This window comes from Pseudomonas sp. JL2 (assembly GCF_031570495.1).
GTDB lineage: Bacteria > Pseudomonadota > Gammaproteobacteria > Pseudomonadales > Pseudomonadaceae > Aquipseudomonas > Aquipseudomonas rhizophila.
The window spans coordinates 1-907,030 of sequence record NZ_JAKUDH010000001.1 but is presented as its reverse complement, the minus strand read 5'-3'; the positions used below and the strand labels follow the sequence as shown (position 1 = coordinate 907,030).

Sequence of the window (907,030 nt, the reverse complement as noted above, 5' to 3'; positions counted from 1 at the left end):
AGGTCGTGAGCTTCGACGCTGATCGGCTCGAACGCTGGGGCCTGGGGCAGAGTGTCGAGGGTCCAGGCCTGATGCCCGGCGGGCAGGCGCGCCAGCCACTGCGCCTGGGTCAAGGTGACCTTGGCATCGGCGTCTTCGATCAGGAACGCCAGGCGTGCAGCCGGCAATTCCGGGTCCAGCGGCAACCACGCGGCGCCGGCATGGACGATGCCAAGCAAGGCCACAACCATTTCCACCGAACGCTCCATGCACAGCGGCACGATGCTGTCGCTGCCCACGCCGGCCGCACGCAGGGCCCGGGCAACGGTTTGCGCCCGTTGATCCAGCTCGGCATAGCTCAGGCGCTGGCCTTCGAACACCAATGCCGGGGCGTTGGGGCTCAGGGCGGCTTGTTGACTGAGCGCGGTGTGCAGGTCGGTCGGGCCGCTGTAGTTGCGCTCGGTGGCGTTCCATTCGACCAGTTGACGCTGACGTTCTGCCGCTGGCAACGGTGACCAGTCGCCGAGACGGGTCTGTGGTGCTTCGAGCATGGTTTCCAGCAGTTGTTGCCATTGTTCCAGCCAACGCCGGGCCGTGGTTTCGCTGAACAGCGCGGCGCGGTACTCCAGCAACACAGACAGCACCTCGCCGTCGTGCACTTCCCAGTTCAGGTCGTACTTGGTGGCCTGGGCGGTCACCGCCCGTTCGCTGACCTGCAACTGCGGCCATGGCTGGCTCGACGAATCGGCGTTCTGCATGGCGAACAGCACTTGGAAGAGCGGCGTCTGGCCGAGGCTGCGCGAAGGTTTCAGGTGCTCCACGACCTGGTCGAACGGCACGTCCTGATGCTGCTGGGCATCCAGCACACGGTTGCGCACCTGGCCCAGCAAACCTTCGAAATCCAGCGTCGGATCCAGATCGGCGCGCATGACCACGGTGTTGACGAAGCAGCCGATCAGCGGTTGCAGCTCGGCGAATGGACGCTGGGCCACCGGGCTGCCGACCCGTACGTCGCGCTGGTTGGCGTAGCGCCCCAAGAGCAACTGCGCCGCACCGAGCATGAGCATGTACAGCGTGGCGCCGCGTTGCTGGGCGAACTGCCGCAGGCGTGCCACCAGGGCAGACGGCAATTGCAGTTGCACTGCGCCGGCCGCTGGGGCGAGCTGGTTCGGACGGCCCTGTTCGGTCGGCAGGTCCAGCAGGTAGTCGCCGTCCTCCAGTTGGTTGCGCCAGTATTCCAGTTGGCTGCTGAACGCGGTCTGTTGACTGGGCTCGCGTTGCCAGAGGGCATAATCGGGGTATTGCAGCGCCAGCGCCGGGAGTGCCGCCGGAGTGTCCTGGCACTGGGCGGTGTAGAACTGTCGCAGTTCATCCAGCAGGTTCTGGCTGGAGGCGTCATCGGTGGCGCAGTGGTGCAGGCTGAGCAACAGCAGCGACTGGGCGCCGCCGCTGCGTTGCAGCAGTGTGGCACGCACGGGCACTTCGGCGGCGAGGTCGAAACGGCGGCCAGTTTGCGCGTGGATCGCCGCGTCGGTCAGTTGTTGCCACTGCTCGTCGCTGGCGGCCTGCAGTGGCGTGACTTGCAGGGTGATAGCGACTTGCGGTTCGACGATCAGCGCCAACTCACCGTCGCTATCGCGCACGATGCGGCTGCGCAGAATCTCGTGGCGCTGGACCACGCCGTCCAGGGCCGTTTGCAGGGCCTGGACATTGAGTTCGCCGTCCAGTTGCACGGCGCTGACCACGTTGTATTCACCACCGCCGGCGCTCAATTGTTCGAGGAACCACAAGCGTTGCTGTTCGAACGACAGCGGCAGGCGCGCCGGACGTGCCGGTGCAGCGAAGGTCGCCGCCGGGGCTTGCAGGGGATCGCCCAGCAGCGCGGCCAAGGCTTCCAGGGTCGGGTGTTCGAACACCGAGCGCAACGGTGGCACGCTGGCGAACTGTTGACGCAGGCGGGCAAACAGCGCCGCCGCCAGCAGCGAGTGGCCGCCGAGGTAGAAGAAGTGGCTGTCACGGCCGATCTGCGACGACGGCACGTTCAGCAACTCGGCCCACAGGGCGGCCAGTTGCTGTTCGGCGGCGCTGCGCGGTGGCTGCAGAGCGTCTGGCGCGGCTTGGATGTCCGGGGCCGGCAAAGCCTTGCGGTTGAGTTTGCCGTTGTCGGTCAGCGGCAACTCATCGAGCAGCACGAATGCCGACGGCACCATGTAGTCGGGCAGGGCGGCGCCAATGGCTTTGCGCCAAGCGTGAATATCGGCCTGCTGATCGCAGGTCACATAGGCCACCAGGCGCTTGTCGCCGGGCACGTCTTCACGGGCCAATACCACGGCCTGGCGCACGCCCGGTTGGGCGCCGATCAGGGTTTCAATTTCCCCCAGTTCGACGCGGAAGCCACGAATCTTCACTTGATGATCCATGCGTCCCAGGTATTCGAGCTGGCCGTCGGGCAGCCAGCGCACCAGGTCGCCGGACTTGTACATCCGCGCACCGGGCAGCGACGAGAACGGGTCTTCGATGAACACCTTCGCCGTCTGTTCGGCACGGTTGAGATAGCCCAGGGTCACGCCCGCACCGCCGATGTGCAGTTCCCCCGGGACGCCCACCGGCATCGGGTTGAGGAAAGCATCGAGCACGTAAGTGCGCACGTTGGCGATCGGCCGGCCAATGATCGGCCGCAGCGGGAAGTCATCCACCGCGCAACCGGTTGCATCGACCGTGCATTCGGTTGGGCCGTAGGTGTTGAAGAAGCGGCTGCCGGCAATTGACGGCAAGCGTTGCCATAGCTGCGCATCCACCGCATCGCCACCGAACAGCACGAAGCGCGGCAGGTACACCTCGCCACGACGAACGCCGTCACTTTCAAGCAAGGCCTTGAGCTGTGCCGGGGTGCACTCGAAGGCTTCCAGACGGGTGTCGCGGAAGAACCCAGCCAGGGCCTCGGGGTCGTAGCGCACGTCTTCCGGGGTCAGGTACAGGCTGTGGCCGTCGAGCAGCAGGATCAGCTCGGCCACCGAGCTGTCGAAGGCGAACGAGTAGTTGAAGCTGGTGCGCATCGGCTGGTCGGTGTAGCGGCGATACAAGCCATGGATGCGCGCCCAGGCCAGGTTGACCACCGAGCCGTTGGTTACCAGGGTGCCCTTGGGCTTACCGGTCGAGCCGGAGGTGTACATGATGTAGGCCAGGTCTTGCGGGCCGGCGAGCGGGGCAGGGTTGCTGTCCGGCTGGTTGGCGAACAGCGCTGCGTCGCTGTCCAGGCGCAAGCGTGGCAGTTCGGCGCCCAGCTGTTCCAGCAAACCCTGCTGGCCGAGGAACAGTGCCGGCTGCGCGTCTTCAAGCATGTACGCCAGGCGATCCACCGGGTAGGTCGGGTCCAGCGGTACATAAGCGCCGCCGGACTTGAGAATGCCCAGCAGGCCGACCAGCAGTTCCAGCGAACGCTCGACACACAGCGCCACCGGGCGGTTGGCACCGACACCACAGCTGCGCAGGTAATGCGCCACCTGATTGGCGCGCCGATTCAGTTCGCCGTAGCTCAGGCTGCGGCCTTCGAAACACAGGGCGTCGCGTTCCGGGGTGCGCTCGGCCTGTTGTTCAAACAACTGGGCAAAGGCCAGGTGCGTCGGCACCTGCATCTCGGTGCGGTTCCACTCGACCACGGTGCGTTGCCACTCCGCGTCCATTAGCAGCGGCAAGGCGGCGACCGGGCGCTGTGGCTCGGCGAGCATGTGTTCGAGCAGATGCTCCAGGCGCGCGAGAGTCTGGCGGGCGCTGTCGGCGACGAACAGGTCGAGGGCGAACATCAGCTCCAGCTGGATCGGCGCATTGGCCGGGCACAGCACGTGCAGGTCCAGATCGCATTCGGAGTGCCGCAGCGGCGTGTCCAGGGCTTCGAATTCCAGCCCGGGGAAGCGCAACCGCGACTCCATAGCCAGTTGCTGAGCGACCATCACCTGGTACAGCGGCGCATGGCTGAGGCTGCGTGGCAGTTGCAGGCTGTCGACCAATTGTTCGAACGGCAGGTCCTGATGCAGCAAGCCACTGCGCAGACGCTCGGCCACTTGTTTGACCAGGGCGGTGAAGCCGGCTTGCGGCTCGAAGTCGGCGCGGATCGCCAGGTTGTTCAGCAAGATGCCCAGAAGGCCTTCGGTGCCCGGTTGTTCCCGGTGGGTGACCGGGGTGCCGACAAGCACCGTGGCATCGCCGCTCAAACGGTGCATCAGCACGGTGAAGCCGGCGAACAGCACGGTGAACGGCGTGGTGCCGAGGCGACCGGCAAAGGCTTGCACTCGACCACTGAGGTCGGCGCTGAGTTCACGCTGCACGATCCCGGCGCGGTAACTTTGCACCGATGGCCGTGGATGATCGGTGGGCAAGGCCAGCAGCGGGCTGGAGTCGTTGTCGCGACGGTCCAGGGTGGTGGTCCAGTAATCGAGTTGGCGCTTGAGTTCGGCGCCTTGCAGGTGTTCGCGCTGCCAGAGGGCGAAGTCAGCGTATTGCAGTGGCAGGGCCGGCAGGGCGGCGGGCGCGCCGTTGCAACGGGCTTCATAACCCAGGGCCAGCTCGCGCAGGGCGATGGTGGCCGACCAGGCGTCCGAGACCAGGTGATGCAGGGCGATGCCCAGCACATGCTCGTCCGGCGCCAGGCGCAGCAAGCGCGCCCGCAGCAACGGAGGGCAGGTCAGGTCGAACGGTTGCTCGAAGGTGTCTTGCAAGGCATTGAACTGCGCGCCGGCGCGGGCGGTGGCGGTCAGGCTCGACAAGTCTTCGAAGGGCAGCGCGATATCCAGGGTTGGGCTGATGCGCTGGCACGGCACACCGTCGATGCTGTGGATGCCGGTGCGCAGGATTTCGTGGCGCACCAGCAGGTCGTTCAGGCTGGCGTGCAGCGCCTGGATGTCGAGTTCCCCCTTGAGGTGCAGGGCGAACGGGATGTTGAACAGGGTGGTGCCCGGCGTCAGTTGTTCGATGAACCACAGACGCTGTTGCGAGAACGACAGCGGTAGCAGCGGCGGACGAGGCTGGGCCTTGGGCACGCTGAGCGCGTTGGCGTGTGGTGCGGCGGCCTCGGCCTGGCGGGCGGCGATGGCTTCGGCCAGCAAGGCCACGGTCGGCTGTTCGAACAACACCCGCAACGGCAGGTCGAGCTTGAATTGGGTGCGCAGGCGGGCCACGATCTGGGTCGCCAGTAGTGAATGCCCACCGAGGGTGAAGAAGTTGTCTTCCACGCCTACTGTGTCGCGCCCCAGGACCTCGGCCCAGACAGACGCCACGCTGGTTTCCAGCGCGTTGCGCGGGGCGATGCTGTGCTGGGTGTCGGCCTGCCAGTCCAGCTCACGGGCGGCGAGGGCCTTGCGATCGACCTTGCCGTTGTTGTTCAGGGGCAGCTTGTCCAGGCAGACGAAGGCCGCCGGCACCATGTACGGCGGCAGTTGCGCGCGCAGGTGCTCGCTCAGGCCGTCGCTGCCCAGGGCCTGGTCATGGGCCGCCCAGTACGCCACCAGCCAGGCTTCGCCGACGGTGTTTTCCCGCAGCAGGACTGCGGCTTCCCGCACGTTCGGGTGCTGCGCGAGACGGTGTTCGATTTCCGTCAGCTCGATCCGGTGCCCGCGCAGTTTGACCTGCTGGTCGCGGCGGCCGAGGTATTCGATCACCCCGTCTGCACGCCAGCGTCCCAGGTCACCGGTGCGGTACAGGCGACCTTCGAGTTGAGGATGGTCGATAAAGGCGTCAGCGGTGCGTTGCGGGTCGTGCAGATAGCCGCGGCCGACGCCGACGCCCCCGACACAAATTTCCCCGGCCACGCCAACCGGCACCGGGCGCAGGGCTTCGTCCAGCACATACAGGCGGTTGTTGGCGGTCGGCTGGCCGATGGGCATGTGACTGACTTCGGCCCCCGGTGCTTCGAAGATCGGCTGGAAGGCCACGTCGTCGGCGCATTCGGCCGGCCCGTAGGCGTTCATCAAGGCAATGTCGGGGAACCGGGCGAACCAGTCGCGGGCCACGGTCGGCGGCAGGGCTTCACCGGTGGGCAATACCCAGCGCAGGTCCGGCAGTTGCAAATCGCATGGGCACAGTGCGAGCAAGGTGCGCATCAGGCTCGGGACGATTTCCAGCACGTTCAGGCGCTCGCTGGCGAGCACTTGCAGCAGGCGTTGCGGGTCGTGGGCGACCTCATCCGGAAGAATGTGCACGGTGGCACCGAGCACCGGCGCGGCGAGGAACTGCCACACCGAAATGTCGAACGCCACCGAGGCGGTCTGGGGTATCCGGTCGGCGGCGCTGAGGCCCAGGGCCGGTACTTTGCCGAAGATGTTGTTGAGCATGCCGCGCTGTTCGATCATCACACCCTTCGGAGTGCCGGTCGAACCGGAGGTGAACAGCACGTAGGCCAGGCTGTCCGGACCGGCGAGCACCGGCAGAGGCGCGTCGTTGCCCGACGTCCAGCAGGCCTCGGCGAACAGCGCCTCGGGCGCCCGGTCGAGGTCGCTGAGCAGTTGATCGAGCAGGCCGCTGCAGGCTTCGCTCGCCACCAGCAGAGGCGCGCGGGACAGCCCGAGGATTTCCCGCAGGCGCTCGGGCGGGTGATTGACCTCAAGGGGCAGCATCGCTGCGCCCGCCTTGAACACGGCCAGCATCATGGTCAACAGCGCCAGGCCACGAGGGGCCACCAGCGCGACCAGTTGATCTGCGCCGGCGCCGGCCTCGCGCAGGGCATGAGCCAGGCGCGTGGAACGCAGGTCCAGCTCGGCGTAGGTCAGTGACTCACCGGCGCAGATCGCGGCGACCTGATCACCGCGCTGGGCGACCTGGGCGGCAAACAGCTCGGCGTAGCTTTGATCCAGCGGGAAATCGTGGCGGTTGAGTGCCCACTCGCCCAGCAACTGTTGGCGCTCCTCGGCGGCCAGCAGTTCGAAGCTGGCCAACGGCGCGTCGGGGGCGGCGAGCATGCTGCGCACCAGGCTGGCGATGTGGCCCAGCAGGCGCTGCACGGTGGCGGCCTCGAAACGTTCGCGGTCATACGACACGCGGATGCCCAGCTGTTCCTCCGGCAGGATCACCACGGTCAAGCCGTAGTGGGTGTGCACGCTGTGGTCCATACCTTCGAGGCTGAACTGGAAGCCGCCTTCGAGGATCTGTTCGTCGATGGGCGCGTTTTCGAATACCAGGATGCTGTCGAACAGGGTCTCGCCCCGGGGGAAATCGCTCCAGCCCTGGATGTCGGTCAACGGCGTGTGCTCGAAGTCGCGCATGTCGACGTTGAGCTTTTGCAGGTCGCCCAGCCAATTGCCGAGCGTGGCATTCGGGTCCACCGACACCCGCAGTGGCAAGGTGTTGATGAACAGGCCGATCATTTGTGCGACGCCGGTCAGGTCGGCCGGACGCCCGGCCACGGTGACGCCGAAGACCACGTCCTGTTGCCCGCTGTAGCGCGACAGCAGCAGTGACCAGACGCCCTGGAAAAACGTGTTCGGGGTGATCCGCCGATTGCGGCAGAACGCCGCCAGCGCCTGGGTTTCCTGCTCGTTCAGGTGAATCAGTTGGTCGTCCACCAGCACCGCATCGGTGTAGCGGTCGCGGGTCACGCCGTTGTCCACGGTCAGTGGTGTGGGCGCGTTTAGCCCTTGCAACTGGCCGCGCCAGAATTGCTCGGCCTTGCCCGCATCCTGGCGTTGCAGCCACTGGATGTAATCGCGAAACGGCCGAGGGCTTTTCAGCTCTGGCGTGCGGTCGTTGCACAGTGCTTCGTAGACTTTGAGGAAGTCCACGGTCACCAGGGAAATGCACCAGGCGTCCATCAGGATGTGGTGGAAGCTGCGAATGAATTCGTAGGACTCGTCAGCCAGGCGCACCAGTCGAAAGCGAATCAGCGGTGGCTTGGACAGGTTGAAGCCGACTTTCTGCTCGTCTTCCAGCAGGGTGCGGATCCGCGCTTCCTGCTCATGGGGGGCGAGCCCGCGCAAATCGAGGGTGTCCAGCGGTACCTTGACCTGACGATGGATCACCTGCACCGGTTGCTTCTGGCTTTTCCACTGGAAACTGGCGCGCAGGGAAGGGTGCAGCGCCACCACCTGGCGCCAGGATTCGAGGAACGCGCCTTCATCAATGGCCCCGCCGATGCGGTAGCGATCCTGCATCAGGTACACACCGGAGTCTTCGTGCAGCAGGGAGTGGAACAGCATCCCTTGTTGCAGCGGCGACAGCGGGTAAATGTCTTCGATCGGGTTGCCGGTGGTTTTTTCGCTGGTCATTAAAAGGATCCTGCGTAAATAGGGGCGACGGTGATGGCGTGCTGACGAGAAGAACCGCTCACAGGTCGGCCTCGTCCAGTTCGGCCATCAGCGCTTGCATTTCGTCATCGGACAGGCCCGAGGCGCTGAATTCGGTGCTGTCGGCTTGCGGCTCGGCGGCGCTCGGATCCAGCGGTTGCGCGACCTCGGCCATGGCTGCGACGGTCTGGCGTTCGAAGACTTGCTTGGCCGACAGCGCGATGCCTTGCTCATGGGCCTGGGCCACCACTTGCAGGCTCAGGATCGAGTCGCCGCCGATGGCGAAGAAATTGTCGGTGACGCTCACCGTCGAGAGTTTCAAGACCTTGGCGACGATGGCTTGCAGGGTGGTTTCCATGGCGTTGCGCGGCGCCACGTGGGCGCTTTCGTCGAGCTGCTCCGGGTCGGGCAACTGGCGGGTGTCGAGCTTGCCGTTGGGCGTGCGGGGAAAGCTCGTCAGGGTCAGCACCAGGGCCGGCACCATGTACGACGGCAGGCGTTCGCCGAGGAAACGCTTGATCGCCTCCGAGTCCGGTGCGTAGCCGTGGGCGGCCAGGATATAGGCGAGCAGGCGCTTGCCGGCGGCATGTTCCTGGACGATCACCGCGGCTTCGCGCACGTCGCTGTGGCTGCACAATTGGCGTTCGATTTCGCCCAGTTCGATGCGGTAGCCGCGCACCTTGACCTGATGGTCCTTGCGCCCCAGGAATGCCAGGCGCCCGTCGGCTAGCCAGCACGCCAGGTCGCCGGTGCGGTAGGCGCGAGTGCCGTCGGTCAGGGTGACGAAGGCCTTGGCGGTTTCTTCGGGTTTGTGGCGATAGCCGCGGGCCAGGGTGGGGCCGGCGAGGACGATTTCACCCGGTTCGCCAATGCCGCAAGCCGTGTCGAATTCATTCAGCAGGCGCAGGTCCATGCCGGCGATCGGACGGCCGATGCTGACGTTCCGGCGTGGGTCCAGCACCTCATAGGTGGCCCAGACGGTGGCCTCAGTGGGGCCGTATTCGTTCACCAGATGTGCGTGTGGCAGGGTCTTGCTGTGTTGCGCGATCAGCGACGGCGGGCAAGCCTCACCCGCGACGATCCAGCAGGCGAGGCTGTCGGTTCCCCCGCTGCGCTGCAATTGATCGAGCAGGGCTTGGTACAGCGACGGTAGCGACAGGCCGTGGCTGACCTGGTGCTGGGCAATCAACTGCGCCAGGCGGGCCATCTCCAGCTCTTCGCCTGGGGCGGGCAACACCAGGCGTCCGCCTTGGGCCAGGGTCCAGAAAATCCCGGCGACCGAACTGTCGAAGGCAAACGACGACAACAACAGGTAGGCGCGCACCGGAGTCTCATAGGCTGCCATGCGCACTTGGGTTGAGAAACTCAAGGCGCCGTGGCTGATTTCCACGGCTTTCGGCGCACCGGTAGAGCCGGAGGTGTAGATCAGGTAGGCGAGGTCGTTGGCGTCCGGCAAGGGCAGTGCCGGACAGTCGCCGAGGTCCTGTGTTGTCAGCTCTCCCAGCACGAAGCGTTGCAGGTTGGCCGGCACGCTGTCGGCCAGTTCGGCGCTGACCACGATGTGGGCGATGGCGCTGTCGGCGAGCATGTAGGCGCGGCGGTCGGCCGGGTAGGTCGGATCGACGGGCACGTAGGCGCCACCGGCTTTCAAGACGGCGAGCATGGCGACAATGGCCGCGTTACTGCGGGCGAACAGGATGCCGACGGGCACCCCTGGACCGATGCCGGCGGCGACCAGTTGATGGGCCAGTTGCGTGGCGCAGGCGTCGAGGCGGCTGTAGCTCAGGTCGCCGTCCTTGTCGCTGAGGGCGATGGCGTTCGGTTGTTGGCGAACCTGACGGGCAATCAATTCCACCAGCGTCACCGGTTCGATGGAGGGTGCGCTCGCGCCGGCACCGATCAACTGCGATTGCAGCGCGCCACCCAGGGGCAATTGGGCCCAGCCCCGTTGCGGTTCGGCCAGGGCGCCGTGCAGCAGTTGCAGCCATTGTTCGGCGAGGCAGCCCACAGCGTCGGCGCTGAGGACATGGCGGTCGTAGACCACCTGCGCGTGCAGGCTGTCGGGCAACTGGCGGACGTTCAGGCAAGCCTTCAACGGGTTCATGACCGCACTGGCGTGGCGCTCCCGGGCATCGCCGGAGCGCCAGGCAAAAGCGTATCCGGCGTGGTGGTCGCCGGTGTAATAGTCTTGCCAGCCAATCAGCCGTTCCAGGGTGGCGGCCACTTGCGTGCTTTGCTCCAGCAGAGTCGCCTGGGCATCCAGTTCGATGCTCACGGGCAGGCACTGTTCGAACAGGCCCAGGGTGTTCTCCAGTTCCGCGCCGCGACTTTCATGGATCAGAGTGAGTGGCACCTGTTGCTGGCCGGCCAGTCGTCCCAGGACCGCTGCCCATGCCGCCAGCAGCAGTTCCGGGGTCAGGGCCGGGTGACGGGCGGGGTCGGCCGGCAGCGTCAGCTCCAGTCGGGTCGGCGCAAATCCACCATCGAGGGGCGATTCCAGCGGCAGCTGCAAGGTGGCCTGTTCGGTGTCGCCCGCAGGTTTCCAGAAGCTCACGCCCGGATGATCCGGTGCGTCTTCCACCAGGCTCCAGCGCCATTCGGCGTAATCGGCGTACTGCAGGGTTTCGGACAGGTCCGTGGCAGTGTCTTGCAGCAATGCAGCGGCCAGCCATTTCAGGCTGGCGAGGTCGAAGTGGCTGCTGGCCGCCGCGAGGTCCAGCACGCCTTGCTCATCGGACAGGCGCACCAGGGTCACCCACAGCGGGGTTGTCCAGTCACGGGGCTGGGTGGCGAGCTGAGCGAGCGCGGCGTCCTGATCAGCGCGGCTGTGCTGGCGCAGGTCCTGGAGGTTCACCGCCAGTGAGCCGGCTTCGTCAATCACCTGCACCGGGTGGCGCAGGCCTGGCACGGGCATCAGGCGTGTGCGCAGGATTTCGCTGCCGGCCACCAGTGCCTGCAGGCGGTTGTTCAGTGCATCGACGTCCAGCGGTTGTGACAGCGACCATTGCAAATGACAGCTGAACGGGTGCTGCGCTGCGCCGTGGGTGTGGGGGTAAACCGATGCCTGTTGCGGCGAAATACGAAAACCTTGAAGTCCGCTCATGTTCATCTCGACTGGAAAAGGGCTTGAGCCTGGATCACCGCACAGACGTCGGGGCTTGCTGGACTCGTGTCAGGCAAGCCGCCTGCGAACGGCGGGTGGACCCGTTGAATGTCAGACGGCAACGTCGCTCGACAGCAGGGCTTCAGCCATGCCGGTCATGATGGCGCGCTTGCCGGTAAAGGGTTCGCGACCGTGCACGGCGAGCATGTTGTCGATGAACAACACGTCCCCCTGCTGCCAACTGAAGCGCACCAGCGAGTCGAGGTAGGCCGCGCGTAGCGATTCCAGGACCTGCGGCTCGATCGGTTCGCCATCGCCGTAAAAGGTGTTGGTGGGCAGGTCGAGGTCGTTGAAGTTGCTTTGCAGCGAATCGCGGATTCGCTCGGGCAGGGTGCTGATGTGGAAGAACGTGGCGTGGTTGAACCAGACCTCTTCGCCGGTGCGCGGGTGGCGCACCACGGCCGGCCCGCGTTGGCGGGTGCGCAGGCGATTGTTGTCTTTCCATTCCACTTCGATGCCGACGCTGGCGCAGTAGGCTTCCACTTCGCGGCGGTCTTCGGACTGGAACACGCTCTGCCACGGCAGGCCGAAACCGTCGCCGTAGTTGCGAACGTACAGCACGCCTTTTTCCCGGAACCGCGCTTCGATCTGCGGGCTGATCCTGGCCTTTACGGCGCGGGTCGAGCCGATCGGTGTTTCACCGCCGGTCTCGGACGGCAGTTGGCAGTAGAAGAACAACCGTAGCGGGAAGCGCGGCGAGTAGGAGTGTTCGTTGTGGGGGAAAATCATCTGGTCGGCCGGGTAGTCGGTCGAGGTGTAGATGTTGCCGCCGACCCGTGTCCGGGGGGACGCGCGGAACATGTATTCCAGCGCTCCGGGGGAGAGGGCGGCGATCACCTGGTCGAACTGCTCGACAGACGCGACGTTGAAGCCGCGAAACAGCAGGGCGCCGTACTGCAGCAGTTTCTTTTCCAGCGACTCGCGTTCCCGGGCGGCCCAGGCGATCAGGTCAACGCCGCTGACCGCCGGTTCGATCACCAGGGGCAGCGCGTGGTCCGGACTGAGCAGGCGCTCGGTGACCAACTGTTGTTCCGAGACGTTCATGGCTTTGCGACGCACGGCGCCAAGGGCGCGTGGCGATGGGGGCACGATAGACATAACGGCATCCGACTCGGTTAAAGGGACAAGGAGCGACGTTTGGCTTGCATCATCTGGCTGCGACCGGCCAGCGCCTGGGACTGCTGTCGCTCCCGGGTAAAGGCCTGATCCCAGCTGTCGATGCGCTCGGCCAGTGCCGGCAACGGCTCGTCCAGCAGGCTGTGCATCTGCTCCAGCAGGCGCGTCCACAGGTGTTGCAGGCGCAAGGCACGGTCCCGGTCGAAGTATTCGCCGCGATACTTGAGGGTCGCGGCGAGGCCTTCGTCGCCGTGCACCAGGTCGAGCACCAGGTGGAAATCCCCCGGTGCCTGGGCCACGTCCAGCGCGGACAACTGCGCGCCAGCGATGGCGGTCGGGGTCACCCGTGACGGTTGATAGTTGAGCTTGACCTGGAACAGCGGCGAGTGACCGGGGCGGCGCTGCGGCGCGAGTGCCGAGACCACCAGATCAAAAGGCAGGCCTTGATGGGCATAGGCCAGGCGCGACTCATCGCGAACCTGCTCAAGGAAACCGGCCAGGGTCGCTTCGCCGCGCAAGTCACAGCGCAGGGTCAACTGGTTGACGAAGAAACCGATGACGTCGTTGTGCTCTGCCAGCGGTCGGCCGCTGACGTCGGTGCCCAACAGGAACTGCGGCTGGCCGCCCAGTTGCTTGAGGACCAGTTGGTAGCTGGCCAGCAACAACATGAACAACGTCATGCCTTGTTCACGGGCCAGCGCTGCCAAGCGCTCACAGCCGGTCTGCGGCACGTTGAAGTCCAGGCTGTATTCGCCCGGGGCCTGGCCGCTGCCACCCAGTTCCAACGTTTGCGGCATGCCGGCCAGGTGTTCGCGCCAGAAGCCTTGCTCGGTGGCGATTCGCTGTTCGCTCCAGTGCAGGGCTTCCCATTGGGCGAAAGCCAGGTATTGCCCCGGCAGCGCGGCGTCCGCCGAACCCGCCAGTTCTGCCAACAATATTTGCGCCGAGCGTCCGTCGAAGGCGATGTGGTGCAGCGTCAACAGTAGGTCATGCTGTTGGTCATGGCGGCTGAGTAACTGCGCTCGCAGCACTGGGCCGGCTTGCAGATCGACAGGGGTGGCGTGTTCTTGGGCCAGGCGTTCGTCCAACGTCTGCTGTTGCTGCGCTTGGTTCTGCTCACGCACATCATGATGGACCAGCGCCACAGCCGTGGCCGGCAACACCTGTTGTTGCGGGCCATCGACACTGTCGCGGTACACCGTGCGCAACACGCCGTGACGCTCGACCAGCGTGTTCAGGCGCAGGGCCAACGTCTCGATGTCCAGCGGACCTTGCAGGCGCAGGTGCAGTACCAGGTTGTGGCGGGTGTCGTCCGGGTTCAGTTGGCGCAGGAACCACAAGCGACGCTGGGCGAACGACTGATGCCCCTGACTGGGGTTGGTCTGCTCGGTGGGAGCATTGGCCGTTGGCGTTGGATCATTGAGGAAAGCGTGCAGGGCCAGCGCCCATTGCCCCAGGGTGGTTTCCCCGAACAGGCTTTGGGTATCGAGGTTCCAGCCCAGGTCCCTGTGCAGGCGCGTGGAAAAGTCGGCCACGCCGATGGAATCCAGGCCCTGGCCGATCAGGCTGAGGTTAAAGTCGGCGGAAAAATACGGGTTGACCGCGTGCAGCGTCTGTTCCAGCCATTGGCGGCAGGCGGCTTGGGCCTGTTGCGACGTTTCGGTCGCCAGGTTATTGAGCTGGGCAAGGTCAAGGGGCTCGTCGTTCGAGGCCAGCGTTCCACCGCTCTGGGCGATGATGCTCAACGTGCCGGCGGCCAGTTGTTTGCGCGCACCTTGGCGGGCGATCTTGCCGCTGGTGGTCATCGGGATGGTGCCGGCTTGCACCAGCACAATCTGGTCGATGCCGCAGTCGGCGGCTTCGCGCACAGCGTTTTGCATCGACGCGAACAGCGCCGGATGATGCGCCGGGTCGACGAACTTGCGCTGCGGCTCGGCGACAATCACCAGTTTCTCGCGGCCCAGTGCCGGGTCCATTTGCGCGAAGGCGGCGATGCGTCCGGTACGGATGCCCGGCTCGGCGTCGGTAATGGCGAATTCGATGTCGTGGGGGTAAAGGTTGCGCCCATTGAGAATCAACAGGTCCTTGAGCCGCCCGCAGATCACCACCTGGCCTTCGTGCATGAAGCCCAGGTCGCCGGAGCGCAGGTAATGTTCCGATGAGCCGACTATCCGTGCCTCAAAGGCTTCACGAGTGGCCTCAAGATTCTTCCAGTAGGATTCGGCGTTGCTCGGACCCTTGAGCCAGACTTCGCCGATGTGATCGGCGGCGCAGCGCTCGAAAGTGTGCGGGTCGACGATGGCGATGCTGTGCAAGGCTTGCGGATAACCGCAGGCGACGAACTCCACCGCGGCGGCATCGGCAGCGGCCAGGGCCACGCGACCGCTCTCCAGCACGGCTTTGTCCAGGCGCAGCACCACCGGCAGCGCATCGGCCGGCGTGGCGCTGACGCACAGCGTTGCTTCGGCCTGGCCATAACCGGGGCTGATGGCCAACGGGTTCAGGCCGCAGGCGGCAAAACGCTGGGCGAAGGCTTCCAGGGTGCCGGGATGGATCGGCTCTGCGCCGTTGATGGCGTGTTTCCAGTTGCTCAGGTCCAGCTGTGCGATCAGGTTGTCGCTGACCACGCGGTTGCACAGGGCATAGGCGAAGTTGGGGGCGAAGCTGGCGGTGGCCCGGTAGCGACTCAATGCCTGCAGCCAGGTCGACGGCGCATTGACGAAGGTCTGGGAAGCCATCAGGTAGCACGGCATGCCGCTGTAGAGCGGAGCCAGCATGCCGCCGATCAGGCCCATGTCGTGATACAGCGGCAGCCAGTTGACCATGGCGCCGTGCTCGTCGAAATCGTACGCCTGGCGCATCAGTTCGACGTTGGCGATCAGGTTGCGCTGACGCACCTCGACGCCTTTTGGCGAGCCGGTCGAGCCTGAGGTGTATTGCAGGAAGGCTACGGTCGAACCGTCGATAGCCGGGCGTTGCCACTGGCTGGTCGGTGGTGTGCCCAGGTGCTGGACGGTCAGCACCTCGACGCGGCCCTCCACCAGTTCCTGCAGGCTTTCGCAATGATCCGCCGGTGCCAGAATCAGCGCCGGCTCGGCATCCACTACCACGTTGCGGACGCGGTCGAGGTGGCGCGGTTTGCGCGACGGTGGCGGAAACAACGGCACGGCAATCAGGCCCGCATATAGGCAGGCACAGAAGGCGCGGGCGTAGTCGAGGCTGCTGGGCAGCATCAACAGCACGCGATCACCCGGCGCATAACGCGCTTGCAGCGCGGCCGCCAGGGACTGGGACTGCTCGTGCAGTTGGGCAAAGGTCAGGGTTTCGCCGATGTTTACACCGTCCGGCAAGAAATGCAGGGCAGCACGCTGAGGGAAGTGCTGGGCGTTGGCTTCCAGCACCTCGATCCAATGTTTGAATGAAAACATGTGCAATTCACGCCATGGCCACGATGACTTTGCGGTCACCGGTGAAAGGATTGCGACCGTGTGCCACCAGTCGGTTGTCGAGCATCAGGATATCGCCCGGTTGCCAGGGGAAGCTGATGGCAGTCTCGCGGTAAACCTCGCGCACGGTGTCGAGCATGTCGTCGGCAATGGCCGAGCCGTCGCCGAAATAGACATGGCGCGGCAGGTTCTCTTCACCCACCGCTGCCAGCAGGCTGGCGCGTACGCTCGGTTCGATGGCCGAGACATGGAACAGGTGCGCCTGGTTGAACCAGACCCATTCACCGGTATCGGGATGCTGCTGCACGGCGGCGCAACGCTGGCGGGTGCGCAGGTCGCCATCGGCTTTCCATTCCCACTCGATGTCGTTGTCCCGACAGTAGCGTTCGACCTGGGCACGGTCCTGGGTGTTGAAGACTTTTTCCCAAGGCAGGTCCAGGGCGCCGCTGTAGTTGCGTACGTAGAGCAACTCGCGGCTGGCGAACAGCTCGCGGATCTCGGCGGGCATGCGCTGGTAGATCAGGCGGCTGTCGGCAATCGGGGTCTCGCCGCCGGTTTCACTGGCCTTGATACAGTGAAACCAGATGCGCGAAGGCCAAGGGCGGGTGTAGGCCTGCTCGTTGTGCAAGGGTATGAATTGATGGGCCGGGTATTCCGTGGAGCTATAGACCCCGGCGAAGACTTTGCTGCGCGGCGTGGAGCCGAATTCGTAACTGGCCAACTGTGCCCCGAAGCTGGCAGCGAAGCGCTTGAAATCGATGGGCGTGGCGACCGTGAAACCGCGAAACAACACGCCGCCAACCGTGGTCAGGGCATGAGCCAGGCGGTCACGAATCGAGGCGTCCAGATCGTGGATCGACTGTCCCGATGCCCCCTGTACCAGCAGGGGTAGCGACTGGGCGCTTGCATCCGTGGGCGCCATTGAAAAAAGCTCGGAACGCCCGTTCAGGTGTTCGATTGAGGTCATCCTTGTGCATCCTCTTATATCTTCTTCGACCAGTCACAAGACCTTGAAAGCAGGGCAGCGGTCGGTTGTGTAGGACTCGTCTGTAATGTATTCAGATCAATACAAGACGTCATACTAGGTACAAATGAGATAGATTATCAATACTATTTATTTAATTTTTTTTTTGGATTAGACTCCGCTCCGCTGGCGCCATACAGCCTTCGGCCAGCTCAAAAAACCTAAAAATATCTGTCGCAGGGGAGCGGGGCGTGAATTTCAAAAAGAACACAATTGCGTTGGCTGTAGGGTCGGCCATAGGCCTGAGCAACGCTGCATGGGCGGCCGAAGAAGCCGGCACGATGGAGATTGCTCCGATCACCGTGACAGGTGAAAAAATCGACCGCACGCTTGAACAGACCCAGTCCAGCGTCGTGGTCCTCACCGACAAGAATCTGCGAGAGCACGGCGACAAGGACCTGGTGGATGTATTCGCCCGTACGCCCGGTGTCTATAGCCAGGCCGGCAATGAAAACTGGGGTATCCGTGGTGTGCCGGTGTCCGGTTTTGACGATCAGGGTCCAGCGACCCTCAATGGTGCCGTATCCGTTTATGTCGACGGTGCCGTACAGCCGAACCGTGCGCTGACCCTCAGCCCGGTCCCGCTCTGGGATGCCGAGCAGGTCGAAGTATTCCTTGGCCCGCAATCCACCACCCAGGGCCGTAACTCCCTGGCCGGTGCGGTGGTTATCCGGACCAAGAACCCAACTTTCGAACCGAGCTTCTCGGCACAAACCAATGTGGGCAATTACGGTGAGCGCGGGGCGGCGGTGGCCGGTGGTGGCTCTATCGTCGACGACAAGATCGCCGGGCGTATCGCCGTGGACTATGGCGAAGGTGACGGCTATATCCGCAACACCGCGCTCAATGACGACGCCAACCCGCGTCGCACCAGCAACACCCGCGGCAAATTGCTGATCCTGCCCAACGACGACACCGATGTCCTGCTGACCTACGCCCACAGCGAGCACCGCCAGGGCGACCGTTCGACCATGCGCGTCAACGGCAAGCCGAGCTACTACGATATCGCGTCCAACACCAAGGCCTTCGACAACCTCAAGCAGGACACCCTCAGCGCCAAGGTGGATTATCGTCTGAACGACGACTGGTCGCTGACGAGCATGACCGCCAATACCAGTACCGACTACAGCAACCGTCTGGACTTCGACCAGAATGCCGTGGACAACGAGGTCGTTCTGCGCAAGCAAGACGGTAACCTGTTCAGTCAGGAACTGCGCTTGAATTACACCTCGGACACGGTGAAGAGCTTTGTGGGTGCGTACTACGGCCACAACAGCAACGACTTCCACGACCGGCTGTTTTTCGATGATGTGCTGTTCGGTACGGTCAAGGGCGATACCACGATCGAGAACAAGGCCGTGTTCGGTGAAGTCAACTGGACATTCGCACCGCGCTGGACCTTGATCACCGGCCTGCGTTACGACCACGAGACCAACGACACCGACGTCGAGCAGGACGATTTCTCCGAGCCCGCCAAAGTCAAAAAGTCATTTGACGCCGTGCTGCCGAAACTCGGCATCGACTATGAGCTGGCCGCGAACCAATACCTCGGTTTCATGGTGCAAAAAGGCTACCGCGGCGGTGGCGTCAACCTGCGTTCCGGTAGCGGTCACCAAGCCTACGATCCGGAATACACCACCAACTACGAGCTGTCCTACCGCGGTTCGTTCTTTGACCAGACCCTGCGTACCCGCGCCAACCTGTATTACACGGATTGGAAGGACCAGCAAGTCAGCGTGCGGCAGAGCGGAAGCTCCGTCATTGATGTCTTCAACGCCGGTCGCAGCGACATCAAGGGCATGGAAATCTTCGTAGAGAAGGACATCACCGAACAGCTGACCTTGAATGTCGGTGGCTCCGTTACCGATAGCAAATACAAGGACTTCGTCACAGGCAGCGGTCAGGACATGAGCGGTGAATCGTTCCTTTCCTCGCCGAAATACAAGATGTCGGTGGGCGGTGTCTATCGCTTCGACGATCGTCTGATATTCGGTACTGACGTTGTCTACCAAAGCACCGCGCCTTCGGAATATCAGTTCGATGCCAACGGCAAGGTCACCGGGGAGCGCCGCAGCGACAACTATGTATTGGTGAACTTCAACACCGAGTACAAAGTCACCAAGAACGTCGCGGTGTCTGCTTACGTGAAGAACGCCTTCGACAAGGAATACGTCACCAACAACCGCAGCGACGACATCATCGACGTCGGCGCGCCGCGCACGGTGGGGATGATTTTGCGCTACGACATGTAAAACCCAAAGGCGCGGGGAGGCAATCTCCTCGCGCCTGTCCTGCAACGTATCGGATGTTTGTTTCCAGGCTGTTCGTTCCCTTCCAAACCCAGCCTCCATGGAGGAAATCATGAGTGCTTTTTCGAATGTCACAGCGGGTGGCGCGCAACAGCTGCGCCTGTTGCACACCGGTCTGTCGAGTCCTTACTGCCTCGATCCGACCCCACTGCTGGAACGTCAGCAACAGCAGGAATCCAACGCCCGCAGTTACCCGCGACGCATTCCGCTGGTGCTTGAGAGGGCCCATGGCATTTATGTGCAGGACAGCCGGGGGCAAGTGTTTGTCGATTGCCTGGCCGGTGCCGGCACCCTGGCGCTGGGCCACAACCATCCGGTGATTATCGAAGCCATCACTCAGGTCATGGCAGCCGGTGTGCCGATGCACACCCTGGACCTCATGACCCCCGTGAAGGACGCATTCGTCCAAGAGATTTTCGCTTGCCTGCCTAGCGAGTTCGCTCGCCATGCACGCATCCAGTTCTGCGGCCCGAGTGGGGCCGATGCGGTCGAGGCCGCGCTCAAGCTGACCCGCACCGCCACTGGGCGGCATTCGGTCCTGGCGTTCGAAGGGGCCTATCACGGTATGACCCTGGGTACGCTGGCCATCAGCGGCAACCTGTCACCGAAAAATGCCCTCGGCGCATTGATGCCAGGTGTGCAGCGCCTGCCGTTCCCGCACGATTATCGTTGCCCGTTCGGGGTGGCCGGCGATCAGGCAGTCACGTTGAACGTGCGTTACCTGGATCACTTGCTCAACGACCCTGAAAGCGGGGTGACCGCACCGGCGGCGCTGATCCTGGAGCCGATTCAAGGGGAGGGTGGGGTCATTGCCGCGCCGGACCGCTGGCTGCAGGAACTGCGCCGATTGACCCAGGCCCACGGCATCCCGCTGATCGTCGACGAGATCCAGTGCGGCATTGCCCGCAGTGGCCGGATGTTTGGCTTCGAGCAATCGGGTATCACGCCGGATGTCATCACCCTGTCCAAAGCCATCGGTGGCGGGTTGCCGCTGTCGGTCATGGTCTACCACGAGTCGCTGGACGTCTGGCAGCCGGGTGCCCACGCCGGCACATTCCGCGGCAATCAGTTGGCGATGGCGGCCGGTACCGCGACCTTGCGTTTCATCCGCGATGAAGGCCTGGTTCAGCACGCTGAAAAGGTCGGCGCTTATCTGCAAAAACAACTGCAGGCGCTGCAAAACGAGTTCGCCTGGATCGGCGATGTACGGGGTCGCGGCCTGATGCTCGGGATGGAAATCGTCGACCCGCAGGGCACCCTTGATGTACAGGGCCATCCGCCGGTGGACACAGCCCGGGCCAAGGCCTTCCAGCAGGCTTGCCTGAAGCACGGCTTGATCGTCGAGCTTGGCGGGCGCCATGGGGCGACGGTGCGCTTCTTGCCGCCGCTGATCATCACTGAGCAGGAGATCGATTTTGTGGGGCAGATCCTGTTTCAGGCCGCGAGCACCCTCAGCGAAGGCTCCGCGCAATAATCATTTGATCCGCCGATGCGCGCCCGCCGTAACGGATTGTGCTTTGCCGGCGTTGAGATTGAGCGACGGCTACCGCCTAATCTGGCGGTGGCCGCGCGATTCAGCAGCTCGATAGTCAGGCTGTCATTGCACGATTCGTGGCAACAATTTGCTCATGTGTAAACTGACCACCGGGAGCCATGAATCTGGCCAGAAGTGCGTCCCGGTTTTGAGGCGCCCTGATTTTATCAGCCGCACACAAGGCCGATTTTAGCTCCGGCAGGGTTAGTTCGGTGCAGTATGCAGGCGTGCCTGGTTGCTGATGCCATGAACTCTCAAGACTGCCAGCGGCAAGCGCGGTGAACCCGGTATCCTCGACAAGATCCTGCGCGATCGCCTCGGCATAGGGGTCATCCCCAGCCACGGGTAAGGCGATGCGTGTTGAAGACCCGGCTGGTTCGCCTTTGTCGGCAAGAGTCGCTGCGAGAACGGCGTTCCATGCCTTGACGACCGGGCGACCAATCTGCTCGCTTACCCAGATGCTCTCGGGCTTGCCGTCGTCTACCTCCTTGATCGCCCCGTCTCGTCCCGGATAGTAATTGGACGTGTCAATGACGACGACCTTCTCGGGAACATGACTTAACGTTTGGCGCAGATCGGGGTACTTCGCGAAGGGGATCGAGAGGATAACCGCATCCACATCCGACACAGCGTCTTCCTTGGTCACCGCCCGTACACCGATTTCGTTGGCGAGGTCCTGAATACTCTGAGGGCTCTTCGAGTTGGCCAGTTTCACTTCATGGCCGCATGCAGCGAGCTTACGGGCAAGAGTAGCCCCAATGTTGCCCGCGCCGATAATTCCGATTTTCATGTCAATAACCTCCTCGCATACAAACAATATTCAATTACCGTTGCCTGGGTGTGCGAACGAATTAAGTGTGTGGCGAAGATCCAGCAATACTTCAGGTGTCATCCGCACGGTTGAGATCATTCTGTCGGTGGTTTGTATCCCGCAAGCATTTCGAGTACCTCAGCATGTGAACCGTTCGCTTCAGCAAACCGTAGTGGCTTGGCGCGCTCGACGACCAGTTCTTGTGGGATCGGAGCGATCTCGAGCAGTGCGAAGATTTCATTCAGGAACTCGTCCAAGGGCATGGCGTGTTCGTCATTTTCCTGTCCAAGCAAAGTGGTACGCACTCCCGGTGGCGCAAGCTCGATGACCTCGACTGATGAGTTCTCCAGCTGCACTCGAAGACTTTGAGTGAATGAATGAACTGCCGCTTTGGTTGCGCTGTAGGTCGGTGTCGCAGGCAGCGGGACGAAGGCCAACGCCGAACTGACATTGATAATCGTGGCACTGGGCTGCTTGAGCAACTGGGGAGTAAATGCATACACCATGCGGATCGTGCCCAGTAAGTTCGTTGTCACGATATCTTCGGCTGTGCTCAGGTATTGGGAATCAGTCAGATCCTCCCAGTGCATGATCCCCGCGTTGTTTATGAGCACGTTCAGATTCGGGTGACTGATCGCAAGTGCTTCGCGGGTGCGCTGGATGGATTGTGGATCGCAGACGTCCAGCAAGACGGATTCAATGCCTGGGTGTTCGGACATGATCTTGTCCAGCAGAGCCTTGCGACGTCCCGCGATGATTACCTGATTGCCCGCCTTGTGAAGCCTGAGCGCCAGGCCAAGGCCTATGCCTGAAGTGCTGCCGGTAACCAGAATCGTGTTGCCCGTGCTGTTCATAGTAAACTCCAGTAAGAGAACAAAAGCGGACAGTTGTCCACTTGTGTTGAAAATTACCGGACAACTGTCCGATTTGCAATGCAGCGAAGGAAATAACTTTGCCCAGGAATGACGAAGTGGCGATGCGTTCTGACGCCAAGAAAAATCGAGAACGAATTCTGAAGGTCGCTGTGGCAGAGCTGACACTCGATCCTGCGGTCCCGCTGAGTGCGATTGCGAAGAAGGCTGGAGTGGGACAGGGCACGTTCTATCGCCATTTCGCCAACAGAGAGGCGCTGGTATTCGAGGTCTACCAATTCGAAATGCAGCAAGTGGCCTCGTTGGCCGAACAGCTGCTCGCCACAAAACCCCCTAAGGAGGCCCTCCGAGAGTGGATGGACTGCCTCGTTGAATATGCAATGACCAAGGCGGGACTTGCGACCGCGATACGGCAAGCAGCCTCTACTTACGAATTTCCTGGGAAGTCGGGATACGCGCCGGTCCAGGCAGCCGCCGAGTTGCTTTTGAGGGCTAATGAAAAGGCCGGAACGATTCGTAGCGGGGTTACCCACGACGACTTTTTTCTAGCCACTGCTGGAATATGGCAAATAGATTCCCAGAGCGAATGGCGCCCACGTCTCGCCAGATTGATGGACTTGGTGATGGATGGTCTATGCGCAGGTAGCCCTGAAAGCCTGAAGAATAACGTGTAGCTTTCGTCCAAACGCAAACCACTACCGGTCATGCCGTGGTTTAAACGGAATGACCGGAGCGCCTTACGGATTATTTTTGCGCCAGCAATGCCTTTCTTGTCGCCTTTTGGTGTTTCATAGCGGCAATCTCACGCTCGCAGGCCTCGACATCGAACGAGTTGTCCCACTTGGCAATGGCGATGGTGCCGATACCGTTACCGATCAGGTTGGTCACGGCTCGCGCTTCGTTGAGGAACCGGTCAATGCCCAGGAGCAAAACGAGGCCGACCAGAGGAATGGAGTGAATGGTTGTGAGCGTTGCAGCCAGTGTCACAAACCCCGCACCCGCCACCCCAGCCGAGCCTTTTGAAGTCAGCAGGAACACGCCTAGCAGAATCATCTGATCCACAAAGGTCAGTGGCGTATTGGTCGCCTGTGCGATGAAGATGGCGGCCATGGTGAGATAGATACAGGTGCCGTCCGCATTGAAGGTGTACCCCGTAGGCAACACCATGCCCACTACCGATTTTTTGCAGCCAAGCTTTTCAAGTTTCACCATCATTCGTGGCAGCACGGCTTCGGTTGAGCAGGTGCCAAGGGTGATGAGGATTTCATCTTTGAAATAACGAAGAAATTGCAGAAGCGGCATGCCCGACCATCGAGCAACCGTACCCAGCACGACCACGATGAAAAACAAGGTCGTGATGTAGAGCGCGACCAGCAACTGGCCGAGTGACAGCAAGGTGCCAATCCCGTATTTGCCGATCGTGAAAGCCATGCCGGCACCCGCGCCAATCGGCGCCAAGCGCATGACCATTGCAACGATCTTGAACAGGCCTTGCAGGAACAGGTCAAGGGTGTTGATCAGTGGCTTGCTGGTTTCACCCATTTGAACCAGGGCGACACCCATCAATACCGAAAGCAGGATGACCTGAAGCATGACGCCATTGGAGAATGCGCCGATGAAGGTTTGCGGGATGATATTGAGAAAGAAATCAATGGTGCCGCCTTGCTCACTGGCAGCTTGGCTGTATTTGCTAATGGCACCTCCATCAAGCGCGCTGGCGTTGATGTTCATACCGACGCCAGGCTTCACGATGTTGACCACAATGAGGCCGACGACCAGGGCGATGGTTGAAAGAATCTCGAAGTAGATCAGCGCTTTCACGCCAATCCGGCCGACTTCTTTGATATTGCCCATCTTTGCGATACCCACAACGACCGTACCGAAAATAATGGGCGCCAACAGCATTTTGATCAGTTTGATGAAGCCATCGGCAAAGGGTTGCAGCTTGGCTCCGATATCAGGCACGAAGTAACCGATTGCTGCACCGATCACGATGCCGATCAGCACTTGCACATACAGCTGGCCATACCAGCGGGACTTGGAGATTTCCACGGAAGCACCTCATTTTATTGTTGTGATGGGCATGTGGCTCGGCGTCAGTGGGTGACGCCGGGGGGCTGCGGCCTCTTTCAAAGAGACCGCAGATCGAGGTTGATCAGCCTTCGCCCAACTCACGCATCACTGCGTACAAAGCGGACTTGGCCTCGAAGCCAACACCTGGAATATCCGGCAGACCGACATAGCCGTTTTCCACGCGGATGCCGTCAGCGAAGCCGCCGAACGGCTGGAACACATCCGGGTAAGATTCGTTGCCGCCCAGGTGCAGACCCGCTGCGATGTTCAGGGACATCTGGTGACCGCCATGGGGCACTACGCGGCGGGAAGACCAACCCATTTCTTCCATCACCTTCAGGGTGCGCATGTACTCCACGAGCCCGTAGGACAGAGCACAGTCGAACTGGAGGTAGTCGCGATCGGGGCGCATGCCACCGTGGCGCAGCAGGTTACGGGCATCCTGGTGAGAGAACAGGTTTTCACCGGTAGCCATGGGCAGTTCATAGTGATTGGCAAGCTCGGCCTGGAGTGCGTAGTCCAGCGGATCGCCAACCTCTTCGTACCAGAAGAGGTTGTACTTCTTGATGGCTTCAGCGTACGCAATACCGGTCTGAAGATCGAAACGACCATTGGCGTCGACCGCCAACCGACGGCCGTCGCCAACCACTTCAAGTACCGCTTCGATGCGACGGATATCTTCGTCCAGCGGTACCGCACCAATCTTCATCTTGACGACGTCGTAGCCACGATCCAGATAGCTCTGCATTTCTGCCTTGAGCTTGGTCTGGTCTTTGCCAGGGTAGTAGTAGCCGCCCGCTGCATAGACCCAGACCTTGTCATCGGCCACGCCGTTACGGTAACGGTCGGCCAGCAGGCGATACAGCGGTTTGCCTTCAATCTTGGCGACGGCATCCCATACCGCCATGTCGATGGTGCCAACGGCGACAGAGCGCTCGCCATGGCCGCCTGGCTTTTCGTTGGTCATCAAGGTTTTCCAGATGGCGAACGGATCCAGGTTGTTGTTTTCATGGTCGACGAGCGTGTCTGGATCCGCTTGCGTGATACGCGCCAGGAAACGATCACGCATCAGTGCGCCCTGGCCATAGCGACCATTGGAGTTGAAACCGTAGCCAATGACAGGCTTCCCATCACGAATTACATCAGTGATGACCGCGACAACCGAGCAGGTCATTTTCGAAAAATCGATGTAGGCGTTAGCGATTGGGGAGGCAATGGAAACAGTTTTTTCACGAATGTCTACGATGCGCATGACGGGGTCCTCTTGTTGTTTGTAGGCCCACGTTAGGCTTTGCGATGGCACCCGCCCAATGCTATTAATGCCGCACCCTATGCACAGGAGGCATGGCCCTTGGAACTTGTCTGGCTTGAAGATTTTTCAGCGCTTGCGGAGTACGGCAGCTTTGTTCGGGCGGCTGAAGCGCGGCACGTTACCCAGCCGGCATTCAGCCGCAGAGTGCGCTCGTTAGAGAGTTGGATGGGGGTGCAGTTGTTCGTTCGAACGCCTCAAGGAGCGACGCTTACTGAAGCTGGCAGGCAAATTTTGCCAAGTGCCCAAGAGGCTGCCAGGCGCTTGTACAGAATGCGCAACGAGGCTCAAGAGGTTGCTGGAATGGCCGCCAAGTCGCTTCAATTCGCGGCAACTCACTCCCTGTCGTTTACATTTTTTCCCAAGTGGCTGCGAAGCTCAGAGAACGGTGCCCCCATTGAGGCTGTGCAACTGCACTCAGACAGCATGGCTGCCTGTGAGCAGATGCTGATACATGGCCAGGTTCAGTTTCTGCTCTGCCACCGCCATCCCGATGTTCCACCGCTACTGGCCCCTGATCAGTTCATCGGCAAGAAGGTGGGTGAAGACGTTCTCGTTCCTCTTGCGAGTGCCTGCGCTAACTTCGGCACCTCGCCTGCGGCATTGCCGTACCTCGCTTACACCCATGAATCCGGTTTGGGGCGTATCGTCGCGCACAGACTGCGTGGCAAAGAAGATTACCTTCACCTCAAACCACTTTTTAGCAGCCACCTTGCAGCGGTGCTAATGTCCATGGCCCTGGAAAGCAAAGGCGTGGCCTGGTTGCCCAGGAGCCTCACCGAGCAAGAAATACTGGATGGGCGCCTGGTCAGAGCGCTCGACGAAAGCTGGGATATACCGCTGGAAATTCATCTGACCCGTCCAGTAGCGTCACTCAGTCCATCTGCCGAAGAATTCTGGGCCAGGGTGGGGCAGTGACTCGGCGGGTTTTATATGACGCGCTGTGTTGCTCAATAGGGTTTGGGGTTGTGAATCGCCGCTGATCCCTTGCCGGGATCGCGGCGAAGTGTTGAGCTTTTCGCTACTTGTAATGTTGTTCAAACACCGCCAATTGCTCAGGCTTGATCAACTGAAAGGGTACCCAGACGTCCGTTTCCACCGGCTCTCCCTTGATCATCTTGAGTGCTGCTTGTACCGCGCTGCTCGCCTGGGCCTTGGGGTCCTGGAATACCGAGGCGACCAGCATCCCGCGCTTGATTGCCGCCAGGCCGTCAGGCAAGCCGTCGATGCCGACAATCGCGATCTCGCCCTTGGCTTTGCCGGCCTGCTGCAACGCCATGGCTGCACCGATGGCCATCTCGTCATTGTTGGCGACGATGGCATCGAAACGGCTACCCGCCAGCAACCAGTTGCTGGTCAGGTCCATCCCTTTGCTGCGCTGCCACTCGGCACTTTGCTGCTCGACAACCTTGATCCCGGGATAATCCTTGAGCACCTGTTTGACACCTTCGGTGCGGTCGTGGGTGGCGTTTTGCGCCAGGTCGCCCATGATGATCGCAAGGTTGCCCTTGCCTCCGAGCTTTTCGGCCAGATAGCGCATTTGCAGCTGTCCGGCCTCAATGTCATTGGACGCCACCGTGACCACGCCTTTGGGCAAGGTACGCTCGTCGGGGTGACGGTTGACGTAGACCAATGGTGTCTTCGCTTCGACCGCGGCGCGGGTGATGTTGGCCGTGGCGGAGGTGTCCACCGGCAGGACAATGACCGCATCCACTTTCTGGTTGATAAAGCCCTGGACCTGGTTGAGTTGGCGCACTACATCGCCCTGGGCGTCCTCGAATTGAATCTGCACGTTTTCCTTTTTCGCGGCCTCGTCCAGGCCGTTACGCACGTAGGTCATGAAGTTGTCGTCGACCCTGGCGATGCTGACGCCGATGCGATAGTCGGCGATGGCCCATTGGCTCAAGAGCAATAGCAGGGTGGCGAAAAGCAGTGAGCAACGACGCATGATGGTTTTCCTTTTGTTGTTATGAGTTGAACGTCACCAAGAAATTTGCCGCGGGTTTTAAATGAATCCAGTGCCGGCCTCATCCATCAAGCGTGAAGGCCTGTCTGAAACGCTCAAGCGCGACTTCGCTGTCACCGCTGGCCCAGCCTTCGAGGCCGACGACACCGCTGTATCCCATGCCGAACAAGGCCCTGGCAATGGCGCGATAGTGGATTTCACCGGTGCCGGGTTCCATGCGGCCCGGGACGTCGGCGACCTGGATTTCGCCGATGGCGCTGCCGGCGCGCTGGATCAGTTCGATCAGGTTTCCTTCGCCGATCTGTGCGTGATAGAGGTCCAGGTTCATCTTCAGGTGCGGGCTGCCCACGGCCTCGATCAGTGCCAGGGTATCGTCAGCGCGGGCGAAAGGCGTGCCCGGGTGGTCGACTTCAGTGTTGAGGTTTTCCAGCAGGAATACCCGGCCCGCGTCTTCGCCCAGGCGGGCTATTTTTTCCAGTGTCTTGCAGGCGCTCAACCACATGCGGCCGGTGGTCTGGGCAACGGGTTTGACTGGCAATCCTTGATCACCCAGGCCGGTGCCGTGCAGGTTCAGGCTCGGGCAACCCAATTGGGCTGCGACGGCTAGAGATTCCTGGGCGCTGTCGAGCAATTGCTGGATACCCTCGGGATCGGTCAGGTTGCCCGAGATGTAGCCGGTCATGGAGGTGAAATCCGCGCCAGTCGCGACGAGAGCCTGGAGGTCTTTGGTCGTCCAGTTCCATATCTCGACGCTGAAGCCCAGCGCGTGGATGCGTTTGACCCGCTCGGTAAAGGGCAGGTCGAGAAAGACCATCTCGGCGCTGATCGCCAGTTTGAACGGTATGAAACTCATGAATGAGCTCCTTGTACGCGCACCGGTTTGCCCAGTTGGAAGGACTCGATACAAGCGCGAGCAATGGCCAGTGCCGCCCGGGCGTCTTCACCGCTGGCCAGAGGTTTTTCGCCACTGCGTACGCAACTGACAAAGTGGTTGAGCTCAGCCACATAGGCATCACGCAGCAAGTCGGTGTCCATGCGCTGGGTGTCGGCCTGAACCCCATTGGCCAGGTAGCGCAGCAGGTCGGAGTCGTTGACGTTGCCCATGGTCAGCATGCCAGCGCTGCCGAACACTTCGCCCCGGACGTCGTAGCCATAGACCGCCTGGAAATTCGCTTCGGCCGTGGCGATGGCCCCGTTGTCGAAACGGATCGTGACCACCGCGGTGTCGAGAAATCCTTTGTCTTTGTAGGCCGGTGCGATCAGGGCATCGGCCATCACAAAAACTTCAACCGCCTCGGCGCCCGGATTCAGGTAGCGCAGGGTATCGAAGTCATGGATCAAAGTTTCGAGGAAGATCACCCATTGCGGTGACGCGGCGGGGTTGTTCAGCGCCGGGTCGCGGGTCAGCGAGCGCAGCAGTTGTGGCGTACCGATCCGGCCGGCAACCACGTCCAGATGAGCGGTGCGGAAACTTCTGGCAAAGCGCCGGTTGAAGCCGACCTGGAGTGTCACCCGTGCATCGGCAGCCGCAGCGATGGCGCGATCGGCTTCGTCCAGGGTGATCGCCATCGGTTTTTCACAGAACACACTTTTGCCGGCCCGGGCCGCACTGATCACCAGTTCGGCATGGCTGCGCGCCGGGGCGGCAATCAACACGGCGTCGATGTCCGGGTCATCAAGCAGTTGCTGTGGATCGGCATAGACCTTCTGCACGTCCAGTTCTGCCGCCAGGCGCGCGGCTTGGCCGGGAGTAGGGTCGGCGATGGCAGCGAGGCACGCGCCGGGGATGTGACGGGCGGCGGTGAGGCCGTGAAAACTGCCCATGCGGCCGGCGCCGATAAGGCCAAGGCGGATGATCCTGGATGTACTCATGAACATGACTCCTTTTATTGTTTTTACGACTCGGCGCTAAGAATGTCCTCGTCTGGGGTAAGCAGGGAGCAAGCGCTGTGCCAATAATTAACTGATTGATATTGAACAGGTTTTATTCATAGTCGGTTGAATTGATGTTCATTTTGATTACATGTCTATACTGGCATGTCGAAAATATGAACATATGGCCGAATAATGAATCAGCAACCTGCAGCCTTGAGCGCCGAAGACCGCGATTACCTCACCGCGCTTGGCCCTGCGTCGTTGAACGAAGGGCCCGGCACTGCGCTGGATGAGGCCTGGCGAGCGTGCTTGCAAGGGGTTATCGATCGCCCTGCCGGAATCAGGCGGGTGATTTGGGAGTCCTGGTTGCGCAGCGTCCATGCCGACCTTGACCCGGAAGACGGCGAGTACCGTTTTGTCGCGCCCGACGAGCTCGCCGCAACACTGGCAGCCAACCGGGTGCTGATCGCCGCAGCGGCGCAGGTCATGCGCGGTTTGCTCGCCTACAACCCCAAGGGCCATATCAATCTGACCGATACCCAAGGCACGACTTTGTACTTTTGTGGCCTGGATCTCACCCCCATAGGCAGTCGGCTGCTGGAGTCGGTTCAGGGCACCAATTGCACCGGGCTGGCGATCGTTGAAGACCGTTTGGTCTATGTGCTGGCCGAGGAGAACTTCGGGCTTGGCCTGCGCCAGCGCCGCATGCATTGCGCCGCCGCGCCTATCCGGGATGCCCAGGGCCGAACCTTGGGTATGTTGACCTTGACGGCGGAGCCAGGCTGGTTTCATTTCCATACGCTGGGCACCGTCCAGGCCGCAGCCGAGGCGGTCTCGAGGCAGATGGCGCTGCAGGCCTTGCTGGAAGAGCAACAAACCGTGCTTGAAGTGCTCAACGAGGGCTTGGTGGTATTGGATGAGCAGGGCTGCATCAAGGCGCTCAACCATTACGCCCGGCAGTTGTTCCGCGTAGGCCATGACTTGCTCGGCAGTCCCTTCAAGAGCCTGGGACAAAGTGAGTTGACCGATGCCGTCCTGCTTGCCAGCGGGGAGGGCGTACGGGACCTGGATTGCACCTTTGAACTGCACGACCACAGTCATCTGGCCTGCCTGGTGTCGGTCTGCCCGCTGGAACAAGGCGGGCGGATTGTTTCGTTGCGCGAAAACCGACGCATTCGGGAAATCACCCGGCGGATCATGGGCACCCAGGCCAGCTACACCTTCGAAACCATCCTGGGCCATTCACGGGCGATTCAGGATGCAGTGCACCTGGCACGGATTGCCAGTCGCAGTGATTCGACCACGCTGATCCTCGGCGAGAGCGGCACAGGCAAGGAGCTGTTCGCCCAGGCGATCCATAATGCCAGCGACCGTTGTGGCGGTCCTTTCGTGGCGGTCAATTGCGGCGCCATTCCCCGTGACCTGGTGCAGAGCGAACTGTTCGGTCATGTCGAAGGCGCTTTCACCGGATCGGCTCGCGGTGGCTCGGCAGGCAAGTTCGAATTGGCCGATGGCGGGACGATTTTCCTCGACGAAATCGGTGACATGTCCTTTGATGCGCAGGTCAGCTTGCTGCGCGTCCTGCAGGAAGGCGAGGTGACACGGGTGGGGGCAAAAAAATCGCTGCGGGTCAACGTTCGCATCATTGCCGCCACTCACCGCAACCTGAGCCAGGCGGTGGCCGAGGGCGCCTTTCGTGAGGACCTTTACTACCGGCTCAACGTCCTGAACCTGACCGTGCCGCCACTGCGAATGCGCCGCGAAGACGTGCCGTTGCTGGCGCGGCATTTTCTCGCGCGTTGTGCCCGGTCGCTCCGCAAATCGACGCAGGACCTTTCTCCCGTGGCACTGGATATGCTTGGCGCCTACGATTGGCCGGGCAATGTTCGCGAGCTGGAAAACGTCATTGAACGGGCGACCAACCTGGCGATGAGCGAACTGATCCAGCCGAGCGATCTTGCGCTGGAGATCAGGCAGCGAGGGCGACTATCGACGTGGGCGAGCGTCCCTGAACCTCGGACGGCGCCGGACCTTGGCACCCATGAAATGAATGCAATCATTGCCGCCCTCACAGACACGCGCGGAAACATCCGCCTGGCGGCTCAACGGCTGAATGTGTCGCGTGGTGGGTTGTACAACAAGATGAGTCGGTATGGGCTCAAGGTTGATGCGTTCCGTTCTTAGCCGGTGGCGCAACGCTGGCGATGAAACGGACGACCAGTCTCCGCTCGAGGGTGGTTTTATGCATCCTTCATGCTGGCGAGACGAGAAACGCCCGGTCAAAAGGAGCCGGGCGTCTCTGTCACTTGCGATAGAGCACCATCCCGGCGTGGTAGAGGACGCCGTCCCGAAACGTTCCATCGGCAGTGAAGCCCGTGTCGTCCCAGTAGCGGATGTAATCGCCTTCCACCTCGTAACGCCCCTGATAAGCGCTTTCGCGATTTCCGCGAGCCTCGTCGTAGCGCCCATTTGGCAACAGGTCATGGCGAATTTTCCCATCAGCGGTGATCCACATGCCGGTGTAGGGGTGACTGGCGGTAGTAGGTTGAATACGTTGCATGTTCCATTCTCCTTCTGCGGTTAGATCAGCCGAGACGACAACGGCGCTCAAAGCGGTACCGATCAACAATCGGCTGATGCTTTTCATGTTCTGCCCTCACATTTGAACAGCGAGTTCGGATGGCCCTGTCCGGGCCGTCCGGTGTCATCCGTTTCGTGAGTCCAGAGTAGGGAGTGGATCCGCTTGGCCGTTATGTCAAAAATGTCGCGGGTTTGCCTGATCCTGTATGGCGTAACCGACACCGAACCGGCTTATCGATCCAGACCAAAGTCAACAGACACCGGCCGAGGGCATCCTTGCCCGGGGTGTGCAGCGACAACGCCGCATTAGCCCGCGGTGACTGTCATGCCGCCATCGGCCATAACCACCGAGCCGACCATGAAACTCGCGCGGTCCGAGGCGAGGAAGGCGACGATTTCGGCAATTTCCTCCGGCTGCGCAGCGCGGCCGATGGGTGCCGCTTCGCCGTGCTTGGCCAGAAAGCCCGGGCCGTCGTCGACCACGTCATTAAGGATGTTGGTCACCACATCGCCGACGCCGATGGCATTGACGCGGATGCCATGCTCGATCACTTCGAGCGCCAGCGTGCGGGTCAACTGGGCCAGCGCGCCCTTGGACGCGGTGTAGGCTGCGATCGTCGGAAAGGCGAAGTAGGATGCGTAAGAGGCGATGTTGACGATTGCCCCGGATCTGTTGGGAATCATCGCTTTCACCGCCTCGCGGCAATGCATGAAGGCCGCGGTGGCGTTGACTGCCTGAATGCGCTCCCAGTCTTCACGGGTCATGTCGATGACAAGCTTGTTGATGATGATCCCGGCGTTGTTGACCAGGATATCCAGCCGGCCGAACTGCTCGACGGCCAGGCCGACCGCGCGCTCGGCGGCTCCGTCTTCGCTGATGTCCGCCACCAGCGGCACCAGCCCGGGACGGGCGAGCTCTTCGACGGTGGGGTTCAGGTCTTCAGCAACGACCTTGGCGCCACGAGCGTGCAGCAACAGTGCGATGGCTTTGCCGATGCCACTGGCCGCGCCGGTGACCAGCGCGACTTTGCCTGCGACTTCGTGGGGAATGCTGTAGGTGATATCAGTCATGATGCTCTCCTGTATTGCGAGCCGAGGAGACATTCGCCGGCTCCGCGCCCGTGAGGCGCTGTCGTTATCGACGGCTTCACTGTCTCTCAATGTGCATGTTCGGGCTTTCGCAGGCTTGCCTGGACTGTTGGGGTTTTGCTCCAGCATGCGAGGCTCCGGCGCACACGGTCTGTCGCGCAACCTTGCTCATGGCCGCCGCCGCGTTATCCTGTTGGCACCAGCCCTCGTCAGAGGGCTTTGTCGATGGAGCATCCTGTGCACCAACCCGATCCGCAAAACCTCGCCAGCGATGCTCAACGCATTACGGGCGAATCGATGCTGCACTATTTGCCGGGAACGCCGCAGACGTTACCGCCGCGCCCGCAGATGCAGGACGTGGTGATGTTGCGGTTCAGCCATCACAGCATCGTCGAGCCCATCCTGGTGCCTGCGGTGGTCGAGCCTCTGCTGGTGTGGGTGCTGGCGGGCGCGGCTCGGGTCGAGGAGCGCGTTCTGGGTGGGGAATGGGTAGCGTCCGACGTCAAGACCGGCGACTTCTTTCTCACCAACACTGGCGAACCCTACGAGATGCGCTGGCAGACCCAAGGCTGCGACGCTTTTGAGGTGATGCACCTGTATCTCGGCCTGCCATTGATTGATCAAGCCGCGCGCGAGGTACTGGGCGAACACGCCGACCCGGTCAGCTTCCTCGATGTTTCCGGTGACCGGGATGAACGAATCAGTTTCCTGTTGGAGCAACTGCGCCAGGAACTCATCGACGAGCGCCAGCCCAGCCCCTTGTTTGCCCACAGCCTGGCTCAGGCGCTGGCCGTGCATTTGGTGCGGCGCTACCTTGACCCAAACCGCAGTGCCCGGCGCAACAACGCGTTGCAGGCCTACAAACTGCGCCGCGTTATCGAGGCAATGACCGAGGGGCTTGCCGCCGATTTCAGCCTCGCGAACCTTGCTCGGGTTGCGCAACTGAGCGAGTACCACTTCAGCCGCATGTTCAAACGCGCCACCGGGCTTTCACCCTCGCAGTACTTCATTCGCTTGCGCATGAGCCGCGCCCGGCATCTGCTGCTGGAGACGGACCGAAGCATCATCGATGTCGGGTTGGAGGTCGGCTATTCGAGCCCCAGCCATTTTTCCCAGGTGTTTCGCCGCGAAGTGGGGGTCACGCCCAGCATCTATCGTCGGGCATGACGGCTGTTTAAGCGTTTCTGCGGTTTGCAGTGTTCATTCGGATGGTGTGAAAGGCTGCGCCGTTGCTCCGAGTGATCCATGGCTGAAGCCGCAACGGTCTGCCAAAAAAATAATTGCGTCAGGCTGTCGATTTCGACCCTTGCCATTCGATTAGTCCGCAGAGCCACCACAAGGGCGGCTTAATCCATCCACTCTCAGGAGACAAGCGCATGCGATTTATGGTGATCGTCAAAGCCAGCCCGGAATCGGAAGCCGGACAGATGCCCAGCGAAGAATTGCTCGCCGCCATGGGCGCCTACAATGAAGAATTGCTCAAGGCCGGGGTGATGCTCGCCGGAGAAGGGCTGCATCCCAGTGCCAAGGGTGTGCGTGTGCAGTTTTCCGGCAAGAACCGGACCGTCGTCGAGGGGCCTTTTGCGCAAACCAGGGAATTGATTGCCGGCTTCTGGATCTTCCAGGTCCAGTCGCTGCAGGAAGCCATCGACTGGGTCAAACGCTGCCCGAACCCGATGATCAGTGACAGTGAAATCGAGATCCGCCAGATCTTCGAAGCCGAGGATTTTGGCGAGAGCTTTACCCCCGAGTTGCGCGAGCAGGAAGAGCGTCTGCGGGCGCAGTTGTCCAATCAATCGTGAAGCCGACTACAGGAGTTGCGAGCATGAGAATCATCCCTTACCTGACCTTCAACGGCCGCTGCAAGGAAGCCTTTGCGTTGTACAAGGACGTCCTTGGCGGCGAGCTGTTTTCCATGTCCTTTGCCGAGGCGCCGGAGGACGTCGGCATGCCCAAGGACGCCGACCTGATCATGCACACCTGCCTGACCGTGGGCAATTTCAGCCTGATGGCTTCCGACTGCCCGCCAGGCCAGCCGTATCGCCAGCCGCAAGGCGTGTCGGTTTCCCTCAACGTCGACAGCGTGGAAGAGGCCGAACGGCTGTTCAATGGCTTGAGTGCAGGTGGCACCGTGCAGATGCCCTTGGCGAAGACCTTTTGGGCGGAACGTTTTGCCATGTTCGAAGACCGTTTCGGGATTGCCTGGATGGTCAACTACGAGGGGGAATAAGCTGCATTGACGTGCGTGAGCCGTGACAGGCAGAGCGCGTTATGCGCCGAAATTCTCGCAGAATTCGGCTACGGGAGCGAAGAACTTGAAGCGTTGCGAATAGCGGGGAGGCGTCAACGGTGATCAACGGTTTCGGGATTGGCATAACCAAGGCGCGTTCGACCTGGAAACAAGGATGATCGACTCCAAGGCATTACGCGCAACGGTTGGGTTTGTGTCATTTCATGTCTCTGGCCTGCACCCACAGCACTGCGTCTTGCGACAGGGCTTTGCCTTTGTGGGTTTTCGTTGTCCCGATGTCGAGTGCTGCGATACCCCACCACCCGGCGCGGGGCAGGCCAATAGTCACGATGCCTTGGGAATCCGAGTAGGTGCTAAGGGCTTTGAAGGAAGCCTGAGGAGCCGTTATGTAGTCCTGCTCGCCGAAGGCGTTTTTCTCGACATCAACGGAATGGTTGAGGTATTCGATTTCGATCTCGGCGAACGGGACGGGCTTGCCGTCGGCCAGCACCAAGGCGCGGAATACTCCGCCGGTCCAGTTGGCATAAGGTTTGTTCAGAGGCTGGATCTCAACCGGCAACCCTTGTGGTTCTGCCCAGTGACCGGGTACTCCACCCACGTTCACGATCAGCTTGGTGAATTGCTGGATGTAGACACCTTCTTCGGTTTCCAGATAAGGCTCGGGCTCGAGTACGAAGATATGGTCACCCAGTGAGCGCACCAGCTCACGTGGGATCGATGCTCGATAGGCCGTCGACCGGTTATCGCGACTCTGCCACTCGACTGGACGTAAGTATTCGAGCAGATTGATTTTTTCCCCGCCGTGCGCGCTGGTGTGGTTAAAGGCCCGGGGTTCATCCATGGCCATGGTGGGGCCGCCGGAGAAGGGATGAGTGAACACTAGCGCGAACTCCAGTTTTTCCGCACGCTGCAGCGCTGTTTCCTCTAGGTAGAGCATCTGGAAGTGCGCCTGTGCAGCGCCGGTCAAGCCACTGAATGTAGTCGCGGCAATGGCTTGGAGCAGTTTTCGTTTGAACGTCATGGTCATTTTCACCTTGATATGTCGGAGGACTGAATGGTTACGTCATGGCCGGCTCCACCGAGGAACACCACGGAGTAGTTTCCGGTGGGGGGCTGGAAGGTGTAGGTGTTGTCCTTGCCGACCTCGCCTTCGAGCAACACCTTGTCGCTTGGGTTTTGGATATGGATTTTTCTGCCGGCGGCCGAGCTGCCATCGGTGAACCCGGCCTCGCACTTCACCTGGTCATCGCGCTCGATGTAGCAGTCGAGCACGGGCCCATGGGCCAACGCTGTCTGGCAGAGCAAGAGGGTGCCTGCCATCGATATTCGAATGGTTGAAGTTATGTGGCTCATAGGATCTTTGGTCTCAGCGCACGAGGTTGATCATGGGATGGCGATTGATCATCGCCGCTTGTAGTGTCGTTGCCAGCCGGGGAGAAGGCCGCCAGCAACGCCTCCAGGTTCGAGCGCAGAAGTGCGATGTAGTCGCCGGCTGCGTCGGCGAGTTCTCCCGGGTTGCCGGTGTCCAGTAGCAGCAACCGTGCGCCGCCGTCCTGGATGGCCCTGGCGATCTTTTCATCCGGTATCCACTTGTGGACCACTACGCGGATGTCACGCTCGCGCAGGTATCGGGTCAGTGCGGTGCGATCGGCGTCGCTCCAGTCAAGGTCCTGGCGCACGAACCAGCCGTCGACAAAGATGCCGAACTCGCCAAACAGGTAGGTGAACTCGTTCGCCAGCGACAGCACGCGCACATCCGGCAGCGCTACCATCCGCGCGCCGTAGTCGGCCTTGAGCCGGCGCAGGCGGCTTTCAAGTGCGGCGAGGTTGCTCTCGATTCGAGGCGCATCGGCGGGGGACAGGCGTGTCAGGTCGGCAGCGATCAGCGCCGACATGCGCATGCCGTTGACGGGACCGAGCCAGGCGTAGGGCGACGGGCCGCTGTCGATGTTGCTCGCGACGGCCCAGGGCACGTCGTTCGGTGGCACGCGCATCACGGCCACGCCGGGCTTGATCGTGTCCCATGAACGCGAGGCATCGATCTCGATGATGCGCAGGTTGTGGCGCCGGGCCGTTGCATACAATGGGTCCGCACGCCAGAGATGACTCAGGGTCACCACGGCGTCGGCTTGCTGGAACACGGCCGGATCGAGACGCGACAGCGCATTGGCCAGGCTCTCCATGGGTACGGGGCTGTCCGGCGGTAGCCGCATGACCTGGATGAGCGTGCCTTCGCTGAGCGCCGACGTAAGTGCGTACACCGCCGGCAGCGCAACGAGCACCCGCTGGCGGCCGGTATCGGCAAAGACCGGAAACTGGGTGCCCAGCAGCAGGGCCAACACCGCCAGCCAGGATCCACGTGACAGGCAAAGCCATTTCATACGCTGGTCCCTCTGAATCGCGACGAGGTCGCACGGATGATGGTGGTCAAGACAAACACCAGAGCGGCGACCAGCACGATCGCACCGCCGGTCGGCACCGGGATGTGGAATTGCATAGGCGCCAGGATGCCGACCACGCAGGAAAACGTCGCAATCAGGATGGCCAGCGTGACCAGTGCCGCAAGTGAGCGGGTGACGTTGCGGGCCGCCGCGGCGGGTATCAGCAGAAGGGCCTCGACCAATACCGCACCGATGATTTTCAGGCAGGCCACCGTCACCAGAGTGACCAACACCACAAACAGGTACTCGACGCTGCGCACCGGCACGCCGCGCGCATGTGCCAGGCTCGGATTGAGGCTGGACAGCAACATGCCGTTGTAAAGGGGCAGCCCGATGAGGGCGCAAATGACCGTTACGCCGAGCAGCACATTCATGTCGGTGTGGTCCACGGCCAAGATGGAGCCGAACAGCACGCTTTCCATCACGTGGGTGTTGATCTTCGCCGACACGAACAGCAGCAACGAGGCGCCGACTGCCAGCGAAATGGACAGGAACACCCCGATCAGTGTGTCGTTGGCCAGCGTCGTGCGGTGCTGGGTGTATTTCAGCGTCAGCGCAAACAGCAGGCAGAAGCCGAACATCGACAGGTAAGGAGAGGTATAGGACTCGCCAATCAGCACGCCAATGGCAACGCCAGTCATCGCAGCATTGCCAACGGACTGGCTGAAGAAAGCCATGCGCTTGATCATCACCATTGAGCCCAGCACACCCAACAAGGGTCCGATCAGAACGGCGCACATCAGCGCATTGATCACGAACTCGTATTCGAACGGTTGCGGCAGCATCTGGCGCGCGGCGAGCGTCTGGAGGTGATCGCGGATGAAGTCGTACAAGGCACTCATCGAATATCCTCCAGTCGGCAGTCGATCTGATCGGCCGGGCCATGAAACAGCACCCTTTGATTGATAACGGTCACAGACTGGGCGATACGCTTGACCTGTTCGAGATCGTGGTTGATCCACAGGACGGTGACGCCGCAGTCGTGCAACTCGGCCACCAGTGCTTCCACCAGGCGCACACCGGCTTCGTCGATACCGGCGGTGGGTTCATCGAGGACCAGCAGCCACGGCGCGGGGCTGATCGCCTGGGCCAGCAGCACGCGCTGGCGCTGCCCACCGGACAGGCTGCCAAATGGTTTTGTGCCTATTCCGGCCACACCGGTACGCGCCAGGGCCTCGGCCTGCGCCGCCCTGGCGGAGCGACTTGAGCCCAGGAAAGCCGGCCGGCGCTGAGTGAGCAGTGCCATCACATCGTTGACCGTCATCGGCACGTTGCGGTCGAAATCCAGCAGTTGCGGCACGTAGCCCACCGGCTTGGCGACACCCTCGAAGCGGATAACCCCGGAATGCGGCATCTGGCCCAGCAGCGCGCGCACAAGTGAGGTCTTGCCCCCTCCGTTCGGGCCGACCAGGCAGTGCAGCGCACCGGCTTCCACCCGAAAGCTCACCGCATCGAGCACCTGTGTACCGCCCAGTTGCAGCGAGACGTTATCGAACATCACGGCAGGTCCGCGCATCGCTTGATCCTTCTTCATCGTTGCGTGAACTCGACGGCTTCGGCCAACGTTTCAAGGTTTTCGCCTATGGCTACCTCGAATTCGTCCGCGCTGTAGGTGCTGCCGGTGATGTGGGACAGGGTGAAGACTTTTACTCCGGTGGCTGCCTCAATCGGTTTGGCCAGATCCATGGAAAAGTTCTTTTCGGCGAAAAGCACCCTTACATTGGCCTTCCTGATGGTGTCGATCGTGGTGGCCAACTGGCGCGCAGTCGGCGCCACACCGTGACGCGGTTCAATCACGGCGCTCACAAACAGGCCGAACTCTTGCATCATGTAGTCGTAACCGCCGTGCAACGTCGCGCAACGAAACGGCGAAAGATCCAGCGCGGCAAAGCGACTCATGAAGCGCGCGCGCAGGGCGCGGATCCGTCCGGCATACGCCAGGGCGTTCTGCCTATAGGCCGCCGCGTTGTCCGGATCGCGCTCGCCCAGGCGGCGGGCGATCTCGAACACCTGTTGTATCGCCGCCGTGGTGGAGACGAAGGTATGTGGGTTCACCACCTTGACGCCGCCCTGGTCGCCGCCGATGGGAATGAGTGCCACCGAGGCATTGGCCTGAATGATCGGCAGCGTCTCGCGACGGCCGGCGGCCTTGATGATCTCGAAGGCCCATTCATCGTGGCCAATGCCGTTGACTACCAGCACATCGATGTTCATCGCGCGGGTAATGTCGTCGGGTTGCGGCTGGTAATTATGCGGATTGGCCTGCGCCGGGATCAGCGCAACGACGTCCGCCCGATCACCAACAATGTTGGCCACGAAGCTGTAGTAGGGATGCAATGTGACGCCGACTTTGAGCCGCTTGCCGGCGGGGTGTTCCGGGCTGGCGCAGGCGATGGCGGGGATCAGCAGCAACGCCAGGCAACGGCGCAACAGTGTGCGGTGTTTTATAAAGGCATTCATGGCTGGGTTCCTTTTACGCGTTCGATTTCACTGGTGCCGTCGTAAGGAATGACTTGTCGCCAGCCGTCGCCGACCAGCGACTCGGCCTTGACGATGGAGGGGTAGGGCGCGTTCGGATTGGGATGGATCCAGATCGTCGCCTGGTTGGCCCACATCACCCCGGCATGGGCATGACCGATGACGAGCAGGTAGGCGCTCTGGCCCGGCACGCTGCCGCCGGAGCCGTAATAGACCGTGGCGCCCTGGCCCTGAGTGGCTTGCGACACCTCGCTGGAGGGGAGAGGCGCGGGAACCGCGGCGGCGTCGGCATGGGCGTCGTTGTCGGTGTGTTTGTCGGCAGGCTGCCTATGGGACAGGTGGGTGCCGGGCAGGATCAGTTGCCAGTGCACCTGACCATTGGCCTTCCAGAATGCGTCCCGATAGAAGGGCGGCAGCACAAGCTCTTGGGCACGATCCAGGGTGATCCAGCCGCCGGTGTCGTTGTTGTTCCAGATGATTTCTTCACCGGCAGGCAACAGCGCACTATGGATGGCCTGATCGACCGAACTCAGGCCATCGAAGGAACGCACCTGCCAGCTCAGCGCGGTGGGTGGGCCGACTTTCTGTGGCCGCAACAACATATAACCGGCCACGCTGGCGATGATGATCAGTGCAGCAAGCAGCATGCCCGCGGTTTCCCATCGGCCGGAGCGCGGGTGCACAAGCGTGAATGCACTGCTGGCGGCATCGCCGGGTGTGCCGTTGGGGTGGTGCCTGCGTGGCGATAGCCGGGCCATCAGATAAACGCAATCCAGCGGCCAAGGCAGATCACACCGATCCACAACGCCATCGAACTGAACCCGGCGATACGCGCCTGGCCGGGGGGTGGCAGCACGGCGTCCCATTCGTCGATGCGGCGAAAGGCGCCCAGATGGAATATCACCATGTTCAGGCCCGCCAGCATCAACACGCCCATCTTCCACAGGAACACGGAGTTCTGCGCATAGGTGATGGCATTGGCGGCAAACATGAGCGAACCGGTGATCACGCACGCCACGAAGGCAGCCCAGGTGTACGGCAGCAGCTCCCGGATCAGCCTTCGCGCGCTGCTGCGGTGGGAGGCAATGCCGAGCAGGCGCAAGTCCACCACTGCGATACTCCCGAACACCAGGGCGATGCCGATCACATGCACCGATTCCAGGGCCGGAAAAGCCGTGTCCGATTCACGGACAAAGGTGGCGAGCGAACTGGCCTCGATGGCTTGCAGTATTGATTGAATGTCCATGACGGATACCTGAGAACTGGGTTGAAAACGTTTAGATCGAGTAGGCGATCCAGCGACCGCAGATGATCACGACGCACCACAAGGCGATCGACAGCCAGACCAGCGCCTTGACCGGCGGCTTGTCGTCGTCACTGTGTGCAGGGACGGCAGGGCGCAGAAAGGGTCGCCGCAGCCGCCAGGCCAGGGTGAACGCGCCGATGACCAGGGCCATCTTCAGCCAGAACGTGTTGTTGAGGAGAACGCGGTCCGGTTCGCCGATGGCCATGATCAACCCCGTGGCAAGCAGGACGACAAGCGCATTGCGCATCCACGGGTAGTAGCGTTGAACCACGCCGCGCAAAGGCTCGTCCGTGGCGAGTACGCCGGCCAGGCGCAGGTCGGAAATGACGGCGGAGCCGAAGATCACCGCGATGGCAATGATATGAATGCTCTGCACAGTGGGCACCACCCAGAGCAAGTCCCTGATGGCGGTGCTCACCGGTGTCGCATAGAGCCAGGCAATGACAGGTATGGAGGACATTTGTTGCTCTCCCGCAGGGTCAGAGGGTTAGAAATCTTCAGGTGTTGCGATCGTGTGCAGGCCTGCCGCATCTTCCGGCAGCAGATACCCTTGCTTGATCGACACGCCCTTGGCGTCTTCGAATGCCTTTTGGTAGTGGCTGAAACTTCCATAGCGCCGGCGCAGCGCATCCTGCGAATAAGCCACCTTCGTGTCGTAGATCAGGCCGCAGCCGGTCTCTTGATCGGTGAGGTAGGTCGCACTCGGCACCTGGACCCACGGCGGGCGTACGCCCCCTTGCAGATTGCCGGTAGCAGGGTCGCGCGCTGCCACCTTGCCGTCGCGCACGACCCTGGGTGCCTTTGGCATCGGCTTGCCCTCGCGTACCCATTTGTCCATGCCATCGAGTAACGCCGACACCACCATTTCCACCGGCTCGTCGTACAGCGTCCGGCACTGTGGGTCATCGCCTTTGCCGATGTCGGCAGCGAGGTGCTCGGTGTGCTCGGTGCCGAGGTCGGCCAGGCGCAAATGCGGCATGCCGGTCACTTCGTAATAACGCAACTGCGGGCTGTCGGTGTCCGGCGGCAGGTCGATGCCTTCGATCACGTCGTGCATCAGTTCCGACTGGCTGTATACGGTCACGAACGGCACGCCGTCGGGCATCTGGCGCGGCACTCGAATGACGTCGCCGCCCACTTCGCCGTAGGCCATGCGACCGGTCATGTAGCCATCGATCAGCGCGCTTGCGTCGGGCATTCGCCATTGCTGGTGCCGGCCCTGGTCGAGGTAGTCCATCCAGACTTGGGCGGTGACGGCCCAGCTGTCGACATACACGCGTTGCACGTCCAGACCTGCCAACGGGCCTTGTGGCCCATTGCTCTTGAGTAATAGCGCCAGCTGCGCACCGATGCCCTGGGATTGCGGCGCGAACGGGTCCGGCGCGTCACCGCGGATGAAACGTTGCGGATCGTAGTAGGCGCCCAGCGGCGCATAGCGGGCGTAGTCGAAGCGGCGCATGAACTCGAAGTTCACGATCCGCCCGTACTGGGCGATCTGTTCGGCCTCGGCGGCCGGGGTGTCTGAAAGGAACTTGGGATCGACTGGCGGTTGGTTGATATTCAGCGTGTACCCGACATACGCGTAGCCGCGTCGCAGCAAGTAATCGCGGGTCAGGATCCAGCCGGCAGCACGCTCGCCGAACCAACTGAACGGCTCGATCACGACGGTGCCGTTGAAGCGTGCCGGGTCCGTCGGCTTGCGAATCAGGATACGGGTGGTATAAGGCGCCTCGAGCAAAGGCTTGCCCGCGGCAGTGATTGCCGGGGCAATGCCTTGCAGGTAGAACTCCTCCTCGACGTAACCGTAGCGGTCGAGGTCGCTGTGTTCGGTGCCCGCGCGCTCTGCCGATGACAGAGGCAGTTGGCCGGACGGCGGCACCGCAATGGCCGTGGGCATCCGGGGCACCTCGGCGGACGCGCTGGAGATCAACACGAGTGACAGAAAGGCGCTTTGCATCGACGGCCGCAGGATGCTGATTGTGATCAGTCGTTCCATTAGGTCACCTCCAAGTGGTTATCGATGAGGGCATCGGTTCAGTCGCGTTTGAGGCTCGTCTTGCCCTCGCTGTCGATCACGATCTGGTTGTTCTCGCAGACATATTCGTGAATGCGGTAGTCGGAGCGCTTGTAGTCGAACGTGAAACGGTAAGGGCTGTTGAGTACCTGCGGGTCCTCGATCACTACCTGGTTCTCCAGGCGATCCGGCGCCTTCAGTCTGATGCGCTCGGTGATTTTCATTTCCTTGCTGTGCGGAACGTCGTAGAAGGCCACATCTGTGCGCACGCCTTGTGTTTGCACCACCAGCGTGTCGCCCTCCCAGCGGCCGCGCGAGTAGCCCTGGTAGCTGGGGTCCAGCGTATCCAGCGCAGGCATGGCTTCGTTGAGGATGATGCGGCGCACTTGCTGGAGATATTCGCCGAGCACCACCACTTGCTTATCGTCATGAATGAGTTGGATGGGGAAGAGCGCCGCCATCAATACCGGCATGCCTTCGGGCAGGCACATGGAGCTGGTGGTGGCCAGTGGCGTGCCGGCCTCGTTCGCGGCGGCCTGGCGCTTTTTCAACGCGACGTATTCGCTGGCATAGGGCTCCTTCAGGTCCATCGGGCCACCGGGGTGCACCGGATTGTCCGGGTCCTCTCCGAACCAGTCGTCCGGAGTCCGCTCCCACGTGCCGCTGATGTCGGGGCGTGTGCCCGCGCCGTGTTTGGCGTCCTGGGTTTTAGAGGCGGCCGCGCTGCTCACCCCGGCGACAGTCATGAGTAGCACGCCCAGGAAGAAGCTTGTCAGGTTCAAGGTTCGTGTCGGTTTCATTGAAAGCGTCTCCATCCCGTTGGTCTGTTCATTCAGGTCTCATGGCGTAGGAATGCGGTTTCTCAGCCTCCACCGGACAGCACCACGTCACCGATCTTGATCTCCACGAGCAGCCCGCCCGGATCACCGTTTTTCAGCGGCTTGAAGGTGATCTCGGCGGCATCGCCGGCCTTGATCAAGTCGGACTTCCAGCCGGTGCGGCTTAAGGCGTTGACACTGCCGGTCTCGATCTTGAATTGCTGAGGCGGGGGGCCTGGCGAATCGAAATAAATCGAGACGTGGGGGTTGCTCCAGACGAAGCGTCCGACCACGCCCTTGAGCGTGATCGTTTTGGTCTGGTCGAAAATCGCGAACGAATGGTGGGCAGAGACCACGGAGGGTAGGGCGATGCAGGCGGCAATGGTCAGCAGACCAAGCCCCTTGCGTAATAGCGGGGACGACAAAGGTGTCATGGCGAGTGCCTCGGTTTTTATACGTTCTTATGGGCCCAGCATAGGGGGGTGGGAGCAGGGGCCGTAGCCCAAAACGGCAACTGCTGCCCGTCGTGGAAATGTTTATTGCAGAGAAGGGATAACGCGCACGAAGAAACGGGCATCGAGCCCCTGCAAGTGCTGATTTGGGTTACCGCTTGCGCAACCCAGGCGGAACACTCGCGCCTCGCCTCATAAATATAAAAACAGGAGAGACGTCATGCGCACCCCCCCTTACGCCCCATTGCTTTCGCTGGTCGCACTCTGTGCGTTTGAGCCCCAGGCTCATGGCTACGAGCTCTACAATGAAAATGACGGTGCCACCGTGCTGAACGCCGAGCTATGGGCGGGATTTGGCTGGTTCGGCAGCGAAAAGAACTACATCGGCGACCCCGAAGCAGAGCCCGGCAGGATGCGATGGCAGGAAGGCTTCGCCAAGTATGGTGTAAACGGCACGACGGATAAGATCGGTGCAGGTTCGATCTACGGCGGGTTCAGTCTGATCAGTACGGGATCATGGGGTGATGGGGACGCAGGATCACTCACCGCCGGGAATGAAAGGGAAACAGCCGTGGAAGACGCCTACCTGGGCTGGAAGTCGGGTGATCTGATTCCGGCGCTGGGCATGGACGGCGTTGATTTCTCCTTTGGCCGACAGGTCGTTACGGTGGACGGCTTTCTGATCACCGATGATGGGTTCGCCCCCGGAAATGCCTTCAACCCTATCGAGGGCGTAGCGGATGGCCGGTTCAATCGCGGCGGAGCCTTTTACCTGGGCCCGCGATTGGCGTTCGGGAACACCGCTGTCCTCAAGGTGGGTGGTACGCAGGGCCTTCACGGTAGCCTGATATGGTTGAAATCGGATAATCCCGGGCAGTCGAAGACGGAAGTGGCGGCCGCCACCATCGACTACACGACGCCCATTGGCTCGATCGGTTCGACGTACGTGCGTGGCCTGGATGTCGAAGAGCGATACGTTTTTGCCGATCGGGGTGAGCGCAAGGGCATGGATATCTACAGCATCCGTGGCCAGGGCAATGCTGGCATCGAGAATGCCGACTTCGCGTTCGAGGTGGCGCGCCAGGAAAAACGTTCGGGCTCGCAGCGGGCGATGTTCTTTGATGCGGGCTACACCTTCGCCGATGTCAAATGGCAACCGACGGTGAGCTATCGCTACGCGCGTTACTCCGAAGGGTGGGACTTCCTGTTTCAGGGCGGCTACCGCAAACGTTACCAGGGTGAGATCGGTGTGAACTACGCCGGCTCAGTCACCTCGAACATGCGTATCAGCGACGTGCTGCTCTCAGTCAACCCGACCGATAAGTTGACCCTTAACGCAATGTACTTCGACTACCATCAGCTCTCTGATCGGCAAGATCAGGATTACAGTGCGCGCGAGGTCAATCTGTTTCTGGATTGGATGGTGACGGATAACATCACGCTCTCGCCGCTCGTTGGTTTCTACAAGCCTGACAAGTGGCTCGGCAACGGAGGCAACCAGAGTGGTAGCGCATCGCTCAACACCTACTTCCAATTCATTGTTTGGGTCGCATTCTGAGCTGCTGTTTGCGACGTAAGAATAGTTAGACCAGGGGGCGTCACCAGCGGTGGCGCATCCCTGCATTCACCGAGTCGTGATTCAGTCACAGCATGCGGCGCAGGACGTCGTTGCGAGGGTCGCTATCGAAGAACCGATGCTTGAGTGCACCTGCGACGTGCAACACGATCAGCGCCAGCAGGGTATAAGCCAGCACTTTGTGCAGCCATTGGAACACGACGAACAAATCGTCATTCTTCGCCAGCAGCTCCGGGAGGTTCACGCCAAAAAAGAACACGCCGTCGCTCATGGTGTAGCTGCTCGACATCGAATAGCCCATCAGCGGTACGGCCACGATCAGTACGTACATGGAACGTTGCACAAAACGCGACAGGAATCGCTCATGCCCGGCCAGTGTTTGCGGTGGTTGCGGAAGCGTGGGGGTACGCCAACGCAGGGCGATCTGGACCAATACCAACAGGAATGCCAGCACCCCGAAGGATTTGTGCCATGGGTAATAGAGCTCATACTTGCTCGCCACTTCATCATCGAGCCCGGTCATATACCAGCCGGCCCAGAGCAGGCCGGCTATGACGATGGCACGCACCCAGTGCAGCATGCGCAGGGAGGTCGGATACCGATCAATTGCCGCTTGTTTTAAGGTGTTCATCGCAGTCTCTTCATTGATCATCAAGGCATCGAAAATGCACGATTCATACCCCCTCGGGACCCAAGGCCCTGAGAGGGCAGGTGCAGTGAGTTTTCTCAGGTGGGCAGTAGCACGGTGATGACTTTCTCCTCGGTGTAGGCCAGCGCACCGGCAAGCCCACCTTCACGACCAATGCCGCTGGCCTTGACGCCGCCCCATGGCAGGTTGGCGTCCAGCGGGCTCCAGCAGTTGACGCCGATGGCGCCGGCCTTTACCGCAGCGGCCACGCGGTGCGCACGTACCAGATCGGTCGTCCAGACCGTGGCCGCCAAGCCGTAGGCGCTATCGTTGGCCAGTGCCACAGCCTCTTCTTCGCTGTCGAACGTGATGACCGTGCCGACGGGGCCGAAAATTTCGTCCTGGGCAATCGTCATGTCATTGCGGGCGTTGGCGAAGATCGTCGGTCGCACGAACCAGCCTTGCTCCGGGGTGGATACACCGCCGGCCAACAAAGAGGCGCCTTGGTCGATACCCATCTGGATGTAACGGTTGACGCGATCGAACTGCGCTTTCTTGGCTACCGGCCCCATCTGTACGCCAGGCTCGCGAGGGTCGCCTACCTTGACCGCGCGCGCGGCCTCGGCAAGCGCCGCGGCGAAGCGCTCGGCGAGGCTGCGGTGTACCAGGATGCGCGAGCCGGCGGCACAGATCTGCCCCTGGTTGACGAACAGACCCAGTGAGCAGCCAAACAGCGCGTCATCGAAGGGCGCATCGTCGAACACAATCTGTGGGCTTTTGCCGCCCAGTTCCAGCGCCACGCGCTTGAACAGCACCCCGGCGGTGCGCTGGATCTCGCGTCCGGCCTCGGGGCTGCCGGTGAAACTGATCTTGGCCACGTGCGGGTGTTCGCACAAGGCGCGACCCACCTGCGCACCGTAGCCGGTGACCACGTTAATCACGCCGTCAGGAAAGCCCGCTTCTTGAGCCAGCGCTGCCAGGTGCAGGGCCGATTGTGGGGTTTCTTCCGAGGGTTTGATGACCACGGTGCAGCCTGCCGCCAGCAAGGCGGCGAGCTTCCACACGGTGATCATCAGCGGTGAGTTCCACGGCACGATGGCACCGACCACACCTACCGGCTCACGTACGGTGTACGAGAGGGTTTTGCTGCCGAAGTAGCCGCCGGTGGGAATGGTGCGTCCTTCAAGCTGGTTGGCCCAGCCGGCGGCGGCGCGCAGGTTGGCGATTGCGTTGGGCAGGTCCATCCGGCGTGGTTCGAGCGGTGAGCGACCGATGGCGTTGGCGTCCATATCGGCCAGCAATTCGCTGTCGCGCTCCACCAGGTCAGCCAGTTTCGACAACAGGCGACCGCGCTGGGCGCCGTCCAGGCGGCTCCAGGCGCCCCCCTCAAGTTGGGCGTGCGCCGCTGCCACGGCGCGGTCCACATCCTCGGCGGTACCGCTTGCGCAGCTGCCGTTGACCTGTTCGGTCACGGGGTTGATAAGAGGAATACGACCTCCGTCGCTGGCTTCGAAGGGCGCACCCTGGATGAAGTGTTTCAGGTACTGAGTCATGTAGGTGTCCATGCGTGATGGGGAATGGTCGGAGGTGCCACACCTCATGCCTTGAGGGAGGCCAGGGCGTCGCCGAAGATGTCTAGGGCCTTGAAGAACAGTGAGCGCGGGATCGTCAGCGAGGGCATCACGCGCATCACGTTGCTGTAGCGTCCGCACGGGATCATCAGCACACCGTGGTTCATCAGGTAGCCCATGAGCTGACCGATCTTGGCGCCTTCCAGCGGTGTCTTGGTGATGGGGTCTTCGACGAGTTCGATACCGATCATCAGGCCGCGGCCGCGGACTTCGCCAACGAACGGGCTGTTGAAGCCACGGATACGTTCCTGCGCCTCCAGTCCCAGGGTGTGGGCACGCTCGAGCAGACCAAGTTCCGGGTCCTGCAGGATGCTGATATTGGTCAGCGCCACGGCCGCGGACAATGAGTTGGCGGCGAAGGTATTGGGCATCGAACCGTCGGGAATCAAGGCCGCGAGGTCCGAGCGCATGATCAGCCCTGCCATTGGCAGGTCGCTGCCGATGCCTTTGCCGAAGGTCAGCATGTCGGGCTTTACGCCGGAATGTTCGACTGCCCACATCTTGCCGGTACGCCCGGCGCCGGACTGTACTTCATCCACGATCAGCAGCGCGCCGGCGCGATCGCAGGCCTTGCGCAACAGTTGCAGGAACTCTGGCGAGGGCGGCACGTAGCCGCCTTCGCCCTGTACCGGTTCCACGATCACGGCCGCCACGTCATCGGCGGCGGTGTAGGGGCTGTTCAGCAGATAGTCCACGTAGTCGCCGGCGATCTGCTCGGCGCTTTTGTGCGTGGTGTCGAAGGGAAAGCGGTAGGCATAGGGGTAAGGTGCGTGAATCACGCCACCCATCATCGGACCGTAGCCCTTGCGGTAGGCCGTGCCGGTAGTCAGGGCGCCGGAGGCGTTCCACACGCCATGGTAGCCGCCGTGGAAAGCGAGGATCTGGTGGCGCCCGGTGATGCGTTTGGCGAACTTGATCGCGGCCTCCAGCGCATCGCTGCCGCTTTGCGTGAAGAAGGTGATGCAGTCGCCGCGCAGGCCATCGGGAGCGATTTCCGAGAGCTTGGCGGCCAGTTCGGTGCGCCGGGTGCTGTTGATTTCCAGGGCATGCATCAGCACCTCGGACTGTTCGCGGATCGCTTGTACCACCTTGGGGTGGCAGCGGCCTACGCTGCTGACGCCCACGCCTGCGGACAGATCGATATAGGTGTTGCCATCCGGGTCCTTGAAAGTCGCGCCGAACGCGCGGTCCATGGCGATGGGCATACGGCCGCCGCCACGCGCCATCGACTCGGTACGCGCCGATAACGCCAGGGCCTCGCGGGTCAGGGGGCCGGGCAGTGTGCTGGAAATAATCCGCGGGGCATCCGCGAAGTGTAAGGATTCTAGTTTGGATTCACTCATGACGAACTCTCTGGATGGCGTTTTCAGTGTGCCGATCATTCTCATGGAGCGTCCTTGGCCGTTATCCCGAATCGGCAAATTGACGAGCCGACCCCACCCGCCGGTTTCGACGAGTGGCAGATACGAGAATTAGCTATGCGCTATTTTATCTATGTGCGAATATCGCAAAGAAATGCGAGCAAAAAACAATAATATCGGCCGAGGTTTTCGCGCATCATGAAAAACCACCAGATCAGCCATTTTCGCGATATCCATGTCCATGCGGCCACCATTCAGGAGTGGAACCAGGACTACAGCCAGTTAACCGCCGGCCTTGCCGAAAGTTCTTTGATGCAGCTGAGCACCGCGCGTTGCCACGTGTTCAGCGAGCAGATCAACCAGCGTGTGGTGCAGCACGGCGTGGCTCCGCGCGGCAAGATGTGCTTTGCCGTGCCGATCAACGTGCCGGGTTCGACGCGGATGCAAGGTCGCGAGGTGGACGACAGTAGCCTGTTCTTTCTGCACGGCGGCGAGGAGTTCATGTTCCATATGCCGATGGGCATGGAACTGTTGTCCATCACATTCGAACGCGAATGGTTCGAGCAGGCGCTGGAGCAAACAGCGTCGGCCAGGGAAATCAGCCGGTTGCTGCGCCAGCCGGTGATCCGGGTGTCCGCGCAGCGCTTCGCCCAGGCCCGGCGTCGATTGCTGGCGGTGCTCTCTCTGGCCATAGGCGACGAGGCGCTCGACAGCGCGGGCGAGCAGGGGTTGGAGCAGGCAATGCTCGGTGAGTTGCTGCAGCTGCTCACCGACCCGGCCTGCGACAAACAGCAGCGCAGCCCCAGCTCCACGCGCAGCTTTATTGTCGAGAAATGCCACCGTCTGACGACTGTCGAGATGCTCAATGTGCCCAGCGTGATCGAGTTGTGCCAACGCCTCCAGGTGAGTCGGCGCACCGTGCAGAACAGCTTCCGCTCGGTGGCCGAGACCACACCGCTGAACTATTTGCGTTCGGTTCGGCTCAACGGAGTGCGCCGCGCCTTGATGTCTACCCCGGCCTCCCATCTCTCGATCGGCGATGCCGCCGCCCAATGGGGCTTCTACCACCTCAGCCATTTTGCCGAGGAGTACCAGGCGTTGTTCGCAGAGTTGCCCTCCCAAACCGCCCGTGCTGCCATCCCTGTCTGCGCGCGCGCCTGAACCAAAACCCCGCTGTACCCGGCGGGGCAGCTGTCACTTCATCAGGATCTCAAGAAAACATGAATAGTCTTCGCCGCCTGCTTCAGGTCTTCGACCTCTTTCGCCCGGAGCAGCCGCTCATCGACGTGGAGATCATTTGCCGGGAGCTTGGCTACACGCCCGCCACTGCCTACCGCTATCTGCGTGAACTGGGCGATGCCGGCTTGTTGAAGCGCTTGCCGCGTGGTTACGCGCTGGGCCCGCGAATCATCACGCTGGAGCATCAGATGGCGAACTACGATCCGCTGCTGGCGTGCAGTCGGGACCTGGTCGACAAACTGGTCGCCGACACCGGCCTGGATGCGTTGGTCAGCGAGTGGCATGGCGACTCGGTGGTCAACGTGCTGATCCAGCGTGGCTCCGATGCTGGTCCGGTCGGAGGTGGCAAGGGACGACCGATCGACCTTTTCCACAGCGCGACCTCCCGGGTCGTATTGGCTTATCTGCTGCCACGCCAGATACGACGCCTCTATGATGCCCACGCGAACCAGGACCAATTGCTGCATCTGGGGCTGGAATGGAAGCCGTTTACCAAGAGCTTGCTTGCCATTCGCAAACAAGGTTATTGCATCAGCGAAAGTGAGCTGTACCCGGGACGCAGTGGCGTCGCGGCGCCGATCTTCGACGAAAAGCGACGAATACTCGGGAGCATGACCCTGGTTGGGCGCAGTGAGCGGTTCCACGCGTTTCAGCGCAGCTACCTGTGTGACCTGGTGATGGGCGCGGCGGCGCAGCTGACGACACGTATCGCTTTGCAATGAGGTGATAAAGGCCGGGTGGATGGCTGGCTTTTTTGAGGCGAGTTCTGCGAGTTACCGATTTGGGATAGTGGGGTGCTCATGGGCGGGCATAGGATCGAACCCAGCGTGCGATAACGCGACAAGCTATTGGGTGACGGTAGCGGTTGACCTCACCGATCTCACAGCGGCTGCCTCATACAAGAAGGTCAATAACATGAGTGTATTTACCCCGGTCAATAGCTCCACGGAGCTCAAGCGTGGCGCCCTGGGTGTCGGCTTCATCATCTTCTTCGTGGTTTCGGCGGCGAGCCCGTTGAGTGTCATCGCCGGGGGCTTCCCCATAGGCATCATGCTAGGCAATGGTGCCGGGACACCGGCCTTGTTGCTTCTGGCTCTGCTGGTGTTACTGGCGTTTTCAGTGGGCTACACCACCATGTCCCGACATCTCACCAACGCCGGTGGTTTCTATGCGTTCACCTCCCGAGGTCTGGGGGGCATGGCCGGAGGAGCGGCCGGGGTGCTGGCGATGTTTGCCTACAACATTCTCCAGGTCGGTCTGTACGGCATGTTCGGCGGCGTGGTCAGCGGCACGATGGCCAGCGTCTTCGGCCTGGAGTTGCCCTGGTGGTCCTACTCATTGATGGCGATGGCCAGCATTGCGATTCTGGGTTATCGCAAGATCGACCTGTCGGCGCGGGTGCTGTCGGTGGTGGTCATTGCCGAGTACCTGGCAATCCTGACCCTGGATTTCGCCATTCTGAAAACCGGTGGCGACAGCGGCATCAATCTGGACTCGTTTGATCGCAGCCATGTGTTCAGCGGCACGCCGTCCATCGGCTTGCTGTTCTGCTTCGCAGCGTTCATCGGCTTTGAGGCCACGACTATTTATGGCGAAGAGGCCAAGAACCCGCAACGTACCATTCCGATTGCCACTTACTGCTCGGTATTGCTGATTGGTGGTTTCTACGCGCTGTCGGTCTGGGCGATGGTGGTGGGCGTAGGGGCGGACAAGATTGTGCCCACGCTGCAGGCCTTGCAAGACCCGACGACGTTCATTTATGGCATGTCCGACCATTTCGTCGGCCCGTACCTGACTCAGATTATCCGGGTGCTGTTCATGGTCAGTATCTACGCCGGCCTGCTGGCTTTTCATAATGCAGCGGCGCGTTATTTCTACGCCATCGGGCGTGACGGCCTGTTGCCGCGTCAGTTGGGGACTACCCATCGCGTCCACCAAAGCCCCCATATGGGGTCGGCATTGCAGAGCCTGATCTCTGCCGTGGTCGTGCTGATTTTCGCCGCCATGGATGCCGATCCGATTCTGCAACTTTTTGCCTGGTTTTCCAGCCTGGCGACGCTTTGCGTGATTTTACTGATGGCGATCACTTCGGCAGCGGTATTGGTCTTCTTCCGACGCCACCCTGAGCTCAAGCTGGGCGTTTGGCGTGGGCGGATCTTCCCCGGTTTTTCTTGTCTTGCCCTATTGTCGGTGCTGGTCATCGCGGTCATGCACTTCGATGTGTTGACGGGCGCCAGCAAGGCCTTGTCATACGGTCTCTGCGCGATTATTCCCATGGCCCTGTTGGCGGGTGTGTTTTTGGCGGCCCGACTTCGTAAGGCGTCACCGCAGCGGTACCTGGCATTGGGTAGTCACAAGCTCTGAGTCCCCACGCAGTCCGTTCAACTGAATCTCTGGGCGCCTTGCCATGGATGGCCTGCGACCTTGCAACCAAGCTTGCCGAATAGGCACAAATCACCGGTGCTGGATCATCTACACTGCCTCTTCATCCTCCTGTCCGGGACTGGCAGCCTATGCGGATTTGTTTTTTTGACGGGGCCGATCGCATCGAGCTGGGTACTCGATCCAACCTTGCTGATGGCCAGTCCGCGCTGCGAGAGGGAAGCCCGGCGACCAGGATCGATGTGCGTGAACCGTGGCAGGCAGAGCGCTTTATTCGCCGACATTTTGCCGGGAGCGGTGAAGTAGCCCGTCTGCGCGCGCTATTGTCCGCCCAGGGGATTCTGGTCCATCTGCTGGACGATGACGAGATTCGCCGTCAGGTCGCGGGCAAGCTGTCGAGTGGCGAGTTGTGTGCTTACGTGTCTCCACATCAACGACCGATGCCCGTTCGCTTACCGGCCTCGGGCGCTGTGGAAGCGGTTGTTGCACCGGTGTCCGCCGCGGCTCACAAGCGTGCGCGGGTAAAAGCCTCGTCCGAGTCCGTCAATCCACTTGAGCCGGTTGCGCTGACCTTTGTGGAGATCGAGTTACTGGATATGCAGGGGCAGCCCGTCAGCGGGGAGCCCTACGTCATTGTGCTGCCCAATGGGACCCAGCGCAGCGGTGTGCTTGACGAACTCGGCCGGGCGAGAGCGGAAGGGGTTGATCCCGGCAACTGTCAGGTGACGTTTCCCAAACTCGATCAGCGTGCCGTCGAGCGATGCCGCGGCTCATGAATTGGATCGCAAACGAATGTGCTTCCACGCGGCGTCCAGGTCTTGGGGCATGCCGGCGCGCTTGCGCAGCCCGGTGGCCTTTGGCGTGATCCAGGGCTTCGGCGCAGTTGGCAATTCAAGTGGCATCACTTCTCGGGGAATGTCGCCCGCTTTCAGCTTGGCGACGGCGTTGGCGATTTTCGTCAGCGTGGTGCGCATTTCAGTGGTGCTGTTGCTGGCATCTTCGTTCCCACAGGCTTGGCAACGGCGGTCGAGCTCAGCGGTAAGCTGTTCAGCATCCTGTCCTATCTTGACCACTTCGTTGCACCAGGGCGCTGTCTGAGTCAGGTTTCGATCCTGGTCGAACGCTTGCGTCACCACCTTGAGTCGGGCGACGACCTGATTGCAATGGGGCGTGAGGTCTTCTGCGAGATCCGGCCCGTATCTATTGAGGTTTCGCCTCATCGCGTCTATCGCATTGCTCCATGTACTCTTGTCGCACTCATAGGTTTCCAGGGCGTTGTAGACATCCAGGAAGTTGCGTTCGTGGGTCAGATAGCCGGCGACGAAAGCCGGGTCGTAACGGGTATAGTTCTTTTGCCACAGGAAAAATTGGGCGTGTTCAGCCATGACTTTTTCCAGGCGATCCCGGCAGACGTATTCGATGTGCGTTTGCTCAAAGCCGGCATTCCATAGCGGAGCATACACCTCAAGGGTGTCGCGCAATGCTTGCAGCGCCTTCATGTCCGCCTTGTAGGTAGCGAGGATGGTCGCATGCAGACTGAGCCGGGGGAGTTCGTGGACGCTGCGGGTGGCCGGGGCTATCCCGCTTTGTGCGGCCTGCAGTTGAGTGATGTGCTCGCGCAACTGCATCACGTGCCGAGCCAGTTCCAGGCTCCAGCAGGCAAAGGCGTCCATTGCCAATCCAGAGAACGGTGCCTGGGGCGTTGTCGAATAGAACAAAAACTCGATAGCGCAGCGCGTTGGATTGTCCGATACCTGATAAGCGTCGGGGTATTTCACCAGATGGCGCAATGTCGGTTCCTGCAAGGTCTTGAACCACTCTTCTCCACGTTGCCATTTCAGGAATTCGATCGTCAGGTCGAGGCTGTGGGTCATCTCCAGAAAAACCCCTCGCAACATTGTCAGATGCCGCATGCGGGCGAACACAAGCTCCTTGCGGTTCAGACCGAGCACAAGGATATTCTTGCCACCCCTGTCGCTGGTGGGCTGCATTTGTTGGTTGAGGTCATTCAGAGGGGCGGGGATGGCCAGTCCTGTCGCGCAATTGAAGTTGATGTGCTCGCGGGGATTCTCGGTGACAGGATTGATCAACACCGGTTTCTCGGCGTTGTGCGGGTCGTCCCACGCGTCGTGGCGCGGTGGCCTGAACCGGCCCCATTCGCCAATGGCGTCCCAGAACTCATCCTCGGTGTTGAAGTCTTCCAGTCTCGGCGGCGGTTGCGCCAGATTGTCCGGTATCACGTCAAAGTAGTTCTTCTTGTAGGTCTCGTTGCACTCCTTGCATGACCACAAGTGGTTGCTCCAGTCGTACACGTACTGAAAATAACCGAGGTTATCCATTGCCTTGTCGTTCACTGGAACGAAACCGTCGTGGCGTTTTTTCGGCCGGAAATGTTCAACATCCCCGCCTGCGGTGTCCATGAAGCGTGCCTCGCAAAAGGCGCACTTGCCATATTGGTCGACCTTGAGCAGCGCTTTGGCGTGGGGCGGTTTGTATTGGTCGTCATCGATGACGACCTTCACCGAGCCTTTGGGAACACTTTTTGTTTTGGCGGTGTTGGTGCCTTTGGTGCAGAGGACCACCGAAGCGCCAGCCTGAACAGCCTGCAGGACGTTGTTTTTCATGGCATCGTGCGAGCGCTGTAGCGCGGGAGGGGCCGTAGGCGTTTTGCGAACCCTGATCATACGGGGGCCTCGCCGTGGTAGCCGTGGAGCGCGGTGCGTACGGCATCGCTGAGTAACTCATTGTCGTCGGGCAATCCGGCCTGCATCTTGAACGCACCGATGGCCACACGGGTCGCGTCATCCATCTGACCATCGCAGTCGCCGTTGAAGTAGCCAAGGCCACGCAGACGCTGCTGCACGCCTTTGAGGGTACTGATCGGGTCGAGCGCGCGCAGCCTCAGATGATAATCGCGGGAGAAGCCGTCAAAGGTTACGCGCACGGTGATGTCGTCGGCGGTGGGCTCCAGAGGCCAGACGATATCGCCGTTGGCTTCGGCTTCGCCACTGCCCAGCAGCGTGTCACCGCGCAATACCTGAAAGTGCCGGGCCAGGCCCTGTCCTGCGAGGGCATAAGGGCGAAACCTGAGCATGGCAGGGGTGTTCAGTACGCGGAAGGTGTGTCTTTGCCCGGTGGCGTTCTGTTCGAAGGTCGCTTTCACACGCGGCGGGACGAACAACGAATCACCCGCCGCGAGCGCCGTCCCGTCCGGGTGTTGACGGCGCAGATCGGCATTGCGCGGGTGATCCCAGAGTGTCTCGCGCGCATGCCCGTAGGCGTAGGCCACACTGTCGACGCTTTCGGTGGCCCCCAGTGTAAGGACGATGCCGTCACCGCCTGGATCCGATCTGGCATTCATACGGTTTCTCCTTCCCTGGAAGTCGCACGGTGGTCATCTGGTGGCAATCGCGCCGATTCAGCAGGCGATTAAAACCTTAGTAGGTTATGGGCGTTTTGGAAGGGGCTCTGACTTGATGAGGTGCCGGTTGTCATTTTGTAAGCGTTTGGTCGCGGTAGGGCTTCTGGCCGATGGCCAGGCTAGCCGACGCTGAACGTCGGATAGCCAGCTGCTCACATCCTGGCGGCGCGGTAGTGGGGCAACGAACAGGCGGCCCTCGTCAGTGAGAGTGGCGCGGCTCACCACTGCGGGCAATTACTCTGAGATGCAACGTGGCAGGCTCAAGGCAGCCCCCCGTGGATAGCTGGCCCACCAACTGCCGATACAGCTCCTGCCAGGGCGTTTGCGAAGGCGGGATATTCGGTGTCCATTCGAGTCGGCGCCGGGTCATCTCGGCTTCGTCGATCAGCAGGTTCACGGTTCGTGTGTTCAGATCCACTTTCAGGCGGTCGTTGGTTTTCAGCAAGGCCAGGCCACCTCCCACCGCTGCCTCAGGGGAAATGTTGAGGATCGACGGGCTCGCCGATGTGCCGCTCTGGCGCCCATCACCGAGGCAGGGCAGGGAGTCGATGCCTTGTTTGATCAGCGCGGCCGGCGGGGCCATGTTCACCACTTCGGCACTGCCGGGGTAACCCACGGTGCCAACACCGCGGATGACCAGGATGCAGCGTTCGTCGATGTCCAACGCCGGGTCGTCGATCCGGGCGTGGTAGTCCTCCGGTCCTTCGAACACGATGGCGCGGGCTTCGAAGCTATCCTCGGCACCGGGTTCGGACAGGTAGGTCTTGCGGAACGCTTCGCCCACCACCGACATTTTCATGATCGCGCTGTCGAAGAAATTGCCGCTGAGCACGATGAATCCGGCACGGTGCTTGAGCGGGGTGTCGAAGGGGTAGATTACATCGGGGTTGCTGGTCAGGCTGCTGCGCACGATTTCGCCGATGGTCTTGCCGCTGACCGTGGCGCAGTCTTCGTGCAGCCGCCCGGCTTTTTGCAGTTCATGCATGACCGCTGGGACGCCGCCGGCCCGGTGGAAACCTTCACCCAGGTACTTGCCCGCCGGCATGCAATTGACCAGCAGCGGCACGTCCTCGCCGATCCGTTGCCAGTCATCCAGGCTCAGTTCGACGCCCATGTGCCGCGCGATGGCGATCAGGTGTGGCGGACAGTTGCTCGAAGCGCCCAGTGCCGAGGCGACGGCAATAGCGTTCTCGAAGGCCTCGCGGGTCATGATCTGCGAAGGGCGGACGTCTTGCAGCACCAGTTCGCAGATACGCTTGCCGGTGGCATAAGCCATTTGCCCACGTTCGCGGTAGGGCGCTGGAATGCTCGCACAACCGGGCAGCGACATACCCAGGGCTTCGGCCAAGGCGTTCATCGACAAGGCAGTGCCCATGGTGTTGCAGTGCCCCACCGACGGCGATGCCGCAGTGGTCATTTCCATGAAACCTTCGTAGTCGATCTCGCCGGCGGCCATCAGATTGCGCGCATGCCAGAGCACGGTGCCGGAGCCGATCAACTCGCCTTTGTGGTGACCGTCGAGCATCGGCCCGCCGGACAGGACAATCGCCGGCAGGTCGGTTGTTGCCGCGGCCATCAGGCAGGCCGGGGTGGTCTTGTCGCAACCGGTGGTGAGCACCACGCCGTCCAATGGATAACCATGGAGGATCTCCACCAGCCCCAGGTAGGCCAGGTTCCGGTCCAGCGCCGCAGTGGGGCGGCGCGACTGCTCGGCGATCGGATGCACCGGGAACTCCATGGGAATGCCGCCGGCATCACGAATACCGGCTTTGACCCGTTGCGCCAGCTCCAGGTGATGACGGTTGCAGGGCGTCAGGTCGCTGCCGGTCTGGGCGATGCCGATGATCGGGCGTCCCGATTGCAGCTCTTGGCGGGTCATCCCGTAGTTCATGTAGCGTTCGACATACAGGGCGGTCATGTCGGCGTGGGCAGGATCATTGAACCACTGCTCGCTGCGCAGTCGGCGTTTTGGCGTGTCGGTCATGATTCATTTCTCTCTTGTAATTAGGCGAATCGGCAAACGGTTCTGCGTCAGCGGGCGAGCAACCCCCGGGAGGCGAGATTGCGCAGCAGAGCGCTGACGCCAAAGGTCCAGGGTGCGGCGTCAGAGCTGTGGGTCACCTGGTTATGCAGGCTGCCAAGCAATGGGCTGCTGATACTGACCCGGTCACCCAGTTTGTGGGTAAACCCGCCGCCGGCATGATCACGGTCTTCTGTGGGGGCGAACAGGGTACCGAGAAACAGCAGAAAACCGTCCGGGTATTGGTGATTGGCGTTGAGCGTCTGGCCCGCCAGGTCCTGCGGGTCGCGGCTGATCTGGCTCATGGAGCTCGATCCATGCATCCGGTAACCGTCTTCGCCTTGTACCTGCAGATCGACCACGCAGGCCCGCACATCATCCAGGCTGAAGTGCTCGTCGAACAGGCGAATGAACGGCCCGATGGCGCAGGAGGCATTGTTGTCCTTGGCCTTGCTCAGCAGCAGCGCGCTACGGCCTTCGAAGTCCCGCAGATTGACATCGTTGCCCAAAGTGGCGCCGTGGATCTGGCCACGGCTGTTCACCGCCAGCACCACTTCCGGCTCCGGATTGTTCCATTGGGAGCCGGGATGAATGCCGATGCGGCTGCCGCTGCCGACGGCGGCGAGAACTGGTGCCTTGGTGAAGATTTCCGCATCCGGGCCGATGCCGACTTCCAGATACTGTGACCACATGCCCTGTTCGATGAGCAAGGCCTTCAGGCGCATGGCCTGCTCCGAGCCTGGCACGATCGAACGCAAGTTGTCGCCGATCACGCTTTGCACGGTGGCACGTATGGCTTGGGCTTTCGTTGAGTCGCCGCCGGCCTGTTCCTCGATCACTCGCTCGATCATGCTGGCGGCGAAGGTCACGCCGGCGGCCTTGATGACTTGCAAATCCAGGGGCGGCAACAACGACGGTTTGGACGGGTCGGCGTCGAGGCCGGTGTTGGCCAGCAGGGCCTGGACAGTGGTGATGAAGGTACCGGGTGTCTGCCGCACCGCAGCCAGTGGTGATTCTGTTTCCAGCAAGTCACTCAAGGTCGCAAAACGCTCCGACAGATCAAACACCCCGTCGCTGCGCAGCACAATGGGCGAAGGCCCGGCAATCCGGCCCGGCACCCAGGCGCGACCAATCAGGGTGCCGGCCACGCCATCGACCGGCAGGGTATTTTCGGGAGTAAGCAGTAGCGACATGGAAAGGTTTCCTGATTCGTAAAGCCTTCACGCTAGGGTGGGTGGTCGATAAACTCCAATGAGATATATTCAGTATTTGATAACGTCAGGTTATTGCTGATCCGAGGAACGCCCATGTCAGATCTGTCCTTTTCCAGCGTCTGCGGCTGGCTCAAATTTCGCCACCTGATGTTGATCGATACCTTGGGGCGCACACGCAATATGCATTTGGCTGCCCAGCAGATGAACCTGAGTCAGCCGGCCATCAGCAAGATGCTCAAGGAAATAGAAAGCCTGCTGGGCTTTGCATTATTCGAACGGCTGCCCCGAAGCATGCCGCCCACGGCGCTGGGGGAGCATGTGTTGCGTTATGCGCAAATAGCTTTGAATGATGCACGTTCGTTCGTTGAGCAAATCAGCAGCCTGCGCGAGGGCGGTCACGGTTATCTCAAGGTCGGCGGGATTTTCGCCGCCACGGCGGTGGCCTTGCCCGAGGCGATCCTGCAGATCAAGCAAAGGTGGCCGCTGCTATCGATTGAGGTCGTTGAGCAGACCAGTAACCATTTGATGGAGATGCTCGAAGAAAAAACCCTTGATCTTGCGGTGGCCCGCTTTACCGATCAAAGCCAGCAGCAACGCTATGACTTCCAGGCGTTGGCCCCGGAGCCGTTCTGCATCGTGGTCAACAGCCGACATCCGCTGGCAAACGCGGGGCCCACTTCCTTGCAGCAACTGGTGGACCTGCCCTGGATTCTCTACCCGGTAGGCACACCGATTCGTGCACGCATGGAACTGGCCTTTGCCGAGGCCGGGGTGGGGATGCCGCGCAATACCATCGACACCATCTCTATGCAGACTTTCCTCCAGGTTCTACAACGCGGACCCATGATCGGCATGCTGCCCAATGCCATGGTCAACCCGCTGCTGGAAAGCGGCCAGTTGATAACCCTCGATACGCCCTTGCACCTGGTGCCGCAGGATTACGGCATCCTCACGCGCAAGGGTGAGCAACTGGTGGGGGCGGCGCTGGAGTTCGCTGACATTCTCAAGGAAAACGCGCGTCTGGCTGCCACATCGTCCACTCAAGAAAGTCGGTGAATCTGCGGGAGCAAGGCTTGCCCGCGATGCCGGCGCCTCGTACTCGCTGACCGCGTCGTCTTCATCGCGGGCAAGCCTTGCTCCCACAGATAAATCTCCTCGGCACAAGTTCGGCACCGGCCGATGGTTATCTCGATAACGACTCGTTATCAGTTAATCCAAAAATGCCATTGGGAAAGAATCAATTCCCGACAGTAGAGTGACCCACTCAATAAAAACAATCAGGCATGCCCACATGCCCAGGGGTGACCTCATGCAAACCGTATCCGAGCATTTACCCGCGCAGTCGCAAGCCAGTGAACTCGATTTTGAGGACCGGACCTACCGCAAGGTTATCTGGCGCATCCTGCCGGTCCTGCTCTTGTGTTACATGGCTGCCTACCTCGACCGGGTGAACATCGGTTTTGCCAAGCTCGATATGCTCAACGAGCTGCAATTCAGCAACACCGTGTATGCCTTGGGCGCCAGTATGTTCTTCTGGGGCTATTTTCTCTTCGAAGTGCCCAGCAACCTGTTGCTGCATCGCTTTGGCGCACGGTTCTGGATCGCCCGGATCATGCTCAGTTGGGCGGTGATCTCCATGGCCGTGGCCTACACCGTGCCGCTGGCGGCCTTCTTCCACCTCGAATCGAGCACGATGTTCTACGTGCTGCGTTTCCTGTTGGGCATCTGCGAAGCGGGCTTTTTCCCTGGCGTGATTCTCTACCTCAATTACTGGTTTCCGACCCACCGGCAGAGCCGGGTGATGTCCGGCTTCCTGCTGGCACTGCCGGTCAGTCTGACCTTGGGTGGCATTCTCTCCGGTTGGCTGATGAACAGCATGCAAGGGGTGCAAGGCCTGTCCGGCTGGCAATGGATGCTGCTCATTGAAGGCATCCCTTCGATCATCATGGCGTTTGTGGTGATCGTCTGTCTGGCCGACAACATCGATAAAGCCAAATGGCTTAGCGTCGCGGAAAAAGCCATGCTCAAGGCCAATCTGCAAACCGACAACCAGGGCAAGGCCACACGGCTGAGCGAAGTGTTTTTCAACCCTCGGGTGTGGTTGCTGGTGCTGATTCTGCTGACCTTCAATACCGGCTTCTACGGCCTGGCGTTCTGGATGCCCTCGATCATCAAGAGCACCGGTATCACGAACAGTTTGCACATCGGTTTGCTGACCGCCATCCCGTACTCGGTGGCAGTGGTGGCGATGCTGCTCAATGCCCGGCACTCCAACCGCACCGGTGAGCGGCGCCTGCACGCGGCGATCCCGGCGTTCATTGGCGGCGTCGGCTTGATCCTCAGTGCCTTCTTCGCTGACAACCTGGTGTTGTCCGTGCTTTTCCTCAGCGTCTCCGCCTCGGGAATCCTCAGCTTGATGCCGATTTTCTGGACCTTGCCGGGGACCGTGCTGTCGGGCGTCGCCGCCGCGGCCGGCATCGGCATGATCAACGCCATCGGTAACCTGTCGGGGTTCACCGGTTCGATGATCACCGCCGTGGCGGAAACCCTCACGGGCAACATCAACAACGGCACCTATGTACTCGCCCTGTGTCTTTTGGTCAGCGGCGGACTGATCCTGGCTATCCCTGCCTCGATGCTCGGCAGGACTCCCAAGCACGCCGACACGGCAGTGCAACTGGAGACTGCATGAATCTGCAAAATAAGCGGGTGTTGGTGACGGCAGCGGGGCAGGGCATTGGTTTGGCCAGCGCCATTGCTTTCGCCCGGGCCGGCGCCGAGGTGTTCGCCAGTGACATCGATATCCATGCCCTCACTGGCATTGAAGGGATTACTGCCATCAACCTGGACGTCACGTCGACCGTTGCCATCAGCGCTGCCTGCGAGCGTATCGGTGGGCTGGACGTGCTCTTCAATTGCGCCGGTTACGTTCACAGCGGCAACATCCTGGAGTGCGACGAAGCCGCCTGGGCGCGTTCGCTGGACCTCAACGTCACGGCCATGTACCGGATGATCCGCGCATTTCTGCCAGGCATGCAGGCGCGGGGCGGCGGTTCGATCATCAACATGTCGTCGGTGGCCTCCAGCATCAAAGGCGTGCCCAACCGTTTTGCCTATGCGGCCAGCAAGGCGGCGGTAGTGGGCTTGACGAAGGCTGTGGCTATCGACTTCGTCACTCAGGGCATCCGTTGTAACGCCATATGCCCTGGTACCGTGGACTCGCCGTCGCTCCGACAGCGCATCGCGGCCCAGGCTGCGCAACAAGGTGTGGATGAGACCCAGGTTTACCGGCAGTTCCTCGAACGTCAGCCCATGGGCCGTATCGGCAGTACCGAAGAAATCGCGCAGTTGGCCGTGTACCTGGGCAGCGATGCGTCGAGCTTCACCACCGGTGGCGTGCATGTTATCGATGGCGGCATGAGTATCTGAACCCGGTTTTCACTTTGAATCTGAACAGGAGAACTCCATGAAACTGTTGCGTTACGGCGAAAAAGGTTCGGAGAAACCCGGCCTGCTGGATGCCGATCATCAGATCCGCGACCTGTCGGGCCATGTGCCGGACATCGCCGGACAGGCCCTGGGCCCGGACAGCCTGGCAGCGCTAGCAGCCCTCGATCCGTACAGCCTGCCCCTGGTTGCCGGCCAGCCTCGGATCGGTGCCTGTGTCGGGCAGGTCGGCAAATTCATCTGCATCGGCCTGAACTATGCCGACCATGCGGCCGAGTCGAACATGGAGGTGCCGAAAGAGCCGATCATCTTCAACAAGTGGACCAGCGCCATCTGCGGACCGAACGACGACATCCAGATCCCGCGTGGCTCACTCAAGACCGACTGGGAAGTCGAACTTGGCGTGGTCATCGGTAAAGGCGGTCGTTACATCGACGAAGCCAACGCCCTGGAGCATGTCGCCGGTTATTGCGTCATCAACGACGTGTCAGAGCGTGAGTGGCAACTGGAGCGCGGCGGCACCTGGGACAAGGGCAAAGGCTTCGACACCTTTGGCCCTCTTGGACCGTGGTTGGTGACCCGGGACGAAATCGCCGACCCGCATACGCTGGATCTGTGGCTGGAGGTCGACGGGCACCGCTATCAGAACGGCAATACCCGGACGCTGATCTTCAGCGTGCCGCAACTGATTGCCTACCTGAGCCGCTGCATGAGCCTGCAACCCGGCGACGTCATCTCGACCGGCACACCCCCCGGTGTAGGCTTGGGCATCAAGCCCAACCCGGTGTTCCTGCGGCCGGGCCAGACCATGCGCCTGGGGATCGAGGGCCTGGGTGAACAGCGTCAAGTCACGGTGCAGGCGGACTGACGGCTGGGCTCACTGCCGCCTTCGCGAGCAGGCTCGCTCCCACAGGGGGAACGCGGTCTCACCAAGAAACAGGTCGGCTGTCAGGCCGCCTCGCGACGGACGTTGATCTCGGCGCCCCGTTAACCACGCTGGCCGAACGCAGGCATTGTGGAGTGGGCATCCCGGCATGGATGCCGGGATAGCCGCGCTGGGCCATGGATGGCCCAGCGCGGCGGGCCCACGGAGCAATGTCTGCGTTCGGGCATGCCGAGCCTAGGCGAGGCACCGAGTGGTGGGGCAAAAGCGTTTTGCTTACTTTTGCGCTTCTCAAAAGTGAGCCGCCGTAAGGGCGGAACCCTAAGTAGCCGTTACCGCAGCAATGGATATGTACTCGTGAACAAGGCCAGCTGTAAGGCCGCTATCGCGAGCAAGCTCGCGATAGCGGTGCTCCGGCCCAGCCTCACTTGGAATCAACACGCCTGACACGCTTCATCACCACCACGAAAAACACCGGCACGAACACCACCGCCAGCGTGGCGGTGATCATCCCGCCGATCACCCCCGTGCCGATGGCCTGCTGGCTCGCCGAGCTGGCACCGCTGGCAATCGCCAACGGCACTACCCCAAGGATGAAGGCCAGCGAGGTCATGATGATCGGCCGCAGGCGCAGGCGTGCGGCCTCAAGCGTGGCGTCGATCAGGTCGTGGCCGTCGTCGTACAGGCTCTTGGCGAACTCGATGATGAGGATCGCGTTCTTTGCCGAGAGACCGATGATGGTGATCAGCCCGATCTTGAAGAACACATCGTTGGGCATGCCGCGCAACGACACGGCCAGTACCGCACCGAGCACACCCAGCGGCACCACCAGCAGCACCGAGGTCGGGATCGACCAGCTCTCGTACAGCGCCGCCAGGCACAGGAACACCACCAGCAGCGACAGGCCCAACAGGATCGGCGCCTGGCTGCCGGACAAACGTTCCTGCAAGGACAGCCCGGTCCATTCCTGGCCCAGGCCTGTCGGCCCCTGGGCCACCAGCCGTTCGATTTCGGCCATGGCTTGCCCGGTGCTGTAGCCCGGTGCCGGTTCGCCGGAAATGCTCACCGCTGGATAACCGTTATAGCGGGTCAGTTGTGCCGGTCCCTGGGTCCAGCGAGCCTGGACGAATGCGGATAACGGGACCATCTTCCCGCTGTTGTTGCGCACGTGGATCTTCAGCAAATCCTCGACCTGGCTGCGCTGATCACCCTCGGCCTGGACCACCACCCGTTGCATGCGGCCCTGGTTGGGGAAGTCGTTGATGTAGGCCGATCCCACCGCCGTGGACAACACGCTGCCGACATCGGCAAAGGAAATGCCCAGGGCATTGGCTTGCTTGCGGTCGACCTCCAATTGCACTTGCGGCGCTTCGGCCAGGGCGCTTTCGCGCACATTCATCAGCATCGGGCTTTTCTCGGCGGCGGCGAGCAATTCGCTGCGGGCCTGCATCAAGGTGGCATGGCCGAGGCCACCCCGGTCCTGCAAACGGAACTCGAAACCGCTGGAAGTGCCCAGGCCATCCACGGGCGGTGGCAGCAGCGAGAAGGCCATGGCGTCCTTGATTTGACCCAGCGCCAGGTTGGCACGGTCGGCAATCGACGCTGCCGAATCCTCGGCACCGCGTTGCGACCAGTCCTTGAGGGTGGTGAAGGCCAGCGCCGCGTTCTGGCCACTGCCGGAGAAGCTGAAACCGAGGATGATCGTGCTGTCGCCGACCCCCGGCTCGCCGGCGTTATGGGCTTCGATCTGCTCCACCACCTGCACCGTACGGTGTTTGCTGGCACCCGGCGGCAGCTGGATGTCGGTGATGGTGTAGCCCTGGTCTTCCACCGGCAGGAACGAGGAGGGCAGGCGACTGAACAGCAGGCCCATGCCCACCAGCAGCACGCCGTAGATCAGCAGATAACGGCCGCTGCGTTTCAGCGCATAGGCCACCCAGCCTTGATAGCGGTCGCCGAATCGATCGAAGCCACGGTTGAACCAGCCGAAGAAACCGCTTTTGGCGTGGTGATCACCTTTGGCGACTGGTTTGAGCAAGGTCGCGCAAAGCGCCGGGGTCAAGGTCAGGGCGAGAAAGGCCGAGAACAGGATCGACGTCGCCATCGACAGCGAGAACTGCTGGTAAATCACCCCCACCGAGCCCTGCATGAACGCCATCGGAATGAACACCGCCACCAGCACCAGGGTAATGCCGATGATGGCACCGGTGATCTGCCCCATGGCCTTGCGCGTGGCCTCCTTGGGCGACAAGCCTTCCTGAGCCATGATCCGCTCGACGTTCTCCACCACTACGATGGCGTCGTCCACCAGGATGCCGATGGCCAGGACCATGCCGAACATGGTCAGCACGTTGATCGAGAACCCCAGCGCGAGCATCGTTGCGAAGGTGCCCATCAACGCCACCGGCACCACCAGGGTCGGGATCAGGGTGTAGCGGATGTTCTGCAAGAACAGGAACATCACCGCGAACACCAGCAGCATCGCCTCGCCGAGGGTGTAGATCACCTTGGTGATGGAGACTTTGACGAACGGCGAGGTGTCGTAGGGAATCTTGTATTCCACCCCGGCCGGGAAGTAGCGCGACAGCTCGTCCATCTTGTTGCGCACCAGGGTCGCGGTGTTCAAGGCATTGGCCCCCGGCGACAGTTGCACGGCCACGGCGGTGGACGGCTTGCCGTTCAGGCGCGTGGAGAACTGGTATTCCTGGCTGCCGATTTCCACCCGGGCCACGTCGGCGATGCGCACCGTCGAGCCATCGGGGTTGGCCTTGAGCACAATGTCGGCAAACTCTTGGGGCGTGTTGAGCTGGCCTTTGACGACGATAGTCGCGGTGATTTCCTGAGTGCTGCGGCTCGGTAATTCTCCCAGGCTGCCCGCCGACACCTGGGCGTTCTGCGCCACGATGGCGGCATTGACGTCGGCCGGGGTCAGGTTGAAACCGACGAGTTTCTGCGGATCGATCCAGATCCGCATAGCTCGCTCGGCCCCGTACAGCTGGGCCTTACCGACCCCGTCCAGGCGCTTGATCTCGTTCATCACGTTGCGTGCCAGGTAATCGCTGAGCGCCACGTCGTCGAGCTTGCCGTCGCTGGAGGTGAGGGTGATCAGCAGCAGGAAGCCTGCGGAGACTTTGTCCACTTGCAAGCCCTGCTGCGTGACCGCTTGCGGCAGGCGCGACTCCACTGCCTTGAGGCGGTTCTGCACGTCGACCTGGGCCAGTTCCGGGTTGGTACCGGGTTGGAAGGTCGCCGTGATGGTGGCGCTGCCCAGGCTGCTTTGGGATTCGAAATACAACAGGTTGTCGACGCCGTTGAGTTCTTCCTCGATCAGGCTGACCACGCTTTCATCCACGGTTTGCGCTGAAGCGCCCGGGTAGACGGTGTAGATCTCGATTTGTGGCGGGGCCACGACCGGGTACTGCGCCACCGGCAACTGTGGAATGGCCAGGACACCGGACAACAGGATGAACAAGGCAACGACCCAGGCGAACACCGGACGGTCGATGAAGAATTGCGGCATGGCTTAGTGTCCTGCCTGTGGCCCGGGAACCTGGGCGAGGGGGAGTGGGGAATCGTCGATCCGGACGTGCTCGCCGGGGCGGGCGTGTTGCAGTCCTTCGATGACGATGCGGTCGCCGGGTTTCAAACCGTGGGTGACGACCCAGCGATCGTTTTGCACGGCGCCCAATTGCACCGGTTGCTGGCTGACCTTCTGCTCGGCGTCCAGCAGCAACACCTGGGCGACTCCGGCGCTGTCTCGCTGGATGGCCCGTTGCGGCACGGTGATGCCTTGGTTGCTGATCGCCTGTTCGAGGCGCACGCGGATGAAGCTGCCCGGCAGCAGGTCCAGGTCCGGGTTGGGGAACTCGCTGCGCAGGGTGATCTGGCCGGTGCTCGGGTCGACGCTGAGGTCGGTGAACAGCAACTTGCCGGGCAGCGGATAAGGGCTGCCGTCGTCTTGGATCAAGGTGGCTTTGGCCTGGTCCTGGCCGACCGCTTGCAAAAGCCCTGCGCGAAAAGCGCGGCGCAGGTCGTTGAGTTCGCGGGTCGATTGCGTGAGGTCGGCGTGGATCGGGTCCAGTTGCTGGATCAACGCCAACGGCGTGCTTTCGTTCTGCCCGACCAAGGCGCCCTCCGTCACCAGGGCGCGCCCGATGCGCCCGGAAATCGGCGCGGTCACCGTGGCATAGCCCAGGTTCAGTTTCGCCCGTTCCACCGCAGCCTTGCTGGCAGCGACGTCAGCGGCGGTCTGGCGCACGCTGGCCCGGGCGTTGTCGTAGTCCTGGCCACTGATCGCCTTGTCATCGATCAACTGCGCGTAACGCTGGGCTTGCAAGCGGGCCTGGAACGCATTGGCCTCGGCCTTGCGCAACGCCGCCTGGGCACTGTCCAGGTCAGCCTTGAACGGCGCCGGATCGATGCGAAACAGCACATCGCCCTGCTTTACGTCGCGGCCCTCATGAAACACCCGTTGCAAGACCACGCCGGCCACCCGCGCCCGGACTTCGGCAACCCGTGGCGCGACGATCCGACCGCTCAGCTCGTTACTGATCGACAGGGGCCGTGCCTGGACGGTTTCGACACGCACACTGGGCAGCGGGGCGGCGGCTTGCGGGGTCGAGGCGCTATCACAGCCACTGAGCAGCAGTGCCCCGACCAACAGGCCCAGTGTGACGAAAGGAATCTTGGACATGGTACTTCCCCACTATTGAGCCGCCCATGGTAGGGATCCAGGCTCATGGCAGGGGTGAAGCTTTGTAGGCGCTCTGTGAAATTGTGTAATCACTTAAATACGAAAGTGCCCCACCAACTGCTGTTGATGGTTGGCCATGGCATGCAACGAGTGGCTGGCCTGTGAGGCTTCCTCCATCCGGCTACTCAAGGTCTCGCTGATCCCGCGAATGTCACTGACGCGATGGCTGATGTCTTCCACGACAGTGCTTTGCTCCAGGGCCGCGCTGGCGATCTGTTGGTTCATGTGTTCGATCACTTCCACGGCTTCGGTGATGCGCTGCAGCGCCACATGGGTCTTTTCGACTTGAGTGACGCTGTCCCTGGCCTGTTCTCGGCTCAGTTGGGTGCTGTGCACGACCTCCTGGCTCAATTGTTGTAGCGCTTCGATCACCGTGCGTATCTGCTCGACCGAGTTCTGGGTGTTGCTGGCCAAATGACGAACTTCGTCGGCTACCACGGCGAAGCCGCGTCCCTGTTCACCCGCCCTGGCCGCTTCGATGGCGGCATTCAAGGCCAGCAGGTTTGTCTGTTGGGCAATGGAGCAGATCACGTCCAGCACTTGGCCGATGTGTTGGCTGTTGCCGGCCAGCGCCTGCACTTGTTCGAGGGTGGTTTCCAGGCGTCGGTCGAGGCTGTCGATGCTGTTGACCGCGTTGGCGAACAATTCCCGTCCCGATCGACTTGCGTTTTCGGCGACGCTGGCGGCATCAGCCGCCTGGTGGGAATGACGAGCTACTTCCTGGGCGCTGGTGCTCATTTCATGCAGGGCGGTCGCTGCCAGTTCGACTTCCCGGTACTGCGTATGCATCCCCGCACTGACTGCCTGGGCCACCTGCGCCGACGTATCGGCGGTGTTGCGGGTGTCCAGGGAGGCTTGCTGGATATCGCGGATAATAGGCTGCAACTTGTCGAGAAAGCGGTTGAAGCCCTGCGCCAGATGGCCCAATTCATCGTGACGGTCGTTGGGCAGGCGCTGGGTGAGGTCACCGTCGCCTTCGACAATCGCATCGAGCAGATGCGCCACCCTCAGCAGCGGCCGGGTCACGCCGTAAGCAGTGAGCCAGATGAGCAACAGTCCCAAGCCGGCAGCCAGCAATCCCAGGCTGAGGTTGAACCAGTTGGCCTGGCGATACTTGTCGTCCAACTGGGCCTGCATGTGCAGGGCCGGCGCTTGTACAAGCGCTTCAGGTACGCGTATCTGCAATTGCCAGGGCGCATTGGCGGGAACGGTTTGCACGGCTTGCCGAACGTCGACCGAGGTGCCGTCAACCGCGCCGCTGTGGCCGGCAATTTGCCCGGATGGGGAAAGAATGTTGATTTCGCTATGACCGGGGTACAAGTCGTTGGCAAGGCTGGCGGCGAGTTGCTGAAGGGTATCGAGGCTGATGTCTATGCCGACGACACCGATGACTTTGCCCTGGTCCAGCAGCGGTATGGAGATGCTGCTCATCAATGTCTCCTGGCCTTCGACTTCGATCGCGTAGGGCTCTGTCACACAGGTGCGCCCCTGGGTCTGCGGGCAGACGTACCAGGCGTTGGCCGGTTCGCTGCCTGGTGGCGCGGTGTTGGCGCTGATCTGGGCTTCGCTGAGCACCTCTTGCACCAGATGGCCGGGTTGGCTTTGCGACCAGTACAGGGCAAAGCGACCTTTTTCATTGCCGGCCAGATCGCGTTGGCTAATGAAACCGGCATCTTCACCGACCAGCGCGTCGGGAAGCAGCACCACGTAGAGGCCGAGGACTTTTTCACGGTTCTGAAGGGCCTGGCGGGTCGTGGCGATCAGGTCCCGGCGCAACTGCGCTGGCGTCAGTCGCCCGTTCCACGCCTGGGCGCGCAGTTGCAGGACCTGTTGGGCGAAACCTTCCCCATAGATCGCTGTTTCGCTGAAAAAGCGCTCCACCCGCTGACCATGGGCCAGGGCCTGTGCCTGCAAACCTTCCAGGGCCGAGCGCCCCAGCAGTTGACTGCTTTGCTGCTTGAGCAGCGTGGCACCTTGCTGGTTCTGATACAGGGAGGCACCGGTCAATGCCCCGACGACGGCCAGCAGGCACAGCCCACTCAGGAGCGTGATCCGCCATTGGATAGAGAGACGAGCGAAGAACATGCTGAAGTTTTCCTGCGCGTGGGGGCTTTTATTGTTTTGGGCCCAGCGCTGTCTGAACGGTGGGCGAGGTTATCTTGCGGCAGGAAGCGCCTGCCCGTTATCCCGAATCGGCAGCCGTTTGGGCTAATGCGGATCACTCCAGAAAACGCAGAACCCGTGGCGAGGGAGCTTGCTCCCGCTGGACTGCGCAGCAGGCCCAGAAAACAGGGGCCGCTTCGCAGCCCAGCGGGAGCAAGCTCCCTCGCCACAGGTATGTCGTCGGCCTTAATGGGCTGACCTGTTTTAGGGCGCGGCTTCGGATGCTGCCGTTTTGGGATAGCGAAGGGTTTTGGCAAGGGCCTAGCATCGAATCCAGCGTGCAACCAAAACAATAAGCATCTGGACAGCGGTGAAGCTGGCCGCGCCCCGATCCTACAGCGACTGCCTCATACAATAAGGTCAATAGAAATGAGTGTGTCTTTCCCGATCAGCAGCTCGACGGAGCTGAAGCGAGGCGCCCTGGGCGTTGGCTTCATTATTTTCTTTGTGATTTCGGCGGCGAGCCCCTTGAGCGTCATCGCCGGCGGTTTCCCCATTGGCATCATGCTAGGCAATGGCGCCGGCACACCGGCCTTGCTGATCCTGGCGCTACTGGTGTTACTGGCGTTCTCGGTGGGCTACACCGCCATGTCCCGGCACATGACCAACGCCGGTGGGTTCTATGCGTTCACCTCGCGCGGTTTGGGTGGCTTGGCCGGTGGTGCGGCGGGGGTGCTGGCGATGTTTGCCTACAACATTCTCCAGGTCGGCCTGTACGGCATGTTCGGCGGCGTGGTCAGCGGCACGATGGCCAGCGTCTTTGGCCTGGATTTGCCGTGGTGGACGTATTCGCTCCTGGCGATGGCGAGCATTGCGATTCTGGGTTATCGCAAGATCGACCTGTCGGCCCGGGTGCTGTCGGTAGTGGTCATTGCCGAGTACCTGGCGATCCTGACGCTGGATTTCGCCATTCTGAAAACCGGTGGTGACAGCGGTATCAATCTCGATTCCTTCGACCGCAGCCATGTGTTCAGTGGTACGCCATCCATCGGCTTGCTGTTCTGCTTTGCAGCGTTTATCGGCTTCGAGGCCACGACTATCTATGGCGAAGAGGCCAAGAATCCGCACCGTACGATACCCATCGCAACCTACAGCTCGGTGCTGCTGATCGGTGCTTTCTATGCCCTGTCGGTCTGGGCGATGGTGATTGGGGTAGGGGCCGACAAGATCGTGCCGACCTTGCAGGCACTGCAGGATCCGACCACGTTCATCTATGGCATGTCCGATCATTTTGTCGGCCCGCACCTGACCCAGATCATCCGCGTGCTGTTCATGGTCAGCATCTACGCCGGGCTGTTGGCGTTCCACAACGCCGCGGCGCGTTACTTCTATGCCATCGGGCGTGACGGTTTGCTGCACAGCCGGTTGGGCACCACCCATCGCGTGCACCAGAGTCCGCACATGGGCTCAGTCCTGCAAAGCCTGATCGCGGCGGTGGTGGTGCTGATCTTCGCCGCGCTGGATGCCGATCCGATCCTTCAGTTATTCGCTTGGTTTTCCAATCTGGCGACGCTGTGCGTGATCTTGCTCATGGCCCTGACCTCTGCAGCGGTATTTGTCTATTTCCGCGCGCACCCGGAACTGAAGCTGGGCCTCTGGCGCGGTCGGATTCTGCCGGGTTTTTCGTGCCTGGCATTGCTGGCGGTCCTGGTCCTTGCAGTGATTCATTTCGACGTGCTGACCGGCGCCAGCCAGCTCTTGTCCTACGGTCTTTGCGCGATCATTCCCGCCGCACTGATCGTCGGCGTGTTCCTCGCCGCCCGATTGCGCAAGGCCTCGCCCGAGCGGTTCATGGCGCTGGGCAGCCACAAGCTCTAGGGCGTCCGCGACATCGTCAAACCCCACAAAAAACAACTGCGCTGTCGTTCGGGACGGTCCGACAGCGCGTGAAAGGAAGGTGTCATGCACGATTATCAAATGCTCATCAATGGGGCCGGGGTCGACGGCGATAACGGTCACTTCGATGTGGTCAATCCGGCGACCGGTACGGTGTTCGCCCGGTGCTCGGCCGGTTCCCTGGCCCAGCTGGACCTTGCCGTCGAAGCGGCGCAGTCTGCCTTTGTCGAGTGGCGCCACAGCACCCACGAAGACCGCCGCCAGCGCCTGCTGAGCATCGCGGCGCAGATCGAGCAGGACGCCGAGTCGTTGGCCCGACTGATTGTTCTGGAGCAGGGCAAGCCGCTGGAACTGGCGCTCTTTGAAGTGATGGGCGCGGTGGCCTGGACGCGCTACACCGCCGAGCAGCAGATCCCCGTGGAGCTGGTGGAAGAAACCCTGAGCCAGCGCATTGAACTGCACCGCAAGCCGTTGGGTGTCGTCGCGTCGATCACGCCCTGGAACTGGCCGTTCATGATTGCCGTCTGGCACATCATGCCGGCGCTGCGTGCCGGCAACTGCGTGATCAGCAAGCCGTCCAGCCTGACCCCGTTGAGCACCCTGCGCCTGGTGGAGATCATCGCGCGCCATGTGCCTCGGGGCGTGATCAATAGCGTGACCGGTGAGCAAGGGTTCGGCAGTGCGATCACCGCGCACGCCGGTATCCAGAAGATTGTCTTCACCGGCTCGACCGCCACCGGCCAAAGCGTGATGCGCGGCGCCGCCAGCAACCTCAAGCGTCTGACCCTGGAGCTGGGCGGTAACGATGCCGCCATCGTGCTGCCCGGCACGCCGGTCGAGGAGGTCGCCGATGACATTTTCCAGGCGGCCTTCCTGAACATGGGGCAGACCTGCGCCGCCCTCAAGCGTTTGTACATCCACCAATCCCAGTACGAGGCCTTTGCCGAGGCCCTGGCTCTGATCGCTCGGCGTCAGGTGGTAGGGGATGGTTTGGCGCCTGGGGTCACGTTTGGACCGGTGCAGAACCTCGAACAGCTAGCGCTGGTGGAGGAACTGGTGGCGGATGCCCGTGCCCATGGGGCGCGGGTGTTGTGCGGCGGTGCCCGCCTGGACCGACCGGGCTTTTTCTATCCGCCGACCCTGGTCGCCGACGTGACCGACGGACACCGACTGGTGGACGAAGAACAGTTCGGTCCGGTGCTGCCCCTGATTGCCTACCAGGATGTCGAGGACGTCCTGCGCCGCGCCAATGCCAGCGACATGGGGTTGGGCGGGTCGGTCTGGGGCCCCGATGTCGAGCAGGCACAGGCATTGGCCAGTCGCCTTGAAAGCGGCGTGGCCTGGGTGAATTGCCACGCACAAATTCAGCCCAATACGCCATTTGGCGGCAGCAAGATGTCCGGATTCGGTGTCGAGTTCGGCCTTGAAGGGTTGTTGGAATTTACTGGCCAGCAACTGCTGTACGTACGCAAGCGTGAAACAGAATGAGGACTGCAACCATGTACGAGCAATACAAGACAGCACAGAAGAAGTTCTGGCACCCGATGAGCTCTGCGGCGCCAGCCAATCGCTCCAAAACGTTGATCATCGCCCGTGGCGACGGTAACTACATCACCGATATCGAGGGCCATCGCATGCTCGATGGAGTCGGCGGCCTGTGGAACGTGAACGTGGGCCATAACCGGGCTTCAGTGAAAGCGGCCATCGCTGCGCAACTGGACGAGCTGGCTTATTACCAGACCTTCGACGGCATTGCCCATCCCCGGGTGTTCGATCTGGCCGAGCGACTGACGTCGATGTTCGCCCAGGAGAACATGGCGCGGGTGTTGTTCAGTTCCGGCGGTTCCGATGCGGTCGAGACGGCACTGAAAATGGCCCGCCAATACTGGATTGCCAGCGGCGAGCCAGGGCGCACGCGCTTTCTGTCGTTGCGCAATGGCTACCATGGCGTGCACGTGGGCGGTACATCGGTGGGCGGCAATGGGGTCTATCACTACAACCACGGGCCGCTATTGGCCGGCTGTCATCTGCTCGATACGCCCTGGCTGTACCGCAACCCCTGGGACTGTCGCGATCCGCAAGAGTTGACCGCTCATTGCATTCGCCAGTTGGAAGACCAGATCGCGCTGCTTGGCCCACAGACCATTGCCGCGCTGATTGCCGAACCGGTACAAGGCGCCGGCGGCGTGATCGTGCCGCCCGCACACTACTGGAAGCAGCTGCGCGAAGTCTGCGATCGCCACGGCATCCTGTTGATCGCCGATGAAGTGGTGACCGGCTTCGGCCGCACCGGCTGCATGCTCGGCAGTCGTGGCTGGGGTGTCGCGCCCGACGTACTGTGCCTGGCCAAGGGCATCACTGCCGGCTACATCCCCATGGGCGCCACGGTCTTCAACCAGCGCATGGTCGATGCCATCGAGAATGGCCCGGGCTTCAGCAGTGTGATCATGCACGGCTACACCTACAGCGGTCATCCAACCGCGTGTGCCGCGGCCCTGGCGGTACTGGATATTGTCGAAGCCGAGGACCTGCCGGGCAATGCCGGAAAAGTCGGTGCCCAGTTGCTGGAGCAACTACAACCGCTGACCGAGCGTTATGCGGTGGTGGGTGAAGTGCGTGGTAAGGGCTTGATGATTGCCGTGGACCTGGTGGCGGACAAGGTTACGCGCGAGCCGCTTGACCCGGCCAACGGCCTGGCCTCGCGCATTGCCGAGCAGGCGCGCCGGGCCGGCGTACTGGTGCGCCCGATCGGCAACAAAATCGTGATGTCGCCACCGCTGACCCTCACCAGCGACGAGGCCGCCCTTATGGTCGGCGCGTTGGACAGCGCGCTCGCCGACTGCCGCTAGCCTGTTCGCCGGCGCAGTGTCTTGCGCCGGCTCCTGAATATAAAGACAGCCTTCAAAGGCGCACCACAAGGAGCTCCAGCCATGCGGTCTCTATCGCGTATGGATTTTTTCGGCAGTGGCCTTGCCTGTACGCTGGCGCTTTGTGCCACGAGTCAGGTTCAAGCCTATGAGTTGTATGCCGATGAAGACACTCACCTCAACGCCGACATGCTGGCGGTGTTCGGTCATTTCAACAGTCGCAAGAACTACGACGGCAGGCCCGGCGGTTCAACCTGGCGCGAAGGCTTCATCAAGTATGGTGTCAGCGGCGACCAGGGCCTGGCCGGCCGTGGCACCGTCTATGGTGCGTTCAGCCTGGTCAGTTCCACCACGTGGGGCGATGGCGACCCTTCCGGGAATACGCTTGGGAGCGAGCGCACGACGAAGATTGAAGACGCTTACCTGGGCTGGCGTTCCGCGGATCTTTTTCCCGTGTTGGGACAGGACGGTGTCGATATCTCTGGCGGACGCCAGGTGGTCAAGGTGGGGCGAGGTTTCCTGATCAACGATGACGGGCCAAACCTGGGCAAGGGGCCTGCCGATGGCCGCTTGAATCGAGGGGGCGCCTATTACCTGGCGGCTCGGCACGCGTTCGATCAAACCGCCGTTCTGCGTCTGGGTGGGCAGGAAGGCATGCATGGCAGCGTGGCGTGGCTCAAGTCCGATAACCGCGCCCAGGCCGAAACCGAACTCACCGCCGCTACGCTGGATTACACCGCCAAGGCCGGTACGTTGGGCCTGACGTGGATACACGGCATCGACGTTAATGACCGCTGGGCCAGCGATTTCCAGAAGCAGCGCAAGGGTATGGATGTCTACAGCATTCGCGGTGAAGGCGATGCGGGTATCGAAAATGCCAGCCTGGCATTTGAATACGCCTGGCAAGACAAGGAAGCCGGACCTGAGAAGGCCTGGTACGCCGAGGCCGGATATACCTTTGCAAGCGTTGCCTGGGCGCCGAAGCTGACCTATCGCTACACCCGCTATTCGCAGAAGTGGGACTCATTGTTCACCGGGCAAAGTACCGGCTATGGCACCTGGTTCCAGGGCGAAGTCGCGGGTAACTATGCCGGGCCCTTCAACAGCAATACGGGGGTCCACCATGTCGGTCTGAAGGCCACACCATTGGAAAACCTGACCCTCGGTGCGTTGTACTTCGACTACAACACAGTGCGTAAAAGCAATGCCCTCAACCTCGACGCCCGTGAGCTGGATGTTTATGCCGAGTGGGTGGTCAATGAGCACTTGATCGTCACCCCGCTGATAGGTCTCTACAAACCGGATCGGGACGCCACGACGGGGGGCAATCAAGTGACAGGCAACGGCACTAACGTGTACAGCCAGGTGAGTGTGGCCGTGCCGTTCTGAAACAGGGGTTGTTCGGTAAACCCTGTGGCGAGGGGATTTATCCCCGCTAGGCTGCGCAGTAGCCATACAGCCAACCCAATCTGTCGATCGTTCCCACGCTCCTGCGTGGGAATGTCGCCAGGGACGCTCCGCGTTCCGCTTCTGGAAGGTGACGCAGAGCGTCACGGGATGCGTTCCCACGCAGGGCGTGGGAACGATCAATCAACCGCCGTCACATCCCGTGGCCAGCCGCAGGCGGATGTTGCATCCGCTCGGCAATCCTCCGGGTGGTGTCCATCACCATTTCAACCACGGTTTCCTGGCGCAGTAGCTTGAAACTGTCGGTGCTGCCCACGGCCGAAAGGCTGCCCACCACTTCGTCGAGCTCCGGGTTGAAGATCGGCGCTGCGATACCGGTGAGCCCCAGGTTGAGTTCGTCGTGGGTCATGCAATAGCCGTCTTTGCGGATCTTTTTCGCGGCCTTGGAGAAGCTTGTCCAGTCGTGGCCGCTGTCGGGGTCGTGGGCCAGGTGTTCGTCGAACAGGCGTTGCAGGCGCCGACCCTTCTGGAAGGCGATCAACACCTTGGATTGCGCACCGCGAAAAAACGGCAGCGGTTGGCCGCGGCCGAATGAAAACTGATAGGTGTCACTGGGTTCGGCGATGTAGGTGTTGATGATGCGCCCGTCGTAGAAAACGCTGGCGAACACCGCCAGGCCGGTGGCATCGGACAGCTCGTGCATCAGCTCGCGGCCTGCCACCAGGATCGGGTCGTACTGGCGCATCATCCAGTCCAGCTCAATGATGCGTGGCCCCAGGCCGTAGCTGCCGGCATCCACCCGCACCAGCAGGCCGGCATCGCACAAGTCCTTGACGTAGCGGTACACGGTCGCCCGTGACAGGCCCATGCGCTCGGCGATGGTATCGGGGTCGATCTTCAGTGTGGCCGGGCCGAACAGGTCCAGGACACTCAGCATTTTGCTCAGACTGCTCATTTCGCTCCTAAAGGGGGAATGGCGCGTAGGGGGCGTTGGGTGAGCACTATAGGTAGCCGCGGCGGTGATGAAAAGCCCGCGTGCTCGCTCAGGAGCGCCTTGTCACGGTAATCCATTGCTTGAGAAATATGAGTGGATTTCCAATATTTTGATCTGATAAAAAATGCATTAATCTCAAAATATGATTTTAATGCAGAAAAACAGCTTGTTTTGTCGATCTTCATGTGTGATAAATCTCAGCCACTGCAAACGCTCGAGCGAGAGGGCTGGAAATGAATGGTGCGCAACTGATAGTGAAGGCGGCGGTGGCGAGCGGTATCGAATACTGCTTCGCCAATCCCGGAACGACCGAAATCCCCTTGGTGGCCGCCATGGCCAGCGCACCTGCCCTCAAGCCGGTGTTGTCCTTGTTCGAGGGGGTATGCACCGGTGCTGCGGACGGCTACGGCCGGATTGCCGGCAAGCCGGCGATGACCCTGACCCACCTGGGGCCTGGCTTTGCCAATGGTATTGCCAACCTGCACAACGCCCGTCGCGCCAATACCCCGATCGTTAATGTCATCGGCGATCACGCGTCATGGCACGTCAATTACGATCCGCCGCTGGCCAGTGATATCCAGGCGCTGGCCGGGAGTGTTTCCGGGTGGGTGCGCACATCGCGCACCGCGTCAGGTGTGGGGGAAGATTTCCAGGAAGCCGTGCGTGCGGCCTGGCAAGCCAAGGGGCAGATTTCCAGCCTGATCCTGCCGATGGACTTGCAAGCCAACGAGGTGGAGCGCGAGCGCGCCTTCACCGCGTTGCAGGCCCCGGTTCGTCGTTTTGCCGGTGACCGGATCGAAGCCGTGGCCCAGGCAATGCGCAATGGCCAGCGCCTGGTGTTTATCGTGGGTGATCAGGGCTTGTCCGTCGCTGGCCTCGAAGCGGCGGGGCGTTTGGCCCAACTGCCGGGTGTGCGGATGTTCGCCGAAACCTTTCCGCGCCTGAGCTATCGCGGTGGTGGTTTGCCTGATCTGGATCGCTTGCCGTATTTCCCCGAGGTTGCCATTGAGATCCTTGACCAATACGACGCCGTGGTTTGCGCCGGGGTCCCGGATCCGATCAGTTACTTCGGTTACGAAGGCATTCCTTCGCGCCTGGCGGAACGTGATCGCCTGCTTTACCTGGCAGAAGTAGGGGACGACGTTGCGGGTGCGCTCACTGCGCTGGCTGATGCGCTTGAGGCTCCGGCTTATGTGCCCACGTCGCGGGCTATCGAGCTACCAGCGGGCAGTGCCGAGCTGACGCCGCAGTCGATCGGGCAGGTGTTGGCCGCCTCGCTGCCGGACGATTGCATCGTCTCCGTGGAGGGTGGGACCTGCGGTTATCCGTTCTTCACCGCTTCGGCCCATGCCGCACGGCATCGGGTGTTGACCAACACCGGTGGGGCCATCGGCCAAGGCATCCCGGTGGGATTTGGCGCCGCCCTGGCGGAGCGCGGCAATACGGTGTTCTGCCTGCAATCGGACGGCAGTGCCCAGTACACCATCCAGACTTTGTGGAGTATTGCCCGGGAGCAACTGCCGGTGGTGATTCTGATTGCCGCCAACCATCGCTACGCGATCCTGCAGAACGAGTTGCGCCGCTTTGGTATGACCGAGCTGGGCCCTGAGGCCCTGAGCCTGACGGTGCTGGACCGTCCTCGCATCGATTGGAAAGCCCTGGCCAAAGGCTACGGCCTGCCGGCCAGCACCGTACACACCAATGCTGAATTGCAGCGCGCCCTGGCCAACGCCAAGGCCGATGGCGGTCCGTGCCTGATTGAAATGGCGCTGTAAAGGAGGAGCTATGAGTCAGATCCAATTGTTACCTGCCGTCGAACAATTCCTGTCACAACCTGGGCGCCTGTTTATCGGCGGCACCTGGCAGGACGCCGCCAATGGTCGCCGGTTTGCCGTGGAGAACCCGGCCACTGAACACACCCTCGCTGAAGTTGCCGAAGGCGGCGAACGCGATGTGGATGCCGCCGTCGCTGCCGCCCGCGCGGCCTTTACGGGGACTTGGGCGCAGCAGTCGCCGGCCCAGCGCGGCCTGCTGTTGTTTCGTCTGGCTGAACTGCTCGACCAGCACCGCGAGGAGCTGGCGCAACTGATCACCCTGGAAAACGGCAAGCCGATCGCCGCGGCCCGGGGTGAAGCGGCCAGCGCGGCCAACATCATCCGTTACTTCGCTGGCTGGCCGACCAAGATCGAAGGCAGCACGCTCCCGGTATCGCCCTCCAGTGGCGCGCCGATGCTCAATTACACCTTGCGTGAGCCGGTGGGTGTCTGCGCGTTGATCGTGCCGTGGAACTTCCCGTTGACCATGTGCGTGTGGAAGCTCGGTCCGGTGTTGGCGACCGGCTGTGTCGCGGTACTCAAGCCCGCCGAACAGACGCCTCTGGTTGCGATTCGCCTGGTGCAACTGATCGAAGCCGCTGGTTTTCCGGCCGGGGTGGTCAACCTGATCACCGGCCTGGGCGTGCATACCGGCGGACCGCTGGCCCAGCACCCGGACGTGGACAAGATCGCCTTCACCGGCTCGACCCAGGTGGGGCGGCTGATTGCCCAGGCGGCCACCGGCAACATGAAGAAAGTGTCCCTGGAGCTGGGGGGCAAGTCGCCCAACATCATCTTGCCGGACGCCGATATCGTCCGTGCGGCCAAAGGCGCCGCCGATGGCATTTTCTACAACCAGGGCCAGGTCTGCACCGCCGGCTCGCGCCTGTATGTGCACGCCAGTGTTCTTGACCAGGTACTTGAAGAACTCCAGCGACATGCCGCCGCCCATGTGCTGGGGCCAGGGCTGGATCCGGCCAGCAGCATGGGCCCGCTGGTCTCGGCCCGGCAGTTGGGCACGGTGCGTGGCTACCTGCAACGGGGCCAGGAAGAAGGTGCCGAACTGATTTGCGGCGGCGACCGGCCGGCCCATCTGGAGCGCGGCCACTTCATCCGCCCCAGCGTGTTTCTCGACCGCGCCGAGCGCGCCTGTGTCGCCCGGGAAGAAATCTTCGGCCCTGTGCTGACCGTCATGAGCTGGACCGAAATCGATGAACTGGTGCTGCGCGCCAACGACTCGCCCTACGGCCTGGCGGCCGGTCTGTGGACCCGCGACTTGCGTTCAGCCCATCGCGTGGCGGCACAACTGAAGGCCGGATCGGTGTGGATCAATTGCTGGAACGTCGTAGACCCGGCCTCGCCGTTTGGTGGTTACAAACAATCCGGATGGGGCCGGGAAATGGGTAAGAACGTGATCGATGCCTACACCGAAACCAAAAGTGTCTTCGTCGATCTCGCCTGAGCCGAACAATCACAAGAGGAACTGCTATGGATCTGGAATTGCAAGGCCGCGTGGCGATCGTCACGGGCGGTGGTATGGGCATCGGCAAGGAAGTCGCGCGTTTTCTGTCCCAGGAGGGATGCAAGGTGGTGATCTGTGCGCGGCGCATGGAGTATCTCCAGCAGGCCGCCGAAGAAATCAGCGCACAGACCGGCAACGAAGTGCTGCCGCTGTTCTGTGACACCAATCAGATGTCGGCCGTGTCCGACATGGTGGAAGCCGCCCATAAGCACTTTGGCCGCATCGACATCCTGGTCAACGGCGCCGCCGCACCGTCCGGCGTGGTGCGCAATGACATTGAACATGCGGGCGACGATGAGTTGCTCTCCGACCTCAACACCAAGGTGATCGGGTATTTCCGGTGTGCCAAGGCGGTGACCCCACATATGAAGGCCGGGGGCTTTGGTCGCATCATCAACATCGGTGGCTTGACCGGGCGCGGCAGCAAGGTCCTTTCGGGCATGCGCAACCTGGCCATCGCCCACATGACCAAAACGCTCTCCGATCAACTGGGCCCCTCGGGCATCACCGTCAATCTGATTCACCCCGGTGTGGTGGATACCCCGCACATCCAGGAGCTGTACGAGCGCGAAGGCGTCAAGCAGGGCAAGACGCCGGAACAGGTGGAGCAGGGCTACATCGACGCAACGCCGATCCGCCGCACGTTGGCGCCCATCGAAATGGGCTGGCTGATCGGTTTCCTGGCGTCGCCCAAGGCGGGCGCCGTGACGGGAGAGTCCATTGGTATCGATGGCGGCCTGACCCGTGGCATCTTCATTTGAGGAGCAACAGTGATGAGTAACGGAACCCTTTTGGTCGCCACTGTGGGACAAGCGGTGATCCGCAGCGCCGACGATGGTCATACCTGGCATCGCCTGGGTCTGGGACAGGATCTGGAGTTTGATGCAATCACTCGATCGCTGAGCGTTCATCCCGATGCGCCTGAAGTGATCTATGCCGGGACCGACGTCGGCCTGTGTGTCAGTCATGACACCGGAGGCCATTGGCAGCGAGTGGATTCGCCATTCAACGGGCAGACCGTGTGGAAGGTTGCCGTGGATCCACAGAATGCGCAGCGCATCTTCGTCGGTACTGGCGCACCTTCGCGCGCCGTGCTGTGGCGCACCCTCGACGCCGGCCTGAGCTGGGAGCGCGCGCCGGTGGATATTCCGGAGTTCTGCGAAGGTGTCAGTCGGCCGCGCTTGCTGGCTTTCGCTTATGACCCGACTGATCGCGACCAGCTCTGGTTCGGCCTGGAGGAGGGCGGGTTGTTCCACAGCCGTGATGGCGGTGATTCCTGGACCCGTGTCGATGATCGGCTGCTGTGGGACTTCAACTCGGACGTCCACAACATCCTGGTCCTGCCCAACCATGGCCAGAAGGTCATCGTGGTGGTGTGCGTCAACGCCGTTTACCGCAGCCTCGATGAAGGGCAAACCTGGACTGGCATCATTGCCCGGGAAACGTTCGGCCTGTACTACGTGCGCGCCATGAACGCACCGCTGGGCAGTGAAAGCACCCTCTACCTGAGTATTTCCGACGGTACGCCTGGCACGACCAGCAAGGTACTCATCTCTCGGGATGCGGCCCTCAGCTGGGAGGTGCTGCCGCTGCCACAACAACCCAACTCGTGTGTCTGGGCCATTGCCTTCAACCCTGGCAATCCTCGGCAGATCGTTGCCGGGACCAAATACGGACACCTGTTCACCTCCGAGAACGGTGGGGACGGCTGGCAGAAGCAGTGGCGTGAGTTCAGTGAAATCGCTGATGTGCTCTGGACGCCCGCCGTGGCGCAGATCAAGTCCGGGCATCAATCCATCGTCAAACAGAACTGAGGTATCGCACGATGAAAATCGAGGTCGTTCGAACTCACCTGTCGCTGTTTGTCAGCGACCCTGAAACCTCGGCACGTTGGTACGCCGATGTTCTGGGTATGCACGAAAGCGCCCGGGGTGATAGCTGGGTCATGATGGCGTTTGGTGCCAAGCATCACGATATCGCTTTGATCCGCGCAGAGCCGGGGGCCCATCAGGGCGGCCTGGGCTTGCAGCACTACGGGCTGGAAATCGCCGGCGACATGACCACCCTGCGCCAGCTCTACGGCATGTTGCTTGCCAAAGGGGTTGAGGTGGTGAAGATCACTGATCACGAAATCGGTAACGGCGTGTACTTCAACGATCCCGATGGCAATCGCATGGAATTTTTTCTCGAGACCGAACATGACGACGCGCGAGGCAAGGCCCGTTTCAAGGCAGCCGGAGCGCCCAGCCGAAATTTTGATCTCGACCCACTTTGAAAGAGACCTGTCCGATGAAAACCGCAAATTTCGCCAGTTACCACATCCGCAAATGGTATAGCTTCGTCGAGGAAACCCTGGCCAACGAAAGTGGCCAGTTGGCCGATGGTGAACCGTTGTTCAAATACGCCATTGGCGCCGTGATCGCCAATCCCTATGCCGGGCGCTACAGCGAAAGCCTGGCCGAGCTGGTCGAGCCATCACCTTTGTTGGGGCAGGAGTTTGGTCGTCGCATCCAGGCACTGGCTGGCCAGCGTGAGATTGTCAGTTATGGCAAGGCGTGTCTGGTGGGCAGCCAGGGCGAGTACGAACATGGCAATGCACTGCTCACCAATCCAGCAGCGGATCCGATTCGGGTGGCATTGGGCGGTGGCAAATCCTGGGTGCCTTCCACGGGCAAGCGTGGCGGGCCTGGCGTGACCATCGATGTCCCGCTGGCCCATAAGGATGCGCTGTATGTCCGCTCTCACTACGACAGCATTTCGCTTTCGTTCGGTGATGGCCCCTCGGCGGACGAGTTGATCATCATCTGGGCCTTCGCCACTCGCGGGCGTTTGCATGCGCGCCTGGGTGGTCTCCAGGCTGCCGACATCAAGGGCAATGATGGCCTGCATTGAGGTGGGTTGACCGTGGAGACCAAACGAATGTCTGCAAACAGCCACTTCTTCACCAATCGCTCGCAGATGCGCCTGCACTATCTGTCGTGGGGCAACCCGTCGGGCATCGCGGTGGTGTTGTTGCACGGGCTGCGCTCCTATGCCCAGACCTGGGATGGCCTGGCTAATGCGCTGGGGGAGCAGTACTGTTGCTATGCCCTTGACCAGCGCGGTCGCGGTTACAGTGACTGGGCGGATCCCTCCAGTTACCGAACCGAAGCTTATGTCAGTGATCTTGAAGATCTGGTGGCGCACTTGGGACTGCAGCGGTTTGTCCTGGTGGGGCATTCCCTCGGCGGAACCAATGCACTGGAGTATGCGCGACTCAATCCGGGCCGACTGCAAGCCTTGGTGATCGAGGACATCGGTCCGGGCTCGTCGGTCAGTGGTGATGGTGCCGAGCGCATTCGGCGCGAGATGAGCCAGACACCGCTGGTGTTTGCTGACTGGGAGAGTGCCGCGCAATTCTGGCGCCAGGCTCGACCTGGCCTGTCGCTGGAGGGGCTGGCCTCCAGGCTGATGTACTCCATGAAGGAAACACTGGCCGGAATCGAATGGCGTCACGACCAGCAAGGCATTGCCCAGGCGCGCCTGAGTATTGCCCCGACTGACCTTTGGCCTGCGGTACGGGCACTGGATTGCCCGACGCTGTTCATTCGCGGTGCGCGTTCCGATTTCCTGCCCTTGGCGACCCTTGAGGCGATCAAACAGACCAGTCCATGGGTGCGGGCAGAGGAAATCGCCGACGCCAGTCATTACGTCCATGATGACCAGAGCGAAATGTTCAACCTTGTCGTCATGGATTATTTGTACGACCAACGCCTACAACCACAACAACAAAGCGGTGAATAGCGATGAAGCAGGAGAAAACCCAGGTTGTCATCGTCGGTGGCGGCCCGAACGGGATCACGGCTGCCCATTACATGGGGCTGTACGGAGTCGACTGCGTCGTCCTTGAATTGGCTGACGGCGTCCTGCCGTATCCGCGCGCGGTGGGCATGGATGACGAGGCGCTGCGTGTGTTGCAGGGCATCGGCATCGCCGAGTTGGCCGCGCGCGACATGATCTGCAACGTGCCCTTGCGTTACTACAATGCGCGAGGCGTCTGTTTTGCCGAGGTCAAGCCGAGCACGGCAAACTATGGCTGGCCGATGCGCAATATCTTCATGCAACAGTTGCTTGAAACGACGTTGCGCGAACAATTGGGCAAGCACGCCAGTGTCGAGTTGCGCCAGGGCCATGAAATGCTCGACCTGGAGCAGGATGCCGAGGGCGTGACCTTGCAGGTGCGCGATGCCGGGGGCGAGCTCTATCAATTGCAGGCGCAGTACGTGATCGGCGCCGATGGCGGACGTTCCAGCGTGCGCAAGAAGCTCGGTATCGAATTGCTGGGGCTGACTCATCCACGCAAATGGGTGGTGATCGACACGGCCAACGACACCCTGGATGCACCTTATACGGCCCTGCATGCCGACCCTCAGCGGCCCTTTGTCTGCATCTACCTGCCATATCAGCAACGGCGCTGGGAGTTCATGCTCCTGGAGGGCGAAGACGAGACCAGGATGTGCGAGGAGGCAACGATCCGGGACTTGATCCGTGGGCATATCGGCGATGCGGTCGATCAACTGGAAATCATCCGGATCCGCGCCTACACCCATAACTCCCGGGTCGCGGCGCGCTTTGTCCAGGGCCGGGTGGCACTGGTGGGGGATGCGGCGCATATTTCCCCGCCATGGGCCGGGCAGGGGCTCAATTCGGGCTTGCGAGATGTCGCCAACGTCACTTGGAAGCTTGCGGCGATTCTCCAAGGGCGAGCGTCGCCGGCGATTCTTGCCAGTTACGATCAGGAACGCCGTGGGCATGCGACCGATCTCATCGCGTTGGCCGACAACATGGGCGCCGTCCTGGGGCTGACCAACCCGCTGATGGCCGGTGTCCGGGACTGGTTGTTCCAGGCCGTCAACAGCGTCGACAACCTGCGTTCGCACTTGTTGGAGTTCAAGTTCAAACCCAAGGCGACCATCACCAAAGGCCTGGTGTATCACGAGCGCGCCGAGCTGCATGAGGATGATCTGGTCGGGCAGTTGTTCATCCAACCCTCTATCGAAGATGCCCAGGGCCAGCGCCGGCGTCTGGACGAGGTGTTGGGGCATTCCTATGCGGTGCTGGGGTATCGGGTCAATCCGAGCGAACCGCTCAGCGAGCAAACCGCTGCCTATTGGGCGCGCTGGGACACGCGCTTCATCCAGATCAATCGTTCGCGCAGTGGCGTGGGGCGCAACCAACCCTTGTCTGCCAATGGTGCCCTTTGCGTCGAGGACGTTGATAACCGCCTGGGCGAGTGGTTTGCCAAGGTGCGTGACTGCATCGTGGTAGTGCGGCCGGATCGTTTTGTCGCCGCGATCACCACACCCGAGCGGCTCGAAGGCGTATTGCGCAAACTGGCGGAGCAACTCTCATGAGGCGCGAAGATGATCTGCTTGTCCGGCTTCATGATGCCGCACACGCCGTACACGCCTTGCCTTCGTTGGAGCTTCAGGCCTTCGACCTGTCGGCGGGCTACACTTTGCAGCGCGAGGCATTGCGCCGACGCCAGGTCGCTGGTGAGCAGTTGACCGGATGGAAGGTGGCCTTCGCTGGCCGCGCCGCCCAGGACCGTTTCGGTATCGATGAACCGGTATTGGGCGGGCTGACCGATGCCATGGCGGTGGAGCCCGGCAGTACGGTGCCGCTTGCACGGCTGATCCAGCCCAAGCTGGAAATCGAGTTGGCATTTGTCCTGGGGCGTACCCTGGAGTCAGGTTTCTACAGCGACGAGGACATTCTGGCCGCCGTGTCCGAGGTCGCGCCGGCGTTCGAGATTGCCGATTGTCGCTGGCAGGGCTGGCGTTTCGGTGTCGGGGCGTTTCTTGCCGACAATGCCGCCGCGGGACTTTATTGCCTTGGCTCGCGGATCAGGTTTCATCCTGAGCTATTGGCCCACGTGACCTATCGCCTGGAATGCGACGGGGCGCCCTGCGGCGAAGGCGATGCCCTGGCGCGCGAGGACACGCCCCAGACAAACCTGTGCTGGCTAATCCGGCGCCTGCTGGCCGACGGACAATGTGTTGAAGCGGGTCAGGTCGTGCTGTCCGGAGCGTTGTTGCCACCCATGGCTATCCAGGCGGGCGAGTACCGGTTGCATATGCTTGGCACGGAACTGGCTTTGGCTTTCCAGGCATAAACCCCAGCCATCGTCAGGGAGGATCGAGCCACTTAAGACAGGCCGACAATAAGAACAGCGCCTCTGAGGAACGATGACCATGCTCGCCGAAGTCCGTACCTTCAATGATCCCCAGCAACACGCCGGTTCCATCCTGGGCTGGCAACAGGTCTATGACCAGCTTGGTCGTGGATGTCTTTCCAGTGAGCTGCGACAGATTTGCGCCGACCGTTTTCAGATTTTCCAGGAAGTGTTGGATAAACGTGTGGTGCAGCGAGGTTGTGCACCAAAAGGGCGATTGTGCATTGCCATGTCGCTGGGCAGCGCGCCGGTGGTCCAAGGGCATCAGGTGGGCGCCCACAGTGTGGTGCTGCTGCGAGATGGAGAGGACTTTGTCTTGCATGCCCCGGAAGGTACGCACTTCTTTGCGGTCAACGTCGACACTGTTCGTTTCGCCAAACTGGCGGCTCACGAATTGTCGGGCGAACAGCTCAAGCGTTTGAAAAGCGAATCGCAGATCAGCGTGGATGAGGCGGTGTTGCTGAGCGTGCAGCAAAGGATCCATCCGTTGTTCCGTCACCTTCTGGAACAAGCGGACGCCATCACTCCAGCCTCGGAAAAAATGTTGGAGGAGGTGCTGCTTAACGCATTCCTCGATCTGTTCAGTCACGCCTCTGACGAGGTTCGTGGCCGTCGCGGCAACGTCGCTGTCAGTGCCTATCTGGTCAAACGTTGCCAGGAACTGGTCGTAGACAGTGGTGACACATCGCTGAGCATTCTTGATCTGTGCGAGCAATTACGGGTGAGTCGCCGGACCCTGCAGAATAGTTTCCAGGCGGTAACCGGGATGCGTCCGGTCGAGTACCTGCGTAACTTGAGGCTCAATGCCGTACGGCGGCGCTTGATCACGACCCGTGCGACCACGCTGAATGTCGGTGAGATCGCCGTTGCCATGGGCTTCTTCCATCTGAGCCACTTCGCCGCTCATTACCGAGCGCTGTTTGGTGAGTCACCTTCGGACACTCCCAGGGCTGGCTGATTGAGTGTTACCTGGCTACCACTGTGCACACTAATGGGCGTCGCTTGAGCCATTTGGTAGCACGTCTACCCAATTGACGCCGGGCCCGTGCACGCCCCATAGCAAGACCCTTTCCTTCAAATCAATCACTTGCACATCGATCCATTCAGTTGGCACGCATTCTGCTTTTTTTGAATTTATGGATAATTGGATACAAAAATTCAAAGGGTGCTGCCATGCAATTTGCTCCGAGTTACGTTGAACGCCCGCCGATGACGGCCGAGGAGGAGGCTTACAACTTCCTGCTGGGCGCCATTTGCGGCGGACGATTGCGCAAGGGTGACCGGCTGATCGCTGAAGACATCGCCAGCGAGATCGGTATGAGCCGGATGCCGGTGCGCGAGGCGTTCCGTCGATTGGACGCCCAGGGCCTGGTGACCCTTAGGCCCAATCGCGGGGCCGTTGTCAGTGGGCTGGATATCGATGAGCTGCACGAAGTCTTCGAGATGCGCAGCGTCCTCGAAGGCCTGGCGATCCGTGTCGCGGTAGCCAGGATAGGCGAGCGCCAATTGGCAGCCTTGGAGCGTCTGCTGGACGAGATGGACGATTACCGCGAGGAAAGCGCCGAGTGGGTCAGCCGGCATCGCGCCTTTCATGAATACCTGTGCAGCCTCAGCGGTCGTCCCCGGTTGCTGAAGCAGATCAGTGCCCTCTATTCCTTGATCGAGGCGCCCATGCGCCTATGGCTTGAGCACGTGGAAAAACCGCTGAGTGCGCGCCAGGAACACGCGGTGATTCTTGAGGCGATTCGTACTGGCGACGCCGATAAGGCCGAGGCAGTGGTGCGCGCGCACATCGAAGGCACCGTTCCTGAGTTGATCCAATTTCTGCAATCGAAAAAATAACCAGAGCGGGCCCCGAGCCTGCCGTTGTTTTGACTTTGAGTACTGCCCGTTACTAACTGAACTGGAGTGTCTGGTCATGCATAAGCCTCGCCTGTTGGTTGCCGCCCTGTCCTTGGGATTCTGTGCTCAGTGGGCGGTTGCCGCGCCCGTTGTTCCGGAGCGCTTGCTCAAGGTCGAAAAACTCGTCTATTGCTCAGGCATGGATTCGCCGCCCCTGGTGTCCTTCGATGAAGCGCAGAAACCCAGGGGCTTGACCGTTGACCTGGGCCTGGAAATCGCCAAGCGGCTGGGCGACAAGAAAGTCGAGTGGCGGGTGATTCCCTTTTCCGGGCTGCTCCCGGCTTTGCTCGCCAAGCAGTGCGACATGATCGTCGACCAGTTGTTTGACAAGCCCGAGCGCCGTGAGGTGATCGATATCGTCAACTACATGTACTCCAGCCAGGCGGTGGTCGTGCCCAAGGGTAATCCGAAGGCAATCAAGACGCTGTCGGACCTGTCCGGGCATAAAGTCGCGGTGCTCAATGGCTCCACCATCAAGACCCTGCTCGACGCCGAGAATGAAGCGCTGGCCAAGGCTGGCAAGCCTGGAATGAAACTGGTGGTCTACAACACCGATACCGATGCATTCCAGGCCTTGCGCATCAGCCAGGTCGATGCCTACGGCACCACGGTGGAAACCGCCGGATATTACGCCACCATGGCCCCCGATTTGTTTGAGGAAGGGGTGCCTGCCTTCAGCCGGATTCTTACCGGACTGGGTATTCGCAAGGACGACACGCAACTGAGCGCCGCAGTGCAGCAGGTGATCAACGACATGCGCAGTGATGGCAGCTACAGCCAACTGCTCAGCAAATGGCATGTCGCCAGTGACACTCTTGATTGAGGTGAGCGTTGATGAACTTCAATTGGGATGTGTTTTGGCAGTACCTGTTGCAGCCCAGTGATGTTTACCTCACCGGGCTCTGGCTGACCTGCGTGATCAGTGTGTTGGCGATGCTGCTGGGCTGCTTCCTGGGACTGGCCGCGGCGTTGCTACGGTTGTCGAGCAATCCGTTGCTGCATCTACCGGTGCGTTTTTATGTGTGGCTGATGCGGGGCACGCCGTTGCTGGTGCAGATTGTCTTTCTCTATACAGCACTGGCGGCAGGGGGGATTTTCCGCTTCGAAGACATCGATCTGTTCGGCCTGGTGATTCCCGGCAATATCCAGGCGGCGATCATTGCCCTGGGGCTCAACGAAGGTGCCTATATGGCCGAGATCATCCGGGCCGGCATCGGCGCGGTGGACAAGGGCCAGTACGAAGCCGGGCGTTCCCTGGGCATGACGTTCGCCAAGCTGATGCGCCGCATTGTCTTGCCCCAGGCTTTCCGGGTCATCGTCCCGCCACTGGGCAACGAGTTCAACGTGATGCTCAAGAACACCACGTTGGTCAGCGTGATCGGCGTACAGGAACTGTTGCTCAGTACCCAAATGGTCACGTCGGCGACGTTTCGGGTGTTCGAGTTGTACCTGGTGGTGGCGATCTATTTCCTCTTGTTGACCACTCTCTGGGGCTTTTTCCAGCGCTGGCTGGAAGCCCGTTTCGGCCAATCGGACCGACCCTCGTCACCACCGCCGGCGTCGACGCGGATGTTCGGACGCAGCACCCTGAACCTGTTGAGGGCACGTTAGCCATGGCGCACAAAAGTGAAGAGCTGATCATCGAGGCACTGGATGTGCACAAGTCCTTTGGCGAGCTACAGATCCTCAAGGGCATATCCCTGCAAGTACGGCGCGGCGAAGTGGTGGTGCTGATCGGTGCCTCCGGCTCGGGCAAGACCACCTTTATCCGCTGCATCAATCTGCTGGAAGACATCCAGGGCGGGCGCATCCGCGTCAATGGCCGGGCCATGGGCTATCGCGAGCGCGCTGACGGCAGCCTGGTGCGTGAGTCGGAGCGCAACATCGCCCGCCAGCGCCGGGACATCGGCATGGTGTTTCAGCGCTTCAACCTGTTCCCCCACATGACGGCCCTGGAGAACATCATCGAGGCGCCGATCCAGGTGCTCGGGATGCCTCGCGCCGCGGCGCTGGAACAGGCCCGCAACCTGCTGGAGCGGGTCGGTCTGGCGGACAAGGCCAACCACTACCCGTCGATGCTCTCCGGCGGCCAGCAGCAACGGGTGGCGATTGCCCGGGCGCTGGCGATGAAACCCCAGGCCATGCTGTTCGATGAACCCACCAGCGCCCTCGACCCGGAAACCGTTGGCGAGGTGCTGCAAGTAATGAAAGCGCTGGCAGAGGAGGGCATGACCATGGTCGTGGTCACCCATGAAATGGGCTTTGCCCGCGAAGTGGCAGACCGTGTGGTGGTGCTGGACCAAGGTGAACTCATCGAGCAAGGCCCGCCGGAGCAGATCTTCAGCCATCCCACGCACCCGCGAACCCGGGCTTTCCTCAGTCGCGTGTTATGACCGTTCCGGGGTGTTCGCCCTGAGCCCCGCCAATGAATCCTTGTGTTGAAGAGTCTTTGCCATGCTGAAATTTTCTGCTCACGAGTACCCTTATCCGTCGCAACGCCAGAGCGTTTTTGCCCGCCGGGGCATGGTCGCCGCGTCCCAGCCTCTGGCTGCCCAAGCGGGCATCGAGATCATGCAAAAGGGCGGCAACGCCATTGATGCGGCCATCGCCACGGCGGCGGCGCTGACGGTGGTCGAGCCCACGGGTTGTGGCATCGGTGGCGATGCTTTTGCCTTGGTCTGGTGCAAGGGCCAGTTACATGGCCTCAACGGCAACGGCCATGCACCGGCGGCCCTGAGTATCGAGGCGGTCAAGGCGGCCGGCCATGAACGGATGCCGCTCTATGGCTGGACGCCGGTAACCGTCCCGGGTTGCCCATCGGCCTGGGCCGAGTTGTCGCAACGCTTTGGCAAGCTGCCCTTTGCCGTGTTGCTGCAGCCGGCGATCAGCCTGGCGCGGGATGGTTTTGCGCTGTCGCCGGTGGTTGCCCATCAATGGCAGATCGCTTTGAACGAATTCGCGCCTCACCGTGATCAGGTCCTGGATGCCTGGTTCCAGACCTTTCTGATTGACGGTCGCGCACCACGGGCCGGGGAGATTTTCCGCAACCCTGCTCAGGCCCGTACCCTTGAAGAATTGGCTGCCACCCGCTGCGAGAGCCTGTATCGCGGCGTCTTGGCCGAACGCCTGGATGCCCACTCCCGGGCCAGCGGCGGCTACCTTCGCGCCACGGACCTGCAGGATTATCGCGCCCAATGGGTGGCACCGATCCACGTCAACTATCGAGGCGTCGATGTCTGGGAAATCCCGCCGAGCGGACAGGGGCTGGTGGCCTTGATGACGCTGAAAATACTGGAGGGCTTCAGCTTCGATCACCGCGACAGCCAGCAGACCTGGCATCGCCAACTGGAGGCCATGAAGTTGGCCTACAGCGACGGCCTGCACTACATCACCGACCCTCTGCACATGCGTGTGGCGGTGACTGACCTGTTGAGCGAGGAGTACAGCGCCTGCCGTCGCGCCCAGATCAGTGAACAGGCCCAGGCACCCAAACCCGGCGATCCCCACGCCAGCGGCACGGTGTACCTGGCGACTGCTGACGGGGAAGGCAACATGGTCTCGTTCATCCAGAGCAACTATCACGGATTCGGCTCCGGCGTGGTGCTGCCCGACAGCGGGATTGCCTTGCAGAATCGCGGACAGGAATTCAGCCTGGATCCGAGCCACGCCAATTGCCTGGTCCCGGGCAAGAAGACTTTTCACACCATCATCCCTGGTTTCCTCACCCAGAATGGCCAGGCCCTTGGCCCTTTCGGCGTGATGGGCGGTTACATGCAGCCCCAAGGCCATGTGCAGATGGTGATGAACCTGGTGGACTTCGGCCTGAACCCGCAAGCGGCGCTGGACGCTCCGCGCTGGCAGTGGCTTGGTGAGATGAAAGTTGGCATCGAGCAGGGTGCCTCCGGCGACTTGGCCAATGCCTTGGCGCGGCGCGGTCATGAAGTGCAGATCGCCAGTGACCGGACTGATTACGGACGAGGCCAGATCATTCTCCGCGACCCGGTCAGCGGTGTCCTGTGCGGCGGCACCGAGCCCAGGGCGGATTCTCATATTGCTGTGTGGTAGGCACGATGAACCGGCCGTGCTTGCAGGGACTCCCGGGGCGTATGGTTGAGAACCCGGGAGGACGAGCGCCGCCGCAGGCAACACTCCATGACCGATGAAACACTCATTGCGTCGTGATAGCACTCAAGTGAATAAAAACGATTGAAAAAACCCTCTGGACGCTATACACCGAAGGCTCACTGGCATATTGCCTGGCAATCAGTCATTCAATCTCGCCACTGTGGCGCAGGGAGCGCTGATGAGTTTTCGCCCATTGAGCGATCCCCCGCAGCCATCGAACCATTACGGTGTGGCAATTCACCTGCAAGAAAACCCGGATGCGGCCGGCATGGCATACGTTGGCAAGGAAGACGCGATCGAACAATTGCTGGAATCAGCGCGCACCTGGGCCCACACCACCCAGTGGGTGGTTTATCGCGCCGGTGAACAACTGCATCTGCTGGGGCAGGGCGACCCAGGGCAACAGTGGCCGGCCAGCGTTGCGAACGCCGAGTTCGAGACCTTCTGCCGGACCAGACGGTTGTGCCGCTGGCCGACCGGTCGGGGCGAAAGTGTGCTGGGTTGGCTACTGGCGCCAGTCACCGATACCGAGGAGCCGGCCCTCGCCGAGTTTGCCCGATGCCTGGGCATCCAGGTACAGACCAATACCCTGGCCCGGGCCCAGATTACTCAGCGTGTGCTGTATGAAATTACCTACCTGGCCAGTTCCACCCGCGACCGCTCCGTGTTCCTGGTGGGGGTTCATCGGCTGCTCGCCAGCCTGATCGATGCCGAGAACTTTTATCTCGCGCTGTATGACCCCCACAGCGGAAAAATCGACTACCCGTACTACGTCGACATCATCGACGTCGATGCCGTGGAGTCCCAACACTACGAATACCTTGACCCTTCGCGTCTGTCGTTGACCGGCCAGGTGCTGACCTCGGGCCAGCCGTTGCTGATCGATGCCGCCGGCATTTGCGCCGCTCAGGCCGAGGGTCGTTTCTATTGCGTAGGTGATCGTCCCGAATTCTGGATGGGCGCTCCGCTGAAAAATGCCGCCGATGAAGTGTTTGGCATGCTTGCCATGCAGGTCTACGACGTGGCACGCACCTACAGCGCCGAAGACCGCGCGCTGTTTCTGGTGGTGGCCCGGCACGTGGCCATGGCGCTGGACCGGATTCTGCACCGTGAGGGCATGGAAGAGACGGTGATGCGTCGCACGCTGGAACTGTCGGCAGTCAATGACGCGCTGAGGCAGGAAGTGGCAGATCGAGAGCGCGCCGAACACCTGCAGAGTGCGCTATTCCAGATTGCAGAACTGTCGAGCCAGCCTGGCGACATGGCGGAGCTGTTCCAAACCTTGCATGGCATTGTCGGGGATCTGCTGTTCGCGGAGAACTTCTACATCGCGCTGTTCGACGACGCGATCGGTGAAGTGACCTTTCCGTATTATGTCGATGAGCGCAAAACCACCCTGCCTGAGGCACGCCGTGGGTGCCGGGGCCTGACCGAGTACGTTATCCGCCAGCGTCGTCCTTGCCTGATTGATCCTTTCGACGCGGATCGGTTGTCTGCACAGGGTGAACTCGAAGTGGCCTACGAGTCGGTCCGCTTCCATTCCTGGCTGGGCATTCCGTTGTTCGATGGCGATGTGGTACGGGGTGTGCTGGCGGTGCAAAGCTATACCTCCCAGGTGCGCTACACCTTGCGCGACCAGGAACTGCTGACGTTCGTGTCACGGCACATTGATACGGCATTGTCGCGCCGCACGGCCGCAGAAGCGATCCATGCCGCCAACCTCAAGCTCGAAGCCAGGGTGCAGGACCGCACCCGCGAACTGGATCACGCCAACGCCAAGCTGCAACACGAAAACGCCCATGATGCGCTGACCGGGCTGCCGAATCGCTCCTACCTGCAGCAGCGCCTCAATCTGGCCTGGGCGCGGTTCGAGAGCGAAGGCGGGCAACTGTCGGTGATGTTCATCGACCTCGACCGCTTCAAGATGGTCAACGACAGCTTCGGCCACCATTTTGGCGATTTGCTGTTGATGCAGGCCGCCCACCGCTTGCGCAGTTGCCTGCGTGACACCGACATGCTGGCCCGCCTGGGGGGCGATGAGTTTTCAGTGCTGGCGCCCGAGGCGACACTGGAGGCGGTGATCGAAATCGCCGAGCGGATTCTGTCGGTGTTCGACCTGCCGTTTCTCATCAATGGCCACGAAGTGTTTTCGTCTTGCAGCATCGGTATTGTCAGCGCCGACAGTCAGTTTCACCACGAACCCGCGGACTTGCTGCGCGATGCCGATGCGGCGATGTACCGGGTCAAGAATGCCGGGCGCGACAGTTACGCGGTGTTCAACCAGGAAGTGCGTCGTGAAGTCTCGGACCAGGTTGAGCGTGAAGGGCACCTGCGCAATGCGCTCAAGCGTACCGACGAACTGCTGCCGTATTTCCAGCCGATTGTCAGCGTCGAAAGCGGCGAGCTGGTGGCCCTTGAAGCGCTGATCCGCTGGCATCAACCGGGTGGCCGGATCATCGCGCCGGGCGAGTTTCTGCCCGATGTCGAGGGGTTGCGTCTGATCGGTCGACTGGATCTGTACATGCTCACCAGCATCGTGGCGATCCTTGCACTACCGCAACACGCCAATTGGCCACCGGTGCATGTCAATTGCTCCAGCTACAGCATGACGCGCCCGGATTTTGCCGATGATGTGCTGGCACTGTTGGCCCGTTACAACGTCGCGCCGTCGCGGATCTGCCTGGAGTTGACCGAAGGTGCGCTGGTGGCCGAGCCCGCCATTGCCCGACTGACCATGCAGCAATTGGCCGACAACGGCATGTCGGTGGTGCTCGATGACTTTGGCGCAGGATTTTCCTCCCTGAGCTATGTGCATCAATACCGTTTCAGCGGTTTGAAGATCGACAAGTCGTTCATTTTCGAACTGACCACCAGCCCCCGCAGTCGCGCGATCGTCCGGGCGATCGTGCGTATGGCCGAATCACTGGACCTTAGCGTGGTGGCCGAAGGTGTCGAAGATGAAGCGACGTTGCTCTTGCTGCGGGAGATGGGGGCAGGGCAGGCCCAAGGTTATTATTTCGCCAAGCCGATGGGGCTGCAGGCATTGCTGGCGACTTCGCTGGTTGGTGGCTAGGTGCGTGGAACGGGCGGTTATTTCTGCCTGAGGGCGGCGATGGACAGGCCTGAGACGATGAAGGTCAATCCCGCGCCCAGGTTCAGTCCGTTGGCAAGGCGAGGGCGTTGACAGATGTATTGCGACAGGCGCGTGGCGAAGACCCCCATCAACGAGAACCCCACGGCCGTCAGCAGGGCGAACCAGAACCCGTAGACCAGCATCTGTACGGTGACCGAGCCGAGCGCGGGGTTGATGAATTGAGGGATGAACGCCAGGACGAACAACCCGGGTTTGGGGTTTAGCGCCGCCGAAAGAAAGCCTGTAAGCAAAATGCTTCGCAGTGGCTGTCGTGCGGCGGGCGCGAAGGTTATCAGGCTTCTGGAGCGCAGCACCTTGATCCCGAGCCAGACCAGATAGGCCGCCCCTACCAATTTGACGACCCAGAAGGCAACCGTCGAGGTCTGGATCAACAGCGTCAGCCCCAACGAGGCGGTGGTGACGTGAAACAAAATGCCCAGCCCAGACGACAGGCCGGACACGATGGCGGCCAGGCGACCCTGGCTCAGCCCCCGTCCTATGGCCAGCAGATTGTCAGGACCGGGTGACAAGACCAGCAGCACGCAGGCTGCGGTGTAGGTGAACCAGATATCCATCGGAAACACGGTGAAGCTCCCTGTGAGGTATGAATGGGGTCAACGGATGATGCCCGCGAGGCTGTCCTGGATTGTGGCGCTGGCAGAGACAAGGCCAAGGTCTTTCATTTCTAGCAGCGGTGAACCGGTTCGGCAACTCAATAACGGGCCCCGAACTCCTCGGCAGCGGGGCTGATGGGGGGAGTAACGCTGGGATCAACGACCGTTTCATGAGGATTCGCTTCACCCACTTGAACGTCTACTACCACGCGGCCTCTGACGTAATGCAGGGCGAACATACGCCGCTCATTCCGACTTGGAGGATAGGTTTACATGAACATTCTAATGGTCCTGACATTCCACGATCAGTTGGGTGACACCGGCAAGAAAACGGGGTTTTGGCTGGAAGAATTCGCCGCGCCCTATTACGTGTTTGTCGACGCCAAAGTGACGGTTACGCTCGCCTCACCAAAGGGAGGGCAACCGCCGCTGGACCCCAAGAGCGACGAGGAACAGGCCCAGACGGACGCCACTCGCCGCTTCAGCGCCGATACCCGGGCCCAGGCAGCGTTGGCCGACACGGTGCCGCTGGGCGAAATTGATCCCTACGACTTCGATGCCGTGTTCTATCCCGGAGGTCATGGGCCGCTGTGGGATCTGGCCGAGGACACTGATTCCAAGACCCTCCTCGAAGCCTTTTACGCCGCGAATAAACCCATCGCGGCCGTCTGTCACGCGCCTGGGGTGCTCAAGAACGTCAAGGCGCCGGATGGCCATCCAGTGGTCAAGGGCAAGAAAGTGACCGGGTTCACCAACTCTGAAGAAGAGGCCGTGGGATTGACCCAGGTGGTGCCATTTCTGGTGGAGGACATGCTCAAAGCCAGAGGTGGCGAGTATTCAAAGGCGGCAGACTGGGCGAGTTACGTGGTCGAGGATGGCCATCTGATCACCGGCCAGAACCCGGCTTCTTCCGAAGCCGCCGCCAACGCGCTGCTCAAGCGCTTGCAGCAAGAGCAGAAGGCTTGAGTCAGCTCAAACAAGGGCCGGATCGCAACCGACGCGTCGGCCTTGAGGCCGTCGCGCGTTCACCTCGCAAGGGCGCATGCCGTTATGTTCGAATGCACAGTCGCGGACAATCAATGAGACTCGCGCAAGACCTCGATGAAGGCCTGCAAGCCTGATGGGATATAGCGGTGCCCCGGATAATACAGAAACAGCCCAGGAATCCTGGGGCACCAATCCGCGAGGACCTCGACCAGACGGGCGTCTGCCAAAGGTTGCGATACCGTCTGCTCTGGCACGTAAGCGATGCCGAGCCCGGATATGGCTGCATCGACCATGATTTCGGCATTATCGAGGGTTAGCTGTCCTTTGGGCTCGATGACCAAGGATTGTCCGTTCCTGGAGAATTCCCATCTATAAGGTTTACCACTGGGCATCCGGATGCAGATGCATTGATGTCCTGGCAGATCATCCGGCGTAAGGGGGACAGGATGAGTCTTCAGGTATTGGGGGGACGCCACGGTAATAAATCGCGTATCCGTTCCTATCGGCACGGCGATCATGTCTTGGGGGATCGCTTCACCTAAACGGATACCGGCGTCGAAGCCCTCGGCCACGATATCGATCAGACGGCCCTCGGTCACGAGGTCAACCGACATCTGGGGGAAGCGTTCCAGGAATATCGGAAGGGCAGCTTTCATCAAAACGCGCGCGGCCTGTTCGCTGGCATTGATCCGTAAAGTGCCGCTGGGAAGATCCCGGTATTCATTGACTTCCTCAATCGCCAGCTCGAATTCGCGCAACACAGGCGCCAGTCGTCTTAGCAGACGCTCTCCCGCTGCCGTCGGTGAAACGCTGCGCGTGGTGCGGTGCAGCAAACGCACCCCAAGACCGGCCTCCAGCGTTTTCATCATATGACTCAGGGTAGAGGCTGACAGGCCCAACTCATCGGCCGCTTTACGAAAGCTGCGATGAGCAACGATGCGGGTCAGCGCGCGTAAATCGGCAAGCGAAAGGGGCAATTGATTCATGGCTATATTTCATTAGCTCATCCGAATTCTGCCCCATAGTAGCAGCAGTCCGGCTGACGTAGTTTGGTCTCACATCGATGGCAACTCACCCTTCATTCGGAGATCAAGCACATGAGCAAAACTTGGTTAGTGACTGGAAGTTCGTCCGGCATTGGTCTGGCGGTGGTCGAACAATTGCTGGAACGGGGGGACCGTGTGGCGGCTACTTTGCGTAAGCCTCAGGCCTTGAGTCACTTGAAGACACGCTACGGCGAGCAACTGTGGACAGCGTTGCTCGATGTAAACGACGCATTGGCCATCCGCGCTGTGGTTCATCAGGCGTTCACCGAGCTAGGACGTATTGATGTTGTGGTGAGCAGTGCGGGCTACGCGTTGTTTGGTGCGGCGGAGGAAGCCAGCGATGAACAGATCAACCAGCAGTTGCAAACGAATCTGCTCGGTTCTATTCAACTCATCCGTGCCTGCCTACCGTTTCTGCGCAAACAGGGGGGCGGTCGAATTCTTCAAGTGTCCTCGGAGGGCGGGCAGCTCGCTTACCCGAACTTCAGCCTTTACCACGCAAGCAAATGGGCCATTGAGGGATTCGTTGAGTCGGTCGCTCTGGAGGTTGCGCCTTTTGGGATCGAGTTCACCCTGGTAGAGCCGGGCCCGACACGAACTAATTTCGGCGCCGCGCTGGTTCGTCCGCCCGCGATGGCTGAGTACGAGCAAACGCCTGCCGGTGAAGTGCGTAAAGCAATCGCCGAGGGTACTTTCCCGCTTACCGGAGACCCGCAGAAAATGGCCAGGATCATGCTCGAGATTGTCGACGTCGATCCCGCACCCAGGCGTCTACTGCTAGGCAGCGGGGCTTACGAGCGTGTTCGCAATGCCCTGGTCCAACGGCTGGCTGAGCTGGAGCAATATCAAGCGCTTGCAATGAGCACGGAGGTTGACTGAGATCGGCCCGTTTCTCATCCAGTCCTGATCATGGACCCCGAAAAATCAGTGTTCCCATTGTTCAAGCAATATCGAGACAAATTTTTCCGCGGCCGGGGAGAGCGATGCGCCCCTTCGATAGACCAGGCCCAGCGATCGGTTTACCACCGGATCAATCAACGGCACGCTGACCAATGTCGGGTGATCCTCGGCTGGCATTGCGAGGCTGGGCATGGCCGACACCCCGAGGCCGGCCTCGACCAACCCCAACGATGTAGACAAGTGCTGCACTTCGTAGAACCACTGCGGACGCCAGCTCAAACCCGACAAGGCGTGGTCCAGCAGCATTCGGTTGCCGCTGAGACGACCGACACCGATCAGTCGGTAATCGCTGAGCTCAGACCAGCTTACCGAGCTGCGTCTGGCCAGTTCATGGTCGCGTCGACAAGCTAAAACGAAAGGTTCGTTGACCAATGGCACGAACTCGATATCCGGGTGCTGGCCACTCATCATATTGATACCGAAATCGGCTTCGCCACGCAGTACCGCCTCGAGCCCTTCGTTTGCGCTGAGGTCGAGCAGGCGGATGCGGATTTTGGGGTAGCGCTCGTTATAGAGGCGGATCACCGAAGGCAGGAAATAGAAGGCCGCGGTGGGGATGCAGGCCAAGGTCACCCGACCGATCTGGCGCTCCGCCAGTTCGCGAATATTGAGAATCGAGTCGTCGAAATCATCCAGCAAGCGCCGCGCCTTGGGCAGGAAATCGCGCCCGACGCTCGTCAGGCTGACCTTGCGGGTGGTGCGATCCAGCAAGGCGGTCCCCAGGCCTTCCTCGAGTTTTTTCATGCGCCGGCTCAGGGCCGGTTGAGAGAGATGCAACGCATCGGCGGCTTCATGAAAACTGCCTAGTTCAGCGATTTTCACGAAAGATCGTATGTCCTGAAGCTCGTATTCCATGTTCTTTCTCACCGGGCAAGAGCGATGCGCTGGGAAATCATCGTAAATTAATTCATTCGTGAAACGCAATAATTGCTCTGATCTTTGCATTGGAAACACTTTTAGAACCCTGCCACTCTTGTGTCCAGAACATCAATTATCCAGATTGATCAACAAGAGTTAGTGTTCATGCAGCGAATTCCTTGTGTGCTGATGCGCGGTGGTACTTCCAAAGGGCCCGTATTTCTTGCCTGGGACCTGCCCAGTGCCATCGCCGAACGTGATGAGCTGCTGCTCAACCTGATGGGGTCCGGCCATGAGCTGGAAATCGACGGCATCGGTGGCGGCAGCCCGCAAACCAGCAAAGTGGCAATCGTCAGCCCATCGTTGCACCCGGACGCGGATGTCGACTATCTGTTCGTCCAGGTCATGGTTTCCCAGCGCCGGGTCGATACCGCGCCCAACTGCGGCAATATGCTGTGCGCCGTCGGCCCGTTCGCCATCGAGCAGGGGCTGGTCAAGCCTTCCGGCGATCTGACCCGCGTGCGGATCCGCAACCTCAATACCGGGACCTTCGTAAATTCAGAGGTGCAAACCCCTGAGGGCAAGGTCAGCTATGAAGGGGACACCGCCATCGACGGCGTGCCTGGCACGGCGGCTCCGGTGCAACTGACCTTTCTGGATGCGGCTGGCAGCAAGACCGGCAAGCTCTTCCCGACGGGGCAACCGCTGGACCTGATCGATGGTATCCCGGTGACCTGTATCGACATGGCGATGCCGATGCTGATCGTCGAGGCCAGTCAGCTTGGCAAGCGCGGCGATGAAAGCCCCGCTGAACTGGACGCCGATAAGGCGTTCCTGCAACGCCTGGAGTCCCTGCGACTCAAAGCCGGCCTGGCCATGGGCCTGGGTGATGTCAGTGACAAGGTCATCCCCAAGCCGGTGCTGGTGTCTCCTGCCAAGTCGGGCGGGACGGTCCAGGTGCGCTATTTCATGCCGCACAACTGTCATCGCGCCTTGGCGATCACCGGCTCCATCGGTCTGGCTACCGCTTGCGTGACTGAAGGCAGCGTAGTGGCGCAGTTGCTCGGCGGCATCAGCGAGCCGCGTCTGCAGCAGGTTCGTATTGAGCACCCGAGCGGCGGTATCGATGTCGTGCTGTCCTATACCGGCGAAAAGGGTGAGACCATTCGTGCCTCGGTGGTGCGTACCGCCCGCCGGCTTTTCTCAGGTTTCGTCTACGCCACCGCTTCACACCGGCTGGCCGGATAGTCCAGGCAGTCATTGTCGTTTGCATCAGAACAATTCTAAAAATGGGTGATGCCATGAAAGTTGTTAAATCGCTCTACTTCCAGATCATCTGCGCCGTGCTGCTGGGCGTGCTGGTCGGGCACTTCTGGTCGCAACAGGCGATTGCCTTGAAGCCGCTGGGTGATGCTTTCATCAAGTTGATCAAGATGATGATCGCGCCGGTGGTGTTCTGCACGATTGTCACCGGCATCGCCGGCATGAGTGACAAGCGCTCGCTGGGGCGCTTGTTGAGCAAGACCATGCTGCTGTTCCTGGCGCTGACGGTGATCAGCCTGATCATTGGCCTTGTGTCGGTCTACCTGTTCAAGCCCGGTGCAGGCATGAACATAGACCCGACCCAGTTGAGCACCCAGGGCCTGTCGCAATACACCGACTCCGCTGCGAAGCTGAGTGTGGTGGACTTCTTCATGCACATCATTCCCGACACCTTTATTGGCGCTTTCAATAAAGGCGAGGTGCTGCCGGTGCTGTTTATCGCAGTGCTCTGCGGCTTTGCCCTGTCGTCCTTGGGCGAGCGCGGCAAGCCGGTGCTGGATGTGCTGGAATCAGCTTCGCACATGGTGTTCAAGATATTCTCCTACCTGATGCGTTTTGCTCCGATCGGCGCTTTCGGAGCCTTGGCCTTCACTGTCGGGCAGTACGGCATCACGTCGCTGGGCTCGCTGGCCAAGCTGATCATGACCCTGTACGTCGCTTGCGCCTTCTTCGTCTTCGTTGTGTTGGGCAGCATTTGCCGTGCACACGGCTTCAGTTTGTGGAAGCTGTTGCGTTATCTGCGCGAGGAATTCCTGGTGGTGCTGGGCACTTCTTCGACTGAACCGGTGATGCCGCGGATGTTGGAAAAGCTCCAGGCCCTGGGTTGCAAGAAGGGAGTCGTGGGGCTGGTGCTGCCAACCGGTTACTCGTTCAACCTCGATGGCACGGCGATCTACCTGTCGCTGGCGGCCATTTTCATTGCACAGGCCTGCAACATCGACCTGACGCTGACCCAGGTCATCACCATGCTGGCGATCATGTTGCTGTCTTCCAAGGGCGCCGCAGGTGTTACCGGCAGCGGCTTTGTCGCGTTGGCCTCGACCCTGACCGTCATCCACGATATTCCTCTGGCCGGTTTGGCCCTGTTGATCGGGATCGACCGGTTCATGTCCGAGGCGCGGGCGCTGACCAGCCTGGCGAGCAACGCAGTGGCGACCGTGGTGATCTCCATCTCGGAGAATGCCTGCGACCGCGATGTGCTGTTGCAGACCCTGGATGGCAAACCCTCCCCGAGGCACGTCCAGGCAACGGAGCACGCCTGGGACGACACAAAGGTCGCGAATCACATCTAACCGGTCACGGCTGACCCGACATCACCGCGTTATCTTCCTGAACACCTGCGCCAGGCAATCATTCGAGTGTCGCCTGGCGAGTGGGATGGCGTGCGCCTGAATGTCGGCCAAGCTACTCATAACAACAAGAGATCTGACTTATGCTCGCTTTACTTGGCTTGGCCATGGTGGTGGTCTTCACCTTCCTGATAATGACCAAACGTTTGTCACCGATCGTCGCCCTGACGGTGGTGCCAATAGTCTTCGCCGTGATCGGCGGGTTTGGCGGTACCACCGGCAAGATGATGCTGGACGGCTTGAAGATGGTCGCGCCGTCGGCGGCGCTGCTGTTGTTCGCAATTCTGTTTTTCGGCCTGATGATCGATGCCGGTCTGTTCGACCCGCTGATCCGCAAGATCCTCAAGCGAGTTAACGGTGATCCGATGAAAATCGCCGTGGGCACGGCGCTGCTGTCGCTGTTGGTGGCGCTGGACGGTGACGGCACGACCACGTACATGATCACCTGTGCAGCGATGTTGCCGCTGTACAAGCGCATCGGCATGAACCCGATGATCCTGGCGACCATTTCCATGCTCTCGTTGAGCATCATGAGCGGCATGACGCCCTGGGGCGGCCCGGCGACCCGTGCGATCGCAGCGCTGGGCCTGGATGCCGGCGAGTATTTCGTACCCTTGCTGCCGACCATGATCGGCGGTGCGATGTGGGTGGTGTTCACGGCGTTCCTGCTGGGGCGTGCCGAACGCAAGCGCATCGGCAACACCCATCTGCAAAGCGGTGGGGGTAATTGCTACATCAAGGCGATTATTGAAGACACGCCGCACAAGCGCCCGAAACTGGCCTACGTCAACCTGCTGCTGGTGACGGCGGTGATGGTTGCGCTGGTCATGGGCCTCATGCACTCGGCGATCCTGTTCCTGATCGGTTTTGTTCTGGCGTTGATGATCAACTATCCGCAACTGGATATTCAGAAAGAACGAATTCTCGCTCATTCGGGCAACGCCATGACCGTGGTTCTGCTGGTGTTTGCCGCGGGTATCTTTGCCGGGATCTTCTCCGGGACGAAAATGGTCGATGCGCTGGCGCAAACCCTGGTCGACTGGATTCCGCCATCCTGGGGCCATCTGTTCCCGCTGGTGGTTGCCATTACCAGCATGCCGCTGACCTTCGTGTTGTCCAACGATGCCTACTACTTCGGTGTCGTGCCGATCCTGGCCAACGCCGCAGCGGCCTATGGCATTGATCCGGTCGAGATTGCACGGGCCTCCATTCTCGGCCAGCCGGTGCACCTGATGAGTCCGTTGGTGGCCTCGACCCTGCTGCTGGTCGGCATGGTGGACCGTGATCTGGGCGACTTCCAGAAAGCCACCGTCAAATGGGCGGTGCTCACTTCCCTGGTCGTGACTGCGTTGGCCTTGCTGACTGGGGCAATCAGTCTGTTCTCCTGATTCTCCAAACCTCTTTGACACCTGACGCCCCATGCCAGTGGGGCGGACGGTCAGCTGCATTCCAAATAACAACAATGAGTAGTTTGATATGACCTCTGTTTATAACCGTGGAGCTTTATTGACTCTCCTGGCTTTGTTGCCGCTGGCCAATGCCAATGCGCAAGGCTTTATCGACGACAGCAAACTCAAGCTGCAATTGCGCAATGTTTACATCAATGAAAATTTCCGCGATGAACATGGGATGAGTGCGCGAGCGGCAAATACCGCCAAGAGCGAGCGCACTGAATGGGGCCAAGGCTTTTTGCTTGATTATCAGTCGGGATTCACGACCGGCAGCCTCGGTTTGGGTATTGATGCTTTGGGCCTGCTGGGGGTCAAGCTCGACTCCGGCCGCGGTCGTAGCGGCACCGGCCTGCTGCCTGTGCATGATGACGGTCGTGCCGCCGATGAATTTGCGAGCTTCGGGATGACCGCCAAGGCCCGATTTGCCAAGACCACCGTCAAGTACGGTACGTTGCTCCCTAAAACGCCGGTGCTCATTTACAACGATGCCCGACTGCTGCCTCAGACCTACCAGGGCGGCCAGTTCACTAGCACCGACATTGATAACCTTAGCCTGACGGGCGGCTATCTTGATCGTTTCAAGTTGCGAGATTCGAGCGACAGTATGCCCATCGTGCCAGACGGCTACAGTGGCGATAAGTCAGGGGACTTCAGTTACCTCGGTGCCGATTACAAGTTGGGCAAGACGATTCGCCTCAGCTACTTTCATGGCGAACTGGAGAACTTCTATCGGCAGAACTTTGCGGGTGTCCAACATGATCTGCCGCTCGGCCCAGGCGTGCTGACCAGTGATCTGCGCTACTTCCGCAGCGTTGATAGCGGTTCTGCCTATGGCGGTAAAATCGACAACCATATGCTCAGCGGCCAGCTGACTTACGCTGTCGCAGGCCATACCGTAGGCGGCGGCTATCAAACACTGAAGGGCGACGCCGGGCTGCCCTACATCAGCGGCGCGTCCGTTTATTCTTTCAGCAACGCCGGCATAGGCAAGTTCGTAGAGGAAGACGAGAAGACATGGATGCTCAACTACGGCTACAACTTCGCGGCCCTGGGCGTCCCCGGCCTGACGTTCTCCACGCGTTACCTTAGCGGCGACGATGGAGAGTCCAACACCACCATCAAAGAGTGGGAGCGCGATGCTGAACTGGCTTATGTGGTGCAGCAAGGCTCCTTCAAAGGGTTGGGCGTGAAGCTGCGCAATTACGTCTACCGCTCTGAATTCTCGAGGGGACGGGACAGTAACCGGATCTACCTTACCTACGATATCGCCCTTTGGTGATCGTTCGTCGCCCGCCTGATGGCGGAGGGGTGGGCGGTCATCGTCGATTTTCCAGGGCCGGGCAGGGTGGCCCAGCAAGGGCCACCAAGCCTGCAACGGTCTACTCCTGAACGCCCACCGCGTGTTGCTGTAGCCAGAAAAATGGCAAACAGCAGCACGAGGTTGATCCAGATCAAACGGCATTCGTTGATCGGCGCCATTCTTTTGATAAGCATGGGGCAGAGATACGGTCATGACAAACAACAGACCCATCAGCGGGGCGCAGGTGGTTCAGGACCGGAGCAAATCCGCATTGCCCGGGTTTTTGCATCTTCGGGGCACACGCTCGAGAAAACGTCAGGCAGCCATTTTGCTGTCGATTCTGGCGGTGCTGACCTCGGGATATTTCACGGTGTCGTATTTCGCGACCCATGCGATGCAGGATCTGGCAGACACCTGTACTGAGCGTTATGAGCTTGAGCTGGAGAATGCCGATATAGGCCCGCTGCCAGAGGCGCTGCCGCGCTCCTTGTGTGAATGTCTGGCAAGTTCGCTTCTCGACAAAAACGGAATCATGCGTCTGGCATTGGTCGACAGAGGCCTGCTTGAACCGCTGGCCCTTGAACCTGTGACGCAGAAGGACGCTTCGGCCTGCATTGATGCCCTGTGGGTGCCGAATGTCGAACTGGCCACGGGCTTGCCCCATGAATGAAGTTCAACAGGACTAAAAAGCCGCTCTATGCGGCACCTGTCCACCCAAGCAGGAATGCGCAGGGACGCCATTTTTATCATCGGATGCCGAGGTGTGAAATGACTCATCCATTGCGTTTACTGTTTCTTGCCCCCCCTCAGGCAGCTCACTCTCCCGGATTGGAGTATGCCGGCGATCTGGCACGCGCCCTGGGCGTGCCACTGCACGTGGCGATGTTCACTGAGCCCCACGGTGTAGAGCCGCCCGGCCATGCAGTCACCGAGAGGCCCGACATCGTGCGCGATAACTTAATGTCGTCGCGTCGCAAATGGCTGGAAAGTGAAAGTGCGCACCTGCAGGAAAAAGGCGTGGATGTCCATCCAGAGCTGGTATGCGCCAGTTCCTCGGCAGTCGAATGCGTTGCCTATGCGCAGCGTGTTGAAGCGGACTTGATCATCAAGGACATCCAGGAACGCCCAGGCCTGGCGCAGCGCGGTTTGTCAGCACTGGACTGGGAACTCTTGAGCGTCAGCCCGATTGCCGTGCTTTATGTGTTGCCGGGCCCGATTCAGACACCCAGCAAGTTTCTGGTAGCGGTTGACATGGAGTCACAGGCGAAAGGAAACCGCGACAATCATTCGCTCATCGAGGCGGCCAGGCACTTGGCAAACGCCTGCGGTGCCTCATTGCACGTGATCAGCGTTTACGACTGTGCCGCTGCCAGCCACGGTGACCTGTCCCTCTATGAGGCCCAGGTACAGGCGTTCGATGCCTTGGCCAGCCAGCATGGTATTGCCAGCCAGCATCGGCACTTCATTCCCGGCGCTCCGGCGAATGCAATTCATGCTTATCTGCAGCGCAGTGCTTACAACCTGTTGGTCATCGGTGCGGCCGATCATCATACGCAGGCCTCTGATATCGGCTTGACCGCTGAAGGGATACTCGAAGACCCCATGTGCAGCGTCCTGATGATCAAGTTGCCAGCCGACGCAGCGCCGCAGCAGGCCAAACGATACGGTTAGACCGCTGCCTCTATGCCGCTGTGGCCTGCCGGCGGCGTGAAGAACGGCAGCCTTGCTCCGGTTGATATTTATCAACGTCAGGCATCTTCCGACGGCGCAGTCTGAAATGACGCTGGTGCCCGATCCGGCGCAGATGTCACGGCTGAATGTGTAGCTGGCAGTGGCAGAGGTTGAGTTTCACCTGTCTGGAGGCAGATCATGGGCCGGTATCAACAGCTGTTACTCATCACCCACCTGGCCCTGCGCCATTCTCCGGTGATCGACCATGCCGCAGCGCTTGCCAAGGCCAGCGCTGCACGCTTGCATATAGCGGCGTTGATTCCTGCCTTGAACCTGTTGTCGCTGCTTGAAGAGGGTGACCGTGAAAAGACACGCGAGCGTTACCTGCAGGACCACCGCGACTGGTTGGGGGAACAGGCGAAAAAGCTACATGCCAGAGGGGTCGATGTGACCACCGAGCTGGCGTGGGCTGATGACATGGAAAAGGACATCCTGGACCACTTCAGCGAATTGCAGCCTGACCTGTTGATCAAGGAAATCCAACATGAGTCGGTGCTCAAGCGTGCTTTTTTCACCCCGTTGGACTGGCACCTGCTGCGTTACTCACCGGTACCGGTGTATCTGGTGGGCGGGGTTCGACCTGCCTTGCCGCGCAAGGTCGTGGCGGCGGTAGAGGCGTCGCTGGCCGAGCCTGGACAAAATGAACTCAATGATCGCGTTATTCGCCAGGCCTGCAGTCTCGCCGAACAGTGTGATGCTGAACTGCACTTGCTGTATGCCTACGACATATCCCAAGACTACCAGGCGTCAGATACAGGCTTAACGCTGTCGGAGCTGACCCGATGGCAGCGCAAAGCGTTGGAACAATCGTTTCTGAAACTGGCCAGTCGATACAACGTTCCGCCTGGCCGCAGGCATTTCGTTCTGGGACACCCGGTTGCGGCGCTGAGTGAGTTTGCCAACACACATCACATGGACGTCATCGTGATGGGCAGAGTCCAGGATCCAGGCGGAGAGAAACTGCTTGGCAGCACCACCGAGCATATCTTGTATCAGGTGCCTTGCAGTGTTTTGGCGGTCTAGCGCAACTGCATCGGGCTCACCCCGAGCCGTTGCTTGAACGTGGTTGCCATGTGCGCCTGGGAATTGAACCCGCAGGCGAGGGCGATTTCCGACAGCCTGGCGGTGGAATCACGCATCAGTGCCCGGGCCTTGGCCAGACGCCGGTCGATCAGGTAGCTGTGCGGGCTTTTGCCCGTGGCGAGCTTGAAGGCCCGCATGAAATATCCTTCGGACAACCCCAGCAAACCTGCCATCGCTGACACGCCCAGCGGCCCTTCAAGATTTGCTTCGATAAACTCATCAAGCAGGCGCATGCGCCGGGGAGTGATAGCGCCTTGGTCCGGTGTCGACAACGCGCTATCACCGGTTGCCCGTTGCGCCAGCGCCAAGGCCCAGGTTTCCCAGTCATCTTCCACGCAGGCACGTAACAGCGCGCCGCGCATTCGCAGCGCGAGGTCAATGGCCTGTTGATCGATGTGATTGTTGAATGGGTGATCCCCGCTCAGGGGGATACCGTCGGTCCGCGTTACGCGCAGGTATTCACCGCCCATGAGCGACTCGGAGAACACGTCGCAGCCGGCGGGAACGAATGCCAGGCCGTTGGGCATGGCCTCGAAAGGATGCACCCGGTCGCTGCCCAAGGCGTGCAGGCCGCGCTGGCTGTCGAAGGCAAACCCGATGGAGGCCTGGGCCGCCACATAGCGGGTCGAGTAAGCGGCGCTGGGCAACAATTCGATCGCCCAGGACCCAGTCTCGACACGGCGGACCGGTTCAGACAAGGGCGATGGCTGTAGGCGGTTTTGATGGTTCATGAGCGCCATAGTAGTGAAGAAGCGGCGCAAAAGTCAGGTCGGTTTTTTGAAAGCCGACCCACGGCGGCGATGCCTAGACTGGCTAACCACTCAGGGAGATAACTTCATGCACCGACTGACTCGTGACGATATTGAACAGGCGGCTCGCCATGTGTACCAGGTGATGCCCGCCACCGCCCAGTATGCCTGGCCCTTGCTGGCTCAGCGGCTGGGCTGCACGGTGTGGGTCAAGCACGAGAACCACACCCCCACCGGCGCTTTCAAGATACGCGGTGGCATCACCTTCATGCATTGGCTCAAACGTGAACATCCCGGTGCGAAGGGCATCGTCACCGCCACCCGCGGCAATCATGGCCAGAGCCTGGCGCTGGCGGCGAGCGCGCTGGGTTTGAAGGCGTTGATTGTCGTGCCGCAGGGCAACTCGGTGGAAAAGAACACTGCCATGCGCGGCTTTGGCGGCGAAGTCATTGAGTGTGGGCGGGATTTTGATGAGGCCCGTGAAGAGGCCGCCCGTTTGGCGCAAGCGCATGACCTGTTCCTGGTGCCACCGTTTCACACGGAACTGGTCAAAGGCGTGGCCACTTACGCCCTGGAACTGTTCACTGCCGCGCCGCATCTCGATACCGTCTACGTGCCGATTGGCTGCGGATCGGGCATTTGTGGCGTGATCGCCGCCCGCGACGCACTGGGCCTGAAGACCCAGGTGGTGGGCGTGGTGTCCCGTGAAGCCGCGGCGGCAAAGTTATCTTTTGAGGCGGGCGAAATACAGGAAACCGCTTCGGCAAATACCTTCGCCGATGGCCTGGCCGTGCGCAAACCGATCCCCGCAGCTTTTGCCCTCTACGCAGCCGGGGCCGCACGGATCGTAGCGGTCAGCGAACAGGAAATTGCCGAGGCCATGCGCGTCTATTACACCGACACCCATAACCTCGCCGAAGGAGCCGGGGCCGCCGCCTTGGCGGCGCTTATTCAGGAACGTGAAGCTCGGGCGGGGGAGACAGTGGGGGTGATTCTGTCGGGTGGCAATGTCGATCGATCGGTGTATGCGGGCGTAATCGGTTAGTGACCGTCAGCCACCTTGCGCTCGATCTCCGCGATTTTTCGACTGAGCTCCTCTGCTTCCTGCTCCTTGGTTTGAGTTGAGGGGGGCGTAGCGCTGTCCTCAAGATTCTTATCGACCGGTTTGCCAGACGTATCGGTCGGCGGGGTACTCGAGGTTGCTTCTGATTCGATGCCGTTATCGCTGTTCATAATCGCGTTACCTCTGTTGATCTACACATTAGAGGCAGGGGTATGGAATGAGTTCGAGATTATTGCAGACGATAAAGTCAGGAATTGACGCCTTTCAAACAGCTTCACCTTGAGCCCCCACAACAGCACCTGTTTACCTACGCCGCTCGGATGGCCTCAGGCCTTGACCTTACTCATCGACACGTTCAACGAAGTCGAGCGGGCAATGACGCTGATGATCGTCAAGGCTGCAATCACCAAACCGGGCGAGGTGGCCAGCAGGACACCGGTGGTGCCGGCTCCGGCCGCCAGAATCTGCCCGGCCGCCAAAGGCCCGGCCACCGAGCCCAAACGACCGATCGCTACCGCTGCGCCGACGCCGGTGGCGCGCACTGAAGTTGGGTAGGAAGGCGGGGCCAAGGCGTAAAGCACCAGTTGCGCAGCCATCACAAACAACCCCGCGGCAAAACCGGCGATGGCCATGGGGATGATGCCCACGGACAGGCCAACCCCGCCCAGCGCTGCCAGCAAGCCGGTGTACACAAACAGCACCACCTTGATGCCGTTGCAGCGATCCAGCAACACTCCGCCGAGCAGGGAGCCGAGGGCGCCGCCGATATTGAAGAGCATCTGTACCAGGCCTGCCTGGGGTTTGCTGAAACCTTGTTCCAGCAGTAACGAGGGCAGCCAGTTGAGCAACATGTACATCACGGTCAGGGTGAAGAAGTAGCTCAACCATAACGCCAGGGTAACGCTGGCGCGGCCTTCGCCGAACAAGGCCTGGCCGGTTGAAGTGCGCGTCGGGTTGACGCTGTTTTGTTGTTGGCGAAAGGCGTTGGATTCAGGCAGCAGCACCATCATCAGTGGCACCACCAGCAATGGGGCAAGGCCGCCGATGATGAAGGTCGTCTGCCAATGTTCGGGAAACAGCATGGCGACCACCGCCGCCAGTGCCCCACCCAATGGCACGCCGGCATACATGATGCTGATGGCCGTACCGCGACGTTGCTCTCCCACGGCTTCGGCACACAGGGCGATCAGGTTGGGCAGGGCGGCGCCCAGGCCCAGGCCAGTCATGAAACGCACCAGCAGCAGGCCGGAGAAAGAGCTGACGTAGGCGGTGCTGAGCGAGAACACGCCAAACAGCAGCACCGCTGCGATGAGGATTTTCTTGCGACCGATGCGATCGGCAATCCAGCCACCGAAGAAGGCGCCCGGCAGCAAACCGATGATGCCGGCACTGAACACCCAACCCATCATTTTCGGGTCCAGGGCAAAGGTCTGACGCAACCCTGCGGCGGCAGTGCCGGCAGCTTGCAGGTCAAAGCCTTCAATCAGAGCGACGATAAAACACAGGGCAATAGTCAGCGTCGTGCGACGTGATGGAGTGTCCATGGCAAACCTCTTTATTGTTTTTGTGAGTGTGCTGACGGGCGCACGCAGGCTTGCTCGCATCCAGCAATGCAAAGCCGCAATTAAGATTAACAAAGATAACTAAAAAGTGAATGCTAACGGAAAATGTCCAAATGCATCGACATAAACCTATTAAAATCAACGGGATGTCATGTGTTTTTTAGGTTTTCTTGGAAATAGATACGAATATTAATGTTCGATTATCGGCCATTGTGGATTGACGGCACCTCCGGCTTTTCCCACTCTCTGGCCCGAGATCGCGGCTGGATGGCTGGCGATCACGTTCAAAAAAACAACAACAATAAGTGGACATAGGACATGACGAATTCACCCCGGGGCGTCCTTGCGACGACCTCAGACTTACCTCTTTGCGCACGCGGTTTCGTCCTGTTGGGCTTATGTGCGGTCACCACTCCAGCACTGTCGGAAGGTTTCATCGACGATAGCCGCGGCACATTGACCTTACGCAATTTCTACCTGGACCGGGATTACAAGGATGAGGGGGCGAAAACCGCGGCCCGGGAGTGGGCTCAGGGTTTCATCATGAATGCGGAGTCGGGTTTTACCCCGGGCGCTGTCGGCTTCGGCCTGGACGCCCGTGCATTGATCGGGGTCAAGCTGGACTCGTCACCGGACCGCAGCGGCACCGAATTACTGCCGGTATCCAGCAGCGACAAGCGCGCGGCGGATGAATATTCGCGCCTGGCCATGACTGCCAAAATGCGCTTTGCCCAAACCACGGTGAAGACCGGCGATGTGTCGATTTTCCTGCCGTTCGCCTTTGCCAGCCCGTCGCGGTTGCTGCCGCAGACTTTTCGCGGCACCACGCTCAGTTCCAAGGACATCGACGGACTGACGCTCAATACCGGCTATATCGATCGCATCAACAGGCGTGACTCCACTAACTACCAGCCGATGAGCATCGCTTCGCCGAACGGGCGTTTCAACGGTGCGGCCACCTCATCGCACATGGCTTATGTCGGTGGCGATTATCAGGTAAACAAAGACCTCAGCCTGCGCGCCTACCACGCCGAAGTGGCCGACCTGTACCAGCAGAACACCCTGGCCTTGCTGCATAACATGCAGGTAGGCGAGGGCACGCTGACCACTGATCTGCGCAGTTTCTTCAGCGACGAAGATGGCACTGCCAAGGCTGGCAAGGTGGACAACCGCAACCTGTCGGCGCTGTTCGGCTATCGCCTTGGCGGGCATCACCTGAGCCTGGGTTACATGCACGCCAGCGGCGACACAGCGACGCCTTATGTGTCAGGCACTGAGTTGATGGGCATGAGTGAATTGACCATGAGCTCGGACTTTCTCAATGCCAAGGAACGGACCTGGCAGGCAATCTACGACTATGACTTCGCCGCCGCCGGGGTGCCCGGCCTGAAGAGCCGGCTGCGTTACGTGCGCGGTGATAATATCGCGCTGGCGGCGCTCAATGCCGACGACCGCAAGGAGCGGGAGTTCCAGATGGAGCTGGGGTATGTGATCCAGAGCGGTCCGCTGAAGAATGTCGGGTTGATGGCGCGCAAGTCGATCTATCGCAACGACTTCCCGAGCGGCGCGGCATTTCGTGATGAAAACCAGACCCGCTTCCTGGTGCTCTACACGGTGCCGATCTGGTAAGCCGTGGGGCGAGTGGATACCAGCAGTGCGCAAGCGTGGGCTGAGCAGTGCTCAGCCCACTCATGAATTGAGTCGGCCCCGCAGGGCTGCTCGCGACGTAGAGTTACTTTACCCGCTCCCAGATGATGTGAACCTTCGTGCCATCGGGGCGCTGGAAGTTTTCCACCATCCGGTTGCCGTCGACTTTCAGTTGCAGGTCATCTTGAGTACGTGTCGCGCCCACCCAATTCGGGAACGTAGATCCTTCGACGGTATTGCCGGTGAACTCGCCGTTCTGGTCGACGGTATATCGTCCGAAAAAACCGATGCTCCCAGCCATCGCTGCCCGGTTTTCCTCATCGGTTCCTTCGCCCCGAGCGTTGGATCGAAACGCGGGCACTCGCGGATCGGTGAGCACCTCGACGAACGTCAATTCTTCAGTGAACACCAGCCATCCATGTGGATTGGGGCCGTACGCATCCGACCGGGTGCCCTGACGTTCAATGGTTGCGCTGACCATTTTCCATGTCCCGACCAGCGGGCTTTTCATGGCGGAAAACGCCGCCGTGCAAACCGAAAGGGCCATGATCGCACCTACCGTCAGCACCGATATTTTCAGGGTCATTGGAATCACCGTTGTTGGTTATCTGAACACTGTTGTAGAGGGTTAAAAAACATCACGCATTCATCAGGGCAATCAGGGCAGGAACAGACAGCACGGCTGTGTAGTAGCCCATGAACTGCACACCGATGTTGAAACCCAAAAAGCGTGAGAGGAAACCGCCCAGCAGGCCGATGGTGACGATCACCAGCAACCCCAGCAGGCCACCTTCCCAGATGCCGATCACCAGGATCAGGCCAACAAAGGTCGAGATCACCGCTTCGTGACTGATCTTGCGCGACACGTAGGAGGCGGCTCTGTGGGCGTAATTCATGGTGAAGGGATAAGCGATCAGGATGGCCACGACCACCGCCAACACGCCGTAGCCAAAAAACTCCCAGGTGCTGAGCAGTGAATGCAGGTTGTTCACCTGGCCTGTCGTCGCGTCGACGCTGAAGCGCGGCGGGGCGTTGAACAGTGGCGCTGCCGGGCCTGCTGCAACAGGACTCAGGGGCAGGCCGAAAGCGATCAGCGGTATCAATGCTTCGGCCAGGTAGGTTGACTCCGTAACGCCGTTTCGAGCAGTGATGACAGTGGTCAGGCGGTGGTAGACATGCTTGACCCTCGAACCGACGAGCTCGCCCATGATCACGGTCATGGCCACCGGGCTGAACACAAAGGTCGCGCTGGAGATCACCGCAGTAATGGCCGTCCACATGCTCTGCTTGCTGTCCAGCACCTTGAGCGGATTAGGAAAGAATCCACCCCAGCTTTTTACGTCGGGCGACAGGGAAAACGTGCGCACTTGCTGGCGTCGCATGGTGTCCCGTTCGGCGGGCGCGAGCAGCGAGAACAGCGCGGCGATCAACGGGCCAATCGCGATGCCCAGAAAGTAACTGACACTGAGCTTGACGCCGAACTGCGCGGTCATGGTTTGCAGGCCAACAATGATCATGACGAACGGGATCAGCGTCAGCACGGCCGCCAGACGGCCTTTGGAGAACCACGCGATCGCCACCGCCGCAAGCAGGAACACCCAAGGCGCAGCCTGCTTGATCATGTCACCGAACGGCGCGAGCATCAGCGCGAACAATACGGCCATTGGCACCGCGATCAACGCGGCAATGACCGCCCCGGAAATCATCTTGCGCAGGGCAATGTGGGGCACGCCCAGATTGCGCAGAAAGTTGGCCTCGCGCATCAGTGGCGTCGCCATGGTGTCGCCAGGAATACCCAGTAGCGCCGTCGGTACGGCGTGGGTCATATGTTTGGCGACGGCGCCGGCCAGAAAGAATGTCAGCACGCCGGGGGCAGGCACGCCCAGCAGGACGACCAGCAAGGTCAAGGGGGCGAGGGTAGTGGTTTCATCGCTCCCTGAGATCAGCCCGATCCCGGCAAAAATCACCGCCCCCAGGATCCCCATGCCCAGTGCCATCAGGACCTGATCCATCAGTGGAACGATCATGATTGACCTCCATTGCCACTGACTGCGCGACTGACTGCACCGACGCCAACAGTGGGTGTTGCAGCCGGGCTCTTCTCGGGAGCGACAAGGCTTTTCTCGTAATCGGCGAACAGCTCATAAAGGTCCATTTCCCGCAGTTCCGCGATCGTGGCCGGCGGCAGATCAGCCAGACTGCCCAGTGGGCCGTACTCGTTCTGCAACTCAATCAGGATTTTTGCGCGCCAGGCCGGATCAGCCAGATGTTCGATGACATTGCGCTTGGGTTTGAAAAGCAGCGCACTGATGGCGCCACCTGCCAGACAGCCGACAATACCTACCAGCATCGCGTAGGCGCGGGCCATCTGCACGGAATCCACCCAGCCGACAAACAAGTGCTGGGCGATAAAAAAAGCGCCGAGGCTGACGGCTGCACCGATGCCTATGGAGTAGAGCAGGTGGCGACCATCAACCGTGTCGCCCCATACTTCGAACAGTTCGGGTTTCATAAGGATTCTCCCACCTCCCCTGAGGGGTTTTATTGTTATGAACGTGAAGAGATGTGGTTGAGTTCGTGACTACGAGCCCGACTCCTGCGCGCGTTTTTGCTCAAGCAGTTCAGCGGCTTTGTCCGAGCGCACGTCCCGGGCTTCGACCATCTGCGCGACCAGCCAATTGACCTCATCGCCCCTGGCCCCCGCCGAAAGCGCAATGTTGCGTGCATGCAAAGCCATGTGCCCGCGTTGTATCCCTTCGGTAGACAGTGCCCGCAATGCGCCCAGGTTTTGCGCGAGGCCGACCGCTACCGCTATCTCGGCAAGTTCCTGGGCGCTCTTCACTCTCAGGATGCGTAACGACAGTTGCGCCAGCGGATGAGTCTTGGTCGCGCCGCCGACCAGGCCGACGGGCATGGGCATTTCCAGCGTTCCCACCAGATGGCCCTTGCAATCTTTTTCCCAGGTCGTCAGTGAACCGTAATGCCCGTTGCGACAGGCATAGGCGTGTGCCCCGGCTTCCACCGCGCGCCAGTCGTTGCCGGTGGCGACGATCAAAGGATCGATACCGTTCATGATGCCCTTGTTGTGAGTGGCTGCACGATAGGGATCCACGACCGCAAAGTTGTAAGCATCGAGGATGCCTTCAATGACGTCCTCGCCCTTGTAGGCCTTGGTGGTGAGATGTTCAGGTGCAATGCGGATCTGGGCCCGGGCAAGCCGCAGGTCGGCGAGGTTCGACAGAATGCGCAGCCGTACCTTGCCGCCGGTAATCTGCTCCATCAGCGGGGCCACCGCTTCAGCCATCGTGTTCACGGTATTGGCTCCCATCGCATCGCGTACATCCACGATAAGGTGGGCGACCAGCATGGGGCCGCGAGGGCTCTGGGCGAAGGTATGCACTTCGATGTCGCGGCAACCTCCACCTAGCTGGCTCAGCAGTTGATCCTTGCGGTTGGCCAGTTCGATGATTTCGTCCTTGCGGCGCAACAGACTCAAACGGGCATTGAAGGGATCGTCGATTTCCACGATCTGCACTTGCGCGCGCATCAGCGGCAGCGAGCTGGAGGTCTGAAAACCACCGGCTTCGCGCGCCAGTTTGGCCATGAACGAGGCGGCGGCGACCACCGAAGGCTCCTCGACGACCAACGGCACGATGACGTCGCGTCCATTGATCTGGAAGTTGCTCGCCACAGCGTAGGGCAACTCAAATTTTCCGATGACGTTCTCAATCATGCCGTCGGCTATTTCCAGGGGCAGGGCGCCTGCGTCGCGGAGCAGGGCAACGTCATCTTCTGCAAGCTCAAGCACTTGTTGCAAGTGGCTCAGGCGTTCGGCGGGCGACAGGCTGCGGAACATCGGGAGGCGGGAGTCGATACTCATGGTAGCAATCCAGTTGCAGTTATTGTTTTCGAATGCCTGCCACCCTATGCGTATGTGTCCTGGCAAAAAAGGTACAGTTTGGACAGACAGTACCTAAGCTGTACCCTCTGCGAATAATTCATCCAGGACTTCGTACAATGGCGCGACTGACGCTTGCCCAAGAGCTGACGGCCTCCTTGGTGACGCAGATCGGCAACGGTACCTACCGAGTGGGCGACCGTTTGCCGTCCCTGCGCGAGTGCATGCGCTTGTTTGGTCATTCGAAAAACACAGTGATCAACGCTTATGAATCGCTGGCCTCCCAAGGACTGGTGGAGGCGCGTCACGGGCAGGGTTTCTTCGTGACACGAGGCGCCCCGAGCAGCAGCGAACCGGAAGAGCCACTGCCCTTTACCCGGGCGATGGACACCATCTGGCTCATGCGCCAGCAATTTGTCCGTGAGCCGGGTCACTCGCCGCTTGGGGAAGGTTTTCCGCCCGTAGAGTGGCTGATGGATCTGCGATTGGACAAGTTCACCCGTCAGATCATGCGCATGGGGGTGACCACGCTTTTTCGCTACGGCAACCGGCTGGGCAATGCTGCACTTCGTCAACACCTGGTGCAAAAACTGGCGAGTTATTCGATCACCGCCAGTGCTCGGCAAATCGTCACGACCCATGGGGCCAATCACGCACTGGACCTGATCATCCGCCGCTTCATTGCCCCCGCAGATTACGTTTTCGTCGAAGACCCGGGTTATTACCCGCTGTTTGGCAAGTTGCAACTGCAAGGGGCGCGAATGTTATCCGTACCCCGATTGCCGGACGGGCCGGACCTGCAAGTGCTGGAGCAGCATCTTCTGTTGCACAAGCCGAAATTGTTCTTCCTCCAGTCGGTTGGGCACAATCCGACGGGCTCCGATATTTCCCCCGGCAAGGCTCATCGACTGGTGCAGTTGGCCCATGAGCACAACTTCATTCTGGTGGACGACGACGCTTTGGCAGATTTCAAACCCGCGTCGGCCATCAAGGTGTCTGCGCTGGATCAGTTGAGCCGATCACTGTACGTGGGCAGTTTTTCCAAATCGGTTTCTGCGGCATTGAGGGTGGGGTTTATCGCCGGGAGCAAGGACGTCATCGATGAACTGGGTGATCTGAAAATGCTCCTGCATACCAGCACCTCGGAGCTGTGTGAGCGAACCATCGATGTCATCCTGACCGAGGGGCATTTTCTGCGACATCAGATCCGCCTCCAGGAGCGACTCAAGAGTGCCACTGCGGCAGGTTTGCAGATGCTCGATGAAATAGGCGCCGAGGTGTTCTTTCGGCCAGAGCAGAGTCTGTATTTGTGGGCCAGGTTCGCCCACATTGACGACGCCAGGGAGCTGACCCGGCAACTACTGCCGAAAGGATTCATGATTGCTCCCGGCCATATTTTTTCACCGGAGCAGTCGCGTATAAATCCCTGGACCAGATTGAATGTCGCCTACCTGAATGACCCGTTGCTTAAAGCCGAGTTGAGTGGCTGAGGGCTCACCACTCATGCTGCTAAGGCTGGGTTTGCGTTCCGGTCGAGACCACGCTTTCGTGCCGATTCACACCGCGCGCCTCAACAGGCACCCATAGGCGTTCACTGCGACATTTGAATTTCACGCCTTTGCGCGGCGCCATCGTCCTGGCTGAGTCCATGCACACAGCCCTGGACGCGTAAGTCGGCCCCGGCTTTCGCTCTTCTACACAACCTTCCACGCCGCTGCAGATAGCCATAACCACAAAATAAACAGTCATCATCCTGAATGCTCCTATAGAGCGATGCGATTAATACATCTGCGTCAGGCCTGAAAATGCTGGCTGTGACAGACGGATGATGAGCCTGCATTCAAATCCCCAGCAATGGCTTGCACGGGCCAATCGTCGGAAAAATGTCGTTAGTTCAGGTTTATTCAGATTTGGATTTTTCGACGCCAATTCGTTGGCGTTTTTTGCCGCTTCAGTGGGTATTCCCTATGGGAAAAGCTGCGTGGCAAAGGAGCGTGAGCGGGAGAGCGGCTCACTCGAAAAGATTGTAATGGGAGCAGTCCGCGTTTAAGGTTCGCGCGTGATTTTTGCGCGGTTACGCGCTCCAAGGCGAATACAAGACGGGACCGTGGGCAACGGTATTGAACAGGAGCAGCCGTTGAACGAACAGACATTGTCCCAGCGCCTGGAGCGTGTGGCCGCGCATGTACCCGCAGGTGCGCGCCTGGCCGATATCGGCTCGGATCACGGCTACCTGCCGGTGGCATTGATGCGCCGTGGTGTGATCGCAGCGGCGGTGGCTGGCGAGGTGGCGTTGACGCCGTTTCGTTCGGCTGAACGCACCGTGCGCGAGAACGGTTTTACCCAGCAAGTCGTCGTGCGTCTGGCTGACGGCCTGGCGGCGATCGAGCCGGAAGATGGGATCACGGCAGTCAGCCTGTGCGGCATGGGCGGCGAGACGATCCGCGACATTCTCGCCGGCGGCAAGGCGCGCCTGAGCGGTAAGGAGCGGCTGATCCTGCAGCCCAACGGCGGCGAGCAGCCACTGCGTCAATGGCTGATGGAAAATGGTTATCGCATCTGCTTCGAAGAAGTGCTGCGGGAAAACCGCTTCTACTACGAAATCATCGTCGCCGAGCGCGCCGGACCGGTGACGTACACCGCGCAGGAGCTGTACTTCGGGCCATTGCAGATGCGCGCCCGCAGCCCGGCGTTCCTGGCCAAGTGGCAGCGCATGCTGCGCCTCAAACAGCGGACCCTGACTCACTTCGCCCGGGCGCGACAAGCCGTGCCCGAGCAGAAGGTGCAGGACATCGCTTTGCAAACCCGCTGGATCACCGAGCTGCTGGCTTGAGTCCGGTACTCGGAAAATAACCAAGCAATCATCCCTCGTCGACCTCGTCACCGCCCCCGGAAAACTTCGATATGAGCGTTAAGCGCTCGCAAGGGCTTGTCCCCGTCATGTGAACCTTCCGCCCATGCAGCGCTCACTTGTTAAGTCGCCGCGTTGAGTGATCGCGCTGTCTCATTGCCGATAAGGAATTCGCATGCACCCAACTTCGCCAACCATCGCCCTGGATTACCCTGTCGAACGTGAGCTGAGTCTGCGAGCGGTCAGTACGGGAATCGTGATCGGTGTCCTGTTGACGCCTTCCAATGTGTACGCCGGTCTCAAGATTGGCTGGTCGTTCAACATGTCGATCATTGCCTTGCTGATCGGCTATGGCATCTGGCAAGGCCTGGCCAAGCGTTCGGCCGCTCAACAGCCCTGGACGCTGCACGAAAGCAACATCAACCAGACCGTGGCCTCGGCCGCAGCGTCAATCATTTCCGGTGGGCTGGTTGCGCCCATCCCGGCCTACACCTTATTGACCGGTCAACAGTTGGACGTCATCCCGATGATCGCTTGGGTGTTCTCGGTGAGCTTCCTGGGGATCTGGATCGCCTGGTACCTGCGACCCTCGCTGCTCAATGACAAAGCACTGAAATTCCCCGAAGGCATGGCGACCCTGGAGACCCTTCTGCACATCTACAACCAAGGCCACGAAGCGGCGAAGCGCTTGAAGGTGCTGCTCAGCGCTGCGCTGCTGTCCGGGCTGGTCAAGTGGGTCGATACCTTCGTCTGGGCTTTTCCGCGCTGGTCGCCGACCCCGCAGTTGGAACGCCTGACGTTTACCGCGGACCCTTCGCTGTTGTTGGTGGGTTTCGGCGGGATCATCGGGATTCGCGTTGGCCTGACCCTGCTGCTTGGCGCCTTGTTGGCGTGGGGTGGATTGGCGCCGTGGCTGCTGGAGCAAGGCTTGGTGCAACTGCCGCCGGACAGCAGTGGCCCGCAGTTCGCGGCGCTGGTGGAGTGGCTGCTGTGGCCGGGCGTGAGTCTGATGGTCTGCTCGACCCTGACCTCTTTGGCGATTCGCTTGTGGACATTGCACAAGTCCACCAAGGCGGGCGGTGGGACGACTTGGGTGGTGCCCAAGACCGGACCTGCCAGCGGTTTCCTGGTGGCGATCGTGTTGGTGGTGAGCCTGCAAGCGCTGTTGTTTGGCATCAACCCCTGGATGGCGTTGTTGACCATTCCCTTGGCCATCTGCCTGGCCGCCGTGGCCGCCCGGGTGGTGGGGGCCACGGGCATTGCGCCCATCGGCGCCATCGGACAATTGTCCCAACTGAGTTTTGGCATCGTCGCCCCGGGGCAGGTACCGATCAATTTGATGAGCGCCAACACCGCGGGCGGTTCGGCTGGGCAATGCACGGACTTGATGAACGACTTCAAGGTGGGCCGGGCGATTGGCGCCACACCGCACAAGCAGTTGATCGCCCAGACCCTGGGGATTTTCGTTGGAAGCATCGTTGGGGTATTGGCCTACCTGGCCCTGATCCCGGACCCACAATCGATGCTGCTCACCCAAGAGTGGCCGGCCCCGGCGGTCGCTACCTGGAAAGCCGTGGCGCAAACCCTGACCCTGGGGCTGGATTCACTGTCAGCGAGCATTCGCTGGGCGGTCATCATCGGTGCCGTGGCCGGCTTGCTGTTGGGGATCCTCGACAGCGTAATGCCGGCACACCGGGCCCGTTACTTGCCAAGCACGGCGGCTTTGGGCCTGGCGTTCGTCTTGCCGGCCTCGGTGTCGCTGATGATGGCCCTCGGCGCGGTACTCACCTGGCTGGTGAGCTGCCGCTGGCCGAGCCTTACAGAACGCTTTGCCATCACCGCGGCGGCGGGGTTGATTGCCGGGGAGAGCATTACCGGGGTGGGGGCGTCGTTGTGGCAGATGGTTGGGAATGGCGGATGATCTCAAACCGGCACGCATGAATGAGCGGGTATTTTCCCGCCTGCAACCGTACTGAGAAGGAGACAACATGATTGCTCGCTGGCGCTGGCTGTTGACGCAGCTGACTAAACAGCTGTGGTTCAAGGCTACGTTGTTTTCGCTGCTGGGCGTGGTCACGGCGTTGCTGGCCATCGCGCTCAAGGAATGGATTCCGTTCTCTTTGTCTGCCCGGATAGGCGCCGATGCCGTCGACAACATCCTTGGCATCATCGCTTCCAGCATGCTCGCGGTGACCACCTTCTCTTTGAGCATCATGGTTGCGGCGTATGGTGCAGCAAGTACGGGCGCCACGCCCCGTGCCACAACGCTGGTGATTGAAGACACCACGACGCAGAACGCACTCGCCACTTTTATCGGCTCTTTCTTGTTCAGTCTGGTCGGCATTATCGCGCTGAGTACCGGCGCTTACGGCGGGCAAGGGCGCGTCTTGCTGTTCGCAGTGACGATCGGCGTGGTGATTCTGATCGTGTACATGCTTTTGCGCTGGATCAATCATCTGTCCAAACTGGGGCGGGTCGGCGAGACGATTGATCGCGTAGAGAAGGCGACTATCGCCGCGATCAACCATCGAGTTCGATGGCCGTTTCTTGGCGGTTGTGCATACCCCGACGGTTGGGTCATGCCGTCGTCTGCGCGGCCGGTCGTCAGCGGCACCACCGGTTATGTCCAGCATATCGATGTAAAAGCACTCAATGAGGTTGCCAGGGGGGGCGAGGCGCAGATATTCCTGGAGATCTTGCCCGGCAGTTTTGTCCACCCGGGCATGCCGCTTGTCCATATCGCGCGAGCCAGCGAGGAAGGACTCGACGGGGACGACCCGCTCGTCAGTAAAGTTCTCGCCTGCCTGAGCATCGGCGTTCGACGAACCTTTGAACATGATCCGCGTTTCGGGCTGTCAGTGCTTTCGGAGATCGCCTCACGGGCTTTATCAAGTGCGGTCAACGACTCCGGAACGGCCATTGACGTGCTGGGCCGTGGTGTTCGCAGCCTGGCCTGCTGGGGCACGTTTGAGCTTCATGAAGCGGTAACGCAACCGGAATGTGACCGTGTGTTCCTGCATGGCCTGAACGTTGACGACCTGTTTGATGATTTTTTTGGTCCCATTGCCAGAGATGGCGCCGGCATTGTCGAAGTGGATATTCGGATGATGAAGGCGCTGATTGCTCTCAGCCAGATCAATCCTGGATTGTTCAGCGCAGCCGCGACCAGGCAGGCTGATCGCTTGCTCGCGCGAGCCGATGCCGCGTTGGTGCTCGATGAAGAGAAGCAGCGGCTCAGAGCGCTTGCCGCAAGGCTTGTTTGCGCAACGGCTTAGTTTTTTTGTCGGTGCCAGGCGCAGCGCTTTGTGAACGCAACGTTAGCCGCACTTGAAATGTACCCAATGGACCCCTCTGCCCAATGCTAGACATTATTGCGATATTCCTCTGTATCACAGCAGTACTCGCTTACCTCAATCGGCGCTACGTAGGGCTACCCCCGGCCATTGGCGTGATGGGTATTGCCTTGGGCTTATCGTTATTGAACATGGCCTCCGATGCGCTGGGCTTTCACTCCCTGCACACGCTTGAGCAATCACTGGTGGAGTCCATCGATTTCTCCGAGTTGCTGATGGAGGGCATGCTGTCATTGCTGCTGTTCGCGGGGGCCCTGCATGTCGACTTGTCGCAACTGCGCGCCTATCGATGGCAGGTGGCGTCCCTGGCTGTGGTTGGCACGACTGTATCGACGCTGTTCATCGGGTTCGGGCTATGGTGGCTGCTGTCTTTTACCGACCTGGAGTTGCCGCTTGCCTACTGCCTGGTGTTCGGTGCGCTGATTTCACCCACCGATCCGATTGCGGTCATGGGCATTCTGAAATCCGCCGGTGCTCCAAGTAGCGTGGAATTGGTGATTTCCGGAGAGTCGCTGTTCAACGATGGGGTCAGCGTTGTGCTGTTCTCACTGATTCTGGCGATGATCGCCAGTGGCGACGCGCCCTCCGTTACCGGCGTTTCGCGGCTCTTGCTGGAGGAGGCGGGCGGCGGTGCGCTTTTGGGCGCGGTTGTTGGGTACGTCACGTTCCGCATGCTCAAGAGTATCGACAGCTATCAGGAGGAGGTGCTCATCACCCTGGCCGCTGTGCTCGGCGGATATGCCCTGGCCACTCATTTGCACGTGTCCGGCCCGTTGGCGATGGTGGTGATGGGGTTGATCGTCGGTAACCATGGACGCTCTTATGCCATGTCTGAGCAGACCGAGAAAAACCTCGACATGTTCTGGGAGTTGATTGACGAAATACTCAACGCGGTCCTGTTTGTACTGATCGGTCTGGAAGTGATTCTGATCCACTTCACCAGTCCGCTCATTGTCACGGGCTTGATGGTGATCGTGCTGACCTTGTTCTCCCGTCTGTTGACGGTAGGCGTACCGATAGCGGTCCTGGGGCAGCGTTTCCGGTTACCTGAAGGCTCCTGGAGCGTGCTGACGTGGGGTGGGCTGCGCGGCGGGATATCGGTGGCCCTGGCGTTGTCGTTGCCACCGGGGGATGCTCGCGATGTCGTGGTGGGCATGACCTACCTGGTCGTGGTGTTTTCGATTCTGATCCAGGGTATGACCATCGGTAAGCTGGTCAAGCGCGTGATCCCTTGCTCGGGTGGATAGCTACATGCAAGTCGTGGACGTGACTCCTTGACTTGCATGATCTGCGTCGCTGCTGCGTTGAGTGTTTCTAGGGCTGCGACGTGGTCACAAGCTCGGCGCTCACGGTTGAGCGCCGATCAATGCGTGCCACGACATAGGCACACACTCCAAGTACCGCAGGGCATAGAGCCAGTACTGCGAAGCTCTTCACCACGGGCATGCCGCTGTTGAGCACATAGGCCCCGAGTAACGGCCCGCATACAGAACCGATCTTACCCATTGACGCTGCCCATCCGGCGCCGTTGCCGCGAATGGCACTGGGGTAGAAAACCCCGGCGATGCTGGTGATGCCGTAGTGGCTGCCTTTGACGAAAATAGCGCCCATCAGGCTCAGTGCAATAAAGGCGTCTCCTTGCAGTTCGCCAATGCCCAGGACCAGCAGAAAAGGTAACGACAGCAGGGGATAGATCATCACGGCGTAGGCCCCCCGGGTGTCGACCACTCGCATCAATACGAGCCCGGCCATGGCGCCGCTGAACGAGGCGAAGGAGCTCACCCATGACGCGGTCGCCCGGTCGAAGCCGGCGTACTGGTACACCAGCGGGCTCCATGACGCGAGAAAATACATGGCCATGGAGCTTGCTCCAAAGCCAATCCAGATCATGGGAGTGATCCATTTCAGTTTGCCGATGAACAACTGTCCGACACGGAATGGTCGGTGACCGATGTCGATTTCATCGGCAAGAAAATAGCGGTCCCCGGCGCGAAGATCGATGTCCGGATCCAGGCGCCTGAGGATCCGCGCCACGGTTTCGGGTCGTCTTTGCTTGCTCACCAGAAATCGCACCGATTCTGGCAGGGTGAAGAACAACAGCACACTGGAAAGCAACGTTGCAATGCCGCCCAGCGCAAACACACTGGCCCAGCCGTAGTGTGGAGCCATCCACACGGTCAGGGGGCCGGCAACCGCGCCACCCAGGCTGAAGCCAACCATGATGATTGTGATCACGGTTGCACGGTAGCGCTTGGGCACAAACTCGATATTCAGAGCCCAGCAGAGTGGCAACATGGCGCCCAAGGCAAAGCCATTGAGAAAGCGCAAGATCAGCAGCGAGGCGTAGCTATCGGCTAGGGTGAACAGCAAAGTCATCAGGCCAAAGGCGCTGGTGGACAGGATGATGGTCGGGCGACGGCCGATCCGGTCACCCAGATAACCGAAAAAGAATCCACCCAACATCATGCCGAACAAACCTATGGAAAAGATGTTGCCCAGTTGCAACTTATCCAGGCCAATGTCCTCGGCCATGTAGGCGGCGGTATGGGAGAGCATCAGCAAGTCAAAGCCGTCGAGGAAGGTGATCAGCACCGACACACAGATGATCAGATAGTTGAAACTCGACAGTTTGCGCCCCTCAATCAAGGCGGCGACGTCAATTGCGCGTGACGGGATCATGATTGCTCTCCACACAGTAAGACCCAAGTGAGCGTGTTCCGGCTTGCCGTGTTCACCACAATTTCCAGGTGTAACCGACGATCAGGCGATTTTCATCGAGCTGCTGGGTCAGACCATCCCCAGAGCGGTACGTGACGTTGCGCCAGCGCAGGTTCAGGCCCTTCAGGGCACCGCTCTGGAAGACGTAGGTCAGGTCGGTATCACGTTCCCACTCAGTGCCGTCGTTGACCGTACTGGTGCGGATATCGCTGCCTTTCACATATCGGGTCATGAACGTCAGGCCTGGCATGCCGAGGGCGGCGAAGTCATATTCGTAACGCAGTTGCCAGGATTTTTCGTTGGCTTTGGTGAAGGAGTTGTAGGTGACGAGGTTCGCCACATACGGAGTACCGGTGTCGATCACGGGGAACACACTGTCTCCGGATAGGTGCTGGAACGCGGCGGCGAATCGCTGGGCCCCGACGGTCAAAGTGAACATGCCATTGAAGTTGCGGTTATCGATCTTCCCGGCTTTTGCCGCGCCTGTGTCGCTACTGTCGACGTAGCGCAAATCGGAGCGCAGGCTCATGCCTTCCCCCAGTGGCAGGACGTGAATCACTCCGGAAAAGTGCTGGCGGTAGATGTCCTGCAGCTCACCCTGGTGGTAGCGCAGGGTCAGGTTCTTGCCCAGCGTATAGTCTCCGCCGAGCAGGTCCAGATGATCGCTGCTCTGGCCGGCATAGCTGATGTCGTCATTACTGGAGGAGTCGCGACCGTTAGCCTCTGTCAATCTCGCTGCGGTGACGGTCAGGTTCTCGACTTCGTTCGACGTCAGGTAGGCACCGGTGAAGGTCGAGGGCAATAGTCGGGTGTCGCTGTAATACGCCAGCGGGTGAATCGGCATCAGGGTTCCTACCTTGAGCCGGGTCTGGGACAGACGCATTTTGGCGGTCAGCCCCAGTTCGCTGTACTCGTCGACAGGCTGGTTGCTGTCGGGCCCGTAGGGCAACAGTGCGGTGCCCCGTCGACCTCGGCCCGAGTCGAGCTTGATCCCCAGTTCACCCAAGGCGTCGAGACCAAATCCAACGGTACCTTCGGTGTAGCCAGACTGAAGTTCGGCGAAGAAACCTTGGGTCCATTCTTCGGCCTTGGCCTGGGGGGCGCCACTCTGGCGAAAGTCGCGATTGAGGTAAAAATTGCGCGTGGTCAACGTCGCGCTGCTGTCCTTGAGAAAGTCTGCCTGGGCGTAGCTGCCGTGGCAGAAGAGGGCAAATGCGGTGAAGATGGCTAGATTCCTGTTCATTTTTTTATTGCTCTCAGGAGAGGGAAGACGATTATTCAGGGCGAGTTTTGCCTGACCGCGTCGGTGACGACGCGGCGCAGCAGGCGTGGCTCAAGGTGTTGTGAATCAGAGGCAGGCGGTCACGTCTGTGACGGGGCGGGCAATGGATCCACCGCAAGGTCGTGGCGGGTCAGGTGACCGATCGCGAATGCACAGGCGGCCAGCATTGCCGGACATATGGCCAGGACCAGGAAGCTCTTGACCACTGGCATTCCGCTGTTCAGTACATAAGCGCCCAGCAATGGGCCGAGGATCGAGCCGATCTTGGCGATCGAGGTGGCCCAGCCCGCGCCATTGGCGCGGATAGCGCTGGGGTAGAAGACCCCGGCGATACTGAGGATTCCATAGTGGGAGCCTTTGACGAACACGGCCCCGACCAGGCTCAGCATCAGGAACGCGGTGCCCTGCATGCCGGTGATGCCCAATACCAGCAGGAAAGGCAATGCCAGCAGCGGATAGATCATCACCATGTAAGGGCCGCGGGTATCGACGAAACGCATCATCGCCAAGCCCGCCATTGCGCCGCTGAACGAGGCGATCGAACTGACCCACGAAGCTGTCGCGCGGTCAAAGCCTGCGTACTGATAGACCAGTGGACTCCACGAGGCGAGAAAGTACATGGCCATGGAACTGGCGGAGTAGCCCAGCCAGATCATCGGGGTAACCCATTTCAGGCGGCCGATAAACAGCTGGCTGACCCGAAATTCCTTGCGGCCCAGATCCGGCTCGTCCAGTAGGACGAAGCGGTCGCCAGGTCGCACATCCAGGCTCGAATCCATACGCTTGAGCGTTGCCGTGATTTTTTCCGGGCCTTTGCGTTTGCTGGCCAGAAACCGCACCGATTCGGGCAGGGTGAAAAACAGGAGCACGCTGGCGGCCAGGGTCAGTACACCGCCGAACACGAACACGCCCTGCCAACCGATATGCGGCGCCAGCCAGACGGTGATCGGGCCGGCCATCGCGCTGCCCAGGCTGAATCCGACCATGATGATGGTCACCACCGTCGAGCGATAACGCTTGGGTACGAACTCAATGTTCAAGGCCCAGCACAACGGCAGCATGGCACCTAGGGCGAAGCCGTTGAGAAAGCGCAGGACCATCAGCGATTCATAGCTGTTGGCCAAGGCAAACAGCAAGGTCAACACGCCAAATGAGCAGGTGGAAAGAAGAATGGTGGGACGCCGCCCGATTCGGTCACCCAGGTAGCCGAAGAAGAATCCACCGAGCATCATTCCCAGCAGGCCGATGGAGAAAATCTCACCCAGCTGGATCTTGTCCAGACCGACCTCATCGGCAATGTAGGAGGCCGTGTGCGACAGCACCAGCAAATCGAAACCATCGAGGAAGGTGATCAGAACCGAGACCAGAATCACCACGTAGTTGAAGCGTGAAAGTTTGCGACCTTCTATAAGCGCCGCTACGTCCAGGGTGCGGGACTGTGACATGTGCGTTCTCCACTGCATTTTTTATTTTTGTTGGAGTGGCGCCCCCCCTATGGATGGTGGGCGCGTCGAACTGCTTTAAGCACTATTCCAGATTGAACGCCAGCCGCTCGCGCAATGCCGGGGCAGGTATATCACTCAACCTGCCATCGGGGCCCGCGAGGTCCAGCGCGTGGGCCGCAGCGGCCCCCATTGCGATACAGGGGCCCATCACCCGGACACTCGACAGCGCGGCCGCATCGGCGTCGATGCAGCGACCGGCCACGACCAGGTTATCGCTGCCTTGGGCAAGCATGCTGCGCAACGGCACACTGTGAACGTGATCGTCACCAAAGGGCTCCCACTGGTAACCGCTGGTATTGCCGTGCAATTCCACCGGCCAGGAGGTGCGAGCTACCGCATCCGGGAATATCGTCGCCGCCCGCACTTCGTCAGTCGTCAGATGGTGATGTCCGACGATCCAGCGAGTCTGGCGAATACCTGGCAGCGCGTACGCCCGTACCTTGGCCTTGCTGTAGGCCTCGGGGTATTCCGACTTGAGGAAGTTGATCACCTGGTCCACCTGCTGGCGTCCGGCGATCGCGACATGGGAAGCGGCCACCGGATCCAGAGGCGTTTCGATGTGAGTCATGTTGAAGGCTGCGGTGCCACGGCCGGGGAACTGAAAGAACAGTCCGTCGTCGCGTTCGATACCGTAGCTTTTGGCTTTTTGTTTGACCCGTTCGGTGAACTGCGCGCGGGTGGGCAAGTACGCTTCATTGATATGCTCAAGGACGAACATCTGGGTGCCATAGATGGGGGTGTCCGGCTCGCGACAGGCAAGTCCGGCATTCCAGACTAACGCCGCGTCTCCGCTGGCGTCGATAAAGCCGTTGGCTGCGACACGCACATCGCCGTAGCGAGTGGCCAGTTCCACTTCGCGGATCCGCGGACCTTCGCGCACGACATCGCGTAACACCGCACCGAGCACCACGGTGATCCCGGCGTCGAGCACTTTCTGGCCAATCCATCGACCCAAGGCAACTTCGTCGTAGTAAACAACAGTCGTCAGGGGGCCAATGGCCTGGTGCAAGTCCCCCGAGGCGCCCAGGTCACGCAGGATATCGTCGGCGATTCCGTGGGTCAGCAACCGGCGGTTCGGACCATTGGAGAACAGTCCGCAGAAGGTCCCGATAATTGAGCCGACCGCCTGGCCGCCGAGCATCGGCAGGGCATCGAACAGCACTACGCGTTTGCCGAGCGCAGCGGCCTCCAGAGCGGCGGAAATACCGGAAATACCCGCGCCGGCAATGCATACGTCGGCCTGCAAGCGTTGAGCGGTGGGGGCGCTGGTACGGCGTACCGTGCGAATGACATGAGCCATAAAACTACCTTTGAGATGTAAAAAGGGCAGCCGATCCCGAGCCCGATGACCAAGGGTCACGGGGCGGTTGTTGCGGCTGGCAGATTCCGGTTACGACAGGTCTCGCGTTCGCTCCGACCCGGTCGGGTGTTGCGATACGAACTGGTCGGTTTGCAGCTGACGCGGAGTCACTTCAACGGTCCCGGCGTCGGCGTCGACGCGAACCCAATCCCCGGTTTGAATCCGGCTCAACGGGTCTTCGGTGAAGTCGGTCATGGCGGGCGCATGGACGACTACGGCGCCAAGGCCCATTTTTGCGGTCATTTCGTTGAACAACATGGCGCCAGGGGCTACGCCGGCGAGACGGGCGATATGGAACTGCGAAGACCAGCCGGACGAGCCTTTGGCGCCGGGAAACACCAGCACTTTGCCGGCGAAACTGATGCCCTTGAGTTCGTGACGGGTCTCGATGACGGTGCCGCTGCGCGGGTCGATACCGCCCCAGCCGGAGATGCGGTCCCGGGTCACCAGGGCCTCGCCTTCGAAACAGCCGCCGACGACCTTGCGGCCTTTGAGGGTGAAGGTTGTGCTCATCTCAATACTCCTTTCCAACGGCCCTCGATGGCGGCCTGGACGCAATCGGCGGTGCTACCGAACCACGCCTGGATACCCATGATCGCCGGCAGGTAGTGCGCCTGTTTGGCCGAATCGACTGCCGCCACCCGCGTGCCCGTGGGAAGTACCTTGCCAATGGCTGAGCAGGTATCGGTCATCAGATGCCCTCCGGCCTGTTCGATGATGCGGGTGTAGCCGGCGACGTCGGCCAGTTGCTTGATCGACGCCGCCGTAAATATCCAGAGCTCGGTATTCGGACTCAGGCGTTGGCCTTCCAGCAATTGGCAGACCTCCCAGATCTGTTCGAGGCTGTAGTGCGGGCAACCGAGCATCACGAAGTCAATCTCGTCATCGCGAGCGGTGATATTGACTTGCTCGTAGGCCCAGCGCCGTTCGGCCTCGCCGAAGCGTATTGCGGCCAGGGGAGGGGACGCGCCAAACGCCTGCTCGCTGGTTTGGGCTTCAGGCGTCACCCCAACCAGGTGATACATCTCCACCCCACCGCTGGAAGCCGCCGCCGCCCCGAAGTGCTTGAGGCGAGCCAGGTTGGGTTGGTGACTCACGCCTTGGATGACCGGGATGCGGTCCTGCACCTGCTCGCCGACCCAGTAGCCGAGCAATCCCCAGTCAGCCGTGGTACTCACGTCTATGTCCAGCTGGATCAGGTGGGTACCGCGACGGTTTTCCTCGATGTGCAGGCCCCAATAGGGGATCTTGCCGGTCAGCATCGCCGCGCCCGTGCTTTCCCGGCCTTCGGCATTGGTGCGGGCACCGAGTACCGAGTTGATATAGATCACCGCAGAGGATTCCATCCATGCGCAGTGTTCGCCTTTTACCGGCACGTTGCCGACTTGATAGGGCGTACAGGTATTCAGGGGTTGTACCCCCAGACCGCTGCTGTAAGCCTGACCTGTTTCATAGATGCGGACCACGTCAGGCGAGATGCCTTGGCGTACAGCATGCCGGGGGTCGATGCCTTGCTGCAGGTGGCTGCTCGGGACCTTGACCCGAGGAATCTTGACCAACTCGGCGCTGTCGAGGTTGAACTCGCTGAACACCGCATCCATGCCGCCATTTTGGTCTGCGTACTGACGCAGAAAGGGCGTGGTGGCTCCGATGGTACCGGCGACATTGCGCGTATCCACCAGACATTGCGCATCCAGGGCTTCGCCATAGCGCACCAGCAATTCCATGGCTTTTTGCACCGCCGGACCTTGATCGCCAGCGAGCATGGCTTTTTCGTCGTCGCGCAACTTCATTGCGGTTGCTCCCCGGGATGGGTGATATCCAGTGGCTTTATCAACACCGCACCGTGTTCCATGGAGGACACATTGTGGCGGTATATATCCAGCCAGCCACCACCGAACTGGGGGGCCGCAGGTATCCAGCGGGCGCGTCGGGCTTGCATTTGTGTTTCGCTGATATTGGCGTCAAGGGTGTTGAGATCCAGGTCGATGTCGATGATGTCCCCGTCTTCCACCAGTGCGAGGGGGCCACCGACGGCTGCCTCAGGAGCCACCTCCGCCACGACCAGGCCTTTGCACACCAGCCCCGAGAGGTGACCGTCGGTCAGCATTGCCACGTGATCACCCAGCCCGGCCCCGTCAATGGCGAACACTACCTTCGAGGCGCCACCGCCCATGGCGGGCCCGCCCTGTACACCTGCGCCCCGCATGACCACGACATGGCCGGGCTGAATGCGTCCATCCTGCAACGCTTGGATGGCATCGGCGGAGCGCTCGAAGCAGATCGCGGGGCCCTTGAACTGGCGTGGTTTGCGCGGGTCGATGCCGTATTTGACGATGCCGGCCTGCGGGGCAATGTTGCCGCGCAGCATCACGATGGCCGGTTGCGTGGCAAAGGGAGCGTGCAACGGGCGGATCACCTCGTCGTCACTGACGGTCACCCCCTGCAGGTTTTGCGTCAGGGTTTTGCCGGTGACGGTCAGCACGTCACCGTGCAACAAAGGTTCAAGGCGCTTGAGCAGCCCGCGACCACCCCCCGCTGCTTCCATTTGCTCAATGCTGTGTTCGCCCACTGGTCGTACGCCGACCAGCACCGGTATCTTTTTTCCCAGTTCCCTGAAGAGTTGGTACACGTCCACGTCAATGCCACCTTCAGCCGCCACCGCCTGCATATGTTTGATGGTGTTGACCGAGCCTCCCGCGGCGAGAATTGTCGCAACGGCGTTGGCAAAGGCAGCAGGCGTCAGGATGTCGCGTGGTTTGAGATCTTCCTCGATCATTTCCACAATGCGCTTGCCTGCCTGGTGAACGAAATCGAACATCTGCGGGCTATTTGCTGCAATAGGGGAACTGCCGGGCAAGGCCATGCCCAAGGCTTCACATACCAGATGCATGGAGTTGGCGGTGCCCATGCCCGAACAGACCCCAGGACCTCTGATGGCGTTGCGTGCCATGCCGGCCAGTTCCTCGACTGGCAGTTTGCCGGTGACCACGTGCATGGAGCTGATGAATACATCTTCGATATCGACGTGCTGGCCATTGTATTCGCCGCTTGGCTGATATCCGCACACTACGATCAGCGTCGGAATGTTCAACCGGGCTGCGGCCATCAACTGACCGGGTACTGTTTTGTCGCAAGAGGCCAGGCAGATCATGCCGTCGAGCTGAGCGCCTTCGACCGCGACTTCGATGTCATTGGTGATGAGGTCTCGGGCGGCGAGCATATAGGCGCCTCCCGCACCGGCACCGGTGATGAAGTCACTGGGCGCGGCCGTACGAATTTCGAAGGGCAGCGCACCGGCATCGCGTATCGATTGCTTGAGGCTGGCAGCGATACCATCCAGATGACTGAAGCAAATCGCCAGGTTCGAGGACGAGTTCACGATGGCGATTTTCGGTTTTTCCAGCTCGCTCTCCTCAATGCCCAAGGCGCGCCACTGGGCGGCGCGCACAGCCCACAAGTAGGATCCGTAGGGGAAATTACTGCGTAGCTTCTTGGGCATGATTCGCTCCGTTGTTTTTATTAGATGTCGATTCGGTTAATTACCTTAACGATCTTGTACCGAGTCTAGGCTTCGACCTAGAATCCGAAAACCTTATTTTACTTATAGATAAAATCCAAAATATGGATATCAAGGACGTCGATCTCAACCTGCTGAAAGTCTTCGATGCGCTGCGCAAAAAGCAAAGCGTGACCCTGGCCGGTGATCTCATGGGGCTTAGCCAGCCAGCCATGAGCTTCGCGTTGGCCAAGTTGCGCACGCTGTTCGATGACCCATTGTTCATTCGCACTTCACGTGGCATGCAACCTACGGCCAGGGCCCTGCAGATCGCTGAGCCGGTGCAACGGATTCTGGAGATGGTCAGCAGCGAGGTGTTGCCATCCACCGGTTTCGTTGCCGAACACTCCGAGCGACAACTGGTGCTGTGCATGTCGGATATCGGCGAAATGGTGTTCCTGCCCAGGTTGATGCGAATGCTCGACAGTAAGGCGCCCCAGTTAAGAATCCGTACCCTGGCGTTGTCCTCGGAGCAGTTGGAGGAGGGGCTGGATGCCGGCGAGGTGGACGCGGCAATCGGCTATTTTCCGCGCTTGCTCAATACCTCGATCCGGCATCGCGCGTTGTATCGCCATTCGTTTGTCTGCATCGTTCGTCGTGATCATCCCACCATCGGTGACAGCATGAGCGCCGAGCAATACCAGAGCGCAATGCATGTCGCGGTCCAGCCTGACGGGCGTGGAATGAGTGGACTGGATCGTGAGCTGGCGAGCCACGGCATCACCCGTCGAGTGCGTTTCAGCCTGCCACGGTTTATGGGCGTGCCATTTCTGGTGGCCGAGTCCGACATGATCGCCACTGTACCCTTGGCAGTCGGACGCAGGTTTGCCGACATCACCGATGTGCGCCTGGTGCCGCTGCCTTGGGATATTTGCGGATACGACATTCACCTTTACTGGCATACGCGGTTCCATCATGACCCGGCGAACCGCTGGTTGCGACAATCCTTCATTGAATTGCTCGATGACTTTTCTCCCGCAGACCAGATACAGATTTAATAGGTATCGGAAATAGTTAATTGACATAACTAATATGGCCGGTTAGTTTTTTGCTCACCTTCAAGTGCGCAACAAGAGAGCAGAAGCCATGGAACACAGGGCGTGAGCAGTGCAGGGCAATATTCAGCCTTTGTCGATGTAGCGATTTTCGATGCGGTGCGCACCCCCTGGGTTGATCTTGGTGGCGCCCTGGCCCAGGTTTCGCCTATCGATCTTGGGATCAAGGTTGCTCGTGAGGTGCTGGCCCGGGCCGGCATCGATCCTCTGGCCGTAGACAGCGTGCTGGCCGGCTCCATGGCCCAAGCCAGCTTTGACGCCTATTTGTTGCCGCGGCACATCGGGTTGTACAGCGGCGTGGCGCAAACGGTTCCTGCGCTGGGGGTACAGCGCATCTGCGCCACCGGCTTTGAGCTGCTGCGCCAGTCTGCTGAACAGTTGCGCGATGACGTTCAGTTAGCCTTGTGCGTGGCCGGTGAATCAATGTCACGCAATCCGATCGCCGCCTACACCCACCGGGATGGGTTTCGCCTCGGCGGCGGGGTGCAATTCAAGGATTTTCTCTGGGAAGCCCTGTACGACCCGGCCCCCGGGGTGGATATGATCGCCACCGCCGACAACCTGGCGCGACGCTATGATCTGTGTCGCGAGGCGGTGGACCGTTATGCGTGCGACAGTCATCAGCGAGCCTTGCAGGCCCAACGCGCAGGTGCCTGGTGTGAGGAAGTCGTCCCCATCGATAACCAGGTGTTCGAACTGGAAGGCTATCAGCCAAGGGGCATCAGCCTGCCGCGCGGCACCGGTATCGTCACCCAGGACAGCCATCCACGACCCACTGACTTGTCGGCTCTATCGCGCCTGCGGGCGTTACATGTGGGGGGTGTACAAACCGCCGGTAATAGCTGCGCAGTCGTGGATGGTGCGGCGGCGGCCCTGGTAGGACGAGGCTCGGCCTGCACGCGTGTGCCCTTGGCTCGCTTGCTGGCCAGCGCGGTGGTCGGTGTGGCCCCGGAGTTCATGGGCATCGGCCCGGCACCAGCGATTCGTCTGTTGCTGCAACGCAGCGGATTGAGCCTTGATGACATTGCTCGTTTCGAGATCAACGAAGCCCAGGCGGCCCAGGTACTGGCTGTCGCGCAGGAGTTGGAGCTGGATCATACGAAGCTCAACGTCCAGGGGGGCTCTTTGGCCGTCGGGCATCCACTGGCTGCTACCGGCCTGCGGTTGGTCATGACCCTGGCCAGGCAGTTGCGCCAGCACAATCTGCGCTACGGGATAGCCGCAGCATGTGTGGGCGGTGGCCAGGGCATGGCGCTGTTGATCGAGAATCCGACCTACCACACCTGAGTGTTTGCCCGCCCTGAGTGGCGGGTGGTCTGTTTTATATCCTGACGAGGTGACTTATGTGGAGCTACCAGGCGCCTCTGCGCGATATGCAATTTGTGTTTGAGCACTGGTTGCAGGCGCCCGCCACATGGCGTCGCTGTCAGGCGTTCGATGCGCTTGATCTGCCGCTGGCGATGCAGGTGCTGGAGGAGGCGGGGCGCTTCAGTCAGAACGTGCTGGCCCCGTTGAACAGCAGTGGCGATCGCCAGGGTTGCCGTTGGAGGGCAGGCCATGTCAGTACCCCGGACGGCTTTGCCCGTGCCTATCAGGCCTACGTTGACGGTGGCTGGCCAGCGCTGGCTTGTGGCGAGGCGGTGGGTGGACAGGGGTTGCCGCAATTGCTCGATGCCGCGCTGCAAGAGATGCTCTATGCCAGCAACCATGCCTGGGCCATGTACACCGGCATCGTCTACGGTGCGTACCTGTGCCTCAAGAGCCATGGTGCTCCTTGGCTGCAAGAACGCTATCTGCCCGAGATCGTCAGTGGCCAAACCCTGCCTACCATGTGTTTGACCGAGCCCCAGGCAGGCAGCGATGTCGGTCTGCTGCGCTGTCGCGCCGAGCCTGGCGTAGATGGCAGCTACCGCCTGCATGGTAACAAGCTGTTTATCTCCGGCGGCGAGCACGATCTTACAAAAAATATCTTGCACTTGGTCTTGGCGCGCTTGCCCGATGCGCCGTCGGGCAGTCGCGGCATCTCGCTGTTTCTGGTGCCCAAGCGACTGGACGTTGGCCAGGCCAACGGTGTGCGCTGCGACGGTCTTGAACACAAGATGGGTATCAAGGGAAGTGCCACTTGCTCCCTGGTGTTCGATGGCGCTCAAGGCTGGTTGATCGGTGAAGCCAATCAGGGCCTGGCGGCGATGTTCGTGATGATGAATTCGGCGCGCCTGCATGTCGGCCTGCAAGGCCTGGGGCATGCCGAGGTGGCGTGGCAGAGCGCGAGGAAATATGCCGCCGAGCGCTTGCAGATGCGCGCACCGCTGAGACCCGAAGGGGTGCAAGCGCAGGCTGCCGACCCTATTCACTATCATCCGGCCATGCGCCGGGTGTTGCTGGAGTTGCGCACTGCCAGCGAGGGTATGCGAGCCATTGGCTATTGGGCCGCCCATTTGCTGGATCAGGCCGAACATGCCGTGGATCCACAGACCCGGCAGCATGCCAGTCAACTGGCGCAGCTGTTGACGCCGATCATCAAGGCGTTCTTTACCGAACAGGGTTTCCGCCAAGCCAGCAGCTCCTTGCAAGTGTTCGGCGGTTACGGCTATGTCACCGAGTTCGCCATTGAGCAGACCTTGCGTGACAGCCGCATTGCCATGATCTATGAGGGCAGCAACGAAATTCAGGCCAATGACCTACTGCTGCGCAAGGTGCTGGGAGACCATGGCCAGGCGTTTGGCTTGCTGCTGGCGCAGCTGCGCGAAGAGGCGCGGCTGGGTGGCGACTGGGTTGAGTGCCAGGGGTTCGCCGCGGCCCTGGATAATCTCTGCAACTCGCTGGCGGCTGTGGTCGAGGACGTGGTCGAACGGACACGAGAAGACCGCGAATACCCCTATCGAATCGCAGGGGATTTCCTCCAGTTGTGTGGCGTAACGCTGCTGGCCTTGTCCTGGGCGCGGGCAGCACGGGTCTCCAGGGCATTGCCTGAAACGGATCCGCTACGTGCCGGCAAGTTGCAAAGCGCGGGGTTCTTTTTTGACTACCTGCCGTCCAGGCTGGCACAGCATCTGGCTGCTATCGTGGATGCTCGGGCTGCCTTGGCGTTTATCTGAAGGGCGAGGGCGGGGTGTTCGCACGAGGGCGGGTACTCAAACCCGGATAGGGTCAACCAACCGCTGCGGCCAAGACAACTCAAACAGCAGGCCCGGCTCCGCGCGCTTTGCAGACAACATCCAACCATGGGCCCGGGCAATTTCCTGGCAGATCGTCAGGCCAAGCCCCGCGCCATGATCACGGCGATGTGGCCCACGCCAGAAGCGCGTGAACAGGTGCGGCAATTGCTCGCGATCAACGCCGGGGCCCCAATCGCGCACCCTGAGTGCGCCCGCGCTGACGTGCATCCTGACCTCAGTACCGCGGGGGGCGTGTTGAATGGCATTTTCCAGCAGGTTCTTGAGCAACGTGAAGAGCGCGCTTCGATCGGCCTGCCATTGGCCGCCGTCAGGCGTTTCGTCAACCAGAACAAGACGTATGTCGACGGCCTCGGCCATACGCTGCAGATAGCCGCAGGCTTCCCTGGCGACATCGGCTATTTCCACCGTGGCAAAACTGTAATTCTGAACCTCACTGGCTTCGGTCAGGAGCAGCAGTTGCTGGACTTGCCGTGTCATGTGCGCCACATCATCGAGCAGGGCATTGTGCGCGTGACTGTCTTGCATCAGTTCGATTTGCGCGCGAATCAGCGCCAGCGGTGTTTTCAACTCGTGCGCGGCGGTTGCAAGAAACTCCTGCTGGACACGATAACCTCGCTCCAGGCGCGCAAGCGCCTGGTTGAAGCTGGTGACCAGCGGCTCGACCTCGGACGGCACGGTTTTTACCTGCAACCGCGAGTGCAGGGAGCGAGGGGAGATGGCCGCCGCTGACTCCGACACTTCACGCAAGGGTTTGAGGGTGTAGCCCAACGTGAAATAAGCGCAGGCGCCGAAGACGAACAGCAGCACCAGGCTGAACAGCGCGATCCCGGCCCCCATGAATGGCAAGGCAAATCCCCCATGGAGCAAATCCATTAGCCTTTCGCTGGCGGCAAATTGCAGATACCAGGTCTTGCCTTGGTGCTCGACAGCCGCGGTGGCGGCGTACATGACGATGCCTTCACGTTCGAACTTGAATCTCGGTTGTTGCGATGGAGGATTCGATGCGACTGAAGACCAGAACGTCGCGTCGGTGGAGGTCAGGACCACATTGCCCGTTGAATCCAGCACGCGGTGGCCGATTTCCCGCCCCAGGCTATCGAAGGTCCAGACTCGGTCACCCTCGCTGCTGTCGAAGCCGTTGGGCCGGCCAGTGGCATCGAACTGGAGCTTGCCGGCCAGTTCATGGGTGCGCTCGGCGACGTCGGTGGTCAATAAAATATCGCTCTTTGAGGTGACGAGCGCGAGCACCCCTAATGCAATCAGCAGAATACTCAACCCCACGCCGACCACGTAGGCGAGCAGCACCTTGAAGCTGATGCTATTGCGCCACGTCCTCTTGACGAAGGGCATAACCGAGACCTCTGAGGTTGATGATTCGTTGGCGGGAGCCGATGGTAAGCAGCTTGCGGCGGATCCGGTGAAGGGCCACATCCAGTGCGTTAGGCGTCACGGCTTCGCTCAAGCCCCAGCCTGCCGCTTCTATCGCGGTGCGACGCACGATTTCTCCTGGCTTTCGCAATAGCAACAGCATGATCTGCATTTCCGCCGGCGCGAGAGGAATGCTTTGGCCGGCACAACACATGATGCCGGTATCGGGTTGCAGGCTCAGGTCACCATGACTCGGCGCGAGTGGACGACAGTCCACGGGACGCCTTAGCAACGCCCGCACACGCGCGACCATCTCATCCATGGCGAATGGCTTGGGCAGATAATCATCTGCTCCAGCATCCAGGCCTGCGACACGGTCGTGCAGCGCGTCGCGCGCCGTGAGAACAAGGCAGGGCAAGCCATGCCCGGCGTTGCGCAAGCGCTGCAACAAGACGAGCCCGTCGCCGTCCGGCAAGCCGCGATCAAGAATCAGCGCCTGGTAAGGGACCCGCCCGATAGCCGCCCACGCGCCATCGATGCGGTTGACCACATCGACGGCGATGCCGGCGCTCGCCAGGCCTTTGCACACCAGATGCGCCAATCGCTCGTGGTCTTCGACCAGCAGAATACGACTCATCAGAAGCGGTACAGGTAGCCGAAGAGCACGCTGTTGTCGGTAGAACGGTCTACCAGCGGGCTGTCCTTGATCTCATCGGCGAGGCGGGTGGCCTTGACGTCAAGGAACACGGAATGATGGTCATCGAACATATAGTTTCCACGAACGCCAAGTTCGGTATTGAGGCCGGATTTTCCATCATAGGCCGCTCGATCAATGCGAGCTTCACTTTCGCGAACACCAAAATAATAATCAACGTACTTTTGGTCCTGCCATATCGCCGCCACTCGTGGCGTGAGGGTGAGGTGTTCACCCCATTGCCAGGATCTCTCAAGACCCAGGGTGAAGCGCTGGCCCTTGCTGTTGCCCGATACGTCCGTCAGCCACTGGGCGCTGACATCGGCCAGAGGGTTGCGCCACTGCACCTTGGCGCCGGCCCAGAAGCCACCTTTACGATCACTCATGCCATCCAGGAAGCGGGCATCGTCGTCGTCATAACCACTGAAGTCGTATTCACCGACGATGCTCAGATCCAGTTGCTGGGAGTCGTCGAGAGTGAAACCCGGCAGCTTGATCTCGGCGGTAGGGCCGAATACTCGTACGTAGTCATTTTCAAAGTAGATCAATGGTATGGCCTGAGTTTCACGGTCGACGCCCTTGTACGGCTGCTGGCTGCTGACCGCCCCAATGCCAAGGCCCCAGGATGAAGTCGACTCGGCGTTTGCCGACTCAGCGGCGAGCGCGACCATGGATGAGCACAGACCGAGCACCAAGGCTTGAGTGGTGGCAGTCAACCGGATCGCACTTGAAACGGCAGACAGGGGCGTGCAATGCATGGGGTTCTCCAGATCGATAGGATGAAAGCGACCCTATCGTCGAAAAGTTCTTCTTACTGGACACTTACCATCAACCGACATCGATCCCTTCCTGGTAAGAGTCGCCAAGGATTCCCTATCCGATAGTGGGCACCGGTGCCCTGCAGCCCTTTGAATATGCTTGTCAGTCGATTCTGACAAGAATGTCAGCAAGCGGTCAGTTTGCGGACACCTTGATTGTCTAGACTGGTGGAGGGTAGCTACAGGCTACTTTGCAGGTCGTGTGCAAAAATTACCCAAACCTGGATCCCTGATTGCCCGGTTGTCCCGCTTCCCGAGAGGAGTTACCTGATGCGCTTGCTCATCGTCGAGGACGAAGAAAAGACGTCCTCCTATGTGCATCGTGGCCTGAGTGAGCTCGGCTACATTGTCGATGTGGCGAGTAACGGCATCGATGGGCTGCACTATGCGCTGGAAATGGACTATGACGTCGTGATCCTGGATGTCATGTTGCCGGGCAAGGACGGTTACAGCGTGCTGGAGGGTTTGCGCCAGCAGAAGAAAACCCCGGTCATCATGTTGTCGGCCAGGGGGACGGTGGATGATCGCGTTCGCGGGTTGCGTGAGGGCGCTGATGACTACCTTGGCAAACCTTTTTCCTTTGCAGAACTGGTCGCCCGCGTTCAGGCATTGATCCGTCGTCGCACCGCCGACACGGCTGACCTGACCCATCTGCGCATCGACGACCTGGAGGTCGACCTGCAAGCGCGCAAGGTGACCAGGGCCGGGCTGCGGCTGGATCTGACGGCCAAGGAGTTTTGTCTGTTGAGCCTTCTGGCGCGGCACCAGGGAGAGATTCTTTCCAAACTGATGATTGCCGAGCAGGTCTGGGACATGAATTTCGACAGTGACGCCAACGTGGTCGAGGTTGCTATCAAGCGCGTCCGGGCCAAGGTCGATGTGCCTTATTCGCGCAAACTGCTGCATACGGTCCGGGGCATGGGCTATGTACTGGAAAGTCGTGAAGCCGATGCCAGTCAAGGCAGTACCCGGTGATGAAGGGGTCGATAGCCAAGCGGCTGGCATTGATGTTTGCGCTGGCGGTCTTGCTGATCATTTCCATCAGCGCGACGCTGCTGCGCTGCTCATTGAAGACATCGCTCGAAGATCAGATGCAAAACGAGTTGATCCTGCGCCATTCCGTACTTGATCCCGTGCTCACAAAATACGATTCACCGGCATTCTGGGTCGGCTTGCGTGAAAAGCTCGATGGCCTGACGCCCACGGATCAGCGGGTGCGTTATTGGGTCCTGGTTGACGACCCGGCCTACAGCTATGGCGGAGCGATGCCGGACGGCCAGGATTGGTCGAAGCGCCCGGATGGATTTTTCAGCATGGCGATACCTGAACGGGATCGTCCCATGGTGCTGCAAGTCAAGACCATCTCTGCCATGGGTAACCGCCCGGAGTTGCGCTTTATCGTGGGGCTTGATTCAACGCCGTTCATGAAGACCCTGGACCATTTCACCAAGACGTTGATCCTGACTTCGGCGCTGGGCATCGTACTGGTCGCGCTGCTGGGTTACTGGATCGCGCGTTTCGGCCTGGGGCCGGTCAGGCGCCTGAGCCGTCAGGCCAACAGCCTGCCGCCAGGTGATTCAAAGCAGCGACTGGACACCGAGGCACTGCCCGACGAGTTACAGGAACTGGCGGTGTCGTTCAACGGGGCCCTGGCTCGCCAGGAGGCCGCCTGGTGCCAGCTCGAAGGGTTCAATGCCAATGTCGCCCATGAGCTGCGAACGCCGCTGACCAACCTGATCGGGCAGACCCAGGTCGCGTTGGCCCACGGGCGTGATGTGGCTGAGCTTCAGGATCTGCTGCAATCGAATCTGGAAGAGCTTGAGCGCATGGGCACCATCGTCAATGACATGCTGTTCCTGGCGGGTGCCGAAAGCGGGCAGCGTGCGACCGAGCTCAGTGATGTCTCGCTCTACGAGGAGGCGTCCAAGACGGTGGAATACCTGGAGCCTGTCTTGCACGACAAACAGTTGGACGTGGTGATCAAAGGCGACATGCGCGTATGCATCGACCGACGCCTTTTTCACCGCTCTTTGGCCAATCTGCTGCAAAACGCGGCGCGATACGCGGTGCCGCAGAGCACCATTACTGTAAGCCTGGAACGTCTTGGCGCGCAGGCCAAGGTAAGTGTTTCCAATGCGGGTGAGCCCATTGACGAGGTGCACCTGCAGCGCTTGTTCGAGCGTTTCTATCGCGCCGATGTCGCCCGGGCGCGAAGCGACGCACACCATGGCCTGGGGCTTTCCATTGTGCGGGCAGTAGCGTCCATGCACGGTGGCCGTGTGTTCGCCCATAGCAAGGATGGCTTCAATACCTTCGGATTCTCCCTGACCAGCCAGGCAGCCCGCTAGTCGCCGTCAACCGATGGCCGGTGTGGCTCGCCGGCGTTTGACATCTTCCTGTCAGTCAGCAGTCACCTTGACGTCAGTCACCTCCCCCTAGAGTGCTACGACCATCCCGGTAAAGGACAGTCGTGGAGTCCACTATGAACATTCAAAACGTGTCGATCGCCAGTCTTCTGGCATTCATCACTCTGAGCGGTTTGCCTCTGTTCGCCGAAGAGAAAGCGGATGTGCCTGCCTACGAATATGGCATGCCGCTGGATATCGCCAGGGTCATCCGCATTGAAGAACCGGAGTCGCGGGTGTGCGAGGTCGTGCGCGCAAAGATGACCTACGTGAATACACAAGGGGTCACAGAGCGCGTCAGTTTTCTGAAGCAGTCTGAGGTGTGCGTGCTCCAGTGACCGTTCGGCAGTGCTGGTTCTTCATCCAAATAGAGAGCTCAACCATGTGCATCAGAACAGCAGCAACCGAAACGGGCCTTTCAAATAACCTGAGCCGACTGGTGAAGCTGGCTCGAACACTGACCGTTGGCGCCGTGCTGCTAAGCGCGGTGAGTATCGATGCGTCCAGTCGCGTCGCGCCGAAACCGGACTGGTCGACCCGCGACATGCCTTCCCAGGAAGGTCGAATCGTCCTGATCACCGGCGGCACGAGCGGCATGGGGTACGAGGACGCACTGGCACTGGCGCGGGCCGGCGCCGACGTCATCATTGCTGCGCGCAACCCGGAGCGTGGCGCGCAGGCCATCGCGCAAATCAAAACGTCCGTACCCGACGCCAAGGTGCAGTTCGAGGCCGTGGATCTGGCCAATCTTTCATCGGTGCGCAGCCTGGCCCAGCGTCTGAACCAGCGACTGCCGCGCCTGGATGTGTTGATCAACAATGCCGCCGTCATGGCGCCTCCGGAGCGGGGTACCTCCGCGGATGGCTTCGAGCTCCAGTTGGCGACCAACTACCTGGGGCACTTCGCACTGACCGGCCTGCTGGTGCCGTTGTTACGGCAAAGCCAGGACGCTCGCGTGGTGAGCCTTTCGAGCATCGCCGCGGCTCGCGGAACAATGAACTTCAACGACCTGCAGGCTGAGCAGCAGTACCAACCTTTGGCCGCCTACGCGCAGTCCAAGCTGGCCATCCTGCACTGGACCTTTGCCTTGCAGCAGCGCAGCGAGGCCGCAGGTTGGAACATTCGCAGCATCGCTGCGCATCCAGGCGTCGCCGTCACCGAGTTGGTCGCGCGTGGTCCGGGTCTGAACAGCGAGTTCGGCCAGCGATGGGCCAAGGATCGCGATGAGTACCATTCAGCTGCCCAAGGGGCGCTGCCCACGCTGTATGCCGCCACCGCGCCTGAGGCGGTTGGCGGTGCCTACTACGGCCCCACCGGCGACGAGGAAAAGCGCGGCCCGTTGGGCTTCGCCAGGATGCCGCCGGCCGCCACCCATGAGGCGGATGCCGAACGGCTCTGGACCGTCTCCGAGCGACTGACCGGCGTCACCTACCGCTGATCATGCCTTGGGCACGACAATCCGTTGCGTGCCCACTCTCTTGCCTGTTGTCGCCTTCCAGGAGTCTCCATGAGTGCGCCTTCCTACTTGCATCGACTGAGCCTTGCCGTGAACGCCCGTGACGATGAGCTGCGTCCGGCGCTGTGCGGGTTCTTGTTGTTTCTCTGCCTCTTTACCGGCTACTTCATGCTGCGCCCGATACGTGAATCGATGGGCATCGCGGCGGGCGTGGAGAATCTGCAATGGCTGTTCACTGCCACGTTCCTGGTGATGCTGGCGGCCGTTCCGTTGTTTGCCTGGGTCAGTTCCCGGGTCCCGCGCCTGCGCCTCGTTGATTGGGTGTACGGCTTCTTCGGGATCAACTTGCTGATGTTCGTTGAACTGTTCGAGTTTCAATCGGACAGCGTCTGGCTCGCCCGTACTTTCTACGTATGGATATCGGTTTATAACCTGTTCGTGGTGTCCGTGGCCTGGAGCCTGATGGCGGATGTATTCGACAGTGAACAGGCCAAGCGGCTGTTTGCCTTCATCGCTGCTGGCGCCAGCATCGGCGGTCTGCTGGGGCCGGCCCTGAGCGCGGCGTTTATTGAGGCCATTGGCGCCTCGGGCTTGATGTTTCTGGCCGCGCTGTTGCTGGGTGTCACATTTGTATTGAAGCGGGCGCTGATGGGCTGGCGCGAAAAGGGCGGGGCTGGGCGGCCTGGTGCGGCACCGACGCAAAGCCCCGGGCAGCCACTGCAGGGCAATCCGTTCAGCGGTTTGACGGCGGTGCTCAGGTCACCCTACCTGTTGGGGATCGCCGGGTTCGTCGTGCTACTGGCGACGGTCACCACCTTTCTCTACTTCGAGCAGGCGCGCCTGGTGGCCGAACATTTTCCGAGTCGTGAGGCGCAGGTCCGGGTTTTCGGCACCATTGACTTCATCGTGCAGGCTGGCGCTCTGGTGTCTCAGCTGTTCATCACCGGGCGCATTGCGCCGAAGCTGGGGGTGCGTGCGTTACTGGCGATCGTGCCGCTGCTCATGTGCATCGGGTTCGTGGGTCTTGCGCTGGCCCCCGGCTTCGCACTGCTTGCCGCCCTGATGATCGTGCGGCGAATCGGTGAATACGCGTTCGTCCGGCCGGGCAGGGAAATGCTCTTCGCACCCTTGGATGCCGAGAGCAAGTACAAGGCCAAGAACTTCATCGACACCGTGGTTTATCGCGGCGGTGATGCGCTGAGCGGTTGGGCCAAGAGCCTGCTCGACATGCTGGGGCAGGGCACTGGCCTGGCGGCTCTGATCGGCGCGGGCTGCGCGCTGCTGTGGGCCTATCTGGGATGGCAATTGGGACAGCATGCCGATAACCAGCAGCAGGCACGGGGAGTGGCCGCCAGCGCCCGCGCCGTCGAAACATAACCCGGAGTACATAAAAGGCCACGCGGCGGGAGTGCGCGGGGTGGTTCATCATCGCATGAGTCCTGCCGGTCATCGGGTTCCCGGAATGCGCTGGAGATCAAAGTTTTATTCTGAAAAGTGTGCAGGCTCAGACGAACTTTCAGTGGTGTTGAACTTAATCGATAAAAGTATATTTCGGTCAGCGAATTAATGGAGGCGAATGCTCGGAAAGAATGCCCGGCAACCCATTGGGTAACGGGCCTATATTGATAATTTTTGTCCACTTGTCAACACGATTACAGCCCTTATTATTGCCTGACTGAGTGAATCGGAAGAGGGTTTTATGGGGCAGGTATTTGAAGGTTGCGTCAAAGTGATCGTTCCTTGTGGTTCATTAGGGGCGGGCGTTCGTGAAGAAGAAATTACTTATGGACTGGTGGCCGGTGCGCAAGCAATTGCCACGGACGCCGGTTCTACCGATAGCGGAGCTGCGTATCTCGCACTTGGAAAATCGAAGAATAACCGCGGGGCGGTCAAACGCGACTTGACGATATTAATGAAGGCGCAGGCCTGGTCCGGGGTGCCGATAATTGTCGGCACGGCAGGACAGGCCGGTGGCGATCTCAACCTGGACTGGACGCGCGATATAGTCCTGGAGGTTGCAGGAGAGTTGGGCGTCACACCAAAGATTGCGCTCATATATTGTGAACAGGACAGGGATACTGTTAAGCAGATGAACGCACAGGGGCGTATCAAACCGCTGCCGCCTCACGGTGAGCTCGATGACGCTACGGTGGACAGCTGTGAACACATTGTGGCGGCGCTGGGTGTAGAACCGTTCATTGCCGCGCTTGAAGCAGGCGCCGATATCATTTTGGCGGGTCGTTCGACCGACACGGCGGTCATTGCCTGTTATCCGATCTGGAAGGGCGCGCCCTGGGGGCCGTCCTGGCATGCCGGCAAAACGGGGGAGTGCGGTGTCCAGTGCGCCGTTAACCCGACATTGGGCTCGGGAATATTGCTCAGCGTTGATGCGCAGGGTTTCGACGTTGAGCCATTAAGTAAAGACAATCAGTGCACGCCCCATAGCGTCTCTGCACACATGCTTTATGAAAATAGCGACCCGTTTCGATTGGTGGAACCCGGCGGTATCCTGAACGTCGCACAAGCGCGCTACCAGAAGCTGAACGAGCGAGCCGTTCGTGTCGTAGGATCTGAATGGGAGACGATGCCCTACACAATGAAGCTGGAGGGCGCCGCGGCCGGTCTCTATCAGACAATCATGTTAGTGGGTATCCAGGACCCCGATGTACTCAATGATATTGATGGGTTTCATGACCGCCTGCTGGAAGCCCTGTACACCCGGACCTGTCAATCCATCCCGCCGCAGGAGTTGGGAGAGTTTCATATCTCGCTGCGAATGTATGGCTGGAACGGCGTCACCGGCGTAAAACCCCCCGTTGGAACTTTGCCTCCGCCGGAAATAGGCATGCTATTTGTCGCCACAGCAGCGACTCAAGAAATGGCAAATACGATTGCCCAAGCATGCAATCCCTACTTTTTTCACTACCCCAGCGTAATGGGCAAGGAATTGCCTTCTTACGGCTTTGCTTTCACCCCGGCTGATATACCTCGCGGTCAGATTTATGAGTTCAAGTTAAATCACGTAGTGCAATTGGAGGACCCATTTGAGTTGGTGCGTATTCAATGGATCGATCTTTCCGAGTCAACATTGGCTGTGAAGGAGTTGAGTTAATGGTTAAGTTGCGTGATGTATGCCGACATGTTCGATCCAAACAAGCCGGGCCGTTCTGGATTACCTTCGATATATTTTTTGACGGGCGTGAAAACTTTGAGCGTTACTCACAAAGTGCAGCACTTTCATCGGCGCAATTCGCAAGGCTCTATGGCACCGATCCGGCACGGGTGAAACATATTCCCGTTGCTGACCTGGAAATGGTCAAGATTTCCTACCCTCGCGCTACGCCGCAAGGCGGGATGGTGGAGCGCGACATGCATGCCGGCCAGCAATACGTACGTTTACTCGACGTCATTCTGGACTGAGAACCGCACGCGTCACCTGGCAACAGGTGATGCCGTCGCCGCCATCGGCGCAGACCCAACCCTGGTGCAGAACAGAGGCAACCATGAGCAATACGACTATTGCGCTGCAACTTGCAGAGTACGCGCATAAATTCAGGCATCAGCGACTGCCCGAAGAGATCATCGCGCTGGTGCGACAGCGCTTCATTGACAGTCTGGCGTGCATATTGGGGGCCTACGGAGCGGCGCCTGTGAATGCCGCTGTGTGTTATGCGGTTGCCAATCCCGCGCAGGCGTCCAGCGTGTTCGGAACAACTATCCAAACAACGCCAGAGATAGCGGCGTTTGCCAATGGCGTGATGGTCCGTTTCCTGGACTACAACGATGGTTATATGGGGCTGGAGCCGGGCCATCCGAGTGACAATATTCCGGCCTGCCTGGCGCTAGCAGAGGCCGAGGGGGCCACCGGGGCAGAACTCATTTCGGCCATTGTGCTGGCCTATGAGATCCAGATGCGACTGCAGGACGCGGCCAGCCTGAACAAGCGCGGCTGGGACCACGTCAATTACATAAATGTGGCGATGGCCGCGGCGGCTTCCAGTCTGATGAAGCTGGATGTGGCGCAGACCGCACAGGCAATCAATATAGCGTTGAGCGCTCATCTGGCCATGCGCCAGGTTCGCAGTGGATCCCTGTCGGACTGGAAGGGCTGCTCGGCCGCAAACGCTGCACGTAATGCGATCTTCGCTGCCCAGCTATCGCGTCACGGCATGACCGGCCCGTCGCCGGTGTTCGAGGGGGATATGGGGTTCTTTAAATTGGTCTCAGGCCCGTTCGACCTGGATACGGATCGTTTTGGTACGCCCGAGAATGGTGATTACGCTATACGGCGCTCCCTGACCAAGACCTTTCCTACCAACGGTGAGCTGCATACCGCGGTGTGGGCAGCCCTGGACATACGTGCCCGGATTGACGATCTCGATGATATCGCTTGCATCGTTATCCAAACGTCCGAGTTCAACCGTCGAGTGTTGGCTGACACCCCTGAAAAATGGTTGCCCAAAACGCGAGAGACGGCGGATCACAGCTTGCCCTACAACGTGGCCCGGGCGCTGCTCGACGGTGACATCACCATAGACTCTTATTCGCCGGAAAAGATGGCTGATCCCATGGTGGTTGCCCTGATGGGCAAGATCAGCGTGGTGGAGGATGGCGCGCTCACCGCGTTGTTTCCGCGTCATCTTGCCAACCGGGTCAGCGCCACGCTGGTGTCAGGCGAAATCGTCGTAAGCGAGATGATCAGCGGGCCGGGGTCCGTCGAAACACCGATGACCGATAGCGATTTTGAACGAAAATTCAGGAGGATGGCCTCACCTCATCTTGAAGAGTCGGCGCAGGCCAAGGTGCTTGGGTATGTGGCTGAACTTCAACACCAATCCGAATTCACATCGCTGTTTGCGGCCATGGTTGCTTCTGTCTAGTCACTGGCGAGGTGGGTCGCTCTTGGCAGAGTCCCCGTGTACCGAGCGCGGGGGCGAGCGTCATGATGCTGGTTGTATTGCTCGCTGGCGTGGGCTATCCAGCCGATCAATCTTCCGACACCCGCCAGTGCGATTTCCTGCCGATGCAACCCAAGCTTTCTACCGATGAAACTCACCAGGAGAATGAACTCCGGGGGGTATGCGACGAGTTCCGAGGCGACCGAAAAAGCTTTCTGCAGCTTGGCAAATTCGGGGTCGCCCTCGAAGGCAGCGGTCAACGCTTTCATCAGATTGGTAGCACGTGGGTCACTGACTGAGTGGACATTAGGTCCGAACCCGATGATGTGCCCCTCCTGACTGTACCGTTGCAATATCGGTTGGGTGGGATCGGTAGCTGTACAGATTTCCTCGATCATCCTGCTGGCGGCTTCGTTTCTGCCATAGGCGATCTTATGACCCCTGGCGGCCGCGAGTCCCGCGATCGCTGCGTAGTAGGGGGTGGCGCCGGTCGTGGCGGCAACGCGAACGCTGTGAGTGGCGTGGTCCAGTTCATGATCGACGCTGAGGATCAGAAGACGCCTGATCAGATCGGCGTGGGCCGGCGGGGCTGCGCAGGCCTGGGTAATGAATTCGTGCAAGGGTTGTGTGCTTGGTTGGGTCGCGCCCACGACCAACGCGGCAAACCATCTCACAACATCGGCGCCGGTGCGTGCATAGCTGTCGATGGAAAGATCGAAGGCTTTGGGGTTCTCCCTTTGAACCAGCGGGAAAAGTGCAATTGCCTTCTCCGGCGCTGACATGTGCTCATAGATCTTCAGCAGTTTGACGCTATCCTTCGGCGCGCGCGGCAGCGACGGTCCGAAGGCCGATGGCACCTGCCACATCAATCCGGCGACCTCCTCGACCGTGGCGTGGTCGGCGAGCTCGACGACGTCGTGCCCCCTGTAGAAGAGGCCGTCATCGGTGATCAATGTAATGGCGCTGTCCGATGACGACGAGCGCTTTGCAGCGTGCCCCGCGGGGCTTTTCACCAAGCGCTGGATGTCTTCGGCCCAATAGCGACGCTTGGGCGTGTTGGCGATCTTGACGGACCGAATGTTCTTCCGGCTGACGTAGGCATAAAGGGTTGGAAGGCTGACCCCCAGCATTCCAGCCGCTTCTTCTGCCGAAAGGTAAAGGTCTTCTTGATCAGGCATGACGGATCCGAACAGGTTGATGGGGGTTTGTACATATTCATTAAATATACCTGCCTTGCGTCAATGTCTACCAGGATATCCATTTCGTCGTGTTTTCAAAGGGAGTCAGCAATGGACGGTCTACACAGAGGGACCGACGGAGGCGGGCATTGAAAGCCGACCAGCGTCCCTGAGATATCTTTTCACGAGCACGTTTGCCCCAGTATTTGCGGGATGTTGACGAAAAAAATCAAGATTTACAGGGTTTTCTCCCCTATGTAGATTCCTCGGGAGTGGCCGGTCGTTCACATTGATTTGCTACGACATTGATAAAAAAAACAAGAAAAGGTGATAGGCATGGCTTGGTTAGGTTTCGCAATGGTCATCACGTTTATGGCGTTGATCATCAGCAAGCGACTTTCTGCTGTGACAGCGCTCATCCTCATCCCGATTGCTTTCGGGCTGGCCAGCGGCGCAGGACCGGAGTTGGGCGGCATGGTGATGGAAGGCGTCCAGCAAGTGGCGCCAACGGCATTGATGTTGATGTTTGCAATCCTGTATTTCGCAATCATGTTCGACGCGGGGCTGTTCGAGCCCGCGGTTCGCCGGATTCTGCGTTATGTGGGAAATGATCCCCTTCGTGTGGTGCTCGGCACCGCTTTGCTGTCGTCGGTCATCTCCTTCGATGGGGATGGGGCAACGACGGTGCTGATCGTGACAACGGCGTTTTTGCCGCTCTACCTTCGCCTTGGGATGAACCCGCTCATCCTTGCACTGATGCTTCTGTTGACCAATACGGTCGTTAACATCATCCCTTGGGGTGGGCCGGTAGCGCGGGCTGCCAGCGCGCTGCATCTGGATGTCAGCGAGATATTCCTGGGCCTTGTACCCGCCATGTTTGCAGGTCTGGCCTACGCGTTTATCGTGGCAGTGTGGATAGGCCGCAAAGAGCGACGTCGTTTGGGGTGGACGCCCATGGCAAAGGACACTGTGTCTGAAGAGCTGCCTCTACCCCTTATCGAATCGGCCACGCAAAACCCCAGGCTGTTCTGGGTCAACCTGGCACTCACGGCCGCGCTGATGTACGCCATGGGTACAGGACTGGCACCGTTACCCCTGGTGATGATGGTGGGGTTTTCCCTGGCGTTGCTGATCAACTATCCACGTTTGGCGGAGCAGAAAGCGAGAATCGCCGCTCATTCCGACAGTGTGTTGACGGTCATTGCCCTGATATTCGCTTCAGGGGTCTTCACTGGCATTCTATCCGGCACGGGAATGGTCGATGGGATGTCGGCGCGGATCGTGCAGATGATTCCTGATGGCGGCGGGCAGTACTTCAGCATCATTACCGCCCTTGTCGCGCTGCCGCTTAATTTCCTGCTTTCCAATGACGCGTTCTTCTTTGGGATCTTGCCGGTGCTTGGCGCGGCGGGCGCGGAATATGGTATTGACCCGATGCATATCGCCCGCGCCTCGGTGCTGGGGCAACCGGTTCACGCATTAAGTCCACTCGTTGCCGCTGTTTATCTCATCAGCGGGATTATCCAGCGGGACATGGGCGAGATGCAAAGATACTGCTTGTTGTGGGCAATCGGCAGCAGCCTTACGCTCATAGCAACGGCCATCGTTACAAGAGCAATTATTTAAAGATCCACCTGTATTTCTGCCCTGCTTGTTTAAAGCAGTGCCAGCTCACGCCTGCTCATTGAGAAAATAAAAATAATAATTGAGGTGATCATGAAATCGACTAAAGCCGTCGCAATGACATATCTCGCTACGCTGTTTGCATCGGGCAGTTGTTTTTCTGCGAGTATCAGTTATCCGGATAGATTTCAGCATGAAGGCAAGTTGAATGCTTATCTTCGATCCGCGTACATCAATACGCGAATATCCAACGACCTGATTGAAGACCGCTTCGGCGGGTTCTCGACCGGCTCGGAGTTGGGTGGGGTAGGGGTCGGCGCGATCCTGGATTACAACTCTAACTACTGGGGCGGCGTTGTCGGCTTTGATGCGTCCCTGTACGGCGTGGCAATGATCGATTCCGAGCAGGACAGCCGTGACTTGTTTGATAATGACGATGGTTCTAACGGTGGCTTTGCAAAAGTCGGGCAAAGTTACTTGAAGTTGCGCCACGTCGGCGAGGGATGGAACGCAGACTCACAAATAGGCCGAGGCCGATTTGACGCGGGCACCCTGGTCAGCAATGACACGCGACTCGTGCCGGGTTCCTATCAGGGCGCGCGAGCCCATTTCAACCTGACTGACGTGGGCATCGGCCCGCTACCCGGAACGATGGCTTTCGAAGCAGCTTATATCGATCGAAGTTCTCCGCGGGACAGGCAGGCGTTCGGAAAGCTGCTAAGCCAGTCGGGTGAGGACATAAGCAACGTCTACACCTATGGGGTCACCTACGATCTAAAAGCCGTTGAGTTGAGCTATGCCCGTGGTGTGTCAAAGGACTTCAATGAAAATACCCGTTATGGCTTGACCCTGCAGGCACCTATCGGTGAAACGGCAGGGGTCATTTTAGACACCCAGTATTATCAGTTCCAAAAAGCGGGACGGCTGTGGGAGCAAGATTGGTCCGCCGGTGACGCGGCCTATGATAAAGAGGCCACGTGGTTAAACGTCAATCTTGGTTTATTGCTCGATAAGTTGCGCCTGGGTGTTTCTTTCTCCGAGACACACGCCGAACTGAGTAATGGCAACCTTGGCTACGCCTACTTCGATCACGCGGATAACGTGGACGGGAGAATGGATGCGTGGACCCGTTCCGGCAACGATTTCAACAATCATGGTGAAGTAACCTGGCAGCTAGGGGCCGAGTACGACCTGAGCGGTATTTCACTCTTGGGGGCGTCATTGGACGGGTTTAAAGTCATGGCGCTCTATAAGCAGGGAAACTTTGACGCCGTGAACCCGTTCAGTGGTCAGAAGACGGATGTTTGGGAAAGGCAAAACGAATACCGCGTTTATTATCGGTTCGATGACAAAGAATACGCCGGCCTTTCCGTGGGATTGATTTATATCGACTACAGAATCGACCAGGATTTTGTTGCGCTTGTTTCCGCCCAGCCGAATAACGTTGTCAATGGCTCAGAAGCCCGGGTGTATCTGGATTATGCGTTTTGACTGGAGTGTGTTCATGGAATTCGGGTTGTTCAAACTAAGTCGAGAGGTGGGCGATGCCTAAACTTCGTCATCGGGTGGTCGTCACTCAGCGTTTTTTTGATTCGGCGACCCTTGATTTTCTCAAGCATTGCGGTTGCGAAGTCATCATTGCAGAACTTGCGCCGGGAGTTGCCGACGGGAGTTTGAGTGAGCGGCAATTGATCGACCTCCTGGTTGACGCTGATGGGTGGATTTTAGGGCACGCCAATGTGACGGCCAGCCTGCTCGGTTCGCTCCCTCGGCTCAAGGTGATCTCCCGCCGTGGCGTGGGGTATGAGCGCATTGATACGGCGGCGGTGGAAGCGGCCGGAAAGGTCGCAACGATCGCCGTCGGTGGAAATGATGCAAGTGTCGCTGACCATACAATTGCACTGATGCTCGCGGTGTGTCGCAAGCTAAAACAATGTCAGGCGGGGCTGTCTGCCAACGACTGGAGCATTCCCTTGGGCGGTGACCTGTATCGCAAAACGGTCGGAATCGTTGGATTGGGCAGAATCGGCAAAGGCGTCTTGCTGCGCCTCGCCGGGTTCGAAGTCAAACCCCTGATTTATGCCCCTCGCCCAGACAGTTCACAAAAAGCCAACGGGGGGCAAAGCTGCTTTGTAGATCTGGAGACCCTGTTTCAGGAAAGTGACTTCATTACGCTTCATGCCCCCCTTAACCCGCAGACCCGGGGAATGATTGACCGCCGCGCTTTAAAGTCGATGAAAGCTGGCGCCGTGCTGATCAATACCGCCCGAGGTGGCCTGGTGCGCGACGCGGATCTGTTGAAAGCCCTGCAACAGCAAGACATCGCCGGGGCAGGACTCGATGTGTTCGAAAGCGAGTCCGACCCTTCACTGTCGGCAGTGACAGAGCAGCTCATCAAACTTCCCAATGTGGTCGTGACCCCCCATGCCGGCGCCTCTACGGTGGAAGGCTTGAATCGCACCAATTTAATTGCAGCCCAGTGTGTGGTGGCGGTCCTGGAAGGGCGGAGCCCGCCTGGGCACTGTGTCATCGCAGACGGCCGTCGACATACCGTTGCAAAGGAAAATACATGAACGTCAAGATCAAGGTGCTTACACCAACGGGTGCAATCGGCACCGGATTCCCGAGAGATGCGTTTGAGAAGGCGCTTCTGGAATGTCCCGATGTGATTGCAATGGATGCGGGGTCCACCGACTCGGGTCCGCACTATCTCGGTACGGGCACGACAAAGTCTTCTGCTTCGATATTGCGCGCAGAGCTTCGGGTCTTCATGCAGGCCCGGGAAAAGCTGGGGATCCCGCTCATCATTGGCAGCTGCGGAACCTGTGGTTCCGACGCGGGTGTCGATTTGATGCGCGGGCTCTGTGAGGAGGTCGCGGCAGAGCTGGGGCAGACCGTACGTATCGTGGGCATCTACAGCGAGCAGCCAGCAAGTGCTGTGAAAACAGCACTTTTGGAGAAACGGATCAAACCGCTGCAGCTTGATTTTATTGATGATGCCTTGGTGGATCGCTGTTCTCGAATAGTCGCGCTCATGGGCGTGGAACCCTTCATTCATGCGCTCCAGGAAGGCGCGGACATCATCCTGGCCGGTCGCTCCACGGACACCGCCGTCATGGCGTCGCTCCCGATCATGCGAGGGGGACATCCAGGGGCCGCCTGGCACGCCGGGAAGATTCTAGAATGTGGCGCGTCCTGTACCACCACACCCGCCCAGGCCGTGGTCATGGCAACCATTGACGAAACGGGATTCACCATCGAGGCGATTGGTGAGGGGGCCCGGCTTACGCCACGATCGGTGATGGCTCACATGCTCTATGAGAACAGCAATCCCTACGTGCTCGTCGAGCCGGGTGGTGTGCTGGATGTCGAGGGGGCTGTGTACACCGCGATCGACGAGCGAACGGTGCGGGTAGAAGGCTCGATCTGGAAACCCAGTGAAGACTACACCGTCAAGCTGGAAGGTGCGGCGCCTTGCGGGTTTCAATCGGTTGTCATGAGTATTGTCCGGGACACCGAGTACCTTGAGCGCTTCGATGAATGGCTCGCCTGTCTCGATTCGGTGATGCGCCAGCGAATAGAAAAACATCTGAACATCGGATCGGGCGAGTACGACCTGCAGTTTCGCGCGATTGGCAAGAACGCGGCGTTGGGGGACTTTGAGTCGCGATCCGCCACCCCAGTGGAAATAGGCGTCATGGCCCTGGCGACTTCCGCAACGGCCGAGCGCACGAAAGACATCGTCGCTTTGCTCAATCCTTACCTGTTGCACTTCCCGTTGCCAGGTGACAAAGACCTGCCCACCCATGCGTTTCCATTCTCTCCAGCCTCGATGGATCGGGGAGTGGTTTATGAGTTCGTGCTCAGCCATGTGATGGTCGTGGCGAATCCGTTGGCACCTTTTCGATTTGACATGAAAACCATTGAGGCGGCGTGAGATGAATACCATGGAAGCACTCGGCTACGAAATTCGCTCCAAGAACGCCGGCCCCTTCTCTTTGACCATTGATGTGTTTTGTCAGGACTCGGATGTTTTTGCCCGGCTGGCGGGCGAACCGAAACTGCAAGCGCCGGCCATTGCTCAGCTCTTTCGCCGGACCGTCGAGTCGATCAGCGTGTTTCGGATCGATGCATTGAATGTGATCAAGATCAGCCTACCGCGCCCCGTAATACAGGGGGCTCTGCAGGATCGTGATATGCACGGTGCGCAATGGGCCTTCATGGTGAGGGACGCGCTCCTGGAATCCGATTAATCATCAGCGCCAATCAAGGCAGGTCCTAATGGCGCCATTGTTCAGCGTGGCGCCAGACAACCGATAAATCAGAGGTGGCGATGTCCAGGCTCGGTGGGAAGTGCGAAAACCCGAAAGTGGGCGGCGAGGGGACAGACGGGGTGCTCGTCGATCCGAACGAGGTTCATCCAGACCTCATCGGCGTCGCGGCGACGTTACGCCAACTGGGTCTGCTTCCTGTCGTCGAAGGAGAGATTCAGAAGGTTCGCGCGCAGTTGCAACGAATCAGCGCATGGGCGTCGCGACCCAGCGTGCCTTTGTCCTGCGAGCGCATGTTGGAGTTTTCGGTCAATTGTCGGGTTGTTCCGTGCAAGCTGTATTGGCCGCAAGACGATGAGACGCCCTTGCTGCTGTTCTATTGTCACGGCGGCGGGTTTCGACACGGAGCACTCGCCGATTGGGACGCTCCTCTGCGCCAGTTGGTGCGTGACAGCGGCTTGGCGGTGTTGTCCATCGGCTATGCCCTCTCGCCGGAGTACCGTTTTCCAGTGGCGTTTAACGAGGTGGTGTCGATAGTCAGCAGGGTCATCAACCTGGGGACAATCACTCATTGTCCGGTGCGCGGGTATGCCCTGGGTGGGGACTCGGCGGGCGCCAATCTGGCCCTGGGCGCCGCCCTTGCGCTGCGCGACGCTGGAATGGATACGTTGCGGCAGCTGATGTTGTTCTACGGCTCCTATTCCCGAGGTGTTTCTTCCGATTCGTGGCAGAGACTCGGTGGGTATGGCGGGCAAAACTTGTCTGCCAAAACGATGAGCGCTTATTGGGCGAGCTACCTGGCCGAGGATGAAGATGACTGGCGGGTGCAGCCGATCACCGCTGATCTGGCTGGGCTCCCGCCTGTGCGCTTGATCGTCGGAAAACTTGATCCGTTGTACGACGAAAACTGTGAGCTGGCGGATAAGTTGCACGCTGCCGGTGTGGCGACGCACCTGGAAGTCCTTGCGAACATGACCCACGGGTTCCTGCGATTCAATGAAGTTGCACCTGTCGTACGGGATGTGATTTTCACCCAAGCCACTGCGTTGCGTCAGGCACTGGCGTAGTGCGCCGTCCGGCCAGTCATCCTGATCCTGAACACTGACTCTCGTGGCCTCCAGACCATTGTGCTGGGGCCTTCTTCATCATGAGGCGAACGCTAAATGCTGATTCTTCGAACCCTTGCTTCTTCACTTGTGACGCGGATCTGTCTTGGGAGCATCATGACCCTTGCGTTCAGCGCAATGGCTGCCGGTGAACTTCCGGTCGGGCGTGCCGCAGGTGATATGGAGCTTTCTGCGTTTTATCGCTGGCAGGACCCAATGCCCACTGTTCCCGGTGTTTTGCTGAGGAGCGAAACGCTCAAACCGCAGGAGCGGGTGCCAGCCGCAGCGCAAACCATACGCATGCTCTACAGTTCCACGGACCAGCGTTGGCACTCAGGCCAGGTGCCTGTCAGCGGCACGCTGTTCATGCCGAGCGGTCCTGCTCCGTCTGAAGGTTGGCCGCTCTTGGCCTGGGCCCACGGTACGCTGGGGATCGCCGACATATGCGCGCCCTCGTGGACCGGGTTCAGAGCGCGTGACGCTGCGTACATCAATCGTTGGCTGGAGCGCGGATTCGCCGTCGTGGCCACTGATTATCAAGGCCTGGGGGGGCCAGGGCCTCACCCTTATACGGTCTGGCAGGCCGAAGGCAGCTCTGTCCTGGATGCGGTCCGTGCTGCCCGCGCACTCAAGCCCGGTGTGATTGCCAACCGCACGATCCTGGCGGGGCAGTCCCAGGGGGGCGGCGCCGCTCTGGGCGCGTCGATACTCGCCGCCAGCTATGCACCTGAACTCAATATTCTCGGTGCGGTTATCACAGCGCCCAATAGCACATTCCCCGACGGGCCCATCGCGCTTGAGGCGCGCCATTCCAATACGATCTTCCTGTCGTTGGCCACTGGCGGGTTACGCGACAACGCGCCCCGAATAGACGACCTACTGACGCCTGAAGGGCTGCAGCTTCTCGACGTTGCCCGGCAAAGCTGTACGCGGGAAATTGCCCTCAAGTCGCGGGAGCTGAAAATCGGTTCGTTTTCGCAGTTGCTGACCATCAGTGCGCAAGCGTTGAGCGCACTGCGCACGCCCACGACCGATATGCCCCAGGCAACGATCGCTTTTCCATTGCTGATTGCCACCGGCCAGGCCGATGAGACCATCACCCCGGTACGACAGTACGCGGTGGCGGCGGCGCTGTGCGCGGCTGGAAACCAGGTCACCTGGCAAACCTATGAAGGATTGGGGCATGACGGGGTGATGCATGGCTCGTTGAATGAAGCGTTTGCTTTTGCACGCGCCCAACTCGAGGGGCAGGGCTATGATTCGAACTGCGCCACGATTCAGCGGCCTGGGGCGCCGGGTGAAAGGAATCCGAGCGCTCCATTCAACGATGATTGAACACGGGTGAATTCGTTGCTCATTTAACCGCCGTGCTTATCGACTGTCAGCCGATGCCGGTCGATAAGCGTCGCGCAGGCGTCAGAATTCACGCCCCCATAGGCGGTCCAGTGAGTGACGACCTGCCCCCTTGAAGGCGATGTAAGTGAACAGAAAGCCCATCAACACCGGGTATTCGATGCCACGGTCTATCCAGGGCCAGTTCGGGCCAAGGATGTAAGCGATCGCCGCCATCTGTATGGCCATCGCCACCGCCAACGGCCGGGTGGCCAATCCTAGCGCCAGCAGCAACCCACCCAAACCTTCAAGCCAGGCGACGAACAGGCCCAATAGCGCGGGGAATGGCAGATGCAGGACGTTTGCGATCAAGTGAATCGAACCCGCCATGGGATCCGCCATCGAGCCGTGTGAAGTTCCCAACAGCTTGGGCAAGCCATGGGTCACCATGATGATCCCCAGGCATAACCTGAGCATTGCATAGGCGAGAGGCTCGCCCCATTGATAAAAAATACCCAGGGCCGGGACGACCAGCTTCGAGGGCTGTTCAGCATTGGGAGCGTGAGATGTCGGTTTCATCTGAATGATGTCCTGGAGTCGTTTATCAAAAGGTTGACGAGGACAGTGTGGTGTCTTCCTGCCGATGGATAAATCGACGGGGCTGCCATGACCATTCACCTCCCATAAACAATCGGCCCACGCTGGACCTCGCACCGTCGTGAAAGTGATACTGATTGCTTCGATGGGGTGGATTAGTCAGGCATCGCGGGTAAGACTGTTCATCTCTCACCAATAAAAGGGCGTCACACGATGGACAAATTCGATGCCTTGCAACTGTTCATCCGCATCATCGAGCAAGGCAGTTTTACTCGTGCCGCCAATGGTCTGAATATCCCGCGGGCCACAGCTACGCTGGCCATCAAGGAACTGGAGCGGCAGCTCGGTGCGCGTCTGCTCGAGCGTACAACCCGGCGGGTGCGGCCGACACTCGACGGCCAGGCCTTCTATGAGCGATGCAAGGCTGTGCTCGCAGATCTGGAGGACGCCGAGTCTTCACTCAGCACGGTCGTGGCGAATCCGCGCGGCACTTTGCGTCTGGATTTGCACGGGACCCATGCGACTCGGATCATCCTTCCGAACATCCAGGATTTTCATCGGCGCTATCCCCAAATCAACCTGGTCATCAGCTGCGGCGACCGGCTGGTGGATCTGGTGAGCGAAGGCGTCGATTGCGTGGTCCGTGCCGGTAATCCGCGTGATTCTTCGCTGGTGGCCAAGCGGCTGGCGTTGATGCCTGAAGTGGTCTGTGCCAGCCCCGGCTATCTGGCCGAACACGGCACGCCTATGTTTCCACAGCAGCTTGCTGAACATCAGGCCGTGGGCTTTTTTGCCAGCAATCACGACATACGTTACCCGTTCACCTTTGTCATTGACGGCCAAGTGGTCGAGCTGGAGCCGGGGGGCTGGATTTCAGTGAATGACGCCGAGTCATACTGCTGCTGTGCGTTGAACGGCTGCGGACTGATCCAGGTGCCGCGCTTTCGCGTGGAGCAATACCTGGCGTCAGGGGAGTTGGTCGAGGTCCTCGGTGGCTGGCCCAGTCCCGGACTCCCGGTTTCGGTGTTGTATCCCTATCACCGCCAGCTCTCTCCACGACTCAAGGTGTTTGTCGAGTGGGTGAGCGCCCTGTATGCCGAACGCTTTGGCCCGCTGACCTGAAGGCCTTCGCTTCATGTACTGCTCGATGGACGCAACGGCAGTTCGCGCAAGCGTTGACCCGTCAGGGCGAAGACCGCGTTGGCCACCGCCGCAGCGATGGGGGGCGTTGCGGGTTCGCCTACACCGCCAGGGCTCTCGGTGCTGGGCAGCACATGCGCCTCGATCTGCGGCATTTCGTTGATGCGCAGCACCCGGTAATCGTGAAAGTTGGACTGTTGGATACGACCCTCCTTGATGCTCATCTGCCCGAACAGCGCTGCGCTGAGGCCGAAGACAATAGCGCTTTCCATCTGTGCCTTGATGTTGTCAGGGTTGACCGGGATGCCACAGTCGATCGCGCACACCACGCGATGAACGCGGATATTCCCACCTTCGATGGAAACCTCCACCGCTTGAGCACAGTAGCTGCCAAATGACTGATGCACGGCGAGGCCGTGGCCGCGTCCCGGTGCTGGCGTGCGCCCCCAACCGAAGCGTTCGGCGGCAAGGTTCAACACGCCCAGGTGCCGTGGGTCCGATTCAAGCAGCAGGCGGCGATACGCCAGTGGGTCCTGTCCGGCGGCGTGTGCCAGTTCATCCACCGCGCTCTCCATGACGAACGCATTGTGGCTGTGTCCAACGGAGCGCCAATACCACACCGGAATGTTTGACCGAGGGGAGTGCGCTTCGACCCGATAGGCCGGGCTGCGCATGATGTAGGGCGAGTCGCTCATGCCTTCGACAGACGTCGGGTGAATGCCCGACGCATCCGGAAATATCGATTGCCCCGCCGTGGTTTGCGACCAGGCCACCGGTCGCCCGTCAGCCCCCAAGGCAACGCGCAGGTGTTGGGCGAAGGCTGCCCGGTAGTAACCACCCTGCATATCATCCTCGCGACTCCAGAGGGTTTTCACCGGCACATTCACAGCCTTGGCGACTTCCACCGCTTCGGCGATGAAATCCTGCAGGGCACGCCTGCCAAAACCGCCGCCCAGGAAGGTGGTGTGAATACGGATTTGCTCAGGGGCAAGACCGGTGATCTTTGCCGCGGTTCGTTGATTGAACGTTTGCATCTGGCTGCCGACCCAGATGTCGCAGCCATCGTCGCTGAGCTTCACGGTGCAGTTGAGTGGCTCCATTGTGGCGTGCGCGAGGTAGGGCACGCTGTACGCCATCTCGACTACCTTGCGGGCAGACTTCAGGGCTTGCTCCACCTCGCCGCGTTGCGTGACGACTTCACCTGGTGTGTGGGTCAGGGCGGTTAAATCCTGGCGTTGCTGGTCGCTGTCGAGGATGACGGTGCCGCTTGCAGCTTCCCATTGCACTTGCAGTGCATCGCGCCCGCGCTTGGCCGCCCAGTAGTGATCAGCGACGACTGCAATGCCGCTGGGGACTTGAACCACATGGCGTACGCCGGGCAGGGCCTTGGCCTGGGTCGCATCGAAGGCGCGGACGCTGCCGCCGAGCATCGGCGCCCGTGCAACCACGGCGCAGAGCAATCCTTCGAACTGGATGTCGATGCCATACTTCGCGCGACCGCTGACCTTTTCTGGCGAGTCCAGTCGTAGGGCGCCCTTGCCGATGAGCGTCCAGGCTGCCGGATCTTTCAGGGGCAGCGTCGCCGGATCCGGCACCGGGAGCGTGGCGGCCTGTTCGGCCAGTTCGCCATAGCGCAGACGGGTGTTGCCGGCGATGACCTCTCCATGTTCTGTGCGCAATGCGCTGGGGGCCTGGCCAAGACGAATGGCCGCTGCCTGGATCAACAGCGCCCGCGCCATTGCGCCCGCCCGGCGATAACGCTCGAACTCATCACGAATGCTGGAAGAGCCGACCGTGCCCTGAAACCCACGCCGCAGACTGGCATAGACGGCGGCAGCCGGCGCATGCTCGACCTTGAGTGTGCTCCAGTCCGCGTCCAGTTCTTCGGCGATGAGCAGGGTCAGGGTGGTCCAGACCCCCTGACCCATCTCGGAATGGGCCAGGAAAATGGTGATGCTGTCATCCGCGGCTATGCGCAGAAATGCATTGGGCGCGAATTCGGCGGACTCCAGGTCTTGCGCCATCAGGCGTCTGCCAGCGGGCACCGTGAAACCGACAATCAGGCCAGTGCCGAGCACGGTGCCGGACTTAAGAAAACTGCGACGAGAAGAGACAATCATGGCATTCATTGCAGAGCACTCCCTGACTGAAAGGTGGCTGAGAGGATGGGGTCAGGCTTTGCTCAGTTCGGCGGCCCGGTGGATTGCCAAACGAATGCGCTGGTACGTACCGCAACGACATAGATTGCCGGCCATGGCCTGATCGATGTCGGCGTCGGTGGGGGCAGGGTTGCTGGTCAGCAATGCAGCGGCGGCCATGATCTGACCGGACTGGCAATAGCCGCACTGGACCACATCCAGTTCGGTCCAGGCACGCTGAACCGGATGGCTGATATCGGCTGACAGCCCTTCGATAGTGGTGATTTTTTTACCGGCCAGGGCACCGACCGGCGTGATGCAACTGCGCTGGGGCGAGCCGTCGATATGCACGGTGCAGGCGCCACATAGGCCCATACCGCAACCGAACTTGGTGCCGGTCATGTTCATGAGGTCTCGAATGACCCATAACAGCGGCATATCGGCGGGCGCATCCACCTCCAGTTCGCGTTCATTGACCTGTAGCTTCATCGTTGACTCCCAGTCTGCGAAGAGAAGATCCGTGGCGACATTGAAGACACCGATGGCGACGGATACCGGCGCGCTCAAACCGGATCGATGATCGGCAATCACTCACCGGCTTTGTCGCCAATGGGGATCGAGAGGGAGCTTACAAGGCAGCTGCTCCGGCTATAAAGCCAGCAGATTTGAATGGTCTGTGCAGGGCGCAATAACAATATCGGCCGATTCTGGAGGGGGCGGTGAGGCGCTCGACTATCGGCGCGGTAGCCTCGGCCCGAGGCTACCGGCTTGGTATCTATTGAGCTTTTGCATAGCGTCGGTCGGACTTGCCGGCCTTGAGAATTGCCCCTGGCACCGGGTGACCGACCAGCGTTGGCAGGGTGGCCGCCGCCGCCAGCAGTTTGTCCAGGTCGACACCGGTGTCCAGGCCCATGCGCTGGAACATGTGCACCAGATCCTCGCTGCAAATATTACCGCTGGCGCCAGGTGCATAGGGGCAGCCGCCCAGCCCTCCGAGCGAGGCATCGAAACGATCAATACCGGCGTCCAGTGCCGCCAGGGCATTGGCCAGTCCCATGCCTCGGGTGTTGTGAAAGTGTAGGGTAAACGGGGTCTGCGGCCAGCGCGCCAGGGCTTCACGGCAGATGCGCGCGACCTGCGCCGGATCGGCCATGCCAGTGGTGTCACACAAGGTCACGCCCTGCACGCCAATGTCCAGCAAGCGTTGGATCAGCCCGTGGACCCGCGCTTCGGCGACCTGACCTTCGAACGGGCAACCGAAGGCGGTAGACAACGAGGCATTGATGAACACGCCGCTACCCTGGCTGACGGCAATGATCTGGCGGAACTGCTCGAGCGATTGTTCGGCAGTCATGCGCAGGTTGGCCACGCCGTGGCTGTCGCTGGCCGACATCACCAGGTTGATCTCGTCAACCTCGCAGGCCAATGCCCGCTCACAGCCCTTCACATTGGGCACCAGCACGCTGTATTCCACCCCTGGCACGCGACGGATGCCGCGCATCACCGCTTCGGCATCGCGCAGGCTGGGAATTGCTTTGGGCGAGGTGAAGGAGGTGACTTCGATCTTCGCCAGACCGGTTTGTGCCAGGCGATCGATCAGGGCGATCTTGTCTTCGCTGGGGATGAACTGGGCTTCGCTCTGGAAGCCGTCGCGGGTGACGACTTCCTGGATGTACAGGCGTTTGCTCATGGGGCGGTTCTCCGGGTAACGGTGAGGAGCGCAAGCTGTTTTGCAGGCGCGTCCTTGTTCAGATGATGCCGCGCTCGCGCAGGCCGCGGACCTGTTCGCCGCTCAGGCCCAGACCGGCCAGCAGGTCGTCGGTGTGCTCGCCCAATTGCGGGCCGCCAGCACCGAGACGCCCTGGGGTACGGCTGAGTTTGGGCAGTACACCCGGCACTTTCAGCGCGCCGGCGCTGGTCTGCACGGTCTCGATCATCTGGCGCGCGAGGTAGTGCGGGTCCTTGACGATATCAGCGGCGGTGTAGGGGAAGCCGGCCGGCACCAACGCCTGATTCAGTGCTTCCAGGACCTGGTCCCGGTCGCGTTGCCGGGTCCACTCGGCGATGGCCGCATCGATGCGCTCGGCATGTTCGCCGCGTCCGTCGTTATGCGCCAGGCGCGGGTCCTCGGCCAGATCCGGGCGGCCGATCAGGTGCATCAATCGTTTGTAGATACTGTCGCCATTGCCGGCAATCAGTACGAAATGCCCGTCGTTGCAGGGGTAGGAGTTGGACGGCGTGATACCCGGCAGGGCGCTGCCGGCGGGCTCGCGAATGTATCCGCAGGCGTCGTATTCCGGCACCAGGCTTTCCATCATCGCAAACACCGATTCGTACAGCGCCACGTCAATGAACTGGCCCATGCCGCTGTTCTGGCGCTCCTGCAAAGCGAGAAGCACGCCGATGACCCCATACAGGGAAGACAACGAATCGCCCAGGCTGATGCCGACCCGTACCGGTGCCTGACCCGGATAACCGGTGAGGTGACGCAGGCCGCCCATGGCCTCGCCGATGACACCGAAGCCGGGGCGGTCGCGATAGGGACCGGTCTGCCCGTAGCCGGAGATGCGCAGCATGATCAGGCGCGGGTTGATCTTCGACAGCGTGTCCCAGCCCAGTCCCCAACTTTCCAGGGTGCCGGGGCGAAAGTTCTCGACCAGTACATCGGCTTCGGCCACCAGCCGGCGAACAATCTCCTGACCTTCCGCTGCTTTCAGGTTGAGGGTCAACGACTGCTTGTTGCGTGACTGCACATGCCACCAGAGCGAGGTGCCGTCCTTGAGCTTGCGCCACTTGCGCAGCGGGTCGCCAACACCCGGCGGCTCGATCTTGATCACCTGGGCACCAAACTCACCGAGCATCTTGCTGGCGAACGGGCCGGCGATCAGTTGGCCCATCTCCAGGACCTTCAGGCCCTGCAGCGCCATGCTGCTTGCGTGTTGTTCTGTCATGTCTGCACCTTTGGGTCGTGCGCTGTTCTTTGTCAGGCAGGATGGCTCAGGCCCATGGACTGAACAATTGATCAATGACCAAGCCAGGCTTCGTATCCTGCGAAGTACCACCTGTGAGAACCTTGAAACTGTTCTTCATCGTGCTGCACGTCGTGATACACGACTGACAGGAGGCCGCGCCTATGCGTCGTATCGATTTCGTCACCCTCAAGCTGTTTGTCGCCATCGCCGATGAGCGCAGCCTGACCAAGGCCGCCGAGCGCGAGCACCTGGCCCTGGCGGCGGTGAGCAAACGGGTCAGCGACCTGGAAAACCAGCTGGGAATCGCCTTGCTCTACCGCCAGCCCAAGGGCGTCGAACTGACGCCGGCCGGGCATGCGCTGCTGCATCACGCGCGCAATATGATGGACAACCTTGCGCAGATGAATGCCGACCTCAGCGAGTTCAGCGAGGGGGTCAAGGGGCATGTGCGCATTCACGCCAACACCTCGGCGGTGATCGAATTCTTGCCCGAGGACCTCAGTGCTTTTACCCGTTTGCACCCGCAGGTCAAAATCGATCTGGAAGAGCGGGTCAGCAGCGAAGCCATCCGTGCGGTGCACGAAGGGCTTACCGATATCGGCATCTTCGCCGGCCATGTGCCCGCCGACGAGCTGCAGGTGTTCAACTACCGCCACGATCGGTTGGTGCTGGTCACTCCACGCGCGCATCCGCTGGCCGAACGCAGCCGCATCAGCCTGCACGAAGCGGTCAGCTACGACTTCATCGGGTTGCAGCAGGACGCCTCGTTGCACGGCCTGTTGCAACAGGCAGCGCGTCATTTGGGCACGCCATTGCGCCTGCGTATCCAGGTGCGCAGCTTCGAAGCCATTTGCCGGATGATCCACACCGGCATGGGGATCGGCATCCTGCCGGAGCTTGCCGTGCGGACCTATCTGCCGGCGCTCGATGTGCAGGTCATTGCGCTGGACGATCCCTGGGCGCGTCGCGAGTTGAAGATTGCCGTGCGCAGCCTGGAAGCGCTGTCGATGACGGCACGCCAGATGCTCGAACACCTGATGAGCAGCGAACAACGGGAGGCTTCCATGGTCGAGCCTTCGTGAAAGCCGAAGGCAGCATTGTTCAAATATGAATTTCAGTGGCGTAGGGACGGGGGGTAGAGTCCAAACGGACTGAGGGGGATACGTCCCCAACGCTCGAACAAAAACAATAGGAGCTCACCATGAAGTATCCATCCGTGCGTCGTGGCCTGACCGGGGTGCTTGCCAGCTTTGCCCTGGTCGGTGCGTTGTCTGTCCAGGCCGCCGAGCCGATTCTGATCAAGTTCTCCCACATCACCGCCGACAGCACGCCCAAGGGGCAGGGCGCCCTGATGTTCAAGAAGTTGGTGGAGGAGCGCCTGCCGGGTAAAGTCGAAGTGCAGGTCTACTCCAATTCGTCGTTGTACGGCGATGGCAAGGAGATGGAAGCGTTGCTGCTGGGTGAGGTGCAGATGTTGGCGCCGGCACCCTCGAAACTGGAGCAGTACACCAAGCAATTGCAGTTGTTCGACTTGATGTTCCTGTTCGACGACGTGGCGGCAGCGCAGCGCTTTCAACAGTCGGACAAAGGCAAGGCGCTGCTCAGGTCAATGGAAGGCAAGGGCATCACCGGGCTGGCCTACTGGCTCAACGGTATGCGCCAGTTGACCGCGAACAAGCCGCTGGTCAAGCCAAGTGATGCCCGCGGGCAGAAGTTCCGCGTGCAGCCCTCTGACCTGCAGGCCGCGCAATACAGCGCATTGCGCGCAGTGCCGCGCAAGATGGCGTTCGCCGAGATCTACCAGGGCCTGCAGACGGGGGTGGTGAATGCTCAGGACAACCCCTGGTCGAACATCTATTCCCAGAAATACTATGAAGTGCAGAAGTACATGACCGAGTCCAACCATGCCATCGGCAACTACCTGCTGATCGCCAACACCAAATTCTGGAATGGTTTGCCGGCAGATGTACGCGATGAGCTGGAGCAGATCATCGATGAGGTCACTGTCGAAGTGAACAAGCAGGCCGAGGTGCTCAATCAGAAGGCCAAGCAGGGCATCATCGATTCGGGCAAGAGCGAGATCATCAGCCTGACCCCACAGCAACGTGATGCCTGGCGCAACGCCGTGCGTCCTGCCTGGAAAGCCTTCGAAACGCAGATCGGTACCGAACTGATCGAAGCGGCCCAGGCGGCCAACCAATCCAACTGAAGTTCCCCAGCCACGGTCGCCCGTTCGGGGTGGCCGAAGGCGTCTCTCGAAGTTTGCCTTGCTGCTGGTTCTGATCGTGATCACTGACATCCCGGCCATCTCCCTGGGGCTGCCGAACGGGTTGGGCATAAGCTGACGGGGGGCGGATCAGTAGATGCTATTCTTCGCAAAAAAGTGGAGCAGGCCGGGCAGTCATGACACCAGAAAACACATTTCGTGTTCAAACGCCTCTGCCGGAGGACCTTCGGGTCTTCCTGACCGTCATTCGCAAATCCAGCTTTGCCGGTGCCGCGGATGAGCTTGGGCTCTCGCCGGCCTTCGTGAGCAAACGGATTCGCGTGCTCGAGCAGACATTGCGCACGCGGCTTTTGCATCGCACCACTCGACGCATTGCGCTGACTGAAGCGGGAGAAAAAACCCAGCGCTGGGCGATTCGCTTTCTCGACGACATGGATGATTTCGTTGGTGAGCTCACCGAGATTCGCCAAGCCCCTCGTGGCCTGCTGCACATTTGCAGCAGCTTCGGTTTTGGGCGCAATCATGTTGCCCCTGCGATTGCAGAGTTGTCATCGATCTACCCGGAACTGGAGGTGCGGCTGGATGTGTTCGACCGCGTGGTAGACATCGTTGCCGAAGGCTTTGATCTGGAGATCCGCGTGGGTGACGACTTGCCGGGCCATCACATCAGCCGCAAGCTGCTCAGTAACCACCGAGTGCTCTGTGCCACACCGGATTACCTGGAGCGGCGAGGGGTCCCGATCACTCTCAAGGATCTTGCTCATCATGATTGTCTGGTCCTGAAGGAGCGGAACAATCCATTCGGTGTGTGGCATTTGAATCAGGCCAACCGCGATGAGGTTGTACGGGTCAGCAGCAGATTGTCATCCAACAGCGGAGAAATCGTACTGCAATGGGCCTTGGCTGGGCGCGGGGTGCTTCTGCGGTCGTTGTGGGATGTTCAGCCACTGTTGGATCAAGGCAAGCTGGTCCGCGTGCTGCCCGATTACACCCAAAGCGCGAACGTCTGGGCGGTGTATCCGACCAGGCTGGCGGATTCGGCCAAACTTCGCGTGTGCGTGGAGTTTCTGGAGAGCTATTTGAAAAGGCTGCGGCTACCGGAGACGGCCCGCGCCTGACGGCAGTTCTGTCCGGCCCCGCAGGCCCGCAGGATGCAGGCCCTTGTTCGCTCGAGGCTCAGGCAAGCCAGGGGTTCAAACGATGGTGCAGTGCCTCGAAGTCGCGGATTCGTGACGTGTGCTCAAGCGTTGTACCAATCGCATCGAGACCTTCCAGCAGCGCTTTTTTACGCAAGGGGTCCATCTCGAACCCAATCATCTTTCCGCTCTGAAGGTGAATCTGCTGGGCATGCAGATCGATCGTGATCTGCGAGTTTTCAGGTGACCCAACGAGATGGCTGATCTCCTGCTGTTCTGACTCCTTCAACTGAATGAGCAGAACACCATTGCGCTGGCAGTTGTCGTAGAAAATACCAGCGAAACTCGTGCCGATCAGTGCGCGTATACCCAATTGCTTCAGCCCCCAGACCGCGTGCTCGCGGCTGGAACCACAACCGAAATTAGGTCCGGTGATCAGGAAACTGGCGTGATCCCAAGGGGCCTGATTGAGAATGAACGCCGGATTGGGGACGCCATCGGCCAGGAAACGCAAGTCAAAGAAGACCCCGCGGTCCAGCCCATTGCGATCGATGCCCTTGAGGAACTGCTTGGGCATGATGACGTCGGTGTCCACATTCGCGGCGGGCAGCGGTGCGGCGATACCGCGAACGATGGTGAATGGCTGCATTTCAGCTCTCCATGGACAGTTGACGAACGTCGGTGAGGTGGCCGCAAATCGCTGCGGCGGCGACCATCGCCGGGCTCATGAGGTGAGTTCTTGCTCCGGCGCCCTGACGGCCCTCGAAATTTCGGTTGGTACTGGAGGCACAGCGATCACCCGGCGACAGCACATCATCATTCATCGCCAGGCACATCGAGCAGCCGGACTGGCGCCATTCGAAGCCGGCATCCTTGAAGATCTGCGCCAGCCCCTCCGCTTGCGCCTGATCACGTACCCGTGTGGAGCCCGGTACGATCATCGCGCGCACGCTCGCCGCTACTTTGCGACCCCGAACGATGCGCGCGACATCGCGCAGATCCTCGATGCGTGCGTTGGTACAGGAGCCGATAAAGGCGTGACTGATCGGCACCCCGGCCAGTCGGGTTCCCGGCTCAAGGCCCATGTAGCGCAGTGCACGCTGCAGGTCCTGCCTGCGGATCAGGTCGCTCTCCAGGCGCGGATCCGGTACGCACTCACCAATCGGCGCGGCCTGGTCAGGGCTGGTTCCCCAAGTCACCATCGGCTCCAACGCGCTGGCATCGAGTTCGACTTCCTTGTCGAAATGCGCTCCAGGGTCGGAATAAAGCGTTTTCCATTTCTCGACAGCCTGCTCCCATAGCGCCCCTTTCGGGGCTCGCGGTTTGTCTTTGAGGTAGGCGTACACCTTTTCGTCCGGCGCCATGAAAGCCCCACGGGCACCGGCCTCTACGGCCATGTTGCAGATGGTCATGCGCGCTTCGACGCTGAGGGACTCAATGGTGGGGCCGGAGAATTCGATGGCGTAGCCCGTCGCACCGGACGCACCGATGTCGCGGATCAAGGCCATGATGATGTCTTTGGAGGTGACGCCTGCGCCCATCCGCCCGTGCACATTCACGCGCAGGGTCTTCAGACGTTTATAGACCAACGTCTGTGTGGCGAGCAGGTGTTCAATTTCCGAAGTGCCGATACCAAAACCAAAGGCGCCCAGCGCGCCATAGGTCGTTGTGTGGCTATCACCTGCGGCCACGACCATCCCGGGAAGAATGAAGCCTTGCTCAGGGGCAACCACGTGCTCAATGCCTTGTCGCTTGTCCAGGACATCGAACAACTCGATTCCGAAGTCTCGACAGTTCTGCTCGAAGTAAGAAACCTGAAGCGCGCCACCCGCATCCGGCATGGCCGCGACGCGATCAGGCGCGGTCGGGTTGACGTGATCGACCACGCACAACGTTGATGACGGGCGCCATACCGTTCTGTTCGCCTCTCTCAAGCCGCTGAAGGCCTGGGGGCTGGTGTATTCGTTGGCGACCTGGCGGTCGATGTAGAGCAACACATGGCCATGGTCGTCCAGCGTACAGACGATGTGGGCATCTATATGCTTCTGGTAGAGCGTTCTGGGGCCTTTCATGACGGTTCTCGCGAGTGATCGGAAGGCGCGCCGGGAGGGCCTCACGATGCGCCGCGCTCAATGAGCAGTCATGCCAGCATAGGGAATGTGATTGCAGGTTCAATGGCTGAAAAGTCAATCATCGATTCACGATTCGTGTTTAATCCGCGCAGCGGTCAGCGATTCGGATAGCGCCCGGCCCACCGCGGTTGCTATCCGGTGCTGACAGGAAAAGACCGGCCCGGCCCCTTCAATCCAGATCCTCAGCCCGATGCCGCTCCGGCACTTGGCTCGCTTCATCACCCCACGTGCGGTTCACTCGTTGCCCCCGGATCACTGCCGGTCGATTGGCGATCTCCTCGGCCCAGCGTTGCACATGGGTATATTCGTGGGCAGCCAGGAACTCGGCAGCCGAGTACACGTTGTCGCGCACCAATTGACCATACCAGGGCCAGACCGCGATATCGGCGATGGTGTAGCTGTCTGCGGCCAGGTATTGGCTTTCGCCAAGACGGCGATTCAGGACGTCGAGCTGGCGTTTGGTTTCCATGGTGAAACGATTGATGGGGTATTCAAGTTTATCGGGCGCGTAAGCGTAGAAATGACCGAAGCCTCCACCCAGATAGGGGGCTGCGCCCATCTGCCAGAACAGCCAGTTCAGGGTTTCGGTGCGTCCGGCCGGGTCGGTGGGCAGGAAGGCGCCGAATTTTTCTGCCAGGTACAGCAGGATCGAACCGGACTCGAAAACCCGGATTGCAGGCTGTACGCTGCGATCAAGCAACGCCGGGATCTTCGAGTTCGGGTTGATCTGGACAAAGCCACTGGAGAACTGGTCGCCCTCGTTAATGCGAATCAGCCAGGCGTCATATTCGGCGCCGGTGTGCCCCAGCGCCAACAGCTCTTCCAGCAGGATGGTCACCTTCACGCCATTGGGCGTGGCCAGTGAATAGAGCTGCAGCGGATGTTCGCCCACTGGCAATACTTTTTCATGGGTCGGCCCGGCGATAGGGCGATTGATGTTGGCGAACTGGCCGCCAGACGGGGCGTTGTATTTCCAGACTCTGGGCGGTACATAGGGCGCTTTGCTCATGGGAGGGGCCTCATTGCCGACTTGCAGTGACCGCGTGAACCGCGGAAAAAAGCTCTAGCCCAAGCCTGCCATAGGAGGGTCAGCGTCAGCAAATCACCCCGCCTGCACGTACTGCATTAGGCTTACCCGCTAACGCTCTTCAGTCATGATCCGATCCACTTCGCCTGAAGCCTTGAGCTTCGCGAAAGCTTGTTGAGCCCGGGTGACGATTTCGTCTGGGGTGCTCAGGCTAAACGCCATGTGAACTCGGTGGGGTTGTTCATCCAGGGAAAAGACCTCCTCCAGAGTGGTGAAATCCACTTGGGCATCTTTGCTCATCAGGCGCGCAGTATTCTCGGGCATCGGCAGCAACTGAATCTGCTGATTCAACAGTTTCTGAAAGTTATCGTGGTTGTCCGCCGATACCACCAGCCGGGTAAAGCCTTTCTGCTGCAGGTAAACCTGCTTGGCGTCATTGCGCACCACGCCTATGGTGTACTGCTTGGCGTCTTCAAGGTTGTCAACGGCGATGCCGCCACGTCCACGCAGCTTGTAGAGCTTGGTCGTCGCCCGATGGATTTCACCCACCCACTTGAACATCTGCTCACGGGCCGGGGTGCGATCGAGCGGGAAGATCATCACATTGGGTTCATGCAGCGCTTTTTCGTAAGCGCGTGCCCATGGGTACAGCAACATGCGGTAATCGCTGATCCCTGCGCCTCTCAAGGTTTCGTCGGCTATTCGAGTGCCCGGGCCGACGAGCGCGCCTTCACGCAGGTAGGCGTATAACGAGTCTTCGGTCACGACTTCGATCGCCTCGGCGTGACTTTTCACGCTGATCAGGGCCAGGAGCAAGCAGGAGCAGAGCTTCAGACGGTAGTGCATACAGACCTCGCAGCACACGGTGGTTTTATAAAGCGACGCAATTGCGCCCCTGGCGTTTGGCCCGGTACAACGCCTGGTCGGCGCGTTGCAGCAGTTGATCGAAGTGATCCATGGTTTTGGTGTCCAGCTCGGCGACGCCGATGCTCAGGGTGACAAAAGGGGAAACCGCTGAGCCGCCATGGGGCAGTGCAAGTTCAGCCAGGCTTTCACGAAACCGCTGGGCTGCCTCGCATGCCTGGCTGGCGTTGATATTGGGCAATACCACGACAAACTCCTCACCCCCCAGGCGAGCAGTCAGTTCGCCGGAGCGGCCGAAGACACTGCGCAGGGTCCCGGCGATCTGTTTCAAGCACTCGTCCCCTTTGATATGGCCGTAGGTGTCGTTGTAGATCTTGAAGAAATCCACATCGCACATCAGCACGGCCAGCGGGGTGTTGTGGCGGATCGCACGGCGGAATTCGACATCCTTCAGTTCATCGAAGTAACGACGGTTGGCCAAGCCCGTCAAGGCATCGTGACGCGACAGCGCTTCGAGGGCCTGGTTGGCGGCCTTGAGTTCCGAAGTGCGCGCCTCGACCAGTTCGGCCAACTGGTCGCGACTGGCTGCAAGGGCCAGTTCGTCCGAGTGCTGGCGCTCCAGATGGGCGTGGAGGTTGTCTTGCAGTGCATTGACTTTGGATTCGAGCAGGCTCAACTCGTCCTGGCGCCGGACCGAACGTTGCAGCTTGAGGTGGGAGTTGAGTGTTTGTGGTGAGAGTTTCCCCAGATGCCGGGCGATATGGACAACGTGCACGGTCACCAGGCGGTTGAACATGGTCATGACCAGGCCGGCCAGCAGCAACGACTGGATCACCTGCGTGATGACGATGCTGCGGGCTTCGTCCCAGAGGCGTTCCCAAAGCAGGTTGTTATCGCCCTCGATGGTCAGTTCACCGACCTTTTCGTTGGCGCCGATGTAGGGCTGCGCGACGAGCTGGCGATGCAGCACCGGCGCCACGCTGGATGCATTGCTGGCATATCGATTGAACTCGATGATTTCTGGCGCCTGTCCGGGTCGCAGGATATTGAGTGCCACGCGTCCCACCGGCGCCGCATTCGCAACGCTGGTGATCTGCTTGTCCAACGATTCACGGTCCATTTCCCAAATGGCATGGGCCAGGGTGTTCTGGAACACCTGGTCGATCAGGACCAGCTCGGAATTCATCTGCGCCAGATTGTTTTCCCAGGCCTGCCAGGTACGCAGCGTGACCATCGCCAAGGTAAAGCACAGGCAGAACACCAGCGTGGCCAACACCAGACGCCGTCCCAGCGAGCTGAACGTCCTGGTTTTTGGCGGATGGATGGGGACAGTCCGAAAATCGTCGGCCATGTCATAACCACTTGCGCATGATGGCGTCGTAAACGCCATTACGGCGGATGGTCTCCAGGCCTGAGCGGAATTTCTCGACCGTCGCGGCCGGCGTCTTGCGACTGAACGCCATGCTCAAGCCATCCTGACTGCTCAATTCGGGAAGCGGCAGCGAGCGGATCAACACTTTATCCGGGTCTTCACCATTCTGGCGGGTCAGGTACAGCGCGTTGAGCTCGTTGGAAATCCATAGCTCCACGTGATCGACCTTGAGCTTGCGGTAGTTGTGTTCGTACTTGTTGCTCGACTGCAGGTCTGTACCAATGCGGAAACCCTTCGACACCAGGTATTGCTCACCCACGTCCTGATTGACGGTGGCAATCTGGTGACCGTGCGCATCGTCCAGCGAGTTGAGTTTTACCGGGCGCTCAGCCAGCGAATACATGTACCACTGGGTTGGGGCGATGGCCCCGACCCACTGGAAAAGTGATTCACGCGCAGGCGTTCGAACGATTGAATAGATCAACACGTTACTTTCATTGAGCGCCAGTTCGTAGGCCCGCGCCCAAGGCATGGGCTGGATGGACGCCTCTACGCCGACCTCCTTGAGCACCGCCTGGACCACCTCGGTGCTCATACCGGTCACTCGCCCGTTCTGCGTCATGTTATAGGGCGGCAGTTCTTCCGTAACGATGCGCAGCGCAGTCTCTGCGGCGGCGTTTGGCACGGCTGTGCTTGCAGCCAGGAACACCAGGACGCAGCTCATCAGCAGACGGTTAAACGGCAAAATCATCGAGAGTTACCCTATGCAACCAGCAGTGCCGGCGCGGCCTGGGGGCCGTTGACTTAATGTGTTATCGGCTGGGCCTATACGCGCTTGAGTGTCATCCGTCGAAACCGGGGGGCATTGAACCTGGGGCGGTCGGGCCAGACCCTGTGAAAATTTGAGTGTGGCCTCTCTTGTTCCAGCTGTCGATTCGGCGACATTTAATGAACCCGGGTTTGTTCGGCCGTGTCAGTCGTTTGTCAGGAACGACAAATGATGGAGCCGCTGATGCGACCACTGTATTTCACCAGCCTGTCCTTCGCCGCGTTGCTGTGCGCGGCTTGCTCAAGCCAACCGCCCGCGACCTGGGGCTACATGGATGCCAAGGAACGGGCCAATCTGCCGCCCGACCAGGCATATCCCGAGTTGTTCGAAGCCGTGCAGAACAACCAACTGTTCACCGACCAGAAGCATTTCGTCGACGCACTGCCCACCCGCGACCCCTCGAAAATCCGTGCCGAATACCTGGCTCGTCGCGACAACAGCGACTTCGATCTCGAAACCTTCGTGAAGGACAACTTCATCGAGTCCGGCGCAGCGCAAAGCCCGGCACCGAAACCGGGCGCGCCCATTCAAGAGCACATCGACAGCCTTTGGCCCGTGTTAAGCCGTACCTATCGCCAAGTGCCGCCCTACAGCAGCCTGTTGCCCTTGCCACAACCCTATGTCGTTCCAGGCGGACGCTTTCGCGAGATGTACTACTGGGACTCCTACTTCACCATGCTCGGGCTGGAACAAAGCGGGGATCAGGCCCAGGTGCGCCAGATGACCGATAACTTTGCGTACATGATCGACACGTACGGGCACATTCCCAATGGCAATCGCACCTACTACCTGAGCCGCTCACAACCGCCATTCTTCGCTTACATGGTGCAGTTGCAGGCGCACATCGAAGGTGACCAGGCGTTTGGGCGTTACCTTCCACAACTGCAGAAGGAATACGCCTATTGGATGCAGGGCGCCGAGGGGCTCAAGCCGGGTGCCGCCGCGCAACATGTGGTCAAGCTCGCCGATGGCAGCGTGCTCAATCGCTATTGGGATGCCCGTTCGACGCCGCGACAGGAATCCTGGTTGCAAGATGTCAAAACCGCCGAACAGGCCTCAAACAGACCCAGGCAAGAGGTCTGGCGTGATCTGCGTGCCGGCGCGGAGAGTGGTTGGGACTTCAGTTCGCGCTGGCTTGGCGACGGCCAGAACCTCGCGAGCATACGCACCACATCCATTGTGCCCGTGGACCTGAACAGCCTGCTCTATCACCTGGAGCGCACCATCGCCAAGGCGTGTGAAACCGTGCAAAACACGTCATGCGTCCAGAACTATGGTCAGCGCGCAGAACGGCGGCAGCGTGCCATTGAGCAACATTTGTGGAATGCCGATGCAGGGTTCTACGTGGACTACGACTGGCAGCAGCACCGTCAACGCCCGCAACTGACGGCCGCCACGCTGTTTCCTCTTTACACCGGCCTTGCCTCCGCGGACCACGCCAATCGCACGGCCGAGGCAGTCCGTGATGGTCTGCTGCGCCCTGGCGGCATTGCCACCACGCAGGTCAGCAATGGCCAGCAGTGGGACGAACCCAATGGTTGGGCACCGCTGCAGTGGGTGGCGGTTGAGGGGCTGGATCGCTATGGGCACACCGCGCTGGCGCAGCAGATTGGCACTCGCTTCCTGCAACAGGTACACAATCTTTACCGCAAGGAAGACAAGCTGGTAGAGAAGTACGACGTATCCGGGCGGGGAGATGGCGGGGGAGGTGGCGAATATGAGTTGCAGGACGGTTTCGGCTGGACGAATGGCGTGACGCTGAAACTGTTGAGCAAATATGGCGAACATTCCTCCGCAACGACTGTGGGTGAATGAGCAGGCGCTAAGAGCAAGGGGCACCTGGGCAGGATTTATCAGTTCCTGCCCAGGTGCCCGGCACTGTTATCCGAGAATGGCGTTGAAGAGCAACAGGGTGAGCAGGGAGGTGAACCAGCCGATCGTGGTCGGAATCGACCAGGTCAGCATCTGATGCTTGGCGTTGGTGACCCCGAGCATGCGGTTGACTACCCAGAAATAGCTGTCGTTGAAGTAGCCAAAGACCATCGAGCCAATGGCCGCCGCCTGGGCGGCGAAGACCATGTTAACGTCGGGAATCGAGGCCAGGATCGGCGCCGAAATCGAGGCGCCGGTGATCATTGCCACGGTGCCGCTGCCCTGGATCAGACGCACCAGGGACGCGATCACGAAGGGGATCAACACCGCCGGCAGCGGCAAGGTGGCGACCCATTCGCCCATGTACTGACCCGCACCGCTGTCGCGCAACACGGCACCCAATGCACCACCGGCGCCGGTGACCAGCAGGATGATGCCGGCGCTTTCCACGCCTTTCTCCATGTGCGCGATGACTTCCTCACGCGGGCGCCGCGGCACCAGTCCATACAGTGCCGCCACCACCCCGAGGCCGACTGCGATGACCGGGTTGCCGACGAAAGCGATGGTCTGACCGAACAGGCTCTGGGTCAGGGTGCTGTCACCGTTGAGTTTGCTGAGGGCGACGACCAGGGTGTTGGCGAAGATCAGCAGGATGGGCAGCACGATCGGCAGCATCGACAGCCACAGCGGCGGCAGTTCGGCCTCGCGGGCATCGGCGCGTTCGAGCACTTCACGATAGGCGGTGGCGGGTTCGACCGGTGTCTGGCCGCTTTGGGCGATCATCGCCTCGATGCGTGGGCCCATGAAGCGGGCGTAGGCCACCAGCACGAAGGTGCCGGGAATGGTGAATACCACGCCCCAGAAAATCATCAACCCCACGTCGATATTGAAAATCCCGGCAATCCCCAGTGGCCCTGGCGTCGGTGGAACCGCATGGTGGGTCAGCATCAGCCCGCTGGCCAGGGCAATACCCAGGGTCAGCATCGATTTGCCGCTGTTGCGCGCCAGTGCCCGGACCAACGGGTTGAGGATGACGAACGCCGAGTCGCAGAAGATCGGCACCGAGACGATGTAGCCGGTCACCATCATCGCCCACTCTTCGCGTTTGTTGCCCAGCCAGCGCACGAAGGTATAGGCCATCCGCTCGGCGGCGCCGGAGACTTCCAGCAGGCGGCCCATCATCACACCAAAACCGATGACCAGGCCGATGGTCGACAGCGTGGCACCGAAGCCGGTGGTGATGGATTTGACCAGCGCGTCGGGCGCCATGCCGCCACCCAGGCCGGCGATCGAGGCGGCGATGATCAGCGCCAGCAGGGCGTGGATGCGGGTCTTGAGAACCAGCACGATGAGGATGACGATGGCCAGGACCAGGCTCACCATCAGCTGTGGGCCGGCGATAGAAGTTGCGTCCATTGGGTAATCACTCTTGTTGTTATTGGATGGAACGACGGCACCGCACGGCGCCGCCTGGGTCAGCGATTCATGCTGTGCTGGTGCGCCCTTACCACGCTGTCGAAATCGGCATCACCGCGAAAGCCCAATTGCAGCGGCCGCTGGATGTCGAAGTCGCCGGGCCAACTGCAGACGATGCGCTGGATCCGCTCGTCCGGCTCAAAGCTGACCCGCGCGCGGGCCGCCTCGCCACCGACACGGGCGAGACTGTCGAGCATTTCGCTGACCCGCACGCTGATGCCGGGCAGGTTGAGGGTCCGCCGCAGGCCAAGCGCCTGGCCGTCCAGGCGCGCGGCATGGACCAGATTGTCGACCACGGTCTGCGGCGAAGACAGCCACATGCGGGTATCCAGTGGTACCGGACAGTTGCTCATCTCGCCGGCCAGGGGCTCGCGCAGGATGCCGCTGGCAAATGACGAGGCCGCTGCGTTGGGTTTGCCGGGGCGAACGGAAATGGTCGGGAGGCGACACACCCGGCCATCGATGAAGCCCTTGCGCGAGTAGTCATTGATCAGCAGTTCGGCCATGGCCTTCTGCGCGCCATAGGACGATTGCGGCAGCGGTGCGAGTTCTTCGGGCACCTGCTCGGGCATCGGCCCACCGAATACCGCCAGTGAGCTGGCGAACACGAAACGCGGTGCCTGGGCCTGTTGGCGGCAGGCTTCGAGCAGGGCGCGGGTCGCATCGAAATTGACCCGCATGCCAAGGTCGAAATCGGCTTCGGCCTGGCCACTGACGATCGCGGCCAGGTGATAGACCAGGCAGGTCTCTGGGCCGATCAGCGATTTGATAAAGGCCGGGTCGCAGATGTCGCCGGTGTGCGACACCACTCGAGGGTCATCGATGGGGCAGGGCGCCAGGTCGACCGAGACGAGGCTGGCGCCGGGGGGCAGCAAGTCACTCGCGGTGGGCGCCAGCAGCGCTTCGATCAGGCGGGCGCCGAGAAAGCCAGCGCCGCCAGTTACCAGGATCTTCATGTATTGCACTCCGCTTAAGGAGAATATTCGGGGCAGGGTGCCGAACGCCCCGTATTCTTGTTATTTGACGAACCAGGTGACAAGCAGTTGTCATGTTGTATGATGAATTTAACGTGGACGCAACCGTTGCGTGTTTTCTTCTTGCCCACAGCGGGTGGCAAGGCAGCGCGACGATTGCCGGGAGAATTTGAGTGGACAGTCTGAACGACGTTACCCCCAAGCTGGCCGAACGGCTGGCCAAACGCCTGAGTGCAGCGGTCCATGACGGCCAGTTGGCCGCCGGGAACCGCCTGCCCACCGAGCAGGCATTGTGCGAGCAGTACGGTGTCAGCCGCACGGTGGTGCGCGAAGCGATTTCGATGCTCAAGCGCGAAGGCATGCTCACTTCGCGTCAGGGCAGCGGCACCTTCGTCGTGCCCAATCCCAGTGTCGCGCTGCGCCTGTCTCCGCCCCAGGGCAACTTCGAGGCGGTGGTGGAAATCCTCGAATTGCGCAGCGCGCTGGAGATCAAGGCCGCCGAGCTGGCCGCGGCACGGCGCACCAATGCGCAACTGCGGGCGATGCAAAACGCCTTGGCCGAGCTTGACGAAGCGGTCGAGCGGGGTGAAGACGGCGTGCGCGAAGACCTCGCCTTCCACCGTTCGGTGGTGGCCGCCACCGGTAACCAGCACTTTCTCGAAACCATCGATTTTCTGCACCAGCTGCTGCAACAGGCGATCAGAGTGACCCGTCGCAACGAGGCGCGTAACGCCCAGTACATGTGTCAGGTCGATCAGGAGCACCACGCGCTGCTCGCCGCTATCGCCGCAGGTGACAGTGAGGCGGCACGTACCGCGGCCTCCTCGCATCTGCGCAACGCCGAAGTCCGCCTGCGCGAAGCGCGAAGCGAGGCCGACGCGTCCGGATAACAACCACAAGAGGATTCACCCGTGACAGCAATATCCAGTATTGGTGTGGTCGGCCTGGGCTCCATGGGCCTGGGCATGGCGCGCGCACTTTTGCGCGCTGGTCTGCCCGTATGGGGCTACGACATCCGCGAGGATGTGCGTCAGGCCTTCATCGCCGAAGGTGGCCAGCCGGTCAGTGCCCTGAGTGACAGCGCCGCGCTCAGCGACCTGCTCTTCATCGTGGTGGTCAACGCCGCGCAAACCGAGCAACTGCTGTTCGGCGAGCAGGGTATTGCCGCGCGGTTGCGTCCGGGTTCCGTGGTCATTGCCTGTGCAACCATCTCGGCGGCGGCTGCGCGGCGCATCAGTGGGCGCTTGGCCGAGCATCAAGTGCTGATGCTCGATGCGCCGATTTCAGGCGGGGCGGTGCGCGCCGAAGCGGGCGAGTTGACCATCATGGCCTCGGGGCCGGAGGCCGCCTTCGAACGGGCGCAAACGGCACTTGCCGCCGTCGCCGCCAAGGTCTACCGGCTGGGTGAAGAGGCCGGGCAAGGTTCGCAGATCAAGCTGGTCAACCAGTTGCTCGCCGGGGTCCACATTGCCGCGGCGGCCGAAGCCATGGCCTATGGCATTCGTCAGGGCTGCGATCCCGAGGCGCTCTACGAGGTGATCAGTCACAGCGCCGGTAATTCCTGGATGTTCGAAAACCGCGTGCCGCATCTGCTGGCGGGTGATTATCGACCGCGCTCGGCGGTGGATATTTTCGTCAAGGATCTGGGCCTGGTGCTCGACAGCGCCCAGGAGGCGGTCTTCCCGCTGCCGCTGACCGCTAGCGCCCACCAGATGTTCAAGCAAGCGTCGGCTTCCGGGCTGGGGCGCGAGGATGATATCGCCGTGGTGAAGATATTCCCCGGCATCAACTTGCCTGCCGCCGCCAACGAGGAGATTTGACCATGCCCCTGATCGGATGCATCGCCGATGACTTCACCGGAGCGACCGACCTTGCCAGCATGCTCGTGCGCGGCGGTGCTCGCACTGTGCAGACCATTGGTGTCCCGCACGGGCCCTTGGCGGTGGGTGAAGCCGACGCCCTGGTGGTGGCACTCAAATCGCGCAACCTGGCGCCCGATGAAGCCGTCGCTCAGTCGCTGCAGGCGCTGGAGTGGTTGCGCCAGCAGGGCTGCCGACAGTTCTACTTCAAGTATTGCTCGACGTTCGACTCCACCGCTGAGGGCAACATCGGCCCGGTCAGCGATGCGTTGCTTCAAGCCCTGGGCAGCGACTTCACCGTGGCCTGTCCGGCCTTTCCGGAAAACCGCCGCAGCGTGTTCAACGGCTACCTGTTCGCCAATGACGTGCTGCTCAACGAAAGCGGGATGCAGGACCATCCACTCACGCCCATGCGCGACGCCAACCTGCTGCGCGTGTTGCAGCCGCAGACACGCCACCCGGTCGGCCTGATCGACTACCGGACCCTGCGCGCCGGCGTCGAGGCGACCCGTCAGCGGATCGCCGCGTTGCGCGCCGAGGGCGTGGGCATCGCCATCAGCGACGCCATTGATAATGAAGATTTGCAGGTGCTCGGCGCGGCCTGTGCCGATCTGCCGTTGGTCACGGCCGGCTCGGGGCTGGCGCTGGGCATGGCCCAGGATTGGCAGGCCAGAGGGCTGTTGCAGGCCAACGGCGAAGCCAGCCGGCTGGAGGCGGGGTGGGGGCGCCAGGCGATTCTCAGCGGTAGCTGTTCGCGAGCGACCCTCGGCCAGATCGAGCAGGCGGCAGCGGTCTATCCTGCTTTCCGTCTTGAGGCCGCCGAGCTGATGGCCCGCGGTGATGCACTGGTGGCCGAGGCCCTGGCCTGGGCTGCCGGCCACCCGGGGCCGGTGCTGATCTATGCCAGCAGTCCAGCCGACGAGGTACGCCGGGTGCAACAACAGTTCGGCGCGCAGCAGGTCGGTGAACGCATTGAATCGGCGTTGGCGGCGATTGCCCGTGCGCTGGTCGAACAGCAGGGCGTGGGCCAACTGCTGGTGGCCGGTGGCGAAACCTCCGGCGCAGTGGTCGGCGCGCTGGGCATCGAAGGTTTGCGCATCGGGCCGAGCATCGACCCCGGCGTGCCCTGGACCCAGACGCTCGGCCAATCCGGTCGGCCGCTGACGCTGGCGCTCAAGTCCGGTAACTTCGGTAGCGCCGATTTCATGATCAAGGCCTGGGAGATGCTGGCATGACAGAAAGCCAATTGCGCGAAGAGATCGTCGAGATCGGCCGTTCCCTCTACCTTCGTGGGCTCAGCCCCGGCTCCTCCGGGAATATCAGCGTGCGTCTGGACGATGGCTGGCTGCTGACACCGACCAACGCCTGTCTCGGTCGCCTGGACCCGGCCGACATCGCCAAGCTCGACTGGCAAGGTAACCACCTGGCTGGCAAACCTGCCTCCAAGGAAGCATTCCTGCACCGTGCTGTCTATGAAGGCCGTGAAGATTCCGGTGCCATCGTGCACTTGCATTGCACGCACTCGGCGGCGGTCTCGTGCCTGGATTGCCTGGACGCAACGTCGTGCCTGCCACCGCTGACACCCTATTTCGTCATGCGTGTGGGGCGCTTGCCGCTGATTCCGTACCACCGGCCCGGTGATCCGCGGCTGGGTGAGGCGATTCGCGGGCTGGTCGGGCAGCACAGCTCGGTGTTGCTGGCCAATCACGGGCCGGTCGTTTCAGGCAAGAGCCTGGAGGCGGCCACCTATGCCATCGAAGAGCTCGAAGAAACCGCCAAGCTCTACCTGTTGCTGCGCCAGCAGCCGGTACGGGCGCTGGACGACGAACAAATCGAAGAACTGCGCCAGACCTTCGGCGCCCAATGGTGACTGCAATGCCACGTTTCGCTGCCAACCTCAGCATGATGTTCAACGACGCACCTTTCCTGGATCGCTTCGGCCGAGCCGCCAAGGCCGGCTTCAAGGGCGTGGAATACCTGTTCCCTTATGAGTTCGCACCGGCCGAACTGGCCGGACGTTTGGCCGAGCACGGGCTTAGCCAAGTGCTGTTCAACCTGCCACCGGGGGATTTTGCCGCAGGCGAGCGCGGCATCGCGGCGTTGCCGGGGCGCGAGGCGGAATTTCGTGAAAGTGTCGACCGGGCCATCGAATACGCCCACGCCCTGGGCTGCCCCAAACTGCACGCAATGGCCGGACTGGTGAGTGACGAGAGCCAGCGTCCGCGCATGCGCGAGGTCTATCTGGAGAACCTGCGTTACGCCGCACGACGTTTGGCCGAGCACCAACTGACACTGTTGATCGAGCCGATCAACACCCGCTCGATTCCGGGTTACTTCATCAATCGCCAGACCGAGGGCCATGCAATTCTGGCCGAACTGGGCGAGCCGAATCTGCGTGTGCAACTGGACCTGTTCCATGCACAAATCATGGAAGGCGATCTGATTGCCGGTTTCCAGCGCTTCCAGGCCGGTGTCGGGCATATCCAGATTGCCGGCGTGCCGGATCGGCACGAACCGGACCTGGGAGAAGTGAACTACCCGTACCTGTTCAAACTGCTCGACGAGGCCGGCTACGATGGCTGGATCGGCTGCGAATACAACCCCCGCGGCCTGACCGAGGATGGCCTGGGCTGGTTTGCGCCCTGGCGTTGAGCTGAGATGGAGTAGGGCGCCCAGGAAGGGCGTGAGGGCATGCGATGAATACAAACCCTCTCGCCCCAGACGCCGGATAAGTCCCCTACGTACTTAGCAGAACGGCCTGGTCATCATTGACCGGTAAAGCAATATCGGGCTCGCCGGGTGTCAGGATGACTTTGCGGCAATCTTCCTGTTTTTTGTCGAATAGCTTGTAGCCCTCGGCGGCCTGTTCCAGGGACAGGCGATGGCTGATGATGACTTCAGGGCTAAGGCGACCGGTCTCGATATGGCCAAGCAGCTCGGGAAGGTATCGCTGCACGTGGGTCTGGCCCATTTTGAAGGTCAGGCCTTTGTCGAATGCGTCGCCGAACAGGAAGCCGTGGATGAAACCGGCATACACGCCCGGTACGCTTACGACCCCACCGCGCCTGACCGCCGCAATGCATTGGCGTAACGCCTTGCCGCTGCTGCCTTCGAGTTTAAGCGTAGCCAGCACTGTTTCGGTGGTGCTGCCTTTGGCTTCAAAACCCACGGCATCCACCACGCCGTCCACGCCCCGCATGCCCTTGGTCTGGCGAATGATCGTGTCCGCCGGGTCGTCGTCTTCATCAAAATTGATGGGAATAACGCCATAGGTTTTCTGTGCATAGGCCAGACGATAGGGGTGATGATCGACCATGAAGATCTGGTCGGCGCCCAACATCCGCGCGCAGGCGGCGCTCAGTAAACCGACCGGCCCGGCGCCATAGATGGCAATACTCGAGCCGTTGCCGATCCCGGCGTTGGTCACCGCTTGAAAGGCGGTTGGCAAGATGTCCGAGAGGAACAGCACCTTCTCGTCCGAGAGGGTTCCCGGCACTTTGAAAGGCCCGGTGTTGGCCTTTGGTACCCTTACATACTCAGCTTGTCCGCCAGGGATACCGCCGTACAAATGACTGAAACCGAACAGAGCTGCCCCGGGCGGGATTGCCTTCTTGTTCAGAATCGCGCCACGACCCGTGTTGGTCGTTTCGCAAGCGGCGAACAAATCCATCTGACAGAAGAAACAGCTGCCGCAGGCGATAACGAAAGGCACCACCACTCGATCGCCGGGTTGAACGGCGGTCACCGCTGAACCGGCCTCTTCAACGATTCCCATGAACTCATGGCCGAAGATGTCGCCATGTTCGACAGCGGGAATTTTTCCGCGATAAAGGTGCAGATCGGAACCACAAATCGCCGTTGCCGTGACACGCAGAATGATGTCGTCACTGTCCTCCAGGACCGGGTCGGGGACCGTGTCGACTTTCACACTGTGTGCACCGTGGTAAGTGAGTGCTCTCATGACTTCCTGCCTCTGGGTCGCGTGGTGATATAGGGCAGAGGCGGGAGGCTGGATGGAAGTTCAGAGCATTAGCGCGGGCACGTGACTGGCGGTCATCATCTACTCATGCACCGTCACCCGATTGCGCCCGGTTTTTTTGGACGTATACAACGCCTGGTCGGCCCGGGCGATCAGTTCGGAGTGGCCGGTCGAGGGCTGGCTCAGGTCTGCCACTCCAAGGCTGATGGTGAAACGGATGCTCTGGTCGTTGTACAGCACCTGCAGTTCTTCGACGGCCTTGCGCAGGCGCTCGGCGAACATCCGGGCACCGGTCTGGTCGGTGTCCGACAGCACCACGCCGAACTCCTCGCCGCCATAACGCCCGGCCACGTCGGAGTCGCGTACGTGTTCGTGCAGAAGCCTGGCGACCTGCTCGATGACCTTGTCCCCGGCCTGGTGGCCATAGGTGTCGTTGACCCGTTTGAAGTGGTCGATATCGAGCATCACCAGGCTCAAGGCATTGCCATAGCGCTGATGCCGCGCATAGGCAGCTTTCAGGTTCGCCTCCCAATGACCGCGGTTGTACAGCCCGGTCAGTCGATCGGTACTGGAGAGCTGCTGCAATTGCGCATTGGCGGCCTGTAGTTGATGCCGGTTGGTGGCGACGTCGGTGACGTCATAGATCACCAGGCAGATGTGACTGATCGTGTTGTCGGGCGAGCGCAGCGGTAACAGCGTGGTGTTCTGGTACATGAACTCTTCCTGGCCGGTGATCGGCTGGTAGCTCTTGAACCGCACCAGATAGGGACGCTGCTCCCAGACAGTGAACGCTGGGGTGCCCAGGGCAGCGACGCTTTCTACCTTGCGGCTGAACCACTGGCGATCGATTTCCGGGAACAGGCTGAAAAAATGCTGGTCGTGGGCGTCCTTTGGCTGCACCCCGGAGCGGTTCTCCATGAACGTGTTCCAGACCTGCACGCGGTAGTCGCGGTCCAGCACCACCACACCGACATCGATGCTCTGAACAATGGCCAGCAACCAGTGAAACTCGTTCAGATCAATGGAATCAGGCATGGCTCAGGTCATCAGGTAGGTGAGTTTTTGGGTCAGCCGCTCGATCGAGTCTTCCGTGAACAGTAACAATAGATCGAAACGAATATCGTGCCCTTCCAGGCTGTAGCTGATTTCCACCGCCAGGGTCTTTTTCCAGTGCTTGCGGTTGACTTGAATCAGCTCCTCGATGGCCGCGTGCTGGCCGAGAATCTGCGGATGCCCCTGAGAAAACACCACGTCGATCTGTTCGGCAATGCTGCTCAGGCAAGCGCCGATCAGAACACTGGAGAGGTCCAGCAGCATTTCCAGGTCCGAATAGTCGCTGCTTTGGCGTTGCATCAGTTGCGCTATGTCAGCAATTTCCGACTCGTGAAATATCAGCAGGGCTTCGCCGGCAATCCCGCTGCCAATAAAGCCCTGGCAGATGGCGGTGAGTTGTTCAGAGCTACCGGCATCGTTCAGCGCCATGTGCAGCTCACCCACCTCAAGGATGTTCACGTTCGGTACCGGTAACTGCACAAACACACCCAGCACCTTGGCGATCAGGGCGGCGGCCTGGCCGATGGCAACGTTGACCGTCTCGCGAAACGCATCGTGAAAACTGATGGCCGTGTTCGTTGCCGGACGATTTTGCGGCGGCGTCTGGCCGGGTTTCGTCAGCAGGCCCAACTGGCTGAGCGTCTGGCGCAGCTCATTTTCGTCAAAAGGTTTTTTCAGGAATGCCAATGCGCCCAGCTCAAGCACGCGGCGTACCGCCTGCTCTTGCACGTCACCGGAGATCACGATGACTTGCGCCTTCAAGCCTTCGGCGCGCAAGGCACTCAACACCTGATAACCATCCATCTCCGGCATGGTCAGGTCCAGCAACACCACCTGGCCCAGGCCCTGGCGTATGGCGTCCATGGCCTGGCGACCATTGCAGGCTTCGGTGACCGAGACTGGCCAGTCCGCCGGCAGCGCCCGTAGCACCTGCTTACGGGCCATGTTGGAGTCGTCACATACCACCAAGGGAATCACTGACACTGGGGCGCCCATTTGAATTGAACGGTAGCCGAGGCCTTCAAGCAGACCGCGCATTGCATTGAACTAAAAACTGGACCAATAAGTCAGGCTAGTCAATCGCATTCATCCTTTACGGGAGTCGCACCATGCGCAACTACACGGTGGGGCTGACGCAAATCAGGGTCGTCGATCAATACCGAGTTAATTAATTAAAACAACCAATTTCTACGCTGATTTGATCCTGAACAGTGTTGCGTCGCCCATGAAGAGCAGCCACTCCGGGGGGGCGTCTTATGGCAGTCCGGACCGGCTATTATCGGCATTTCTTCCTGTTTATAGGCTTTCTAGCCTCGTTTCGGGATATTTGTAAATTAAGAAACCTAGTGGTTTCCTTTCTGTTTTTTTTTGGCATACTCACCCAGCGAGTCGACACAGATGTTTGCTCGAAATGGTATTTAGTGCTGTCTAATAACAATATAACCAGCAGGAACCCACGCCATGCACAGTCCCGATCACCACGCTACGCCAGTCAGCGCCGAACAACTCACTGCCACCCTCGCACGGATGAAACAGGCCCACTTGGTTGACGGACCGGCCAGCCTGGCGCTGCGTCGCGACCGCCTCGATCGGGCCATTGCGCTACTGCTGGACAATCGTGACGCCATCGTCGCAGCGGTGTCGGCGGACTTCGGCAATCGTAGCCGCGAGCAGACGCTGCTTTCCGATATCGGCGGTTCGGTGGCAAGCCTCAAGCATTGCCGTGAGCATCTGGCCGAGTGGATGCAAGCGCAATCGCATCCGTCACCCTTCCCCGGCAGCGAGGCGCGGGTCGAGTACCAGCCGTTGGGCGTGGTGGGCGTGATCAGCCCCTGGAATTTTCCCATCGTACTGGCGTTCGGGCCTCTGGCGAGCATCTTAGCCGCCGGTAACCGGGCCATGCTCAAACCCTCGGAACTGACCCCGCGCACCTCGGCATTGATGGGCGAATTGATCGCCCGATATTTTGACGAGAATGAACTCACCACGGTGCTGGGCGATGCCGAAGTCGGCGCGCTGTTCAGTGCCCAGCCGTTCGATCACCTGATCTTTACCGGTGGTACGGCGGTGGCTCGGCACATCATGCGTGCAGCCTCGGACAATCTGGTGCCGGTGACCCTGGAGCTGGGGGGCAAGTCGCCCGTGCTGGTGTCCCGTAGCGCCGATCTGGCGACGGTGGTGCAGCGGGTCATGACCGTGAAGACCTTCAACGCCGGGCAAATCTGCCTGGCCCCGGACTACGTGCTGCTGCCGGAAGAATGCCTGGAAGACTTTGTCGCCGAGGCGGTGCGCTTCGTCGGTGCCATGTACCCCTCCTTGCACAGCAACCCGGACTACACCTCCATCATCAACCCACGCAATTTCGACCGCCTGCAGGGTTATCTGGCCGATGCTCGCGCCAAAGGGGCGCGGCTGATCGAGATCAACCCGGCGCAGGAAGACCTGGGCGATCGCCAGACCCGCAAGATCGCTCCGACGCTAGTGCTGGATGCCACTGAACAGATGCAGGTGCTGCGCGAGGAAATCTTCGGCCCGCTGTTGCCGATCAAGACCTATCGCGATTTCGCCACGGCGATTGACTACGTCAACGGTCAACCTCGGCCCCTTGCCGCTTATTACTTCGGCGAGGACGCCGGTGAGCGCCAGCAGGTGCTGGAGCGCACGACTTCGGGCGGTGTGGTGATCAATGATGTCATGAGTCATGTGGTGTTCGAGGCGCTGCCGTTTGGCGGGGTCGGTCACTCGGGGATGGGGGCGTATCACGGTGTCTACGGTTTCCGTACGTTCAGCCATGCCAAGGCGGTGGTGGTGCAGAGCCCGGTTGGTGAGTCCAACCTGGCAATGCGCGCGCCTTACGGCGCAATGATCCATGGTTTGCTGGATCAATTGCTGACTGCCCACTGAGTCTTCAGGAGTTTGATCATGAACGTGTTGCCGACTCTCAAGGCCAAGCTGCTGCGTGCCTTTGCCAAGCGCATGAAAGCCAAGTTCACCTATGACGCGGCGCAGTATCCGTTGCGCCTGTTCGAGGAGAAGCTCATCCCCACGGCGTGGGGCCCGGCACGGGCCTTGTTCTATTGGCCCCAGGCGCCGTCCAGCGAACCTTTGCCCGTGTACCTGAACCTGCATGGCGGCGGTTTTGTGGCCGGGGTGCCGGAGCATGACGACAGCTATTGCCGGCGGTTGGCCCACAACCTGGGTTGCCTGGTGGTCAATCTGGATTATGTCCTGGCCCCCGAGTTTCCCTTTCCCGCCGGCTTGCGACAGAGCTTCGCGGTGCTTGAGTGGCTGGCCGAACAGGCCACGACCCTGGGCATCGACCCACAACGCATCGCAGTCGGTGGGCACAGCGCCGGCGGTAACCTGGCCACCGGCGTGGCCAATCTGGCGCGGGAGCACCAACGGCTGCGGGTGGTGCATCAGGTCATCGACTATGCGGCCGTGGATTTAGCCGCGGATCCGGAACTCAAGCGCTCGACCTCTGACAAACCCTTGCTCGGCCCGGGCCTGATGCGCTTCTTCAATCGCTGTTACCTGAGCGATCCGGCGCATGCCCGCGACCCTCTGGCATCGCCGTTACTGGCGACCGTCGAGCAATTGCAGGGCATGCCCCCCGCGACGGTGATCACTGCCGAGTACGATATCCTGCTCGCCGAGGGGCAGGCCTATGCGCAGAAACTGCGTCAGGCCGGTGTGGCGGTGACCGAGAGAATGTTCACCGGATGCGACCATATGTTCACTCACCTGGGACCGGATGCGTCGGCACAGCAGGCGTGGCAGCTCATCGAGGACTCCCTGCGCGAGGCGTTTGCGAGCAGGCTGCGCTAAGCTGGGCACCTTTGTGAAACCACCATCAGGACACGCGCATCATGCCGTTCAACAGGACCCGTAATGCCTGGAACCACTGAGCTGCCCACCCGGCGCGGTCGTCCGCCGGTACGCAGCCGTCAGGAGCAGATGACCTCACTGTTGGATGCGGCGGCGCAGGCGCTTGGCAGCGGCAATTTTGCCAACGTCACCATGGATGCCATCGCCCGCGCCGCCGGGATCTCCAAGAAGACCTTGTACCTGCTGGTGGCGAGCAAGGAAGCGTTGCTCTCGCAACTGGTGGCCAGGGACTTGTCCACCCTTGAACTGCTGTTGGAAAGCGGCATCGACTGCGCCGAGGACCTGCTCAGCGAGTTGCGCATGTACCTGACGTTATGGGCGCGCCTGACCCTGTCGCCGTTGGCGCTGGGGCTCTACCTGTTGGCTGCCCAGGGACGCGAAACGGCGCCGGGCCTTGCCAGGATCTGGTATCAGGAAGGTGCCGGGCGCTGCCTGAGCTTGTTGCGCGGCTGGCTGGGCAAGGCCGCCGGCAAGGGATTGTTGGCACACGAAGATGTCGAGTCAGCGGTGGAGCTGATCGACTCGCTGTTGATTTCCCAGCCGCTCAAGCTGTTCACCCTTGGGGTCCAACAGGCCTGGTCCGACGAGCAGATCGAGCAGCGGGTCGAGGTGACCTTGGGCCTGTTCGGCCGCTGCTTTATCCATCGACCATCTACGCCATGAGGCGCGCCTATTCGCTGGCCGAGCGTCGCGACAGGCGATAGGACAACTGAGCACGGGTCAGGCCCAGACGGCGGGCCGCTTCAGAGACGTTGCCTTTCACTTCGCCCAGGCAGTGGTCAATGATGGTGTCCTCGATCTCTTGCAACGACAGCCGGCTCGGGTCCTTGCCGCCGAACAGCTCCAGACTCGCACCACTGCCGGTACTGGCTGCGGCGCTCGTTGCATGGCGGGCCGGCGGCGGGTCGTTGGGGCTCGCAGCCAGTTGGCCACGGGTGCCGATGGAGAACATGGGCTGGGCCAGGCGTTCACCGCTGGTAAACAAGTGCGCCAGGTCGATGGCGCCGCCGTCCGGGGCGCTGATCACGCCGCGCTCCACCAGGTTCTGTAACTCGCGGATATTGCCCGGGAAGTCATAGGCCAGCAGCGTATCGGCCGTGCGCGGCGTGAAGCCGCTGATCTGCCGACCATGGCGCTGGGTGAAACGATGCAGGAAGTGGGTCATCAGCAGCGGGATGTCTTCCTTGCGTTCGCGCAGCGGCGGCAGGTGGATCGGAAATACATTCAAGCGAAAGAACAGGTCTTCACGGAACTCGCCACGTTGCGCGGCGGCGCGAAGGTCGACGTTGGTCGCGGCGACCACCCGTACATCGACTTTCAACGTGCGGCTGCCACCGACTCGCTCGACTTCGCCCTCCTGCAAGGCGCGCAGCAGCTTGCCCTGGGCCACCAGGCTGAGGGTGGCGATCTCGTCAAGGAACAGGGTGCCGCCATCGGCACGCTCGAAGCGCCCGGCGCGCGATTGAGTGGCACCGGTGTAGGCACCGCGCTCGACGCCGAACAGCTCCGACTCCATCAGGTTTTCCGGGATGGCAGCGCAGTTTATGGCGACGAAGGGTTCATCGTGGCGCGGGCTGATGCGGTGCAGCATCCGCGCAAACATTTCCTTGCCGACGCCGGACTCGCCAGTGAACAGCACCGTTGCCTGGGTCGGCGCGACCCGTCGCAACATGTGGCAGGCGGCGTTGAAGGCCGAGGAAATCCCCACCATGTCGCTGTCTTGTGCCGGTGTTGGATCAACCAGCAAGCTCGTCGGCAGGGCGCCTTTATCGCTGCGGCTATGGGCTGTCACGCTGCGCCCGCCGGTGCTGACAAAAGGTTCGGCGTTCAGGTCGGCCAGGTCCGCTTCGGCGTCGTCCCATTCCTCCGCGGGTTTTCCTATCAGCCGGCAAATGCTGGAACCGGTGGAGCGGCATTCGACCTCGCGGTAGAGAATCAGCCGGCCGACCATTGCCGAGGTGTACCCGGTGGCATAGCCGGTCTGCATCCAGCAGGCCGGTTCGGTGCCGATGCCGTATTGGGCGATGTGCTCATCGTCCTCGCTGGAGTGATGCCAGAGGAATTCGCCGTAATAGGTGCCCAGGTTCATGTCGAATTCGAAATGCACCGGCTCGACCTTCACCGCGCCTTCGATCGCATGAATGATCGGGCCGGCGGCGAACAGCGCCAGGATGTCGGCCTCGGGGAAGCGCTCCTTGATCAGGGCGGCGTCCCGGGCGCCGCAATGGTAACCGGTGCGCAACATGATGCCTCGGGCGCGGGCCAGGCCCATGCTTTCAATCAGCTCTCGGCGTAGCGCGCCGATGCCGCTGTTGTGGATCAGCAGCATGCGCGCGCCGTTCAACCAGATGCGACCGTCGCCCGGGCTGAACATCAGACATTCAGTCAGGTCCTGCAGGGTAGGCGGCGCCCCTGGTGGCAACTGCTCGCTGGCACCCCGCACGGGTTTGTTTGGCGTTGCGCGAGAGAGTTCGGCCAGGGAAATCAGCTTGTTCGCCATCACAAATCCTTAAACGGGATAATCATAATCCGCATAGTGCAGCATGAAATTGCTGAAATCATCACTTTTTTCACCCGCCTGAATCCCCCCTCAAGATACCCACGTGCCTCTGTTTGCGCTGGATGCCGCGTGCTTGAGCGGTTGCCTTGCGATTACTCAGAGATGGCATATCGCTTGCTACAACTAGTTACCGAGATTAACTAATTCGGCAATAACAATATGGCTTGGCTGTCGCCGCCTTCGAGCAGGCAGTACAAGCAAGAATCGGGAAGCCCGTATGAAGTTGACCAACAAGAGGATAGTCGTGACCGGGGTTTCCTCGGGCATCGGCGCCGAAACCGCGAGGATCCTGCGTGCCCACGGGGCCATCGTCATCGGCATGGATCGCAATGAGCCCAACCTGAGCCTGGACGATTTCATCCAGGCTGATCTCAGCCACCCGGATGTCATCGATGCGGCCGTGCAGCAGTTGCCGCAGGCGCTCGACGGCCTGTGCAACATTGCAGGAGTCCCCGGTACCGCCGATCCGCAAGCGGTTGCCCAGGTCAATTACCTGGGGGTGCGCCATCTCTGTGGGGCAGTGCTACCGCGCATCGCAGCCGGAGGCAGCATCGTCAACGTCGCCTCGATTCTTGGTGCGCAATGGCCGCAGCGCCTGGACCTGCACAAGGCCCTGGCCGGTACCCAAAGCTTTGCCCATGGCCAGGCCTGGCTGGCCGAGCATCCGGTGCCTCAGGAGAGCTGCTACCAGTATTTCAAAGAGGCCTTGATCGTCTGGAATTACCAGCAGTCCCAACCCTGGTTCCTGCAGACCTCTGTGCGCATGAACTGCGTGGCGCCGGGCCCGGTGTTCACGCCCATCCTGGGTGATTTCGTCAGCATGCTCGGTCAAGAGCGCGTCGAGGCTGACGCTCATCGTATGAAGCGCCCGGCCTACGCCGATGAAGTGGCGGCTGCCATCGCCTTTCTGTGTGCCGACGAATCGCGCTGGATCAATGGCGTCAATCTGCCGGTCGATGGTGGCCTGGCGTCCACCTACATCTGAACGAGGAGCCCTGGGCGAGTGACCACCGGCCGACTACGAGCGAACGGCCAGTTCAAAAAACATGTTTCCAACAACAAGAACAATGAGGAACACCATGCACAACTCTCGATGCTATCCAGGCTTCAAGCGTTCAGCCCTGGCACTCTCGGTCTGCCTGGCCGGTTGGGCCTCCCAGCCCCAGGCTGCGCAAATAGACCTGGGCGACAGTCAATGGCGCCTGCGCTGGGATAACACCCTCAAGTACAGCCAGGCGTGGCGTCTGCAAGGGGCCGACGACAATCTGGTCAACGCGCCGACGGCGGGGGGGCTGTACCCCTCGATCCAGAGTCAGGGCGACAAGAACTTCAGCAGCGGCCTGGTCTCCAACCGCCTGGACCTGTTCAGTGAGATGGACCTGAGCCGGGAAAACTATGGCCTGCGCCTCAGCGGCGCGGCCTGGTACGACGATATTTACAACAAGAACACCGACAGCAGCGAGCAGCGGCACTTTCTCGACGATACCCGCGAACTGCACGGGCGCGACGCCGAATTGCTCGATGCCTTCGTGTTTGTGCGGGGTGATGTCGGCGAGTCGAGCCAGGGCACCGTGCGACTGGGCCGGCATAGCCTGATTTATGGCGAAAGCCTGTTCTATGGGGGCAACGGCATTGCCAATGCCCAGGGGCCGAGCGATATCGTCAAGCTGCTCAGCGTACCCGGCACCCAGTTCAAGGAAATCCTGCGTCCGGTCAATCAGGTGTCCGGGCAGTTGCAGATCAACCCGCAGTTGTCTGTGGGTGCCTACTATCAGTTCGAATGGGAGCGTTCCAACCTGCCGGGGGCGGGCAGCTACCTGAGTGACAACGATGGCATCGGCGAAGGTTCCGGCGACTGGACCCAGGTGTTTGGCAACACCACCGTGCATGCCTCCGATATCGAGGCCAGGAACTCCGGCCAAGGCGGCATGCAACTGCGCTACAAGCCCGAAGGCACCGAACTGGAACTGGGCTTCTACGCCGCCAAGTATCACGACAAGGCGCCGAGCGCGCTCTATGCCTATCTGGACGGTGCAGCGGCCGCGGCCACCGGGCTGCCGATCCTGGGTTCCTATCGCCAGGTTTACGCCGAAGACATCAAAACCCTCGGCGCCAGCTTCTCCACCGCTTATGGCCCGTTCAATTTCGCCGGCGAAACCTCGGTGCGCTGGGACGCACCGCTGGTGAGCAACCTGCAGGTGGTGACACCTGCCATGGCGGCGGACAACAACGGCGATGCGCTCTACGCCAAGGGCAAGACCGCCCACGTCAACCTCTCGACCATCTATCTGCTGTCGCCCGGCCCGCTGTGGGATGGGGGTTCGGTGCTCGCCGAACTGGCCTGGAACCGCACCCTCAGCGTCACCGACAACCGCGCGGCATTGGACGCCAACACCACCCGGGACGCCACGGCGCTGCGCGTGCTGGCCGAACCGGCTTATTTCCAGGTGGCCGATGGTCTCGACCTGAGCGTACCGATGGGTTTTGGCGTGGTCCTCGATGGGCGCTCCTCAGCGGTCAGCAAGGCCGGGTTCGGCAATACCCACGCAGGCGACTGGAGTGTCGGTGTCAAAGCCACTTACCTGCAACGCTGGGACTTCGGCATCAACTACGTGAACTTCTTCGGCAAGAAAGAGGCGGGGCTGCGCGAGGACGGCAACTTCAGCTACGGGCAATCGCTGGCCGACCGTGACTTTGTCTCCATGTACGTGAAAACCACATTCTAATAAGAGGTTTCATTCGTTATGCACAGTAACCTTTCCTTGCGTATTTCGGCCTTGGCCATTGCCTTGCTCAGTGCCGGCCTGGTGCACGCGGCCGTTTCCCCGGAGCAGGCCGCACGCCTGAACTCGGACCTCACCCCCCTTGGCGCCGAGCGCGCCGGCAACAAAGACGGCAGCATTCCGGAATGGACAGGTGGCTACACCACAGCACCGGCCGGCTACAAGAATGGCGATAAACGCGCTGATCCGTTCGCCGCCGACAAGCCGGTGTACTCGGTCAGCGCGTCCAACATGGCGCAGTACGCCGACCAATTGGCCGAAGGCACCAAAGCCCTGTTGCAGAAGTATCCCGCTTACCGTCTGGACGTCTATCCCACCCGGCGCAGTGCCGCGTCGCCTCAGTGGGTGTATGACAACACCCTGAAAAACGCTACCCGCGCGAACCTTGAGGTGGCCACCGAAAAGGTCAGCGGCGCCTATGGCGGGATCCCATTTCCATTGCCGCAAAACGGCGCCGAGGTGCTGTGGAACTACCGCCTGTCCTGGCAGGGAGGAGACACCTTCTATTCACCTTTTGACACCTGGCTGATGACCGCAGGCGGCAAGAAAATCCAGGCCACCCGCGCGCGTTTCTGGTACCAGCAACCCTACTATTTCAAGGAAGGCAGCCTGGAGACCTTCGCGGGCAAGTTTCTGATCGGCAAACTGGCCACGGAGCAACCGTCCTCCAAGGCCGGCGAGGGCCTGATGACCCACTGGGACATGGACCCCGGCAAACGTGCCGCCTGGCAGTACCTGGTCGGCCAGCGCCGGGTGCGTCGTGCGCCGAACGTTGCCTACGATACGCCGGACTTCGTCACCTCGGGCGTCGGTTTCTTCGACGAGGCCTTCATGATCTTCGGTCCGACCGACCGCCACGACCTCAAGCTGGTTGGCAAGAAAGAGTTGCTGGTGCCCTACAACAACAACCGCGCGGCAGCAGCGAGCAGCGACGAGTTGCTCAAGCCAGGTTTCCTCAACCCGGATCTGGTGCGGTGGGAGAAGCATCGGGTGTGGGTCGTGAGCGCGACACTCAAGGATGGCAAACGTCATGTGGTGCCCAAGCGCACCTATTACGTGGACGAGGACTCCTGGCAAGTGCTGCTGCTCGACGGCTATGACGCCCAAGGCAAGTTGGGGCGGCATAACTATTCGCTGACGTTGCTGGCGCCTGAAATGCCCGCGCTGACCGCTCAGATGATGTGGGGCAGCTACAACCTGGAGACCGGCGCCTACTTCCTGAACTCCTCGGCCAACGACCTGGATGTGCAGTACCAGAGCTATCCGCGTCCGCCGTCCGCGTTCTTCACCCCTGACGCCATGGCCAGCGACAGTATGCGCTAAGCAAGTGCAAGGCGCCGGAGCCCAGGCATCGGCGCCTTGTGCGATCAGCGGTTGGATAATTCTTATGCGGCGGTTGGAGCGGACATGATCGGTAATTTTTCACTCATGCGGGCGCTACCGGTGGCCTTGCTGCTGGCTGCGTTATCAGTGTCAGGCTGGGCGACGGCCAGCCCGGGCATAGCACTACTCAACCAGCCGGCCTTGCAAAGTGCCAAGGCACCCCGTGCGGTACTGCTGGCGGTAACCCGGGCGGGCGATCGGCTGGTGGCGGTCGGCGAACGCGGCATCGTGCTGCTCTCTGATGACTCGGGCCAGAGTTGGCGCCAGGCCCGCGTGCCGGTCAGTGTCAGCCTGACGGCGGTGCAGTTCGTGGATGCCGAACGGGGCTGGGCTGTCGGTCATCTGGGCGTGATTCTTCACAGCACCGACGGTGGCGAAACCTGGGTCAAGCAACTCGATGGTGTCGCAGCGGCGCACCTGGCGCTGGTTTCGGCTCAACAAGGCAACGACGCCAAGCGGCTCAAGGATGCCGAGTGGCTGGTCGCCGATGGCCCGGACAAGCCGTTTCTCGACCTGTATTTCAGCGACCGTCGCAACGGCTATGTGGTCGGCGCCTATGGCCTGATTCTGCGTACCGCTGACGGTGGCGACAGTTGGCAGCCGTGGATGCAGCAGGTGGATAACCCCGAGGGCCTCAACCTGTACGGCATTCGCCCGGCGGGCAGTGCGCTGTTCATCGTCGGCGAACGCGGTCTGCTGCTGCGTTCAACTGACAACGGGAGCCGCTTCGAGGCCCTCGATTCACCCTATGACGGCAGTTTTTTCGGTGTGCAGGGCAGTTCGGCCGGGGAGTTGCTGGCCTTCGGTCTGCGCGGCAATGCTTATTGGTCGGGCGACCAGGGTGTCAGTTGGCGGCGGATCGAGACGGGGCTGGAAGTGGCCTTGTCGGCCGGCACTCGCTCGCCTGATGGCGCGTTGATCCTGGCCAGCCAGGCCGGCGATCTGCTGCTCAGCCTCGATCGAGGCCGCAGCTTGCGGCACTTGAAAGGACCGACCGGCACCTCGCTCGCCGGGCTGGTGGCCGCCCCGGACGGCAGCTTGATTGGTGTCGGCCTCAGTGGCGTGACCCGCCTCAAGCATGACCTTTACTCGGCGCAACGTTGAAACACTTGCCAGAGCCCTATGCGGCCGTATTCGGAGTCCGATGTGAACGACCATAATCCCGCCCTCGAACAGCAAGTGGTAATCGCCCGTCTGGAGGATTTCGATCCGCGTTCCGGAAACATGGGCGAGCGGGCGATTTTCAATCATCGCCCCTGGGTGATTCTGCTCTGCCTGCTGACCACCCTGGTGCTGGGTTACCAGGCCAGCAAGATCGGTCTCAATGCCAGTTTCGAAAAAACCATTCCGACGTCGCACCCTTACGTCGCCAATTTCCTTGAGCGACGCAGCGAATTGAGCGGCCTGGGTAACTCAGTGCGCATTGCCGTGGCGGTCAAGGACGGCAACATCTTCGACAAGGATTACCTCGACGTTCTCGCCAGGCTCAACGACGAGATCTATTTGCTGCCGGGTGTCGACAAGCCTTATATGAAGTCGCTCTGGACGCCGACCACGCGCTGGACGGCCGTGACAGAGGAGGGGCTTGACGGCGGCACGGTGATCCCGGACACCTATGACGGGTCCGCCGCCAGTCTGGAGCAGGTGCGCACCAACGTTGCCCGCTCCGGCGAGATCGGCCAACTGGTGGCGGGTAACTTTCAGTCCAGCGTGATATTCGTGCCGCTGCTGGAAATCAATCCCGTGACCGGCAAGGCGCTGGATGCCGGCGAATTTTCCCGGCAGCTGGAAGCTTTGCGCGACAAATACCAGAGCGATCGAATCCAGATCCACATCACTGGGTTCACCAAGATCATCGGCGACCTGATTGCCGGACTGGTCCAGGTCATGCTGTTTTTCGTGGTTGCCGTGCTGGTGACGGTCGTGGTGCTCTACTGGTACACCCGTTGTGCCCGCAGCACCGCGCTGGTGGTGCTCTGCTCCCTGGTGGCGGTGCTCTGGCAGGTCGGGCTGCTTGCCAGCCTTGGTTACGACCTGGACCCCTATTCGGCGCTGGTGCCTTTTCTGGTGTTCGCCATCGGCATGAGCCACGGCGCGCAGAAGATGAACGGCATCATGCAGGACATCGGTCGTGGCACGCACCGGGTGGTCGCCGCGCGTTATACCTTCCGCCGCTTGTTTGCCGCCGGCATGACCGCGTTGCTTTGTGATGCGGTGGGGTTTGCGGTGCTGATGGTGATCAAGATCCGCGTGATCCAGGACCTGGCGATTACCGCCAGCATCGGCGTGGCGGTGCTGATCTTCACCAACCTGATCCTGCTGCCGATTCTGCTCAGCTATATCGGTGTCGGCGCCAAGGCGGCCGAGCGCAGCTTGCGGGCCGAAACCGCTGAGTTGAAAGCAAACGTCAAGCATCCGCTCTGGAGTTTCCTCGACCTGTTCACCCGGCGCTCCTGGGCTTACGGCGCTTGCCTGGTGGGCCTGGCGCTGGCGGTCGGCGGTTTCGCCGTCAGCCTGCACCTGAAAATCGGCGATCTGGACCCAGGCGCTCCGGAGCTGCGTCCAGACTCGCGCTACAACCGCGATGCGGCTTTCATGACGCAGAACTACGCGGCCAGTTCGGACATTTTCGTGGTCATGGTCAAAACCCCGGAAGACCAGTGCACCCGCTATCCGACCCTGGCGGCGGTGGATGCTTTGGCCTGGCAACTGGAGCAATTGCCGGGAGTCGAGTCGACCAACTCCATGGCGGCCCTGAGCAAGATCGCCGCCGCCGGGTATAACGAGGGCAACTTCAAATGGTACGAGTTGATTCCCAATGACGGGGCCCTCGGCGCGGTACAGACCCGTGCGCCGCGTGAGCTGTTCAACCAGGGCTGTTCGCTGCTCTCGCTTTACGTCTACCTGGCCGACCACAAGGCTGACACTCTGGAGCGGGTGGTGCAGACCAGCGAAGCCTTTATCGCCCAGCAGCAACTGCCGGACGTGAAGTTCATGCTCGCTGCGGGGAGCGCCGGCATCGAGGCGGCGACCAACATTGTGGTAAAGAAGGCCATGCGCGAGATGCTGTTCTGGGTCTACGGTGCCGTGATCCTGCTTTGCTGGGTGACCTTCCGTTCCTGGCGCGCGGTACTCGCCGCGGTGCTGCCGCTGATGCTCACCTCGATCCTCTGCGAGGCGCTGATGGTGGGTCTGGGCATGGGCGTGAAGGTGGCGACTTTGCCGGTGATCGCCCTCGGGGTGGGCATTGGGGTCGACTACGCGCTGTATGTGCTGAGCGTGATCCTGACCCACATGCGCGCCGGCGCCACGCTGTCCGAGGCCTATTACCGCGCGCTGCTGTTCACCGGCAAGGTGGTTCTGCTGACCGGCGTCACCCTGGCTATCGCCGTGGCGACCTGGGCTTTCTCGCCGATCAAGTTCCAGGCCGACATGGGCATCCTGCTGGCCTTCATGTTCCTGGTGAACATGCTCGGCGCGCTGATCCTGTTGCCTGCACTGGCGTACTTCCTGTTGCCACAAAGGCTGTTCGCAAAAAAGCCTGAGGCCGCCGGCGTGTTGCAGCCGGTCGGGGAGGGCTGACTGACGGTCCGCTGGCAACCGAAGGGCCAGACCAGGCAGGCCAATGCGGCTTGCCTGGTCTGGCCATTTCCACGATCCGATGGAGACAAGTCAAAACGGTTTTTCTGCCGTTTATCTGGCGTCAAAACATAATCTTTCACGCCGTATTTAGCCTTCAGCCAACTCGCCGATACCCTCAATAAGGTCCGATCGATTTGTGGGTTCGCCGAGGGTACGTCATGTTTAATTCAACGCTGAAAAGTGAATTGATGGCTAGGACAGCCGAATTGGCAACGTACAAAGGATTGGTGGGTGCTCTGGAGCGGTCGATGGCCGTTGTGGAGTTCAGCCCAGATGGCAAGGTACTGCGCACCAATGAGAATTTCTTGCATACGATGGGGCATCGGGCAGATCAACTGGCCGGTATGTCTCATCGGGATTTCTGCACGCCCGCGCTGGTCAGCAGCGCCGAGTATCGTCAGTTCTGGGACCGCCTGCGGTCCGGTCAATTCGTGTCCGGCACTTTTCAGCGAGTCAATGGCAAGGGTGGGAATGTCTGGCTGGAGGCCAGCTATAACCCGGTAGTGGACGAACAAGGCCGCGTTGTAAAAGTGGTCAAATATGCACTCGACGTCACCGCGCGGGTAGCAAACGAGGCGCAAACCCAAGGCAAGCTGGCCGCACTCGATCGCGCTATGGCGGTGATCGAATTCGATCTGAACGGCAACATCCTGACCGCTAACGACAACTTCCTCAGTGTCATGAATTACTCGCTGGCGGAACTCAAAGGCAAGCACCACCGGCTGTTCTGCGAGCAGGAGCTGGTGAGCAGCTCCGAATACAGCGATTTCTGGCGTCGCCTCAATAGCGGTGAATTTTTCAGTGGTCAATTCAAACGTCTGGGCAAGCACGGCAAGGTTGTCTGGTTGGAGGCCAGTTACAACCCGGTCTACGATGCCGAAGGCAAGCTGAGCAAAATCATCAAGTTCGCCAGTGACATCAGCGAACGAGTCGAGAAATTCGAAGAGGATTCGCGCGGCGCTTCCCGTGCCTACCACATCTCTGCCGAGACCGAGAAAGTCGCTGAACAGGGCTCGCAAGTGATTCAGCAGACGGCCAAGGAAATGCGCCAGATCGCTGACAATATCGGGGCCTCTGCACGATTGGTCGGCCAGTTGGGCGCGCGTTCTGAAGAGATCACGGCCATCGTCAATACCATTCGCGGCATCGCCGACCAGACCAACCTGCTTGCCCTTAACGCGGCCATCGAAGCGGCGCGGGCCGGCGATCAAGGGAGAGGGTTTGCGGTGGTCGCCGATGAAGTCCGGCAACTGGCCGGGCGCACCAGCCGTTCGACGGCCGAGATTGCCGAGATGATCGGCCTGATTCTGTCTGAAACCCGTGACGCCGTCGCCAGCATGACGGTGACCCAGGAGGGCGCCCTGCGTGGCGTAACCCTGGCCGATCAGGCCGGATCGGTTATTCTGCAGATCAGAACCGGTACCAGTGACGCACTCGAAGCGGTGAGCATGTTTGCCTCCAAACTCGATGAGTCCGAGGTCATCCCGAAAACGGCCATCGGCTGGGTAGGTTGATGCGTATGGGCGGCCCGAACCTCCTCACCAGCCTTTGACGCCGCTCATATCAGGCAACTTGTGAGCGATGCCCTTGTGGCAATCGATGCAGGTTGCCTCGCCATTGGCCAGTGAGGTCGAGTGCATGCTCGAGGCGCGCTTGCTTTGCCGGGTGAAGTCCATGAATTCGAAGTTGTGACAATTGCGGCATTCTCGCGAGTCGTTGGCCTTGAGTCGGGCCCATTCGTGCTCGGCCAGTTCACGTCGCAGGGCGAGGAATTTGTCGCGGGTGTCGATGGTACCGAAAATCTTGCCCCAGACCTCCTTGGAGGCCTGCATCTTGCGCGCGATCTTATGGGTCCACTCGTGTGGCACGTGACAGTCCGGACAACTGGCGCGTACGCCGGAGCGGTTGGTGTAGTGGATCGTGTCCTTGAGCTCGACAAACACGTTGTCACGCATTTCATGGCAGGACACGCAGAACGTCTCGGTATTGGTCGCCTCCAGTGCAGTGTTGAAGCCGCCCCAGAAAACGATACCGGCGATAAAGCCCCCAAGCGTCAGGAAACCCAGGCTGTAATACAGGCTCGGACGACGCAGGACGCCCCAGTAGTCCTTGAGCAAGGCGAACAGTGCTTTCATGTTGCCTCCTCAAGGTTTCTTCGTGGCGTTGGCGTTGTCTTGCAGCAGTTTGTCGATTGTCTCGAAATTGTTTCCCACCAAAGGCTTCACGTCCGCCTGCGGTACATGGCACTGGTTGCAGAAGTACCGACGTGGTGAGACGGCCGCCAGCGCTTGGCCATCGCGGTCCATGTAGTGGGTGATGCTGATCATCGTTGCCTGGGTCCGTGCGCTGTTGGCACGGCTGTGACAGGACAGGCACTTGTTGCCGTTCGCGTCGACCTGATAGCCACGGATGGTGTGGGGAATGGTCGGCGGCTGATCCGGGTAATTACGCTCGCGTTTGAGGTCTTTGTTTTCTTCATCGGTAATGGGCGGGGCGGGCATGTTCTGGGATAGAGTGCCGCCGGGGCGACGCCCATCCGGAGCTGGCGCGTCGAGCGGGTAGTTGATTTCAGCCGCGATCACCACGCCAATCGCGGCAAGCAGAAACAAGGGCAGCATTCGAAAAAGCATCAGGGTTCTCCTCAGGCCACGCTGACCAACTCGATGCGTATCGCGCACTTTTTGTAGTCGGTTTGCTTGGAGATCGGGTCGGTGGCATCGAGCGTGACCTTGTTGATCAGCTTGTTGGCGTCGAAAAACGGCACGAATACCAATCCTTGAGGCGGCTTGTTGCGCCCGCGGGTTTCGATGCGCGCACGGATCTCACCGCGTCGGCTGATCAGCTTCACTTCACTGCCGCGCCGTGCTTTCAAGGCCTTGGCATCCTCGGGATGCATGTACACCAGCGCATCCGGCACGGCTTTGTAGAGTTCTTCGACTCGCTGGGTCATGCTGCCCGTGTGCCAGTGTTCAAGAACGCGCCCGGTGCTCAGCCAGAACGGGTAGTCCGCATCCGGTGCCTCGGCCGGCGGTTCGTAGGGGAGGGCGAAAATGATCGCCTTCTTGTCCGGATAGCCATAGAACTGCACCTCGCTGCCTTTCTCCACATAGGGGTCCAGCCCCTCGCGATAACGCCAGCGGGTTTCCTTGCCATCCACCACCGGCCAGCGCAGGCCCCGTTCACTGTGGTAACGGTCAAATGCGGCAAGGTCATGTCCATGGCCGCGACCGAATTGGGCGTACTCCTCGAACAGCCCCTTCTGCGGGTAAAACCCAAAGGCCTTGGCTTCATCGTTTTTGTAGCCGGCTTCCAACTGCTCGACGGGGAACTGGTCCACCTGGCCATTTTTGAACAGCACCTCGAAGAGGGTCTTGCCCTTGAGCTCAGGTGCCTTGGCGAGCAATTCGGCGGGCCAGGTTTCATCGGTGGTGAAGCGCTTGGAAAATTCCATCAACTGCCACAGGTCCGACCGGGCGTCTCCCGGTGCCGTCACCAACTGATGCCAGAATTGCGTGCGTCGTTCAGCGTTACCGAAGGCGCCTTCCTTCTCCACCCACATGGCGCTGGGCAGAATCAGGTCGGCGGCCTGGGCGGAAACGGTGGGGTAGACGTCGGAGACAATCATGAAATTGTCCGGGTTGCGCCAACCCGGCAGGACTTCCTGCATGATGTTCGGTCCGGCCTGCATGTTGTTGCTGGCCTGGGTCCAGCACACGTTGAGCACACCGTCCTTGAGCATGCGGCTCTGTTCCACCGCGTGGAAGCCGGGCTTTTCCTGGATGGTGCCGGCGGGCAGCTTCCAGATTTTCTCGGCGGTGGCGCGATGCTTGGGATTGGTGACCACCAGGTCGGCCGGTAGTCGGTGGGAAAAAGTCCCCACTTCACGTGCCGTGCCACAGGCCGACGGTTGACCGGTCAACGAGAACGGGCTATTGCCCGGCTCACTGATCTTGCCGGTAAGCAGGTGGATGTTGTAGATCAGGTTGTTGGCCCAGACGCCACGCGTGTGCTGGTTGAACCCCATGGTCCAGAACGACACGACCTTACGCTTGGGGTCGGCATACAACTGCGCCAGGCTTTTCAGTCGCTCAGGTGCAACCCCCGTCTCCCTGGCGGTTCGCTCCAGCGTGTAAGGCTTGACGAAGGCGGCGTACGCCTCGAAGTCAATATCCGTCCAGGTGTTGGCCTTGCCGGCATTCTTCGCGCTGGTTTCCCGTGGGTCGTCAGGACGCAGGCCGTAGCCGATGTCGTCGGCACCCCGGGCAAAGCGAGTGTGCTTGCTGATGAAATCCTGGTTCACCGCGCCGCTTTCAATGATGTGGTTGGCGATGTAGTTAAGAATCAGCAGGTCGGTTTGCGGCTTGAACACCATGGGGATGTCGGCCAACTCGAAACTGCGATGTTCGAAGGTGGACAGCACCGCCACTTTCACATGGGGCTGGCTCAGGCGGCGATCGGTGACCCGGCTCCAGAGCACCGGGTGCATCTCGGCCATGTTCGAGCCCCAGAGCACGAAGGCATCGGTGGCTTCGATGTCGTCATAACAACCCATGGGTTCATCGGCGCCAAAGGTGCGCATGAAACCCATCACCGCCGAGGCCATGCAATGGCGGGCGTTGGGGTCGATGTTGTTGGTGCGAAAGCCGGCCTTCATCAGTTTGTTGGCGGCGTAGCCTTCCCAGACCGTCCACTGTCCGGAGCCGAACATACCGACCGATTCCGGCCCCTTGCTTTTCAGGGCCTGCTTGAACTTCAGCTCCATGATGTCGAAGGCTTGCTCCCAACTGACCGGCTGGAATTCGCCCTGCTTGTCGTATTGACCGTTCTTCATGCGCAACAGCGGCTGGGTCAGGCGATCGACGCCATACATGATCTTTGAAAGAAAATAGCCTTTCACGCAGTTGAGCCCACGATTGACTTCGGCCTTCACGTCGCCATGGGTGGCGACCACCCGGTTATCCCGGGTCGCGACCATCACGCTGCACCCGGTGCCACAGAACCGGCAAGGCGCCTTGTTCCAGTCCAGGGTGACCATGTCCGCTTCGGTCACCAGGTTGCTGGCAGAGGTTACGATCGGCAGGCCCGCAGCGGCGGCTGCAATGGCGGCGGCCTGGGTCTTGACGAATGCACGGCGGGTCATGCTCATTCGATGTCTCCTTCGGGCTCGAGGAGTTCGTGATAGATCAACGCCGCGTTGAGTACGCCGGGCAGGTTGTTGATCTGGTCGATGCATTGCAGGATCTGGTCTTCATGCACGGCTTCAAGCACTACCACCAGTTTTCCGGCGGCACTTTCCTGATGCAGCTCCAGGCCATCGAGCAGGCGCAGGTTGGCCTTGACCGCGTCGAACATCTCCGGTCGGGCAAGTACGACAAGACTGGCGATATGCAGGGTTTCGTCCATGAACGGGCTCCAATAGCCTCAAGAAAAAGCCACCGGTCAGTGGGGTGGGCCAGGAGGGCCATACAGCATCTGGAAAAACCAGACGAGGAAACCGTAGCCGCCGACGATGGCGACCGACAGCAGCGGAAAGAGGAACACGACAAGGAAGAGGAACAGCCGGGTTTCCTTGCGGCGTTCAGGTTTGCGTTCTTCAGCCAACGACATTGGGGCTTCTCCAGCCGAACCTGCGTTGATACTAGATCACGATTGCTGGACTGGCCTGTGTGCCCGATTTTGCTTTCGACCAACGGTCCTACCAAGGGCCAGTAAATGACTCTGACGATTGACCCGGACGGCGCGATGATGGGGAACATTTCTGAACTTTCACTGGGCAAATACTTCCACTACTCAGAGAGTCATACCACTGCCTGGCGCAACGCGAGGTACCTAACACGTGCATGTTTGAAGCAGAGCCAGAATATGAAAGTAACGCCCCCTAAATCCCGGACCTCCTTGCGCCGGGCGGTGACAGGACCGATGCTGTTTCTTTTCATTCTTGGCGATGTACTCGGCGCCGGTGTTTATGCGCTCGCCGGCACGATCGCGGGGGAGGTGGGCGGCGCGATCTGGGTGCCGTTGCTGGTCGCATTATTCTTCGCAATGCTGACGGCCGGTTCGTATGCGGAGCTGGTCACCAAATACCCCCATGCGGGAGCGGCGTCGGTGTATGCCGAGAAGGCATTCAAGTCACCGCTTATTTCGTTTTTGGTCGGGTTCTGCATGCTGGCTGCGGCTGTCACAAGCGCTGCCGGTCTTTCGCTGGCTTTCGCGGGTGATTATCTGGGCGCATTTGTTCAGGTCTCACCGCACGTCGCGGCCCTGGTGTTTCTGGTGGTCATAGCGCTCTTGAATGCCAGGGGAATAAAAGAATCTCTGGGGGCGAATCTAGTGATGACGCTCATAGAGCTGTCAGGCCTGATTCTGGTCGTTGTGGCCGCCGCCTGGTTTTTCCGTTCCGGTGATGCTCACCTGGAAGCCGCGTTGCAATTCAAGCCGGGGGTCAGTCCGATGCTGGCGGTGTTGGGGGCGGCATTGCTGGCCTTCTATTCGTTTGTCGGCTTTGAAACATCCGCCAATCTGGCTGAGGAAATACGTGATGTTCGAAAGGTCTATCCGCGCGCCTTATTTGCGGCATTGTTGACCGCCGGGGTCGTCTACATGGCCGTTGGTGTCGCAGCCTCTTCAGTGCTGCCGATGGAGCAACTGGTAGCAACGTCGGCTCCGTTGCTGGAAGTCGTCCGGGCATCGGGATTGAACATTCCACCTCGCGTGTTTGCCTTTATCGCGCTCATTGCCGTGGCCAACGGAGCGTTGCTGACTCTGATCATGGCCAGTCGACTCGCCTATGGAATGGCGTGTCTGGGGCTGTTGCCGGAGGCCTTGGCGCAGGTACTGCCCAACAGACGTACGCCTTGGGTCGCTATCATCGCCACGACCCTTGTATCTATTGCGTTGACACTGACCGGCACCCTTGCTGCATTGGCCCAGACAGTTGTTCTGCTGTTGCTTTTCGTATTCCTCAGCACAAATCTGGCGGTATTGGTGTTAAGGCGTGACACGGTTGAGGAAGCGCATTTTCGGGTGCCTACCTGGGTGCCCGTTCTGGCTATCGTTTCGTGTTTGATATTGCTCAGTCAGCAAAGCCTGGAAACCTGGCTTCGCGGTGCAGCCTTGATGGTTGTCGGAATATTGCTTTACGCCTGCACGCGTATCGCGATGCCCGTGGCGATAAAGCCTGGCTAGCGGGCTGGAGGAGTCCCGTCGGTAATCATGGACTCAAACGTCCTCCAGAAAGCTCGGACTGTGCCGATTCAAACGGTGTCGACTACAGTTCCTTGCATGTGCAGGGGATGCCCCGTTAAGCAACGGAATATTGATCATGACCCAAGACTCCTCCGATCCAGCCTTCAAATCCCTCGGTTGCGCCGAATGCCGCAACCATGAGGCGCTGGGGTTCGACTTCACAATGGCCTTTCAACCCATCTTCAATGTACGAACGCGCACCGCGTTCGCTTATGAGGCGTTGGTGCGGGGCGTCAATGGCGAATCGGCAGGCTACATTCTTGGACTGGTCAATGACGGTAACCGCTACCGGTTCGACCAGGCGTGTCGCGTGAAGGCGATCGAGGAAGCCGCCCGGCTGGGCATTCTGGACATTGCCGATTGCCTGCTCAGCATCAATTTCCTGCCCAATGCCGTGTACAGGCCCGAGACCTGTATCCGGGCAACCCTGGAAGCCGCACGTAATACAAACTTCCCGCCAAACCGGCTCATGTTCGAAGTAACGGAAGGCGAGAAGGTGGTAGATCCTGAGCACCTCAAGTCGATTTTCGTGGAGTACGAGCGCCAGGGTTTCACCACCGCCATTGACGATTTCGGCTCCGGTTACTCAGGGCTCAATCTGCTGGCCATGTTTCAGCCGCAAGTGCTGAAGATTGATATGGCGTTGACCCGCACGATTGATCAAGACACCGTCAAGCAAGCGATTGTCGAGGGTATCGTCCTGGTCGCCAAACGCCTGGGCATTACCGTCATAGCCGAGGGCATTGAGACGCGAGGGGAAAGCGCCGCGCTTCTGGAGCTGGGTATCGATCTGATGCAGGGATACCTGTTCGCAAGACCTGAGGTCGGTCGCCTCCCGCCTGGCAGTTTTGACTGAGGCGTACGGGCCGTTCAAGGCGTTTTCCAAAGACAGCTTTTTTGTTCGCTGGGTGAGATGGCAGAGGCTTTTCACGATTTTTGTCGGCCGTGGTTGAGCCAGCGGGAAGCGCCCAATATATAAAAGGCTCCTCCCGCGATAATAAAGAGCGCGAGCATGTAGAAAATGCTGTGGGACGGTTGCGTGGCCAGGACCACGCCGCAGAGCAACGGCCCGGCTGCGGCCCCCAGGTTGCCGAGGTTCTGCGCGGCGTAGTACATGCCGCGCAGATGGTTGGGCGCGATGTTGTCGATGAACATGTATTCCGCGGGGAATACGATTATTTCCCCGACAGTGAATATAGCCATGGACATCACCCAGAACATCACCGAGTTGGACAGGGCGAAACCGGCCAGGCCCATGAGGAACATTCCCAGCCCGGCCAGCAGCCAAAGATTCAGATGCCGATGGGATATTTTCTTGCCGATGGAATATTGCAAGCTGATCACCATCAGCGCATTGGTCGTGACGATAGCGCTGATGATTCGGTAGGTGTTCTCCGGCGTGGTGGTCACCACCAGATACTGCGAGAGATAGGCGGTGAACTGGCCGAAGACCACGGCGCTGAGCAGGCCGCCAAGGGTGAAACATACCAGCCGGTAGTCGTGAAGCAGAACCTTGCCCACCGCCAGGAAAGGCACAGGCGCCTGGCCTGCGTCGACGGGGGCGGAATGTCTGTCGCCCCAAACGAAGTAAATGAGAAAGAAGCCGGCACCGAGCCCGGCAGACAATAGAAAGGGCAAGCTGATCCCTAGCTTGGCAATTCCCGCCCCGAGAAACGGTCCGACGGCATAGCCGATGTTGGTCAGCGTATATTTGATCGAGAACACTTCGCTGCGTTCGGCGGCGGGGAGCAAGCTGCCAAATCCCGCCTTGACCGCAATATCGATGACGGCATATGCCAGATTGATCAGCACCAGGCAGATGAAAAAAAGCCAGAGTTCGCGCGTCACGACTGCCCCAAGGAACCCCAGGCTGAACAACCCACTGAACCCCAGAATGAGTCGGTAGCTGGAGAGCCTGTCCACGAGGAAACCGCCATAGAGGCTCAATAGCGATCCAATGATCAGTGTGCTGCCGATGACCACTCCGATATCCGCCACACCCATGGCGAAGTTTTCGGACAGATAGATAACCAGATAGGGCAGCGTGATCGCTCGGCCCAACGTCAGTATCGAAGATGCGCAAAGCAGCAGGTTGACGGTCGTGGGGTAGTTTCTAAGGGTAGCGAGCATCCTTGCCTCTTTGTTCAATCGATCATTGCCAGGGGCGCAGCGTGGCGCAATACGCTCGCGGCAAGTTTACTGAGGAATCCAGTTCTGATTTATGATGGATTTTCCATTGCAGGTTGAACTCAATTCATCAATAACAGGACGCCTAATGTTTTCCTCCGAGCGATTGAAGGGGATCGATGTCTTTGTCTGCGTCGCCGAATCCGGCAGCTTCAAGGTCGCCGCAGAGCGGATGAGCCTCACGGGCTCGGCCATCAGCAAAAGCGTCGCCCGTCTGGAGAGCCGCCTTGGGGCTCGATTGTTCGATCGCACCACCCGGCGGGTATCGCTGACGGACGCTGGGACGGCGTTCTATCGCACCTGCACGGGGGTGCTTGCAGACCTTGAAGAGGCCGAGCTGTCTCTGCGTGCTGAAGACGCCGAGCCACAGGGCAGGGTCCGGCTTGACCTTCCGGCAGCCTTTGGTCGTTCGCAAGTGATGCCCATCATCTTGCGGTGTATCCAGGACTATCCGCGTCTGGTGCCGCACATCTCGTTCACGGATCGTTTCATCGACCCTCTCCAGGAAGGCGTGGATATCGTCGTCACCATTGGCGGCTCACAGGTTTGGCCAGACGCGCTGGGGCATCGTTACCTGGGTCGTGAGTGGCATGTCTTCTGTGCTTCACCCATGTACTTGGCCAAGCATGGCATCCCCATGACCGATCGCGATCTGGAACATCACCAGTGCATCGCCTATGGCTGGCCGGACGGCAAGCTCAGTCCGTGGAATTTTGCCGGTGAGCGTCCCGGCGAGACGGTAAGAAAGCAGGTGTCGCCAGCGTTGGTCGTGGGGGACGGTGAAGGGCTGGTTGCTGCGGTATCGGCCGGGTGCGGGATTGCACAGTTACCTTCATGGTTGATCCAGCGGCAGCTTGAGGAGGGCACGTTGATTGAGGTGCTTGCCCATCTGGCAACCGACGGAATGGTGATCAACCTTGCCTGGCAGAAAAGCCGTGAGAAGCTTCCCAAGGTCAGTGCCTTGCTGGAAGCACTTGCGGCCAATTTGTGTCAGCCGGTAGAAGGCAATCCTCGCAAAGCCGTGGACGTCTAACCCAGCGGATCATGGCAGCAGACACACAGCTTGTTGCCGTCGAGGTCTCGAAAATAGGCGCCGTAATAGTCGGGGTGGTAATGGGGCCTCAATCCAGGTGCTCCCTCACACGTTCCTCCCAGGGCCAGCGCCATTGCGTGGCTGCGTGCGACAAGCTCCCGGCTGGGTGCCAGCAGCGCCACCATCTGACCGTTACCGGGCGCGCTTGGGTTGCCGTCAAATGGTTTTCCAATCACGAAGATCGGCCGAGGCGAGCCCTCGCAAACCCAACCGGCCCAGCCTTTAGTGGCGTCGCAGAACTTCAACGTAAGGCCCAGCCCGGCCATTATCTTTGAATGGAAAGCGAACGCGCGGTCGAAATCGCCTATGCCTAGGAAAACGTGAGAGATCATGCTGGCTATCCTTGCGGTCAGGGAATCGAATGAGTCTGGCGCGAAACGATGATCAGTGAAAGATGCATCACCGGGTGCGCCTGGCGATGTTCTCCTCCTGTCGGGCGCGGTCGGTCGATTCGCTGGATGTCAGGATGATACGAACGGCCACAACCACGCCGACAAGAACACCGGCTAGCCCTGAGGTTTCCCAAAGAGTGGGCAGTCGCTGATGAAACATCAGGCCCAGTATCGTCGCGAAGAGTGACTCCAGGGATATCAGTTGCCCGCTAAGCACCATGGGCAGGCGACGGGACGCGGCATTCCACGCCCAGGCCCCGACGACCGATGACATCAGCGCGATAAAGAGCCCCCAGGCATACAACGGCCCAGCCACGGAAACACTGAAGCCCAGACTTGGCAGTTTCAGAAGATCAAGCACCAGTACGGCGGGTAAGGCGATCAAGGTGCCCAGCCCGGCGCCTGCCATCATCAAGCCGGTCCAGGCCCCTGATGCGTTGACGGCAAGTTTTTCCAGGCCCCTTTGATTCAACGCGGCGAATACGAGCCAGAGGATCACTGCGCTGATTGAAAAGAACAGCCCCTTGCGCCAGGCACTGTCGCCAGTTGGGAGGTGATTGAGACTGCCGACGTTCAACAGCAACAGCCCGCCTGTCATCAACGCCAGTGGTATCACGAGCTTGCGCCATTCGAGGGTTCTGCTCGTGGCGTTGCCGAGCACGGCCTGCAGAAGCGGCACCATGCCAATAAGTGCAGGGGTCAGTACCGGCCCTCCGTAAATCACTCCGGCGGCAATGCAAGTGCTATAGCCGAGGTACCCGATAATTCCCAGGCTTGCGCCAAGAAGCTGCTGTTCGCGGCTCAGGCGTCGAAGTCGAGCTCGATAGAACACCATGACGCCCATACCCAGCGTCCCGGCGATCAGAAACCGAACGATCATCAAGTCGTAGATCGAATAGGCACCGGTGACGTAGGGCGCTACGAAATTCAAGGCCCAACTCAGAGTGGCGACGACGGCGAGGGCCACGCCTGCGGTGGTGTTTGAGTCATTCCTGAGCATCGGTCTATCCATGAGATATTCAGCTCATGTTGCGTAGCGTCAGGGCTATGCTACAAACGAGTTCTCGGCCACGGATGCATTACCGGTGATTATGAATACGCTTGGAAAGTCTTTACCGCCGCTCGCCAGTTTATTGCCTTTTGAAGCGGCGGCGCGGCTGGAGAGTTTTTCGAAGGCCGCCGAGGAGCTGCACATTACCCAAGCGGCGATCAGTCGGCAGATACGGGGACTTGAAGAGAATCTTGGGCTAAAGCTCTTCAGTCGGCGCAACCGCGCAGTGTTTCTCACCCAAGAAGGACGCGAGCTAGGGCGTGTGGTGAGCAGCGCCTTGCGCAGTATCAGCGATGTCGCCGAGACCCTTCGCCAGGCGCCTGGCAAGAACCGTGTCGTTCTGCTGTGCCAATTGTGCGAGGCGTTCTACTGGCTGATGCCGCGCCTTTCGTCATTCCACCAGCAATACCCGGAGATCGAAATCCAGGTGGCCACTTCAACCCGGCCGCTGACTGAATTCAATGAGCATTTTGACGTGGCCTTGCAAAGCACCGGGCGCCCCAGTGGTGCGCATGTTCTGGTCTTTACCGCTAGCGATGAGGTGTTTCCGGTGTGCAGTCCGCAATACCTCAATGTCCAAGCGCCCATGCAGGTCAGTGAGCTTGCTCGCCACACGCTTTTGCACTATCGCACTACGCCGCCTCACTGGATGCAGTGGGAGGGTTGGCTAAAAGCGTTTGGACAGATACCGGCTGTTGATCTTCAAGGCACTGTATTTGACAGCTACCCCTTGATGCTTCAGGCGGCGGTGGAGGGGCACGGAATTGCACTGGGATGGCGCCGCACCGCCGCAAGGCTGATTGAGCGTGGGGCTTTGGTGAGGCCTTGCGCGCAAAGTGTTCCCTTGCCTGAAGCGATATCGGTTTTCAGAAATTCGCACGCAGCAGATCGCGCTGAAGTGAGCGCACTGATCGAGTGGCTTGAGGGGGAGTTGGCAAGTGAGGGCTGACGGCTGTCACCCTGGCGGATTTGCGTGAATCCACTAGAACCTGGCTTGCTTGCACAGGTCATCTGAAAGAAATCAGGTGTGGATTAGTATTTATGCAAAGTGTCTGTGTTTACACAGTGGGTCATTCGACCCGAACCCTCGAACAGTTCGTGGAGATCGTCAGCGGTTTTGGTGTCGATACCATTGTCGATATCAGGACCGTCCCGCGATCACGGACAAATCCTCAATACAATCTGGATACGCTTGCACACCGACTGGCCGAATTCGATATCGGGCATCAACAGATTCCGGAGCTTGGCGGATTACGAAAAAAATCAAAGACCGTTGCCGATGAGGTCAACGCATTCTGGGTCAATCGAAGTTTCCATAACTACGCGGACTACGCCCTTTCGCAAGAATTTGAGGTCGGTCTGAATCGCCTCCTCGCGCTCAGCAAGACTCACCACTGCGCCATCATGTGTGCGGAGGCTGTTTGGTGGCGTTGCCATCGCAGGATCGTCGCCGACTATCTGTTGCTTCGCGGTGTAGAAGTCATCCATATCATGGACAAAGATAAAGCCAATACAGCGGTGTTGAGTCCGGCTGCGAAGGTTCACGGGCTGAAATTGACTTATCCCGCTGGAGAGTGAACAGGGCTACTGAGCTGTGTCGGCCACTGGCTGCCGAGCTTCGGTGCGCACCACCATCCAGATGCCGATCCCGGACACCGCCATGCCCGACACCATTTGCCAGGAAAGAGGTTCGTTGAACATCGCCCAGGCCCACAGCATCGTAACGGGGGGGCTGAGGTACAGGACGCTGGCGACCCGGGTGGCTGACGCGCGGCGCAGGCACAGCCAGTAGAGCCCATATCCGCCAATCGTAGACAAGCCCGCGGTCCACAGGACACTCAAGATAAAACCTGTGCTGGGTATCGGTGCGAGGCTGCCCTGTAAGCCCTCGACCAAAGCGAAGGCAAAGCCCGAAACACAGCATTGCAGCCATAGGTTGGGGAGTAGGCCCAAGGACTGCGATGGCGGGAGGTGCTTTTGCCACAATGTCGCGACGGCGAGTGAAAGCATGCCAAGCAGCGGCAGCGCATAAGCCCATAAGGGCGCATCGCCCCAGGCCAGCGCGCCATGTGTCACCAGCGCGGCCCCGATCAGGCCGATGACCAGGCCGGCCCAAACCGGCCAGGCCAGTCGCTGTCCCAGGACGCCCGCGGCCAATAAAGCCAGGCCCATGGGCAGAAGGTCGGCGAACAGGGCAGCGAGCCCGGCCGGTACGCCCAAGGCAATGCCTTGGGTAATACCCGCCAGATACCCCGCCATGGCCAGCAAACCGATGCCGGCGTTTTTCAGCAGCACGGCAGCCGAGGTTCGCCTCAAGTTCCTGGCGACAAACGGGAACAGAACGAGCGTGACCAGCACGCAGCGCCAGAACACGACCAGTAACGGCGGCGCGTAATCAAGCGAGAAGCGCGCGCCGATGAAGCCTGAACTCCAGCTCAACACCAGCGCCGCCTCGAGTAAGAACAGAGGTATCGCCTGGTGCCATTGAGGTTTGGAGAGAGCAGGGCATGAGATCGATCGGTATGCATTCATGCCCACAGGCTACGAAAGCAGGCTAATCTAATAAATCAAAATATAGTGCAGCAGTCATTCACAAAGGTTGAATTATGCCGGCCATACTCGATATCGAACTGATACGGACTTTTCATGCGGTGGCGCGCATCGGCAAATTCAGTGCGGCGGCGGAGCAACTGCACAAAAGCCCGGCAGCGGTGAGCGTGCACATCCAGCGGCTGGAAGCGGTCGCCGGTGGACGATTGCTCAACCGTGACAATCAGGCGGTTTCCCTGACCGCACTGGGCAAGCGTTTGCTCCTGTCTACCACCGAGTTGCTCAGTACCCACGACCGGGTCTTGGCCGATCTGCATGGCACCCGTCTGGCGGGGCGTATCACCTTGGGCGTGCCGGATGAATATGCGGACCATGTCATCCGCGACATCCTTCCGACATTCGCAGCCGCCTGGCCGAACGTGGTACTGGAGCTCAGGACGGCGCCAAGCTACGCGCTACGTGATCAGGTTCAACGTGAAAAACTCCAGGCTGCGATGATTGCCCGGCCGAAGGAGCTGCCGGACACAGAGTCGCTGCGGTTAACCTCCACGACACCTGTTTGGGTCGGCCCGATCAATAGCGTGATTGCCTCGACGCAGCCGCTGCCACTGGCCGTGCATGCGGCGCAGTGCCCTTATCGACAAGCCATGGTGGAAGCGCTGAAGCAATGCGCTCGCAAGTCTCGCATTGTCCTGGAAAGCCCCTCCACCCAGGCCGTCAAGGCGTGTGTGGAGGCCGGCTTGGCGATCAGTCTGATAGACCGGGCCCGGGTGACGGACAAGATGCAGATCCTCGATGATCTGCCCCGGGTGCCGGAGCACGAGGTGGTGTTCATTCGAGCGCAGGCGTCCCATGCCGATGAGGCGGTGAACCTGCTCTCCCGAGCCATGCAGCAATATTTTCGGCTTTGATGAAAGGGGCGGGGCAATCCCGCCCACCAGGTTTATTTTTTACTGCCCGACAACGGCGGCGTACGCGGTGGGACCACCCGTTTGGAGCCCAGCGACTCAAACGCCGAAGCCAGGCGCAACAGGGTCGAATCGTCATAGGCACGTCCGGCAAACGTCAGCCCTACAGGCATGCCAATGTCCGCCATCACGCCCATCGGCACAGTAACGGTGGGCACGCCCAGGTGCCGGATGGCCAGGTTGCCATTGGCGACCCAGACCCCGTTGCTCCAGGCGATATCGGCGGACGCCGGGTTGATATCTGCATCTGCGGGGCCAACGTCGGCGACTGTCGGGAATATCACCGCATCGAGCCCAAGCCGGTCCATCCAGTCTTCAAGATCGATTCGACGTGTCTGTTCAAGGCCCCGCAGTCCGTCCGCCAGGGTGGGGATCTGGTCCCACGGCGTAATGCCGCGCTCGGCCATCCTGACGTATTCATCCATGCCAGCGGCCAGGTCGTCCTCACGGTTGGGCAGGGTGCCCGGGTCATGGGGGAATATCAGTGGTCCGTCAACATCGGCCAGGCGATTGAGTTTCGGATCACCGTTGGCCCGCAGAAAGTCATCGAACGCCCAGGCCGACAGGTCCCACAACTCATGGTGCAGGAACTCCTTGGACACCAGGCCCCGAGTGAATACGGTCGGCGCGCCCGGACGATCACCTTCGCAGTTGGACACCAGCGGGAAATCGACCTCAATCACTTGCGCGCCACAGGCTTGGAGCGCCTTGCGGGCGTCTTCCCACAGGGCCATGACCGAGGCACGGGTGTTGATTCGCTGCCCCGTCGGCCCGCCAATGCCGGGAGCCTCAGCCGTGCCCGCTTCGGGATCGGCGTTGATGTACATGCGCGGAACTCCGAAGCGGACCCCAGCGAGTGCTTCCTTATGGGCGGCAAGGCCCGGGTATGAGGCGGGGCGAACCGAGTCGACAGGCGGGAGGGGCACCCAGGGTTGCATGCGCCACAGATCGCCCCGGGTATCAGGATCGTCCGCCACCACGACGTCGAGCACTTCGAGAAGATCCGCCATCGTCCTGGCATAGGGCACGACGACGTCCATTGTTGGCGTCAACGGCCAGTTGCCGCGTACCGAAATCACCCCGCGCGAAGGTGTATAGGCACACAATCCGTTGTTCGAGGCCGGGCCCCGGCCGCTCGACCAGGTTTCTTCGGCAAGGCCGAATGCAGCGAAACTGGCTGCCGTTGCAGTGCCTGCACCGTTCGAGGAGCCCGATGCGAAAGGGGCGGTGAGGTAGTCCGCGTTATAGGGGCTTTCAGCCCGGCCATAGACACCGCGCTGCATGCCGCCATTGGCCATGGGCGGCATGTTGGTCTTGCCCAGGCAGATCGCCCCGGCGGCGCGAAGCCGTTCGATGGTGAACGCATCGCGATAAGCGATCAGGTTCGCGAACGCCGGACTGCCAGAAGCCGCCGTGAGCCCCTTCACCAGATAACTGTCCTTGGCGGTATAGGGAATGCCATCGAGCGGACCGAGGGTTTGTCCCTTGGCCCGACGGGCATCGGACGCGTGTGCTTCTTCCAGGGCATCGGGGTTTCGCACGACCACAGCGTTGAGGGCGGTGGACGTGTCGGCGCCGTCATAGGCATCGATCCTGGCAAGGTAGGCCTGGACGAGTTCGACCGCGGTCGTCTGACCGGACTGGAGCGCTGCGCGCAGTTGTGCGATGGAGACTTCGGTAATTTCGATCATGCTGTTACCGTTGCGGCTGACTGTGGGTGTGACGCGCGGGGCCATTCAAACTGGGTCTTGGGCACTTCAGACATCTCAAAGTGGGTTCTCATGTTGGTTGCATGCACTTTACTACGGGATAACCGCCAGAGGGCCTAATTAGAAAACCGCCCACACTCGGGCAGTACCTTTTGTATAGAATACGGCCCAAGGGTGTCACCGCAAAACGCGGCAGGGCAGGTTTAATCAAGCGCAGGTCGGGCCGCCAGCGCGGAGTCGCTGTGCCTATGAGCCCGGAACCGTTGCGCCTGAATAATAAAAGTGAGTCACCTTCCGCCATGGCTTTCCTCTCCCGTTTTTTCGCCGCTGAATCCGCTGGCGGCCTGATCCTGATGGCTTCCGCCCTGGCCGCGCTGATAGTAGCCAATTCGCCCTGGTCAGAAGTGTACTTCTCCACGCTGCACATCAAAGCCCTGGGGCTTTCGGTGGGGCACTGGATCAATGATGGCCTGATGGCTCTGTTCTTTTTACTGGTCGGCCTTGAGATCAAGCGTGAAATGCTTGAAGGCCAGTTGTCGAGTTGGGGCCAACGAGCCCTTCCGGGATTTGCGGCGCTGGGCGGTATGCTGCTGCCGGGCTTGATCTACGTGGCGATCAACTGGGGTAATGCACAGACTTTGAGCGGCTGGGCGATTCCCACCGCAACTGACATCGCGTTTGCTTTGGGGGTGTTGTCGCTGCTGGGCAAGCGTGTGCCCATTTCCTTGAAAATCTTTCTCTCCGCGCTGGCGATTCTGGATGACCTTGGGGCCGTCCTCATCATCGCGATCTTCTACACCAGCGATTTGTCGACGAACATGCTGCTGGCGTCCCTGGGCGTTACGGCACTGCTGGTGGTACTCAACCGTTGCGGCGTCAAGCGGCTGTTTCCCTATGTGATAGCCGGCGCACTGCTCTGGTACTTCATGCTGCAATCGGGCATCCATGCGACCTTGGCCGGGGTCATTCTTGCCCTGTGTATCCCCCTTGGAGACTCCAACGAAGGCGGGTGGTCGCCACTGCTCTACCTCGAAGAAAAGATGCATCCGTGGGTGGCTTTTGCGGTCGTGCCCATCTTCGGCTTCGCCAATGCCGGCGTGTCCCTGGCCGGTATTTCGCCGAATAATCTGCTTGATCCGGTACCGATGGGCGTGGCGATGGGGCTGTTGCTGGGCAAACAGCTTGGGGTGTTCGGGTTGGCGGCGCTGGCCATTCGTTTCGGCTTGGCCAAACTGCCTGAGGGGGCCAGATGGTCGCAGATGTACGGCGTGGCGCTGTTGTGCGGGATCGGATTCACCATGAGCCTGTTCATCGGTGCTCTGGCATTTCCCAACGCGCCGCATCTGGTCGATGAGGTCAAAGTCGGTGTGCTGCTGGGCTCGACCCTGTCGGCCATCATCGGCGTCATGTTGCTGATGAAAGTAGGTCCCAAGAAAAACTGATGTGAGACGCGGCAGGGGCATTATCCATGCCGCGTTATCCAGTTCATCTCGCCTGGGTTAACCACAGTATTTCTCGTTCGCAGCGATGCTGTGGTCATGGCGAGGCGGTTGGCGTCATTTCTACGCTTTCTTTCGGGAACCAGGCCTGGGTCCGGTTGGCAAAAGCCACCAGCGACAGCATCACCGGCACTTCCACCAGCACCCCGACCACGGTGACCAGGGCCGCCCCGGAGTTAAGGCCGAACAAACCAATTGCCACCGCCACCGCCAGCTCGAAGAAATTCGAGGTGCCGATCAGGGCGCAGGGTGCCGCCACGTTAAAGGGTACTTTCCATAGCCGCGCCGCCGCGTAAGCAATGGCAAAAATGCCGTAGGACTGGATCAGCAAGGGCACGGCAATCAAAGCAATCAGCAGTGGTTTATCCAGAATGATCTGCCCCTGAAACCCGAAAAGCAGCACCACGGTGCCCAGCAGGCCGAGTATCGACAGGGGTTTGACCCGAGCGTTGAAGCGCGTGACCGCATACTCGGCCTCGCCGGCGTTTTGCGCCGAGGCACTGAGCTTCAGCCGGGTGAGTACCCCGGCAATCAGCGGGATCAACACATACAGCCCGACCGAAAGGATCAGGGTTGCCCAAGGCACCTCAATGTCAGTCACACCGAGCAACAGCGCCACCAGCGGCGCGAAGACGAAGATCATGATCACGTCATTCAGCGCCACCTGCGCCAGGGTGTAGGTGGCGTCGCCGCGTGTCAGCTGCGACCAGACGAACACCATGGCTGTACACGGCGCGGCACCGAGCAGGATCAGACCGGCGATGTACTGGCCGGCATCGCGAGGATCGATCAGGTCGATAAAGAAATAATGAAAGAACAACACCCCCAGCCCGGCCATGGTGAACGGTTTGATCAACCAGTTGACCACCAGGGTGATGATCAGCCCCTTGGGCCGTTCGTGAATGCGCTTGAGGCTGGAGAAGTCCACCGACACCATCATCGGATAGACCATCAGCCAGATCAGTACCGCGACAATGAAATTGACCGAACCGTATTCATAATCGGCCATGGTATGGAACAGCCGTGGGAACAGACTGCCCAGACCAATGCCGGCGGCGATACAGAGGGCGACCCACACTGACAGGTAGCGCTCGAAAAAGCCGATGGGCTGGCGGGTGCTCATACTCAAACCTCTTCTTTGTACGTCTGCGCGCACAGGTTCCGGATGCAGAGCGTATATGGAAAAAAACATATATTTCTGAACTGAGTGCGATCCTGTTCAGAGAATACCCCCAAGAGGATTCTATCTCGTTCTGATTGTAGACGTTGCGTGGCAGGGAAAATAAACGGCGGGGGCTTTACCTTATATTCGGATAATCATATATTCGGTTTTCCGTATATTGGATGAGGCTTCATCATGACTGGCAAAGCCCGCGTTCTCTTCGTCTGCACCGCCAACGCTGCTCGTTCCCAGTTAGCCCAAGCGCTGCTCAGGCACACGGATTCGGAACATTTCGAGGCGTTCAGCGCCGGCACGGTTCCGACCGCGGTCGACCCGCGCACCTTCGAGGTCTTGTCGCACCTTGGAATCAGTACTGACGGGTTACGCAGCAAGTCGATTGATGAGTTTCAGAGAGAGCGTTTCGATTACGTGATTACCCTGTGCGATAAAGCAACTGCGCAGTGCCAGTCGCTCCCCGATGCTGGCGAGGCCTTGACCTGGAGCTTTGAAGATCCGGTCACCAGCACCAAGCCCGACGCGTTCCGTCACACGCTTCACGAAATTCATGAGCGCATCAAGATGTTTGTCTTGGTGAAAACCAAACACTGAGAACTGAAATGGCTGACCATCTGACCCCGACCACTGTCTTCAAATGCCTGGCCGACGACAATCGGGTGCGCATGATGCTGCTGATCACCCGAGAGGGGGAGTTGTGCGTCTGCGAGCTGACCTGTGCGTTGAACGAGAGTCAGCCCAAAGTCTCCAGGCACTTAGCGCAGTTGCGCACCTGCGGTTTGCTCTCGGACCGTCGGCAAGGTCAATGGGTTTACTACCGACTGCACCCCAATCTTCCTGACTGGGTGCTGCAGGTACTGACCGTGGTACTCGAAACCAACAAGCACTGGTTAAGCCCCGATGCCAAGCGTCTGGAAGCAATGGGGGACCGTCCTGAACGGGTCGCCATTTGTTGTGAGAGCAAAATTGCCTGACGAGCCCCGGTAGACGATGCCGCTGGTTCGATGATTCCCAAAGCGCCGTCGCGCAGGAAAAGACTATGTTTGATGACTCTATTCCCCAACTCGAAACCGAACTGGCCGATCTTCCGTCGACAGACAAACTCGGTATCGAAACGACATCCAGCCACAAGCCACGCATTTTGCTGCTGTACGGATCGACGCGCGAGCGTTCCTTCAGTCGCCTGTTGGTAGAGGAGGCCGCTCGGCTGTTGGAACATTTCGGCGCCGAGGCGCGGATTTTCAATCCGTCGGGTCTTCCGTTGCCGGATGACGCACCGGTCGATCACCCCCGGGTCCAGGAACTGCGCAAGCTGATGCAGTGGTCCGAAGGCCAGGTCTGGTGCTCGCCGGAACGCCACGGGTCCATGAGCGCGGTGTTCAAGGCGCAGATTGATTGGGTGCCGCTGGCCATGGGCGCGGTACGCCCGACCCAGGGCAAAACCCTCGCTGTCATGCAGGTATGCGGTGGCTCGCAGTCGTTCAACGTGGTCAATCAACTGCGGGTGCTGGGGCGCTGGATGCGCATGTTCACCATCCCCAACCAATCCTCCGTGCCGAAGGCCTATATGGAGTTTGACGACAGCGGCCGGATGAAGCCTTCGCCGTTCTATGACCGCGTGGTGGATGTGATGGAGGAATTGGTGAAGTTCACGCTGCTGCTTCGCGACCGCCAGGATTACCTGGTCGACCGCTATTCCGAGCGCAAGGAGTCGGCGCAAGAATTGATGAATCGAGTCAATCAGCGCTCCATTTGAGTCAAGCCCAACGCCTGGTTCGACCGGCAGTCGAACTCCATAGACACCAGCCACAGGAGCACAACAACATGACGATCAAAGTGGGTATCAACGGTTTTGGGCGTATTGGTCGCCTGGCATTGCGGGCCGCCTGGCATTGGCCGGAGTTCGACTTTGTGCAGATCAACGACCCGGCGGGTGACGCCGCGACCCATGCGCATCTGTTGAACTTCGATTCGGTGCATGGTCGCTGGAATGCAGAGGCTGGCTCCGAGGGCGACAACATCGTCATCGATGGCAAGCGGATCAAGGTCACAGCCAATAAAGCGATTGCCGACACCGATTGGTCGGGCTGCGATCTGGTGATCGAAGCCAGCGGAAAAATGAAGACGGTTGCCGTGCTTCAGGGCTATCTCGACCAGGGTGTGAAGCGCGTGGTGGTCAGCGCCCCGGTGAAGGAAAAAGGTGCATTGAACGTCGTCATGGGCGTCAATCATCAGCTGTTCAAACCCGACGACCATGCCATCGTCACCGCCGCTTCATGCACCACCAACTGCCTGGCGCCGGTGGTGAAAGTCATCCACGAGAAGCTCGGCATACGCCACGGTTCGATCACCACCATTCATGACCTGACCAACACCCAGAGCATCCTCGATCAACCCCACAAGGACCTGCGCCGTGCGCGGGCTTCGGGCATGAGTCTGATTCCCACCAGCACCGGCTCGGCCACCGCCATCGCGGAAATCTTCCCGGAGCTGCGCGGGCGCCTCAATGGTCACGCCGTGCGCGTGCCACTGGCCAACGCTTCGCTGACCGATTGTGTCTTCGAGGTCGAGCGAGCCACCACCGTCGAAGAAGTGAATCAGTTCCTCAAGGACGCTTCCGAGAACGAACTCAAGGACATTCTCGGTTTTGAGGAGCGCCCATTGGTGTCCATCGACTACCGAACCGACCCGCGCTCGTCGATCATTGATGCGCTGTCGACCATGGTCATCAATGGCACCCAGGTCAAACTCTACGCCTGGTACGACAATGAGTGGGGCTATGCCAACCGCACCGTGGAACTGGCCCGGATGGTCGGTCGGACAGTCTGAGGAACGGTCATGAAAGCGTTGTCAGCCCTCGCTCCGCAAGTGCGGCAGTACCTGCTCGTCACCGGCAATTACTGGGCCTTCACCCTCACCGATGGCGCCTTGCGCATGTTGGTGGTGCTGCATTTTCATGCGTTGGGCTACAGCCCGCTGCAAATCGCCGCGTTGTTTTTGTTCTACGAAATCTTTGGCGTGATCACCAACCTGGTGGGCGGCTACCTCGGTGCCCGGCTTGGCCTGAACCGAACCATGAATATCGGCCTGGGGATGCAGGTCGTGGCGCTGTTGATGCTGACAGTTCCCTTGGCCTGGTTGACCATCCCCTGGGTGATGGGCGCTCAGGCGCTGTCCGGGATCGCCAAAGACCTGAACAAGATGAGCGCGAAAAGCTCGATCAAGCTGCTGGTTCCCGATGGTCAACATGGGCAACTGTACAAGTGGGTGGCGATTCTCACCGGCTCCAAGAATGCCCTCAAGGGCGTTGGTTTCTTCCTCGGGGGCGCCTTGCTGGCCCTCATCGGTTTCAAAGGTGCGCTGCTGGCGATGGCCGGCGTACTGGCGTTGATCTGGATCGCCAGCCTGATCCTGTTGAAGAAAGACTTGGGTAAAGCGAAAGCCAAGCCCAGGTTTCGCGACATCCTCTCCAAGAGCCGCGCGATCAACATTTTGTCGGCGGCACGGATGTTCTTGTTCGGTGCCCGCGACGTCTGGTTCGTGGTGGCCCTGCCGGTTTACCTGAGCAGCGTTTTCGGTTGGGACTTCTGGAAGGTCGGCGGTTTCCTCGCGGCCTGGGTGATCGGCTACGGCATCGTGCAGTCTTTTGCGCCCAACATCACTGGCAAGAAACGTGGGCACGTGCCGGATGGCCGTGCGGCGTGTCTGTGGGCAATGGCATTGGCGGGTCTGCCCGCGGCCATTGCGCTAGGACTCGACAGCGGGTTGGCACCACAGACGGTGCTGCTGGGTGGGCTCATGGTCTTTGGTGCGCTGTTCGCGGTGAACTCTTCGTTGCACAGCTATTTGATCGTGTCCTACGCCAAGGAAGACGGCGTATCGCTGGATGTGGGTTTTTACTACATGTCCAACGCCATGGGACGGCTGATCGGAACGGTGCTTTCTGGCTGGGTTTATCAAGTGTACGGGCTGCAGGCGTGCTTATGGATCTCCAGCGCCTTCGTGCTGCTCGCCGCTTTGATTTCCATTGGATTGCCTCGTCACGCCAGTCCGGCGGTCGATCTTTAACCACCTTCAGACTTCGTTAAGAAACGGCCTCGATACTTTCTCCCCATACCCAAGGGAGAACGTTGACCCATGCCCGATTCTGACTGGAACATCCATCTACCGCTGGCTTTCGGCAATGCCGGCCAGCCGGTTCGCCACTTGCACCGGGCTATGCCGGGAGAGCCCCGCCGGGATGAGTTCGAAGCCTTCATCCACCGGCGTTTCCACCAGGCGCACGGCGCCGAGATTCGTCACTTCATGCCCGAACTGTTCGGGCTCGATGATGCTGACGGCAGGCTTTGCGCCGTGGCAGGCGTGCGTCTGGCCGCCCAGGGACCGCTGTTTCTCGAGCATTATCTGGACGATCCCATCGAGCCTTTGATCAAGGCCGATGCAGACTGCGCAGTGGATCGCGCCGGCATTGTCGAAGTTGGCAATCTGGCCGCCAGCGACACCGGCAGCGCTCGCCTGAGCATTATCGCGATCACCTATCTGTTGGCGATGGGCGGGCTGGAGTGGGTGGCGTTCACCGGCAATATCGGCCTGGTCAACAGTTTCCATCGCCTTGGCCTCAAGCCCGTGACCCTGTGTCCGGCCGACCCGCAGCGCCTGGGGGAAGACCGTCACCTCTGGGGCCGCTACTACGAGAGTCAGCCATGGGTTCATGTCGGCAACATCCGTGCAGGCTTCGTTCATCTGCGCGACGCCGGTCTGTTCGATCGCCTGGGGTTCTCACAGACTTACGGGGAGGCGTGCCATGTTGCCTGAAGTGGAGCGCTTCAAACTCACCCTGCGTGAGCATGCCCAACGCAAGGGCTACGCCGTGGCGCTGTGGGGCGATAACTTGCGGCTGGACTACGCCACGCTTTATTCCGAAGTGGTGTACCGCCAGCAACGCCTGCGCGATGAACACATAAAGGTTGTTGCCCTGGCCCTGGATAACGGTGTCGAAGCCATGCTTTGGGACCTGGCGGCTTTGTTCGAAGGTCTGGCCTGCGTCATCCTGCCGGGCTTTTTCAGTCCTGCTCAACGCTTGCACTGCCTGGAGCAGAGCCAGGCGCAGCGGGTGATTGCCGAGCCGGGACTGGCAGACGAACTCCAGGCCGCCGGTTACCACTACAGCGGCGAGTTCTGGCACAAAGATTACCTCGGACCGAGCCGCCTGCCGGCGGGCACCGCCAAGCTGACCTTTACCTCGGGCACCACCGGCACGCCAAAAGGTGTCTGCCTGAGTGCCGACAGCCTGCTGCGGGTCGCCCGTGAGCTGGAACAGGCCAGTCAGCCGGTCAACCCAAGGCATCATCTGGCGCTGCTGCCCCTGGCGGTGCTTCTGGAAAACCTCGGGTGCTACGCGGCGCTGTATGCCGGGGCGATGCTCAGCCTGCCTGGCCAGAAAACCCTTGGCATCCAGGGCGCCAGTGGCGTCGACCCGGCGCGCCTGTTGGCGTGCCTGACCGAGCGCCGGGCGCAGAGTCTGATCCTGGTTCCACAATTGTTGCTGATGCTGGTCACGGCCGCCGAGCAGAAAGCGTTCTACCCACACGCTTTGCGGTTCGCCGCCGTGGGCGGTGCGCGGGTATCCCATGATCTTCTGCAACGAGCCCAGCGTGCTGGCGTGCCGGTATTTGAAGGCTACGGGCTGTCGGAATGCGCTTCGGTGGTGTGCCTCAACCGGCCACAGGCCAACCGCGCCGGCAGTGTCGGTCAGCCGTTGCCCCATGTGCAGGTTCGTCTGGCCGAAGACGGCGAGGTCATGATCAAGGGCTCGACCTTGCTCGGATACCTGGGGGAGCCTCCGCCGCCCGACGACTGGTGGCCCAGCGGCGACTTGGGGGAGTTCGACGCCGACGGGTTCCTGTACCTGCGCGGGCGCAAGAAGCACCAATTCGTCACCAGCTTCGGTCGCAACGTTAACCCTGAATGGGTCGAAGCCGAACTTACCCAAGGCGGCACCATCAGTCAGGCCTTCGTCTATGGCGAAGCCTTGCCGCACAACCATGCATTGCTGTGGCCCACCCGCGCTGACTGCTCTGATCAAGCGCTGGAGCTGGCGGTGAGCAAGGCCAACGAGGCGTTGCCCGATTACGCGCAGGTCCATCACTGGACGCGACTGGCGCACCCCTTCACCGCAGCCAACGGCCTGCTCACCGCCAACGGCCGACCGCGCCGTGAAGCGATTGTCGAGCATTACCGCGGGTTGTTCAGCGAATCCATTCTGTCCGAGGAATATCCGTCATGAGTTTTTTCGACACGTTGCAAGAAGCCACCCATCAGGAACGTCAGACGCTGTTTAATCTGCCGATTATCCGTGACGCCCTCGACGGCCAGGTCAGCCTGGCCAGTTACCGGGCGTTTCTGATCCAGGCCTACTACCACGTGCGCCACACCGTACCGTTGATGATGGCTTGCGGTGCACGCCTGCCAGCGCACCTGGAATGGTTGCGCAAGGCCGTGTGCGAGTACATCGACGAGGAATACGGTCATGAGCAATGGGTGCTGGATGACATCGCCGTGTGTGGAGGCGACAAGGATGCGGTGCGTGATGGTCAGCCGTCGCTGCCTATCGAATTGATGGTCAGTTACCTGTATGACTTGATCGCCCGGGGCAATCCGGTGGGGCTGTTCGGCATGGTCAATGTGCTCGAGGGCACCAGCATCGCTCTGGCGACCCACGCTGCCGACGCCATTCGTGAACACCTGGAACTGCCGCCCACCGCTTTCAGCTACCTCAGCTCCCACGGGTCGCTGGATATCGAGCACATGCAGACCTATCGCGGCCTGATGAACAAGCTGGAGGATCCGGCCGACCAGGCGGCGGTGATCCACGCCTCCAAAGTGGTGTACACGCTCTACACCGAGATGTTCCGGGGCCTGCCCCGTGACGAGGGGGACCAGCATGCGCCTGTGTGACGCCCGGATCGTCTTGACCGGTGCCAGTGGCGGAATTGGCCTGGCCATCGCCCAGGCCCTATGCGCCAGTGGCGCTCGGGTGTTGGCCGTGGCCAGGCATCGCGAAGCGCTGGAACCCTTGATCGAACGCTACCCGCAGCAGTTGTACTGGGTTGGCGCAGACCTGACTGTGCCAGGTGATCGGCGCAAGGTGCTGGCCGCCGCCGAGGCCTTGGGCGGCATCAACCTGCTGATCAATGCCGCCGGTGTTAACCACTTTGCCATGCTCGAACAACTCGAGGACAGTGAGATCGACGCCATGCTGGCGTTGAACATCAGCGCGCCGATCTGTTTGAGCAAACTGTTGCTGCCACTGCTTAAACAGGCCGCCAGCGCCATGGTGGTCAATGTCGGCTCGACCTACGGCTCGATCGGCTACCCAGGCTACGCCAGTTACTGTGCCAGCAAGTTCGCCCTGCGCGGGTTCTCCGAAGCACTGCGCCGGGAATTGGCGGACACCCGTGTCGGCGTGCTCTACGTGGCGCCCCGGGCTACACGTACGTCGATGAACAGCCCGGCGGCCCAAGCCCTCAACCAGGCGCTCAAGGCCAACGTCGATGACCCACACGCCGTGGCGTCGGCGGTCATACATGCCATTACCGGCGACCGTCGCGAGCTGTATCTGGGCTGGCCCGAGCGTTTTTTCGTCGGCCTCAACAGCCTGCTGCCCAACCTGGTGGACCGTGGCCTGCGCAAGCAACTGCCACTGGTTCGCCGTCTGAGCCATAAACCTGAGAACGAGCACCTCAAACCATGAAAAAAATTCTGATCTGTTTACTGTTCGGCGCCCTGGCTCAAAGCGCCTGGGCCTTGGATGACGCCGACCAGCAGCGTCTCACAGGCATCCAGCAAAGCTGGGCGCATATTCAATATGAGTTGCCTGAGGGGCAGCGTGCCGATGCCTTTGAAAAACTCGCCGCCCAGGCTTCGGCGTTCAAGCAGCAACGCCAGTCAGTGGCCGAGGCCTGGATCTGGTCGGGCATTGTCAAAAGCAGTTGGGCAGGGGCCGCAGGCGGGATCGGTGCGCTGGGCAAGGTCAAGGACGCCAAGGCCGATCTGGAACAGGCCCTGGCCCTGGATCCCAAAGCCTTGCAAGGCTCGGCCTACACCAGCCTCGGCGCACTCTATGATCGGGTTCCCGGCTGGCCCTTGGGGTTTGGCGACTCGGACAAGGCCGAGCAACTGCTCCAGCAGGCGCTGCAACTGAACCCAAACGGCATTGACAGTCTGTACTTCTGGGGCGATCACCTCTACCGTCAGAAACGCTACGCTGAAGCCCGGGTTGCCCTGCAAAAAGCCTTGCAGGCAGCGCCACGGCCCGGCCGGGAAACCGCTGACGCGGGGCGCCGCAAGGAAATCGAAGCGTTGCTGGTGGATGTGAACAAAAAACTTGGCTGAGAGGAGTGTGCGTGCGCTTATTACTGATCGAGGATGACGTGGCCCTGGGCGAAGGCATCCATCAGGCCCTGAGCCGCGAAGGCTATACCGTAGACTGGTTGAAGGACGGGAGCAGCGCCTTGCACGCACTGCTCAGCGAAACCTTTGACCTGGCTGTGCTTGACCTGGGCCTGCCACGGATGGACGGCCTGCAGGTGTTGCGTCGCTTGCGTGACAGCGGTTCCAACCTGCCGGTGCTGATCCTCACCGCCCGGGACGCCACCGAAGATCGCATTGCCGGGCTCGATGCCGGGGCCGACGACTACTTGATCAAACCCTTCGATCTGGCGGAACTCAAGGCCCGGTTGCGGGCCTTGTTGCGCCGCAGCGCCGGTCGTGCCCAGGCGCTGATCGAGCATGCCGGCATCAGCCTCAATCCGGGGACCCAGCAGGTCAGCTATCAGGGCAACCCGGTGGCGTTGACGCCCAAGGAGTATCAGTTGCTCCATGAATTGCTGTCGCCGCCGGGCCGGGTCATGACGCGCGATCATCTGATGCAATTGCTTTACGGCTGGAACGAGGAGGCCGAGAGCAACACCCTGGAAGTGCATATCCACCACCTGCGCAAGAAATTTTCCACCGACCTGATCCGTACCATTCGTGGCGTCGGGTATCTGGTGGAGGAGCGCCGATGACTTCAATCCGGCGGCGCACCCTCACGCTGATCCTGGGGCTTTTGTTCGTTGGCCTGTTGATCATCACCGTATTCAATCTGCATGACAGCAACCACGAGATCGCTGAAGTCTACGATGCTCAATTGGCCCAGAACGCCCGGCTGTTGCAGGGTGTCATGCGCATGCCCATGGCCAGCAAGGAACATGCGCAGTTGTATCAGGCATTCAATTCGGCCTTGGCGTCGGCGGTTCCCAAAGTCGATGGACATCCCTATGAGAGCAAAATCGCCTTTCAGGTCTGGGATTCAAAAGGTGCGTTGCTGGTTCACACCTCCAGTGCACCGACATTCACCTCACCGCCGATTGCTCCTGGTTTCAGCGACGTGATAGACCAAAAGGACCGTATGTGGCGGGCGTTCGTACTGGATGATACACAGTACGGCCTGAAAATCTGGGTAGGGGAGCGTGATGATGTGCGGTCCGATCTGGTCGATCGTATTGTCCGTCACACGGTGGTGCCTAATCTGATCGGCAGCCTGATTCTTGCCGCCGTGATCTGGTTGGCCATCGGCTGGGGGCTCAAGCCTCTGGTCGACATGGCAGCCAAGTTGCGTGCGCGGCATCCGGGCTCACTGGAGCCTCTGCAATTGGTGCCGCTGCCCAGCGAACTGGAGCCCATGCAAGCGGCGCTCAATCGGGTGCTGGCGCAGATCCAGGAGTTGATGGGCCGTGAACGGCGTTTTATTGCCGACGCAGCCCATGAGATGCGAACCCCCCTGGCGGTGCTCAGGGTTCATGCGCAGAACCTGATGGAGGCGGGGAATGAGCAGAGCCGGCGTGAGTCCCTGCAACACCTGATCGTCGGAGTGGATCGCACCACGCGCCTGGTCAATCAGTTGCTCACCATGGCACGCCTTGAACCACAAGCCGGCGTGCCTGCACCCGCCGTGATCGATCTGCCCGCCACTGTGCGTGAAAGTCTGGTTCAGATGACTCCCTGGTTGCTCAGCAAGGGGCTGGAGCTGGTTCTGGACGTCAGTGATGACATCGACCCGGTGAGGATTGATCCGGTGTCCATCGATATTGCCTTGAACAACCTGGTGACCAATGCGGCCAACTTTTCTCCCCCCAACGGCTTGATCACGGTGCGACTGGCCCGACAGGGAGATCATTACGAGCTGGCGGTCGAGGATCAGGGGCCAGGCATAGACGAGGCCGAACGGGACCGGCTTTTTGAACGCTTCTACAGCCGCGGCAACGACCAGGGTGCCGGGTTGGGCTTGACGATCGTGCGGACCATCGCCAATCGGCTTGGCGGGCAGGTTCGGTTGGAGAATCGCCCCGAGGGAGGTCTGCGCGCCACGTTGCAGATGGGCCGTCTTTAACCTTACTCGTCGTGGGCCGGTAGCGTTTGGGCATCGGATGGATCGACGAGAAAAGCGGCAATTTCGTTGACCGTGCTGCGGGCCGTGCGTGTTACGCCGATCAGCGTAGCGGAGGCCGCACCGGTCCATTCGCCATAGCCGACCAGCCATAGCCTGGGCTCTTGAATCGAATGAGTCCCGTCAACGTCCACGCGTCCTTCCGGGTTAAGCACACCCAGTGGCTCCAGATGCTGCAGGGCGGGTCGGAAGCCGGTGCACCAGATCACCACGTCCACCGCAGACTCGCTCCCGTCGGCCCAGATTACGCCGTTGCGGGTGAAGCGTTCGAAAGGTCGGACTGATTTGAGCGCGTTGCGCGACCGGGCCTCGACAACGGGCGGTACCATGACGATGTCACCCAGCCCACCCACGGGCTGTTCGATGACGCGACCTTCCTGTTGCGCTTTCCAGCGCTGCGTGGCGCGCTCGAACAACACCTGCCCATCCACTTCATCAGGCAGGAACAGGGGTTCAACAGGTGTTACCCATGTGGTTTCGGCAACCCTGGAAACCTCGGCCAAAATCTGCGCCCCTGAATTGCCGCCACCGATAACCAGGACTTTTTTTCCGGTGAACGGCTGCGCTTGGAGGTAGTTTGCCGAGTGCAACTGTTGACCGGCGAATAATCCGGCGCCGGGGTAGTGGGGGATGAACGGGGTACTCCAGGTGCCGGTGGCGCTGACCACAACCTTGGCGTCCCAATGTCTATCGTGCGCCTTAACCCGCAACCCGGTTTCTGTACGCTCTACAGAAGTGACGCGCACGGGACGCACGATGGGCAATTGATAGCGCTGTTCGTACTGCTTGAGGTAGTCGATCACATGGTCGCGTGATGGGTAGCCATCCTGCGTGGGCGGCATCATCCAGCCTGGGATCGAGCTCCAGGTGGCGGGGGAGAATAGACGCAAAGAATTCCAGCCATGGCGCCAGGCACCTCCTGGCCCTTGCTCGGCATCGAGAATGACGAACGAAAGTCGGGTGCGCCGCAGGAAATACGCCACTGCCAGGGCGGATTGGCCTCCACCGACAATTACCACGTCATATTGACTGGCAGTGGCAGGCGAATGGGGCATGACAGTGGTCTCCGATTGAGGTGGGAAAACAAGCCGGCGTAATGGCTGACAGTACCGTCATTTGCAGGCGCGGCGCGGCAGCACCCGCCTCAGCAGCGTTTGCAGGTCCTGATGCCCAGTAATGTATAGACCGGGCAGAAACGGAAGATCCCCGTGGCCAGCGGCACCAGGCCGATCCAGCCCCACAAGCCGATCACGCCGCTCAGGCTGAGGGCAATGAGGACAAGTCCCGCGGCAATACGCAAGCTACGGTCGATGGTTCCGATATTGGCTTTCATGACGATCTCCCGATCAGTGAGTGCGCCGGTTCTCCAGCGCGGTGAACAACAACATGCCAGCCAGCATGGCCGCCATGAATACGATGATTTGCCAGTGCCCGGTGAGCAGGATCGCCACGGCGGGCCCCGGACAGATACCGGCTATCCCCCAACCGATGCCAAACAACAGGCTGCCGCCGATCAAGCGTGGGTCCAGCTCACGCTTGACCGGCAATTGCATCGGGTTTCCCAGCACCGAACGGGTCTGGCGGCGGGCCCAGGTCAGTGGGCCGATCGCGACACCAATCGCTGCGAGCATGACCAGGGCCAGGGAGGGGTCCCAAGTGCCGGTCACATCCAGGAACGCCAAGACTTTGCTCGGATTGGCCATGCCCGCCAGGAGCAGACCGAAGCCGAACACCAGACCGGCCATGAATGCAGTCAGTTTGAGCATGTTCAACCCTCCAACACATGACGCAGGACAAAGACCGTGGCGAAACCGCTGAACATGAAACATGCCGTGGCGATCATCGAACGCGGTGAAAGGCGCGACAGGCCACATACGCCGTGGCCGCTGGTACAGCCCGACCCGTAGCGGGTGCCGATGCCCACCAGCAGGCCGGCGACGCTGAGGCCGAGCCAGCCGCTCTGAAACTCGATCTGCGGCAACGCGGTGAACAGGCCCCATAGCAGCGGCGCAACGAGCAGCCCCAACAGAAACAGCGCTTTCTCGCTAACCCCCTCGCTACCACGCTGCAGCAGGCTGCCGAGTAAACCGCTGATGCCGGCGATACGCCCATTGGCGACAACGAAAAGGCTGGCAGCCAAACCAATCAACGCACCGCCGGCAAGGGCTGACCAGGGCGTGAAGTTGAGCCAGTCAATGTTCATGAGATTTCTCCGATACAAACCACGTTGAGACTCCAGCAGGCGATTAACCCAGGGCTTTTACAACCAATGCCAGGGCCACCAGCGCAGCCAGAATGGCGAAGCCTTTTTGCAGATAGGGCTCCGGCAGCCGGGCGGCGAGCAAGCGGCCGCCGGTCATTCCCAACAATGCGCCAAGGGTAAAAGGTACGGCAATCGCCCATTGCAAATGACCCGCCGCCGAGCTCGCCACCACGCCGGAAATTGAAACCAGGGCAATGACCGTCAGCGACGTGGCGAGCACCGATTGGGTGGTCAGATTGGTGTAGCGCTGGAGTGCCGGGACCATGACAAAACCGCCGCCCACACCCAGCAGGCCGGACAGCGCGCCGGCGACCATGCCGGAGACCGTCAGCGCCCAGGCACAGGGTGCGGTCCAATGGAGCTTGCCGCGGTTTTCGTCCAGTACACAAGGCGGGGGTTTGCGCTTCGACGTGGCTTTGCAATCGGCGCGCGAGGGCAATGATTTTTGAAAGGCTCGGAAGGCCACGTACATCAATAGAAGGGCAAACAGGAGCGCCAAAGGACGGTTAGGCGTGCGCTGAGCCAGCCAGATCCCCAGTGGAGAACAGATGATGCCCGCGCCTGCGGTCAGCAGCGCAGCCTTATAGCGTACGGTGCCGTTTCTAAGGCCCATCACCGCACCCAGGGACGCGGCCAAACCCACCGCCATCAAACCGATGGGCCCGGCTTCGGCCATGCTCAGGCCCGCGCCGAAGACCAGCAGGGGAACCGCCAGGATGCCTCCGCCAGCGCCGGTCAGCGCCAGAATCACACCCACGGTCAGGCCGAGCAGCAAGATGATGATCATCCCTCTCTCCTTGCCTTGAGGTCTGGTTTCATAGATCCGCCAACTCCGGTTTAGCCAGCCACTCATGTCCCTTGAGCATGCCCTTCCAATACAACGGAGGGAGAATCCGCTCCTTGAGTAGCCAGGCCAGCCGCGATGGCCGGGTACCGTCAATCAGCCAGGACGGGAAGCTGGGGGCGACGGTGCCGCCATAGGTGAACTCCGCCAGGACGATCTTGCCCCGTTCGACTGTCAGCGGACAGGAGCCGTAACCGTCGTAATGAGCGTTGCCCTTGGCTTTGCCCATGGCTGCCAGCACGTTATGGGCGACCACGGGCGCCTGCTTGCGAGCGGCCGCGGCGGTCTTGGCATTGCTGGAGTTGGTGGCGTCGCCCAGTGCGTGAATATTCGCCCAGGTTTTATGGCGCAGCGTGTCGGGGTCGACATCAATCCAGCCGGCGGCATCGGCGAGTGGGCTGACGCGGATAAAGTCTGGCGCAATCTGTGGGGGCACCACATGCAGCAAATCGAAGTCGCGCGTGACAAGCTGGCGTGTGCCATCGGGCTGGGCGCAACTGAAGGTGGCGGTTCGCGCGGGCCCGTCAACGCTCGTCAGCGTGCTGCCGAAGTTCAGGTCGATGCCATAGGCGCGGATGTACTCCATCAGGGCCGGCACGTAATCGGGCACGCCGAACAGCACAGCTGCGGCACTGCAGAAATCGATCTTGATGTTGCCGAGTACCCCTTCACGCCGCCAGTGGTCGGCAGAGAGATACATGGCTTTTTGCGGCGCCCCGGCACATTTGATCGGCATCGGCGGTTGCGTGAAGATGGCCCGGCCACCGCGCAGTTGCTGCACGCACTCCCAGGTATAGGGGGCGAGGTGATACAGGTAGTTGGATGTAACGCCGTTGCGACCCAATGTCTGCGGCAGACCTTCAATGGCATTCCAGTTGAGTTTCAGGCCAGGGCATACGATCAGTTGTTGATACTTGACGACTCTGCACCCATCGAGAATGAGCGCATCTTTCTCGGGTTCAAAAGCGGCCACGGCGGCTTTGATCCAGTGCACGCCGCGAGGAATGGTCGAGCCCATCGTATGGGCGGTCCGGGGGGCATCGAAGACACCGCAACCGACCAGCGTCCAGCCGGGCTGGTAATAATGCACATCTGCCGGGTCAATGATGGCGATGTCGAGCCCCGGTTCCCTGGCCAATAAGCTGGATGCCGCCGCAATGCCCGCTGCGCCGCCCCCGATAATGACCACCGCATGTTCGGCCTCGGCCACTTCGATCGGGGTCTGCCCCTTGTTTGCAATCCGGCGGATAACGCCTTTCATGTCAAACCCGGCATCTTTGGCTGTTTCGACGATCTGCGGCAGAGGAAGCAGGTTCGCTTGTGACAGCGCCCACATGGTTGTCGAGCGCATGCCGGAGCGGCAATACGCCAACACCGGTTTTGGCAGCGATTCAAATAGCCGGCCGAAGGCAACGCCTTGCTCGTCGGTGACCTTGCCCGATTCCGCGGGCAGATAGTGAGCTTCAATGCCCAGCGCTTCAGCCGCGCGCTTGATTTCGGCAAACAAGGGTTGATCGCTGCCTTCGCCATCCGGGCGATTACACACGATGGCGCGAAAGCCGGTGTTTTTCAGTTCCGTCAATTGATCGGGGAAAATCTGCTCCGATACCGCTAAGCCTGGCGCAAGGTGGCGGATGTCCATGGTGGTCTCCGTGATGGGATTTTCTTATAGGGGGAGGGGACGTCAGAGCACGTTGAGCGGGATCTTCAGATAGCGTGTGCCGTTCGATTCCGGCTCAGGAAAGTGTCCGGCGCGCATGTTCACCTGAACCGATGGCAGGATCAGCGTCGGCATTTCCAACGTGCTGTCACGCTTGGTGCGCATGGCCACGAACTCTTCTTCACTGATGCCGTTGCGCACATGGATATTGTCGGCGCGCTGCTCGGCAACGGTACTGGCGAACAGTACCTCGCGGCCGTCGGGCTGGTAGTCGTGGCACATGTACAGCACCGTATCGGCCGGCAGGCTCAGTACCTTGTTGATGGACCGGAACAAGGTGCGGGCATCGCCACCAGGAAAATCACAGCGCGCCGTACCGTAGTCGGGCATGAACAGGGTGTCGCCGACGAATGCCACCGTTTGCCTGGCGTCGCTGACGACGTACGTCATGCAGGCGGGTGTATGGCCCGGCGTATGCAGTGCGCGGCATTGCAGCGAACCGATGGAGAACGTGTAGTCATTGACGAACAGATGATCGAACTGACTTCCATCCTGGGCCATGTCATCACCGGTATTGAACAGCGTGCCAAAGGCTTGCTGCACGGTGGTGATGCGACTGCCGATGCCGATCTTGCCTCCCAGCTTTTCTTTGAGGTAAGGCGCTGCCGTGAGGTGGTCGGCGTGGACATGGGTTTCAAGAATCCATTGAACCTTGGCGTCCAGCTCGGCCACCCTGGCGATCAACGTGTCGGCAGACGTCGTCGTGGTATGGCCGGACTTGGGATCGTAATCCAGTACGCTGTCCACGAGTGCGCAGTGGCGGGTCGCCTGATCAAGCACGATATAACTGACAGTATGAGTATCGGGATCGAAAAATCCTTCGACGTGCAGTGTAGCGGTCATGATCGGTCTCCTGGTCTTGTTGCCGACTGGTTTAACCTGACATAGCAATAAGTCTGCCATGCACCGAGTGAGCGAAAAATCAAAGCTATCTATTTGAATTTGTTGTGTTTATTTTTGTAGGTGGGATGCGGCATTTTCACGCACACGAATAAACAACTGCCATTGGCAGTGTTTGTTGGCATAGTGGCAGTGTCGCTTGCGTCCGGATGAATCCACAGGAACCCCGATGAGCACTATCCTGCCAACCCCGAACAATTCGATCCCCCCGCCGGACCAGGTGCAGTCTCTGGTTTCGTTTCTCGAGCACGAGCCGCAGCCGATGATCGTGCTGGACCCGGACTACAACATTCTGGCGGCGAACACCGCCTATCGGCGCCAGTTCGGCAGTGCCGATCAACCGTTTATTGGTCATAAGTGCTATCGGATTTCCCACCATTACGATGTGCCTTGCGATCAGGCGGGGGAGAACTGCCCGATGAAGAAGGCCAGGGAAATGCGCGGCCCGGACCGGGTCCTGCACATTCACCACACCCCCCGCGGGCCTGAACATGTCGACGTGGAACTGCGGCCGATCCTCAATGACCATGGCGACATAACCGCGTATGTGGAGCGCCTTACCCTGGTACGCAGCGCCTCAGCACGGCCCAGCAACGAGGGCCTGGTGGGCAGCTCTCCGGCGTTCAACCGTGCACTGTCGGAACTGCAGCGGGTCGCGCCGTCCATGTTGCCGGTGCTGCTGTTGGGAGAGTCCGGTACGGGCAAGGAACTGTTTGCCCGTGCGGTCCATGAAACCAGCGAGCGGGCCAACGGGCCCTTTGTGGTAGTGGACTGTTCCGGGTTGACTGAAACGCTGTTTGAGAGCGAACTGTTCGGCCACGAGAAAGGCGCGTTCACCGGGGCCACCCTGCGCAAGCAGGGCCTGGTCGAAACAGCCCAGGGCGGTACGCTGTTTCTTGATGAAATCGGCGACGTTCCCCTGGCCATGCAGGTGAAACTGCTCAGGCTGATTGAATCGGGAACCTATCGCCGTGTTGGCGGCGTGGAAACCTTGCATGCAGATTTCCGATTGGTTGCCGCCACCCATAAGCCCTTGGAACAGATGATGGCCCAGGGTGAGTTCAGGCAAGACCTGTACTACCGCATCAGCGTATTTCCCATTCATTTACCGCCTCTGCGCAATCGCATGGAGGACATCGCGCTGCTGGTCAATTCGTTATTGCAACGTTCCGGTACGGGCAAGCGCCGGCTGACCATCGACGCCGATGCCTTGATGCAACTGCAGCGATACTCCTGGCCGGGCAATATCCGCGAGCTTCGTAATGTGCTGGAAAGAGCCAGCCTGTTTGCCGATGACGGGGTCATTCATTCCGTGCATTTACCCCAGGTCCCCGATGCGACAGCCCAACGACTGGCTAACCCGGCTGTTGCTGATGGCCACTCGTTGGCCCAGATCCTGTCTGCGTTCAAAGGGACCCGCAGTGAGCTGGCCCGGCACTTGGGTATCAGCGAACGGACTTTGTACCGGCGCTTGAAAGAGCAGGGTTTGGCCTGATCAGCCGCTATGACACCTGACTGCCAATCACTGCCGTCATGGCAGATTGGCAGGCTCTGAGGTTGGCGCAAAATCCCCCTTCTACCAGGTTACGTTCCTAATCTGCTGTTATTTAACGATAAAAACCTGACCCTGAGCCTTGGCATGGCGCGTGCTAACTGCACCGACATGACTATTTCCGACAAACGACTGCGCCGTCATCTGCTCACAGCAGTGCTTATCAAGCTGCTCGTGCTGGCAGTGCTGTGGTGGCTATTCATCCAGGATTTCCACGTCAGCGTCGACTCCAACGCGGTCGGCAACCGTTTCGGTGTACCCACCTCGGCTCAAGGGGCAAGCAAGTGATCTCAGAACAACTGGTGGATTTGTCGCGGCTGCAGTTCGCAGCCACGGCGCTTTATCACTTCCTTTTCGTACCGCTCACCGTTGGCATGGTGTGGCTGCTGGTCATCATGGAAAGCGTCTATGTGATGACCGGTAAGGTCATCTGGAAAGACATGACGCGCTTCTGGGGCAAGCTATTTGGCATCAACTTCGCGCTGGGGGTGACCACCGGGATCACCCTGGAATTTCAGTTCGGCACCAACTGGGCCTACTACTCGCACTATGTCGGTGACATCTTCGGTGCACCGCTGGCAATCGAAGGCTTGATGGCGTTCTTCCTCGAATCGACCATGATCGGGCTGTTCTTTTTTGGTTGGGACCGTCTCAAGAGACAGCATCACTTGCTGGTCACGCTGTTGATGGCAATCGGCACAAACCTGTCGGCGCTGTGGATCCTGATCGCCAATGGCTGGATGCAGAACCCGGTGGGCTCAGAGTTCAGCTACATCACCATGCGCATGGAAATGGTCGATTTCTGGACGGTGGTGTTCAATCCGGTGGCCCAGGCCAAGTTTGTCCATACGGTTTCGGCCGGGTATGTCACCGGTTCGATGTTTGTGCTGTCGATCTCCAGTTGGTATTTACTCAAAAATCGTGATGTCGAGTTTGCCAAACGTAGCTTTCGGGTCGCCGCAGCGTTCGGCCTGGCCTCTGTGCTGAGCGTCATCGTACTGGGCGATGAGTCCGGTTACACGGTGGGGGAGGCGCAGCAGACCAAGCTGGCGGCCATGGAGGCCATGTGGGAAACAAAGCCCGCGCCGGCTGGCCTGACGCTGATCGCGAGCATCGATGAAGCTCAATCCCGAAATAATTGGGAGGTCGAGGTGCCATGGTTGATGGGCCTGATCGGGACCCGCTCGGTCAGCCAGCAGATTCCCGGCATTCATGAGATCAAGGAAAAGAACCGCGCCCGAATCATCCGCGGTATTAGCGCAGTCAATGCGCTGGAAGCACTGAGAGCCAATCGCAGCGATCCGGCGGCGTTCAAGACGTTCGAAGAATACAAAGCTGATCTGGGCTTCGGGTTGCTGCTCAAGCGCTATGTCGAGGACGTCAACCAAGCCACACCGGCCATGATCGAAACCGCGGTGAACGATACGGTTCCGCGCGTGACGCCTATGTTTTGGGCGTTCCGGATCATGGTCGGCCTGGGTTTTGCGATGCTGATGCTCTTTGCACTGGCATTCTGGAGCACGCTGAAGTCGAACCGCACCCGCCACCGAGGGTTGTTGCGTTGGGCACTCTACATGCTGCCGGCGCCCTGGATCGCCTGTGAACTGGGCTGGTTTGTCGCCGAATACGGCCGTCAGCCCTGGACGATCTACGGCGTATTACCGACCCACATGAGCGTGTCCACGCTCAGCGTCAACAACCTGTATGGCTCGCTGGCCGGGTTCATCGTTTTCTACACCGTGTTGCTGGTGGTGGAAATGTTCCTGATGGTCAAGTTCGCCCGCCAAGGGCCTGGCAGCCTCGGTACAGGCCGTTATGTTCACGACGCTCATCTGAAGGAGCTTCACCATGCTTGATTACTTCACCCTGAAAATAATCTGGTGGGCGTTGGTCGGCGTCCTGCTGATCGGTTTTGCGATCATGGATGGTCATGACATGGGCGTCGGCACGCTGCTGCCATTCGTTGGCCGCAATGACCTGGAGCGGCGCGTTGTCATCAATACCGTCGGGCCGCATTGGGATGGTAATCAGGTCTGGTTCATCACCGCTGGCGGCGCCTTGTTCGCGGCCTGGCCTGTGGTCTACGCCACTGCCTTCAGTGGTTTCTACTGGGCGATGATTCTGGTGCTCTGGGCGTTGTTCTTCCGCCCGGTGGGGTTTGACTACCGTAGCAAGATCCACAACGCCACTTGGCGCAGCACCTGGGATTGGGGGCTCTTTATCGGAGGGGCGGTGCCTCCGCTGGTGTTCGGGATTGCGTTTGGCAACTTGCTACTGGGCGTGCCGTTTCACTTCAATGACTATCTGGTGTCTACCTACACCGGCAGTTTCTGGCAACTGCTCAATCCTTTCGCGCTGCTGTCCGGTGTTGTGAGCAGTGCAATGATCACCCTGCAGGGCGGCACTTATCTGGCCCATCGCACTGAGGGGATTATCCAGTCCCGGGCAGTAAAAGGTGCAGTGGCGGCGGCGATTGTGCTGGTGTGCTCATTCATCGTGGCCGGCATCTGGCTGCAATGGATTGACGGCTACCGCATCACCTCGCTCGTTGATACCGCGGCGCTGCCGGACATCCTCAGCAAGACTGTGGTACGTGAACCTGGCGCCTGGATGGCCAACTACGAACGCTATCCATTGCTTTGGCTGCTGCCCGTCCTTGGATTGGGCGGGGCTGTAGCTGCCGCGTTCTTGTTGATGGTGCGCCGCACGCTGTCGGCGTTTGTCGCCTCATCGCTTGCGGTGATTGGCGTGATCAGCACGGCGGGCGTCTCAATGTTTCCGTTCATCATGCCTTCCTCAACCATGCCTGCGGCAAGCCTGACGGTGTGGGACAGCGTCTCCAGCCACCTGAGCTTGGCGATCATGTTCTGGGCCACGTTGATCTTCATGCCTCTGATCGTGATTTATACCTCTTGGGCGTATCGCGTCATGAGCGGAAAAGTCACCGTTGCCCAGATCAAAGCCAACGAGCATTCGGCCTACTAGTGCCGGCAAAGGAGCAAAGAATATGTGGTATTTCGCCTGGATGTTGGGAGTCGGCTTTGCGCTGTTGCTGGCGATATTGAATGCAATGTGGGGGGAGAACGAAGCGAACCGGGCCTTGAGTGACAATGACGAGCAGCAGCGATGATTCAGCAACGCTCAGATGCCCAGCCGTCTTCACGCATTCATCTGGCGAGTCTGATGATTGCCATCACCATCATGCTTGCCTGCACACTGTACCCGCCGATGATGGCAACCCCGGAGGGTAAAGCTGATCACGCACTGGCGGGTGCTTTGTTTGCGGCGATGAGTGTGGCTTTCGTCAGGGGCGTGGGTTTTATCCCGCGCCAGTGGCTCTGGCGCTGGCTGTTTTCAGGTTGGACCTGTACTGCGGCATTGGTGCTGGCCGGATGGCTGATGTTCGTGCGGTGAAGGCGGGCTTACGTTCAATAACGCTGCACGAGAACGGCGACAGTAGTATTGGCTGCGCCGTTCATTCAGTTCCCTGGCCAAGTATCACGCCGTTCACTTCTTTGCCATAAAGATTGATCCCGTCATTGGCATGGAATTTCAACCGGGTCTGCTCGATAGAACCGGCAATCATCCTGGGGTCTTTCGGCCGTTCGTGGCTGTTCATGTAGGCAGCAACGTGCCAGGCCTCATCGGCGGACAGGGTGGCGCCTTTACCTAATGGCATATTCGACTTTATGAACCCGGCTGCGGTATTGATGCGATGCATCCCCGCGCCCCAATTGAATGAGTCTTTGCCCCATAACGGTGGGAATACGTAATCGCCCCCGGCCTTTTGGCCTTCGCCCTCGTTGCCATGACACACCGCGCATTGCTGGGCGTAGATGACCTTGCCCTTGGCCAGATCGAAGCCTCCCGCCGGTTGCGGCACTTCAGGATAAGCTCGCCCGGGCAGTTCCTGGCCTAGCGGTGCTCCTGTTGCCAACCAGTAGGAAAAGGCAGTCAGGGCGGCGATGACCTGCCCGTCGGCCGGAGGCGGTTTTCCGTTCATGCTGAACTCAAAGCAGCCTTGTAGGCGCTCGGCGTAGGTATTGACCTTGTCGTTCTTTTTTCGATAAGCCGGGTACATCGTGTAAGCCGCCCAAAGGGGCGCCGAGTCGGCTTTTCTGCCTTGGTCCAAATGACAATTGGTGCAGTTCATCCCGTTTCCCACGAACTCGGGGGCGTTGGTTTTAGTATCGACAAAGATCGCATGCCCTTGCCGGACCAAACGGCCAAAGGCGTTATCAGGCAGCGTGTCCTCTGCTGGCGGAGTAAATGTCGCCGTCCGCTGTTGTGGGGCGTCTGGGCCGGGCGAAGGGGGCGATGCATCTGCCACATCAGCAGCGCCAGCCATCGATACCATATTCAAACTGATGAGTGCCGCGATGAATGATTTCATGGCCAGACCTCTATTGACTGAGCTCAGCGAAATACCGGGAAACAGCCTCGACCTCGGCTTCAGTGAGGGACCTCGCGATGTGGCCCATGAGATCGTCCGGATCATTTTTCCGGGTCTTCTGCCGCCAGGCATTCAGTTGCGAGACCAGGTACTGAGCCGATTGGCCCGCCAGCGGTGGAAAAGAGGCACCGACCCCGATTCCGCCAGGGCCATGACAGGAGACGCACTCGGGTATGTTTCGATCCCATGCGCCTCTCAATGCCAGGGTCTGCCCCAGGCCCTTGGCCGCCTGCGCACGATTGATGGGTTTGACAGGTGGGCCTGGCATGTTGGCGAGCATGCTGGCGAGGGCTTGTACCTCGTCCTCGCTCAATGCCTGGGCGATAGGAAGCATGATTGGGTTGGCCCTGGAGCCTGAGCGAAAATCCGCGATTTGTTTTGCGAAGTACTCAGCAGGTAACCCTGCAAGCCTTGGGAAGCCAGCCGCGGGCATCCCTGTACCGTCCGCACCATGACAGGTTGAACAGGCAATGGCGGCGGGGTTGGTCCCGCCCTGGGTGAAGGTCTTTTGCGCGTCCGCTGCATAAGCGGATGTTGCCAGCGCACCGGATAAAGCAAGGACTGATCCCCATCGCGACATACCCATCGTTCTGCCTCGCAGACGTTATGGGGGACAGGCCCCCTGGTGCGCCATCAACTGCAACTCACCCTCGGTTATTTGACCAAGGTAATCGGGATACTGGACAGCTGGATCACTTTGGCCGCGACAGAGCCCAGGAAAATGCCTTCGAGAAAACCACTGCCGTGCGAACCCAGGATGATGCTGTCGCACCCCAAGGATTTGGCGCACGCCACGATTCTGCTGGCCGCGTCGCCGTGCAGTGTATGGAAAGTAAAGGCGATGCCTTGCTGTTTCAGAAGAGCGATTGCCTTATTCGCATCTTCGGCACTTTTGCCGTCGTAGTAACGGTCAAGTTCATCCTTGCTCATGGTTTGCGCGATGCGAGTGGGTAAAAATGACTGCACATTGACCAGGTGCACCTCCACGCTGCCTCCCAGCAATCCGCCGTCCCGGATCAGTCCAATGAGGTAATGCACCACACGTTCGGAGTGCTCTGAACCATCGACAGCGACCAATACTTTGTGCATTTTCCGAATCCTCTTTCAGTAACATCCAGCGGCTGGTCGAACACCATGCCAGCCGCAGCGTCAGGGTGACTTCGGGGTCTGTCCCACTATGAGCGTAGCGCCCTTGGGGTCGGTTAACCGTAGCCGAATCTGTTTTTCAGTTTCGATGATCGCAAAGAGCGCGATGCCCACTGCGATAATCAATAGCCCATCCATAAAGGGGATCGCTTGAGTGGCAAACACCCTTTGCAGGGGCGGCGCGTAGGTGATGGCGAACTGAGCGAAGGTTACCACTGCAACGGTCAGCCACACGACCTTTGTACCTCTGACAGCCTCCCAAGTCAGTGACGTGCCATAAAGATTGCGAATGAAGAACAGGTGGAATATTTCCATCACCACCAGCGTGTTAACGGCGATGGTGCGGGCCAACTCCACCGGGTAGCCTCGGTCGAGTGCGTAGGTAAAAATGCCGTAGACACCGCAAAGAAACAGGATCGAAACCAGCACCATGTGCCAGATCAACGCGCCGCTTATCAACGGCTCGTGCCTTGAGCGCGGCGGCCTGCGCATGGTGTTTTCTTCGGTCGGCTCGAACGCCAGGGCGATACCCAGCGTGATCGCGGTAATCAGGTTGATCCACAAGATTTGAATCGGTGTCACCGGCAGGGTGAGGCCAAACAGCAGCGCGACAATGATGGTCATGGTTTCGCCCGCGTTGGTGGGCAACGTCCAGCTCAGCACTTTCTTGATGTTGTCGTAGACCGTCCGCCCTTCACGTACGGCGGCCACGATGGAGGCGAAGTTGTCATCGGCCAGTACCAGGTCCGCCGCCTCTTTTGCCGCCTCACTGCCTTTGTCACCCATGGCGATGCCGGCGTCGGCGCGTTTGAGCGCGGGTGCGTCGTTGACCCCGTCGCCGGTCATGGCCACGGTCATGCCGTTCGATTGCAGCAACATCACCAGCCGTAGCTTATGTTCAGGGCTGGTGCGGGCGAAGATATTCACGTCCTTGAGCGCTTCTTTGAGCGTGCCGTCGTTCATCGCGTCCAGGTCGACGCCCGTCAGCACCTTGTCGGGATTTTGCAGGCCGATTTGCGCGCCGATGGCGGCGGCGGTACCGGAGTGATCGCCGGTGATCATCTTGACTGCGATACCGGCAGCCTGGCATTGCTGGACCGCCTGGATCGTCTCGGGGCGAGGCGGGTCAATCATGCCTGTCATGCCAAGCAGGGTCAGCGAACCCTGCACGTCGCCAAACTCCAGAACGGTGTGCTCGGACGGCACGGGGCGGCTGGCAAACGCCAGCACGCGCTGACCTTTGCCGGCAATGGTGTTTGCCTGTTGGTGCCAGTAGTCAGCATTGAGCGGCTCCGTGGCGCCGGTACTGCCACGCTGCTGCGCGCACATGGCCAGGATCTGTTCCGGCGCGCCTTTTACATAGATTGACGCCTGTCGCTCATGGTTGTGGTGCAACGTCGCCATGAAGCGGTGTTTGGCGTCAAACGGAATCGCGTCGGTGCGGGGCCAGGTGCGTCGCTCTTCTTCGCCATCGATTCCGGCTTTCACGGAAAACGCCAGCAGTGCGCCCTCCATGGGATCGCCCTCGACCTTCCATGTGGCATCGTGCAGTCTCAACACCGCGTCATTGCAAAGCGCGGCGGCGCGTCCCAGTTCGGCTAACGTGGGGTGATTGGAGGTGTCGATCAACTGGTCAGCCAGGTTCATGTTTCCCGACGGCTGATAACCGGCACCGTCGACCGTGAACGTCAGATCACGGGTGACCACTGATGCGACCATCATTTCGTTGCGGGTGAGGGTGCCGGTCTTGTCCGTGCAGATGACCGAAACCGATCCCAGGGTTTCGATGGCGGGCAAGCGGCGTACGATGGCGTTGCGACGGGCCATCGCGCGAACCCCGACCGCCAGGGTAATGGTGAGAACGGCGGGCAGTCCTTCGGGGATGGCAGCGACCGACATGCCCACCACCACCATGAAGATTTCGTTGAATGCGTAATGACCGACAAAATGACCGTAAACCAGTAGCAGCCCGGCGACGAGCAGAATCAGGATCGTCAGCCAGCGCGCGAAGACGTTCATTTGCTGGACCAATGGCGTGGTCAGTGTCTCGACTTCCGACAACAGATTGCTGATGCGCCCGATCTCGGCGGCGGTCGCGGTTGCAACGACGACCCCGGTGGCCTGTCCGCAGGTCACCAGGGTTCCACTGAAGGCCATGCAGGCACGATCACCCAGGGGCGCTCCAAGGCGCACAGGTTCAGTGTGCTTTTCCACGGCGGCGGATTCACCGGTCAGGATGGCTTCCTGGATCTGCAGCCTGTTGGCGTGCAGCAAGCGAAGGTCTGCCGGGACTTTATCGCCGGCCTCCAACAAGACGATATCGCCGGGTACCAGCGCTTCACCCGCGATGCTCAAACGTTCACCGGCACGAATCACGGCGGCGCGGGGCGCCAGCATCTGCCGGATCGCGTCCATGGCTTTTTCCGCTTTGCCCTCCTGGACATAGCCAATGATGGCGTTGGCCACCACCACCGCCAGAATGACCACCGTATCCCAGAGGTGTTGCAACAGCGCAGTGATCACCGCAGAGCCCAGCAGCACATAAATCAGGATATTGTGAAACTGCAACAGAAAACGCAGCCACGCGGGGCGCCGCGCCGATTCCGGCAAGCGATTGAAGCCTGTGCGCGCAAGCCGGGCTTGAACTTCTGCATCGTTCAGCCCGGTGTGCTCATTGACCTCCAGCCGTTCGAGCACCTGCTGCGCAGGCAGCGTGTACCAAGCCTCGACATCTATGGGAATCGGATCCCGCTCGGTCGGTGCGTTGCTCGCTCGGTTCATCAGGTCGCTATCCCTGCGCTCATTATGCTGTTGGTATTCATGCGTTCAATCGAACTGCTGCGGTGCAATCACCCACAAGCTGCACGGCATCTTGTACAGCAGGCCTTCCACGGTGCTGCCGATCAACTTGTCCAAACCTTTGTAGCGCACGCGCCCCATGACAATGACATCAATGTCATGGGATGCCGCGTAGCTGGCCAATACCTTGGCCGGGTCGCCCATGACCATGCGTCGTTGTTCCGGCGCTATCCCGTTGCGCTCGGCCAACGCGTCAAACGCCTCGCCCTGGGATTCATAGAGCTGCCGGGCCAGGGTGGAGGAAAAGAACATCGAGCCGCTGCCGAAACCATATTCGGAGGCGGTGATGGACGACAGGTCATAGGCGTAGATGACTTCCAGGCTCGCGTCGCAGGAGGTGGCCAGTTTGTTGGCTTCGCTCAGGATCCGGTCGTTGAGGCCTTCGTAGCGGCCGTCGAGATGAAAGGGGTCAATGGCCGCCAGAATCTTGCGCGGACGGGCGTGGGTGACTTTGTTGACGAAATGCAACGGCACTTCGCTTTCGCGCAGCAGGTGCACATCCAGCGGGGTGAACATCAGGCGCGAGAACCAGGATTCATGCTCCACCGTCTTGATCAGGGCATTCATCGGCTGCTCCTTGAGGTGGACCAGAATCTCCTGCAGCGGTCGCTCGACCCACGCCACTTCGGTCGTGACTTCAATGCCCAGCTTGCGCAGTGGCCGGGCCTGGTCTTCCAGCCAGTGGCGATGGCGTTCAACGTAACCCAGGCGCATCTGTTCCAGGGCCTGCTCATTGACCAGGCTAGCGGTGGCCAGGCCTTCGAGGTAGTCGAAGGCAACGATATGCAGCGCGGCGCCTTCGGCCTTGGCCAGCGCCGCTGCCCGGTCGAAGGCCGGACTGTGTTCCATCAGCGGCGAGACGACCAACATCAAACGTGATTGCGTGGACATGACAAACCTCCCGAGCATGGACGTATGGGTACCCGACGGCCTTCGCGCCGCGTGGAGCCAGGGTTTGATCATGATCGTATCGGGCATCGGTCACTTGATTTGCATCAAGCTCATGCCAGAAGCGTGGCATCAATGCACACGGCGCCTGGCAATAGCGCTATGTTTGATCATGAAATTCTCCCAGGGACTACCCTGGACTCAGGTACAACCGGAACACTCAGTATAGAACCGAGGCCATGAGCGAAACCCTGGGCTTTGCCAATGCCGCCGCTGCGCTCGGAATCGGCTTGTTGATCGGGCTCGAACGCGAGCGACGCAAGGGCGAGGGCGCCCGGCGCGACTTCGCCGGCCTGCGTACCTTTGCCATTACCTCGTTGCTGGGTTATGTCACGGTCCAGGCTGGCGGAGTCTTGCTGCTCGGGTTCGTGGCGCTTGCGCTGGGGGCACTGGTCACGGCGGCGTATTGGCGAAACCTCGACCAGGACCCCGGTATCACCAGCGAAGTGGCGTTATTCGCGGCGCTGGCGTTGGGGGCGCTCTGCATGACCGCCCCGGCCCTGGCGATCGCGATCGGCGTGGTGATGGCCGGTCTGCTCGCCAGCCGCCAGGCGCTGCACCATTTTGCCCGTAACCAATTGACCGCCGCGGAAATGCGTGACGGGCTGGTGCTGTTGATCGCCGCGCTGGTGGTGTTGCCGCTGGTGCCGGATCGCTTCCTCGGGCCTTACGATGCGATCAACCTGCGCACCATCTGTATGTTGACGGTCATGTTGATGGCTGTGGGTGCGCTGGGGCATGTTGCGGTCCGGACCCTCGGCACTCACTACGGCTACGCCCTCAGCGCGGTTGCCTCGGGGTTCGCCTCGGCCACGCTGACCGTCGCCACCATGGGTAACATCGCCGCGAAAGAACCGGCCAATCTCAAGGTGCTGAGCGCCGCTGCCGTGCTATCCAATCTGGCGACAGTGGCGCAAATGGGGCTGATCCTCGGTGCCGTCGAACCGGCCCTGTTACTCTGGATGTGGGGCCCGCTGCTCTGCGGTGTATTGACAACATTGGTCTACGCCGGGGTGCTGATGTTTCCCCGACCCAGGGCTCGGGCGGATGAACCGATCAAGCGCGGCGGGGCCTTCAACCTCAAACTGGCCTTGACGGTAGTCCTGGCGATGGCCGGTATCACGGTCCTGTCGTCGGCGATGCTTGCCGAATTCGGCCAGACCGGGGTAACCATAACGGCGGTTTTCAGCGGGCTGGTTGATGCTCATGCCTCGATTGCCTCTGTTGCTTCCCTGGCGAAGGCCGGGTTGTTGCCTCTGGATGGTATTGCCATACCGATCCTGGTGGCGATGAGCAGTAATTCCCTGAGTAAATGCGTGGTGGCCTGGCTCAGTGGCGGACGGCGTTTCGCCGGGTATTTCATCCCCGGCCAGGTGCTGGTGACGCTGGGAATGTGGGCCGGCGTTCTGCTCCCGAATCTGTGAGCCTGTGTGGTGGCAGTTTGATGAAGATCAAGTCCTGCCCGTGGCATACGTTCATTCTGGAACCCTCAATCCTTTAGGTGGCTGCCGCCACGTGCCGAGGTGTTCCATGTCCCAGACCCAACGTTTGTTGTTATTGGCACCCGATGCCATGACCCGTTCGCCTGCGTTCGACCGCGCCACCGAACTGGCCCTGGCGCTGGATCTGCCCCTGCACATCGTCGCCATCGATTATCTGGAGGTGCTCTCGGTGGCCGGTCTTTTTGCGCCAGAACAAGTCAAGAAGGCCCGTGACGGCTATCTGGAAACGCATCGGCACTGGTTGTGGCAACAGGCTGAGCTGGCGCGCCGCCATGGAGTGGAGGCGACGAGCGAGGTGGTCTGGGGCAAAGACGCTTATCAGGCCTTGCAGCAGTACGTCAAAGAGATGCCCCTGGCGCTGATCATCAAGGACGCCGAGCCTGAACCGGCGATGAAGCGGATTTTCTTCACACCCATGGACTGGCGCCTGCTGCGCGACTGTCCGGTGCCAGTGCACCTGGTCACCGACGCGCGTCATCCGCGGCCCCGGCAGGTCCTGGCGATCGTCGATGTGCTGCGCAGCGAGGAGCAGGACCTGGTGTTCAACGACCGGATCGTCGATGCCGCCGTGAAACTGGCCGATCAATGCAACGCCCAGGTTGAGTTGTTGCACGCCTTCGACTGGACGGCGGTGTACGCCGCCGATATGGGCGTGGGTGCGCTCCCGCTCGCCACCGGGCTCTATGAAGCATTGGGGCAGGCGCAGCACGAAGTGTTTGAATCCCTGGCCGAGCGTCACGGCGTGCCGCCGCAGCAGCGTCACTTCATCGAAGGTGCGCCGCTGAGCAGCATCTGCACGTTCGCCACCGATCATCAGTGCGACGTCATTGTCATGGGCACGACACAGCATCGAGGTCTGGACAAGCACTTGGGCAGTACTGCCGAGCAGGTGCTGCAACGGGCACCTTGCAGTATATGGGCAATCAAGCCGGGCGAGTGACGGCAGGGTGACCTTGCGCGGGGCCTGGCCCCGGGTCCCGCGCAATGCACTGTGGTTAAAGATAGAGCCGGTGGATGACCTGCCGGGCGTCGTCGGGGTCGGTACGGGTATCAAACCCAAGGCTATGGGCCAGATCCCGCATAGGGGTGTTATCGGCGGCGTCGATGGAATACAGCTGGCGATAGCCGTTCTTGCGGGCCGCCTCTATCAAATGCTCCATCAACAACGTCCCCAGCCCCAGATGCTGCCATTGATCGGCTACGGTCACGGCGCACTCGCATTCGTGTTCACTGGTAGCGCAATAGCGGCTGACACCGATTTCGATCAGTTGGCCGTTGTCGTGGACCAGGGCGATGTAAGCCATGCGCGTCTTGCAGTCGACATCCATCAACTGGTCGAGCATGGCCGCGCCGGGCTCATTGATTTGCGCCAGGAAACGCATGTGCCGGGACTCCGGTGACAGACGCTTGATGAAGTCATACTCACGCTGGCGATCTTCTTCCTTCAGTGGCCTGATCAACACGTGCCGGCCATCTCTGAGGGCCTGGATCCAGTGTTTGCCGCTGATGCTGGCATACAGGGCAGCGGCGCGTTCATTGTGGTCTTTGACGTTGAGCATGATGCGTTCCTCCATCGGGTGTGAACCTTTGGCGCGGCAAAGGCCGTGCATTCGCTACTGTTCTACGCCGGCGTGGCAGATCGATTCTGATCTGGATCAGTGCTCGCGAATCCGCTCGTCGATGATCAATGCCGGGGAGCAATTTCTGTGGGAGCCAAACCTGTGGGGGGCAAGCTTTGCTCCCACAGGTATGTGCATGCAGTTGATAAAGATCAAGCCGCCCCGGGGTGACAAGCGCAGGCTGTTGCACATGCCAGAGAGGGACCGCTGGGGACCGGATGGCCAACAGACCAGTGGAGGTGTGTAATGGGACAGTACCAACGTTTGCTATTGATCGTTGAAGCCGACCTGCATCCGTCTGCCGCGCTACGTCGCGCCTGTGCCCTGGCCAGGGTCAGTGGCGCGGCCTTGCACTTGTGCGCATTCGTTCAACCACCGCCTCACACGCATTTGTGGGGCGAAAAGAACGATGAAGCGACAGCTCAGCGCTATATGCACCACTACCGTCGCTGGATGGTGGAGGAGGCGGCGCTGCTCAAGGAGCAAGGACTGGATGTGACGACCCATGTGGTCTGGACCACTCATCCATTACTGGACATCCTGCGCTACGTCGAGCAGTTTCAGCCCGACTTGCTGATCAAGGATGTGACCCTCGAACCGCTGCTCAAGCGTGTTTTCGTGACACCCCTGGACTGCCATTTACTGCGCGATTGCCCGGTGCCGGTGCATCTGGTCAATCGCGCCACCCACAGCTTGCCACGCCGGGTCGTGGCGGCGGTGGACCCCGCCAATCCGCAGGCCAACGCCTTGAACCAGCGCATTATCCAAGCCGCCGGGGCAATGGCCCTGCAATGCAATGTCCCGCTGCATCTGCTGCACGCCTGCGATCTGTCTCCGGCCTTCAACGGGGAGGCTTCGTTGGTGGCTGGGGCCTGGGATGAAGATTTTGCCGAGGCCTTGCGAGAGTCGCTGCATGCGGCGTTCATCAATTTGGCCGAGCGGTGGAGCATTCCACCCGAGCGCCGTCATTTCGTCATTGGCCTGCCGGTGCCGGTGATCCATGAGTTCCTCGATGAGTTCGAGGCTGATGTGGTGGTGATGGGCACCGAGCAACGCGCTGGGCTGGACCGTCTGATCGGTAGCACGACGGAACGGGCCCTGTATTCGGTGTCGGGCAGCTTGTTGGCAGTCAGGGTATGAGCAGGGCGCGTTGACTCTGATGTAAATCAAGTCGGGTTTGTTCAAGCGCTCCAGAATCAGTCGTGGCAGACCGTTCGATATCGGTTCAAGCGACCAGGGCAGTTCGCGGGTAATCCAGCCTCTTTGGGAGAATGTGATGAGTGATTTTCTTAGCCCCGACCAACTGGAAGGCATTGACGCCTATTGGCGTGCTTCCAATTATCTGGCTGTGGGGCAGATTTACCTCAAAGACAACCCATTGTTGCGCAAACCGCTGCTACTGGGCCACGTCAAGCCGCGCCTGTTGGGTCACTGGGGCACCACGCCGGGATTGAACCTGATTTACGTTCACCTCAATCACCTGATCAAGACCCACGACCTGAACATGATCCTGGTCACCGGCCCCGGACACGGCGGCCCGGCCATCGTCGCCCAGAGCTATCTGGAGGGCAGCTTCACCCAGTGTTATCCCTCGGTGGAACAGAACGAGAACGGGATGCTGCGCCTGTTCCGGCAGTTTTCCTGGCCCTACGGGTTGTCCAGTCATGTCTCGGCGCAGATCCCGGGGTCCATTCATGAAGGCGGGGAACTGGGGTATTGCCTGGCCCACGCCTACGGTGCGGCGTTCGACAATCCTGACCTGATCGTGGCCTGCGTCATCGGCGATGGTGAAGCTGAAACCGGTACGCTGGCGGCGAGCTGGCATTCCAACAAGTTCCTCAACCCCCGGCGTGACGGTGCGGTTCTGCCCATCCTTCACCTCAACGGCTTCAAGATCGCCAACCCCACGCTGCTTTCGCGTATCAGTGAAGACGAGCTGTCAGCCCTGATGTACGGGTATGGCTACGATCCTTATTTTGTCGAAGGCGACGACCCCCACAGCGTTCACCAGCAACTGGCGATGGTCCTGGACGCCATGCTGCTCAAGATCCGCGAAATCCAGCGTACGGCCCGTGTGGACTCGGAACATGAACTGGAGCGGCCACTGTGGCCGATGCTGGTGCTGCGCACGCCCAAGGGCTGGACCGGTCCGAGATTTGTCGACGGTCAGCAGGTCGAGGGCACCTGGCGCGCCCATCAGGTGCCACTGAGTCATTTCGAGCAGCCCATGCATCTGACGCAACTGCAACAATGGCTCGAGAGTTACCGGCCACAGGAACTGTTCGACGCCAGCGGTGCGTTGCTACCGGACATTGCAGCGCTGGCGCCCACAGGGCATCGGCGTCTGGGCGCCAATCCCCACGCCAATGGCGGCTTGCTCCTTCAGTCACTTGAGCTGCCTCGATTTACCGATTACGCCGTGCAGTTCTCCACACCCGGCAGTGTGCAGGCGGAGTCCACCCGGGTGTTGGGTGGTTTTGTCCGGGACGTGATGAAGTACAACCTCAAGGCTGGCAACTTTCGCCTGTTCGGCCCCGACGAAACCGCCTCCAATCGCCTTGATGCGGTGTACGAGGTCAGTGGCAAGACCTGGATGGCGGCACTTGAAACGGGGGACACCAACCTGGCCTGCGAAGGCCGGGTGATGGAAATCCTCAGCGAGCAGGTGTGTGAAGGCTGGCTAGAGGGCTATCTACTGACGGGCCGTCATGGCCTGTTCTCCTGCTATGAGGCGTTCATCCATATCGTCGATTCGATGTTCAATCAGCACGCCAAGTGGCTCAAGACCGCTGCGCAGATTCCCTGGCGCGCGTCGATCGCTTCGCTCAACTACCTGCTCACATCCCACGTCTGGCGCCAGGACCACAATGGTTTCTCCCATCAGGATCCGGGATTTATCGATCATGTGGCGAACAAAAGTGCCGATGTGGTGCGTATCTACCTGCCGCCGGATGCCAATTGCCTGTTGTCGGTGGCCGATCACTGTCTCAAGAGCCGCGATTACATCAACGTGATCGTGGCCGGCAAGCAACCGGAGTGGCAATGGCTGGATATCGATTCGGCCATCAGGCACTGCTCCATTGGCATCGGTCGGTGGGCCTTCGCCTGCCAGAACGATGACGACCCGGATGTGGTGATGGCCTGCGCCGGTGACGTGCCAACCCTGGAAACCCTGGCCGCCGTGACACTGTTGCGCCAATACGTGCCGGATCTGCGCGTGCGGGTGGTGAACGTGGTGGACTTGATGGCCCTGCAACCGCCGCAACAGCATTGCCATGGTCTGCCGGATGCCGGGTTCGATGAGTTGTTCACCGTGGACAAACCGGTGATTTTCGCGTTCCACGGCTATCCTTCATTGATCCATCGTCTGGTCTACAAGCGCCATAACCATGACAATTTCCATGTGCGCGGTTTCATGGAGGAGGGGGCCACAACCACCCCGTTCGACATGGCGGTCATCAATCACTTGGATCGCTACCAACTGGCCTTCGATGTCATCCAGCGGGTACCGCGCTTGCAACCGTTGGTGGAGGGCGCCCGGGACCGCTACTGGGCCACCATGGAGAAGCACCAGCTTTACCTGATCGAACATGGGCAGGACATGCCCGAGGTCTTGAACTGGCGCTGGACGCCGGCGCCGGGTTGACTGTCCGCCTTGTCACGACTTCGACATCGCGCCGTTCGCCCTGACTTTTTGGAGATCCATCATGAGCCAGTACCAGCGCTTACTGCTGATCCTCAACCCGGCACAGCGACACTCTCCGGCCCTTCATCACGCAGCGGCCCTGACGGCGGCCAGCGGGGCGCACTTGCATGTTTCTGCGTTGGTGCCGTCACTGGACATTCTCAAGCTGTTGGAGCAGGAGCCCCGTGATGAAGCGCGTCAGAACTACCTGCAGGATCACCGTCACTGGCTGGAGGAGGAGGCCGACAAGATGCGGCGCCGAGGCCTGAGGGTCACCACGCAGGTGGATTGGGTCGACGGCATGGACGAGCAGATTCTGCAGCACGTTACGCAAATCCAGCCCGATCTGCTGATCAAGCAGGTGCAACACGAGCCCCTGCTCAAACGGGCCTTCCTTACTCCGCTGGACTGGCGTCTGTTGCGCCAGTGCCCGGTTCCCATGTACCTGGTGGGCGCCACCGGCCACGCCTTGCCGCGCAAAGTGGTTGCTGCGGTGGACCCTTCCAGCGACTTTGCGCAAAACAGTGGGCTCAACGACCGAATCATTCGCGAGGCAATCGGCTTGGCCTTGCAGTGCGACGCCGAGTTGCATTTGGTTCACGCCTATGAGGTTTCGTCGGTCTACCTCGGCGATGTCGGCGGAGGTGGCCTGACGCTTAAACAGCTCAGTAATGAACTGCGCAGGAGCCTGGAAAAAACATTCCTGGAGCTGGCCAACCTGTTCGGCGTGCCGGCCGAGCGCAGGCACTTCGTGCTGGGCCATCCGGTTTCAGCCTTGAGTGAGTTTGCCCTGGAGCATGAGGTCGATGTCGTGGTGATGGGGCGCTCGCAGAAGGGGGGGGCGCACGGGCTGTTGGGTAGCACCACGGAGCATATTTTGTATCAGGTGTCGTGCAGCGTACTGGCTGTGTGAGGAAACCGGTGCTCACGGCTGTGTCCTTGATGAAAATCAATGGCCCGCTGGGCGAATAGTGCGACCAATGGAACGCCAATCGATTGTTCAGGAGCACGCTCATGCGCATGACGTTTCTAGGGGCGGCCGGCACAGTCACCGGCAGCAAGTACCTGCTGGAGCATGACGATCAACGCATCCTGATCGACTGCGGGCTGTTTCAGGGCTACAAACAATTGCGCTTGCACAACTGGGACCCCTTCGAACTGCCGATGCGTGACCTGGACGCGATCGTGCTGACTCACGCACACCTGGACCACAGCGGTTACCTGCCAGTGCTGGTGCGAAACGGCTATCGCGGTCCGGTCTATGCCACGTCGGCCACCTGTGAACTGGTCAAGATCCTCTTGCTCGACAGCGCCCGCTTGCAGGAGGAAGAGGCCGAATACGCCAACCGCAAGGGGTTTTCCAAGCATGATCCTGCCATGCCGATGTACACCCGGGAGCATGCCGAGCGGGCGTTGAAACTGTTACGCCCGATAGCGTTCGATCATCCGGTGGATATCGCCCGTGGGGTGGGGATTGTGCTGCGCCGTGCGGGACACATCCTGGGCGCAGCCACGGTGCAGGTGCAGGCCGCTGGCGTTACGTTGGTGTGCTCCGGCGACCTGGGGCGCCCCGAGGACCCGGTGATGTTTGCCCCGCAAACCATCGAGCAGGCGGATTACCTATTGGTTGAGTCCACCTACGGCGACCGGAGGCACCCAAGTCAATCGCCCGAAGATCAACTGGCTGACGTCATCACCCGCACCGCATTGCGCGGCGGCATCACCTTGGTGCCCTCGTTCACGGTCGGTCGGGCACAACTGCTGATGTATCACCTGTATCGCCTGAAACAGCGGATGGCGATCCCGGACATCCCCATCTACCTGAACAGCCCCATGGCCATTGATGTAACCCGCTTGTATCAACGCTTTGGCGATGAGCATCGTTTGTCCAGGGAGGAGTGTGAGGGCATGTGCCACATCGCGCACCCGGTGCGCTCGGCCAGGGATTCCATGAACCTGGACCTGCAACGCACCCCGGCGGTGATCATCGCCGCCAGTGGTATGGCTACCGGAGGGCGGGTGTTGTTTCACCTCAAAAGCCTGGCGCCGAACCCGATCAATACCTTGCTGATGCCGGGTTTCCAGGCCGGCGGGACGCGTGGCGCAAGGATCGTGGCGGGTGAGCCTGCGGTGCGCATCCATGGCAAGGACGTGCCAATCAACGCTGAAGTGGTGCCGATGCAAACATTGTCCGCCCATGCCGATGCCGATGAAATCATGCAATGGTTGCGCGGCTTCAAGACACCGCCCCGGCATACCTATGTCGTGCATGGCGAACCCAACGCGTCCGATGTCCTGCGCCATCGCATTCGCGATGAGTTGGGCTGGTCAGTATCGGTGCCGGAGTATCGCGACAGCGTAGAGCTTTGAGGCCTCTTTCGCGAGCAGGCTCGCTTCCACAAAGGTCCTGAGGTGTACGCGGTATTTGTGTTCATCACCGCCCCTGTGGGAGCGATCCTGCGCGCGAAGCGGCCCATCAGCTTCAACAACACATCTAAATGCACAGGCACAAAAAAGCCCCTCGTCGTTGGCCGGCGAGGGGCAGGGTGCACAGCGTCAGTCAGCCTTGATCGGCACGACTTTTTCCGCTTTCAGCGCTTCCGGTTTTTTAGGCAGCGTCAGGGTCAGCACGCCTTTGCTGAACTGAGCTTCGATCTTGTCGCTATCGATGCCTTTTGGCAGGTTGAAAACCCGTTCGAAGGAGCCGTAATGGCGTTCGGACAGGTGATAACCCTTTTTCTTTTCTTCCTTGGCTTCTTTCTTCTCGCCCTTGATGATCAGGTTGCCATTGGCGAGCCGGATTTCGATGTCTTTCTGATCCATGCCGGGCAATTCGGCTGTGATTTCAAAGCTCTTTTCCTTCTCGCTGATGTCCACGGCCGGCAGGCTCGTGGAGAACTCCCTGCGCCAGAATGGCTCGACATCGAACAGTCCGCGACTGAAAGGAGAAAGACCTGTACCCCGGTTGAAGTCATCGAACAGGTGATCCACCTGCTGACGGAGTTTTTCCAGTGGATGCCAAAGGTCATTCTTGGCCGGATGTTGAGTGTTGTCTTGGGTATCGACCGGCATTTTTTTCACTGAATTGGACATTTGATTTTCCTCTTTGGTGATGTCCGGGCGGGACTTGGCATCATTGCCAGGGACCGGTTCCGGACGGGGCAATGCACGCTTGCAAGCCTTACAACGAGAGCTGGCCGGACCAGAGCATCCAGCCGGCGAAAATCGCCGCCACCCAGATCACCAGCAGCAACCCCCAGCCGAAACCATTGAGCGCATGCCCGGTCCTGGCCCGTTGGGCGCTGAGGTAAATCAGCGAACCGGGGGCATAGAGCAGGGCGCTGAGCAGCATGTAGCGAGGGCCAGCGGCGTAGAGCAGCCAAATGCAATAGGTGGTGGCGACCAAGGCGATGGCCATGTCGCGCAATTGCAGGGCGCGGTGCCCGGCGTAGGTCTGGCCTTGCCAGGTCATCTTCAGCGCGTATAGGCCGCTGAACAGATAAGGCAGCAGGATCATCGAGGTGGCGAGCGAGATCAGGGCCAGGTAGCTGGCGCTCGAATACAGCGTCAACAACAGGAACAGCTGAATGCAGCCGTTGGTGATCCACAGCGCGTTGGCCGGCGCGCCGTGCTGGTTTTCCGAGGCCAGCGCGCGGGGCATGACCTTTTCCCTGGCCGGCGTGAACACCGATTCCGCTGCCAGCAGGGTCCAGGCCAGCAACGCACCGCCGACCGACACAATCAGGCCGATACTGATCAACACCGCACCCCAAGGACCGGCCACCGCCTCCAGAACACCCGCCATGGATGGGTTCTTCAGGGCAGCCAGTTCAGGTTGTCTGAGGATCCCCAGAGACAGGAGCGACACGGCAATCAGCAGCAGCAACGTCAGGACGAAACCGATCACCGTGGCCCTGCCCACATCCGCCCGGTCGGCGGCACGGGCGGAAAACACGTTGGCACCTTCAATGCCGATAAAGACCCAGACCGTCACCAGCATGGTGCTCTTGACCTGATCCAGGGTACTACCCAATGCCGGCGTGCCCCAAAAGTCGACCATGAAGGTGTCTTTGGAAAATCCGGCGATCACCAGGCCGATGAACAGCAGCAAGGGCACGACTTTGGCCACGGTGGTCAGGGCGTTGGCCTTGGCCGCTGTGCGCATCCCGCGCAGGATCATCCAATGCAACGACCACAGCACCACCGACGCACCGGCAATCGCGGCCTTGTTATTGCCTTCGCCGAACAAGGGAAAAAAGTAACTGAGCGCCGCGAACAGAATCACCAGATAACTGACGTTGCCAATCCACGCACTGATCCAGTAGCCCCACGCCGAATTGAAGCCCAGGAACTCACCCCCAAGCGCACGAGCGTAGGCGAACACGCCATTATCGAGTTCCGGTTGTCGGTTGGAGAGTGTCTGATAGACCAGGGCCAATGACAGCATACCCACGCCAGTGATCAGCCAGCCGATCAGGATAGCCCCGGCACCCGCGCTGGAGGCCATGTTCTGGGGCAGGCTGAAAATGCCGCTACCGATCATCGAACCCACCACCAGCGCAACCAGCAGGCTCAATGACAGGCGTTTGGGTTCGACCTTTCGCAAACTGCCGGCCAAAGGATGAGGTTTGACGGCCGGGATGACCGGCTCAGTGCCTTGCAGGTGCGTTGCCATGATTGAAGCCTCCACGAGACGAAGGGGTCGACGACCTTCGCCAAAGCGAAGGTTCTAGCGCTGGTTATTAATCTCTGCGTGAAGAGGCTGGGGAGCATTGATTTAGATCAGAGGTTATGCAGGGCGTGCATGCGTGAATTTCATAGGAAAAGGACTGAGCTGCCTTGCAGGGAAATTGACATAAATCAACGCCGAGGCCGCTCTATCAGAGGACGCTGGATTGACGCTGAACGACGGGGCGCAACAGCCTGTGGAGGTTTTCCAATGAGTCAGAGTCCCTCAATGCAAACAGTGTGGAAGGACCGCAGCGCAGCGGGGCAAGGGCTGGTGGAACATTTGTTCAAATACGCCCATCGACCCGATGTCATCGTCCTGGCCTTGCCCCGCGGCGGAGTTCCAGTGGCTTATGAAGTGGTCACCGCTCTGCACGTGCGCCTTGATCTGATGCTGGTTCGCAAACTGGGTGTGCCGTCCAACCCTGAGTTCGCGATGGGCGCCATTGCCAGTGGTGGCATACAGATCCTCAATGACGACGCTCTTCGTGCCCATCCGATTGATCAGCCCAGTTTCGACGCCGTGGTTGCCCGGGAAACCCGGGAGCTGTTGCGTCGTGAGCAGGCGTATCGAGGCACTCGTGAGCCTGTACAACTCAAGGACCAGGTGGTCATCCTGATTGATGACGGTCTGGCGACGGGGGCCTCGATGATGGCAGCGATCCACGCGGTCCGCACGCAAGGGCCTTCGCGCGTTGTGGTCGCCGTGCCGGTTGGGCCGCTTGAAACAGTGGAGGCGCTACGCAGCGAAGTGGATGAGGTGATTTGTCCGCTTATTCCTGACTGGCTGGTTTCCATAGGCTATTGGTACAAGGACTTCCCTCAGACATCCGATGAAATCGTCATCGATTTGCTGCAGCGAGCCTGGCAACGGGAGTCGACCGCCGCGTCTCAGGGGTAGAGCGGCAGGACTGCGAACGGGCTCACACGCCAAATGGAAACGTCTCGTCTTCCGGCTCCAGCTTCTGGCTTTTCGGCAGTGCCAGCGCCGCTACCGGCTGTGTCTTTTCGATCCAGACCATGGCATCGAACTGTTCACTCAGGACTGCTTCGAAATAGTGGCTGTCACGCTCGGTTTCGGGACGATAAATCACCCCGATAGCCCGTTCCAGCATGGGTTTTGAGAGTGCGCGGCGCAGGTCCTTGCGCTGCGGATCTCGCCAGTCGGTCAATGAAGCCGGAACGCCGGCTTTGAGAAACTGATGCTCCCAGCTGTCCGGGCGCGAAGGTCGAATGTCTTTGATGAGCATGGCGCCGTCCCAGTCATCGGCCGCCGCCACCTGGCCACGGTCAGTGCTCATGCCGATCAGGGCGACGTCGCGCCCATAGGCGCTGCGGCATAGCTGGCCGATGTTGAACTGGCCCTTCCAGCCCATTTGCGTGGCAGCCGCGTTGCCAATGTGAGAGTTGTGAGCCCACACCACGGCTTTGGCTTGAGGGCCCCGGTGTTCCAGCAATGCTTGCAGGGTGTTGAACATGTGGCGGTCACGCAGGTTCCAGGAGGCGGTCGAACCTCGATAAATTGCCCGATAATACTGTTCCGCCGCCTGCACCACGCGAGCATTTTGCGTCGCGTTGAAGAACGCCTCATCGTCCTTGATAAGTCCTGCCAGTTGTTCGGCCAGCATGCTATTGAGCTGCGCTACCACAGCATCTTCACAGGGCATCACCCCACCGCGCTCGACAAAGTGGCCATATAGCGCCGGATCATCCTGCCAGGGTGTCAGGCAGCCATAGCGACGTCGGGCTTCGCTGGCCAGTTGCGGGTCGACGCGGTCCAGGTAATTCAGCACCTCATGAATGGAGTTACGCAAACTGTAGATGTCCAGGCCGCGGAACTCGACGCGATCTTCCGGGCTGCGCGGGTGGTTGAATTGATGGAGCCAGTGGGCAAATGTCTTAACTTCAGTGTTGCGCCACATCCAGGTCGGAAATCGGCTGAAGATGTGACGCTTCCACGCCGAGGGCGCGAGCCCTCGGACATATCGATCAACATGCGCCGCATCCGGCCAGTCCGCTTCAACGGCGACGATGTTGAACCCATGCTGTTCGATCAACCGTTGGGTGATGGCAGCCCGGAATCGATAGAACTCGCTGGTGCCGTGGCTGGCCTCACCGATCATCACGATACGCGCATCCGCGTAGCGATCGAACATTTGTCCAAAGCCCGGTGCATCCGGTTCCGGTAGAGGTTCGGCGTAGTGTTGCAGGACCGGGGCAATGCTGGCCTCTTCAATGGGGTGGGGTGAACCATACAGCCCATCGAGTGTGTGTTGCGAAGGTGTGTTCATGTTCGTCATCCGCTAATCGTGGGTGCGTGCGTCAAAGGTTGCACAACCCTTACCACGGGGCGCTTGAGCGGTAGGAGCGGTGCAAATTCTTCAGGGGTCAAGGTTTCCCTTTCCAGCAAAAGACGCGCGCCGGCGTCCAGATCGCCCCGACGGCTTTCAAGCAGCGTCTTGGCTCGTTGATAGGCTTCATCGAGCAAGGCGCGAATGGCCAGATCGACCTCTCTGGCCGTTATTTGCGAATAATCCCTTTCTGCGACTTCCTGCATGCGTTCGCCCAGGTAAGTGGCACTTTTACGTTCCAGCACCGCCTGACCAAGCTCGGCACTCATGCCGAACCGGGTGATCAGTTGGCGAGCGATATCGGTTGCATGGGCCAGATCATCGGCAGCCCCGGTCGATATCTGGCCATAGGCCAGGAATTCGGCGGCGCGGCCGGCCATCAGCACGACAATGCGGTCCTTGAGCATCTGGCAACTGATGAGGAAATGGTCTTCGGTGGGGCGCTGTAACGTGTAACCGAGCGAACCGATGGCACGGGGCACAATCGAGACCTTGTGGACCGGGTCCATGGCCGGCAGGTTGCTGGCGGCCAGGGCGTGGCCCATTTCGTGATAGGCCACCACCTGGCGTTCATCAGGCAACAACAGGCTGCTCTTGCGTTCAATTCCGGCGACGATGCGTTCCACGGCCGCGGTAAAGTCGTCGAGGCTGACGGTTTCGGCGCCGCGACGAGTGGCAACGATGGCGGCTTCGTTGACCAGATTGGCCAGGTCAGCGCCGGTGAAACCGGTGGTGATGTCAGCGATGCGCTCGCTGTCTAGATCCGGCCCCACGACGATTTTCTTGAGGTGTACCTTGAGGATCGCCTGCCGGCCTTTACGATCGGGGCGATCGATCAGAATCTGCCGGTCGATACGGCCGGCACGCAGCAATGCCGGGTCCAGGACCTCGGGCCGGTTGGTCGCGGCGAGCAACACAACACCCTCTCGAGGGTCGAACCCATCCAGTTCCGCCAGTAATTGATTGAGGGTTTGTTCTTTCTCGTCATTGCCACCCCAGGCGCCGACGCCGCGCATCTTGCCCAGCGCATCGAGTTCATCGATAAAAATGATGCAGGGGGCTGCCTGCCGTGCCTGCTCGAACAAATCGTGCACGCGAGCGGCACCGACACCGACGAACATCTCGACGAACTCGGAGCCCGAAATCGAGAAGAAGGGCACCCCGGCTTCTCCGGCGATGGCTTTGGCCACCAGAGTCTTGCCTGTGCCCGGCGGGCCGACCAGCAGCGTACCTTTGGGTATATGCGCCCCCAGCCGTGCGTATTTCGCCTTGTCCTTGAGAAAGGACACAATTTCCACCAGCTCGACCTTGGCTTCGTCGATTCCGGCCACATCGGCAAAGGTTACTCCGGTGTCCCGCTCGACGAATACCTTGGCGCGGGACTTGCCGATGTTCATCAGGCCGCCCATGCCTTGTTTTTCCGCCAACCCCCGGAACATGAAATGCCAGATCACCATGATCAAGCCGAAGGGCAGTAACCAGCCCAGCAAACCACCCAGGAAGGTATTCTCGCTCACCCCGGTAAAACCGACACCCGAATGGGCAAGATCCGTCGCCAGCGCAGGATCCACCCGTATAGTCGAGAACAGGTTATGACCGGCGATCGGCTCCTGCAGTTTGCCGCTGATCCGATCGTTTTCCACCCGTAGATCGCTGACCTTTTGCTCGTTGAGCAACTGCAGGAACTGGCTGTAGGGAATGACCTGGACCATGGGGCGTTCGAAAAACAAAAGCTGCGCAAGGCTGAACACGACCAGGGCGACCAAAAAATATGACAGGTTCCATTGGTGGGTTTTTTTCATGGCCTCGGCTCAATGACGACAGCAGATGGAAATACAGCGAATGGATCACCGCAGAGACGGTTCTCTGCGGGCCTGCGACTCAGACAAGCAACAGGTGATCGTCCACCTCTCTGACCCCCGGCACCGACCAGGCCGCCCGTTCCGCGATTTTACGCTGGCGCCATAAATGGACTTTGCCTTCGAGCCTCACCACATCCCCATCGACCTTGACGTGAATTGCCTTGGCATCCACTTCGGCATTGCGTTTAAGCGCCTCTTCGATACGACGCTGGATGTTGCCAGCGTCCACTCGAGGGCGCAGGGTTAGCCGATTGTTCACGCCCACCACGCCGGACAGCTTGAACACGGACCGCTCCACGCTTTCTTTCTGGTATTGCCATTCCACTTCGCCTTCCAGGCTGACCCAGCCGTTCTGCACGATGACTTTTATGTCGCCTTCAGGAACGTCGCAGCTCCAGTTGATGATCTTCAAGGCGCGATTGGCAATGGTGTCGTCTGCGGTGCCGGCGTTTTTATTCAATCGGACCTGGATTTCCTCAGCTACGGCGCGCACGCCCTCGATGCTTTTGACGGCGCGTTCGGCGCTGATCTTTTCTGCATAACTGCCGACATGACCGGAAAGGGTGACGACGCCATTGTCCACGGCCACGCCAATATGGGCTGCGTTGAGGTCGGGTTGGAATTCCAGTTCTTCCAGAATGGTCTTGCGCAGGGTCAAGTCGCTCATCGTGGCGTCCTCCAGGTAATGCGAAGCGGGCGGGGCTATCAGGGCCCGGTCTGCTTTTTCTACGCCTGGGTGATGCCGACACATTGAGCTAAATCAACAAGGGTGTAAGTGGGGCAACGGGCTGTCGGGGCAACTGCCCGTGATTTGATGAAAATCAGCAGGGCGGTCGACCGTGCCTGCGGAAGTGGCGATCAGACGACGGGCAGGTGATCAGTGATGCAAGCGCCTCGAGAGGGTTTCACCGCTCTGAATGACGGTGGCAACCAGCCACTTTTTGCTTGAGGCCGGGCAGGTCCAGGATGGTGACGTTGCGTCCATGCATTTCTACCAGTTCCTCTTCTCGCAGGTGCGCGATACCCCTGCAGATCGTTTCCAGCCGCAGGCCCAGATAAGAGCCGATAGCCTCACGGCTCATGCGCAAGACGAATTCCCTGGAGGAGTAACCGCGCATGTTAAGTCGCTGAGACAGGTTCAGCAGAAACGCCGCAAGACGTTCATCGGCATTCATGTTGCCAAGCAACAGCAGCATGCTGTGGTCGCGCACGATCTCTTGGCTCAGGAGCTTGTTGAGGTTGTGCTGTAAAGAGGGCAGATCGTGGGCAAGTTTTTCCAGGTTGCTGAAAGGAATCGGGCAAACTTCGCTGTCTTCCAGCGCTATTGCATTGCAGGCGTAATGATCGGTGCTGATGGCGTCCAGACCGAGCATTTCGCCTTGCATCTGGAAACCGGTGATTTGTTCGCGTCCGTCCATCGACAATACGCTGGTCTTGAAGAAACCCAGCCGCACCGCATACAGAGAGCGCAGCGGATCGCCGATGCGGTACAACGCCGCGCCTTTTTTGACCTTCACACGCTGTGAGATCAAGGTGTCCAGGCGCTCGACTTCGCCGCCCGTCAGCCCGATAGGCAGGCAAAGCTCAAGCACGCTGCAGTTGGAGCAAGCGGTTTTAAGGGAATGCACGCGCAGAAGTCGTGCTTCTGATTCGCTCATCGGAATAAACTCCTTTGCTGGAGCAATCATAGAAGATCAAACCCGTTGCGCCTGTAATTTGTCGTATATAGATATACCGGCTGTCATGTTTCAATCTGCAAGCTCAGGTCTTGAAGCGAATGGTTCGACAAACACGAGGCCGACTACACTCAATTGCTGCTCTTCAGCGCGCTAGAAAAGATCCCTGTCCAGTTCAAACACCGAACCTGTTGAACTTTCATGAACTAGCGCGGTGAATAGGGATCTAGACCTCCAACACAACGGCTCTATGAAATATATCCGAACCCGCATTCAGAAGGATTATCCGAGCTGGAATCACCGACTCCGGCCATAAAACCGGGGGCGATGGGGAGCGTGGGCGTTTCAGCCAGGCGGATTGAGGATTACCAGATGTCGAACATTGAAGAGCTTGCCGTGGAGGTTTGCGCTCCGAGCGAGTACCAGAGCCTGCTCACCCTGGGCGCGAGCGCGCTCGACGCCATACCGGGGGCGGTATACCTCTGTGATCACGAGGGTTGGCTCGTCAGGTACAACAGTGAAGCGGCCGAGCTATGGGGCAGGACGCCCATTATCGGGAAAAACGGTGACCGCTTCTGCGGCTCGCACCGGCTTTTTTTACCGGATGGCACGCCGCTGGCTTTCGAAGACTGCCCTATGGCTTCGGTGCTTATTACCGGCGCTGCGACACGCAATCAGGAAGTGATCATTGAGCGTTCGGATGGAACGCGGCTTATGGCGCTGGTGAACATCCGGGCCCTCAGGGATCGGCGCGGGGTCATTGAAGGGGCGATCAACTGTTTTCAGGATGTCTCGGCGCGTCATGCGATGGCCGAAGAGCTTCGTCGCAAGAGTGCCGACCTCGAGGATTTTTTTGAAAACAGCGCGGTGGGGCTTCACATTGTCAGCAACGCGGGCATCATCCAGCGTGCCAACAAGGCCGAGCTGAACATGCTGGGCTATACGGCTGACGAATATATCGGCCGCCACATTACGGAGTTTCATGTCGATGAGTCCGTTATTGGTGACATCCTCCATAAACTGGGCAGCGGCGAAAGCCTGGACAGCTACCCGGCGCGGTTGAGGGCCAAAGACGGCACGATCCGGCATGTAGCGATTACCTCCAATGGGCGTTTCGAGGACGGTAAGCTCTTTCACACACGCTGTTTCACCATCGACGTCACACTCGCCCAGCAAATGGAAAGCCAGATTCGCGAAAGCGAACGGCATATGCGCAATCTTCTCGAGGCTCTGCCCGCTGCGGTTTACACAACCGATGCACAAGGGCGCATCACCTTCTTCAATCGGGCGGCTGTCGAATTGTCTGGCCGAACCCCACAGTTGGGGGACATGTGGTGCGTGACCTGGAAAATATTCAATACCGATGGAAGCGCGCTTCCCCACGACCAGTGCCCGATGGCGGTGGCCTTGAAGGAAAACCGCCCGATACGTGGTGTCGAGGCCATTGCCGAACGGCCGGATGGCACTCGTGTGCCGTTTGCGCCGTATCCCACACCGCTGCATGACGCCGATGGCAATCTGGTGGGCGCCATCAACATGCTGGTGGACATCACCGAGCGAAAGCAGGCGGAGAACCGGCAGAAGACCCTGATCGACGAACTCAATCATCGGGTCAAGAACACCCTGGCCACCGTGCAATCCCTGGCGGCACAAACGGCGCGCAATGCCGAGGATGCGAACGACGGTTACAGGCGTTTCGAAGCCAGGCTGCTTGCGTTGTCCCGGGCTCACGATCTGTTGACCCGGCGCCATTGGGGCCATACCCCGCTGGGGTCCCTTGCCCATGAAGTGCTGATGCCGATATTTGGCCAGGAACCCAGTCGAATCGTGGTGGAGGGCGACCCTGTCGACATCGGCACCCGCGTTGCGCTCAACCTCACCATGACCCTCAATGAACTGGCGATCAATGCACTGAAATACGGCGCGATGTCAGTAGAGACGGGCACGCTTTCAGTGAAGTGGGTTGTGCAACCACAATCCGATGGAATGCTACTGACCCTGGACTGGCGCGAGCAGGGCGGGCCACGGGTGGCCCAACCCAAGCGGGAAGGGTTGGGTTCGCGTTTGATGAAGCGCTGCATCGAGCGCGATTTGGGCGGGACATTTGACCTGACCTTCGACCCGAAGGGCGTTTGCTGCCGAATCTCGTTTCTGATCCAGGCGTCCAGCCCATGAGTTCGTTCCCCGGAGTCAGGGTGCTGCTGGTTGAGGACGAAGGCACCATCGCCATGCTGGTCGAGCAAATGCTGGAAGAGCTCGAATGCGTGGTGGTGGCATCAGTGGCACGGCTCGCTACGGCCTGCGAAGTGGCGAATCGGGTGGCAATTGACCTGGCCATTCTGGATGTCAACCTGGCCGGTGAGCGGGTTTTTCCGGTTGCCGAAATTCTCCAGGCGCGCCAGATTCCGTTTTTATTCAGCACCGGATACGGTGCCAGCGGGCTGCCGAACGAGTTCGCCCATCGTCCTGTGTTGCACAAGCCATTCTCCGAAAACGAGTTGCAACTGAAGATCGCTCTTGCGCTGGGGCGCTGACCTTCAGCGATGAGCGGGCACGCTGTCCGGCCCTGGTGATTCCCCGCAGGCGCCCTGGACGTGTTCATTCCAGTTTATGAAACAGTGGATTGCAGTTCGTGCGTATTCCTCCCCAATCCCTTTGGGAAGAAGATAACCCCACCTGCAATGCACCCTCGGCAAGAGGCGTAGCGCAGTCCCCCTGACCGTAGCGTCTTAACGCAGCCTGCAAGGCTGCGGGCGCGAGGAGTAGCTGATGGACGAAGCCGCGAAACCACAATCCTCACCCTGGCATGAAGGCGAACTGACCTTGCAACGCTCGGTCGGTGCGGTCGACATGATGACCAGCGTCGGCCAGCGACAATTGGCGCGCAACTGGATGCCGGACCAGCACCGGGAGTTCTACGCACAGTTACCTTTCGTGGTATTGGGCGCCGTGGATCGGCAAGGTGACGTGTGGGCGACCCTGCGCACCGGCAAACCCGGTTTCATGAGCTCACCTGATCCGCAAACCCTGCAGATCGATCTCAAGCCACAACCCAGCGATCCGGCCCAGGAGGGCATGGGCGAGGGGGCTGCCATCGGCATGCTGGGTATCGAATTGCACACCCGTCGGCGCAACCGCATGAACGGCAACATTCGCCGTTTGCTCGATCACGGGTTGGAGATTTCCGTCAGCCAGGCCTATGGCAATTGCCCCCGCTATATCAACCTGCGCCAATATTCCTTTGTCCGCGAACAGGCCGGTGACGTTCGGCACCTGGTGGCAACGGACCCATTGGCTCGACGCCTGATCACGGCGGCTGATTCGTTTTACATCGCCACCTATGTGGAGCGCGACGGCGAACGGCAGGTCGATGCGTCCCACCGCGGCGGCAAGCCAGGTTTTGTGCGCATGGACGAGGACGGCACGCTGACCATCCCGGACTTCTCTGGAAACCTGTTCTTCAACACCCTGGGCAACATCCTGCTCAATCCCCGCGCAGGCCTGATCTTCGTCGATTTCAAGACCGGCGATCTTCTGCAAATGACCGGTTCCGCCCAAGTATTGCTGGACGATCCCGAAATTGCCGCGTTCCAGGGCGCCGAGCGGCTGCTGCGCTTCAAGCCGCAGCGCGTGGTTTACCGCCAGGCCGCGATCCCGTTGCGCTGGAAGGACCAGAGCGCGGGCGACTCGCCCAATTCATTGATGACTGGCAGTTGGGAGCAGGCCGCCGAGCGCTTGCAGGCCGAAGCCCTGCGGACCCAATGGCGCCCATTGCGTGTGGTTCGTGTGGTGGATGAGAGCCACAACATTCGCTCCTTCTACCTGCAAGCCGCCGACGGAGCGGGCGTGCCCCGGTTTGACGCCGGCCAGCACTTGCCCGTGCGGATTTCGCTGGAGGGGCAGAAAGTCCCCTCGATTCGTACCTACAGCGTGTCCAGCGCGCCGTCGGATGATTTCCTGCGCATCAGCGTCAAGCGCGAGGGCTTGGTCTCCTCGCATCTGCATGACCGGATTGAGGTGGCGCAGCAGATCGAGGCGCGAGCGCCCCAAGGGCATTTCACCGTTCAGGCCGCTGAGCGGCGGCCCTTGGTGCTGCTGGCGGCGGGCGTGGGTGTGACGCCGCTGTTGTCGATGTTGCGCGAGGTGGTCTATCAGGGTCTGCGCATGAGTCGGATGCGTCCGGTCTGGTTGGTGCAAAGCGCGCGCACGGTTGCCGACCTGGCATTTCGCGAGGAAATCGATGAGCTGGTCAAGCGTGCCGCAGGCAAGGTAAAGGTACTGCGTCTGGTCAGCCAGCCACCTACGGACGGTGCGGGGCAAGGCTACGACGCGACGGGCAGGATCGATGTGGAACTGCTCAAGCAACTGCTGGCGCTCGATGACTACGACTACTACCTGTGCGGGCCCGGCAGCTTCACCCAGTCGCTGTATGACGGATTGCGCAAATTGCGCATTCCAGACGATCGCATTCATGCCGAAACCTTCGGCCCATCCACACTGGTACGCGACGCCGAAGTCAGCGTGCCAGCGGCCCCGCAAGTGCCTGCATCGAGCGAGTCGGTGAAGATCCTGTTCGCCAGCTCCGGCAAGGAGGCCCGCTGGGAACCGGGCAGCGGGACCCTGCTGGAGCTTGCCGAAGCCCGGGGCCTGAGCCCTGAGTTCAGCTGCCGCGGCGGTTCGTGCGGCACCTGTAAAACCCGGCTAAGCCAGGGGCAGGTGCATTATCTGAACAGTCCGGCCGAGCCGGTTGCCGAAGATGAGGTACTGATCTGTTGCGCAGTACCGGCACAGGGGAGTGAGACCGTGGTTCTGGACGTTTGAGCAGGTGCTAATCTCGCCCCAATCGCCCAGCCAAACAGAACCCGTGGCGAGGGAGCTTGCTCCCGCTGGGCTGCGCAGCAGCCCCAAAAGAGCTGAACACCATCACCCTGACACACCCGCGATGGCAGATCTTAGGGCTGCTGCGCACCCCAGCGCCCTTGCCACAGGCTAGATCGTACGTCGCACTTTTCCTGGTGCTTGCCCATAAATCTCCTTGAACTTCTTGCTGAACGCCGCCTGGGATTGGTAACCGACCTGCACGGCAATATCGCTCAAGCCCAAATGTGAATGGCTGAGCAGACTGAACGCCAACTCCATGCGTATTTGCGTCAACAACACCCAAGGCGATACCCCGGCCACGCGAACGAACGTTCGCATGAAGTTCGCGCGGGACATGTTCGCGAGGTCCGCCAGGCCCTGGATCGTCCACTCGTAGGCCGGATCTGCCAGCATCGCCTGCCAGGCTCGGCCCAGACGTTTATCGCCCAACAGCGCCAGCGAGCCGCTGTCCTGGCCATGACTTGCCAGATGCGCACGCAGAATAAGCGTGAACAATGCCTGGGAAAGCGCATCGAGCAGAAAACGAGCACCGACCTTGGCCTCATCGGCTTCCGCACGAATGACTTCCACCAGCGCGGGTAGCGGACCGTTGGCCGGCAACGCGCCGCTGGGGATGACCAGGTATTCGGGCAGGGAGGCGAACAGCAGTGAGGCCCGATTGAAGTGAAAGTCGCCACACAGCATGTCCAGTTCGGCACTGGCGTTGCCAATACGATGGACCGGCAGCGCGCCACCTGTGACGAGTTTCGGTGAAGTTGGCGCCACTGTTTTCCCAGGGCTGTGCATCAGGTGTCGCGCACCACGGGGCAGAAGCAGGATGTCACCTGCGCGCATGGGCAAACGCTGCCCATCGGGAAACTCTACCCGGCACTCTCCCGCCAACACGATGTGATAGGGCGCTCTGCCCAGGGCTTGCTGTTCATGATCCAGAGCCCAGTCACCCTGGAATTGACAGCGTAGATCCAGACTGCCGCGCACATTGGCCAGGCTGATGAGTCGATCGATCGCATTCATTTGAGAGCATCGCCAAAAAAACTGAGCGGATTGAACAAAATCGACCCGCGCCGGAGTGAAAAACTGAGGGCGTCGAAACAGTACACCCAACCCACTCAGGAGTTAATGCCATGTTCCACAACTGGTCTGAATTGTTGCCCACCATTCAAAAAGCCTTTGGCGCACTGGGCAAGAGCAACCCGAAAATGGTCAAGGCCTACATGGCCCTTGGGGAGGCCGCCAGCGAAAATGACGTACTCGATGCCAAGACCCGGGAGCTGATTTCGATTGCCGTCGCGGTGACCACCCGCTGCGATGGCTGTATCGCCGCGCACACGGACTCGGCGATCAAGGCCGGGGCGAGCCGCGAGGAAGTGGCTGCCGCCCTGGCAACCGCGATCTCGCTGAATGCAGGCGCCGCGTACATCTACTCGCTGCGTTCGCTTGAAGCCTATGACACGTTGAAAAACCGCGCGTGACGCCACGCAACGTCAGGCCCCGGCACTGCAAAGTACCGGGGCTTTTGCCCGTTTTATGGAAAACAGCCAGTTGATTGTGCTAAACCTTCTGATCGTTCGATGCCGGCTTGCTGGCAGTCAACTGTCCTGACAACCGCTTAAGGGAATGATCATGAGCCTGCACGGTGATTACGATCCGCAGAACATCTTCGCGCTAATCCTTCGTGGCGACGCGCCGTGCTACAAGATTTACGAAGACGCCGATGTACTGGCCTTTCTGGATATCTTTCCTCAATCGCGCGGCCACGTCCTGGTGATTCCCAAAGCGTCCCAGGCCCGGAATATTCTTGATGTCGAGCCTGCGGTCCTCGGCGCGATGATGTCTGCCGTGCAGCGGCTCACACGGGTCATCGTGGACGAGCTGAAGCCCGATGGTGTGCAAATCGCGCAGTTCAACGGTGCTCCGGCCGGGCAGACGGTCTACCACATTCATGTACACATCGTCCCTCGCTGGGAGGGCGAGGAGGCGGGCATACATGGGCGGGGCAAGGCCGACCCCGAGGAGCTCAAAGTGCTGCAGGCACGTCTGGTCGAGCGCATCCGTGCAGGGGGCTAGCGCTGGCCCGATCCTGACGTAGGTAGCGATTCAGTACACGGTTTTCTTGAAAGGGCGGGTGACCACGCCCTTGTAGAACGCCAGGATCGCGAGGCCTTGCACCACGACAGCGGCAATCACGATAGCGGCGATGGCCTGGCTCGGTTCGGCAAAGACTGAACGGACCAAGCCGAAGAACGCCGGAGCGAAGGCATAGGTGGCTTGACTGATTGCGACCATCAGCGCAATCACCCTGGCGGTATGTTCGCGGCTGAACTCAGTCTGGGCGATCAACGGCGGCAATGAAGTGGCGTTGCCGATTCCCGAACCGATCAACACCACCGCCACCCAGGCGACCGCCGGATGGATATCCAGGCCCAGGAGCATCAGTGTTCCAAGCATCTGAATCCCATAACCCAGGCAGGCCAGTTGACGGCGGTTGACGCCTTGGGTCATCAGGCGTGCGGCCACGTAACGCCCGCCCATGGCGCTGGCGGTGGCCAGGCCCATGGCGAATGAGGCGTCATGGGCGCCCATGCGTCCCGCCAGAATCGAATACAGGTGGGCGATCAAGCCTATTTGGGCGAACAACCCCAGGGACATGCCCGCTGCCAGGGAACGGAAACTGGCCGACTTGAGAGTTTGCGCCGCAGTCCAGGGTACGGCGCTCGTGCCAGTCGCTACCGGTTCTGGTTGGTCGGCGTTGTCCGGATGCTGGCCGAGGCTTTGAGGGCTTTTATTGAACACCAGAAAGGCGAAGCAGCCGAGCAGCACCACGGCTGCGGGGCTGATCACCAGCGCCGCCGTGGCAAAGCCAAAACGCTCGATCAGCAACACCCACAACGGCGAGAAAATCACCCCACCCATGCTGGCGCCGTTGTAAGCCTTGCCCAAGGCTTTGGGTCGCTCCTTGATATACCAGGGCGCGATCAGGGTGTTAACGGCGGCGGCGCCTAATGTCACCCAACCGATGCCCGAGCAGATGGCCCCGGCATACAGCACCCATAATTGGCTGGCCTGAGCCCAGATATTCACCCCGACCCCCAGCACCACGCTGCCCAGCAGGGTAATGGCCGGTACACCGAAGCGCGCGTAGAGCCTTGGCAGGTTGGCGATGACCAGGGTGCCGCTGAGAAAGTGCAGGGTAACGGCCGCCGACACCTGGGCCACCGGCCAGCCGGTGCGATCCATCACGGCCTGCATGTAGATCGGCGGTCCATAAAAACCGACCCCCCAACCGATCATTGCCAGGATGAATGTGCAGGTCAGTACAGTCTTTCCAAAAAAACGGGTGGGCTTCATCGCCATCTCCTCCATGTGGGCTCACAGGTTATGCACCTGAGGCATCGCTCACTTCGAGGAGGGTCAAACTATGGATGTCGCTGCTGCCAGTACTTTTTATCCCACACCCGGTGCCAGGTTCAGCGCACGCGCGTGCGGCTCTGCTCCGCCAGGTCCAGCGCTTTTTGCATGTCCAGTCGCGCCGAACGCCCCACGTCCTTGTCGTTAAGCTGATAGCTGCGCTCCGACGGCAGGATAGGGGCCGTGAGGTCCTCGCCATCCATCCGTTCAAAATCGTGATTTTCACCGATGGTCATAGCGCTGCGCCGGAGCAGCATGCGTAGCTGCTCGGGCTGAAGTTGCGGGTTGATGGACAGCATCGCCGCCAGCAAGCCCGCGACCATGGGCGTGGCATAGGATGTGCCGCAATGCACTGCGCCGTTTTCGCCGGCGCTGGTGGTCGAGGCGTGGGCGCAAGCGGCGGCGGTGATGTCCACGCGCATGTCGATATTCGAGGAGCTGCGCTTGACCGCATAGCCCGGGTCATCGACGGCAACCCCGGCGCGCTCGCTGCGCTGGTGCCCGCCGACCACCAGCAGTTGTTCGGTGATGAACGAAGAGGGCAGGCGGTATTCATCGCTGCCCGAGAACGAAGATCCGTTGCCGGCGGAGTTCACCACCACCACGTCGGGATGCTCCTTGCGCAGCCACAGGAAAAACTCTTCCAGCAGTTCCTCGTAACCGCTCATGGCGATGCCTGAGCGCAACAGCGAGTCCACCTCATCACCCTTGACGTTTTTCGCGCCAACGCGGTGAATGCCCCAGCTCCAGTTGAGCACCCGCACGCCGTCCTCCACAAGGTTGACCGAGGCGGCGATGTTGGCGGTGATCCCGGCATCGGAGTTGCGCTCGACAATGACTTCGAAACCACCGCTGGCTTTGTCCAGACCCCGGAGAAAACCGGTGTTTCCACCGTCATCCCAGCGCGCGGCGAGAATGCCGGCGACGGTGGTGCCGTGGTTGTCTGGCGTACTCGCATCGCGCGCATAGACGCAGGTGCGCGGCATCGAGCAGCCGCCGAGGTAGTCGGCGAAATCGGCGGTGTCGAAATCCACGTTGCGTTCGATCAGGCCGATGCGCACCGGTTGCGGCGGGGTGGGCGGTTGCCGCGCAGGAATGCGCCGCTGGTAGTAGTTCACCGCGTCGAGAAAGCGGTTGGCGGCCCATTCATCGGAGTCCAGGGCCGGCTTCTTCGGCTCTTCAGGGTGGGCGCTGGCTTGCTCGGCCTCTTCTGCCGCCGACTCCTCGATCACCACGGCATCGACACTGGTCTCGCTGCCCATCCGTAGCACCAGCGCGTCGCGCTGCACCAGATCCTTGGCGGGTAGCCGAAGCTGATACAGGTTCAGGGGAGCAATACTGCCGACGACCTTGGCGCCGTATTTTTGGGCGAGACGTTCAGCTTCCTGGCGCCCATCGTGATTCTCCTCGATCAACAGGCTCACCAGATCGACGTAGGTGCTCAAGCCGTCCATGTTCTTCGCGACTTCGTCCGGCCCGGCGGCCAATACGTGACTGTTGCGCAGGCTCAGCCAGGCTGCATTGCTGACGCGCTGCCCGTCTTCCAGCCAAATAGGGCCGCTCTGATAGGCGGCGCTGTCCAGGCGCACGCGCAGGTTTTGCCCTTCGCGTTGGACAATGAGCGCGGGTAGCGTCTTATCACCCAGTTTCAGTTGTGGCGTTTGAGTACCCAAGCCGTGCACCGTCAGGCACCAGTCCTGATGCTGGCTTTGCAGCAGGTCACCGCAGCGGTCCAGGCGTTCCAGACGCAGTGGTTCTTGTGCGGCGGCCGCCGTGCTGGCGGCCAACGTGAGCAACGTAGCGAGGACAGCGAATCGTAAGGACATGAGTCAGGTTTCTTTGCCGAGGGGCCTGGTGTTCCGACTGCCCCGTGGCCTGTTTCGTTCAGCGCGAACAGCAACGGTGACTGACTCACAGCATCCGGGGAAAAAACCGTTTCATCTGATCTGTTCGCCGAGGATTTCACCCTGAATTCTTGCCGCATCGCGTGCTGGGGGCAGTCCGAATACTCGTGCGTAATCGCGACTGAACTGTGTAGCGCTTTCGTAACCGACCTCCAATGCCGCGCTGGTAACGCTTTTGGCATGGGCGACCAGGAGTGTCCGAGCCTGAAGCAAACGCACTCTTTTTTGGTACTGCAGAGGGCTCAACGCGGTCACGGCTTTGAAGTGACGGTGAAAGGCCGAAACGCTCATCGCAGCCCGTTGTGCCAGCGCTTCCACGCGAATGGACTCGGCAAATTCCCGGCGAATGTACTGGATCGCGAGGCTGACCCGAGCCATGGCGCTATCGGGTGCTGCGATATCACGCAGCATCCAGCCGTGAGGGCCTTGTAACACCCGGTAGAGGATCTCTCGTTCGTAAACGGGGGCAAGGGCCGCAATGTCTTCAGGCCGGTTCATCAACCGCAGCATACGGACCCAGGCATCCATCAACTCGGGCGTGACTGAGGCTACCGAAAAGCCCGCATCCTTTTCGTATTGGCCGACAGGCTTTGGCAGGTCGGCGAGCAAAGTTGCCAGGACCGCCGGGTCGAGTGTCAGGCTGACCGCCAGGTAAGGCTCGCCGGACGCAGCAGGATGGACTTGGCCGACCGCTGGCAATTCGATGGACATGACGAAATAGGTCGCAGGGTCATAGTCCAGCGTACGGTCGCCGATGGTCATTGACTTACTGCCTTGCAGAATCAGGTTGATCATCGGTTCGTAAACGGCGGCCAGCAAATGCGCCGGGATTTCACCCTGGACCATGGCCAGGCGCGGTATGCCCGTTTCCGTGCGGCGGTTCTCGGCCCGAGCAGCCAGGGCGCGCAGTTCGTTGAGTGGGTTGGTCATGGGGGCCATCTGAACCCAGGCGGATGCGTCCACGCAAGCAAAAAGCAGAAACAGGCAGGATTCGAGCAGGAACGGCTGCGCTCGCTACCAAGGCGATGGTTACTGTGGTGACTCAACTCAGTGACAGTGGAGCAGCGAATGAGCGTGATCGCCATGCTGCTGTCCGAAGAAGGACGCTGGATCAATGCTCAGACGATCGAAGTCGCGGGCGGCTACAACATCTGAATAGCGAGGCTAGCGCATGCTTGATCATATTTTTATCTCAGTCAGCGACATTGAGCGTTCCATCCGTTTCTACACCGCGACACTGAACCCGCTGGGCATTACCGCGCGACTTGATTACGACGGCAAGGACGGACCGCCAGGCCACCCGGATCTCAAGGGCTTCGGCGCCAATGGGCGGATGTTTTTCTGGTTGCGCGAGGGCGTCGTCGAGGGGCGGGCCGTGCATGTCGGTTTCGTGGCGAGCAGCAAAGCCGAGGTCAACGCGGCGTATGCGGCGGCTATGGAAAATGGCGCTCATGACAACGGCGCACCCGGCGCACGTCTGTATTACGACCCCGATTACTACGCAGCCAATGTCCTTGACCCGGACGGCTACAGCCTCGAATTCGTCTACAAGAACTGGCAGCACAATCAATGAAAAAATTAATGATCTACGGCGCGACGGGCTACACCGGGCGCATGGCTGCCGAGCATGCCAAAGCGTTGGGGCTGGAATTTGTCATCGCCGGACGCAATGGCGAAAGGTTGCAGGCTCTGGCTGCTCAACTGAACGTCACGTACCGAGTGTTCAGCCCGGATATACACGCAGCACAATCCCTGGAAGGCATCAGCGTGCTGCTGAACTTCGCCGGGCCTTTTGCACAGACAGCGCACGCCCTGATGCAGGCCTGCATCAAGGCTGGGGTCGACTACCTGGATATCACTGCCGAGATCAACGTCTATCGGCAGGCCGAACAGCTTGGCACACAGGCCGCCCAAGCGGGTGTCATGTTGCTGCCCGGCGTCGGCTGGGACGTGGTGCCGACAGACTGTCTGGCCATGCATGTCGCTCGCCGTGTACAGAATCCGCAGTCGCTGGAGGTGGCGCTGCAGGTCGCAGGTTCCATGTCCCGGGGATCGGCTTTGAGCGTCAGCGAGATTATCGGCGCAGGGCTCTTGGCGCGGGTGGACGGATTGCTGGTTGCAACCCCCGACGCGCAGCCCCGGCATTTCGATTTTGGCGATGGCCCGGCACTGTGCGCGCCGCTGTCCTTCGGTGATCTGATCACCGGTTGGCATTCCACTGCTATTCCCAATATCGCCATGTTCGTGAGTATCACCGGTGATGCTTTTCCCGAAGGCGACCTGTCACAACTTCCCGACGGCCCAAGCGCTGCGCAACGTGAGGCCAACCGCGCCCGCGCCGTGGCAGAAGTCACAGGGGCTGACGGCACGGTAGCGCGTTCAATGATCGAGACCGTCAACGGCTATACCTACACCCCCCTGGCGGCCGTGGAGGCTGCGCGGCGGGTGCTGGACGGTGAGCGGCGAGCAGGCTTTGAAACCCCGGGCCGGATGTTCGGTGTCGGTTTCGCCGAGACGATTGCAGGGACGACAATCACTGATTTATAGGGCGCTATAGCGCTCCACACGATCACCCTACGGCCTGCTTGCGATATCCCTTCGCCAGGTCCCGAGCCAGCACGACGAAATTGCGCAATGCGGGCGATTCGTTGTCCTGGCGGCAGACCAGCGTCAGCGGTGCGACAAGGCGGGGGCGGGCGCCCAGGATGCGACGGTAGACGACACTTTCCCGGTGAATGTCGCGCATCGAGGCCGGCACGACCGAGACACCCTCACCAGCCGCAACCAGGCTGACATTGGTCAGCATTCTTTCCACTTCGAAAGCGACTCGCGGTTCGAAGCCGACCGCCTCGCAGGCGCGCAACAGATTGGCGTACATTCCCGGCGCGCCGGGCCGACGAACCAGGATAAAGGGCTCGTCACGTATGGCCCGCAGCTCTACGGCATCGGGGTGCTCGGCCAATGCGGGGTGGCCCACCGGCAACACCATCAATAATTCCTCCACCAGCAGGCGATGGAACTCGATCCCGTCTGGTCGGCTGACCGGCGCACGAAGGATGCTCACGTCCAACTGGCCGGCGCTGGCACGTTCGGTCAAGCGACCGGCGTTGCCTTCGGCGAGCGTGATTGCCACCGCCGGGTACTGTTCGCGAAAGGCACGGATGATGCGCGGGATCAGCGGGTGTGCCGCGGCTGACGAGGTGAAACCAATTGCTAATGTACCTTCCACGCCCTTGGCCACCCTTGCAGCCCGACGCGAACCGTCCTGCACGCGGGCCAGGATGGCTTTGGCCTCCTCCAGAAACACTGCGCCACCGGTGGTCAGGTCAGCGCCCTTGGGATGGCGTTTGAACAATTCGAATCCGAGTTCGGTTTCCAGCGCTCGGATCTGTTGGCTCAGCGGGGGTTGTTGCATGTTCAGGCGAGCGGCGGCGCGGGTGAAATGCCCTTCTTCGGCGACCATGACGAAATAGCGGAGATGGCGAAGTTCCATATAAACGGGAGTCCTGGTGGGGCGGGAGCAGACCGGTGGCGCAACTGCGGCTCTTGATCGGTTAGGATACGGGGCACTGAAGCGACTAAAACAACAATATTGCGCGACGGCCCATGATTTTAGCCAAGCTATACCGCAACGATACCCTGCTGATCCTGATCGCGATTGCCCTGGGCATATCGCTTGGTGTCGTGCAGCCGCAATGGGCGACGCGGATGAAGCCGCTGAGCGATGTTTTTCTCGGCGTGATCGGCCATGCGGTACCCCTGGTAATGTTCGTGCTGGTGTCTTCTGCGGTGGCGGGCTTCGGCGAACGCGGGCAAAAGACGCGGTGTGCCAGCCGCGTGCTGGCTTACTTCCTGCTGATGACCGTGCTGTCGCTGATCACCGGGGCGGCACTGGCGATATTGCTCGCGCCTGGCGTCGGCGGTGAGTCGCTCCCGGCTTCCATCGCGCGGCCGATCAGCGATCTGCCCTCGGCGGTGATGACCAGTCTGGCTCAGATAATGGCTCATACCGTCATTCTTCCCGTGTTGTTGGCTGCATTGGTGTTCGGCCTGGGGCTTGGCTATGCCGGTGATGCGGGCGAGCCGCTGCGGCGCAGGCTGGATGCGCTGGTCGGCTGGCTGCTGTGGGCGTTGCGCAAGGTGCTCAGATTCGCGCCACTGGCCGCCTTCGGGGCGATGGCCTTCACGGTGGGGCGCTATGGGCCAGCATCCGCCTGGTCGCTGCTCAAGTTCGTGGGCACTGTCTACTGCGCCTGTTTGTTGTTTGTCACCCTGGTGCTGGGCCTGACGGCGCGGTGCACCGGCCTGGGGTTATGGCGTCTCATCGTCTATATCAAGGCCGAACTTTGTCTGGTGGCCTTTACCGGCGCTTCGGTGGCGGCGGTGCCAGGGCTGATCGAAAAGCTCGAGCGGGCCGGATGCGATCAGCGGGTGGTGCGGCTGGTGCTCAGCACTGGCTACACCTTCAATCTCACCGGCTCGAACATCTACCTGACCTGCGCCCTGGTGTTTCTCGCCCAGGCCGCTGGGGTAGTGCTGGATGGACCGCTTCTGGTAATGCTGTTGTTGGTGACGCTTGTGACCTCGATGGGCTCGACCAGCGCGGCTGGCTCTGCCTTTTTGACGCTTGCCGCCACGGTGGCCGGCCTGAATCTGGTGCCGCTGGAAAACCTCGGGCTCCTGCTCGGTGTCGAGCGATTGATGAAATGCCGATCACTGACCAACGTGATCGGCAACAGCCTGGCGTGTGTGGTGATCTCGGCCTGGAGTGGTGCGCTTGACCGCTTGGCCCTGCGCGAGGCGCTGATGCCTGGGAAGGCGACGCTTCCCGACGCTGTGGCCGGGAAGCGCTAGGGCTCAGTTTTTCAGCAGTGCGCCAAAGGCATTGTCCAGGCTGGTCTCGGCCTTCGCCAGCCGCTCACGGCGACCATTGGCCCAGTGCTGATCACCGGCCAGCGCGTCGTTCGCTTCCTTGAGCATGCGCTTGACTTCGGCCGGTTGCGGGCCGCCCGTGCCGACGCGGGTCTTGACCATGTTCTGCGGCGACAAAGTGGCCCGGAAAGCTGGCTCAGTCAGCGGCAGGGTGCGGGTCTTCCAGTTGTACTTCTGCGCCGCTTTGGTGAACAGTTGCTGCGCCTCGGCGTAGGGGAAGTTGGCTGGCACGAAACCTTCCTTGCGCGCATGGCCTACCACCAGCGAGGCGAAACTGTGACCGATACGGAAGGGCACCTTGTGCTCGCGCTCCAGGGTGTCGGCCAGCTCCATCGAGGTGGTCCATTCGCCTTCCAGTTCCTCCAGCGCACGCTGCGGATTGATCACCAGCGCATCCAGGACCTGGCGCGTGCGGACGAACATCTGCTGCGCATTATCGAACAGCCCGAGCGCGTCGAAGGCGAACTTGTAGTCGGTCATGCCGGTGGTCACGTTGTGCGCACGCAGGGTGACGGTCTGGGCAAGACCGACCACATCAGTGGCCGATTCCCGCGCGCGCATGATCAGGCCCGGGTTGCGCTTCTGCGGCATGGCGCTGCTGGTGTAGGTGGCGCCTTCCTCAAGCAACAGCCAGGGCCGAATCTGATGATATTGCGTATGGATGTCGCCCAGCATCGCGCCGATACGAATCGCCGAGGATGAGGCAATCCCGGCCGCCTCAATAGGAATGTCATAGGTCGAGACCTGTCCGGCATCCAGCGAGTTTTCCCGGACGCCATCGAAACCGAGCAATTCGGCCAGGCGTTCACGGTTGAGTGGCCAGCCGGAATTGGCCAGCACCGCCGTGCCCATAGGGCTGAGATTCAGACGCTCATACAGCTCGCGTATACGCTGGGCGTCGCGCTCGAACGCGGCCTCATAAGCCAGCAGGTAATGGGCGTAGGTGATCGGCTGCGCCTGCACGCCATTGGTGTAGGCGGGGATCAGCGTATCGACATTGTCCTTCGCCAGCTTCAGCAGTTGCGCGCGGGTGTCATTCATTGCGTCGGTGTAATCCAGCAGTTGGCTGCGCAAGGTCGCGAGACGGTAGGTGGCGTACATGTCCTGGCGACTGCGGCCGGAGTGAATCAGCGAGGCCTGCGGGCCGATCTTGTCGATCATGATGCGCTCGATCTGTAGCACGTCGCTGGGCTTCTTGCCGTCGGGTTTGCCGGCCTGATCAATCACGTACTGAACGCCGCGGGCGATCTCTTGCCCTTGTTGGCGGCTGACGATGTCTTCTTCAGTCAGCATGACGATGGACGCCTTGTTGATCCGGTTGACCCAGGTGAACTGTTTGTCGTGCTTGCTGTGCTTGGCACCAGCACGATCGACCGTCGCGCCAATCTTCGCCGCCTCGGCCGCGCATTCGGCTGTGGTGCGACAGGGCAGGTCGGCAGTGTCTGCCGCCTGTACGCTCAGATGGGGGGTGGCCAAGGCGAACGCCACGGCCAGGCTAAGCAGGGCTTTTTGCAAAGTCATGATGAATATCCTGTTCGGCAAAACCGTTGCCCGCTCGGGCACCGGTGCGGTGTGGGCGGGCGTTAGAGCAGCGACAACGTGTAGCTGAGGATGAAGCGGGTCTGATCGATGTCATTGCCCGTGCTTCGGTAGGTGCCGTTGCGCAGCTTCACGCCGAAGTTCTTCAGCGCGCCTTGCTGGAACACGTAGCCGATATCGGTATTGCGTTCCCACTCACGGCCGTCACGTCCGCCAGGGCCGTCGAAATCGTCGCCCCGCACATAGCGGGTCATGAAGCTCAACCCAGGCATGCCCACGGCCGCGAAGTCGTAGTCGTAGCGCAACTGCCAGGACTTCTCGCCGGGGCTGGCGAAGTCCGGCGAGATCATCACGTAGTTCACCAGATACGAATTGGTGCCATTGATATGCGGAAAACCCGTCTCGCCACTCATCTTCTGGTACGCCGCCCCGAACGCGTGACCGCCAAGCTCATAGGTGAACTTGGCGCCAAAGGCATCGTTGTCGACGTTGGTGTTTCCGGCCTCGGTGGAACGGGCGAAGCGCAGATCGCTCTTGAACGCCTGGTCCTCGCCCAGCGCCAGCACGTGCGCCAGGTTGAAGATGTGCTGCTTGTAGTTCTGATCCAGATGGCCGTAGTGATAGCCCGTGGTCAGTTTGGGCGTCCAACGATAACTGGCGCTGGCGAAATCGAACCGGTCACTGGCCTGACCGCCGCTGATGCCCTTGCCGGCCACCAGCATGTCCTCATTAGCGGGGGAGTTGCGCAGGCTGTTCTGGGTCAGGCGCCCCGCGTTCAGCGTCAGCCCGCTGATTTCCCGCGAGGTCAGCATCCCGCCGCGAAAAGTCTGCGGCAGCAGGCGCGAGTCGTTGGGCAGCACGGTCGGCAGCTTCGGCACCAACGTGCCGGCGTACAGCGTGCTTTTCGAATAACGCGCCTTGGCTGTCACGCCCAGCTGGCTGTACTCATCCGGTGCCTTGTCATCGCCGACCGGCAACAGGCCAGAGTTCTGCCGGTCCGGCCCCGAGTCGAGCTTTACCCCCAGCAGGCCAATCGCATCGATACCGAACCCCACCGGCCCTTCGGTGAATCCGGACTCGTAATTCAATAGAAAGCCCTGCGCCCATTCTTCGCGTTTCGACTGGTTGGCGTCTTCCTGTCGGTAATCGGCGTTGAAGTAGAAATTGCGCAGTTCCAGCGATGCCTTGCTGTCCGCAAGAAAGTCGGCCATGACCACACCCGGCAAACCCGCGCCCAGCGTAGCGGTCGCAATTGCCGCGGCGAGCGGCTTCGGTGACCTGTGCATTGATGTCTCCTGATTATTTTTATTGGAGGTGGACGCCGCAGATAGAAGGCCACGCAGCGTCCGGGCGAATGCTAGTCACCGGTGCGAGGGAATTGAAAATATATGTTAAGTACTGAGTTCAGATGTTTTGCGTATGTGTGGGGCGAGTTAGGGTTTTTTGCGGGCTACTTACCGTGCTCAATGTTCATGTGTCGTTGGGGTTTGGGAAGCCAAGGACTGGCTTGCGAAGTCGCACCGCTGGACGTGCCAGCGATCGGGGACGCCGGCCCTGATTGACGCTGGGCAGCTAACGTCCGCTAGGGTTGAAAGCCTTCGTTTCTATCGTCGACTCACGTCGCACTTGAGTCCGAGACACGTGCAGTTCGCACAAATAACGCGTGCACCTTCTCCCAGAAATTCCCCCCGAGTACAAAAAAGCTGCCAATCAGCATGACGTCACCCAGCAATTGGGCCTGCCAGAGGTTCGGTCTGAGACCTGGCCAGAAGGCATCGACGTAAGGTTCGAGGAATGAGGAGATCAACGGCAAGCAGAACATCACGATGCCGATTCGATGACGAACCGGGCCAACTTCGTCCTTCATGGAAGGCACAAGCCCGGACACGTAACCGACCAAGCTGCCCTTCAACTGCTGGAAGCCGGCCTTGCCCATGACGGCGATGACGAGAATCAGCAGGACTTTGTTGCTGATAAACAGGACCCCAGTCAGCGCTGCGATCTTTGATCCAGGCACATCGAGCGCCGCCGCGACTGGCACCATCAGCCAGGAGCCTAGCATCAGACAAATGATGGCTATACCCAGTTTGAAGCGCCATTTAGCGGTATGGGGGGAGTTCATGGCTGCCGTACCTTTTTGACGGGTCTTATCAAATATAACGATGCTGAAAAGCTTAGCAGTCTGCGGGCGATCAGGGCGTCTATGCTCCTGTAATCTTCCTTGACTGGAAAAAACGCATGCATCTGACGCGATCGGGCCAACTGCTAGTGTTTGGAGTGCTCGGCTTGAGCGGCTGCGTGCGCCTGGGGCCAGACTTTCAGTCACCGAGGGAGGCGTGGCCAGGACACTGGACAACTCCTGCCCTTGAGCAAGTCAGCCAACGCAGCCGGGCCCCGGACTTTCGTCAATGGTGGCAAGTTTTCGGCGACCCGGTCCTCAATCGTCTGATTGCCGAGGCGGATGCCAACAATTCAGACCTTAAAGTTGCCGGTCTGCGGGTGATTGAGGCACGGGCCCAGCTGGGTATTGCCCAAAGCGGGCGTTACCCACAACTGCAGCAAGCCAGCGCCGACAGTCTGTACTTCAACCGTCAGCAATCCGGCGGAAGTAGTCCGCAAAACAGTCATTTCTGGCAATACAGTGCGGGGTTCGACATCGGTTGGGAACTGGACTTCTGGGGGCGCTTCAGTCGCGCCATTGAATCATCCGATGCCAGTTACTTCGCCGCCCAGGCCAATTTCGAAGACGGGCTGGTTCTGCTACGCGCCCAACTGGCCAGTACTTACTTTTCGCTGCGTACCACCGAAGCACGTTTGCGCGTGGCCAAGGAAAACGCCAAACAGCAAAAGCGCAACTTCGAGATAACCGAGAAGCTGTTCAAGAGCGGCCAGAATGCAGAGCTCGACCTGCAACAAGCCAGAACCCAATACCTGGGCACCCTCAGTACCATCCCCAACTTCGAGGATCAGGTTCTGCGTACCCGTAATTCGTTGGCGGTACTGATTGGACGGGCGCCCGGCGCTCTGCCGCAACTGGTCGAAAATGAAGGATGGATTCCGCTGGTGGACCGTACCGTGCTGCAGGATGTACCGGCCAACCTGCTGCTGCGCAGGCCCGACGTGCGTGCCGCTGAACTCAATGTCGCGGCCCAGTCGGCCCTGATCGGCGTGGCCGAAACCGATTTCTATCCGTCGCTGACCTTGCTGGGCAGCATCGTTTGGACGACTGATACGCTCAATGGCACCCCCAGGAGTCTGGACCTGATCGGTGGCCCGAGTCTGCGCTGGAATCTGTTCGATCACGGCCAGATCAGTAACAACGTGCGCGTCCAGGATGCACGGTTGCAGCAACTGATCGAAGGGTACCGCGAAAAGGTGCGCCAAGCGGCACGCGAGGCAGATGACGCAGCCAATGGACTGATCAAGTCCCTGGAGCGCGAAGCAATCCTGCGCGAGGCCGAAGTCGCCGCCAAGCGGTCACTGGTGCTGGCCAACGCCCTGTATCGGGAAGGGTACTCGGACTTCCAGCGGGTGCTCGACTCGCAACGCGCACTGCTGGAGCAACAGGACAATTACCTGGTCAGCCGAAGCAATGCCGTCAGCAATGTGATTGCCCTATACAAAGCGTTGGGCGGCGGTTGGTACAGCGACCAACCGAAAGTCGCCCCGGCCACCCGCCAGCAAATGGAAGGGCGCACGGACTGGGGCAACTTGCTGGATGAGCCTTCAGCAGCGGAACCGAAAAAGGTCAACAACCATGAGTGAAGCCGCGCAGTCTTCCACCGATGCCTCTTCCCCCGAGGCGCCAGAACCGCCAGTTGAACCCGGCTCAAAAGGCATCAAGTGGGTACTGATCTTGATCACACTGAGTCTGGTCTGGTACTTGTTGGCTGACCGCTTTACGCCTTATACGCAACAGGCTCGAGTCGGTGCCTTTGTGATACCGGTGGCTGCGGAAGTGGCTGGTCGAGTCATCCGCGTCAACGTGCGTAACAATCAGGACGTCAAGGCGGGAGACGTGCTGTTCGAAGTGGATCCTCAGCCTTATCAGATTGCCGTCGACCGTGCGCATGCAGATCTTGAGTCCACCCGCCGACAGATCGGTGCCAGCACCGCCGGCATAGCCGCTGCACAAGCCAATTTGCGAGCGGCTCAGGCGAATGAACTCAAGGCGCGGCAGGACAACCAGCGGCTCGAGAGTTTGTACCGCGAAGACCCAGGCACCATTTCCGTACGCTTGCTCGAAGTATCTCGCGCCAACTACCAACAAGCGCTCAGCCAGGTCGCCGCCGCCCGTGCCGAGGTCCAGCGCGCGCGCGAGCAAGAAGGTGGCAGTGCGGAAAACAACGCTTTGCTGCGCAGCGCCGCCACCGCGTTGTCGAAAGCTGAACTCGACCTGGCTAATACACAGATTCGCGCACGTTCGGCAGGTTTGATCACCGATCTACGTACCGACGCGGGGCAGTTCGCAGCCATCGGCAGCCCAGTCATGACCCTGATCGCCATCCATGATGTGTGGATCAGCGCAGACATGACCGAAAACAACCTCGGTCTGGTCAAGCCCCAGACACCGGTGGCGATCGTCCTGGATGCATTGCCAGGCGAAGTGTTCGACGGGCGTGTACGCAGTGTCGGCTACGGCGTCAGCGTGGGTCCGACGACAGCGCCCGGTACATTGCCAACTGTGCAGAACAGCCGGGACTGGCTTCGTCCGGCACAGCGTTTTCCGGTGATCATCGAATTTTCCGAGGATTCAATGGCCAGGCTGCGTGACACTCGCGCGATACGTGCCGGTGGCCAAGCCGAGGTCATGGCATTCCCCGCTCAAGGCAACCCGCTGAATCCACTGGGCCGCATATTTCTGAGGCTGATGAGTTGGCTGTCTTATGTCTACTAAGCGGACGCCGAGGACTCAGCGGGCGTTGCGCCTGGCTACAGGCACCGCGCTGTGCCTTGCGGTCAGCTTCGGCGTAGCCTTGCCGATTCCCTTTATCGCGCCCGTGCTTGCGGTACTTTTGATTTCCACCCTCAATCGTCCGTTGCAACTCAAGGCTGGACTGACACTGGCCCTGGTCGCGATGTTGACCACCGGTGTAGGCCTATTGCTTATCCCAATCCTGCGCTACTACCCGTTCAGCGGCGTTCTCCTGGTTGGCGTGAGCCTGTTCCTGGTTTTTCGATTGGGTCTGCGTGGCGGCAATAACCTGATCGTCACGTTTCTGGTGATTGGCCTGACCATGATCTCCTCAGCTGGCTTCGTCGATTTTGACTTGGCGATGATGATCATCGGTGCATTGGTTAAAGGCTTGATCCTCGCTGTCATCGTGCTGGCGATAAGTCATTGGCTGTTTCCCGAGTCAGCCAATACTCCGTCACCACCCGCGGCCCCGGCCTTGCGGGCGGAAGACGTCGACAGGGTTGCGCTACGGGCAGCGCTGATTGTATTACCAGCGTTTCAGGTGGCCCTGATTGATCCGGCCACTTACCTGCCCATTGTCTTGAAAGCGGTCAGCCTGGGTCAGCAGAGCTCCACAACGACGTCGCGTAATGCCGCTCGAGAATTGATTGGCTCGACCTTGTTGGGAGGCCTGCTGGCGGTATTGTTCTGGTGTGCACTGAGTCTCTTTGTACATCTATGGATGTTCTTCCTTTGGATGCTGCTGTTCGGCCTCGTGCTGGCGCGCAAGCTATATGGGATAAGCCCTACACGGTTAAGCCCAGGGTTCTGGCTCAACAGCCTGATCACCCTGATTATTCTGCTGGGCCAGTCGGTTCAAGACAGTATTGCGGGCAAGGACGTCTACACGGCGTTTGCCGTACGCATGGGACTGTTCATTCTCGTGACGCTGTACGCCTGTCTGATGGTTCATATTCTGGATCAGCGACAACCAAGACGAGCTCAAGAATTAATCTGATGGATAGACCGCTTCATGGGCAATCCTTGCGATGAAATCCTCAGAAATCATGGCAAGGGGTGGCAAAAGCGTTTACTCACTTTGGGGCGATGCAGACTGCCGGTCGTGAAAGTCCACTATCGACTCATACTGTTTTAAACCGCAGGTCTTGAACTGCTCGGCGGTGTTTTCACACAGCCTGGACCCCTTGCTGCCGGTTGTGACAGGCAGCAAGGGGCCAATCTCTCTCGTCCGCTGCGTCGGCAGCCGTGGCAGCACATCTATGAGATAGGCATACGGATCATGCCCATGCATGCGTGCTTAGATATCCAGGCAAATTTTGCCGAAATGCTGGTTGGTTTCCTGATACTTGAACGCTTCGACAATCTCGCTCATAGGGAAATGACGATCAATAATCGGGCGCATGCCATTAGCATTGATGGCTCGGATCATGTCCTGCTGCTGGCTGCGGCTACCCACCAATACACCCTGCAGACGCACTTGCTTGATCAGTGCCGGTACAAAATTCATTGCACCGCTTACGCCACTCAATATGCCGATGACGGAGATGTGACCAGCAACCCGAATTGCACTCATCGATTGCTCAAGCGTCGCAGGGCCGCCGACTTCGATGATGTGGTCAACACCACGGCCACCCGTTAGCGCGCGTGCAGTTTCGCCCCAGTTGAGGTCTTTGCGGTAATTGATCACATGATCAGCGCCTAGCGCTTTCAGACGTTCAAGTTTTTCGTCGCTTGAAGAGGTCGCAATAACGGTAGCGCCGGCCATTTTAGCGAACTGCAGGGCGAAAATTGAAACGCCACCAGTGCCTTGGACGAGCACGGTGTCGCCCGGCTTGAGTGAGTCATCGGCCATCAGGGCGCGCCATGCAGTCAGGCCAGCGGTGGTAAGCGTCGACGCTTCAGCATGGCTGTAGCCAATAGGCGCGAGGGTGAACGATGTGGCGTTGGCCGTTACTTGCTCACGAGCGTAGCCGTCAATGCCATCACCTGGCACGCTGACAAAGCCTTCAACCAGTGGCGTACCGTTGATCCATTCCGGGAAGAAGGTGCTGACGACCGAGTCACCTACCTTGAATTCAGTGACATCTGGGCCGACAGCAATGACTTCACCTGCACCATCGGCCATGGGGATGCGTTTTTCGCTAGGGCCCCACATACCGCTGACCACCGCGAAGTCGTGGTAGTTGAGCGAGTTTGCATGAAGACGTACGGTGATTTCGCCACGCGCTGCGGCTCGGACTTCGCTGCTGCCAACCACAACCTTTTCATAGCCGCCACCGGGTTCAACGAAGATAGTTTTGCTGCTCATAGGGGTTCCCTCATGTTTTCTCATTACGCGAAATAACGAAATGAATGTTTAAAAATTACAATTCGATGATCAGCCTAGCCGCAAAGTCATTAATCGCCTGCTCATTGCGCCGGTAGTAAGTCCATTTTCCGATGCGGGTGGTCAGCACGAAGCCTGCACGTTGCAAGATAGCTAAATGTGCAGACGCAGTAGAAGGTGAAAGCCCCGCCTTGTGCTGCAAATGGGTGACGCACACGCCTATCGCAGGATCGCCATGATCCTGTGGGGGGAAATTACTGAGTGGGTCTTTGAGCCACTCCATCATTTGCATGCGAGTGTCATTGCCCAGGGCTTTGAGCTGTTCGAGTATCATGGGCGGCAATGTTACGCTTTTTTACGAAATGTTCAATAAGTCATCTATGGCCCAGCGCAAAGGGTTGAAATCAAAAAACGCATCCAGCTGAATCGACCCCGCTATTTGTAGACGCCTTGAATGACTGCTTGGGCAGCCAGTAAAGTCATCAATATCGATATGTCTCACGCTGGGAAGGTGAGAGGGTATGCGCCTTTTGCTTGGCCGGGATACGCCAAGCGCTCCGATTCAACTTTGGGTTTCTACGATCCTGAGCCAAGGCCAGCGAGCCTGATAACTTTTCGCCTTCTGATCGAACAGATCTGGCTTGGGATTCTTTGGGTTGATGCGAAGGAGTCCTAGCTCAGTGTCGGCCAAGCCGTTGGGAGCATAGACTTCGCCAGTTTCAACATCCAAACCAATGCAGGTACCGGAAACCAGGTAGCGATCAATTCCATCTTTAGCCGACTGAAGCTGGGGATAGTCCGCACCAAACCGCTGGCGGTACCACAGGTGAACGCGAGCCTGATTCTTGATCTCAACGTTCACTTCAAGGTCTTGGAATAGATGCTTAGCTGAGTTGATGACCTCATTCTCAGCGTCCCAGGACAGATCACTGTCGAAGTAAAAAACGTCGTAATCCTTCACCCCCCAGGCTGGCGGCAGGTGTGACTGATGATTCCAGACGGCTTGGAACAGGCAGCCTGCAGTGAGCATGCATTGATTCAAACCGAGTGACGGTAGGCGTGAGGTGATTTCCGCATTTATTGGATTGGCCATTGCTATCCTGACCAACCTTTCGACAGTCAATGTCATTTTCGTCCCTTTGGAATCGATCTAGTCCTGGCGACCGGCAATAGATCATCGCTTGGTAAAATTTCTCCAATGACGGCGTTTCCACACACTCTGGGCCAAGAGCGGTCATTGGTTTTGGGGGCTACAAACCGGGCTGTCGATGCCGGGCATAGAGAATTGAACCACCCACTCCGGACGTTCCTCTAGCTTGCAGTTCAAACGTATCCGGATACCCCTTGATCAGTTCACTGAGCTTTTTGTAACCATGGGTGCGAGGGTCGAATTCAGGTCTCAATTTGCTGATGTTGGTGCCTAGCGCACCCAGGTGAACCCAGCCATCCTCGTCGGCAATGTCATCCAATATCTTTGCAATAAAACTTACGGGTGCCTTGGGTAGTTTTTTCGCCTCGGGCGTACTGGCGACATTGACGGTCTCAATTTCGGCGAGTGGCTCGGGTTCGGGGCGATCATGTCCATTGCTTGCAGCAACAAGCGCTTCACCGCGCAACAATTCGGTATAGATAAACTTGTCGCAGGCCGACACGAACGGTCTCGGGGTTTTTTCTTCACCAAACCCGTAGACCGTCAAACCTTCTTCTCGTAACCGCGATGCGAGCCGGGTGAAGTCACTGTCGCTCGAGACCAGGCAGAAACCGTCGAAGCGGCGGGTGTATAGCAGGTCCATTGCGTCGATGATCAACGCACTGTCTGTTGCGTTCTTACCTTTGGTATACGCGAACTGTTGAATAGGCTGAATCGAATGGTCGAGCAGCACCTTTTTCCATCCGCCCAACTGAGGGCCAGTCCAGTCACCATAGATCCGCTTGACGTTGGCGACACCATACTTGGCGATTTCTTCGAATAAACCTTCAACAATTGCCGCCGCGGCGTTGTCGGCGTCGATTAACACTGCCAAGTGTTTTTGCGTGACGGTGGGTGCGTGGATGGCCATAGGTCGTCCTCGAGTTGAGGACTTAAACATACCGTTAAAGCAACGACGAACAAAAGGGGCGCCGCTGCCAGAGGGCATGAAACAGTGGGCGGCAGCGACAACAGGGGAAACCTATGGGCCAGGAAATGAGCCGGGTAATCAGGAGTCCGGGATGCCGATGCTGTTATCCGAGTTACTGAGAAGGCGAATACGACCGTAGTACCTGAGAAGCCATGGAACAACGGGCCTAGTCCTGTGAAGATGGTTTTTTCATCCTGAAGGGTGCCCACCAGGGGCACCGTTTCAGTTCTATCGCAAGACGCCAGACTCAAACCAAGTCTTCAGGCTGCATGGTCAAAATGATTTTCCCGACGTTCTTGCAAGATTCCATCCGGCGATGTGCATCGGCGGCACGTGATAACGGGAACGTGCTGTCAACGACAGGCTCGAGGCTTGCAGCGCCATCGAAGCGATCAAGCCAATGCTCACGGAAGCGCCTGATCATGTCGTGCTTCTCCGGCTGCGTGCGGGACTTCATGACCGTGCCAATGATTTGCAAGTGACGGTAGAGGATATGCTCCAGCTCTATAGTTACTTTGCCGCCACCGCCGAGGATGCCAACCTGAATCAGGCGGCCGCCATGCGCAAGGGACGCGACGTTGCGTGCGAAGTAGGGCTCGCCGACGAAGTCGATGACGATATCGACGCCTCGACCGTTGGTTTTATCGGCAATGACTTCGGCGAAGTCCTGTGTCTTATAGTCAATCGCGACATCTGCCCCCAAGTGTTCGACGCGAGACAACTTGCTGCCTTCAGTTGTCGCATACACCGTGGCGCCTGTGGCGTAAGCCAGCTGCACGGCGGCAGACCCAACGCCTCCAGCAGCAGCGTGAATCAGCACCGAGTCGCTGGCCTTGAGCCGAGCCAGATGCATCATCGCTTCATGGGCAGTGACGAAGACCTCCGGAATTGCTGCCGCGTGCACATAGTCCAGCTGGGCAGGGATGTGCATGGCCATGCGGTAGTCGATTCGAGCCAGTTCGGCATAGGCGCCGCCTCCAACAACGCCCATCACTCGATCACCCACCTCAAATCCGATCACCTCACTGCCTGCATCGATCACCTCTCCGGCGATCTCCAGCCCGATGATCAGGGAGTCGCCGAAATTAGGATGGCCATAGCCACCCGTTCGATGAGTCAGATCCGCACGGTTTACCCCCGCGGCATAGACACGCACTAGCAGGTCGGTAGGACGCACTTCAGGAGTGGCAACCTCTGCGAGTTCCAGAACGTCTGCGGCACCAAATTCTCTGATGTTGATGGCTTTCATGCTTGGTTGTTCTCCGATTCGGTAAACGTGGCGTTGGCGATAGCAGACGCGGTAATGGCGCCAGGGAATCCCACGTAGAAAGCCAGGTGCGTGATCGCCGCTGCAATTTCGTCATGGTTAACGCCATTGCCCACCGCCCGGCGTAAATGAGCGGGCAGTTCTTCCGAGTGGCCCCCGGCGATCAATGCAGCCACGGTGATCAGGCTGCGGTCGCGGGGGGACAATGCCGGATCGCTCCAGATCTGCGGATAAAGCGTTGAGTCGACGAACTGCGACAACTTGGGCGTGAATGCGCGCGCCGCTTCGCGGGGACTGCTGAAATTGATCTTGGACATGGGAATTACCCTTAAACCTGGCTGATGAATTTGTGGGTCAGATAGTGCTCGATGCCTTCAATGCCGCCTTCCGAGCCATGACCGCTTTCTTTCATGCCGCCGAACGGAAGCTCGGTGGCGACGATGCGGTATTGGTTGATCCCGATCATTCCGGCCTCCAATCCGTCAGCGACGTCAATCGCGGTTCGCGCACTGGATGTGAATGCGTACGCTGAGAGCCCGTAGGGCAGGCGGTTCGCTTCTTTCAGTCCATCCGCCAATTCATCGAACGGCATCAGCACTGCGATCGGGCCAAAGGGTTCTTCGTGCATGACTCGGGCGTTCAGCGGCACATCCGCCAGAACGGTGGGCTGGAAGAAGAAGCCTTCACGTGACAAGGCTTCGCCCCCGACCAATACCCGAGCACCTTTCTCGACGGCATCGGCCACCAGTTCTTCCATCTTTGCCAATTGCCTTGGGTTGGCCAAAGGGCCCACTTGAGTGTCTGGATGCAGGCCATCACCGATTCTCAGGGCTTTGGTTGCAGCGACAAAATGATCGACAAAAGCTTGATAGGCACCGCGCTGGATCAGAAAACGAGTGGATGAAATGCACACCTGTCCGGTCCCGCGAAACCGATTCGCGACACCTTCGGTTGCAGCCTTTTCAATATCTGCATCTGCGAATACGAGCACGGGGCCGTGCCCACCCAACTCAAGGGTGATGGGCTTAACGCCTTCGGCAGCTCGGGCAGATAGCAGGCGACCGATGGGCACTGAGCCGGTAAAGGTGACTTTGCGAATGATCGGTGAGGCGATCAGATGGCTGGACACTTGATCCGGTACGCCGAAGACCACCTGCAGCACCCCTTTGGGCAAGCCTGCGTCGTCGAGCGCACGAGCCAGGGCCAGCGCTGTGGAAGGACTTTCTTCACCTGGCTTGAGGATAACGCTGCACCCGGCGGCCAAGGCTGCCGAGAGCTTGCGGGCTGGAGTAATGGCCGGGAAGTTCCAGGGTGTGAACGCTGCCACTGGGCCGATGGCCTGGCGTTTGACCAGTTGCAGTACGCCAGGACGGTTGGCGGGTACCACGCGGCCATCAATACGCCGGGCACTCTCGGCGAACCACTCGAAGTATTCCGCCGCACGTATCACTTCATCCATGCTTTCACCCAGCGGCTTGCCTTCTTCCAGTGTCATTTGCGCGGCGATGTGCGGTGCTCGTTCAATGATCAGGTCGGCGGCCCGCTTGAGGATTTTTGCGCGTTTGTCAGGTACGGTCTGGCGCCATTGCTCGAAGCTCAGTCGAGCCACCTCAAGGGCGTTATCAAGGTCACCTGCGGTGGCGAGGGGGACGCGCCCGATCATCCGTCCGGTTGCCGGGTTAACGACAGCAGCAGTGTCGCGCCCTTGGTCACTGATCCATTCACCACCGATGAAAAGATAAAGCGGGTCGTAGGGAGTGTTCATGATGTGGCCTTCATTTGGTTGTCAGGGTTTGGTATGACGCTCGGCGCCTGAGTGGCTTTGCCGCAGGCCTGTTGAGGCGGCCTGTGCAACCAAGTCTATGGAAGGCGACACCGTTGATTTAGTCGGCCCAGAGGGAATCATTGTTGTCAGCAGAGGTAATATCGAGCATCGGGCCGAGCGTGTAGCATCATGGAAAAATGCGTGTTGTCACGGGTATGCGTCAGATCTGAAGGAAGGTCGCAATGGATAAGCTTTCGAACATGTCGGTCTACATAAAGGTTGTCGAGATGGGCAGTTTCACTGCCGTGGCAAATCATCTGGACTCCACAGTAGGTAACGTATCGCGTGCTGTTTCTGCGCTCGAAAATGTGCTCGATGCGCGTCTGTTGCAGCGCTCGACCCGGCGCCTGTCGGTCACTGATGCGGGGCGGCGGTTCTATGAGCGGTGCACGAAAATTCTGGCTGATCTTGAGAGTGCGGAAGCCGAAGCAAGCAACGCGGCCTTGCAGCCCAGGGGAACACTCCGTGTGCATTGTGTACCTGGACTGGCTCGGCATCTGGTCACGGGGGCCGTGCTGGAATACCGCAAACATTTTCCGGATGTCACCGTGGATCTATTGCTTTCCCAACGTATGCCTAACCTGCTTGAAGACCAGCTCGATGTCTCGATTCTGATTGCCCGAACGCTGCCTGATTCGGCGTATGTCAGCCAAAAGATCGGTGTCAGCCATTGCGTTCTGGTGGCGTCACCAGACTATCTGGCTCGACATGCGCCGCCCGTGACGCCGAAGGATCTCGATGATCACCAGTGTCTGCTGCTGGGCACCGTGGACTATGTCAGGGATGAGTGGCAACTGAAGAGCAAGGCGGGCGACGCGACATTTGTCCCTGCCGGGCCAAGTTTCAGCGTGAACGATATGGATGCGATGGCGGTGGCTATTCGGGAGGGGGCCGGAATTGGGTTGCTGGCCGGGTTTACGGCCGTCGAGGATTTGCGCTCCGGGAAGCTGGTGCGGGTTCTGCCTGACTTCCATACGTATGAGCGCAACGTCTATGCCATCTACAATTCACGACAGTTTGTCGACGCAAAAATCACCCGCTTCATCGACACGTTAAAGGATCGGGTTGGTCGTCAATTGGCAGCCACCGCTCAGGAACTCATCCATTGAAATACCGCGAGTCATAAGTATTTGCACCTCGACAAGACAACTTTCGAGCAGCTCGCCTAAGCGCGAGGATATGTAGCCCCCAAAAACCACCACCGGTAGCATCGGCTGGCCAATACCCAATAGTGAATTAAGCTATGAGGGCTGACTGCTTCCCGGCTTAAGTCGCTTTCAGGATACGTTAAGTCGTCTGTGTGCAATCGCCGCCCCCCGGGAGTGGCAAGCTGTAACGATGCCCCGGACCTGGTGCGCCTAGACACTTGGCCGGAGAGCGAGAATGGTGACTGGATCAGCCACGCGTCCGTGACGTGGCCCGGCACCGCAGCCAAGACTCCGGACGGCCGTCGCGTTGCGGCGGTATCGTTCGAGATGCCGAGGTACGTTTATGCCTGATGAGACGCTTCACCTGCCTCTGATTCATAGCGTGTTGCAGCGCGAAAAGGACACTCCCGGTGCCTTGCTGCCGATTCTCCACGCCATCCAGGAAGGCTGCGGGTACGTTCCCGACGCCGCCGTCCCGGAGATTGCCCATGCCTTGAACCTCAGCCAGGCTGAAGTGCGCGGCGTAATCAGCTTCTACCACGACTTCCGTACCTCGCCGCCGGCGCGCCACACGCTACGTCTGTGCCGGGCCGAGTCCTGCCAGAGCATGGGGGCCGAAGGTCTGGCTGCGCAGTTGCGTGAGCAATTGGCGCTGGATGACCATGGCACCAGTGCCGATGGCAGCATCAGCCTGCGTCCCGTCTATTGCCTGGGTGCCTGCGTCTGTTCACCTGCTCTGGAACTGGACGGCGAGCTGCATGCACGGTTAACCCCCGAACGCTTGCGCGAGCTGGTGAAGGGCTGTCTGGAGGAGGGCGCATGCTGAAGCTCTGTATCCCCCGTGATTCAGTGGCCCGTGCCGTGGGGGCGGACAAGGTTGCCGTGGCGCTGGTGAGTGAGGCTGAGCGTCGACAACTGCCGCTTGAACTGCGCCGCACCAGCTCCCGTGGGCTCTATTGGTTGGAGCCGATGCTGGAGCTTGAAACCGCCGAGGGCCGACTGGGCTTTGGCCCGATCACGCCGCAAGACGTGCCGAGCCTGCTTGATGCCCTGGCAGGAGATCCCGCCAGTCATCCGTTGGCCTTGGGGCTGGTCGAGGAAATCCCGTACCTCAAAAGCCAGCAGCGTCTGCTGTTTGCGCGTGCCGGCATCACTCAACCGCTGTCCCTGGACGATTACCGTGCCCAAGGTGGTTTTCTCGGGCTTGCGCGGGCGATCCAGATGGACGGCGCCGACGTGGTCGCCAGCGTGCTCGATTCCGGCCTGCGCGGCCGCGGTGGCGCGGCGTTCCCGGCGGGCATCAAGTGGCGCACCGTTCGAGATGCGGTAGGCGCACAGAAGTATGTGGTGTGTAACGCCGATGAGGGCGACTCCGGCACGTTTGCCGACCGCATGCTGATGGAGGGCGATCCGTTCCTTTTGATCGAAGGCATGATTATCGCGGGCATCGCTGTCGGCGCGACCATGGGCTACATCTACGTGCGTTCGGAATACCCGGACGCGGTAGCCACCCTCAATGCTGCCCTGGGCATCGCTCGCCAGGCAGGTTATCTGGGGACGAACGTGGGCGGCAGCGGTCGCGCGTTCGAGCTGGAAGTCCGGGTGGGCGCGGGGGCCTACATCTGTGGTGAGGAAACCGCCCTGCTGGAATCGCTGGAGGGCAAGCGCGGCACTGTTCGCGCCAAACCGCCATTGCCGGCGCTGCAAGGTTTGTTCGGGCTGCCGACACTGGTCCACAACGTGCTGACCCTGGCCTCGGTGCCCGTGATCCTGGAGAAGGGCGCACAGTTTTACCGTGATTTCGGCATGGGCCGTTCCTTGGGCACGATGCCTTTTCAACTGGCGGGCAACATCCGTCACGGCGGCCTGGTAGAGCGCGCCTTCGGTTTGAGCCTGCGTGAGCTGGTGGAAGGTTATGGGGGCGGTACCGCCAGTGGGCGGCCGCTCAAGGCCGCGCAAGTGGGCGGGCCGTTGGGTGCCTGGGTGCCGCCTTCGCAGTTCGACACACCGCTGGACTACGAGGCATTCGCCGCCATGGGCGCCATGCTCGGCCACGGTGGTGTGGTGGTTGCCGACGACAGCCTGGACATGGCCCGGATGGCCCGTTTTGCCTTGCAGTTCTGCGCCGAGGAATCCTGCGGCAAGTGCACGCCGTGCCGGATCGGTTCCACCCGTGGCGTGGAAGTGGTGGACCGCTTGATCGCCAGCACCGATGCCGCTGCCCGCCAGGAGCAGGCACTGCTGTTGCAAGACCTTTGCGACACCATGCAGTACGGCTCGCTCTGCGCCTTGGGTGGGATGACTTCCTTTCCCGTCGGCAGCGCCCTCAAGCATTTTCCCGCCGACTTCGGTCTGGCGACCACGGAGGCCGACCAATGATCAATATCTTCGACCCAAGCAGCGATATCGACCTTGGCACCCCGGCACGTGAAAGCGACGTGCAGGTCAGCCTGACCATTGATGGCCGCGAAATCAGCGTCGCCTCTGGCACCTCGGTGATGCGCGCGGCGGCCATGCTCGGCACCACCATTCCAAAACTCTGCGCCACCGACAGCCTGGAAGCGTTCGGCTCCTGCCGCATGTGCCTGGTGGAGATCGACGGTATGCGTGGCTACCCGGCCTCCTGCACCACGCCGGTGACACAAGGCATGGTGGTGCGCACCCAAACGTCCAGACTGGCCGATCTGCGGCGCAACGTGATGGAAATGTACATTTCCGATCACCCGCTGGACTGCCTGACGTGCGCCGCCAACGGCAACTGTGAATTGCAGACGGTGGCGGGGCAGGTGGGCCTGCGCGAGGTGCGCTACGGCTACGAGGGTGCCAATCACCTGGCCGAAGCCAAGGACGTCTCCAACCCTTATTTCGAGTATGACCCGAGCAAATGCATCGTCTGTAACCGTTGTGTGCGCGCCTGTGAGGAAATCCAGGGCACGTTTGCCCTGACCATCACCGGACGCGGCTTCGATTCCCGCGTGGCGGCGGCCGGCGGTGACAACTTCCTCGACTCCGAATGCGTCTCCTGCGGCGCCTGTGTCCAGGCCTGCCCGACGGCGACCCTGATCGACAAGAGCGTTGTGGAGATCGGCCAGCCGGAGCGCAGCGTCATCACCACCTGTGCCTATTGCGGTGTAGGCTGCTCCTTCCGCGCCGAAATGAAAGGCGAGCAACTGGTGCGCATGGTCCCGGACAAGAACGGCCAGGCCAACCATGGCCACTCCTGCGTCAAGGGCCGTTTCGCCTGGGGTTACGCCACCCACCCAGACCGCATCACCAAACCGATGATCCGCAAGCACATCAGCGACCCGTGGCAGGAAGTCAGCTGGGAAGAGGCGGTCAACTACGCGGCCAGCGAATTACGGCGTATCCAGCTCAAATACGGGCGCGACTCCATCGGTGGCATCACCTCCAGCCGCTGCACCAACGAAGAAACCTACCTGGTGCAGAAACTGGTGCGCACCGCTTTCGGCAACAACAACGTCGACACGTGCGCCAGGGTCTGCCATTCGCCCACCGGTTATGGCCTCAAGCAGACCTTGGGCGAATCCGCCGGCACCCAGAATTTCGACTCGGTGATGAAGGCCGACGTGATCCTGGTGATGGGCGCCAACCCCACCGACGCTCACCCGGTGTTCGGCTCCCAGCTCAAGCGTCGCTTGCGCCAGGGCGCACGGCTGATCGTCATCGACCCGCGTCGTATCGATCTGGTGGACTCACCCCATGCCCGTGCCGAACTGCACTTGCAACTGCGTCCGGGGACCAACGTGGCCATGCTCAATGCGCTGGCCCATGTGATTGTTACTGAGGGGCTGGTCAACCAGCCTTTCGTCGAGGAGCGCTGTGAGGCAGCGGATTTCGCCCGGTGGCGCGACTTCGTCAGCCAGCCGGAAAACTCGCCCGAAGTCCTCGGACCGGTGTGTGGCGTGCCCGCCGAGCAGATCCGCGCCGCCGCGCGGCTGTACGCCAGCGTTGACAATGCCGCTATCTACTACGGCCTCGGTGTCACCGAACACAGTCAGGGCAGCACCTCGGTAATGGGTATCGCCAATCTGGCCATGGTCACCGGCAACATTGGCCGCGAAGGGGTCGGGGTGAATCCGCTGCGCGGGCAGAACAACGTCCAGGGTTCCTGCGACATGGGTTCTTTCCCCCACGAGCTGCCGGGCTATCGGCACATTTCCAACGAGACGGTACGCGTCCAGTTCGAACAGGCCTGGAACGTGACCCTGCAACCTGATCCAGGGCTGCGCATTCCCAATATGTTCGAAGCGGCCCTGGACGGGACCTTCAAGGCCCTTTACTGCCAGGGCGAGGATATCGCCCAGAGTGACCCAAACACCCAGCACGTGACCGCGGCACTGTCGGCCATGGAATGCGTGGTGGTGCAGGATATCTTCCTCAACGAGACGGCCAAGTTCGCCCATGTGTTCCTGCCGGGCAGCTCGTTCCTTGAGAAGGACGGCACCTTCACCAACGCCGAGCGCCGCATTTCCCGGGTGCGCAAGGTGATGGAACCGCTGGCCGGTAAGGCCGACTGGGAAGCCACCGTGGCCCTGGCCGATGCCTTGGGCTACAAGATGCACTACAACCATCCTTCGCAGATCATGGACGAGATCGCTCGCCTGACCCCCACCTTCAGCCGCGTCAGCTACGCCGAACTGGATCGTCACGGCAGCCTGCAATGGCCGTGTAACGACGCCGCGCCCGACGGCACGCCGACCATGCACATCGAGCAGTTCGTGCGTGGCAAGGGACGCTTTATGCTCACCGGCTATGTACCCACCGAGGAGAAGGTCAACAGCCGCTATCCGTTGCTACTGACCACCGGGCGGATCCTTAGCCAGTACAACGTCGGCGCCCAGACCCGACGCACCGACAACGTGGCCTGGCATGAAGAGGACCGGCTGGAAATCCACCCGACCGATGCCGAAAACCGCGGCATCGTCGAGGGTGACTGGGTCGGTATCGGCAGTCGCGCCGGGCAGACGGTGCTGCGTGCGAAAGTCACCGAGCGGGTGGCGCCGGGGGTGGTCTACACCACCTTCCACTTCCCTGAATCGGGCGCCAACGTCATCACCACCGACAACTCCGACTGGGCGACCAACTGCCCGGAATACAAAGTGACGGCGGTCGAGATCGTGCGGGTCAGCCAGCCTTCCGAATGGCAGAAGCGCTACCAGGCCTTCAGTGATGAACAGGGACGTCTGCTCAGAGAGCGTCGCCATGCCGAGAAAGCCGAGGTGCGGCGATGAGTTCCGAAAGCCTGATCAAGATGGCCAACCAGATCGCACAGTACTTCGCCAGTGAACCGGATCACGAGCAGGCGGTGAACGGTGTGCGCCAACACATGAAGAACTTCTGGACGCCGGCCATGCGTCGCCAATTGAGTGCTTGGCAAACCGAGCATCCAGGCGCAGTACTGCATCCTTTGGTGCTGGCGGCACTGACGGAAACGACAGAGGGGGCGGTCTAGCGGGGCCGGCGAGGGCGGGAACGGGCACAGCCCTGGCCGGTTCATCGTCGAAGACGTATGACAAAACCGGTCAGGGCTGTGGTCAACTCAGGGATCTGTCAGTTGACAGTGATGTAGGGGTCCCAGCTGTAGTTCGGACCAATCTGGTTCAGGTTCCGGTCCAGCAGAACAAAGGTAACGGTGTACCAGAGTTTTCCTGCGTTCAGGGCCGTGGACTGCCAGAAGGTGTAGGTCACGTCAGTTTTGGCGATGCCGTGGGGGGCGCCTTTGTCCAGGTACGGCACCGGGATATTCGGTATGTTGTAGGAGATCGGGGTCGACATGGAACCTGGGTAATCACCGCCCTGGTGAGGGTTGCCTTGCTGGACGTTGGTGATCAGTGCGACGCGGTCGAAGTTGCGCGACAGGGTCGTTGCGCGCCAGCGGATGTTGTCGCCGGGGTTCACGTCGATCCACAACTCGTCGCCACCTTCGCCGGTGTTGCCGCTGGCTTGCTTGTCGACTGCATCGCGGCTCACCAGCATGGCCACTGCGCCGCCGACATCGCCAGGATGGGCGATCAGGTAATCGGCATCAATCGTGACAAGCACATCAATTGTTTGGGTCGCTCCAGACATTTTGTTGCTCCTTGATCGTAGTGACATCGACGACCGCGCCCTCAAAGGGCGTCCGGGCCACCCGGTCCCTGGGTGCGGTCTCGGGGGGAACGATAGAAGACGGCTTTATGGAGTCAAATTTCGATTTCTTGACGCTGAAAAAGCGCAGCGAAGCGCGACGGCGGCATGTCCTTGATTCGGTTCCGAACCGGACATTTTCGTAAGAGGCATCGGGTGAAATTCTGGCGGCATGCGTAGGTGAAGGCGCACAGCGCATGTCTGTCTTTGCCTTCAATGCCGCCACGGACACGCCGCAGGAATTGGTCAGCCGCCGTGCTCGGTCCTGCGGCTGCTGACTTCCGCCGGTACGTCATCCCCGGCCATGCGTTTGCGAAACAACGCGGCGCGGGCCAGCAACAGGGTGGTCACCGGTACCGTGATGGACAGCAGGATCGGTATCAGCCAGGCATGCAGAACCGGCGCGGACTTGAGCGCTGAAAAATAGATGATCGAGGCCAGCGCCACGCACCAGGCGCCCAATGTTGAAGCCAGGGCCGGCGGGTGCATGCGCTGGAAATAATCCTTCAAACGCACCAGACCGATCGCTCCGGCCAGGGCGAACAGGCTGCTGAGCACCAGCAGGATCGCCACGGGAATTTCGACCCACATCGACAGTTCGCCGCTCATTCAATCACCTCGCCGCGCAACAGGAACTTGGCCAGGGCGAACGAGCCGACAAAGCCGAACAGGGCGATCATCAGCGCCGCCTCGAAATAGGTGTCACTGGCGTAACGAATGCCCAGCACCAGCATCATCAGCATCGCCACGATGTACAGATAGTCCAGGGCCAGTACCCGGTCTTGCGCTGACGGTCCCTTGAACAGACGCAGCAAGGTCAGCACCATCGTCAGGGAGAACAGGAACAGGCTCAACAGGATCGCGTTGGACAGCAATGGGCTCATTCGAAAATCTCCATCAGCGGCCGCTCGAAGGTGGTCTTGAAGTGCGTAATGAATGCCGCTTCGTCTTCCAGATCGAACACGTGCAGTAGCAGGACGCTGCGATCCAGGGCCAGTTCCGACCAGACCGTGCCGGGAATCACCGTGGTGATCATCGACAGCGCCGCCAGGCCATTGGCATCGTGCAGGTCCAGCGGCACCTTGATAAACCGCGAGCGAGGTGGGCGGTGTCCAGCGTTGATCACACTCCAGGCCACGGCCAGATTGGACACCAGCACTTCGCGACCCACCAGCAGGAACAACCTCAGCACTGCCCAGGGCCGCCGAATATGGATGGGTCTGGGGCGCAACGGGCGCATCATTAAAGGTGCCAGCACGCCCAGTGCCGCTCCCAGCAGCAGATGCCCTGCGCTGAGGGACAGGTTCAACAGCAGCCAGAGCAACCAGAGTGCCAGGGACAACCACGGAGCAGGAAACAGACGTTTCATGGTTGCACCTCTGTCAGTGCGCTGTCCGCTTTCGGGCCGGGGACGGGGCGGGTAGCGAGCACCGACATCACATAATGTTCGGGGGTGTTCAGCCCGGCGGCCGCCTCCTGGGTGTAGCGCAGCAGTGGTTCGGCCTTGAAGGTCAGCGCGATGCCCAACCCCAGCAGCACGATGATCGGCAGGCATTCGGAAGGTCGCAACAAGGGTGACGGTCGTTCTTGCGGCGTCCAGAAACGCTGGATACCCAGGCGCGAGAAAGCGATCAACGACGCCAGCCCCGACAGGATCAACAGCGCCAACAAGCCCCACGCCTGGTTCGACACCGGTTCCACACTGTCCCCAGGCCCCTGAGGGTTGAGCAATGCGCTCATGAGCCCCAGCTTGCCGATGAACCCCGAAAGTGGCGGCATGCCCACCACCAACAGCGTGCAGGCGATGAAGCTCAAGCCGAGGAAGGCCATGGTCCAGGGAATGACTTGCCCGATGACGGCTTTCTGTTCGTCATCGAGGTTGATGCCCTTGGGCGGTTGCAAGGATTCCAGTGGCCGAGGCAGGACATCGAGATCGTCCTCCAGCGACGGCTCATTGGCCGAGCGCGAGCGTTCGATCAGCTCGGCCAGCAAGAACAACGCACAGAGTGCCAGGGTCGAACTCACCAGATAAAACAGCGCCGCACCCACCAGGTTTGGCTGGGCAAAGCCGATGGCTGACAACAGGATTCCGGCGGACACCAGGATACTCAGGCTGGCCATGCGCTCCAGGCGCTGGGCCGCAAGAATGGCGATGGCGGCACAGATGATCGTCGCCATGCCGCCGTAGATCAGCCAGTCGCCGCCGAAATATGCCGAGGCACCGGCCTGGCCGGAGAACAGCAACGTCCACAGGCGCAGGATCGTGTAGACGCCCACCTTGGTCATGATCGCGAACAGGGCCGCCACCGGCGCACTGGCGGCGCTGTAGGCCGGCACCAGCCAGAAGTTCAGCGGCCACATGCCGGCCTTGGCCAGGAACGCCACCGCCAGGATGCCCGCCCCGGCGTGCAGCAAGCCCCGGTCGGCTTCCGGTACCAGGGGCACCTTCAACGCCAGGTCTGCCATGTTCAACGTGCCGGTGACGCCATAGATCAGCGCCGCACCGATCAGGAACAGCGAGGAGGCCAGCAGGTTGATGGAAATGTAGTGCAATCCCGACGACACCCGCGCCCGGCCCGAGCCGTGCAGCATCAAACCGTACGACGCTGCCAGCAGCACCTCGAAGAACACAAACAGATTGAACAGATCCGCGGTCAGGAAGGCCCCGTAGAGGCCCATCAACTGGATCTGGAACAGCGCATGGAAACTCGCGCCGGCGCGATCCCAGCGGGCTGTGGCGAACAGCAAGGCACTGACGCCGATGATGCCGGTCAACACCAGCATCAACGCCGACAGACGATCGACCACCAATACGATGCCGAACGGCGCCTGCCAGTTGCCCGGCAGGTACACGCCGATGGAGGCGGGCAGGGCCTGGTCCTGGGTCCAATGCAACAACAGCATGGCGATGCCCAGGCCCAGCAGGCTGGAAAACAGATTGATCCGCGCTTTGAGCGGGCGATGCTTCTCGCCCAGCATGAGCATCAGCGCAGCGGTGAGCAGCGGCAGCAGGATCGGCGCGGCGATCAAATGAGGCGTCAACATCATTCCTTGGGCTCCCGACCGTCCACATGGTCCGTGCCGGTCAAGCCCCGGGAAGCCAGCAGGACCACCAGGAACAGCGCGGTCATGGCGAAGCTGATCACAATCGCAGTGAGGACCAGCGCTTGGGGCAGTGGGTCGGTGTAATGCAGCAGGTCCTGGGGTATGCCGTCCTTGATGATCGGCTCCTTGCCGATGAACAGGCTGCCCATGCTGAAGATAAACAGATTGACGCCATAGGACAGCAGGCACAGGCCCATGACCACTTGGAACGTCCGTGGCCGCAGCACCAGCCAGACCCCGGAGGCGGCCAGCACGCCGATTGCTATTGCGATGACTTCTTCCATCAGGCCGCGCCTCCCGCTACCGGTTGTGCAATGGGTTTTGGATGCAGGCCAGGCTTGTGGGCCCGCACCGACTGGTGAGCCAGGGCGGTGAGAATCAACAGGGTCGAACCGACCACCACGGCGTAGACGCCGATGTCGAAGAACAGCGCGCTAGCCAAATGAATATCACCCAGCACCGGCAACTCGAAATGCCAGGTGTGGGTGGTCAGGAATGGATAACCCACGGCCATCGCTCCAAGCCCCGTGACCGTGGCGAACAACAGCCCCGTGCCCATCCAGCGCAGCGGACGCAGGCTCATTTGCGCTTCGACCCATTGGGTGCCGGCGACCATGTATTGCAGGATGAACGCCACCGACATCACCAGCCCGGCCACGAAACCGCCACCGGGTTGATTGTGACCGCGCATGAACAGGTAGAACGACACCACCAGGGAGATCGGCAGCAGCAAACGCACCAGCACCGACGGCACCATCATGAACCCCAGCGCGGTATCACTGGCGTGGCGCGGGTTGACCAGATCGGTGACCACATCGGGTGCCAGCAGACGCTGTTGGGCCGGTAGCTGCATGCTTTCCTTGGGTGGCCGGAAACGTCGCAGCAGGGCGAAGACCGCCAGAGCCACCGCCACCAGCACCGTGACCTCGCCAAGGGTGTCGAAGCCACGGAAATCCACCAGCATCACGTTCACCACGTTGCTGCCGCCGCCCTCGGGCAAGGCCCGGCTCAGGTAAAACGATGAAATATCGTTGGGTGTCTGACGGGTCAGCATTGCGTAGGACAGCAGCGCCATGCCGCCACCCACGGCGATGGACAGCAGCAAGTCCCGCAGGCGGCGGATGCGCGCGCGTCGTTCGCTGTTGGGTCGCGGCGCTGCATCCTCGATCCGCCGGGGCAACCAGCGCAGGCCCAGCAGGATCAGCACGGTGGTGACCACTTCCACGGCCAGTTGCGTCAGGGCCAGATCGGGGGCCGAGAACCAGACGAAGGTCACGCAGGTCATCAGGCCGCAGACGCTGACCATGGTCAGGGCCGCGAGCCGGTGATACTTGGCTTGCCAGGCCGCGCCCAGGGCACAGGCAATTGCCAGCAGCCACAGGGTCACGAACACGATGGAGCCAGGGATCTTCGGCCGGTCACCCCACACCAACGTGCTGTTGAGCATCGGGATCAGCCCGGCCAGTACGGCGGCCAGCACCAGCCAGAACAGCTGCGCTTGCAGGCGCCGGGTGCTGATCTTGCGCTCCAGCCGTCGGCCCTGGCGCATCATCAGCACCAGGCAGCGCTCGAACAGCCGCTTGCCGCTGAATCGGCCAATGAACGGTGGATGCTTGATGTGGCCCAGTTTGAACTGATTGCGCAGCAGCAGATAAAGCACGATGCCGCCGGACATCGCCACCAGGCTCATGATCATCGGCGCGTTCAGGCCATGCCAGATCGCCAGGCTGTACTCGGGCAACGGGCCGCCCACCACCGGCAACGCAGCGGCGGCCAGCAACGAGCCGACCACCTGGGCCGGGAAAATGCCCACCAGCAGGCAGGCGAACACCAGCAACTCCACCGGTGCTCGCATCCAGCGTGGCGGTTCATGGGGGGTATGGGGCAGGTCGGTGGCGGGGGGGCCGAAGAACACGTCCACGGTAAAGCGCAGGGAGTAGGCGACGCTGAAGGTCCCGGCAATGGTGGCGATGATGGGTAGCGCCAGCTCGACCCAGGCCGTGGCGGAGATAAACACGGTTTCGGCGAAGAACATTTCCTTGGACAGAAACCCGTTGAGCAGCGGCACTCCGGCCATCGCCGCGCTGGCGACCATGGCCAGGGTGGCGGTGAACGGAATCAGCCGCACCAGGCCGCTGAGCCTTCGAATATCGCGGGTGCCGCTTTCGTGGTCGATGATCCCGGCGGCCATGAACAGCGAGGCTTTGAAGGTGGCGTGGTTAAGAATATGAAACACCGCCGCCACAGCAGCCAGCGGACTGTTGAGGCCCAGCAGCAGGGTGATCAACCCCAGATGGCTGATGGTGGAGTAGGCCAGCAGGCCCTTGAGATCGTTCTGAAACATCGCGCAGTAGGCGCCCAGCAACAACGTACAGGCCCCGGCGCCGCCGACGATGTAGAACCATTGTTCACTGCCCGACAGCGACGGCCACAACCGCGCCAGCAGGAATACACCGGCCTTGACCATGGTGGCCGAATGCAGATACGCCGATACCGGAGTGGGCGCGGCCATGGCATGGGGAAGCCAGAAGTGGAAAGGGAACTGCGCGCTTTTGCTCAGCGCGCCGATCAGGATCAGCGGCAGCAGGATGGGGTAGAGGGCGTGGTCACGGATCACGTTGCCGGCAGCCAGGACCTTGTCCAGGTCATAGCTGCCCACCACATGGCCGAGGATCATCACGCCGGCCAACAGGCACATCCCGCCGGCCCCGGTCACCATCAAGGCCATGTAGGCTCCGCGTCGGGCATCGGCGCGGTGATGCCAATAGCCGATCAGCAGGAATGAGAACAGGCTGGTCAGTTCCCAGAAAAACACCATCTGGATCAGGTTGCCGGAAATCACCAGGCCAAGCATGGCACCCATGAAGGCCAGGAAAAACGCAAAGAAACGCGGCACCGGATCGTCCGGCGACATGTAGTAGCGGGCATACAGCGACACCAGCGTGCCGATGCCCAGCACCAGCATCGCGAACAGCCAGGCGAAACCGTCCAGGCGCAGCACGACATTCAGGCCCAGGCTCGGTAGCCAGAAATACTCCTCACGAATCACACCGCCGTCGGCGATCTGCGGGTACAGCAAAGCCACCTGAACGGTGCCGACCAAGGCCACGAGGCCTGCCAGCAAGGATTCGGCGTTACGGGCGTTATGCGGCAGCAGCGCCGCGACACAGCTGCCGATGAAGGGCAAAAGCAATAGAACTATCAGTGACATAGGCTTCTATTCGGCGGGAGTTTGTCAGGGATCATACGTGGCGAGCGTCCGATCACCAACCGCCAGCCTGTCGCAGAATCCTACAAGGCCGGTGGAGTTTTCCTATTTTGCGTGGGGTAGGAGCCGCCGAAGACGGCGACCTTCCTAGAGACAAAACTTCTCGAAAGGTTTTTCGATTGCCTCAGCGTTCGCGCTCAAGCACCTCATCCGCCTCGTTGACAATTTTGCCGCGGGTTTTCAGTTCACTGACGATCACCGCCGCCACGATCAACACCGCACCTACCAGCGCAATCGCCGGCAACCGCTCGCCGGCCAGGCGCCCGGCAATACCGGCCCACACCGGCTCGCCGGCATAGATCAGCGTGGCGCGGGTGGGCGAGACGCTTTTCTGCGCCCAGTTCATCGCCACCTGGATCGCCGCGCTGGCCGCCCCGAGGCCCACGGCGCTGATCAGCAACAGCCAGGAAAAGTCCGGAATTCTTTCCTGGGTGGGCACCACCATCAAAAATGCCAGCACCGCCGTGCTTGCCAGTTGCACCACGGTTACCCGGCGCACATCGACCTGGCCGGCGTAGGCGCTGATCAGGATGATTTCGGCGGCAATGGCGATGGCGCTGATCAGCGTGGCGATTTCACCGGGGCTGAAATTCAACGATGCCCCGGCCGGGCCCGACACCAGCATCAACCCGGTGAAGGCCAGCATGATGCCCAGGCTCGGCATCAAGCCGGGCCGACGGCCCAGCACCAGCCACTGCAACAGCGGCACGAACGGCACGTAAAGTGCGGTGATGAACGCCGATTGGCTGCTGGGAATGGTCTGCAGGCCGACGGTCTGCAAGCCATAGCCGAGCATGATCGCCACGCCGATGAAGCTCCCGGCCTTGAGTTCGAACAGGGTCAGGTCCCGCAGATGCCGCCACGAAAACAGCGCGACAAAGGCAGCAGCGGCGGCAAACCGCAGGCCCACGAAAAACATCGGCCCGCTGACCGTCATGGCGTGTTGCACCAGAAGGAAAGTACCGCCCCAGATCATGGTGATCAGCACCAGCACGCATTCGGCCTTGCTGAACCTTGAGAAACGGGAGGAAGCTTGAGGGGAGTTCACCGATGCCATGACCTTGCGCGCCACTTGAGGCGGACGCACAATGCGCCCGAAGAAGGTGGGCAGTATAATGCGCAACCCCAGCAGATGAGCAATATAGTGCACAAAGAAAACGGCCAGCGGGCATCCGTCCTGCAACACGTCAGCCAGAACGTCCGCCGCCTGCGGCACGCCGCGCAGCTCAGTCAGACAACCCTGGCCGAACTGTCAGGGGTCAGCCGGCGCATGTTGGTGGCCATCGAGGCCGGCGAAAAGAACGTCAGCCTGACCACCCTTGACCGTGTCGCCGAAGCCCTCGACGTGGCCTTCAGCGACTTGATCCAGGCCCCCGATGCCCGCGACCCGAGTCGCATCAACGAACTGGCCTGGGCCGGTACCATCCCCGGCAGCAAAGCCGTGCTGCTGGCCAAGGCCACCGCCAGCCGCGAAGTCGAACTTTGGGAATGGCGCCTGGAGCCCGGTGAGCATTACCCATCCGAACCTGATGCCGATGGCTGGAGCGAGCAGCTCTATGTGTTCGAAGGCTGCCTGACCCTTACGCTGGGCAGCGCAGAGCACCAGATAGGCGCCGGTGAGTTTTTCATGTTTGCCAGCAACCAGCCCCATGCCTATCGCAATGAGGGGCCGGTGGCGACGAGATTCGTACGCAACGTGGTGATTTGATTCCTGGAGAGCGACATGCATACAGCGCTGGATCGACCTGGCAGCAGCATCACCCGCGAGGCCGATGTTTTGATCATCGGCGGTGGCCTGAGCGGAGCCATGCTGGCGGCGCAGCTACTGCGCCTGCCTGGCCGGCGCAACGTGCTGATCGTCGAGCCGCGCAGCGAGTTGGGCCGGGGCGAGGCCTACAGCGCCGTGGAGCTGGGCCACACCTTGAACGGCAACGCCGCGCGAATGAGCGTCGATCCGGACAACGCCGATGACCTGACCCAATGGCTCGCCGAATTCATCGAGGCCGGCGGCTGGCCCGAGTCGGATCAGCAGCATGTGCCGGTCAGCGAGCTGTTCCCGCCCCGGGGAATCTTTGGTTTATATGTGCAGCAGCGTCTGGCCGAAGCCCGGGCGCTGGGGGCCCGCAATGGCTCTGTGGCGGAGCATGTGCGCGGGGAGGCCGTGGATTTGCAGGTCGCCGGTGATGCCGTGCTGCTGACGCTTGACGATGGCCAGACGTTGCGCGGACGTTTCGCGGTGCTCGCCACCGGCATGTTCCCGGCGGCGCGCACCCCGCAGACCGAATCCAGCGGCTTGAATGCCGCCGCGCTGGACCCTTGGGATGTAGCGGCGATGCGTCGGCTCGATCCGCAATCCACGGTGTTGATCATTGGCTCAGGGCTGACGATGGTGGATGCCGTGGTGTCCCTCGAGCAGGCCGGGCATCGCGGACCTATCGAAGTGTTTTCCCGCCATGGCCTGCTGCCCCATGTGCGTCGACAACCGCCTGAGTGGGTGGACTTTCTCGCCGCCGATCACAGCCTCCGCTCGCCACGCCAATTAATGCGCGCTCTGCGTGAGCAATGCCGTCAGGCCCAGGCCGAGGGCATCGACTGGCAGGCCCCTCTGGACACGGTGCGTGCGCACATCGGGCGCTTGTGGAGCCAGGCCAGCGATGTGCAGCGCCGGCAATTCGTGCGGCATGTACGACCCTGGTGGGAGAGCCATCATCATCGTTCGCCGCCTTTGAGCGCTGAGCTGGTGGCGCGGTTGCACGAGGAAGGGCGGTTGCGGATCCAGGCAGCGTCGTTCAAGGGGCTGGCGCCGTCTGCCGAGGGAGCGGTGAACATCCGCATTCGCCGAAGGGGCGAGGCAGACCTGACGGTGGTGCAGGGTGCTGCGCTGATCAACTCCAGTGGCATTGAATACGATTGGCGCCGGGTTGCACGACCGTTGCCCCAACAACTGCTGGCTCGCGGATTGGTCCAGCCCGGCCCGCTGGCCCTGGGCATCGCCGCCCGTCCCGATGGCGCGGTGCTGGATGCCCAGGGCGAGCCTGCCAGTCGTCTGTTCGCCATGGGGCCACCATTGCGCGGGATGTGGTGGGAAAGCACCGCCGTGACCGATGTGGCAAGCCAGGCCAAGGCGCTGGCGGCGCGGTTGGTTGAGTGGCAAACCCAATACCCACGTTGAACACAGTCCCCTGTGGCGAGGGAGCTTGCTCCCGCTGGGTTGCGCAGCAACCCCAAGGAGGCTAGCTGCAGTCAACCTGACACACCGGGTGAATGGTTTTGGGGCTACTTCGTAGCCCAGCGGGAGCAAGCTCCCTCGCCACGGGGTGTTCACTCGCGTGTGAGGTTACAGCTCGCTGATGTTCACCCAGCGCTGTTCCCGTGCCGCCAGGCGAATCGCCGCCGCCAGCCGCTCCACTTCCCAGGCTTCTGCAAAATCGGTCCCGTCGCCGCCTTGGCCAGCGAGGGCCATGATCAGTTCCTGGACTTCCAGGGTCTTCAATTCGTTGTACCCCAACTGATGCCCGGCCGCTGGGCTGAACGCGGCATAGCCCGGCAGATCCGGGCCGGCCAGCAGGCGCTGGAAGCCCCCTTGGCCGACGCGGCACAGGCGCAGTTCATTCAGCCGTTCCTGATCGAACGCCAGGGTGCCGAGCGTGCCGCTGATCTCAAAACTCAGGTGATTCTTGTAGCCGTGCTTGAGCCAACTGCTGCTGACCGTGCCTCGGGCGCCGCTGGTGAAGCGCAGCAGGGCGTGGACTTGGTCATCCACGGCGATGGTGCGCTGCTCAGTGTTGTCGGCACTGGCGGGGCGTTGGCTGTGTACGGTCTGGCTGTCGGCACACACGGCCTCGACATCGCCCAATAAATGACGGGCCATGGCCAGCAAGTGACTGCCCAGGTCCGCCAATGCGCCGCCAGCGTGGGCGGCTTCGCAGCGCCATGACCATGGTGAGGTCGGATCGGCCATGAAGTCTTCGCTGAACTCACCCTGGAAACTGATGATCTGCCCCAGTTCCCCGCGCCGGATCATGTCACGCGCCCGTTGAATGACTGGATTGTGCTGGTAGTTGTAGCCGACCCGCGTGACCACGCCGGCCGCCTTGGCCGCCCGCTGCATCTGGTCGGCCTGTTCCAGCGACACGGCCAGGGGCTTTTCACAATAAACCGGCTTGCCCGCTGCCAGCGCAGCCATGGCCATCGGGAAGTGCAAATGGTTGGGCGTGGTGATGGCGATCAGGCCGACCTTCGGGTCGTCGATCAGTTGTTGCCAGTCGCTGTGGGCCGTCTCGAACCCCCAGCTCTGGGCGCACTGCCGGGCACGCTGGGGATCGGCATCGGCCAGCGCCGCCAGTTCCAGGTTCAGGGGGAGGTCGAACACCGCTTTGGCATTGTGAAACGCCAAGGCATGGGCACGGCCCATAAAGCCAGTGCCAATCAGACCGATGCCGAGTTCGCGCATGAGAAAGAGCCCTTTGAGTTTTTATTTTCAGAAGGGCTCTTTATGGAATAAACATTCGCATATTGCAAATGCTGGAATAAATATTCTTTTGTTGGCGCTCACTGCTCCCACAGGGGAAACATCATCAGGAGAGGAAACCCCCATCCACATTCAGCGCCACACCGGTGGTATAGCTGGACGCATCACTGGCCAGGTACAGCACCGCGCCGGCCATTTCGCTTGGGTCGGCCACGCGCTTGAGCGGGATCTGCGCCAGGGCGGTTTTCAGGATCGCGTCGTTCTTGACCAGCGCCGAGGCGAACTTGGTGTCGGTCAGGCCCGGCAGCAAGGCATTGCAGCGGATGCCGAATTGCGCGCATTCCTTGGCGAACACCTTGGTCATGTTGATGACTGCAGCCTTGGTTACCGAATAGATGCCCTGGAAGATCCCCGGCGAGATGCCATTGATCGACGCCACGTTGATGATGCTGCCGCCACCGTTTTCGCGCATCAGCTTGCCGGCTTCGACCGACATGAAGAAATAGCCGCGAATGTTCACGTCGACGGTTTTCTGGAATGCCCCCAGGTCAGTGTCCAGCACGTTGCAGAACTGCGGGTTGGTGGCGGCGTTGTTCACCAGGATGTCCAGGCGCCCGAACTGCTCGCGGATACCGGCAAATACCTGGCTGATCTGTTCCATTTCACCGATGTGGCAGGCGATGGCGGTCGCTTTGCCGCCAGCGGCGATGATGGCATCGGCCACGTGCTGGCAACCCTCGAGTTTGCGGCTCGAGACGATCACATGGGCGCCTTGCTGGGCCAGCAGTTTGGCGATGGCCTCGCCGATGCCGCGGCTGGCGCCGGAAACGAAAGCGATTTTACCGTCGAGGTCGAACAACTGAGTCTTGGACATGCTGTTTCCTTGTTATAGATGCGCTCAGAGCGTGGATTTGCTGATGACCTGCAGGCTCATCTGCTCCAGCAGTTTGTTCATCTGAACGAACTGCGCGAAGCGTTTGTCCTGGGTCTGGCCATGGAAGAAGCGGTAGTAGATCTGTTGGACGATGCCGGCCAGACGGAACAGGCCGTAGGTGTAATAGAAGTCGAAATTGTCGATGCGGATCCCGGAGCGTTCGGCGTAGTAATCGACGAACTCGCGACGGGTCAGCATGCCCGGTGCATGGCTGGGCTGGCGGCGCATCAGTTGTACCGGGGCGGGGTCGCCGGCTTCGATCCAGTAGGCGAGGCTGTTGCCCAGGTCCATCAGCGGGTCGCCAATGGTGGTCAGTTCCCAGTCCAGCACGCCGATGATCTGCATCGGGTTCTCTGGGTCGAGGATCACGTTGTCGAAGCGGTAGTCGTTGTGCACGATGCTGGAGGTGGGGTGGTCGGCAGGCATCTTCTCGTTGAGCCAAGCCTTGACCGCCTCCCATTTCGGCGCGTCCGGGGTCAGGGCTTTTTCGTAACGGTCGCTCCAGCCTCGGATCTGCCGGGCCACGTAGCCTTCGGGCTTGCCCAGGTCGGCCAGGCCGCAGGCCTTGTAGTCAACCTGATGCAGTTCGACGAGGCGGTCGATGAAGCTCTTGCACAGGGCTTCGGTACGGGCAGCGTCAAAACCCAGTTCCGGCGGCAGGTCGGAGCGCAGGATGATGCCTTTGACCCGCTCCATCACGTAGAACTCGGCGCCCATCACCGACTCGTCGGTGCAGTGCACGTAGGCTTTCGGGCAATAGGGGAAACCTTCGCGCAACTGATTGAGGATGCGGAACTCACGGCCCATGTCGTGGGCGGACTTGGCTTTATGGCCGAACGGCGGACGCCGCAGGACGAATTCCTGTTCAGGGTATTCCAGCAGGTAAGTCAGGTTCGAAGCACCACCGGGAAACTGGCTGATCTGCGGCGTACCGGTCAGGCCTGGAATGTGGGCCTTGAGGTACGGGTCGATCAGACTGGCATCGAGTTCTTCACCGTCGCGGACACGGGTGGACTGATCAGTAAACGCCATGCTTATCCCTTCTGCTTATTTTGGAGGCCATCGATCATTGGCTAATCTAATGGCAGGTGAGAGGCGTCACAAGCACGCCAGGGTCTTATAGGTTAGCGTGTTGCAGGATAATCAGCGGGCCTGATGCCGGGTGGATGAGCTATGGTTTCAGCGTCTGTCGCTTTTCAGGGAGCCATCGCGATGGGATGCCCGCAAGTCTGTGGCACCGCAACCTTGCAATGCAGTTTCGGCGCCTGCCCGGCGGTGCTCAATGTGCTGCCGGTCAATCGGTTGCTGACCGGCGGGATGCCGGCGGCGAATATCATGGATCACATTCCTCTGGTGAACATCACCACCTTCGGCATGTGTCAAAGCCTGGCTAACCCGACCGTCGCCGCTGCGACTGCCGCGGCATTGGGCGTGCTGACACCCATGCCGTGCATTCCTGCCACCGCTACGCCCTGGATCCCCGGCGGCCCGCCGACCTTGCTGCTGGGCAACATGCCGGCCATCGATGCCAACAGCACCCTGATGTGTACCTGGGCCGGGGTGATCAAGATCGTCGTGCCGGGGCAGGTGCAGATGCTCATTCCTTGATTGGTTCGGACCTACAGGTAGGGAAGATTTCCTGTGGGAGCGAGCTTGCTCGCGATAGCGGCGGTTCAGTTGGTGGAGATGTTGGCTGTACCACCGTCATCGCGAGCAGGCTCGCTCCCACATGGGTAAGGGGAAAGATAATAATTATGCTTGCGCCGGATCACTCCAGCGCCTGAACCACCAGCGCACCCTGGAAATCGGCTTGCCCTCGGCGTCCAGTGGTCGGCCGTCTTCGGCATAAGCGTGTGCCGGTTCCAGCAGTTGGCCGTTGAGGTAGCGGGCCTCGACGGCGGGGTTGCCATTGGGGTGCATGCGTCGATAACGACCGTCACGCACACCGTCACGATAGAACTCGGACTCGGCCAGTTGCCCATCGGGGAAATAGTTGTTCGCTTCACCGTGCAGCAACCCACCCCGATAAGTGGCCTGGCGCTGCAGCCCGCCTTCGGCGGCGTAGAAGCTTGCCACGCCCTGCAGTTTGCCTTTGACGAAGGGCAACACCGCGGAGACTTTACCGTTGGGGTGATACAGCGTGCTGGTGCCTTGCAGCTCACCTTGCTGATAGTTGAGTTTCGCTTGCGGGCGCTGGGCCTCCTCAATCTGCAGCGGGCCGTCGAGGTGGTCGTCGACCAGTTGCCCGCTCAGGTGACTGTCGCCACGCTCCACGTCGAGTTTTTTCGAGCTCATTGGCACGCTCCCGTCAGTTGACCTTCACCAGGCCGCCCTTGATGGTCAGCATGCCGCCGCCGTCCACGGTCTGTTCGGCGGCGGCCTTGTTCACCAGGCTGATGCCGGCGTCGTTGGTCAGGGTGGTGCCGGCCTTGTTTTCCAATGACGTACCGGCCTGGTTGCTCAGGGCGGTTCCAGCCTTTTGGCTGATGGACGTGCTGGCCTGGGCTGCCAGGTCGGCACCGCTCTTGATCGCGAAACTGCCGCCGCTTTGCAGGGTCAGGGTGCCACTGACCTTGATGGTCAGGTTGCCGTCCACCGTCAGCTCATAGTTACCGGTGACCTTGTGCGCGTAGTTGCCCCCGGTGCTGTGATTCTGGTCCGAACCCACGGTCACGGTGCGAGTGTCCTTCACATCGAGGCTGTCGCTGCCGGTCTGGATGGTCACGCTGCGTTTGCCCTTTTCCAGGGTGACGGTTTCGTCGCCTTCCTTGACCGTGCGGGTGCGCGCGTTCTGCACCGTGAGGGTTTCATCGTGACCGACCGTGGCGGTGGTGTCGTTGAGCACGTTGATGTTGAAGTCTTTCTGGGCCTGGAGAAAAACCTCCTCGGCGTCCTTCTTGTCCTCGAAGCGCAATTCGTTGAAACCGCCGCCGCCCTTGGACGAGTTGGTCTTGATCCCGGACTGGGTCTGGTTGGCCGGCAGCGCGTAGGGCAGGGCGTTGTCGCCGTTGTAGACACAACCGGTCACCAGCGGCCGGTCGGGGTCGCCGTCGATGAAGGTGACGATGACCTCCTGGCCGATGCGCGGCACGAACTGCATGCCAAACCCCTTGCCGCTCCAGGGCAAAACCACGCGAACCCAGCAGGATGAACTCTCGTCGTTCTTGCCGGTTCGGTCCCAGGGGAACTGCAACTTGATCCGCCCGTATTCATCGGTCCAGATTTCTTCGCCGGCCTTGCCCACCACCAGTGCCGTCTGGGTGTGCATGCGTGGTTTTTGCGTGGTGCGGGGCGGTCGATAAGTCGTGGCCTTGGGAATCGCCTCGAAGCGGTTTCGGTAGCTATCGTGGCTGGCTTCGTGGCTGACCGAGGTCACCACCCAATCGATATTCAGCGTCGGGTCTTCATGGCCGGCGAGGGTGAACCAATACCCCGGCACCAGCCAACGGCAGTCGCTTTCGCCGACAAAACGCTTCTCCTGACTGCGCAGGCCATCCACCCGTTGTTTGGTCAACGCATCGCCCTGGCCCTTGGCGTCATAGCCGCCCGGATGCTCGTATATCGAACTCGGCCCGGCGACGGCTTCGGCCTGGCTGTAGAGCGAAGTCGTTGGCGTGGTGAATTGGTAGTCGGTTGCCTGGTAGACCCCGGCCACCGCTTGCAGGCACACCTGGCCTGAGCGGATGCCATGCAGTTCCCGATCACCTATTTTCTGCCCGAGATAATTCACCGTCGGGCCATTGGGGATCGGCAAGAACGCATCATTGTTGTCAGCCAGCACCAGCGTGTGCGTGCCTTGCTCGTGGCTGAAAAACCAGAAAATCCCGTCTTCTTCCATCAACCGCGAAACAAAGGCCAGATCCGTTTCGCCGTATTGCACGCAGTATTCGCGTGGTGTGTAGCTGCCGGTGAGTTTGAGCTGGAAATCGGTGAAACCATGGGCCTTGAAAATCGTGGTGACGATGTCCGAGGTGGCGAGGTTCTGAAACACCCGATTGTTGCTCGCCAGGGTCAGCCACCAAAGCCACGGGCGCAATAAAAGTTGATAGCGTTCGGCGGTGGCGTCGGCGGGGAGCTGGCGGATCTCCGCGACCAGAAAATCCAGCGGGCGCAACAAGGCGTCCTTGTGCAGCGTCATGGTGACATGGCTGGCGACAGCGCTGGTGAGGGTCAGCGAAGGGCCGTCGTTGATGCCGTTGAGGATGTGCGAGCCCAACGCATTGAGGCTCTCTTCGCCGGACAGCGATTCCGGATACAGCGCCGACAGCGTGGCCGCGGTGAGGGAGAGGGTGGTGTTGCTGTCGGTGGAGCGGGGCATTGATTGTCCTCAGCGCCTTTAAATATCGTCAGGAAATCCTTCGACCGGGCCTGCCCATAAACACGACTCAACCGGGAAAGGAACATTGTCCAGTTGATTGGTATTGACCCCAATGCGTTGAGCGCAAATTTTGTCAGGCTCGCCAACTTTTTTAATCTTGATGAATCCGCTATTTACGTAATCATCCACTTTCTTCATCTGTTTTGGTTTTATCCATGCGAGGTTGAAATACAAAACATAGACTTCTGACAGTTTGCTAATGCCGAGTTTCTCTTTTTTCTCTCGTATTTCAGACGGCGGTATGGTCGTTAAATAGAAACCTTCTTCATGCTGCTTTTTGAACCAGGCCCACTTTTGAGGTTGATTCATCGTGCATTTCCACTCCCGGACGGCGGGGGTGCCGATTTGATTATCAGTGATGGATTTGGCCGCTGACTGGGTGGTGTAGTGATAGAACTTCATAAGGGCTCCGGTCCAACTCAGAAAGACTTAACAGGCGATGAACCACGACGGTTTGTCACTCCAACACCCACTCCGCCAACTTCCCCGTCACCTGCGTCATCAACACATTCTCCACATCCCTTGCTCCTGCCGCGCTGCACTTGGCCAACACGGCCTTGACGATCCCTGCGTCGAACTCGAACTGCTTGCCGGTCGCGGCCTTATACCGCCCACGCAGTTTCTCCAGCTTGGCCAGGACAATGGCTTCCAGCGTCGCCTCCTCCAGCGGCCGATACGCCACCACCGTCATGCGCGCCAGGAATGCGGGGCGAAACGCTTGCAGCAAGACTTTATGCAAGGCTTCGTTGAAGGCGTCGCTGCCCAGTTGCGCGGCTGGCGTGTCCAGTAGCAGTTCGGCGCCGACGTTGCTGGTGGCAAGCATCACCGTGTTCTTGAAGTCCACCACCAGGCCGGTGCCGTCTTCCATCAGGCCTTTGTCGAAGACGTTGTAGAAGGCCTCGAGCACATCCGGGTGGGCCTTTTCGATTTCATCCAGCAACACCACCGAGTAGGGTTTGCGCCGCACCGCTTCGGTGAGCACACCGCCGCTGCCGTAGCCGACATAGCCGGGCGGGGCGCCCTTGAGCTGGCTGACGGTGTGGGCTTCCTGGTATTCCGAAAGGTTGATGCTGATCAGGTTACGTTCGCCGCCATAAAGGGCATCGGCCAGGGCGTAGGCGGTTTCGGTCTTGCCCACGCCGGTGGGGCCCACCAGCAGGAATACGCCGACCGGTTTCTGTGGATCGGTCAGGCCGGCGCGGTAGGCTTGCAGGCGCTGGGCGATGGTGTTCAACGCGGTGTCCTGGCCCATCACCCGCAGGCCCATGCGCTGACCGAGGGTGCGCACGGCGTGGGCTTCGTCGGCGAGCATCTTGCCTACCGGGATGCCGGTCCAGCCGGCGATCACGGCGGCGACGGTCTTGCTGTCCACCTGTTCGGGTACCAGCGGATCGTCCTGGCGAATGGCATCCAGGCCGGCCTCCAGACGCAGCAGTTCGGCAGCCAGGTGGTCGATGCGGTTATCGATCTCGGTGTCGGGCTTTTCACCGTCGGCGCGCTCGCTCAAGGCCAGCAGCTCGCGGCGGGTGTCGAGCAGTTCGCGCACCGCTTCGCGCTCTTCACCCCAGCGGGTCTCCAGCTCGCGGATGGCCTGCACGTTGCCGCTCAACTCGGTTTCCAGCAGGGTGATGCGCTCGCGGTGATCCAGTCCGGTGGCCTGTTCACGGCGCAAGCGTTCGACTTCGTCCTTGAGGCTGTTCTGGCGATGGCGCAGGCTTTCCAGAGGCGGTGGCACATCGTGTTGGCCGAGGGCGACCCGCGCGCAGGCGGTGTCGAGCACGCTGATGGCTTTGTCCGGCAACTGTCGCCCGGAAATGTAGCGGTGGGACAGTTTCACCGCCTCCTGAATGGCCGCATCCAGCACGTGTACGCCGTGATGTTGTTCCAGTTTGGTCGCTACGCCACGGAGCATTTCCACGGCGGTGAGTTCGTCCGGTTCTTCGACCTGCACCAGTTGGAAGCGGCGGGCCAGGGCCGGGTCTTTCTCGAAGTATTTTTTGTATTCCAGCCAGGTGGTGGCGGCCAGGGTGCGCAGTTCACCCCGGGCCAGGGCCGGTTTGAGCAGGTTGGCCGCGTCGCTGCCACCTTCAGCGCCGCCGGCACCGATCAGGGTATGGGCTTCGTCGATAAACAGGATGATCGGTTTTTCAGCGCTGCGTACAGCGTCAATCACGCCTTTGAGACGCTGTTCGAACTCGCCCTTGACGCCCGCGCCGGCCTGCAACAGGCCCAGATCCAGCACGCGCAATGTGACCTCCTGCAACGACGGTGGCACGTCGCCTGCGGCGATGCGCAGGGCCAGTCCCTCCACCACCGCGGTCTTGCCGACGCCCGGCGCGCCCACCAGGATCGGGTTGTTCTGCCGACGTCTGAGCAGGATATCGATGCACTGACGAATCTCACCGTCGCGTCCGACGATGGGATCGATGCGTCCGTCCCGAGCGTCGGCGGTCAGGTCCTGGGTGTATTGGTCGAGCACCGGGTCCTGTTTCGGTGGTGCCTCACCGGGTTTTACCGGGCGCACGCCGCCGACATGTTCCCGCGAGCTTTCGGTCCATTCCAACAGATGGGCGCGCAAGGCCTCCCGGGGAATGCGCAGCAGCGACGAGGCACTGTTGAGCAACAGGCTGCGACGCTCATCACGGTCCAGCAGTGCCAGCAACAACAAGCCGGAACGAATGCTGTCCAGGCCCAGCACGCTGGCTTGCACCACGGCGTCCTCCAGCAGGCCGATGGTTTGCGTAGACAGGGCCGGCGTGCGGGTACTGCCGGATTTGAACAGCTCCAGGGCCTTGTTGATTTCTGCCGCCACCGCGTCGCGCTCCAGGCCAAAGCGCGGCAACAGACAGGCGAAGTCACCGCCTTCGATGTCCAGCAGTTCCAGCAGCAGGTGCTCGATTTCCACATAGTGATGGCTGCGTTGCAGGCAGCGTTGCGCGGCGCGTTCCAGGGCGCGACGGTTGTCCGGGTTGAGGCGTCCGATCAGGCTGGCCAGTTCCATTTCAGGCGATCTCCGGCTGACGAAGGCGAGTTTCGATCCGTTGTACGGCAAGGTTCGGCTGGCGTTGCAGGCCACCGTTCCAGCTCAATCGTGGCGGCGCCTGGCGAACCAGTTGCAGTGGCCCGGCGCCACGGATCAGCAGCACCAGGGTGCAATCCAGATCGGGACCGAAGTACAAGGCGTAAAGGCTGGCGAGTAACGGATGGGTCTCGCCGGTGGGCAGCAATGCATTGGCCTGAACCGCGGTCAGCGGGCCGAGGGTCAGGCGCACGCCGGCATGTTCGTCCCAGACCCGAGTGCCGGCGACCGCGCTGTGGCCCAAGCGCAAGTTGCGCCCGCCGGGCTGCAAGCGGCTGCGGCTGGCGGGAGGAATTTCGCGCCAGCCACCTTTGTAGGCGGTCAGTTCCACCGGCAGCCCGAACTGTTCGCGCACGATGGCTGCAAACCCGGCCAGGGAGCGCCGGCCATCGGCGTACAGTGCGGTACACGCCAGCACGCCCGCATCGGGTGCGGCCTGGCGTTCTTGCAACGCCTTGGGCAGCAGGCCGGTCAATGCACGCAATTGCGCCTGCACGGCAGACGCCGCCGGTGCGGTAAAACCCAGGGCGATGCGGTGTTTGCGCATCACTTTGTAGAGCAGGCTGAGCAGACGATGCTGGAACAGGTCGAGAAACTCCGCCGGCGCATGATCGCGCGCCCGTGCCCGTTGTTGCAGCCATTCCTGATAGGCGTAGGGCAAGGGGCCGTCGGGGCCGCCGAGGCCAAAGATCGGCGTGGTCAGGATGGGTGCCGTGCCGGGCTCTTGCTTCAGGCTTTCGACTTCACTGGCGGCGAACAGCGGTGTCAGCGGTCCCCGCAGGCGCAGGGCTTCGGCGTGGGGCGCGGTGCCGCTGCCCAGGGTTTCGGCCTGGGGCTGTTCGCGCTCCAGCACCAGCAATGCCTGAAGCCATTCGAAACGATGCGGGTCGCGCCGCAAACGTTCGCTCAGGTTCAGAGCGTCATGGGTTTGCCGGCTTGGGGTTGCCATGTTTTCACCTCCCTGTCCGATTGAACCAGCACGGTGCGCACGAAACGATTGGCGGTGGCATAGAGGGAAAAGAACTGCGCCAGCACCCCGGAGAACAGCACGGCACTGCTGCCGACGAAGTGTTGCGGGTCCAGTTGCAGGCTTACTTGCAACCCGTTGCGCCACCCGCGCCAGGCGTCTTCGCCGACATGGGCGATGACCCGGTCACAGGCCAGTTCCAGCACCCCGGCGATCTGTCGCCGGGCGCTGGCCTCGTCCCGCAGATTGTGCAATTCGAGAATTTCCCGCAGCGCGTCGAGAGCCTGGGGACCTTCCACCAGCGACAGGTGGTTGAGGGTCAATTGCGACACCAGTCTCCAGCGCGATTCGCCATCCAGGCGTGGCAGGCTCTGCGGGCTGGGCGGGTTGCGCAGGCGAGCCCAGGCCACCGGCCCGGGACGCTCAAAACCCAGCGCGGTGCCGGACGGCAGGCTCTGGGCCAGATGGCGGTTGGTGCACAGCAACTCGGCGGTGAGGCTGTAGTCCCGCGTGTCAGCCAGCGGGTCGAACTGAGTGTCCACCAGGCTGACCATCAAATCGGTGCCCAGGCGATTGGGGCTCATGCCGCTGACTCGCCGCGCATGCCAGTAATAGGCCTGGTCGTTGCCGTGCTGGCTGCCGTAATAGGCCGGCACTTTGCGCACCCCCTGGCTCGACGTCGCGCGCATGCCGCGGATGCTGTGGATCTCGACGCTGTTCTCTCGATGACTGTCGGCCACCAGGCGGTATTCGCTGCGGGTGCCGTCCGGGCGTAGCGGCTCGGACGTCCTGGGGAACAGGTTGATCACTGGCGCGCAGCCCAGGGCGATGTCGCTGGCCTGGAGCGGCAGGCGGCTGATGGGCGCGCGGTCGAACACGATGTACAGGTACAAGGCCTGGCTGTCGCTGGTCGCCCCGGCCAGTGGCAGGTCGAAAAAGCCGAATTTGTCGGGGAAGGCAAAGTATTCCGCCAGCAGGCGCATGCCGGGATGCACCCCGTCCTCGTCCGGCAGCAAGGCTTGATCACTGGCGAAACCGACGATCTCCGGCAGGCCGGTCAGGGGTTCCGGCACGCTGCCCGGTGGGCCGGCCAGGACCTTCACGGCATGGGCGCAGAGCAGGTCATACAGCCAGGCGTTGATCATTGGTGAGGCTGCCAGGTGTACCCGCAGAGAATCGATCCCCAGCGTCGACCATTGGCTTTCCCCCAGGCAACGCAGGTTCAGGCGCAAGGCGGAACGCGCCTGCACCACCCCCGTCAGCGCCTGAGCCTCATCGCTGCCCAGCAGCAACGCTTCACTGACTTCGACCGGCCACAGGCGCACGGCGGCCGTGGTGCGAAAATGAATGCTCTGCCCCTTGTCGGTGGTGACGAACAAGGGCGTGTCCCGGGGCAGGGGATAGCCTTCATTGAGGTTGCCTTTGCTCGGGTCGGGTTCGAACTGCACGATGGCGCAGGACGGCAGAGGACGCAGGGCCAGAGGGTAAAGCTGTTCGAGCAAGGCATCGCTGAACTCGGCGTAGTCGTCGTCCAGTCTTCGCTGCAAGCGGGCGGCCAGCAGTGCGAAGCCCTCCAGCAGTCGCTCGACATGCGGGTCCGGGCATTCACCGGGAGACAGCTCCAGGCGCCTGGCGACCTTGGGGTAACGTTCGGCGAACAGGCTCCCGGCATGCCGCAGCCAGGTCAGTTCACGCTGGTAGTAATCGAGCAGTTGCGGGTCAATCGAGTCGCTCATGTCGTACCTCAAGGCCATCGCCGGCGGGCTCGATGACAAATGCCACGGGCCATGAGTGCTGATCACCGCGCAACTCGCCCAATAGCCGTATGTTCAGTTGCTGGGGATGACCCGGCACAGGGTTGACCTGGACCTCGCCCAATCGCAGGCGCGGTTCGAAGTGGTTGATGGCCTGACGGATCTCGCGGGTCAGTTGGCGACGGTCATCGCTGCGCTGCTGTTGTAGCGCCGTCCAGTCAGCGATGCCGTAATCCAGAATGCTCGGCGGCTCGGTCAGCGCCTTCGGGCCGCGTCGGGTGTTGAACAGGCGCAGCAGTTCGGCATGAACCGAGTCCTGCAGCGCCTGCCGGTCGAACGCCCGCTCAGGGTCTTGCGCCGGGCTGGCCAGGCGTTCGAACAGAGGAGGGCGAAGCCCGAAGCCAGCCATGGGCGCGGCTTCCTTACTTGGTCATCTTGTTGGCCGCCAGGTCCCACGTCGTGCCCGCCGTGCCTTCCTTGGTGCCGTCGTCTTTCTGCGCGGTGAGTTCCCATTTGATCTTGGTGAAGTTCAGCGACAGGGTTTCCACCGGTTTGCCGCCTGTACCGCCACTGACGCTGACGTTGGACAGCACGACGTTGGTCAGGGTGTAGACGATGAACGGCATGATCTGACCGCTGCCTTCGGCAGCGTTGCGACCGATGGTGATGATGGCTTCGGGGATCGGTTTACCGGCGCAGCAATATTCGTTGAGGGTGGGGGTAGAACTGTCGACGAATTTGGTCAGGGTGAATTCGCCGATGTGGGGCCTGCCGGACGTACGTTCCGAGTTGCTGACGTCATTGGTGACTTGCATCGCCACGTTGTGGCTGTAGGACATGACTTCGATTTTGTCCGTGAAGCCCTCGAGCAGGCTGTCGCCCTTGATGTCGCCGCCGAGGTCGAGAATGATCGCATCCATTGTGTGGAACTCCTGAATAAGACGAGATGGGGGGCCAATACCGATCTGTTAAAGACGAACGCCGAACCTGTGGCGAGGGAGCTTGCTCCCGCTGGGTCGCGCAGCGGCCCCCTCTTTTATGGGACTGCTGTGCAGTCCAGCGGGAGCAAGCTCCCTCGCCACATAGCTACATAGCCGTCAGGCCGCTACCGGCGGCGGCAGGGTCGCCACCAGGCGGATCGAAGCAGTCAGCTCCTCCAACTGAAAGTGCGGCCGCAGGAACACCGTGGCCTTGTAGGCCCCTGGCTTGCCCGCCACTTCCGTGACGTCCACCCGCGCTTCGCGCAACGGGTACTGCGCCTTGATCTCTTGCGGCGCGTTGTCGTTGATCAGCACGTAATCGGCGATCCAGTTATTGAGGTAGGTCTGCACGTTGTCGCGGGTCATGAAGCTGCCGACTTTGTCGCGCATGATGACCTTCAGGTAATGGGCGAAACGCGAGGCGGCGAGCACATACGGCAACATCGCCGAGATTCGCGCGTTGGCGTTGGCCTCGTTGGTGTTGTAGAGCTTAGCCTTGTTGGTGGTCTGGCCGCCGAAGAACACGGCCACGTCACTGTTTTTCTTGTGGCACAGTGAAATGAAGCCCAGGTCGTTGAGTTCTTTTTCGCGCCGGTCGGTGATCGCCACTTCGGTCGGGCATTTGAGTGACAGGTCCCCGGAGCTGGTGCGGAAGGTATGGGCCGGCAGGCCTGCTACCGCGCCACCGCCTTCGGCCCCGCGAATCGCTGCGCACCAGCCATATTTGGCGAAGGCTTCGGTGATGCGTTGCGACAGCGCCCAGGCGGCGTTGCCCCACAGGTATTTACTGTGGTCGGTGCCGTTGACGTCCTCGACGTAGTTGATGCCTTCCACCGGCAGTGTGTCCGGGCCGTAGGGCAGGCGCAGCAGAAAGTGCGGCAGCACCAGGGACACGTAGCGCGAGTCTTCGCTTTCGCGGAACGAGCGCCATTTGATCAGCTCCTGGCTTTCGAAAATCTTCGACAGGTCACGGGGCACGGCCAGCTCAGTGAAGCTGGTCATGTCGAACAACCGAGGGCTGGCGGCGGCAATGAACGGCGCGTGCGCGGCGGCGGCGACGTTCGACAGTTTTTCCAGCAGGCCGATGTCCTGGGGGTGGCGACCAAACGTGTAGTCGCCCACCAGCAGGCTGAACGGATGCCCGCCGAAGGTGCCGTATTCTTCCTCGTAGATCTTCTTGAACAGCGCGCTCTGGTCAAACTCGACGGCTTTTTCCAGATCGTTCTGCAGTTCTTTCTGGGTCACGTTGAGCAAGCGCAGTTTAAGCCGCGTGCTGGTTTCAGTGTTCTGCACCAGCAGATGCAGGCCGCGCCAGGAGGCTTCGAGTTTTTGCAGTTCCGGGTGGTGCAGCACTTCATTGAGCTGGGCGCTGATCAACTGATCGATCTGGCTGATGCGGTCGTTGATCATGGCCACGGTGTCCTTGTCGATGGCCATGCCTTCGTCGAGGACCTGGGTGGCGAATTCGGCCAGCATGTCGCGGGCGTAGTCCTGCTGGCTGTCGTCGTGGGCCATGCGGCCTTCGGCGATGATCTTGTCCAGCAGGGACAGGGTCTGGGTCGTGCTCTCGCTGGTTTGAGCGCTGGATGACGCAGGCATGGCTTTATCTCCCTTGAGTGATGAGCGCGATCAGGCCTGTGGTTCGGCCGGGGCTGGGTCATCGTTGGCGGCTTCGGTCGGCAGGTCTTGCGCATCCTGAGGGCGGGCTGACTTGATCTCTTGCAGGCCTTCGGTGTTGGCGATCACGTCGCGCAGCAGCTTGTCCAGGTCGTCGTTGCCATCAAGCTTGGTCAGCAGGTCCCGCAGCCGCTGGCGGGCTTCGAACAGTCGGCGCAGGGGCGTGACCTGCTCCACAACCTTGACCGGGTCGAAGTCGTCGATGTGACGGAAGTTGAGTTCGATGTTGAGCTTGCTGTCGTCACCGCTGAGGGTGTTATTCACCTGGAGCGTGGCGCGAGGGGAGATGGAGGCCAGTACCTCGTTGAAATTGTCGCGATCGATTTCGGTGAAGCGCCGCTCGTTGAGCTTGGGCAGCGGGTCCAGTGGTTTGCCCGAGAGGTCGGCCAGAATGCCGACCACCAGTGGCAATTCTTTCTTTTCGATGGCATTGCCGATTTCCACGTCATAGGTGATCTGGACGCGGGGAGGACGGACTCTGTCGAGCTTGTGCTGGGTACTTTCTGCCATGGCGGCCGACTCCGATGCATGTAGGGAGCAATGCATCGGGGGGCCCGCTCATCGCATTCCCTTGCTGATCCGCAGGTTGCAAATGGAGGGCAGTAGACCTGTCATTCCCTTGACGAACCTGGTGCATTCGACTGTGTGGGTCGAACTACCCAAGACGCTAGAACAGGTCTATAAAAATGCAAGCAAAAACAATTTTTGACCGCTGAGAAAAGGAAGATTCATTTTGCGTGTTCTTTTTTCCGGATTTTTTTTGAGCGTCGCGCTCACCGGTTGTTCGCTGTTTGCTCCCAGTGTCGACCTCGACAGTTTGACCCTGGACGTCGCGCCCCGAGCCAATGACGACACACCCATCGCAGTGGATTTTGTCGCCGTGAACGACCCGGATCTGCTCAAGCAGCTGTCGGGAATCAGCGCGCGCCAGTGGTTTGCCGAGCGCGAACAGTTCCAGCGCGACTATCGTCAACTCATGTCGGTGTGGGGGCTGGAGCTGGTGCCGGGGCAATTCATCGACCGCCAACCCTTCCCGCTGGAGGGCCGGCGCGCCGCTGGACTTTTGGTCTTCGCCAGCTATAACACTCCCGGAGCCCACCGGCTTCGGCTGGACGATCAGCGTAAGGCCTGGCTGAAGTTCGAAAGTCGTGAGATGACCCTGGTGAACGATGGCCAACTTGCCAGTCAGCCTTGAGTGACCGCGGGCCGCCCAGGGGCGGCGTCATTGGGATGTCGAAGGGAGTCGTATGAGTCTGTTACCTGACGCGGTTTGCTGGCACGAGGGCATGCAGTTGCTGCCCCAGCACTTCCAATTGCAAGGCCTGCGCGCCGAAGCCCTGGCCGCGCATTTTGCCGGCGCCTGCAACCCCTGGTTCTGGGGTGTCAGCCAGCTTGAGGTCGACCCTTCGGCTCTCAGTGCCGGCCAGGTCCGGCTGTTGCAGCTGCAGGGCACCTTGCCGGACGGGTTGCCGGTCAACGTGCAGGCCGGGGTCGGGCCGACCCTGGAGCTGGACATCACCGAAGCGGTGAACAAGACCGACGACGCGACGGTGACCGTGTACCTGGCCATCAGTCCGCTCTGGCGCGCCGGGCAATTGCTGCCGCTCAAGGGCCGGCTGCAATCGGTAGTGGGTGACGCCTTGCCGGACCTCACCAGCGGCGAGTTCCCCGAGTCCATCACGGTGTGGCGGCCGAACCCTCGGCTGTGCACACAACTGAGCAAGGCCGACTCGATCTGCCTGCCGCTGTTGCGCATCCGCAAGGAGGGCGGCGGTTTCCTGCGGGTGGCCTACACACCGCCGACGCCGATCCTGTTGCCGGAATCAATTCTTGGTCGGCGAGTGGTCGGGCTGTGTGCCAGGGCTCGGGAGAAATGCCTGTTCCTGGCCGGGCGCCTGCGTCAGGCCCAAGCGGCCGGTAACCAGGACGATGCCATGGAGATTCGCCGTCAATTGACTGCGTTGTGGGCGCGTTTGCCGGAAGTCGAAGGCGCGCTGAACACTCGGGTGGCGACACCCCAGGCCTTGCATGGTCTGCTGTTGGGGCTGGCCGGCAGCTGGGCGGCGCTCGATCCGCTGGCCGGTGTCCCGGCCTTTGCGCCATTGGATTTTCTTGAGTTGCAACGCGGCTATGAGCCGCTGCTGGACTGGCTGGAAAACACTCTGGAGCTGGTCCGCGCCGGTTATCGCAGCCTGGCCTTCGAGCGCGATGACCAGGTGTTCTCGATCCAGTTGCCCGACGACCAGCCGAACCAGCGCCTGGTGATCGGCCTGCGTATGCCCAACGGCGCCAGTGAGCAAGCCGCGGCCGATTGGCTGCGCGGGGCGATCATCGCGTCGGCGCCGCACATCCCGCTGTTGAGTCGCCAACGCATGAGCGGTCTGCCCCATCAGGCCATGAGCCGCAACGAACAGGTGGCCTACAGCGTGGGTGACGACACCCGGTTGTTCGTGGTGGCCGCCAGCGGGCAATGGTTCGATGGGCAATTGCCGTTGCACATCGTAGCGCCGGCCTCGCATCAGGCCAGCAGTCCGTGGCAAGTGGTGTTGTTTGTGGCGCAAGCCGGTGAAAGCGCCTGATCGTAAAAGGGGAGTCGTATGCCTGACGGAAGTGGCGGGGCGGTTCGGAGTCTGCATGAGGCACCGCTGAGCAGTGCGTTTCGTCAGGCTTGGCTGAAGTGGTCCCAGGACTGGCAGGACCTGCCCAAGGACAGCGACCCCGCGGTATTGGTCAGCCGGGTGGTGGAGTTTTCCGGTCGAAGCGCCCAGCGGTTGTGGCGGGTGGCCTTTGCCACCGTGGGCGATGCGGCCACCGAGCAGGTCAAGGCATTGGTCTACGCCTTCGTGGCGCTGGTGGACGAGACCTTGCTGTTCACCCCATGGCCGGGACAACTGGCCTGGCAGCAGCATCCCCTCGAGTCGCGCATGTACTCCAGCCGTCAGGCCGGCGAACGGTTGCCGGCTGCCATCAAGAAACTGCTCGATGAGCAGATGCCCGGCACCCGGGACCTGGCCAACGTGTACCTGCAGTGTCTGATTCTCGGTTTTCAGGGCCGATTGCGGGGCGAGCCCGGTCAGGTCCAGCACGAAAAATGGCGTGTGGCGCTGTTCACGTTCGCCTGGCAGCACGAGCCCGATTATGTCGATGTCAGCCAGCGCCTGGCGATGTCTGCGGCGGCCACACCGATACGTGTCCCGGTTCAACAGTCGTTGCCGGACGGTTTGCGCCTGGGCCTGGTGATCCTGGCGATGGTGTTGCTGCTGACCGGGTTGGGGCAGGTGTTCTGGCGTGACATCCAATCAGAGCTTGAACCGGTGCTGCAACTGAACGAGTCGGTGGTTCAGGAGCAGGACTCATGAGCCTCTTGAGCATCGTCGCCCTGGTGTTGCTCGCCATAGTCGCGGTGCTGCTGATTGCGGCGGCGATCTGGTGGCTGCGCACCCAGGGCGGCGCGGCTATCCGCAGCTTCTATGGCGCGGTGCGCCACATGGAGCAGGAGCAAGGCACTCGGGACCGCTATCAGATGCCCTGGTTGTTGATGCTGGGCAACGAGGCCGATGGCGCGCAGTTGTGCGCCCAGTGGCGTTTGCAGCCGACAGACAAGGCGGCGTGGTTCGGGCGCTGGTGGTCGGATGCCGAAGGCGCGGTGCTGGTGGTGCCCCAGGCGCTGTTTTTGCCCGATGAGGGCATGAACATGCAGCGGGGCAACTGGTGGCGCCTGTTGGGATTGATTCTGCGCCTGCGCAGCAGACGGCCGCTGGATGCGGTGATCTGGACTGTGCCGTTCGGCAAGCTCGATGACATCGAGCAGACGACCGAGCTGAGTCTCAAGGTCCGGCGCTGTTTCATCGACCTCTTGCAACGGTTCGGTCTGAGCTTGCCGGTGTACGTGGTGATCACCGGGATGGAAGAACTGCCGGGGTTCCAGGAACTGGTCAGCGCCTTGCCCGCCCAGGCGCGGGAATCGACGCTGGGCTGGTCGTCGCCATATTCGCCCGAGGCGGCGTGGCAATCGCAATGGAGCGATCAGGCGCTGGATCAGGTCAACGCCGCATTGTCCCAGTCGATCATCGAAATCGGCGCGCTGTCGGGGCAGTTGAGCAGCGATCTGTATGGGTTGCCGGAGCGTTTCGAAGGGTTGCGGCGCGCCATGCAGCTGCTGCTGGAACCGGTTTTCCAGGGCAACGCGCAAGGCGAGGCACCACGCTTTCGTGGCGTGTATTTCACCGCCAGCCAGGCGCCCGCCGTCACTGGCGATGGGTTGACCGCCAGCGACAGCGTTTTGCGCCAGACGGTGTTCGCCCGGCAATTGTGGTCGCGCCGGCTGGTGGCCGAGCGGGGCCTGGCCCAGCCGGTGCCACGCCTGCTGCGCTTGCGCCAGCGCTGGCATCGGCTGGGCGGTGGGGTGGCGCTGGTGGTCGGCGTGGTCTGGCTGGGGAGCATGGTCTGGGTCTGGCACGATTCGGTCGAGCAAGCCGAGGGCTTGTCGCGGTTGGTCCTCAGCGCGCACAAAAACCATGTCGTGGTCGACCCCGACAAGCCGCAACTGGAGCCGACCCGGCACAACGTGCAGAACTACTGGAACGTGCTGGAAAAAGCCCCGCGCTGGCGTTTCGTCTCGGTGGTGTTTCCGACTTCCTGGTTCTCCGCCGTGGACGTACAACTGGACAACGGCTTGCGCATGACCGCCCGCCATCATTGGATATTGCCGCTGCGTGACCTGCTGGTCTCGGACCTCGAACAACTCAAGGGCATCCGCAATACCGAGCGGCGCGGCAACGTGGAAAGCGAAGATCCGGCGCAATGGCAAAGTTACGTGAAAGCCAAGGACCTGGTTGAGCGTGCGGTGCGCCTGGAACAGCACAACCAGATGTTCAGCCAGGCGGTGAACAACCCCAAGGCACCGTTGGACGAGCTGGTGCAACTGAGCAACAACGCCCTGTCGTTGAACCTCAACACCGGGACCTTGAGCCGGGCGCGTTTTTACAATCGGGTGCTGTTCGATGCCCAGAATAGCGATTTGAAAGGCCTGGACCTGAACGCCGCGCGCCCGGTGATTGCCGATAACTTCATGGGCCTGATGCAGCGCTGGCTGGATCATTACTTTCTGGCGGACAACTTCGTGCGTCAGGCCGGTTACCTGAAGCTGCATCTGCAACGGCTTGAGGCCGGCGGCGGCAACTCCTTGAGCGAACTCGAAGAGCTGATGGCGTTGGTCGATGACCTGCAAAGGCTCGTCAGCCTGACCAACTCGGCCTGGGGCCGGGGCAAGGGGCAGGACCTGGTGCCCGGTTACACCCAGTTGATGGACAAGGTGGGCCACAGCACGCTGCTGGGGCCGGATCTTGAGCAGGATCTGCAGAGCCAGGCGGCAAAATTGCAGCAGAGCTTTCGCGACCAGTGGATCGTCCAGACCGGTTCCAGGGACAATCTGTTGGTCCAGCAGGGCAGCGGTTTGCTGGTGCTGCAGGAGCATGTCACGGCGCTGGACGGCGCGGTACAAGCGCTGTTCAAGCGTGACTTCGTGGCGTTGGCCATGCAGAAGGCGCCGTCGGACAGTAACGCCGACTCGATGGGCCGGGGTGACAGCGACGATTTCAGCGTTGCCTTGAACTACTTCGCCAGCTACCAGAGCTACGCCAATGAAGAACTGCCGCGCATCCCGCCGGATTATCGTGGGGCGCTGATGGAGGCTGCTGAAAGCGCGGCGGCGCGGGCCATGTGGCTGAGTCTGGATGACAGCGAGCAACCGCTACCGGGCATGAGTTTCAATGTGCAGACCTCCCAGGCCGTTGCCCTGCAAAAAGCCTTCATGGATGTGAAACGCAGCGATCTGGCGATTCGTTTTCAGCGCCTGCTCAACCGCCGCGCGTTGGCGCAGATCCAGAGCGGCCTGAACGAAATCGACGCCCAGCCACTGTTCACCCAACGTGCCGATGTCCAACGCTGGGACGGCTCGAAGAACTTCGGCTTGCAGTTGTACGGCGCCACTGATCCTCAGGACCTGAAGCTGAGCCTGAACCAGCAGTTCGGCGCCATGCTACAGATCGCCGAGCATCGCATGCCTGCGTTGGAATGGCTGATTGTCCAGCAGGACAACCTGTCGGCCCTGGAGCACGATCAGGTCGCCCGGTTCATGGCGCTCAACGACGAACTGCTCAAATACAAGAACCAGAACCCAGCCAGTGCGGCTGCCCAACTGGAGCAATTGGTAAGCCGCGATTTCATCGAAATGGACACCACGTCCTGCGCGCAGATCCTGCAAACGTCCAGCCTGCCCGGCGGACGTGGCGACCTGGCTCTGCGCACCGTCACGCTGCAACAAAGTGCCTTGCAACGCTGCCTGTATCTGCAACAGAACCAGGCGGCGACCGCCTGGAATGACCTGGCCAATTATTTCAATCAGTACCTGGCCGGGCGCTTTCCGTTTTCCCAGGATGTGCGGGCCAGCGATGCCGACCCGGCGCGGGTCCAGCGCCTGCTGGAGCTGATCGACACGCGGCTGCCTCAGGCACAGGCCGGACTGGCGTTGAGCCGGACGCCGGAGCGATTGGCGGCGGAGGATTTTCTCAACCGTTTGAAACAGGCCGGTGCCTGGCTCGGGCCGCTGTTCGTGCGGGACAAGAGTGGCTTGCTCGGCGTGGAAATGGACGTGCGCTGGCGAACCGATCGCGAGCAGGAACGCGGCGCGGATCAGGTGATCGCCTGGGGGCTGAACGCCGGCAACCAACAGATCAGTTACCCGGGTGAAACCGGGCAGAACCTGCGCTGGATGGTCGGCCAGCCGGTGAGTTTGACCCTGCGCTGGGCCCGTAACGGTTACCAGCGTCCGGCCAACGACCCCTTGCAACCCGACCTGGTGGTGCGCGATCTGGAAGCCGGCTGGGAGTATCAGGGGCCGTGGGCGTTGCTGCGCCTGATGCGCTCACTGGTGTCGAACCAGCGCCAGCCGAACGCCGACTACACCGACTTCCCGCTGACCCTGCAACTGCCCGTGACGGCCCAGACCCAGGCGACCACGGCGCAACAGACCCAGATGTTCCTGCGTTTGTCGCTGATGAGCCAGGGTTCGAAGCTGCCGCTGTCGATTGCTCCGCTGCCGACCCAGGCCCCCCGTTCACCTTTCATGGCGACCTCATCGAGCACCGCCATCGCAACCCGCGAGGAGGGCTTGTGAGCTTGCCGATATCCCCTTTGCCCGAACTCGTCCCCCGGTTGCTTGAGCCGATCAGCGCCGAATCGCCCTGTGGCCAGGATCTGCGCTACGAGCCGGAGTTCGACCAGTTGCGCGAGTTGCGCCGGGAGGACGACACCAGCCTGCCCACGGGTGTGTGGCAATCGTCGATCAAGCGCGCCCAATGGCCGGAACTGGAAAGACTCGCCACTGCGTTGCTGCTCGAGCGCAGCAAGGATTTGATGATCAGCGCGTGGCTGGGGGAGGCCTGGTTACACCTGACCGGGCTGGAAGGACTGCCGGGCAGCCTGGCGTTGGTGGCGGGTCTGTGTGAGCGCTACCCCGAGCAGCTGTATCCCCGGGCCGATGACGGTGACCCGTCGTGGCGGGTCATTCCGCTGGAGTGGCTGGCCCGTCGCTACAGCGAAGTGTTACTGACACGGGTGCCCTTGTTCGATGGCCGGGACCCTGATTTCGACGGTTTCTGCCTGGCCGACTGGCAACGCTTGCAGCGCCAGCAGGTGTTGGTCAACGACAGTAAAAACGCCAAGGCCTCGGCGGAAGCGGCGCGCAACGACCAGAAAAAACTCAGCGAACTGATTCGCACCACGCCATTGTCGTTCTGGCTGCATCGCCAGGGCAGCCTGATGCTGAGCCTGCAGCACCTGCAACGGCTCGAAGCCTGGAGTGATGCCTACCTGGGCGATCAGGCCCCAGGCTATTCCTCCCTGCAGGACGTGATACAGGCCTTGCTGACATTGATAGAGGAGTTCATTGCGATGAACCCACAGCAACCCACCGTCGTGCCGGCGCAAGCACCACCGCCGGTGACGCCGCAAACCGCCCCAGCGCAGGTGGGCGCCGCGGCAACCCTGGCTTTTCAGGAGCCGGCCAGCCGCGAGGAAGCCTATCGCCAGTTGCTGGTCATCGCCGGCTACCTGGCTCGCACCGAACCCCACAGTCCGGTGCCCTATTTGATCCGGCGCGGCGTGGAGTGGGGCAACAAACCGTTGAACGAGCTGCTGGGCGAACTGATCAGTGCCGATGCCGAATCCCGGCGCGTGTGGACGCTATTGGGCGTTCTCTAACGCTCCTCGTCGGGCAAGCGCACCGGCGTCAGTACCGGTTTGCCGGAAAAGAACGCGGTCAGGTTCTGGCCCACCAACTCCACCATAGCGCGGGTGGCTTCCGGCGACAGGCCTGCGACGTGGGGTGTGAGGACGACGTTGGGCAGGTTCTTCAGCGCCTGCGGCACCTCGGGCTCGTGATCGAACACATCCAGGGCCGCTCCGGCAATTCGCCGTTGTTCCAGGGCGCTGATCAGGTCGGCGGTGGCCACCACGCTGGCCCTGGCGACGTTCACCAGGAATCCTTTTGGGCCGAGCGCATCGAGGGTCTGCTTGTTTATCAACTGCCGGGTATCCAGGCCGCCTGGCGTGGCGATGATCAGGAAGTCCGAGACCCGCGCCAGTTCCGTGGGGGTGGCGCAGAAGGTGTAGGGCACGTCGTTGCGTACCCGGCGATTGTGATAGCTGACACTCATGTCAAAGCCCAGGGCGGCCCGTTTGGCGATCGCCATGCCCACCGCGCCAAGGCCCAACACGCCCAGCCGCTTACCGGCCAGGGAAGGGCGCGCGCTCCTCGGCCATTCGCCCCGTCGCAGGGCGGCATCGCAATGGGGTATGTCGCGCACCAACGCCAGCAACAGCGCCATGGCATGGTCGGCTACCGACGACGCGTTGACCCCGGCGCCATTGGTCACCACGATGCCGCGCTGATGGGCGGCCTGCAGGTCCACCTGCTCGTAGCCGGCGCCGATCACGCAGATGATTTTCAGGTTGGGCAGGGCGGCAATTTCCTCGGCCGTCAAACCCAGGGGACCGCGGGTCAGAACCGCGCTGAACCGTTCTCCATGTTCGTAAATCGCCGTCTTGCGCTCGGCAGGCGTTGGCGCCAACTCTAAGTGATAGCCCTGACGCTCAAGAATCGGCAGGTATTCGTTGACGGTTTCAACCAGTACAAGAACGGTTGCGGTCATGCTGTGCTCCTGTGGGCAATAGGACTGACGAAAAACCTGTGGGAGCGAGCCTGCTCGCGATAGCGGTGTCTCAGGAAATACCATGGCTGGCTGTTCCATCGCTATCGCGAGCAGGCTCGCTCCCACAGGGTTTTGTGCATTATGGCTTATCCTGCGCTGGTAGCTGTTTCATCTGTTCTGAGTGTAGGAGTTGGCGCAAAAAGGCGATAGGTCGGCGGCTTCATCATAAGCTTTCAATATCAATTGGCACGGGCATCCCTGAATACTTACTTGAAATGGATCTCGAATGCGGGATTCTTGTCTTTCTTTTGAACAAGCGTTTACCGGTAGGTTTTCTCTGATCGCGGAGCTTTAAACTCCCCCAACCCTTTGATCGAGGCGCATCATGCGAATCCACGTCACATTCAATGATCGCGTCGGTATTACCCAAGAAGTGCTGGCACTGCTCGGCGCGCGAAACCTCAACTTGGACGCGGTGGAGATGATTCCACCTAACGTCTACATCGATGCGCCAGACCTGAGTCAGACGGTGCTGGACGAGCTCAATTATGCGTTATTACGAGTAGAAGGCGTCAAAGCTGTGGAGCTGGTCGACATGCTCCCGGGTCAATGTCGCCGTCTTCAACTTGATGCGTTGTTAGCCGCTATGAGCGATCCGGTATTGGCGGTTGATCCGGGGGGGTATGTCCTGTTGGCCAATCCCGAACTGATCAGTCTTTATGGCAGCGATCCAACGGGAGAGCCCCTTTCGAATTTGTTCACAGCACCGAACTTCACAAGGGCCTTGTTGGACAAAAGCTTTCGGTTGCCGATGTGTGAGGTCAATTTCAAAGGACACGACCTGTTGCTTGACGCCACTCCCATTATCGGTACGACACAGAGTTCGCGTTTGCTCGCGGGTGGATTGTTGACGCTTTACCCTCCGAGCCGTATCGGTGAGCGCCTGGCTTCTCTGCATCACGATCATGCGGAAGGGCTGGACGCTTTACTGGGGAAGTCGCCGGTGCTAGCACAGCTCAAGACGCGACTGCACAAGGTTGCCGGGCTGGACGCACCGTTGTTGATTCAGGGCGAGACGGGGACGGGTAAGGAACTTGTAGCGAGGGCCTGTCACACCATGAGTGCAAGACGAGACGCACCGTTCCTAGCCCTGAACTGTGCAGCGCTGCCGGAAAGCCTGGCCGAGAGTGAGCTGTTCGGCTACGCCGCCGGTGCGTTTACCGGGGCACAGCGAGGCGGCAAGCCTGGGCTGTTGGAGCTGTCGGATCGGGGTACGGTATTTCTAGATGAGGTAGGCGAGATGTCACCGTACCTGCAAGCAAAATTGCTGCGCTTTCTCAGTGATGGCTGCTTCCGCCGCGTCGGTGGTGATCGCGAGGTGCATGTCAGCGTGCGGGTGCTGTGCGCCACCCATCGAAATCTCGAACTAATGGTGACTGAGGGTAGCTTTCGCGAAGATCTTTACTACCGACTCAACGTCCTTAACCTGATGGTGCCTGCGCTTCGCGAGCGTGGACAGGACATTCTGCTGTTGGCTGAACATTTCTTGCGCCAGGCCTGCGAACAGATTCAGCGTTCGCCCTGCCGGTTGGCGCCATCGACCCATCCACTGTTATTAGGAAACCAATGGTCAGGTAATGTTCGCCAGTTGCAGAACGTCATTTTCCGAGCGGCCGCAATCTGCGAAGGGGACGTGATCGACAGCGACGGGCTTGAGCTCGCCGGTACTGAACTGATCAGTCAGAAAGCAGATTCGCAAGGAATAATCAGCCTGGAAGCGGCTGTGCAGAATTTCGAGAAGTCGCTATTGGAGAGCCTCTATCTGGCCTATCCCTCAACCCGGCAATTGGCGCATCGTCTGCAAACGTCGCACACCGCTATTGGGCAGCGGTTACGCAAATACGGCATAGGTTCTCGTTCGTAGCTGTCTCCTGATTACTGGTTCGATTACGTTCCATTGGAGCGTTTTCGCTCCAATGTCAGGTAGACACCGTGTGCCTTGACTTAACCCTTGCTTTTTGGGCGCAAGCCCACGTTCGCTGTGGAGCGATTTCGCTCCACAGAATCCCGAATAATTTGTTTTTCCTTAATAACTATCTGATAAATATAAAAAATATAAAGATGGCATTTCCTTTGCTCTTGTTCTGTCAGCCAATGCCGACTACCTGCCGGCTCATTCGTCCTGAAATCGGGACACACTGATAACAAGAGGAAAATCCATGAGCACGCTGCGTTTCACTTCCGAGCATGAATGGTTACGTCTGGAAGCTTCCGGCGAATTGACTGTCGGCATTACACACTTTGCTCAAGAAGCATTGGGTGACGTGGTTTTCGTGCAATTGCCAGATCTGGGGCCATTTGCCGAAGGACATGAGGTGGCGGTGCTGGAGTCGGTGAAAGCCGCGAGCAATATCAGCATGCCGTTGACCGGAGATGTGGTCGCGATCAATCAGGCGCTGGTCGATGATCCCGAGCAGGTCAATGCCTCGCCGATGAACGATGGCTGGTTCTTCCGTATCCGTGTCGACAATCTGGATGCCTTCAACGATCTGATGGATCAGGAAGGTTATGACCGTTTCCTGGTCGAAAACGCCTGAGTCGGGAGGGGTGAGATGAACAAGCCACAGATTCCCCTGGGCACGGACAACGAATTCATTGCCCGGCACATCGGTCCTCGCGACGAAGACATTAGCGCCATGTTGTCGTTGATCGGTCATGACTCGCTGGAAGCCCTGATCGACAGCGTCGTTCCACAGAGCATCAAGGGCACCAGTGTGCTCGAGTTATCGGCGGGGCAGGGCGAAGCCGAGGCCCTGGCCGCAATCAAGGCCATTGCCGGCAAAAACCAGCTGTTGCGCACCCACATCGGCCAAGGCTATTCCCCTTGCCATACGCCGACGCCGATCCTGCGAAACCTGCTGGAGAACCCGGGCTGGTACACTGCGTACACACCGTATCAACCGGAAATTTCCCAAGGTCGTCTGGAAGCACTGCTGAATTTCCAGACTTTGATCAGCGACTTGACCGGAATGGAAATCGCCAACGCCTCGTTGCTCGATGAAGCGACGGCGGCCGCCGAAGCCATGACCTTCTGCAAGCGCTTGGCAAAAAACAAAGCGCCGGCTTTTTTTGTCTCGCGCCACTGCCATCCGCAGACCCTCGACGTGCTGCGCACCCGGTCCGAACCGCTAAACATCGAGATTGTGATCGGCGACGAGTCCGAACTGGAGAAAGAAGGGCTCGACGGTTATTTCGGCCTGCTGTTGCAATATCCGGCCAGTACCGGCGAGATCGTCGATCATCGTTCGCTGGTCGAGCGCGCCCACCAGGCCGGTGCATTGGTGGCGGTGGCGGCCGATCTGCTGGCATTGACCCTGCTGACACCGCCGGGTGAATTTGGTGCCGATGTGGTGTTGGGCAGTGCCCAACGCTTCGGCGTGCCCCTGGGTTTCGGTGGCCCGCACGCCGCTTACTTTGCGACACGCGATGAGTTCAAGCGCGACATGCCCGGGCGCCTGGTAGGCATCTCCATCGACCACCATGGCAACCCGGCGCTGCGCCTGGCGATGCAAACCCGTGAGCAACACATTCGTCGTGAGAAAGCCACGAGCAACATCTGCACCGCGCAAGTGCTGTTGGCCAATATCGCCAGCATGTACGCGGTCTACCATGGCCCCAAAGGTCTGACAGGCATCGCCCGCCGCGTGCATCGCTTGACGTCGATCCTGGCCCAGGGCCTGGAACAACTGGGGCATCGGGTCGAGCAACAGCATTTCTTCGACACTCTCAGTGTCGTGTCGGCAATCCCGGTGCAAACCGTACATGACGCGGCCAGGTCGGCGGGGATCAACCTACGTGTCATCGACCCACCTCGCGTCGGTCTGTCGCTGGACGAAACCTGCGAGCAACAAAGCGTAGAGGCCCTCTGGGCCGTGTTTGCCGTCAAAGGACAGTCGCTGCCGGACTTCCTCGCCCTGGCGAAAACCACTGGCGATTGCCTGCCACTGTCGTTGTTGCGTGAGACACCGATCCTGCAGCACGAAGTGTTCAATCGCTATCACTCGGAAACCGAGTTGATGCGCTATCTGCGCAGACTGGCGGATAAGGACCTGGCGCTAGACCGCACCATGATTCCGTTGGGCTCCTGCACCATGAAGCTCAATGCCGCCAGCGAAATGATCCCGATCACCTGGCCAGAGTTTGGCGCCCTGCATCCGTTCGCGCCGGGCGAGCAAGCCCGGGGTTATCAGCAACTGATCAAGGAGCTGGAGCAGATGCTGTGCGCGGCGACGGGTTACGACGCCATGTCGTTGCAACCCAATGCTGGCTCGCAGGGCGAGTACGCAGGGCTGCTCGCCATTCGTGCGTATCACGCCAGTCGTGGCGAAGCCAATCGCGATGTCTGTCTGATCCCTTCGTCGGCCCATGGCACTAACCCGGCCACCGCACAAATGGCCGGTATGCGCGTGGTCGTGGTCGATTGCGATGCCAGGGGCAACGTCGACATCGCCGACTTGGAGTACAAGGCGCAACTGCACGAAGAGCGCCTGGCGGCATTGATGATTACCTACCCGTCGACCCATGGCGTGTTTGAAGACGGCATCCGCCAGATCTGCGCGATCGTGCATGAACGCGGCGGCCAGGTGTACATCGATGGCGCCAACATGAACGCCATGGTCGGGCTCTGTGCGCCGGGCAAATTTGGGGGTGATGTCTCGCACCTGAATTTGCACAAGACTTTCTGCATTCCCCACGGAGGAGGCGGGCCAGGCGTTGGACCCATCGGCGTCAAGGCACACCTGGCGCCGTTCCTGCCAGGGCACGAAACCATGGCGCGCAAGCAAGGTGCAGTCAGCGCCGCAGCCTTTGGCAGCGCCAGCATCCTGCCGATCACCTGGATGTACATGCGCATGATGGGCGGGGAAGGCCTCAAGCGTGCGTCGCAACTGGCCATCCTCAGCGCCAACTACATTGCCCGGCGGCTGGAGGATCACTACCCAGTGCTCTACACCGGCGAGAATGGACTGGTCGCGCACGAGTGCATCCTCGACCTGCGCCCGATCAAGGAGACCAGCGGCATCAGCGTGGAAGACGTGGCCAAGCGGCTGATCGACTTCGGTTTCCATGCCCCAACCATGTCATTTCCGGTGGCGGGCACGCTGATGGTCGAGCCGACCGAGAGTGAATCCCTGGAAGAGCTGGACCGGTTCTGCGAAGCGATGATCTGCATCCGCGAAGAAATTCGCGCAGTGGAAAGCGGTGATCTCGATCCGCACGACAACCCATTGAAAAATGCGCCACACACCGCTGCCGAACTGGTCCATGAGTGGCCGCATTGCTATAGCCGCGAGTTGGCGGTGTACCCGCTCGAGTCGCTGCGCGACAGCAAATACTGGCCGCCGGTCGGTCGGGTCGACAACGTGTATGGCGACCGCAATCTGGCCTGTGCCTGTCCGCCAATTTCGATTTATCAAGACGCTTGATGATTGTGCCCGGACCCTGTCCGGGCCTTCATGCCAGTGCGCTGTGTGTACTCAAACAAAAAAAGGAAAGCTCACCATGTTCCATAAAAGTCTGACCCTGTCCGATTTCGACCCCGTGCTCGCTGAGGCCATTCATCGCGAAGCGAAGCGCCAGGAAGACCACATCGAATTGATCGCCTCGGAGAACTACGCAAGCCCGCAAGTGATGGAGGCTCAGGGGACCGAGTTGACCAACAAATACGCCGAGGGTTATCCCGGCAAGCGCTACTACGGCGGCTGTGAACATGTCGACGTGGTCGAGCAGTTGGCGATCGATCGAGCCAAGGCGCTATTCGGTGCCGGTTACGCCAACGTTCAGCCGCACTCCGGTTCGCAGGCCAATGCGGCGGTCTATCTGGCCTTGCTGCAAGCCGGCGATACGCTCCTGGGCATGAGTCTGGCTCACGGTGGTCACTTGACGCATGGGGCGAAGGTCAGTTCGTCCGGCAAGCTGTACAACGCTGTCCAGTATGGCATCGATGCTAATGGCCTGATCGACTATGACGAGGTAGAACGTCTAGCGGTCGAGCACAAGCCAAAAATGATCGTCGCGGGTTTCTCAGCCTATTCGAAAACCCTCGACTTTCCGCGTTTCCGCGCCATTGCCGACAAGGTTGGGGCATACCTGTTCGTTGACATGGCGCACGTCGCCGGTCTGGTGGCTGCTGGCCTGTACCCGAACCCGGTGCCTTACGCCGACGTGGTCACCACTACCACGCACAAGACCCTGCGCGGTCCCCGCGGTGGACTGATTCTCGCCAAGGCCGACCCGGAGCTGGAAAAAAAACTCAACTCGGCGGTGTTTCCGGGCGGGCAAGGCGGGCCATTGATGCATGTTATTGCGGCCAAGGCTGTGTGCTTCAAGGAAGCATTGGCGCCGGGTTTCACGGACTACCAGTTGCAGGTCATTCGCAACGCACAAGCCATGGCTGACGTCTTCAAGCAGCGAGGTTACGACGTCGTGTCCGGCGGCACTGACAATCATCTGTTCCTGGTTAGCCTTATCCGCCAGGGGATTACCGGCAAAGACGCCGATGCCGCGTTGGGTCGTGCTCGTATCACCGTCAACAAAAATGCCGTTCCTAATGACCCGCAATCGCCTTTCGTGACGTCCGGTCTGCGCATCGGTACGCCCGCCGTCACCACGCGTGGCTTCAAGGTCGTTGAGTGCGTGGGGTTGGCCAACTGGATCTGCGACATCCTGGACAACCTTGGCGATGCTGATGTCGAGGCGCATGTCGCGCGGCAAGTGGCCGGGTTGTGCGCGTTGTTCCCGGTGTATCAGGCCTGATCACGGATCAGCATTCGAGACGCAGGCCTGCATTCCCTATTGGGATGGCCTGGCCGTGAGCTCACAGCCTCCTGACAGCCATTCCATTCATTCCAGGAGTCACCCATGTTCAACGAAGAATTGTTGCGTACGCCATTGCACGCTTTGCACCTGGAGCTGGGTGCACGCATGGTGCCCTTCGCGGGCTACGAGATGCCGGTGCAATACCCGTTGGGAGTGATGAAAGAACATCAACACACGCGCGCACAGGCAGGCCTGTTCGATGTATCGCACATGGGGCAGATACGTCTGCACGGAGCCTATGCCGCCCTGGCGCTGGAAGCCCTGGTGCCAGTGGATATCGTCGACCTGCCGGTGGGCATGCAACGTTATGCACTGTTCACCAATGAGGACGGCGGCATTCTCGATGACTTGATGGTGGCGAACGCCGGTGATCATTTGTTCCTGGTGGTAAATGCCGCCTGCAAGCATCAGGACCTTGCGCATCTAACCAAGCACTTGCAGGGCCATTGCGAGGTCGAGTCGCTGTTCGAAAGCCGCGCATTGCTCGCGCTTCAGGGGCCCCGCGCTGCCGATGTGCTGGCACGTCTGGCGCCTGATGTGAAAAGCATGACGTTCATGCAATTTGCGCAGATGCGCTTGCTTGGCATCGATTGCTATGTCAGTCGCTCGGGCTACACCGGCGAAGACGGTTACGAAATTTCCGTACCGGTCGAGCAGGCGACCACGTTGGCCCGTTCACTCCTGGCCGAGCCAGAAGTGAAGGCGATCGGCTTGGGGGCCCGGGATTCGTTGCGACTTGAAGCCGGCCTGTGTCTGTACGGCCATGATATGAATCCGGACATGACGCCCATCGAAGCCAGCCTGACCTGGGCCATTTCCAAAGCGCGACGCGCCGATGGTGTTCGTGCCGGCGGCTTCCTGGGTGCGGAACGTATCCTTGCCCAGCAACTCGATGGCGTGGCCAGCAAGCGAGTCGGGTTCCTGCCGAAAGATCGCACACCTGTACGTGAGGGGACGAAGATCATCAACGCACAGCAAGAATTGATCGGTCAAATCACCAGCGGTGGTTTCGGCCCCAGCTTTGGCGGGCCGGTCGCGATGGGCTATTTAGAGAGGGCCTACGCCGCCCTTGGCACGGAGGTGTTCGCGCTGGTGCGGGGTAAGCCTGTGGCTATGGAAGTCGTCAAAACGCCGTTTGTGGCGCAGCGTTACTACCGTGGTTAACACGGGTGCAATTTTCCTGGGAGCAGGGCAATGACAGACATGCAAAAGGTTGGTCTTCGGCCGGAGCCCTTGCAGGGTGGCGTCAAGCTGCGGGGCGCGGAGAAGGTCGCGCGTATTCCGGTAAAAATTCTTCCCACCGAAGACATCCCGCGCAAACCCGACTGGATTCGCGTACCGATCTCCACGTCGCCCGAAGTCGCGAGGATCAAGGCATTGCTGCGTAAGCACAAATTGCACAGCGTCTGTGAAGAAGCTTCTTGTCCAAACCTCGGCGAGTGCTTCAGTGGAGGCACTGCCACCTTCATGATCATGGGGGACATTTGTACCCGCCGTTGTCCGTTCTGCGATGTGGGGCACGGGCGCCCGAAGCCGCTGGATGGCGATGAACCACGCAACCTGGCGACTGCCATTGCGGATTTGCGGTTGAAGTATGTCGTGATCACTTCGGTGGATCGCGACGATCTGCGAGACGGCGGAGCAGGGCACTTTGTTGAATGCCTTCGCGAGATTCGAAAACTGTCACCGGGCGTGCAGCTCGAAACCCTGGTGCCCGATTACCGCGGACGTATGGACGTGGCCCTGGCAATCACCGAGCAGGAGCCGCCCGATGTGTTCAACCACAATCTGGAAACAGTACCGCGGCTATACAAGGCGGCCCGCCCAGGTTCGGATTTCGATTGGTCGCTGGACCTGCTGGACAACTTCAAGAAACGCGTACCTGGTGTGCCCACCAAGTCCGGCTTGATGCTCGGGCTGGGTGAGACGGATGAGGAGGTGATTGAAGTCATGCAGCGTATGCGTGAGCACGGTATCGACATGTTGACGTTGGGGCAGTACCTGCAACCTTCACGCAGCCATTTGCCCGTCCAGCGTTTCGTCCACCCGGATGTATTCGCCTGGTTTGCCGAGGAAGGGTTGCGCATGGGCTTCAGCAATGTCGCGTCGGGTCCATTGATGCGATCTTCCTACCATGCGGATCAACAAGTACTGGGCAACCGAATGGTTCAAGACGCGTAGCCCCAAACAAACAAGACGACCCTGAGGTCGCCTTGTTTGTCGGTCACGTGCTTGTTCGTAAGCAGCAAATACTCAAAATGGAGCGTATAGACTCAATGTTCAGCCGGACCCTTGAAAGGACGAATTGATAGGCAAATGGACAGGATTTCCGTCTCACCGTCAGCACCGGAGACAAACGCATGTCGCATGGTGCTATCGATATAACAGCTGTCGCCTACTTTCAATGTCAGCGGCGCATAGTGCTCGGTGTGGAAAATAAGCACACCCTTCAACACAAAAACGAATTCCTCCCCATCGTGCAGACTCCAGTCTTCCATCGGAGGTACTTCGTGGTTCCTGATCGTCATGCGCAAAGGCACCATGACTTTGGATTTCAGCGCCGCCGAATGCACGCGGTAATCGTAGAACGGCGTACTGAACAGCTCCGCTTCCTCAGCCTTGGTCGAGATGAGGCGTGCCATGCCGCCTTGAGGCTGGCTGGCCGACGCCCCATCCATGATGTCGACAAAGTTCATTTTCAGGCATCGAGCGATACTCAACAACGTATCAAAGCTGGGGCGTGACTGACCCTTTTCGATTTTCGAGATCGCCGCTATCGACACCCCGCTGCGCTGGCTGAGTTCTTCCAGTGTCCAGCCGCGCGCATTGCGCTGAGCCTTGATCTCGATGCCGAGCATGGGATCAGGTTTGGGTTTAATAGGGTTATTACTCAAGCTATCGTCTCCGTGAATTTAACCGAGGCAACGGGTCAGGACGTTTGAAATCAACGATTCAACCCTGGGCTGTACCTCTTTTACCTCGGCGACGGCAGTATAGAGAAATTGTCCGATATCAACATTGTTACGGAGCATGGACTCGAGATTTATCTCAACCCACGTTCTGATAGTCTCCTCATCGACCTCAGGATGAAACTGCATTCCGACGGTATTTCCCTTCTGAAAGCCCTGTATCACCTTACCTGCGCTGGCTAGCTTTTCTGCGCCTTCCGGGAGGGTGAAATTGTCCCCATGCCAGCGAAACCAAGGCCCTGCCCACGTTTGATCGACTGCGTCATCATTGAGAAGCCAGCCTGAATCGCGATATCCCATCGGTTTGACTTGAGCGCCATGCGCTGCTGCGAGCATCTGCCCGCCGAAACAAATACCCACGATGGGACGAGCGCGAGCGATGAGCTGTTTGGTGAATTCCAGTTCCGCCTCAATCCAAGGTATGTGCGTGTCATAAACGCCATTGGGGGAGCCCAATAGAACGAAAAGGTCCGCCGACTCTGGATCGATGTCATCAAAATTAATCGTCCTGGCATCGATCGTCTGCAATTCGAAACCATGCAGATCACGAAGGATTGGGCCAACCAATCCAATCCCGGTATCGGGGGAGTGTTGAAGAACAATGGCTTTCATATGTGGGCAGTCCAAAGATGTTGAATAGAAGGAGCTTTTATTTTTTTACAAACGAATCGTGGTTGTGGATCGCTTGTTGACGCGTTCGATCGATCGAGAAGCGGAATACGTCCTGCCGGGAGTAGTGGCCAGTGGGGTCGAAGTTGTGTCGCTCCTCGCGCACACGGCCTAGATCGGCATCGAAAGAAATGATCTGTTCCTTGCCATCCTCAGCCTGCGCGACAACCTGTCCGGAAGGGTCGACGATGCATGAGCCTCCGGTGAATATGACGTCCACGCCGTCAGCTTTGAGTGCGTCGTAAAACACAAAATCCTCGGGCACGTCCGTCAGCGAAAGGAGGCCGCTGGAGCTGACTACCCAAACTCTGCCTTCAGTGGCAATCAGTTGCCCCGCATTCTTGATCGCTGACGCGTTGCCTGGCCACACGCTGACGTGAATGTCCTCGCCTTGCGCATAGAGCGCAAAGCGAGCGAGCGGCATCCAGTTTTCCCAACAGTTGAGGCCGCCGACCTTGAACTCGCCAAAGTCGTGGCACTGCAATCCGTGACCATCGCCCGGTGCCCAGCAGAGACGTTCGTCGAACGTCGGGACCAACTTTCTGTGGATCCCCACTAGGCCCCGCTCGGGGTGAATGGCCACGAGCGTGCAGTAGATTGAGCCGCGGCCTTCTCGTACGCCGCGCTCGTTGATTCCCAGATAAACGCCAACGCCATAATCACGACTGGCCTCGACGATCAAATTGATTTCGTTGCCCGGAACTTCGACGGCCGCCTCTAGAAACTGCGAGTACGCACGTTTCTGAAGAGGGTCATCGAAGGCCGATCCATTGGTGCGACATATCCAGAACGGGTAGCCGCTCAGAAACGACTCCGAAAACACCAGGAGTTCGATACCCTGTTCGCTAGCTTCCTTGATCGCGTCAATGACGATCTGGCATGTCCTGGCTCGATTGAGCCAGGCAGGCCGTAACTGAGCTGCGCCAATTTTCATAGTTAACCTCCTGGTTCTTGAGTTCATGAGTACGCTTCTGAGCAGCGGTCGCTCAATTAGTACATTTCGAAGTATTCTGACTGTTCCCAATCGGTGACTGCGGAGAGGAAGCGGTTGGCTTCGAACTCCTTCAGCATCACCATGTAGTTGTGGAAAACAGGGCCCAGCTCTTCCTTGAGCACTTCGTTGTTCTTGAAGGCGACGATGGCTTCCATCAGACTCATTGGTAGCTGCGGACGGTCTGCCAGGTAGGCAGCCTTGACCGCTTCGCCTGGATTGAGCTTGTTCGCGATGCCGTTTCTGCCCGCAATGATCTGCGAGGCGATGTATAGGTACGGGTTCGCTGTTGGTTCGCCCACACGGTTTTCGATACGCGAAGCCTTGTCGCCAGGGCCGCCGATCGAACGCAGCATTGAGCCGCGGTTTTCGTGGGCCCAGGAAGCCTTGTTCGGGGCAAAACCGTCTGGCCGGTGGCGTTTGTAGCCGTTGACGGTCGGGGTGGTGAGCAGTGCGGTACCTGCAGCGTTTTTCAGCAGACCACCCATGTAGTGCATACCCAGCGGTGACAAGGGACCTTCGTTGTCCTCTCCTGCCATGAACACGTTGTTGCCATTGTTGTCCACGACGGACTGGTGCATGTGCCAGCCGCTTGGGAAAACGTTCTGTACCTTGGGAATCGCCATGAAGCTGGCATGCAAGCCATTGCGGCGACACAGTTGCTTGACCGCCGAGCGGAACAGCAGCGCAGCGTCGGCTGCTGCCATGGCGTCCATTGGCAAGAACGTCACTTCACACTGGCCAGGGCCCCACTCGTCTTCGAGGGTTGCCAGTGGCAGTCCGAGCTTCTGGACGTTCTCATGAATGAACGACAGCAGGCCTTCGACTTCGTCGCCGCGATTTTCCGTCAGGTACTGATAACCGTGCTGGATCATCATGACTTCCGGAGGCGTTGCCGGGTTGGCGCACGACTCTGGAGAAAGCTTTGGATCCAGCAGTTTGAAGACGTAGAACTCGAATTCCAGCCCCACAACCATGTTCAGGCCGTCGGCTTTCAGTTTTGCGATTTGGTCGCGGAGAATCTGGCGAGTCGAGAACGGGCAAGGGGCGCCATTCGACAGGTATGCATCGCTCAAGCACCAGCCGGTGTCCTTGACCCATGGAAGCACACGGAATGTGGTCGGGTCCGGTACCAGGATTCCATCGGGCAGACCGATCATCTCAGGTACGCCAAGCGCGTTCTCAGCGCCGAAAGGAGGGACGATCGGGTGGTTGGTCGTGTCAAAGATCGCTGTAACGAGCTGGAAGTCCTTGCCGCTATGCAGGGCGGTCTTGAATTCTTCGACGGTTATCGTTTTCCCGCGAACGATACCGTGTTGGTCACCCCATCCCAGACGAATAAAGCGTAATCCTTCTTCCTCAATACGCTGGAGGACACCAGCTGCGGCGCGTTCCATGTCCTCAGTCCAGAGGTTGTGACGTTTGATGAAGTGAGCTCTTTCGGTAGACATATCTGGCCTCATTTTTGTTGTGATGCAGCTTGGCTATGACGAATGCGCTTTACGGTTTTCGTCCCTTCGAATGTGAGGGGGACAGTTTCAGCATACAGCTATTTTTCTTTTGCGCGAGAAAAATTTTACTGATATGTTTCTTGTGCGTCCTGTTTTTCTCCGTTAAGAAAATAATAAGAGGGTAAAACGTATGAACTCTGTTCTCGCAACCGCAATCGGCGTCGGCGTCATGGGTGGCATAGCCACCTTCATGTTCCTAAGCATAGAAACCCTGCTTCTATGGGCTGCTTTTGTTGCTTGGGCGTGCTATTTCGCCTTGGGCGGTGATCGGCCCGCCATCTCACTCAACCTCACTTCAAACGCCTTTGGCGTCGTGGTCGCATGGATTGTTGCGTTGCTCGCACTTGCCAAGCCCTTTCCCGCGCTTCCGGCGCCTGTTTGGGTCGGCCTGCTCGTTGCACTCAGCGTCTTTCTCTACATCATGGCGTCGCGCATTTACATCTTCTCCTCAGTTCCGGCAGCGACGCTGGGGTATGCCACAACCTTCGCCTATATCAGCCAGACGCCTGGCGCTTTCGCTTATCCAGCGTTGCTGTCCGCCGGGTTTCACAACGTGCTGATAGTGGTCATCGTTTCGATGTCGATAGGGACAGCTTTCGCAGTGGCTTCCGCGAAGCTGTCAGCGGCTTTGACAGCCAAGGCATAACCGGAGAAATCGCCGCGGGTCCGCTTGGAGTGGGCCACGGCAACTCTGTGCAAACCGAGGAAATACTCATGTTCAAAGACTGGAAAACTGCACGTCGATCGATGTATTACGCGGGGGCGCCAGAACCCGATGATCCTGTGCTTGCTAAAGGCAAGGTGGCGCTACTGGTCATCGATGTCCAAAACACCTACCTGGAACGCCCGGACCCCGCATCGCTCGACAAAGTGGAGCGGGCCCGATTCGACGCTTGGACTCCGTTCCATCAGCGAATGCATGGAACCGTAATTCCGAACCTGGAACGATTGATTGGTGCTTTCCGCAGGGCGGATCTCGAAGTCCTGTTCGCGCGCATCGGCTGTCAGAAAGAAGATGGCGGCGATCGTTCGCTGAGCCAGAAAAAGCCTGGCTGGAACAACCTGCTGCTACCTGCGAACGAGCATGCCTCTCAGGTGATCGACCGTCTCGCCCCTGCATCGGACGAGATCGTCGTTCTGAAGACGACAGACAGCGCATTGACGGGTACCAACCTGCGACTGATCTTGCGCAACTTGGGCATCACCCATGTGGTGTGCGCGGGGCTGTTCACCGACCAGTGCGTGTCATCTACAGTGCGTAGCCTCGCCGACGAGAGCTTCGATGTCATTGTGATCGACGATGCCAGCGCGGCCGGCAGCATAGAGCTTCACAATAAGGAGTTGGAGATCCTCAACATGATCTACTGCAACGTAATGACAACCGATGAGCTGTTGGACTATCTCCCCTAGGGAAAAGCGGTGATCTAGGGGCATAATTTTTATTCGGGATGGAATCTATAGGATTTTGCTAGGGGCCAACGCACATGGTAAGTGCTGAGCCCCTTTTACTTCATGCAAGAGTTTTCCGAGTCGTTATTATTGTCTAGGGCTGGTTTCTAAGGATGTAGCGCTACGAGAGAACAGAAAAGCGCTTTAGAGGAAGTTCAATTGAGTCAATTATTGCCCCTTAACGATTCAGTGCTCTTGATTGATGACTCGGCGGAAATGATGCTTGGCCTCAGTCTCCGGAGCGCTATGAGGTTGGAGGCGTAGCGCACATCTAAGCGTGCCCCCTCGCCGCGGCTGGTAAATTCTTGACTAGAAAATCTGAAAATGAATATATCGATGATGAGCTTTTGATTCGCTCCCGGAAAATCAAATTCACGGGGAGCGGAGGAAGCTCATAGTCTTCCAGCAGTAGTTCCAATTGTCCGCGCCGTACATAGTCGGCTACTTGGTATAAGAATGCCCGAGTAATTCCGCAAGCATCGAGTGCTATGCTGACAGCGGCCTGGTTGCAAGTGACATCCATCCGGGCCGAAGGAGTGATTGTGAGTAACTGGTCACCGTTTTGAAATTGCCAAGTAGGGGGCAGTGCGCTGGCAGTGCAATTGATAATGTCGTTGTCACGAAGTTGCTCAGGGTGTGTTGGACGGGCATGCTTTTGAAAATAGGAAGGAGAGGCACACAAAACCTGTCTGGTTTCTCCAATTTTTATGGAATGACCGGCGTTCAATTCAAAGTGTCCAATCTTAATGCAAATATCGATGCCCTCGTTCAGCATGTCAGTCTCCCTGTCGACGAATAAGCACGAAAATCTTACGGCCGGGAACTGCTCTAGGTACTGCCTGACAAGCGGAGCAACAAACATCCCTCCAAATATCATCGGCGCTGATAATCTGATAAGACCGACTGGTGCAGTATGTTGTCCTGTGACTGCCGCTTCCGCGGACTTTATGCCATTCAGAATATGTCGACAATCAAGTAGGAACCGTTCGCCGGCTTCAGTTAAATTCATGCTACGACTATTCCGCGAGACGAGGGGTAGCCCTATCCGTTGCTCAAGCGCTGCTATTGTTCGCGTTACGCTCGGTGGTGAAATGCCTTCGCGCCGCGCTGCAGCCACAAAGCTTCCCTCATCCACTACCGATAGAAAAATCTCCATTTCTCGAAATCGATCCATTCGCTACCCCTAGAACTCGCAAATTCCTTCCGTGATCCTTTAGGACCAAGAGGACCCGCGCCATTGCGCATACAACATTTGATAGGTGCTTACCATGCGTTTTGAGAAGCAACCGGCTTCCTTGCGATTCTTCGACATGGACGATGAGGGGGGAATACGGTTTTCTTACAAAAGTGAATTTCAGCTGACGAAATGATTTAGAGGTTTAGCGCGATCAGATCATTGTTCTAAAAACAGCAATTAAATTAGCCAGGTTTTGACCTGTATACACGCGTGGGGCGACGGCATATTCACAAAGCATCACCCAAACATGCTGAACCTACAGAAGATTATTTCTTCGCGTCGCGTCGCTTTCACTGGAGATCAACTGAGCCTTCTAACGAAGGTGATCGCATCGTCGCTATCCTGCTGAGGGCTGGTAGTGACCGGTGAGGAGGCGTTGGCGCCGCTCAGCTCCTTATTGTTGTCTGAAGGAAAATTCATGAAGCCGCTTTTTGAACACGTAGTGCTTGGAGCGTTGAAGGCCTCTAATCGAATCATTATGGCTCCTCTGACCCGTGCTCGCGCGACACGCGAACACGTCCCGACCGAGATCATGGCCCAATATTACGCACAACGCGCATCAGCCGGACTCATCATTGGCGAAGCTACGGGCATCTCACGCCAAGGCGTTGGCTGGCCTTACGCACCGGGGATCTGGTCTGAGGAGCAAGTGAACGCCTGGAAGCCTGTCACACAGGCGGTGCATGACAAAGGTGGTCTGATCATCGCCCAGCTTTGGCATATGGGTCGCATGGCGCATTCCGCCGTCACCGGCCAACAACCCATTTCGTCAAGCGCGACCGTAATGCCAGGGGATGCCCACACCTATGACGGCAAGAAGCCTTTTGAGGTGGCCCGTCCCCTGACTCAGGAGGAGATTCCGGGTCTTATCGCTGATTATATCCGAGCGGCGAAGAATGCCATGGCTGCGGGTTTTGACGGAGTTCAGATACACGCGGCAAACGGCCAATTGATGGACCAGTTTTTACGCGACAATAGCAATATGCGCTCCGATGAATATGGCGGAAGCGTTGAAAATCGTGTGCGCCTATTAGAGCAGGTGACGCGAGCGGTGGCGGATGCCGTAGGTGCGAATCGCACAGCGGTTCGGCTATCCCCCAATGGCGAGAGCTATGGTGTGGACGACAGCGATCCCGTCCCTCTGTTTACGGCAGCTGCAAAGATGCTGAATGATATCGGTATCGCCTTTCTGGAGCTACGTGAACCTCCGCCGAACGGTACGTTTGGAGCGACCGACGTACCACGGCTTTCTCCATTGATCCGCGAGCATTTCAAAGGTCCGATCATCCTCAACAGCGACTATGACGTAACGCGAGCACAGGCCGACCTCCAGAGCGGTCTAGCCGATGCCATCAGCTTCGGACGTCCCTTCCTGGCCAATCCAGATCTAGTCGATCGGCTGCACAAAGGCGCGACCTTGAACGAGGACAATATGGATACCTATTACAGCCAGGGTGCTGAAGGTTATATCGACTACCCAACGCTTTCAGAAACTCAAACACCACTCCCGTAAACTTAAGGCGGCCTACGAATGAATGACAACCGCAAGGGCGCGATGGTGGGTGACAGAAGGGCCTGGATTCTACCAGCGTTAGTGAGTCTGTTCGCGTTCGCCGCCAATTCGCTGTTCTGCCGCTTGGCGCTAATTGACGGAGATATCGACCCTGAATCCTTTACTGCAATTCGCTTGTTAAGCGGTGCGATTTTTCTCCTGTTGCTACTTCGTATGAAGAGGCTGAGTAAAGCGGAGGGCGGGAGCTGGAAGGGTGGCGTGTTGTTGTTCATATACGCCTGGTTCTTCTCGATGGCCTACGTCGAACTCGGTGCCGGCATAGGCGCATTGATATTGTTTGGCACTGTGCAAATTACCATGGTCACGTATTCCTGGTGTAAAGGAGAGCGGGTCAGCTACAGCGTAATGGCGGGTATGCTAATCGCATTCAGTGGTTTGATCATTCTGCTCCTCCCGGGCTCGACTACGCCCGAATTCCATGACTCGATGATGATGGCAATTTCCGGGATCGCTTGGGGGGCTTATTCGCTTATTGGTCGTGGGGCCGTCAACCCAATTGCTGATACCTCAGGAAATTTTCTGAAAAGTTTGCCATTTCTGACTTGTCTGTTATGGGGTGTAGTGTCGGGAGAGGGCCCGCACATGAGTGGCGCTGGTTTGGTGTACGCCGTGGCATCGGGTGTATTAGCTTCCGGCGCCGGATATGCAATCTGGTATGGGGTTGTAAGGCGAATTTCCGGACACCACGCCGCCATACTTCAGCTGAGTGTTCCGATCATTGCGTCTCTCGGGGCCGTCATTTTTTTGGGTGAGTCTATTTCATCGCGCTTGTTGATTGCTACGATCGCAGTGTTAGGAGGAGTTGCACTATCTCTGGCTTCGTCTCGCAAAAAAACGTAGCGCTGCATTGGCAAAAATTTCCTTAACCGCTTCTGGAAAAATCAAACTTAGATTATCACGCTAAGTGATAGGTGGGTTGAGCGACTTTTTATGTTTGACTTAGAAGTGAAATGCAGACATGGTCAGCGCAGCTATCATTCACAATGATAAATCTAGCTCAAGGCAAAAAAAACCGCCTGGTAACAGGCGGAAAACCAAAGGATGGAGCACAGATCATACCGGCCTCTCAACTCGGCAACACCTGCTTTCCACGGATATAAATTTACCATGTAAATGGACCTATTTTTATTATTTGCATTGATATCCATAATTAAAGAATATTGCTGTACCAAGACCGTCATCAGTTGTATTTATCGGCTCGCAGCATATGCTGGCATTTCTAATGCCAGTCACGCCTGCATCAGTTGCCATCTATTCTGGGCAACCCTCACGTAAGTGTTCTGCCAATAATAATCCAAACGGTTTCTTGGGAGCATCTATGATTAATCGTAAAACTATCGCGTTGGCGTGTACGTTATTCTCAATCAACGCACCGATTGCATCCGCCAGTGAGCAGTCCGAGTCCAAAGGATTTGTCGAGGACAGCAACCTGAAATTGCTGTTGCGTAACGCCTACTTCAACCGTGATTACAAGAATCACGCCAACGACGCCAAAGTATGGGGTCAAGGCTTTATCAGTACGTTTCAGTCGGGCTTCACCCAAGGCACCATCGGGGTGGGGGTGGACGCTTTTGGTCTGCTTGGCGTCAAGCTCGACAGTGGTCGGGGTCGAAACTACAAAGCCTTTTTTGATACCGATAGTAATGGGCACCCGGTGGACGATCTGTCGGAAGCTGGCGCTGTTCTCAAACTGCGTATTTCCAACACTGTCCTGCGCTACGGTAACCAGTTCCCGTCGATGCCGGTGCTGGCGTATGACGACTCTCGTCTATTGCCCGAGGCGTTTACCGGTACGCTGATCACGAGCAAGGAAATCGAAGGACTGGAATTGAATGTCGGGCGATTTACCGCCGATAGCCCGATGGGTGATTCAGCGCGGGATCCGAATCGTCTGAAGAGCATCGACGTGATCGGTGGCACTTACGGCGTCAGCGACGCTTTGAGTGTCGCGGTTTATCACTCCGACGTCGAGGACACCTACAGGAAGTACTATGGCAACGTGAACTATACGGTGCCGTTTTCCGAACTCCAAGCGTTGAACCTGGACTTCAACATCTATCGCACTGACTACGATAATGGCTCTCAAGCTGCGCGGGATTTTGGCGGCGATGGGGTAACCGACAGCAACACCATCTGGAGCCTGGCGGCCAAGTATAGCGTCGGGGCGCATTCCTTCATCGTTGCTCATCAGCGTAACAGCGGCGATGCAGGTTATGCCTATGACTATGGCGATGGCGGAAGCACTATCTATGTAGCAAACTCATACTACTCCGACTTCAACCTGAAGGACGAACGGTCCTGGCAATTAAGCTACGAGTTGGACTTCGCGGAATTCGGACTACCGGGACTCACCTACAAGACTGCTTATGTGCGCGGCAGCAACATTGATGCTGGCGGCGAGCAGGACGGCACCGAGCGTGAGTTCTTCAATCAGGTCAAATACGTTGTTCAGGACGGCACGTTGAAAGATATGTCATTCAAGTTGCGCAATTCGATCTACCGGGCAGACCGCGATGTCGGTCCCAACCTGAATGAAGTCCGTGCCTTTATCGAATACCCGTTGGACGTGCTTTAATCGATTGCGCCGTTCAGCCATTGCATTTCCGGGCATTGAGTAACTTGGAGATGTGTGGAAATGGCTACGGCACAAACCTTCGCACCGTTCTTAAATCGGTGCGAATGTCCAAGCAGATCCCGTCGAAAAAAAACAGCGCATTCAGGGTATGAATGCGCTGCGAGGTATCTCGAAAAGGCAGAAAGTTTTAAGGTTATAGTAGCGGGATGGAGTAACTGACGATCAGGCGGTTTTCATCCTGGGAGCGCGTGTTTGGCAGCTCAGTGCGCCAAGTGGCGTTTTTCCACATCAGGCCTAGGTTCTTAAAGGCGCCAGACTGAACAACATAACCAACGGTCAAATCCCGTTCCCACTCTGAGGCGTCATTAGCCGCTTTGCGACCTGCCGCATTCATGGTATCGATATTGTCTCCGCGTACGTAGACCACGCCAGCAGTCAAACCAGGCACGCCAACTTTAGCGAAATCATAGGAGTAGCGTGCTTGCCAGGAGCGCTCGCCGGCTCGGGCAAATTTCTGGATTTGCATGTCGCTGATGATGTATGCCGAAGAGCCATCGCCCTGATTCAGCCAAGGGAAGTCGCTACTGCCGTTACTGACTTGATAACCACCGCCGAAGGTATGACCGGCTACCGAGTACAAAAACAGGCCACTGTATAAATTGTTATCGACCTTACCCTTACCGCTGGGCGCGTGATAATTGCCAGTGGTGTAGTAAGTCGAGTCGTGACCATTGGCACCGTCATCGGAGCTGTTGAAGTAACGCATGTCGGACTTCAGAACACCCGAGCCGATTTCCCAGTTGTGAATCAACCCCACAAAATGCTGCTTGTAAAAATTGTCCAGGTTTCCGTAATAGTACTGGGCAGTCAGATCCTTTGTGATTTTGTAGTCACCGCCTGCGTAAATAAACTTGTTGCTGTCACGCCCCGATGCAGTGCGGCCATTAGCGCCCGCGATCGAAAATTCTTCGTTGTTACTCGAGTTACGACCCTTGACGTGCTCGATCTGACCGCCGACCAGCGTTAGGTCCTTGATGTCGTTCGAAGTGATCTGACCGCCCTGGAAGGTCTGCGGCAACAGGCGACCGTCGTTGGTCACGATGACTGGCAGCTTCGGCTGCAGGGTGCCTAGCCTCAATTCAGTCTGCGAGATTTTGGCTTTAGCGGTCAGGCCCAGGCTGGAAAAGTTATCAACTGCTTCGCCGTTGGACTTGCTTGGGAAAACTATACCGCCATAAGCGTTGTTGCTCGCACCGTTCGTACCGCCACCCGAATCAAGTCGTACGCCCAGCAGGCCTATTGCGTCTACGCCCAAACCGACCGTGCCCTGGGTATAACCGGAGGTAAAGCGCAGGTCGAAGCCTTGCCCCCACTCCTCATATTTACTCGGCCCGGTACCATCACGGAAGTCTTGGTTGATGTAGAAATTACGCAGCCCCAATGTAGCCTTACTGTCTTCGATAAAACTGGCGGCGCTTGCGTTCTGGGCGAGCACGACCGAGGCGACCGCTAGGGACAAAGTGGATCGATACATGTGGAGCACTCCATTTACTATTATTGTTTTGTGCACAGAGCAGAGCCGACACAGCGAAGGTCGGCTGCAAATTGAGAAGGATTAGTCAGGGGTTAAAAACGATAGCAATCATTGACTCAACTAATAGCTATTAGTCGGATATGACTTCCAGTTTGGGAACCATACGGATGGCCTTTGAGAAGTTGGCCAGATTGACTGAGGTTTTGGTGGCTACGCGATGCAACTCTTCCACTTTCTCGGTCGATGCATCGGTATGAATGCGAACAACGAAGCTTACCTCGTCATAACCTGGATTGACGTTCTCATCCAACCCCAGAAATCCACGCAGGTCCAGTTCACCATCGGTTTCAATTTCGAGGCTGTGAATAGTGATCCCCATCACCGAAGCATTCACTGCATAGCCAACGGACAGACAGGCGTTCAACGCTGCCATCAGTAATTCTTGTGGGTTTGGCGCAGTATTTTCCCCCAACAGTTCCAGTGGCTCGTCGGCCGCAATTTCAAAGTGACGAGGGTGATCTTGACCACTCAGGTGATAGCGGCTCACAGTCGCCACGCTGCGGGTTTGATGCTGCCACTTGGTCTTTACGTTGAAGCGCGCATGACGTTTTGATACATCTTGCTTGATGCTTTGCGCAAAACCTTGCAGGGCAGGGACATTGATACCGTTGAGGAAGTTACTCATGTCTAAATCCTGTTTGAGTTGTGGGTGAAATAAAAACGACTTAATTGACGGGCGAGTTTCGTCCGGCAGTTAAATCTTGATCGCCTTCAGTTAAGGTTTTTTAATGCGGTACTTAATTAAACTTGAGCGGTTTCGTACCAATGTCTATCTGGTGTGGGAAATCGCATGATTTTGCGAATAGTGTCGGCGTTAGATTTGTTTGTCAGCATTTCAATTAACAAAAAAGCAACTTCCGATGCGGTGCCAGGACCGCTGGAGGTAATGATGTTTTTGTCGCGGACGATTGGCTGATCAATGAACATTGCCCCTGTGTCGACAAGCTGCTGCTTCCTGCGCCCACCGACTTGATGATAAATCGTAGCCTTCCTGTCTTGCAGCGCTCCGGCATGTCCCAGACTCAGTGATGAAACACAAACGCTCGCAACAATTTTCTGTACGTGGATAAAGTGCTTGATAGCGGCTAGATACGGTTCACTCAACGCTTCCTCGTAGAATCCGCTGGGTTCGAACCCCCCAGGTAGCGCCAGTGCATCAAATTCATTGAGGTCCAAATCTGCCAGCATTCGGTTTGGCCGAATAGTGATATCGAAAGTAGAAACGATTTCTGGCCTGAGTCCCGCCATTACCAGTTCAATTCTTTCATCCCCTAGCAGATCAGCCCAACCGAGGATGTCGGTAAACGCAGCCATTTCCATTGGCTCAACTCCATTTGCGAGCAGCATCAAGACCTTTTTCACACTCTTTCTCCATCAACGGCAGGCGTCAGCCTGTCTACCGGATTAATGGGCGGGATACTTGATGGTTTGCTCCTCGGTTACAACCCTCGGATTTGCAATAAATAATTCCACTGTGTGAAAAAAAGCGTTGGGGGGCAGCGCCATGTGCCGTTCATGTCGATCGCCAACCAGGTTCTGCCTCACGAACGACATCGGCTACCCAGTCCACGAACGCTCGCACGGTGGGTGAAAGGTGACGGTTTTTGGGGTAGATGACAGACAGCGGAACTGAAGGAGCGGAGTAGTCGCTCAGTATGGGCTGAAGGCGGCCACTCATGAGGTGCTGAATCACCATGTAGCTTCCTGCGCGAATGATCCCCAAGCCTTCGAGGGCGCATGCTACGTACGCATCCGTATCGTTGACGATGAGGCGCTCCGGCATCCTGATACAGCGGTCCTCGCCATCCACAACGTAGTGCCATTCCATCGAGCGTGCCGTTCGACTCGATAAGTAGCCCACGGCTTGATGGCCGGCCAAATCCTCAAGGGACTTCGGCGTCCCGTGAAGAGCGAGGTACTCCGGCGAGGCGCATGTTATCCAGTCAAAGCCGCCAATGCGTTTTGCAACCAGCGTCGAAGAGTCTTCAGGGGTTCCCGTACGGATGACGCAATCAATACCCTCCTGAACCAATTCGACGGTTCGGTCAGACATTGTCAAAGTCAGTTCAACGTCTGGAAAACGAGACTGGAAGTCCTTGATCGAGGGCAGGACAACAAGGCGCGCGAGGGACAGTGTCATGTCTACTCGCAAGCGGCCACGAGGCTTTCCGGCAGATCCCGGGAAGCTGGACTCGACAGCCTCAACGTCGGCCAGTAATCGCCTGCAGTGATCGTAATAGAACGTGCCATCCGGGGTCAGGCTGATATGGCGAGTGGTCCGTCTTAACAGACAGACGCCGAGAAATGCCTCCAGATCTTTCACCGCGCGCGTTACCCGCGAAGGTGGTAGGGAAAGACTATCGGCTGCCCGACTGAAGCTGTGCATTTCGACGACGCGAGTAAAGATTTGCATTGATTGGAGGCGGTTCACTTCATCACTCCTTACCAAAATTTGTTCTCATTCAAGCAATAAGTATGACTTGTTTTTCTTGAGTTTTACCTATTTATGCCACTTTTGCGCGGACGAAAGGTGGTAATTATTCCAAAAAAGGCAATAAATTTACCCAGGTTTTGATCTAGATGTCCATGCGAAGCGTGCTCAGACTCCAAGCTATCCAACTTGGCTAGGCACATCACATGAATCCCTTGAAGAAACATCATCTAGCGGTCCTGACGGTTGCCATCGCAGTGATTGGCGGCGGGAGTGTCCTCTTGACTAATGGTTCGCAAGTACACGCAGAAGCAGCCGCGGTACTGCCGACCGTGAAGTACCAACCAGCACTGCAACGTGCGGTGTCGGACTCGCAGGACTACACCGGTCGCCTCGAAGCGGTGGACGTCGTAGACGTGCGACCAAAAGTGCCGGGAACGTTGCTGACCGTGCATTTCAAGGCCGGTCAGCATGTTCGTCAGGGCGAGCTTCTTTTCACGATTGACCCGGCGCCGCTTGAGACCCAGGTGCGTCAGGCGCAGGCGAACCTATCCGTTACTGAAGAGCGCAAACGGCTTACGGAACTCGAGCGGGCTCGTGGGAAAAGGCTGATGGAGTCGAACTCAATCGCGCGCAGAGAGTTTGACGTGCTCGACAATGCGGCCCGAGAGGCGGCGGCATCTTTGAAAGGAGCGCAGGCTGCATTGGCTGAGGCTCAATTGCAGCTCAGCTACACACAAGTGAGGGCGCCGATTGCAGGGCGTATCTCACGCGCGGAAATCACGGCGGGCAACGTAGTAGGGGCAGGCGGGGATGCGACACCGCTCACCCGAATTGTTTCTGACGACAAGCTCTACGCGTCTTTCAACGTGGACGAGCAGAGCTACCTGCGAATCATCGCACCCTCGCTGCAGGCCGGTGCGCAACCGGTGGTCAAAGTTGGTCTTGCTAACGATAACGCCTACCCCTACGCGGCCATCATCGAGGCGATCGATAACCAGATGGATACTCGTTCGGGAACGGTGCGAGTTCGCGCCCGGATTGACCGTGTGAGCCCCGAAATGCTCCCGGGTCTCCAGGCAAGAGTCCATCTTCAGGGAGGGAAGCCTTACAACGCCGTGATGGTCGACGATGCCGTCGTGGGTACCGATCAAGACCGCAAGTACGTGCTGATCGTGAACGCTCAGAACAAGGTCGAACGGCGTTTCGTCGAGCTCGGCGTTCTCCAGGGAAAAGAACGGGTTCTACGCAGCGGAGTTGAAGCGGGTACCAGGATCATTGTGGACGGAGCATTCCGGGCTCCACCGGGTTCCGAGGTATCTGCGGTCGCCGCCGACGTTCAGAAGGAGCCCGTCAGTGCCTCAATCGGAGGCCGGTCGTGAACATCTCTAAATTCTTCATCGATCGTCCCATCTTTGCGTGTGTGCTGTCTGCGCTGATCCTGCTCGCTGGGATAGTTTCCGCGTTTAATATGCCGGTCTCGGAATACCCACAGGTCATTCCTCCCTCAGTTGTGGTGCATGCTCAATACCCGGGCGCGAACGCAAAGACCATCGCGGAAACAGTTGCGGCACCACTGGAGCAGTCCATTAACGGTGTGCAAGACATGCTGTACATGGATTCGAAAGCCAGCGGTGACGGACACCTGTATCTGACGGTGACTTTCAAGCTCGGAACCGATCCCGATAAAGCTCAACAGTTCGTGCAAACGCGTGTGTCCCAGGCTCAAGCGCGACTTCCCGAGGATGTTCAACGGCTGGGCGTTACGGCAATTAAGAACTCGCCCATCATCACCATTGCCGTACACATGGTTTCGCCGAATGGCACCTACGACAATAACTACGTGAGCAACTACGCGATCCTCCACGTGAAGGATCGTTTGGCAAGAATTGCAGGTGTTGGTGAAGTGTCGATCTGGGGGCCTGGGGGTTATGCCATGCGTGTGTGGCTGAACCCAGCCGCGCTGGCTGAGCGTGGCCTGAGCGCCAACGATGTTGCCGACGCCATTCGCCGTCAAAACATTCAGGCCGCAGTCGGTACCATCGGCAGCGCACCTACCCCTTCGGACACTGCCTTCCAGCTTAACGTCAACGCCGACGGGCGACTCAAATCCCCTGAAGAGTTCCAGAGGATTGTCATCAAGTCCGATGCTCGTGGGGCGATCACTCGGTTGGGCGATGTCGCTCGAGTAGAGCTCGGCGCTGAGGACTATGGCATCCGTGCAACACTGGATAACGCACCCGCCGTCGCAGTGACAGTGCAAGAAGCGCCTGGGGCAAACTCGCTGGAGATTTCTCGAGAAGTGCACCGAGTCATGGAGGAGCTCGAGAAGGATTTCCCGCAAGACCTGATTTACCGCGTGGTGTATGAGCCGAGTCGTGCGGTCCAAAGTGGTATCGATGCGGTTGTCGAAACACTTCTCGAATCCGTGGCGCTGGTAGTACTGGTCGTGTTCCTGTTCCTGCAAACATGGCGTGCATCGATCATCCCGTTGCTGGCAGTGCCGATATCGATCATCGGCACATTTACCTTCTTGCTGCTGGCTGGATACTCCATCAACACGCTGTCGCTATTTGGGCTGGTGGTCGCGATAGGAATTGTGGTCGACGATGCCATCGTGGTGGTCGAGAACGTGGAGCGAAACATCGCGCGCGGGCTCAGTCCCCGTGAGGCGACGTACCAGGCGATGCGAGAGGTCAGTGGTCCTATCATTGCCATCGCTCTGACCCTGTCCGCTGTTTTCCTTCCGCTGGCTTTCCTTAGTGGGTTGACCGGTGAGTTTTACAAACAGTTCGCGGTCACCATCGCCATTTCGACACTGATCTCTGCCGTGAACTCGCTGACGCTGTCCCCGGCGCTTTCGGCCTTGCTCTTGAAGGGACATGGCGAAGCGCCCGATGCCGTGACTCGTGTGACGCACAAACTGTTTGGCCGCTTCTTCGGACGCTTCAATCGGACCTTTGATCGAGCCTCCGTTGGATACGGTGGAAGCATCGGTGGTTTGGTAAAGCACAAGGGCGCAATGCTCGTGGTGTACGCCGGATTGCTCGCTGCTACCTGGTGGCTTACGGGTCATGTTCCCGGCGGTTTTGTCCCTGCACAGGACAAGGAATATCTAGTCAGCCTCGCCCAGTTGCCGGAAGGATCGACACTGGATCGCACCGAAGCAACCATGAACCTGATGAATGAGATGGCGCTCAAACATCCTGCGGTCATGGGGACCTCGGCCTACAGCGGCCTTTCGATCAACGCGGTAACGAAGAGCTCCAGTACTGCGCTGAGCTTCGTTCTGCTCAAACCGTTCAAGGACCGCAACGGCATCAGCGCCAATCAGGTTGCGGCCGACCTGGCCCATGAGTTCAGCACTATTGGTAACGCCTTCACCGGTATTTTCCCACCTCCGCCGGTCTATGGTCTGGGCACGCTGGGAGGCTTCAAGTTACAGATCGAGGATCGGTCGGACCTGGGCTATGAGGAACTGTACAAAGCGACTCAGGCCTTCATCAAAAAGGCGTCCCAAGCGCCGGAACTCGGCCCGCTGTTTTCAACCTATACGGTGAACGTTCCTCAGCTGAAGATTGATATCGATCGTGCAAAAGCGCTCCAGCTCGGTGTGGACACGCCAGCGATATTCGATACGTTGCAAGCTTTCCTTGGTTCGTATTACGTCAATGACTTCAACTTCCTTGGGCGTGTCTATCAAGTACGGATGCAGGCCGACAATCAATACCGCTCCAAACCGGATGACATTGGGCAACTGCACGTACGCAGTGAGTCCGGACAGATGATCCCGCTCGCCTCAGTGGCGAAGGTGAGTCAGACCTACGGTCCAGATCAAGTCGTTCGCTACAACGGTTTCACGGCGGCTGACATCGGCGGAAGTCCTGCCCCCGGCTATTCATCGGACCAAGCAATGGCCGCTATTCAAAGGGTCGCTTCCGAAACGCTGCCAGCCGGCATGACCTATGAATGGACCGACCTGACGTATCAACAAATCATCGCAGGCAATACCGCGGTCTGGATTCTTCCGCTCTGCGTCCTCCTGGTGTTTTTCGTCCTGGCCGCCCAGTACGAGAGCCTGACGCTGCCGTTGGCCATCATCCTGATCATCCCAATGAGCATCTTCTCCGCATTGCTCGGCGTATGGCTCACAAAGGGTGACAACAACATTTTCACGCAGATCGGTCTCATCGTGCTCGTGGGCCTGGCGTCGAAAAACGCCATCCTGATTGTCGAGTTTGCCCGCGAGCTGGAGATAGCCGGGAAATCCACGGTCAACGCAGTGATCGAAGCCTGTCGGCTGCGTCTGCGGCCGATCCTAATGACTTCAATCGCCTTCATCATGGGCGTCATTCCTCTCGTCTTGTCCACGGGTGCAGGCGCGGAGATGCGCCAGGCGATGGGCATTTCAGTTTTCTTTGGAATGATTGGCGTCACGCTTTTCGGTCTGTTCCTTACACCGCTGTTTTACGTGGTCGTTCGGGCACTTGGCGGAGGAAAACCATTGCACTCTGCAGCGCATCACAAAGCTCCGGCCCTCGCCCCTCATCATCTTGAACAGAAGCAGCCGGAGGGCCTGGTATGACCAATCGAATCCACACACGCCTGCGTGGGGCACGCGCGAACAAGAGTGCAATTGCACTGGCGATCGGTGTGTCGCTTCTGACAGCGTGCTCGTTGACGCCCGTCGAGAACAGACCGGACTTCGACGTGCCGGCGAATTTTGCAGAGTCCCATCACCAGGCACTTGTCCCATTGAAGCCAACTGAAGAGCCTGGTCGATGGCAGCCGGCAGAACCCGCGGACCAGCAAAAACCTTCTCCATGGTGGAAGGTGCTGGGCGACCCTACGCTTGAGCAACTGGAAGAGCAGGCTCTCGTAGCCAACCCCGATGTCACCATCGCAATGGCGCGGCTCAAGCAATCACGGGCCCTCACCGCCCGAAGCCAGGCAGCCCGTTTCCCGGACGTAGACCTAGGCTTCGGCCCGACTCGCCAGCGCACTTCAGGTGCCGCTGACGGGTATGGAGATGGCGCGCCAGGAACCACGCAAACATTGTGGCGAGCGCAGGCCACCGTGGGCTACGAAGTTGACCTTTTTGGTCGTGTCTCGGCAGGGATCGCAGCCGCACAGGCTGATGCAGCTCAGCAGCAAGCATTGGCCCATCAGATGTTGCTGCTGGTTCAGGCCGACGTCGCTAGAACCTACTTCAGCCTGCGGCAACTGGAAGGTGAACATCGTTTGCTACGGGAAACTGTAAAGCTTCGGGAAGACACCGAGACGCTGTTGCAACGAAGACTTAGTGACGGCGACGTGGCCAGCTATGTTGTCGACCAGGCAAAGACAGAACTGTTCTCTGCGCGCGCTGAACAATTGGCGGTGGAGCGTCAGTACGCACTGGTCGCGCACGCGTTGGCGACTTTGCTGGGCAAGCCTCCGGCGTCGTTCACACTTGAGCCAAAACCCTTGGAAAACGTCACCGTTCAGATTCCGCCAGGTATCCCATCGACGTTACTTGAGCGTCGACCGGACATCGCAGCCGCGGAGCGAGCTATGGCCGCCGAGAACGCCAGGGTCGGCGTGGCAAAGGCGGCCTTTTTCCCTTCGCTCTCGCTCACTGGGGCTGTGGGCTATGAGTCGACGGATCTGGGAAATCTGACCAATTGGTCGCAGCGGACTTTCCTTTTGGGTCCATTTGTAGGAACGGCCTTGAGCTTGCCCATCTTTGATGGCGGAAGACGTGAGGCCGACATCGCCCGCGCCCGTGCAGCCTACGAAGAGAGGGTCGCTGAGTATCGCAAGACCGTACTCCAGGCCTTCCGCGAAGTTGAGGACTCATTAGTGTCCATCAGGACCCTGGATGAGCGAATCGTCCATCAGCGCGGTGGAGAAGAAGCATCGTCCCGCGTCGCACGGTCTGCGCAGCAAAGATTCGATGAGGGGGATGTCGACTACCTGGTGGTGGTTGATGCGCAGCGTACCCTGCTGCGTAGTCAGCAATCGCTTATCCAGTCAGAAGGCGAGCGTGCTCGAGCGACCGTGGACCTGGTGCGCGCACTCGGAGGGGGCTGGCAAGTCTCCGACGTTGAAAAGCCCGGGACGAAAGGCTGACAGGGAAGGGGGCGAAGGGCCTTTCGAACTCGTCTGGCCCTTTACCCGACGCTGCTGGTCGATGTTGGTAAGACGCACTTGTCAGTTGGAGATTTTTTACATGTCCGTTTCAGATTTATTCAAACCGCTCACGCTCTTGCATGGCCCGGCAATGAGAAACCGTTTCATGCTGGCCCCGCTTACCAATCAACAGAGTGGGCGTGACGGTCTCGCGTCCGAATTCGATCAGGAATGGATCAGACAGGTTGCGCAAGGTGGTTACGCATTGATGCAAACCTGCGCCACGCATGTAGAGGAAACGGGTATCGGATTTGACCGGCAGTTGGGCATCTTCAGCGACGCTCATCTACCAGGTTTGACGCAGATGGCCACTTCGATTCGTGAAGGTGGCGGTCTCTCTGCGGTGCAACTGCACCATGCGGGACACCGCGCAAATCCGTTGCTGGGAGGCGTTCCAGCGCCTGCTTCCGATTACACAGTACCGGGCGTCAGGGCGTTGTCGACTGAAGAGGTTGAGCGCATTCGCGACAGCTTCATTGCCGGCGCGAAAAGAGCCGAGTTGGCAGGGTTTGATGGTGTCGCAGTTCACGGTGCTTTCGGGTGGATTCTGTCGGAATTCATGTCCCCGCAATTCAACGACCGTACAGATAAATATGGCGGTAGCCTTGAGAACCGTGCTCGCCTCACTCTTGAAGTCATCGAAGGTATTCGACGCGAATGTGGTCCTGACTTTCAGATCGGCTGGCGATTGTCGGTCGAGCGCTACGGGCTGCTTCTGGAGGAACTGCGTGATATTACCGCGGATATTCTGGATCGCGAGGTGATCGACTATCTGGATCTGGCTCTTTGGGACTCCGCTCAAATAGTGCAAGACGGGACGTTCAGGGGGCAGAGCATGCTGAGTGTCTTCACAGAGCTTCCGCGTAGAGGAGTAAGGGTAGGGACAGCAGGCAAGATTATGAGCGCCCAGCGTGCCGGGCAATTGATGGACGAAGGGTGCGACTTTGTGTTGATTGGCCGGGCCGGCATTCTTCAGCGCGACTTCCCTCTTCAAGTGCAGGCAAACCCCTTCTATGACAGTCCGAAACTTCCAGTGACGGCTGACTATTTGCGCAAGGGCGGGTTGAGCGAGCGATTTATCAATCACATGCGCGGATGGCAGAGCTTTGTTCTACGTGGAAGTCTGTGAGATCAAGGGTGTCAGGAACATTGCTCAGAATTAAACGACGGGGTGCTGGATAAATATCTGGTATCCATTCTATTGATCAGTAAGCGCCTTCAAGAGTTTATTGAGCGATTCAATTTTTGTCGGCTAAGAATCTTCACACAATAAAATATCGATGGTTTTTTATCCTGTTAAGGGGAGGGCGTCGTGTTTCTTAAATTTCGCAGTAAAGTCATATTGCTCGCCGTTATTCCGAGCTTTTCTCTGGCGCTGATCATCAGCGGAATAATTTGGTTTGTATTACAAAGTCTGGCGGCAGAGGAGGTCGAGCAAACCAGGGAGTTGCTTCTGGAAGAGCGCAAACTTGCCCTCAAGAATTATCAGCAAATCGCAGAGGCTGCTATCAAGCCAATTTACGATGCCTCGGCCCAGGGAGATATGGAGGCTCGCAAACAAGCCATTGCCATTCTCAAGACGCTCCAGTTCGACAAGACGAGTTATTTTGCTGGGTATACGTCCGGCAGTGTGCGTGTTTTTTGGTCTGATAAAGACCAGGATATTGGAAAGGATTTTTCGGACGTCAAGGATGCCAACGGGATCTATGTGATTCGCGGCCTCGTCGCCGCCAGTAAATCAGGGCCTTCATTTTTCAGATATGACTGGCCAACGCCGGGCAGTGACAAGCCAGTTCCAAAGATCGGTTATTACCATTACCTTCCTAAATGGGATATGTCGTTTGGCACTCAAGTCAATCTGGATGACGTAGAAGAACGTGTACAGATCATTGCGACATCTATGCAGACGCGCTTGGGTGCTTCTGCCGCAATGATCGTAACGGTAGTGGCATTGCTGCTGCTGATCGTTGCAGTCGTAGCTGCTTTCCTGGGTAATGGCTTGGTTAAACCTATCTTGATAATCAAGCAGAATCTCGATGATATCGCTGCCGGAGACGGTGACCTGACACGCCGTCTGCCCGACGGAAACGACGATGAACTAGGCGCACTGTCGAAGTCGTTCAACCGATTTGTCGAAAAAATTCATGGGCTGGTCCGACAGATTTATGAGATGACAACTCAATTGGCACTGTTGGTCGACAATGTATCTATTCAGGCTTCTCGTTCCGAAAAAGCGATGGCAGGGCAGCGACTTGAGACCGATCAGGTTGCCACCGCCATTCACGAAATGTCGGCGGCAGCTCAACAGGTTTCTGCCAGTGCGCAAAGTGCTTCGCAGGCTGCTCGCGAAGGCTCCGATGTGAGCAGCGAAGCCAAGTCTGTCGTGAACAAGAGCATCACCAGCATCCATGCATTGATTTCGGATGTTAACCAAACGAGTGCTTCGCTCGACAACCTCCGTTCAGATGTTCATTCGATCGCGAGCGTTGTGGACGTTATCCGATCAATTGCCGAACAGACAAACCTGCTGGCACTCAATGCTGCAATCGAGGCAGCGCGAGCAGGAGATGCTGGCCGTGGATTTGCTGTAGTGGCAGATGAAGTACGAGCGCTTGCCAGTCGTACCCAGCAAAGCACCGTAGAGATCAACGAAATGATCAGTTCATTGCAGCGCGGCGCCGAAGAAGCGGTGGTCGCCATGGCGCGCTCCAGCGAGTCCGGCGAGACCACCGGGAAGCTGGCAAATCAGGCCGGAGAGTCATTGGACTCGATTGCGCTGTTGATCGAAACCATCAACGACATGAACGCACAAATTGCCAGCGCTTCAGAAGAGCAGACATCGGTTGCCGAGGAAATCAATCGCAGCATGACCGCCATTGCCCACGCAGTGGATGCTGTTGCAGATGATGCGTTGGTCGGTGCGAACACAGCACGAAAACTTACGGACCTCGGCGAACGACTACGGTTACAGGTCAAGCAATTCAAGATTTGATGGATCTTTGAAGTGTAAAACCTTCCATAGTTATAGCCGACGTTACAGTTCTGTCCGGAGAAGCAGGTCAAAGTAGTTTAATAGGGGTATTGCCATGTTAATCAACGCTGTCAGCACTCTTGAAATCGAAATTGCAGAGGGCAATGTAAGCGATCTCAAATGCTGCGTTGCAAACTACATCTCTAGATTTGAAAAAATGCCCGGCTGCTTGGCCTACGGGTTAGCTCACAGTGCATTGTATCCTAACCTTTGGTTACTGAGTGGCTACTGGGAAAACAAGGAAACGATGCATGCTCATTTTATCGCTTCAGAGTTCAACACATTAATTTGGATGATTGGCCAGCGTTCACTGGGTGTTCGGTTCGCCAGCTACTTTCCGCATACTGGCGGAGAAGCTTGATGCCAATTGATCAAACGATCTTCCACAAGTTTGACCTCAATTCGTTAGTGACGTTTTTGGTAATTTATCAGGAGAGAGGTGTATCCAGGGCGGCCAAATCGCTGAAAGTGACGCAACCTGCAGTCAGCAATGTGCTGAGCAAACTCCGGACGAGATTTGACGATCCGCTCTTCATTCCTTGTGGGCGAGTGGTGCGACCGACCCATAAGGCAGATTTGATTGCTGAAGTGCTGGCACCCGCGATGATCATCGTACAAGAGCTCATCACTCAGGATGCGATAGATAAAGGAGCTGTATGCCCGACGACACAACAGACGAAAGCAGAAAATTTCAGCCTGACAGGAAAATAAATAAAAATGTTTCACAAGTATAAATTCTCAACGAAATTGCAGAGTGCTTTTTTTTATGTGCCTGTATCACGCTGCTCGTTGGATCAATTGGAATTGCGGGAGTCGGACGGTTAGCAGACGCGTTGTCGAAGACCTATTCTGAGGATCTGATAGCGGTCTCCAGCGTGGGAAATATATTGAGCGGGGTGACGGCACACAATCGGGGGGTCTATCGCTTGATAAACGCCAAGGCGCTAAATGCTCCCGAGGCCGATATCCAAAGACTGCACAGCGAAATAACAAACAGTCTTGACACTGCAGAACGAACGTTGAGCGCTTCGCGCGATCTTCTTCAGGGCAAAGATAAAGATGTTTTCAAGAATATTGACGAGTGCTGGTCAAGCTATGTCGCCACCTCACGCAAGGCTCTCGAGCATATCAATAATGGTGAAATCGAGGTTGCACAGAAGCAGCTTGATATCGGGAACCTCCATGTTTTCAGAGAGCTGCGACAGAATTTGCGAGAAATGGTGGCTCACAATGACAAAGGTATTCAGAACGGCGCCAAGCGGGCCATGGAGCTGCGTCAGACTGTATTCTCTCAGTTGATCATCGGTATCGTTGCCGCCTTTTTATTTGCCTTGGGCACTGGCGTCATCATTACGCGCATGATCACCCGCCCACTGGCCGAAGCCGTGGCAAGTGCCGAGCGTATTGCCAGTGGCGATCTCACGCACCCGATTTGCACTGAGCGCTCTGATGAGGCAGGCCGACTCCTGGCCGCGTTGAGCGATATGCAGATCAGTCTCAAGAATACACTGCTGGAAATAGCGAGCGCAGCGGATCAACTGGCGACATCCTCAGAAGAACTGAGCGCGGTCACCGATGAGAGTACACGTAGCCTGATCCGGCAAAATGATGAGATTCAACATGCCGCGACTGCTGTCACGGAGATGACCAATGCTATAGAGCACGTGGCCACAAATGCGGTGTCCACATCGGATGCCTCACGACACGCCACAGACGAGGCGGAGGATGGGCGCAACCAGGTCGAGCGGACAGTCGACGGCATTCATATCGTACTAAGTGATATTCAGAGGTCATCCGAGACAGTTACTGATTTGGCTTCGCGTGTGCACAACATCACTGGGTCCTGGATGTGATCCGCAGCATCTCCGAACAGACCAATTTACTGGCGTTGAACGCTGCGATTGAAGCAGCGCGCGCTGGCGAACAGGGCCGAGGATTTGCGGTGGTCGCCGATGAGGTCCGTGCGCTGGCTCATCGAACGCAAGCATCAACGGTCGAGATTGAAACCATGATTGGCGCGGTGAAGACCGATGCCGACAGCGCCGTGGCCGCGATGGGCAAGAGTCTTGCGGTGGCAACGGCTACCCAAAACAAGGCGCGTCAGGCAGGTATCGCGCTAGAGCAAATCGCACGAAACGTCTATCAGATCAACGAACGTAACCTGGTGATTGCCTCCGCCTCCGAACAACAGGCGCAAGTCGCTCGGGAAGTCGACAAAAATCTACACAACATCCAACAGCTTTCTGAACAAACCACCGCCGGAGCGAACCAGACGGCAGGATCCAGTCGAGAACTGTCCCACCTTGCGGCCTCATTCAATATGATGGTTTCGAAATTTAAACTGTAAAAAGCGATTGGCTTCGTGCACTCAAGGAACAAAATGAACAAATTCCAAGCAATGGAGGTGTTCGTCCAGGTGGTGGATACCGGCGGATTCAATCGTGCGGCTGAAAACCTGAAGCTTCCCAAGGCAACCGTCACCACCTTGATACAGTCGTTGGAAACTTCTCTATCGGTGAAGTTGTTGAACCGAACCACCCGTCACGTCAGTGTAACTTCCGATGGGGCTGCCTACTATGAGAGGTGCGTACAGATCCTTTCAGACGTTCGCGATGCCGAGGACTCATTAATACTAAACCGCCTGAATCCATCAGGGCGTCTGCGCGTCGACGCTCCTACCGGCCTGGCCAGCGACGTGATCATTCCTGCTCTTCCTGATTTCTTCGCGTTGTATCCGGATATCCGATTGGAACTGGGTTGCAGCGATCGTCCGGTTGACCTGGTGGAAGAGGGCGTGGATTGCGCGATACGCGGTGGTCGTCGCTTGGCTGACTCTCGGTTGATTGCGCGCCGGGTTGGAACCATGAATTACGTCACTTGCGCCTCACCCGCCTATCTGGAGCAACACGGGCGACCAACGCACCCCGACGATCTTGTGCATCATCGCTGTGTGAATTACTTCTCCTCCCGTGGGGGTAAACCCTTTGATTGGTATTTCACGCGAGGAGGTGAAAGCGTTCAGGTCGCGCTATCCAGTCACATTGCGCTCAGCGACAGTTATGCTTACACGTGCGCGGGCCTGTCAGGGCTGGGTATTGTGCAAATGGCCAATTTTTTGATGACATCCTTTATCGAGGACGGACGATTAATTCCGATACTGGAAGACTGGACCAATGAACCGCTACCTATTCATGTCGTATATCCGCAGAACCGTCACCTTTCGGCCAAGGTTCGTGTGTTTGTGGAGTGGATCGCGGATCTGTTTTCCAATCACCCGACGATGCGTGAATAAAGACCTGCAAAACTCCACATTACAAATAACCATGGAGCTTTGCAGAGGCGCTTATTTAATCAAAGCTGCTCGGCTGCTAAAGCATCGCGAACGCTTGGCCGCTGCTCCATTCGGGCCATGAATTTCTGAATGGAGGTGTATTTGGATAGGTCAATATTCACTCGTGGTGCCCAAGTCAAAACGTTGTACAAGTAAGCATCCGCGATTGAAAATTTGTCGCCTAAAATATAGTCGTTGTTAGATAGGTGCTTTTCAATATATTCAAAATGAACGCTCATGTTGCCTTCCGCAAAACGGATCTTTGACGCTCCATCTACAAACGATGAAAACATCACGCCCATGCCTTTATGCAAATCAGAAGCTACAAAGTTTAACCATTCCAGGGCCCTATAGCGCTCCCAGGTACCAAATTCCGGTAAAAGTTTACGCTCAGGGTTGCCATCTGCAATCCATTGCAAAATTACCGCCCCTTCAGTAAGGACGTCTCCGTTCTTTAATTTCAAGGCCGGCACGTAGCCTTTTGGCGTTACCTTGTAATAATTACCTTCAATAGTCGTTTTGGTGGCGAAGTCGACTTTGATAAGTTCAAATTTCTGCTCGGACTCGCGCAATGCGATTTGTGAAGCAAGGCCGCAAGAGCCAGGCGCAAAATACAGTTTCACAGTACCTTCCTTCTATTTTATCAACGATTCAAAATCACGTGCATCATGACGCTCTCGCAAGAACTCGCCCGGAGCTCCTGAGATGCGGTTAACGACTCTGCCGCGCGCAACTGCGGGTCGTGCGGCAATCGCGTGATACCAGCGCAGCAGATGCTCGTATTCCTCTACAGCGAGAAACTCGTGTGCGGCGTAAACACCGTAAAGACTGCCGGGGTACCACGGCCAAACAGCCATATCTGCGATCGTATATTCGTCCCCCGCAAGGAATTCATTTGATGCCAGGTGAGTGTCTAGGACATGCAGCTGTCGTTTGGTTTCCATCGCATAACGATCGATCGCGTACTCGATCTTGATTGGCGCATAGGCGTAGAAATGGCCTAGGCCACCGCCAACGAAAGGAGCGGATCCCATTTGCCACATCAGCCAGTTGAAAGTCTCGGCTCGTGCTCTAGGGTTAGTGGGCAGGAACGCGCCGAACTGCTCCGCAAGGTAGACCAGGATCGAGCCGCTCTCGAAAACCCGCGTAACGGGCTCCGTTGTATGGTCCACAAGCGCTGGAATCTTGGAGTTGGGGTTGATATTGACGAAGTCGCTGCCGAACTGGTCTCCTTCGAAAATATCTATCAGCCATGCATCATATTCAGCACCCGAATACCCTGCCGCCAGTAGCTCCTCCAGCATGATCGTGATCTTCTGACCATTCGGCGTTCCCTGCGAGTAAAGCTGTAGGGGGTGTTTACCTACCGGGAGCTTTTGTACGAACCGGGAACCTGATACCGAGCGATTGATGCTGGCAAATTGGCCGCCGTAGGTGGTCTTCGGACTCCAGACCTTAGCCGGCATGTAGCCTGCGGGCAGGTTCTCATGAGAATTGTCTGACATCGATTACTCCTTATGTCGGAGATATTCAGAATGTTTAAAAGGCCGTATGAAATACCATAAAGCGACTTGCAGTAAGCTCGCGTCGAAATGCTATCGAGGCTTGGGGAATTGATATATAGCCAGAGCGCGAATTCACAATTCACCAATTCGAATAATGTCGTGGCGTGATGGGTGTAGAAAGTTTAACTCCACCAAATGTGATACTCGTGAATCAAGGAAGATTTTTTCCGCCACACGCGAGCGTCACCTCTGCAGTAGCCCTGCCTTCATCAAACACCGCGAGCAGCTTTTTACCTGTCTCGCTTCCGTTGTCATAATCCAGAATTATTTTATGTGCTCCATTAGGAGTAATTGCTCGATCCTATCGAGCATAATGTGAATGCCCCAAAAATTTCCTAAAGGATCGAAAATTATTTCATCGATTACAACCACGGTGGCTGTCAGGGCCAAAGACTTGGCGATCGGTCAGAGAGCCATCGTTGAGCACACGTAACCTTGAAACTCGCATTGCGCAGGTCTCGGCAACGTATAACCACTCTTGATAGGCGTCTAGTCTGATTTAATTTGTAAAATTAAATCCATCGACAACGACTCTCAATCTTCAATTTTCGTATAAGGCAATATAACCGCCGCAGACATTGGGCCCATCGCCTCCATCCAGTTTTTAATGCGTCATGTTGAGCTTTAGGGTTAGCCATCCAGCTCGACCGCGACAGCAATAACCGTCCTTCGGGGCGTTTAGAGGCTGACGTCGGGAAAACTTATGAGGCGTCAGCGCGCGGGCTCCTAACGTGTTTATCTGCCACGGCGCAGACACATCCATATCCAGGCCGAAGCGACATGTGCTCCGCGATAAGACTCATCATCAAGAGGGGGGTCTATCGATCACCTTGTAAATCAGGTCTCGCTAGCTGGAAGGAGCCTCTTTCCCAACCTGTTTAGCCGTGGCGCGAACGGTTTGTTCGGTTCCGTAGATACGAGTTGGCAGCAGAAGGGCTATAGGTATCGTGCTGATCAATCATCAGAGCGGCCATAAATCGGGGGATCAGGTGCGCGAAGTGTTTGAAATCATCCGCTCAAGTTATTACTCCCACCTGATGTCGGCGGGGCTCTTATCGGCATTCCAAGGATCGTGAAAAAGTCAAAAAAATTCTGAAAACCTATGAAATGAAAGCACCAGCAAATGCTTTCGCAGTGAGCTACTTACAACCGCTCCTCAGCTAAGTCTTTGCTTCTGCTCGTTAATCCCGGACAATCGCGCCCCTGTTTCGGCCAGGGCGCTGCCTGTCGGGGTTTTCCGACTCGTCCTGGTCGGGTGCATGTGACCGGAATGCGGAGATCCGACCGGATGAATGATCAGGCCACTAGCGTCGAAGAACGCTTTGAAACGACAGCCCCAGCTACGCTCAGCCAGTGGGGGCGGCATGACACTACTTGGATGTTGGGCCTGTTTGGCACCGCCATCGGTGCAGGTACTTTGTTTTTGCCCATCAACGCCGGCCTCGGCGGTTTCTGGCCGTTGTTGATCCTGGCGTTGCTAGCCTTTCCCATGACGTTCTACGCCCACCGGGGGCTGACCCGTTTCGTGTTGTCCGGCCGTGAAGGCGCGGACATCACTGACGTGGTGGAGGAGCATTTCGGTATCAAGGCCGGTGCACTGATCACGTTGCTGTACTTCTTTGCAATTTTCCCGATCCTGCTGATCTACAGCGTGGCGCTGACCAATACGGTGGGCAGCTTCCTGGAGCATCAACTGCATATCCAGCCGCCACCTCGGGTGGTGCTGTCGCTGGTGTTGATCCTGGGTTTGCTGGCAGTGGTGCGATGCGGGGAGCAGGCGATCGTCAAGGCCATGAGCCTGATGGTCTATCCGTTTATCGTAGCGTTGCTGTTCCTGGCGGTGTTTTTGATCCCGCACTGGAACGGTGGCATTCTGACCACAGCGTCCACGCTGCCTGAACCTTCGGCGCTGCTGCACACTTTGTGGCTGGCGATTCCGGTGATGGTGTTCTCGTTCAATCACTCGCCGATCATCTCGGCGTTTGCGGTGGATCAGAAGCGTCGCCATGGCGATAACGCCGAAGTGCGCAGCTCGCAGATCCTCTCGCGCGCCCATGTGCTGATGGTGGTGATGGTGCTGTTCTTTGTGTTCAGTTGTGTTTTGACGCTTTCCCCGTCGCAACTGGCCGAGGCCAAGGCGCAGAATCTGTCGATCCTGTCGTACCTGGCCAACCACTTTAGTAATCCGACCATCGCTTTTGCCGCGCCATTGATTGCGTTCGTGGCGATCTCAAAGTCCTTCCTCGGGCATTACATTGGCGCCAGCGAAGGCCTCAAGGGCCTGATCGTCAAGAGCGGTCGACGTCCGGCGGCAAAGACCCTGGACCGTCTGACCGCAGCGTTCATGTTGGTGGTGTGCTGGATCGTCGCCACCCTTAACCCGAGCATCCTGGGCATGATCGAAACCCTGGGCGGCCCGGTAATCGCGGCGATCCTGTTCCTGATGCCGATGTACGCCATCCAAAAGGTCCCGGCCATGGCCCGTTACCGCGGCCAGGCGTCCAATGTATTTGTCGCGCTGGTGGGGTTGGTGGCGATTACTGCGTTGGTCTACTCCCTAATGGCCTGATAACACAGGCCCCTTGGGGAAGCGGGCTTGCTCGCGAAAGCGGTGTTTCAGTTGGCATGGATGCTGGCTATCCGGTCGCCATCGCGAGCAAGCTCGCTCCCACAGTGTGTCCGAGGTGTTCATAGGCATCGCATCCACCGAAAGTCCCCTGTGGGAGCGAGCTTGCTCGCGATAGCGGCCTGCCAGCTTGCATCGAAATCCCAGGCATAAAAAAACGCCGCCCCTCGCAAGAAGGGCGGCGTTTTTAGTCGAGCGTTGAAGCCTTAGGCTTGAACGACCGGGATGTTGGCATTGGCAGCCGCTTCACGGAACTCGGCGATCTGGTCGAAGCTCAGGTAGCGGTACACGTCCGCTGCCATGCTGTCGATCTTGCCGGCGTATTCCATGTACTCCTCGACGGTCGGCAGGCGACCCAGGATAGACGCCACGGATGCCAGTTCGGCCGAAGCCAGGTAGACATTCGCGCCGTCGCCCAGACGGTTCGGGAAGTTACGGGTCGAAGTCGATACCACAGTGGAGTTCGGTTCCACGCGTGCCTGGTTACCCATGCACAGCGAGCAGCCTGGCATTTCCATCCGTGCACCGGCCTTGCCGTAGATGCCGTAGTAGCCTTCTTCGGTGAGCTGGTGAGCGTCCATCTTGGTCGGCGGCGAGAGCCACAGACGGGTTGGCAACTGACCCTTGACCTGTTCCAGCAACTTACCGGCAGCGCGGAAGTGGCCGATGTTGGTCATGCACGAACCGATGAACACTTCGTCGATCTTCTGCCCAGCGACGCTGGAGAGCAGGCGGGCATCGTCCGGGTCGTTCGGCGCGCAGAGCACAGGCTCCTTGACGTCGGCCAGGTCGATCTCGATGACTTCGGCGTATTCGGCGTCCTTGTCGGCTTCCAGCAGTTCCGGGTTGGCCAGCCAGGCTTCCATCGCCTGGGCACGACGCTCCAGGGTGCGGGCATCGCCGTAGCCTTCGCCGATCATCCAGCGCAGCAGGGTGATGTTCGATTGCAGGTATTCGGCAATCGATTCCTTGGACAGCTTGATGGTGCAACCGGCAGCCGAACGTTCGGCCGAGGCGTCGGACAGTTCGAACGCTTGCTCGACGGTCAGGGTTTCAAGGCCTTCGATTTCCAGGATGCGGCCGGAGAAGGCGTTCTTCTTGCCTTTCTTCTCGACGGTCAACAGACCTTTCTGGATCGCGTAGTAAGGGATGGCGTGAACCAGGTCACGCAGGGTGACGCCTGGTTGCAGCTTGCCCTTGAAGCGAACCAGGATCGATTCCGGCATGTCCAGCGGCATGACGCCAGTGGCGGCGGCGAACGCCACCAGGCCAGAACCGGCCGGGAACGAGATACCGATCGGGAAACGGGTGTGGGAGTCACCACCGGTGCCGACGGTGTCCGGCAGCAGCATGCGGTTCAGCCAGCTATGGATGATGCCGTCGCCCGGACGCAGGGACACGCCGCCACGGGTCATGATGAAGTCAGGCAGGGTGTGGTGAGTGGTCACGTCGATCGGCTTTGGATAGGCCGCGGTGTGGCAGAAGGACTGCATCACCAGATCGGTCGAGAAGCCCAGGCACGCCAGGTCTTTCAATTCGTCGCGGGTCATCGGGCCAGTGGTGTCCTGGGAACCGACGGTGGTCATCTTCGGCTCGCAGTAGGTGCCCGGACGAACGCCGGTCACGCCGCAGGCCTTGCCGACCATTTTCTGCGCCAGGGTGAAACCCTTGGTGCTTTCGGCCGGGGCTTCCGGCTTCTTGAACAGGTCCGAAGCGGGCAGGCCCAGCTCGGCACGTGCCTTCTCGGTCAGGCCGCGACCGATGATCAGCGGGATACGGCCGCCGGCACGCACTTCGTCCAACAGGACCGGGGTCTTCATTTCGAAGGTGGCCAGGACTTCATCAGTGCCGTGCTTGCAGACTTTGCCAGCATGCGGGTACAGGTCGATCACGTCGCCCATGTGCATGTTGGACACATCGAATTCGATCGGCAGGGCGCCGGCGTCTTCCATGGTGTTGTAGAAAATCGGGGCGATCTTGCTGCCGAAGCAGAAACCACCGGCGCGCTTGTTCGGCACGTAAGGCACGTCGTCACCGAAGAACCACAGCACCGAGTTGGTGGCTGATTTACGCGACGAACCGGTACCGACCACGTCACCGACGTAGGCGATCGGGAAGCCCTGGCCGCGCATCTCTTCGATCTGCTTCATCGGGCCGGTCTTGCCTTGTTCATCCGGCACGATACCGTCACGGGCCATTTTCAGCATGGCCAGGGCGTGCAGTGGGATGTCCGGGCGGGACCAGGCGTCAGGAGCCGGGGAGAGGTCGTCGGTGTTGGTTTCGCCGGTAACCTTGAACACCCGAAGGCTGATCTTGTCGGCCAGCACAGGGCGGTTCTTGAACCACTCGCCGTCGGCCCAGGATTGCAGCACGCCCTTGGCGTGAACGTTGCCATTGCGGGCTTTTTCAGCCACGTCGTGGAAGGCGTCGAACATCAGCAGTGTGTGCTTGAGTTCTTCGGCGGCTACGGGCGCCAGTTCGGCGTCGTCCAGCAGGTCCACCAGGGTCACGATGTTGTAGCCGCCCTGCATGGTGCCGAGCAGTTCAACGGCGCGCTTCTTGTCCAGCAGAGGGGATTGGGCTTCGCCTTTGGCCAGGGCGGACAGGAAACCGGCCTTCACGTAGGCGGCTTCGTCGACTCCAGGCGGAACGCGATTGGTGATCAGGTCAACGAGGAAAGCTTCTTCGCCAGCCGGAGGATTCTTCAGCAGCTCGATCAGGCCTGCGGTTTGTTCGGCGTTAAGCGGCTGGGGAACGATACCCAGTGCTGCACGCTCTTCGATATGTTTGCGGTAGGCTTCAAGCACAGTTATTACCCTCATCAGTGGTCCCAAATGGGTGTCCGGGACGCTCATCCAGAAACCCACGGTACTCATGCGCGTCGGAGGCTTTTTGAGCCACCACGCCAGAGTTTCCGCGAGTTCCTCACAGAAGCTGCTTTCAAAGTTTTACGCCTGCAGAACGGGGAGCTGATGAGGGTTGGCGTTGGGCTTTCCCCGCTGGAAAGACCCTCGGCCAACACCGCTCTGAAGGAACGACTGTGCTCGTGACGCTTTGAAAACAGCTTCTAACGGACATTGGCGCCTTAAAAGGCTGGCTGATTCTACGGCAAAAAAAAAATAAACGTAAGTTGGCCCCTGAAGTTTGAGGGGTGATCAATCTTAGACAAAGGGCTAACATGCTGGCCTGTCCTGCTTTTTGCGTGTGTTTTTCCTTATGCCCAACCAGCTCATCAAGACCCCCTGCGTCGGCCTTTGCTCCACTGTCTACGGTGACCTGGTGTGCCGTGGCTGCAAGCGGTTCCACCATGAAGTGATTCATTGGAACGGCTATAGCGAGGACGAAAAACGCGCGGTGTGGATGCGGCTTGAGCAGTTGCTGGTCCAGGTAATGGTGGCCAAGCTGGAGGTTTTTGATCCTGCGCTGCTGCGCCAGCAACTGGAAACACGCAAGATTCGTTTTGTGCCGCACCAGTCGGAATATTGCTGGGCTTATCAATTGATCGCCCGTGGCGCGCGGGTGATCAACAACCTGGAAGCCTACGGCATGGTGCTGATGCCCGAATTTCGCGACTGGGACCTGCCGGACCTGCGCGACGCCATTGATCGGGAATTCTTCCTGCTGTCCGAAGCCCATTACCAGCGCTACATCGCGCCGGGCTTCCTGAAGGATGCCATTGGCGGCTGAAGGAGATGGCTTTTGTGGCGGGGGGTGTCAGTCCTTGACCGCCAGCTCCACCAGATGATCCTCGACCTCCTGCGGTTTGAGCACCAGCACGTCGCTTTCCAGCGTGTCGAGCACCGCTTCGGCGGTATTGCCGATCAAGACCCCTGACAACCCGGAACGCGCCACGGTGCCGATCACTGTCACCGCTGCCTGCAGCTTGCGTGCCATGTATGGAATCAGGACGTCCGCCGGACCTTCTTCGATGTGCAGGTGTTGGTCGTCGATGTCGAACTCAGCCTGAAACGCCCGGCATTGTTCGCGGTATTTGGCCTCGATGGTTTCCTTGAGCTGGAACGTCGGATCGGCGGAGGACAGCATCGGTGTGGGATGGGCGCTGATCACGTGCAGGTGCGCCTTGGCCAGGATGGCAATGTCGTAGCCGTGATCGATGATGGTGGAGTGCAGGTGGCGGTGCTCGCCGTCGGCATTGCCCACGTCGACGGCGGCGAGGATCACTTTGTCTTTCCAGGAACCGGCGGTTTTCACCAGCAGCACTGGAGTCGGGCAATGGCGCAGCAATTTCCAGTCCGCCGGGGTGAGCAGGGCTTTTTTCAGCGGGCTGTCGGGAAAATGTTGCTTGATCACCAGGCCGCAACCTTCGGCCTGCTGTACGTCGATGATGGTTTCGTACAGGCTTTCGTTCCAGGCCTGTTCGGTGGTGACACTGTAGCCGTCGGCCAGCAACGCGGCCTTCAGCACGCTGAGCATGCCGGCATGGTCATGCTTCTTGTCACACACCAGCAGATGCAGGTGGGCCTGGGTGACACCGGCAATCAGCTTGGCGCGCTTGAGCGCCAGGCTTTCCGAATGTTCGGGGTCGATGACCACCAGAATGCTGCGAATGGCTTGCATGATCGGTGTCTCCAGCAATAAAAAGGCATGGCGTTGCTCAACTATAGTTGTTGTATGGCAGTCGTCGACTTGATGCATATCAACGGCGGTGGCTGGTGGTCTGGAGGCAGGCCGGTATAATCGGCGCCCTTCGCTCGACTCTCTTTTTCCGTGAGCCCCATGATCCTTCCCGAAATTCATGAATTCCTTGGTTGCCGCACTCCCGATGCCTGGGTCCAGGCGGCGCTGGCCGACCAGGAGACGCTGCTGATCGACCACAAGAACTGCGAATTCAAGGCCGCCAGCACCGCCCTGAGCCTGATCGCCAAGTACCACTCCCACGTTGACCTGATCAACCTGATGTCACGTCTGGCCCGGGAAGAACTGGTGCATCACGAACAGGTGATGCGCCTGATGAAAAAACGCAAGGTCGGCTTACGCCAGCTCTCTGCCGGGCGTTACGCCTCGGGGCTGCGCAAAGTGGTCCGCAGCCACGAACCGGTCAAACTGGTGGACACTTTGGTGGTCGGCGCTTTCATCGAGGCCCGCAGTTGCGAGCGTTTCGAGGCCCTGGTGCCGCACCTGGACGAAGAATTGGGCAAGTTCTATTTCGGCTTGCTCAAAAGCGAAGCCCGGCATTTCCAGGGCTACCTGAAACTGGCCTACCAGTATGGCGACGCCAAGGACATCGCCCAGGTGATCGACAAGGTTCGTGACGCCGAGCAGGCGCTGATTGAATCGCCGGATGTGGAGTTTCGCTTCCACAGTGGTGTGCCTGCGGTATAGGGCTGTTTGCCCTGACGCCATCGCGAGCAGGCTCGCTCCCACATTTGATCTTCAGTGAGCACAAGTAATGAGTACACCGACAATCCCTGTGGGAGCGAGCCTGCTCGCGATGAGGCCTTACGCAGCTCTGCATTCTTAATCGCTCAAACCCAGGCGTTCATGCCATTGGGCAATGGACTCCTGGGGATAGACCTCGAACTGCTGATCGCCGGCGTGCGCCTCGACTTCCACCCACGGCGCCTTGGAGCCCAGCATCAGATGGGTGTGCTCAGGCGGTACCGGCAACGGCGTGTCGATGGCAGAGGCGAACGGGTGGATCAGCTCAGGCCATTCGGGGCTGAACAGCCACAAGCCTGAACCGCAAAGGGAACAGAAATGCCGTTCGGCGCTGCTGCGGTGGGCGCGTTTATCCCCGTCATTCTTGAGCCGCGCATGATAGATCGAGATGTGCTTGCGACCGCGTACCTTCAAGCTCCGGGCATCGCCCCCCAGGTTTATCGCAAAGCCGCCTCCACCCTGGGTCTTGCGACAGATCGAGCAGTAGCAGCGCTGATAAGGGTAGGGGTGGGCGCTGTCGAGGCTGAACGACACCGCGCCGCAATGGCAGGATCCTTCGAGCTGCATGAGAACCTCCGGTTGGCAATTGGGAAGTGGCTCAGGACAGCCTAGACGGTCGGCATTTTTTGACAGCTGAATTCAGGCCGGCCATGCGGCAGCCATCGCGAGCGGGCTCGCTCCCACATTTGATCTTCAGTGAACACAAACACCGAAATCCCTGTGGGAGCGAGCCTGCTCGCGATGAACGATGACGCGCTCTAGCGACCGGGCACCCGCCACAAATACCACGCCGCCACCGTCCGATGCGGGCTCCACGCCTGTCCAATCCCACCCATCTGTTTGCGCGTCGGTTGGACGTCCAAACCCTTGAGCCGCCGATACCCCTCACGCACTCCAAAGTCATCCGCCGGCAGGATGTCGGGTCGCTCCAGGCTGTAGATCAGCAGCATCTCCACGGTCCAGCGTCCGACGCCGCGCAGGGTGATCAAGCGTTCGATCAAGGCCTCATCATCCATGGCCAGCGCCGCGGGGTAGTCCGGCACCACCTCGTCCAGCGTCGCTTGAGCGATGCCCTGTATGGTCGCGATCTTGCTGGCGGAAAATCCGCAGTCGCGCATCTGTTGGAAGTCAGTCGCCAGGATCTGCTCAGGCCTGGGGAATATCGCTCCCGGAAACAGCCGCAGAAAGCGACCGAGAATCGCATCGCCGGCTTTAGCATGCAATTGTTGATAGGCAATCGCCCGGACGAGTGCTTCATACGGGTCGCGGGCCGGTTTGGGTTGCAGCAGACAAGGGCCGATCATCTCGACATGACGGCGCCAGTCTTCGTCGAGGCTTGCCAGAAAGGTGCTGGCATCGTGGTACGGGACAGGCATCAGGTGTTCACTCGGCAGGCTGATCAGAATGCCAGTGGCAGGGACACCTGCACCGCAGCTTTTTCCAGCCGCAACAGAAAAGCCTTGCGTGGCTGCCCGCCACCATAGCCGGTCAACGAGCCATCCGCACCGATCACCCGGTGGCAGGGGATGACGATGGCCAGGCGATTCTGGCCGTTGGCCAGTCCCACCGCACGGCTGGCACCAGGACTGCCGAGGGCAGTGGCGATGTTGCCGTAGCTACGGGTTTCGCCGTAGGGGATTTTTTCCAGTTCAGCCCAGACCCGGACGGCGAAGGCGCTGCCGGGCATGTGCAGCGGCACGCTGAACGAGGTGAGCTTCCCAGCGAAATAGTCGGCCAGTTCGGTTTCGATCTGTTGCAAGTGGGGATTGTGCCCCGGGGCGACGGTATAGCCGTAGCGTTGTTGCAACTCTTCGATTTCCCGGGTCAGGGCCGGGCGGTCGAGGAACTCCAGCAACACCAGGCCGCGCCGTTCGGCCATGGCCAGCATCGGCCCCAGTGGCGTTGTCAGGCGGGTGAACAGCAGGGGTTCGCTGTGGGCGGCGCGGCCCGGTGTGATGTGGAAAGACTTCACGAAGGCGTCACGAAATCCGCTCAGGGACTCGTAGCCTGAGTCAAAGGCCGCATTGTCGATGGAAATCCCTTCTTTGATGCCCCCCAGCGCTATGCCCAGCCGTCGGGTGCGCAGGTAGGCATGGAAAGTCATGCCGAAATGCTGCTTGAACCAGCGCCGCAGCTTCAGCGGTTCAATGCCTTGTTCCAGCAACAAGGCGTCGGTCCAGCGCAGGTCGGGTTCGGCGTCCACCGCCTTGAGAAGCGCCTGGATCCAGGCCGGCGCGATGGCGGCGGCATCCAGCGGCTTGCAACGCAGACAGGCCCGGTAGCCGGCCGACATGGCTTCGTCAGCGTGGGCGAAAAATTCGACGTTTTCCGGCTTCGGCTTGCGCGCCGTGCAGCTGGGGCGACAGAAGATGCCGGTGGTCTTGACCGCCGTGAAGAACACCCCCTCGTAGGCGGTGTCTCGTTCGAGCATGGCGCGGACCATCTCGGCATGGGGTGGGAGCAGCGAGTCGTGTAGGTTCATGGGAGGAGCATAGAGCCAGGCCCGGGATGGCTCCACCGGAAAATCGACAGTGAATTTTCATCCGCCTCAATACTTCCAGAACACCGGCGTGAACAACACCAGCACGGTCAGAATCTCCAGACGACCCAGCAGCATGCCAATGGTCAGCAGCCATTTGGCCGCATCCGGCAAGGTGGAGAAGTTGCCGGCCGGTCCGATGATCGAGCCCAGCCCTGGCCCGACGTTGCACACGGCCGTGGCGGCACCGGTGAGGGCCGTCGTCCAGTCCAGGCCGATCAGCGCAAGCCCAAGGGCGATAGCGCCGATGGTAATGGTGAAGAAAAAAGAAAACGTCAGCAGCGAACGGACGATCTCTTCGTCGATGGGGTGCTTGTTGTATTTTTTCTGAATCACCGCCCGCGGATGGATCAGTTGTTTCAAACTGCCCATCAGTAAGGCGCCGGCCACCTGAAAACGAAAAATCTTCAGCCCGCCGGAGGTGGATCCCGAACAACCGCCGACAAACGTCAGGTAAAAAAATAGCAGCAGGGCAAAGCTGCCCCATAGCGAGTAGTCACCCAGCGCCACACCGGTGGTGGTGACCACCGAAGTCACGTTGACGGCTACGATGCGCACCGCGTCCAGCCAGGCGTAGTCGCTGTTCAGGCTCAGCCAGGTGCCCACCACGAGCCAGGTAATGACCAGGAATCCGAGGAATCCACGGACCTGATGATCCCTGAGCAACGCTCGTTTGTTCCCGCGCAACGTGGCGACATACAAGGTGAAGGGCAGTGCGCCGGCGATCATGATAATCACCGAGATCCAGTGGATGGCCGGTTGAGACCAGTTGGCCAAGGACGAATCCGAAGTGGAGAACCCTCCGGTGGAAATCATGGTCATCGCATGGTTGATCGCTTCGAAAGGTGTCATGCCCGCCAGCCACAAGGCCAGGGCGGCCAGGGCACTCAAGCCTAAGTAGAGCCACAGGATGTAGGTCGCCGCCACATGGGAGCGCGGTGTGACTTTCTCCGACCAGTCCGATGATTCGGTCTGGAACAGTCGCATGCCGCCGACCCGCAACAGCGGCAGGATGGCCACCGCCATGCCGATGAAGCCGATCCCTCCGAGCCACTGCAACATCGAGCGCCAGATCAGCAGGCCCGGGGAGGCATTGTCCAAGCCGGTGAGGATGGTCGAGCCGGTGGTGGTGATGCCGGACATCGTCTCGAAGAATGCGTCGGTGTAGCTGATGTGCTGGATAAATACCATCGGCAAGGCGGCGAAGGTGCAGACAACCACCCAACTGGCAGTGGTCAGCAGGTACATGTCCCGCGGACGCAGTTGTATGTGCTCCGGTCGACCACGTGCTACCAGCAAGATGCCGCAGACAAAGGTGATCAGGCTCGACCACAAGAACGCCGAGAGGTCATCGTTTCGCTCGTACACCATCAGCGTGAGAAGCGGGATTGCCATGCTCGCGGCCAGGGTGATCAGGAAAATGCCGAGGATGAATCCGATAAACCGCACAGCCGCAAGGGACATAAAACACGCCTGAAAGAATGAGCCGCCCAGTATCGATTTCGTTGACCGGACGCTGCGTAAAGTTTGCGTAAAAAAAGCCCGAAACAGCACCTGTTCGCACGGCGCGCGCTGAATCGTCGTCATTGGGCAGTTTTGTTCAATACCGCCAGTGGCGTGCAATTTACCTTGAACGCCACCTCACGGACATGAAGAAGGTATGCAATGAGTCTGATTATTTCCATGGCGGCGTTTGCACTCGTCGCGTCCATCACCCCCGGCCCGGTCAATATAGTCGCCCTCAGTTCCGGGGCGCGATTCGGCTTTCGTGCCACCTTGCGTCACGTGGCCGGGGCCACCCTGGGGTTTGTCTTGCTGCTGGTGTTGATGGGGCTGGGGTTGCACGAAGTGCTGCAGCGCTGGCCCGGCCTCACGCGAGTGGTGCAACTGGGGGGCGTGGGTTTTCTGTTGTTCATGGCCTGGAAACTGGCGATGGACAACGGGCAGCTGGGCGCCGGAGACGAGGAGCGGGCGCCGTCGATGTTTTACGGCGCGTTGATGCAGTGGCTCAACCCCAAGGCGTGGCTGGCCTGTGTGGCCGGGATGGGAGCGTTCGTGGCCGATGGTGAGGCGCGGTTGGTGTGGCAGTTTGCAGCTATCTACCTGGTGATCTGTTATCTCTCGGTGGGCTGCTGGGCCTATGCCGGCAGTTTTCTGCGGGTCTGGCTGGGCAACCCGGCGACCATGCGCCTGTTCAATCGGACGATGGCGGCGTTGCTGGTGGTCAGTGCGGTGTATTTGTTGTTGCCTTGAGCCATCCCCGCAAAAGCAGGGTCGGGTATCAACCGCGATATTGGCCCGGGGTGGCGGCCAGGTGTTGTTTGAAGGCGCGCTGGAAATGCGCCTGGTCGGCAAACCCGCTGTCCAGTGCGACATCGGCAATCAGCTTGCCTTCGCGTAACTGCCGACGGGCGAACTGGATCCGACGATTGACCAGGAAAGCATGGGGCGTCATGCCGTAATGGCGCTTGAAGGCCCGGCTCAGGTACGACGGCGAAAGTTGTGCGGCGGCGCAGATGTCTTCGAGTTTCAAGGCCTCGCTGCAATGGTCATGGATAAACTGCGCCGCTCGCATCAACCCCGGGTGGCTGCCACGATCCGGGCGCCCGGCAGGGTTGAGCCGGAGTTGCAGGTCGATGAAAAACGCTTCGGCGGCGGCGTGTTTGCGGGCGATGTCGATCCGCTCATCCACCAGTTGTCCATACAAACCCTGTAAGGCGGCAAACAGCTCGATGTCGCGGCTGTGGGTGGTGGCGAAGCCCTGAAAACCCAGGGTCTCGTCAAAGCCGATTCGGCGCTGCAAGTCCGTCAGCCACTGGGTGTCGACGTACAGCATTACATACGACCATGGCTGATCATTGATCGGGTTGCACGCATGGACATCGCCGGGGTTCATCAATACGACCGTACCGCTCTCTACCTGGAAATTCGATTGCTCATGCAGGTAGGTGCTGCGCCCGGCCGTGATCGCCCCGATGGAAAAGTGGTCATGGGAATGACGCGAATAGCAGACCTTGCGTCCATCGGCGATGCCCCGGGCTTCGATGAAGGGCAGCGCTGCATCACGCCAGAAACGTGGGGCGGCATCATGGGGGGCGGGCTTCATCGGTCGGCGTCCTCGTCTTGAACCTGTGTCGCAGTGTATTCGGCCCCGTCGAGAAATGCCTGTCTGATTTGGCCGTTCGGTTTGAAGAGGAGAGGGCCTGGGCTAGACTTCAACAAGCCCTCTCTATGGAGTTTCCGATGCTTGCGCCTGGTAAACCGGATAACGAAGCCGTTCGCCTCAAGAATTTGCACTCGCTCAAATTGCTCGACACTGCGCCCGAGGAGCGCTTCGACCGCCTGACTCGCCTTGCCCGGAGTTTGTTCGATGTGCCCATTGCGCTGGTGTCGCTGGTGGATGCCAACCGTCAGTGGTTCAAGTCCAACGCGGGCCTGGACGCCAGTGAGTCCGGACGCGACGTTTCATTTTGTGCACACGCCATTTTGCAGGATCAGATTCTGGAGGTTTGCGACGCGGAGCAGGACGAGCGGTTTCGCGACAACCCGTTTGTCACCGATAAACCCGGCATTCGTTTCTACGCCGGGCAGCCGTTGGCACTGGATGACGGCAGCAAGCTTGGAACCCTGTGCTTGCTGGACACCAAGCCGCGCAAGCTCAATGACGAAGAGCGCGAACTGCTGCGCGACTTGGCCAGCATGGCCGAGCAGGAAATGATTGCTGTGCAGATGGCGAGCATGGACGAACTGACCTTGCTGTCCAATCGACGTGGTTTCAAGACGTTGGCCCAGCATGCGCTGAGCGTTTGCGAGCGCCTGTCGCGTCCGGCAACACTGCTGTTCTTCGACCTCAACGACTTCAAGCTCATCAACGACCGCTTCGGACACGCCGAGGGCGATACGGCACTAAAAACGTTTGCCGACGTGCTACGCATCGCCTTTCGCGAAAGTGATGTGATCGGTCGTTTGGGTGGCGATGAGTTCGTGGCGCTGCTCACCGGCTCTGCCCATGTCGAAACCTCGGCGATCATGGCGCGACTCAGGGAAATCCTTGATGAGCGCAATGCGATGTTGCAGCGTGGCTATGACATCCGTTTCAGCGTGGGCCAGATCGACTATGACCCGAAGCGTCATCAGTCCATCGACAGCCTTTTGGCGGATGCTGATGAGGCGATGTACATTCAAAAACAGGCTGGCTCGCGCTGACGGCGTCACATCAAGCCCTTATGTGTGCAGGTCCTTCGTCATCGCGAGCAGGCTCGCTCCCACAGGGGATTTGCGGTTTGCCCGAAGTCTATGAGCAACTCGGAAAATGTGGGAGCGAGCCTGCTCGCGATAGCGGTGGCCCATTCAACACGAATGCAAGCTGACCCGCCGCCATGACCAGAGCGGAATAAAAAACGCCGCTTGTCCCTTTTCAGGACAAGCGGCGTTTTTACGCAGCGGATGTGACGTGAAGATTACTCTTCGATGTTACCCATGGCGGTGGTGTTGAAGCCGCCGTCCACGTACATGATTTCACCGCTGATGCCCGAGGCCAGGTCCGAGCACAGGAAGGCGCCGGCGTTGCCGACTTCCTCGATGGTGACGTTGCGACGCAGCGGGGTCTGCGCTTCGTTGGCGGCCAGCATTTTGCGGAAGTTCTTGATGCCGGAAGCGGCGAGGGTACGGATTGGACCGGCCGATACGCAGTTGACGCGGGTGCCATCCGGGCCCAGGGAGCCGGCCAGGTAACGCACGCCTGCTTCCAGGGAAGCCTTGGCCATGCCCATCACGTTGTAGTTCGGCATGGTGCGCTCGGCGCCCAGGTACGACAGGGTCAGCAAGCTGCCGTTGCGGCCTTTCATCATTTCACGACCGGCTTTGGCCAGGGCCACAAAGCTGTAGGCGCTGATGTCGTGGGCAATGCGGAAGCCTTCGCGGGTGGTGGCTTCGGTGAAGTCGCCGTCCAGTTGATCGCCCGGGGCGAAGCCCACGGAGTGCACGATGCAGTCCAGGCCGTCCCACTTCTTGCTCAGTTCTTCGAAAACCTTGGCGATTTCTTCATCGCTGGCCACGTCGCACGGGAAGCACAGCTCAGGGCTCGAACCCCAGCCTTGTGCGAACTCTTCGACGCGACCCTTGAGTTTGTCGTTCTGATAAGTGAAGGCAAGCTCAGCGCCCTCGCGATGCATGGCGGCGGCGATGCCGGATGCGATGGACAGCTTGCTGGCGACACCGACGATCAGTACGCGCTTACCGGCGAGAAAACCCATGTGTTGCTCCTCTTTCAGGTTATTCGGCAGTTGTTGGGGCCAGGAAAGCGGCCTCCAGCAACTGCTGTGTATAGGGGTGTTGCGGCGCGGCGAATATGCTGCGGGCATCACCTTGTTCGACCACTTGGCCATGCTTGACCACCATCAACTGGTGGCTTAGCGCTTTGACGACAGCCAGGTCATGGCTGATAAACAGGTACGTCAGGTTGTACTTGGTTTGCAGCGACCGCAACAGCTCCACCACCTGGCGTTGCACGGTACGGTCCAGGGCCGACGTCGGTTCATCCAGCAGAATCAACGCCGGCTTGAGCACCAGGGCCCGGGCAATGGCGATACGCTGCCGCTGCCCTCCGGAAAATTCATGGGGGTAGCGGTTCCGAGTCTCCGGATCCAGGCCTACCTCCTTCAATGCCGCGATTATCGCTTGTTCCTGCTCGGCTGCGGTGCCGATCTTGTGGATCCGCAGGCCTTCGCCGACGATCTGGCTTACACACATCCGTGGGCTCAGGCTGCCGAACGGGTCCTGAAACACCACTTGCATCTCCCGGCGCAGTGGCCGGACCTGTTGCTGCGACAGGCAGTCCAGCTGCTTGCCTTCAAAGCGGATCCCCCCCTGGCTGCCGATCAACCGCAAGATCGCCAGCCCCAGGGTGGACTTGCCGGAGCCGCTTTCGCCAACGATACCCAGAGTCTGGCCCTGGGGCAGGCTGAAGCGGATACCGTCCACGGCCTTGATGTAGTCCACCGTGCGTTTGAACAGGCCTTTCTTGATCGGGAACCAGACTTTCAGGTCCTCGACCTGCAACAGCGGCGGGCCGACCACGTTGGTCGCCGGGTTGCCGCTGGGCTCGGCGGCCAGCAGTTCCCGAGTGTACGGATGCTGCGGCGCGCGGAACAGCTCTTCGCACGATGCCTGTTCGACGATGCAACCGCGCTGCATGACACATACGCGATGAGCAATTCTTCGCACCAGGTTCAAATCGTGGCTGATCAACAGCAGCGACATACCCAGCCGCGCCTGCAAATCCTTGAGCAATTCGAGGATTTTCAGCTGGACGGTGACGTCCAGTGCCGTGGTCGGTTCGTCGGCAATCAGCAGCTCCGGCTCGTTGGCCAGGGCCATGGCGATCATCACTCGCTGGCGCTGGCCACCGGACAGTTCGTGGGGCAGGGCCTTGAGGCGCTTGTGCGGCTCGGGGATGCCCACCAGTTCCAGCAACTCCAAGGTGCGACGGGTAGCGACCTTACCGGATAGCCCCTTGTGAATGCCCAGCACTTCATTGATCTGCTTCTCGATGCAATGCAGCGGATTGAGGGACGTCATCGGCTCCTGAAAGATCATCGCGATCCGGTTACCCCGGATGTGGCGGATAGTCTTTTCTTTCAACCCGAGCAAATCCTGGCCGGCGTACTGGATGGTCCCGCTTGGATGGTGGGCCAGCGGGTAGGGCAGCAACCGCAGGATCGAGTGGGCGGTCACCGACTTGCCTGAGCCGCTTTCGCCGACCAGGGCCATGGTTTCGCCACGCTTGATGTCGAAACTGACGCCTTCGACCACTCGTTGCCGACGTTCGCCGACGATGAACTCCACGGCCAAGTCGCGCACTTCGATCAGATTGTCCTGATTCATTTCATTTCCTCGGATCGAAGGCATCGCGAGCTGACTCGCCGATGAACACCAGCAGGCTCAGCATGATCGCCAGTACGGCGAACGCGCTGATGCCCAGCCACGGCGCCTGCAGGTTGGATTTGCCTTGGGCCACCAGTTCACCCAGGGACGGAGCGCCCGGAGGCAAGCCAAACCCGAGGAAATCCAGGGCCGTGAGGGTGCCGATGGCCCCGGTGAGGATGAACGGCATAAACGTCATGGTCGAGACCATGGCGTTGGGCAGGATGTGGCGGAACATGATCGCGCCGTTCTGCATGCCTAATGCCCGCGCGGCACGCACGTATTCCAGGTTGCGCCCGCGCAGGAACTCGGCGCGGACCACGTCCACCAGGCTCATCCAGGAGAACAGCAGCATGATGCCCAGCAACCACCAGAAGTTCGGCTGCACGAAGCTGGCCAGGATGATCAACAGGTAAAGCACCGGCAGCCCCGACCAGATCTCCAGGAAACGCTGGCCGGCCAGGTCGACCCATCCGCCGTAAAAGCCCTGCAAGGCGCCGGCGATCACGCCGATGATTGAGCTGAGGAGGGTCAGTGTCAGAGCGAACAGCACCGAAACACGGAAACCATAGATCACCCGGGCCAGCACATCGCGGCCCTGGTCGTCGGTGCCCAGCCAGTTGACCGAGGAGGGCGGTGCCGGGGCGGGGACCTTCAGGTCGTAATTGATGCTCTGGTAGCTGAACGGGATCGGTGCCCACAGCACCCACGCGTCCTTGGCGGCCAGCAGTTCGCGGATGTATGGGCTCTTGTAGTTGGCTTCCAGCGGAAATTCGCCGCCGAACGTGGTTTCCGGGTAGCGCTTGAGTGCCGGGAAGTACCAGCCGTCGTCGTAGTGCACCACCAGCGGCTTGTCATTGGCGATCAACTCGGCGCCCAGGCTGAGCCCGAACAGGATCAGGAACAGCCACAGCGACCACCAGCCACGCTTGTTGGCCTTGAACAGTTCGAAACGACGGCGATTGAGGGGGGACAGGTTCATCTCAATGCTCCCGGCTTTCGAAGTCGATGCGTGGATCGACAAAGGTGTAGGTCAGGTCACCGATCAGTTTCACCACCAGCCCCAGCAAGGTGAAGATGAACAGGGTGCCGAAGACCACCGGGTAGTCACGGTTGATTGCCGCCTCGAAACTCATCAAACCGAGGCCATCAAGGGAAAAAATAACCTCTACCAGCAACGAGCCGGTGAAGAAGATTCCGATGAACGCCGAAGGGAAGCCGGCAATCACCAGCAGCATGGCGTTGCGGAACACATGACCATAGAGCACCCGATTGCGGGTCAGGCCCTTGGCCTTGGCGGTGACCACGTACTGCTTGTTGATTTCATCGAGGAAGCTGTTCTTGGTCAGCAGGGTCATGGTGGCAAAGTTGCCGATCACCAGGGCCGTCACGGGCAAGGCCAGGTGCCAGAAATAGTCGAGGATCTTGCCGCCCATGCTCAGTTCATCGAAATCGTTGGACGTCAGCCCCCGTAGCGGGAACCAGTTGAAATAGCTGCCGCCGGCAAACACCACGATCAGCAGGATGGCGAACAGGAACGCCGGGATGGCATAGCCGACGATGATCGCCGAACTCGTCCAGACGTCGAAATGACTGCCATGCCGCGTCGCCTTGGCGATCCCCAGCGGGATCGACACCAGGTACATGATCAGCGTACTCCACAGCCCTAGCGAGATGGAGACCGGCATTTTTTCCTTGATCAGGTCGATGACCTTGGCGTCTCGGAAAAAACTGTCACCGAAATCCAGGCGAGCGTAATTCTTGATCATGATCCACAGGCGTTCCGGCGCCGACTTGTCGAAGCCGTACATGCGCTCGATTTCCTTGACCAGCGCCGGGTCCAGCCCCTGGGCGCCGCGATAGGCGGAGCCGGCCACCGACACTTCGGCACCGCCACCGGCAATGCGGCTGGTGGCGCCTTCGAAACCTTCGAGTTTGGCGATCATCTGCTCCACCGGCCCGCCGGGCGCGGCCTGGATGATCACGAAGTTGATCAGCAGGATGCCAAACAGGGTCGGGATGATGAGCAATAGACGCCGAAAGATATAAGCCAGCATCGGTTACTCCACACTCGCCGGGGCGACGATTGTTTGCTCGATGACCTGTTTTTCCACCTCGATGGAAGGCTTGACGTCTGGTTTGACCCACCATGTGGTGGTGCCGATGTCGTAGGTCGGGGTGATTTTTGGATGGCCGATGTGGTTCCAGTAGGCTACGCGCCAGGTCTTGATGTGCCAGTTGGGGATCACGTAGTAGCCCCATTGCAGCACCCGGTCCAGCGCCCGGGCGTGGGCCACCAGGCTCTTGCGTGAGTCGGCGTTGATCAGTTGCTCCACCAGTTGGTCGACGGCGGGGTCCTTCAGACCCATGGTGTTGCGGCTGCCGGGATTATCGGCGGCGGCCGACATCCAGAACTCGCGCTGTTCGTTACCCGGCGAGCTGGACTGCGGGAAGCTGCCCACGATCAGGTCGAAATCCCGCGAGCGCACGCGATTGATGTATTGGGACACGTCGACCCGGCGGATCACCAGTTCGATGCCCAGGTCACTGAGGTTACGCTTGAACGGCAGCAGCACCCGCTCGAATTCGGTCTGGGCCAGCAGGAACTCCAGCACCACGGGTTTGCCCTGGGCATCGACCATCTTGTCGTCGACGATGCGCCAGCCGGCCTCTTGCAGCAATTGATAGGCCTTGCGCTGCTGGTCACGAATCATGCCGCTGCCGTCGCATACCGAAGGCTGGAAGGCCTGGGTGAACACCTGCTCGGGGATCTTGCCACGCAACGGCTCGAGGATCTTCAGCTCGTCTTCGCCGGGCAGGCCGGTGGCGGCCATTTCCGAGTTTTCGAAATAACTGCGGGTGCGGGCGTAGGCACCGTGGAACAGTTGTTTGTTGGTCCATTCGAAGTCCAGCAGCAGGCTCAAGGCCTTGCGCACCCGCACGTCCTGGAAGACCGGGCGGCGCAAGTTGTAGACAAAGCCCTGCATGCCGGTGGGGTTGCCGTTGGGGATCTGTTCCTTGATCAGCCGGCCTTCGGTCACGGCCGGGATGTTGTAGGCGTTGGCCCAGTTCTTGGCAGCCATTTCCAGCCAGAAATCGAACTGCCCGGCCTTCAGTGCCTCGACCGCCACGGTGTTGTCGCGATAGTAGTCGGTGGTCAGCACGTCGAAGTTGTAGAAGCCGCGGTTGACCGGCAGGTCCTTGCCCCAATAGTCCTTCACGCGTTCATAGCGAATCGAACGGCCAGCCTTCACTTCGGCGACCTTATACGGACCGCTGCCGAGGGGGATCTCCAGGTTGCCCTTGTTGAATTCGCGCCCGGCCCACCAATGCTTGGGCAATACCGGCAGTTGGCCGAGGATCAGCGGCAATTCGCGGTTATTGGTGTGCTTGAACTTGAACAGCACCTTGAGCGGTTCTTCGGCGATGACTTCGGCCACGTCGTTGTAATAACCGCGGAACATCGGAGCGCCGTCCTTGGTCAAGGTCTGGAAGCTGAACACCACGTCCTCGGCGCGTACGGGATGGCCGTCGTTGAAGCGGGCTTCGGGCCGCAGGTAAAAGCGCACCCAGGCATTGTCCGGGGCCTTCTCGATTTTTTCGGCGATCAGGCCATATTCGGTGAAGGGTTCGTCCAGGCCTTGTTTGGCCAGGGTGTCGTAGATCAGGCCGATGTCATCGGCGGGGACGCCCTTGCTGATAAAAGGGTTGAGGCTGTCGAAGCCACCAAACCCGCCCTGACGAAAAATCCCGCCCTTGGGGGCGTCAGGGTTCACATAATCGAAATGCTTGAAGTCGGCCGGATATTTCGGCGGCTCGTTGTACAAGGTCAAGGCGTGCTGCGGTGCGGCACAGGCCAGTCCGGCGAACAACAGGCCGCTGGCCTGCAGGAGCAGGGCGCGTAAAGGCTTCATTGATCTTTCTCCGAAGATTTCAGCCACCATGCGCTCAAACCCAGGGTGTAGGGCGGCGTAGTGACAAAGGCAAACCGGTTACGGTAGGCCAGGCGATGATAATTGAGATACCAGTTAGGGATGCAGTAGTGCTGCCACAGCAGCACACGGTCCAGGGCTTTGCCGGCGGCGACCTGTTCGTCACGGGTGCGGGCAGACAGGAGCTTTTCCAGCAGGTGATCGACCACCGGGTTGTTGATGCCGGCGTAGTTCTTGCTGCCCTTGACCCCCGCCTGGCTGGAATGGAAGTACTGCCATTGCTCAAGACCCGGGCTGAGGGTTTGCCCCAGGGTTAGCAGGATCATGTCGAAGTCGAACTGGTCCAGACGCTGCTTGTATTGAGCGCGATCCACCGTACGCAGGCGGGCCTGGATGCCGATGCTGGCGAGGTTTTCCACGTAGGGCTGCAGGATGCGCTCCAGGTTCGGGTTCACCAGCAGGATCTCGAAGCGCAGGGGCTGGCTGTCGGCGTTGAGCAGGCGCTGGCCGTGGATGGTCCACCCGGCTTCCTTCAGCAATCCCAGGGCTTTGCGCAGGGTTTCCCGGGGGATGCCCCGCCCGTCGGTCTGGGGCAGGCTGAAGGGTTGGGTGAACAATGCGGGCGGTAGTTGTTCCCGATACGGCTTGAGCAGCAGCCATTCGTGGCCCACCGGAAGACCGCTGGCGGAGAATTCACTGTTGGGGTAGTAGCTGAGGGTGCGCTTGTAGGCACCGCTGAAGAGCGTGCGATTGGTCCACTCGAAGTCGAACATCAGCCCCAGGGCTTCACGAACCTTGACCTGGGCGAACGTGCTGCGCCGGGTATTCATGAACAGACCCTGGGTCTGGGTCGGGATCTGGTGAGCAATCTGCGCCTTGATCACCTCGCCGCGATTGACCGCCGGGAACCGGTAGCCGTTGGCCCAGTTTTTGGCCTGGTGTTCAATGTAGATGTCGAATTCCCCGGCCTTGAAGGCTTCGAAAGCCACTTCACTGTCGCGGTAGAACTCCACGTCCATCCGGTCATAGTTGTATTTGCCGCGATTGACCGGCAGGTCCTTGCCCCAGTAATTCTTGACCCGCTCAAACACCAACTGGCGACCAGGCTGCACTTTGGTAATCCGGTAAGGGCCGCTGCCCAAGGGCGGTTCGAAGGTGGTGGCCTTGAAGTCGCGGTCTTTCCAGTAATGCTGGGGCAGCACCGGTAACTCACCCAGGCGCAGGATCAGCAGCGGGTTGCCCGTACGCTTGAACACAAAGCGGATTTTCAGCGGGTTGAGGATGTCGACCCGTAGCACTTCCTGAAGGTTGGTGCGGTACTGCGGATGACCTTCCTTGAGCAGCGTTCTGTAGGAGAACGCCACGTCATAGGCGGTAATCGGCACGCCGTCGTGGAAACGGGCTTCGGGTCTGAGGTTGAACACCACCCAACTGCGGTCTTCGCTGTATTCCACTGACCGGGCGATCAGGCCATAGCTCGACGTCGGCTCGTCGCCGGAAGGCGCATACTGACCGGTGCCAACCATCAGCGGTTCGTTCAGCTCGTTGATGCCGTATTGCAAGAAGTTGGGCGTGGAAACTGGGCTGCTGCCCTTGAAAGTATAGGGATTGAGCGTATCGAAGGTGCCAAATGCCATGACCCGCAAGATACCGCCCTTGGGCGCTTGCGGGTTGACCCAGTCGAAGTGGGTGAATCTGGCCGGGTACTTGAGCGTGCCGAACTGCGCATAACCATGGCTTTCGCTAATGGTTGCGCCGGCGGGAGAGCTCAAGGCCAGGCTGATCAGGAGCAGGAGGAGGGGACGTATCAAGTCTGAGATCCGATCCAGGCGGCTTGGGCTTTATGGCCCGTACAGTAACAGCTTGTATCGGCAGGAAAAAGGCGGGAGCCGAAAGCTTCAGGGATTACCCGAAACCGTGGCGAGGGAGCTTGCTCCCGCTGGGCTGCGAAGCAGCCCTCTCTTCAGTCAGGCTTAGTGCGGAGAGTAAACCGTCAGCATCTGCCCAGGCTTCAGTGCCTTGCCTACCCGTGGATTCCAGCGCTTGAGGTGCTGCATTTCCACGTTGAAGCGTTTGGCGACCACGTACAGCGAGTCGCCTTGCTTGACCTTGTACTGGGTTTGTTTCTTTTTATTCTTGCTGCTGGCAGCGACTACCGTGTTGACGCGTTTGCGGGTGTCTTGCATGACCAGGGTCTGGCCGATCTTGAGTTTGTTGCCGCTCAATCTGTTCCAGCGTTGCAAGTCTTTGATCTGAACGTTGTTGGCCTTGGCGATCAGCCCCAGGTTATCGCCACGCTTGACGCGATAGGTGCGCTTGGCGCCCGCCACCGTGCTTTCTTCGGCTGAGTCAAAAACCGGTTGGAGCGATCGTTTGCTGATCAGTTCTTCCGGACGCATGGTGGACAGGCTGGCGGTCAACAACTGGGCCTTGGACGTGGGTACCAGCAGGTGCTGCGGGCCATCGATGGTGGTGCGCTGCTTGAAAGCCGGGTTGAGCTGGAACAGCTCGTCTTCGTCGATGTCAGCCACCGCCGCGACTTTGGACAGGTCCATGCGCTGGTTGATCTCGACGACCTGGAAGTACGGTTCGTTGGCGATCGGGTTGAGGTTGACGCCGTAGGCCTCGGGAGAAAGTACGACCTGGGACAATGCCAGCAACTTCGGCACATAGGCCTGGGTTTCGCTGGGCAGCGGCAGGTTCCAGTAATCGGTGGGCAGGCCAAGTTTTTCGTTGCGCTCGATGGCGCGGCTGACCGTTCCCTCGCCTGCGTTGTAGGCAGCCAGCGCCAACAGCCAGTCGCCGTTGAACATGTCGTGCAGGCGCGTCAGGTAATCCATCGCGGCCGTGGTAGAGGCCGTGATGTCGCGACGCCCATCATAGAAGCGGGTCTGGCGCAGGTTGAAGTAGCGCCCCGTGGACGGGATGAACTGCCACAGGCCCACCGCATGGGCCCGGGAATAAGCCATGGGGTTGTAGGCGCTTTCGATCACCGGCAGCAGCGCCAGCTCCAGGGGCATGTTGCGTTCTTCAAGGCGTTCGACGATGTAATGAATGTACAGGCTGCCGCGTTCGCCGGCGTTTTCCAGAAAGGATGGATTGCTGGCGAACCACAGGCGTTGCTGCTCGATACGCGGGTTGACGCCGGCGGTTTCCTGCAGCTGGAAGCCCTGGCGCATACGCTCCCAGACGTCCTGAGGCACTTGAGGGACGGGTTTTTCAGTGAGCCAGATGGGCTTCTGTTTGGCGCGAGCGGCGATGTTCGGCGTGTGCGCCACATCGCTCTGCGGCACCTGGCTCGTGCTCTGGCAGCCCGCCAGGGTGGCGGACACAGCCACTGCGACAGCTTGAGCCAAGCGGGTCAATGTGTCTGACTGGACGGACTTACGTATAGATGACGACATTGGCTGGAAGTAAGTTCCGGGCAAAAATGTCGGCCGATTCTAGGAAGCGCACCCCAACAGGTCAACCTTTCAGAATTTTTGTATCAAACGCCAGCGGCCTTAGAACTTATCTTTCCACGCCCTCAAGGCCGCAAAAACCTCACTCGGCGTCTGGTTACGCTGGCCGTTCCGTTCGTCTGCTTTTTGTTTAACGGATGTTTCAGCGGTACGCAGGAACGGATTGGTGAGCTTTTCAAGTGCCAGGGTCGAGGGCAGGGTCATGACGCCGGCGTTGCGTTGCTGGCTGACTTTTTCCAGGCGGGCGGCAATGTCCGGGTTGCCCGGCTCTACCGCAGCGGCGAATCTAAGATTGCTGAGGGTGTATTCATGGGTACAGTAGACCAGCGTATCCTCAGGCAGAGAGGCCAGGCGGCTGAGGGACTGATGCATTTGTGCAGGCGTGCCTTCGAAGAGTCGCCCACAACCGGCGGCAAACAGGGTGTCGCCACAGAACAGCAAGCCATGATGGTAATACGCGATATGCCCCAGGGTGTGGCCGGGTACGGCGTAGACATCGAAGTCCCAGTCGAGGACGCTGAGCCGGTCGTTGTCCTGCAGCGCCACGTCCCGCGCCGGGATGTTTTCACTGGCCGGGCCGTAGACGGTGGCGTGTGTCGCGTTTTTCAGTGCCTGGACGCCGCCGACATGGTCGTGATGATGGTGGGTGATCAGGATGTCGCTCAGGACCCAGCCAGGATGGGCGTCGAGCCAGGCCTGCACCGGCGTGGCGTCGCCGGGGTCGACGACGGCGCAGCGTTGAGTGGCGTGGTCCTGTAACAACCAGATGTAGTTATCGGTGAACGCGGGCAGGGCACTGATCTGTATCATCGCGGAATTCGCCAAGCAGAAAACAAAGGCGCATCTTAGAACTTCCTGACGCGTTGGAGAATGCAATGACCGATGAAGCGTTCGCTCAGGCTGATCCCGACTGGCTTGCGTTGATCAGCGCCGCTCGTGAGTGGCTGTCCGGCCCTGTCGGGCAATTTTTGCTGGAAGAGGAGCGGCGCATGCTCGAAGACGAGCTGGGCCGGTTCTTTGGTGGCTATCTGGTGCACTACGGGCCTTCGGCGCAGACCCCGCCGTCGGCGCCGCAGGTTCAGCGTAATGTACGCCTGGGGGCACCATTGCCTGGCGTGGAGATCGTTTGCGAAGAGCAGGCCTGGCCGTTGAGCGAGCATGCCGCCGATGTGGTGGTGATGCAGCACGGGCTGGATTTCTGTCTCTCCCCGCACGGGCTGCTGCGCGAAGCCGCCAGCAGCGTCCGTCCTGGCGGGCATCTGTTGATCATTGGCATCAATCCCTGGAGCAGTTGGGGGTTGCGTCACGTGTTCGCTCACGATGCTTTGCGTCAGGCTCGCTGCATCTCGGCGTCAAGGGTCGGTGACTGGCTCAACCTGCTGGGCTTCGCGCTGGAGAAACGTCGCTTCGGATGCTATCGTCCGCCGCTTGCGTCGCCCAAGTGGCAGGCCCGTCTGGCCGGCTGGGAGCGCAAGGCCGGTGAGTGGCAACTGTCCGGCGGCGGCTTCTATTTATTGGTGGCGCGCAAGATTGCGGTCGGGCTGCGCCCGGTTCGTCAGGCGCGACGCGAGCCGATGGGCAAGCTGATTCCCTTGCCGATGGCCAAGGTCAATCGTCGCCACATCGAGCCTTAACCCTTTTCTGATGGTCTGGCGGCATTTCGGTTGCGGGCATTGTCGTTCCCGTCCGGCAGGCCTTTGCATTTTTTTCTGGATGGATTGGCATGAGCGATAGCGTAGAACTCTTCACTGACGGCGCCTGCAAGGGCAATCCCGGCCCGGGTGGCTGGGGGGCGCTGCTGGTATGCAAGGGTGTCGAGAAGGAACTCTGGGGCGGTGAAACCAATACCACCAACAACCGTATGGAGCTGATGGGCGCTATTCGGGGGCTGGAAGAGCTTAAGCGGCCTTGCGACGTATTGCTGGTGACCGACTCGCAATATGTGATGAAAGGCATCAATGAGTGGATGGCCAACTGGAAGAAGCGTGGCTGGAAAACCGCTGCGAAAGAGCCGGTGAAGAACGCCGATCTGTGGAAACTGCTCGACGAGCAGGTCAACCGTCACAACGTTACCTGGAAATGGGTGCGCGGCCATATCGGCCATCACGGTAACGAACGGGCCGACCAGTTGGCCAACCGTGGGGTGGATGAGGTGCGGGGTTTCAAGCAGGCCTGATACGAGTGGTGTCGGGGCCTGAACAGGATGATCTGTGGCGAGTGGGCTTGTGTGGGAGCAAAGCTTGCTCGCGACACAGGCGCCCTGGTTTTCCTGAAAGACCGCATTATCTTCATCGCGAGCAAGCTTTGCTCCCACAGCTTCGCTCCCATAAGCCAGGTTTCAGGTAAGTCCCCTCGTTACCGGAGCGTGTTAACATCGCCGCTTTTGCAAGCATGCCCGTTGAGAGCTGAACACTGATGGCCAACAGATCTGTTGTACTGGATACCGAAACCACCGGCATGCCGGTGACCGATGGTCACCGGATTATCGAAATCGGCTGTGTCGAGCTGATCGGCCGACGCCTGACCGGTCGCCATTTCCATGTTTACCTGCAACCGGACCGCGAAAGTGATGAAGGCGCCATCGGCGTCCACGGCATCACCAACGAGTTCCTGGTGGGCAAGCCGCGCTTCGCTGAAGTGGCCGATGAGTTCTTCGAGTTCATCCAGGGTGCGCAGCTGATCATCCATAACGCGGCGTTCGACGTTGGCTTCATCAACAACGAATTTGCCCTGATGGGGCAGCACGACCGGGCCGATATCACCCGGCACTGCACCATCCTCGATACCCTGATGATGGCTCGGGAACGGCACCCGGGGCAGCGCAACAGCCTCGATGCCTTGTGCAAGCGCTACGGCGTCGACAACTCCGGTCGTGAACTGCACGGCGCCTTGCTCGACTCGGAGATTCTCGCCGACGTCTACCTGACCATGACGGGTGGCCAGACCAGCCTGTCCCTGGCCGGCAACGCCTCCGATGGCAATGGCACGGGTGAGGGTTCAGGTAACCAGGCAACGGAAATCCGTCGTTTGCCCGCTGACCGCACGCCAGGCCGGATCCTTCGCGCCAGCGAAAACGACCTGGCCGAACATGCCGCGCGTCTGGAAGCTATCGCCAAATCTGCCGGTGCTCCGGCACTGTGGACGCAACTGGTCGAATCCCAGGCCGCGGCGAACTGATCTTGCGCCTGTGGGAGCGAGCCTGCTCGCGATGCAGGCGGCTCGGTCTGTCTGTTGGACCATGGAGATCCCATCGCGAGCAGGCTCGCTCCCACAAGGGCAGTCTTCATTCATTTCTCGCCACAATCGCCAGTACCTTCTAACCTGAGGTAACGGGCAGGCTACGGATACCCGCTTGATGTATGAAGTTTCGAGAGGCAAGGGCAATGGATGGCAGAGCGCCGTTGGTTGTCTCAAGGAATGAGGACTTTTCCCAGTATGCAGCCGGTCATGAATCCCAAGCACCCCGGCCTGTCGGTGCGTGTCGTCGATGACGGCTTTGCCGCCTACATCTGGGGCAGCGACTTCAGTTTCGAGGTCAGCGCCTATGGGACGGCGCAGGTGGGTCGGCCGGTGAGCCAATGGCCAGTGACGCCCATTGCCCCTTATCGTAAATGCTATGGCATTGATCCTGAGGAATTCAGCAGTTTCCGGGACGCTCCGGACAGCGAGATCTTCATGGCTTACCTCGATGACCAACCGGTAGGACATCTGGTGGTGAGTACCAACTGGAACGGTTTTGCCCACATCGATGAGCTTGCCGTGCATGCCCCGGCCCGTCGCCACGGTGTGGCCAGGGCATTGCTGGACGTCGCTCATTTCTGGAGCCGCAAGAAAAAACTACCGGGCATCATGCTCGAAACCCAGAACAACAACCTGGGCGCGTGCCGGCTCTATGAGCGTTGCGGTTACGTGCTGGGCGGGATCGATCACCTGCGCTATCGCGGCATTGACCGTCATACCGCCGAGGTGGCGTTGTTCTGGTACCGGTTGTTCGACGATCCACTGGGCATGGCGATCAGTGGCCCAACAGCGCCTCGGCTTGTTCCGTAATCAGTTCCAGCAGCGACTGGAGGGTGGGAGAGGTCGCCGTGCCATTCAGACTCAGCGCATACAGGCAGATGGGAATGGCGGGCGATACCGGGCATACGTCCAGCCCGCCGTCCTTGGCACCTGAAGCGGTGAAGGGGTCGACAATGGCAAGCCCTTCACCAGCCTCGACCATGGCGCGCATCATCTGATGGGTCTGTACGCGGATCTGGATGACCGGCGCGGGGCGTAGCGCCGCCAGCTTATGGTCGAACGCAGGGCTCAGCGGGTCGTGGCCATCCAGGCCCACCAGCGACTGGCCGGCCAGATCCTGAACCGAAATGTATTTTTGCCGCGGTTGCAGCCAGCCGTGGGGCGCCAGCAATTGCAGTTTGCCCTGGGCGATCATCTGGCACTGGATGTCGGAGTGTTCGGGGTCGTGCAGACTAAGGCCCAAGTCACTGTCGCGCAGCAGAAGGCTCTGAACAATGTCTCGGGTCGGTTGGCTGAGCAGGGTGCAAGGGGCGTCCGGATGGCGTCGACGCAGGGCAGCGATACTCTGTGGCAGTAACTGCTGGGCCAGCGGCGGGGTGCAAATGATGCGCAGGGGCGGCGCCTGATAGTGTTTCAGGCTGCTGGCCAGGCGTTGCACCGGTTCGAGGGTGTCATACACGCGGGTGATGCCGTCGCGCAACTCAAGGGCTTCGCGAGTCGCCTGCAATCGCCCGCGCACACTGGCAAACAGCATGAAACCCAGCTGCAGCTCGGCATCGCGCAGCGTCGCCTCCACCTCTGCCACCGGTAATTGCAGCCATTCAGCCGCCGTGCCGAGGTGGCCGGTCTGCAACAGCGCCTGGATCACTTCGATGTGGCGTAAACGCATGCAAGCAGTCCATGTTGGGCGGGAGAGCCATTGAGTGGCTGAATCCTAACCCAAGTCCGGGCATGACTTCTGCTCATAACAACAGGTTATGAGGCAATTAGCGTTTCAGCGGGCGTTTGAGCGGGCGGTAGCGTTTCCGGTTCGCGGGTTAATTCAATCTGGGACTGCACCAGCATGAATTTGCCGTCTTCGAGTTGGTTGACGCGATCTCCGATCGCCAGCTTGAAAGTGGTCACAGGCTCCTTGCCGTTACCGTCGGGCGACGGGGTCGATTCTTGGTATTCATGCACTGAATAGACGCGACCTTCGGCGTCCCGCGCATGAAATTGTCCGACAAGTACTGCTGCCATTGCTTAGAACCTCTGGAAATAAATCACTCGATTTGCGGTTCTGTAGACCTTGGTCAAGCGCGGTAAGTTTTCCTACATGAAAAAAATAGTCCAGTCGGAAGGTTTTCGGTTCTCCGCTGGTCCAATTGTTCGCCCGATCATCTATAAATGGGGCTCCCTTGAACCCATCGTCGAGAAGTGTCCAATGAGTAATGTCTACACCGTGGCCGTTTTAGTGGGGAGCCTGCGCAAGGCTTCGATCAATCGCAAGCTGGCTCTGGCCCTGGCGGATCTGGCGCCGAGCAACCTGAAGCTGGAAATCATCGAGATAGGCGACCTGCCGCTCTACAACGAAGATATTGACGTCACACCCCCACCAGCCTACAGCACTTTCCGTGAGCAGGTTGGCGCGGCCGACGCATTGCTGTTTGTCACGCCTGAATACAACCGCTCGGTTCCGGCCCCGATGAAAAATGCCATTGACGTCGGCTCGCGGCCTTACGGCAAGAGCTGCCTGAGCGGTAAACCGGGTGCGGTGATCAGTGCCTCGCCGGGAGCCATGGGTGGCTTCGGCGCCAATCATCATTTGCGCCAGTCCCTGGTTTTCCTCGATGTGCCTTGCATGCAACAGCCGGAGGCTTATCTGGCCGGTGCGGGGAGCGCGTTCGATGAGCAGGGCGAGCTGTCTGAGTCGGTGAGGCCGTTTCTGCAGAAATTCATTGATGCCTATGGCAAGTGGGTTGAACAGCACAAAAAGGCCTGATGCCCGGCATTTTCAGGCATGCATAGCGGGTGAGGGGTTTATCCCCTCGCCACAAGGCGACCCTTCTTTTCCCCTACTAAATCCCTTCTTTCAAGGCTGTTGCGCATGCTCCTCGCGTCGTTGATTTTTCTGCTGACCATTACACTGGTGATCTGGCAACCCAAGGGCCTCGGTGTTGGCTGGAGTGCAACGCTCGGTGCGCTGCTGGCGTTGTTGAGCGGGGTGGTGCAGGTCGGTGACATTGCCCTGGTGTGGCAGATCATCTGGAACGCCACCGGTACGTTTATCGCGCTGATCATCATCAGCCTGTTGCTGGACGAGGCTGGGTTCTTCGCCTGGGCCGCCTTGCATGTGGCCCGCTGGGGCCGAGGCAGCGGGCGCAAGCTGTTTGCGTTCATGGTGCTGCTGGGCGCGCTGGTGTCGGCGTTGTTCGCCAATGACGGCGCGGCGTTGATCCTGACGCCCGTCGTGATTTCGATGCTGCTGGCCTTGCGTTTTTCTCCGGCGGCAACCCTGGCATTCGTGATGGGCGCCGGCTTCATTGCCGATAGCGCGAGCCTGCCGCTGGTGGTGTCGAACCTGGTGAACATCGTCTCAGCCGACTTCTTCGGCATTGGCTTCAACCGTTACGCGGCGGTCATGGTGCCGGTGAACCTGGTCAGCGTCGCGGCCAGCCTGGCGATATTGCTGTGGTTCTTTCGCCGCGACATCCCGCGCGACTATGACCCGCATCAACTGGATGCCCCGGCGAGTGCCATCCACGACAGGGCCACCTTCTTCGCGGGCTGGGCGGTGTTGGCGATTCTGCTGCTTGGTTGCTTCGCCCTCGAGCCGTTGGGCATTCCCATCAGCGCGATTTCGGCGGTCTGCGCCGGGTTATTGCTGGCCGTCGCGGCCCGCGGTCACAAAATCTCCACTCGCAGGGTCATGAAGGAGGCACCGTGGCAAATCGTGATCTTCTCCCTGGGCATGTATCTGGTGGTCTATGGCTTGCGCAATGCGGGGCTGACTGGCTACCTGGCGGAATGGCTCGACGGTTTCGCCGCCTATGGTGTGTGGGGGGCGGCGATGGGCACCGGGCTGTTGACGGCTTTGCTCTCGTCGGTCATGAACAACCTGCCGACGGTGCTGATCGGTGCCTTGTCCATCGATGCCAGTCAGGCCACCGGGGTGGTGAAGGAGGCGATGATCTACGCCAACGTCATCGGCAGCGACCTGGGCCCGAAAATCACTCCGATCGGCAGCCTGGCGACTTTGCTTTGGCTGCACGTGCTGGCGCGCAAGGACATCCGGATTGGCTGGGGGTACTACTTCAAGGTCGGGATTGTGCTGACCGTGCCGGTGTTGTTGGTGACGTTGGCGGCGTTGGCGTTGCGGTTGTCCATTTAGACCGCGTTGGCTTTATCGCGAGCAGGCTCGCTCCCACATCGATGCAGTGTTGCCATTGAAGTTGCAAACGCCGCGGTCACTGTGGGAGCGAGCCTGCTCGCGATGAGGCCCGGACAGACGCCGCCCATCTCACCCATTCCCCGGCACATCCGGCCAACGATCCGCCACCAGGAACGCTCGCTCGGTTTCTTCCCACTCACCCTCGGCATTTTCACTCAGGCGCACCATCAATTGTGCGGGGGCCATGGGGTCGAGGGCCATTCGCCAGGCATCCAGTTGCCCGGCGCTCCAGGTCTGGTCCGCCGGATAATGGGCCGGGGCCAGCCAGCCAGCGCGGGGCAGGGGTTGCCAGCGCCCCGGCGGACGCTGGGCAACGAACGCCGGCCAGTCCCGCTGATGCAGCCACCTTCCGCGCAAATGCCTGGGATGGGCGCCGGTTGGGGGTTCGGCATGGCCGGGCCACGGGTAAAGCAGATAGCCGCCTAGCCAGAGTTCCGAGCGAAACAGCTCGATGCCCGAGGGTTCAATGCCCAGCGTTGCCAGGGCCTCTCGGCTTTCCGGGCGAGCGGAGATTGGTAGCTGGTGTTCGCGCAAATGCGCCAGTTTAAGGTCGAGCCGGTCATGGCAGCCCGGGCCGAGCCATTGTGCGGTGTCCTGCCCGTGGCCGTTTTGCGGCCCGAGGTACAACTTGATCGCCAGTTCCAGGTGGTGGATGCCGTCGCCATCGCGCAGCAGCAGGTCCAGTTCACCCAGGGTCTGGCCCTGGTGGCGGATCGGCAGGTTGGCGGCGATCAGCTCAATGCCCGGCGCGTGCTGCACCGCAAACTGCCACAACCGTTCGTAATACAGACCCAGGCGCCGGGTTCTGCCCTGGGACAGGCAATGCAGTAACGGATAGCTGTCGCGGTCCAGTTGTCGCAGCCAGTGTTCCAGTTGATGAGGCTGTTGCACCCAGTCGCTGCCGGTCAGGGGATGGCGTTGGGGCCAGGGCGTGTCGATCAGCATCGGCGGGGCAAGGATCGCCCACGCCAGGTCGCGCACTTCGGGATGGCGCAGGCGGCGGGGCAAGTCGAGCAGTTCGGGGAACAGGATCATTTTGCGAGCATAGCCTGCGTCGAAGGCTTAAAGAATTTTGTCTATGGGCGGCTTTCGCCCATAATCGTGTTTTTCGCCCGACGCAGACCCTCGCAGGAGCCCCATGGAGCAATTTCGCAATATCGGCATCATCGGTCGCCTGGGCAGTTCGCAGGTGCTGGACACTGTTCGCCGACTCAAACGTTTCCTCCTGGAGCGGCACCTGCATGTGATCCTCGAAGATACCATCGCCGAAGTCTTGCCTGGTCACGGCCTGCAGACTTCGTCGCGCAAGATGCTCGGCGAAGTCTGTGACATGGTGATCGTGGTCGGCGGCGATGGCAGTCTGCTGGGGGCCGCCCGAGCCCTGGCGCGGCACAACATTCCGGTACTGGGCATCAACCGGGGCAGCCTGGGGTTTCTGACCGATATCCGCCCCGACGAGCTGGAAACCAAAGTGGCCGAGGTATTGGACGGTCACTATCTGGTGGAGAATCGCTTCCTGCTGCAAGCCGAGGTGCGCCGTCACGCCGAAGCCATCGGCCAGGGCGATGCCCTCAACGATGTGGTGCTGCACCCCGGCAAATCCACGCGGATGATCGAATTCGAGCTGTATATCGACGGTCAGTTCGTCTGCAGCCAGAAGGCCGACGGCCTGATCGTCGCCACGCCCACCGGCTCCACGGCCTATGCGCTTTCCGCCGGTGGCCCGATCATGCATCCCAAGCTCGACGCTATTGTGATTGTGCCCATGTACCCCCATACCTTGTCTGGGCGACCCATTGTGGTCGATGGCAATAGTGAGCTGAAAATCGTCGTGTCCAAGGATATGCAGATCTACCCGCAAGTGTCCTGTGACGGCCAGAACCATTTCACCTGCGCGCCGGGTGACACCATCACCGTCAGCAAAAAAGCGCAGAAGCTGCGCCTGATCCACCCGCTGGATCACAATTACTACGAAGTCTGCCGGACCAAGCTCGGCTGGGGCAGTCGATTGGGGGGTGGAGGCGACTGATGCTCGATCCTGCGCGCAGTTACGACCTGATCGGCGACGTGCACGGATGCGCCCTGACCCTGGAACGCCTGCTGGACCGCCTCGGTTATCACAAGCAGGGCGGCGTCTGGCGGCACCCGTCGCGCATGGCCGTGTTCCTGGGGGACATCATCGACCGTGGTCCGCGGATCCGCGAAGCCCTGCACATCGTCCACGACATGGTGGTGGCCGGTCAGGCGCTGTGCATCATGGGCAACCACGAGTTCAACGCCCTGGGCTGGAGCACGCCGGCGTTGCCGGGCAGCGGCCAGCGCTACGTGCGCGAACACACCCCGCGCCATGCCCGTCTGCTCAACGAAACCCTGACCCAGTTCGAGCAGCATCCGGGCGACTGGCATGACTTTCTCAAGTGGTTTTACGAGTTGCCGCTGTTTGTCGATGCCCAGCGCTTTCGGGTGGTCCACGCCTGCTGGGACAACGGTCTGATCGAGCCGCTGCGAGGCTTGTTCCCGGACGGCTGTATCGACGAGCATTTCCTCCAGGCCTCGGCGGAGCCGGGCAGTTTCGCCTGCACGGTGTTTGATCGCCTGCTGCGCGGTACCGACATGCGCTTGCCCCATGGCCTGACCCTCACCGGCGGCGACGGCCTGACCCGTTCGTTCTTTCGCACCAAGTTCTGGGAAGACGATCCTCAGACCTATGGAGACATCGTGTTCCAACCCGACGCCTTGCCCGAACCGGTGGCTCGCACGCCGCTGTCACCCGACGAAAAGAATAATCTGCTGCGCTATGGCGTGCATGAACCCATGCTCTTCGTCGGTCATTACTGGCGCAGCGGCAAACCCGCGCCGATCCGCTCGAACCTGGCCTGCCTGGATTACAGCGCGGTGCTTTACGGAAAACTGGTGGCCTATCGTCTCGACGCAGAAACCCGACTGGACCCGCATAAATTTGTCTGGGTCGATGTCGAACGGCCGGAGGAACTGCGATGAGCGTCGTGGCGGTCTTGCGCTTGCCCTTGGCCGAGGATCTGAGCGGCTTCGTCAAATTGCTGCAACGCATGCAGGTGCCCCATCGGGTCAGCGAGGAGGCGGGCGAGCAGGTGCTCTGGGTGCCCGATGAAATCAGCGAAGACGTGCGCTCGTTGTATGCACGCTTCCCGAGCGGCGATCCCGAGCACCAGTTGGAGTTGCCGGGCACCGGCAGCACGTCGCGACGGCCTGGTTTCGTCCAGCAACTGACCCGCAGCCCGGTTACAGCACTGGTGTTGCTGCTGAGCCTGATCGTCGGCGCCGTGACGTTGCTGGGGGAAAATCTCGAGACCTTGCGCTGGCTGACATTCCTGGAGTTTCGCGTCGTCGGCGACTATATCCATTTCACGCCCCTGGCCGACAGCCTGGCGGCAGGGCAGTGGTGGCGCCTGGTGACGCCGATGCTGATCCATTTCGGTTTCCTGCACATCGCCATGAATGGCATGTGGTACTGGGAACTGGGACGGCGGATTGAAGCGCGCCAGGGCGGCATCAACCTGCTGGGGCTGACACTGCTGTTCAGCCTCGTGTCCAACTTCGCCCAATATTTCTTCAGCGGCCCGACCTTGTTCGGCGGCTTGTCCGGCGTGCTCTATGGTCTGTTGGGGCACTGCTGGATCTTTCAACTGCTGGCGCCGAACCCGGCCTATCACTTGCCCCGTGGGGTGCTGGTGATGATGCTGGTGTGGCTGGTGCTGTGCCTGTCCGGGCTGATCTCGCTGATCGGTTTCGGCGAAATCGCCAACGCGGCCCACGTCGGCGGGCTGCTCATCGGTTGCTTCACGGGTTTGTTGGGCGGGCTGTTCGCTCGTCGTAAAATGGCCCTCTGACGGCGCCTGTAATATTTGAATATGCGCGATTGCGCGGAGAACCCATGTCCTCGTTCAACGAAATGATCAAAAACATCACCCCCGAGATCTATCAGAGCCTGAAGCTGGCGGTGGAAATCGGTAAATGGGCCGATGGCAACAAGCTCACCGCCGAACAGCGCGAATTGTCGCTGCAGGCGATGATCGCCTGGGAGATGCAGAATCTGCCCGAAGAGGAACGCACCGGCTACATGGGCCCGCAGGAGTGCCAGTCGAAGGCCACAGAAGTGCCGAACATCCTGTTCAAGTCGGATGCCATCCATTGATCGAGATTGGCCGCGGTGCAATCAGCAAGATGTCGGCACGCCTTGACGGGCCGACCGTTCAATACGCCTTTCGCCTGGGCGATACCGAGGTGCCAGTCAACCCGTTGATTGGCAGCACGGTGCGCCTGGAGTTTCTCGGTGCGATCCACTGCAGCCATTGCGGACGCAGGACCAAGACCAGCTTCAGCCAGGGTTATTGCTACCCCTGCATGACTAAACTGGCCCAGTGCGACCTGTGCATCATGAGCCCTGAGCGCTGCCACTTCGATGCGGGCACCTGCCGCGAGCCGGCCTGGGGCGAACAGTTCTGCATGACCGATCATGTGGTGTACCTGGCCAATTCCTCGGGCGTGAAAGTCGGCATCACCCGCGCCACGCAGCTGCCGACCCGCTGGCTGGACCAGGGCGCCAGCCAGGCGCTGCCGATCCTGCGGGTCGCCACTCGCCAGCAATCGGGCTTTGTCGAAGACCTGTTCCGCAGCCAGGTCGCGGACAAGACCAACTGGCGCGCATTGCTCAAGGGCGACGCCGTGGCGGTGGACCTGCCGCAGATCCGCGATTCGCTGTTCGAGAGCTGCGCCGAAGGTCTGCAAGGCTTGCAGGAACGATTCGGCCTGCAAGCGATCCAGACCATAGCGGACGTCGAGCCGATCGAGATCCGTTATCCGGTGGAGCAATACCCGGCCAAGATCGTCAGTTTCAACCTGGACAAGAACCCGATTGCCGAAGGCACGCTGCTGGGGATCAAGGGCCAATACCTGATTTTCGACACTGGCGTGATCAATATTCGTAAATACACGGCTTATCAGCTCGCCGTGCATCAGTAGAAGGATTTGCCCCATGCGCACCGAACAACCGAAGATGATTTACCTGAAGGACTATCAGGCGCCCGAGTACCTGATCGACGAGACGCACCTGACCTTCGAGTTGTTCGAGGACCACAGCCTGGTCCATGCGCAACTGGTGATGCGCCGTAACCCCGAGCGCGGTGCCGGCCTGCCGCCCCTGGTGCTCGATGGCCAGCAGCTGGAACTGCTCTCGATCAAGCTCGATGACACCGACCTCAATCCGCTGGACTATCAGTTGGACGCCAGCCACCTGACCCTGCAACCCAAGGCCCCGGCCTTCACGGTGGACACCACTGTCAGGATCCACCCGGAAACCAACACCGCCCTGGAAGGCTTGTACAAGTCCGGCAGCATGTTCTGCACCCAGTGCGAGGCCGAAGGTTTCCGCAAGATCACCTATTACCTCGACCGCCCGGATGTGATGAGTACGTTCACCACCACGGTGGTGGCCGAGCAGCACAGCTATCCGGTGTTGCTGTCCAACGGCAACCCGATCGCCAGCGGTCCCGGCGAAGATGGCCGGCACTGGGCGACCTGGGAAGACCCGTTCAAGAAACCCGCCTACCTGTTTGCCCTGGTGGCCGGTGACCTGTGGTGCGTCGAAGACACCTTCACCACCATGACCGAGCGCACCGTGGCGCTGCGCATCTATGTCGAGCCGGAAAACATCGATAAGTGCCAGCACGCCATGACCAGCCTGAAGAAGTCGATGCGCTGGGATGAAGAGGTCTATGGCCGTGAGTATGACCTGGACATCTTCATGATCGTCGCGGTCAACGACTTCAACATGGGCGCCATGGAAAACAAGGGCCTGAACATCTTCAACTCCAGCGCAGTGCTGGCCCGCGCCGAAACCGCCACCGATGCCGCGCACCAGCGGGTCGAAGCGATCGTTGCCCACGAGTATTTCCATAACTGGTCGGGTAACCGCGTGACGTGCCGTGACTGGTTCCAGTTGTCCCTCAAGGAAGGCTTCACTGTGTTCCGCGACGCCGGTTTTTCGGCCGACATGAACTCAGCCACGGTCAAGCGTATCCAGGACGTGGCGTACCTGCGCACTCACCAGTTTGCCGAAGACGCAGGTCCCATGGCCCACCCGGTGCGCCCGGACAGCTTCATCGAAATTTCCAACTTCTACACCCTGACCGTGTACGAAAAGGGGTCGGAAGTGGTCGGCATGATCCACACCCTGCTGGGGGCCGAGGGCTTTCGCAAGGGCAGCGACCTGTACTTCGAGCGCCACGACGGCCAGGCCGTGACCTGCGATGACTTCATCAAGGCCATGGAGGATGCCAACGGCGTCGACCTGAGTCAGTTCAAGCGCTGGTACAGCCAGGCGGGTACGCCACGGCTGGCGGTCAGCGAGTCCTACGACGCTGCTGCCCGAACCTACAGCCTGACCTTCAGCCAGAGCTGCCCACCGACCCCGGACAAAATGGAAAAACTGCCATTTGTGATTCCCGTGGAGCTGGGTTTGCTGGACAGCAAGGGCAATGAAATCCCTCTGCGCCTGGCCGGCGAAGCGGCGGCAACTGGCACGTCCCGGGTGATCTCGGTGACCGAAGCCGAGCAGACCGTCACCTTTGTCGACATCGCCGAAAAGCCGTTGCCTTCGTTGTTGCGCGGCTTCTCGGCCCCGGTGAAGCTGAGCTTCCCGTACGATCGGGACCACTTGATGTTCCTGATGCAGCACGACAGCGACGGCTTCAACCGCTGGGATGCCGGCCAGCAGTTGTCGGTGCAGGTGCTGCAGGAACTGATCGCCCAGCATCAGAAAGGCGAAAATCTGGTGCTGGATCCGCGTCTGGTCAGCGCTTTGCGTAGCGTGCTGTCGGACGAATCCCTGGATCAGGCCATGGTCGCGGAAATGCTCTCGCTGCCAAGCGAGGCTTATCTGACGGAAATCAGCGAAGTGGCCGACGTGGAGGCGATCCATGCCGCGCGGGAATTCGCCCGTCAGCAACTGGCGGACAATCTGTTCGAAGCCCTGTGGCTGCGCTATGAGGCCAACCGTGACCTGTCCAAGCGCACGCCGTACGTGGCCGAGGCCGAGCATTTCGCCCGCCGTGCCTTGCAGAACATCGCGCTGTCGTACCTGATGCTGACCGACAAGCCGGAAGTGCTCAGTGCCACCCTGGAGCAGTTCGACACCGCCGACAATATGACCGAGCGTCTCACGGCCCTGGCGGTGCTGGTCAATTCCCCGTTCGAAGCCGAGAAGGCCAAGGCGCTGGAAGTGTTCGCGGAGAACTTCAAAGGCAATCCGCTGGTCATGGACCAATGGTTCAGCGTCCAGGCCGGCAGCCCGTTGCCGGGCGGCCTGGCGCGGGTCAAGGCCTTGATGGAACATCCGGCGTTCAATATCAAGAACCCGAACAAGGTACGCGCTTTGGTGGGGGCGTTTGCCGGGCAGAACCTGATCAACTTCCACGCGGCTGACGGTTCAGGTTATCGCTTCCTGGCGGATCTGGTGATCCAGCTCAATGGCTTCAACCCGCAGATCGCCGCACGGCAACTGGCGCCACTGACCCGCTGGCGCAAATACGACAGTGCCCGCCAGGCGCTGATGAAAGCCGAGCTGGAGCGCATCCTGGCGTCCGGCGGGCTGTCGGCCGATGTGTTCGAAGTGGTAAGCAAGAGCCTGGCGTGACCTTGGCACCGCGGTCTGCCTGGCAGGCCGCGGTGTTCCCATCGCGAGCAGGCTCGCTCCCACAGGTGATCTTCAGTGAGCATATATCTTGTGTTCAACATTGATCCCTTGTGGGAGCGAGCCTGCTCGCGATGGCGTCAGACCTGTCTACACAACAACCGCCTCGATAGCCTGCCATAACCTCCCCGAATACCCCTTCATTCACCCCCGACCGCACTGCGCCACGGTTAACAAAAGATAACGCGGCGTCGATTGTCAGACCTTTCCAAAGCCCGATAGGATAGGTCAGCTTCCGAAGTGGCTCTAGATTGCAGGTTTCAGGACTATGCTCCAGAACAGTCAATCACGATGAGCCCGCTTACGGCGCCCTGAAGGGTTGAATGACCTAACAATAATAATGGGGGAAAGGTCTATGAATGAGCCTGTCATGGCTGTGGGCCGCTGCCGGCCGCCGGTACTGCGCAGAGTCGCGTTGCTGGTCTCGGCGCTCTCGCTGCTGGGCTCTGCCGTGTTGTCTGCACCGGTGATGGCCGTAGCGGCTTCGACATCCGATGTCATCTATTCCGTCGAGTCGGCCAAGGCCAGCAAAACCCTGATGCTCGATGTGGTCCATGCCGGCAAACGCCTGGTGGCGGTCGGTGATCGCGGGCACATTGTCTATTCGGACGATCAGGGCGGTTCCTGGACTCAGGCCAAGGTGCCGACCCGCCAGTTGCTCACCGCAGTATTTTTCGTCGATGACAAACACGGCTGGGCCGTGGGGCACGACGCGCAGATACTGGCCAGCGAAGACGGTGGCAGCACCTGGACCAAGCAATTCGAAGACCTGACCCGTGAATCGCCGCTGCTGGACGTCTGGTTCAAGGACGCGAGCAACGGTTTTGCCGTGGGCGCCTACGGGGCGCTGTTCGAAACCACCGACGGCGGCAAGCACTGGGAAGAGGTCGGGGATCGTCTCGACAACGAAGACCAGTTCCACCTCAACGCGATAGCTGCGGTGAAAGACGCCGGGCTGTTCATCGTCGGTGAGGCCGGCAGCATGTTCCGCTCCAGCGATTGGGGCCAGACCTGGGAAAAGATCGAAGGCCCATACGAAGGTTCGCTGTTCGGCGTCATCGGCACCGCTCAGCCTTCAACGCTGTTGGCCTACGGCCTGCGCGGCAACCTCTATCGCTCCACCGATTTTGGTAGCACCTGGGAGCAGGTCGAACTCAAGGCCACCCGCGGTGCCCTGGAATTCGGCCTGTCCGGGGCCACGCTCTTGCCAGATGGCTCCATCGTAATTGTCGGCAACGGCGGCAGTGTGGTGCGCAGCAGTGATGACGGCGTGACCTTCAGCGTGTTCAACCGCCCGGATCGGATTTCCGTGGCGGCTGTCACGGCGGCGGGCAACGGCAATCTGATCCTGGCAGGACAGGGTGGCGTTCATGCCACCACCCCCACCGGCGCTGAATTGAGCAAATGAGCCGCAAACATCCGGCGGGCACAATAACAAGAAGGCGGACCCCATGAGCAGTCATCACCAAGACAAGGCGACGTTCCTCGAACGCCTGATTTTCAACAACCGCCCGGCAGTGATCGTCATTTGCCTGTTGGTCAGTATTTTCCTGTTCTGGCAGGCCACGCTGATCCGGCCGTCCACCAGTTTCGAAAAAATGATCCCCCTCGAGCACCCCTTCATCGAGAAGATGCTCGAACACCGCAATGACTTGGCGAACCTGGGCAACACGGTGCGGATTTCCGTGGAGGCCACCAACGGTGACATTTTCTCCAAGGATTACATGGAGACTTTGCGCCAGATTCATGACGAGGTGTTCTACATTTCCGGCGTCGACCGCTCCGGCCTCAAGTCGTTGTGGAGCCCGAGCGTGCGCTGGACCGAAGTGACGGAGGAGGGCTTTGCCGGTGGTGAGGTGATTCCCCAGAGCTATGACGGCTCGGCAGACAGCCTCGACCTGTTACGCAACAACGTGCTCAAGTCCGGCCAGGTCGGACGTCTGGTAGCCAACGATTTCAAATCGAGCATCATCGATATCCCGCTGTTGGAGTCCTATCCGGACCCGCAGGACCAGGGCAAGCTGCTGGCCCTGGATTATCAGAAGTTCTCCCACGAACTCGAAGACAAGATCCGCAACAAGTTTGAAGCCCAGAACCCCAACGTAAAGATCCATATCGTGGGCTTCGCCAAGAAGGTCGGTGACTTGATCGACGGCCTGACCATGGTGGTGATGTTCTTCGGCGTGGCCTTCATCATTACCCTGGTGCTGCTGTACTGGTTCACGAACTGCATGCGCAGCACCATTGCAGTGCTGAGCACGACCCTGGTGGCCGTGGTCTGGCAGTTGGGGCTGATGCACGCCGTCGGCTTCGGGCTCGATCCTTATTCGATGCTGGTGCCGTTTCTGATCTTCGCCATTGGTATCTCCCACGGCGTGCAGAAAATCAACGGTATCGCTTTGCAATCCAGTGAGGCGGACAACGCCCTGACCGCGGCGCGGCGCACATTCCGCCAGTTGTTCCTGCCGGGGATGATCGCAATCCTGGCGGATGCCGTCGGCTTCATCACCTTGCTGATCATCGACATCGGCGTGATCCGGGAACTGGCCTTCGGTGCGTCCATCGGCGTGGCGGTGATTGTGTTCACCAACCTGATCCTGTTGCCGGTGGCGATTTCCTATGTTGGCATCAGCAAGCGTGCCATCGAGCGCAGCAAAAAGGATGCGACGCGGGAGCATCCGTTCTGGCGCCTGCTGTCGAAGTTTGCCAGCGCCAAAGTCGCGCCGGTGTCGATCATCCTGGCCTTGATCGCCTTTGGTGGCGGCCTCTGGTACAGCCAGAACCTGAAGATCGGTGACCTGGACCAGGGCGCGCCGGAGTTGCGTCCGGACTCGCGCTACAACCAGGACAACAACTTCATCATCAGCAACTATTCCACCAGCTCCGATGTCCTGGTGGTGATGGTCAAGACCAAGGCTGAAGGCTGCTCACGCTATGAAGCCATGGCTCCCATCGACGAACTGATGTGGAAAATGCAGAACACCGAGGGGGTGCAGTCGGCGATCTCCCTGGTCACCGTGTCCAAGCAAATGATCAAGGGCATGAACGAGGGCAACCTGAAGTGGGAAACCCTGTCGCGCAACCCTGACGTGTTGAACAACTCCATTGCCCGGGCCGATGGCCTGTACAACAACAACTGTTCCGTGGCCCCGGTGTTGGTTTTCCTCAACGACCACAAGGCCGAGACCCTGGACCGCGCCGTGAAGGTGGTGCAGGAGTTTGCCAAGGAAAATAATCGCGACGGCCTGGAGTTCATCCTCGCCGCCGGCAACGCTGGCATTGAGGCTGCAACCAACGAAGTGATCAAGGAATCGGAACTGACCATCCTGGTCCTGGTGTACATCTGTGTGGCAACCATGTGCATGATCACTTTCCGTTCCTGGGCGGCGACGCTGTGCATCGTGCTGCCGCTGGTGCTGACCTCGGTGCTGGGGAACGCCCTGATGGCCTTCATGGGTATCGGTGTGAAGGTCGCGACGCTGCCAGTGGTGGCGCTTGGCGTGGGGATAGGCGTGGACTACGGCATCTATATCTACAGTCGCCTGGAAAGCTTCCTGCGGGCCGGCTTGCCGTTGCAAGAGGCGTACTACCAGACGCTGAAGTCCACCGGTAAGGCGGTGTTGTTCACTGGCCTGTGCCTGGCCATCGGTGTGTGCACCTGGATCTTCTCGGCCATCAAGTTCCAGGCCGACATGGGGCTGATGCTGACGTTCATGTTGTTGTGGAACATGTTCGGGGCACTGTGGCTGCTGCCGGCGCTGGCGCGGTTCCTGATCAAGCCTGAAAAAATGGCAGGGCAGAAGAGTAAGTCGTTGTTTGCCCATTAATACATGTGGCGAGGGAGCTTGCTCCCTCGCCACAATGAATTACGCCAGCCTTTGAACAGAGATCAAGGCGCCAACGGCAAGAACTTGCTCTGCGCCAACGGCCTGCCGATCTGTCCTCGATGCACATTCACCACCGCATAAGGGCTTTTCGCCTTGGCCAGCATCGAGTGATAGTGCTCCCGGCGTTGCTCCTTGGTTTTCAGATGCGCGACGCTGAAATCCGCTTTCGGCGTATCGGCCGCCTCGTAGTGAAAATGCGCATACCACAGCGGCCAACCGTCGCGGTCATTGATGGCGTACTCCTGAAGGAAATCCTTGCGCTCGCTTTTCAAGGCTTTGCGTTCGCCGAGCCGGGCAACCTGTATCAGGTTCTTTTCGAACAGGTAGCGCAGGTTGCTGTCGGTGGGCGGCAATTTGAAACTCAGTTCGGTACGCAGGGCGCTGCCCCGGGTAGCCAGGCGGGAAGCTGCGTTTGACAGTTCATCGATCAATGTTTGATCTGCTGGTGTGCGCGGTTTTGTCGAGGCGGTGAAGGCCCTTTCCAGTTCTTCGCAGCGTTTGCGGTAGCGACTCGCCTCATTGTTCATGATCTCCTCGATTTCCTGAGGAAAGCGGCACTGGGTTTTATACCGCTCTGCGCTCAGTAAACTGTTTTCCAATTGATCCAGCAGCTTGCGCGCTTCGCTCTTGATCGTTTTGATCGCTCTGGTGCGCGGTGGTGGCGGAACCGGTCGTTGTACTTCGACGATGTCCCAGACGTCATCGTGCTGTGAATACGTGGCGAGTAACTCGTCATCGACTTCGGAGCGTAACTCGACGACTTCAATCGGCAGGGAGGTGCCGGCGGGTTTCAGATCACCAATCAACACGCCGCCCTTACGGGTTTTGATCACCTTTTTTTGCGGACGCCCGCTCGCCGTTTTGGTGCGTTTTTGCGGACGCTTGCGCGGTTGCGGCGCCGGTTTTAGCTCGGCGGACAATGTCTTGGAGGCGTCGTCATAGAGCTGTTCGATCAGCTTGAACAGCCTGTCGAAATAGGATGGATCAATGTCGCTGGCATTGAGTGCCTTGATGCCCTGCATGGCATCAAGGGAAGCGCCATAGTTTTCGGTCAGACTTTCCAGCACTTCAAGCCGCTCCGAAGGGGGCAGGTCATATGTTCCCAGGTCGGAGTGGGAGCGCACCTGTTCCAGCAAGAACTTGATGAGGTTATGCAGACTGGCGGGAAGGTCGGAGTCGGGGTTTTTGACCAGCAGGGCCCCGAGTATGGGTAACTGCACGGCCTTGGTGGCCAGCGCCGTTCTTTCTTCCTCGGGACGGTCCTTGGTCAGCCGCTCGAATATCTGCGCGCCTTCGGCATCCAGGTTCAATAGCGCGTCCAGGTGTCGATCTTTGAGTTCCAGCCAATAGATGGAACGATCGTTGATGACGCTCATTGCGTCGAGGTACGCAAAGTAGCCTGCGGGGTTGTCGGCGACAGCCTCCTTCAACGCCGGTCCGTTTTTTATGAATTGGATATTGGCGGCATCCAGGGCCAATAAATCCAACTCGACGACAAGAAAGGCTTTACGGGCATTGTTGACCACGTTTTCCATCAGGGCGCGAAGCATTTCCGGGGGCAATGTCATGTCAAGGCCGGCATATTCGGTTGCTTTGTTCAGCAGCCGCAGATAATCGTCAGTCTGGTCCTGGAGCAATTCATAAAACTGCGTACGTTTTGCCGCACGTTGCTCCTCGGTAAAGGCGCCTTCCTGAGTTCTGCTCATGACTTCCTGGGCAACTTGCACGGCCTTTAGCTTATCGGCTTCCTGTGCATGATAATTCGCCAGCTCCCGGCTCAGTTCCATCCCCCGCTGGGCCCTGAGCTTGCGCAGTTCGGCCACCCGCTTTGGGGGCATGCCCCCGCGCAGACGCAGGCGTAGATCCATGGACCAGTTGCCTTGGGTATCCGATTTCAACACCGGACCATTTTTTGCCGGGTTTCGCGGAGCCTGCGGGTCGACGATCACCGTATTGCCGTCCGGCTCCGGACTGATCCGATACAGTTGGTCTTCCACCAGTGCGTGCCATTTGTTCTGGATGACGTACAAGCCTGTATAGGGGCCATATTTGATCGGTTCAGGCATTGAAGTAGGGCGTGGCACCTGTAGCTGTTGCAGCCGGTTACGTTGTTCCGCTGTCAGGCGCTGGCGGGCACTGGCGAAACTGAGGTCCAGGTGCCTGCTGGCGCCCTGCAAGTGTTCGCCGGGCAAGCCCACCGGCCCTTCGAGAATGCGAGGCGACGCAGGCGCAGGCCATTGCTCAGGGATGACGCGCGGTGCTGGGGGACGCATCGCCTGTTCCTTCAGCGCATCGGGCAACGGTGCATGGGACAAGGCGCTGATGGCGGGAAACTGGTGCACCAGCATGCCGAGGTTGAGCAGCAGATCGACAGCGGCGAGCTCCCGGGTCACCGGGTCTTCGCTGCTCAGTGCCGGGATATCCTGGCTGGCGCTGGCCATCAGGCTCCACAGCCAGAAGGTGGCCATGACCGGGCCACGCAGCAAGGGCATCAGCAACGTATTGAACAGCAGGCTGCCGCCCTTGAGGAGCATGGCCCAGCGGCTCTCGCTGTTGGAGACTGAATCACGGTCGGCCTGGGAGATCAGGGCGCGGGCATTGCTGCCGTACAGATACTGCATCAGCTCGCCGTTGCGCAGGAACTGCCGCAGTTCGTCGTTCGCACCGTCGATGGCCAGCGTCGCAGGGGCGGGCTTTTGTGGAAGATTGAATTCGTCGCCTTGGAAAAACCGCACGATGTGCGGCTCCTGGAAACCGCCATCGGCATAGACCGGCCGTGCGGCGTCAGTCATCCAGGTCAGGATGCTTTTTTGCAGGTCCCCTGGGGTGACGACGGCCTTCAGAAGTGCCTCGCGCGTCTGGAACTCTTGCAACGAGGGCGCGTAAAGCGGGCGATACAGCAGGTGTGGTCCGGTTTGGATATCCTCCGGCTCGATAATGAACATATTGTTCACGATGTCGGGGTGGGCCTCGGGTTTGCGCAGGAAGGCCAGGTGGCGGATGACCACCGACTGGCCGCTGACCTGTTGGCTATCGGCGTCGGGATTGAGGAGCGCTTCAACCAGGCCCAGTCCTTGGCGGGTCACACCGTTTTCGTTGTTGAGCATTTGCTGGAAGGCTTCAAGCGGCAACTGTGCCGCGATCTGTTCGGCAAACATCCGCTGGCGTTCCTGGGCTTGAGGTACATCGTCCAACAGCCGTTGTTGCAGGTAGCGGGGATAGGCCGAACCAATGTCGACCTGTTCGATCAGCCCGTTCTTGCGGGTAATGAAGTCCGGCGTCAGCCACCGGGGCAGCGTCAGGCCCAAGCGATGGCTGAGGATCAGGTTTGCACTCGGTCGGGCGATGAGGTTGTTGATGGCCAGCTCGGTCAGGCTCATCGTCCGTTTTTCGATGATCCCTGTGGTCCCGGGATAACCGGCCGCCACGCTGAAGGTCAGTTCTATATCATCAGGCTGGTATTGGCTGGGTTGAGCCTTGTCCGGGTGGCTGTCGTTGGTTTGCCGCATCTGTTTGAGCAGGGCGTCGGCGGTAAAGGCCTTGATGTCTTCAATGTCGCTGAGAAAGGTGCGGCCCTGGTGGCGTTTTTTCGCGCTGGCCAATGTCAGGCTGTAGTGCTGGAATTTGGTTTGATCGACGATGGAAGCTTTTTTCAACCAGTCGGGCAACAGCGGCTCGATCCGTGCCGACGTTTCCGGCGTCAGACGCGGCGCGTCAAGCAGATAACGGGCAGGGTCGCTCAGCTCCTGGTAGAGCGTCGACAGGTCTTGCAGGCCAATCCGCGAAGGCAACTGCACTGCGTTCAGGTCGGCCAGTTGCTGCTCCAGCACCATAGCCGCCTGGGTGTCGAAGACATTGCCACTGATCTCGTTGCGTTGACAGGTGAGCGTGTCGACCACGTACCGGCTGGCGATCAGTGCGCCCCAATGGTGATTGAAGGCTTCCAGGGATGCAAACGACTGCACGGCGCCGCCAGGGCTGCATAGCAGGAGGAGGGTGACGCCCTTTTTGGAGTGGTCCAGGAGAATTTCGCTGCCGGTCAGCACGGTGTTGGAGCCGTCTCGGATGAGCTTGGTTTCCAGGCTGTAAGCGTAGACGGGGGATGGGTTGTTGCGGCGAAAGCGCTGCTCGCGCTCCGGCCAGCGGACGATCTGGTCCAGGGCTTCGCGCGCCTGGTCAGTGAGGCCGGGTTGTCGCAGCCTGCGGATAGACAGCGTGTTCTTCAGTGCATCGCTGAGCCAGCGCCAGCGGCTGAGGTTATTGCTTGTGTCGATTCCGGCGTTCCAATAGCGGGTCAGCGCATCCTCCAGCCCGATCGGTACGGTCCAAGGCAGTTCAAGCAGCAGTTTTTCGATGACCCTGATGTCCAGCTTCCCGTCGTCCGGTGAGAGCTCGCGGGGCGGGGTGTCGGTAAGAAAGCAGCGACGCCCACCGCGTTCCGGGAAATCCAGAGGGGTGCCGAGGGCCAGGTATTCGAGGACGCGGGGCATGAACGGTTGGAGCGTAAAGCCGCGAGAGGCTGGGTCCGGTGTGGCCAATCGGGTCTTGGACAGGTCGAAGGTCAGCGAGGGGTATTTTTCCTTGATGGCTTGCTCGAGCATGCGTTGCGCGATTTCTTCGAAGGTCGGGCGGCTGGCAAATAGCAGGCTGAGCCTTTGCGCCAACGCGGGGAGCGTATTGGCCGGAGCGGGTGCGGTCATATGAAATCCTTTTCATAAATTCATGGCCGCCGGGAGTGACGACGAGGGAAGTATCGACATCCCGCTCCTGCGAGGGCGGTAAATAAATACCACCCTGGCGAATGCGGGTTATGCCTGGCCTCGTCGGGAGGGAAGATCAGGAAGGATCGGCGCCCAGCACCACATTCAGTGCGCTGCGGGCATCGTCAAGCTGCACCAGCGTGGCATGGCGGGCGCCGAGGGCGTCGCGGTTCTCGATGGCGGTGAGGATCGCCTTGTGGCGCGGCATCGCCAGTTCATGCAGGTTGGGCCGCTGGTTGGAGTGCTTGAGGGCTTCGGCGATGGCCACCGACAACATGTTGCACAGGTTGGCGAGCAGGTCGTTGTGGGTGGCATCGGCGATGCGGCTGTGGAAGTCCAGGTCCGGTTGCAGCACCGCCTCGGGGGTCGGTGCCGCCTCCATGCGCTGGTAGGCCTCACGGATGGCAGCGATGTCGGTATCGTTGGCGAACTGTGCGGCGAGGGCCGCGGCGGCCGGCTCGATGATGCTGCGCACGCTGGTCAGCAGATTGAAGAACTCATTCTGCGGGCTGCTTTGCATCAACCAGTGCAGCACATCGGGGTCGAGCATGTGCCATTCCCGACGCGCCTTGACCACCGTGCCAACCCGTGGCCGCGAATACACCAGACCCTTGGCTACCAGCACGCGCGTGGCCTCGCGCAACACCGGACGGCTGACGGCATACTCCTCGCACAACAAAGCTTCGGCGGGCAGTTTATCGTCGGGTTTGAACCGCCCGGAAACGATCTGCATGCCCAGTTCCTGGACGATGCGCGCGTGCATGCTTTTGCGGTCGGAGGGTTTACGGTAGTCCATGGGGGGTGGCGCGATCCTGTGCGAAGGGGATGCAGCGCATGATAGCAGGCGCGGCGAGGGCGGGTCGCTAGTGCGATTTTGATGTACACCCGAACCCATTGTGGGAGCGAGCCTGCTCGCGATAGAGGTGGGTCAGTCAACATAGATGCTGGCTGATCCGGCGCTATCGCGAGCAGGCTCGCTCCCACAAAGGTTGAAGGGGTCAGTGGGAGTGACGCGGCACCTCGGCGCCGCGGCAACCGACCAGGAAGTCGAAGTCACAACCCTGGTCCGCTTGCAGCACATGGTCGATGTACAGCTGGCGGTAGCCGCCCACCAACAGGTTCTGCGCTGGCGGGAGGTCGGCCAGGCGGGCGGCCAGTTCGGCGTCGGAAATGTCCAGGTGCAGACGCCCGCCGGCGCAGTCCAGTTCGATCCAGTCACCTTCCTTCACGGCCGCCAGTGGTCCGCCGGCTGCGGCTTCCGGAGCCACATGCAGCACCACGGTGCCGTAGGCGGTGCCGCTCATGCGCGCATCGGAAATCCGCACCATGTCGGTCACTCCCTGGGCCAGCAACTTGGCCGGCAAGCCCATGTTGCCCACTTCGGCCATGCCTGGATAACCCTTGGGCCCGCAGTTCTTCATCACCAGAATCGAGCTGGCATCGACATCCAGCTCCGGATCATTGATCCGCGCCTTGTACTCGTCGAAGTTCTCGAACACCACCGCGCGACCACGATGTTGCATCAGCTCGGGCGTGGCGGCGGAGGGTTTGAGTACCGCGCCCAGGGGCGCGAGGTTACCGCGCAGCACGCAGATACCGCCGTCGGCCCGGATCGGGTTGTCCAGGGTACGAATGACTTCGTCCTGGCCATAGATCGGTGCGTCCTTGGTGTTCTCGCCAAGGCTCTTGCCGTTGACGGTCAGCGCGTCGGGGTTAGGGATCAGGTTGGCTTCGCCGAGACGGCGCAGCACGGCGGGCAAACCACCGGCGTAATAGAACTCCTCCATCAGGAAGCGCCCGGACGGCTGCAGGTCGACGATGGTCGGCATGCCTCGACCGATGCGGGTCCAGTCGTCCAGGTCCAGTTGCACGCCGATGCGTCCGGCAATGGCCTTGAGGTGGATCACCGCGTTGGTCGAGCCGCCGATGGCTGCGTTGACCCGGATGGCGTTCTCGAAAGCCTCCTTGGTCAGGATCTTCGACAGCTTCAAGTCTTCACGGACCATTTCCACCGCACGCATGCCGGACATGTGGGCCAGCACATAACGGCGCGCGTCCACCGCCGGAATCGCGGCGTTGTGCGGCAGCGACGTGCCGAGGGCTTCGGCCATGCAGGCCATGGTCGAGGCGGTGCCCATGGTGTTGCAGGTCCCGGCCGAGCGGGACATGCCGCCCTCGGCCGCAAGGAAATCATCGATCGTGATGGTGCCGGCCTTGACCTGTTCGCTCAACTGCCAGACCACTGTGCCCGACCCGATGTCCTGGCCCTTGTGCTTGCCGTTGAGCATCGGTCCGCCGGTAACGACAATGGCCGGCAGGTCGCAACTGGCTGCCCCCATCAGCAAGGCTGGGGTGGTCTTGTCGCAACCGGTGAGCAGCACCACGCCGTCAATCGGATTGCCGCGAATGGCTTCCTCCACGTCCATGCTCGCCAGGTTGCGCGTCAGCATGGCGGTGGGGCGCAGGTTCGATTCGCCGTTGGAGAACACCGGAAACTCCACCGGGAAGCCCCCGGCCTCGATCACGCCGCGCTTGACGTGTTCGGCGATCTGCCGGAAGTGCGCGTTGCATGGCGTCAGCTCCGACCAGGTGTTGCAGATGCCGATGATTGGCTTGCCATGAAACTGATGGTCGGCGATGCCCTGATTTTTCATCCAACTGCGGTACATGAAGCCGTTTTTGTCGGCGGTGCCAAACCATTGGGCCGAGCGCAGGGAGGGTTTCTTATCAGACATGATCGATTCTCTTATTGTATGACTATATGGTTTTAGCTTGCGCCTAACATAAGCGCAATTTGCTCAGTTTGGAAGTGTTGTTGGGTAAATAGTATTACTATATAGTCCGATTCAACGGAGGGATTGTCCTGGCGCTCATTGGTCAGAGAAATCCCCCAGGGTTCTATAACAACAACAATCGGAGACCGGTCCCATGAGCCAGGAATTGCGGCTTATTCGCCGCATCACGCTGAAACTGATTCCTTTCCTGATCCTGCTATACCTGATCGCCTACGTGGATCGCTCCGCCGTGGGTTTCGCCAAGCTGCACATGGGCGCCGACATCGGCATCGGCGACGCCGCCTACGGCCTGGGCGCGGGGTTGTTTTTCATTGGCTACTTCCTGCTTGAGATCCCCAGCAACCTGATGCTGGAGCGCTTCGGTGCCAGGCGCTGGTTCGCGCGGATCATGATCACCTGGGGCGCCATCACCATCGGCATGGCGTTTGTGCAAGGGCCTTACAGCTTCTATGTGATGCGCTTTCTGCTCGGCGCGGCGGAAGCCGGATTCTTCCCCGGCGTGTTGTACTACATCACCCAATGGTTCCCGGTCCGCCATCGCGGCAAGATCCTGGGCCTGTTCATTTTGTCTCAGCCCATCGCCATGATGATCACCGGCCCCGTCTCCGGCGGCTTGCTGGGCATGGACGGCATCCTGGGCCTGCACGGCTGGCAGTGGTTGTTCATCGTCATCGGTCTGCCGGCGGTCTTGCTGACCTGGCCGGTGCTGCGTTATCTGCCGGATGGGCCGCAACAGGTCAAGTGGATGGACCAGACCGAAAAGGACTGGCTGACCGCTGAACTGAAAAAAGACCTTGAGGAATACGGCCAGACCCGGCACGGCAATCCGCTGCACGCCTTGAAGGACAAGCGTGTCCTGCTGCTGGCGCTGTTCTATCTGCCGGTGACCCTGAGCATCTACGGGCTGGGCCTGTGGCTGCCCACGTTGATCAAGCAATTTGGCGGCACTGACCTGGTGACCGGTTTCGTGTCCTCGGTGCCCTACATCTTCGGCATCATCGGTTTGCTGATCATTCCTCGCAGTTCCGACCGCTTGAACGATCGCTACGGTCATCTGGCCGTGCTCTATGTGCTGGGCGCCATCGGTCTGTTCCTCAGTGCCTGGCTGACGGTGCCGGTGTTGCAACTGGCGGCGCTGTGCCTGGTGGCGTTCGCGCTGTTTTCCTGCACCGCGGTGTTCTGGACCTTGCCGGGGCGTTTCTTTGCCGGCGCCAGTGCGGCGGCGGGTATCGCGCTGATCAACTCGGTGGGCAACCTGGGTGGCTACATCGGGCCGTTCGTGATCGGTGCGCTGAAGGAATACACCGGCAACTTGGCGTCGGGGCTGTACTTCCTGTCCTGCGTGATGGTGTTCGGTCTGGTGTTGACCGGCGTGGTGTATCGCCTGCTGGAGCGCAAGCATGTGCTGCCGGCGGAGCAGTTCGCAGCCAGTGCGCGGGGGGCGACGCGGACCTGAGGTGATTGAAATCCCCTGTGGGAGCGAGCCTGCTCGCGATTGCGATCTGTCAGTCGCATCAATGTTGCTGACCCAACGCTATCGCGAGCAGGCTCGCTCCCACAGGGATCAGCGTGTTATTCAAGCTTTGTTTGCAGGGAGAAAAATATGCGTTTAGTTCAGTTCGAATTGAATAACGGCGAACGCCGCGTCGGTGTGGTCGAGGGTGAGCAAGTGCGCGAAGTGCAGGGCGCCCGGACCGTGCGCGACCTGGCTCTGGCGGCCATTGAGGCGGGTGTGAAGCTTGAGCAGCACGTCAACAGCCTGGGCCTGGGAACCGCCCATGATTACCCGCAGTTACTCAGTGAACTGCGCATTCTGCCTCCGCTGGACCACCCGGACCCGGCGCACCTGCTGGTCAGCGGCACCGGCCTGACCCACCTGGGCAGTGCCTCGGCCCGGGACAAGATGCATCAGCAGGCCGGCGACGAAACCGCCATGACCGACACCATGCGCATCTTCAAGTGGGGCGTGGAGGGCGGTAAGCCTGAGAGCGGACAGGCCGGTGTGCAACCGGAGTGGTTCTACAAGGGCGACGGCAGCATCGTGGTCCGTCCGGGCCATCCGTTCCCGCTGCCGCCGTTTGCCGAAGATGCCGGCGAAGAGCCGGAAATCAGCGGGCTGTATGTCATCGGCCACGACGCTAAGCCATACAGACTGGGCTTTGCGGTGGGTAACGAGTTTTCCGATCATGTGATGGAACGCAAGAATTACCTGTACCTGGCCCATTCGAAACTGCGCAGTTGCAGCTTTGGCCCGGAACTTCGCCTGGGTGAACTGCCTCAACATCTTTCCGGGACCAGTCGTATCCTGCGCAACGGCCAAGTGCTGTGGCAGAACGAATTTCTCAGTGGCGAGGCAAACATGTGCCACAGCCTCGAAAACCTTGAGTTCCACCATTTCAAGTACAGTCAGTTCCTGCGTCCGGGTGACGTGCACGTGCATTTTTTCGGCACCGCGACCCTGTCGTTCGCCGACGGCATCCGCACGCAACCGGGGGATGTGTTCGAAATCAGCCAGACCGAATTCGGCGCACCGCTGGTCAACGGCATTGCCCCGGTGGACGCGGTGTTCAACCCGGGCACTATCGGCACACTTTAAAGGAGACTTTCGATGAACCAGATCCTTGGCCACAACTACATTGGTGGCGCGCGCAGCGCGGCCGGCCAGACACGCTTGCAGAGCCTTGACGCCAGCAGCGGCGAAGCCTTGCCCCATGAGTTCGTCCAGGCGACGGCCGAAGAAGTTGACGCTGCCGCCAAGGCTGCGGCTGCCGCTTATCCGGCCTACCGCAGCTTGAGCGCAGTGCGCCGGGCCGAGTTCCTCGAAGCCATTGCCGATGAGCTGGATGGCTTGGGCGATGAGTTCGTGGCCGTGGTCTGCCGGGAAACCGCCTTGCCGGCGGCGCGGATCCAGGGTGAGCGCGGTCGCACCAGCGGCCAGATGCGCCTGTTCGCCAAGGTCTTGCGTCGCGGCGATTTCTACGGCGCGCGCATCGACCGGGCCCTGCCGGAACGCACACCGTTGCCGCGTCCGGACTTGCGTCAGTACCGCATCGGCCTGGGGCCGGTTGCGGTGTTTGGCGCCAGTAACTTTCCTCTGGCATTTTCTACAGCAGGTGGCGACACCGCGTCGGCCCTGGCCGCGGGTTGCCCGGTGGTGTTCAAGGCCCACAGCGGCCACATGGCAACGGCCGAGTGGGTGGCTGATGCGATTATTCGCGCGGCTGAGAAAACCTCGATGCCGGCCGGCGTGTTCAACATGATCTACGGCGGTGGTGTTGGCGAATGGCTGGTCAAGCATCCGGCGATCCAGGCGGTAGGCTTCACCGGTTCCCTCAAGGGCGGCCGGGCCCTGTGCGACATGGCCGCCGCGCGGCCCCAGCCGATCCCGGTATTCGCCGAGATGTCGAGCATCAACCCGGTGATCGTGTTGCCGCAAGCGTTGGAAAAGCGTGCCGACAGCGTCGCCCGCGATTTGACAGCCTCGGTGGTACAGGGCTGTGGTCAGTTCTGCACCAATCCCGGCCTGGTGATCGGCATCCGTTCGCCGCAATTCAGCGCCTTCACCCAACAAGTGGCCGCGCTGATCGGCGATCAGGCGCCGCAAACCATGCTCAATGCCGGCACGCTGCAAAGCTACGGCAAGGGCCTGCAGAAGTTGCTGGCTCACCCGGGCATCGAACATCTGGCCGGACGTGCGCAACAGGGCAACCAGGCCCAACCGCAGTTGTTCAAGGCTGACGCCAGCTTGTTGATCAACGGTGACGAGGCGCTGCAAGAAGAAGTGTTCGGCCCGACCACGGTGTTTGTCGAAGTGGCGGACCCAGCCGAGCTCACTGCCGCGCTGCACGGCCTGCACGGTCAGTTGACTGCAACCATGATCGGGGAGCCAGCGGATTTCGAGCAGTTCAGCGAATTGACTCCGTTGCTGGAGCAAAAAGTCGGTCGCATCCTGCTCAACGGTTATCCAACCGGCGTCGAGGTCTGCGACTCGATGGTCCATGGCGGGCCTTACCCGGCGACGTCCGATGCCCGTGGGACTTCGGTGGGTACGCTGGCGATCGATCGTTTCCTGCGCCCGGTGTGCTTCCAGAACTACCCCGACAGCCTGCTGCCCGAGCCTTTGAAAAACGCCAATCCGTTGGGCATCCAGCGATTGGTCGATGGGGTGCCGGGGCGCGAGGCGCTCTGATCGCAGTCAGGCAGTTGCATTGAGGTTCAATGGGCTGCCGCTATCGCGAGCAGGCTCGCTCCCACAGTGGATGGGTGGTGAATACAAGATGTGTGTTCGCTGCAAATCCAATTGTGGGGGCGAGCCTGCTCGCGATGCGAGCTGGCAGTTGACCGTGCTTTCGAACCTTTTGGCCCAAGGCCCACTCCCACATTGGGTTATCATGAGCACTTTCCCAACGACCGACTGATTGCCATGACTGCCTCGACCGACACCCTGCTGCACGCCCTCGAAACCTGCGACATGCTGATCATCGACGGGCTGCACGCATTCGATTTTTCCCTCGACGAACAAGACCAGTTGCACGTCGAGTGCATGAACGGTCGCACCCTCGAGCATTGGCGCTTCACGCCTGCGCAGATGGAGGCCGCGACGTTCGACGTGGTCAAGAAACACTGGATCATCACCAGCGATTCGGGCGACCACCACCTGGAGTGCGTGGAAGCGACCAGCGGCCACGACGATGAGGACGACGAACATGAGGATGCGTAGTTTCTGGCCCTTGTTGATGGCCGGTAGCGTGGGTGCCATGGGCGTCCAGGCAGAGACCGATGAGCGCCATCAACTGTTGGTGGGTTCCTATACCGCCGGCCAGAGCCAGGGCATCTACCGCCTGCAATTCGACAGCCGCAGCGGCCAGCTCGATGCCCAGCCGTTGCAAGTGATCAAGACCGACAACCCATCGTGGCTGACCCTTTCCAAGGACATGAGCCGGCTGTTCGTGGTGAATGAAAACGGACCGGGGCAAAAAGACCCGGTGGGCAAGGTCAGCAGCTACGCCATTGACCCGAAGACCCATGAGCTGAGCCTGATCAGTCAGGTGCAGTCATTGGGCAACGAACCGACTCATTCGAGCCTCAGTGGCGATGGTCGACATTTGCTGGTCAGCAACTATTCGGTGGTGGAAGACCCGGGAGGCACCCTGGCGGTGTTGCCGGTGGGAACCGACGGTAAGCTGTCGCCGGTGGTGCAACTGAGCAGCCATCAGCCGAGTCGGATCAATCCCGAGCGGCAGATGTCCGCCCATGTGCACTCGGCCGTGTCTTCGCCCGATGGCAAGTACGTGTTCGCCAGCGACCTGGGGGCGGACAAGGTGTTCATCTACCGCTACGACCCCAAGGCCAACCCCGAACTGCCACTGACCGCCGCCGATCCGGCCTTCGTGCAGTTGCCGCCCGGCAGCGGCCCGCGTCATCTGCTGTTCAGCGCCGACGGCAAGCATGCGTGGCTGACCATGGAAATGAGCGCCCAAGTGGCGGTGTTCGATTATCAGGACGGGCGTTTGACCCAGCGGCAACTGGTCGACCTGGCAGCGGGTAAACCACAGCCCGGCAGGGCGGCGGCAGCGCTGCATGCCTCCAAGGATGGCAGGTTCCTGTACGTCAGCAATCGTGGCACCACCAACGAAGTGCTGGTGTTCGCCATCGACCCGGCTGCCGGCACGCTGAAAGAGCTTCAGCGCCGCTCCGTGGAGGGCGATCATCCGCGGGAATTCAGCCTCGATCCGAGCGGGAAATTCCTGCTGATCGCCAATCAGAAGAGCAACCAGATCGTGGTTCTCGAGCGTGACCCCAAGACCGGCCTGCTGGGTAAAACCGTGCAAAAGCTGGCGATGGATGCGCCGAGCGACTTGAAGTTCATGCTCCCTCAGTAAAGCGCAGGCCCCGATTTTCGGGGCCTGCGTCGCTGTATCAACAAGACTGATATTCGCTAGTGTTGCAAAGCATTTCAAAGCGAGACGCCTCGGCGCGTAAGTTTGCTTCACGGCCCAACCGGGCAGGCAAGCCAACTCATCCGAGGACTACCGACATGAATCTGAATCTCTTCTCCGTGATCGCTGCTTCCGCTATCTCCGCCACCGTAGCGCTGCCAGCCAGTGCCAACATTGAAATCAGCGACAAGAAAAATCGCACCCAGAGCTATACCGAAAAATACCTGCAACAGAGCGCCAACTTCTACGCCGCCCTGGACCACAAGACCCAACACTGAACCGCGCTGAAGACTGAAGCCTGCGATCTTTTCATCTTTGAAAAAGAGAAAGAATCGCAGGCTTTGCCTGCTCCTACGAAAAACCCGCTGTAATATCACATGGCCATGTGTTTAAATTTGACGCTAGTAAATTGACTCCTTCTCCAACAAGAGATCGACACTATGGCGATGCGTCTGGCAATGATGCTGCTGTTCCTCTATTCCACCCCCATTGTTTCGGCTGCCCAGCCAACCCCCGGCGAGCCGGACGCTGCTCGTGAGCGATTATTGAGCCTGCTTAGGGACTGATCTGTTTGGATTAGTAATCAATAAAACTGATAGACACTATGCGTATTGGTCGCTATTAAAATCGGTTTAGTTGATTGATTCTGTGGGCACTGAAACATGCCCACGGAGAACCCCATGGCCAGCGCAATCCTATCTTCTGCCAGACACGGCGCGTACATCGCCATCGGCCTGTACGTGGCGATGGTGTTGGTGGTTAGCCTCGGTGCCCAATACCAAGGCTCTGCCGAGACCTCTCTCCAGGCCGCCCGGCCTTCTGTTCATTATGGTCCCCCGGTTGCCCGCGCGGCGCTCGAGCATGGCGCCGCAAAAGAGGCGGTCGGCGCATGAACAGAAGCAAGTTTTGGGTGATTGCATTCCTGGCGTTCATCACCAATGGTTTTTCATTGCTGGGTCTGGGGCAAGCCTCGGCGGGATCTCTGGCGCGGACCATCGAGTGCAACCACAACATCGCGCACAACATCCTGACCGCCAAGGCTTTGGGGGCGTTGGTGGGGAATCCGCCGGTCAAGCCCAGGGTTGCCGTCTTCGGGCCTTTTCAGATCGATTGTGCAGTGCTGCGCATGTGCAGCGTGGCTGCCTGAAGCCAGTCACAAAAGCTGTTCACCGGGTGGGGTGATTACTTGGCCATGATCGCCACGAACAACTCGGAATCCAGCAAGCCTTGCAACCAACGCTGTAGGCGAGGGTAGGGCGCTGCGGCAAACCATTCCCGGTCGACATGAGCAAACTGCCGTACGAACGGCATCACCGCCACGTCGGCCAGGCTCTGGTAATCCGCCGCCAGAAATGCTCGGGTTTCAAGCAACGCTTCCAGCCTTTGCAAGAAGACCTCGCCCTCGGTCCGATAATGTTCCAATGGATACTCGGGATGGCGCTCGGGGTATTTGTAGCGGTTCAGATGAAGCTTGAAGACCTGGTCGTTTTCCTCGATCAACGCGGCCGTCAACGCATGGCCTTCGAGGTCGCCAAGCAATCTCCAATTATCCGGATCGTGCTGCGCCAGGGCCCAGTGCATGATCTCCAGGCTTTCATCAATCACCTTGCCATCGACCTGCAGCACCGGCACCGTACCCTTGCTGGAAAGCGCCAGCATTTCGGGCGGCTTGGCCTTGAGGCTGACTTCGACAATGTTCAAATCGACCGCGCTGTAGCGCAACGCCATGCGCGCTCGCATCGCGTAGGGACAACGCCGGAACGAGTAGAGCGTGGCGCGGCTCATTTCACCTCCACGGTACTCAAGCCATTCCCTTGACGACGAACCTGGATCTGCACCGGGATCCGCTCATGCATTTCCTGCACGTGGGAAATCACCGCAACCTTGCGTCCCTGGGCTTGCAAACCGTCGAGAGCATCCATGGCCAGTTGCAGCGATTCGGGGTCCAGGCTGCCAAAGCCTTCGTCAATGAACAGCGATTCGATTTTCAGCGTGCTGGAAGCCATCGAGGCCAGGCCCAGCGCCAAGGCAAGGGAAACCAGGAAGGTTTCACCGCCGGACAACGAATGCACCGAGCGCAGCTCATCGCCCATCTCTGTGTCCATCACCAGAAGCCCCAACATGCTGCCACCGCGTTTGAGCCGGTAGCGGCGCACCAGTTGTCGTAGCTGCACGTTGGCGTGATGCACCAGCAAATCGAGGTTGTACGCCTGCGCCAGCTTGCGGAAGCGGTCGCCGGTGGCCGAACCGATCAGCGCATCGAGCCGTGCCCAGCGCTGGTACTCGGTATAAGCCTGTTCGATCTGCTGGGCCAGGGCCTGGTTGGCGTTCTGCCTGCGCTGGTCCTCGGCCTGTTCGGCGCGTAGTTCGGCGCAGCGCTGCTCGCTGGCGGTAAATTGGCTTTGAAGTTCGGTGAGGGCCTGGGCCAGTTGTTCAGATTCCAGGTTGCCGTTGTGCTGGGCCTGATGCTGTTGCAGGCGCTGCTCGCGCTCAGTGAGCAACACGCGGGCTTGCTCAATGGCTTTTTCGCTGTTGAGCAGTTGCTGACGCAGTTGGCCGACACTTTGCTCGTCCAGGTCAAGCAAGGCGGTCAGAGAGGCATCATCCAGTTCCGGGTGGCTGGCGCGCCATTGTGCGATGCCGGCGGCCAGGGCTGTGTGTTCAGTGTCCAGCGCGTGAGCTTGTTCCTGGCGGGCCTTGAGTTCGGCGGCCAGTTCCACCCGGTTGTGGCGTAGCGCTTGCAGTTGTTGATTGGCCGCTGTTTCGGCGCTGTGTGCCTGTTCCAGGGCCTGGTCGAGTTGCTGCTGCCACTGTTCGGCGCTGGTGTGTTCGCCCAGCAATTGCTTGAGCCGCTGCTGGCAGGCCTGCTGTTGTTCCGTCAGGGCGCTCAGTTGCCGTTGCGCGAACTCCAACTGCTGGAGGCGGGTTTGCTGGCGATCCTGCTCTTTCTCCAGGGCCTGCTGACGCTGAAGCTGCTCGCTGAGTTCGTCGCGTTGCTGTTCCAGGTGCGCCAGGCGTTGAGCGATCTGCTGGTCAAGCTGCATGAAGGTCGCGGCCGGCTCGGTGCGCAGGGCCTGTAGTGTGTCTGCCGGCAACAACGTACTGAAGTGGCTCAGTTCCTCGTCCAGGCGCTGGCGATCCCGGGCTAGCTCCTGCTGTTGGTTGTTCAGGTGCAGTGATGCCTGCTGATGCGCAGTTTCAGCCTCGCGCAAGTGCTGCGCCAGGCGCGCGGCGTCCTGTTGCAGCGTCAGCAGGGCGGCCTGGCGTTGTTCGTCCTGACTGATACGCAGGTTGAGCTGACTGCTTTGCTGGTCCAGCCAGGCGTCGCGTTTGGCCGCATCCTGGGCCAGCAGTTGCACCGAGAGCGGATGGCTTTCAAGGGCGGGCGCCAGACTTTGATGCTGGCTGGCGAGCTGTTCCTGTTGCTGCTTGAGTTCTTTGAGCTGGGCGATGACGCCGCTGTATTGCGCGCGCAGGTCGATGACTTTTTCATGGAGCGACTCGACGGCTTTGCGTGCATTGGCCTCTTCGGTTTCATCAAAACGCCCCAGGCTTTGCAGCAAGGCTTCGGGCTGATGGTAAGGATGCTCGACGCTGCCACACACCGGGCATGGCTGGTCATCCTTGAGCTGTTCACGCAATTGTTCGACGCTTTCGCTGCGGGCCAGGCGCTGACGCTCCAGCAGTTGGCGGGTGACGCTCAGGGTCTGTTCGGCAATCGCCAGTTCGGCCTTGGCTTCGCTGCCTTCGCGTACCAATCGGTCGCGTTCCTGCAACGCCTGTTGCTGGCGCTGTTCAAGCTCGGCACCTCGCTTGTCCAGCTCCTGCTGGCTGGCCCAGAGCCGCGTCAGATCCTCGAATGCACGCAGTTGCTTGCGATTGTCTTGGAGCAGATTAGCGAGCAACTGGATCTGCTCGGCCACCGCTTGCGGTTCGGCGTCGGCTTCCTTGTAGAGCACTTCGAGGTTTTGCCGGTGGGTTGCCAGGTGCTCGGCGGCGTGGGCGGCATTTTGCTCCAGGGTGGCGAGTTCAACCTGACCCTGGTTCAGGCGATTGCCAATCAGCATCAGCTGTTGGAGGCGATCACGATAGGCCTGCCAGGCGTCGCTCAACGGCGCCAGGTGAGTGCTTTGTTCAAGCTCCCCGGCGATTCGCTGCAAGCGCTCGGCCACCTGTTTTTGCTGCTCAAGCAGCGTGTCGATGGTGCGCTGGCCTTCGCTACAGGCGTGTTGTGCCTGCTCCTGGCGTTCGGCGCTTTGGCGAGCCTCCTTGTCGAGGCGGGCGAGGGTGCCTTGTTCTTCAAAGGCCTGGCGCAGCAAGGGGGCGCTGTCGGTGCTTTGTTGTCGGGCTGCGGTCAGCGCCAGTTGCGCAACGCCCAGGCCTTTCTCCAGCTCGGCCTGGCGTTCATGCAGATCGATCTGCTGCTGGGTGAGCTGCTGAACCTGTACGGCCAGGGGTTCGAGCTGCCGGGTCAGTTCCGTCTGGCGGATGAACTGATGCCGTTGCGGCGCGAGTTGTTCCAGGCGGGTCAGCTTCAGGCGTTCGTCGGCCAGGGCGTCCCAGTCAGTTTGGGCCTGTTGCAGTTGCTCGGCGGCGCTGGCCCGTTGCTCTTGCAACTGGCGCAGTTCCTTAAGCCAGGTGTGTTGCTGCTCCAGTTGCTTGAGTTGCGCCTGTTGGGTCTTGAGCTGTTGCTGGGCTTCGTTGAAGCGCTGGTCCAGTTCGGCGCGGGCCTCTGGGGCCAGTGGTGTGACGCCGGTGGCCTGGTCCTGCAATTGCTTGTGGGACTCTTTGGCTTGCTTGGCCTTGTCGAAGGCGCGCCGGCCCAATCGGGTATACAGGGCCGTATCAGTGAGCTTTTCCAGCAGCTCGCTGCGGTCGTTGTCGTCGGCCTTGAGGAATGCACTGAACTCGCTCTGGGCCAGCAACACGGCACGGGTGAACTGTTCAAAGTTCAAGCCCAGGGCGGCTTCGAGCTGGGCCTTGTATTCGCCTTTCTGACTCGCCAGCAACTGATCGTTGTCCAGATCCCGCAGGCTCTGGCGGCTGGCTTGCAGCTTGCCACCGGCCTTTTCCCGGGCGCGATTGGCTTCCCAGCGCGCACGGTAGCGACGGCCGTCGATGCCGCGAAAATCCACTTCGGCGTAACCATCGCCAGTACCACGGCGCAACAGCGTACGCGGATCGCCCGTAGCGATTTCGCCGTCGGCGTCCGGCACCTTGGCGTCGCGCCCGGTGTTGTTGAGGCGCGGCACGGCGCCGAACAGCGCCAGGCACAACGCGTCGAGCAGGGTGCTTTTACCGGCGCCCGTGGGGCCGGTGATGGCGAACAGGCCTGCACTGGCAAGCGGTTCGGCGGTGAAGTCTATTTCGAAGGGCCCGGCCAGGGACGCGAGGTTCTTGAGACGGATCGCGAGAATTTTCATGGCTGCTCGCCCTCCATCTGCACGTCTTGCAACAGCACGGCAAAATCCTTGAGGGTCTGTTCGTCCACTTCGTTGCCGTAGGTGTCTTGCCAGGCGCGGCTGAACAATTCCTGCGGGCTCAACTGATCCAGTTCCACCAACGCGGCGCCGTCATCGACGTTTGTGCTGCCGCCGTTGCCGGCGTATTCGGCGGCGATCCGCACCAGGCGCACGGCTTTGCCTTGCAGGGCGGTTTCCACTTGATGGCGCAGGTCAGGCTGCGGCTCATCGAGGCGCACCCGCACCTCCAGCCAGGGCTGGCGCTGGACATCGGCCAACAGGTCGATGTCCAGCAGGTCCTTGAGTTGCACCAGAATATCGGCCAGGGGTGCCGGGCCCAGGCGCTGCAGATTGACGGCCCGGGGAATCAGCCGTGGCTCGACTTTGACCAGGGTTTCGCCTTCCAGGGTGATATCGAGAATCTGATGCTGATAACCGATTTCCGAAAATGACAATGGAATCGGCGAGCCGCTGTAGCGGATGCGCTCTTCGCCGTTGACCTTTTGTGGTTTGTGCAAATGGCCGAGGGCGACGTAGCTGATGCTCGGGCCGAACAGGCTGGCGGGCAGGGCCTCGGCGTTGCCAATGATCAGGCTGCGCTCGGAATCCTCGGACACCGAGCCGCCGGCCATGTGGGCGTGGCTGATGGCGATCAGTGCCTGGCCCTTCTTGCGTTTGTCGTTGGCGGCGGCGATCAGCCATTCATGGACCTGACCGATGCCCCGCAGGTAATCGTCACCCAGTTGTGCGCCGGTCACCTCGGCAGGCCGCAGGAATGGCAGGGCCAGGCACCAGGCCTTGACCTTGCCCTTGGCGTCGGGCAGCGGCAGCAGCAAGCGCTCGACGTCCAGTTGCCCGTCGTCCAGCCACAACACCCGGCCCAGGGCATGGGTGCGCAACCGACGCATCAGCGGCGCCGGCAGTTCGATGCGCGAACCGGAGTCGTGGTTGCCGGCGATCATCACAATGGTCAGATTGGCGTTTTGTTCATGGGCACTGACGATGAAATCGTACAGCCGCTCCTGGGCTTTGACCGGCGGGTTCACCGTGTCGAAGATATCCCCGGCAATCAGCAGCACGTCGGGCTTTTCACTGGTCAACTGACGCAGCAGCCAGTCAAGGAAACAGGCGTGTTCGAAGTCGCGTTCCTGACCGTGCAGGTTTTGCCCAAGGTGCCAGTCGGAGGTGTGGAACAGACGCAAGATGAACTCCAGAAAACAGATGATGGCCGCGGGAAGAGAGGCGGCTAAAAGATGGAGAGTTTACTGGGAAACAGAGGAGAGAAACCGGGCAACTTCTCCAAATGAGTTGGCACCACTCCTGTGGCGAGCCACAGAAGCGCTATGTCCCGCAAAGGGATCACTTGGGGTAGAGCGGTGGCAAGCCACTGTCGCCGGCCGGGTCCTGGAAGCCTTCCGCAGCGGGAATGGTACGAATGGCTCGCCACAGATCTTCGCCCTGCCAATATTGACCCGTTTCGCTGTAGAGCGCGCCGTTGAGGCCGTCCAGGGCGTCGGACAGTGGCACGAAGCGTGCGGCCATGTCGGCCAGGGTTTCCGGTTGCTGGCGAGCCCAGGCGTCCAGCGCCTGGCGTGTAGCGTGGGAGTCGTTGGCCAGGCAGGCACGCTTGAGGTCGTCCAGCAAGGTCCGCGGGCTCGGCCCGGCCTGGGTCGCGCGCAGGATGGCCGGCTGCGAACGGGCGCGCCACCACAGGCCCAAGCCCAGCAGCGTGGTGCAGGCCAGGATGAAAGTGCTCAATTGCCAATACCGCAAGGTGTCGCTGTCGACGATCGTCACAATCTGAGGTGTGCTTGTTGGCGTGTCCACCATCAGGCTCGGGTTGTTCGCCACTTGCAGGGTCCGCGCTGGAAGGCTGGTGCGGTCCAGGTGGTCTTCCCGGGTGTTCCACCAAACCACTTCCACCGGCGGCAGTTCAATGGTGCCGCTGCGGTTGGGCACCAGGGCCTCGCGGTCTTCACGGCTGCCCACCAAACCGCGCTCGCTGCTGCGACTGCTGAGTACCGGTTGGTCGGGGTAGCGCCGCAGGCCGCTGATTTCAGTGGCTGGCAGGGGCGGTAGCTGGGCGCTGGCCAGGCCCTCGGCTTCCAGGGTCAGGCTGCGGGTCAGGGAGTCACCCACCTGGCTGTGGGTTGGTTCCGGGCTCCAGCTCTCGCTCAAGGAAAGGCTGCGCGCCGGCAGCCAGGGCACATCTGCCGGGTAGCTGGCGGGCTTGGGGTTGACGGTCAGGCGCAGTTGCTCGGAACTGACCCGCATCAACTGGCCGGGCTTGGGCCCCGACGGCGCGGTTCCCTGGGCCACCGGCTCGACCAGGGTGGCGCTGAAGGTCTGGGCCGGGATCATCAGTTCGCCGCTGCGTTGGGGGTAGATGCCGTAGCGCAGTTCGATCACGCCGTGGCGTACGTTGTTGATGACCTTTTCGTAGGTGCGTGATTCGCCCAGTTGCTCGGTACGGGCATCGGGAATGTGCAGCGGTGTCAGGCTGCTGTCGTCGTACAGCGACACCGAATGGTAGATGCGCAAGGTCAGGATCGCCTGTGCCTGCACATAGACGTCGGTCTGGTCGAGGCTGGCCTCGATGAACACCGGGGCCAGTTTGCCCGGCTCATTGCGCGTTTCGCTTTCGATCACTTGCAGGGTGATCGGTTGGCTGGTCACTTCGCCCAATTGCAGGGGCGGAATGACCACGGTGCCACTTTGGCGTGGCAGCAGGGTGACGATCCAGCGGGTGGTGGCGCGATTCTCGCCGTCAAGAGTCGTCAGTTGGTTGACCTGGCGGGTGCCGCGCACTTCGAACAGCGCCTGGAGCGGGCTCAGGTCGGGTTTGCCGAACAGTGTGGCGTCATTGGACTCCAGGGTCAGTTCCACGGTCTCCCCGGAATTCAGGCGCCCGCGATCCACACTGGCAGTCAACTGTACGGCCTGGGTTCCAGATGCCCAGAGCAGCAACACGAGGAGGTAGGCGGTGAAGCGGGTCATGGGGTTTTTCCCTGGGCCTGATGGCTTTGCTGTTCATACCAGAATTTACGTCTGAGCAGTTCGCCCGGATTATCCGGGATCTGGCGCAGCCATTGTTCCAGTGCCTGGCGTTGTTCTTCGTCGTTGCGCTGGCCGGCCGCGGGGCGCAGCGGTGGGGTCGTGGTCCGCTCATCAGGCAACTCGCTGCCCGGCACATCCTGGGCAACAGGCGGTTGCGCTGCCTGGGGGCCCTGGGATTGTTCCGGTGTCGCGGTCGCTTCGGAGGAGGGCTGTCCCGGCGCAGAAGTTTGTGCCTGGGCACTGGCGTTCGGTGCTTGCTCGGCGGGCCCTGGCTGCTCACTTTCACTGGGTTCAGGTTCGGCAGGTTTTGTCGTCTGCTCTTTGAGCAGGCTCTGCACCAGCGCTTTGTTGGTTTGGGCCGGACGCAGGTCCGGTTGCAACTCCAGCGCTTGCTCGTACGCATCCAGCGCGGCGTCCAGTTCGCCGCTTTTGGCCAGGGCGTTGCCGCGGTTGTAGTGGGCGCGGGCGTCGTTGCCCTCGGCAAAGCGGCGAGCGGCTTCGCTGTAGGCACCGGCTTCATACAGGGCCACACCTTGCCATTGGTGGTCCTCGAAGTGGGCGGCGGCCTCGGCCGGACGCTTCTGCTTGAGCAGGTGCTGGCCCTGTTGATCGGGGCGCAGCCACAGGTCCTGGAGTTCGAAGGCATGACCGGTTTGCGGCACCATGAACATCCACGGCAGGCAGAACAGCCAGCCGCGCCGTCCGGCGCAGGCGGCCAGCAACAACAGCGGCAGGAGCAGCCAGTAGCCATGGTCCGCCCAGGTATCCAGGCGCAACGTCTGACCGTCGCTGCGCAAATGGCGAGGGCCGTCCAGCAGCCCCAGGCCACGCAGGTCGCTATCGTCCAGGCGCGCCGGGCGATAGCGGCCGTCCAGCTCATTGAGGAAGGACTTGAGGCTCGGGCTGTCCAGGCGTGGTACCAGAATCGCGCCCTGGGCATCCTTGAGGTAACTGCCATCTTCCTGGGTTACCGGGGCGCCTTCGCGTGTTCCGATGCCCAGCATCAGCAATTGCGTGGCAGATCCATCGAGGATCTGGCGGATATGCTCGCGTTCCTGTTCGTTCAACGATGAACCTATCAGCAGGATCCGACCGTGACCAAGTCCGCTCTGATCCAGCAGGGCCATGGCCTTGTTGACCGCCAGGTCGGCGCGATGGCCGTTCTGGGGCATGATCGAGGGGGTGAGTGCTTCCAGGAGGTTGGCGCTGGTGGACAGGTCGTCGGACAGCGGCACCAGCGTATGGGCACTGCCGGAATAGACGATGATTGCGGTCTGGGCGTCGCTGCGGCTATGCAGCAAGTCCAGCACCTTGCGCCGGGCTTGCTCCAGACGCGTGGGCGGGACGTCGGCGGCGAGCATTTGCGGCGTCAGTTCCAGCACCACCACCAGCGGATCGGCGGGTTTTTGGCTGGTCTGTTCGACCCGTGCCCAACTGGGGCCCAGCAGCGCAAGCACCACCAACAGCCAGCCCAAGCCAAGGGCAACCCACGGGAGTTTGCTTTCGCGGCCGTTGCCGCCACTGAGCAGCACGGCATGAAACGCCGGCGGCAGAATCATTTGCCAGCGGCCCACGCGTTTCTGCCGGTGCCACAGGTGCCACAGCAGCCACCCCAACAAAGGCAGCAGCAATAGGAACCAGGGACGCAACCAGTGTGGCCAGAGAGCGATCATCGGCGTTTCCCCAGGCGCATGCGCTTGAGTCGCCGGCGCCACTCGGAATGTTCTGCCGGTTGGAACAATGGCTGGGTGAACAGACGCTGCAGAGGGTTGTCCGGCCAGCGTTCCCGGGCTACCAGCAAGACGCTCAGCAGCAGCGCAACGGCCAGGGGCCATTGGTAAAGTGCCTGGGCGGGGCGCGCCTGGGTCGGCTGTTGGGTCACCGGCTCTAGCTGGTCGAGGGTGGTCTTGATCGCCAGCAACTGTTGGCCATCCTGGGCGCGGAAATACTGGCCGCCCGTGGTTTGGGCAATTTCCCTGAGTGTCGCTTCGTCGAGGTCCAGGCTCGGGTTGACCCCGACAAACCCTGCTGTGCCACTTTCTTCCGGATCGGCGCCAATGCCGATCGGGTAGATCTTCACGCCTTCTTCGGCGGCCAGCCGGGCGGCGGTCAGCGGGTCGATTTCCCCGCCATTGTTGGCGCCATCGGTCACCAGGATCAGCACGCGGCTGTTTGCCGGACGTTGACGCAGGCGCTTGAGCGCCAGGCCGATGGCGTCGCCGATAGCGGTGTTCTTGCCGGCGATGCCGATGCGCGCTTCATCCAGCCACAGCCGCACGGTGCGACGATCGAAGGTCAGCGGTGCCTGGAGGTAGGCCTGGCTGCCGAACAGGATCAGGCCGACCCGATCACCTTCGCGGCTTTCGAGAAAGTCTCCCAGCAGGTGCTGGACCAGCGCGAGGCGACTGATTTCCTCGTCTTGCCAGTGCATATCGGGAAAGTCCATGGACCCCGAGACATCCACCGCCACCAACAGGTCACGACCGCTGGCAGCGATCGGCAACGGCTCACCCAACCATTGCGGGCGGGCAGCGGCAATCAGCAACAGCAGCCAGAGCAGGATGAAGGGTGCCTGCTGACGCCAGGTCGGCAGATTGCTTCGGGCCCGGCGCCCCACGAGACCTTCGAGATCGCCCAGGAAACTGACCCTGAGGGCCGGCTCGCCACTGTCGGCCGCCGGCAGCACCAGGCGCATCAGCCAGGGCAGCGGCAACAGCGCGAAAATCCACGGCCAGGCGAACTCAAACATGTTTGCGAATCCAGATTTCGACGGCTTGGGTCAGGCCGGCAATGGCTTTGTCATCGAGCTTGCATTCGGGCTTGTAGGCGCCTTCCACCAGCACCATCCAGCGGGTCAGGCCTGCCGCCGGGCAGCGGTTATCCAGGAAAGCCAGCCATTTACGTCCGTTGAGGGTGTGACTCTGGCTGTACGGGTAGTGGTTGCGACACAGGCGCTTGAGCAGCCCGTTGAGCTGTTGCAGCCAGGCGCCGGCAGGGGCGCCATCGTAGGGTTTGGGCAGTTGGGCGAGTTCCGCCAGCGCGGCCAGGCGCGCCGGGTCCAGGGGTTGCTCGGCGCGCACGGTGGAGCGCTTGGCGGGAAGGAACCGGCGCAATTGCCACAGTCCAAGCCCCAGCAACGGCAATACCACCAGCAGCAGCCACCAGCCCGGCGCGGGAGGCCAGAAGCCGATGGGTGGCGGCGTGATCAGTGGCTGCAGGTGATCGAGACTGCTCATCGGCTTTTCCCCGACCGCTTGGGGTTCAGGTATTCGCGTAGCTGTTCGACCATGTCGCCCTGGGTGCTCAGGGGCATGAGCAGAATCCGCAGCTTCTGGGCCAGCAATTCCCAGCGCTCCTGGCGTGCCTCGGCCTGGGCGCGATAGGTCTGGCGCAGTTCGAAATTCAGGGTGTCGAGTTCCAACTGCGCGCCGCGCTGGGCGAAACGCAGCAATCCGGCGGCGGGCAGGGCGTGATCAAGTGGATCCGAAAGCGGCAACAGCAACAGGTCGCAATGGCGTGACAGCAGACTCAACTGTTGTTCGGCGCTGTCGGACAGCGCGCGCTCATCGCAAATCACGATCACCAGGCTGCCAGGGCGCAATACTTCCCGGGCGCGGCGCAAGGCGTTGCCGAACGAATCGCGGTCCGCTTCGCCCTCGGTATGCAGCGATTGATTGACCCGCACCAGGCGGTTCAGCAGTTGCAGAAGGCTCTGTTTGCTCCGCCGGGGCTTAACCTCGTAATGGGTGTTATCTCCGAACACCAGCCCGCCGACCCGGTCGTTGTGCCCCAGCGCGGCCCAGCCGATCAGGCTGGCGGCCTGGGCCGCGAGCACCGACTTGAACATCAGCCCCGAGCCGAAGAACAGCCGATGGCTTTGCTCGATCATGATGAAGATCGGCCGCTCCCGCTCCTCATGAAACAGCTTGGTGTGGGGCTCCTGAGTACGCGCGGTCACGCGCCAGTCAATGGTGCGTACGTCGTCGCCGGCCTGATAGACCCGCACCTGATCGAAATCCACGCCGCGCCCGCGCAGTTTGGAGTGGTGCAGGCCGATCAGTGGGCTACGTTGGCCCGGCGTCGAGAACAACTGCACTTCACGCACGCGATGGCGCATCTCGATCAGCTCCGAAAGGCTGACGCGGATGCCCGGTACGGGCGCCAGTGGGTTGTTCATGGCTGGCTACTCAAGCGACGGCGACGACGTCGAGAATCCGCTGCACGACGCGGTCCTGGTCAATACCGGCAGCTTCGGCTTCGAACGACAGGATGATGCGATGGCGCAGCACGTCGAACAGCACGGCCTGGATGTCTTCGGGGCTGACGAAGTCGCGGCCGGCGAGCCAGGCGTGGGCACGGGCGCAGCGGTCCAGGGCAATGGAGCCTCGCGGGCTGGCGCCGTAGGCTATCCATTCGGCCATTTCCGGGTCGAACTTGGCCGGCGTACGGGTGGCCATGACCAGTTGCACCAGGTATTCCTCCACGGCGTCGGCCATGTACAACCCGAGGATCTCCTTGCGTGCGGAGAAAATAGCCTGCTGGCTCACGCGGCGCTCGGGCTTGGTTTCGCCGTGCAGCGCCTCACCTCGGGCCTGCTGCAGAATACGACGCTCCACCGCGGCATCCGGGAAGCCGATCTTGACGTGCATCAGGAAGCGGTCGAGCTGGGCCTCGGGCAGCGGGTAGGTGCCTTCCTGCTCGATCGGGTTTTGCGTGGCCATCACCAAAAACAGGGGCGACAGCTCGTACGTGCTGCGCCCGACGCTGACCTGGCGCTCGGCCATTGCTTCGAGCAAGGCCGACTGGACCTTGGCCGGGGCACGGTTGATTTCGTCCGCCAGCACCAGGTTGTGGAAGATCGGCCCCTGCTGGAACACGAAACTGCCGGTTTCCGGGCGGTAGATTTCCGTGCCGGTAATGTCGGCGGGCAGCAGGTCGGGGGTGAACTGAATACGATGGAACTGCGCTTCAATGCCCTCGGCCAGCTCTTTGATGGCCTTGGTCTTGGCCAGCCCCGGCGCGCCTTCCACCAGCATGTGGCCGTCAGCGAGCAGGGCGATGAGCAGACGCTCGATGAGTTTTTCCTGGCCGAGGATCTGCGTTGAAAGAAAGGTTCGCAGCGCCAGCAGCGCTTCACGATGTTCCATCGGTGACTGTTCCTGGAAAGGGTGGCCCAGGCGTTCGGATAACGTCGGGGCTGGGGGCGTTACTTTAATGCATGGCGGGGGGTGGCGACTAACGGGATTTTGTTTGGTGTGCGGATTTGTGATCGGTTTGGATTCATTGGGGGATCTGAGGTGAACACCGACTCTATGAACACCCCAGATCGGCTCCCGCAGGGACTGGCGTTCAGATCTATTCCTGTATGCCGGCTAGTGCCGTGTCCTGAAAGTCATTGAGCAACAATTTGATTGCCGATCTGTCGGCCAGCTCCTGCCAACACCCGTCGTCAACAATCGCGCCGTCGCGCAGGACGATGACCCGATCAAAGCGCTGTAGATGTTCGAAATCATGAGTGACACAAATTAGCCCGCGTTCTGCGAAGGTATCGAACAGCAAGTCCCATAGGGAGTCGGTCAACCCGGGCTCGATTGATGCACTGGGTTCATCGAACAAATTGAATCGCCCAGGCCTGTTGATCAGACGCAGCAGTGACAGACGCTTGGCTTCACCGCCAGAAATATTCGATGCGTGTTCACTGATGCTCCGTTCACAGACAATGTCCTGTAGCTGCAGTCGTCGTATTGCCTGGTCGAGGTGAGGCGACGCTTTAACGCCAAACAGAACGGACCTTTCAAAGAGACCTTCGAGAAAACAGGGCTGCTGAGGGCAGTACCTCAATGCACTCAAGTGGGCGCGAGGATTCAGTTGCGAAACGGGAGTTGCGTCGATGCTCAACTGATTTCGCGTTTCTTGATCAAGACCAGCGAGAACTTCCAACAAGGTGGATTTGCCCGCACCGCTCTGGCCGATGATCGCCACGGATTGACCTTGAGTAAATCTCAGGCTTTGCGTGATCGACAAGCGAACGTCGCCATTTTCGGTCAGTACGCACGGATCCAGAATCAGTGTCGATGCCCCTCGAAAATTGACTTCCGATTGCCGATTGCCATGGTCAAAATTTGGGAGCAAAAGCAGGCTTTGAAGTCGACGCTGATCGGCAAGAAACTGATCCAGCACACGATAGCCCTCCGTTAACGCGGCGATATTGAGTAAGTAACTGCCGGCAATGGAAAAAATGGCCACCAGTTGTCCGACACTGATACTGGGCTGGTTCGACAGTTGATCAACAACCCCCCATCCCAGTAATCCGCCCGTGGAGAGGCTGACGAACAGAATCTTGGCAGCGCTCAAGAAACCACCCGAGGTTGCCGCGGTCACCGCAGTATTGGCATAGCATTTGAAGGCCTCATTCAACGGCTGTGTGGCGGTAAACTCGGCGTTTTCCAGCTTTATTGCTTTACCTGCATTGAGCGTGTTGTATAGGAGGGCGCTCAATTCATCTTCCTGCTCGTTGACAGCGTCAATGTGCTTCCTGCGCCATCTGATAATTTTGTGGCTGACAATCAGGTAGATAAATCCTAGACCCGTCATGCTCACAAAAACTTCAATGCCACCCATGTAAAAAAAAGCGCCGCCAACGATCAAGGACTCCAGGCACAGCGGTAGTCCGACGGTAACAAAAAACGTCAATAGTTGTTCGTGAGCGGTAATTCCACGCTCGACCGACTTTATGAAGTGACCGATTCGCCATGAATTGAACCGGGCAAATTCCTTGCGCATAAGGTTTGCCAGCCATTCAATAGATGCGGCCATGATAATTTGCTGGACAAGCTTGGATAGGAAATGGATCTGTAGCGGGCTGATAATTGCCTGCACGCACCCAGCGAGCACAAGGCCTGCCGTAAGAGTGAGCATTAGGTTGACGGTTGCATGTTTCTCGCCGTACAGGGTGTCGACGATTGCCCCCAGGAGCAAAGGTGGGGCGAGTGCGATGAGCTTGAGCACCAGGATTGTTGCAATGGTGGATGCCAGAAGAGTCGTATGTTTTTTGCAGGCAGTTCTAATGAGCGTTTGCATAGGATGCATACGACCGTCCGTGATTGTTTTATGGGTGGCTGGTTTCAACTGCTGAGTAATACATGCTGAGGTACAACGAGTTGCCCATTTCTAATGATGTTGAAGCGTTCAAGTCCAGGGATGTAAGCCTGGGTAACGATGCTGTTGTTCGGGAAGCGCACTACAGTTCTATGAAATATTTTTTTGTCGGACGCCGATACGGCTTTGTGCAGGGTGTCTAATTGCGCTGGGACAGTTTCGTTGCTGTTGTGTGGTGGGCATTCAAGCTCAGGAAGGTTCAGGCTTCTAACAGGGGCCAAGTCGATTAAATTTTTAAGGGTTTTTGAGTGCGATAATAGCTTGACAGTCTTTCTGTCCATGGAGTCTTCAAAGACATCATATAGACTCTCGGATTGGAATTGTTCAGTCACCGCTCTCTGAATGGCGGTGCAAATGTCCATCGAACAGCCTGAGCCAATAGGTGAGAGAGGCTGGTCTCCAGGACCGGCTTTGGGAAAGGCAACGGCAAAGTAAACAGATAAGACATCTTTGATAATGATGATCTGCAGTTTATTGGCCGGTTCTAAGGCGGAAGGGTCGTTGAGGAGCGCCTTGTTAAGCAAGCTCGTCGACGGTTTGTATAGGTCCATCTTGGGGCCGATTCCGCATATCGCCATGAAAAAAAGAGATAAGACATGTCGTTCGATTATTTCCTGAATGCCATGCAATAAAGCTTCATTTTCGGTGCAGCCAAAAGCAATGCCTGAGTTGGATGAGTAACGTGCCAAGAATTGCATGGTAGAACGCGTGTCGTTGGAGTTGCTTCGGGCAGCAGCAGGGCAGAGTAGAGCGCTTGGAGCAATCAGGTGTTCTTTTTTATCCAGCGATGTGAGAGTGAAGCAGTCTATTGGTTCGTCGCTGTATGGCAGGCGGGTGAAGAAACCGTCGTATTTAGCTGCTTTCTGACTGGCAATACTGTCGGTGCTGTGCCATGTCGACTCATGATTAGGGGCTAGAAAAGAGCTGGCATGCTCGATGGTTTCTGCCAGCGCACCTATAAGTGCGTCCGGCCCTTTACCCGCACCTGACTCAATAAAATGATTGTCACTATCAAAAAGCTCCGCCGTTGCCACTAGCCTGGAGGGTGTCGTATAGCGGGCCTCGGCTCTAAAACCGAGCGTGTGCAGGGTGGACATGATATTGAATAGAGCTTCGGTAGATGTTAGTTCGCGTTCTGGCATAGAAACCTCTAGGTTTAGGCGCCGAAAGGTGGAAACCTTTCGGCGCCTGTTCACAGGCACTTAATCGATCAATGATTTCAGTTGATCAGAGATGCAAAAAAGTTGGCTTCGGTTGTCAGAAGCCCTTTGGAAAAGCCCATTGCCTGCGGCAGAACATCAAAGGTGTTGATTTCAGAACGCTTCCTACCCATATCATATACTCCTTTATTGATTATTCAGTGTCGCTTAGCGATCACCTAACTTGCGCGTTTTTGTGCAAGTGCATAATTAATAACACTGGGCTTTTGGATGGGCTAGGATGCAACTTCCGATGCTGGTGTAGGCCTGTTCTTGGCGATCGGTAGGACGTGCCTGAGGGAAGGTGGTTTTTTGTTGAAGTTTGCTTTTCTGGGCTATCTACTCAATGGGTAGAGTGGTTTATTCATCCCGGGATGAAATGCCGCTAGAGTCATTGAGCAAGATTCAAAGGAGGGGTGTTGCCAGTCGGCTATCCAGTACTGGCAGAACCGGTGGCGAGGGGAGAGATTCCCTCGCCAAAAAGCTGCGCTTGGCTTCATTCTCGTGGACGAACGAATCAACCCTCCCACGCCTCCGGATTCACCAGATTCACCGGTCGCTCTCCCGCCAACGCCATCAGGAGATTATCCACCGCACAGCGCGCCATTGCCTCCCGTGTCTCGTGGGTGGCCGAACCCATGTGCGGCGTTGCCACTACGTTATCCATTTGTAATAACGGTGAGTCCGCACTCAGGGGTTCGCGCTCGAACACATCCAGCCCCGCGCCACGGACCTGTCCGTTGCGCAGGGCGTCGATCAGAGCGGCTTCGTCCACCACCTTGCCTCGGGAGATATTGATGAAGATGCTTTCGGGACGCATCTGCGCGAACGCTTGTGCACCGATCAGCCCTTGGGTTTCTGCCGTCAGAGGCAAAGTCAGACAAATGAAATCCGCCTGTCGCAACAGCGTCTCGAGGTTGCAATAACGGGCCCCGAAACGTTGCTCGACCGCGGGCTTGGGCGAATGGCTGTGGTAGAGCACCGGCATGCCGAAACCGAAATGCCCGCGCTGGGCCAAGGCTTCGCCGATGCGGCCCATGCCTATGATGCCGAGGGTCTTGCCATGGACATCGGTGCCGAAATGTTTGGAGCCGATGCTCTGTTGCCACTGGCCTGAGCGGACCAGGTTGGCCAACTCCACCACGCGCCGAGCCGTTGCCAGGATCAGTGCAAAACCGGTGTCCGCGGTGGTTTCGGTCAGCACGTCCGGGGTATTGGTGAGCAGGATGCGGCGTTCGGTCAGATAGTCGATGTCGTAGTTGTCGACCCCCACCGAGACGCTGGCGATGGCTTGCAGGTTCGGCGCTGAGTCCAGTAGTGGCGCATCCAGTTTCAGGCTGGCCCCCAACAGGCCATGGGCGCTAGGCAAGGCGTCGCGCAATTGGGCCAGGCCTGGCGCATCGAGGTGCTCGATGAGGGTGACCTGGGCCTGAGCTTGCAGACGGTCCATCAGTTGCGCCGAGAGCGCTTTGTACAACACTACGTGCTTTTTCATGGAGGGCTCGATTCAGGACTGTGCGGACGCCGGGTGTGGCGTCGCGGTTTGAGACATGGCGCGGTCGCTGGCGCCGGGCTTGAGGGCCAGGGTCAGTACCACCGACAACAGCAAGGCGCCACTCATTAGTAGAAAGGACATGCCGGGAGAGCCGGTGGTGCCGTTGAGATAGCCCACCAGGTACGAGCCGCCGAACGAACCCAACGCGCCCATGCTGTTGATCAGTGCCATGGCACCGCCGGCGACGTTGGCCGGCAGGATCTCTGGAACGATGGCAAAAAACGGCCCGTACGGCGCGTACATGCAAGCCCCGGCAACCACCAACAAACTGTAGGACCACCAGAAATGCTCAGGCCCCAGCAAATAGGAGGCGTAAAACGCGACGGACGCGATCAGCAGCGGCGGCCAGACGAAACGTTTGCGCTTCTGCGCCTTGTCCGACGCCCAGGACACGACCAGCATGGCGACTACTGCCGCCAGGTATGGCAACGACGACAGCCAACCGGCCTCGACAATGCTCATTTGCAGGCCAGCCTTGAGGATTGACGGCAGCCACAGCACGAACCCGTAGACCCCAATGCTCCAGCAGAAAAATTGCAGTGCCAGGATGATGACTTTGGGTGAGCGGAAGGCTTCGGCATAGTTTTTCACGGCCTTGATACCGACCTGTTCAGCCGCCAGTGCGCTTTCCAGGTCTTGTTTTTCCTGGTTGCTGAGCCACTTGGCCTGGGACGGACGATCATCAGCCAGGCGCCACCAGATAAAGGCCCAGAGCACCGCCGGCAGACCTTCGATGATGAACATCCAGCGCCAGTCGAATTGTTGCACCAGATAGCCGGACACCACGGACATCCACAGCATGGTGACCGGGTTACCAAGGATCAGGAAGGTGTTGGCACGTGAGCGTTCGGCCCGGGTGAACCAGTGGCAGAGATACACCAGCATGGCCGGCATGACCGCAGCTTCGACCACGCCGAGCATGAAGCGGATCACGATTAGCCAGTAAGCATTGGAGACCACGCCCGTCAGGGTCGCCAGCGAGCCCCAGAGGATCAGGCTGACAAAAATCAGCTTCTTCACACTGTGTCTCTGCGCGTAGATCGCCCCCGGTACCTGGAAGAAAAAGTAACCAAGGAAAAACAGTGCGCCCAGCAATGAGGACAGCCCCGGGGTGATCATCAGATCCTCGGCCATGCCCGAGGCGGCGGCGAAGCCGTAGTTGGCCCGGTCCAGGTAAGCCAGGCTGTAGGTGATGAAGACGATGGGCATGATGTACCACCAGCGGCGGGTGGCGAGGTTGAGCGTTTGCATGTCGTTGACTCCTGAGCTTGTTGTTTTTGTTGCAGCAGGTGTGTTTTGTGGTGGTTCTAATCGCGAGCAGGCTCGCTCCCGCATGAGGATGCGTCGACCCTGTGGGAGCGAGCCTGCTGGCGATTGGCATCATTAAATTCAGCCAGTAACTCAATGCGCGTCGGCAATCCCTCCATGTCTCCACGGCTCTGCACTGCGCGGCTACCAATCCAGTTGGCGCGCTGTACGGCTTCGGTGATGGCGCGGCCTTCGAGTAACGCACTGATCAGGCCGACCGCGAAGCCATCGCCGGCGCCCACGGTGTCCACCACCTGGGCCACCGGCACGCCGGCAACTACGCCCTGGCCTAGCTGAGTGCGGAAATAGGCGCCATCCGCGCCGAGCTTGATCACGACGATTTCGGCACCCAGGTCCAGATAGAACGCGGCGATGTCGGCCGGGTCGTCGAAACCAGTCAGCAAGCGACCTTCGCCGAGCCCCGGCATGACCCAGTGGGCGAGGGCGGCGAGGCGATTGATTTCGTGAATCATCATCGACTCGCTAGCCCACAGGCTCGGCCGTAGGTTGGGATCGAAGGACAGGCTGCGGCCGGCCTCGCGCATCCGCATCATTAATTCAGAGGACATCTCACGGGCCGTGACCGACAAGGCCGGGACGATGCCGGTGGCGTGCAAGTGGCGGGCTTCGAGCTGCGAGGGGGCGATGGTGTCGATCGACAGATGACTGGCCGCCGAGCCGCGACGGAAATATTCGACTTGTGGGTCGCTGCCATCGTCGCTACGGGATTTGAACTGGAACCCGGTGGGGTGGGCTGGATCGACCGTCACGTGGCGACAATCCAGGCCTTCGTTTTCCAGCGTCTGCACCACGAAGCGTCCTAGGGAGTCAGCACCCACCCGGCTCAGCCACGCCACTTTGAAGCCCAGTCGCGACAGACCGATGGCCACGTTACTGTCGGCCCCGGCGACGCGCTTGTGGAACTGCTCGACATTGGCCAGGTCACCGCGCTGGTCGGCCACCAGCATCGCCATGGTTTCGCCGAAAGACAACACATCGAACTCAGGCATGGGCTGGCTCCCGGCATGATTGGCCTAGGCGGGCGAGGGTGGCGACATGTCCCGCAGTCAACTGCAGCAAATCATCGTCTTGCAGCGGATATTCGGCTGCGCGCATTACACCAGCGGGCATGTGTTTGAACAGTTGTTCCCACAGATGCAGGTCTGTCATCGCCGGAGGCACCGCGACCAGTTTGCCGTCGGCGCGCCGGGCCACGGCCTTGCAATGCACATAAGCCACATACCGCCCAAGCTGTCGGGCGGCCACAGCGGCCGATTGGTCCTGCCATTGCCAGTTGCCAATGTCGAAGGTCATACCGATGGGCAGCGCTTGCTCCTCTGTCGCAGCAAAAAAACGCTGTAATGGTTCGATCCGCCCGCCTTGCAGGGTCTGGTCGTTTTCCACCAGCAATCGCACCGGGCTGGCGGCCAGCGCATCCGCCAGGGCTGGCAGATCATGGGAGTCGGTGAAATAGCCGAGAGAGACTTTCAGCCATGCCGAGCCAAACGCCTCGGCACGTCGCAAGGCAAGTGACAGGGCGGGATTGGGCTTGGGCTGGCCGGCGAGCCACAGTTCAAGTGGAGAGGAAAAAATACTTTGCAGTCCTTTGGCCAAGGCACCGGCGGCCAGTTTAGCGGGCTGTTCAGTGGTGAGCAGTTCTTCGCGCCATTCGATCCTTGAAGCGCCAGCGGCAGCCAGCAGATCGATAAAACTGCCTTGGCCCTGTTGCCGTACCAGATCGGCACCGTAGCTGGAAAGGCTGATGGAGACGGGTGGGTTGTGCATTGTTTTTATACCTCTGAAACCGGTTTCAGTTTTGTGCAAAAAAAAGGTTGTGCTTGAGAGGGCCCTATCGCGAGCAGGCTCGCTCCCACAGGGGACTCCAGTGCGATGCAGATCCAGTGTGGGAGCGAGCCTGCTCGCGGTAGGGCTTCATCACCGACCATTTCCCCGCGTGGACCCACGCTCGATCAACCGCGCCGCAAAATCCAGGGTTCGCACCGGCCCGTTATCGCCACGCAAGCGCTTGAGCAAACATTCGAACGCGCTGGCGCCGATCTCGGCCGTCGGTTGGGCCAGGGCGGTGATGCCGCTGCCCACCAGCGGGTACCAATCCAGATCATCGAGGGCGATCAGGCCTACATCGTCGAACAAGTGGCAACCCAGTTCGCGCAGCACCGTCGTGGCGGCCAGGGCGGCAATGCCATTGGCGCAGAACAATGCTTTGGGGCTATGTCCCGGCGGGGCAAGAAAGTTCTTGATGCGCGTGGTCAACTGATCACAGGTTTCCACAACGGTGCCGGCCAGGGCAGGCCGTCGTTGAATGCCGGCCTTGAAACTCTCGACCCGTTCGATCCGCGAGCTGGTGCCGTCGAATGGTTCGGTCACCAGCAACAGATCGCGGTAGCCCCGCTGTTCGAGATGATCGAGCGCCATCTCGACGGCCGCCGGATTGTCCAGGCCCACCAGGTCGCTTTCCAGTCGATCGACCTTGCGATCGACCAGCACCAGGGGCATTTCACTGCGCAGTTCCAACAATTCATCACGGTGGTGGCCGAGGGTGTTAACAATCAGCCCTTCGATGTTATAGGCGCGCAACAAGGCCAGATGCTGGCGTTCCTGCTCATCGTCGCGGTCGGTGTTACACACCACCAGGCTGTAGCCGTGGCGACGGCAGGCTGTTTCCACGCCGTGCATCACGGCAATTGAATAAGGGTTGCGGATATCGGCCACCAGCATGCCGATCAGGCGTGTGCGTCCGCGCTTGAGGCCGCGGGCCATCTGATTCGGACGGTAGCCCAGTTCGCTGATCGCTTGCTCGATGCGTTGAGCGATGGCCTCGGAAAGCAGGGCGCGATCCTCGCCAATGAAGCGCGAGACGCTGGCCTTGGAGACCCCGGCGCGTTCGGCGACATCAAGCATGGTCACGCGGCTGCGCTGGGCGGCGGAGAAAGGGTTCATCAATTGAAACCTGCTTATTTTTGTTAGTGGCTTTGAAACCGGTTTCAGAAGACCTCAGAACCCAGCGGGTCGTCAAGAGCGACGCGACATAAGAACGACCGACGGTGGTTTACCTCAGCCCAGGAAAGCGCAGGTATCGTGTCCTGACGAGTATCTGGTCCATGACTCGGACGGCAATCTTGTGCCGGCGCAGGAATAAGTTAGGCGGGGTGCCTCCAAGTTCCGTGTGGCGAGCAAGCATGCTCGTCGCAGGGAGTCAGTCGCGCTTCAGGTTCAGAGCTGGCTGATATAGGTGCCCGTCCCCTTGAGGATGTTCTGCAACGTCAGTTCCACCTCCGCCAAATCCGCCGCATCGGTGTCGTGGGTAATCTCCAGCACATCATCCCCGTTCAGCACATCGGCGTCCGACGCGGCAATTTCGATTTTCAGCAGGGTCGGGCTGAGGGTCACCTTGACGCCTTCCAGTGTCGAAGGCTCACCCTCCAGGGCGATTTCCAGTTCGTCTTCGTCGGGGTAGCGGGTCATCAGGAACATTTCGCCCTGGGTGCTGTGGCAGCACAGCATGGCCATGTTGTCTTCTTCCTCGTCGCACGGGTTGGCGATCAGAAGGGCGGTGGTCATTTGCATGGTGATGGCTCCTGGCTCGATGAGCCTTGCTGGGCGCAAATAGAGTGGATTTTGCCAGCCCGAACAACTTTCTGCTGGATTACTGCAGTCACACGCAGAATATGCGCGCAATTTCACAGCGCAAGGTGCCGTTTTGCTCGCCGGGCTGCTACGGTTGTTCGATGCAAACCGGCTGTTTAGCTTGCCGTTGACCGAATATGTCGCAGCGCTGCAAGCAGGCACATTGTCGCACTCGTTAAGCTGCACGGCGGATGTACACCTGCAAAGGGCACCACGAGGGCTTTTTGCAGGTGTCCATTACATGGAAATTACATGGAAAAGGATGTGACCTGCCGGTCTTGTCCAGCTTCACCCACCTGTCGTCCTGTTTCCTCTGCCCGAGAATCAGGAACAGGATGGCCGACAGCCCTGAAAAAGGGCTGCACGCGACGCTTCCATCAATAACAAGCCCAAGCGGAGTACCACAGATGGCGTTCTTCACCGCAGCCAGCAAAGCCGACTTCCAGCACCAACTGCAAGCGGCACTGGCGCAGCACATCAGTGAACAGGCACTGCCACAAGTGGCGCTGTTCGCTGAACAATTCTTCGGCATCATTTCCCTCGATGAACTTACCCAACGCCGGTTGTCCGACCTCGCCGGCTGCACCCTGTCTGCCTGGCGCCTGCTTGAGCGCTTCGATCATGCGCAGCCGCAGGTCCGCGTCTACAACCCGGACTACGAACGCCACGGCTGGCAGTCGACCCATACGGCAGTGGAAGTGTTGCACCACGACCTGCCATTTCTGGTGGATTCGGTCCGCACCGAACTGAACCGTCGCGGTTACAGCATCCATACCCTGCAAACCACCGTGTTGAGCGTGCGTCGCGGCAACAAGGGCGAGTTGCTGGAGATCCTGCCCAAAGGCACCCAGGGCGATGGCATTCTCCAAGAATCCCTGATGTATCTTGAAATCGACCGCTGCGCCAACGCCGCCGAACTCAACGTCCTGAGCAAGGAACTTGAGCAAGTGCTGGGCGAAGTGCGCGTGGCGGTGGCTGATTTCGAGCCGATGAAAGCCAAGGTCCAGGATATTCTGTCCAGCCTGGACAACAGTGCCTATGCCATCGATGCCGACGAAAAAGGTGAAATCAAGAGTTTCCTGGAATGGCTGGTGGGTAACCATTTCACCTTCCTTGGCTACGAAGAGTTCGTGGTTCGTGATGACGCCGATGGCGGCCATATCGAATACGACGCCGATTCGTTCCTCGGCCTGACCAAACTGTTGCGTGCCGGCCTCACGGTCGATGACCTGCGCATTGAAGACTACGCCGTCAATTACCTGCGTGAACCGACCCCGCTGTCGTTCGCCAAGGCCGCACACCCGAGCCGTGTACACCGTCCGGCTTACCCGGACTACGTATCGATCCGTGAGATCGACGCCGATGGCAAGGTCATCAAGGAATGCCGCTTCATGGGCCTGTACACCTCGTCGGTGTATGGCGAAAGCGTGCGCGTCATCCCGTACATCCGTCGCAAGGTCGAGGAAATCGAACGTCGCTCGGGCTTCCAGGCCAAGGCGCACCTGGGCAAGGAACTGGCCCAGGTGGTCGAAGTGCTGCCCCGCGACGATCTGTTCCAGACCCCGGTGGACGAGCTGTTCAGCACCGTGATGTCCATCGTGCAGATTCAGGAACGCAACAAGATCCGCGTATTCCTGCGCAAAGACCCGTATGGCCGTTTCTGCTACTGCCTGGCCTACGTGCCGCGCGACATCTATTCCACCGAAGTGCGCCAGAAGATCCAGCAAGTGCTGATGGAGCGTCTGAAAGCCTCGGACTGCGAGTTCTGGACCTTCTTCTCCGAATCCGTGCTGGCCCGTGTACAGCTGATCCTGCGGGTAGACCCGAAGAACCGTCTCGACATCGACCCGGTCTTGCTGGAAAAGGAAGTGGTGCAGGCCTGCCGCAGCTGGAAGGACGACTACGCCAGTCTGGTGATCGAAAGCTTCGGCGAAGCCCATGGCACCAACGTGCTGTCCGATTTCCCGAAAGGCTTCCCGGCCGGCTACCGCGAGCGCTTTGCCGCGCACTCGGCCGTGGTCGACATGCAGCACCTGCTGAGCCTGAACGAAAAAAATCCGCTGGTCATGAGCTTCTACCAGCCGCTGGGCCAGGTGTCCGGCCAGCGCGAGCTGCACTGCAAGCTGTATCACGCCGACACGCCGCTGGCGCTGTCCGACGTGCTGCCGATCCTGGAAAACCTCGGCCTGCGCGTGCTGGGCGAGTTCCCGTACCGCCTGCGCCACACCAATGGCCGCGAGTTCTGGATTCATGATTTCGCGTTCACCGCCGCCGAAGGCCTGGACCTGGACATCCAACAGCTCAACGACACCTTGCAGGACGCCTTCGTCCACATCGTGCGTGGCGATGCCGAGAACGATGCATTCAACCGCCTGGTGCTGACCGCCGGCCTGCCATGGCGCGACGTGGCGCTGCTGCGTGCCTACGCCCGTTACCTGAAGCAGATCCGCCTGGGCTTCGACCTGGGTTACATCGCCAGTACCCTGAACAACCACACCGACATCGCTCGTGAACTGACCCGGTTGTTCAAGACCCGCTTCTACCTGGCGCGCAAACTCAGCGGCGACGACCTGGAAGACAAGCAGCTGCGCCTGGAACAGGCGATCCTCACGGCACTGGACGACGTTCAGGTGCTCAACGAAGACCGCATCCTGCGTCGCTACCTGGACCTGATCAAGGCCACCCTTCGGACCAACTTCTACCAGACCGACGCCAACGGCCAGAACAAGTCCTACTTCAGCTTCAAGTTCAACCCGCACTTGATCCCGGAACTACCGAAACCGGTGCCCAAGTTCGAGATCTTCGTGTATTCGCCTCGGGTCGAGGGCGTGCACCTGCGCTTCGGTAACGTTGCTCGCGGTGGTTTGCGCTGGTCCGACCGTGAAGAAGACTACCGCACCGAAGTGCTGGGTCTGGTCAAGGCCCAGCAAGTGAAGAACTCGGTGATCGTGCCAGTCGGCGCCAAAGGTGGTTTCCTGCCGCGACGTCTGCCGCTGGGCGGTGGCCGGGATGAGATCGCCGCCGAAGGCGTAGCGTGCTACCGCATCTTCATCTCCGGTCTGTTGGACATCACCGACAACCTCAAGGAAGGCGCACTGGTTCCGCCGACCAATGTCGTGCGTCATGACGACGATGACCCGTACCTGGTAGTGGCTGCGGACAAGGGCACTGCAACCTTCTCCGACATCGCCAACGGCATCGCCATCGATTACGGCTTCTGGCTCGGCGATGCGTTCGCTTCCGGCGGTTCAGCCGGCTACGACCACAAGAAAATGGGCATTACCGCCAAGGGCGCGTGGGTCGGCGTACAGCGTCACTTCCGTGAGCGCGGTATCAATGTCCAGGAAGACAGCATCACCGTGGTGGGCGTTGGCGACATGGCCGGCGACGTGTTCGGTAACGGTCTGTTGATGTCTGACAAGTTGCAACTGGTGGCAGCCTTCAACCACCTGCACATCTTCATCGACCCGAACCCGGAGCCTGCCAGCAGCTTCGCCGAGCGCAAGCGTCTGTTCGACCTGCCGCGTTCGGCCTGGACCGACTACGACACCAGCATCATGTCCGAAGGCGGCGGTATCTTCTCGCGTAGCGCCAAGAGCATCGCCATCTCGCCACAGATGAAAGAACGCTTCGACATCAAGGCCGACAAACTGACCCCGACCGAGCTGCTCAACGCCTTGCTCAAGGCGCCGGTGGATCTGTTGTGGAACGGCGGTATCGGCACTTACGTCAAGGCCAGCAGCGAAAGCCACGCCGATGTGGGCGACAAGGCCAACGATGCGCTGCGCGTGAACGGCAACGAACTGCGCTGCAAAGTGGTGGGCGAGGGTGGCAACCTGGGCATGACTCAACTGGGTCGTGTCGAGTTCGGCCTGCATGGCGGTGCCACCAACACCGACTTCATCGACAACGCCGGTGGTGTGGACTGCTCCGACCACGAAGTGAACATCAAGATCCTGCTCAACGAAGTGGTGCAGGCCGGCGACATGACCGAGAAGCAACGTAACCAGTTGCTTGGCAGCATGACCGACGAAGTCGGTGGCCTGGTGTTGGGCAACAACTACAAGCAGACCCAGGCCCTGTCCCTGGCGGCACGCCGCGCATTCGTGCGCATTGCCGAATACAAGCGCCTGATGAACGATCTGGAGGCACGAGGCAAGCTGGATCGCGCCATCGAGTTCCTGCCGGCCGAAGAGCAACTGGCGGAACGCGTCGCGGCGGGCCAAGGCCTGACCCGTGCCGAACTGTCGGTACTGATCTCCTACAGCAAGATCGACCTCAAGGAAGCGCTGCTCAACTCCCAGGTGCCGGATGACGACTACCTGACCCGTGACATGGAGACCGCGTTCCCGCCGACACTGGTGAGCAAGTTCTCCGAAGCCATGCGTCGCCATCGCCTCAAGCGTGAGATCGTCAGCACCCAGATCGCCAACGACCTGGTCAACCACATGGGCATCACCTTCGTTCAACGGCTCAAAGAGTCCACCGGCATGAGCCCGGCGAACGTGGCTGGCGCTTACGTGATCGTGCGGGACATCTTCCATCTCCCGCACTGGTTCCGTCAGATTGAAGCCCTGGATCACCAGGTGTCGGCTGACGTGCAACTGGAGCTGATGGACGAGCTGATGCGCCTGGGTCGTCGTGCGACGCGCTGGTTCCTGCGCAGCCGCCGCAACGAGCAGAACGCTGCCCGTGATGTTGCTCACTTCGGTCCGCACCTGGCGGCGCTGGGCCTCAAGCTCGACGAACTGCTGGAAGGCCCGACCCGCGAAGGCTGGCAGACCCGCTACCAGGCCTACGTAGCAGCCGGCGTGCCGGAACTGCTGGCGCGCATGGTTGCAGGCACTACGCACCTGTACACCTTGCTGCCGATCATCGAAGCGTCCGATGTCACTGGCCAGAACGCCGCCGATGTGGCCAAGGCCTACTTCGCCGTGGGCAGTGCCCTGGACATCACCTGGTACTTGCAACAGATCAGCGCGCTGCCGGTGGAAAACAACTGGCAGGCCCTGGCCCGTGAAGCGTTCCGCGATGACGTCGACTGGCAGCAACGGGCGATCACCATTTCGGTCCTGCAGCAGGGCGACGGCACCCAGGAGGTGGAAACACGCCTGGCGCTGTGGCTGGAGCAGCATCACGACATGGTCGAGCGCTGGCGCGCCATGCTGGTGGACATCCGTGCCGCCAGTGGCACGGACTACGCCATGTACGCGGTCGCCAACCGCGAACTGCTGGACCTGGCGTTGAGTGGTCAACCGGTCCTGCCGGCCAACTGATCCGGCGTTGAATGAAAAAGCCCCGCATTGAGAGATGCGGGGCTTTTTTGCGTTTGTAATACGCGATTGGTTGGAGCGCAGAGCCCCTGTGGGAGCAAGCCTGCTCGCGATGGCGTTTGACCCGCGACATTGATGTTGACTGACACCCAGCTATCGCGAGCAGGCTCGCTCCCACAGGGGGCTCAAAGGTGTTAGTTCTTCAGCGGAATCAACACCGCCTCATCCTTGCCCATCACCATGAACACCAACAGTTTCGCCGGCTCGGTCGAGCTGGCGTTTTTCGAAACCAGATGCTCGGAACCCGCGGCTTCGTACCAGAACTCCCCGGCCTTGTAGGTGGTCGCCGGCTCGCCTTTGACCTGGGAGGTGATGGCGCCTTCCAGCACATAGGCCATGGCCGTTCCTTCATGTTTGTGGGCGACGGACGACTGGCCGGGGGCGTAGTCGACGGTCAGCATCATGGCTTTTTTACCAGGCAGGTTCTTCAGCATCTTCTCCTGCAGCACGTTGACCTTTTCCGAGGGTGCGGTTTCGTGGGCATAGACCGGGGCCAGAGGCAGCAGGCTGAGGGTGGCGATCAGGCAGAGGGTTTTCATGGCAATGACCTTCGTGGGTTTGAGTGAGTTCGCGCTGTGGCAGCGATGGATTCACCCTAAGCCCCACGGAGGGGCAAACAAACGTCCAATCTTTCGGAAGGCGGGTAGACCAATGCCGCGATCCACTCCAAGACAAAGGTCAGCGGTTGAAGTCCACGCTTCGAGCCAGACGGTTGTCGATCAGGCCGATGAACCCTTGCACTTCAGGGCAGTTGAAATGGGCTTGCATCGCCGCTTCCGATTGCCAGCGGGCGCTGACGGTCCAGCGGTCACCGTCGTCCGGGCAACGGTCGACCATGTAGGCATCGCACCCCGGTTGTGCACGCAGGGTTTCGACGATTTGCTGCAACTGGCGGCCCAGTTCTTCCGAGCGCCCGGCGGCGGCTTGGACCTGTACGGTATTGATCACCTGGCGAGTCATGGTTCTGGCTCCTGAATCAAGTCGGACGGGATTGGCTCGACAATCAACGAGACCCCTGCAGGATAGGCCTGTATTTACGAGGCTAAAACAGCCAATGGGCGGATAAATGTCCAGTCCAATGGCTCAGGCGACCTGCTGCAAAATGTCCCGCAAGCGGTCCAGCGCGGTGTCGATGTCGAGGATTTCGATGGCGCCAAAACCGAAGAACAGACCCGGCCGCACCGGGGCGTCGTTGAAAAAACCATCGAGGCGGTACAGCCCGACTTCGGCTTTTTTCGCCAGTTCGATCACCAGTGCCAGATCGATGGGCACCTTGCACAGCACGGCCAGGTGGAAGCCTGCGGTGGTGGGAACCGCCTCGAACCAGGGCGACAGGTCCCCAGCCATGCGCGCCAGGATTCGCTCGCGGCGGCCGGCATACAGCGTGTGGCAGCGGCGGATGTGCTTGAGCAGGCAGCCCTCGGCGATGAACTTGGCCAGTGCCCACTGGGGCAGGGTGGAGGTGTGTTGATCGGTGAGGCGCTTGGCCAGGATCACCGCTTCGAGGATCGCCGGTGGCAGGATCGCGTAACCGAGGCGCAGTTCCGGCAACAGCGTTTTCGAGAAGGTGCCGACGTAGGCCACGATCCCGCGGTCGTCCATGCTTTGCAGTGAGTCGGCCGGCCGGCCTTCGTAACGAAATTCGCTGTCGTAATCATCCTCGATGATGATTGCCCCCAACTCGTAGGCCCGCGCCAGCAAGGCTTCGCGGCGGGCCTGGCTCATGGGCATGCCCAAGGGAAACTGGTGGGACGGCGTCACATAAATCAGGCTCGTGCCGTCGGGAATGAGGTCCACCCGCATGCCCTGGTCATCCACCGGTATACCGACCACCGTGGCGCCGTGGGAGCCAAACAGCAGGCGTGCTGGTGGATAGCCCGGATCCTCCATGGCCACCAGGCTGCCCGACCGGGTCAAGACCCGCGAGATCAGATCCAGTGCCTGTTGTGCACCGTTGCACACCACCACGTCATCGTCATGACAATTGACCCCGCGGGAAAAAGCAATATGCCGGGCAATGGCATTGCGCAGCGCCGGCAAACCCTCGGGCTGGCTGTAGAAGCCCTTGGCGCTGGCGATCTGGCGCAAGGCGTGGGCGGTACAACGTCGCCAGTCGTCCAGGGGAAACTGGCCTTTGCCGGTGGCGCCGCCGATGAAGTCATAACGCAGCGCACCTTCAAGGGTGGGATGGCGCATCAGGTCCGGCATGTTGCGCCAGGTCTCGACGACATCGGCGCCGGCCAGCTCGCGGTGGCTTTGTTTGCGCACGATTGGGGCCGGGCGCGCATTGACATAGGTGCCCTTGCCAATGATGCCGGTGAGAAAGTTTTCGTAGGTCAGTTGGGCGTAGGTGTCGGACACGGTCTTGCGCGAGACGCCCAGTTGTTCAGCGAGCAAGCGGCTGGGCGGCAGTTGCGTGCCGGCGGCCAGGCGACCACTTTCGATGGCACTGCGCAGTTGTTGATACAACTGGCCCGCCAGGTCTTTGCGGCCGTTGATGACAACATGAAGTTCCATACCCGCGCGCTCCTGGGCGATTGTGTGGCGCTAGCCCGCAAAGGCGCAAGATTAACCGCATTGTGCGTATGCATAGAAGTTGCGTGGAGAAAATCGCGCTGATTGGTCTGCTATGAACTGGTCCGGTTTTTTTCGACACATTGGATCTGTCGCGCAGCGTGCTCACGGCCTACCGTGGAGATACCGATCAGCACGGAATTGCGCCATGAGCCAGCGTCTGGATTACTACAGTGCGTCCCCAGGGGCGATGAAAGCCATGATTGGCCTTGAGGCGCTAAGCAGTCGCCTGAGTATAGAGCCGGGATTGCTGCATCTGATCAAGATCCGTGCCTCGCAGCTTAACGGCTGTGCGTTTTGCACCGACATGCATTCGGTGGATGCGCGTCGCCTGGGTGAGAGCGAGCGGCGCCTGTTCGCCGTGGCGGTGTGGCGCGACAGTGGCTTTTTCACCCCCCGCGAACGCGCCGCCCTGGCCTGGACCGAGGCGGTAACGCTGTTGGCCGAAAGCCAGGTGCCGGATGAGGTCTTTGCCCAGGCCCGCGCCGTGTTCAGCGAGGAGGAACTGGTCGACCTCACGCTGGCGATCAGCACCATCAACAGCTGGAACCGGCTGGCGGTGAGTTTCCGCCAGAGCCCCGGTTCCTGATGGTTGATCGATCTGCCTGCTCCCGTCAGGCCGTGAAGTCGCTGGCATGCAGCTCCTTGACCCCCACCAGTTCGAATTCGAACTCGGCGCTGGCGTCGGCATTTACACTGCCGTAGAGGATGCCATCGGCAAAGCGCAGTTGACCGGTGGCATCGGCGCTAAAGGCATTGCTGCCAATGAACGTGAAGGTGTCGATCTCGGCGGTCAGCGGATTGGCGTCCAACCCGGTGAAGTCCAGTTGGTCGAACTCGGTGCTCTTGAAGCCGCTGATGACATCGCGTAACGCCCCGACGCCCATGTCCGACAGTGCTTCGAATGCGTATGTGTCTGCACCCGTACCGCCGCTCAGGCTGTCAGTGCCTGCGCCGCCGATCAACCGGTCATCGCCCGAGCCACCCACCAGCGTATCGTTGCCCGCCCCACCGTTGAGCACGTTGGCGCCGCTGTTACCCGTCAGGTTGTCGGCGTAGGCACTGCCGGTCAGGTTCTCGACATACTTGAAGGTGTCGAGGCCCGAACCCACGGTGTTCTGTTGCGCGGAGGTGGACAGGGTGGCCGTAACACCGGCCATGGCCCGTTCGAACGAGACCGTGTCATTGCCATCACGGCCGTCCAGCACGTTGTTGCCGGCCCCGGCAAACAGTATGTTGTCCAACGCATTACCGGTGCCATTGGCGGCGTCGGGGGTATCGATGTACAGGTTTTCGACGTTGTTGTTGAGGGTATAGGCCGTCAAGCTGCTGTGCACGCTGTCGATCCCGCCAGACACCGGGTTGCTGTTGGTCTCGATCACGGTATCGCCGGTGTTGTCGACATAGTAAGTGTCGTTGCCATCGCCCCCGCTCATGCTGTCGGCCCCGGCGGCGCCATCAAGCACGTTGTTGGCGGCGTTACCGGTGATGAAATTGCGCCGCTCATTGCCGGTGCCGTTGATGTCCGATACGCCGGTGAGCACCAGATTCTCCAGGTTATCGCCCAACGTCCAACTGACCGAGGCCTGCACCGTGTCGATCTGTGCGGTCGAGGTGTTGCTTTCCACCACGCTGTCGAACGCGTTGTCGACCACATAGATGTCGTTGCCGTCGCCGCCGGTCAAGTTGTCGGCGCCCAGGTCTCCGTCCAGAGTGTCGTTGCCCGAGCTGCCCACCAGCGTATCTGCCTGGTCGGTACCGGAAATCATCCCGCCTTCGTTCTGGGCATCGTCGAATATGTCCTGCACGCTGTTGTTGTCATCAGGATTGCCCTGGAAACCCAGGTCATCGGCGATGTAATCGGCCAGGCGCTGGCCGACGATTTCCGCCGATTCCTCGTGCAAGTGCCAGACGTCGTCGGGATACACCAGTGGGTCGACTTCGTAGCGCAAGGGCAGATCGGTGTAGTCCACGGCCAGTTTCACGTCCGCGCGCTCGGCGGCGATGGCCTCCTGGGTGGCGCGGACATAACCGACACCTTCGACAATGTCGGCGATCTTTTCTTCCGAATAGCCACGGGCACGCGCCGCGTCCTGTTGGTAGTGCCCGGTCTCCATCAGGTACACGTTGAAACTGCCGAACTGGGCGTGCAGGTAATCAAACACGGCCAGCGTTGCGGTCTTGTAGGCCGCCGCCGCAGCTTCCTTGTCGGAGGCGCGGGCGATTTCCTGGGCCGCTTCCTCGCCTTGGCCCCAAACGATGCCCATGGTGACGTTGTCGATGGCCCTGAGCTCGGCAAGCTGATCCTGCAACAACGCCACGGCGCGCAACAGCGCAGGCCCCGGTTGGTTGGTGTCGGTCAGCCACCAGCACAACTTGAGCTCCTCGGCGCCCAGGGTCGACAGGCCATTGACCGTACTGCCACCCACCGCGATGTCGATGCCATTGCCGTCGGCATCCTCGAACTGACTGCGTACGTCATAAGGGGTGTACTTGCTCAGGTCATTGACCAGCATCGACGTACCGGACTGATCGTCGTCCTCGGTCATGCGCAGCAGGCGCGCATTGGACTGGCCGAGGGTCGGCAGGTAGAGGATGTCCTGCTGGGCGCGCTCGCCGAACACGAAGTCATCGGCGGTCAGGGTGTTGAGGTAGTTACCGCTGAGGGCGATTTCGAAGCGATTGCCGTCGGCGTCCGCTTCGCTGGATTTGATGTAGGTCTTGTCGCCGGCCGAGTTGAGGGTCATGTACAGCGTGCCGTTGCTGCCATTGCCGAGGCCGAGATAGCCCAGGCCGGAGACATCGATCTTGTCGACACCCACGGTGAAGTCATAGATCGTGTCCGTGGCCGTGACCCCGCCGGTGTCGTAGTCGCGATAGCTGTCGAGCACGTTGGTGTAGCGGAAGGTGTCGGCACCGTCGCCACCGTACAACGAGTCGCGACCGGCGCCACCATCGACAATGTCCGCGCCAGTGCCGGCCCTGATCGTGTCGTTGCCGCCCAGGCCGAGGATCAAGTCCGCGCCCGCGGTGCCAGTGAGGGATTCGGCGTTGTTGGTTCCGGTGATGGTATTGTCCGGCGCATCGGCCACTGCCAGGGCGAAGCTGTCGCTCACCGAGGCACCTGACGGATCGGTGGCCTTGACCAGTACGTTGTAGTTGCCTGCCGCCGTGCTGGTGGGTGTGCCAGCGAAAGTCAGATTGCTGGCATTGAAGCTCAGCCAGGCGGGCAGGGCGCTGCCATCGGCCAAGGTGGCGGTGTAGGTCAGCACATCCTGATTGGCGTCGCTGAAGCTGTCGGAGGTCACGGTGTAGGTGAACGGCGTACTTTCGGTGGCGTTCTGGTCGAGCAGGGGGATAACCACCACGGGCGCCACATTGCTGGGGGTGTTCTCGTCGGCGAAGACGAAATGACTGGCGGTCAGGCTGCTGACCAGGTTACCCGCCAACGACACTTCGAAACGGTTGCCGTTGGCATCGACCGTGAGGTCTTTGAGGTAGGTGCGGTTGGTCGAGCTGCTGTAGGTCACCTGCAGTGTGCCGCCCTGGCCATTGCCCAGTCCGGTGTAGCCGAGGGCCGATACATCGATCTTGTCGGCGGCCACGTCGAAATCGAGGATCTGGTCACTGGCGCTGGTGGAACTGGTGCGGTAGCTGTCGAGTTTGGAGGTATAGCGAAACACGTCGGCACCCGCGCCGCCGGTGAGTTTGTCCACGCCAGTGCCGCCCACCAGAATGTCGTTGCCAGCCCCGCCATTGAGGGTGTCGTTACCGGCGCCGCCATACAGTTGTTCGTTGGCCGCGGTACCGGTCAACGTGTCGTTGTTCGGCGTGCCATTGATCACGATGGGCGCGGCGGGCACGTCCTGCACCGCCAGGGTGAAGCTGTCGCTAACGGTGGCGTTGCTGCCGTCGGTCGCCGTGACCTGTATGGAATACGTGCCTGATGCTGTATCGGTTGGCGTGCCGCTGAATGTGCGGCTGGCGGCATCGAACACCAACCAGCCGGGCAGGGCGCTGCCGTTGGCGAGGGTGGCGGTATAGCTGAGGCTGTCGTTGTCCGGGTCGGTAAAACTGGTGGCCGGCACCACGTAGCTGAACGGAGTGTTTTCGTTCGCATTCTGATCCAGCAACGGCGTGGCCAACACCGGCGCCTGATTGGTGGGCGAGGCGGTGGCGAAGACAAAATTGGCGCTGGTCAATGTGTCGAGGTAGTTGCCCTCCAGCGCCACTTCGAAGCGGTTGCCATTGGCGTCAGCGGTCAGGGATTTGATGTAGGTCTTGGTCCCGGCGCTGTTGAGTACCACGTACACGGTGTCGTTCTTGCCGTCGCCAAGGCCGGTGAAGCCCATGGCCGACAGATCGATCTTGTCGGCGCTGACATCGAAATCGGTGATCACATCGCCCAGGTTGACGCCGCCGGTGTTGTAGTTGCGGTAGCTGTCCAGACGGTTGGAAAACACAAAGGTATCGGCCCCGGTGCCACCAGTGAGGGTGTCCATGCCGGCACCGCCGTCGAGTTTGTCGTCGCCCGCGCCACCACTGAGGCTGTCGTTGCCCGCCAGACCCAGCAGGGTGTCGGCCGAGTCACTGCCGATCAGCGCGTCACTGCCACTGGTGCCGGTGACCACCCGATTGAAGATGAAGTTGCTGGCGGTCAGGGTACTGGTCAGGTTGCCCGACAGAATCAGCTCGAAGCGATTGCCGCTGGCGTCGGCATCGTAATCCTTGATGTAGGTGCGGTCGCTGCTGGCGCTGTAGCTGATCTGCAATGTGCCGCCACGGCCATTGCCCAGGCCGGTGAAGCCCAGGCCCGCGAGGTCAATCTTGTCCTGGGTAACGTCGAAATCAGTGATGGTGTCGTCGAAGCTGGTGGTGGCGTTGCGGTAACTGTCGGACTGGCTGGCGAAGCGAAACGTATCGGCGCCGGTGCCGCCAGTCAGTCTGTCGATGCCCGCGCCACCCACCAGGATGTCGTCACCCGCGCCGCCATTGATGGTGTCATTGCCGGCACCGCCGTAGAAAATCTCGTTGGCGGCGCTGCCCAGCAAGGTGTCGTTGCCGGCGGTACCTTGCACGGTGGTCACCGGTACCGTGGCGCTGACATAGCTGCCGTCGCCATAGACCAGCGTCGCGCCCTTACTGGTGTGACTGATGGTGTTGGCGATGATCGCATTGCGGTCGGTGCCGTCTTCGTCGCGTTCGGCAACGCCGTAGGTCGACAGGTCGCTGCCGCTGATGATGTTGCCCTGGATCAGGTTGTCGCTGCCGTTGAAGTAGCGACCGGATACGCCCAGGGTGTCGTCGTAGGACTGGATGATGATTTCCGGTACCGGATTGCCCAGGGAGTTGTTGTTGAGGGTGTTGTCGATGACTTCAACGTGGTTGCTGCCGTAGATGCGGATCCCGGCGCTGGCGTTGTCGTGGATGTCGACGCCGCTGACGGTGACGTCGCTGGACAGCTTGATCAGTACGCCTTCGCCGCCGTTGCCATACACCTCGCCGCCGGTGATGGTGATGTTGCTGGGGGAGGGGATGTCCTCGCTGCCGCGCTGCACCACGATACCGTTGCCGCCGTTGTTGTAGGCAACGTTATTGGTGAGGGTGAAGTCGTGGGTGCTGGTGACAACGTTGAAACCATGGCGGTCATTGTCGTAGGCGACGTTGTTTTCAAAGGTGCTGTCACTGAGGAAGTCAGCAACAAAACCGTCCAGGCCGTTGCCGTGGGACACGCTGTTCTTGATGACCATGTTGACGGTCTGCTCGTGGGGGTCGAAGCCGTACCCGGAGCAATCCTTGATCTCGACGCTGTCGAGGGTGACGTTGGAGTCGTAGCCTTCTTCGCCGGGAATGTAGCCGTTGAACCAGCCGTCGATCTTGCCTGTGGTGTTGTCGCGATTGCCGTCGATGGTGAGATGGCTGACGCCGAAATCGTGGGTTTCTTCACCGTAGGCCGAGCGGATGATGCCGGTGATCTTGGTGTCGGAGCCGTCGGCCACCTTGACGGTGGTTTCGCCCATGCCGTCGCCGTACAAATAGACGTTGCTCTTGAGCATCAGGCAACCGTCGGAGGGTTCCTCGCCGGCCGAAACGATGTAAGTCCCGGTCGGCATGTACACCTGCCCGCCGCCTGCGGCAGCCGCCGCATCAATGGCACTTTGTATTGCCGCCGTGTCGTCGGTGATGCCATCTCCTTTGGCGCCAAAATTTTGTACGTTGAAAATCATGAGCTTATCTCCGTATCGGGCTGAAACCACGGTAGAAGCCAATATTCCATCGGCGGCCACCGTGTTATGACCCGCAGGAGCGCAAAAGTTGTGACCGCATATCGGCTGAGCGTCAAAAAAACGAACGGGCTGATCAACGGTCGGAACGACTTCAGCAACAGATAACGTTCTGTTGACGCTTTTTGGGTTGCACAACCCTTGTGGGAGCGAGCCTGCTCGCGATAGCGGTGTGTCAGTCGATGGGATGCAAGCCGAACCGACGCTATCGCGAGCAGGCTCGCTCCCACAGGTGCGGTATCGGATTTCCTTGATTGGCATCAACCCCCAATCCGAAGCCGCGGGATAACCTCGACTAAACCATCGCCCGATGATTCAGGGGCGACCGAGGAGCCCATGAGCTATCCGCTATTCCTGACATTGCACCTGTTTGCCGCGCTGGTTTTCATTGGCACGGTGTTCTTCGAGGTGCTGTTCCTGGAGAGCATCCGCAAACAGCTGCCCGCCAAAGTCATGGTGCTGCTGGAACAGGGCATCAGCCGGCGTGCCCGGCAGTTGATGCCCTGGGTGTTGCTGACGCTGTTCGGTGCCGGCGCTGCCATGGTCTGGCTGCGGTACTGGCCGACGCTTTCCGCGCCATGGGAGTCTTCTTTCGGGTTGCTGCTGGGCCTGAAAATAGCCTTGGCGGGCAGCGTACTCGGGCATTTCCTCTGGGCCATGTGGCTGTTCAGAAGCGCCCGCATGAACGCCCGTTACGTGCAGATCATCCATACCAGCGTGTTCATTCATCTGCTGGCAATCGTGCTGTTGGCCAAGGGGATGTTTTACCTGACCTGGTGAGCGGTTGCGGGGCGTATGCAGTGCGCTTGATACAGGTCAAGGCGACCCATCGGGACAAGTCCGACACTGTGCCTGCGCAGCCATTCGGAGATTGTCATGTTCGACCTGTTCCACACCCCCGGTGATCGAGCCCCGCGCCGTACCCCGGCGGTGGCTGATGTCGATTGCCCGGTCGGTACGCGCAAATTCCATACGGGGGTTGGCTCGCTCGATCTGCTTCGGGAGTTGCGCGACAGCCGCCATAAACGGCGGCCGCTGTCCCTGGCGGTGCATCTGCCTTCGCGCTTGCGTTTGTCATCGTGTTCGCCCCTGGCGAGCGTGTGCCGGTGTGGCGAGATCGAGGGCTATCTGCAACACCTGACCTATGAAATCGGATTGGTCGGTTGTCACTTGGGCGCAGGGCGTCGGGTCGAGGCGTTCTGCCTGACTGGCGGTACGCCGGTGATCGCCCATTTGCAGCGGTTGATGGATGACCTGCGCAAACGTTTCGAGTTCTGTGAATACGACAGCGCCGAACACAGCATCGAGGTCGACCTGCATCACACCGACTGGTCCACCATGGGGCTGATTCGCGACCAGGGATTCACCCACGTCAGCATCGGTGTACCGGACATTGGCCTGGACAGCGATTTGTCCGTGGATTGCTATCAGAACCCGGCACCGATTCATTCGCTGATCGATGCCGCGCGAACCTTCGGTTTCCGTTCCATCAACATCGATCTCGGTTATGGCAATGCCTGGCAAACGCCCCACAGCTTCGCGCGCAAACTGGCCACGCTGATCGAACTGGAGCCAGATCGGCTGCATGTGTTCGACTACGCCCATGCGCCGTATCGCTATCGTTCGAAAAAACACCAAGCGGCGGATGCCTTCAGCAGCCAGGCCGATACAGACACCATGCGCCAAATCTGCTGCGAGCAACTGACCGGGGCGGGGTATCACTACATCGGGCTGGGGCAGTTCGTCAGGGCGGACGATGACCTGGCCGTCGCCCAAGAGCACGGGCGCCTGCATCGCAATTGCCAGGGTTTCACCCGACGCGGTTGCTGTGACCACCTGGGTTTCGGCCTGTCGGCCATCACCCAGATCGAACACTTGTACGTGCAGAACACCGATGACCTGCTGGAGTACTGCCAGCAGCTGGACGCCGGGCAGTTGCCTGTGTGTCGCGGTTGGCGCTGTGAAGCGCAGGACCTGCTCAGGGCCGCGGTGACCGAGCAACTTGCCTGCGACCTGGAGCTGGATATCCCGGCCATGGAAGCGCGTTTCGGCGTGGTGTTGCGCGATTATTTCGCGTCCATCTGGCCGCAGCTGGAGGTATTGCGCAGCCAGGGTTTGATCGAATTGACCAGCCGTTTTATCGGCATCTTGCCCGCCGGGCGCCTGAGTGTGGATGCGATCTGCAATCTGTTCGATCCAGTTCCCGACGACGCAGGCACTTTGACCGGCCCCTTTGACAGGTTGACCCCATCATGAATGCTGTATCCGCTTTCAATCGCGCCCTGGTCGAGAAGTACGACCGTCCGGGGCCGCGCTACACCTCCTATCCGACGGCCCCGCAGTTCCATCAGGCTTTTGCCATGGATGAGTACCGCCAGGCCGCCGAGCTGAGCAACCAGGCCCCGGTGCCCAAACCCTTGTCGGTCTACATCCATATTCCGTTCTGCCAGAGCCTTTGCTACTACTGCGCGTGCAACAAAATCATTACTCGCAAGACTCATCGCGCCGCTGAATACCTGACTTACCTCAAGCGTGAGATCGGCCTGCAGGCGGCGTTGTTCGACCGTTCGCGCAAACTGACGCAACTGCACCTGGGCGGTGGCACGCCGACCTATCTGACCCATGAGCAACTGGCCGATCTGATGGAGTGCCTGCACCAGGCGTTCGACATGGATGACAGTGACGCCCATGAGTTTTCCATCGAGGTTGATCCGCGGACCATCGATGCGCAACAGATCCAGGGGTTGCGCCAGCTGGGGTTCAATCGCCTGAGCTTCGGCGTCCAGGATTTCGATGCCCAGGTGCAAGCCGCGGTCAATCGGGTGCAGAGCGAGGCCCAGGTCGTCGAGTTGGTGGAGGCGGCCCGGCTGGCGCGTTTCAAGTCCGTCAGTGTCGATCTGATCTACGGCTTGCCGCTGCAAACCATCGCCAGTTTCGATGTGACCCTGAGCAAGATCATCGCCCTGCGTCCTGACCGGATCGCCGCCTACAGCTATGCGCATCTGCCGCAACGGGTGCGGGCGCAACGGATGATCCGACCCGAAGACATGCCGCCGCCGGAGCGCAAGCTGGAGTTGCTGGAACTGACCATCAATCGTCTGACCGAAGCCGGTTATGTCTACATCGGCATGGACCATTTCGCCTTGCCGGACGACGAGTTGGTGCGCGCTCGGGTCCAGGGCACGCTGCAACGCAACTTCCAGGGGTATTCCACCCATGCCGATTGCGATTTGATCGGCCTGGGTGTGTCTTCGATCGGTAAGGTCGGTGACAGCTATGGTCAGAACGTCAAGGAGCTTTCCCAGTACTACGCTCGCCTGGATCAAGGCCTGCTGCCAGTGCAGCGTGGCTATCGCCTGAGCGACGATGACCGGTTGCGCCGCGAGGTCATCAGCGAATTGATGTGCCATGGACGGATCGATTTCACCCGGATCCAGATCAGTCACGGTGTGGGTTTCAACGAGTACTTTGCCGATGCCCTGGTCCGGCTTGAGGAACTGGTGCGCGACGGACTGCTGGAGATCCACCCCGACTCGCTGGTGCTGCTGCCCCAGGGGCAATTGATGATGCGCAACGTGGCCATGGCTTTCGACGCGTACCTGGGCGTGGACCAGACGGTCCAGTATTCGCGTACGGTTTGACGAGCGCTCCCGCTGGCTGCGCAGCCAGCGGGGATAACCCCCTCGCCACAGGCCGTGCGCCAGGCAGGTTGCCCTTCAACCTCCAGGCTGCAGCACCCTGCCCAGAAAGGCCGCCGTTCGACTTTCCTGGCATTTCGCGACCTTCGCCGGAGCCCCGCATACCACGACTTTCCCGCCCTGGCTCCCAGCGCCCGGGCCGATGTCGATGACCCAATCACTCTGCGCCACCACGCGCATATCATGCTCCACCACAACCACGCTGTGGCCTTCATCCACCAGGCGATTTAATTGCACCAGCAAGCGATCCACGTCCTGGGGATGTAAGCCGTTGGTTGGCTCATCCAGCACGTACAAAGTGGCGCCCCGGGCTTTGCGTTGCAGCTCGGTGGCCAGTTTGATGCGCTGGGCCTCGCCGCCGGACAGTTCCGTGGCCGGTTGGCCCAGGCGCAGATAACCCAGCCCGATATCCTGCAGCACTTGCAGTGAGCGCTTCGCCGACGCCTGCTCGGCAAACACCTCAAGCGCCTGGTTCACGGTCAGTTGCAACACCTGAGCGATATTCAGCCCCTGCCAGTTCACTTCAAGGGTCTGGGGGTTGTAGCGATCCCCGTGGCACGTGGGGCAGGGTGCATACACGCTGGGCATGAACAACAGCTCGACGCTGACGAAACCCTCGCCCTCGCAGGTTTCGCAACGGCCTTTGGCGACATTGAAGGAGAACTGTCCCGCATCGAAACCCAGTTCCTGCGCCTGAGGCGTGGCGGCGAACAATTTACGTACGTGATCGAACAGCCCGGTGTAGGTAGCGAGGTTGGAGCGCGGGGTGCGGCCGATGGGTTTCTGGTCCACCTGGACCAGCCGCTTGACCGACTCGAGTCCGGCGGTGACGTGGCCACCGCTGGTTTGCAGCGGTTCATCTTCCAGGCTTTGTTCGTCGGCTTCGGCGTTGTGGCTGGCCTGGCCCAGATGGCCACCCACCAGGTCCAGCAGGGCCTGGCTGACGAGGCTGGATTTACCCGAGCCGGAAATGCCGGTCACGGCGCTGAAGCAACCCAAGGGAAAGGCGGCGCTGAGGTTATCCAGATTGTTGCGGGTGATGCCTTCCAGGCGTAGCCAATCCTTGGGTGTTCGAGGCGTACGCCCCGCAGCGCTGTTCTGGGCAAACAGGTAGGCGCGGGTGCGTGACTCCGGCACCTGCCGCAGGCCCGCGGGTGGACCGCTGTAGAGGATTTTTCCGCCTTGTTCCCCCGCGTCGGGGCCGACGTCGATGAGCCAGTCGGCGCGGCGCATGGTGTCCAGGTCGTGTTCGACCACAAACACCGAATTACCCGAGGCCTTGAGGCGTTGCAGGGCTTGGAACAGCGCTTCGCTGTCGGCCGGGTGCAGGCCGGCGGAGGGTTCATCCAGCACATAGATCACGCCGAACAGCTGGGAGTTGAGCTGGGTTGCCAGGCGCAGGCGTTGCAGCTCGCCGGAAGACAGCGTCGGTGTGCTGCGCTCCAGGGCCAGGTAGCCGAGGCCCAGGTCGATCAAGGTGACGATGCGCTCCAGCAATTCAGCGGCGATGCGTTGGGCGGCCAGGCGTTTTTCCAGGGACAGATTGTGGGTGTGGCGTGCATCAGGCCCACCGGCGTGGGGATTTTCACCCCGGGCGGCGCGTTGCTCGCGGGCCTCGCGGGTTTGCTGGTGGGTGAGGGTTGTTCCCGGTTCCTCGGCTTGTGCCAGATAATCGGGGGCGGCAACGCCCTTGAGCACCTCGGCCAGTTCCAGCAACGGCAGGTGGGACAGTTCGGCGATGTCCAGGCCGGCAAAGGTCACCGTCAGTGCCTGGCGCTTGAGGCGTTTACCTTCGCACACCGGGCAAGGGCTGGCGCGCATGTATTGCGCCACGCGTTTGCGCATCTGGGCGCTTTGGGAGTGCATGAACGTGTGCAGCAGGTAGCGTCGGGCGCCGCTGAACGTGCCTTGATAGCTGGGCTCGAGTTTGCGCTTGAGGGCTGCGCGGGTCTGGGCCGGGGTGAGCCCGGCGTACACCGGGACAGTGGGGGTTTCTTCGGTGAAGAGAATCCAGTCACGCTGCTTTTTGGGCAGGTCGCGCCAAGGAACGTCGACGTCATAACCCAGGGTTACCAGGATGTCTCGCAGGTTCTGGCCCTGCCAGGCCATGGGCCAGGCCGCCACGGCGCGTTCGCGGATGGTCAACGAAGGGTCCGGCACCATGGACGCTTCGGTCACTTCATAGACCCGGCCCAGGCCGTGGCACTGCTGGCAGGCCCCCTGAGGCGTGTTGGGCGAGAAATCCTCGGCGTACAGCATCGGTTGGTCGGCCGGGTAGCTACCCGCTCGGGAGTAGAGCATGCGGATCAGGCTCGACAAGGTGGTGACGCTGCCCACCGAGGATCGCGCGCTGGGCGTGCCGCGCTGCTGTTGCAAGGCCACCGCTGGCGGCAGACCTTCGATACTGTCCACGTCCGGCACGCCCACCTGGTCGATCAGGCGCCGGGCATAAGGCGCGACTGACTCGAAATAACGGCGCTGGGCTTCGGCATAAAGCGTGGAAAAGGCCAGCGACGACTTGCCCGACCCCGACACGCCAGTGAATACCACCAGGGCATCGCGAGGGATGTCGACGTCGACATTCTTGAGGTTGTGCTCGCGGGCGCCACGCACCCGGACGAAACCGGTGTCTTCAGGCAATGGCGAAGCGGAGGCGGGACCGGAGCGTGGGGGCATGGAGCGTTCCTTGTTTGCGTCTGTTCAACGCGTGGAGGCTTTCTGGCGAAACGGCGTCACTCGGAGAGTGGAACCTGAGTCACAGCACTGATATTTATGCGACCGGGTTCGTCGATTCTCGTGCAATAAAAATTTTCTCCGAAGCGAAGAGATGAGAAAAGCTTCGCAATTGTCATGGAAACGGACCCCGGATGCCTCGATCAAAGCTGTTCACTGCTCTGTTTGTTGCGCTGCTGTGGATGATAACCAGCGTGGCCCGCAGTGATAACCAGCGGCGTGTTCGCCATTTTCGCGTTCAGGATGGCGCCCCAGGCGTACCGTGTTTCCAATCTGCCGCGCCGATCAATCTTCCCCGGCCGCACCCGGCATCCCACCAGATGACCCGCAGCAAAGGCGCTTGCTGCGCGATCAGGATCGCTTGTGTCGGGTCGCTTTCAACGAAGTGCGTGCACCCCAATTGTACGCATGCCCGGGCTTTGTAGAGGGCAACCTGTTCTGGGCTGTCGTTGCACGAGCGGGTATCTCTCATGATCAGCGGTGTCCCGCCATGGCCGTGCTGGCTTAGCCAGGCTTGAGTACGAACGCGATCCATCTCCGGGCGCCCGGTGATAATCGCCTTCACCCGCCCCAGAGGTGGCAGCTGCTTGAAGGGCTCGAGGCGGTCGCGTTCGCCAAGCGCCGCACTCAAGTCCGCCGCATAACGTTGGAGCGGGATATCTGGAAGCAGTATTCCGTCGAGGTCGATGGCGTACACGTCGTAATCATGGTCATGGGCCATCCTGCCGGTACGCCCGCCACCGGTGTCGATCCAGCGATCGCGATAGGCGCAGGTAAGGGCTTGGCGCTCCCAAGGGAACTGCAAGAAATACCCTCGCCCGTCCAGCCCGTAATCGGGGCGTATACCGCTTAGGTCGTCAAAGCCGACAGTGAAAACCCTCACGATCAATCCCCTGCGCTGCAAGAATGCCAGGCAGTCCTTCAGGGTGTGCCCGGTGCCAGCGATGTCTTCACAGAGCAACACCTTGCTGCCTGGAGGAGGAAGGGGGATCGACGAGTCCCAAATCACGCTCCGATCGACCCGGTAATAGCGCAAAAAGGCCGGTTCAACGCCCGTGGCATGCGAGACCATCAGCGCTAAGGGGCCTCCACCTCGCAATATACCGATGATGCTACTGAACGCTTCTTCGAGAAGCGTAGGCTGTATCGACGCGACCAAGCGATCCATCTGCTCATACGAGATAGGCAGCACGGGTTTGAGCACGTGCGATTTCTGGACAGACACTGTTTTATCCGGTGATGAAAGCGAGTGTTCGGTGGGTGCTTGATGGCCCTACGGAGCCGTCACAGGGCTATGGGGTTGGCACAGGGTTCGATGTCCAGTCGTTTGACTCACCACCGTCGGCGTCTATTAAGGAAAGTCTGAAGGACAGATCGCGATACTCGCCCTTTGCTTTCAACCAACGGCAGCAGAGAACGGACGGCATCGCTGCGCAGGTAAAGCGAAGCCCAGGCCGCAATGCCCAACATCCCACTGATGATCTGCGAGGCGGAGCCCAATTCACCCAGGCGCAAATGGGTGCAAATGGCACCACCCAGGAATCCTGTCACCAGTATTGCGCCCAACACGGCGGTTCTCGGAATCATGTAGAGCGCGGTGCAAACCAGGATGATGCTGCCAATGACAGAGGAGAGGTGATCGGGGAATCCGGTCAGCTCCATGTTTTTTGCGAGGACTTGGGGCGCGAAAATATTCACACCGGCGTCGGCAAGTAATGCCAACACCACCAGAGCGCCCAGGACTCTGCCCGTCCAGTGCGCGACGCTGGTTTTTTTCTGCATATCTGAAATCATGATTATGACCGTGGTAAAACTCATTGGGTGGGTTGACGCACACGCGTTAATTCAAGCAAGGCCCGGTTCTCCCGCAGGGTTCGGCGCAGCCCTCGGCGAGTGGCCGGCTCGAACACAGTCACCGGCGCCTGCTGACGCTCAAAGCTCGTAAGTGGTCCATATAGCCTCCACGGCCCGCTCACCGATCACGACGCACGGAGCCATCGTATTGCCGCTCGTGACATGCGGCATGATGGAGGCATCGGCAATGCGCAGGCCCTGGACTCCATAGACTCGCAGTTGACCATCGACCACGGACATCGCGTCCTGGCCCATTTTTGCCGTACCGCATTGGTGCCAGTAAGTAACGGCAGCGTTGCGAGCGTAATGTTCGAGCGATTGGGTGTTGAGTTTTCCAGGCAGGCTTTCACGTTTGACCAAGCCCTTGAAGGGCGCCTGCGCGCCCAGTTCCTGGACAAATCGGATGTTTTCCAGCGCGTTGCGCCGGTCGGTCGGATGCGACAGCGTGTTGGGTTCAATGATGGGGGCATCGGTCACATTCGGGCCGCTGAGCTTGACCCGGCCGCGACTTTCCGGATGGGCAAGGCCAGCGAACATTGTCCAGCCATGTGCGGGAACGCCGAGTGAGGCGTTCTCTGCGCTGGGCACTGGAAATTCAACTTGGCAGTGGAACATATCGGGGAGATGCAAAGCGCTTTCGCTGCTCCAGTAGAGCGTCGCCTCCGAGCCGCCGTAACCCACCGGCTGTGGAGCCGCGTATTCGAAAATAACGGCAAAGGACACGTGGTCCTGATGATTGGCGCCAACGCCGGGGAGATGCTGGACGAGCGGAATACCATGGCGCTGCAGTTCCTCCTCCGGCCCCACGCCTGATTGCATCAGGACCTTGGGGGTGTTGACCGCCCCCAACGAAAGAATGACTTCGTGATCGGCGTAAAAGCACTCGATCTGCCCATCTTTTATGGTTTGTACGCCGATGGCGCGTTGGTCCCTGAAGAGCACGCGACTGACAAGCGTATCAGTCAGGACCGTGAGGTTGGGCTGACCACAGCGTGGAGCGACGTAGGCGCGGTAAATGGAATTACGCCGGCCGTCCTTGACGATGAGGTCGTTCAAGGCTGCACCTCCGCGGCCTTCCATCATGGCGCCGTTCGGGTTCTCGAAAGCCGGTATACCCATGCCGGCAGCCGCACTGATCATGGCGTTGGCAATCGGTTGGGCGTCTCGCACAGGCGCGACATGAACCGGTCCGCCCTTGCCGCGACGCACCGGATCGCAGGTGCCCTGATAGTCTTCCACGCGTTGATAAATTTTCAGGACCGACGCGTAGTTCCACGCCGGGTCGCCACTGAGTGCGGCGAAGTCTTCCCAGTCGTTTTTATGGCCGCGGGCCCACAGCATGACATTGACGCTGGACCCGCCCCCCAAGCCGCGGCCCATATTCAATGGGATTTTCCGGTCGTTGAGATGAGGGTTCGCGGCGCCCACGAAGTTCCAGTCGCGCTCGGTGCCCAGGTTCAGCGGCCAATTCCCCGGTTCCAGCACGTGGGGGTGGTCATCGCTGCCTCCCGCCTCGATGAGCAACACTTCCACCTCGGGATTCTCGGCCAGTCGTCCGGCCACGACGGAGCCGGCGGTTCCCGCGCCACAGACGATGAAATCGAAATGGTGTTTATTCCGTGCGCAATTCATAGGCATGAGCGAGGTTCCTTGGTCGGGGTGGTATCGCTCGCCAGGTTCAAGCGTAGATCGAGGTGCAAAATCATTGCTGGGGAGAACATGCGGTGAATCTCGCTAGGGTATTGATAGGGGAAGCCGGGCACGATGACGGGTCAATCGACTGCCGTTTTGTTTGCTGGGCAATGAGTGACGGCAGGGGGGCAAAAGGTTCCAACGGATGTTTGCCGGCGGCTGGGTAGCAGGAGGCGAAGCTCAATCTCGCCAGATGTGATGACTGCTGCGAGGGAAGTGCGTTGCGTCCGAGCTTCCGCCAACTTGTCCTGAGACCGGTGGCAATCCATCCTGACGCAGCACTTCCCTCGATCCCGGCGCAGAAGAGGCCTGAAATTATTGGCTCTTCTGAACAGCCTGGATGATGACTTTTGCAACATCTGCCGGGCGTGACTGTTGCGGCACGTGGCTGGCGTCGATTTCGGTGACCTTGGCACCGATCTTCTTGGCGAAAGCTCGCTGCAGATCAGGCTGGATCATCCGGTCTTCCTTGGCCACGACGTACCAGGATGGCTTGCCTTTCCAGGCGGCGGCGCTGGTTTTGTCATCGAATGCCGAGGCGCGGATCGGCCCTTGCGTCGCGGCCATTACCGCGGTTTGCTCTGCGGAAAGATCCTGGGCAAAACCGGTGGCCATGCCCTCGGCGGTCATGTACAAGAAACCGTTTTTGTCGGCGGCGATGTCTTTCACGCCGGACGGGGCAGGGTAGTCCTTGCCCAGGTCTTTACTGGCTTGACCGGCATCCGGAGCGAACGCGGCGACGTACACCAGGCTGCGTACTTTCTTGTCGGTGCCAGCCTCGCTGATGACGGTACCGCCCCAGGAGTGGCCGACCAATACGACATCGTTCTCCTGGTTGTTCAGGACACGTTGCGTGGCGGCGACATCGTCAGCCAGCGAGGTCAGCGGGTTTTGTACCACGGTGACCTTGATGCCTTCCGCCTGCAGCAGCGGGACGACCTTGCCCCAATCTGATCCGTCGGCGAAAGCGCCATGGACGATGACGACAGAAGGTTGCTGCGCCGCGGCATGGACCGCGCCGCCGAACAATGAACAGGTCATGGCGAGTGTGAGGGCAAGGGCCTTGGGTTTGAACATGATGCGATCTCCTGTATGGGGTGAGCGCAGTTTCAGCAATACTCGGCGGCTGAGGTATCGGTCATTTATCCGAGGCGGTGAATAATGTTCAATCGAATGCCCGGAGGAAACGACATGTCGGCAGGTGGCGCGGCTGCGACCCTCAAAGCCCTGACGCTGGGGTGGATTGGAGGCTAAGTCGAATAAGTCTTTTGTTTCAATCGCTTGGCAGCATCGTTGGTTTCGGCAGGTTCACTTGCGCGCGGGTGGGAAAAAGCCTGGACAGGCGCCAAGTTATTTTTATTGCGTGGTTTCTAATTTACTTGCAATAAAAATCGTTTTTATGATCATGAGAAAAATATTGTTTCGTATTTTATTGAAAAGATGCAACACGCTTTTTATTGAATCTACCTAAGATTAAGCAGCGGACCTGTCGAATAAGCTGAATAAAATAACCAGGAGCTGAGCATGATGGACCTGAACGGTTTTAGTTGCCTGTCAAGCAATGCCGAGAGCCACGTCATGGCGGCTCATCATGTCTGGCTCATTCCTGGAGCACTTCCAGACGACGGTTTTGAAAAGAGCGCAGCCAGCCACCGCGGCAACCCGGCTTGAGCGAGAAGGGCAGGCGCGCCATGGCCGTCTCCAGAGCAAGCAGCAGCCCACTCTCCGAACGTGAAACACAAATCTTGCGCTGCATCAGTGAGGGCGGCAGCAATAAGGAAGTGGCGCGTCAGCTTGGCATCAGCCCGAGTACGGTGCGCACTCACGTCGAAAGCATGTTCCGCAAACTGCAATGCACCACTCGTGCAGCGGCCACACTCAAGGCGCTGAGCCTGGGGTTGATCTGATTCAGAGCGAAGACGGCACCTGGCGCATCCCCATGAATTGTCCAACCGCGCGACGATGCCCCTGATCAGCCCTGCCTGCTTGAGCCGTTCGACACGTCTCAGGCACGCCGGGGCGCTCAATTTCACTGTGTCGGTCAGTGCAACGTTGGAGATGGATGCATCGCGCTGCAAGGGTTTGAGAATCGCGCAGTCGGTGCGATCAAGCTGCACGGGGCAGGGCACGGGAGGTATCAGGTTTTCGTTGTTTTTTTATTGTGCTGGTGATGACTGGAGAGCAATAACACAACGAAAATACTGGTCAGATCGAAATAATGTTTTTTAATCGGCGATCAACTTGCAACACATGTTTTAGATTTTTTTCTTACTATTTATTCATCGAAGTCGCTGCACGCACTTGGATATCCAACTCGTAGCGAGTTCCCTGAGGGGGGCAAAAGTGCTTTACGCGCATTTGGGTGGAGTGTCTGCCCTCAATGCCTATAGTTTCCTGTTCCGTAACGGTTGAGATGTATCGGCGCACGACAATCGAGGAGCGAGCCTGGCGACAGGTTCGCTCTTCAGGATCAGGTCGTGCAAATGGGTGCAGATTATCGGGGAGTGAGTGCAATGGATGCGATGTCGCAAGCAGCAGCCTGGATCAAGGAGCCTTCGGCGGATGTCGGGGTGGTTATTGTCATCAGCGCGTCGTTACCCAAATACATCATTGATCAGGTGCACGTCGCAATAGACGACTGGGACCAGGTTGCCTATCTGGCGGTCCAGCGTCCGGCAGAGTTGATGCTCGACTGGCTGCAGTCAGGGGCGAAGCCGATGCAGTCGGTAACAACTTCTCGCTGTCAGGCCAAGCAGCTACTCAGTCCAGTGTGTCCAAATTGCTTTTTGTTGGATGTCGAAGTCGAAGCAGTCCCAAGCCTCGCCTGGCTGGGGTCGGTCTGTGGTCACAAGCTGCGAGTCCTTGAGTTGAGCATCGACGGACCGTCCAGCACGGACATGGACCAACAGGTCGAGCGGATTCTGTCGGCAGCTCAAACCCTGGCCCGGTGCCTGCTGCAAGAGCGATGCGTGCTCTAGCGTAGGGCGTCATCGGTACGCCTTCGAAACACTCCCTGAACCACGCAGGAGTAGTTCATGAACTCGTTCGTCCTTAAAAACACCTTGCCAGCCCAGGCCGAGGAAGATGCGCAGGAGCTCGCCGAGTGGCACGATGCCTTGCTTTCGGTCATCGCCCACCGCGGGGAAGCCCACGCGGGGCGGGTGCTCGACCTGCTCGTCGCTGTCGCTGGTCGCGCTGATTTAGGCTGGCGGCCCCGCTTGGGTACACCCTACATCAACAGCATAAGCGTGGAGCAACAACCCGCGTTTCCAGGAGACCTGGCCACTGAAGAGCGCCTGGCGTCGATCATTCGCTGGAATGCTTTGGCAATGGTGGCTCGGGCCAATCAGGTGTATGGAGAACTGGGCGGACACATTGCCAGTTATGCCAGTGCAGCGGATCTATTCGAGGTCGGCTTCAATCATTTCTTCAAGGCGCGCAACGAAAACTCCGCTGGCGATCTGGTGTTCTATCAGGCGCACTCGGCGCCCGGTGTGTATGCCCGGGCCTACCTTGAGGGGCGCCTTGATGAAACAGACTTGCAGCATTATCGGCAGGAGATCGGTGCTCGCGCAAAAGGCGCCAGGGGCTTGTCCAGCTATCCGCATCCCTGGCTGATGCCGGACTTCTGGCAGTTCCCGACCGGTTCCATGGGGATCGGCCCGATCAGTTCGATCTACCAGGCTCGCTTCATGCGCTATCTGGACCATCGCGGCCTGAAGAACACCCGCGGCCGGACGGTCTGGGGCGTATTCGGCGACGGTGAAATGGATGAGCCGGAAAGCATGTCGGCGCTCACACTCGCCGCGCGTGAAAGGCTCGACAACCTGGTCTGGGTGGTCAATTGCAATCTGCAGCGCCTCGATGGTCCAGTGCGAGGCAACGGCCGAATCATCGACGAGCTGGAGGCGTTATTTGCAGGCGCCGGCTGGAACGTCATTAAGTTGGTCTGGGGCTCGGATTGGGATTCGCTATTTGCGCGCGACCACGACGGCGCCCTGGTTGAGGCATTGTCGAATACTGTCGATGGTCAGTTTCAAACGTTTGCCGCCAAGGACGGGCGTTTTAATCGCGAGCATTTTTTCGGACAGAGCGAAGCGCTGGCGCAATTGGCTCGAGGCCTGACCGACGAGGATATTGATCGCCTCAAGCGCGGCGGTCACGACATGGTGAAAATTTTTGCCGCTTATCACCGGGCCGCGCTCGAAGACACAAAGCCGACGGTGATTCTCGCGCAGACGAAAAAGGGCTTTGGCATGGGGGAGGCCGGTCAGGGCAAGATGACCGGGCACCAGCAGAAGAAGCTCGACAGTGAAGCGCTCCTCGCTTTCCGCAATCGCTTCAATCTGCCACTGTCCGACGACCAGGCGACCTCCCTGGCGTTCTTCAAGCCCGACGCCGACAGCGCGGAGATGCGCTACCTCCATGAGCGCCGTCGGGCGCTGGGCGGCTACCTGCCGACACGGCACTCGTCGTGTGACGACGATAAGGTTGCCGTGCCCGAGATCGATCGTTACGCCAGTTTCGCCATCAATGCCGGAAATAAGGAAATGTCCACGACCATGGCCTTCGTGCGCATGCTCAGCGGGCTGCTGCGGGACACCACGCTGGGTCCACGCATTGTGCCGATCGTGGCGGATGAGGCGCGCACCTTCGGCATGGCCAGCCTGTTCAAGCAGATCGGTATCTACTCCAGCGTAGGACAACGCTACGAGCCAGAAGACATCGGGTCTATCCTCAGCTATCGCGAAGCGCAGAATGGCCAGATTCTCGAAGAAGGCATCAGCGAGGCCGGTGCAATCAGCTCCTGGGTGGCCGCCGCCACGAGCTATTCGGTGCATGGGTTGCCGATGTTGCCGTTTTATATCTATTACTCGATGTTCGGCTTCCAGCGCATTGGCGATCTGATTTGGGCGGCGGCGGATCAACGTGCTCGCGGCTTTCTTCTCGGCGCAACCGCCGGTCGCACGACGCTGGGCGGCGAAGGCCTGCAGCATCAGGACGGCAGCAGCCATTTGATGGCCGCGACTGTACCCAACTGCCGCGCCTATGATCCGGCGTTCGCCGGTGAGTTTGCGGTGATCCTGGATCACGGCATGCGCCAGATGCTGGAGCGCCAGGTCGACGAGTTCTACTACGTCACCCTGATGAATGAAAACTACCCGCAGCCCGACCTTCCAGGTGGTGTTGAGCAAGACATTCTCAAAGGCATGTATCTGTTTGCCCGGAACGAATTGCAAGACCCTCGTGGCAGCGTCCAATTGCTCGGATCTGGCACTATCCTGCGCGAAGTGATCGCGGCCGCCGAACTGCTCGCCAACGACTGGAACGTTGACAGTCAGGTCTGGAGCGTCACCAGTTTCACCGAACTGGCACGGGACGCGCGCGAGGTCGAGCGCCACAATCGACTGCATCCTCAACAGCTTGGGCGCAGAAGCCATCTACAGGCGTCGCTCAATAATGCGACGCCCGTCGTCGCCTGTAGCGATTACGTCCGGGCCGTGCCAGCGCTGATAGCCAGCTACATTGAGCCTCGCTACACGGTGCTCGGCACCGATGGTTTCGGCCGAAGCGATACCCGCGCTCAACTGCGTCGATTCTTCGAAGTGGATCGTCATCAGATCGTTCTGAGCGCCCTGACCGCGTTGGTTCAAGCACAGACACTGGCGCCGCAGGTGTGCGTCGAAGCGATTGCCCGGTACGCCATCGATGTGGATTGCCTGGCGCCGTGGGAGGCGTGAACAGGGTGCGTCGATAACACTTCAACCTGCAGCACTGATGATATGTCTGCAGGCTGGAGTGTTCAGCTATCCGGATGCTATCGAGCCGCTCACTTCTGCGGCACAGCCTCAGGTGGTTCCGCCACGTCATCAGCGTTGTTCCCCACGCGAGCGGTAACCTGCTTGATTGCAAGCTCGGTGAGTTCGGTCGGCGCCTGGGATGCTATTTGCAACCCTCCTCGGATACGGTGAAAGGTGTTTTCCGCGGTTCTGCCCCAGGTTCCCGGCATGGAACCGTGCGGTAGATCGGCCCGATCGGGCGACCGGATGTTCTGCATTGCCGTTTGTGTGCGTGGGAAGTTGGACGTGGGTACTTGAGCGGGGGCGCCCGGTCCGGGAAGCTCTTGCGTTTTTCGCTCCTTTTCAAGCGCCGCAAGACGAGCCTCGGTTTCAGCGCCCGCCTGAAAGCTCGCATAGGCCGGAATAAGGAGAGCAGGCGAGCCCAATGCGGCCAAAAGCACCTGGCCAAACTGCTGCGCCGGCGTGTCTGAGCCAACGGCCCGTGCCGCTAAGCTGACGCCCATGGCGCTGCCCAACCCGGCAAGTGAGCCGTAGGTTTTACTGAACAGGCTTTGACGAACTTCAGGATTGCTCGGGTCGCTGGCCAACACCGCGTCCGAAGCCGCTTTTGCCAGGCGATTGGCCAAAGGTACATTAGTCGAATCGATGAGTGGCTCCACCGCTACGAAGAGTTCCCTGCGTTGTGTGAACGCAAGCGCTTTCTCGGCAGTGCCCGCTAAAAATAAAGCAGTGCGCGGGGACCGGTGGCTCACTTGGACCAGCCGCCTGATTGCGTCGAGCCCGGCTCTCTGAGGAGTTCATGTCCTCAACTTGATTTCAATCAAGGGCCGCGCAGGGGAGTGGGTCCTACCATGATCGCCAAGATCCTGTCCTTAAGCCCTGGCGTCCATGACCCCTCCCTTTGTGATGCTGCACCCATCCCGCTTCTGGCTCCATGGGCTGTTCGTTCTCCTGCTGTTGATCGCAAGCCTCGCCCAGGCCAAGGACTACGGTGATATCCAGCAACAGCGCATCCACCAGGTCCTGAGCCCGGTCGATTCGATCTCCGAGCCCGACGGCCCCTTCAAGGTTCGCAAACTGTCCGCTGCCGGCAAGGTCGTCGGCTATGTGTTCCAGAGCTTGGATGTGGTGGACATTCCCGCTTATTCAGGCAAGCCCATCAACGTCCAGGTGATCCTCGATCCGGCCGGTGTGATCCTCGATGCTTTTGTGCTTGAGCACCACGAACCGATCCTGCTGATCGGCATTGCTGAAGAAAAACTCCACGCTTTCAGCGCCCGCTATAGCGGCATCAAGGTCAATCAACGGGTGGTGGTGGGGCATTCCAGCGACCCGAACGCGGTGACGGTGGATGCAATTGCCGGCGCCACCGTGACGGCGATGGTGGTCAATGAAGTCATCATGCGCGCCGCTCACGATGTCGCGGTTTCCCTGGAGCTGGTCAAGGGGGACGCGGGGTTGGCGGTGGCGCCGGCACGCGTGCGCGATGACCTCTACGAACCCGCCGACTGGAAAACCTTGACCGGCAACGGCGCGGTGCGTCGCCTGCACCTGACGCGCGGCCAGGCCGATGCTTCCTTCAAGGGGACCGAGGCCGAGGGTGTTGAAGCCGCCAGCGCCGAGCAAGCAGACGACACCTTCATCGACCTGTATGTCACCCACCTGAACCCGCCCACCATCGGTCGCAACCTGCTGGGCGAGGCGCAATACCGCACGTTGATGGCCGAACTCAAACCCGGCGAGCAGGCCATCGCCGTGATGGGCAGCGGTCGCTATTCCTTCAAGGGCTCGGGGTATGTGCGCGGCGGCATTTTCGATCGGGTACAGGTGCGTCAGTTCGGCGACGCCATCAGCTTTCGCGACCTGGACTTCCAGCGTCTGGACGACGTGGCGCCGACGGACATGCCGGAGTTCGACGAAATGGCGATTTTCATCGTCCGCGCCTCTCACCGTTTCGACCCGGGTTCGCCCTGGAGCTTGGAGCTGCTGGTGCGTCGTCAGACCGGACCTGTCAGTGGCTTCTTCAGCAGCTTTGAACTGGCTTATCAATTGCCCGAGCCCTATCTGGAAAGGCCATTGCCAACGGCTGAGCAACTGGCAGCGGCCGAAGAAGCCAGCCGACCGATGTGGTTGACCCTCTGGTACCAGAAAAGCCTCGAGATCAGCGTACTGGGCGTGGCCCTGGTGGTGCTCACGGCGATCCTGTTCCTGCAGGATGCGCTGGCCCGGCGCCCGAAGCTGTTGCACTGGCTGCGTCGCGGCTACCTGATGTTCACCGTGGTGTTTCTCGGTGGTTATGCATTGGCCCAGCTGTCGGTGGTCAATGTGCTGACCTTCGTTCATGCCCTGTTCGAAGGCTTTCGCTGGGAACTGTTCCTCACCGATCCGCTGATTTTCATCCTTTGGGTGTTCACCGCCGCCAGCATTCTGTTGTGGGGGCGCGGGGTGTTCTGCGGATGGCTGTGTCCGTTCGGTGCGTTGCAAGAGTTGCTCAACGAGCTGGCGCGCAAGTTGAAAGTGCCGCAGTACGAGCTGCCGTTCGCCGTCCACGAGAGACTCTGGGCAATCAAATACATCATTTTGCTGGTGCTGTTCGGCGTGTCGCTGGAGTCGATGTCCAGCGCCGAACGGTTGGCCGAAGTGGAGCCCTTCAAGACCGCCATCACCCTCAGGTTCGACCGTCAGTGGTGGTTCGTGGCGTATGCGCTGGGTCTGCTGGTGGTCAACCTGTTCACCCGCAAAGTCTATTGCCGCTACATCTGCCCGTTGGGGGCCGCCCTGGCGATGCCGACCCGGCTGCGGCTGTTCGACTGGCTCAAGCGCCGCAAGGAATGTGGCAACCCCTGCCAGCTGTGCGCCAAGGAATGCGAGATCCAGGCGATTCACCCCGATGGCCGGATCAACGCCAACGAATGTCACTACTGCCTCGATTGCCAGATGACCTGGCACAACGAAAACAAATGCCCGCCACTGATCAACAAGCGCAAAAAGCGCAGCAAGGCGAGCGCGACCGAGACGCAACTGATTCCCGTGGTGCAGGTGACCCCGGCGCCTTAAGACACCCGAATGTCCTGTCCCTTGACCCTTTCATTCTTCATGGAGCACACAGCATGAGCGATAAAAAAACCGAAACCAGCGGCGCGGTCGAAGAACCCAGGGGCGTCAGCCGTCGAGGATTTTTAGGGACCAGTGCGGTGACCGGCGCCGTGCTGGCCGGCGCCACGGCGCTGGGTGGCGCGGTGTTCACCCGTGAGTCCTGGGCTGCGGCGGCCAAGGAAGCCAAGTCCAAAGTCCACGTCGGCCCCGGCGAGCTGGACGACTATTACGGTTTCTGGAGCGGTGGCCATCAGGGCGAGGTGAGGGTGTTGGGCGTACCGTCCATGCGCGAGCTGATGCGTATTCCGGTGTTCAACGTCGACTCGGCCACCGGTTGGGGATTGACCAACGAAAGCAAGCGCATCCTGGGTGACAGCGCCAAGTACCAGAACGGCGACTGCCATCACCCACACATCTCCATGACCGATGGCAAATACGACGGCAAATACCTGTTCATCAACGATAAGGCCAATTCCCGGGTCGCGCGCATTCGCCTGGATATCATGAAGTGCGACAAGATTCTCACCGTGCCCAACGTCCAGGCGATCCATGGCCTGCGCCTGCAAAAGGTGCCGTACACCAAGTACGTGTTCGCCAACGCCGAATTCGTCATCCCGCACCCCAATGACGGTCGCACGTTCGACCTGCAAGACAAGAACAGCTACACGATGTTCAACGCCATCGACGCCGAAAAAATGGAAATGGCCTTCCAGGTGATCGTCGACGGCAACCTGGACAACTCCGACGCCGACTACACCGGCAAGTACGCCGCCAGCACCTGCTACAACTCCGAGAAGGCCTACGACCTGGGCGGCATGATGCGCAACGAGCGCGACTGGGTGGTGGTGTTCAACATCCCGCGCATCGAAGCGGCGATCAAGGCCGGCAAGTTCATCACCCTGGACGGCTCCAAGGTGCCGGTGGTCGATGGTCGTAAAACCGATGGCAAGGACAGCGCGTTCACCCGCTACATCCCGGTGCCGAAGAATCCCCACGGGCTCAATACCTCGTCCGACGGCAAATACTTCATCGCCAACGGCAAGCTGTCGCCCACCGTCTCGATGATCGCCATCGACCGGCTGGATGATCTATTCGACGACCGCTACAAAGACCCGCGCGAGGTGATCGTCGCTGAGCCGGAACTGGGCCTGGGGCCGTTGCATACCACCTTCGACGGGCGCGGCAATGCCTACACCACCTTGTTCATCGACAGTCAGGTGGTGAAGTGGAACATGGACGAAGCCATCCGTGCCTACAAGGGCGAGAAGGTCAACTACATCAAGCAAAAGCTCGATGTGCAGTACCAACCCGGCCACAACCACGCGTCCCTGACCGAAACCAGCGAGGCGGACGGCAAATGGCTGGTGGTCTTGTGCAAGTTCTCCAAGGATCGCTTCCTGCCCACCGGTCCGCTGCACCCGGAAAACGACCAGTTGATCGACATTTCCGGCGAAGAGATGAAGCTGGTACACGATGGCCCGGCCTTTGCCGAACCCCATGACTGCATCCTCGCCCGGCGTGACCAGATCAAGACCCAGAAGATCTGGAGCCGCACCGATCCGTTCTTCGCCGAAACCGTGGCCTTGGCCAAGAAGGATGGCATCAACCTGGAGACCGACAACAAGGTCATCCGTGACGGTAACAAGGTGCGGGTCTACATGACTTCGATGGCGCCGGCCTATGGCCTGACGGAGTTCACCGTCAAGCAAGGCAACGAGGTGACGGTGACGATCACCAACATCGACCAGATCGAAGACGTCTCCCACGGCTTTGTCATGACCAACCACGGCGTGAGCATGGAGATCAGCCCGCAACAGACCTCGTCCATCACCTTCATCGCCGACAAGGCCGGTTTGCATTGGTACTACTGCAGCTGGTTCTGCCACGCCCTGCACATGGAAATGGTCGGGCGCATGCTGGTTGAAAAGGCCTGAGCAGGTTCAATGAGGAGACGGGTTCAATGACCGGTAACCAGCAACAGCCTGCGGGCTACGCTCGCGCACCGGTCATTGTCCTGGTGCTCCTGCTACTGTCGGGCGGCGCGCTTGCCGCGCCGCAGCCGATCACCGACTTGCCATTGCAGGCCGACGGTGAACGGCAATGGCGCCTGCCTGCGGGGCAATACCGCGGCTCGTTCAGCATCGACCAACCCATGACCCTCACGTGCGCGCCGGATGCGGTATTCCAGGGGCAGGGTGAGGGCAATGGGGTGATCATTCGCGCCCCGAACGTCCAGGTCCAGGGCTGTACCTTCCTGGACTGGGGCCACGACCTCACGGCCATGAATGCCGCGGTGTTCATCCAGCCTGTCGCCCAGGGGGCGGTGGTCCGTGCCAACCGCATGCAGGGCCAGGGTTTCGGTATCTGGGTCGATGGCGCGCGGGATGTCAGCCTGATCGACAACCGCATTCAGGGCGATCCCGGGCTGCGCTCCCAGGACCGGGGGAACGGCATTCACTTGTACGCGGTACACGGTGCCCGGGTCATCGGCAACCACGTACGCGAAACTCGCGACGGCATCTATATCGACACCTCCAACGGCAACCTGCTCGAGGGCAACATCCTCGAGGACCTGCGCTACGGCGTGCATTACATGTTCGCCAACGATAACCGTCTGTTGGGCAACGTCACCCGGCGCACCCGCACCGGTTATGCCTTGATGCAAAGCCGTCAACTGACGGTCATCGGCAACCGCTCCGAACAGGACCAGAACTACGGGATCCTGATGAACTACATCACCTATTCCACCCTGCGCGACAACGTGGTCACCGATGTTCGCGACGGGTCCACCGGCGACACCATGATCACCGGTGCCGAGGGCAAGGCCCTGTTCATTTACAACTCATTGTTCAACCGCATCGAAGGCAATCATTTCGAGCGCAGCGCGGTGGGCATCCACCTGACCGCCGGTTCGGAGGACAACCGCATCGCCGGCAACGTGTTCGCTGGCAACCAGCGCCAGGTCAAATACGTGGCCACGCGGTTGCAGGAGTGGTCGGTGGACGGGCGCGGCAATTACTGGAGTGATTACCTGGGTTGGGATCGCAACGGCGACGGACTGGGGGACGTGGCCTATGAACCCAACGACAACGTCGATCGCCTGCTGTGGCTGTACCCCCAGGTACGGCTGTTGATGAACAGTCCGGGTATCGAGCTGCTGCGCTGGGTACAGCGGGCGTTCCCGGTCATGAAATCCCCCGGGGTGATGGACAGCCATCCATTGATGCACGCGCCGCTCCAGCCCCCGCCACGCAACAGTGCTCAGGAGGACGCGTCTTGAACGTCGTCGAGATCGAAGGCGTCAGTCAGCGCTACGGCAATGTCGCCGTGCTGCGCGGGCTGAACCTGAACCTGGCCCAGGGCGAAGTGCTCGGGCTGTTCGGGCACAACGGTGCGGGCAAGACCACGACCATGAAACTGATACTCGGTCTGCTGCGCGCCAGTGAGGGTCAGGTGCGGGTATTTGGCCGCGAGCCGAGTGATCCGGGCGTGCGCAGAATGCTCGGTTACCTGCCGGAGAACGTGATGTTCTATCCGCAGTTGAGCGGGCTGGAAACCTTGCGCCATTTCGCCCGGCTCAAGGGCGCGGCGCCAGACCAGGTCGAGCGCTTGCTGGAGGAGGTCGGGCTGGCGCAAGCGGCCCGGCGGCGTGTGCGCACGTACTCCAAGGGCATGCGCCAACGCCTCGGGCTGGCCCAGGCCTTGCTCGGCCAGCCGCGACTGCTGTTGCTGGACGAACCCACCGTCGGCCTGGATCCCATCGCCACCCAGGACCTCTATCAACTGCTTGATCGGCTGCGCTGGCAGGGCACCAGCATCATTCTTTGTTCGCACGTCTTGCCTGGCGTGGAAGCTCACATCAACCGCGCCGCGATTCTCACCCAAGGTCGCCTGTTGGCCCTGGGCAGCCTGGACCGGTTGCGCGAGGACGCGGGGCTGCCGACGCTGATCCGCGCCTCGGGCCTGTCGCGGGCCGATTGGCTTCGCCAGCATTGGCGCAGCGAAGGACACCTCACCCAAGGGTGGGGCGCGCAAGGGCTGCAGGTGTCCGCGCCGGATGGCAGCAAACTCAAGTTGCTGCGCCAGTTGCTGGCCCAGGATGACCCGACGGATGTCGAGATCAAACCGCCGTCCCTGGAAGATTTGTACCGCCATTACATGGTTCGCGCGGCGACCGAGGAGGCCGGCTCATGAACCCGATCTGGAACATGGCCCGCAAGGAGTTCAGTGACGGCTTGCGCAACCGCTGGTTGTTGGCGATCAGTCTGTTGTTCGCCGTGCTGGCCATCGGCATCGCCTGGCTTGGCGCGGCGGCGTCCGGCCAGTTGGGGTTTACCTCGGTGCCGGCAACGGTGGCGAGCCTGGCCAGCCTGGCAACGTTCCTGATGCCGTTGATCGCCTTGTTGCTGGCCTATGACGCGATCGTCGGCGAGGACGAGAGCGGCACCTTGCTGCTGTTGCTGACGTATCCGTTGGGGCGCGGGCAGTTGCTGCTGGGCAAGTTTGTCGGTCACGGCCTGATCCTGGCGCTGGCGACCCTGATCGGCTTTGGTTGCGCGATGTTCGCCATAGCCCTGCTGGTGGACGATATCGAGCTGAGCCTGCTGCTCTGGGCCTTTGGCCGCTTCATCGTCTCCAGCACGCTGTTGGGTTGGGTTTTTTTGGGGCTGGCCTATGTGCTGAGCAGCCTGTCGGCGGAGAAATCCACCGCCGCCGGGCTGGCGCTGGGGGTGTGGTTTTTCTTCGTGCTGGTGTTTGACCTGGCGTTGCTGGCACTGCTGGTGCTGAGCGAGGGCCGGTTCAGTCCGGACCTGCTGCCGTGGCTGTTGCTGTTCAACCCCACCGATGTGTATCGGCTGATCAACCTGTCGGGGTTCGACGCCGGTTTCAGCGGCGCGGCAGTGCTGACCTTGGGCAGCGACCTGCCGGTGCCCGGGCCTTGGCTCTGGCTGTGCCTGTGGTTGTGGATGGCTGTGCCGTTGTGGCTGGCCTATCGATTGTTCAACCGCCGGTGTCCGTGATTTCTGATCTTGATAGAGGGAGCATGTAACGATGAACAGGGTGTATTCGAGGACAGGCCGAGTTCTCGCAGGAGTGTTGGTGTGCCTGGTGCTGGTGGCATGCGGCAAGCCTGAGTCGACACCGGCCTCAAAGGCGGCGCTGGCGTTCCATCCCAGTGACGAGTGCCATGTCTGCGGCATGGTCATCACGGATTTTCCCGGACCCAAGGGCGCCGCAGCGACCGCCAGCGGCGTGAAAAAATTCTGCTCGCCGGCCGAGATGCTCAGCTGGTGGCTGCAGCCGGAGAACCATCGGGCCGACGTCCAGTTGTACGTCCACGACATGGGGCGCAGCCACTGGAACACCCCGGATGATGAGCACCTGATCGATGCCCGGACCGCCTATTTCGTCGTCGGCTCCAAGCTCAAGGGCGCCATGGGCGTCGTCCTGGCCACGTTCGCCGACGCCCAGGCGGCGGAAAAACTCGCCCGCGAGACCGGCGGCCAGGTGCTGCGTCTGCAAGACATCGACCAGAAGCTGCTGGGACAGGCCACCGCTATGTCGCCGATGAATCATTGAACGAGCAACCTGCTCCCGCTGAGGTGAGCAGGTTTGCCCTGATCGCCCGTTCAGTGAGACGTACCTTCGGCAAATTCGATCTTGTTGCCCACGTTGTATTTGCCTGAAGGTTTGTTCATGGGCAGGCGCTTGATTTCCTTGAGGGTGTGGCTGTCGTAGACGATCAGCGCGCCGTCGGTGTCCCAGATGCTCAACAGCAGGTAGCGGCCGTCGTGGGTAAATTCGACGTGGGCGGCGGTTTTGCCGGGCATGGGGCGCAAGGTGTGGGCGATTTCCAGGGTCTGTTTGTCGATCAGGTGGATGGCATCGTTGCCGGCGGCGAAGAACACGTCGGTCCAGGCATAGCGGGAGTTGGCATGGCTGCGCAGGAAGAAACCCGGCCCGAGGGTAGGGATCTGCCTGATGACTTTCCAGGTGTTGATGTCGATCACCGACACCAGTCCTTTGCTGATGTTGGGGGTCGCGAACACCCAGCGGCCATCGCGCTTCCAATAGGTGCCCGAGCCCAGGTGCGGCATGCCCGGCAAGCTGATGTCGCTGACCACCTGGCCACTGTCAAGGTCGATCACCTGTCCACCCTGGGCCTTGCGCGAGGTGGCGAGCAACTGGCGATAGTCGGGTGAGAAGGAAAAGTCATCCAGATGATCCTGGACCTCGATGCGCCTGGGCACGAAGTCCGGGTTCGGACCGGTGGGCAGTTCCCAAACCTCGTTCACATCCTTCAGTGCGACGATGAAGCTGTTGCGCGGCGCAGCGGTATAGACCGCGCTGACCCGCGAAGCTTGGCCATCCCTGCCCAGCGTCGCGATCGTCTTGACCAGGGACAAGTCCCGGGCATCCAGCACCGCCAGGTTGCCGGGCAGCGAGTTGCCCACCAGCACCCAGCGACCGTCCTTGCTCACCGCCAGGTTACGAGTATTGAGCCCGGCCCGAACTTCGGCGATCAGCTTGAGGTTGTGCAGGTCATACAGACTGATCCAGCCATCGCGCGACGCCAGATAGACAAAACGCCCGTCCGGGGAAAACTTCGGTCCGCCATGCACTGCAAAGTGCGAGGCAAAGCGCGCGAGCACCTCGAACCGATCCCCGTCGACCACCGCGACGTGATGATTGCCGGCTTCCACCACTACGAACAGGTTCAGCGGGTCGGCCCGGTGTTGCGGCTGGTCGGGCAATGTGGCGACGTCCACCAACACCCGATGACTTTGGCGAATATCCTCTTCATTCCAGTTGGGCGCGACGCTGGGCGGGCGCTGGAGATAAAGCGCCAGGGCGTCGATTTGTGCAGGCTCCAGCAGCGCACCGAAGGCCGCCATCTGACTGGCGGGGCGGCCATTCTCGATCACCTGGCGGATTTCGCTGGGCTTGATCCGGCCCAGGCTCTGGGGCAGTAACGCCGGCCCGGCGCCGCCGATGCGGTTCACGCCGTGACATTGTTGGCAGAGCTGCTGGTAATTGCGCTCGGCCTGTTCCAGGTCGGCGCCGGTGGTAACGGCGCCATGGCTCGTACCGATCCACAGCATCGCAAGCCCGATGCGCTTCATAGCGCCACCTTCAAAGGCTGGGGTTTGGGATGAACGCGCGCCGGATGCTGCATCGGCTGCTGGGCAAACAAGCCGACCACCTTACCGATCACCGTCAATGTCGGCAGCCCTTCAACGCAATCTTTTGCCATGGCCGGCAGTTGTTGCAGGGTGCCACGTAGCACTTGCTGGTCGGGACGAGTGCCGTTGCTGATCAATGCCGCCGGAGTCTCGGCGGCCAGGCCTGCGGCCATCAACCGTGCGGCAATGCTGCCCAGGTTCGACAAGCCCATGTAGAACACCAGGGTCTGGCTGTCATCCGCCAGGCTTTGCCACGGCAGGTTCAAATCGCCTTCGCGCTGTAAGTGGCCGGTGATGAAACGGCAGGAATTGACCAGGTCGCGATGGGTCAGCGGAATGCCGGCGTAGGCGCTGCAACCGGATGCGGCAGTGATACCGGGCACCACCTGACAATCGATACCACGGGCCAGCAAGTATTCCAGCTCTTCGGCACCGCGACCGAAGATGAACGGGTCGCCGCCCTTGAGCCGGACCACCCGCTGGCCCTGATCTGCGAGGTCGGCCAGCAATTGGTTGATCTGGGCCTGGGGCAGGCTGTGGCAGCCGGCGGCCTTGCCGACGTAATGCCGGGCACACGTCAGCGGGATCAGGCCCAGCAATTGCGCACTGATCAGGCGGTCATAGACCACTGCGTCGGCCTGCATCAACAGGCTCCAGGCGCGTAACGTCAGCAAACCAGGGTCACCGGGACCGGCGCCGATCAACGCGACTTCCCCCGGTCTGAAGGACGATTGCAGGGCAGCGGGCAGAACGATAGAGGCAGACATGGGACTTCCTTGGTTCATCATCAGGTTCGCCGTCGGGTTATCGGGCGCAGGGCAATGCAACGCTGGGAATCAAAGTGCTGGGGAGCGTGTGCAAGCCGATTTCGTCATCGCTGAGGTGGCAGCCGGGGTCCTGGCCCCACAGGTCGCCGTCGGCCCAGGCGCGTGTGCGGGTGTTGCCATTGCAGATGGCCAGCCAACGACACTGTCCGCAGCGGCCACCCACGGTGCGCGGATGCTCGCGCAGTTTTTGCAGCAGAGCGTCGGGACGTTCCAGCCAGAGTGTGCGAAAGGGCGTCCGGCGCACGTTACCCACCGAGTGCTGCCACCAGTAAGTGTCGGGGTGTACCTCACCGGTGTTGTCGATATTGGCAATGCCGCTGCCCGAGGCGTTACCGCCCCAAGCCTTGAGCATGCGTTCCAGTTCGGCGTAGTGATGGGGCAGGCGTGAGGCTACCCATTGCAGCAACAGCACCGCATCGGCGTCGTTGTTGCCGCTGACGAAGTCCGTGTCGCGTCCGTGCAGGATGTCGCTCCAGGCCCGCTCGAAGATCAGGAGCATGGCCTCGCGGCTCATCTGTTGCCGGGCGTCGAGCTGACGACTGCGCTTGCCGCGACCGCTGTAGTTGAGGTGCGACAGGTAGAATTTCTGCACGTCGTATTCGCTCATCAGATCCAGCAGTCGCGGTAGCTGGGTGTGGTTCTGCTGGGTCAGGGTGGTGCGCAACCCGACCCGAATCCCGCGTTCGCGACACAACCTGATGGCCGCCATGGAACTGGCGAAACTGCCTTTGAGCTGGCGGAAGGCGTCGTGCGTCGCTTCCAGGCCATCGATGCTGATGCCCACATAATCGAAGTTCGCCGCCTCGATCTGCTCGATGTTGCTCGGGTCGATCAGCGTACCGTTGGTGGAAAGCACCAGGAAGAATCCCTTGCGCCGGGCATAGGCACTGAGCTGGAACAGATCCTCGCGCAGCAGCGGCTCGCCGCCGGACAGGATCAATACCCGTACGCCCGCGTCATGCAGGTCGTCGATGACCTTGAGCGCCGCGGCCGTGTCCAGCTCATCACGAAACACGCTGTCGGCCGAGGTGGCGTAGCAGTGTTTGCAAGTCAGGTTGCAGCGCCTGAGCAGATTCCAGATCACCACCGGCGCTCGTGTACTGCCCGGTGGTGCAACACGCGGCGCGGGACATTGACCGGCCAGGGCACGCAGGTAATGGCTGATCCTCAACATAAGTCACTCCTTCCTTGTGGGGGCTAGGTTTGCCCGCCCTGAAGCCGATGCGGTCCCTCAGAAACCGAGGCGGCTGTTTCGCGAGCAAGCTTTGCTCCCACCGGCGACAGGCGCAGGCCGGTTTTTTTCAGGATGCGGCTGCTCACCAGCATGTCGTCGGCGCTACAGGCCTCACCCAGCAGATAGCGCAGGTGCTCGCGATAGCTGTCGATTTCCTCGCGACTGCGGCCATGGACCATGGCAAACAGGTTGTAGCGCCAACCGGCCCGGCGCGGGCGGCGGTAGCAGTGGCTGACAAAAGGCTGCGCACCCAGCAGCGCGCCCAGGCGCGGCACATCGGCGTCGGCGACATCCCAGACAGTCATGCCGTTGTGGCGATAACCCAGGCGATAGTGATTGGGCACCGCGGCGATGCGGCGGATCGCGCCTTCGGCCTGCAAACGCTTGAGCAGGTCGAGGGTCGATTCCACGCTCAGCCCCAGTTGCTCGGCCAGCCAGGCCCAGGGATCTTCGAGCAAGGGCAGGCCGTCCTGGGTCAGTTCCACCAGCCGCAGGGCCAGTGGCGTTTCATCCAGGCGAGGCAGCGTCTGCGGCAACGGCTCAGACCGGGAAATACAGGCCGACATGGTAAGTCTCCTCCTTGGGCAGGTTCAGCGGCTCCAGGCCGGTCAGGCGTTCGATACGCAACAAGGTGTCGCTGATCGCCTGTTCACTGGGGCAGGCAAGCACGAACCACATGTTCCAGGCGTGCTCGCGACGGTAGTTGTGGGCCACTTCTGGCATGGCCGCGAGCAGCTCGGCGATGGTGTCGAAACGCGGTTCGGGCACCGCCAGCGCCGCCAGGGTGAACGCGCCGCCCAGGCGGTCGATGTCGAACATCGGGCCGAAGCGGGTAAGCACGCCGTCGTTGAGCAACTCGTGCAGCCGGTCGAGCAGTTCGGTACTGCTGCTGTCCAGTTCATCAGCCAAGGCTTGCCAGGGCTGGCGTACCAGCGGCAAACCCAGTTGCAGACGATTGATCAGGCGTCGGTCCAGGTCATCCATCGATCGCCACTCCGGCCGGTATTGCGTAGCGTCCGCCACACTGCTTGAACAGGTGGGTGCTGAACAGCAACTGGTGCGGCAGATCACTCAACCAGTGCTCCTCCAACAGTGCCTGGACCTGGGCCTCGACACGGTCGCGCTGGCGACCGTGGATCATGCAGAACAGGTTGTATTGCCACTGGGGCAAGCGTCGTGGTCGTTGATAGCAAAGGCTGATGCCCGGCGCCTGGCCAAGGCGGCGACCGACTTCATCGACCAATGCATCTGGCACGTCCAGCACCAGCATGGCGTTGGCGGCAAAGCCCAATGCGCGGTGATTGACCACCAGGCCGACGCGGCGGAACAGACCCTGTTCCTGCCAGTGCCGCACCTGGTCGAGAACCTGTTGTTCACTGGCGTCGACCTGCTCGGCCAGGGCCTGGAAGGGCCGTGATGTCAGGGGCAGACCGGTCTCCAGCAGACGGCGCAGTTGCAGTGACTGTTGCTCACTCAGGGTCGTGTTCATGGGATAGCCTCCAGGGCAAAGCCCAGGTCGATGCGGAAAGCGGTCAGCATGGGCAGGTCCAGCGGCGTGAGGCCGGTGTCGTTTTCCAGTTCCTGGAGAATGTTGTCCAGGTGGGCACGATCAGGCCCGGTCAGCACAAACCACAGGTTGTAGCGATGCTCCCGTGCGTAGTTGTGATTGACTTCCGGGTACTGACTGACGCGCGCTGCGACCTGGTGCAGTCGGTCCACGGGCACCGCCAGGGCGGCGAGGGTGCTGGCCCCGGCTCGGCTGTGTTCGAACACCGGGCCGACCCGTGACAGGGTGCCCGCCAGTTGCAGGTGCTGCAGACAATCGAGCACCTGGGCTTCGCTGCAACCCAGGGCATCGGCCATTGCCCGATAGGGTTCGGCGCACAACGGCAGACCATGCTGGAACTGATCGATCAGGCGGCGGGCGAGTGGGCTTGGTGTCATGGTCAGTACCCCGGTTTGTGCGCACGGCTGCTGAAGAAGATGCCGCTGGGGCTCAGGGCAGGCAGGCTGCTCAGGCGTTCGAGCCGATACGGATCCCAGACCTGCACCTCACCGCCATCGCGAGCGGACAGCCACAGCTGGTCGCCCCGAGCGGTGAATTCCATGTGCAGCACCCCAGGCCCTGGTCGCAGGTCGGCGATGATGGCGTGAGTCTGGGTGTCGATGACCTGCACCCGGTCATTGTCCGGGTAGGCGAAGTTGACCCACAGCTGTCGGCCATCGGGACGGGCGGTGACAAACACCGGTTGGCCGGCCACGGCGACGGCGTCGACCGGTTGCCAGGAGCGGGCGTCCAGCACCAGCACCTGATGATGGCCAACGGCGGGCACAAAGGCCTGTTGATCGGCCAGGGCCCAGCCTTCCAGGTGGGGCATCTTGTATACCGGGAGCCGCGCCTCGCCGCGCCCGTACTGGTCCAGCACCCGTTTCACGCCGCGCTCCGGGTGCCAGAGGTCAAGTTGCGCCATGCCGTCCTCACCAAACAGTCCGGCCATGTAATAACGCCCGTCCGGCGTAATCAGTGCGTCATAGGGTTGCCGGCCGATGGCGGTGAAGCGTTCGATGCGTGGTGTCTGGCCCTGGCTGAAGTCGGCGGTCCAGATTTCGCCGGTGTCGAACAGGCTGAATACGAAGCGCTGCCCCGGCGCGTCCACCAGGCCGACCACCCGCGAACGTTTTTGGCCGTCGGGCAATGGTGTGGCTGGAATGTCCGCGACCGGTTCCAGTGTCTGCGCGTCGAATACCTTGACGCCGCCGGGCTCGTAGTTGGAGACGGCGATCAGCTTGCCGTCCTGGCTGATCGCGCCGCCGATGCTGTTGCCGCCCTGAATGATGCGACGGTCGATGCGTGCGCTCAGCAAGTCGACCTTGCTTAAGCCGCCATCGCGGCCAAATACATAGGCATAACGCTGGTCGCGGGAAAACACCACCGAGGCGTGCGACAGATCCCCCAGCCCTTCGACGCGGGCGAGGGCGGTGCGGGTGGCGCTTTCGATGATTTGCAGGCTGCCGGTGGCGCGCTCCACCACCACGCCCAAGTCGCCGGTGCCGCGCAGCGGTGGCTGGGCACAAGCCGAGAGCAACAGCACGCAGGCGGTGAGAGACAGCAGAGATCGGATCATGGGGCGGGAGTTCCTTGAAGGAGCCGGTCCACCAACCAGCGAATATCGTCGGGACCGAGCAATGGCTCCCAACCGGGCATGGCGCTGCCGGGCCGTCCCTGGGTGACGGTGGCGATGAGGCTGTCGCGGTTTTTTCCGGCCAGGGCATCACGGGTCAGAGGTGGGCCGAGGCCTCCGGTCAGGTGCAGGCCGTGGCAGGCGCCGCAGTCCTGGACCAGCAGGTGTTGCAGTTGGGCCTGGCGCTGGTGGTCGGGAGCGGCCAGCACCGGGGTACAGAAGACGAAGAGGAGGGTGGTCATCCGGGTTGCATAGCGGTGTCGGTCCATGACGTACTCCTGTTTGAGAAATAAAGCCGAGAGCGGCCCCTGTGGTGGGGGATTTATTTGGGAGCAAGCCTTGCTCCCCCATAAATCCCCTCGCCACAGGGAGATGCTCTTAATCAACGTTACTTAAGGGTCAAGACCCACGCCGCGAGGATCTTGGCTTCTTCATCGGTCACCGGATTGGCTGGCATCGGCATTGGTCCCCAGTTTCCTTGCGTGCCTTCCTTGATGTGCTTGGCCAACAGCTCTTGTGCTCCGGCGACGCCGGCATTTTTTGCCGCCACCTCCTTGAGCGCCGGCCCTACCAACTTGGTGTCAATGGAGTGGCAGGCGCCACAGGGTTTGCTCTTGAACAGTGTCGGGCCGTCCTGGGCCAGCGCCGGTTGCAGGCTGAATGCGGCACTCAAGGTCAGGGCAAGCAGAATAGGCTTCATGGTTTTTCCTCTTATTGATGGGGCTCAATAGATGTCGTGTTGGGTGTTGTAAACGTTGAATTTTCCGGTAGGGGTGATCAGGCGTTTGTCCTTGATCACGCTCTTGAGCTTGAGGGTCTTGTCATCGATCACCACCAGCGCCGACTCGTCTTCCTGACCGCTCCAGACCGAGAACCAGACTTCATCGCCGGCCTTGTTGTATTCCGGTTGCACCACGCGCATCGCACCTTTCTTGATACCGGCGTACTCGGCAATCGGCAGCACTGTGTAGCCGGCGTCGAGCTTGTCGATGTCGAACACCGCCACCGATTGGCTGAGCTTGGTGTCGGGGCTGAGGGTGGTGTCGACGTACAGGTGACGGGACTTGGGGTGGGTCTTGATGAACAGCGAACCGCCACCCTGGCCCTGGAGCGAGTCCACCTGTTTCCAGGCATATTGCGGATGCTTGACCGGGTCGGTGCCGATCAGTGAGACGCCGGCATCACCCAGGTGACTGGTAGCCCAGACCGGGCCGTAGAGCGGATGGTTGAAGTTGGCGCCGCGTCCCGGGTGCGGGGTTTTACCGACATCCACCAGGGCGGTGAGCTTGCGCTCCTTGGAGTCGATGACTGCCACCTGGTTGGAGTTGTTCGCCGCCGTCATGAAATAGCGATGGCTGCTGTCCCAGCCACCGTCATGCAGGAACGGTGCGGCGTCGATGCTGGTGATGGTGAGGTTCTTGATGTCCTGGTAGTTGACCAGCATCACCTTGCCGGTTTCCTTGACGTTGACGATGAACTCCGGCCACTCATGTGACGCGATGATCGCCGCCACCCGCGGCTCGGGGTGATATTGCTGGGTATCGACGGTCATGCCGCGTGTCGAGACGATCTGTCTGGGCTCCAGGGTTTCGCCGTCCATGATGGTGAACTGCGGCGGCCAATACGAGCCGGCAATGGTGTACTTGTCTTCGTAGCCCTTGAACTTGGAGGTTTCCACCGAGCGGGCCTCGATCCCGACTTTGATCTCGGCCACCTTGGTCGGCTCTTGCGGCCACAGGTCGATCATGTCGATCTTGGCGTCCCGGCCGATCACCAGCAGGTAACGCCCGGACGCCGAGATACGCGAAATGTGCACCGCGTAACCGGTGTCGATCAGCTTGACGATCTTTTTGCTGTCGCCGTCGACCAGGGCAATCTTGCCGTCATCGCGCAGGGTGACTGAAAACAGGTTTTGCAGGTTGAGTGAATTGAGTTGCCGGGTGGGCCGGTCTTCAGGTTTGACCAGCACCTTCCAGGTCTTGAGGGTTTCGGCCATGCCCCATTCCGGTGGGGTAGGCGGGGTGTGTTGGATGAACTTGGCCATTACCGTGATCTGGTCTTTGGTCAGGGCGTTGGAGGTGCCCCAGTTGGGCATGCCGGCGGCTGAACCGTAGGTAATCAGCGCCTCCAGGTAGGCCTGGCCGCGGCCCTGAGTGATGTCGGGTGTCAGCGGTTTACCGGTGGCGCCCTTGCGCAGCACACCATGGCAGCCGGCGCAGCGCTGGAAGTAGATTTGCTTGGCCGCGTCGAAGTCGGCCTGGCTCAGATCCGGCGCGCCTTCGGTCTTGACCATGCGGGCGTCTTGCGGCGCAGCGGGTGGGTTGGCGAAGGCATTGAGTGCAGCCAGCGCCGTACACAGCGCCCCGACCCCCATGACCCACGATTTTTTGTGGCTGATCAGCATTCCATTTCTCCTCAGGCATGACCCGCGCGGCCCTGCAATTGACGTTCGGCGCGCAGATTCTTGGTGCGCTGCAAGGCTATGCCCAGGCCGGTGGTTACCCGCTTGACGGCGATCAAGTTTGCCGGCCACAGCCCTTGCCAGGTTGTCGCAGGGGCCCGTAGCGTGGCTGGCAATCGTGTTATCTGATCAGGTCATGCCATGAACGCTATCCACACCCTTGAACACCCGGCCGAACCTTTCTACCAACCCCAGGACAACGAGCTGGCGTTGTTCGAACAGGCCTGGCGGCACGGCATGCCGGTGCTGGTCAAAGGCCCCACCGGTTGCGGCAAGACCCGTTTTGTCCAGCACATGGCTCACCGTCTGAAATTGCCGCTGTACACCGTGGCCTGCCACGATGACCTGAGCGCAGCCGACTTGGTGGGTCGTCACCTGATCGGCGCCCAGGGCACCTGGTGGCAGGATGGGCCTCTGACCCGAGCGGTGCGCGAGGGGGGCATCTGTTATCTGGACGAGGTGGTGGAGGCACGCCAGGACACCGCAGTGGTGTTGCACCCCTTGGCCGATGATCGCCGACAGCTGTATCTGGAACGCACCGGCGAGGTTCTCCAGGCACCGCCGTCGTTCATGCTGGTGGTGTCGTACAACCCCGGTTACCAGAACTTGCTCAAGGGCATGAAACCCAGCACCCGCCAGCGTTTCGTGGCGATGCGCTTTGGCTATCCTACGGTTGCCGATGAAGAGCGCATCGTTGCCCGCGAGGCCGGGGTGGATATGGCTTTGGCGGCCCAGGTGGTGCGGTTGGGGCAGGCGCTGCGTCGGCTCGATCAGCATGATCTGGAGGAGGTGGCCTCCACGCGTCTGCTGATTTTCGCCGCGCGCATGATCGGAGCCGGCATGGACCCGCGCCAAGCCTGTCTGGCCTGTCTGGCCGAGCCGTTGAGCGACGATCCGCAAACCGTTGCCGCATTGATGGATGTGGTCGATGTCCACTTCGGCTGAAGCCGCTGCGCTGTCCACCCGGCGTTTGCCAGGGGATCTGGCAATGTGGTTTTTCATCCTCGCCGAACTGACGGTGTTTGCCTTGCTGATCCTGGCATTCGCCGTCGCCCAGGCATTGAACCCGCCGTTGTTCAGCGAAGGCCGGCAGTTGCTGGATCGCTCCACCGGCCTGGCGATGACCCTCAGCCTGCTGAGCGCCGGGTTGTTCGCAGCCTTGGCCCAGGAGCAAGTCCGACAGGACCGGCCACGCCAGGCGGCGCTGCTGTTTTGGCTGGCCTTGTTGGTTGCCGGCGGCTACGTGGCGCTCAAGCTCATCGAGTACGCCCACTTGTTGGCCAACGGTCTCGGCCTGGAGCACAACACCTTCTTCACCTTGTACTGGATCCTCACGGCGTTTCACTTTCTCCATGTGTTGCTGGGCATGGTGATCCTTGCCTGGCTGGCCGAGGGTTGCCGGCGGCGGCGTTACGGGGCGCAGCAGTGCAGCGGGCTGGAATCCGGCGTGCTGTATTGGCACATGGTGGACCTGGTCTGGGTGTTGCTGTTTCCGGTTGTCTACATTCTCGGTTGAGCGGAGGTGCTCATGTCGGTTTCCCGTGTCTTGATCGTCTGCTGGATGACACTGGCCGTGCTGAGCATCGGCACCGTTGCCCTGGGCCAGGTCGCTGCCACCGGGCTGGTGTCCATCGCCATCCTCGCGGTGGCGGTGACCAAGGCCTGGTTGATCGCCGACGGCTTCATGGAGTTGCGCCATGCGCCGCGATTGTGGCGCTGGCTGGTGTTGAGCTGGGCGGCGCTGCTCGCGATTGTGATCTCGTTCGCGCTCTGAATCCCGACGTACTCCCTGTGGCGAGGGAGCTTGCTCCCGCTGGGCTGCGCAGCAGCCCCTACAGCAACAACTCAATCCATCTGACACTCCGCGTCAGCAGGTTTTAGGGTCGCTTCGCAACCCAGCGGGAGCAAGCTCCCTCGCCACAACAGCTCATCTGCCTTCCTGGCTGTGCTGGAACAACCCACTAAAACCATCGGAGATTCTTGATCGCCATCAAGCGGGTTCTGGACCCTCGCTTCCTAGAATGGACACGCCAAGCAATGAGGAAGTGACCATGTCAGATACCTTTACCAAAGGCATGGCCAGGAATATTTATTTCGGGGGAAGCGTGTTCTTTTTCCTGATATTCCTGGCCCTGACCTACCACTCGGAACAGACCTTTCCAGAGCGCAGCAACCAGGCGCAATTGAGCGAATCGGTGATACGCGGCAAGGGCGTCTGGGAGCGCAACAACTGTATCGGCTGCCATACGCTGCTGGGCGAGGGCGCGTATTTCGCGCCGGAGCTGGGCAATGTGGTCAACCGGCGCGGTGGCGAGGAAGCCTTCACGCCGTTCCTGCAGGCCTGGATGAAAATGCAGCCGCTGAACGTTCCCGGCCGTCGCGCCATGCCGCAGTTCAACCTCAGCGAACAGGAAGTCGACGACATCGCCGAGTTCCTCAAGTGGAGTTCGAAAATCAATACCAATGGCTGGCCGCCAAACAAGGAGGGCTGAGAGATGAGCATGGCTAATCCGCATCTGAAATTCGCCTCGCAGGCCGTCGCCAAACCTTACTTCGTGTTTGCCCTGATGTTGTTCCTGGGGCAGGTACTGTTCGGTTTGATCATGGGGCTGCAATACGTGGTCGGCGACTTCCTGTTCCCGCTGATTCCCTTCAACGTGGCCCGCATGGTCCACACCAACCTGCTGATCGTCTGGCTGCTGTTTGGCTTCATGGGCGCGGCGTACTACCTGATACCCGAGGAAGCCGACCGGGAGCTGCACAGTCCGAAGCTGGCGATCGTGCTGTTCTGGGTGTTCGCCGCCGCCGGGGTACTGACGATCCTGGGCTACCTCTCGGTGCCCTATGCCACGCTGGCGAAAGTTACCGGCAACGATTTGCTACCGACCATGGGCCGTGAGTTCCTGGAGCAACCGACGATCACCAAGATGGGCATCGTGGTGGTCTGCCTGGGTTTCCTCTACAACATCGGCATGACCATGCTCAAGGGCCGCAAGACCACGGTCAGCATGGTGATGATGACCGGCCTGATCGGCCTGGCGGTGTTCTTCCTGTTCTCCTTCTACAACCCGGAAAACCTCGTCCGCGACAAGTATTACTGGTGGTGGGTGGTGCATCTTTGGGTTGAAGGCGTCTGGGAACTGATCATGGGTTCGATGCTCGCCTTTGTGCTGATCAAGGTCACTGGTGTGGACCGCGAAGTGGTCGAGAAGTGGCTCTACGTGATCATCGCCATGGCCCTGATTACCGGGATCATCGGCACCGGTCACCACTTCTTCTGGATCGGCGCACCCGAAGTCTGGTTGTGGGTCGGATCGATCTTCTCCGCGCTGGAACCGCTGCCGTTCCTGGCGATGGTGATCTTCGCCTTCAGCATGGTGAAGAACCGTCGCCGGCAACACCCCAACCGCGCCGCCACCTTGTGGGCCAAAGGCACCACGGTCACCGCGTTCTTCGGCGCCGGCGTCTGGGGGTTCCTGCACACCTTGGCACCGGTGAACTTCTACACCCACGGTTCGCAACTGACTGCGGCCCATGGTCACCTGGCTTTCTACGGTGCCTACGCGATGATCGTCATGACGCTGATCAGCTACGCCATGCCGCGTCTGCGCGGGTTGGGTGAAGCGGCGGATGAGCGCTCGCAGCGCCTGGAGATCTGGGGCTTCTGGCTGATGACGCTGTCTATGGTGATGATCACCTTGTTCCTCACCGCCGCCGGTGTCGTCCAGGTGTGGCTGCAACGCTGGATGGCGGACGGCAGTGCCTTGCCGTTCATGGCGACGATGGACCATTTGAAGCCGCTGTTCTGGGCGCGTCTGGTCAGCGGCGTCGGGTTCCTGGCTGGTTTGCTCTGCTACCTGTTCAGCTTCCGCCAACGTGGCCGCGCCGCTTTGCGCGCACCGGCGGCGGTGGTGCCGTCTTGAAAGGCCACCACTGAGGCCGTGGCGAGGGAGCTTGCTCCCGCTGGGCTGCGCAGCAGACCCTTTTTGATGGGCGCTTCGCACCCAAGCGGGAGCAAGCTCCCTCGCCACAAAAGCGATGCGAGCCAGTCCCTCCACCGCAACGCGTCGATAGGAGAATAACCATGGCATTCACCCTTGAACTGGAAGAGTGGGTCGGCAGCGTCTGGCACCGTTTCATCACCCGACGAGCCAGTGTGGATTTTCCCGAAGCGCGGGTGGAGTTGATCCCCCGGCAACGCGCTCTGCATGTACTGTTGCGCGCCACCGGTGGTGCTTCTCACCTGGGTGTGGAGGCCGTCAGCGACCGCGACCTGTTGCTGCGCCGCAACCTGTTGCAGCAGATCGCCGGCACCTGCAAGCAAGTGCCATTGGCCTGGTGCGATGGCGACAACCTGCGTTTGCCGGCGAGCCTGGCGGCGTTTCCCGATGCCGGGTTGAACGAAGAACTGTACCGCTGGCTGGCGTTGCTGGCCGCGCAAGCGGGGCCGATGAAACATTGGGGACGTGACAACCAACGCTGGACCCTGGCAATGCTGGGGCGTTACCCGGCGCTGCGTGGCCGATATCGGCGGCTGGTGGATGCGCATCTGTCGTTGCGTCCCGACCCACAATCATTGCCCCCGGCCGAGGCGGCCCTGGAGCGCGCGCTGTGTCAGGCCTTGCGCGAACCGGGCAGCGTCGAGCATTTTCCGCGCAGTGAGCGGGCCGCCTGGCCGCTGCCGCTGTGGCTGTATCCGCCCCAGCATCTAGGCAATCCCCAGGCGGCCAACCTCGAGGAGTCCGAGCAATACCTGGCGACGCCGCCGGGTGAGCAGCAGGGCGGTCGCAAGCGCGCCGAGCGCATCGACGACACCACCCGGGACGGTGGGTTGCTGATCGTGCGCCTGGAGAACCTGTTCAGTTGGACCGAGCACGTGGACCTGGATCGCTGGGCGGACGACAGCGAAGACCCGGACGCGGCGCGCGTCGCCGAGGACCTGGACCAATTGACCCTGTCGCGCACCCGCTTGCGCAAGGGCGGCGGTTTGAAGTTGCACCTGGACTTGCCGCCGGCCGATGTGGATGACATTCCCCTGGGCGCGGGCATCCTGTTGCCGGAATGGGACTACCGCAAGCAACGCCTCCAGGATGATTTCGTCAGTGTGCAGACTTTCACTCCCCGGGACTGCGAACCTCAGCCGCTGCCGAACCGCCTGCGCGCCTCGGCCCAGCGTTTGCGACGCCAGTTCGAGCACCTGCGCAACGATCGACAATGGCTGCGCCAGCAAACCCAGGGTTCGGAGCTGGACCTGCAAGCCTGGCTGGACTTCCACGTCGAGCGTCAGCACGGCCAATGCAGCGAACGCGGCTTGTTCATGGAACAACGCCAGACCCGCCGCGACCTGGCTTGCCTGCTGTTGGCCGATCTGTCGATGTCCACCGATGCCCACCTCAACGACGAACACCGGGTGATCGACGTGATCCGCGACAGCTTGCTGCTGTTCGGTGAAACCCTGTCGGTGCTGGGGGATGATTTTGCCTTGTACGGGTTCTCTTCACTGCGCCGACAACAGGTGCGGATGCACGAGATCAAGGCGTTCAACCAAGGCTATGACGACCACACCCGCGGTCGGATCCAGGGCCTCAGGCCCGGTTACTACACGCGCATGGGCGCCGCCATTCGCCAGGCCACCCAACGGCTGGAAGGGTGCAAGCGGCGACGCAAGTTGTTGTTGCTGGTGAGCGATGGCAAACCCAACGATCTGGATCTCTATGAAGGGCGCTATGGCGTGGAGGACACCCGCCAGGCGGTGCTGGAGGCTCGGCGCCAGGGGCTGACGCCGTTTTGCATCACCATCGATCGTGAAGCCGGGGATTACCTGCCGTACATGTTCGGCGCCAACGGCTACACCTTGATCCGTCAGCCGGAGCAACTGCCGCTGCGTTTGCCGCAGTTGTACCGGCAGTTGACTCAGGATTGAGGGTTCAGGCGATGTCGCGGGGTAACCAGAAAAACATGACGACGCAGAATATCGTCAGACCGATACAGAACCAGGTGAAGCGTCGCAGTCGACGCTCGCCAGCCAGCGCCGCCTCGGCCGGCAGCGGCATGCCGCACTGGCGACATTCGCTTTGATTGGCGGGGTTGGTGTGTTGGCAATACAGGCAGGTGGGTTGTGCGCTCATTCGAAATGTTCCAGGCGCAGGCGATCGAGAATGGCGATCTGGCGACCGTCCTGGGTGATGATTTTTTCATCGATCAGCCGGCGGATGATCCGCGAGAAGGTTTCTGGCTGGATCGACAGGTGTCCGGCGATCAGTTGCTTGGCCATGGGCAGCTCGAACTGGCTGTCCACGGTTTGCAAGCGCACCAGTTGTGTCAGCAGGTAGCGCACCACGCGGTGGGTGGCGTTTTTCAGCGACAGGGTTTCAATCTCGTTGACCCGTTGGTGCAGGCGCACACAGAGCTTGCCGAGCAGGGCGAAGGTCAACCGGCTGTTACTTTGCAAAAGACGCATGTACGTGGCATTGGACAGGCGATACAGCTGGGTTGGCCCAACGGCCTCTGCGCAAGCGACGTAGTTCGGCGTGTCCATCAGCATCATGGCTTCAGCGAAGGTCTGGCGCTCGCCGATCACCTCGAAGACTTTTTCCTGGCCGTCCGGCGTCAACCGGTAGATTTTCACCGCGCCGGAGATCACGAAGTAAAACGCCTGCGCCGGTTCGCCTTGGCGGAACAGCGGTTCGCCCCTGTCGACATTCAGCAATTGGCTGGTACTCATCAGTTCGTCGAGCTGTTCTTCGTTCAACGGTTCGAACAGGTGATGACTGCGCAGAATCTGGTGATGAACACGGTGAAGCACCATGGCATGAGTCCTTGTATGGCAGGGAAATGAATCGGATTCAGACGAGGCTCAGGGACAGGCCGCTGGCCAGACCCACGACGCAAGAGAGCAGGACGAACCAGGCGAGTGGCAGCGCGACGTATTTCATGGATAACCCCGGCAAAAAAAAAGTCTGTGCCCTGCCAGAGCAAGAGACGGGCCATGCCCGCAACCGTTGATTTGCGGGGCCGTACGGTGAGATGGGTATAAATGACCCTGTACTGTTAGGGTGATAATCACCATGACAGGGTTATATTTACCCGGTTGATGGCCATTTGTGGGAGCGAGCCTGCTCACGATGGCGGCTTATCAGTCAGCGGAGATATCGAGCTGACCGGCCTCATCGCCAGCAGGCTCGCCCCTTCAGGGGATAAACAGACAGTTTATTGAGTGGGGCGGTGCACCCTCGAACAGTTTCGGCAAGCCCCTTGCAAGTACCTGGGTGAGGCAGGCTGGCTTGATCTGAGACAAGGCCCGCCGGTGCCGATAGCTGATCATTCGAACCCTGATTGTTGACCCCTCACCGCTGGCCCGTCCCGCGCTGAGGTAAAGGAGTGGTGTATGCAAGTGCTTGACCGTCGCAAGGCCATGGCCATCCTGCCGTTGTGGCGGCTGGCGTTTCGGCCGTTTTTCCTGGCCGGGTGTGTGCTTGCATTGTTGGCCATACCGTTGTGGCTGGCGGCGTTTACTGGAAGGCTGTCGGCCTGGCAACCGGCCGGCGGCTGGTTGGCCTGGCACCGTCATGAACTGCTGTTCGGCTTCGGCCTGGCAATCATCGCCGGGTTCTTGTTGACGGCCGTGCAGACCTGGACAGGTACTCCGGGGCTTAGTGGCAAACGTCTGGCGGCGCTGGCGCTGTTATGGCTGGGCGCGCGACTGGCCTGGCTGGCAGATGCGCCCTGGCCATTGCTGACGGTGCTGGAGCTGGGTTTCGCCCTGGCGGTTGCGGCGTTGATGGGCATTACGTTGTGGCGCGTACGGCAGAAGCGCAACTACCCGATTGTGCTGGTCTTGCTGCTGTTGGCCGCCGCTGATGGGTTATCCGTGTACGGTCTGGTGCAACATGACGAGGGCTTGCAGCGCCAAAGTGTGCTTACGGGCCTGTGGCTGGTGGCGGCGATGATGGGGCTGATCGGCGGGCGGGTGATTCCTTTCTTCACCCAGCGCGGTCTGGGCCGGGTAGAAGGCGTTGCCCCCTGGCCGTGGCTCGATCGTCTGTTACTGGCGGGGTCGGCACTGGTGGCGCTGCTGTATGCCTTCGGCCCGGCGCTGTCGACCAGCCTCTGGGTCGGCCTGTTGTTCGCCGCGCTGGCGGTGGGGCACGGGGTGCGGCTGGTGCGTTGGCATGATCGGGATTTGTGGCGGGTGCCGCTGCTGTGGTCGCTGCACCTGGCCTACGCCTGGCTGGCGCTGGCTTGCCTGGGCATGGCCCTGTGGCATTTCGGCGTCGCGCTGAACCCGAGCCTGGCGGTGCACAGCTTGTCCATCGGCGCCATGGCCGGGTTGATCCTGGCGATGATCGCCCGCGTCAGCCTGGGCCATACCGGGCGAGCCCTGGAACCGCCGGCCGGCATGACCCTGGCGTTCGTCCTGCTGAACCTGGCATGCCTGAGCCGAGTGCTGCTGGTGCTGCTGTTCCCGTTGGCCGCGCTGTGGCTGGCGGGGCTGTGCTGGACCCTGGCATTCGGACTCTACGCCTGGCGTTATGGGCCGATGCTGTTGCAGGCCCGCGTGGATGGGCATCCAGGATGAGCCGAGGGGATCGATGATGTATGGGGTTTTGCTGGTCACTCATCTATTGGCGGCTATCGCTTTTATCGGCACGTTGTTTTTCGAGGTTTTTATCTGGCATGCCGCCCGCCGGCCTTTGGCCCAAGGCGTCAGGGACGCCGCCGATCCTGCGATCGCCAAGCGTTCGCGGCAGGTGTTGCACGGGGTGGTGCTGGTGCTTTACAGCGCCGGCATCGCGCTGGCCTGGCAGCATCGCGGTGCATTGAGCCAACCGTTGAGCAACAGCTTCGGCCTGTTGCTGAGCCTGAAGATTCTGCTGGCCTTGAGCATCATCGGCCATTATTTGTGGCTGGCGTACTGGCTCAAGAGCGGGCGGCTGACCCCGGACCGCGCCTGCTGGCTGCGTCGCAGTATCCTGGGACACATGGTGCTGATTGTGGTGTTGGCCAAGGCGATGTTCTATTGGCAGTTTTGAGCAGGAATGAGAGCCACAAACGGCTGTGGGAGCAAAGCTTGCTCGCGATGGCGCAATGTCAGTCGGTATCAATGTTGACTGATCCAGCGCTATCGCGAGCAAGCTTTGCTCCCACAGGGGTAATGGCAATGTTTGAGAGTCAGCGAACGGGTTTCATCGCATTGACGAACAACACATTGTTTTCCAGATGGATGTGCTGCATCAGGTCATCACGAAACTCCACCAGCCCGCGATACAGGGCGCGCCAGGTGTTGCAGGCATCGGAGGGCGGGGTGATCTGGTCGGTCAGGGCAAGCATGGTTTCCAGCGCTTCACCGTGCTGGTCGTGTTCGTAGCGCAGTACCTGGATGGGGGCCGAGGCCCGATCACCCAGGCCCTGTTGCAGCATCGGGAACAGCACCTGCTCCTCCTTGAGCATGTGGCCTTCGAGTTCCTGATACATGTCCTGCAAGTGATCGGCCAGGCCGACGGGGCAACTGGCCCGGGCGCCATGGACCATCTCGACGCGGCGGGCCAGACGGATCAATTCCGGCAGCTGTTCGCGGTGACGGGCGTGGTAGCGTTCCAGGATGTGGGCGATCAACAGCGCCTGGGGTTCGTCGCGCCAGTCATGGCCCAGTTCCCCAGCGGCCTGCAGGGTGCGTAGGGCATCGGCGATCAGCAGTGGGTTCAGGCCCTTGCCCAGCGCTGCTTCGCGCAAGGATTTTTGCCCGCCACAACAGAAGTCGAGGTTGTAGTGATGAAAGGTACGGGTGGCACCGGGAATGTCGCAGGCCAATTGGCCGAGGCTTTGTTCCAGCAGATCGAGGCTCATCATGTTTCCTTGGGTTGAATCCCGGGAGGGACAGATGAGCGAACTTTGCAGCCGACGTGCCAGAATTAACTGTCTGAAAATTAACGGATAAATATTTACCAGGGTGATTCTCACCCTGGCTGCAAGGGGTCAAACGAACCCTGGAGGGTAATCACTACCATGCTGCGTGAAAGCCTGGCCGCCGACCTGATCGTCGAGTTGCCCAATGCCGTTCGATTGCAACGCCTGGTACAGACCCTGCGCGAATACTTCAACAGTGGCGCCGTAGGCTTGTTGCGCCTGGACGATGACAGCCTCAGGCCTGTCGCCACCGTAGGCCTGGTGCATGAGGCGCTCGGCCGTCGGTTCGTGATCGCCCAGCATCCGCGCCTGGCGGCGATCATGGCGTCGCGCGAACCCACCTGGTTCGAGCCCGACAGCCGCTTGCCCGACCCTTATGACGGCTTGCTCGATAACCACGTCGGCGAACCGCTGCCGGTGCACGACTGCATGGGCGTGAGCCTGTACGTGGAAGGGCGGCTCTGGGGCGCGATCACCCTGGATGCGCTGCATGCTGGCACCTTCGACAGCCGCGCAAGGGAAGAACTCAAACGGTGCACCTTGCAGATCGAAGCGGCGGTGCGGGTGACCCGGCTCGAGCAGGAAAACCGCAGCCTGCGCGCCTCGCGCAGTGATCTGCCGGATGTCCGTCGGCCGGCCGAGGAGGGCGAGATCCTTGGGCGCAGCGAGGTGCTGGATCAACTGCTCAACGAGCTGGACGTATTGGCCGACTCCGAACTGCCGGTGCTGTTGCTGGGAGAAACCGGTGTCGGCAAGGAGTTGTTTGCGCGTCGTTTGCATCGCTTGTCCCGGCGCAGTCACAAGCCGCTGGTGCAGGTCAATTGCGCAGCCTTGCCCGAGTCCCTGGCCGAAAGCGAACTGTTCGGCCACGTCAAAGGGGCATTCTCCGGCGCTACGACCGACCGCGCCGGGCGTTTCGACGCGGCCAATGGCGGCACGTTGTTTCTCGACGAGGTGGGTGAATTGCCGTTGAGTGTGCAGGCCAAGTTGCTGCGCACCCTGCAAAACGGCGAGATCCAGCGCCTGGGTGCTGACAAGCCGCTGCACGTCGATGTGCGGATCATCGCCGCCACCAACCGCCACCTGCCGGACAGCATTCGCGATGGGCTATTTCGCGCCGACCTGTATCACCGGCTCTCGGTCTACCCGGTGCCGATCCCGCCGTTGCGCGAACGCGGTAGCGATGTGCTGATGCTCGCCGGGCATTTCCTCGAGTTGAACCGCACGCGCCTGGGCTTGCGCGGATTGCGCCTGTCACCGGTCGCTGAACAGGCGCTGCTGGCGTACTCCTGGCCGGGCAATGTGCGGGAGCTGGAGCACGTGATCAGTCGCGCGGCGTTGAAGCAACTCAGCCGCGGGGCCAGTCGCAGCCTGATCATGACCCTGGAGCCGCAGGTGCTGGACCTGGACGTCAGTGCCAGTGGATCCACGGCCCACACGACACTTGAACAGTCTCTAGAGGTCGCCGATGTACCGTTCCAGCCGCTGAATGAAGCTGTCGACACTTGCCAGCGCCAGGCGATCCTCAAGGCCCTGGAGCATTGCGGGCAGAACTGGGCCGGTGCGGCGCGGCTGCTGGAGGTCGACCCGAGCAACCTGCATAAACTGGCGCGGCGGTTGGGGCTCAAGTAGCGGTCTGTCTGTAACGACCGAGCCGCCTTCATCGCGAGCAAGCTCGCTCCCACATTCGTCCTGTGGCGTTCACAAAACCCTGTGGGAGCGAGCTTGCTCGCGATGGCGTCGGTAAATTCAACACAGGAATCAGCATTGACAACGATCAAGGTCGGCTCAGGCGGCCAGGCGCAGACTGGGCCAAACCTATCGGGAGATCACCTCCATGCCCCTTTCCCTGGCCAAAATGCGCCGCCAGTACACCCTCGATGGCCTGGATGAAACCCATGTCCCGGACGATCCGATGGTTCTGTTCGGGTTATGGATGCAACAAGCCCGCGACACCGAAAGCCCGCCGGTGGAAGCCAACAGCATGACCCTGGCGACCGTGGACGAGCAGGGCCGGCCGCACTGTCGGGTGCTGCTGCTCAAGGGGTTCAGCGATGAAGGTTTCACATTTTTCGGCAACTACGACAGTGGCAAGGGACGGGACCTGGCGATCAATCCCTGGGCGGCCATGACCTTTTTCTGGCCGGGACTGGAGCGGCAAGTGCGGGTTGAAGGGCAGGTTCACAAGCTCGATTCCGGGCTATCGGATGCCTATTTCATTTCCCGCCCCCTGGCCAGTCGTCTTGGTGCCTGGGCCTCGCCGCAAAGCCGTGAGCTGGAGGATCGGGCCGCCCTTGAGGCGTTGCTGACGCAGACCGAACGACGGTTTATCAATCAGCCAGTGCCGCGTCCCGAACACTGGGGCGGCTACTGCCTGAGGCCTGAACGGCTGGAGTTCTGGCAAGGCCGCGCCGACCGTCTGCACGATCGCCTCGACTACCGCCTGCAAGAAGGCGTCTGGCAGCGTAGCCGCCTGGCACCGTAAACGCCGAGGGAGGTACCTCTATCGGGGAATAGGCCCGGCCCCGATTGCGGTTCAGGCTGGGCCATCTTTTTTTAAAGGACGGCTGACCATGGCCCATCTGACGCAACGCCACTTTCAACCGCTGAATATTGCGGTGCTGACCATCAGCGATACCCGTAGCTTCGAAACCGATACCTCCGGGCAGACCCTCGCCGATCTGCTGCAAACCGCCGGGCATGTGCTGATCGACCGTGGGCTGGTGAAGGACGATATCTACCAGATCCGCGCCCAGGTCTCGCAGTGGATCGCCGCCCCTGAAGTGCAAGTGGTGCTGATGACCGGCGGCACCGGTTTTACCCCCCGCGATAACACCCCCCAGGCGGTGCTGCCGCTGCTGGACAAGCAGGTGGACGGGTTCGGCGAACTGTTCCGGCAGGTGTCACTGGCAGAGATCGGCATGTCCAGCCTGCAATCACGGGCATTGGCGGGTATGAGCAACGGCGTATTGGTGTGCTGCCTGCCGGGTTCGCCGGGCGCGTGTCGCACCGGTTGGGAACAGATCCTGGTCGGTCAACTGGACAGCCGCACCGGCCCGTGCAACTTCACTCCCCACCTCAAGCCGCAGCCCGGCGTTGTCGTTGAGCCTTGCGGGACGCGCTCATGAGCAGCGGCGCGTGTGGCAGCGTCTGTGAGAGCGGCGCGCTGATGCCGGTGGATGAAGCCATCCGCTACCTGCTGGATCAGGCACCGCTGCCGCCTCCGGTGCAACGGGTGGCGCTGGACCAGGCCTTGGGCCGGGTGCTGGCGACAGACATCCGCAGCCCCATGAACTTGCCTGCGTGGGACAACAGCGCCATGGACGGTTATGCCCTGCGGGCCGCTGACCTGCCAGCCGCCGGAGGTTATCTGACCCTGGCCGGGCGCATTGCCGCCGGACAGGCATCCAATAATCCGCTGCAGCCCGGGCAGGCCGTACGGATTTTCACGGGCGCGCCGCTGCCGCCGGGGGCAGACACCGTGGTGCCCCAGGAAAGCTGTCGGGTAGCAGGTGAGCGGGTCTGGTTGCCACCGGTCAATGACGGCGACCATGTGCGCAAGGAAGGCGAGGAAGTGCGCCGAGGAGACCTGTTGCTTCGTGCCGGCAAGCGCTTGCGGGCCCAGGAGCTGGGGTTGCTGGCCGGTGCCGGGATTGCGCGAATGGAGGTCTATCGGCCGTTGCAGGTCGGTCTGCTCAGCAGCGGCGATGAACTGCGCGAACCGGGCGAAGCATTGGCGCCGGGGCAGATCTACAACAGCAATCGCCATAGCCTCGCGGCACTGCTGCGCGGCTGGGGCATGGAGGTGCATGACTACGGCGCCATGCCCGACAAGCTGCTCGCCAGTCGCCAGGCCTTGAGCCTGGCGGCGGCCGAGTGTGATGTGCTGCTGACCTCCGGCGGCGTTTCGGTGGGCGAGGAGGATCATCTCAAACAAGCCATCGAAGCGCTGGGCAGCGTTGACCTGTGGCGCCTGGCAATCCAGCCGGGCAAACCGCTGGCCTTTGGCGAAGTGGCCGGCAAACCCTGGATCGGTTTGCCAGGTAACCCATCGGCGGCGCTGATTACCGCATTGATTGTCGTGCGCCCGTTCCTGTTCCGGGCCCAAGGCATGGACGAAGTATTGCCTATCCCGTTGCAGTTGCCGGCCGGGTTTGACTGGCCAAAGCCCAACCGGCGGCGGCAGTACCTGCGGGCGAAACTGGTCCCCGGTGCCGATGGTTCGCTGTGTGTCGAGCTGCATCCCCAGCAAAGTTCGGCCATGTTGGCTGCCGCATGCTGGGCCGACGGTCTGGCCGTGGTCGAGTGTCAGGCGCACGTGCGCATGCACGACAAGGTGATGTACTTGCCGTTCGCGAGCCTGATGCATTAACGGCAATTGATTGTCGTCAAGGTCGCCGCCGATGAGCTGACTAGACTGGCGGCGCTCCGAGTTTTCTCATGAGGATGTCCCATGCAACTGGTTTGCCCGGCAGGGAATCTGCCTGCCCTCAAAGCGGCGGTGCGCCAAGGCGCCGATGCCGTCTATGTCGGCTTTCGCGATGACACCAACGCCCGGCATTTCGCCGGGCTGAACATGGACGACAAACAGTTCGACGCGGCGGTCGCGCACATCCGCCAGCACCAACGCAAACTCTATGTGGCGGTCAACACCTACCCGCAACCCAAGGGCTGGGAGCGTTGGCAGCGCGCGGTGGATCGCGCCGCCGATCTGGGCGTCGACGCCCTGATCGCCGCCGACCCCGGCGTGCTCGGCTACGCCAGCCAGCGCCACCCACAACTGGCCCTGCATCTTTCGGTACAAGGTTCGGCGACCCATGCCGCGGCGCTGGCTTTTTACGCCGAGCGCTACGGCATTCGGCGTGCGGTGCTGCCACGGGTGCTGTCCCTGGCCCAGGTGCGGCAGGTAGCAGCAGCGAGCCCAGTGCCGATCGAAGTCTTCGGTTTCGGCAGCCTGTGCATCATGGCCGAGGGCCGTTGTCACTTGTCTTCCTACATCACCGGTGAGTCGCCGAACCTGTGCGGCGTGTGCTCACCGGCCAAGGCAGTGCGCTGGAGCGAAGACGCCGACGGCCTGAGCGCACGCTTGAGCGAGGTGCTGATCGATCGCTACACCCCTGACGAGCCGGCCGGTTACCCGACCCTGTGCAAGGGCCGCTTCCTGGTCGACGGCAAGCGCTTCCATGCCCTGGAAGAACCCACCAGCCTCGACACCCTGGACCTGCTGCCGGAGCTGGCGGCCATCGGCGTCGAGGCAGTGAAGATCGAGGGCCGCCAGCGCAGCCCGGCCTACGTTGAACAAGTGACCCGGGTCTGGCGCGCCGCACTGGATGCCCACCGGGCTGCGCCGCAACGATTCCGGGTGCGGGAAGAATGGCGCCAGGTGTTGGCCGGTTTGTCGGAAGGCAGCCAGACCACCCTGGGCGCTTACCATCGATCATGGCAATGAGGGAGGCCAGATGAAACTCAGCCTGGGACCGGTCCTGTTTTACTGGGACAAAGCGCAACTGGGGAATTTCTACGCCGAGATGTCGGCCTTGCCGCTGGATGTGATTTACCTGGGGGAAACCGTCTGCTCAAAGCGCCGGGCATTCTCCCTGGATCAATGGCTGGGCCTGGGGCGCGAACTGCAAGCGTGCAGCCAGGCACAGATTGTGTTGTCGAGCCTGACGCTGATCGAAGCGGCCTCGGAGCTGTCATCCTTGCGTCGGCTGTGTGACAACGGCCAATTGTTGGTGGAAGCCAATGACATGGGGGCGGTGCAGTTTCTCGCTGAACGCAAGTTGCCTTTCGTGGGCGGCCCGGCGTTGAACCTGTACAACGGCCATGCCCTGGGGCAATTGCTCGACAGCGGCATGATTCGCTGGGTACCGCCTGTGGAGTGCTCGGCGGCGCTGATCGGCGATGTACTGGAGCAGGTGCGGGAAATGGACCGCGAGGTCCCCGAGGTGGAGATTTTTGCCTACGGCCACTTGCCCCTGGCTTATTCGGCACGCTGCTTCACCGCCCGGGCCGAAAACCGGCCCAAGGACGACTGTCAGTTCTGTTGCATCAACTATCCCGACGGCCTGGCGCTGAGCAGTCAGGAGGGCCAGCAACTGTTCACCCTCAACGGCATTCAGACGATGTCCGGTGAGGTCACCAATCTGTTGGCCGATTACCCCGCGCTGATGGCCAGTGGCGCCGACGTGCTGCGTCTGAGCCCGCGCGCCCAGGGCATGGCCGAGGTGGTCAGGGCCTTCGACAACGTTCGCCAGGGCGAGGCACCACCGCTGTTTGTGGCCGGTTGCAACGGCTATTGGCACGGTCATGCCGGCATGTTGAAAGTTGAGGAGGCGGGCCTGTGTTGAGTCCGAAAAAGTGGGTGCTCAAAGGTGCCGATCGCTTGCTGCCGCTGGTGGGTAAGGTGCCGTTCGTGGTGCAGCGACTGGCGCTACAGCAGGCGCTCAACCGTTGCCTGGCCGAGCCGCTGCGCGATGGCGGGTTCGAGGTGTTGCGCGGGCGTTGGCTATGCCTGCGGGTGCCGGACCTGAAGTTGTGCTGGTACCTGACGCTGTCGCGGGATGGACTGCGTATTGCCGAACAAGCCGAAGCCCAGGTCAGCATCAGTGGCAACTGGCGTGAATTTCTCTTGCTCGCCAGTCGGCAGGAAGATCCCGACACGTTGTTCTTCCGGCGACGCCTGGTGATCGAGGGCGACACCGAACTGGGGCTGGCGCTGAAAAACCTGATCGACAGTCTCGACCCGGAGGTCTTGCCGCCCTGGTTATGGCGCAACCTGGAACGGGCGGGCAAGGGATTGGCGGCGGCCTGATGAAAGCTCCAGGCTCACTGCCCCTGGTGTACTCCTGTTCCGGTTGTTCCAACGTGGCGCAACTGGCCAACACCGTCGCCCTGCGCCTGGACCGCGCCGGCCTGGCCGAGATGTCCTGCATCGTCGGGGTCGGCGGGCATGTGCCGGCACTGGTCAATAAAGCGCGCTCGGGGCGGCGGATCATCGCGCTGGACGGTTGTCCGTTGCAGTGCGTTCAGGCGTGTTTGCAGCAGCATGATCTGGAAGCGGATGTGCATGTGATTTTGAGCCAGTTGGGCTGGCGCAAGCGTTTCGGCGTCGATTGCACGCAAGAGGAGGGGGACGCGTTGTTTGAGCGGTTGATACCGATGATGGGTGTCGATTAAAGACGCTGGCGCAAACACCCACCCTGTGGCGAGGGAGCTTGCTCCCGCTGGGGGCGAAGCCCCCCCAAGGATTCTCACTGCGGTGGGTCAGGTTGATTGCATTCGGTTTCTTTGGGGCTGCTGCGCAACCCAGCGGGAGCAAGCTCCCTCGCCACAGGGGCTTGTTAGCACTTCGCTGCATTATTGCTGATAAGCGTCCAGCTCATCTTCGGCCAGGATGCGAATGTTGCGCCGCTCCATGGCAATCAGGCCACCGTCTACCAGGCGATGGAGAATGCGCGAAAAAGTCTCTGGCTGGATTCCCAGCTTGGAGGCCACCAGGCGTTTGGACACCTGCAGCACCACCTGACCGTCGCGCGGGTCGCGTTCCTGAAGCAGAAAATTGATGACCCGCCGGCTGGCGCTGGCCAGGGTCAGGTTGTCGATGTCCTTGAGGCGCTGGTGCAAATGGATACTCATGCTCGCCAGGATCGCCAGGCAGACCTTCGGCTGGTCTTCCAGGGCCTTGCGGTAATGAGTGCCTTCGATACTCACCAGTACGCTGTCCTTGAGCGCCGATGCACTGACCGGGTAGCACCGGGCCTGGCTGAACAGCAGAGCCTCGGCGAAGGTCTGCCCGGGCTGGATGATTTCCACCAGGTTTTCCTGGCCTTCACCGGTGACCCGGAACAGCTTGATCTGACCGCTGACCAGCAGGAAAAACCGCTTGGCCGGGTCGCCCTGGTGCATGAGCGTGCTGTTGCACTCCAGGCGTTTGAGCACGGCCAGGTTGCACACGTCTTCGAAGACCCGCTCCGGTAACTGGCTGAACAGGTGATGACGACGCAACAGTAAAACGATGGAAGGATGAGTCAGCATGGCGTACCTCCGCGTGCCGTCATGGTAGAACCCCACGCGCCCCCGGCCTATGCCTCCGCAGGCCTACCTCGGAAGAGGGAGGTGCGTCCCCGCTCAAACACAAGCCCTGTGGGAGCGAGCCTGCTCGCGATAGCGGAGGGTCAGCTTGCAGGGATGTTGAATGTGCCGCCGTCATCGCGAGCAAGCTCGCTCCCACAGTTTTTCGGGCCGTGCGCAGACGCTGTATTCGCCTGAAACACCCTGTGGGAGGTGTGGTTTGCCGGGCTAGCCCACTCCGCGCAGATGCTCCATGGCCCACACGGCGGCTTCGACCCGTGAGCGCAACCCCAGTTTGTGCAGCAGGTTCTTCACATGGACCTTGACCGTGCCTTCGGTGATGCCCAGCTTGTGGCCGATGACTTTGTTGCTGCAGCCGCCGGCGATGGTCTTGAGTACTTGGCGTTCGCGTTCGGTCAGTTCCACGTCGGCCTGGCGGGGAGGGGAGCGCAAGGCCTGGGCCATGACGCGGGTCAGGCCGGGGCTGATCACCAGCGCGCCGTTGAGGGCATCGCGGATGTACTGCACCAGCAACTCCGGCTCCATGTCCTTGAGCAGGTAACCGTTGGCATCCAGGCGCAGGGCATCGCGAATGTCGTCCTCGGCGTCGGATACGGTGAACAGCAATACCTTGCCGGTGTAATGCATGGCCCGCAGCCGGCGCAGGGTTTCGATGCCGTTCATTTGCGGCATGTTGTTGTCCAGCAGGACCAGGTCAGGTTTGAGCGGTTCGATCAGTGTCAGGGCTTCTTCGCCGTGGCTGGCTTCGCCGACGATGTGCAAGTCGTCTTCGAGTTCGAGCATTTGGCGGATCCCTCGACGCATCATTGGATGGTCGTCGACCAGCAGGAGGGTGTGACGCAGGGGGGCGTTCATGTTGCGAGACCTTCGCTGTGTTGGCCCAGGAATTCCGGTTGGAAATGCACCTGGATACGGGTGCCCTGGGGCGTTCGGGAGATAATTTGCAGTTGGCCGCGCAAGCTGCGGGCCCGTTCGTTCATGATGTTCAGGCCGTGGTGTTCGCGCTGGTCCACTTCGCCACTGAAGCCCCGGCCATCGTCTTCGACCGACAGTCGCACGGTTTCGCCTTCCTGGCGCAGTTCGAGCCAGGCGTTCTCTGCGTGGGCATGGCGCAGGCAGTTGGAGAGCGCCTCGCGGGTGATCTGCAGGATATGAATCTGCTCACTGGCCGACAGCTCGAAGGCCAGGGTGTCGACGAACAGATGCACCCGGAAATCGCCCCGGCGGGAGAACTCTTCAGCGGTGTCCTTGAGTTCCTGGACCAGCCCGTCGTCGTGGATCTGCAAGCGGAACGTGGTGAGCAGTTCGCGCAACTGCCGGTAGGCATTGTTCAGGCCTTCGCGCAGTTCGGCGGTGACGGTTTCCAGGGTTTGCACCGGTTCGCCGCGACGCATCAGGGTTTGCATGCGGCTGACTTGCAGCTTCATGTACGACAAGGCCTGGGCCAGGGAGTCATGCAGTTCGCGGGCGATGATCGTGCGCTCATCGAGCAACAGCAGGCGATGGTCCTGTTCGCGCTGGCGCTTGAGAGACAGCGAGGTGCCGATCAGGTTTGCCAGGGCCTGGATCAGTGCGGTTTCCCAGGGTTGCGCCGCGTGACCGTCGACAAAATGCGCCTTGAGTTCACCCAGTTCCGTGCCCTGGTTACTGATGCTGAACGTCTGCGGCCGGGCGCTGTGGTGTTTCTGGCAGGTGGCGCAATCGCTGCTGGCGCAGACCTCGCGGCTGTTGGCGCCATGCAGCGATAGCAGTTGCCGGGCGGGCGCCTGCAACTGGCCTTGCAGACACAGCGACAGGCGCAGGCCCGGCAGTCGCTGCTGGAACCGGCTGATCAGTTCATCCAGCCCTTCGGCATTGGCCTGCCGCGTGGCCAGGCTGCGGCTGCTCTGGTACAGCAGCTCCAGGGCGGCATTGGCCTGTTGCAGGTTCAGGGTCTTTTGCTGGACCTGATTCTCCAGGGTGCGATGGGATTGCTCGATGGTCTCGGCCATGGTGTTGAAGCTGGTCGCCAGTTGGCCCAGTTCATCCTCTGACTGATGGTTGACCCGCACCTGGAATTCGCCACGGCGAAAGCGCTGGGTGGCGTCCACCAGTTCCTGCAAGGGCGTGACCACGCCGTACTGCAATTCATACAGACCGATCAGCAGGATGATCATGGTGGTGAACAGCGCCATGCCCTGGATCGTCTGTTGCCAGGCTTGCTTGTGCTCGCTCTGGCGTTGCAACAGGGTGACGAACTGGTCCAGTTGCGCAACGAAGGAAGCGGCACTGGCCTGGAAGAACGCCGAATCGCCGCGTTCGATCGCCGGGCGCAAGGTCTGGTTCCAACGCTGCATGAGGCTCTGATAACTCTGATGCAGGGAGGTCGCCGGTCCGTCTTCCAGCACGGCGCGCAAGGACGGGCTTTCGAGACGTCGTTGCAGGCTGTCGATGATCGCCGGGACATCGTCGCTGGCCCCGGCTGCCAGTTTCCAGCTCAGGTGATAGGTCTCCATACGCACGGAACCGGCGGTGTTGATGGCGGCCGCGTCGCCCTGGCTGAACCAGGCAATCAGACCTGCGCTCAAGGAACTGGCCAGGGCGAGGATGGCGATCAGGATCACCGCCAGCCCGGCGCGAGCGGGCAGGGAACTGCGCAGCCACCGCATCATCGAGACTGGCCCTGGAGGAAATTCTGCAAACCGAACATGGGGACGCCCTGGCGTTGGGGGGGGTATAGCAGCCGATCCCGGGCGCACTACCTCTAAAGAGTTGTCGGCCGCTACGTTTCGATAAAAGCCACGGCCGAAATGTTCAAAGCCTTGATAAATAAAGGTTCTTATCAACTTCAGGCTCTACCCCCTAAGAGGTAGACGAGCCCAGCATAGGCCAGTACCGCCGGGACGCACGTTGACCCAGGTCAAGTTTTTACGGGGTACGCATCACTAGGCTGCGCTCATCGAACTGACGGGGAGTGCATCGAGATGCGAGCGCAAGTGCAACAAGGGTTGGTGCTGGGGATGAGTACCCTGGCCTTCACCGTGTGCTTCATGGTCTGGATGATGTTTGCCGTGCTCGGTGTTCCGATCAAGGAAATGCTGGCGCTCAACGAAACCCAATTCGGTCTGCTGGCCGCCACGCCGGTGCTGACCGGTTCCCTGGTGCGCTTGCCCCTGGGCCTGCTGACCGACCGCTTCGGCGGGCGCATCGTGTTCTTCCTGCTGATGCTCTCCTGTGTGCTGCCGTTGTACCTGATCACCCTGGCCACGGCTTTCTGGCAGTTCCTGGTGCTGGGCCTGTTTGTCGGGCTGGCCGGTGGATCGTTCTCGGTGGGCATCGCTTATGTGGCCAAGTGGTTCGACAAGCAGAATCAAGGCTTCGCCATGGGTGTGTTCGGCGCGGGCAACGCCGGCGCCGCGCTGACCAAATTCCTCGCTCCGGCCTTGATCGCCTTCGGTTCCTGGCACCTGGTGCCGAAGGTGTTCAGCGCCATTCTGTTCATCACCGCGCTGCTGTTCTGGTTTCTCACAACCGAGAAGAAGGAGCACAGCGGCACCGGCGGCGCCACGTTGCGCGAGCAACTGAAAACCCTGAAAGAACCAGCGGTGTGGCGCTACTGCCAGTACTACTCGATCGTGTTCGGCGGCTATGTAGCCCTGGCCCTGTGGATGACCAAGTACTACGTGCAGGAATACGGCTTCAGCCTGCAAAGCGCGGCGCTGCTGGCGGCCTGCTTCTCCCTGCCCGGTGGCGTATTGCGGGCCGTCGGTGGCTGGATGTCCGACCGCTGGGGCGCCCAGAGCGTGACCTGGTGGGTGTTGTGGGTCAGCTGGATCTGCTTGTTCCTGCTCTCGTACCCACAGACCCAACTGCAAGTGCAGACCGTCAACGGCACGGTGGATTTTCACATCGGCCTCAACGCCACGCTGTTCACCGTGCTGCTGTTCGTGATGGGCATCGCCTTCGCGTTCGGCAAGGCCTCGGTCTTCAAGTACATCGCCAACGACTACCCGAAAAACATGGGCGCGGTGTCCGGCATCGTCGGCCTGGCCGGCGGCCTGGGCGGGTTCGTGTTGCCGATCATGTTCGGCGCCCTGGTGGACCTCACCGGCGTGCGCTCGTCCTGCTTCATGTTGATGTACGGCGTGGTCTGGGTCTCCCTGACCTGGATGTACTTCAGCGAAGTTCGCAAGCGCCCGCTGCTGGGTAAACAGCCGCCGGCCAGCCAATCCCCGTTTTCCAGCATTGCCCAAGGAGAAGAACATGTCCGTTCTGCAAACGCCTGAAAAGGGCCCGGTCATTCATGACTGGCGTCCGGAAGACCCCGCGTTCTGGGGCAAGAGTGGCAAACAGACTGCCCGGCGTAACCTGTGGATTTCCATCCCGGCGTTGCTGTTGGCCTTCGCGGTGTGGATGGTCTGGAGCACGGTGATCGTGCGCCTGAACGCCATCGGTTTCAGTTTCAGCACCGACCAGTTGTTCTGGCTCGCGGCGTTGCCGGGCCTGTCCGGCGCGACCTTGCGCATCTTCTATTCGTTCATGGTGCCGATCTTCGGCGGTCGTCGCTGGACGGCCCTGAGCACTGCGTCGCTGCTGTTGCCGGCGCTGTGGATGGGCTTTGCCGTGCAGGATCCGGCCACGCCTTACAGCGTGTTCGTGCTGATCGCGCTGCTCTGCGGCTTTGGCGGCGGTAACTTCGCCTCGAGCATGTCCAACATCAGCTTCTTTTACCCCAAGTCCCAGCAGGGCACGGCCCTGGGCCTGAACGCCGGGCTGGGCAACCTGGGCGTGTCGGTGATGCAGTTCAGCGTGCCGCTGGTGATTTCCTTCGGCGTGTTCGGCTTCATGGGCGGCCAGCCGCAGGTACTGGCTGACGGCAGCTCGCTGTGGCTGCAAAACGCCGGTTTTATCTGGGTGCCGTTCATCCTCGCCGTGACCGTGATTGCCTGGTTCGGCATGAACGACCTGTCCAGCGCCCGCGCTTCGTTCAGTGAGCAGGCAGTGATTTTCAAGCGCAAGCACAACTGGCTGATGTGCTGGTTGTACCTGGCGACCTTCGGCTCGTTCATCGGCTTCTCCGCCGCGTTTCCGCTGCTGATCAAAACCTCGTTCCCGGAAGTCATCGCCCTGAAGTTCGCCTTCCTCGGTCCGCTGGTCGGTGCCCTGGTGCGGCCACTGGGTGGCTGGCTGGCGGACAAGCTCGGCGGCGCGAAGGTTACGTTGTGGAACTTCGTGCTGATGATCGCGATGGTGTTCGGGGTCCTTCATTTCCTGCCCCAAGGCGGCCAGGGCGGCAGCTTCTACGGCTTCCTGGGGATGTTCATGTTGCTGTTCGTCACCACTGGCGTGGGCAACGGGTCGACCTTCCGCATGATCCCGGTGATCTTCCGCACCCTGCATGAAAAAGCCAGCCGCGGCCAAAAGCCCGAGCTACGCGAACAAGCGCTCAAGAACGCTGGCAAGGAATCGGCCGCAGTGCTGGGTTTCAGCTCGGCCATGGGCGCCTTCGGCGCGTTCTTCATCCCCAAATCATTCGGCACTTCGATGGCCCTGACCGGCGGCCCGGAGATGGCCTTCTACATGTTCGTCGGCTTTTACCTGAGCTGCATCGTGGTGACCTGGTGGTGGTATGCCCGCAAGGGCGCCGCAACACCGTGCTAAGCCGAACCTAAACCTGCGTGGGCGGGGCGCAGACCCCGCGGAGCAAGCCTGAGAGGAACACACTGTGAGTCATTTACTGGATCAACTGCGGTTTTTCAACCGCAAGCAAGGCGAGTTTTCCGACGGGCACGGCGAGACCCGCAAGGAGTCCCGCGACTGGGAGAACGTCTACCGCTCCCGCTGGCAGTACGACAAGATCGTGCGCTCCACCCATGGGGTGAACTGCACCGGCTCGTGCTCGTGGAAAATCTACGTCAAGAACGGCCTGATCACCTGGGAAACCCAGCAGACCGACTACCCGCGCACCCGTAACGACCTACCCAACCACGAGCCGCGTGGCTGCCCTCGTGGCGCCAGCTACAGCTGGTACATCTACAGCGCCAACCGGCTCAAGTACCCGAAGATCCGCAAGCCATTGCTCAAGCTGTGGCGCGAAGCCCGGCAGACCCTGGCGCCAGTGGAAGCGTGGGCCAGCATCGTCGAAAACAAGGCCAAGGCCGACTCGTATAAAAGCAAGCGCGGCATGGGTGGTTTCATCCGTTCCAACTGGGAAGAAGTCAACGAGATCATCGCCGCCGCCAACGTCTACACCGTCAAGCAATACGGCCCGGATCGGGTGGTTGGCTTCTCGCCGATCCCGGCGATGTCGATGGTCAGCTACGCCGCGGGTTCGCGTTACCTGTCGCTGATCGGTGGCGTGTGCCTGAGCTTCTACGACTGGTACTGCGACCTGCCGCCAGCCTCGCCGATGGTCTGGGGCGAGCAGACCGACGTGCCGGAATCGGCCGACTGGTACAACTCCAACTACATCATTGCCTGGGGCTCCAACGTCCCGCAGACCCGTACCCCCGACGCGCACTTTTTCACCGAGGTGCGTTACAAGGGCACCAAGACCGTGGCGATCACCCCGGACTATTCGGAAGTCGCCAAGCTCACCGACCTGTGGCTCAACCCCAAGCAGGGCACCGACGCGGCACTGGCCCAGGCTTTCAACCATGTGATCTTCAAAGAGTTTCACCTGGACAAGCCCAGCGCCTACTTCACCGAGTACGCCAAGCGCTACACCGACCTGCCGGTGCTGGTGATGCTCAAGCCGATGCTCGGCGTGGCGCCGGGCTCCGGCTACCAGCCTGATCGCTTCCTGCGCGCCAGCGACCTGACCAACAACCTCGGCCAGGACAATAACCCGGAGTGGAAAACCATCGCCCTGGATGCCAGCGGTGAACTGGTTTCTCCCCAAGGCTCCATCGGCTATCGCTGGGGCGAAGAGGGCAAATGGAACATCCTGGCCCGTGAAGGCGGCGAGGGCCGTGAGATCGACCTCAAGCTCAGCCTGATTGGCGATGACGTGGCTGAAGTGGCCTTCCCGTATTTTGCCGGTGAAGCCCAGGAGTACTTCCAGCATGTGGCCGGTGACGCGGTGCAGTACCGCCGGGTGCCGGTGCACAACGTGGTGCTGGCCGACGGCAGCGTGGTGAAAGTCGCCACGGTGTTTGACCTGTCGGCGGCCAACCTGGCCATCGACCGTGGCCTGGGCGGCGCCAACGTCGCCAAGGACTACGACGACGCCTCGGTGCCCGGCACCCCGGCCTGGCAGGAGCAGATCACCGGTGTGAGCCGCGAGAAAGCGATCCAGATCGCCCGCGAATTCGCCGACAACGCCGACAAGACCCGTGGCCGTTCGATGATCATCGTCGGCGCGGCGATGAACCACTGGTACCACATGGACATGAACTACCGTGGGCTGATCAACATGCTCATGCTGTGTGGTTGTGTCGGCCAGACCGGCGGCGGTTGGGCCCACTATGTCGGCCAGGAAAAACTCCGTCCGCAATGTGGCTGGCTGCCCCTGGCCTTCGGCCTGGACTGGAACCGTCCGCCACGGCAGATGAACGGCACCAGCTTCTTCTACGGCCACAGCTCGCAATGGCGCCACGAGAAGATGAGCATGCACGACGTGCTGTCGCCTCTGGCGGATAAATCGCAGTTCCCTGAGCATGCCCTGGACTACAACATCCGCGCCGAACGCGCCGGCTGGTTGCCCAGCGCGCCACAATTGAACACCAACCCGCTGAACATTTGCCGCGATGCTGCTGCCGCCGGCATGGACCCGAAAGACTACGTGGTCAAGTCCTGGCAGGACGGCAGCCTGCGGTTTGCCTGCGAACAACCCGACAGCCCGGAAAACTTCCCGCGCAACATGTTCATCTGGCGTTCCAATCTGCTGGGGTCCTCGGGCAAAGGCCACGAGTACATGCTCAAGTACCTGCTGGGCACCAAGAACGGCGTGATGAACGAAGACATCGGCTTTGGTGGCGAATCCAAGCCGACCGAGGCTGAATGGGTCGACAACGGTGCCATCGGCAAACTGGACCTGGTGACCACCCTGGACTTCCGCATGTCCTCGACCTGCGTGTATTCCGACATCGTCTTGCCGACCGCGACCTGGTACGAAAAAGACGACATGAACACCTCGGACATGCACCCGTTCATTCACCCGCTGTCAGCGGCTATCGACCCGGCCTGGGAGTCGCGTTCGGACTGGGAAATCTACAAGGGCATCGCCAAGGCGTTCTCCGCCATGTCGGTCGGGCACCTGGGTGTCGAGAAAGACCTGGTCACCGTGCCGTTGATGCATGACAGCGTCGGTGAACTGGCCCAGCCGTTTGGCGGCACTGACTGGAAAAGCGCCGGCGTGGCTCCGCAACCGGGCAAGAACGCACCGAACCTGCAAGTGGTGGAGCGCGATTACCCCAACATCTACAAGCAGTTCACCTCCCTGGGCCCGATGTTGGAGAAACTCGGCAATGGCGGCAAGGGCATCAACTGGAACACCGACGATGAAGTGAAATTCCTCGGTGAGCTCAATCACCATGAGGTCGACGCCGGTATCAGCCAGGGTCGGCCGAAGATCGACAGCGCCATTGACGCGGCCGAAGTGATTCTGTCCCTGGCCCCGGAAACCAACGGCCAGGTGGCCGTCAAGGCCTGGGCGGCCCTGTCGAAATTCACCGGCATCGATCACAGCCACCTGGCGCTGTCCAAGGCCCACGAGGCGATTCGCTTCCGCGACATCCAGGCGCAGCCGCGCAAGATCATTTCCAGCCCGACCTGGTCTGGCCTGGAAGACGATCACGTCAGCTACAACGCCGGTTACACCAACGTTCACGAAGCGATTCCATGGCGCACCATCACCGGCCGCCAGCAGTTCTACCAGGATCACCCGTGGATGCAGGCGTTCGGCGAGCAACTGATGAGTTATCGGCCGCCGGTCAACACCCGCACCATCGAAGGCGTCAAGGGCAAGCGCAGCAATGGCGAGACCGAAATCGTCCTGAACTGGATCACCCCGCACCAGAAGTGGGGCATCCACAGCACCTACAGCGACAACTTGCTGATGCTCACCTTGAGCCGCGGCGGGCCGATCGTCTGGCTCTCGGAAATCGACGCCAAGCGCGCCGGTATCGAGGACAACGACTGGATTGAATGCTTCAACGTCAACGGTGCGCTGACCGCCCGTGCGGTGGTCAGCCAGCGGGTCAAGGAAGGCATGGTGATGATGTACCACGCCCAGGAACGGATCGTGAACGTGCCCGGCTCGGAAACCACCAAGACCCGTGGCGGCCACCACAACTCGGTGACCCGCGTGGTGCTCAAGCCCACTCATATGATCGGTGGCTACGCGCAACAGGCCTACGGTTTCAACTATTACGGCACGGTCGGTTGCAACCGCGACGAGTTCGTCGTGGTGCGCAAGATGTCCAAGGTCGATTGGCTCGACGGTTCCAGTGGCGATGATCTGCCGCGTCCACTGCCAACCGATATCGAGGAGAACTGAGATGAAAATTCGCTCACAAATCGGCATGGTCCTGAACCTGGACAAATGCATCGGCTGTCACACCTGCTCGATTACCTGCAAGAACGTCTGGACCAGCCGCGAAGGCATGGAATACGCCTGGTTCAACAACGTCGAATCCAAGCCTGGCATCGGCTACCCCAAAGAGTGGGAAAACCAGGACAAGTGGAAGGGCGGCTGGATCCGTAACGCCGACGGTTCGATCAACCCACGCATCGGCGGCAAGTTCCGCGTGCTGGCGAACATCTTCGCCAACCCGGACTTGCCGAGCCTGGACGATTACTACGAACCGTTCGACTTCGACTACCAGCACCTGCACACCGCGCCTTTGGGCGAGCATCAGCCCACCGCACGGCCGCGCTCGCTGGTGTCCGGCAAGCGCATGGAGAAAATCGAGTGGGGCCCGAACTGGGAGGAGATCCTGGGCACCGAGTTTGCCAAGCGGCGCAAGGACAAGAACTTCGACCAGATCCAGGCGGACATTTACGGCGAGTACGAAAACACCTTCATGATGTACCTGCCGCGCCTGTGCGAGCACTGCCTGAACCCGGCGTGCGCGGCGTCCTGCCCGAGCGGGGCGATCTACAAGCGCGAGGAGGACGGCATCGTCCTGATTGACCAGGAGAAATGCCGCGGCTGGCGCATGTGCATCAGCGGCTGCCCGTACAAGAAAATCTATTTCAACTGGAAGAGCGGCAAATCGGAGAAATGCATTTTCTGCTACCCGCGCATCGAAGCCGGGATGCCGACGGTTTGCGCTGAAACCTGCGTCGGCCGCATCCGCTACCTCGGGGTGTTGCTGTACGACGCCGACCGCATCAGCGAAGTGGCGAGCACCGCCAACGAGCACGATCTGTATGAGAAGCAACTGGAGATCTTCCTCGACCCGAACGACCCGGCGGTGATTCGCCAGGCCCTGGCCGACGGCGTGCCGCAGTCGGTGATCGACTCGGCGCAACGCTCGCCGGTCTACAAAATGGCCGTGGACTGGAAACTCGCGCTGCCGTTGCACCCGGAATACCGCACCTTGCCAATGGTCTGGTACGTGCCGCCACTGTCGCCGATCCAGAACGCTGCGGCGGCCGGCACCGTGGGCATGAACGGGGTGATCCCGGACGTCGACAGCCTGCGCATTCCGCTGCGCTACCTGGCCAACATGCTCACCGCCGGCGATGAAAAACCGGTCAAGCGCGCCCTCAAGCGCCTGCTGGCGATGCGTGCCTACAAGCGTTCCGAACAGGTGGACGGCGTGCAGGACCTGCAAGTGCTGGCCGATGTCGGCCTGAGCGTGAACCAGGTGGAAGAGATGTACCGCTATCTGGCCATCGCCAACTACGAAGACCGTTTTGTCGTACCAAGCGCCCACCGCGAAGACGCCATGAGCGATGCGTTCGCCGAACGCTCCGGTTGTGGTTTCAGTTTCGGCAGCGGTTGCAGCGGCAGTACCGACACCAACATGTTCGGCGCCAAGAAGGCCAACCGCCGCGACGTCATCAAAACCGTGCAGTTGTGGGAGGAATGAACATGCGCATTCTCAAGGTGATTTCGTTGCTGCTCGATTATCCGACCGAAACCCTGGTGGCCGGTCGCGACGAGCTGGAGCAGGCGATTGTGCAGGCACGGGAAATCAGCCCGAAGCAGCGCGCTGCGCTGTTCGAGTTGCTGGAACTGATCTGTGGCCAGGACCTGATGGACGGCCAGGAGCACTACGGCGCGCTGTTCGGCCGTGGGCGCTCGCTGTCGCTGCTGCTGTTCGAACACGTCCATGGCGAGTCCCGCGACCGGGGCCAGGCCATGGTGGACATGATGGCCCAGTACGAAGAGGCCGGTTTTGCCATCGGCGTGAAGGAACTGCCCGATTACATCCCGCTGTACCTGGAGTTTCTCTCCACCCGCGAAGACATCGAGGCCCGCGAAGGACTGGCCGATGTGGCGCATCTGCTGGCCTTGCTGGCTGCGCGCCTGGAAGAGCGCGAGAGTGCCTACGCCAGTTGTTTCCGTGCCTTGCTGCAAATCGCCGGGGCCGAGCCCCAGGTGGCGGTGGCCGAGTTGCGTGAGCAGGTCAAGGCCGAGCCACGCGACGACTCCCTCGAAGCCCTGGACAGGATCTGGGAAGAGGAAGCGGTGGATTTCATGAAGGCCGAGCAGCAGGACCGTTGCAGTTCGCTGCCGAGTGCGCCGGGCAAGGCCCGGGACGAAAGCGCGGTGCCGTTGCATTGGGTGGATTTTCAGCATGAAGGACGGGCCGCTGCGCCCGCCGGGGAGGTGGGCAATGTCTAAATGGGATCTGTTGATGTTCGGGGTCTACCCCTATGTCGCCTTGGCGATTTGCCTGATCGGCAGTTGGGCGCGGTTTGACCTGTCCCAGTACACCTGGAAGGCCGGCTCCAGCCAGATGCTGAGCAACCGTGGCATGCGCGTGGCGAGCAATCTGTTCCATGTCGGTGTGTTGTTCGTCCTGGCCGGCCACTTTGTCGGCCTGCTGACGCCGGCGGCGATCTATCACCATGTGTTGAGCACTGAGAACAAACAGTTGCTGGCGATGGTGTCCGGCGGGTTCTTTGGGGTGCTGGGTCTGATCGGTCTGGTGATGCTGCTCAACCGGCGGCTGAGCGACCCGCGAGTGCGCGCCACGTCCAGCACGTCGGACATCCTGGTGTTGGTGGTGCTGCTGGTGCAACTGGTGCTGGGGTTGATGACCATTGTGGCATCCACCGCCCATATGGACGGTTCGGTGATGGTGATGCTGGCCGACTGGGCACAGAACACTGTGCTGTTGCGTCCGGTGGAGGCGGCCGCGGCCATTGCGCCGGTGGGCTTGGTCTACAAGCTTCATGTGGTACTGGGCCTGACCCTGTTCGTGCTGTTCCCGTTCACCCGTCTCGTCCATATCGTCAGTGCGCCGGTCTGGTACCTGGGGCGTCGTTATCAAATCGTGCGGCAGAAGTTCTAAGGAGACGATCATGGCTAGTGGATGCGGATGTGGCGGCGGTAACGGGGGCAGCGGCGGCTGCGGTTCTTCAGCGAAAGCAGCGCCAGTGACCCCGCCGCTCAGCGATATCGAGCCGGCGGGCGCGGTGCAGTTCGAACCGGCCCAGACCGGGCCGGTGGCCGGTGAGGAAGCCCCGGCACAATTGATTGCCAGCAGTGAGCAGGAGTGGCCGATCATCAGCGTCAACGGGGTGTCGATCACACCCCAGGCGATGGCCCAGGAGCTGCAGTATCACCCGGCTGAGAGCCGCGAGGATGCGGTCTACCAGGCGGCCCGGGCGTTGGTGATCCGGGAGTTGCTTCAGCAACGCATCGCCGAGCTGGGGCTGGCGTTGCAGGTGGGCGCCGGTGAAAACGAAGAGGAGGCGGCCACGCGGCTGTTGCTCGAGCGTGAGGTGCAGGTGCCGCAATGTGATGAGGCGACCTGCCTGCGCTACTACGAAAGCAATCGGGCGCGCTTTCACAGCGCCCCCTTGCTGGCGGTGCGGCACATTCTGCTCGAATGCGCACCGGACGACGCCGAAGCGCGCGACCAGGCTCACGGCCAGGCCGAAACCCTGCTGCAACGCCTGGACGAGTTCCCCGGTAGCTTTGCCGAACTGGCGTTGAACCACTCAGCCTGCCCGTCCAAGGCTCAGGGCGGCTCGCTGGGGCAGATCAGTAAGGGCCAGACCGTGCCCGAACTGGAGCGCCAGTTGTTTGCCTTGCCGGCGGGCCTGGTGGGCAAACCGCTGGAAAGCCGCTACGGCTGGCATGTGATCAGCATCGATCAGCGTGTCGAAGGCCAACCGTTGCCTTATGAGGCGGTGGCGACGGCGATTCGCACCCAGCTGCAACAAGGCGTGTGGCAGAAGGCGCTGGTGCAATACCTGCAAACCCTGATCGGTGCGGCGGACATTCGCGGCATTCATCTTCAGGGCGCCGACTCGCCGCTGGTGCAGTGAGCACCGGCTCAATCAGGGGACAGACATGAACGCCGTGTTGCAGGACGGATTTGGGCGCCAGATCGACTATCTGCGGATGTCGGTGACCGATCGTTGTGATTTTCGCTGCGTGTATTGCATGGCGAAAAACATGACCTTCCTGCCGCGCCAGCAGGTGTTGACCCTGGAGGAACTGCACCGATTGGCGCGGTTGTTCGTGGGGCTGGGGGTCAAGAAAATCCGCCTGACCGGTGGCGAACCGCTGATCCGTCCGGGCATCGTCGGGTTGTGTCGCGACATCGCGGCATTGCCCGGCCTGCGGGAACTGGTGATGACCAGCAACGGTTCGCAGCTGGGGCGACTGGCCCGGCCGCTGGTCGATGCCGGGGTCAAGCGCATGAACATCAGCCTGGACAGCCTGGATGGCGAGCGTTTTCGGGCGATCACCCGCAACGGCGATCTGGATCAGGTGCTGGCGGGCATTGAAGCGGCGAAGGGCGCAGGGTTCGAGCGGATCAAGCTCAACTGCGTGGTGATGAAAGGGCGCAACTTCGATGAAGTCCCGGCGCTGGTGCAGTACGCCATCGAGCAACGCATCGACATCAGCTTCATCGAGGAAATGCCCTTGGGTGAGGTCGGGCGTGCCCGGGGCGAGTCGTTCTGTTCCAGCGATGAGGTGCGGGCGGTCATTGCCAATCATCACCGCTTGCTCGACAGCACCGAAAACAGCGGCGGCCCGGCGCGTTATGTGCGCCTGGAGCAGCACGCGCAGACCCGGATCGGTTTCATTTCCCCCAATACCCACAACTTTTGCGCCAGTTGCAACCGGGTGCGCATGACCGTTGAAGGGCGGTTGCTGCTGTGCCTGGGACAGGAAGATTCTCTGGACCTGCGCAGTTTGTTGCGGCGCTATCCGCTGGACGATCAACCGCTGATCCAGGCGGTACAACAGGCGCTGCGCGGCAAACCCCTGCGTCACGACTTCAACCCTGGCGGGGAAGTGCAGATTGTGCGGTTCATGAACATGAGTGGTGGGTGAGCCTCAGCGCAGATGTTGAATGGACCGCCGTTATCGCGAGCAGGCTCGCTCCCACAGGGATTTGTGGTGTACGCAGAAAGAGCAGACACCTGAAAACCCATGTGGGAGCGAGCCTGCTCGCGATGGGTTATACCGGTCGACATCTCAAGCGGCTGATCCACCCTCGATTCTTGATATCGATCAATTGCAACCCTCACTTTTGGCCGTACTCTACACTGCATATTGTGTTTTAAGCCTGTTAATTATCTATATGTAGTGTCTGGAGCCAAAATGCAGAGCACGTTGATCTCAGTAGGCTGTAACCGCTTGCACAAGCGCGATGGCAGTGTGGTTGCCTTCGACGCGGACAAGATCCGCCAGGCGCTGATCGCCGCCGGCAAGGCCACCGGCGAATACGCTGAGGGGGAGGCTGAAGGGTTGCTGGAAGCGGTGCTGACGCGATTGGAAGGACAGACGCGCTTGAGCGTCGAGCAGATCCAGGACCGTGTCGAGCGAGTGCTGATGGACGCCGGTTTCTTTCTGGCCATGCGTGCCTATATCGTCTACCGCGAGCAACATGGACGCCTGCGCCGGGATCGTCGCACCCTGGTGGAAGTTGCCACCTCGATGAACGAATACCTGGACCGCGAAGACTGGCGCGTACAGGCCAATGCCAACCAGGGTTACTCCCTCGGTGGGCTGATCCTCAACGTATCGGGCAAGGTCACCGCCAACTATTGGCTCGACGAGGTCTACAGCCAGGCCATCGGCCAAGCGCACCGCGAGGCCGACCTGCATATCCACGACCTCGACATGCTCGCCGGCTACTGCGCCGGCTGGTCGCTGCGCACGCTGTTGCACGAAGGCCTCAATGGGGTGCCGGGACGGGTCGAAGCCGGGCCGCCCAAACATTTGAGCAGCGCCTTGGGGCAGATGGTGAATTTCCTCGGCACGCTGCAAAACGAATGGGCCGGTGCCCAGGCGTTCAGCTCGTTCGACACCTACCTGGCGCCGTATGTGCGCAAGGACAGACTCAGCTATGACGAGGTCCGCCAGTCGTTGCAGGAGTTCATCTACAACCTCAACGTCCCGTCACGCTGGGGCACGCAAACACCTTTTACCAACCTTACGTTCGACTGGGTCTGCCCGGAGGATCTACGCGAACAGATTCCGGTGATCGGTGGCGAGGAGATGCCGTTCGCCTACGGTGATCTGCAAGTGGAAATGGAATTGATCAATCGCGCCTACATCGAGGTGATGCAGGCCGGTGATGCAAAGGGCCGGGTGTTCACTTTCCCGATCCCGACCTACAACATCACCCATGACTTCCCGTGGGACAGCGAGAACGCCGACCGCTTGTTCGAGATGACCGCCCGCTACGGTCTGCCGTATTTCCAGAACTTCCTCAACTCGGACATGCAACCCAACCAGGTGCGCTCGATGTGCTGCCGCCTGCAACTGGATGTGCGCGAGTTGCTCAAGCGCGGAGGAGGCCTGTTCGGCTCGGCGGAACAGACCGGCTCACTAGGTGTGGTGACGATCAACTGCGCACGCCTGGGCTACCTGTACAAAGGCGATACCAGCGCATTGCTGCAACGCATCGATACGCTGATGGAACTGGCGAAGGAGAGCCTGGAGGTCAAGCGCAAGGTCATCCAGCACCACATGGACGCCGGGCTGTACCCGTACACCAAGCGCTACCTGGGCACCCTGCGTAATCACTTCTCCACCATCGGCGTGAACGGCCTGCACGAAATGCTGCGCAATTTCACCGATGACCAGCAAGGCCTGCATACCGAGCAAGGCCGGGCATTCGCCCTGAAACTGCTGGATCACGTGCGCGCCACGCTGCTGCGCTTTCAGGAAGAAACCGGCCACCTCTACAACCTGGAAGCCACCCCTGCCGAGGGCACCACCTACCGTTTCGCCAAGGAAGACCTCAAGCGTTACCCCGATATCTTGCAGGCCGGCAGCCCGATCGCCCCGTATTACACCAACTCGTCGCAGTTGCCGGTGGGCTTCACCGACGATCCGTTCGAAGCCTTGGAGCTGCAAGACGAACTGCAATGCAAATACACCGGCGGCACCGTGCTGCACCTGTACATGGCCGAGCAGATTTCCTCCACACAGGCCTGCAAGCAGCTGGTGCGCAAGGCCCTGGGACGCTTCCGGCTGCCGTACCTGACCATCACGCCGACGTTTTCCATCTGCCCGGTTCACGGCTACCTGGCCGGCGAACATGAGTTTTGCCCCAAATGCGACGAGGCCTTGCTGTTGCAACAGCAGTTGGCAGGCAGCGTTCACTGATCCGATCCATCGACCGCAAGGAGCTTCATCCATGAACGCATCACAATCTCTTCCGCAGGCACAGCGTCAACGTTGCGAAGTCTGGACCCGCGTGATGGGTTATCACCGTCCGGTGGCGGCCTTCAACCCCGGCAAACAGTCCGAGCATCGCGAACGGGTTCACTTCACTGAAAGCGCGGCCGGGCGTCCATGAGTCGAGCGCTACGGGTTGGGGGCATGGTGCCCCTGACCACCCTCGATTATCCGGGCCAACTGGCTTGCGTACTGTTTTGCCAGGGCTGCGCCTGGCGTTGTCGTTATTGCCACAACCCGCAACTGATCCCGCCGCGCGGCAGCGAAGAGGTGGATTGGTGTCGGGTGTTGGCATTTTTGCAACGTCGCCAGGATCTGCTTGACGCCGTGGTGTTCAGTGGTGGTGAGCCGACCCTGCAGGACGGCCTGGCGCCAGCCATGGAGCAAGTGCGGCAGATGGGTTTTCGCATCGGCCTGCACAGCGCCGGCATCAAACCGGCGGCCTTCGCCAAAGTGGTCGGGCAAGCCGACTGGGTTGGCTTCGACATCAAGGCCTTGCCCGAAGACGCCCTGGACGTGACTCGGGTTCATGGCAGCGGTGCCGCCAACTGGCGCAGCCTCGACTATCTGCTGGCCAGCGGCGTGGATTATGAATGCCGGACCACCGTGCATTGGCATTTGTTCGATCCCGAACGGTTGTTGACCCTGGCTCGCCGCCTGAGCGAGCAGGGCGTCACGCGTTTCGCTGTGCAACTGGTGCGCACGGCCCGGATGCTCGACCCCCATCTTTCCAGTGTTTCGGCACAGGCCTTGCAGCCGGAGTTGTGGGCCGCCATGCGCGAGTTGTTTCCCTCGTTCGTTTTACGCAGTTGACCGTCCCCGGGGATGAACGACCGACAGCGGTTCGGGATCGCCGGGCCGCTCTTTTTTATGGCTTTTTTTATGGTTTTCAAATGCGCTGCCAATCGGCAGGTAGTTGAACAGGGAGCATTTGATATGACCAGACTCACCACTGCCCACCGTATCGTGATCGGTTTTGCCATCGCGCCACTGGCGTTGATCGCCCTGGCGTTATACGCCTTGAACGACCTGGCCACGCTGCGCGACCAGGCGGTGCAAATCGTCAGACAGGATTGGCCGAAGATCGACCCGATCATGGTGATCGCCACGGGTGTGCGCGATAACGCCAGGAACACCCGGGACCTGTTGATCGACAAGAACAACGCGCAGGTCCAGCAATCGATCGACATGACCCGGCAACGTATTACCCAGGCCTTTACCACGCTGGAGCCGCTGTTCGACCAGCCGGAAGGCAAAGCGGCGTATGCGGCACTGAAGAAGCACCGTGAGGCGTATGTGGCCGCGTTCGTTCAGGTGCAGGCGTTGATTCGCCAGGGCGCCACGGACGACGCGATGACGCAACTCAAGCAGGGCGTGATGCCGGCCGAGCTTGAGGTCTACAAAAGCCTGGAAGGGCTGATGGCGATGCAGGGCAGGTTGTTTGTCGAGCGTGAACAGCTGGCCCAGGCGCGCTACAGCGACGCGCGGCGCAACATGCTGACACTGGTGCTGGCCTGCCTGGCCCTGGTCAGTACCGTTGCGGTCCTGGTGACCCGCAGCGTGACCCGTCCGCTGGGTGGCGAGCCCGATGATGCGGCGCGGGTGCTGAGCCAGATTGCCCAAGGCGACTTGACGATCCGCGTGCCGCTGGACGCCGGGAGTGCAAACGACAGCGTAATGAGCAACATGCATGACATGCAGCAGAGCCTCAACAGCATGGTCCGGCACATTGCGGCTTCGGTGGATCGGGTGGCCAGTTCCTCCGAAGAGCTGAGTGCGGTGAGCAGTCAGACCAACAGCACCCTGGAACTGCAAGGCCAGGAAATCGAACAGGCCGCGGCGGCCGTGAACCAGATGACGGCGGCGGTGGACGAAGTGGCGCGCAATGCGGTGAGTACCAGCGAAGCCTCGCGGATATCCGAGCAAACCGCCCAGCGCGGTCGTGAGCAGGTTCAGGAGACCGTTGCTTCGATCAGCGCATTGGCGCTGGGGGTGACGGACTCCTCGGGACGCATCCAGCAGTTGGCAGGCAGGGTCGAGCACATCAGTTCGGTGCTGGACGTGATCCGCGGCATTGCCGATCAAACCAATCTGCTGGCCTTGAACGCCGCCATTGAAGCAGCCCGCGCTGGCGATGCCGGGCGTGGTTTTGCCGTGGTGGCCGACGAAGTCCGGGCACTGGCCCATCGCACCCAGGATTCGACTCGGGAAATCGAGGAGATGATCGGCAACATCCGCCAGGACAGCGAGCACGCCGTGACCGCCATGCAAAGCAACAGCGAACTGGTGCAGACCACTTTGCAAGTGGCCCGCCGCTCCGGCGATGCCCTGGATGAAATCGCCCGTTCGATCTCGCAGATCAATGAGCGCAATCTGATGATCGCCAGCGCCACCGAAGAACAGGCGCTGGTAGCCCGAGAAGTGGACCGTAACCTGGTGGGTATTCGCAACCTGTCCGAACAGGTATTGCTCGGGGCCCGGCATACTGATACTGCCGGTCAGGACCTGGCGCAGATGGCCGGCTCACTGCATGAGACCGTTGCGCGGTTCAAGGTCTAGGCCAGCCCCGCGTCAGATGTTGTGAACCACACAAATCCACCGTGGGAGCAACGCTTGCACTGCGTGTTCACCATCCCCAGAACTGCAACCACCAGCCATAACCCACCAGGCCATTGGCCAATACCAGGCAGGCCATTGCGAGGGGCCGGCGGGTTGCATGTTCCAGGCGCTTGTAGCCCAGCCACAGACTCCAGGTGATTGCCGCGACCAGCAGCGCGGCCCGAGCCGGTTGTACCCAGTCGAGCAACAACCCTTCATAGCGCAGCAGTTTGACGGTGGTGGCCGACAAGCCGAGGAACAACCCTGCACCGCCGAGGGGCGTCAGGGTGATGGCCAAGGGCCAATACTGTGCAGGATCGCCCGAGAGTCTTGCCGCCAGGCGCATCAACAGCAGCAGCGACGTGCCCAACAGCAAGGCACTCATGCCCAGATAAGCGACGATGCAAAAGCCATCTAGCCAACTGAAGCTGTCATTGAGCTGCGGATAGTGGGTCAGCAACCACCAAGGGGCGTTGTCTTGCAACGGCCAGAACAGCTCATGGGCGACCAGCCATTGGGCCAGGCTCTGCTTCATGGCAATGAACCAGGGGCTGACGGTCCACTGAAAAGCCCCCATGGCCAGGCCAATGACGCCGAACAACAACAAGCGCGCGTCCCAAGGCGAAAGGGTGGTTGCGCTCGAGTGAAGGATTTCCTCGTTACTGGAACGGGCTATCAGGCGTACCGCATCGCGCTGGCCGCTGCAGCGACCACAGGCGTGGCAATCGGCGGCACCGCGCATCCGGCGAATGTCCAGCAATGGCGCGCAGTTGGGAGGCGGTCGGCGCGGCGCGGGGTTTTCCAGCCAGCGTTGCTCGTCCACCTGGAAGTGCACCGGTGCCAGGCGAGCAAGCAGGGCGAAGACGCCACTGACTGGACACAGGTAGCGGCACCACACTCGCTTGCCTCGGGCGAACAGCAGGCCAACGATCACCGCTGCGACCGTCGAGCCCCCCAGGATCAACAGCGCCGCCTGGGCATAGTCATAGACGCTGATCAACTGCCCATAGATCGTGGTCAGGCAGAACGCCAGGGTCGGCCAGCCGGCCCAGCGCACCCCGCGTGGCACGCCCAGGCCTTTGCCATACTGGCTGGCCCATTCACTCAAGGCACCTTCAGGACACAGCACGCCACACCAGAGTCGACCGAACAGCACAATCGACAGCAACACGAAAGGCCACCAGATGCCCCAGAACATAAACTGCGCCAGCAGCGTGAGGTTGTCCAACAGCCGAGCCTGGCTGCTGGGCAATGGCAACAGCGCCGGCACCACCAGCAGCACCGCATAGAACAGCACCACCGCCCATTGCACGGCGCGAATGGTTGCGCCGTGGCGCCGCATGCCGTCGCCCAGACGTTGCAGCCAGAGGTTCAAGTCGGACATGGCAGCGTTTGCGCTTTGCGTGGCCGCAGCCAGCCGGCAACCCCCAGCCAATAGCCGAGCCACACCAGCAAGGTCATGGCACTGGGACTGGCTCGATAGCCGGTGAAATCCGCCAGGAAACCACCCAGGCCGTGACCGTCATTCAATACCGCGCTGCTGTCCCAGAGCGCGTCGCCGATGCCTTGGTAGACCACTTCGGGCCAGTCCATCGCCAGCAACTGACCGCTGATCCGCTCAATGCCGCTGACCAGCAGCGCTGCCCCCAATAACAACAGAATGGTTTCGCTAATGGCAAAGAAACGCGGCCATGAGATGAACCGTCGACTGCCGTGCAGCAAGACGATGGTCAGCAGCGCCAGCAGCAGGCCGGCCACCGCGCCCACGGCGAACAAGCCCAGTGGCGCCCCTTGCAGGCGCGCCCCCGCGCCATACAGGAAGACCACGGTTTCACTGCCTTCGCGGCTGACGGCCAGCAGCGCCAACACCATCAGCCCCCATCCACCCTGGCGGCTGAAACGATGGTCGGCGTGACGCGTCAGATCCTGTTTCAACGTCCCGGCGTTTCGGTGCATCCAACCGACCATTTGCACGATCAGCAGACTGGCGACCAGCGCCAACGCCGCCTGGAACCATTCATTGGCCGCGCCGCTCATGGCTTCGCCGGCCAACAGAATCAGACCGGCCAAGATGCCCGACAACAGCAAACCCAGCGCCACGCCAGCCCACACGAACTGCAACAAGCGACCGGCCTGTTGCTGCCGGCTGACCCAGGCCTGGAGTATGCCGATTACCAACAGCGCCTCGACGCTTTCGCGCCAGACAATAAACATGGATTGAGTCATGCAAACGCCTCCTGTTCGCCGACTACTGGGCGAGGATGCCGCCCTCGGGCAGTTGCGGGTTGAATTCATCGAAAAACGGATAGTGCCCGGGGCGCAGCGGGTGAATGACGACAAACGTGGTAACGCCGGGCGACAGGACCTTTTCCACCCGCAGGGGCGTGCTCTCGAATTCCGCCGGACCCTGGCCGACGTTTTTCAGCACGATCTTGAAGCGCTGCCCGGCCGGTACTTCCAGCAGCGGCGGGGTGAAATGGCCGTCGCGCATGCTCAACTCGTAAGTAAGCAGTTGGGCATGGGCGATTGAAGGCAACAGCAAGCCGGCCAGCACCCACCCGGCCAGCTGTCGCGCTGTTCGGCTCGTTGAACGACGCATCTTCAATACCCGCCTTTTTTGCCAATCCCGGCGTAGACGAATTCGTAATGCAGTTCACAGCGCTCGAACCACGGTGCCACGCCGGTTTCCTTGTCGGTATGACGGCCGAGGGAGCCATGGCCGCCGGGCGGCAGGACGGTGAAGGTCAATTGGTATTTGCCGGGGCCCAGCAGCTTGACGTTGTCGCCATAGTGCGGCCCGTCATTGGCCACCATGGCGTGGAAGTCGCCCTTGAGCGGGGTGTTGTTACCTTGTTTTTTCAGTTGGAACGACACGTTGAGGTAGGGCACGAAGCTGCCTTCCTGGAAACCTTGCTGGTTGTCGGCCGTGGCCCTGATATCGGCCTCCAGGTGAACGTCAGACTCGGCGGTTGGGCGCATCATGCCGGCCGGGGCCATTTCGATCGGTTGCAGGTACACCGCGCCGACCTCCAGGCCCGGGCACATTTGCGGTTCGCCAATGGGGTATTCCTTGGCCTGGGACAGAGGGGCGAGAAACAGCAGGGCGAGAGGCAGCGGAGCGAGGGTACGCATGGGAAGACTTCCTGAGGACTAAGGGATGGCCGAGTCTAGGAAGCTTTGCTGCGAATAATAATGATTCTTGTCAATTTTCGGGGCATTTAACCCGCCAGGAACGCCGATACCGTCATGCCGGTGGTTCTTGATCGATATCAAGGGCACTTCGGCCCTGACACGCTAGGGTACAGGCACACCCATCGGCTATACGGGGGCGTCATGGCAAAGCCTTTTCCAATCAGTCCGAAACATCCCGAGCGCATTTGCTGGGGCTGCGACCGCTATTGCCCGGCCAGTGCCCTGGCGTGTGGCAACGGCGCGGATCGAACCATGCACCCGGCCGAAATGATCGGGGAGGATTGGTACCTGCATGGTGATTGGGGGGTGGAGTTGGTGGACATTAGCGCCAAGGTCATCGATCCAAGCGCCACTCACCCGAAGGAATGAAGTGAACCTGTGGCGAGGGAGCTTGCTCCCGCTCGGTAGCGCAGCAACCTCAAAATCTTGGGGCCGCTGCGCAGCCCAGCGGGAGCAAGCTCCCTCGCCACAGTGAATAAAATACGCCTCACAGGTTTTACAACTTCGGCAACTGCCCGATCCGCCCCATCATCTCGGTCACGATCTGCAGGTCCAGAAGAAACTGCTCGACCGTCTTGAACTCGTTGTCGTTATGCCCGGTGTACTTGACGTCGGGCATGGCCAGGCCGAACTGCACGCCGTTGGGCAAGTCATGAACCGAAGTGGCGCCAGCGGAGGTGCCGTACTTGTGCTCCATGCCGAGGTTTTCGCTGGCCACGGCCAACAGTGCCTTGACCCATTCACCGTCCGGGTTGCGATACATCGGTTCATCGATTGAATAATCGAACGCCACGGCGACCTCCGTCTTCTTGCTCCAGGCGGCCAGTTTGTCGGTGATTTCAGCCTTGATCGCTTCCGTCGGCTTGCCCACCGGCACGCGCAGATTGACGGCCAGCTTGAAGGCTTTGTCATCCATGCCGACATACGTCAGGGAAGCGGTCAGCGGCCCCATGAAGGCGTCGGAAAAGCCAATCCCCAGTTTGCTTCCCAGGTAGTCCAGGCCCCAGTTGTCGGCGGCATAGCGGGCGGCATCGGTGATGTGGTTGTGCTTGAGCGCAACCTTGCCCTCGAGGCTGTTGATAAAGTCCAGCATCCTCGCCACCGGGTTGACCCCAGACTCTGGTTCTGAGGAATGGGCGGAGACGCCTGTGAAGGTCAGTTTGACGTCCTTGCCGACGACCGCGGTGGTCACCTGGAAGTCGCCGCCATTGCCCTTGGCATACGCGGAAGCGGCTTTTTGCAGCGTCGCGGCCAGTTCAGCAGGCTGATCGCCCACGAAGGTAGCGACCGATGTGGACGGAATCTGATTGGTGGCCAGGCCACCGATCATCGCCGTGATCTCAGCGCCTTTGCCCTGGGCCGCACGCCGGGCGAAGTTGGCCATGACGGTGCCATAGCCTTTTTCGGCAATCACCACCGGGTAGCCGCCATCCAGCGCCAGGTTGTAGTTGGGGGTTGGGTTGCGCTCGAAGTAATAGGGGATGGCGTCGCCGGTGGTTTCCTCGGTGGTGTCTACCAGCAGTTTGAAATTCCTCGCCAGCGGCAGCTTTTCTTCCTTGATGATCTTCATGGCGTACAGCGCCACGACAATGCCGTTCTTATCATCTTCGGTGCCCCGCCCGTACATGCGGTCGCCCACCAGGGTGACCTTGAACGGATCCAGACGAGTGCCGTCTTTCAATACCCAGTTTTCCGGGGTCACCGGCACGACGTCGGCATGGGCGTGAATGCCCACGACTTCGTCGCCACTGCCATGCAGTGAAATCTCGTAGACGCGGTTGTCGATGTTGCGAAAGTCCAGGTTGAAGGCTAGGGCAAGGCGCTTGATCTTGTCCGCGATCTTGAGGAACTCGGGGTTCTCGTGCTGGGCAACACCGTCCTTGCGAAAGGTCGGGATCGCCACCAGTTCGCGCAGGGTTTCGGTAGCGGCGTTGCCGTATTTCACCCGTGCATAGAGGCCGAGCAGACGATGAATTTCGTTCTGCTGCTCAGCCGTAAGGGGTTTGTTGTCGAGGAACGTGCTGATGGCCGGGCCAAGCTTGGCGGTTTCGGCCAACTCGCTTCTGGCCACGTTTCCCAGGAACTGCCTGAAGTCGGTGACGGAGGTGTCAGCGAGGGTTTTGACGAGGGCCGAACTCTGTTGCGCAGTGATGTTGGCCAAGGCGGGTGGGGTGATCGACGCCAGGCTGGACAGCAGCAGGGTGCTCACGGCCAGGTGCTTGAGGGATAAGTTCATTGGTAGAGGCATTCCTTTGCAGACGGTGGGAAAGAAGTGACTGATTGATGGAACACTCACTTACAACCTAGCACCGAGAAGGACCTGCCGGGAGTTTTGTAATCAACATTAATGCATGCCGATCCATTGCTATCGCGAGCAGGCTCGCTCCCACAAGGGATTAGGGGTGGTCACACGATCTTGTGTCCACTTTGCAATCCCTGTGGGAGCGAGCCTGCTCGCGATTGCTTAATGCGGCGCGCGAGGGATCGTCTTGAGCAGGTCTTCCGGGCTGATGTGACCGACGATGGGCTCCGCGCTGCTGCCCGGCAGCGGCAGGTCGAGGATGTGCCCCTTGATCTTGCCGACCACATGCATCTCGCAGGGTTTGCAGTCGAACTTCAGCGTCAGCACCTCGTCACCATGGATCAACTGCATCGGCGCAACCTTGGTGCGCACGCCGGTGACGCCCTTGGCCTGCTTGGGACAGAGGTTGAACGAGAAACGCAGACAGTGCTTGGTGATCATCACCGGCACTTCACCGGTTTCTTCGTGGGCTTCGAACGCCGCATCGATCAGTTTCACACCGTGGCGATGATAAAAATCCCGGGCCTTCTGGTTGTAGACGTTGGCCAGGAACGACAGGTGCGACTCCGGGTACACCGGCGGAGGATTGGTCTCGGCCTTGCGCCCCCCTCGGGGATGGGCCTCGACACGGGCGGTGGTCAGGGCTTCGATGACTTCGCGGCGCACTGCCTTGAGCTGCGAGTTGGGAATGAAATACGCCTGGGGCGCATCCAGCTCGATGGCGGTGGCGTGGTACTCGGTGGTGCCCAGTTGGCCGAGCAGGTCGTGCAGTTGCTCCAGCGCCTGCTCCGGCTTGTTCGCCAGGCCGAATGGCCCGTCCAGGCTGACGCTGGCGCTGACGCCTTCCTCGCTGGTAGCAGTCAGCTCCAGGCGCTCTTCACGCAGGCGTGCGACCCAGGCAACGCCCACCCGGCGCTCGGCGGAGGTCTTGAGCAGCGCTTGCTGCCAGTTGTGGTCCAGGTTACGACTCAGCGGGTGGTTGGGGCGTAATGTGTGCAACCCTGCCTGCATTTCATTGGGCTCGACGCGGTAGCGGTAACGCTTCTGGCCGTCTTCCTCGAATTCGCCCTTGGGCTCGGCGATGTTGGCGCGAAAACCCACCACTTCACGCTTGACCAGCACGTTGAGGCCATCGCCGTTGGACAGCGGATCAAAGGTCACGACTTGCAGGTCGCGCTTGCCGACTTTCTCCACCACGCCCACCGGCACGCCGGTAAAGGTCGGGGAATCGAAGGCGCCGATGTCGATCTTGCGCTCGCTGACGAAGTAGTCGGTGCTGCCGCGGTGGAACGTCTTCTCCGGGTCGGGCAGGAAGAAGTGCGCGGTGCGACCGCTGGAGGCGCGGGCCAGGTCCGGACGGTCTTCGAGGACATCGTCCAGGCGCTGGCGGTAGTAGGCGGTGATGTTCTTCACATAGCCCATGTCCTTGTAGCGTCCTTCGATCTTGAACGAACGCACACCGGCTTCGACCAGGGCGCGGATGTTGGCGCTCTGGTTGTTGTCCTTCATCGACAGCAGGTGTTTCTCATAGGCAACCACCCGGCCCTGATCATCCTTGAGGGTGTAGGGCAGGCGACAGGCCTGGGAGCAATCACCACGGTTGGCGCTGCGGCCGTTCTGGGCGTGGGAGATATTGCATTGGCCGGAAAACGCCACGCACAGCGCGCCGTGGATAAAGAACTCGATGGCCGCGTCGGTTTCGTCGGCGATGGCGCGGATTTCCTGCAGGTTCAACTCCCGCGCCAGTACCAGTTGGGAGAAACCGGCCTGATCAAGGAACTTTGCCCGTGCCAGGGTACGGATGTCGGTCTGGGTGCTGGCGTGCAGTTCGATCGGCGGGATGTCCAGTTCCATCACCCCTAGATCCTGGACGATCAACGCATCGACACCCGCATCGTACAACTGGTGGATCAACTGGCGGGCCGGCTCCAGTTCGTTGTCATGCAGGATGGTGTTGATCGTGGTGAACACCCGGGCGTGGTAGCGATGGGCGAACTCCACCAACCGGGCGATATCACTCACCTCGTTACAGGCGTTGTGACGCGCGCCGAAACTCGGGCCACCGATGTACACGGCGTCAGCGCCATGCAGGATGGCCTCGCGGGCGATGGTCACGTCGCGGGCGGGGCTGAGCAATTCCAGATGATGTTTGGGCAAGGACATTTGTTTTTAGTCAGGCTGATCACGGTCGAAGCGCGCATTGTAGCCGCCAGGCGCCCGGCCGGCACCTGTGGACTTGGATTTGCGCGATATGACCGATATGCGGCTTCGCCCCGTGGGTCATCCCGGCGAAGCATCAGGGCTGCACCAGCGGTTTCTCCCGGTGTTTTTTGCCAGATACAAGAACGCATCAGCGGCCTTGATCAGCATGGCCGGGGTCACGTCCTCGGTGCTTGGCCGGCAGGTGGTGATGCCCGCGCTGGCGGTGACCAGGCCCAAGGGATGGTCGCCGTGTTCGATGTTCAGCGCCCTGATGGACTCCAGAATCTCTTGTGCGATCGTGGCGGCCCCCGCGCTGTGGGTGTCGGGCAGCAAAATGGTGAATTCTTCACCCCCGTAGCGCACCGCCAGGTCGCCGGGCCGTTTGATCGCTTGCTGGATCGCCCCCGCGATCGCGCGCAGACAGTCGTCCCCGGCAGCATGGCCGTATTTGTCGTTGTAGCGTTTGAAGTAATCGACATCAAGCATGATCAAGGCCAAGGAGGCGTGCTGACGCCTGGCCCGGCGAATCTCATCGGCCAATGCAATGTCCAGCCGTCTGCGGTTGCCCAAACCGGTCAGGCTGTCGGTCAGTGCCATGTCCCGCATGGTTTGGTGGGCGCTGCGAATCTGTTTCTCCATGGTCATTCTGTAGCGCAACTGGCTCAACACGATCAGCCCGAAGCCGACGAGTATCACGATCAGGAATATCAGTACGAAGCCGGTCTTGAGCAGATCGTGACGCCAGGGGGTGATGATCGATTCGCGAGACAATCCGGCCTCGACCACCAGCGGATAAGTGGTCAAGGCTCGGTAGCCATAAATGCGTTCAGTGCCGTCGACGACGGCCCTGGCCTCGGCGACGCCCTGATTGGAGTTGGGCAAGTGGTCACGGAAGATCACGCTATTGACCAGGCTCTTGCCGACCACCGAGGCGACGAAGGGCCGCCGGACCAGAATCGTGCCATCTCGCAGGGCCAGGACCAGGGCTCCCTTGTCGTCGATCTTGAAGTCGCCGTAGTAGTCCACGAAATAGCTGACCTTGACCGTTCCCAGCAACACACCGGCGAACGAGCCGTCAGGATTGTTCAAGCGGCGGGAGATGGGGATGATCAGGTCATTGGTGGATCGGCTCCTGATCACTTCGCCGATCCGCACGCTTCGGTCCTCGTGGGTGCGGTGATACTGGAAGTAGTCGCGGTCGGCATTGTTTGCCGAGTCTGGCGTTGTTTGCTTGTCTGTCACTATCCACTGCCCGTCGGGGCCGTAGATAAACAAACCGTGCAACTGCGGCATGATGGCCGACTGTTGCACCAGCAGTTTATGGATGCGCGGGATGTCGATGTTCTGCAGGCCATCGCCTTCCACTCGCTCGCTGAGTGCTGCGGTCACCACGTCCACTTGCCGGATGGTGTCTTCGGCGTGCTGGGCCGTCGCTCGCGCCAGGTTTGTCACCGAATCGCGGGCCGAGGCAAAGGCAGAGCGATAGTCACGCCAAGTTCTCCAGCCTTCAACGGCCAGGAACACCATCACCACCACCAGCATGAAAGTGATGGTGAGCCGCAGGGCAGCTCCGGCCCGCGCTACCTGAGGGGGAAAGGATTCGTCAGCACTTTCTTTCTTTAGCTGCGGCCGTTCACGTCCGAGCATTAACATTTCCTTCTACAGCATCGCGACTGCGTATTATTAGGGCGCAGGCTACCTTATCCGATAACAGCACGTTAGCTGAAGGATTCGAGGCAGGCACAGATCGCCAAAGCACGGGTGGATATAAAAGGCCATAACTCGCGAATCCACTCAAAAAAGCTGTACAAATCATACTTCATGTACAACTATTGAGCGACCTTCGGCAATCCAGTGATGTTTTTTCAATGGCAAGGTCGTTTGCGTTCAAGAAAAGCCTGAGCCGGTTCATGGCCTGCGTTTTGGTGCTTTACGCCAGCCAAGCTCTGTGCGACTGGCGCACGGTACTGCCTGACGCCCGTCTGGTGGGGCAAGCCGATTATTCCTGGTACGGGTTCGATCTCTACCAGGCCAGGTTATGGAGTGCGACCTCGCAACCCAGCCTGGAAACGCCGCTGGCACTTGAGCTGAATTACCGCCGCACGATCAGCAAGCAAACCTTGGTGCAAGCGAGCATCGAGGAGATGCGCCGAATCGCGGGTAAATCCCTGGACCCAGTACAGCTCGACAGCTGGAGCGATGACATGCGGCGGTCCTTCGTCGACGTCAGGCCAGGCAGTCAAATCACCGGGCTTTACCTGCCCGGCAAGGGTTGCCGCTTTTATGTCGACGGGCGCTTGACCCATGACGTCGCCGACTCATCGTTCGCTCGAAGTTTCTTCGCCATCTGGCTCGATCCCCGCACCCGGCATCCGGAGTTGCGGCAACAGCTGCTGGGGCTCAATAACGCGCGCGTAGGGGGGCAAACACCATGACTCGGCTAATGGTTGGACTGCTTTTAATGATGAGTTTGACCAGTTGCGGGAACGTGAATGTCGATCGTTATGCCGACCAGCAACCGCAGCTGGATCTGGTGCGCTTCTTCAGTCAGCCAATCAAGGCCTGGGGCATCTATCAAAAACGTTCCGGCGAGGTCATCAAGCGTTTCGAGGTTGAGATATTGAGTCACCGTGAAGGTGAACAGCTGATTCTCGATGAGCGCTTTCTCTACAGTGATGGCAGCCGACAACGGCGCGTATGGACGCTGACCCCCGATGGCCCGGGGCTCTGGCGCGGCCGCGCCGACGATGTGATCGGCGAGGCGCGGGGAGAGGTGGCCGGCAATGCGCTGCGCTGGCGCTATCGATTGAACCTGCCGGTAGACGGATCGACTTACGAAGTGACTTTTGACGACTGGATGTACTTGATGGACGAAGACACGATGATCAACCGCTCGAGCATGAGCAAGTTTGGCGTCGAGTTGGGCCAGGTCACGCTGTTTTTCCGGCGCCAGGGCGCAGGCCTGCCATGAACCTGCAAACCCTGATCGAGCTGGCCATCGAAGGCCGGGTACACGAGCTGGAGTTGTGGTCGCTGGAGGGCGGCATCTACGTGTTACGTGCGCGACTGGACCGCGGGTTTCGTACGTTGCTCGACGACTCCGGACGAACATTGCATTTGCGATCCACCACCCATTTGCGTGAGTTGCTGCGTGACGCGCCGCGGTTACCCTGCATGTTGGTACAGCATGTCGTTCATGACGAAATGTGTGGCCAGCGCGAGGGGCCGATAGAGCCTTTGCGTGTGCCACTTTTTCTGGATGAACCTTGGTAATGATGTTCGCCTGGTGCGGGTTCTGACCTCAACGGGGATCAGCCAGGCGCAACGCCAACGGCAGCCAGAGTGCCCACAGGGGCGCCAACACCAGAGCGGTTCCCACGATGCCAAGCGGCAGCGCAACGCCGGCCAGTGGAGCGCCTGCGCAATAGGCCAGCGGACCGCCGACCATGCCCACCAACGCACCGCGCCAAACAGGCTGTACGGCCCAGGCCAGGCTGTGCCGCAAGCTTGTGGCAAACACCAGCCAGAGCAGCGCAAGCCAGAGGGGCAGGGCGGTCTGAGCGAATCCGAACAGACCCAGCACACCCAGGCTCCAGTCCAGCACCATGCCGCACAGCCCCACGCGCATCACTGCACGCAACTCGGCCCGGGGCTGTGGGCAGAAGCTCAGGTGAGCCAGCAATCCTGCCGCCACAGCCAGGAGCCACCAGGCATTCTGTGCGCCCAGTACACAACCCCACCAGCCCAACTGGACCCAGAGTGCGTTGACGATCAGGCCCGCGCGACTCATCAAGCCTCCCGCCGCTCCAGCAAAGAGAGCTGGCGCGCCCCGGGAGCGGCAAAGAGCAGTTGCGCGACGCCGATGGCACGCTCCTGGAATCCGCCTTCGCAGTAACACAGGTAGAACTCCCACAGGCGTTGGAAGGTTTCGTCGTAACCCAGCTCCAGCAGCGCTTGGCGTGATTGCCGGAAGTTCTCGTGCCAGTGCTTCAGCGTGCGGGCGTAGTGCGCGCCGAAGTCTTCCAGGTGCAGCAGGTTGAGCGGTGTTTGACGGCTGGCGGTGTTTAGCAGAACGGACAACGATGGCAGCGCGCCGCCGGGAAAAATATGCCGCTGGATGAAGTCCACCGAGCGGCGTGCCTGCTCATAACGCTGGTCGCGAATGGTGATGGCTTGCAGCAACATCAGGCCGTCATCCTTGAGCAGAGCGCAGCAGCGCCGGAAGTATTCGGGTAAATAGCGATGACCGACAGCTTCGATCATTTCGATCGAGACCAGCTTGTCGTAGCGCCCCTCCAGATCGCGATAGTCCTTGCACAGCACCTCAATGCGCTGCTGCAGACCCAGTGCCTCGACGCGCCGGCAGGTATGGGCGTACTGCTCGTGCGACAACGTTGTGGTGGTCACCTTGCAGCCATATTGGCTGGCAGCATAAATCGCCAGGCTGCCCCAGCCGGTGCCGATTTCCAGTAGGTGGTCGCCGGGGCGCAGGTCGAGCTTGCGACAGATGCGTTCGAGCTTGTTGAGCTGGGCTTCTTCCAGGCTTTGTTCGGGGCTTTCGAACATGGCGGCCGAGTACATCATGGTGGGATCGAGCAAACGCTCGAACAAGTCATTGCCCAAGTCGTAATGGGCAATGATGTTGCGCCGAGAGCCGCGCCGGCTGTTACGGTTGAGCCAGTGCAGCCAACGCAGCACCGGGCGGCCGAGGCGAGCCAGACCACTGTCCATCGCATCGAGCACGTCCAGGTTGGCGACGAACACGCGGGTCACCGCCGTCAGGTCGTTGCTGCGCCAGTACCCCTGGATATAGGCCTCACCGGCGCCGATCGAACCGTTACTGGCGAGCATGCCCCAGACGGCGTCGTCAAGAATTTCGACTTCGGCCTGTAGAGCACTGGCCGGATCGCCGAAGTTTAGCGATTCTCCATCGAGCAGCAGGCGCAAGTGGCCTTGGCGCAGGTGTCGTAATTGGCCGAGAACGACTTGCTTGAAGACGCCGCCGTTGAACAGGCGAAAGCTGCCGGCCTTAGTAACGCTCAGGGTGGGTTCGGGCATGGTCGGGGTCCTTGTGGGCGGTTTCGCCGACGCTCAGGCCGTTTTGGCTGGCCTGATGGTCGTGCAGGGGCGTGCGTTTGAAGAGCAGGCGCAGGGCCTGCCAGTAAATGGCGCTCAAGGTGCGCAGGCTCATCCACGGGAAGGCCAGGAAGTGACGACGCACAGCCGCGGCATCGAGAGGTTGGCGCTTGAGCGCAAGGTCGGCCTCGAACACCTTGCTGCCATCGCGCCAGTTCTCCATATGCACCCGGATATGTGAGTCCGCGATCAGAAAGCGCATGCGGTAGTCCATGTCCCGAGGCAGGAACGGTGATACATGGAACGCCTTGGCCACCCGGAACGCATGGGGTTCACCGGGGCTTACCGGCAACACATAGTGATAGCGCTCGCGCCATGGGGTGTTGCGGACCTCACAGAGAATGGCCGCCAGACGCCCATCGGTTTCGTGGCAGAAATAGAAACTCACCGGATTGAAAGACAGCCCCCAACTGCGCGGTTGGGTCAGCAACTGGATTGCGCCTTGGGGCGCGGTGCCCAGGGCCTGGGCAAGCAATTCGCGCACCGCGTCGACCAAGGGGACGCCCAGACGTGTGCGAGCGGGCAGGTAATCGCGCTCGCGCCAGCACAGCGGTGCCAAGGGCCACCCTCGCAGCAGGCGGGACAGGCCCAGCACCTGGCTTTGTTCGGCGAGGTCCAGATAAAGCATGCCGATGGGGTATCGGAATCCATGGGCGCGGGGTGAATAGCGGCGATGGTCGATCCAGCCGCGGCACAGGCTGCTATTCAAAGGTATTCTCCAAAATGCCCGGCCACATCCAGCCCACTGACCACACCGTCTTCGTGGAAACCATTGGCCCAATAGGCGCCGCAGAAATAACTGTGCTGACGCCCTTGCAGATCACCCTGGCGAGCCTGGGCAGCGACGCCGGCGAGGCTGTATTGCGGATGCGCATACTCGAAGCGAGCCAGGACCTTGGCCGGATCCACCACGTCACTCTGATTGAGGCTCACGCAGAAGGTCACCGGGGCGTCCAGACCCTGGAGGATGTTCATGTTGTAGGTCAGCGCAGCAGGCGCTCGCACCGAACCACCCAGTCGGTAATTCCAACTCGCCCAGGCCTGGCGGCGCTGCGGCAAGACACCGGTGTCGGTATGCAGCAGTACTTCGTTGCTGGCGTAGGCCAGGGCACCGAGCACCTCACGCTCTGCTTTGCTTGGCGTTTCAAGCAGCGCCAGGGCCTGGTCGCTGTGGCAGGCAAACACCACTTTGTCGAAACGCTCAAGTCCCGCCGCGCTGAGTATGTTCACGCCTGTCGCGTCGCGGCTCACGCGCTGCACCGGGCAGTTGAGCCGGATATGCTGGCGAAAGTGCGCGCATAACGGGTCGATATAACCCCGCGAGCCGCCCTCGATCACTCGCCATTGTGGGCGTCGGTTGACCGATAGCAGGCCGTGGTTATGGCAGAAGCGCACGAAGAACTGCAGCGGAAACTCCAGCATTCCGGCAGGCGACATCGACCAGATCGCCGAGCCCATGGGCACGATGTAGTGGTCGATGAACCGTTGTCCATAATTGTGGACATGCAGGTAATCGCCCAGCCGGGTGGTGCTGTCGATGCGCTGCGCCTTCAAGTCGGCCGTGGCCTGCCGGTTGAATCTGAGGATGTCCTGCAACATGCCCCAGAAGCTCGGCGACAGCAGGTTGCGTCGTCGGGCGAAAAGGCTGCGCAGGGTATGCCCCTTGTACTCTTGGCCAGTGGCCGGGTCATGCACCGAAAAGCTCATTTCAGTGGCACGGGAAGTCACGCCCAACTGGTCCAGCAAGCGGATGAAGTTCGGATAGGTCCAGTCGTTGTAGACAATGAAACCGGTGTCCACCCCATAACGCTGGCCTTGCCATTCCACGTCCACGGTGTGGGTGTGGCCGCCGATCCGCTCGTCGGCTTCGAACAGGGTGATCTGGTGCTGGCGAGCCAGCAGGTACGCGCATGTCAGCCCCGATATGCCGCTGCCGATGATTGCGATGCGCATGTTTCAAGACTCCTGGGAAGAGCGTGCCAGACGCCGGCCAAGGGCCAGGCGCCAACGGGCGGGCAAGCGTCCGAGCGAACGCAGGACGAAGGTGAAAAACCATGGAAAAGCGATGTCCAGCGGTCGCGCGGGCAGGCGCTGGGTGATATGCCGCGCTGCGCGCTGGGCCGACCAGCGCATGGGCATCGGAAAGTCATTGCGGCGGGTCAGCGGGGTGTCGACGAAACCGGGGCTTACCAAGGTGACATCGATACCCTCGGCGGCCAGATCGATGCGCAACGACTCAAACAAATAACGCAGCGCCGCCTTGGACGCGCCATACGCGCCGGCACGCGGCAAAGCCAGCCAGGTCACTGCGCTGCACACCCCCACCAAATGCGGGCGTTGGCCTCTGCGCAGCAAGGGCAGGGCGGCTTCCAGGCAGTGGCTGGTGCCCAGCAGGTTGGTGGTCAATACCCGTTCGACCAGTCGCGTGTCGAAGTGCCCAGGCTCCAGGTATTCGCAGGTTCCGGCATTGAGAATCACCAGGTCCAGCGCCCCCCATCGAGCGTCGATGGTCCGGCAGATATCGGCCACTTGCGCTGGATCGGTCAGGTCTCCCGGCAGCACCAGGACCTGATCCTCATAGCGAGTCGCTAACGCTTGAAGGGGTGCGACCTGGCGCGCACTCAGCGCCAGACGGTGTCCTTGCTCAAGAAGCTGCGAGGCCAATGCTGCACCGATACCGCTACTGGCGCCGGTCAACCAGATGCGACTCATGCCAGCCTCCGCTTCAGCCAGCCGATCACCGAGCCAAACAGTGGAAGGTGCTCGTAGAGCAGGGCACCCGCGTCGAAGAAGTCCTGGTGCAGGTAGACCCGTTCGTTCCAGCGCAAATAACTGCAGCCTTGCAGGGAGATAAGTGCGCCGCCGGCCAGACGTGGGTGGCTGTAATGCAGCGTCCAGCGTAGATAGCCCTCGCCGGGGCCGACCTCATCAAAGCCATGAAAGTCGTAGCGCACCTGATCGACGTTGGCATACATCTGCGCGAAGTAGTTGCGCAGGGCAGGCAGGCCTTCGATCCGATGCAATGGGTCCTGGAACTTAATGTCAGCGCTGTAGAGGGTATCGAGCTCGGCCAGGTGACTGGCGTCCAGCTCGGCGAAGGCGCGGGCAAAACGCTGGAGGTAGGCAGACATGTCAGGCTCCGAATTATTGTACAGGTAGTTATTCCTGTACAAGTTTTCGAAGCCTACTGCACGAATTGTACGTTTTAAAGTGTTTTGTATAGGTATTTGTAAATTTGTATAACTTTACTGCTGAACGAGCCCGGTCATGATCGGGCTCGGCTGGTTCAGTGCAACGGCTGAATGTCAGTCAAGTACGTTGCAGAAACCACGAATCGCCTCGCAGGCCTGGCGCAAAGACGCATCGTCCAGGGCGTAGGCGATACAGCAGTTTTTTCCTTGCCTGCAACGATAAAAACCCTCGTTTCGCAAATTCCCGCCTGCCGACAGAATCGCTTCGACACCTCTTGTCGATCGTCGCAAACGCAGAACTACAAAAAATCCAAACCCGAGGCGGCGTCATGCCGGCCTGAACCATCCCACTGCCGGAAGTGCACAGACATGCCCGTTGAGACACTACAGATAGATACGCTTGTTATAGGCGCCGGCCAGGCCGGCGTGGCCATGAGTGAACATTTGAGTCGCCAGGGAGTGCCTCATCTTGTGGTGGAGCGCAACCGCATTGCCGAGGCCTGGCGCACCGCGCGTTGGGATTCGCTGGTGGCTAACGGCCCGGCCTGGCATGACCGCTTTCCGGGGCTGCAATTCCAGGGGCTCGACCCTGATGCCTTCGCCACCAAGGATCAAGTGGCCGATTACTTCCAAACCTATGCCAATACAATCAACGCACCGATCCGCACCGGTGTGGAAGTCAGAGAGGTACAGCGTAATGTCGGCCGCCCAGGCTTCAGCATTGAAACCAGCGAGGGCCCGATCGAGGCCATCCACGTGGTGGTCGCCACCGGGCCCTTTCAACGGCCGGTGATTCCACCTATCGCCGCGGATATGGCGCAAGTCACCCAGATGCACTCCGCCCAATACCGCAATCCCCGGCAGCTGGCCGACGGCGCTGTGCTGGTGGTCGGGGCGGGCTCGTCGGGGGTACAGATCGCCGATGAGTTACAGCGCGCTGGCAAGCAGGTCTACCTCTCGGTGGGCGCCCATGATCGCCCGCCACGGGCCTATCGCAACCGGGATTTCTGCTGGTGGCTGGGTGTGCTCGGCGAGTGGGATGCGGAGGCCGTCCAGCCGGGCAGGGAGCATGTGACCATCGCCGTGAGCGGTGCCCGCGGCGGCCATACAGTGGACTTTCGCAGGCTGGCCCATGAGGGCATCACCCTGGTGGGCCTGACGAAGTCGTTCAACGGTAGCGTCGTGACGTTTGAACCCAACCTTGCCGAAAACATTGCCCGTGGCGATGAAAACTACCTGGCGCTGCTGGATGCCGCCGATGCCTACATTGCCCGCAACGGCCTGGACCTGCCGCCGGAGCCAGAAGCCCGCCGGCTGTTGCCTGACCCGCACTGCCTGACCCATCCGATCCTGGAACTGGATCTGGTGGACGCTGGGGTGACCACCGTGATCTGGGCCACTGGCTACTCGGTGGATTACAGCTGGCTGAAGGTCGACGCGCTGGACGCTAACGGCAAGCCACGGCACCAGCGGGGTGTTTCCAGCGAACCGGGTGTGTATTTCGTCGGCCTGCCCTGGCTGTCACGGCGCGGGTCGGCGTTCATCTGGGGCGTGTGGCACGACGCCCGGCATATCGCTGACCACATCGTGAAACAGCATACCTATCTCAACTATCGAGACGCTTCGCAGCGCCAGAACGACGACGTTCAAGCCCCGGCGCTCGATAGCGATTCGAACAGTTCGAAAACCAGCCTCATGGGAGTCCGTTGATGCCTACCCACACTCGCATCCGCATGTTCAACACCAAAGACACCTATCCCAACCAGACGCTGGACAACGACTTGTGCCAGGCCGTGCGCGCCGGCAATACCGTCTACGTGCGCGGTCAGGTTGGCACTGATTTCAACGGCCAGTTGGTAGGTCTGGGCGATCCGCGTGCCCAGGCTGAACAGGCCATGCGCAACGTCAAGCAATTGCTGGAAGAGGCCGGCAGCGACCTGAGCCACATCGTCAAGACCACCACTTACCTGATCGACCCGCGCTATCGCGAGCCGGTGTACCAGGAGGTGGGCAAATGGCTCAAAGGGGTGTTTCCGATTTCCACCGGACTGGTGGTCAGCGCCCTCGGCCAACCGCAATGGCTGATGGAAATCGACGTGATCGCAGTGATCCCCGAATAAGGAGAGTGGAGCATGACTTTTTCCATTGTCGGGCGCTGCGCCGAGACGGGCCAGTTGGGCATCGCCATCAGTTCCTCGAGTATTGCCGTCGGCGCCCGTTGCCCCTGGTTGCGGGCCGGTGTCGGCGCGGTGTCGAGCCAGAACATCACGCTGCCGGCCCTGGGTCCGCAGATCCTCGACGAACTGGCCGGCGGCCTGGCCGCCCAAGAGGCTGTCGACCGCGCCCTGGCGCGCAATGGCTACAGCCAGTACCGCCAAGTGGCGGTGGTGGATGCCCACGGGCGCACGGCGATTTTCAGCGGCAGCCACGCCTTGGGCACCCATCGCGCGCTGGCCGGTGAGCAATGCGTGGCGGCCGGCAATCTGCTGGCCAGTGTGGACGTGATCGACGCCATGGTTGCCGCATTCGAACACAGCGAAGGTTGCCTTGCCGCGCGCCTGCTGAGTGCGTTGCAGGCCGGGCAGAGCGCAGGTGGTGAAGCCGGAGCGGTGCATTCTGCGGCGCTGTCGGTGGTGGATGAACTCACCTGGCCGATCGTCGATTTGCGTGTCGACTGGGCCGAGGAAAACCCCATTGGTGAGCTGGAAAAACTGTGGCTGGCCTATCAACCGCAACTGCAGGACTACCTGACCCGCGCCCTCGATCCGACCCTGGCCCCCAGCTACGGAGTGCCGGGTGATGAGTGAGCTGCGCAGCCGCGCACTGCTCGCCAGCCTCGTGGGCTTTGCCACGGTCAGTCGCGAGTCGAACCTGGCGCTGATCGAGTTCGTGCGTGGCTACCTCCACGATCTGGGCGTGAGTTGCGAACTGATCTACAACCCCGAGCGGACCAAGGCCAACCTGCTGGCGAGCATCGGCCCAGCGGTGCCCGGTGGGGTCGTGCTGTCCGGTCATACCGATGTAGTGCCGGTGGACGGACAGCACTGGACGGTCGATCCGTTTTGCCTGAGCGAGGTCGGCGGCAAGCTGTACGGCCGGGGCACCGCCGACATGAAAGGCTATTTGGCTTCAGTGCTGGCGGCGGTGCCGATGTTCCTCGCCAGCCCGCTTCGCCGGCCCGTGCATCTGGCGTTCTCCTATGACGAAGAGGTCGGTTGCCTGGGCGTGCGCAGTCTGCTGCAAGTGCTGGCGCAACGCATTCCCCAGCCTGCGTTGTGCCTGATCGGCGAGCCCACCCAACTCCAACCGGTGTTGGGCCACAAGGGCAAGTTGGCGATGCGTTGCCATGTCAAAGGGGCGGCCTGTCATTCGGCTTATGCGCCCTACGGGGTGAACGCCATCGAGCAGGCAGCGCGCCTGATCGGTCGGTTGGGGGAGATCGGCGCGAATCTGGCCGAACCTTCACAGCACGATGCGCGCTTCGATCCGGCGTACTCCACGGTGCAGGTGGGCGTGATCCAGGGCGGTACCGCGTTAAACATCGTCCCGGCCGATTGCCGCTTCGATTTCGAAGTGCGCGCCTTGCCGGATTTCGCCCCAGAAGTCGTCGTCGAGCAATTGCGCGATTACGCCGAGCAGGCGTTGCTGCCGGCGATGCGGGCCGTGCAGGGCGACACCGCGATCCGGTTTGAACCACTGTCCGCCTACCCGGGCCTGGCAACCCGACCTGACAGCGCCGCTGCGCGTCTGGTGGCCGAGCTGTGCGGCAGTGATGCCTTCAGCACCGTGGCATTCGGCACCGAAGGCGGCCTGTTTGATCAGGCCGGAATCCCGGCGGTGGTCTGCGGCCCCGGCAGCATGGATCAGGGGCACAAAGCCGATGAATACGTGAGCGTTGAACAGATGGCGGCCTGCGACCGATTGATGGATCGCCTGGCGAGCCATCTCAGCGAACCCAACGACTTCTGAGACAAGGAATTTGCGGTGAACGATTTCAATGTTTGGAAAACCCGGGCCGCGCAACGGCGCCTGAAGGATAACGCCCTGATTGACGGCCTGCCTCGTGAGGCCGGCACTCTGGGCCGGATGATCATGGCCCCGGCGCTGGTAGCCAGCCATGCCGACATCAACGAACTGGTCGACAAGACCCGTATTGCTGTAGATCGCACCGCCCGCGCTTACGGTCGCCTCTGAGTCCCGTCGCCGGCTCGTGCGGGCGAGCCGGCCTTTCGAGGAACCGCTTCATGTCCAGATCCTTGCGTTGCAATATCGCGTGTGCCCTGGTGCTGCTGAGTAGCAGCGTCCTGGCCGCGCCACAGAGCCTCACCGTGATCTCCTTTGGTGGCGCCACCAAGCAGGCCCAGGACAAGGCCTACTTCCAACCCTTCAACGCCAGCGGTGCAGGAAGCATTGTCGCCGGCGAATACAATGGCGAGTTATCGAAGATCAAGGCCATGGTCGCGGCCGGCCACACCAGTTGGGATGTGGTCGAAGTCGAAAGCCCCGAGCTGTTGCGCGGTTGTGAGGAGGGCCTGTTCGAAAGGCTCGATTTGAGCGCCTTGGGTGATCCGGCGAATTTTGTGCCGGGAACACTCACCGAATGTGGCGTGGCCACGTATGTCTGGTCGATGGTCCTGGCCTATGACCAGAGCAAGTTGGCCAAGGCCCCCAAGTCCTGGGCGGATTTCTGGAACGTCACCGAATACCCGGGCAAGCGCGGGTTGCGCAAGGGGGCCAAGTACACCCTGGAAATTGCCTTGCTGGCCGACGGGGTCGAGGCGCAGGAGTTGTACAAGGTGCTCAACACCCCCGAAGGCGTGTCGCGGGCGTTCGCCAAGCTGGATCAGATCAAGCCGAACATCCAGTGGTGGGAGGCCGGTGCGCAACCGGCACAGTGGCTAGTGGCGGGGGACGTGGCGATGAGCGCTGCCTACAACGGTCGTATCGCTTCGGCGCAAAAGGAAGGCATGAAGCTGAGTATCGTCTGGCCGCAAAGCCTGTATGACCCGGAGTACTGGGCGGTGGTCAAGGGCACGCCGAACAAGGTCCTGGCCGAGCAATTCATTGCCTTTGCCAGCCAGCCGCAGGCGCAGAAGGTGTTCTCGGAAAACATCCCTTATGGGCCGGTGCATCGCAAGGCGCTGGCGTTGTTGCCTGGAGCGGTCCAGGAGCAGTTGCCTACCGCCGAGGCCAACCTGGCCGAAGCCCGGGCCGTGGATGCCGAGTTCTGGGTTGACCATGGTGAGGAACTGGAGCAGCGCTTCAACGCCTGGGCCGCTCGCTAGTCACAACGTTTCATACGCCTTCAATGGTTGGCTCAGGCCAGCCATTGTTTGAACTGCTCTTTGCAGTAATCCACAAATAACTGCGCAGGTTTGGTCAAGTGCGCGCGCTTGAGCCATCCTGCCACCAGGGCCGAACCGGTGACGTCCTCGGCGATGTTGACGCACACCACTTGCTGCCCATCGTAGGTGCAGGTGGAATGTGGCCGGGTTACCAGCAGCGCAAAGCCGAACGATTGCCCGACCATGCCGCGCACCATTTCGATCGAGGGTGAGCTGAATACAATGTTCGGTGTCAGGCCCAACTCCTCGAATATGCTCACAAAATAGGTCCGGCTGGGTTGCACGTCCAACAGAATCATCGGCTCCAGCGCCAGATCGCGCAGGGACACCTGAGCCTGGCTGGCAAAGCGGTGCTCCGCCGGCAGCAGCGCGTAAGGTTGTTGCGGCGCCATCAGCGCCTCGGTCTCGATGGTGCCGTCGAGGTCGTGCTCATAAAAAATCGCCAGATCGAAACGCCCCCCCGTCAAACCTTGCACCAGTTCCTGTTGCTCGCCGTCCTGTAGACGGATCTCCACACCTGGGTAACGCTGGCGAAAACCGGCGATCAATCGTGGCAAGTACAGCGGCGCGACAGTCTCGAAGCAACCGATGTCGATCTGACCGCTGACCACGTCGTTGTCGGCCAGCGCGTTCTGCTCGAACTCTCGCGCCATGCGCAGCAGTTCCTGGGCTTTGCGATAGAAGCGAGCGCCGCTGGGGGTTAGCGACACACCCTGGGCGTGGTGACGGATGAGCAACTGCACGCCAAAACTGTCTTCCAGCCCTTTGACGGCGGTCGCAATCGAGGGCTGGGCGATGTACAGCTTGCGGGAGGCTTCGGCGACGCTGCCACATTCGACGGTGGTGACGAAGTACTTCAGCTGACGCAAGGAATAGGACGCCACGGCACACCTCGATCCGGATGATTTTTGCCTACCTTACCTTGTGCACAGAGGGCAGTGGGCGGGCATTGCGACGGATTTTACTGGGCAGTGACGATATTCAGGCTGGCTTGGGGACGAGCGCCTGAAAAAAACGCCTGCCCAAGCATCATCGGCAGGCGTCTGGGAAAGACCGGCGCAGAAAGGAGGGACTGGCCGGGGTCGGAAACTGACTCAGGCCACCGGGATCAACGGGTCGGCGGCGGCCAGGGCGGTCGCGCGATCAGCCGCGGGCGGATAGATCCACACGGTGTTGATCTGGGTCTTGAGCTCCTTGGCTTCCTGCCCGACCAACTTGAGCTGGCGATCCCAACCCTCGGTATACACCGCGCCCCAGGCACCCAGGTCCAGACAGGTCACGTACTTGGGTTGGCTGTAGGCCATCGGCGCGACGCCCAACAAGTCGGCCGCGACGTTGTTGCCGGCATAGCGGCCCAGGGCGATGGCGTGCTGGCAGGACATGGCCGCGTAGTTACCCAGGGTGTCGGTGGCGGCATAGGCCACGTCGCCGGTGGCAAATATGTCGTTCTGGCCCAGGACTTTCAGGTTGGCATCGACGTGCAGGCGACCCTGGCGATCGCGAGTGCCGGGTATCTGTTGGGTCAACGGACTGGCGCGGAACCCCACGGTCCAGATCACAGTATGGGACTCGATACGCTGGCCGCTCGACAGGGTGACGCCACCGGCATCCACCGATTCGACCGAGTCGTTGACGATCCACTCGATACCCAGATGCTCGGACGCTTGGACAATGGACGGACGAATGCCGTCGCCCAACGCTGCGCCGATCTGCGACCCGCGATCCACCACGATGACCCGGATGTTAGCGTCTTCACCCAGGACCGCGCGCAGGCGTGCCGGCATTTCGGTGGCGGTTTCGATCCCGGTAAAGCCTCCGCCGGCCACCACCACGGTGTTGCGGGCCGGGCTGTCCGGAAGATTTTTCAGGGACTTGATATGGGCTTCGAGGCGGGTTGCCTGTTCGATTTCATCAACGTCGAAGGCATGCTCGATCATGCCTTCAAGGTCTGGGCGGACCAGTTGGCTGCCCGCCGCGAGCACCAGGCGGTCGTAGCCCAGGCTGCCCTCGGTGCCGAACACATCCACGTAGCCAACCTGTTTGTTGTCGACATCGATACGGCTCGCCGAACCTTGTACGAATTTCACGCCCACCGCGTCGAACAGGCCACCCAGCGGGGCGGCCATGGTGTGGACGTCCGGCTCATAGAAACGAGGACGGATGCGCAGCTCAGCCTGGGGGGCCAGGACGCTGATCTGCACGTCATTACGATCGTGTTGGTCCAGCAGCCGGGCGGCGCTCAATGCACTCCAGACCCCGCCGAAACCTGCGCCAACAACCAGAATATGTTGTTTCATGATGAGCTCCCGAAGACAAAATCGATACGTTGAATTGTTTAACTGTTTCAGCGTGACCGTGTCGCGAACTACTCCAAAAGCGCCTGGCTGCAATGAGTTGCCATCGAGCACATTCAATTTCAGTTCGCTGTAGGGAAGCTTATTGGCAGGGCCTGTGTTTAACACTTCTACATAAGGTCATCCGGCCTATGCCTGGGTAGGGGGGATCTATACAAAGGTATGAGGTCGCGACGATGGCGCGGCATCAGGAAGGCCGGCCAACTACCGATTCGATGCAGGCGATCAATTGAGCGCAGTCGAAGGGCTTCGGGAAAAACGCCACCGGCTCGGGCGCCCCGGCGCTGACACGGGGTGGCACGCCAGGGTATCCGCTAATGAAAATGATCGGGATATGAATGCCCAGGGTCGACAGTCGATCGTACATCTGAATACCGGTCATGCCAGGCATTTGAATATCCGATATCAGGCACGCTGTGTTTTCAAGTTCACAAGAAGATAAAAAGTCCAAGGCGCCCGCGTATGTTGTAACCCGATATCCGTGGGAACGTAACAAGCCATCCAGTGCAATTCGAACTGACTCGTCATCATCAACAATTGAAATAGTTGCGGTATTGGACATGTCGATACCTGGGGTGATATCAGGTAGCCATAAAGGCGCCTGTATCACTGCAAGATACGCCGTCCAATAGTCCCGCCAAGTATACGTGTGTATGAACTTTCTACTGCTCGCCGCGCCATTCCAGCACCTGGGCCATGCGGACCAGATCGGCAAACGAGCCTGCGCACATTTTGCGCATGGCTTGGCCGCGGTGAATCTTGACCGTGATTTCGCTCAAGCCCAGTTCCCCGGCGATCTGCTTGTTCATCAGGCCTGACGCCGCCAGCGCCATGACCTGTTGCTCGCGCGGGGTCAATGTAGTGTAACGGTCAAGCACTTGCTGATGGCTGCGTTCGGCGTCGCGTCGCCGACAGTCCTGTTGATGGGCGGCGGTCACGGCGTCGATCAGGTCTTGTTCGCGAAACGGCTTGGCGAGGAAATCCACGGCACCGGCCTTCATCGCCCGCACGGTCATGGCGATGTCACCGTGGCCGGTCATGAACACGATGGGCAGATGGACGTTGGCCGCGACCAGCGCCCGTTGGCACTCCAGGCCGCTGGTGCCTTGCAGCCGTACATCCAGAACCAGGCAACTGGGCAGGTCGGGCCTGGAATGGTTCATGAACTGTGCGACCGAATCGAACAGATGCACCTGCAGGCCGATGGAGCGCAGGAGGCTGCCGAGGGCTTGGCGCAGCGGTGCGTCGTCGTCAACGATATAAACGATGGGCTCGCTGCCGAGGACCGGTTTCGTGGGCTGCATGGCGTTCATTGCCCGCTCCCCGACACAGCGGTGCAAGTGAGCCGCGGCAGCGCGAACCTGAATGAGGTGCCTTGGCCGGCCTCGCTGGTCGCCCAGATCCTGCCGTCATGGAAGTCGATGATGGACCGGCAGATGGAAAGGCCCATGCCCAGACCGTTTTCCTTGGTGGTAAAAAACGCATTGAACAAGGACGGCAGGACCTCGGGGGCAATGCCGGTTCCGTGGTCAGTCACCTCCAGCAGCACTTCGTCATCCTCCATCCAGGTGCGTATGTGCAGGGTTCGTTCGTGTACCTTGACTGCGTCCATGGCGTGACAGGCATTGATGATCAGGTTAATGATCACTTGCTGCAGTTGCACCCGGTCTGCGCTGACCTGGCTGTCGGTCGCTGCCAGCTCCACCTTCGCCCGGACTTTATGATGAGCCAGTTGCTGCTGGACCAGGTTCAGGGTCTCGCGGACGATGTCGTCCAGCGGCTCGGGCTGTCGCACCGGGTCGCATTTGCGCGACAGCGCTCTGATACCGCTGATGACCTCGCTGGCGCGACAGCCGTTGGCGACGATTCGGTCGAGGCAATCCAGGGCTTCCCCGAGATCGGGCTCCGGACGTTTGAGCCAGCGGCGGCAGGCCTCGCCACTGCTGGTGATGGCCGTCAGTGGCTGATTGACCTCGTGGGCGATGGACGCGGCCATTTCCCCCAGGGAGGTCAAGCGCGTGACGTGGGCCAATTGGCTCTGGGCGCGGAACAATGCGTCTTCGGCCTGCTTGCTGGCGGTGACGTCCATGAGCGCGCCCAAGTACTGGAAACGGCCATGCTGGACGAGCAGGGGGCTGGCGATCATGTGGATGTGCTTGATGCGCCCATCAGGCATCAGCAGGCGCAGCTTGACCTCGATCTGCGGTTCACCAGCGGCGGCCTGTTGGAAAACCCCGCGTGCCAACTCCAGGTCTTCAGGGTGAGTGCGCGCCAGCATCATCGACACCGTCGGTGTCTTGTTGGGCGAGTACTCGAAAATCCGTGCCGACTCCTGCGACCAGGTCAACGCTTGGCGATCGCCGCGAAAGCCCACGCTGCCGGTCTGGCTCAGGCGCTGGGCGCCGATCAGGTAAGCCTCGTTGTGCCGCAGGCTGTCGGAAGCCTGCTTGCTGCGCAGCGCCAGGAACGCAATGGCGGACAATGCGGTCAGGCAGCGAAAGAAACCGGTGGTCGATTCCCAGCGGTGATAGCCGCCGTTGTACAAGAACATCGCGGTGAGCAAGCCCATGCACATCAGCGCGACGGTGATCACCAGATTGATGGAGAACAGGTTGGCCGCCATCAATAACAAGGTGATGTACAGCAAGGTCGGCGCCAGGTCGGAATGGGTCTCGGAGTTGATGATGACAATCCCGCAAGCCACCACCAGGCCTACCAACCAGCCGAGGGCGTTGACCAGCGGATGGGTACTGATTCCCATCGACAGTCGCGGCCCCTTCTGGCATGGGGCGTATCGCAGGCTGTCATAGACGTTCTTGAGCATCGCGGAGGGTAGGGGCACGCTGGCAGACCTTTTGTTTTTACGTGGTCTCGCTCTGGGATGTCGGGGGACAGAGCATCGGTTCGTATCTTAGAAGCGCCGCTTGGGCTGAGGTAGGACATAAAACCCTGAAATTCCGCCAGGCCGTGCCAATACTTTATTTGTGGCGAGGGGATTTATCCCCTCGCCACAAAGGCAGTGTTCGCCACAGGGCTTGGTATATACCGAAGTATCGATGATGTTGCCCAAAGGGTGGGGTGAGTGTCCCCACGTACAACAGACACTGGCTTGCCTCGGGGATTACGCTTTCAACACCTCGTCGCCGTAGGCCTTGATGGAGGGCGCAGGCGATGATCTTGTCCACTCCTGACTCAATGGCCTGGCGCCTGGGGCGACGACGATGATGAACAGAAATGACCTGCGTCGTGCTGACATCAATTTGCTGGTGGTCTTCGAAACCATGATGCACGAGCGAAACGTGACCCGCGTCAGCGAAAAGCTGTTCCTCGGCCAGCCAACGATCAGCAGTGCCCTGGCACGCCTGCGGTTGATGTTCGATGATCCCTTGTTCATCCGTTCGGGGCGGTTGATGGAACCGACCTCCCGGGCGCGGGAAATCTTCTCCAATCTATCACCGGCGCTGGACGGCATCGCCGCAGCCTTGAGCCGCTGCCAGGCGTTCGAGCCAGCCACCAGCGAGGCGACCTTCCATATCGGCCTTTGCGATGACGTCGAGTACGCACTGCTGCCGGAGTTGTTGCGGCGCCTGCGGGTCGAGGCACCGGGCACCACCTTGGTGGTGCGCCGGGCCGATCAATGGCAGGTGTCCCAGCTGTTGGCCAGCGGCGAGATATCCCTGGGCATCAGCCCGACCCTGGAGCTGCCGGCCAATGCCCGGCGCAAGACGCTGCGGCCGATTCGACCGATGCTGCTGCGCGCCGATTCGCAGCCCGGCGAACTGACCCTGGATGAATTCTGCCGTCGGCCCCATGCCGTCGTGTCGTCCATGGGCAATGTCATCGATGATTCGGACCGTGCGTTATGCCTGATGGGCCGACAGCGCCGGGTGGTGTTGACCGTGCCGCAGTTCAGCGCCTTGCCCGTGCTGTTGGCCGGGAGCGACATGATTGCTATCGTGCCGGATTACGTTGCCCTGGCGATGGCCGTGGTGGCTGGCATGCGGGCTCAAGCGGCCCCGATCTGCTTGCCCCAGCACGAGCTTTCCATGGTCTGGCGCGGTGCTTCGCACAATGATCCGGGGGAGCGTTGGCTGCGCTCCCGTTGCAGCGCACTCCTGGCTGAGCAGGGCGACTCGCAGGCGCGATCCTGGAAAGTGGCCTGACAGGCCAGTAGCGCAAGTTTCGCGCTTAACGGGAAAACCGGCTGCGATACTCGCGGGGGGAAATCGACAGGTGACGCTGAAATGTGTGACGCATTCGTTCCTCGTCACCGAAACCGCAGGCGCGGGCGATCTGGTCGATGTTGCGCTGAGAGTCTTCCAGCATTCGCCGCGCCGCCTCAAGGCGGAACATCTCGATGGCTTTGGCCGGGGTGCGGCCGGTCTGGCGTTTGTAGACCCGGGCAAAATTGCGCGGGCTCATCCTGGCCTGGCGGGCCAGTCGCTCGACGGTGAGGTTGTTGTCGTCCAGGTGTGCGCAAATCCACACGTGCAGTTCATCGAAGCCAGCGCTCTCCTGCATCTGCAATTGCAACAGTTGGCTGAACTGCGCCTGCCCGCCGGGGCGTTTGAGAAACACCACCAGCTCACGGGCCACCTGCAGGGCCACGTCGCGACCGCAATCGGCTTCGACCAATGCCAAGGCCATGTCGATGCCCGCGCTGACACCGGCCGAGGTCCAGACGTTGTCCTGCTGGATGAAGATCGCATCAAGATCCACCTCAACCGACGGGAAACCACTCTTGAGCATCTCGCACATGGCCCAATGGGTGGCGGCCCGGCGTCCGTCCAGCAAGCCGGCCTGGGCCATGAGGAAAGTGCCGCTGCACACCGATGCGGTGCGCCTGGCCTGGACCGAGGCAATGCGCAGCCATTGCACCAGGTCGACACAGTCGATCATCGCCTGCCGAATGTCCGGTGCGCCGGGGACGATCAGCGTATCGATGAGCGTCCCGTCGAGCTCCCTCAGGGCACGGGTATCCACGACCAGGCCTTCGGCGCTTTGCATCAATCCGCCTGCCAGACTGGCGGTGTGCATGGCGTAGCCGGGCAGGCCGCGTTCGGTCATGGCCTTGGTGGCGGCCCAGAACACTGTTTGGGCGCCGGTCAGGTCCAGCAAGCCCATCTGCGGATAGGCCAGGAATACCAGGGTGCGCGGTTGGGAAATGGACTCGGCGGCGAGGCCGACATCCAGGGTCATCTCGTTCATGATCGTTTCGCGCGGGGTGTTTGTCAGGGCCGGTGAAAGAGTCTATCCGTTTTCGGCACAATTGAACGAATGGCCTACCCAGCGGAATGGAACTTGCCTGAGCTTTGATCCATAAGCCCTGGAATCATCAAAGGTCGGGTCAATGAACAATGACAACATGGCGCAGCCAGCGGTCTCGTCGGAGGGACTGCCGATGCTGCCGATCAATCGGTTCCGCACCACAGACATCGACGAGCACGCCCGGAACATGGGCGGTTGGCAGGTTTGCTACGACCAGTTGACCCCCGGGCGCTTCGACGGCGAGTTGATCGAGTTCCGCTCGGAGTGGATGCAACTGGTGCGCGACCGCTCTAATCAGGCCCTGACCAAGCAAGGCACGGCTTGGGAGGGCGCCATCACCTTCAGCGTGCCGCTGAGTGCGGACGGGCCGGTCTTTTGCTCCGGGCACCCGATTGTCGAGCCCAGCCTGTTGGTCGCCCGTGGGCATAACCTGCCCGAGCTGCGCACGCCCCAACATCTGGATCTGCTCGGTGTCGCCATCGACGAGCAGGCGTTGGAGCATGTGCTGGAACGTCAAGGCAGCCGCTTTCGAATTACCGATCTTCCCAAGTGTTACCGTCTCGGCAACTCGACGCTGCCCGCCGAGCTTGCGGCGTTATTCGATGAGCTTGAAGGGGGCGAGCAGGGGCGTGACTCGTTGCTGGGTTACGAGTCGATTCGTCGTGGCCTGCGTGACACGGTGATGCTGCACATACTGGAACTGGTGGCACCGGACGAGGCTCCGCCGCTCAATCCCACGGCGCGCAAGCGCATGGTCGACCGCGCCCGGGAGTACGCCTTGGCCCATGTCGATGAGCCGCTGTCGATCCTCGACCTGTGCAACCACATCGGGGCCAGCCGACGCAAACTGCAGTATTGCTTCCAGGAAACCCTGGGTATCAATCCCGTGGCCTATTTACGGGCGTTGCGCCTCAATGCCGTGCGTCGTGAACTGCGCAACGGGGATCAGGCCCTGGGCGTCCAGGAGGTGGCGGCACGTTGGGGCTTCTGGCACTTGAGCCGCTTTTCCAGCGATTATCGGGTGCTGTTCGGCGAGACACCTTCCCAAACCCTGCGTCGCACGCATCTGTGCTGAAAACGGATAACGGCTGACCGGCCGGCTCCCTAGGATGACCCCAACACCACAGGGTTGGAGGGGCATTCGATGAATCAAAATAAAAAAGCAAACGCCTGGCGCTGTACTTGGTTGACCTTGGGGCTGATCGGTATGGGGGGCGCTGCCCATGGCACCGAAAACGGCGCGCCGACCACGGCGGTCGGGGTCTATGATTTCGGCGCGGGCATGATGCCGCCGGCCACGCCCTTTGGCACCGTCGGCCTGCGCACCGCGTTCTATTCGGCCAACGTGCAGAAGGACCGCCACGGCAAGTCCGTGGACAACAATTTCTCTCTGGATGTGCTGTCCATCGGCGTCGCCTATATGCGCATGACCGATTACACCGTGCTGGGCGCCAAATATGGCTTCGGCGCCGTGGTGCCGTTCTTCCAGATGGACGCTTCGGTACAGGTGCAGACGCCTATCGGTCCGCTGGACCTTGCGGCCGATCCGTTTCGCATGGCCGACATCCAGTTGTTGCCGCTGATCCTGCAGTGGACCCTATCGCCCAACCTGTTCGTCAACACTCAGTTCCAGATCCAGGCACCGACTGGCGACTATGACAAGAACCGGCTGATTTCACCGGGGCTCAACCACTGGACCTTTTCGCCGATCCTCAACGCCACTTACATCTCCGACAGCGGCTTCGAAGTGTCTTCCAGTTTCGAAGTCGACATCAACACACGCAACCCGGCCACTGATTACAAGAGCGGCGTCGAGTACCGCCACGAATTCGCGGTGGGCCAACACGTCGGGCCCTGGACCGTGGGCGTGGGCGGTTATTACTACCGCCAGTTCAGCGATGACGATGCGCCAGGGCTGCAATCGGGCAATCGCGCCCGGGTGATGGCCGTCGGGCCGGCGGTGAGCTACTTCAAGCCCGGTATGCCGCCGGTATGGCTGCACGTCTACAAGGAGTTCGACGCGCGTAACCGTGCCGAGGGCTACACCACGGCACTGCGCATTTCTCACAGTTTCTAAAGGGGCTCCCATGAACCAATCAAGTTCCATTTCAACGGCCGCAGCCCCGTCACGCCAGGCCACGGGTCGGCGTGAAGGGCTGGTGCTGATGCTCGGCAGCAGCCTGACCATCATGGGCTCGGTGATGGTCGCCCCCATCTTGCCCCGTTTGGGCGCCGAATTCGGTCCCATGGAGCCGCGGGCCGATCTGCTGGTGCCGCTGGCGATCACCGGGCCGGCCCTGACCATTGCCCTGTGCGCGCCGTTGGCCGGTTGGCTGGCGGACCGGGTCGGGCGCAAGGCGCTGCTGGTGATTGCCACGTTGCTCTACGCAGTGCTCGGCGCGCTGCCGGCGATGCTCGATAACCTGCCGGCGATTGTCGGCACCCGGCTGCTGTTCGGCTGCGCCGAGGCGGCGGTGATGACCTGCTGCGCGGCCCTCATTGCTGACTACTGGCACGGCGAAGAGCGCTTGCGCTACGTCAACCGGCAAGTGGTGACCATCGGCCTGGTGGGAGCGCTGTTTTTTGTGGTGGGTGGGGCGCTCGGGGAGCATTCGTGGCGCTCGCCGTTCCTTTTGTACCTGCTGCCATTGTTGCTGGTGCCCGCCATGATGAAGGTGCTGTGGGAGCCGTCGATGGCCAAGCGACCAAGGGCCGAGCAGCAAGCGGACGAATCGGGTCCGGCCAAGGTCGCGGTACGGTCGCTGGTGATCGGTTACCTGATGATTCTGGGCGGCATGGTGCTGACCTTCGTCGTGCCGATCCAGGCGCCGACGCTGTTGGTCAGCCTGGGCATCGCCTCCAGCACACTGATCGGCATGGCGGCAGGCTTGAGCCTGCTGGCGACCCTGGGCGGTTCGTTGATGTGGCCCTTGCTGCGCCGTCGCTTCGGCATTGCCGGTTGCAACGCGCTGTTGCTGAGTCTGATAGGGCTTGGGCTCTGGCTGCTGATGCGCGCCCAGAGCTACAACGCCGTGCTGGTGGCGGTCTTCATTCAGGGCCTGGGTTCCGGATTGCTGGTGCCCAACGTGATGGCTCCCGTGATGAATGCCTTGACTGCCAGCACCCGCCGCCGTGGCCTGGGTGGGTTCACCTCGTTTCTGTATATCGGCCAGTTCGTCAGTCCGCTGGTGGTGGCCTCTGTGGGCGCCTTCGCCAGCGATCTGCGCCAGTCGATCCAATGGCTGGCAGTCGCCAGTTTTGCCGCCGCGCTGCTGTGGATCGCTGTCGGTCTGCGTACTCGAGGCCATGGTCAGGCGACCACTCTCGGCTCCCGTCAATCGTCATGAAACAAGGAATCTGAAGCATGGGCATGCAAGACATCCATCACTTGATGGACAACGAAGACGCCAGCGCACTGGCCGAGTGGGTCAGGCGCGGCGAGATCCGCCCCGGCGAACTGCTGGAGGCGGCCATCGAACGTCTTGAACGGGTCGAACCGCAGCTCAACGCGGTGGCCGAGCGGTTATACGATTCGGCGCGGGAAGCGGCCGACACGCCTGAGGTCGGGCAAGGTCTGTTGGCGGGCGTGCCGACGTTGATCAAGGACCTGTTTTCGCCCGTTGCGGGGGCGGCAATGACCAACGGTTCACGCTCATTGGGCGATTTTCGCGCGGATTTCGAATCCGAAGTCGTCACCCGCTTGCGCCGTGCGGGGTGTCAGGTAATGGGCACCAGCACTTCACCGGAGTTTGGCACGTCGTACTCCACCGAATCTTCACGGTTTGGCGCCACCCGAAACCCTTGGAGCACCCGGCATAGCGCCGGTGGTTCCAGCGGTGGCGCGGCAGCGCTGGTGGCGGCCCGGGTCGTGCCGTTCGCCCACGGCAACGATGGCGGCGGGTCGTTGCGCGTGCCGGCCTCTTGCTGTGGCGTCTTCGGGTTCAAGCCAAGCCGCGGCCTGCTGCCGTCCGGGCCGATGATCGGCGAGGGTTGGGCGGGGATGGGCACGCCCCATGCGATCACCTTGTCGGTGCGCGACAGCGCCGCGCTGTTGGACGCCACCGCCGGAATGGACCTGGGAGCGCCCTATGCCGCGCCGGTCCAGACGTTGCCCTATGTGACGGCGTTGCAGCGCGATCCGCAACCGTTGCGCATTGCCCTGGTGGAGCAACTCGGTCCCTGGCCAACATCGCCACAGAGCCTGCAGGCCGTAGGCGAGGCGGCGCGGTTGTGTGAGTCCCTCGGCCACCGTGTCGAACCAGTAAACCTGCCGGTGGTATTACCGGAGTTTCTCGATCAGGTCTTCACCATCATCGGCGCAAGCACTCGCCATTACGTTGACCTGTTGGGCCAGATGCGCGGGTTCGCGGTACAGGCCGAGGAGCTGGAGGTGCGCACCCGGATCATCCTGCGGGACAAGGGCAACGTCAGCGGCGCCCAGTACGCGGCTGCAGTGGAGTGGATTCATACCCTGGGCCGGCAACTGGCGACGTTCATGCACGATTACGACCTGATCCTCACCCCGGTCCTGACCCGTGAACCGGTACCGATTGGCGAGCTGGACGTTGAGGACGTGTGCATGAGCCTCGATCAACTGCTGGAGCGTTACCACAGCTACTCGCCATTCACCGCGCTGTTCAATGCCAGCGGTCAGCCGGCGATGTCCGTGCCGTTGTCCTGGAGCAGCAACGGCCTGCCGATGGGCGCGCACTTCGCCGGTCGCTTTGGCGAAGAAAGCACCCTGCTGGCCCTGGCCGCGCAATTGGAACGCGCCCAGCCGTGGCGTGGCCGGGTGCCTGCGGTGAACGCCTGTCGTCGTTGAAGACGGCGATGTCTCAATAAAGTGAAGCGGGCCGGTTCCAAGCACGGCACATCCAGCGTCGATGGAATGCCGATCTCGATGCCTGATCAGGCCCGCTTCCCACCACTCAGCCGTGCCCCTCCCTAAAACGCTGATCAAAATCCTCCGCTAACTGCGCCAGAGTGATGCTGCCCAAACGCTTGAGCAGCAACGCCTGAGCCTCATCGAACGCATCCGTCAGCGCCGCATTCACCGCTTGTTCCACCAGGCACTGCGGGTGATCGGTGGACAGGCCGATGGCAAAAATCGACGTGCTACCCAAGGCCTGATGGATGTCGAGCAGGGTCATCTCTGCCAGGGATTTGCTCAACGTCCAGCCGCCGCGATGGCCTTTCTCTGACGTGACATAGCCCTGTTCCTTGAGCAGCGCCATGGTCCGGCGCACCACCACTGGGTTGGTGCCGAGCATCTGCGCGATGGTGTCGGAGGTGGCGGATTGCTGGTGACGGTCCATGTGGATGAGTACATGAAGCATGCGGGACAGGCGCGTGTCGTTTCTCATGGTAACGGCGTTGTTCTGTGGTTGAGACGGGGTGGAGTATCGCCTGTAATTGCAAAAGTTACGAGATCGTTGACAGGCGCTTTTCAAGGAACTTACGATGTGTCGAGACTTTAGCGGTCCTTCGAAAACCACCCTTGGAGAAAGATCATGGGCTACGACGTCATCATTACAGGCGGCAGCTACGCGGGTATGTCGGCAGGACTTCAACTGGCACGGGCTCGGCGAAAGGTGCTGGTGATCGATGGGGGGCAACGCCGTAACCGGTTCGCCGCGACTTCCCATGGGTTTCTTGGCCAGGATGGCCGCGCACCCGCTGACATCGCCGAGGATGCCCGCGCCCAGCTCATGGCTTATCCGACGGTGGAGTGGGTGTCGGACACCGTGGTCCAGGCGCGCAAGGAGGAGGGCGGCTTCACCCTGGAAACTGCCCGTGGGCAACATTTCCAAGCCCAACGCCTGCTGCTGGCCACCGGAGTGGTCGATGATTTGCCGGCGGTGCAAGGCCTGGCTGAGCGCTGGGGCAAAAGCGTTTTCCACTGTCCTTACTGCCACGGCTATGAGTTGGACCAAGGGCCGATAGGCGTGCTGGCGACGTCGCCAATGTCGCTGCACCACGCCTTGATGCTTCCCGACTGGGGGCCGACGACGTTCTTCACCAATGGCGTATTCGAGCCCGACCCGGAGCAGCGGGCCAGCCTGGAACTACGTGGGGTGACGCTGGTAGCCGAACCGGTCGAACGCATTGAAGGCGAGCGGGCCAATGTGGTCCTGGAAGGGGGGCGCGTGGTTGCCATCGATGGTCTGTTCGTCTTGCCCCGTACCCGCGTGGGCAGCTCGTTGGCCGCATCTCTGGGGTGTGAGTTCGAGGACGGCCCGCTCGGTGCCTTCATCCAGACTGACATGACCCGCGAAACCAGCGTGCCGGGAGTGTTTGCCTGTGGTGATGCGGCCATGCCGTTCGGCTCGGTGGCACTGTCGGTGGGCGATGGTGTGCGGGCGGGATCGGGCGTGCACCGATCGTTGATCTTCGGCGCACACTGAAAACCCGATCCCCGCGCTGAACCCTAAACCTGTACCGCCCCGGTCGCCACGGCGAAGGCGAGCATCACCAGGCTGACGCCCCAGGCCCAGAAAAAGGTGTAGGCCATGTGTTTGCGCAACTCGACGCCGGACAACGCCAGGGCCAGGTACACGCTGGGCACCACCGGGCTGATGGAGAAACCGGTGTTTTCACCGATCAGCATGGCCCGGGCCACCGCTTCCAGGGGAACGCCCGCGGCGGCGGCCACATCCCTGATCACCGGCAACAGGGCAAAGTAGTAGGCGTCCGGCGAAAAGATCATCCCCAGGGGAACGCCAAAGAATCCGACGATCACATGCAGGTACTGAGCGGATCCGCCAGGCAGAAAGTCGATCAGCGCCAAGGCCATGCCGTCGGACATTTTTGCCCCGGACAGCACCCCCAGCAACACGGCGGCGGCCATCATCACCAGCACCATTTGCAGGGCATCGGATGCGTGGGCCTTGAGACGTTCGGCCTGGGCATCCAGGGACGGGAAGTTCAGCGGCAGGGCAATGCCCAATCCCACCATGAAACAGGCATAGAGCGGAAAGATACCGGTGAACAGGCAAGCCAGGATCGCGCCGGTCAGGGCCACGTTCAGCCAGTACCGCAGGTTGCGGGGCGAGAGGCCGAACTCGCGACCTTCGGTGGACAGACTGTCCAGATCGACGCTGGCGGCCGCTCCCAGTGACATTGGCCGGCGACGCTGGGCTCGCGAGCCCAGCACGGTGGCCACCAGCAACATGCAGACCAGCCCCACCAACTGCACCGGCAGCAAACCTAGCCAAAGCTCCGTGGCGTCCAGCCCGGAAACTGCGGCAGCCCGAGCGGTGGTGCCACCCCAAGGCACCATGTTGATGACCCCGGCGGTGGTGCCCACCAGGCACAACAGCATGGCCGGGCTCATGTTCAGACGCTTGTACAACGGCAACAGCGCCGGAATGGTCAGCAAAAATGTCGCGGCGCCCACCCCGTCCAGATGCACCACTGACGTCACCAGCACCGTGACCAGCGCCACAGCCAGCGGCTTGCCACCGGTACTGCGGATCAGCAGGTTGACCAGCGGGTCGAACAGCCCGCGATCACGCATGATCCCGAAGAACAGAATGGCAAACAGAAACAGCGCGGCGGTGGGCGCCACGGTGATCAGCCCGGCCTTGATGAACTCGCCGATCTGTCCGGGGTTGAAACCGGCCAGCAGGCAAGCGGCGACGGGGAGGGTGGTGAAGGCGACGACGGGGCTGATCCTGCGCAGCAATATCAGCCCGATGATGACCAGCATCATCAAAAAACCCAACGTTGTAATCATGGTGCAGCCTCTCTTTTTATTGTTGTCGACGGTACGGGCGCGTGAGTCCTTCAGCCCTGTGGTTGGGGCAGGCGCAGGGACAGCAGCAGATAACTCAAACTCTTGCCGTGGCGATCAAGGCCGCAACTGAGGTTTACGCCGCCTTCCAGGGCGTCTTCGAGGACGAAATTCAGCGCATGCAGGTTCGGCAGTTCGTAGCGATGCACCTTGGCAGGCCGGCGCGTGGCGAATTGTTCGGCGACTCGTTCGCAGGTCAGTTCGCGCAGCAACCATGGGTAGTGCGCCGGATCGAGGGGGAATACCGCAATGCTGAGGATATTGCCTTTGTCTCCGGCACGAGCGTGGGCGAAGTCGGCGAGGGTGACCAGGTTCATCAGTACCACTCCAGGGTCGTGTGGATTTCGCTGCGCGGCAGCAGGAAGCTGCGGGTGGTGACGGCTTCAGCGAGGTGCCGGCGCACGCCGCCACCGCCGGCCGGACCGTTGGTGTATAGCGATTCCACCTCGGCCAACAGCGTCTGAACCATTGCCTGGTCGGTATGGGTCAGGCCGACGCGCACACGCACATCATCAAGGGCCGGCGCCAGGGCCAGTCGTTGTTGCAGATAGCGGCCACCGTGATCATTGAACAGACTGGCGACACCCGACAAATCGATCCAGGGCTGTACGCCTGGCGCCAATCGGTCAAAACGTTGCAGTAGAATTTCCCGGGCCAGGGCGGCACGGGCCACGGCACCGGGGCCGGCATAGGAAATTTCCGCCTCGCCGAACCAGAGCCCACGCACACCGGCCAGGCCCTTGAGCGTATCGGGGCGCGGATGGCCCAGCAGGCCGCTGATCTCAACGCGGTCTTCACCCAGGTCCCGGACGCGGGCCTGCCCCAGGTCCAGCACCACGTCCGGGGTCAGGTAGCGGCGCGGATCATGCACCTCGTAAAGCAATTGTTCCTTGACCGTTTGCTCGCTGACGCAGCCCCCGCAGCCCTGGGTTTTGCCGATGATCAAACGCCCATCCTCATGGATTTCGGCAATGGGGCAACCGAGGTTCGCCGGGTCCGGGATCTCTTTGATCCCAGGGTGGGCAAAGTACCCGCCGGTGACCTGGGTGCAGCACTCCAGCAAATGCCCGGTCGCGGTGGCGATGGCCATTTTCTGCCAATCGTCGGCGGCCCAACCCAGCCCGTGGCGAATCGCGCCCACCGCCAGCGAAGGGTCGGCCACTCGCCCGCACAGCACGATACCGGCACCTTCTTGCAGCGCCGTATGAATGCCGTCGGCACCGGTGTAGACGTTGACCGAAACCACGTCTGCCGGGTCCACGGGCAGCCATTGCTTGAAGCGCGGTGTGGTTTCTTCCAGCAGGTCATCGCCCAGTACGCAGGCAATTTTCAAACTCGGATAGCGTCCTGCCAGTGTTGCTCGCAGGCGCTGCGCGGCGGCTCTGGGATTGGCTGCCCCCCCATTGGTAATGATGGGGATGCCGGCGTCGATACACACATCCAGCATCGGCTCGAGGAAATCGAACAGGCGAGAGGCGTATCCGGCTTGAGGATCGAGGCCCCTGCGCAGTTGCGCTTCGGCCAGCGTCCGTTCGGCCAGCAACTCCAGCATGATGTAGCGCTGGCCGTTTCGTTGCGCCAGGTCCTGGGCCAGGCGCAAGGCGGCGTCCGGGCGATCATTGGCAAAACCGGCGCCGCATCCGACGAGAATTGTTTTTGTCATGTCCGTTTCCACTGATGGGATGGCCCATAGTGGCGGCCATGGATTGTTCTGTGAATTTTAAAGGTAGAATCAATTGATCCATTATCTTTATAAGTACGGCCATGAACGTTTCTTTCCGACAGCTTCGTGCCTTTATCCTGATCGCTGAAACCTCAAGCTTCACGCGCACCGCTGAACAGCTTCACCTGTCCCAGCCAGCGCTGAGCTACAGCATCCGCAAACTGGAGGAGACCATGGGTCTGCAGTTGCTGGCGCGTAACACCCGCAGTGTCGAGCTGACGCTGGCCGGCGAACACTTTCTGCCCCAGGCCAGGCGCATGCTCAGGGACATGGACGATGCCGTACGGGACGCCCGCGACACCCTCAGCCTGAGTCGTGGCTCCCTTCGCCTGGCGGCACTGCCCACGGCCGCCGCTTCGTTCCTGCCTGTGGTCATCGCTTCGTTCCAGCGCAAACACCCGGGTGTAAGGGTGAGCGTACTGGATGGTCGGGCCGGGGAGATCATGGGGTGGGTGCAGCGCGGTGAGGTGGACGCGGGTATTACCTCGTTACCCGACGACCTGTCCGGGCTGAGCTTCGTGCGCCTGTTGGATGACAATCTGGTGTTGCTGACCCACAAGGATCATCAGCGCGACAGTCTGGACGACTGGAAACGCAGGCCCTACATTGCCCTGACTCCCGACACGAGCATCCGGCCCTTGGCCGACGCAGCGTTGCGCTACCTGAATGTCGAGCCTGAGCCGGCTTGGGAGGTGGCGCACATGAGTACCGCCACTGCGCTTGTACGCGAAGGGTTGGGGTTTTCCCTGCTGCCGGCCAGTTGCACGGCGGTGTTCAATATTGGCGAGCAATGCGCGGTGATTGCCATCGACCAGCCCGGAAAGCGTTCGATCGGCCTGTTGCAACGCAAGCCAGTGGCTCAGTCGCCGTCGTTGAGCCAGTTCATGCAGCATTTGCGGCAGACGCTGCGTCAGCAATGACAGTTCCATGCTCATCGCGAGCAGGCTCGCTCCCACAGTGTGTAGAACCCTTGTGGGAGCGAGCCTGCTCGCGATAGCGGGATTGCCGCCAGTGCCAAGCGATCTGATCAAACGCTATTGGGTGCCAAACATCGCTGTCCAATATATCCCCGCATCGCTCTTCGGGTCCACCGCATAGCCGGCGCCCAGTTCCTTGAACTGCGGGTTCATCAGATTGGCGCAATGACCGGGGCTGGCCAGCCAGCCGTCTACCACTTTGAGGGCCGTATCCTGTCCGGCGGCGATGTTCTCACCGATCAATTGGCCGAGGTAACCGGCCAACTCGGCGCGGTCGCCCGGCATGCGGCTGTCGCGATCCTTGTGGTCAAAGAAGTTGTTGTTGGCCATGGCCCGAGTGTGGTTCACGGCGGCCAGGGCCAACGTAGCGTTCCAGGCCAGCGGCGTCGTCGCCGTGAAGGCTTCGGTGCCGCAGCGGCGCGGTTGGGCACGCGCACTGTTGATCAGCTTCAGTAGCTTCTGACCTTCGGCTTGCCAGTCTCCCAGACGCGCCGACAATAGCGGGCGCGCCAACACGATGCGCCATTCGCGATCCAGGCGACTGACGCCGATGTCGACGAACTGTGGATCCAGCACCACCTGGCAGAAGCTTTCCTGCACGGCCTTCATCGCGGCTTGCGCGTCCCGTGGCCCGGACAGGCTGATGGCCTGTACGTTGACCATCGGGTAGGCCGTGCGGGCCAACGCCTGCTGCAGGTCACCAATGCCGTTGGCCGACAGGATCAGCCGCGAATCCATGGCCAGCGGCGGTAGCTCCAGAGAGGCCTGATCCGCACAACTTTGCGACTGACTGCGGTAAAGGTTGATGGACTCGACCAGTTGCGTCTCTTCGGTGGCCAGGACACTGGTGGCGAAGGCCAGCCCCAGCGACAGCCCGATAAGACGCATGACGGATGAAATGGCACGCATGTAAATCTCCCTTGAGCGGACGGCGCCTATGATGCGCAATTTTTGCCCGGCTGGGGCAACGGTATTCACGCTCTCTTGAAATCCCTTGCAACGGCACCGTTGGGTACCGTTTGGGACAATCCTCAAGTAGTGGGATCAATTTTCAGGCAAATAAGTCCATATCCGTCGATTCAAGGGCAAAACTTGCGAATTATCAGCTCATCCAGTTCCCGCCATCGACGTTATATGTCTGTGCTACCACATATTCGCTTTCCGCCGAGGCCAGGAATATCGCCATCCCCACCAGGTCCTGCGCGGTGCCCATCCGGCCATAGGGCACTTGCGCGCCGACCTGACGCTTTTTCTCTCCCAGGGGCAGGTTTTCATGATGGGCGAACAGCGCATCCACACCATCCCAGTGCTCACCCTCCACCACACCAGGGGCAATGGCGTTGACGTTGATTCGATGCTTGATCAAATCAAGGCCGGCCGACTGGGTCAGGCTGATCACCGCAGCCTTGGTGGCGCAATACACCGCCACCAGGGCTTCTCCACGCCGGCCGGCCTGGCTGGCCATGTTGATGATTTTGCCGCCATGCCCCTGGCGGATCATCTGCCGGGCGGCGGCCTGCAGCGTGAACAGTGTGCCGGCGACATTGATGCAAAACAGCCGTTCGTAGCTTTGGCGCGTAATCTCCACGATAGGCGCCAGGTCGAAAAGCGCTGCGTTATTGACGAGGATATCGAGCTTGCCCGTCCGGGCCACGACCGCCTCGATGGCCTGGTCAATCGAAGCTTGTTCAGTGACGTCCATTTTGACCGCGTAGGCGCTGTCGCCCAGTTCGGCGGCGGTGGCTTGGGCGCTTCCAAGATCGATATCGGCAATCGCCACAGTAGCCCCTTCGTTGATATAGGCCTGGGCGAACGTTCTGCCAATACCACGGGCAGCACCGGTGACCAGCGCGCTTTTTCCTTCCAGTCGTTTCATGGGTTGTCCTGTCTCGAATGACAAAATAAACAGCGGGGGAGCGCGGCTCACCATCAATGACGTGCCGATTACAGCAGCGCCATTGGCGCCGGACAAACGCGGGAGGGATCATCGGCTGGTACTTTTTTTAACGCCGTGACGTGTCCCTTGGCCGGGTTAAAAAAGTATCGGTGGACGATCAGGTCAGGGCTGGTGAACCGGTGCGCGCCGAGCGTAAGGTGCTGCCTACAGCGATAGAGACGCGCGACATGCCTGATCACCCAACGCCCCTGTTCGAGCAGCCACCCGCCGAACTTGAAGTCATCCTGCCTGAGCCCGAGCACAGTTTTCGCTGGTATGAGCACGACTATCCGTATCCGCTGGCGCGCTGGAACCACCATCCCGAATTCGAGATCCATCTCATTCGTCGGGGTAGCGGTAAATTGCTGGCGGGCGATTTTATTGGTCCATTCGGCCCCGGCCACGTGGCGATGATCGGCCCGGGCTTGCCCCACGATTGGATGGGCGACCTGGCCCCGGGCGAGTACTTGGCTGGAAGGGACGTGGTGCTGCAATTCGATGGCGCAACGCTGTTGAGCCTGCGCCGGACGCTACCTGAACTCGGGGATTTACAGCCGCTGTTCGAAAGGGCACGACGAGGTCTGGTCTTCAGCGGCGACACCGCGGTGAACGCCGCAAGGCTGTTGGAGAGCATCGGCCCGGCCCAGGGACTCGGGCGGCTGGCATTGTTTCTCCAACTGCTCAACACACTCAATCTCGCCCCGCAGGAGCAGGCCCAGTGCCTGGCCAGCCCTTGTTATGCACCCAGTCTGGATGCCCGCAGTTCCGAACGCATCCACAAGGCCTTCGAGTACCTGCAGACTGAACTCACGGGTGACCTGCGCCTGTCGGTGATTGCTCGGCAACTGGGCATGAGCGAGCCCGGTTTTTCGCGTTTCTTCAAACGCATCACCGGACACGGTTTCATTGACCTGATGCGCAAGCTCCGAGTCCAGCGAGCCTGCCGGTTGCTGTTGCACAGTGAAATGCCGGTGACCGATATCTGTTTTGAGGTGGGTTACAACAACCTGTCCAACTTCAATCGGCACTTTCGCATCGAGATGCACCAGACGCCCAGCGAGTATCGATCAGGCGCTAGTGGCCAGGCCACTAGACCCTGAACTGCTTCAGCAACCCGTTCAATTGCTCACTCAGCGACTTGAGACGGGTACTCGCCAGGCTCGATTGTTCAGCCGCCAGGGCGGTGCTGTGGGAGAGGCCGGCGGCCTGGGTCACGTTCTGGTTGATGTCTTCCACCACATGGGCCTGTTGCAGCGTGGCGCTGGCGATGGAGGCGTTCAGGCTGTTGAGATTGCGCAGGGCCTGGCCGATGGCGTTGAGGCTGGCGCCGGCCAGCCCGGCTTGTTCAATGGTCAATTGCGAAGCACGGCTGCTGTCGCTGATGACTTTCACCGCCGCTTCGGAGTGGTTCTGCAAGCGTTCGATCATCGCCTGGATCTCAGCGGTGGACTTCTGCGTGCGCTGGGCCAGCAGCCGCACTTCATCGGCCACCACGGCAAAGCCCCGACCTTGTTCACCGGCGCGGGCCGCTTCGATCGCGGCGTTGAGGGCCAGCAGGTTGGTCTGCTCGGCAATGGAGCGGATCACCTCCAGCACACTGCCGATCTGGGTGCTTTCGCTGGCCAGGGTACGAATCACTTCCACCGCCTGATCAATGGTCTGGGACAGTCGGTCAATCTGCTGCAAGCTGCCATCGATATTCACCTGGCCCTGCTGGGCCTGGGATTCGGCGTCGCGCATTTCGCTGGCGGCGTGTTCGGCGTTCTTGGCGACGTCTTGCACGCCGTAGGTCACTTCGTTGATCGCGGTCGCCACCAGTTCCATCTGTTGCGATTGTTGCTGGCTGCGCTCCTGGGCTTGGGCGGCGTCGTTACCCAGGTCGTTGGACGATTGCCCCAGGGCCCTGGCCGAGTCCTGCAACTGGCTGACTACTTCGCGCAGTTTGGCGGTAAAGGCATTGAAATGCCGGGCCAGTTGCGTCACTTCATCCTGGCCGTGGGTGTCGAGGGTGCGGGTCAGGTCGCTTTCACCGCTGGCAATGTTGGCCATGGCATTGACCGTTTCCTGCAGCGGCCGAACGATGCTGCGCACGATCAGGGTCAGGAGCAGGCCCATGAGCAGGGTGATCGCCAGGCCGATCAGCGAAGCCTTGATCACTTGAGAGCGGAATTCGGCCTCCACGTCATCCACATACACGCCTGAACCGATGATCCAGCCCCACGGCTCGAACAGTTTGACGTAAGAGGTTTTCGCCACCGGCGCCTCGGCGCCCGGTTTCGGCCAGAGGTAATCCACCATCCCGGCGCCCTTGGCCTTGGCAATGGCGACCATCTCGTTGAACAGCGCAAAACCATTCGGGTCGCGAATCGCCGAGAGGTTCTGGCCTTCGAGTTTTGGGTTGGTCGGGTGCATGACCATCACAGGGGTCAGGTCATTGATCCAGAAGTAGTCACTCTGGTCATAGCGCAAGCCGCGCACCGCGCTAAGGGCCTGCTTCTGCGCAGCCTCGCGAGTCAGGGTGCCAGCCGTTTCCAGACCATGGTAGTAGCTCAGCACGCCGCTGGCAGTCTGGACCACATGCTGGGTTTTCTGCACCTTGGCCTGATACAGGTCGGTGTGGATCTGCTTAAGCATGAACGCGCCTAACGTGAACAACATCACGATGGACACGACCAAGATGAGCCACAAGCGTCGGCTGATCGACACACTGCGCAAGCTATTCATACGCTGTCACTCCGGTTTCTTATTCTTGTCATCTGCGACCGCCTGAGTCTGGCGTCGGGCGGGTATGCCTTTGTGTCCTGAGTCATAACGCGGCAGCGTTATCAGGGCTTGTCTGATAGGATTTCGGCCCCGCGGCGCAAAACCTGAGCCTGTTCCGGTTTTTTCATTGGTTTTTTTGAGAAATCGCAGTCACCGTGCGCCTGCTGTTTACACCTGCATAACGCTTAAATTTTGATGAGACGTGCGCAAGCATAGTCTTTTGGGGGATGAATGGATTTGTGGACCGCCTTTCAGGCACTGATTCTTGGCGTGGTAGAAGGCTTGACGGAGTTCCTGCCGATCTCCAGTACGGGGCACCAGATCATTGTCGCGGACTTGCTCGAGTTCGGCGGCGAGCGCGCGATGGCGTTCAACATCATCATCCAGCTCGGGGCGATCCTGGCGGTGGTGTGGGAGTTTCGGCGCAAGATCTTCGACGTGGTACTGGGTTTGCGCACCCAGCCCAGCGCTCGTCGGTTTACGGCCAACCTGCTGATTGCCTTCATGCCCGCTGTGGTATTGGGCGTGTTGTTTGCAGACCTCATCCATGAATACCTGTTCAACCCGATCACGGTGGCCATGGCGTTGGTGCTGGGCGGTTTCGTGATGCTCTGGGCCGAGAAGCGCCAGCACACAGTGCACGCCGAAACGGTAGACGACATCACCTGGAAGGATGCACTGAAAGTCGGCTTCGCCCAGTGCCTTGCGATGATTCCCGGCACCTCCCGCTCAGGTTCGACCATCATCGGTGGCTTGCTGTTCGGGCTGTCGCGCAAGACCGCGACCGAGTTTTCATTCTTCCTGGCGATGCCAACCATGGTCGGCGCGGCGGTCTACTCCGGCTATAAATATCGCGAGCTGTTTGTGCCGGCGGATTTTCCGGTGTTCGCCATCGGCTTCGTCACGGCGTTCATTTTCGCCATGATCGCGGTCAGGGGCTTGTTGCTGTTCATCGCCAGCCACAGTTACGCCGTATTTGCCTGGTACCGGATCGCTTTCGGCCTGTTGATCCTGGCCACCTGGCAATTCGGTTGGGTGGACTGGACGGCGGCCCAGCCATGAGCCGTCCAGGCCGTGAGCCGGGCCCAGCCGTGCAGAGTTTGCGGCTCAAGCTCGTGGTATTTGCGCTGGTGTGCGCCTTGCCGCTGCTCGGGTCACTTTTGCTCGGGTTGCGCGCGGTGTCCTGGGTGCCGCTGACGGCCTACGGGCTCGTCAGCGTGGTGGCGTTTCTGTTGTACTGGAGCGACAAGCGCAAGGCCCGCGCTGACGCCTGGCGCACCCCGGAAAACGTATTGCACGCCGTGGAGCTGGCCGGGGGCTGGCCCGGGGCGTTGTTGGCTCAGCAAGTGTTTCGCCACAAGACTCGCAAGGTGTCGTTTCAGGTGGTGTTCTGGTTCATCGTGTTGCTGCATCAGGTGTTCTGGATCGACCAGTTATTCCTGGGCAGTCATCTGCTGATGCTTTTCTGAGCTTCACGACAGCAGCAAACCCACCTGGGTGCGCTTGGGCAGCTTGCTCACCACCAGTTGGTGGGAGCGCTGCAGCAGGCCACGCAGTTCATCGGCGCCCAGCGGGTAGGGCGTCTGCATGATGACCCACTGAGCCCGCGCCAGATAGGGCGCCGGGTGGATCCCCGGGCGGTCGCAATGCCCCAGGAACAGATCCTTGTCCACCTTGAACGCCAGTGATTCGCCCCGCAGGTTCTGCAGGGCGAACATCTTGTTGCCGGCAATGGAAAATACCCGCACGCCGCCCCATTTGTAGTCCTCCCTGGCGCCCGGCAAACCCAGGCAGAACTGCGCGACATCCTCTTCGCTCAAGCTCATATTTTTCTATCTCCACAGCCATCGAATGCTTCTACCAAGTGGTCGATCCACGCGCGCACCGCCGGCAGCATGCCGCGTCGATGCGGGTAGACTGCCTGCAGCCAGCCGTCCGGCAGCGACCACTCGGGCAACAATTCCACCAGTGTGCCGTCCTGCAGTTCCTCCTCGCAATACATGCTCGGCAACAAGGTGAAACCCAGGCCGGCGAGGGCGCAGGCGCGGCGCACAATGAAGTCGTCGATGCCTAGCCGGGCTTCCAGGGCCAGTTCGACGGGCTCTGCGTTGGCCTTGAGCAGACGCAGGTGGACCAGGCGATCGGCGTCCAGCGCCCCGAGTATCGGCAGTTTCTTGAGATCCTCCGGGGTATTGATCTGCCGTCCTGTGACGAACGCCGGGCTGGCGACCATGATCAGCCGCGCCTGACGCAGCCGTCGCGTCATCAGCAGCGGGTCTTCGTCCCCCAGATCGCGCACGCGCAATGCCACGTCGATGCCTTCGCTCACCAGGTCTACCCGCCGATTGACCAGCATCATTTCCAGCTGCACTTGAGGGAATTTTTCCAGGAAACTGGCGATCACCCCGCCCAGCATCTGGTGAGCCAAGCCCACCGGACTGGATACCCGCAGGCGTCCGCGCGGCTCAGTGGACATGCTCGCCACGGCTTCATCGGCCATCTCGGCTTCCAGCAGCATGGCTTGGCAATGGCGCAGATAACGCTCGCCAACGGCCGTGAGCTTCAACTGGCGGGTGGTACGTTGCAGCAGTCGGGCGCCAAGGCGCTCTTCCAGTTCAGCGATACGCCGTGACAGCCGCGACTTGGGAATACCCAACAGGCGTCCGGCCGCGGCGAAACCACCGGCTTCGACCACTTTGGCGAAGTAGTACAGATCATTGAGGTCTTGCATATCGAGTTCTATTGTCCTGTCAGTGGAACGAACTATCGCATTAATACTGACTTATCGGCTATTGGCTTCATCGATAGGATTGTTCTCAATTGATCGCTTGGTCGCGATCCTCACTTGGAGAGCACTCATATGAAACTGTTGCACATCGACTCGAGCATCCTGGGCGACAATTCCGCGTCCCGCCAACTGAGCCGTGACGTGGTTGAGGCCTGGAAAGCTGCCGAAGCGGACGTCGTCGTGACCTACCGCGACCTGGCGGCCGATGCCATCAGCCACTTTTCCGCCCAGACCCTGATCGCCGCCGGCACCAGCGCTGAACTGCGCGACGCTGCCCAGAAGCACGAGACTGATCTCAGTGCCTCGACCATGGCCGAATTCCTGGCGGCGGACGCGGTGGTCATCGCAGCGCCGATGTATAACTTCACCATTCCGACTCAACTCAAGGCCTGGATCGACCGTATCGCCGTGGCCGGCCAAACCTTCCGCTACACCGAAGCCGGCCCCGAAGGCCTGTGTGGTGGCAAGAAACTGGTGATCGTTTCCACCTCTGGTGGCCTGCATGCCGGCCAGCCAAGCGGCGTGGCGCATGAGGAGTATCTGAAGGTCATGTTCGGTTTCCTCGGCATTACCGACATCGAGTTCGTTCGCGCCGAGGGCCTGGCTTACGGTGACGAAATGCGCAGCAAAGCCATAAGCGAAGCCAAGCTGCAGATCAGCGAGCAATTCGCCGCAGCTTAAAGACCGCGCAAAAAAACACCAGGCCTGGGCGAACCGGCCTGGTGGGTTTGCACAAGGTCGATCAATAAGCGGCTGTTTCGGTACGGCGCCGCAGCAGTAAAGTCAGCCCCAGTCCGATGATCGACAGCAGTGCCGCACTGAAAAAGATCGAGGAATACCCCAGATTCAACGCCACCGCGCCCATCAAGGGGCCGGCAATCGCCAGCGCCAGATCGAAGAACACCGCATAGGCGCTCAGTCCTGCGCCACGGCTGGTATTCGGTACTTGTTTGATGGCTTCCACACCCAACGCCGGATACACCAGCGACAGCCCGAAACCGGCCAGCCCCGCGCCAATCAGCGCGAACGCGGTAGAAGGCGCCAGCCATAGCAACACCAGCCCCAGGGTTTCTATACACATACAGGCAATGGCCGTCCTGAAGCCTCCGAAGCGGGCGATGCTGGAAATGAACAACAAGCGCGACAGGATGAAACAGACGCCAAACACCGTCAGGCACCAGGCTGCACCCGTCCAGCCGCGACTGACATAAAACAACGTGATGAAGGTGGTGAGCGTACCGTAGCCGATCGACGCCAGGCACAGGCTCGTCCCGTACGGTGCAATACGCCCGAACACCGCCCAAAAGGGCAGGCGCTCGCCACGAATGACCGGCACCGATGGCTTGTTGCGTATCAACAGCAGCGCCGCGCCGGCCAGCAGCGACAAGGCGATCCCCAGGCTGACAAAGCCCAGCTCACTGACCATTACCACTCCCAGCGGCGCGCCGATGGCAATGGCCCCATAAGACGCGATGCCGTTCCATGAGATCGAGCGGGCCGTGTGTTCGACCCCCACCTGGCCCATGCACCAACTGATGGTGCCCACGCCAATCAGGCCCTGAGCCACCCCGAGCAGCAAACGCCCGGCGATCAGGATCAACAGGCTCAGCAGTGGAAAGCTTTGCAGCAGCGTCGAAAGCAACGTCAGCAAACCACTGAGGACGATCCCGTACAGCCCATAAACGATCGCCCGCTTGGTGCCGATACTGTCCGACAGCCGCCCGGCCATGGGCCGACTGAGCAGCGTCGCCAGATACTGGGAGCCGATGGTCAGCCCGGCCACCACGGCACTGAAGCCCAACTGTTCGTGGACATAGCCCGGCAACACGGCAATCGGCAGGCCGATGCAGAGAAAGGCGATGAAGGTATAGAAGACGATGGAGATGATCTGCCAGGTGATCGACAGGGAACTGGGGGTGGATGGGTGTGTTGGCATGAGGCTCGTTCGCGGGCAGCGGTAAGAGGGGCTCATCATGGCGCGCGGCGGGAATAAAAGAAAGCAGGCTAACGGTTTGCCCGGGTGGTGATAGTGCCGACGCTATCGCGAGCAGGCTCGCTCCCACACTGGCCGCAGGGCTTGGAAGAACATCGGTTCCTTGTGGGAGCGAGCCTGCTCGCGATGACGGTAGGTCGGCCAATACCAAGTCGACTGAAACGGCCAAATCGCAAGCAAGCTGTGCTCCCACAAGCGATTCTACCTTGAAAACAAAAAGCCCCGTCACAACGGACAGGGCTTTTCACTTGCAGCTTGAAGCTTACAACTCGACGCTGCTCTTAAATCAGCACACCCTGGCTGCGCAGGTAATCGTCATAGGTGCCGCTGAAGTCGATCACGCCATCGGCGCTCAACTCGATGATGCGGGTGGCCAGGGACGATACGAACTCACGGTCGTGGCTGACGAAGATCAGCGTGCCCGGGTAGTTTTCCAGCGCCAGGTTCAGCGCCTCGATGGATTCCATGTCCAAGTGGTTGGTCGGTTCGTCCATCACCAGCACGTTCGGCTTTTGCAGGATCAGCTTGCCGAACAGCATGCGACCCTGTTCACCACCGGAAATGACTTTGACCGACTTGAGGATCTCGTCGTTGGAAAACAGCATGCGGCCCAAGGTGCCACGAACCAGTTGTTCGCCGCCCTGGGTCCACTGGCCCATCCAGTCGAACAGGTTGACGTCGTCTTCGAAGTCGTGGGCGTGGTCCTGGGCGTAGTAACCCAGTTCCGCGGCGTCGGTCCATTTCACAGTACCGGCGTCCGGCTCCAGTTCATTGACCAGGGTGCGCAGCAACGTGGTCTTGCCGATGCCGTTCGGGCCAATGATCGCCACGCGCTCGCCGGCTTCGACGGTGAAGCTGAAGTCCTTGAACAACGGCTTGCCGTCAAACCCTTTGGCCATGCCTTCGACAATGACCGCCTGACGGTGCAGCTTCTTGGTCTGTTCGAAGCGAATGAACGGGCTGACACGGCTCGATGGCTTGACCTCGGCCAATTGGATCTTGTCGATCTGCTTGGCACGGGAGGTGGCTTGCTTGGCCTTCGAGGCGTTGGCCGAGAAGCGGCTGACGAACGATTGCAGTTCGGAAATCTGCGCTTTCTTCTTGGCGTTGTCCGACAGCAGTTGCTCGCGGGACTGGGTCGCCACGGTCATGTATTCGTCGTAGTTGCCCGGGAACAGGCGCAGCTCGCCGTAGTCCAGGTCCGCCATGTGGGTGCAGACACTGTTCAGGAAGTGACGGTCGTGGGAGATGATGATCATCAGGCTCGAACGCTGGGTCAGCACGTTTTCCAGCCAGCGGATGGTGTTGATATCCAGGTGGTTGGTCGGTTCGTCCAGCAGCAGCACTTCCGGGTCGGAGAACAACGCCTGGGCCAGCAGTACCCGCAGTTTCCAGCCGGGCGACACTTCGCTCATCGGGCCGAAATGCTGCTCGATGCCAATTCCCAGGCCCAGCAGCAGTTCACCGGCACGGGACTCGGCGGTGTAGCCGTCCATTTCGGCGAATTCGGTTTCCAGCTCGGCCACGGCCATGCCGTCTTCTTCGGTCATTTCCGGCAGCGAATAGATGCGGTCGCGCTCGGCCTTGACCTTCCACAACTCTTCGTGGCCCATGATCACGGTGTCGATCACGGTGAATTCTTCGTAGGCGAACTGGTCCTGGCGCAATTTACCCAGGCGCACGTTCGGCTCAAGCATGACCTGGCCGCCGGACGGCTCGAGGTCGCCGCCGAGGATCTTCATGAAGGTCGACTTGCCGCAACCGTTGGCGCCAATCAGACCGTAGCGGTTACCCGCGCCGAACTTGACAGAGACGTTTTCGAACAGTGGCTTGGCGCCGAACTGCATCGTGATGTTAGCTGTAGAGATCAAAGGTTTATCCTGCGGAACATTCAGAGTAGCTAAGGGTGCGGCAGTACCTGTTCAGTACCTGTTTGCGCAGGTCCCGACCGCGCGAAAGCTTCGCGGTCGCAAGCGCAAGGGTCCATCCGGCATAAGAGGACAGCAGCATACGGAGCGCTTGACCCAAATAGACGTACGCCGAAGCCGGAATCCGGTATCGGCCAAAAAGGGGGCGCGTAATGTTTGGCGGCAATTGTACTGATCTGGCCGCGTTAACGATAGGGTGTAACCCAGGCAAGACAGTTTTTCACAACGCAGGGATAACCTTTGGTTACGAGTTGTGGCTAAATTGCCGTCTCACTTACGCCATTCCCCACGCTGTTCGGCTGTGCGGGAAGTGGCAGCCTGTCCACTTTTGATGTGTGCGGATACTGTGAAACTCATCATTGCCGCGATCTATCTTCTCTCTATCGGTTATGTGCACCTGCGCGGGCGCGTTCGGCACAAGCTCGGACGCCAGTTGAGCGACCACTCGTCCTTCCTTGCGCCGATCAACTGCCTGCTTTACCTATGCTCGAAACTGCCCAACAAGCCTTTCCTGAACCCGGCGCAGTTTCCCGACCTGAGCCCGTTGCAGGCCCATTGGCAGGAGATCCGCGCCGAAGGCCAGAATTTGCTGCGAGCGGGGGAGATCAAGCGCTCCAACCAGTACGACGATGTGGGCTTCAATTCGTTCTTCAAGACCGGCTGGAAGCGTTTCTACCTGAAGTGGTACGCCGACAGTCATCCCTCGGCCATGAAGCTGTGTCCGCGCACCACTGAACTGGTGCAGAGCATCGGTTCAATCAAGGCGGCGATGTTCGCCGAACTGCCACCGGGCTCCAACCTGGTTCGTCATCGCGACCCGTATGCCGGGTCCTACCGGTATCACCTGGGTCTGGAAACGCCCAACGATGCCGGCTGCTACATCAATGTCGATGGTGAGCATTACCATTGGCGTGATGGCGAGGCGGTGATATTCGACGAGACGTTCATTCATTACGCCCAGAACACCACGCCTCACAATCGCATCATTCTCTTTTGCGACGTGGAACGCCCCATGAGATTTCGCTGGGCCAGTGCCTTCAACCGCTGGTTCAGCCGCACCGTCATGGCGGCCGCCGGAGCGCCCAATGACGCCGGAGACAAAACCGGCGGCCTGAACCGGGCGTTTTCCAGGCTTTACAGGATTCGCCTGCAAGGCAAGGCGCTGAAGAAGCGCAACCGCAAGCTGTATTACTTGCAGAAGTGGGCGTTCTTCGGCGGTCTGCTGGCGGTCTTCATCTGGATATGAGCGGGTGACTCTCCGTACCTGCGTCATTCCCCAGGTTTTTGCGCATCCAGTTGCTCCCACATCCTGGCCGTGATTCGCTGGCGATGGTTGTACCCCTCCCAAGGATCGGCGCCCAGGTTTCTGGCCCGTTCTAGGGCCGTATAGATGTCCCACTGCTGGGCGTTACGCAGACCGTCAAGCTCGGCCCGGGCAATCGGCACGGATACCGGCAGACCTGGCCGAGCGCGCACGGAATAGGCGCTGACGGTGCTGGCGCCCCGGGCGTTACGCAGGTAGTCGACAAATATCTTCCCGACACGGTTCTTCGGCCCCATGGTCGCGGTGATCCGCTGCGGCATCTGCCGGGTCATGAACAGGGAGATGGCCTTGGCGAAAGCCTTGGTAATGTCCCAGCCCTCACTGCGCGCCAGCGGCACGATGACATGCATGCCTTTGCCTCCGCTGGTTTTGAGGAAGGCCTGCAAACCCAGTTCGTCGAGCACCGAGAGGGTCAGGCGAGTCGCCTCGATCATCGCGCTCCAGGGCAGCGACGGGTCGGGGTCCAGATCAAGAACGAACAGGTCCGGCGTCTCGATCCGATCATGCGTGGCGGCCCATGTGTGCAACTCCACCGTGCCCATTTGGGCCGCGCTGACCAGCGACTGCACACTGTCGATTTCCATCAGCGCGGCATGCCCGGGATCCAGTCGCGGATCCAGCTGTTTGATGTGGGGAATGTCCAGGCGATCGGCGTGTTTCTGAAAGAACTGCTCTTCGCCGATTCCCTCTGGCGCCCTGAGCAGGGCAACCGGGCGCTGCTTCAGGTGCGGCAGAATCCAGGGAGCGATGTCCTCGTAGTACTGCGCCAGTTCGACTTTCTGCACGCCGCTGACACTGTCGATGACGCGCTCAGGGTGGGAAATCTCCACCCCTGAGACCTGTACGCTACGGGCTTTGCCGCGAGGCGTGGTTTTGGCGGGCAGGGGTTTTATCGGAACTGGCTGCTGACGCACAACCTTGCTTGCCGGTATGTCGTTCTGCAGATCCAGGAACACCGCCTGGCGCACCAGGCCGTCGCGGGTCCAATCAGCGAACTCGACTTCACAGACCTCGGTTGGCGCTACCCAATGCACGCCGCGGCTTTGCGCGCTGCTGACCGGTGCGACCAGTGGCGAATCGTCCCGCTCCAGGCTACAGAGTTGCTCGTGCAGTTGTTTGAGCCGGGCTTGTGCGAACCCTGTGCCGACACGGCCGGCATACATCAATCCCTTGGGCCCGTTGACCGCCAGCAACAGTGCACCGAAACCATTGCGCCGACCTTTGGGGCGGGTGAAGCCGACGATCACGAACGGCTGGCGCAGACGGCACTTGAGTTTGATCCAGTCGGCGCTGCGGCGCGACACATAGGGGCTGCCCAGGCGTTTGCCGATCACGCCATCGAGTGCGAGGGCGTTGGCACTTTCAAAAATGTCGTGCTGGTTGGCGGAAAACGACTCGGAGAAGCGCAGGCGCTTGCTGGCATTGTTCTTCAGCGCCTTCTTGAGGGCTGCCCGGCGTTTTTCAACCGGCGCCTGGCGCAGATCGACGCCATTTAAAAAAGGCGCATCAAATAGGACGTACACCAGGTCTACCGTGCGGCCAATCTCGAACGACTGTCGCAGGGCCACAAAGTCAGAGTGGCCGTCGTTATCGAGCGAAACGAGGCCGCCGTCGAGCCAGCTGTCACCCAGATTCAGCTCAGACAACGCATCGGCGTGCAATTGCAGTCGGTCGGTCCAGTCCTGTTGATTGCGGCTGAGCAATCGCACTTGACCCGCTTCAATGCGGGCCATCAGGCGATAGCCATCGAACTGGACTTCATAACGCCATTCACCGGCCGGGGGCTGCTCAACGGGGGTGGCGCGTTGCGGCAACAAGCGCTCGGGAAGGGCACTGCTACCGGTCTGGCTCTGCCGGGTGCGCTTGCGGCTGTGCTTGTGCTCCGGCTCGGCACCGGACAAACGGGCGTATTCACTCTCGGCCTTGGCCATGACGGATTCCCTTGTATTGCTGGCGCCCGGGGATTAGCCCCGGGAGGCCTTGGTGGCTTTTTTCGCGGGAGCGGACTTGCTGGTCTTTGCGGGCTTTGCAGCGGTTTTTCCGGCAGGCTTTTCTGGCGCCTTGCCCTTACCGCCCAGGCTGCGCTTGAGCAGTTCGGTAAGGTCGATGACATCGGCGCTCTTGCGTTGCTCTTCACCCGGATCGGTTTCCACCGCCTCCAGACGGCCTTCTTTGGCCTTTTTCTCCACCAGTTCCATGATCTTGTCTTCGAAGCTGTCCCGGTACTCTTGCGGTTCCCAATCGGCGCTCATGTCCTGCACCAGCCGCTTGGCCATTTCCAGCTCCCCCTTGGCCAGGGTTGGCTTGATGACTTCATCGCCCAGTTCCAGGATGTCGAGTTCGCGCACTTCGGCGGGCCAGCGCAGCATCACCAGCACCAGCGCAGACTCCAGCGGCATCAGCGCTGCCAGATGCTGGCGGGTATGCAGCACGACATGGGCCAGCGCCACCTTGTTGGTCTTGATCAGGGTTTCGCGCAGCAGGGCGTAGACCTTGCCGCCGCGTTTGTCTGGCGCCAGGAAGTAGGGCGTGTCGATGTTTTGCAGGGGAATTTTGTCGCTGTCGACGAAAGAAAAAATATCGATGGTCTGGGTGGACTTGGGGTGGGCGGAGCGAATCTCCTCTTCGCTCAGCAGGACGTATTGACCCTTCTGGTATTGCACACCCTTGACGATATTTTCCTTGGTCACTTCCTTGCCGGTGACCTTGTTCACTCGCTTATAGCCAACCGGGTCCATGCTGCGCTTGTCCAGCCAGTCAAAATCCACTCCCTGGGAGGACGTGGCCGACACCAGCGCCACAGGAATGTGGACCAGTCCGAAGCTGATTGCGCCTTTCCAGATTGCCCGTGCCATGGAGGGGTTTCCTTGCCGATGAATGAGTCATTCAGGTGACCTTGCGGCGTTCGCAAAAGTTTCCATGGAGCGCCGGTTGACCCGCCCCGCATTGCCTTCGAGACGCTTGGTTACATCTTCGGACGGACATTTCCCTTAACAACGGCGAACCGGCGGCGTAGCGTGCTTTCGATATGCCTGAATCCAAGAGGTGCTCCGATGAACAGGCTGCTACTCGCTCTCATGACGCTGTTGCTGACCACCGCCGCCCACTCGGCAACGCCCGACTGCGGGGCCATGGTCCTGGCCCAGAACCTGCCAGGTAACAACAATCCCTATAACAGCCCGATCCGCCGGGCCAATCCCAACAGCATGCAGGGCACCCGGCCCAACGTGCCGATGATCCATAACAACCCGACCGTTCCCGTTCCCCGGCCACCCACGCTGGAAAATGGCGGTATCGGCAACGGCTATCCCCGTTCCGGTCAGCCTGCCGGCTCGCCACGGCCTACCATCAAGCCCAATCCACCGCCGAGGGACACCTCAAACGACATTCGCTGAGTACCGAGCCCTGGCAGTCTTTATTCACACCACAGAAGGAAGTGTGCATGTTGCGTAAAACACTCCTGGCCGCATTCTGCGCCAGCGCTGTACTGACTCTCGCCACGCCGGCGTCTGCCGCGCAAAGCCGGCAACTCAAGAGCGAGGAGGGCACGGTGGAGGTGACCACCGTGGTCAAGGGGCTCGAACACCCCTGGTCCGTAGCTTTCCTGCCTGATCAACAGGGCATGTTGGTGACAGAGCGAGCGGGCAACCTGCGTCGGGTCAGCCCGGATGGCCAGCTCTCGGCACCATTGAACGGCGTACCTGAGGTCTGGGCCAGAGGCCAGGGCGGTTTGCTGGACGTCGTGCTGTCGCCGGACTTCAAGCAGGACCGTACGGTCTACCTGTCTTACGCCGAAGCCGGCGATGACGGCAAGGCAGGCACCGCCGTGGGCCGTGGGCAATTGTCCGAAGACCTGCAGAGTCTGAAGAACTTCAATGTGATTTTCCGCCAGCAGCCCAAGCTTTCCACCGGGAACCACTTTGGGTCGCGCCTGGTGTTCGACCGGGACGGCTATCTGTTCATCACCCTGGGGGAAAACAACGAGCGGCCCACGGCCCAGGACCTGGATAAGCTCCAGGGCAAGATCGTGCGCATCTACCCCGACGGCAAGGTGCCGGACGATAACCCGTTTGTCGGTCAGGCAAACGTACGCCCCGAGATCTGGTCCTACGGCGTTCGCAATCCCCAAGGGGCGGCGCTCAATCCCTGGAACGGTACGTTGTGGGAGAACGAGCACGGCCCCAGGGGCGGCGATGAGCTGAATATCATCGAGCGCAGTAAGAATTACGGCTGGCCGCTGGCGACTCACGGCATCAACTACTCCGGGGCGCCGATTCCGGAAGCCGGCGGCAAGACCGCCGAAGGTACGCTTGGTCCTTTTCATGTCTGGGAAGTGTCACCCGGACTGAGCGGCATGGCGTTCTATGACAGTGACCGCTTCAAGGCCTGGCAACACAGCGTGTTCATCGGTGCGCTGGTGTCCCGGAATCTGATCCGCCTGGAACTGGAGGGAGACAAGGTTGTGCACGAAGAACGCCTGCTGGGTGAGCTTGGCGAGCGCATCCGCGACGTGCGCCAGGGGCCGGATGGTTTCCTGTACGTGCTGACAGATGATGACGATGGGACGCTCTATAAAGTCGGGCTCAAGTGATTCGCAACAGTGCCCATTGACTTGCCAGCCAGCGGCAGGCTAATTTCCAGGCATGACCAGCACCGTATTGCGTAGCCAGCCAAGCATTATTACCGCCATTCCTTATTTGGCGGGCTAGCTGACGACTGCACCCAACCCGCCTCCGAGGCGGGTTTTTTCTTTCTGTCTCCGGAGTTTTGTCCAAACCAGGAGACCGCCATGCCTACCACCCGCCCCGAGCAAGCCCTGCTAGAACATTACGTCAAGAAGATCCTGGCCGCGCCGGTGTACGAACTGGCCGTGCGCACACCGTTGCAAGCGGCCACCGGACTGTCCGAAGCCTTGGGCAACCGGATCCTGCTCAAGCGTGAAGACCTGCAGCCGACTTTTTCTTTCAAGATCCGTGGCGCCTACAACAAACTGGTGCAACTGACCGCCGAGCAACGGGCTCGCGGTGTCATCACCGCTTCAGCGGGCAATCATGCCCAGGGCGTGGCGCTGGCCGCGCGGGAGCTGGGCATATCGGCCAGCATCGTCATGCCACTCACCACACCGCAGCTCAAGGTGCTGGGCGTGCGCAACCGGGGCGCCGAAGCAGTGCTGCACGGGGAGAGCTTTCCCTTTGCCTTGGAATACGCACTGGAGCTGGCCCGACAGACCGGACGAGAGTTCGTTTCGCCCTTCGATGATCCGGACGTGATCGCCGGGCAGGGCACCGTCGCCATGGAAATCCTGCGTCAGCACCCAGGCAGCCTGGACGCGATTTTTGTCCCGGTCGGTGGCGGGGGGCTGATTGCCGGGGTCGCGGCCTACGTCAAGTACCTGCGCCCGGAGGTTCGCATCGTCGGGGTGGAGTCACAACATTCCGCCTGTCTCCAGGCGGCGCTGGCAGTCGGTGAACGGGTCAGTCTGGCGAGCGTGGGAACCTTTGCCGATGGCGTGGCTGTCGCGCAAATAGGGGCCTATGGCTTCGACATCTGCCGTTTCTGCGTTGATGACGTGATCACCGTCACTGACGACCAATTGTGCGCAGCCATCCGAGACATCTATGACGATACCCGGTCGATAACCGAGCCCTCGGGCGCCTTGGCGGTCGCCGGCATCAAGCAGTACGTCGCCCAAACCGGCGCGCGAGGCCAAACACTGGTGGCAATCGATTCCGGCGCGAATATCAACTTCGATAGCCTGCGCCATGTGGCAGAGCGGGCTGGCGCCGAAGTCATTTGACGTTTTTTACGCAACGTCACACTTTTTTCGAAGCAGCCGACGGGTGCCCACTCACCCCTGCGCAATAGGGTCTAATCTAGCTTGCGACAGGATCACTGGCGATTGCAGTTTGCATGAGGAAAATCCCGCTTCCTTGCAATTTGCACGCGCGCTCTCACAGTCCTGGACGCTAAGTAGTTGATTTGGATCAATCGGGATTTTCTTTAAAGCAGGCATATTTTTTGCGGGATGATTAGGGAGTCGCTGCACGGGCTCATTAATTAGAAAACGCCAAGAACGAACGAACGGCACGGCATTCGTAGTCCCAGTCCGCAGGGAAGAACGGACGAAAATACCGCCGTCGTGAACATAAATTGGCCGCCTCAACAGGAGAGAGTCGCCATGTTTTTATCTGCCCTCGAAATGCGAAACATCATTGAAAGCAGCTTGCTGCCCAAGCGCTCGCAATGCACGTTGTCACCTGATTTGTCGATGACAATCAAGATCTATGACGATCATGAAACCGATCGTGTGGCATTGATCAAAACCGATATCGATGCCAATAAACTCAATGGCTGCCGGGCAATCAACGACCTGATCGCCGAGTTGCGCTCCGAACTCGACCAAAATCACCACACCGGTAATCACTTCCATCAGCAACACCGCATGACCGGGCGCTGATCACGGCCTTGTCTTCCCAAGAATCACCTCCGGGTTCGGTCATTGTCCGAACCCGGTGCCGTGCTTTTCCCAAACAGCTCAATCCAGTTGTTGCCGGTAAGGCAGATCCGGCCCGGTCCGGCCGCACGTCAGCGCAGCAGCGCGCATGGCAAAAGCGAGCATCTCGCTCACCTGCTCCCGGGTCAGGGTATGCAGGCCTTCCACCGAATCCAGTTGGTGCTCGGTCAGCCAGGTAATCAACGCCGCCTGGAAGGTATCCCCTGCGCCCACGGTATCGGCGATCTGCACCGAACATGCCGGCATTGACCAGGAACCGTGCTGGCGGCTGAATACCGTCGCGCCTTGACTGCCACGGGTAAGGAACACCAATTGGCAACGGTGCTCCATCCAACCCTCGATGATGGTCTGTGGCGGTTGGTCGGGATAAAGAAGACTCAGGTCTTCGTCGCTGACTTTGATCAAATCGGCATATTCGACCAGCGTTGCGATTCGCGAGCGCCACAGTTCGATGTCCGGTTGCGGGTTGAGTCGCACGTTCGGATCCAGGCTGACCAGGCGTTTACCGCTCTCGCGTCGCACCAAGGCCAGTAGGGTGTCGGCAATCGGCTGCACCACAAGAGAGAAGGAGCCGACATGCAGCCCCCGTACGTGCTCACCGAGCACCGGTAGGTGGTCCAGGCCTAGTTGCCGGTCCGCGCATCCTTCACCGCGAAAGCTATAGTGGGGCGAACCGTTGGCACCGACCGCCACCATTGCCAGGGTCGTAGGCGCGTCGAAGTCCAGTGCGTACTCGGTGCTGACACCTTCGGCAGCCAGGACCTGATGCAAGCGTCGGCCCAGGTAGTCCGTGGACAGCCCGCCAAACAGTGCCGATTCCACGCCCAGGCGTCGCAACCCGACTGCCACGTTGAACGGCGAGCCGCCCGCGATGGCTTTGAAGTTGACCTGCGACGACGGACCGCCCATCTCGTTTTCGCTGAAAAAATCAAACAGTGCTTCACCACATACCAAATACATAGTTCTTTTATCTCAAAGGGTTGCGATACGTTCTTGATAGTTGGCATAAGCTTTTTGCGATGCTGCGACCTGCTCGGTAATGGGCCGGGTTTCGCTGGCTGGGTCGAGCTTGACACAGCGCTCGCACAGATCGGCCAGGCTTTGCTGTGAGCCTGAATGGCACCACGCCGCCTGAATCGCCGCACCCAGGGCGGCCGCTTCGCTCTGTTCAGTGCAAATGACCGTGGTATCCATGATGTCGGCGACGATCTGCCGCCAAACCGGGCTTTTCGAACCACCGCCGATCAAGCGGATGCTCTGGGCCTCGAGCCCGTTGGCGCGCAGCAGGTCCAGGCCATAGCGCAAACCGAAGGTGGTGCCTTCGACCACCGCCCGACACAGATTGGCCTGGGTCAGGTTGGTGGTGGTCAGCCCGAAAAGGCTGCCGGTGGCATGGGGCAGGGCGGGAACTCGCTCGCCGTTGAGAAACGGCAGCATGCACACGCCTTCGGCGCCTATCGGGGCCCTTGCCACCAAGGCGTTGAAGGCGTCGATGTCCAGCTCCAGCAGCTCGCGCATGGCCCCGGTGGCGTTGGTCAGGTTCATGGTGCAGATCAGCGGCAGCCAGCCGCCGCTGGATGAGCAGAAGGTTGCCACCGACGGCTGCGGACTGACCGCAGGTTCGGCGGCATAGGCGTAGACCGTGCCGGAGGAGCCCAGGCTCATGGTGATCACGCCGGGCTGGATGTTGCCGGTGCCGATAGCGCCCATCATGTTGTCGCCACCTCCGCTGGCCACCAGCGCGTCGGGATTGATGCCCAGGTGCGCGGCAACGGCCGGCAGGATCCGCCCGACCGGCTGATGGGCCTCGATCAGCTCCGGTAATGCCGATTGCAGCCGACCGCTGGGATCGATGTGCTGCAGCAACCGCGCGTCCCATTGACGGGTGCGTACGTTGAAATAGCCGGTGCCCGAGGCGTCGCCGTATTCGCTGCAATGGCGGCCGGTGAGCCAGTGATTGAGAAAGTCGTGGGGCAGCAGGATGCTGGCGATGCGTTCGAAAACCTGGGGATGCTGCTCCCGCGTCCAGAGCAGTTTGGAAACCGTGTAGCCCGGCGCGATCACCACGCCGAGGCGTGCGAGACTGCCGTCTTCACCCCCCAGGTAGGCCAAAAGCCGATCGTTTTCCGGCGTCGTCTCGGTGTCGCACCACAGCTTGGCCGGGCGCAAGACCTGGCCCTGGTCGTCAAGCAGCACCAAGCCGTGTTGCTGGCCGGACACGCCGATGCCGAGGATCGCCTGGCCATCGACCCCGGCGGCGGCCAGGGCTTGGTGAGTCGCCTGGGTGAACGCATCGAGCCATTGCTGGGTGTCTTGTTCACGGCGACCGTTGGCCCCGCTGATCATGCTGTGGGCAGCGGCACCCTGGCCGAGCACCTGGCCGCTGAGCGTATCCAGGATCAGTGCCTTGGTGCCTTGGGTGCCGCAGTCGATGCCCAGGAACAGTTGTTGGTTTGCCATAAAAATCCTTGGGTGAGTCAGATCGATATCTGCAAGAAGTCATCGGCCGGTAAACACAAACCCCGTGGCGAGGGAGCTTGCTCCCGCTGGGGCGCGAAGCGGCCCCATCAACCTGACAACTAGGTGTCTCAGGCCGATCCAAGGGGCTGCTGCGCAGCCCAGCGGGAGCAAGCTCCCTCGCCACAGAAGCGGATTGCGTGCGCAGTTTAGTCCGCGTCAGCCAACACTCGCTCAAGCGTCCGCGTGACCCCGTGTTCGCGCAAGCTGTTGCAGCACCACTCGAAGGCTGCCACGAACTCGGGCGAGTGGGGAATGGCCGTACCGAAAATCTCTTCGACCTCCAGCAGGCGCTGGGTCACCAACGCATCGTCGGCCACCAGCGCCTGGCAGAACGCCGCCCGCGGGTCCGGGATCGAATACGTCACGCCGTTCTCATCCACGCCCTTCAGGTACACGGCCCAGGCCGCCACCACCAGCGCCGCGCGACGGGTTTGGCCGCCGTCGGCAATCAAGCGGTTGATCGTCGGCACGGTGAATTTGGGAAACTTCGACGAGCCGTCCGAACACACCCGCTCCAACTGGTCGGCAATTGCCTGGTTGGAAAAACGCTCCACCAGCGTGTTCTTGTAGTCGGTCAGGTCGATCCCTGGCACGGGTGCCAGTTGCGGGGTCACGTCCAGGTCCATGTAGGCACGCATGTAACGCACGAACAGCGGGTCGTTCATGGTTTCGTGGACGAAGCGATAACCCTTGAGAAAACCCAGGTAGGTCAGCGCCAGGTGACTGCCGTTGAGCAACTTGATTTTCATTTCTTCATAGGGCGAGACGTCATCGGTGAACTGCACGCCGACCTTTTCCCAGGCCGGGCGACCGTTGACGAATTTGTCTTCCAGGACCCACTGCACGAAAGGCTCGCAGACCACCGGCCAGGCATCGTCGACCCCATGCTCGTCATGCAGTTGCAGCCGGTGGGCGACGCTGGTCATGGGCGTGATGCGGTCAACCATGGCGTTGGGGAAGCTCACGTGGCGATCGATCCATTGGCCCAGCTCGGCGTCGCGCAACGCGGCGAATGCCAGCAGCGCCTTGCGGGTCACGGCACCGTTGTGCGGCAGGTTATCGCAGGACATCAGGGTGAACGCCGGGGTGCCGGCGGCCCGGCGCCTGGCCAGGGCGGCACAGAGGAAACCGAAGACGGTTTTCGGCTCGTCAGGATGGGCCAGATCGTGCTGGATCTGCGGCAGGTGGGCCATGAACTCGCCGTTACTGTCGTCGATGCAATAGCCGCCCTCGGTGATGGTCAGCGAGACGATGCGGATTTGCGGGTCGGCCAGTTTGTCGATCAGGGCCTGGGCGCCGTCTTCGGCCAGCAGCATGTCATTGATGGCTCCGATCACCCGGATTTCGGTGTCGTCGGTGTCGCCCAGCTCGTACAGGGTAAACAGGTAGTCCTGGCTGGCCAGGTCATCCCGGGCGCGGCGATCTTCGGCCCGCAAGCCCACGCCGCAGATGGCCCAGTCCAGGTCGGTGCCGGTGTTCATCAGCGCATCAGTGTAGTAAGCCTGGTGCGCGCGGTGGAAGCCGCCGACGCCGATGTGGGCGATGCCCTGGCTGATCTCGCTCAAGGAATAAGCGGGCAGGGCGACCTCAGGGCTGAGGTTGTGCAGGTTCTGTCGATTGAGTTTCATCACAAATCTCGGTAATCAGGCGGCGATGCGCAGCGCACGGGTGACCGCCACGCCCTCGGCATCGAATAAGTGGCAGTGTTCAGCATCCAGGTGCAGGTTCAGTTGCTCACCGAAACGGCTCGCCAGGTCGCCGCGCACGCGCATGGTCAAGGCTTCACCGGAGGCGGTGACGACGTGACAGAAGGTGTCGCTGCCCAGACGTTCGCTGACATCGGCGGTGACTTGCAGCGTGCAATCGCCCGGTTGTGCGAGGTTCAAATGCTCCGGGCGAATCCCCAGGGTCACCGCGCCGCCGACGCTCAGGCTGGCCCCACTCATGGGCAGGCTGATCCGGGTGCCGGCGTCCAGCAGGACCTCACAACCCTGGTTCTCCAGCCGTGTGACTTTGCCTTTGAGAAAGCCCATTTTTGGCGTACCGAGGAATCCGGCGACAAACAGGTTGGCCGGCTGGTGATACAGCTCCAGCGGCGAGCCGATCTGTTCGACGCGCCCGCTGTTGAGCACCACCACCTTGTCGGCCAGGGTCATGGCTTCGACCTGATCGTGGGTGACGTAGATCATCGTTGCCTGCAGCTCCTTGTGCAGGCGCGCCAGCTCCAGGCGCATCTGCACGCGCAGGGCGGCGTCGAGGTTGGACAGCGGCTCGTCGAACAGGAAAATCTTCGGGTTGCGCACGATGGCCCGGCCAATCGCCACACGCTGGCGCTGGCCGCCGGACAACTGTTTAGGTTTGCGCTCAAGCATCGGCCCCAATTCGAGGATGCGCGCCGCTTCGTTGACCTTTTTCTCGACCTCGGCCTTGGGCACGCCGGCCAGGTCCAGGGCGAAGGACATGTTCTTGCGCACGCTCATGTGCGGGTACAGCGCGTAGGTCTGGAACACCATCGCCAGGTCGCGCTTGGCCGGACTGACTTCGGTGATGTCCCGGCCGTCCAGTTCGATGGTGCCGTCGCTGACTTCTTCCAGGCCGGCGATCAACCGCAGCAGCGTGGACTTGCCACAACCCGACGGGCCGACGAAGACCACGAACTCACGGTCGTTCACCTCAAGGTCGATGCCCTTGATGATGGAGAAACCTTCGAAGCCTTTTTGCAGATTCTTGATTTTCAGGTTGGCCATGATGGTGGGCCTCCACTTCTGATTATTGTGTAGGGCGCGTTATTTCACGGCGCCGAAGGACAAACCGCGTACCAGCTGTTTCTGGCTGATCCAGCCGAAAATCAGGATCGGTGCGCAGGCCAGGGTCGAGACGGCCGACAACTTGGCCCAGAACAAGCCTTCGGGGCTGGAGTAGGACGCGATCAGGGCCGTCAGCGGCGCGGCTTTGGACGAGGTGAGGTTCAGCGACCAGAACGCCTCGTTCCAGCACAGGATCAGCGACAGCAGTACGGTGGAGGCCAGGCCACCCTTGGCGATGGGCAACAGGACGCGAACCATTTCCTGCCACAGCGTGGCGCCATCCAGACGCGCGGCTTCAAGGATGTCGCGGGGAATGTCCTTGAAGTAGGTGTAAATCATCCAGACCACGATCGGCAGGTTGATCAGCGTGTAGATGATGATCAACGCAGTCCGCGTGTCCAGCAGGCCAAAGCTCTTGGCCAGCAGGTAGATCGGCATCAGCACGCCCACCGGTGGCAACATTTTGGTGGAGAGCATCCACAGCAACGTGCCCTTGGTGCGCTGGGTTTCATAGAACGCCATGGAGTAGGCCGCCGGCACCGCAATCAGCAGGCAAAGGGCGGTGGCGCTGAAGGAAATCACCACCGAGTTCCAGGCGAAGCTGAAGTAGTTGCTGCGCTCGTTGATGTGCAGGTAGTTCTCCAGCGTCGGCGTGAAGATGAACTGCGGCGGCGTGGCGAACGCGTCGATTTCGGTCTTGAAGCTGGTCAGCACCATCCAGAAGATCGGGAAGAAGATCAGGATCGCGATGGCCCAGGCCAGCGTCCCCAGCAGCAGGCTTTGCAGGCGACGGGATTGTTGAAGTGTCATGGCTGCGGCCTCAGTTCTTGTCGGTGAGGTTTTTGCCGATCATCCGGACCAGGATGATGGCGGCGATATTGGCAATCACCACGGCAATCAAGCCGCCGGCCGAAGCCATGCCGACGTCGAACTGCACCAGCGCCTGGTTGTAGATCAGGTAGGCGAGGTTGGTCGAGGCATAGCCGGGGCCGCCGTTGGTGGTGGTGAAAATCTCGGCGAACACCGACAGCAGGAAAATGGTTTCAATCATCAGCACCACCGCAATCGGGCGCGCCAGATGGGGCAGGGTCAGGTGCCAGAAAATCGCGATGGGCCCCGCGCCATCCAGGCGGGCGGCTTCTTTCTGTTCCTGATCGAGGGACTGCATGGCCGTCATCAGGATCAGGATCGCGAAGGGCAACCATTGCCAGGACACAATGATGATGATCGACAGCAGCGGGTAGTGGGCCAGCCAGTCCACCGGCTGCGCGCCGAACAGTTTCCACACCGAGGCGAGAATTCCCGAGACCGGGTGGAAAATCAGGTTCTTCCAGATCAGCGCGCCCACCGTGGGCATGATGAAGAACGGCGAGATCAGCAATACCCGCACGATGCCCCGGCCGAAAAACTCGCTGGCCTCCAGCAGCGCACTGATCAACACCCCGAACACGATGCTGATCAGCAACACGCTGCCCACCAGCAGCAGGGTATTGGTGGCACCGGGTACGAAGCCCGAATCGGTCAGGAAGTAAGTGAAATTCTCCAGCCCGACAAATTCGTTCTCGCCGGGGTAAAGCAGGTTGTAGCGGATCAGCGAGAAGTAGACGGTCATGCCCAGTGGCACGATCATCCACAGCAGCAGCAACCCCACCGAGGGGCTGACCAGAAACCAGCCTGGATTGGCCAAGCGGCTTTTGCGAACCGGTGGGGCAATCTCGCTGTGTGCTTTGGCGGTTGTCGTTGAACTATTCATGGCATTGAACCGATTTGTGCGGGCCTACAAAAATCCATTGTGGGAGCGAGCCTGCTCGCGATAGCGCAGGGTCAGGCAACATAGATGTTGAATGTGCCGGCCTTATCGCGAGCAGGCTCGCTCCCACATTGACGTCGGGGTTACTTGGGATAACCTGCGCGTTTCATCTCGCGTTCCGTGGTGGACTGCGCTGCGGTCAACGCCTGGTCCACGGTCTGCTGGCCGGTCAACGCGCCCGAAAAGAACTTGCCGACCTGGGTGCCGATGGCCTGGAACTCAGGAATGGTCACCAACTGGATACCGATATAAGGCACAGGCTTGAGAGTGGGGGCTTTCGGGTCAGCGACTTTCAACGACTCCAAGGTCACCTTGGCAAACGGCGCGGCCTTCATGTAGTCGTCGCTATAAGTCGACGTACGTGTGCCTGGCGGTACGTTGGCAACGCCATCGGTCTTGGCGACCAATTGGCTGTATTCCTTGGACGTCGCCCACATGGTAAAGACCTTGGCCGCTTCCTTGGCTTTGGAACTGGCGGGGATGGCCAGCGACCAGGAGTACATCCACGAGGTGCCTTTGTCAGTCGTTTCATGGGGGGCGAAGGTGAATCCGACGTGATCGGCCACCTTGCTTTGGGTCTTATCGGTGACGAACGAACCGGCGACGCTGGCATCGACCCAGATTGCACATTTGCCGCTGTTGAACAGCGCCAGGTTCTCGTTGAAACCGTTGCTGGAAGCGCCCGGCGGGCCGGATTTCTTCATGTTGTCGACGTAGAAGTTCAGGGCATTCTTCCACTCGGGGCCATTGAACTGCGGCTGCCACTTCTCATCGAACCAGCGCGCGCCAAAACCGTTGGCCAGGGTCGTGATCAGCGCCATGTTTTCGCCCCAACCAGCCTTGCCTCGCAGACACAGGCCATATTGCTCCTTGGTCTTGTCAGTGAGTTTTTCCGCGAACTCACCGATCTGGGTCCAGGTCGGGTGTTCGGGCATGGTCAGCCCGGCGTCCTTGAACAGGTCGGTGCGGTAGTAGGTGATCGAGCTTTCGGCATAGAACGGCAGGGCGTAGAGCGTGCCCTTGACCGATAGGCCTTCACGCACGGACGGAAAAATATCATCCAGGGCATAACTGGCCGGCAAATCCTTCATCGGCTCCAGCCAACCCTTGGCCCCCCAGAGTGCGGCTTCGTACATGCCGATGGTCAGCACGTCGAACTGCCCGCCCTGGGTGGCGATGTCGGTGGTCAAGCGCTGGCGCAGGACGTTTTCTTCGAGCACCACCCAATTGAGCTTGATGTCCGGGTGCTCAGCCTCGAAGGTCTTCGAGAGCTTTTGCATGCGGATCATGTCGCTGTTGTTGACGGTGGCAATGGTGAGGGTCTGTGCGCCGAAACTGACGCTGCTGAGGGTCATGCAGGTGGAGACAAGCAGAGCTTTTACCGAAGGTTTCATCGCGCACTCCTTTTCCGCGCCCAAGGGCTGCGGAAGGACAGTTATTGTTTTTGTGTCTTCCGGATGAAGGGAAGAATGTGCGCTGATTACAGCCCTCAATCGCCGGCGAGACAAATCATCCGTCGCACTTGCGCTGATACTTTTTTGCACTGGATGGGATTTGGTCTGAGAAGGGGTTAGCTGTGGCGAGGGGATTTATCCCCGCTGTGTGGGAGCAAGGCTTGCCCGCGATGAGGATGACGCGGTCTTCCGGAGAACCGAGGCGCCTGCATCGCGAGCAAGCTTTGCTCCCACATAAATCCCGCCACAGAGATAATCCGGGATTGTCAGCCCTGGTTCTGTTCGGTCAACCGCTGCACCGCCAGCCGCCGGTAATGGGAAGGGGTCATGCCCTTGAGCTGCTGAAAGCGCCGGTTGAAGTTGGATATGTTGTTGAAGCCCGATTCAAAACACACGTCCGTCACCGGTTTGTCGCCGTCGGCCAACAACTCGCAGGACTTGCTGATACGCAGGCGATTGACGAACTCGATGAAACAGCGGCCGGTGGCTTGTTTGAAGACGCGGCTGAAGTACGTCGGTTTCATGCCCAGATGGTCGGCCACTTCTTCCAGGGACAGTTCCCGTGCGTAATGGGCAAAGATGTAATCCACCGCGCGGTTGGTACGGTCAACGCTGTGCTCATCCGCCGGTTGCGCAGCGGTGGCCCCGGAAAGCAACTGATAGTCATCGGTTGCGGCCAGCAGCTCCATCAGGATGAAAAAATGCCCCAGGCGACTCATGCCTTGGGAATCGGCGATGCGCTGCATCAGGATCATGGCCTGGCGGATAGTGCGCTTGCAGCGAAATTCGATGCCGTACTGGGCGCGCTCCAGCAACGGCGCGACGGTCTTGAGCTCGGCAAACACCTGATGGCCGCTCTCGAACAGCTCGTCGGTAAAATTCACCAGCATGTCACGCTTGGGCACCACTTCGTCCTCGGCGACCTGGCTGATCCAGTTGTGGGGCAGGTTGGGGCCGGTGAGAAACAGCGATTGCGGGTAAAAGTTGCCGATATAGTCACCGATGAATACCTTGCCGGAGCTGGCGACGATCAGGTGCAACTCGTATTCCTTATGGAAATGCCAGCGCACCAGCGGGCACGGGAAACCGTGCTGGCGATAGATGATGGACAGCCCGTTATGGTCGTCCATCAGCTCATAGGAAGGGTCGGTGACTCTTGCAGTTCGGGTCATGGCCTGGCGCTTTTATTGTTATTGCCGCTGGATAATGCCCCCTTCGCCGCACGGGTGCTACCCCGTAACGCTTCCGGCCTGACTGTTGCGGTTCTTCTCCTCAATCCACTGGGACATGTATTGAGTGCTCTTGTGCTGGTGATGACGCAACATGCTGCCGGTGAAGTTATCCCGGCGCCGTTGCTCAAGGTCGGCGCGACAGGCTTCGAGGCAATCGATCAGCGCCGGGGCGTGGACCTGTCGGCGGTAACGGTCCGCCAGCAGGGCCAGGCCGTTATCCTGGGCGCGGGTCCAAAGGCTCTGCTCGCGGTACAACTGCACAGCGGCGTGGGCGATATCTTCGGCGCTTTGGGCAATCGCTCCGGGCCAGGGCATTTCACCGTGCATGGCTTCTGCGCCGATGGGTGTGGTGACATTGGGTGTGCCGCACAGCATGGCATCGATCAGCTTGCCCTTGATGCCGGCACCGAAACGCAACGGCGCCAGACAGACACGCGCCGCCGACATGACCTGCAGCGCGTCTTCGGCCCAGTTCATGATGTGAAACCCTTGGGCCGGGTTGTGCAGCGTCGCAGCCTTGGGCGGGGTGTAGGCGCCATACAGGTGCAGTTGCGCATCAGGCAGCTGTTGGCGGATCAATGGCCAAATGGCGTTTTTCATCCAGAGCACGGCGTCCCAGTTCGGCGCGTGGCGGAAATTGCCGATGCTGAGGAAATGCGCCCGGTCTTCGAACGGCACGCGTGCTTCGCTCGGCAGGTCCAGCATCAGTGGGCACCAATGCAAGAGGTTGCGGGGCAGTTTGAAGTGCTCTACCAGCAACTCGATCTCGACTTCGGACACCATCAGGCTCAGGTCGCACCGGTACAGGGCGGCGATTTCCCGCTTGGCCAGGTCGGTGCCGGCCATCAACTCGAACGCTTGAGGCAGGTCCTGCGCAAACAGATCGCTGAAATCCTGGGAAACGTCATCCTTCTTCAACCGATCCTTGAGCCGCTGATGCCGGGCGTGGCGCAGGCTTTGCAAATCGGACGTCTCCAGCACCCGAAGGGTGCCGGGGCAGTGTTTCTCGACCCGCCAGCCGAACTGTTCTTCCATCATGAACTGGTCGAACAACACGATATCCGGGGCCAGTTCAGCGATGAATGTATCGAAACTGCTGCTGTTGAGCTCGATCGGCACTTCGCCGATCCCCAGCGCGATCAGGTCGGCACGGTTCTCGCCAGGGCCCGCGGGACTGCTGAAGGTGATGTCCCAGCCTTGCCCAAGGAAGGCTTCGAGGATCTGCATGACGTGCCCGCTGGCAGCCGATGAACGCGGCTCGGGCCAGACATAGCCGATAACCAGGACCTTGGTGGCGGTGGGTTGACGCATGAGCGGGTGCTTCCTTGGAACGAATCGACGTGGGCGCTATCAGCGCGGGGCGCCGATAGTGACCAACAATTGCGTCAGGCTCAAGAAAGAATGCCGTTGACCTTGTCGCGCAACTGATCGATGGAAAAAGGCTTGCCAATCACCGCCATGCCTTCAGGCACATCGATGCTTTCGGCGTAACCGCTGGCAAACAGAATGGGTAACTGAGGCCGAGCCGATCGGGCCTGCTTGGCCAGCTCGCGACCGTCCATCACCGGCAGGCCGACATCGGTCATCATCAGGGCGATGGGCTGCGCATCGTTACGCAGATACGCCAAGGCCTGTTCGCAGCCGTCCGCTTCCAGTACCTGGTATTCCAGCTCTTCCAGCACGTCGACAATCAACATACGTACGATGTCGTCGTCTTCGACTACCAGAATGGTTGGCTGGGTATCAGGAGCGGGGTTGTGCATGGTAGACATTCTCAGGGGATTGGGTTGGGGAGGTGTGCCAAAAAACGGCCTTATGCATGAGTAAGTAGCGAGGGGGCACAAGTTCCCTGGGTTGTACAAGAAAGGATCTATAGTACAAGAGCTGACAAGGATCGTCGCTTCCTCAGGCTTTTCGTGGAGTTTGCGCCTTTGCCCCGTCAGAATGTGGATCCAACCGGTATTTTTCGGCAAACTCCACGGTTTTCAACTGTCCACCAAGGCTTATTCCATGACTCCTTCGTCTTCGGTTGACGAGCAAAGTTTTCGCAAGCTCCTGAGCCGCAATATCAGCCTGCCACTGGGCATGGGCGCCCTCAGCGCGGTGTTTTTCATTGTGCTGATCACCTATCTGCTGTCGGTGATCCAATGGGTCGGGCATACCGATCGGGTGATCAATAATGCCAATGAAGCGCTCAAGCTGAGCGTGGATCTGGAAACCGGCATGCGCGGCTACCTTCTGACGGGCGACGAGCATTTCCTCGACCCCTATGAAGTGGCCAAACCGCGTATCGCCGTCGCCCTGGAGACATTGTTGGAATTGACAGCCGACAACCCGATCCAGACCGACCGCCTGCATAAAGTGCAAGCGCTCCAGGTGGAGTGGGCCAACTACGCGCAAAGCATGATCGACCTGCAACGCAGCAGTGGCGATTACCGGGGAGCGGTGAAGGCCGGGCGTGGCAAGCGCTTGACCGATGAAATACGCAAGACCTACGAGGATATCGTCGAATCCGAGCAGCAGCTGCGTGCCGAACGCAACGACCAGGTGCGCACCACCACCCTCTGGAGCATCGCTCTGTACCTGTTGTTCGTGGCCGCCGTCAGCGGCTTGCTGGCCTATGTCGGGCGCCGGGATCTGTTGGGGCTGTCCAACAATTACAGCGCCAGCCTGAAGGTCCAGCAGCAGAGTGCTTTGCATCTGGAAAAACAGGCCTGGCTGCGCAATGGCCAGACGCTACTGGCCGAGCAGGTTCTGGGGCAACTGACGTTGAACCTGCTGGGACGCAACATCCTGCAGTTCTGTGCCCAATACATGGGCGCTGTAGTGGCCGCACTGTATGCGCGGGAAGAAAGCGGCCTGCTCAGGCGCGTCGCCACCTACGGCATGTCCCGAGAGGATGAAGAGCAACAGCAACAGGTGATCGTTGTCGGCGAAGGCATCGCTGGCCAGGCGGTCCAACAGGCGCGACTCATCCGCCTGGATGACGTGCCCGACGACTACCTGAAAGTCAGTTCGGGGTTGGGCCAGGGGTTGCCCAACAGCGTACTGGTCATGCCCACCAGTGACGATGACCGGATCAACGGCGTTGTCGAACTGGGCTTCCTGCGACCTGTGACCGATCGCGATATCGAACTGCTGGAACTGGTGGCCGGCAATATTGGCACCTCCATCGAAGCGGCCCGTTACCGGCAGCGTTTGCAGGAAGTCCTCGCCGAAACCCAACAGTTGAACGAAGAACTGCAAGTTCAGCAGGAAGAACTCCGGACCGCCAACGAAGAGCTGGAAGAGCAGTCACGCATCCTCAAGGAGTCCCAGGCGCATCTGGAAGCCCAACAACAGGAACTGGAGCAGACCAACGAGCAACTGGCTGAACAACGCGATGCCATGGACCAGAAGAACAGCGAGCTGAACCTGGCGCAGATCCAGTTGCAGGAACGCGCCGAAGAGTTGCAGCGTTCGAGCAAATACAAGTCCGAGTTCCTGGCGAACATGTCCCATGAACTGCGTACACCGCTCAACAGCTCACTGATCCTGTCCAAACTGCTGGCGGAGAATCCGCAGCAGAACCTCAACGAGGAACAGGTGAAATTTGCCGAGTCGATCTATTCCGCCGGTAACGATCTGCTGAACCTGATCAATGACATTCTCGACATTTCCAAGGTCGAGGCCGGGAAACTGGAAGTGCGTCCGGAGAACACCGGCGTGACGCGCCTGGTGGAAGGCTTGCGTGACATGTTCATGCCCCTGGCGACGGAAAAAGGCCTGAGCTTCGAGGTGCAACTGCTGCCCGACGCCCCGGCCATGCTGTATACCGACCGCCAGCGTCTGGAGCAGGTACTTAAGAACCTGCTGTCCAACGCCATCAAGTTCACCGAGAAAGGCACGGTATGCCTGACGGTGGCCGGCCAGGCCGGGGCGGGCATCGCGTTCATGGTGCGGGACTCAGGAATCGGCATCGCCGCCGATCAGCAACAAAGCATCTTCGAAGCCTTCCGCCAGGCCGATGGCACTACGAATCGCCGGTACGGCGGGACCGGTTTGGGCCTGTCGATTTCCCGCGACCTGGCCACCTTGCTCGGCGGCTCGATCTCTGTCTCCAGCGAGCCGGGGCAGGGCAGTGTGTTTACGCTGGTATTGCCAGAACGCTATGTCGAGTCGGGTGAGCCGCTGGTAGAACCGGGGATGTTCACTGCGACCACCACAATGGCGCCACCCGCGCCCCCTGAACCCGTCAGCGCACCGCTGATCGCCCAGGTCGATGTGCCCGTCGCCCCCTTCGCCGATGACCGCGACAAGGCACCGTTCAACACCCGCTGCATTCTGGTGATCGAAGACGAGCCCAGCTTTGCCCGGATCCTGTTCGACCTGGCCCACGAACTCGGTTACCAATGCCTGGTGGCCCAAGGTGCCGATGAAGGCTTCGACCTGGCTTCGCAATTGAGCCCCGATGCAATCCTGCTGGACATGCGCCTGCCGGATCACTCCGGGCTGACGGTATTGCAGCGGCTCAAGGAGCAACCTGGAACCCGGCACATCCCGGTACATGTGATTTCCGTCGAGGATCGCGTAGAAGCCGCGATGCACATGGGCGCCGTCGGCTATGCGGTCAAACCGACCTCTCGCGAAGAACTCAAGGAGGTATTCGCCCGCCTGGAAGCCAAGCTGACCCAGAAGGTCAAGCGGGTGCTGCTGGTGGAGGACGATGATTTGCAACGCGACAGTATCACCCGACTGATCGGTGACGATGACATCGAGATCACCGCTGTCGGCCTGGCGCAGCAAGCCCTGGACCTGCTGCGAAGCAACGTCTACGACTGCATGATCATCGACCTGAAGCTGCCTGACATGCTGGGCAATGACCTGCTCAAGCGCATGTCCACCGAAGATATCTGCTCATTCCCGCCCGTGATCGTCTACACCGGACGCAACCTGACCCGCGATGAAGAAGCCGAACTGCGCAAGTATTCACGCTCGATCATCATCAAGGGCGCCCGTTCGCCGGAGCGGTTGCTGGACGAAGTGACACTTTTTCTGCACAAAGTCGAATCCCGGTTGTCCCATGAACGGCAGCGGATGCTCAGGACCGCCCGCAGCCGCGACAAGGTTTTCGAGGGCCGTAAAGTGCTGCTGGTGGACGATGATGTGCGCAACATTTTCGCCCTGACCAGTGCCCTGGAGGCCAAGGGGGCGATCGTCGTCATCGGCCGTAACGGCTATGAAGCGATCGAGCGTCTGAACGAAGTCGACGACATCGACCTGGTGCTGATGGATGTGATGATGCCGGAGATGGACGGTTTCGAGGCCACCGCGCTGATCCGCAAGGACCCGCGCTGGCGCAAGCTGCCCATCATTGCCGTGACGGCCAAGGCCATGAAGGATGATCAGGAGCGCTGCCTGGCGGCCGGTTCCAACGATTACCTGGCCAAGCCGATCGATCTGGATCGTCTGTTCTCGCTGATTCGCGTGTGGTTGCCGAATATGGAAAGAATTTAGTGGAACGTAACACTGACATTGAAATCCGTTTGTTGATCGACGCGATCTACCTCAAGTACAGCTACGATTTTCGGGACTATTCCGGCGCCTCCATCAAGCGTCGGGTCCAGCACGCGCTGAGCCAGTTCGAGTGCAAGACCATCTCGGCACTGCAGGAGCGCGTGTTGCACGACCCGGGCATGTTCATGCAACTGCTGCAACTGTTGACGATCCCTGTCAGTGAGATGTTTCGCGACCCGTCGCATTTCCTGGCGATCCGCGAAGAAGTGGTGCCGCTGCTCAAGACCTATCCTTCGATCAAGATCTGGATCGCTGGTTGCAGCACCGGGGAGGAGGTCTATTCCATGGCGATCCTGCTGCGCGAGGAAGGGCTGCTGGACCGCACGCTGATTTATGCCACCGACATCAATCCGCGGTCCCTGGAAAAAGCCAAGCAGGGCATTTTTTCGCTCGAGAACGTACGGGCCTACACCCAGAATTATCAGCGCGCGGGAGGGCGGCGATCATTTGCCGATTACTACACCGCCGCCTACGATTACGCGATGTTCGACAAAACCCTGCGCGAGAACGTGACCTTTGCCGATCACAGCCTGGCGACTGATAGCGTATTCTCAGAAACTCAGTTAATTTCATGTCGTAACGTCTTGATATATTTTAACAAAAAGCTGCAAGATCGCGCGTTCGGATTGTTCCATGAGTCCCTCTGTCACCGAGGTTTCCTGGTACTGGGCAGTAAAGAGACACTGGATTTTTCGTCTTTCGGCAAGCAATTCGAGCCGTTGGTCAAACAGGAACGGATCTATCGCAAGTTATGAACCAGACGATGCACAGATCCAGATCGCCCATTCAAGCCATTGTCGTCGGTGCATCCGCCGGCGGCGTCGAAGCGCTGCTCAAAGTCTTCGGGCAACTGCCAAAGGGCTTCGGCGTACCCATTCTGGTCGTGTTGCATCTGCCCGATGAGCGTGACAGCCAGATGGCCCAGGTCTTCGGCCATCGTCTGGCGATACCGGTGCAGGAAGCTCAGGACAAACAGAACATTCAACCGGGCACTTTGTATGTAGCCACACCCGGCTATCACCTGTCGGTCGAGGCCGACCGCAGTCTTTCGTTGAGCCTGGAGGAACCGGTGCACCATTCGCGGCCGTCGATAGATGTGCTGTTCGAATCCGCCGCCGACGCCTTCGGTCCGAACCTGCTGGCGGTCGTGCTGACCGGCGCCAACAACGACGGTGCCCAGGGCCTGGCCAAGGTCCGGGAGCTGGGTGGAATCACGGTGGTCCAGGACCCCGGCGAAGCCCAGGTTTCGACCATGCCCGAAGCAGCACTTGCCCTGCAAGAGCCCGACCATATCCTCACTTTGCAAGGCATCGGCCAATTGTTGGCCGCTCTGGAATGAACCACATGCCAAGAGATATTCAAGCAAAACTGCTGATCGTCGACGATCTGCCAGAAAATCTGTTGGCCCTGGAAGCGCTGATCAAACTCGACGGCCGCCAGGTTTTCAAAGCGCTGTCGGCCGATGAGGCGCTGTCCTTGCTGCTGCAACACGACTTTGCCCTGGCCATCATCGATGTACAGATGCCGGGAATGAACGGCTTTGAACTGGCCGAGCTGATGCGCGGCACGGAGAAGACCCGTAGCATTCCTATCATCTTTGTCAGCGCCGCCGGCCGTGAGCGCAACTATGCCTTCACCGGCTATGAAAGTGGCGCGGTGGACTTCCTGCACAAGCCGCTGGACAACCACGCCGTCAAAAGCAAGGTCAATGTGTTCGTCGAGCTGTATCGCCAGAGAAAGGCGATGAAGGAGCAGGTCATTGCATTGCAGGAGAGCCGCCGCGAGCAGGAGGCCTTGTTGCAGCAGTTGCAGGCTACTCGCAGCGAGCTGGAACAGGCGGTTCGCATGCGTGATGACTTCATGTCGATCGTTGCCCACGAGGTCCGTACGCCTCTCAACGGCCTGATTCTCGAGACGCAACTGCGCAAGATGCACCTGGCCCGGGACAACGCCGCCGCCTTCAGCCTGGATAAGGTGCAAGCGATGGTTGAACGCGACGAGCGCCAGATCAAGAGCCTGATCCGGCTGATCGAGGACATGCTCGACGTGTCGCGGATTCGTACTGGCAAGTTGTCCATTCGGCCAAGCCGCTTCAACCTGACGACACTGGTTGAAAACCTGCTGCGCAACTTCCAGGCGCAGATCGCGGCGGCCGAATGCACATTGACGTGCTCGACCGAGCCGTCGGTGGAGGGACAATGGGATGAGTTTCGTATCGAACAAGTGGTGTCGAACCTGCTGACCAACGCCTTGCGCTACGGCGGGAAAAGCCCGATCGAGGTGCGCGTCTACAAAACGCCTGACCATGCTTGCGTCGAAGTCCAGGATCACGGTATCGGCATCAGCGAGGAAAACCAGCAGCGCATCTTTCAGCAGTTCGAGCGGGTGTCGTCCAAAGCCGTCGCATCCGGTCTGGGCCTGGGGCTATTCATCTCCGAGCAGATTGTGACCGCCCATGGCGGTACTATTACGGTCAATAGCCGCCTCAATGAAGGGGCGTTGTTTCGCGTCTGCCTGCCTTTGCAGAAAACGGTCCTGGCCAAAACCGTCGAACAGACGCAACCTCTGAGTGACCCTACGGTCGTATCAGCAGCTATTGATCGAACAAAGGCTTCTCATGAGTGAAGATGCGCAAGACGTTGTACTGATCGTCGAGGATGACCCGTCGATCCTGATGGTATTGTCGGCCTACCTGTCGGGCGAGGGGTATCGAGTGCTGCAGGCCGAAAACGGTGAGCAGGCGTTCGAGATCCTCGCCAGCAAGCCCCACCTGGACATGATGATCACCGACTTCCGCCTGCCCGGTGGTATCACCGGCGTGCAGATCGCTGAACCGGCGGTCCGGTTGCGACCCGACCTGAAAGTCATCTTTATCAGCGGTTATGCCCAGGAAGTGCGCGACACCGACAGCCCCATCACCCGCAAGGCGCCGATCCTGGGCAAACCGTTCGACCTGGATGTGCTGCAGGACATGATGCGGACGATGTTGTCCTAGGCCTGTAAAAGCAGGGTGCAGGGCGGGATTTTGTGGGAGCAGGCTTTGCTGCCACAAAATCCTTGATCACGGGCGCACGGTCGGCTGATATCCGGGCATTGCCTCAAACCTTGATCATCTCCCGCACCTTGGCCGTCAACAGGTCAAAGGTGAACGGTTTGGTGATCATCTGCATGCCCGGGTCCAGGAAGCCGCCGCGCACCGCTGCATGCTCAGCATAACCGGTGATGAACAGTACCCGCAGGTCCGGGCGGATCTGCCGGCCGATTTCCGCCAGTTGCCTGCCGTTCATGCCTGGCAGGCCCACGTCACTGATCAGCAGATCGATGCGCTGGCTTGACTGAAGGATCGGCACCGCGCCGTCAGCATCGGCTGCCTCGACGAAGGCATAACCCAGCTCGCTCAGTACGGCGCTGACCAGCACCCGCACCGCCGGGTCGTCCTCGACGATCAGCACGGTCTCACCGTCTTGTGCGTACGGGGCGTGTTGTGTATCGACCCGTGGTTCGTGAACCTCTTCACCGACGAAACGCGGCAGATAGAGGCTCACGGTTGTGCCTTTGCCGACTTCACTGTCAATCGTCACGTGACCACGCGACTGCTTGCTGAACCCATAGATCATCGACAAGCCCAGCCCGGTGCCCTGGCCGATCGGCTTGGTGGTGAAAAACGGGTCGAACGCACGATTGATGACCGCTTCGGGCATTCCGCAACCGGAATCCTGCACACTCAGCACGACGTAATCGCCCGGCTCCAGGTTGGTATAAGCCTGGGTGAAGTCGGCATCCAGGTGTTGATTGAGCGTCTTGACCACCAGTTGCCCACCGTCGGGCATTGCGTCCCGAGCATTGAGTACCAGGTTGAGTAGGGCGCTTTCCAGTTGGTTTGGGTCGGCTTCGGCGATCCAGAGCTGGTCGTCCAGTTCCATGTCCAGCCGGATACTCTCGTTGAGGCTGCGCTGCAGCAGCTCGCCCATGGACAGCACCAGGGTATTCATCTGCACCGCTTTTGAGTCCAGCGATTGGCGGCGGGAGAAGGCCAGCAAACGATGCGTCAGGCCGGCTGCGCGATTGGCCGATGTCACCCCCAGGTCGATCAGGCTGTCCAGATCTTCGGTGCGGCCTCGGGCCAGGCGCCGGCGCAACAGTTCGAGGCTGCCGATGATCCCGGTGAGCATGTTGTTGAAGTCATGGGCGATCCCCCCCGTGAGTTGCCCGACCGCCTCCATTTTTTGCGACTGGCGCAAGGCCTCTTCGTTGTGGCGCAGTTGGGCCGTGCGTTCTTCCACTTGTTGCTCAAGGGTCTCAAGGGTGGTTTGCAGGCGCAGCTCGCTGTTGCTCAGGTCGATCAGCCGGTCTCGTGCTTCATATTGCCTGCGCCGGCCCCGCAGGGCGGTGGTGACCACGCTGACCAGGGTTATCGGGTGAAAAGGGCGCTCGAGGAACGTTACGTTGCCCAACTGAGTGCCGATACGCGCCGCCGGGTTCTGTTCCGGCCCGCCGTGGTGGGTCAACAATACGATTGGCAAATCCGACCAGGCCGGTTGCTCTTCTATATGTGACAACAGCGTTTCCAGCTCCGGCCCGACCAGGGCTTCGGAGGAAATCACCAACAGGCCGGCGCCGTGCTCCAGCTCTTCGCACAAGTGGCCCAGATGCTGGCAGATAAGGCCGCCGAAGCCGGCTTCGCGCAGGATCATCAGGGCGATCTGGCTGTCGCGCCCCAGCGGTGCGAGGATCAACGCCCGCTCCGACAGGGGCTCGACCAGCGTCACTGTTGATCATCCTTGAGCAACGGATTATCCGCTCCCATATAGTTCGGCACCCCACGCAATACCCCCTGGAATGCTTCCAGCGGCTCGCCGATGGTCATGCCCTCGCTGCTGATGCGGTATTCGCGAATAGTGGATTCATGGCTGCCGGTGCGTTTCTTGATGATGGAGATCGCTCGACGAACTTTGCCCAGCGCTTCGAAATAACGCAACAGAATCACCGTGTCGGCCAGGTAGGTAATGTCCACCGGGGCCTGCATATCGCCCACCAGACCGTGTTGCGCAACGGTCATGAAGGTCGCAGCGCCCCTGCGGTTCAGGTAGAGCAGCAGTTCATGTACGTGCAGCACCAAGGCGTTTTCTTCCGGCATGGCGGCCTGGTAGCCATTGATACTGTCGATCACGACCGTCTTGATGTTACCTTCATCGACGCAACGGCGTACCCGATGGGAGAACTCACCGGGAGACAGCTCAGCGGCGTCCACCTGTTCGATCACCAGGTTGCCGGTTCGTCTCAGCGCTTCCAGGTCGATACCGACGTTCCTCATGCGCTCGAACAGCAAGCCCAATTCTTCATCGAAGATGAACAGCGCGGCTTTTTCGCCACGCTGCACGGCGGCTGCAGCGAAAATCATCGAAATCAGCGACTTGCCGGTGCCGGCCGGGCCCAGGATCAAAGTGCTGGAGCCTGTCTCGATGCCGCCGCCCAGCAAGGCGTCCACGCCATCGAGGCCGCTGGACAGTTGTTGGCGCAGGTATTGCCCGCGGTGTTCGGCGGCTACCAGGCGTGGGAAGACATGAATGCCGTCGCCCATGATGGTGAAGTCGTGAAAGCCGCCACGGTATTTCTGCCCGCGATACTTGACCACCCGAATGCGTCGCCGCTCGGCGCCATAATTGGGTGTCAGTTCTTCCAGGCGAATCACCCCATGGGCGACGCTGTGCACGGTCTTGTCCAGGGATTCGGTGGTCAGGTCATCAAGCAGCAGCACCGTGGCGTCGTAGCGCACAAAGTAATGCTTGATCGCCAGGATCTGCCGGCGATAGCGCAGTGAGCTTTGCGCCAGCAGGCGGATCTCCGACAGGCTGTCGAGCACCACCCGGGTCGGCTTGACCCGCTCGACCACCTCGAAAATCTGCCGGGTCGCTTCCCCCAGCTCCAGGTCCGAGGAGTACAGCAGGCTTTGCTGATGCTCGGCGTTGAGCAGGCTCTCAGGAGGGGTAAGCTCGAAGATATGCACGTTTTCGTCGATCATCCAACCGTGGGACGCCGCGCCCTGGCGCAACTCACGCTCGGTTTCCGACAGGGTGATGTACAACGAACGTTCGCCGGCCTGGGCACCGGCCAAGAGGAATTGCAACGCGACCGTGGTCTTGCCGGTCCCGGGTTCCCCTTCCAGCAGGAACACATGGCCGCGGGACAAGCCACCGGAAAGGATGTCATCCAGCCCTTCGATACCGGTGGCGGCTTTAGCGCTGATCAACTCGTTAGATGTAGACAAAAAAAGCCCTCTCATGACTAGGGAAGTGGGCAGCAGGCTGGAGTACGCCTGAAAATGAACTGCCTGAACACTTGACCTTTTGCCGTGATCACGGTTCCGCTTTCGTTGATAAAACGAGGTGTACTGCTCAATTTTCTGGCATCGGGGAAACGCCTACAGGCCTTGCTGCAGCGCCGGATCATCGGGGTTGAGTTGCTCCAGTTGCGCCAACAGGATCTGCACATTCTGCAACTGCCCGGACTCCTTCCAGTAGTTGATCAGCAGCACCCGCGCCCTGCGATCAGCCGGGTAGCGCTGGACGATTTCCTGTAACTGTTTCTGCGCCGCTTCCAGTTCCTGTTCGGCATACAAAGTGGTTGCCAGGTCATAACGGTAATGTCGGTTTTCGGGCTCAAGCTCCACGGCTTTTGCCAAACCAAGCAGCGCGTACTCCGCCTGGCCATGGTGCAGCAGCCACAGACCCAATGCATGTTGCAGATAAGCCGACTCCGGCTGGTTTTTCAACTGTTGGGCAAGCAACTGACGTGCAGCGTCGGCCTGGCCCTGTTTGTCCAGCACGTCGATCTGCATGACCAGCGCTGGCAGGTTGTCCGGTTGCAGGCGCAGGACTTGTTCCAGCGCCAACTGAGCCTTTTTCAGTTCGGCGTTATGCAGGTGCAGCCGGGCCAGCTGATAGTGGGACTCGGCGGTTGGTGGACCGTCTTCAAGCATCTGCTCCCACATGCCGATGACAAGCTGCATAGGCCCGAAGTACAAACCAAGCTCATCGGGCGATAAGCCCAGCAACGCGTTCACTGCGGCGAAGCGGACGCTTGGGTCTTGATCTTCGAGCAACGGCCCCAGCAACAGGCTGCGTTGGCCGGTTGGCACCAGCCCGCTGATGCTGCCAATGGCCGCTCGACGCACATCCGGCGACTCGCTGTGCAGGTCCGCGTCCGCCAGTTTCAGGGCTTGGGGGCTTGGGTAGTTCGCCAGCTCTGCGTGCAGCCATACCCGGCGCTTGGGCGACAGGTCCGGGCGACCCAATTGCTGATAGAGCATCCGCGCCGCCCCTGGCTGCCCATTGCGTGCGTGCTCAAGGGCTTCACTGTAGCCACGCTTGATTGCCTCGGGAATTTGCGGCGTGGTGCTGCGTAGCCACATTGCGACTAGACCGATTACCAACAGGACAGACAGGCTGAGCAACAGATAGCGGCGAGGCGAGGGCATGCAGGTAGTCCATAACCAGGAAGCGTGAAATGCCGCAAGCTTCGGTCAGGTGCGGGCTTGAGTCAAACCTTGAAAGAATCTGCAGATAACGCGGTGGGAGCGAGCCTGCTCGCGATAGCGGTATATCAGTTGGCATTTGAGTTGACTGACCCAGCGCCATCGCGAGCAGGCTCGCTCCCACCAGGCGTTTGCGGCAGGCAAAAAAAGCCCCGCGTCCAACATGGGAGGCGGGGCGAAAATTTGGTTGGTTGCGGCCAACCAAAGGAGCTCGGTTGAATAAGGTCGGTCAGTTGCTGGCTACGGCTTCCGGTTGCCAGCCGCCGCCCAGGGCCTTGTAGATCGCGACAATGCCGCGATACAGGTCCACTTCGGCCTGGGCCTGAGTGTCCTCGGCGGCCAGGCGCTCACGTTGGGCATCCAACAGGACGAGGAAATCCTCTGTGCCTTCGCGGTAGCGGATTTCGGCCAAGTCAGCGGCGGCTCGACTCGATTCGCTCTGCCGGATCAGCGAAATCAGGCGTTGTTGGCGCTTGCCGTAGTCGCTGAAGGCATTTTCCGATTCCTCCAGGGCCAGCAGCACTTGCTGTTCGTAGGTCGCCAAGGCGCCGTCCGCCTCAGCGTCGGCACCGCGCAGACGCGCCCGCACACTGCCCAAATCGAAGGCAGCCCAGGTGATGCTTGGCCCCAGCGCCCAGGCATTGGCCGCCGATGAGCCGATCTGCGAACCGCGCCCGGCGGTAAAGCCCAGGAAACCGCTGAGGCTGACCCGTGGGAACAGATCGGCCTTGGCCACGCCAATGCGCGCGGTGGCGGCAGCGAGTTGGCGCTCGGCGCTGAGAATGTCCGGGCGACGTTGCAACAGTTCACCCGGATCGCCAATCGGCAGGGCCTTGGCGATGGCCGGCAGCTGTTTGGGACTCAGGTCCACACTCAGTTTGTCCGGGCGCTCACCCAGCAAGGTAGCGATGCGGTTGCGCTGGCGTACCTGTTCGGCCTGCAACTGCGGCACGCTGGCTTCGACCGAGGCCAGGCGCGCATCGGCGCGGACCACGTCGAGCTGGTCGCCGACGCCGGCATCGCGCAGGCTTTCGGTGATCTTGCGCGACGCCTGCTGGTTCTCAAGGTTCGCCAGGGCGATTTTTTCCCGCAGTTGGGCGCCGCGCAGTTGACCGTAGGCGTCCACCAGTTCGGCGATCATTGTCACCTGCAACTGATAGAGATCGGCTTCGACCGCCTGCTGATCGGCATCGGTGGCTTCCAGGTTGCGCTGGATGCGTCCGAACAGATCCAGCTCCCAGGCCATGTCCAGGCCCAGGTCATAGCGTTCGGTGCTGACCCGGTCGGTGGTCTGCCCCGGAATCTGGCCTTTGCCCAGGTTGCTGCTGGCGCGGCTGGTGATGGTCGGCATGACGTCATTGCTGGCGTCGTCGCGTATCGCTCGGGCTGCTCGCAAACGGGCGAACGCCACGCGTAACTCGCGGTTGCCCTCCAGGGAACGGGTGACCAGTGCGTTGAGCGTCGGGTCTTCGAACTGCTGCCACCAGATCCCTTCGAAACGGGCACGGTCGAAATTCTTCTGGCCGGCGGCACCGTCGGTGGCGGTGGTGATGTTCGCCGCCTCCGTTTGCGGTGCCTTGTAGTCCGGGCCTACGGCGCAAGCACTCAAGGCCAGTACCAGCAGGCTCGGCACAAACACTTTCAAACTCATTGTTGCGCCTCCAGTTTCAACGCCCGGGCCGCTTTGCGGGCCTCGCTGCGCTCGACGAAGTTGCGGATCAGTACATAGAACACTGGCGTGAGCAGCAGACCGAAGAAGGTCACCCCGAGCATGCCCGAGAACACCGCGACACCCATGGCATGGCGCATTTCAGCACCTGCACCGCTGGAGAAGACCAACGGCACCACGCCCATGATGAACGCGAAGGAGGTCATCAGGATCGGCCGCAGACGCAGGCGGCAGGCCTCCAGCACCGCAGCCAGGGGGTTCATGCCCTCAAGCTGTTTATCCTTGGCGAACTCAACGATCAGAATGGCGTTCTTACAGGCAAGCCCCACCAGTACGATCAATCCGATCTGGGTAAAGATATTGTTGTCGCCGCCGGAAAGAATTACCCCGGTAATGGCCGACAGCAGGGTCATCGGTACGATCAGGATCACCGCCAGCGGCAAGCTCCAGCTTTCGTACTGTGCCGCCAGCACCAGGAACGCCAGCAGGACACAGAGCGGGAACACGAACAGCGCGGTGTTGCCCGAGAGAATCTGCTGGTACGTCAGGTCGGTCCACTCGTAAGTCATGCCGTTGGGCAATTCGTCCTTGAGCAGTTTCTCGATGGCTTTTTCAGCCTGGCCGGAACTGTAGCCCGGGGCAGCGGCACCGTTGATTTCCGCAGTGATGAAGCCGTTGTAGTGCATTACGCGGTCAGGTCCCGAGGTGTCGCTGACCTTGATGAAGGTCGCCAGCGGGATCATCTCGCCACGGTTGTTGCGCACCTTGAGCTGGCCAATCTGGTCCGACTCCAGGCGGAACTGTTGCTCGGCCTGAACGTTGACCTGATAGGTGCGGCCAAAGCGGTTGAAGTCGTTGGCATACAGCGAGCCCAGGTAGATCTGCAGGGTGTCGAAGATGTCACTGACGGCCACGCCGTGGGTCTTGGCTTTTTCACGATCGATGGCGGCATCGACCTGCGGCACGTTCACCGTGTAGCTGGTGAACAGCCCGGCCAGTTCCGGCACGTTGTGGCTCTTGGTGATGATGTTCATGGTTTCTTTGTACAGCTCGTCGTAGCCCAGGTTGCCCCGGTCTTCGATTTGCAGACGGAAACCACCGATCGTGCCCAGGCCCTGTACCGGCGGCGGCGGGAAGATCGCCATGTAGGCTTCCTGGATTTCCGAGTACTGGCCGTTCAAGGCCCCGGCAATGGCCCCGGCAGACATGCTGGGGTCCTTGCGCTCGTCGAAGGGCTTGAGGGTGACGAACACGATGCCGGCGTTCGGGCTATTGGTGAAGCCGTTGATCGACAGGCCAGGGAAGGCCACGGCGCTTTCGACGCCCGGCTGCTTGAGGGCCATGTCCGACATACGCTTGATCACGTCTTCGGTGCGGTCCAGGCTCGCGGCATCCGGCAGTTGGGCAAAGGCCACCAGGTATTGCTTGTCCTGGCCGGGTACGAAACCGGTCGGGGTGTTGGAGAACCCGAAGAACGTCAGCACCATCAGGCCTGCGTACACCAGCAGGGCGATGCCGCTGCTGCGGATCACGCGGCCAACTGTGCCCACGTAGCTGTGACTGGCACGGTCGAAGAAGCGGTTGAACGGACGGAACAGCCAGCCACCGAAGATCTTGTCCAGAAACCTGGAAAAACGGTCCTTGGGCGCGTCATGACTCTTGAGCAGCACTGCGGCCAGGGCTGGCGACAGGGTCAGGGAGTTGAATGCCGAGATCACCGTGGAAATGGCAATGGTCAAGGCGAACTGCTTATAGAACTGCCCGGTCAAGCCACTGATGAACGCCGCCGGTACGAATACCGCGCACAACACCAGTGCCGTGGCGATGATCGGCCCGGTCACTTCGCCCATGGCGCGTTTGGTGGCTTCCACCGGAGTCAGTCCCAAGCCGATGTTGCGTTCGACGTTCTCCACCACCACGATGGCGTCGTCCACCACGATACCGATCGCCAGGACCAGCCCGAACAGCGAGAGCGCGTTCAGCGAGAAGCCGAACAGATGCATCACGGCGAACGTACCGATCAGCGACACCGGCACGGCCACCAGCGGAATGATCGAGGCGCGCCAGGTCTGCAGGAACAGGATCACCACCAGCACCACGAGGATCAGCGCTTCGAAGAGGGTGTGAACCACCGCCTCGATGGAGCCGCGCACGAAGATCGTCGGGTCATAGACGATGCTGTAGTCCATCCCCGCCGGGAAGTTCTGCTTGAGTTCGTCCATCTTGGCGCGAACATCGTTGGAAATCTGGATGGCGTTGGAGCCGGGGCGCTGGAAGATCGGGATCGCCACCGCCGGCTGGTTGTCGAGCAATGAGCGCAGGGCGTATTGACTGGAGCCCAACTCCACTCGTGCGATGTCTTTGAGACGGGTGATTTCACCGTTCTCGCCGGAACGGATGATGATGTTTTCGAACTCTTCCTCATTCACCAGGCGTCCCTGGGTGTTGATCGAGAGCTGGAATGCCTGGGCATTGGGTGCCGGAGGCGCGCCCAGGGCACCGGCGGCGACCTGACGGTTCTGTTCGCGGATGGCGGTGACCACGTCGGTGGCGGTCAGGTTGCGCGAAGCAGTCTTGTTCGGATCAAGCCAGACCCGCAGGGAATAGTCCCCCATGCCGAATAGCTGCACATCACCCACACCGCCCAGGCGCGCCAGCTCATCCTTGATATTGAGCAGGGCATAGTTGGACAGGTAAAGCATGTCGTAGCGCTGGTCCGGCGAGGTCAAGTGCACAACCATGGTCAGGTCGGGCGATGCCTTATCCACCGTGATGCCGATCCGGGTGACTTCTTCCGGCAACTTGGGTTCAGTCCGCGTGACGCGGTTCTGCACCTGCACCTGGGCGTTGTCCAGGTCGGTGCCCAGCGCGAAGGTGATGGTCAGGGTGATCTTGCCATCGGCGGTGGATTGCGAGGACATGTACAGCATGTTCTCGACGCCGGTGATGGCTTGCTCCAGGGGCGCGGCTACGGTTTCGCCGATGACCTTGGGGTTGGCGCCCGGGAAGTTGGCGCGCACGACCACGGTCGGCGGCACGACTTCCGGGTATTCGCTGATCGGCAACTGGAACAGTGAGATGGCGCCGGCGATCAGGATCAGCAACGAAAGCACCGCTGCGAAGATCGGCCGCGAAATGAAGAACTGGGAAAATTTCATCTTGAGTTCAGTCCCTTAACCGCGTGGGGTCGCTGCGGCCAGTTTGCCTGCCGATCCGGAAGCAGCCTTGGCAGGCGCGACTTGGGGCAGGTTGCTGGCTTCGAGCGCTTTTCGTTGTTGTGCCAGGGCGGCAATGGTTTCTTCGCTGGCCATCGGCACGGTTTCAGGCGTGACCGGTGTACCGGGGCGAGCGCGTTGCAGGCCCTTGACGATGATGGTGTCGTCCTTGCTCAAGCCGTTGCGCACGATGCGCAGGCCTTCGATCTTCGGTCCCAGCTCGACAGCGCGGTAGGCCGGCTTATTGTCGGCGTCCATCACCAGCACGAATTTCTTGCCAAGATCGGTGCCGACGGCTTCGTCGTTGATCAGCACGGCCGAGTAAGTGCCGCTGCCCACCAGTTTCAGCCGGGCATACAGCCCAGGGGTGTAGGCGCCATCCTTGTTGTCGAACACCGCGCGACCACGAATGGTACCGGTCTGTGGATTGACCTGGTTGTCGATGAAATTCATATGGCCCAGGTGCGGATTACCTTCCTCGTTGGACAGGCCCATGTAGACCGGAGTGGCCTGACCACGCTGGCCTTCGCGGGCGAGGCGGGTGTACTTGAGGAAGACGCGCTCGTCGGCATCGAAGTAGGCGTAGACCTTGTCGGTGGACACCACGCTGGTGAGCGGCGTGACATCGGCGGTCACCAGGTTGCCGGCGGTGATGTCCGCCCGGCTGACGCGACCGCTGATAGGCGAAGTGACCCGGGTGAAGCTCAGGTTCAGTTTGGCCAGGTCCAGTTGTGCCTGGATCGCCGCAGCGGCAGCGCGGGCTTCCTGGGCAGCACTGGTACGCGAATCTGCCAGCTCGGCGGAAATGGCATTGCTCAAGCGCAGGCGCTCGCCACGCTTGGCTTCGTTCTCGCTACGGGTAGCCGTGGCTCGGGCCTGGGCCAACTGGGCTTCGAGGCGACGCACTTCAGCCTGGAAGGGGCGCGGATCGATCTGGAACAACAGGTCGCCTTTCTTGACCAGAGCGCCTTCGGTGAACGCTACGTTATCGATCTGCCCTGAAACGCGGGGTCGGATCTCAACGGTTTCAGGTGCCTCGAGGCGCCCGGTGAATTCGTCCCACTCGTTGACCGGCTGCTCCAGCACCTTGGCCACACTGACTTTGGCCGCCGGCATGGAAGCCGCCGTATCTGGGGTCTTGCCGCATGCACTCATCACCAGCACCGCCATCAGTGCCAGGGGAAAGCGCAATTTTGAAAGTGAATATTCCATGGATAGCATCCGCCAAGAGTATTGAGATGGGCGGATGATGCGTGGGGAGGCGGTGAGGCACGAATCGAATGAAGCAAAGGTAACTATCATTCGGAATGATATAAGACATCGTCCAGCGCTCTAGCTGAGGGCTTTCGTTAGGCGGCTATCAATTGCGTTGATGTCCCTTCAGGTTGCCAGATGCACCGAATTACCTGCGTGAAGAACGCTAATGCGGCAGATAGCGGTCATGAATGCGCTGAATTTCGCCGCTGGCGCGAAGGCTTTCAACGGCCGCCCGCAGCTTCTTGACCATTTTCGGGGAGCACCGTTTGGAGCAGGCCAGATAGAGATCGGCACTGCTATTGACCGGGCTCATGAGCAGTTCGCGCTTGGACACCTTGGGCCAGATATACCGACTCTCAGGGACGCCGTTGAACCAAGCGTCGATACGTCCCATCAAGAGCATCTGGGCGGGGTTGTCGCCAATGACCAGCGGGTAGATCTGGTCGTCGCTGAACCCTTCGGTGCGCAGGATCTCCTGCTGCGCACTTCCCAGGCCGACTCCGATCTTGCGGTACGTTTGCCGGGCTTCGGCGAAACTGCTCACTTGCCGGTCGAGGGTGAAGAAGGCGCGTTCCATGGGCATGACCGAAGCGATCCAGGTAAAGCGATCCTCGCGTTCCGGCGTGCGCGACAGGGGCGCGATCAAGTGATTGCGCTGTTCGCTGACGTGTTTCTGTGAGCGGGCCCAAGGAAGGATATGGAGCTGCACGGCATACCCGGCCTTGGTCATGGCCGCTACAGCAACATCGCCGACAATTCCGTGCCCCTTGGGGTCATCGACAAACGTCAGCGGCGGCGCGTCCAGAATGTGCAGTTCAATCGTCAAAGGTGCGGCGTAGGCGCTACAGACAATCAGCGTCGGCAGCACCAGGCATAGGCGCGAGAGTGCTTTGGTACGGCCTTCCAATACGCGTTTGATCCGGCTCATGATCGATACTTCAGGCATTGAAAGTGATGCGCCATTCCAAACCCACGGCGCCAGAAACATCATCCTGCGATGTTCACCACGGCTTTTTTATTATTGCCTATCAACGCTGTCGGCCTGACTGCGTGTATCTGAAGGTATAGATCATTCGGTCGACAAAAGCTTTTTTACTCAGAACCGGTCCTGGCTTGTTCGGCAATCAGTTGAGCCAAAGTCCGCACCGGTTCGGTGAGGCTTTGTCCCGACCGATGCACCAGTCCGATATCCCGATGGAAGGTGTGCTGACCAAGGTCCAGGGCTCTGACACCCGCCGGCCAGTCATGGGCCGATGTTTGCGGGACCAATGCCACTCCCACACCGTTTTCAACCAGCTTGATGATGGCCTCCAGTTCATCCAGTTCACACACCTCGCGCACGGTGAAATGCATTTGCCGCAGGAAACGATCCACCTGCCGGCCACCGAATGAAGCACGGTCATATCGAATGAATGGAAGGCTGGAAAGGAGTGTCGCCCAATCTTCCCCCGGCACTTCGCGGGCAACGATCAATCGATACGGCTCAAGTGTCAGAGTCGTCCAGCGCAGGTCGCTCTGAAGCGAGAAGGGCGGACGGATGATGGCCGCCATGTCGATTTCGCCAGCGTCCACCAGATTGACCAGCTCCATCGACAGCCCCGGCAACACCCGAGTACGGCACTGAGGGCATTGCTGATGGAACCTGGCCAAAGCGTCCGGCAAATAGGAACGCTGAACGGACGCAATGGCGCCGATGTTCACCAGGACATTGGTCGCAAGTTCGGCGGTGCCACAGCCCAGGTTGTCGTAGAGGCGCAGCAACTCTTGTGCCTGCAAGAGCACTTGGTGCCCCTTGCGGTTGAGGTGCGCCGAGCGTCCTTTCCTGTCGAATATTTCGAAGCCAAGCTGCGCCTCCAGACGCTGGATTTGCGCGCTCACGGCGGCCTGTGTGAGGCCGATCCTGTTCCCGGCCGCAGCGAAAGTGCCTTCCCGTGCGACGGCGAGGAGCGTCTTGAGTTCTTTAATCATTCACAAATATTAATTGTGTTTCTAAGCAATATATATTGATTTTTCCGCCTGTAGCGCCGCTCTACGATGGCCTCACCCAAAAAGCACAAAAAAGGAGTCCTGATGAACCTCTCTCCCTTCCACTTGGCAATCCCGGTTTACGACCTCGCTGGCGCACGCACCTTTTATGGTGAAGTGTTTGGACTGCAAGAGGGGCGCTCCAGCACCCACTGGGTCGATTTCAACTTTTACGGCCACCAACTGGTGATCCATGAGCAGCCCAAAACCGCGGCCCAGGAAAGCGTTCACAGCAACCCGGTGGACGGCCACGACGTGCCTGTTCCTCATTTCGGCATCATTTTGGGCTGGGAGGAATGGGAAGCACTGGCCGAACGCTTGAAATCCTTCGGTACCCAGTTTGTGATTGAACCCTACATTCGCTTCAAGGGGCAGGTGGGTGAGCAGGCGACGATGTTCCTGTTCGACCCTTGCGGTAACGCGCTTGAATTCAAGGCGTTCAAGGATATGAGCCAGCTCTTTGCCAAGTGATAGAAGTAAAGGCCCGAGGTGAGATTTTCCTACTGAGTCTATAACGACGCTCTGATCACCAATGGGCAATCTACCGGCTGGGCGCCCGACACCTCGAGGTTCTCGATCAGGTGCCGGGCAGCCCTGCGACCGATCTCGTAGTATGGCAGTTGGACCGTGGTCAGTGGCGGAATGAACAGCTCGGCGATGCCGATCATGTTGTCATAGCCGAGCACCGCAACATCGCTGGGAATCTTCAGGCCACGGCTCAACAACAACTGATAGGCACAGAAGGCGATACGGTCATTGCCGCAGATCAGAATGTCGAACTGCGGTCGCCCCTCGATGATGTGCCGGTCGAGAATGGCTGCGGTTTCATCGTAGGCATCGTGATCGGAAAGGTCGTATTGCAGAAGTGCTTCAGGCGCCAGCCCAAAGGCCTGGCAGGCACGTTGCAAACCTTCTTGTCGCAGGCTCCAGGCAAGGCTCTGTTTTGGCAGATTGATACACAGAGGGCGCCGATAGCCTTGGCTCAAGGCGTGATGCACCGCTCGATGCTGCCCCGTTTCATCGTCGGGCACATAGCTGACCAGGCAAGTGTCATCGGCCAGGCAATTGGCGAGTACCAGTGGTTTGCTTTTCAGGCGCTCGGGGATGCTCACCTGGCGCAATCCCATGGCACTGAAGATCAACCCGTCGGGACGGTGCGACATCATCAGGTCGATGTTCTGGTCGGTGGGCGGGTTGCTCAACAGGTTGAGGATAAACACATTCCAACCGGCTTGCTGCGCGGTCTGCTCGATGGACAGCAACAGCTCGACTGCGAAAGGTGTGGTCGCGGTATCCAGTGCGAACACACCGATGGTTCGCGCCTGGAGATTGTCCCCGCGCATCCTGCGCGCCGAAAGGCTCGGTACGAATTGCAGTTCGTCAATGGCGCGACGCACCCGCTGAAGGGTTTCGGGGCTCAGTTTTTCCGGATTGTTGAGCGCTCGAGAAACCGTCATCAGGGACACGCCGGCCAGCTGTGCAACGTCTTTCACTGAAGTCATGCGAGGTGCGGCCAGTCAGGTTGACGCCGAATCATGACACAGGCTCCGGGCTTGTCGCGACTCGAATGACATTGCTCATAGCCATGCGGAAGCCAGCGGCCATGCATTACCAATGGAGACGCGTCCGCCAGCCCCGCTTGCCAATAGTTTTACCCCCAGGCTGTCGGGCCGCGGATAGACGCGGCTGCTGAGGCTGAAGCGGCCGTCTTGCTCAAACACCTCGATGGACGAACGATCCAGAAACACCCGCAGGTGCAAGGACTTCTGGGCGTGGTCTATCGCCACGCTGCGCTGACCGCTCACCTGCGCGCCCGAACGACTGCGATCCAGTACCAGGCGCTGCAGCGAAGCGTCGTAATAGAGCAGGGTTTGTTCGTCGCCCTCGGCACTGCAACGCAAGGCGATACCCAGGTGACCTTCGGCGCAGCCGAGCAAATCCAGATGCACATGGAGCTCGAGCCTGTCGCCATTGACCTGTGGCACCCATTCGTAGCCCGGTCCAACCCACGCAGAGGTGTGCGGCAGCGGTGCCTTGCGTAAAGCGGTCAATTCCCGGGCCGGAAACACCCTGAGGCGGTCGGCATGCAACTGCAGTTCCCGAGGTAGGCCGAGCATGCCGCACCAGTGATGGGCCTGGCTCGGCATCGGACTTTCCCACATGTCGAGCCACGCCCACACCAGGCGCCGACCGTCAGCAGCCACCAGCGTTTGCGCAGCATAGAAGTCATGGCCGTTATCCAGCTCGATAAACGGGCCGCCGCTGAAGTGCCATTGGCCGTCGAGTTGCCCCACGCGATAACCGGTCTGGTACTTGTTGAGCCGCTCGTAACCCTCGGGGCGCATGCCCTGGGGGGAGTACAGGAGCACGTCGCGCCCATCGAGGCGAAACAGGTCCGGGCACTCCCACATATAGCCATCGCCCTCGTTGCCGCGGGCTACATAGTCAAGGAACTCCCAGGCGCGCAGATCGATGGAGCGGTACAAGGGGAGTAAAGGCGTATCGCCCAGGCGTGCGCCGGCAATCAGGTACCAATAGTCGTTGTCCTTCCAGACCTTGGGATCACGAAAATGCATGATCGTGTCTTGCGGTGCAGTCTCGATGACGACACCCTGCTTGACGAACCGGATGCCGTCGACGCTGGTGGCAAGACACTGGACCTGGCGAATCTGGCGTTCGTCACCCACTTCCCCCAGCCAGGTGTGCCCGGTGTAGATCAACGCCAACGTGTCGCCACACACCACCGCACTGCCGGAAAAACACCCGTCGCGGTCAAAGTCATCGCCTGGCGCCAGTGCGATGGGCAGGTGCTGCCAATGGACCAGGTCAGCACTCTTGGCATGCCCCCAATACATCGGGCCCCATTTCGCGTCGAAGGGGTGATGTTGATAAAACACGTGATACTCGCCGCGAAAGTACACCACTCCGTTAGGGTCGTTCATCCAGCCTGCGGGCGGGGCAAGATGATAGTCGGGGCGATAGTCATCGGTGACGTGAGACAGACCAGCGCTCAGCGCCTGTTGCGCAAGCTCAAGGGTCGCGGATATTGGAGCGTTCATAGGATTCACACACACGGTCATAGGGCGCCTGCTCGTACCGAGCGCTGGGCAATGTCATCCAACGGGGTTTCGAGGGATTGTGGGTGGCGCCTCAAGGCCGTGCCGTCGGCATCGAACAGGTGCAGATTGTCGATCTCTACCTGCAGTTCGACCCGATCACCCACTCGCCACCCGGCGTGGACCTCACAGCGACAGATCATCGGCTCATCCTGACCGGTATCGAGGTGCACATAGGTTTCGCTGCCCAGGTATTCGACCCCGATCACGGCGATGCCGGCTGTGCCCTGTGCCGCCTTGAGTGCTACATGTTCCGGGCGAATCCCCAGGCTCAGTTGGCTGTTCGCCGCCAGGCTTGAGCTGTCAAAGGGCAGGGTGGTCCTGCCCAATACCAGGTTTTCAACCAGGCTGCTTGCGCCTGGCGTATGCAGGAACGCTGCAAGAAAGTTCATCCTTGGCGAGCCGAGGAAACCGGCGACAAAACGAGTCGCCGGGCGTTCGTAGAGTTCCCGCGGCGAGCCAACCTGCTCGATACGTCCGCCATTGAGCACGACAATCTTGTCGGCCAGGGTCATCGCCTCAACTTGATCGTGGGTCACGTAGATCATGGTCGTGCCCAGTCGGGCATGCAGCCTGGCGATTTCATTGCGCATTTGCACGCGCAAAGAGGCGTCCAGATTGGACAGCGGCTCATCGAACAACAAGATGTCCGGTTCCCGTGCCATAGCCCTGCCCATGGCCACCCGCTGACGTTGGCCACCCGATAATTCCTTGGGTTTGCGTTGCAGCAGTTTGTCCAACTGCAGGATTTGCGCGGTTTTCAGCACGCGCTCGCGCAGGCTGGTCTTTTCGGTCTTGGCCAACTTGAGACCAAAACTGATGTTGTCGTAGACGCTCATGTGCGGGTAGAGGGCATAGGACTGAAACACCATGCCGACGCCACGCTCGCGCGGCTCCAGGTCATTGACCCGACGCCCGTCGATCAACAGGTCGCCGGCGCAGATGGAATCCAGCCCGGCGATCAGTCGCAACAGGGTGGATTTTCCGCAGCCCGAGGGGCCGACGAACACCACGAATTCACCGGCGGCGATTTCCAGGCTGACGTCGCGAAGAATGCGCATGCCGCCCAATTGTTTGTTCACGTTGTCTAGCTTCAACTTGATCACGATGCTGTTCCTTGTCTTTGTTGGGCATCAACCCTTTAACGCACCGGTAGTGAGACCGGAAACGATTCGGCGCTGGAAGATCAGCACCAGAATCACCAGTGGGACGGTGACCAGCACCGAAGCGGCCATCAACAACCCCCAAGGCAACTCATGGGAGCTGCCGCCGGAAATCAGGGCGATGGCTACCGGCACCGTGCGCTGCGTGTCGGTGAGGGTGAAGGTCAGGGCAAACAGGAACTCGTTCCACGCAGCAATGAAAGCCAGCAGGCCGGTGGTGACCAGCGCTGGCCAGAGCAGCGGCAACAACACGCGGGTCAGGGTGACCCAGGGCGAAGCACCGTCCATGATCGCCGCCTCTTCCAGCTCATGGGGCAGTTGGCCCATGAACGTGGTCAGCACCCAGACGGTGAAGGGCAGGGTGAAGATCGTGTAGCTCAGGATCAGCGCCCAGGACGTGTTGTACAGGCCCAGGGCGCGGATCACCTCGAATAGCCCCGACAGCACCGCGACCTGGGGAAACATCGACACGCCCAGAACCATTATCAACACCGCACCGCGTCCACGAAACTTCACCCGGCCCAAGGCATAGGCGGCGGTCAGGCTGAGGAACAGCGCCAGCGCGACCACACTCAGGGCAACCACCAGCGAGTTACCGATCGCCCGCAGGAACGAGGCCTGGTGGAGCACGGCGGTATAGTTGGAGAAGTCGGGGTTGTCGACCCAGTAGCTCACCTGGAACAAGGCACTGGACGGCTTCAGCGACGTCACGATGGCGTAGTAGAAAGGGAACACCGCATACAGCAGCAAAATCCCGATCAGGCACCAGAATCCGACGCGCAACAGCGCTTTTTTAAGTAGGCGCGGGCTCATGAGCGAACCTCCATTTGACGGCGTCCGAGGTACAGATAAATCATGGCGATGACTGCGACGACCAGAAACAGCAAGGTCGAGGCCGCGCTGCCGTAGCCGACGTCCTGAAACTCCATCAGATGCTGGCGGGCGTACACCGACATGCTCATGGTGCTCGACGAGTTGGAGGTCAGCACATAGATGACGTCAAACACCCGCAACGAATCGAGGATGCGGAAAATCGCCGCCACCAGCAGCGCAGGCATCAGCAGCGGCAGGGTGACTCGCCAGAACACCTTCAACGGGTGAATGCCATCGACGCGGGCGGCTTCGTAGCAATCGCCCGGCAACATCTGCAAGGCTGCCAGCATCAGCAGCGTGACGAACGGGACGGTCTTCCAGACGTCGACGATGATCACAGCCCACATCGACAGGTCCGCGTCTGCCGTCCAGGCCAGGGGCGCGTCAATCAGGCCGGCGCCCAGCATCAGATAATTGATGATGCCGAACTGGTCGTTGAGCATCCAAGACCAGATTTTCGCCGAGACAATGGTGGGGATCGCCCAGGGAATCAGAATCAATGCCCGCACCAAGGCGCGCCCGGTGAACTTGACGTTCAGCAGCAGCGCCACCAACAGCCCCAGCACCATTTCCAACCCCACTGAGACCACAGTGAAATGCAGGGTGTTGCGCACCGCGTTCCACCATTGTGGATCGACCAGGATGCCTGACCAACCGGTGCTGCTGTGCAGCAGATAATTGCTCAGGCCGATAAAACTTGCGTCACCGGTGTCCGCCAGGCTGGCGTCGGTCAGGCTGAACCAGAATGTACGCAGCAGCGGCCAGGCCGCCACCAGGGCCAGACACAGCAGCATCGGAGTCAGGAACAGCCAGGCGGCGCGAACCCGGCGGCGTTGTACCGGCGTTTCCAGGGCGGGCAGCAGCTCGTCACCGGACGCCAGGGTAGTGGAGACAGACATGGTGAATTTCCTTCCTTGTGGCTTACCAGTTCCGGCGCTTGATGCGTGTCAGTTCGCTTTCCAGCTCAGCCAGCGCCTGATCGACCGGCACCTCGCCGGCCAGCACGCCATGCACTTGATCGAAGAAGGCATTGGAGACACGTGGATAGCGATCGGCGGTAATCGAGGCGGGGCGCATGACCCCATCCTTGAGAATGCTGCGCAGTTGACTGTAATAAGGCATCGCCGCGAGCAGCTCGGGGTCTTGATAAAGTGACTCGATCACCGGGTTATAGGCGCCGATCAGGGCACGATGTTTCTGCTGCTGAGCACTGCTCAGGTAGCTCACCAACTGCGCGGCAAGCTTTGGATTGGCGCTGTAACGCGACACCGCCAGGCCCCAGCCACCCAGGGTGGAGGCGTGGGTGCCCGTCTCGCCACCGCGGGGCAGGGGAGCCACGCCGACCTTGTCTTTTACGACACTGTCCGGGCTTTGTACCAGGGCCCAGACATACGGCCAGTTACGCATGAACAGCGCATTGCCCGACTGGAATACACCTCGTCCTTCTTCCTCGGTGTAGTTGAGTACGCCAGGTGGGGAGATGTCTCCTACCCAGCTCTTGGCCAACGTCAGCGCGGTTCTTGCGGCCGGACTGTTGACCACGATGTCGCCCTGTGGGTTGACCAGCCCACCTTGCGGCTGGCTGCTGATCCACTCCAGTGCATTACACGTCAGGCCTTCATAGGCGCGGCCCTGAAAGACGTACCCCCAGGCATTGGCGTTCCCGGCGCTACGCTCAGCCTGTTGGACTTCCCGCGCGATTGCAGTCATTTGCTCCCAGGTCTGCGGCACCTGTTTGTGGTACTTCTCGAGCAAGTCCTTGCGGTAATACAGCAGGCCCGAATCGGTGAACCAAGGCATCGTCACAAGCCGGCCGTTCACCGTGGCGTTGTCCACCTGCGCCTGGAAGTAGCCCTCGGTCGCGTTGGCAGGGAGCACCTCGCGCAGGTCCATCAGATGGTTGGCCAGCATCCCCGGCCACACCATATCGATTTGAATGATGTCGATGTCGCTGGATCGGGCACTCAGGATTTGTTGGTAGAACGACAATCTTTCGGTGGCCGAGTTAGGCGTGGAAACCACTTCGACGCTGTTGCCGGTCTGCTTGGACCACGCTTCGACAGCCTCCTTGCACAGCTGCAATTCAGCACCCACCGCACCGCAGGAGATCGTCAGATTGGCGGCAGTCGAGAGGGATGGAAGCCCGACACAAAGGCCGAGCAGCGCAGCAGGAAGGAGCGATTTGAGCTGTTTCATAAAGCCCTCTTTATTTTTGTTTTTAGAAAAGTTAACGTTAACATCGCCAAATGTAGCAGCGTATTAGCGATGAGGCATCCTTTTTTTCACGGTTTTTGACAATTCAAAAGCCAAAGAAAAAAGACCATTGCGGGAACACAAAAATAAAAACAAAACAGGGAAATCCACATGCAGAAAGCATCAAGCTGGCTTCTCGCAGGCGTGCTCGGCACCGCGGCGGCCACCTCTCACGCTGCGACGCTGGAAGAACGCATGGCTGCGTTCGAGGCCCGTGCCAGCGCCGCGGAAAAACGCGCCGCGGCTGCCGAACAGCAAACCCAGGCCCTGGCCAGGGAACTGCAACAACTCAAACTCGCCGCTCCCGCGCTCCAACCGGTGGCATCCACTGCAAACGTTGCCACGCCGACGCTGGACACGCGGCTGGCAAAACTCGAAGCCCGCCAACAAAGCCTGGAAAAACAAGACAGTGGCGCATCCCTCACGGACGGATTCAGCTTCAAGGGCTACGCCCGCTCGGGGTTGCTGGTCAATGACGGTCTGGGTGGCGGTCGTGGCGGCCCTTATACCACCCCGGCCGGTTCCGTCGGCGGTGCCGTGGGGCGACTCGGTAACGAGGACGACACCTATATGCGGATCGACCTGTCGAAAGAGCAATACGCGCAGAACGGCACCCGCTCAAAATTCACCGTGTCCATCGCCGATGGCGTAGAAAGCTCCAATGACTGGACGGCCGACGAAAGCAACCTGAACGTGCGGCAGGTGTTTACCGAACTGGACCACATCGCGGCGTTCAAAGGGAACTCTGTGTTTGAGAATTCCACCCTCTGGGCAGGCAAGCGGTTTGACCGGGACAATTTCGATATCCACTGGCTGGACTCGGACGTCGTCTACCTGGCTGGCACCGGCGGTGGCATCTACGACGTGCAGATGAACAAGAACTGGCGCTCGAATTACTCGTTGATCGGGCGAAATTACGGGGAGTTCAGTGACGGCGGCGTCAATGCCGATGTTGAAAGCTACATCCTGACCTCCAACCAGTTCTTCGACAATGGGCAGTGGCAGTGGATGTTCAACGCCATTGGCGCTAAAGAAAACGACATCGGCACCCGCAACAATGAGGTGGGCCTGACACCTGCGGACTCCGGCCTGCACAGCATGGTGGCCAATCACCAGAAGAACTTTTTCGGCAGGGAAGGCTTCTTCAAAACGGCGTTGCTCTATGGGCAAGGCCTGGGGGCAGAGGTCAAGAACATCGGCTCGGACGGCGAACTGATCGACGACGCCCGCGCTTTGCGTCTGGCGCTCTATGGTGAGACGCCCATCGCTCCCGGCTGGCGCATCGGTCCCAGTCTACTGGCCGAACAGAGCAAGGACCGGTACGTCAAGGGCGACGACTACCGCTGGATGACGCTGAACGTGCGCCTGGCCAATGAAATCAACAGCAATTTCGAGATGGCCTACGAGATGAGCTGGCAAACCATGGACCTCGATCCCAAGGGCTACCTGCAACGCAATGCAGTCGACGGAAACTTCTGGAAGTTCACGGTCGCCCCGACCTTCAAACCTGATTTTGGAGACCTTCTCACACGCCCCGAGCTGCGCGTGTTCGCCAGCGTCATGAACTGGTCCTCGGATCTGGACAGATACAGCACCTCCGATTCCTTCGGCAAGTCTGACTTCAACGCAGGCGGCGTGTGGCAATACGGCATACAGATGGAAACCTGGTTCTAGTTGGACGGGGGCGTCTTCTGAAGCTGGATTCGAGATGCCCCCGGTATTGCCGCTTTGATCACGTGCGCCTTGCTTCTGTTTCCCAGGCATGAGAAGGGCAGGTCGAGCGGGCACAGGTCAGGATTGGTTGGTCTATGGCGAGTGCCTGTGAGGGACTGGGTGGTGACAGCAGCCCGGAGTTTCTACAAGCTATCCGGATCGCCAAAAAACATCTGAATCCGCGAACGCAACCAGCGCTCACCCGGGTCGTTGTCCTGGGAGCCGCGCCAGGCCATGTGCAGTTCGAAGCTGCGCACCGGAATCGGTGGGTCTTCGGCGCGAACGCCGCCAGCGGCGGTCAGTGCGTCGGCGGTGTAGTCGGGCACGATGGCGATAATGTCAGTGCCCGCCAGCAACGTGCTCAGGCCATTGAACTGCGGCACGGCCAATACCACGTGACGCTTGCGGTCCAGTTTCTCCAGCTCTTCATCGATGAAACCGCTCAGGTCCCCGGCGAAGGACACCAGCGCATGGGGCCGGGCACAGAATTCGTCCAGGGTCAGCCGACCCGGCGCAGTGTCGGCCCGCAGCACTTTGGGCATGCTGCGCCGCAAGACTTTACGCTTGGCGTTGGCCGGCAGATCCTCGGTGTAGCTGACGCCGATGGAGATTTCACCGGACGCCAGCAAGCCCGGCATCAGAATGTAGTTGACCCGGCGTACCACCAGGACAATGCCCGGGGCTTCGGCCCGCAGACGTTTGAGCAGCATCGGCAACAGCGCGAACTCGGCGTCGTCCGACAAGCCGATGCGGAACACCGAGGTGCTGGTGGCCGGGTCGAACTCCGCCGCACGGCTGACTGCCGTGGAGATCGAGTCCAGGGCTGGGGAGAGCAGGGCGAAGATTTCGACCGCCCGGGCCGACGGTTCCATGCTGCGACCGGTGCGCACGAACAACGGGTCATCAAACAGGTTGCGCAGGCGTGACAGCGCGGCACTGATGGCCGGCTGGCCGAGGAACAGCTTCTCGGCGGCTCGGGTCACACTGCGTTCATGCATCAATGTTTCGAACACGATCAACAGGTTCAGGTCGACACGACGCAGGTCATTACGATTCATCTGGGGTCCTGGCAGATTCAGCAAGCTTGACGTGAGCGGCCATATGAGAACAATGACCGGCATGAATCTTACGGGGAAAGACTGGTACTCTGCACCGGCTAATTGCTTTTTCTTAGGGATAGGCCCTACAAGACTGGGTTCATTTTCTTGCTGCGGAATCAATGACAGGCATGTCGACTATTAATAGCCACTGATGGTCTTGGGTACAAAGCCCGGATAGAGTTCATGGCATTAGAGGTTACTTTGACGAGGTTTGCGATGTCCCGCACGATCCGTTTTCACAAGTTTGGTGGTGCCGAGGTGCTCAAATGCGAAGAGCATGCGGCGGCTCTTCCTGCGCCAGGAGAAGTGCAGGTCCGTGTCGAAGCGATCGGCATCAGCTGGTATGACACCCTGTGGCGCCAGAATCTGGCGTCGTCCCAGGCGCGCCTGCCTTCGGGCCTTGGTCATGAAATGGCCGGGGTGGTGACGGCTGTCGGAGACGGTGTCGACGACCTGGCTGTAGGCGACAAAGTGGCCAGTTTCCCTGCCGAGAGCCCTAACGATTACCCGGTGTACGGCGAGATCATCGTGCTGCCGCGTACCGCGCTGACCCGTTATCCCGACGTGCTCACCCCGATCGAAGCCGCTGTGCACTACACGCCACTGCTGATCGCCTATTTCGCCTACGTGGACCTGGCACGGGTCAAGCCGGGGCAGTTTGCCCTGGTCACTGATGCCAGTCATTGCGCCGGACCATCCTTCGTGCAACTGGGCAAGGCCTTGGGTGTACGGGTGATCGCGGCCACCAAGACCGCTGATGAGCGTGAGTACCTGCTGTCGCTCGGCGCCGAAAAAGTCATCGTCACCGAAGAGCAGGACTTGCTGATGCAAATCAACAAGCTCACTGATAACCGTGGCGTCGATGTGGTGTTCGATGGCCTCGGCGGGCCGCAAATGTCGCTGCTCGGTGATGTGCTGGCGCCGCGGGGCAGCCTGGTGCTGTATGGCTTGCAAGGCGGCAACCAGACGCCGTTCCCGGCCTGTGCGGCGTTCCAGAAGAACATTCAGTTCTTTGTGCACTGCATCGGCAATTTTACCGGCAAGCCGGAACTGGGCATCATCCAGGATCAGGTTGCATTGCAGCGGGCGTTGCGTGATATCAATCAACTGACCGCCGATCGCGTGCTGTTGCCGCTCAAGACCCGGGTGTTTCCATTCTCCGAGTTTGTCGAAGCCCACCGTTACATGGGCGAATGCCCCTGCCGTGAACGCGTTGCCCTTCAGGTAGTCGACCCCGCCTGATTCCTCCTCCGCGCAAGAGTCAGCATGGCGACTCTTGCGCTGCCTTCGGCCTGAACCTGCTTTCCTTCCTTCCTTCTGCCATTGCCGCTCCGTTCGGCAATGACGCCCTGGTGCGCGGCAACCACGCCTTCGCCTGGGCGGTCCAGTTCACTCAACACCCAAAAAGCGTTTAATCCCCAGAGAACTGAACTGGTTTTTGCCCTCAATCTGTATCTTCTAATCGTTATTTAAGTCCTGATAATTGAACGCTGATTTCCATCTCAAGGAAGAAGTCGTGGCGCAGTACAAGTTTCTAGAGAATCGTCATCCTTCGGGCAAAGGTGCATCAAGCGTTAATTGTTTTAACGTCATCAATCGACTGTGGGAAAAACTGACTGGGGCAGGGGGACAATTGAAGTTAGGCATGTTCTTTGTTTTTCGTACTCATTGTCTGAAGGATGCTGTCGGAATCTTCCTAGGACGCAGGGCGGAATCGCTGAAACCCAATGCCTCAGGGGCTTGCAGGCACGTACCGAGGCGAAGCGGGCGAACTCCACAGCTTATGTATCAAATAATTACGACAAGCAAAGCTTGAGCGTATTACCAATACTCTTTGCAGCACTAGAACAATCTTCCAGATCAACCCGTCGCCCGGTCACGCTATGCCAGTGCGACGCCGATATTTGAATTTCCAGGTATATGGCTATGAGTTCAATTCATGAGCAGGCAATGAATCACGTGTATCAACAGATATTGCAGCGACTGTCAGGTTTTTATTCCCGCGCGGAACGGACGGCGTTGCAGCTTTTGATCCAGCGTTTAATTGTCGCCGCTGGCGGCATCGACCGGATCGGCGACTATCGTGTGTTGACGGTCCAGAACGGCAGCCGGGACAGTTTTTATGTCCTGACCGCCTTGCGGGCCGCACAGTTGAGCATCGCCGGCAGGCATCCGGTGACCTTCGACTTGCGTGTCGCCACGCCACGCCTGAGCGAAACCACCCAGGCGACCCTGGAAAACATCCACCGCTGTTACAGCGCGCTGTTCGTCTACGACGACCCCCGGGTGGAACTGCTGATGGCGGATAACCGCGAGGTGGTGCCGTTCAATCACAAGCAGCCATTGTCGGCGGCCGGGCATGAGGCCAATCGCATGGACACGCTGGTTCTGGGCCACCTTCGCTCGATCGACAGCCCCTTGGAAGTAGGCGATCACGGCTACCTGGCGATGGCGGAGTTCTATCGGCATATGGCTCGCTGGGAGCGCGGCGTGGACTCGTTAGTCAGCAGTGATACGCCTCGCGAGCAAAAACAGTTCATGTCGGGCCTTCGACGTGCCGCCCGCAAGGTCGGCCTGGCGACTGACCCGTCCAGCGGTTTCGACAGTCTCTTCGCGCAACTCGATACCTTGGGCGCTAGTCCCTACCTGGGCTTCTATGGTCAGGACCACGAGGGCGCGTGGAAACCCGAGGGGCATTTCGAGGCGTGTCGGCGCGTGAGTCACATCGGTATCGACGACCTGATCGTCGACAGTTCGCAAGAAACCAACTGGCCGCTGTTCAGTGAATTCCTTCGGGTGCGGACCGATGAACTCGTCGCATCGGCGCCGGAAAACGAATACCTGAGCCCACTGCTGTCAGCTCACCTGCATGGCCTGCAGGCCTGTTATCTGCAGGGGCGCAGCTATGAGGCAGGTTATGGCGACTATGTACAACGAGCGATCATGATCATGCATCGCAAGCAGTTGCCCGAGCATGTCTGCGAGCAGGCACGCATGCTGTTCGGCCCACCCACGGCCATCCCCGAGCGGCGCGCCCAGGCCGCCAGCGACGCGCACAAGACCCTGGGGCTCAACGAAACGCAACTGGTGTGCATGTTGTTCGCGCCCTTCGTGGAGCAAGGCGCTGGCCTGGAGCACTTCCTGCGCTGCTGTCATCCCGGCATGCTGGTGGCGATGCCCGATCTGCACAAGGCCATGCAGGGCGCGGCCATTGCCGATCAGGTGGCGCAATGGATGGTCGACGTCAGTGGCCTGTCCATCGATATGCTCGGCAAGCTGTATCGGGCGAGTATCACGCCGCCGGAGCAGGAGCAGGCATCGGGGATGGATGCGCAGCAACCTGTCGATGACATCGACATTGAAGAAGCCGGGCAGGGCGACGATGTCATGCGCGAACGTGCGGCACGGCATTGAGGGGCAGGATTTGACGGATTCATTCGCCACGTCGCCTGGCCCAACCCCATGAAAGGTTGCCGGGAAACAGACTTCGCGTATCAGGCGGTTTATCGTTACCTCACCACCCTGATCAACGAACTGGGCGCCGACGCCCGAGTGCGTTTGCCGTCGTTACGGCAACTGGCCGAGCGCCTGAACGTGTCGATCTCTACCATCCAGTACGCTTATTCGTTGCTGGAGAAGGAAGGGCGGGTCTATTCGGTCGCCAAATCCGGTTATTACGCGTTGCCAGTACCCTGCGTCGCGACGCTGGGCGGCGGTGATGATTTGCTCGAGACCCTGTATGTCAATGCACGACGACCGGGAATGCTGGTACTCAGCGCTGATGAGCCTGCGTCGATGCAACCGCTGGACAGCCCGCTGTTGTTACTGGAGCGTGAGCTGCTGCGTCAGTATCCGCGCTCCTCACAAATGCCCTCGCAGCCTTGGGGCGAGCTGGAACTGCGCACCGCGCTGGCGGCTCGCTACACGTCTTCGCCGGCCCGGTGCTGGAACGCCGACGATGTTTATATCGGCGCTGATCTGCGCGGTGTATTGGAGATTCTGATCGCCGTGCTGGCGCTCAAGGGCGCCACGGTGCTGATCGAATCACCCTGCGACTGGACCGTCCTGCGCTTGCTGCAGGCGGCCGATATCGACGTAATCGAACTGCCACTGCTGGCGGATGGGGAGATCAATGTCGAGCAACTGGAACAATTACTGACGAGTAAAGCGGTCCGCCTGGTCATCCTGTCCTCGGTCCTGAATATGCCCAGGGGCACGCTCGTTCCTGAAAACAACCGTCGCGCCGTCGCGCGCTTGCTGGATCTGCACGGCACATGGGTGCTGGAGAACGACAGCTATACAGACCTGGCGTTCGAAGCCGGGGTGACGCCTTTTCGAGACTTGCTCGACCCGGACCGGCTGATCGTTTATTCCACTTTCGAAAAAACCATCGGCCCCGAGGCCCCCTACGGCTATGTGTTGTCGCGACAGCTGACGCTGGAGTTGCAGCGACATTTCCTGCTACGCGCGTTTCGTCTGTCACCGATTCGCCAGAAGGCCATTGCCCGTTTGTACAGCAACGGACGGATCGATCAGCACTTGCTGGTGCTGCGACGATTGTTGCGTGAAGGTGCGCTCTCGACAACGCAAATGCTGCGCGAGCGGCTGGGGGACAGCCTGCAATGGCTGGAGCCCCAAGGGGGCGCAACGATCTGGACCCGATCTTCGCGACGCGTCGATCTGCGACGGGTGTTCCAGCGGCTGCTTGCGCAACGAATCGTCATTGCGCCGGGGGAACTGTTCAGTTTGCAAGGGCTGTACGCACAACATCTGCGCCTGACCCACGCCTTGAGCGGTTCACACGATCTGGATACTGCACTCTGTGCGCTGGCCGATGCCTTGAGACTTGAGCAATCGTAATGGAGGGCGATGGATCGAACCCATCGCACCACGGTCGAACTGTCAGTAAACTGCATCCATTTTATCGAGCCACTCCATTCAGAGGTTTTGCATGACAGTCAGTCCATTTGCGGGCAAGCCGGCACCGGCAGAGTTGTTGATCGATATCCCGCGACTGGTGACGGCCTATTACACCGGCCGGCCCGACGCCTCGGTTTCGACCCAACGGGTGGCTTTCGGCACCTCCGGTCACCGTGGCAGTTCCTTCGACCTGGGGTTCAACGAATGGCATGTGCTGGCTATCAGCCAAGCGATCTGCTTGTACCGTGAAGCCCAGGGCATCAACGGCCCCTTGTTCCTGGGGATCGATACCCACGCGCTGTCTACCCCGGCAGGCGCCAGCGCGCTGGAGGTATTCGCTGCCAACGGGGTCACAGTGATGATCGCCGAGGCAGATGAATACACGCCCACGCCGGCGATCTCCCACGCCATTCTTTGCTACAACCGTGGGCGCACCACCGGCCTGGCAGACGGCATCGTCATCACCCCGTCCCACAATCCGCCGCAGAGTGGTGGCTACAAGTACAACCCCACCAACGGCGGCCCGGCCGATACCCATATCACCAAATGGATCGAAGCCAAGGCCAACGAGCTGCTGGCAAGCCAGTTGGCCGGCGTTAAGCGCATCAGCTATGAGCAGGCCCTGAAGGCCGACACCACTCACCGTCACGACTACGTCAACACCTACGTGGCGGACCTGATCAATGTCATCGACTTCGATGCCATTCGCGCTGCCGGCTTGCGCCTGGGCGTGGACCCGCTGGGCGGAGCGGGGGTGCGCTACTGGCCCGCCATTGCCGAGCATTACCGCCTGGACCTGGACGTGGTCAACACCCAGGTGGATTCCACCTTCCGCTTCATGACCGTCGACTGGGACGGACAGATCCGCATGGACCCGTCCTCCAGCCATGCCATGCAGGGGTTGATTGGCCTCAAAGAGCGTTTCGATGTGGCCTTCGCCTGCGACCCGGACCATGATCGCCACGGCATCGTGACGCCGTCCGGCGGCTTGCTGGCGCCGAACAACTATCTGGCGGTGTCCATCGACTACCTGTTCCAGAACCGGCCACAGTGGCGCGCCGATGCCGCCGTGGGCAAGACGGTGGTCAGCAGTGGTCTGATCGATCGCGTGGCCCAGCGCCTGGGGCGGCGTCTGTATGAAGTGCCGGTAGGCTTCAAGTGGTTTGCCGACGGCTTGTTCGACGGTTCCTTGGGCTTTGGTGGCGAAGAAAGCGCCGGCGCCTCGTTCCTGCGCAAGGACGGCGGTGTGTGGAGTACCGACAAGGACGGCCTGATCCCGGCGTTGCTGGCGGCCGAAATGACCGCGCGCACCGGTCGCGACCCAAGCCAGGCCTACCGTGCCCTGACCGATGAACTGGGTGAGCCGTTCTCCGTGCGCGTCGATGCCAAGGCCAGCCCGCAACAAAAGGCGCTGCTGAGCAAGCTGGCACCGGAGCAGGTTGCCTCCACTGAGTTGGCCGGGGAGACCATCCAGAACATCCTCAGCCATGCACCGGGCAATGACCAGGCCATTGGCGGCCTGAAGGTCATGACTGAAAACGGCTGGTTCGCCGCGCGGCCATCAGGCACTGAAGACATCTACAAGATCTACGCCGAAAGCTTCATCGGTGATGAGCACCTCAAGCAATTGGTGGTCGAGGCGCAGGCATTGGTCGATGGAGCCATTTCCAGTCAGTGATTCAAAACCCATCGCGAGCAGGCTCGCCCCACATTGGCGCTACGGTGCACGCCGACCTCTGTGGGAGCGAGCCTGCTTAAGGTGGGTCGGGCGACACTGATGGCCATGTGCGACAGCACTTTCACTTCATCGCCTAAATCCATGACTTAAAAGCTTTTGAGTGGAATCCGCTGGCAAATACAGACACCATAGCCGCCATGGTTCTGAACACCGGAGTCCCCCAGCGTGTCGCAACACACTCCCGATCTTCCCCCCGAACTTCTGCCCCTGGCCCAGATGCCTTTGCTCAAGCGCCTGGCCGCGCGTTTTCTGGGTCATGGCCTGACGCGACTTCGAGCCCAGCATCGGGCTTCCTGGCTACACGGCCAGGCCGATGGCTTTCGCAGCGGGCATAGCGCCGGTTTTGACTACGGCTATAAGGAAGGCAAAGCCGATGGACTGGAAGAGGGCCGGCAGGTCCTGCTGATCCGAGATTTTCGAAGCACCGAGCACCCGGCACCGAAAGTCGATGAGCTGTTGTTCGATGACTGGCGCCTGCCGTTGACCGCCGAACTCAAGAAGCGCATCAAGGCCGATGTTGCCCGATTGCTTCCCGCTCACGCCCAGCCGAGCGCCGCGCAGTGGAAAATGATCCTGAGCGATACGCCGTCTACCTCGGTCGTCGCGGGCGCAGGCGCCGGGAAATCCACAACCCTGGTGCTACGCCTTGTGCTGCTGTCCCACTACCTGGGTTTTGAGTTGGATTCGATGACCGTGGTGACCTTCACGCGGGAATCGCGCAAGGACTTCATTCACAAGCTCATTGAAGTTTTTGCCCTGTGGGGGCGGACAATCAGCCTCAAGGAAGCTCGCGATCTGGTGCGGACCTTCCATTCACGCATCTTGCCCATGGTGCGCAGTCTGCCCGGGTTTGAGCGGCTCCAGGCGTTTGAAACCCTGAGCCATCGTAACGAGACGGCTGATGATGACGCCCAGGGCAATCCCTTTGAGCTGCGCATCAACGATGCTCAGCGCCAACAGCTCAATGCCTGCTATCACGGTCTTTATCAACGCGATGAGCGTTTTCGCGAACTGATCAAACCGATGTCCCGGCACGCCTTGCAGCTCAGGGAGCTGGAACGCGACCATCCCGATGTGCAGAAACGGGTGGCCGTGACCGAACTGGCCGCCCAGCGCGATGAAGAGTTGTGCGATGCGATCGAAGACCTGTGGTTTCGCGCCGGTGCCTGGCCGATCAAGGGCATCGAGCCAAAGCGTCAGACCTTCCAGATCAACGGTGCGACGTTTCATTGCCACGGCTACGTTCCAACTCTGGACGCCTGGGTGATGCTGGGTTTCGACCCGCGGGAAGATGCCCGGATCAGCCGGCCCGGCGCCAAGCTGAGTATCCGCGCAGAGTGGGCAGTAAAGCGCACCCTGTTTCAAGCTTTCTGCTCTAAGCCATTGATATGGCTAGATAGTTATGAGGCGTCAAAGCGTGTACTGAGCGTGTTGGCCGGGGATGCCAGCGCAGGCCCTGGGTTCGACTACAAGGTAAAAGGCGAACTGGCTTCGGCACCGTTGCTGGATTGTTTCGTTGCGGCTGCCGGCTTTATCGAGAACCTGGGTCTGGACGTCCCGGACGCCGTGGGCCGGATGTGTTTTGCCCAGGATGACCCGGATCGTTATTTCTTTGAGGCCCTGAGTCGCTACTGGCGAGCATTTGAAGACCACCTGCTTGACCAGTCGCCGCCCGTCATGACCTATAACCGAATGTTCGCGTTGTTCAGTGAGCACTCCCCCGAGAACTTCAAGCTGCTGAGCGATGCGACATTGCGTCCTCTGTCGCACTTGATGATCGACGAGTTTCAGGATGTCTCGCCGCAGATTGTTTCCTGGCTTCGCGCCAGCCTGCGGGAAGTGCGCAGCCGCGGCCCTGCCATGCATGTCGGCCGAGGCGCCCAGCGTTCCTCCTTGCTGTGCGTGGGTGATGACTGGCAATCGATCTATGGCTGGCGCGGCAGTTCACCCAGTTATTTCATGGCGTTCAACAAACAGTTTCCTTCACCGGCAAACACCCGGGTCATGCTCACCGATAACTACCGCAGCCACCAGCACATCATTGACGCCGCCGAACACGTGGTGCGTGCGGCTGCGGCGATTCCCGGCAAAAAGGCCAAGGCCAGCGGCACGCCTCGAACCTTGAGCCCGGTCAATGTGTTGGACAGAGACGACGAAGGCTTGGCCAAGCGCCTGGACGAGCACTACCGCAAGGGCGATTCAATCTTGATGCTCTATCGAAAAAGCAGCGATAAGCTATTGATTGAAAAACATATTCAACCAACAGTTAATGTGGATTCTAGCTTGCCATACCCGGCGAGACGCCTCCGGCAGATGACCTACCATAGCGCCAAGGGGCTTCAGGCCGACGCGGTGTTTTTGCTCGGTGACTGCCAGCACTCCACCAGTTCCCCCTACAAGAATCAGGTCTACCGAATGGCCGGGCTTGGCCAGGAGGGCGATGCCGAGCCGTACGACACGGCACAGAAAGACGAGATTCTGCGCCTGGCCTATGTCGGCATTACCCGGGCGGTGCAGCATTGCTATTGGTATGTCGATGGGCAGGACACCCAGGTCAACAAGGCGCCCAAGGCGTCGGATCGGATAGGGACCGGCAAACCGTTCTTTGTCGATCATCGCCGCGCCCGCAGTTGAGAACTTCGGGGCACGAACAAAACTGTCAGGCAAAAAGAAGCCCACTGCTGTGGGCTTCATTTTTCAGGAGGCAAATCGTCGCAAGCCAACTGGTGGCACGAAAGCTTCCAGCTCGGCTTCCACCGCTTCGATTATTCGCTCCACGTCAGGGGCGTTCATCACTGTCGCGCAGGGGATGCCCGCAATCGCGATCATAGTCTCGCCGCTGGCACGGTCAAACAGCCGGGCGACCATACTGCCCGGTGCGTCCATGCTGGCCTCGAATCCCATGGGATGAAAATGCCAGCGCATCAACTGGCAGGCGTTGGGAAACGTAACCTTGCTGAAAGATCCTCTATTCATCTGTTGCCCACCTTCTTCATCAAGCGCTTCCGTTTGCTCATAGTCAGGAAGGAAGAGCCATCATGGCTCTACCAGTGAGAACTAAAAATAGCACCTGAAAATGAATGTCATGTGGCTTTTTTCAGGTCGTTTGGCGATTGGTTCACTTTTTTTGATCTGCATCACGACTTATGCCGTTTTGATCCTGGCCTCACTTTCTATGGGCGAAGATGTCGTCACGCCCATCCAGAGGCTCTGGTTCACGGCATTTCAAGACAACGACCCAAGCCAGCAACATCAAACACGTGGCAACGATGAAGGTGAGATGCAAGCCATTTACCACTGCTTCGGGAGCTGCCTGGGCGATACCATTCGTCGGTACAGAGAGCGCAAACACCGCACCGAGCGCCGATGCTCCGGTAAAGAAACCCATATTACGCGACAGATTGAGCAGCCCTGAGATGACGCCGCGCTTGCCCGCGGGCACGTCCGCCATCACCGTTGTGTTGTTGGCCGTCTGGAACAGCGCATAGCCAAGGGTCGTTACCGCGATAGCGGCGACATAGCCGCCCACACCGAGGGTCGGTGACATCAACGACATCATCAGGCAGCCGAGAATCATGATCAGCAGCCCAACGAGTCGCACGGGGCGCACGCCAAAGCGGTCCACCAGGCGCCCGGCAGGCACCCCCGTCAGGGCAGCGACCGACGGTCCTGCCGCCAACACCAACCCCACCAGCGCGGCAGGCAGCCCAAGGGCGACGGATAGATAAAAAGGCCCCACCAGCAGCGTCGCCATCATGACCGTTGCCACCAGAGCACTGGTCACCAGCCCGGCAACCAGCGACCGGTCCCCAAACACCCCCAAGGGAATCAACGGCGACGCGACCCACCGTTGGGCCATGACAAACAGACCGCCGCCCAGGATCGCCATCAGCAACAGCGCAATGTTCGGCCAGCCGAAGTCACCACGGCCCAACGTCGTGGCGAGGGCATAGGCGCCAAGCGTTATCGCCAATAGCAGCGTACCCAGGGTGTCGAAGCGGGGGCGCGCGACCGATCCCTCCGGTTGCCGAGCCGGCAGTGAACGCCAGGCCAGTCCGAACGCCAGCAGTCCAAGCGGAACGTTAATCAAAAATAGCGCCTGCCAACCGAAACCGCTGATAAGTGCACCACCCAGAGAGGGGCCAAGGGCGGTGCCCACCGCAGATAGGGTGCCCAACAGCCCCATCGCGCTACCGGTCTTTTCCTTGCTAACGGTTTCACCCACCAGGGCCAAAGTCAGCGTCATCATGATCGCCGCTCCAAGGCCCTGTAACGCCCGACCAGCGACCAACAGCCAAAGCGAGGGCGCCATGCCGCAAAGCGCCGACGCGAGGGTGAACAGCACGATCCCGGTCAATAGCAACCTGCCACGCCCGAGCAAATCGCCCAATTTTCCGAGACTGACAATCAGCGTGGTAATCGCCAGTAAATAGGCGAGAACCACCCACTGAACCTGCTGGAAGGAGGCCTCGAACGCATGGGCCAGCGTCGGCAAACCGACCGTCACCACGCTGGCGCCCAAGGAGGCCAGCAAGGTCGACAGTGACAGGCTGGCCAAGGCCCAGCGCGGTGAAAAGACCCGTTGGGTGGCCGTCGCGCTCGACAGGCTGGATTGGGTATTGGCTGGTTTCATCATGTCCCCTGACTCTGACGCTCTGAAAATGGAGCTGTCAGAACGGTACGCCCGGGCATAACATGGCGGAAGACGCATGGATTGCACTTTATAACTGCATGCAGCGCCACCTATTCCAACCCAGGACTGCGCCATGTCCACACCCGACCTCAATCTGCTGATTACCCTCGACGTCTTGCTGGCAGAAGGCAGCGTGGCCCGAGCCGCTCGGCGACTGCGACTCAGCCCCTCGGCCATGAGCCGGGCGCTGGCGCGGTTGCGCGAAACCACGGGTGATCCACTGCTGGTTCGGGCTGGGCGCGGCCTGGTGCCCACACCCCGCGCCTTGGCGTTACGCGAGCAGGTCAGCCAACTGGTGCAGGATGCCCAAGCGGCGCTGCGGCCGTCCCAGGTGCCGGATCTGCGCCGACTGAGCCGCACCTTCACGCTGCGCACCCGGGAAGGGTTCGTTGAAAACTTCGCCATCGACTTAATTGCCCGTATCAGCGAACAGGCACCCGGTGTACGCCTGCATTTCCTGGACAAGGCCGACAAGGACAGTACGGCGCTGCGAGAGGGCACCGTGGACCTGGAAACGGCCGTCGTGGACAAGGACACCAGCCCGGAGCTACGAACCCAGGCGTTGTTCACTGATCGCCTCATTGGCGTAGTGCGCGCGGGTCACCCGCTAAGCCAGGCCGAGGTGTGTGCCGTCGGTTATGCAGCGGGCGAGCACATCGGCGTTTCCTTGCGGGGCCTGGACCACAGTGCCCTCGATCAGGCCTTGCAGTCCTTGAACCTGACACGGCAGATCGCGATCACCGTCCCGGGCTTCTCCACTGCGCTGGGCCTTGCCCGGTCCAGCGACCTGATCGCCAGCGTGCCTGAGCGCTATACCACCCGCCTGCGTGCCGGCATGCACAGCTTTGCGCTGCCGTTTGCGGTGCCCACATTCACGATTTCCATGCTTTGGCACCCCCGAATGGATGCTGATCCTGTGCACCGCTGGTTTCGTGGTTGTCTGCGGGAAGTGTGTTCAGGCAAAACCATAGATATCTAGCCGCGATTAATTAGTAGCGTTTCGCTGGCACTTAGTTGCTAGAAGTGCGACGTGATTGGCAAATAGGTGGTTAACCTCATTTAATATTTAAATAGAGTTTTGTCCTACAATCTTTAATGTCGCCCGCGAAATACCTGTACTAACGGGGCGCCGTGTATCTTTTGCCGTTGTTGAAGGCGTGAGTGTGTAAAAGGGTCAAAAAAATTCGCTGGACGTTTGATTTCCAATTGTGTCAGTTTTCTTGCGTCCTCAATTGGGCGAGTGATAGGACGCTCTCGCCAGAGATTGTTCTATCTGACAAAAACTGTTCCATTGCAAACAAGGAAGTGTGTTTATGTCGAAAGTCAAAACCAGCGCTATTGATTCTGCCGAACAAATGCTCTGGGCGCCGCAGTCACTGGCGGCGGCCAGCAGTGCATTCAATCAGATCAATAGTTTCAGCCACCAATACGATCGGGGTGGCAACCTGACCGTCAATGGCAAACCGTCGTACTCGGTGGACGAAGCTGCCACCCAGTTGCTGCGCGACGGTGCGGCTTACCAGGACCGGGACGCCAGCGGCAAGATCGAGCTGACCTACACGTTCCTGACCTCTGCCTCCTCGAGCACCATGAACAAGCACGGCATCAGCGGCTTCAGCCAGTTCAGCGCGCAACAGAAAGGCCAGGCGGTCTTGGCCATGCAGTCCTGGGCGGACGTGGCCAATGTCACGTTCACTGAAAGGGCCAGCGGTGGCGACGGCCACATGACCTTCGGCAACTACAGCAGCGGCCAGGACGGCGCTGCGGCATTTGCCTATCTGCCGGGCACGGGCGCCGGTTATGACGGAACCTCCTGGTACCTGATCAACAGCCGCTACACCCAGAACAAGAATCCGGAACTGAACAATTATGGCCGCCAGACCCTGACCCATGAAATCGGTCACAGCCTGGGCCTGGCGCATCCTGGCGACTATAACGCCGGTGAAGGCAGCCCGACCTACGATGACGCCAGCTACGGTCAGGACACCCGTGGCTACAGCCTCATGAGTTACTGGAGCGAAACCAACACCAGCCAGGACTTCAGCAAGGGCGGCGTCGAAGCTTATGCCTCGGGTCCGCTGATGGATGACATTGCGGCCATTCAGAAGCTCTACGGTGCCAACACCAGCACCCGGACCGGCGACTCGACCTACGGCTTCAACTCCAACACCGGTCGCGACTTCTACAGCGCATCCTCGTCTTCGGACAAAGTGGTGTTCTCGGTATGGGACGCCGGTGGCCGCGATACCCTGGATTTTTCAGGCTTCACGCAGAACCAGAAGATCAACCTCAATGGCGCCTCGTTTTCCGACGTTGGCGGCATGGTGGGTAACGTTTCCATCGCTCAGGGGGTGACCATCGAGAATGCCATTGGCGGCTCGGGCAGTGACTTGCTCATCGGCAACTCCGTGGCCAACGAACTCAAGGGCGGCGCCGGCAACGACATCCTCTGGGGCGCGGGCGGTGCCGACAAACTGTGGGGCGGTTCGGGCTCGGACACCTTCGTGTTCGCCGCCAGTTCTGACTCACGGCCAGGTGCGGTCGATCAGATCCTCGATTTTGTCAGCGGCCTGGACAAGATCGACCTGACCGGCATCACCCAGGGCGCGGGCCTGCACTTCGTGAATGCGTTCACCGGTGCGGCGGGTGATGCGGTGCTGTCGACATCGGGTGGCAACAGCCTGCTGTCGGTGGACTTCTCCGGGCACGGCGTGGCTGACTTCCTGGTCAGTACCGTCGGCCAGGCGGCTGTCTCGGATATCGTGGCCTGATGTCCCCGATCCCGTGGGAGCGGCCAGCGCTCTTGCGGGATCCTTCAGGATTGAACAGATGTGCAGAAATCCCCAGCCCCAAGGCGTCCAGGCAAGTGCCTGGTTACTCGCTACGCTGATGATGTTTACCGGAGAAGCCGCCATGGCGCGCAGCCTGTTGTTAGCAGAACCTTCCCAGTTGGCCGGTCAGTGGCAGGCTGTTCTGTCGGGGCCGCAGGAGCCTGCGCAAACCCCGCCGTCCAGCATTTGCCTTATCGAGCTCAGGGCAGATCAAACCCTGGTCGGGCAAACCGCCTGCCTGGGACAGTGGCTGGGCGATGAGCCGGTCCATTGGTTCACCGAACCAGACGGTCTTTCACTGATTGGTAAACAGAACAGCCGGATTCACTTGCAACTGCGTCAAGAACAACACTATCAAGTCACCTTGAAATCAGGTCAGGTAGTGACACTCGAACGGAGCCCCCCCCCAAACCATTCCTTAACACGTTAGTACAGTTTGCGAATGCCCCAGGCGCGCCTGTTTAAACAGGCGTGCAGCGCACCGCGGCCCGATGTAAATCATTTAAAGATTGGCAAGTTGAATAACCTGGCAAAGCCAACAGCAAGGATATCTTCATGAACATGACAAGGCGCGCTGCGACGGTGCCGCTGTTTAGAGCGCTGGGCGACTATAAAAATATTCTGATCAGCGTCGGTTGTTTTACCGCACTGATTAATGTCCTGATGTTGGCGCCTTCGATTTATATGCTCCAAGTGTATGACCGGGGCCTGTCATCACAAAACGAAACCACGCTGTGGATGTTGTCGTTGATGGTGGTGGGCTTCTTCATATTTATCGGGCTGCTGGAAATGGTGCGCAGCTTCATTGTCATCCGCATCGGCAGCCAACTGGAAAGGCGCTTGAACCTTCAGGTGTACAAGGCCGCGTTCGAGCGCAACCTGCGCCAGGGCGAGGGCAACGCCGGGCAGTCGCTGGGTGACCTTACCCACATCCGCCAGTTCGTCACCGGACCTGCGCTGTTCGCATTCTTCGACGCCCCGTGGTTTCCCGTGTATTTGCTGGTGATCTACCTGTTCAACGTGTGGCTAGGCGTGTTCGCCAGCGTTGGCACCTTGCTGCTCATTGGCTTGGCCTGTCTGAACGAAGCCATGACCAAAAAGCCGTTGGGGCAGGCCAGTGTCTACTCGCAACAGTCCAGCCAACTGGCGACCAGCCACTTGCACAACGCCGAGACCATCCAGGCCATGGGCATGCTCGGCGCGTTGCGCGGGCGCTGGTTTGCCGTGCATTCGCGCTTTCTCGGCCTGCAAAACCAGGCCAGTGATACCGGCGCGGTGCTCAGTTCCCTGAGCAAAACCCTGCGCCTGTGTCTGCAATCGCTGGTGCTGGGGTTGGGCGCGTTGCTGGTGATCAAGGGCGACATGACCGCCGGAATGATGATTGCCGGCTCGATCCTGATGGGTCGGGTGTTGAGCCCCATCGACCAGTTGATCGCCGTGTGGAAGCAGTGGAGCGGGGCCAAACTGGCTTATCGCCGTCTCGATGCGCTGTTGCAGGCTTACCCAGCCCAGGACGAAGCGATGACATTGCCGTCGCCCAAGGGCCAGGTGAGCTTCGAACAGGTCAGCGCCGGCCCGCCGGGGCAGCGCAACGCGACGCTGCATCAGCTCGGTTTCAGCCTGAGCGCCGGGGAAGTGCTCGGGGTGCTGGGGGCGTCGGGGTCCGGCAAATCCACCCTGGCCCGTGTGCTGGTGGGGGTGTGGCCTACACTCGGAGGCACAGTGCGGCTCGACGGGGCCGACATCCATCGCTGGAATCGCGACCAGCTCGGTCCGCACATCGGTTATCTGCCCCAGGACATTGAGTTGTTCAGCGGCAGCATTGCCGAGAACATTGCCCGTTTCCGCCTGGCCGATCCGCAAAAGGTCGTCGCCGCCGCGCAACAGGCCGGCGTGCATGAACTGATCCTGCGCATGCCGCAAGGCTACGACACCGTGCTGGGAGAGGATGGCAGCGGTTTGTCCGGCGGCCAGAAACAGCGCGTCGCCCTGGCCCGGGCCATGTACGACCAACCGAGCCTGGTGGTGCTCGATGAACCCAATTCCAATCTCGACACGGTCGGTGAAGCGGCACTGGCCGGCGCCATCGCACAGATGAAAGCCCAGGGCACCACGGTCGTGCTGGTGACCCATCGCTCCTCGGCGCTGGCTCAGGCCGACAAGCTGCTGGTGCTCAATGAAGGCCACCTACAAGCGTTCGGTCCAAGTCAGGAGGTGCTGCGGGCATTGTCCGGCCAGCCGCCATCGCAACGCGACAAACCCCAGGCAGCCCCCAACGGACTGAGCATGAGTCGCCAGTATTCGGCTGCCAGCAAACCCAGCGGCGCATGAGCAAGGATCGCGACATGAATCTGCAACACTCTCAAGACCTCGAACATCCCGAGCGCGATGCCCGTTTCTTCACCCGCCTGGGGTGGACACTGGCGCTCATTGGCGCTGGCAGTTTTTTCACCTGGGCCAGCCTGGCGCCGCTGGACCAAGGTATTGCGGTGCAAGGCACCGTGGTGGTGTCCGGCAAGCGCAAGGCCGTGCAATCGATGAGCAGCGGGGTGATCAGCCGGATCCTGGTGCGTGAAGGCGAGGCAGTGAAACAGGGCCAGCCGCTGTTCCGCCTGGACCAGACTCAGACAGCCGCCGATGTGCAAGCACTGCAGGCCCAGTACCGCATGGCCTGGGCTAGCCTGGCACGTTGGCAAAGCGAGCGGGACAACCTCCCACAGGTCAGCTTTCCGGCCGAACTGAGCCACGACCCCGACCCGCGCCTGGCGCTGGTGCTCGAAGGCCAGCGGCAGTTGTTCAGCAGCCGCCGCGAAGCGGTGGCCCGGGAGCAGGCCGCGTTGCGCGCCAATATCGAAGGTGCCACGGCGCAACTGGCGGGCATGCGCCGGGCTCGCAATGACCTCAATGCCCAGGCCCAGTCCCTGCGCCAGCAGCTAAGCAACCTGCAACCGTTGGCAGACAACGGCTACATCCCGCGCAATCGTCTGCTCGATTATCAACGGCAACTGTCGCAAGTGCAGCAGGAACTGGCGCAGAACACTGGCGAAAGCGGCCGGGTGGAGCAGGGCATCGTCGAGTCCCGGCTCACGCTTGAGCAACACAACGAGGAATACCAGAAGGAGGTGCGCAGTCAGTTGGCCGAAGCGCAGCTCAAGAGCGAAACCCTGCAACAGCAACTCAAGTCTGCCGCGTTCGAGCTGCAACACAGCGAGATCCTCGCCACCGCCGACGGCATCGCCGTGAACCTGGGCGTACACACCGAAGGCGCCGTGGTCCGTCAAGGCGATACCTTGCTGGAAATCGTGCCCCAAGGCACGCGACTGGAAGTGGAAGGGCGCCTGCCGGTCAACCTGATCGACAAGGTGGGCACCCATTTGCCAGTGGACATCCTCTTCACCGCCTTCAACCAGAACCGCACGCCGAGGGTGCCGGGGGAGGTCAGCCTGATTTCCGCCGACCAGATGATCGATGACAAGACCGCCGAACCGTATTACGTCCTGCGCAGCAGCGTCAGCGAAGTGGCGATGGAAAAACTCAACGGACTGGTGATCAAGCCCGGAATGCCGGCGCAAATGTTCGTGCGCACCGGCGAGCGCTCGCTCATGAACTACCTGTTCAAACCGCTGCTCGACCGAGCCGGCTCCGCGTTGACCGAAGAATGAGGATGTTCGGGGGTATGAAGGGACGTTACTGGGTCGCCGCGCTGGCGGCGGTTATCTGCAACAGTGCCTGGGCCATGGGCCCATTCGAGTTCTATGAACAAGCCCTGCGCAATGACCCGGCCTACCTGGGCGCGATCAAGGAGCGCGATGCCGGCCTGGAGAACCGCGCCATTGGCCGCGCCGGGCTGCTGCCGCACCTGGGCTACAGCTACAACAAGGGCCGCAACCAGTCCAAGGTCACCTACCTCAACGACCGCGGCGCCAGCCAGCATGACGACCGCAACTACAGCAGCTATGGCTCCAGCCTGACCCTGCAACAACCGCTGTTGGACTACGAGGCCTACGCCGCCTATCGCAAAGGCGTGGCCCAGGCGCTGTTTGCCGACGAAAACTTTCGTGGCAAGAGCCAGGAATTGCTGGTGCGGGTGTTGAGCGCCTACACCCAGGCGTTGTTCGCCCAGGATCAGATCGACATTGCCCAGGCCAGGAAAAAGGCTTTCGAACAGCAGTTTCATCAGAACGAGCATCTGTTTGCCCAAGGCGAAGGTACGCGCACCGACATCCTTGAAGCCGAGTCGCGCTATGAGTTGGCGATTGCCGAAGAGATCGAGGCCCGCAACGAGCAGGACGCATCCTTGCGCGAACTTGGCTCGTTGATTGGCGTCCCGACCCTGAACATCGGCGACCTGGCGCCCCTGAGCGAAACGTTCCAGACCTTCACCCTGCAACCGGCCAGTTTCCAGACATGGCACGAACTGGCCGTGAGCAACAACCCGACCCTGGCATCCCAGCGCCAGGCCGTGGACGTAGCGCGCTACGAAGTCGAACGCAACCGTGCCGGACACCTGCCCAAGGTCAGCGCCTACGCGACCATGCGCCAGAACGAGTCGGAAAGCGGCAACACCTACAACCAGCGCTACGACACCAACACCATTGGACTTGAGATCAGCGTGCCGTTGTACGCCGGTGGCGGGGTCTCGGCGTCGACCCGTCAGGCCAGCCGCAACATGGAGCGGGCCGAATATGAACTGGACGCCAAAACCCGGGAAACCCTGATCGAGCTGCGCCGCCAGTTCAGCGCCTGCCTATCGGGGGTGAACAAATTGCGGGCATACCGCAAAGCCCTCAGCGCTGCCGAGGCACTGGTGGTGTCGACCCGGCAAAGCATCCTCGGCGGCGAACGGGTCAACCTCGATGCCCTGAACGCCGAAGAACAGCTCTACACCACCCGACGCGACCTGGCCCAGGCCCGTTATGACTACCTCATGGCCTGGACAAAGTTGCACTACTACGCCGGCACCTTGGGCGCGCAAGACCTGGCCCAGGTGGATGAGGCATTTGTGGCCCCGGCGCTGACGCAATGACGGGCAGTGCCCAAGAACTTCGCCTGTATCGACAACCTTTCCAACAACAAAAAAAGAGGTCATCACGATGGGTATCTACGACTATAAAAACCTCGGCACCACCGAGTCCAAGGCGCTGGTCAGCGATGCAATGGCGATCATGCTGTATTCCTACCACAATCTGGACCACGGCTTTGCCGCCGGCTACCAGCAGAACGGCTTCGGCGCGGGGCTGCCCGCCACGCTGGTGACGGCGCTGCTGGGCAGCACCGATTCGCAAGGGGTGATCCCCGGTGTGCCGTGGAATCCCGACTCGGAGCAACTCGCCCTGGAGGCGGTGCAAAAGGCCGGCTGGACCCCGATCAGCGCATCGCAACTGGGCTACACCGGCAAGGTGGATGAGCGTGGAACGTTTTTTGGTGAGAAGGCCGGCTACACCACCGCGCAGGTGGAAATTCTCGGCAAGTACGACGCCGATGGGCAACTGACGCAAATCGGGGTGTCGTTTCGTGGCACCAGCGGCCCACGGGAGACGCTGATCAGCGACTCCATTGGTGACGTCATCAGCGATCTGATGGCGGCTTTCGGCCCCCAGGAGTACGCGAAAAACTACGTCGGCCAGGCTTTTGGCAACTTGCTCGGGGACGTCGCGGCGTTCGCCCAGGCCCACGGCCTGACGGGCCAGGACGTGCTGGTCAGTGGCCACAGCCTCGGTGGGCTGGCGGTCAACAGCCTGGCGGACTTGAGCACCAGCCAATGGTCGGGGTTCTACAGCAGCGCCAATTACATCGCCTATGCCTCGCCAACCCAAAGCAGCACCGACAAAGTGCTGAACATCGGTTATGAAAACGACCCGGTGTTCCGGGCCCTGGACGGCTCCACGTTCACCTCCGCGTCGGTGGGCGTGCATGATGCTCCGCAGGAGTCAGCTACCAACAACATCGTCAGCTTCAACGACCACTATGCCTCGGCGGCCTGGAACGTGTTGCCGTTTTCCATCCTCAACATTCCCACCTGGATATCCCACCTGCCCACCGGTTACGGCGATGGCATGGGCCGGATCCTCGATTCGGCGTTCTACGACCTCACCGAGAAAGACTCCACCATCATCGTCGCCAACCTGTCGGATCCCGCACGCAGCAATACGTGGGTCCAGGACCTCAATCGCAACGCTGAAACCCACACCGGCAGCACGTTCATCATCGGCAGCGAGCGTGATGACCTGATCCAGGGCGGGCAGGGCAATGACTATCTGGAGGGGCGCGCCGGCAACGACACCTTTCGCGACGAGGGTGGGTACAACGTGATATTGGGCGGGCAGGGCAGCAACACCCTGCAGCTGCAGTCCTCGGTGAAAGACGCAAGCTTCGTCCAGGACGGCGCCGGGACCTTGTACGTGCGCGATGCCCAGGGTGCAATCAGCATGACCCGCGACATCGACACGCTCGTCAGCAAAGAGCCCGGTTTGTTCTGGGGCCTGCTCAAAGACGAGGTGAGCCACAGTGTCACGGCCAACGGCTTGGTGGCGGGGGGCAAGCTGACGGCGTATGCATCGTCGACCGCAGGCACCTCGGCAGACGACACCTTGACCGCGCGATCATCGGGGGACTGGCTGTTCGGCCATGACGGCAACGATGTGCTGTTGGGCGGTACGGGTAACGACACCTTTGTCGGCGGTTCGGGCAATGACTGGCTGCAATCGGGCGGCGGATCTGACACGTTCGTTTTCAATGGCGCGTTCGGCCATGACCAGATCAGCGGTTATGATGCCGGCGACACACTGGTGTTCCTTGGCGTGCAGGGCGCCGGGGAAGGTTTCGACTACCGCCAGCACCTGTCTCAGGTCGGCAGTGACACGCTGCTTGAGGTCGGTGACAGTTCCGTGACCCTGGTGGGGGTCAATCCGGGCCAGGTAGGAGGCGAATTTGTGTTCGCCTGATCCAAGGTTGTTTTGAGTACGTGGTGCCGAGGGGATGCGTGTGTCCCCTCGGCACAAGAGGGAGTGAAGCAGTGAGCAGTAAACAAGCCTCAATCATCGGCCTGATGTGGGGACTGGCCTCGGCTGGCGCCTTGGCCGAATTGCCGGATCAATCGATTCTGACCCGCTACGGCGTCACCTCGGAGCAATTGCCCGCCGCCCAGGCAGGCGCCCCTGTCGAGGCGACGTCGCCCCGACCGCGCTTCGACGTGCAGGCAGAAAAGCCCTGGGTATCGGTGAGTCTCGGGGAAGTGAACAAACCGGCCACGACCGGAAACATCAGCATCGATCACGCCATTGAACAGGAATACAACCGCTGCCTGCGATTGAGGGAGCAGATGATGCGGCGGAAAGGTGGGCTGATCAGTTGCCAAGAGGGTAGTCCGACACCCGGGATGGACATCGGATTGAGCCGATGACATGAGATCAGGCCCTCTCCGGGGGAGAGGGCCTCAATAAACTCAGTCTTCCTTGCGTACTGTCGCCACTTCATCGGCGCGAACCCGCACTTTCTTGCCGGAAATGTCTTCGAACTCGTAGAAGCCGTCGGCGGTACGGGTGTTAGGGGCATCCTTGGTCAAATACTGGGTACCGTTCTGCAAGGTCACCACCGTGGGTGACGAGCAGCCGGCCAGAGCCAGGAACGCAGCGGCGACCAGGGGCAGACCCAGAATCCTGATGTTCATATCCGTAACCTCTCAATCAAAAAGACGCCGTTCAGTTGATTAGAACGCGCCATCACTGTAGTTAACCGCCATTGGTCTCGCTTGCCGTAGGAAAGTTCATCGCCGACTGCAGGATTTCCCTCCTGAATGCGGGCGACCGCTCATCTTTTGCAGTTGCCTGGGCCCGCCGCAGCTGATATCTGTACGCATAACCAGTATTCCAGCAGGCATGGCACCTCTTTCCGTGACAAATAACCCCCTCGACGACCCTTTCTACTACCTGAACAACTTTCAGCAGGTGCTCGCCTGGTTGGCAACGCGCTATGCCGATGTGCTCAGCCCTGAGGAGCAACGCTTCATCGACGAGTTCGCCAGCTTGCCCCGTGCATCCCAGGGATTGCTGGTGCGCATGGTGATGCGCAAGGGGCTGCATTTTCGCCAGAGCAAGCTGCATTACCCTGAGATCGGTGATATTGGCAGCGCCATCGAGCCGTTGCTGGCGCGGGGCTGGGTCGAGGATCAAGCGCCTCTTGGCCTTGGCGAGCTGTTCGAGGTGCTGCTCAAACAGGAAATCATCCTGTGCCTGGGTCACCTGATCGAACACCCCAAGGCGACAAAGGGCCAGTGGCTGGAGTCCTTGCAGGATCATTTCAATCAACCACAGCCTTTTCGCAGCTGGTGCCCGCGGCTGGAAGACCGACTCTTCAGCCTGACGATCATGAACCTCTGCGACCGGTTGCGGTTGCTGTTTTTCGGCAATCTCTATCAGGACTGGTCAGAGTTCGTGCTGGCGGACCTGGGCATCTTCACCTATGAAACCGTCGAGTTCAGTGCCCAATCCCGTGGCCTGCGCAGCCGCCAGGATGTGGATGCCTGCCTCTTCCTGCACGAATGTCAGCAGCGTTTCGAAGCCGGCGAGCCTCTTGAAGAGATCGTTGCCCAAGTCCATGCCCTGAGCCTGGACAATCCGTGGCTGGAGCGACGCCGAGGCAAGTTGCTGTTCCAGATCGGCCAGCACGCTGAGCGTATCGGCGATTTCACCCTGGCCTTGCGCATTTATCAGGATTGCAACTACCCCGGCGCACGGCTGCGGATGATCCGGGTGCTGGAGCGCATCGGCGAGTACGCCCAGGCCCTTGAATGGGGTGAAGCGGCCGCACAATCGCCGCAAAGCGCCGCCGAAACCCAGGCGCTGCTCAGGATCCTGCCCCGGCTGCGCCGCAAGCTGGGCGGGCCGCCGGTGCCGCGGCCCCTGGCGCGCAAGGTAGAGCGGCTGGACCTGCACCTGCCTCGTGTCGATCCGGCCTTGTCGGTGGAGTATCACGTGCAGGCCCATCTGCACGATGAAACCGCGCCGGTGCACTACGTGGAGAACAGCCTGATCAATTCGCTGTTTGGCCTGCTGTGCTGGCCGGTGATTTTTGCGCCGTTGCCGGGGGCGTTTTTCCACCCGTTCCAGCGCGGGCCGGTGGACCTGCTCAACGAAGACTTTCACGACCGGCGCGCCGAGCTGTTCGCGGCCTGTTTCGCGCAGCTCGACGATGGCCGCTACCGGGACACCATTGTCCGTCGTTACACCGAAAAATGGGGCGTGCAGTCGCCTTTCGTGTTCTGGGGCGCGCTGTCCGAAGAGTTGCTCCATCAGGCCCTCGACTGCCTGCCTGCCGAACACCTCAAGCACTGGTTCAGCCGCCTGCTGCTGGATATCAAGGCCAACCGCGCCGGCATGCCGGACCTGATCCAGTTCTGGCCGCAGCACAAGACCTACCGCATGATCGAAGTCAAAGGCCCCGGCGACCGCCTGCAAGACAATCAACTGCGCTGGCTGGAGTTCTGTCACGAACACCAGATGCCCGTCGCCGTCTGCTATGTGCAGTGGGTGGAGCAGGGCGCATGACCCAGGAACCTGGCTACAGCATCGCCGTTCGGGCACTGTGCGAGTTCACCGCCAAGACCGGCGACCTGGACCTGCGCTTCACGCCGTCACCCACGGCCATGGAAGGGATCGTCGGCCATCGCACCGTGGCCTCGCGGCGTAGCGAGGGTTACCAGGCCGAAGTGAGCCTGGAGGGCCGCTACCAGACGTTGAAGATCAAAGGTCGGGCGGATGGCTACGACCCGGCCTGCAACCGCATCGAAGAAGTGAAGACCTACCGGGGCGACCTGGACAAGCAACCGGCCAATCATCGCCAGTTGCATTGGGCCCAGGCGAAAATCTACGGCTGGCTGATGTGCCAGAAGTTGCAACTGCCGCGGATCAACGTGGCGCTGGTCTACTTCGACATCGTCAGCGAAAAGGAAACCTGCCTCACGCAAAGCTTTGAAGCGGCGCAGCTTGAGGTTTTCTTTGAACAACAGTGCGCGCTGTTCCTCGCCTGGGCCAAACAGGAGATGGCTCACCGACAGGCGCGCAACCTCGGCGCTCAGACGCTGGCATTTCCTCACGCCGGCTTCAGGACCGGGCAACGCCACCTGGCTGAGTCGGTGTTCAAGGCCATCAGCACCGGCCGCTGCCTGATGGCCCAGGCGCCCACCGGCATTGGCAAAACCGTTGGCACCTTGTTTCCGATGCTCAAGGCACTGGCGCCACAGCGACTGGACAAGGTGTTCTTCCTCACGGCCAAGACCCCAGGGCGCAAACTGGCGCTGGATGCGGCCCGAGTGATTACCCAAAGCGCGTCCTCGATGCCGTTGCGGGTGCTGGAGATGATCGCCCGGGACAAAGCCTGCGAGCACCCGGACAAGGCCTGCCATGGCGAAGCCTGCCCGTTGGCCCGCGGGTTCTACGATCGGCTGCCGCACGCCCGTGCGGCGGCGAGCCAGATCACGCTGCTCGATCAGGCGGCGTTGCGCGATATTGCTCTGGCCCATGATATCTGCCCGTACTACCTGAGCCAGGAAATGGCCCGCTGGGCAGACGTGGTGGTCGCTGACTACAACTATTACTTTGACTTCAGCGCCTTGCTCTTTGGTCTGGCCCAGGCCAATGGCTGGACCGTCGCGACCCTGGTGGACGAAGCCCACAATCTGGTGGAGCGAGGGCGGCAGATGTACAGCGCGACCCTCGATCAGTCCGCTTTGGCGGCAGTGCGCAAAACCGCGCCCGAGACATTGAAGAAGGCCTTGCAGCGGGTCAATCGCCAGTGGAACGCGCTGCATGAGCCCCAGGTTGCGGTCTATCAGGCGTATGAAAAACCACCGGAGAAACTGCTTCAGGCCCTGTCGCTGTGCACCACGGCTATCAGCGATTACCTCAATGACCATCCCCAGGGCCTGGACAGCGCTTTACAGGCGTTCTACTTCGATGCCTTGCAGTTTGCCCGGGTGGCGGAGTCCTTTGACGAGCACTTTTTGTTCGACATACACAAGCGTGAATACGGCCGCCAGCGAAGCGCATCGACCCTGTGCCTGCGCAATGTAGTGCCGGCCGCCTTCCTGCGACCCAGGCTGACGGCGGCCCGCAGCAGCGTGCTGTTTTCCGCCACCCTGAACCCCCGGCATTATTATGCTGACCTGTTGGGCGTCCCGGCGGACACTGTCTGGATCGACGTGGAGTCGCCATTCCAGGCGCAACAGCTTGATGTACAGGTTGTCAGCCGGATCTCCACCCGCTTTGCCCACCGCCAGGCGTCCCTGGAACCTATCGTCGCGTTGATGGCCCGCCAGTTCAGCGAGCGCCCGGGCAATTACCTGGCCTTCTTCAGCAGTTTTGACTACTTGCAGCAAGTGGCCGGACTGTTTGCCGAGCGCCATCCGCAGATTGCCACATGGTCGCAATCACGCGGCATGGGCGAAGCACCCCGGCAGGCGTTCCTTGAACGATTCATGGAACACAGCCAGGGGATTGGGTTTGCGGTGTTGGGCGGTGCATTCGGGGAGGGCATCGATTTACCGGGTTCGCGCCTGATCGGGGCGTTCATCGCGACCCTGGGGCTGGCGCAGTTCAACCCGGTCAACGAGCAGATGAAGCTGCGCATGGCGGCTATTTTCGGCGATGGCTACGACTACACTTACCTGTATCCCGGCCTGCAAAAAGTGGTGCAGGCTGCGGGTCGTGTCATTCGTACACAGCAGGATCGTGGGATGGTGATGTTGATCGACGATCGATTTGCTGAGGCAAGGGTGCAGCACTTGTTGCCGCGTTGGTGGTCAGTTAGTCAAGAGCAGCACAACTGCTGTGGGAGTGAGCTTGCTCCCACAAAGGATCTGTGGTGAATCTCATATCGCGACCAAGCTGCTGATTCCCACGGATTTAATCACTATTTCCGATGCCGCACTTGCTCCATACTTCGCAAAAAATCCTTCTGGATGCCTTGGCCAAAAAAATGCTCGAAGACGCCCCCAAGACCGCACTCATCAATCAGGAACAGCGTTTTCGCCTGCTCATCGACGCCGTGGTCGACTATGCCATCTACATGACCGACCCCTCCGGCATCATCACCAGTTGGAACTCCGGTGCCAGGCGTTTCAAAGGCTATGAAGAATCCGAGATCCTAGGCCAGCACTTCTCACGCTTCTACACTGACCAGGATCGCGCCGACGGTCTTCCGCAACGGGCGCTGGACACGGCCCTGCGCGAGGGGCGTTTCGAAGGCGAGGGCTGGCGGGTGCGCAAGGACGGAACGTTGTTCTGGTCCCATGTCGTCATTGACCCGATCATCGATAGCCAGAGCGGCGACTTGCTTGGCTTTGCCAAGATCACCCGGGACCTGACCGATCGCAAGATGGCCGAGGAAACCCTCAAGCAAAGCGAACAGCAGTTTCGCCTGTTGGTGCAAAGCGTCACCGATTACGCCATCTACATGCTCGATCCAGACGGCCAGGTGACCAACTGGAACCTGGGCGCGCAACGGATCAAGGGCTATCTTCCGGCGGAAGCCATCGGCCGGCATTTTTCGATGTTCTATACCCCTGAGGACCGTGAGGCCGGTGAGCCTCAGCGTGCCTTGAGCATCGCCGCCAGCGAAGGGCGCTTTGAAAAAAGGGGCTGGCGGTTACGCAAGGATGGCACCCGCTTCATGGCTCACGTGGTCATTGACGCGATTCGCAGCGACACGGGGGCGCTACTGGGTTTTGCCAAGATCACCCGCGACATCACCGATGCCACCCGCGCACAACAAGCCTTGGAACAGGCTCGCGAGGCGCTGTTCCAGTCACAGAAACTGCAAGCCATCGGCCAGCTCACCGGAGGCATCGCCCATGACTTCAATAACCTGCTGACGGTGATCCTCGGCAACCTGGAAATTGTGCGCAAGCGCATGCCCAGCGATCCAAAACTCATCCAATTGCTGGATAACGCCACCCAGGGCGCGCTGCGCGGTGTTTCGCTGACGCAACGGATGCTCGCGTTCGCCCGCAGACAGAAACTGTCCTCCGAATCGGTCGAGCTGTCGGCGCTGGTGCAGGGCATCAGTGGTTTATTGCAAAGCTCCATCGGCCCTTCGATCCACATTCAGACCGACTTTGCCCAGGCGCTTTCGCCGGTGATGGCCGATGTCAACCAACTGGAACTGGCCATCCTGAACCTCGCGACCAACGCTCGGGATGCCATGCCGCAGGGGGGGCGGATCCTGATCTCGGCCCAGGAACGCTCCGACACCAAGGCCGGCAAGGACGCGCCGATGGCACCCGGGCGATACATTTGCCTGTCCATCACCGACGAGGGCGAGGGCATGGACGAGGCGACGCTGGCTTCGGCCGTGGACCCGTTTTTCACCACCAAAGGGGTAGGCAAGGGCACTGGCCTGGGCCTGTCCATGGTGCATGGCTTGGCCGAGCAATTGGGTGGCCGCCTGATACTCAAGAGCCGCAAAGGCGAGGGCACTACCGCTGAGCTGTGGTTGCCGATAGCCGACAACTCCGCGCCAGACAAAGTGCCGGCCCAGGCCACGACGACACCGTCGGTGAACGAGCTACGGGTGTTGGTCGTGGACGATGACAGCCTGGTACTGACCAGCACCCGGCTGCTGATCGAAGACCTGGGCCACCGCGTGCTTTGCGCCCCATCGGCGGCTCAGGCGTTACAGATGTATGAGCTCAATCCGGACATCGACCTGGTGATCACCGACATGGCCATGCCGCAGATGGATGGTGCGCAATTGGCGAAACTGTTGCGTGATCGTCATCCGACCTTGCCCATTATCCTGGCCACCGGCTACGCCGAACGCCTGGAAGGGTTCGCCACGCAACTGCCGCGCCTGACCAAGCCGTTCAAGCAGATTGACCTGGTGCAGGTCATTGGGCAGGCGATGAAGTAACTCCAGGCATGGCGCTGCCACAGGTTCATTCAGTATTTTTCCTGAACCCTCGCAAGTTCATCGCACACAGGCAGAACTGCAGCACGATCAACGCATAGGCGTCTGAATGCAGCCCCCAGATGACCCACAGGATATTGCTCGCGATAAAACAACTGAACCCGGCCACCCGCCGTCGGGGCTGACGTGAGCCGATCAGCCAGGCGGCCAGCACCGTCACCACCATCGCCGGCCATTGCACCCATCCAAGATAATCCACAGAGCCCTCCTCAAGCTTTCGGTGATCTAGAGACCGTGACGATCGGTGAGCGTTTCGTTGAGCCCGGGTCGCACCTCTGGTCCGGTGGCCGGAACTTGCCTGTCCCTCATTTCTTCTAACAAGTCCCAAACCCACACCCGAGGCGCAGCCTGCGCAATGCCCAGAATACTCACCAGCCATACCCCGGATGAAGAACTGACGGAACACAATGCCAAGCTGTTCGGCTCGCCCAAGGAACGCCTGGATTTTTATCGCCGGGAGATCCAGTACGAAACCAGCATCCTGGCCAATCGAACCGATGCGTACCTGGCCGCCCAATCCTTCCTGGTGATCGCCTTTGCCTCATGCATGGCCAACCTGAACCCGGAGTGGGGCAAGTTGTTCACATTGATCGTCCCGCCGTTCCTGGCTCTGCTGGGCTTCCTGAGCTCGCTCAACGCCTGGCCAGGAATTCGCGCCGCTTACGAGATCATCGATCATTGGCATTTCAAACAAAGCGAGTTGCTGCGTGCAGAGCCGTTGATGGGACTGGCCTACGACGAATCCCCGCTATTCAGCGAGCAGGAATCGACTCACAAGGGCTATCGCAAGTCCTTGCTGTTTTCGGTGCGTACGCCATGGATCTTTGCCGCGTTCTGGGTCTTGCTGGGGGCGTACTCGGTTTATATCCAGGTGAGTGATCCAGGGGGCTGAAGCCTTAGCTCGATTTTTTGTGGCGCTCATACCAGGCCAGTATGGGTTGGGTACTCAAGCCATGGACCAAAATACTCAGGGCCACCACCGACAGCGTGATATTGATGCACAACTGGACCATCTCTGGCTGTAAATCATGGTTCACCGCATAGAACAGATAAAACAGACTGCCGATGCCACGTATGCCGAACCAGCCAATCAGCAGCCGTTGTGGCGTGTCCAGCAGCCGCCCCCAAGGCATCACCAACAAGCTCAACGGGCGAATCACGGCAAACAGCAGGCCGCCGATTACCAAGGCCCGCCAGTCCCAATGAGTGGCAAGCGCCACCCCCAGCAGCGTCACCAGAAACACTTCCATGGAACGCTCCACCAGACTGCCGAAGGCGAGCATGTCACTCATCATGACCCCCGCGGCCACCTGACCCTCTTCCATAGCCTCGGCGTCACCCCGGACCGCATCCCGGGGGGTGACCGCTTCGTGTCCCACCACCGGTTGTACCAGGTGTTCTGCCGGAAGTGAGTGTTCATCCGTCGATTGCACCTCGGCCTGGCGCAGGCCCAGGCCAGCGGCAAACACCGAAAGAAAGCCATAACCCTGGAGGGCTTCGGCCACGACGTAGGCCAGGGCAATCAGCGCCAGGGCCAGGTAATCGTTGGGCGAGAGGGTGCTGTCGGCGTTCTTGATGCGCATCGACAGGGTCAACCAGCCGATACCGCGGCCCATCCAGTAACCGGTGAGCAAACCGACCGGCACTGCCCACAGCACATCCTGCAGCATCCAGTCACCGAGAAAGCCAAGGTCGTCCTCGCGCAGCAACAACAAGCCCAGAATCACAAAGGGGAAGGCCGTGCCGTCGTTCAAGCCGGCTTCCCCCGACAGGCCAAACCGTACCTGGTCATCATCCCGGGCATCGTTGACCTGCACCAACGCCGCGAGCACCGGATCGGTTGGCGCGAGGATTGCGCCAATCAACAACGACACGCCCCAACCGAGACCAAACAGGTAATGCAGGGTCAAGGTCAGGCCCGCGATGGTCAGGATCATCACCGGGCCGGCCAGTGTGTAGGCCACGCGCCAACTACGGTCCTTGAGGGGCAAACGTAACTTGAGGCCGCTGACGAACAGCGAAAACACTACCGCGACTTCGGTGAGGTGCTCCATCCAGGCTGAGGAATCGGCAATGTCCAGCCTCAACAACTCCAGGCCCGCCGGCCCGATGGCAACGCCCAAACCCAGGCATATCGCCGAGGTGGTTACCGGCATCCAGCGCAGGTAGGAGGACGTCAGGGCCAAGGTCAGCAATACGGCGCCGAGCACCGCTACCCATACTGTGAAAATCATTGCTGCTCCTTGGATAGCTCGAAGGCATAGCTCGTAGGCATAGCTCGCAGGCACAGCCCCGAGTGAAACAGACACCGTCAAGCCAGTATCCGGCTCCTGTCGTTCATTCGAGGGTCTGAGCCAAGCGCCGGTTCCGTCAAAGCGATACGGCTCCGTTTATCCGGAGGACTTTCATCTCAAGGGAATTTTTCGTCATTCCCGGCGCTCTGCCAAAGTAGAGACGTGTTGATTCAGCGTCCTGCCGAGAACCCAAGAGGCCCTTATGACTGCGCTGACACCCCTCCAATCCCGGCCTGCCACCGTGCATTCATTCATGGATGCCGGGAGCGTGCGCCAATGCTATGAACGGCTGCTCCATGGCCCTGACGATGCTGACAAGCAAGCCGTCGCCCAGGCCTTCCTTCAGCAATGCGTGGGGCAGGCCGCGGCACTGCCCCTGGAGCTGCCCGACACCCCCACGGCTCTGCAAGCCTGGGTCGAGCAACACAGTGCCGGTGTAGCCCGCCAGTACGCCGAGTATCTGGAGCGGCGCAAAAACGCCGGTCCACGAGAGTTTTTCACTTGCAAGGCCCACGCCTTGTATTTCCTGCAGGCAGTGGCGCCCACCAAACTGGTGGACGGCGCGTGGCTGTATGGCGTGCTCAAGCATTGGCACGACCACCGTTTCGAAGGGCTGCTGAGCACTTATCTGGAAGAGTTGGGCGACGGCAATCCCTCGCAAAACCATGTGGTGATATACCGCAAGCTGCTCGCCGAACACGACCTGTCGGACGCGCCGGACATTGAAGACGAGCGCTACCTGCAAGGTGCCGTGCAATTGGCCCTGGGCTATGGCGGCGATGAATACCTGCCTGAAGTGATCGGCTACAACCTGGGTTACGAACAACTGCCCCTGCACCTGTTGATCAGCGCTTATGAGCTGACTGAGCTGGACATCGACCCTTATTACTTCACCCTCCACGTGACGATTGACAACGCGAGCACCGGTCATGCCCACAAGGCCATCCAGTCGCTGCTGCAACTGATGCCGATGGAGGCGGATCGCGAAGCGTTCTGGCACCGGGTCACCCTGGGTTATCGCCTCAATGATCTGGGCCAAGGCAGCCGAACCATCATCGAGTCATTCGACCTGTATCGCGAAGTGCTGGACATGCTCGAACGCAAACGTCCGTTCGGCCAACACATGCATTCCGATTACTGCAAGTTCGAAGGCAAGACCGTCAATCAATGGCTCGCAGCGCCTGGACAACTGGAAGGCTTCCTGACGGCGCTGCAAAACAAGGGCTGGATCAAACGTCATGAAGATCCGCAGAACAGCCGGTTCTGGACGCTGATCGAAGGGGCGGGCGCGGCCATGTTCGGGGTGTTCAGCCCCTATGAAAAACAGTTGCTGCACGACTGGATCGCCGGTGACTGGACGCAGGAGGGCGCCAAGAAAAGCCCGCGCCGCGCCCACGGTGCAGCGTGCGAGCCGCAGATGCCGATCGAGGACCCCGATGTACAGAGCCTGCAACAGACCCTGCGAGGCCAGACGCCCGATGCGCAGATGCAGACCCTGATGCCGTGGCTCTCGGCGCGCTGCCACAGCCATCCGGCCGGACTGCTGGCGACTCGTCGCTTCATCGAACTCAAATCCGCGCTGCGCTAGGAGCCCGCATGAATCAGGAAGAACGCCTATCCGAAACTGACCTGGCGCTATTGCAATTGGGCCGACGCCTGCAAGCCGACGGCTATCGCTTCATTACCCCGACACCCCTGACCCACGAACGCGTCAACCAACGACCTGGCAATGAACGCTCCAGGACCCTGAGGGATGTGTTCGGCTGGTCGCGCCCGTTTGCCCCGGGGCTGATCAGCGCCGATGAGCAGCGCCAGCTGCAGGAAGCCGAGGTGCTGCAAGCGCGCGACGGCCTGTTGCATAGCCGCGTGCGCTGGTCGAGCCTGGACGGCCTGCTGTTCGCTCATTCGCAATTTCCCACCCAAGCCAACGACGCGGTGTTTTTCGGTCCCGACAGCTATCGTTTCGCCCAACTGATCCATACTTATCTGCAACAGAACTTCACGGCAATACATCGGGCCGTGGACATCGGCTGTGGCGCCGGTGTCGGGGCGCTGGTCATTGCCCGCGCCCGGCGCGAGGCACAGGTGCTGGCCGTGGATATCAATCCGATGGCTCTGCGCCTGAGCGCGGTCAACGCGGCGCTGGCCGAGGTGTCCAACGTCGAGATCGCCCGCAGCGATGTACTCCAGGATGTGGAGGGCGACTTCGACCTGATCGTCGCCAATCCGCCGTACATGGCCGACCCCAGCGAACGGGCCTACCGCCATGGCGGTGGCGCACTGGGCGCCGGGCTGTCGCTGCGCATTGTCGAACAGGCCCTGCCACGGCTCACGCCCGGTGGCTCGCTGGTGCTCTACACCGGCGTGGCGATGGTCGATGGGCGTGATCCGTTTCTCGAGGCGCTTGAGCCTTGGCGCGACTCGCCGAACTTCGGCTGGACTTACAAGGAATTGGACCCGGACGTGTTTGGTGAAGAACTGCTCACCCCGGGTTACCAGGACGTAGAAAGGATCGCCGTGGTGGCGTTGGTTGTAACCCGCATCGGCGCGGGTATCGGAGGGACTATCGATGAACAGGCGACTGAAGTTCGGCATTGAAGAGGAGTATTTCATCACCGATCTGCAAACCCGTTGTATGCCGGATCAACCCTCAGCAGAGGTTGTCACGGCGTGCCAGGCGCTACTGGGCAAGCATTTCGCCCATGAAATGTTCCAGTGTCAGATCGAGATGGCGTCGCCTATTTTCCGCAACTTGCCCGAGGCGGCCGATTACCTGGCCCAGGTCCGCACAGGCCTGACCCAGCGCCTGGCCGCCCATGGCCTGGGCCTGCTCAGCGCCGGCTCGCATCCCATGGCGACCCAGGGTCTGCAGCCCACCGACGAACTGCACTTTCAGCAGCTGTTCGACGATTACCAGCGGGTGGCCAGACGGAGCGTGCTTTCGGGCCTGCATGTACACGTGGAGGTGCCGGCCCATAAGGACCGTGTCCGGGTCATGAACGAGGTGCTGCCCTGGCTGCCGATGTTCCTGGCGCTGAGTGCTTCGTCGCCGTTCTGGAACGGCGCCTACAGCGGGTTCAGCAGCTACCGTCAGGTCGCTTGCGATGAATGGCCGCGCATGGGCGTGCCGGAGTTCTTCGAGGATGAGTCGGCGTTTGCCGGCTACGTGGACATGCTCATGCGCACCGGATCCATTCGCCAGCCCAGCGATTGCTGGTGGGTGATGCGGCCTTCGTCGCGTTATCCCACGCTGGAGCTGCGAATCTGCGATGCCTGTCCGCGTGTTGAGGATGTCCTGTGCCTGGTCTCGCTGTTTCGGGTGATGGTGGCCCATGCCATTGCACTACCCAAGCCCGGCGCGCACTTCAGCCTGACCTCCCACTGGATCCTCAAGGAAAATCGCTGGCGGGCCAAGCGTCATGGAATCCTGGCCGAGTTCATCCTGGAGGGGCAGGAGCAGCCGATGATGATCGGTGAGTGGATCACGCTGGCGGAGCAGACCTTCGGCGAGACTGCCGCCGCACTGGGCGTTGAGGATGTGTTCAAGCAGGCACGTCGTATCGTCCAGGAAGGCACCAGTTCCGATCGGCAAATCGTGCTGTACGAACAAGGGCTGCTGCTGGGCGACTCCACCGAGCACGCCTTGAGCAGGGTGGTTGATCAGTTGTTGGCGGAAACCGCCGGGATGCCCGTGGCCGACCCGTCACTGTTGCAAGTGGCAGGTGGTCCATGAGCAGCAAGACCCTGGAGGATTACAACCGGATGCGTGACTTCGCCGCCACCCCGGAGCCGGCGGCCAAGCGTTCACGCAAATCGGCGAAAACCGCCCATGCCTTGCAGTTCTGCATTCAGAAGCACGACGCTTCACGGCTGCATTATGACTTCCGGCTGGAGCTGGACGGTGTGCTCAAGAGCTGGGCGGTGCCCAAGGGGCCGTCCCTGGACCCCAAGGTCAAGCGCCTGGCGGTGCATGTCGAAGACCATCCGCTGGATTACGCGACCTTCGAAGGCAGCATTCCCGAAGGCCATTATGGCGCTGGCGACGTCATTGTCTGGGATCGAGGCGTGTGGATTCCCCAGGGCGATGCCCATGAGGCCTATGAAAAAGGCCGGCTCAAGTTCGAGCTGCAAGGGGAAAAACTCAGTGGCCTGTGGAACCTGGTGCGCACCCACATGCCCGGCAAGCAGGAGCAGTGGTTCCTGATCAAGCACCAGGACGCAGCGGCACGTCCCGAAAGCGAGTACGACGTGGTCCAGGCCGAGCCGGACAGCGTGCTCAGCGAGCGCACCCTTGTACCCAAGCGCCGTGGCAAGGCTGCCGCCCAGGTCAAGGCTGTCCAGCAACCGAAAAAAGCCGCCACGCCCAAACCGTCAAAAAAAGCCTCAACCACAACCCTCAGCGGCGCGGTGGCCGGGGCGATTCCCAAGACGCTCAAACCGGAATTGGCCACGTTGGTAGAGCGAGCGCCTGAAGGCGAATGGCTCTATGAAATCAAGTTCGACGGTTACCGCGTCATGGCCCGCATTGAAAACGACGATGTCAGGCTGATCACCCGCAACGGCCATGACTGGACCCACAAGCTGCCCAAGCAGGCCGAAGCGCTGGCCGGATTAGGGCTGGAGTCCGCCTGGCTGGACGGTGAGATGGTGGTGGCCAACGAGCAAGGCGTACCGGACTTCCAGGCCCTGCAGAACGCTTTCGACGCCGGCAGCAGCAACAAGATTGCCTACTACCTGTTCGACCTGCCTTACCTCAATGGCATGGACCTGCGCGAGGTGCCCGTGCAAGAGCGGCGGGCCGCGTTGGCGGCAGTGCTTGCGAGCAACAAGAATCCGCTGTTGCGCTTCTCCGATGCCTTCGAAGAAACCCCTGAAGCCTTGCTCAACAGTGCTTGCCAAATGCAGATGGAAGGACTGATCGGCAAACGCATGGGCAGTGCCTACGTTTCCCGGCGCAGCAACGACTGGATCAAGCTCAAGTGCAAGAATCGCCAGGAGTTCGTCGTAGTCGGTTTCAGCGAACCCAAGGGCGCCCGCAACGGCTTCGGCGCCTTGTTGCTGGGGTTGCACGATGCCGACAGCGGGCAACTGCGCTATGCCGGCAAGGTCGGCACAGGGTTCAACGAGCAAACACTCACAAGCATTCACCAGCAATTGTTGCCCCTGGAAAGAAAAAAGGCTGCGGTGGTCAACCCACCCACCGGATACGAGGCCAAAGGAGTGCATTGGCTGGAACCGACGCTACTGGCTGAAGTGGCGTTTGCCGAGATGACCAAGGAAGGCTCGGTGCGCCATGCCGTGTTTCATGGTTTGCGCAACGATAAACCGGCCAAGGCGATCACCCAGGAGCTGGCCAAACCCGTGAAAAAGACTGCGGAAAAAACCAAAGCCAAAACCAAAACCAAAACCAAAACCACTCAGGCGCCAGCCATGGACGGTAAGGTGCGCATCACCCACCCTGAGCGAGTCATCGATCCCAGCAGCGGCACGACCAAGCTGCAACTGGCCGAGTACTACGCCAGCGTCGCCGAGTTCATCCTGCCGGAACTGGCCGACCGCCCGGTGGCACTGGTCAGGGCGCCGGATGGCATTGCCGGTGAGTTGTTTTTCCAGAAAAACGCCGAGCGCCTGGCGATTCCTGGTATCACCAGCCTGGACAAATCATTGACCGGGCAGCCGGTAATGATCATCAACAATCCCGAAGCGTTGATCGGCGCGGTACAAATGAGCACGGTGGAGTTACACACCTGGAATGCCACGTCGGTGAACCTGGACAAGCCTGATCGCTTTGTTCTCGATCTTGACCCGGATCCGGCCCTGCCTTGGAAAAGCATGGTGGAAGCGACGCATCTGACCTTGTCGGTACTCGATGAACTAGGGCTCAAGGCGTTTCTCAAGACCAGCGGCGGCAAAGGCATCCACATTGTCGTGCCCTTGACCCGCAAGTTGGGTTGGGACGAGGTCAAGGGCTTCAGTCATGCGATTGTCAGCCACATGGCCAAGCTGTTGCCGGATCGTTTCTCGGCGGTCTCCGGGCCAAAGAACCGGGTAGGGCGGATCTTCATCGACTACCTGCGTAACGGCCTGGGCGCCACCACCATCTGCGCCTATGCCGCCCGTACCCGTGAAGGCTTGCCGGTATCGGTGCCGATTTTTCGCGAGGAAGTGGCCGAACTCAAAGGCGCGAATCTGTGGAACGTACACAACGTCCATGAGCGTTTGGCGCAAGTGGGTCACGAGCCTTGGGCGGGCCTGAAGAAGACCCGCCAAAGCATCACCGCCGACATGCGTCGACGCATTGGTATGAAAAAGACCGATAAATAGCTTGGTTCGATGCCTCCCGGACTCATCCACTTACCGGAACGCGCAGATATTCCGGCTGCAGGACGTTGAACCACAGCAGAATCATTTCCACCAGAATGGTTACCAGTACCAACAGCCCTACGCCCCATACGCTGGCCGAGTACAACAGACCTTGTTCCTTCTTGAGGTTCATGAACTTGGGCAGGCCAATAAACAGCAAAAAGGTCGAGTAGGCCGACGCCATTGCCAGCGCAATCACCGCCAGCCAGCGGTTGGGATAGAGCCCGAAAATCCCGGCCAGGAAGTAGGGCGTGGCGGTGTAGGCGGCAAAACCAATGCACTGGTTGACCGTCGGGCGGGCATCGAAGGTGCGCGACATCCAGCGGATGAACAGCCCCATGAGCATCACGCCGGCCACGATGGTCAGGTACAGCAGCACACTCAGTTGAAGTGCGCTGGCAGTGCTGAGCCGTACCGTTTCGTTTTCAGCCAGGCTCCAGCCGGTCCAGGTGGTCCCAATGAACAGGCACACCACGGGAATCAGGGCGAGCAATAACAGGTGAGCCAGATAGTGGCGCGGATGAGCTTGTTCCTGTTCGCGGATGTCTTTCCAGGCAAACTCGGGGTGGGTGAACAGTTTGACGAAAGGGGCGGACATGACGACCTCCTGATCAGTACAGCCTCTGGTGAGGCCCATACGGATTTGAGGTACAGGATCGGTCGGGGGTTCATTTATTTGGAGTGCCTGAGGAGGGGCGTGATCAGAGGGAATGAATCCATACGGCCGGGGTCAATCCATCAGCATCCCTGAAGGACTGTATGCCATGACCATTGCTTGCTCCCTGGTTGATTACTTGCGTGAACACGAGCTGCGCCTGACGACGGCCGAGTCCTGTACCGCCGGCAAGATCGTCACCTTGCTGGCCGAAGTGCCCGGCAGTGGTTCGCTGATTGAAAGCGGTTACGTGGTGTATTCCCCGGAGGCTAAACAACGATTGCTGGGGGTCAACCCATGCACCATCGACACCTTCAATCTCACCAGCCGTGAGGTGGCCGAGGAAATGGCCCTCGGTGCCCTGCGCGACGCCAATGCCAACGTCGCCGTGGCCACCACCGGCATTCTCGGGCCGGATGACATGGACGGCATTCCGGCCGGCACTGTCTGTTTTGCCTGGGCGTTCGATATGGCCGGCGAGCGAGCGTTGTTCAGTCGCCTGGAAAGATTTTTCGGGACTCGCAACCAGGTCCAACTGTGGGCCGCCGAACATGCGCTCGTGCAGTTGCGGCACTTTCATCAACGCGCGCTGGCGGGTGAGCGCAGATAGGGGATCACCATGACCCACCCCACTGATCCCGAGGAATTGCGCAGCCGCCAGTTCCCGGTCCGCGAAGACATGGCCTACCAGCTCAAGGTCTGGCGTTTCGAGCGGGTGGGTTGGTACGTGTTGGTATTGCTGGTGATCCTGACGCTGCTTGGATTGTTCTCTCGTGGCCCGTTGAGCACCCGAAATGTACACAGCGCAGATGGCCGACTCGGCGTCGAGTACGAAATGTTCCACCGCAACGGTTCTACCAACCCCATGGTCATCCATCTGATGGGGCAGCCCAATGCCGTGCTGGAGGTGGAACTGGTCGGCCAGTGGCTGGAGGGTTTCGAGGTGCAAACCCTCCAGCCCCAGCCCGTGCGCTCGGCGAGTGCGGAGCGGGGCCTGAAGCTGTGGGTCCAGGCGGATGCCAAGGGAGAGGCCAGCCTTTATCTGTCACTGCTGGGCGATGGGCTGGGGCTCTATCACAGCCGTATCGACACGCCCGATGGCGCCACGGTCAGGTTCAATCAATTCATTTTTCCCTAGGTGACGTATGGACTCTGTGCTGCGGGCTGCCGCGATCTATGTGGCGTTGCTGGTACTGTTCAAGATCGCCGGGCGTCGCTCCCTGGCGGAAATCACCACGTTTGATTTTGTCCTGCTGATGATCATCGGCGAGGCCACCCAGCAGGCGTTGCTGGGGGATGATTTCTCGTTGACCAATTCGTTGATGGTGATCGTGACGCTGATTGCCATCGATGTGGGCTTGTCGCTGCTCAAGCAACGCTCCCAATGGGTCTCGCAACTGATTGACGGCGGCCCGACCATTATTGTGGAGGATGGGCGAATACTGAAGGCGCGCCTGCGCCATGCCCGCTTGATAGAAGAAGACATCATGGAAGCGGCACGGTCGAGCCAGGGAATCGAGACACTGGAACAGATCAAGTTCGCGATTATCGAACGTAACGGCAAGATTTCGGTGATTGCCAAGGAGCCGTGAAGCCCTTCACATGATTCATGGCGAGGGCTACATCCCCTCGCCACAACAGCTGCCCACCATTGCTTGACTCACAGGATCGGCTTGCCGCCCGTAATCCCATACCGGGAACCGGAAATGTAGCTCGCCTCATCCGAAGCCAGCAGTACATAGATCGGCGCCACTTCCACCGGCTGGCCAGGACGGCCAAGGGGCGTCTGGGAGCCGAAGTTCTGTACTTCTTCCTCAGGCATGGTGGCGACAATCAGCGGTGTCCAGATCGGCCCTGGCGCCACGCTGTTCACCCGGATGCCCTTGGGGCCGAGCATCTGCGCCAGACCGCCGGTGAAGTTGGCGATGGCGCCTTTGGTGGTGGCGTAGGCCAGCAGAGTCGGCTTGGGCATGTCGGAGTTGACCGAACTGGTGTTGATGATCGAGCCACCCGCCTTCATATGCGGGACGGCGGCCTGGCAGATGCTGAACATCGAGGTGATGTTGATATCAAACGTGCGCACCCACTCTTCGTCGGGGATGTCTTCCAGGTTTTCGTGGGTCATCTGGAACGCGGCGTTGTTGACCAGAATGTCGATATGCCCGAAACGCGCGATGGTTTCGTCGACGATCTTGCGGCATTGGGCCTTGTCCGCCAGATCGCCGGGCAGCAACAGACATTGGCGGCCGGCCTGTTCTACCCAACGGGCAGTCTCCCTGGCGTCTTCATGCTCGTCCAGGTAGGAAATGGCCACGTCGGCGCCCTCACGGGCGAAGGCAATCGCCACGGCACGGCCGATGCCGCTGTCGGCGCCCGTGATCAAGGCGATCTTGCTTTCCAGGCGTCCAGAACCGGTGTAGCTCTGTTCTCCGCAGTCTGGATACGGGTCCATCTTGCGTTGAGTGCCGGGCACCGGTTGGCTTTGTTTTGGGAACGGCGGGGTAGGGTAGTCAGTCATGACATTCTCCATGCTGGATGTGTAGTCGATGGAGGGTGGACTGTGGGCCTTCAGGCAGAGTTCGCTCGGATTCCGGGGCCGAGCGATGAGCGTGGTCCGAGCCCTTTTGCCAATCGCGAATCAACATCGGCTAATGTTGGACGAATGCAGATAAGGAGCCGGACAGATGTTCAGTCACATACAGATTGGCGCGCGGGACCTGCCAGCAATGGTCGCGTTTTATGATGCTGTGCTGGGCTGCCTGGGGTTGGTACGCCTGCCCAGCGAAAACGACTCGGGCCCGCCGGGAGAAGGCTGGCATCAACCCGGCAAGCGTTGGCCTCAGGTGTTCGTGCAATTACCGTTCAATGGTTTGCCCGCGACCTGGGGCAATGGCATGCAAGTGAGTTTTGCCGCCGATTCACCGCACACCGTGCAGGCCGCCTGGGCGCAGGCCATCGCCCTGGGCGGCACCGACGAAGGCCCGCCGGGCCCGCGGCCCCAGTATTCGGAAGGGTATTTCGGGGCCTATTGCCGCGATCCGGAGGGGAACAAGTTGTGCTTTGTTTATGCGCCGGATATGGATGAATAAAACGCGGATCCATTGTGGCGAGGGAGCTTGCTCCCGCTGGGGCGCGCAGCGGCCCCATCAACTGGACAACCCGGTGTGTCAGGCAGGCCGGAGGGGACTGCTGCGCAGTCCAGCGGGAGCAAGCTCCCTCGCCACAGAGGATCTTCGTCGTCAGGGAGATCAGCCCCTGGCCTTCAAGCTTCGCTCCATCCGCGCAATCCCTTCCTCCAGCAGCGCCCGTGGGCAGCCGAAGTTCAAGCGCACGAACTGCCCGGCATCGTCACCGAAATCCAGTCCGGCACTCAGGCCTACCTTGGCTTGCTTCAGGAAAAAGCCCTGCGGGTCGTCCAGCCCCAATCCCGAGCAATCCAGCCAGGCCAGGTAAGTGCCCTGGGGCACGGTCATGGTGATGCCCGGCAGGCGGGTCTTTACGGCGTCGACCAGATAGTCGCGGTTGGCTTGCAGGTAAGCCTTCAATTCTTCCAGCCACGGGCCAGCTTCGCTGTAGGCCGCGCGGGTCGCTTCAAGGCCCAGGGCGTTGACGCTGTCGACCATGCCGGCCCGGGCACTGTTAACCCGCTCGCGGACCTTGGCGTTCTGGATGATGGCGAATGAAGTTTTCAGCCCGGCAATGTTGTAGGCCTTGCTGGCCGACATCAGGGTGATGGTGCGCTCGGCAATCTCCGGGCTGAGGGTGGCGGTGGGGATGTGCACACGACCGTCGAAGCACAGCTCGGCATGGATTTCGTCAGAGATGATCCAGGCATTCTGTTCCAGGCAGATATCTGCCACGGCCTTGAGTTCTTCCCGGGCAAACACCTTGCCCAGCGGGTTGTGAGGGTTGCTCAGCAACAACGCACCGCCCCCCTGCAACGCGTCACGCAGCGCGGCCAGGGGCGTGTGGAATTCGCCGTTGAGCGGGTTGAACGGTAGTTCAACCTTGTTCAGTTGCCAGTGAGCAGGGGCATTGCGCAGCGGCGGGTAATTGGGCACCTGTACCACAACGTTCTGCGCAGGCTCCACCAAGGCGTGCAGCGCCATGTTGAAGCCTGGTTCGACACCCGGCAGGAAGACGATCTGCTGAGGCTCGACGCGCCAGGCGTACTTGTTCCAGAGGTCCGCAACGATGGCGGCGCGCAGCGAGTCCTGGGCCACGCTGTAGCCGAGCATGGGGTGTTCGAGGCGTTTGTGCAGTGCGTCGATAACCACCGGCGGAGCAGGGAAGTCCATATCAGCCACCCACATGGGCAACACGTCAGCGGGGTAGCGACTCCACTTGGTGCTACCGGTACCGTGGCGCTCCAATACCGTGTCGAAATCGAAAGTCATGGGGGTTCCATCAGGTCTGGGAATGAGATGGCGAACATCATAAAGCAAAGATCAGTGAAAAAAGGAAGGTGGCGTAGTGCCACTAACCAGGAGGAATCGGCTACAGTTCGATTCCGACACGCCGATAAGGCTTGAAGCCAGCATTGGTAACGGACCCTCCAAGCCCCCCGAAAAGGACAGCCCCCATGACATCGCCCGTGCGCTTTAACGATCACTACCGTAAAGCTGATCGCATCATGCTGGGGCTACTCTGGCTCACTTTTGTCTACTCCCTGTGCCTGGCCTTCCTGCACTCCACCTTCAGCCAGGCGCTGCTGATAGGGGCGACGACCTGTCTGCTGACCACCGTGCTTTATCGCGGCCTGGGCGGCACCCGGGCCATGCGCTGTGTCATCGCCGTGGCGCTGATGGTCATGGCCGCCTTGCACATCAACCAGACCCATGGCGTGATCGAGTTCCACTTCGGGATTTTCGTACTGTTGGCGGTGCTGACGTTCTACCGTGACTGGCTGCCGATCATCGTGGCCGCCGCCACTATCGCTATTCACCACGTCGGTTTTCACTGGCTTCAGCACCAGGGTTATCCGGTGTTCGTCATGGCCAACCATGGCGGCTGGACCATGATTTTCATCCACGCCTTCTACGTGGTGGTGGAAAGCGTGATCCTGATTTACCTGGCGAACCAGAGCCTGGCCGATGCCACGGAAAACCAGGATGTGCTCGACAAAGTGCTGGCCGCCGCCATGCAGTTGAGCAGTGACACCCAGACCCAGCGCAACCGGGGGGACAAAGTCTCTTCGTCCGAGCGTTTCGATCATTTCCTGCAGCAGATCACCAACCTGGTAGACGGCGTGGTGCGCGATACCCGCAACCTTTCGGACTTGGGTCAGGACCTTTCTCAAGTCGGTCAGACACTGGAACACGGCGCCAGGCATCAGCTCAATGAGGTGGCACAGATGAGCGGCGCGATTGGCCATCTGGTCCAGGCCATGGACAGCATTGCCGGGCATGTCGGCCAGACGGTACAACGGGCCGGCCAAGCCAGTGAACAGGTCAGCCGCGGGCGCAGCACCGTTGACCAGAGCCGCGAGGAGATTGTCGAGTTGGCCGGTCGCCTCAACTTGACCAACGAAACCGTGCAAGGCCTGGCCGAGCAGGCGCAACAGATCGGCCAGGTGCTGGACGTCATTAACAGCATCGCCGAACAAACCAACCTGCTGGCCCTCAACGCCGCCATCGAGGCCGCCCGGGCCGGGGAGCAGGGACGCGGTTTTGCGGTAGTGGCGGACGAAGTCCGGACCCTGTCGCAAAAGACCTCGACGTCCACCACGGAAATCCAGCAGATCATCGCCAAGCTGCAACAGGGCAGCCGTCAGGCAGCCCTCGCCATGCAAGACAGCCAGGAAGGGGTACAACGCTGCGTATCGGCCAGCCAACTCGCCTCGCAACTGCTGCATGCAGTGGTAGAGGACATCGCGGCGATCAACCACTTCAACGACCTGATCGCCAGCACCACCCAGGAACAATCCGAGGCCTCGAAGGGCATCAATGAACGCTTGCAAAGCGTCCAGGCCGTCGCTGAGCGCAACGCCGATAACATCGGCATTCTGACTCGGAGCAGCCAGTGCCTGCCACCGTTGGCCGAACGCTTGGCGGTGTTGGGGCAGGCGTTTCATCGTAAAGGTGAGGCGGTTTGAGGTCTTTCACGCCGGGCCTTTTCAGTCCATGCCCGGTAAAGAAGGCTGGCGATTGACGGCAAAACGCACCTCACCTAGCATGACGCCATCATTTTGATATCTTTTTTAGTTTGGAGAAAAGTGTGCGGTTTAGAGCGCTTACGATTGGTTTTGTATTGATACTGGCCGGGTGTACCAACATTAAAGTCGAACCGGTGGAGCGCCAATATCAAATTTCGAAGATTTGTATTGAAGAGAATCCAAAAGTCGTCGTTGGCGACTTTGTCGATGGCTTGCAACTCCTCTTACGCAAGCACCATATCGAGAGCCAGCTCTACACCAGATCTGTGCCGAGCACCTGCGGGTACCGTTTGACCTATACCGCGATTCGCTCGTGGGATTTTTCTGCCTACCTGTCCGATGCCAGTATTTCTCTTTATAAGGGCAATCAAAAAATCGGCTTTGCGCACTATCATCTGACGGGGGAGGGAGGATTCGATCCGTCTAAAATGGCAACGGTCGAGGAAAAAATGGAGCCGGTAATCAATCAGTTATTGGGGCAGAACAAATGAGCGCGACAATAAAAAAAATAACAGGGCTGGTGCTCCTGCTCCTATTGACCGGCTGCGGCCATACAACTTCCAACCAACCCTATTTCGACCCTCCGTCGCCACCTCAAGGTAAGGCGCTCGTTTATCTGGCGCGGACGCATGTCATTCAAGGCAGCTTTTATGACAGCATATTCAGCATTAATGACAGCGCGGTAGTGGGCCTCAATGAACGGACCTATTCCTGGGTCTTCGTGAGCCCCGGCCAGCACAAGATAGCTGCTGGACAGAACAACCATCCCCGAAACGTATTCCTGAACCTGCAGATTGAAGAGGGTAACGAGTATTTCGTTGAATACACTCAGGAACACATGGTTGAGCTTATTCGGGCTCGGAATACGCAGGAAGGAAAAGCAATGGTAAGGGGTTACTCGTACATCCCCGTACGATAGTGAATCTGGAGATACACTCCATCACGTCATCTTGAACGGCAACTCACGCATTGGCTTGCCCGTCAGGCTGGCAATGGCATTGGCAAAAGCCGGAGCCAACGCCGGCAGGCCGGGCTCGCCCATCCCGGTGGGTGGTTCGGCGCTTGGCACGATGTGCACGGCAAACTCCGGCATGTCGGTAATGCGTGGAACGCTGAAGTCAGCAAAGTTGCTCTGCTGCACGACGCCGTCTTTCAAGGTGATGGCGCCGCCCGGCAGGCACATCGACAATCCCATCAGCGCTGCGCCTTGCACCTGAGCTTCAACACTGCGCGGGTTGACCACCAGATTGCAGTGCACACCCGCAGTCACTTGGTGCAGCACCGGACGGCCACTCTGCACCGACGCCTCAACGACATAAGCCACCACCGAACTGAACGACTCGTGCACCGCCACGCCCCAGGCATGGCCAGCCGGTAGCGGGCGTTTGCCGTATTCGCTCTTGTCCACCGCCAATTGCAGCGCTGCGCGATGGCGCGGGCTTTGATCGGCGAACAGCTTCATCCGATAGGCCACCGGATCCTGCTTGGTTGTACGGGCGATCTCATCGATCAAGGTTTCCATTACAAAAGCCGTATGGGTGGAGCCTACGCTGCGCCACCAGAGGATGGGGACGTTGACTTTCGGGTGATGGACCGTCAGGCGCATCGGCAGCGGATAAGGATCACGCATACCTTCCGTGGCGGTGGGGTCGATGCCGTTCTTCACCCGGCCCCCAAACACGGTGTCGGTAAGAATGGATTGCCCGACCAGGGCGTGATCCCAGGCCAGTACCTTGCCAGCGTCGTCAAAACCGATGCGCGCGCGATGCAGGTGCATGGGGCGATAGTAGCCGCCCTTGATGTCGTCTTCCCGGCTCCAGAGCGTGCGCACAGGCGCGTCAAGCCCCTCAGCGCGGGCGGCTTTGGCCACTTCGCAAGCCAGCACGACAAAGTCGCCGGTGGGCACGCCGCGCCGGCCGAAACCACCGCCGGCCGTCTGCACGTTCAGCTGGATTTGCTCGGGCTTGAGATTCAGTACCTTGGCGGCCGCCGCACTGTCGCCGCCGGGAAACTGCGTGCCGACCCACAGTTCGGCGCGTTCTTCGCCGAGCTGGACAGTACAGTTCAAAGGCTCCATGGGGGCGTGGGCGAGGTAGGGGAATACGAACTCAGCTTCCAGTTGATGCGGCGCGGTTGCCAGCGGCGTCATGTCGGCATCGAAGCGCAGTGGGCCGGGTTGGCCGGCCAGCTCCCGGTACTGGAGCAATTGTTTTTCGCTGTCCACCTTTTCGACCGACGCCAGGTCCCACTCCAGCTTCAAGGCATCGCGCGCGAGCTTCGCCTGCCAGTAGCTATCGGCGACTACCGCGACACCTTCGGCGCCGCCGTCCAACGGCACGCGCAATACCGCTTTCACGCCCCGGGTGGCGCGTGCCGCGCTGTCATCCAACGAAGCGATTCTGGCACCGAACACCGGCGGGTGGGCGACCACGGCAGTGAGTTGCCCTGGCAGATGCATATCGATGCCGAAGTCCTGCTGGCCGCTGCTCTTGGCCTTGGCATCGATGCGCGTGGTGGCATGGCCAATGATGCGAAAGTCCTTGGGGTCCTTGAGTGTCACCTTTTCCGGCACAGGCAGCGCCATAGCGGCCTCGGCCAATTCGCCGTAGCTTGCCTTACGGCCCGCCGGGCCGAGCACCATGCCGGCTTGGGTGCTCAGGCTGGCCACGTCCACGTTCCAGCGTGCTGCCGCCGCCGAGAGCAGCATGGCACGAGCACGGGCGCCAAGTTCGCGGTACTGGGTATAGCTGTTCTTGATCGAATTGGAGCCGCCAGTGAGGTGTATACCAAAGATCGGATCCTGATAAGCAGCATCACCGCTGCCGTTGCGGGCTCGCACCAGACTCCAGTCGGCATCGAGCTCTTCGGCAAGAATCATCGGCAGGCTGGTTTGCACGCCCTGGCCGAATTCCAACCGGTTGATCGTCACGGTGACTTCGCCGTTGGGCGCGATCTGTACGAATGCCGAAGGTTGCTGATTCGGCTTGAGTGGTACTGCGGCGTCGCCGTTGGCCTCTTGCGCCAAGGCAAGATGAGGAAAAGCGCCCAAGGCCAGACCGCCGATGCCGACAATCTTGAGGAAACTGCGGCGGGGAAGGGTGGTAGGGCCGTCAGCCTGATCGCGCTCAAGCATGTGCTGTAAAGCGCGGGGAATCTCGTCTGGAAAAATCTCGTTCAACATGGCGAACTCCGGTCAGGCAAGGGTTTTGGCGGCATCTGCCACGGCAGCGCGGATGCGCGCGTAAGTGCCACAGCGGCAAATGTTGCCGGCCATCGCCGAGTCGATTTCGGCCGCCGTAGGCTGCTTGCCCTTGGGCTGGGCTTTGAGAAACGCTGTCGCGCTCATGATCTGGCCGCTCTGACAGTAGCCGCACTGCGCCACGTCGTGTTTGACCCAAGCCTCATGCACGGCGGTGCCGACCGGGTCACTGCCATCTGTGGCCGCCTCGATGGTGGTGATCTTCTTGCCTTGGGCGGCGGCGATTGGCGTCACGCAGGAACGAATGGCCTGACCATCCAGGTGAACGGTGCAGGCGCCACACAGGGCTGCACCACAACCAAATTTGGTGCCGGTCATGCCCAGCGCATCGCGCAGGGTCCAGAGAATCGGGGTGCCTGGGTCTACGTCGACCGTATACTCACGGCCATTGATGTTGAGGGCGCTCATAGCGATTCCAGCTCCAGAAGGTTTGACTCTGGATAACTATAGGAAGCAATTCTGGGGGCTGGTTGCATAATCCGCGCGGATGATTGCCCAATCGTGCGAATCTGCCGACGTTGGGCAAGCGCTGATAAAGAGCCAGGAGCGTTTCACGCGAGTTCGACGCCCTGGCCCTGAATTGCGCTGGATGCTTACATCAAGGGAATGCTGTAACTCACGATCAGGCGATTCTGGTCCTGGTCGCGAGCCACTTCGCTTCGGGACATCGCGTTGCGCCAGCCAAAACCCAGGTTCTTCAGCGTACCGCTCTGGATCACATAGTCCAGGGAGATATCGCGCTCCCACTCACTGGCGTCCTGACCGCTGGCGGTCTGGATATTGTCGCCCTTGAGGTACATCACCGACGCCTTCAATCCCGGCACGCCAAGCGCGGCGAAGTCGTAGGCATACTGGGCGAACGCCGTGCGCTCACCCGCCTGGATGAACGTCTGAATAGTGCGGTCGGTGTAGAGATAAAGGCTGGCGCCGGCTTCGCCTTTACCCACCAAGCCACCCTGGTTGAGTTGGGCAAAGTTGCTGTCTTCGGAAACGCTTTGATAACCCGCGGTAATGGCATGGCCGCCCAGCGAGTAAATGAACGCCGCACTCCAGGTATCGTTGTCGATTTCCCCGCTGCCGTCCTTGGTGTAGCCGCCCAGTTTGTAACCACTGGCGCGACCGGCGGCGCTGCTGTTCTTGCCATCGGACGTGGTCTTGAAGTAGCGCAAGTCGGTTTTCAGCGAGCCGTATTCGCCCAGCGGCAATACATGCAACAAACCGGCGAAGTGCTGTTGGTAATAGTCTTCGAGATTGGCGTAGTAATACTGTGCGGTCAGGTCCTTGGTCAGTTTGTAGTCGCCACCGGCAAAGGTGAATTTGTTGCTTTCCTGGCTGCCGCCCGCAACGGCCAGCCCGGCGCGGTCACTCGATGCACGCCCGGTGGCGTGTTCCAGTTGGCCGGCGGTGAACGTCAGGTTGTCGATTTCATTGCTGGTGACTTGGCCACCTTCGAAAGTTTGCGGCAACAGACGGCCATCGTTGGACACCAGGATCGGCAGTTTCGGTTGCAAGGTGCCGTAACGCAGTTCGGTCTTGGAGACGCGCATCTTCGCCGTTGCGCCGAGACGAGCCCATTGGTCGGCAGCCTTGTCACCGTCGTTGGGAAACATCGAGCTGCCAACATGGCGACCCGCGCCGCTGTCGAGTTTCAAACCCAGCAGGCCGATGGCATCCAGACCAAACCCCACAGTGCCGTCGGTAAACCCGGACTGATAATTGAGCATGAAGGCCTGGCCCCATTCCTCAGTCTTCGAGGGCGCGGCGGTACCGTCACGGTTATCGTTGTTGAAGTAGAAATTGCGCAAGTTCAAGTTGGCCTTACTGTCGCTGACAAAATCAGCAGACGCCAACGGGCTCAGGACAATACACACGCCGCCGGTTAATAAACTCAGTACGTTGAAAAGAGCTTTCATCAGGACGAACTCCAGCGCGGAACCTCTGTTCCGGGCACAGTGAAAAGGCAGCAGGAAGCCCTCGGCCGATCACATGATTGGCCGATGCGTTCAATAACTCGTTAGAAAATCTTCAATGAATAGAGTGGGGTAGGGATTAAATCTCCAAAGCAGGTCATCAATGAAAGTCCCTGGGTTATCAGTCGATCAATCCATGAGCGTCATAAAACGGATACGGTCCGGCATACTCGCCAAACACGCCGTTATGGGTCACCAGTGCCTGCCCATGCCAGTGATGCAGCAGATACCCCGGCGGTTCCAGATTGAAATGCGCGGGAGCGGTTGGCTGTAGATCCAGGACGATCTGATGTGAGGTACCGGGGCACACGCAACTCAGGCTGCCGCCGAAACGCCGTTGCATCGACCGATGCAAATGCCCGCACAGCAAGCGCTCCACCTGCGGGTGTCGGGCAATGACCTGCTCCAGTGCCGCCGCGTTGATGAAGGGTTCACGGTCCATATGGCCAATCCCGCTTACAAACGGCGGGTGATGCAGCACCAATAGCGTCGGCGCATCGGGACGACAGGCCAGTTGTTCATCGAGCCAGCGCAACTGGCTGTCCAGGAGCTGACCGCCATGGGCACCGGGAATGGTGGTGTCCAGGCCAATAAGGCGTAGCGGATGCTCCTCCACCACCCAGTCCAGGGGGGCGTCAGCCCGTATCGGTAGGTAGCGGTGGTCGGCAAATGCCGCCCGCAAATGCTCGCGATTGTCATGGTTACCAGGCACCAGGTAGCAAGGCATGTGCAGGCGCGCCAGCTCAGGGTGCAGCACGGCATATTCATCAGGGCGACCGAAGTCCACCAGGTCGCCACTGACCACCACGATGTCGGGACGCGGCACCTGGGTGTTCAAATGATCCACCGCACGACGCAATGCAGCGAGGGTATCGACAACGCCGTAAGTCAGTTTTTGCCCGGCTTTAAGGTGCAGATCACTGATCTGCGCGATGAGAAACGGATGATTCAAAATAAGCCCTCTGCAAACACAATGATCACGATGACAGGGTGAACAGCACTTGTGGCTCGACGGCCAGGGCAATCAGGGCACCGGGGGCATGGATAGCGCTATCGGTGCTGTCCACCAGCAAAGGCTGAGCCGCACCGACATCCACCAGCAGACGGCTTTGAGCCCCCTGGAAAAACTGGCCCACCAGACGCCCGTGCAGATGGCCCTCACTGTCCATCACCCGCAAATGCTCGGGGCGGCAATAGACAGTGGCGGGTAGGTCGGCGCCATTCCATGGCAACTCACCGCCACTGACCTTCAAGCCATGGGGCGTGTGCTCGATCACCGAAAAAGCATTGAGATTGCCGACAAAACGGGCGACGAACGCGTTGGCAGGTTGCTGATAGATGTCCCGCGGGCTAGCCAGTTGCGCGACGCGGCCATGCTCCATGACCAGGATGCGATCCCCCAGCGCCATGGCTTCGCCCTGATCGTGGGTGACGAACACGGCGGTAATGCCCAAACCGCGCAGCAACTGGGCCAATTCGCTGCGCAGGCGTTCACGCAACTGCGCGTCCAGCGCCGCCAACGGTTCGTCCAGCAGCAACACCCGGGGCCTGGGTGCCAGGGCGCGGGCGAGGGCGACTCGCTGGCGCTGACCGCCGGACAACTCGTGGATACTGCGCTTGCCGTGATCCTGCAAGCCGACAAGTTCCAGCAACTCCAAACAGCGCTTGTTGCGCTCGGCGGGTGACACACCGCGAACTTTCAGGCCGTAAACAATGTTGCCGGCCACATCCAGATTGGGAAACAGCGCATAGTTCTGGAACACCATGCCCACGTCGCGACGTTCGATGGGGAGGCGGGTGACGTCGCTGTCGCCAAAAAATACCTGGCCCACGTCCGGACGCTCCAGACCCGCGATCAGGCGCAGGGTGGTGGTTTTACCGCAACCGGACGGGCCGAGGATCGCCAGGGTTTCTCCAGCCTCAATGGTCAGGTCCAGGTCATGTACGGCAACGGTGCCGTCAGAGAACGCCTTGCGACAACCCTTCAGGCGAATAGTGGTTCCGCTCATCGATTTGCTCCACGGGAAAGGCGCGCGCTGATGGCCTGCAACGCAACAAGCAGCGGCACAATCATCAACAGGAATATAAGGGTGTAGGCGCTGGCGACTTCCAGCCTGGCCGAGGCATAGCTGTCGGCCAGACCCACCGGCAAGGTTTTGGTCATCGGCGTGTGGAGCATCCAGGTCAGGTTGAACTCACCCAACGACAGGGTGACGACCATCAAGACCCCGGCGAGAATCCCCGCCCGACAGTTGGGCACCACCACGCTGAAGAAGCGCCGGATCGGCCCGGCACCCAGGCTCGCGGCGGCTTCTTCCAGGATCGGCAAGTGCTGGCGTTGCATCACCGCCATCACCGGGCGCACCAGAAAGGGCAGGGTGAACAGCACGTGGCCGACGAGAATGAATAACCAACTGCTGCGAAACCCGCCGAACTGACCATAGGTGAGCAGCAATGCCAGGGCACTGGCCAGACCGGGCATCGCCACCGGCAACACCATCAGTTCCTCGAACGCGCGGCTCAAGCGGTTGTTCATCCGTACCAGGGCGTAAGCCGCCGGCACACCCACCACACAGACACACAGCGCACAGGCGGCGGCCAGTTGCAGGGACAGCCAGACCGTCGGCGAATACGCCTGCCAGACTTGCAGCAGCCAGTCGAACGTCAGGCCGCTGGACAGCCCTTGGAAGTAATTGCGCGTCAGCCCGGCCAGCAGCGACATCACCACGGGCACCAACATGAAAGCGCACACCAGCAAGGTAAACACCAGTTGCCCGACAAACAGCGTTGAGCGTTTCACAAGACTGTCCTCGAATCTTTGGCCAGCCGCCGGGCCAGCAACAGAACCGCCCAGGTCACCAGCCCTAACACCACCGACAGCGCAGCGGCCACGGCGAAATTGGCGTAATTGGTAAACACGTTGTAGATCGCCATCGGCGTCACGTTGAGCCGGGTACCCAGGGTGAAGGCGGTACCGAACGCGCCCATGGAGGTGGCAAAGCAAATCGCCCCGCAGGAGACCAATGCCGGCGCAAGACCAGGAACAATGACATCACAGAGCACACGCCAATGACTGGCCCCCAGTGAACGAGCGGCCTCTTCCAGGCTGCGATCCAGGCTTTCACAGGCAGCCATCACCGTAAGAATCACCCGCGGAATCGAGAAGTACAGGTAGCCGATGCACAACCCCATCAACGAGTAGGCAAAAATCCAGCGCTCACCCACCAGGCCGAGCCCCAGGGTGGCAAACAAGCCTTGGCGGCCGGCCAGCAGGATCACCAGAAAACCAACGACCACGCCGGGAAATGCCAGCGGGAAGGTCAACAAGGCGACAAGTACCGAACGGCCGAAGAAACGTTGGCGACTGAGAAAAAAACCACTGAAGCCGCCCACTAACAACGCCGCGAGGGTCGTTGCCAGTGCCAGCAGGCAGGTCTGCGCCAGACTGCCCAGGTATTGCGCGCTGCTCAGCACCTGCCAATAGCCGCTGTCGCTACCATCGCGACTTTGCCCACCGAGCAAGACCAGGTGCGCCAGCGGCAACAACCAGAAGGCGAACAGCACCGCCGCCGCGGGCGCAAGCGCCCAGGCAGCGGTCGGCCGCAAGCGCGGCACCATGGCCCAGCCCGACCGTACGTCTCGGGCTTTTACTGCCGAGACGGTCACTTACTTGACCTCGCTCAGATAACGTGCGGAAAAGGCTTCCTGCGCCGCGGCCATCTGCTCGTAGTTGACCACACCGGCCCGGGCGTAATCGCTGTCGGGCAGGAACTGCGCGGCGACATCGGCAGGCATTTTCATTGCCCGCACCGGTCGCAGGTACGCCTTGGCCCAGAGCGCCTGGCCTTGCTCAGACAAAACGAAATCCAGGACCTTCTCGGCGTTGGCCCGATGAGGGGCGTTATCGACGATGCTCATCACGTAAGGCACGCTGATGCTGCCTTCCTTGGGAATCACAAAGGCAACGTTGGCCTTGTCTTTGTAACGAGCCCGATAGGCGTTGAAGTCGTAGTCCACCAGAATCGGCAACTCCCCGGACAGCACCCGCGCATAAGCCGTCTGCTTGGGCACGATCGGTGAGTTTTTCGCCAGCTTTTTGAAGTAGTCGATGGCTGGGGCGAAGTTATCCAGATTGCCGCCCATGGCCTGGTTGATCGCTACCGCCGAGACGTACCCAACGAAAGCACTGGACGGGTCAAGGTAGCCGACCATGCCTTTGTACTCAGGCTTGAGCAGGTCGGCCCAGCTTTGCGGCACGGGCAGACCGCCCAGCGCATCGACGTTGACCATGATGCCCAGGGTGCCGGAGTGAATGGCAAACCAGTGTCCCTCGGGGTCCTTCAAACCCGCCGGGATCTGCTCCCAACCCTTGGGTTTATACGTGCCGACCACCTCGGCTTTTTGCGCCTGCAAACCGAACGTCACGCCGTAATACACCACGTCCGCCACCGGCGCGGCCTTCTCGGCGACCAGTTGCGCCAATGCCTGTCCAGAGTTCTTGTTGTCCAGCGGAACCTGCACGCCAGTGGTATCGGCAATCGCCTTGAGCTGCGTGCCCCAGTCGGCCCATTCTGGTGGACAGTTGTAGCAAATCGCCGTTTCGCCGGCATGAGCCAAGGTGGCCGCGCCGCATAACAGCAGTGTCGCCAGGGTTTTACGCAAGTGGAACATCAAGCGTCTCCTCGTAGGGTTGAGTACTTTCGCCCGGCCGGATATGACAAGGCAGGCAATGGGAAACCGGGGTGGCGCCAGCGATCTGCGCCAACAATTGATCAATCACGGTGCAGGCCAGTGCCTCGATGGGCTGAACAACACTGCACAGCGTCGGATGCATCTGGGTGCCGAGGGCGATGCCGTCAAAACCGATGACCGAGAGTTGCCGAGGCACTTGCCAGCCGTTGCGGCGCAGTTCGGCGATCAAGCTGATGGCCAGCAAATCGTTGGAACAGACCAGCGCACTGAGCGCCTGGGGGCCATGCAACAACGGCTCGATGGCGGCGAAGTCAGCCTGGGTATGGGCGGGCATTTCAATCACCGGCAGGCTGGCGAGACCGGCTCCATGCATTGCCTCGCAATAACCGGCATAACGCAGGCGAGCACGGTCCGATTGCAGGGCAGGGCCGGCGACCATGCCAATCCGAGTGTGCCCGGCGTCCAGCAGATAACGGGTGGCGAGCGCCATGCCGGCGCGGTTGTCCACCGACACCGCGCTGTAATCCGGATTACCCGGCTGGTGATAAGCCAGCACAAAAGGCGTGTCCTCGCTGTCCAGGCTTTGCAGCACCCGGTTGCTCTCGGCGTCGGTTACCGTGAGGACTAGCCCATCGACACGCTGTCGCAGCAACTCCTCGACGACCGCGCTTTCGCGCTCGCTGCTGTAATCGGTGGTTGCCAACAACAGGTTGTAACCATGCACGCGTGCAGCACGCTCCATCGCCTGAAACTGTTCGGCGAACACCGGATTGAGCAGGTTGGGCACCACGACACCGATCAGCTTGGTCACTTGCAGGCGCAATTGGCGACCAAGACGGTTGGGCCGAAACCCCAGTTGGCGCGCCGCGGCGAAGACCTGTTCCCGGGTAGCCGGACGGACCACTTCAGGGGAGGCAAAGGCTCGCGCCGCGGTCGCCCGCGAAACCCCTGCCAGCCGTGCAACTTCTTTCAAATCAGTCATTGTCACTCGCTTGAGATCGATCTCATTGGCGAGGACAGTACTCAGGATGTATGGCGTTTCGGCGACGCAGTGATGACGATTTGATGTCAGTTGCTGCTGCCTATGGTTGAGGGTCTGCTGCAAACCCATACTGCCGGGCGGACCACACCACCGCCAACGTCAGCAGCAAGAGCGCGACCAGCACAGGCGCAAACGCAACGACACCCAGATGATCGAGCAGGATGCCCCCCACGATCCCGCCGCCGGCAATGGCGACGTTCCAGGCCGTGACCAGCATCGACTGGGCGAGATCCGCCGCGTCTCCGGCCGTCTTGGCGATTGCCGTTTGGAACAACGTCCCGGCCCCGCCAAAAGCGACTCCCCAGGCCGCCACGGCGGTGTAGATCGCAGCAAGGCTGTCGCTCATGGCCCCCAGTGTCAGGGCCGAGATGGCGAAAAGTGCCGTGCTGGCAAGGGTCAATGCCCGTAGATGGCGATCGATCAGCGCGCCGACGACCCAGATGCCCAGCAACGAGGCGCCCCCGAAGACCAGCAGCACCAAGTCGATCCGCTCGCCCAGGCCTGCCGCCATCAGGAACGGGGCGATATAGGTAAAGAGAATGTTGTGCGCCAAGACAAAGGCCAGCACCACACACAGCACCGAGCGAACGCCTGGCAGGGTGAAGACCTGGCGCAAGGCAAGGCGTTTGTCGGTGGTTTGCCCGGGAAAGTCAGGCACTTTGAGTCGCACCCAGACCATCAAGGCGACGGCGAACAAACTCATGATGGCGAAGCTCATCCGCCAGCCGATCAAATTACCGAGCAAGGTGCCGGCCGGTACGCCCAAGGATAACGCCAAGGGTGCGCCGACCATGGCAATTGCAATCGCCCGACCTTTCTGGCTCTCGGGCACCATGCGGGCGGCATACCCGGCCAACAAGGCCCAGAGCAGCCCGGCCGATACGCCACCCAGCAAGCGGGCAACGATCGTCAAGCCGTAATGGGACGAAAACGTTGTGACCGTATTGGCCACGGCAAAACCGGCGATGGCCAGCAGCAAGAGCGACCGGCGCCGCATGCCTTGGGTCGCGGCCGTCAAGGGAATGGCCGCCAGCAAGGAACCTATCGCATAGACCGTGACCAACTGGCCGGCGAGGGCTTCGGAGATCGCCAGCCCTTCGCTGATCTGGGAGAGAAGGCCGGCGGGCAAGGCTTCGGTGAGAATGGTCACGAACGCCGCCAACGCGAGGGCGAACAGTGAACCGATGGGGAGCGGCGCAGCGTCTTGAACGACCTCGGCATCGGCGTCGATATGGGTATTGGCAATCGTCATGTGTCACCTGCTTGGCGCGCTTCTGACCCGCCGGATGGCGGCGTCAATCGCAGATTGATAAGTGTCGACTACGGTAAGTGCCGCTCTTGGGCGAGACAAGAATGCTAGAGTGCGCAACACATCGGAAAAAATGTCCGCAATGGGAGCCTGGCGTGGAATCACTGAGCGGGATTGATTTTTTTGTTCGCGCGGCCGAAACCCGCAGCTTTTCAGAGGCGGGCAGGGCGCTTGGCATTTCGTCTTCGGCGGTGGGTAAAAGCGTGGCCCGGCTCGAGGAAAGGCTGGGGGTGCGGCTGTTTCATCGCAGCACGCGCAGTATCACGCTGACGGCAGAAGGGACGCTTTTCCTCGAGCGTTGCCGACGCATTCTCTGCGAAGTCGAAGCGGCCGAACTGGAACTGTCGGAAACCCGCAAAGCGCCGCGGGGCAAATTGCGCGTGAGCTTGCCTCTGGTTGCAGATTTGGTCATGCCGACGCTGATGGCTTTCATGCGCCGCTACCCCAGTATCGAATTGGACCTGGATTTCTCCGACAGGCTGGTGGACATCATTGAGGAAGGTTTTGATGCCGTCATTCGGACCGGAGAGCCAAACGACTCCCGGCTGATGTCCCGCCCGTTAGGCGCGTTCAAGCTCGTCGTGGTCGGTTCGCCCCGGTACTTCGCCGAACACGGCACACCGCAGGTGCCGGCGGATCTGCTGCGCCATGCCTGCCTGCTATACAAATTCCCCAGCACTGGCAGGCTGCAGGTCTGGCCGGTGAACGGGGAAGGGCAGTCCGATCTCAACCTGCCGGCCACCCTGGTCTGCAACACCACCGAGGCGTTGCTGTACGTCGTGCGCGATGCATTGGGGATTGCCTGCGTACCGGATTTCACCGTGCGCGATGCCATCGTCGCCGGTGAGCTGGTTACCGTCCTTGACGAGTTCAATCGGCATCAGAGCACCTTCCGCATGCTCTGGCCTTCAAGCAAGCATCTGGCGCCAAAACTGCGGGTGTTCATTGATTTCATGAGCAGCGAATTGTTCAAGTGACTCACGGGGATATGTCCCAACCCTGTAGGAGCCTGTTCAGATCAAGGGGCCTTGTTCTCGACCAAACAGTTTCCGCCATCCACCACGATGACTTCGCCAGTGAGGTAGCTCGCCTCTGAAGACGCCAGGAAAGCAACCACTGCAGCCACCTCTTCGGGACGTCCGGCCCGGCCCATCGGCGTATAACGTGCCGCCTTGGCTTCCTCGGCAGTGCTCGACCCTGTGGTGATCCAGCCGGGAGCGACGCTGTTTACAGTGATCCCTTGCTGGGCGACTTCAAGCGCCAGGCTCATGCTCATTCCAACCATCGCGGCCTTTGCGGCGCTGTAAGCCGCTTCACCGGGGTTACTGCAGCGGGTGCCGGTAGTGGAACTGATGTTTACGATGCGCCCGTAACGGCGCGCCCGCATGCCGGGCAGAACGGCCTGTGTAAGCAGAAAAGCCGTGGTCAGGTTTCGCGCCAGGGTAAGGTTCCAGGTGTGCAGATCCATGGTTTCCAAGTCGGAAAAAAACTCCGGGCTTCCTTGCATGGCCATGCCCGCGTTGTTGACCAGAATATCGATCTGCCCCCAGAGGGACTCTGCCCATGGGATAAACTCACGCACCTGATGCTCATCGGTAAGATCGATGGCCCGCCCTTGGACGTCGAATCCTTCGGCACGCAGTTCTGCGACCCGATCATTGATTCGCGCACTGCTGGCGGTGACGATCAGTCTGGCACCTGCAGTCCCCAGTCTGCGCGCGATGGCCATGCCAATCCCAATCTCACTTCCAACCCCGCTGACAAGGGCCACAGGGTTCTGTCCGGTTGCGTTTGGCATGGTGTCTCCAGAGGGTTGTAAGTAATGATCAGGAGTCGGAGCCTGATTTGCGTTTGAGCTATATAACCACCCTGATCAACGCCCGAACACCCCCGTCCTCCCCAACAACTGCTGTTGCCGCCAGGCCGGTGCGCTGGTGGGAAAAAGCACTTCGTTTGGTCGAAAACGGGCGATACCGCAGGCGGCAGCGATGCGCTGGCGTTGCTGGCCGTGGGCAAGGGCCTGCCGAAAACTGGCTTCGCTCTGCATTTGTCCCAGCACATAACCGACGCCCGCCTGGAAATCGCCGCCATGGGCCTGCCACCAAGCGGTGATGAGCTGCGGGTCGGGCCAGGGTAGATTTTCGTCGGGGTCCATTGCCACGTTGGTGTCTTGCGGGTCATCGTTCGGGCCGGCGTCGAAATCGGGCAGGTCCCGCAACTCCAGATCAAGCAACGCCAGGTCAGCGCCGGTGATCAGGCTGAAAGCTTCACCGGCGACCCGGGCATAGGGCAGGTCGCTCATTTGCTGGATCAACCACGGTACACAGACCGGATCGCCCAGCAGCCCAAGGGCCTGGATGCCGATGCGCCGGTCCCTGGGATCCTGTACCAACTGGCGTATCCAGGCGATGCTGGGCTCACGTTCCTGCCAGGCCAGCAATACGCAGAGCGCGCGATACTGGAACTGGCCCGGTTGCTCGGCGAATTGTCGCAATGGCTCCAGGGCTTGCGCGTCGCCCATCTGTGCGGTGGCCCAGTTGGTCCAGAAGCGCGTGGCGGCATCTTCATGCTGGCGGTGGGTACGAATCGCCGGGAGCAGGTCACGCCGGCGCAGCTCGCCCGCCGTGCGGGCGGCACGTGCCAGCACGCTGGGGTCGGCGTGGGACAGTTCGGCCAGCAGGGTAGGGCCGGGATCATGGCGATGCATCCCGCAGGCCGCCAGGCCGAGGCGGTGAAACAACGGCTCAGGGGAGGCGAACATGCGCTCGATCCAGGGCGATATACGCTCCCAGTCGAGCCACCCCAGGGCCATCAGATAACCGCGCTCCGTTTCTGACGCGCTTCGCAAATGATCGCTGAGTCGCGACAACATCTTCGCATCGGCCGCCTCGAAGGCCAGCAACACACTGGCGAACGTCTCGCCGACGGCGTGCGGACCGAGCTGGGCCAGCAGGATTTCCAGGCCCGTTGAGCCGGCGATGCGCAGGCCATCGAGATGGGCATCGATGCGCTCGTCCAGTTTGCTGAGATCATCAAGGTCGTAGTGGGGGGCACGCACGGCGTGATCGTGCAGGAGGATGAGGAAGCAAGCTTCTTCGGCATGTTGCTCGATCATTGAGGAGATGGGGAGCATGACGTCTCTGTCTTGTTACGGCACCAGGTTTCCGAAGAAGTAACGTTTACCGACTTCGAACTGCAGGGGAGAGGCCATGTATCGGTCCAGGACAGCGGCCGCATTCAGCGGTTGAAAGTCGCCATTTTTCCCATAGAAACTGGAGCAGTCGACGCCGGAATACACCTCGAATTTACGCCTCCAGATGAGAAAGTTGCTCCAGTCGATCCATTCATCAGTGCCTGAAGGAACCAGGGACTTTCTCATGACCCAGACTTGTTTGTTCATGTCGACGGGCATGCCACCGGAGATCGAGCAGCGATCGCTGCCATAAGCGTTCTGCAGTTCGCTCAGTCGTGAATCGACAGCCGCTTTGTATTCGATTTCGTTCAAGCCACTGTCAAAGAACTCGGGTTCGTTTTCGATGGGGTCAAGAAGATTGCTTAAATTGGCTTCCACGGCGGCTCGGTCGGCCCGACGGGCAAACGTGCGCCATGCCTCAACCATGAAAGGTATCAGCCACAGCACACCAGACCACTGCGCTGCCAGGCACGCCTCGATACGCAGGTAGGTGGGGCCTTCGAGTATGAGCTCGGCAAGGAAATCCAGGTCGGTGTCGAGTCCTGCATCAGCGGTCAGACCGAGGCAAGCCGATACCAGCGTTGGATCGCAATCAGGGTCCACTATCCATTTGCGCAGTTGGGATACATGGCTGTAATCGCCATGCTTGGCTTGCTCCAGAATCGCAGCAAGTGCCATCCACGGGTCGTCTTTCTTCCAGCCGTCAGGCGACATTACTTCTGCCGGAGCGCAGCCGCAGTAGTGATAGCCACGCCCCTTCCAATAGAAGCTGTCTTGAAGAAAACCGGGTCTTTGAGTGTGCTTGTAATTAGAGGTTTTCATCATTCAGGCCTTGGAAAACTATTGATGCGTGTCTCTTGAAGTGAACTGAGCTCTCCTTCGAGCTTCTCACACTTCTTGCCAGTCGGGGCGAGATTCCCTTGCCCGGCCGGACAACCTCCGGCCGCCTTGGGGACTCTATGCGCCACCGGTTCTCCCTGACCCACTTCGGTTTTCCAACGCATATAGCCTGGCCTGTTAATCGCCCAATCATTTTCAATGTTGGCTTTCTCTCGTTTGCTCGTTACGTAGTACTTATTGCATCCGCTCGGTTGCTTTCCGGCAGGTGGCAACAAGTGCCTGCACTTGGGGTTTGCCCGGACTTTGGCGAGGACGGCGGCGTTCTGAGGATTTTGTGCGGTGCCGTAGAATTCGTCTTCCGTCATGTACTCCCCGTTCGCTTGAGCCTTGGAGTGCGCCGCGCCGCCACAACATTCACATTTGTGTTTGCCTGGCACCTTGGCGTCTTGTTGCACCGGACTGTATTTGGCGGTGTTGACCATGGGGACGGCCGCATTCGCTGCGGGACTGGCATGATTCGATGTGGTGAGGTCGGTATGTCGGTCTACGTTCTGGCCTTCGAAAAGAACATCCATTGACCATGAAACAAAATAGGTCTTACCGGTGATGACGTGAGTGATGACACCGGCACCCTGGCTTCTTGTGGCGGCTTCATCGCCCAGTGGGGAGGTTTTATAGAAGGAGCGATTTTTTAACATGATCTCCTTGTTTTCGATCTTGACGGTCTTGCTGCCTTTCTTCATGTCCTTGGAAAACGAGGTGTCCGGATAGGGCACCGGGATGGGTCCTGCGGGAGGCGGTGGTGGCGTCAGGCAGACATCCGGGAATGCCGCGATGACCTTGCCGCCACCCGCTTTGCATGCAATCTCATCGCCATTTGCATAAACGTCGCAGCTCATAGGGGCCCCTGGGGTCGACTGAGGTCGCGCACGACGGCGGCGGCGCGTGCACCGGCCAGGGCACTGCTCAGACAGATCGCGCTGGTTCCCGGTGCATAGCCTTTGCGAAACGCCTGGTCGGCGAGTATCAACTGGACGATTCCAGCAATGGCCCCGGTGTCACCCATGGCCTCTGCCCAATGCCACAGTGGCTGATCCTCTTTTCGGACGGTCCGAAAAAGCCGGGCCTCCATCAGCGGAAGTTCCTTGAAGCCGTATTGCTCGCCCGTGACATCGGACAGGCGCAGATCAATTTCATGCAAACCCAGTCTGGCCTGTGCGAGCGCCGTGCGGGCGGCGTCGGTCAGCCCGCCTGCTCGCAGGGGTTTGTTCGACAAAAGCGGTGCCTCTTCTTGCCCGAATCCCAGGCCTGAGATTTCCAAGCAGGTGCCAGGTTGCCGATAGGCCTGAATCAAGATGGCCGCGGCCCCTTCGCCAGGAAACAAGCCGTCATTGTGAGTGGCCGTTTTCAGCCGGCGATGCTGGTCCAGCCATTGCAGCGTCAAGGCGCTGAGCAGCGAGTCGACACCCGCCACCACGCAGGCAGGCGCACGGGTTTCTTGCATCAATCGACTGGCTTCATGAAGGGCTTGCATGCCGGCAACCTGGCCGGAGGGGATGACCCTGGAGTGGGTTGGGTGGAACTGTATGCCCAACTTGGAAGATGCGTCGTGTATGACGGTCTGGGCTATTCCCCTGATATCGATTCCGGGGCGCTCCGGTTCAGCCAGGCACAGGAGAAAGGGCACTTCTGTCCAATCCAGCTTCGGCGCACCCTGTATCAACTCCACCAGTGCATGCAGCATGAGCCCGGACATACGCGATGCTGCCGGCAGCGCCAGGTCGAGACTGGACACCGTCGCGCCGATGATGGGTTCGCAAGCGTTGTCAAAAAACGGCAGCTCCTGGAGCGCTGACAGTCCGGCGCGCTTGGCAGCACAGGCACTGGCGACGCATAGGCCCACAGGGCAAGCCATGCCCATGCTGGTGATGAAAAGGGCCGGCGTCATAACGCCTCTTCTGCGGGAGGATAAGCTTCCTTAGTCCACGCGATGAGTTGAGCCAATGACTTGAAGTGTTGCTTTCCTCGCATGCGTTCTTCGTTGGCCTTGGCCTGTTCGAACTGATCGGCGCTTTGCCCGACGATGACCTTGGCCACTTCCTTGATGTTGCGCCCGAGCGGCGCAGAAGCTCGCCATGTCAGGAGCAGCCGATTCGCGTCCGGCTCCAGAATCACGGTGTCGACAACGGCTGCCGTTTCCCGCGTGCTGTCATCGTGAAAAACCAGGAGCACCGGCAGTTTCAAGTTTGTCGGAAGCCTGAATGCCGTCCGGCCTTTATCGTTGAGATTGAGCAGCGCAACTTCTTCGCCACCTTGCGGGTAGTCAATTTGCTGATCCTCTGGTGCGCACTGGAAATAACGCAGGTCAAAATCTTCCGGCAGAAATGGAAACTGATGATCAAGCCACGCCTGATCATAAGTGCCGGCCCATCGGATCCGCTGTTGCCAGGCTCGACCGATCGGGCCGAATGCCATCGGTTTGTAATTCCCATCGGGCGTGGTGACGGGCCTGTCCAGTTCTTCGGTATTGGGCAGCGGCAGACCATTTATCCGGGCAGTGTTTGCACTTGGGTAAAATCCGACCCCTACAGGGTTCCAGGGGTACCACTGATGTTGAGTGGCGTCGGCATGCGTGCGGTCCACCCCGCCAAAAGCCTGGGCATAGGAAACAGGCATTCTTGTGAAGGGAACAGGCCTGGTTGTCGAGTGTGAGAGGGCGCCCTCCACATAGACTCGTGCCCCCACGACTTTGAATGCTTTTACCAGCGTCCCGACTTTCAGGGCTACGTTCAGCTCTGTTACCGGCTCTCCATTGGGTGCGTAGCAGTGTCCATTGAGCAGGACATCGCAGCGTGGCTTGTGCAGTGCAAAATCGTTTTCGTATAACGCAGCTGATTCGCCCGGTTCCCCTGGGAACACATCAGCCATGATCAGCGGAGCCTGTTGTTCCAGCAGGCGAGGTTCATGTCCAGGATGATCAGCAATGCCGTAGGTTCCTTTCGCCACCACGACCAGCCATTCACGGCCGGTTTTATCGGTTGAGGTGGTAAAGCCGCCGACGAGGCGGGTCTTGTTTATCAATTCCATGGCGTCACTGCCTCAGTTGATCTGTACCGAGCCGCCCTTGATCCGGTTCACTCCAGATGATCGGCTCGAGAGGTAGGCGCCTCGGATCAGTACCTTGCCTTCACGGGTAAGAGTGATGCTGGCCTTGCCGCAACGCAGGACGATTTCCCGTTCTGCGGTGAACTCCAAACGCTCGCCGTCCAGGTTCGCGACGGCGCGGGGCGTGGTTTGCGGCAGACGCTGGATTCGACCAATCACCAGCGGCCGGGTCAGGTCGCCGGCCTCGAACATCAGAGCGACCTGGGCGCCGATGTCTTCACGGGCGAGTGGGGTGGTGGTGCGCGCGGCGAGGCCGATTTCGGCGGGGCAGCCAGGGAAGGCGACCACAGGAGCATCTGCACTGGGCACATCCAGCAGCACCCCAATCACAACACCATCCACGCGCGCGGGCGTGGCGGTGGAGGAAACGGTCAAATGATATTCAACGGTCATGGCGCCCACTCCGTGGCTAGTTCTGCAGGATTTTCTGGCCTTTGACGACAACGTTCTTGTTCGCCTTGATGTTGATGGCGCCGGAGCCGTCGATGGTGATGTTCTTGCCGCTGATCACGATGGTGCCGTCCTTCTTCATGGTGATGCTGGCCGCGCCCGTCGTCAGGCTGATCGAGTCGCCGGCGTTGAGGGAGAAGTGCTTGCCAACGTCCAGGCTGTCGTTTTGCTTGATGTCAGTGGTGCGGCTCTGGGCGACGTCACGGGATTCGTTCTGGCCGATCTGGGTACTCTGGTTGCCATTGATCTCGATACCTTCGTTGCCTTTGACCGTTTCGTTGCGGTTGCCGGTGATGCCGATGGTCTCGTTACCGCCCACGTCCTCGGTGCGGTTGCTGACGATGGTGATGCTTTCGTTGGCACCGACCTTTTCCGTGCGGTCCGCACCTATGGTGATGGTCTCGTTGCTGCCCACCTTTTCGGTGCGGTTGGCGCCGATGGTGATTTTCTCGTCGCTGCCCACATCTTCGGTGCGGTTCACGCCGATGGAGATGGTTTCGTTGTTGCCGACGGTTTCCTTGCGGTCGACGCCGATCTTGATGGTTTCGTTGTTGTCCACGGTCTCAGTGCGGTCGTGTTTGACGTGTACGGTTTCATCGTTGTCGATGGTCTTGCTGCGGTCGTGGCCGACCCAATGGGTCTCGTCGTTCTCGACCTCGATGTCCTGATTCTTCTCGGCGTGGATAAACAGTTGCTCCGCGCCTTTCTTGTCCTCCATGCGGATCTCATTGAAGTTTGCCTGTGAGCCGTCCTTGCTTGAACGACTTTTCACGCCACTCTGAGTGGCATTGGCTGGCAGCTTGTAGGGCACGGTCTGTTCGGCGTTGTAGACGCGACCGGTGATGATCGGCCGGTCGGGGTCGCCTTCAAGGAAGCTGACGATCACTTCCTGACCGATCCGCGGGATCTGCACCGCCCCCCAGTTTTTGCCAGCCCAGGCTTGGGACACGCGAATCCAGCAGGAGCTGTTTTCGTTGGATTGGTCATGGCGATCCCAGTGGAAGTGCACCTTGACCCGGCCATACTGGTCGGTCCAGATCTCCTCGCCACTGGGGCCAACCACCACGGCGGTCTGCGGCCCACGGACAATGGGCATGGGCGTCAGAGGGAGAGGGCGGAAGGCTTGGCTGGCATCCATGCAGTCCAGCTCGCTGACGAACTGTTCGGCTAAATCTGACTGTCCGCTTTCATAGATTTCCTGACGGATCTGATAGCGCGCGACCACCACCAAGTATTCGCGATTCTGGTCCGCACGGTCGTAACCCGTCAGCGTGAACAAATGACCGGAGCCCAACCCGCGGGCCCGGCCGCGCAACTGCACGCGCTCGAACTGGCTGTGAATGGCTTCGATGCGGGTGCGTGCGTAGTGATCGCCATCGTTGCTCTGCAGGTATTCACCGGGGTAGTCATACAGCGGGTGGTCACCGTTGCTGTGGTTGCGTACCACGCTGGAGCGCACCTCAAGGCTGGCGCGCGGGCGCAGGAAGTCATAGTCGTTCAGCGCCAGCGAACCCGGCTGGACTTCCCGTGCCAGTTGCCAGTCGTAGAAATGATCGCGCTCGCGCATTTGCCGATCGGGCGGATAGAAGGGCACCGAGTCGTAGTCCGCTGGCGTGGAGTGAGCACCATAAGCGTCGGCCAGCACCAGAACATGACGCTCCTTTTCATGGCGGAAGTAGTAATAGATGCCTTCCTGTTCCATCAGCCGGCTGACGAAATCGAAGCTGCTTTCGCGGTACTGAACGCAATATTCCCACTCACGGTAGCTGGCGCTGAGGCTGTCTTCAAAATCAGAGAAACCGAGGTCGCGAAACACCTGCTTAATGATGTCCGGCACGGTCTTGTTCTGGAAAATCCGACAGTCCGAGGTCCGCGTGAGTAGCCAGAACCATGGCCGCAAACTGACGCGGTAACCCGCGAACTGGCCGTGACCGGTCAGTTGCCGGCAGCTGCTGATAATGCCGTGGAAATAGCGTTTGCCTCCGCTGTACAACTCCAGGGTCAAACCCATCGGCTTGCCCAGCAACTGATCGAACTTGATCGCCCGGTCTTCGGAGGTAAGTTCCAATTCGTAGTGAAACAACCGCCCCAACTCTTCGCTGCCATCCATGCTCTGCAACAACAGGACATCGCCACCGAGAGGACTGTCGACCTGTACCAGACGGTTGTTTTGGGTGATTGCCATCTACGGCTTCCTTGGCTCGTGTTCGGGCATCCGTTCGCCGTAAGGAAGGCAGCGGCGTATCAGCAATACCGGCCAATGACGGCCCCTCAGATGTTCAAGATAGGTGACCGGTGGTCGCTGACTTAGGTTATTTGGTTATAGTTTTATTCTAGAACCGCACCAACAGTGATGAGCACCAGCAACTAGGCTCCAGACAGGAGGAGGGGCCCGACGGCAAGGGGCGGGCGATTATCGTGTGTTTGCCACAGTGGAATGTTCTTGAGCCCCGGCCTCCAGCACCTGCACCATCACCTCGGATTGCCAGGCGAAGTACGGATTGTAGGTCAACCGTGCATGGACTTTGCCGGGCTCACGATAACCCCAGTCCGAATACCAGACAGGGCCACCTGCCTGGCATTGTTGGTAAGCCGTGTCGCTCTGGCCGTTCCAGCACAGACGCTGGTTACCCTGGCGACCATATTGCGGATTATCGGGGGAGAACAGCACGCCCATATGGGAAAACTGACTGATCTGCTCGGCCGGCAACTGGTCGCTGCGCACCAACAGGCGCGGACTTTGCAATTCGTTGGCGAGGTTGCCATACCAGATCATCCGCGACCCCGGGTTGGGGAAACGCCGATTGAAGGCGTCCCGTACAAACTCCACATCCACCACCGAGTCATGGGCCGCACTGACCATCAGCACCGGGCGGTCGAACGCCTGCGATGCCAGCTTGCTGCGCACGGCCGTACTGCTCAGGTAAAACTGGGCGAAGCCATTGGTTGGCACGTTCTGGTAGCGCAGCGACGTCTGCTGCGGGGCCGCGCTGGTCGGCTGCCGTAGCCACGGTTTGACCTTCGCCAGCCATGGCAGCACCCAATCAAACCCAACATTGGACTTGAACGCCGGGGAAAACAGCAGCAGCCCAGCGATCGACTGATCGTCCATGGCGTACGCCACAACCAGGTTGGCACCGGTGGAGAAACCACCCAGGTAAACGTGGCCGACATCCTTGCGTAGCAGCGCCACCTGTTGTTCCACGGTTCGACGCCAATCATTGATGTCAACGTCGAGCATATCGGCCGGCCGAGTGCCGTGGCCGGGCAGCAGCACGGTGCGTACCCGATATCCCTGGCTGGCCAGTTGTGTCGCGACATCTACGAATGAGCCGGGCGAATCGCCAAGGCCGTGAACCAGAAGAACGCCTCTACCATTGGGCTGCGCGGGTACCCATTCACGGGGAGCGTTCCAGGCCAGCTCCAAGGTGTGGTCGGGATTCTGAAACTGCCGATTACGCTCAATCTGCGCCAGGGTTTGCAGGCGGTAGTCGCCAAAGCTGACCGGCGCCGGCTGGGCGACCTCAACCGGAGCGCGCGCGCAGCCGGCAAGGCCGATCATCAAGAGCGCGTAGAGTGCTTTCATTGGGGTTTCCATATGTTCATGTTGATGTCCTATCAAGGACGATAGATGTACCACGTGGGTCGCATTGCACAAAACCCGGAAGAGTTACTTTAGGTGGGGGGAGCTGACGTCAGGGTGACGGGTGGCTGACAGGAATGCGAGTAAACGCGCTCTGCAGTAGTTTGTCCTCGGTCAACCACTTTACAAGGGCTCGACCCAGGACAACCTCAACCCCGTGGCGATCCACTGATAGCGACAAATACGCAGGGCTGAAAATTGAGTCTGGGCAAGACTGTTCCAAGCGGATCGCATGTCTGTTGAGATCCGTCGTTTCTGCAACGGCTGAGGAATCACAGCAGTTTGAAGTTGTACTCAAGGACAAAGTAAATGCGGTCGATGTCCGGCCCGCCTTGTGCTTCGTTCGCCCGATGAGAAACGTGGGTGAAATGCACTAAAAGATCTTTCGCCGGCCCGGACTGGACGGTGTAGCTTAGATCAATGTCGCGCTCCCAGTGCTTCCCGCCTTTGCCTTGCTGAGGGACATACTCCTGTTCGCCAGGATCAAAAGGGAAGTAAGCCCCTCCTTGCGGCGCATGAGTACCGTCGATATCACGTCCAGTCACATACCGTGACATGAACTTGAGCCCAGGCAATCCCATGGATGCGAAATCCAGGTCGTAGCGGGCTTGGTAGGAACGCTCATGGGGGCCATTGAAATCGGCGAACTTGATGGAGTTGGCTAGGTATATGGAGTCGCCCCCTACGAAATCGAAAGGCGTGTCACCACGATTTTTTTGGACCGCCAGGGTAAAGGCTTGGTTGCCAATATTGTGTTTGGCAGAAAGGCTATAAGCTGTTGTGTTGATGCCTCCCGCAACTGAGCGCCCGTAGTCAATCGTATGGTAGATGTTGAAATCTACAAACGTATCCCAGCGACGGACATACGCGTTCGCGTAATACTGTCTCCAAGTGTCTGTTAGCTGGGATGAGTACAGCCTGGCGCCTAGGATCTTGTTGGATGTGAAGTCAGCCCCAACGAAGCTGATTGAGCCCATATCGGTGTTAACGCCATACCCGGAAAAATCCCCTTTAGAAGAGGAGGAGTCCTGGTTTTTGAATGCCGTGAATTTGCCACCGACCAAGTGTATGCCAGTAAGCTCGTCACTTTCTAAGAGCCATCCCGTTGCGTATTCGGGTTGCAGACGTTTGTCGGAGGTGTCGAAGACTGGGGTTTCTACTTCCATCTCGCCGAACTTGATAGAGGTCTGCGAGAGGCGAGTCTTGATCACGCCGCCGCCGTCGCTGAAGTTTTGTGCGGACTCTCCATCACTGTCGACGGGTAAAAGCCCGGTTCCTGAGTGTCCCTTACCGCCATCGAGTTTTTGCCCGACAAAAGCATGCACATCCACACCAAAACCAAATGTTCCGGGCGTGAAGCCTGACTCAAACGTCGTGATGAAGCCCTGTGCCCATTCTCGCTGGTAATTTTTCGCGGCGTTTTCGGAGCGGTTATCATTGTTCAAGAAGAAATTTCGGCTGATAACGTTGAGCGTTGCATCCCCTAGAAAGTCCGAGCTTCTGGGCTCTGTCGAGTCTGCTGCCATAACCTTTCCAACACACAACAGGCAGCAGCAAAGCACCGTGTTCTTCATGGTGTACTTGTGCTGAACGTGGGCCATAACAATGTCCTTGAAACAATGGGAATGCGCCAGCGCATTACACGAAGGGTCAGCACCACCTCCTTTGGATAAACAGGTATGCGCAGAGGGTTTCATTCTTGGTTGCAGGGCCGTGGCTTGCGAGTTAAATGTTGTTAATTCCACTCACCTAAGGCGATAGACACCCTCTCGGGAGCAGTCAGCAGTGCCGAGGCCGGTGCGCAGTTCAACGCTTCTGCAACCACCCAAGCAAACCTCCTTTTTTGATCGGCGCTGGTTTGGCCATCAACGTCAGTTGGCTGTTCTGTTGCCGCACCGCTTGCAGCTTGTTCAATGCCTGGCCGACTTCGCTGCGTTGCTCCATGCAACTGCGTGTCAGAGACTTGTCGATGCGGTAAATGATGCAGGACGTCAGTGTGGTGAAAGTGGCCTGGGACGGTGTGTCGGCGAGGATGCTCTGTTCGCCCATGACTTCGCTCGGCCCCATGCGACCTACTTCAGTTTGCTGGGTGTCGTCGGGCACTGTGGCGCTGACCACTCCGGTGGCAATCACGAACAGATTGTCAGGCACTTCACCCAACTCCAGCACCACTTGTCCCGCCGCGTATTGCTGCGGAGTCATGGCCAGAGCCAACCGATCGCGTTCGTCCTCGCCCAGGGAGCGGAAGATTTTTACCTCGTCCAGCAACGCTCGCGCTCGGGTAGTGGGTTCAACCGCACCATCGAGTTGCCGGGAAATACCAGCCGCTTCCAAGTGCCGATGGGCCAGGTCGAACAACTGATTGCGCACTTCACTTTTTCTGCCCAGCTCGGCGATAAAACCGCTGGCCACGTATTCGGACATGTTTTCACCGGCCTCCTTGAGCAGAGCTTTAGGTGCAGGGGAGAGGAGCAGGCTGCTGCTACCTTGCAAGGTGCGATCCAGTGCGTCTAACACCCGACGCGGACGGATGTGGTTGGGCACCTGAATGCTAATGGATACGCCATGCATGTTGCTCGGTCGGCTCAGGTTGACGATCTTCGCCTTGGCCGCCACCGAGTTCGGTACCACCGCAGTACTGCCGGCGCTGGTGAGCAGGTGGGTGGCGCGCCAGTCGATGTCCAGCACCTTGCCTTCGGTGCCGTCGATCATGATCCAGTCATCCACCTGATAGGGTTTGGTGGTGTTGAGCACAATGCCGGAAAACACGTCGCTCAACGTGCTTTGCAACGCCAGCCCGACGACGATCGCCACGACTCCGGAGGTCGCCAGCAAGCCTTTGACTGGCAGCTCCAGCACATAACCAGCCGCGGCGACGATCGCGATCAAAAATACCAGCGCACCTATGACATCCTGCAGCAACCGCCCACTGTGACCAATGCGTCGTATCAGCACCAGACCGATGATTTCCGTGAGCACCCGCGCGGCATATAGCCACCAGAGAATCCCAAGGGCCGTTGCCCCCAGTTGCACAGCGCGATCACCGGCAAACACGGGAGCCTGCAGCGGGCTGACGTCGGCATTGATGATGATTGCACTGAAGATCAGGAACAAGCCCAGACGCAACCCAATCCGGGTGACGCGGTGCTTGAACGGCGCGAGATGCCAGATCAGCGCATCGATCACCAGCAGCAGGGCACTCCACGACAAGGGATGACCGTAGATAATGGGCATGTGATCTCCGGGTAAAAAAAGGTGGGTAGCGCGCGCTCCCTTGAATCAAGGTTTGGCAGCACCGTGAATACAGATTAATAGGGGGCCTAAAAAGGAAAAAGCAGCTATAAAGCGTCTAACTGTCAACCTAGTCGTGACAATGAATCCATTGGAAGAGCGCCTCGGTGTGCGGCTGCAGCAGGCTGATCGGGATCGATGCGAATGCGCACAGGCAGGCGCTGGACAATCTTCGTGAAGTTGCTAGTGCAGTGGGAGACACAGACTATGTGGTGGAAAGAGATTCTGGTTTTCAAGTCTGAGGGACCGGTGGCCGAAGCCGGCGGCAAGCTCGAAGGCTCTGGAGGCAGGGAGCATAGATCGTTGATTTCGGAGGATTCTGGTAATTCGTGGCAAAGTCCTGTTTAAGGGTGCAGGCGACACTATGAGTAAACACCTTTATACATCGCGTTTAACATAATATACATTACACGCAACAAAGTATGTCGCTACCAGCCGGACTATCCAGCAGATTTTCCGCCAGACGCTTCCCCTCACCATCACCCACAAGCATCACTGAAAACCAATTCACCGCGCACCAATCCCTTGGCAAGCGTCATCACGGCAACCACCAAACTACCAGCGCGTGCGCAACGTCATGCCCATGCTGCGCGGGTCGCCGGTAAGCACTCCGTAATCACCTGCACCAAGCCGAGGGTAAACGGCGGTGATGTAGTTCTCGTCGAACAGATTGCGCGCCCACAGTTCGGCTTCCCAACGCCTGTTGCTGCGGCGCAGTCCAAGACGCAGGTTGGTCAGCCCATAGGATGGCTGGTAGCTGCCCTGGCCACCTTCGAGCGTGCCGTAGTAACCGCTGCGGAATTTGTAGTCCAGGGCGCTGAACAGCTCCAGGCCATGCTCCAGTGGGTAGCGATAGTCGATTCCGGCGTTGGCGTTCCACTCTGGAGCGTTGAACACGCGTTGACCTCCCAAATCGCACGACCACTGAGCGCTGGTTGGCGAGCACGGTGCGTTGGGGAAATCCCGGTAGCGTGCGTCACTCCAGGCGATCCCCAGCCTCAGGTCAACCCGTTCGCTGGCACGTAGCTGCGCGTCCAGTTCGATCCCGCGCAGGCGCACTTTGCCGACATTGATCAGGTTGTCGCGGATCGGCGGCGAGAACTGGTCCGCCGGCGCACGGTTGGTCAATGCCTGGTAGTCGTCGACATCGGCCTGGTACACAGCCAGATCGAGCACGCCTCGTTCGTTCCAGAAGCTGCGCTTGAGGCCCACCTCGACCGAAGTGACCCGCTCCGCATCGAATGTCGATGAGAGATTGGGGCCGATTACGTCGAGATTGATTCCGCCAGCCTTGTAACCGCGTGACCAACTGGCATAGCCGAGCAGGTCATCGGCAAACTGGTAGTTGAACGTCAATTGTCCGGAAAGATTGCTCTCCTCGATCGCATCACGTCGGTAGTACTCGCCGCCGAGTGCGACGCTGCGCAGCAACGGGCCCGCCAACTGCGAGATCAGGTCAGGGCCCAGTGGCGCCAACCCCGAAACGCTGCGCGACAGCCAGCCCTGTTTGCGCTCGCGGGTGTAACGCAGCCCTGGTGTGATCGCCAGGCGGTCCGTGGCATGCCAGGTGAGTTGACCGAACACGGCGCGGCTGTCGGTGCGCTGCTGACCGTCGAAGTCCTGCTGCGCGCCATCGAGCAATGACGGAGCAATCATTCCGGGCGTAATGCCCAGCCAGTCGATTTCCGGGCGATCCCCCAGAAAATAAGCGGCCGCGTCCTCGCCGAAACGCACGCCCACCTCGCGGTTCAACTTCTGCCGCAAATAATAAAGGCCCACCACGTAGTCGAAGTGTTCGTTGGGCGAATCGGCCAGGCGCAACTCCTGGCTGAATTGATGGTGATCGAGCTTCACAGCGGCGTTTTCGGCCACCGACAGCGGCATGCCATCGCCATCCTGGTCCGCATCATAGGTCCAGTCGCGGTAACCGCTGATGCTGGTCAGCGTGGCGCCGCTGTCGAGCAGCCAGTTCAACTCCAGCGTAGTGCCGGTCTGCAGCGTCTTCACCGTGTTCGGTTCGTCTTGCTGCACGCGACGCGCATAAGGATCTATCGGCAGTTGGCGGTAGCCAACGAAGGCGGCTCGATCGATGCTCGTCTGGCTGTAGTTGCTCGCCGCAAAGACATTGCCCTGCTCGTCCTGCCAACCATATTCACCGATCAATCGCGCGCTGAACGTTTCGCTCGGCGTCCACAGCAACTGGCCCCGTAGGCCCTGGCGGTTCTGGTCACCCAGGTGGCTGCCGTTGTAAGTGTTCTCTATGAGCCCGTCGCGCTCTACGTCGTAGCCGGTCAGGCGCCCCGCCAACACCCCATCGATCAGCGCGCCTGAAACCGTGCCGCGATACTGACGCAGGCCATCACTGCCGACCGAGACCTCGCCATTGCCTTGCGGCTCGAAGGTGGGCGCGCGGCTGCTGATGTTGATCGCACCTGCCGTGGTGTTTTTGCCATATAGGGTGCCCTGTGGCCCCCGCAACACCTCGACCCGCTCGATATCGACCAGGTCGACCAGCGACATGCCTTGGCGCCCGAGGTAAACCCCATCGAGAAACACCCCGACACTGCCGTCCAGGCCATCGTTGTAGGAGCTCGAACCGAGTCCGCGAATACCGTAGCTGGCGTAACGCGCACTGGGCACGGCTACCAACAGACTCGGTACGCGCTGCTGCAGGTCCTCGGTACGGTAGATGCCGGCATCGTTCAATTGCTCGCCATTGAGCACGTTCATGGCAATCGGCACGGCCTGCACGCGCTCCTCGCGGTGGCGGGCAGTGACCTTCACCTCGTCGAGTACCAAGACCGAAGGCCGGCCAGGCTCCGCCTGTTCAGCACCAGGATCCTGATCATCGGCCTGGGCCCCACTCAGATAGAACCAACATACAACATGAAGCAGGCATCCATAGCGCACTCGGGGCTCGATCATCCTGGACACAGCAAACCTCTGATAGCGAACTGACATATAGCCGCTGCGAGGCTACATCATTCAGACTATGGAAAAAATCGTAAACGCTCGGGACAATCCAGTCCCAGGGGGCGGTAACAGCCAAGAACTGTTTGCATCGCGCGTTTGAGCTTGTAGGATCCGCGCATTGTGACTGGATGGCCGAGATTCACCAGGGCCAAAAACGACCGTTATCACACTCATTCGTCTACCCTCACAAAGCGCCATGCGGTTGTTCGCGAGTGCCTGGCGCTTCAATATTCCTGCGTTAACGTACCGGAGATTTTCCATGCTCAAGCGTTCCCTGGCATTGGCCGTCGGCTTGACCCTGTCTTTCAGCGCCTTGCTGGCCCAGGCCGCCGACACCCTGAAAGTCAGCGCGATTCCCGATGAAGCCCCTACCGAATTGCTGCGTAAGTTCAAGCCCTTGGGCGCTTATCTGGAACAACAGACCGGCATGAAAGTCGAGTTCATTCCCGTAAGCGACTACCCCGCTGTGGTCGAGGCGCTGGCGACCGACCGCATCGACCTGGCCTGGTTGGGTGGTTTCACGTTCGTGCAAGCACGCTTGAAAACCGGTAATGCGATCCCGCTGGTGCAGCGCGAGCAGGACGCCCAATTCACCAGTAAATTCATCACCGCCGACCCTGCGGTCAAATCCCTCGCCGACCTCAAGGGCAAGACCTTTGCATTCGGTTCAGTGTCTTCCACCTCTGGCAGCCTGATGCCGCGATATTTCATGCTCCAGGACGGCATCAAGCCGGAAAGCTACTTCAGCCGCGTAGGTTACTCGGGCGCCCATGACGCCACCGTCGCCTGGGTCCAGGCCGGCAAAGTGGACGCTGGGGTACTGAACGCCAGTGTCTGGGAAAAACTGGTCGCCGCCGGCAAGGTCGACACCGCCAAGGTCAAGGTGTTTGCCACCACCCCGGCCTACTTCGACTACAACTGGACGGTGCGCGGAACGCTCGACCCGGCGCTGGCAGCCAAGATCAAGGCAGCCTTCCTGGCACTCGACCCGGCAAATCCGAAGGACAAGGAAATCCTCGATCTGCAGGCTGCCAGCCGCTTCATCGAAACCAAGCCTGAGAACTACAAGGGCATCGAGGAAGCCGCACGCGCCGCCGAATTGCTCAAATGACATTACATCTGACCCAGGTCAGCCTTACCCACGCCAACGGCGTCCAGGCGCTACGTGGCGTGGAGCTGCACATCGGTGCCGGCGAACAGGTCGCCATCATCGGTCCGTCCGGTGCGGGTAAATCGAGCCTGCTCAATCTGCTGGGCACGGCCCTGCGACCGGGTCAGGGCGAAATGCAGGTGCTCGGTGAAACGGCCTGGCAGTTGTCTGCCCGCGAGCGTCAACGCCTGCGCGCGCGCATCGGCTTGATCCACCAAGCGCCGCCCCTGCCACCGCGCCAGCGCGTAATCACTGCGGTGCTGGCCGGCAAACTGGGTCAGTGGGGCATGGGCAAGAGCCTGCTGAACCTGCTGCACCCGCTGGATGTTCCCGGCGCACGGGCGGCATTGGCCAGGCTGGATCTGAGCGACAAGCTGTTCGCGCAATGCCAGCAACTCTCCGGCGGCCAGTTACAACGCGTTGGGATTGCCCGGGTGCTGTATCAGGCACCCGAGGTGTTGTTGGCCGATGAACCTGTTTCGGCCATGGATCCGGTGCTGGCCGAGCACACCCTTTCAGTGCTCTGTCGCCATGCCCGTGAGCACAACGTCACCCTGGTCGCCAGCCTGCATGCGGTGGACCTGGCCCTGGCGCACTTTTCGCGGATCATCGGCCTGCGTGACGGACAGATCCTGTTCGATCTGCCGACCGATGCCGTCGACCGTGAGCGGCTCGACAAGCTCTACGCCAATGAGCAGTTGATACCCTCGCCTCCACCGCCCTCCCCCTTGAGTGTGCAAATCCCGCGATGCTGACACGCGATACCCGAGACCCCGCCAGCGGCCCTCGCCTGCTGCTCTGCCTGTTGGCGCTTGTCCTGCTGTGGCCGGGCATCCACTTCAGCGAGCTGGACCTTGGCGTGCTGGTGACGAGCGACAGTCAAAGCGAGATGGGCCGGTTTGTCTCGGCCTTCTGGCCACCGGCCCATGGCGAAGCGTTCATTGAGCTGCTATTGCAAGCCACCTTGCAGACCTTGGCCATTGCCACGGCGGGTATGGCTTTGGCATTGCTGTTCGCCGTTCCCGCCAGCCTGCTGGCCAGCCGTGCGCTTTCGCTGTCTGCGGCCTCCCGGGGTGGCCAACCAGGCTATTGGGGGCAACTGCTGCGCTGGCCGGTACGCGGTCTGCTGATCTTCCTGCGCAGCGTGCCGGAAATCGTCTGGGCCCTGCTCTTCGTCCGCGCCGTCGGTCTGGGGCCGACTGCCGGGGTGCTGGCCATCGCCATTACCTACAGCGGCATGTTGGGCAAGGTCTACGCGGAAATCTACGAGTCGGTCGACCAGCGTCCGGCACATGCACTGTTGCAGGCTGGCAGCGGCCGACTGACAGCCTTCTGCTACGGGATCCTGCCCAATGTCGCGGCGGAGCTGCTGTCCTACACGGTGTATCGCTGGGAGTGCGCCATCCGCGCCTCGGTGGTGATGGGCTTCGTCGGTGCCGGTGGCCTGGGCCAACAAATGGACCTGTCGTTGCGCATGTTCGCCGGCGGTGAAGTGGCCAGCATGCTGTTGACGTTCCTCGTCCTGGTCCTGCTGGCCGATCAACTCAGTCGCCTGCTGCGCTGGAGGCTGGCATGAACCGCCTGTTCAACGCGATATTGCTCCTGTGCATCGGTGCAGCCGTCGTCGCCTCGTTCGCCTATCTGGGCATCGACCTCGGCCAGCTTGGCGACGGCGACAACCTGAACCGGATGGGCGCTTATGCCCAGCGTTTTCTCAGCCCGGACCTGAGCCCCAGCCATCTGAAAGCAATCGGCCACGGTGCCCTGGAAACCATCGCCATGTCCGCCCTTGGCACCCTGCTCGCCGCGGTGTTCGGCCTGGTCCTGGCCCTCCCCGCCGCCGGGCGCTTCGGTTGGCCGATGCAAAGCACCTCGCGCCTGGTACTCAACGCCTTGCGCGCGGTTCCTGAACTGGTGTGGGCGGCGCTGATGGTCTTGGCTGCTGGGCTGGGCCCCAATGCCGGCACCCTGGCATTGGCGCTGCACACCACCGGCGTGCTCGGCCGGCTGTTCGCCGAAGCGCTGGAAAACACCCCACCCGAACCGGCCGAAGCCATTCGCCTGCAAGGCGGCAATGCCGTGTGGGCGTTCTGTTACGGCACCCTGCCCAACCTGATGCCGCAGCTGTTGGCCTACATCCTGTACCGCTGGGAAAACAACATTCGCATGGCCAGCGTGCTGGGCTTCGTCGGCGCCGGCGGATTGGGGCAAATGCTCTATGTCAGCCTCAGCCTGTTCCAGGAGGCGCAGGCCAGCACGGTGATTCTGGCGATGCTGCTGCTGGTCCTCGCGGTCGACTCGCTGAGCAGTTGGAGTCGTCAACGCTGGGTCAAGGCCTGAGCGCTGCCGCGTAGCGGCGAGTTTGACACCACACGTTCAGACCAGGGTGGCTCCCCTCCCTTGCCCACGGGTTGACCGCAACCGCTGCAGCCTGTCAGCGAACTGAAATATCCCCGACTTATTCTGCTGATGCGCGCATTGCGGCGATGTGCGGGTTGTATGTGCCTGCCCGTTCGGAAGTCATCCAGGGAGTCCGCCATGAAAATCAGTGTATTCGGTAGTGGTTACGTGGGATTGGTGCAAGCGGCGGTGTTGGCCGAGGTGGGCCATGACGTGGTGTGCATGGACATAGACGAACAGAAAGTCGAAAGCCTGCGCCAAGGCCAGGTGAGTATCTTCGAACCCGGTCTGGCCGCGCTGGTGCGTGAGGGATTGGAAGCCGGACGTCTGCATTTCACCCACGATGAAAAGCTCGCGGTGCAGCACGGCCAGGTGCTGTTCATCGCCGTGGGTACGCCTTCCAGGGAAGATGGCTCGGCCGATTTGAGTCAGGTCCTGGCCGTCGGTGAGGCGGTGGCTCGTTACCGCGAACAACCAGTCCTTGTCGTGGAGAAATCCACTGTACCGGTGGGCACCGGCGACGCCCTGCGGGCGCACATCGACAAATGCCTGCTCAAGGCCGGCCGTTTGTTGCAGTTCGATATCGTGTCCAACCCCGAGTTTCTCAAGGAAGGCTCGGCGGTGGCTGATTGTCGCCGTCCGGATCGCATCGTGATCGGCTGCGAAAGCAATGAAGTGCGCGACACCATGCGCGACTTGTACGCGCCCTTCAATCGCAACCATGACCGGATCCTGTTCATGGATCTGCGCAGCGCCGAGCTGACCAAGTACGCAGCCAACGGCATGCTGGCGACGAAGATCAGCTTCATCAACCAGATCGCGGAGCTGGCGGAACACCTGGGCGCTGACATCGAAGCCGTGCGCCTGGGCATCGGCGCGGACTCGCGCATCGGTTATCACTTCATTTACCCGGGCTGCGGCTACGGTGGCTCGTGTTTTCCCAAAGACATGCGCGCGCTGATCCACACGGCCGAGCAAGCCCACTGCTCCAGCGATCTGTTGCAAGCGGTGGAAACCATCAACCAGCGGCAGAAGCACAAGCTGTTCGAACGCATCCAGGCGTTCTACAAAGGCGATTTGCGCGGTAGAACCTTCGCGGTGTGGGGCTTGGCCTTCAAGCCCAACACCGACGACATGCGCGACGCACCGAGTCGTACCCTGCTGGAGGCGTTGTGGGGTGCCGGTGCCAGTGTCCGCGCCTTTGACCCCGAGGCCATGCAGCAGACCCAGCAGCTGTATCCCGACGAATCGAAGCTGATGTTGATGGGCACGCCGGAATCGGTTTTGCCGGGGGCCGATGCACTGGTGATCTGCACTGAATGGCAACCGTTCAAGGCGCCGGATTTCGACCTGATCCAGCAACGGCTCAAGGCTGCGGTGATTTTCGATGGCCGCAACCTGTATGACCCGGACCGCATGGCAGACAAGGGCTTTACCTATTTCCCCATAGGGCGCGGGCAATCGTGCAACCTGCCTATCGCTCAGCAAACCTGGTTTCAAGCGTCCAGAAGCGCATGATCTTCTTTACCTCAAAATAAGTGCACTCAAACAGCATTAATATGAATTTGTAAGCAAGGGCCGCGAACGGCACACTGTGCATCGTTCCTCCCCCAACTGTTGGAACACTTAAAGGGCTTTCAGGGATTCTCCCGTAAGCCCCTTTTTTTGTTCGTTTTTTGGATTTTCGCTTAATGCTTTCTCGCTGGTTCCCCGCTGCTATCAATACCCGCCCCACCGAATGGAGCCGGGCCGCCATCGGTATGGCCCTGGGTACGATGTTCAGTGTCTGGCTGTGCGGCCAGGTGTTTGGCCTTGAGGTGGCGCAACACTTGATTGGCCCGCTCGGCGCCTCGGCCGTGCTGTTGTTTGCCGTCTCCTCAGGCGCCCTCGCCCAGCCCTGGTCGATCTTCGGCGGTTACTTGTGCGCCTCGGTCGTGGCATTGCTGGTGGCCCATGTCCTGGGCCGTACCCTGGGGAGCGCCTGTCTGGCGGCCGGCATGGCGCTGGTGTTGATGTGCTGGCTGCGTTGCCTGCACCCTCCGGCGGGTGCCCTGGCGGCGACGATGGTATTGGCCGACCCGTCGATCATCGCCCTGGACTGGCAAGCTGTCGGTGCCGCGATGCTGGCCGGTTCCACCCTGCTCTTGAGTGCATTGGCCTATAACAACCTGACGCGCGTGCGCTATCCCAAGCGCGCCAGCGAGCCGACGCCGGTCATTCCCGCCGACCATTCACCCATCGACCGTCAGGCCATTACGGCTGAGGACTTGAAGCTCGCTCTTGAGCAAATGGAAGCATTCTTTGACGTAACTCCCGAAGATCTCGAGCAATTGATCCACGCCAGCGAACGCAATGCCAGGCGTCGCAGCATCACGGAAGTCCTCTCGGGTCGCGGCTGAGCCTGAGGCTGCTATAAATATGCAGACAGGACCTGCACGTATCCCGGTTGTGCAAGGCAAATTTGCACTGGTACGATCCTGACCGGGTACGCGCGACACAATTCATAAAGAACAATAAAAGCAGGGAGTTAGCGATGACAGCTCAGGTTTCATCACAAGCCTCGGGACCCATCGGAGCCGTGGCTCATGAAGTGCTGGTCGAAGTACGCAACCATATCGGCCACTTGACCCTGAACCGCCCCGCCGGCCTCAATGCCCTGACGCTGGACATGGTGCGCAGCTTGCAGCAACAGCTCGATACCTGGGCTCTGGACCCACAGATCCGCGCCGTGGTACTGCGCGGTGCCGGTGACAAGGCGTTTTGCGCCGGCGGCGATATCCGCTCGCTGTACGACAGCCACAACCAGGGCGACAACCTGCACCAAGACTTTTTCGTCGAGGAATACGCCCTCGACCTGACGATTCATCACTACCGCAAACCCATCCTCGCCTTGATGGACGGTTTCGTCCTGGGCGGCGGCATGGGCTTGGCGCAAGGTGCCGACCTGCGGGTGGTGACCGAACGCAGCCGCCTGGGCATGCCGGAAGTCGCCATCGGTTATTTCCCCGACGTCGGGGGCAGCTATTTCCTGCCGCGCATTTCTGGCGAACTGGGCATCTACCTGGGAGTCAGTGGCGTACAGATCCGTGCTGCCGACGCGCTGTATTGCGGGCTGGCCGACTGGTATCTGGACAGCGACAAGCTCGATCGGCTCGATGAACGTCTCGACCGCCTGGAATGGCACGACACGCCCCTCAAGGACCTGCAAGGCCTGCTGGCGAAACTCGGCATGCAGCAGTTGCCTGCCCCGCCTCTGGCCGACCTGCGCCCGGCCATCGATCACTTCTTTGCCCTTGCGGACGTGCCAAGCATGGTGGAGCAGTTGCGTCAGGTCACCGTCGCCAACAGCCATGAGTGGGCGCTGAAAACCGCCGACCTGCTGGAGACCCGCTCGCCCCTGGCCATGGCCGTAACCCTGGAAATGCTGCGTCGCGGCCGGCATTTGAGCCTGGAAGACTGTTTTGCCCTGGAACTGCACCTGGACCGTCAATGGTTCGAGCGCGGCGACCTGATCGAAGGCGTGCGCGCCTTGCTCATCGACAAAGACAAGAACCCGCAGTGGAACCCGCCGACCCTGGGGGCGCTGGACAAGCGCCACGTGGCGAGTTTCTTCGACGGCTTCGACGACCACGGGAACTGAACCATGCACGACCTTGAGCTGACCGAAGAGCAAGTGATGATCCGCGACATGGCCCGGGATTTTGCCCGCGGCGAGATCGCCCCTCATGCCCAGGCCTGGGAAAAAGCCGGCTGGATCGACGACGCCCTGGTGGCGAAGATGGGTGAGCTGGGCCTGCTGGGCATGGTGGTGCCCGAGGAATGGGGCGGTACCTACGTCGATTACGTGGCCTATGCCCTCGCGGTGGAAGAAATCTCCGCAGGCGATGGCGCCACCGGGGCGCTGATGAGCATTCACAACTCGGTGGGTTGCGGGCCGGTCCTCAATTTCGGCACCGACGAACAGAAACAGACCTGGCTGGCCGATCTGGCCAGCGGCCAGGCCATTGGCTGCTTCTGCCTCACCGAACCCCAGGCCGGCTCCGAAGCCCACAACCTGCGCACCCGCGCCGAACTGCGGGACGGCCATTGGGTGATCAATGGCGCCAAGCAATTCGTCAGCAACGGTAAGCGGGCGAAACTGGCGATTGTTTTTGCGGTGACGGATCCTGAGCTGGGCAAGAAAGGCATTTCGGCGTTTCTGGTGCCGACCGACACGCCGGGCTTCATCGTCGATCGCACGGAACACAAGATGGGCATCCGCGCTTCGGATACCTGCGCCGTGACCTTGAACAACTGCACCATCCCCGAAGCCAACCTGTTGGGGGCTCGCGGCAAAGGCCTGGCGATTGCTCTCTCCAACCTAGAGGGTGGTCGCATCGGCATCGCGGCACAGGCCCTGGGCATCGCCCGTGCGGCGTTTGAAGCGGCCCTGGCTTACGCGCGGGACCGGGTGCAGTTCGACAAGCCGATCATCGAACACCAGAGCATCGCCAACCTGCTGGCCGACATGCACACCCGCCTGAACGCCGCCCGCCTGCTGATCCTCCACGCCGCCCGCCTGCGCAGCGCCGGCAAGCCATGCCTGTCGGAAGCGTCCCAGGCCAAGCTGTTCGCCTCGGAAATGGCCGAAAAAGTCTGCTCCTCGGCCATGCAGATTCATGGCGGGTATGGGTATCTCGAGGATTATCCGGTGGAGCGCTACTACCGCGATGCGCGGATTACCCAGATCTATGAAGGGTCGAGCGAGATACAGCGGATGGTGATTGCCCGGGAGTTAAAGAACTACCTGGTGTGATGGCTGAAAAAGCATCGCGAGCAGGCTCGCTCCCACAGGGTTCGGAGGTGTACACAGAGATTGCGTACACCAAAGATCCCATGTGGGAGCGAGCCTGCTCGCGATGGCGTCAGTCAGGACGCCGCATTACTTGTCCTGAAACTCCGCCGCCCGCTTGGCCACGAATGCCGCCATGCCTTCCTTCTGATCCTGCGTGGCAAATGCCGCATGGAAGACCCGGCGCTCGAAACGCACACCTTCGGACAGGCTGACTTCAAAGGCGCGGTTGACGCTTTCCTTGACCATCATGCTGATGGGCACTGACTTGGAGGCGATCAGAGCGGCGGTTTTCAGTGCGTCGTCGAGCAATTCATCAGCCGGCACGATGCGCGCAACGATGCCGCAACGCTCCGCTTCCACTGCATCGATGAAACGGCCGGTCAGGCACATTTCCATGGCCTTGGCCTTGCCCACTGCGCGAGTCAGCCGCTGGGTGCCGCCCATGCCCGGCAGTACGCCCAGGTTGATCTCCGGCTGACCGAACTTGGCATTGTCACCGGCCAGGATAAAGTCGCACATCAACGCCAGTTCGCAACCACCGCCCAAGGCAAACCCGTTCACTGCCGCGATGATCGGCTTACGCCGGTTAGCCACGCGGTCGCTGTCGCTGAACAAGTCATCGAGGTAGATCTGCGGGTAGGTCAGCTCGGCCATTTCCTTGATGTCGGCACCAGCGGCAAAGGCTTTTTTCGAGCCGGTCAGTACGATGCAGCCAATCTTTGGATCAGCCTCCAATGCATCCAGCGCCTGGTTCAGCTCGCTGACGATCTGCGCGTTCAAGGCGTTCAACGCCTGGGGACGGTTGAGGGTGATCAGGCCAACGCGGTCCTTGATCTCCAATAAAATCGTTTCGTAGCTCATGCAGGACTCCTGTTCAAAGATTGCGCGAAATGACCATGCGCTGAATGTCGCTGGTGCCTTCGTAGATCTGGCAGACGCGCACGTCGCGGTAGATGCGCTCCAGCGGGAAATCGTTGAGGTAACCGTAACCGCCCAGTGTTTGCAACGCCATGGAGCAGACTTTTTCGGCCATTTCCGAGGCGAACAGCTTGGCCATGGACGCTTGCACCAACGCCGGCTGGCCGTTGTCGCGCAAAGCAGCGGCGTAATGGACCATTTGCCGCGCCACGGCGATCTGGGTGGCCATGTCCGCCAGACGGAACGCCACGGCTTGGTGTTCGATAATCGGCTTGCCGAAACTTTGCCGCTCGCGAGCATAGTCGCGGGCCGCTTCGAACGCCGCGCGGGCCATGCCCACGGACTGCGCGGCGATACCGACCCGTCCGCCTTCCAGGTTCGCCAGGGCGATCTTGTAGCCCTCGCCCTCCTCCCCCAAACGGTTGCCCACCGGCACACGGACATCCTCGAACAGGATCTGGCAAGTGTCGGAGGCGTGCTGGCCCAGTTTGTCTTCGACCCGCGCCACGCTGTAGCCCGGCGAATCGGTGGGCACGATGAACGCACTGATGCCACGCTTGCCGGCGCTCGGATCGGTCACCGCAAACACAATCACCACCCCGGCGTTCTGCCCGGAGGTGATGAACTGCTTGCAACCATTGAGCACGTAGTGATCGCCCTCAAACCGTGCCCGGGTCTTGAGGCTACTGGCGTCCGAACCGGCCTGGGGCTCGGTCAATGCAAAGGCACCGAGCATCGCACCGCTGGCCAGGGGGGTGAGGAATTTGGCCTTCTGTTCATCGCTCCCGAACTTGAGGATCGGCACGCAGCCCACCGAGTTGTGCACGCTCATGATGGTCGAGCACGCCCCATCGCCGGCGGCGATCTCTTCCAGGGCCATGGCATAAGTCAGGTAGCCGGTGTCGCAACCGCCCCACTGCTCCGGCACGAGCATGCCGAAGAAACCCAGTTCGGCCATTGCAGCAATGGCTTCCTTAGGGAAACGGTGCTCGCGGTCCCACTCAGCGGCGAACGGTTTCAAGCGCTCCTGAGCGAACTGCCGGGCCACGTCGCTGATTTGAGTCTGTTCTTCAGTCGGGAGCATGGTGATTCCTTAATACAGGCATTCAACGGCCATGGCCGTGGCTTCGCCGCCACCGATGCAGATGGCCGCGACGCCACGCTTGAGGCCTTTCTGGCGCAGGGCCGAAAGCAGCGTCACCAGGATCCGCGCGCCCGACGCACCGATGGGGTGGCCCAACGCGCAGGCGCCGCCATGGACGTTGACCTTGTCGTGGGGGATCTCCAGCGCGCCCATGGTCGCCAACGCCACCACTGCGAAAGCCTCGTTGATTTCAAACAGCTCCACGTCGTCGAGCGACCAACCGGTTTTGTCCATCAGTTTCTTCACCGCGCCGATGGGGGCGGTGGGGAACAGGCTCGGCGTGTCGGCAAACGCGGCGTGGCCGTGAATCACCGCCAACGGCTTCAGGCCTCGCTCCCGGGCCTGGCTCTGGCGCATCAACACCAGCGCTGCGGCACCGTCAGAGATGGAGCTGGCATTGGCTGCAGTGACCGTTCCGCCCTCACGGAACGCCGGTTTGAGCGAGGCGATCTTGTCCAGGCGGGCCTTGGGCGGCTGCTCATCGTGGCGCACGGTGACCTGTTCCTTGCCGACCATGACCTGCAACGGCACGATCTCGGCGTCGAAACTGCCGTCCTTGATCGCCTGTTGGGCACGGGTGGTGGAAGCGATGGCGAAAGCATCCTGGGCTTCGCGGCTGAAACCATTGGCTTCAGCGCAATCTTCGGCAAAGGTGCCCATCAGGCGGCCCTTGTCGTAGGCATCTTCCAGGCCATCGAGGAACATGTGGTCGAGCACCTTGCCGTGGCCCATGCGCAAACCGCTGCGGGCGCGGTCGAGCAGATACGGGGCGTTGGACATGCTTTCCATGCCGCCAGCCACCACCACCTCGGCGCTGCCGGCGATCAGCATGTCATGGGCAAGAATTGCCGCCTCCATGCCCGAACCACACATCTTGTTGAGCGTGGTGCAGCGGGTCGATTTATCGAGCCCGGCCCCCAGTGCGGCCTGGCGCGCCGGAGCCTGGCCCTGGCCTGCCGCGAGCACACAGCCAAACAGCACTTCTTCAACCGCATCAGGGGCAATGCCGGCCCGCTCCACGGCAGCTTTAATGGCGGCGGCTCCCAGTTGCGGAGCGCTGAGGCTTTTCAGTTCACCTTGAAAGCCGCCCATGGGGGTGCGGACGGCGCTGACGATAACAATCGGATCGTTGGACATGACAATTGCTCCTACTTGGCAGCCATACGCAAGGCGCCGTCGAGACGGATCACCTCACCGTTGAGCATGGTGTTTTCAATGATATGCCTGACCAGCGCCGCGTACTCGGCCGGTTTGCCCAGGCGCGGTGGAAAAGGCACGCCAGCGGCCAGGGAGTCGCGTACTTCGGGTGTCATGCCGGCCATCATCGGCGTTTCGAAAATGCCCGGGGCGATGGTCATCACACGGATGCCGAAGCGCGCCAGTTCCCGGGCGGCCGGCAGGGTCAGGCTGGCGATGGCGCCTTTGGAGGCCGCGTAGGCTGCCTGGCCGATCTGGCCGTCGAAAGCCGCCACCGAAGCGGTATTGATGATCACGCCACGCTCACCCTCGGCATCGGCCTCGGTTTCACTGATGGCAGCGGCGGCCAGACGCAACAGATTGAAGCTACCGATCAAGTTGACGTTGATCACCTGGCTGAAGCTGGCCAGCGCGTGCGTGCCGTTCTTGCCGAGGATCTTCTCGCCGCGCACGATGCCGGCGCAGTTCACCAGGCCATTGAGGCCACCGAACGCCGCCACGGTGGCCTTGACCGCCGCGTCTGCCGCCGCTTCGTTGCTGATGTCCGCCACCACACTCTGGCAGCCCAGCATCTGCGCCTGGGCAGCCACGGCTTCGGCGTTGAGGTCCACCAGCATCACCTTGGCACCGGCCTTGACCAGCATCTCGCCGGTGGCCGCGCCGAGGCCGGACGCGCCGCCGCTGACGAGGAAAATCTTGTTGTCGATCTGCATCATGGTTTCCTTGGATTCAAGCTGAAACGTTAGGCGCCGCGGCCTCTTGAGCCTTGGCGATCTCCTGGTTGCGCAAGATAAAGCGCTGCAACTTGCCGCTTGGGGTTTTCGGCAAGTCGCTGACAAATTCGATTTCACGGGGATAGGCATGGGCCGCCAGGCGCTTACGCACGTGCTGGCGCAACTCTTCGGCCAACTCTGGCGCGGCGCGGTATTGGGCGCTGAGCACCACGAAGGCTTTCACCAGTTCGGTGCGTTCGGGATCGGGCTTGCCGACCACCGCAGCCTCGACGACGGCGGGGTGTTCGATCAGTGCGCTTTCCACGTCGAACGGGCCGACGCGATAGCCGGAGGTGGTAATCACGTCGTCGCTGCGGCCGACGAAGCTGATGCTGCCATCGGGGTTGAACTCAACGGTGTCGCCGCTCAGGTAATAATCGCCGACGAAAGCCTTGGTTGGCCCGCCCTCGTAACCGGCGAACCAGCACATCGGTGACTGGCTGCGGTCGACAGCGAGAATGCCCGGCTGGCCCACGCCCAATTCACGGTTATTTTCATCCAGCACCACGATCCGGTGGCCCGGCGAGGCGAAACCGGCTGCGCCCATGTGCACCGGATGTTCCAGAGCGTGGTGATTGCACAGCACCATGCCCAGTTCGGTCTGGCCGTAGTGATCGTGAATCACCACGTTCAGGTTGTCGGCAAACCAGCGGATGACCTCCGGGTTCAGCGGCTCTCCGGCGCTGCTGACCGCGCGCAGCGTGCCCTTGATCGAGCGGGCGAACTGATCGCCCCCGGCGATCAACAAACGATAGGCAGTGGGTGAACCGGCGAGGTTGGTGATGCCGTACTTGTTGATGACTCGGCAAGTGCTGTCCAGGGTGAACGGCCCATCGTAGAACGTGATGGGATGCCCCATGGCCAGAGGGCCGGTCACACCGAAGTAGATGCCGTAGGCCCAGCCCGGGTCAGCGACGTTCCAGAAGGCGTCTTCGGGACGCAGGTCCACGGCGTCACGCATGTAGCTCTGGAATGCGACGATGGCCTTGAGCGGCACCGACAGCGCCTTGGCCGGCCCGGTGGTGCCGGAGGTAAACATCAACAGGAACGGGTCTTCGCCACTGAGCATCACCGGTTCGCACTGGTTTGCATGGTTCGCCACTTCTGCCCAGAAACTGTAATCGCCGCGAACGATGCCCTGGCCTTTTGCGCCGCCGACCGTGACCACTGTGGGGCAACCGGCTACATCGTTGAGTTTGGGGCGATTGACCGCGTCGGTGACCACAACACGCGCACCGGAGCTGCCCAGACGGTGTTCGATGGCCTTGGGGCCGAACGCGGTGAACAACGGCTGATACACCGCGCCGATGCGCCACGTGGCGAGTACCACGATCAGCAATTCAGCGGTACGTGGCAGCAGGCCGGCCACCTTGTCACCCTTGCCCACGCCTTGGGCCAGGAGGAAATTGGCAAAACGCGCGGCGTTGTCCTGCAAGTCACGGTAAGTCCAGGTCGCGTCGCTGCCGTCGCGACCCTCCCAGAACAAGGCAATACGCCCCGGCAACGCATGCCGGTCGCAACACTCGACACAGGCGTTCAATGCCTCGAGCGAGCCGTGCAGCGCGGTGTTGACGGTGTGCAGGTAATCGAACTGTGACGTGGCGGACGAGTAATCGCGCATGACCAGAATCCCTCTGTACTTTTTATTGGTTGGGGGAACCGTAAACAGCAGGGAAATACTCGCGCCGAAGGGCTTGGGCGGCAATGGTCAAAGCCATCAAGTTGCTTGACTGGTTTGGCCATGGTTGGGTGATGTGGCGTCTGGGAGGCCGTTATCGCGAGCAGGCTCGCTCCCACCGGGGCAATGCGAACCTTATGTGGGAGCAAGGCTTGCCCGCGATAGCGCAAGCCCACTCAACCCACATCCCGGATCAGCCAGGATCGTTGAGAATCAGGCTGCGATAATGTCCCGGATTGGACCCGGACCACTTGCGAAACGCCTTGTAGAAGGAGCTGGCATCGGCAAACCCCAGGCGTGCGGCGATTTCCACGAAACTGATGGAAGGTTCGGCCAGCCAGTTGATGGCCAACTCTTTGCGCACACTGTCCTTGAGCCCTTGATACGTCTGGCCCTCCTCCGCCAAGCGGCGGCGCAGGGTCGAGGCCGAAACGCACAACTGCTGGGCCAGAGCCTCGGTCTCCGGCCACTGCTCGGGTGGCAATTGGCGCAGGTCGTGTCTGATGCGGCTGGCGAGGCTTTGCGGGTCGCGATATTTGACCAGGATGTTGGCCGGTGCCTGGGCCAGAAAGCGGTTGAGTTCCTCGGCGCTACGTCGGATGGGCAGGTCCAGGCATTCGGCGGAGAAGATCATCCGGGTGCGGGGCCGGTCAAAGCGCAGGTTCCGGGAGAACATCACACGATAGTCGTCGCAGAAATCCGGTTCCGGGCAACGCAACTCGATGGAAAGAATCGGAATACGCCGCCCGGCCAGCCAACAGGCCACGCCATGAACAATCATCCAGTAGGTGAAATAGGTGAAGGCCCGTCGCGGATCCTGATCGTCCTCCAGCAGGACGATTTCCGCCAGGCTCTGCTGGCGGACCCATTGGGCCGGCAACTGTTCGAACATCAGCGAGAGGAACCCCAGCCCCGCCGTCAGGCCGCTCGCTAGCGTGGGTTGGGCCATGGCGCACTGGCAGAGAAACGCCAGGCTACCCGACTTGAGCTTGCGCGGGTCCATGCCAAAAAACTCGTCATCCAGGCGTCGGGCGAGCAAACGCCAGAGCCGCGCATAAGCATGGGCCGGGACCCGCGCCTGGGAGTCGTCGAGCAACGCAGGGTCTATGCCGACCTTGCTCAGAACCTCATCGGTGGCCGCTCCGGGAGCGCAGCTTTGCAGCAGCGCCTCACGTACCAACTGGATGGAGATGGTGTCTTTTTCCGACATGGCACGGGCTTTCACAGGATCCGGTAAAGCAGCCGCTCGATCCGCACCCGGCTGACCCGTTTCAGAAACCTGGCGACTGCGGCGGGATAGTCCGGCAGGGTTTCCAGGTCCAGATATCGATCGATGCGCCGGGTGTGCTGGTAAATCTGCTCAAGCTCGGCCTGACGCGGCCCCAGCAGTTCGCCCTTGGGGTCATCCAGCAACAAAGCGTTTTCCAGGTCCAGGCGAAACGCCCGTGGATTGAGGTTATTGCCGGTCAGCAAGGTGTAGCGCTCGTCGATCCACATGCCCTTGAGGTGATAGGTATTGTCACCGTCACGCCACAGGTGCAGGTTCAGTTGGCCACTGTCGATGTAACGCTGATGCCGCTTGGCGAAGCGGCGCAGGCTGATTTCGTAGAGATAGGGCAGCGCGGCGATGATCTTGAACGGCTCGCTGGGCGGCATGTAGAAGTCGTTGGCGGTTTTGTCGCCGACGATAATGTCGATCCTGACCCCGCGAGCCAGCGCGCGATTGATCTCCCGGGTCACCCCCAGGGGCAGATTGAAATACGGCGTGCAGATGGTCAGTTGCCGGCGACTGCTGGCAATCAATTCGCCGATCACCCGGCTCAACGGATTGTTCTTGCCCACGCCCAGCAACGGGCTCACCGACAGGCCGCTCTTGTCGAGGTTGCCGGCCTGCGTGTCATACGCGGCGTACTTGAGCCGGCTGCGCAGATCGCCGATGTCCTTGCGCAGGCTGCGAGTGCTGGGCAGGTTCGGCAAATCCAGACGATGCACGGCGCTGGAGGCAATCAAGCCATGCTGTATCAGGTGCTGCATCGAGTCGGCCAGTGCCTCGTTGCGCAACAGGTGGTAGCGGTCGTAGCGGTATTTGTCGAACTTGTGCAGATAGACGTTATTGAGGCTGGCACCGCTGTAAAGCACACAGTCGTCGATCACGAAGCCTTTGAGGTGCAGCACGCCGAACAACTCGCGGGTCTGCACCGGCACGCCGTAGATCGGCACTTCGCTGGCGTGAGTGCGGGTCTGTTCCTGATACCACGCCGAATTGCCCGGCTGCTTCTTGGCGCCGATCAGCCCGCGCTGAGCCCGCAGCCAGTCCACCACCACGACCACGTCCAGTTCCGGACGCTTGGCCTTGGCGGCGTGCAAGGCATCGAGGATTTCCTGCCCGGCCTCGTCCTCTTGCAGGTACAGGGCGACGATGTAGATGCGCTGGGTGGCCTGGGCGATTTGCTCCAGCAGGCAACGGCGGAACTCGGCGGCGCCATCGAGGATGGTCACGGCATCGGCGGTCAGTGCAAAGCTGCGCAGCTTAGGCAGCAAGGGGCGTTTGAAAAGCGACGGCATAGGGCTCGCAAAAGGTCGAATCCGAAGAGTGGTTGAGCTTACACCATCGATGGGTTCGGGTCTTCAGGGCGTCATGAAAAAACAACTTGACCAAGGAGAACGATCGTTCTACTGTTAGCGCCATGAACGAAATCAATAGCAATGAGACCCGAAACATTATTCTCGATGTCGCCGAAAAGTTGATCTATAAAAGTGGCATCGCGGCCACCGGCATGGATCGGCTGGTGAAAACCGCCGGCGTCTCCAGAAAGAGCATTTATCGCTACTTTGCCAACAAGGACGATCTGATCGTGGCCGCACTCCAGCGGCGCGACGAACGCTGGATGCACTGGTTCAGCAGTGAGGTCGACAAGGCCCCTACTCCGCGCGCCCGGCTGCTCAACCTGTTTACCGTGCTCAAAACCTGGTTCGACAGCGAAGGTTTCCGTGGCTGTGCGTTCATCAACACCAGTGGCGAAACCGGCGACCCACAGAACCCGGTCCGCCAGGTCGCCAAACTGCATAAACAGAAGTTGCTCGACTATGTAACTCGGCTGTGCACAGAACAAGGCGTCGAGAGCCCGGAAGCCTTGGCCCGGCAGTTACTGATCCTGATCGATGGCGCCATTACCGTCGCACTGGTCATGGGCGATCACAGCGCCGCTGACCAGGCCCAAAACATACTGAAGTCCTTATTGGCTGAAACTGAATAACCCGTTCCCGTAAACCGCTGTGCCACTTGCTCGATCACTCACTGGAGATCTGCCATGTCATCCACTGCTGAAGTTCGTCCGCCGCTGCCGCCTTTCACCCGTGAATCGGCCATTGAAAAAGTCCGCCTGGCCGAAGACGGCTGGAACTCCCGCGACCCACAACGGGTGTCCCTGGCCTATACGCTGGACACTCAATGGCGCAACCGTGCCGAATTCGCCCATAACCGCGAAGAGGCCAAGGCCTTCCTGACCCGTAAATGGGCCAAGGAACTGGACTACCGGCTGATCAAAGAACTGTGGGCCTTCACCGGTAACCGTATCGCCGTGCGCTACGCCTACGAATGGCACGACGATTCGGGCAACTGGTTCCGTTCCTACGGCAATGAAAACTGGGAGTTTGACGAGCAAGGGTTGATGTCCAACCGCTACGCCTGCATCAACGACATGCCGATCCAGGAAAGCGAACGCAAATTCCATTGGCCGCTGGGTCGCCGGCCGGATGATCATCCGGGGCTGTCTGACTTGGGGCTGTAGGCGCACGGCATTTGTATAAGCAACAGAAACCTTGTGGGAGCGGGCTTGCTCGCGAAGGCGGTGCGTCAGCAGGTAGCAATGCTGGACGAACAACCGTCTTCGCGAGCAAGCCCGCTCCCACATTGCTACTGCGGGCTCGGCCCAGCGCCCGCTCACAACGGCGCTAGACAAGCGGCCACTCGCCAGGGTTGACCGGCATGCCGCCAGGCATCACATTGCCTGGACCGCCGATACACTCAGAGGCGATTTGCTCGTTGCTGACCTGTGGAGCCCATGACCGCGTCGATTCCGATCCGTCCCCCCTGCCCGCCTGGTGTCTGTGACTGCGGGCGTGATGCGTTGCTGCAAACCCCGGGCAGTGACCTGCGCATTCTTTGCTTGAACCGTCAGGAAGAAAAACGCCTGCTCGAACGGCTGGAAAATATCCAGAGCCTGGACGAACTCCAACGGTTGCAGCAGCGTATGTACGAGAACCTCGGAATCCGCCTGAGCGTCGAACCCGGCTACAACGAAGTACGCACCATGCGCGGCATCGCCATCGAGTTCCAGGAGCAGCCCGGCTTGTGCCGCAAGATTCGCCAGTCGATCCCCACCGCCATTCGACGCGGGTTGGAAAAACGTCCCGAAATCGCCTGGCGCTTGCTGGATGCCCACGACCTGTTCCGTGACGCCTGAGAAACAGCTTCATCCCTGAAGCTGCACATCGGTCTAGAAGTCCACGGTGGCCGAAAGCAGGTAAGTGCGCGGCGTTGCCAGGGTCAAGCCTGCCTCGCTGTCATCCGAGGCGCCGGCTGAACTCCAGTAGCGCTTGTCCGCGACGTTCTCGACATTGGCACGCAGGGTGATGTTCTTCTGGTCCACCTTGAACGCGTAGCGCGCGCCTACATCCACACGCTCCCAGGAATCGATTTCCTTGGTGTTGGACTGGTCCAGGTACTGCGAACTGGAGTGGATGGCGCGGCTGGTCAGGGTCAGGCCCTGCACGGTCGGCACATCCCACTCGGCGCCCAGGTTGACATTGTATTTGGGCGTGGCCGGCGCCCGATTACCATCAAAGGCACCATCGGTGGTATCGGTCAACTCGCTGTCGATATACATGACCCCGCCGAGCAAACGCAAACCCTTGAGCGGCTCACCGAACACGCTCAACTCAACCCCGGTGTTCTCGCGTTTGCCGTTCGGGCCGAAGACACGGGTCGTGGCATCGGTGGCGTAGGCAGGCTGCTTGATCCGGAAGACGGCGGCGGTGACGGCGAGCGCACCCGCGTCATATTTGGCTCCCACCTCGACCTGACGACTGATGAACGGCGGGAATATTTCGTCCTCGTTGATCGAGGTCGATGGCGCGATCTTGCCCTGGCTCAAACCTTCCATGTAGTTGGCATACAACGACAGCTTATCGGTTGCCTTGAACAGGATTCCGCCCGACGGCGACATCTTTTCCTCGTCGTACGCGGTGGCGCCTTTGACGTTATCCGTCCAGTCGTCAACCTTGATCCGCTGCCAGCGGGTGCCGAGGGTCAGCAGCAGTCGATCATCGAAGAAACCCAGAGTGTCGGACAGCGCCACGCCGGTGGAGCGGTTTTCGGTATAGACCTTGCTGTCCTGGCGCGTGGGGTCGCTCGGAGTCGGCGTTTGCACCGGGTCATACAGGTTGCTCGGGGACGAAGCATAACGAGCGCCGCCATTGGTGAAATCCATGTAGAAGTAGCTGGCGGCCAGGTTGATCTCATGGCTCACCGGGCCGGTATGGAACCAGTTGCGCACCCCGGCCGTGGCCGTGCGGACATTTTCATCGCGGGTAAAGTCGCGGGGTTGAACGCTGAAATCGCCAGCGTCGTTGCTGACCGAAACGTTGTGCCGCAGGAAGTCATGATCACTTTTGCGCGCCCCCGCACTGCCGTACAGCATCACGGAATCGTTGACATCGTATTGCGCGTTCACCGCGCCGAAAGTGTCCTTGGTGCGCGCCTTGCTCCAGCGCTGAGCGTAGTTGCGGCGCACATCGCTGGCGTGCGGGACCTGTGCGTTGGCCCCTACCAGCACACGCTCCTGCGGTGCGTCGGTATCGCGCTCGGTGCGCCCGATATCCGTCGAGAGGCGTAGACGCTCGCCACGAAAATCCAGGCCCAGCACGGCCATGTCACGGTCGACACTCTGGTGATCCCATTCGGTGTCGCCGGACTGCTTCACGCCGTTGAAACGAATGCCGAACTGGTTATCTTCACCAAAACGCCGGGCGACATCCACGGCGCCGCCGAGCTGGTTGTTGGAGGCGTAGCTGCCCGTGAACGAAGTGATGGGTTTGTCGGTGGCCCGCTTGGGCACCACGTTGATCCCGCCACCCACGCTGCCACGTGGCGAGACGCCGTTGATGAGCTGGGTCGGGCCCTTGATGATGTCGACGCGGTCGGCCATCTCCATGTCGATCGAATAGGTCGGCAGGATGCCGTAGAGGCCGTTGTAGGCGACATCACTGTTGAACAGGCTGAAACCGCGAATGGTGAACTGCTCGAAACGCCCGCCTGCCGGATTGGTGGCGCGAACCGAAGGATCGCTGGCAATCAAGTCGCCCAGGGTCCGAGCCTGCTGGTTCTTGACCACTTCGCTGGTATAGGTGGTCATGCTGAACGGGGTTTCCATGAAGTCCCGCGACCCGAGCAAGCCTTGCGAGCCGCGGCGCGCGACCTGGCCACCGGCATAGGGCTCGCCCTGCGCCAGGCTCGTGGCCCCCATGATCGAGGTGGGAGCCAGTTGCAAGCTGCTGCCTTCCGGCGCCGGGGTCAGGATGTAAGCCTGCTCGCCCACCGGCTGCAGTTGCAGACCCGAGCCCTGCAACAGTCGGGCAAAGCCCTCCTCCACGGCATACTCCCCCGACAGACCGGGGCTGTTATGCCCGCTCACCAGGGCCGGGTCGACCGACAGGTTGACCCCCGCCAGGCCGGCGAACCGGGTGAGCGCGGCGCTGAGGCTGCCGGCCGGCACCTGATAGCTGCGTCGGGCAGCTTCTTCGGCTTGGCTGGAGGACATGAACAATGGGCTGGCGCTCAGGCTGAGCACGAGGCTCAGGTTCAACAGCGGACGCCAGCCGGCAAGGGCCGGGCGAAAACGCAAAGGTACTACTGCGGACATTGGGGGGAGCTCTCGTTTTTGTTCAGTTGCCTTGAATGACAAGCGAGACAAAAAAAGGGGACAGGCGTCAGACAGTATTTTTGCGCAGCGTCAATGTGACCCAGTATCGGGTGCGCGTTTGCACGTGCAGCGGCAGGCTGGCCGAGAGCAACGCGAGGATTCGATCGGTGTTTTCCAGACGGAAGCTGCCGGTCACCCGCAGCGACTCCAGGGCGGGGTCCCAACGCAATAAACCTGGGCGATATCGGCCCAGCTCACGGAGAAAATCCCCCAACGGCTGGTTCTGCGCCACAAGTACACCGTCACGCCAACCCAACTGCGCTACGTCGAACGCCCCCACCGGTCCGGCGCCCGAGACCAAGAGGTTGACCTGCTCGCCTTCCTTCAGTGTCAGCATTGGCCCGCGCAGCGGTTGCAGTTGCACCGAACCACTGAGGACCGACACCCGGCAACTGCGCTCATTCAGGCGTACGCAGACCTCGCTATGGCTGACGGAGATCAAGCCGAACGGTGCCTGAATGGCCAATGGCGCAGGCCCCTGGACATTGAGGGCCATCTCCCCTTGCACCAGCACCAGGCGTCGAGCCTTGAGGTCCAGGTCCAGGGCGCTGTCGGTATTCAACTGCAAGGCGCTGCCGTCGGCCAGCGACCAGCGCCGCTGTTCGCCCGTGGCCGTGTGCAGGTCGGCGCGCCAGACCTCCAGCGGCAGCTCTCGCCCCAGCCACCAGGCCGTGGGCACCAACGCGGCGACACCGAGCGCACGCTTGAGCACCGCCCGACGGGGCAATGCCGGGCGATCCAGGGTCGCCATACCCAATGAAGTCGGCACCCCGGCGAAACGCTGGCGCAATCGCTGGGCTTTTTGCCAGGCGGCCTCGTGGTGGGCGCTGCTGTCGCGCCAACGTTGCAGCGCGGCGCAATCGAAGTCATCCCCGCCAGACTCCATCATGGCCAGCCAGCGAGCCGCCGCCCGGGCGACTTCGCGAGCTTCAGGCGAAGGGGCCTGGCGCATCAAAAGTCCACCAACAGGCAATGCTCATAAGCCTGGGCCATATAGCGCTTGATGGTGCGCTCCGACACCTGCATGCGCTCGGCGATTTCACGGTAGCCCAGGCCTTCGAGCTGGCTCCACAAAAAAGCCCGCCGCACCAGAGCCGGCAGGCCATCGAGCAATTCATCCAGGGCTTGCAACGTTTCCAGCAGCAGCCAGCGCTGCTCCGGGGACGGTACGCACGCTGGCGGCAAGCTCGCCAAGGCGTCGAGGTAAGCCTGCTCCAAGTTGCGGCGCGCGTAAAAGTTGCTCAACAGACGCTTGCCGACTGTCAGCAGATAAGCGCGGGGTTCGTGCAGATCGGCCAATGGCTGAGCGCTGGACAGTACCCGCAGGAACGTGTCCTGGCGCAGGTCCGCGGCATCCCAGGCATTGCCCATGCGTCGTCTCAACCAGCCTTCCAGCCAGCCACCGTGGTCTCGGTACAGCGCGTGCAAGGAACGCTCCGTTGGCGTAGCTGCATCAGACATGTCAAGAAGCCTTGTGCAAGGAATACATTAAATGAGAGTGATTCTAATTAATGTTCCCGCACGAATCCAACTTCTTTATCGAACCGCTCTGTTAATGACACTGGCCTATCGTTTTTTGCCAGCCTGCCAAACGGGTGGTTCGCCCCCCCCCCAACGCAGCCAGGGACGAACTCATTTGTTCAAACGGCCTCAGTGGCTGGCATGCAGTTGCTTCTGGACTTGCGGCATGGCCGAGGAGTGGTGGTTAAGGATCTTCCACTGACCGTCAATGCGTTCATAGATAAAGGTGTAGCGCGCCTGAACCTCGCGCTTGGAGCCGTCGGCGTTGGTCAGGGCAAAGGTATAGACACCACTGTCCATCGCCGCGTCAGGTCCCAGGTGACGGATTTCCCGGTAGTTGATCTGCCCCACCGGCTTGCCGGCCAGGAAGTGTTCAAAGTAATCCTGGATCAGTGCCGCCGTGTTGCGCACCTGGTTGGATACGGTGGGCTGCAATATCGCATCCGGCGCATACAGGCTGGTTACTGCAGCAGCGTTGCCGGTTTTGAGGGCCGCGTTCCAACGGTCGAACAATGCGGCGATTTCACGGTCATTCTGATTCTGTGGCTGCTCGGCTACGGTGCGATAAACGTATGGCGTTGTTTCAAGTGCCAGGGCCAAGGGTGTGGTCAGCATGAAAAAAGCGGCAGCGGCGAAGGTTTTCAGTTTCATCGTAACGTTCCTGTGGGTTTCAATGAGCCGACTTTGCCGGGCCTGGCGGCCTTCGCCATCGGCCAACCGGTGCCGATTGCCTATGCCGTTCGGCAGATAGGCCCGGTGCTGATGACACGCTCTAATACCGCCACGCCGACCGGTCCCATCCACGCTGGAGCCCTATCATGCAAAGCCCACCCCATGACCCCGGCAGTGCCCTGGCCATCCGAACCCAATATCGCCAGTCGCAAAGTCGTGCCGCACGCCTGCGCCTGCTGTTGGGCACCGGCCATGAACTGACGCAATTGCCCCTGTCGGCGATGCGCCAGCGCGCAGTGCAACGAGCGTGCGCATTCATGGCCATGGATCATGGCCTGCTGCTGGAGTGGGCAGCGGACACCACGTTTTGCACCATCGCCAGCCATGGCAGCCAAGAACGGCTCGATCTGCTTGCCAACCTGGCTCAGCCGCCGTCAGCCGAGCCACAATGGCTGGAGTACCCTGGCAGCGCCCTGCCCCAGGTCTTGCGCGTTCCGTTGCGTGGTTCCGACGGTGTGGTGTTCGGGGCTTTATTGCTGGGCAACGGCGTAGCCCTGGGCACGCCGGACAACGAGGATATTGAGTCACTGCAATTGCTGGCGACCCTGCTGGCTGCCCATCTGGAAAACAGTCGTCTGCTCGAAGCGTTGCAGGCCCGCGAACGCACCATGTCCGAGCTGGTCCATCGATTGTTCAGCGCCCAGGAAGACGAACGCAAGCGTGTGGCCTACGACCTGCATGATGGTCTGGCACAGAACCTGGCCGGCCTGCATCAGCGCCTGCAGGGGTTCGCCGGTCGCTGCCCGCCTCTGCCGCCGGCCCTGGCGAACGACTTGCAGGCCATCCTCGATCTCGCCCGGGGTTGTGTCGGCGAAGGCCGGCAGTTGATCGGCGGTCTGCGTCCCCATGCGCTGGATGACTTCGGTCTGTACAAAGCCGTCGACAAGGAAGCCGACCGCCTGCGGGATGCAGGCCTGTCGGTGGACTGGGCCGAGCACAGCGCCGCTCGCCTGCCGGGCAACACCGAAATCGCCTTGTTCCGCATTGCCCAGGAAGGCATCAACAACATTCTCAAGCACGCCCGGGCCAGCCATGTACGCCTGGGATTGATGGTGAGCGACGACCGGGCCTCGCTGCGGGTCGAAGACAATGGCCGTGGTTTTGCTCTGGAACAACCCATCGAGACCAATGGCACCTGCCATCTGGGCCTGGCGGCCATGCAGGAACGAGCCAGCCTGCTGGGCGGCCACCTGAGCTGTTTCAGCCAGCCCGATGGCGGCACCCGTTTGCTGGCCAGCGTCCCCCTACCCACCCACGGAACACACTCATGACGTCCCCTTTACGCCTGCTTTTGGCCGATGATCACGAAGTGACCCGCACCGGTTTTATCAGCATGCTGGCCGGCAGCCCGGGGTTCGAAGTCGTCGGCCAGGCCAGCGACGGCCAGGAAGCCCTCGATCTGTGCGAGCGGCTGCAACCGGACATCGCCATTCTCGACATTCGCATGCCGGTGCTCAATGGTCTGGGGGCGGCGCGCATCCTGCAGCAGCGCCAGCCGGGGATCAAAGTGGTGATCTTCACCATGGACGACAGCCCTGATCACCTTGAAGCCGCCATCGGCGCGGGCGCGGTCGGTTATCTGCTCAAGGATGCCAGCCGCGATGAAGTGCTGGACGCCCTCAAACGGGTCGCCCAGGGCGAAGAGGCCCTGAACAGTTCGGTCAGTGCGCGCCTGCTGCGGCGCATGGCCGAGCGCGGTGCCAGTGGCGCTACCCCGGTCCAGGCCCTGACAGCCCGCGAGCGCCAGGTGTTGGGGCTGGTGGCCGGCGGCTTCAGCAACCGTGAAATCGGCGAAAAACTCGGCATCGCCCCCGGCACCGCCAAGGCCCACGTGGAGCGCGTCATCGGCAAGTTGGGAGCCGCCGATCGAACCCAGGCCGCCGTGCGCGGTGTTGCCCTGGGGTTGGTGGCACAACCCAGCGGGCAATGGCCATGAGATTCCTCGCCGCCCGCCGCTGGGCCAACCTGCCATTGCGGGGCAAGGCATTGGTGGTCATTTCCCTGCCCCTGGTGGTGCTGTTGCTGTCGCTGGTGCTGATCTACATCACCGAACGCCAGACCGCCCGGGCCGAAGAAGACGTGCGCCGGGTGCTGCTGGTCCAGGGCGATATCCAGACGGTGCATACCCTGCTGGCCGAAGCCGCAGCCAGCGTGCGCGGTTACCTGCTGACCCGGCGCGAAGACTTCCTGCCCAGCTACGAACAGGCCACGCCGCTGATCAAGGCCGCGTTGCAACGGTTGGACCACAACATCCGCGACGCCCGGATGCGCGAGCGCCTCAAGACCATCACCCCACTGATCGCAGAAAAACTCGATGGGCTGGATGCCTTGCGCAACGGCAAGGCCGATGACACAGCGGCCATCACGACGATTCTGATCGAAAACAAACACGTCCTGGACGTGCTGCGCGAGCAGATCAACGCGATGCGTATACGTGAGGACGCCCTGCTCGCCGACCGCAGTGCCGCCGCCTCGGCCACGCGCATGCGCCTGTTGTTCGCCACGCTACTGGCGGCGCTGTGCGGGCTGCTTGGCGCCATCGTGGCGGTGCTGTTCCTGTCCAAGGGCATTGTCGCCCGCGTGCAACAGGTGCAAGGCAACGCTCAGCGCCTGGCCTTGGGTCAACCGTTGTTGCCGCAACCGCCGGAGCAGGACGAAATCGGCCAGTTGGGCACTCGTCTGGTAGAGGCCGGGCAGTTGCTTGCCGAACGCGAGCGGGCTCTGCGGGATAACGAAGAACGCTTGCGACTGATCATCGATGGGGTGAAGGACTACGGCATCTTTGCGCTGGACGCCCAAGGCCATGTCATTACCTGGAACGCCGGCGCCGAACGGATCAAGGGTTACACCGAACAGGAAATCCTCGGCCGGCATTTTTCGTTGTTCTATCTGAGCGAAGAATGCCCGGCGCACCCGGACATGGCGCTGCACGAAGCGGCCCGTGACGGTCATTACATGGAAGAAGGCTGGCGCTGTCGCAAGGACGGCAGCCGCTTCTGGGCCAGTGTGGTCATCACTGCCCAGTACGACAGTACCGGCACCCTGCGCGGGTTTTCCAAGATCACCCGCGACATCACTGACCGCCGCGCCGCCGAGATCGCCCTGCGCACCGCCCGTGAAGAAGCCGAAAGCGCCAGCCGCGCCAAGAGCGAATTTCTTTCGCGCATGAGCCACGAACTGCGCACCCCCCTGAACGCCATACTCGGCTTCGCGCAACTGCTGGACATGGACTCCAGCGCCGGCCAGCGCCCACAGGTCAGTCACATCCTGCGCGCCGGTCAGCATCTGCTGGCGTTGATCAACGAGGTGCTGGACATTGCCCGGATCGAGGCCGGTCGTCTGCCGCTGAACATTGAGCCGATTGCCTTGACGACGGTGTTGCATGAAGCCCTGACGCTGGTTTCACCCATGGCGGCCGACGCCGGAATTCAGTTGGCCGAGCTGGCGCCGCTACCCGACAGCAGCGGTGTGCTGGCCGACCGTCAACGCCTGGTGCAGGTGCTACTCAATCTGTTGTCCAACGCCATCAAGTACAACCGGCCCGGCGGTGAAGTGCGCATTGAGGTGACCACCCAGGGGCCGCGAGTCAGCATTGCCGTCAGCGACACCGGGCATGGCATTGCCCCTGAGCAGCTTGACCGGTTGTTCAAGCCGTTCGAGCGCCTGGGTGCCGATCCACAGGTCGAGGGCACCGGTCTTGGGCTGTCCTTGAGCAAGAGCCTGCTGGAAATGATGCAAGGCAGCCTGCAGGTCCACAGCGAGCCGGGGCAAGGTTGTTGTTTCACCCTGCAATTGCCCGGTGCCCGGGTGGAACACGCCCGCTTGCCCCCCATCGTCGCGCTGAAGGCACCGCGTCCGTCAGTCGAATATCACGGCAAGATACTGTGCATCGAAGACAACCTGTCGAGCCTGGCGCTGATCGAGACCCTGATGCAGCGACGTCCGGGTATTCAACTGCTGTCGAGCATGCAAGGCCAGTTGGGCCTGGACCTGGCTCGCCAGCACGCCCCGCAGTTGATCCTGCTGGACGTGACCCTGCCGGACCTGACAGGCCTGGAGGTGCTGCGCCGCTTGCGGCAATCGGCGGCTACGGCGTCCACACCGGTACTGATGATCACCGCCGATGCCAGCGACCTGACCCACCGTGCCCTGCACGAAGCCGGGGCCACAGCGATCCTGACCAAACCCATTCATATCCAGGCCTTTCTCGGCCACCTTGAACGTTATTTACCGGAGCCCGCATGAATCGCGATTTGCGCATCCTGATCGTTGACGATCAGCGCCCCAACCTGGACCTGATGGAGCAGTTGCTGGCTCGCGAAGGGCTGCACAACGTACTGAGCAGCACCGAGCCTTTGCGCACCCTCGACCTGTTCAACAGTTTTGAGCCTGACCTGGTGATCCTGGACCTGCACATGCCGGCATTCGATGGCTTCGCCGTGCTGGAGCAGCTCAACCGGCGCATCCCGGCAAACGACTACCTGCCGATCCTGGTGCTGACTGCCGACGCCACCCGCGACACCCGCCTGCGCGCCCTGGCGCTGGGCGCCCGGGACTTCATCAGCAAACCCCTGGATGCGCTGGAAACCATGCTACGCATCTGGAATCTGCTGGAAACACGGGCGCTCTATAAGGCGTTGCGCGAGCTGGTTCCATCGCAGCAGATCGAACTGTTGCGCCAGCACCGGCCGGCCGCCGGCGCGGTTTAGTCCGATTACGCCGGGCCGCAACAGGCTCGGGTTCTATTCGATGCGGTAGTGAAAGGTATTGCGCACCGCCGGCACTGTCACGGCCTGGCCGTCGACGATCCGCGGCTGATAACGGAAGGTCTGGGCCGCAGTCAGCGAGGGTCGGATGAACAACGGATGGCAGCCATCCAGCACCTTGGGGTTGTCGATTCGCCCGTCCGGCTTGACGCTGTACTCCACCGTGCAATCGCCTTCCAACCCTTTGTCCAAAGCCCGTTGCGGATAATCCGGGGCCTCTTTGCTCAGGGGTTGATAGTGGCGACTGTCGGCGGCGGCCAGGCGCGCCTGTTCGGCTTGGCGTTGCCGGGCGAGCGCCTGGGCCTGTTGAGCCGCTTGGCGCTGTCGTTCGGCGGCCTGTTGCTCGGCTTCCTGCTGACGTCGCTGGTTCTCCTGACGCTCGCGCTGCTGCTGGGCCTGTTGCTGGGCCTGCTGCTCGCGCTTTTGCTCCTCGACCCGTTTGCGCGCCAGGGTTGCCTGCTCCAGTTTCTGTGCCTGAAGCCTTGGATCGACCGCAGGTTTGCTCGGCGCCGGGCGTGGCGCTTGCACTGGAGCCGGCGTGGCTTCGACCGGTTCTGGGGCGACCTCTGCCACGGCGGTCGGCGCAGGCGCTTCAGGCACCGGCAGCGGTGGCAACATCACCAATTGCGTGCGCAGCACCCGGGGCGCTTCGACGGTCGGTTTCTCTACGGTCCAGCCCAGCACCAGCAATGCCGCGACAACCGCGTGCAAGGCCACGGCGAGTCCCGCTGCCAGGCTGTTCCTCCAGAAACCACTGCCAGACACCGTGGGTAAACCCAAGGATGGACTGTGCATGATCATCGCCGTCATCGGGGTGCCTCGGTCACCAGGCCAAGGTTGCTCACTCCGCCCTGCTGCAAGGCGGCCATGGCGGCCACGACACGACCGTAGTCGGCGTGGTCGTCGGCACGGATATACACCTGGGTATCGCTGCGCTCGGCGACAACCTGGGCCACTTTGGCGCGCATCTGATCCAGGTCCACGGCGCTGTCGGTCTGGCTTTGGGTGTCCAGTTCAGCACCCAGGTTCCAGTAGTAACCGCCCTCGGCCTTAACAGACAGGGTCAGGATCTGTTGGCGGCTATCGTTGGCCAATGCCTGGCTGGCGACCTTGGGCAGCTCGATTTTCACGCCTTGGGTCAGCATGGGTGCCGTGACCATGAAGATCACCAGCAGCACCAGCATCACATCGATGTAAGGCACCACGTTCATTTCGGCCTTGGGCCCGTGCTTGCGTTGCGGCTTGACTAGCATCTGCCCTCTCCTCTCAAGCGGCCGCGGCCAGGTTCACCGGAGCGCCGTGCAGCTTGCGATGCAGGCGTGCCTGCAGCTCGTTGCCAAACGCGTAGTAGCGTGTCAGCAAGGTCTGGCCGCGGGCGGAAAAGCGGTTGTAGGCGATCACCGCGGGAATCGCCGCGAACAGGCCGATGGCGGTGGCGATCAACGCCTCGGCGATGCCCGGCGCCACGGTGGAGAGGCTGGCCTGTTGCACCTGGGACAACCCCAGGAAGGCATTCATGATCCCCCAGACCGTGCCGAACAAACCGATGTAAGGGCTGACCGAACCGACCGTGGCGAGAAACTGCAAGCCTTTCTCCAACTGCACCTCCTGCTCGCTGATTGCCACTTGCAGCGAACGCTCCACCCCTTCAAGCACCACCTGTGGGCTGCCGGAGGGCACGTTGAGCTGGGTGAAAGCCTGGAAGCCGGCGTGAAAGATCGGCTCCACGCCGCCCTCTTCCTCGCGCACCTGGGCGGTCTCGCGCAACAGCGCTGGCAAATCACTGGTGCTGCGAAAACGCTGCATGAAACCCTTGAACTGGCGCTCGGTGCGGCGCAACACGGCGCTGCGCTGGATGATCAGGTACCAGCTCAGCAGCGAGGCCAGCAGCAGTGTGAGCATGACAGCCTTGACCAGAAGACTCGCATCGCTGATCAGGCCCCAGATTGTCATATGTTCCAGCGTGGCTTGCATGGGTAGAGCTCCTGTCTGGCTGCTATTCGATGAAATGTTCATGACCGGTTGATGACAGCGCCGCTCAAGGCAGGCGCAAGGCTTTCGCGACTTCGTTCCAGGGCACGAGCTTGAAGTTCTGGGTCTGCTCGGGCATCCGTTTGCGGCCGTCCTGGACCACCAGCATGCCGTCGCTCCAGGGACCGCCAAGGTTGGCCGAAGTGACTTCCAGGCCATCGGTTTCCGAGGCGCCGTCGATGCCCGCGGCGCCGTTCAGGCCGACACGGAACGCACCGCGCACGGCATAAGGCGGTTCGGCATCAAGTAGCACATAGCTGTCGTTGCCCTGGCTTGAGATCACCAGGTAATCGTGGCCGGCGCCTTGGTACAGGGCGATGCCCTCGACGTCGGCATGCAACTGAGGTCCGACCTTGATCACGTTGTCCAATGTCGCCGGCCGGTCGGCCCGGGCATCCACCGCCCAGACTCCGACGTCTTCTTCACCGAGAAACAGTCGCTGCCGCCGGTCATCGGCGACGCAACCTTCAGGCTGGCTGTCGACGCTGAACTGGCGCACCAACTCACCTTTCACCACACCGTCCGGGGCGCTGAGGCGGTACTGCAAATATCGCCCGTCCTTGCCATTGGCGAAGGCATACAGTTCGCCCTCAACCGGCTGGAACAGGCAGATGCCGTAGATTTCCTTGAGTGGCGTGGGGATCTCGCCGGCCTCGCGCAGTTCGCCGCTGACCCGGTCGATGCTGAACAGGCTGAGACTGTTGCGGTCGCGGTTGCTGGCGACTGCCAGATCGACGGTTTGCGTGCCCAGCTTGAAGTTGCCGCGCACATCGACGTTGTTGAGGCGGCCCACCGCCAGCTCCTGCAGCAGCTTGCCGTGCAGGTCATACGTCAGCAGGCCTTGCTTCTTGTTGGTGCCCAGCACCCGGCTCAAGGCAGGTGTCGTGGGATGAACCCAGATCGCCGGATCATCCGCCGCGTCGCCCTGGCGCGCCACCGGCTCGCTCTGGCCACCGGCAGCCACTGTAGGCAGCACCGGCGGCAGGGACACAGGGGTGGGTTGCCAATTGATTTGGCCCTGATACAGGCGTGCGCTGTCATCGTCGCGCAACAACAGTTCAAGGCCGTTTTTCGTCGCCCGTACCGCCAGATTTTCCGGCTCGTTCAGGCCCGGCAGCGCCAGACGGGCTGTCGAGGTCCAGCCCTGGCCGTCTTGCTGATACAGATGCAGCTGTCGCGCTTGTGGGTCCAGGCCCAGCAACCCGCCTGGTAACGCCGCCAGGTCCCCAGCGGCCTGCTGGATGTCACCGAACGGCGTGCGCATCGCCACGGGTACACGCACGGCATCGGCCTCGGAGGATGCCGGGTAGGCCCACCAGCCGACTTGTTCCTCGTTGACGAACAGTTGATTGGCGCTGTCTTGCACCTGACAGGTCTGGGCATCGGGCGGCAGTGGCAAGCCGCGTACGCGCTGTGCACTGGCGCTCAGGTGCTCGCCGTTGCCCACCAGCCATTGCTCCCCCTTGCCTTCTTCACCCACCAGAAACACAAACAGGTTGCTCGCTTCATCGCGGTACAGGCACAGCCCGTTCACCGGGAAATCTCGCGCAGGAAGGTACAGCGGCGTCCCCCACTGACGTTTATCCGGATCGAGGTTGACCAACAGTGCTTGCTGACGAGTGCTGTCGAGGCTGGCCACCAGAACGTTCGCCCCGAGGGCACGGCTGTCGAGACCTTCGAAGGAGCCCTCCAGGCGTGACAGTTCGCGGCCTTGGGCATCCAGCAACAGCAAGCCTTCACGGGCGCTGGCCAGTCGTTCGCTGGTCCAATGGCCGGGCACGAATCCCAGGGCATTGATCGAGCGTTCCTGTGCCTGAGGCCAGGGTTGCAGCTTCAGGGTTGGGGAAGCCGCCAACGCTGGAACGCTTGCCAGGCTGATGAGCATTGCCAACAGGTACTGCTTGGGTAAAAACAAAGCTGTGTTCAACGGAAAAATCCTTGTCATTGAGCCGGGTTCAAACGGGTCTTTTGTCCACCTGCAGGGCGAGGGGATTTTTCCCCTCGCCCTGACGGATCGGCGTCGCGATCTAGAAATGGGTGAAGGTCAGCCCCAGCTTGTAGGTCGGGCCGTATTCTTCGTATTGACCGTTGTAGGCGCGGTGGCCGGTGTAGACGAAATACGACTCGTCGGTGAGGTTCTGGGCTTCCAGGCTCACTTGCAGGTTTTTGGTCAGAGAGTAGCGGGCGCTGAAGTCGACAAAGGTCTGGGCGTCAACGTGCAGGTCATGGTCGCGGTCGCTGATGGACGCCAGCTCATACAGGTAGGCCGACTTGTAATTGGCCGACAGGCGCAAGCTCAGCTTGTCGTTTTCCCAGCCCAGCATCAGGTTACCCACGGTGTCCGACTGGTTCGGCAGGTCGATGCTGCGCTTGCGTTGTGTTCCGCTGGCCTGATCGAACCCTTCGATCTCGGCGTCCGACCGACTGAAGGTGGTGTTGGCCCCCAGAAGCAATCCATTCCAGGGGGCTGGCAGCCAGTCGAATTTTTGTGAGTAGGCCAGTTCCAGGCCATAGAGCTTGGCGCTGTCACCGTTGGCGAAGCTATGGGCTTCGGAGAAGTCGGCCCAGGCGCCCGTGCCCGCCAGGTCGGTGTTGTAGACGAAGTTCTTGATGTCTTTGTAGAACACGAAAGCCGACACAGTGCCGGCCCGGCCCATGAAATGTTCAATGCCCAGGTCCAGGTTGCTCGACTCCAGGGGTTTGAGGTCCGGGTTGCCGAAGGTCGCCTCGTCATCGTCAATGACAAAACCCGGGGCCAGTTGCCCGAAGGTCGGGCGCACCACGGATTTGGTCCAGGCCGCACGCACCTGGGTGTTCTTGTCCAACTGGTAACGCGCGTGCAGGCCCGGCAGCCAGTGGTGATATTTGCGCCGGGTTTGGGTGTCGGTGAACACGCCGTCGGTAACGCCGCTGCCTTTGGCTTCGAACTCCGTGCCTTCATAACGCATGCCGGCGATCAAGCGCCAATCGTCGATGTCCACCGTGTTCATCAGGTAGGCGGCGTTGATGTCTTCGCTCATCTGGAAGTCATTGACCCGCGACTCTTGCGCATCAAAGAAGGCGTCGCGGTCCAGACCACCCAACAATTGTTCAATGGCTCCGGCACTGATGCCTGGACCGTAACGGCCGAGACTGTAATCCACGTTGCCCTTCTGGAATTGTCCGAGGTTCAACTGCTCGTCGGTGAACCCCAGATCGTCGAAATCCTCATAGACCCAGGCGTCGAGGTCGTTGTCCTTGTCGCGGCGGCTGACTTTGCCGCCGAATTTGACCTGGGAGGCGTAGCCACTGACGTCATAGTCTCTGGCCAGGTCCAGGCGCAGGTTTTTCTCGGTGTCGGTGGTGTTCTGCTGTTCCCAGTCCACCTTGTCAAGGCTGAAGTTGGCCGGATCATAGAACCCCGAACCAATGATCGGCCGCGGCTTGTCGTTGCCGTAGAAGCCCCCCTCGAAACTGTCGATGCCTTCGAATGTGGCACCGGCGATATGACCGGGGCTGTCCTCGCTGGACTTGCTGTAGCCGCCCTGGCCGCTGAGAGTCCAGAGACCGAACATGCGCTCCCCGCCCAGTACATAGGACTGGATCTCCTGGGTTTCTTCGCGCTGCTTGATCTTGCGCTCGCCTTCTGCGGCACCCAGCTCACCGGCCGCTTGCGGATCTTCGAAAGCCAGGCTGGCGGCATTGCGGGTTTCGCTGTCTTTGTAACGACTGTAAAGCGTGCGCAGGTAGTAGCTGCTCAGATCATCAGGCTTGTAGTCGAAGTTCAGCCCGCCGCCGGCGCGCTCCCGACGGATGTCATAGTCGCGTTGTTCGAACTCTTCCAGTCGTGAGCCTTGCTCGAAATCCCAGGCGCCGCCGGTTTCAACGTTGTCCGAGCCAAAATCGCGCTTCTGCCAGCTCAGCGCTGCTGCAACGCCGAAGTTATCGATGCCGTCGCCCAGGCTGAAACGGTCGCTGATAGCGCCAGAGAATTTCGGACTCGTCTGGCCGGTATTCTTGTCGTAGCTGGCTTCGCTGCTGCCGGTGTAGAACAAGCCCTTGTGGTCGAACGCCGAGAGGCTTTTCACGTCGACCGTGCCGCCCAGGGAGTTGGCGTCCATGTCCGGCGTCAGGGTCTTGATCACCGACAGCGACTGCACCAGCTCCGCGGGCAGCACGTCCAGGGCAACGGCCCGGCGCTCGCTTTCCGGTGCCGGCACCAGCGTGCCGTTGATGGTCACGCTGTTGAGGTCTGGCCCCAGGCCCCGCACGCTGACAAAACGACCTTCGCCCTGGTCACGTTCGACGCTGATGCCCGGCAGGCGCTGCACGGCTTCGGCGACGTTTTCATCCGGCAACTGCGCCACGCCGTCGGCATGCACCACGCTCTTGATGCTGTCGGCGCTGCGCTGCTCCTTCAGGGCCTGATCGATGCTGGCCGCCTGTCCGACCACTTGGACGTGTTCAGTGGTCGTCTGCTCGGCAGCGCTCAGCCGTTCACTGGCAATGGCCATCGCCAACGCGGTGAACGTAAAACCGACGAGCCCGGCAGTGCTTGTGCGGTGATGCATGGTGGTCTCCCCCAGGAATCCGAAAATCCGCCAGGCAACGGCCCGGCAACTGGGAGGGCACGCTAGGGGTGGGGGGTGACGGTTCTGTGACAGCGTTTGCCCGCAGGGCCTAAAACACACTGATGTGAGGGGGTTGGCGGACCAGAATGAGCTGAAATGACCTGTTTCCGAGTCGCACAGGCCTTCAGGAGCCGATCACTTTTTGCGAAACGTCGCTCCACACCGCTGTGGGAGCAAAGCTTGCTCGCGATGCAGGCGCCTCGATCCCCTGAAAAACCGCGTCGTCTTCGTCGCGAGCAAGCTTTGCTCCCACAAAATCCCCTCGCCACAATGAGATAAGGGCGATCTCATGCATAAAAATCCGGACAACCAATGAGCTGATTCGACCTCCCCCACCCATTCACCCACCGTCACCGCACTGTCACATCCATCTGCTGTGCTGAGCCGCATTCCGCTTCTGGCAAAGGATTCCGGCCATGTTCTCCGTGCTGCGCCCGCACCGCCTCAAACTCGCCCTGCTTCTGCTGGCGGCCAACCTCGGGCTGATGCTCCACCTGGCCAACGGTGAGCTCAAACCGCTGAGTGAGTGGGTCTGGCTGGATATCCTTGGCGAAGGCGGCTCGGCCTTGCTGGCGCTGGTCTGGCTCGGCCTGGTGCTCAAGAGTCGCCCGGCCGGTCGGGTGACCAACTACCTCGTATGGGGCCTGGGTTGCATCTTTTTTTCCTGGTGGATCGACAGCCTCGACGAGTTCATCCGTTTGCCCGACAGCATCACCTGGGACCACTGGCTGGAGTCCGGGCCGATGCCGGTGGGCATGATTCTGCTGACCCTCGGCATCTATCACTGGCACCGGGAACAACTGGCGATCAACGGACAAATGGAAAAGCGTGAACGGTTGTTCCGCGAGCACCGCCTGTTCGACAAACTCACGCCGCTGGGAGGCGCGGACTTTTTCAGACATGAACTGACGAGCAGCCTGGAGGACAGCCGACGCCGCCAGCAGCCCTTGTCATTGCTGGCCCTGGACCTGGACAACTTCACCGCCATCAATCAGCGCTTCGGTCACGGCGAGGGCGATGCGGTGCTGCAAGCCGTCAGCCAGTTGCTGGTGCTGAACCTGCGCCGTCAGGATCTGCTTTGTCGCCTGGCCGGTGATCGCTTTGTGGTCCTGCTGCCCGACACCGGCGAGAGCCAGGCCCGATATCTGGCCGCAGAACTGGCCCACGCGGTTGGCAGCCTGGCCCACAAGACTCGGCAACACGGCGAGCGCTTGCAACTGGCCGCCAGCACCGCCGTGGTGATGGCATTTGACGAGTCGCCGGAGGCCTTGCTCAAACGCCTCAACCTGACGCTGGCCCGATCCCGTTCCACGTTGAAAAGCGCCTGAGGCCGGCCCATGACCCTCAAGACCTGCTGGTATGAAACCGACAGCCGCTTCATTCCGGGGCACTATCAGCCTGCCGCGCTGATCGATCTGGCACTGTCGCGTGACATCGACAGCCACCGCCTGCTGCGTGGCACCGGGCTGTTCCACGACGATATCCTCGCTGGCCAGAGCCGCATCAGCCCGCAACAGTTTCTTGGCCTGATCGACAACAGCCGACGCCTGCTCGATGCCAGTGACAGCAGTTTCCTCTTTGGCCAGCGGCTGCTGCCGGGGCATTACGGGCCAGCCAGCCATGCGCTACGCCACGCGCAGAATCTGCATCAGGCCCTGGAAACCCTGATTGACCAGCAAGCACTGCTCAGCCCCCTGGCCGCGCCGCGCCTGTTGTTGGACGAGCACTACGCCTACATCCATTGGCTGGACAGTTGCGGTGCGGATGAACAATGGCGCTTCATACTGGAAGCCAGCATGACTTCGATGGTTGCCATGAGTGCATGGCTGAGCGGCGAACGGCTGCCCTGGCAATGCAGCTTTCGCCATGAGGAGCCGCGTTACGTCGAACAGTACTGGGTGCATCTGGGTGAACAGACGCAATTCAATCGACCGCTGGACCTGATGCGCCTGCCCCGCCACTGCCTGGCCCAGCCCTGGCCCAACGTGTCGGCCACCGCCGGCCAGGTGGCGCGGATCGAAGCCCGAGACCAACTCGATCAACTGGGTTTCGCGGCAAGCTTTCTGGACTGCGTCTACGACTACCTGCACAGCCATGTGCAGCAGACGCCCAGCCTGGAACAGATCGCCCAGGCTTTCGCCATGAGCCCGGCGACGCTCAAGCGCAAGCTGCACAAGCACCATACCGGGTTCCAGCAACAGGTGGACCGGGTGCACACCCATGTGGCGTTGTACTTGTACCAGGTCAAGGGGTTCAGCAACGAGGAAGTGGCGCAATACCTGAACTTCAACGACACGGCGAATTTTCGCCGCTCGTTCAAGCGCTGGACCGGCAGTACGCCGAATCTGATCCGGCAATTGCTGATGTTGGGGTGAGGGAATTTAGCGAAACTTCGCACCATTGTGGGAGCAAGCCTTGCTCCCACAGATAAATTCCCTGTGGGTTCAGTGCCCGCGAATGTAATGCTCCAGCTGCCGGATCAAATCCGCCTGCTCGACAATCGCCTCCTTCACCAGATCGCCAATGGACAACAACCCCATCAACTGGCCGTTATCCAGCACCGGCAAGTGTCGCAGGTGGCTATCGGTCATGACTTCCATGCAGCGGTCGATGCTCTGCTGGCTATCAGCGGTGACCACGGGAGCACTCATGACGGTGCGTACCGAAGTGCCCACCGAGGAGCGTCCCTGCAACACCAGCTTGCGCGCATAGTCACGCTCGCTGAACACGCCAACCACCTGACCGTCTTCGATCACCGGCAACGCGCCGACGTTTTTCTCGGCCATGATCTGCAGCGCTTCGAGCACGGTCTGCTCCGGCGCGATGCTGTGAACCTGCTGGTTCTGCACACTCTTGAGTCTTACCAGTTGAGCGGCTGTTTTCATTGTTGATTCCCAACTTCAGTTAAAGGCAAGCCAATGCACTTAAATTGCCTGATTCATTGTGGCGCCCCGGTCAGAGGCGGATCAGTCTTCGCCAATCTCCACCACATCACCATTCAGGCGCACCGGCCACACCCGCAGACGCTGCTCCGGGTATTCCAGGCAATGGCCGTCTTCCAGGCGGAAATGCTGTTTGTACAGGGGCGATGCGATCACCAGTTCACCCTTGATGCTGCCCAACAGCCCCCGACCGATCACGTTCGCCCCGGACTTGGGGTCGCGGTTGTCGATGGCATACAGCGGTTTGTCCTGCTGTTCGGGCAGGTACAACAGCGCCACCTGGCTGCCGTCGTGCCAGGCGACCACGCCGGAGTTGGGCACCAGATCCTCGCGGCTGCACAGGGCACGCCATTGCACGGGACTTTGGGCCGCGTTGCGGGTGGGGATACGAACGACGTTTGACTGGCTCATCAGAGCACCTCCTCGGTGACGGGAATCAGGTGAAGCTCGTGGGCGTGAACCGGCCGGCGCTGGCCGCGCTCCCTGACGAAATGAACATCCGGATCACCGCGACCGTCGTTGACGAAGGTGCGGAAGCGCTTGAGCTTGTCCGGGTCTTTGAGGGCGTTGGCCCACTCGCATTCATAACGATCGACCACCAGTTGCATCTGGGCTTCGAGTTCGGCCCCCAGGCCCAGGCTGTCTTCGATGATGACGTCCTTGAGGTAGTCCAGGCCGCCTTCCAGGCTTTCGCGCCAGACCGACGTACGCTGCAACTTGTCGGCGGTGCGGATGTAGAACATCAGGAAGCGGTCGATGTAGCGGATCAGGGTCGCGTCATCCAGGTCGGTGGCGAACAGCTCGGCGTGACGCGGGCGCATGCCGCCGTTACCGGCCACGTAAAGGTTCCAGCCCTTCTCGGTGGCGATCACGCCGACGTCCTTGCTCTGGGCTTCGGCGCACTCGCGGGTGCAACCGGACACCGCGAACTTGAGCTTGTGGGGCGAGCGCAAACCCTTGTAGCGATCTTCAATGGTCAGGGCCATTTGCACGCTGTCCTGCACGCCGTAGCGGCACCAGGTGCTGCCCACGCAGGACTTCACCGTGCGGGTCGACTTGCCGTAGGCGTGCCCGGTTTCGAAACCCGCTTCGATCAGTTCGGCCCAGATATCCGGCAACTGGTGCAACTGGGCGCCGAACAGGTCGATGCGCTGGCCGCCGGTGATCTTGGTGTAGAGGTCGTATTTTTTGGCGACCACGCCGATGGCGATCAGCTTGTCGGCAGTGATTTCGCCCCCGGCGATGCGTGGCACCACCGAATAGGTGCCGTTTTTCTGCATGTTGGCCATGAAGGTGTCGTTGGTGTCCTGCAACGGCACCAGGGACGGGTCCATGATCGGCTGGTTCCAGCACGACGCCAGGATCGAGCCCACCGCCGGTTTGCACAAGTCGCAACCGGTGTGCCCGCGGCCGTGCTTGGCCAGTAGCTCGTCGAAGCTGATGATGCCTTCAACCCGCACCAAGGCATAAAGCTCCTGGCGGGTATAGGCGAAGTGTTCGCACAGGCTCTTGTCGACACTGACGCCGCGAGCAATCAGTTCGTGCTCGAACACCTGCTTGACCAGGGCGGCGCAACCCCCGCAACCGGTGCCGGCCTTGGTATCGCATTTCAGTTGCCCAAGGTCGGTGCAGCCGCTGTCGATGGCCGCACAGATCGAGCCTTTGGTGACGTTGTGACACGAGCAGATGGTCGCCGCCGCAGGCAGTGCTGCCGGGCCCAACGTGGGTGCACCTTCGGAACTCGGCAGGATCAGGCCGGCAGCCTCCTTGGGCAACGCGATGCCGTTCTGCATGTATTGCAGCAGGGTGTCGTAGTAGCTGTTGTCGCCCACCAGGACCGCGCCGATCACTCGTTTGCCATCGGCGTCCACGACCAGTCTCCGGTAGCTGGCGCTGGTTTGATCGATGAACTGGAAGCTGCGCGACCCCGGTGTATTGCCGTGGGCGTCGCCGATGGAACCTACGTCCACCCCCAGCAACTTGAGCTTGGTGGACATGTCCGCGCCAGTGAACGGCTCGGCGCTTTCACCGCACAAGCGAGCCGCGACGTTGCGGGCCATCTGGTAACCCGGAGCGACCAGGCCGAAGATGCTGCCGTTCCAGGCTGCGCATTCGCCGATGGCGTAGATGTCCGGGTCACTGCTCAGGCAATGGTCATCGATCACCACGCCACCGCGCGGGCCGATCTGCAGAGCGCACTGGCGAGCGAGGGCATCCTGGGCGCGAATGCCGGCAGAAAATACGATCAGGTCAGTTTCCAGGAAATCGTCATCGCCGAAGTTCATCCGATAACGGTACTGTTCACCGGCGCTGATGGACTGAGTGCCCTTGGACAGATGCACGCCGACGCCCAGTTTCTCGATGCGCGCCTTGAGGGCCAGACCGCCCTGCTCATCCAGTTGTACCGGCATCAATCGTGGGGCGAACTCCACCACATGGGCTTCCAGGCCGAGGGTCTTGAGGGCATTGGCCGCTTCCAGGCCCAGCAGACCACCACCGACCACCACACCCCGGCGGGCGTTGCTTGCGGCGGCACGAATGGCGTCCAGGTCTTGCAGGGTGCGATAGACCAGGCAGGAATCGCCTTCGGCGCCCTGGATCGGTGGCACGAACGGGTAAGAGCCGGTAGCGAGCACCAGTTTGTCGTAGCTGATGCGAGCCTGGGCAGTGACCACCTGGCGCGCCTCGCGATCAATTTCCAGCACCGGCACGCCCAGGTGCAGCGTGACGCCAGGGGTCTGGTACAACGAGGCTTGCCCAAGCGCCAGGGACTCGGTGTCACGGCCAGAGAAATACTCCGACAGATGCACGCGATCATAGGCGCGCATTGGTTCTTCGCTGAACACATGCAGGTGGTAATGATTGAGGGCACCGCGCTCGATCAGTTGCTCGACGCAGTGATGGCCGACCATGCCATTGCCGATCACGATCAGTGTTTGCAGCTTGTTCAGGGAAGCAACATTGGAATTCATAAAAGCACCCGACAAAAGCCCATCACGGTTTTGAAAGCAAAAAAAAAGACGCCTGAAACCTTGCGGTTCCAGGCGTCTTTGCCTGTTCTGTGCGGTATCGATCCGGCGACTGAGCCCCGATCTACCGTTATCCCCGGCCTGCTGGCTCTCGATCTTCGTTGACCGACAGGGTTGCCCACTTGAATGTATTTACAGTGGGCCTGAACAGCCTCTTGCAGCGAGCGTGCCAAGCCTTTGTCTGCCGCCCTGAAGTCATAGACCCAACGCTGCTTGCAACCCTCGAAAATCCCTGTGGGAGCGGGCTTGCCCGTGAAAAAGGCCGTCCAGTCACCTCATGCTTACAGACGCTCGCCTGACGCCTCCATACGCGGACGATTGCCTTGCCATGGTGCGACCCATCGCCTGCGGCTTCATAAAAGTGCAGTGACTGGGCTGACGCTATCGCGAGCAGGCTCGCTCCCACAGGGGGCTCGGGCCATTCGCGATGGGGAAGGTTCAGGTTGCGCCGATGCGGGCGGCTCTATCCACCATCGCCACGATGGTCACAAAGAGCTCTTGCTTGGCCTCGGCGGCGCTGACTTCCCCGGTGGCAGCGGCATTGGACAGGGCTTCTGCCGCGCCCAGCATCGCCCGCAGACTCGCCTGGGTGATGGCCCGTGTACCGGCGAACGGTTCCAGGACGGCTCGGCACTTGTCCAGGAAAATCGCCTCATATTCGCGCTTGATGCGCTCCAGTTCTGGCGAACTGGTCAGCGCCGCGATCACCCCCGGGATCTCCCGGCCTTGCAGCAGGACGCATTCGACAAACGAAGCAGCAATCACCTCCGCGCGGCTTTGCAGTGTCGGTTCGCTCGCTTCCAGGGCGGCGTCCATGAGCGCCGTCTGACGGGCATCGAAATCCTGATAGAGCGCCGCCAGCAGCCCGGACCGAGTGGTGAAGTGGTCATACACGATGGGTTTGGTTACCCCCGCCTGTTCCGCGAGGCGGGCCAGGGTCAGCGCTTCGCTGCCCTCCTCTCGCACCAGCCGCCAGGCGACATCCAACAGCTGCCGTTGCCGATCCTCGCGAGACAAGCGTCGACGGGGAGCAGCAGAAGATCGCGAATTTTCATCAAGGCTTGACATACTAACTTTACCAACCGCAACTTACTAAAGGTAACTTAACCAAGCATACCTGCTTGATACCGGTCATTGCCATGAGGAGTTTTGCCATGCACGCACTCATCGTTGTCGCTCATCACGATCCCCATTCCCTTACCCACGGCCTCGCGAAAAAAATCGCCCAAGGCCTGAGCCAAGCCAATCCCGTCGATACGTTCGAGATCGCCGACCTGGCCGCCGAAGGCTTCGATCCGCGGTTCAGTTTCGCCGATCACGCGGTACACCACCGCGAGGCCTCACCGCCCATGGACGTTGTGGCCGAACAAGCCAGAATCGACCGCGCAGATGCGCTGGTGCTGGTGTATCCCATTTACTGGTGGTCGATGCCAGCATTGCTCAAAGGGTGGATCGACCGGGTGTTTTCCAACGGCTGGGCGTTCGATTTCAGCCTCGATAAACCCTTTATCAAAAAACTGCAGCGTTTGCAGGTGCATCTGGTGGCCCTGGGCGGGGCTGATGAGGGTACGTTCCTGCGCCACGGTTATGGCCAGGCGATGACCGCGCAAATCGACCACGGCATCTTTGATTACTGCGGCGCCCGGGTGGTCAGTTCCCAACGTTTGCTCGACTCGGAAACCCTCGAACCGGCGCTTCACCTGGCCACTGCCTATGACCTTGGCCGGCGGCTGTTTCCGCAGCGCGAGGAGACTGCACAGGTTCAAGCCAGCAGCGAGTGCGCCTGACCGCCATCAGAGCACGCTGCCCTTGGCGGCGGAGAGGAGCTGATCACGCTTGTAGATATCCGGGATGTACACCGCCTGCCCCTGGTTGTCGGCTTGCACTGTCCAGTAGCCCAACAGAATCGGCACCGGCCTGGCCAGCCTGAACTCATGAGTCAGCCCGCTGGCCAGCAGCGTGTCGGTGCGCAGACGTTCAGCCGGGCTCACCAACCAGTCACGCAACTGCATGGCCTGTTCGACTCGCACACACCCCGAACTGAACGCCCGCGGTTCCTTGCTGAACAGTGACTGGCTGGGCGTGTCATGCAGGTACACGGAAAACGGGTTGGGAAAGCGGATCGCCATTTTACCCAGTGGGTTTTGCGGACCGGGGTCCTGGCGCAGCATGAGGCCGCCGGGATGCTCCCAATCGATGTCCTGGGCCAGTAACGGCAAGCCATCGCGATCGATCACCCTCAGGTTGTGTCGACTCAAGAACTCTGGGTCCCGACGAATCTCAGGCAGTTTGTCTTCACGCATGATAGTCGGGGGGATGGTCCAGGTCGGGTTAAGTGTCAGTCGTGTCACTCGGGACTTGAGCAATGGGGTTTCCCGGTCCGCGCGGCCCACTTGGGTGCGGGTTTGCCAGACCGCTGCGCCGTCCTGGTAGACCGTCAACCGGGCCGCCGCCACATTGACCAGTACGCTGTCCGGCTCCAGGTCCCGGGCCAGCCAGCGCATGCGCTCCAGATTGACGCGCAACTGCTCGCGCCGCATGAACGGGCTGATGTTCAGCTCCGTCACCGTCCATGGCCCCACTACCCCATCGGCTTGCAGCGAATGGTGAAGCTGGAAGCTTTTCATCGCTGCCACCAGGTCGGGGTTGTAGTGATCGTCGATGATCACGGGGGGCGCGCTGAAATAGCCTTCGCTGAACAATCGCTGGGCCAGGGCCGGTACGCGGGCGTCCCGCTTGTCCGGGTGCAACAAGGGGCCGCCGGGCACCGGTTGCCATTCGGGCAAGGGCTGTTGCCGTTGCCGGGCGTAAAGTTCACGCAAGTTGCGATACAGCGCCAGGCTCGGCCGTGCCTGCTCAAAGGCCTCGTCCAAGTCCTGCAGGCCCGACCCGGCAATGGCCAACACCTCGGCCTGACGATCCTGTGGCAGCGGGTCGGCCTTCCACACCGGCTCCAGGCGGTCCTGAGGCAGGTATCCGAAACGCAGCTCATACAGCGCTTGCAAGTAGCGCTGACTGATGGCGATGTCTACACAATGGGGGTTTTGGGCGGTTCCTTCTGCGGGCAAGCTGTAGCGTGCCGGGTCCAGTCCGTCGTCGGCCAGTTGCTGCAACTGTGCCTGCAACGCCATCCGTCGCTCATCGTCCGACCAGACTTCCTGGCCTGCGTTTTGCTCGTAGAACGCCTGCAAACTCATCATCGTCGGAAAGTCGACGCCTGCGGCCAGCTCGGGACAGTTGAGCGACAGCTGGGCCAAGGTGGTTTGCACCAATGCCGGATCGCTTTGCTCGGCTGTTGCGACCAATGGCGCAGTGAGCAATAAAAGGCTCAGGTAACATGCGGACTTTTTGAACAACTGCTTTACTCCAATCCATGGCCGTCCCGTTGACGGTCAACTTTGCGACAGGTACGACCCGCCATCATGCAAACAAACCAAATCGGACGGGATGCCGCAAACAAACACCACCGTGGGAATTTTCCATCTTCAGCAAGCCTCTTGCGCCGACTCTGCCTGGTCATCACCGGCCTTGGCGTGATGTGCAGCCCGGCGCTGGCCGACAAAGGAAATTCTCAGCCGCTTTACAACAGCCTCACCCACGCGGCGCCGGAACTCAATCCCCAAGCGCTCAAAAGTGCCTTGAGCGCCATGCAATGCGCTGTCGCCAACGGCGCTCGCCCAGCCCGCCACCTGGCGGTCATCGACTACTCGCAACCTTCCACGGCCCGTCGCCTGTGGATCTTCGACCTGCGCCAGAAGAAGCTGGTATTGCGCGACCTGGTGGCCCACGGGCAAAAATCCGGGGAAAACTTCGCCACCCAGTTCTCCAATCGCCTGGGCAGTTTCCAGTCGAGCCTGGGACTGTTTCGCACTCAGGAAAGTTATCAGGGCGCCCATGGATACTCGTTGCGCATGGACGGTCTGGAGCCGGGCTTCAATGACCTGGCCCGCGACCGCGCGATCGTGATCCACGCCGCCGATTATGTGAACCCGTTGTGGAGCGTGCGTCAGGGGCGCATCGGCCGCAGCCTGGGCTGCCCTGCCGTCCGCCCGCAGGTGGCGCGCAAGGTGATCGACAAACTTAAGGACGGGCAATTCATGTTTTCCTGGTACCCGGACCCGAGCTGGCTCAAGCGTTCGGCCTACCTCAACTGTCAGCCGCAACAGGTTGCGAGCATTTTGGCTACTAGCGGCAGTTAGGTAGCACCTTTGTGGCGAGGGGATTTAGCGAAACGTCGCACCGCCCCGCTGGGCTGCGAAGCAGCCCCAATGCAGCAGACTCCATCTTCCTGGCACACCGAGTTGGCAGGCAGGGCTGCTTTGCAGCCAGCGGGGATAAATCCCCTCGCCACAGATTGCACCTGCTGAAAGGCTGGTTAAAATGCCGGCCTTTCGCATTGCTGGCCTTGTCCGATGAACCCTGAAGCCCTTCAAACCCTGCAGACCCATTTACTGACGGCCCTGACCTCGGTGCCGGAAGAAACCCGGCGCCTGTTCCATGGTCGCGGTCGCTGCTGGCCGGGGTTGGAGCAGATCACCGTCGACTGGCTACAAGGGGTGATGCTGGTTTCGTTGTTCAAGCAGCCTGAGCCGACGCAGTTGGACGATCTGATGTCCATGCTGCTCGCCCTCACCGTTACCCCGGCCTGGCAACAGAGCAAGGCCCATACGCTGGCCGTGCAACACCGTTACCTTCCCGACAGCCTTACCCAGTGGCTGGTGGGTGAGGCTCTGGACGAATGGACCTTGGTCGAAGGCGGCTTGCGCTATCGGATCGACCTGGGCAAGAAGCAGAACAACGGTCTTTTCCTCGACATGCGCTACGGCCGCGACTGGGTTCGCGCCAACGCCAGCGGCAAGCGAGTGTTGAATCTGTTTGCCTACACCTGCGGTTTTTCCGTGGCAGCCATCGCCGGCGGTGCACAGCATGTGGTCAACCTGGACATGTCGCGCGCGGCCTTGAGTCGTGGCCGCGACAACCATCGCCTGAACGGCCATGACCTGAGCCAGGTGAGTTTTCTTGGCCACGACTTGTTCAAGTCATGGGGCAAGGTGATCAACAGCGGCCCTTATGACCTGGTCATCATCGATCCCCCCACCTTTCAGAAAGGCAGCTTCCTGCTGACCAAGGACTATCAGCGAGTCCTGCGGCGCTTGCCGGAACTGTTGTGCGCCACTGGCACGGTCCTGGCCTGCAGCAACGACCCGGCCACCGGCCCGGACTTCCTCATCGACGGCGTCACCCGCGAAGCGCCTGGCCTGAAGTTCGTGGAACGCCTGGCCAATCCCCCGGAGTTTCCCGACGCGGATATGGAGTGCGGCTTGAAGGCATTGGTGTTCACCCGCGACGATGGCTGCGCCGTGTAACGATGCCTGATGCGCCCCTTTGCAAGGGCGCTGTGGCGAGGGGATTTACGCCCTCGCCACAGCTTCGCGGCAGGTGTGCCGGCACAGGTTATTGCGGTCGCAGCGACCACCAAGGGGTGACCAGGCCAGTGGTTATCCGATGCACCATGGCCTCGACTTCCCGGCTCTTGACCGAACGGTAGATCGCCATGGTGCGCCGGAACTGGTCTTCGGTGAGCGTCACCGGCTCGCCTGCGGCCCAGTTCACATCCGCTACGGCCTCGAGCCTCACCCGATACCACATCGTCCCTGTGGGCTGGGTGATTGACTCCAGGGCGCTGGGCAGGTCGGCGTCCGGTTGCGCCAGGTTATCCAGCAATACCTGCGGCCAATGGGAGGGATCCACCGGCTCGCTGAAGGCATCCACCAGGTTTTCCTCCACCGTGTCCCAGATGGCCAGGCCGTCGAGCCAATCGCGAGACATCAACCCCAGATACGGGCGCCAGGCCAGTTCCCCTACGCGGGGCGTTTGATCATTGCTGTTGAATGTGTCCTGCGCGTCACTGAGCCAGTTGATGAAACCCTCACGGGTCATCGCGGCCCGGCGTTGCACAAGCTCGGGATATCGGCCGCTTAACACCTGGCCCCAATAGTCATAATGGTTGGTCAGGAACCTCGCAAAGTGTATGCCCTGGGGTTCGAGGCGGGCACGCTGAACCGAACCGAACATGAGGAAATGCAGCTCCAGCTCGGCAACGTCTGGTGTTTGCCTGTCCAGAACCCGCGCTTGCAAGCGGGTACGCAGTTGGGCCAATTGCTGGTCGAAATCTGCGATACGCCCCGACAGCTCGGTATAAAGGTCGGGGTAGCCAGTGTAGTACTGCAGGATACCGGCAGCCCTCTGACGATCTCCCAGGGCCAGGCCGCCTGGTTGATCGGCGTCTGCGTCACGGATGGCGCCGCAGAACCAATCGATGAAGCGCCGCCCTCCGGCATCGTCGCGAGCCACTTCCAATGCACTCTTGAGGTCGGGGAAGTCACGGAGCCAGTCATCGACGGTGTAGCGAAAGGCCTCGGGGTCCAATGCGCGAAGGGCGCGGATCTGGGTGCTGGGCAGTGGATTATCTTCGAGCCAGAGCCCAAGGGTGTTCGTCTTCGGCATGTTGCCAAGGGCAGGAATCAGATCATCCTGGATGTTGCTGATGCGATTGCCCTTGAGGTCGAGGAAGATCGGATCGGATGAAGGCCTGGCCAACAGCGCCAGGGCCAATGCCGGTACCCGATCGAGCCCCGCGTTGGCCAGTTCCAGCTCCTTGAGGTGCGCAAGCTCCGGCAGATCGGGTAATTCCCGACAGTTGTTACCGCTCAAGCGCAGGTCCTCCAGGGCCGTGGCGGTACGCAAGAATGCACTGCCCTGTTCATCCAGACGAAGGCCACAACGAACCAGGTCCAGCGCTTGCAATCCTGGTAAAGCGGTGATGGCCTCCAGCTCCTGGGGGGTGAAATGCAAGTTGTCGGACCAGACCAGTTCACGCAGGGACGGCAACTCAGCCAGGCGGCCGATGGCCGCGACCATATTGGCACTGGCCACGGGGTCCGAGCCACTGCTCACCTCGGACAGCTGCAGCTCTCGCAAACCAGTAGCACGGTCGGCGCCGATCAAGGGGGCAAAGGTGTCAGCATTCATATTGAGCGGATTTCTGCCCAATGACAGCTCCTCCAGAGAGCGAAACTCACCCGCCGCTACCGGCACGGCGGTGAGCTCATTGCCATGCAGGCGCAGCGTGTCGATATTGGGAAACAACCTCAGGAAATTCGAAGGGTCTTCGCTCAGCCCCAGATGAGCCAACGTCAGCTCTTCAATATGCTCGAAACGTGCGCTGATGGGAGGAAGCCGGCCGATGTTCAACCCCGACAGACGTAGAGTCAGCTCGCTATCCTCCCTGAGCGGATCCGGCTCACGGCGCCAGGCGCGACGGATCTCCTGCGCCACCTCCCTGCGCATGGCGATGGTATCTGCACGGGTATATTCGCTCTCGACGGGGTGATGAACCCCCTCATGGACCTCCCACTGACGCAGGCCTTCGTCCAGCGTTGCCCAATCGTTGCTCAACCGGGTCACCAGGGTGTCCAGGCTGATGCCTTCGCGCCTGGCCTGATCGGCCAGGCTACGCTGAAGCCTGGCCAGCGATTCCCCGGCATAGTAGGGAAACAGGCGTTCAAGACGCCCTTCCACACGGTGGCGCCAGCCCTGCAAAGGAAGTTTCCCGCGCCCACTGAGCGGATAACCCAGGCGTCCGTTCTGCCATTGCAGGGCAGCTGCGTCGTTGCCCGTGCGTTTGAGCGACAGGTACGTACGCAGCCTCTGGCGATCGCCAAGGGCTTGCTCCACCAGCACCTTGCGAAGGTTGGTCGACGCCCAGATGTTCAAGCCGAGCGCATTGCGGGCCTCATCCGGCATGGCTCTGAGCAGCGCCTCTTCGAGGCTCGAATCCCCAGCCAGCTCATTTCCCCTTTCGTCGAAGGGATGGTATTTCCCGCCGTCCTGGCGGATGACTTTCAAGGGGCCGTTCTCTCCCACCTCGAGCGGAGCCAACAACTTGTCCGACAACAGCCGCAGGTGCAACCGGCCTTGCAGTTGCGGCGCATTGCCAAGCAGGCCTATGACAATGCGGTCCCGGTCCGCGCTGCTTTCACCCCGCTCAAGATCGCGCAAGGCTCGAGTCAGGCGCAGCTCAGTCAGGGCTTCTACGCATTGTTTACCCAGGCGTCCCGTCACCCGGCCTGCTTGCAGCCGCACCCGGTCCTGGCCCTGAGACTGCCGGGCAAGCTCGTTGGCGATGGATTCAGGCAGCCCGGAAAAAGCCCGAACTATCGGAGCGGCCAACGGATCGAGCCGGGTGGACGAGGCCATGCCAGCAGTCACCTGCGTAACATTGCGCTCAAGATAATCGGCCCAGCGGCTGGCCAACAACCGACTGCTTTCCACCGGGCGCAGGCCGATAGAACTCTGCCCCAGCAGCACGCGCTGTTCGTCCGCGCGAAGGCCGGCCAGGATACGCTCCGCCCAGGCATGATGCTCCAGGTCCGCTTTGTCCAGATCGAGAAAACGCGTGGTGGCCCTGTCGCCCACGGAGTGAACCTGCTCGCCATCGTGCAAGCGCAGCGTCATGTCCGCAGGCCAACCGGGCAAATCCACAAGGGTTTGCGTGACCTGAATGTGCGCGCTCCCGGGTGCTTCACCCGCGCGCAAGCGTCCAACGGTCTGCTGCACCCATTGCCAGTTGCGTGCCTCAGCGAGGGCATCGGCGAATATGGCCGGCATTGGCTGCCCGCCTACTTGCAGGTAGCGCAGATGCGCCTCGCTGATACCGACCTGCTGCTGTACGGCCAGGAGCATAGCGTCGTCCAGCTCGGCGGGCGTCTCGACAAAGTTGCGCAGCAACTCCAGATTGCTTCGCTGCAAGGGATTGCGGTGTGCCCATTGCCAGCCGCGCGCGCGGCTCCACTCCAGAGGCGGGGTCACGCCTCGGTGACCGGCAGGCAGGCGCAGCCCCAGGGCCTCGCCGGTGCCTTGCACCTCGAAATAACGACCATCGATCCGCACCCATGCCTCGTCTGGCATACGCCAGACACCCCAGGCGTCCTGCTCGGCCTCCACAGGCGGCAAGCGTCGCGCCTGGAAGGGCGTGACATCGCCATTCCACAGCCGCGTCGTGCCGTCATGCACGGGCATGGGTTCAACAGCCCCGCCGATGAAACCCAGATAGGCACCTTGGGCGACCCCGAACAGCACGTTGAAGATGTGATTGATGCCTTCTTGCGCGTGGCCTTCGTTGAGCGCCTGGATACCTTCAAAGAACTCATACACCAGGCGCACCCCGCCCACCGCCGCCGCAGCCATCCCCATGGGAGCGCAGAACGGAATGAAGCTGACAGCCAGCATCAATGAACGCTCGGCAAGGCCTTCCCAATACTCCAGGCGTGCCAGCAATGCCTGCCAGTCCTGGTCCCGGGTCGAGATCATCAGCGCCGAGGCATTGCTCAGGGTATGGGTGCGCCATTCGTGATAGCGATCATTCCAGTGATCCTCGCGAACATCGCTAAGGGTCCAGGGGACATGGGGAACAGGCACCCGAATGCGCCGGGGATTACCCTCCTCGCCAAGCTCGCCTTCGCGCCAACCCACAATACGCGCGTGGATTTCCTGGAAAAGGTTGAGGTTGTCTTTTATCTCCCACTCCACTTGGTCATGCAGGGCCTCACCTAAGCGGGCCTGCAAGCGTACCGGCAGGTAACGCATCAGGCTCTGGCGGTAACTGCGTTTGCGCACCAGTTCGGTCAGCTTTGCGGCCATGGCCTGCAGGCTGGGAAATTGCCTGATCGGGGCCACCACGTCATAGGGCAGGTGCAAGACGACCGGGCGAACGCCTTTTGCGTCCCCTTTCAACCCCCAATACACCCGTGCGCCGAACAACGGCGCAGACAGCACCTCCAGGCCCTTGACCTCACACGCCAGGGAAGCCACCGGACGATCTTCGAGGCGCACCCCGACATAGGCCAACAGTCGCTCGCCGGTCTCGTCCAGGCGTCCATCCAGCTTCGCCTCGTACGCGTCATAGGCGAGCAGACTGCGCGCGTAGGCCATATAGGCGTCAGCCACGACAGGAACCTCGTCGCCGATAGGCGGCAGGCGTTGCTTGAGCAGACGCTGGTAGGCACCGCCCACATCCACCTGCCGACAGACTCGGGCAAAACTGGCAGGGGTCGTGGGCAATGCTGTGGTGTCTGACGGCGCACCCCAACGGTAAAACTCTCCAGGCTTGCCCTTGATGAAAAGCTCGCCGGTTTTATCGAAAGAACTGCCGGTGGCCGCATCAGCAGGAGGAAAGTTGCGCATGGCGGCCTCCACCACCGACAGAGAGGGGCCGAAGTGCTCGCGCCTGACCCTTGCCCGCCGTACTGCGTCGCAAACACTGCCGCGGCCATTGATCGGGCGCCAGGCCTGCATGGGCGGTTGAGCCTGTAGCAAATCGAGTGTGAAGGGTTCCGGCGCTGGCAGGTCGATAAGCCGTGCGTTCAGCGCATCGCTGTCGCGCTGCAATTGCTGGGCAAGGACCTTGAAACGCTCTTGGCGGTGGCGCGAAGCTTGTTTCAACCAGGCCGGTAGCCTGGCCTGGATGAAATCGATATGGGAATCGACAGTGGACATGATGGACCTCCTTCCTTGGGGTCGATTAAGCATCTGAAATTTTGAAATACGCTAAGCCGGGGCGTGGGCGATCCTCTCCAAAATGAGCTTGTTTTTAAACCGCCCAACCGTTGCAAGGGGTTGCAGGTTCCATGGCCAGTCGCTGACAGGTCTGCATCAGATGCTTGCGCCTGATCAGGATCACACCACCAACGTCAACCACGCCGACATCAGCAACAACACCGCCATGATCCGATTGAACCGCCCCATGGCCACGGTGGATCGGCAGAATCTGGCGGCGCCGAGGCCCAGATACGCCCAGGCGGTCATGCATGGGATCGAAATCGCGAAGAACGCCAGGGACAGCCAGAGCACCCGCACGGTGCGGTCGGCCTCGGTGCCGGCGAAGACGCTGACCACCGCCAATGCCATCATCCAGGTCTTGGGATTGACCAACTGCAAACCGGCCGCCCCCGCCAAGCCAAGACGCGGACCCTCAATGGGTCGTTCAGGGTCGATGGCCTGGACTGGCGTGCTGAATATTTGCCAGGCCATCCAGCTCAGCCAGGCAATTCCGGCCCATGACAGCAAAGTCTGGAGCGTTGCATGACGGGCCAGCACATCGCCCAATCCGGTGCCCACCAACAACACCAACAAGGCTGCGGCGGCGCAGGCGCCAAGGATAATTGGCAAGGTGGTCGCCAGGCCAAAGCGCGAGCTGTGGCTCAGCACCAGGATATTGGTCGGGCCCGGGGTGATGGAGGCAACAAAGGCGAACAAGGCGAACGGCAGCAACTGGTCCATGGAGCAACATCTCGGTGAATGATCGTAGCCTGATCATCCCCACCCAACCGCGCTCAGTCTGGAACGTTTGAGCAACGCTTGCGGTAGTCCGCCGGGCTCAGGCGATAGGCGCGCTGGAACCAGCGACCCAAATGACTCTGGTCGGCAAAACCGAGTATCGCCGCCACCGCCACCGCGCTTTCGCCACGGGCCAACAAGCGCCGGGCCCGGGCCAGGCGTAACTGGATCAGATAGGCATGGGGGGCGAGACCGAACGCGGCCTTGAAGGCCCGGGTCAGGCGAAAACGGTCCACCCCGGTGACCCGTGCCAGGTCATCCAGCCCGATGTCTTCACTCAGATGACTGTGCAGATAATCACGGGCCTGCTGCGCCACCAATGGCAGGCGCGGATCGGGATTGATCCGCGCACGCCAGTGCAGGTGCTGGGTCAGGTTGGCCAGCAAGGTGTCGAGGGCCGTCTGGCGCACGATGCGCATCTCCTGCTGATGCAAACTCTGGAACGCCATGGCCGTGGCGCTCGCCAGCCGCGCATCGTCGGCCAGGGTGGCGGCGAATCCCAGCTGTGCATTATCCGGAGCCACGTCGAACAACGACCGCAGTTCCCGCTCCAGCCACTGTGGCTCGAGGTACAACGTGCGATAGGTGAAACCGCTGGCGTGGGGCGCGTTGCCGTCATGCAACTCGCCAGGCTCGAGCAGAAACACCTTGCCCGGCGTGCTGTTGTGCTGCTGGCGGCGACAATGGAACTGCTGCACGCCCTGTTCGGTCACGCCCACCAGATAGGCGTCGTGCCAATGGGGATCGTAGGCATGCCCCTCGAAATGCGCGCGCACGGTCTCGATGCCGGACGTGGCGTCCTGCTTGAGATCGATCCAGTTGCGCGTTGTCATGGGCAGTCTCGTTTTGTGTATCAGCACGAGCAGGTTAACCGCTGGCGGCGAGGGTGTCTGGAAGATTTGTGCAGTTTTGTTTTCGTCGAAAACGAAGCAAATGGATCCATTAAAGACTGCCAACCGTCTACTAGGACACCAAAAATATTGACAACCGAAATAGTTAAGAGAGTTAATGGATCCATAAGCACAACAACATCCGCCCGGAGATCCGTCATGTATCCCAAGAACACCTGGTACGTTGCCTGCACCCCCGATGAAATCGCTGACAAACCTCTGGGCCGCCAGATCTGCGGCGAGAAGATGGTTTTCTACCGTGGGCATGAAGGCAAGGTCGCGGCCGTCGAGGACTTCTGCCCTCATCGCGGCGCCCCGCTCTCTTTGGGTTATGTCGAAAACGGTAACCTGGTGTGCGGCTATCACGGGCTGGTGATGGGGTGCGACGGCAAGACCGTCGAAATGCCCGGGCAACGGGTCCGGGGATTCCCTTGCAACAAGACGTTTGCGGTGCAGGAGCGTCATGGGTTTATCTGGGTCTGGCCCGGTGACCAGGCCTTGGCTGACCCGACGCTGATCCATCATCTTGAATGGGCCGAAAGTGACGAGTGGGCTTACGGCGGCGGCCTGTTCCATATCCAGTGCGATTACCGCCTGATGATCGACAACCTGATGGACCTGACCCACGAAACCTACGTGCACGCCTCCAGCATCGGCCAGAAGGAAATCGACGAGGCGCCGCCGGTGACCACGGTCGAAGGTGACGAAGTGGTCACCGCCCGGCACATGGAAAACATCATGGCCCCGCCCTTCTGGCGCATGGCCTTGCGCGGCAACAACCTGGCCGACGACGTGCCGGTGGACCGCTGGCAGATCTGCCGTTTCACCCCGCCCAGCCACGTCCTGATCGAAGTCGGCGTGGCCCATGCCGGCAACGGCGGGTATCACGCCGCGCCGCAGTGCAAGGCGTCCAGCATCGTGGTGGACTTCATCACCCCGGAAACCGAGACATCCATCTGGTACTTCTGGGGCATGGCCCGGCACTTCCAGCCCCAGGACGAAGCACTGACCGCCAGCATTCGCGAAGGCCAGGGCAAGATTTTCAGCGAAGACCTGGAGATGCTCGAACGCCAGCAGCGCAACCTGCTGGATCACCCGCAACGCAGCCTGCTCAAGCTCAATATCGATGCCGGCGGCGTGCAGTCGCGTCGAGTGCTGGATCGTTGGATTGCCCGTGAGCGCGAGCCACAAGCGGGATTGATTGCCAGCACCCATCAGGGAGAGCAGCGAGCATGATTGAAGTCCAGGTCACGGCCCGACACAACGAAGCCCAGGACATTTGCAGCTACGAGCTGACGAGTGTCGACGGCCAGCCTTTACCGGCGTTCACCGCCGGTGCCCATATCGACGTACACCTGCCCAACGGCATGATTCGTCAGTATTCGCTGTGCAATCATCCCGAGGAACGGCATCGCTACCTCATCGGGGTGCTCAAGGATGCCGCGTCCCGAGGCGGTTCGCGCAGTTTGCATGAACAGATTCTGCCAGGCGCGCGCTTGCTGATCAGCGAACCGCGCAACCTGTTCCCCCTTGCCCCCGAGGCTCGACGTAGCCTGCTGTTTGCCGGCGGTATCGGTATTACGCCGATCCTGTGCATGGCCGAACACCTGGCCCAGAGCGGTGCGGCGTTCGAACTGCATTACTGTGCCAGGTCCAGGGAGCGTGCAGCCTTTATCGAACGCTTGCGCCAATCGCCTTATGCCGACCGGGTGTTTCTGCACTTCGATGAAGAGCCTGCAACCATGCTGGACGCTGCCAGGGTCCTGGCCGCCCCCAGTGAGGATCTGCACCTCTATGTGTGCGGTCCCGGTGGCTTCATGCAGCATGTCCTCGACACCGCCAAGGTTCAGGGCTGGCGGGAAAGCTGTGTGCACCGCGAGTACTTTGCCGCTGCGCCCACCGACACCCGCGCGGACGGCAGCTTCTCGGTGAAAGTCGCCAGCAGCGGTCAGGTCTTCGAAGTACCCGCCGACCGAAGCGTGGTCCAGGTGCTGGAAAGCCATGGCATCGAGATTCCGATCTCCTGCGAACAGGGCGTGTGCGGCACCTGCCTGACGCGTGTGCTGGAAGGTGTGCCGGAGCACCGGGATATGTTTTTGACCGAGGCTGAACAGGCTTGCAACGACCAGTTCACGCCGTGCTGCTCCCGCTCGAAGACGCCACTTTTGGTGTTGGATATCTGACCCAATACCCTGAGGGAAGAGCTTTGTGGGAGCAAAGCTTGCTCGCGATGGCGGCGACTCAGTCAGCATTGCTATCGGCTGACAGACGGCTATCGCAAGCAAGCTTAGCTCCCCCAGCCGTATGCGCGCTCACTGCGACCGAACAATCACCTTCATCCGCTCATCAGCCAACGTCGAGCCGAACACCTCGGCATAACGCAAAGTCGCATTGGCATGTTCGCGCATGATTGCCTCGGCGCGGGCTCCCTGGCGATGGATCAGCGCATCGAACACCGAGTGGTGCTGCATGTGGGCGTAGTTGAAGCGGCGAAATTCGCCGGCCATGTTCTGACGATCCACCGCCAGGGCGGTGACTGAGGCAAATGGCAGGTGATCGTTGCGAGCCAGGGCATCGGCAATCGCCGGGTTATGGCTGCCCTCGACGATCACCTGATGAAAGCGCATGTTCAAGTCGTGATAGACCTCAAGGTCATCCTCGGTCACATAGCCCTTGGCAAACAGTTCGTCGCCCTGCACCAGGCATTGTTCAAGTGCCGCTCGCCCCTCTTCGGATAAGCCACGCTCGGCCGTTTGCCGCGCGGCCAGGCCTTCGAGCACACCACGCACTTCCACGGCCCCGGCGATTTCCTCGGCACTGACCGAGCGCACCTGGAATCCGCGACCACCGAAGCGCACCAGCAGCCCTTCCTGCTCCAGGGTACGAAACGCCATGCGCACCGGCATTCGCGAAACACCGAACAACTCAGCCGTGGGAATTTCCATCAAGCGCTCACCGCCCGCCAGCTCGCCTGAGGCGATCATCCTGCGCAATGCGACCAGCACCGTTTGGCCGGGCTTACTCATCCAGGTTCTTCCAGAGAAAACAGAGTCGCCATAGTAGAAGGCTTGGGACGGTGTGTCACGGCGGGGGTATGGAGCGAACGCAAGAGCAATCGAGCGCAGGAAAATCAGCGGGGCAGGCAGACCGCCATCGCGAGCAGGCTCGCTCCCACAATGGGTCCGCCATAGATCCTTGTCGGAGCGAGCCTGCTCGCGATGGCGGCAGACCAGACAACATTGATGGCAAGCCTTGCTGTCACGGATTTTGGGTCTGGACCGACTAGTTCGCCCGCAGGATCGACAGATCTTCGCCGCAATACAGCGCCTCGACTTTCGCCGCGCGCCATTGCAACACCGCCCGTTGGTTGATCGAGCCCTTGTCGGTGATTTCACCACGATCGATGGAGGGCGGCTCATCGAGCAAGGCAATCCACTCTACGCGGCTGGCGTTGCCGCTCGCCTCGCGGTTAAGACGTTGCAGCCAATCGGCAAACCACTGGCGTACCGGTGGGCTGGCCAAGACCTCGGCATCGCTGGCGCTCGGGGACAGGCCTGACAGACGCCGGCATTCAGCCAGCCGTGGGAACACCAGCGCGCCCAGGCACTCGCGATCCGGCGCGGTCACCACCAGGTCCTGGACATACGGGGTCCCCTCCAGCACCGCTCGGTTGCGTAGCGGCCCGACACTGACAAACACCCCAGAGGACAGCTTGAAGTCCTCGGCTATCCGTCCGTCAAACATCAGGCCCAATTGCGGGTCATGGGGATCGGCCAACTTGATCGCATCGCCCGAACAGTAAAAACCGTCTTCGTCGAACACCTCAGCGGTCTGCTGCGGCGAGCGCCAGTAGCCGGGCATGATGTGCGGTCCGCGGAAGCGCCCTTCGAACTTGCCGTCCACCGGCACCAGCCGCACCTCGCAGCCGGGTGCCGGCAAGCCGATGTAACCGGCCATGGACAACGGCCCGGTGGTAAAAGTGCAGGACGGCGACGCCTCCGTCATGCCCAGCCCGGCCATCATGCGAATGCGTTCGCCGCAATGCTGTTCGGCGACCTTGTCGAGCCGGTCCCAAGTACTTTGGGACAGACCCGCTGCGGCAAAAAAGAACAGACTGATGCGCTCGAAGAACCGCTCGCGCAACTCGCCGTCCTGCTCCAGGGCACTGACCAACTCTTCCCAACCTTTGGGCACGGTCAGGTACGCAGTGGGAGAAATCTCCTTGAGGTTGCGCAAGGTTTCGGCGAAGCCCTGGGCGGTGGGCTTGCCGTCGTCCAGGTAAAACGTGCCGCCGTTGTACAACACGATGCCGACGTTGTGACTGCCACCGAATGTGTGGTTCCACGGCAACCAATCCACCAATACCGGCGGCGCTTCACCGAACACCGGAAAGGTCTGCAACAGCATTTGCTGATTGGCGCAGAGCATGCGTTGGGTCGTGATCACAGCCTTGGGCAGCTTGGTGGAGCCCGAGGTGAAGAGAAACTTGGCAATGCTGTCCGGTCCGGTGGCGGCAAAGGCGCGCTCGGCCTCAATACCACCGGGTTGCGCCAGCAGGCTGGCAAAGCTTGCCCTGGACCTTGCGGCCATTTCCCCGCGCACTGTGATCAAGGGGATGTCCGCCGGCAGCACCGCATTGATCGCCCGCTCAAACGGCGCGGCCTCGCTGACAAACACCAGCCCCGGCTGCAACAAATCGCAAACGTGCCGCAGCTTGGCGAAATCCTGGGACAGCAACGAATAGGCCGGCGACACCGGGCAATAAGGGATCCCGGCGTACATCGCGCCAAGGGCCATTTGCAGGTGCTCGATGTCATTACCCGATAGCAGCGCCAGGGGCTTTTCGGCTGACAGGCCATAGCTCAACAAACCTTGAGCGATGGCCCGCACGCTGTCGAGCATCTGAGCATAGCTGACTCGACGCCAGTCCCCGCCCGCCTGGCGGGCTGCAATAAAGGTCTGTTGCGGGCGCACCTCGGCCCAATGCACCAGGCGATCAAGCAAGCGCGTCGGCAACGCAGCCAACGGCTCCAGGGAGCGCATGTGCAGGATGCCCTGCTCTTCTCTGACTTCAACGGCTGGATGACCAATCGACACCTGGCGATAGCGCCCGGGGCCGGCTCGGGAGGACGATCTGAACTCAACACTCACGTACATTTCCTCCATCAAGGCACGCCGAACCCGCGCGAAGCGAGCGGAGCGTGGCAGCATCTGGCTGCGGCCTTGTTATTGTTATGTCTGGCCTGCATCGGGCCGGCGATGTCCACGCGCCGCCGCCCGCATGCGACGGATATCAGATCGGGTAATGCCGGGCGCCGTTCTGCATCGTCACCCAGCGCAACTGGGTGAAATGCTCGATGGACGCCTTGCCGCCAAAACTGCCGTAACCGCTGGACTTGACTCCACCGAAGGGCATCTGCGCCTCGTCGTGCACGGTCGGACCATTGATGTGGCAGATGCCCGACTCGACCCGTTGGGCCAAAGCCAACGCCCGAGTGGTATCGCGGCTGAAAATGGCTGCCGAAAGGCCGAACTCGGAGTCGTTGGCCAGACGCAACAAGGCTTCGTCGCCTTCACCACGCAGCAACACGGCCACCGGACCGAAAGATTCTTCGCGGTACAGGCGCATGTCTGGAGTGACGCCGTCGAGCAAGGTCGGCTGCAGAATGCTGCCGTCCAGTTGCCCTCCCGCCACCAGCGTCGCGCCTTTAGCCAAGGCATCGTCGATCAACCCCTTGATACGCTGGCCGGCACTGACGTCTACCAGCGAACCCAATACCGAATCACCGGCCGCAGGATCACCGGCACGCAAGGTGGCGATCTTGGCGCTCAGCCGGGAAACAAAGGCATCGGCCACGCTGGCATCGACGATCAGCCGCTCGGTGGACATGCAAATCTGCCCCTGATTGAAGTACGCCCCGAAGGCGGCGGCTTCTACCGCTGCATCCAAGTCAGCGTCATCCAGCACCAGCAACGGCGCCTTGCCGCCCAGTTCCAGTAATGCCGGCTTGAGGTGGCGCGCCGATAGTTCGCCAACGATGCGCCCGACATGGGTCGAGCCGGTGAAATTGACACGGCGTACCGCCGGGTTGGCGATCAGCCGCGCGACAATGGCCGGCGCATCTGCCGGGGCATTGCAGATGACATTGACCACGCCATCGCCCAGTCCGGCGTCCTGCAATACCTGGCCAATCAAGCGGTGCACCGCCGGGCTGATTTCAGAAGCCTTGAGCACCACGGTGTTGCCGCAGGCCAGCGGCATGGCGATGGCGCGGGTGGCGAGAATCACCGGGGCATTCCACGGCGCGATACCCAGCACCACACCACACGGCTGACGCAGGGCCATGGCGAAACTACCAGGCACATCCGAAGGAATGATTTCGCCGTTGATCTGGGTGGTCATGGACGCGGCTTCGCGCAGCATATTCGCCGCCAGATGCACGTTGAAACCGTACCAGTTGGCCATGGCGCCCGTCTCGCCGGCGGCGGCGATGAACTCGCCAGTGCGCGCCTGCAATTGCTCGGCGGCACGCAGCAGACGCGTGCGTCGCTCATTGGGCGCCAGCGCTGCCCAGGCGGGAAACGCAGCTTGCGCGGCGGCCACGGCGGCGTCGGCATCCTCCAGCGTGGCAGCCGCCACACGGGAGACCACTTCACCGGTTACCGGATTGCAACGCTCGAAAGTCCGACCGTCACGGGCGGGGCACGACTGGCCGCCGATCAACAGGGGCACGTCCAGCATGGTGATTCCTCTTTATTGTCTTTATAGGGAACACATTCACAGTAGCGCCAAGGGCTTTTGAACAACAGCCTGCGGGCGCAGGATAGGCACCCGCCGCACCGTCGTCTCAGCGCTTGTAGGTCTGCAACCCCGGCTTGATGCTCTTGTCGTCGAGGAACTGCTTCATCCCCTGCTCGCGACCACCCTCGGTGTCGAGCAGGCGCGATTGATCGAGCTTGGCGTACAGGTAATCCTCATTCTGCTCCCAGGTCAGTTCGCGGCAGCGTTTGAACCCGTGCTTGGCTGCTCGCAACACCACCGGGTTTTTCTCCAGCAGGTTACGCGCCAGCTCAACGGTGACTTCGCGCAGTTGCGCCAGGGGCACGCTTTCGTTGACCAGTCCCATCTCGGCGGCTTTCTGCCCGCCAAAGGTCTTGCCGGTCATGATGTAGTACAGCGACTGGCGATGGCCCACGGTATCAGCCATGGCCTTGCTGACCAGATTACCGGGCGGGATGCCCCAGTTGATTTCCGAAAGGCCGAAGGTCGCCTCGTCAGCGCAGATCGCCAGGTCACACGCCACCAGCGGGCTGAAGCCGCCACCGAAGCACCAGCCATTGACCATGGCAATGGTCGGCTTGGCGTACATGCGCAGCAGTTTCCATTGCCACTGGGAGGCTTCGCGACGGATTTTTTCTTGCAGGATTTCAGGCCCGGCATCCACTTCGCGGAAATACTCCTTGAGGTCCATGCCGGCCGTCCAGGCATCACCGGCCCCGGTCAGCACCAGTACACCGGCGGCCGGGTCCTGCTCCAGGGTTTCCAGCACGTCGATCATCTCGCGATTGAGCGTCGGACTCATGGCGTTGCGTTTTTCCGGACGATTGAGGGTGACCCAGGCAATGCCTTCCTCGATATCGACCTTGACCGTTTTCCAGCGACCTTCGTAATTGCTCATGGCGGGCGTGCTCTCTTGTTCTTGGCTGAAGATGAGCAAAAATTAAACTCGAAAACTAGTTATGTCAATTAACTATTAATCCATTTATCTGTATTTTTCCCAACGGACAGGACAAAGCGACAAATCACGATTTCGATATCCACCATAGCCATCGCGCTTCAACCTCGGCAAAATGGATAGCCTTGTTAATCACTCACCTTGAGGATGCTCCCTCCGATGGCCAAGTCTTCCAAGCTTGCCGAACCCGCCGAGCCCCAGGCCAGCGGTACCGACGCACAGGCCCCGCTGGACTCCGCGCTGGATGATCTGATCGGTTACGCCCTGCGTCGCGCCCAGTTGAAACTGTTCCAGAACCTGATCGGTCGACTCGCCATCCACGATCTGCGGCCCGCCCAATTTTCGGCCCTGGCGATCATCGACCAGAACCCCGGCCTGATGCAGACCGATCTGGCCAAGGCCCTGTCGATCGAACCGCCGCAAGTCGTGCCCCTGTTGAACAAGCTGGAAAGCCGGGCACTGGCCGTGCGGGTGCGGTGCAAGCCCGACAAACGCTCCTACGGGATATTCCTGAGCAAAACCGGCGAAACCCTGCTCAAGGAACTCAAGCAAATCGCCGCACAGAGCGACCTGGACTCCACCTCAACGCTTGACGGTGCCGAGCGCGAAGAATTGCTGCGCCTGCTCAAGAAGGTTTACCAGGCATAGAAAAACGGGCGCCAGCGTTTACAATCGCCGCCTTCTTCTACTACCCAAGGAATCGCCATGTCCGGGCTTGAACTGTTTGCCGCAGCCCTCGGCGTGATTGCTGTCTGGTTGACCGTCAAGCAGAACCCCTGGTGCTGGCCGATCGGCCTGGTCATGGTGCTGCTCTATAGCTGGATCTTCTTCGAAGTGAAGCTGTACTCGGACATGTTGCTGCAGTGTGTCTACGCCGTACTGCAACTCTATGGCTGGTACCAATGGACTCGTGCGGGGCAGCATCATGAGGGGCGACAAATCACCCGTCTGGGCGCGCCTTCAGTATTGCGTGGCCTGGCGGTCGGCGCGGCAGGCAGCCTGATGCTGGGTGCTGCCATGGCGCACTGGACCGACGCCGCCCAGCCCTGGCTCGACGCTGCACTCACCGGTTTCAGTCTCGTGGCGCAGTGGTGGATGGCGCAAAAACGCGTGCAATGCTGGCCGTTGTGGATCGCCCTGGACATCATCTTCGTGGGCTTGTTCATCTACAAGGACCTGTACCTGACCGCCGCGCTCTACGCTTTGTTCACCCTGTTGGCCGTACAAGGCTGGCGCGAATGGCGCGCCGACCCGGTCCTGCGCACATGAAGGTGATGGTGCTCACCGGCCCGGAGTCCAGCGGCAAGAGCTGGCTGGCGGCGCAGTTGCAGGAGCACTTCGGCGGCTTGCGGGTGGACGAATACGTTCGCCACTTCATGGAGCAGAATCCGCGTGAGACCCGCCTGTCAGACATCACCGATATCGCCGCAGGACAGTTGGCCTGGGAAGACGCAGCCCGCGCCGGTAAACCACCGTTGTTGATCCTCGACACCCACCTGTTGAGCAACATCCTCTGGAGCCAAACCCTGTTCGGTGACTGCCCAAGCTGGCTGGAGCCGGCCTTGCTGGCCCGCCATTACGACTTGCACCTGCTGCTGAGCCCGCAACAGGTCGAATGGACGGGCGACGGCCTGCGCTGCCAACCCGAACTGGAAGACCGAATGAGGTTTTTCGAGGCTATCGAGCAATGGCTGGTTCGGCATCAGCAACCCTTCCAGGTTATTGAAGGCGATTGGGCGCAACGTCGGGAACGGGTGTTTGCAACCGTGACTCGACTGCTCCAAGCCTGATTTACCCCTCTGTTTGTACCACTCTTGAAACACCCCAGTCTTGGCAAACCCGGCTCCAGAGCACTTCGATGGTTTTTCCAGTGCCTTTGTCAGGTTCTTGAAACACCTGCTGCGAAGCCTTGAACCAGAGCCAAGCGATAGCGCCCGGCCATTAGCCTTCTATCGGCCTGTCTCACGGATGAAACAGGTGCTGGGCGAAATTCCTCTGAAATATACCAACCCATTGAATTTGATAGATTTTTTATAACCGGCACAACACCTGCTCTTCCTCCTTCGCAACGCTGGACCAAGGCCAGCCCACCGAAGAAGGAATCGATGCCGTGGGGACTTTCAATAGAAGCTTGACCTGCATGCTGTTGATCGGCTGCGCCGCTGGCGCGACGTTCAGCCTCCCCGTGCAGGCCGAGGGCAACGGCGTCATTGTGCTCACCCGTGACGTACAGCCCGTTCATATCGGTCGCAACGGTGGCAAAGACCCCTACCCGAGCACCGTCAACGCCAACCCATCTGATCGAGTCAATCAAGCGACCGCCAGCATTGAGCTGAGCGACGGCGAATTCGCCAGCGTCGCCAGCGGCTCGTCGATCCGCAACGCCGTGAACCCGAACAACACCGGCGTACAAGGTCTGAACATCGTGACCAACCCCAACGGCTTGCCGGGCATGCGCGCCGGTCACGGTGGCGGCAACGGTGGTGCCATCTCCGGCACGATCAACCGCTCGCTGAGTTCAGGGCTGGCCCCGCTGGGCCGGCTGGCCGGAGGTCAGTGACATGAAGCCAACCCTGTTTCTGCTTGCCCTGCTCGGCTCGTCCACCGCGTTCGCCGATCCGGGCGCGGCGGTGATCAGCAATGCCAATCTGCAGGATTCCGGCAGCCGCTATACCGGCAACTTCAACGTCAACCAGGCCGCTGGCGATCAGACCCAGCAGACCAACACCCGGGCGATCGCCATCGGCACTCACGCCCAGGCCACCACTGTCGTGCGTCAACGACTGGACACCGCGGCCGACCCGTCGATGAACGCAACGGCCCGCATCGGCGGCAGCTCATTTAGCAACGGCAACGGAGTACTGGGCGTGAACCAGTCCGCCGGGGCCAACAACCAGATGGCCAATGTCATGCGGGTGGGCATCAGTGCCCGGCCGCAGAGCATCGACGATAGCGCCCTTTCTCAACAGAACGTGGCGTTGTTACCAAACTCAGGAGCAACTGGCACCCCAACCGGCAGTCGCCAGGTCGTCACCAGCGACCAGGCCTTCACCGGCAGCCGAGGGGTTATCCAGGTGAACCAGAGTGCCGGGGTGGGGAACCGCATGGCTAACACCCTGAGCATCCGGGTCGCTGACTGACCCGAAAACCGTGGGCATAAGAAAGTACTGACACTTAACCAACGACACGCAAGGAGAAACACCATGAAACCAACAATGGCACTTAAACCATTGGTTTTCGCTCTCGCCGCTGTCATGGCAATGGCTGCACAGGCTGATGGAAACGGACGTGGCAACGGGCATGGCAATCACGGTCCGCAAGGTCCGTCGTTTGAACAACTGCTTTCGATCACCGCCGGGGCTAGCGCGACCGTGATGGATGAGCAGAACAGCGACGGCAACGTGGTGACCAACCAGGCCACCCGCAACACGGCTGAAGCCGCTGACTCGCTCAATGGCAGCAACGGCAATATGGGCGCCAACATCGCCGCCGGCGATGGCAACCAGCAGGACAACGCCGCCGCCATTGCCACCGCTGACGAAGCATTCATCTTCGGCTCGGCGGTCGCGACCTCCAGCGCCATGCAGGTCAATAACAATAACTACGTCAAAAACAACTCGACCCGAAACAACGCCTCGCTCACCAATGCGGGCAACAATGGCTCCGGCAACATCGGCATCAACGTGACGGCCGGCAACTTCAACCAACAGAAAAACAACCTGGCCATCGCTGTATCGGGCGGACGTGTCGCAGAGGCCGCAGCCTCGGCTGATCAGTCTTCCACCGGCCTTGTGGTCGACAACAAGGGCGTACGGACCTACAAGACCGACACCCTCACCAGCACCTATGCCGCTTCCGGCACCTTCAAGGCCAAAGGCACCGGCACCGTCGAAGACGACGACCATGGTGGCTGGGGCAACAGAGGCGGATACGGCGGCGGTCACGATGACGACAAGTTCAAGTTCTCCGCCGTGGGCACTTTCGAACTGGCCGGCAGCAACACTCAACAAGTGCTGACCCGCGATGGCTGGAAAAACCCTGTCATCAACAACGCGACCATGACCAACTCCATGAACGGCTTCTCCGGTAACGGCGGCGCCAACGTGTCGGCGGGCGTGGGCAACCAGCAAAGCAACTCGCTGTCCATTTCGGCCGGTTGCAGGGCTTGCATGTAAGCGCGATCGAAACGAAGCCCCGGAAACGGGGCTTCTTTCCCAGGTGTGCATAAGGCGTATCGATCATGCGAGCGGCAGCCCTTTCTCTGCTCCTTTGTCTGGCCGGCGTGGCTGAAGCTGCGCAAATGCCGGTCGCTGCCCTACCCGGCGGCATGTTGGTCTACAAGCCAGTACAGAGTGTGCGCGAGCGCAAGTTCAGTGACATCGTCGAACAGAAAACCGATTTCAGTTGCGGCGCCGCCGCGCTGGCCACGGTACTGCGCCAGGCCTATTGGCTTGACGTGGATGAAGAGCACGTCATCAAGGGCATGCTGGTCAAAGCCGACCATGACCTGGTCCGCACCCAGGGATTTTCCATGCTCGATATGAAGCGCTACGTGGAAAGCATCGGCATGCGCGCCCGGGGCTACCGGATACCGCCAGAAAAGCTCGAGGCAGTGACAATTCCGGTGGTGGTCCTGATGGACATCCGTGGCTACAAGCACTTCGTGGTATTGCAGCGAGCCGACCGGCAATGGGTCTATATCGCCGACCCCGTACTGGGGCACAAGCGCTACGCCCATGATGATTTCGTCAAAGGCTGGAACGGTATCGTGTTTGCCATCGTCGGCCCGGGTTACGACAAGACCAACGCACTGCGTACCCCTCCGCAACCGCTGACGGCGCGTAACAAACTGGACGGGTTCAATCCGGTCAAAGATGCAGAGCTGATGGATTTTGGTTTCATACAGAGCGACTTTTTCTAATCGCCGACCAATCGCCAACCATAAGTACAAAAGGAGCAGGAAGCTCCGGGAGCAGCACATGAAAACTTCACGCTGGCTGGTGTTTGCCAGCCTTGCCGCGGCTGTGTCGGGCCATGCCCACGCCGGATTCAAACCCATCGAAGTCAAGGATCAGGAGCTTGCCGAACTGCGTGGACGCTATGTCATGCCCGGACGGGTCATCAGCTTCGGCATCGTCATGAGCAGCACCTGGCGCAACGCCAGTGGCGACCTGATTGGTGCGAGCAGTTCCATGCAAATCCAGGCGGCCACCGTCAAACCCCAGTTCTATGTCTCAACGATCAAGCAGACCGGCAATGGCCAGGCCCCGCAACAGGGCAGCGGCAACATTGTCGGTGGCGCGGGCCTGGCCGGTGGCCAGGGCGTGACCCAGAGCGTGCGCGCCGCGGGCGATGGCAATTCCGCCTACAACAGCGTCAGCATCAACGTCAGGGAAAGCAACCAGGCACCCGCATTGGTGCCTGCTCAAGGCCAACTGCTGAGCAAAGGCCAAACCATCAGCGGCAGCAACGCCGCCGGCAGTGTCGCGGTTACCGCCACCGGCAGCGGCGTGCAGATGGCGATCCAGGCCAACCACAACCAGGGTAGTTCTCTGCAACAAGTCGCCCAGGGCGGCTTGCTGCAAAACACTCGCTTGCTGGGTAACAGCAACCTGGTCAACAACATGACGCAACTCAACGTGGTGTTGAACAACAACGGCCTCAGCGCCGGGGCTTTGGACTGCAACCTGACCCAGCTGCGCGGACTGCGCAATCTCGGATATTGAACTACGCTGCCTTGCGACCACTGGGCAAATAGGGACGGCATATTTCATGTATCGATCCGTATCGTTGCGCGCTGTGATGTGCGTAAGCACTCTTTTACCGGCGCCCCTGCTGCAAGCAGCACCTGACGCCGACATTCAAGCACTGAAGCAGGAGCTTCTCGAGCTCAGACAACGATACGAGGTCCAGCAAAGAGCCCTGGCGGTACTCGAACAGCGAGTCCGCCAGGTCGAGGATCAACCCGCTGCTCCCCCGCCCAAGCGCCTGGCCAAATCCCCAGCCGACATGAAAGGCAACCAGACTGCGGCTGGCGGCGCAGCGGCCGGTGGCAGCGGTTACGGGCAGTCTCTGGCCGATGATTCGCAGCCCGCCCAGAGTGTCTCCAACCTCTATGACGAGGCCAGCGGCTTTTTTGGCGGTGGCAAGTTCAGCTTCGAAACCGGCGTGACCTATTCGCGCTACGACACACGACAATTGATTCTGAACGGCTTCCTGGCCCTGGACTCGATTTTCCTGGGCAACATCAACCTGGACAGGATCAAGGCCGACACCTGGACCTTGGACCTCACCGGCCGTTACAACTTCGACAATCGCTGGCAGTTCGACCTCAACGTACCGGTGGTCTACCGCGAATCCACCTATCAGTCCGGCGGTGCCAACCAAGGGGCAGCCGGGGTGACCAGCGAAGAAACCGTTACCCGCGATCCCACCATCGGTGACGTCAACTTCGGCATCGCCTACAAGTTCATGGACGAATCGATCAACAGCCCGGACGCGGTGCTCACTCTGCGCGTCAAGGCACCAACCGGCGAGGAGCCGTTCGGCATCAAGCTGCGCCAGTCCCAGGCCAACACCAACCTGTTCGTGCCTGAAGACCTGCCCACCGGCAACGGCGTATGGTCGATCACACCCGGGATCTCGCTGGTCAAGACCTTCGATCCGGCAGTGCTGTTCGGCAGCCTTTCCTACACCCATAACTTCGAAGAGTCCTTCGACGACATAAGCTCCACCGTCAACCAGAGGATACCGGGCAAGGTGCGGATCGGCGACAGCTTCCAGATCGGCGCGGGCATTGCCTTCGCGCTGAACGAGAAGATGAGTATGTCGTTCTCGGTTTCCGACCTCATACAAAAGAAAAGCAAGCTCAAACAGGACGGCGGGGATTGGGAATCGGTGGTTTCCAGCGACGCCAATGCCGGCTACTTCAACATCGGCATGACCGTAGCCGCCAGCGACAACCTGACCATCGTCCCCAACCTGTCCATCGGTCTGACCGACGATGCACCGGACTTCACCTTTAGCCTGAAATTCCCGTATTACTTCTAACGCAGTGCCCTGTGGGAGCGAGCCTGCTCGCGGTAGTGGTAGATCAGTGACCTGTTGGTGACTGACACACCGCTACCGCGAGCAGGCTCGCTCTCACATCGAGTAGTGCAAGGGTTGATTCAGCGGATTTGATGCTTGTGCAGAAGCCGGTAGAACGTCGGCCGCGATATGCCCAGCACGCGGGCAGCAACACTCAGGTTGTCACTGTGCCGGTTAAGCACATCGCTCAGCGCCTGGCGCTCAGCACGGGTCTTGTAGTCTTCAAGGGTGCCCATCGGCGCCACCGGCCCTTGATGACCTGTCAGGCCAAGGTCCATCGCTTCGATCTGCCGCCCCTCGGCCAACACCAGGCCGCGACGTACCCGGTTGGCCAGCTCACGCACATTGCCCGGCCAGTCATGCGTGCCCATGGCCACCAACGCGTCTTCACTGAAACTGCGAGGCCGGCGACCGGTTTCCTGACTGTAGAAATGCGAGAAGTGGCTGGCCAGCATCGACAAATCGCCATGGCGTTCACGCAACGGCGCCATCAGCACCTGCAGCACGTTCAAGCGATAATACAGGTCTTCACGAAACAGCTTGTGCTCGATGGCGGCCTCCAGATCCACATGGGTGGCGGCCAAAATCCGCACATCGACGGCGATCGGCTGGCTGCCTCCGACCCGCTCGATGTGTTTCTCCTGCAGGAAACGCAACAGATTGGCCTGTAGCTCCAACGGCAGGTCGCCAATTTCATCCAGAAACAGGGTGCCGCCGTGAGCCGCTTCGATCCGCCCGATCTTGCGCTGATGGGCACCCGTGAAAGCGCCTTTCTCGTGCCCGAACAATTCCGACTGGATCAAGTGCTCCGGTATCGCGCCACAATTGATGGCAATGAACGGTTTGTTGCGCCGATGGGATTGGCGATGCAGCGTGCGCGCCACCAACTCCTTGCCGGTGCCGCTTTCACCGCGAATCAACACTGGCGATTCGGCAGGTGCCAGCTTGCTCAACAATTTGCGCAGCTCCCGAATGGGTTTGCTGTCGCCCAGTAATTCATGTTCGGGCTCATTGATGTGAATCGAGCCCTGTCCGCGCAAACGCGCCATGCCAAAGGCGCGGCCCAGAGTCACCTGAACCCGGGACACGTCGAATGGCAAGGTATGAAAATCAAAAAACCACTCGCAGACAAAATCCCCCACATTCTTCAGACGCAACACTTCCTGATTCAGCACGGCGATCCACTCGGTGCCGCTGCGACTGATCAACTCCTTGACCGCCTCCGGCCGTTCCAGATGAAAAGGTTGAAGTCGCAACAGGCCCACATCGCACGTTCGATCGCCCGCATGTTCCAGGGAACAACTCTCCACGTCCCAGCCAATGGTGCGTAATCCGGGCAACAGGCGATGGCAATCATCGCAGGGATCAACCACGAGCAGACGACGCGACGTACTGGCTTCGATCATGACTGATCCTTGGCGCCAAAATAAGGAATATGAGGAAAAACAGTCGTTTGGCGAACCTGCATGTAACAGTAGCAAGAAGTTGACACCTGCTTGTATCAATTGATTATCGAGTTCGCTTTAAAGTGGTTATAAGCGCGCGTTTCGTTAGTTGTCGCCCGCTGGAATCTTTCATCAAGCTTTCAAACAAAAGTCCAAAAGCCGGGTCTGAAAGAAAATCGAAATTTATTTAAGGAATGTGTGACCTGCCCCCCCTTACAAGACATCAGTACAAGTAACCAGCCGCCCGGTACGCCCAACCGACGGCACATCATTTGATTGGGCATACTTAAGAGATAACGCCATGAACGCCCCGCTCCGTATCAACGAAGCTCTTTTGATTGCCGACCGCGCCTTTCGTCCTTTTCAATGCGTGGCCTGGGCTCCACAAGACGGTAATGGTGAACTGAGCCTGACCGTCATTGACCGCACCAATACTCATATTGGCCGCACTCAGATTCCAAGCAGTGCCTACACCGACCCGGCCCAACTGGCTGACTGCTTGAAACAGGCCCGTGCCGAGTTGAGCCAGGAAGGCTACACCCTGCAATCCTGGTCCATGCCTGAGTAAATCCTTAGCGGTAAACCTGATGATGGATTGCAGGCTTTGCACTGGATCGAAAAGCCAGTGTTCTGGCACGATTCGCTGCTGTTTCTGCAGAGTCTGATAGTTGTGCATTGTCACATTCAGGGATTGAATGTTGCCCTCATGCAGTCGTCGCCCCTCCGGGCTTATCGACACGCAAGGAGAGGCATGCATGCTCGATCAATCCGCGTTTGCAATGCCGACGGCCGCGACCTGTGCCGGCCATCTCGACCCAGGCTTTGCCGATAACGGTAAAGCCTGGTTGCATTTCACCGGTAGCCTCGGGAGCCTGACCACGGGCCTGACGGTCGATCATGCCGGAAGGATCCTGGTGGCAGCCCGGATCGAAACGACCGAAGGCAGCCGGTTCGGGCTTGCACGGCTCAACCACGACGGTTCGGCTGACGCGAACTTCGGACACCATGGCTATGTGATCGGCTCTTTTGAGCGCGGCTTCGAAGCCACGGCAGGCAAGGTGATGGAATTACCCGACGGCCGTATCCTGCTGTCCGGTCTGCACTACGAAAACAGCGACCGCACCCTGCCCGCCATCGCGCTGTTCGATCAGCAGGGCCGCGCCGTTCAAAGCTTCGGCAGCGCCGGGCGGCAGGTCATACGGCTGTGCGGCAACCTCTCCCAAGGTCTGCGCGACACCTGGCTCCCACCCGGCGTACCGGGTCTTGAAGCCTGTGACATGCGGGTGCAGACCGATGGCCGGATCCTCATCCTCGCCAACCATCATTACCAATTATCTGACCATGTCGGCATCCTGATCCGGCTCCTGCCGGACGGCGCATTGGACACTTCGTTCAACAACCGCGGCTTTGTGATGGTCCGGCATCTGTTGAAAAACACTTGGCTGGGTTGTATGGCGCTTCAGGCCGACGGCAGCATCGTGGTCGGCGGAGTGATTGACGTGCCCCAACAAGGTTTGATGGCCCGCTATGATCCCAGCGGCACACTGGATGACAGCTTTGGCGAGAACGGTTTCCTGTCCATCACGACTCAGCAGCACAGCGTGATGGTCAGCCAGATCGTCCAACTTCCAGACGGTGATCTGCAAGCACTGGGCAGCAGCCGTGACCCGATGCATTGCCTGTCGCTAAGAGTGGGCAGCGACGGCAAACCGGACCCTCGTTGCAATCAAGGACAGTGTCAGCTCCTGACATTTGGCAACAGCGCCAGTCAGTGGACGGCGGCCCAGCTTCAAGCGGACGCAAAGCTAGTGACCGCTGGGGCCACCATCGGCGGTATCGAAACGGACTTCGTTCTGGCCCGGCACTTGCCGGACGCCAGCCTCGACCCGGATTTCGGTGAGGGCAGCGGTTGGGTCCGCACTCGGCTGGGCTACAGCCTCGACACCGCCACATCCCTGGCGCTGCAGGCAGACGGAAAGATCCTGGTGGGCGGCTACTCTCTGCATGGCACGTATCGGGCGGTGGTGGTGCGGTACCGGCCCTGAGGATTTGCGTGGTTCATCGAGCCAGAATGAATCGCTCGATTGCCAGCGCCGCGCCATCTTCAGTGTTGGCTGCGGTGATGACATCGGCCTGACGCTGAATCGCCGCCTCCGCCTGCCCCATGGCAATCGACAACCCCGCACGGTGAAACATCGCCGGATCGTTGCCACCGTCGCCCATGGCGGCAGTCTGTTCCAACGGCACCCCCAAGAACGCTGCCAGGGTCGCCAGCGCTTCACCCTTGTTTGCCCGCATCGCCGTCACATCCAGATAGATCGGTTGCGAACGCGAGACCTGAGCCTGGCCCTTGAGCAGCGGATGCAAGCGCGCCTCCAGCTCAACCAGTAGCTGCGTATTGGCGCTGGTGGCGACGATCTTGTCGATACGTTCCAGGTAAGGCTCGAAACTCTCAACTTGCACCGGCGGATAGCCAAGCCCACGCGTCTCCACCGGCACCATCGGACCGTTGGCGTCGCGCACCAGCCAGTCACCGTCGGCAAACACCCAGACCTCGATATCAGGCTGGTCGGCGTACAAGGCCAGCGTCGCCAAAGCCGCCTCAGGTGGCAGGTAGTGCACGGCGAGGAAACTGCCGTCCGGGTGGACCAGCGTACCGCCATTGAACGCGGCGGTAGGCAGGTCCACGCCCAAGGCTTCGATCTGCTGCAACATCGCCCGGGGCGGCCGCCCGGTGGCGAGGCTGAACATCACGCCCGCCTCGCGCAGCGAGCGAACGGCCTCGATGGTGCGCTGGTTGAGACTGTGGTCGGGCAGCAGCAGCGTGCCGTCCATGTCACTGAGTAAAAAGCGGATGGGGTGTTTCACCTGATCACTCATCGAGCGCATGCCAAACGCGGCCATCGCGTGTCAGCAGGTCATCTGCGGCCGACGGACCATCTTCACCGGCCTTGTAGAACTGGACCGTCGCGTCCTGTTGCCAGGCATCGAGGAACGGCTGGACCACACGCCAGCCGTTTTCAATGTTGTCGGCACGCTGGAACAAGGTCTGATCGCCGGTCAGGCAGTCGTAGATCAAGGTTTCGTAGCCCGTGGACGGTTGCATTTCGAAGAAGTCCTTGTAGGCAAATCCCAGTTCAATATTCGCCATGTCGAGGGTCGGCCCCGGCCGCTTGGCCAGCAGGTCGAACCACATGCCTTCATTGGGCTGGATCTGGATTCTCAAGTACGTAGGTTGCAGTTCATCGACTTCGGTATCGCGAAACTGCGCGTAAGGCGCCGGTTTGAAGCAGATGACAATTTCCGTGTCCCGCACACTCATGCGTTTGCCTGTGCGCAGGTAAAACGGCACCCCGACCCAACGCCAGTTATCGATCATCACCTTGAGGGCGACGTAGGTTTCGGTATTGCTGTCGGGCGCGACATTGGCTTCCTCGCGGTAACCATTGACCGGTCTGTCGTCGACGTGGCCTGCGGTGTACTGGCCACGCACCGAGTTGGCGCGGGCCTGCTCCACCGACCAGGGGCGAATGGCCCCGACCACCTTGGCCTTCTCACCACGCACCGCATCGGCGCCAAAGGCGGCCGGCGGTTCCATGGCCACCATCGCCAGCAACTGGAACAAGTGGTTGGGCACCATGTCCCGCAGGGCGCCGGTGTGTTCATAGAAACTGCCACGGGTTTCCACGCCAACGGTTTCTGCGGCGGTGATTTGTACGTGGTCGATGTAGTGATTGTTCCAGAAGGCCTCGAACAGGCTGTTGGAAAAACGGCTGACCAGAATGTTCTGCACCGTTTCCTTGCCCAGATAATGGTCGATCCGGTAGATCTGTTTTTCGCTCATGACTTTGAGCAGGCAGGCATTGAGCGCTTCGGCGGTTTGCAGGTCGGAACCGAACGGTTTCTCGATCACCACACGCCGGAAGGCATCATCCTGCTCTTGAAGCAGCCCGGCCGCGCCGAGGCGGCGGACCACTTCACTGAAAAAGCGCGGCGCGGTCGCCAGATAGAAAACCGCGTTGCCGGTGCCACTGGCGGCGATCTTCGCCGCCAGTGCTTCGTAGGTGCTGTCATCGAGGAAGTCACCCTGAACGTAACTGATGCCCCGAGCCAGACTGGCCCACAGCACCGGGTCGAGCGCCCGGTCGGCATCGCCGCCCTTGCTCGCCGCCTGGTGACGGATGAAATCCTCGAGTTTCCGGGCGAAGTCCACATCACTGATAGCATTATGGTCAACGCCAATGATCTGCAGGCCATCCCCCAGCAGCCCGTCGCGACTGAGGTGGTACAGCGCCGGCATCAGCAGACGCTTGACCAGATCGCCATGGGCGCCGAACAGAAACAGCGTGGTCGGCGGCGCGGGTTCTGCCTTGGATTTCCTGCCGATCGAGGTCATTTTTTCGGCGTCTCCACGTGACCACCGAAGCCAAAGCGCATGGCCGAGAGCATCTTGTCACCGTAGGTGCTCTGCTGGCGCGAGCGGAAACGGGCGAACAATGAACTGGAGAGCACCGGCACCGGCACCGCTTGCTCAATGGCCGCTTCGATGGTCCAGCGCCCTTCACCACTGTCGGCAACCTCACCGGAGAAGCCGTCCAACTTCGGATCGCTGGCCAAGGCGTCGGCGGTCAAATCCAGCAGCCAGGACGACACCACACTGCCGCGACGCCAGACTTCGGCGATATCGGCCACGTTCAAGTCAAATCGCTGCTCAGGTGGCAGGCTTTCGCTGGATTTGGTCTTGAGGATGTCAAAGCCCTCGGCGAAGGCCTGCATCATTCCGTATTCAATGCCGTTGTGGATCATCTTCACGAAATGCCCCGAACCGGCCGGGCCCGCGTGGATGTAGCCGCGTTCAGCGCGATCATCGTCGGACTTGCGGTCGCGGGTGCGCGGGATATCGCCCATCCCTGGTGCCAGGCTGTCAAACAAGGGGTCCAGGCGCTTCACCACTTCGGCGTCCCCCCCAATCATCATGCAATAACCGCGTTCCAGGCCCCAAACGCCGCCGGAAGTGCCGACGTCGATATAATTCAGGCCCTTGACCGACAACGCCTGCGCGCGACGGATGTCATCCTTGTAGTACGTGTTACCGCCATCAATGATGACGTCGCCCGGCTCCAGCAACTCGCTGAGAACGTTAATCGTGTCTTCGGTGGGTGCGCCGGCAGGCAACATGACCCAGACAGCCCGTGGTTTTTCAAGACCGGCCACCAGTTGCGGCAGATCCGCGACGCCCGTTGCGCCCTCCTGGCTCAGGTTTTCAACAAAGGCGGCATTGCGATCGTAGACGACGGTGGTATGCCCATTGAGCATCAGGCGCCGCGCAATATTGCCGCCCATGCGGCCCAGTCCAATGATCCCGAGTTGCATGTGCTGATGCTCCCTACTACAAATAAAGGTGTGTCAAAGGTTTAGCTCAATCGACGAGTGGAGGTTAGTCCAGAGCATTGCTGCATAGTTTCCGGGTAATTCGAGCGATCACAAGGGATAACGCTCCAGATCCGGCCAAAGACACAGCGACCATGAAAAATAAAAAAGTTCCAATCACAAGCAAAAGAAATCAGAATCGGCGCCGATAGTAGAGGTGTCGACCAAATACTGGCGACATCTCTATAGTTGATGTACGCCATTTGCGAGGTGAGCAATGGACTCCGTAGTTACCGCACGTCCTCCCCAAACCCTTTACGTGACCATTCGTCGCGACGAATTACGCCTGCTCAAAGAAGAGCGTGATCTGCTGCTTGATGAGGTGACGCAATTGCGCATGCAGTTGCAACACTCCCAGCTGTCCCATCAGAGCCAGGCCCTGGCTCGGTAACCCCCGAGCAGAGGCGCGGCGCCGGAAGTGGCACTGGACAAACCGGTGTCATTTCCATGCATACCCATCCGTGCCAAGGGCATGTGTCCCTGCCGCAGCGCGTAGCGGTCCCGCCCCTGAGTGCGCGGGTTTCAGTGCGTGAGGTGGCAACGCGACCACCGAAATAAATTTCCTCGCCACAAGAAACGCCTTCGCCACAGCCCCCGACATTCGTCTTGTAACCAAATATCTCACAAATTTTTCACACCTCCATCGCGATACTCCCGGCCTTTTAGGATAGTTCGGCGCATGCCTATGGGCATCCAATGGGTGCCAGCGGCTTCGTCGACAGGAAGGCTGGAGCGCTTGATGAGTTTGTTCAAACGCAGCACAACGACTGCGAAAAGTTTCGACTGGGCCGGGTTTGGCTGGTTATTTCTGTTTTTCTGGTATTTCTCGGGCATTACCCAACTGCTCATACTGGTGACCGACACCTCTGGGTTCACCGGGTTTCGCCAGGCATTCGTGATGAGCGCGCTGTGGCTTGCGCCCATGCTGCTCTTTCCTGCCCGGACCCGTTTACTTGCTGCGCTGATCGGCGTGGTCCTGTGGGCTTGCTCCATGGCCAGCCTGGGCTATTTCTTCATCTATCAGCAGGAGTTTTCCCAGAGCGTCATCTTCATCATGTTCGAATCGAACGTGTCCGAAGCCGGCGAGTACATGACGCAGTATTTTGCCTGGTGGATGCTGGCGGCCTTCCTGGCCCATACCGCCTTCGGATATTGGCTCTGGACACGTCTGCGCCCGGTGTACCTGCCCCGCGGCCAAGCCATGGTCGCGGCGACTGCGATTGTGGTGGCGGTGGTCGGCTATCCGCTAGTCAAGCACACCCTGCGTGCCGGCACGCTTGCCGGTGGCCTGGAGAAATTCGAAAGTCGCATCGAGCCGGCCGTGCCGTGGCAGATGCTGGTTGCTTACCGGCGCTATGGCGAACAACTGGAAAACATGCAGGGCATGCTTCACAGCGCCAGCAAGATCGCCCCCCTGGGCCACCTGAAGGACGCCATGGCCGACCAGCCCGCTACTCTGGTGCTGGTCATCGGCGAGTCCACCAACCGCCAGCGCATGAGCCTGTACGGTTACCCAAGGAAAACCACCCCGGAACTGGACAAGCTCAAGGACCAGCTCTCGGTTTTCGACAATGTCATCACCCCGCGCCCCTACACCATCGAAGCGCTGCAGCAGGTGCTGACGTTCGCCGATGAACAGAACCCAGACCTTTACCTGAGCACACCGTCCCTGGTGAGCATGATGAAGCAGGCCGGTTACAAGACCTTCTGGATCACTAACCAGCAGACCATGACCAAGCGCAACACCATGCTCACGACCTTCTCTCAACAGGCCGATGCGCAGGTATACCTGAACAACAACCGCAACCAGAACGCGGCGCAATACGACGGCGATGTGATCGCCCCGTTCAACCAGGCCCTGGCAGACAGCGCTGCGCGCAAACTGATCGTGGTGCACCTGCTCGGCACCCACATGAGCTATCAGTACCGGTATCCGCCCACCTTCAAGAAGTTTACCGACCGCCAGGGCGTACCGGCGGGGGTGCGTGACGACCAGGTCCCGACCTACAACAGTTACGACAACGCGGTGCTGTACAACGACTTCGTAGTGTCCAGCCTGATCAAGGACTACGCCAAAACCGACCCCAACGGCTTTTTGCTGTACCTGTCGGACCATGGTGAAGACGTGTTCGATTCGCCGGGCCATAGCACGCTTGGCCGCAACGAAGGCAAGCCGACCGCGCCGATGTACACCATTCCGTTCATCGCCTGGGCCTCGCCCAAGTGGCGTGAAACTCATGACTGGAACTTCAGCGGTGACCTGTCACGCCCCTACAGCAGCGCTCACTTGATCCACACCTGGGCAGACCTGGCCGGTTTGAGTTTTGATGAGCTGGACCGCAGCAAAAGCCTGGTGAGCGATGACTTCAAGGCCCGCCCGCTGTTGATCGGCAACCCTTATGAACACCAGCGCAAGGCCTTGATCGACTTCAGCCTGATGCAGCCCAAGGCGCCTGCGGTGCGGGTCGTGCAAAAATAACCACCGCCCTCGCCCGCTACCACAGGGGCGGCCTCTACAGGGGCTTTGTCCAGAACAGCATACGGCCATGGGCCGGGTCGAACATGCCTGGGGCAAAGCCAAACCTGGTATAGCTGGCCTGGGCGATGGCATTGCCTTCAAGCACTTCCAGGGTGATTTTGCAGCAACCACGCTGGCGGGCGATATCCTCGACCTTCTGCAGCATCTTCTGGCTCACCCCCAACCCGCGGAACGGCTTCATCACCACAACATCGTGGACATTGACCAGAGGTCTGCAGGCGAAGGTCGAAAAACCTTCGAAGCAATTGACCAGGCCCGCTGGTTCGCCGTTGACGAAAGCCAGTACGCTGAAAGCATGGGGGCGCTTGGCCAGTTCCTCGGGTAGATGCAGCAGCACTTCCGGCGGCAGCGACTGGCCACCGCCCATTGGATCTTCGGCATAGCCGTTGAGCACATAACAGATTGCTTCGGCGTGGACTGCATTGGTATAGCTGGCTTGCAATACAAGAATGTCCCTGGTTTCTTCCACGGCGTTCCATCTCACTTCGGTAGTACCGGCGGCTCCGGTGCCGTCGGCGGGATACGGTCAGGCGGACTGACCAAAACGCTGCATTTGCATTTCCTGCAGGCGACTGAGCGTACGACGAAACGGGAATTGCAGATAGCCCTCGGTGTACAACCGGTCCATCGGCACCTGTGCTGAAAGGTACAACGGCACCTTGCGGTCGTAGCATTCATCGACCAGGGCGATGAAACGCCGCACACCGTCATCATGGATGGACAACTGCGGCAACTCACGATCACCAGCCTCTACCCTTTCAACCCCGTCTTCGGTTCCACGGGCAATGCGTCCCTCGCGCTGCTCGGCGCTCAGACTCGGTACGTCGCTGATCAGGATGGCCTTGAAACGGTCGCACAGTGCCATGAAATCCATGGCTGAGAACGGCTGTTCGCACATATCCGCGTAACGACTCCAGAGCACCGTATCGCTGGCCCGCACGGGCTGAAGCAGACGATGGCCAACTTCAATCGGCAAACTGTTGGACGCCTGTCCTGCGGTCAACTGGGCAAAAACAGCCTCCAACGGATCGGGTTGTCCGTCGTCGCGTAGCCAGTAGCGCTGCTGCAATGCTCCCGGATGCTGGCGATGATCTTGCCATCCGTTCACCGGCACAACCTGCATGTGCTGCTTGATCGCCGTGATGGTGGGCAGGAATCGCTCGCGGTTGTGGCCGTTGGCATAAAGCTCCTCGGGCGGCAGGTTGGAGGTGCTGACCACCACCATGCCCCGCTCGAACATGACCTGAAACAGACGACTCAGAATGATGGCATCGCCAATGTCGGTGACGAACAACTCGTCGAAACACAACACCCTGACCTCTTGGCTCAGTTCTGCAGCCAATGCCTGCAAAGGGTCCGGCGTGCCCGTAAGCTGGAACGAGCGCTGATGCACCCAGGCCATGAAATGATGGAAATGCTGACGACGGGCCGGCACCCTCAGGCTTTCGTAGAAACGGTCCATCAGCCAGGTCTTGCCGCGGCCGACCGGTCCCCAGAGATAAACCCCCTGGATCGACTTGCGCCCCTCGTGCAGTGCCTGGTGGCACTCTTGCAGAGCCATGATGGCCAGTTCCTGGGCTTCATCCTGGACAAAGCCATGGTGTTCGATGGCATGCTGCCAGGCGCTCAAGGGGGAGTCGAAAGTCATACGGCCCTGATCCGGAAAACGAGGTCGGGGAGTATGCCATGTCGGTGGCTTTGAGTGAGTGATCTCACCTGCCTGTGAATTCAAGCAAAACCCTGGGGCGAGGGCGATTTACCCCCTCGCCACAGGTGTTGACGAACCAACGTGCAAACATCTAGATCGAGATATCCAGCCGACTGATCTTCCCCTGCTCGTCGAGCCGGAAGGTGTAGCGCAACTCCAGCGGGCTGCCGGGGAAAGTTCCGGAGATCAGATTATGCACCAGCACCTTACCGGTGCGTTGCTGCACATTGAGCACCTCGACCCGAGGCTGTAAACGCCGGGCGGTGTCTTCCATCCATTGAGCGATGGCCTGGGTGCCGGCGCGGTGCTGGCCTTCATCGAACACATTGGCATCCTCGGCGAAAAAACGCGTCACCGCCGAACTGTCACGGGCATTGGCGGCCGCAATGTAGCCGGCGATGGCCGGGGCCAGGGAAGAGACGGGATTGGACATGGTAGGGCTCCTTGTTTTATCGATCTGACACCATGCTAGAACAGCCTTGTGTCAGTTTTTGTCAGGAGTGAAACGCCCCGTTTCGTCCAGTTCCATCAGCTTGAACCAGGCGCGCAACAAGTCGCTGCGCCGGCCAGGATAGCGCTCGCCCTGCTCGGTGGCAGAAGCAATCCGATCAGTGCGAAAGGTCCGATAGGCGCCGCGTAACTCACACCAGGCAACCACTACCCGCGCCTCATTGAAAAAACCCAGGGCCAACGGCCAGATCAGGCGCTGGCTGGGGGTTTTGTTCACGTCGGCGTAGTCGATATGCAGCTTTGCTTGAGCCCGAATGGCCTGGCGGTACACATTCAGCTCCACCGTATTCTGTGGGTAGCCATAGCCAGGAGGCCCGGGCAACACCGTGGGATTGCGCAGGGCATCCCGGACGTCAGGCGCCAGCACTGCGGCCACCTTGGCCAAAGCGTCGGCGGCGGCCTTGCCCAGCACCTCGTCGCCACGCTGATCAACGTAGCGCAGCCCCAGCACAATGGCTTCGATTTCATCAGCCGTGAACATCAATGGCGGCAGGAACAGGCCGCTGCGCAACACATAGCCAATGCCCGCCTCGCCCTGGATCGGCGCCCCCAGGGCCGAGAGTTCGGCGATATCGCGGTAGAGCGTGCGCTCGGACACTTTCAACTCGGCCGCCAATGTCGCAGCGGTAACCGGGCAGCGCTTGCCTCGCAAGACTTGCAATAATGTGAGCAGTCGAGTGGTACGCGACACGATGGACGATCCGGAAAAAACGATTGACGCAGATTAGCAGAGCCTGGTGTCAGAAACTGTCAGGAGCCATGAGCCCTGTCTGGATTGAACTGGACGGGAAACCGCGTGATGTGCGGTGGTTTGAGAGAAATGTGGGTTATCGTGCTCAACAGCTCGCCCGTTTGCCCTACCTATTATCGTGAGAGTTTATCCATGCGCAGAGCCCTCGGTGTGTCCCTTTTCCTGATGTTGCTCAGTCTGAGCGCCTGCGCCCTCTTCCCGCACCGCGATCCGCTGAACATCACCGTGGTGGGCATCGAACCGTTGCCCAGCCAGGAGCTGGAGATGCGCTTTGCCGTGAAACTGCGATTGCAGAACCCTAACGAAACCGCCATCGATTACAACGGTGTCGCGCTCGACCTCGAGGTTAATGGCCGGACACTGGCATCGGGGGTCAGCGATCAGACCGGATCCATCCCACGGTTCTCCGAGGCGGTACTGAGCGTGCCAGTGAGCATCTCGGCTTTCTCCGTGCTGCGCCAGACGCTGGGCCTGAGCCAGACCCAAAGCCTGGACAACCTGCCTTATGTACTCAAAGGCAAACTGGCCGGTGGACTGTTCGGCACCCTGCGCTTCGTGGATCGCGGCACCCTGGACTTGCCGGGTACCGCGGCCACTTGGTAAATCAACGAGTGAAACGCACGCCGGGTTTGGCCCGCTCGTCCACCACCAGTTCGAACACATCTGGCCTGGCGTAATGGCCGACCACGTCATAGTCGTAGCGCGCTGGTACCAGTTCATCGGTATCGATTTCGGCGGTCAACAACCCGCTTGTGCCTTTAAGCGGACCGGCCAGGACGTCCCCCATGGGGCCGACAATTACACTGCCGCCGGCAATCAAGGGACGCTCGGCGGGCCAGTTCGCCACTTCAATGCCCAGCGCCTGAGGCGAGGCCTGAACCTGACAGGCGCTGATCACGAAACAACGACCTTCGTGGGCGATATGACGCATGGTCACCTGCCACATCTCCCGCTCATCCACCGTCGGCGCACACCAGACCTGCACCCCTTTGGCGTACATCGCGGTGCGCAACAGCGGCATCATGTTCTCCCAACACACCGCCGCGCCTACGCGACCGACCTGGCTGTCGATCACCGGTAAAGTCGAGCCGTCGCCCTTACCCCAAATCAGACGCTCGGTGCCAGTGGGCATCAGCTTGCGATGCTTGGCCACCAGGCCGGCATCGGGCTCGAAATACAGGGCGGTGCAGTACAAGGTACTGCCGTCACGCTCAATGACACCCACTACCAGACTTGCCCCCGTGCGCGCCGAAAACCCGGCCAAGGCCTCGGTTTCACTGCCCGGCACGTCGATGGCGTTGGCAAAATAACGAGCAAAGGCCTCGCGCCCCTCGGGCAACCGGTACCCCAGCTGTGTACCGAAGCGTTCTCCCTTCGGATACCCACCCAGCAGCGCTTCGGGCATCACCACCAAGCGTGCTCCGGCCTGGCGTACGGCATCTTCATAGGAAAGGATCTGCGCCAGGGTGTCAGCTTTGCCTCCGGGCAACGAGCCAATCTGCAGGGCAGCCACAATGGATTTGGGCATGGTTTTCAACTCCTCGATCATCTGGGGTTGCTGATTTTCAGATGCCAGACGATCATGAATAAAGCCCCATACGCTGCTAAATGATATGAGTGTTATGAATATCGCGGATGTCGACCTTAATCTGCTCAAGACCTTCGAAGCCCTGCACGATGAATCCAGCGCCAGCCGCGCCGCGCTGCGCCTGGGCGTGACCCAGTCGGCCATCAGCGCGGCGCTGCGCAGGCTTCGAAACCTGTATGACGATCAATTGTTTGTGCGCACTGGCCGCGGCCTGGCGCCGACCTTACGGGCCAATCAGCTCAAACCGGTGATCAGCGACGCACTGAATAAATGTCGCCAGAGCCTGGCGATGGTTGACCCCGGCGCCAGTCATTACGAAGGTCGTTCGGTCATCGTCGGGCTGTCCGATGATTTCGAAATTGCCCATGGCCGGCGCTTGATTGAGGACGTGGCACGACGCGCGCCGGGGCTGCGATTGATTTTTCGCCAGACCCATAGCCAGATCGTCGGCCGGGCGCTGATGGAGCGCAGTTTCGATCTGGCGATCACGGCGGGAGGGTTTACCGAACGCTTGCTCAGCCGTCAGGTACTGGGCGAAGGCGACTACGCCTGTCTCGTCGACCCGGCCAGCCTGACGCAGGACCAACAGACGCTGACCCTGGAGGCGTTCGTGGCCCGCGAGCATCTGCTCGTGTCTTCCGGTGGGTTCATCGGCATCACCGACGAAGGGTTGGCCGGCCTTGGCCTGAGCCGGCGGGTGTGTGCCTCGACCACCCACTTTGCCGCCCTGCCGTTCCTGCTCAAGGGCAGCCAGGCCGTGGCGACCATTCCGCTGCATGCCGCCGCGGCGATCGCCTCCCTCAGTGGCCTGGCGTTGCTGCCCTGCCCGCTGGACCTGCCCCGCTACCCGATCGAACTGGGCTGGCGAACCCATACACAGATGGACCCGGCCGTGGTCAAGGTGCGTGAGGCTATCATCGCGACCTTTGCCTGAGGTTTATTTGTTGGCTGCCATCAGACGATTGACTTCACTGCGCACCATGTTGGCGTACTCAGGCGGCGACATGCCGTCCAGTTCGGCACGTACCCATTCGGACCACTTGCCCTTGCGCTTGGAACGCTCGCCGAACAACCGGGCCGCGTCACCCTTGGCCTTGCCCAGATTGTTTTGCCACAGTTCAAAAAGTCGGGACTTTTCGTCTTCCAGTGCCGCGCGCTCGGCCAGGGGCTTGTCAGCCAGATTGAAACTCATGGGAATTACCTGTTGCGTAAATATGCGCCATCTTACACCTTGAAGAGGCGCGTCTTAACCACGTTTTATGATCCACAGTGCTGCCGCTGCCAGACGCTGCAACTTTTGCTCAAGGGCAGCACTCCATTGTTCACTGCCATCATCAGCAAGGAGTACCTCAATGGCTCGCAAAAGCACGCTGCAAGGGAATGGAGAGCAAATCAAGGATCAAGCCTTCAGTGAACTGAAGGCTTTGATTGAGGAATCGGAAAAGCTGCTCAAAAGCAGCGCCTCACTGGTCGGCGAAGACGCTGAAAACCTGCGCGACCAGATCTCGCAGAAGCTGCAACAAGCCCTGGATTCGGTTGCCAGCGCACGGGAGCGGACCCGGCCGATGGTCGATGCCACCGAAGTCTATATCGGCGGACATCCATGGCAGACCGTGGCCATTTCCGCAGGCTTCGGCCTGGTGGTGGGGTTGTTGCTCGGACGCCGTTAAGCCCTTGGCAAAAACCTGTTTGAATGATCACTGATAGTGTGGCGAGGAGATTTATTTCCTCGCCACAGATGCGTGAACCGCCAGAGCCTCATCCGAAGCCGGCTTTACAAACCCGCCAACTCCCGCAACTGCGCCAATGTCTGCTCGTCCAGTGCGATCCCCCGCTCATTGGATTTGCTGCGCTCGTTGTGCCGACGATCACCCGGCAGCCGTCGCAACCCGACACCATGCATCTGTCTGACCAGCTCCTGGCTGCGCTCGGCGAAGTTCTGCCCGGCGGCCTTGCTCGGGTCGATCACGATCAACAACTGACCGGTCCAGGGTGTCTTGGCCCCAGGATGGTTGTGCCAATCGAACTCGAAGGAAAAGTTGCCACCGGTCAGGGCGGCCGCCAGCAGCTCGACCATCATCGACAACGCCGAGCCCTTGTGTCCGCCAAAAGGCAGGAGCGCCCCGCCTTCGAGAATCGCCTTCGGATCGCAGGTCGGCTGACCGAGGCTGTCCACCCCCATTCCTGGCGGTAGTGACTCGCCCTTGCGTGCAGCAATCTGCACATCACCGTGGGCAATCGCGCTGGTGGCCAGGTCGAAGACAATCGGCTCACCATCGGCCCGTGGCGCAGCGAAGGCAATGGGATTGGTACCAAAGAGTGGACGGTCAGCACCGTGAGGCACCACGCACGTCATGCTGTTGACCACGCTCAATGCCACGAGACCTTCATAGGCAAACGGCTCGACATCCGGCCACAGGGCAGCGAAGTGATGGGAGTTGCGGATCGCCAACACTGCAATCCCGGCGCTGCGGGCCTTGGCCACCAGCAACGGACGTGCGGCGGCCAGGGCCGGCTGGGCGAAGCCGTTACCGGCGTCCACCCGTACAAACCCTGATGCCACATCTTCGACCGTGGGTACTGCCTGACCATTGACCCAACCACTTTTCAGCGTCGAGACATAACCGGGAATGCGAAACACCCCATGACTGTGGGCGCCATCACGTTCGGCTCCGGCGCAGTTTTCGGCCAGGGCCCTGGCGACCTCGGCCGACGTGCCGTGTCGCAGGAATATTTTCTCCAGCAAGCTCACCAAAGCGGAAAAAGACAGGGTGCTTGAACCGGCATGATCGGATAGCGCAGACATCTGAAGCTCCAGAGTGATTGTTGGAGGTAGCAACAGCGTAAGGGGAACCAGCCGGCTGATTAAACACCGCTTCACTGTCGGAGCAAAGCTTGCTCGTGCCGGATTACGCTGATCACCGCGCTTGGGTGCGGTAACTATGTACCACCTTGGCTCATTGATCGTTGCCTAGTCTGGCCGCTCATCCACCAAACGTGCCGCCTCGCGGCGCCTTGAGCGAGAAGCAACGATGACCACTGCAACTACGCCGTTATTATTTCCCGAGGTATTGGCCGCCAATAACCTGGAGGACTTGAACGCCCCCCACGGATTGACCCAGGCCGACCTCGACTGGCTGCACCACGTGTCCCTGTCCAACCACACGCTGCGCGCCGCACAGACGCCCCCCATGTCTGCCGAAACGATTCGCTTGCAGGTCGACGCAAACGCGCCGATCCCGCTGGCCGGCTGCCTTGTGCTCAAAGCGCTGACAGACGCAGACGCAGCGCAGACCCAGCCTGCGTTCCTCTACACGCCCTACGGCGGAATCAGAAAATTCGACAGCCCCGAAGCTCTCGAAGAGAAGATGGAAGCGATGCTGGACAGTCCAGCCGAGCGTGACGATCTTTTTCGGCTGTTATCGATTTCCCAGCGCGCCGAACTCAACAGCACCTCCGCGATCAGGACTACCCGGCAACGTATCGACGGTGACGTCTTCAACACCCTGGTCGAGTCCATCGAGTTCGCTCAAAGCCTCAACGCCCGAACAATGGTGGATGAACTGATCAAGTTACCCTCCCTCAGTACGATGCTTGACGCGATCTTGAATGAGGTGCTGTCCAACTTTGATCATCGACAGACCCGCGTAACCATGAGCACGTGGAGTAGCGCGGGGAATCAGAAGACAAGCCAGTTGACCAGAAGCATGACACTCAGCGAGGCGGTCCTGGCCTACTTCCACAGCCAGGGTCGGCCCGCCGGGCAAGACGTTGACTTCATTCATCCAGGCATCACCGTATCACCGCAAAACAAGCGTCAATGGGAGAGCGTGTTGAAGGTGACCGCCAGCAACCTGATCCCCAGCCTTGCCCATTGTATCGACGCTTATTGGGACGCCACCGGCCCGTTCAATACCTCGCGCCGGCGCTTTCTTTCCCAAGTTCTCAGCGATGCGCTACAAGCCACGATTCTGATCAAGCGGGAGAAAAGACAACTCACCGAGGCACACGCCCAGGAACTGCTGCGGCTGTACAGGCCATCTCGCCCGGACGAACCGCTGCTGTTTATCGAAACCCTGCGTCTTTGGGAATATGAGCCGCTCTACGTAGAGCTGGCGGGTTCTTTGATGATCAGCGCCAAGGGACACTATCTCTATACCCCCAGCCACGGCCTTGAGAAAGTCGACAACTACCTGGGCTTCAGGGATGCGCTGCTCAATGCCCCCACCGGCGCGGGGCGAAAGGAAGAACTCTACAGTCTGCTCAGCCTGGAGGAGCGCAACCGCTTCCTGCGCTTTGACGATCCCCAGGTGTCAGGTAAGGCGGTGACGTGGCCGGTATTCGAGTCTCTGGCTGATGCGATCATCGGCAAACAGTCGAAAAACCTTCATTTCGCAATGGAGATGTCCCGCCAGGGGGACGTGGACGTCCACGCGCTCGTTGACAAGGCCCTGGACATACGCAGCCTGATCGGCAAAAACCTGCTGACGCAAAAAACCGCTGGACACTGGGGCACGCAGCCGGTTTTTTACGGGGACCTGCGCCCGTCCAATTTCATGGCTGATCAACTGGAGAGGAAGATCAAGAGCTACGCCAGTGTCGAAGAGGCCTTGAATGCCGAACTGAGCCGATTGCCACTCTCCAGCGACACCTCGCTGCGTCACGCATTGAAAGGCCTTCTTCCTAAACTGACCAACGTCTTTTCCCTGGGAATACGTGCAGAAGCCGAACTCAGAGAACTCAACGCAACCCTGTCTCCCGCCGCGCGCGACCTTATCGCCGCGGTCTTTGCCTTTGATGCCGAATATCCGGACCGCACTCAACGCATCGGGGTAAAGGGCTTCCGGCCCGATGTCTATTCGCTGAGGCTGGCATGTACCGAGGACGGCAAAACCGTCTCCTTGCCGCTGGCCAATTGTTTCCTGCTGACCGAACGCGGCGGGCTGGATACGCCTCATTCCGGCCTGGCAATTCTCTGGACACCGGCCGATGGTTTACAAGTGTTTGCCTCAGTCGAACTTGCCACCCAGCAATTGAATCGCCACCTGCTCGACTCACGAAAGCGCTCTGGTCTGCTCGCCAACCTCTGGCCCGCCCAACGCAAGCCCCATGGACGCTATCAACTGGATGTGTTTGAGCTGATCGAAGACAACGTGCTGCTCAATCGGATGAAGTCGTTCAACGCACTGTTCGAGGCCCAATACAGGTATCTGAGCACGCTAAAGAGCGGGGACTGGCAACTGACAGGGCCTGAACGGGTAAAAAGCCTGGGCACATTGCTTGAAAAGGCCGCGCCTACCAATCTGACACACGCCACACGTATCGCCCAGGCGATCCGCTTGCAACAGAAACTCCCCGCCTGGCTTGGCGCCGCACCACTTGAAGAACAGCGCCTACAGATTGACCTGCTTGAGCAATACAGAAGCAGTGTCGACGATGACGAGGATTATCTGGACGGTATCGAGCCCCTGCACACCTATGTGAGCAAAAAGCTCAAAGCGCTCCTGGATGCGCGTTTCGCCGTAAAAGACCTGGATCCCGCCACCCTGTTGATCACCCCGAACCATGCGTTGGCGGGGCCCGCCAGCAGCTTGACCGAGTTCGCCCTCAATCATGCCGACTTCACTCAAAAGACAGGCTTCAGGGTATCCTCGACCTCCGGGCGCGCGTTGCCCGACAGCCTGAACGAGACGGCTGTCAGGCAAATGCTGCTGTCGTTGGACATCCCCACCGCCTATAAAAAGATCGTACTGGACGAACTCTCCACTACCTCAACCGATGGCCAGAAAAGAAAGCAGCGATTTCGCCGGCAGTTGCCCTGGCAACTGTTGCAACATGCCCACGCACTGCATCTACAACAGCACCTTTCGCCCACAGGGTTTGACTTGATTCGCCAGGTACTGGACATGCCGGATGCCATCGCACGCCAGGCAGTGGACGGCGCCAGCGCGTTGATTCGTCCACTGGAGCTGATCAAAACCCGGGGAACTGCGGCGATCAAGGCACTGGGGCTCTACCTGATCGGATCAAGCACCGATGATACTGCCCCCCATGTGCTGTATTCCCCCTACCATGCGGGCCACAACTTCACCGAGTTCAAGGACCAGGCCAGCCTCATTGCAGCCTTCAACACGCCGGGCGCGTTGCAGGACCTGCTGATTCGTCGACTTCCCGAAAGCCAGCAAGCCACGTTCAAGAACCTGTTCGCCGCCACGGTCGGTTCTCTATCGGAAATCACCCTGGCTTCCAATCCGATCAAGACCAACCTGTTCGATGTATTGTTCAACGACAATACAACCCTGTTATCGGACATGCTGAGCGCACAAACAGAAAAAAACCGCCAGTTTGACTGGGAAACGGCCCTGCATTTGTTCAGCGCCGGCGTCAAACTGGTGGGGCGGCAGTTGCAAGGCAAACTGACGTTTATCGAAACGCTTTGGGAAAGTTACCAAGACTTCAAGGCCTCTTCTGAATCCCTGCAGCAGCATGACTGGAAAGCAGGCTTGCACGACTTCATCGCCGGCGCGGCAGAGATGGTCTCACTTGGCTTCCTGAATCGCGACGACACCTTCGGCCTGCTCGGCCCGATAGGTCCCGGCACGCAGAACGCCTCCATGGCGACCCCGCCCCGCTGGAAAGACATCGCCTCCACCGCCCCGACGCGCACCAACCTGCGGGCCTTCGAAGCCACGGAGGTGAGCCTGCACAATCTGCAGAAGAACCGGATCGACGGAACCTACAGGGCCCCAGGGTCCGACAAGCTTTACGCACCTGTTGCCGGCATGGTTTTTCAGGTGGCCAAAGCCAATCAGGTCTGGCGCGTGGTCCATGAACAGGGAGAGGGCCCAATACTGAGGCAGTCGCCTGATAACCAGCAATGGACCGTAGACCCACAACGGCAGACCATTCGCTACGGCAAAGTGATGTCAACGCTGGCCAATTCCTACAGCGACTACAAGGCTTCAACGTCGCTCAACATTGAGGCTCGGGGCATGGCGCAAATACGCCGCAAATACCCGGCTTACGCAAACATGATCGAGCAGGCCCTGGAGGTGGCCAGGTATTACTCATTCAACGCCCTGCATAATCTGGATCAGATCAAACATCAGGTCCCGCCGGGCTCTCGGCTGGATACCTTCCTGAAGGCCTTTTTTGGGGTGAGGACAGTCGACGCCAGCCTGATCAAGAAAATACACACCGCCGTCTCGCCGCTGTGCCGAGCATTGGCCGACCCGTCCTGGGAAACTCGCAACGCCAAGCGCCTTGTAATCGGCCGTTTGAAATACATGGACGATAGAGCCACTGCATTCGTGCTCGAACCGGAAACGGCAGGAAGAATCTATCTCACCCAGTATTTCTTCGAGGTCGGATTGGATTGGTACAAGGACGCGGTCCCGGATTCCTTCAATGTCGATGCCCACGCCCAGGCAGCGGTGCTTATCCACGAAGTTTCTCATCAGCTTTTCGACACGCTCGATATTGTCTATCTGGACGCGGCACTCCCGTTTCTGGACCTGATTTCCAATGCCACTCAGTTCGGACATTCAAAATACAATTATCAAAAGGACCAGCAACGCAACGGGCTGTCGTTGACCACGCCACGATCCAAACTGTTCATGGGCTGGGACAGTGCAGCCGGCGGGCTCAAGAGCCTGGAGCTTTTCCCCGAGCATCGGGATATGGCCCGGGAAATCCTGAAGATGACCGGCGCCAGAAGCATGAGCGAGGCGCGCAGTATCTTTCTGGATCCAGGTTCACCGACAGCACGCATCGACGTGATCTTGCGAAACGCCGACTCCATGACGCTACTCATCTGTGAGCTGGGTCGACAGCTGGACTCCCCACCCTTGAGTCCCGCTGCCACGTTTTAAACTGCCTCTGCGAACGCTGCGCGCGGACGGGTCTTGATCTTTTTTTCACGAGATGTATGCCACGCTATAACCACGACATACCGGTGTTCGAGCCTTTGACCGGAAAAAACAGGCTCATTTTGATGTGCAAACGCCATGATGGCGGTTCTCGACAGGTCATGCCGAAGGTTAGAATGCGGCAAACCAGGAAGAGTCAATGACCGAACATACACTCTCGGAAGCCGAATACGACGCCATTACCGATGCGGCCGCGCATTGGTGCATGCGTTTGCACGCCGTCGACTGCACCGACGCCGAACGGCTGGCATTCAAACAATGGCACGATGCCGATCCCCTGCACGCTTTCGAATACCAAGCCATGCTGGAGATCTGGGCCGTGGCCGATCATCTTCCGCGTGTCGAAGCGGCACCATCTCCCGCGCCAATACCGCGACCTCGGTCCCGCTGGAGTCGGATGGCTGTCGCAGCCGCAGTGCTTGTGCTGGGCATACCCCTGGCCGCCTACACGGGCTGGAACCTGGGCTGGGTTGCCAACTCCTACGAACGATTCGAAGCGGATACAAGCGTGCGTCACATCACCCTGGGTGACGGCAGCCAGGTAGAACTGAACCTGGGCAGTGAACTGGTATTTGCCAATTACAAGAATGAGCGTCGGGTGACGCTGAAAAAGGGCGAGGCGTTTTTCGACGTCAGCCATGACACACGCCACCCGTTCGTTGTACGGGCCGGCCAGGGCCAGGTGCGCGTGACCGGCACTCGCTTCAATGTATGGATGTATCAGGATCAGGTCCGGGTGACGCTGGTGGAGGGCTCGGTATGGGTGACCAGCAACCAGGCACTTGCCAGTAACGGCTCACAACTGTCGCCGGGCATGCAGGCCAGCTACAAAGCCGGCGACTACCAACCGCAAATCCGTGAAGTCGATGCCAACGACAGCTCGCTGGCGTGGCGCAACGGCAAGCTGGTGCTGGACAACCTTGCCCTCAGCGATGCACTCCCGCTGATCAATCGTTATCTCGATCATCCCGTCATGCTGGCCGACAACAGCACGGGCGCCCTGCGTATCGGTGGTATCTACAACCTCAACGAAGTGAAGAACCTGGTGCCTTCGTTGCCCAAAGTCCTGCCGGTTTACCTGACGCAGAACAAGGACGGCAATCCAGTCCTCAACTCCATCGGTCAACGGCCGTCCAACTGAAAAAGCCGCGACCTGATCAGGTCGCGGCTTTTGTGTAAAACAACAGCGATCAGTGCGCGGCCACCCTGCCCGCCTCATCACGCTCACGGATGATCACCGCCTGATAGTGCGGATCGGCTTTGATCTGCTGTTCGGTGAACGGTAGCGCACTCCATTGCTTCTTCGAGAATGCCTGGGTCTGGTCGGCCGAATACGGCGATGCCGGGTCGCTGGAAATGGAAAATGCCAACAGACCTTCAGCCCGAGGTCCTTTGCCATCAAAACTCACCACTTGCAGATAGCTGGTGCCGCTGACCACTTCCCGTTTGCCGTTGGCCCCTGGCACGCTCTGAATCGCGTTATAGATCCCCAGCTCACCGGGGCCGCCGTGGATTGGCGTCTGCCGGCTGCCACTGCTGGCAACCTGGATGTCCTGCCAGCGGCTATCCTTGGGCAATCCGGCGGCCTTCACAGAGGCCTGCGAGGCCAGCATGGCTTGACGCACAGCCTTGTGCACCGGGGCACGCTCAATCGCCAGGCCGTTTGGAGTATGTCGCGGGTCTTGCGGATCGAACGGGACACGCCATGAATCAGGCACCCTCTGCAACTGCGCCATGATGCGCTGGAAATGAATGAAGCCCAATCCGCTGTCCAGGCCAGCGGTTCGATCCCAGACCCTGAGATCGTTGCACACCTGGGTCAACGTCACGGCATCGGCCCCCAGGTCACCGGCGCAAAAGCCCAGCAGGTCGGGCATCACCTGATCAGCAAGGTAGACCTGGTCGTCCATGACCATACGCTGCAAGTCATCGACCTTCACCGGCCCGTCCTTGGCCAGTTGACCCAGCCGCTGCAGAGCAAAACGCGCACGCAGGCCCAGCGGTTGGTCTTGCTGGCTGATCAAGGGCGAATAACCGGACAAGGGTTGTGAAGGGTTGACCATCCAGGCCGAATCGTTGGAATTTTGCACATAATCGCGGCGCAACAACTGCGGTAGCTTGTCGGCGGCGTAAATGCCTTTCTGCACGGCCTCGGGATCGATATCCCAGGCGCATTCGCCGCGCGAGCCGTCCAGTACGATGAGTTGCAGCCCTGCCCGCGGGTCGCTGCAGCGGGCCAACTTGTCGGCATCGACGTTCGGTACCACCGACACGTTCATGTAGAGACTTTGCCCCTGATCGTCCACCGCCAGGGTGTTGACCCATGGAATACCGTGGATCTCATGGACCGCACTCTGCAAGTCCTTGAGCGTGACGGCTTTGTTCATGGCGTACCACTGGGCGAGCACACGATCATTTTCCCGGTTCGCATCGCGCAGGCTGTAGGCGAACTTGTCATCCCAGTCCAGCCGGCCGGGCCATTGCACGATCGGACCGAACTGCGAGCCGTAGACCACCCGCGAAACGCTCTGCACCTGGCCATCGGGTTGTTTGATGTCCACCGTCACCGTCTGTTGGCTCATCGGTACGGATTGACCATCGAGCAGGTAGCGGGTCGGGTCTTTCGGGTCGAGTTGCAGACGGTACAGCGTGAAATGTTTGGAGGTGTCGACGGTGTGGGTCCAGGCCAGGTGCTGGCTGAAACCGATGTTGATCACGGGCAAGCCTGGCAGGGCCGCGCCCATGACGTCCAGTTTGCCGGGAATGGTCAGGTGCATCTGGTAAAAACGCATGCCCCCCAGCCATGGGAAGTGCGGGTTCGCCAGCAACATCCCACGCCCGTTGAAGGAGCGCTCACTGCCGATGGCGACCGCGTTACTACCACGCTCCAGGGCGAAACGCTGCTGCCGGGTGGCTGCGCCTGCAAAACCTGCCCTCGGCTCGCCAGCGTCCGCCGTCGCTTGTGGCGGCTGAGCGCCCGCCAGGGCTTCGGCGAACTGGCCGACGCCACCTTCCACCAACAGGCGCTGGGTCAGTTTGACCAGGTCCAGCACGGTGATCGGCCGCACCCACTCACTGGCACATTGCTCGGGCAGGCCGATAGCCTTGCGTTCGGCCAAGGCGCGGTTGTAGCCCGCCACATAGCCTTCGACCAGTTGCTGTACTTGAGGCGTCTGGGCTTGCCAGAAACCGGAAACGGCTTGCGGCGTGTTGAGCCAGTTGAAAAATACATCGCTGACGCGGTTCTCCCGCTGTTCGAGCGTGACCTGCTCCGGGCCGAAGTAGCGCGAGCGTTGACCATTGACCGTGACGATCTCATTGGCCAGCAGGCATAAATTATCCTCAGCGTACGCATACCCGATGCCGTAGCCCAACCCGCGCTCATCCTGAGCCCGGATATGTGGCACGCCAAAACTGGTGCGACGGATCTCGGCACTGGCCTGTTCTTTATCACTTTGAGCGCTGGCGACGCAGCTGAACCCCAGGCTCACTGCGAAAAACACACCTGCGAGACCAAACCTCGATAACTGCCCGGACATTCTCACGTTCACTCCTGATCCAATACTTTCTAAAACCAGGACGGCTGCCTGGGAATTCACATACCGCGTGCCTGGCCGGAATGTGCCTCCCTTGAAAACGAATGGGATGAAAAAAAATTAATGGCCTGGCACCGCCTGACTACGGGCGTTTGATCGCCTCCAGACAAATTTTTCAGCTTTTTGCCTTCATGATTGGCCGCGTTCGTTCGTCCTATTACAGGAGAGTATCCGTGACCTTTTCTGAACAGGCTGGTAAGGAGTTTTTGCATGCATGACGCGCGTCAGCCCATGGAGGGCAAGCCCAGGTCGACCGGCGTTCCGGCGACAGCCACTCACAACCTGTTCGACAGGCCGGCAGAACGAGGTAGCAATGAACACATCAGGCTTTTGCTCAAGAGCTTCGGCCTCAGAACCAGCCTGATTCGCCTCAAGGTCATCGATGCATTGCTCAAGGCCGCCGTTGAAAACCGCAGCCTGGGTGTGCGGGGCGTACACAGTCAACTGTTGGGGCTGGACATTCCATTGTCCTTCCTCAGCGTGCGCGAGGTGTTGAAGCGCCTGTGCAGCGAGGGTGTCGTCACCCTTAACCCCGATAAGACCTACAGTTTGCACCGCAAGGCCATGCACGTGCTCCAGGGCGGGGAGTGACGCCTGCGCTCAGGGCTTGACCTTGCGTCGCATCACGCCGTTGATCACGACCACGATGACCGCGACGGCAATCGCGATGTATTGAAACAGCTGCTCGCTGATCATGCCGTTGTTCTGCATCCAGGTCAGTCCCAGCATGATCGCCAGAACCACGAGGACCACCAGAATCGAGTATTTCAAACGTTGCGATTGAGTCATTGCCAATTTCCTGAATGTATCCGCTCTGTATCCCCGTGCTTGCCAGCCCCATACCGTGTTTTGGAAATGGCGGGCAGCAGACGGGGTCTCATGGTACAGCCGAACGGGCGTACTCACGCAACCGAAGCCCATCAGATTAATTACCTGCATCACCACAGAAGTCCGCCCCTGGCGGACTTTTGTCTTACAGAATTAACTCATATTTCTGCCACAAACAAAGGGGAAGACTTCTTTCGGCCCTGAATTCCCCCAACGTATTCTCGAATAAGAGGCGCTTACCTCCTTACCGAAAATCAACGTTGGAAATCATGCAAAACTTGCTGGCAACTCTTTCGCCAATACGATTGACAGGTTTTTGCCTGGCTATCGCTCTTTTCGAACTATTGACTTATCTGGCCAGCGACCTGGTCATGCCGGCCATGCTCGCGGTGACCCGGGAACTGGATGCGCCCGCGGATCAAATCCCCTACGCCTTCAATCTGTATCTATTGGGCGGTGTTCTGCTGCCGTGGCTGATCGGTCCGTTATCCGATCGCTATGGGCGTCGTGCATTCATGCTCGTCGGTTGTGCCGGTTTTGTCCTGGCTTGCGCGGCGATCACCCTGGTCACCCACATGCAGGGATTCAACGGGCTTCGTTTGATCCAGGGTATGGGGCTGGGTTTCGTGATCGCGGTCAGCTACCCGGCCATACAGGAAGTATTCAACGAGTCGGACGCTGTGAAGGTCATGGCGTTGCTGGGCAATCTCGCCCTCCTCTCGCCCTTGCTGGGGCCGCTGCTGGGTGGCTTGCTGCTGCAATGGCTGTCCTGGCGCGAGCTGTTCATGTTGCTGGCAGGCCTGGGGGCAGTGAGCTGGCTGGCCTTATGGACATTCATGCCCCGAAGCCCCGGTCTGGTGCACTCCTGCCCCCGGCAACCGGCCCTGGAGCCGTTCGAACTGCGCACACTCATCAGGCGCTATGGCGCGCTGCTGGGTCACTCCGGCTTCATGGCCGCGTGCGTGGCGCTGGGGTTGATGAGCCTGCCGCTGATTGCCTGGATCGGTCTGTCCCCTCTGCTGCTGATCCAGGACCAGGGCCTGTCGCCCCTGGTATATGGCCTGTGGCAAATCCCGGTGTTCTCGGGCGTGATCCTTGGCAATCTCCTGCTCAATCACCTGGTAGAGCGGGTGGGCGTGCGCGGGGTATTGCGCTACAGCCTGTGGCCCTTGTCTACCGGCCTCATCGCACTGGTGATCGCCAGCCCGTTCAACCTTGGCGTACCCGCGCTGGTCAGCGGCCTGGCGCTCTACGCCCTGGGGCTGGGCATGGGCAACGCGGCCTTGTATCGATTGGCGCTGTTCGCCAGCGACGACAGCAAAGGGCTGGTCTCGGCCATGGTCGGGATGATTTCCATCGCAGTGATGAGCACCGCCGGCTCACTGCTCGCGCTGCTGGGCGCCGGAACAAGCCTGAACGCCTTTGCCTTGATGGTCGGCATTGCCGGGCTCAGCTGCCTTGTGGCGCTGCGTCTGTTCCTGTCGCAACCGGCCGCTCACGTCTGAAAATCCCCTCCCTTAGGAACGTTACCCATGATTCATTTTCCCCACGCCGATGCGCTGTGTGCATTGGCGCAGCCTTACGATCCCGATTCGGTACCTGCTGGTCTGTTTGATCGGGCCATGGCCCAAATCAGCCTGTTCCATTGCCACCACACCCCCGGCTACGAACACTGGCTCAACGCCAACGGCCTGGCTGTAGAGGATCTGGAGCATTTGACTGACTGGTCGCGCTTGCCGCCCATCTACGCCAATTACTTCAAACAGCGCTTGTTGCTCAGCCCCACCGGCGAGAACGCGCTAGAGCTGACATCCTCCGGCACCAGCGGCCAGAAAAGCCGCATGCGCTACGACGAGCGCAGCATGGCCGCGGCCCAGGGCATGGTGGCGCGTATCTTTGAACATTACGGCTGGTTCACGCCGGATTCGCCCTGCAACTACCTGTTGTTCAGTCACGAACCGGAGAAGGTCAATCACGTCGGCACCGCTCATACAGACCAGTTCTTGCGCAGCTTCGCGCCGGCCAATCGGATTTTTCATGCGCTGCGGCGCACCGGAAAAGGTCATGAGTTCGATGTCTTTGGCGCGATCCGGGCCCTTCAGGAGTTCGCCGAAGAGGGCCTGCCGGTGCGGATCTTTGGCTTCCCGGCGCTGCTGTGTCATGCGCTTGAGCGCATGCGTGAAACCGCGACGCCGAACCTCAAACTTGCCCCCGACTCCCTGGTATTTCTGGGAGGCGGCTGGAAAAAACAGGCCGCCCAGGAGATCCCCCGCCACGAGGTCTATGAACACATCACCCGGCAACTGGGCATTGAGGCGTACCGCTGCCGCGACGGTTACGGTGCCGTCGAGCACGCCGTGCCGTACATCGAATGTGCGCATCACAGGTTTCATGTGCCGGTCTATTCGAAAGCTTTCATACGTCACCCCTCGAACTTCAGCGTCCAGCCCTTCGGCGAGGCGGGATTGTTGTCGTTCGTCTCGCCTTACATCTCTTCCAGTCCCGCCCATGCCGTGGTGATGAGCGACCTGGCGACCCTGCATCCGGCCAATTGTGAGTGCGGCCTGAACACCCAATGGTTCGAGCTGCACGGCCGGGCCGGCACCAGTGCCAGCCGAAGCTGCGCCATGGCCGCTTCCGAATTGATCAAGGAGAATTGATATGTATCTCATCAATGGCCAACTGCACGCTGATCTGCCCCTCGATACAGCCCTTGAACGCCTGCAGACGCAACTGCCTGCTCTTCTGGACGCACCGCCCCCCAGTGATAGCGTGCTCGATTGTGCGCAGGCGTTCGCACAAATGCTGCGGGCCCCAGAACAAACTCCGCTCCTGGACGACGACCAGCGCCAGGCACTGATCGCCTTCTGCGAACGCAAGCATTTGAGCCGCAAACTCGAACGGGAGCTGGGGGCGGACGCGCGCTCGCTGCGCCGAATCGACTATAGCGATGGCCCTTTCGAAAGCTGGCAACCCCTGGGGCTGGTGGTGCATGTCACCCCCGGCAATGCTCCGCTGCTGGGGTTCTTCGCGGCACTGGAAAGCCTGCTGGCGGGCAACGTCAACTGGCTGCGACCCAGCACGCGCGATGCAGACCTGACGGCGCGGGTGCTGGCGACGTTCCTCGATTGCGACCCAAGCGGCCAGTTGCGCGATTACGTTGCGGTGCTGCCAGTGCCCTACCACGAGTGCCGGCGTCTCTTCGCGCTGGCCCAGGGCGTCAGCGCCTGGGGTGGCGAGACAGCACTCAAGGCCATGCGTGACCAGCTTCCAAGCGGCTGCCGCTGGATCGATTGGGGACATCGCATCAGCTTCGCCTATGTCACGCCGCAAGCCGTCAACGAGCAGGCGCTGGACAGTCTGGTGGATGAGGTCTGCCGCCTCGATCAGCAAGCCTGTTCCAGTCCCCAGTGGCTGTTGGTGGACAGCGACGAGCCGGCTCAGATGCTGGCACTGGGTGACGCCCTGGCTGACGCATTTGAACGACGCGCCGGACAATGGCCAGCGTTGGAAACCAGTGCAGCCGAAGCGTGCGAGATCACCACCCGCACGGCACTTGCCCGACTCGACCACAGCTTTGCAGGACAAACCGGCCAGATTTGGGAAGGCCACGGCTGGCGCATTATTTGGGAGCATCACCGCGACCTGTTGCCATCGCCACTGTTTCGCACGCTTTTGTTACGACCGGTGCCCCACGGACTGATCACCGAAACCCTGCTGCCCTGGCGAAACGTGTTGCAGAGCTGCGCACTGATCTGTGAACCGCAACGGGCGCCTGAACTGGCACGTCGCGTCTTAGCCGCCGGCGTGACCCGCATCTCGGCAACCGCAGACATCCAGCAAGGCTACGAGGGCGAGCCTCACGACGGCGTCTACGCGCTGCAACGATTGAGTCGTCGGGTATCGGTCGGTCTTGAACCTGAGGTCGCCAGTCATCGTGTGACACTGGACGCCCCGCCGACCACGACACCCATTTCACCCTCGACGCCGATCATGGACAAAGCGGCATTCCTGGCGCTGCCTGCCGCACCCCAGGCCCAGTTGTTCTTCCGCTCAGGTGGTAGCAGCGGCGCACCGGTGCTGTCGCCCTACAGCTACCGCGATTTTGATCGCCACATGCGGGCCGCCGCCGATGGACTGCGCGCGGCCGGTCTGGATCCGGCGAAGGATCGGGTGATGAATCTGTTTTATGGCGGCAACCTCTACGGTGGCTTCTTCAGCTTCTCGAAAATACTGGAGCACATGAACGCCGTGCATTACCCCATGGGTGCGACGTCAGATGCGGACTTTGAAGAGATCGCACGGATGATCGTCGCTCACAAGGTCAATACCCTGGTTGGCATGCCAAGTACCTTGCAGCGCCTGTTTTCCAGCCAGCGAGAAACCCTTCAAGGCTACGGCGGCGTGCGCAAAGTCATGCTGGGCGGCGAGCACCTGGGGCCAGGCTGCCGTCAGTTGCTTGAGGACTGCGGCGTGACAAGTATTCGCTCAGCCATCTATGGCAGCGTCGACGCGGGTCCCCTTGGCCATGCCTGCACTGCCAGCGGCGAGGGTGTATTCCACCTCATGGAGGACATTCAATACCTGGAGATCGTCCAGCTGGAACTGGACGCTCCGGTCGCGTCGGGGGAAACCGGACGGCTGCTGTTCACTTCGCGCAGACGCCAAGCGCAGCCCCTTCACCGCTACGAAGTTGGTGATTGCGGGCGCTGGCTCACCGCTCCCTGCCCGTGTGGCCTGGAGTCACCCCGGTTCGAGTTGCGCCAGCGCCACGGCGCCCTGATACGCATCGTGACGTACCTGATCAATACCCACGAGCTGGCTGAGCAGGCACAAACGGCCATTCAGATCGTACTCGATTACCACAGCAGCGGCTGCGAACGCCTGTTGATTCGCGCCGATGGCAATGCACAAACGGTCCGGAGCCAGGTCATGGGCCTCGAACTGCTGTCCACGCTGGTGGAGTCCGAAATGCTCGTACTGGACGTGCAATCCTGTCCGGCGACAAGTTTCGAACATAACAAACACAGCGGCAAAGTACCGCTGGTGATTGATCGCAGACTCACCGCTTGATTGTTTTCCCGTGTAATTGAATAAGCGGACGTTAGAGTCCGAGAGAACCCTGATGAGCACCTCTTTACCATTCGAACAATGGCTCGCCCATATTCGTACGCATTCAACGTTCTACCGCAAGTCTTTACGGCATTTACCCGCGCAGAATTGCGCTCTGGAGGATGTCCCCATTGTCGACGTCGCCGACTATTGGGCCGGCAGTCATGACCTGGACAATTGGGACGTGCTGACCGACAAAATAGAAGACGCGCTGATCTACAAAACCGGCGGCACGACCAGTCAGGGGAAACTGTCGGTGTACACCCGCGCTGAATGGCAGCGGATGCTCAACTGCTTCGGTCAGAGCCTGTCAGCGCAATTGAGGGCTGGTGATCGAATCGCCAACCTGTTCTTTTCCGGAGACCTGTACGCCAGTTTCCTGTTCATTCATGGCGCCCTTGGCAAAGTCGATGTAGCCATCACCGAATTCCCGTTCACCGGGGCGGTGGATCTCGACGTGCTGACCGAGGCGGTGACCGGCCACCGCATCAATGTGCTGGCCGGTGTGCCTGCGCACCTGCTGGCGTTTGCCGACCATTTGGATCAACAGGGACGAACGCTGCCCGGCATCACCACCGTGCTGTTCGGCGGAGAAAACCTGTTCGACAGCCAGTTGCCCGCGTTGCAGCGCGCCTTCCCACAGGCACGCTTCGCCTCCATCGGCTATGCCAGCGTCGACGCCGGGCTGGTGGGCGCCAGCGCACCGGACTGCAACCTGGGCGAGCACCGCGTGTTCGGCGAACAGATACGGGTAGAGATCATCGATGAACTGAGCGGTGAGGTCATCCAGGCGTGCGATCGGCCCGGCAATCTGGTGGTGACCAACCTCACCCGGACCCTGATGCCCATCGTGCGGTATCCAGTGGGCGACCGAGCGTGCTGGCGCGAGCCGGTTGGCACCCCGCGACGCAAGTTCGCGCTTCAGGGCCGCAGCGCGAAAAGCCAGCGAGTGCGGGTAGGCGTTTTCTCACTGTTCTCGCAGGAAATCAGCGACATCATCCGCAGCATTGGCGGTGACCTTCAGTGGCAATTGATCATCGAGCACGCACAGAACAACGACCGCGTGTTGCTCAAGTGGGTGCCTGGCGGGCAAACCCAGGCTTGCCAGTCACTCTCCAACACATTGAAAGCTGCCTTGACCAAACAGTATCCGGGTATCGACCAACTCGACCTGAACGTCCAGGCCTGCGCCTTGCAAGCGTTGGAACGCCATCCACGCTCTGGCAAGCACCTGTCGATCATCGACCGCCGCACCTATGCGCCGCTGACAGCGAGGCACGCCGGATGAGCAGCGTGGTCATCCGACCGTTCAGGCCCACGGATGGCGTCGGAACCAGCGAATTGTTCCGCCGGGTTTACGGCGATCACTACGTCTCGCCAGACGTCTACCTGCCACACATGATTGGCCTGCACAACCTGCTGAGCCGTTGGCACTCCATGGTCGCCGTGGAGAATGACCGCGTGGTCGGCCATGCCGCATTGTGTCGGCAGACGCCCGATGGTGAAGACGCGGAACTGGCCCTGATCGCGGTGGACCCCGCGGTGCAGGGCGGCCAGATTGCGACGCGCCTGGGGCAGAAATTACTCGACAGCTGCCAGGACCTCGGACTTGCCAGGCTGTCGATCAAGCAAGTCACCAGCCATTGCTACAGCCAGCGTCTGGCACAACGCCTGGGGTTCCATGACACCGGGCTGCTGCCTGACCATGTGCCCTCACCTTTCGCCACGGTCCACGCCGAAACCATCGTGGTCGGCAGCCAGGTGGTCAGCGGCCATCGCCGCCCGCTGCCGCACCTTAAATGGCCCGCGGCATGCCAATGGCTGACGCAACCCTTGGCATCGCTGTTTGGTACCTCGCTCGAGGCGCCATCGCCTTCGGTACAGCCTTTTCAAATCCGACAGCTGCCCGGAAGAATCGACATTGTGGCCGGGTACATAGGCCTTCGCCTGGCCGGGCAACTGCTGCGCTTGCCGGCCCATTGGTCACTTTCAGTGCGACTCGGACTGCGTCAGCAATTTGCCGACGATTACCAACGATTGATGGACGCCGGATTCATCTTCACCGGGATCATGCCTGCTGAAGGCGACCCCGGCTGGCAGGCGCTGTTTCACCGTGGCGCCCTGGATCGCCCGCTCACCTTGCATTCGGAGCCGATGCAACGGCTCCACGAACAAGTGCAAGCCCAAGGGCACATCTGGAGGAGCGCCCAGGCAGGTTCGGCGGCTTGAAGATGAGTTGGCGCTAAAGCGCCCCAGGCTGTTTGCGCATGACCCTGTGGGAGCGAACCTGCTCGCAATGACGGCGGCAAGGTCGACACTGGCCAAGCTGAACCACCGCGATCGCGAGCAGGCTCGCTCCCGCAGGGTTCTGCGGTGGCGGGTGAATTTGCTCCGAACTTCGAATCAGCATCGCCCCCAACCTGACAACTCTGTAATCCGCCCCTCAGCCCACTGTCAGCTCACGCTCGCTACTCTGTTATCCTCCTCCCAAACTGTTCGACACGAGACTGTCCCCATGGCCAATCCCCTGCACCTGCTCGCCCTGAGCGCGTTTTTTGTCACCACCCTGGCCCAGGCCGCCGAACCGATCACCATTGACGTACACCGCGATGCCAATTGCGGTTGCTGTAAAAAATGGATTTCACATCTGCAAGAAAACGGCTTCAAGGTCAACGACCATGTTGAAACCGACATGAGTTCAGTCAAACAACGCCTGGGTGTTGCGCCAAACCTGCGCTCCTGCCACACCGCCCAGATCAATGGCAAATTCGTTGAGGGGCATGTCCCGGCCGACCAGGTCCTGGCGTTGAGCAAACGGAACGACCTGCTCGGTGTGGCCGCGCCTGGCATGCCCATGGGTTCGCCCGGTATGGAAACGGACGGCATGAGTGATGCGTATCAGGTGATCGGCCTGAAAAGCGACGGGACTCAAACCGTGGTGGCGGATTACCCGGCCCACTGATGGGCGAGGCTTACATCGGCTTGTTCCTGGCGGCATTCGGTGCCGCCACCTTGTTACCGCTGCAATCCGAAGCACTGCTGGTTGGGCTGTTGCTCAGCGAACGCTATGAAACCTGGCTGTTGCTGGGGGTCGCCACCGTGGGCAACGTACTGGGCTCGCTGGTGAACTGGTGGCTGGGCACACGCCTGGAGCAGTTCAAGGATCGGCGCTGGTTTCCGGTCAGTCCGGCGCATCTGGACAAGGCCCGCGTGCATTATCAGCGTTATGGGCGTTGGTCGCTGCTGCTCAGTTGGATGCCCATCATCGGCGATCCACTGACCTTGGTGGCGGGCGTGATGGGCGAGCCGTGGCGGCGCTTTGTGTTGATCGTGACCCTGGCCAAAGGGTTGCGTTATGGCGCACTTGCCCTCGCGACCCTGGGCTGGATGGGTTGAACGTTCGCGACTTTGGGTTGCCTGTGGTTAATGTCGCCATAATCGGGCCACGCCAGGATCGGCCGGATGCCCAAAGGAGATTGCCCATGTCGCGTTCCACTGCTCGCTGGTTACCCAGCCTGTTTCTGACGGCCGCCCTGCCGCTGTTCGCCCAGGCCGAAAACCCGCCTGAAGGCCCGGCCTATGGCCCGGAACTCCAAGGCTTCGAATACCCCTACACACTCAAGCACTTCCCCCTTCAGTCCCAGGGCCAATCGTTGCAAATGGGCTACATGGACGTGCCGGCCCAAGGCGAGGTCAATGGCCGCACCGTGGTGCTGATGCACGGCAAGAATTTTTGCGCCGCCACCTGGGGCGACTCGATCAAGACCCTCAGCGAGGCCGGTTACCGGGTCATCGCCCCGGATCAGATCGGTTTCTGTACGTCCAGCAAGCCCGCTCATTACCAGTACAGCTTCCACCAACTGGCAACCAACACACAGGCCCTGCTCAAGGCCCTCGGGGTGCAGAAAAGCATTGTGCTCGGCCACTCCACCGGTGGCATGCTCGCCACCCGTTATGCCTTGCAGTTTCCCGATCAGGTCGAGCGGCTGGCGATGGTCAACCCCATCGGCCTGGAGGACTGGAAAGCCCTCGGCGTGCCCTACCGTACAGTGGACCAGTGGTACGAGCGCGAACTGAAACTCAGCGCCGACGGTATCCGCAACTACGAGCGCAAGACCTACTATGGTGGCCGCTGGAAACCGGAGTTTGAGCGCTGGGTGGACATGCTGGCCGGGCTGAACAAGGGGCCGGGGCACACGCAAGTCGCGTGGAATTCGGCGCTGATCTACGACATGATCTTCACCCAGCCGGTCTACTACGAATTCAAGGACCTGAAAGTACCGACGCTGCTGATGATCGGCACCTCCGACACCACCGCCATCGGCAGCGACATCGCGCCGCCGGCCGTGAAAGCCAAACTGGGCCGGTATGAAGTGCTGGGCAAGCAGGTGGCTCAATTGATTCCCCAGTCGACCCTGGTGGAGTTCGCCCATCTGGGGCATGCCCCACAGATGGAGGAGCCGGACCGGTTCCACCAGGCCTTGCTGGGCTGGCTGAACAAACCCATTCCCTGACGAGGTGTTCCATGGCGGTGCAAATAGCAGTCATCGATGATTGGCAGGACGTAGCGCGGGACGTGGTGGACTGGTCGGTGCTCGATAGCATCGGCCAGGTGACATTTATTCATGAGTACCCTGCCGAGCGCGACACCCTCGCCGCGCGCCTGCACCGCTTCGAAGTCATCTGCGTGATGCGTGAACGCACGCCATTCGACGAAGGCCTGCTGTGCCGCCTGCCCAACCTCAAGCTGTTGCTCACCGGCGGCATGCGCAATGCCGCCCTGGACCTCAAGACAGCCGCAGAACTGGGTATCCAGGTATGCGGCACCGAAAGCTACAAGCACGCAGCCCCCGAGCTGACCTGGGCACTGATCATGGCCCTGACCCGCAACCTGGTGCAGGAGGCCAATGCCTTGCGCGCCGGGCTATGGCAGCAAGGCTTGGGCGGCGACCTGCATGGCAAGACCCTGGCGATCCTCGGCCTGGGCAGCATCGGCACACGGGTAGCTCAGTTCGGCCAGGTCTTCGGCATGCGGGTGATTGCCTGGAGCCAGAACCTCACCGCTGAACGGGCCGCAGAAGTGGGTGTGACCTACGTGAGTAAACAGCAACTGTTCGAACAGGCTGACATTCTCTCGGTGCATCTGGTACTCAGCGAGCGCTCCCGCGGTTTGGTGGACGCCCAGGCGCTGGGCTGGATGAAACCCCAGGCGCTGTTGGTCAATACCGCACGCGGTCCAATCGTCGATGAAGCCGCCCTGATCGACGCCCTGCGCGACAAACGCCTGGCCGGTGCCGCCCTGGACGTCTTCGCCGAGGAACCCTTGCCATCCGACCACCCGTTCCGATCCCTGGAAAATCTACTGGCCACACCGCACGTGGGTTACGTCACCCGGAACAATTATCAGAAGTTCTATTCCTTGATGATCGAAGACCTGCAAGCCTGGGCGGCCGGCAAACCGATCCGCCTGTTGACCCCCACTGGCGACTGAACACGTTTTAAGTGGGAGCAAGCCTGCTCCCACAGAAACAGCGTATTTCCGGGCCAACAATGGCCACTAAAATGCCTCTATTTCACCCGCCCCCTGATGGTGCATCGCGCCATTGCATCGCGCACGCCGATGAAACACCCCCATTCCCCATACACCCATTACGTTTCCAGAAACTGCACTTCGTCGGTGCGTATCCCGCTTTGTCGTGTAAGACATTGCCGCCAACAAAGCTGATTGTCGGACAATTCGACGAAGCGCGCCGCACCGCTCTAGGTTCTGACCTAGACTGCCAAACCGGGGAGAAAACCGACCGGTCGTCCAGACGAAAAAAAGTGGAAACTTTTCGCAACGGCGACGGGTCAGGTTAGAGGTAGGGCAACAACGGCTGGTGCAGTCCTTGCAAGTCCTTGAAGCAGCCCCTTCACCTGATTCGCTTAACCGCATTGGGCAGCGCTTTGCTTACCTTGCGTAGCGCTTGTGCGCCTGGCCGCAGGATTCGGCCAATGAAACAACAGCTCTGGCGCTTGCCGGAAACAGATCGAGAAAATGGGAGAAAGTTATGATCAGTGCTGCCTTGGAACCACAGCAAGTCCGTTCTCAACTTCCGCTGGCGACTGACTCGCCGACGGCACCGGTGCTGGCCACCGGCGGCAAGGCACTGCTCCCGGTCGTCAGGCAGAATCCCAATCGCAAGAAGGTATTGTTCGTAACCTCGGAAATTGCCGACCTGGTCAAAACCGGCGGCCTGGGCGATGTTTCTTCCGCCCTGCCCCGGGCCATGGCCGGCCTGCATGACGTGCGGGTGCTGATCCCCGGTTACCCGCAGGTGATGAACAGCGGCAACCCGATCCACATCATCGGTGAACTGGGCGGCCACGCCGCGCTGCCGCCCTGCAAGATCGGGCGCATGGACATGGCCGACGGCCTGGTGATCTACGTACTGATCTGTCCGGAACTCTTTGCCCGTGAAGGCTCACCCTACGGGGCCAACAACGGTCGCGACTGGCCCGACAACCACATTCGCTTCGCCCGGCTGGGCCTGGCCGCAGCTGATATCGCCGCCAACCTCGCCCAAATCCACTGGTGCCCCGATCTGGTCCACGCCCATGACTGGCCGGCCGGTCTGGCGCCGGCCTACATGCACTGGCGTGGACAACGCACGCCTACCCTGTTCACCATTCACAACCTGGCATACCAGGGCGTAGTGAGCCTGGCCTCATGCCCGGAGCTGGGTATCCCGGAGCACGCGCTGCAGCAGGAAGGCATGGAGTTCTACGGCAAGTTGTCGTTTCTCAAGGCCGGCATGGCCTACTCCAGTCATATCACCACGGTCAGCGCCACCTACGCCCAGGAAATCACTACCCCGGCATTCGGTTGCGGGCTCGACGGTTTTCTTGCGGCTAAAACACAACAAGGCCTGCTCAGCGGCATTCCCAATGGCATCGATGAGAGTTGGGACGCGGCCACCGATACGCACTTGTTCCGCCAGTTCGCCATGGGTGACTGGGAAGGCAAAGCCGTGAACGCGGCTCATGTACGCGATCTGTTCGGTCTCGACGACTCCAGCGGCCCGCTGTTCGCCGTGGTATCGCGCCTGGTGTACCAGAAAGGCCTGGACCTGACCGAAGCCGTCGCCGAGTTCATCGTCGAATCCGGGGGCCAGATCGCGATCATTGGTCGCGGCGAACCGGAGGAAGAGCAAGCCATGCGTGAACTGGCGCTGCGTTTTCCCGGACGCATCGGTGTACGCATCGGTTTCAACGAAACCGACGCGCGGCGGATGTTCGCCGGCAGCGACTTTCTGCTGATGCCTTCACGCTACGAGCCCTGCGGCTTGAGCCAGATGTACGCCCAGCGCTTCGGCTCGCTGCCGGTGGCACGCAATACCGGCGGGCTGGCGGACACCATCGAAGACGGCATCACCGGCTTCCTGTTCGATGAGTCCACCGCCGAAAGCTACAAACAGGCATTGAGCCGGGCCTTCAAGGTCTTCGAGTTCCCTGACCTGCTCAACGCGATGCGCTGCCGGGCCATGTCAGCGCCATTCAACTGGTGCAAGGCCGTGGAACCCTACGCCGAACTCTATGAACAGCTAGTGGCCAAGTCACTGGGTAAATCGGCCAGACAATGAGGTAACAATGCCGTCAAGGACGCCTGAAACCTGGACCCATGGCGCGGTCATGCTCGATGCCGAGCACACCCGCTTCGCCCTCTGGGCCCCGGATGCTTTTTTTGTGAGTGTCGAACTCGACACTGGAGATTCAATACCGCTACTGCCCCAGGCCGATGGCTGGTTCATGATCCAGACCCGCTGCCCCGCCGGCACTCGTTATCGCTACAACATCGACGGCGAACTGGAGGTTCCCGACCCGGCGTCCCGCGCCCAGGCCGGTGACATTGACCGCCACAGCGTGGTGGTCGACCCTCATGCTTACCGATGGCGCCATACCCAATGGTCCGGGCGCCCCTGGCATGAAGCTGTGATCTATGAGTTGCACGTCGGCGCCCTCGGTGGTTTCCAAGGCGTCGAACAGCACCTGGCGCGCCTGGCTGGATTAGGGGTAACCGCCATCGAACTGATGCCGCTGTCGCAGTTTCCCGGTGACCGTAACTGGGGCTACGACGGCGTCCTGCCCTACGCTCCCCAGGCCTCCTACGGCACGCCGGAACAGCTCAAGCACTTGATCGACAGCGCCCACGGCCACGGGCTGGCGGTGATTGTGGACGTGGTCTACAACCATTTCGGCCCCGACGGCAATTATCTGCACCGTTACGCAAAAGGTTTTTTCCGCGAAGACAAGCACACCCCCTGGGGCGCGGCAATTGACTTCCGGCGCCGCGAGGTGCGGGACTTCTTTATCGACAATGCGCTAATGTGGCTGCTGGAATACCGTTTCGACGGACTGCGCCTGGACGCCGTGCATGCGATCGAAGATCCGGATTTTCTCCAGGAACTGGCCGCCAGGGTGCGCGAACAGGTAGATCCGGTTCGGCATGTCTGGTTGACCGTGGAAAACGAACACAACCAGGCCAGCCTGCTGGAGCACGGCTATGACGCCCAGTGGAACGATGACGGGCACAACGCCCTGCACGTGCTGCTGACCGGCGAAACCGACGCCTATTATGCTGACTATGCCCAAGAGCCGACGGAACAATTGGCACGCTGCCTCAGCCAGGGGTTTGTCTTCCAGGGCCATATCAACCGCCACGGCGAGCCCCGGGGCGAACCCAGCGGTCACCTGCCCCCCAGCGCCTTCGTGCTGTTTCTGCAGAACCACGATCAGATTGGCAACCGGGCACTGGGTGAACGCCTGCACCAACTGGCCCCGCCTCAGGCCGTGCAAGCGGCGACGGTCTTGTTGCTGTTGTCGCCGATGATTCCGCTTCTGTTCATGGGCGATGAAGTAGCCGCCCGGCAACCCTTCCTGTTTTTCACCAGCCATCACGGCGAGCTGGCGGAGCTGGTTCGTGAGGGTCGGCGCAACGAGTTCAAGGCGTTCAGTGCCTTTGCCGATCCCGAAAAGCGTGAGCGCATCCCGGATCCTAACGCGGCTGATACCTTCGAGGTGTCGAGGCCTGAGCTGGAGGCGCAGCACGCTGAGCAACTAGCCAGTGAAACACTCTATCGACAACTGCTGAAAGTCCGCCGTGAAGTGATCGTCCCGCGCTTGCCCGGAGCCCAGGCCTTGGACGCCGAAGTGCTGGGCCATGGCGCAGTCAGCGCACGCTGGCGCATGGGCGACGGCAGCGTGTTGCGCATTGACCTGAACCTCAGCGATCAGCCGGTCAAGCATACCGCTCAAGAAGAGGCCGAGATTCTTTTCGAACATCCGCAGCACGCCATGGGTCTGTTGCAGCAAGGGGCCCTGGCGCCCTACAGCGCGCTGGTCAGTCTGACGCACGCGGCAAACTTGCCCAACATCACTGGAGAGCGCCTATGAGCGATGCGCAACTGGAAATTCTCGCCGGCCGAGCGGGCCTGGCGGTGGACTGGATCGACGCCAACGGCCGGGCGCAGAAAGTCTCGCCCGCCGTCTTGCGTTCAGTCCTCATCGGTCTGGGCCATCCAGCCGGGACCGCCCAGGAAATCGACGCCAGCCTGCTGCAATTGCAGCAGGACCAACAGAATCATCAATTGCCACCGCTGATCACCGCCGATGTCGGCGCCAGCGTGGATCTGAGCCGCTACTTCGAAGCCGCCACGCCCTGCGAAATCCAGCTCGAGGATGGTGCCACACTGAACCTGAAACTCGACGCCGACGCCAGGTTGCCGGGGATGGTCCCGGTGGGTTACCAGCACGTCAGCATCCAGGACCAGCATTTCACCCTGGCGGTCGCGCCAGCACATTGCTATAGCGTGGCCGATGCGGTAGATAATCCGACGCCCCGCGCCTGGGGCCTGAGCGCGCAGTTATATGCGCTGCGCCGCCCCGGCGACGGAGGTTTCGGTGACACCCAGGCCCTGGAGGAGTTGGTACGGGTCGCCGGCGAGCGCGGTGCCGACGCCCTGGCGATCAGCCCGATGCACGCGATGTTCAGCAGCGACACCGGCCGTTACAGCCCCTATTCACCGTCCAGCCGGCTCTTCCTCAACAGTCTCTATGCCGCGCCGGGCACCGTTCTCGGCGAACGCGCGCTGCGCGCGGCCATTGACGCCACTGGTTTGACCAAACAACTGCGCAATCTGGAAGAACAACCGCTGGTGGATTGGCCCGTGGCGGCCCAGGCCAAGCAGAAAGTCCTGCGCGCCCTGTACGACGGCTTCAGCCAGGGCGAGCATCCATTGCATGAGGATTTCAGCAGTTTCCGCCACACCAGCGGCGAACCCCTGGAGAATCATTGCCGCTTCGAAGCCCTGCAGGCCGAACGTGCGGCTCGGGGAGAGAGCCTGGACTGGCGCCATTGGCCCGAAGAATGGCGCAACCCGCGTAGTTCGACGCTAGCGCATTTTGCCGAGGAGAACGCCGACGAAATCGGCTTCTACGCGTTTTGCCAGTGGCTGATTACCCGGTGCCTGGAGCGCGTCCAGAGCGCGGCTAAATCCAGCGGCATGGGCATTGGCCTGATCGCTGACCTGGCAGTAGGCGCCGATGGTGGAGGCAGCCAGGCCTGGAGTCGGCAGGATGAACTGCTCGCCTCGTTGACCGTGGGCGCACCGCCGGACATCCTCAACCGCTCCGGCCAAGGCTGGGGCATCTCGGCATTCTCGCCAGAGGGGTTGGTACGCAATGGTTTTCGCGCGTTCATTGAGATGCTACGGGCCAACTTCGCCCACGCCGGCGGCTTGCGCATCGATCATGTGATGGGCTTGCAGCGCCTGTGGGTGATCCCCAACGACGCCCCGCCCAGCGATGGCGCCTACCTTTATTATCCGGTGGACGACCTGCTGCGTCTGCTGGCCCTTGAATCCCATCGCCATCAAGCCATCGTCCTGGGCGAAGACCTCGGCACCGTGCCCGAGGGCCTTCGCGAGAAGCTCAGCGCCCGGTCGATCCTCGGCATGCGCGTGCTGTTGTTCGAACAGGACAACACCCACTTCAAACCCATCCTCGACTGGCCGGACAATGCCCTGGCCACGACCAGTACCCATGACTTGCCGACCCTCAATGGCTGGTGGCACGGCCACGATATCGACTGGAATGCCCGGCTGGACCTGATCGATTCCCACACCGAGATGGACTGGCGCAGACACCGCGAGCGTGAACGTGAAGGCCTGAGCAATGTGTTGAATCAGGACCCGCAGAACTTTCGTGAAGAACACCAGGATACCGACGAGATACTCGACGCCAGTGTGCGTTTTCTCGGCCATACCCGTGCGCCGCTGGTGTTGCTGCCCCTCGAAGACGCCCTGGGCATCGACGAGCAGGCCAACCTGCCTGGCACTACCGATACCCACCCCAACTGGCGGCGTCGCCTGGCGTGTGACAGCCAGGTGCTGCTGGATGACCCGGGCGCCGCCCGGCGTCTGGAAATCCTCGCCTGCGCAAGGCTTCAGGCGAACGAGCGTGACCGATGAATCAGACGTTGATCCAACCATTGCGGGCGACCCTTCGCCTGCAATTTCATAAAGGCTTCACCTTGGACGATGCCATCCCCCAGGTGCCGTACTTCGCATCGTTGGGCATCAGCCATATTTACGCCTCGCCACTGCTCAAAGCCCGCGCCGGCTCCATGCATGGCTACGATGTGGTCGATCCGACCCAGGTGAACCCGGAACTGGGCGGCGAAGCGGCGCTTCGACGCCTGGTCGCCAGCCTGCGTGAGCACCGAATGGGGTTGATCCTCGATGTCGTGTCCAACCACATGGCCGTCGGCGGCAATGACAATCCCTGGTGGCAGGACCTGCTGGAATGGGGACGTTTGAGCCCCTTCGGCGAGTTTTTCGATATCCAGTGGCATTCTCCCGACCCCTTGATGGAGGGCCAACTGTTGCTGCCGTTTTTAGGCAGCGACTACGGAGTGGCCTTGCAGGAAGGCACCCTGAAGTTACGCTTCGATGCCACACAAGGCAGCTTCCTGGCCGAGCATTACGAGCATCACTTCCCTATCTGCCCCATGCAGTACGGCGAATTACTCAAACCTGCCGAAACGCTGCCATCCGAACAGGCCGAATCCCTCAAGGCGTTGGCCGAGCGTTTTACCACGCTGAACTACCAGACCGACGCCCATACCCTGGCCCGACCGCTGCAGCAGCAATTGCAAGAGCTGGCCAGCCAGCCAGGTATCCAGGCCACCATCGAAGAGAACTTGCGCGCCTACGACTCCCGGCAACCCGAGGGGTTCGAGCGTCTGCATCAATTGCTGGAGCGCCAGAGTTACCGGCTCGCCAGTTGGCGCACGGCGGCGGACGACATCAACTGGCGGCGCTTTTTCGACGTCAATGAGCTGGGTGGCCTGCGGGTCGAGCGCCCCGCGGTGTTCGAAGCCACCCACGCCAAAATTTTCGAATTGATATCCGAAGGATTGGTGGACGGCTTGCGGATCGACCACATCGACGGTCTTGCCGATCCTCGCGGCTACTGCCGCAAATTGCGCAGGCGTCTTGATTCGCTTTCGCCCTCGCGGCACCTGCCCATTTTCATTGAGAAAATCCTCGGCGATGGCGAGAGCCTGCGTCGGGACTGGAACATCGACGGCAGTACCGGTTACGAGTTCATGAACCAGATCTCGTTGCTGCAGCATGACCCGGCCGGTGCCGAACCCCTTGCCGAGTTCTGGAGTCGCCACAGCGAGCGACCGGCGCACTTCATCGAAGAAGCGCGTCTGGCCCGTCAACAGATTCTCAATGGTTCCCTGGCCGGAGACTTCGAAAGCGTCGCCCAGGCCCTGTTGCAAGTCGCGCGGGACGACGTGATGACCCGTGACCTGACCCTCGGCGCCATTCGCCGCGCGTTGCAGGAACTGATCGTGCACTTCCCGGTGTACCGCACCTACATCAACCCGCTCGGCCGCTCCAACGAAGACGATGTGTTTTTTCGTCAGGGCCTGGAAGACGCCCGACAGACCCTCAGCGAAGCCGACTGGCCGGTGCTCGACTACCTGGCCGACTGGCTCGGCGGGATGCCCTGGCGGGATCGCCCACGGGGTGGTCAGCGCAAACGGCTGCGCCATGCTTGCGTGCGCTTCCAGCAACTGACCTCGCCAGCCGCCGCCAAGGCCGTGGAAGACACGGCGCTTTATCGTTCGGCAGTACTGCTGTCGCGCAATGACGTGGGCTACAACACCGAACGGTTCAGCGCCCCGCCGCAAGCGTTTCATGACGCCTGCCTCGAACGGCTGGAGCATTTCCCTGACAACCTGATGACCACCGCCACCCATGACCATAAGCGCGGCGAAGACACCAGGGCGCGGCTGGCGGTCATCAGCGAACGAGCTGATTGGTACATGGCGTGCGTGGACCAGTGGCGCATTCTTGCGCCATCGCTGCACAGCGACCCCGCCGCTCCTTCAGCCGGTGATGAACTAATTCTGTACCAGGCGCTACTGGGAAGTTGGCCGCTAGACCTGGATGTGCACGACCACACGGCACTGGCCGACTACAACGAGCGCATGTGGCAATGGCAACGCAAGGCTTTGCGCGAAGCCAAGTTGCAAAGCAGTTGGTCGGCCGTCAACGACGCTTATGAGCAGGCGACCCAACTGTTCCTGGAGCGGCTGTTGCTCGGTGATGAGGGGCTGCCTCTGCGCAACGCCCTCGCCGAAGCGGTCCAGGTCATCGCCCCGGCGGGCGCCCTCAACAGTTTGGCGCAAACCTTGCTGCGCATGACTGTGCCTGGTGTACCGGACCTGTACCAGGGTAATGAGTTCTGGGATTTCAGCCTGGTGGATCCGGACAACCGCCGCCCGGTGGATTTCCTGGCGCGCCGCGAGGCAATGCAAACACCAGGCACCCCAGCGCAACTGGTAAGCACTTGGCGCGATGGCAGGGTCAAGCAAGCGTTGATCGCCAGGACACTGGCCGTACGCACCGAACACTTGCAGCTGTTCCAGCAAGGCCGCTATCAGCCATTGCAAGTGGTTGGCGCGCAGGCCGAACGGGTCCTGGCCTTTATGCGTGAGCATGAGCAACAACGGGCAATCATAGTGGTACCGATCCATGCAGCTCGCCTGCTGGAAAACGGTGCCGTGCCGCTGGTGGCTGCATCGGACTGGGGCGACACCCGCGTATCACTACCGTTTGCCCGTGGGGATGAAAAACTGAAGGGACTTTTTTCCAGCGCGGCAGTCACACCCCAAAGGGAGCTGATGGTCAGCGACGCGCTGGGGGATTTCCCGGTCAATGTCTTTATCCAATCTTGAGTTCAGTCAGGAGCACTGCGATGAGTACCGACGATAAACGCATTCGTGAATTCGCCTATCAGATCTGGGAATCCGAGGGTAAGCCTGCCGGGCAGGAAAAACGCCACTGGGAGATGGCTCGCAAACTTGCCGAGGCCGAAGCCCTGGCACCGAGCAAACCCGCCAAGGCCGCCGGTAAACCAGCGGCGAGCAAGCCTGCCGCGACCAAGAGCACCGCAGCCAAGCCTGCCACGAAAAGCACTACGCCCAAGGCCAAGCCTGCAGCCAAACCTGCCGCTGTCAGCACCGCGGCGGAAAAACCTGTGGAGAAAAAGCCACGAGCGCCGCGCAAGCCGCCGGCTAACTGATCCATACCTGACATCCGCCTCAAGGGCATGCGCCCCCGTGCTGACAAGGGCGCGTGCTGACGCCACACCAGGCCGACGCCTGGATGCGCGGTGTCCATCAATGGTGCCGCTAGGCGGCACAGCGGGAGCAAGCTGCCTCGCCACAGTGAAACGAATAGATTTTAAGTGAACAGCATTGCCGTATCTGTCTGTCTTTTGCAGGAGCAACTATGACCCATCCAAAAAACACTACGCCGCCGCCCGTTATCGAGGCTTCGCGGATTCGTGAAGGGCTGCCTTTCCCGCTGGGTGCGACGTGGGATGGCCTGGGGGTCAATTTCGCGCTGTTCTCAGCGAACGCCACCAAGGTTGAACTGTGCATTTTCGATGATACCGGCGAAGTCGAGCTCGAGCGTATCGAGCTGCCGGAGTACACCGACGAGATTTACCACGGCTATCTGCCTGACGCCCATCCGGGGATGATCTATGGCTACCGGGTCTATGGCGCTTACGACCCGGAGAATGGCCACCGCTTCAACCCCAACAAACTGCTGATCGACCCCTACGCCAAGCAATTGGTCGGCGAGCTGAAGTGGTCCGAGGCACTGTTTGGCTACACCATCGGCCACCCGGACGGCGACCTGAGTTTCGATGAACGCGACAGCGCGCCCTTCGTACCCAAATGCAAAGTCATCGACCCGGCCCACACCTGGGGCAACGACCAGCGTGTCAGTGTGCCGTGGGACAAGACCATCCTGTATGAAACCCATGTTCGCGGTATCAGCATGCGCCACCCCTCTGTCCCGGAAAACCTGCGAGGCACCTTCGCCGGATTGATGGTGGACGATGTGCTCGAACACATCCGCAAGCTGGGTGTTTCATCGGTGGAGCTGCTGCCCGTCCACGCGTTCGTCAATGACCAGCACCTGCTGCACAAGGGCATGACCAACTACTGGGGCTACAACAGCATTGCCTTCTTCGCCCCGGACCCGCGTTACCTGGCCAGCGGCAAAATCGCCGAATTCAAGGAGATGGTTGCGCACCTGCACGAGGCCAACCTGGAAGTCATCCTCGACGTGGTCTACAACCACACCGCTGAAGGCAACGAGCAAGGCCCTACCCTGTCCATGCGCGGCATCGACAATGCCTCGTACTACCGGCTGATGCCGGATGACAAACGCTACTACATCAACGATTCCGGCACCGGCAACACCCTGGACCTAAGTCACCCGTGCGTGTTGCAGATGGTCACCGACTCCCTGCGCTACTGGGCCACGGAGATGCACGTCGACGGCTTCCGTTTCGACCTGGCGACTATTCTGGGTCGATACCACGATGGCTTCGACGAGCGCCACAGTTTCCTCGTCGCCTGTCGCCAGGACCCAGTGTTGCGCCAGGTGAAAATGATCGCCGAGCCGTGGGATTGCGGCCCTGGTGGTTATCAGGTGGGTGGGTTCCCGCCAGGTTGGGTGGAGTGGAACGACAAATTCCGCGACACGGTGCGCGCATTCTGGAAAGGCGACGACGGCCAACTCGCCGACTTTGCCAGCCGCATGACCGCCTCAGGCGAGATGTTCAACCAGCGCGGTCGTCGCCCATACGCCTCGGTGAACTTCGTAACCGCCCACGACGGTTTTACCCTGCACGACTTGGTGTCGTACAACGACAAACACAATGAAGCCAACGACGAAAACAATCAGGACGGCAGCAACAACAACCTGTCCTGGAACCATGGCGTCGAAGGCCCGACAGACGATCCTGAGATCAATGAACTGCGTCAGCGACAGATGCGCAACTTCTTTGCGACCTTGCTGCTGGCCCAGGGCACGCCGATGATCGTCGCTGGCGATGAGTTCGCTCGGACCCAGCACGGCAACAACAACGCCTATTGCCAGGACAGCGAGATCGGCTGGGTCAATTGGGACCTCAGTGAGGATGGCGAGGCGCTGCTCAAGTTCGTCAAGCGTCTGATCAAACTGCGCCTGACCTACCCGATCCTGCGGCGCGGGCGGTTCCTGGTGGGCAATTACAACGAAGACCTGGGCGTCAAGGATGTCACCTGGCTGGCCCCCGATGGCAGCGAGATGACCACCGAGCAATGGCACGACGGCCACGGTCGGTGCCTGGGCATGCTGATGGACGGGCGCGCCCAGGAAACCGGTATTCGTCGCAAGGGTGGCAACGCGACCCTGCTTCTGGTGGTCAATGCCCATCACGACATCGTCAACTTCCGCCTGCCGGAAGTGCCCGAAGGCAGTTTCTGGACATGCATGGTCGACACTAACCAGCCGAAGGTGCGTGGCCAGGAGCGTTTCGATTTTGACTACGAATACTCCGTCACCGGCCGCTCGCTGTTGTTGTTCGAGTTGCAACGTGAGGAGGAGGAATAAACCTTCGATAAACGGGTGAAAAAACACAACCGCAGGGACGCGGTTTGTTCACCCGCTCAAGTCCCCGCGCAGAAAAACAGCATTCGCAACAACATGGGGCGCGACGAATCGCCCAACATGATCAATACTTGGCGAGCGGTAGATTCCAGGATCGGAACATCGCCGCTCGCAGTCAGGCCCTGGTGGGCACCACCGGGCAATCGGCCCGGTGCATGGCTGAAAGATTGAATACAAACAGGGACGTCTCTCATGAAACTCGCTTCTCGCTTGCCAGGTCGACAGCATCCGCAAATATGGAACAGCGCCCCCCAGCTGGCCGACATTCCCATCATCAGTACCCAGACCCTTATTCCCGCTGGCGCACGCGCCGTCATCCTTGCTCCGCATCCGGGTGATGAGGTCGGCGCCTGTGGCGGTCTGCTCCAGTTGCTGAGCAATCTGGGTCATCCCATCTTGCTGATCTCGGTCACCGACGGCAGCATCAGCCATCCCGGCTCACCGCTGTGGACCGATGAGCGCCAGCATGCCTACCGCCCCCATCCCCAGGAAAGCGTGGACGCCCTGCATCGCCTGGGGGTACCGGCCCGTGGCATGCAGTGGGTGCGCGGTGGTTTCCCGGAAAAAACCCTCGCCGACCATGAGGCCCAACTGAGCGCTTTCATCGCTCGGTACTTGAAGCCGGGCGACGTTGTGTTCAGTACCTGGCGCAAGGATGGTGACAGCGACCATGATGCCGTTGGCCGCGCCGGGGCCCTGGCCGCCGAAAGCATTGAGGCGGTGTTCATTGAGCTGCCGGTGTGGGCCTGGCACTGGCCGGTCCGTGAGCAAAACAAGATCCCTTGGCACCGGGCCCGCAAGCTGCGCCTGGATATCTGGACCACCGCCCGCAAACGGCACGCCATGCACGCCTACGCCAGCCAACTCAACGGTGAGCCCGCCAGCGGCATCGCACCGTTGGTGCCACGGGTCATTCTTGATCGCATGGGTTTGCCCTATGAAATTGTGTTCATCTGACCACCGCCAATCCAGTGTGAGGGATGTCACAAAAGCGATGCCCCCTACCCTGTGGGAGCGAGCCTGCTCGCGATAACGGTGGCTCAGCGGGTGACGTGATTGACCTGGCAACGGGGAAAAATCCGGAACTGCGGCAGCCACCATAAGTCGCATGAACAGGTACGTCTGATTCAGGAGTGAACGTGACTGGCGATCCCAACCGGCAAGCCGCCGAATCAACGCCTTTGGACACGCCCGCAGCGGTCCATCGGCTACGGGTTCTGACGGTCAATACCCACAAGGGTTTTACCGCCCTCAACCGTCGTTTCATCCTGCCCGAACTGCGTGAAGCGGTACGCAGCACCGGGGCCGACCTGGTGTTCCTGCAGGAAGTGCTGGGCGAACACGACCGCCACGCTTCGCGCTACGAGAACTGGCCGCCAATGTCCCAGTACGAGTTCCTCGCCGACAGCATGTGGAGCGATTTTGCGTATGGCCGTAACGCGGTGTATCCCGATGGCCATCATGGCAATGCATTGCTCTCCAAATACCCGATCCGCGAGTTTCGTAACCTCGACGTTTCCATCACCGGTCCCGAGCGGCGCGGACTGCTGCATTGCGTGCTGGACGTACCGGGTCATGCCGAGGTCCACGGAATCTGCGTGCACCTGAGCCTTCTGGAAAGCCATCGGCAGTTGCAGCTCAAGTTGCTCTGCCAACTGCTGGATTCGTTGCCCGAAGACGCCCCAGTGATCATCGCCGGTGATTTCAACGATTGGCAGTTGCGCGGCAATACCGCCCTCGCCCGTCGCCAATACCTGCACGAAGCCTTCGAGCACCACCTCGGTCGTCCGGCGAGGACCTACCCGGCCCGCTTCCCCCTGCTGCGTCTGGACCGTATTTACCTGCGCAACGCCACCAGCCATGCCCCGCAAATCCTGGGCAGCAAACCCTGGACACACCTGAGCGATCACCTGCCGCTTTGCGTGGAAGTGCATTTGTGAGGCCAAACACTGCTCTTTACCTGCAATACCTGTAAGTTCTGACAGTAGCGACGCTCGTTATTCGTTGTTAGGGTCCTTTCCATACAGCGAGCGTTGCCAGGCCCTGCGTGCCTTCTGTAGTGCAACCGATGCTGAAACCGGCATAACACGGGTGCCGATGCAGAGGGATAGCACATGAGCTTGCGCGATCAAGGTTTCAATCGGCTGTTCCACGCGGTATGCGTATCGGCCCCTTTCCTGTTATCCGCTCAATCTGCCATGGCGGCTTGCACATTGACGCCAACGGCGGGCGATGACGTTTATGTCTGTGACAGCGGCACCAGCCCTGGACTGACGGACCTTTCTGGCAACAACAGCCTGACAATGCCGGCCAATGGCAGCGGTATCATTCAGGGCGACGTCATTTTCGACGCCGGGATCGACCGCATCGAGATCAATGCCAACGGCGTGATTGACGGCGACGTCGAGCAAGGTTCGGAGGGCGATGAGTTCGTGATGAATGGCGGCAGGATTCTCTCCATCTCCCAAGGCGATGGCCTCGATCAGTTCACGATGACCGGCGGCACCATCGTCGATGCGTTCGAAGACGGCGACATTGCGCGAATGTCCGGCGGCAGCATCGGCCGGGTCGATATGAAACTCGATGACAATGTGTTCGACATGTCGGGCGGGCAGATCATCGGCAACCTGGTGGCCGGTTTCGGCCACGACACCATCATCCTGTCCGCAGGCCGTATCGGCGGCAACGTCAGCGTCAGCGGTGGCAACGACCGTATCACCGTGAGCGGTGGCGAAATCATCGGCGAAGTCCGGGCCAGTGCCGGCGATGACCGATTGCAGTGGAGCGGTGGCCTCATTCACTCGGCTGTTCTGATGGGTGAAGGCAGCGACACGGCGGTATTGCGCGCCCTTGACGAAACAGGGCTCGCCACCACGCCCAGTGTGGATGGCGGGTTGGGCCAGGACCTACTGACCTTTGAGAGCAGCACCTCCGGCACGGGAGCCCGTTATGCCAACTGGGAAACGATCAATCTGATCCGGGACTCACGCCTGGATCTGGATGACGCGCTGGTGCTAGGTGATAGCGCCACTGGCACCGGGACGCTGACGATCGATGACAGCAGCACCCTGACGTCGACCCAGGGCAGCGTCGCGCCGTTTACCGCCGGCCAGCTGGCAACCCTCAACAACAACGGGATCATTGACCTCACCCGCGAGAACACCCGCACCGACGACACCCTCACCGTGCAAGGCAACTATGTCGGTACGAACGGCCAGTTGCGCCTGCAGACGGTGGTCGGCGCCGACGACTCTTCCAGCGACAAACTGGTGGTCGATGGCGGAACACTCACAGGCAGCACGTCCATTACGGTCACGAACCTGGGCGGCATGGGCGCACAAACCACCCAGAACGGCATCGAGCTGGTCCAGGCTCAGGGTGGCGCGGTCAGCGACATCGGTGCCTTCTCGCTGGCGCAATCGGTCTCGGCCGGCGCCTTCGATTATCGTTTGTTCAAAGGCGGCGTGGCCGGCAATGAAAACAGCTGGTACCTGCGCTCAGACTTGGTCGCCGGACCGATAGCGGCGCCCAGCTCGACGTTGCCGGCCTTGCCAGCGGCAGTGCCCGGTGCCGCGCCCATCCCGTTGTACCGCCCGGAAGTGCCCAACTGGTCGGTGCTGCCTCCCGCCGCCGCGCAACTGACCCTGATGGCCTTGGGCACGTTCCATGATCGTCAGGGCGACCAGCGCCTGCTTACCGAAACCGGTGCGTTTGGAGCAGGTTGGGGCCGGGTCTACGGCAAGGATCTGGACCAGACCTGGGCCGGCACGGTGACCCCGCGGCTGGACGGGTCCATCAAGGGTTTTCAGGTGGGCAACGATTTGTACAGCGCGCCGATGTCCGGCGGCCAAACCCAGCGCATCGGTTTCTTCGTCGGCCATACCGAACTCAATGGCAAGGTCGACGGTTTCAACCTGGGCTTTGAGGGCCGACACGCCGGCAAGATAGAGCTCGACGGCGACAGCTACGGGTTGTACTGGACACTCACCGACCCCAGCGGCGGCTATGTCGACGCGGTGGTGATGGGCACACGGTTCAACGGCGACAACCGCTCCGAACGCGGTCTCAAAATCGATAATCGCGGGCACGCCCTGACCTTGTCGGCAGAGGCCGGTTATCCATTCGCTGTCACTGCTGACTGGGTCCTGGAACCCCAGGTCCAAGTCATCCATCAGAAGATCTCTCTGGATACGCAGGACGACGGGGTCTCAAGGGTCGAGTTCGATGCCGATAGTGCCTGGACCGGTCGCCTCGGCGCCCGGCTCAAGGGTCGCTACCTGGTCAGCGGCACGCCGGTGGAGCCCTATCTGCGGGCCAATGTCTGGCACACCTTTTCCGGCACCGATACGGTGACATTCGACGATGCCCATCGGATCGAGACCCAGCAGCGCGCCTCCACCGGCGACCTGGGCGTCGGCGTCATCGTGAGCCTGGCATCCACGGTCAGCATCTATGCGGCGACGGACTACAGCCATGACCTCGACAGCACGCAACAACGCAGTGTGTCGGGCAACATCGGCGTTCGAATCAAATGGTGAGTCGATGAACCAGAGGGGAAACGGTGGATTGACGTCAATTCACTGATCTGGATAACCGAAAAAAATCAGTTATTTATTGGCTCTGATTTCAGTTTGCCATTCATCGTTCATTTTCTTGACGCGACGGCACCGGTCTTCTTGACTACAACGTACTACCCCCGGAAATACAGTCAGGGGCAAGCCTCGGAACCCCGCTACAGCGGACGGCCCGAGGTTTGCCTCAATCCATTCGGTCGCCCCTCGTTCGGGGTAGGAGAGACGCCATAAGCGAGAAACGCATGCGATTGCAAGGCAGGCCCCCATGAAAACTTCCCTCCGTCCACAAGAGATCACTACCACTTTCTACACAATCTCGACTTCGTTGTTACTGTGTTCGTCCATGGAGGTATGGGCCTGGCCCGCCGAGCAGACGTCGCAACTCTGGTATGACCGAACACAGTCCGACAGCCAGGGCACCGCATCCATAAACACTGACCCCACCTCCAGCAAGAGCCCCGCCCTCTTCACCTTGCGAAACGACAGCGGCCATACCCAACGCGTGGGCCTGATCAGTGGACAGAACCAGGTCATCACCCGCGTCAATGGCACGCTAGTGACACCGGCCATGGCCGAGCCCGGCAAAGAAGCACTGAACCTGCAAGGCACCCATCTGGGGGCGTACTGGAGCCTGACCGGGCCGGCAGGCTGGCATGTGGACCTGAGTGCCAGCGGCGGGCGCGTCAACGGTTACAGCCGCACCGAGCAAGGCCAGCGTCAGGCCGCTGAAGGCAATGCCGTCACGTTGTCGGTCGAAGGCGGTTTTCCCATCGGTATCAGCGACCATTGGGTGGTCGAACCCCAGGCGCAACTGATCAACCAGCGCATCACCCTCGACAGCCCCAATGCCGAGAACGGCTCCGGCAACGAACTGAGCACCTGGAGCGGGCGCGTCGGGGCACGCCTCAAAGGGACGTATCAGGTCAACGGCCTGGGCGTGGAACCCTACGTGCGCACCAACCTTTGGCACACGGTCCAGAGTGCCGACACCTTGACCCTGGACAAAGTCGACAAGATCAGCAGCAGCCGCAAATCTTCCACCGTCGAGGTAGGGCTGGGGTTGGTGGCGCGGGTTACACCGGTGGTGAGCCTCTACATCAGCGCTGACTACAGCAGCGACGTCGACGACAACGACCTCAACGGGCTGATCGGCAGCCTGGGGGTACGGATGCGTTGGTAAACCAGCGCTTCAGGGCGGGTCGCAGCCATGTGTTGGCGACTCGCCATGCCAACCGACAATGAGTCCCGCCTGCCCACCTCCACACCTGCCTGACGCCGATAAAATCCTGTCCCTCGCCCCCCGGCACTTAAAACGCACCGCCATTTGGGCGTATAACCCTAAAAGCGATTTACGCCTGAAAGCCGTCAGCCCATGGCTCATTTCATTGATGGAGTAACGACATGACCCAAGCCAACCTCTTCGCCAACCTGTTTCCCAGCGCTGCCGATATTCCGCAGGCCTACCGCCTCGAGGGACAGATCGAGCAGCGCGAATACCTGATCGATGGCGTGCTGCAAACCTGGCAAGGGCCGCTGGCAGTTGTTCGCAGCCCGGTGTACCTGGCAGGCCCGCAGGGGGACGAACAAGTGATACTGGGCAGCACGCCGCTGCTGGATGCACAGACTGCGCTCACCGCCCTGGACGCAGCCGTCCGCGCGTATGACCGCGGCCAGGGCCAGTGGCCAACGATGCGTGTTGCAGAACGCATCCGCCATGTGGAGGCGTTCCTGGCGCGCATGCGCGAACAACGCGAGGCGGTGGTCAAGTTGCTGATGTGGGAAATCGGCAAGAATCTCAAGGACTCCCAAAAAGAATTCGACCGCACCTGCGATTACATCGTTGACACCATCAACGCCCTCAAGGAACTGGACCGCCGCTCCAGCCGTTTCGAGCTGGAACAGGATACGCTCGGGCAGATCCGCCGCGTGCCGCTGGGCGTGGCCTTGTGCATGGGCCCCTACAACTATCCGCTGAACGAAACCTTCACCACGTTGATTCCGGCATTGATCATGGGCAATACCGTAGTGTTCAAGCCGGCCAAACTCGGCGTACTGCTGGTGCGGCCGCTGCTGGAAGCATTTCGCGACAGCTTCCCGGCCGGTGTGATCAATGTGATCTACGGCAGCGGCCGGGAAACCGTCAGCGCGCTGATGGCCAGCGGCAAGATCGACATCTTTGCCTTCATCGGCACCAACAAAGCTGCAAGCGATCTGAAAAAACTCCATCCGCGCCCGCACCGTTTGCGTGCCGCCCTGGGCCTGGACGCAAAGAACCCGGGCCTGGTGCTGCCGGATGTGGATCTGGACAACGCCGTCAGCGAGGCGCTGACCGGCTCGCTGTCTTTCAATGGCCAGCGCTGCACGGCATTGAAGATCCTGTTTGTCCACGAAGACCTGGCACCGGCATTCATCGAGAAATTCAACGCCGGGCTGGCCGCCCTGAAACCTGGCATGCCGTGGGAAGATGGCGTGGCACTGACACCGTTGCCCGAAGCGGGCAAGGTCGATTATCTGCAGGCGCTGGTGGCCGATGCCGCCGCCAAAGGTGCGCAGGTGACGAATGAACACGGTGGCGAATCCCGCGGTTCGTTCTTCTATCCGGCCGTGCTCTATCCGGTGAACACTGCAATGCGGGTCTACCACGAAGAACAGTTTGGCCCGGTCGTCCCCATCGTGCCGTACCGCGACCTCAATACCGTGGTCGATTACGTGCTCGAGTCCGATTTCGGCCAACAGTTGAGCATCTTCGGCAACAACCCGGCCGAAGTCGGCAAACTGGTGGACATCTTCGCCAACCAGGTCGGACGTATCAACATCAACGCCCAATGCCAGCGTGGCCCGGACACGTTCCCGTTCAACGGCCGGAAAAACTCGGCCGAGGGCACGTTGTCGGTCCACGATGCGCTGCGCACCTTTTCGATCCGCACGTTGGTGGCGACCAAGTTCCAGGACAGCAACAAGGCGCTGATCAGCGACATCATCCGCGGGCGGGACTCTAACTTCCTGACCACCGACTACATCTTCTGACCCGCGCCGAACGATGGGTTATGGCAGGGCTGGACGGCGCACCTTGATGCCCCAGCCCTGCTGCATGCCGGCTGCCGCCAGCAGGATCGCTGCCACACCCAGCCACTGCAGCAACTCGAGGCGATGACCGAAGGCGAACCAGTCGACGAAAATCGCCGCGATCGGATAGATGAACGACAACGCGCCGGTCACTGCGGTGGGTAGCCGTTGAATCGCGCTGTATAACAACACATACATCACGCCGGTATGAACCATGCCCAGGGTTACCAGGCTAGCCCAGGCCTCGGGCTGCTGCGGCAACGCCGAAAAGTTCGCCCAGGGTGCCAACAGCAACACACCGGTGCTGACCTGAATCAGCGCGATCAAGTGCGGCGGTGTCCCGGTCAGATGCTTGATGATCAACGCCGCAATGGCGTACAGCAAGGCAGCGCCCAACGCCAGGGCGATACCCGTCAGATAGTTGCCGCCACTCTGCCCTTGCTCGCCGTGGGCGCTGACGATGGCCAACATGCCGAGAAACGACACCGCCAGCCAGAACAGCTTTTGGGCGGTGATTTTTTCCCCCAGCAGCAACGCCGCCAATCCCACCAGCATGAACGGCTGAACGTTGTACACCGCGGTACCGATGGCAATCGACGCGCGGGAGTACGAAGCAAACAGCAGCACCCAGTTGCCCACGATCGCCACGCCACTGAGCACCGCCAGCAAGAAGGTGGTACGCGTCAGGAGACCCGGACGCAAGAATCCGAAACCGGCGCAAATCAGCAGCAAGGTCGCAGCACCGAACACGCAGCGCCAGAACACCACGTCCAGCACCGGCACACCGGAAACCAGCACGAACCAGCCGATGGTTCCGGAAATCAACATGGCGGCGGTCATTTCCAGCGAACCGCGACGTAAGGTCTTGTCCATCTTCAGGCTCCTTCAGCAAGTGGGCACAGTATGCCGAGCCAAAGGGGCGCTCCTCCATGGCACGAGAAAGGCTAAACTGGCTTTCGACCTTTTTTATCAAGGCAACTTCGAGCATTGGCCTAACGGAGTGAAAAATGACTGACGACATCGACCAGATCCTCATCAGCGCGCTGATGGAAGACTCCCGACGCTCCCTCAAGGCCTTGGCAAACTTGAGCGGCCTGTCTTCCCCCAGCGTCGCCGAGCGCCTTCGAAGGCTCGAAGAGCGTGGCGTGCTCAGGGCGTACACCGTTGAAGTGGACCCCAAGTGCTTCGGCTACCAGCTCCAGGCGATTGTGCGTATTCGCCCGTTACCGGGGCAGTTGCAAGAAGTGGAACGGCAGATCCAGGCCATCGCTGAATTTACCGAATGTGACAAGGTCACCGGCGATGACTGCTTCATCGCTCGGCTGCATGTGCGTTCGATGGAGCAACTGGACACCTTGCTGGACAAGCTCAATGTTCTGGCAGAAACCAACACCGCCATCGTCAAGAAGACTCCGGTCAAGCGGCGACTGCCACCCATGGCATGAACCTGACCCGGCCTCGGTGTCATCCGAGGCCGGGATTTATGTTACTCGAGGTCTTCCAGCTCAGGACTGCGCTGCACTTTTTGCACCTCATCCTGAGGCGCATTGCTTGCTTTCATCAATTTTAGCGGCACGATTTTTTCGCAAGCATTCTTGCCATCGGCATAGACGCCACTGTGATTACATTTCCAGTCATAGAAGTTGGCCAAGGCCGCGGACAATTGCAGGCTGTAGTCCGTGCTTTGGGTGCCCGGCGTAAAGGGTTGGCCGGCGGGGATGTTCTGGAACCATTTCATCCACTCTTCAGTACCCGGCGCTGGTGGGTTGGCCTGGAAAGTCGGGTTCATGATCGCCAGTTGCTGGTATTCAGCGGTCATGTGACAGCTCAGGCATGAAGCCTGCGGGTTGTCCACCGGCCCATTGAGGCGTCCGTTCCAACCCAGGTGGGTCGGCGGCAGTTCTTTGGTATTGGCATTGATTGCGGTCTGCTTCAACGCAGGGTTGATTTTGGTTTCTGTCGGGGTCGGATTGGTGAACTCGCTGCTGGTCACTTCAGGGTCGTTACCCCACATGATTCCGACCGGCACCAGGTTTTCCCAGTCGCCTTTGCTTTTATCGATGCCGTTGTACTGAAAGGTCCCGAAGAGCCATCCGGTCTCGCTGACACGCGAGTCACGCACGGCAATGTCCATCTGGATCAATGCGACTTTTTTCACGACGCGATCAGTGGATGTAAACGTGACGGCGGTGTAGGCATCCAGCAGCAAGGGATTGGCCAATGACGGCACCGAATTGACATCGATGTCGGCATACAACGCCTTACACACCACGGTGCCGTTGGGGAAGCTCTTGGGCTTTGAAGTGAAGCTCGGGTCAGGGTTCTGCGGATCTTTCCAGACCTGGCCGATGGTAAAGGCACCGATATCGTTATAGATCCCCACCGCATAAGTCTGACCGGACTCCAACTGTGTGTGAGCGAGCTGTTTAGGCTGAATAGGCGCCTCTCGAGTCAGCCCGTGGATGCCTTCACGCCCGCTCGGCCCGTAATGCTGCCAGGGCATGTGATACCACTGGCGGACGGCGTTTTTCTGCACATTCCAGTTGGTCTCGGCGTTGCCCTCCAGACAGTATTGCTTGACGCCCTCCATATAGGCTCGCCAGGTTTCAAAATCATTGCTGCGTGTTGTTGGCAGAATCTTGAAGAACGCTGGCATCGACGCGGCGCCAGGGGCAGTGGTGGGATAGTTCTGGCTGAGCTGGAACGCAGGGCCGGAATATTCACTCTTGGGAGGGGCGAAGCCGAAATCAGGGAAGGTGCCGGCATTGGCCATGGACGACCCGCCGGCCAAGGTCATGAGTACAAGGATCTTTGCGTGGGACTTAATCATCGGTATCTCCTTATAGGGGCAACGCCTGCCAAATCATCGATCTCCTGATTGATGCGCAGGGCTTCCTTTGTTATTGGGCCAGGGCGCGTTGCCCCCGCCGGCTCACGGTTAACGCTCAGTGACGTGCGTACACCTCCTTGGCGCCTGAAAAACGGGCGCAATCAGACCTGGCTCGGATAGCCGAATGCGAACGATATCGGGGGGGAACATGGCGAAGATTTCGCGCGGTGGTTGACCGGTTTACCTCATGCCGCCCCTGGCAATGCAATCCCTTGTCATAGTTGTAGATCAATTATTCAAAGGCGCCATCACGATTCGGCTTTTTTGCGGGCAATTGGCCATAACGAAAAATCGGGGACGAAAAAAAGCCCGCCGAAGCGGGCTTTTCATATCACGCATGCAATCAGTCGTCGCGACCCATCAGGCCGAACAGCTGCAACAGGCTGACGAACAGGTTGTAGATCGATACATACAGGCTGATGGTCGCCATGATGTAGTTGCGCTCGCCGCCGTGGATGATGGCGCTGGTCTGATACAGGATGCAGACCGACGAGAACAGCACGAAGCCGGCGCTGATTGCCAGTTGCAGGCCGCTGATCTGGAAGAAGAAGCTGGCAACTACCGCACCGAGCAACACGAAGAAGCCTGCGGTGATGAAACCGCTCAGGAAGCTCATGTCCTTGCGGGAGATCAGCACGTAGGCCGACAGACCACCGAACACCAGCGCGGTCATGGCGAATGCCGAGCTGACCACTTCGGCGCCACCCTGCATTCCCAGGTAACGGTTGAGGATCGGGCCGAGCAGAAAGCCCATGAAGCCGGTCAGGGCGAAGGCCGAAACCAGGCCCCAGGCCGAATCGCGGAGCTTGTTGGTGAGGAAGAAAAGGCCGTAGAAACCGATCAGCACCACGAAGATGTTCGGGTAGCCGACGCGCATCTGTTGTGCAACGAAGGCCATCACACCGCTGAAAGCGAGCGTGAGTGCCAGCAGGCCATAAGTGTTGCGCAGGACGCGGCTAACCTCTAGCTGCTCAGCCTGCACGCTGTTGTTCACTGCGTAATCCTGTTCGCGCATGGCGACACTCCTCCGGTTTTGAAACATTCAGTGGCAAGGATGATAACAGACGCTCTGTAACAAGCTACGTAGAGAGTTTGACAGTGTGTTTCATTCGGGTATTATGGCGCCCGCAACGCAATACGGAGGTGTGGCCGAGTGGTTTAAGGCAACGGTCTTGAAAACCGTCGACTGTAACAGGTCCATGAGTTCGAATCCCATCGCCTCCGCCATCTTTATACGACAAAGCCCTGATTAATCAGGGCTTTGTCGTTTCTGGCGCATGCGTTTTCTGTTGTGCCACCCCGGTTCTCCCGACAGAAAACTACGCACCTGAGTTGGCGCTAGCGGTTATCCAATCGATCAGGCGCGAGGATCTCCTCAAGAAAATCAATGAACACATTGATCCGGCTGGAGCCCCGGTGATTGGGTAAATACAGGGCATTGATACAACTGCTCGCGCTGCCGGGATTGACTTCATAATGCTCCAGCAACCGTGCCAGCCGGCCGGCGGCGACGTCGTCACGTACCAGCCAGTCGGCCAGCAAGGCCACCCCGCCGCTGGCGATCGCCGCTTCACGCAGGATATCGGCGTTGTTGCTTTGCAGGCGACCGTGGACGTTGAGCTGGATGCTTTCGTCCTCGCCCTGGAACGTCCAGTGGTGGTGCGAACCACCGTAATCGAAGCGCAGGCATTGTAGCTCCAGCAAGTCACGGGGATGAGACGGCACCGCGTGACGACTCAGATAGTCCGGGCTGGCCACCACCCAGCGCTGGAAGGCCCCTACCCGTTTGCTGACGATATCCTCACTGACCACCGACGATCCGAGACGCACCGACACATCGATCTGTTCGCTCAGCAGGTCGCTGACCTGATCGCTCAACGACACGCTGATTTCGAGTCCTGGATGACGAGCAAGCAATCGACCCAGATGCGGCGCGATGATTCGTCGACCAAACTCCACCGGGACGCTGATCCGTAGGCGTCCCTGGGCCTCGATGCCACGGTCGGCGACTACGGCATCGGCTTGATCAATGGCATCGAGAATGGCGACGGCCTTCTCGAAATAGGTTTGCCCAGCGACGGTAACGCTGGTGTTGCGAGTCGTACGGTTAAGAAGACTGGCGCCCAACTCATTTTCGAGTCCTGCCACCTGGCGTGTCACCGAAGATGTCGAGATGCCGAGTTTGCGTGCCGCGGCGGAATAACCACCACAACGCACGGTTTCAACAAACATCTTCAATGCCAGCAGCTTGTCCATAGGTGCAATCCGGTCGAAAAGGAACGCAGACGATTGTGCATCACTCGTCTCGCGCCGTCTTGTACGAACGCACCTCACACCTTTCACCGACGCCTGGCGCTCAGGCCTCTGCCTTACGTCCCAGAAACATTAGCAAAGCCAGAGCAGGCAACAATGCCACCGTCACGGCAGACAGGTTCCAGCCGAAATGTTCATACAGTGGGCTCGCCACCAACGAGCCCAAGGCACCCCCCACGAAGATGCTGGTCATGTAAACCGCATTCAGGCGCGCGCGACTGTGCGGGTCGATGGCATACACCTCTCGTTGGCCCAGCACCATGTTCAGTTGCACGGCGAAATCCAGCAGCGCTGCACACACCACCAGCCAGAGGTAACTGCTGCCAGGCAGCGCCGCGATCAATAGCGAGACGGGTGCCAACAGCAGTGCAGCCAGCGTCCCGCGGCGGCCATGCCCAGCATCGGCCAAGCGCCCGGCAATCGGTGCTGCCACTGCACCGACGGCTCCGACCAGCGCAAAAATCGCAACCTGCGCCTGACTGAACGCGTGGTTACGTATCAGCTCGATGGGCGCGAGGGTCCAGAAGAGGCTGAAGCTGGCGAACAATAAGCCCTGATACAACGAACGTTGCCGCAGAACCGGGTGGCGACGGGCAAGCGCAAACACCGAACCGATCAACGCCGGGTACGTGGCCTGATGAGTCGGCACACGCCGCGGCAGCGCAGTCGCCATAATCACGGCGATGACGGCCATCAGTGCCGCGGCGCTGAAAAACACCCCGCGCCAGCCGAACACTTCCACCAGCAGGCTCGACAGCGGACGTGACAGCAGAATGCCCAGCAACAGCCCGCTCATGATGTTGCCAACAACGCGCCCACGCGTTGCTTCCGGCGCCAGATGCGCCGCCAGCGGCACAAGAATCTGCACCGCCACTGAGGTAAGACCGATCAGCAAGGACAATATGAGGAACATCGACGGCGAATGCGTCAGACCGGCACACAACAGGGTCACGCTCGCAGCGAGGGTAAAACCCACGACAAGGCGTCGGTTTTCCATCAGGTCGGCCAGTGGCACCAGCAACAGCAGGCCCAACGCATAACCAAACTGTGTGAGCGAAACAATCAGACTGGCATTGGCGCTGGACAGGCCGATCTGCGGCGCGATCAGTTCGACAATTGGCTGAGCGTAATAAAGGTTGGCAACGACCGCGCCGCAGCAAAACGCCAGGAACGCGACCATCAGGCCAGAGAGTGAAGCAGATTGTTCGGCCTTGGCCGTTGCCGCCGGGTTACCCGTGAGCATGATGACACCTCGTTGAGTTCGAGAAAGTGGCGTCAAGGCTAAAGGCAGCGGTCGATCCGCAGAATCCACCCCATGAGCAATTGAGTGATGCGCCATATGCAACGCGCACTCGCCTTGCGCTTGGCGCAACAGGCTATTGCGCGATCCGCGGATACTCCAACAGCCACACCTTCCTTACCTTCGGCACTTGGCGCAGAGGTCTCTCCTCCGGCGCCCTTCCCAGGCTGACCGAGGAGCTGTTCATGACCCCCAACTCATCATCACTTGCGACCGCGCGTCTGCGGCACCGGGCATTTTCATGAAGGGCAGTTTCATCAGAGCCAAGCCGTTATGGATCAGCGCCGTGGTCCTGGCTTCGGTAGGCGCGATCGGGGCCGTGATGCTGATGTGGCGTCCGGCGATAGCTCCCATCGAGCGTCCGCGAACCTTCGATTCCGCACAATTGCAACGCGGTGCTCGCGTTGTCGAGGCGGGCGATTGTGCGGTGTGCCATACACGACCCGGGGGCCAATACATGGCGGGGGGCCTGCCGCTAAGAACGCCGTTTGGCACGCTCTACAGCACCAATATCACTGCGGATCCGCAGACCGGAATTGGCCAATGGTCGCTGCCGGCATTCGAGCGGGCGATGCGCGAAGGGATCTCACGCGATGGTCACTTCCTTTACCCGGCCTTTCCATACGTACATTACCGGCGCATGACCACAGACGACATCGCTGACGCCTATGCGTACTTGATGAGCGGCCCTGCCGTGGACTCACCGGCCATGCAAAACGACATGAACTTCCCGATGAACATCCGCCCGCTAGTCTCATTCTGGAATCTGCTGTTCCTGCACGCCAAGCCACTCACGCCAGTAGCACGACAATCTGAAGCCTGGAATCGCGGGCGTTATCTGGTCCAAGGGCCCGGCCACTGCGCAGGGTGTCATTCACCTCTGAACTTACTCGGTGCCCAGAAGAGCGGCGAAAGCCTGGCGGGCGGTTCCGTGGAGGGTTGGCAAGCGCCTTCGCTACTCGGCATGGCCCGTGGTGCAAACGCATGGAGCACTGAGCAATTGGTGCGCTACCTTCGCGCGGAAATCGTGGAGGGGCATGGCACCGCGGCTGGACCGATGCGTGCGGTCAGTCTTGGCCTGGCACGCATGCCGGTGGCCGATGCAGAGGCGATTGCCGAGTACTTGCTGAGTCTGCCCGGCAGGGCTGTGATCAGGGAAATCCATCCCGATGCTGCCAGCGCCGAGCCCGCCGCCCAAGCCAGTGGCGCCATGCTCTTCGCCAGCGCCTGTGCCGGTTGCCATGGCGCGGCGGCACCGATGCGCGAAATCGACGGGCGTCCGGCGTTGAATCGTACGTCAGCATTACAAGCCTCAAGCGCGCGCAACTTCCTGAAAACCGTACTCGATGGCATCCCGGCCATCCCGGGCGTGCCGGGTCCGGTGATGCCGCCGTTTGCCGCCAGCCTCGACAACGCCCAACTCTCAGCCCTGGCGTCATACCTGCGCCACCAGGCCAGTCCCGACCAACCCTGGACTGACCTTTCTGCCACCCTTGAAGCGATACGCCAGGAGACGAAATGACCCAAGTCACTCTCAATGTCAACGGCTCGCCCCAGACACTGGAGCTGGAACCTGACATGCCGCTGCTCTACGCGCTGCGCAATCACCTGGGGCTCAATGGCGCCAAATACGGGTGCGGCTTGGGCCAATGCGGTGCCTGTACCGTCATTGTCGATGACAAGCCTGTGTTTTCCTGCGTGACACCCTGCGCGGGCCTTGACGGCAAACAGGTTAGAACGGTTGAAAGCCTCGGCACCGTCGAGCGCCCCGGCCCTTTACAGAAGGCCTTCATCGATAAACAGGCGGCCCAGTGCGGCTACTGCATCGCCGGTATGTTGATGCGCGCCCAGGCATTGCTGGAAAGCAATCCGTCCCCGGACGAACAGACCATACGCCAGTACATGGCAGGCAACCTGTGTCGGTGCGGAACCCACCTGCGAATTATCGACGCGATCAGCCTTGTAGCCAGGCAAAACCGGAGTTCGCTATGACGCAGGTTAAAGAGATGACTCACAGTCGCCGCGCCTTCTTGAAGGGCGGCGCCTTGTTGATGGCATTCACCCTCGCGCCGATGACCCGACGCGCATGGGCAGACACCGAAGTTGATACGCTTGGCACGGTAGTGCGGGCGCCGGACCTGCCCGGCAGCCTGCGCACCAACCCCTATCTCGATGCCTGGATCCGGGTCGGCGCAGATGGCATCACCGTCTACACCGGCAAGGTTGAGTTGGGCACCGGCGTCAAGACAGCCCTATTGCAAATAGCCGCGGAACGCCTGGAAGTCTCCCCGGCGGCGATCAATTTGCTTACCGCCGATACGGCTCTGACACCTAACGAAGGCTACACCGCCGGTAGCCACAGTATTTTCGACAGTGGGACCGCGCTGTACAACGCGGCGGCGCAGGTACGTGAGTTACTGCTGGAGTCGGCCGGGCGTAGCTGGGAGGTATTGCCGGCACTGCTGAGCACCGAGCAAGGCATCATTCTCGGCCCCACCGGGCAGCGAATGAGCTATGCCGACGCCGTCAAGAATGTCGATCTGCACCTCTACGCCAAGGCCGAATCGCCGGTCATGCCGGCGACGCAATTCAAGCTGATCGGCCATTCGCTGCAAAGGCTGGATATTGCGGCCAAAGTCAGCGGCGGTGCCGCGTTCGTTCAAGACATTCGTCTGCCAGGCATGGTGCATGCGCGAGTCATCCGCCCGCCGCGTCCCGGCAGCAGGCTGGAGGTCTTCGATGCGAAATCGATCAAGATGCTGCCTGGGGTCGTGCAAGTGATTCGTGATGGTAATTATCTGGCCGTGGTGGCGCTTGATGAATGGCAAGCGATCAAGGCCATGCGCAGCGGATACGAGTCGGCCTATTGGAGTGGTGGTCAGGCAATCCCCGAGTCTGGATCGATCCATACCTTGCTCGAACGGCTCCCCTCACGCCGTTATCCAATCAGTCATGAAGGTACCCCGCAAGACGTGCCCCACCATAGCTACCGCGCGCGCGTAACCAAACAGTATTTGATGCACGGCTCCATCGGCCCGTCATGCGCCGTGGCCTGGCTCAAGGACGGCACCCTCACGGTCTGGACCCACACACAGGGTGTGTACCCCCTGCGCGCCGGGATTGCCGAAATGACAGGACTGCCACCCGAGCGCGTTCGTTGTATCCACACCGAAGGCTCGGGTTGCTATGGTCACAACGGCGCGGACGATGCAGCGGCCGACGCGGCGCTGATTGCCATGCGACTACCGGGCACCCCGGTTCGGGTGCAGTGGATGCGCGAACAGGAAAATCTCTGGGAGCCCTACAGCTCGGCGATGATTACCGAGGTCCAGGCCAACCTTGATGCGCAGGGTCGACTGCAGGACTGGAACTGCGAGCTATGGACCACGCCTCATAACGAACGCATCGTCAATGCCGGACGCTTGCTGCCGGCGCGGCTGCTGGCCCGCCCTTTCATCTCTGCGCCTTCGGTGCCTATCGCACAACCCGAAGGCGACGGCGATCGCAACGCGGTGCCCCTGTACACATTGGGCTCGACGCGCATCGACATGAACTTCGTTACCGAGATGCCATTTCGCACATCGGCCATGCGTTCACTCGGCGCGCACATCAACATTTTCGCAATCGAGGCCTGCATGGATGAGCTGGCCATCAAGGCCGAAGTCGATCCAGTTGCCTTGCGCCTTGCCCATCTGACCGATCCCAGGGCGCGAGCCGTGGTGGAGCGAGTTCGCGACGCCATTGCCTGGCCGCAAAGAAGCAGCGCTCCTGGCGCGGGCATAGGTTTCGCGTTCGCCCGCTACAAAAACATCATGGGGTATTGCGCCATCGCGGTGCGCCTTCAGGTGCACCCTCAGACTGGCGAAGTGCAGATCGATCACGTCGTCACAGCCGTGGACGTTGGGCAGATCGTCAATCCCGACGGCTTGCGCAACCAAGTGCAAGGGGGGGTCGTCCAGTCAACCAGTTGGACGCTGTATGAAAAAGTCGCCTATGACCCCGGAGGCATTCGCAGCTACGACTGGAGTGGTTACCCGATCCTGCGCTTTTCGCAAGTGCCCAAAAAGGTCGACGTCCATCTGCTCGATCAACCGGGACAACCGTTTCTCGGCGCCGCCGAGATCGTCCAGGGACCAATGGCTGCGGCCATTGGCAATGCCATCGCGAATGCCACAGGGCGGCGCTGGTTGAACCTTCCCCTGACTCGCTCGCAGCAGCCGTCATGAACCCACGCTGCATTGCAAATCACGCAATGCAGCGTGGCGAAGTGTGTGGATTATCAGGCGTCATCGCGCCGTTTAACTTAAGTACAGCCAGTGCCTGGCCCAGGTCAGACGCCACCCTGCCTGCACTTTTCGATTATTGGAGAACACCATGACGCCACATCTGTTTCGTCCCATCGCATTAGGTCCGTACACACTTGCCCACCGTGTGGCGATGGCACCGCTGACACGCTCTCGCGCCGGGCAACCGGGCGACACTCCGACAGCGATGAATGCCGAGTACTACCGCCAACGTGCAAGCGCCGCCTTGATCATCACCGAAGCGACGCAAATATCCCGACAGGGCCAGGGTTATGCCTGGACGCCGGGCATCTACAGCGATGAACAGGTGCAGGCCTGGGGCGAAGTCAGCGACGCCGTGCATGAGGCGGGTGGTTTGATCTTCATGCAGCTTTGGCATGTGGGCCGCGTATCGCACCCCAGTTTTCAGCCCGACAACGCGCTGCCGGTTGCCCCGAGTGCATTACCCGTACCTGGCAAGACGTTCATTGTCGATACCGATGGTCACGGCGTCTGGGGTGATGTGCCGGTGCCACGAGCGCTGCAAACCTCGGAGCTCGCCGGCATTATCAGCGACTACCGCAAGGCTGCACGCAATGCGATGAACGCCGGAATGGATGGTGTGGAAATTCACGCGGGCAATGGTTATCTGCTGGATCAATTTATCAACAGTAACAGTAACCAGCGCACTGACCGTTACGGCGGCAGCCTGGAAAATCGTGCTCGCCTGTTACTGGAAGTGGTGGCTGCCGTAGTCGATGAGGTCGGTCCAGAACGCGTGGGCGTGCGTCTGACACCCATGGGGCGCTTCATGGGCATGGGTGATGAAACCCCTGAGGCTACATTCGGCCATATCGTGCGTTCGTTGAACCACTGGAACTTGGCCTACCTGCACCTCGTCGAGCCCGCCGTCGTCGGCACTGTAAAAGATGAGAACTTCGATCCGCGCTGGGATGCCATTATCGGTCAGTTGCGTGCAGCCTGGGACGGCGTACTGATGATCGCCGGCGGCTACGATCCAAAGACGGCAGAACAGGCGCTGATCGACGGCCGCGCGGACATCATCGCGTTCGGCAGGCCGTTTCTGGCCAATCCTGATCTGCCACGGCGAATTCGCGAAGGGTTGTCACTCAATGCGCCGGATCCGAGCACATTCTTTGGTGGCGACCAGCGTGGATATGTGGATTATCCGGTTCATTCCTGAGCTGTGACCGTTGTAATAGACCAAGCCAAAAGTCGGCCGCCATTGTGGCGGCCGACTTAATCTGCGCCCGCCGCCAGCCTCCCCCATCGCCCCGCCTCCTTAGCGCTACACTCACGTCATTGACGTACCACGCCACCGTTAGCAGGGAGCTCAACGTGCACCCAGGCAAAAGCAGACCCACGCCACCTATACAACACCAAACAAACACTCCACCCATCGTCCCAAGCGCCGCAATCCTGCCTTGTCTTGGCAACTCACCGATCTGCCCGATCAAGAGCCTTGACGGGAGGACCGCGTGACCACTCTCATTAAAAAATATAAATGGCCCGCCTTATTGGCTGTCGCGCTTGCTGTGTTTTCGGCCTTGATTTTCTTTTTAGTCAAGTCCTACACCTACGACGCCTCCACCTATTTCGAATCCCGGGATTTCATCCGCCAACTCAAACAATCCGACGCCAACTGGAACGTCAAAATCCTGCGAAAGAAGATCGGCATCAATAACAACCTGTCGCTGACCCCGCCACCTGAAGCGGCCAGTCGATGGGAGCAATTGGAGCAGCTCAACAATTCTGGCCCTTTGGCGGCCCTTTGGGCGTCCAGGCGCCAGGGTTATGTGGAGGCGGTGAAGAACAAAAGCCTGCTGGTGGAGCAGTTCCAGCAACACAACACCCGCTTACGCACCGCTCTGGATGCGCTGCCACTTGCCGAGGACGACATCCAGACACGGCTCAGGGAGATGGACGCCGACACTCCGATAAACCGCCTAGAGATTGCCTCCAGTGTCCTTGACCTGACTCTGACAACGCTTGAGTACGCCCTTTATGTCACCTCGGACAAGGCCGAAGAAGTAAGGAGCCAGCTCAATGCGCTGGAGCAATACATGGCCCAACTGCCCCAGCCCTACCAGCCGTCCTTTACCACGCTGACACAACATGTCGAATCAATTATCCAGGAACAACCGATCGTCAATGACCTCATTGACCGCATCAGTGTGATCCCGGTCGCTCAAGAGCTGGATAGTATTAACGAGCTGTTGAACGAAACCCAACGCAGGACCGCCGAGACCGAACGCCAATATCACATCTATCTGGCTGTATGCGCCGGCCTCATGGCCATTTTGATGATCTACCTTGCTGCGCGGTTGGTTCGCAGTTCCGCGCTCATCACTCAGATTAACCAGGAACTGCAATTCTCCAATGAACGGCTGGAAGAACGGGTGGAAGATCGCACTCGCGAGTTGATGCAGGCCGAACGTGAGCTGGTGGAGGCGGCGCGAATGGCGGGAATGGCCGAGATCGCGACCAACGTGTTGCATAACGTGGGGAACGTTCTCAACAGCGTGAATATTTCGGCGGACCTGGTGACCCGCAAGTTGAAAAACAGCAAGACGCTCGGTCTGGGCAAAGCGGTAAAAATGATGAATGAGCATGCCGAGGATTTGGGCCGTTTCATTACCCTGGATGAAAAAGGCAAATTGTTGCCTCGTTATTTCAATGAGCTGGTCGAGTCCATCAATGCCGAACAGGGACTGCTCATTGACGAGCTGGCACAACTGACCAAGAGCATTGACCACATCAAGGAAATCGTCGCCACCCAACAAACCTACGCTGGCGCCGCGAGATTGATCGAGCCGCTCAATGTCAGGGATCTGTTTGAAGATGCGTTACGCATGAACGCAGGCGCGCTGAGCCGCCACCATGTCACGGTCATCAAGGATTTTCAGGACATCCCCACCATCCTGGGAGACAAGCACAGGTTGCTGTTGATCCTGATCAACCTGATCAGCAACGCCAAATTCGCAATGTCGAATGTTTCCGGGCATCCGCGGGAAATGACGCTAGGGATCCAGATCGTCGCTGAGAGTACATTACGCCTCAGCGTCAAGGATCGAGGTGAGGGTATTGCGCCGCAGAACCAGGCTCGAATCTTTAACCACGGGTTCACGACCCGCAAGGACGGCCATGGATTTGGCTTGCACAGCTGTGCTCTGGCCGCGGTTGAAATGAATGGTCGTCTCTACGCCCAGAGCGATGGGCCTGGTCAAGGGGCCTTGTTCACTCTGGAGATCCCGCTGGAACTGGCCAATACCTGAACCACTGGGGCGAGTTGGCTGCGTGCGCAGCATCCTTCGGGGTTGCGCGCGTGCAGCCAACTCTGACCTGCGAACACGACCTTCTAGCGCTGCTATTTAGTGTTAGCCGATCGCTCGCTTCGGTTTCTGCGTACCGGCAACGCCGCCGCGTAAGCCAGCGCTTCCTCACGGGAAGCAAAGGAGCCAAGCCGGTCCACTTGGGTGCAGACCCGCCATGGGCCGCTGTTCACACTGAGTACGTCATAACCGTTGATGTGCACTTTCGTTAGCATCGCAGCACTCATAGTTACCTCCTGCTAGATAAACCTAAGGTACGCCCCTTACCTTACACTCAGTTGGCACCAGGGCATCAACCGGGCGTCGCAATTTCCCGGGAGCGGCATACTCGTCAGGGTGAGCCCGAACCCCACAACCTGTTCCACAACCCAGGCAGTTGCACCGGCTCGGTGCCGTCTTTGACGGTGCGAGCCAGCGCTGCTCGCTCAAGCGCCTGACGGTCGTCATAAAATGGCTTGGTGTCGGTCTTCACCCCAGTCGCCTGGGCAGCGTCGATCAGAATCTGCAGGTACTCCCGGGCGTGTCGCGCGGTGTAGCGATTGAGATCATGAAAGGTCACCACCACCGGAATGACCCCGTCAACGGCAGGTATCTGCCCGCCGGCGATACGTTCACGCACTTCGCTGAGCTGACGTATTAGGTTGATTCGCCGTCTCGGACTCACCGTGATGCCCCAGACTTTGCCGTCGTTGGCACTCAGATCAGTGAGCAACATGTGCAGGCCATGGCGCCGGTAGGCCGCGAAGGTGCGGGTGTCGAAGCTCCAGAACGGCGGCCTCACCAGGCTGGGAGCTGCCCCCGTGATGGCGGCAATGTCGGCGCTCCCATTGAGCAGCGACTGTTCCAGTTCATCTGGGCTGAGGAACCGGTGGTTGCTGTGCCCGGAGGTCGCGGTATGAAAGCCCAGCACATGCCCTTCCTGCTGTTCACGACGCATCACCGAACGCCCGATATCACTGCCACCGGCCCGCGACGCTCGAGTCTGCACAAAAAATACCGCCTTGATCCCCGGCTGCACCGGGTTTTGCGCCAGGGCATCGAGCACGCCCATGCTCGGGTTCCAGAAAGATGATGCGCTGGGCCCGTCATCGAACGTCAGCAGAAAGCGGATCGGCGGCAGCGTGCGAAGGCGCTGTTCGGTCTGCGCAGTCAGCTCGATGGGAGCGCCAATGCATCCCAGCAAAGCGCTGGCAAGGGCTACGAGAGACAACACCCTGGCGAAGATTTTCATTGTGTGCCTTTTATGGTGATCGCACTGACTCGCCTACGATCCATGGCCCTTGGTGCCCAAGCCCAGCTTGGAGAAGGTTAACCGGGTTTGGTTCCCGACCGCGAGCCTCGCCGCGCCCCCCCCGATTTTGACCGTCTGGAGATCCGATGGAATTTTCCGCCCGCCTCTGCATCCATCCGTATAGAACTAATTAGGGAGGATTTATGGGCGGGCCATCGCTTTACATCATCGACTACATGCTCCATGGCGAGCCCAAGTCATTCATCATTCGTGCAGAAGTGATGAACAATTCCGAAGCCTGGCATTGGGCCAGTTGCGACGCGGGTGTCGGGCGCATCCCCAAATTCGGGAGGGAAAAGGTCAAGCGGGTGTCAAAACCACTGGCAGAAAAATACGGTATTACCGACGTGCGCTGGCGAGCCAGTGTCGCGCCGGCCTGGGTAAAAGAGTCAGGCTGAGTCCGCAACCCCTCTTTGGCGCACCGGCCGTCCGGCCGTGCGCCGTTTTCTTCGCCAGACCCGAAACAACTCAACTACGCTTAATTATCGGTACAACCCGCTGCTGGCGGGTTTTGTGCTGCCCTATACACACTCAATGGAGGTGCGACATGTCTGAAAAAGAGTCCATCACCACCGTGCTCACCTTGCTGGAATCGCGTCAGGCGCGATTGGCGGCAGCCTGCAAAGAAATCGCTGACTGGGTCGACCACCAGGGCGGACACCCTACCGCCGTGCGCATCCGGGATCGTCTCAATGACATCGAAAAAGACGCCCCCTCTATCCAGAGCGCGCTGACGTCCCTCAAGCCCGCCGAGCGACCATTGCCCAAGTTCCGCTAACGCATTGCGCTGCACAGGCTCTTCCCCAAGCTCTACCGGTTGGAAAACCGATGGAACGCTGGCGTTCTTTGCGCCTCGATATGGATATGTATCGGAGCAAAGCCGCTAGAGGGAGAACACCATGTACGCCAGAATCCTGCTGTTGATCGCCTGTGCCTGCCCTGCCGTCGCCATGGCGCAAGGCTGCGATGTAATCACTCGGTCCCAGAGCCAAGCGATACCGAAGATCGAAACCCATAGTTGTTACGAATACAAAGGCGTGCCAGCCGAGGCGATTGGCTGGTCGTGCAGCAACGAAAGCAAAGGTGCACTGAGCACTGAAAAGAACCAGGTCGAACGTTGCGCCCAAGGCTATGTAGCGACGTGCCAGGCCCGGCTGACTCAGGAATCCCTGGCCAATCCGCACTCAACCAGCAAGGACCGTGGCGGCGAGTCAGCCAACATCCCTGACGATGCGCAAGTCACCCGGTACTACTACAACACCGAGCAACTGGCGCAAGCACAGAAAGATTGCGAAACCACCGGTGGGCGCTGGAAAAACCAATGAAGGGTCCCTAACCTTTGCTGTGCTCTGGCGACGACGGGCCTTCCTTCACACCGCGAGGGCCGGCAACGCCCCAGATGACCAGGCCCACCACAGGCAAGATGATCAACAACAGCGCCCATCCCGCCTTGGTCCCGACAGTCTTGTCACTGCGAAAGACACTGATGATCGCCCACAGATCCACAAGCAGCAAAAGCACCACAACGCCGATCCAGAAATAGCTGGCTAGTTCAGACATGGTCCAATCCTCTTAAGGTCTATGGTTTAGGCACACCCCCTGACGGTCCGTTCAAAGAATCTGCCATCGCGTCCCCCCGCCCGAACTTGCGTCTATCCACGCTCATTCAGATAGGCGACCCACCGTTCATAAGCGTCATGCTGGCGCTGGACGGCCTGCTCCCAAATCACCCCGCTCGTTTGATGTGCGTCGACGAGCGCCATCATTTCTGAAGTGGCCGCGTCCAGTTCCACGAGAAGCTCGTGGGATTTGATTTTGAAGTCTTCAACCGTGGTCATGTCTGCTCACTTCCCCTCTACCCGAGGTTGGCTATCCACCCAACATGGATACGTTTTTTCCAAGCTGATTCAGTCGAGGCGATGATCGGTCCAATGCCCAGTCCAGACACATAGCGAGTGCGGGGATGAAATGAAGTTCAGTCTTTCGACGATTGGCGCGGTCGTACAGAGAGGCCCCGGTAAAAACTGTAGTGGACAGTCCGTATGACATCGGGCTCAAATATTGCATTTATATTTCAATTTAATGACAGTCACGGATTGAGCAAGGCCATGAAAATTCGAGCGACCGTCATCTGCGAGGAAGATCGCCACATCTTGCTCGTGCGCAAGGCAAACAGCCGCTGGACATTGCCTGGTGGAACCGTTGAGCGCGGCGAAACCCATGCTGGGGCGGCACTACGCGAGTTGGCAGAAGAGACCGGGCTGGACGCGCACAACCTGCTTTATCTGATGCGCATCAGCGACGGTGAAACCGAACACCACGTGTTCGAAGCCGCGGTCACCGATTCAAAGACCGCCCGGCCACAGAATGAAATCAGCGACTGCCTCTGGCATCCGCTGGACGCTATCGCGCAACTGCAAATGAAAAAGGGCACGCGGGAGATTCTCGAGGCATTTCGGCGCAGGTTGTGAGCGCAGCTTGGATAAGATGGTTTCACGGAGCAGAAACAAACAAGGGTTTGCATTAGCTTTCGCTCGCAAACCCTTGATTTTAGATGGTCGGTCAGGTCTTCGTTCGATTCAGCCAACTCTTCGGCGCCTCGGACCACTTGATCGGCGATCCGTTGCTGTCGACCAGTCGTTTCGACTCGCGTCAACCCCAGCGCTTGACGACCCGTCGATGACAATCGGCCGGGGTTAACACCTTGCCCGCCTTGGAACGTACGGCGATGGTTTCTACCGGCTCCGACAATTCATTGTCGAGCAGCACTGAATAGCTCTCCCCTGTGTTGAACAAGTAGCGCTCCCCCCACTGGCGCATGCTGACGACGATGGGAAACACCGCGCGCCCCATTTCAGTCAGCACATATTCTTTGTAGGCACTGCCGTCGGATGCCGGCTGGATGTTGAATACGCCCAACTCGACGAGCATTTTGAGCTTGACCGTGAGGATGTTCTTGGCGAGACCAAGACGTTTCTGAAACTCACTGAAGCGGCGAACGTCGTCGAACGCGTCGCGAATAATCATTAATACCCAGCGATCTCCGATCGCTTCAAGCGTGCGAGCGACCGGGCATTCGCTCTGCGCCAGTAATTCCTGTCTGGCCATGGGTCTCCTGGAGGCGAGTCAGTAGGAAGGGGGGGAAAGTTTCTAACGTCAGACGAAAATGTTTTATAAATTTGGTTGCATTTAACAACTTCATTTGATAGAAATCAACGAATCGGTTTCCTTTCGAAACCACATATTCCAAGGAAGGAGTGATGCCGCTCAAGTCTCATGCCCCGGTAAAGATGGACATCGAAGCCGAAAAATACAGCGGTGGGCACACGCGAGCACCCCAAACCCGGGACACCTCCAAGCTCAGTCGCTATCAGACTTTTCTTTTTGCAATTACCTGCGCCATGGCGGTCGCAAACGTCTACTTCGCCCAGCCTTTGCTGGAGTCGATGGCTGCCAGCCTGTCGGTTTCGTCGGGCACGATTGGTGTCGTAGTGACCGCGACACAAGCCGGTTATGCTGTCGGATTGTTGTTCATCGTTCCGCTGGGTGATTTGCTCAATCGCAAGAAACTTATCCTTACACAAATGCTGCTGTCGGCTCTGGCCCTATGCGCAGTTGGCGTGTCGCAGGATTGGGGCATGTTGCTCGGCGCGATGGTGCTGGTGGGCATGATGGCGGTCGTGGTGCAAGTGGTGGTTGCCTACGCCGCTTCGCTGGCGAGTCCCGAGCAGCGTGGCGAAGCCGTCGGCACCGTGACCAGTGGCGTGGTGCTGGGAATTCTGCTGGCCCGTTTCGTCTCCGGTGCAGTGGCTGATCTGGCCGGCTGGCGCGGTGTTTATTTTGTCTCAGCCGCCCTGATGATCGGCATGGCACTGGTGCTGATGCGCACCATGCCTGCCTCCACCACGCCACCGGCGAAAGGCGGCTACTGGCAATTACTGCGATCGGTGTTCCAGTTGTACCTGACCGAGCGCACATTGCGTGTCCGGGGCACCTTCGCCCTGCTGATCTTCGCCGCGTTCAGTGTGTTGTGGACGTCGATGGTACTGCCACTCAGCGCGCCGCCGTTGTCGCTGACACACACGCAGATTGGTTTGTTCGGACTCGCCGGTGTGGCCGGTGCGCTGGCAGCGGCACGGGCCGGACGGCTCGCCGACCAAGGGCTCGGCAATCGCACCACGGGCGTCGCGTTGGCACTGTTGACCTTGTCCTGGCTGCCTACGGCGTTCGTTGAACACTCATTGTTCGCCATGGCGGTAGGTGTGGTGCTATTGGATTTCGCCGTGCAAGCCGTCCATGTCACCAATCAGAGCCTGATCTTTGCCGCACGACCCGATGCACAAAGCCGACTGGTGGCCGCTTACATGTGCTTCTATTCGGTGGGCAGTGGTCTGGGTGCAATAGCCGCTACTTATACTTATGCACACTTTGGCTGGGTCGCCGTTTGTATATTGGGTGCCGCTATCAGCGCAGTCGCCCTGCTGTACTGGTTCTACCTGGGACTGACTTCCAAGTAACTTTCCAACGATTCGGCGTTCCGCGCGTCGGTGCCACAGGAGCTGTCACCGGCAACCTGCAGCGCCGCCACGGTGATGTTCGGCGTACCCGAGGACATGACGCTCGACGTGATCGAACAGGGCGAAATCCGCACCATGGTTAATGACAGGCTGACGTTGGCGACGTACGAATTGAACCTCCGCGGCGTGACACCGACCTCCTTCATCAAGGCAAATAATCCATGAAACCACTGCACGTAGTGTTGGCTGTATTGATAACGGCAATCTGGGGTGTGAATTTCTCTGTGATCAAACTGGGACTGGCCACCGTCGACCCGTTCATCCTGGCGGGTATCCGCTTCAGTCTCTGTGCGTTACCGGCGATTTTCTTCATCCGTAAACCCGAAGTGCCGTGGCGCTACATCATCGGCTATGGCCTGGTGTTCGGCATTGGTCTGTGGGGCGTGGTCAATCTGGGTATCAAGGCCGGGCTGTCGGCGGGCATCGCGTCGCTGGTGCTGCAATTCAGCGCGTTCTTCACCATCCTGCTCGGCGGTTGGGTGGTCAAGGAAGCGCTGACCCGCTTCCAGGTGCTGGGAATGTTGATCGCCCTCGCGGGGCTGTTGTGCATCATCAAGATCAGTGACGGTTCGGTGAGCCTGACCGGCGTATTGCTGGTACTGGTGGGCGCGGCGTCTTGGAGCGTTGCCAACATCATCAACAAGAAGGCCAGCACCAAGGATGTCTTCGGCTTTCTGGTCTGGTCCAGTGCGCTTGCACCGATTCCGCTGTTCGCCCTCGATTACGCGGTGAACGGCAGCGCCGGCTACACCGCGCTTGTCAGTCAGGTGAACACGACTGCCGTGTTGTCGATCCTGTTCCAGGTCTATCCCAATACGCTGTTCGCTTACTGGATCTGGAACTCGCTGCTCAAAACCTATCCGGTCTCCACAGTGGCGCCGCTCTCTCTGCTGGTGCCGATCTTCGGCATGCTCGGCTCGGTAGTGGTGTTCAACGAAAGTGTGCCGGTGAGCAAAGTACTGGCGGTGGTCCTGATCGTACTCGGCCTGGCCGTCGGCCTCTATGGTCAGCGTATTTTCAATGCTATGTTCGCGCGCCCTGTGCGCACTTCAATGTGAATCGATAGGGAACCGGCATGAGCCTGGGAAGAAGCGATTTTATGGGCGCCATTGTAGGAGCGGCCCTGATTGGAGGCAGTATGTTCGGAAAAAAAAGGGCTTGCATGAGGTATGTCATGCAAGCCCTTGATATTCATGGTGCCCGAAGCCGGAATCGAACCGGCACGCCCTTACGAGCGGGGGATTTTAAGTCCTTAGTGGAAGTCAATCAGGCCGTGGCGTGCAATAGGTTTTCTGGTCCGCAATTAACCTAAAATCATTGCTATATCAGCCAATGTTTCCGCATCCCCTAAAATGATTGCGGACCGGAAATTACCCCCATTGCATCCCGAAACAGCCTGAATTTTATTAGCCATCTGGCCATTCCTTTATGCCGATCTTGCATAAATCACCACCCTCCTGCGGCGTTCTGCCGACCGAACACCCTTACCCCGAACTGCTACGCTTATTTCTCCGAAGTAGGAGTCGCCAATGCAGAATCTCGACCTGCTCCCATCATTGCTTTCGAAGATCAACGAAAACCAGCGTGCCCTGGAAGCAGCCATCATGGAGCTGACCAATTGGGTAGATAGGCAAGGATCGAATCAGGTGTCCGCCAATGTGCGCGGAGCCTTGGCGACCTTGGACCTAAACGAGGAATTCATCAAAATGAGCCTGGCAGTAATGATGTCATCTGACTGAAAGACCGCAGCTCGTCGCCCAGTCCTCGCCCGAATCATCGCCCCTCGATTACTGTATATCCAAACAGTATTCAGCAAGCGAACCCCAACCATGAACTTCGAACAGGCGAAAGCGCTAAGGCTCAAGCATTGGCGAGATACCCTTGATGACCACGATTTTCGGATGCAGTCTCCTGAGAGACACAGGTCCACGCTCCATGAGATATCAGCCCGACTGACGGAAGAAGGCCTGATCAACCCCCTGGACCAGTTCGACATGGATGAAATGGCGAACGCTGCATATTGGCTGGCCGTGGAGGAGTTGCAGGCATGTCCTATCCTCTACCGTCCGTCCTACGGCTATGACGTGGTGCCGAAAGGCGGCGGCCCTAGGTTTGGGAAAATCTTTCATTCAATTTTGATGCTCGACAACAATCTGGGGAACAAACTTCAACCCTATGACGGCAAGGTATGCCGGGATGGGACGGGCTTAATGCTGAAGTTCAGCTACGCCAATACCACCGGTCGCATCGATGGGCTGACCCTTACGCTGGATGGCGGTCGGCAATTCGATCTGGTTGCGACAGAACGGATGGTCGAGGGCGTGGTGTACCCGGTCACAGAGGATCCGGACGTGTACCGCTGGATGCTGGACGTGGTGCAGGTCGCTACGGAGAACAAGCACTTTTCAATTATGGAAAAGGTCAGGCCGTTTTTTGAGATGGCAAAGTTCCTTCCGTGCTCGGCATGCCAGGACCACTTTGGTAAGCGCGACGACTGTGCGGCTTGCGGTGGACTCGGTTTCGCACCGAAGCCTGAACCGCCCAGCTACACTCTAAAGCCGGAGGAATGAACATGTGCGGACGACTCTCCCAGTACACGGGTATTCACGACTTCGTGGCGGCGCTGAGCATGCCGAATGCCCTGGTCAATTCCGCCGGCGACCTGCCGCTGGAGAAGTACAACGGCGCGCCGTCGCAGCAGCTCGCCCTCATCCACCAGGAAGGCGACATACTGCATGCCGACCTAGTGCGCTGGGGTTGGCGACCGCACTGGGCCAAGGACCGTGCCGCACCAATCAATGCCCGGGTCGAGAAAGTCGCCCACGGCCCGTTCTACCGGGCGATCTGGCCGAACCGCGCTATCACGCCGATCAATAACTGGTTCGAGTGGGTAGATGAGGGTGGGCCGAAGAAGCAGCCCTACCTGATCCGCCGGCGTGACCTGGCCCCGATCTTCTGCGCCGCCATCGGCCAGTTCCCTACCGGTGACCGTGATCCAGGTGAGCACGACGGCTTCGTGATCATCACCGCCGACAGCCAGGGCGGCATGGTCGATATCCATGACCGCCGACCGGTTGTACTGGATGCAGACCTTGCCCGGGAATGGCTCGACCCAAGCACACCCAAGGAGCGCGCCGAGCAGATCGTTCTGCAGCAGGGCGAGCCGGCCGAGGCCTTCGAGTGGTTCAAGGTTGACCGGGCTATCGGAAACGTGCGGAACCAAGGGCCCGAGCTGATCCGCCCTATCGCTGATTCAATTCCCTGACATACGCCTGGCACGCTCTCAGCGCGATCAGTCCCCGGTCGCCGTCGTCGGTGATCCCGATAATTCTTTGAGCATGCGCTGGGTCAAGTTGGGCTCGATGGGCTCCATGAACCATGCCGACGGCGCCGGCGGTGGCAGGCACTCCGTTGCAACTGGCTGGATCCTCGGCAAGGAGGACTGACAGCCGCAAATCAGCAGTGGCAAGGCGATCGCGCAGGCGAGCCTGATTCGTTTGAGCATCGCTCAGTTCCTTGTGGTGGGTTTGGTCATTGGCGGCCAGTCGCTGCTCCAGGGCCAGACGCTTATCCTGTTCTGCCTGGGCCTGGGCTGTGGCCGCTCTGCTGATCTTGTCCAGGTCGGATTGATGTAGGCCGGCCTGCTCCGCCAGTTTCATCCCGTAGCGCCAGTCCTGGACCTTCCAAGTCGCGCTCATGACCAGGATCAGCGCCACGGCCACACCGGCGATCAGCAGCTTCAGCGTGACGGGACTCATGGGACGTCCTTGAAGAAGATGTGATGCCCGAGGCGGAACGTCTGCGTGGCGCCCTTGGCCCAGGCCGGCGGCTTCGGCATGGTGGTGGCGTAGTAGTGGGTCGCGCCTTTGGTAATGTCGGACTCCTGGCCGGAGATCACCAGATCCGCCGCCCGCTGGGCCTGGGCGAACTGCTTCGGCGGGATCGGCTTGGCGCCGCTCAGGTACGGATAGTTCGGGTCGTTCTTGTTCCAGCAGCTGAACTGGTACGGCTTCAGGCAGACGCCGGCGTAGCCCTCGCCCCACCACGACCGGTCCTTACCATCGTTCACGCGGTTGCGGATTACGCAGGCCACGGCCACCTGGCCGGCGAAGCTCTCGCCACGGGCTTCTCCCCACAGCGTGCGCGCGAGGATGTCGCGATCCCTTTCGGTTGCGGTCATAACTTTTCTCCAGACGAAAAAAATCCCCGACTGTCGGGGCTTCGATTTGGGTCAGATGGTTTCGGATGCGGACCGCATGGGGGCGGCGATGATTTCCGGGATTGGCGGCTCGACCGGCCATACCGGCGCCTGATACCAGGTTGGCTGAACCGTGACCTTGCCAAGGGCGTACTTGTAAGTTTTCCAGGTCTTTAGCGTAATCAGAAGCGCAGCCTGCTCGGCTTCTTCCTCGGGAGTAGCTTCACCTATGTCGATACCGAAGCCGATGGTGTCAATTCGGTCCTGAATACGAGCGATCTGGACGACAGCCTTGTTATTCCTGGCGGTTAGTTCTGCTTTGGCATTGACCAACTGAACGGCAGCCGCAGCGGCATCTTTCATGGCCTTGGTGATCAACTGGGACCAGTCAATATTGCTCATGCGCTTACCTCGCTAAGTGGCCGAGGGAAGAGAACTAATCCATCGGGGACGTTTTCCAGTGGAACCGGGAAGGCTTGCTCTTGGCTGTAGTTCCATGGAAGCGGCAGGAGCAGCGCGAGGGTCAGCTCTCCATTGATACGATCAACAGGACCAGCAAACCAAATCGACTCGATCGCACTCCTTGGCAATGTATCACCCTCTCCAACCCGGGATAGATCGAATGACTCTCCGTTAACTACAAGTACGTCACCTTGTTTTATCACTTCCAGCGTATCGTCTCGGCGCTGCGGACTAAGAATAATTTTCATGCAACCCATCTCCCAAAGCCAAAGTACTCGATGCTGACGGAGCGAGTAGCGCTTACTAATTCAATTTCATAAACAAGCGGAGTGCTAGATGCTGTGGCGGAACCACCTTTAGATATCCACCCTACACCGCTAGAAGAAGACGAACTGACCATTACTCTAGGCGTAGATATAAAACTTACTGCCCATGCGACTGGGGATATCGCAGCGCTTCGAAACATTGTACCTGAAGTTATGTTTACGTCCAAAGTAGGATATGCGTCAGTCCTTGCGCATATCATCGTACCATCAGCAAACTTGACGTAGTATCCGTTTGCGTTACTACCACTCTCTACAATAGCGCCTGTAGGCACGCCACCCGCTTGAGAAACTGTTCCGACAACGTCATTCGCGGTATAGACCCTTCTGAAATTCTGCCAAGTACCGTCAGCCTTCGCCCTGAAGTAGCAACCTGACGTCGGGTTCGTTGACGCTGTCATAACGAACTGAGCCGCCAGATTAGGACTCCTGCTCAAATGAATTCCCATCGGGAAAGTACCAAACCCAAGTGATGCCGGAAAATCTGACGGTGATGCGTCAGTGGTGGCGAACATGCTATTGCCGATAAGGGTATTGAGCACTTTACCGGCTGGCGTATTCCCCGTGGGAGCGTCACCAGTCCCTATGCCGTGATCGCCAACCTTCAAAACCCTACCCGCAGTAGTGTCCGCTGCTGAAGTTGTCAGTGTGGATGTAGAGGCGGTGCCCAGTCCCAGCCCGCTCCTCGCCTCAGCCGCAGTCGTACCGCCGGTACCGCCCTTGCTGATCGGCAGAATATCGTAGTTGCCGGTCGTCTTCAGTGCGGCGAGCTGGGCGCCGTATGTGTTTACGATAGCCCGCAAGGCATCAGCGGAATCCTTGACGTAGCCCTGCATTGGCGCCAGAGCGTAGCTGCCGCCAGACGCCGTCGCGCCGATGTAGGGGGGGTCGATGGAAATCGCAGTATTGCTCGCCACGTTGGTGACTTCATACCATCGGCCATCCGGCCCACGAAACGCATCACCGACACGGCAGTTCACGATGAAAGCGGTGCCTGTACCTGTTACCGCGTTGGAATTCAGGGTGACGGAGACCGTCCCAGTTTTGTACCAGGGCATGGAGTTATCCTTTTTTCAGGCAATAAAAAACCCGCTGTCGGCGGGTCGATTTAAATCGAATTGTCAGTTGTAAGGAAAAGGCAAATTGTCGGTTTTGATCACCAGTGCCACCGGATATCGGTCGGTGGGGAGATTGAAAAACCCTGTATTCGAAGAGGGAACTGTGTCGTCATACGTAGTACCAGCCGACGCCCCGAAAATAAATGATATATTCCCAGACCCACCGAAAGCTCCCTCAATCCCGCCATACTGACTGTAGGAATCAAATCCTCCCAAGGGAAAGCTATCATTAATCCCGACAGACCTGCTCCACGGCAAGTAGACTGCATACTCAAAACCCGCGCCCAATGGAATATCTACTCTTGATATAAGGCGAGGCCAGTTATATTCGTTAACAGGGCCACTGTTTAGGCTGTAGTTATAGCCGCTCGCGTAGGTGGTTGCGTATCGTCCGCCAGAAAGAACCCCAGGGCCCGGAGCTTGTATTGTATTCACCACGTTCAATGGCGTTTGCAACGAGTTAAATGTAATCCTCCCGGTTGCATCCCACGTTTTCAAATAGGGGGATCCTGAAATATTATCCGCCATAAGATCGAAGCAATAGAACTTTGTGCTTGTACCGGCGTTAGAGTAATAAAAGGTTATGTCATTGCCGGATCTAAAGGTGCCATTGAGGCACCCAGGACCTACGATAAACACGATTGGCGAAGTAGCGTTGGCAACCGTAAACCCATGCAATGCGTCGGTCTTGTGAGCAGGATTTACGGTTACCGTTACAGGCGTCCAGTTTGCCCCATTATTAGGGTCAAGCTGCGAGGATATGAGCGTCCTTCTTTGCCAGGTCTGCTGGTACGCCATGTGCCCACTTTTTATAAGACCGTAGCTTATCAACGCGGTATCAAACAGAATCTCTCCGCTTTCTTTGTAAACCCTTAGTTGCGGCATCAGTAATACCCATAATGGATTCGACAGTTTGCTGAAAAATAGCCCCAGCCACTTGTTGAATATGAATAGGTCCAAGACAGCGTGTTGCCTGATATCGTGACGCCCGGTTTCTTGCCTTTCTCCCGCTGCAAATCAACCAGCGGGACGACGATATAAAACCTCGTCTTTCCCACTGGCACCGCTGGAATTGCAACAGAACCATTCGCCGAACCGGTGTCCACCGAACCTTGGTGTTGGCTGATGTTCATCGTCATATCGACCATGACCACGCCTGCCGAGTTTTTGATAACCAATCCCGTCATGTCACACGCTCAGGTCAATAGCGAGGTTGCCGTTGGGGTGATAGAACCTCAGGCCGCTGCTGCTCAATGCCATTCGCCCCTGGCCGGCTACTTCACCATTCATCTCGAAACCACCGGACTTGTAGATCGCCCACCCGGTCTGCCCAAAGACATAGTTGGTCGACTGAATCACCGAACCGATTTTCGCTGTGGTAATCGTGCCGTCCTGGATGAAGGCCGAGCGGATGAAGGTCTGGCCGCCCGTAATCGCGAAAAACAATTCCGGGTTCTGGGCGTTGGTGTTCATCACCGCAAACGTGTCAGCTCTGACGACAAAGTTGGAGGTCGTACCGCCGGGCCCTGTTTCCAGGCCCAGTGCGAAACCTGCTGCATATCGCTGGCCACTCGAGGAAAGCTCCATCTTCACGGACCAGATTGTTGAAAGCTTCCCATCTGTGGATGCCTGGGCCTGCGAGGTTTGCTGGATCGCCGCACTGTTGCTGCCGACCGTTGCGGTCAATTGGTTGATCTTTGTCGAAGTCGCCGATTCGTTGGTGGCTACTACCTCTTCGAGGGTGGTCAGGTTCGCGGCGTTGTCAGCTACCTGGGCATCCAGGGCGGTCAGGCGCCGCACTGAGGCTTCGTTTTCGGAGGCTCGAGCACTGACCTCCTGGGCGAAGGACGCTGCACTTCTCGCGCCCTCAATGGCATCGGCAAGATCTCCTTCCCCGTTGTCATCACGCCATGAAGCTCGCAGCGCCTCGAAGGATGTAGCCGTGGCTTCGAGCTCGGTGATGTTGACGGTGTTGGTCGCAACCTGCTGTGCCAGGCCGTTGGCCGTTTCGACCGACTGACCAACATCCAGCCAGTAGGTGGCGTTCGGCGGCGGGTTATTGATCGGTACTGCCGAAATTGCTTGGTACAGCCGCTGGCCCTGACGAACGATGTCGTTTTTTACATAGGTCTTGGCAGCGTCATAGAGCAGGATGTCGTCGAGCGCATCGATCTGGTCCTGGAGGCCTGGGATCTTCTCGATTTCATCGCGCAAATGCTGGCCGAGTTCCGACTCGGTGATCTTCCCCTCGAGGATGTCTAGGATCGGGCCGGCATCGGAACTGGCCTGGCCCAATACCCCGTTACCGACTGGATACCACGGGCCGATGTTCCCGGTGCGGTCCACCAGGCGCGCCCAGAAAAAGAACGTGGCCCCGGCTAGCAAGCTTTGCAGGTTGTAGTCGCTCTGGGGGTAAGCCAGGTCGGCCAGCTTGGTGGCGTTCTCCAGGACGTTGGTTGGGCCGTACCAGATTTCGGTGCGCTGGGTGTCCTCGGCGCCAGCAGGGAAGCCCCACTTGAGGCCGATGCCGAACAACAGTGAGGATGCCGTCAGGAACGACACCGCCGGCGGCAGGCCCTCCTTGCCCTTGAGCTCCGTCAGCACGGAGTTACGCCAGATCGACGAGATGTCGAACGCACTCACCGCGCGCACGCGGGCCACGTAGGCTCCCGCGTAGATGCCTACCACGTCTACGTTGGTCGAGCCGGTGCGCTGGACCTTGATCCAGTTGCCGCTGTCCTTGCGCCATTCGACGTCATACGCCACAGCCCCTTCAACAGGGGGCCAGGTGATGGTCATCGTGGCTACAGCTATTCCCTGGGAAACGACAGAGTTCGCCGTCAGGGTGACGCTGGCGGGCGCCGGAACGACGGTGATCGGAATAACGCTGATCGGCCGGTCTTCCAGGCGAGCACCGGTGTCGATGAAAGCAAACTTGCTCGGCTCATACTGCAGCGCACTGATTTCGAAGTCGCCCTCGATGGTGCGTTTGGTCCGCAGCACTCGGTAAAGCGGAATCGCCAGGTCGTCAGCGTCGAGCGCCCACTGAAGCTGCGCCCGCGGCGCTTCGCTGTAGGCGACGGTCACGGTCACGGCGCGGCCGGCGACACTCTGTACTGTGCGCCCTTCGGCGCGGCCGCCGGGCAGGTTGATGATCAGTCGGTCGCCAACCTTCGCCAGGGTGTCGCGGTCCAGGGTTACAACGCGACCGGCCACAGCCGAAATGCGCCCACCAATCTCCCGACCGGCCAGCAGCGAGTCCGCCACTGGGATGATGTGGCCCGGGAGCGGGATCACGCCTTCCATGCCGGTCTTGAAGGTGACGGTGCGATCCAGGTTGTTGCTCAGGATCGCCCACTTGCCCCGCCGCTGAGCCTCGGATGCGCGCGTGCAGCCAATGGCGCTCAACTCGGTTGGCCGGTCACCATAGCGGCGCTGGAGGTCCAGGTCCGAAAACGGAATGACATCAGTGTCGTAGTTGTTCGCCGGATTGTCGTAGCTGACCAGGGCGCGGGTGTACCGGGTCTTCGCCGAGGCGCTGCCGTAGGAGAATTTCCCGTCGATGACGTTCGCCCGGGTGAAGACATAGTCGAAGTCCTGGGCGCGCGGCATATCGGCCTGCATGATCAGCTGGCCCTGGGCCCAGTAGGTCATCCCCCGGTAGATGCCGGAGATGTCCCGCAGCAGCGTCCAGGCGTCAGCCTTGCCCTGCAGGTTCATGTCACAGAGGAAGCGCGGCTCAGTGCCGCCCAGACCATCGGGCACCAACTGGTCGCAGTACTGCGCGATCCGGTACAGCTCCCACTTGTCGACCATGAACGACTTGATGCGCTTGCCCAGGCCGAAACGGTCCTCGGTGCAAATGCCGTACGTGATCCACGCAGGGTTGTTGGTCCAGGCCAGCTTCATGCTGCCGTCCCAGGTACCGGTGTAGGTGCGACTGATTGGGTCGTAGTTGCTTGGAACCTGCCACTTCCTGGCTTTGCACTTCACGGTAACGGCCGGGATGTTGGTGAACTGCTCGGCGTCGAACTCGATGTACAGCAGCGCGGTGTTCGGGTATCGCAGCTTCGCATCGATTACCTCAGTGAAACCGGCGATCAGCATGGTGTCTGCGATTTTGTTGCTGTTCTGGTTCGGCGTGATGCGGCGGACGCGGATCTGCCAGCCGGTGGTTGCCTCGGGCAGATCAACACGCTTGGACCGCTCGTAACGGGTGGTGGTCTTGCCATCCACAGCATCGGTCAGAACTTGCTGATAGGCACCGCCGTCGGTAGCCACGTCAATGGCGTATTCGATCCGGTAGCCGCCAATGTTGCCTTGATCGTCCTGGCGCTGGAGCGCGGGCCAGGCGAAGCGCAGGCGCACAGCCGACAGCTGGATGTTCGTGACAGACCGGACCCAGGCCGCATCGCTGCGCAGCTCAATGTTCAGCGAGGTTTCGTTCTCAACCGACGGAATGCCAGGGATGTAGGCCTGATCGACCGAGCCCGAACGCCACTCCCACTTCACGTTCGGGAAGTTGACGTTGCCGCTGGCGTCATTGATTGGTGTGTTGTCCAGGTAGATATCGGCCGCCGCTGGTTCGCCTTCAAACTCACCCTCTCCAACAGCAATCAGCAGCTTCGCGACGTTTGTGGAGCGCAGGTTGTCGCTGGCTTCCTTTGGGGTCTTTGGCTTGCTGCTGCCGCCCTTGGCGCCGCGGATGTCGATCTTGCGTGCTGCGCCCATACTTTCCTCCAGGCGTAAAAAAACCGCCTCATGGGCGGCCTGCTTGCTGCGATCTCGTTACTGTTTGTCTTCGGCGTAGATCGATGCGGAAATGATCATCCCGCCCCACCGGCGCTCGCCGATGCAGATCGGTACGGGGTTGCCGCTGGCCGTGGTGTTCTTGGCGCTGCCGAAGGCGTAGGACGGGGCGTTCTCAGGTCCGGCGCTCTGCTTGAGTCCCGATGCTTGGGGGCTGAGCATTTGGATGACGCCGCCGGCGACGAGGCCGATGCCCGCGCCGATCAACGGGGCGCCAAACGGAGTGGCCGAAAGAAACGTGCCGGCGACAATCAGAACCGCACCGATAACTGTCTGGATCAATCCGCCCCTTTTGCTCCCGCGCACAACCGGCACGATCCGTATTTCGTTGGCGCCACCTAATCCAAACTCTTCTTCGCCGACATTCTTCCTATTGCGGAAAACCGCAAAACGCATACCTAAACGATCCAGGCGCTGAATTTCCTCCTGAAAGCCCTGAAGCGTTGCCTTCAGCGCCCTAAATGCCTCCCAAGTCTGCCCTGAGTCGAGAAGACGGCGGTGGACCCGACCGAATTTTTTGGCAAGCGATCCAGACAACATAATCGTAGTCATTGGCTGATAATGTGCAGCGGTTGCCAGCATAGCTTTCTCCGGACGTAAAAAAGCCGCCCGGAGGCGGCTTGATTAAAACTCAATTAGTTGTAATCGACATACGGTCCTATATAGAACCCACCCATATCTCCACTGATGCGATACAGGCTTTCCTTTCCATTCTGCACGGTGGCTGAAATTGTTCGCACCGCTGCCCCTCCGCACAACCCGGAGCCGGCCAGCCCCGCACCAATGCTTGGATTGCCGGGTGGTAGGTAAAAAGATGCGCGTTGGCCGGTGCCAAGCTTCGCGGCCTTGCGACCATCAACGTATACGACAATGTCACAGCCAGAGCCGACCATTCCCGAATCCCTAACGACGGTTACTTTTCCGCTCTGACCGGCCGGCTTGGCCTGAAAAGCATACAGTTCATCGCGCGGCACCGGATCCGCCTGGTTAACCGGAATGGCGGAGGACGCACACCCCGCCAGCAAAGCAACAGCTACCGCGCCTACGGAAACTTTCATATCGGTCCCTCGCTTGGATTTGAGGCGACTCTACCATTGCGCAGAGGAAGCACCAAAACCCCGCATGTGCGGGGTTGCCTCTATAGGTCTAGGCGTAGCTGAATAATCAGGCTGCGGCAGATCGAGTCGTCTTTCCATTCCGCAGGCCAAGGCGGATTGCCGCGACATCCATGTCGGCCGAGCGCTTTTTTAATTCGCCTATAGCCATCATCGCATCGCTGAAGTGATCGGAAATTTCTGCCGGGATTGGCGACCCCAACATCCTTAGCGCGCTACCAACACCCCATCGCTCATAGATCCCTTTCACCGCCAAGAAGTGATGGATGAGGAAGCCCACATCGTACAGCTCCTTGTCGGTCAGTTCGTGGGTGTTCAAGCCGGCTCGGCCAATCCACTCGCCTTCCAGGGAGTAAGCCACCACGAAGTTGCAGGCGTCGTTCAGGTACTCCGCCGGAATCAAGGCGGTGCGCGGAACGTTAAAGCGCGAACGAAGCCGGCTCTTCATGGTGTGCTTGAAGCTGCGCTGGAGGCCATGAGGAATCGGCGACGCCTTCTGGTCAATCACTCGATCAAGGACGTGCTCGCCACTGGTTCCGATTACTGCGCCTACGAGGTCGCCCATGACGCTATGGTGATCGATGTATTGACCATGCTTTCGAATGGATGGGAGGACTTCGTCGCACACCCAGGTCTCAAACCGCAGAGCCTCAACTTTCCTGCTCTTGATGATGAGCCGGTAAAGATTGCCCTCATCAATGAAGGCTAGGCTGCGCTTCTGACCTGAAGAGCTGATGTCGCGTTTCGCGATACCAGCTCCTCGGCAATGCTTGGCGATGGCATCCGGAGCATTGCGATACCCAAGGATGGAGCAGACATCAGTGGCGCAGAACCATGGCGCCCCACCTACCTCTTGAACGCGAACGCTCCTCGCCTCGAAGGCAAAAGGGATGACATTATTAGCCTCTGTGCTAATATTCGACATGACGATTTCTTCCTCGAAGTTGATCTCGTTTCCCGAAGCCTCAGTGTTCCCGCACTGGGGCTTCTTCGTTTTCAGGCTGCTGCCTGCTTGCTTTGTGCTTCCCGCCATTTCAGACCCTCCTCAATCAGAAGGCCAAGCTCAGCATTCAAGCTGCGTCTATTTTTTCTGGCTTCTCGCTCAGCCTGCCCCTTAACAGACATATCCAGGCTCAATGGGTAACGCCCTTTCTTTTCGCAGACCATCATTACACCTCCTTGCTAATCACTTGACATCATTTGGCATCATTTACGACGTCTCGTCAACATCATTTGGCATCATTTCCTTGCAGGAAGAATGTTTCCCGAACATCATGTGTCCATACGAAACTATGGAATCACCATGCATCACCCAAAAGGCTTCCCATCCAAGCTTGTCCGCCTACGCGCGGATGCGGGGATGACGCAACGCGAGCTTGCCAAGGCAAGCGGGCTAAGCGTTCCGCAGATCAGTAGGTATGAAATGGGTACGTCCAAACCGCGCATGACAGCGCTGGTTAAACTGGCCGCCGCGCTCAATAGAGACGTCTCAGAGCTTGTCGATGCTGACGATCAACCGGAGATTACCGAAATAAGCCTGGTTTCCGAGGATGAAACCTCCATGCCCGTAGCTTTGCCAAGAGCATCGTTTGAGCGGCTACAGCAAGAGGCAGATGCGAATGGGGTTTCGCTTGAAGTAATGCTCAGCGCCGTAGTCCATTGGCATCATTCGCTAGAGACCGGTCAGGCTTTGACCCGAGAAGAAGCCTTGAAAAAAGCCCTCGCCGAGTTTGCAAACTGGAACCAGTCTTAGCTCTGCCCGCCACTACCAATCCCCATCAGCCCCTACGAACAATCTCATGGGGTCACTCCTGTGGAAGATGGCAGCAAGATACCCCACAAACTGTCTGGGCATCCAGCATGGACGAAAGCACAGTAACTGGATTGGATCCCATCGTAGTAGCGTTGTGCCTTCAAAACAAATGGGGGGGGTTTAGATGTCCGATTTCAGGGGTGCGTATTTCGTTGTGAGTGGAACGTCTTTCGCGTCAGTTATGGTGCGGCAGGCAGCAGTGTCATCCGAGAAGTCCAAAGAAGAGGTGAGCGCCTACTATGGAAAATTTTTTCCTCAGGTCCCCATAGTGCTGGCAATGCAATCATCCGATGGAAGGCTCACCTTCTGGGGGCGAAAGGATTTGGTTGGTTACCTAGCAAATAACGCTCCTAGCATCAGCTGGTGCAACTATTCGACCGACTGATTAATCGCCAATAGCCACCAGTTAGGCAGTTCATAAAGGCCATGATGCCGCGCCCGCTCAGCCGAAGGCCCGATACCGGTGGCGGTGTGAGCTTATAGAAGGATTCCCCAGTCCTTTGCCTGCAAGCCCAAGGACTGGGATTGCGCCAATTTCGGCGCCTTTAACGCAAGGAAAGAAAAATGAGCGAAAAACCCGTACTAACGCCTTTCGAAATAGGGACGATATCTGCAATCACCCTAATCGGCACATCGCTAGCCGCGCTTAACCCAGCGAAGCGGGATGCGATCAAATCAAGCGCGGAAAGTCTCATTGGGATTTTGCCAGCGGATCAAAGTTACGCTGATGGATCGTCCGGGCATCACCTTGCATTGCAAGCTCTGATAGCAGGGCTGTACCCAGACAAGTCAAAGAAATCTGAAAACTAAGCCATTCAAGCAGCTTCCCTGGCTCTTTTGGCTCAGGGAGGTGCTTCTGTCTTTTTACCATCCCGCTCATAAGTATCTCCCGTAGCGCTGCCGCATCATTCAAATGGTTGTGCATCTTTGTGCCTGAGAACCAGACAAGTTCTATCCAGCCAAGGCCCGCCGAAGACGATGATTTCGCTCGGGCGCCCGTACAGGTGGTGCAGCAGGAACGGCCCAGGGCCGAAGGTCTCAGCGTCTTCGCCAGGCAGCCCCGGGTCAGCACCGAGGAAAACCCCGGCATGGTTCGGGTGAGCCGTGCGGCCCACTTCCATCACGATCATGTCGCCGCGCTGTGGCTGGTCGACCCGGTAGAACCCGGCGGCCTCGTAGTTCGCCTCGTACAAGCTGGCGTTGTTCTTATTCTCCCACCAGCCGTCGGAACGCTTGAAGGCTTCGAACTCAAGCCCCCACTCGCGCTTGTACCAGTCGGCGCAGACCTGCCAGCAGTCCCAGGCACCGTGGACGAAGGGGCGCTTCAGCAATGGCGTCTCGCCGGCGGGTACCACCGTCCGCAAGTCGCCCTCCGGCCAGCTCAGGATGTGCCAGGGCATGGCCGTGGCTTCGCACATCGCCAGGTCGCGTGGCGACGGCCGGCTGGTGGCGTCAGGGTGCGAATGAACAATACCGATGATCTCGCCCAGGTCTTCAGCCGCGGAATATTCCTCCGGATCGATGCTGAACTCCTCGTTCGGATCGGTCGCGATGTTCTTGCATGGGAAGTACTGCTGCTTTCGGCCCAGGGCCAGAAGAAGACCGCAGCACTCGGCCGGATAGGTCTCTGCCGCGTGCATCTGGATCGCGGTCAAGATGTGTTTGCGCATGGTCAGCTCCGGGCGATCAGGGAAACGGCAGGGAATCCACCGAAGGGCAAGGCGTTCCCCTCGCCGAAGCGTGGAATGCAACCCCGGCCCAGCGTGGCGTCGCATTCGTCCAGTTCAGGGTTATCGGTGACAACCCCGTCCTTCGTGACGTAGGGCCCGGTGTAGCCGCAGTTCGGCCCACGGTAACCGCCGGTGAGACACCAGTGGCACAGCGTCGTGGCCTGGCGCCCGATGGACTCACCGCCAACGTCGCCCGGGCTCGCAAGCTCCCATGTCACCGTCTCCCCGTCCTCGTTGGTTTTCTGGTCGATATACCAGACCTCGATCGTCTCCTGGGTTGGGTCTGCCTGTGGATTGCCACCGGGGAAGTTCTCAGCGTCCAGGTAAGTGCCCAGCGTGTGCCGCATGGTCAGCTTGAACTCGAGCAGGTCGTCGAAAGCCAGGCACAAGGCTGTGATCCGGCCATTGACGTTGCCCACCGACAGCGTTGGGCGAACCGCCGTGCCGTCACCGTTGGATTCGATACCGTCAATCTGCATCGGCCAGGCGCTGTACTCGTTGCCCTGCCAGTAGATCGGCTTCGCCGGCAGCTCATCGGCTGCGGCGCCGGCGGCGATCAACTCGGCCTCGGTGTGCGGGATCGCGTGCCCATGGAAGCGCAGGATGTCCGCACCGTAGTCGGATCCGTCCAATTCGAAGAGCAGCACTTCGCTGCCAGGCTCGAGAACCTGGATGTCACTGATCAGCGGCATGGTTGCCCCTTATGGATGGTAGGCCCGTTCAAATGTGGCCGTGAGTTTGAAAGCGCCGCCGCCCGCAGGCGTGGGCACGTAGCTCTTGCAGGAAAACAGCCCGAGCTGGCCGAGCGGCGTTGTCCATAGAAAGGCCTTGGCGCCGGCGTGTCTGTCGAGGAAATCCACGATCTGCTGCACCCGCGCTTCCGGCCCCGTATGGGTGATGGGGTAGGAGTCTTCCTTGTTGTTCGGCCCGTCTCCTACATCCTGCTTGTAACCATTGCCGAACCGTGCGGTGCGCACCCGAAAATTAATCTCGGGCGCGTCTCCGTGCTGGGTGGACCAAGTGAACGTTTCGATAGCCATCAGCCCCTCCCGTTGATAACGCGCCAGATGGCGCCGCCTGGCTGCAATCCCCTGGAGATAGCCGTTTCAGCTTCGACCTTGGCTGCCTGTTGGATGCCCTTGCCCAGTTGCGTGGTGTCTTCCGTGGTTGTCGCGCCGCCGTCACCGGTGGTCTGCACGGAAACTGCCACGGGGAAGTTGTACACGTTCCCGCCGCCACTGCCGCCACCACTGATTGCTCGGACACCCAACTGACCTCCAGCCGTGCGGGTCAGCGGCATGATCGCCTCCTCTCCCGCCTCCCCCATCACGCCAATACCTCCGCCGGCCATGCCGAACGCTGTCGGCTTGCTGACGATGGAGTTGGTGAAGGCTGCGCCATTGGCGAACATCTGCACGCCGCCCGACCAGGCGCCGCCTTTGGCCTGAATACTGCCTGGAGTGAATCCCGATAGGTCACCGGAGTAACCGGCCTGGGTTGAGCCAGCCGAAGACGCACCACCGCCGAAGTAGGACCCGGCAGCCGACGCCGCCAGACCGAACAGAGCGCTGAGCCCTTCGGATGCCGCGGTCCTTGTCGCAATTCGCGCCATGTCAGCCAGAATCGACTTGGTGAAATCAGCAAACGACAGCTTCCCGGTCATGGCGAAGTTGACGATCGCATCCTCCATTGAGCTGAAGGCGTTGGTGAACAGGCTTTTGGTCTGCCCGGCCACGTCCCGCGCCGATTCCAGGTAGTTCTGCCATGCCGACGATGCTCCGGCACTCCAGCTACCCTGGGCAGCAGTCATGTCGTCATAGTTGGCCTGGACGGTGTCGTGCAGATCCTGTTGCGTGGCTTTCAGTGCATTGAGCTTCTGCGTGTACTCGTCGAGGCTCATGCCTCTGGAGCCGTCGCCGTACTGATTTGCCAGTTCCAGGCGCTGCTGGTTGATGCGGTCGTCGATGCCGTTCTGCTGGTCCGTCAGCCCACGCTGGCGATCACCTTGGCCGAGACCAGATGCAGCACGAATACCCTGCTGCTGAAGCGTTTCCACTTGCCGCTGTAGCGCCCCGGTGTATGTGCTAACTGCCAGGGTCTGCTTGCGCAGCCGGCCTTCCTCATTGGTTGCAATGATCGAGAGTTGGCTGTCCGTTTCCTGCTGGGCCTTGACCATCGCGGAGCGTGCATCGCTGATCTTCTGGTCGATCTGGATAATCTGCGAGGCAGTCGTTCCCTTTTTGGTCTTCGCTGCCTCCAATGCAGAGATTTCTGCCTCGTAACCCTGGGCAACCTCAACCGCTTCCTGTTTCAGCAGACTGACCCGCTGTTCGGTGTAGCTCGCCTGGCTGATGACTCCGGCGCGCTGCGAAGCCTCCAGTTCCTTATCGGCGTTTTTGTAATAGGCCAGGGTTTCGGCCAGGATGTTTTTCGCGTCGTTAAAGCCGGTCAGGTCGACGCTGCCTGTGGCTCCCTTCGTGTCCTTAAACTTGGCGTTGATGTTGGAGATGTTCTTGTCGATTGCCGCCTGGTCGAGCCGAGCATCCTTTGGGTCGACCTTGCGGATATCGTCGAGTTGCTTCTTGTAATCTTTGATCGCGTCGGCGCGCTTCTGCTCATTGGTCAGTGACGACTTGGTGAGCGCGTCGATTTTCGACATGGCGGACACGGCGCTCATCTGTGCCTTGGCCTGCTCGCCCTGCCACTTCGCAATATCGGCCTCGGCCGCCTGCTGATCCTCCAGCATGTTCAACCGATTCGTGTAGAGGTCGATCATCTCCTGCTTGTTCTGGAACAGACCAACATCGCCGGACTGAGCGCCGGCCAGGTCTCGCCGGGCCTGCTCAATATCGGCACTGATGTCCTGGCGGCCCAGGTTCTTCAACTGATCAGCAGCACGGGCGACTGCGTTGTATCCCTTCTCCCAGAAGCTCAGGTTTTCGAGGATCTTCGGCGTGCGCTCGTTGATGGCGTCGGCATATTGCTCGGTCGCGAGCTTCACAGCGCCAGCATGGTCGCCCTGCTCTTCCAGGGCGGCGATCTGCGAGTACACCGAAGCCGTCAGGTAGTGATACTGCTCGTTGAGCGCGGCGGAGGCCTTGACTGGGTCATCTGCCAGCTTTTTGAACTCTACGACAGTGTCGCCGACAGCCTTGCCCGTGGCTTCCTGCATCGAAATGGCGGCCTGGGCGATGCCTACGAAACTTTCACCAGCGATCTTGCCGCTGCCAGCCAATGAGGCCAGAACATCGGCAGCCGCACCGGTTGTGCCAATGGTGGCGCTCACCTGGCGAGCCATATCGCCAAGTTGCCCGGCACTCACGCCTGCATAGTTGCCGGTCAGGGTCAGTGATTTGTTGAAGTCGTCCTGCTCTTTACCGCCCTTGTAAAAGGCAACCCCAAGCGCGCCGACGGCGGCAGTTGCCAGGGCAATCGGAGCCAAAATGGCAAGCAACCCGGCAGCAGAAGCGCCCGCGCCTGCCCCCAGTTGAGCGACAGCACGAACACCACTGCCCCAGTCACCGGACGACAATGCATTGCCGAGTTGAACTACGTTTTCCTGTGCCTGGCGGGAGCCCAATTTGAGCTTATCAAAGCCAGTGGCGGTCTTTTCAAGCTTGGCGTAATCCTTATCGATTTTCCCGAGTGATGCGTTGTACTGGTCTTGGCTGATTCGGCCGGCGTCCAGGTGCTTACCCAGATCCTCGACTTGTTTATCCAGCTTCGCCACGGCGGCGCGGGCCGGGTCGATAGCGCCGAGCAAACTGTTGAGCGCCTTCTGCTCATCCATGGTGGATTTGGCAAGGGCGACCTGTTGCTTGTCGAGCTGGGCGGTGATCTTGGTGAACTCAGCCTCGCCATAGGCGCCGGTCTTGGTCAGCTTGGCCAGAGCGTCCCGCTGCTTCGCCAGGTCCTGGGTGGTTTTGGCGCCGGTGGACAGCGACTTCTCCAGAGCCTGCATTTCATTCATCAGCGAAACGGCGGACTGCTCGGCCCGACCGCCAGCCTTCGCCATTTCATCCAGGCTGGTTTTCGCCTGAATTGCATCGGCCGAGTCGATCTTGACGCCGAGTTCTGCAATGTTCATCGACTCACCTTGAATAAGTGCCCGTTGTTACGGGCGGTTGTCACGCATGTCAGCCATAACCGCGATAGCTTCCGATTCCATCACGCGGAGATCCTGAAAAACTGTCTGCCGCTGGTTCGCCGGCACTCCAACCAGGCGCATCACACTGGGGAGCACGCCGTAATCAAGGCCGGTCGCGCCGCACGCGCCGATGCGCCATTGAGTGCCCATGGCGTCCATGACGAGGAACGAATACCAGGCGTCCGGCCAGACCTCGAACGTCTCGTCATAGTCTTCAGGGGAGAACCCGAATACCGCCAATTGCTCGGCGGTTGCGGCTGGCTCGTAGAGCGCCCGGGCGGCGGCCGTCAGTTTCCCAGGCGAGCCTTGCCGAAGGCATCGCTGTAGGCCTTTACCACCGCATCCGAAACACCGATGCAGCTCTTCACCAGGGCGGTGATGGATTCGTCGTTGAGCTTGTCGCTGAAACCCCAGGCAACAACCAAATCCCGGATCTGATCAACACCTTGCTCAACTTCAGCTTCGGTGATCTGCGAAATGGTGGGCTCGGTGCCCTTGAAGCTCTCGTTGAGGGCTTCGGCTTTCGCGCTCCAGGCGTCGAACAGTTCTGCCAGGGCGGTTCGATCTCGGTACTGGAAGGTGAACGGCACCATGACTGGCTTGCCGCCCACCTGGGGAATCGCTACATCAACCGTGAAGGTCGGCTTTGGCGCGATAGAGAACTTTGCCATAAGGCCTCCTTAGGCGTTGTAGCGGGTCGGGCGGGATGCGAACGACAGCGTGATAGTCCGAGTCATGATGTTGTTTCGGTTCATAGTCGGGGTCGCGGTGATCGACACGTAGGCGTAGTAGAGAATGGTCGAGCCCGAAGGAAGGTTCGCGCGGATCAAGCGCGGCTCCTTATCCTCATCAGCAGCTTCAACGACCGCGACGAATGCCTGGTTCGGGTCATCCGCCACCGGTAGCGTCATGCTGCTGGCCGACTTGGTGGTCGGGAGCTGACGGTCATCGTCATCTTCCAGGAAGCCGTAGGTGAGGAACTGCTGATCGCCACCGTTTGCCGCTGGCTCAGTGATCTGCGAAATCTGAACCCAGCCAGAAGCCGCACGAACAGAGCCAGCCCCGGAGCCCGCTGGGTAGGCCTTCACGTTGGTGGTGTTGATACCTTCTGCCGCGAAGTCGCCGACGTCCGAGTCGATAACCCGCGCGGGACGACCGTTCAGCTTCGCCCAGCCCGAGTCAACAACGATGGTGTCGCCATCGGCCAGGCCATGGGCCGCCGCTGTCAGCAGCGCAGGGTTGGCGTTGGAGATGGCGGTGAACGGCTTCGCAAGGCTCATCACACTCGCGATTTCAAAAGTAGTGCCGTTGGGAATAGAAACGCTCATGGGTTTTCCTCTGTGCAGAAATGACAAAACCCGCTCAATGGCGGGTTCCGGGGTTGCCCAACGGGCGGATTAAGTCGTGTCGGCTCTGTACTGGAAGGACACCGGCAGGGTGAAGGCTGTGTCCTCGGTCTGCTCAGGGCCTGGCTCGACCGGGGTCATGATCAGGGCCGTGATCCCGTCGCGAACAAGCCGATCGTTCAGCGGGTACAGCGCGGCGAGCTCATCGGCTATCGTCTCGGCGCCGGCGGGACCATTGCCCGTCGGCGTCACGATGGTGATTTGAAACAGCCCGGTGTAGAGCCGATGGGCGCCGGCCAGGTCGTTGCTGTCGGTCCCGGCGGGAAGCAGGAACGCCCTCAGATACGTTTCACCGTTGTTCGGGGTGAATGGCACGTTCTGGTAAGCGATGCGCAACGTCGGTGTTCGAGTGGATGCCCAGGCTTTCAGGCGCGACTCCAGCAACGCGCGGATTATCTTGTGGCTCATACCTGATTGTTCCTGATGGCCTCCAGCACGATCTGCTGGAAGCGGGCCACGGTGATACGGACCATGCCGCCAGGGGCTTGGGTCGAATGTCCAAACTCAAGCGGGATGGCGTACGGTAGGTTGTTCACGATGAAAGCCGTCTGCCCCGCTTTGAATTCAAGCGCGCCATTGACCAGCCGAGCCGTGGCGGCCTCGCCCGTCGGGTCCGGTTTAATTCGAAAACTGTTGTCCGGGGAGCCGATGGAGAAATTCCAGTTCCCACGGAACCGCCCGCCCACATAATCCTGACCGGCAACTAGCCCGTTCACGTTGAAATTCTGATCCCGCTCGGTCTTTGTCAAAGGCTTGGCATACTTCACGCCGCGCTTGAGCTTTCCTGCCTCTGTGAAGTTGCTGTCGGTCAGGTTGATGACGGTGTTTCGAACGGCAACCTTGAAGTCATAGTCATCAGCGGCCCTTGTATTGGCCTGTCGGTGAGCGACGTTTGCCGCCCATATTTCCGGGTTGCCGACTGGTGACATGCGGATAACGCTGCTACCGATCTCGATTATGATCTCGCGCAAACTGGCGTCGATGGCTTCGGTTGCTTGCTGAGCGAATTCCGCCAGACTCAGGGCGAAGCTGCCGGACTGGCCTGTTCCGCGATTTGCCATATCAAACCCTCAACTGAACGGTCCAGGTTGCACCAGCGGGATCCTGGCTAACGTTCAGGGCTCGCTTGCCACCGATGACATCGCCAATTTCAGGCGTCGCCACGGTGGCGGTCGGAACGCCAAGCAGCGTGATGAATAATTCGTTCTGCAGAATGGTGAGCTTCTGGTCGGTCGTCTGGATCAACGTCCCGTCGATTTCCTTGCTGAGGTAGCTGCCGAAAATGCCACGCCCTGCATAGTTTGTGATGACTTCAGGGATGGTTCCGGTTTCAGGGTCATATTCGCCCTGGACTTTCCGAACCCCGACTACAGGCTTCACGGCATCGGCCAGGCCATCCGGATCGTCAAACGCCTCGGCCAGTTCCGACTGGATCTCTTCGCGCATCCCCATGGTTAGATCCTTTTCAGCATCATCACGCCTGAGCGCTTGATCCAAGGCGCCAGAAGCGCCAGGGCGAAGTTCACGCCCGCCGACTGATCGGTAGAGCCGGCCACGTAGGTTTTGCTGACCGAGGTGCCAGACTGAGCCGATACTGTCTTGCTCTGCACTTCTTTCTGCGTGGACGTGTACAACTTGCCCGCCGCCGCCTCTTTCGCGACCTGAGCGCCAGCGAGCTTGATGGCTTCAGGGGTCGGATCGGCAACGGGTCGATTAATCTTGGCCGTGAGCCAGGCATTGGCCATGGTCACAGCAAGGACCGGATCACCGGTGCCGGCCCAGCCAGGACCCAGCAGGGTGTCAACGTCGGCAACGGTGATGAAATCGGTCATGTGCTTGTCCTTATTCCTTAGGCACCAAGGCCTGCAGGTCTTCTTTCAGCGCGGTGGATTCGAAGGCGATGCCCTTGCTGGTGAGCCACTCTTTCAGCTCCGGGACCTTCATTTTCAGAGGGTCGGTTTCGGGCGGATCCTGCTCAGCCTTCAACGCTTCCGCGATTTCCTCGGGAGTGCTGCGCGAGGCATAGCCTTCGGGTGGATAGGCGCTCGCCTTGTAGCCGGCGGCGATGAACTCGGCGACCGTTGGGCCGTCTTCACGCAAGAGCGGGGCCTTGCCGTCAGTTACGATAATCCCGGCGCGCTTGTAGGCTTCGATGATGTTGGGCTTATCGCCATCCACCACCACTTCCTTCGCCGAACCGATGACGCCGAAGAACTGGTCGAGCAGGCGATAGCAAACGCCAGGCTCATTTCCCGGATTGTCGGTGTAGATAATCTTCATGATTCTCTCCAGATCGGCCAGGGCGCCATAGAGCGCCCAGCCGAGACTGAGTTACGGGGTGACGGTACCGCTGATCACGGCTGCGAAAGGGACCTGCTTGCGGTCGAAGACGCGCTCCCAGTTGGCCGCGGCCGCGTACTGGGTCGCCGTTGGGCTGAGGTTCTGGCTGTTTGCACCAACCCAACTGAAGCCGGCAGGCTGGAGGATGTAGGTTTTCCGCTCCCACAGGACCTCGGCACCGCCGCCATTGCCGCCATCGGGCTTACGCTGCATCTCTTCCGGCTTATTCGGTTTGCCTACGCCGTAGCCGAATGCGCCCTCCCCGAAGAACACCGAAAGGTACTGGCCGGGACCGTAGACCAGGCTGTCATCCATGAAGACTGGCTTGCCCAGGTAGGTGGCCAGGATGATTTTGCCAGTGGAGTCGCGCAAGTACTCGATCAGGTCCTGCTTGACCATCTGGTTCATGACGACCGAGTGCACACCAATGGCGGAGAACACGTCGGCAGCATCACCCGCAGTGAACGCAGCATCCTGGAACGCGCCCGCACTGATGGTCGCGCCAGCATCGACGACCATGTCACCGCCATCGTTGAGGATGTTCGAAGCGATCACCCCCCGAGCGGCGCCCAGCAGGTAACGCTGCCATTGACGATTCCAGTAGGTACCGAAGCGGTTGCGAATGTGCTGCATCGGCTCGCTGTTTGCCAGCTCGGCGGTCAAATCAGACACGCCATAACCTTTGTTGAGGTACAGCACGCGGGCACGCATGCTTTCCTGCTCCGCCTTGCCAACCTCGCCAAGGTCGTCAGGGTTGTCATTGCTGATGTTCGGCGCCTCATCCGGATCAAGGTCTTGCCAGTAGCTGACCTCGGCAGTGCCCTGGCTGCCGGAGGCAATAGCATCCAGCACAGGCGAGCGCGTGACGATGCCGGACTCATAAACTGCGGTTTTTTCCGGGCTGTTTACCGGCTCGAGGGACGCGTAGTACTCGCCGACAAAGATGTCGGACAGTTGTGTAGAAGGCATGGGTTAAGTTCCTTTGGTGGCCTGGAGTTTTTTGAATGCTTCGGGGTTGGACGCGGCCAGCGCAGCGCGCTCTGTTTCCGTGTATTCGCCCCATTTCTTCGTGGCCTTGCCACCGTTGTCGCCGGTCTGCCCAGCGCCCTGAGCCCTTGGCCACAGGTGTGTTGCTGTTTCACGCAGCGATTCCGCCCATTCGAGCGGCGACAGCGGGGTTTTCCCGTCCTTGCCGTAGATGACCTCGCCATCACGGTCGGTGGCGATCGCCTCGCCGTCTTCACTGAGTTTGAAAGTGCCCCGGGCGCGCAGGATGATGTCCTCGGCGGCTTCGGGGAGCGCGCCAGCCTTGATGGCGGCTGCGCGGATCGAGTCGGCCAGGACTTTGTCGCTGTACTTGGCGGCGAAGGCCTCGGCCTTATCGGCACGCTCTTTCTGGGCGGCCAACTGTTTGTCGTAATCGGTGCGCAGGCGCTCGGTGCGACGGGTGATGACCTCGTCGAGCTTGCCTTCCGCGATCAGCTTGGTCTCTTCATCCTGGCCGACTTTGTTGAGCAAGCCCTTCACCGCATCGATGTCCAGGCCTTCGAACTGGGTTTTGAAGCCGTCCAGTTCGGTCTTGGTGCTCTTGAGCGAGCCAAGCAGCTCGGTGTTTTTGTTCTTGAGGCCCTGGGTTGCCGCTTCCACCGCTGCCGCGATGGCCGATTTCACTGCTGGGTCTTCAAGATCAATCTGGTTTTCGTCTGCCACTTGGTGCACCCCTTGGGTTGGTTTTTCCCGCTTTGCGGGCATAAAAAAGCCCCGACATAGTCGAGGCATGAATAACTGTTAAGAGGGCACTTCAATGTGCTGATTCGCTGCGAGAAACAGCCGGTAGTGCTCTAAAAAATCTAACTACACTCCCGAAGTAGCCATTCCGGCTCCATCAGGAAGAAAAGCATGAAAATCATCGCAAAGGGATTCGTGACACTTGTTGGCTCATCAGCACTTATGGGATGTGCCGGTATCGATCTAGGGGATGGAGGACTCACTTACTACGACCCTGTACCTTACCTTTTGGTGTCCGACAAAACAGACTGCTCGCAAAGCGTGACAGCAGTCACGCTGCCAGGAGAAAAAAGGTCTTTGAAATTCAAAAGCGGACTCGGATCAGCCAAATTGAACGTAGTTTTAGCGAACGGAATGATTACGAGTATCGGACAGGAAACCGATACTAAGATCCCAGAAACGATCGCAGCGTTAACTCCCTTGACGACTGACAAATCGGTTTCAAGAAAATGCATCGAAAAGTCCACACTTATTGAAAGCAAAACTCTCGGCTTTCCCTTCGTACTTCCCAAGCCAGCGCCGGACAATAGCCCTCTCGCTACTGTGAGTGAATGAGCTGTAAGCCTCGCAGCATGAGATAGTCGGCAAACTGCGCTCTGCTCGACGCGTAAGGTGGCGGTCGAAGCATCGCGCCAGGGTCATTGCGTAACAGCGTGACCCGCTCCCCTTCTTTTTCAGTGCCGAAGGCGGGCTCGGATATCCCTAGGCCGTTGTCGGCCGCATAAAGCTCGACAGCCAACCTCAGCTGACCCCATTCAATCTCGAATGGAACAAACGTTTCGGATAGGATCTCGACGCCGACTCTGCAATTGCGTCGGGGCCAGGCCATCGCCTGAGATTCGTGCGTTTTGACGCCCTTCCACTCCCGGCCATTCATATCGGCCGCGGCACGCAGCAGCAAAGCTTTCTGCTCGTTCTCTGTCGCGGGCAGGAGAAAGCCGTAGTAATCGCGGTAGAAGACCAACTTCTCCAACGGCACAAAGCTGTTTGCGTCCGGTCTTCCTGTTCCATCTTCGACGATGACAAGCATAGGTAGGCTCAGCCTGATTGAGCGCCGAGTGTAACGCCTGCTCGGGTGAACATGTCAGGCTCGAGCTCCTTGAGTTGGGCCAGGGTCAGCGGCTTGAACGATTTGTCGAGCTGCAGCTTCGCGAACCTCTCCGGCGTCAGGCCGCCATTGCGGAACAGCCTCCCCCTCACAGGCCCGAGCGCGTGATCTTGGAAGCTCGCCGGCTGAGTCGCCAACCACTCGTAATAATTCAGGCTGGCGTCCACCTGGGCCCCGCCGTTGTCGCCCACCGAGGCGCGCGTGGCGTCCTTGGCGAACATCTCCGACAGCCTGGTGGTCGGCACCGTGGTGGAGCGGCAGTTGATGTGCGCCGGTGGCAGCGGGCCTTTGCCCAGGTCGAAGCGCATGCCATCCAGGCCCTTGCATTGCTGCGAGGTTTTGCGGTCGAGCGTCGACACCCAGCGATAACCCAGCACCACGTCGCTGTTGGCCTTCAGCGTCTCCATTCGTGCCGTCGTGGCCACATGCTGGATTGCCGTCTGCACCACAGCAGCCGCGTTGCGGTTGCTCACCGCCAGGACGCCATCCGTGAAGTTCTGCGCTGCGGTACCGCGAATCGCCTGGATAATCTGGGCGTTTGTCTGCCCCTGGCCGAAGCCGAGCCTGATGGTGTTGGTGACTCGCATAGTTTCGGTTCGGGTCCAGCCGCTCAGGAAGCTTTTCAGCAGCTTGCCACCGTCGATCCCCTTCACCTGCAGCGGATAGGAGAACACCGCCGCGCGGATCACCGTGTTTGTCGGCACCACCGCGTCGATGGAGAGCGCATTGCTCAGGCTTCTGGCTTCAAAACTCGACTCGTACAACGCGATGTCAACCAGATCGGCTTGCATCAGGTCGCCGTAGGCCTTGTAGATGTCCAGCAGCTTGCCGTCCACGCGGGCGAGGAACTGCTCAAGGCGGTCCCGGCTGTAGGTGGTCAGCTCCTTGCGGGTCAACTGCTCCCGCACCAGCTTGTCGATCTGGCGCAGGTACTTCTCGAACTTCTTGACCTCACCGGCCTTAAGCCGCTCGATCATCACTGAGTGGCGAGTCGTCTGCTCTATTAGCTGGCTGTCCGCCTGCGCCAGGTTTGTCGTCGGCATCGTCTTTGTCCAAGTTGATGCCGGCCGACTCGCGCTCTTCGCTAATCAGATCGGCTTCTTCGTCGTATGGGCGCTCCGGCAGCTTGCCGGTGGTGAGGTACTGCCAGTAGGTGTCGGCGCTGATCGTGCCCGCCATCACCCCCTTGTGCAGTTCGGCGAGCACCTGGGCATCTACTTCAGGCATCACAAACTCTGGCGTCACCTTGAATGTGACCTGCTTGGGGTCGTAGCCCTTCCACTCCGCGGCGTATCGCAAAGCCTGTTCGAGCGCCTCGGCCACCGTGATGACAATGCTGTGCAGCGTGGCGTGCTGATCGTTCTGGCGGGTTTTGCGCGCCTCGCCCGACTCAGTGCCGCCTACGTCCATGACCTTAGCGCCGGCTTCAAGCGCGGCATTCTTCTGGTCATCCATGGCCTTACGGACGGCTTCAATGCCGGCGCCCTGAAACTCCAGGTAGCCACATTTGCCATTTGGACCAAGATCCCACGCGGCCGATGGGCCGGTCACACTCAGCTCTACAGAATCATCCAGGCCAGAAACCCACGGTTGCGGGTGGCTCGTCTGGTGCAGCGCCGTGAAGTAGTCGGCGCTGAGCTGGTACGACTTCAGGGCAGCGCGAGCCATGGTCAGCAGCGGCACCTCGTCCACTTCAGGCGAGTTGTCCGTCGAGCCGCAATAGATCACGGGCAGATAAGAAAGTCCTTTGACCAGGCGGTTATCGGTGCCGGTGGTGCCGAGAGGCCTCAGTTCCTCGATTGCCTCGCCAGCCTCGTTCAACACTTCGCTGTGGCAGACGTCGCCGATCATCTTGAAGACGCGGTAGACCAGCTTGCAGTCATGGTCGTACTCGTCCTCTTTGTCGTCCCTGAACTCGCGAAACACACCCAGGATCAGGTCCTGCCGCCCGCCTTGGCTACCAATCTTCCAGTTAATGCCGTTGCGAGTGGCGTACGTCGAGAAATACGGCTCGCCGTGCTCATCGATATTCACCACCAGCGGCACCCTGCCATGGGAAATGGCTTGGCGGACCATCCGGAAGAACAGTTGTTTGAGCCCGAATCCATCGGACGTGGCGTTATCCAGCAGCCCTTTCATGCCGGCGGGCAGCTCGATCTCAGGGATCAATCGAGACACCAGCCCCATCATCGAGCGCAGTGCATCGCGAACCCAATGCTCGTACTGAGCCCGGGCTGTGTAGTTCTCGTAGAGGTACTTGTTGCCCACTCCGTCGAGCTTCTCGGCCTCAGTCATGCCGCTGGGCTTGGGCAAGTTGCGCGCGCTGCGCTTTACCGCGCATTCGCCCTCGAGCGCGTCGTCCATCATTTCCCATTCGGCGATGTGCGCGTCGTAGTCGGGGTTTGTCGATTGCACTGGCATCAGGCCAAGCCTCCAATTCGGCGTGTTCCGCCTGTGCGTGTTTTGATCGGGTAGCGCTTGGCAATGAAGTAGCCGGGTGCGTCCACCAGGTGGTCATAGCCTGCCTTCTTGTCGGGCTCGCCCTTGTCGGTGTAAGTCTGGCGCTCTAGGCACTGCGTGTATTTCGGGCACTGGTCGACGTTGACCAGGTAGCGATGCTCGCCGTATGTGTTGGCGAACATTGCGCACATGGCGTTGACCCGGTCCTTCACCGCGGGGTTTGTCGAGTCCACGATAACGGTGAAGCCGGCCTTCTTCAGTAGTGACAGGTCCGACTCGCTTGCGCTCTTGCTGCTGGTGTTCTGGCCGCTGGCGTCCGGATAGATCGCAATGCTGTGATCAGGAAACCGAAGCTTGATCTTCTCGATCATCTCGGGCGTGTCGCGCACCTCCGAGAACTCGCTGAGCGCCAGGGGCAGATCGTCACGAATGACGTGCACCACGGCCGCCATCTTCATGACGTTGAAGTCCATGCCGATGTGCAGGGCCTCACCGCGCTTGATCGTCTCGCTAGTGCGGTTCGCCTCACGGTTGAACGTGTAGTAGACGACGCCCTGGTAGTTCTCAAAGCTGGCCTCATACTCTTGCCGGAACGTCCGGGGATCCATCTTGCGACGGGCAGCCTCGATTTCTTCCGGCGGAACGTTGCCACCATCGAGTGACGTGTAAAGCCAGCTACGGTGGTCAGGCTCATGTCCTGGCTTACCGTCTTGAAACGTGTCGTAGCAGTGGTTGAATCCTTTTGGCGTGCCAATGCGCAGTGCATGACCGCCCTTTCGAACCTCGCCGTTCGGGAGCGTGTAGGTGCAGGTCGACAGCATCGGCCGGATGACTTCTTCCCAAGCCGCGTATTTGCAGTCGGCCCATTCGTCCACAAGGATGAAGAACAGACCTGAACCACGCAGATCGTCGTAGTTCTCCAGACCGACACACCGGAGTAAGTGACCGCTCTTCAGCGTGATCAACATGTCCGTTTCGTTCGGCTTGGTCGCCAGCCAAGATTTCGGGATGGCCTGCTTCAGCCTGCGCCAGAAAACCCGACGGGCCTGCTTCTGCGTCGGCGCGGCGTACCAGATTTCATCCTCGACGCTGACGTTCCAGGCAGCAGCGAGCTTTGCGGCCCGGCGCATCTCAGCCTTGCCGAGGAAAGTCTTACCGAACCGGCGACCGCACACCGCATCGCGAAAGCGCGCCTCAGGCTGGAAGCCCCAGCAATAAATGTTCGCCTGTTTTGGCGTCAGTGCGACCAGCCCATCAGAGATACGGGCTGGTAGGGACATCTTCGTCAGGCCTCAACACATATTCAGCGGCAGGTTCGGCACCCGCCTCTGATCCAGGGGGTTTGATTGGTTCAAGGCGGCGATTCACGAAGACGTCACCCACCTCCTTGGCGGCCTGTTCCAGCAGCTGGGCAGTCAGCGCCATGTTCTTCATGTTCTCGGCTTTCTCAGCCATACGCCCAAGTGTGCGGAGGCGAAACGCACGGTTGGCAATCGGGATGTCCGCGGTCTCTTCGCGGAAACGCTTTCGGGCAGCATGGAATAGCTCTACCCACTTCGCGCCAAGCCCCTGCCCTGCATACTTAGTCGGGTCGTGCGATTCACACTGCTGACGACTGATCTCTATGCCGAATTCCGTCTTGACCGCTGCCACCACCTGAGATGGCGTATCAAAGCAGGCAAGTGCCTGAACAATGAAGGCTTTGACCTCGCTTCGTAGTACTGCCATATGGGGTTCATCCGTCAAAACCTGTCACAGAATCAGGCCAACTTGAGCAGACAGGTTCCGCAGGCCCTCGATATGTTCAATTTCCCCACCTCAGCAGGACTGTTTGCAGCAGAATCAACGGCCAGCAGGTGGGTCCAATTACGGCCATGCACTACGTCTTGGATTGCTGCATGGCTAACCCCATAGCGGCGCGCAAACGACGCGCATTGGCCGTATGTTCCGGTGTATTCCGAACGTATGGCTAGCACGTCATCTTCAGTTAGGACGGCCTTGCTGTTTCGCGCCCCCTTCCGTGAAAGGAGCCCGGTGCGGAATGCGTGTCGCATGTTTCCGCTGTGCGTGACGTATTCAAGATTATCAAGTCTCGGGTTCTGCTTGTTCCCGTCGATATGATTGACCTCGCGCCCCTCTGGACATGGCCCGATAAAGACATGGGCGACAAGACGATGTACATACCAATTCATGACATCGCCGTTACAGGCGAGCGCAACGGCTGGATACGCCCCTCCACCCGGAATGCGGGGCTTGAGGATTGCCCCAACTCGGCCTCGACCGCGCTTCGGTTTTACTATGCGTTTGACCTCGCCGTAGTTGCTAACCGCATAATCAGGATGGCTTTCAATAACCTTCCATTGCTCAATCATTACGCAGACCTCATAAGACATGTGCCACATGCACTGGCGATAGATGCGTGACTTACCGATGGGGACTTCTTGGCGGCTTCAACCATGCGAGCCAAATCACCGTCGGGATGCCCTACGCCGTATCGCTCAACAACCGAAACAAACTCGCTGACGTCATGTCCACGCAGGTAGAGCTTGGGCAGGCCTTCCTGAGTGAACTTGGGTGCCCCGTACTGATCTGTCGCCTGAGCGATGTGAAATAACTCATGTTCAACCAGTCGCAAAAAATCCACATCGCTGCACTGGGCGCAGTAGTCAGCGGCCAGGGTGATGATGAAGCTCGGCACATCACCGAACCAATCACGCATCTGTTGCTCCATCCGGGCCTTCTGCCAGCCACCAGCGCGGAACGCTACCTGCTCGGCCTGGCCCAGTACTGTGCGGCCCTGCTTGTTGAAGCTCGACGAGGCCCACATGACTCGAATATCTGCATCCAGTAGGTGGGCATGGTCTGGGTTGTGAATGCTGCCGGTGTCGGCAAGGATCTCGGCCTGGAGCCATTCCCAGACTTCGGGCGCTGGAATCAGGCGGATACCGAAGTCGGATAGCTCTGACAGTTCCAGCAGCGACTTGGGCGGCATCGGCCTGTCCATGAGAAATCCTCAGTCTTCGATGTCGAGCAGAACATCAATCAGCTTTTGCTCACCCAGTCGCATGGCGCCCAGGCATTGCAGGTCGTCGCACTTAGGCCCCAACCCGAATACGGTTACCTGACCTTTCGGGCCGATCAGCGTCAAGGCTCCTACGGTGCATTCCGGGTGGACGCCAGCATCAAGGTCCTCGGCGATCTTTCGCAGGGTCTTGGCGGCGTCTCTCCATCCCTCGCGCTTGAAATCAATCAGCTTGGCGGTCATTTGCTCACCATGATGTGGGTCTGCGCGTGAGCGTGCCCTTGCAGCTCTGCGACGATCAGGCCCTGGGGCAGCCCGGCGGCCTTGGCTGCATCTACCGCCTTGGCGATCGCCAAATCCAGATCGGCCAGCGCCTTGTTGATGTCCTGGCTCATCGGGAGAGCATGGCGAAGGCGGGTTACGTTGGTCATGCCAGCACCACGCGGAAGTGAGAGGCGATCCAGATCAGACCCTCAATCACAGCCCAACCTCCAACCGCACAAAGGACACCGAGCATGATGAATGCGCCGGTCATATCGGGTAACTGCCCCATAAGGTTTCCTCTTCAGTGCCGCGACACAATTTGCCGATGCGCGAAACGTGTCGCGCTTTACCGCTTCTTCTCGCAGCCCATGCAATGCTCACAGTTCAGGTGCCGACATAGCCAGGCCTTGACCCTCTGCCAGTAAGTGACCATGAATAGGTGGCGGATGCCGGCCAAGGCCAGGGCGATGTGCAGTGTCAGCCCTGCGACGGTCGGACCGAACAGGAAGCTGTTGTGTCCGGTGGTGACCACGTAGGCGCTGATGGCGATGGCCGAGTAGATCAGCTTCCCAAGGATGCCGTCCCTCACCTTCCCGCTCACCACACACCAGAACGCCCACAAGGCAATGAAGCCGCAGGCGATGGAGTTGATCAGTTCAAGATTCATGGTGGGTTGCCTCCCCCGAACCGCTGGCGGATGAACGCCCAGAGGTCAGCGGCTTTGATGGCCCGGGTTATGGCGGCGATGAGCGATCCTCCGAAGGTGCCCAACAGGAAACCGACACCGGCAACGCTGCGCGGCTCGACCACCCCGAAATAGGAACTGATCAGGCCCGTCAGGTAATGGGCGCAGACGGCGCCAGAGAAAATGAAGATGGCCCAGGCCTTTCGGTCTACCAGGTCATCGCGGTGCCAGAAGCTGGCGGCGATTGCGCCGAGCAGTCCGGCAAAAGCCCAGTCGAGCTTATCGAACAGGCGCTGTAGAAACTCCATGCCTTCGACTCCGACTGTGCATGATGGAAGAAAAGGACCGGTTTGAGCGGCCAAACGCTGGGGAGCAGCGAAGAATAGGTCAGCCCCAGCAGCACTCCCAGCTCGGAGCAATGGGTGTGGTGGAGCCGAAAACGAAAAGCCTCGATCACGTCGAGGCCCTTGAATAGGAAGGAACAGGGCCGCAGAAGCGGCCCTTCCCGTTATGCGAGCAGGTCGTAGGTGATATAGACAAAGACGGAAGAACTACTGTTGGCCCACAAGCCATACCCTGGTGGCAGGTAAATAGGGTACTGAAGTTGCTGCAATACGTTAGACGTCGGCAGATACATCAAAAATGGCTTAGTTGAGTCAGTACTGCCTGTAGCTGCAGCAGTGCCAGTAGATATGAACGAGCCTGCCGGGCCAGAGAAAACGCCAGTCCGAATAATTACACCAGCCACGTTGTCAGATGGCTTGATGATCTGAGCCCTCTGATAAGCGGGGTAGGAGTAGTGCATTGCACCAATAGTTACTGGTTCCATTTTTGTCACCTTTGAGTCAAATGATTGTTCGCGGAGGATTCCGCTTTCATGTCGCTCAAAGGCGATGGCTCGAGGCTCGCGGCCTTCACATGATTCAACGTCCCGCACCGGGAACATTTGATCTGGAGCTGGGTGTACTCGCCAACACGGGCAAGTAGTCTGTTGCACTTTCCACATCTGCAATCTTTAAGCATCTGCAAAGCCTTGTCGTTTTCTGCTAGGCTCCGCCCCGCTCGCGCGAGCAGTGAGGGCCTTGGCTGGCTTGCAGGTTGGTTCTGCGATCTGGCGTCTCCTTTGGGTGTGTCCGCACCCTCTGGAGTCGCCCTCTCTTTTTTCCGCGCTGAAACGAAAAGCCCCGAATGTGTCGGGGCTTTTTTTGTTTTTCGGCGGATGCAAAGCCCCTGCGAGTGCAGAGGCCCTGAATAGGCCCCTCATCAGCGTGACAAGTCAGATGCTGCGAGGGCTTTGGGGAAGCTTGAGGCAATAAAAAACCCGGCGCGGTGGCCGGGTTTCTTTGGATCACTCCTACACACGCAGGAATGACAGGATGGGGATAATTTCGCTCATTCGCTCACTGATGTCAACAGGCAATCACGCAGCCCTTCCAATCAACAGTCCCTCCGCGTCCAATATCTCTTCCGCATGAGCCAGCGCCTGGTTCACCAGATCATCAGCAGCTCTGCCAATGTCCTGCCGCCACCGGCGTCGAGTTGACTCTGGTGTCCCGTCATTGTCCCATGTGTTCATGTCGTAGAAGCTGTCCTTCAGAACGATCATGTCGGCAGAACGAGACTCATCCTTTTTCGCCTTGGCCTGTCCGGCCGCCACCGCAGCCTTAACCATCGACTCGCGGCGCCACTCCGGCGCATCCAGCGGAATCTCTACCGACACGGAGGTGATGACCTTCTGCCGCGCGCCCTTGAGCTGAGGGATAGCCCAGGCGGTGGTCGCCTTGAACAGGAACAGCTTCGGTGCCGGGGTGCTGATGAGGGCCTGCAAAGCCGAGATAGCTTGCACCTTGCGCCCTTTGTGGGTGCTGTACTTCGCCACCAACGCATCCCAGTGCTTCGGCTCGAGCGCACTGTGCAGCCTGGCGGAAACCCAGCAGTCCACCTGCGTACGGTCGATGGTGTCAGCGCCGCGGGAGCGGACCAGTGTCGCCATGTCGCCGCCCTCCTCTTCATCGGCAGAGTTGTACAGCTTCTGCCATGCCTGTTTGCTGGTGTTGTCGATAGCCTCAGCCGCGAGGGCCGAGACAACCGCGTTCAGAATGCTTGGGTAGATCATGCTGCAGCCCTCTTCAGCTCGCGGGTCTTGGCCCGATATTCGGCGGTCATCGCCTTCAGTTGCTCGACGGTGTATTTCTTGGGCTCATGAGGCCCTTCCAGCCACTCGACCGCCTCGGCGCCAATGCGCTCCACCAGTTCAATGCGGTAGTTCACGATGTCGCCGGATTTGTGGTTGTTGCACGGCGCACACTGGCGCCACACATTCAGCGGCTCAAATCGCAGCTCGGGATTACCACCGACTGTCCGGTAATGCCCGGCGTGCCACTGGCCGTTGTGGTGACGACCGCAGCTCACACAAGGCAGTCCGATATCCCGCTCACGAATCCAAGCGTTGAATGCGGCCTGTGCCTCTTTCATGTGCTGGGCCCGCGTCTTGATCTTCACCTTCGAGGCGCGCAATTCCTTGCGGCCGATTTCGGCGAGTGCCTTGCGCGCCTTCGGCTCATGCCTCGGCGCGTCGGCCAATGCGCATGCAGGACTGCAAACCGCCTGCCCCATCCGCGACGGTACGAATGAGGCCCTGCAAGTAGCGACTCGGCATTTCTTCGGCTTGGGCTGCTTCCTTTCGATAGTCATTCGGCCTCCTGCAAGCGCTTTCGATAGGCCTGCATGGCCTTCTCGTTACGAGCCTTCCGGCGCTTGTGGTTGATCGGCGCCATTACGCGGAGGAATCCCCACAGCAACGGCACCGACACCGGGAACGTGATCAGCATCGCCAGCCGCAGTACGAATGCGGTCGATGCGAAACCGAGCCGGTAGAGCCCCTTCCATGCCTCCCGGTACATGTCAGCGTCAAACATCCCGGTGGCAACCTGCCAGGCGATGTAGCGGAGGGTGAGCTTATTGGTCATAGCGGCCGTCCCAGTGATCAGTTGCGCTCCACTTCACGTCATGCTCAGCGCCGAAGGCATGCATCAGCTCGAACAGATCGCTGAACCACTTCTGGGACTGCTTGCGGGTCGATACGGCCATCACGACGAAGCCACCGTCGAGGCCTGGCTCCGCACGCTGCTTCTCCAGCGAGGCACTGAAAAGGCACTTCCAGTCTTCACTGGTCAGCTTCTTGCCATGCCAGACCACCTGCTCTGATACGTCCTTGAGCATTGCCCACATCTTGCGGTTGCAGACGTCTGGGCGTTTCTCGTCGCGGATCACAACCACCTTCGGCTTGCTCAGGTCGATCGCGTGCAGGGCGCCGGCGAGGCGGCTGATATCGCTTCGGTCGCGAATTGTGTATTCGGGATTCATGGATTCTCGCTCCTACAGGCAGAGCGCTCTGGAACGGGCGTTTCGGTAGGAGTTTTGCCTTTCTCGCTTCCACAGGTGAGCGGCCGTTCCTTGCTCATAGCCGTCGCGGCATTCCAGACCTTGCACCAGGCGCATTCGGTACCAGATTTTGCGCCGTTACCTTGATCCCAAACTCCAGGGATGGCGTGGCAGTGTCCGGGCGCGTTGCCATTGCGGCTGGTCTGGTGGGGTATCTCGTTCACTACGCAAGCCATCACGCTTCGCAGCGTCTCGTTCTCGGCCTTGAGTTGCTCAATCTCCATGAGCGTCCCAGCCTTGGCATCCGCTGCTGCGGCGTCGGCGATCCCCTTGACCGCTTCGGTTACAGCGGCGCGGATGATCTGGCGCTCCGGTGATGCGGAAAGTCGATCGATCTCCGCCAGCAGCTCAAGCGCCACCTCCTCCACGGTCTTCTCCCCGAGGAATTCCTGCAGCGCCTCGGTGTTGCGCTTCCAGTCTGCGCAGTCGGCACGGAATGACGCGGCTTCGGCCCACAGCAGCTTCTGGAGTTTTTGTTTGTCGATGGTCATGTCCGTTGCTCCCCGGTCTTTTTGCCGAACTTCGCCATGAGCTGCGCCCGCGCTGCTGCGCCGCTGCATGGAATGGCCTGGATCTCCAACAGTCGGGCCTGGCGCTGGCTGGCGTATTCCTCGGCCAACTCCAACTCGCTCTTCTGGCTGTCGTGACCGATGCCGGCGAGGATCTTCCCGTCTAGTGGTTGACCGGCCTGGGCGCGGCGCAGGATGACCTCGTAGTTGCGCTCGAACCGGGCGCGGAGGTTTTTGTCCTCCTGCTTGGCTGCACGCAGGTCGAACAGGCCAGTGGCATCGGCAGCCAGCTTCACCGCTTCATGGCTGTAGGTGCCCATCAGCGCCTCAACCCATGCGTCTGAGGCGACCGGCATACCGAAGTCCTCAGGACTGGGCACGCACATGGCGATGAACTCACCGACGCTCGGCGCGAAAGGCTTCTTGAGCCGGCGGCACTTCTGAATACCGAACTCGATCTGCTCCAGCGTGCGGATGCCCTGGGCGGCAAACTCCTTGATCCACTCCTCCTTGGCAGACGCCAAGGCCTCGGTGGACGGCCATGCTTGGCGCCAGGCGGGGAAGATGCCGCGGAGCCGACGGAACAATCCATTCACCACTTCCGTGGTGTCTGGCGTCACATGGAGCTGCTCTTGCGCCTCTATGGGCGGTAGGTTGCCCATGCCTGCCATGAGCTGGTTGACGGGCTTCATGGGCTCACCATGAGGTTCTGCGCCCAGGTCTTGTCGTCGAAGTCGGGCTCGTTCGACTGGCGGCGCGGAGCGAATGGGTGGATGTTGCTCGCGACATCAGGGATCTCGTCCTCCCAGCGCTTACCGTTCAACCAAGTTGACGGGTGCGGGATGTACTGGCCCTTGTCCTTCAGCCAGTCCGGGGTCAGCACCTGCTTTGCCAGCGCCGCTACCATCAGGTCGAACAGTTCCTGGGTCACCTTCAGCTTGCCCCAGGCCTTCTCCGCTTTGTCCTTCCCGACCTTGCGCGGATAGAGCTTCCAGAACTTTGGGAAAAGGTCCTTGCCCACCACCGGAGCTGGCGACGGAGGAAGGGAATCAGGAATCAGGAATCCGGAATCAAGAGAGAGGGAATCAGCAGGGAAAGAACTGTGCTGGTCTGGTGCTTGCATCGTGCTTGCACCAGTCTTTACCGGGCAAGGCTCTATCTCGGGCATTGCAGGGATGGTGCTCTTGGCTTCCTTTACATGCGGGTTCTGGTGTTTCGCCCAATTGACGATTTGGATCGCCTTGAATGATCCAACGGTGTACCGGGTGATGAACCCCAAATGATCCAGGTCGGCGAGCATCTTTTCGATGTCTACATTGTCAGCCGGGAACAGGGCCATTTTCAGGCGGCGCGGGCGATCTTCCAGGCGCCCTTCCCGATCAGCCTCGGTCCACATGCCAATGAAGAGTAAGCGGGTGGCAAAATCCACCTCGGCCAGGTGTTCGTTCGAGAAGAACCCCGGCTTGATGTTTCTGGATCTGGCCATCATTCGACCCCCTTGAGATTGTGCTGAGCCCATAGGCCGGCAATCCAGTTGACGCCCTTGGGGGTGAATTTGGATTGGTTGTAGGCGTGACCGCTGTCACTGGTACCGGCGCGCACTTCAAAGCGCCCTGCGTCGATGTGGGGCTGGTAGGCCTGCCACTCGCCGCCCATGCGGTACATGATTTTTCTGTCGAGGAGGAATTCGCGGAATCGCGATTCGTTGGCCTTGAGCAGTTTGGCAACCTGACGGAAGCCTTTGAGCCCGGTTGATTCGACATAGCGCTCGACGAAGGCGATCTTCGGCGCGGCCTCAATCAGGGCCTGATTGGCAGCCTGCTGGAGTTCGAATTGCTCGGCCCAGGCGCGGGCAGCTGCTGCTGGATTGGAGAAGTCAGGGAGGGTCGCAATGACGCGAGCCCCTGACTCGTAGATCCCGCTCTTGCGGATGCTCGGCAGCACTTCGCCCACTACCCAGTCCTCAAACCGCTCCGCCTCCGGCATTTTTGAGCGCATGACCAACCGGTAAACGTCCCGCTCCGGAATGATGTTGGCCGAAGGACCGAGGGTGAACGAATCGTTCACCCCTACCGGACGGGCTGCTTTGCAGTGATCCCGAACCGCCTTTTGTGGATTGGCGTAACCAAGACGATGGGCAACGTCCTTGGCGGAAAACCACGGCTCTCCATCGATTACCACGACGCGAACGTCGAAACCTTCAAAGCTGAACAAGTTGATTGTGCGCGACACGTTTTCAGATCCGGCGAAACGTGTCGCGACATTGGCCGGGGTATTGATCGTTTGGTTGGATTGGTGCATGATTTGCTCCACAACGCGTTTTAAGAGAGCCGGGTCACTACCCCGGCTTTTTTTCGTCCCGAATTTGGCAGAGGCCCTCTGGATTACCCCGAAGAGTCCCTGCCGGAGGCCCTCATTGGGGGCACCAGTTGAAGGACCTGGGCCTTCTTCCTTCCCACTTCGGAAAGCGCGCCACTGGCAATGGCGGTTTCTGTCATTTCGTTGATCGCGCGGCTGAAGCTCCAGCCGTTCATGCACATCAACTCCTCCACTCGCTGTCGAGTCCGAGGAGGCAGCCTTTCAAGCTCTACGGTCATTTGGCCCTCCAAAGGGGCTTCAGCCCGCGATATCTTCTTGTTTGTCCTGCATCAGCTCCTCGATCACGCCGTTGGCTACGGCCCACTCGATGATTTCGTACAGGTAGGTCGCGTGCTGCATGCGGGTCTTCGTTGCGGCTTTACGCAGAATCCGATCAAGCACTGGTTCGAATCGAACCTTCACCGGGATGGCGCGCTTTTGATTGGGGTCCATGTACATGCTTCGATGCTCCTGGCTATTGAGTTGGTTAAGCGGCTGAAAGGGATTGATTGGGCGCAGAGCTGATCTGTGCCCACGGAAACGACGGGCAAAGGTCGGCCTTCTTGATCTGGCCTTCGGTCAGCGCCTCGATTTGCAAGGCGCGTTTAGCCGGGACAGCACGCTCACCGGAACACCATTGGTTCACGGTTGGTGCAGTAACCCGCAGCAGGCGCGCCATCTCCGCCTGGCTGCCCAGCAAGCGGGATGCTTCTTTGGCTGCTTCTGCTGATTTCATGAGTTCTCTCCTGGAGATTTGGGATGAATATAAGGCATTACCTTATCGTAGACAAGCCATTGCCTAACCTATATGTGGATAGGCCTAATTAGGCAATGCTTACCGGACCGGATTTAGGCGCCGCCATCGAGGCCGCGCGGATCGCCAAGGGCGTATCGAAAAAGAGACTCGCAGACGACTTCCAGGTGAAGCCTCCGTCGGTGCAGGGCTGGGTAAAAAACGGCCGCATCGACAAGTCGAAGCTGATGGATGTGATCGCCTACTTCGCCGACGTCGTAGGCCCGGAGCACTGGGGGCTGCGACCAGGCTTCTCTTACGGGAACATTCCTGACGACGTAGGCGAATCGGTTGACGACTCCCCCGCTCCCTCGGCGGCAGAGATAGTCCGAGGGATGCTGGCATCGCAGGGAAAGGGGCTTTCTGAGGAGTCTCGCCGGCGCCTGCTCGCCGCAGCTGAAGCCGATGATGGCGGCGGCGTGATCGAGCTAGATTATTACCGTCCTGGCGCGGTCGGTGATGAGGTGTGGATTGCCCACTACGACGTTCGTGCCGCAATGGGCGGCGGGCAGATCCCGCACGACTATCCTGAGATGCTCCAGGACATCCGGGTGAGCCCTCAGCATCTGCGCGAGATGGGCGTCGAGTTCAAAGAACACTTCCACCTCAAGATGGTGACCGGCTGGGGCCAGTCCATGGCGCCGACAATCAAGCACCGTGACCCGCTCCTGGTTGACATCAGCATCCGAGAGTTCGTTGGGGATGGAATCTACATGTTCACCTGGGACGGCCATCTGTATATCAAGCGGCTCCAGTGGATGGGTGATGATCAGCTCAGCATGATCTCTGATAACGCTCTCCATCCGGCGCGGACAATACGCGCCGAAGAGGCCTATATTCAGGCGCGAGTGCTGCTGGTGTGGAATGCGAATCTTGTTTAGCGCTATGTCGGGCAGATACAGCGCGACATAAATCTAACTGACCGTGGAAAAAGGCATTCCCATGCGTAAGATTGCGGCTCTTCTTTTGCTAGTGGCACTCACTGGTTGCAGCACCGCGCCAAGCGATCGGGTACCGGATGGGCTTTGGTACGCTGAGAGCGAGATACCGGACCAATTTCACTATCACGTTTACGTTTTGTTTTTGGACGATAGCCATTTTACGTGGTGGCGTGTCGATGAAGCGCCTGACACCGTCATCAAACGACTGGCGCACTACACCAACGATCATCCTGGGGTAAAGATTCTCACCAGCTACACGCGCGAAGGCGATCGGATAACCGGTGAGCGCAGATTGATCCATGAGGGAACCCCCAGTCTAAAGGGCTTCACTTCCGTCCAGACTTTCACCGGACATTTCAGCGGCGACACGCTGGAAATGAAGGTGGAGGACAATATGATCTATGACGATGGGAGGTCTTTTCCGGCTCAGATAATCAGATGGCCCCTGAAGCGTCTTAGTCATTCGGCCGGGGGGTAAGTCTGAGCTTCGATTTACATTACCTACTAGAGCAAACACGTGAGCCATGCCCACGACCGACCCAGCGCCGGGCTTCTTGTATCTGCCCCTCCAGCCCGGCTTATAGACTCCTCGGATCAACCCCGACCGATCTGAGCGATTGAGAAAGCGACTCATCCAGAACCACTTCTTCGGCCGGGGACGCGACCTGATCGAAACCAACCGTCCTAAATCTTAAAACTCGGCCAGTAAGCATCTGTTTGAGAATCGCCTTGGCTTTGTCCCCTCCAGCTACTGTGTAACCGCCCATTATTTTGTGGACATTCAGGCCCTGCGCCTGGGCCTGCTTTGTGACCTCAGGACTCAGCCCCAACAACAACTCCCAGGATGGGAGCGCCAAGATTATAGGGGTCTCCTGCGATGAAATCGTCCATGCCTCGTTCTGATCAATCCAGATTTGAGCTGTCACAATTGGAATCCGAATATCGCTATTGGACATCAATCCGACGTATATCTCTTCGCCTTCTTTACGCACAACTGGATATAGTTTCGAAGGACTAATAAGGATCGAGTTGCCCGCGGTGTAATCTCCAGAAGTGACCATCATGCTGGTTCTTTGGGTGAACGCATCAGTTGCGCTTGAGATCTTCCAGGCTGGCCCCGCGCACCCGCTCAGCATAGCGACCGCAATCGCAACAACCGCAGTCCGTTTCATACCTGCTCCCTTTCGAATGATGACAGGCTTTACCAGAGCTCTCTCTGGCTGCGGCTGTCAGGTTCCGATTGTATCGCAATAGTGGCGGTGAGCCACTAATGGTAAAAGCGCGGGCTTTTTGTGCCTGTCAGAAAGGCGCCGCCTCCTCTACCCTTTCGATGACCTCGACTGGCCGATCTTCCTCGGCGCTCGCCTCCCACCTCAGCGTCACCGACTCATCGTCGTTGAACGTTATGTCTATGCCATCCGTCTCGGATAGAACACCTATCACCTCCTCCCACTCCCTATCTCCGTCGCTGTCCAGGCGATGAATCGTCACCCAGCGCTGAATCTGCGCCACCGGGTGATTGATCATGTTCGACACCCTCAGGCCCAACCGCTCTAGACCGGTCATTTCGCGCCGGGCTTCTTCTTTGTTACTCCCCTGCTTCGCCATTCCAAGCCTCCTATATTGCTGTATATCCATACAGGTTTAGCAAAGCCTATCTCAGCTGGAAGGAAAAGTAACTACTCCCTTTGGTGATACGGCAGGAGACAAAAACATGAAAATAATAAGGCATTACCTATTTACAGATATTAGGCATTGGCTTACTGTTCATCCATCGAGACGCCACAGCGACTCGCCAGGGCCTCAACAGACCCGCCGCTCTTTAACAGCTCAGGATCCTCGCCATCGACTACCCCGGGTTTCATCCGGTAAGTGCGAGCAACAAATAGTCGATGCCATGCCAGCTCTGGAACTGGCCGTGCTCACCAGATGTGAGGACGCGAAACCACGCAAGCCAGCCGGCGAAGAACACCGTCCATGAAATGTGTGACGCCGGCCAGAGATATGAATCGGGCGATGCGCGTGGTGGAGAACGGAGTTTTTCACTGATGCACCTGGGCGACCGGGTGCATTGGGAAAACAACCGGAGGATGCAGAAGTGATGAAGTTGAGCGGATGTGAGATCGAGGAGCGGGACCTTATCCGTAGCGCAATTCGAAACCTCAAGGGTCCCAGCAAATACCGAAACAAGTATGGGCAATACCGCTGGGCGCTTGTGCGTGATGCTTTCGGCGTGGGATCTGGCGTTGCCACTGCGCTTTGCCGTGAGTTCGGATTTGATCCCGAGGAAATGATCCGCTCATGAGGTGCCGAGCAACAAACAGATGGCTCCCTGCTGTTTCAGGTCGGCCATCTGGCTTTACAAATGCCTCTCACACCCCGGGAGGTATTTGAAAGCCAACGAAACGGAGTAACACCATGACTCGCGCAGAATTTGAAGACAAAGAAGGTATCGCCATCGCCGCGATGCTCGGGCTTCTTGCTCGCTCAACCCCTGCTTCACCCGAAGAAATCGCCACTGCCGCTTTCGACTATTCCACGGCGATGGTGGCTGAGCGACAAAAACGTCTCGGTGATAAGCCAGGGTTCAACGACTGATTTCACTGGCTGGCCTTGGCGACAGGGCCAGACGGGAAAAGAATCCAGAGCGGGGATCAAGCCGCCTCCGCCACGACCGTCGGACAATACGGTCTTTGTGGGCACTCCAAAGCAGTGCTCGTCTCGCTCCGTATGAGCGGGGGCTTAGCCAATGAGCCAAATCAAGAACGCTGACAGTCGGAAGAGTACGACGGACAGCCGGAGAGACGGCCCGAGCACCTGGTACTCCCCAGCACCAGGCCGCATCGGAGTGTGCCCGGCCCAGCCCCATTGCCCCGATGAAAGCCTGGGGCCGCCAGCGGCGACCGGACACACCCCGATGCGGACGAAACTGCGGCCTATAACCGCCCACCTGCATCAAGTCCCGTAGAGCCCAGTAGCACAGGGACTCAAAACCCTGGGCCACGGCCAGCAAAGGCTGGCGCCGGAGACGTAACCGGCACCCTCCCCCGACCAATCCCGCATGCACATGACACCGCGCCCAACGGCAACCAGCGGAATGATCGTGTGCAGCCGGAATTTTTTGGATCGACTCCGCCACCCTGGAGGCAATCATGGCAACCAGCTATGCAGACAGTGCCCAGGCCAGGGCATGGGATCGACACTTCGACGAAATGGGCCGTCCACGCCCAACCCACAAAGACCTCTTCCACGATTACGACGCCTTGCAGGCCCAGGCCAAGCTGACGGCCGAGCAGCGAGCTTTTGAGGCCGCTCACAGAAAGGAAATGGCGATTCGCATAAACGCGGCCGTGGATCAGATCGCTGAATTTTGGGGCCTGGAGGTAAAGAAATCGTGAACGCTCACTCTATTGCGACACACCGGATTGAGGTTGAGCTGTCTGCAATCCCTGCCTCCTTGATCCCTTCGCTAACCGCAGACAGAGCGCGTATGGCGGCGATTTTGGCGGAAGAGCTTTCCGCGATCACCACCAGCGAGCGCGATTCCTATCTCAAGCAAATTCGCGCCGCTGAGTTGTCCAGGTACGTCGAGCTTTTACCAAGGGCTGCAGCATGAGCCCTCACATCCTGATCGACGAAGCGCTGGAAAGCCTGGAGCACCCAGACAGCCCGTCCGGCGCCGGAAAGGTCGTGCTGCACATGATCACCAAAATGATGGAAGGCAGCGCCATCAGCGTTGAAGAGTTCAACCACTACTGCAAGCGCCTCCTGAAAATCACCAGGCAGCGCAAGGAGGCGTCATGAGTACTGCACCGGTTAAAACGCTGCTGGATGAGCAGCTCGAAGAGATTGAGCGCAGCCTTGCGATAGTAGGCGCTGGCATTCCGCGTGAGCTGCCTGTTGTCGTGCTCCCGCCCAAGCTGGTAGCGGCGATCAAGTCGGGGCGTATCGCAGTGAGGGCCAAACAATGAAGTGCCTCTACTGGATCCTCGGCGCCTCCATCCTCATGACCATGCTCGCCTACACCGTGGTCAGCGAAAGGTCGGCATCCTGCAGCGTACCGCAACTGTCCCAGGTGCTGAGGTGACTGCCCGTCAGCGGGCCCGGCGCTTGCTGATCTGGCGCGGGTCGTTCTCAGCCATCACCTTCTGCACTCTCATGATGCTGCTCAGCGCCCTCGCCGATCGCATCACCCAATAAACAACACCACCACAAGCTGCGCTCGGCGCAGCAAGGAATCGTCATGTCCGCAAAAGCCAAACAAGCCGCCGTATTGACCGACCTGGAAGCGAGTGAAACCGGCGACACAAAGAATGCTGTTGCTCCTGCAGTTGCCGTCACCGATATCGCCGAGTATCGGCCACATGAAGAACAGATTGTCCGTCTGGAAACGACCTACGCGAACCTGGTTGTCGACTGCTCTACCAGTGAAGGCCTGGCGAATGCGAAGGAGGTTCGCGTTGATATTCGCGATGTCCGCTATGCCTTGGCCAATACCACGAAAACGGCGCTGATTCCCTATCAGCAGGCGGTTAAGGACGCCCAGGCTCGCGTCAACCAAGTGAAGGAATTCGGTGAAGCGCTGAAGGATCGCGTGCTGGCGATCGAGGCGCCTGTTGACGAAGCGATTAAGGCCGAAGAAAAGCGCGCCGCTGACGCCAAGGCCGAACGCGAGCGTATCGAGGCTGAGCGTGTCGAAGCCATCCGGGCAAAGATTACCCGATTCGGCTCAGTCGCTGCTGCATATGCAAGCCGAAGCGCTGCCGACGTCGAAAACGTCCTGAAAAACGTCAAGGAGTCGGTGATCCTGCCCCAGGAGTATGCCGAGTTCGAGGCTGAGGCGACCATCGCTCGCGACAACGCTATTGAGCAGCTTGAGACCCTCCACAAGGCTGCAATTGATCGAGAAGATGCCGCCGCCAAGCTCGCCGCCCAGCAAAAAGAACTGGATGAACTGCGCGAGAAGCAGCGTATCGCTGACGCTGAAGCTGAGGAATTGCGAAAGCAGCGCGCCGAGGAAGACCGCCTGCGCTTGAAAAAACAGCAGGATGAACTCGACCAGCAGCGCCGCGATATGGAAGCGCAGCAACGCCAACAGCGCGAGCGCGACGCGCAGTATCAGCGTGACCAAGAGGAACTGGCCCGCCTGCGCGCACTGGCTGCTGCACCTGCAACGGTCGCAGAAGTCGTCGCGACTCCAGTAGCAGTCCAAACAGCACCAGCGGTTGTGACAGAAGCTGACCCCGCGCCCCTGGAAGACGTACCCGCTGACTCGAACATGCCGAGCGCCAGCGAAGTGGTCGAGGTCGTGGCCATGGCCTTCTGCGTCACCAATGACGAGGCTTCGGCCTGGCTGCGCACCCTGTCGTTCTAAAGAACCTGAAATCACCCCGGAGGCCGACCACAGTCGTCGGCTATGGAGTAGCAATGAACGCATCTACCCAGCTGTCCGCAATTTCAACGGATTTTGCCAGCCCGACTGCGCTGATCCTCAACCGCGAAAGCATGCAGTCGATGACAGACCTTGCCGTGATGATGGCCGGCGGGAAAACCGCTGTTCCTCAGCACTTCCGAGGAAACCAAGCAGACTGTATGGCCATCGTCATGCAGTCGATGCAGTGGGGCATCAGCCCCTTCGCCGTAGCTCAGAAAACCCACGTTACACAGGGAGGCGCCCTCGGATATGAGGCGCAACTCATCAACGCTGTCGTGATTTCCCGGGCACCTATTCAAGGCCGCCCCGAATACGAGTACCTGGGCGACTGGGACAAAATCCTGGGTCGCGTGAACGAAAACAAGTCCGACAAGGGCGGGAAATACTACACAGCAGCCTGGAAGAAGGAGGATGAACAGGGCCTCGGCATCATCGTTCGCCTGACCATGATTGGCGAGAGCATACCGCGCGAGGTCAAGGTGATGATGACCCAGGCCTACCCGCGCTTCTCTACCCAATGGGCCACTGACCCCAAGCAGCAGATTGCTTACCTGGCGATTCGAAAATGGGCTCGGCTCCATGCCCCTGACGTAATCCTCGGGGTCTACACCAACGACGAGATGCCGTCTGCCGAGGAAATAGACATTACGCCGCAGGCTGGAAATCCATCAGCCGCATCGAACAAGCCTGCCGACGTAGGCGCAGCAGCGGTGCCGCAGGGCGACACTACCGACGCAACCGTAGACTTGTTCGAGAGCCTGAAGAAAATCGCCCAAGAGCAGGGTATTGAAGGCTACGAAAAGGCCTGGAAGGCGCTGAAGCCTCAGCAGCGCGGCGCCATTGGCGTAACTCGTCACGGCGAACTGAAGACGATTGCGCAGACCATTGATGCGGAGTTCACGACCGTTAATGAGAACGCAGACGTTAATGCTGAAAGCGATCAGCAAGGAGGCAATCAATGAGCGCCTCTGTAGAGCTTCAGCGCACGGAGCAGTGGCATCAGGATCGCAGCGGTCGCCTAACAGCAAGCAGGTTCAAGGATGTGATTGCGTGGGGGGATCGTGACAAGCACGGCAAGCGCAAACCACTTGCTGCCCGCACCACCTATATGCGCGAGCTGGCATTTGAACGGCTGGCTAACAGGTCGAAACATTCGGTCAGTAGCAAGTCGATGGCCTGGGGCACCGAGGTTGAGCAGTCGAGTCATGACTTTTACGAAATCCTG

Annotated in this window: 794 protein-coding genes, 1 tRNA gene and 10 pseudogenes; 393 read left to right on the top strand and 412 right to left on the bottom strand. The window is 60.4% G+C overall.

The annotated features are described in order from the left end of the window. The 5 genes from MKS85_RS04025 to MKS85_RS04005 form a co-directional block, all read right to left on the bottom strand. Window positions 1-8,231 (bottom strand): non-ribosomal peptide synthetase (locus MKS85_RS04025; RefSeq protein WP_310662747.1); only part of this gene is annotated, 8,231 nt, incomplete at its 3' end. A gap of 58 nt (window positions 8,232-8,289) precedes the next feature. Beyond that, window positions 8,290-11,352 (bottom strand): amino acid adenylation domain-containing protein, encoded by a 3,063-nt coding sequence (locus MKS85_RS04020; protein WP_310662746.1) that lies wholly within the window; start codon window positions 11,350-11,352, stop codon window positions 8,290-8,292. Window positions 11,353-11,463: 111 nt separating this feature from the next. Further along, window positions 11,464-12,510, bottom strand: coding sequence for a TauD/TfdA family dioxygenase (locus tag MKS85_RS04015; RefSeq protein ID WP_076384134.1), 1,047 nt, complete (start codon window positions 12,508-12,510; stop codon window positions 11,464-11,466). Between the two features lie 17 nt (window positions 12,511-12,527). Then, window positions 12,528-15,956 carry a condensation domain-containing protein gene (locus MKS85_RS04010; protein WP_310662745.1) on the bottom strand — a complete coding sequence of 1,143 codons (3,429 nt, stop codon included), beginning with the start codon at window positions 15,954-15,956 and terminating at the stop codon, window positions 12,528-12,530. Between the two features lie 7 nt (window positions 15,957-15,963). Further along, window positions 15,964-16,941, bottom strand: coding sequence for a TauD/TfdA family dioxygenase (locus MKS85_RS04005; protein ID WP_139049752.1), 978 nt, complete (start codon window positions 16,939-16,941; stop codon window positions 15,964-15,966). Between the two features lie 248 nt (window positions 16,942-17,189). Here MKS85_RS04005 and MKS85_RS04000 point away from each other — a divergent pair, with 248 nt between their 5' ends. Further along, a complete protein-coding gene (locus MKS85_RS04000; protein ID WP_310662744.1) occupies window positions 17,190-19,250 on the top strand; it encodes a TonB-dependent receptor in 2,061 nt (686 codons plus the stop codon). A 109-nt stretch (window positions 19,251-19,359) separates the two neighbouring features. Further along, a complete protein-coding gene (locus MKS85_RS03995) occupies window positions 19,360-20,781 on the top strand; it encodes a diaminobutyrate--2-oxoglutarate transaminase (RefSeq protein ID WP_310662743.1) in 1,422 nt (473 codons plus the stop codon). A gap of 115 nt (window positions 20,782-20,896) precedes the next feature. On the opposite strand, the gene MKS85_RS03990 is transcribed toward MKS85_RS03995, so the two are convergent. Both MKS85_RS03990 and MKS85_RS03985 read right to left on the bottom strand, forming a co-directional pair. Next, a complete protein-coding gene (locus tag MKS85_RS03990) occupies window positions 20,897-21,637 on the bottom strand; it encodes an NAD(P)-binding domain-containing protein (protein WP_310662757.1) in 741 nt (246 codons plus the stop codon). A 110-nt stretch (window positions 21,638-21,747) separates the two neighbouring features. Continuing rightward, entirely contained in the window at window positions 21,748-22,506 is a 759-nt protein-coding gene (locus tag MKS85_RS03985) for an SDR family NAD(P)-dependent oxidoreductase (protein WP_310662742.1), read from the bottom strand. A 122-nt stretch (window positions 22,507-22,628) separates the two neighbouring features. Here MKS85_RS03985 and MKS85_RS03980 point away from each other — a divergent pair, with 122 nt between their 5' ends. Beyond that, complete coding sequence (locus MKS85_RS03980) at window positions 22,629-23,198, top strand: TetR/AcrR family transcriptional regulator (RefSeq protein WP_047225855.1); 570 nt, start codon at window positions 22,629-22,631, stop codon at window positions 23,196-23,198. Between the two features lie 70 nt (window positions 23,199-23,268). On the opposite strand, the gene dctA is transcribed toward MKS85_RS03980, so the two are convergent. Next, window positions 23,269-24,576: a C4-dicarboxylate transporter DctA gene (gene dctA, locus MKS85_RS03975; protein WP_076384140.1), complete on the bottom strand. Its 1,308-nt coding sequence runs from the start codon at window positions 24,574-24,576 to the stop codon at window positions 23,269-23,271. 103 nt (window positions 24,577-24,679) lie between these two features. Then, the gene (locus tag MKS85_RS03970; RefSeq protein WP_047225527.1) at window positions 24,680-25,849 is read right to left on the bottom strand and encodes a mandelate racemase/muconate lactonizing enzyme family protein; all 1,170 of its coding nucleotides are present in this window, start codon (window positions 25,847-25,849) and stop codon (window positions 24,680-24,682) included. Between the two features lie 99 nt (window positions 25,850-25,948). Here MKS85_RS03970 and MKS85_RS03965 point away from each other — a divergent pair, with 99 nt between their 5' ends. Continuing rightward, window positions 25,949-26,824: a LysR family transcriptional regulator gene (locus MKS85_RS03965; protein WP_310662741.1), complete on the top strand. Its 876-nt coding sequence runs from the start codon at window positions 25,949-25,951 to the stop codon at window positions 26,822-26,824. Window positions 26,825-26,927: 103 nt separating this feature from the next. Here the strand turns inward: MKS85_RS03965 and MKS85_RS03960 are convergent, their stop codons facing one another. From MKS85_RS03960 to MKS85_RS03950, 3 genes are all read right to left on the bottom strand, one after another. Next, window positions 26,928-27,854 carry a sugar ABC transporter substrate-binding protein gene (locus MKS85_RS03960; protein WP_310662740.1) on the bottom strand — a complete coding sequence of 309 codons (927 nt, stop codon included), beginning with the start codon at window positions 27,852-27,854 and terminating at the stop codon, window positions 26,928-26,930. A 79-nt stretch (window positions 27,855-27,933) separates the two neighbouring features. After that, a complete protein-coding gene (locus tag MKS85_RS03955; protein ID WP_310662739.1) occupies window positions 27,934-28,725 on the bottom strand; it encodes a TIM barrel protein in 792 nt (263 codons plus the stop codon). Then, window positions 28,722-29,744: a Gfo/Idh/MocA family oxidoreductase gene (locus MKS85_RS03950; RefSeq protein WP_047225856.1), complete on the bottom strand. Its 1,023-nt coding sequence runs from the start codon at window positions 29,742-29,744 to the stop codon at window positions 28,722-28,724. Before MKS85_RS03950 ends, MKS85_RS03955 begins: the two co-directional genes overlap by 4 nt. A 195-nt stretch (window positions 29,745-29,939) precedes the next feature. Here MKS85_RS03950 and MKS85_RS03945 point away from each other — a divergent pair, with 195 nt between their 5' ends. Next, window positions 29,940-31,931 (top strand): sigma 54-interacting transcriptional regulator, encoded by a 1,992-nt coding sequence (locus MKS85_RS03945; RefSeq protein ID WP_310662738.1) that lies wholly within the window; start codon window positions 29,940-29,942, stop codon window positions 31,929-31,931. A gap of 118 nt (window positions 31,932-32,049) precedes the next feature. Here the strand turns inward: MKS85_RS03945 and MKS85_RS03940 are convergent, their stop codons facing one another. Both MKS85_RS03940 and MKS85_RS03935 read right to left on the bottom strand, forming a co-directional pair. Continuing rightward, window positions 32,050-32,307, bottom strand: a complete 258-nt coding sequence (locus MKS85_RS03940) for an Atu4866 domain-containing protein (RefSeq protein ID WP_310662737.1) — start codon at window positions 32,305-32,307, stop codon at window positions 32,050-32,052. A gap of 326 nt (window positions 32,308-32,633) precedes the next feature. Then, entirely contained in the window at window positions 32,634-33,398 is a 765-nt protein-coding gene (locus MKS85_RS03935; RefSeq protein WP_310662736.1) for an SDR family oxidoreductase, read from the bottom strand. Between the two features lie 243 nt (window positions 33,399-33,641). Between MKS85_RS03935 and MKS85_RS03930 the strand changes: the two genes are divergently transcribed. From MKS85_RS03930 to MKS85_RS03920, 3 genes are all read left to right on the top strand, one after another. Further along, the gene (locus MKS85_RS03930; RefSeq protein WP_409077996.1) at window positions 33,642-34,583 is read left to right on the top strand and encodes a helix-turn-helix domain-containing protein; all 942 of its coding nucleotides are present in this window, start codon (window positions 33,642-33,644) and stop codon (window positions 34,581-34,583) included. A gap of 209 nt (window positions 34,584-34,792) precedes the next feature. After that, window positions 34,793-35,218 (top strand): YciI family protein, encoded by a 426-nt coding sequence (locus MKS85_RS03925; protein ID WP_107322852.1) that lies wholly within the window; start codon window positions 34,793-34,795, stop codon window positions 35,216-35,218. 23 nt (window positions 35,219-35,241) lie between these two features. Continuing rightward, window positions 35,242-35,646, top strand: coding sequence for a VOC family protein (locus tag MKS85_RS03920; protein WP_310662735.1), 405 nt, complete (start codon window positions 35,242-35,244; stop codon window positions 35,644-35,646). A gap of 217 nt (window positions 35,647-35,863) precedes the next feature. On the opposite strand, the gene MKS85_RS03915 is transcribed toward MKS85_RS03920, so the two are convergent. From MKS85_RS03915 to MKS85_RS03860, 12 genes are all read right to left on the bottom strand, one after another. Then, a complete protein-coding gene (locus MKS85_RS03915) occupies window positions 35,864-36,694 on the bottom strand; it encodes a DUF4198 domain-containing protein (RefSeq protein ID WP_310662734.1) in 831 nt (276 codons plus the stop codon). 2 nt (window positions 36,695-36,696) lie between these two features. Then, window positions 36,697-36,987, bottom strand: coding sequence for a hypothetical protein (locus tag MKS85_RS03910; protein ID WP_139049763.1), 291 nt, complete (start codon window positions 36,985-36,987; stop codon window positions 36,697-36,699). Between the two features lie 29 nt (window positions 36,988-37,016). Then, window positions 37,017-38,048: a metal ABC transporter solute-binding protein, Zn/Mn family gene (locus MKS85_RS03905; RefSeq protein WP_310662733.1), complete on the bottom strand. Its 1,032-nt coding sequence runs from the start codon at window positions 38,046-38,048 to the stop codon at window positions 37,017-37,019. Next, on the bottom strand, window positions 38,045-38,950 hold the full coding sequence (locus MKS85_RS03900) for a metal ABC transporter permease (protein WP_139049764.1): 906 nt from the start codon (window positions 38,948-38,950) through the stop codon (window positions 38,045-38,047). The genes MKS85_RS03905 and MKS85_RS03900 overlap by 4 nt, the downstream gene beginning before the upstream one ends. Next, a complete protein-coding gene (locus MKS85_RS03895; protein ID WP_310662732.1) occupies window positions 38,947-39,624 on the bottom strand; it encodes a metal ABC transporter ATP-binding protein in 678 nt (225 codons plus the stop codon). The genes MKS85_RS03900 and MKS85_RS03895 overlap by 4 nt, the downstream gene beginning before the upstream one ends. 14 nt (window positions 39,625-39,638) lie before the next feature. Then, window positions 39,639-40,568: a metal ABC transporter solute-binding protein, Zn/Mn family gene (locus MKS85_RS03890; protein ID WP_310662731.1), complete on the bottom strand. Its 930-nt coding sequence runs from the start codon at window positions 40,566-40,568 to the stop codon at window positions 39,639-39,641. After that, on the bottom strand, window positions 40,565-41,344 hold the full coding sequence (locus tag MKS85_RS03885) for a DUF6162 family protein (RefSeq protein WP_310662730.1): 780 nt from the start codon (window positions 41,342-41,344) through the stop codon (window positions 40,565-40,567). The genes MKS85_RS03890 and MKS85_RS03885 overlap by 4 nt, the downstream gene beginning before the upstream one ends. Continuing rightward, window positions 41,344-41,832, bottom strand: coding sequence for a DUF6644 family protein (locus tag MKS85_RS03880; RefSeq protein WP_139049768.1), 489 nt, complete (start codon window positions 41,830-41,832; stop codon window positions 41,344-41,346). The genes MKS85_RS03885 and MKS85_RS03880 overlap by 1 nt, the downstream gene beginning before the upstream one ends. Before the next feature lie 31 nt (window positions 41,833-41,863). Continuing rightward, window positions 41,864-42,352: a DUF6644 family protein gene (locus MKS85_RS03875; protein ID WP_139049769.1), complete on the bottom strand. Its 489-nt coding sequence runs from the start codon at window positions 42,350-42,352 to the stop codon at window positions 41,864-41,866. Window positions 42,353-42,379: 27 nt separating this feature from the next. Further along, complete coding sequence (locus MKS85_RS03870; RefSeq protein ID WP_310662729.1) at window positions 42,380-43,888, bottom strand: alpha/beta hydrolase domain-containing protein; 1,509 nt, start codon at window positions 43,886-43,888, stop codon at window positions 42,380-42,382. 38 nt (window positions 43,889-43,926) lie between these two features. Beyond that, on the bottom strand, window positions 43,927-44,706 hold the full coding sequence (locus tag MKS85_RS03865) for a hypothetical protein (RefSeq protein ID WP_256228702.1): 780 nt from the start codon (window positions 44,704-44,706) through the stop codon (window positions 43,927-43,929). A gap of 62 nt (window positions 44,707-44,768) precedes the next feature. After that, window positions 44,769-45,158, bottom strand: a complete 390-nt coding sequence (locus tag MKS85_RS03860; protein WP_139049772.1) for a DUF6152 family protein — start codon at window positions 45,156-45,158, stop codon at window positions 44,769-44,771. Window positions 45,159-45,396: 238 nt separating this feature from the next. Between MKS85_RS03860 and MKS85_RS03855 the strand changes: the two genes are divergently transcribed. Continuing rightward, on the top strand, window positions 45,397-46,734 hold the full coding sequence (locus tag MKS85_RS03855; RefSeq protein ID WP_139049773.1) for an alginate export family protein: 1,338 nt from the start codon (window positions 45,397-45,399) through the stop codon (window positions 46,732-46,734). Between the two features lie 85 nt (window positions 46,735-46,819). On the opposite strand, the gene MKS85_RS03850 is transcribed toward MKS85_RS03855, so the two are convergent. The 3 genes from MKS85_RS03850 to MKS85_RS03840 form a co-directional block, all read right to left on the bottom strand. Continuing rightward, window positions 46,820-47,383, bottom strand: coding sequence for a cytochrome b/b6 domain-containing protein (locus MKS85_RS03850; protein WP_310662728.1), 564 nt, complete (start codon window positions 47,381-47,383; stop codon window positions 46,820-46,822). 95 nt (window positions 47,384-47,478) lie between these two features. After that, window positions 47,479-48,933, bottom strand: a complete 1,455-nt coding sequence (locus tag MKS85_RS03845) for an aldehyde dehydrogenase (RefSeq protein ID WP_139049775.1) — start codon at window positions 48,931-48,933, stop codon at window positions 47,479-47,481. A gap of 44 nt (window positions 48,934-48,977) precedes the next feature. Further along, a complete protein-coding gene (locus tag MKS85_RS03840) occupies window positions 48,978-50,354 on the bottom strand; it encodes an aspartate aminotransferase family protein (RefSeq protein ID WP_139049776.1) in 1,377 nt (458 codons plus the stop codon). Between the two features lie 216 nt (window positions 50,355-50,570). Between MKS85_RS03840 and MKS85_RS03835 the strand changes: the two genes are divergently transcribed. The 4 genes from MKS85_RS03835 (at window position 50,571) to MKS85_RS03820 (ending at window position 54,769) form a co-directional block, all read left to right on the top strand. After that, window positions 50,571-51,533: a helix-turn-helix domain-containing protein gene (locus tag MKS85_RS03835; RefSeq protein WP_139049777.1), complete on the top strand. Its 963-nt coding sequence runs from the start codon at window positions 50,571-50,573 to the stop codon at window positions 51,531-51,533. A 59-nt stretch (window positions 51,534-51,592) separates the two neighbouring features. Beyond that, window positions 51,593-52,333: an IclR family transcriptional regulator gene (locus MKS85_RS03830; protein WP_139049778.1), complete on the top strand. Its 741-nt coding sequence runs from the start codon at window positions 51,593-51,595 to the stop codon at window positions 52,331-52,333. A gap of 193 nt (window positions 52,334-52,526) precedes the next feature. Continuing rightward, window positions 52,527-53,975: an APC family permease gene (locus MKS85_RS03825; RefSeq protein ID WP_305466131.1), complete on the top strand. Its 1,449-nt coding sequence runs from the start codon at window positions 52,527-52,529 to the stop codon at window positions 53,973-53,975. A gap of 149 nt (window positions 53,976-54,124) precedes the next feature. Further along, on the top strand, window positions 54,125-54,769 hold the full coding sequence (locus MKS85_RS03820; protein ID WP_139049780.1) for a hypothetical protein: 645 nt from the start codon (window positions 54,125-54,127) through the stop codon (window positions 54,767-54,769). Here the strand turns inward: MKS85_RS03820 and MKS85_RS03815 are convergent. From MKS85_RS03815 to MKS85_RS03800, 4 genes are all read right to left on the bottom strand, one after another. Further along, entirely contained in the window at window positions 54,764-56,617 is a 1,854-nt protein-coding gene (locus MKS85_RS03815) for a protein Hnh (RefSeq protein ID WP_256677109.1), read from the bottom strand. The two genes, MKS85_RS03820 and MKS85_RS03815, sit on opposite strands and share 6 nt — an antisense overlap. Window positions 56,618-56,673: 56 nt before the next feature. Next, on the bottom strand, window positions 56,674-57,354 hold the full coding sequence (locus MKS85_RS03810) for a peptidoglycan-binding protein (protein ID WP_139049782.1): 681 nt from the start codon (window positions 57,352-57,354) through the stop codon (window positions 56,674-56,676). A gap of 259 nt (window positions 57,355-57,613) precedes the next feature. Then, a complete protein-coding gene (locus tag MKS85_RS03805) occupies window positions 57,614-59,398 on the bottom strand; it encodes an IlvD/Edd family dehydratase (protein WP_310662727.1) in 1,785 nt (594 codons plus the stop codon). 47 nt (window positions 59,399-59,445) lie between these two features. Continuing rightward, the gene (locus MKS85_RS03800; RefSeq protein WP_310662726.1) at window positions 59,446-60,627 is read right to left on the bottom strand and encodes a fumarylacetoacetate hydrolase family protein; all 1,182 of its coding nucleotides are present in this window, start codon (window positions 60,625-60,627) and stop codon (window positions 59,446-59,448) included. A gap of 114 nt (window positions 60,628-60,741) precedes the next feature. Here MKS85_RS03800 and MKS85_RS03795 point away from each other — a divergent pair, with 114 nt between their 5' ends. From MKS85_RS03795 to MKS85_RS03780, 4 genes are all read left to right on the top strand, one after another. Then, window positions 60,742-61,704: a LysR family transcriptional regulator gene (locus MKS85_RS03795; protein WP_139049785.1), complete on the top strand. Its 963-nt coding sequence runs from the start codon at window positions 60,742-60,744 to the stop codon at window positions 61,702-61,704. A 253-nt stretch (window positions 61,705-61,957) separates the two neighbouring features. Then, entirely contained in the window at window positions 61,958-63,340 is a 1,383-nt protein-coding gene (locus tag MKS85_RS03790; protein WP_160894357.1) for an MFS transporter, read from the top strand. Next, complete coding sequence (locus MKS85_RS03785; protein ID WP_139049787.1) at window positions 63,337-64,077, top strand: SDR family oxidoreductase; 741 nt, start codon at window positions 63,337-63,339, stop codon at window positions 64,075-64,077. Before MKS85_RS03790 ends, MKS85_RS03785 begins: the two co-directional genes overlap by 4 nt. A 37-nt stretch (window positions 64,078-64,114) precedes the next feature. Beyond that, window positions 64,115-64,963 carry an ureidoglycolate lyase gene (locus tag MKS85_RS03780; RefSeq protein ID WP_305466127.1) on the top strand — a complete coding sequence of 283 codons (849 nt, stop codon included), beginning with the start codon at window positions 64,115-64,117 and terminating at the stop codon, window positions 64,961-64,963. Between the two features lie 439 nt (window positions 64,964-65,402). Here MKS85_RS03780 and MKS85_RS03775 read toward each other — a convergent pair whose 3' ends face one another. From MKS85_RS03775 to MKS85_RS28880, 4 genes and pseudogenes are all read right to left on the bottom strand, one after another. Continuing rightward, window positions 65,403-68,498 carry an efflux RND transporter permease subunit gene (locus MKS85_RS03775; protein WP_310662725.1) on the bottom strand — a complete coding sequence of 1,032 codons (3,096 nt, stop codon included), beginning with the start codon at window positions 68,496-68,498 and terminating at the stop codon, window positions 65,403-65,405. 3 nt (window positions 68,499-68,501) lie between these two features. Further along, a complete protein-coding gene (locus tag MKS85_RS03770) occupies window positions 68,502-69,671 on the bottom strand; it encodes an efflux RND transporter periplasmic adaptor subunit (RefSeq protein ID WP_310662724.1) in 1,170 nt (389 codons plus the stop codon). 93 nt (window positions 69,672-69,764) lie between these two features. Further along, window positions 69,765-70,361, bottom strand: a pseudogene (locus tag MKS85_RS28885) (methyl-accepting chemotaxis protein); the annotation flags it as partial. Between the two features lie 261 nt (window positions 70,362-70,622). Further along, window positions 70,623-71,816, bottom strand: a pseudogene (locus MKS85_RS28880) (HAMP domain-containing protein); the annotation flags it as partial. A gap of 447 nt (window positions 71,817-72,263) precedes the next feature. Between MKS85_RS28880 and MKS85_RS03760 the strand changes: the two are divergent. The 4 genes from MKS85_RS03760 to MKS85_RS03745 all read left to right on the top strand — a co-directional run bounded on the left by MKS85_RS03760 (window position 72,264) and on the right by MKS85_RS03745 (window position 77,986). Further along, window positions 72,264-73,712: an APC family permease gene (locus MKS85_RS03760; RefSeq protein WP_310662722.1), complete on the top strand. Its 1,449-nt coding sequence runs from the start codon at window positions 72,264-72,266 to the stop codon at window positions 73,710-73,712. 84 nt (window positions 73,713-73,796) lie between these two features. Then, the gene (locus MKS85_RS03755) at window positions 73,797-75,218 is read left to right on the top strand and encodes an aldehyde dehydrogenase family protein (RefSeq protein WP_139049796.1); all 1,422 of its coding nucleotides are present in this window, start codon (window positions 73,797-73,799) and stop codon (window positions 75,216-75,218) included. Between the two features lie 11 nt (window positions 75,219-75,229). Further along, window positions 75,230-76,579, top strand: coding sequence for an aminotransferase class III-fold pyridoxal phosphate-dependent enzyme (locus MKS85_RS03750; protein WP_305466122.1), 1,350 nt, complete (start codon window positions 75,230-75,232; stop codon window positions 76,577-76,579). 81 nt (window positions 76,580-76,660) lie between these two features. Further along, window positions 76,661-77,986: a hypothetical protein gene (locus MKS85_RS03745; protein WP_310662721.1), complete on the top strand. Its 1,326-nt coding sequence runs from the start codon at window positions 76,661-76,663 to the stop codon at window positions 77,984-77,986. A 211-nt stretch (window positions 77,987-78,197) separates the two neighbouring features. Here the strand turns inward: MKS85_RS03745 and MKS85_RS03740 are convergent, their stop codons facing one another. Both MKS85_RS03740 and MKS85_RS03735 read right to left on the bottom strand, forming a co-directional pair. After that, window positions 78,198-78,959 carry an IclR family transcriptional regulator gene (locus MKS85_RS03740; RefSeq protein ID WP_310662720.1) on the bottom strand — a complete coding sequence of 254 codons (762 nt, stop codon included), beginning with the start codon at window positions 78,957-78,959 and terminating at the stop codon, window positions 78,198-78,200. Next, entirely contained in the window at window positions 78,956-79,183 is a 228-nt protein-coding gene (locus MKS85_RS03735) for a hypothetical protein (RefSeq protein ID WP_310662719.1), read from the bottom strand. Before MKS85_RS03735 ends, MKS85_RS03740 begins: the two co-directional genes overlap by 4 nt. A 48-nt stretch (window positions 79,184-79,231) precedes the next feature. Here MKS85_RS03735 and MKS85_RS03730 point away from each other — a divergent pair, with 48 nt between their 5' ends. The 16 genes from MKS85_RS03730 (at window position 79,232) to MKS85_RS03655 (ending at window position 97,648) form a co-directional block, all read left to right on the top strand. After that, on the top strand, window positions 79,232-80,773 hold the full coding sequence (locus MKS85_RS03730) for an acetolactate synthase large subunit (protein WP_310662718.1): 1,542 nt from the start codon (window positions 79,232-79,234) through the stop codon (window positions 80,771-80,773). Window positions 80,774-80,783: 10 nt separating this feature from the next. Then, window positions 80,784-82,274: an aldehyde dehydrogenase family protein gene (locus MKS85_RS03725; protein WP_139049802.1), complete on the top strand. Its 1,491-nt coding sequence runs from the start codon at window positions 80,784-80,786 to the stop codon at window positions 82,272-82,274. 26 nt (window positions 82,275-82,300) lie between these two features. Then, window positions 82,301-83,095, top strand: a complete 795-nt coding sequence (locus MKS85_RS03720) for an SDR family NAD(P)-dependent oxidoreductase (RefSeq protein WP_139049803.1) — start codon at window positions 82,301-82,303, stop codon at window positions 83,093-83,095. 12 nt (window positions 83,096-83,107) lie between these two features. Next, on the top strand, window positions 83,108-84,148 hold the full coding sequence (locus tag MKS85_RS03715) for a VPS10 domain-containing protein (RefSeq protein ID WP_310662717.1): 1,041 nt from the start codon (window positions 83,108-83,110) through the stop codon (window positions 84,146-84,148). Between the two features lie 11 nt (window positions 84,149-84,159). After that, window positions 84,160-84,609, top strand: a complete 450-nt coding sequence (locus tag MKS85_RS03710; protein WP_139049805.1) for a VOC family protein — start codon at window positions 84,160-84,162, stop codon at window positions 84,607-84,609. Between the two features lie 14 nt (window positions 84,610-84,623). Next, window positions 84,624-85,226, top strand: coding sequence for an amino acid synthesis family protein (locus MKS85_RS03705; protein ID WP_139049806.1), 603 nt, complete (start codon window positions 84,624-84,626; stop codon window positions 85,224-85,226). A 27-nt stretch (window positions 85,227-85,253) separates the two neighbouring features. Further along, window positions 85,254-86,117: an alpha/beta fold hydrolase gene (locus tag MKS85_RS03700; protein WP_139049807.1), complete on the top strand. Its 864-nt coding sequence runs from the start codon at window positions 85,254-85,256 to the stop codon at window positions 86,115-86,117. Window positions 86,118-86,119: 2 nt separating this feature from the next. Next, window positions 86,120-87,727: a bifunctional 3-(3-hydroxy-phenyl)propionate/3-hydroxycinnamic acid hydroxylase gene (locus MKS85_RS03695; RefSeq protein ID WP_160892074.1), complete on the top strand. Its 1,608-nt coding sequence runs from the start codon at window positions 86,120-86,122 to the stop codon at window positions 87,725-87,727. Then, on the top strand, window positions 87,724-88,488 hold the full coding sequence (locus MKS85_RS03690; protein ID WP_310662716.1) for a 2-keto-4-pentenoate hydratase: 765 nt from the start codon (window positions 87,724-87,726) through the stop codon (window positions 88,486-88,488). The genes MKS85_RS03695 and MKS85_RS03690 overlap by 4 nt, the downstream gene beginning before the upstream one ends. A gap of 79 nt (window positions 88,489-88,567) precedes the next feature. Then, window positions 88,568-89,506, top strand: coding sequence for a helix-turn-helix domain-containing protein (locus MKS85_RS03685; protein WP_310662715.1), 939 nt, complete (start codon window positions 88,568-88,570; stop codon window positions 89,504-89,506). 215 nt (window positions 89,507-89,721) lie between these two features. After that, complete coding sequence (locus MKS85_RS03680; protein ID WP_310662714.1) at window positions 89,722-90,390, top strand: GntR family transcriptional regulator; 669 nt, start codon at window positions 89,722-89,724, stop codon at window positions 90,388-90,390. A 76-nt stretch (window positions 90,391-90,466) separates the two neighbouring features. Then, entirely contained in the window at window positions 90,467-91,273 is an 807-nt protein-coding gene (locus tag MKS85_RS03675) for an ABC transporter substrate-binding protein (RefSeq protein ID WP_047225540.1), read from the top strand. Window positions 91,274-91,284: 11 nt separating this feature from the next. Then, window positions 91,285-92,061, top strand: a complete 777-nt coding sequence (locus tag MKS85_RS03670; RefSeq protein WP_047225541.1) for an amino acid ABC transporter permease — start codon at window positions 91,285-91,287, stop codon at window positions 92,059-92,061. Between the two features lie 2 nt (window positions 92,062-92,063). Continuing rightward, entirely contained in the window at window positions 92,064-92,843 is a 780-nt protein-coding gene (locus MKS85_RS03665) for an amino acid ABC transporter ATP-binding protein (protein WP_160892084.1), read from the top strand. A gap of 61 nt (window positions 92,844-92,904) precedes the next feature. Continuing rightward, window positions 92,905-94,515 carry a gamma-glutamyltransferase family protein gene (locus MKS85_RS03660; protein ID WP_310662713.1) on the top strand — a complete coding sequence of 537 codons (1,611 nt, stop codon included), beginning with the start codon at window positions 92,905-92,907 and terminating at the stop codon, window positions 94,513-94,515. A 238-nt stretch (window positions 94,516-94,753) separates the two neighbouring features. Continuing rightward, entirely contained in the window at window positions 94,754-97,648 is a 2,895-nt protein-coding gene (locus MKS85_RS03655; RefSeq protein WP_310662712.1) for an EAL domain-containing protein, read from the top strand. A 17-nt stretch (window positions 97,649-97,665) separates the two neighbouring features. On the opposite strand, the gene MKS85_RS03650 is transcribed toward MKS85_RS03655, so the two are convergent. Continuing rightward, window positions 97,666-98,292, bottom strand: a complete 627-nt coding sequence (locus MKS85_RS03650; RefSeq protein ID WP_076384161.1) for a LysE family translocator — start codon at window positions 98,290-98,292, stop codon at window positions 97,666-97,668. Window positions 98,293-98,595: 303 nt separating this feature from the next. Here MKS85_RS03650 and MKS85_RS03645 point away from each other — a divergent pair, with 303 nt between their 5' ends. After that, the gene (locus MKS85_RS03645) at window positions 98,596-99,288 is read left to right on the top strand and encodes a type 1 glutamine amidotransferase domain-containing protein (protein WP_310662711.1); all 693 of its coding nucleotides are present in this window, start codon (window positions 98,596-98,598) and stop codon (window positions 99,286-99,288) included. Window positions 99,289-99,398: 110 nt separating this feature from the next. On the opposite strand, the gene MKS85_RS03640 is transcribed toward MKS85_RS03645, so the two are convergent. Further along, the gene (locus MKS85_RS03640; RefSeq protein WP_047225547.1) at window positions 99,399-100,295 is read right to left on the bottom strand and encodes a LysR family transcriptional regulator; all 897 of its coding nucleotides are present in this window, start codon (window positions 100,293-100,295) and stop codon (window positions 99,399-99,401) included. 111 nt (window positions 100,296-100,406) lie between these two features. Here MKS85_RS03640 and MKS85_RS03635 point away from each other — a divergent pair, with 111 nt between their 5' ends. Further along, window positions 100,407-101,234 (top strand): SDR family oxidoreductase, encoded by an 828-nt coding sequence (locus MKS85_RS03635; protein ID WP_047225548.1) that lies wholly within the window; start codon window positions 100,407-100,409, stop codon window positions 101,232-101,234. 45 nt (window positions 101,235-101,279) lie between these two features. On the opposite strand, the gene MKS85_RS03630 is transcribed toward MKS85_RS03635, so the two are convergent. After that, window positions 101,280-102,170 (bottom strand): LysR family transcriptional regulator, encoded by an 891-nt coding sequence (locus MKS85_RS03630; protein ID WP_047225549.1) that lies wholly within the window; start codon window positions 102,168-102,170, stop codon window positions 101,280-101,282. A 168-nt stretch (window positions 102,171-102,338) separates the two neighbouring features. On the opposite strand from MKS85_RS03630, the gene MKS85_RS03625 reads away from it, so the two are divergent. From MKS85_RS03625 to MKS85_RS03595, 7 genes are all read left to right on the top strand, one after another. Next, window positions 102,339-103,421, top strand: a complete 1,083-nt coding sequence (locus MKS85_RS03625) for a 4-oxalomesaconate tautomerase (RefSeq protein ID WP_107322844.1) — start codon at window positions 102,339-102,341, stop codon at window positions 103,419-103,421. 41 nt (window positions 103,422-103,462) lie between these two features. After that, the gene (locus tag MKS85_RS03620) at window positions 103,463-104,788 is read left to right on the top strand and encodes a dicarboxylate/amino acid:cation symporter (RefSeq protein WP_160892088.1); all 1,326 of its coding nucleotides are present in this window, start codon (window positions 103,463-103,465) and stop codon (window positions 104,786-104,788) included. A gap of 140 nt (window positions 104,789-104,928) precedes the next feature. Next, a complete protein-coding gene (locus MKS85_RS03615) occupies window positions 104,929-106,233 on the top strand; it encodes a CitMHS family transporter (RefSeq protein ID WP_047225552.1) in 1,305 nt (434 codons plus the stop codon). An 88-nt stretch (window positions 106,234-106,321) separates the two neighbouring features. After that, on the top strand, window positions 106,322-107,575 hold the full coding sequence (locus tag MKS85_RS03610; protein WP_173406851.1) for an OprD family porin: 1,254 nt from the start codon (window positions 106,322-106,324) through the stop codon (window positions 107,573-107,575). Window positions 107,576-107,924: 349 nt separating this feature from the next. Next, window positions 107,925-108,266, top strand: coding sequence for a hypothetical protein (locus MKS85_RS03605; protein WP_240539567.1), 342 nt, complete (start codon window positions 107,925-107,927; stop codon window positions 108,264-108,266). After that, a complete protein-coding gene (locus MKS85_RS03600) occupies window positions 108,263-109,267 on the top strand; it encodes a universal stress protein (RefSeq protein WP_080962844.1) in 1,005 nt (334 codons plus the stop codon). The genes MKS85_RS03605 and MKS85_RS03600 overlap by 4 nt, the downstream gene beginning before the upstream one ends. Before the next feature lie 198 nt (window positions 109,268-109,465). Further along, window positions 109,466-110,350 carry a universal stress protein gene (locus MKS85_RS03595; RefSeq protein ID WP_160892096.1) on the top strand — a complete coding sequence of 295 codons (885 nt, stop codon included), beginning with the start codon at window positions 109,466-109,468 and terminating at the stop codon, window positions 110,348-110,350. Here MKS85_RS03595 and MKS85_RS03590 read toward each other — a convergent pair. Then, the gene (locus MKS85_RS03590) at window positions 110,347-111,150 is read right to left on the bottom strand and encodes a helix-turn-helix domain-containing protein (protein WP_223194323.1); all 804 of its coding nucleotides are present in this window, start codon (window positions 111,148-111,150) and stop codon (window positions 110,347-110,349) included. The genes MKS85_RS03595 and MKS85_RS03590 overlap by 4 nt on opposite strands. Before the next feature lie 97 nt (window positions 111,151-111,247). Between MKS85_RS03590 and MKS85_RS03585 the strand changes: the two genes are divergently transcribed. After that, window positions 111,248-112,204 carry a threonine dehydratase gene (locus MKS85_RS03585; protein WP_305466101.1) on the top strand — a complete coding sequence of 319 codons (957 nt, stop codon included), beginning with the start codon at window positions 111,248-111,250 and terminating at the stop codon, window positions 112,202-112,204. Here the strand turns inward: MKS85_RS03585 and MKS85_RS03580 are convergent. Together MKS85_RS03580 and mhpT are read right to left on the bottom strand one after the other, a co-directional pair. Continuing rightward, on the bottom strand, window positions 112,201-112,392 hold the full coding sequence (locus MKS85_RS03580) for a hypothetical protein (protein WP_047225559.1): 192 nt from the start codon (window positions 112,390-112,392) through the stop codon (window positions 112,201-112,203). The two genes, MKS85_RS03585 and MKS85_RS03580, sit on opposite strands and share 4 nt — an antisense overlap. A 156-nt stretch (window positions 112,393-112,548) precedes the next feature. Then, window positions 112,549-113,766 (bottom strand): 3-(3-hydroxy-phenyl)propionate transporter MhpT, encoded by a 1,218-nt coding sequence (mhpT, locus tag MKS85_RS03575; RefSeq protein ID WP_240539566.1) that lies wholly within the window; start codon window positions 113,764-113,766, stop codon window positions 112,549-112,551. Between the two features lie 336 nt (window positions 113,767-114,102). Here mhpT and MKS85_RS03570 point away from each other — a divergent pair, with 336 nt between their 5' ends. Next, on the top strand, window positions 114,103-115,413 hold the full coding sequence (locus tag MKS85_RS03570; protein ID WP_310662710.1) for an OprD family porin: 1,311 nt from the start codon (window positions 114,103-114,105) through the stop codon (window positions 115,411-115,413). 103 nt (window positions 115,414-115,516) lie between these two features. Here MKS85_RS03570 and MKS85_RS03565 read toward each other — a convergent pair whose 3' ends face one another. From MKS85_RS03565 to MKS85_RS03550, 4 genes are all read right to left on the bottom strand, one after another. Continuing rightward, window positions 115,517-116,017 (bottom strand): lipocalin-like domain-containing protein, encoded by a 501-nt coding sequence (locus tag MKS85_RS03565; protein WP_107322836.1) that lies wholly within the window; start codon window positions 116,015-116,017, stop codon window positions 115,517-115,519. A 52-nt stretch (window positions 116,018-116,069) separates the two neighbouring features. Beyond that, window positions 116,070-117,458 carry a tripartite tricarboxylate transporter permease gene (locus MKS85_RS03560; RefSeq protein ID WP_310662709.1) on the bottom strand — a complete coding sequence of 463 codons (1,389 nt, stop codon included), beginning with the start codon at window positions 117,456-117,458 and terminating at the stop codon, window positions 116,070-116,072. After that, window positions 117,455-117,943, bottom strand: a complete 489-nt coding sequence (locus MKS85_RS03555; protein WP_256676780.1) for a hypothetical protein — start codon at window positions 117,941-117,943, stop codon at window positions 117,455-117,457. The genes MKS85_RS03560 and MKS85_RS03555 overlap by 4 nt, the downstream gene beginning before the upstream one ends. A gap of 69 nt (window positions 117,944-118,012) precedes the next feature. Next, complete coding sequence (locus MKS85_RS03550) at window positions 118,013-119,311, bottom strand: hydroxymethylglutaryl-CoA reductase, degradative (RefSeq protein ID WP_047225564.1); 1,299 nt, start codon at window positions 119,309-119,311, stop codon at window positions 118,013-118,015. 137 nt (window positions 119,312-119,448) lie between these two features. Between MKS85_RS03550 and MKS85_RS03545 the strand changes: the two genes are divergently transcribed. From MKS85_RS03545 to MKS85_RS03525, 5 genes are all read left to right on the top strand, one after another. Further along, a complete protein-coding gene (locus MKS85_RS03545) occupies window positions 119,449-120,819 on the top strand; it encodes a PLP-dependent aminotransferase family protein (protein WP_173406858.1) in 1,371 nt (456 codons plus the stop codon). A 647-nt stretch (window positions 120,820-121,466) separates the two neighbouring features. Next, window positions 121,467-122,162 (top strand): tRNA (adenine(22)-N(1))-methyltransferase TrmK, encoded by a 696-nt coding sequence (locus MKS85_RS03540; RefSeq protein ID WP_310662755.1) that lies wholly within the window; start codon window positions 121,467-121,469, stop codon window positions 122,160-122,162. 193 nt (window positions 122,163-122,355) lie between these two features. Continuing rightward, on the top strand, window positions 122,356-124,101 hold the full coding sequence (locus MKS85_RS03535) for an OPT family oligopeptide transporter (RefSeq protein ID WP_310662708.1): 1,746 nt from the start codon (window positions 122,356-122,358) through the stop codon (window positions 124,099-124,101). 67 nt (window positions 124,102-124,168) lie between these two features. Continuing rightward, window positions 124,169-125,455 carry a DUF2254 domain-containing protein gene (locus tag MKS85_RS03530; protein WP_310662707.1) on the top strand — a complete coding sequence of 429 codons (1,287 nt, stop codon included), beginning with the start codon at window positions 124,169-124,171 and terminating at the stop codon, window positions 125,453-125,455. A gap of 83 nt (window positions 125,456-125,538) precedes the next feature. Beyond that, entirely contained in the window at window positions 125,539-126,780 is a 1,242-nt protein-coding gene (locus MKS85_RS03525; protein WP_139049828.1) for a sodium:proton antiporter, read from the top strand. 67 nt (window positions 126,781-126,847) lie between these two features. On the opposite strand, the gene MKS85_RS03520 is transcribed toward MKS85_RS03525, so the two are convergent. From MKS85_RS03520 to MKS85_RS03490, 7 genes are all read right to left on the bottom strand, one after another. Then, window positions 126,848-128,212, bottom strand: a complete 1,365-nt coding sequence (locus MKS85_RS03520) for an MFS transporter (protein WP_310662706.1) — start codon at window positions 128,210-128,212, stop codon at window positions 126,848-126,850. A 52-nt stretch (window positions 128,213-128,264) separates the two neighbouring features. Further along, the gene (locus tag MKS85_RS03515; protein ID WP_310662705.1) at window positions 128,265-129,494 is read right to left on the bottom strand and encodes an OprD family porin; all 1,230 of its coding nucleotides are present in this window, start codon (window positions 129,492-129,494) and stop codon (window positions 128,265-128,267) included. A 119-nt stretch (window positions 129,495-129,613) separates the two neighbouring features. After that, entirely contained in the window at window positions 129,614-130,978 is a 1,365-nt protein-coding gene (locus MKS85_RS03510; RefSeq protein ID WP_047225575.1) for an MFS transporter, read from the bottom strand. A gap of 82 nt (window positions 130,979-131,060) precedes the next feature. Then, complete coding sequence (locus tag MKS85_RS03505; protein WP_047225576.1) at window positions 131,061-132,338, bottom strand: FAD-dependent oxidoreductase; 1,278 nt, start codon at window positions 132,336-132,338, stop codon at window positions 131,061-131,063. Between the two features lie 90 nt (window positions 132,339-132,428). Then, complete coding sequence (locus tag MKS85_RS03500; RefSeq protein ID WP_310662704.1) at window positions 132,429-132,911, bottom strand: aconitase X swivel domain-containing protein; 483 nt, start codon at window positions 132,909-132,911, stop codon at window positions 132,429-132,431. Beyond that, window positions 132,908-134,191: an aconitase X catalytic domain-containing protein gene (locus MKS85_RS03495; protein WP_139049832.1), complete on the bottom strand. Its 1,284-nt coding sequence runs from the start codon at window positions 134,189-134,191 to the stop codon at window positions 132,908-132,910. The genes MKS85_RS03500 and MKS85_RS03495 overlap by 4 nt, the downstream gene beginning before the upstream one ends. After that, window positions 134,188-135,900, bottom strand: a complete 1,713-nt coding sequence (locus MKS85_RS03490) for a dihydroxy-acid dehydratase (protein WP_188250746.1) — start codon at window positions 135,898-135,900, stop codon at window positions 134,188-134,190. The genes MKS85_RS03495 and MKS85_RS03490 overlap by 4 nt, the downstream gene beginning before the upstream one ends. Before the next feature lie 122 nt (window positions 135,901-136,022). On the opposite strand from MKS85_RS03490, the gene MKS85_RS03485 reads away from it, so the two are divergent. The 3 genes from MKS85_RS03485 (at window position 136,023) to MKS85_RS03475 (ending at window position 140,110) form a co-directional block, all read left to right on the top strand. Continuing rightward, entirely contained in the window at window positions 136,023-136,955 is a 933-nt protein-coding gene (locus MKS85_RS03485) for a LysR family transcriptional regulator (protein ID WP_047225580.1), read from the top strand. 102 nt (window positions 136,956-137,057) lie between these two features. Beyond that, window positions 137,058-138,299, top strand: coding sequence for a thiolase family protein (locus MKS85_RS03480; RefSeq protein WP_310662703.1), 1,242 nt, complete (start codon window positions 137,058-137,060; stop codon window positions 138,297-138,299). 56 nt (window positions 138,300-138,355) lie between these two features. Further along, window positions 138,356-140,110 carry an acyl-CoA dehydrogenase gene (locus tag MKS85_RS03475; RefSeq protein ID WP_310662702.1) on the top strand — a complete coding sequence of 585 codons (1,755 nt, stop codon included), beginning with the start codon at window positions 138,356-138,358 and terminating at the stop codon, window positions 140,108-140,110. A gap of 36 nt (window positions 140,111-140,146) precedes the next feature. On the opposite strand, the gene MKS85_RS03470 is transcribed toward MKS85_RS03475, so the two are convergent. Genes MKS85_RS03470 through MKS85_RS03460 form a run of 3 tightly spaced genes read right to left on the bottom strand, consistent with a single transcriptional unit; the run spans window position 140,147 to window position 143,011 of the window. Then, window positions 140,147-141,541: an ATP-binding protein gene (locus MKS85_RS03470; RefSeq protein ID WP_310662701.1), complete on the bottom strand. Its 1,395-nt coding sequence runs from the start codon at window positions 141,539-141,541 to the stop codon at window positions 140,147-140,149. Next, entirely contained in the window at window positions 141,510-142,196 is a 687-nt protein-coding gene (locus MKS85_RS03465; RefSeq protein ID WP_310662700.1) for a response regulator transcription factor, read from the bottom strand. The genes MKS85_RS03470 and MKS85_RS03465 overlap by 32 nt, the downstream gene beginning before the upstream one ends. Next, entirely contained in the window at window positions 142,196-143,011 is an 816-nt protein-coding gene (locus tag MKS85_RS03460) for a MipA/OmpV family protein (protein WP_310662699.1), read from the bottom strand. Before MKS85_RS03460 ends, MKS85_RS03465 begins: the two co-directional genes overlap by 1 nt. Window positions 143,012-143,341: 330 nt before the next feature. Here MKS85_RS03460 and MKS85_RS03455 point away from each other — a divergent pair, with 330 nt between their 5' ends. From MKS85_RS03455 to MKS85_RS03420, 8 genes are all read left to right on the top strand, one after another. Then, on the top strand, window positions 143,342-144,046 hold the full coding sequence (locus tag MKS85_RS03455; protein ID WP_047225586.1) for a heavy metal response regulator transcription factor: 705 nt from the start codon (window positions 143,342-143,344) through the stop codon (window positions 144,044-144,046). Continuing rightward, window positions 144,046-145,419, top strand: coding sequence for a heavy metal sensor histidine kinase (locus tag MKS85_RS03450; RefSeq protein ID WP_047225587.1), 1,374 nt, complete (start codon window positions 144,046-144,048; stop codon window positions 145,417-145,419). The genes MKS85_RS03455 and MKS85_RS03450 overlap by 1 nt, the downstream gene beginning before the upstream one ends. A 134-nt stretch (window positions 145,420-145,553) precedes the next feature. Then, complete coding sequence (locus tag MKS85_RS03445) at window positions 145,554-145,814, top strand: DUF2790 domain-containing protein (RefSeq protein ID WP_083714399.1); 261 nt, start codon at window positions 145,554-145,556, stop codon at window positions 145,812-145,814. Between the two features lie 44 nt (window positions 145,815-145,858). Continuing rightward, entirely contained in the window at window positions 145,859-146,914 is a 1,056-nt protein-coding gene (locus tag MKS85_RS03440) for an oxidoreductase (protein ID WP_076384211.1), read from the top strand. A 69-nt stretch (window positions 146,915-146,983) separates the two neighbouring features. After that, window positions 146,984-148,309: an MFS transporter gene (locus MKS85_RS03435; RefSeq protein WP_310662698.1), complete on the top strand. Its 1,326-nt coding sequence runs from the start codon at window positions 146,984-146,986 to the stop codon at window positions 148,307-148,309. Between the two features lie 322 nt (window positions 148,310-148,631). Next, on the top strand, window positions 148,632-150,044 hold the full coding sequence (locus MKS85_RS03430; protein ID WP_310662697.1) for an acyclic terpene utilization AtuA family protein: 1,413 nt from the start codon (window positions 148,632-148,634) through the stop codon (window positions 150,042-150,044). Further along, window positions 150,044-150,352 carry a DUF4387 domain-containing protein gene (locus tag MKS85_RS03425; protein WP_047225592.1) on the top strand — a complete coding sequence of 103 codons (309 nt, stop codon included), beginning with the start codon at window positions 150,044-150,046 and terminating at the stop codon, window positions 150,350-150,352. Before MKS85_RS03430 ends, MKS85_RS03425 begins: the two co-directional genes overlap by 1 nt. Window positions 150,353-150,435: 83 nt before the next feature. After that, complete coding sequence (locus MKS85_RS03420; protein ID WP_172833793.1) at window positions 150,436-151,812, top strand: MmgE/PrpD family protein; 1,377 nt, start codon at window positions 150,436-150,438, stop codon at window positions 151,810-151,812. On the opposite strand, the gene MKS85_RS03415 is transcribed toward MKS85_RS03420, so the two are convergent. Next, window positions 151,809-153,008 carry a citrate synthase gene (locus MKS85_RS03415; protein WP_076384217.1) on the bottom strand — a complete coding sequence of 400 codons (1,200 nt, stop codon included), beginning with the start codon at window positions 153,006-153,008 and terminating at the stop codon, window positions 151,809-151,811. The two genes, MKS85_RS03420 and MKS85_RS03415, sit on opposite strands and share 4 nt — an antisense overlap. Window positions 153,009-153,344: 336 nt before the next feature. On the opposite strand from MKS85_RS03415, the gene MKS85_RS03410 reads away from it, so the two are divergent. From MKS85_RS03410 to MKS85_RS03380, 7 genes are all read left to right on the top strand, one after another. Next, window positions 153,345-154,634, top strand: a complete 1,290-nt coding sequence (locus tag MKS85_RS03410) for a CitMHS family transporter (RefSeq protein WP_139049838.1) — start codon at window positions 153,345-153,347, stop codon at window positions 154,632-154,634. 90 nt (window positions 154,635-154,724) lie between these two features. Next, a complete protein-coding gene (locus tag MKS85_RS03405; RefSeq protein ID WP_257220708.1) occupies window positions 154,725-156,122 on the top strand; it encodes an OprD family porin in 1,398 nt (465 codons plus the stop codon). 53 nt (window positions 156,123-156,175) lie between these two features. After that, entirely contained in the window at window positions 156,176-157,204 is a 1,029-nt protein-coding gene (locus MKS85_RS03400) for a phosphoglycerate dehydrogenase (protein ID WP_139049839.1), read from the top strand. Further along, complete coding sequence (locus tag MKS85_RS03395; RefSeq protein ID WP_310662696.1) at window positions 157,201-158,568, top strand: acyclic terpene utilization AtuA family protein; 1,368 nt, start codon at window positions 157,201-157,203, stop codon at window positions 158,566-158,568. Before MKS85_RS03400 ends, MKS85_RS03395 begins: the two co-directional genes overlap by 4 nt. A 1-nt stretch (window position 158,569) precedes the next feature. Beyond that, window positions 158,570-158,884, top strand: a complete 315-nt coding sequence (locus MKS85_RS03390; protein ID WP_139049841.1) for a DUF4387 family protein — start codon at window positions 158,570-158,572, stop codon at window positions 158,882-158,884. Window positions 158,885-158,964: 80 nt separating this feature from the next. After that, on the top strand, window positions 158,965-159,969 hold the full coding sequence (locus tag MKS85_RS03385) for an alpha/beta hydrolase fold domain-containing protein (RefSeq protein WP_310662695.1): 1,005 nt from the start codon (window positions 158,965-158,967) through the stop codon (window positions 159,967-159,969). Window positions 159,970-160,125: 156 nt separating this feature from the next. Then, a complete protein-coding gene (locus tag MKS85_RS03380; RefSeq protein WP_047225861.1) occupies window positions 160,126-161,343 on the top strand; it encodes an alpha/beta fold hydrolase in 1,218 nt (405 codons plus the stop codon). A gap of 81 nt (window positions 161,344-161,424) precedes the next feature. Here the strand turns inward: MKS85_RS03380 and MKS85_RS03375 are convergent, their stop codons facing one another. Beyond that, window positions 161,425-161,919, bottom strand: coding sequence for a DoxX family protein (locus MKS85_RS03375; RefSeq protein WP_047225600.1), 495 nt, complete (start codon window positions 161,917-161,919; stop codon window positions 161,425-161,427). A gap of 231 nt (window positions 161,920-162,150) precedes the next feature. On the opposite strand from MKS85_RS03375, the gene MKS85_RS03370 reads away from it, so the two are divergent. Further along, a complete protein-coding gene (locus MKS85_RS03370) occupies window positions 162,151-163,059 on the top strand; it encodes a LysR family transcriptional regulator (protein WP_173406868.1) in 909 nt (302 codons plus the stop codon). A gap of 11 nt (window positions 163,060-163,070) precedes the next feature. Here the strand turns inward: MKS85_RS03370 and MKS85_RS03365 are convergent, their stop codons facing one another. The 4 genes from MKS85_RS03365 to MKS85_RS03350 all read right to left on the bottom strand — a co-directional run bounded on the left by MKS85_RS03365 (window position 163,071) and on the right by MKS85_RS03350 (window position 168,166). Then, entirely contained in the window at window positions 163,071-165,206 is a 2,136-nt protein-coding gene (locus MKS85_RS03365) for a xanthine dehydrogenase family protein molybdopterin-binding subunit (RefSeq protein WP_310662694.1), read from the bottom strand. A gap of 42 nt (window positions 165,207-165,248) precedes the next feature. Beyond that, window positions 165,249-165,704, bottom strand: a complete 456-nt coding sequence (locus tag MKS85_RS03360) for a (2Fe-2S)-binding protein (RefSeq protein WP_047225603.1) — start codon at window positions 165,702-165,704, stop codon at window positions 165,249-165,251. 286 nt (window positions 165,705-165,990) lie between these two features. After that, window positions 165,991-166,905 carry a hydroxymethylglutaryl-CoA lyase gene (locus MKS85_RS03355; protein ID WP_076384231.1) on the bottom strand — a complete coding sequence of 305 codons (915 nt, stop codon included), beginning with the start codon at window positions 166,903-166,905 and terminating at the stop codon, window positions 165,991-165,993. A gap of 58 nt (window positions 166,906-166,963) precedes the next feature. Then, window positions 166,964-168,166: a CaiB/BaiF CoA-transferase family protein gene (locus tag MKS85_RS03350; RefSeq protein WP_139049846.1), complete on the bottom strand. Its 1,203-nt coding sequence runs from the start codon at window positions 168,164-168,166 to the stop codon at window positions 166,964-166,966. A gap of 182 nt (window positions 168,167-168,348) precedes the next feature. Between MKS85_RS03350 and MKS85_RS03345 the strand changes: the two genes are divergently transcribed. From MKS85_RS03345 to MKS85_RS03335, 3 genes are all read left to right on the top strand, one after another. Further along, on the top strand, window positions 168,349-169,269 hold the full coding sequence (locus MKS85_RS03345) for a LysR family transcriptional regulator (RefSeq protein WP_160892132.1): 921 nt from the start codon (window positions 168,349-168,351) through the stop codon (window positions 169,267-169,269). A gap of 119 nt (window positions 169,270-169,388) precedes the next feature. Continuing rightward, window positions 169,389-170,396, top strand: coding sequence for a TRAP transporter substrate-binding protein (locus tag MKS85_RS03340; protein WP_047225607.1), 1,008 nt, complete (start codon window positions 169,389-169,391; stop codon window positions 170,394-170,396). A 194-nt stretch (window positions 170,397-170,590) separates the two neighbouring features. Continuing rightward, the gene (locus tag MKS85_RS03335; protein WP_047225608.1) at window positions 170,591-171,532 is read left to right on the top strand and encodes a LysR substrate-binding domain-containing protein; all 942 of its coding nucleotides are present in this window, start codon (window positions 170,591-170,593) and stop codon (window positions 171,530-171,532) included. 58 nt (window positions 171,533-171,590) lie between these two features. Here the strand turns inward: MKS85_RS03335 and leuD are convergent, their stop codons facing one another. From leuD to MKS85_RS03305, 6 genes are all read right to left on the bottom strand, one after another. Beyond that, window positions 171,591-172,199, bottom strand: coding sequence for a 3-isopropylmalate dehydratase small subunit (gene leuD / locus MKS85_RS03330; RefSeq protein ID WP_173406871.1), 609 nt, complete (start codon window positions 172,197-172,199; stop codon window positions 171,591-171,593). 1 nt (window position 172,200) lies between these two features. Beyond that, window positions 172,201-173,622, bottom strand: a complete 1,422-nt coding sequence (gene leuC / locus MKS85_RS03325) for a 3-isopropylmalate dehydratase large subunit (RefSeq protein ID WP_310662693.1) — start codon at window positions 173,620-173,622, stop codon at window positions 172,201-172,203. 229 nt (window positions 173,623-173,851) lie between these two features. Then, window positions 173,852-174,691 carry a glutathione-dependent disulfide-bond oxidoreductase gene (gene yghU, locus MKS85_RS03320; protein ID WP_047225611.1) on the bottom strand — a complete coding sequence of 280 codons (840 nt, stop codon included), beginning with the start codon at window positions 174,689-174,691 and terminating at the stop codon, window positions 173,852-173,854. Between the two features lie 129 nt (window positions 174,692-174,820). Beyond that, window positions 174,821-175,555 (bottom strand): ABC transporter substrate-binding protein, encoded by a 735-nt coding sequence (locus MKS85_RS03315; RefSeq protein WP_047225612.1) that lies wholly within the window; start codon window positions 175,553-175,555, stop codon window positions 174,821-174,823. Between the two features lie 25 nt (window positions 175,556-175,580). Beyond that, the gene (locus MKS85_RS03310) at window positions 175,581-176,924 is read right to left on the bottom strand and encodes a diguanylate cyclase (protein ID WP_047225613.1); all 1,344 of its coding nucleotides are present in this window, start codon (window positions 176,922-176,924) and stop codon (window positions 175,581-175,583) included. 1 nt (window position 176,925) lies between these two features. After that, entirely contained in the window at window positions 176,926-177,696 is a 771-nt protein-coding gene (locus tag MKS85_RS03305) for an ABC transporter substrate-binding protein (RefSeq protein ID WP_076384239.1), read from the bottom strand. A gap of 261 nt (window positions 177,697-177,957) precedes the next feature. Between MKS85_RS03305 and treA the strand changes: the two genes are divergently transcribed. Beyond that, window positions 177,958-179,589 (top strand): alpha,alpha-trehalase TreA, encoded by a 1,632-nt coding sequence (gene treA, locus MKS85_RS03300; RefSeq protein WP_310662692.1) that lies wholly within the window; start codon window positions 177,958-177,960, stop codon window positions 179,587-179,589. Window positions 179,590-179,655: 66 nt separating this feature from the next. On the opposite strand, the gene MKS85_RS03295 is transcribed toward treA, so the two are convergent. Together MKS85_RS03295 and denD are read right to left on the bottom strand one after the other, a co-directional pair. After that, complete coding sequence (locus tag MKS85_RS03295; protein ID WP_047225615.1) at window positions 179,656-181,062, bottom strand: GntP family permease; 1,407 nt, start codon at window positions 181,060-181,062, stop codon at window positions 179,656-179,658. A 59-nt stretch (window positions 181,063-181,121) separates the two neighbouring features. Next, entirely contained in the window at window positions 181,122-182,078 is a 957-nt protein-coding gene (gene denD, locus MKS85_RS03290; RefSeq protein WP_310662691.1) for a D-erythronate dehydrogenase, read from the bottom strand. 191 nt (window positions 182,079-182,269) lie between these two features. On the opposite strand from denD, the gene MKS85_RS03285 reads away from it, so the two are divergent. From MKS85_RS03285 to otnI, 5 genes are read left to right on the top strand one after another with little or no spacing between them, the layout of a single operon-like run. Next, a complete protein-coding gene (locus tag MKS85_RS03285; protein ID WP_230682588.1) occupies window positions 182,270-182,986 on the top strand; it encodes a FadR/GntR family transcriptional regulator in 717 nt (238 codons plus the stop codon). A 21-nt stretch (window positions 182,987-183,007) separates the two neighbouring features. Then, entirely contained in the window at window positions 183,008-183,916 is a 909-nt protein-coding gene (gene ltnD / locus MKS85_RS03280) for an L-threonate dehydrogenase (RefSeq protein ID WP_076384245.1), read from the top strand. 2 nt (window positions 183,917-183,918) lie between these two features. Further along, window positions 183,919-185,190, top strand: coding sequence for a 3-oxo-tetronate kinase (otnK, locus tag MKS85_RS03275; RefSeq protein WP_047225617.1), 1,272 nt, complete (start codon window positions 183,919-183,921; stop codon window positions 185,188-185,190). Then, window positions 185,187-185,825 carry a 3-oxo-tetronate 4-phosphate decarboxylase gene (gene otnC / locus MKS85_RS03270; protein ID WP_047225618.1) on the top strand — a complete coding sequence of 213 codons (639 nt, stop codon included), beginning with the start codon at window positions 185,187-185,189 and terminating at the stop codon, window positions 185,823-185,825. The genes otnK and otnC overlap by 4 nt, the downstream gene beginning before the upstream one ends. A gap of 5 nt (window positions 185,826-185,830) precedes the next feature. Continuing rightward, window positions 185,831-186,607 (top strand): 2-oxo-tetronate isomerase, encoded by a 777-nt coding sequence (otnI, locus tag MKS85_RS03265; protein WP_076384251.1) that lies wholly within the window; start codon window positions 185,831-185,833, stop codon window positions 186,605-186,607. A gap of 85 nt (window positions 186,608-186,692) precedes the next feature. Here otnI and MKS85_RS03260 read toward each other — a convergent pair whose 3' ends face one another. The 3 genes from MKS85_RS03260 to MKS85_RS03250 form a co-directional block, all read right to left on the bottom strand. Next, window positions 186,693-187,916 (bottom strand): zinc-dependent alcohol dehydrogenase, encoded by a 1,224-nt coding sequence (locus tag MKS85_RS03260; RefSeq protein ID WP_076384253.1) that lies wholly within the window; start codon window positions 187,914-187,916, stop codon window positions 186,693-186,695. Between the two features lie 99 nt (window positions 187,917-188,015). After that, window positions 188,016-188,969, bottom strand: coding sequence for a diguanylate cyclase (locus MKS85_RS03255; protein WP_310662690.1), 954 nt, complete (start codon window positions 188,967-188,969; stop codon window positions 188,016-188,018). 3 nt (window positions 188,970-188,972) lie between these two features. Continuing rightward, window positions 188,973-189,983 (bottom strand): response regulator, encoded by a 1,011-nt coding sequence (locus tag MKS85_RS03250; protein ID WP_310662754.1) that lies wholly within the window; start codon window positions 189,981-189,983, stop codon window positions 188,973-188,975. A 465-nt stretch (window positions 189,984-190,448) separates the two neighbouring features. Here MKS85_RS03250 and MKS85_RS03245 point away from each other — a divergent pair, with 465 nt between their 5' ends. The 3 genes from MKS85_RS03245 to MKS85_RS03235 all read left to right on the top strand — a co-directional run bounded on the left by MKS85_RS03245 (window position 190,449) and on the right by MKS85_RS03235 (window position 193,538). Then, window positions 190,449-191,891, top strand: a complete 1,443-nt coding sequence (locus tag MKS85_RS03245) for a coniferyl aldehyde dehydrogenase (protein WP_310662689.1) — start codon at window positions 190,449-190,451, stop codon at window positions 191,889-191,891. A gap of 18 nt (window positions 191,892-191,909) precedes the next feature. Further along, window positions 191,910-192,815, top strand: a complete 906-nt coding sequence (locus MKS85_RS03240) for an alpha/beta hydrolase (RefSeq protein WP_310662688.1) — start codon at window positions 191,910-191,912, stop codon at window positions 192,813-192,815. Between the two features lie 63 nt (window positions 192,816-192,878). Further along, on the top strand, window positions 192,879-193,538 hold the full coding sequence (locus MKS85_RS03235) for a TetR/AcrR family transcriptional regulator (RefSeq protein ID WP_310662687.1): 660 nt from the start codon (window positions 192,879-192,881) through the stop codon (window positions 193,536-193,538). A gap of 7 nt (window positions 193,539-193,545) precedes the next feature. Here MKS85_RS03235 and MKS85_RS03230 read toward each other — a convergent pair whose 3' ends face one another. Then, the gene (locus tag MKS85_RS03230) at window positions 193,546-195,375 is read right to left on the bottom strand and encodes a sigma-54-dependent Fis family transcriptional regulator (RefSeq protein ID WP_047225625.1); all 1,830 of its coding nucleotides are present in this window, start codon (window positions 195,373-195,375) and stop codon (window positions 193,546-193,548) included. A 277-nt stretch (window positions 195,376-195,652) separates the two neighbouring features. Between MKS85_RS03230 and MKS85_RS03225 the strand changes: the two genes are divergently transcribed. The 7 genes and pseudogenes from MKS85_RS03225 to MKS85_RS28870 all read left to right on the top strand — a co-directional run bounded on the left by MKS85_RS03225 (window position 195,653) and on the right by MKS85_RS28870 (window position 204,757). Next, a complete protein-coding gene (locus tag MKS85_RS03225) occupies window positions 195,653-196,420 on the top strand; it encodes a coniferyl-alcohol dehydrogenase (protein WP_310662686.1) in 768 nt (255 codons plus the stop codon). 94 nt (window positions 196,421-196,514) lie between these two features. Further along, window positions 196,515-198,161: a DUF1302 domain-containing protein gene (locus MKS85_RS03220; RefSeq protein WP_076384270.1), complete on the top strand. Its 1,647-nt coding sequence runs from the start codon at window positions 196,515-196,517 to the stop codon at window positions 198,159-198,161. Between the two features lie 18 nt (window positions 198,162-198,179). Beyond that, a complete protein-coding gene (locus MKS85_RS03215; protein WP_288911687.1) occupies window positions 198,180-199,541 on the top strand; it encodes a DUF1329 domain-containing protein in 1,362 nt (453 codons plus the stop codon). Window positions 199,542-199,625: 84 nt separating this feature from the next. Then, on the top strand, window positions 199,626-200,705 hold the full coding sequence (locus MKS85_RS03210; RefSeq protein WP_076384274.1) for a YCF48-related protein: 1,080 nt from the start codon (window positions 199,626-199,628) through the stop codon (window positions 200,703-200,705). A 120-nt stretch (window positions 200,706-200,825) separates the two neighbouring features. After that, a complete protein-coding gene (locus tag MKS85_RS03205; RefSeq protein WP_231990622.1) occupies window positions 200,826-203,183 on the top strand; it encodes an RND family transporter in 2,358 nt (785 codons plus the stop codon). 218 nt (window positions 203,184-203,401) lie between these two features. Further along, a pseudogene (locus MKS85_RS28875) lies at window positions 203,402-204,169 on the top strand (PAS domain-containing protein); the annotation flags it as partial. A 93-nt stretch (window positions 204,170-204,262) separates the two neighbouring features. After that, window positions 204,263-204,757, top strand: a complete 495-nt coding sequence (locus tag MKS85_RS28870) for a methyl-accepting chemotaxis protein (protein WP_370695198.1) — start codon at window positions 204,263-204,265, stop codon at window positions 204,755-204,757. Between the two features lie 24 nt (window positions 204,758-204,781). Here the strand turns inward: MKS85_RS28870 and MKS85_RS03195 are convergent, their stop codons facing one another. Genes MKS85_RS03195 through napE form a run of 5 tightly spaced genes read right to left on the bottom strand, consistent with a single transcriptional unit; the run spans window position 204,782 to window position 208,850 of the window. Then, the gene (locus MKS85_RS03195) at window positions 204,782-205,378 is read right to left on the bottom strand and encodes a cytochrome c3 family protein (protein ID WP_013692861.1); all 597 of its coding nucleotides are present in this window, start codon (window positions 205,376-205,378) and stop codon (window positions 204,782-204,784) included. A gap of 9 nt (window positions 205,379-205,387) precedes the next feature. After that, window positions 205,388-205,873, bottom strand: a complete 486-nt coding sequence (locus MKS85_RS03190; protein WP_047225631.1) for a nitrate reductase cytochrome c-type subunit — start codon at window positions 205,871-205,873, stop codon at window positions 205,388-205,390. A gap of 11 nt (window positions 205,874-205,884) precedes the next feature. Beyond that, window positions 205,885-208,389: a nitrate reductase catalytic subunit NapA gene (gene napA / locus MKS85_RS03185; protein ID WP_139049864.1), complete on the bottom strand. Its 2,505-nt coding sequence runs from the start codon at window positions 208,387-208,389 to the stop codon at window positions 205,885-205,887. Next, a complete protein-coding gene (locus MKS85_RS03180; protein WP_160892162.1) occupies window positions 208,386-208,646 on the bottom strand; it encodes a chaperone NapD in 261 nt (86 codons plus the stop codon). The genes napA and MKS85_RS03180 overlap by 4 nt, the downstream gene beginning before the upstream one ends. Before the next feature lie 36 nt (window positions 208,647-208,682). After that, window positions 208,683-208,850 (bottom strand): periplasmic nitrate reductase, NapE protein, encoded by a 168-nt coding sequence (napE, locus tag MKS85_RS03175; protein ID WP_047225634.1) that lies wholly within the window; start codon window positions 208,848-208,850, stop codon window positions 208,683-208,685. Between the two features lie 255 nt (window positions 208,851-209,105). Here napE and MKS85_RS03170 point away from each other — a divergent pair, with 255 nt between their 5' ends. Together MKS85_RS03170 and MKS85_RS03165 are read left to right on the top strand one after the other, a co-directional pair. Then, window positions 209,106-210,428, top strand: coding sequence for an APC family permease (locus tag MKS85_RS03170; protein WP_139050065.1), 1,323 nt, complete (start codon window positions 209,106-209,108; stop codon window positions 210,426-210,428). Window positions 210,429-210,564: 136 nt separating this feature from the next. Next, window positions 210,565-211,344, top strand: a complete 780-nt coding sequence (locus MKS85_RS03165) for an EAL domain-containing protein (RefSeq protein ID WP_047225635.1) — start codon at window positions 210,565-210,567, stop codon at window positions 211,342-211,344. Between the two features lie 71 nt (window positions 211,345-211,415). On the opposite strand, the gene MKS85_RS03160 is transcribed toward MKS85_RS03165, so the two are convergent. Beyond that, a complete protein-coding gene (locus MKS85_RS03160) occupies window positions 211,416-212,618 on the bottom strand; it encodes an MFS transporter (RefSeq protein WP_107322800.1) in 1,203 nt (400 codons plus the stop codon). Between the two features lie 145 nt (window positions 212,619-212,763). Here MKS85_RS03160 and MKS85_RS03155 point away from each other — a divergent pair, with 145 nt between their 5' ends. Then, complete coding sequence (locus tag MKS85_RS03155; protein ID WP_188250889.1) at window positions 212,764-213,708, top strand: LysR family transcriptional regulator; 945 nt, start codon at window positions 212,764-212,766, stop codon at window positions 213,706-213,708. Here the strand turns inward: MKS85_RS03155 and MKS85_RS03150 are convergent. Together MKS85_RS03150 and MKS85_RS03145 are read right to left on the bottom strand one after the other, a co-directional pair. Further along, window positions 213,705-214,100 (bottom strand): VOC family protein, encoded by a 396-nt coding sequence (locus MKS85_RS03150; RefSeq protein WP_076384292.1) that lies wholly within the window; start codon window positions 214,098-214,100, stop codon window positions 213,705-213,707. The genes MKS85_RS03155 and MKS85_RS03150 overlap by 4 nt on opposite strands. Before the next feature lie 67 nt (window positions 214,101-214,167). Further along, window positions 214,168-215,160, bottom strand: coding sequence for a DMT family transporter (locus MKS85_RS03145; RefSeq protein ID WP_076384294.1), 993 nt, complete (start codon window positions 215,158-215,160; stop codon window positions 214,168-214,170). A 91-nt stretch (window positions 215,161-215,251) separates the two neighbouring features. Between MKS85_RS03145 and MKS85_RS03140 the strand changes: the two genes are divergently transcribed. Together MKS85_RS03140 and MKS85_RS03135 are read left to right on the top strand one after the other, a co-directional pair. Then, window positions 215,252-216,160 carry a LysR substrate-binding domain-containing protein gene (locus MKS85_RS03140; protein ID WP_076386626.1) on the top strand — a complete coding sequence of 303 codons (909 nt, stop codon included), beginning with the start codon at window positions 215,252-215,254 and terminating at the stop codon, window positions 216,158-216,160. Between the two features lie 149 nt (window positions 216,161-216,309). Then, window positions 216,310-216,789, top strand: coding sequence for a DUF488 family protein (locus tag MKS85_RS03135; protein WP_230682590.1), 480 nt, complete (start codon window positions 216,310-216,312; stop codon window positions 216,787-216,789). A 6-nt stretch (window positions 216,790-216,795) separates the two neighbouring features. Here the strand turns inward: MKS85_RS03135 and MKS85_RS03130 are convergent, their stop codons facing one another. Then, window positions 216,796-217,743, bottom strand: a complete 948-nt coding sequence (locus tag MKS85_RS03130) for a DMT family transporter (RefSeq protein ID WP_076384298.1) — start codon at window positions 217,741-217,743, stop codon at window positions 216,796-216,798. Window positions 217,744-217,817: 74 nt separating this feature from the next. On the opposite strand from MKS85_RS03130, the gene MKS85_RS03125 reads away from it, so the two are divergent. Next, window positions 217,818-218,672, top strand: coding sequence for a LysR family transcriptional regulator (locus tag MKS85_RS03125; protein ID WP_047225642.1), 855 nt, complete (start codon window positions 217,818-217,820; stop codon window positions 218,670-218,672). A gap of 32 nt (window positions 218,673-218,704) precedes the next feature. Here MKS85_RS03125 and MKS85_RS03120 read toward each other — a convergent pair whose 3' ends face one another. After that, window positions 218,705-220,420, bottom strand: a complete 1,716-nt coding sequence (locus MKS85_RS03120; RefSeq protein WP_310662753.1) for an amidase — start codon at window positions 220,418-220,420, stop codon at window positions 218,705-218,707. A 266-nt stretch (window positions 220,421-220,686) separates the two neighbouring features. Between MKS85_RS03120 and nhaA the strand changes: the two genes are divergently transcribed. After that, on the top strand, window positions 220,687-221,880 hold the full coding sequence (gene nhaA / locus MKS85_RS03115; RefSeq protein WP_047225643.1) for a Na+/H+ antiporter NhaA: 1,194 nt from the start codon (window positions 220,687-220,689) through the stop codon (window positions 221,878-221,880). 94 nt (window positions 221,881-221,974) lie between these two features. Here the strand turns inward: nhaA and arsB are convergent, their stop codons facing one another. Beyond that, window positions 221,975-223,060 carry an ACR3 family arsenite efflux transporter gene (gene arsB, locus MKS85_RS03110; protein ID WP_310662685.1) on the bottom strand — a complete coding sequence of 362 codons (1,086 nt, stop codon included), beginning with the start codon at window positions 223,058-223,060 and terminating at the stop codon, window positions 221,975-221,977. A 234-nt stretch (window positions 223,061-223,294) separates the two neighbouring features. Here arsB and MKS85_RS03105 point away from each other — a divergent pair, with 234 nt between their 5' ends. The 12 genes from MKS85_RS03105 (at window position 223,295) to MKS85_RS03050 (ending at window position 233,546) form a co-directional block, all read left to right on the top strand. Continuing rightward, the gene (locus tag MKS85_RS03105) at window positions 223,295-223,708 is read left to right on the top strand and encodes an arsenate reductase ArsC (protein WP_310662684.1); all 414 of its coding nucleotides are present in this window, start codon (window positions 223,295-223,297) and stop codon (window positions 223,706-223,708) included. A gap of 8 nt (window positions 223,709-223,716) precedes the next feature. Continuing rightward, window positions 223,717-224,088, top strand: coding sequence for a metalloregulator ArsR/SmtB family transcription factor (locus MKS85_RS03100; protein WP_047225646.1), 372 nt, complete (start codon window positions 223,717-223,719; stop codon window positions 224,086-224,088). Between the two features lie 65 nt (window positions 224,089-224,153). After that, a complete protein-coding gene (gene arsH / locus MKS85_RS03095; RefSeq protein WP_139049875.1) occupies window positions 224,154-224,870 on the top strand; it encodes an arsenical resistance protein ArsH in 717 nt (238 codons plus the stop codon). A gap of 68 nt (window positions 224,871-224,938) precedes the next feature. Next, window positions 224,939-225,943, top strand: a complete 1,005-nt coding sequence (locus tag MKS85_RS03090; RefSeq protein WP_076384302.1) for an ArsJ-associated glyceraldehyde-3-phosphate dehydrogenase — start codon at window positions 224,939-224,941, stop codon at window positions 225,941-225,943. 9 nt (window positions 225,944-225,952) lie between these two features. Then, window positions 225,953-227,182: an organoarsenical effux MFS transporter ArsJ gene (arsJ, locus tag MKS85_RS03085; protein WP_310662683.1), complete on the top strand. Its 1,230-nt coding sequence runs from the start codon at window positions 225,953-225,955 to the stop codon at window positions 227,180-227,182. Between the two features lie 69 nt (window positions 227,183-227,251). Beyond that, window positions 227,252-227,929, top strand: a complete 678-nt coding sequence (locus MKS85_RS03080) for a thermostable hemolysin (RefSeq protein ID WP_047225650.1) — start codon at window positions 227,252-227,254, stop codon at window positions 227,927-227,929. Further along, window positions 227,919-229,400 (top strand): AMP-binding protein, encoded by a 1,482-nt coding sequence (locus tag MKS85_RS03075; protein ID WP_310662682.1) that lies wholly within the window; start codon window positions 227,919-227,921, stop codon window positions 229,398-229,400. The genes MKS85_RS03080 and MKS85_RS03075 overlap by 11 nt, the downstream gene beginning before the upstream one ends. After that, window positions 229,397-230,071: a TenA family transcriptional regulator gene (locus MKS85_RS03070; protein WP_047225652.1), complete on the top strand. Its 675-nt coding sequence runs from the start codon at window positions 229,397-229,399 to the stop codon at window positions 230,069-230,071. The genes MKS85_RS03075 and MKS85_RS03070 overlap by 4 nt, the downstream gene beginning before the upstream one ends. Continuing rightward, window positions 230,058-230,867, top strand: a complete 810-nt coding sequence (locus MKS85_RS03065; RefSeq protein ID WP_047225653.1) for an SDR family oxidoreductase — start codon at window positions 230,058-230,060, stop codon at window positions 230,865-230,867. Before MKS85_RS03070 ends, MKS85_RS03065 begins: the two co-directional genes overlap by 14 nt. Then, complete coding sequence (locus MKS85_RS03060; protein WP_076384310.1) at window positions 230,864-231,508, top strand: tetratricopeptide repeat protein; 645 nt, start codon at window positions 230,864-230,866, stop codon at window positions 231,506-231,508. The genes MKS85_RS03065 and MKS85_RS03060 overlap by 4 nt, the downstream gene beginning before the upstream one ends. 11 nt (window positions 231,509-231,519) lie before the next feature. Next, window positions 231,520-232,182: a response regulator gene (locus tag MKS85_RS03055; protein WP_047225655.1), complete on the top strand. Its 663-nt coding sequence runs from the start codon at window positions 231,520-231,522 to the stop codon at window positions 232,180-232,182. Then, window positions 232,179-233,546 (top strand): ATP-binding protein, encoded by a 1,368-nt coding sequence (locus MKS85_RS03050; protein WP_047225656.1) that lies wholly within the window; start codon window positions 232,179-232,181, stop codon window positions 233,544-233,546. Before MKS85_RS03055 ends, MKS85_RS03050 begins: the two co-directional genes overlap by 4 nt. A 2-nt stretch (window positions 233,547-233,548) precedes the next feature. On the opposite strand, the gene MKS85_RS03045 is transcribed toward MKS85_RS03050, so the two are convergent. The 7 genes from MKS85_RS03045 to MKS85_RS03015 all read right to left on the bottom strand — a co-directional run bounded on the left by MKS85_RS03045 (window position 233,549) and on the right by MKS85_RS03015 (window position 239,273). Continuing rightward, window positions 233,549-234,658 carry an ArsO family NAD(P)H-dependent flavin-containing monooxygenase gene (locus MKS85_RS03045; RefSeq protein ID WP_310662681.1) on the bottom strand — a complete coding sequence of 370 codons (1,110 nt, stop codon included), beginning with the start codon at window positions 234,656-234,658 and terminating at the stop codon, window positions 233,549-233,551. Between the two features lie 89 nt (window positions 234,659-234,747). Continuing rightward, complete coding sequence (locus MKS85_RS03040; protein ID WP_047225658.1) at window positions 234,748-234,936, bottom strand: DUF2892 domain-containing protein; 189 nt, start codon at window positions 234,934-234,936, stop codon at window positions 234,748-234,750. Window positions 234,937-234,949: 13 nt separating this feature from the next. Beyond that, window positions 234,950-235,369 (bottom strand): DUF6691 family protein, encoded by a 420-nt coding sequence (locus tag MKS85_RS03035; protein ID WP_047225659.1) that lies wholly within the window; start codon window positions 235,367-235,369, stop codon window positions 234,950-234,952. A 2-nt stretch (window positions 235,370-235,371) separates the two neighbouring features. Beyond that, the gene (locus MKS85_RS03030; protein WP_139049882.1) at window positions 235,372-235,806 is read right to left on the bottom strand and encodes a YeeE/YedE family protein; all 435 of its coding nucleotides are present in this window, start codon (window positions 235,804-235,806) and stop codon (window positions 235,372-235,374) included. A 43-nt stretch (window positions 235,807-235,849) separates the two neighbouring features. After that, window positions 235,850-236,653, bottom strand: coding sequence for a sulfite exporter TauE/SafE family protein (locus tag MKS85_RS03025; RefSeq protein ID WP_076384314.1), 804 nt, complete (start codon window positions 236,651-236,653; stop codon window positions 235,850-235,852). Between the two features lie 28 nt (window positions 236,654-236,681). After that, window positions 236,682-238,352, bottom strand: a complete 1,671-nt coding sequence (locus MKS85_RS03020) for a TIGR01244 family sulfur transferase (RefSeq protein WP_310662680.1) — start codon at window positions 238,350-238,352, stop codon at window positions 236,682-236,684. Between the two features lie 42 nt (window positions 238,353-238,394). Continuing rightward, window positions 238,395-239,273 (bottom strand): MBL fold metallo-hydrolase, encoded by an 879-nt coding sequence (locus MKS85_RS03015; RefSeq protein WP_047225663.1) that lies wholly within the window; start codon window positions 239,271-239,273, stop codon window positions 238,395-238,397. Window positions 239,274-239,499: 226 nt separating this feature from the next. On the opposite strand from MKS85_RS03015, the gene MKS85_RS03010 reads away from it, so the two are divergent. The 6 genes from MKS85_RS03010 (at window position 239,500) to MKS85_RS02985 (ending at window position 244,296) form a co-directional block, all read left to right on the top strand. After that, window positions 239,500-240,825 carry a sigma-54-dependent Fis family transcriptional regulator gene (locus tag MKS85_RS03010; protein ID WP_047225664.1) on the top strand — a complete coding sequence of 442 codons (1,326 nt, stop codon included), beginning with the start codon at window positions 239,500-239,502 and terminating at the stop codon, window positions 240,823-240,825. A 144-nt stretch (window positions 240,826-240,969) separates the two neighbouring features. Continuing rightward, complete coding sequence (gene cydP / locus MKS85_RS03005; RefSeq protein WP_052915280.1) at window positions 240,970-241,170, top strand: cytochrome oxidase putative small subunit CydP; 201 nt, start codon at window positions 240,970-240,972, stop codon at window positions 241,168-241,170. Next, a complete protein-coding gene (locus MKS85_RS03000; protein ID WP_107322784.1) occupies window positions 241,167-242,738 on the top strand; it encodes a cytochrome ubiquinol oxidase subunit I in 1,572 nt (523 codons plus the stop codon). The genes cydP and MKS85_RS03000 overlap by 4 nt, the downstream gene beginning before the upstream one ends. Then, window positions 242,731-243,867, top strand: coding sequence for a cytochrome d ubiquinol oxidase subunit II (cydB, locus tag MKS85_RS02995; protein ID WP_076384320.1), 1,137 nt, complete (start codon window positions 242,731-242,733; stop codon window positions 243,865-243,867). Before MKS85_RS03000 ends, cydB begins: the two co-directional genes overlap by 8 nt. A 22-nt stretch (window positions 243,868-243,889) precedes the next feature. After that, window positions 243,890-244,012: a cytochrome bd-I oxidase subunit CydX gene (gene cydX / locus MKS85_RS02990; RefSeq protein WP_047225667.1), complete on the top strand. Its 123-nt coding sequence runs from the start codon at window positions 243,890-243,892 to the stop codon at window positions 244,010-244,012. A gap of 53 nt (window positions 244,013-244,065) precedes the next feature. Continuing rightward, entirely contained in the window at window positions 244,066-244,296 is a 231-nt protein-coding gene (locus tag MKS85_RS02985) for a cyd operon YbgE family protein (RefSeq protein WP_409077993.1), read from the top strand. Between the two features lie 61 nt (window positions 244,297-244,357). On the opposite strand, the gene MKS85_RS02980 is transcribed toward MKS85_RS02985, so the two are convergent. From MKS85_RS02980 to MKS85_RS02960, 5 genes are all read right to left on the bottom strand, one after another. Beyond that, window positions 244,358-245,275, bottom strand: coding sequence for a c-type cytochrome (locus MKS85_RS02980; protein WP_076384324.1), 918 nt, complete (start codon window positions 245,273-245,275; stop codon window positions 244,358-244,360). Between the two features lie 10 nt (window positions 245,276-245,285). After that, on the bottom strand, window positions 245,286-245,921 hold the full coding sequence (locus MKS85_RS02975) for a c-type cytochrome (protein WP_107322781.1): 636 nt from the start codon (window positions 245,919-245,921) through the stop codon (window positions 245,286-245,288). A gap of 68 nt (window positions 245,922-245,989) precedes the next feature. Further along, on the bottom strand, window positions 245,990-246,424 hold the full coding sequence (locus MKS85_RS02970) for a universal stress protein (protein WP_047225671.1): 435 nt from the start codon (window positions 246,422-246,424) through the stop codon (window positions 245,990-245,992). A 60-nt stretch (window positions 246,425-246,484) separates the two neighbouring features. Beyond that, window positions 246,485-249,262 carry a cation-transporting P-type ATPase gene (locus MKS85_RS02965; RefSeq protein ID WP_188250782.1) on the bottom strand — a complete coding sequence of 926 codons (2,778 nt, stop codon included), beginning with the start codon at window positions 249,260-249,262 and terminating at the stop codon, window positions 246,485-246,487. Window positions 249,263-249,307: 45 nt separating this feature from the next. Further along, window positions 249,308-250,231 (bottom strand): universal stress protein, encoded by a 924-nt coding sequence (locus tag MKS85_RS02960; protein ID WP_310662678.1) that lies wholly within the window; start codon window positions 250,229-250,231, stop codon window positions 249,308-249,310. Window positions 250,232-250,467: 236 nt separating this feature from the next. Between MKS85_RS02960 and MKS85_RS02955 the strand changes: the two genes are divergently transcribed. Both MKS85_RS02955 and MKS85_RS02950 read left to right on the top strand, forming a co-directional pair. Continuing rightward, the gene (locus tag MKS85_RS02955) at window positions 250,468-251,712 is read left to right on the top strand and encodes an MgtC/SapB family protein (RefSeq protein WP_310662677.1); all 1,245 of its coding nucleotides are present in this window, start codon (window positions 250,468-250,470) and stop codon (window positions 251,710-251,712) included. Between the two features lie 106 nt (window positions 251,713-251,818). Beyond that, window positions 251,819-252,730 (top strand): universal stress protein, encoded by a 912-nt coding sequence (locus MKS85_RS02950; RefSeq protein ID WP_047225675.1) that lies wholly within the window; start codon window positions 251,819-251,821, stop codon window positions 252,728-252,730. Between the two features lie 55 nt (window positions 252,731-252,785). On the opposite strand, the gene MKS85_RS02945 is transcribed toward MKS85_RS02950, so the two are convergent. Then, window positions 252,786-253,349: a GNAT family N-acetyltransferase gene (locus MKS85_RS02945; protein ID WP_310662676.1), complete on the bottom strand. Its 564-nt coding sequence runs from the start codon at window positions 253,347-253,349 to the stop codon at window positions 252,786-252,788. Between the two features lie 306 nt (window positions 253,350-253,655). Between MKS85_RS02945 and MKS85_RS02940 the strand changes: the two genes are divergently transcribed. The 4 genes from MKS85_RS02940 to MKS85_RS02925 all read left to right on the top strand — a co-directional run bounded on the left by MKS85_RS02940 (window position 253,656) and on the right by MKS85_RS02925 (window position 259,464). Further along, window positions 253,656-254,549: a universal stress protein gene (locus MKS85_RS02940; protein ID WP_310662675.1), complete on the top strand. Its 894-nt coding sequence runs from the start codon at window positions 253,656-253,658 to the stop codon at window positions 254,547-254,549. A 136-nt stretch (window positions 254,550-254,685) separates the two neighbouring features. Next, entirely contained in the window at window positions 254,686-257,055 is a 2,370-nt protein-coding gene (locus tag MKS85_RS02935; protein ID WP_310662674.1) for a phosphoketolase family protein, read from the top strand. Window positions 257,056-257,116: 61 nt separating this feature from the next. Further along, complete coding sequence (locus tag MKS85_RS02930) at window positions 257,117-258,007, top strand: universal stress protein (RefSeq protein ID WP_310662673.1); 891 nt, start codon at window positions 257,117-257,119, stop codon at window positions 258,005-258,007. Between the two features lie 101 nt (window positions 258,008-258,108). Then, entirely contained in the window at window positions 258,109-259,464 is a 1,356-nt protein-coding gene (locus MKS85_RS02925; RefSeq protein WP_310662672.1) for an MBL fold metallo-hydrolase, read from the top strand. Between the two features lie 186 nt (window positions 259,465-259,650). On the opposite strand, the gene MKS85_RS02920 is transcribed toward MKS85_RS02925, so the two are convergent. After that, window positions 259,651-260,187: an Hsp20/alpha crystallin family protein gene (locus MKS85_RS02920; protein ID WP_047225871.1), complete on the bottom strand. Its 537-nt coding sequence runs from the start codon at window positions 260,185-260,187 to the stop codon at window positions 259,651-259,653. Window positions 260,188-260,275: 88 nt separating this feature from the next. Next, window positions 260,276-261,769 (bottom strand): arginine-ornithine antiporter, encoded by a 1,494-nt coding sequence (gene arcD / locus MKS85_RS02915; RefSeq protein ID WP_052915282.1) that lies wholly within the window; start codon window positions 261,767-261,769, stop codon window positions 260,276-260,278. Between the two features lie 264 nt (window positions 261,770-262,033). On the opposite strand from arcD, the gene MKS85_RS02910 reads away from it, so the two are divergent. After that, entirely contained in the window at window positions 262,034-262,723 is a 690-nt protein-coding gene (locus tag MKS85_RS02910) for a phosphoribosyltransferase (RefSeq protein WP_047225681.1), read from the top strand. 22 nt (window positions 262,724-262,745) lie between these two features. On the opposite strand, the gene MKS85_RS02905 is transcribed toward MKS85_RS02910, so the two are convergent. The 4 genes from MKS85_RS02905 to fnr form a co-directional block, all read right to left on the bottom strand. Continuing rightward, window positions 262,746-264,113 (bottom strand): erythromycin esterase family protein, encoded by a 1,368-nt coding sequence (locus MKS85_RS02905; RefSeq protein ID WP_139049893.1) that lies wholly within the window; start codon window positions 264,111-264,113, stop codon window positions 262,746-262,748. 5 nt (window positions 264,114-264,118) lie between these two features. Next, on the bottom strand, window positions 264,119-265,975 hold the full coding sequence (gene ftsH / locus MKS85_RS02900) for an ATP-dependent zinc metalloprotease FtsH (protein ID WP_310662671.1): 1,857 nt from the start codon (window positions 265,973-265,975) through the stop codon (window positions 264,119-264,121). Window positions 265,976-266,054: 79 nt separating this feature from the next. Beyond that, the gene (locus tag MKS85_RS02895; protein ID WP_076384342.1) at window positions 266,055-266,702 is read right to left on the bottom strand and encodes a BON domain-containing protein; all 648 of its coding nucleotides are present in this window, start codon (window positions 266,700-266,702) and stop codon (window positions 266,055-266,057) included. A 238-nt stretch (window positions 266,703-266,940) separates the two neighbouring features. Next, complete coding sequence (gene fnr / locus MKS85_RS02890) at window positions 266,941-267,693, bottom strand: fumarate/nitrate reduction transcriptional regulator Fnr (RefSeq protein WP_139049895.1); 753 nt, start codon at window positions 267,691-267,693, stop codon at window positions 266,941-266,943. A 390-nt stretch (window positions 267,694-268,083) separates the two neighbouring features. On the opposite strand from fnr, the gene MKS85_RS02885 reads away from it, so the two are divergent. The 3 genes from MKS85_RS02885 to MKS85_RS02875 all read left to right on the top strand — a co-directional run bounded on the left by MKS85_RS02885 (window position 268,084) and on the right by MKS85_RS02875 (window position 272,532). Then, window positions 268,084-269,886, top strand: coding sequence for a PAS domain S-box protein (locus tag MKS85_RS02885; RefSeq protein WP_310662670.1), 1,803 nt, complete (start codon window positions 268,084-268,086; stop codon window positions 269,884-269,886). Further along, window positions 269,883-270,245, top strand: coding sequence for a response regulator (locus tag MKS85_RS02880; protein WP_076384348.1), 363 nt, complete (start codon window positions 269,883-269,885; stop codon window positions 270,243-270,245). Before MKS85_RS02885 ends, MKS85_RS02880 begins: the two co-directional genes overlap by 4 nt. Before the next feature lie 235 nt (window positions 270,246-270,480). Further along, on the top strand, window positions 270,481-272,532 hold the full coding sequence (locus MKS85_RS02875; RefSeq protein ID WP_139049897.1) for a pyridoxamine 5'-phosphate oxidase family protein: 2,052 nt from the start codon (window positions 270,481-270,483) through the stop codon (window positions 272,530-272,532). Between the two features lie 168 nt (window positions 272,533-272,700). Here the strand turns inward: MKS85_RS02875 and MKS85_RS02870 are convergent, their stop codons facing one another. Further along, a complete protein-coding gene (locus MKS85_RS02870; protein WP_047225687.1) occupies window positions 272,701-273,606 on the bottom strand; it encodes an AraC family transcriptional regulator in 906 nt (301 codons plus the stop codon). A 110-nt stretch (window positions 273,607-273,716) separates the two neighbouring features. On the opposite strand from MKS85_RS02870, the gene MKS85_RS02865 reads away from it, so the two are divergent. Continuing rightward, complete coding sequence (locus tag MKS85_RS02865; protein ID WP_310662669.1) at window positions 273,717-274,064, top strand: carboxymuconolactone decarboxylase family protein; 348 nt, start codon at window positions 273,717-273,719, stop codon at window positions 274,062-274,064. Between the two features lie 151 nt (window positions 274,065-274,215). Then, window positions 274,216-274,659 (top strand): HIT family protein, encoded by a 444-nt coding sequence (locus MKS85_RS02860; RefSeq protein ID WP_310662668.1) that lies wholly within the window; start codon window positions 274,216-274,218, stop codon window positions 274,657-274,659. A 30-nt stretch (window positions 274,660-274,689) separates the two neighbouring features. Here MKS85_RS02860 and MKS85_RS02855 read toward each other — a convergent pair whose 3' ends face one another. The 3 genes from MKS85_RS02855 to MKS85_RS02845 form a co-directional block, all read right to left on the bottom strand. Then, the gene (locus MKS85_RS02855) at window positions 274,690-275,940 is read right to left on the bottom strand and encodes an MFS transporter (protein WP_310662667.1); all 1,251 of its coding nucleotides are present in this window, start codon (window positions 275,938-275,940) and stop codon (window positions 274,690-274,692) included. Window positions 275,941-276,059: 119 nt separating this feature from the next. Then, on the bottom strand, window positions 276,060-277,826 hold the full coding sequence (locus tag MKS85_RS02850; protein ID WP_310662666.1) for a S8/S53 family peptidase: 1,767 nt from the start codon (window positions 277,824-277,826) through the stop codon (window positions 276,060-276,062). Window positions 277,827-277,937: 111 nt separating this feature from the next. Further along, entirely contained in the window at window positions 277,938-278,834 is an 897-nt protein-coding gene (locus MKS85_RS02845; protein ID WP_173406892.1) for an AraC family transcriptional regulator, read from the bottom strand. Between the two features lie 144 nt (window positions 278,835-278,978). Here MKS85_RS02845 and MKS85_RS02840 point away from each other — a divergent pair. The 3 genes and pseudogenes from MKS85_RS02840 to MKS85_RS02830 all read left to right on the top strand — a co-directional run. Then, window positions 278,979-279,059: pseudogene (locus MKS85_RS02840) on the top strand (3-oxoacyl-ACP reductase); the annotation flags it as partial. 16 nt (window positions 279,060-279,075) lie between these two features. Continuing rightward, window positions 279,076-279,477 carry a VOC family protein gene (locus tag MKS85_RS02835; RefSeq protein WP_310662665.1) on the top strand — a complete coding sequence of 134 codons (402 nt, stop codon included), beginning with the start codon at window positions 279,076-279,078 and terminating at the stop codon, window positions 279,475-279,477. Continuing rightward, window positions 279,474-280,451 (top strand): saccharopine dehydrogenase NADP-binding domain-containing protein, encoded by a 978-nt coding sequence (locus MKS85_RS02830; protein ID WP_310662664.1) that lies wholly within the window; start codon window positions 279,474-279,476, stop codon window positions 280,449-280,451. The genes MKS85_RS02835 and MKS85_RS02830 overlap by 4 nt, the downstream gene beginning before the upstream one ends. Window positions 280,452-280,473: 22 nt before the next feature. On the opposite strand, the gene MKS85_RS02825 is transcribed toward MKS85_RS02830, so the two are convergent. Then, a complete protein-coding gene (locus tag MKS85_RS02825) occupies window positions 280,474-281,397 on the bottom strand; it encodes a LysR substrate-binding domain-containing protein (protein ID WP_047225695.1) in 924 nt (307 codons plus the stop codon). Window positions 281,398-281,510: 113 nt separating this feature from the next. Between MKS85_RS02825 and MKS85_RS02820 the strand changes: the two genes are divergently transcribed. After that, window positions 281,511-282,758, top strand: a complete 1,248-nt coding sequence (locus MKS85_RS02820; protein ID WP_171061357.1) for a cation:dicarboxylate symporter family transporter — start codon at window positions 281,511-281,513, stop codon at window positions 282,756-282,758. Window positions 282,759-282,761: 3 nt separating this feature from the next. Here MKS85_RS02820 and MKS85_RS02815 read toward each other — a convergent pair whose 3' ends face one another. From MKS85_RS02815 to MKS85_RS02805, 3 genes are all read right to left on the bottom strand, one after another. After that, entirely contained in the window at window positions 282,762-284,357 is a 1,596-nt protein-coding gene (locus MKS85_RS02815; RefSeq protein WP_310662663.1) for an argininosuccinate lyase, read from the bottom strand. A 62-nt stretch (window positions 284,358-284,419) separates the two neighbouring features. After that, complete coding sequence (locus MKS85_RS02810) at window positions 284,420-285,661, bottom strand: OprD family porin (RefSeq protein ID WP_047225697.1); 1,242 nt, start codon at window positions 285,659-285,661, stop codon at window positions 284,420-284,422. 329 nt (window positions 285,662-285,990) lie between these two features. After that, a complete protein-coding gene (locus MKS85_RS02805) occupies window positions 285,991-286,497 on the bottom strand; it encodes a transporter suffix domain-containing protein (protein WP_076384367.1) in 507 nt (168 codons plus the stop codon). 116 nt (window positions 286,498-286,613) lie between these two features. On the opposite strand from MKS85_RS02805, the gene MKS85_RS02800 reads away from it, so the two are divergent. Genes MKS85_RS02800 through MKS85_RS02790 form a run of 3 tightly spaced genes read left to right on the top strand, consistent with a single transcriptional unit; the run spans window position 286,614 to window position 290,290 of the window. After that, window positions 286,614-288,140 (top strand): TolC family protein, encoded by a 1,527-nt coding sequence (locus tag MKS85_RS02800; protein WP_310662662.1) that lies wholly within the window; start codon window positions 286,614-286,616, stop codon window positions 288,138-288,140. Beyond that, the gene (locus tag MKS85_RS02795) at window positions 288,133-289,272 is read left to right on the top strand and encodes an HlyD family secretion protein (RefSeq protein WP_310662661.1); all 1,140 of its coding nucleotides are present in this window, start codon (window positions 288,133-288,135) and stop codon (window positions 289,270-289,272) included. The genes MKS85_RS02800 and MKS85_RS02795 overlap by 8 nt, the downstream gene beginning before the upstream one ends. Then, complete coding sequence (locus MKS85_RS02790) at window positions 289,262-290,290, top strand: DUF2955 domain-containing protein (RefSeq protein ID WP_310662660.1); 1,029 nt, start codon at window positions 289,262-289,264, stop codon at window positions 290,288-290,290. The genes MKS85_RS02795 and MKS85_RS02790 overlap by 11 nt, the downstream gene beginning before the upstream one ends. A gap of 72 nt (window positions 290,291-290,362) precedes the next feature. Here the strand turns inward: MKS85_RS02790 and MKS85_RS28865 are convergent, their stop codons facing one another. From MKS85_RS28865 to MKS85_RS02750, 8 genes are all read right to left on the bottom strand, one after another. Continuing rightward, window positions 290,363-290,584, bottom strand: a complete 222-nt coding sequence (locus MKS85_RS28865) for a transposase domain-containing protein (RefSeq protein ID WP_083714403.1) — start codon at window positions 290,582-290,584, stop codon at window positions 290,363-290,365. 6 nt (window positions 290,585-290,590) lie between these two features. Further along, on the bottom strand, window positions 290,591-291,601 hold the full coding sequence (locus tag MKS85_RS02780; RefSeq protein WP_047225703.1) for an NAD(P)-dependent alcohol dehydrogenase: 1,011 nt from the start codon (window positions 291,599-291,601) through the stop codon (window positions 290,591-290,593). 55 nt (window positions 291,602-291,656) lie between these two features. Next, on the bottom strand, window positions 291,657-291,953 hold the full coding sequence (locus tag MKS85_RS02775; protein ID WP_047225704.1) for a helix-turn-helix transcriptional regulator: 297 nt from the start codon (window positions 291,951-291,953) through the stop codon (window positions 291,657-291,659). Window positions 291,954-292,181: 228 nt separating this feature from the next. Further along, window positions 292,182-292,712 carry a nucleotidyltransferase family protein gene (locus MKS85_RS02770; RefSeq protein WP_310662659.1) on the bottom strand — a complete coding sequence of 177 codons (531 nt, stop codon included), beginning with the start codon at window positions 292,710-292,712 and terminating at the stop codon, window positions 292,182-292,184. A gap of 157 nt (window positions 292,713-292,869) precedes the next feature. Next, a complete protein-coding gene (locus MKS85_RS02765; protein ID WP_107322332.1) occupies window positions 292,870-293,679 on the bottom strand; it encodes an NYN domain-containing protein in 810 nt (269 codons plus the stop codon). A gap of 307 nt (window positions 293,680-293,986) precedes the next feature. After that, a complete protein-coding gene (locus tag MKS85_RS02760) occupies window positions 293,987-294,988 on the bottom strand; it encodes an NAD(P)H-quinone oxidoreductase (RefSeq protein ID WP_160892220.1) in 1,002 nt (333 codons plus the stop codon). After that, window positions 294,985-295,323 carry a carboxymuconolactone decarboxylase family protein gene (locus MKS85_RS02755; RefSeq protein WP_047225708.1) on the bottom strand — a complete coding sequence of 113 codons (339 nt, stop codon included), beginning with the start codon at window positions 295,321-295,323 and terminating at the stop codon, window positions 294,985-294,987. Before MKS85_RS02755 ends, MKS85_RS02760 begins: the two co-directional genes overlap by 4 nt. A gap of 11 nt (window positions 295,324-295,334) precedes the next feature. After that, window positions 295,335-296,771, bottom strand: coding sequence for an NAD-dependent succinate-semialdehyde dehydrogenase (locus MKS85_RS02750; RefSeq protein ID WP_139049910.1), 1,437 nt, complete (start codon window positions 296,769-296,771; stop codon window positions 295,335-295,337). Window positions 296,772-297,013: 242 nt separating this feature from the next. Between MKS85_RS02750 and MKS85_RS02745 the strand changes: the two genes are divergently transcribed. The 5 genes from MKS85_RS02745 (at window position 297,014) to MKS85_RS02725 (ending at window position 303,452) form a co-directional block, all read left to right on the top strand. Further along, window positions 297,014-297,940, top strand: a complete 927-nt coding sequence (locus MKS85_RS02745; protein WP_047225710.1) for a LysR family transcriptional regulator — start codon at window positions 297,014-297,016, stop codon at window positions 297,938-297,940. Between the two features lie 382 nt (window positions 297,941-298,322). Next, window positions 298,323-298,805: a formate dehydrogenase subunit gamma gene (locus MKS85_RS02740; RefSeq protein WP_047225711.1), complete on the top strand. Its 483-nt coding sequence runs from the start codon at window positions 298,323-298,325 to the stop codon at window positions 298,803-298,805. After that, complete coding sequence (locus MKS85_RS02735; RefSeq protein WP_139049911.1) at window positions 298,799-300,358, top strand: NADH-quinone oxidoreductase subunit NuoF; 1,560 nt, start codon at window positions 298,799-298,801, stop codon at window positions 300,356-300,358. Before MKS85_RS02740 ends, MKS85_RS02735 begins: the two co-directional genes overlap by 7 nt. Further along, window positions 300,355-303,231: a formate dehydrogenase subunit alpha gene (gene fdhF / locus MKS85_RS02730; protein ID WP_310662658.1), complete on the top strand. Its 2,877-nt coding sequence runs from the start codon at window positions 300,355-300,357 to the stop codon at window positions 303,229-303,231. The genes MKS85_RS02735 and fdhF overlap by 4 nt, the downstream gene beginning before the upstream one ends. Next, entirely contained in the window at window positions 303,228-303,452 is a 225-nt protein-coding gene (locus MKS85_RS02725; protein WP_274090131.1) for a formate dehydrogenase subunit delta, read from the top strand. The genes fdhF and MKS85_RS02725 overlap by 4 nt, the downstream gene beginning before the upstream one ends. 98 nt (window positions 303,453-303,550) lie before the next feature. On the opposite strand, the gene MKS85_RS02720 is transcribed toward MKS85_RS02725, so the two are convergent. The 8 genes from MKS85_RS02720 to MKS85_RS02685 all read right to left on the bottom strand — a co-directional run bounded on the left by MKS85_RS02720 (window position 303,551) and on the right by MKS85_RS02685 (window position 311,649). Next, window positions 303,551-304,069, bottom strand: a complete 519-nt coding sequence (locus tag MKS85_RS02720; RefSeq protein WP_047225715.1) for an AidA/PixA family protein — start codon at window positions 304,067-304,069, stop codon at window positions 303,551-303,553. Window positions 304,070-304,372: 303 nt separating this feature from the next. Next, window positions 304,373-304,735 carry a Na+/H+ antiporter subunit G gene (locus MKS85_RS02715; RefSeq protein WP_047225716.1) on the bottom strand — a complete coding sequence of 121 codons (363 nt, stop codon included), beginning with the start codon at window positions 304,733-304,735 and terminating at the stop codon, window positions 304,373-304,375. Beyond that, window positions 304,732-305,010 (bottom strand): K+/H+ antiporter subunit F, encoded by a 279-nt coding sequence (locus tag MKS85_RS02710; protein WP_047225717.1) that lies wholly within the window; start codon window positions 305,008-305,010, stop codon window positions 304,732-304,734. The genes MKS85_RS02715 and MKS85_RS02710 overlap by 4 nt, the downstream gene beginning before the upstream one ends. Then, complete coding sequence (locus MKS85_RS02705) at window positions 305,007-305,495, bottom strand: Na+/H+ antiporter subunit E (RefSeq protein ID WP_139049914.1); 489 nt, start codon at window positions 305,493-305,495, stop codon at window positions 305,007-305,009. Before MKS85_RS02705 ends, MKS85_RS02710 begins: the two co-directional genes overlap by 4 nt. Continuing rightward, window positions 305,492-307,174 carry a monovalent cation/H+ antiporter subunit D gene (locus tag MKS85_RS02700; protein WP_310662657.1) on the bottom strand — a complete coding sequence of 561 codons (1,683 nt, stop codon included), beginning with the start codon at window positions 307,172-307,174 and terminating at the stop codon, window positions 305,492-305,494. The genes MKS85_RS02705 and MKS85_RS02700 overlap by 4 nt, the downstream gene beginning before the upstream one ends. Next, window positions 307,171-307,515 carry a Na+/H+ antiporter subunit C gene (locus MKS85_RS02695; RefSeq protein WP_047225720.1) on the bottom strand — a complete coding sequence of 115 codons (345 nt, stop codon included), beginning with the start codon at window positions 307,513-307,515 and terminating at the stop codon, window positions 307,171-307,173. The genes MKS85_RS02700 and MKS85_RS02695 overlap by 4 nt, the downstream gene beginning before the upstream one ends. After that, on the bottom strand, window positions 307,515-310,442 hold the full coding sequence (locus MKS85_RS02690) for a monovalent cation/H+ antiporter subunit A (RefSeq protein WP_310662656.1): 2,928 nt from the start codon (window positions 310,440-310,442) through the stop codon (window positions 307,515-307,517). The genes MKS85_RS02695 and MKS85_RS02690 overlap by 1 nt, the downstream gene beginning before the upstream one ends. Window positions 310,443-310,623: 181 nt before the next feature. Then, window positions 310,624-311,649 carry a DMT family transporter gene (locus MKS85_RS02685; RefSeq protein ID WP_047225722.1) on the bottom strand — a complete coding sequence of 342 codons (1,026 nt, stop codon included), beginning with the start codon at window positions 311,647-311,649 and terminating at the stop codon, window positions 310,624-310,626. Here MKS85_RS02685 and MKS85_RS02680 point away from each other — a divergent pair. Continuing rightward, window positions 311,644-312,207: a helix-turn-helix domain-containing protein gene (locus MKS85_RS02680; protein WP_047225723.1), complete on the top strand. Its 564-nt coding sequence runs from the start codon at window positions 311,644-311,646 to the stop codon at window positions 312,205-312,207. The genes MKS85_RS02685 and MKS85_RS02680 overlap by 6 nt on opposite strands. Before the next feature lie 15 nt (window positions 312,208-312,222). Then, entirely contained in the window at window positions 312,223-313,671 is a 1,449-nt protein-coding gene (locus MKS85_RS02675; RefSeq protein ID WP_310662655.1) for an FAD/NAD(P)-binding protein, read from the top strand. A gap of 165 nt (window positions 313,672-313,836) precedes the next feature. On the opposite strand, the gene MKS85_RS02670 is transcribed toward MKS85_RS02675, so the two are convergent. The 3 genes from MKS85_RS02670 to MKS85_RS02660 form a co-directional block, all read right to left on the bottom strand. After that, window positions 313,837-314,952 carry a Gfo/Idh/MocA family oxidoreductase gene (locus MKS85_RS02670; RefSeq protein WP_310662654.1) on the bottom strand — a complete coding sequence of 372 codons (1,116 nt, stop codon included), beginning with the start codon at window positions 314,950-314,952 and terminating at the stop codon, window positions 313,837-313,839. Between the two features lie 124 nt (window positions 314,953-315,076). After that, complete coding sequence (locus MKS85_RS02665; protein WP_047225726.1) at window positions 315,077-315,844, bottom strand: SDR family oxidoreductase; 768 nt, start codon at window positions 315,842-315,844, stop codon at window positions 315,077-315,079. Window positions 315,845-315,868: 24 nt separating this feature from the next. Continuing rightward, window positions 315,869-316,936, bottom strand: a complete 1,068-nt coding sequence (locus tag MKS85_RS02660; RefSeq protein ID WP_076384387.1) for a phosphotransferase family protein — start codon at window positions 316,934-316,936, stop codon at window positions 315,869-315,871. Between the two features lie 180 nt (window positions 316,937-317,116). Here MKS85_RS02660 and MKS85_RS02655 point away from each other — a divergent pair, with 180 nt between their 5' ends. Continuing rightward, complete coding sequence (locus tag MKS85_RS02655) at window positions 317,117-317,512, top strand: DUF4280 domain-containing protein (RefSeq protein ID WP_310662653.1); 396 nt, start codon at window positions 317,117-317,119, stop codon at window positions 317,510-317,512. Window positions 317,513-317,656: 144 nt separating this feature from the next. Here the strand turns inward: MKS85_RS02655 and MKS85_RS02650 are convergent, their stop codons facing one another. The 10 genes from MKS85_RS02650 to tssB form a co-directional block, all read right to left on the bottom strand. Next, on the bottom strand, window positions 317,657-318,199 hold the full coding sequence (locus MKS85_RS02650) for a toxin-antitoxin system YwqK family antitoxin (RefSeq protein ID WP_310662652.1): 543 nt from the start codon (window positions 318,197-318,199) through the stop codon (window positions 317,657-317,659). Window positions 318,200-318,212: 13 nt separating this feature from the next. Further along, a complete protein-coding gene (gene tssI, locus MKS85_RS02645) occupies window positions 318,213-320,222 on the bottom strand; it encodes a type VI secretion system tip protein TssI/VgrG (protein ID WP_310662651.1) in 2,010 nt (669 codons plus the stop codon). Window positions 320,223-320,240: 18 nt separating this feature from the next. Continuing rightward, the gene (locus MKS85_RS02640; RefSeq protein WP_047225731.1) at window positions 320,241-320,684 is read right to left on the bottom strand and encodes a hypothetical protein; all 444 of its coding nucleotides are present in this window, start codon (window positions 320,682-320,684) and stop codon (window positions 320,241-320,243) included. Between the two features lie 55 nt (window positions 320,685-320,739). Further along, window positions 320,740-323,283 (bottom strand): type VI secretion system ATPase TssH, encoded by a 2,544-nt coding sequence (gene tssH, locus MKS85_RS02635; protein ID WP_310662650.1) that lies wholly within the window; start codon window positions 323,281-323,283, stop codon window positions 320,740-320,742. A gap of 1 nt (window position 323,284) precedes the next feature. Continuing rightward, complete coding sequence (tssG, locus tag MKS85_RS02630) at window positions 323,285-324,310, bottom strand: type VI secretion system baseplate subunit TssG (protein ID WP_160892232.1); 1,026 nt, start codon at window positions 324,308-324,310, stop codon at window positions 323,285-323,287. Continuing rightward, the gene (gene tssF, locus MKS85_RS02625; protein ID WP_173406897.1) at window positions 324,274-326,064 is read right to left on the bottom strand and encodes a type VI secretion system baseplate subunit TssF; all 1,791 of its coding nucleotides are present in this window, start codon (window positions 326,062-326,064) and stop codon (window positions 324,274-324,276) included. The genes tssG and tssF overlap by 37 nt, the downstream gene beginning before the upstream one ends. After that, window positions 326,048-326,491, bottom strand: a complete 444-nt coding sequence (gene tssE / locus MKS85_RS02620) for a type VI secretion system baseplate subunit TssE (RefSeq protein ID WP_047225735.1) — start codon at window positions 326,489-326,491, stop codon at window positions 326,048-326,050. Before tssE ends, tssF begins: the two co-directional genes overlap by 17 nt. A 13-nt stretch (window positions 326,492-326,504) precedes the next feature. Then, a complete protein-coding gene (locus tag MKS85_RS02615) occupies window positions 326,505-327,002 on the bottom strand; it encodes an Hcp family type VI secretion system effector (RefSeq protein WP_047225736.1) in 498 nt (165 codons plus the stop codon). 177 nt (window positions 327,003-327,179) lie between these two features. After that, window positions 327,180-328,661 carry a type VI secretion system contractile sheath large subunit gene (tssC, locus tag MKS85_RS02610; RefSeq protein WP_047225737.1) on the bottom strand — a complete coding sequence of 494 codons (1,482 nt, stop codon included), beginning with the start codon at window positions 328,659-328,661 and terminating at the stop codon, window positions 327,180-327,182. Window positions 328,662-328,691: 30 nt separating this feature from the next. Continuing rightward, a complete protein-coding gene (gene tssB, locus MKS85_RS02605) occupies window positions 328,692-329,249 on the bottom strand; it encodes a type VI secretion system contractile sheath small subunit (RefSeq protein WP_047225738.1) in 558 nt (185 codons plus the stop codon). Between the two features lie 223 nt (window positions 329,250-329,472). Here tssB and MKS85_RS02600 point away from each other — a divergent pair, with 223 nt between their 5' ends. The 5 genes from MKS85_RS02600 to tssA are packed head-to-tail and all read left to right on the top strand — an operon-like array spanning window position 329,473 to window position 337,001. Next, window positions 329,473-329,934 (top strand): type VI secretion protein, encoded by a 462-nt coding sequence (locus tag MKS85_RS02600; protein ID WP_160892236.1) that lies wholly within the window; start codon window positions 329,473-329,475, stop codon window positions 329,932-329,934. A gap of 52 nt (window positions 329,935-329,986) precedes the next feature. Continuing rightward, the gene (gene tssK / locus MKS85_RS02595; protein WP_310662649.1) at window positions 329,987-331,318 is read left to right on the top strand and encodes a type VI secretion system baseplate subunit TssK; all 1,332 of its coding nucleotides are present in this window, start codon (window positions 329,987-329,989) and stop codon (window positions 331,316-331,318) included. An 18-nt stretch (window positions 331,319-331,336) separates the two neighbouring features. Continuing rightward, window positions 331,337-332,098, top strand: a complete 762-nt coding sequence (locus tag MKS85_RS02590) for a DotU family type IV/VI secretion system protein (protein WP_107322346.1) — start codon at window positions 331,337-331,339, stop codon at window positions 332,096-332,098. Beyond that, a complete protein-coding gene (locus MKS85_RS02585) occupies window positions 332,095-335,916 on the top strand; it encodes a type VI secretion protein IcmF/TssM N-terminal domain-containing protein (protein WP_310662648.1) in 3,822 nt (1,273 codons plus the stop codon). Before MKS85_RS02590 ends, MKS85_RS02585 begins: the two co-directional genes overlap by 4 nt. Further along, the gene (tssA, locus tag MKS85_RS02580) at window positions 335,913-337,001 is read left to right on the top strand and encodes a type VI secretion system protein TssA (protein ID WP_310662647.1); all 1,089 of its coding nucleotides are present in this window, start codon (window positions 335,913-335,915) and stop codon (window positions 336,999-337,001) included. The genes MKS85_RS02585 and tssA overlap by 4 nt, the downstream gene beginning before the upstream one ends. Here tssA and MKS85_RS02575 read toward each other — a convergent pair. Beyond that, a complete protein-coding gene (locus MKS85_RS02575) occupies window positions 336,998-337,951 on the bottom strand; it encodes a 2-hydroxyacid dehydrogenase (RefSeq protein ID WP_310662646.1) in 954 nt (317 codons plus the stop codon). The genes tssA and MKS85_RS02575 overlap by 4 nt on opposite strands. Window positions 337,952-338,336: 385 nt before the next feature. Between MKS85_RS02575 and MKS85_RS02570 the strand changes: the two genes are divergently transcribed. From MKS85_RS02570 to lipA, 6 genes are all read left to right on the top strand, one after another. Then, window positions 338,337-339,875 (top strand): sigma-54-dependent transcriptional regulator, encoded by a 1,539-nt coding sequence (locus MKS85_RS02570; RefSeq protein ID WP_310662645.1) that lies wholly within the window; start codon window positions 338,337-338,339, stop codon window positions 339,873-339,875. Between the two features lie 295 nt (window positions 339,876-340,170). Then, window positions 340,171-340,548, top strand: coding sequence for a glycine cleavage system protein GcvH (gene gcvH / locus MKS85_RS02565; RefSeq protein WP_139049929.1), 378 nt, complete (start codon window positions 340,171-340,173; stop codon window positions 340,546-340,548). A 15-nt stretch (window positions 340,549-340,563) separates the two neighbouring features. Continuing rightward, a complete protein-coding gene (gene gcvP / locus MKS85_RS02560) occupies window positions 340,564-343,434 on the top strand; it encodes an aminomethyl-transferring glycine dehydrogenase (RefSeq protein ID WP_310662644.1) in 2,871 nt (956 codons plus the stop codon). A 76-nt stretch (window positions 343,435-343,510) separates the two neighbouring features. Next, the gene (gene glyA / locus MKS85_RS02555) at window positions 343,511-344,764 is read left to right on the top strand and encodes a serine hydroxymethyltransferase (protein WP_139049931.1); all 1,254 of its coding nucleotides are present in this window, start codon (window positions 343,511-343,513) and stop codon (window positions 344,762-344,764) included. Between the two features lie 105 nt (window positions 344,765-344,869). After that, the gene (gene gcvT, locus MKS85_RS02550; protein ID WP_139049932.1) at window positions 344,870-345,991 is read left to right on the top strand and encodes a glycine cleavage system aminomethyltransferase GcvT; all 1,122 of its coding nucleotides are present in this window, start codon (window positions 344,870-344,872) and stop codon (window positions 345,989-345,991) included. Window positions 345,992-346,021: 30 nt separating this feature from the next. Beyond that, on the top strand, window positions 346,022-347,008 hold the full coding sequence (gene lipA, locus MKS85_RS02545; RefSeq protein WP_139049933.1) for a lipoyl synthase: 987 nt from the start codon (window positions 346,022-346,024) through the stop codon (window positions 347,006-347,008). Window positions 347,009-347,100: 92 nt separating this feature from the next. Here the strand turns inward: lipA and MKS85_RS02540 are convergent, their stop codons facing one another. The 4 genes from MKS85_RS02540 to MKS85_RS02525 are packed head-to-tail and all read right to left on the bottom strand — an operon-like array spanning window position 347,101 to window position 350,853. After that, window positions 347,101-347,721 (bottom strand): helix-turn-helix domain-containing protein, encoded by a 621-nt coding sequence (locus MKS85_RS02540; protein WP_139049934.1) that lies wholly within the window; start codon window positions 347,719-347,721, stop codon window positions 347,101-347,103. A gap of 18 nt (window positions 347,722-347,739) precedes the next feature. Then, the gene (locus tag MKS85_RS02535; RefSeq protein ID WP_139049935.1) at window positions 347,740-348,408 is read right to left on the bottom strand and encodes a glutamine amidotransferase-related protein; all 669 of its coding nucleotides are present in this window, start codon (window positions 348,406-348,408) and stop codon (window positions 347,740-347,742) included. 37 nt (window positions 348,409-348,445) lie between these two features. Next, window positions 348,446-349,399, bottom strand: coding sequence for a carbon-nitrogen hydrolase family protein (locus MKS85_RS02530; protein WP_171061358.1), 954 nt, complete (start codon window positions 349,397-349,399; stop codon window positions 348,446-348,448). A 56-nt stretch (window positions 349,400-349,455) separates the two neighbouring features. After that, window positions 349,456-350,853 carry a glutamine synthetase family protein gene (locus MKS85_RS02525; RefSeq protein ID WP_218939003.1) on the bottom strand — a complete coding sequence of 466 codons (1,398 nt, stop codon included), beginning with the start codon at window positions 350,851-350,853 and terminating at the stop codon, window positions 349,456-349,458. A 244-nt stretch (window positions 350,854-351,097) separates the two neighbouring features. Between MKS85_RS02525 and MKS85_RS02520 the strand changes: the two genes are divergently transcribed. Both MKS85_RS02520 and MKS85_RS02515 read left to right on the top strand, forming a co-directional pair. After that, window positions 351,098-351,613 (top strand): DUF1097 domain-containing protein, encoded by a 516-nt coding sequence (locus MKS85_RS02520; RefSeq protein WP_139049937.1) that lies wholly within the window; start codon window positions 351,098-351,100, stop codon window positions 351,611-351,613. A 68-nt stretch (window positions 351,614-351,681) separates the two neighbouring features. Next, window positions 351,682-352,377: a cysteine hydrolase family protein gene (locus MKS85_RS02515; protein ID WP_139049938.1), complete on the top strand. Its 696-nt coding sequence runs from the start codon at window positions 351,682-351,684 to the stop codon at window positions 352,375-352,377. Window positions 352,378-352,687: 310 nt separating this feature from the next. Here the strand turns inward: MKS85_RS02515 and MKS85_RS02510 are convergent, their stop codons facing one another. Then, the gene (locus MKS85_RS02510; protein ID WP_409078001.1) at window positions 352,688-353,572 is read right to left on the bottom strand and encodes a LysR family transcriptional regulator; all 885 of its coding nucleotides are present in this window, start codon (window positions 353,570-353,572) and stop codon (window positions 352,688-352,690) included. A gap of 499 nt (window positions 353,573-354,071) precedes the next feature. On the opposite strand from MKS85_RS02510, the gene MKS85_RS02505 reads away from it, so the two are divergent. From MKS85_RS02505 to MKS85_RS02495, 3 genes are all read left to right on the top strand, one after another. Beyond that, window positions 354,072-355,166 (top strand): alkene reductase, encoded by a 1,095-nt coding sequence (locus tag MKS85_RS02505; RefSeq protein WP_139049940.1) that lies wholly within the window; start codon window positions 354,072-354,074, stop codon window positions 355,164-355,166. Window positions 355,167-355,184: 18 nt separating this feature from the next. Further along, window positions 355,185-356,066, top strand: coding sequence for a DMT family transporter (locus tag MKS85_RS02500; protein WP_257220718.1), 882 nt, complete (start codon window positions 355,185-355,187; stop codon window positions 356,064-356,066). Between the two features lie 478 nt (window positions 356,067-356,544). Continuing rightward, the gene (locus MKS85_RS02495) at window positions 356,545-357,801 is read left to right on the top strand and encodes an OprD family porin (protein WP_310662643.1); all 1,257 of its coding nucleotides are present in this window, start codon (window positions 356,545-356,547) and stop codon (window positions 357,799-357,801) included. Between the two features lie 193 nt (window positions 357,802-357,994). Here MKS85_RS02495 and MKS85_RS02490 read toward each other — a convergent pair whose 3' ends face one another. The 4 genes from MKS85_RS02490 to MKS85_RS02475 all read right to left on the bottom strand — a co-directional run bounded on the left by MKS85_RS02490 (window position 357,995) and on the right by MKS85_RS02475 (window position 361,826). Beyond that, window positions 357,995-359,335, bottom strand: coding sequence for an OprD family porin (locus tag MKS85_RS02490; protein WP_139049942.1), 1,341 nt, complete (start codon window positions 359,333-359,335; stop codon window positions 357,995-357,997). Window positions 359,336-359,465: 130 nt separating this feature from the next. After that, the gene (locus MKS85_RS02485) at window positions 359,466-360,020 is read right to left on the bottom strand and encodes an OsmC family protein (protein WP_305466002.1); all 555 of its coding nucleotides are present in this window, start codon (window positions 360,018-360,020) and stop codon (window positions 359,466-359,468) included. Between the two features lie 116 nt (window positions 360,021-360,136). After that, window positions 360,137-360,757, bottom strand: a complete 621-nt coding sequence (locus MKS85_RS02480; protein ID WP_139049944.1) for a DJ-1/PfpI family protein — start codon at window positions 360,755-360,757, stop codon at window positions 360,137-360,139. Between the two features lie 151 nt (window positions 360,758-360,908). Continuing rightward, window positions 360,909-361,826, bottom strand: a complete 918-nt coding sequence (locus MKS85_RS02475) for a LysR family transcriptional regulator (protein ID WP_139049945.1) — start codon at window positions 361,824-361,826, stop codon at window positions 360,909-360,911. Between the two features lie 206 nt (window positions 361,827-362,032). Here MKS85_RS02475 and MKS85_RS02470 point away from each other — a divergent pair, with 206 nt between their 5' ends. The 10 genes and pseudogenes from MKS85_RS02470 (at window position 362,033) to MKS85_RS02425 (ending at window position 374,320) form a co-directional block, all read left to right on the top strand. Beyond that, complete coding sequence (locus MKS85_RS02470; protein WP_139049946.1) at window positions 362,033-363,208, top strand: efflux RND transporter periplasmic adaptor subunit; 1,176 nt, start codon at window positions 362,033-362,035, stop codon at window positions 363,206-363,208. Beyond that, window positions 363,205-366,411: an efflux RND transporter permease subunit gene (locus MKS85_RS02465; protein ID WP_139049947.1), complete on the top strand. Its 3,207-nt coding sequence runs from the start codon at window positions 363,205-363,207 to the stop codon at window positions 366,409-366,411. Before MKS85_RS02470 ends, MKS85_RS02465 begins: the two co-directional genes overlap by 4 nt. Beyond that, on the top strand, window positions 366,408-367,937 hold the full coding sequence (locus MKS85_RS02460) for an efflux transporter outer membrane subunit (protein ID WP_139049948.1): 1,530 nt from the start codon (window positions 366,408-366,410) through the stop codon (window positions 367,935-367,937). Before MKS85_RS02465 ends, MKS85_RS02460 begins: the two co-directional genes overlap by 4 nt. 100 nt (window positions 367,938-368,037) lie before the next feature. Next, the gene (locus tag MKS85_RS02455; protein ID WP_305465993.1) at window positions 368,038-369,126 is read left to right on the top strand and encodes an NADH:flavin oxidoreductase; all 1,089 of its coding nucleotides are present in this window, start codon (window positions 368,038-368,040) and stop codon (window positions 369,124-369,126) included. 183 nt (window positions 369,127-369,309) lie between these two features. Beyond that, window positions 369,310-370,131: pseudogene (locus tag MKS85_RS28860) on the top strand (cache domain-containing protein); the annotation flags it as partial. A gap of 36 nt (window positions 370,132-370,167) precedes the next feature. Beyond that, window positions 370,168-370,989 carry a methyl-accepting chemotaxis protein gene (locus MKS85_RS28855; RefSeq protein WP_409078000.1) on the top strand — a complete coding sequence of 274 codons (822 nt, stop codon included), beginning with the start codon at window positions 370,168-370,170 and terminating at the stop codon, window positions 370,987-370,989. Between the two features lie 94 nt (window positions 370,990-371,083). Continuing rightward, window positions 371,084-371,389 carry an antibiotic biosynthesis monooxygenase gene (locus MKS85_RS02445; protein ID WP_139049951.1) on the top strand — a complete coding sequence of 102 codons (306 nt, stop codon included), beginning with the start codon at window positions 371,084-371,086 and terminating at the stop codon, window positions 371,387-371,389. Beyond that, complete coding sequence (locus MKS85_RS02440) at window positions 371,389-371,739, top strand: LysR family transcriptional regulator (RefSeq protein WP_310662642.1); 351 nt, start codon at window positions 371,389-371,391, stop codon at window positions 371,737-371,739. Before MKS85_RS02445 ends, MKS85_RS02440 begins: the two co-directional genes overlap by 1 nt. 23 nt (window positions 371,740-371,762) lie before the next feature. Continuing rightward, window positions 371,763-373,375, top strand: a pseudogene (locus tag MKS85_RS02435) (methyl-accepting chemotaxis protein). Window positions 373,376-373,408: 33 nt separating this feature from the next. Continuing rightward, on the top strand, window positions 373,409-374,320 hold the full coding sequence (locus MKS85_RS02425; RefSeq protein ID WP_139049953.1) for a LysR family transcriptional regulator: 912 nt from the start codon (window positions 373,409-373,411) through the stop codon (window positions 374,318-374,320). 59 nt (window positions 374,321-374,379) lie between these two features. Here MKS85_RS02425 and gstA read toward each other — a convergent pair whose 3' ends face one another. Both gstA and yghU (MKS85_RS02415) read right to left on the bottom strand, forming a co-directional pair. Beyond that, window positions 374,380-374,982, bottom strand: a complete 603-nt coding sequence (gene gstA / locus MKS85_RS02420) for a glutathione transferase GstA (RefSeq protein ID WP_139049954.1) — start codon at window positions 374,980-374,982, stop codon at window positions 374,380-374,382. 12 nt (window positions 374,983-374,994) lie between these two features. Next, window positions 374,995-375,864 carry a glutathione-dependent disulfide-bond oxidoreductase gene (gene yghU / locus MKS85_RS02415; protein WP_139049955.1) on the bottom strand — a complete coding sequence of 290 codons (870 nt, stop codon included), beginning with the start codon at window positions 375,862-375,864 and terminating at the stop codon, window positions 374,995-374,997. Window positions 375,865-377,212: 1,348 nt separating this feature from the next. Here yghU (MKS85_RS02415) and MKS85_RS02410 point away from each other — a divergent pair. Beyond that, a complete protein-coding gene (locus tag MKS85_RS02410; RefSeq protein ID WP_139049956.1) occupies window positions 377,213-378,493 on the top strand; it encodes a serine/threonine transporter in 1,281 nt (426 codons plus the stop codon). Between the two features lie 263 nt (window positions 378,494-378,756). Here MKS85_RS02410 and acnB read toward each other — a convergent pair whose 3' ends face one another. Then, the gene (acnB, locus tag MKS85_RS02405) at window positions 378,757-381,357 is read right to left on the bottom strand and encodes a bifunctional aconitate hydratase 2/2-methylisocitrate dehydratase (protein ID WP_047225746.1); all 2,601 of its coding nucleotides are present in this window, start codon (window positions 381,355-381,357) and stop codon (window positions 378,757-378,759) included. 409 nt (window positions 381,358-381,766) lie between these two features. Between acnB and MKS85_RS02400 the strand changes: the two genes are divergently transcribed. Beyond that, complete coding sequence (locus tag MKS85_RS02400; RefSeq protein ID WP_139049957.1) at window positions 381,767-382,237, top strand: DUF1289 domain-containing protein; 471 nt, start codon at window positions 381,767-381,769, stop codon at window positions 382,235-382,237. 27 nt (window positions 382,238-382,264) lie between these two features. Here MKS85_RS02400 and MKS85_RS02395 read toward each other — a convergent pair whose 3' ends face one another. Further along, window positions 382,265-383,128: a universal stress protein gene (locus MKS85_RS02395; RefSeq protein ID WP_047225748.1), complete on the bottom strand. Its 864-nt coding sequence runs from the start codon at window positions 383,126-383,128 to the stop codon at window positions 382,265-382,267. A 159-nt stretch (window positions 383,129-383,287) separates the two neighbouring features. Here MKS85_RS02395 and MKS85_RS02390 point away from each other — a divergent pair, with 159 nt between their 5' ends. Next, window positions 383,288-383,893, top strand: coding sequence for a tRNA-(ms[2]io[6]A)-hydroxylase (locus tag MKS85_RS02390; protein WP_076384407.1), 606 nt, complete (start codon window positions 383,288-383,290; stop codon window positions 383,891-383,893). A gap of 135 nt (window positions 383,894-384,028) precedes the next feature. Here MKS85_RS02390 and MKS85_RS02385 read toward each other — a convergent pair whose 3' ends face one another. The 4 genes from MKS85_RS02385 to MKS85_RS02370 form a co-directional block, all read right to left on the bottom strand. Next, entirely contained in the window at window positions 384,029-384,517 is a 489-nt protein-coding gene (locus tag MKS85_RS02385; RefSeq protein ID WP_139049958.1) for a GFA family protein, read from the bottom strand. 191 nt (window positions 384,518-384,708) lie between these two features. After that, entirely contained in the window at window positions 384,709-385,326 is a 618-nt protein-coding gene (locus MKS85_RS02380; protein WP_139049959.1) for a DNA-3-methyladenine glycosylase, read from the bottom strand. A 23-nt stretch (window positions 385,327-385,349) separates the two neighbouring features. Then, window positions 385,350-386,432 carry a bifunctional transcriptional activator/DNA repair enzyme AdaA gene (locus tag MKS85_RS02375; RefSeq protein WP_047225752.1) on the bottom strand — a complete coding sequence of 361 codons (1,083 nt, stop codon included), beginning with the start codon at window positions 386,430-386,432 and terminating at the stop codon, window positions 385,350-385,352. Window positions 386,433-386,498: 66 nt separating this feature from the next. Then, window positions 386,499-387,953 carry a TrkH family potassium uptake protein gene (locus MKS85_RS02370; RefSeq protein WP_107322352.1) on the bottom strand — a complete coding sequence of 485 codons (1,455 nt, stop codon included), beginning with the start codon at window positions 387,951-387,953 and terminating at the stop codon, window positions 386,499-386,501. Between the two features lie 201 nt (window positions 387,954-388,154). On the opposite strand from MKS85_RS02370, the gene MKS85_RS02365 reads away from it, so the two are divergent. Then, on the top strand, window positions 388,155-388,742 hold the full coding sequence (locus MKS85_RS02365; RefSeq protein WP_047225755.1) for a LysE family translocator: 588 nt from the start codon (window positions 388,155-388,157) through the stop codon (window positions 388,740-388,742). Between the two features lie 28 nt (window positions 388,743-388,770). Here the strand turns inward: MKS85_RS02365 and MKS85_RS02360 are convergent, their stop codons facing one another. Next, a complete protein-coding gene (locus MKS85_RS02360; protein WP_139049960.1) occupies window positions 388,771-389,595 on the bottom strand; it encodes an AraC family transcriptional regulator in 825 nt (274 codons plus the stop codon). A 137-nt stretch (window positions 389,596-389,732) separates the two neighbouring features. Here MKS85_RS02360 and MKS85_RS02355 point away from each other — a divergent pair, with 137 nt between their 5' ends. Further along, window positions 389,733-390,695, top strand: coding sequence for a sensor domain-containing diguanylate cyclase (locus MKS85_RS02355; protein WP_139049961.1), 963 nt, complete (start codon window positions 389,733-389,735; stop codon window positions 390,693-390,695). A gap of 254 nt (window positions 390,696-390,949) precedes the next feature. Here MKS85_RS02355 and fabI read toward each other — a convergent pair whose 3' ends face one another. The 8 genes from fabI to gloB all read right to left on the bottom strand — a co-directional run bounded on the left by fabI (window position 390,950) and on the right by gloB (window position 401,616). Further along, window positions 390,950-391,744 (bottom strand): enoyl-ACP reductase FabI, encoded by a 795-nt coding sequence (gene fabI, locus MKS85_RS02350; RefSeq protein WP_003202751.1) that lies wholly within the window; start codon window positions 391,742-391,744, stop codon window positions 390,950-390,952. A gap of 19 nt (window positions 391,745-391,763) precedes the next feature. Then, on the bottom strand, window positions 391,764-393,374 hold the full coding sequence (locus tag MKS85_RS02345; protein WP_076384417.1) for an ABC transporter ATP-binding protein: 1,611 nt from the start codon (window positions 393,372-393,374) through the stop codon (window positions 391,764-391,766). 1 nt (window position 393,375) lies between these two features. Beyond that, window positions 393,376-394,395, bottom strand: a complete 1,020-nt coding sequence (locus MKS85_RS02340; RefSeq protein WP_047225759.1) for an ABC transporter permease — start codon at window positions 394,393-394,395, stop codon at window positions 393,376-393,378. Window position 394,396: 1 nt separating this feature from the next. Continuing rightward, entirely contained in the window at window positions 394,397-395,470 is a 1,074-nt protein-coding gene (locus MKS85_RS02335) for a microcin C ABC transporter permease YejB (RefSeq protein WP_047225760.1), read from the bottom strand. Between the two features lie 3 nt (window positions 395,471-395,473). After that, a complete protein-coding gene (locus tag MKS85_RS02330; RefSeq protein WP_139049962.1) occupies window positions 395,474-397,327 on the bottom strand; it encodes an extracellular solute-binding protein in 1,854 nt (617 codons plus the stop codon). Beyond that, window positions 397,324-399,156 carry an extracellular solute-binding protein gene (locus MKS85_RS02325; RefSeq protein WP_047225762.1) on the bottom strand — a complete coding sequence of 611 codons (1,833 nt, stop codon included), beginning with the start codon at window positions 399,154-399,156 and terminating at the stop codon, window positions 397,324-397,326. The genes MKS85_RS02330 and MKS85_RS02325 overlap by 4 nt, the downstream gene beginning before the upstream one ends. Window positions 399,157-399,318: 162 nt before the next feature. Beyond that, complete coding sequence (locus tag MKS85_RS02320) at window positions 399,319-400,749, bottom strand: transglycosylase SLT domain-containing protein (protein ID WP_076384421.1); 1,431 nt, start codon at window positions 400,747-400,749, stop codon at window positions 399,319-399,321. A 99-nt stretch (window positions 400,750-400,848) separates the two neighbouring features. Then, on the bottom strand, window positions 400,849-401,616 hold the full coding sequence (gene gloB / locus MKS85_RS02315; protein ID WP_139049963.1) for a hydroxyacylglutathione hydrolase: 768 nt from the start codon (window positions 401,614-401,616) through the stop codon (window positions 400,849-400,851). A 65-nt stretch (window positions 401,617-401,681) separates the two neighbouring features. Here gloB and MKS85_RS02310 point away from each other — a divergent pair, with 65 nt between their 5' ends. The 4 genes from MKS85_RS02310 to MKS85_RS02295 all read left to right on the top strand — a co-directional run bounded on the left by MKS85_RS02310 (window position 401,682) and on the right by MKS85_RS02295 (window position 404,856). Further along, window positions 401,682-402,440, top strand: coding sequence for a class I SAM-dependent methyltransferase (locus tag MKS85_RS02310; RefSeq protein ID WP_047225765.1), 759 nt, complete (start codon window positions 401,682-401,684; stop codon window positions 402,438-402,440). Window positions 402,441-402,529: 89 nt separating this feature from the next. Next, window positions 402,530-402,982 carry a ribonuclease HI gene (rnhA, locus tag MKS85_RS02305; protein ID WP_047225766.1) on the top strand — a complete coding sequence of 151 codons (453 nt, stop codon included), beginning with the start codon at window positions 402,530-402,532 and terminating at the stop codon, window positions 402,980-402,982. 239 nt (window positions 402,983-403,221) lie between these two features. Further along, window positions 403,222-403,983 carry a DNA polymerase III subunit epsilon gene (gene dnaQ / locus MKS85_RS02300; protein ID WP_047225767.1) on the top strand — a complete coding sequence of 254 codons (762 nt, stop codon included), beginning with the start codon at window positions 403,222-403,224 and terminating at the stop codon, window positions 403,981-403,983. Between the two features lie 258 nt (window positions 403,984-404,241). Next, window positions 404,242-404,856 (top strand): GNAT family N-acetyltransferase, encoded by a 615-nt coding sequence (locus tag MKS85_RS02295; protein WP_047225768.1) that lies wholly within the window; start codon window positions 404,242-404,244, stop codon window positions 404,854-404,856. Here the strand turns inward: MKS85_RS02295 and MKS85_RS02290 are convergent. After that, a complete protein-coding gene (locus MKS85_RS02290; protein WP_047225769.1) occupies window positions 404,822-405,715 on the bottom strand; it encodes a LysR substrate-binding domain-containing protein in 894 nt (297 codons plus the stop codon). The two genes, MKS85_RS02295 and MKS85_RS02290, sit on opposite strands and share 35 nt — an antisense overlap. A gap of 86 nt (window positions 405,716-405,801) precedes the next feature. Further along, complete coding sequence (locus tag MKS85_RS02285) at window positions 405,802-406,065, bottom strand: hypothetical protein (RefSeq protein ID WP_047225770.1); 264 nt, start codon at window positions 406,063-406,065, stop codon at window positions 405,802-405,804. Window positions 406,066-406,249: 184 nt separating this feature from the next. Between MKS85_RS02285 and MKS85_RS02280 the strand changes: the two genes are divergently transcribed. Both MKS85_RS02280 and MKS85_RS02275 read left to right on the top strand, forming a co-directional pair. Beyond that, on the top strand, window positions 406,250-406,807 hold the full coding sequence (locus tag MKS85_RS02280; RefSeq protein ID WP_047225771.1) for an NADPH-dependent FMN reductase: 558 nt from the start codon (window positions 406,250-406,252) through the stop codon (window positions 406,805-406,807). A 105-nt stretch (window positions 406,808-406,912) separates the two neighbouring features. Then, window positions 406,913-408,196, top strand: a complete 1,284-nt coding sequence (locus MKS85_RS02275) for an arsenic transporter (RefSeq protein WP_310662640.1) — start codon at window positions 406,913-406,915, stop codon at window positions 408,194-408,196. A gap of 129 nt (window positions 408,197-408,325) precedes the next feature. Here MKS85_RS02275 and MKS85_RS02270 read toward each other — a convergent pair whose 3' ends face one another. Further along, window positions 408,326-409,291 (bottom strand): DUF1853 family protein, encoded by a 966-nt coding sequence (locus MKS85_RS02270; protein ID WP_139049965.1) that lies wholly within the window; start codon window positions 409,289-409,291, stop codon window positions 408,326-408,328. A gap of 103 nt (window positions 409,292-409,394) precedes the next feature. Here MKS85_RS02270 and MKS85_RS02265 point away from each other — a divergent pair, with 103 nt between their 5' ends. From MKS85_RS02265 to MKS85_RS02230, 8 genes are all read left to right on the top strand, one after another. Beyond that, complete coding sequence (locus MKS85_RS02265; protein WP_003202709.1) at window positions 409,395-410,285, top strand: NAD(+) kinase; 891 nt, start codon at window positions 409,395-409,397, stop codon at window positions 410,283-410,285. Next, complete coding sequence (locus tag MKS85_RS02260; RefSeq protein WP_171061363.1) at window positions 410,282-411,256, top strand: metallophosphoesterase; 975 nt, start codon at window positions 410,282-410,284, stop codon at window positions 411,254-411,256. Before MKS85_RS02265 ends, MKS85_RS02260 begins: the two co-directional genes overlap by 4 nt. Continuing rightward, window positions 411,253-412,125: a rhomboid family intramembrane serine protease gene (locus MKS85_RS02255; protein ID WP_047225775.1), complete on the top strand. Its 873-nt coding sequence runs from the start codon at window positions 411,253-411,255 to the stop codon at window positions 412,123-412,125. The genes MKS85_RS02260 and MKS85_RS02255 overlap by 4 nt, the downstream gene beginning before the upstream one ends. A gap of 44 nt (window positions 412,126-412,169) precedes the next feature. Then, window positions 412,170-412,430, top strand: coding sequence for a YeaC family protein (locus MKS85_RS02250; RefSeq protein WP_047225776.1), 261 nt, complete (start codon window positions 412,170-412,172; stop codon window positions 412,428-412,430). After that, window positions 412,427-413,257 (top strand): DUF2797 domain-containing protein, encoded by an 831-nt coding sequence (locus MKS85_RS02245; RefSeq protein WP_076384435.1) that lies wholly within the window; start codon window positions 412,427-412,429, stop codon window positions 413,255-413,257. Before MKS85_RS02250 ends, MKS85_RS02245 begins: the two co-directional genes overlap by 4 nt. A 13-nt stretch (window positions 413,258-413,270) precedes the next feature. Next, entirely contained in the window at window positions 413,271-415,928 is a 2,658-nt protein-coding gene (gene pepN / locus MKS85_RS02240; RefSeq protein WP_047225778.1) for an aminopeptidase N, read from the top strand. Between the two features lie 412 nt (window positions 415,929-416,340). Next, window positions 416,341-417,393 (top strand): YCF48-related protein, encoded by a 1,053-nt coding sequence (locus tag MKS85_RS02235; RefSeq protein WP_047225779.1) that lies wholly within the window; start codon window positions 416,341-416,343, stop codon window positions 417,391-417,393. Window positions 417,394-417,436: 43 nt separating this feature from the next. Continuing rightward, on the top strand, window positions 417,437-419,812 hold the full coding sequence (locus MKS85_RS02230; RefSeq protein WP_047225780.1) for an RND family transporter: 2,376 nt from the start codon (window positions 417,437-417,439) through the stop codon (window positions 419,810-419,812). 62 nt (window positions 419,813-419,874) lie between these two features. On the opposite strand, the gene MKS85_RS02225 is transcribed toward MKS85_RS02230, so the two are convergent. From MKS85_RS02225 to MKS85_RS02215, 3 genes are all read right to left on the bottom strand, one after another. Beyond that, window positions 419,875-424,572: a dermonecrotic toxin domain-containing protein gene (locus MKS85_RS02225; protein WP_310662639.1), complete on the bottom strand. Its 4,698-nt coding sequence runs from the start codon at window positions 424,570-424,572 to the stop codon at window positions 419,875-419,877. Window positions 424,573-424,708: 136 nt separating this feature from the next. Then, complete coding sequence (locus MKS85_RS02220; RefSeq protein WP_047225782.1) at window positions 424,709-425,428, bottom strand: FadR/GntR family transcriptional regulator; 720 nt, start codon at window positions 425,426-425,428, stop codon at window positions 424,709-424,711. Between the two features lie 202 nt (window positions 425,429-425,630). Further along, window positions 425,631-427,367 carry an IlvD/Edd family dehydratase gene (locus MKS85_RS02215; protein WP_310662638.1) on the bottom strand — a complete coding sequence of 579 codons (1,737 nt, stop codon included), beginning with the start codon at window positions 427,365-427,367 and terminating at the stop codon, window positions 425,631-425,633. Between the two features lie 193 nt (window positions 427,368-427,560). Here MKS85_RS02215 and MKS85_RS02210 point away from each other — a divergent pair, with 193 nt between their 5' ends. The 9 genes from MKS85_RS02210 (at window position 427,561) to MKS85_RS02170 (ending at window position 434,513) form a co-directional block, all read left to right on the top strand. Beyond that, the gene (locus MKS85_RS02210) at window positions 427,561-428,883 is read left to right on the top strand and encodes an MFS transporter (RefSeq protein WP_047225784.1); all 1,323 of its coding nucleotides are present in this window, start codon (window positions 427,561-427,563) and stop codon (window positions 428,881-428,883) included. Window positions 428,884-429,030: 147 nt separating this feature from the next. Next, window positions 429,031-430,023 carry an AraD1 family protein gene (gene araD1 / locus MKS85_RS02205; RefSeq protein ID WP_139049968.1) on the top strand — a complete coding sequence of 331 codons (993 nt, stop codon included), beginning with the start codon at window positions 429,031-429,033 and terminating at the stop codon, window positions 430,021-430,023. A gap of 12 nt (window positions 430,024-430,035) precedes the next feature. Beyond that, window positions 430,036-431,616, top strand: a complete 1,581-nt coding sequence (locus MKS85_RS02200; protein WP_139049969.1) for an aldehyde dehydrogenase (NADP(+)) — start codon at window positions 430,036-430,038, stop codon at window positions 431,614-431,616. A 234-nt stretch (window positions 431,617-431,850) separates the two neighbouring features. Continuing rightward, a complete protein-coding gene (locus tag MKS85_RS02195) occupies window positions 431,851-432,147 on the top strand; it encodes a DUF5629 family protein (RefSeq protein WP_310662637.1) in 297 nt (98 codons plus the stop codon). Next, window positions 432,134-433,309 carry a lactonase family protein gene (locus tag MKS85_RS02190; protein ID WP_310662636.1) on the top strand — a complete coding sequence of 392 codons (1,176 nt, stop codon included), beginning with the start codon at window positions 432,134-432,136 and terminating at the stop codon, window positions 433,307-433,309. The genes MKS85_RS02195 and MKS85_RS02190 overlap by 14 nt, the downstream gene beginning before the upstream one ends. Before the next feature lie 155 nt (window positions 433,310-433,464). Next, on the top strand, window positions 433,465-433,644 hold the full coding sequence (locus tag MKS85_RS02185) for a hypothetical protein (protein ID WP_047225788.1): 180 nt from the start codon (window positions 433,465-433,467) through the stop codon (window positions 433,642-433,644). A gap of 162 nt (window positions 433,645-433,806) precedes the next feature. Beyond that, window positions 433,807-433,932, top strand: a complete 126-nt coding sequence (locus MKS85_RS02180) for a hypothetical protein (RefSeq protein ID WP_256676792.1) — start codon at window positions 433,807-433,809, stop codon at window positions 433,930-433,932. 114 nt (window positions 433,933-434,046) lie between these two features. After that, window positions 434,047-434,259, top strand: a complete 213-nt coding sequence (locus MKS85_RS02175) for a hypothetical protein (RefSeq protein WP_139049972.1) — start codon at window positions 434,047-434,049, stop codon at window positions 434,257-434,259. Beyond that, window positions 434,256-434,513, top strand: a complete 258-nt coding sequence (locus MKS85_RS02170) for a hypothetical protein (protein ID WP_139049973.1) — start codon at window positions 434,256-434,258, stop codon at window positions 434,511-434,513. The genes MKS85_RS02175 and MKS85_RS02170 overlap by 4 nt, the downstream gene beginning before the upstream one ends. 35 nt (window positions 434,514-434,548) lie before the next feature. Here MKS85_RS02170 and MKS85_RS02165 read toward each other — a convergent pair whose 3' ends face one another. From MKS85_RS02165 to MKS85_RS02085, 17 genes are all read right to left on the bottom strand, one after another. Beyond that, window positions 434,549-435,151: a glutathione S-transferase gene (locus tag MKS85_RS02165; RefSeq protein ID WP_139049974.1), complete on the bottom strand. Its 603-nt coding sequence runs from the start codon at window positions 435,149-435,151 to the stop codon at window positions 434,549-434,551. Then, window positions 435,148-438,789: an AAA family ATPase gene (locus MKS85_RS02160; protein WP_139049975.1), complete on the bottom strand. Its 3,642-nt coding sequence runs from the start codon at window positions 438,787-438,789 to the stop codon at window positions 435,148-435,150. The genes MKS85_RS02165 and MKS85_RS02160 overlap by 4 nt, the downstream gene beginning before the upstream one ends. After that, on the bottom strand, window positions 438,786-440,030 hold the full coding sequence (locus MKS85_RS02155; protein WP_139049976.1) for an exonuclease SbcCD subunit D C-terminal domain-containing protein: 1,245 nt from the start codon (window positions 440,028-440,030) through the stop codon (window positions 438,786-438,788). Before MKS85_RS02155 ends, MKS85_RS02160 begins: the two co-directional genes overlap by 4 nt. Window positions 440,031-440,187: 157 nt before the next feature. Then, window positions 440,188-441,825: a BatD family protein gene (locus MKS85_RS02150; protein ID WP_047225794.1), complete on the bottom strand. Its 1,638-nt coding sequence runs from the start codon at window positions 441,823-441,825 to the stop codon at window positions 440,188-440,190. Beyond that, the gene (locus tag MKS85_RS02145) at window positions 441,822-443,558 is read right to left on the bottom strand and encodes a VWA domain-containing protein (RefSeq protein ID WP_139049977.1); all 1,737 of its coding nucleotides are present in this window, start codon (window positions 443,556-443,558) and stop codon (window positions 441,822-441,824) included. The genes MKS85_RS02150 and MKS85_RS02145 overlap by 4 nt, the downstream gene beginning before the upstream one ends. After that, complete coding sequence (locus tag MKS85_RS02140; protein ID WP_139049978.1) at window positions 443,555-444,634, bottom strand: VWA domain-containing protein; 1,080 nt, start codon at window positions 444,632-444,634, stop codon at window positions 443,555-443,557. Before MKS85_RS02140 ends, MKS85_RS02145 begins: the two co-directional genes overlap by 4 nt. Further along, the gene (locus tag MKS85_RS02135; RefSeq protein WP_139049979.1) at window positions 444,627-445,121 is read right to left on the bottom strand and encodes a DUF4381 domain-containing protein; all 495 of its coding nucleotides are present in this window, start codon (window positions 445,119-445,121) and stop codon (window positions 444,627-444,629) included. Before MKS85_RS02135 ends, MKS85_RS02140 begins: the two co-directional genes overlap by 8 nt. Further along, on the bottom strand, window positions 445,118-446,062 hold the full coding sequence (locus MKS85_RS02130; protein ID WP_047225798.1) for a DUF58 domain-containing protein: 945 nt from the start codon (window positions 446,060-446,062) through the stop codon (window positions 445,118-445,120). Before MKS85_RS02130 ends, MKS85_RS02135 begins: the two co-directional genes overlap by 4 nt. A 10-nt stretch (window positions 446,063-446,072) precedes the next feature. After that, a complete protein-coding gene (locus MKS85_RS02125) occupies window positions 446,073-447,032 on the bottom strand; it encodes a MoxR family ATPase (RefSeq protein WP_047225799.1) in 960 nt (319 codons plus the stop codon). 208 nt (window positions 447,033-447,240) lie between these two features. Then, complete coding sequence (locus MKS85_RS02120) at window positions 447,241-448,974, bottom strand: ATP-binding cassette domain-containing protein (RefSeq protein WP_310662635.1); 1,734 nt, start codon at window positions 448,972-448,974, stop codon at window positions 447,241-447,243. A 35-nt stretch (window positions 448,975-449,009) separates the two neighbouring features. After that, the gene (locus MKS85_RS02115; protein ID WP_310662634.1) at window positions 449,010-450,185 is read right to left on the bottom strand and encodes a YcaO-like family protein; all 1,176 of its coding nucleotides are present in this window, start codon (window positions 450,183-450,185) and stop codon (window positions 449,010-449,012) included. A 574-nt stretch (window positions 450,186-450,759) separates the two neighbouring features. Continuing rightward, entirely contained in the window at window positions 450,760-451,737 is a 978-nt protein-coding gene (locus tag MKS85_RS02110) for a D-glycerate dehydrogenase (RefSeq protein WP_310662633.1), read from the bottom strand. Between the two features lie 12 nt (window positions 451,738-451,749). After that, window positions 451,750-453,048, bottom strand: a complete 1,299-nt coding sequence (locus MKS85_RS02105) for an MFS transporter (protein WP_310662632.1) — start codon at window positions 453,046-453,048, stop codon at window positions 451,750-451,752. Window positions 453,049-453,104: 56 nt separating this feature from the next. Beyond that, window positions 453,105-454,115: a sugar kinase gene (locus MKS85_RS02100; RefSeq protein WP_047225803.1), complete on the bottom strand. Its 1,011-nt coding sequence runs from the start codon at window positions 454,113-454,115 to the stop codon at window positions 453,105-453,107. Then, window positions 454,108-454,890 (bottom strand): TIM barrel protein, encoded by a 783-nt coding sequence (locus MKS85_RS02095; protein WP_076384463.1) that lies wholly within the window; start codon window positions 454,888-454,890, stop codon window positions 454,108-454,110. The genes MKS85_RS02100 and MKS85_RS02095 overlap by 8 nt, the downstream gene beginning before the upstream one ends. A gap of 150 nt (window positions 454,891-455,040) precedes the next feature. Next, window positions 455,041-456,066: a LacI family DNA-binding transcriptional regulator gene (locus MKS85_RS02090; RefSeq protein ID WP_047225805.1), complete on the bottom strand. Its 1,026-nt coding sequence runs from the start codon at window positions 456,064-456,066 to the stop codon at window positions 455,041-455,043. A gap of 273 nt (window positions 456,067-456,339) precedes the next feature. Further along, window positions 456,340-456,693, bottom strand: a complete 354-nt coding sequence (locus tag MKS85_RS02085; protein ID WP_107322371.1) for a hypothetical protein — start codon at window positions 456,691-456,693, stop codon at window positions 456,340-456,342. A 467-nt stretch (window positions 456,694-457,160) separates the two neighbouring features. Here MKS85_RS02085 and MKS85_RS02080 point away from each other — a divergent pair, with 467 nt between their 5' ends. Then, on the top strand, window positions 457,161-462,029 hold the full coding sequence (locus tag MKS85_RS02080) for an NAD-glutamate dehydrogenase (protein ID WP_107322372.1): 4,869 nt from the start codon (window positions 457,161-457,163) through the stop codon (window positions 462,027-462,029). Window positions 462,030-462,220: 191 nt separating this feature from the next. Here the strand turns inward: MKS85_RS02080 and MKS85_RS02075 are convergent, their stop codons facing one another. The 3 genes from MKS85_RS02075 to MKS85_RS02065 all read right to left on the bottom strand — a co-directional run bounded on the left by MKS85_RS02075 (window position 462,221) and on the right by MKS85_RS02065 (window position 464,603). Then, window positions 462,221-462,625: a cupin domain-containing protein gene (locus tag MKS85_RS02075; RefSeq protein WP_047225808.1), complete on the bottom strand. Its 405-nt coding sequence runs from the start codon at window positions 462,623-462,625 to the stop codon at window positions 462,221-462,223. A 139-nt stretch (window positions 462,626-462,764) separates the two neighbouring features. Further along, entirely contained in the window at window positions 462,765-463,046 is a 282-nt protein-coding gene (locus tag MKS85_RS02070) for an antibiotic biosynthesis monooxygenase family protein (protein WP_047225809.1), read from the bottom strand. Between the two features lie 123 nt (window positions 463,047-463,169). After that, on the bottom strand, window positions 463,170-464,603 hold the full coding sequence (locus tag MKS85_RS02065) for a PLP-dependent aminotransferase family protein (RefSeq protein ID WP_310662631.1): 1,434 nt from the start codon (window positions 464,601-464,603) through the stop codon (window positions 463,170-463,172). 205 nt (window positions 464,604-464,808) lie between these two features. Between MKS85_RS02065 and MKS85_RS02060 the strand changes: the two genes are divergently transcribed. Then, the gene (locus tag MKS85_RS02060) at window positions 464,809-465,249 is read left to right on the top strand and encodes a carboxymuconolactone decarboxylase family protein (protein WP_076384471.1); all 441 of its coding nucleotides are present in this window, start codon (window positions 464,809-464,811) and stop codon (window positions 465,247-465,249) included. A gap of 25 nt (window positions 465,250-465,274) precedes the next feature. On the opposite strand, the gene MKS85_RS02055 is transcribed toward MKS85_RS02060, so the two are convergent. After that, entirely contained in the window at window positions 465,275-470,887 is a 5,613-nt protein-coding gene (locus tag MKS85_RS02055; protein ID WP_310662630.1) for a putative Ig domain-containing protein, read from the bottom strand. 393 nt (window positions 470,888-471,280) lie between these two features. Between MKS85_RS02055 and MKS85_RS02050 the strand changes: the two genes are divergently transcribed. From MKS85_RS02050 to hemN, 3 genes are all read left to right on the top strand, one after another. Next, window positions 471,281-471,724, top strand: coding sequence for a CopD family copper resistance protein (locus MKS85_RS02050; protein ID WP_047225813.1), 444 nt, complete (start codon window positions 471,281-471,283; stop codon window positions 471,722-471,724). A gap of 96 nt (window positions 471,725-471,820) precedes the next feature. After that, window positions 471,821-473,200 carry a coproporphyrinogen III oxidase gene (locus tag MKS85_RS02045; protein WP_310662629.1) on the top strand — a complete coding sequence of 460 codons (1,380 nt, stop codon included), beginning with the start codon at window positions 471,821-471,823 and terminating at the stop codon, window positions 473,198-473,200. Next, window positions 473,197-474,585: an oxygen-independent coproporphyrinogen III oxidase gene (hemN, locus tag MKS85_RS02040; RefSeq protein ID WP_188250811.1), complete on the top strand. Its 1,389-nt coding sequence runs from the start codon at window positions 473,197-473,199 to the stop codon at window positions 474,583-474,585. The genes MKS85_RS02045 and hemN overlap by 4 nt, the downstream gene beginning before the upstream one ends. 75 nt (window positions 474,586-474,660) lie before the next feature. On the opposite strand, the gene MKS85_RS02035 is transcribed toward hemN, so the two are convergent. The 5 genes from MKS85_RS02035 to MKS85_RS02015 form a co-directional block, all read right to left on the bottom strand. Further along, window positions 474,661-477,318: an excinuclease ABC subunit UvrA gene (locus tag MKS85_RS02035; RefSeq protein ID WP_188250812.1), complete on the bottom strand. Its 2,658-nt coding sequence runs from the start codon at window positions 477,316-477,318 to the stop codon at window positions 474,661-474,663. A 295-nt stretch (window positions 477,319-477,613) separates the two neighbouring features. Continuing rightward, window positions 477,614-478,600 (bottom strand): phosphoribosyltransferase, encoded by a 987-nt coding sequence (locus tag MKS85_RS02030; protein WP_281459179.1) that lies wholly within the window; start codon window positions 478,598-478,600, stop codon window positions 477,614-477,616. A gap of 107 nt (window positions 478,601-478,707) precedes the next feature. Further along, window positions 478,708-479,157 carry a DoxX family protein gene (locus MKS85_RS02025; RefSeq protein ID WP_310662628.1) on the bottom strand — a complete coding sequence of 150 codons (450 nt, stop codon included), beginning with the start codon at window positions 479,155-479,157 and terminating at the stop codon, window positions 478,708-478,710. 150 nt (window positions 479,158-479,307) lie between these two features. Next, window positions 479,308-480,867, bottom strand: a complete 1,560-nt coding sequence (locus MKS85_RS02020) for a GMC family oxidoreductase (RefSeq protein ID WP_223194325.1) — start codon at window positions 480,865-480,867, stop codon at window positions 479,308-479,310. A gap of 369 nt (window positions 480,868-481,236) precedes the next feature. Continuing rightward, the gene (locus tag MKS85_RS02015) at window positions 481,237-481,998 is read right to left on the bottom strand and encodes an alpha/beta hydrolase (RefSeq protein ID WP_047225817.1); all 762 of its coding nucleotides are present in this window, start codon (window positions 481,996-481,998) and stop codon (window positions 481,237-481,239) included. Window positions 481,999-482,445: 447 nt separating this feature from the next. Between MKS85_RS02015 and MKS85_RS02010 the strand changes: the two genes are divergently transcribed. Both MKS85_RS02010 and MKS85_RS02005 read left to right on the top strand, forming a co-directional pair. Then, window positions 482,446-482,592 carry a hypothetical protein gene (locus tag MKS85_RS02010; protein WP_310662627.1) on the top strand — a complete coding sequence of 49 codons (147 nt, stop codon included), beginning with the start codon at window positions 482,446-482,448 and terminating at the stop codon, window positions 482,590-482,592. 41 nt (window positions 482,593-482,633) lie between these two features. After that, a pseudogene (locus tag MKS85_RS02005) lies at window positions 482,634-482,828 on the top strand (response regulator transcription factor); the annotation flags it as partial. A 39-nt stretch (window positions 482,829-482,867) separates the two neighbouring features. Here MKS85_RS02005 and MKS85_RS02000 read toward each other — a convergent pair. After that, a pseudogene (locus MKS85_RS02000) lies at window positions 482,868-483,062 on the bottom strand (Lrp/AsnC family transcriptional regulator); the annotation flags it as partial. Between the two features lie 132 nt (window positions 483,063-483,194). Here MKS85_RS02000 and MKS85_RS01995 point away from each other — a divergent pair. The 3 genes and pseudogenes from MKS85_RS01995 to mdeB all read left to right on the top strand — a co-directional run. Beyond that, window positions 483,195-483,333: pseudogene (locus MKS85_RS01995) on the top strand (1-aminocyclopropane-1-carboxylate deaminase); the annotation flags it as partial. Between the two features lie 71 nt (window positions 483,334-483,404). Beyond that, window positions 483,405-483,899, top strand: coding sequence for a transketolase (locus MKS85_RS01990; RefSeq protein ID WP_310662626.1), 495 nt, complete (start codon window positions 483,405-483,407; stop codon window positions 483,897-483,899). A 57-nt stretch (window positions 483,900-483,956) separates the two neighbouring features. Further along, the gene (mdeB, locus tag MKS85_RS01985; RefSeq protein ID WP_310662625.1) at window positions 483,957-486,662 is read left to right on the top strand and encodes an alpha-ketoglutarate dehydrogenase; all 2,706 of its coding nucleotides are present in this window, start codon (window positions 483,957-483,959) and stop codon (window positions 486,660-486,662) included. Window positions 486,663-486,751: 89 nt separating this feature from the next. Here mdeB and MKS85_RS01980 read toward each other — a convergent pair whose 3' ends face one another. Then, a complete protein-coding gene (locus tag MKS85_RS01980) occupies window positions 486,752-487,381 on the bottom strand; it encodes a hypothetical protein (RefSeq protein ID WP_310662624.1) in 630 nt (209 codons plus the stop codon). 229 nt (window positions 487,382-487,610) lie between these two features. On the opposite strand from MKS85_RS01980, the gene nosR reads away from it, so the two are divergent. The 6 genes from nosR to MKS85_RS01950 are packed head-to-tail and all read left to right on the top strand — an operon-like array spanning window position 487,611 to window position 495,398. Continuing rightward, window positions 487,611-489,779 (top strand): transcriptional regulator NosR, encoded by a 2,169-nt coding sequence (gene nosR, locus MKS85_RS01975; RefSeq protein ID WP_310662623.1) that lies wholly within the window; start codon window positions 487,611-487,613, stop codon window positions 489,777-489,779. 53 nt (window positions 489,780-489,832) lie between these two features. Beyond that, window positions 489,833-491,752, top strand: a complete 1,920-nt coding sequence (nosZ, locus tag MKS85_RS01970; protein ID WP_047225819.1) for a TAT-dependent nitrous-oxide reductase — start codon at window positions 489,833-489,835, stop codon at window positions 491,750-491,752. Between the two features lie 26 nt (window positions 491,753-491,778). After that, entirely contained in the window at window positions 491,779-493,098 is a 1,320-nt protein-coding gene (locus MKS85_RS01965) for a nitrous oxide reductase family maturation protein NosD (RefSeq protein ID WP_310662622.1), read from the top strand. Further along, complete coding sequence (locus MKS85_RS01960; protein ID WP_310662621.1) at window positions 493,095-494,012, top strand: ABC transporter ATP-binding protein; 918 nt, start codon at window positions 493,095-493,097, stop codon at window positions 494,010-494,012. The genes MKS85_RS01965 and MKS85_RS01960 overlap by 4 nt, the downstream gene beginning before the upstream one ends. Then, window positions 494,009-494,839: an ABC transporter permease gene (locus tag MKS85_RS01955; RefSeq protein ID WP_047225822.1), complete on the top strand. Its 831-nt coding sequence runs from the start codon at window positions 494,009-494,011 to the stop codon at window positions 494,837-494,839. Before MKS85_RS01960 ends, MKS85_RS01955 begins: the two co-directional genes overlap by 4 nt. Window positions 494,840-494,870: 31 nt before the next feature. Beyond that, window positions 494,871-495,398: a nitrous oxide reductase accessory protein NosL gene (locus MKS85_RS01950; RefSeq protein ID WP_047225823.1), complete on the top strand. Its 528-nt coding sequence runs from the start codon at window positions 494,871-494,873 to the stop codon at window positions 495,396-495,398. 50 nt (window positions 495,399-495,448) lie between these two features. Here MKS85_RS01950 and MKS85_RS01945 read toward each other — a convergent pair whose 3' ends face one another. The 11 genes from MKS85_RS01945 to nirS all read right to left on the bottom strand — a co-directional run bounded on the left by MKS85_RS01945 (window position 495,449) and on the right by nirS (window position 504,538). Further along, on the bottom strand, window positions 495,449-496,942 hold the full coding sequence (locus MKS85_RS01945) for a nitrite reductase (RefSeq protein WP_080962852.1): 1,494 nt from the start codon (window positions 496,940-496,942) through the stop codon (window positions 495,449-495,451). After that, a complete protein-coding gene (gene cobA / locus MKS85_RS01940) occupies window positions 496,939-497,769 on the bottom strand; it encodes a uroporphyrinogen-III C-methyltransferase (protein ID WP_310662620.1) in 831 nt (276 codons plus the stop codon). Before cobA ends, MKS85_RS01945 begins: the two co-directional genes overlap by 4 nt. A gap of 37 nt (window positions 497,770-497,806) precedes the next feature. Continuing rightward, window positions 497,807-499,003: a heme d1 biosynthesis radical SAM protein NirJ gene (gene nirJ / locus MKS85_RS01935; RefSeq protein WP_310662619.1), complete on the bottom strand. Its 1,197-nt coding sequence runs from the start codon at window positions 499,001-499,003 to the stop codon at window positions 497,807-497,809. Between the two features lie 23 nt (window positions 499,004-499,026). Continuing rightward, complete coding sequence (locus MKS85_RS01930; protein WP_047225826.1) at window positions 499,027-499,629, bottom strand: Lrp/AsnC family transcriptional regulator; 603 nt, start codon at window positions 499,627-499,629, stop codon at window positions 499,027-499,029. Next, window positions 499,604-500,047, bottom strand: coding sequence for an Lrp/AsnC family transcriptional regulator (locus tag MKS85_RS01925; RefSeq protein ID WP_047225827.1), 444 nt, complete (start codon window positions 500,045-500,047; stop codon window positions 499,604-499,606). The genes MKS85_RS01930 and MKS85_RS01925 overlap by 26 nt, the downstream gene beginning before the upstream one ends. Further along, window positions 500,040-500,552, bottom strand: coding sequence for an Lrp/AsnC family transcriptional regulator (locus MKS85_RS01920; protein WP_160892317.1), 513 nt, complete (start codon window positions 500,550-500,552; stop codon window positions 500,040-500,042). The genes MKS85_RS01925 and MKS85_RS01920 overlap by 8 nt, the downstream gene beginning before the upstream one ends. Next, a complete protein-coding gene (locus MKS85_RS01915; RefSeq protein WP_160892319.1) occupies window positions 500,549-501,007 on the bottom strand; it encodes an Lrp/AsnC family transcriptional regulator in 459 nt (152 codons plus the stop codon). The genes MKS85_RS01920 and MKS85_RS01915 overlap by 4 nt, the downstream gene beginning before the upstream one ends. A gap of 2 nt (window positions 501,008-501,009) precedes the next feature. Beyond that, the gene (locus tag MKS85_RS01910; RefSeq protein ID WP_173406917.1) at window positions 501,010-502,188 is read right to left on the bottom strand and encodes a cytochrome D1 domain-containing protein; all 1,179 of its coding nucleotides are present in this window, start codon (window positions 502,186-502,188) and stop codon (window positions 501,010-501,012) included. Continuing rightward, the gene (locus tag MKS85_RS01905) at window positions 502,185-502,514 is read right to left on the bottom strand and encodes a cytochrome c (RefSeq protein ID WP_047225831.1); all 330 of its coding nucleotides are present in this window, start codon (window positions 502,512-502,514) and stop codon (window positions 502,185-502,187) included. The genes MKS85_RS01910 and MKS85_RS01905 overlap by 4 nt, the downstream gene beginning before the upstream one ends. Window positions 502,515-502,633: 119 nt before the next feature. Beyond that, window positions 502,634-502,945, bottom strand: coding sequence for a c-type cytochrome (locus tag MKS85_RS01900; RefSeq protein ID WP_047225832.1), 312 nt, complete (start codon window positions 502,943-502,945; stop codon window positions 502,634-502,636). Between the two features lie 24 nt (window positions 502,946-502,969). After that, a complete protein-coding gene (gene nirS / locus MKS85_RS01895) occupies window positions 502,970-504,538 on the bottom strand; it encodes a nitrite reductase (RefSeq protein ID WP_231990623.1) in 1,569 nt (522 codons plus the stop codon). 309 nt (window positions 504,539-504,847) lie between these two features. Between nirS and MKS85_RS01890 the strand changes: the two genes are divergently transcribed. The 6 genes from MKS85_RS01890 to MKS85_RS01865 all read left to right on the top strand — a co-directional run bounded on the left by MKS85_RS01890 (window position 504,848) and on the right by MKS85_RS01865 (window position 510,629). Continuing rightward, window positions 504,848-505,651 carry a CbbQ/NirQ/NorQ/GpvN family protein gene (locus MKS85_RS01890; RefSeq protein WP_076384504.1) on the top strand — a complete coding sequence of 268 codons (804 nt, stop codon included), beginning with the start codon at window positions 504,848-504,850 and terminating at the stop codon, window positions 505,649-505,651. After that, window positions 505,635-506,222 carry a cytochrome c oxidase subunit 3 family protein gene (locus MKS85_RS01885; RefSeq protein WP_139049999.1) on the top strand — a complete coding sequence of 196 codons (588 nt, stop codon included), beginning with the start codon at window positions 505,635-505,637 and terminating at the stop codon, window positions 506,220-506,222. The genes MKS85_RS01890 and MKS85_RS01885 overlap by 17 nt, the downstream gene beginning before the upstream one ends. 12 nt (window positions 506,223-506,234) lie before the next feature. Beyond that, on the top strand, window positions 506,235-506,480 hold the full coding sequence (locus tag MKS85_RS01880) for a cytochrome C oxidase subunit IV family protein (protein WP_047225836.1): 246 nt from the start codon (window positions 506,235-506,237) through the stop codon (window positions 506,478-506,480). 277 nt (window positions 506,481-506,757) lie between these two features. Then, entirely contained in the window at window positions 506,758-507,198 is a 441-nt protein-coding gene (locus MKS85_RS01875; RefSeq protein ID WP_047225837.1) for a cytochrome c, read from the top strand. 3 nt (window positions 507,199-507,201) lie between these two features. Beyond that, window positions 507,202-508,629, top strand: a complete 1,428-nt coding sequence (locus MKS85_RS01870) for a cbb3-type cytochrome c oxidase subunit I (RefSeq protein ID WP_047225838.1) — start codon at window positions 507,202-507,204, stop codon at window positions 508,627-508,629. A gap of 161 nt (window positions 508,630-508,790) precedes the next feature. Continuing rightward, window positions 508,791-510,629, top strand: a complete 1,839-nt coding sequence (locus MKS85_RS01865) for a VWA domain-containing protein (protein ID WP_310662618.1) — start codon at window positions 508,791-508,793, stop codon at window positions 510,627-510,629. Window positions 510,630-510,633: 4 nt separating this feature from the next. Here MKS85_RS01865 and MKS85_RS01860 read toward each other — a convergent pair whose 3' ends face one another. Both MKS85_RS01860 and MKS85_RS01855 read right to left on the bottom strand, forming a co-directional pair. Next, the gene (locus tag MKS85_RS01860; RefSeq protein ID WP_047225840.1) at window positions 510,634-510,834 is read right to left on the bottom strand and encodes a hypothetical protein; all 201 of its coding nucleotides are present in this window, start codon (window positions 510,832-510,834) and stop codon (window positions 510,634-510,636) included. After that, the gene (locus MKS85_RS01855) at window positions 510,831-511,514 is read right to left on the bottom strand and encodes a Crp/Fnr family transcriptional regulator (protein WP_047225841.1); all 684 of its coding nucleotides are present in this window, start codon (window positions 511,512-511,514) and stop codon (window positions 510,831-510,833) included. Before MKS85_RS01855 ends, MKS85_RS01860 begins: the two co-directional genes overlap by 4 nt. A gap of 579 nt (window positions 511,515-512,093) precedes the next feature. Here MKS85_RS01855 and MKS85_RS01850 point away from each other — a divergent pair. Next, window positions 512,094-513,284 (top strand): NnrS family protein, encoded by a 1,191-nt coding sequence (locus tag MKS85_RS01850; RefSeq protein WP_047225842.1) that lies wholly within the window; start codon window positions 512,094-512,096, stop codon window positions 513,282-513,284. 13 nt (window positions 513,285-513,297) lie between these two features. Continuing rightward, window positions 513,298-513,738 (top strand): hypothetical protein, encoded by a 441-nt coding sequence (locus tag MKS85_RS01845; RefSeq protein ID WP_139050001.1) that lies wholly within the window; start codon window positions 513,298-513,300, stop codon window positions 513,736-513,738. A 139-nt stretch (window positions 513,739-513,877) separates the two neighbouring features. On the opposite strand, the gene ytfE is transcribed toward MKS85_RS01845, so the two are convergent. After that, window positions 513,878-514,552, bottom strand: coding sequence for an iron-sulfur cluster repair protein YtfE (gene ytfE, locus MKS85_RS01840; protein ID WP_047225844.1), 675 nt, complete (start codon window positions 514,550-514,552; stop codon window positions 513,878-513,880). A 159-nt stretch (window positions 514,553-514,711) separates the two neighbouring features. Here ytfE and norR point away from each other — a divergent pair, with 159 nt between their 5' ends. The 8 genes from norR to MKS85_RS01800 all read left to right on the top strand — a co-directional run bounded on the left by norR (window position 514,712) and on the right by MKS85_RS01800 (window position 521,791). Further along, entirely contained in the window at window positions 514,712-516,244 is a 1,533-nt protein-coding gene (gene norR, locus MKS85_RS01835) for a nitric oxide reductase transcriptional regulator NorR (RefSeq protein ID WP_310662617.1), read from the top strand. 205 nt (window positions 516,245-516,449) lie between these two features. Next, entirely contained in the window at window positions 516,450-517,097 is a 648-nt protein-coding gene (gene pdxH, locus MKS85_RS01830) for a pyridoxamine 5'-phosphate oxidase (protein WP_310662616.1), read from the top strand. Window positions 517,098-517,185: 88 nt separating this feature from the next. Continuing rightward, window positions 517,186-517,740 carry a molybdenum cofactor biosynthesis protein B gene (moaB, locus tag MKS85_RS01825; RefSeq protein WP_047225846.1) on the top strand — a complete coding sequence of 185 codons (555 nt, stop codon included), beginning with the start codon at window positions 517,186-517,188 and terminating at the stop codon, window positions 517,738-517,740. After that, complete coding sequence (gene glp, locus MKS85_RS01820; protein WP_310662615.1) at window positions 517,737-518,984, top strand: gephyrin-like molybdotransferase Glp; 1,248 nt, start codon at window positions 517,737-517,739, stop codon at window positions 518,982-518,984. The genes moaB and glp overlap by 4 nt, the downstream gene beginning before the upstream one ends. Before the next feature lie 81 nt (window positions 518,985-519,065). Beyond that, window positions 519,066-520,061 (top strand): peptidase U32 family protein, encoded by a 996-nt coding sequence (locus MKS85_RS01815; protein ID WP_310662614.1) that lies wholly within the window; start codon window positions 519,066-519,068, stop codon window positions 520,059-520,061. A 10-nt stretch (window positions 520,062-520,071) separates the two neighbouring features. After that, window positions 520,072-520,962, top strand: a complete 891-nt coding sequence (locus tag MKS85_RS01810; protein ID WP_310662613.1) for a U32 family peptidase — start codon at window positions 520,072-520,074, stop codon at window positions 520,960-520,962. After that, window positions 520,956-521,426 carry an SCP2 sterol-binding domain-containing protein gene (locus MKS85_RS01805; protein ID WP_310662612.1) on the top strand — a complete coding sequence of 157 codons (471 nt, stop codon included), beginning with the start codon at window positions 520,956-520,958 and terminating at the stop codon, window positions 521,424-521,426. Before MKS85_RS01810 ends, MKS85_RS01805 begins: the two co-directional genes overlap by 7 nt. After that, the gene (locus MKS85_RS01800) at window positions 521,426-521,791 is read left to right on the top strand and encodes a putative zinc-binding protein (RefSeq protein ID WP_281459195.1); all 366 of its coding nucleotides are present in this window, start codon (window positions 521,426-521,428) and stop codon (window positions 521,789-521,791) included. The genes MKS85_RS01805 and MKS85_RS01800 overlap by 1 nt, the downstream gene beginning before the upstream one ends. Window positions 521,792-521,971: 180 nt before the next feature. Here MKS85_RS01800 and MKS85_RS01795 read toward each other — a convergent pair whose 3' ends face one another. The 3 genes from MKS85_RS01795 to MKS85_RS01785 all read right to left on the bottom strand — a co-directional run bounded on the left by MKS85_RS01795 (window position 521,972) and on the right by MKS85_RS01785 (window position 525,357). Beyond that, window positions 521,972-522,649, bottom strand: a complete 678-nt coding sequence (locus tag MKS85_RS01795; RefSeq protein ID WP_047225852.1) for a Crp/Fnr family transcriptional regulator — start codon at window positions 522,647-522,649, stop codon at window positions 521,972-521,974. Window positions 522,650-522,913: 264 nt separating this feature from the next. Next, complete coding sequence (gene narL, locus MKS85_RS01790; protein ID WP_047229176.1) at window positions 522,914-523,561, bottom strand: two-component system response regulator NarL; 648 nt, start codon at window positions 523,559-523,561, stop codon at window positions 522,914-522,916. Further along, the gene (locus MKS85_RS01785) at window positions 523,558-525,357 is read right to left on the bottom strand and encodes a HAMP domain-containing protein (protein ID WP_076384511.1); all 1,800 of its coding nucleotides are present in this window, start codon (window positions 525,355-525,357) and stop codon (window positions 523,558-523,560) included. Before MKS85_RS01785 ends, narL begins: the two co-directional genes overlap by 4 nt. Window positions 525,358-525,669: 312 nt before the next feature. Here MKS85_RS01785 and MKS85_RS01780 point away from each other — a divergent pair, with 312 nt between their 5' ends. The 12 genes from MKS85_RS01780 (at window position 525,670) to MKS85_RS01725 (ending at window position 542,072) form a co-directional block, all read left to right on the top strand. Continuing rightward, window positions 525,670-526,971 carry a nitrate/nitrite transporter gene (locus MKS85_RS01780; protein ID WP_047229174.1) on the top strand — a complete coding sequence of 434 codons (1,302 nt, stop codon included), beginning with the start codon at window positions 525,670-525,672 and terminating at the stop codon, window positions 526,969-526,971. Continuing rightward, window positions 526,949-528,346 (top strand): NarK family nitrate/nitrite MFS transporter, encoded by a 1,398-nt coding sequence (locus MKS85_RS01775; protein ID WP_047229173.1) that lies wholly within the window; start codon window positions 526,949-526,951, stop codon window positions 528,344-528,346. The genes MKS85_RS01780 and MKS85_RS01775 overlap by 23 nt, the downstream gene beginning before the upstream one ends. Before the next feature lie 64 nt (window positions 528,347-528,410). Next, complete coding sequence (locus MKS85_RS01770) at window positions 528,411-532,184, top strand: nitrate reductase subunit alpha (protein WP_310662611.1); 3,774 nt, start codon at window positions 528,411-528,413, stop codon at window positions 532,182-532,184. A gap of 1 nt (window position 532,185) precedes the next feature. Then, entirely contained in the window at window positions 532,186-533,724 is a 1,539-nt protein-coding gene (gene narH, locus MKS85_RS01765) for a nitrate reductase subunit beta (protein ID WP_047229171.1), read from the top strand. A gap of 2 nt (window positions 533,725-533,726) precedes the next feature. Next, complete coding sequence (gene narJ / locus MKS85_RS01760; protein WP_047229170.1) at window positions 533,727-534,482, top strand: nitrate reductase molybdenum cofactor assembly chaperone; 756 nt, start codon at window positions 533,727-533,729, stop codon at window positions 534,480-534,482. Continuing rightward, window positions 534,475-535,155 carry a respiratory nitrate reductase subunit gamma gene (gene narI, locus MKS85_RS01755; RefSeq protein ID WP_047229169.1) on the top strand — a complete coding sequence of 227 codons (681 nt, stop codon included), beginning with the start codon at window positions 534,475-534,477 and terminating at the stop codon, window positions 535,153-535,155. Before narJ ends, narI begins: the two co-directional genes overlap by 8 nt. Window positions 535,156-535,165: 10 nt before the next feature. Beyond that, window positions 535,166-536,137 carry a peptidylprolyl isomerase gene (locus tag MKS85_RS01750; protein WP_310662610.1) on the top strand — a complete coding sequence of 324 codons (972 nt, stop codon included), beginning with the start codon at window positions 535,166-535,168 and terminating at the stop codon, window positions 536,135-536,137. Window positions 536,138-536,162: 25 nt separating this feature from the next. Continuing rightward, a complete protein-coding gene (gene moaA, locus MKS85_RS01745; RefSeq protein ID WP_107322430.1) occupies window positions 536,163-537,155 on the top strand; it encodes a GTP 3',8-cyclase MoaA in 993 nt (330 codons plus the stop codon). Window positions 537,156-537,425: 270 nt separating this feature from the next. Then, window positions 537,426-539,441: a ribonucleoside triphosphate reductase gene (locus tag MKS85_RS01740; RefSeq protein WP_047229166.1), complete on the top strand. Its 2,016-nt coding sequence runs from the start codon at window positions 537,426-537,428 to the stop codon at window positions 539,439-539,441. A 31-nt stretch (window positions 539,442-539,472) separates the two neighbouring features. Continuing rightward, window positions 539,473-539,634 carry an anaerobic ribonucleoside-triphosphate reductase gene (nrdD, locus tag MKS85_RS01735; protein ID WP_003182303.1) on the top strand — a complete coding sequence of 54 codons (162 nt, stop codon included), beginning with the start codon at window positions 539,473-539,475 and terminating at the stop codon, window positions 539,632-539,634. Beyond that, a complete protein-coding gene (locus MKS85_RS01730) occupies window positions 539,631-540,326 on the top strand; it encodes an anaerobic ribonucleoside-triphosphate reductase activating protein (RefSeq protein WP_047229165.1) in 696 nt (231 codons plus the stop codon). Before nrdD ends, MKS85_RS01730 begins: the two co-directional genes overlap by 4 nt. Before the next feature lie 123 nt (window positions 540,327-540,449). Next, window positions 540,450-542,072, top strand: a complete 1,623-nt coding sequence (locus MKS85_RS01725) for a methyl-accepting chemotaxis protein (RefSeq protein ID WP_076384523.1) — start codon at window positions 540,450-540,452, stop codon at window positions 542,070-542,072. A gap of 67 nt (window positions 542,073-542,139) precedes the next feature. Here MKS85_RS01725 and MKS85_RS01720 read toward each other — a convergent pair whose 3' ends face one another. The 4 genes from MKS85_RS01720 to MKS85_RS01705 are packed head-to-tail and all read right to left on the bottom strand — an operon-like array spanning window position 542,140 to window position 545,243. After that, a complete protein-coding gene (locus tag MKS85_RS01720; protein ID WP_310662609.1) occupies window positions 542,140-543,495 on the bottom strand; it encodes a 4Fe-4S binding protein in 1,356 nt (451 codons plus the stop codon). Beyond that, the gene (locus MKS85_RS01715) at window positions 543,483-544,337 is read right to left on the bottom strand and encodes an FTR1 family protein (RefSeq protein ID WP_076384527.1); all 855 of its coding nucleotides are present in this window, start codon (window positions 544,335-544,337) and stop codon (window positions 543,483-543,485) included. Before MKS85_RS01715 ends, MKS85_RS01720 begins: the two co-directional genes overlap by 13 nt. A gap of 22 nt (window positions 544,338-544,359) precedes the next feature. After that, entirely contained in the window at window positions 544,360-544,710 is a 351-nt protein-coding gene (locus MKS85_RS01710; RefSeq protein ID WP_107322434.1) for a cupredoxin domain-containing protein, read from the bottom strand. Window positions 544,711-544,712: 2 nt separating this feature from the next. After that, on the bottom strand, window positions 544,713-545,243 hold the full coding sequence (locus MKS85_RS01705) for an iron transporter (protein WP_310662608.1): 531 nt from the start codon (window positions 545,241-545,243) through the stop codon (window positions 544,713-544,715). Window positions 545,244-545,444: 201 nt separating this feature from the next. Between MKS85_RS01705 and MKS85_RS01700 the strand changes: the two genes are divergently transcribed. After that, window positions 545,445-545,672: a DUF3079 domain-containing protein gene (locus MKS85_RS01700; RefSeq protein ID WP_076384533.1), complete on the top strand. Its 228-nt coding sequence runs from the start codon at window positions 545,445-545,447 to the stop codon at window positions 545,670-545,672. A 127-nt stretch (window positions 545,673-545,799) separates the two neighbouring features. Here MKS85_RS01700 and MKS85_RS01695 read toward each other — a convergent pair whose 3' ends face one another. From MKS85_RS01695 to MKS85_RS01685, 3 genes are all read right to left on the bottom strand, one after another. Next, complete coding sequence (locus MKS85_RS01695) at window positions 545,800-547,539, bottom strand: dipeptidase (RefSeq protein WP_310662607.1); 1,740 nt, start codon at window positions 547,537-547,539, stop codon at window positions 545,800-545,802. 228 nt (window positions 547,540-547,767) lie between these two features. Next, window positions 547,768-549,768 (bottom strand): U32 family peptidase, encoded by a 2,001-nt coding sequence (locus MKS85_RS01690; RefSeq protein WP_310662606.1) that lies wholly within the window; start codon window positions 549,766-549,768, stop codon window positions 547,768-547,770. A gap of 117 nt (window positions 549,769-549,885) precedes the next feature. After that, window positions 549,886-551,454 carry a sensor domain-containing diguanylate cyclase gene (locus tag MKS85_RS01685; RefSeq protein WP_139050017.1) on the bottom strand — a complete coding sequence of 523 codons (1,569 nt, stop codon included), beginning with the start codon at window positions 551,452-551,454 and terminating at the stop codon, window positions 549,886-549,888. A 263-nt stretch (window positions 551,455-551,717) separates the two neighbouring features. On the opposite strand from MKS85_RS01685, the gene MKS85_RS01680 reads away from it, so the two are divergent. Genes MKS85_RS01680 through MKS85_RS01670 form a run of 3 tightly spaced genes read left to right on the top strand, consistent with a single transcriptional unit; the run spans window position 551,718 to window position 553,080 of the window. Next, window positions 551,718-552,242 (top strand): chalcone isomerase family protein, encoded by a 525-nt coding sequence (locus MKS85_RS01680; RefSeq protein WP_310662605.1) that lies wholly within the window; start codon window positions 551,718-551,720, stop codon window positions 552,240-552,242. Next, window positions 552,239-552,778: a DUF3833 domain-containing protein gene (locus tag MKS85_RS01675; RefSeq protein WP_310662604.1), complete on the top strand. Its 540-nt coding sequence runs from the start codon at window positions 552,239-552,241 to the stop codon at window positions 552,776-552,778. The genes MKS85_RS01680 and MKS85_RS01675 overlap by 4 nt, the downstream gene beginning before the upstream one ends. Then, entirely contained in the window at window positions 552,775-553,080 is a 306-nt protein-coding gene (locus MKS85_RS01670; protein WP_047229154.1) for a DUF6482 family protein, read from the top strand. The genes MKS85_RS01675 and MKS85_RS01670 overlap by 4 nt, the downstream gene beginning before the upstream one ends. A gap of 28 nt (window positions 553,081-553,108) precedes the next feature. Here MKS85_RS01670 and MKS85_RS01665 read toward each other — a convergent pair whose 3' ends face one another. The 6 genes from MKS85_RS01665 to MKS85_RS01640 are packed head-to-tail and all read right to left on the bottom strand — an operon-like array spanning window position 553,109 to window position 558,074. Continuing rightward, window positions 553,109-553,597, bottom strand: a complete 489-nt coding sequence (locus tag MKS85_RS01665; protein ID WP_310662603.1) for a DUF2878 domain-containing protein — start codon at window positions 553,595-553,597, stop codon at window positions 553,109-553,111. After that, window positions 553,597-554,865: a cyclopropane-fatty-acyl-phospholipid synthase family protein gene (locus tag MKS85_RS01660; protein WP_139050018.1), complete on the bottom strand. Its 1,269-nt coding sequence runs from the start codon at window positions 554,863-554,865 to the stop codon at window positions 553,597-553,599. The genes MKS85_RS01665 and MKS85_RS01660 overlap by 1 nt, the downstream gene beginning before the upstream one ends. Next, window positions 554,837-555,652 (bottom strand): DUF1365 domain-containing protein, encoded by an 816-nt coding sequence (locus tag MKS85_RS01655; RefSeq protein ID WP_047229186.1) that lies wholly within the window; start codon window positions 555,650-555,652, stop codon window positions 554,837-554,839. Before MKS85_RS01655 ends, MKS85_RS01660 begins: the two co-directional genes overlap by 29 nt. Then, window positions 555,649-556,896, bottom strand: coding sequence for an NAD(P)/FAD-dependent oxidoreductase (locus MKS85_RS01650; RefSeq protein WP_047229151.1), 1,248 nt, complete (start codon window positions 556,894-556,896; stop codon window positions 555,649-555,651). Before MKS85_RS01650 ends, MKS85_RS01655 begins: the two co-directional genes overlap by 4 nt. A gap of 3 nt (window positions 556,897-556,899) precedes the next feature. After that, the gene (locus tag MKS85_RS01645; RefSeq protein WP_047229150.1) at window positions 556,900-557,655 is read right to left on the bottom strand and encodes an SDR family oxidoreductase; all 756 of its coding nucleotides are present in this window, start codon (window positions 557,653-557,655) and stop codon (window positions 556,900-556,902) included. Beyond that, a complete protein-coding gene (locus MKS85_RS01640) occupies window positions 557,652-558,074 on the bottom strand; it encodes a nuclear transport factor 2 family protein (protein ID WP_047229149.1) in 423 nt (140 codons plus the stop codon). Before MKS85_RS01640 ends, MKS85_RS01645 begins: the two co-directional genes overlap by 4 nt. A 429-nt stretch (window positions 558,075-558,503) precedes the next feature. Here MKS85_RS01640 and MKS85_RS01635 point away from each other — a divergent pair, with 429 nt between their 5' ends. The 6 genes and pseudogenes from MKS85_RS01635 (at window position 558,504) to MKS85_RS01610 (ending at window position 563,419) form a co-directional block, all read left to right on the top strand. After that, window positions 558,504-559,844, top strand: a complete 1,341-nt coding sequence (locus MKS85_RS01635; RefSeq protein WP_310662602.1) for an NAD(P)/FAD-dependent oxidoreductase — start codon at window positions 558,504-558,506, stop codon at window positions 559,842-559,844. Beyond that, on the top strand, window positions 559,844-560,254 hold the full coding sequence (locus tag MKS85_RS01630; protein WP_003201555.1) for a RidA family protein: 411 nt from the start codon (window positions 559,844-559,846) through the stop codon (window positions 560,252-560,254). Before MKS85_RS01635 ends, MKS85_RS01630 begins: the two co-directional genes overlap by 1 nt. 12 nt (window positions 560,255-560,266) lie before the next feature. Next, complete coding sequence (locus MKS85_RS01625; protein ID WP_310662601.1) at window positions 560,267-560,941, top strand: DUF1028 domain-containing protein; 675 nt, start codon at window positions 560,267-560,269, stop codon at window positions 560,939-560,941. After that, window positions 560,934-562,103: an acetylornithine deacetylase gene (gene argE, locus MKS85_RS01620; protein ID WP_310662600.1), complete on the top strand. Its 1,170-nt coding sequence runs from the start codon at window positions 560,934-560,936 to the stop codon at window positions 562,101-562,103. Before MKS85_RS01625 ends, argE begins: the two co-directional genes overlap by 8 nt. A gap of 105 nt (window positions 562,104-562,208) precedes the next feature. After that, window positions 562,209-562,328, top strand: a pseudogene (locus MKS85_RS01615) (hypothetical protein); the annotation flags it as partial. Window positions 562,329-562,378: 50 nt separating this feature from the next. Further along, complete coding sequence (locus MKS85_RS01610; RefSeq protein ID WP_139050023.1) at window positions 562,379-563,419, top strand: ABC transporter substrate-binding protein; 1,041 nt, start codon at window positions 562,379-562,381, stop codon at window positions 563,417-563,419. A 32-nt stretch (window positions 563,420-563,451) separates the two neighbouring features. On the opposite strand, the gene MKS85_RS01605 is transcribed toward MKS85_RS01610, so the two are convergent. From MKS85_RS01605 to MKS85_RS01585, 5 genes are all read right to left on the bottom strand, one after another. Beyond that, window positions 563,452-564,363: a LysR substrate-binding domain-containing protein gene (locus MKS85_RS01605; RefSeq protein WP_076384559.1), complete on the bottom strand. Its 912-nt coding sequence runs from the start codon at window positions 564,361-564,363 to the stop codon at window positions 563,452-563,454. Between the two features lie 210 nt (window positions 564,364-564,573). Next, window positions 564,574-565,776: an NAD(P)/FAD-dependent oxidoreductase gene (locus MKS85_RS01600; RefSeq protein WP_076384561.1), complete on the bottom strand. Its 1,203-nt coding sequence runs from the start codon at window positions 565,774-565,776 to the stop codon at window positions 564,574-564,576. Window positions 565,777-566,020: 244 nt separating this feature from the next. Then, window positions 566,021-566,395, bottom strand: coding sequence for a response regulator transcription factor (locus MKS85_RS01595; RefSeq protein ID WP_139050024.1), 375 nt, complete (start codon window positions 566,393-566,395; stop codon window positions 566,021-566,023). A 100-nt stretch (window positions 566,396-566,495) separates the two neighbouring features. Beyond that, window positions 566,496-567,146 (bottom strand): response regulator transcription factor, encoded by a 651-nt coding sequence (locus tag MKS85_RS01590; RefSeq protein ID WP_310662599.1) that lies wholly within the window; start codon window positions 567,144-567,146, stop codon window positions 566,496-566,498. Further along, window positions 567,143-568,594, bottom strand: coding sequence for a sensor histidine kinase (locus tag MKS85_RS01585; protein ID WP_409077999.1), 1,452 nt, complete (start codon window positions 568,592-568,594; stop codon window positions 567,143-567,145). The genes MKS85_RS01590 and MKS85_RS01585 overlap by 4 nt, the downstream gene beginning before the upstream one ends. A gap of 460 nt (window positions 568,595-569,054) precedes the next feature. Here MKS85_RS01585 and MKS85_RS01580 point away from each other — a divergent pair, with 460 nt between their 5' ends. After that, on the top strand, window positions 569,055-569,996 hold the full coding sequence (locus MKS85_RS01580) for a LysR substrate-binding domain-containing protein (protein ID WP_310662598.1): 942 nt from the start codon (window positions 569,055-569,057) through the stop codon (window positions 569,994-569,996). 25 nt (window positions 569,997-570,021) lie between these two features. Here MKS85_RS01580 and MKS85_RS01575 read toward each other — a convergent pair whose 3' ends face one another. After that, the gene (locus MKS85_RS01575) at window positions 570,022-571,032 is read right to left on the bottom strand and encodes a GlxA family transcriptional regulator (protein WP_409077998.1); all 1,011 of its coding nucleotides are present in this window, start codon (window positions 571,030-571,032) and stop codon (window positions 570,022-570,024) included. Window positions 571,033-571,183: 151 nt separating this feature from the next. Here MKS85_RS01575 and MKS85_RS01570 point away from each other — a divergent pair, with 151 nt between their 5' ends. The 4 genes from MKS85_RS01570 (at window position 571,184) to MKS85_RS01555 (ending at window position 575,923) form a co-directional block, all read left to right on the top strand. After that, on the top strand, window positions 571,184-572,176 hold the full coding sequence (locus MKS85_RS01570; protein WP_076384565.1) for a helix-turn-helix domain-containing protein: 993 nt from the start codon (window positions 571,184-571,186) through the stop codon (window positions 572,174-572,176). A 69-nt stretch (window positions 572,177-572,245) separates the two neighbouring features. Further along, window positions 572,246-573,178 (top strand): transporter, encoded by a 933-nt coding sequence (locus MKS85_RS01565; protein ID WP_076384567.1) that lies wholly within the window; start codon window positions 572,246-572,248, stop codon window positions 573,176-573,178. Between the two features lie 10 nt (window positions 573,179-573,188). Further along, entirely contained in the window at window positions 573,189-574,448 is a 1,260-nt protein-coding gene (locus MKS85_RS01560; RefSeq protein ID WP_310662596.1) for an MFS transporter, read from the top strand. A 17-nt stretch (window positions 574,449-574,465) separates the two neighbouring features. Continuing rightward, a complete protein-coding gene (locus tag MKS85_RS01555) occupies window positions 574,466-575,923 on the top strand; it encodes an amidase (RefSeq protein ID WP_173406932.1) in 1,458 nt (485 codons plus the stop codon). Window positions 575,924-576,029: 106 nt separating this feature from the next. Here MKS85_RS01555 and MKS85_RS01550 read toward each other — a convergent pair whose 3' ends face one another. Then, window positions 576,030-576,464, bottom strand: coding sequence for an Rrf2 family transcriptional regulator (locus tag MKS85_RS01550; protein WP_047229136.1), 435 nt, complete (start codon window positions 576,462-576,464; stop codon window positions 576,030-576,032). Window positions 576,465-576,611: 147 nt separating this feature from the next. On the opposite strand from MKS85_RS01550, the gene MKS85_RS01545 reads away from it, so the two are divergent. Beyond that, window positions 576,612-577,505 carry an NAD(P)/FAD-dependent oxidoreductase gene (locus MKS85_RS01545; protein ID WP_173406933.1) on the top strand — a complete coding sequence of 298 codons (894 nt, stop codon included), beginning with the start codon at window positions 576,612-576,614 and terminating at the stop codon, window positions 577,503-577,505. 23 nt (window positions 577,506-577,528) lie between these two features. Here the strand turns inward: MKS85_RS01545 and MKS85_RS01540 are convergent, their stop codons facing one another. Genes MKS85_RS01540 through MKS85_RS01530 form a run of 3 tightly spaced genes read right to left on the bottom strand, consistent with a single transcriptional unit; the run spans window position 577,529 to window position 580,556 of the window. Continuing rightward, window positions 577,529-578,836: a CitMHS family transporter gene (locus MKS85_RS01540; protein ID WP_047229134.1), complete on the bottom strand. Its 1,308-nt coding sequence runs from the start codon at window positions 578,834-578,836 to the stop codon at window positions 577,529-577,531. A 50-nt stretch (window positions 578,837-578,886) separates the two neighbouring features. Beyond that, entirely contained in the window at window positions 578,887-579,210 is a 324-nt protein-coding gene (locus MKS85_RS01535) for a hypothetical protein (protein ID WP_171061361.1), read from the bottom strand. Further along, complete coding sequence (locus MKS85_RS01530) at window positions 579,210-580,556, bottom strand: acyclic terpene utilization AtuA family protein (protein WP_310662595.1); 1,347 nt, start codon at window positions 580,554-580,556, stop codon at window positions 579,210-579,212. Before MKS85_RS01530 ends, MKS85_RS01535 begins: the two co-directional genes overlap by 1 nt. Before the next feature lie 101 nt (window positions 580,557-580,657). Here MKS85_RS01530 and MKS85_RS01525 point away from each other — a divergent pair, with 101 nt between their 5' ends. Next, window positions 580,658-581,536 carry a LysR family transcriptional regulator gene (locus tag MKS85_RS01525; RefSeq protein ID WP_047229131.1) on the top strand — a complete coding sequence of 293 codons (879 nt, stop codon included), beginning with the start codon at window positions 580,658-580,660 and terminating at the stop codon, window positions 581,534-581,536. A gap of 114 nt (window positions 581,537-581,650) precedes the next feature. Here MKS85_RS01525 and MKS85_RS01520 read toward each other — a convergent pair whose 3' ends face one another. Together MKS85_RS01520 and MKS85_RS01515 are read right to left on the bottom strand one after the other, a co-directional pair. Then, window positions 581,651-582,502 carry a CAP domain-containing protein gene (locus tag MKS85_RS01520; protein ID WP_047229130.1) on the bottom strand — a complete coding sequence of 284 codons (852 nt, stop codon included), beginning with the start codon at window positions 582,500-582,502 and terminating at the stop codon, window positions 581,651-581,653. 193 nt (window positions 582,503-582,695) lie between these two features. After that, window positions 582,696-583,469 (bottom strand): L-iditol 2-dehydrogenase, encoded by a 774-nt coding sequence (locus MKS85_RS01515; RefSeq protein WP_047229129.1) that lies wholly within the window; start codon window positions 583,467-583,469, stop codon window positions 582,696-582,698. A gap of 248 nt (window positions 583,470-583,717) precedes the next feature. Here MKS85_RS01515 and MKS85_RS01510 point away from each other — a divergent pair, with 248 nt between their 5' ends. Next, on the top strand, window positions 583,718-584,629 hold the full coding sequence (locus MKS85_RS01510; protein WP_310662594.1) for a helix-turn-helix domain-containing protein: 912 nt from the start codon (window positions 583,718-583,720) through the stop codon (window positions 584,627-584,629). Here the strand turns inward: MKS85_RS01510 and MKS85_RS01505 are convergent. Continuing rightward, window positions 584,619-586,253, bottom strand: a complete 1,635-nt coding sequence (locus tag MKS85_RS01505; protein ID WP_310662593.1) for a methyl-accepting chemotaxis protein — start codon at window positions 586,251-586,253, stop codon at window positions 584,619-584,621. The genes MKS85_RS01510 and MKS85_RS01505 overlap by 11 nt on opposite strands. A 270-nt stretch (window positions 586,254-586,523) precedes the next feature. Between MKS85_RS01505 and MKS85_RS01500 the strand changes: the two genes are divergently transcribed. Then, complete coding sequence (locus MKS85_RS01500) at window positions 586,524-587,354, top strand: undecaprenyl-diphosphate phosphatase (protein ID WP_047229126.1); 831 nt, start codon at window positions 586,524-586,526, stop codon at window positions 587,352-587,354. Then, on the top strand, window positions 587,351-587,761 hold the full coding sequence (locus MKS85_RS01495) for a DUF1294 domain-containing protein (protein WP_047229125.1): 411 nt from the start codon (window positions 587,351-587,353) through the stop codon (window positions 587,759-587,761). Before MKS85_RS01500 ends, MKS85_RS01495 begins: the two co-directional genes overlap by 4 nt. Before the next feature lie 3 nt (window positions 587,762-587,764). Here the strand turns inward: MKS85_RS01495 and MKS85_RS01490 are convergent, their stop codons facing one another. Further along, window positions 587,765-588,118 carry an MmcQ/YjbR family DNA-binding protein gene (locus MKS85_RS01490; protein ID WP_047229124.1) on the bottom strand — a complete coding sequence of 118 codons (354 nt, stop codon included), beginning with the start codon at window positions 588,116-588,118 and terminating at the stop codon, window positions 587,765-587,767. Then, window positions 588,115-589,023 carry a LysR substrate-binding domain-containing protein gene (locus MKS85_RS01485; RefSeq protein ID WP_310662592.1) on the bottom strand — a complete coding sequence of 303 codons (909 nt, stop codon included), beginning with the start codon at window positions 589,021-589,023 and terminating at the stop codon, window positions 588,115-588,117. The genes MKS85_RS01490 and MKS85_RS01485 overlap by 4 nt, the downstream gene beginning before the upstream one ends. 129 nt (window positions 589,024-589,152) lie before the next feature. On the opposite strand from MKS85_RS01485, the gene MKS85_RS01480 reads away from it, so the two are divergent. Further along, window positions 589,153-589,761: an FMN-dependent NADH-azoreductase gene (locus MKS85_RS01480; protein WP_047229122.1), complete on the top strand. Its 609-nt coding sequence runs from the start codon at window positions 589,153-589,155 to the stop codon at window positions 589,759-589,761. A gap of 61 nt (window positions 589,762-589,822) precedes the next feature. Here the strand turns inward: MKS85_RS01480 and MKS85_RS01475 are convergent, their stop codons facing one another. After that, window positions 589,823-591,016 carry an MFS transporter gene (locus MKS85_RS01475; RefSeq protein WP_047229121.1) on the bottom strand — a complete coding sequence of 398 codons (1,194 nt, stop codon included), beginning with the start codon at window positions 591,014-591,016 and terminating at the stop codon, window positions 589,823-589,825. A 338-nt stretch (window positions 591,017-591,354) separates the two neighbouring features. After that, window positions 591,355-592,944 (bottom strand): ABC-F family ATPase, encoded by a 1,590-nt coding sequence (locus MKS85_RS01470; RefSeq protein WP_076384583.1) that lies wholly within the window; start codon window positions 592,942-592,944, stop codon window positions 591,355-591,357. 403 nt (window positions 592,945-593,347) lie between these two features. Between MKS85_RS01470 and lpxO the strand changes: the two genes are divergently transcribed. Further along, window positions 593,348-594,247, top strand: coding sequence for a lipid A hydroxylase LpxO (gene lpxO / locus MKS85_RS01465; RefSeq protein WP_310662591.1), 900 nt, complete (start codon window positions 593,348-593,350; stop codon window positions 594,245-594,247). Between the two features lie 23 nt (window positions 594,248-594,270). Here the strand turns inward: lpxO and ligD (MKS85_RS01460) are convergent, their stop codons facing one another. Both ligD (MKS85_RS01460) and MKS85_RS01455 read right to left on the bottom strand, forming a co-directional pair. Further along, window positions 594,271-596,256: a DNA ligase D gene (gene ligD / locus MKS85_RS01460; RefSeq protein WP_310662590.1), complete on the bottom strand. Its 1,986-nt coding sequence runs from the start codon at window positions 596,254-596,256 to the stop codon at window positions 594,271-594,273. A gap of 33 nt (window positions 596,257-596,289) precedes the next feature. Beyond that, complete coding sequence (locus MKS85_RS01455) at window positions 596,290-597,180, bottom strand: Ku protein (RefSeq protein ID WP_076384587.1); 891 nt, start codon at window positions 597,178-597,180, stop codon at window positions 596,290-596,292. Between the two features lie 198 nt (window positions 597,181-597,378). Here MKS85_RS01455 and MKS85_RS01450 point away from each other — a divergent pair, with 198 nt between their 5' ends. The 4 genes from MKS85_RS01450 (at window position 597,379) to MKS85_RS01435 (ending at window position 600,782) form a co-directional block, all read left to right on the top strand. Next, a complete protein-coding gene (locus MKS85_RS01450) occupies window positions 597,379-597,720 on the top strand; it encodes a hypothetical protein (RefSeq protein WP_188250837.1) in 342 nt (113 codons plus the stop codon). 47 nt (window positions 597,721-597,767) lie between these two features. Next, complete coding sequence (locus tag MKS85_RS01445) at window positions 597,768-598,916, top strand: PQQ-dependent sugar dehydrogenase (RefSeq protein ID WP_139050041.1); 1,149 nt, start codon at window positions 597,768-597,770, stop codon at window positions 598,914-598,916. 198 nt (window positions 598,917-599,114) lie between these two features. Further along, complete coding sequence (ilvA, locus tag MKS85_RS01440) at window positions 599,115-600,122, top strand: threonine ammonia-lyase, biosynthetic (protein ID WP_080962918.1); 1,008 nt, start codon at window positions 599,115-599,117, stop codon at window positions 600,120-600,122. Window positions 600,123-600,503: 381 nt separating this feature from the next. Further along, on the top strand, window positions 600,504-600,782 hold the full coding sequence (locus tag MKS85_RS01435; RefSeq protein WP_047229116.1) for a DUF1652 domain-containing protein: 279 nt from the start codon (window positions 600,504-600,506) through the stop codon (window positions 600,780-600,782). A gap of 78 nt (window positions 600,783-600,860) precedes the next feature. Here the strand turns inward: MKS85_RS01435 and MKS85_RS01430 are convergent, their stop codons facing one another. The 10 genes from MKS85_RS01430 to MKS85_RS01385 all read right to left on the bottom strand — a co-directional run bounded on the left by MKS85_RS01430 (window position 600,861) and on the right by MKS85_RS01385 (window position 612,425). Continuing rightward, window positions 600,861-601,799 carry a carbohydrate kinase gene (locus MKS85_RS01430; protein ID WP_310662589.1) on the bottom strand — a complete coding sequence of 313 codons (939 nt, stop codon included), beginning with the start codon at window positions 601,797-601,799 and terminating at the stop codon, window positions 600,861-600,863. 12 nt (window positions 601,800-601,811) lie between these two features. After that, complete coding sequence (xylB, locus tag MKS85_RS01425) at window positions 601,812-603,299, bottom strand: xylulokinase (RefSeq protein WP_305468465.1); 1,488 nt, start codon at window positions 603,297-603,299, stop codon at window positions 601,812-601,814. Between the two features lie 206 nt (window positions 603,300-603,505). Next, window positions 603,506-604,987: a mannitol dehydrogenase family protein gene (locus MKS85_RS01420; protein WP_310662588.1), complete on the bottom strand. Its 1,482-nt coding sequence runs from the start codon at window positions 604,985-604,987 to the stop codon at window positions 603,506-603,508. 15 nt (window positions 604,988-605,002) lie between these two features. Then, window positions 605,003-606,106, bottom strand: coding sequence for an ABC transporter ATP-binding protein (locus MKS85_RS01415; protein WP_188250844.1), 1,104 nt, complete (start codon window positions 606,104-606,106; stop codon window positions 605,003-605,005). Window positions 606,107-606,145: 39 nt separating this feature from the next. Next, window positions 606,146-606,976: a carbohydrate ABC transporter permease gene (locus tag MKS85_RS01410; protein ID WP_047229111.1), complete on the bottom strand. Its 831-nt coding sequence runs from the start codon at window positions 606,974-606,976 to the stop codon at window positions 606,146-606,148. Window positions 606,977-606,986: 10 nt separating this feature from the next. Then, window positions 606,987-607,919 carry a carbohydrate ABC transporter permease gene (locus MKS85_RS01405; RefSeq protein WP_047229110.1) on the bottom strand — a complete coding sequence of 311 codons (933 nt, stop codon included), beginning with the start codon at window positions 607,917-607,919 and terminating at the stop codon, window positions 606,987-606,989. Between the two features lie 140 nt (window positions 607,920-608,059). Continuing rightward, window positions 608,060-609,370, bottom strand: coding sequence for a sugar ABC transporter substrate-binding protein (locus MKS85_RS01400; protein WP_047229109.1), 1,311 nt, complete (start codon window positions 609,368-609,370; stop codon window positions 608,060-608,062). 326 nt (window positions 609,371-609,696) lie between these two features. Continuing rightward, window positions 609,697-610,602 (bottom strand): AraC family transcriptional regulator, encoded by a 906-nt coding sequence (locus MKS85_RS01395; protein WP_047229108.1) that lies wholly within the window; start codon window positions 610,600-610,602, stop codon window positions 609,697-609,699. Window positions 610,603-610,659: 57 nt separating this feature from the next. Further along, a complete protein-coding gene (locus tag MKS85_RS01390; protein ID WP_310662587.1) occupies window positions 610,660-611,973 on the bottom strand; it encodes a glycosyltransferase in 1,314 nt (437 codons plus the stop codon). An 80-nt stretch (window positions 611,974-612,053) separates the two neighbouring features. Continuing rightward, window positions 612,054-612,425 (bottom strand): response regulator, encoded by a 372-nt coding sequence (locus tag MKS85_RS01385; RefSeq protein ID WP_047229106.1) that lies wholly within the window; start codon window positions 612,423-612,425, stop codon window positions 612,054-612,056. Between the two features lie 247 nt (window positions 612,426-612,672). On the opposite strand from MKS85_RS01385, the gene MKS85_RS01380 reads away from it, so the two are divergent. Genes MKS85_RS01380 through MKS85_RS01360 form a run of 5 tightly spaced genes read left to right on the top strand, consistent with a single transcriptional unit; the run spans window position 612,673 to window position 619,213 of the window. Continuing rightward, window positions 612,673-616,158 (top strand): response regulator, encoded by a 3,486-nt coding sequence (locus tag MKS85_RS01380; RefSeq protein ID WP_047229179.1) that lies wholly within the window; start codon window positions 612,673-612,675, stop codon window positions 616,156-616,158. Further along, entirely contained in the window at window positions 616,158-616,973 is an 816-nt protein-coding gene (locus MKS85_RS01375; protein WP_047229105.1) for a protein-glutamate O-methyltransferase CheR, read from the top strand. The genes MKS85_RS01380 and MKS85_RS01375 overlap by 1 nt, the downstream gene beginning before the upstream one ends. Then, window positions 616,970-617,557, top strand: coding sequence for a chemotaxis protein CheB (locus MKS85_RS01370; RefSeq protein WP_047229104.1), 588 nt, complete (start codon window positions 616,970-616,972; stop codon window positions 617,555-617,557). The genes MKS85_RS01375 and MKS85_RS01370 overlap by 4 nt, the downstream gene beginning before the upstream one ends. 5 nt (window positions 617,558-617,562) lie before the next feature. Beyond that, window positions 617,563-618,843: a hybrid sensor histidine kinase/response regulator gene (locus MKS85_RS01365; RefSeq protein ID WP_310662586.1), complete on the top strand. Its 1,281-nt coding sequence runs from the start codon at window positions 617,563-617,565 to the stop codon at window positions 618,841-618,843. Continuing rightward, entirely contained in the window at window positions 618,836-619,213 is a 378-nt protein-coding gene (locus tag MKS85_RS01360; protein ID WP_047229102.1) for a response regulator, read from the top strand. Before MKS85_RS01365 ends, MKS85_RS01360 begins: the two co-directional genes overlap by 8 nt. A gap of 103 nt (window positions 619,214-619,316) precedes the next feature. Here the strand turns inward: MKS85_RS01360 and MKS85_RS01355 are convergent, their stop codons facing one another. From MKS85_RS01355 to MKS85_RS01320, 8 genes are all read right to left on the bottom strand, one after another. Next, entirely contained in the window at window positions 619,317-620,987 is a 1,671-nt protein-coding gene (locus tag MKS85_RS01355; RefSeq protein WP_188250848.1) for a response regulator, read from the bottom strand. Beyond that, the gene (locus MKS85_RS01350; RefSeq protein ID WP_076384603.1) at window positions 620,984-622,486 is read right to left on the bottom strand and encodes an ATPase domain-containing protein; all 1,503 of its coding nucleotides are present in this window, start codon (window positions 622,484-622,486) and stop codon (window positions 620,984-620,986) included. The genes MKS85_RS01355 and MKS85_RS01350 overlap by 4 nt, the downstream gene beginning before the upstream one ends. 153 nt (window positions 622,487-622,639) lie before the next feature. Then, a complete protein-coding gene (locus MKS85_RS01345; RefSeq protein ID WP_139050051.1) occupies window positions 622,640-623,695 on the bottom strand; it encodes a HEAT repeat domain-containing protein in 1,056 nt (351 codons plus the stop codon). Window positions 623,696-623,981: 286 nt separating this feature from the next. After that, complete coding sequence (locus tag MKS85_RS01340) at window positions 623,982-625,403, bottom strand: efflux transporter outer membrane subunit (RefSeq protein WP_139050053.1); 1,422 nt, start codon at window positions 625,401-625,403, stop codon at window positions 623,982-623,984. After that, the gene (locus MKS85_RS01335) at window positions 625,400-628,579 is read right to left on the bottom strand and encodes an efflux RND transporter permease subunit (protein WP_139050054.1); all 3,180 of its coding nucleotides are present in this window, start codon (window positions 628,577-628,579) and stop codon (window positions 625,400-625,402) included. Before MKS85_RS01335 ends, MKS85_RS01340 begins: the two co-directional genes overlap by 4 nt. A gap of 15 nt (window positions 628,580-628,594) precedes the next feature. Further along, on the bottom strand, window positions 628,595-629,848 hold the full coding sequence (mexE, locus tag MKS85_RS01330; protein ID WP_188250851.1) for a multidrug efflux RND transporter periplasmic adaptor subunit MexE: 1,254 nt from the start codon (window positions 629,846-629,848) through the stop codon (window positions 628,595-628,597). A gap of 208 nt (window positions 629,849-630,056) precedes the next feature. After that, window positions 630,057-630,821 carry an ABC transporter substrate-binding protein gene (locus tag MKS85_RS01325; RefSeq protein WP_139050056.1) on the bottom strand — a complete coding sequence of 255 codons (765 nt, stop codon included), beginning with the start codon at window positions 630,819-630,821 and terminating at the stop codon, window positions 630,057-630,059. 164 nt (window positions 630,822-630,985) lie between these two features. Beyond that, entirely contained in the window at window positions 630,986-631,861 is an 876-nt protein-coding gene (locus tag MKS85_RS01320) for a LysR family transcriptional regulator (protein ID WP_076384611.1), read from the bottom strand. A 102-nt stretch (window positions 631,862-631,963) separates the two neighbouring features. Between MKS85_RS01320 and MKS85_RS01315 the strand changes: the two genes are divergently transcribed. After that, window positions 631,964-632,389: a VOC family protein gene (locus MKS85_RS01315; protein WP_310662751.1), complete on the top strand. Its 426-nt coding sequence runs from the start codon at window positions 631,964-631,966 to the stop codon at window positions 632,387-632,389. A gap of 38 nt (window positions 632,390-632,427) precedes the next feature. Here MKS85_RS01315 and MKS85_RS01310 read toward each other — a convergent pair whose 3' ends face one another. The 6 genes from MKS85_RS01310 to MKS85_RS01285 form a co-directional block, all read right to left on the bottom strand. Then, entirely contained in the window at window positions 632,428-633,420 is a 993-nt protein-coding gene (locus MKS85_RS01310; RefSeq protein WP_310662585.1) for a LacI family DNA-binding transcriptional regulator, read from the bottom strand. 75 nt (window positions 633,421-633,495) lie between these two features. Then, on the bottom strand, window positions 633,496-634,998 hold the full coding sequence (locus tag MKS85_RS01305; RefSeq protein ID WP_310662584.1) for a glycoside hydrolase family 32 protein: 1,503 nt from the start codon (window positions 634,996-634,998) through the stop codon (window positions 633,496-633,498). After that, entirely contained in the window at window positions 634,995-636,140 is a 1,146-nt protein-coding gene (locus tag MKS85_RS01300) for a sn-glycerol-3-phosphate ABC transporter ATP-binding protein UgpC (protein ID WP_310662583.1), read from the bottom strand. The genes MKS85_RS01305 and MKS85_RS01300 overlap by 4 nt, the downstream gene beginning before the upstream one ends. Window positions 636,141-636,167: 27 nt before the next feature. Then, entirely contained in the window at window positions 636,168-637,010 is an 843-nt protein-coding gene (locus MKS85_RS01295; protein ID WP_310662582.1) for a carbohydrate ABC transporter permease, read from the bottom strand. Continuing rightward, window positions 637,007-637,969 (bottom strand): sugar ABC transporter permease, encoded by a 963-nt coding sequence (locus MKS85_RS01290; protein ID WP_310662581.1) that lies wholly within the window; start codon window positions 637,967-637,969, stop codon window positions 637,007-637,009. Before MKS85_RS01290 ends, MKS85_RS01295 begins: the two co-directional genes overlap by 4 nt. 22 nt (window positions 637,970-637,991) lie before the next feature. Then, window positions 637,992-639,266 (bottom strand): ABC transporter substrate-binding protein, encoded by a 1,275-nt coding sequence (locus MKS85_RS01285; RefSeq protein WP_310662580.1) that lies wholly within the window; start codon window positions 639,264-639,266, stop codon window positions 637,992-637,994. Between the two features lie 168 nt (window positions 639,267-639,434). Here MKS85_RS01285 and MKS85_RS01280 point away from each other — a divergent pair, with 168 nt between their 5' ends. Further along, the gene (locus MKS85_RS01280) at window positions 639,435-640,997 is read left to right on the top strand and encodes a carbohydrate porin (RefSeq protein WP_310662579.1); all 1,563 of its coding nucleotides are present in this window, start codon (window positions 639,435-639,437) and stop codon (window positions 640,995-640,997) included. Window positions 640,998-641,179: 182 nt separating this feature from the next. Here the strand turns inward: MKS85_RS01280 and MKS85_RS01275 are convergent, their stop codons facing one another. Beyond that, window positions 641,180-642,094: a LysR family transcriptional regulator gene (locus tag MKS85_RS01275; protein ID WP_076384631.1), complete on the bottom strand. Its 915-nt coding sequence runs from the start codon at window positions 642,092-642,094 to the stop codon at window positions 641,180-641,182. 258 nt (window positions 642,095-642,352) lie between these two features. Between MKS85_RS01275 and MKS85_RS01270 the strand changes: the two genes are divergently transcribed. The 5 genes from MKS85_RS01270 (at window position 642,353) to MKS85_RS01250 (ending at window position 651,428) form a co-directional block, all read left to right on the top strand. Next, the gene (locus MKS85_RS01270) at window positions 642,353-643,378 is read left to right on the top strand and encodes a zinc-dependent alcohol dehydrogenase family protein (RefSeq protein WP_047226435.1); all 1,026 of its coding nucleotides are present in this window, start codon (window positions 642,353-642,355) and stop codon (window positions 643,376-643,378) included. A gap of 684 nt (window positions 643,379-644,062) precedes the next feature. Beyond that, window positions 644,063-645,550 carry a hypothetical protein gene (locus MKS85_RS01265; protein ID WP_310662578.1) on the top strand — a complete coding sequence of 496 codons (1,488 nt, stop codon included), beginning with the start codon at window positions 644,063-644,065 and terminating at the stop codon, window positions 645,548-645,550. 48 nt (window positions 645,551-645,598) lie between these two features. Next, window positions 645,599-646,996, top strand: a complete 1,398-nt coding sequence (locus MKS85_RS01260; RefSeq protein ID WP_281459219.1) for a PLP-dependent aminotransferase family protein — start codon at window positions 645,599-645,601, stop codon at window positions 646,994-646,996. Between the two features lie 91 nt (window positions 646,997-647,087). Further along, window positions 647,088-648,734 carry a phosphoglucomutase (alpha-D-glucose-1,6-bisphosphate-dependent) gene (pgm, locus tag MKS85_RS01255; RefSeq protein WP_281459220.1) on the top strand — a complete coding sequence of 549 codons (1,647 nt, stop codon included), beginning with the start codon at window positions 647,088-647,090 and terminating at the stop codon, window positions 648,732-648,734. A 225-nt stretch (window positions 648,735-648,959) separates the two neighbouring features. Continuing rightward, on the top strand, window positions 648,960-651,428 hold the full coding sequence (locus MKS85_RS01250) for a UvrD-helicase domain-containing protein (protein WP_288910838.1): 2,469 nt from the start codon (window positions 648,960-648,962) through the stop codon (window positions 651,426-651,428). Between the two features lie 63 nt (window positions 651,429-651,491). On the opposite strand, the gene MKS85_RS01245 is transcribed toward MKS85_RS01250, so the two are convergent. Next, window positions 651,492-651,770: a DUF1652 domain-containing protein gene (locus MKS85_RS01245; RefSeq protein ID WP_047226440.1), complete on the bottom strand. Its 279-nt coding sequence runs from the start codon at window positions 651,768-651,770 to the stop codon at window positions 651,492-651,494. 190 nt (window positions 651,771-651,960) lie between these two features. After that, a complete protein-coding gene (locus MKS85_RS01240) occupies window positions 651,961-653,427 on the bottom strand; it encodes an MFS transporter (protein ID WP_188250893.1) in 1,467 nt (488 codons plus the stop codon). A gap of 133 nt (window positions 653,428-653,560) precedes the next feature. Here MKS85_RS01240 and MKS85_RS01235 point away from each other — a divergent pair, with 133 nt between their 5' ends. From MKS85_RS01235 to MKS85_RS01200, 8 genes are all read left to right on the top strand, one after another. Further along, the gene (locus MKS85_RS01235) at window positions 653,561-654,466 is read left to right on the top strand and encodes a LysR family transcriptional regulator (protein ID WP_310662577.1); all 906 of its coding nucleotides are present in this window, start codon (window positions 653,561-653,563) and stop codon (window positions 654,464-654,466) included. Between the two features lie 334 nt (window positions 654,467-654,800). Further along, the gene (locus tag MKS85_RS01230) at window positions 654,801-656,258 is read left to right on the top strand and encodes a serralysin family metalloprotease (protein ID WP_047226442.1); all 1,458 of its coding nucleotides are present in this window, start codon (window positions 654,801-654,803) and stop codon (window positions 656,256-656,258) included. A gap of 58 nt (window positions 656,259-656,316) precedes the next feature. Then, window positions 656,317-656,748 carry an AprI/Inh family metalloprotease inhibitor gene (locus MKS85_RS01225; RefSeq protein ID WP_409077992.1) on the top strand — a complete coding sequence of 144 codons (432 nt, stop codon included), beginning with the start codon at window positions 656,317-656,319 and terminating at the stop codon, window positions 656,746-656,748. A gap of 125 nt (window positions 656,749-656,873) precedes the next feature. Beyond that, window positions 656,874-658,649 (top strand): type I secretion system permease/ATPase, encoded by a 1,776-nt coding sequence (locus MKS85_RS01220; protein ID WP_107322473.1) that lies wholly within the window; start codon window positions 656,874-656,876, stop codon window positions 658,647-658,649. Continuing rightward, a complete protein-coding gene (locus tag MKS85_RS01215) occupies window positions 658,646-659,980 on the top strand; it encodes an HlyD family type I secretion periplasmic adaptor subunit (protein WP_188250863.1) in 1,335 nt (444 codons plus the stop codon). Before MKS85_RS01220 ends, MKS85_RS01215 begins: the two co-directional genes overlap by 4 nt. A 14-nt stretch (window positions 659,981-659,994) precedes the next feature. Further along, window positions 659,995-661,344: a TolC family outer membrane protein gene (locus MKS85_RS01210; RefSeq protein ID WP_047226629.1), complete on the top strand. Its 1,350-nt coding sequence runs from the start codon at window positions 659,995-659,997 to the stop codon at window positions 661,342-661,344. 67 nt (window positions 661,345-661,411) lie between these two features. Beyond that, entirely contained in the window at window positions 661,412-663,262 is a 1,851-nt protein-coding gene (locus MKS85_RS01205) for a polyurethanase (protein WP_310662575.1), read from the top strand. Between the two features lie 71 nt (window positions 663,263-663,333). Beyond that, entirely contained in the window at window positions 663,334-663,720 is a 387-nt protein-coding gene (locus MKS85_RS01200) for a hypothetical protein (protein WP_310662574.1), read from the top strand. 42 nt (window positions 663,721-663,762) lie between these two features. Here MKS85_RS01200 and MKS85_RS01195 read toward each other — a convergent pair whose 3' ends face one another. Beyond that, window positions 663,763-663,987, bottom strand: a complete 225-nt coding sequence (locus MKS85_RS01195) for a YgdI/YgdR family lipoprotein (protein WP_047226447.1) — start codon at window positions 663,985-663,987, stop codon at window positions 663,763-663,765. A gap of 208 nt (window positions 663,988-664,195) precedes the next feature. Here MKS85_RS01195 and MKS85_RS01190 point away from each other — a divergent pair, with 208 nt between their 5' ends. From MKS85_RS01190 to MKS85_RS01180, 3 genes are all read left to right on the top strand, one after another. Then, entirely contained in the window at window positions 664,196-665,863 is a 1,668-nt protein-coding gene (locus MKS85_RS01190; RefSeq protein ID WP_274090454.1) for a VRR-NUC domain-containing protein, read from the top strand. Continuing rightward, window positions 665,860-668,181, top strand: a complete 2,322-nt coding sequence (locus MKS85_RS01185; RefSeq protein WP_310662573.1) for an ATP-dependent DNA helicase — start codon at window positions 665,860-665,862, stop codon at window positions 668,179-668,181. Before MKS85_RS01190 ends, MKS85_RS01185 begins: the two co-directional genes overlap by 4 nt. Window positions 668,182-668,291: 110 nt before the next feature. After that, window positions 668,292-670,223: a PAS domain S-box protein gene (locus MKS85_RS01180; RefSeq protein ID WP_310662572.1), complete on the top strand. Its 1,932-nt coding sequence runs from the start codon at window positions 668,292-668,294 to the stop codon at window positions 670,221-670,223. 25 nt (window positions 670,224-670,248) lie between these two features. Here MKS85_RS01180 and MKS85_RS01175 read toward each other — a convergent pair whose 3' ends face one another. After that, window positions 670,249-670,479 carry a hypothetical protein gene (locus MKS85_RS01175; RefSeq protein WP_047226450.1) on the bottom strand — a complete coding sequence of 77 codons (231 nt, stop codon included), beginning with the start codon at window positions 670,477-670,479 and terminating at the stop codon, window positions 670,249-670,251. A gap of 156 nt (window positions 670,480-670,635) precedes the next feature. Here MKS85_RS01175 and MKS85_RS01170 point away from each other — a divergent pair, with 156 nt between their 5' ends. After that, window positions 670,636-671,172: a hypothetical protein gene (locus tag MKS85_RS01170; RefSeq protein ID WP_076384659.1), complete on the top strand. Its 537-nt coding sequence runs from the start codon at window positions 670,636-670,638 to the stop codon at window positions 671,170-671,172. 4 nt (window positions 671,173-671,176) lie between these two features. On the opposite strand, the gene MKS85_RS01165 is transcribed toward MKS85_RS01170, so the two are convergent. Beyond that, complete coding sequence (locus MKS85_RS01165; protein ID WP_310662571.1) at window positions 671,177-672,514, bottom strand: sodium:proton antiporter; 1,338 nt, start codon at window positions 672,512-672,514, stop codon at window positions 671,177-671,179. A gap of 262 nt (window positions 672,515-672,776) precedes the next feature. Here MKS85_RS01165 and MKS85_RS01160 point away from each other — a divergent pair, with 262 nt between their 5' ends. From MKS85_RS01160 to ligD (MKS85_RS01145), 4 genes are read left to right on the top strand one after another with little or no spacing between them, the layout of a single operon-like run. Then, window positions 672,777-674,162 carry an iron-containing redox enzyme family protein gene (locus MKS85_RS01160; protein ID WP_139050305.1) on the top strand — a complete coding sequence of 462 codons (1,386 nt, stop codon included), beginning with the start codon at window positions 672,777-672,779 and terminating at the stop codon, window positions 674,160-674,162. An 8-nt stretch (window positions 674,163-674,170) separates the two neighbouring features. After that, the gene (locus tag MKS85_RS01155; RefSeq protein ID WP_139050306.1) at window positions 674,171-675,172 is read left to right on the top strand and encodes a class I SAM-dependent methyltransferase; all 1,002 of its coding nucleotides are present in this window, start codon (window positions 674,171-674,173) and stop codon (window positions 675,170-675,172) included. Further along, the gene (locus tag MKS85_RS01150; RefSeq protein WP_107322477.1) at window positions 675,144-676,307 is read left to right on the top strand and encodes a carboxylate-amine ligase; all 1,164 of its coding nucleotides are present in this window, start codon (window positions 675,144-675,146) and stop codon (window positions 676,305-676,307) included. Before MKS85_RS01155 ends, MKS85_RS01150 begins: the two co-directional genes overlap by 29 nt. Further along, the gene (ligD, locus tag MKS85_RS01145) at window positions 676,304-678,898 is read left to right on the top strand and encodes a DNA ligase D (RefSeq protein WP_310662570.1); all 2,595 of its coding nucleotides are present in this window, start codon (window positions 676,304-676,306) and stop codon (window positions 678,896-678,898) included. The genes MKS85_RS01150 and ligD (MKS85_RS01145) overlap by 4 nt, the downstream gene beginning before the upstream one ends. A gap of 22 nt (window positions 678,899-678,920) precedes the next feature. Here ligD (MKS85_RS01145) and MKS85_RS01140 read toward each other — a convergent pair whose 3' ends face one another. Next, window positions 678,921-679,535 (bottom strand): Yip1 family protein, encoded by a 615-nt coding sequence (locus MKS85_RS01140; protein WP_139050308.1) that lies wholly within the window; start codon window positions 679,533-679,535, stop codon window positions 678,921-678,923. Window positions 679,536-679,701: 166 nt separating this feature from the next. On the opposite strand from MKS85_RS01140, the gene MKS85_RS01135 reads away from it, so the two are divergent. Genes MKS85_RS01135 through MKS85_RS01125 form a run of 3 tightly spaced genes read left to right on the top strand, consistent with a single transcriptional unit; the run spans window position 679,702 to window position 681,184 of the window. After that, window positions 679,702-680,202, top strand: coding sequence for a CinA family protein (locus tag MKS85_RS01135; protein WP_047226632.1), 501 nt, complete (start codon window positions 679,702-679,704; stop codon window positions 680,200-680,202). Window positions 680,203-680,211: 9 nt separating this feature from the next. Next, entirely contained in the window at window positions 680,212-680,730 is a 519-nt protein-coding gene (locus MKS85_RS01130) for a hypothetical protein (protein ID WP_047226458.1), read from the top strand. A gap of 7 nt (window positions 680,731-680,737) precedes the next feature. Beyond that, window positions 680,738-681,184: a DUF421 domain-containing protein gene (locus tag MKS85_RS01125; RefSeq protein ID WP_047226459.1), complete on the top strand. Its 447-nt coding sequence runs from the start codon at window positions 680,738-680,740 to the stop codon at window positions 681,182-681,184. Between the two features lie 68 nt (window positions 681,185-681,252). Here MKS85_RS01125 and MKS85_RS01120 read toward each other — a convergent pair whose 3' ends face one another. Continuing rightward, window positions 681,253-682,110, bottom strand: coding sequence for an SDR family oxidoreductase (locus MKS85_RS01120; RefSeq protein ID WP_310662569.1), 858 nt, complete (start codon window positions 682,108-682,110; stop codon window positions 681,253-681,255). Between the two features lie 166 nt (window positions 682,111-682,276). Here MKS85_RS01120 and MKS85_RS01115 point away from each other — a divergent pair, with 166 nt between their 5' ends. Next, on the top strand, window positions 682,277-682,681 hold the full coding sequence (locus MKS85_RS01115) for a VOC family protein (RefSeq protein ID WP_139050310.1): 405 nt from the start codon (window positions 682,277-682,279) through the stop codon (window positions 682,679-682,681). 159 nt (window positions 682,682-682,840) lie between these two features. Here the strand turns inward: MKS85_RS01115 and MKS85_RS01110 are convergent, their stop codons facing one another. Next, entirely contained in the window at window positions 682,841-683,989 is a 1,149-nt protein-coding gene (locus MKS85_RS01110) for a MalY/PatB family protein (RefSeq protein ID WP_047226462.1), read from the bottom strand. A 185-nt stretch (window positions 683,990-684,174) separates the two neighbouring features. Between MKS85_RS01110 and MKS85_RS01105 the strand changes: the two genes are divergently transcribed. From MKS85_RS01105 to MKS85_RS01095, 3 genes are all read left to right on the top strand, one after another. After that, a complete protein-coding gene (locus tag MKS85_RS01105) occupies window positions 684,175-685,686 on the top strand; it encodes a methyl-accepting chemotaxis protein (protein WP_310662568.1) in 1,512 nt (503 codons plus the stop codon). Between the two features lie 122 nt (window positions 685,687-685,808). Further along, window positions 685,809-686,237 carry an Sbal_3080 family lipoprotein gene (locus MKS85_RS01100; protein WP_310662567.1) on the top strand — a complete coding sequence of 143 codons (429 nt, stop codon included), beginning with the start codon at window positions 685,809-685,811 and terminating at the stop codon, window positions 686,235-686,237. After that, the gene (locus tag MKS85_RS01095; RefSeq protein ID WP_223194328.1) at window positions 686,234-686,665 is read left to right on the top strand and encodes a DUF2846 domain-containing protein; all 432 of its coding nucleotides are present in this window, start codon (window positions 686,234-686,236) and stop codon (window positions 686,663-686,665) included. Before MKS85_RS01100 ends, MKS85_RS01095 begins: the two co-directional genes overlap by 4 nt. A 21-nt stretch (window positions 686,666-686,686) precedes the next feature. Here the strand turns inward: MKS85_RS01095 and MKS85_RS01090 are convergent, their stop codons facing one another. The 10 genes from MKS85_RS01090 to MKS85_RS01045 form a co-directional block, all read right to left on the bottom strand. Further along, window positions 686,687-688,927 (bottom strand): xanthine dehydrogenase family protein molybdopterin-binding subunit, encoded by a 2,241-nt coding sequence (locus tag MKS85_RS01090; protein ID WP_107322479.1) that lies wholly within the window; start codon window positions 688,925-688,927, stop codon window positions 686,687-686,689. 12 nt (window positions 688,928-688,939) lie between these two features. Then, window positions 688,940-689,413, bottom strand: coding sequence for a (2Fe-2S)-binding protein (locus MKS85_RS01085; protein WP_047226466.1), 474 nt, complete (start codon window positions 689,411-689,413; stop codon window positions 688,940-688,942). A gap of 185 nt (window positions 689,414-689,598) precedes the next feature. Continuing rightward, complete coding sequence (locus MKS85_RS01080; RefSeq protein WP_076384677.1) at window positions 689,599-690,918, bottom strand: OprD family porin; 1,320 nt, start codon at window positions 690,916-690,918, stop codon at window positions 689,599-689,601. Window positions 690,919-691,096: 178 nt separating this feature from the next. Continuing rightward, window positions 691,097-691,927, bottom strand: coding sequence for a phosphodiesterase (locus MKS85_RS01075; RefSeq protein WP_310662566.1), 831 nt, complete (start codon window positions 691,925-691,927; stop codon window positions 691,097-691,099). A gap of 25 nt (window positions 691,928-691,952) precedes the next feature. Further along, window positions 691,953-692,984, bottom strand: a complete 1,032-nt coding sequence (locus tag MKS85_RS01070) for an ABC transporter ATP-binding protein (RefSeq protein WP_047226469.1) — start codon at window positions 692,982-692,984, stop codon at window positions 691,953-691,955. Then, window positions 692,981-693,775, bottom strand: a complete 795-nt coding sequence (locus tag MKS85_RS01065) for an ABC transporter permease subunit (protein WP_310662565.1) — start codon at window positions 693,773-693,775, stop codon at window positions 692,981-692,983. The genes MKS85_RS01070 and MKS85_RS01065 overlap by 4 nt, the downstream gene beginning before the upstream one ends. Continuing rightward, window positions 693,772-694,593 (bottom strand): ABC transporter permease, encoded by an 822-nt coding sequence (locus MKS85_RS01060; protein ID WP_310662750.1) that lies wholly within the window; start codon window positions 694,591-694,593, stop codon window positions 693,772-693,774. Before MKS85_RS01060 ends, MKS85_RS01065 begins: the two co-directional genes overlap by 4 nt. Before the next feature lie 48 nt (window positions 694,594-694,641). Continuing rightward, window positions 694,642-695,646, bottom strand: a complete 1,005-nt coding sequence (locus MKS85_RS01055) for an ABC transporter substrate-binding protein (protein ID WP_047226472.1) — start codon at window positions 695,644-695,646, stop codon at window positions 694,642-694,644. Further along, window positions 695,630-696,649 carry a LacI family DNA-binding transcriptional regulator gene (locus MKS85_RS01050; RefSeq protein WP_047226473.1) on the bottom strand — a complete coding sequence of 340 codons (1,020 nt, stop codon included), beginning with the start codon at window positions 696,647-696,649 and terminating at the stop codon, window positions 695,630-695,632. The genes MKS85_RS01055 and MKS85_RS01050 overlap by 17 nt, the downstream gene beginning before the upstream one ends. A gap of 100 nt (window positions 696,650-696,749) precedes the next feature. Continuing rightward, window positions 696,750-697,961 (bottom strand): MFS transporter, encoded by a 1,212-nt coding sequence (locus MKS85_RS01045; protein WP_310662564.1) that lies wholly within the window; start codon window positions 697,959-697,961, stop codon window positions 696,750-696,752. A gap of 152 nt (window positions 697,962-698,113) precedes the next feature. Here MKS85_RS01045 and MKS85_RS01040 point away from each other — a divergent pair, with 152 nt between their 5' ends. Then, complete coding sequence (locus tag MKS85_RS01040; protein WP_047226475.1) at window positions 698,114-698,995, top strand: LysR family transcriptional regulator; 882 nt, start codon at window positions 698,114-698,116, stop codon at window positions 698,993-698,995. Window positions 698,996-699,036: 41 nt separating this feature from the next. On the opposite strand, the gene MKS85_RS01035 is transcribed toward MKS85_RS01040, so the two are convergent. The 12 genes from MKS85_RS01035 to MKS85_RS00975 form a co-directional block, all read right to left on the bottom strand. After that, window positions 699,037-699,816 carry an SDR family NAD(P)-dependent oxidoreductase gene (locus tag MKS85_RS01035; RefSeq protein ID WP_310662563.1) on the bottom strand — a complete coding sequence of 260 codons (780 nt, stop codon included), beginning with the start codon at window positions 699,814-699,816 and terminating at the stop codon, window positions 699,037-699,039. Between the two features lie 75 nt (window positions 699,817-699,891). Next, on the bottom strand, window positions 699,892-701,151 hold the full coding sequence (locus MKS85_RS01030; RefSeq protein ID WP_188250879.1) for a TIGR02270 family protein: 1,260 nt from the start codon (window positions 701,149-701,151) through the stop codon (window positions 699,892-699,894). A gap of 15 nt (window positions 701,152-701,166) precedes the next feature. Further along, window positions 701,167-702,036: a hypothetical protein gene (locus MKS85_RS01025; protein ID WP_177513913.1), complete on the bottom strand. Its 870-nt coding sequence runs from the start codon at window positions 702,034-702,036 to the stop codon at window positions 701,167-701,169. Then, window positions 702,033-702,950, bottom strand: a complete 918-nt coding sequence (locus MKS85_RS01020) for a DUF4150 domain-containing protein (RefSeq protein ID WP_047226479.1) — start codon at window positions 702,948-702,950, stop codon at window positions 702,033-702,035. Before MKS85_RS01020 ends, MKS85_RS01025 begins: the two co-directional genes overlap by 4 nt. Beyond that, window positions 702,947-703,999, bottom strand: coding sequence for a 3-oxoacyl-ACP synthase (locus MKS85_RS01015; protein ID WP_173406964.1), 1,053 nt, complete (start codon window positions 703,997-703,999; stop codon window positions 702,947-702,949). Before MKS85_RS01015 ends, MKS85_RS01020 begins: the two co-directional genes overlap by 4 nt. Further along, complete coding sequence (locus MKS85_RS01010) at window positions 703,996-705,138, bottom strand: DUF2169 domain-containing protein (RefSeq protein WP_047226481.1); 1,143 nt, start codon at window positions 705,136-705,138, stop codon at window positions 703,996-703,998. Before MKS85_RS01010 ends, MKS85_RS01015 begins: the two co-directional genes overlap by 4 nt. Before the next feature lie 12 nt (window positions 705,139-705,150). Next, window positions 705,151-705,609 (bottom strand): DUF6484 domain-containing protein, encoded by a 459-nt coding sequence (locus tag MKS85_RS01005; RefSeq protein WP_310662562.1) that lies wholly within the window; start codon window positions 705,607-705,609, stop codon window positions 705,151-705,153. Window positions 705,610-705,625: 16 nt separating this feature from the next. After that, the gene (locus MKS85_RS01000; RefSeq protein WP_310662561.1) at window positions 705,626-707,851 is read right to left on the bottom strand and encodes a type VI secretion system tip protein TssI/VgrG; all 2,226 of its coding nucleotides are present in this window, start codon (window positions 707,849-707,851) and stop codon (window positions 705,626-705,628) included. A 228-nt stretch (window positions 707,852-708,079) separates the two neighbouring features. Further along, on the bottom strand, window positions 708,080-709,228 hold the full coding sequence (locus tag MKS85_RS00995) for an alpha/beta fold hydrolase (RefSeq protein ID WP_310662749.1): 1,149 nt from the start codon (window positions 709,226-709,228) through the stop codon (window positions 708,080-708,082). 353 nt (window positions 709,229-709,581) lie between these two features. After that, complete coding sequence (locus tag MKS85_RS00990) at window positions 709,582-710,910, bottom strand: OprD family porin (protein ID WP_409077991.1); 1,329 nt, start codon at window positions 710,908-710,910, stop codon at window positions 709,582-709,584. A gap of 205 nt (window positions 710,911-711,115) precedes the next feature. Then, window positions 711,116-712,543, bottom strand: a complete 1,428-nt coding sequence (locus MKS85_RS00985) for a mechanosensitive ion channel family protein (RefSeq protein WP_107322488.1) — start codon at window positions 712,541-712,543, stop codon at window positions 711,116-711,118. A gap of 612 nt (window positions 712,544-713,155) precedes the next feature. Beyond that, the gene (locus MKS85_RS00975) at window positions 713,156-715,399 is read right to left on the bottom strand and encodes a TonB-dependent receptor (RefSeq protein WP_310662560.1); all 2,244 of its coding nucleotides are present in this window, start codon (window positions 715,397-715,399) and stop codon (window positions 713,156-713,158) included. Window positions 715,400-715,832: 433 nt separating this feature from the next. Here MKS85_RS00975 and MKS85_RS00970 point away from each other — a divergent pair, with 433 nt between their 5' ends. The 8 genes from MKS85_RS00970 to MKS85_RS00935 all read left to right on the top strand — a co-directional run bounded on the left by MKS85_RS00970 (window position 715,833) and on the right by MKS85_RS00935 (window position 723,918). Continuing rightward, a complete protein-coding gene (locus tag MKS85_RS00970; protein WP_107322490.1) occupies window positions 715,833-716,684 on the top strand; it encodes a putative selenate ABC transporter substrate-binding protein in 852 nt (283 codons plus the stop codon). Continuing rightward, entirely contained in the window at window positions 716,681-717,478 is a 798-nt protein-coding gene (locus MKS85_RS00965; RefSeq protein ID WP_107322491.1) for a phosphonate ABC transporter ATP-binding protein, read from the top strand. Before MKS85_RS00970 ends, MKS85_RS00965 begins: the two co-directional genes overlap by 4 nt. Next, a complete protein-coding gene (locus MKS85_RS00960) occupies window positions 717,472-718,299 on the top strand; it encodes an ABC transporter permease (RefSeq protein ID WP_047226488.1) in 828 nt (275 codons plus the stop codon). Before MKS85_RS00965 ends, MKS85_RS00960 begins: the two co-directional genes overlap by 7 nt. After that, a complete protein-coding gene (phnE, locus tag MKS85_RS00955) occupies window positions 718,296-719,063 on the top strand; it encodes a phosphonate ABC transporter, permease protein PhnE (RefSeq protein ID WP_047226489.1) in 768 nt (255 codons plus the stop codon). Before MKS85_RS00960 ends, phnE begins: the two co-directional genes overlap by 4 nt. 198 nt (window positions 719,064-719,261) lie before the next feature. Continuing rightward, window positions 719,262-720,641: a UDP-glucose/GDP-mannose dehydrogenase family protein gene (locus MKS85_RS00950; protein ID WP_139050328.1), complete on the top strand. Its 1,380-nt coding sequence runs from the start codon at window positions 719,262-719,264 to the stop codon at window positions 720,639-720,641. Between the two features lie 173 nt (window positions 720,642-720,814). After that, a complete protein-coding gene (locus MKS85_RS00945) occupies window positions 720,815-721,522 on the top strand; it encodes an HPP family protein (protein WP_076384904.1) in 708 nt (235 codons plus the stop codon). Window positions 721,523-721,656: 134 nt separating this feature from the next. After that, complete coding sequence (locus MKS85_RS00940) at window positions 721,657-722,763, top strand: enoyl-CoA hydratase/isomerase family protein (RefSeq protein WP_139050329.1); 1,107 nt, start codon at window positions 721,657-721,659, stop codon at window positions 722,761-722,763. A 3-nt stretch (window positions 722,764-722,766) separates the two neighbouring features. Further along, a complete protein-coding gene (locus MKS85_RS00935; protein ID WP_047226493.1) occupies window positions 722,767-723,918 on the top strand; it encodes an acyl-CoA dehydrogenase family protein in 1,152 nt (383 codons plus the stop codon). Between the two features lie 126 nt (window positions 723,919-724,044). On the opposite strand, the gene MKS85_RS00930 is transcribed toward MKS85_RS00935, so the two are convergent. The 7 genes from MKS85_RS00930 to pssA form a co-directional block, all read right to left on the bottom strand. After that, on the bottom strand, window positions 724,045-724,818 hold the full coding sequence (locus MKS85_RS00930) for an enoyl-CoA hydratase (RefSeq protein ID WP_047226494.1): 774 nt from the start codon (window positions 724,816-724,818) through the stop codon (window positions 724,045-724,047). 13 nt (window positions 724,819-724,831) lie between these two features. After that, window positions 724,832-725,959, bottom strand: a complete 1,128-nt coding sequence (locus tag MKS85_RS00925) for an acyl-CoA dehydrogenase (RefSeq protein ID WP_139050330.1) — start codon at window positions 725,957-725,959, stop codon at window positions 724,832-724,834. A gap of 9 nt (window positions 725,960-725,968) precedes the next feature. Further along, on the bottom strand, window positions 725,969-727,156 hold the full coding sequence (locus MKS85_RS00920) for an acetyl-CoA C-acyltransferase (RefSeq protein ID WP_160892687.1): 1,188 nt from the start codon (window positions 727,154-727,156) through the stop codon (window positions 725,969-725,971). Between the two features lie 11 nt (window positions 727,157-727,167). Then, window positions 727,168-727,929, bottom strand: coding sequence for an SDR family NAD(P)-dependent oxidoreductase (locus MKS85_RS00915; RefSeq protein ID WP_139050331.1), 762 nt, complete (start codon window positions 727,927-727,929; stop codon window positions 727,168-727,170). A gap of 16 nt (window positions 727,930-727,945) precedes the next feature. Next, window positions 727,946-729,610, bottom strand: a complete 1,665-nt coding sequence (locus MKS85_RS00910; RefSeq protein WP_310662559.1) for an AMP-binding protein — start codon at window positions 729,608-729,610, stop codon at window positions 727,946-727,948. 250 nt (window positions 729,611-729,860) lie between these two features. After that, the gene (locus MKS85_RS00905; protein ID WP_047226499.1) at window positions 729,861-730,877 is read right to left on the bottom strand and encodes an AraC family transcriptional regulator; all 1,017 of its coding nucleotides are present in this window, start codon (window positions 730,875-730,877) and stop codon (window positions 729,861-729,863) included. A gap of 11 nt (window positions 730,878-730,888) precedes the next feature. Further along, window positions 730,889-732,232 carry a CDP-diacylglycerol--serine O-phosphatidyltransferase gene (pssA, locus tag MKS85_RS00900; protein ID WP_139050333.1) on the bottom strand — a complete coding sequence of 448 codons (1,344 nt, stop codon included), beginning with the start codon at window positions 732,230-732,232 and terminating at the stop codon, window positions 730,889-730,891. 122 nt (window positions 732,233-732,354) lie between these two features. Between pssA and MKS85_RS00895 the strand changes: the two genes are divergently transcribed. The 3 genes from MKS85_RS00895 to MKS85_RS00885 all read left to right on the top strand — a co-directional run bounded on the left by MKS85_RS00895 (window position 732,355) and on the right by MKS85_RS00885 (window position 734,133). After that, on the top strand, window positions 732,355-732,924 hold the full coding sequence (locus MKS85_RS00895) for a TetR/AcrR family transcriptional regulator (protein ID WP_310662558.1): 570 nt from the start codon (window positions 732,355-732,357) through the stop codon (window positions 732,922-732,924). A 54-nt stretch (window positions 732,925-732,978) separates the two neighbouring features. Then, on the top strand, window positions 732,979-733,458 hold the full coding sequence (locus tag MKS85_RS00890) for a nuclear transport factor 2 family protein (protein ID WP_047226502.1): 480 nt from the start codon (window positions 732,979-732,981) through the stop codon (window positions 733,456-733,458). Window positions 733,459-733,731: 273 nt separating this feature from the next. After that, window positions 733,732-734,133 carry a hypothetical protein gene (locus MKS85_RS00885; RefSeq protein WP_047226503.1) on the top strand — a complete coding sequence of 134 codons (402 nt, stop codon included), beginning with the start codon at window positions 733,732-733,734 and terminating at the stop codon, window positions 734,131-734,133. Window positions 734,134-734,166: 33 nt separating this feature from the next. On the opposite strand, the gene MKS85_RS00880 is transcribed toward MKS85_RS00885, so the two are convergent. The 4 genes from MKS85_RS00880 to MKS85_RS00865 all read right to left on the bottom strand — a co-directional run bounded on the left by MKS85_RS00880 (window position 734,167) and on the right by MKS85_RS00865 (window position 738,822). Continuing rightward, on the bottom strand, window positions 734,167-736,590 hold the full coding sequence (locus MKS85_RS00880) for a TonB-dependent receptor (protein WP_310662557.1): 2,424 nt from the start codon (window positions 736,588-736,590) through the stop codon (window positions 734,167-734,169). Window positions 736,591-736,657: 67 nt separating this feature from the next. Next, complete coding sequence (locus tag MKS85_RS00875) at window positions 736,658-737,602, bottom strand: FecR domain-containing protein (RefSeq protein WP_310662556.1); 945 nt, start codon at window positions 737,600-737,602, stop codon at window positions 736,658-736,660. Next, window positions 737,602-738,111 carry a sigma-70 family RNA polymerase sigma factor gene (locus MKS85_RS00870; RefSeq protein ID WP_047226506.1) on the bottom strand — a complete coding sequence of 170 codons (510 nt, stop codon included), beginning with the start codon at window positions 738,109-738,111 and terminating at the stop codon, window positions 737,602-737,604. Before MKS85_RS00870 ends, MKS85_RS00875 begins: the two co-directional genes overlap by 1 nt. A 189-nt stretch (window positions 738,112-738,300) precedes the next feature. Beyond that, window positions 738,301-738,822 carry an SgcJ/EcaC family oxidoreductase gene (locus MKS85_RS00865; RefSeq protein ID WP_047226507.1) on the bottom strand — a complete coding sequence of 174 codons (522 nt, stop codon included), beginning with the start codon at window positions 738,820-738,822 and terminating at the stop codon, window positions 738,301-738,303. A gap of 167 nt (window positions 738,823-738,989) precedes the next feature. Between MKS85_RS00865 and MKS85_RS00860 the strand changes: the two genes are divergently transcribed. From MKS85_RS00860 to MKS85_RS00845, 4 genes are read left to right on the top strand one after another with little or no spacing between them, the layout of a single operon-like run. Continuing rightward, window positions 738,990-740,174 (top strand): sensor histidine kinase, encoded by a 1,185-nt coding sequence (locus MKS85_RS00860; RefSeq protein ID WP_310662555.1) that lies wholly within the window; start codon window positions 738,990-738,992, stop codon window positions 740,172-740,174. After that, a complete protein-coding gene (locus tag MKS85_RS00855; RefSeq protein WP_047226509.1) occupies window positions 740,171-740,839 on the top strand; it encodes a response regulator transcription factor in 669 nt (222 codons plus the stop codon). Before MKS85_RS00860 ends, MKS85_RS00855 begins: the two co-directional genes overlap by 4 nt. Next, window positions 740,836-743,148, top strand: a complete 2,313-nt coding sequence (locus MKS85_RS00850) for an ATP-binding protein (RefSeq protein ID WP_047226510.1) — start codon at window positions 740,836-740,838, stop codon at window positions 743,146-743,148. The genes MKS85_RS00855 and MKS85_RS00850 overlap by 4 nt, the downstream gene beginning before the upstream one ends. Further along, window positions 743,145-743,612 (top strand): response regulator, encoded by a 468-nt coding sequence (locus tag MKS85_RS00845; RefSeq protein ID WP_047226511.1) that lies wholly within the window; start codon window positions 743,145-743,147, stop codon window positions 743,610-743,612. The genes MKS85_RS00850 and MKS85_RS00845 overlap by 4 nt, the downstream gene beginning before the upstream one ends. 33 nt (window positions 743,613-743,645) lie before the next feature. On the opposite strand, the gene MKS85_RS00840 is transcribed toward MKS85_RS00845, so the two are convergent. From MKS85_RS00840 to MKS85_RS00820, 5 genes are all read right to left on the bottom strand, one after another. Beyond that, a complete protein-coding gene (locus MKS85_RS00840; protein WP_310662554.1) occupies window positions 743,646-744,479 on the bottom strand; it encodes a TonB family protein in 834 nt (277 codons plus the stop codon). Further along, window positions 744,476-744,922, bottom strand: coding sequence for a protein TolR (tolR, locus tag MKS85_RS00835; RefSeq protein ID WP_047226513.1), 447 nt, complete (start codon window positions 744,920-744,922; stop codon window positions 744,476-744,478). Before tolR ends, MKS85_RS00840 begins: the two co-directional genes overlap by 4 nt. A 13-nt stretch (window positions 744,923-744,935) precedes the next feature. Continuing rightward, window positions 744,936-745,643, bottom strand: coding sequence for a protein TolQ (gene tolQ, locus MKS85_RS00830; RefSeq protein WP_047226514.1), 708 nt, complete (start codon window positions 745,641-745,643; stop codon window positions 744,936-744,938). Between the two features lie 64 nt (window positions 745,644-745,707). Continuing rightward, entirely contained in the window at window positions 745,708-747,645 is a 1,938-nt protein-coding gene (locus MKS85_RS00825; protein WP_310662553.1) for a phytase, read from the bottom strand. Window positions 747,646-747,727: 82 nt separating this feature from the next. Further along, window positions 747,728-750,250 (bottom strand): TonB-dependent receptor, encoded by a 2,523-nt coding sequence (locus MKS85_RS00820; protein WP_047226516.1) that lies wholly within the window; start codon window positions 750,248-750,250, stop codon window positions 747,728-747,730. Between the two features lie 476 nt (window positions 750,251-750,726). Here MKS85_RS00820 and MKS85_RS00815 point away from each other — a divergent pair, with 476 nt between their 5' ends. Together MKS85_RS00815 and MKS85_RS00810 are read left to right on the top strand one after the other, a co-directional pair. Beyond that, the gene (locus tag MKS85_RS00815) at window positions 750,727-751,638 is read left to right on the top strand and encodes a GGDEF domain-containing protein (protein WP_047226518.1); all 912 of its coding nucleotides are present in this window, start codon (window positions 750,727-750,729) and stop codon (window positions 751,636-751,638) included. A gap of 9 nt (window positions 751,639-751,647) precedes the next feature. After that, complete coding sequence (locus MKS85_RS00810) at window positions 751,648-752,685, top strand: AraC family transcriptional regulator (protein WP_047226519.1); 1,038 nt, start codon at window positions 751,648-751,650, stop codon at window positions 752,683-752,685. Window positions 752,686-752,754: 69 nt separating this feature from the next. Here MKS85_RS00810 and MKS85_RS00805 read toward each other — a convergent pair whose 3' ends face one another. From MKS85_RS00805 to MKS85_RS00790, 4 genes are all read right to left on the bottom strand, one after another. Beyond that, window positions 752,755-753,195, bottom strand: a complete 441-nt coding sequence (locus MKS85_RS00805; protein WP_310662552.1) for a CBS domain-containing protein — start codon at window positions 753,193-753,195, stop codon at window positions 752,755-752,757. 81 nt (window positions 753,196-753,276) lie between these two features. Further along, a complete protein-coding gene (nirD, locus tag MKS85_RS00800; RefSeq protein ID WP_160892665.1) occupies window positions 753,277-753,663 on the bottom strand; it encodes a nitrite reductase small subunit NirD in 387 nt (128 codons plus the stop codon). Further along, entirely contained in the window at window positions 753,663-756,224 is a 2,562-nt protein-coding gene (gene nirB / locus MKS85_RS00795; RefSeq protein WP_310662551.1) for a nitrite reductase large subunit NirB, read from the bottom strand. The genes nirD and nirB overlap by 1 nt, the downstream gene beginning before the upstream one ends. 495 nt (window positions 756,225-756,719) lie before the next feature. Next, window positions 756,720-757,349 (bottom strand): TetR/AcrR family transcriptional regulator, encoded by a 630-nt coding sequence (locus MKS85_RS00790; RefSeq protein ID WP_305468373.1) that lies wholly within the window; start codon window positions 757,347-757,349, stop codon window positions 756,720-756,722. An 86-nt stretch (window positions 757,350-757,435) separates the two neighbouring features. Here MKS85_RS00790 and MKS85_RS00785 point away from each other — a divergent pair, with 86 nt between their 5' ends. Then, entirely contained in the window at window positions 757,436-758,068 is a 633-nt protein-coding gene (locus tag MKS85_RS00785) for an NAD(P)H-dependent oxidoreductase (protein ID WP_310662550.1), read from the top strand. Window positions 758,069-758,074: 6 nt separating this feature from the next. Here the strand turns inward: MKS85_RS00785 and MKS85_RS00780 are convergent, their stop codons facing one another. Further along, a complete protein-coding gene (locus tag MKS85_RS00780; RefSeq protein WP_310662549.1) occupies window positions 758,075-759,637 on the bottom strand; it encodes a L,D-transpeptidase family protein in 1,563 nt (520 codons plus the stop codon). Between the two features lie 180 nt (window positions 759,638-759,817). Here MKS85_RS00780 and MKS85_RS00775 point away from each other — a divergent pair, with 180 nt between their 5' ends. After that, window positions 759,818-760,480, top strand: a complete 663-nt coding sequence (locus tag MKS85_RS00775) for a murein L,D-transpeptidase catalytic domain family protein (RefSeq protein ID WP_047226636.1) — start codon at window positions 759,818-759,820, stop codon at window positions 760,478-760,480. 213 nt (window positions 760,481-760,693) lie between these two features. Then, on the top strand, window positions 760,694-761,647 hold the full coding sequence (locus MKS85_RS00770) for a class I SAM-dependent methyltransferase (protein ID WP_139050345.1): 954 nt from the start codon (window positions 760,694-760,696) through the stop codon (window positions 761,645-761,647). 88 nt (window positions 761,648-761,735) lie between these two features. Here the strand turns inward: MKS85_RS00770 and MKS85_RS00765 are convergent, their stop codons facing one another. The 3 genes from MKS85_RS00765 to MKS85_RS00755 all read right to left on the bottom strand — a co-directional run bounded on the left by MKS85_RS00765 (window position 761,736) and on the right by MKS85_RS00755 (window position 768,511). Continuing rightward, on the bottom strand, window positions 761,736-766,838 hold the full coding sequence (locus MKS85_RS00765; protein ID WP_310662548.1) for a dermonecrotic toxin domain-containing protein: 5,103 nt from the start codon (window positions 766,836-766,838) through the stop codon (window positions 761,736-761,738). A gap of 180 nt (window positions 766,839-767,018) precedes the next feature. Beyond that, window positions 767,019-767,621, bottom strand: a complete 603-nt coding sequence (locus tag MKS85_RS00760) for a LysE family translocator (protein WP_139050347.1) — start codon at window positions 767,619-767,621, stop codon at window positions 767,019-767,021. Window positions 767,622-767,674: 53 nt separating this feature from the next. After that, on the bottom strand, window positions 767,675-768,511 hold the full coding sequence (locus tag MKS85_RS00755) for an AraC family transcriptional regulator (RefSeq protein ID WP_047226529.1): 837 nt from the start codon (window positions 768,509-768,511) through the stop codon (window positions 767,675-767,677). Between the two features lie 216 nt (window positions 768,512-768,727). On the opposite strand from MKS85_RS00755, the gene MKS85_RS00750 reads away from it, so the two are divergent. Both MKS85_RS00750 and MKS85_RS00745 read left to right on the top strand, forming a co-directional pair. Beyond that, window positions 768,728-769,804, top strand: a complete 1,077-nt coding sequence (locus tag MKS85_RS00750; RefSeq protein ID WP_139050349.1) for an aromatic ring-hydroxylating dioxygenase subunit alpha — start codon at window positions 768,728-768,730, stop codon at window positions 769,802-769,804. Beyond that, on the top strand, window positions 769,801-770,751 hold the full coding sequence (locus MKS85_RS00745; protein ID WP_310662547.1) for a PDR/VanB family oxidoreductase: 951 nt from the start codon (window positions 769,801-769,803) through the stop codon (window positions 770,749-770,751). The genes MKS85_RS00750 and MKS85_RS00745 overlap by 4 nt, the downstream gene beginning before the upstream one ends. A 129-nt stretch (window positions 770,752-770,880) precedes the next feature. Here MKS85_RS00745 and MKS85_RS00740 read toward each other — a convergent pair whose 3' ends face one another. From MKS85_RS00740 to MKS85_RS00725, 4 genes are all read right to left on the bottom strand, one after another. Next, on the bottom strand, window positions 770,881-771,594 hold the full coding sequence (locus MKS85_RS00740; protein WP_047226532.1) for a GntR family transcriptional regulator: 714 nt from the start codon (window positions 771,592-771,594) through the stop codon (window positions 770,881-770,883). Window positions 771,595-771,850: 256 nt separating this feature from the next. Further along, window positions 771,851-773,719, bottom strand: a complete 1,869-nt coding sequence (locus tag MKS85_RS00735) for a feruloyl-CoA synthase (protein WP_047226637.1) — start codon at window positions 773,717-773,719, stop codon at window positions 771,851-771,853. Window positions 773,720-773,861: 142 nt separating this feature from the next. Then, the gene (locus MKS85_RS00730) at window positions 773,862-775,310 is read right to left on the bottom strand and encodes an aldehyde dehydrogenase (RefSeq protein WP_076384959.1); all 1,449 of its coding nucleotides are present in this window, start codon (window positions 775,308-775,310) and stop codon (window positions 773,862-773,864) included. A 106-nt stretch (window positions 775,311-775,416) separates the two neighbouring features. Beyond that, window positions 775,417-776,247, bottom strand: a complete 831-nt coding sequence (locus MKS85_RS00725; RefSeq protein WP_003202420.1) for a p-hydroxycinnamoyl CoA hydratase/lyase — start codon at window positions 776,245-776,247, stop codon at window positions 775,417-775,419. A 216-nt stretch (window positions 776,248-776,463) separates the two neighbouring features. On the opposite strand from MKS85_RS00725, the gene MKS85_RS00720 reads away from it, so the two are divergent. The 9 genes from MKS85_RS00720 to MKS85_RS00680 all read left to right on the top strand — a co-directional run bounded on the left by MKS85_RS00720 (window position 776,464) and on the right by MKS85_RS00680 (window position 783,354). Beyond that, window positions 776,464-776,952: a MarR family winged helix-turn-helix transcriptional regulator gene (locus MKS85_RS00720; protein WP_047226534.1), complete on the top strand. Its 489-nt coding sequence runs from the start codon at window positions 776,464-776,466 to the stop codon at window positions 776,950-776,952. A 57-nt stretch (window positions 776,953-777,009) separates the two neighbouring features. Further along, window positions 777,010-777,573 carry a nicotinamide riboside transporter PnuC gene (gene pnuC, locus MKS85_RS00715; RefSeq protein ID WP_047226535.1) on the top strand — a complete coding sequence of 188 codons (564 nt, stop codon included), beginning with the start codon at window positions 777,010-777,012 and terminating at the stop codon, window positions 777,571-777,573. After that, window positions 777,570-778,094: an AAA family ATPase gene (locus tag MKS85_RS00710; RefSeq protein ID WP_047226536.1), complete on the top strand. Its 525-nt coding sequence runs from the start codon at window positions 777,570-777,572 to the stop codon at window positions 778,092-778,094. The genes pnuC and MKS85_RS00710 overlap by 4 nt, the downstream gene beginning before the upstream one ends. Before the next feature lie 320 nt (window positions 778,095-778,414). Next, window positions 778,415-778,864 (top strand): hypothetical protein, encoded by a 450-nt coding sequence (locus MKS85_RS00705; protein ID WP_047226537.1) that lies wholly within the window; start codon window positions 778,415-778,417, stop codon window positions 778,862-778,864. Window position 778,865: 1 nt separating this feature from the next. After that, window positions 778,866-779,444 (top strand): adhesin, encoded by a 579-nt coding sequence (locus MKS85_RS00700; RefSeq protein ID WP_139050352.1) that lies wholly within the window; start codon window positions 778,866-778,868, stop codon window positions 779,442-779,444. 63 nt (window positions 779,445-779,507) lie between these two features. Then, on the top strand, window positions 779,508-780,479 hold the full coding sequence (locus MKS85_RS00695; RefSeq protein WP_047226539.1) for a hypothetical protein: 972 nt from the start codon (window positions 779,508-779,510) through the stop codon (window positions 780,477-780,479). A gap of 65 nt (window positions 780,480-780,544) precedes the next feature. Continuing rightward, window positions 780,545-781,225 (top strand): C39 family peptidase, encoded by a 681-nt coding sequence (locus MKS85_RS00690; RefSeq protein WP_139050353.1) that lies wholly within the window; start codon window positions 780,545-780,547, stop codon window positions 781,223-781,225. Window positions 781,226-781,283: 58 nt separating this feature from the next. Further along, window positions 781,284-782,030 (top strand): hypothetical protein, encoded by a 747-nt coding sequence (locus MKS85_RS00685; RefSeq protein ID WP_139050354.1) that lies wholly within the window; start codon window positions 781,284-781,286, stop codon window positions 782,028-782,030. Window positions 782,031-782,076: 46 nt separating this feature from the next. Further along, window positions 782,077-783,354, top strand: a complete 1,278-nt coding sequence (locus tag MKS85_RS00680; RefSeq protein WP_139050355.1) for a transporter — start codon at window positions 782,077-782,079, stop codon at window positions 783,352-783,354. Between the two features lie 119 nt (window positions 783,355-783,473). Here MKS85_RS00680 and MKS85_RS00675 read toward each other — a convergent pair whose 3' ends face one another. After that, complete coding sequence (locus tag MKS85_RS00675; protein ID WP_310662546.1) at window positions 783,474-784,799, bottom strand: sigma-54 dependent transcriptional regulator; 1,326 nt, start codon at window positions 784,797-784,799, stop codon at window positions 783,474-783,476. A gap of 340 nt (window positions 784,800-785,139) precedes the next feature. Between MKS85_RS00675 and MKS85_RS00670 the strand changes: the two genes are divergently transcribed. Both MKS85_RS00670 and MKS85_RS00665 read left to right on the top strand, forming a co-directional pair. Continuing rightward, window positions 785,140-785,406, top strand: coding sequence for a hypothetical protein (locus MKS85_RS00670; RefSeq protein ID WP_047226544.1), 267 nt, complete (start codon window positions 785,140-785,142; stop codon window positions 785,404-785,406). 187 nt (window positions 785,407-785,593) lie between these two features. Further along, window positions 785,594-786,883, top strand: coding sequence for a hypothetical protein (locus tag MKS85_RS00665; RefSeq protein ID WP_310662545.1), 1,290 nt, complete (start codon window positions 785,594-785,596; stop codon window positions 786,881-786,883). Between the two features lie 13 nt (window positions 786,884-786,896). On the opposite strand, the gene MKS85_RS00660 is transcribed toward MKS85_RS00665, so the two are convergent. The 3 genes from MKS85_RS00660 to gnd are packed head-to-tail and all read right to left on the bottom strand — an operon-like array spanning window position 786,897 to window position 790,235. Beyond that, the gene (locus tag MKS85_RS00660) at window positions 786,897-787,718 is read right to left on the bottom strand and encodes an HAD family hydrolase (protein WP_274090401.1); all 822 of its coding nucleotides are present in this window, start codon (window positions 787,716-787,718) and stop codon (window positions 786,897-786,899) included. After that, a complete protein-coding gene (gene zwf, locus MKS85_RS00655) occupies window positions 787,711-789,234 on the bottom strand; it encodes a glucose-6-phosphate dehydrogenase (RefSeq protein WP_047226546.1) in 1,524 nt (507 codons plus the stop codon). Before zwf ends, MKS85_RS00660 begins: the two co-directional genes overlap by 8 nt. Then, the gene (gene gnd / locus MKS85_RS00650) at window positions 789,231-790,235 is read right to left on the bottom strand and encodes a phosphogluconate dehydrogenase (NAD(+)-dependent, decarboxylating) (RefSeq protein WP_256244141.1); all 1,005 of its coding nucleotides are present in this window, start codon (window positions 790,233-790,235) and stop codon (window positions 789,231-789,233) included. Before gnd ends, zwf begins: the two co-directional genes overlap by 4 nt. A gap of 250 nt (window positions 790,236-790,485) precedes the next feature. Here gnd and MKS85_RS00645 point away from each other — a divergent pair, with 250 nt between their 5' ends. Together MKS85_RS00645 and MKS85_RS00640 are read left to right on the top strand one after the other, a co-directional pair. Then, a complete protein-coding gene (locus MKS85_RS00645; RefSeq protein WP_171061379.1) occupies window positions 790,486-790,659 on the top strand; it encodes a DUF6026 family protein in 174 nt (57 codons plus the stop codon). 348 nt (window positions 790,660-791,007) lie between these two features. Beyond that, the gene (locus tag MKS85_RS00640) at window positions 791,008-792,747 is read left to right on the top strand and encodes a phosphoethanolamine transferase CptA (protein ID WP_310662544.1); all 1,740 of its coding nucleotides are present in this window, start codon (window positions 791,008-791,010) and stop codon (window positions 792,745-792,747) included. Window positions 792,748-792,781: 34 nt separating this feature from the next. Here the strand turns inward: MKS85_RS00640 and MKS85_RS00635 are convergent, their stop codons facing one another. The 4 genes from MKS85_RS00635 to MKS85_RS00620 form a co-directional block, all read right to left on the bottom strand. Next, the gene (locus MKS85_RS00635) at window positions 792,782-793,276 is read right to left on the bottom strand and encodes a GNAT family N-acetyltransferase (RefSeq protein ID WP_310662543.1); all 495 of its coding nucleotides are present in this window, start codon (window positions 793,274-793,276) and stop codon (window positions 792,782-792,784) included. A gap of 57 nt (window positions 793,277-793,333) precedes the next feature. After that, window positions 793,334-794,455, bottom strand: coding sequence for a cell division protein ZapE (gene zapE, locus MKS85_RS00630; protein WP_310662542.1), 1,122 nt, complete (start codon window positions 794,453-794,455; stop codon window positions 793,334-793,336). Between the two features lie 151 nt (window positions 794,456-794,606). Further along, window positions 794,607-794,948, bottom strand: a complete 342-nt coding sequence (locus MKS85_RS00625; protein ID WP_047226551.1) for a nuclear transport factor 2 family protein — start codon at window positions 794,946-794,948, stop codon at window positions 794,607-794,609. 51 nt (window positions 794,949-794,999) lie between these two features. Then, complete coding sequence (locus tag MKS85_RS00620) at window positions 795,000-795,716, bottom strand: YafY family protein (protein WP_188251687.1); 717 nt, start codon at window positions 795,714-795,716, stop codon at window positions 795,000-795,002. 192 nt (window positions 795,717-795,908) lie between these two features. On the opposite strand from MKS85_RS00620, the gene MKS85_RS00615 reads away from it, so the two are divergent. Continuing rightward, on the top strand, window positions 795,909-796,379 hold the full coding sequence (locus MKS85_RS00615) for an LEA type 2 family protein (RefSeq protein ID WP_047226553.1): 471 nt from the start codon (window positions 795,909-795,911) through the stop codon (window positions 796,377-796,379). A gap of 1 nt (window position 796,380) precedes the next feature. Here MKS85_RS00615 and MKS85_RS00610 read toward each other — a convergent pair whose 3' ends face one another. Then, window positions 796,381-797,304, bottom strand: a complete 924-nt coding sequence (locus MKS85_RS00610; protein WP_310662541.1) for a carbon-nitrogen hydrolase family protein — start codon at window positions 797,302-797,304, stop codon at window positions 796,381-796,383. A 94-nt stretch (window positions 797,305-797,398) separates the two neighbouring features. On the opposite strand from MKS85_RS00610, the gene MKS85_RS00605 reads away from it, so the two are divergent. Next, entirely contained in the window at window positions 797,399-798,298 is a 900-nt protein-coding gene (locus MKS85_RS00605; RefSeq protein WP_310662540.1) for a LysR substrate-binding domain-containing protein, read from the top strand. A 3-nt stretch (window positions 798,299-798,301) separates the two neighbouring features. Here MKS85_RS00605 and MKS85_RS00600 read toward each other — a convergent pair whose 3' ends face one another. After that, window positions 798,302-798,556 (bottom strand): hypothetical protein, encoded by a 255-nt coding sequence (locus tag MKS85_RS00600; RefSeq protein WP_076384979.1) that lies wholly within the window; start codon window positions 798,554-798,556, stop codon window positions 798,302-798,304. 160 nt (window positions 798,557-798,716) lie between these two features. Between MKS85_RS00600 and MKS85_RS00595 the strand changes: the two genes are divergently transcribed. After that, a complete protein-coding gene (locus MKS85_RS00595; RefSeq protein WP_047226556.1) occupies window positions 798,717-799,034 on the top strand; it encodes a YqjD family protein in 318 nt (105 codons plus the stop codon). A gap of 104 nt (window positions 799,035-799,138) precedes the next feature. Here MKS85_RS00595 and MKS85_RS00590 read toward each other — a convergent pair whose 3' ends face one another. Next, on the bottom strand, window positions 799,139-800,170 hold the full coding sequence (locus MKS85_RS00590) for an Ldh family oxidoreductase (protein ID WP_047226557.1): 1,032 nt from the start codon (window positions 800,168-800,170) through the stop codon (window positions 799,139-799,141). Between the two features lie 385 nt (window positions 800,171-800,555). On the opposite strand from MKS85_RS00590, the gene MKS85_RS00585 reads away from it, so the two are divergent. Together MKS85_RS00585 and MKS85_RS00580 are read left to right on the top strand one after the other, a co-directional pair. Beyond that, the gene (locus MKS85_RS00585; RefSeq protein ID WP_310662539.1) at window positions 800,556-805,235 is read left to right on the top strand and encodes a dermonecrotic toxin domain-containing protein; all 4,680 of its coding nucleotides are present in this window, start codon (window positions 800,556-800,558) and stop codon (window positions 805,233-805,235) included. A 196-nt stretch (window positions 805,236-805,431) separates the two neighbouring features. After that, on the top strand, window positions 805,432-806,433 hold the full coding sequence (locus MKS85_RS00580) for a FecR family protein (protein ID WP_310662538.1): 1,002 nt from the start codon (window positions 805,432-805,434) through the stop codon (window positions 806,431-806,433). Window positions 806,434-806,482: 49 nt separating this feature from the next. Here the strand turns inward: MKS85_RS00580 and MKS85_RS00575 are convergent, their stop codons facing one another. After that, window positions 806,483-808,831 (bottom strand): acylase, encoded by a 2,349-nt coding sequence (locus MKS85_RS00575; protein ID WP_310662537.1) that lies wholly within the window; start codon window positions 808,829-808,831, stop codon window positions 806,483-806,485. Between the two features lie 267 nt (window positions 808,832-809,098). On the opposite strand from MKS85_RS00575, the gene MKS85_RS00570 reads away from it, so the two are divergent. Then, a complete protein-coding gene (locus tag MKS85_RS00570) occupies window positions 809,099-809,479 on the top strand; it encodes a fe2+ zn2+ uptake regulation protein (protein WP_310662536.1) in 381 nt (126 codons plus the stop codon). Between the two features lie 9 nt (window positions 809,480-809,488). Here MKS85_RS00570 and MKS85_RS00565 read toward each other — a convergent pair whose 3' ends face one another. Continuing rightward, complete coding sequence (locus MKS85_RS00565) at window positions 809,489-809,677, bottom strand: hypothetical protein (RefSeq protein ID WP_047226561.1); 189 nt, start codon at window positions 809,675-809,677, stop codon at window positions 809,489-809,491. 308 nt (window positions 809,678-809,985) lie between these two features. Between MKS85_RS00565 and MKS85_RS00560 the strand changes: the two genes are divergently transcribed. The 20 genes from MKS85_RS00560 (at window position 809,986) to MKS85_RS00465 (ending at window position 839,492) form a co-directional block, all read left to right on the top strand. Continuing rightward, window positions 809,986-811,221 (top strand): MFS transporter, encoded by a 1,236-nt coding sequence (locus MKS85_RS00560; protein ID WP_310662535.1) that lies wholly within the window; start codon window positions 809,986-809,988, stop codon window positions 811,219-811,221. 27 nt (window positions 811,222-811,248) lie between these two features. Beyond that, a complete protein-coding gene (locus MKS85_RS00555) occupies window positions 811,249-812,376 on the top strand; it encodes an acyl-protein synthase (RefSeq protein WP_310662534.1) in 1,128 nt (375 codons plus the stop codon). A gap of 1 nt (window position 812,377) precedes the next feature. After that, complete coding sequence (locus tag MKS85_RS00550) at window positions 812,378-814,789, top strand: acyl-CoA reductase (RefSeq protein ID WP_310662533.1); 2,412 nt, start codon at window positions 812,378-812,380, stop codon at window positions 814,787-814,789. A 52-nt stretch (window positions 814,790-814,841) separates the two neighbouring features. Next, a complete protein-coding gene (locus MKS85_RS00545) occupies window positions 814,842-816,116 on the top strand; it encodes a phenylacetate--CoA ligase family protein (RefSeq protein WP_274090392.1) in 1,275 nt (424 codons plus the stop codon). Continuing rightward, window positions 816,113-817,057 carry a GNAT family N-acetyltransferase gene (locus MKS85_RS00540; protein ID WP_274090391.1) on the top strand — a complete coding sequence of 315 codons (945 nt, stop codon included), beginning with the start codon at window positions 816,113-816,115 and terminating at the stop codon, window positions 817,055-817,057. Before MKS85_RS00545 ends, MKS85_RS00540 begins: the two co-directional genes overlap by 4 nt. 286 nt (window positions 817,058-817,343) lie before the next feature. Then, a complete protein-coding gene (locus MKS85_RS00535) occupies window positions 817,344-817,790 on the top strand; it encodes a DUF411 domain-containing protein (RefSeq protein WP_076385001.1) in 447 nt (148 codons plus the stop codon). Then, the gene (locus tag MKS85_RS00530) at window positions 817,790-818,224 is read left to right on the top strand and encodes a YqaA family protein (protein WP_076385003.1); all 435 of its coding nucleotides are present in this window, start codon (window positions 817,790-817,792) and stop codon (window positions 818,222-818,224) included. Before MKS85_RS00535 ends, MKS85_RS00530 begins: the two co-directional genes overlap by 1 nt. Before the next feature lie 86 nt (window positions 818,225-818,310). Next, window positions 818,311-819,342 (top strand): alpha/beta fold hydrolase, encoded by a 1,032-nt coding sequence (locus MKS85_RS00525; protein ID WP_107322523.1) that lies wholly within the window; start codon window positions 818,311-818,313, stop codon window positions 819,340-819,342. An 11-nt stretch (window positions 819,343-819,353) separates the two neighbouring features. Then, window positions 819,354-820,319, top strand: a complete 966-nt coding sequence (locus MKS85_RS00520; RefSeq protein ID WP_047226571.1) for a D-2-hydroxyacid dehydrogenase family protein — start codon at window positions 819,354-819,356, stop codon at window positions 820,317-820,319. A gap of 559 nt (window positions 820,320-820,878) precedes the next feature. Beyond that, complete coding sequence (glgA, locus tag MKS85_RS00515) at window positions 820,879-822,450, top strand: glycogen synthase GlgA (RefSeq protein ID WP_047226572.1); 1,572 nt, start codon at window positions 820,879-820,881, stop codon at window positions 822,448-822,450. Between the two features lie 7 nt (window positions 822,451-822,457). Further along, window positions 822,458-824,260, top strand: a complete 1,803-nt coding sequence (gene treZ, locus MKS85_RS00510; protein ID WP_310662532.1) for a malto-oligosyltrehalose trehalohydrolase — start codon at window positions 822,458-822,460, stop codon at window positions 824,258-824,260. Further along, complete coding sequence (gene malQ / locus MKS85_RS00505; RefSeq protein ID WP_310662531.1) at window positions 824,257-826,335, top strand: 4-alpha-glucanotransferase; 2,079 nt, start codon at window positions 824,257-824,259, stop codon at window positions 826,333-826,335. The genes treZ and malQ overlap by 4 nt, the downstream gene beginning before the upstream one ends. Beyond that, complete coding sequence (locus MKS85_RS00500; RefSeq protein WP_310662530.1) at window positions 826,332-829,118, top strand: malto-oligosyltrehalose synthase; 2,787 nt, start codon at window positions 826,332-826,334, stop codon at window positions 829,116-829,118. Before malQ ends, MKS85_RS00500 begins: the two co-directional genes overlap by 4 nt. Before the next feature lie 20 nt (window positions 829,119-829,138). Continuing rightward, a complete protein-coding gene (locus MKS85_RS00495; protein WP_107322529.1) occupies window positions 829,139-829,465 on the top strand; it encodes a DUF2934 domain-containing protein in 327 nt (108 codons plus the stop codon). A gap of 209 nt (window positions 829,466-829,674) precedes the next feature. Beyond that, window positions 829,675-831,834 carry a glycogen debranching protein GlgX gene (gene glgX, locus MKS85_RS00490; RefSeq protein WP_047226577.1) on the top strand — a complete coding sequence of 720 codons (2,160 nt, stop codon included), beginning with the start codon at window positions 829,675-829,677 and terminating at the stop codon, window positions 831,832-831,834. A gap of 249 nt (window positions 831,835-832,083) precedes the next feature. Beyond that, window positions 832,084-832,848 carry a PIG-L deacetylase family protein gene (locus tag MKS85_RS00485; protein WP_047226578.1) on the top strand — a complete coding sequence of 255 codons (765 nt, stop codon included), beginning with the start codon at window positions 832,084-832,086 and terminating at the stop codon, window positions 832,846-832,848. A gap of 182 nt (window positions 832,849-833,030) precedes the next feature. Continuing rightward, on the top strand, window positions 833,031-833,831 hold the full coding sequence (locus MKS85_RS00480; protein ID WP_188251675.1) for an endonuclease/exonuclease/phosphatase family protein: 801 nt from the start codon (window positions 833,031-833,033) through the stop codon (window positions 833,829-833,831). A 174-nt stretch (window positions 833,832-834,005) separates the two neighbouring features. Further along, window positions 834,006-836,429 (top strand): autotransporter outer membrane beta-barrel domain-containing protein, encoded by a 2,424-nt coding sequence (locus MKS85_RS00475; protein WP_310662529.1) that lies wholly within the window; start codon window positions 834,006-834,008, stop codon window positions 836,427-836,429. Between the two features lie 301 nt (window positions 836,430-836,730). Further along, a complete protein-coding gene (locus tag MKS85_RS00470; protein ID WP_310662528.1) occupies window positions 836,731-837,645 on the top strand; it encodes an autotransporter outer membrane beta-barrel domain-containing protein in 915 nt (304 codons plus the stop codon). Between the two features lie 221 nt (window positions 837,646-837,866). Next, entirely contained in the window at window positions 837,867-839,492 is a 1,626-nt protein-coding gene (locus tag MKS85_RS00465; RefSeq protein ID WP_047226581.1) for an NADP-dependent glyceraldehyde-3-phosphate dehydrogenase, read from the top strand. Between the two features lie 18 nt (window positions 839,493-839,510). On the opposite strand, the gene MKS85_RS00460 is transcribed toward MKS85_RS00465, so the two are convergent. Continuing rightward, window positions 839,511-840,404, bottom strand: a complete 894-nt coding sequence (locus MKS85_RS00460) for a DMT family transporter (protein WP_310662527.1) — start codon at window positions 840,402-840,404, stop codon at window positions 839,511-839,513. Window positions 840,405-840,538: 134 nt separating this feature from the next. Here MKS85_RS00460 and MKS85_RS00455 point away from each other — a divergent pair, with 134 nt between their 5' ends. Next, a complete protein-coding gene (locus MKS85_RS00455; RefSeq protein WP_047226583.1) occupies window positions 840,539-840,976 on the top strand; it encodes an Lrp/AsnC family transcriptional regulator in 438 nt (145 codons plus the stop codon). Between the two features lie 41 nt (window positions 840,977-841,017). On the opposite strand, the gene MKS85_RS00450 is transcribed toward MKS85_RS00455, so the two are convergent. After that, window positions 841,018-842,361 (bottom strand): hypothetical protein, encoded by a 1,344-nt coding sequence (locus MKS85_RS00450; RefSeq protein WP_047226584.1) that lies wholly within the window; start codon window positions 842,359-842,361, stop codon window positions 841,018-841,020. Window positions 842,362-842,764: 403 nt separating this feature from the next. Then, entirely contained in the window at window positions 842,765-843,436 is a 672-nt protein-coding gene (locus MKS85_RS00445; RefSeq protein ID WP_039588756.1) for a Bax inhibitor-1/YccA family protein, read from the bottom strand. 124 nt (window positions 843,437-843,560) lie between these two features. Here MKS85_RS00445 and MKS85_RS00440 point away from each other — a divergent pair. Then, window positions 843,561-843,648: transfer RNA gene (locus MKS85_RS00440), tRNA-Ser, on the top strand. A gap of 111 nt (window positions 843,649-843,759) precedes the next feature. On the opposite strand, the gene MKS85_RS00435 is transcribed toward MKS85_RS00440, so the two are convergent. Together MKS85_RS00435 and MKS85_RS00430 are read right to left on the bottom strand one after the other, a co-directional pair. After that, window positions 843,760-844,677 carry a LysR family transcriptional regulator gene (locus MKS85_RS00435; protein WP_107322533.1) on the bottom strand — a complete coding sequence of 306 codons (918 nt, stop codon included), beginning with the start codon at window positions 844,675-844,677 and terminating at the stop codon, window positions 843,760-843,762. Between the two features lie 100 nt (window positions 844,678-844,777). Next, the gene (locus MKS85_RS00430) at window positions 844,778-845,977 is read right to left on the bottom strand and encodes an MFS transporter (protein WP_139050378.1); all 1,200 of its coding nucleotides are present in this window, start codon (window positions 845,975-845,977) and stop codon (window positions 844,778-844,780) included. Between the two features lie 298 nt (window positions 845,978-846,275). On the opposite strand from MKS85_RS00430, the gene MKS85_RS00425 reads away from it, so the two are divergent. The 5 genes from MKS85_RS00425 (at window position 846,276) to MKS85_RS00405 (ending at window position 853,613) form a co-directional block, all read left to right on the top strand. Next, window positions 846,276-847,556 carry a cytochrome c gene (locus tag MKS85_RS00425; protein WP_080962871.1) on the top strand — a complete coding sequence of 427 codons (1,281 nt, stop codon included), beginning with the start codon at window positions 846,276-846,278 and terminating at the stop codon, window positions 847,554-847,556. Then, window positions 847,553-848,026, top strand: a complete 474-nt coding sequence (locus MKS85_RS00420; RefSeq protein WP_047226586.1) for a (2Fe-2S)-binding protein — start codon at window positions 847,553-847,555, stop codon at window positions 848,024-848,026. The genes MKS85_RS00425 and MKS85_RS00420 overlap by 4 nt, the downstream gene beginning before the upstream one ends. Then, a complete protein-coding gene (locus MKS85_RS00415; RefSeq protein WP_047226587.1) occupies window positions 848,023-850,260 on the top strand; it encodes a molybdopterin cofactor-binding domain-containing protein in 2,238 nt (745 codons plus the stop codon). The genes MKS85_RS00420 and MKS85_RS00415 overlap by 4 nt, the downstream gene beginning before the upstream one ends. A gap of 148 nt (window positions 850,261-850,408) precedes the next feature. Beyond that, a complete protein-coding gene (locus tag MKS85_RS00410) occupies window positions 850,409-851,521 on the top strand; it encodes an alkene reductase (protein ID WP_047226588.1) in 1,113 nt (370 codons plus the stop codon). Window positions 851,522-851,816: 295 nt separating this feature from the next. Then, entirely contained in the window at window positions 851,817-853,613 is a 1,797-nt protein-coding gene (locus MKS85_RS00405) for a DAHL domain-containing protein (protein WP_310662526.1), read from the top strand. Between the two features lie 388 nt (window positions 853,614-854,001). Here MKS85_RS00405 and MKS85_RS00395 read toward each other — a convergent pair whose 3' ends face one another. After that, complete coding sequence (locus MKS85_RS00395; RefSeq protein ID WP_310662525.1) at window positions 854,002-854,901, bottom strand: polysaccharide deacetylase family protein; 900 nt, start codon at window positions 854,899-854,901, stop codon at window positions 854,002-854,004. A gap of 203 nt (window positions 854,902-855,104) precedes the next feature. Here MKS85_RS00395 and MKS85_RS00390 point away from each other — a divergent pair, with 203 nt between their 5' ends. The 3 genes from MKS85_RS00390 to MKS85_RS00380 all read left to right on the top strand — a co-directional run bounded on the left by MKS85_RS00390 (window position 855,105) and on the right by MKS85_RS00380 (window position 856,286). Then, complete coding sequence (locus tag MKS85_RS00390; protein WP_047226592.1) at window positions 855,105-855,359, top strand: DUF6555 family protein; 255 nt, start codon at window positions 855,105-855,107, stop codon at window positions 855,357-855,359. Between the two features lie 149 nt (window positions 855,360-855,508). Then, on the top strand, window positions 855,509-855,739 hold the full coding sequence (locus MKS85_RS00385; protein WP_047226593.1) for a hypothetical protein: 231 nt from the start codon (window positions 855,509-855,511) through the stop codon (window positions 855,737-855,739). A 121-nt stretch (window positions 855,740-855,860) separates the two neighbouring features. Further along, window positions 855,861-856,286, top strand: a complete 426-nt coding sequence (locus tag MKS85_RS00380) for a hypothetical protein (protein ID WP_047226594.1) — start codon at window positions 855,861-855,863, stop codon at window positions 856,284-856,286. Window positions 856,287-856,293: 7 nt separating this feature from the next. On the opposite strand, the gene MKS85_RS00375 is transcribed toward MKS85_RS00380, so the two are convergent. Both MKS85_RS00375 and MKS85_RS00370 read right to left on the bottom strand, forming a co-directional pair. Further along, a complete protein-coding gene (locus MKS85_RS00375) occupies window positions 856,294-856,521 on the bottom strand; it encodes a PLD nuclease N-terminal domain-containing protein (RefSeq protein ID WP_092397840.1) in 228 nt (75 codons plus the stop codon). Between the two features lie 92 nt (window positions 856,522-856,613). Beyond that, complete coding sequence (locus MKS85_RS00370; protein WP_047226596.1) at window positions 856,614-856,799, bottom strand: hypothetical protein; 186 nt, start codon at window positions 856,797-856,799, stop codon at window positions 856,614-856,616. A 270-nt stretch (window positions 856,800-857,069) separates the two neighbouring features. Between MKS85_RS00370 and MKS85_RS00365 the strand changes: the two genes are divergently transcribed. After that, entirely contained in the window at window positions 857,070-857,432 is a 363-nt protein-coding gene (locus MKS85_RS00365) for an NUDIX hydrolase (RefSeq protein ID WP_047226597.1), read from the top strand. Window positions 857,433-857,613: 181 nt separating this feature from the next. Here the strand turns inward: MKS85_RS00365 and MKS85_RS00360 are convergent, their stop codons facing one another. Further along, window positions 857,614-858,069 (bottom strand): helix-turn-helix domain-containing protein, encoded by a 456-nt coding sequence (locus MKS85_RS00360; RefSeq protein ID WP_139050382.1) that lies wholly within the window; start codon window positions 858,067-858,069, stop codon window positions 857,614-857,616. Window positions 858,070-858,221: 152 nt separating this feature from the next. Between MKS85_RS00360 and MKS85_RS00355 the strand changes: the two genes are divergently transcribed. The 6 genes from MKS85_RS00355 (at window position 858,222) to MKS85_RS00330 (ending at window position 862,803) form a co-directional block, all read left to right on the top strand. Next, entirely contained in the window at window positions 858,222-859,478 is a 1,257-nt protein-coding gene (locus tag MKS85_RS00355; protein ID WP_139050383.1) for an MFS transporter, read from the top strand. A 30-nt stretch (window positions 859,479-859,508) separates the two neighbouring features. Next, complete coding sequence (locus MKS85_RS00350) at window positions 859,509-859,703, top strand: hypothetical protein (RefSeq protein WP_257220788.1); 195 nt, start codon at window positions 859,509-859,511, stop codon at window positions 859,701-859,703. Beyond that, window positions 859,700-860,596: an EamA family transporter gene (locus MKS85_RS00345; protein WP_310662524.1), complete on the top strand. Its 897-nt coding sequence runs from the start codon at window positions 859,700-859,702 to the stop codon at window positions 860,594-860,596. The genes MKS85_RS00350 and MKS85_RS00345 overlap by 4 nt, the downstream gene beginning before the upstream one ends. Before the next feature lie 471 nt (window positions 860,597-861,067). Then, window positions 861,068-861,277 (top strand): hypothetical protein, encoded by a 210-nt coding sequence (locus MKS85_RS00340; protein WP_310662523.1) that lies wholly within the window; start codon window positions 861,068-861,070, stop codon window positions 861,275-861,277. A 90-nt stretch (window positions 861,278-861,367) separates the two neighbouring features. Beyond that, a complete protein-coding gene (locus MKS85_RS00335) occupies window positions 861,368-862,108 on the top strand; it encodes a hypothetical protein (protein ID WP_310662522.1) in 741 nt (246 codons plus the stop codon). Between the two features lie 2 nt (window positions 862,109-862,110). Beyond that, window positions 862,111-862,803: an SOS response-associated peptidase family protein gene (locus tag MKS85_RS00330; protein WP_310662521.1), complete on the top strand. Its 693-nt coding sequence runs from the start codon at window positions 862,111-862,113 to the stop codon at window positions 862,801-862,803. On the opposite strand, the gene MKS85_RS00325 is transcribed toward MKS85_RS00330, so the two are convergent. The 12 genes from MKS85_RS00325 to MKS85_RS00270 form a co-directional block, all read right to left on the bottom strand. Beyond that, window positions 862,781-863,296, bottom strand: coding sequence for a lysis system i-spanin subunit Rz (locus MKS85_RS00325; RefSeq protein WP_310662520.1), 516 nt, complete (start codon window positions 863,294-863,296; stop codon window positions 862,781-862,783). The genes MKS85_RS00330 and MKS85_RS00325 overlap by 23 nt on opposite strands. Further along, on the bottom strand, window positions 863,293-863,718 hold the full coding sequence (locus MKS85_RS00320; RefSeq protein WP_310662519.1) for a cell wall hydrolase: 426 nt from the start codon (window positions 863,716-863,718) through the stop codon (window positions 863,293-863,295). The genes MKS85_RS00325 and MKS85_RS00320 overlap by 4 nt, the downstream gene beginning before the upstream one ends. Window positions 863,719-863,769: 51 nt before the next feature. Beyond that, window positions 863,770-864,138 (bottom strand): phage tail protein, encoded by a 369-nt coding sequence (locus MKS85_RS00315; protein WP_310662518.1) that lies wholly within the window; start codon window positions 864,136-864,138, stop codon window positions 863,770-863,772. Next, the gene (locus MKS85_RS00310; protein WP_310662517.1) at window positions 864,135-864,446 is read right to left on the bottom strand and encodes a hypothetical protein; all 312 of its coding nucleotides are present in this window, start codon (window positions 864,444-864,446) and stop codon (window positions 864,135-864,137) included. The genes MKS85_RS00315 and MKS85_RS00310 overlap by 4 nt, the downstream gene beginning before the upstream one ends. Continuing rightward, entirely contained in the window at window positions 864,443-865,579 is a 1,137-nt protein-coding gene (locus tag MKS85_RS00305) for a phage tail protein (protein WP_310662516.1), read from the bottom strand. The genes MKS85_RS00310 and MKS85_RS00305 overlap by 4 nt, the downstream gene beginning before the upstream one ends. 63 nt (window positions 865,580-865,642) lie before the next feature. Next, window positions 865,643-866,524: a hypothetical protein gene (locus MKS85_RS00300; RefSeq protein WP_310662515.1), complete on the bottom strand. Its 882-nt coding sequence runs from the start codon at window positions 866,522-866,524 to the stop codon at window positions 865,643-865,645. Then, the gene (locus MKS85_RS00295) at window positions 866,524-866,826 is read right to left on the bottom strand and encodes a hypothetical protein (RefSeq protein ID WP_310662514.1); all 303 of its coding nucleotides are present in this window, start codon (window positions 866,824-866,826) and stop codon (window positions 866,524-866,526) included. The genes MKS85_RS00300 and MKS85_RS00295 overlap by 1 nt, the downstream gene beginning before the upstream one ends. 1 nt (window position 866,827) lies before the next feature. Further along, entirely contained in the window at window positions 866,828-870,370 is a 3,543-nt protein-coding gene (locus MKS85_RS00290) for a phage tail protein (RefSeq protein ID WP_310662513.1), read from the bottom strand. A 57-nt stretch (window positions 870,371-870,427) separates the two neighbouring features. Beyond that, window positions 870,428-871,030, bottom strand: a complete 603-nt coding sequence (locus MKS85_RS00285; protein ID WP_310662512.1) for a tail assembly protein — start codon at window positions 871,028-871,030, stop codon at window positions 870,428-870,430. 53 nt (window positions 871,031-871,083) lie between these two features. Continuing rightward, complete coding sequence (locus MKS85_RS00280) at window positions 871,084-871,506, bottom strand: hypothetical protein (protein WP_310662511.1); 423 nt, start codon at window positions 871,504-871,506, stop codon at window positions 871,084-871,086. A gap of 106 nt (window positions 871,507-871,612) precedes the next feature. Continuing rightward, a complete protein-coding gene (locus MKS85_RS00275) occupies window positions 871,613-872,596 on the bottom strand; it encodes a BRO family protein (protein ID WP_310662510.1) in 984 nt (327 codons plus the stop codon). After that, window positions 872,560-872,733, bottom strand: a complete 174-nt coding sequence (locus MKS85_RS00270; RefSeq protein WP_310662509.1) for a hypothetical protein — start codon at window positions 872,731-872,733, stop codon at window positions 872,560-872,562. The genes MKS85_RS00275 and MKS85_RS00270 overlap by 37 nt, the downstream gene beginning before the upstream one ends. A 133-nt stretch (window positions 872,734-872,866) precedes the next feature. Between MKS85_RS00270 and MKS85_RS00265 the strand changes: the two genes are divergently transcribed. Further along, window positions 872,867-873,316 (top strand): helix-turn-helix transcriptional regulator, encoded by a 450-nt coding sequence (locus MKS85_RS00265; RefSeq protein ID WP_310662508.1) that lies wholly within the window; start codon window positions 872,867-872,869, stop codon window positions 873,314-873,316. 751 nt (window positions 873,317-874,067) lie between these two features. Here the strand turns inward: MKS85_RS00265 and MKS85_RS00260 are convergent. The 15 genes from MKS85_RS00260 to MKS85_RS00190 form a co-directional block, all read right to left on the bottom strand. Further along, window positions 874,068-874,256, bottom strand: coding sequence for a hypothetical protein (locus tag MKS85_RS00260; RefSeq protein ID WP_310662507.1), 189 nt, complete (start codon window positions 874,254-874,256; stop codon window positions 874,068-874,070). 25 nt (window positions 874,257-874,281) lie between these two features. Continuing rightward, window positions 874,282-875,046: a C40 family peptidase gene (locus MKS85_RS00255; RefSeq protein WP_310662506.1), complete on the bottom strand. Its 765-nt coding sequence runs from the start codon at window positions 875,044-875,046 to the stop codon at window positions 874,282-874,284. A 2-nt stretch (window positions 875,047-875,048) separates the two neighbouring features. Beyond that, window positions 875,049-875,798 carry a phage minor tail protein L gene (locus tag MKS85_RS00250; protein WP_310662505.1) on the bottom strand — a complete coding sequence of 250 codons (750 nt, stop codon included), beginning with the start codon at window positions 875,796-875,798 and terminating at the stop codon, window positions 875,049-875,051. A 9-nt stretch (window positions 875,799-875,807) separates the two neighbouring features. Beyond that, window positions 875,808-876,146, bottom strand: coding sequence for a phage tail protein (locus MKS85_RS00245; protein WP_310662504.1), 339 nt, complete (start codon window positions 876,144-876,146; stop codon window positions 875,808-875,810). Further along, complete coding sequence (locus tag MKS85_RS00240) at window positions 876,146-879,193, bottom strand: phage tail tape measure protein (protein WP_310662503.1); 3,048 nt, start codon at window positions 879,191-879,193, stop codon at window positions 876,146-876,148. Before MKS85_RS00240 ends, MKS85_RS00245 begins: the two co-directional genes overlap by 1 nt. Before the next feature lie 27 nt (window positions 879,194-879,220). Further along, entirely contained in the window at window positions 879,221-879,493 is a 273-nt protein-coding gene (locus MKS85_RS00235; protein ID WP_310662502.1) for a DUF1799 domain-containing protein, read from the bottom strand. Between the two features lie 47 nt (window positions 879,494-879,540). Beyond that, window positions 879,541-879,924 carry a phage tail assembly chaperone gene (locus tag MKS85_RS00230; protein ID WP_310662501.1) on the bottom strand — a complete coding sequence of 128 codons (384 nt, stop codon included), beginning with the start codon at window positions 879,922-879,924 and terminating at the stop codon, window positions 879,541-879,543. A gap of 9 nt (window positions 879,925-879,933) precedes the next feature. Beyond that, window positions 879,934-880,581 carry a phage tail protein gene (locus MKS85_RS00225; protein ID WP_305383923.1) on the bottom strand — a complete coding sequence of 216 codons (648 nt, stop codon included), beginning with the start codon at window positions 880,579-880,581 and terminating at the stop codon, window positions 879,934-879,936. Window positions 880,582-880,650: 69 nt separating this feature from the next. Further along, window positions 880,651-881,067, bottom strand: a complete 417-nt coding sequence (locus tag MKS85_RS00220) for a phage tail terminator-like protein (protein ID WP_310662500.1) — start codon at window positions 881,065-881,067, stop codon at window positions 880,651-880,653. After that, complete coding sequence (locus MKS85_RS00215) at window positions 881,064-881,720, bottom strand: hypothetical protein (protein ID WP_310662499.1); 657 nt, start codon at window positions 881,718-881,720, stop codon at window positions 881,064-881,066. The genes MKS85_RS00220 and MKS85_RS00215 overlap by 4 nt, the downstream gene beginning before the upstream one ends. 1 nt (window position 881,721) lies before the next feature. Continuing rightward, entirely contained in the window at window positions 881,722-882,111 is a 390-nt protein-coding gene (locus tag MKS85_RS00210; RefSeq protein WP_186653646.1) for a hypothetical protein, read from the bottom strand. A gap of 2 nt (window positions 882,112-882,113) precedes the next feature. Next, complete coding sequence (locus MKS85_RS00205; RefSeq protein WP_310662498.1) at window positions 882,114-882,491, bottom strand: hypothetical protein; 378 nt, start codon at window positions 882,489-882,491, stop codon at window positions 882,114-882,116. Between the two features lie 10 nt (window positions 882,492-882,501). Then, a complete protein-coding gene (locus tag MKS85_RS00200; protein ID WP_310662497.1) occupies window positions 882,502-882,939 on the bottom strand; it encodes a HeH/LEM domain-containing protein in 438 nt (145 codons plus the stop codon). 51 nt (window positions 882,940-882,990) lie between these two features. After that, complete coding sequence (locus MKS85_RS00195) at window positions 882,991-883,968, bottom strand: major capsid protein (protein ID WP_310662496.1); 978 nt, start codon at window positions 883,966-883,968, stop codon at window positions 882,991-882,993. A 3-nt stretch (window positions 883,969-883,971) separates the two neighbouring features. Continuing rightward, on the bottom strand, window positions 883,972-884,709 hold the full coding sequence (locus tag MKS85_RS00190) for a hypothetical protein (protein WP_310662495.1): 738 nt from the start codon (window positions 884,707-884,709) through the stop codon (window positions 883,972-883,974). A 189-nt stretch (window positions 884,710-884,898) separates the two neighbouring features. Between MKS85_RS00190 and MKS85_RS00185 the strand changes: the two genes are divergently transcribed. Continuing rightward, window positions 884,899-885,342: a hypothetical protein gene (locus MKS85_RS00185; RefSeq protein ID WP_310662494.1), complete on the top strand. Its 444-nt coding sequence runs from the start codon at window positions 884,899-884,901 to the stop codon at window positions 885,340-885,342. Here MKS85_RS00185 and MKS85_RS00180 read toward each other — a convergent pair. The 24 genes from MKS85_RS00180 to MKS85_RS00065 all read right to left on the bottom strand — a co-directional run bounded on the left by MKS85_RS00180 (window position 885,326) and on the right by MKS85_RS00065 (window position 899,373). After that, window positions 885,326-885,817, bottom strand: coding sequence for a DnaT-like ssDNA-binding protein (locus MKS85_RS00180; protein ID WP_310662493.1), 492 nt, complete (start codon window positions 885,815-885,817; stop codon window positions 885,326-885,328). The genes MKS85_RS00185 and MKS85_RS00180 overlap by 17 nt on opposite strands. Window positions 885,818-885,825: 8 nt before the next feature. Continuing rightward, the gene (locus tag MKS85_RS00175) at window positions 885,826-886,938 is read right to left on the bottom strand and encodes a minor capsid protein (RefSeq protein WP_310662492.1); all 1,113 of its coding nucleotides are present in this window, start codon (window positions 886,936-886,938) and stop codon (window positions 885,826-885,828) included. After that, a complete protein-coding gene (locus MKS85_RS00170; RefSeq protein ID WP_310662491.1) occupies window positions 886,856-888,316 on the bottom strand; it encodes a DUF4055 domain-containing protein in 1,461 nt (486 codons plus the stop codon). Before MKS85_RS00170 ends, MKS85_RS00175 begins: the two co-directional genes overlap by 83 nt. Then, a complete protein-coding gene (locus tag MKS85_RS00165) occupies window positions 888,316-889,635 on the bottom strand; it encodes a terminase large subunit domain-containing protein (protein WP_310662490.1) in 1,320 nt (439 codons plus the stop codon). The genes MKS85_RS00170 and MKS85_RS00165 overlap by 1 nt, the downstream gene beginning before the upstream one ends. Beyond that, window positions 889,610-890,083 (bottom strand): DUF2280 domain-containing protein, encoded by a 474-nt coding sequence (locus MKS85_RS00160; protein WP_186653631.1) that lies wholly within the window; start codon window positions 890,081-890,083, stop codon window positions 889,610-889,612. Before MKS85_RS00160 ends, MKS85_RS00165 begins: the two co-directional genes overlap by 26 nt. Before the next feature lie 32 nt (window positions 890,084-890,115). Then, the gene (locus MKS85_RS00155) at window positions 890,116-890,727 is read right to left on the bottom strand and encodes an NUMOD4 motif-containing HNH endonuclease (protein ID WP_310662489.1); all 612 of its coding nucleotides are present in this window, start codon (window positions 890,725-890,727) and stop codon (window positions 890,116-890,118) included. Continuing rightward, window positions 890,727-891,359: a putative metallopeptidase gene (locus tag MKS85_RS00150; RefSeq protein WP_310662488.1), complete on the bottom strand. Its 633-nt coding sequence runs from the start codon at window positions 891,357-891,359 to the stop codon at window positions 890,727-890,729. Before MKS85_RS00150 ends, MKS85_RS00155 begins: the two co-directional genes overlap by 1 nt. A 9-nt stretch (window positions 891,360-891,368) precedes the next feature. After that, complete coding sequence (locus MKS85_RS00145) at window positions 891,369-891,620, bottom strand: hypothetical protein (protein ID WP_310662487.1); 252 nt, start codon at window positions 891,618-891,620, stop codon at window positions 891,369-891,371. Further along, window positions 891,617-891,808 carry a hypothetical protein gene (locus MKS85_RS00140; protein ID WP_310662486.1) on the bottom strand — a complete coding sequence of 64 codons (192 nt, stop codon included), beginning with the start codon at window positions 891,806-891,808 and terminating at the stop codon, window positions 891,617-891,619. Before MKS85_RS00140 ends, MKS85_RS00145 begins: the two co-directional genes overlap by 4 nt. A 179-nt stretch (window positions 891,809-891,987) precedes the next feature. After that, window positions 891,988-892,308: a hypothetical protein gene (locus MKS85_RS00135; RefSeq protein WP_310662485.1), complete on the bottom strand. Its 321-nt coding sequence runs from the start codon at window positions 892,306-892,308 to the stop codon at window positions 891,988-891,990. Next, window positions 892,305-892,634, bottom strand: coding sequence for a hypothetical protein (locus tag MKS85_RS00130; RefSeq protein WP_028236772.1), 330 nt, complete (start codon window positions 892,632-892,634; stop codon window positions 892,305-892,307). Before MKS85_RS00130 ends, MKS85_RS00135 begins: the two co-directional genes overlap by 4 nt. 200 nt (window positions 892,635-892,834) lie before the next feature. Further along, window positions 892,835-893,155 carry a hypothetical protein gene (locus MKS85_RS00125; RefSeq protein ID WP_310662484.1) on the bottom strand — a complete coding sequence of 107 codons (321 nt, stop codon included), beginning with the start codon at window positions 893,153-893,155 and terminating at the stop codon, window positions 892,835-892,837. 5 nt (window positions 893,156-893,160) lie between these two features. Next, window positions 893,161-893,355: a Com family DNA-binding transcriptional regulator gene (locus MKS85_RS00120; protein ID WP_310662483.1), complete on the bottom strand. Its 195-nt coding sequence runs from the start codon at window positions 893,353-893,355 to the stop codon at window positions 893,161-893,163. Window positions 893,356-893,746: 391 nt separating this feature from the next. Next, window positions 893,747-894,442, bottom strand: coding sequence for a hypothetical protein (locus tag MKS85_RS00115; RefSeq protein ID WP_310662482.1), 696 nt, complete (start codon window positions 894,440-894,442; stop codon window positions 893,747-893,749). After that, window positions 894,439-895,020, bottom strand: a complete 582-nt coding sequence (locus MKS85_RS00110; protein ID WP_310662481.1) for a recombination protein NinG — start codon at window positions 895,018-895,020, stop codon at window positions 894,439-894,441. The genes MKS85_RS00115 and MKS85_RS00110 overlap by 4 nt, the downstream gene beginning before the upstream one ends. After that, window positions 895,017-895,295, bottom strand: coding sequence for a hypothetical protein (locus MKS85_RS00105; protein WP_310662480.1), 279 nt, complete (start codon window positions 895,293-895,295; stop codon window positions 895,017-895,019). The genes MKS85_RS00110 and MKS85_RS00105 overlap by 4 nt, the downstream gene beginning before the upstream one ends. After that, a complete protein-coding gene (locus MKS85_RS00100) occupies window positions 895,285-895,692 on the bottom strand; it encodes a recombination protein NinB (RefSeq protein WP_310662479.1) in 408 nt (135 codons plus the stop codon). Before MKS85_RS00100 ends, MKS85_RS00105 begins: the two co-directional genes overlap by 11 nt. Beyond that, the gene (locus MKS85_RS00095) at window positions 895,689-896,261 is read right to left on the bottom strand and encodes a hypothetical protein (protein ID WP_310662478.1); all 573 of its coding nucleotides are present in this window, start codon (window positions 896,259-896,261) and stop codon (window positions 895,689-895,691) included. The genes MKS85_RS00100 and MKS85_RS00095 overlap by 4 nt, the downstream gene beginning before the upstream one ends. Continuing rightward, window positions 896,258-896,971: a replication protein P gene (locus MKS85_RS00090; RefSeq protein WP_310662477.1), complete on the bottom strand. Its 714-nt coding sequence runs from the start codon at window positions 896,969-896,971 to the stop codon at window positions 896,258-896,260. Before MKS85_RS00090 ends, MKS85_RS00095 begins: the two co-directional genes overlap by 4 nt. Then, entirely contained in the window at window positions 896,968-897,765 is a 798-nt protein-coding gene (locus MKS85_RS00085) for a hypothetical protein (protein ID WP_409077997.1), read from the bottom strand. The genes MKS85_RS00090 and MKS85_RS00085 overlap by 4 nt, the downstream gene beginning before the upstream one ends. Further along, on the bottom strand, window positions 897,765-898,580 hold the full coding sequence (locus MKS85_RS00080; RefSeq protein WP_310662475.1) for a phage antirepressor KilAC domain-containing protein: 816 nt from the start codon (window positions 898,578-898,580) through the stop codon (window positions 897,765-897,767). Before MKS85_RS00080 ends, MKS85_RS00085 begins: the two co-directional genes overlap by 1 nt. 83 nt (window positions 898,581-898,663) lie before the next feature. Continuing rightward, on the bottom strand, window positions 898,664-898,813 hold the full coding sequence (locus tag MKS85_RS00075; RefSeq protein ID WP_310662474.1) for a hypothetical protein: 150 nt from the start codon (window positions 898,811-898,813) through the stop codon (window positions 898,664-898,666). Between the two features lie 82 nt (window positions 898,814-898,895). Further along, window positions 898,896-899,096: a hypothetical protein gene (locus MKS85_RS00070; protein ID WP_039012569.1), complete on the bottom strand. Its 201-nt coding sequence runs from the start codon at window positions 899,094-899,096 to the stop codon at window positions 898,896-898,898. A 28-nt stretch (window positions 899,097-899,124) separates the two neighbouring features. Further along, a complete protein-coding gene (locus tag MKS85_RS00065) occupies window positions 899,125-899,373 on the bottom strand; it encodes a Cro/CI family transcriptional regulator (protein ID WP_310662473.1) in 249 nt (82 codons plus the stop codon). Window positions 899,374-899,468: 95 nt separating this feature from the next. Between MKS85_RS00065 and MKS85_RS00060 the strand changes: the two genes are divergently transcribed. Beyond that, the gene (locus MKS85_RS00060) at window positions 899,469-900,311 is read left to right on the top strand and encodes a S24 family peptidase (protein WP_310662472.1); all 843 of its coding nucleotides are present in this window, start codon (window positions 899,469-899,471) and stop codon (window positions 900,309-900,311) included. Window positions 900,312-900,372: 61 nt separating this feature from the next. Continuing rightward, window positions 900,373-900,849 (top strand): hypothetical protein, encoded by a 477-nt coding sequence (locus MKS85_RS00055; RefSeq protein ID WP_310662471.1) that lies wholly within the window; start codon window positions 900,373-900,375, stop codon window positions 900,847-900,849. A gap of 100 nt (window positions 900,850-900,949) precedes the next feature. Here the strand turns inward: MKS85_RS00055 and MKS85_RS00050 are convergent, their stop codons facing one another. Then, window positions 900,950-901,543 (bottom strand): hypothetical protein, encoded by a 594-nt coding sequence (locus MKS85_RS00050; RefSeq protein WP_310662470.1) that lies wholly within the window; start codon window positions 901,541-901,543, stop codon window positions 900,950-900,952. A gap of 127 nt (window positions 901,544-901,670) precedes the next feature. Beyond that, window positions 901,671-901,979 carry a DUF1654 domain-containing protein gene (locus tag MKS85_RS00045; RefSeq protein ID WP_310662469.1) on the bottom strand — a complete coding sequence of 103 codons (309 nt, stop codon included), beginning with the start codon at window positions 901,977-901,979 and terminating at the stop codon, window positions 901,671-901,673. Window positions 901,980-902,789: 810 nt separating this feature from the next. On the opposite strand from MKS85_RS00045, the gene MKS85_RS00040 reads away from it, so the two are divergent. The 8 genes from MKS85_RS00040 to MKS85_RS00005 form a co-directional block, all read left to right on the top strand. Then, window positions 902,790-902,969: a hypothetical protein gene (locus tag MKS85_RS00040; protein WP_310662468.1), complete on the top strand. Its 180-nt coding sequence runs from the start codon at window positions 902,790-902,792 to the stop codon at window positions 902,967-902,969. 554 nt (window positions 902,970-903,523) lie between these two features. Further along, window positions 903,524-903,769, top strand: coding sequence for a hypothetical protein (locus MKS85_RS00035; protein ID WP_186653576.1), 246 nt, complete (start codon window positions 903,524-903,526; stop codon window positions 903,767-903,769). Between the two features lie 92 nt (window positions 903,770-903,861). Then, a complete protein-coding gene (locus tag MKS85_RS00030; protein WP_263641996.1) occupies window positions 903,862-903,987 on the top strand; it encodes a hypothetical protein in 126 nt (41 codons plus the stop codon). Then, window positions 903,984-904,175 (top strand): hypothetical protein, encoded by a 192-nt coding sequence (locus MKS85_RS00025; RefSeq protein ID WP_310662467.1) that lies wholly within the window; start codon window positions 903,984-903,986, stop codon window positions 904,173-904,175. Before MKS85_RS00030 ends, MKS85_RS00025 begins: the two co-directional genes overlap by 4 nt. After that, complete coding sequence (locus MKS85_RS00020) at window positions 904,172-904,342, top strand: hypothetical protein (protein ID WP_177513918.1); 171 nt, start codon at window positions 904,172-904,174, stop codon at window positions 904,340-904,342. Before MKS85_RS00025 ends, MKS85_RS00020 begins: the two co-directional genes overlap by 4 nt. A 272-nt stretch (window positions 904,343-904,614) precedes the next feature. Next, entirely contained in the window at window positions 904,615-905,745 is a 1,131-nt protein-coding gene (locus MKS85_RS00015; RefSeq protein ID WP_310662466.1) for a hypothetical protein, read from the top strand. 53 nt (window positions 905,746-905,798) lie between these two features. Then, window positions 905,799-906,767: a RecT family recombinase gene (locus tag MKS85_RS00010; RefSeq protein WP_310662465.1), complete on the top strand. Its 969-nt coding sequence runs from the start codon at window positions 905,799-905,801 to the stop codon at window positions 906,765-906,767. Continuing rightward, window positions 906,764-907,030, top strand: a 267-nt coding sequence (locus MKS85_RS00005) for a YqaJ viral recombinase family protein (RefSeq protein WP_310662464.1), incomplete at its 3' end; no start/stop codon positions are given. The genes MKS85_RS00010 and MKS85_RS00005, both read left to right, overlap by 4 nt.

What these genes read in the sequence shown, in the direction of transcription:
- MKS85_RS02960 (WP_310662678.1), bottom strand. Translation starts at nt 250,231, where the DNA reads ATGTCCACGCAATCACGTTTGATGTTGGTCGTCTCGCCGCTGATGGAA.
- MKS85_RS02370 (WP_107322352.1), bottom strand. Translation starts at nt 387,953, where the DNA reads ATGTCCCTTGCGGCTGTGCGGTTTATCGGATTCATCCTCGGCATTTTC.
- MKS85_RS03495 (WP_139049832.1), bottom strand. Translation starts at nt 134,191, where the DNA reads ATGAAGTTGCGCGACGACGAAAAAGCCATGCTCGCTGGCGATCAAGGT.
- MKS85_RS01195 (WP_047226447.1), bottom strand. Translation starts at nt 663,987, where the DNA reads ATGAACATCAGGATTCTGGGTCTGCCCCTGGTCGCCGCTGCGTTCCTG.
- MKS85_RS01660 (WP_139050018.1), bottom strand. Translation starts at nt 554,865, where the DNA reads ATGCCCGAACCCACCCTGAGCGTTACTAAGGCCGGCAGCTTTCGCCTG.
- MKS85_RS02670 (WP_310662654.1), bottom strand. Translation starts at nt 314,952, where the DNA reads ATGCGCGAACTCGGCATCGGTCTGATTGGCACTGGCTTTATGGGCCGT.
- MKS85_RS02955 (WP_310662677.1), top strand. Translation starts at nt 250,468, where the DNA reads ATGAGCGAAACCCTGGGCTTTGCCAATGCCGCCGCTGCGCTCGGAATC.
- MKS85_RS00590 (WP_047226557.1), bottom strand. Translation starts at nt 800,170, where the DNA reads ATGTCTGCGCTATCCGATCATGCCGGTTCAAGCACCCTGTCTTTTTCC.
- MKS85_RS03685 (WP_310662715.1), top strand. Translation starts at nt 88,568, where the DNA reads ATGCTCGCCGAAGTCCGTACCTTCAATGATCCCCAGCAACACGCCGGT.
- MKS85_RS01370 (WP_047229104.1), top strand. Translation starts at nt 616,970, where the DNA reads ATGAACCAGACGATGCACAGATCCAGATCGCCCATTCAAGCCATTGTC.
- MKS85_RS03350 (WP_139049846.1), bottom strand. Translation starts at nt 168,166, where the DNA reads ATGACAGAACAACACGCAAGCAGCATGGCGCTGCAGGGCCTGAAGGTC.
- MKS85_RS02800 (WP_310662662.1), top strand. Translation starts at nt 286,614, where the DNA reads ATGCATCTGACGCGATCGGGCCAACTGCTAGTGTTTGGAGTGCTCGGC.
- MKS85_RS03635 (WP_047225548.1), top strand. Translation starts at nt 100,407, where the DNA reads ATGAGCAAAACTTGGTTAGTGACTGGAAGTTCGTCCGGCATTGGTCTG.
- MKS85_RS02865 (WP_310662669.1), top strand. Translation starts at nt 273,717, where the DNA reads ATGTTCCACAACTGGTCTGAATTGTTGCCCACCATTCAAAAAGCCTTT.
- MKS85_RS01715 (WP_076384527.1), bottom strand. Translation starts at nt 544,337, where the DNA reads ATGACTCAATCCATGTTTATTGTCTGGCGCGAAAGCGTCGAGGCGCTG.
- MKS85_RS00840 (WP_310662554.1), bottom strand. Translation starts at nt 744,479, where the DNA reads ATGACGGCGATGATCATGCACAGTCCATCCTTGGGTTTACCCACGGTG.
- MKS85_RS03090 (WP_076384302.1), top strand. Translation starts at nt 224,939, where the DNA reads ATGACGATCAAAGTGGGTATCAACGGTTTTGGGCGTATTGGTCGCCTG.
- MKS85_RS02020 (WP_223194325.1), bottom strand. Translation starts at nt 480,867, where the DNA reads ATGCCTATGAATTGCGCACGGAATAAACACCATTTCGATTTCATCGTC.
- moaA (WP_107322430.1), top strand. Translation starts at nt 536,163, where the DNA reads ATGAACGCCGTGTTGCAGGACGGATTTGGGCGCCAGATCGACTATCTG.
- MKS85_RS00435 (WP_107322533.1), bottom strand. Translation starts at nt 844,677, where the DNA reads ATGGACAAGCTGCTGGCATTGAAGATGTTTGTTGAAACCGTGCGTTGT.
- MKS85_RS00670 (WP_047226544.1), top strand. Translation starts at nt 785,140, where the DNA reads ATGAACGCCCCGCTCCGTATCAACGAAGCTCTTTTGATTGCCGACCGC.
- MKS85_RS00645 (WP_171061379.1), top strand. Translation starts at nt 790,486, where the DNA reads ATGGACTCCGTAGTTACCGCACGTCCTCCCCAAACCCTTTACGTGACC.
- MKS85_RS01720 (WP_310662609.1), bottom strand. Translation starts at nt 543,495, where the DNA reads ATGTCCGACTTGAACCTCTGGCTGCAACGTCTGGGCGACGGCATGCGG.
- gcvT (WP_139049932.1), top strand. Translation starts at nt 344,870, where the DNA reads ATGTTCAACGAAGAATTGTTGCGTACGCCATTGCACGCTTTGCACCTG.
- MKS85_RS00095 (WP_310662478.1), bottom strand. Translation starts at nt 896,261, where the DNA reads ATGACCATCGACAAACAAAAACTCCAGAAGCTGCTGTGGGCCGAAGCC.
- MKS85_RS02855 (WP_310662667.1), bottom strand. Translation starts at nt 275,940, where the DNA reads ATGAAGCCCACCCGTTTTTTTGGAAAGACTGTACTGACCTGCACATTC.
- MKS85_RS00565 (WP_047226561.1), bottom strand. Translation starts at nt 809,677, where the DNA reads ATGACTCAATCGCAACGTTTGAAATACTCGATTCTGGTGGTCCTCGTG.
- MKS85_RS03180 (WP_160892162.1), bottom strand. Translation starts at nt 208,646, where the DNA reads ATGGACGAAACCCTGCATATCGCCAGTCTTGTCGTACTTGCCCGACCG.
- MKS85_RS02490 (WP_139049942.1), bottom strand. Translation starts at nt 359,335, where the DNA reads ATGTATCGATCCACTTTGTCCCTAGCGGTCGCCTCGGTCGTGCTCGCC.
- MKS85_RS01625 (WP_310662601.1), top strand. Translation starts at nt 560,267, where the DNA reads ATGACTTTTTCCATTGTCGGGCGCTGCGCCGAGACGGGCCAGTTGGGC.
- MKS85_RS01535 (WP_171061361.1), bottom strand. Translation starts at nt 579,210, where the DNA reads ATGAACCTGGTCACCCTCGCCGACTTCGCCCACGCTCGTGCCGGAGAC.
- MKS85_RS03260 (WP_076384253.1), bottom strand. Translation starts at nt 187,916, where the DNA reads ATGAGAGCACTCACTTACCACGGTGCACACAGTGTGAAAGTCGACACG.
- MKS85_RS03930 (WP_409077996.1), top strand. Translation starts at nt 33,642, where the DNA reads ATGGAGCATCCTGTGCACCAACCCGATCCGCAAAACCTCGCCAGCGAT.
- MKS85_RS03440 (WP_076384211.1), top strand. Translation starts at nt 145,859, where the DNA reads ATGTGCATCAGAACAGCAGCAACCGAAACGGGCCTTTCAAATAACCTG.
- MKS85_RS00710 (WP_047226536.1), top strand. Translation starts at nt 777,570, where the DNA reads ATGAAGGTGATGGTGCTCACCGGCCCGGAGTCCAGCGGCAAGAGCTGG.
- MKS85_RS01360 (WP_047229102.1), top strand. Translation starts at nt 618,836, where the DNA reads ATGAGTGAAGATGCGCAAGACGTTGTACTGATCGTCGAGGATGACCCG.
- MKS85_RS03515 (WP_310662705.1), bottom strand. Translation starts at nt 129,494, where the DNA reads ATGAACAGGAATCTAGCCATCTTCACCGCATTTGCCCTCTTCTGCCAC.
- MKS85_RS02850 (WP_310662666.1), bottom strand. Translation starts at nt 277,826, where the DNA reads ATGTCCTTACGATTCGCTGTCCTCGCTACGTTGCTCACGTTGGCCGCC.
- MKS85_RS02880 (WP_076384348.1), top strand. Translation starts at nt 269,883, where the DNA reads ATGAGTTCGTTCCCCGGAGTCAGGGTGCTGCTGGTTGAGGACGAAGGC.
- MKS85_RS00605 (WP_310662540.1), top strand. Translation starts at nt 797,399, where the DNA reads ATGAATATCGCGGATGTCGACCTTAATCTGCTCAAGACCTTCGAAGCC.
- MKS85_RS00885 (WP_047226503.1), top strand. Translation starts at nt 733,732, where the DNA reads ATGACCGCGTCGATTCCGATCCGTCCCCCCTGCCCGCCTGGTGTCTGT.
- MKS85_RS03220 (WP_076384270.1), top strand. Translation starts at nt 196,515, where the DNA reads ATGCACAACTCTCGATGCTATCCAGGCTTCAAGCGTTCAGCCCTGGCA.
- MKS85_RS03360 (WP_047225603.1), bottom strand. Translation starts at nt 165,704, where the DNA reads ATGAAGCTACAGGTCAATGAACGCGAACTGGAGGTGGATGCGCCCGCC.
- MKS85_RS02795 (WP_310662661.1), top strand. Translation starts at nt 288,133, where the DNA reads ATGAGTGAAGCCGCGCAGTCTTCCACCGATGCCTCTTCCCCCGAGGCG.
- otnC (WP_047225618.1), top strand. Translation starts at nt 185,187, where the DNA reads ATGACAGAAAGCCAATTGCGCGAAGAGATCGTCGAGATCGGCCGTTCC.
- MKS85_RS03365 (WP_310662694.1), bottom strand. Translation starts at nt 165,206, where the DNA reads ATGAATGCCATGATTGTCTCTTCTCGTCGCAGTTTTCTTAAGTCCGGC.
- MKS85_RS02640 (WP_047225731.1), bottom strand. Translation starts at nt 320,684, where the DNA reads ATGAAGTTCTATCACTACACCACCCAGTCAGCGGCCAAATCCATCACT.
- MKS85_RS01060 (WP_310662750.1), bottom strand. Translation starts at nt 694,593, where the DNA reads ATGGTGCCGCGCTTGCGGCCGACCGCTGCCTGGGCGCTTGCGCCCGCG.
- MKS85_RS00485 (WP_047226578.1), top strand. Translation starts at nt 832,084, where the DNA reads ATGAAACTCGCTTCTCGCTTGCCAGGTCGACAGCATCCGCAAATATGG.
- denD (WP_310662691.1), bottom strand. Translation starts at nt 182,078, where the DNA reads ATGAAGATCCTGGTAACTGGCGGCGCTGGCTTTCTCGGCGCCCGCCTG.
- MKS85_RS03795 (WP_139049785.1), top strand. Translation starts at nt 60,742, where the DNA reads ATGTCAGATCTGTCCTTTTCCAGCGTCTGCGGCTGGCTCAAATTTCGC.
- MKS85_RS03215 (WP_288911687.1), top strand. Translation starts at nt 198,180, where the DNA reads ATGCACAGTAACCTTTCCTTGCGTATTTCGGCCTTGGCCATTGCCTTG.
- MKS85_RS01170 (WP_076384659.1), top strand. Translation starts at nt 670,636, where the DNA reads ATGCCCAGAATACTCACCAGCCATACCCCGGATGAAGAACTGACGGAA.
- nrdD (WP_003182303.1), top strand. Translation starts at nt 539,473, where the DNA reads ATGAACGCATCACAATCTCTTCCGCAGGCACAGCGTCAACGTTGCGAA.
- nirS (WP_231990623.1), bottom strand. Translation starts at nt 504,538, where the DNA reads ATGGTCAAGACCGAAGGCGCGCCGGATCTGAGCCAGGCCGACTTCGAC.
- MKS85_RS00470 (WP_310662528.1), top strand. Translation starts at nt 836,731, where the DNA reads ATGAAAACTTCCCTCCGTCCACAAGAGATCACTACCACTTTCTACACA.
- MKS85_RS01555 (WP_173406932.1), top strand. Translation starts at nt 574,466, where the DNA reads ATGGGCATGCAAGACATCCATCACTTGATGGACAACGAAGACGCCAGC.
- MKS85_RS03050 (WP_047225656.1), top strand. Translation starts at nt 232,179, where the DNA reads ATGACTTCAATCCGGCGGCGCACCCTCACGCTGATCCTGGGGCTTTTG.
- moaB (WP_047225846.1), top strand. Translation starts at nt 517,186, where the DNA reads ATGGCCCATCTGACGCAACGCCACTTTCAACCGCTGAATATTGCGGTG.
- yghU (WP_047225611.1), bottom strand. Translation starts at nt 174,691, where the DNA reads ATGAGCAAAGCGCCCTATGTACCGCCCAGAGTCTGGAAATACAACGCC.
- MKS85_RS03995 (WP_310662743.1), top strand. Translation starts at nt 19,360, where the DNA reads ATGAGTGCTTTTTCGAATGTCACAGCGGGTGGCGCGCAACAGCTGCGC.
- MKS85_RS02495 (WP_310662643.1), top strand. Translation starts at nt 356,545, where the DNA reads ATGATTAATCGTAAAACTATCGCGTTGGCGTGTACGTTATTCTCAATC.
- MKS85_RS01455 (WP_076384587.1), bottom strand. Translation starts at nt 597,180, where the DNA reads ATGGCACGGGCAATCTGGAAAGGCGCAATCAGCTTCGGACTGGTCCAC.
- norR (WP_310662617.1), top strand. Translation starts at nt 514,712, where the DNA reads ATGCTGCGTGAAAGCCTGGCCGCCGACCTGATCGTCGAGTTGCCCAAT.
- MKS85_RS28855 (WP_409078000.1), top strand. Translation starts at nt 370,168, where the DNA reads ATGACAACTCAATTGGCACTGTTGGTCGACAATGTATCTATTCAGGCT.
- MKS85_RS02705 (WP_139049914.1), bottom strand. Translation starts at nt 305,495, where the DNA reads ATGAAACGTCTGTTTCCTGCTCCGTGGTTGTCCCTGGCACTCTGGTTG.
- MKS85_RS03880 (WP_139049768.1), bottom strand. Translation starts at nt 41,832, where the DNA reads ATGGACATTCAATCAATACTGCAAGCCATCGAGGCCAGTTCGCTCGCC.
- MKS85_RS02575 (WP_310662646.1), bottom strand. Translation starts at nt 337,951, where the DNA reads ATGACCGCAACCGTTCTTGTACTGGTTGAAACCGTCAACGAATACCTG.
- hemN (WP_188250811.1), top strand. Translation starts at nt 473,197, where the DNA reads ATGAATGCTGTATCCGCTTTCAATCGCGCCCTGGTCGAGAAGTACGAC.
- MKS85_RS01205 (WP_310662575.1), top strand. Translation starts at nt 661,412, where the DNA reads ATGGGTATCTACGACTATAAAAACCTCGGCACCACCGAGTCCAAGGCG.
- MKS85_RS03580 (WP_047225559.1), bottom strand. Translation starts at nt 112,392, where the DNA reads ATGAACAGCGATAACGGCATCGAATCAGAAGCAACCTCGAGTACCCCG.
- MKS85_RS00045 (WP_310662469.1), bottom strand. Translation starts at nt 901,979, where the DNA reads ATGGCGAAGCAGGGGAGTAACAAAGAAGAAGCCCGGCGCGAAATGACC.
- MKS85_RS00825 (WP_310662553.1), bottom strand. Translation starts at nt 747,645, where the DNA reads ATGACAAGGATTTTTCCGTTGAACACAGCTTTGTTTTTACCCAAGCAG.
- MKS85_RS00745 (WP_310662547.1), top strand. Translation starts at nt 769,801, where the DNA reads ATGATTGAAGTCCAGGTCACGGCCCGACACAACGAAGCCCAGGACATT.
- MKS85_RS03835 (WP_139049777.1), top strand. Translation starts at nt 50,571, where the DNA reads ATGAAAAACCACCAGATCAGCCATTTTCGCGATATCCATGTCCATGCG.
- MKS85_RS01310 (WP_310662585.1), bottom strand. Translation starts at nt 633,420, where the DNA reads ATGACTTCAGTGAAAGACGTTGCACAGCTGGCCGGCGTGTCCCTGATG.
- MKS85_RS00140 (WP_310662486.1), bottom strand. Translation starts at nt 891,808, where the DNA reads ATGACCAACGTAACCCGCCTTCGCCATGCTCTCCCGATGAGCCAGGAC.
- MKS85_RS03800 (WP_310662726.1), bottom strand. Translation starts at nt 60,627, where the DNA reads ATGTCGCTACTGCTTACTCCCGAAAATACCCTGCCGGTCGATGGCGTG.
- MKS85_RS04005 (WP_139049752.1), bottom strand. Translation starts at nt 16,941, where the DNA reads ATGACCTCAATCGAACACCTGAACGGGCGTTCCGAGCTTTTTTCAATG.
- MKS85_RS01815 (WP_310662614.1), top strand. Translation starts at nt 519,066, where the DNA reads ATGCAACTGGTTTGCCCGGCAGGGAATCTGCCTGCCCTCAAAGCGGCG.
- MKS85_RS03895 (WP_310662732.1), bottom strand. Translation starts at nt 39,624, where the DNA reads ATGCGCGGACCTGCCGTGATGTTCGATAACGTCTCGCTGCAACTGGGC.
- MKS85_RS01340 (WP_139050053.1), bottom strand. Translation starts at nt 625,403, where the DNA reads ATGAGTTTGAAAGTGTTTGTGCCGAGCCTGCTGGTACTGGCCTTGAGT.
- MKS85_RS03250 (WP_310662754.1), bottom strand. Translation starts at nt 189,983, where the DNA reads ATGGGCGCCCCAGTGTCAGTGATTCCCTTGGTGGTATGTGACGACTCC.
- tssH (WP_310662650.1), bottom strand. Translation starts at nt 323,283, where the DNA reads ATGGAACTGGCCAGCCTGATCGGACGCCTCAACCCGGACAACCGTCGC.
- MKS85_RS01020 (WP_047226479.1), bottom strand. Translation starts at nt 702,950, where the DNA reads ATGAGCTGCGACGTTTATGCAAATGGCGATGAGATTGCATGCAAAGCG.
- lipA (WP_139049933.1), top strand. Translation starts at nt 346,022, where the DNA reads ATGACAGACATGCAAAAGGTTGGTCTTCGGCCGGAGCCCTTGCAGGGT.
- MKS85_RS00740 (WP_047226532.1), bottom strand. Translation starts at nt 771,594, where the DNA reads ATGAGTAAGCCCGGCCAAACGGTGCTGGTCGCATTGCGCAGGATGATC.
- MKS85_RS01955 (WP_047225822.1), top strand. Translation starts at nt 494,009, where the DNA reads ATGAACCCGATCTGGAACATGGCCCGCAAGGAGTTCAGTGACGGCTTG.
- MKS85_RS00395 (WP_310662525.1), bottom strand. Translation starts at nt 854,901, where the DNA reads ATGAAAATCTTCGCCAGGGTGTTGTCTCTCGTAGCCCTTGCCAGCGCT.
- MKS85_RS00080 (WP_310662475.1), bottom strand. Translation starts at nt 898,580, where the DNA reads ATGCACCAATCCAACCAAACGATCAATACCCCGGCCAATGTCGCGACA.
- MKS85_RS00805 (WP_310662552.1), bottom strand. Translation starts at nt 753,195, where the DNA reads ATGAAAACAGCCGCTCAACTGGTAAGACTCAAGAGTGTGCAGAACCAG.
- MKS85_RS03970 (WP_047225527.1), bottom strand. Translation starts at nt 25,849, where the DNA reads ATGCGCATCGTAGACATTCGTGAAAAAACTGTTTCCATTGCCTCCCCA.
- MKS85_RS03400 (WP_139049839.1), top strand. Translation starts at nt 156,176, where the DNA reads ATGCCTAAACTTCGTCATCGGGTGGTCGTCACTCAGCGTTTTTTTGAT.
- MKS85_RS01000 (WP_310662561.1), bottom strand. Translation starts at nt 707,851, where the DNA reads ATGGCAATCACCCAAAACAACCGTCTGGTACAGGTCGACAGTCCTCTC.
- MKS85_RS03025 (WP_076384314.1), bottom strand. Translation starts at nt 236,653, where the DNA reads ATGATCATCATCTTGCTGCTCGGCCTGACCGTGGGTGTGATTCTGGCG.
- MKS85_RS00965 (WP_107322491.1), top strand. Translation starts at nt 716,681, where the DNA reads ATGACATTACATCTGACCCAGGTCAGCCTTACCCACGCCAACGGCGTC.
- MKS85_RS00065 (WP_310662473.1), bottom strand. Translation starts at nt 899,373, where the DNA reads ATGAAATCAGCAGAAGCAGCCAAAGAAGCATCCCGCTTGCTGGGCAGC.
- MKS85_RS00415 (WP_047226587.1), top strand. Translation starts at nt 848,023, where the DNA reads ATGACGCAGGTTAAAGAGATGACTCACAGTCGCCGCGCCTTCTTGAAG.
- MKS85_RS03755 (WP_139049796.1), top strand. Translation starts at nt 73,797, where the DNA reads ATGCACGATTATCAAATGCTCATCAATGGGGCCGGGGTCGACGGCGAT.
- MKS85_RS00240 (WP_310662503.1), bottom strand. Translation starts at nt 879,193, where the DNA reads ATGAACATTGCAGAACTCGGCGTCAAGATCGACTCGGCCGATGCAATT.
- MKS85_RS01495 (WP_047229125.1), top strand. Translation starts at nt 587,351, where the DNA reads ATGAGCCGTCCAGGCCGTGAGCCGGGCCCAGCCGTGCAGAGTTTGCGG.
- MKS85_RS03885 (WP_310662730.1), bottom strand. Translation starts at nt 41,344, where the DNA reads ATGGCCCGGCTATCGCCACGCAGGCACCACCCCAACGGCACACCCGGC.
- MKS85_RS00940 (WP_139050329.1), top strand. Translation starts at nt 721,657, where the DNA reads ATGACAGCTCAGGTTTCATCACAAGCCTCGGGACCCATCGGAGCCGTG.
- MKS85_RS00070 (WP_039012569.1), bottom strand. Translation starts at nt 899,096, where the DNA reads ATGTACATGGACCCCAATCAAAAGCGCGCCATCCCGGTGAAGGTTCGA.
- MKS85_RS00090 (WP_310662477.1), bottom strand. Translation starts at nt 896,971, where the DNA reads ATGAAGCCCGTCAACCAGCTCATGGCAGGCATGGGCAACCTACCGCCC.
- MKS85_RS03925 (WP_107322852.1), top strand. Translation starts at nt 34,793, where the DNA reads ATGCGATTTATGGTGATCGTCAAAGCCAGCCCGGAATCGGAAGCCGGA.
- MKS85_RS01380 (WP_047229179.1), top strand. Translation starts at nt 612,673, where the DNA reads ATGACTCCTTCGTCTTCGGTTGACGAGCAAAGTTTTCGCAAGCTCCTG.
- treA (WP_310662692.1), top strand. Translation starts at nt 177,958, where the DNA reads ATGCGACCACTGTATTTCACCAGCCTGTCCTTCGCCGCGTTGCTGTGC.
- MKS85_RS00760 (WP_139050347.1), bottom strand. Translation starts at nt 767,621, where the DNA reads ATGGACCAGTTGCTGCCGTTCGCCTTGTTCGCCTTTGTTGCCTCCATC.
- MKS85_RS00015 (WP_310662466.1), top strand. Translation starts at nt 904,615, where the DNA reads ATGTCCGCAAAAGCCAAACAAGCCGCCGTATTGACCGACCTGGAAGCG.
- MKS85_RS03390 (WP_139049841.1), top strand. Translation starts at nt 158,570, where the DNA reads ATGAATACCATGGAAGCACTCGGCTACGAAATTCGCTCCAAGAACGCC.
- glgA (WP_047226572.1), top strand. Translation starts at nt 820,879, where the DNA reads ATGATCAGTGCTGCCTTGGAACCACAGCAAGTCCGTTCTCAACTTCCG.
- MKS85_RS00560 (WP_310662535.1), top strand. Translation starts at nt 809,986, where the DNA reads ATGCAAAACTTGCTGGCAACTCTTTCGCCAATACGATTGACAGGTTTT.
- gcvH (WP_139049929.1), top strand. Translation starts at nt 340,171, where the DNA reads ATGAGCACGCTGCGTTTCACTTCCGAGCATGAATGGTTACGTCTGGAA.
- MKS85_RS02460 (WP_139049948.1), top strand. Translation starts at nt 366,408, where the DNA reads ATGACCAATCGAATCCACACACGCCTGCGTGGGGCACGCGCGAACAAG.
- MKS85_RS00945 (WP_076384904.1), top strand. Translation starts at nt 720,815, where the DNA reads ATGCTTTCTCGCTGGTTCCCCGCTGCTATCAATACCCGCCCCACCGAA.
- MKS85_RS00575 (WP_310662537.1), bottom strand. Translation starts at nt 808,831, where the DNA reads ATGTCCGGGCAGTTATCGAGGTTTGGTCTCGCAGGTGTGTTTTTCGCA.
- fdhF (WP_310662658.1), top strand. Translation starts at nt 300,355, where the DNA reads ATGATCAATATCTTCGACCCAAGCAGCGATATCGACCTTGGCACCCCG.
- MKS85_RS00195 (WP_310662496.1), bottom strand. Translation starts at nt 883,968, where the DNA reads ATGCCTTCTACACAACTGTCCGACATCTTTGTCGGCGAGTACTACGCG.
- MKS85_RS01480 (WP_047229122.1), top strand. Translation starts at nt 589,153, where the DNA reads ATGAAACTGTTGCACATCGACTCGAGCATCCTGGGCGACAATTCCGCG.
- MKS85_RS03370 (WP_173406868.1), top strand. Translation starts at nt 162,151, where the DNA reads ATGGACAAATTCGATGCCTTGCAACTGTTCATCCGCATCATCGAGCAA.
- tssE (WP_047225735.1), bottom strand. Translation starts at nt 326,491, where the DNA reads ATGGCTGGCTTCGGGCTTCGCCCTCCTCTGTTCGAACGCCTGGCCAGC.
- MKS85_RS00905 (WP_047226499.1), bottom strand. Translation starts at nt 730,877, where the DNA reads ATGTCGGAAAAAGACACCATCTCCATCCAGTTGGTACGTGAGGCGCTG.
- MKS85_RS00225 (WP_305383923.1), bottom strand. Translation starts at nt 880,581, where the DNA reads ATGAGCGTTTCTATTCCCAACGGCACTACTTTTGAAATCGCGAGTGTG.
- malQ (WP_310662531.1), top strand. Translation starts at nt 824,257, where the DNA reads ATGAGCGATGCGCAACTGGAAATTCTCGCCGGCCGAGCGGGCCTGGCG.
- MKS85_RS00785 (WP_310662550.1), top strand. Translation starts at nt 757,436, where the DNA reads ATGCACGCACTCATCGTTGTCGCTCATCACGATCCCCATTCCCTTACC.
- MKS85_RS02755 (WP_047225708.1), bottom strand. Translation starts at nt 295,323, where the DNA reads ATGTCCAAGATCAATTTCAGCAGTCCCCGCGAAGCGGCGCGCGCATTC.
- MKS85_RS03655 (WP_310662712.1), top strand. Translation starts at nt 94,754, where the DNA reads ATGAGTTTTCGCCCATTGAGCGATCCCCCGCAGCCATCGAACCATTAC.
- MKS85_RS02255 (WP_047225775.1), top strand. Translation starts at nt 411,253, where the DNA reads ATGAGCGTCGTGGCGGTCTTGCGCTTGCCCTTGGCCGAGGATCTGAGC.
- MKS85_RS01950 (WP_047225823.1), top strand. Translation starts at nt 494,871, where the DNA reads ATGAACAGGGTGTATTCGAGGACAGGCCGAGTTCTCGCAGGAGTGTTG.
- MKS85_RS00180 (WP_310662493.1), bottom strand. Translation starts at nt 885,817, where the DNA reads ATGCTTGTCATCGTCGAAGATGGAACAGGAAGACCGGACGCAAACAGC.
- MKS85_RS00060 (WP_310662472.1), top strand. Translation starts at nt 899,469, where the DNA reads ATGCTTACCGGACCGGATTTAGGCGCCGCCATCGAGGCCGCGCGGATC.
- MKS85_RS01560 (WP_310662596.1), top strand. Translation starts at nt 573,189, where the DNA reads ATGAACCAATCAAGTTCCATTTCAACGGCCGCAGCCCCGTCACGCCAG.
- MKS85_RS00445 (WP_039588756.1), bottom strand. Translation starts at nt 843,436, where the DNA reads ATGCGCGAACAGGATTACGCAGTGAACAACAGCGTGCAGGCTGAGCAG.
- MKS85_RS02400 (WP_139049957.1), top strand. Translation starts at nt 381,767, where the DNA reads ATGCCCAACCAGCTCATCAAGACCCCCTGCGTCGGCCTTTGCTCCACT.
- arsB (WP_310662685.1), bottom strand. Translation starts at nt 223,060, where the DNA reads ATGAGCACCCGCCAGCCCATCGGCTTTTTCGAGCGCTACCTGTCAGTG.
- MKS85_RS03590 (WP_223194323.1), bottom strand. Translation starts at nt 111,150, where the DNA reads ATGGCGCTCATGAACCATCAAAACCGCCTACAGCCATCGCCCTTGTCT.
- MKS85_RS00870 (WP_047226506.1), bottom strand. Translation starts at nt 738,111, where the DNA reads ATGTCTGATGCAGCTACGCCAACGGAGCGTTCCTTGCACGCGCTGTAC.
- MKS85_RS01630 (WP_003201555.1), top strand. Translation starts at nt 559,844, where the DNA reads ATGCCTACCCACACTCGCATCCGCATGTTCAACACCAAAGACACCTAT.
- narJ (WP_047229170.1), top strand. Translation starts at nt 533,727, where the DNA reads ATGCGCATTCTCAAGGTGATTTCGTTGCTGCTCGATTATCCGACCGAA.
- MKS85_RS01125 (WP_047226459.1), top strand. Translation starts at nt 680,738, where the DNA reads ATGGACTCTGTGCTGCGGGCTGCCGCGATCTATGTGGCGTTGCTGGTA.
- MKS85_RS02390 (WP_076384407.1), top strand. Translation starts at nt 383,288, where the DNA reads ATGATCCTTCCCGAAATTCATGAATTCCTTGGTTGCCGCACTCCCGAT.
- MKS85_RS00320 (WP_310662519.1), bottom strand. Translation starts at nt 863,718, where the DNA reads ATGACCGCAACCGAAAGGGATCGCGACATCCTCGCGCGCACGCTGTGG.
- MKS85_RS01915 (WP_160892319.1), bottom strand. Translation starts at nt 501,007, where the DNA reads ATGACACCAAGCCCACTCGCCCGCCGCCTGATCGATCAGTTCCAGCAT.
- MKS85_RS03570 (WP_310662710.1), top strand. Translation starts at nt 114,103, where the DNA reads ATGACGAATTCACCCCGGGGCGTCCTTGCGACGACCTCAGACTTACCT.
- MKS85_RS03245 (WP_310662689.1), top strand. Translation starts at nt 190,449, where the DNA reads ATGCACAGTCCCGATCACCACGCTACGCCAGTCAGCGCCGAACAACTC.
- MKS85_RS03105 (WP_310662684.1), top strand. Translation starts at nt 223,295, where the DNA reads ATGACTGGCAAAGCCCGCGTTCTCTTCGTCTGCACCGCCAACGCTGCT.
- MKS85_RS03840 (WP_139049776.1), bottom strand. Translation starts at nt 50,354, where the DNA reads ATGAGTGAATCCAAACTAGAATCCTTACACTTCGCGGATGCCCCGCGG.
- MKS85_RS00845 (WP_047226511.1), top strand. Translation starts at nt 743,145, where the DNA reads ATGAATCGCGATTTGCGCATCCTGATCGTTGACGATCAGCGCCCCAAC.
- MKS85_RS00165 (WP_310662490.1), bottom strand. Translation starts at nt 889,635, where the DNA reads ATGTCCCTACCAGCCCGTATCTCTGATGGGCTGGTCGCACTGACGCCA.
- MKS85_RS03775 (WP_310662725.1), bottom strand. Translation starts at nt 68,498, where the DNA reads ATGCCGCAATTCTTCATCGACCGTCCGGTGTTCGCCTGGGTCGTTGCC.
- MKS85_RS00035 (WP_186653576.1), top strand. Translation starts at nt 903,524, where the DNA reads ATGGCAACCAGCTATGCAGACAGTGCCCAGGCCAGGGCATGGGATCGA.
- MKS85_RS02360 (WP_139049960.1), bottom strand. Translation starts at nt 389,595, where the DNA reads ATGAAGCCCGCCCCCCATGATGCCGCCCCACGTTTCTGGCGTGATGCA.
- MKS85_RS01575 (WP_409077998.1), bottom strand. Translation starts at nt 571,032, where the DNA reads ATGACCCTGGATGTCGGCCTCGCCGCCGAGTCCATTTCCCAACCGCGC.
- MKS85_RS02280 (WP_047225771.1), top strand. Translation starts at nt 406,250, where the DNA reads ATGAGTAATGTCTACACCGTGGCCGTTTTAGTGGGGAGCCTGCGCAAG.
- MKS85_RS03340 (WP_047225607.1), top strand. Translation starts at nt 169,389, where the DNA reads ATGAAGTATCCATCCGTGCGTCGTGGCCTGACCGGGGTGCTTGCCAGC.
- MKS85_RS03680 (WP_310662714.1), top strand. Translation starts at nt 89,722, where the DNA reads ATGCAATTTGCTCCGAGTTACGTTGAACGCCCGCCGATGACGGCCGAG.
- MKS85_RS01055 (WP_047226472.1), bottom strand. Translation starts at nt 695,646, where the DNA reads ATGTTCCACTTGCGTAAAACCCTGGCGACACTGCTGTTATGCGGCGCG.
- MKS85_RS00200 (WP_310662497.1), bottom strand. Translation starts at nt 882,939, where the DNA reads ATGAAGATTATCTACACCGACAATCCGGGAAATGAGCCTGGCGTTTGC.
- MKS85_RS03235 (WP_310662687.1), top strand. Translation starts at nt 192,879, where the DNA reads ATGCCTGGAACCACTGAGCTGCCCACCCGGCGCGGTCGTCCGCCGGTA.
- MKS85_RS03315 (WP_047225612.1), bottom strand. Translation starts at nt 175,555, where the DNA reads ATGCACTACCGTCTGAAGCTCTGCTCCTGCTTGCTCCTGGCCCTGATC.
- MKS85_RS02945 (WP_310662676.1), bottom strand. Translation starts at nt 253,349, where the DNA reads ATGCTCAACGTCAAAGACCACAATGAACGCGCCGCTGCCCTGTATGCC.
- glyA (WP_139049931.1), top strand. Translation starts at nt 343,511, where the DNA reads ATGTTCCATAAAAGTCTGACCCTGTCCGATTTCGACCCCGTGCTCGCT.
- MKS85_RS02760 (WP_160892220.1), bottom strand. Translation starts at nt 294,988, where the DNA reads ATGAAAGCCATCAACATCAGAGAATTTGGTGCCGCAGACGTTCTGGAA.
- MKS85_RS01930 (WP_047225826.1), bottom strand. Translation starts at nt 499,629, where the DNA reads ATGTCGGCCTGTATTTCCCGGTCTGAGCCGTTGCCGCAGACGCTGCCT.
- MKS85_RS02535 (WP_139049935.1), bottom strand. Translation starts at nt 348,408, where the DNA reads ATGAAAGCCATTGTTCTTCAACACTCCCCCGATACCGGGATTGGATTG.
- MKS85_RS01475 (WP_047229121.1), bottom strand. Translation starts at nt 591,016, where the DNA reads ATGCCAACACACCCATCCACCCCCAGTTCCCTGTCGATCACCTGGCAG.
- MKS85_RS01785 (WP_076384511.1), bottom strand. Translation starts at nt 525,357, where the DNA reads ATGATGCGGTGGCTGCGCAGTTCCCTGCCCGCTCGCGCCGGGCTGGCG.
- MKS85_RS03935 (WP_310662736.1), bottom strand. Translation starts at nt 33,398, where the DNA reads ATGACTGATATCACCTACAGCATTCCCCACGAAGTCGCAGGCAAAGTC.
- MKS85_RS03435 (WP_310662698.1), top strand. Translation starts at nt 146,984, where the DNA reads ATGAGTGCGCCTTCCTACTTGCATCGACTGAGCCTTGCCGTGAACGCC.
- leuC (WP_310662693.1), bottom strand. Translation starts at nt 173,622, where the DNA reads ATGAAAGGCCCCAGAACGCTCTACCAGAAGCATATAGATGCCCACATC.
- MKS85_RS00950 (WP_139050328.1), top strand. Translation starts at nt 719,262, where the DNA reads ATGAAAATCAGTGTATTCGGTAGTGGTTACGTGGGATTGGTGCAAGCG.
- MKS85_RS00325 (WP_310662520.1), bottom strand. Translation starts at nt 863,296, where the DNA reads ATGAGTCCCGTCACGCTGAAGCTGCTGATCGCCGGTGTGGCCGTGGCG.
- MKS85_RS02120 (WP_310662635.1), bottom strand. Translation starts at nt 448,974, where the DNA reads ATGCATCCTATGCAAACGCTCATTAGAACTGCCTGCAAAAAACATACG.
- MKS85_RS03705 (WP_139049806.1), top strand. Translation starts at nt 84,624, where the DNA reads ATGAAAACCGCAAATTTCGCCAGTTACCACATCCGCAAATGGTATAGC.
- MKS85_RS02505 (WP_139049940.1), top strand. Translation starts at nt 354,072, where the DNA reads ATGAAGCCGCTTTTTGAACACGTAGTGCTTGGAGCGTTGAAGGCCTCT.
- MKS85_RS00680 (WP_139050355.1), top strand. Translation starts at nt 782,077, where the DNA reads ATGTATCGATCCGTATCGTTGCGCGCTGTGATGTGCGTAAGCACTCTT.
- MKS85_RS01515 (WP_047229129.1), bottom strand. Translation starts at nt 583,469, where the DNA reads ATGAAACGACTGGAAGGAAAAAGCGCGCTGGTCACCGGTGCTGCCCGT.
- MKS85_RS01685 (WP_139050017.1), bottom strand. Translation starts at nt 551,454, where the DNA reads ATGCTCGGACGTGAACGGCCGCAGCTAAAGAAAGAAAGTGCTGACGAA.
- pdxH (WP_310662616.1), top strand. Translation starts at nt 516,450, where the DNA reads ATGCCCCTTTCCCTGGCCAAAATGCGCCGCCAGTACACCCTCGATGGC.
- MKS85_RS02320 (WP_076384421.1), bottom strand. Translation starts at nt 400,749, where the DNA reads ATGTCGTCATCTATACGTAAGTCCGTCCAGTCAGACACATTGACCCGC.
- MKS85_RS01185 (WP_310662573.1), top strand. Translation starts at nt 665,860, where the DNA reads ATGACCCAGGAACCTGGCTACAGCATCGCCGTTCGGGCACTGTGCGAG.
- MKS85_RS02810 (WP_047225697.1), bottom strand. Translation starts at nt 285,661, where the DNA reads ATGCACAGGTCACCGAAGCCGCTCGCCGCGGCAATTGCGACCGCTACG.
- MKS85_RS00125 (WP_310662484.1), bottom strand. Translation starts at nt 893,155, where the DNA reads ATGGAACCAGTAACTATTGGTGCAATGCACTACTCCTACCCCGCTTAT.
- MKS85_RS01095 (WP_223194328.1), top strand. Translation starts at nt 686,234, where the DNA reads ATGAGCGCGACAATAAAAAAAATAACAGGGCTGGTGCTCCTGCTCCTA.
- MKS85_RS00335 (WP_310662522.1), top strand. Translation starts at nt 861,368, where the DNA reads ATGAACTTCGAACAGGCGAAAGCGCTAAGGCTCAAGCATTGGCGAGAT.
- MKS85_RS02210 (WP_047225784.1), top strand. Translation starts at nt 427,561, where the DNA reads ATGAGCCAGGAATTGCGGCTTATTCGCCGCATCACGCTGAAACTGATT.
- MKS85_RS02905 (WP_139049893.1), bottom strand. Translation starts at nt 264,113, where the DNA reads ATGAACACACCTTCGCAACACACACTCGATGGGCTGTATGGTTCACCC.
- MKS85_RS01090 (WP_107322479.1), bottom strand. Translation starts at nt 688,927, where the DNA reads ATGTTGAACGAGATTTTTCCAGACGAGATTCCCCGCGCTTTACAGCAC.
- MKS85_RS01795 (WP_047225852.1), bottom strand. Translation starts at nt 522,649, where the DNA reads ATGCTGACTCATCCTTCCATCGTTTTACTGTTGCGTCGTCATCACCTG.
- MKS85_RS03525 (WP_139049828.1), top strand. Translation starts at nt 125,539, where the DNA reads ATGCTAGACATTATTGCGATATTCCTCTGTATCACAGCAGTACTCGCT.
- MKS85_RS02815 (WP_310662663.1), bottom strand. Translation starts at nt 284,357, where the DNA reads ATGACTTTGCAAAAAGCCCTGCTTAGCCTGGCCGTGGCGTTCGCCTTG.
- MKS85_RS02335 (WP_047225760.1), bottom strand. Translation starts at nt 395,470, where the DNA reads ATGCTGGCTTATATCTTTCGGCGTCTATTGCTCATCATCCCGACCCTG.
- MKS85_RS03020 (WP_310662680.1), bottom strand. Translation starts at nt 238,352, where the DNA reads ATGGACATCCGCCACCTTGCGCCAGGCTTAGCGGTATCGGAGCAGATT.
- MKS85_RS03010 (WP_047225664.1), top strand. Translation starts at nt 239,500, where the DNA reads ATGAGCACTATCCTGCCAACCCCGAACAATTCGATCCCCCCGCCGGAC.
- MKS85_RS00570 (WP_310662536.1), top strand. Translation starts at nt 809,099, where the DNA reads ATGCATGACGCGCGTCAGCCCATGGAGGGCAAGCCCAGGTCGACCGGC.
- MKS85_RS02585 (WP_310662648.1), top strand. Translation starts at nt 332,095, where the DNA reads ATGAGCCTCTTGAGCATCGTCGCCCTGGTGTTGCTCGCCATAGTCGCG.
- MKS85_RS03060 (WP_076384310.1), top strand. Translation starts at nt 230,864, where the DNA reads ATGAAAAAAATTCTGATCTGTTTACTGTTCGGCGCCCTGGCTCAAAGC.
- MKS85_RS01155 (WP_139050306.1), top strand. Translation starts at nt 674,171, where the DNA reads ATGAATCAGGAAGAACGCCTATCCGAAACTGACCTGGCGCTATTGCAA.
- MKS85_RS03780 (WP_305466127.1), top strand. Translation starts at nt 64,115, where the DNA reads ATGAAACTGTTGCGTTACGGCGAAAAAGGTTCGGAGAAACCCGGCCTG.
- MKS85_RS03475 (WP_310662702.1), top strand. Translation starts at nt 138,356, where the DNA reads ATGTGGAGCTACCAGGCGCCTCTGCGCGATATGCAATTTGTGTTTGAG.
- MKS85_RS01780 (WP_047229174.1), top strand. Translation starts at nt 525,670, where the DNA reads ATGCGAGCGCAAGTGCAACAAGGGTTGGTGCTGGGGATGAGTACCCTG.
- MKS85_RS00820 (WP_047226516.1), bottom strand. Translation starts at nt 750,250, where the DNA reads ATGCATCACCGCACAAGCACTGCCGGGCTCGTCGGTTTTACGTTCACC.
- MKS85_RS00315 (WP_310662518.1), bottom strand. Translation starts at nt 864,138, where the DNA reads ATGAGCAATATTGACTGGTCCCAGTTGATCACCAAGGCCATGAAAGAT.
- MKS85_RS02690 (WP_310662656.1), bottom strand. Translation starts at nt 310,442, where the DNA reads ATGTCACTGATAGTTCTATTGCTTTTGCCCTTCATCGGCAGCTGTGTC.
- MKS85_RS02950 (WP_047225675.1), top strand. Translation starts at nt 251,819, where the DNA reads ATGTCCCAGACCCAACGTTTGTTGTTATTGGCACCCGATGCCATGACC.
- MKS85_RS03980 (WP_047225855.1), top strand. Translation starts at nt 22,629, where the DNA reads ATGCGTTCTGACGCCAAGAAAAATCGAGAACGAATTCTGAAGGTCGCT.
- MKS85_RS01290 (WP_310662581.1), bottom strand. Translation starts at nt 637,969, where the DNA reads ATGTCTGTCTCCACTACCCTGGCGTCCGGTGACGAGCTGCTGCCCGCC.
- leuD (WP_173406871.1), bottom strand. Translation starts at nt 172,199, where the DNA reads ATGCAGCCATTCACCATCGTTCGCGGTATCGCCGCACCGCTGCCCGCC.
- tolQ (WP_047226514.1), bottom strand. Translation starts at nt 745,643, where the DNA reads ATGCAAGCCACGCTGGAACATATGACAATCTGGGGCCTGATCAGCGAT.
- MKS85_RS01730 (WP_047229165.1), top strand. Translation starts at nt 539,631, where the DNA reads ATGAGTCGAGCGCTACGGGTTGGGGGCATGGTGCCCCTGACCACCCTC.
- MKS85_RS00665 (WP_310662545.1), top strand. Translation starts at nt 785,594, where the DNA reads ATGCTCGATCAATCCGCGTTTGCAATGCCGACGGCCGCGACCTGTGCC.
- MKS85_RS00625 (WP_047226551.1), bottom strand. Translation starts at nt 794,948, where the DNA reads ATGTCCAATCCCGTCTCTTCCCTGGCCCCGGCCATCGCCGGCTACATT.
- MKS85_RS00455 (WP_047226583.1), top strand. Translation starts at nt 840,539, where the DNA reads ATGACTGACGACATCGACCAGATCCTCATCAGCGCGCTGATGGAAGAC.
- MKS85_RS02720 (WP_047225715.1), bottom strand. Translation starts at nt 304,069, where the DNA reads ATGTCTGGAGCGACCCAAACAATTGATGTGCTTGTCACGATTGATGCC.
- MKS85_RS01160 (WP_139050305.1), top strand. Translation starts at nt 672,777, where the DNA reads ATGACTGCGCTGACACCCCTCCAATCCCGGCCTGCCACCGTGCATTCA.
- MKS85_RS01105 (WP_310662568.1), top strand. Translation starts at nt 684,175, where the DNA reads ATGACATCGCCCGTGCGCTTTAACGATCACTACCGTAAAGCTGATCGC.
- MKS85_RS03450 (WP_047225587.1), top strand. Translation starts at nt 144,046, where the DNA reads ATGAAGGGGTCGATAGCCAAGCGGCTGGCATTGATGTTTGCGCTGGCG.
- yghU (WP_139049955.1), bottom strand. Translation starts at nt 375,864, where the DNA reads ATGTCAGACAATTCTCATGAGAACCTGCCCGCAGGCTACATGCCGGCT.
- MKS85_RS01775 (WP_047229173.1), top strand. Translation starts at nt 526,949, where the DNA reads ATGTCCGTTCTGCAAACGCCTGAAAAGGGCCCGGTCATTCATGACTGG.
- MKS85_RS01390 (WP_310662587.1), bottom strand. Translation starts at nt 611,973, where the DNA reads ATGCGTCAACCCACCGCCACCAAGGTCCTGGTTATCGGCTATGTCTGG.
- MKS85_RS03445 (WP_083714399.1), top strand. Translation starts at nt 145,554, where the DNA reads ATGAACATTCAAAACGTGTCGATCGCCAGTCTTCTGGCATTCATCACT.
- MKS85_RS02695 (WP_047225720.1), bottom strand. Translation starts at nt 307,515, where the DNA reads ATGGAAGAAGTCATCGCAATAGCAATCGGCGTGCTGGCCGCCTCCGGG.
- MKS85_RS02570 (WP_310662645.1), top strand. Translation starts at nt 338,337, where the DNA reads ATGCGAATCCACGTCACATTCAATGATCGCGTCGGTATTACCCAAGAA.
- MKS85_RS03255 (WP_310662690.1), bottom strand. Translation starts at nt 188,969, where the DNA reads ATGCCTGATTCCATTGATCTGAACGAGTTTCACTGGTTGCTGGCCATT.
- MKS85_RS02655 (WP_310662653.1), top strand. Translation starts at nt 317,117, where the DNA reads ATGGGATGCCCGCAAGTCTGTGGCACCGCAACCTTGCAATGCAGTTTC.
- MKS85_RS00475 (WP_310662529.1), top strand. Translation starts at nt 834,006, where the DNA reads ATGAGCTTGCGCGATCAAGGTTTCAATCGGCTGTTCCACGCGGTATGC.
- MKS85_RS00270 (WP_310662509.1), bottom strand. Translation starts at nt 872,733, where the DNA reads ATGATGGTCTGCGAAAAGAAAGGGCGTTACCCATTGAGCCTGGATATG.
- napA (WP_139049864.1), bottom strand. Translation starts at nt 208,389, where the DNA reads ATGAGCATGACCCGCCGTGCATTCGTCAAGACCCAGGCCGCCGCCATT.
- MKS85_RS01270 (WP_047226435.1), top strand. Translation starts at nt 642,353, where the DNA reads ATGTCCCGCACGATCCGTTTTCACAAGTTTGGTGGTGCCGAGGTGCTC.
- MKS85_RS02735 (WP_139049911.1), top strand. Translation starts at nt 298,799, where the DNA reads ATGCTGAAGCTCTGTATCCCCCGTGATTCAGTGGCCCGTGCCGTGGGG.
- MKS85_RS00155 (WP_310662489.1), bottom strand. Translation starts at nt 890,727, where the DNA reads ATGATTGAGCAATGGAAGGTTATTGAAAGCCATCCTGATTATGCGGTT.
- MKS85_RS02095 (WP_076384463.1), bottom strand. Translation starts at nt 454,890, where the DNA reads ATGCACAACCCACCCGTCTCCATCAGCCTTTCCAGCTACGGTGCCGAT.
- MKS85_RS01520 (WP_047229130.1), bottom strand. Translation starts at nt 582,502, where the DNA reads ATGCGTGCCATTTCATCCGTCATGCGTCTTATCGGGCTGTCGCTGGGG.
- cydX (WP_047225667.1), top strand. Translation starts at nt 243,890, where the DNA reads ATGTGGTATTTCGCCTGGATGTTGGGAGTCGGCTTTGCGCTGTTGCTG.
- MKS85_RS03690 (WP_310662716.1), top strand. Translation starts at nt 87,724, where the DNA reads ATGAGGCGCGAAGATGATCTGCTTGTCCGGCTTCATGATGCCGCACAC.
- MKS85_RS01910 (WP_173406917.1), bottom strand. Translation starts at nt 502,188, where the DNA reads ATGATCCGATCTCTGCTGTCTCTCACCGCCTGCGTGCTGTTGCTCTCG.
- MKS85_RS00675 (WP_310662546.1), bottom strand. Translation starts at nt 784,799, where the DNA reads ATGATCGAAGCCAGTACGTCGCGTCGTCTGCTCGTGGTTGATCCCTGC.
- MKS85_RS01430 (WP_310662589.1), bottom strand. Translation starts at nt 601,799, where the DNA reads ATGTATTTGGTATGTGGTGAAGCACTGTTTGATTTTTTCAGCGAAAAC.
- tssC (WP_047225737.1), bottom strand. Translation starts at nt 328,661, where the DNA reads ATGCCTGCGTCATCCAGCGCTCAAACCAGCGAGAGCACGACCCAGACC.
- fabI (WP_003202751.1), bottom strand. Translation starts at nt 391,744, where the DNA reads ATGGGTTTTCTCGCCGGTAAGCGCGTACTGATCGTCGGTGTCGCCAGC.
- MKS85_RS01295 (WP_310662582.1), bottom strand. Translation starts at nt 637,010, where the DNA reads ATGAGCCCGCGCCTACTTAAAAAAGCGCTGTTGCGCGTCGGATTCTGG.
- MKS85_RS00910 (WP_310662559.1), bottom strand. Translation starts at nt 729,610, where the DNA reads ATGCGCGATTACTCGTCCGCCACGTCACAGTTCGATTACCTGCACACC.
- MKS85_RS02170 (WP_139049973.1), top strand. Translation starts at nt 434,256, where the DNA reads ATGAACAGAAGCAAGTTTTGGGTGATTGCATTCCTGGCGTTCATCACC.
- MKS85_RS02910 (WP_047225681.1), top strand. Translation starts at nt 262,034, where the DNA reads ATGAGTCAGAGTCCCTCAATGCAAACAGTGTGGAAGGACCGCAGCGCA.
- MKS85_RS02125 (WP_047225799.1), bottom strand. Translation starts at nt 447,032, where the DNA reads ATGGAACATCGTGAAGCGCTGCTGGCGCTGCGAACCTTTCTTTCAACG.
- MKS85_RS02790 (WP_310662660.1), top strand. Translation starts at nt 289,262, where the DNA reads ATGTCTACTAAGCGGACGCCGAGGACTCAGCGGGCGTTGCGCCTGGCT.
- MKS85_RS01570 (WP_076384565.1), top strand. Translation starts at nt 571,184, where the DNA reads ATGAACAATGACAACATGGCGCAGCCAGCGGTCTCGTCGGAGGGACTG.
- MKS85_RS02975 (WP_107322781.1), bottom strand. Translation starts at nt 245,921, where the DNA reads ATGGGTATGTCGCGATGGGGATCAGTCCTTGCTTTATCCGGTGCGCTG.
- MKS85_RS02200 (WP_139049969.1), top strand. Translation starts at nt 430,036, where the DNA reads ATGAACCAGATCCTTGGCCACAACTACATTGGTGGCGCGCGCAGCGCG.
- nosZ (WP_047225819.1), top strand. Translation starts at nt 489,833, where the DNA reads ATGAGCGATAAAAAAACCGAAACCAGCGGCGCGGTCGAAGAACCCAGG.
- MKS85_RS03170 (WP_139050065.1), top strand. Translation starts at nt 209,106, where the DNA reads ATGAAAGTAACGCCCCCTAAATCCCGGACCTCCTTGCGCCGGGCGGTG.
- MKS85_RS02295 (WP_047225768.1), top strand. Translation starts at nt 404,242, where the DNA reads ATGCAGCCGGTCATGAATCCCAAGCACCCCGGCCTGTCGGTGCGTGTC.
- MKS85_RS01210 (WP_047226629.1), top strand. Translation starts at nt 659,995, where the DNA reads ATGAAGGGACGTTACTGGGTCGCCGCGCTGGCGGCGGTTATCTGCAAC.
- MKS85_RS02275 (WP_310662640.1), top strand. Translation starts at nt 406,913, where the DNA reads ATGCTCCTCGCGTCGTTGATTTTTCTGCTGACCATTACACTGGTGATC.
- MKS85_RS01865 (WP_310662618.1), top strand. Translation starts at nt 508,791, where the DNA reads ATGGCATTCACCCTTGAACTGGAAGAGTGGGTCGGCAGCGTCTGGCAC.
- MKS85_RS01345 (WP_139050051.1), bottom strand. Translation starts at nt 623,695, where the DNA reads ATGCCCTCGCCTCGCCGCTATCTGTTGCTCAGCCTGTCTGTCCTGTTG.
- MKS85_RS00290 (WP_310662513.1), bottom strand. Translation starts at nt 870,370, where the DNA reads ATGGGCGCAGCACGCAAGATCGACATCCGCGGCGCCAAGGGCGGCAGC.
- MKS85_RS00935 (WP_047226493.1), top strand. Translation starts at nt 722,767, where the DNA reads ATGCACGACCTTGAGCTGACCGAAGAGCAAGTGATGATCCGCGACATG.
- MKS85_RS01860 (WP_047225840.1), bottom strand. Translation starts at nt 510,834, where the DNA reads ATGAGCGCACAACCCACCTGCCTGTATTGCCAACACACCAACCCCGCC.
- MKS85_RS01035 (WP_310662563.1), bottom strand. Translation starts at nt 699,816, where the DNA reads ATGCCAAACGCAACCGGACAGAACCCTGTGGCCCTTGTCAGCGGGGTT.
- MKS85_RS03240 (WP_310662688.1), top strand. Translation starts at nt 191,910, where the DNA reads ATGAACGTGTTGCCGACTCTCAAGGCCAAGCTGCTGCGTGCCTTTGCC.
- treZ (WP_310662532.1), top strand. Translation starts at nt 822,458, where the DNA reads ATGCCGTCAAGGACGCCTGAAACCTGGACCCATGGCGCGGTCATGCTC.
- MKS85_RS02805 (WP_076384367.1), bottom strand. Translation starts at nt 286,497, where the DNA reads ATGAACTCCCCCCATACCGCTAAATGGCGCTTCAAACTGGGTATAGCC.
- MKS85_RS01700 (WP_076384533.1), top strand. Translation starts at nt 545,445, where the DNA reads ATGGCAAAGCCTTTTCCAATCAGTCCGAAACATCCCGAGCGCATTTGC.
- MKS85_RS02940 (WP_310662675.1), top strand. Translation starts at nt 253,656, where the DNA reads ATGGGACAGTACCAACGTTTGCTATTGATCGTTGAAGCCGACCTGCAT.
- MKS85_RS01810 (WP_310662613.1), top strand. Translation starts at nt 520,072, where the DNA reads ATGAAACTCAGCCTGGGACCGGTCCTGTTTTACTGGGACAAAGCGCAA.
- MKS85_RS02440 (WP_310662642.1), top strand. Translation starts at nt 371,389, where the DNA reads ATGCCAATTGATCAAACGATCTTCCACAAGTTTGACCTCAATTCGTTA.
- MKS85_RS01010 (WP_047226481.1), bottom strand. Translation starts at nt 705,138, where the DNA reads ATGGAATTGATAAACAAGACCCGCCTCGTCGGCGGCTTTACCACCTCA.
- MKS85_RS01435 (WP_047229116.1), top strand. Translation starts at nt 600,504, where the DNA reads ATGTTTTTATCTGCCCTCGAAATGCGAAACATCATTGAAAGCAGCTTG.
- pepN (WP_047225778.1), top strand. Translation starts at nt 413,271, where the DNA reads ATGCGCACCGAACAACCGAAGATGATTTACCTGAAGGACTATCAGGCG.
- MKS85_RS01320 (WP_076384611.1), bottom strand. Translation starts at nt 631,861, where the DNA reads ATGATTAAAGAACTCAAGACGCTCCTCGCCGTCGCACGGGAAGGCACT.
- MKS85_RS02195 (WP_310662637.1), top strand. Translation starts at nt 431,851, where the DNA reads ATGACTGCCTCGACCGACACCCTGCTGCACGCCCTCGAAACCTGCGAC.
- MKS85_RS03700 (WP_139049807.1), top strand. Translation starts at nt 85,254, where the DNA reads ATGTCTGCAAACAGCCACTTCTTCACCAATCGCTCGCAGATGCGCCTG.
- MKS85_RS00615 (WP_047226553.1), top strand. Translation starts at nt 795,909, where the DNA reads ATGCGCAGAGCCCTCGGTGTGTCCCTTTTCCTGATGTTGCTCAGTCTG.
- MKS85_RS00205 (WP_310662498.1), bottom strand. Translation starts at nt 882,491, where the DNA reads ATGACCGATTTCATCACCGTTGCCGACGTTGACACCCTGCTGGGTCCT.
- MKS85_RS03615 (WP_047225552.1), top strand. Translation starts at nt 104,929, where the DNA reads ATGCTCGCTTTACTTGGCTTGGCCATGGTGGTGGTCTTCACCTTCCTG.
- MKS85_RS01225 (WP_409077992.1), top strand. Translation starts at nt 656,317, where the DNA reads ATGTGCAGAAATCCCCAGCCCCAAGGCGTCCAGGCAAGTGCCTGGTTA.
- MKS85_RS03140 (WP_076386626.1), top strand. Translation starts at nt 215,252, where the DNA reads ATGAATACGCTTGGAAAGTCTTTACCGCCGCTCGCCAGTTTATTGCCT.
- zwf (WP_047226546.1), bottom strand. Translation starts at nt 789,234, where the DNA reads ATGACCTCGATCGGCAGGAAATCCAAGGCAGAACCCGCGCCGCCGACC.
- ilvA (WP_080962918.1), top strand. Translation starts at nt 599,115, where the DNA reads ATGCCTACCACCCGCCCCGAGCAAGCCCTGCTAGAACATTACGTCAAG.
- zapE (WP_310662542.1), bottom strand. Translation starts at nt 794,455, where the DNA reads ATGACTTTCGACTCCCCCTTGAGCGCCTGGCAGCATGCCATCGAACAC.
- MKS85_RS03430 (WP_310662697.1), top strand. Translation starts at nt 148,632, where the DNA reads ATGGGGCAGGTATTTGAAGGTTGCGTCAAAGTGATCGTTCCTTGTGGT.
- MKS85_RS03205 (WP_231990622.1), top strand. Translation starts at nt 200,826, where the DNA reads ATGGGCGAGCGGGCGATTTTCAATCATCGCCCCTGGGTGATTCTGCTC.
- MKS85_RS02485 (WP_305466002.1), bottom strand. Translation starts at nt 360,020, where the DNA reads ATGAGTAACTTCCTCAACGGTATCAATGTCCCTGCCCTGCAAGGTTTT.
- MKS85_RS02380 (WP_139049959.1), bottom strand. Translation starts at nt 385,326, where the DNA reads ATGCCTGTCCCGTACCACGATGCCAGCACCTTTCTGGCAAGCCTCGAC.
- MKS85_RS01325 (WP_139050056.1), bottom strand. Translation starts at nt 630,821, where the DNA reads ATGAGCCGGATCAAACGCGTATTGGAAGGCCGTACCAAAGCACTCTCG.
- MKS85_RS01870 (WP_047225838.1), top strand. Translation starts at nt 507,202, where the DNA reads ATGAGCATGGCTAATCCGCATCTGAAATTCGCCTCGCAGGCCGTCGCC.
- MKS85_RS01920 (WP_160892317.1), bottom strand. Translation starts at nt 500,552, where the DNA reads ATGAACACGACCCTGAGTGAGCAACAGTCACTGCAACTGCGCCGTCTG.
- MKS85_RS01640 (WP_047229149.1), bottom strand. Translation starts at nt 558,074, where the DNA reads ATGTCTGCCTACCTCCAGCGTTTTGCCCGCGCCTTCGCCGAGCTGGAC.
- MKS85_RS00600 (WP_076384979.1), bottom strand. Translation starts at nt 798,556, where the DNA reads ATGAGTTTCAATCTGGCTGACAAGCCCCTGGCCGAGCGCGCGGCACTG.
- MKS85_RS00280 (WP_310662511.1), bottom strand. Translation starts at nt 871,506, where the DNA reads ATGAAAGTTTCCGTAGGCGCGGTAGCTGTTGCTTTGCTGGCGGGGTGT.
- MKS85_RS00020 (WP_177513918.1), top strand. Translation starts at nt 904,172, where the DNA reads ATGAGTACTGCACCGGTTAAAACGCTGCTGGATGAGCAGCTCGAAGAG.
- MKS85_RS00895 (WP_310662558.1), top strand. Translation starts at nt 732,355, where the DNA reads ATGAACGAAATCAATAGCAATGAGACCCGAAACATTATTCTCGATGTC.
- MKS85_RS01675 (WP_310662604.1), top strand. Translation starts at nt 552,239, where the DNA reads ATGACTCGGCTAATGGTTGGACTGCTTTTAATGATGAGTTTGACCAGT.
- MKS85_RS02215 (WP_310662638.1), bottom strand. Translation starts at nt 427,367, where the DNA reads ATGTCTGATAAGAAACCCTCCCTGCGCTCGGCCCAATGGTTTGGCACC.
- MKS85_RS00245 (WP_310662504.1), bottom strand. Translation starts at nt 876,146, where the DNA reads ATGGCTATCGAAACGTTCACTTGGTCCACCCAGCACGGAGACGCGCCC.
- MKS85_RS03950 (WP_047225856.1), bottom strand. Translation starts at nt 29,744, where the DNA reads ATGAGTACATCCAGGATCATCCGCCTTGGCCTTATCGGCGCCGGCCGC.
- MKS85_RS03420 (WP_172833793.1), top strand. Translation starts at nt 150,436, where the DNA reads ATGAGCAATACGACTATTGCGCTGCAACTTGCAGAGTACGCGCATAAA.
- MKS85_RS03625 (WP_107322844.1), top strand. Translation starts at nt 102,339, where the DNA reads ATGCAGCGAATTCCTTGTGTGCTGATGCGCGGTGGTACTTCCAAAGGG.
- MKS85_RS03375 (WP_047225600.1), bottom strand. Translation starts at nt 161,919, where the DNA reads ATGAAACCGACATCTCACGCTCCCAATGCTGAACAGCCCTCGAAGCTG.
- MKS85_RS00385 (WP_047226593.1), top strand. Translation starts at nt 855,509, where the DNA reads ATGTCTGAAAAAGAGTCCATCACCACCGTGCTCACCTTGCTGGAATCG.
- pssA (WP_139050333.1), bottom strand. Translation starts at nt 732,232, where the DNA reads ATGCCGTCGCTTTTCAAACGCCCCTTGCTGCCTAAGCTGCGCAGCTTT.
- MKS85_RS03210 (WP_076384274.1), top strand. Translation starts at nt 199,626, where the DNA reads ATGATCGGTAATTTTTCACTCATGCGGGCGCTACCGGTGGCCTTGCTG.
- MKS85_RS01855 (WP_047225841.1), bottom strand. Translation starts at nt 511,514, where the DNA reads ATGGTGCTTCACCGTGTTCATCACCAGATTCTGCGCAGTCATCACCTG.
- MKS85_RS03460 (WP_310662699.1), bottom strand. Translation starts at nt 143,011, where the DNA reads ATGCATTGCACGCCCCTGTCTGCCGTTTCAAGTGCGATCCGGTTGACT.
- MKS85_RS01025 (WP_177513913.1), bottom strand. Translation starts at nt 702,036, where the DNA reads ATGATGAAAACCTCTAATTACAAGCACACTCAAAGACCCGGTTTTCTT.
- glp (WP_310662615.1), top strand. Translation starts at nt 517,737, where the DNA reads ATGAGCAGCGGCGCGTGTGGCAGCGTCTGTGAGAGCGGCGCGCTGATG.
- MKS85_RS03455 (WP_047225586.1), top strand. Translation starts at nt 143,342, where the DNA reads ATGCGCTTGCTCATCGTCGAGGACGAAGAAAAGACGTCCTCCTATGTG.
- MKS85_RS01130 (WP_047226458.1), top strand. Translation starts at nt 680,212, where the DNA reads ATGACCCACCCCACTGATCCCGAGGAATTGCGCAGCCGCCAGTTCCCG.
- MKS85_RS02455 (WP_305465993.1), top strand. Translation starts at nt 368,038, where the DNA reads ATGTCCGTTTCAGATTTATTCAAACCGCTCACGCTCTTGCATGGCCCG.
- MKS85_RS03750 (WP_305466122.1), top strand. Translation starts at nt 75,230, where the DNA reads ATGTACGAGCAATACAAGACAGCACAGAAGAAGTTCTGGCACCCGATG.
- MKS85_RS02885 (WP_310662670.1), top strand. Translation starts at nt 268,084, where the DNA reads ATGTCGAACATTGAAGAGCTTGCCGTGGAGGTTTGCGCTCCGAGCGAG.
- MKS85_RS03380 (WP_047225861.1), top strand. Translation starts at nt 160,126, where the DNA reads ATGACCCTTGCGTTCAGCGCAATGGCTGCCGGTGAACTTCCGGTCGGG.
- MKS85_RS01445 (WP_139050041.1), top strand. Translation starts at nt 597,768, where the DNA reads ATGTTGCGTAAAACACTCCTGGCCGCATTCTGCGCCAGCGCTGTACTG.
- MKS85_RS02355 (WP_139049961.1), top strand. Translation starts at nt 389,733, where the DNA reads ATGCTTGCGCCTGGTAAACCGGATAACGAAGCCGTTCGCCTCAAGAAT.
- MKS85_RS02085 (WP_107322371.1), bottom strand. Translation starts at nt 456,693, where the DNA reads ATGCAAATGACCACCGCCCTTCTGATCGCCAACCCGTGCGACGAGGAA.
- MKS85_RS00880 (WP_310662557.1), bottom strand. Translation starts at nt 736,590, where the DNA reads ATGTCCGCAGTAGTACCTTTGCGTTTTCGCCCGGCCCTTGCCGGCTGG.
- MKS85_RS04010 (WP_310662745.1), bottom strand. Translation starts at nt 15,956, where the DNA reads ATGTTTTCATTCAAACATTGGATCGAGGTGCTGGAAGCCAACGCCCAG.
- argE (WP_310662600.1), top strand. Translation starts at nt 560,934, where the DNA reads ATGAGTGAGCTGCGCAGCCGCGCACTGCTCGCCAGCCTCGTGGGCTTT.
- MKS85_RS03425 (WP_047225592.1), top strand. Translation starts at nt 150,044, where the DNA reads ATGGTTAAGTTGCGTGATGTATGCCGACATGTTCGATCCAAACAAGCC.
- narL (WP_047229176.1), bottom strand. Translation starts at nt 523,561, where the DNA reads ATGAACGCCCCCCTGCGTCACACCCTCCTGCTGGTCGACGACCATCCA.
- MKS85_RS03295 (WP_047225615.1), bottom strand. Translation starts at nt 181,062, where the DNA reads ATGGACGCAACTTCTATCGCCGGCCCACAGCTGATGGTGAGCCTGGTC.
- MKS85_RS03125 (WP_047225642.1), top strand. Translation starts at nt 217,818, where the DNA reads ATGCCGGCCATACTCGATATCGAACTGATACGGACTTTTCATGCGGTG.
- MKS85_RS00495 (WP_107322529.1), top strand. Translation starts at nt 829,139, where the DNA reads ATGAGTACCGACGATAAACGCATTCGTGAATTCGCCTATCAGATCTGG.
- MKS85_RS01140 (WP_139050308.1), bottom strand. Translation starts at nt 679,535, where the DNA reads ATGTCCGCCCCTTTCGTCAAACTGTTCACCCACCCCGAGTTTGCCTGG.
- MKS85_RS03600 (WP_080962844.1), top strand. Translation starts at nt 108,263, where the DNA reads ATGAAGTTCAACAGGACTAAAAAGCCGCTCTATGCGGCACCTGTCCAC.
- MKS85_RS02105 (WP_310662632.1), bottom strand. Translation starts at nt 453,048, where the DNA reads ATGCAAACGCTCAACCTCGCCACCCGCCGCTGGTGGTACATCATGCCC.
- MKS85_RS00530 (WP_076385003.1), top strand. Translation starts at nt 817,790, where the DNA reads ATGGGCGAGGCTTACATCGGCTTGTTCCTGGCGGCATTCGGTGCCGCC.
- MKS85_RS00695 (WP_047226539.1), top strand. Translation starts at nt 779,508, where the DNA reads ATGAAACCAACAATGGCACTTAAACCATTGGTTTTCGCTCTCGCCGCT.
- MKS85_RS03810 (WP_139049782.1), bottom strand. Translation starts at nt 57,354, where the DNA reads ATGAATGCCAGATCGGATCCAGGCGGTGACGGCATCGTCCTTACACTG.
- phnE (WP_047226489.1), top strand. Translation starts at nt 718,296, where the DNA reads ATGAACCGCCTGTTCAACGCGATATTGCTCCTGTGCATCGGTGCAGCC.
- MKS85_RS01635 (WP_310662602.1), top strand. Translation starts at nt 558,504, where the DNA reads ATGCCCGTTGAGACACTACAGATAGATACGCTTGTTATAGGCGCCGGC.
- MKS85_RS03660 (WP_310662713.1), top strand. Translation starts at nt 92,905, where the DNA reads ATGCTGAAATTTTCTGCTCACGAGTACCCTTATCCGTCGCAACGCCAG.
- MKS85_RS01015 (WP_173406964.1), bottom strand. Translation starts at nt 703,999, where the DNA reads ATGACGCCGGCCCTTTTCATCACCAGCATGGGCATGGCTTGCCCTGTG.
- ftsH (WP_310662671.1), bottom strand. Translation starts at nt 265,975, where the DNA reads ATGAAAAAAACCCACCAATGGAACCTGTCATATTTTTTGGTCGCCCTG.
- MKS85_RS02780 (WP_047225703.1), bottom strand. Translation starts at nt 291,601, where the DNA reads ATGAGCAGCAAAACTATCTTCGTTGAACCCGGTGGCGGCTATGAAAAG.
- MKS85_RS02410 (WP_139049956.1), top strand. Translation starts at nt 377,213, where the DNA reads ATGAATGATCAGGCCACTAGCGTCGAAGAACGCTTTGAAACGACAGCC.
- MKS85_RS03080 (WP_047225650.1), top strand. Translation starts at nt 227,252, where the DNA reads ATGCCCGATTCTGACTGGAACATCCATCTACCGCTGGCTTTCGGCAAT.
- MKS85_RS02875 (WP_139049897.1), top strand. Translation starts at nt 270,481, where the DNA reads ATGGACGAAGCCGCGAAACCACAATCCTCACCCTGGCATGAAGGCGAA.
- MKS85_RS01410 (WP_047229111.1), bottom strand. Translation starts at nt 606,976, where the DNA reads ATGACACTTCAACAATCCCGTCGCCTGCAAAGCCTGCTGCTGGGGACG.
- MKS85_RS01990 (WP_310662626.1), top strand. Translation starts at nt 483,405, where the DNA reads ATGGGTGCAGATTATCGGGGAGTGAGTGCAATGGATGCGATGTCGCAA.
- MKS85_RS00775 (WP_047226636.1), top strand. Translation starts at nt 759,818, where the DNA reads ATGTGCAGCCCGGCGCTGGCCGACAAAGGAAATTCTCAGCCGCTTTAC.
- MKS85_RS02225 (WP_310662639.1), bottom strand. Translation starts at nt 424,572, where the DNA reads ATGACCGCACCCGCTCCGGCCAATACGCTCCCCGCGTTGGCGCAAAGG.
- fnr (WP_139049895.1), bottom strand. Translation starts at nt 267,693, where the DNA reads ATGAGCGAATCAGAAGCACGACTTCTGCGCGTGCATTCCCTTAAAACC.
- MKS85_RS01665 (WP_310662603.1), bottom strand. Translation starts at nt 553,597, where the DNA reads ATGAGTCGCGCGGGCCTGATCGTCAACGCACTCTGGGTCCAGTTGGGC.
- MKS85_RS03130 (WP_076384298.1), bottom strand. Translation starts at nt 217,743, where the DNA reads ATGAATGCATACCGATCGATCTCATGCCCTGCTCTCTCCAAACCTCAA.
- MKS85_RS03760 (WP_310662722.1), top strand. Translation starts at nt 72,264, where the DNA reads ATGAGTGTGTCTTTCCCGATCAGCAGCTCGACGGAGCTGAAGCGAGGC.
- MKS85_RS01585 (WP_409077999.1), bottom strand. Translation starts at nt 568,594, where the DNA reads ATGGGAATCAGTACCCATCCGCTGGTCAACGCCCTCGGCTGGTTGGTA.
- MKS85_RS03520 (WP_310662706.1), bottom strand. Translation starts at nt 128,212, where the DNA reads ATGATCCCGTCACGCGCAATTGACGTCGCCGCCTTGATTGAGGGGCGC.
- MKS85_RS00040 (WP_310662468.1), top strand. Translation starts at nt 902,790, where the DNA reads ATGACTCGCGCAGAATTTGAAGACAAAGAAGGTATCGCCATCGCCGCG.
- MKS85_RS00365 (WP_047226597.1), top strand. Translation starts at nt 857,070, where the DNA reads ATGAAAATTCGAGCGACCGTCATCTGCGAGGAAGATCGCCACATCTTG.
- cydP (WP_052915280.1), top strand. Translation starts at nt 240,970, where the DNA reads ATGGCGCGTGCTAACTGCACCGACATGACTATTTCCGACAAACGACTG.
- MKS85_RS02190 (WP_310662636.1), top strand. Translation starts at nt 432,134, where the DNA reads ATGAGGATGCGTAGTTTCTGGCCCTTGTTGATGGCCGGTAGCGTGGGT.
- MKS85_RS00130 (WP_028236772.1), bottom strand. Translation starts at nt 892,634, where the DNA reads ATGGAGTTTCTACAGCGCCTGTTCGATAAGCTCGACTGGGCTTTTGCC.
- MKS85_RS02185 (WP_047225788.1), top strand. Translation starts at nt 433,465, where the DNA reads ATGAATCTGAATCTCTTCTCCGTGATCGCTGCTTCCGCTATCTCCGCC.
- MKS85_RS00855 (WP_047226509.1), top strand. Translation starts at nt 740,171, where the DNA reads ATGACGTCCCCTTTACGCCTGCTTTTGGCCGATGATCACGAAGTGACC.
- MKS85_RS03465 (WP_310662700.1), bottom strand. Translation starts at nt 142,196, where the DNA reads ATGAGTCGTATTCTGCTGGTCGAAGACCACGAGCGATTGGCGCATCTG.
- MKS85_RS00010 (WP_310662465.1), top strand. Translation starts at nt 905,799, where the DNA reads ATGAACGCATCTACCCAGCTGTCCGCAATTTCAACGGATTTTGCCAGC.
- MKS85_RS02665 (WP_047225726.1), bottom strand. Translation starts at nt 315,844, where the DNA reads ATGTCCAAGACTCAGTTGTTCGACCTCGACGGTAAAATCGCTTTCGTT.
- MKS85_RS00380 (WP_047226594.1), top strand. Translation starts at nt 855,861, where the DNA reads ATGTACGCCAGAATCCTGCTGTTGATCGCCTGTGCCTGCCCTGCCGTC.
- MKS85_RS02270 (WP_139049965.1), bottom strand. Translation starts at nt 409,291, where the DNA reads ATGATCCTGTTCCCCGAACTGCTCGACTTGCCCCGCCGCCTGCGCCAT.
- MKS85_RS01505 (WP_310662593.1), bottom strand. Translation starts at nt 586,253, where the DNA reads ATGAATAGCTTGCGCAGTGTGTCGATCAGCCGACGCTTGTGGCTCATC.
- MKS85_RS03770 (WP_310662724.1), bottom strand. Translation starts at nt 69,671, where the DNA reads ATGTCCAAGATTCCTTTCGTCACACTGGGCCTGTTGGTCGGGGCACTG.
- MKS85_RS00610 (WP_310662541.1), bottom strand. Translation starts at nt 797,304, where the DNA reads ATGCCCAAATCCATTGTGGCTGCCCTGCAGATTGGCTCGTTGCCCGGA.
- MKS85_RS00925 (WP_139050330.1), bottom strand. Translation starts at nt 725,959, where the DNA reads ATGCTCCCGACTGAAGAACAGACTCAAATCAGCGACGTGGCCCGGCAG.
- MKS85_RS01905 (WP_047225831.1), bottom strand. Translation starts at nt 502,514, where the DNA reads ATGGACCGACACCGCTATGCAACCCGGATGACCACCCTCCTCTTCGTC.
- MKS85_RS03190 (WP_047225631.1), bottom strand. Translation starts at nt 205,873, where the DNA reads ATGCTTTTTCGAATGCTGCCCTTGTTTCTGCTTGCCGCGATTGGCGTG.
- MKS85_RS01595 (WP_139050024.1), bottom strand. Translation starts at nt 566,395, where the DNA reads ATGTCCAATACCGCAACTATTTCAATTGTTGATGATGACGAGTCAGTT.
- MKS85_RS01690 (WP_310662606.1), bottom strand. Translation starts at nt 549,768, where the DNA reads ATGTCCTTGCCCAAACATCATCTGGAATTGCTCAGCCCCGCCCGCGAC.
- MKS85_RS00985 (WP_107322488.1), bottom strand. Translation starts at nt 712,543, where the DNA reads ATGCCCATTATCTACGGTCATCCCTTGTCGTGGAGTGCCCTGCTGCTG.
- MKS85_RS03745 (WP_310662721.1), top strand. Translation starts at nt 76,661, where the DNA reads ATGCGGTCTCTATCGCGTATGGATTTTTTCGGCAGTGGCCTTGCCTGT.
- MKS85_RS01875 (WP_047225837.1), top strand. Translation starts at nt 506,758, where the DNA reads ATGTCAGATACCTTTACCAAAGGCATGGCCAGGAATATTTATTTCGGG.
- MKS85_RS03595 (WP_160892096.1), top strand. Translation starts at nt 109,466, where the DNA reads ATGGGCCGGTATCAACAGCTGTTACTCATCACCCACCTGGCCCTGCGC.
- MKS85_RS03405 (WP_257220708.1), top strand. Translation starts at nt 154,725, where the DNA reads ATGAAATCGACTAAAGCCGTCGCAATGACATATCTCGCTACGCTGTTT.
- MKS85_RS03555 (WP_256676780.1), bottom strand. Translation starts at nt 117,943, where the DNA reads ATGAAACCCGAACTGTTCGAAGTATGGGGCGACACGGTTGATGGTCGC.
- MKS85_RS01580 (WP_310662598.1), top strand. Translation starts at nt 569,055, where the DNA reads ATGATGAACAGAAATGACCTGCGTCGTGCTGACATCAATTTGCTGGTG.
- MKS85_RS02765 (WP_107322332.1), bottom strand. Translation starts at nt 293,679, where the DNA reads ATGGCCATCCACGCACCCACCGTCACGCAAAAACACTTGGCAGTGTTA.
- MKS85_RS02060 (WP_076384471.1), top strand. Translation starts at nt 464,809, where the DNA reads ATGAGCCAGCGTCTGGATTACTACAGTGCGTCCCCAGGGGCGATGAAA.
- MKS85_RS03120 (WP_310662753.1), bottom strand. Translation starts at nt 220,420, where the DNA reads ATGATCGAAATTACCGAAGTCTCCATCGCACAACTGCGCGCAGCGCTC.
- MKS85_RS02650 (WP_310662652.1), bottom strand. Translation starts at nt 318,199, where the DNA reads ATGAGCTCGAAAAAACTCGACGTGGAGCGTGGCGACAGTCACCTGAGC.
- MKS85_RS03695 (WP_160892074.1), top strand. Translation starts at nt 86,120, where the DNA reads ATGAAGCAGGAGAAAACCCAGGTTGTCATCGTCGGTGGCGGCCCGAAC.
- MKS85_RS01880 (WP_047225836.1), top strand. Translation starts at nt 506,235, where the DNA reads ATGTCGGTTTCCCGTGTCTTGATCGTCTGCTGGATGACACTGGCCGTG.
- MKS85_RS03075 (WP_310662682.1), top strand. Translation starts at nt 227,919, where the DNA reads ATGTTGCCTGAAGTGGAGCGCTTCAAACTCACCCTGCGTGAGCATGCC.
- MKS85_RS03070 (WP_047225652.1), top strand. Translation starts at nt 229,397, where the DNA reads ATGAGTTTTTTCGACACGTTGCAAGAAGCCACCCATCAGGAACGTCAG.
- MKS85_RS01600 (WP_076384561.1), bottom strand. Translation starts at nt 565,776, where the DNA reads ATGAAACAACATATTCTGGTTGTTGGCGCAGGTTTCGGCGGGGTCTGG.
- MKS85_RS00720 (WP_047226534.1), top strand. Translation starts at nt 776,464, where the DNA reads ATGGCCAAGTCTTCCAAGCTTGCCGAACCCGCCGAGCCCCAGGCCAGC.
- MKS85_RS03645 (WP_310662711.1), top strand. Translation starts at nt 98,596, where the DNA reads ATGAACATTCTAATGGTCCTGACATTCCACGATCAGTTGGGTGACACC.
- MKS85_RS00185 (WP_310662494.1), top strand. Translation starts at nt 884,899, where the DNA reads ATGAAAATCATCGCAAAGGGATTCGTGACACTTGTTGGCTCATCAGCA.
- MKS85_RS00025 (WP_310662467.1), top strand. Translation starts at nt 903,984, where the DNA reads ATGAGCCCTCACATCCTGATCGACGAAGCGCTGGAAAGCCTGGAGCAC.
- MKS85_RS00370 (WP_047226596.1), bottom strand. Translation starts at nt 856,799, where the DNA reads ATGACCACGGTTGAAGACTTCAAAATCAAATCCCACGAGCTTCTCGTG.
- MKS85_RS01725 (WP_076384523.1), top strand. Translation starts at nt 540,450, where the DNA reads ATGACCAGACTCACCACTGCCCACCGTATCGTGATCGGTTTTGCCATC.
- MKS85_RS00970 (WP_107322490.1), top strand. Translation starts at nt 715,833, where the DNA reads ATGCTCAAGCGTTCCCTGGCATTGGCCGTCGGCTTGACCCTGTCTTTC.
- MKS85_RS03030 (WP_139049882.1), bottom strand. Translation starts at nt 235,806, where the DNA reads ATGAACATTGACTGGCTCAACTTCACGCCCTGGTCAGCCCTTGCCGGC.
- MKS85_RS01845 (WP_139050001.1), top strand. Translation starts at nt 513,298, where the DNA reads ATGATGTATGGGGTTTTGCTGGTCACTCATCTATTGGCGGCTATCGCT.
- MKS85_RS02220 (WP_047225782.1), bottom strand. Translation starts at nt 425,428, where the DNA reads ATGGACTACCGTAAACCCTCCGACCGCAAAAGCATGCACGCGCGCATC.
- MKS85_RS02590 (WP_107322346.1), top strand. Translation starts at nt 331,337, where the DNA reads ATGCCTGACGGAAGTGGCGGGGCGGTTCGGAGTCTGCATGAGGCACCG.
- MKS85_RS00360 (WP_139050382.1), bottom strand. Translation starts at nt 858,069, where the DNA reads ATGGCCAGACAGGAATTACTGGCGCAGAGCGAATGCCCGGTCGCTCGC.
- MKS85_RS03560 (WP_310662709.1), bottom strand. Translation starts at nt 117,458, where the DNA reads ATGATCGTTCCACTGATGGATCAGGTCCTGATGGCACTGGGCATGGGG.
- MKS85_RS00535 (WP_076385001.1), top strand. Translation starts at nt 817,344, where the DNA reads ATGGCCAATCCCCTGCACCTGCTCGCCCTGAGCGCGTTTTTTGTCACC.
- MKS85_RS03640 (WP_047225547.1), bottom strand. Translation starts at nt 100,295, where the DNA reads ATGAATCAATTGCCCCTTTCGCTTGCCGATTTACGCGCGCTGACCCGC.
- MKS85_RS00990 (WP_409077991.1), bottom strand. Translation starts at nt 710,910, where the DNA reads ATGGCCCACGTTCAGCACAAGTACACCATGAAGAACACGGTGCTTTGC.
- MKS85_RS00465 (WP_047226581.1), top strand. Translation starts at nt 837,867, where the DNA reads ATGACCCAAGCCAACCTCTTCGCCAACCTGTTTCCCAGCGCTGCCGAT.
- MKS85_RS00790 (WP_305468373.1), bottom strand. Translation starts at nt 757,349, where the DNA reads ATGTCAAGCCTTGATGAAAATTCGCGATCTTCTGCTGCTCCCCGTCGA.
- MKS85_RS03805 (WP_310662727.1), bottom strand. Translation starts at nt 59,398, where the DNA reads ATGACCGACACGCCAAAACGCCGACTGCGCAGCGAGCAGTGGTTCAAT.
- MKS85_RS00755 (WP_047226529.1), bottom strand. Translation starts at nt 768,511, where the DNA reads ATGACAACGCGCAACTGGATCGATCTCAAGCAGGACGCCACGTCCGGC.
- MKS85_RS03155 (WP_188250889.1), top strand. Translation starts at nt 212,764, where the DNA reads ATGTTTTCCTCCGAGCGATTGAAGGGGATCGATGTCTTTGTCTGCGTC.
- MKS85_RS00375 (WP_092397840.1), bottom strand. Translation starts at nt 856,521, where the DNA reads ATGTCTGAACTAGCCAGCTATTTCTGGATCGGCGTTGTGGTGCTTTTG.
- MKS85_RS00410 (WP_047226588.1), top strand. Translation starts at nt 850,409, where the DNA reads ATGACGCCACATCTGTTTCGTCCCATCGCATTAGGTCCGTACACACTT.
- MKS85_RS03230 (WP_047225625.1), bottom strand. Translation starts at nt 195,375, where the DNA reads ATGGCGAACAAGCTGATTTCCCTGGCCGAACTCTCTCGCGCAACGCCA.
- MKS85_RS01070 (WP_047226469.1), bottom strand. Translation starts at nt 692,984, where the DNA reads ATGAGCGGAACCACTATTCGCCTGAAGGGTTGTCGCAAGGCGTTCTCT.
- arcD (WP_052915282.1), bottom strand. Translation starts at nt 261,769, where the DNA reads ATGGCAACGCACCTGCAAGGCACTGAGCCGGTCATCCCGGCCGTCAAA.
- tssI (WP_310662651.1), bottom strand. Translation starts at nt 320,222, where the DNA reads ATGCCCCGCTCCACCGACAGCAACACCACCCTCTCCCTCACCGCGGCC.
- MKS85_RS03015 (WP_047225663.1), bottom strand. Translation starts at nt 239,273, where the DNA reads ATGACCGCTACACTGCACGTCGAAGGATTTTTCGATCCCGATACTCAT.
- mhpT (WP_240539566.1), bottom strand. Translation starts at nt 113,766, where the DNA reads ATGGACACTCCATCACGTCGCACGACGCTGACTATTGCCCTGTGTTTT.
- MKS85_RS02700 (WP_310662657.1), bottom strand. Translation starts at nt 307,174, where the DNA reads ATGATGTTGACGCCTCATTTGATCGCCGCGCCGATCCTGCTGCCGCTG.
- MKS85_RS03530 (WP_310662707.1), top strand. Translation starts at nt 124,169, where the DNA reads ATGATTGCTCGCTGGCGCTGGCTGTTGACGCAGCTGACTAAACAGCTG.
- MKS85_RS03845 (WP_139049775.1), bottom strand. Translation starts at nt 48,933, where the DNA reads ATGACTCAGTACCTGAAACACTTCATCCAGGGTGCGCCCTTCGAAGCC.
- dnaQ (WP_047225767.1), top strand. Translation starts at nt 403,222, where the DNA reads ATGGCCAACAGATCTGTTGTACTGGATACCGAAACCACCGGCATGCCG.
- MKS85_RS00930 (WP_047226494.1), bottom strand. Translation starts at nt 724,818, where the DNA reads ATGAGCTACGAAACGATTTTATTGGAGATCAAGGACCGCGTTGGCCTG.
- nirJ (WP_310662619.1), bottom strand. Translation starts at nt 499,003, where the DNA reads ATGTTGAGGATCAGCCATTACCTGCGTGCCCTGGCCGGTCAATGTCCC.
- rnhA (WP_047225766.1), top strand. Translation starts at nt 402,530, where the DNA reads ATGAGCGATAGCGTAGAACTCTTCACTGACGGCGCCTGCAAGGGCAAT.
- MKS85_RS01085 (WP_047226466.1), bottom strand. Translation starts at nt 689,413, where the DNA reads ATGAGCGCCCTCAACATCAATGGCCGTGAGTATACGGTCGACGTAGAC.
- MKS85_RS03485 (WP_047225580.1), top strand. Translation starts at nt 136,023, where the DNA reads ATGGATATCAAGGACGTCGATCTCAACCTGCTGAAAGTCTTCGATGCG.
- MKS85_RS03500 (WP_310662704.1), bottom strand. Translation starts at nt 132,911, where the DNA reads ATGAGCACAACCTTCACCCTCAAAGGCCGCAAGGTCGTCGGCGGCTGT.
- MKS85_RS02750 (WP_139049910.1), bottom strand. Translation starts at nt 296,771, where the DNA reads ATGAACACTCCCTACGACCCGCTTTATCTTTTCATCGGTGGTGAATGG.
- MKS85_RS03040 (WP_047225658.1), bottom strand. Translation starts at nt 234,936, where the DNA reads ATGAAAGCCAATATCGGAACCATCGACCGTAGCTTGCGTATTGCCGCG.
- MKS85_RS00545 (WP_274090392.1), top strand. Translation starts at nt 814,842, where the DNA reads ATGAGCACCTCTTTACCATTCGAACAATGGCTCGCCCATATTCGTACG.
- MKS85_RS01670 (WP_047229154.1), top strand. Translation starts at nt 552,775, where the DNA reads ATGAACCTGCAAACCCTGATCGAGCTGGCCATCGAAGGCCGGGTACAC.
- glgX (WP_047226577.1), top strand. Translation starts at nt 829,675, where the DNA reads ATGACCCATCCAAAAAACACTACGCCGCCGCCCGTTATCGAGGCTTCG.
- MKS85_RS01945 (WP_080962852.1), bottom strand. Translation starts at nt 496,942, where the DNA reads ATGAAGCGCATCGGGCTTGCGATGCTGTGGATCGGTACGAGCCATGGC.
- MKS85_RS03830 (WP_139049778.1), top strand. Translation starts at nt 51,593, where the DNA reads ATGAATAGTCTTCGCCGCCTGCTTCAGGTCTTCGACCTCTTTCGCCCG.
- MKS85_RS01695 (WP_310662607.1), bottom strand. Translation starts at nt 547,539, where the DNA reads ATGAACTTATCCCTCAAGCACCTGGCCGTGAGCACCCTGCTGCTGTCC.
- MKS85_RS02145 (WP_139049977.1), bottom strand. Translation starts at nt 443,558, where the DNA reads ATGATCGCTCTCTGGCCACACTGGTTGCGTCCCTGGTTCCTATTGCTG.
- nhaA (WP_047225643.1), top strand. Translation starts at nt 220,687, where the DNA reads ATGAGCCCGGAACCGTTGCGCCTGAATAATAAAAGTGAGTCACCTTCC.
- MKS85_RS02025 (WP_310662628.1), bottom strand. Translation starts at nt 479,157, where the DNA reads ATGCAGAAAAAAACCAGCGTCGCGCACTGGACGGGCAGAGTCCTGGGC.
- MKS85_RS03960 (WP_310662740.1), bottom strand. Translation starts at nt 27,854, where the DNA reads ATGCGTCGTTGCTCACTGCTTTTCGCCACCCTGCTATTGCTCTTGAGC.
- MKS85_RS00690 (WP_139050353.1), top strand. Translation starts at nt 780,545, where the DNA reads ATGCGAGCGGCAGCCCTTTCTCTGCTCCTTTGTCTGGCCGGCGTGGCT.
- MKS85_RS01365 (WP_310662586.1), top strand. Translation starts at nt 617,563, where the DNA reads ATGCCAAGAGATATTCAAGCAAAACTGCTGATCGTCGACGATCTGCCA.
- MKS85_RS02290 (WP_047225769.1), bottom strand. Translation starts at nt 405,715, where the DNA reads ATGCGTTTACGCCACATCGAAGTGATCCAGGCGCTGTTGCAGACCGGC.
- MKS85_RS03665 (WP_160892084.1), top strand. Translation starts at nt 92,064, where the DNA reads ATGGCGCACAAAAGTGAAGAGCTGATCATCGAGGCACTGGATGTGCAC.
- MKS85_RS01540 (WP_047229134.1), bottom strand. Translation starts at nt 578,836, where the DNA reads ATGATTACAACGTTGGGTTTTTTGATGATGCTGGTCATCATCGGGCTG.
- MKS85_RS03860 (WP_139049772.1), bottom strand. Translation starts at nt 45,158, where the DNA reads ATGACACCTTTGTCGTCCCCGCTATTACGCAAGGGGCTTGGTCTGCTG.
- MKS85_RS03825 (WP_305466131.1), top strand. Translation starts at nt 52,527, where the DNA reads ATGAGTGTATTTACCCCGGTCAATAGCTCCACGGAGCTCAAGCGTGGC.
- mexE (WP_188250851.1), bottom strand. Translation starts at nt 629,848, where the DNA reads ATGGAATATTCACTTTCAAAATTGCGCTTTCCCCTGGCACTGATGGCG.
- MKS85_RS02835 (WP_310662665.1), top strand. Translation starts at nt 279,076, where the DNA reads ATGCTTGATCATATTTTTATCTCAGTCAGCGACATTGAGCGTTCCATC.
- MKS85_RS03675 (WP_047225540.1), top strand. Translation starts at nt 90,467, where the DNA reads ATGCATAAGCCTCGCCTGTTGGTTGCCGCCCTGTCCTTGGGATTCTGT.
- MKS85_RS00685 (WP_139050354.1), top strand. Translation starts at nt 781,284, where the DNA reads ATGAAAACTTCACGCTGGCTGGTGTTTGCCAGCCTTGCCGCGGCTGTG.
- MKS85_RS03715 (WP_310662717.1), top strand. Translation starts at nt 83,108, where the DNA reads ATGAGTAACGGAACCCTTTTGGTCGCCACTGTGGGACAAGCGGTGATC.
- MKS85_RS01245 (WP_047226440.1), bottom strand. Translation starts at nt 651,770, where the DNA reads ATGAATAGAGGATCTTTCAGCAAGGTTACGTTTCCCAACGCCTGCCAG.
- MKS85_RS03145 (WP_076384294.1), bottom strand. Translation starts at nt 215,160, where the DNA reads ATGCTCAGGAATGACTCAAACACCACCGCAGGCGTGGCCCTCGCCGTC.
- MKS85_RS00390 (WP_047226592.1), top strand. Translation starts at nt 855,105, where the DNA reads ATGGGCGGGCCATCGCTTTACATCATCGACTACATGCTCCATGGCGAG.
- MKS85_RS01900 (WP_047225832.1), bottom strand. Translation starts at nt 502,945, where the DNA reads ATGAAGCCTATTCTGCTTGCCCTGACCTTGAGTGCCGCATTCAGCCTG.
- MKS85_RS01305 (WP_310662584.1), bottom strand. Translation starts at nt 634,998, where the DNA reads ATGACCGTGTGTGTGAATCCTATGAACGCTCCAATATCCGCGACCCTT.
- MKS85_RS03985 (WP_310662742.1), bottom strand. Translation starts at nt 22,506, where the DNA reads ATGAACAGCACGGGCAACACGATTCTGGTTACCGGCAGCACTTCAGGC.
- MKS85_RS03850 (WP_310662728.1), bottom strand. Translation starts at nt 47,383, where the DNA reads ATGAACACCTTAAAACAAGCGGCAATTGATCGGTATCCGACCTCCCTG.
- MKS85_RS01110 (WP_047226462.1), bottom strand. Translation starts at nt 683,989, where the DNA reads ATGACTTTCGATTTCGACACGGTATTGGAGCGCCACGGTACCGGTAGC.
- MKS85_RS01565 (WP_076384567.1), top strand. Translation starts at nt 572,246, where the DNA reads ATGAATCAAAATAAAAAAGCAAACGCCTGGCGCTGTACTTGGTTGACC.
- MKS85_RS02425 (WP_139049953.1), top strand. Translation starts at nt 373,409, where the DNA reads ATGAACAAATTCCAAGCAATGGAGGTGTTCGTCCAGGTGGTGGATACC.
- tssK (WP_310662649.1), top strand. Translation starts at nt 329,987, where the DNA reads ATGAGTCTGTTACCTGACGCGGTTTGCTGGCACGAGGGCATGCAGTTG.
- MKS85_RS01850 (WP_047225842.1), top strand. Translation starts at nt 512,094, where the DNA reads ATGCAAGTGCTTGACCGTCGCAAGGCCATGGCCATCCTGCCGTTGTGG.
- MKS85_RS02285 (WP_047225770.1), bottom strand. Translation starts at nt 406,065, where the DNA reads ATGGCAGCAGTACTTGTCGGACAATTTCATGCGCGGGACGCCGAAGGT.
- MKS85_RS00250 (WP_310662505.1), bottom strand. Translation starts at nt 875,798, where the DNA reads ATGCCGCTGATCAGTGACATCCAGGTTCTCGAGCCTGGCAGCGAAGTG.
- MKS85_RS03195 (WP_013692861.1), bottom strand. Translation starts at nt 205,378, where the DNA reads ATGAAAGCACTGTTCGCCTTGCTCAAGGACTACTGGGGCGTCCTGCGT.
- MKS85_RS03045 (WP_310662681.1), bottom strand. Translation starts at nt 234,658, where the DNA reads ATGCCCCATTCGCCTGCCACTGCCAGTCAATATGACGTGGTAATTGTC.
- MKS85_RS03910 (WP_139049763.1), bottom strand. Translation starts at nt 36,987, where the DNA reads ATGGCAGGCACCCTCTTGCTCTGCCAGACAGCGTTGGCCCATGGGCCC.
- MKS85_RS03815 (WP_256677109.1), bottom strand. Translation starts at nt 56,617, where the DNA reads ATGAAAAACAACGTCCTGCAGGCTGTTCAGGCTGGCGCTTCGGTGGTC.
- MKS85_RS02115 (WP_310662634.1), bottom strand. Translation starts at nt 450,185, where the DNA reads ATGCCAGAACGCGAACTAACATCTACCGAAGCTCTATTCAATATCATG.
- MKS85_RS00810 (WP_047226519.1), top strand. Translation starts at nt 751,648, where the DNA reads ATGACCCTCAAGACCTGCTGGTATGAAACCGACAGCCGCTTCATTCCG.
- MKS85_RS00295 (WP_310662514.1), bottom strand. Translation starts at nt 866,826, where the DNA reads ATGACGGGATTGGTTATCAAAAACTCGGCAGGCGTGGTCATGGTCGAT.
- MKS85_RS03710 (WP_139049805.1), top strand. Translation starts at nt 84,160, where the DNA reads ATGAAAATCGAGGTCGTTCGAACTCACCTGTCGCTGTTTGTCAGCGAC.
- MKS85_RS00255 (WP_310662506.1), bottom strand. Translation starts at nt 875,046, where the DNA reads ATGCGCAAACACATCTTGACCGCGATCCAGATGCACGCGGCAGAGACC.
- MKS85_RS00430 (WP_139050378.1), bottom strand. Translation starts at nt 845,977, where the DNA reads ATGCTCACGGGTAACCCGGCGGCAACGGCCAAGGCCGAACAATCTGCT.
- MKS85_RS03865 (WP_256228702.1), bottom strand. Translation starts at nt 44,706, where the DNA reads ATGAAACCGACACGAACCTTGAACCTGACAAGCTTCTTCCTGGGCGTG.
- MKS85_RS03225 (WP_310662686.1), top strand. Translation starts at nt 195,653, where the DNA reads ATGAAGTTGACCAACAAGAGGATAGTCGTGACCGGGGTTTCCTCGGGC.
- MKS85_RS00700 (WP_139050352.1), top strand. Translation starts at nt 778,866, where the DNA reads ATGAAGCCAACCCTGTTTCTGCTTGCCCTGCTCGGCTCGTCCACCGCG.
- MKS85_RS03620 (WP_160892088.1), top strand. Translation starts at nt 103,463, where the DNA reads ATGGGTGATGCCATGAAAGTTGTTAAATCGCTCTACTTCCAGATCATC.
- MKS85_RS00765 (WP_310662548.1), bottom strand. Translation starts at nt 766,838, where the DNA reads ATGTCCACTGTCGATTCCCATATCGATTTCATCCAGGCCAGGCTACCG.
- MKS85_RS00215 (WP_310662499.1), bottom strand. Translation starts at nt 881,720, where the DNA reads ATGGCAAATCGCGGAACAGGCCAGTCCGGCAGCTTCGCCCTGAGTCTG.
- MKS85_RS02470 (WP_139049946.1), top strand. Translation starts at nt 362,033, where the DNA reads ATGAATCCCTTGAAGAAACATCATCTAGCGGTCCTGACGGTTGCCATC.
- MKS85_RS03510 (WP_047225575.1), bottom strand. Translation starts at nt 130,978, where the DNA reads ATGTCACAGTCCCGCACCCTGGACGTAGCGGCGCTTATAGAAGGTCGC.
- MKS85_RS02160 (WP_139049975.1), bottom strand. Translation starts at nt 438,789, where the DNA reads ATGAAAATTCTCGCGATCCGTCTCAAGAACCTCGCGTCCCTGGCCGGG.
- MKS85_RS01885 (WP_139049999.1), top strand. Translation starts at nt 505,635, where the DNA reads ATGTCCACTTCGGCTGAAGCCGCTGCGCTGTCCACCCGGCGTTTGCCA.
- MKS85_RS28865 (WP_083714403.1), bottom strand. Translation starts at nt 290,584, where the DNA reads ATGCATGGGCATGATCCGTATGCCTATCTCATAGATGTGCTGCCACGG.
- MKS85_RS01150 (WP_107322477.1), top strand. Translation starts at nt 675,144, where the DNA reads ATGAACAGGCGACTGAAGTTCGGCATTGAAGAGGAGTATTTCATCACC.
- MKS85_RS00210 (WP_186653646.1), bottom strand. Translation starts at nt 882,111, where the DNA reads ATGGGGATGCGCGAAGAGATCCAGTCGGAACTGGCCGAGGCGTTTGAC.
- MKS85_RS01280 (WP_310662579.1), top strand. Translation starts at nt 639,435, where the DNA reads ATGCAGAAAGCATCAAGCTGGCTTCTCGCAGGCGTGCTCGGCACCGCG.
- MKS85_RS00145 (WP_310662487.1), bottom strand. Translation starts at nt 891,620, where the DNA reads ATGACCGCCAAGCTGATTGATTTCAAGCGCGAGGGATGGAGAGACGCC.
- MKS85_RS00420 (WP_047226586.1), top strand. Translation starts at nt 847,553, where the DNA reads ATGACCCAAGTCACTCTCAATGTCAACGGCTCGCCCCAGACACTGGAG.
- MKS85_RS02775 (WP_047225704.1), bottom strand. Translation starts at nt 291,953, where the DNA reads ATGATACTCGAACAGCTCAAAGCCCTGGGCAATGACACTCGCATGCAA.
- MKS85_RS00890 (WP_047226502.1), top strand. Translation starts at nt 732,979, where the DNA reads ATGTCATCCACTGCTGAAGTTCGTCCGCCGCTGCCGCCTTTCACCCGT.
- MKS85_RS01080 (WP_076384677.1), bottom strand. Translation starts at nt 690,918, where the DNA reads ATGAAAGCTCTTTTCAACGTACTGAGTTTATTAACCGGCGGCGTGTGT.
- MKS85_RS03165 (WP_047225635.1), top strand. Translation starts at nt 210,565, where the DNA reads ATGACCCAAGACTCCTCCGATCCAGCCTTCAAATCCCTCGGTTGCGCC.
- MKS85_RS00115 (WP_310662482.1), bottom strand. Translation starts at nt 894,442, where the DNA reads ATGATCTACCCAAGCATTCTGAACGCGGTTGTCTCGGCCCTCGCGGCT.
- MKS85_RS02925 (WP_310662672.1), top strand. Translation starts at nt 258,109, where the DNA reads ATGCGCATGACGTTTCTAGGGGCGGCCGGCACAGTCACCGGCAGCAAG.
- MKS85_RS00595 (WP_047226556.1), top strand. Translation starts at nt 798,717, where the DNA reads ATGGCTCGCAAAAGCACGCTGCAAGGGAATGGAGAGCAAATCAAGGAT.
- MKS85_RS02345 (WP_076384417.1), bottom strand. Translation starts at nt 393,374, where the DNA reads ATGAATCAGGACAATCTGATCGAAGTGCGCGACTTGGCCGTGGAGTTC.
- MKS85_RS02090 (WP_047225805.1), bottom strand. Translation starts at nt 456,066, where the DNA reads ATGAACCCTTTCTCCGCCGCCCAGCGCAGCCGCGTGACCATGCTTGAT.
- MKS85_RS00100 (WP_310662479.1), bottom strand. Translation starts at nt 895,692, where the DNA reads ATGAATCCCGAATACACAATTCGCGACCGAAGCGATATCAGCCGCCTC.
- MKS85_RS02150 (WP_047225794.1), bottom strand. Translation starts at nt 441,825, where the DNA reads ATGACCCGCTTCACCGCCTACCTCCTCGTGTTGCTGCTCTGGGCATCT.
- MKS85_RS03905 (WP_310662733.1), bottom strand. Translation starts at nt 38,048, where the DNA reads ATGAAATGGCTTTGCCTGTCACGTGGATCCTGGCTGGCGGTGTTGGCC.
- MKS85_RS01415 (WP_188250844.1), bottom strand. Translation starts at nt 606,106, where the DNA reads ATGGCCAACCTGAAAATCAAGAATCTGCAAAAAGGCTTCGAAGGTTTC.
- MKS85_RS03855 (WP_139049773.1), top strand. Translation starts at nt 45,397, where the DNA reads ATGCGCACCCCCCCTTACGCCCCATTGCTTTCGCTGGTCGCACTCTGT.
- cydB (WP_076384320.1), top strand. Translation starts at nt 242,731, where the DNA reads ATGCTTGATTACTTCACCCTGAAAATAATCTGGTGGGCGTTGGTCGGC.
- MKS85_RS01005 (WP_310662562.1), bottom strand. Translation starts at nt 705,609, where the DNA reads ATGACCGTTGAATATCATTTGACCGTTTCCTCCACCGCCACGCCCGCG.
- MKS85_RS02500 (WP_257220718.1), top strand. Translation starts at nt 355,185, where the DNA reads ATGAATGACAACCGCAAGGGCGCGATGGTGGGTGACAGAAGGGCCTGG.
- MKS85_RS00330 (WP_310662521.1), top strand. Translation starts at nt 862,111, where the DNA reads ATGTGCGGACGACTCTCCCAGTACACGGGTATTCACGACTTCGTGGCG.
- xylB (WP_305468465.1), bottom strand. Translation starts at nt 603,299, where the DNA reads ATGGCAAACCAACAACTGTTCCTGGGCATCGACTGCGGCACCCAAGGC.
- MKS85_RS00960 (WP_047226488.1), top strand. Translation starts at nt 717,472, where the DNA reads ATGCTGACACGCGATACCCGAGACCCCGCCAGCGGCCCTCGCCTGCTG.
- MKS85_RS01710 (WP_107322434.1), bottom strand. Translation starts at nt 544,710, where the DNA reads ATGCGTCGTTCAACGAGCCGAACAGCGCGACAGCTGGCCGGGTGGGTG.
- MKS85_RS02310 (WP_047225765.1), top strand. Translation starts at nt 401,682, where the DNA reads ATGACCGATGAAGCGTTCGCTCAGGCTGATCCCGACTGGCTTGCGTTG.
- napE (WP_047225634.1), bottom strand. Translation starts at nt 208,850, where the DNA reads ATGTCGTTGGCTGAAGAACGCAAACCTGAACGCCGCAAGGAAACCCGG.
- MKS85_RS00660 (WP_274090401.1), bottom strand. Translation starts at nt 787,718, where the DNA reads ATGAGTGATCAGGTGAAACACCCCATCCGCTTTTTACTCAGTGACATG.
- gcvP (WP_310662644.1), top strand. Translation starts at nt 340,564, where the DNA reads ATGAACAAGCCACAGATTCCCCTGGGCACGGACAACGAATTCATTGCC.
- MKS85_RS03100 (WP_047225646.1), top strand. Translation starts at nt 223,717, where the DNA reads ATGGCTGACCATCTGACCCCGACCACTGTCTTCAAATGCCTGGCCGAC.
- MKS85_RS03725 (WP_139049802.1), top strand. Translation starts at nt 80,784, where the DNA reads ATGAGTCAGATCCAATTGTTACCTGCCGTCGAACAATTCCTGTCACAA.
- MKS85_RS00450 (WP_047226584.1), bottom strand. Translation starts at nt 842,361, where the DNA reads ATGATTAAGTCCCACGCAAAGATCCTTGTACTCATGACCTTGGCCGGC.
- MKS85_RS03565 (WP_107322836.1), bottom strand. Translation starts at nt 116,017, where the DNA reads ATGACCCTGAAAATATCGGTGCTGACGGTAGGTGCGATCATGGCCCTT.
- MKS85_RS00580 (WP_310662538.1), top strand. Translation starts at nt 805,432, where the DNA reads ATGACCGAACATACACTCTCGGAAGCCGAATACGACGCCATTACCGAT.
- MKS85_RS01135 (WP_047226632.1), top strand. Translation starts at nt 679,702, where the DNA reads ATGACCATTGCTTGCTCCCTGGTTGATTACTTGCGTGAACACGAGCTG.
- MKS85_RS02235 (WP_047225779.1), top strand. Translation starts at nt 416,341, where the DNA reads ATGAATGAGCCTGTCATGGCTGTGGGCCGCTGCCGGCCGCCGGTACTG.
- araD1 (WP_139049968.1), top strand. Translation starts at nt 429,031, where the DNA reads ATGCGTTTAGTTCAGTTCGAATTGAATAACGGCGAACGCCGCGTCGGT.
- MKS85_RS00175 (WP_310662492.1), bottom strand. Translation starts at nt 886,938, where the DNA reads ATGCCGACGACAAACCTGGCGCAGGCGGACAGCCAGCTAATAGAGCAG.
- MKS85_RS01680 (WP_310662605.1), top strand. Translation starts at nt 551,718, where the DNA reads ATGGCCTGCGTTTTGGTGCTTTACGCCAGCCAAGCTCTGTGCGACTGG.
- MKS85_RS00170 (WP_310662491.1), bottom strand. Translation starts at nt 888,316, where the DNA reads ATGCCAGTGCAATCGACAAACCCCGACTACGACGCGCACATCGCCGAA.
- MKS85_RS02140 (WP_139049978.1), bottom strand. Translation starts at nt 444,634, where the DNA reads ATGTTTGAGTTCGCCTGGCCGTGGATTTTCGCGCTGTTGCCGCTGCCC.
- narH (WP_047229171.1), top strand. Translation starts at nt 532,186, where the DNA reads ATGAAAATTCGCTCACAAATCGGCATGGTCCTGAACCTGGACAAATGC.
- MKS85_RS03410 (WP_139049838.1), top strand. Translation starts at nt 153,345, where the DNA reads ATGGCTTGGTTAGGTTTCGCAATGGTCATCACGTTTATGGCGTTGATC.
- MKS85_RS02100 (WP_047225803.1), bottom strand. Translation starts at nt 454,115, where the DNA reads ATGCCTGAGTTCGATGTGTTGTCTTTCGGCGAAACCATGGCGATGCTG.
- MKS85_RS02660 (WP_076384387.1), bottom strand. Translation starts at nt 316,936, where the DNA reads ATGGCGTTTACTGATCAGTCCACCCGTGTCCGCGACGGTGAAGAACTC.
- MKS85_RS00725 (WP_003202420.1), bottom strand. Translation starts at nt 776,247, where the DNA reads ATGAGCAATTACGAAGGTCGCTGGAAAACGGTCAAGGTCGATATCGAG.
- MKS85_RS02845 (WP_173406892.1), bottom strand. Translation starts at nt 278,834, where the DNA reads ATGACCAACCCACTCAACGAACTGCGCGCCCTGGCTGCTCGGGCCGAG.
- ytfE (WP_047225844.1), bottom strand. Translation starts at nt 514,552, where the DNA reads ATGAGCCTCGATCTGCTGGAACAAAGCCTCGGCCAATTGGCCTGCGAC.
- MKS85_RS00310 (WP_310662517.1), bottom strand. Translation starts at nt 864,446, where the DNA reads ATGAAAATTATTCTTAGTCCGCAGCGCCGAGACGATACGCTGGAAGTG.
- MKS85_RS00275 (WP_310662510.1), bottom strand. Translation starts at nt 872,596, where the DNA reads ATGGCGGGAAGCACAAAGCAAGCAGGCAGCAGCCTGAAAACGAAGAAG.
- MKS85_RS01385 (WP_047229106.1), bottom strand. Translation starts at nt 612,425, where the DNA reads ATGCACAACCCCGCTCCTGATACCCAGCCAACCATTCTGGTAGTCGAA.
- MKS85_RS00540 (WP_274090391.1), top strand. Translation starts at nt 816,113, where the DNA reads ATGAGCAGCGTGGTCATCCGACCGTTCAGGCCCACGGATGGCGTCGGA.
- MKS85_RS03160 (WP_107322800.1), bottom strand. Translation starts at nt 212,618, where the DNA reads ATGCTCGCTACCCTTAGAAACTACCCCACGACCGTCAACCTGCTGCTT.
- MKS85_RS02055 (WP_310662630.1), bottom strand. Translation starts at nt 470,887, where the DNA reads ATGATTTTCAACGTACAAAATTTTGGCGCCAAAGGAGATGGCATCACC.
- MKS85_RS00875 (WP_310662556.1), bottom strand. Translation starts at nt 737,602, where the DNA reads ATGCGCCAGGCCCCTTCGCCTGAAGCTCGCGAAGTCGCCCGGGCGGCG.
- MKS85_RS03065 (WP_047225653.1), top strand. Translation starts at nt 230,058, where the DNA reads ATGCGCCTGTGTGACGCCCGGATCGTCTTGACCGGTGCCAGTGGCGGA.
- MKS85_RS02710 (WP_047225717.1), bottom strand. Translation starts at nt 305,010, where the DNA reads ATGAGCCCATTGCTGTCCAACGCGATCCTGTTGAGCCTGTTCCTGTTC.
- MKS85_RS03720 (WP_139049803.1), top strand. Translation starts at nt 82,301, where the DNA reads ATGGATCTGGAATTGCAAGGCCGCGTGGCGATCGTCACGGGCGGTGGT.
- MKS85_RS03915 (WP_310662734.1), bottom strand. Translation starts at nt 36,694, where the DNA reads ATGACCATGACGTTCAAACGAAAACTGCTCCAAGCCATTGCCGCGACT.
- MKS85_RS02375 (WP_047225752.1), bottom strand. Translation starts at nt 386,432, where the DNA reads ATGAACCTACACGACTCGCTGCTCCCACCCCATGCCGAGATGGTCCGC.
- MKS85_RS03875 (WP_139049769.1), bottom strand. Translation starts at nt 42,352, where the DNA reads ATGTCCTCCATACCTGTCATTGCCTGGCTCTATGCGACACCGGTGAGC.
- tssB (WP_047225738.1), bottom strand. Translation starts at nt 329,249, where the DNA reads ATGGCAGAAAGTACCCAGCACAAGCTCGACAGAGTCCGTCCTCCCCGC.
- tolR (WP_047226513.1), bottom strand. Translation starts at nt 744,922, where the DNA reads ATGCTAGTCAAGCCGCAACGCAAGCACGGGCCCAAGGCCGAAATGAAC.
- tssF (WP_173406897.1), bottom strand. Translation starts at nt 326,064, where the DNA reads ATGAGCGACTCGATTGACCCGCAACTGCTCGATTACTACCAGCGTGAA.
- MKS85_RS03940 (WP_310662737.1), bottom strand. Translation starts at nt 32,307, where the DNA reads ATGCAACGTATTCAACCTACTACCGCCAGTCACCCCTACACCGGCATG.
- MKS85_RS04015 (WP_076384134.1), bottom strand. Translation starts at nt 12,510, where the DNA reads ATGTCTATCGTGCCCCCATCGCCACGCGCCCTTGGCGCCGTGCGTCGC.
- MKS85_RS00520 (WP_047226571.1), top strand. Translation starts at nt 819,354, where the DNA reads ATGGCGGTGCAAATAGCAGTCATCGATGATTGGCAGGACGTAGCGCGG.
- MKS85_RS00030 (WP_263641996.1), top strand. Translation starts at nt 903,862, where the DNA reads ATGGCGGCGATTTTGGCGGAAGAGCTTTCCGCGATCACCACCAGCGAG.
- MKS85_RS01030 (WP_188250879.1), bottom strand. Translation starts at nt 701,151, where the DNA reads ATGCTCCCCATCTCCTCAATGATCGAGCAACATGCCGAAGAAGCTTGC.
- otnK (WP_047225617.1), top strand. Translation starts at nt 183,919, where the DNA reads ATGCCCCTGATCGGATGCATCGCCGATGACTTCACCGGAGCGACCGAC.
- otnI (WP_076384251.1), top strand. Translation starts at nt 185,831, where the DNA reads ATGCCACGTTTCGCTGCCAACCTCAGCATGATGTTCAACGACGCACCT.
- MKS85_RS01220 (WP_107322473.1), top strand. Translation starts at nt 656,874, where the DNA reads ATGAACATGACAAGGCGCGCTGCGACGGTGCCGCTGTTTAGAGCGCTG.
- MKS85_RS03470 (WP_310662701.1), bottom strand. Translation starts at nt 141,541, where the DNA reads ATGCCCTTCGTCAAGAGGACGTGGCGCAATAGCATCAGCTTCAAGGTG.
- MKS85_RS01550 (WP_047229136.1), bottom strand. Translation starts at nt 576,464, where the DNA reads ATGAGAAACGACACGCGCCTGTCCCGCATGCTTCATGTACTCATCCAC.
- MKS85_RS01275 (WP_076384631.1), bottom strand. Translation starts at nt 642,094, where the DNA reads ATGAATCGTAATGACCTGCGTCGTGTCGACCTGAACCTGTTGATCGTG.
- MKS85_RS02825 (WP_047225695.1), bottom strand. Translation starts at nt 281,397, where the DNA reads ATGGAACTTCGCCATCTCCGCTATTTCGTCATGGTCGCCGAAGAAGGG.
- MKS85_RS02930 (WP_310662673.1), top strand. Translation starts at nt 257,117, where the DNA reads ATGAGCCAGTACCAGCGCTTACTGCTGATCCTCAACCCGGCACAGCGA.
- MKS85_RS00525 (WP_107322523.1), top strand. Translation starts at nt 818,311, where the DNA reads ATGTCGCGTTCCACTGCTCGCTGGTTACCCAGCCTGTTTCTGACGGCC.
- MKS85_RS01750 (WP_310662610.1), top strand. Translation starts at nt 535,166, where the DNA reads ATGGCTAGTGGATGCGGATGTGGCGGCGGTAACGGGGGCAGCGGCGGC.
- MKS85_RS02970 (WP_047225671.1), bottom strand. Translation starts at nt 246,424, where the DNA reads ATGCACAAAGTATTGGTCGCTGTCGATGGTTCAGAGCACTCCGAACGT.
- MKS85_RS03670 (WP_047225541.1), top strand. Translation starts at nt 91,285, where the DNA reads ATGAACTTCAATTGGGATGTGTTTTGGCAGTACCTGTTGCAGCCCAGT.
- MKS85_RS02180 (WP_256676792.1), top strand. Translation starts at nt 433,807, where the DNA reads ATGGCGATGCGTCTGGCAATGATGCTGCTGTTCCTCTATTCCACCCCC.
- MKS85_RS02250 (WP_047225776.1), top strand. Translation starts at nt 412,170, where the DNA reads ATGTCCTCGTTCAACGAAATGATCAAAAACATCACCCCCGAGATCTAT.
- MKS85_RS01335 (WP_139050054.1), bottom strand. Translation starts at nt 628,579, where the DNA reads ATGAAATTTTCCCAGTTCTTCATTTCGCGGCCGATCTTCGCAGCGGTG.
- MKS85_RS02615 (WP_047225736.1), bottom strand. Translation starts at nt 327,002, where the DNA reads ATGGATGCGATCATTCTCGACCTCGGCGGCGACATCAAGGGCGACAGC.
- MKS85_RS00300 (WP_310662515.1), bottom strand. Translation starts at nt 866,524, where the DNA reads ATGCCGCAACTAAGGGTTTACAAAGAAAGCGGAGAGATTCTGTTTGAT.
- MKS85_RS02820 (WP_171061357.1), top strand. Translation starts at nt 281,511, where the DNA reads ATGATTTTAGCCAAGCTATACCGCAACGATACCCTGCTGATCCTGATC.
- MKS85_RS02340 (WP_047225759.1), bottom strand. Translation starts at nt 394,395, where the DNA reads ATGAACCTGTCCCCCCTCAATCGCCGTCGTTTCGAACTGTTCAAGGCC.
- MKS85_RS03505 (WP_047225576.1), bottom strand. Translation starts at nt 132,338, where the DNA reads ATGGCTCATGTCATTCGCACGGTACGCCGTACCAGCGCCCCCACCGCT.
- MKS85_RS03945 (WP_310662738.1), top strand. Translation starts at nt 29,940, where the DNA reads ATGAATCAGCAACCTGCAGCCTTGAGCGCCGAAGACCGCGATTACCTC.
- MKS85_RS01610 (WP_139050023.1), top strand. Translation starts at nt 562,379, where the DNA reads ATGTCCAGATCCTTGCGTTGCAATATCGCGTGTGCCCTGGTGCTGCTG.
- MKS85_RS00750 (WP_139050349.1), top strand. Translation starts at nt 768,728, where the DNA reads ATGTATCCCAAGAACACCTGGTACGTTGCCTGCACCCCCGATGAAATC.
- MKS85_RS02365 (WP_047225755.1), top strand. Translation starts at nt 388,155, where the DNA reads ATGAGTCTGATTATTTCCATGGCGGCGTTTGCACTCGTCGCGTCCATC.
- MKS85_RS00050 (WP_310662470.1), bottom strand. Translation starts at nt 901,543, where the DNA reads ATGAAACGGACTGCGGTTGTTGCGATTGCGGTCGCTATGCTGAGCGGG.
- MKS85_RS03385 (WP_310662695.1), top strand. Translation starts at nt 158,965, where the DNA reads ATGTCCAGGCTCGGTGGGAAGTGCGAAAACCCGAAAGTGGGCGGCGAG.
- tssG (WP_160892232.1), bottom strand. Translation starts at nt 324,310, where the DNA reads ATGGCAACCCCAAGCCGGCAAACCCATGACGCTCTGAACCTGAGCGAA.
- MKS85_RS02070 (WP_047225809.1), bottom strand. Translation starts at nt 463,046, where the DNA reads ATGACTCGCCAGGTGATCAATACCGTACAGGTCCAAGCCGCCGCCGGG.
- MKS85_RS02265 (WP_003202709.1), top strand. Translation starts at nt 409,395, where the DNA reads ATGGAGCAATTTCGCAATATCGGCATCATCGGTCGCCTGGGCAGTTCG.
- MKS85_RS01545 (WP_173406933.1), top strand. Translation starts at nt 576,612, where the DNA reads ATGGGCTACGACGTCATCATTACAGGCGGCAGCTACGCGGGTATGTCG.
- MKS85_RS03585 (WP_305466101.1), top strand. Translation starts at nt 111,248, where the DNA reads ATGCACCGACTGACTCGTGACGATATTGAACAGGCGGCTCGCCATGTG.
- MKS85_RS02075 (WP_047225808.1), bottom strand. Translation starts at nt 462,625, where the DNA reads ATGAAAACCCTCTGCCTGATCGCCACCCTCAGCCTGCTGCCTCTGGCC.
- MKS85_RS01215 (WP_188250863.1), top strand. Translation starts at nt 658,646, where the DNA reads ATGAGCAAGGATCGCGACATGAATCTGCAACACTCTCAAGACCTCGAA.
- mdeB (WP_310662625.1), top strand. Translation starts at nt 483,957, where the DNA reads ATGAACTCGTTCGTCCTTAAAAACACCTTGCCAGCCCAGGCCGAGGAA.
- MKS85_RS03920 (WP_310662735.1), top strand. Translation starts at nt 35,242, where the DNA reads ATGAGAATCATCCCTTACCTGACCTTCAACGGCCGCTGCAAGGAAGCC.
- ligD (WP_310662570.1), top strand. Translation starts at nt 676,304, where the DNA reads ATGAGCAGCAAGACCCTGGAGGATTACAACCGGATGCGTGACTTCGCC.
- MKS85_RS00550 (WP_310662533.1), top strand. Translation starts at nt 812,378, where the DNA reads ATGTATCTCATCAATGGCCAACTGCACGCTGATCTGCCCCTCGATACA.
- MKS85_RS01235 (WP_310662577.1), top strand. Translation starts at nt 653,561, where the DNA reads ATGTCCACACCCGACCTCAATCTGCTGATTACCCTCGACGTCTTGCTG.
- MKS85_RS00075 (WP_310662474.1), bottom strand. Translation starts at nt 898,813, where the DNA reads ATGAACGGCTGGAGCTTCAGCCGCGCGATCAACGAAATGACAGAAACC.
- pnuC (WP_047226535.1), top strand. Translation starts at nt 777,010, where the DNA reads ATGTCCGGGCTTGAACTGTTTGCCGCAGCCCTCGGCGTGATTGCTGTC.
- MKS85_RS00915 (WP_139050331.1), bottom strand. Translation starts at nt 727,929, where the DNA reads ATGCAGATCGACAACAAGATTTTCCTCGTCAGCGGCGGCGCGTCCGGC.
- MKS85_RS03735 (WP_310662719.1), bottom strand. Translation starts at nt 79,183, where the DNA reads ATGAAGATCGACAAAACAAGCTGTTTTTCTGCATTAAAATCATATTTT.
- MKS85_RS00460 (WP_310662527.1), bottom strand. Translation starts at nt 840,404, where the DNA reads ATGGACAAGACCTTACGTCGCGGTTCGCTGGAAATGACCGCCGCCATG.
- MKS85_RS04020 (WP_310662746.1), bottom strand. Translation starts at nt 11,352, where the DNA reads ATGAGCGGACTTCAAGGTTTTCGTATTTCGCCGCAACAGGCATCGGTT.
- MKS85_RS01650 (WP_047229151.1), bottom strand. Translation starts at nt 556,896, where the DNA reads ATGCGCATCGCAATCATCGGCAGCGGCATATCGGGGCTGACATGCGCG.
- MKS85_RS00850 (WP_047226510.1), top strand. Translation starts at nt 740,836, where the DNA reads ATGAGATTCCTCGCCGCCCGCCGCTGGGCCAACCTGCCATTGCGGGGC.
- MKS85_RS03035 (WP_047225659.1), bottom strand. Translation starts at nt 235,369, where the DNA reads ATGCTCAAACTGACTGCATTCATGGCCGGTCTGGTGTTCGGCTTCGGT.
- MKS85_RS03310 (WP_047225613.1), bottom strand. Translation starts at nt 176,924, where the DNA reads ATGGCCGACGATTTTCGGACTGTCCCCATCCATCCGCCAAAAACCAGG.
- MKS85_RS02860 (WP_310662668.1), top strand. Translation starts at nt 274,216, where the DNA reads ATGAGCCTGCACGGTGATTACGATCCGCAGAACATCTTCGCGCTAATC.
- MKS85_RS02935 (WP_310662674.1), top strand. Translation starts at nt 254,686, where the DNA reads ATGAGTGATTTTCTTAGCCCCGACCAACTGGAAGGCATTGACGCCTAT.
- MKS85_RS00340 (WP_310662523.1), top strand. Translation starts at nt 861,068, where the DNA reads ATGCAGAATCTCGACCTGCTCCCATCATTGCTTTCGAAGATCAACGAA.
- MKS85_RS02330 (WP_139049962.1), bottom strand. Translation starts at nt 397,327, where the DNA reads ATGAAGCCTTTACGCGCCCTGCTCCTGCAGGCCAGCGGCCTGTTGTTC.
- MKS85_RS02530 (WP_171061358.1), bottom strand. Translation starts at nt 349,399, where the DNA reads ATGAAAATTGGCGCAGCTCAGTTACGGCCTGCCTGGCTCAATCGAGCC.
- MKS85_RS02520 (WP_139049937.1), top strand. Translation starts at nt 351,098, where the DNA reads ATGAACTCTGTTCTCGCAACCGCAATCGGCGTCGGCGTCATGGGTGGC.
- MKS85_RS03790 (WP_160894357.1), top strand. Translation starts at nt 61,958, where the DNA reads ATGCAAACCGTATCCGAGCATTTACCCGCGCAGTCGCAAGCCAGTGAA.
- MKS85_RS00355 (WP_139050383.1), top strand. Translation starts at nt 858,222, where the DNA reads ATGCCGCTCAAGTCTCATGCCCCGGTAAAGATGGACATCGAAGCCGAA.
- arsH (WP_139049875.1), top strand. Translation starts at nt 224,154, where the DNA reads ATGTTTGATGACTCTATTCCCCAACTCGAAACCGAACTGGCCGATCTT.
- MKS85_RS01260 (WP_281459219.1), top strand. Translation starts at nt 645,599, where the DNA reads ATGAAAGGTTGCCGGGAAACAGACTTCGCGTATCAGGCGGTTTATCGT.
- MKS85_RS01230 (WP_047226442.1), top strand. Translation starts at nt 654,801, where the DNA reads ATGTCGAAAGTCAAAACCAGCGCTATTGATTCTGCCGAACAAATGCTC.
- pgm (WP_281459220.1), top strand. Translation starts at nt 647,088, where the DNA reads ATGACAGTCAGTCCATTTGCGGGCAAGCCGGCACCGGCAGAGTTGTTG.
- MKS85_RS00860 (WP_310662555.1), top strand. Translation starts at nt 738,990, where the DNA reads ATGCAAAGCCCACCCCATGACCCCGGCAGTGCCCTGGCCATCCGAACC.
- MKS85_RS01180 (WP_310662572.1), top strand. Translation starts at nt 668,292, where the DNA reads ATGCTCGAAGACGCCCCCAAGACCGCACTCATCAATCAGGAACAGCGT.
- MKS85_RS01265 (WP_310662578.1), top strand. Translation starts at nt 644,063, where the DNA reads ATGAGTTCAATTCATGAGCAGGCAATGAATCACGTGTATCAACAGATA.
- MKS85_RS03740 (WP_310662720.1), bottom strand. Translation starts at nt 78,959, where the DNA reads ATGAGCAGTCTGAGCAAAATGCTGAGTGTCCTGGACCTGTTCGGCCCG.
- MKS85_RS02050 (WP_047225813.1), top strand. Translation starts at nt 471,281, where the DNA reads ATGAGCTATCCGCTATTCCTGACATTGCACCTGTTTGCCGCGCTGGTT.
- MKS85_RS00220 (WP_310662500.1), bottom strand. Translation starts at nt 881,067, where the DNA reads ATGAGCCACAAGATAATCCGCGCGTTGCTGGAGTCGCGCCTGAAAGCC.
- MKS85_RS00285 (WP_310662512.1), bottom strand. Translation starts at nt 871,030, where the DNA reads ATGCTGGCAACCGCTGCACATTATCAGCCAATGACTACGATTATGTTG.
- MKS85_RS00110 (WP_310662481.1), bottom strand. Translation starts at nt 895,020, where the DNA reads ATGACTATCGAAAGGAAGCAGCCCAAGCCGAAGAAATGCCGAGTCGCT.
- MKS85_RS02985 (WP_409077993.1), top strand. Translation starts at nt 244,066, where the DNA reads ATGATTGCCATCACCATCATGCTTGCCTGCACACTGTACCCGCCGATG.
- MKS85_RS01645 (WP_047229150.1), bottom strand. Translation starts at nt 557,655, where the DNA reads ATGAGTCGCATCTGGTTGACCGGCGCCAGTAGCGGTATCGGTGCAGCA.
- MKS85_RS01190 (WP_274090454.1), top strand. Translation starts at nt 664,196, where the DNA reads ATGGCACCTCTTTCCGTGACAAATAACCCCCTCGACGACCCTTTCTAC.
- MKS85_RS02175 (WP_139049972.1), top strand. Translation starts at nt 434,047, where the DNA reads ATGGCCAGCGCAATCCTATCTTCTGCCAGACACGGCGCGTACATCGCC.
- MKS85_RS02770 (WP_310662659.1), bottom strand. Translation starts at nt 292,712, where the DNA reads ATGGCCAATCCAATAAATGCGGAAATCACCTCACGCCTACCGTCACTC.
- MKS85_RS02165 (WP_139049974.1), bottom strand. Translation starts at nt 435,151, where the DNA reads ATGAGCCGCGCCACGCTCTACTCGTTCCGGCGTTGTCCCTACGCGATG.
- MKS85_RS00055 (WP_310662471.1), top strand. Translation starts at nt 900,373, where the DNA reads ATGCGTAAGATTGCGGCTCTTCTTTTGCTAGTGGCACTCACTGGTTGC.
- MKS85_RS01420 (WP_310662588.1), bottom strand. Translation starts at nt 604,987, where the DNA reads ATGAAACTCAATCGACAGAACCTGCACAACCTCAGCCCTGAGGTCGCC.
- MKS85_RS01800 (WP_281459195.1), top strand. Translation starts at nt 521,426, where the DNA reads ATGAAAGCTCCAGGCTCACTGCCCCTGGTGTACTCCTGTTCCGGTTGT.
- MKS85_RS02045 (WP_310662629.1), top strand. Translation starts at nt 471,821, where the DNA reads ATGTTCGACCTGTTCCACACCCCCGGTGATCGAGCCCCGCGCCGTACC.
- MKS85_RS02135 (WP_139049979.1), bottom strand. Translation starts at nt 445,121, where the DNA reads ATGAGCAGTCTCGATCACCTGCAGCCACTGATCACGCCGCCACCCATC.
- MKS85_RS01115 (WP_139050310.1), top strand. Translation starts at nt 682,277, where the DNA reads ATGTTCAGTCACATACAGATTGGCGCGCGGGACCTGCCAGCAATGGTC.
- MKS85_RS01395 (WP_047229108.1), bottom strand. Translation starts at nt 610,602, where the DNA reads ATGACCCGAACTGCAAGAGTCACCGACCCTTCCTATGAGCTGATGGAC.
- MKS85_RS03870 (WP_310662729.1), bottom strand. Translation starts at nt 43,888, where the DNA reads ATGGAACGACTGATCACAATCAGCATCCTGCGGCCGTCGATGCAAAGC.
- MKS85_RS00150 (WP_310662488.1), bottom strand. Translation starts at nt 891,359, where the DNA reads ATGGACAGGCCGATGCCGCCCAAGTCGCTGCTGGAACTGTCAGAGCTA.
- MKS85_RS02230 (WP_047225780.1), top strand. Translation starts at nt 417,437, where the DNA reads ATGAGCAGTCATCACCAAGACAAGGCGACGTTCCTCGAACGCCTGATT.
- MKS85_RS03890 (WP_310662731.1), bottom strand. Translation starts at nt 40,568, where the DNA reads ATGAATGCCTTTATAAAACACCGCACACTGTTGCGCCGTTGCCTGGCG.
- MKS85_RS03955 (WP_310662739.1), bottom strand. Translation starts at nt 28,725, where the DNA reads ATGAGTTTCATACCGTTCAAACTGGCGATCAGCGCCGAGATGGTCTTT.
- MKS85_RS03550 (WP_047225564.1), bottom strand. Translation starts at nt 119,311, where the DNA reads ATGAGTATCGACTCCCGCCTCCCGATGTTCCGCAGCCTGTCGCCCGCC.
- MKS85_RS02715 (WP_047225716.1), bottom strand. Translation starts at nt 304,735, where the DNA reads ATGAGCGGCGAACTGTCGATGTGGGTCGAAATTCCCGTGGCGATCCTG.
- MKS85_RS01240 (WP_188250893.1), bottom strand. Translation starts at nt 653,427, where the DNA reads ATGAAACCAGCCAATACCCAATCCAGCCTGTCGAGCGCGACGGCCACC.
- MKS85_RS02445 (WP_139049951.1), top strand. Translation starts at nt 371,084, where the DNA reads ATGTTAATCAACGCTGTCAGCACTCTTGAAATCGAAATTGCAGAGGGC.
- MKS85_RS02965 (WP_188250782.1), bottom strand. Translation starts at nt 249,262, where the DNA reads ATGAACCGAGCGAGCAACGCACCGACCGAGCGGGATCCGATTCCCATA.
- nirD (WP_160892665.1), bottom strand. Translation starts at nt 753,663, where the DNA reads ATGAGCCAGTCAAACGTCGTTCGTATCCCCACCCGCAACGCGGCCCAA.
- MKS85_RS02830 (WP_310662664.1), top strand. Translation starts at nt 279,474, where the DNA reads ATGAAAAAATTAATGATCTACGGCGCGACGGGCTACACCGGGCGCATG.
- MKS85_RS02035 (WP_188250812.1), bottom strand. Translation starts at nt 477,318, where the DNA reads ATGCCCCCACGCTCCGGTCCCGCCTCCGCTTCGCCATTGCCTGAAGAC.
- MKS85_RS03610 (WP_173406851.1), top strand. Translation starts at nt 106,322, where the DNA reads ATGACCTCTGTTTATAACCGTGGAGCTTTATTGACTCTCCTGGCTTTG.
- MKS85_RS01965 (WP_310662622.1), top strand. Translation starts at nt 491,779, where the DNA reads ATGACCGGTAACCAGCAACAGCCTGCGGGCTACGCTCGCGCACCGGTC.
- MKS85_RS00305 (WP_310662516.1), bottom strand. Translation starts at nt 865,579, where the DNA reads ATGCCCTGGTACAAAACTGGGACGGTCTCCGTCACCCTGAATTCCAAC.
- MKS85_RS02080 (WP_107322372.1), top strand. Translation starts at nt 457,161, where the DNA reads ATGGCGTTCTTCACCGCAGCCAGCAAAGCCGACTTCCAGCACCAACTG.
- MKS85_RS00345 (WP_310662524.1), top strand. Translation starts at nt 859,700, where the DNA reads ATGAAACCACTGCACGTAGTGTTGGCTGTATTGATAACGGCAATCTGG.
- MKS85_RS02980 (WP_076384324.1), bottom strand. Translation starts at nt 245,275, where the DNA reads ATGAAATCATTCATCGCGGCACTCATCAGTTTGAATATGGTATCGATG.
- MKS85_RS03415 (WP_076384217.1), bottom strand. Translation starts at nt 153,008, where the DNA reads ATGCCTGATCAAGAAGACCTTTACCTTTCGGCAGAAGAAGCGGCTGGA.
- MKS85_RS00555 (WP_310662534.1), top strand. Translation starts at nt 811,249, where the DNA reads ATGATTCATTTTCCCCACGCCGATGCGCTGTGTGCATTGGCGCAGCCT.
- nosR (WP_310662623.1), top strand. Translation starts at nt 487,611, where the DNA reads ATGACCCCTCCCTTTGTGATGCTGCACCCATCCCGCTTCTGGCTCCAT.
- MKS85_RS02130 (WP_047225798.1), bottom strand. Translation starts at nt 446,062, where the DNA reads ATGAACAACCCACTGGCGCCCGTACCGGGCATCCGCGTCAGCCTTTCG.
- MKS85_RS00135 (WP_310662485.1), bottom strand. Translation starts at nt 892,308, where the DNA reads ATGAATCTTGAACTGATCAACTCCATCGCCTGCGGCTTCATTGCCTTG.
- MKS85_RS02395 (WP_047225748.1), bottom strand. Translation starts at nt 383,128, where the DNA reads ATGCAAGCCATTCGCAGCATTCTGGTGGTCATCGACCCCGAACATTCG.
- MKS85_RS01925 (WP_047225827.1), bottom strand. Translation starts at nt 500,047, where the DNA reads ATGGATGACCTGGACCGACGCCTGATCAATCGTCTGCAACTGGGTTTG.
- MKS85_RS01165 (WP_310662571.1), bottom strand. Translation starts at nt 672,514, where the DNA reads ATGATTTTCACAGTATGGGTAGCGGTGCTCGGCGCCGTATTGCTGACC.
- MKS85_RS00995 (WP_310662749.1), bottom strand. Translation starts at nt 709,228, where the DNA reads ATGATCGGCCTTGCCGGCTGCGCGCGCGCTCCGGTTGAGGTCGCCCAG.
- MKS85_RS03730 (WP_310662718.1), top strand. Translation starts at nt 79,232, where the DNA reads ATGAATGGTGCGCAACTGATAGTGAAGGCGGCGGTGGCGAGCGGTATC.
- MKS85_RS00585 (WP_310662539.1), top strand. Translation starts at nt 800,556, where the DNA reads ATGTCTGCCGAAACGATTCGCTTGCAGGTCGACGCAAACGCGCCGATC.
- MKS85_RS02385 (WP_139049958.1), bottom strand. Translation starts at nt 384,517, where the DNA reads ATGCAGCTCGAAGGATCCTGCCATTGCGGCGCGGTGTCGTTCAGCCTC.
- MKS85_RS00920 (WP_160892687.1), bottom strand. Translation starts at nt 727,156, where the DNA reads ATGTCCAACGATCCGATTGTTATCGTCAGCGCCGTCCGCACCCCCATG.
- gloB (WP_139049963.1), bottom strand. Translation starts at nt 401,616, where the DNA reads ATGATACAGATCAGTGCCCTGCCCGCGTTCACCGATAACTACATCTGG.
- MKS85_RS01120 (WP_310662569.1), bottom strand. Translation starts at nt 682,110, where the DNA reads ATGACTGACTACCCTACCCCGCCGTTCCCAAAACAAAGCCAACCGGTG.
- MKS85_RS02010 (WP_310662627.1), top strand. Translation starts at nt 482,446, where the DNA reads ATGATGGACCTGAACGGTTTTAGTTGCCTGTCAAGCAATGCCGAGAGC.
- MKS85_RS03395 (WP_310662696.1), top strand. Translation starts at nt 157,201, where the DNA reads ATGAACGTCAAGATCAAGGTGCTTACACCAACGGGTGCAATCGGCACC.
- MKS85_RS02740 (WP_047225711.1), top strand. Translation starts at nt 298,323, where the DNA reads ATGCCTGATGAGACGCTTCACCTGCCTCTGATTCATAGCGTGTTGCAG.
- MKS85_RS01400 (WP_047229109.1), bottom strand. Translation starts at nt 609,370, where the DNA reads ATGAAACCTTCGGTAAAAGCTCTGCTTGTCTCCACCTGCATGACCCTC.
- MKS85_RS03535 (WP_310662708.1), top strand. Translation starts at nt 122,356, where the DNA reads ATGCACCCAACTTCGCCAACCATCGCCCTGGATTACCCTGTCGAACGT.
- MKS85_RS03545 (WP_173406858.1), top strand. Translation starts at nt 119,449, where the DNA reads ATGGCGCGACTGACGCTTGCCCAAGAGCTGACGGCCTCCTTGGTGACG.
- MKS85_RS03490 (WP_188250746.1), bottom strand. Translation starts at nt 135,900, where the DNA reads ATGCCCAAGAAGCTACGCAGTAATTTCCCCTACGGATCCTACTTGTGG.
- MKS85_RS02920 (WP_047225871.1), bottom strand. Translation starts at nt 260,187, where the DNA reads ATGTCCAATTCAGTGAAAAAAATGCCGGTCGATACCCAAGACAACACT.
- MKS85_RS02525 (WP_218939003.1), bottom strand. Translation starts at nt 350,853, where the DNA reads ATGGAACGCGCCGCAGCTGGTGTCCTCCAGCGTATTGAGGAAGAAGGA.
- MKS85_RS02870 (WP_047225687.1), bottom strand. Translation starts at nt 273,606, where the DNA reads ATGAATGCGATCGATCGACTCATCAGCCTGGCCAATGTGCGCGGCAGT.
- MKS85_RS03345 (WP_160892132.1), top strand. Translation starts at nt 168,349, where the DNA reads ATGCGTCGTATCGATTTCGTCACCCTCAAGCTGTTTGTCGCCATCGCC.
- MKS85_RS01530 (WP_310662595.1), bottom strand. Translation starts at nt 580,556, where the DNA reads ATGACAAAAACAATTCTCGTCGGATGCGGCGCCGGTTTTGCCAATGAT.
- MKS85_RS03355 (WP_076384231.1), bottom strand. Translation starts at nt 166,905, where the DNA reads ATGAGCAAACGCCTGTACATCCAGGAAGTCGTCACCCGCGACGGCTTC.
- cobA (WP_310662620.1), bottom strand. Translation starts at nt 497,769, where the DNA reads ATGTCTGCCTCTATCGTTCTGCCCGCTGCCCTGCAATCGTCCTTCAGA.
- MKS85_RS00085 (WP_409077997.1), bottom strand. Translation starts at nt 897,765, where the DNA reads ATGGCCAGATCCAGAAACATCAAGCCGGGGTTCTTCTCGAACGAACAC.
- MKS85_RS03150 (WP_076384292.1), bottom strand. Translation starts at nt 214,100, where the DNA reads ATGATCTCTCACGTTTTCCTAGGCATAGGCGATTTCGACCGCGCGTTC.
- MKS85_RS03335 (WP_047225608.1), top strand. Translation starts at nt 170,591, where the DNA reads ATGACACCAGAAAACACATTTCGTGTTCAAACGCCTCTGCCGGAGGAC.
- MKS85_RS00730 (WP_076384959.1), bottom strand. Translation starts at nt 775,310, where the DNA reads ATGCTGGACGTGCCCCTGTTGATCGGCGGCCAGTCGTGCCCCGCCCGT.
- MKS85_RS02110 (WP_310662633.1), bottom strand. Translation starts at nt 451,737, where the DNA reads ATGAAAAAGCACGTAGTGTTGTACAAAGCGCTCTCGGCGCAACTGATG.
- MKS85_RS00265 (WP_310662508.1), top strand. Translation starts at nt 872,867, where the DNA reads ATGCATCACCCAAAAGGCTTCCCATCCAAGCTTGTCCGCCTACGCGCG.
- MKS85_RS00260 (WP_310662507.1), bottom strand. Translation starts at nt 874,256, where the DNA reads ATGAGCGGGATGGTAAAAAGACAGAAGCACCTCCCTGAGCCAAAAGAG.
- MKS85_RS01890 (WP_076384504.1), top strand. Translation starts at nt 504,848, where the DNA reads ATGAACGCTATCCACACCCTTGAACACCCGGCCGAACCTTTCTACCAA.
- narI (WP_047229169.1), top strand. Translation starts at nt 534,475, where the DNA reads ATGTCTAAATGGGATCTGTTGATGTTCGGGGTCTACCCCTATGTCGCC.
- MKS85_RS01285 (WP_310662580.1), bottom strand. Translation starts at nt 639,266, where the DNA reads ATGAAACAGCTCAAATCGCTCCTTCCTGCTGCGCTGCTCGGCCTTTGT.
- MKS85_RS02515 (WP_139049938.1), top strand. Translation starts at nt 351,682, where the DNA reads ATGTTCAAAGACTGGAAAACTGCACGTCGATCGATGTATTACGCGGGG.
- MKS85_RS03630 (WP_047225549.1), bottom strand. Translation starts at nt 102,170, where the DNA reads ATGGAATACGAGCTTCAGGACATACGATCTTTCGTGAAAATCGCTGAA.
- MKS85_RS01510 (WP_310662594.1), top strand. Translation starts at nt 583,718, where the DNA reads ATGCCTGATCACCCAACGCCCCTGTTCGAGCAGCCACCCGCCGAACTT.
- MKS85_RS02510 (WP_409078001.1), bottom strand. Translation starts at nt 353,572, where the DNA reads ATGGAGATTTTTCTATCGGTAGTGGATGAGGGAAGCTTTGTGGCTGCA.
- MKS85_RS01050 (WP_047226473.1), bottom strand. Translation starts at nt 696,649, where the DNA reads ATGACTGATTTGAAAGAAGTTGCACGGCTGGCAGGGGTTTCGCGGGCG.
- MKS85_RS02745 (WP_047225710.1), top strand. Translation starts at nt 297,014, where the DNA reads ATGGATAAGCTTTCGAACATGTCGGTCTACATAAAGGTTGTCGAGATG.
- MKS85_RS02725 (WP_274090131.1), top strand. Translation starts at nt 303,228, where the DNA reads ATGAGTTCCGAAAGCCTGATCAAGATGGCCAACCAGATCGCACAGTAC.
- MKS85_RS01500 (WP_047229126.1), top strand. Translation starts at nt 586,524, where the DNA reads ATGGATTTGTGGACCGCCTTTCAGGCACTGATTCTTGGCGTGGTAGAA.
- MKS85_RS01705 (WP_310662608.1), bottom strand. Translation starts at nt 545,243, where the DNA reads ATGCGTACCCTCGCTCCGCTGCCTCTCGCCCTGCTGTTTCTCGCCCCT.
- MKS85_RS00640 (WP_310662544.1), top strand. Translation starts at nt 791,008, where the DNA reads ATGAGTTTGTTCAAACGCAGCACAACGACTGCGAAAAGTTTCGACTGG.
- MKS85_RS00815 (WP_047226518.1), top strand. Translation starts at nt 750,727, where the DNA reads ATGTTCTCCGTGCTGCGCCCGCACCGCCTCAAACTCGCCCTGCTTCTG.
- MKS85_RS00425 (WP_080962871.1), top strand. Translation starts at nt 846,276, where the DNA reads ATGAAGGGCAGTTTCATCAGAGCCAAGCCGTTATGGATCAGCGCCGTG.
- MKS85_RS00500 (WP_310662530.1), top strand. Translation starts at nt 826,332, where the DNA reads ATGAATCAGACGTTGATCCAACCATTGCGGGCGACCCTTCGCCTGCAA.
- MKS85_RS03820 (WP_139049780.1), top strand. Translation starts at nt 54,125, where the DNA reads ATGCGGATTTGTTTTTTTGACGGGGCCGATCGCATCGAGCTGGGTACT.
- MKS85_RS00770 (WP_139050345.1), top strand. Translation starts at nt 760,694, where the DNA reads ATGAACCCTGAAGCCCTTCAAACCCTGCAGACCCATTTACTGACGGCC.
- ligD (WP_310662590.1), bottom strand. Translation starts at nt 596,256, where the DNA reads ATGGCCAAGGCCGAGAGTGAATACGCCCGTTTGTCCGGTGCCGAGCCG.
- MKS85_RS01045 (WP_310662564.1), bottom strand. Translation starts at nt 697,961, where the DNA reads ATGACGATTGCCAATACCCATATCGACGCCGATGCCGAGGTCGTTCAA.
- MKS85_RS02675 (WP_310662655.1), top strand. Translation starts at nt 312,223, where the DNA reads ATGCATACAGCGCTGGATCGACCTGGCAGCAGCATCACCCGCGAGGCC.
- MKS85_RS00160 (WP_186653631.1), bottom strand. Translation starts at nt 890,083, where the DNA reads ATGGCAGTACTACGAAGCGAGGTCAAAGCCTTCATTGTTCAGGCACTT.
- MKS85_RS01590 (WP_310662599.1), bottom strand. Translation starts at nt 567,146, where the DNA reads ATGAACGCCATGCAGCCCACGAAACCGGTCCTCGGCAGCGAGCCCATC.
- MKS85_RS02895 (WP_076384342.1), bottom strand. Translation starts at nt 266,702, where the DNA reads ATGAGCGACTTGACCCTGCGCAAGACCATTCTGGAAGAACTGGAATTC.
- MKS85_RS02015 (WP_047225817.1), bottom strand. Translation starts at nt 481,998, where the DNA reads ATGTTCAAACCCAAGGCCCTTGCCCTCACACTCGCCATGACCTGTTCA.
- arsJ (WP_310662683.1), top strand. Translation starts at nt 225,953, where the DNA reads ATGAAAGCGTTGTCAGCCCTCGCTCCGCAAGTGCGGCAGTACCTGCTC.
- MKS85_RS00865 (WP_047226507.1), bottom strand. Translation starts at nt 738,822, where the DNA reads ATGAAACTGAAAACCTTCGCCGCTGCCGCTTTTTTCATGCTGACCACA.
- MKS85_RS00105 (WP_310662480.1), bottom strand. Translation starts at nt 895,295, where the DNA reads ATGACCAATAAGCTCACCCTCCGCTACATCGCCTGGCAGGTTGCCACC.
- MKS85_RS01450 (WP_188250837.1), top strand. Translation starts at nt 597,379, where the DNA reads ATGAACAGGCTGCTACTCGCTCTCATGACGCTGTTGCTGACCACCGCC.
- MKS85_RS01315 (WP_310662751.1), top strand. Translation starts at nt 631,964, where the DNA reads ATGAACCTCTCTCCCTTCCACTTGGCAATCCCGGTTTACGACCTCGCT.
- MKS85_RS01405 (WP_047229110.1), bottom strand. Translation starts at nt 607,919, where the DNA reads ATGAATAGTTCAACGACAACCGCCAAAGCACACAGCGAGATTGCCCCA.
- MKS85_RS00230 (WP_310662501.1), bottom strand. Translation starts at nt 879,924, where the DNA reads ATGGCAAAGTTCTCTATCGCGCCAAAGCCGACCTTCACGGTTGATGTA.
- MKS85_RS02065 (WP_310662631.1), bottom strand. Translation starts at nt 464,603, where the DNA reads ATGGAACTTCATGTTGTCATCAACGGCCGCAAAGACCTGGCGGGCCAG.
- MKS85_RS03785 (WP_139049787.1), top strand. Translation starts at nt 63,337, where the DNA reads ATGAATCTGCAAAATAAGCGGGTGTTGGTGACGGCAGCGGGGCAGGGC.
- MKS85_RS01490 (WP_047229124.1), bottom strand. Translation starts at nt 588,118, where the DNA reads ATGAGCTTGAGCGAAGAGGATGTCGCGCAGTTCTGCCTGGGTTTGCCG.
- MKS85_RS01525 (WP_047229131.1), top strand. Translation starts at nt 580,658, where the DNA reads ATGAACGTTTCTTTCCGACAGCTTCGTGCCTTTATCCTGATCGCTGAA.
- MKS85_RS01485 (WP_310662592.1), bottom strand. Translation starts at nt 589,023, where the DNA reads ATGCAAGACCTCAATGATCTGTACTACTTCGCCAAAGTGGTCGAAGCC.
- nirB (WP_310662551.1), bottom strand. Translation starts at nt 756,224, where the DNA reads ATGAATTCCAATGTTGCTTCCCTGAACAAGCTGCAAACACTGATCGTG.
- MKS85_RS03900 (WP_139049764.1), bottom strand. Translation starts at nt 38,950, where the DNA reads ATGAGTGCCTTGTACGACTTCATCCGCGATCACCTCCAGACGCTCGCC.
- MKS85_RS01740 (WP_047229166.1), top strand. Translation starts at nt 537,426, where the DNA reads ATGCAGAGCACGTTGATCTCAGTAGGCTGTAACCGCTTGCACAAGCGC.
- MKS85_RS03305 (WP_076384239.1), bottom strand. Translation starts at nt 177,696, where the DNA reads ATGATTTTGCCGTTTAACCGTCTGCTGATGAGCTGCGTCCTGGTGTTC.